Raw genomic sequence first — 867306 nt, 5'->3', positions numbered from 1 at the left:
AGGTTCAAATCCTGCTCCCGCAACCAACTTTAGAAAATCTCAGAGCAGCCCGTGCAGACTACAATTGATCACCCCGATCAATTGCTTAACGATCAGACACTTTATCGCGCCACGCCCTTAAATCGACGCGTGATGAAGAATGGGAGAATAGGGATGACCCTGAATCTATCGCTCTACGTGCTTCTGATCTCAACCCATTAATGGCGCGATATTGGTATTCTGCACCAAGCGTTCCGATCGCTTAATGCCAATGCCGCGTTCAAACGCAGTCTGTTGGCGTGAAAGCCCAATGATCAGCTTGATCCGTCTCGCAGCAGAGACGAATCAATCCGTGCGCTTCATTCCCATATTCAATCTCCTTTGCGGCAAAATGCCTTGAAAGGAGCGGTATCAACCAATCACACGTCCTAGTTTGTTCAAACCTGTAAAAGTAGTTTTGCGACGTCCAATAGTCCTGCTTGCCCAAAAAGCTCATCAGTGCTCGGTGTTGTATATGAGTTCATGGCATCTGGCTGCAAAGATGACCCTGCATCTAACCAATACCAGTGGTCTAGATTTAGTTTATTGGTATCAGCCGAAAAACCTTCGAAAATGTTCTTGACGTCAACACCTGACACCTTTGAAGTCGACTTGCGCTGCATCATCGCGATTGCTCCGGCGACCAAGGCAGCAGCACCCGACGTGCCCCCAAATTCAGCATATAGTCCCGAAGGATCGTCGCGCGCACTTTCTCGTTTCTTCACGGGGCCAGCGAGTGTTCCTTCCACGTAGCCCCGCGGTCCTGGAACATCCAAGGAAAGTAACCGTTGTGAGGCAAATAAAATTTCAGGGATATCATCATAAGGTGGTTCGCGCTTTTTGTGCACGTTCTCTACCCAGAAGTCGCCTGCTGAAGCAGCGCGACGGTCCAATCGGATTTGGTATCGGTTATATACTTCTCCGTCATCTGAAGGTGCGACTACGGTCAGATCACCCGAGTAGTTGGAATAACCCGATCGGTAGCCGTTGTAATTGACGGCGCCTACTGAAATGACACCGTTTGCGGGATTGGATGACAAACTAGCCGGGTAAATCAGTTCACTCCTGCCCTCATTACCTGCGGCGCATACAACAGGCGTCTGCTTGCTTACCCATTCTATGACTTTCTCAAGTAGAGCCCAGGATTTTTGGATATCCAAAATATCTTCATGAACTTCTCCCGCCTTGCTTTTATGAAGGCGGGTCTCTTCATCATCGTCAAAAGAGGTTGGATAGCCGGGCCAATACGAAGGGTCAGCGGCATCGCGCGGAAATAGAATGACATCCACACCTTTCGCTTCTGCATATAGAAAGGCCGCTATCAGTTCTTCAGGGCTAGGAGATATTGAAGTTGTGATAGGAACTACTTTGCTTAGCGGGTCTACGCCAAAGTAAGGGGCAACATTACCCGCATTGCCGAACTGATCCAATTCATAACTGGTACCGCTAGTCAGGCCAGCGCATCCAGTCCCGTGAGCGGCATACCGATCATCATAGGCATCGACGTAACGCTTGACGCCAAAACCGTTACTAATTCTGTTAATTATCTCGGTTTCTTCGGGGTCGAGACCAGGTATGACCAAAGCGCTGATTCCGGTCAAATGTTGTTCTGGTAGCTCGCGGTGTCTGTTTGCTGCAGGATATGCCGATAACTCCTCGTACTTTGCTCCATACGGGTGGCTCGCTAGATCAATTGCGTCATTCCAAATAACTTGATCTGGAGGGGGAAGGGGGGCCTCTGGCGCTTCTAAGTTTGGATGATGCCGGGCCACCCCCATATCAATGAGGCCAATTTTTACATCCCGTCCTGCAAAATCCCATTCGACACCAGTTATCGTCGGGCAAACCTCACCAGATGAGGTGCCAGTTGGTACGGAAATCGCATTGATCGCCACCAGATGCCAAAGATAGTAGTAACGTTTATATAACTCATCGCCAACAGGCATTGGCTCACCTCCCCTTTGTAGCTATCCCAGCCATTCGTCCTGGGCTTCATCCATCAGTTCATCGAGAGCTTCTGTTAGATAAACCACTGTTTTCTTTGCGAGACTTCGTCCTGCAGCTGTATCACTTGGGTAGTGTAGACCTGCCCATTCTCGGTTCTCGGCAATACGCTGGGCGCGATGGAAAAGCGCTATCGTTCCCGGATGCTCTGGAACCAGCCGAGAGAACAGCTCTGCAATCGCGAATGATTGATAAGAATGGTTGGATGGATATGCAGCGTGATACGGTACGGGGATGTAAGGACGGATAAGCGGCTGCACGATGTTTGGTCGAGGTCGGCTGAACCTATTCTTGTAAGTAAGGCCGATCTCGTTGGTGATTTCCAGCAGGATGACCATCAAGGCCTTCGTCGCATCAAATCCGCCCTGCTCGTCAATCCCTAAAGGGGTCAGGTAATCGTCAATTCCGAACTGCGCTTGTGCAACAATTTCGTCGCGACGGCGCACTTGATCTGGCTGTTTCAGTTGCTCCTGAAGCTCCAGCAGATGAGTGGTTTCGTTCAGGCTTTCATCGGGTCCTGGAGGTGGTAGAAGATCAATATTCTCCCAGATTTTCCCGAGTATACTTGTATCAATAGGAACGCCAATTTTACAGAGATCACGCATTTCGCGCCACCCAAATGAGGCATCGCTCCCACCGAAATCGAACTCAGTGCGGTTTCTATTTCGATTCCTATTTCTGTTTCTATTTCGATTCCTGTTTCTATTGCGGTTTCTATTTCTGTTGCGGTTCAGGGCAAAGGATGAAGACTGACCCATCGCAATTACCGCGGCTCCGAGTGCAGACCGGCTTCCAATTTCTGTGGCAACCGAATTAGCTACTTGTTCGTTCCGCTGAAGACGATCTACCAGAGTCATCTCATCAAAAAACAAATTCAATTTCTCAAGTGTTGGATCATCAATTATGTCGTCCTTGATCTCACGAATCGCATTGATGTACGCCCAGAATGTTTGCTGCTGTTCGTCATAGATTAGCGATACAAGTTCATCCCTATTTCGCTCAGGATTGTCCTCTGCGCCCAAGTTCGCCAGCTTTAAAACTTTACACGAAATCAATTCCCCACGCCGAACGAGCATACCGAAGTTGTTGAGAAAACTAACGTAATTCAATGAATCCCCCTCCCTTGATCGAAATACTAAATTTGTTTTGGCAGCCCGATACGGCTCAGACCATCCTCCATAAGTTTTGCGCTGAAGCGGGTTGGAACCGGAAACCAGTCTTCTCGAATACTTGTGAGAGACATGTCTGGCTCCAATTCGACAAGTCGATGTAACGCTTTCTCACCTTTGGTGTGATCGCCCAAGTGACCGTAAGATGCCGCCAGATAGCGCATAACTGCTTTGAACTGTGGTTGTACCGCCATCACGTTTTCGCCAAATTTGACGGCCTGTTCGAAGTCGCCATTTACCAACGATGCTACGCAGCTTGCGCCGTCGAATAGATGACGATAAGGGCTGTGCCGTCCGATAACCCTAGCTTTGTTCGCCGCCTCCACTGCAAGCCTCGGACGATCGGTATAGCAGTAGAGCATCGCAGCAGAATCCCAACACATTGCACGATATGGGCTCAGCTCTAGGGCTCTGTCAGAAAGGTCCTGAGCAATCGAAAACTCGCGGAACACGTAGGAATAGACGTGAGCGACAAGCCCTAAAACGGTCCCGTTATCTGCGTCAGCTTCGACTGCTCGCCTCGCTAGCTCTCGTGCTCTTTCTTCAAGCTCAATGTCCCACGTTCCGTAACGTTCGCCGATTTGGAACGTCGTAAAATATGCTAGCCAGGCCAAGTAAACAGGTTTGGGGTCGATTTCGTAGGCCGCCAATATGTCTGCCTGCAAATGGTCCAAACCGGGTCCAGACATTGTTAGCAAGTGATGGACTGCTGAGATCGCCGTCTTTGCAGCATGATGGGCAGCGGGGTCTCGCATATGACGCCCATTCACCAATGCCGTGAGGAGCGCATCGGTAGCGTAGCTTACAAAAGCTGCAACGCTGGAGGTTGAGAGCCCAAGAAAGTCGCCCTGATCAGCCACCACATTCTGATTCCAAATAACTTTCCGGTCCTCGGGGCGCATTGCAGTGACAGAAACTTGAAGCATGCTTTCGCAGGCTGACGCTCTGCACTGAAGAAACAAGTCGGGACCAACACCGTGGCTGGGGCTGGAGTTGTATGGCCCGGGCACGTTCGGGGTGCGATAGTCCTGAACAATCAGGGCCTCGGTTTCCGAAAGAGATTTTGATAGCTGCTCTGCGACGATATTTGCTACGAAAGAGGCTTTTTCCGATCCCGCTCCCACATCTGAGGCTAGAAGGCCAATTACGAAATTTGTTCTCGTAGTTTCTACCCATGACGCATTAGGCGTTGGCTGAGTTGTGAGATCGGTTTTGCTTACTAGATTAGCACCATCTTGGTTGATGCATCGAACCGCAGACCGTTGATGCTGGAGCCAATCCATGAAAGCAGCATTGCGGCAATTGAAACCCTCCAACAGCCTATTATTCGATAGTTCTGCTGCTGGCTCCGTTACGTCTATTTCCAATTCTTGTTGATTGAGGCAAATGAGATCTTTGTCGCGAACTACACTGATTAGGGTTGCCAAACCCGTGTGTTCATTGGTGGCGTCAACGAGCCGCTCCAATAAAGCAGACCTTTCAGAAGTAGACTGGTCCTCCCAAATAATTTCGCCAGCCCGATGCGCTGAAAAAACACCTTGAGAGCAAGCTAAGAGCGAGAGAAGCATTGTCTGCTCGTTGCTTAGGTCCAGCAAAGTGTTTTGGGAGCCCCAATACTTCGGATACCCAATCAATTCGAGACGGGCCTTTGTCAGCGACCCTTGGTCCGAAACTCTGATCACCTTGAATAACTCGAGAGAGTTTCCCAGATTTTTTAGTGTTGGGTAGCCGATGGAGACAAACCGAAAGTCGTTTCCACCCCGAAGCGAATTTCGGACCGCACTGGAGACCAGGACATCACCGGCCGATCCAGCACTTTCGATACGGGCCGCGGTGTTTACGGTATTCCCTATGATTTGGCGGTCTATTTCAAATGTATCACCAACATGTACACCGATCCTGAATCCGCGATCATAGTTTCCGACTTGTTCGGAAAGAGTTTCCTGTACCCTCAACGAGGCTTCTACCGCGACTGAAACACTTCTAAATGTCGCGCAAAAACCATCACCAGCAATACCCGTGACTTCACCTCCAAGAGCGACCACTACTTCACTGGCTAAATTCAGATCCGCGCGAATAGTGGATAGGGTTCGCATTTCAGTTTCGCGAACCGCTAACGAGTACCCACATGCATCAATGAACACGATGGCCATTAGGCGGGCTTCGGGTGTTTTAGTCTTGGAAAACTTTGTCTGGTCTACCCCATATCTTGACCTCAAAGTAAATATATTAAACGTTTCTAATGCCTAAAATTCGACACCCTGATCGATTGTTTTAAATAAAAATAACCCCACAGTTAGGGTCAGTAGTACACTAATCTCAGTAACTCGTCGACATTAAACGCGCTCGACATTTGCAATTGCGAACGCAGGTATTTGTTAAGTGCCAGATATAAATAAATAAATTTAGTGGTGGGTGATATGAACTGATACTTTCCGGTCATTGGTAGATGTTAAAGAGGGAAAGCTTCCGCATTACTTCATAAGTGCTTGATTCCGGTGAATAAGAAAGAAACGCACCGTCGCAGCGCGAGATAAGGATGCACATTAAGAGGTCAAAGAGCGAATGCCACTTGAATTTCGACAAAAGGCGTTTCTTGACATCTTGTCATTGGCTTCAATTATTGCATCAACACGTACCAAGACTTCAAGCGCTGCTAATTCATCTTTCTCTATGACAACACAACGGTAAAACCCAAGGGTCGTGTTACAATTGAATTAGATCTTTGGATTTCTACCAATTGAAGCATTGTACTATATTTCGTCAAAATGGATGCTTATCAGTTGAAGTATATTGAACTAACCTAGAACTCCCCCGTTTTTTGTTTAGAACAAATTTTTCTCCCAAGGTTTGATGACTTGAACCGTTCTCTGGAACGAAGGATGCGCGATGGGCACAGATGGGGAAGCAAGATGCATTCCAGTTTAAAGTGTCAGTTCAGTAGCTCGGGAAGTGCCCATCCAGTGTTGGCTGTGCTATTCGGTTGAAGCTTGATGAGGCTATCCCTCATCCAATGAGAGGTATCGTAGTTTCTGCTGATAAGGACACCAAGCAGCGATGGTCCGCTTATCGAGCCTTCTTCATAGGTGGAGAGAGTGACGTCATAGTGTTATCTTTCGCATTCAAACTTTCATCACTGAGCACCTTCGAAGTGTAGGGTTCTCTGTGGCCCCGAGAATCTTTCCGAAACATCTTGTTTCCAATTCACGAACTAAGAGTTTCGAATTTAGCCGTGGACACATTTTTGCCATAATGCCATCCTGCCACAGAGGGCGGCATGTCTTTATTTTTAGCACTTTCTAGTTTTTCCAACTGGATTTGAGGGGGTTACCTAGTTCGATATGCCGCCCCACGAGCAGTCTTCTGATAGCCCAATGACCGAAGCGCATTTTCGGTGGCGTTGATACAATGCGCGTTCAAACCTTTTGTATCGCGCATCTGGGTGTAGTTATGATGTACTTCGACAGCGCCATTAGATTCTATGGGCGCAGTTTCAGGTATCTTTCCATTGATCGTTGCGCGCCGAATGATGTGCAATCGGCGATGCAGAGGTGCAACAGGTCAAGATAGAAATGCCATCAGAACGACCCCAACTAACGTCCTGAGAGCGGTATCTGAGCAAGTAAGCGCTACCTGGATAGCAAGTTTCCGCAACGTAAACATAAGCTCACTTTTCGCCTTTCAAGACTTGCTCTATGCCGGGTGCAGCATTCCGGTGGGGGCCGATATGAAACTCAGTGCGTTGGAAATCCTTTGCGTCATTTTGGCAAGTGTTGTGGCAGTGGCTGGTTTTGCCGGAGCCGTGAATGCGCTTGTTTCAGCGATCTAATGTAGCACCGCAAATTTGTAGGGCCTTTAAGTGCATGTTGTCGCGCTCGTGACAACTGTTCTCTAGGGGCGCCGAAGGCTTTACGATAAGGTTATGAAATTAAACAATTAAAGAAATACCATACACTTCTTTGTCGTCCATCGGTGACGCCGTCGTCACCCAAAGTGAACAGGTCTAGGGCCCGAAAACAAGCCCGCTTCGTCCAAATCTCGCGGTGGCGGTATTAGATTGAAAGCGTCGCCTCACATTCCACCTAGCAGAGGGGTCGGCGAGGGGGTCGAGCCAACCCCTCTGAAGGGGATACACGGATCAGTGAAAGTGGTCCGTTGAGTTCAGGTTATGCGATGCGTGTAGGCCCGTATATTGGGGGTTCCCCGTAGTTGGGAAAATTAATCTTTCAGACACATTCCGGACATCTCGCCCAGATACCAAAACGATACGGCGCGCCTAGAAGATGTCTGATGATTTCTTGAGGGGGTACGAGTTTGGCGCGTCGTACCTTGAACCTCGATTATTTCCCAAAAACCTCAAGCGAGGCTGATAACGGTGCCCTGCTTCAAGGACGCATCCGCCGCATCGGCCAGCAACTGAGCCCGCAGCCCATCGATGATACTTGGTGCAAGTTGTCCTGATCCGGACACAGCGGCAGTGAAATGGGCCATCTCGGCTTGATAGGCGCCTTCGTAGCGTTCAAGAAAGAAATGCTGGGCGGGGGCTTTGCGGAAACCCGACGGAGTCGCGACCTCAACCGCATTCTCCAACATGTTTTCGGCCCGCAACATGCCCTTCTCGCCATGCACCTCGATGCGCTGATCATAGCCATAGCTGGCGCGGCGCGAGTTGGAGATCTGGCAAATCTTGCCACTGGCTGTCGTCAGGGTTACGGCTGCGGTGTCGACGTCTCCGGCTTTGCCGATCTCGGGATCGACGAGCGATGATCCAACAGCGTAAACGCTGATAGGTTCTTCGCCCAGCAAGAAACGTGCCATATCCAAGTCATGGATCATCATATCGCGGAACAACCCACCCGAGCTTTCGATATAGCTGATCGGTGGCGGCGAGGGGTCGCGGGACAGAATGGTGACAATTTCGACCGCGCCGATCTCACCTTCGGCGATGCGGGATTGAATATTGGCAAAGCTCGGATCAAAGCGGCGGTTGAAGGCCGTCATGAAGGGCACGCCGGTGGCTTCGACCACCTTGATGCAGTCGCGGATGCGGTCAGCAGACATGTCCACCGGCTTTTCGCAGAAGATCGCTTTGCCGGCATTCGCCGCTTTATGGATCAGATCGTAATGGGTGTCGGTCGGAGTACCGATGACGACAGCATCGACATCTTTGCTTTCGATCAGTTCGTCCGCCGACAGGATCTGTGCGCCAGTTTTGTCGGCCAGCATCTGAGCCGGTTCTGTGAATGCGTCCGCCACTGCGCTCACCCGTGCGCCATCAATCTGCCCGATCGAGCGCGCATGAACCTGACCGATCCGCCCGCACCCCAATAGCCCGATATTCAGCATGTCATGCCCCTTTGAACGCTTTCAGTACCCGGCGCGTCGCCTTGACCACCGGTACATGTGTATCTTTCAGTATTTGAACGCGGTCGAACCTGTCCGGATCGGCATTCACGGCCGTTCGCAGGGCATTCCCAAAGGCCATTCGCAGCTCGGTCCCGATATTAAATTTGCAGATTTTCGATCCGCGCGCCAGCGCAGCACGTTGCGCAACCGGCACGCCCGAGCCGCCATGGATCACCAGAGGTATATCGGTCACGGCTTCGATGGCGCGGATACGGGTCTCGTCCAGACCGCCCTCTTTGTTCTGCTGCAAGTGGACGTTGCCGACCGAGATCGCCATTGCATCCACGCTGGTCTCTCGGGCGAATTGCGCGGCTTCCGCCGGGTCGGTTCCGTCCGAACCTTCACCACCCGAATAGCCGACAAAACCGATTTCACCCTCGCAGGAGACACCAGCGGCATGGGCCATCTCGGCAATTGCAGTGGTCTCGGCGATATTCTGTTCCAAAGGCTTGCGTGAGCCGTCAAACATGACAGAGGTGAAGCCGCTGTCGATGGCGATGTGGCATTCGTCATGGGTGTAGCCATGGTCCAGATGCGCCACGACGGGCACGCTGGCACATTCGGCCAGATGGCGGAACATCTTGCCCAGAACCGGCAGCGGCGTGTGTTCGCGGCATGATGGGCCGGCTTGCAGGATGATCGGTACGCCTTCGGCTTCGGCAGCGGCCACGTAGGCACGCATATCCTCCCAGCCCAGCGTCACCAACCCGGCCACGGCATAGCCGTCGCGCAGCGCGGGTTGCAGCACGTCCGATAATGTCACAAGGCTCATTTGAACTTGGCCACCATGTCCATAATGCCCGGGATCGTATGCAGCTGGGCTGCATGGGTCGGTTGGAAATACTGCTTCAGCGAGCGCTGACTGAGCCCGCCAAGGATGGTGAAATAGTACATTTCATACCCCGGCAAAACTGCGCAGGGGTGATAGCCCTTGTCCAGCAGGATCGTCGAGCCATCCATGATGTGATAGGCATCACCCGGCTTGTTGTCTTCGCGCTGCAGCATCTGGACGCCAGAACCATAGTTGGGCCGGAAGCGGAAATTATAGGTTTCGTCATGGCGGGTTTCGATCATTTCGCCATCGTCGCTTTTGCGGTCGGTGTCATGTTTGTGGCTGGGAAAGCCGGACCAGCCGCCCTGACCCACGGTATAAAGTTCAGACACCAGCAAGCGGCCGACCTTGTCGTGATGGTTCGCGCCCAGAATGTGTTTGATTTTTCGATGGGTTTTGGTGTCGTCCGATCCATACTGCACCAGATCCAGTTCGGGTACGCGGACATCAAAGGGTTCAAGCACACGGTCGAATTTTGCGCCCGCGATGAAGGTTTCGGTTTCATCCGTCATGCAGGTTATTCGAACCTTGGCGCCGACGGGAACGTATACGCCCTCGGGCTCGCCATCCCAGACGTCGATGGCGCGGTTGCCAAGGTTGGTATAGATCGCGCCGTCCACATCGACATCCACGGTACCGGTGGCGGGCACGATGCAGGTCTCATAGCCCGGTACGGCATATTCGAACACCTCGCCCTTTTTCAGTTTGACGATGTTGAAATAGTTTAGCGGCACCAGATCATGGTCGGCATCGACGATAGGTTTGTTCTGGTTGTCATGGGGCGCAATATGCATCTGCGTCTCCTTTCAGGTATCCGTGGAGCCCGGGTGTTGGGCCAGAAATTCGTCAAGTTCGGGCGTCGTCGGCATGGCCCCGGCGCAGCCGGGTTTCGACACGACGATCGACGCGCAGGCCGAACCGCGCAGCACCGCATCGCGCAGGTCATGCCCCGCAGCGATCGAGGCCAGCAGTCCGGCCAGAAAACTGTCGCCCGCGCCGTTGGGCTTCACGGCGGTAACGGGGTAGATGCCGGTGCGGACCTCTTGCCCGTCTGCCAGCGTAATGGCCCCCTCATGGCCCATCTTGTAGATCACCATCTTGCCGTTGGCCGCCAATTCGCGGGCCTTGTCTAAACCTTTTTCGATGCCGCCCGCCATAAAGCCGAACTCTTCATCATTGCCCACGATCAGATCGCTTTCATTCCCTGCGCGGGTCAGAACCTCTGAGGCGACTTCGGGTGATGGCCAACTATAGGGGCGGTAATCGATGTCGAAAATCACCGGCAGGCCTGAGGCGCGCGCATTTTCAAACGCGCGGAAGGTGGCCGAGCGTGAGGGTTCCGCAGCAAACACCGTGCCCGCCGTGATCAGGGCTGAGAAGGCGCTGTAGTCGACCTCATCCATATCCGCCTCGGTTACCTGGAAATCAGCGGCGCCGTTGCGGTAGATGACATTCTGAAAGTCTTCGATGCAACTTTCGTAGACAGCCAAAGACGTACGCGCCTCGCCACCCACAGCTCGGACATATCTCGTTTCAACGCCATAGTCGCGCAGCCGGTTCACACAGAACCGCCCCACGGCATCATCCGAGACCGAGGTGACCAGCGCCGCTTGCGATCCCAGCTTCACCAGTCCGGCGCAGATATTGGCGCTTGATCCGCCCAGATCGGCGCGAAACACTTGTGCGTCTTCGCTTTTGGTTCCGACCGGATCCGCAAACATGTCCATTCCGGCCCTGCCGAACACGGCAAAGCGGTTACCTTTTATACCTTCGATCAGAGTCACGTGCGCCCCTCGGTATTGCCTGCCCGCGCGGCATCCAGCACCTCGGGGTAGGGATAGTTCAGGCCCAGCAACTGCCGCAGATCGGGACTTGCCTGATCAAGGAAATCCTGCGGCAGCGCAGCGGGCATATCTTCCATCGGTTTAACCCATTTGGGCAGATACTGGATCAGGATCGCGCTGCGGTCGTGATCTGATTTGTTCGGCATCGCGCAATGCCACGTTACGCCATAGAACAGAGCAACATCGCCAGGCTCACCGGTCATCTGCTCGCATTTGTCATAGAACTTGTCTTCGGGCGTGGGATAACGCAGCTCTTTCTGCGATCCGGGTACATAGCCGGTCGCGCCGCTTTCCTTGGTGAACGGGTCCAGCAAAACCGAGACCTGTGCATTCATCGGAAATGATCCATTCAGACCGACGGGATGCGTTTCGGGGCTGTGAAAGTCCCAATAGGGATAGTCGACATGCGGCTCCTGCCCCGGCCCGCCCGGCAGGATGCGATTGGCAGCGATCGAGCCCATGATGAACTCGGTCCCCAGAAACTTGCGGAGGATCTTCATCAGAACCGGATGCGCAGCCATGCGTGAAAACACGTCGCCCTTGGCCAACAGGTTCCAGACCCGCCGCTGCAGGTTCAGTTTGCCATCCTCTTCCGCAGCGCCTTGGAAATGGGTCACTTTCTCGGCCGCTGTTTCGGATTCGGCCATGACGATGGCACGTGCCTCGGCGATCTCTTCAGGGGTGAAAAGGCCCGAAATTGCGACGACTCCATCACCGTTCAGCAATTCATCCACAATGACGTCTGGGTCAGCCGTTTCTGCCTTGAACCGTTTCATCAGATGCCCTTGCGTTGTTTTTCGCGGGTCGATTCCCATTCGACATGGGCATCACGAACCCTCTCGTCAGCCGAAGTGTGGGGTGTTCCAACCTCCCACCATGCATGGCCTTCAGTGGTCCAGCCTTCATAGGCGTCCACGTCCATCACAATCACATAAGTCTTGTCGCTGGCCTTGGCGCGCTTGAACGCTTCGGCCAGTTCTGCCGGGTTCGCGACCTTTTCGCTGGTGGCCCCCATCGAGGCCGCGTGGGCCGCGAAATCAACGCCAAAGGCTTCGGGGATGGTGGGGCAGTCTTCCAGCAGGTTGTTGAAGCTTTCGTTGCCTGTGTTGTTCTGCAGCTTGTTGATGACTGCAAAACCGCCATTGTCCAGCACCAGAACAATCATCTTTTTGCGGCTCAGAACCGAGGAATAGATGTCCGAGTTCAGCATCAGATATGAGCCATCACCGCAAAACGTAATCGTGTCCTTATCCGGCTCACGCTCAGATTGGGCAATGCGCGCGCCCCAAGCGCCTGCGATCTCATAGCCCATGCAGGAGAATCCGAACTCAACATCAACGGTGCCAATATCCAGCGTGCGCCAGTTGGCGGTGACTTCAGCGGGTAGACCTCCGGCAGCGGCGACCACGCGGTCACGCGAGTCACAGAGTTCGTTCACAACGCCGATGGCTTGAGCATAGGAATTCGGACGGTTCCCGTAAGACACATTTTCGGCCACGTAAGCATCCCACTTGCGGCGCTCGTCTTGCGCCAGTGAAACCCAATCGGATGCAGCCGTGTAGTCAATTGCCTGTGTTAGAGCCTGAATCGACAGCTTGGCATCCCCAACAACTGGCAAGGACATGTGCTTACCCGCATCATGCCGCGCAGCATTGATCGAGATGAACTGAGCGTCCTTGGCAAAGACAGTCCATGAGCCGGTCGTGAAATCCTGCAAGCGCGTCCCGACGGCGACAATCACATCGGCTTGTTCCGCAATCGCGTTGGCACTGTCCGATCCAGTGACGCCGATCGGGCCAATGTTCAGCGGGTGGGTCGCCAGCATATTGGCGCGGCCCGCGATGGTTTCGACGACCGGGATCTGAAGCTTTTCGGCGAATTCGGTCAGCTCGGTCACGGCTTTGGAATACTGCACGCCACCACCTGCGATGATCATCGGGCGTTTCGCGCATGCCAACGCGGTAGCGGCATCGGCGATTTCATCCGCATCGGGAGATTGGCGACGAATGCGATGCACTTTTTTCTCAAAGAACTTCACCGGGTAGTCATAGGTCCAACCCTGCACATCCTGTGGCAACCCGAGGAACGCCGGCCCGCAATCGCCCGGGTCCAGCATTGTCGCTATAGCGGCGGGCAGAGATTGAATGACCTGTGCCGGATGCGTGATGCGATCCCAATAGCGGCTGACCGGTTTGAAGGCGTCATTCACACCAAACGTCGGGTCATAGTAGTTCTCCATCTGCTGCAGAACCGGATCCGGCAAGCGGGTGATGAACGTGTCCCCGCACAACATCAGCATTGGCAGTCGGTTCGCATGGGCCAGTCCAGCAGCAGTCAACAGATTCGCAGTGCCGGGGCCTGCGCTAGCGGTGCAGAACATGAATCGCTGACGCAGCCATTGCTTGGCATAGCCCGCGGCGGCGAATCCCATGCTCTGTTCATTCTGCCCGCGATACAACGGCAGCTCATCCCGGGCAGTATTCAGTGCCTCGCCCAGGCAGGTCACATTGCCATGACCAAAAATCCCGAAGCCCCCGCCACATAGGCGATATTCCTGACCATCGATCTCGATGAATTGGTTCGACAGCCAGCGAATGATCGCCTGCGCCGTTGTCAGGTAAACAGTGTCGTGTTGCGCGGACATGTCTGCGGGCTCCTTTAGGAAAATTATGATGCAGTGCCGAATGCAGCTTGCGAGAGTCCTATTCTCACGATACAAGTTTTGCAACCGGTTGCAAATGGTTTTCAAGAAAAAGCGAGGGAGGACGTCGGAATGGCAGAGATCGGTATTGGCATTCTAGGCGGCGGATATATGGGCAAGGCCCATGCGGTCGCCATGTCCTCGGTTGGGGCGGTGTTCAACACGGCCTTGCGACCACGGTTAGAGATGGTGTGCGCCTCGTCACCGGAAAGCGCTGAGCGGTATCGTCAGGCCTATGGATTCGCGCGCTCGACGAATGACTGGCGTGTGTTGGTGAACGACCCGAAGGTCGAGGCCGTTGTGATCGCCACGCCTCCGGAAACACATCGCGAGATCGCTCAGGCAGCGTTTGCGCTGGGCAAACCTGTGCTGTGTGAAAAGCCTTTGGGCGCGTCGCTGGAGGATGGTGCGGCGATGTCAGCAGCGGCCGAGGCCTCGGGCTTGGCCAACATGGTTGGTTTCAATTATATCCGCACCCCGGCCAGCCAATACGCTCGCGCTCTGATAGCCGAAGGAGAGATCGGCGACATCACATGGTTTCGGGGTGAGCATACCGAAGATTTCTACGCGCACCCTCAAGCCCCGGCAACCTGGCGTACAACAGGAATGTCGAACGGAACGATGGGTGATCTTGCGCCTCATATGATCAATGCCGCACTGGCTTTGATCGGCCCGATTTCACGCGTGATGGCCGAGGTCGAAACCGTGCACAATAGCCGCCCGGGTGGCGAAGTTGACAATGACGACCACGCTCAGATGATGGTGCGGTTCGCGAACGGAGCAATGGGATCGATCTATATCAGTCGAATCGCGACTGGGCGCAAGATGGGCTATGCCTATGAGATCAGTGGCACCAAGGGTGCGATCCGCTTTGATCAGGAAGACCAGAACGTTTTGTGGCTCTACCGTATGGAGGGTCCCGAAGCTGAGCGTGGCTTTCGTAAGATCCTGACCGGCCCTGCGCACCCGGACTATGAGCCGTTCTGTCAAGGGCCGGGCCATGGCACGGGCTATCAGGATCAGATCATCATCGAGGCGCGAGATTTCCTGCGCGCGATCGAGACAGGTAAACCGGTCTGGCCGACCTTCCACGACGGGCATGAGGTCAACCGGGTCGTCGCTGCGGCATTGGCATCGTCAGCGGATGAAAGCTGGAAAAATATCGAAGATTTCTGAGCATCGGAGACAAGACAAGATGAGCATCAGAATTGGCAATGCGCCCTGTTCCTGGGGCGTGGAATTTGCGCAGGACCCGCGCAATCCGCATTGGAAAACCGTTCTCAGCGAATGCGCTGCGGCCGGGTATAAGGGTATCGAACTCGGCCCGGTGGGTTTCATGCCCGAAGACCCTGCGGTGCTGGCCGATGCGCTGGCCGAGCATGATCTTGAACTGATCGGCGGCGTTGTGTTCCGCAACTATCACGACCCCGACGCGTGGGAAGACGTGCTGGACGCCACCCACCGCACCGCTCGCGCATTGAAAGCGCATGGGGCGCAGCTCATGGTGCTGATCGATGCGATCTCACCCCGCCGCGCGCCAACCGCTGGTCGCGCCGATGAGGCTGAGCAGATGGACAAGGCCGAGTGGACGGCGTTCCGGGATCGCCTTTCTGAAAGCGCGCGGATCGGGTCCGAGGAATACGGGCTGACCGTTGGGATGCACGCTCATGCTGCGGGCTTCATGGACTTTGAACCTGAACTTATCCGTTTGCTGGACGAGGTCGATGAAAGCCTTTTGAAAATTTGCTTCGATACGGGGCATCACTCTTATGCCGGGTTCGATCCGGTCGGCTTCATGAAGCGCTACGTTGATCGGATCTCGTACATGCACTTCAAGGATATCTCTCCGACAGTGAAAGCGGATGTAATTGCCAATCGGACGGGCTTCTATGATGCTTGCGGGCAGGGGATTTTCTGCAATCTGGGCGACGGCGACGTGGACTTTCCGACCGTTCGCCAGGTGCTGCTGGACGCTGGTTTCACAGGATGGTGCACGGTCGAGCAGGATTGCGACCCAACGCTCGACCCTGATCCTGTAGGGGACGCGCGGAAGAATCGTGAATACCTTGAATCAATTGGTTTCAGTTAAGGAGGTCCAGACCATGACCAAGCTGAAATGGGGCATGATCGGAGGCGGCGAAGGTAGCCAGATCGGACCGGCGCACCGGTTGGGGGCGCTGGCGGACGGGCATTTCCAATTCACCGCCGGAGCGCTGGATCACAGGCCTGACATTGGTCGCGAATACGCCCAACGATTGGGTATCGCGGCAGACCGAGCCTACGGCGACTGGACCGAGATGCTGGAAGGTGAGCGCGGGCGCGAGGATCGGATTGATCTGGTCACTGTAGCCACTCCAAATGCGACGCATTTCGAGATCACCAAAGCGTACCTTGAGGCCGGGTTCAACGTGCTGTGCGAAAAGCCCATGACCATGACGGTGGAAGAGGGCGAAGAGATTGTCAAAGTCGCCGAGAAATCAGGGAAGATTTGCGCGGTAAACTACTGTTACTCGGCTTATCCGATGGTGCGTCAGGCTCGCGCGATGGTGCGCGCAGGTGAGATCGGCAAAATCCGTCTGGTCGTTACCAATTTCAGTCACGGCCATCACGGAGACGCCACTGATGCTGACAATCCACGCGTGCGCTGGCGCTATGATCCTGCGATGGCGGGTGTTTCCGGGCAGTTCGCTGATTGCGGTATCCACGCGATGCACATGGCCGGGTTCATTGCGGATGATGAGGTTGAGACCCTGTCTGCAGATTTTGCTTCAACCATTGGCAGCCGTGAACTTGAAGATGATGCCATGGTCAACTTCCGCACGACAAAAGGCGCTGTTGGCCGGTTGTGGACCTCTTCGGTCGCCATCGGTCGGCAGCACGGGTTCGACATTCAGGTGTTCGGAGAAACCGGCGGTCTTCGATGGGCGTCGGAGCAGCCGAACCAGCTTATCTACACGCCTGTTGGTGGTCGCCTGCAGATCATAGAAAAAGGCGAAGGCGGGCTGCATGAAGACGCGCAACGACTCAGCCGGGTGGCGATTGCGCATCCCGAAGGGTTCCCGTTGGCGGTTGCGAATATCTATTGCGATCTCGCAGATGCTATTGCCGGGGAAACCCGCGACGGCTTGCCCAATGCGGCAGACGGCGTGCGGTCGATGGCGGCTGTGCATACAGCGGTCGAGTCGGCGAAACAGGGCAGCGCGTGGATGGATGCCCGGCCACCGATGTTTCGTTAACTCTCAGATACGGGGCGCAATGTGCCCCGTTCCACCACCGAACATGGGAATATCCGCGCCTCCGGATATCGGTCGGGTTCGTTCAGGGTTGCCACCATTAGCTCGATCGAGGAACTCACGATTTGCCGGATCGGCTGATGGATGGTGGTGAGATCAATATTCTCCCACCGTGCCATTTCCATGTCGTTCAGGCCGATGATGCCGATGTCTTCGGGCACCTTTAGGCCACTATCCAGAATTGCGGATAACACCCCGATGGACAACACGTCATCGCCGCAGAAATATGCATCAGCCCGCTCAGATTGCAGCAAGCGTAGCATTTCCTGACGACCTGCATCGAATGAGTAAGCCTCAGCAAACGAGCAGGTCACATCAATGCTAGGATGCCGGGCCATCTCTGACATGAATCCCGCATGGCGATCCTGAGTCGAGGTCGCCGCCTCGGGCCCGCCGAGAAAGGCTACTTTCGTATAACCACGCGCGACCAGCTCGCGGGCCGCCATGCGTCCGCATTCCACATTGTCGATCCCGACCACATGAACCTGCGGTGAAGAGGATGACCGGCCAAAGCTGTGCACCACTGGTACGCCAGCATCCCGAAACGCTTTTGCGAACCCGGGCGGCAAGGTCGACGACGCTACGACAACGCCATCGACCGAATATTGGCGCAGCATTCGTACCGAATTTTCGGGTTCAACCTCGTCGGTCAGATTCACCAGCAACGGGCGCAGGCCTCGGTCCTGCAGCCCCCGGGTAAAGAGGTCGAAAACTTCAAGAAAAATCGGGTTGTGGAAGTTGTTCGAGACCAGCCCGATCAGCTTAGTTCGGCCTGTGGTCAGAGATGAAGCCAGTGCATTTGGGCTGTATCCCAGCTCACGCGCGGCCTTCTCGACTTTTCGGCGCATCTTGTCGGATACCGAGGCCCCATCGGTGAAAGTGCGCGACACCGCCGAACGTGAAACGCCGGCGCGTTCTGCAACCTCTTTCAATGTGACAGCCATGATCCGTCTGACCTTCCTGCGTTTAGTGGCAGTCCTTTTACCTGTATTCTTTGGCAGATACAGTATGAAACACATCTGACACCGTTTGCAACCGGTTGCAAAATTTTGACAGATATGCTCTAACTCGAGTCGGAGAGGTGCGAAGGACTGCCTCAATCCGCGATAACATGAGTTTTGGGAGGACATCATGACTTCACTGACGAAGAAGTTGGCGCTGGCGGCGGCGGTAGCTGCGACGCCTCTGATCGCAGCCACGGGCGCTGCGGCGGAAGGTGAGAAATACATTCTGGTCAGCCACGCGCCAGACAGCGACAGCTGGTGGAACACGATCAAGAACGGCATCGCGCTGGCAGGCGACCAGATGGGTGTCGAAGTCGAATACCGCAATCCGCCCACTGGCGACCTTGCTGATATGGCGCGGATTATCGATCAGGCGGCTGCTTCGGGTCCGAACGGGATCATTACCACGTTGGCGGATTATGATGTGCTGAGCGGACCGATCAAATCAGCGGTTGATGCGGGCGTTGATGTCATCATCATGAACACTGGTACGCCGGATCAGGCACGGGAAGTTGGTGCCCTGATGTATGTGGGTCAGCCCGAATATGATGCCGGATTTGCTGCAGGCCAGCGCGCCAAGGGTGACGGCATCGGCTCGTTCCTTTGTGTGAACCACTATATCGTTCAGCCCTCAAGCCAGGAACGTTGTCAGGGCTTTGCAGACGGCTTGGGCATTGAACTGGGGGATCAGATGATCGACGCCGGCCAGGACCCAGCCGAGATCAAGAACCGCGTGCTGGCCTATCTGTCGGCGAACCCGGATACTGATGCGGTTCTGACACTGGGTCCAACCTCGGCTGATCCGACAATTCTGGCGCTGGAAGAAAATGGTATGGCCGGTGACATCTATTTCGGCACCTTCGATCTGGGTGGTGAGATTGTCAAAGGCATCAAGTCTGGCGTGATCCAGTGGGGAATTGATCAGCAGCCCTTCCTGCAGGCTTACCTGCCGGTTGTTGTGATGACCAACTACCACCGCTATGGCGTTTTGCCGGGCAACAACATCAATTCGGGTCCCGGCTTCGTAACTGCTGATGGTCTGACCAAGATCGAAGAATTTGCTGGCGAGTACCGCTGATTCTTACAGCGCGGGCGCCCCGCCAAAGCGGCGCCCGCCAACAACTATCTGACGCAAAATCACTGCTTAACTCGGAGGGGCGTTCTAATGAGCGAGTCTGCTCAAAACACGGCTGTAACCGACGAACGGATTAAAGAAATATCGCCGCTGCGCAAGGCCTTGATCCGGCCTGAACTCGGCGGGATGGTTGGCACCGTTGCCGTCTTCACCTTCTTTCTTTTGTTCGCTTTTGATAGCGGCATGTTCAACGCACAGGGCATGATGAACTGGTCGGTTGTCTCGGCGCAGTTCATGATCATCGCCGTAGGTGCGTGCCTTCTGATGATTGCCGGTGAGTTTGACCTGTCAGTCGGGTCGATGATTGGCTTTTCGGGCATGATGATCGCAATTTTTTCGGTCACGCTGGCGTGGCCGGTCTGGATGGCGATTCTCGTCACGTTTGCAATGGCGGTGGCAATCGGCGCGCTGAACGGTTGGATCGTGATCCGGACTGGTTTGCCCAGCTTTATCGTAACGCTGGCCTTTCTGTTCATTTTGCGCGGCTTTACAATCTTCCTGCCGCAGGTGATCGAGCGCAAAACTATTATCGGCGGTGTGAAAGACGCAGCCGAAGGCGATTGGCTGGCGCCGATCTTTGGTGGTAAAATTTTGCAGGGATTGTTCCAATGGCTCGGGGATGCCGGGATCATCGCCGTATTCGAGCGTGGCACCCGCGCCGGTCAGCCAGTTGTGGATGGTATTCCAATGCTGATTGTCTGGGCGATCGCACTGATCATCTTTGGTCACGTGCTGCTGACCAAAACGCGGTTCGGCAATTGGATCTTCGCCTCGGGCGGGGATGCTGAGGCGGCGCGCAACTCGGGTGTGCCTGTGAACCGGGTCAAGATTCTGATGTTTATGTTCACGGCCTTCTGCGCCACCGTCTTTGCGGTCTGTCAGGTGATGGAGTTCGGATCGGCTGGTGCTGACCGGGGTCTGCTAAAAGAGTTCGAGGCGATCATCGCCGTGGTCATCGGCGGCGCGCTTCTGACCGGAGGATACGGCTCGGTACTGGGCGCGGCGCTGGGCGCGTTGATCTTTGGCGTGGTGCAACAGGGGTTGTTCTTTGCCGGTGTCGAAAGCTCGCTGTTCCGGGTCTTCCTAGGGGTGATCCTGCTTGGGGCTGTGATCCTCAACACCTATATCCGCCGCATCATCACGGGGGAGCGTTGATATGAATCCCGAACATGAACCCATCATCCAGATGAAAAACATCGAAAAGCACTTCGGCAGCGTGATCGCGCTGGCGGGTGTCTCGGTGGACGTGTTCCCCGGTGAATGCCACTGCCTTCTCGGCGACAACGGTGCGGGAAAGTCGACCTTCATCAAGACCATGTCGGGCGTGCACCAGCCCACCCACGGAGAAATTCTGTTCGAAGGCCACCCCATGCATTTCGCCGACCCGCGTGATGCCATCGAGGCCGGGATCGCAACCGTACACCAGCATCTGGCCATGATCCCGCTGATGTCGGTCTCGCGCAATTTCTTCATGGGCAATGAGCCGGTAAAGAAGGTCGGACCTCTTCACTTTTTTGATCATGACTATGCCAACAAGGTCACGATGGAAGAGATGAAGAAAATGGGGATCAACTTGCGCGGCCCTGATCAGGCGGTGGGCACGCTGTCAGGTGGTGAACGCCAGACCGTCGCCATCGCGCGGGCGGTGCATTTCGGGGCGAAGGTTCTGATTTTGGATGAACCGACCTCGGCCCTTGGGGTGCGCCAAACAGCCAATGTTCTGGCGACCATCGACAAGGTGCGCAAGCAGGGGATCGCGGTGGTCTTCATTACTCACAACGTCCGCCATGCACTGGCGGTTGGTGACAGGTTCACGGTTCTCAATCGCGGGCAGACGCTGGGTACGGCGCAGCGTGGCCAGATCACCCCGGAAGAGCTGCAGGACCTGATGGCCGGTGGTCAGGAGATGGTCGAGCTTGAAGGCAGTCTGGGCGGAACCGTCTGATACTTTTTTGCCCCGCTGGCTGTGCTGGCGGGGTGACTACTTCTTCTCGAAGTACAATATGACTTCACCCAGCCTTACGCCAAAACGCGAAACATAGGCTCGGTTCAATAACCGGTCATCCGACAACAACCACATCCAGTCATCGAAATTGACACGCATGGTGCCGTCTTTGACGGGCAGGTCGATTTTGTACTTCCAGTTAAACGTATCGCCCCTTTCGACCCCACTGGCTGTGCCCAGCACACCGGGAGCGGTGCCGGTCCAGGTGTCATCGCCGGTCTTGGTCAGGGTCCAGATCCGTTGTTCGGTCGCACCATCGTGATAGACGAAATCTTCGACAAGCGTCAGAGTCTCTCCGTCCCATGTGCCGTCAATATCGACCTGGAAGCGACGCGGGACATTACCTAGTACATCCTGAAACTGACCATAAGCGACAGTCCTACCTTCGAAGAACTCTTCAAGGTTCAGTTGACGATCTGACAGAAACGTTTTTGGTATACGCGGTTTGGCCGAGCATGCGGCGAGGATGGCCAACCCCGCGATCGCGACACCTGCAATAAGGGTACGGCGGGCGATCATTGCAAAACCCTCAGCTCAGAGTCTGCATCGTGGCCGTTTGCGCCATGCAGATGGGTGGATTTCACTTCAGGCGCAGGGCGCATCGTGGCGACCAGCTCGGCCACCTTGATCCCGAATTTTCGCATCTCGGACCGGTTCATGATTACACCGTTCTCCGTCAGATACATCCAGTCGGTCACATCCAGTGTATGCCCGCCCGCGTCCTCGGGCAGGATGATGCGATAGGTCAGCTTGACGGTTGAGCCCGAAATCACGCCTTTGCCCTCGCCGACAATATCGTCCGCTGTTGCGGTGAAAGTGTTGCCCGTGCCCAACGTCAGATGCCATTTGCGGGTCATCTGTTTGCCGTTGGAATAGGTGAAATACTCGGACAGCGTACCGGTATTGCCGTCCCATTCGCCCACCATGCGTGCGACAAAGCTGTTCGACATCTTGCCGTTGGGGCCATAGATCAATCCTTCGGACAGGATTTCGCCATTCAGGTTCTTTTTGAGTGAAAACTCAGGTCCGGTTCCGCTGTAGTCGGAGGGTGATTGCGAGCGGAAACTGAGGAACCGGTTCTTCACAGCAAACAGCGCAAAAATCGCAAGCAGACAGATCAGGAGCGTTTTCATTTGGCAGAGACCTCTGTCGGGAGGGTCAGGACCATGCCAAACGCTCCGAGTTTCAAAATGCAGGGCAGCACCGCATAGGCGAGGGTGAGTGTATTCAAAGCCTCGGCAGAATTGGCCTGTCCAGGTGTAAAGCCGCTGCGTTCCAGTAGCGGCAGTGTGAAAAAGGCGGCCAGAGCTAGACCCAGCTTGCCTGCGAAGGACCAGATGCCGAACGCAGCAGATGCGTTCAGCCCGGCCCGGGTCAGAACGACCGAGAACATTGCTGGCAGGACAACCATGTCCGCCCCAAGCGCCGCGCCGGATGCGAGGCATATGATGGCGAAACCGACGAGATTCCCAGGGGCTAGAAGAGCGGCCCCGACAAAGCCGAGAATGGCCAGCGGCATGGCGATCATCAGAGTCTGTTTCGGGCCAATTCGGTTGCTGAGCCTGGCCCAGAACGGAACGCTGAGCCCGGCGCTGAGGAAGAACAGGATCAGCAATGGCCCCGCTTTGCCTGGCAGTTGCAGCCGATCTTCAACAAAGAACAGAAACAGGGTCGAGGTGATGGCGACGGGCAGGCTGTTGACCAACGCAAGGGCAAGCAGACGTAAAGCCCCAGCCTGTCCTAGGCCTGCAAAGGACAGCACTTGACCGGTGATCGGCGTGCGTCGCCACATTGGCAGGGTAACAGCCAGAGTCACAACGCTCAGAAGCCCGAGAAACATTCCAAAGGCCGGATACCCTTGCGCGGCTGCGCCAAGCGCCACGAACACAGCGGGTGCTGCGGCTGCTATGATAACTCCGGTCAGTTGTCCGCCTTCGCGGAAGGCGGCCAGTGTCATCAGTTCCTTCGCACTAGTATGTTTCGCCAGCGTGGCGCTGCGGCCATAAAGCAAGATGGTCCCGAGGCTGTAGGCCGAGAATAACAGGATCAGAATAGACACTAATATGGTGATACTTGCCCCTTCTGGCAAACCAAACAGCAATGGGAATCCAATCGCCAGACCCAGCGCAGAGGCGGCGGCAAACAACATTTGCCCACCGGGCCAGCGATCAATGGCCCAGCCAATCAGTGGATCTTGCACTAGATCGACCAGCCGGATGACCAGCAGAATGGTGCCAATCACCCCCAGCCCGATACCGAGATTCACGGCGGCAAAGCGCGGCAGGTGGATGTAAAGCGGGATACCTGCTGCAGCAAGCATCAGCGCATAGAGGCTGACACGCGGGTACAGCATCACTGCCCCTTCAACTGCTGTGTGAACGAGGCGGATCGTGTATTGTTACCCAGAAAAATTGACATGAAGCTGCGTGTGATACCCGGATTTGTCAGGGTGCAGGTTTTGCTTCCGTTGCGCCAGAAGCTGACGTTGTTGGGGCCTTGCGCGATGGCCAGGTAGCTATCGCCTTTGCTGACCGCCTGAAAACAGCCCTGCAATTGGGCTTCCGTCGGCGCAGGATTGCCTTGTCGGGCCATCTCTTCCCGGGTCGACTCGACCAGCGCTTTTTGTTTCAGGTTTTTTCGATAGGTCAATTGTAGGCCGAAATTCTCGTTCCAGTTGAATGCGGCACCGCCGGGCGTGTAAAGCTTGGCGTCATAGAGCGGCAGCCCCAGAAAACGGAATGTCCCGGTGCCGCGCAGCTTAGGGTCTTTGATTGCATCCGACAAAGGCGAAGCCGCCAGTCCGCCGGGGACCATCAGCGCCAGTGACAGCAGCGCAGCGCAACAGGTTCTATACGCTGGCCGAAACAGCGAGGTCCGTTTCAGGGATACCATTGTCAGCTCCGATGCTCTGCGGGATGGCGGTGAGGCGCTCGACAACATGCATTGCGCTGGCAATCCCGTCTTCGTGGAAACCATGCCGGTTATACGCCCCGGCAAACCAGGTTCGGTTCTGTCCCTGCATCTCGCGGATTTGCCCTTGCGCGCGCAAGGCGGCTTTGTCGAACACCGGATGGGCGAACTCGACCTCGTCATAGATTTTGTCCGCGGGAATGTCTGATGCGGCGTTCAGGGTCACAAACAGTGGGTCACTGTCGGGGATATTCTGAAGCCGATTCATCCAATATGTGACCCCAACATTGCCCTTTTGCGATCGATAGGTCCAACTGGACCAGCAAGCACGCCGCCTGGGCATTTGGCGGGGATCACAGTGCAGGATAGCTTTGTTCGGTTGATATCTAATCGCGCCGAGCGCAGCTTTTTCCGCTTCGGTCGCTGCATCACCCAAGATGGCGAGAGACTGATCGGAATGGGTTGCCAGTATGATTTCGTCAAACAGAGCGGCCTCACCTCCTGCATGGACGGTGACGCCCAGATCATGCCGCTCGATCCGCTGCACGGGTGCGGACAGTCTGATGTCAGCACCGCGCGCACGTAGCGCAGTTTCGATCCGGCGGACATATTCGATGCTGCCGCCTTTCACGGTGTACCACTGGTGCTGATTGGCACGGCCCGAGGCCAGCAGCGCGTGATTGCGGAAGAACTGCACCAGCGAGCGGGCTGGGAACTGATCGACGAACTCGACCGGAGTTGACCAGATCGCGCCGCACATCGGCATCAGATAATTGTGCCGGAACCAGTGGCCGAGACGCAGCTGATCCACAAGCTCACCGATCGTGGTGTCGTCGTCCTGCGCGGCTTCGGGGGCCTCTTTGCCAAACCGCAGGATATCGGCGATCATCTTGTAATAGGCTGGACGCGCGAGGTTGCGCTTTTGCGCGGTCAAAGTGCGCAGATTGTTCAACCCATATTCAATGCGGCCATTGTCGATAGTTGCACCAAAGCTCATCTCACTTTTGGTGACCGGCACGTTCAGCTCACCAAACAGCCGGGTCAAATAGGGGTATGTGACATAGTTGAAGACGATGAAACCGGTATCTACCGGCTGATCTCCGTTCTTTCCGGCCATCACCGTGCGGGCGTGGCCGCCCAGTCGAGGTTCAGCCTCGAACACGGTTATATCGTTGTCTTCGGAAAGGTAATAAGCTGCGGAGAGACCTGAAATGCCTGCGCCTATGACTGCGATTTTCTTGCGTACGCCCCGGGTTTCGTCGAACATTCCATCCTCGTTATTCGGTATTTACAACAAGATACGCAGGGAATGAGCCTTTGGATCAACCGCATTAGAAGTTTTTTTCCGACGCGCTATGTAGTGTTATCTGGCCGAATGCTACGAGCGCTGGGCGTGATCCATTGCTGCTGTCAGAACGTATTCGTCCTAGTAGTACGAAAAAAGACTTACGCATGAGCAGTTTTGACGGAAAAACCTATTGGATCATTGGCGCCAGCGAAGGGCTGGGCCGTTGCTTGGCCGAAAAGCTGAGCCGCGAAGGCGCGCATTTGATCCTTTCTGCTCGCAATGCCGAGCGATTGGATGAAATCTGTGGCACCTTGCCTAATGCACGTGCTGTACCGATGGATGTGACTGATCTCGACACTGTGCGCCGCGCTGTGGTGGAGGCTGGCTCAATTGACGCGCTTGTCTACAACGCAGGCGCCTATGAGCCGATCAGTACGTCAGATTGGGACACCGATGCCGCTTTGGCGATCAGCGATGTGAACTATTCCGGTGCGCTTCGGGTGTTGGGTGAAACCGTCCCAGGATTTGTGGGCTCAGGCAGTGGTGATATCACGCTGATCGGGTCGCTTGCCGGGTATCATGGGCTTCCCAATGCGATCTCGTACGGGGCCAGCAAGGCTGCGCTGATCTCGCTGGCCGAGACCATGCGGCACGATCTGACAGGGTCAGGCGTGACGGTGCGCATTGTCAATCCGGGGTTCATCAAGACCCGTCTGACCGACAAGAACAGTTTCAAAATGCCGATGCTGATGACACCCGAAGATGCGGCCGATCGCGTATTGCGCGCCATGTCCCGTCGCCGGTTTCGAACCGATTTCCCGATACCGTTCTCATGGGTTGTGCGCTTGATCGATTATTTGCCCGATATTCTGGTGTACCGGGGAAAGTGACCCTATCCGCAAGTAAGCCTCTGAATTGTGCCTGCGCCGTTCACATAAACGTTCAGCCGGTCGATGCGATAATCCTGCGTGGCAATATCATCCGGGCCCAGAACGCGCGACCGTTCAGGCAGTTGGGCTTGTATGGTTGAAACCGGCTCACCAATGGTGTTCGCAAACGGTTCTCCCTTACAAAATGCAAGATCAACCGGTGCCTCCTCTAGTTCAAGCGCCGCGTCCTGCGGTGCAGAGGTTTCAGAACATGCGGTCAGAAGAATTAGGATCGGAAATAAACGGTACATTGGCGCTGGGCTTTCTGGTGATGTCGTTTCTGAAATATCAAAGATTTAGCCAACCTGTCATGAAAGCGCAGTTGAAAAAACCCTGTATTTGACGCAGGGTCGGGCAAAACAGACAGGGAGACAAGCACCATGCGTACCCGTGCCGCCGTCGCCGTTCAGGCAGGCAAACCTTTGGAAGTGATGGACGTAAACCTTGAAGGCCCCAAAGCGGGCGAGGTTCTGGTCGAGATCAAGGCGACAGGCATTTGCCATACCGATGAATTCACCCTGTCGGGCGCCGACCCTGAAGGCTTGTTTCCCGCCATTCTGGGCCATGAAGGCGCAGGTGTCGTGCTTGAGGTCGGCCCGGGTGTAACCAGCCTGAAACCCGGCGATCACGTCATCCCGCTTTACACGCCCGAGTGTCGTGAGTGCGAATACTGCCTGCATCCCAAGACCAACCTGTGCCAGGCAATTCGCGAAACCCAAGGCCAGGGCCTCATGCCGGATGGCACCTCGCGTTTTTCTACGTTGGATGGCGATCCGATCCTGCACTACATGGGCTGCTCGACCTTCTCGAACCATACGGTTCTACCTGAAATCGCGCTCGCCAAAGTGCGTGAGGACGCGCCCTTTGACAAGATCTGCTATATCGGCTGCGGCGTGACCACCGGAATTGGCGCGGTGATCAACACTGCAAAGGTAGAAATTGGCAGCCGTGCCATCGTGTTCGGTTTGGGCGGTATCGGCCTGAACGTGATTCAGGGCCTGCGTCTGGCTGGCGCGGATCAGATCGTGGGCGTTGATTTGAATCCAGCCAAGGTGGAAATGGCGACCAAGTTCGGCATGACGGATTTCGTGAACCCCTCTGAGGTCGAAGGTGATCTGGTGCCGTATCTGGTCAACCTGACCAAGGGCGGCGCGGATTATACCTTTGACGCCACAGGCAATGTCGGCGTAATGCGAGCGGCACTGGAATCGGCTCACAAGGGCTGGGGTGAATCGATCATCATCGGTGTGGCACCTGCGGGTGCCGAAATCTCGACTCGTCCATTCCAACTGGTAACGGGCCGCTCATGGCGTGGCACCGCGTTTGGCGGAGCGCGTGGACGCACCGACGTCCCGAAAATCGTGGATTGGTACATGGACGGGAAGATCGAGATCGACCCCATGATTACCCACACCATGGGCCTGGATGACATCAACCATGGTTTCGACCTGATGCATAAAGGCGAGAGTATCCGATCAGTGGTCGTCTACTAAGGCTCTATAAGGGCTGAAATGGATTGCACGGCGCGCTGCAATGCGCGCCGTTTTTTATCCTCCGGGCCTCGTCGCTCCAGTATCTGACCGCGGCGACCTGACGCGCAGCACAGGCGTATTAGCAGAGGTAGTGTTTGATCGGCTCTCTCGCCAAACCACGAAAACACCTGATGCGATGATGATACTTGCGCCAACGGCGACCCAGATATCCGGGTGCTCGCCAAAGAAAATCACGCCGAAGATCGTGGCCCAGATGATCTGGCTGTATTGACTGGGCGCAATGACGCCGGCGGGGGCGGCGCGATAAGCAAGGATGATCAGGTGCTGTGCGATTACCGAGAACACCCCGACAAACGCCATCATCGCCAGATGCAGCAATGATGGTGGTTGATAGACTGCCGGTTGGGCGACGCTCATGACGGCGATGGCCAGCAGCATAGGATAAAGGATCAGGACGGCAGAGCGTTCTTCATTCCCGATTTTGCGGACAAGAACCGAAGCAAATGCGCTGCAGAAGGCTGCTGCCAGAGCCGCTAAATGGCCCAGGGTGATTTCGGTCGCGCCAGGGCGCAGGACGATCAGGACGCCGATCAGGCCGACGCCCACGGCCGCCCACCTTTGGGCACGGACCACCTCACCCAGAATCGGAATCGACAGAACAGTTACGATCAGCGGGAAGGAAAATAGCAGGGAATAGACTTCGGCCAGCGGCAGCACCGAAAAAGCGTAGAAGGCACAAGACATGGCCATGATCATCGTCGCTGATCGCAACAGCACCAACCACGGATGCCGCGGCAGGAAATTCCCAGTGGTCCGATCGGCCAGAATTGTTACTGCCATAGGGACAAAGGAAAACAGCGTCGCAAAGAAGATGATCTGCAAAACCGAATAGGTGCCACCCAGCACCTTGATCAGCACGTCATGCGTCGCGAAGACGGCAAAGCCTAAGAACGCAAAGGCAAGCCCACGAAGGGTGGAGTTCTGAGCGCTCATGACAAAAGCCTCAATCATAGATGGATCGTTTGGGGTGTTTGATGTTTGCTTAGACCCAAATTGGTCTGACGGGTAGCCCTTATTTTATCGCTAACATTCTTTTGCTGGCAGGGTTGCAGATTTTGCAATACGCAGGAAACGGGTCGAGTCCAAAACAAGCGATTGCCATGATCATCTCAAATCAAGGACAAACATCATGCACGGAATTTCAGCCCTACCAACACAGCAGGTTCAGGCATATCGCGCCGGTGCGCCGGATGGATATGGAAACCCACCAGAGCGTGCGATTTCCAATGGGGCGGGCAACCCATGCCGTCATTGTTTGAAATACATACCGGAAGGCAAAGAGATGCTGGTGTTGGCGCACCGACCCTTCCCGGAAACGCAGCCTTATGCAGAGACTGGACCGATCTTCCTTTGTGCCGACCCCTGCGCACGCTATGAAAGTGAGGATGTGCTGCCCGAGGCGTTGACCGACTCGCCCAACTACCTGATCAAAGGGTATGGTCCGGACGACCGAATTGTCTATGGAACCGGGATCATCACCCCACAGGCGCAGTTGCATGAGGCGGCTGAAAAAATCTTCTCCCGCGCTGAAGTCGCTTACATCCACATCCGATCTGCTCTGAACAACTGTTATCACGCACGGATCGATCGTGTCTAAAGCTTGACGCGGTGCATCCCCCGATGTGGTTGGTTCGGGTCGTTGACAGTTGCGTCGTCGACCCGACTGGAGGTCAACGCAAGGAACACATCCTCAAGATCAGCTTCTTCAGTGCGGACGTCCTGGATGCGAATATCGGCCTGACGTACAGATTCCAGCACCTGCTCGGCTGTAGTTAGGTTGCTGTGGTATTGCAGCACAAGGTCGCCGTTCTCACGTTGCGCTGCAATCACGTTATCCGCTACAGGCAGAGTCTGCATGGGGCTATCCGGCACGATCACCATGGTTCGGCTGTCCATGCGGCCCAGCAGATTGGCCGTGCTGTCTTGTGCGATCTTTTCGCCGTGATTGATAATGGCGATCTCGTCACACATCTCTTGCGCTTCTTCCAGATAGTGCGTGGTCAGGATGATGGTCATGCCCTGTTCGTTCAGCTTGCGCACATTGGCCCAAAGCATCTGTCGCAGTTCGATATCCACACCCGCCGTGGGTTCGTCGAGCACCAGAATCTTGGGATGGTGCACCAGCGCCTTGGCCAGCAGCAGACGCCGCCGCATTCCGCCCGAGAGCGTGCGCGCATAGGCCTCGGCCTTGTCGGCAAGGCCAACGAGGTCGAGGATCTCATCGCTTCGCCGATCAGACTTGGGAACACCGTACAGCCCGGCCTGAACTTCTAATGCGCCTCGAGGTGTAAAGAACGGATCAAGGTTCAATTCCTGAGGCATCACGCCGATGGCGGCGCGGGATTGGCGCGGGTTTTGATCCTGGTCGAAGCCCCAGATCGAGACGCTGCCAGACGTTTTGACCACCAGCCCCGCCAGAATGTTGATCAGGGTCGATTTGCCGGCTCCATTCGGGCCAAGCAGACCGAAAACGGACCCCTGCGGCACCGTCAGGTCGATCCCTTTCAAAGCCTGTTTCTCGGGCTGGCCCTTGCCGCCGCCATAGGTCTTGCGCAGTGATCTGATTGTGATTGCCGCATCGGACATGTGGCCCTTGCCCCCGGTTTGCTCATCGCCCATAAACGCACCTAATACATGCCCGCGAGGCCGACAACCAAAGAAGGATCGCCAGCCGTGACCATCGAAGCGCCGGAAACCAAGATTGTCGATAATACCCGTGTCGCCTGCGATGGTGGCGAGGGTGCGCTGGGCCATCCGCGCGTCTGGCTGCAGATTCCCGAAGACACTGGTTGGGTCGAGTGCCCCTATTGCGATTGCAAATACGTGCTGCGCGGTGAGGACTCTGGTCAGGACGCGTAAGGGCGACCAGGACGGCAGGCGGTCGTAACTGGCGAGGATGGATAATGCTGTTCACAGCCAAAACGATTGACCTTTCCGACAGTCAGCCAATCGCGAACGGGACTGTGCGCAGTGTCTATGACTTTCCCGGTCATCCTGACTTACTGATCAAAGTTTTTACCCGGTCCCAAGATCGTGTCTCGCACAGGCTTGGCAAGCGACTGGCATGGAAACTGTTCCCCGAGGCGCAGTATCGCAGCACATTGAAAGAGCTGGAATGCGAGCTTCGCGTATCACTTAAACTCGGGACGGAAATTGAGCGTTCACCCCTGTCCAGGATGTTGGGCGTGGTTCAGACGACGCATGGGGCGGGGGTTGTGGTTGAGCGCATTTCTGGCCTTGATGGCGGGCTTGCACCAAAGCTGTATGAAGTCTGCCGTAGTGGATTGGATGCCCCGGTTTTAGATGCGCTGAATGCATTCGTCGGGCAGATGTTTGACCTTCACATCGTCGCCCGCGACGTCAAAAGTTCGAATATTGTCTTCGGGACAAGGGGCGCTGGTCCGGCCTGTTTCCTGATCGATGGATATGGTGAGCGGAACCTCATCCCACTGCGCAGCCTGTCCCAACGTCTGAATGATCGCTCGCTGAACAAACAATTCGCGTTGATCGCGCAAAAAGCAGGTTTGGCTTGGAATGCGGATAAGCGCACTTTTTCGAATAGCTAAGACCAGACCACGGGCAAATTAGGTCGCAACGAATTGGCCAGGTGGCCTCGTCTTTCGTGCAGCCCTTATGTACAACTTGGCGCAACCCAGCGCAGGAGCCTCATATGACCACCACCCAATTCGGAAAAGGCTGCCATCTGCATCTGATTGATGGATCAGCCTTTATCTTCCGCGCCTATCACGCTTTACCGCCGTTGACGCGGAAATCGGATGGGCTACCAATTGGGGCGGTATCGGGGTTCTGCAACATGCTGCAGAAATATGTCGAAGGGAACGCCGGGCCGGATGCGCCGACCCATGTTGCGGTGATCTTCGACAAGGGCTCGCATACGTTCCGTAATGATCTGTATGATCTCTACAAGGCCAACCGTGAAGCGATGCCCGAGGATTTGCGCCCGCAAATGCCGCTGACTCGCGAAGCCACCAAAGCGTTCAACATCGCCTGCAAAGAACTTGAAGGCTATGAAGCCGACGACATTATCGCGACCCTCGCCGTTCAGGCACGTGAGGCCGGTGGGCGGGTGACCATTGTCAGTTCTGACAAAGACCTGATGCAGCTTGTGGGTGGCGGTGTCGAGATGCTGGATGCGATGAAGAACAAGCGCGTCGATCGCGACGGGGTGGTTGAGAAGTTCGGCGTCGGGCCCGAGCGGGTTGTCGATGTGCAGGCTTTGGCCGGGGATTCGGTGGATAACGTACCGGGCGCTCCGGGCATTGGTGTGAAGACGGCGGCGCTGTTGATCAATGAATATGGCGATCTGGAAACCCTGCTGGATCGCGCTGAAGAGATCAAACAGCCCAAGCGCCGCCAGACCCTGATCGAAAAGCGCGACCAGATCGAGCTTTCGAAGAAACTTGTGCAATTGGATGAAAACACACCGTTGGATTTCACTCTGGATGACCTTGAGGTGAAGGATCCCGATGCTGAGACTTTGATGAAGTTTCTGGCAGAGATGGAATTTCGGACGCTCACCAAACGCATTGCTGACAAGCTGGGCGTCGAGTCCCCTGTCATCCCCGATATATCCACGCCCGAGGCGGAGTCACAGGCCGAAGACGTCCCATTTGATGCAACGAAATACGAATGCGTGCGCGATGCTGCGGCTTTGCAGAAATGGATCGATCAGGCCTACGAGCGCGGCTGGGTTGCGGTGGATACCGAGACCACTGGCCTGAATGAGATGATCGCCGATTTGGTCGGGATTTCGCTATGTGTCGAGGCGGGTGAGGCTTGTTACATCCCGTTGACTCACCGTGAAAGCGCGACCGATGATCTGTTCGGATCGGATGCGCTGGCCGATGGACAGATGCCGCTGGATGAGGCTCTAAACTTTCTGAAACCGATGTTTGAGGATCCGTCGATCCTGAAGATCGGACAGAACATGAAATACGATGCCAAAATCTTTGAGCGATACGGCGTCGACGTTGCCCCCATCGACGACACGATGCTGATGTCCTACGCCATGCACGGCGGTGAGCATGGGCATGGCATGGATACGCTATCTGAACGCTATCTGAGCCATACGCCGATTCCCATCAAACCTCTGCTTGGCTCGGGCAAGTCTGCAATCACTTTCGACAAGGTGCCGATTGACGAGGCCACGGCCTACGCTGCCGAGGATGCGGACATCACCCTTCGCCTGTGGAAATTGTTCAAGCCGCAGTTGCATCAGGTGCAGGTGACGACGGTGTATGAAACACTTGAACGTCCATTGGTGCCGGTTCTCAAAGAAATGGAGATGCATGGCATCAAGGTCGATCGCGATGTTCTCAGCCGAATGTCAAATGCATTTGCGCAGAAGATGGCCGGGTTAGAGGCTGAAATCCACGAATTGGCGGGTGAGAATTTTAACGTCGGTTCGCCGGCGCAACTGGGTGAAATCCTGTTCGACAAAATGGGGCTTGAGGGCGGCAAGAAGGGCAAGACCGGTAAGTACTCGACCGGGGCGGACATTCTTGAGGACCTTGCAACGGAACATGAACTGCCGCGCCGGGTGCTGGACTGGCGGCAACTCTCCAAGCTGAAATCGACCTATACGGACGCGCTGCAGACCCATATCAATCCTGATACGGGCCGGGTGCATACGTCTTACTCGATCACTGGGGCGAATACGGGCCGACTGGCCTCGACCGATCCCAACCTGCAAAACATTCCGGTGCGGACTGAGGAAGGTCGGCGCATACGTGAGGCGTTCATTGCCGAGCCGGGCAATGTGCTGGTCAGCCTTGATTACAGCCAGATTGAGCTACGGATTCTGGCCCATATCGCCGATATTCCGACCCTGAAACAGGCGTTTGCGGATGGATTGGACATTCACGCAATGACAGCGTCCGAGATGTTTGATGTTCCGTTGGAAGAGATGACGCCGGATATCCGTCGTCAGGCCAAGGCGATCAACTTTGGTGTGATCTACGGCATTTCGGGCTTTGGGCTGGCGCGCAATCTGCGCATTCCCCGGGCGGATGCGCAGGGTTTCATCGATCGCTATTTCGAACGTTTCCCCGGCATCCGGCGCTATATGGACGACACGATCGCGTTTGCCAAAGAGAATGGCTATGTCCAGACCCTGTTCGGCCGGAAAATCCATACACCCGAGATCAATGCCAAGGGGCCGCATGCCGGGTTCTCGCGTCGTGCTGCGATCAATGCTCCGATCCAAGGGACGGCAGCAGATGTGATCCGGCGCGCGATGGTGAGGATGCCGGATGCGATCAACGGCTTGCCCGCCAAGATGCTGTTGCAGGTGCATGACGAGCTGCTGTTCGAAGTGGCTGAAGAGGCTGTGGATCAAACCATTTCGGTCGCGCGCGCGGTGATGGAAGGGGCAGCAGATCCGGCAGTGAAGCTGGATATTAAGCTGGTCGCGGATGCCGGACAAGGCGCGAACTGGGCCGAGGCCCATTAGGGGCGGCGCTGCTCATCAAGCCCTGCGGGCCCTCTTTGCAGCGGGTCAGGCTTCTGGCCTGACCAGGCGGGCGATCAGGCGTTTTACGAAAGGGCCCAGCGTCAGGATGACGGTGAAGGCGATAGGCCAGCAAAAGGCCCAAGAGGCCATCCAGTCTCCGAGTGTTGAAGGGCTGAAGCCGATAGCTTTGAGCGTGGCTATGCCTGTGACGACGCAGGACATCAAGCCGGACATGATCAAGGCGAACAGGGCATTGGCATAGCGGGCAGATATCATGCGGGGCATCCTTGGCGTGTCGATGCCCTCAATTGCGCCATTTCAGTCTGAAAATCCAGCGTTCATATAGGGTTTAATACTGTATCCAAGCCAGTGAGTCCTCAGTCCGCCGAGTTGAGGGGTTGTATTCGGCGCTGACCCAGCCGCTGTAATCCGACTGGTCCATCGCAGCAAACAACGCGGCAAAGTCCATTGTACCCAGCCCGGGTTCCGAGCGATCCGGCGCAGCCCCGATCTGTGCATGGACAATACGGGGCTGAAAACGGTGCCAAATCGCCAGCGCGTCGCCGTGGATCATCTGTGCATGAAAACTGTCATATTGTAGGCCGACATTTGCGCGGTCGACGCGGTCCAGCACTTCGGCGGCCAGATCATAATTGTTCAGGAAGTAACCGGGTTGCGATACGGGGTTGAGCGGTTCGATTGTAAACCGCTGTGCCGGCGCGAGGTCGGCGGCCCATTGCAGGTTCTCGACAAAACAACGCAGGGACTCGGGGCCGGAAGCGTATCCTGCCATAACGTGAATCATCTCTGGCCGCAGCACATCCGCGTAGCGCAGAACGCGCCGGATATCGGACTTAAACCTGCCAGAGCTGCCGGGCATGGCGGCGTAACCCGGTTCACCGCCGGTATAATTCGGGGGCGGGGCGTTGATCAGCACCAGATCAAGCCCGCTGGACAGCAGCGCGCGGCGGGTCTCTTTGGCCGCGAGGTCGTAGGGGAAGAGAATTTCAACAGCCGTAAACCCGGCCTGCGCGGCGGCTTGAAACCGGTCGAGATAGGGCAGTTCTGCAAACAGCAGTGAAAGATTGGCGGCAAATCTGGGCATCGGGCATCCGGTGTCGAACTTTGCAGAGCCTAACGATCACGACGGCCACGTGAAAGAGACTGAAAACGACAGATTGTCGAAAATCGGCCAGATAAAGGCTTCCGAATCAGGGACCATCAGGCTCGAGCGGTATCCCGTTGCGAGGGCCGCGCCAACAATAAGGTCTGATCACGATGGCCATGAGCCCTGAACCCGCGCGCGGGACCGCTATAGCTGTATCTGACGGTCGACAGACCGCGTTCACCGGAAATACGCTGGCGGTGGCTTCGATGCTGACGTGGGCGGCGGGTTTCCCGGCGGCTGAGATCCTATTGCAAAGCTGGCCACCTATCGCCCTGTTCGCAGCACGGATGTCTCTTGCGGTGTTGGTCATGGTACCAATCTGGCTGATTCTGGACGGACCGGCTCAGGTATTACGCGCCCGTTGGGGCCATGCCCTCCTGGTTGGAGGTTTGGGGCTAGGGTCGGGGATGTTCCTGATCCTTGTGGCGCAGAAGCTGACCGACCCAGTTACCGTTGCCATTATCGCCTCGTGTGCGCCTTTGATCGCTACGATCATGGAGCTTGTGGCGGGAACGCGGCGATTGCGCTGGAGCTTTGCGCAGGGATTGGTGATTTCAATCATTGGCGGCCTGATTGCCACCAGCGCGGTGGCACCGGCACAATTAGGACTGGGCGCGATGTGCGCAGTTGTGTCTACCGCGCTGTTCTGTTGGGCCAGCATGGCCACTGCGCGCGACTTCCCCGAGCTTAGCCAGTTGGGCCGTAGCACCATTACCTTGGTCGGAGGATTGTCGACCGCAGCCATTCTGGTGCCGTTAGCCGGATTGCTGGGGCTAGAGGTCATGCCTACACGCCCCGTAGATGTGGCGCAGATGGGTATGTTGGTGTTCTACGCACTGTTCTCACTGGGCCTGAGCCAATTTTTCTTCATAGCATCAGTGGGAAAACTAGGGGTCGCCCTGGCGTCATTCCACATCAATATCGCGCCATTTTATGTGATGGTGATCATGATGGCGCTGGGCGAGGACTGGAACTGGACCCGCGCGCTGGGCGCGTCGCTGGTGGCGCTTGCGGTCGTGCTGGCGCAGGACCGCAAACCGCGACCGGTTCAATCCTCTAGCACATCGGATGCGATCAGTGGGAAAAACTGGCCGTCCGACCAGACACCAAACCAACCGTCGTGATGTCTGGCGATCTCGACCAACCGGTAAAAGCTCTTGCGATCAATGCGCGCCTCAAGATTCGCGCGCACCAATATGTAGGGTGAGGGCTCATCAGTTTCCGTATTTAGGACAATGCGTATCGGGTGATCGGGCCCGGCGATGGCTGTATCGCCCACTTGCGTCGTAAAAGTCAGACGTTGGGCTTCGCCTTGTCCCTCATGCTCAAAATCAACGGCAACAAACGGCGCATCCTCGACGGTGATTCCCACCTTTTCAGCGGGAGTGACGAGAAAGTACCTACCCTCTTCTTTCTTAAGAATTGAGGAAAATAGCTTAACAAGCTCGACCCTGTTGATCGGTGACCCTAGATAACTCCAAGTACCATCTTTGGCGATCCGAATGTCCAGATCGCCACAAAACGGAGGATTCCATAGGTGAACGGGCGGCAAACCCCGCGTTTTGGCCGCTTTGACCGAAGCCGCCAGACCGTCTGGTGAAGGGGTCACGGGTTTTTGTCCGCTCATTGCTTTTGCCATTTCCTCTCAGCGCGATACACTTCAATCATAACAGTCCACGGAAGGGAACCTCATGTCCGAACCTGCCGACCTCGTGTCCGAGATCGAAGCGCTGGAAAACAAGCTGCAAGAGGCCAAATCCTCGATCACCCGCCGCTTTATCGGGCAGGAGAAGGTTGTGGACCTGACCCTGACCGCGCTTTTGTGCGGCGGTCACGCGCTGCTGATCGGTCTGCCGGGGCTGGGCAAGACGCGGTTGGTCGAGACGCTTTCGACCGTGATGGGCCTGCATGGCAACCGCATCCAGTTCACGCCGGACCTGATGCCTGCTGATATTCTGGGCTCGGAAGTGCTGGATACTGCCGAAGATGGCAGCCGCCATTTCCGGTTCATCTCCGGCCCGATTTTCTGTGAGTTGCTGATGGCGGATGAGATCAACCGTGCCAGTCCCCGGACTCAATCGGCACTGTTGCAGGCGATGCAAGAGCGTACGGTGACAGTCGCGGGCGAAGACCGCGAATTGGGCGTACCGTTCCATGTGCTGGCAACGCAGAACCCGATTGAGCAGGAAGGGACCTATCCATTGCCCGAAGCTCAACTGGACCGGTTTCTAGTGCAGGTCGACGTGGAATATCCGGATCGCCAGACCGAGCGTGATATTCTGCTGGCTACCACGGGTGTTGAGGAAGCCGAGGCGCATCAGATTTTCACCAAAGAAGAATTGCTGGCCGCACAGGTTCTGTTGCGCCGGATGCCTGTAGGAGAGTCGGTTGTCGAACTGATCCTCGATCTGGTCCGCGCCTTCCGCCCGGATGAGGCAGGTGTGTCAGAGCGGGTGAAGGAATCTGTTGCCTGGGGTCCCGGACCGCGCGCTGCGCAGGCTCTGATGATGACCGTGCGCGCAAATGCGATGCTGGAAGGCCGTTTGGCCCCCAATGCCGAGGATGTTCTGACCATGGCGCGTCCGGTTCTCAGCCACCGTATGGCGTTGAACTTCGCGGCGCGGGCACGTGGTGACAGCCTCTCTGACCTGATTGAGTCCACCGCTACTGGGCTGGTCCGAACTGAGGCCGCGGCGTGAGCGCCGCCCAGACCCTACGCGAACGCTCCGAGGCCGAGGCGTCCCGGTTGCCGCCGTTATTGGCGCGTGCCGAGCATCTGGCCGGAACCGTGTTATTGGGCGATCACGGGCGGAGACGCTCGGGTCTGGGGGATGATTTCTGGCAGTACCGCCCTGCGCAGATTGGCGACAGTCGCCGGTTGATCGACCATCGCCGTTCGGCCCGTGGTGATCAGCAGTTTGTACGTGAGCGCGAATGGCAGATTGCACAGTCGATCATGCTTTGGGTCGATCAGGGCGCGTCGATGCGGTTTGCTTCGGACAAGAACTTGCAGACCAAGGCCGATCGTGCGCGCCTGCTGGGGCTGTCGACCGCTATCCTGCTTGTGCGTGGCGGCGAGCGCGTTGGTCTGACTGGCACGAGGCTGCCCCCGCGCAGGGGGAATGCTCAGATCATTCGGCTGGCCCAAGCCTGGTCTGAAGATGCGCAAACCGATTACGCGCCACCCGAACACCGCGCCATGATCCCGCATGCGCGTGCGGTATTTATTTCGGATTTTCTTGGGCCGCTGGACGAGGTCGAGCTGGCCCTTACCAAAGCCGCTGACCGGGGCGTGCGCGGCGTGTTGCTGCAGGTTCTGGACCCCAGCGAGGAGTCCTTTCCCTATTCGGGACGTACCATTTTTGAAAGTGTTGGTGGCACCGCTCGACATGAAACCTTGAAGGCCGCTGATTTGCGCGATCGTTATCTGGATCGCTTAGCGGCGCGCAAGGATGCGCTGACCCACCTGTGCCGCGCGACTGGCTGGCAGATGGGGCTCCATCACACTGATGACAGCGCTCAATCGGCTCTGTTGTGGCTTTATCGCGCCATGGATGGGGGTGCGCAATGACGGTTCTTGCAGGAATCGGATTTACCGCGCCTTGGGTGCTGCTGGGTCTTCTGACCCTTCCGATTTTGTGGTTGATCCTGCGTGCCGTCCCACCTGCACCGATCCGACGTCTTTTCCCGGCGGTCACCTTGCTGCTGGGATTGAAGGATGATGAAAGCGTTTCGGACCGTACACCATGGTGGTTGCTGCTACTGCGGATGCTGGCAGCCGCAGCGATCATCATCGGGCTGGCAGGGCCGGTGCTGAACCCCTCACGCGATGAGACCGGATCCGGGCCGCTTCTGCTGGTGCTGGATGCAAGCTGGGGGGGCGCGACACGTTGGTCCTCGACACTTGATCAGATTGATGCGCAATTGACGGAAGCCGGGCGGGCGGGTCGTCCTGTGTCGATCTTGCGTCTGACTGAGCCTGAGGCACCTGTGTTTCAGGCCGCCGAGGCGTGGCGTGGTCGTCTGCCGGGCCTTACACCGATGCCGTGGCAGCCAACCGAAGCGCAGATTGACCAAATTCTGATCGCGTTGGGACAGGTCGAAGGTGGCTTCGACACCCATTGGTTCAGCGACCGTCTGTCCTATGTCGGCCATGATCGTTTGACTTCTGCCCTGCAGGCGCGTGGGGACGTGATTGTCTACCAATCCTCTGCACCTGTCACCGCGATCTTGCCCGCCACCTATCAGGACGGCGCAATCCGACTCAGCGTACAGCGCGCTAATCCAGGACCAGAGGAAAGAGTCACCGTTCTTGCGCAAGGGCGCGACCCGGCAGGAGCAATGCGGGTGCTGCAATCGACCAATCTTGAGTTCGAAAACGGCTCTACGCAGGCGGAAATTGATCTTGCGCTTCCATCGGAACTGCGCGCACGCATTACACGGTTCGAGATTCAAGGCCAGCGCTCTGCCGGTGCCATTACACTGACAGATGACAGCCTGCGTCGGCGCGAAGTGGCATTGATCGCAGGTACCCTGAACCGCGAAGGGTTAGAGTTACTGTCGCCGCTTCACTACCTGACACAGGTGCTGATTCCGACCGCTGATTTTGTCGAAGGCGGCCTGGCCGAGGTTCTCCCCGCGAACCCGGATGTGATCGTATTGGCGGATGTGGCCAAGCTGTCCGAGTCGGAACAGGCTGAAGTCGTCGAATGGGTTGAACAGGGCGGCCTACTGCTGCGCTTTGCCGGCCCACGCATGGCCGCCAGCGATCTGGGGCGCGATACTGAGGATGCACTGTTGCCGGTTCGACTTCGTAGCGGTGGCCGCTCGGTCGGCGGCGCCATGAGCTGGGGTGAAGCGAAGGGGCTTGCTCCGTTCACTGAAAACTCGCCGTTCTATGGGTTGGAGATTCCTGCGGACGTCTCTGTGACCACTCAGGTCATGGCACAACCAGATCCTAATTTGGCGGATCGGGTCATTGCATCACTGTCGGATGGCACACCATTGGTGACCCGAAAACCGCTGGGGCTGGGGCAGGTGGTTCTGTTCCATGTCACGGCTGATGCGGAATGGTCCAGCCTTCCGCTGTCCGGGCTGTTTGTCGAAATGCTCGACCGGCTTGCCGTTGCCTCTGCTGCCAAATCGCGTCAAGAGGCTCAGATGCAGGGCACCGTATGGGAGCCGATTCAAATAATGGATGGCTTCGGTGTTTTGACTGACGCAGGAACGCTGCCCGGTGTCGATGGAGTCGAACTGGTTTCTGGGCAAATCGGGCCGGACCTGCGCCCGGGGCTTTATGAAAACGGCAAGCAGAAACTGGCGCGGAATGTTCTTGCCGAGGATGCTGTACTATCCCCGGTGATCTGGCCGTCTGACGTCCCAATCCGGGGTCAGGAGGTCAGCAATGAGACTCCGTTGGAAGGGCTGTTGCTTGGCCTTGCACTGTTGTTGCTGACAATCGATGTGATTGCGTCTTTGGCGTTGTCGGGGCGCTTGGCCAAGGCAACCCCTGTTGCATTTGCGCTTGCTGCCCTGTTCCTTGCCCCTGAGGTGCGGGCACAGACCCCTGAAGACACCGATTTTGCATTGAACGCGACGCATGAGCTTGTGCTGGCGCATGTACTTACCGGGAATGCTCAGGTCGACGATATCGCGCTGGCCGGGCTGCGCGGGTTGGTGCAGACGCTGCATTTTCGCACTTCGGTCGAACCCGCCGATCCGATTGGCATCGACCTTGAACGTGATGAGCTTGCATTCTTTCCGCTGCTCTATTGGCCTGTTACTCCGGACCAGCCACAGCCCTCGGTTGAAGCCTATGCAAAGCTGAACGCCTATCTGCGTTCGGGCGGGATGATTTTATTTGATACGCGCGACGCCGATATCGCCGGTTTCGGGGCGTCCAGCCCCAATGGGCGCAAGCTGCAACAACTGGCCGCCCCGTTGAATATCCCCTCATTAGAGCCTGTCCCGCGTGATCATGTCCTGACCCGCGCCTTTTATCTGCTGCAGGATTTCCCCGGACGATATTCTGGCACCGAGGTCTGGGTCGAGGCCGCGCCACCCGATGCCGAGCAGATCGAAGGAATGCCCTTCCGAAACCTCAACGATAACGTGACCCCGGTGGTGATCGGCGGTAATGACTGGGCCGGGGCCTGGGCGGTGGATCGCAACGGTCAGTCCCTATTGCCCGTGGGTCGCGGTTATGCCGGAGAACGGCAGCGCGAGTTGGCCAATCGGTTTGGGGTTAATCTGGTGATGCATGTGCTGACCGGGAATTACAAATCCGATCAGGTTCACGTGCCCGCGCTTTTGGACAGGTTGGGACAATGACCGGAACCGTCATCTTTGACCCGCTAATCCCTTGGCCGTTTCTGGCAGCCGTGGCATTGATTGCCATGTCAGGTGTGGTTCTGGCGCTTTGGCGCGGTCTGTCGGGCTGGGCCCTGCGCGGCTTGGCGGCCTTGGTCATCCTCGGGGCGCTTAGCGGTCCTGTCTATCAGGTCGAAGATCGCGCGCCGCTTACCGACATCGTGTTGATGATCGAAGATGAAAGCGCCAGTCAAACCCTATCGGATCGTGCCGAACAGACTGCTCAGGCTGCCAACGACCTCGCGACCGAGATCGAAGCCCGAGAAAATACCGAGCTGCGCCGCATCCAGGTTGGTGACGGCGATGGTGACGAGGGCACGCAGGTCATGGCTGCGCTGAACGCGGCGCTGGCCGAAGAACCCCGTGCGCGGATAGCGGGCATTATCGTGGTGTCAGACGGCATCGTTCATGATGCAGACCTGGCACCCGACCTGCCTGCTCCAATGCATCTGTTGCAGACCGGGCGCGAAGGCGATTGGGATCGGCGCCTGATCGTGCGTAACGCCCCAGCCTTCGCCATTATCGGTGAACCCGTGACCCTGACCCTGCGCGTCGAAGATACTGGCGCTGCGCCTGCTGGAGTTACTAACGCTCCGCTTGAGATTTCCGTCGATGGAGGTGAACCCGAGCAGTTCACCATTCCAATCGGTCTGGAGGTCGAGCTCCCGATCACGCTGCCGCATGGCGGTCGGAACGTCATCCAGTTCACGGTTCCGCAGGCCGAGGGTGAGCTGACTGACCGCAACAACACGGCTCTGATCCAGATGAACGGCGTGCGGGATCGCCTGCGTGTTCTGCTGGTTTCGGGCGAGCCGCATCCGGGCGGGCGTACGTGGCGCAATCTGTTGAAATCCGACAGCTCGGTTGATCTGGTCCATTTCACCATCCTGCGGCCACCGGAAAAGCAGGACGGCGTTCCGGTGGACGAACTCTCATTGATTGCCTTCCCGACGCGAGAGTTGTTTCTGGAGAAGATCAATGATTTCGACCTGATCATCTTTGATCGCTACAAGCGGCGCGGCATCCTGCCTGCGATCTATCTGGACAATGTTGGCGACTATATCGTCAATGGTGGCGCGGTGCTGGTCGCTGCTGGCCCTGATTTTGCCACGGCTGACAGCCTGTACCGATCCCCGCTTGGGCCGGTCCTGCCCGCAAAACCCAGTGCGCGTGTTTACGAGGAACGGTACGTGCCCATGGTCACCGATCTGGGCCAGCGTCATCCGGTTACCGCTGATCTGGGCGATGCTGAGACTTGGGGCGCTTGGCTGCGCCAGATCGATGTCAGCCAGCTGTCCGGCAATATGCTCATGACCGGCGTGGATGATCGTCCGTTGCTGCTGTTGGATCGCGTGGGTGAAGGCCGTGTGGCGCTGATGGCATCAGACCACGCCTGGCTATGGAGCCGCGGCTTTGAGGGCGGTGGCCCGCAGTTGGAACTACTCCGCAGGCTGGCGCATTGGATGATGAAAGAACCCGAGCTTGAGGAAGAGGCGCTGTGGGCCGAAGCGAACGGCCAGTCCATGCGTATTATCCGTCAAACGCTGGAGGATGAGGTTGGCCCGGTCACCGTCACCCTCCCCAACGGCGACACCTTGGAGATTACGCTAAACGAAGTCTCGCCCGGTCGGTTCGAGGCGCAGTACTTCGGCCCTGAAATTGGCCTGTACCGTCTGGAAGAGGGTGCGCATTCTGCCGTGATCGGTCTTGGTCCTGCTGCACCAAAGGAATTCGAGCGCACGATCGCGACCGATGAGATTCTAAGCCCCGTTCTGGCCAGCCTGCGCGGGGGAACGATCCGGTTGGAAGAGGGTCTGCCCTCAATCCGGAATGTCCGTGCGGGCCGACCGGCAGCAGGTCGGGGCTGGATCGGACTGACCCCGCGCGACGCCTATGAAACCCGCGATGTTACACAGGCCGGGTTGCTTCCACCCTGGCTGGTGCTGTTGCTTGCCGGTGGGTTCCTCTTGGCCGGTTGGTTGCGCGAGGGACGTCGCTAACGCTGCTTAAGCACTTTTTCATGCTCTACCGCGATGCTCTGAGCAGATTATCGCGGGAAAACTTTACATGAGTCTTGCTGAGAAACTGGCGCAGGAACGGCGCGCACGACTGGCGGCCGAGCGGTTGTTGCATCTGAAACAGGCCGAGTTGTCTGCTGCCAACCGCAAATTGGGACGCCATGCTATCGCATTGACACGTCAGATCGATGAGACTCAGGCCGAGGTTGCGACGGTTCGCGATGAAAACGAAAAGGTCAAATCCGATCTGACCGTAGCCAATGCCAAGATCGAAGTGGCTGAACGCCGCCTGTGGCATTCGATCCAGACCATCCCTGACGGGTTTGCCTTTTTCGACGGCAACAACACACTGATCGGTGCCAACGCCGCTTACCTAAGCGTTTTCGATGGGCTGGAAGAGGTCGCGCCGGGGATCAGCTACACGCGTATTCTCGAAATTCTGACCCATGAAGGGATCGTGGACATCGGCGCGGAAAATATCGCGGACTGGCAGGCGCGTATGCTTGCACGCTGGGCGCAACCGCACCCCGAACCCGAGGTGATCCAGTTGTGGAACAGCCAATATATCCGGCTGATTGATCAGCGGGGCCACGGCGGTGACGTGCTGAGCCTGGCGTTGAACATCACAGCCTCGGTCCGGCATGAGGCCGAGCTAAACGCTGCACGTGAACGGGCCGAGGCCGCAAACCGCGCCAAATCCGCCTTTCTGGCCAATATGAGCCATGAGATTCGCACGCCGATGAACGGGATCGTCGGTATGACCGAACTGCTGACCGAAACCCCGATGAACGAAGAACAAAGGCTCTATGTAAGCACAATTCGCAATTCGGGCGAGGCTTTGCTGGTCATCATCAACGATGTTCTCGACTATTCCAAGATCGAGGCCGACAAGTTGACGCTGCACCCCGAACAGTTCGATTTGGAGCGCTGTATCCTTGAGGTCGCGATGCTGTTGCAACCCAGCGTACGCGACAAGGGCCTGACCTTGCTGGTGGACTATGACCTGTTCCTGCCGACGCTTTTTGTGGGTGATCCGGGGCGGATTCGGCAGATTCTGACCAACCTTGTCGGCAATGCAGTGAAGTTTACCGCGCAGGGCCATGTCCTTATCCGGGTGACCGGTGTTCCTGACGCGACAACTGAAACCTGCGACATCCACGTGGCCATCGAGGATACGGGTATCGGAATCAAAGCCGACAAGGTCCCGCACATCTTTGGTGAATTCAATCAGGTTGAGGATGCCCAGAACCGCCAATTCGAAGGCACGGGTTTGGGGCTGGCAATCACCAAGCGGCTGATCTCGATGATGGGCGGTGCCGTCTGGGTCGAAAGCGACGCGGGCAAAGGATCTTGCTTTGGTTTCCGTATCACACTGCCCACGGCCGAAGGTCCGCAGCCCGTTCCGCCCGATCTGGCGGGGCAGTTGGGCCAGGTTCTGGTGGTCGAGGATATGGCCGTCAACCGCGCCATTCTGACCAAACAACTGAGCCGCCTTGGGTCTCAGGCGCTCACCCGTTCAACAGGGGCTGAAGCGCTTTCTGCAATGGACAAAACTATTGATCTGGTGCTGTGCGATCACGATCTGCCGGACATGGACGGTCTGGAACTCGCCACAACACTGCGCGACAAAGGATGGGGTGATCTGCCAATTGTGGTGATGTCGGCCAATCCGGGTGTGATTCATGCCGACCCGGCCCATCGCCTGATTGACGGCGTGTTGCAAAAGCCCATTCCTCGCGCCGAGCTGTATTCACGGCTGATGGCGCTGGGTGCTCCTGTATTCAAGTCGGATCGCAGTGACGACCGCGTCGCTGATCCCGAGACTCATGCGCGAGTTCCGCAGAATCAGAGGCTGATGCGGGTTCTGGCAGCCGAGGACAATCGAACCAATCAACTGATCCTTCAAAAGATGACCAAAGATCTGAATATCGATTTGAAATTCGTCTCTAATGGGTTGGAGGCGGTCGAAACCTTCGCCATTTTCGACCCGGACCTGATTTTCATGGATATCTCGATGCCCAAGATGGATGGGAAAGAGGCGACGGGTGAAATCCGGCGGCGCGAGATCGGAACGGATCGACATGTTCCCATAGTGGCCCTGACGGCCCATGCCATGACAGGGGATGATCAGGGCATACTGGCAGCCGGGCTTGATCATTATCTGACCAAACCGTTGCACAAGAAACTGATCCACAAGATGATACTGGAACATCGTCCAGCCGATGCCCAATTGGTCGGTGCAGAAGGTGAAAGTACGGAATAGGATCGATTTATGTCAGATGAGCGCGGTTTTCGCCCCCGGGGATTGGGTGAGATTGCAATTCGCTGCACCGATATGGCGGCAATGGTGTATTTCTATGAGAAGGTGATCGGGTTGCAGCGATTGCAAGGCGACCATAACAGCGCCATCACCTTTTTTCGGATTGCCGAAGGGTTTGGTGGACATACACAGGTGCTGGCCCTGTTTCACCAGTCTGTTGGCTCTGAGCGTGGATCGGGCCAGACTGGCGCGGCAGTGCCAGTAACAGGGGGTGCCTCGGCCCTGCACCATATCGCGCTGTCGCTGCCCTTTGTCGAACAGGATGCTGTCATGCGCTGGTACGACCAGATCGACCAGCCTTATCGGGTCGAGCATTTCGGCTGGATCGGCTGGCGCGGTATCTTCACCCAAGACCCCGAAGGGAACACCGTTGAGCTTGTAGCCTACGACCCTTCACTGCTTGATCAGGCCTGATAGGGGCGAACAAACACAGGTTTGTAGTCGTCAGACAGATCTGCCCTGTATTCATAACCACCGCTGTCGAAATCCAACAGGCCACTGGGATCGGTCAGGCGGTGCTGGATGATGTAGCGTGCCATCGCACCGCGCGCTTTCTTGGCAAAGAAGCTGACGATCTTGGGGGTGCCGCCCTTGTCCTCCATGAAGACCGGGGTCACAACGGGCAGCTTCAGTGCCTTCAGGTCGACCGCGCCGAAGTATTCCTGACTGGCGCAGTTCACCAGAACCTTGCTGTCAGTTTCGGCGGCCTGCGCGTTCAGCACCTTGCTTAGCTGATCGCGCCAATATTCGTACAGGTTTTTTCCGCGTCTGGTTTTCAGTTTACTACCCATCTCAAGCCGGTAGGCCTGTATGGCATCCAGCGGGCGCAATACGCCATAAAGCCCGGACAGAATGCGCAGGTGATCCTGTGCCCAGGCCATTTCGTCAGCATCCAGCGATGCGGCTTCAAGCCCTTGATAGGTATCGCCCGCAAACGCCAGTGCGGCAGGGCGCGTCGTCTCCGCATCGGGCGCGTCCGAGAACATACGATACCGGTCGCGGTTCAGGCGGGCCAAGTCGTCGCTCAGGTCCATCAGTTTTTTCAGATCGCCCAATGTCAGATTGCGTGCGGTCTTCGACAAGCGGATCGCGTCATCCTGAAAATCGGGTTGGGTTAATTCGACGTTTCGTTCTGCCCAATCCAGCCGCTTGGCCGGGGAAATCACTACCAGCATATCCGCCCTCGTTTCTCGCCTGTTCAGGCGTATCTAGCCCGCCTGTTGCAGCACGTCCAGAAACGCCGCGCCAAACCTTTCGTGACGACGGTCACCCAGAACCTGCTCCATCGCTCGTGGATCATCCGGGTGCAGTTGCGCCACTTTCGCCAGTTGCGAGGCCGTACAGCTTAGCGGTTTGTCGATCCCGTCGGGGCCACGCGACAATTGCGATTGAACCTTAAGCAACTGATCGTAAATGTCGCCCTGATTGCGGCCAGCAAGTTTGCGCCTTGCGGGGTGCAGCTCTTCTACCGCGCCGGTCAGCACCTCAAGGAAAGTGGAACCATAGCGTTCCAGTTTCTTTGACCCGATACCGCTGATCCGCGCCATGTCATCCAGATTTGAAGGTCGGGTTTCTGCCATCTCGATTAGGGTGCGATCAGGAAAAATGACATAAGCTGGGACCCGAGCGGCCTCGGCCAGTGCGCGCCGCTTGGCCTTGAGCGCCGAGAGCAGCGGCGCGTCTTCCTCGGACACCATCGCTTTGACAGCGGGTCGTCGGGTGGCTTTGCGGATGGTATCCTTGCGCAGATCGATCAGCGCCTCACCTTTCAGGATGGGTTTGGCGGTTTCTGTCATACGCAGCGCGCCGTGGCGTTCAGGGTCGGGGCGCACCAAATCATGGCCCATCATCTGCCGGAAGATCGCTTGCCATTGCGGGCGCGACCAGTCCTTGCCGATGCCGTAGGTGGACAGATTGTCGTGTCGCCGTGCGCGAATTTTATCGGTCTCGTTGGCAAGCAGAATGTCGATCAGATGACCTGCGCCGAACCATTCCTCGGTGCGTAGAATGGCGGACAGAGCCATGCGGACGGGCGTTGTGCCGTCGAAGACTTCAGGCGGGTTGTCGCAGAGATCGCACTTGCCGCAGGGTTCAGCCTGTTCCCCAAAATACCCCAGCAAGGTCTGGCGGCGGCATTTTAGGGCTTCGGCCAATCCCAGCAGCGCGTTAAGACGCGCATGATCCGCCATGCGCCGTTCAGGTGGGGCCAGCCCTTCGTCGATCTGTGAGCGTCGTAGTCGGATATCGTCAGGCCCGAACAAGGTCAGGGTCTCGGCTGGTCCACCATCGCGCCCGGCGCGACCGATTTCTTGATAATAGGCCTCGATCGATTTCGGCAAATCCGCATGGGCGACCCAGCGGATGTCCGGCTTGTCGATACCCATGCCAAAGGCGACCGTAGCGACGACAATCAGCCCGTCCTCGCGCGCAAAGCGAGCTTCCACGATGCGGCGATCCTCGGCCTCCATCCCGCCGTGATAGTGGCAGGCCGTGTGACCTTCGGCGCGCAGGGCTTGCGCCAGCACCTCGGTCTTGTTGCGGGTCCCGCAATAGACGATGCCGGATTGGGTTTTGCGCGCGGCAGCGAAATCGAGGATCTGTTTGCGCGGTCCATCCTTGGCGGCAAAAGCCAGATGGATATTGGGCCTGTCGAACCCCCGCAGGAACTTGCGCGGCTCAACACCGTCGAACAGTTTTTCGACGATCTCGTCCTGCGTTTCCGCATCCGCTGTCGCGGTGAACGCGGCGAGGGGCACATTCAAAGCGCGCCGCAGCTCTCCGATCCGCAGATAATCAGGGCGGAAATCGTGGCCCCATTGGCTGACACAATGGGCTTCATCCACCGCGATCAGATTGACGTTAATCCTACGCAGCATCCCCAGCGCCGACCCGGCGGCCAGTCGCTCGGGCGCCATGTACAGAAGCTTGAGCCGCCCAGCCTCTAATGCGTCCCACACCGCATCAGTTTCTTCGGGGGTGTTGCCCGAGGTGAGCGCGCCCGCCTCGACACCGGCTTCCTGCAGCCCACGCACCTGATCGCGCATCAAGGCGATCAGCGGAGAGATCACAACAGTCACGCCGTCTCGCAGCAACGCAGGTAATTGGAAACATAAGGACTTGCCCCCACCAGTGGGCATGATCGCCAGCACGTTTTCACCTGCGGTCACGGCGTCGACGATCTCTTCCTGACCGGGGCGGAAGTCGTCGAATCCGAAAACGTCTCGCAACAAGGGTGCGGAGTCGAACATGCGACGGAGGGTCCTGTTTTATGGTTTATCTGCTCTTAAGACAGGACCATCACATACTAAGATTCGGTGAACAAGAGGTCAGTAGAAATAGACCGCGTTGTTGATCAGGATGATCCGCAACGCATAGACCCCGATCAGCACCACCAGAGGGGTCAGATCCAGACCGCCCATGGCGGGCAGAATGCGGCGAATGGGGCCGTAGATCGGCTCTAACAAACGGTTCAGTCCGTACCAGATTTGCGCCACCAGTTGCTGGTGCAGGTTCAGCACCTGGAAGTTGATCAGCCAGCTCATGATCACATGGGCAAGGATGATGAACCAGACAATGTCCAGGATCAGCAGAAGGATTTGGATCAGCGACAGCATGGGCACTCCGTTCGTCAATTGCCCTGAGACCTAAGCGTCACAGCCGCAAAGAGCAAGTGCGCCCCAACAGAACGCTTGCGAATTGACCCAAAGCCCCGTCTTATGATCGCAACAATAATAATATGGGGCAGAGATGGCGGAGATTTCCAAGCGTAAGCGCATCTGGGGCTGGTGGTTTTTCGACTGGGCCAGCCAGCCGTTCCATACATTGCTGGTGACCTTTGTCTTTGGCCCCTATTTCGCCGGGGTGGCGGCTCAATACTATGCGAATACCGGATTAGACACCGATGCTGCGGCGGCGCAGGCGCAGACCGTCTGGGCGAATTGCCTGACCATAACTGGGCTGATCATCGCGTTCGGAGCGCCCCTGTTGGGCGCGATGGCGGATGTTTCGGGTCGGCGCATCCCGTGGATTCTCGGGTTTTCGGTGATGTACGCGGTGGGGTCTGCCGCGTTGTGGTACACGATGCCCGATGGCTCCAACATGTGGTTGATGCTATCGGCTTTTGGTCTGGGCTTTGTGGGCGCAGAATATGCACTGATCTTCATCAACTCTCAGCTGCCCGATCTGGGTGACGATAGAGAAGTGGGCGAGATTTCAGGTTCGGGCTTCGCCTTCGGCTATTTCGGAGGCTTGCTGTCGCTGGCCATCATGCTGGCGCTGTTTGTTGAACAGCCCGACGGCAAGACCTTGATTGGTATGGATCCGTTGTTCGGGCTGGATGCGGCAACGCGTGAAGGGACGCGGTTTGTCGGCCCCTTCACCGCTGGATGGTTCGTGTTGTTCATGGTGCCGTATTTCCTGTGGGTTCGGGATGATCCTGAGACCAACAAACAGGGTAGCTTGGGTGAGGCACTGCGCTTGCTGGGCAAGTCCGTGGCGTCGCTGCGTCACCGGGTCAGTCTGGCGACCTATCTGGGGTCGTCGATGTTCTATCGCGACGCGCTGAACGGGCTATACAGTTTCGGAGGCGTCTATGCGCGGCTGGTGCTTGAATGGGACCTGATAAAAATCGGCGTATTTGGAATCGTCAGCGTTCTGGCCTCGGCCATCTTTGCGTGGATCGGGGGCAAGATGGATCGCAAGTACGGCCCTAAACCGGTGATATTGGTTGCGATTTGGGTTCTGATCTTTGTCTGCGTAACGGTTGTGTCGATGGATCGAACACAGATCTACGGAATTTCATTACCCGTAGGCTCGGGCCTGCCGGACATGGCGTTCTTCGGGTGCGGAGTTCTGATCGGCGGCATGGGAGGTATTCTGCAATCCGCCAGCCGTTCAATGATGGTACGCCATACTGATCCCGCCACCCCGGTCGAGAGTTTTGGGCTGTACGGGCTTTCGGGTCGGGCGACCGCCTTTGCAGCGCCGCTATTGATCGGAATAGCAACAGCAGCAACCGGTAGTGCAAGACTGGGGGTGTCACCGATCATTCTGTTGTTTATTCTGGGCCTAGTCCTGATGCGCTGGGTGAAACCGGAAGGGGATCAGAGCAGATGATTTTACTACGTTTTTTGGCCGTTCTGGCCGCAATAGCACTGGCAGGCGCGGCCACGGCACAGCCCTTGGCCAAACAGTTATTCGGAGCCCAGAAGGTTGGGTCGCAGCAAAAATCTGCCGCATTCGGCAGTTATTCGCGCGGGTGCGCCGCCGGGTCGGTGCAACTCCCTGAAACCGGGCCAACTTGGCAAGCCATGCGCCTGTCGCGCAATCGCAATTGGGGGCATCCTCAGGCGATCGACTATGTGCAGGATCTCAGCCGGTTTGCCGCGAAACAACCGGGGTGGAATGGTCTCTATATCGGGGATATCAGCCAACCGCGGGGGGGGCCGATGACCTCGGGCCATCGTTCGCACCAGTTGGGTTTGGATATCGATATCTGGATGCTGCCGGGCGATAACATGCGCCTAAGCCGCAAAGCACGCGAGAATATCTCGTCTATATCCTTGCGCCGCGCGAACGGCGCGTATGTAAACGGCAACTGGACCAAGCAGCACCATGCGGTATTGCGCGAAGCCGCTAAGGACAAGCGCGTTGCCCGGATCTTCGTATTCCCGGGTGCAAAGGTGCAGATGTGCAATGACGAGAAGGGCAATAAAGCCTACTTGCGCAAGATCCGGCCGTGGTGGGGACATCACTATCATTTCCACGTGCGGCTGAAATGCCCGAAAGGATCGAAAGGTTGTGTAAATCAGGACCCGCCTCCCAAGGGTGATGGTTGCGCCGAAGCGCAGCAATGGGTGCGCAATATTCTGAACCCACCGCCACCTGATCCAAATGCGCCAGCACCGAAAAAGCGTCGTGAGTTTCGTCTGGCTGATCTACCCCAGCAATGTACCGCCGTTCTGCAATCCAACTGATCACGGCGCTTCTGCTGGCAGGGACTGTTCAGGCGATGGAGCTTAAGCAGGCTTCGCTGCTGGACAGCTATGTCTGGCGCGACAACGCCAACTGGTTCGGTGGATTTTCGGCGATTCATATCTCCGAAAACGGGCGGAACATGGTCGCTATCAGTGACCGGTCAACACTGATCACCGCGCGAATTGAACGAGATCAAGATACGATCAGAAACATCCAAATCCTTGACCAGTGGCCGATTCTGTCCAGCAAAGGCCGTATCTTGAAGGGGAGGGCAGGGGATTCCGAAGGGCTCGCCGTTGCTGCAGATGGCAGCGTTTACGTCTCGTTCGAAGGCGTTCACCGAGTCGTGCATTACACTGCCCCCGACGCCAATGGACGGGTTCTGCCGCGCCCGCGAGAGTTCCTGAATATGGACCTCAACGGCTCATTTGAAGCGCTGGCGATAGATGGTCGCGGGCGGTTGTATACGCTGACCGAAAAGACCCGCACTGTTCGGGGCGATATACCGGTCTATCGCTGGGATGGCGCACGCTGGTCAGCGCCTTTTGTGCTGCCGCCCCGTGGAAAGTTCCTACCGGTTGCAGCGGATTTCGGGCCCGACGGGAGGCTCTATGTGTTAGAGCGTGCAGTGGCTTTCATCGGCTTCCGCTCACGCCTGCGACGCTGGGTGATCTCTGGCGACGTGCCCAAGGCCGAAGAAACGCTGTTTGAAACCGCTACCGGGACCCATGATAATCTGGAAGGTCTTTCGGTCTGGCGCGATCAGGACGGGCGGTTGCGCGCAACCATGGTATCGGACGACAATTTTCGTTCCTTGCAACGTACCGAGCTGGTGGAATATTTGCTGCCCGATTGACAGGCGGCAGACAAAGGTCTAAACGCACGGCCTGCCTCGGGATGAGCCTGGGGCCAAGTCGCCGCTACCTTGTCAAAACGGGCATCTGAAAATGCAACGCAGCTTTATTCCCGGCATCCTTGCCATGGCCTCGATCGTCGTGGCCTCAAACATCCTGGTCCAGTTCCTGATCCTTGACGGCCTGTTGACCTGGGGTGCCTTCACCTATCCGTTGGCCTTTCTGGTCACGGACATCATGAACCGCGTCTACGGCGTGGGTCCGGCCCGCAAGGTCGTATTCGCCGGTTTTGTCACCGGTATCATCTGCTCGCTGATCGGCAGCCAGATCATGCTGCAGGGTGACGGGTTTACCTATGCAGCCGTACCGCTGCGCATTGCTGTGGCTTCGGGCACCGCCTTCCTGATTGCGCAATTGACCGACGTCACTGTGTTCAACTCACTGCGTGGTGGCCGCTGGTGGCGCGCACCGCTGGTGTCGACACTGGTTGGCTCGGCGCTGGACACCGCGATCTTCTTTACCCTTGCGTTCTCGGCCTCAGTTACCGTCTTTGGTGCCAATGCAGATTCAGCGATCAACTGGGCGTGGGAGCCTGTGCCGTTTATGCTAAGCGGCCCGATGGCCCCGCTCTGGGTAACGCTGGCCTTCGCCGACTGGCTGGTGAAACTGTTGCTGGCGCTAATCGCCCTGATTCCGTTCAAGGTGATTGTTGCCCGTTTGACCGCCGCGCAGCCTGCATAAAAAAGTGCTTTGAGATTGGCGCATCTTGTGTCAGGCTCAAAATTAACCGCAACAGATAGAAAAGGAGGTGATCCAGTGTCGAGAAAGAGATTGGAGAGAGGTGTTGGAACAACCGGGGGGATCGCCTGTTAAGGCAGCCCTTGGCGGAGCGCTCGCTCCGGCTGGTCGATTGATCTAACCGACCCAACCTCCTGAACTTTCGAAGGGCCGTCCCGCCGGGGCGGCCCTTTTTGTTTTCAACTGCGCCCTGTAAGGTCCGATCCATGTTGCGCATCACCGACGATATCGCCCTGCAAGACTGGGAAATGACCGAAAGCTTCGTGCGGTCCTCTGGTCCGGGTGGGCAGAACGTCAACAAGGTCTCCACCGCCGTTGAGCTGCGGTTCGAGGCCGCGCGCTCACCTTCCTTGCCTGATCCGGTCAAGACACGTCTGAAACGGCTGGCCGGACGTCGCTGGACCAAGGACGGCGCGATCATCATTCAATGTGAAGAAACACGCTCTCAGGCCCGCAACCGCGACATCGCCCGCGCCCGGTTGGCTGAACTGATCACGCGGGCTTTGGTCAATCCCAAGCGCAGGATCGCGACCAAACCTACGTACGGTTCGGTCAAAAGGCGGTTGGCGGCAAAGAAAGCCCGCGCGGATGTCAAAGCCCTGCGAGGCAAAGTGTCCGAAGATTGATCTGGCAGTTTCGCTGCACGTTGCTACTCTGCCGGTGCAAGACGCAGGGGAGGTAAAGCCATGAGGCTTGAGGGAAAAACCGCCATCGTAACCGGCGGTGCATCCGGGTTCGGCGCTGGGATTGCGCAAAAGTTCCTGACCGAAGGCGCCCGCGTGATGATCGCAGATATCAATGGCGAAGCGGCTTCCGACATGGCGTCCGCGGAGGGCACGAATGCCATCGCACAGCACGTTGATGTCTCGGATGCGGCATCGGTTCAGGCCATGGCACATGCGGTATCGGAAGAATTCGGAAAACTTGATATTCTGGTGAATAATGCGGGCGTGACGCACCTGCCGGCTCCACTTGAGGACGTCGATGACGATGAATTCGACCGCGTCTTCGCCGTGAACATGAAATCCGTCTACCTGACCGCGCGCGCCTTTGTTCCGCAGATGAAGATACGCGGCGCGGGGACGATCCTGAACGTGGCCTCAACGGCAGGCCTGTCGCCGCGCCCTAATCTGAACTGGTACAACGCCTCCAAAGGCTGGATGATCACCGCGACCAAGACGATGGCCGTCGAACTTGCCCCCTCGGGCGTGCGCGTTAACGCGATCTGCCCGGTGGCGGGTGAAACCCCGCTGCTGAAATCCTTCATGGGTGAAGACACCCCGGAAATCCGCGCCAAATTCCTGTCGACGATCCCGCTTGGTCGCTTCTCAACTCCCGAAGACATGGCAAACGCCGCCTGTTTCCTCTGCTCGGACGAGGCCAGCATGATCACCGGCACAGCCCTAGAAGTGGACGGAGGCCGATGCATCTGATCCGCCCTTCATCTGGCCATAAATATCTCCGCCGGAGGCAGCGCGCGCCAGCGCGATTTCCGGCCCAGTGTGCGAGACGAACATGAACCCCGGACCCAGAAACCTGATCACTGATGTCGCTGGCCTCAAGGTTGGCAATGCGCACGATGATACGCTTAAATCAGGCACAACTGTCCTGACGGCGGACAACCCGTTCACAGCTTCGGTTCATGTGATGGGCGGCGCCCCCGGCACGCGTGAGACCGACCTTCTGGCGGTCGACAAAACTGTTGATCGGGTCGACGCGATTGCTTTGTCCGGCGGCTCGGCCTTTGGACTGGATGCGTGCTCGGGCGTTTCAGACGCATTGCGCGCTCAGGGGCGCGGATTTCAGGTCGGTTCGGCCGTCGTGCCCATCGTGCCGGGCGCGATTCTGTTCGATCTACTCAATAGTGGAGATAAGAACTGGACCGAAAATCCTTATCGCGATCTGGGGAAGTCTGCGTATTTGACCGCCTCACCAGAATTTGAACTGGGCTCGGTAGGGGCTGGTACCGGCGCATTGGCCGCGATGCACAAGGGTGGCTTAGGCTCGGCTTCGTTAAAGCTTGAGGGTGGCGTAACCGTCGGCGCGCTGGTTGCCGCCAATCCGCTTGGCAGCGTAACCACACCGGGTGATCGGCATTTTTGGGCTGCGCCGTTTGAGATCGATGACGAGTTCGGTGGATTGGGGCCAGATCCGACCTCGGGCCTTGGTTTCTCTCTTGTCAGCCGCAAGGCGCAGATGATGTATTCTGCTCCGCCAGATCGCGCAAACACCACGATTGCTATAGTTGCAACTGATGCAGCGCTGACCAAACCGCAATGCCAGCGTCTGGCGGTAGCAGCCCATGACGGCATCGCCCGCGCCATCGTGCCTGCGCACACGCCTGGCGATGGAGATCTGGTATTCGGTCTCAGCACCGACGCGCGCACCGTTGGCCCCGAGGCGATGGCGATGATCGGCCATGCGGCCTCGATCTGTCTTGCGCGCGCGATTGCACGGGCTATCTATCTGGCTTCCCCTCGCGCTGGCGACCTGCTGCCCTGCTGGTCGCAGTTACATGACTTCGGTTAAGTACGACACCGATCGCCTGTGACACAGTGCCGTCGCGCGGCAATCTGCGCGTTGACTCTCTGCTGTGCCAGCGATCCATTCGGTGCAGCCAATTCATATCGGAGCAAAAGCTATGAATCGTATCCTTGCCACCGCAATTGCCGGTCTGCTGGCCCTTCCTGTCTATGCAGAAGGTGATGCCGAAGCGGGTAAGAAGACCTTCAACAAATGCAAATCCTGTCACATGATTGCTGACCCTGCGGGTGAAGTTATCGTTAAGGGCGGTAAGACGGGTCCGAACCTGTACGGAATCGCAGGCCGCACCGCCGGCACTGAAGAAGGCTTCAGATACGGCGACAGCATCGTGGCCGCGGGCGAAAATGGGCTGGTCTGGGATGAAGAGACTTTCGTGGCCTACGCCCAAGACCCCAAAGCATTCTTGAAAGACTATTTGGGGGAAACCTCTGCCAAGTCGAAAATGACCTTCAAGCTGAAGAAAGGCGCCGAAGACGTTTACGCCTATATCGTGAGCGTTTCGGGAGAGTAACTCCGCCAACAGGTTTACAGACGAACTTCGAAATGCCGCAGCCCCTGCGGCCTTTCGTGCGATTGATTGACATTGTAATCAGCGCCACTTTGGGGAAAACCGGTAAGGCCATGTGCACCGGAGATCGCCAACAGGAGACGACAGATGGGAATCTTGATCCCGGCTTGGGTTGAGGGCGAACTGACACCCGTCGACAAGCTGGAGGCGCATGAAAAGGGGCTGCGACACAAGGCTGTGTCCGTGTTTGCCGTGCGCGGGACCGAGATATTGCTGCAACGCCGGGCGATGGGCAAATACCACACGCCGGGTCTATGGGCGAATACCTGTTGTACGCATCCGGATTGGGACGAAAGCGCTTCGCATTGTGCCGTCCGGCGCCTGCGCGAAGAATTGGGCATCACCGGGCTCTATCCCGAATACCGGCATCGATTGGAGTATCACGCCGATGTCGGCAACGGAATGGTCGAGAACGAGGTGGTCGACGTCTTTCTGGCCCATGTGCGTGGAGCCTTGAAAATCGAGCCTAACCCGGAAGAAGTGATGGATATCCGCTGGGTCGATTACCACGATCTGCTGGCCGAGGTGAAGCGGCACCCCGACCGTTTTACCCCGTGGCTCAAGATTTATCTGCACAATCACGCTGACACGATATTTGGACCTGACCTGATAATCTCGGCCAATTCATAACCCTGCCTTGCAAGGCGGACGCAAGCGGCATACATCAACGCGTCATGGCCAAGCAGAAGCAGAACACTGACCCGAATTACAAAGTGATCGCCGAAAACCGGCGTGCGCGCTTCGATTATGCGATCGAAGACGATCTCGAATGCGGTATTGTCCTGGAAGGGTCCGAGGTCAAATCCCTGCGTGCCGGTGGGTCGAACATTGCTGAAAGCTATGCGTCGGTTGATGACGGAGAGCTATGGCTGATCAACAGCTATATCGCGCCCTATGAGCAGGCCAAGGTCTTCAAACATGAAGAACGCCGCCGCCGTAAACTGCTGGTGTCACGCAAGGAACTGTCGAACCTGTGGAACGCGACCCAACGCAAAGGCATGACGCTGGTGCCGCTGGTGCTTTACTTTAATCACAAGGGTCGGGCGAAGCTGAAGATCGGCATCGCCAAAGGTAAGAAGCTGCACGACAAGCGCGAAACGCAGGCCAAGCGCGACTGGTCACGGCAGAAACAGCGCTTGATGAAGGACCACAGTTAGAACGCCATGGCCGCCTGAACCGCGCGTTGCCAGCGCGAATAGGCCGCGTCTCGGTCAGCAACGGGTTTTGCAGGCTCAAACCGCCGGTCCAGATCCCAGGTTTCGGCGAATCCGGCCTGATCCGGGTAGACACCCGCTTTCATGCCCGCCAGCCATGCGGCACCAAGCGCGGTGGTTTCCTGCATCACCGGGCGGTCGACCGGGGCGCCCAGAATGTCGGAAAGCCCCTGCATGGCCCAGTCCGAGGCGCTCATTCCGCCGTCGACGCGCAGGATCACGTCAGTCTCTGCGCCCCAATCGCCCTGCATGGCGTGCCACAGGTCGCGGGTCTGGAACGCGATGCTTTCCAGCGTGGCGCGCGTGATTTCGGCGCGGCCTGAATTGCGAGTCAGGCCAAAGATTGCGCCCCGGCAATCGGGTTTCCAATAAGGCGCGCCCAGCCCAGTAAAGGCAGGGACGAGAACAACGTGCTGGTTTGGATCAGCTTTGGCGGCCAGTTCACCGCTTTGCGGTGCGGTTTCGATGATTTGCAACGCATCGCGCAGCCATTGCACCGCCGCACCGGCAATGAAAATCGAGCCTTCAAGCGCATAGGTTTTCTGCCCGTCCAACTGATAGGCAATTGTCGTTAGCAGCCGGTTTTTCGATTCAACTGGCTGCGTACCGGTGTTGAGTAGTGCGAAACAGCCCGTGCCATAGGTGGATTTCATCATGCCCGGCTGGAAACAGGCCTGTCCGATGGTGGCAGCTTGCTGATCCCCCGCCACGCCGAGAATTGGAGTGTTACCGCCAAACAGTGAGGTCGATCCGAAGTCTGCGGCGCAATCGCGCACGTCGGGCAACAAAGCTTGGGGGATGTCCAGCAAGTCGCAGATCTCGGTACTCCATTCCCCTTTGTGAATATCGAATAGCAATGTGCGGGCCGCATTGGTGGCATCGGTGGCGTGCACGCGCCCTTCTGTCAGTCGCCAGATCAGGAAGGTATCGATTGTGCCGAACAGCAGCTCTCCGGCGGCGGCACGGTCGCGTGCGCCGGGGACGGTATCAAGCAACCATTTGACCTTGGTGCCTGAAAAATAAGGATCTAGCAGCAGACCGGTCTGGGCAGTTACGTCATCCTCGCATCCCGCTTTGCGAAGACGCTCGCAAATCTCAGCGGTGCGACGGTCCTGCCAGACGACTGCGTTGTGAATGGGGGTCCCGGTGGCGCGATCCCAGATGACAGTGGTTTCGCGTTGGTTGGTAATCCCGATACCAGCGATCTGTGCCGCGGATACACCTGTCGTTTGCATCACTTCACGGCAAACCGTCAGAACGCTGTCCCATATCTCCTCGGCATCATGCTCAACCCAGCCTTCCTGTGGGAAATGCTGTGTAAACTCGTGCTGCGCAGTGCCGACGCGCTGCATTTGCGCGTCGAACAGGATTGCACGAGACGATGTGGTGCCCTGATCGATTGCCAGTATATAGGTCATTCCTGCGCCCCTCCCGCTTTGGTTTTGCAGGACTTTAGCGCAAACACAACCAAACGTACCAGAGGGGAAATCAGACCGGAGACACCGGTAGATTGTCGATCAGCCGCACGCCGTCGACCAAGGCTGCCGCAAACAGTCGTGCGGGTCGTTTGGCATGGGTCATAGGCTCCAGCGTTTCAGCGCAGCGTAGTTGCAGATACTCCACTTCGTTGAAGCCGGCGGCCAAAAGATCGGCCTGTGCCTGAGAAGCCAAAGCTTCGAATTCTTCGCCGTTTTCCAGCGCCTGAACAACTGCACGCATGATACGATGTTTTTCGGCTGCGATGGCCAGACCATCCTCGGATAGCCTTTGATTGCGCGAAGACATTGCGAGGCCCGAAGGTTCACGCACCGTGGGGCAACCAATCACCTCGATCGGAATATCGAGGTCGCGGGCCATCCGGCGGACGATCATAAGCTGCTGATAGTCTTTTTCCCCGAAATAGGCTCGATCCGCTTGCGTTTGCAGGAACAGCTTGGCGACAACTGTTGCCACACCATCGAAATGACCCGGGCGGAATTCTCCCTCCATCGCGACGGTCAGACCCGAGACCGAGACTGTGGTGGCGAAGCCATCTGGGTAAATCTCATCCGGGTCGGGCGTGTAAATCGCATCGACGTTGTAAGGCGTGAGTTTTTTTGCGTCTTCTTGTTCGGTGCGCGGATAGTTGGCGAGGTCTTCGGGGTTGTTGAACTGCTTGGGGTTTACAAAGATCGTCACGATCACCCGGTCGCAAGCCGTCTTCGCGGCTTCGGCCAGCGACAGATGCCCCTGGTGCAGCGCACCCATGGTGGGGACAATTCCGATCACCTCACCATTCAGATGCCAATCACGAGTCAGCGCACGCAAGTCTGCCAGTCGACGCAGAATAGGCGCGGTCATGACTTGGGTCCTTTGACGGGTACGGCATCGGCAAAGACATGTTCGTCTGCCGGGAAGCTTCGCGCACGAACCTCGGCTGCGTATTCAGCAATGGCGGCTTCGGCCAACGGGCCAAGATCAGCATAGCGTTTGACGAATTTCGGTTTGAAGGCGGTGAAAAAGCCAAGCATATCGTCCACCACCAGAATTTGCCCGTCGCACCCGGCCGAGGCACCAATGCCAATTGTGGGGATCGCAATCTCAGCGGTAATTCGGTTTGCCAAACCCTGCGGAACTTTCTCTAACACGACCGAAAACGCGCCTGCTTCGGCGACGGCCCGGGCGTCGGCCAATACGGCATCGGCCTGTTCGTCGCGCCCTTGTACCTTATAGCCACCCAAAGTGTTTATCGACTGCGGTGTCAGGCCAATATGTGCCATCACCGGGATCCCGCGTTTGACCAGAAACCGGATGGTTTCAGCCATCTCGAAGCCACCTTCCAGCTTAACCGCCCCAGCTCCTGTTTCCGACATCAGCCGGGCTGCGTTGCGGAATGCCTGAGCCGGGTCATGCTCGTAGCTGGCGAAAGGCATGTCGATCACCATCATTGCCTTGTCCAGACCACGGGCAACGGCCTGGCCGTGCATGATCATCATCTCCATCGTCACACCAAGAGTCGACGTCAACCCGTGCAACACCATGCCGACGCTGTCACCGACCAGAACGAAGTCACAATGCGCATCCATCAACTGCGCCATCGGTGTTGTGTAGGCGGTCAACGAGACCAGAGGATCAGTACCTTTCCGGGCGCGGATATCCTCGGCGTTCGGGGCTTTCTTGCGGGCGGTGGCGCTCATGCTCGCTCCTCGCAGGTTTCATGTTGCAGCGCGGCATAGCAGATGCGGCAGGCGCAAAGAAACCCCGGTTGCGCCAACAATTCCTTGATTGACCTCGGGTTTGCGAGGACATTGGTCGCAGATCGGCCCGAAAAAAGCAGGGCTAGCCAATTTCAGTGGGGAGAGATTTTCATGACAAAGCAGCGCTTTCGCTCGTTCGCGTCGGCCCTGGTCCTTGGCGCGGGCCTGTTTGCCACGCAGGCCATGGCCAAATCTGACATCACCATCGCCATGCAGCTTGAGCCACCGCATCTGGACCCGACCAGCGCTGCGGCGCAGGCTATCGATTCGGTTGTCTACACCAATATCTTCGAAGGCCTGACCCGGTTCATGGGGGATGGCTCGGTGGTGCCGGGGCTGGCCGAAAGCTGGGAAATCTCGGATGACGGTACCGTTTACACATTCAAGCTGCGCGACGGTGTGACATTTCACGATGGCACAACGATGGATGCCGAGGACGTCAAGTTCACCCTTGATCGCGCCACGGCAGAAGACAGCGCCAACGCGCAGAAGGCTTTGTTTGCGGGCATTAAAAGTGTCGAGGTAGTGGACCCCCTGACCGTTCAGGTGACGTTGAATGAGCCGAACGGGAACTTCCTTTTCAATCTCGCCTGGGGTGACGCGGTGATCGTTGCGCCCGAAAGCATCGAGAATATCAAGACCAATCCGGTTGGCACGGGGGCCTTCACCTTCTCTGACTGGCTGCAGGGTGACAGCATCATCCTGAATCGCAACCCCGACTATTGGGGCGAACAGCCCGCGTTAGAGACCGCAACGTTTAAGTTTATCTCGGATCCGACCGCCGCCTTTGCCGCCATGATGGCCGAGGATGTAGACGTGTTCGACAACTTCCCCGCACCCGAGAATCTGCCGCAATTCGAGGCTGATCCGCGCTTTCAGGTTCTTGTCGGCTCGACCGAGGGGGAAACCATTCTGTCGACCAACAACAAACAAGCCCCGTTTGATGACATATTGGTCCGACAGGCATTGGCCCACGCGATTGACAGGCAGGCCATCATTGATGGGGCTATGTTCGGCTATGGCACACCCATCGGTACGCATTTTGCTCCGCATAATCCGGCTTACGTCGATCTGACCGGCAATTCGGCCTATGACCCGGAAAAAGCCAAGGCGCTGCTGGCCGAGGCCGGGTATCCCGATGGGTTCGAGACCACGCTGCACTTGCCGCCGCCTTCCTACGCCCGACGCGGGGGTGAAATCATCGCTGCCCAACTGGCCGATATTGGCATCACCGCCGAGATCATCAATGTGGAATGGGCGCAGTGGCTGGAAAGCGTGTTCAAGGGCAAGGAGTTTGGCCTGACCATCGTCAGCCATACCGAGCCGATGGATATCGGTATTTATGCCCGGCCCGACTATTACTTCCAATATGACAGCACCGACTTTCAGGCATTGATGGACACGCTGAATTCGACCACGGACCCTGATGAGCGCACACGTTTGCTGGGTGAGGCACAGCGCTTGATTTCGACCGATTACGTCAACGGGTACCTGTTTCAACTTGCCAAGCTTGGCGTGGCCAAGGCCGGTGTTGAGGGGCTATGGGAAAACGCACCCACGGCAGCGATCGATCTGACCGGGATCAGTTGGTCCGAATAGAAGAACAGAGTTGGACCGGGGCGATGGCCAGCGCCCCGGCGCGAACTGTTGCACCATGAAACCCACAAGGATTCTGGTTTGGCGGGTTTCTTTTTGTCTATCTTCTCGTGCCTTAGGCGCTGGACCCACACGGGATGTGACCCTAACGTTTCCAAATGCTCCGCTACGCCCTCAAACGTCTGCTGTCGCTGATCCTGAGCCTGGCCGTCGCCTCGGTTGTCATCTTTGCAGTGATCGAGGTCGCGCCCGGTGATCCGGCGTCGTTCATGCTGGGCGTGAACGCGCAGGCCGATACATTGACTGCGCTGAGAGCTGAACTGGGCCTCGATGTCTCGAAGATCGAGCGGTACTTCAACTGGGTCGGCGGGATGCTGGTTGGGGATTTTGGTACGTCCTACACCTATCGCACACCCGTGTCGCAGATGATCGCAGATCGATTGTGGGTGTCATTGCCGCTGGCTTTGTACGCGCTGACCCTGTCCACGCTGATTGCTTTCCCCGCCGGTATCTACGCAGCCTCACGGCGCGGCAAACCGGGTGATCTGACCGTGATGGCTGCGACTCAGCTTGGTATCGCGGTGCCAAATTTCTGGTTCGCGATGATGCTGGTGTTGGTCTTTGCCATCAATTTGCGCTGGTTCAATGCCGGCGGTTTCGCGGGTTGGGAGAACGGCATTTGGACCGGTCTACATTCGCTGACCCTTCCAGCCATAGCATTGGCCCTGCCGCAAGCGGCGATCCTTGCGCGGGTTATGCGCTCGGCTCTGTTGGATATTCTGGCCGAGGATTTTATGCGCACCGCACGCGCCAAGGGCCTTTCGCGTCGGCAGGCGCTTTGGCGACACGGAGTGCGGAATGCTCTGATCCCGGTACTGACGATCATTGGACTCCAATTTTCCTTCCTGCTGGCGGGTTCGATCATCATCGAACAGGTGTTTTATCTACCCGGCCTTGGGCGGCTGGTTTTTCAGGCTATATCGGCGCGCGATCTGATCGTCGTGGAGTCGGTCGTTATGCTGCTGGTTTTTGCCGTCATCATGGTGAACTTTTTTGTCGATCTGGCCTATGCCGCAGTCGATCCAAGGCTGAGGAGCAGGACATGAGCCGCAACCTGATCCTTGGCGCGACGCTGTCCTCACTGGTGGTGCTGGCAGCGCTGGTGTCCTTTGTCTGGACCCCATACGACCACGCCGCGCTGAGCATTCCGGCCAAGCTGCAGCCACCCAGCGCGCAGCACTGGTTCGGTACCGATCATTTCGGACGCGACATGTTCTCGATGATCATGGTTGGTGCGCGCACCTCGATTGCGGTGGCGCTTGTCGCGGTCGGGATTGGTATGGCGCTGGGCGTTCCCTTGGGTCTGGCCGCCGCTGCGCGCAGTGGATCGTGGCTAGATGAATTCATCATGCGCGGCAATGATCTGGTCTTTGCATTCCCCTCTCTCGTCATCGCCATTCTGATCACTGCCGTCTTTGGTGCCGGGGCCATTAACGCGATCATCGCCATCGGTATCTTCAACATCCCCGTTTTTGCCCGCATCACCCGAGGCGCGGCTTTGTCTCTTTGGGAGCGCGAGTTTATCCTTGCCGCCCGCGTGTCAGGCAAAGGCGCGGCACGGATATCGGCTGAACATATCCTGCCCAATGTCGCCAATCTGCTGATTGTTCAGGGAACAATCCAGTTCTCACTTGGCATTCTGGCCGAGGCTGGGCTGTCCTATGTCGGTCTTGGTGCGCAACCCCCTACGCCAAGCTGGGGCAGAATGCTGGCCGATGCGCAGACGATGGTTAGTTTTGCCCCGCATTTGGCTCTGATTCCGGGTCTTGCCATCATCGTGACGGTTCTTGGCCTGAACCTTCTGGGTGATGGCTTGCGCGATTGGTTGGACCCTCGGATACGGGTGGCCCGCGCATGAGTCTTTTGCAGATCAAGGACCTCTCGTTGGCTATCCACGGCACGCCGATTTTAAAGAAGATTAACCTGTCGATTGCCCCTGGGCAGATCGTGGCTGTGACCGGAGAAAGCGGTTCGGGCAAATCAATGACAGCCTTTGCCGTGATGCAGTTGCTGCCAAACGATGCCGAAGTAGATGGGGTGCTAGAGTTAGAGGGCCAGAACCTGCTGAACCGGTCTGAGGCCGAGATTTGTGCGCTGCGGGGCGCTGCGATCGGAATGGTTTTCCAAGAGCCGATGACTGCCCTGAACCCGGTGAAGACCATCGGCGATCAAGTTATGGAGACTATCCTGATCCACAAGGCCATGCCCCCGGCCAAAGTGCGCGCTCGGGCCGAAGAGGTTCTGGCCCGGGTTGGATTGCCAACCGACAGGTTTCCGTTGAAGCGTTATCCTCACGAACTGTCAGGCGGTCAGCGCCAGCGAGTGGTGATCGCCATGGCGATTGCACTGCGCCCCCGACTGTTGATCGCGGATGAGCCGACAACGGCGCTTGATGTGACCACGCAGGCGCAAATCCTTGATCTGCTTAAAGGGCTCGTGTCGGAGTATGGCATGGGTCTGCTGATGATCACGCATGATTTGGCGGTGGTTGCAGACATGGCGGATCAGATTGTGGTCATGCGGCATGGGGAGGTTGTTGAAACGGGCGCAACAGATCATCTCCTGCGCCATATGCAGCACCCTTACACCCGTATGCTGTTCGAAGCTTCGGGGCATCAAGTCAACCTGCCGACCTCTCCTGCACCGCGAGCGTTGCTTGAGATCGAGAACGTGGTGCGGGACTACCGTCTGCCCCGAACGCGCCTGTTTGCCACGCCCGGTCATCATCGGGCCGTCGATCAGGTCAGCTTTACCCTGAATCGGGGGGAGCGTTTAGGGCTGGTTGGAGAGTCCGGTTGTGGAAAATCGACCCTAACACGAGCTATTTTGGGCTTGGAGGAGGTGCAGCAAGGCCGCATTTCCCTTGATGGTCAGCCTGTTTTCACCGGCCACAAACCCAATCTGGCAGTGCGACGCAGGATGCAGGTGGTGTTTCAGGACCCTTATGGCAGCTTCAATCCTCGCCACCGGGTCGCGCGCCTGATCACCGAGCCATTTCATTTGCTGGACACCCCGCCAACCGGTTCTGAACGGCAGGATCGCGTCGCTGAGATGCTTACCGCCGTTGGCCTAAGCCCCGATGATGCGGGCCGCTACATTCACGAATTCTCAGGTGGGCAGCGGCAACGTATCGCTATTGCGCGCGCTCTGATTATTCGACCCGAGTTGATCCTGTTTGATGAGGCTGTCTCGGCGCTGGATGTCTCGGTCCGCGCCCAAATTCTCGACCTGCTGGCCGAGCTTTGTGCGGCTTACGATCTGACTTACCTGTTCATCAGCCATGACCTGAGCGTGGTTCGAACCATCACCGACCGTGTGTTGGTGATGCAGGCCGGCAAGATTGTGGAACTGGGTGAAACCGAGCAAGTCTTCACAGAGCCTCAGCATCCTTACACAAGAACTCTGATCAATGCGGCACCGAAATTGCCGGAGACTGGACGAGGCGCTGCATGATAAACCCTTGTATAGAGCCTGATATTGGAGCTTCCGATGACTAACCCCCTCTGGTTCGATCCCAACCTTTGCCTGATCGGCGGAGAATGGAAAATGCCCGCGTCAGGTCAAACCTTGCCGCTGGTGAATCCCTCGGACGGTTCCGAAATTTGCCAGATCGCTCGAGGTGGCGAAACCGATATCGACGCTGCAGTGCGGGCCGCCCGATCCGCGTGCGATGGCGATTGGGGTCGCATGACGGCCCTGGAGCGAGGGCGTATCCTCACCCGACTGGGGCAACTGGTTCTGGACCGAGTGGATGATCTGGCACAGCTAGAGGCGATGGATGTCGGCAAACCGTTGACCCAAGCGCGGGCAGATGCGGTAGCATTGGCGCGGTATTGCGAATTTTATGGTGGTGCTGCGGATAAAGTGATGGGCGAGACCATTCCCTATCTGGATGGCTATACCGTCTACACGTTGCGCGAGCCGCACGGTGTGACCGGCCACATCGTGCCGTGGAATTATCCGATGCAGATCATTGGCCGTTCTGTCGGGGCGGCGCTGGCAATGGGTAACGCCTGTGTTCTGAAACCGGCGGAAGAGGCCTGCCTGACCGCACTGGCCTTCGCGCATCTGGCGATACAGGCGGGCCTTCCGCTTGGTGCCCTGAATGTGGTGCCCGGCCTGGGGGCTGAGGCGGGCGCGGCCCTGTCGGCACACCCGGGTGTGGATCACATTTCATTCACCGGTTCGGTCGCGACAGGCGCGTTGGTTCAGCAGGCGGCGGGTCGAAACGTTGTTCCGGTGACACTGGAACTGGGCGGCAAGTCGCCGCAACTGGTTTTCGATGACGCCGATCTGGATGCCGCGCTGCCGTATCTGGTGAATGCGGGTATACAGAATGCGGGCCAGACCTGCTCGGCCTCGTCGCGCATTCTGGTGCAGCGCGGTGTTTATGATGCGGTGAAATCCCGTATGGCCTTGGCATACCAAGAGCTTACCGTCGGTCCGGCGATCCGGGATTTGCGCGTTGGTCCGCTGATCTCAACACGGCAAAAAGAAATCGTGACCGGTTTCCTTCACCAAGGCTCGGACTTGGCGATTGCCGCCGAGGGCCAGATTGCGGCTGGCGCACCCGAATCCGGCGCATATGTCAGGCCCACATTGTTCTCGGATGTGCCGCCCGATCATGCCTTGGCGCGGGATGAGATCTTTGGCCCCGTACAGGTTCTGATCCCGTTTGACACCGAGGAACAGGCTCTAACCATAGCAAATAGCACCGAATATGGCCTTGTTGCCAGCGTCTGGACCCGAGATGGTGGGCGGCAGATGCGGCTGGCCAAGGGTTTACGCTCGGGGCAGGTGTTCATTAACAACTACGGCGCGGGCGGAGGTGTCGAGCTGCCTTTTGGCGGCGTTGGAAAATCCGGCCATGGCCGCGAAAAAGGGTTCGAGGCGCTTTATGGGTTCTCGCAGCTCAAGACGGTTGCGGCCTACCACGGCTAAACGATCACTTCGATCGGCTCCTGCGCTCCAACGCCAAAGACGCGCTTGTACCGCTCAATCTGCTCGGCGGGTCCCATCGCCTTTTCCGGGTTGTCCGATAGTTTGACCGTCGGGTAGCCATTGGCCGAGACCGCCTTGCAGACTAGCGAAAAGGGAGCCAATGCGTCATTCGGTACAAGTTCACGGAAGTCATTGGTCAGCAACGTACCCCAGCCGAACGAGACATTGGTTTGATCCGCGAACTGAGCGTGCAATTCGCGTATCTTGTCCACATCCAACCCGTCCGAGAAAATAACCCGCTTCTGCGTCGGGTCTTCGCCGCGTGATTTCCACCAGTCTATTGCGATTTTTGCGCCGGTTGCGGGGTCGCCGCTGTCAACGCGAATGCCGGTCCAGCCTGCCAGCCAGTCAGGCGCGCGGTCCAGAAACCCTTTGGTGCCATACGTGTCGGGCAGAATGATGCGCAGATTTCCATCATGTTCCTCGTGCCAGTCGCTGAGGACGTCATAGGGCGCCTGCGCAAGCGCGGCGTCGTCTTCGGCGAGCGCAGAATACACCATAGGTAGTTCATGTGCGTTGGTGCCAATAGCCTCAACTTCGCGTCGCATTGCGATCAGACAGTTGGACGTTCCGGTAAAGGACGAACCCAAACCTTCAATCATGGCCTGCACACACCAGTCCTGCCAAAGGAAGGAATGCCGCCGCCGCGTGCCGAAATCCGCGATCCCAAGCCCCTCAATAGTGCGAAGCTGGGCTATCTTTTCCCATACGCGTGTCATTGCACGGGCATAGAGCACCTGTAGTTCGAACCGGCGCATATCGTTCAGAACCGCGCGTGAGCGTAATTCCATCAGTACGGCCAGCGCCGGGATCTCCCATAGCATGACCTCGTGCCACTTACCCTCAAAGGTCAGCTCATACTGATCACCCTTACGCTCCAGATGGTAAGGGGGTAGGCGCAGGTTCTCGAACCATTCCATGAAATCCGGGCGGAACATCTGACGCTTGCCGTAGAATGTATTGCCCCGCAACCACGTGCTTTCCCCACGACTCAGACTTAGCGAGCGGATGTGATCCAACTGCTCGCGTAGCTCGCCTTCATCGATCAAACGGGCCAATGGCACGTGATTCGACCGGTTGATCAGCGAAAACACCACATCGGTTTGGGGCTTATTTCGAAACACTGACTGGCACATCAGCAGTTTGTAGAAATCTGTGTCGATCAATGACCGGATAATCGGGTCAATCTTCCATTTATGATTGTAGACCCGCGTCGCGATATCGACCATGGGGACCTCCTGCAATTTCCGTTGTTAGATCAATCGGAGCACGAAATGGCAAGAGTCGCGGAATTGGGAACAATGCCCACGACAGAACACATTACGGGCTTATTGTGGGTTTCCTTCACGCTTTAGTGAGGGCTGGGGATGGAACTGAAGGTTGAAGTTAGTGAATGAGTCTCGAGTACGATTTTGACATTGTTGCAATAGCTCCGGATGAGGTTGATCCTGAGCATGGGCAAACATCGATAACTGGGCGGCCCCCGGTGCGGGCGCGGTTCAGGGATATCAAGACGGCAGACGCTTTGCGCGCTGCATCGCCCAAGATTCGCAGAATATTTCTGGAATCAGGATTTAGCCTGGACGAGTCGGATGGGCATCTTGCCCGAGGTTATTTTCGGCCAGAAGAGGCTGAAGATCGCCTCCTGATCCTAAAGCGTCTTTTTGCGAATATCCGGAATATGGGTGTCCAGGGAGAGTATAGTGGTGAGTTCGATTTCCATCACTTCTTGGGCCATATCAGGACCGCAAAGCCCGGGACCGTGAACCGGAAAATGCCCGAGCGACCATTGCAAGCGCCACGCCCAAGACCAGTGCGTCCAAAGCGTCGCACGGTTTCTGGGCGTATCGGTTTCGCGTTAGGTCTTGCCGTGATCCTGTTTGTGTTTCTGAAACTGCTGGCCGAGCATGGTGCCGCGCTTTGATCCTCAGGCCAGTGTCACACCTGCTGCGCGCATGGCCTGCTCTGCGACAGCCAAAGATCCGTCCATATCAATGGCGCGGCACAAGTTGCTTAAGACAGTGACATCAAACCCCAGCTGTGCCGCATCTACCGCCGAATAATGCACGCAGAAATCTGTCGCCAAACCGACCATGGTCAGCTGCGTGATCCCGCGCGTCTCAAGATAGCCTTTTAGACCAGTGGGCGTGGAATGGTCGTTTTCGAAAAACGCGCTATAGCTGTCGATAGCGCTGCGAAATCCCTTGCGGATGATCAGATCGCCATCTGTTCGCAAATCCGGATGGAAGTTCGCGCCTGCGCTGCTCTGAACACAGTGATCGGGCCACAAGACCTGAGGGCCATAAGGCATGTCGATCATCTCGAACGGCGCTTTGCCAGTATGAGAACTGGCGAATGAAGAATGCCCCGCCGGGTGCCAATCCTGTGTCAGGATCACCGTATCGAACGTATCCATGATCGCATTGATCGGTGCGACGATCTCGTCCCCTCCGGCAACGGCAAGCGCGCCGCCTGGGCAGAAGTCATTCTGAACATCGATAACGAGCAGGGCGTGGGACATGCTGGCCTCCTAAAGTCGTGTTATCGGTATGGTGCGCAGCGGGTATCGTCAATGCGGTCTCTTGTGTGTTTTTGCCAAGGGCATTAGATCGCCCACATGTACACAATCGCTGCCCTCTATCATTTCACGCGTTTTCCCGACCCCGATGCGCTACGCCCGGCTTTGCACGAGCTTTGCCGCGCGCAGTCGGTGAAAGGCACCTTGCTGCTGGCGCAAGAAGGGATCAATGGCACCATCGCCGGACCCCGCGCAGGTATCGATGCGGTTCTGGCGCATATCCGTGCGTTGCCAGGATGCAGTGATCTTGAGTGGAAAGAGGCGACCTCGGACAATCCGCCCTTCGGCAAGATGAAGGTGCGGTTGAAGAAAGAGATCGTGACGATGGGCCAGCCCGATGTCGATCCCCGCGCAAATGTCGGGAATTACGTCGAGCCTGAGGACTGGAACGCGCTGATCCGATCAGATGATGTGGTGTTGATCGACACCCGCAACGATTACGAGGTGGCGATTGGCACATTCGAGGGTGCAATAGACCCTAATACAGCCAGTTTTCGCGATTTCCCGGCGTGGTGGGAACAGAACAAGGAGCGCTTTCACAACAAACGCGTTGCCATGTTCTGCACCGGTGGCATCCGGTGCGAAAAATCCACCAACTACCTGCTGGGGCAAGGGGTCGAGGATGTCTATCACCTGAAAGGTGGCATCCTGCGGTATCTGGAAGAAACGCCACCCGAAGACAGCACTTGGCAGGGTGAGTGTTTTGTCTTCGACAACCGCGTTTCAGTTGGTCACGGGCTGGTCGAAGGCCCACACAAGCTGTGCCATGGTTGCCGTCGCCCGATCCTGCCCGAAGATGTGAAACGCCCTGAATACGAGCATGGCGTATCCTGCCATCGGTGTATCAATGAGACTTCAGAACAGGACAAGTCGCGGTTTCGCGAGCGGCAAAAGCAGATACAGCTGGCCCGCGCGCGGGGCGAGGAACATCTGGGCTCTGACTGAAATCAGCTTGCAGGCCGCGTTTGAAATCGGATGATTGTGCGCAAGCCCAACCGACGGAGCGCTCATGACCCACGAACCCAGAACCCTGGAAGAATGGAAATCAACTTTGCTGGCGGCGCTTGGGCTGGTCTTGGCAAGCTTTCTTGCGTGGTACGGTCTGTCGCGCCTGAACGAAGCTACTGCAGGCGACACCATTGGCACGCTTTCCTCGGTAGGCCTTCTAATCTGGATCGCCTCGCAGTCTTGGTACTACATGACCCAGGTGAAATCCCCCCGGAGGTTGTTGTTCCTGATGGGGGTGTCCTTCATTCAGGTCGTGCCATTCCTGTTCGCAGCCGTCTACGGCGCGTTTGGATATAACGATCATTGTGTGATCGGCGCTGAAGGGCCAGCCGATATTCTGTATTTCTCATACGTCACCTTCACAACGGTCGGATATGGGGACATGTCCCCAACTGGCTTTTGCCGTGGGCTGGCTGTGGCCGAGGCTGTGACGGGTTACATCCTGTTGGGCATGTTTGTGGCCGCCGCCGTCGCGCTATACGCGCGCAACCACGGCAAATAGAGCGATCTATTTATTATGATCGATCCAGCGCGACATCATTTGTTTGTCGCGGAAACATTCGGACGGGATCGGGCGGCGCTTGCTACGCGAGATACGTTCGGCAAAAGCAACCTGCTTACCTGTTGGGTAGTTTGCAAAGGGCGACGGATCATGCGGCTTATGGGCTGAAATCCAGTCCGACAGGGATTTGCGGTCACGCTGCGCCTCGACCGGAATCTCAAGCGCTGATTGTTGCGCGATGGCGCGGGCAAAGCGCATCTGCCGATCTGTAACTGGCAGCAGGTGATAGTCGTTTGTCGGGCCGCTCAGGGCGGAATTTCGCATGTTCTGGGCCATCGGGTAATCCTCTGACTGTGAAGAACATAAATAGAACATTAACCTTTCGTTTCAAGGGAAGACCCTTTGTATTAGGCGAGATCCTGCCAATTTGCGACTTGATTGACTGATCAGTCAATAATCGATAGTTCGATTCTCAACGTACGCGATCTCTTTGCCTATAGAGATTTCTGAACACAAAGGGAACCGGCATGAAGTTTCAACCCAAGGCCAGCCACTTCATCAATGGCGAGTATGTCGAGGACACCAATGGCGCGCCCATCGACGTTATCTACCCCGCCACCGGAGAGGTCATCGCACGGCTGCATTCCGCCACGCCTGAGATTGTTGAAAAGGCTCTAAACAGTGCAAAATCGGCCCAAGCGGCTTGGGCTGCCCTATCGGGCACCGAGCGAGGCCGTGTGCTGCGACGCGCGGCCGACATCATGCGGGATCGCAATCGTGACTTATCGATTATCGAAACCCATGATACCGGCAAACCTCTGCAGGAAACGCTGGTGGCCGACGCTACCAGCGGCGCGGATGCGCTGGAGTATTTTGGCGGTCTGGCGGCCTCGCTGACCGGCGAACATATCCCTCTGGCAGACGGGGATTTTGTCTATACCGTCCGCGAGGCGCTGGGCGTTTGTGTGGGCATTGGGGCATGGAACTACCCGACGCAGATCGCTTGCTGGAAGGGTGCCCCGGCGTTGGCGTGCGGAAACACAATGATCTTCAAGCCTTCCGAGACTACTCCGCTGTCGGCATTGCAAGTAGCCGAGATTTTGATCGAGGCAGGTGCACCCAAAGGCGTCTATAACGTTGTTCAGGGCTACGGTGATGTAGGCGCCAGCCTGGTGACCGACCCCCGAGTGGCCAAGGTCTCGCTAACAGGGTCGGTTCCAACGGGTCGCAAGGTGTACGCTGCTGCCGCCGATGGCATGAAACATGTCACCATGGAATTGGGTGGCAAGTCCCCGACGATCGTGTTCGACGACGCCGACATCGAAAATGCCGTGTCAGGCGCCATTCTGGGAAATTTCTATTCCTCGGGACAGGTCTGTTCCAACGGCACTCGAGTTTTTGTGCAAAAGGGAATCAAGGAAGCGTTCCTTAAGCGCCTGTCTGAACGCCTTGCTACGGCGAAAATCGGCGACCCGATGGATGAAGAGGTCAACTTTGGTCCGATGGTCAGCGAAAACCAGATGAATATCGCGCTTGGCTATGTCGAAAAGGGGAGGGCCGAAGGCGCGCGGCTGATCTATGGCGGCGAACGGGTCGAAGGCGATGGTTTCTACATGCAACCCACGGTTTTTGCCGATGTTAAGGACGATATGACAATCGCGCGCGAAGAGATTTTCGGCCCCGTGATGTCGGTGCTGGACTTCGACACCGAAGAAGAGGTTTTGGCCCGTGCCAATGACACCGAATTCGGTCTGGCCGCCGGCGTCTTCACCAACGACCTGACCCGCGCCCACCGCATCGTGGCAGGTTTTGAGGCGGGGACTTGTTACATCAACACTTATAACCTGGCCCCGGTAGAGGCACCGTTCGGCGGATCTAAGATGTCGGGTGTCGGTCGCGAGAACTCGAAACTGGCAATCAACCACTTCAGCGAGATGAAGACAGTCTACGTCTCGATGAATGATGTGGAGGCCCCATACTGAATAAATCCGGTTGAATAGTCTCTGTTCTTGATGGTTCACGTCGGGGACAGAGCACATGCTGGCTCGTACATATGACTAAATTCCTCAAGAGGCCTCCTCCGCAAACCGGAGATCAGCCTGTGAAAACACACGCCCAAGCTTATGTGATCGGTGCAGTTTGATCCTTTATCAACTGGCCAAGTTTGGTTGGATTGACGTGGCGATGCTGGAAAGGGCGAGCTATCTTCGGGCCAACCCCAGACCATGTCCCTGGCACAATACGCAATGCCAATTGTAGCGATTGTTTTGGCGGAGCATGTTCGCATCTGGGCTGAACACATCTCTGGGGCGGGTCTGCAGGATCCCGATGTGGCAACCGTAATGCCCTGGAATACGGTTTCAGAAAGTCTGAGTCACTCGGCCCGGTTTACCAAGGTCAGATGTGGTGATCGTAATCTCAGATGGAGTTGTCCAAGAACCAGCACACTTGAACGCGTGCGGTGGTCATGAATGATCATTGAGCCAGCTGAAGATCTTCGACACGTTCACTGAGTTTACCGCCACTGTCCTATGGGCATCATTGATTGATGCATAGGAAGTCAAAATGAATTCAATACCTTTGTTAGAGGCTGATTTTGGCGTCTATCAGCCTACAGGCCAAAGCAGTTACACTTGTCTCTGCAAGAACAGACTTCCAAGGTTCAATTCGGGTCGATTGCGCGCACTGTCTCAAGCATTTCAGTGATCTGCGCGCGTGCGATGGTGCTGTCCTGTATTAGCATTGCGGCGTCCGACAATGGCTTGTCCGGCTGTCGCGCAACGGGCTTGATCAGGGACGTTCGGATGCGGGACAAATCGGTGAAGGTGTTTGACCTCTCTTCATCCGCACCGCTGGAGCCCGCCAACCAGTTGTATCGATCGGCCATCTCGTGCTTCCCGCCTGCCTGTAATGCGTGCGCGGCGGCATCGAAATCCTGTGTTTGCATCATGGCCTGGGCGCGTAACTCTTGTGCGGTGTCCGAGGAATCGTCCGCGATTTCCAGCAGCGCCTGACGGGGACGGTTGCCCAACAGAGCCGCCTTTGCCCGAAGCCGAGCACGATCACGGCTGCGTTCCCGATCTTGCGGTCGGTTTGCCAGCGCGTAAGCCTGCGCTGAAAACCCAAGGTCAGCCAGTCGCTCTGCCATGGACACGGCAGTTTCGACCGTCAGCGCGTTGCGTCGCCTGTCCTTCAATTCCATCACATGGCGCAGGAAAGTAATGTCGTCCGCCCGCTCCGCCAGCAATTGGAACACCTGATCTCGTGTCCTCTGCCATTCGTCGGAATCTGAGACATCCTCAAAACTGGCAAGAGCTCCGGTAAAATCCTGCGACAAAGCCATCGCCAAAGCGTGTGCACGCGCCAACATCGGGCCAAGTTCGGACTTCCGAAGCTCGCGCGCATAACTTGCAGCTAAATCGAGGTCGCGGGGCGAGACCGTACCCCGGTCCGACCACCGCTTTTCGATCAACCGCGCAAGTGCCAACGGCGCATCGGTCGCGGCATCGGGCGCCGATATGACCTCGGTCAACAGCGTTTCTGCGGTATCGGTATCCCCTGCAGCATCCGCGATTTTAGCTTGGGCAAAGGTTACATCAGCGGGTTCGTCCTCTAAGATCCGATCGACCGCACGCAAGATCCGGCGCGATGCTTCAAGCCGGCCTGCCGAGACAAACATCTCGGCGATATCCGGGCCGAGATGTTGCCTGAGATGCCACGGCAGCCGACCAAAACTGCGTTCGATCGCTTTCACATGCGCATCGGATTGAAGTTTACCCTCACTCAAAAGCGCCCAGAGTGCGGCGGCACCATCACATCTTTGCTGCCCTTCCAAAGGGTTCGGCGTCGGTGCAGGCAACTCGTCCATCACTGATGCGATGGCCGCTACTCTGCGCTGCTCAACCGAGGTCTCCGACAACAAAGACAGGGCTTGGTGCGCTTCTACACCGAACCCGAAATACGTATAGAGCTTCGCCAAATCCATTGCATACGCCTGGTCGACACGATCGAATTCCTGAAATAGCCCGACCCGCAATTCGGCCACATCCTCGGAAAATGATCGAGCGCCCGACCATGTCTCAAAACCCAGTTCGCTGTCCGTGATACATTCCGGTTTGCTATCAATCTGAGGAACTGCCAGATTGCCCAGCCCCGAAACCTCATTGAGCACTGAAGACAGTCGCAGATTTGGCACCAGCTTTTCCGAAGATCGCAGCGGACCAAAACTGGACGATTCCCTGCGTCCGACACCTGCCAGTTCAAGATCAACAACCTCTCGATCAGCGCTTTGCAATATACGTGATGCCAACTGCTCCTCAAAATTTCGTTGATTTAACTGCAGCAAAGGCAAGGCCAGTTCGGTGGCTGGAATATCAGTAGGTAAGGGTTTTGGGGCCGGGATACTTGCAGTCCTGGGAAGTGCCTCTGGCTCTACCGGGTCATTTGCAGGTGTACCCTGGTCGGGTGCGATATCTATGACCACCATAGTTTGGCGATGCAGAAATGCCGTTGCCACGCAGTCGCACCCAAATGTCATCTCCAACGCTGCACCTGGCCCGACCTGTTGAAGCGATTGCAGACGGTTCCCCGACAGGCGGTCGAAGACAGCTGCAGTGTTGAATGTCGCATTATCGATGCCAATGCTCAGCCGCGCGCCGTTCTCGACCGGATCCAACATCCAACCGGTGCCAGAGGGGACCTGTACCACCAGACGCGTGTATCCCTCATGCTCGCCCGATCGCACGGTCAAAGCCTGTGCTGACGCGCTTGTGCCCCATGCGAGCAAGACCAAAGACAATGCGCGGATCATGCTGCAGCCTGCTTGAGTTCCTTAAGCGCGTCTTCAAGTTCCGAGAAACCGGGCCGGTTGTGGGTCGGTGTGTTCTGGCGGCCGACCTCAATACACATGGCCGCGTTGTGGTTGTGAAGATTAGCCACCAGAACCTCTTTGATGAGTTGGTAAAAGTGGTTGTCTTCTTCGACAACAGATTTCAGCTTGCCCGCAAAAGGGCCCACCAATCCATAAGCCAGAAAAACCCCCAGAAACGTCCCAACCAACGCGCCGCCGATCAGCTTACCCAGAACTTCCGGTGGTTGGTCGATTGATCCCATCGTCTTGATCACACCCAGAACGGCGGCCACGATCCCCAAGGCGGGCAACCCGTCAGCAACGGTTTGCAGCGCGTGGCTTGAATGCATGGCATGGTGGAAGTTCGCCTCCATCCGCTTTTCCAGCACCTCCTCAACCTGGTGCGGGTCGTCATAGTTCATCGCCGCCGAGCGCATGGTGTCACAGATCAGGTCCACCGCTTCTTTGTCGGCTTGAATCTTGGGATATGCGGAAAATAGCGATGAGCTTCCTGGCTCTTCAATGTGCTGCTCTACCTCGACCGGGTTCGCGCGTGCGATCCGGATCAGAGAGAATAACAAGCATAACAGATCGCGATAATCCTCGGGCTTCCATTTGGGTCCTTTGAAAACTTTCGCGATATCCTTGGCGGTGTGTTTTACGCCGCCGATATCATTGCTGATCAGAAATGCGCCGACTGCGGCCCCTCCGATCATCATCATCTCGAAGGGCAGTGATTTCATAATGATGGCCATCTTGCCGCCTGCGGCAAGGTAGCCGCCGAATACCATGACGAAGATGACGGCAATTCCGATGAGCCCGATCATGAAAGGTCTCCAGCGTTGAGGATGCAGATAGATATGGCCATGAGGGTCATTCCTGTGGGGCACGTGCATTGCGCCCGGCCATGATCACGCTGATGGTGTAAGCAGCCTCGGGGCTGAGACCGGCCATAACTTCAGCGGCAGCTTCCGGTGGCATGCGAGACAGGAAGCCAGCGGCGAATACCGCGTCCATCATTTCGAACAACGCGGCGGCATCTTTGGGCTTCATGCTCTGATACACGTCGGTCAGTTGTGTCAGATCGTTTTCGGCGGCCTTTTCGGCAATCGCCACCGTTTCACGCAGAGCGTTCTCGGCGTCCTCCAGCATGGTGAGCCGGGTTTCGATGGCCTGATCGGCAATGTCGAGCGCCCGTTCCCGGTCCAAAATCGTGCTTTCACGCTGGTTTAGAGTCTTTTCACGGCGCAATAGTTCCGTAAGCAGCAATTTTAGATCTGCCGCATTCGCCTCTTTGCGTTCACCACCGACGGGCGAGGCCATGTTTGGTTCCGCGCCGCGGGCAAGTGCAGGCCCGGCCTCAAGCCCGATGCGAATAATCGCAGAGCCGACCATCAGCAAGGAAATGACGGTCAGAACACCGCCGCGCGCTCGGCGATCAGGCGCTTTTGCCCGGTTGCGACTCATTTCGCTGCTCCGTCAGATGGTGCGGCGTGCCGAAAGAACATCAGGCCTTCTGGTTTCTTTGCGGGCGGCTCTGGTGGTGCTTCCGATGGCTCAGTCGAGACCTCAGTTGGTTCACCAGACGGATCGGATACAGTTTCTTGTGCTTCGCCGGGCTGCTCAGACCTGCCCTCAGCAGGTGCGTCATCTGGCTGATCCATGGGAACTTCCGGCTCAGAGGGCTCTTCCTGAACGACGTCGTGCATCGAGGCCATCATAAGCTCCAACCGTTGTGCGACGGTTTCCGCCCGTTCGGTCAGCGTCTGCAACGCGGTGCCGGAATCATCCGAAGCCTGACGCGCGCTATCCAGCGATTTTCGCAACTCTTCTGCTTGCGAGGACAGCACGGAAACGGCGCCACCCACACCCTTCTCAAGATCGGTAAACCGCTTCAGGCGTCGCGACAGAACGAAACAATACAGACCAGCCCCAAGAGCGCCCGCAACCAGCAGAATATCGGCAATCAACTCCACCATCGCCTCCTAATTCAGTACAAATTCCATGACCAGAACGTCACGCACGCGGCCTTCGCCCACGACGATCCCAATGCGTCGTAGCAGGTGTCCGCGGATCCTCATCAAAGCCAGAGAATCTTCCAGATCGGTTAACTCAAGGGCGCGCAAATAGCTGTTCAGAACGTCCATGATTCGCGGCTGCATCTTTTCAACCTCGGCGGCGTATCCCGCGTTCACTTCAAGCTGCGCGTGAAATTTCAAATGTCGCGAATCATCTGACTTGACCGAGATTATCACCGGCGGAAGATCGACAAATTTCACATCGGGAAGTGCCTTTACGGAAGCGTCTTCGCCTTTCTTTTTGGCCTCTTTCACCATCTCGGACCCACCTATGGGAAGCAGGCCGGATGCAGTTATGAAATAGCCGCCAACACCGCCCGCGATAGCCAGAATCAGCCCAAGCAGAAAGCCTTTTTTCCCTGATTTTTTAGGGGTTTCCGCCTCATCTGCAGTTGCGTCGGTCATGCCGTCCTCATGAATCTGTTCGGCAACCGTCATAACCCCTCAGGGACTAACCGATTGTTAAGGGCAATCGTCCAAACAAGGGCAGAGCCGCACAGAATGTCGGTGAGTCGGAGGTAAGCGTGCAGCAGATCGGAACTGTCTGGGCAAGTTTGGACAGGCGCAAACAAATTATCGTGGCCGGTGCCGTGGCACTGGTGTTTCTGGGTGTGCTTGCGATGTCACGGATTGTGACAGCGCCGTCGATGACGCTGCTTTATGCGGGGCTCGAAAGCGGTGCAGCCGGGGATATCGTGCGGGCGCTGGACCAGCGTGGTGTGAACTATGAAATAAGGGGTGGCTCGATCTACGTCCCCGGCGTTCAGCGGGATGAGTTGCGGATGACTTTGGCCAGCGAGGGCCTGCCTGCGAACGGCAATCGCGGTTACGAACTGCTGGATTCGCTCAGCGGCTTTGGCACTACGTCGCAGATGTTTGATGCCGCCTATTGGCGCGCAAAAGAAGGAGAGCTGGCGCGCACGATTGTGGGCAGCCCGCATGTCAGCAAGGCCCGGGTGCACATCGCCAACAGCTCCTCCAACCCGTTTCAGCGCAGCATAGCGCTAACCGCTTCGGTTTATCTGGTCCCGTCGGGTGCACCGATTAACGGAGATCAGGCAAAGGCGATCCGGTTCTTAGTGGCGTCGGCGGTTAGCGGGCTGGCACCGGAAAACGTCACTGTGATTGATTCAAACGGGGCCGTGATTGGCGCGCAGGACACGGCGGTGGCAGCCGATACTGCAGATGATAAGGCGCGCCAATTGCGTGAGAAAGTTCTACGTCTGGTCGAAGCCCGGGTCGGGGCCGGCAACGCGGTGGTTGAGGTCAGCGTAGATACGGTGACCGAAACCGAGTCTATCCGGGAACGTCGCTTTGACCCCAAAGGCCGTGTTGCGATCAGCACGGATGTTGAAGAACGGTCGGACAGTGCGCGTAATCAGTCGGCGGATGTGACAGTGGCGTCGAATTTGCCGGATGGCGACGGGGCCGGAGGCGATGAATCCAATTCAAATGCCACTCAGACCCGCGAACGGGTGAATTATGAGGTGTCAGAGACCGAGTTGGAAGTTCATCGCGCGCCAGGTGCGATCAAACGTCTGACTGTCGCGGTGCTGGTCAACGGTGTTCGAGCGGCAGGTACAGATGGCGTCGAGATTTTTGAACCCATGCCGCAGCCCGAGCTTGATGCACTGCAAGAGCTTGTGGCTTCTGCGGTCGGGTTTGATGCTGAACGCGGCGACGTCATCACACTGAAATCGCTCGACTTGCCCATGGTTGAACCCCAGGGCGAGTTGGTGTCCGGGTCGATTTGGCAGAACATGCATATCGACGCTATGTCGCTAATCCAGATGGTGGTTTTGGCGCTGGTTTCCCTTGTTTTGGGTCTGTTTGTCATACGGCCAATTCTGACGAAATCTGCGGCATCGGCGCTGCTGCCAGCAGGTGCACCGGTCGAGGTCGCCCCAGCGCCTTCCCTGACCGGAGAAATTGCGACCGCAGATGCGCCGGACTTTGCACCGCTCGCGGATGCGGCGCAGCCGAATGTTCCGGCGATTGCCGCTGCGCGTGGGGAAGATCCTGTCGACCGTTTGCGCGCCATGATCGGCGACAAGCAGGAAGAGACGGTAGAGATCCTGCGCAGCTGGCTTGAAGAAGGCGAGGAGAAGGTGTGATGTCGATCGCTCATCTTCTTGAAGACTTCAACGCCTCTGCGGCTGGGGTGGCCGTACATCTACTGGATGAAGACGCACTGGAAGAACAGCGGCTTGCTGCATTTGAACAAGGCTATGGGGCGGGCTGGGAAGATGCGGTTCAGGCACAGGAACAGACTGGCACACAGCTAAGCTCCGATCTGTCGGCGACGTTATCCGACCTGTCCTTTACCTATCAAGAAGCATTGACCCGCATGACCCTGTCGCTGGAACCGATGTTCCAGAGCCTGGTTCAGACTATTCTGCCTGAGACGATCGAGCATGGCTTTGCGAAGCGATTGACCGAGCAGCTTTGCGACATGGCGCGTGAGCAGGTCGACCAGCCACTGCAGCTGACTGTTCCGGCGGGCACTTCGGATCAGGTCGAGGCGATGCTGCCGCAGGATATCTCGCCGCGTCCCCAGGTCATCGAGGATGTCTCGCTCCAGCCGGGACAGGCGCGATTGCAGGTGGGGATCGCCCAACGCGAGGTGGACTGCGCTGCCTTGCTCTCATCCATTGCTGCAACGTTCGACGCATATCTGTTTGAAGCAAAAGAGGCTTTGTCAAATGAGTGATCCTCAACCACCGAAACCCGAAAAACCCAACCCGTTCGAGACTGTTCCGATCGAAGTCACCGTCTCGGTCGGGCGTGCGCGGCCTTTGATCCGTGACCTGTTGAGCATGGGCGAAAATGCCGTACTGACACTGGACAAGCGGATCGAGGATCCGGTTGACCTCTATGTCGGGGACCAATTGGTCGCGCGCGGTCTGTTGGAAGAGATGGAGGGCGACCAGTCCGGGCAACTGGCTGTACGGCTGACCGAAATCTCGGATCTGCAGAACGGGATCGGATGATGCGCTACCTTTTTTGGCTGGCATTTTTGCTGGTCATACCCTCCGGTGGCGCGGCGCAAGAACTGTCGCTGTCCCTGGGCGAGGGCGGGTCGATCTCGGCCCGGACCATCCAGTTGATTTTGCTGATCACGGTGCTCAGCCTGGCACCGGGACTGGCGATCATGATCACCTGTTTCCCGTTTTTGATCACGGTTTTGGCGATCCTGCGGCAAGGAATCGGCTTGCAGCAGTCACCACCAAACATGTTGATCGTCAGTTTGGCGCTGTTTCTGACCTATTTCGTCATGGAGCCGGTTTTTACCGAGGCGTGGGAGACAGGGATTCAGCCGATGGTCGAGGAAACGCTTGACGTAGAGCCTGCACTGGAACGCGCGCTGGTGCCGTTTCGCAGTTTTATGGCAGCGCGTATTGATGCCGACACGTTTCAGGCCATGGCAGACCTGCGCCCGGATGGTGCTGCGATTCAACTATCGCCCGAGGCCCCGTTATCCGTGCTGATGCCGTCCTTCATGTTGTCGGAAATCGCGCGGGCCTTTCAGATCGGGTTCCTGATTTTCCTGCCTTTCCTGATAATCGATCTCGTTGTCGCAGCGGTTTTGATGTCGATGGGAATGATGATGGTGCCCCCGGCTACGGTCTCGCTGCCTTTCAAATTGGCGTTTTTCGTCATCGCTGATGGCTGGGCCTTGATCGCCAGCGCCTTGGTGCGCAGCTATGCGCCATGACTATTGCCGGGTGATCTGAAGTCGGGCGCGCAGGCCCTGATCTCCGGCCTCGAAACTCAGCGTTCCGCCGTGTTGTTCGGCAACGGTGCTGACAATTGTCAGGCCCAATCCGAACCCATCCGAAGATCCGATGTTTGATCCGCGCTGGAACGGTGCCAGTAGCGCCTCGATATCCGCGACCGATAGGTCGGTGCCCTTGTCTTCGACGATGATCGTGGCGGTCTGAGCATCAGTTTCCAGTTCAACCTCGGCGTGACGACCGTATTTCAGGGCATTGTCGATCAGATTGGACAACGCTCGTTTCAATGCGATCGGTTGACCCGTCACCAGGATGCGCCGCGTTTCCGGTAGCGACGCATGCCCACGGCGTGACATGAAAACAGACGACGCACTTTCGACGACAACGGGATCAACGGCTTTCAACGACACAGGCCGGTCCATATCCTGATAATCGGCCACAAGCGATTCAACCAGCGAGGTCAACGATATCTGGCGCGGTTCCTCGACGCTGAGTTCCGATCGCGTGTAAGTAAGCACGCTTTCTATCATGCCGGTCATCTGGTCCACGTCGGCCTCGAGCTTTTCGCGCAACTCGCCATCGGGAATCAGCGCCGCACGCAGCCGGACGCGGGTTGCAGGGGTCCCCAGATCGTGGCTGACACCCGACAGTACAATGGCGCGTTTCTCAAGCTGCGCACGTTCGGCATCGAGGTGATCATTCACCGCAGTCACGATATCGCGCAGCTCTTCAGGCCCGTCCGCGTCATAGCTTTGCGGCCCGCCGCGACGTCGGCGGTCACCAAGTGCCTGAGCAAAGCGTGCGAAACTGTCAGAAACATTCCCGACCGAGGTCAGAAGCACCGCCAAGGACACAATGCCCAGCAATATTGCGGGCAAACGCAGATCAACCGGCGCAGCCTTACAGCCCCAGATTTCGGTGCCGTCGACTTGCTGCCAAACTCCGCGCCCGAATTGCGCGATCAGGATAGGTTCGCTGCAATATGTGGCCAACAGACGGGTCAGGTTCCCCATCTTCTCGGGGCCGGTCTGATCGCTGCCGGAGACGATGTCTGAAACCGGATAGACCAGTCGATCCGATAACACCGCAAGCGTCAATTCGCGGCCACTCAAGGGAGCTGAACTGTCGGTCAGGATCGACAGATTGGTGACAAAGCGGCGATCCGCAAAGCCGGGCATTTGCTGGAACGCTCCCCTGTCAGCAAGAGCGGCTGCCTCGGTTGGCAATGGGTTGATCAACAGGCCGGGTGGCGGCGCCATCCCCGCTCGCAAATCTTCGTATATGGTGAAACCAGCAACAAATGCTGCGGTCTGGTACCGGTTCCACGCCTGTGCCGAGGTGAACCACATCCCGGCAGCGACCAGCCCCGCGACAAAGGCGGACAGGGTCCAGAGCCAGCCAAAACTGCGCAGGCGCAGGGTCATGCGTCCTCATCCACCATAACGTCAGCGGTAAACAGATAGCCAACACCGCGCTCGGTGCGCAGCATCTGGGGGTCTTTTGGATTGGCCTCGATTTTCGACCGCAACCGCCCCACCAGCATATCTATGGCACGGCCTTGCGCCTCGGGCTTGTCGGCCTCACCGGTTACATCCAGTGCGGCGGCGATCTCATCACGGGTCAGCGGAATATGCGGGTTCGCCAGCAAAACCTTCAGCAGGGCGGTCTCCCGTTGGGACAGGGAAACCAGATAGCCTTCGGGCGAATGCACCTCGTCCCGTTTGCCGTCAAAGACCCAGCCGTCAAAGTGAAAGGTGCGCGTGCGGCGGCGGTATGCCAGCGAAGGCGTGCGTCGGGCGCGTTGCATCACCGCACGGACGCGGGCCAGCAACAGTTGCGGGTTGAATGGTTTGGCGATGTAATCGTCTGCTCCAACCTCATATCCTGCCATGCGCTGATGATCCGCCGACAGGGCCGATACCAGAATGATCGGTACATCCTGTTCGGCCCGCAACCGGGCACAGATCTCGACGCCGTTTTCATCGCCCAGCATCACGTCCAACAGGATCAGGTCGATCCGCCCCGAGGTTAGATGCGTGCGTATTTCACTTTCGGAACTGGCAGGCAGAGCAATATACCCGTTCTGCTGAAAGAACTGGGTCATCATCGACCGCATCTCCGAATCGTCGTCCACCACCAGGAGCCGGGGAATGCCCACTCTGTTTCTCCTCCTTAGGGTTCTCCGTCGCCGCCAATTGTAACGAATGGAAACGGATTCAAGGCCAACGTAACACGGGGTAACAAAAGCGGTGAAAATTTCCACCTTGTCAGGATATTGCATCGCATTCTGCGTTGCCATGCGGCAATCCGTTAGCGCTATATCACCTATGGCCGCCCTTGGGGTGGCACCGAATTCTCAGGGAGGAGAACAAAAAATGAAGCGTTTTGCATTTGCCACCGTGTCGACCTTGGCCGTAGTGGCCGGGTCGGCTGTTGTGGCTGAACCAAAGGCCGAAGTTCTGCACTGGTGGACATCCGGTGGTGAGGCGAAATCGGTCGCGGTTCTGCAGGAAGAGTTCGCCTCGAACGGCGGCACATGGACCGATATGCCGGTCGCAGGTGGCGGCGGCGATGCGGCCATGACTGCGCTGCGGGCCCGGGTTCTTGCGGGTAACGCGCCGACTGCTGTTCAGCTGAAAGGACCTGCCATTCAGGAATGGTATGAAGAGGGCGTTTTGGCAGACATTTCATCCGTGGCAGAAGCCGAAGGCTGGGCCGATGTGCTGCCAGCATCGATTGCAGGCCACATGATGTGCGAAGGTACGTGGTGCGCAGCACCTGTGAACGTGCACCGCATCGACTGGATCTGGGCCAATGCTGACGTTCTGGCCGCCAACGACATTGAAATGCCCACAACTTGGGAAGAGTTCAACGCCGCTGCCGAAAAACTGCAGGCTGCCGGAGTGATCCCGTTGGCCCATGGTGGCCAGGCGTGGCAAGACGCCACAGTGTTCGAAGCGGTTGCGCTGGGTCTGGGTGGCCCCGAGTTCTACCAGAAAGCCTTTGTCGATCTCGACCCCGAGGCGCTGACCTCTGACACCATGGTGCAGGTCTTTGACCAGATGCGCACCCTGCGCGGTTATGTGGACGAAAACTTCTCAGGCCGCGACTGGAACCTTGCCACCGCCATGGTGATGAATGGCGAAGCAGCTTTCCAGATCATGGGTGACTGGGCCAAGGGCGAATTCCTGGCGGCTGGCAAGAAGCCCGGCGAAGACTTCCTGTGTGCCTCGACCCCCGGCGACGGATATCTGTACAACGTCGACAGCTTCGCCATGTTCGAAGTGGAAGGTGACGACAACCGCGCTGGTCAGGAATTGCTGGCCAAGCTGATCGTCGCGCCGAAATTCCAGGAAGTGTTCAACCTGAACAAGGGTTCGATCCCTGCGCGGACTGATGTGGCGCTGGATGCGTTCGACATCTGCGCGCAGATCTCGGCCGAAGATATGGGTTCGACCTCGGCAGGCGGTTCGCTGCTGCCGTCTTATGCCCATGGCATGGCGCTGCGCGGGTCGCAGGCCGGTGCGATTACGGATGTTGTAACCGCACATTTCAACTCGGATATGTCCTCGGCTGACGCGGTTCAGCAACTGGCGGACGCGGTAGCAAACAGCTACTGATCCAATACGCTCTGCCCCCTATAGTGAGGGGCAGAGCATCTTTCCCCGGAGGCTAAAATGTCCGAATGGCTGGAAAACCACCTGCCCAAGGTGGTGCTGGCACCGTCGTTCATCGCCGTATTGATCTTTGTCTACGGATTTATCGGATGGACCGCATGGGTGTCGCTAACCCGATCGAAACTACTGCCGAAATACGAGATCAAAGGCTTCATTCAGTATGAACGCCTGTTCGACTCACCCCGCTGGGATACGGCGATCAACAACCTGTATATCTTTGGCGCGCTGTTCATCGTGATCGCGATGGTACTGGGCCTGTTGCTGGCCATCCTGCTGGATCAGAAGATCCGCGTCGAAGGCGCGATCCGGACGATCTACTTGTACCCGATGGCGTTGTCGATGATCGTGACCGGTACGGCGTGGAAGTGGATTTTGAACCCGGGCCTGGGCATCGAATCCATGGTGCAGGGGTGGGGCTTTCCGAATTTCGAATTCGACTGGCTGGTGAACCCTGACTATGCGATCTACACTATCGTGATCGCCGCGATCTGGCAGAGTTCCGGCTTCGTCATGGCGTTGTTTTTGGCCGGTTTGCGTTCGGTCGATGGCGAGATCATCAAGGCCGCACAGGTCGATGGTATCCCCACTTGGCGCATCTATACGGCGATCATCATCCCTTCGATGGCCCCGATTTTCCTGTCTGCTTTCATCGTGCTGGCGCACCTCGCAATCAAAAGCTTCGACCTTGTCATCGCCCTGACTGGTGGCGGTCCGGGCTACGCAACCGATCTGCCCGCTACTTACATGTACGCCATGGCGTTTTCGCGCGGCGATATTGGTCAAGCAGCCTCGTCCGCGATGATCATGATGCTGGTCGTCTTTGCCATCGTGGTTCCCTATCTTTACTCAGAGCTGAGGGCGAAAAATGACTGATCTGTCGATGCCCCAAACACAAACCCGCACCCAAAGCGCTACGGGCAAGATTGCCCTGCGTTGGTTGCTTTATATCCTGCTTGGCCTGTTTGCACTGTATTACCTGATGCCGCTCTTCGTGATGTTGACGACTTCATTGAAAAGCCTTGAGGAAATCCGCACCGGCAGCCTGATTTCGCTGCCGCGAGAGGTCAGCTTCGACGCCTGGAAAACCGCATGGTCCGGCGCTTGTACCGGTATCCAGTGTGAAGGTTTGCGACCCTATTTCTGGAACTCGGTTCTGATCGCGGTGCCTGCGGTATTTTTGTCGACCCTGTTGGGTGCGCTGAACGGCTATGTCGTGGCGCAATGGCGGTTCAAAGGGGCCAATATCATCTTCTCGCTGATGCTGTTCGGTTGCTTCATCCCGTTCCAAGTTGTTCTGCTGCCAATGGCACGTCTGCTGGGTATGATGGGGATTGCGGGTACCATTCCGGGCCTGATCTTTGTCCATGTGATCTACGGGCTGGGCTTCACCACGCTGTTCTTCCGCAACTACTATGTCACCATTCCGGCCGAGCTGACCAAGGCGGCGCGGGTTGATGGGGCTGGGTTCATGCGGATTTTCTGGTCGATCTTCCTGCCGCTGTCGCTACCAATCATCGTGGTGACTGTGATCTGGCAGTTCACGCAGATCTGGAACGACTTCCTGTTTGGCGTGTCGTTCAGCCAGGCAGGGACACAGCCCGTAACTGTTGCGCTCAACAACATCGTAAACTCCACCACCGGCGTCAAAGAATACAACGTCGACATGGCTGCCGCGATCATCGCAGGGCTGCCGACGCTGCTCGTCTATGTCGTTGCCGGTAAGTATTTCATCCGCGGCCTGACCGCTGGCTCAGTGAAGGGATAAGACCCATGGCTCCCATCCTTGATATCAACAAACTCTACAAGAATTACGGCGCGACCGAGATTCTGAAAGACATCAACATCTCGATTGAACCGGGCGATTTCCTGGTGCTTGTCGGCCCCTCGGGCTGCGGTAAGTCTACGCTGCTGAACTGCATTGCGGGACTGGAAGAGATCACCGGTGGCACATTGTCCATCGGCGGCAACGACATGACCCATGTCAGCCCCAAGGATCGCGACATCGCGATGGTGTTCCAGTCTTACGCTTTGTACCCGACCATGTCGGTGGCCAAGAACATCACCTTCGGCATGAAAGTGCGCGGGGTCGATCAGGCCACGCAGGAAGCCAAGCTGAAAGACGTCGCCTCCTTGCTGCAGATCGAGCCATTGCTGAACCGCCGCCCCAGCCAACTGTCGGGTGGTCAGCGTCAGCGGGTCGCGATGGGCCGGGCGTTGGTGCGCGACCCCAAGCTGTTCCTGTTCGATGAACCGCTGTCGAACCTTGACGCCAAGCTGCGGGTCGAGATGCGGACCGAGATCAAGAAGCTGCACCAGACACTGGACGCATCCATAGTTTATGTTACCCACGACCAGATCGAAGCGATGACGCTGGCCACCAAGATCGTAGTCCTGAAAGGCGGGGTCGTGCAGCAGATCGGTACTCCGGCCGAGATCTACAACAACCCGGCCAACCTGTTTGTGGCGGATTTCATGGGCTCACCTGCGATGAACCTGATCCCGGCACAGGCATCGAACAATGGCTCGGGGACGCAAATCTCGATCGCGCGCGAATCCGGTGAAACGCTGGTTCTGAACGATGCACGCGACTTGTCTCTGCCGCAGGATGTCATCCTTGGTCTACGCCCTGAAGATATCGCCGAGGCGGGGTTCCGCGCTGGCGCAGGCGTGCAGGAAGCCGCCTGCATGGTCGATATGGTCGAACCCGCAGGGGCAGATACCTATGTTGTGTCGGAATTGGGTGGCAAGCAGGTCACGGCGCGGCTGCATGCTGAAACCAGCGCGCAGGCCGGTCAATTGCTGAACCTGGCGTTCGACATGAGCAAGGTGTCCTACTTTGCCAAGGAAACGGGTGAACGGCTGAATTAAGTTGCCGTTGGCCCGCACCAACCCGGGGTGGGCCATACCAATCACAGTCGGTTTTGGCCGGTAAATTTGAAATATGCTATCTTGGGACGTAGCGAAGGGAGGCGCGCTATGTCCGATCCGTATTCCGATCTGGCCGGGCAGGATATCTCGGTCCAAGAGCGTATCGCCGAAGCTATGGAAGCGCGGTGTCTGGAGCCGGCGCAGAAAGATATCAGGGATAGCTATCTAAGTGATCTGATTGTCCCTGAGGGCGGGTTCGCGGTTGAGCTGGGTTCAGGCACCGGGCACATCACGCAAGAGCTGCTGTCAGTTGGCGGGGTGGAGCGCGCGCTCGGCATTGAGCCCTCACCGGTTATGGTCGAACGTGCGAGAAACAGCTTCGCCAGCGAGAGCAATCTTGTTTTTGAAACCGGCGATGCAAAGGCAACCAGGCTTGAAGATAGCTCAGCAGACCTTGTTCTGGCGCATACACTGTTGTGCCATGTACCCGGCCCCGAAGATGTGGTTTCCGAGGCCTTTCGGATACTGAAACCGGGCGGGATATTTGCGATTTGCGATGGGGACTACGATACCGCCACAGCGCAGATTGCCGATTTTGATCCTCTGGATCAACTCATTCGGTTCATGATCAATCAGAACGTCACAAACCTCTGGATCATGCGCCAGATTGGCGGTGCACTCTCTCAAGCAGGTTTTGAGTTGGGCCGTCGCCGGGGACACGGTTATGTGGCCGAAGGAGAGGCGACTTACTTTCTGACCGTTATCGACCGTGGTGCGGATCGAATGGCCGAGACCGGGTTGTTGGCGCCTGAAACGGCACAGGCGCTGAAATCCGAGGCCCGGGCGCGTGTGTCTGCAAACACGTTTTTTGGCTACATGTCTTATGTCAGCCAGATCGCGCGCAAGCCTGCAACCTGAACAAAAAAGCCACCGCGCGAACGGGTCGAGCGGTGGCCGGCGTAGGATAATACCTCTGATCAGCCAGTCTTTTTCAGATCCTTGATCAGGCGATTCAGGTCGCCGCCGCGCGCATCCAGCATTGCGCCAATCTCTGTGCGCTCGGTCAGCAACAAATTCACACCTTCGATGAACATGTTGTAGAACTTTCCACGACCCGATTTGTCGGACACCAGGAATGTCACTTCGAACGGGGATGAGCCGCGCAATTTGACCGAGGTTCTGACCTCGTATCCGGTCTTGATCTTGCGCGCGTTACGCACGGTGACCTCACCGCCGATGAACTCGCGGAACCGGCGACCATATTTGCGCGAAATATAGCCTTCGAACGCTTTGGTGAACTGACGCAGCTGTGCGGATGAGGCTGTGCGTGCATCCGCCCCCAGCGCATAGCGGGCCATGATCGGCACATCACCGTATTGCACAAAGATCTTTTGAAAATCACGCAGCATGGCATTTTCGGATTTACCCGAGTCAATGATACGCGTGATATCGGCCACAACGCTGTTGACCAGCTGTTTGGCCTGCGCTTCGGTCAGCGCGAACGCGGGCAGAGGCAATGCGGCAACTGTCATCCCGGTCAGGGCGGTGGCCACAAAACGGCGTCGGTTCAACAGGTTATTCGGCATAGGGGTCCTCGTACGGGTCAAGATAGGGGTCTCTGACAGGGTCGGTCCCGGTGGTGGCGTAGGGATCGTCATACAGACCCAGATAGGCGTCTTCATCATCCCTTGCCAGTTCAAAGCGGCGATTTTGCAGGTAGATCGTGCGCGCTTGCGCGTAACTGTCTGCACTTTCGTACAGAATCGAATCAACTGTATCCGAGAACCGACCGCGATCTCCCATCCGCCGCACGACCTCGGCATAGACACCAATATTGTCGACCGGGCGGGTCGGGCTAAAGTTGATCGGATTCGAGAACAGGTTGACCACAACGCCGACCGCATCGCGCGCGGTGGACGGGCCGTAGAAGGGCAGTTCCACATAAGCACCTTCGCCCACGCCCCAGACATGCAGGGTTTCGCCGAAATCAGTATCAACAGGCGGCAGGTTCAGCTCATCCGCCGGGGCTGACAGGCCAAAGCCGCCCACGGTCGAGTTGATCAGAAAGCGCAGCAGCGCATTGCCGGACTGTTTCAGATTGCCTTGCAGCAGATAGTCCAGCGCCTGCCCGGGCATCGTCAGGTTTTCGGCAAAGTGATTGAAACTGGTAACCATCGGATCTGGTACGATCTTCACATAGCCTTTCGAGGCCGGTCGGAACAGGAATCGGTCCACACCCAGATTGAACTTGTGAATGCCCCGGTTGGTCCCTTCATAGGGGTCAAAAATCTCACCCCGCGCCGCTGCGTCCTGAGGCTGCGTCGCGCATGCCGATAGGACCGTCAGGATGCCGAATATGATCAGGTGCTTCAGACGAATGTAACTTGGCACTGTCTTCGTTACTCCGAAAATTGCCCAGCGGTATCCGGGCCTTCAATCAATACAGCCTTTGCACCCTTGGTGGCGCAATTGGTCTCACATAGAGGTTTCGCGCAGGATTTGAAACAACAACTCGCGTTTACCTCAGCCGATGGGGCGACGTAAAGTGACACGAATTCAACACTTCCTGAATAAGAGAAGACCTGCCCAGTTTGCAGGCAATGGGAAAAATCCCGCTTTCACGCTTTCGGAAACAGGTTTTCCCGGTTAGCGTCCGCGCGGAATCACTATGAGATGAGGATAATCCACATGAGCATCGCAGCAAAACTGGACAGCCTGGGTGTCAGCCTGTCGGACGCACCTGCTCCGGCAGCGAACTACGTTCCTTTCGTGCGCATTGGCAACATTGTCTACGTGTCGGGCCAGATCTCCAAGGCGGATGATCTGATCACTGGTAAGCTCGGTGATGATATGGATGTTGAGGCAGGCGCCGCTGCAGCCAAAGTCTGCGCCATCAACCTGTTGGCTCAGGTCAAGGCGGCCTGTGGTGGCGATATCGACAAGCTGGTGCGCGTGATCAAGCTGACTGGTTTTGTAAACTCGACCGCTGATTTCACAGAACAGCCGAAGGTGATCAACGGGGCCTCCGACTTCCTGGTCGAAGCGCTGGGCGACGCCGGTCGTCATTCGCGCTCGGCCGTCAGCGCAGCCTCATTGCCTTTGGGTGTTGCCGTTGAAATCGAGGGTATTTTCGAGATTCAATGAAACCGTCCCTTCCGTCTGAGTTCCTGCAGCGCCCGATAGCACATCGCGCGCTGCATGACATTTCTGATCAGCGGCCCGAGAATAGCCGGGCCGCCATTCGTGCCGCAATTGACGCCGGTTATGGGGTCGAGATTGATCTGCAACGCACCCGTGACAATCGGGCCATGGTGTTTCACGACTATGACATGACACGTCTGACCGGGCAGCCCGGACCGATCCAACAGATCACCGAGACACAAGCGCGGGCCCAGACGCTTCTGCATTCTGACGGTGAAGGTATCCCCTCGCTGGAAGAGGTGCTGGCCATTGTTGCAGGACGGGTGCCCTTGCTCATCGAGTTGAAGGATCAAGATGGTGCAATGGGCCCCGATATCGGTGCTTTGGAAGCAGATGTTGTAGGCGCACTGAAAGACTATGAAGGCCCGGTCGCGCTGATGTCGTTCAACCCGCATTCAGTCGCAGAGATTGCACGCCTTGCGCCACATTTGCCGCGCGGTCTCGTTACCAGCTCTTACGAGCCCAAGGTCGAGCTTCTGCCGCAAGCCGTCTGCGATCATCTGCGCAACATCCCGGATTTCGACCGCGTTGGAGCCAGCTTTATCAGCCATGAAGTCATCGATCTTGACCGCCCCCGGGTCGCTGAGTTGAAGGCACACGGTGTGCCGATCCTGTGCTGGACCGTGCGCTCGCTTGAACAAGAAGCAGAGGCACGCAAGGTTGCCGATAATGTCACGTTCGAAGGCTATCTGGCCGAACATCCCGCTTGATCCCGGCGCGCGCGATCACAGATAAAGGTGCAGCGCGGAGGGGATATGGATCAGGCACAGATTGAGGTTCGGGTTCTGACATCGGTCTCGCAGATTTCCGCGAGCGACTGGGACAGTTGCGCCTGCCCTGAGGTTGCCGATGGCGGGCGACCGCTTGATCCGTTCACGACACATCGGTTTTTGCATGCCCTGGAAGAAAGCGGCTCGGTCGGGCGTGGTACTGGCTGGCAGCCGCAATACCTGACGGCCTATCTGGACGGGATGCTGATTGCAGCAGCCCCGATGTTTGCCAAGTCGCACTCCCAGGGTGAATACATCTTCGACCATAGCTGGGCTCATGCCTATGAAAGCGCGGGCGGGCGATATTATCCCAAGCTGCAGATCGCGGTGCCCTTCACACCCGCGACTGGCAGGCGTTTTTTGGTGCGACCCGGCTACGATGCTGTCGGGATCTCGGCGCTGGTGCAAGGAGCGGTGCAACTGGCCGCTGAGAATCGAATTTCATCGCTACACGCTACGTTCTGCACCGAGGCCGAAGCGCTGGCAGGGGAACAGATGGGCCTGATGGTCCGCCACTCGCAGCAGTTTCACTGGCTCAATGATGATTACGCCGATTTTGACGAGTTTCTGGCTGCGCTGTCCTCGCGCAAACGCAAGAATATCAAGAAGGAACGCACGCAGGCCTGTGATTTCGGTGGGCAGATTCGAACAATCACCGGCGATGATCTGCGACCCGAGCATTGGGACGCGTTCTGGCGGTTCTATCAGGATACCGGCGCGCGAAAATGGGGCTCGCCCTACCTGACGCGACAATTCTTTGATATCGCTCAGGAAACCATGACGGATGACATCGCCTTGGTGCTGGCCGAACGCAATGGATACCCCGTCGCCGGTGCGTTAAATTTTGTCGGGCGGGAAACGCTGTATGGCCGGTATTGGGGCTGTGTCGAACATCACCCCTGCCTGCATTTCGAACTGTGCTATTATAGGGCGATCGACTTTGCCATTGCGGAAGGTCTGGCGCGGGTTGAGGCCGGTGCGCAGGGCGAGCACAAGCTGGCGCGCGGCTATCTGCCAACCCGCACGCATAGCTTGCACTGGGTTGGCGATCCGGGTTTTGCTGATGCGGTTCAGAAATATCTGGACGCCGAGTCCCACGCAGTGGGAGAAGAGATCGAGATTCTGACGGATTATGGTCCGTTCAGGAAATCGAACCCGGAGGAACAGCAATGACCGAACTTCTGTCAACCGAGACCCGCGGCCCGCTGCTGGACCCGCTGTTCAGAAATGGCTGGACCATGGTCGAAGACCGCGATGCGATCACCAAGACCTTCATCTTCGATAATTTTGTCGCCGCTTTTGGCTGGATGACGCAGGTGGCGATCTGGGCCGAGAAATGGAACCACCACCCCGAATGGTCGAATGTCTACCGCACGGTCGAGGTGGTCCTGTCGACCCATGATGTTGGCGGTCTGTCTGCACAAGACGCCAAGCTGGCGCGTAAGATGGACAGCCTGCTAACGGTCTCCGCGTGAACCCGTCCCACCGGCCAGCAATGTTGCCGTTCCCAGCTGCTTGAATTCTGCCGGGGTGATCGTGCCGTCGCTGACATTGATATTGCCCGGAATTCTGATCGTACGGGTGCCGACGGACCGCACGCTGCGGGCCGACGGATTGATGTCGAGACACCGATTTTCATAGCAGGTCAGACCGCTGGTATTGATCTGAATCTGCACCTGACCATCAGGGCCGCTGATCACCGGGGATTGCTGTACGTCACATGCGGCCAAAGCCACCAGGCTACCGAGGCAGATCCATTTATTCATGACACGCTCCTGCCAACCAAGTTGGCGTTTAATCTAAGAGACCGTTGCCATCCTTATCCGCAGCGTCAAAATCGTTCTGCATTTGGCTGACATACTCTGCCTTTGAGATAAGACTGTCGCCATCCCGGTCAACGGCTTCGAACTGTTTGATATCCAAGAACGGTTTTGCTTCGCTCAGGCCCAGAGTGCCGTTCTTGTCTTCGTCCATTGCCTGAAATGCATAGTCCGAGAAGGCGTTGAATTCGTCCTTGGACAGGAAGCCGTCATTGTTGGTGTCGATGTTATTCAACTCGGCCTCGTGCAGTTCTGCGACAGTCTCGGCGTTTGCAGCAGCAGCCATCACGAATACGGTGGTGATAATCAATACTCGTTTCATCTCAAATCTCCTCAGCACGCGTAACGTTCGCCAGACACGCCACCCGCAGCGGCGCCCGCCGCCGTCAGGATGGTCTTGCCTGAACCACCGCCAAATTGATTGCCGATCACTCCACCGATCAAGGCACCGCCTATGGTACCACTCAGGCAGGCGATCTCGTGCTGTCGGGCAGCCTGTTGTTGGGGTGTGGGTGCAGGTCCGCACGCCGCCAGGGCCCCGGCGGTGCCAAGAAACAATGTAAGCAATTTCAGTCGCATCAATGAACTCCCCAGTTGTATGGGCCAAGTATTGGCGCATCGGGGCGTTGCATCAAGTTAAATGCGTTTCACGTGGCCCCGGTCAAACCGGGGCCGACAGGGATCAGATACTATCAAGCAGGCCTTCACCAGCCGAGACCTCACAGACACCGGGGTTTTCTTCCAGATTCATCGCCACAACCTTGCCGTCTTCAACCAGCATTGCGTAGCGTTTGGAGCGTGCAATCAGGCCTACGGGCGGGGCGTCGAAATCCATGCCGATGGCCTTGGTAAACTCGGACGCTGCATCGGCCAGCATGGTCAGCCCGGCCGCTGTTGCACCGGTGCTTTCTCCCCAGGCGCCCATCACGAAAGGGTCGTTGACCGAGATACAGATGATTTCCTCTACACCCTTGGCATCGAACTGGTCCTTGGTCCGCATGAAGCTTGGTACATGAGCGGTTGTGCAGGTTCCGGTGAACGCACCGGGTACAGCGAAGATCACAACCTTGCGCCCTTTGGTCTTGTCTGAAATCCGAACCTCCTCGGGGCCTTCGGCACCCATCTGGATCAGCGTGGCCTCGGGCAGCATGTCACCTGTTGCAATCATTTTTACGCTCCTGTCATTTGGATTTGCAGAGTCGGGCTTTGCCGCAATATAGGTGGTCGAAACAAAGTAACCACGTGAATTCTGCAGGGTGAGCGAAACATGAGCCATATTGTCGTGATCGGGGCAGGGCAGGCCGGTGCTTCTTTGGTAGCACGGCTGCGCAAGGACGGGTTCGAAGGTGACATCACCCTGATCGGAGCCGAGCCGCATTTGCCCTACCAACGCCCGCCCTTGTCCAAGGCTTACCTGTTGGGCGAGATGGAGCTGGAGCGCCTGTTCTTGCGGCCCGAGAGCTTCTATGTCGAAAACAATATCACCCTACGGTTGGGTCAACGTGTGACGGCGATTGATCCAAAGGCCAAGACGGTGACCCTCGGCGATGAGGTGATCACCTATGATGAACTGGCGCTGACCACTGGGTCCGACCCACGCCGCCTGCCCGCAGCGATCGGGGGCGATCTTGAGGGTGTCCATGTGGTGCGAGATCTCGCCCATATCGACGAGATGGAACCTCGGGTATCGGATGGCGCCCGCGCGCTGATCGTTGGTGGCGGCTATATCGGGCTTGAAGCCGCCGCCGTTTGTGCCAAGCGCGGGGTCAGGGTGACATTGGTCGAGATGGCCGACCGCATCCTTCAGCGTGTCGCGGCCAAAGAGACAAGCGACTACTTTCGCACGCTGCACACCGAATACGGGGCCGACATTCGTGAGGGCGTCGGGTTGGATCGTCTGGTTGGTGAAAGTGGCAAGGTGACGGGCGCCGTCCTGACCGATGGCACCCAACTTGAGGTGGATTTTGTTGTCGTCGGCGTCGGCATCGCGCCGTCGACTCAACTGGCTGAAATGGCCGGGTTAGAGCTGGATAACGGCATCAAGACCGACGCCCATGGCCGCACCTCAGATCCGTCGATCTGGGCGGCGGGCGATTGCGCGTCGTTCCCGCATGGCGAAGGCCGTATTCGCCTGGAAAGCGTGCCGAACGCCATTGATCAGGCCGAAATCGTGGCCCAGAACATGCTGGGTGCAGCTAAGGATTACACCGCAACACCTTGGTTCTGGTCGGACCAGTATGACGTCAAGCTTCAGATCGCCGGGCTGAATACCGGCTATGACCGTGTGGTGACTCGCAAGGGTGAGGGCGCGACGGTGTCCTTCTGGTACTACAAGGGCGATCAGCTGATCGCGGTCGATGCGATGAATGACCCGCGTGCTTATATGGTCGGCAAACGCCTGATTGATGCGGGAAAGACCGCTGATCCTGTTGTCGTTGCCGACCCAGAAGCGGACCTGAAACCGCTGCTCAAAGCGTGAGGATCATCGCCGGAGACTTCCGGGGCCGGGCTCTGACTTCGGTTGGCAAAGGCGATGCCGGTGCGCATCTTCGCCCGACCACTGACCGGGTAAGGGAAAGCCTGTTCAACGTTTTAAATAATCAGATCGACTTCGACGGCTTGCAGGTTCTCGACCTGTTTGCGGGCACCGGTGCATTGGGACTTGAAGCGCTGTCTCGCGGCGCGTCCCACGTCACGTTTGTCGATGATGGGAGGGTCGCGCAGGGTCTGATCCGCAAGAATATCGCCCTGACCGGAAGCGCCAGCCAGACCACTTTGATCCGGCGGGATGCGACCCGTTTGGGCGAAAACCCGGGCGCTGTTTGTGATCTGGTTTTTCTGGATCCGCCTTACGGAAAAGCTCTGGGTCAAAGGGCACTGGCCGCGGCTACCCAAGTTGGTTGGCTGTCTGATGACGCTCTGATCGTCTGGGAAGAAAGCACCCCAATGACTGCGCCCGAGGGCTTTACGCTGCACGACACGCGGAAGTATGGCGACACGCATATCTCGCTGATGTGGCGCACAGGGGGCTGAGATGCACGATCTGGTTATCTTTGATTGCGACGGCGTTCTGGTCGATAGCGAGGTTTTGTCCAATCAGGTCATGGTCGACAATCTCGCCGGCCATGGCCTGCACTTGTCCTTAGCCGAATGCATGTCCCTGTTTGTTGGTGGCACCATGACCGGTGTGCGCGACAAGGCGCGCGAGCTGGGGGCTGATCTGCCGGATGACTGGACTGATCAAATCTATGCGGAAATCTACGAGACGCTGAAAGCAGGCACGCCTCTGGTCGCGGGTATCCGTGAATTGCTGGCGCAACTGGATGCAAGCGACATTCCCTACTGTGTCGCCTCAAATGGTCGGCCTGAGAAAATGAAGATCACTTTGGGCCAGAATGGTCTTTGGGAGCGTTTTCAAGATGTGATGTTTTCGGCTCAGGTGCTTGGAACGGGCAAGCCCGACCCGACCCTGTTCCTGACCGCTGCCCAGCATTTCGGCGCAACGGTGCCGGTTGTGATCGAAGACAGCGAAAACGGTGTCACCGCAGCAATGCGCGCCAATATGCGCTGCCTGGGCTATGCGGCCCATGATGATGGTGCGCGATTGGAAGAACTAGGGGCCGAAGTGTTCTCCGACATGTTACATGCGCCCAAGCTTTTGGGACTTTGAGCCATAAACGTGTTATGCTTGGTCCATGGACCGCGCTATCACACCTCCGCTCTGGGCTTTTTCGAAAGACGCTGACACCACAACTGGGCCTCCGCCCAAATCGATGCGCGCGCCGGTGTTCATTCACGACGCGGTCATCCCGTGGCGGGATGAAACCTTGCTACTGAAGCTACTACGCGATCAGGCGACCGATCAGGACGAATAGGTCGGGTGATATTTGCCGCCCGGTGACAAGGTGAAAATCTCAACCCCATCTGCGGTCACACCGACCGAATGCTCGAACTGCGCCGACAGCGATTTGTCGCGGGTCACGGCAGTCCAGTCATCGGACAGTGTCTTGGTTTCAGGACGCCCCAGATTGACCATCGGCTCGATGGTAAAGAACATGCCCTCTTCCAACACAGCTCCGGTACCCGGACGCCCATAGTGCAGGACATTTGGTGGCGCGTGGAACACCCTGCCCAGACCGTGGCCGCAGAAATCGCGTACAACGCTCATCCGATGCGCCTCGACATAGGCCTGAATGGCGTGGCCGATATCGCCGAAGGTATTGCCCGGCTTGACCATCTCGATACCCTTGAACAGCGCGTCGTGGGTCACCTGAATCAGCCGTTCGGCCTTGCGCGGCAATTTACCCGCCACATACATGCGCGACGTATCACCGAACCAGCCATCAACGATGACGGTCACGTCGATATTCAGAATGTCGCCATCCTTCAGCTTTTTGTCACCCGGAATGCCGTGACAGACCACGTGGTTCACGCTGATGCAGCTGGCGTGCTGATAACCCTTGTAGCCAATGGTTGCCGATTCCGCGCCTGCATCCTCGACCATCTGAGTGATCAGCCCGTCAATCGCACCGGTGGTCTGGCCGACAAAAACATGTTCAGCAATGTCATCCAATATCCGCGCAGCCAGCGCCCCTGCCGCATGCATGCCGGCAAAGTCACTCTGTTCATAGATGCGGATACCGTCTTTGGTCAGACGGCCACGATGTTCTTTCATCGGTGCGGGACTCCAAATATTTCACGCAGCACTTCTTTTACGCTGCTTGTGCAGAAAGTACCAGAGGGCTCGGTTTTCAACTAGTAAATAGGGTCTATCAAAGAAGTTTCTAGCCCGCGCCCCATTGCCGGGCGGGCTCAACCCAGACGCCTTCGGGCGTGATCCGAGTTCCAACGACAAAGCGTTCAACCCCAATCGCTGCCTCAAACGCCGCCGCATAGGCTGGGTCAATATCATCGGCCAGTGCAAACCGATCGCAATCGGTCCTCTGCACCAGATAAAGCATGATCGCCCGATGGCCCTGTACGGCCATCTTTGCCAGTTCGCCCAAATGTTTGGTGCCGCGTGCGGTGACGCTGTCGGGAAACTCGGCGAGGCCCGCTTGGCGTGAGAGGGTGACGCTTTTGACCTCGACATAAGCATCGGGTAGGCCCGGCCCAGTCAGCAGGAAATCGATACGGCTGTTTTCACCGTATTTGACCTCGGGGCGCACGGTTTCATAGGCGGCCAGCTCGGGGATTTCACGCGCCTCGAGCGCCAACCGAAGCGCCTTGTTGGGGACTGATGTGTCGACCCCTGTGAAATGCCCGTTCTCATGATCGACCAGCCGCCAGCCGTATTTCAGCTTTTTCTTCGGATCGTCGTTGGGCTCCAGCCAGATTTTCTCACCCGGTTCTGCCAGCCCCATCATTGAGCCCGGATTGGCGCAATGGGCTGTCACCTCGCGCCCGTCTTCCAGCCTGCAGTCTGCCAGAAAGCGTTTGTAGCGGCGGATCAGTCGAGCGGGGACAAGGGGGGTTTCAAATCGCATGGCCAAGGGCCTATACCTGCCCTAACGGTCGATCAAGAGGGAGGGCGCGTCATGGCCAATCCAACCGCTGCAATGTTGGTGATCGGGGATGAGATCCTTTCGGGCCGCACCCGCGATGCCAATATGCATTATCTGGCTGGAGAGCTGACCAAACACGGCATTGACCTGAAAGAGGTGCGCATTGTCAGCGATGATGCACCCGCGATTGAGGCAGCCGTAAGGGCGCTATCAGAGGCCCATGACCATGTGTTTACCAGTGGTGGTATTGGTCCGACCCATGACGACATCACCGCTGACTGCATCGCCCGTGCCTTTGGCGTGCATATCGATGTTCGCGACGACGCGCGTGCATTGCTTGAGGCGCATTACGAGAAATCCGGGCTGGAGCTGAACGACGCTCGCCTGCGCATGGCGCGTATTCCGGAAGGGGCCGAATTGATCGACAACCCGGTCTCGACCGCGCCCGGCTTTACCATCAACAACGTCCATGTCATGGCCGGGGTGCCTTTGGTTTTTCAGGCCATGGTTGCGAGTGTTCTGCCTTCGCTCATCGGAGGTAGCCCGCTTTTGTCGCAGACGCTGCGTGTGGATCGGGGTGAAGGCGATATTGCAGCAACTTTGGCCGCACTGGCCAAAGACTTCGGCGATCTTTCGATCGGCTGTTATCCGTTTCAGACGAATGGCGTCTTCGGAGCCAACGTCGTCGTGCGCGGCACCGAGGGTGGACGGATCGATGCCGCCATGACCCGCCTTGCGAAAGAGATCGAGCTTTGAATCCCGATTGGGCCGCTGTTGTCGATGGCACATGGCCTGCCGCCGGCTATCAAACGCAAGGCCCACTTCGACTGCGGCAAGGACAGGGCGGAGGTTCACGCGTTTCTGCCGCCAATCGCACCGGGGACGTCACCAGCGCCGATATCGATGCGGCCGAAAGCGCCATGCAGGCGATGGGTCAAAAACGCATCTTCTGCCTGCGTCCGGGGGATGAGGCGCTGGATGCAATGCTTGCGCAACGCGGCTACGACATCCTTGATCCGGTCAATATTTATTCCTGCCCGGCGCAGCAGTTGACCGATATCCCGATCCCGCGCGTGACTGTTTTCAACATCTGGGAACCGCTGGCCATCATGCGTGAGATCTGGGCGCAGGGCGGTATCGGCCCCGAACGGATTGCGATCATGTACCGGGCACCGGGCCCAAAGACCGGCCTTTTGTTGCGCCACAGCGATCAGCCCGCAGGAACAGGCTTCGTGGCGATCCATGAAGGTATCGCGATGGTTCACGCGCTCGAAATCCTGCCGGATCACCGCCGCAAGGGGTTGGGCCAGTGGGCCATGCGCGCCGCGGCCTTTTGGGCGCTGGACAATGGCGCGCAGACGCTTAGCGTGATCTGTACCAAGGCGAACGCGGGGGCCAATGGCCTCTATCACTCGCTTGGGATGAAGATCGTCGGAGAATACCACTATCGCCAGCGCGTCTGAGGAGGACGAATTGACAAAACAGGACATGCCCACTGCCCTGGATCTGCCAATGGTGGACCCACTACCGTCAGAGACGCAGAAATACTTTGATATCTGTGTTGAGAAACTGGGAATGGTGCCGAATGTCCTGCGCGCCTATGCCTTCGATATCGACAAGCTGAATGCCTTCACTTCGATGTATAATGATCTGATGCTGGCCGATAGCGGGCTGGCCAAGCTGGAACGCGAGATGATTGCGGTCGTGGTGTCCTCGATCAACAAATGCTTCTACTGCCTCGTGGCTCATGGCGCAGCGGTGCGGCAGCTTTCGGGCGATCCGCAGCTGGGTGAGATGCTGGTCATGAACTACCGCGTCGCCAAATTGGACGCGCGCCAACGTGCAATGCTGGATTTCGCAGCCAAGATGACTACCGCCAGCACCACAATCGAAGAGCCCGATCGCCAGCTTTTACGTGATGTCGGGTTTTCGGATCGCGATATCTGGGACATTGCCAATGTCACCGGTTTCTTCAATATGACCAACCGCGTGGCCAGTGCCACTGCCATGGTCCCGAACCCCGAGTATCACGCACAGTTCCGATGATCCGTTTCCTGTTCCTTAGCCTCCTTTTGGCCGTGCCTGTGCAGGCGCAGGAACTGACGTTGCCCGCCAGCGCCCGGCAGATTTCGGATCGCACCAGTGCATTGGACAGCTACGACCTGCCAACCGGCGTGTTTGCCGACGGCGCAGTTCCATCCCGCACTGTCGAAGGGCGTGTCGAGCGGCTAACATGGCGTCTGCAGGCCGGGTCCAGCACGACGCTGCAAATTCTTGCACCGCTTCGGGATCAGCTTCAGGCGCAAGGTTTCGAGATCACGTTTGAATGCGAGGCACGCAATTGTGGCGGGTTCGATTTCCGCTTTGGCACCGAAGTGGTGCCGACGCCTGACATGTATGTGGCGATCCACGATTACCGTTTTCTATCCGCCTCCCGCGGTGACGAAGTGCTGAGCCTGCTGGTCAGCCGCAACCCGCCGGATGGCTATGTGCAGATGATCCGGGTAACCCCGCAAGGTACGCAGCCTGCGCAGCCACTTGTGATCGAGGAAACTGTTGAGGGCCCTGCCGGGTTGCTAAACGATCTCAGCAGTACCGGACATGTCATCCTTGATGACCTGCACTTTCGCACCGGCGAAGTCGCGCTGGGCGAAGGGCCGTTTGCCTCGCTGGCGCTGCTTGCGGGCTATTTGGCCGACAATCCTTCGACCCGTTTGGCGCTGGTAGGGCACACGGATGATACGGGCGCATTGCAGGCCAATATTGCGGTCAGCACCAAACGGGCGGAAGCCGTGCGTGCGCGCCTGATCGAAGCGCACGGTGTTGCCGCCGACCGGATCGAGGCGCAGGGCGTAGGCTATCTTGCGCCCATTACCTCTAACGCTACGCCCGAGGGCCGCGATCTCAATCGCCGGGTCGAGGCGGTGTTGCTGGTCAACTAGCAGGCGCGAGCACCGCGGACGCCCTGTGTCCCTCTTGCCCTGATGGCGCGGCCTGATGCACACTTGCAGCTAATCGGTGCGTCTGTCTTGCCATCAGGCCTGTTGGCAGGCAGTCCCACCAGTCACCATGCTTTGGGAGGAATGCGTCATGGCATCCAAAACCGAAGATACCACTCCGCCGGATAACACGGTCCCACAGCAATCCATGCCCGAGGTTAACAGGCTGACGGCCGAGGATATTACCGCATCGCTGAAGGCCGGGTTTTCCGACTTCCTCGCACACCCGGTCATGAGCGGCTTTTTCGGCCTGTTCTACGCGGTTTTCGGCATCCTGTTCGTTTGGTGCCTGGTCGGGCTTGGTAAGATCTGGATGATCATTCCTGCCGCCGTAGGCTTTCCGCTGGTTGCCCCATTTGCGGCCGCCGGGCTTTATGAAATGTCCCGTAGGATGCAGAAAGGGGAAAGCTTCGGTTGGTCCGAAATCCTCAGCGTCATGGCCCATCAACGCAAGCGCGAGATGGGTTGGATGGCCTTTGTCACCCTGTTCATTTTCTGGGTATGGACCTACCAAATCCGCCTTTGGCTGGCGATCATCCTGCAAAAGGCGTCCTTCTCGGATTTCGAAGGGTTCATGAACACCATCTTCTTCACACCGCAAGGCTGGACCTTTCTGGCGGTCGGCACCTGTATCGGCGCTTTTTTGTCGGCGGTCCTGTTCTCGGTGACTGTGGTGGCCATGCCCATGCTTCTGGATCGGGAAACCAACTTTGTTTCCGCCATGCTCACTTCCATTCGCGTGGTCGCTGAAAGCCCGGTGGTAATGCTCAGTTGGGCGGCGATCATCTCGGTTACCATGCTGTTGTCGCTGGTTCCGGCGTTTCTGGGGCTGATTTTCACGCTGCCGATCCTGGGCCATACCACGTGGCACCTGTATCAGCGGGCCGTATCACCAGAGACTAACTGATGCATCGCTAGACAAAAAAAGACCCGTGCCATTCAGCACGGGCCGTTTAGGTGCCACAGGGAGAATTCTACCAATCCATCGGACCCTTTTCAGCAAAGGACTCGACAAGAAAATCAATGAACGCCCGCACCTTGGGCTGGGTGAACCGGCCCGGCGGGTAGACCGCATAGACGCCCTGAACCTCATCCGGTAGCGATGGCATGGCGTCTACCACCTCGCCCGATTTCAGTGCTTCGGCATATAGATAGCTGGGCAGATGCGCGATCCCAAGCCCCGAGATCGCGGCGTTCAGCAGCGACTGCCCGTCATTCACGCTCAGCCAGCCAGCAGTGCGGACCTGACGCTTCTCGCCCGAAGGCGCCGTCAGCTTCCACACGCTGCCCGAGGATTGGCTGGAGTAATGCAGCAGTTTGTGCTCGTTCAAATCGTCGATCTTCTGCGGGCGTCCGAACTGCTCGATATATCTCGGCGACGCGACCATGCGTTTCACTGTTTCGGTCAGCTTGCGGGCGCGCAGCGTGCTGTCTTCCAGCTCGCCAATGCGCACGGCCACGTCAAAGCCTTCGGAAATCAGCTCAACATAGCGGTTGTTCAGAACCATGTTCACGGTGATGTCCGGATAGGCCGACAGGAAGTCCGACAGGACCGGCGACAGGTGATTGACGCCAAAATCTGTTGCCACAGAGATCCGCAGCAGACCAGAAGGCGCAGATTGCATCGAAGTCACCAGCGCATCCGCTTCGCCTGCGTCGTTCAGCACGCGACGGGCGCGATCATAATAGGCCAACCCGATCTCGGTTGGCGAAACCCGGCGCGTTGTCCGGTTCAAAAGCCTTGCCCCCAACCGCGCCTCAAGGCTCGAGACGTGTTTAGACACGGCTGATTTGGAGATGCCCATTTTCTTGGCCGCGTCGGTGAAACCACCCTGGTCCACCACGTTGGAAAAGGCCTCCATTTCAGTTAGTCGATCCATTCTCGTTCCCCAGGTCTTCCGTTCGTTGTCTCTTTATCGCGATCAATCTGGGCAAGAACTGGGCAGACATGGGATAATATCAGGGTTTTGAATCGGATCGTTTGCAACTAGGAAACGCCCGGACCTATATGCCGCGGACCATGCCTTTCGATACAAAACCCCGTTTTCTGGACTTTTTTCCAATCGTGCTATGATGAGAATGGCATTTTTGTGACCACGGAGGAGACTATGAAAGCCCTATTTGCTATCATTACCCTGTGTCTGACCGCCAGCCTCGTGTGGGCCGGGGGGGAAACACCATCGAATCCAGATGCGAAGGTCTATTTCGTGAACTTGTCTGACGGGGACACCGTGCAATCACCTGTGACCGTAGTCTTTGGCCTCAGCGGCATGGGCGTTGCCCCTGCAGGAACCGAGAAGGAAAATACAGGGCACCATCACCTCCTGATTGATCGCCCACCACTTGGGCAGGGAGAAGACGGTGCGGACGAACTGTCATACGGTCTGCCCGCAGACGACAATCACATTCATTTCGGTGGCGGTCAGACTGAGGTGACTTTGGAACTTGCTCCGGGTGAGCATACTTTGCAGCTGGTGCTTGGGGATGCAGGCCACGTCCCTCATGCGACGCCCATTGTGTCCGAGGTGATTACGATCACAGTGGAGTAACAATTCACCTCCGCCGCAAAACGCGATTATGCGGCGGCAGGCAGCAGGAATATATCGCGGGCAAGCTGCGTGTTGAGACGGTCCGCAGAATACCATTGGTTGAGTACTGACTTGGCCATCAGGTCGGAATTTTCCTGTGCGAAACTCTTAAAGTCAGTAGCTTGCGTGTTGGCCAGCCGCTCTGCGATCAGGCTCATGAATGCGTAGGTGATTGTCAGATTGAACTTGTTCGGTGCGCCTGCGTTCGCTGCTAACGTGCGAATTCCCTTGGCGTAGATCGCTGCGGCATCGATGAAATCATACTTGCGTAGCAGGTCATAAGCGACTTGCACATGTTCGGCGTGTCCGAACGTTGCGTTGTCGATTGCGTGTGCTTCAAATGCGATGGTGACGTCGGCGTATCGCGATGCGCTCATTCTTCATCCTCCTTGAAACGGTGGCTGTCTTCAGCTGTCCAATCGAAGTCGTAGACACTTTTGAGTTGTTTGATCTTCTTCAGCGTCTCTTCAGAGAAGGCTGGCTTGTTCTCAAAGCTGTGCAGCGCGATGCCCTCAATCAGGTCGCCAAGGGTCATGTCCAGCGATTCTGCCAGCCCTTTGAGAACTTTCAGAAGCCGCTTCTCGATTCGAATTCCTGTTTGGGTGCGTTCTATTTTCTGACTCATGTGGTACATATGTATATTGATAACAGTTGAGTCAAGGAAAACGAAAAAAGCCGCCTCTTCCGGGGCGGCTTTCTCCAGCGCACTGGCATTACAACGTCAGAACGCTGCCGCCAGACGTGTGCCCTGATTGATCGCACGTTTGGCGTCCAGCTCGGCTGCCACATCTGCGCCACCAATCACATGCGGGGTCATTCCACGTTCGATCAGCTCATCCGCCAGCGACCGGTCCGAGACCTGCCCGGCACATAGGACGATCGACTCGGCTGCGATCACGGTTGGATCATCGCGGGTTTCGCCAAAGCTGACATGCAGGCCGTCCTCGTCGATGCGCTCATAATTCACACCACCAACGAAACTGACGTCCTTCATCTTTAATGTCGCGCGGTGGATCCAGCCCGTTGTCTTTCCCAGCCCCTTGCCGTGACGCTGTGCCTTGCGCTGCAGCAGCGTGACCTGCCGTGCTGGTGCTTCGGGCTGCGGGCCCTCGGGGGCCAGGCCCGAGCGGTGTTCTGCGGGGTCGGTCACGCCCCATTCCTTCATCCACAATGGAAGGTCCGTGGTTGGGCTGTGACCGTCTTCCAACAGGAATTCGGAGACATCGAACCCGATGCCTCCGGCCCCGATCACGGCGACGGTGCTGCCGACCTTGGCCTTGTCGCGCAGCACGTCGATGTAGCTGAGCACATTATCCCGATCCTGGCCGGGAATCTGTGGATCACGAGGAGTGACACCGGTGGCGATGACCACCTCATCATAACCGATCAGATCATCTGCGCTGACTTCGCGGTTCAGTTCGACCGTCACGCCTAGGTCGTCCATCATGGTGCGATACCAGTCGACCAGTCCCCAGAACTCTTCTTTCCCTGGCACCTGTTTGGCCATGTTCAACTGCCCGCCTATCTCGGCGGCGCGATCAAACAGGGTTACATCATGGCCGCGCTGGGCAGCTGTCATCGCGGTGGACAAACCTGCAGGGCCAGCGCCGACAACGGCCACTGTCTTGCGTGTCTCGGCCTTGCCGATCACCAATTCGGTCTCATGACAGGCGCGCGGATTGACCAGGCATGAGGTCAGCTTGCCGCTGAAAGTGTGGTCCAGACAGGCCTGATTGCATGCGATACACGGCGCGATCTTCGCGGCTTCATCTGCAATCGCCTTGTTCACGAAATCCGCGTCGGCCAGCATGGGCCGCGCCAGAGACACCATATCGGCGCAACCGGTCGATAGAACTTCTTCGGCAACCTCAGGCGTGTTGATCCGGTTCGAGGTGATCACTGGAATCCCGACTTTACCCATCAGCTTCTTGGTGACCCACGCAAACGCAGCACGGGGAACGCTGGTGGCAATCGTCGGAATCCGCGCCTCATGCCAACCGATACCGGTGTTGATGATCGTTGCCCCGGCCTGCTCAATCCGCTGCGCAAGTTCAACGACTTCGTCATGGGTCGACCCATTGGGCACAAGATCAATCATCGAAAGGCGATAGATGATGATGAAATCGCTCCCCACGGCTTCCCGCGTGCGGCGCACCACCTCAATGGGCAGACGCATCCTGTTCTCGTATGACCCACCCCAGCGATCCTCGCGCTTGTTGGTGTGGGTCACGAGGAACTGGTTCAGGAAATACCCCTCGGAGCCCATGATCTCGACTCCGTCATAGCCCGCCTTCTGGGCCAGAACAGCCGCGTTGACGATATCGCCGATCTGCTTCTCGATGCCCTCTTCGTCCAGCTCATGCGGCGGAAACGGAGAAATTGGAGATTTCACCGGGCTGGGGGCGACGCATTTCGGCCCATAGGCGTACCGCCCCGCATGCAGGATTTGCATGGCGATCTTGCCGCCAGCCTCATGCACGCGTCGGGTGACGATGGAATGGTTCGCCACCTCTGTATCGTTGGTCATCATCGAAGCCCCCGGCAGCACCGAGCCTTCAAGGTTTGGGCCAATCCCACCGGTCACCATCAGCGCCACACCGCCGCGCGCCCGGTCTGCGTAGAACTCGGCGACACGGTTCCAGTCGCCAGTCTCTTCTAGCCCGGTATGCATCGAGCCCATCAGCACGCGGTTCTTCAACGTGGTAAAGCCCAGATCCAGCGGGGCCAGCATGTTTGGGTACGCAGTCATGGCAAACTCTCCCTCCCGACTTTGACTGTCAGATTGACCTTCGCGTCACCTTTGTCACGCGAAACCTAACGTCATTCCCTTTGCCTTTACTGCGGCGCTTGCTAGAGACGCAGCAAAGCTTAATCACGAGGCCGCGCATGACCCCTGATGAAATCGCCAAACTGCCCTATCGCCCCTGCGTGGGACTGATGTTGATGAATGCCGAGGGTCTGATCTTTGTCGGTCAGCGCAATGATCGCCACAAGGACGCCTGGCAGATGCCTCAGGGCGGCGTGGACAAGGGCGAAGACCCGCGCGATGCGGCCCTGCGCGAGCTTTGGGAAGAAACTGGAGTGACCGCTGATCTTGTGGAAATCATCGCCGAGACCGACGGCTGGCTGCCCTATGACCTACCGCATGACATTGTGCCGAAAATCTGGAAGGGCCGGTATCGCGGGCAGGAGCAGAAATGGTACCTGATGCGGTTTCTGGGCCGGGATGATCAGATCGACATCGCCACCGAGCACCCCGAGTTCACCCATTGGAAATGGCAGACCACGACGCGGCTGGTCGATGAGATCGTGCCGTTCAAAAAGGACGTCTACCAGCAGGTGCTTTCTGCGTTTCAGCCGCATTTCGGGTAGTTCGGGTTAGGAACCAAGCGCCGTAATCACCGCTTTGGCCAGCGGCAGCGGGGAATAACCGGTATCGGACGGTGTAAGCCCCAATCGCACGATCACCAAATCACGCGAAGGGAATATCCCGACCGATTGCCCATCATGTCCGGCCATCCAGACCGCATCTTCGAACGGGGGTTCTCCACCCGGCACGTCGCGCCACAAGTGACCTTTGGCATATGCCCCGCCCGAGACAGCAACCGGTTCGAACATCCAGTCAGTGAACCCTTCGGGCAGAATTTGCTGCCCGTCCCATGTGCCGCCCTGCAGCAGGAATTGCCCATATCGTGCCCAATCCCGCGCTGTGGCGTACATATAGCTTGAGCCGACAAAGGTGTCAGAAACATCAGTTTCAAGTATGGCCGAGGTCATGCCCAGTGGCAGCAGGAGTGCGCGCTGCGGATAGGACAAGCTGTCATCTTTGACCTGATCCTGCCAGACCCGCGCCAAGACGGTGGATGTGCCCGACGAATAGTTGAATTCAGTATTTGGCTCAGCCTCGGCCTCAAGCGAAGTGACAAACCCCGCCATGTCGTCGCTCAGATATAACATCCGAGTCACGTCCGAGACGTCTCCATAGCCTTCGTTCCATCGCAGGCCGCTGGACATGGTCAACATATCCTCGACGGTAATGTGCTGCCGGTTGTCCTCTGCCCAATCGGGAAATGAATCGACCAGTGTATCCGTCAACTTCATCTGACCGGATTTTATCAGCGTTCCAATCAATCCAGAGGTTATGGTTTTGGTCATTGACCAGCCCAGAAGAGGGGTATTTTCGTCGAATCCATCCGCATAAGCCTCACCAATGATCCGGCCATCATGCACCACAACTACGGCGCGGAAGCCCTCTCCCAGAATGGTCGGGTCCGACAGAACCATTGCCAATTTGGAGTTCTGCGTTGGGGCCACTGTGGTGCCTTCCGGCCAAAGTGCATCAGACAGCGCGGGCAGAGTGTTTAGCTGGGCGTTGACCGGTTGGGCCTCATGCGTATTCGCACATCCCAGCCCCTCGCGATATTGGCTGGTCGCAGGGGCGAAGATCCCGAGTAGCTTTGCAGATACTGATTGCGCCTCGGGGTCAACCGAGACCGAGACGTGTTTCAGCAACGGATGCCCGGGCGCCTGCACATCAACCGCCAGTACCTCCTGCGCATCCCGCCCGGCGATGAACACGTTAGAACAGACGATCTTGGCCGAATAGTTGGTCCCGACTCGCAACAGGTCGGGCGGAGAGATCAGCAGGTACCCAACGCCGGCCACAAGCCCCAACGCCAATGTTCCTGCGGTGATCCTGAGTGCTCTGCCCAACATGAATTGGCTCCCCCCTTACATCCAAAAAAAGGGTAGCCATCCCGAAATGTGACGCACCAGCGTTACGTTGCGTTTCGCGGGATCAGAGCAATCCCTCAGCCCGCAGCAATTCCTGCATATTCGCCTCGGGCCGGGGGCCGATATGGCTGATGACTTCGCGTGCGCAGACGTTGCCAATTTTTGCGCAGGTCTCGTAATCGCGGCCCGTCGCCATGCCGAACAGGAATCCGGCGGCGAATTGATCGCCCGCGCCGGTCGCGTCCACCGGTACGACCTTTTCAACCGGTACATCGATGCGCGCGTTGCCGTTCAGAACAGTCACCCCGTCGCCCGACCGGGTGCAAACGACCAGAGGGCAAATCTCGGCCGTTTTCGCCAGCGCCTCCTCAAGATCGTCGGTTTCGAACAGCGATTTGATCTCGGCCTCGTTGCCGATTACAAAATCCAGCTCATTCTCGATCAGCAGCAGGAAATCGACCCGGTGCCGTTCTACACAGAACGGGTCAGAAATGGCGATGCCCGCCTTGCCGCCACCCTTGTGGCAGTTGCGCGCGGCCTCCAGGAATGCCGCCTTGCCCTTTTCCTTGTCGAACAGATAGCCTTCGAGGAACATGATTTGACTGTTGCCCGCAACGTCTTCCGAGACATCCCGAGAAGACAGCTCGGACGAAATACCCAGATAGGTGTTCATCGACCGCTCGCCATCCGGTGAGACAAAGATCATTGAACGCGAGGTCGGCAGCTCGCCCCCCGGCACCGGCGGGTTCACGAAATCCACCCCATCCTCGTTCATCGCATCCGCATAGAACCGGCCCAGAGCGTCATCATGCACCCGCCCGATAAAGGCCGAATCCAGACCCAACGCACCCGCCCCGGCGATGGTGTTGGCAACCGAGCCACCCGGAGTCTGCACCCGGCCTTCCATCGAGGCATACAGTACCTCGCCGCGCTCCTGTTCGATCAGCTGCATGATGCCCTTTTCGATGCCCATCAGCTCAAGGAAACTGTCATCGGCTTGGGAAATCACGTCCACAACGGCGTTTCCGATGCCGGTCAGTTGGTAGGTTTTCATAGAGTCTTGTCCTCAAATTCGCAGAGATCGCGGATGATACAGGTAGGGCACTGCGGTTTGCGTGCCTTGCAGTGATAGCGGCCATGCAGGATCAGCCAGTGATGCGCATGCAGCTGAAAGTCGGTCGGTATGTTGTCTTCGATGGCGCGTTCGACGGCGTCCACATTCTTGCCCGGGCAGATGCCGGTGCGGTTGCCGACGCGAAAGATATGCGTGTCCACGGCCTGCGCCGGATATCGCCACCACATGTTTAGGACAACATTGGCTGTCTTGCGCCCCACACCCGGTAGCGATTGAAGCGCCGCGCGGGAGTTGGGCACCTCACCGCCATAGTCTTCGACCAGAATGCGACTCAGCTTGATTACGTTCTTGGCCTTCTGGCGGAACAGGCCGATGGTCTTGATATGTTCGATCAGACCTTCTTCGCCCAGATCCAGCATCTTCTGTGGCGTGTCGGCGATCTTGAATAGCGCGCGCGTAGCCTTGTTGACGCCGGCATCGGTCGCCTGCGCTGACAGTGCGACGGCAACGACCAGAGTATAGACGTTTACATGCTCCAACTCGCCCTTGGGTTCAGGGTCAGCGTCGTGAAAACGCGTAAAGATCTCGCGGATCTTGTGGTATCCGAGTTGTTTGGCCATCCGAGCCTTAATGCCCTGCCAGGCAAGCGGTCGCAATTGAAAAGGTGCGTTTTGGTTTTGCCTGGGCGCGGGTCTTGGTCGATTTATCCCTATGCCTCACGTCTGCAGTCGGAAATCCACCCCCGCCGTTGCAAGTTGATCCCTGATCCCCTGCCACCGGTTCGGATCAGCTGCCAGTACAGCCGCCGGATCGATCTGAACCCGATATCCTCGATTGAGCGCGCCCTGCGCGGTCTTACTCACGCAATGACACCCGTCCAACCCTGTCAGAACCAGCGTTCCGATCCGTTTGTCTTGCAGGAACCGTTCAAAGCCCGGCGAAGAAAAGGCGTCACCTACGGATTTTACAAACTCGGCATCGGGATTCAGCGCAAGACGCGGATCCAACCCAACTCCGTCGGAACCTGCGTTGCCGCGCCCCTGATTGAACCACCCGTTCAGCAAGTTCGCCAGCCGTCCCTTGAATTCATGACGGATGGCAATCACGGACCAGTCAGACTGGCGGGCGCTGTCCGTCGTTGACCGGATCGTCGACAAGGCACCTTCAATTTGTGCGTCATCCCAGGTGGGTATCGAGGTAAAATCTGTTTGCATATCGATCACCAGCAGCGCCGTTTCAGGCCGCGATGCCAGGTCTATTTTGGCTCCGGTTGTCGGAGTGCCAATCTTTCGGATTTGCAAGAGGATGTACAACACGGCGATCATGATGCTTGCCGCCATTATCCAAAAGACGGTCATGTCAGGCCTCCTTGGCGAGTTCTGCGAAATAGCGGGTCAGGGCCAGCTGAACCTTGTGGTAGGCGGCAAGCTCTGACGCAGAAAAATCCTGTGCAAAGCGTGTCAGCTTGGCCATCTCATCCGCTCTGATTGCCCTGATCGTCTCTTCGCCCGCAGGGCTCAGCCGGTAGCAGTAGGTGCCTGCACGTTTGGGATTGGGCTGGCTTTCGATCAGCTGTGCACCCATCAACTCTTTTAAGATGCGCGAGACATATTGTCGTTTCAGCTGCAGCTCGGCGCATAGCACCGGGGCTGTCGCGCCGGGAGATAGCGACAGACCTTCCAAAAGGGCACGTTGCCCGACGGTCACGCCTTTGCGCTGGCTGCCCTGCTCAACTGCTGCCGTGATGTTCCGCAGCAAAGGCCGGGTGGCCTGAACTGCCTGATAAAGCTGATCCAACCTGTGTCCCATACCTGAATGGTAGGAGAAATCGATTTGATTCGTCAACTCAGTTGACAAGATAAAGCGCAGGTTCCGGGTCGCAAGATCGACAGGGGCAAGTTACTGTTCCTGTAACTGATGAGGTGACCGATGAACGTCCAGACAGCAGAAAGCGGATATCATTATAACGTCATGCGGCGCGCGATCGAATTGATCGATCAAGGCGGAGAGAGTCTCAGTCTTGATGAGTTGGCTCGCCAGATGGATATGAGCCCTGCCCACTTTCAGCGTCTGTTCTCACGCTGGACCGGGGTCTCGCCGAAGCGATACCAGCAATACCTGACTCTCGGCCATGCCAAAGCTCTGTTGCACGAGCGTTTCACCACGCTGGAAACCGCTCATAATGTGGGGCTGTCCGGCAGTGGGCGGCTGCATGACCTGTTCCTGAAATGGGAATCCATGAGCCCCGGTGAATATGCCCGCAAAGGCGCAGGTCTCACGATCTACTGGGGCTGGTTCGAATGCCCCTTTGGCCCTGCGCTGGTTATGGGAACTGACAAGGGAATCTGTGGAATCGCATTTGGGGCCGAGACAGGCGAGGAGGCGGCGATGGAAGACATGATCTCTCGTTGGCCCAATGCTGATTTTGTCGAGGACCCGATGCGCCTGCGGCCTTGGGTGCTCAGCGCGTTCGGTGCGGCCAGCGACCGGTTGGAGCCGACCCCGCTCTACCTGATCGGCTCACCACTGCAGATCAAGGTATGGGAAGCGCTGATGCACATCCCCTCGGGGCAGGTCACCACCTATTCCGAGATCGCGCAGCGGATCGGCTCACCCCAAGCGGTGCGCGCCGTGGGCACCGCAGTTGGGCGGAACCCGGTCAGTTGGCTGATCCCCTGCCACCGTGCCTTGCGCAAATCGGGCGGCTTGGGCGGCTACCACTGGGGACTGCCCGTCAAACGCGCCATGCTGGCCTATGAGGCGGCGCAGGCCGACGCCTGATTGACATTCTGGCGTGTCGTTGCCATATGCACGGCAGGTTCGGGTCCCCTGCCGTTCGCGGCCTTAGGCTTTGGTGAAACCCGATTGAATCACATCTGTTGCCCTTTCCAGGCGCGCGGATGGCAATGCGAACCCCGTCCAGATTTCGCGCCCGTTTCAGGAAACGAGGCACACCATGACACATACTCAGAACATCGCTCCGGTTGCGGAGCTGAAAGAGCAGGCAAAACGCCTGCGCAAACGCCTGCAGGACGCCGGAGTGAAGCTATCGCATAGCGAGGCGCTGGAACTGTTGGCGCATCAACTCGGTGCGCGGGATTGGAACACGTTGCACGCGATGGCAGGAAATCGAGTGCAGTTGCGCGTTGGTGACCGGGTTGAGGGCCGATATCTGGGTCAGCCCTTCACCGCCGAAATCCGCGGTCTGACCATGATTGGGGATGGCGGACATCGCCGGGTGACCCTTCAGTTCGACGTGCCCGTAGATGTGGTCCGGTTCGACAGTTTTTCCTCCCTTCGCCAGCGGGTGACAGGTGAGATTGGCTGGGATGGTCGATCCACCCGTCACACATCGGACGGAGAGCCGCAGCTTATCGTCCGACCTGCGTAAGAAACAAAGCGAGGCACCCTTAGGGTGCCTCACATTTTGATACCACCAAAACCGGGTTATTCGGCAGCCCAGCCCCCGACGGCCTTGACCTCAAGGAAGTCCTCCAAGCCCCAAACCCCGCCTTCGCGGCCATTGCCGGACTGTTTCATCCCACCAAACGGGGACCCAGCGCTGCGCGACTGGCCGTTCATCTCAACCATGCCCGAGCGCAAGACGCGAGCCATTCGGTTGGCGCGTGCACCGTCTTGGGTCTGAACATAATTGGTCAGCCCGTAAGGTGTGTCATTGGCAATCTCGATGGCTTCTTCTTCGGTGTCGAAGGGGATCATAGTCAGAACCGGGCCAAAGATCTCCTCGCGCGCGATCGTCATCTGGTTATTGGCATCGGCAAAAACCGTTGGGCGCACATAATAGCCCTTGTTCAGCCCCTCTGGCCGACCCGTGCCGCCTGCAACCAGACGCGCGCCCTCATCAATTCCTTTCTGGATCAGGTCCTGAATTTTGGTCCACTGCACTTCGTTCACCACCGGTCCGATATGTCGGCCTTCCTCGGCGGCACTGCCGACGGTGACCTTGTTCGCCACTTCGGCGGCTGTCTCAACCGCCTGATCATAGATCGGACGCTGCACCAGCATCCGGCTGGGCGCGTTACAGCTTTGACCGGTGTTGTTCATCATGTGCAGGACGCCGCGTTTTACCGCCTTTTCGTCGGCATCGGCGAAGACTACATTGGCCCCTTTGCCGCCCAGTTCCAGATGCACTTTCTTCAGTGTATCCGCCGCATTCTTGGAAATCGCCGTGCCCGCGCGGGTCGAACCGGTGAAGCTGACCATATCAACATCTGCGTGCCCCGAGAGCTGAGAGCCCACGCCCACGCCATCGCCATTCACCAGGTTGAAAACACCAGCCGGGAAGCCAGCCTCATCCATCATCTCAGCAAAGATCATCGCGTTCAGCGGGCTTTGCTCGGACGGTTTCAGCACCATCGTGCAGCCCGCAATCGCCGCCGCGCCGACCTTGAGCGTGACCTGATTCATCGGCCAATTCCATGGGGTGATCAGGGCTGCCACACCCACCGCTTCATAGATGATCCGGTCATTCGGCGCATGATCGCCCAACGGACGTTCGAATTGGAACGCCTTGGCGGCACGGATGAAGTTTTTCAGGTGATAGATCCCCGCGCCCGATTGCTGGCTGCGCGCCATATCGATCGGTGCACCCATCTCCATCGACATCGCCTGGGCCAGATCCTCTGAGCGGGTGGCGTAAATATCGACCAGTTTCTCGACCAAAGCGATGCGCTCGTCCACCGGGGTTGCCATCCAACCAGGCAGAGCAGCTTTGGCCGCAGCAACCGCGGCGTTAGTGTCAGCCTCTGACCCTAGCGAGATCACCGCGCATGGTTCTTCGGTCGACGGGTCGATCACTTCGAAATCATTCGGCTCTGATGGGGCGACCCATTTGCCGTTGATATAGAAATCGCGTTTTTCGATCATGGCTCATCCTCCGGATCAGGAATCAATCGACCGAACGGTCGGTTTTCATTCGCACTCTGTCACCCACCCGGGTGTCGGGCAAGGGTAAAACATAATTTGATCAAATTATCTACCTACTGAATCTTCTGACAGCGCAACATGAATGGTTTAACCTCTGCGCAAAGTGATTAGGTTGGCAGCAATCGACTCGCGATTTTTCACAGGAAAGGAGTTTCCCAATGGGTTTGCGCATCAATGATACGGTCCCGAATTTCACCGCAGAGACAGATCAGGGCACCGTCCAGTTTCATGACTGGATTGGCGATAGCTGGGCCATCCTGTTCTCACACCCCAAGGACTTCACTCCTGTTTGCACGACCGAGTTTTCGGCAGTTGCGCAGCTGAACGATGAATGGGCGGCGCGGAACACCAAAGTGATCGGCGTGTCGGTCGATGGTGTCGAAGATCATAAGAAGTGGAAAAAAGATATCGAGGCCTATGGCAACGCCAACCCCGGCTTCCCGATCATCGCCGATGACGGTCTGGCTGTGTCCAAAGCCTTCGACATGCTGCCGGCCGAGGCCTATCTGCCCGACGGCCGCACGCCTGCCGACAGCGCAACTGTACGCTCTGTCTTTATCATCGGACCCGATAAGCAGTTGAAACTGTCCATGACCTACCCGATGACCGTGGGCCGCAACTTTGCCGAGATTCTGCGTGCGCTGGATGGCCTGCAGATGAGCGCCAAGGGCGTGGCAACCCCCGCAAATTGGGTGCCGGGTGAGGATGTGATCATTCCACCTGCGGTCTCCAACGATGAGGCAAAAGAGAAGTTCGGCGAGTTCGAGACGATCTTCCCCTATCTGCGCAAAACCAAAGCGCCGTCGTAATCGGATCAACGGGCAGGGGGCGAAAGCCCCCGCCTTCTTCTAATGCGCAAACGCCGAGGTTGCGCCGCAAGGTGCAGATAGCTCCGGGCGCAGCATCTGCACTTCGTACGGTTTCAGAACCGGCAGCACCGTATCACCATAGCCGCCTGTATCGGAATGAAGCTCAGGGAACAGCTCGAATAGTTCCTCCTTCACTGCACTGCTCATCGCGTCCAGCGTATATCCGCCGGGATAAAACGATTCCGACCACAATCCTTCGACATTCACCAGCTCATGCTGGTCGAATAGAATGTGAATGTACTCGACGCCCCCGCTTGGCGGTACTTGCGTGATAGACTTGCCGTTGAGCAGAGACTTGGCCGTCGCCAACATCAGCGGGTGACTATGATGCAATTCCAATGCAGGTGAGGACACGACAACCCGATGCTGAGGTGACAGCAGCAGATCTCGCGATGGTGTCTGCGGCCCAAGACTGCCCGCACTGATCCGGATCGGGCAATGCTTAGGGGTCTGTCTCAGATCCGCCTCACTCAGCCGTCGCCGACCCACCCAGCGCACGGCCCGACCGGTGCCATCTGCGGTGATCACATGATCGCCTGCTTTTACTTCTTCGATCAGACGCTGGCCCGACGGTGTCAGAATATGTGACCCCGAAGTAAAGCAGACAAAGCTGGGAAGGTTATCATATTCGACCGCAGGTGCAGTACTCTGGGCCAGTGAGTTGCCTGTCAGTACATCGTTAACAGCAACGTTTCCCGAGGTCACAACGATGTATTGCGTACCCGAGAATTGCAGCAGTGTGTAGGTGACCGGTGCACCTCCGACCGTCGCGCTGTAGCCTTCAAATATCTGAAAGCTGCCGGAGTTGCTCAGCCCGGGGATTGGGAGGGTATCGAACTGTTGGCTGCCGTTGTTGTCCGGATTTTCGAGAAAATTATCATCATCAGTAATGGTGACCTGAAACCCCTGGGTCACCGTCACACTGGGGTTGCCAAACGGATCTCCGTCGATCTCAAAGATGGTGATAGAGGCCAAAGCGCGGCGACGTCCCAGATGATTTGGATTTCCTTAACTTTGAGCTAACTCAACTTAGAAGTGTTAACATATCGTTTACCGTGACGCGCAGGGCTCGAAAGCGGCACTGATCGAAAAAGGCAGATTGGCTATGGTTGGATCGACTGTGGGCACGCCTGCCGAGGCGGTGGTTGGGATCGGATACGTCAGTTGAACGCGGTCTCGCTGCCAAAGGATTGTAGCTTCTGATGGAAACTGAAAGCCGCGCTGACTGCGTTGACCAGGCGAAACATTGCCATGATGTTCGATACCACAGAGGCTGCGTATCTCGAGGCGATTAACTGGGATCCGATTTTGGACGTCGAAAGGTTGCGTTGAAGGCAACCGTGACGCGGCTTTCTTTACTTTGGTTTGGGTGGACCCAATGAGTCAGATAGGATGGAAAAAGGATCATTTCGCCGGCTGCCGGGCGCAGCTTCTTTTTGTTCCGAAACGCACTCGCCTGAAGTATGCGCCAGTGAGGCAACTCGTTTCGGGGGTCGAGAAACTCAATCATTCCAGACGAACCTTCTTCGATCTCGGGTTGAGAAACATAGTACACTCCAGACCAATGCGCGCCGGGATGAGTATGCGGCGCATTGTACCCGCCGGAAGGATTGTCGTTTATCCACCCGAACAGTTTCAGGCGAAGTTTATCCGGTTCAACCTTGTCTGAGACCTTTCGTGTTATTTGAAACACTGCATCTTCGGCCGCGTCTCGCAAATTCTGAATAGCGGGCGTATCGCGATCAAAGAGGTTTCCGTTTGAGTGCCATCCGCCGCGATTGGATTTTGAGGCACCCTCGTCTTCCTCACGCATCTTTTCGGCCTCAAACAGAATCGCCGCATTAAGCGCTGCACTGTTAGGCACCACAAATCGCATCATTGGAGTAGAGAAGAGCTTTTCGAATTTCTTGGCTTCGGGCATATCCTCGGTGTCACCTTCAAAAACTACATTGCTGTAAATTCAGATCGGTCCGAGATCAAATTCAGGAATTTGCTCCTGAAAAATTTTTCGGCGCTCTCCAAATCCACGTTCCCGCACATTGCGCGCATTACCCAGTACCGTTGAGGATATAGTTCTTTGGTTCAAGTCTGGCCTAACCAACCTAAGTTATATTCCCATCGCAAAGCGCCGATGTTTTAGTTCAATTGGCAATTCCTTTGAGGATGGGAACATGAACAAGAAAACTATCGGTCTGACATCAACTTTCGTTCTGATGGCCACCACGGCGCTTTCGCAAACCACCAAGCAAGACATCATCGACGAACTCACAGAACAAGGTTTCCAACGAATCGAAATAACCAACACGCTGTTTGGGAATCTTCGCTTTGAAGCGACTGGACCTGGAATCGAGAGAGAAGTGGTGCTGGGGAAAGACGGAACCATCGTTCGGGATCGTTCAGAGCGAGACGATGAGTTCGACGATGAGGAAGATGACGACGAAGATTTTGATGACGAAGATGACGACGAAGGATTTGATGACGAAGGTGACGATGACGAAGGCGATGGGGAAAACGATAGCGAAGGCGACGATGGTGAGCGCGACAGCGAAGGCGACGATGGCGAGCGCGACAGCGAGGGCGACGATGGCGAGCGCGACAGCGAAGGCGATGACGGCGAACGCGATAGCGAAGGCGACGATGGCGAGCGCGATAGCGAAGGCGACGATGGCGAAGGGGATGACGAAGGCGACGATGATTAATTCAGCTTCCAACTTGAGCCCAAGCGAGATTGGGGTTTGAACAAATGGTTTAAAAAAGAAGCCATGTTCAAAGCGGGGATCGCTGTATATGCGATCTCTGCTTTGACGTTCGTGATCGAATTGATTGGCGAAATAACAGGATACTACATTTTTTCCGCGAGTTGGGTGGTCCATGAAATCACGGCTCTCATCACCTTATTTGGGTTTATTCTTGGGGGGCTTTTGATTTGGCAAAGCCACAGGCTGTTTTTGCGACGTCACCAAGAAGTCAAACAGAACCTGCGAAAGGCACAAGGCGAGTTTTTTCGGATGCTGGAACTACAGTTCGACCGTTGGGGCCTTAGTGCTGCGGAACGAGATGTTGCACTGCTCACCGTAAAGGGCCTGTCCCTCGCAGAAATAGCTAAACTGCGCGAGACCAGCGAGGGAACAATCAAGTCCCAGAACAATTCAATCTACAAAAAAGCTAAGGTCAAATCGAGGACGCAACTGTTAGGCGCGCTCATAGAAGAGCTTTTGATCGAAGAAAAGAAATAAACCAAGAAACGATCGGATATCGTCGTAAATTCATTCATTTATCGGCAATGAGTAGAAAAGAACGCCCAAGTAGATGCCTCGGGCCTGTAAAGCCAACGTTTTAAGTGGTTGCGAGGCTCTGTTTCAGGGCAATGCACTCAACAATCAGAATTGTAGCCTCATCAAAATTGAAGCCTGCCCCACCACCAGCTGATGGTCGGCACATTCCACAGCATCGCTACGGCACTCGACATTCGCCCAAAGAAAAAGGCCCCGGCGGATTACCGGGGCCTTCGTTCTTGCAAAAGAGGCAGATTACTCTGCGCTTTCCTCTTTCTTTTCTTTCTTCTCGGGAACGATCTCTTCGCCGGTTTCCTGATCGACAACTTTCATCGACAGGCGCACCTTGCCGCGATCGTCAAAGCCCAGCAGCTTGACCTTTACTTCCTGACCTTCTTTCAGAACATCCGACGGATGGTTCAGGCGTCGGTTTTCGATCTGGGACACGTGCACCAGACCGTCGCGCTTGCCAAAGAAGTTCACGAAGGCACCGAAGTCGACGATCTTGACCACTTTACCGGTGTAGATCTGGCCTTCTTCCGGCTCAGCAACGATCGAGTGGATCATCTCATAGGCCTTCTTGATCGATTCACCGTCGGGCGAAGCGATCTTGATGACGCCGTCGTCATTGATGTCGACCTTGGCGCCCGAAACCTCGACGATCTCGCGGATGACCTTGCCGCCTGAACCGATCACTTCACGGATCTTGTCGGTGGGGATGTTCATGGTCTCGATGCGCGGCGCGTGGACCGAGAATTCGTTGGTCTCGGACAGGGCTTTGCCCATCTCACCCAGAATGTGCATCCGGCCGTCCTTGGCTTGCGCTAGGGCTTTCTCCATGATCTCAGGCGTGATGCCCGCAACCTTGATGTCCATCTGCAGCGAGGTGATGCCGTTTTCGGTGCCAGCCACTTTGAAGTCCATGTCGCCAAGGTGGTCTTCGTCACCCAGAATGTCCGACAGGATGGCATAGTTGCCGTCATCTTCCAGGATCAGACCCATGGCCACACCGGCAACCGGTGCTTTGAGCGGAACGCCCGCATCCATCATCGAAAGCGAACCACCGCAAACCGACGCCATCGAGGACGAGCCGTTGGATTCGGTGATCTCCGACACGATGCGGATCGTGTAGGGGAAGTCGGTCGCCGCAGGCAGAACCGCCTGCAGGGCACGCCATGCCAGCTTGCCGTGGCCGATCTCACGACGGCCCGGACCACCCACGCGGCCAACTTCGCCAACCGAGTAGGGGGGGAAGTTGTAGTGCAGCAGGAAGTTCGATTTGAAGTTGCCGTGTAGCGCGTCGATGAACTGTTCGTCGTCACCGGTGCCCAGCGTGGTCACGGCCAATGCCTGAGTCTCACCACGGGTGAACAGGGCAGAACCGTGGGTCCGCGGCAGCATCGAGGTTTCTGCGACGATCGAACGGATATCGGTGGTCGAACGACCGTCGATACGTTTGCCGCCTTTGACGACGTCACCGCGCAGAATGCCAGCTTCCAGCTTCTTCATAGCGGAACCGAGGTTGCCGTCTTCTAGTTGCTCTTCGGTCAACGCTTCCTTGATCGCTTCACGGGCCGCGGCAACAGCGGCGGTGCGCTCTTGCTTGTCGGTGATCGCGAACGCGGCGCGCATCTTCTCTTCACCGGCAGCCGAAACAGCGGCGGACAGCTCCGAGTAATCGGGGGCGACAAATTCGAACGGCTCTTTCGCGGCTTCTTCGGCCAGCGAGATGATCAGGTCGATCACGGGCTGAATTTGCTCATGCGCGAAGTTTACCGCGCCCAGCATTTCCGCCTCGGACAGTTCGTACGCTTCCGATTCCACCATCATCACGGCGTCTTTGGTACCGGCGACAACCAGGTCCAGACGCTGTTCAGGGTTCAGGCGCAGGTCCTGCATGTCGTCGACGGTCGGGTTCAGAACGTATTCGCCATCCTCGAAACCAACGCGGGCACCGGCGATCGGACCCATGAACGGCGCGCCGGAAATGGTCAGAGCAGCGGATGCCGCGATCATCGCAACGATGTCGGGGTCGTTGACCAGATCGTGGGACAGCACGGTGCACATCACCAGAACTTCGTTTTTGAAGCCGTCAACAAACAGCGGGCGGATCGGACGGTCGATCAGACGCGCGGTCAGCGTCTCTTTCTCGGTCGGGCGCGCTTCGCGCTTGAAGAAGCCACCCGGAACCTTACCGGCGGCATAGTATTTTTCTTGATAGTGTACGGTCAGCGGGAAAAAATCCTGACCGGGCTTTTGAGCACGGGCAAAGGTCACGTTCGCCATGACGCTGGTTTCACCCAGCGTGGCAATCACGCTGCCGTCGGCCTGACGGGCAACCTTGCCGGTTTCCAGTGTCAGCGTCTCTTCGCCCCACTGAATCGATTTCTTTGTTACATCAAACATATGCGTATCCTAGAACGGAGCACTCCCGCCCCTGCGGGTCTCCGGTTTGCATGGCGGCCCCATTGCCGCCGACCCCACTTTATCTTCCATTCGAGTGCCGGGGTCAGGGCACAACGTCTCAGATGACAGGCCCATACATCAGTTTGCAAGCTTTGGAAAGTCGGGAGTTTTTGGGGGGCAGGGGATTGCCTAACCCCCGCCCAAGCTGGGCAGGGGCCGATGTATCAAAGGATAGCGTGCGCCAATATCATCACCACGCCGCAGCCCAGCGCATATCCGGTGTCGACTGCGATGGCGAAGCCGCTTTTCTGCGCCCATGCCCCGACCGATGCGGCCTGAGCAGCCACCGCAAGGATGGCCAGAACTGCAACGCCAAGGCTATTGGTGGTCTCGGTCACGGCGATCACAGCAGCCAGCAGGATCAGAAATATGATCTGGGCTGCCAGTTGAGGCAGAGGTGGTGTGTCAGGCGGTGTCGGATCGATCCGAGTACCTTCGGCCCAACGTTTCTGAAATCCCACAGGTCCGTAGACCAGCCAGCCCAGCAGAAAGGCGGCGATGACTCCCGCGCCAAGGGCAAGCCAGTTGTTCACAGCGCGACCTCCAGCACTTCAAGGATCCGGGTCCAGCCGCCTTCATGATTGTCTCGGCTTTCTTCCGAAGGGAAGCGGATGTGGTGCAGGCGCAATTCAGTACCCTTATCGGTGGGCGTGAAATCTAGCGTCACGGTGGAATCGTCCTGACTGTAAGGAGAGTTCCAAGTGAATTGCAGCCGATTGGGCCGGTCGATCACTTTGTATTCGCCCTCATGCGGAAGGTCCCCGGCCTCGGGCGCGCGCATGATGATCTTGAACCGGCCCCCTACCTTGGCGTCAGAATAAGCTTCGGGCACTGACATGTTGGGACCGGGCAGCATGAACTTGGCCAACATTTCCGGGTCTAGCCAAGCATCAAACACCTTTTCCGGCGGGTGCGGAATGGCGCGGGTTATTTCAAGGGACAGTTCCGTCATCTTCTGGGTCCTCCAAAGCAGTTTCCAAGGCGTCCAGCCGAAGCGCCCAGATCGAACGCAGCCCGGCGAACCAGTCATCCACGGCTGACAAGGGGGCCATCTGCACCTCGATCAGATGCTCGCGCCATTCCGTCCGACGCCGCACCAGCCCGGCATTCTCCAGCACCTTGATGTGCTTGGACACCGAGTTGAGGCTCATATCGAATTGCCGCGCAATATCCGTCACCCGCAAGGGGCCCTGCTGCGCGAGCATCGTTAGGATCACGCGGCGGGTTGGGTCGGACGCGGCCTTCAATATAGCGCTTAGGTCATAGCGATTCTCTCGTTCAACCATTTGGATGAATTACATGCCTTTCCTGCTTCAGTCAACCATTTGGTTGAATAACAGGATATTTGCAGCTCTGAAAGCTAATTCGGTCGCTCCCACCGCCTAATTATTCGCGAAATCGAATATATTTGGTGAAAATTTAGTATCCGTATAGGCTGAAACCACCATACCTGCGGTCGAAACGACGGAAACGCGCCAAGGGAATACGAATATCACCTCCGTCCGCCGGTCGAATACCTTGGCGTTTGCACGTAGCGAACAGAAGGGCAGACGCATGGCACAAACCAAGAAAATGCTGGATCCGGATCCCCGGATTTATGACTTTGAGACCGAATATGAGCTGGGGCAGGACAATGTCCGGCCTTTCGGTCTGGACATCCATAACCCGGTCTTTTTGATCTCTAGTATCCTGATCTTTGCGTTCGTCCTGATCGCGCTGGCAAATCAGGAATCCGCAGCCACGTTCTTTGGCTGGCTCCGACCATGGCTGACCAGCACGTTTGACTGGTTTCTGGTGCTGTCGGTTGACGCAATCACCCTGTTCTGTCTGGTGTTGATCATCTTGCCGGTGGGCAAGGTGCGGATCGGCGGCAAGGACGCCAAACCCGACTATTCCTACGCCGGATGGATCGCGATGATGTTCGCGGCCGGGATCGGCATCGGGCTGTTGTTCTTCGGCGTGATGGAGCCGGTCTATTACAACTTTGCAGAAGACGGCAACGCCCGCCCGCTGGGCATCGATATCGCTGTGCCGGGTAACGAATATATCGGCATTGTCGGCACGATCCATCATTGGGGTCTCGAAGGCTGGGCGGTATATGCGGCCGTTGGTCTGGCGCTTGCAATCTTCAGCTATAATCTCGGGCTACCATTGACCCTGCGTTCGGCTTTTTATCCGATCCTGGGCGAGCGCGTCTGGGGCTGGTGGGGCCACATCATCGATACTCTGGCAGTATTCGCGACCCTCTTCGGCCTGACCACATCATTGGGTTTGGGCGCACAACAGGTGGCCGCCGGGCTGTATGAGGTCTTTGGCATCGAACCCAGCCCCACCGTCACCGTCCTGCTGATCATAGGCATTACGATGATCGCACTGGGCTCGGTCCTGATGGGCATGGATGCAGGAGTCAAACGGTTGAGTGAGATCAACATGATCATGGCCGTAGGACTGTTCATCTTCGTCATTGTAGTTACCGGTGTCGGCACCGCCATTGCACGGTATTTCAACGTGATGGTGGATTACGTGACGCACCTGCCTGCTCTGTCCAATCCGTTCGGTCGGGAAGACACCAGTTACTTCCACGGCTGGACAACCTTCTACTGGGCCTGGTGGATCGCATGGTCGCCTTTCGTGGGCATGTTCATCGCCCGTATCTCCAAAGGTCGCACAGTGCGTGAATTCGTGATCTGCGCCTTGCTGGCACCCACTGCGGTATGTGCCTTGTGGATGTCGACCTTTGGCGGCGCAGCCATCGACATGCTGAACGCAGGCGGCGCAGAAGGTGTCCGCGCCACGGTGATCGACAGTTACGCCCCAGAAGGTGCGCTGTTCGGGTTCCTGAAGGAACTGCCGCTTTACGGCATCATTGCCCCGATCGCTCTGATCCTGATCGTTGTATTCTTTGTCACATCGTCGGACTCAGGCTCGCTGGTGATCGACACGATCACGGCAGGCGGAAAGATGGACGCACCGGTTGTGCAACGCGTGTTCTGGTGCACGCTTGAAGGCCTCGTCGCAATCGCACTGCTGCTGGGCGGAGGTCTCTCTGCCTTGCAAGGGGCAGCGGTGTCGACTGGAATTCCGTTTACCTTGGTGGTTCTGATCATGTGCTACTGCCTGTGGCTGGCGCTTAAATCAGAAAAGGCCAAGATGTAACTGGGATTATCCTGAGAAAACCGAAACGCCCGCCAGTTCGGCGGGCGTTTTTGGTCCGGAGCGGCCCCTGTAGCGCGTACCCATGCAGCAGTCGTCAGGAGCGTACCAAACGGCGGTCAGTGCAGCGAATCCTCGCGTTTGCCTTGGGTTGGATATTCCATCTTTTCATCTTCTAGGATCCCGCGAAGAACCGCCGCTGTCTCGACCTTCGAAATTGCCTTCTTATGGTCGTAGGGATTGTTCAAAATCGACCGCGCATTTGTGGCGTTGGACGTCTCAGACATCTTGGTTGCAAACACCCGGCTCAGAATTGTCTTCAATGGCATCATTCAACTCCCGCAACATATGGTCATCAAATCCTTGCCGCTGCGGGTCAGGTCCAAGCCACTTGAGGGAAGGGCTCAAAGACCAACTTCCGTGAGTGTGAACCCGCAGCGACACCGTCCATGTAAGAAAAATGGGGTGCCGAGAAAGGGGGAAGAAATCTGCTGTTTGCATCATTTTTTTGACCACTTGGAAAAAAATCACGACACTGCTTACGCTTACGTCAACCCTCTAACCTAGGGCCCGGCTTTCGCGACGCGGCGTCACAATTCGAAACCCAAGGTCAGCCCCCCGGATACCGCCCGTCGCCGCGCCAAATTGGACAGAAAACAAAAGAGCCCATACCCTGACTCTGGGCAACTCTTGGCGCAGCGCGTGTTTCTTGTGATGTGACCTGCCCCCTCAATGTTTTTGAAGTTGGATTTTTCCGGGACCGTAACGAGGATGCTGTTATGAACCTTTCACGATTGTCTCTGTTGCTGGTCGTATTCATTGACGTGATGGGTTTTGGATTGATCGTGCCGATTTTCAACACGATCCTGCTGGATCCACACCAGGCTTTCCTCGCACATGGAACAGCGACGAATATCCGCCAGCTCGACTATACGATTCTGATTGTCGTCTTCTTTTTGTTCTACTTTTTCGGGGCGGCCTTCATCGCCAAGTTGTCGGACTATATCGGGCGTAAAACAGGCATCATGATCTGCCTTACCGGTGCCCTGATCGGCTACGTTCTGACTGTGGCCGCGATCATGACGTCCAGCTATTGGCTGTTACTTTTGGGGCGCGCCATTTCCGGGTTTACGACGGCCAACCAACCCATTGCGCAGGCCGCATTGATCGACATCAGCCATGACGATCAGGAGAAATCAAAAAACCTCGGGATGATTGTTGCGGCATCCGCGCTGGGCCTGCTCGGGGGGCCACTGATTTCAGGATTGCTCAGCGACCAAAACCTGATGGGGTCATTTGCGTCACTGGAACTGCCTTTCTACGTCGCCATTGCCCTGATCCTGATCAACATGGCACTGATTCTGTTCTTCTTCTCCGAACCCGGTTTCAAAAGACAAAAAATTGACTTCGGGCTTTTAGATGTTGTTTTGAACCTGTGGAAAGTCTTCTCGCACCCGGTCGTTTTGCGGCTTTCGGTCGTCATGTTGTTCTCGCTGATGTGCCTGAATGCGTTTTTCTTCTTCATCGACACGTATCTGCTGACCCGGTTCAAGTTCAGTACGCTTCAAAACAGCATGGCCCTCGCCGTGTTCGGAGGCTCCATGGCCTTTGGCAGTGCCTACCTCACCGCGCCGCTGCACGAGCGCTATAAAAAGTTTCCGATTCTGTATGTCTCCATTGCAGCGATGGCACTTGGGATATTGGCCTTCATGCTGAACCCCATGGCCGATCTGACCTATGTCCTGATTGTTCCGATAACCATCGCGTTCGCGATCATGTACCCGACCATGCTTTCGTTGTTTTCCGCGAGCGTCGGCCCAACCGAGCAAGGTTGGGTCATGGGTGTGACAGTCGCCATCTACGCGTTGGGCTCTGGGACCATTACGGCCCTCAGCGGGTCCCTCATGGCTATCAATTTGCGGATGCCTTTCGTGCTCGCGGTCATCTGCGGTGTACTGGCACTGATTGCGATGGCGAAACTGTTTCGCCATCCCGGCGTTCAAGCGCTTGATACCAAAGGCAAGTAGGTTTCATCAGTGTGTCCCGAACGAAAATGGGCGCGCCCGCTACAGGCACGCCCAGTAAAAAAGGGAGGACTATGAAAAACCTGACGCTCGAAACAAAAGAAGCGCCTACTCACTAACATCCTCAGAATGGCGCAATCTTTGACCGCGTTCAGTGAAGTGGTTCACAGGAAGTTAAAAAAGTTTGCGCTTCTTTGCGTAGCGGTAAGGTTTGGGCCGCAGGTATGTGTGTGCCGTCTCTCATGAACATGGCGGGAAATTCGCGCGCCGCACAGTTCACTAGATTAGACAGTGACCAAAACAAATACGCCCACCAAATGGCGGGCGTACAAGATGTACAATTTGTACGAACAGGGCCTCAGCGCCTGTACAACATGAACAAAACGCGTTTAGCGGCGGATGCCCAGCTTTTTGATCAGGTCCTGATAGCGTGCTTCTTCTTTGCCCTTCAGATAGTCCAGCAGCTTACGGCGCTGAGCAACCATCTTCAGCAGACCACGACGACCGTGGTTGTCTTTCTTGTGGGTTTTGAAGTGCTCGGTCAGGGTGTTGATGCGCGAGGTCAGGATAGCAACCTGGACTTCAGGCGAACCAGTGTCGCCGTCCTTGGTTGCGAATTCTTTCATGACGCGTGCTTTATCAGCGGCAGTAATCGACATCGGGGTCTCCTTTAAAGGTTAGAGTTGATGGCGCAGGCCGGGATGTCGTCCAGCACAGGCCCATGGAGAAAACCGCACCGATTCCGATGCGGATGGGCGCGTATAGGCGCATTCACCGCAAATGGCAAAGGGATTCTGCAGGCTCAACTGGTGAAGGCGTACTGCTCCAACTGGGCTTCGGTCACAAACTGAATATCTTCAACAGTCAGACCCTCTGCGCCAAAAAGCTGAGCGACGTCTTCGCCATTGACCCGAACATGGGTCAAGCTGTTGTTTTCACTGTCCTGTTCGATCGTCAATTCCGGTTCTTCCGGGTTGTCCCAGGTGATCAGAAGCTTGTCGTGACCGATCTGGAAATCCATGATTGTCGTGGCTTCCTGCTCGGGGTCGGACTGCACAACGATCTCGTCCTCACCCTCTCCACCTGTGACCACATCGCCGTCTTCGGCAAGAATGACGTCGTCCCCAGAGCCCCCGTTCAGGAAGTCGCGCGCAGGCTCGTCCAGGCCATCTTCTCCGGACAAGATGTCATCACCATCTCCGCCAAACAGGGCGTCTTCACCGGCACCCCCAACAAGGTAGTCGTCGCCATCTCCGCCTTGTAGCGCGTCGTCGCCGTCATCGCCGCTTAACGTGTCATCGCCCTGACCACCAAAAAGCCTGTCATTCCCATCACCGCCGCTCAGATCATCTGTTCCGAAATGACCATACAGGTCGTCATTTCCTGACATTCCGTCCAGCGCGTCGTCACCATATTCACCATGGAGCACATCATTCCCGAGGTTGCCAAACAGGACGTCCCCGCCACCACCGCCATACAACACGTCGTTGCCGGCGCCGCCGTCGATCCAGTCGTCCCCGCCATATCCGTTGATCTGATCGTTGCCTTCCTGCCCGGTCACAACATCCGCATCCTCATCGCCCGCAATGACCAGATCGCCCTCATACTCAGACACAATCTCGCCAGTGTCAGAGTCGGTTTCCTCGGCAGAGCTGGGCTCGTCGACATTCTCGTCCGCGTCAAGCAAATTGCCTTCCGACAGGTCGTCGTCGGCCGTTTCCTCGATGCGATCGTCTTCATCCTCGTCATCGCCTTTGTCTTCTGGCACAAGTACGTCGCTGATTGCGTAGGCGGCACCACCCATGGCGGCCATTCCGAATAATCCGATCAGAAACATATCTACCCTCCGCAAGCACAATGGCTCCGAGTGTAAAACATCTCATGCAAACAATGGCTTGGTCAAAGCGAAGCTGAGAGCGTGGTTAATCCTTTATCACCAGGGTTCGGGCTGCTGAGTGTACGCAATGTAGAGAGGATGCTTCGGATGCCCGTCCTTGGTCAGCCCAAGGTGGAACAAGGGCTGGCCCGTGCCGCGCAGCAAGTCCTCAACTGCGGGGCCGCGTTCCAGATGTGCGCCATGGGTGCCCCAGGCGGCGATGACCTGATCCGCCCATTCCACGCCGTCCAGGATGGCTGCGTCATTCTCAGGCCCCACCGGATCTGCAGATGCACGCATCTTGCGCGGATCAGTGTCGCGCCAGGCAAAGATATTGGTGACCTGAAAAGCTCCGAAACCCAGTGTGCGTGCGCGACGCTCGCAACGTTCCACCGTGGGGTCGTTCTGCACCTCGGTCGCCGTCGACGGATTCAGCATCACAAACAACGCCTTGCGGCCCCCCGGGTTCCAGATACGGGTCAGGCTATAGCGGTATTTTTCGCAATCGGAGTAGATAGCAGTCGAGGGCGCGTCGCCCTTGGTATGAGAACGGGTGATCATGCAGCCGGGTTTGGCTGGAATTGGACCCGTTTACAAGGGTCGATGTCCTGGTCTCTAACTTGTGCTATACCTGCCTTCATTTGATCGACTTTTTCTGGGGGAAGACATGACATTCGAAACATTGGATCCGGCGGATTGGGAGGAGACCCGCAAATTAGCGCATGAGATGTTGGATATGGCGTTGGATCATACGCGTGATGTGCGTGATCGGTCGATTTGGAAAGATATGCCGACTGCCATACGCAACGGGTTTGAAACGCCCGCGCCTCAGCAGGGTATGCCGCTGGATGATTTGATGGATGATGTCCAGTCTCAGGTCATGCAGTATCCGATGGGCAATATTCATCCCCGGTTTTGGGGCTGGTACATGGGCGCAAGCAATTTCACAGGCGCGATGGCGGATTTTCTGGCCGCAGTTCAGGGATCGAACCTAGGGGGTGGGAATCATGCGGCAGCCCTGATCGACCGACAAGTCGTCGACTGGCTACGCGAGATGATCGGTCTGCCGGAAGGGGCCAGTGGGACATTGGTCAGCGGCGGCAGCGTGGCAAACTTGATCGGGCTGACGGTGGCCCGCAACGTCAAATCCGGGATCGACATGCGCGAAGAGGGCATCGCCGCCATGGATAAGCCGATGCGGTATTACGGATCGGATCAGATGCACAGTTGTCACCAAAAGTCGCTCGAAACACTGGGTCTGGGCAACAAGGCGCTGCGGCGCATTCCTACGCAAGACGATTTGACGATGGATCTTGAAGCGCTTGCCGGCATGGTCGCGCAGGATCGCGCAGACGGCCTTAACCCCGCTTGTGTGATTGCCACCGCCGGAACCGTGAACACAGGCGCCATCGACGACTTGTCGGCGATTGCCGATTTCTGCCGCGAGGAAGGCCTGTGGTTTCATGTTGACGGCTGTATCGGTGCGTTAATTGCAATCGCCCATGATAACAGTTGGCGCGTGTCCGGCATCGAAAGCGCGGATTCCGTCGCGCTCGACCCACACAAATGGTTACATGCGCCTTTCGAAGTGGGTTGCGCGTTGGTGCGAAGCCATGATGCCCACCACGCGACATTTACTCTGACCCCGGAATACCTGGAACCGCAATCCCGAGGCGTCGCCGGGGCGGCGTTTTTGCACGATTACGGCATTCAGACTTCGCGTGGGTTTCGAGCGCTCAAGGTCTGGATGTCCTTGAAGGAGCACGGCGTTCAGAAATTCGGCAGGCTCATTGATCAGGATATCGAAAAGGCGCGTTATCTGACTTCGCTGATCGAGGCAGAGGATGACCTCACCTTGATGTTCCCCACCAACATAAACATCGTTTGTTTCCGCTATGACCCGGGCGGTCTCAGCCCCGAAACTCTGCGTGCGATTAACAGCGAAATCATGTTGTGCCTGCAAGAGGAAGGCACAGCGGTTTTATCGGATACAACGGTTCAGGGAGCGCATTGCCTACGGGTGGCGGTCAACAATCACCGCACGCAAAAGCAGGATCTGGATCTACTGGTGTCCGAGATACTTCGACTGGGTCACAAATTGCGTATCGCCGCCTGAACAGTCATCAGTTGGCGGCAAAGACGCGGCTTGGGTACAATTCGCCCGACTTGTAAATTCCTACGGCCACGGCCTTGCCATCCAGCGAGGCCCAGGCCTCGTCGCCGTATTCCACGTCAGAGGCGAGCACCATGCCCGGATTGCCATTCCGCAGACGGGTGGCTCCTTCAGAGGTGCATTTCAGCTCGGGTAGGTCCGACAAGCCGGTTTCCAGCGGATGCAGATAATCATCCAGAGCGGTGGTTTTGGCCATCTCGTCGATCTGTTCGATGGTCAGGCCATCCGCGGCCTCAAACGGGCCGGACCAGATGCGGCGCAGTTTTTTCACGTGGCCGTGGCAGCCGAGCGCTTCGCCCAGATCACGCGCAATGGAACGGACATAGCCACCTTTGCCACAGGTCATCTCCAGCACGACGTGGTCTTCGTCGGGGCGGTCGATCAGCACCAGTTCCTCTACCCAAAGAGGGCGGGCGGTCAGTTCTACATCCTCGCCATCTCGGGCCAGCTTATAGGCGCGTTGACCGTCAATTTTCACGGCCGAGAACTTGGGCGGCACCTGTTTGATATCGCCCAGAAACGGGCCGAGCGCTTGTTTGATATCCTCATCCGAGGGGCGCGCAATGCTTTCAGCGATGACTTCGCCCTCGGCATCATCGGTGTTGGTGGCCTGCCCCAGCCGCACGGTGAAGGTGTAGGCCTTCAGCGCATCGGTGATGTAGGGGACGGTCTTGGTTGCCTCACCCAGCGCAACGGCCAGAACGCCGGTCGCCTCGGGGTCCAGCGTGCCCGCATGGCCGGCTTTCTTGGCGTCCATCGCCCAACGCACCTTGTTGACCACCGCGGTCGAAGTCATGCCAGCGGGCTTGTCCACCACCAGCCAACCGGAAATGTCGCGGCCCTTGCGTTTGCGTCCCATTCTACACCTTGAGTCTTGCTGAGGCGCGCGAGTTAGCGGATCGTTTCGATGCTGTCAATTTGCCGGAACGTCCTCGACGACACCCACGATGGGTCCCAGCGAAAACCCGATATCCGACCGGTTGCTGGCGCGATCATACATGCGGGAAATGTTGCCATCTAGAAACAGCGCATTCGGTGTTTTTAATACATCGCGGAATAGGCTGCCAAATTCAAAGAAAGTGACGTAATCGTCCGAGATCGCAAACACCGCACGCGTGCCATCGGCGCTGGTGCCCACCCCGTTTCGGGTGTAGCGCGAGGTTGAATCCGGCAGAAAGCGAGGGTGTAACTCTCCGTTGATCACCAGCATGGGGCCCGATTGTGTCGCAAAGCGGCACTGCGGTGCCTGATCGACGAAATCCAAAGTCTCGAACACATCGGCACGGTTTTCACGGATGCAGAACACACCGTTGGGCAGCAGGCCGAAATTGCCGGGTCCGGCATTCGGTATCACGCGCATCTGCTCTTGCCCTTCTTCGACATAGTGGCCGACGGGCGAGCGGTCGTCATGGTACATGCCCGCATTCATCGCAAAGACGAGCCTTTTCCCCTGAGGCTCCAACGCCTCATTCACCGAAGAGAAATGACCCAACAGATCGCCATTTTCATCGTTCAGAAACAGGCGCAAATCTTCCGAGGTATCCACCTCGCAAACCGTATATCGCTTGTCCTCATGAGTCAGCTTCTCGCAGGTGACTGCAGAGACTTGCGCGGCCCAAAGGACAGCACACAGCATGACAAGGGTACGGATCACTCGTCCAGATCGCGGCGTACCGCGTCCTGATTAAACATACGGCGGGTGTCGTCCAGTCGATCAAACGTGTCATCCAGACGGAACCGCAGATCGGGCGAGAATTTTAGGTTCAGCTTCTTGCCGATTACGCGCCGCAGCTCGCCCTTGTTGCGGGCCAGCAGGTCAATCACGTCTTCCTGCCCCTTGCCGCCCAGGGGCAGCACATAGGCGGTGGCGATCTTCAGATCGGGCGAGGTGCGCACCTCACCCACGGTGATCGACATACGGTTCAGGTCGGGGTCGTGGACATCTCCGCGCGCCAGAACCTCGGACAGGGTGCGGCGGATCAGTTCGCCGACGCGCAGCTGTCGTTGGGAAGGGCCGGGGCCATCGTGGAATTTGTTCTTTGCCATGCCCCCCGATCTAAGCCCAAAGCGGGGCTTTGCCAAGCGGGCGCGAACCGGGTAGGAGGCTTTGAGCCGACTTTAGAAAGGACCAGCGCAATGACCCATATTCCGGGGATCGTCATCACAGGGGCTTCGGGCCGTATGGGGCAGATGCTGATCAAGACCGTGTCTGAGAGCGATCAGGCGCGTCTGGTTGGTGTGGTCGAGCGTAAGGGTCATGACTGGATCGGTCAGGATGTGGGTCAGGCAATGGGCGGGCAGGCGCTCGGTGTTACCGTCACTGACGATCCGCTGGAGGCATTTGCGCAGGCGCAGGCTGTTATCGACTTTACGGCGCCCGAGGCGACGCTCGAGTTTGCCGCGCTGGCAGCACAAGCGCGGTGCGTTCACGTGATTGGCACCACCGGAATGACGGATGAACAGATCGCAGCTTTGGAACCTGCCGCGCGCCATGCCGTGATTGTGCGGGCCGGGAATATGAGCCTTGGGGTCAATCTGTTGGTGCAGCTCACCAAAAAGGTTGCCGCCGCGCTGGATGAGGATTTCGATATCGAGGTCATCGAGGGGCATCACCATCACAAGGTCGATGCGCCTTCAGGCACGGCTTTGATGCTGGGCGAAGCTGCCGCAGAAGGGCGCGGTGTCAAGTTGGCGGATGTGGCCGATCGGGGCCGCGACGGTATTACCGGTGCGCGAAAACGCGGCGATATCGGCTTCCACGCGATTCGTGGCGGAGACATTGTCGGCGAACACGATGTCCTGTTCGCGGCACCCGGTGAGCGTATCGTGTTGCGCCATCTAGCTACTGACCGTGCGATCTTTGCCCGTGGGGCGCTCAAAGCCGCGTTGTGGGGTCAAGGCAAGGCACCGGGCCAGTATGACATGGTGGATGTTCTGGGGCTGTAGGCTTTAGGATCAAGAGCCAAGAAAATTCGACGAATTTTCTTGGCTCTATCGATCGGGCAGATGAAAGCTGTCTCAGCTTGCCTGAATGTGCCGGTCGACCATCCGTTGTACCATCGGTGCGAAATGGGCGAAATCCGGGGTCTCCATATCAGCGCGTTTTCCCGCTTCGTCCAGATAACGGACCTGAATGATCTCTTTCAGGTTCGGATTTGCCTCGAACTCGGCTATCTCCTTGCCACTCATCGGACCACCCTGCAGTTCCAGCGTATGGACCGAGGCTTCGGACAGGCGATTGAAATACTCCGGCTTGGTGGCGCAGAGATACCGCTTGGCTGCAACGTGATACCGGCAGCAATCGGTGATGACCGACGGAAAGAACTGCTCCAACACCTCTGCACCTGCATCTTCATGATATCGGTCCTCGGTATCGTCCGGATGGTAAGTGCCGAATTCTGAAGTAAAATGGCCAATGTCGTGCAACAGCGCACCGACGATGATTTCTTCAGACTGTCCGTTCTGTTCCGCAATCGTGGCACCCTGCAGCATGTGCTGGGCCATGGTGACGGGTTCCCCCAGATATTCCTCACCCCCCCGACGATCGAAGATGTCACCGATAAAGGCCACGATATTGTCCCGGTTTAAGGTCGAGAAATCGGGTTTCATTCCGCCGCCTCCGGTTGTGTCATCTGCATGGCGGCCAGTGTCGAAAGCAGCCCATCCTTGTCAGCATAGCATCCCTGCAACCAGCGAGACCCGGCCCCGGAATAGCCCAGCCGTGCATGCATTACGCGAGTGTTGTCGACGATGAAACTTTCGCCCGGTTCCAGCTTGAAAGACACGCCCATAGCGGGATCGTCAATGATCTCACCCAGCTGGCGATAGGCTGCATAGTAGGCTTCCATCTTGTCAAAGGGTACATCCACGAACGGCGCAGACGAGCGGTTGTTGAAGCGAATGCCGATCAACTCGCCATCGGGGGAAAGCTCGATCATCGGGCGACGTGACCGCAAACAGACCCCGTCCGAACCTTTATACTCGAACCGTGCCGGATAGCCTGCAAGCAAGGCGAAGCCCTCGGGGTTCAGATCGCGCAGACGCTCAGCCGCGCGGAAACCATCGACAACGATGGAATCGCCGCCTTCGGCCGAGTTCTCAAGGCAGTAGAGGATTTGCAGTGTCGGTACCGGGTCGCGATAAGGGTTGTCGGTATGGGCCTGCAACCCCAACCCGGTATAGGCGAGGTTGGTCGGGTTCACCTCGGTCCGAACCTCGAAATAGGGGCCATAATTTGTCTGGCGCACATAGCCGAACAGATCGGCCACTTTCAGCAGCGATTCGGGCTCGGTCGGGCCACCTGTCAGCTTGGCAAAGCCGTACTCCGCGACGGCGGCCAGCCAGCTGCGCTTGGCCTCCGGGTCGGTGTGCACCCTTTCCCAGTCACCGCTGGGGGCGCTGATACCACGCTCCCATGTGATGACGCCGGATGCGGTGCGGCCAACTTCTTGCGCCTGTTCGCGGTCATAAACGTGATCGGCCAGCCAATCGGCAGGGAACATCACGGATTTGTTTTCGGGCTGGAACGTCACGCTCAGATTGCCATTTCGGATATCGGCAGCGCTGACCGAGATATCGGAGGGGATATCGCCGATTGTGATCAGGCGCTGCCCGTTGCCGGGGGCGCGGGTCTCGGGGTCCAGCGCATTGTCGCGCAGCCAAATGGCGTGAAATCTGGCCTGGGTACCATCGGAAAATGCGACGGTGACCATGGAAGGGTCGAAAGTAGCTGAGCGCAGCATGGGGTCTCTCCTATTCGGCGCGGACTTTGCTTGAGGAGATATGCGCTTCGTGACATTACTACAATTAAACCTTGTTGCCTCTGAGACTTGGAAAATCTTATGGATAAGAAGAAGATCGGACTACCTCCATTGGACTGGCTGCGTGTGTTCGAAGCCGCCGGGCGGCTGGGTGGTTTTTCTGCTGCTGCGCGCGAATTTGGTTTGACGCAGGCGGCGGTCAGTCAACGGATAGGCAATCTTGAGGCGTGGCTGGGCCGGTCATTGTTTGTGCGCGAAGCCCGCGGTGTTTCGCTGACCATCGAAGGCGAAAGCTATCTGCCATTGGTGCAGGACAGCCTGCAAGCACTGGAACGCAATACCGAGGATCTGTTCGGCAAAACTCCGCGCGAGCTTCGGGTCGCGGGACTTTCGTCGCATATCCACGCGCTGGTTCTGCCAGCCTTGCCCACGTTCCTTGAGGCGCAGCCAAATGTGCGTGTAATGACAGATTCGATGGCGCGCCGAGCCTCACTGGAGGAAGAGCGTACCTGGCTGCAGATCCGCTATGGCAGAGGCGTTTGGCCTGGACGAAAGGCAAAGCTAATTGCGCCTGAAGTTCTGGCACCGATGGCCGCATCTGGCATCAAGTGGGGTGCGCCGCTGATTGATTTGCGCGGAGAACGCCCGGGTTGGAAGGACTGGGCGCAGGTAGCGGGGGTTGATGAATTACCGGCTGGTCGGATCAGTTTTGACTCGGTAGGTCACGCGATCACGGCCGCGCGTCAGGGCATGGGGATCGCGTTGGGTTCACTACCGTTGGCTTCGGGCGGCTTAAAGACTGGTCAGTTACACAGATTGGATATGCCCGAGCTTCGGACAAAGGATGGCTATTGGCTGACCTGGCCCGAGGATCGGGCAAGGTCGAAACGGCAAAGAGCGTTGATAGACGACTTTCTGCAGGCGCTTCGGGGCGCGGCCTGATCAGAAGTCGATGGCGATGCCCTTTTTCTCCCAATCGCCATAGCGGGCCGGATCGGGACCGTCGCGCCCACCCAGTTCCTTGGGCTGCGCCTTGGCTTCCGCTTCGGCCTTTTTGCGACGTTCCTCAGCCTCGGCCAATGCGCGCTGAGCGGCGGGGGGCAGGTCTTTGCGCTCGTCACTCATGACATCGGGTTCCTTTCTGTTCAGGGCCTTGATATACGCCCTCGTCCGCCCAAGGCAATGCGGCAAAGGTCACGAGAGGCACTCAGCATCATGTCAAACTCTGCAACCGCCGCGCGGCGCAGTGCAATCTATCTGCTGGATCAGATATTGGGCGAGGGGCGGCTGTTACCTGAATGTCTGGCGGCCGGCGCATTGGATCGTCTGGTACCCGAGGATCGCGCGCGCGCGCAGCGTCTGACGATTGAAACCCTACGCGGGCTTGAGCGTGCCGACCGGCTGTTGGCCGATCACTTGCGGCAGACACCGGCGCTAACGGTGCATAACGCGCTGCGGCTTGGAACGGTCGAGTTGTGTCAGGGCGAGGCCGCGCATGGCGTGGTCAATTCGATGGTCGAGATCGTGGGACGCTCGCGCAAGCATGGGCGGCTCAAGGGGTTGGTGAATGCAGTCTTGCGCAAGATTGCCGCCGATGGACCGGATGCTTGGCCCAAGATGCGCGTGCCCCGTCTGCCCGACTGGCTGCGCGATCCTCTGATCATGGCGTGGGGCGATGACGCAGTAAAGGGTATGGAACAGGCCCATTTCAATGGTGCACCGCTGGACGTGACGCTGAAACCGGGCGCCGAGGCGCCGGGCGGAAAAGCCCTGCCCACCGGCTCAGTCCGTTTGCAGGATGCGGGGCAGGTGTCGGCTTTGCCGGGCTACAAGCGTGGAAACTGGTGGGTTCAGGATGCGGCAGCGGCGCTGCCTGTGCGCGTGCTGGCCCCGAAAGCCGGGGAAAAGGTGTTGGACCTTTGCGCCGCGCCCGGTGGCAAGACGTTGCAATTGGCTGTGGTAGGGGCAGAGGTCACGGCGCTGGATATCTCTGAAACACGGTTGGAGCGGGTGCGCGAGAACCTGAAACGGACAGGTTTGAAGGCTAAGGTGATCGCTGGTGATGCGCTGGACCATCGGGGCCAGTATGATGCCATCCTGCTCGACGCGCCGTGTTCGGCCACGGGCACGATTCGCCGCCATCCTGATTTACCCTTCGCCAAGGATGGCTCGGAATTCGGGGGATTGATCGAGCTACAGGCCCGGATGCTGGCCCATGCCTGGACCCTGCTCAAACCCGAAGGCCGATTGCTATATTGCACCTGTTCCTTGTTGCCGGACGAAGGAGAGGTGCAGATCGAAGAGGCGCTGGATCAATACCCGGATATGCAGATTGACCGTGCGGCGCTTGAGATTGCGGGCGTTGAGCCGGACTGGATTACAGAAGAAGGTGGCTTGCGTCTGCGCCCGGATTTCTGGGCGGACAAGGGTGGCATGGACGGGTTCTATATCGCCTGTCTGAACAAATCCGCTTGAGGCGACGCTTTTCGATGACTTGACGCGCGGACCGGTCTATCGTGTGTTCAAGCGCCCGCAGAGCGCAAGGGGCAGAGTCGCAAGCGTCATGTCAGAATCGGACACAATGGCCAATCGCTGGATGCGGTTTCAGAACCGCCTTTACGCGCGCCTGAGCCAAAGGCGGAAGGCGGTTTCGGGATTCGTCAGCCAGCCTGAGCCGCGCACCGTGGGTTCGTTTGCACGCGGGCGACAACTGGTGGCCGGGAATCTCCTTTTCGCTGGATATCTAGTCGAGGCGGATGACACCGATCTATGGGATGTTGCTGCGCCCAGTCCGGATTTTGATGATGAACGCCACGGTTTCATCTGGCTGGATGATCTGGCAGCCGTCGGCGATATGCGCGCCCGTGAAAAGGCGCAGCGATGGGTCTGGGGCTGGATCACCGCACATGGGCGCGGGAAGGGACCCGGCTGGGCGCCGGACCTGACCGGGCGTCGGGTGATGCGCTGGATCAACCACGCGCAATTTCTGCTACGCGGCGCTGATGAGGCGCAAAGCAGAGCTTTCTTCCGCTCCTTGGCACAACAAACATGGTTTCTTTCCAAACGCTGGACAGCAGCAACACCAGGATTGCCGAGATTCGAAGCGCTCGCAGGGCTGGTTCAGGCTGGTTTGGCCCTGGAGGGGCTGGAGCAACTGGCTGATCCCGCATTGCGCGCACTGGCCCGGGAATGCGACCGCCAGATCGATGCCGAGGGCGGCATTCTCACCCGCAATCCGGAAGAATTGCTGGAGGTCTTCACTCTGCTGGCCTGGACCTCTGCTGCACTTGGTGAAGTTGGCCGAGGCACGCCTGCCTCTCAGACCGGGGCGATCAAGCGCATTGCACCTACTCTGCGAAATCTGCGTCATGCAGATGGATCTCTGGCCAGATTTCACGGGGGCGGGCGTGGGCTTGAAGGGCGGCTGGATCAGGCACTGGCACAAAGCGGTGTCAAGCCGCAGCAGCATTCGGACCTGTCAATGGGTTATGCACGATTGGCCGCCTCCAGAACCACGGTTCTGGTGGATGCCAGCGCGCCTCCCAAAGGTGCTGCGTCGTTCAACGCCCACGCATCCTCGCTTGCGTTTGAGCTGACCTCGGGGCGCCGTCCTCTGATCGTGAACTGTGGATCAGGCGGCAGTTTTGGGCAGGAATGGCGCAGGGCAGGGCGCGCGACCCCGTCGCATTCGACCCTATGCGTCGAAGGGTATTCCAGCGCCCGGCTTGCAGAAGGCGCAAATGGGTCGTCGCAAGAGGCATTGGTGGATGGCCCGCAGGATGTGCCCGTGGATTTCGAGGATGCCTTCGAAGGCACCCGCTTCATGGTGGGTCATGACGGCTATGCCAAAGTGTTTGGCCTGACCCATGCCCGCACGCTTGAACTGCGCTTTGACGGGCGTGAGCTGGTGGGCGAGGATATTCTGCTGACCGCAACCGACAAAGCCAAAAGGCAGTTCGATCGCGCGATGGACGGGGCAGGTCTGCAGGGGATAGCCTTTGACATCCGGTTTCACCTGCATCCTGACGTTGATGCGGCACTTGATCTGGGTGGCGCTGCGGTGTCGATGGCGCTCAAGAGCGGTGAGATCTGGGTTTTCCGCCATGATGGCGTTGGAAAGTTGTCAGTTGAACCAAGCGTTTACCTTGAAAAAGGCCGATTAAAGCCACGCGCGACAAAACAGATCGTTCTATCTGGGCGCGCAATGGAGTATGCGACGCGCATCCGGTGGACGCTCAGCAAGGCTCAGGATACAGCCTATGCCGTGCGGGATACGCACCGGGACGAGCCCGTTTTCGACTGACGCCAAAAGGACCTTTGGACCCATGACCGACCTTCACCCCGTGCGCCGCGCGTTGCTTTCCGTTTCCGACAAAACCGGGCTGATCGAGCTGGGAACGGCGTTGGCCGAACGCGGGGTTGAACTGCTTTCGACCGGCGGTACCGCGAAGGCGCTACGCGATGCGGGGTTGGAGGTGAAAGATGTCAGCGAGATCACCGGCTTCCCCGAGATGATGGATGGCCGGGTCAAAACGCTGCACCCGATGGTCCATGGCGGGCTGCTGGCTCTGCGCGATAATGACACCCATGTCGCCGCGATGAACGAACATGGTATCGGCGCAATCGACCTGCTTGTGGTAAATCTCTACCCATTTGAAGCGACCGTGGCCAAGGGCGCTGCCTATGATGAGTGTATCGAGAACATCGATATCGGCGGCCCAGCCATGATCCGGGCGGCATCCAAGAACCATGCCTTTGTAAACGTGGTTGTGGATGTCGAAGATTACTCGTCGCTGCTGGATCAGCTGGAAGAGAATTACGGTAAGACTTCTCTGGGCTTCCGTCAGTGGCTGGCGCAAAAGGCCTATGCCCGCACTGCCGCCTATGACACAGCCGTGTCCAACTGGATGGCCGATGCGCTGGAGCTTGAGGCCCCCAAACGCCGCGCCTTTGCCGGTGAGCTGAAACAGACCCTGCGCTATGGCGAGAATAGCCACCAGTCGGCAGCGTTCTATGTAGATGGCTCGGGTCGTCCGGGCGTGGCGACGGCGGTACAGCATCAGGGCAAGGAACTGAGCTATAACAACATCAACGATACCGATGCCGCCTTTGAGCTGGTGGCCGAGTTCGACCCGGCCGAAGGGGCAGCTTGTGCGATTATCAAGCATGCCAATCCGTGTGGTGTAGCGAAAGGTGCGACGTTGCTTGAGGCCTATAAAGCCGCGTTCGACTGCGACAGGACGTCGGCATTCGGCGGTATCGTGGCGTTGAATCAACCGCTGGACGCGGAAACCGCGCAGGAGATCACGGGGATTTTCACCGAGGTTGTGATCGCTCCGGGGGCGTCAGACGAGGCCAAGGCGATCTTCGCCGCCAAGAAGAACCTGCGCCTGCTGACGACCGAAGCTCTACCGGATGTGACCGCCGGTGGTAAAACTGTGCGACAGGTGGCCGGTGGCCTGCTGGTGCAGGACAAGGATAACGGCTTTGTTGGTATGGATGACTTGAAGGTGGTCACCAAAAAAGCACCATCTGAGGAACAGATGCGCGACCTGCTGTTCGCGTGGAAAGTGGCGAAACATGTCAAATCCAACGCCATCGTCTATGTCAAAGACGGCGCGACCGTGGGTGTCGGCGCGGGGCAGATGAGCCGCGTTGACTCGGCACTGATCGCGGCAAAGAAAGCAGCGCGTATGGCTGATGCGCTGGGCTTGCCACAGCCGCTGACCATCGGTTCGGCCGTAGCTTCTGATGCATTCTTCCCCTTCCCCGATGGGCTTATGGAGGCCGCCGAGGCAGGCGCGACATGCGTTATTCAGCCCGGCGGTTCGATGCGTGATGATGAAGTGATCGCGGCGGCGGATGAGGCCGGTCTGGCAATGGTCTTCACCGGCATGCGGCATTTCCGTCACTGATGCGCGGTTCGTTCATCCTATGGGCCGGATTGGCGGCGTTTTTGATCGACCAGATCAGTAAGTATCTGGTCGTTCACGTAATGCGCGTAGCGCAGGGCGATATCGACGTGCTGCCACCGCTTCTGGTTTTCAGATACGGCGAGAATCGCGGCATCAATTTTGGCCTATTTCAGGGCGACGGTGAGGCCGCCCGCTGGGTGTTGATCGGGGTTTCCGTGGCGATCTGCCTGGGCGTCCTGATCTGGCTGGGCCGCATCGCTCCTACGAAGCTTCAACAATTCTGCGGCGGTCTTCTGATCGGCGGGGCGCTGGGAAATGTCGTGGACCGGGTGCTTTACGGCTATGTTCTGGACTTTTTGAACATGTCCTGCTGCGGGATCAGCAACCCTTTTGTGTTCAATCTGGCGGATGTGTTCATATTTGCGGGAGCTTTGGGATTGGTCCTGTTCGATGGCAAAAAGCCCTCGTGACCTGCCGGACGATATGCGATAAAAGCGCCTGAAACTGGCTGGAGACACTGATGCGTATGCCACGCGCCATTCTTGTTCTGACACTCGCCGTTGTCGTTGCGGGCTGTTCCGATATTGGTTTGCGCAATCTTGATCCGCCCGGAGCGGGGCCGGATGAATTTTCGGTATTGCCCGTCAAGCCGCTGACCCAGCCCAAGGACTACGCCTTTCTTCCAGCGCCGACCCCCGGCGGTGCAAACCTGACCGATCCTAACCCCAAAGCGGATGCCGTTGTGGCGCTGGGTGGTAGTGAGGCAGCGCTGAACCCGAATACCGCAATACCGGCCAGCGATGCCGCGCTGGTGACGGCCTCAAGCAGATATGGCGTTCCTGCCAATACGCGTCAGGTAACGGCCGAAGAGGATGCGGCTTTCCGTAAAAATCGCGGTCGCTGGACCCGCCTGCGCCTGTTCCCGGTTGATCGGTACTCGCAGGTCTATGAACGTCAGTCAATCGATGCGAATGCGACCAATGAAGCGGCGCGTCGTCGTGGGATCGAAACGCCGTCGGCCCCGCCGCTGGAATGAATTCTTCTTAACTTTCCGTCATTGGCCTTGAACCCCGGCGGCACCACCGTAGTTTGAATATCAGAAATGAAACGGAGGATGCCCCATGGTTCGGGCCCTGGCATTGTCGGCTGCCCTGATCGCCGCCACCCCCTTGTTCGCGAAAGAGGGGCAAGAGGCTGTCACCACATTTACCCTGGAAAACGGCATGGACGTCGTAGTGGTCGAGGATCATCGCGCTCCTGTTGTGCAGCATATGGTCTGGTACCGGGCCGGATCCGCCGATGAACCGATCGGATCCTCTGGCGTTGCACATTTCCTGGAACATCTGCTGTTCAAAGCCACCGACACAATGGAAGCGGGCGAGTTGTCAGCCACTGTCGCGGCCAATGGCGGCAATGACAACGCTTTCACTTCTTACGACTACACCGCCTATTTTCAGCGTGTCGCCGCTGACCGGTTGGAACTGATGATGCGGATGGAGGCAGATCGCATGCGCAACATCCGCCTGACTGAGAATGATATCACCACCGAACGCGATGTGGTTCTGGAAGAGCGTAATCAGCGGACCGAAAACAATCCACGCGCTCTGTTCGGAGAACAGATGAATGCAGCGCAATATTTGAACCACCGTTACGGAGCGCCGATTATCGGCTGGCGCCACGAGATGGAGGCGTTGGATATGGACGACGCCCTGTCCTTCTACCAGACCCATTATGCACCCAATAACGCCATATTGGTCGTCACCGGAGATGTTGACCCGGACGAAGTCAAGGCGTTGGCCGATCAGTACTACGGTGTTATCCCAGCCAACCCTGATTTGCCCGAGCGGGTACGCTCGCAAGAACCACCCCAGACTGCCGAACGTCGCCTGACCTTCAAGGATGCGCGTGTCGCACAACCCTACGTGCAGCGCAGCTATCTGGCCCCTGAACGGGACGCCGGTGAGCAGGAGAAGGCCGCTGCCCTGTTCCTTTTGGCGGAATTGCTGGGAGGAAGCACAACCTCATATCTGAATGAAAAGCTGCAATTTGAGCAGCAGAAGGTGGTCTATACCGGTGCGTTCTACAAGGGGGTCTCATTGGATGACACGACCTTTGATCTGATCGTTGTGCCGGCTGAGGGCGTTTCGCTTCAGGATGCGGAGGATGCCATGGATCAGGCCGTTGCGGATTTCATCGCGGAAGGTGTCAAGGATGAAGACCTGGAGCGCATTAAGATGCAGCTCCGCGCCGCGCAGACCTATGCGCGCGATAACGTGGACGGTATTGGAAACCGCTATGGTCGTGCGTTGACCAGCGGGTTGACGGTCGAGGATGTGCAGGCTTGGCCCGACATCCTGCAGGCTGTGACGGGTGACGAGATCATCGCGGCTGCCCGTGAAGTGCTGCAACCTGAAACCTCGGTCACTGGCTGGCTGATGCGTGACGATGAGGTGACACAATGAAACGGTTTGCCGCAACGCTAATTGCGCTGATCATTGCCCTTCCCGCCTGGGCCGAGATTAAGATCAAAGAGGTAACCTCGCCCGGTGGTATTACGGCTTGGCTGGTCCAAGATCATTCGATCCCCTTCACTGCGCTGGAACTGCGGTTTCGTGGAGGAACGTCGCTGGATGATCCCGATAAACGCGGCGCGGTCTATCTGATGAGCGGCCTGATTGAGGAAGGCGCCGGCGACATGGATGCCCGCACCTATGCACGCGAACTTGAATCTCTGGCTGCGTCCTTCAGCTACAGGGCAACAGATGATACGGTCTCCATTTCGGCGCGGTTCCTGACTGAGAACCGGGATGAAGTGATTGATTTGCTGCAGACCACAATTCATGAACCGCGTTTCGATGAGGATGCGATCGATCGGGTGCGCGCTCAGGTGATTTCGGGTCTGAAGTCCGACCAGACTGATCCAAGCGATATTGCCGGACGCAGCTTTGCTGAAATGGCATATGGGGATCATCCTTATGCGTCGGACGGTAAAGGTACGATTGAAAGCGTTTCAAGCCTGACCCGCGACGACATCGTCGCTGCCTACGACAATGTCTTTGCCAAGGACAGACTGTACGTCGGGGCTGTTGGCGACATCACGGCAGAAGAGCTGGGGGTACTGTTGGACGAATTGCTGTTGGATCTGCCAGCAACCGGAAAACCCATTCCAGACAAGGCGAAGGTCACCATTGACGGCGGTGTCAGCGTAGTGGACTTCAACACTCCGCAATCCGTCGCCCTGTTCGGGCAAAGTGGCATTGATCGCGATGATCCCGATTTCTTTGCGGCCTATATCCTGAATCATATTCTGGGCGGCGGCGGATTCGAAAGTCGCCTGATGCAGGAAGTGCGTGAGAAACGTGGCCTGACCTACGGCGTGGCGACCTATCTGGTGCCCAAGGATCTGGCGTCGGTGTATCTGGGCTCGGTCTCATCTGCCAATGATCGTATCGCCGAAGCGGTCGAGGTGATCCGACAGGAATGGGCGCGCGCGGCTGCGGAAGGTGTGACGCAGAAAGAATTGGATGACGCCAAGACCTATTTGACCGGGGCCTATCCGCTGCGTTTTGACGGCAATGGCCAGATTGCCGGAATCATGGTCGGGATGCAGATGGAAGATTTGCCTATCGACTACATTGCGACTCGCAACGACAAGGTGAATGCAGTGACCTTGGAGGATGTGAACCGGGTGGCGTCTGAACTGCTGGACCCCGAGGGTCTGCATTTCACCATCGTCGGCAAACCGGAAGGGGTGGACGGCTGACGTCGTCCATCTACCCGCTGCCGAACAGAATTATTCGTTGTTATTGAATAATTTTTCTTGGAATTGACGGCAGTGGGTGATGCGAACCACTGGCGAAAACAATGAGTTTGTGACCTCTTGCAAGGCGCAGCGCCAGACAGAGGATCGGCAATTCTCCGCCTTAAGTAATCGTTAACTCGCCTTGGCCATACTTTGGCCAGAAATGTCGAGAATTCTATGTTAGTCGGGAACGGAGATGGGGTTCAGAAGATCAACATCTCCTGAGACGAGGCTTGGGACGGATAGCGGCACCATGATAGTTGCGATAATGGGATTGGGAATACTTGCAGGGTTGTTAACCTTTGCTGCCGCTTTGATTGTCGGTCAATCTCTGCTCAGCGCTTTCGCACTTTACGTGGTGGCCGGTACGCTGACATCGCTTTTGGTAGCAGCGGGTATCTATTTCAGAAGCTCTTGAATTTGGTGGGTTGGAAATAAAGCCCAGCGACTAAAAGTTTGCCACCAATCGGATTCCTGTGTTCTAACCTAAGCTTGGCCCTTTTTCGCTGCGCGCAGCATCTGACCCATCATCTGGCCAAACTTGCCCGAGCCGCGCTGATACAAAGCCCCGTCAACGGCCATGACTGTTCCGCTGATATAGCTCGCCATATCAGAGCTAAGGAATAGGCAGGCATTTGCCACATCCTGGGGCTGACCCCAGCGACCCAGCGGGACGTCCCGACGCAGCTCTTCATGGGCGTTTTCGGTAGGGGCCAGCCGTTTTGCGCCTTCGGTTCCTTCGATAAAACCCGGAACGACCGAATTCACGCGAATCCCTTCGACGCCCCATTCCATTGAAAGGGTTCGGGTGATCTGATCAACGCCCGCCTTGGCGGCGCAAACATGGGCCTGCCCTTCGTAAGGCAGATAGGATTGCGGGGCCGAAATGTTGATAATGCTGGCACCGGGACGTTTGAGATAGGGGTAGGCCCCTTTCATGACGTGGATCGTGCCCATCAGATCGATATCTATGACCGCCTTGAATGCATTGACCGACATTTCAGATGCCAGCGCTGGGAAGTTGCCGGCAGCACCAGAAATCAGGACATCGAAATCTCCAAAAGCGTCGTGGAATTGCTTAAGGCCTTCGGCTACGGCCTCTGGATTGCGAACGTCGAACGCCGCGCCGATGGCGTCGGATGCGCCTGCTGCTTTCAACGCAGCCACGGTATCATCGACCTTTTCCTGCGACCGGCTGGCGACAGCCAGATTAGCACCCGAGGCCGCAAAGGCCTCGGCAATGCCGCGATTGATACCGCTGGTGCCACCAATGACGATGACGGTCTTACCTGAAAAATCCATTTAGGCCTCCGGTGGTACGGGGGCCTTACTCTCCGTAGGGCACCCAGATGTTTTTCACTTCGGTCGCAGCCTGCAGGAAGCGGCGCGAATGGTCCACGCTCCAGTCAAATGCCGTCGCGTTATTGACCCAAGTCCGCTTCAGATTTCCGGCTGAGACGACCTCGATCTCTTTAGACAGATCGGTGGACGAGAACGACCAGACCGCATCCACGTTCAGATGCGAGGCCAGCGGCTTTGCCAGCTCTGCGTGGCTGCCGGTCAGGATGTTGACCACACCGGCGGGCACGTCCGAGGTTTCTAGGATCTGGTAAAAATCCGTTGCTGCCAGCGGGTAGGGTTCACTTGCCGCCAGAACCACCCGGTTGCCCATCGCAATCGCTGGCGCCATGGCCGAAACTAGACCCAACAGGGGTGTTTCGTCCGCACACAGGGCGCCGATCACGCCAACCGGCTCTTTCATGGCAATGGCGACGCCCCGGATCGGAACACCATGTACTTGACCATCATACTTGTCCGCCCAGGCGGCGGCGGTGAACAGTCGCTGGATCGAGGCCTCAACCTCTTTCGCGCCGTCTTTCTTACCGGTCATCGCATCAATACGAGCAGCGAACTCGCCCGCACGTGCCGAGAGGTTTTCACCGATGTAATACAGAATCTGAGCCCGCAGATGGCCGGTGGTCTTGGACCAGCCTTTTGCACCCGCTGCAGCCTCAACCGCGTTGCGCACGTCCTTACGGTTGGCCAGACCCACATGGCCAAGTAAGCCGGATTTGCCCCAGACGGGTTTCGAATAGCCGCCATCGGGCCGCGCCTGCTTACCGCCGACATACATCTTGGCGGTGCGGTCAATAGGATCGACTGGAGCGCCTTCGCCCATTTCCGCCTCAATCTTCGTCAGCGGTTTGGCCTTGGCTTTGGGCTTGGTATAGGCCGTCAGCCCTTCCCAACCGCCTTCACGGCCAAAGCCGCTTTCGCGTACACCGCCGAACCCGGCAGCAGCGTCGAACAGGTTAGTTGCGTTCACCCAGACCACGCCCGCAACCAGCTTGGGCGCGATATCCAGCGCGAGGTTCACGTTCTCGGTCCACACAGTCGCGGCCAGCCCGTAGCGGGTGTTGTTGGCCAACTCGACCGCTTCTTCCGGGGTGCGGAAGGTCGAAGAAACCAGAACCGGGCCAAAGATTTCTTCCTGCATCAGCGGATCGGAGGTTTCGAGTCCTGAAATCAAAGTTGGTGGATAGTAGCAGCCATTCGAGGGCAGCTCACAGGCCGCCTGATGAACATGTCCAACCGTGTTGCTTTCGACCATGCCCTTGATGGTCTGTAACTGCACGGGGTCCACAACCGCACCCACGTCGATGCACTTGTCCAGCGGATCGCCGATGCGCAGCTTGTCCATACGGGCACGCAATTTGTCGTGGAAGCGATCAGCGATACCCTCCTGCACCAGAAGGCGCGAGCCCGCACAGCAGACCTGGCCCTGGTTGAACCAGATCGCGTCGACCAAGCCTTCGATCGCTGAATCAATATCGGCGTCGTCAAAGACGATGTAGGCGGACTTGCCGCCCAGTTCCAACGTCAGTTCCTTGCCAGAGCCAGCGGTCGCTTCACGGATGCGACGGCCCACGACGGTCGAGCCGGTAAAGGCGATTTTGTCGACGTCCGAAGACACGATCATCTCACCAACGGCACCATCACCTGTTACGATGTTGACCACACCTTTCGGCAGACCCGCCTGCGAGCAGATGTCGGCAAACAGCAGCGCGGTCAGCGAGGTGTACTCGGCGGGCTTCAGAACTACCGTGTTGCCCATTGCGATTGCAGGCGCGATCTTCCACGCCAGCATCAGCAGCGGGAAGTTCCACGGGATGATTTGGCCGCACACACCCAGTGCCTCGGCATCGGGCAATTCGCTTTCCATCAACTGCGCCATGCCCGCGTGATAGTAGAAATGCCGCTGTGCCAGAGGGATGTCGACGTCGCGGGATTCTCGGATCGGCTTACCGTTGTCGAGGCTTTCGAGCACAGCAAACAAACGCGAGTGCTTCTGCAGCAGGCGCGCAATCGCGTAGAGGTAGCGCGCACGACCGGCTCCGCCCAGCTTCTCCCATTTCGGCTGCGCCTTGCGCGCCGCAGAAACGGCGGCGTCCACGTCAGCCTGTTTGGCTTGTGTCAGCTTGGCCAGAACCTCTCCGGTTGCTGGGTTGCGGCTGTCGAATCCTTTGCCGGGTTTGGTAAACGCGCCATCGATGTAGTGGCCGAACTTGTCGCCCTGATCGACCAGCCAGGCCAGTGCCTCGGCTGCGCTTTCGGGGGCAGGGCCGTAGTCCATGGTCTCGAAAATCTCTTTGACTGTCATTTTACTTTCCTCAGCCCATGGAGTGACGGTAACCGGCGGAGTAAGCGCCGGTGACATAGTGTTCCAACTGCCGCTCGATATCGCCCAGCAGTGATGAGGCGCCAAAGCGGAACAGATCCGGCTCCAGCCAGCGGTCGCCCAGCTCGTCCTTGATCAGCGACAGATAGACCAGCGCATCCTTGGCTTTCGAAATCCCACCCGCAGGCTTGTAGCCTACGCGATAGCCGGTGCGGTCATAATAGTCGCGAATGGCTCGGATCATCACCAGCGACACAGGCAAGGTGGCGTTGACGCTTTCTTTGCCGGTCGAGGTCTTGATGAAGTCTGCCCCTGCCATCATGCACACCAGCGAGGCACGGGCGACGTTGCGCAGGCTGCCCAGCTCTCCGGTCGCCAAAATGGCTTTGACATGTGCATCGCCGCAGGCGACGCGGAAGGCCTTCATCTCATCATACAGGGCCTGCCAGTCGCCAGACAGCACATGACGGCGCGAGATGACGATGTCGATCTCCTCGGCTCCGGCCTTCACGCTTTCTTCGATCTCTGCCACACGCAGATGAAACGGAGAGAGCCCGGCCGGGAAGCCAGTGGATACCGCCGCAACCGGAATACCAGTGCCTTCCAATGCGTCCACAGCCGTTTCGATCATGTCATGGTAGACACACACCGCTCCGGTTGTGATCGGCGGCATGTCCAGCGCCTGCAGAACTGAAGACGCGACAGGCTGACGAGCCTTTGCGCACAGGCGACGAACCCGCCCAACCGTGTCATCGCCCGATAGCGTGGTCAGGTCGATCATTGTGATCGCTTTGAGCAGCCATGCGGCCTGGTATTCTTTTTTCACTGACCGCCGACCGGGCAGCGTCGCTGCGCGGCGCTCGATGGCCGAAGTGTTGGCCTGCACGGACCGCACCCAATCCAGATCCAGATCCATTCCTGGGTTCCGGGGCTCGGTCACTTGCGGCAGATGCGGGGTGCGCACGGTGCTTTCTGAGCTCTGCGTTTCCATTATTCCGTCCTTTTGGAGGTTCGCGTCAAAATCGCATGGGTCGCAGCGAAAGGGAAGGTGTGCCAGCGTCGTAAGGGGCAAATTTTTGACCAAATGGACAAATATAGTCGTTTTCTTGCGAGTAATTCGCATTTGCATTGACTTAGTTGCGAATGGTTCTCATATTTTGACTTAACAGGATAACCGTTCGGAGTCTGAAATGATTCGTCGATCGCTACTTACGGCATTGGCTCTCGTGCTTGTGTGGCCCGTTGCCGCAATCGCTCAAGCGCCGCTGAAAGTCGTCGCCACCACCGGCATGATTGCAGACGCTGCGCGCCAGGTCGGCGGTGAACAGGTCGACGTGAAGGGCTTGATGGGACCCGGTGTCGACCCTCACGCTTATCGCCAGACCCGCACCGATATTGTTGCGATGACCCGAGCTGATCTGGTGCTGTGGCACGGCCTCTATCTAGAGGCTCAGATGGAAGGTTTCTTTGACGATCTGGGCCGCAAGCGGACAGTGGTTGCCGTGGCGGATGGCATCGACACATCCAAACTGCGCGCCCATGACGACTACGCTGACAAATTTGACCCGCATGTCTGGATGAGCCCGGTTCTGTGGCGCGATGTCGTGATCGAAGTGCAGGAAGCTCTGACCGAAGCCCGACCCGAAGCGGCAGATGAGTTCGCAGCCAACGCACAAGCTTTTCTGGCCGAGATCGATCTGCTGGCCGCCTATGGCAAGCAGGTTTTGGCGGCCGTTCCCGAAAACAACCGCGTGCTGGTGACTGCGCATGATGCATTTGGCTATTTCGGTGATGAATATGGCTATGAGGTGCTGGGTATTCAGGGCATCTCGACCCAATCCGAGGCAGGGTTGAACCGGATCGGTGAGTTGGTCGAAACTCTGGTAGAGCGTCAGCTGAACGCCGTGTTTGTGGAGAGTTCCGTTTCAGATCGATCCATGCGTGCCTTGATCGAGGGTGCTTCGGCCGAAGGTCACAAAGTGGGCGTCGGCGGAGAGCTTTATTCCGACGCGATGGGCGAGCCGGGCACATATGAGGGTACTTATATCGGCATGCTTGATCACAACATTACCGTTATCGCCGGCGCGCTGGGCGCGGATGTTCCCGAACGTGGCATGAACGGCAAACTGTCGGCGGGGTTTTAAACCATGATTGAACTCGCAACAGTTCAGGGCGTTTCTGTCGACGGGCAGGACATCGATCTTTGCCCTCTCGCCATTCGTGGTCTGACCGTCTCGTACGGTCAGAAGCCAGCGGTTTTCTCGGTCGATATGACGGTGCAGCCCGGCGCCATGACGGCGATTATCGGGCCAAATGGGGCTGGCAAATCAACCTTGCTAAAGGCTGCTTTGGGGATCGTGTCTCCACTGTCGGGTCAGGTGACCGTGTTTGGTCAGCCGCTCGAGGACCAGCGGGCACGCATCGCCTATGTACCACAGCGCGCCAGCGTGGACTGGGATTTCCCGACGCGCGTGATTGATGTGGTGCTGATGGGCTTGTCGCGTCAATTGGGCCTGCTGGGTCGTGTTCGTGCCCGCCATACCGCCCGTGCCATGGACTGTCTGCACCGTGTCGGGATGCGGGAATTTGCCAACCGTCAGATCGGGCAGCTTTCTGGTGGTCAGCAACAGAGGGTCTTTCTTGCGCGCGCTTTGGCACAGGATGCCGACATGTATTTGTTGGACGAACCTTTTGCAGGCGTGGACGCCGCGACTGAAAAGGCGATCATCGCCGTGCTGAAATCGTTGAAAGAGGCTGGCAAGACCGTTGTTGTAGTGCATCACGATCTGGCCACGGTCACCGACTATTTCGACCATGTGTTCCTGATAAACACCCGCAAAGTGGCCGAAGGTCCGGTTGCACAGGCCTTTACCGCTGAAACGCTGCAAGCCGCTTATGGCGGACGTCTTGCAACGGCCCAGATCGATCAGATTTCGCGCGCGCTGGGGTAATCATGCTTTGGGAGGCTTTGACCTTACAGCTTGGCTATAACGCCACGCTGGTTGCTATTGGTGCGACGTTACTGGGCGTTTCGGCAGGTGTGACGGGCACGTTCTTATTCCTGCGTAAACGCGCGCTGGTTAGCGATGCCATCAGCCACGCGACCCTACCGGGCGTTTGCCTTGCCTTCATGGTGCTGGTGGCTTTCGGTGGTGATGGGCGTAATTTGATCGGACTGCTTGCAGGTTCGGCAATATCCGCATGGGTTGGTTTGCTCTGTATGAACTGGCTGACCAGTCGCACACGTTTGGCAGAAGATGCAGCGATCGGCGCAGTGTTATCGGTGTTCTTCGGTTTTGGTGTCGTACTGCTGACCGTTATTCAAACCATGGGGGTTGGACGCCAGGCAGGATTGGAAGGATTCTTGCTGGGTTCTACTGCTGGGATGCTGTGGGCTGATGCTCTGGTCATTGCGATCGGTGGCGCGGCAACGTTGGTACTGGTGATGATCATCCGCCGCCCGATGACGATGGTCGCCTTCGATCCTGAATATGCCGCTGCGCGCGGGTTGCCCGTGCATCGGATTGATCTGGCGATGATGGGGCTCGTGATGGCGGTGACCGTGGTCGGGCTAAAGATCGTTGGTCTAATCCTGATTGTTGCTCTGCTGATCATCCCGCCTGTGACAGCGCGGTTCTGGACGGAGCGATCCGACCGCGTGGTCGTTCTGGCCGGTTTGGCCGGAGGTCTTGCAGGGTTTCTGGGGGCAGGTATTTCGGCCTCGGCTCCGAACCTGCCGACCGGACCGATCATCGTTCTGGTCAGTTTTGGGTTCTTTGCCCTGTCGCTCCTGTTCGCGCCGGTTCGGGGCGTGTTGGCAGCTATTCTCAGCCACCTTCGGTTCCAGCGTCGAGTGCACATTCGGCAGGGACTGCTGGCACTGGCGCAGGGGCAGCAAATCTATGAACCCCTAACCATTCGCCTGTTACGCCGCACCGGCCTTGTGCGCGCCGATGGAGTTGCAACGGAACAAGGGAAGGCGCGTGCGGCCAAAGCCCTACGAGACGAAAAGCGGTGGGAGATCGTCCGCGCGGATCAGGCGCATGAGGCCACTGCGGCGCTGTACGATGGGCTGCGCGATATCGAGACCGTGCTGACTCGCGATCAGATCGCCGAGATCGATCGCCGTATCGGCGGCCCGCAGGAGGTCACGCCATGAGCGGAGAAGAGTTCGTACCCCTGTCGCTGACGCCTTTGTTGATTGGGACATTCGCGGCCATCGCATGCGCTCTGCCCGGCAACTTTCTGGTGCTGCGCAAGCAAGCGCTGATTGGCGACGCGATCAGCCATGTGGTGTTGCCCGGTATTGTCGTCGCGTTTCTGCTCACGGGCGCAATTTCAACTTGGCCGATGATGCTTGGCGCAGCAGGGGCTGCTGTGGTCGCCGTGGTTATGATCGAAGCGATCCGGCGATTGGGTCAGATCGAGCCGGGGGCAGCGATGGGTGTCGTATTCACGACCATGTTCGCCGGTGGTGTCCTACTGCTTGAGCAGACTGACACTTCGACCGTCCATTTGGACGTTGAACATGCGCTTTACGGCAATCTGGAAAGCTTGATCTGGCTGGATGCAACGGACTGGTCGTCGCTGCTGGATCTACAGGCATTGGCAGGGTTGCCACCTGAATTGCCGCGCATTGCGCTGACACTGACGGGGGTCTTGCTGTTCACGTGGTTGTTCTGGCGACCGCTCAAGATATCGACCTTCGATGAAGGCTTTGCGCGTACAATTGGTATCCGCACTGGCGCGTTAGGGATGGCGCTGGTGATCATAGCTGCGATTGCTGCTGTAGCGGCATTTGATGCAGTGGGGTCGATCATCGTGATTGCAATGTTCATCTGCCCGCCAGCTGCGGCACGGATGATGACCAACCGGTTGGAAGCCCAGATCCTCTGGAGTGTCCTGTTCGCAACCCTTGCCGCCGTGTCCGGTTATGTTTTAGCGGGCTATGGCCCATTGTGGTTGGGGGCTGCGGATGCTGTCAGCGCCGCTGGAATGATCGCCACGATATCAGGCCTGATTCTGGCGCTGACCGCTGCTTTTGGCCCATGCCGAACCCGCAGCGGAGCGCCCAGTCAGGCTTGACTTGGCGTATTCACGCCAACGCCCATCACGCAGTTTCGGCTGAACTTCGCCAAGTGGAAACAATCACGAATTCTTAACAAGATTTATTCCATTTTCGGTGATACCAAACTTTCAATTGGAAACCACAAGACCACCACTCACTCTGGTATATCCGGCCAGTTTTGACCTTAGTCGCTACCCCCTTAACGGCGCGGTCAAACTGGCCGGATACCTCGTTTAAAGCCCGCTCTTCACAATTCAAACCGGTGGTCGAATCGCGTGCACATATGCTAGGTCTAGCGGTATGGTGTATGCTAACCCCAATATCAGCGACGATCGGCCGGTCATTCGACAGCTTGACGACGCAGCGATCAACCGGATTGCAGCGGGTGAAGTCGTGGAACGGCCTGCTTCTGCCGTCAAGGAACTGGTCGAAAACGCCATCGATGCCGGGGCCACACGCATCGCTATTGAGGTCGCGGATGGCGGCAAGACCCTGATTCGTGTCACCGATGATGGGTGTGGGATCGCAGCGGGGGATTTGCCTCTGGCGCTGTCGCGCCATGCGACATCGAAGATCGACGGGTCAGATCTGTTGAATATCCACACCTTTGGATTTCGCGGTGAAGCACTGCCCTCGCTGGGGGCGGTCGGGCGTTTGACCATCACCAGCCGTGTCTCGGGTGCTGATGCGGCCTCGATCCAGGTGTCCGGTGGCAAAATGGATGCAGTGAAGCCAGCGGCCTTGCGCGCTGGGACTGTGGTTGAGTTGCGAGACCTTTTCTACGCCACCCCGGCACGGCTGAAATTCATGCGCACTGACCGGGCCGAGGCGCAGGCGATCTCGGACATTGTGAAACGTTTGGCGATGGCCGAGCCTTCGGTCGCGTTCACTCTGCGCGATGTCTCGGGTGAGGGAGAGGGGCGCGTGACCTTTCGTGCCGACCGCGAGAATGGCGATCTGTTTGATGCGCTGCATGCCCGATTGGCGCGCGTTCTTGGCCGTGAGTTCGCTGAGAATGCTTTGCAGATCGATGCCACACGCGAAGGGCTCAGGCTTTATGGCTATGCCGCGCTGCCGACCTATTCGCGCGGGGCTGCAGTGGCGCAGTATCTGTTCGTCAATGGGCGACCCGTGCGGGACAAGATGCTGACCGGTGCGCTGCGAGCGGCCTATTTCGATTTCCTCAGCCGCGACCGGCATCCGGCGGCGGCGCTGTTCATAGATTGCGATCCAACGCTGGTGGATGTGAATGTACATCCGGCAAAATCCGAGGTTCGGTTCCGCGACCCCGGCCTCGCGCGTGGCTTGATCGTGTCCAGCCTGCGTCACGCGTTGGCCGAGGCCGGGCACCGGGCATCTTCGACCGTGGCCAACGCAACCTTGGGTGCGATGCGGCCCGAGCCCGCACCCGCAACCCCGGCGCGGGTGTATCAAATGGATCGCCCGTCACCCGCGGCGCGTCAGGCGGCCTATCGGGCGCAATCTCCGGGTTTTGCGGAACTGTCTCAGGACTATAGTGGACGCATCGTGGAACCGGTGCCCGAAACTGCACCGGAGGATGAGCCGCAAGACCTGCCCTTGGGGGCGGCGCGCGGGCAGGTGCACGAGAATTACATCATCGCCCAAACGGCAGACGGCATGGTGATCGTGGATCAACACGCCGCACATGAACGGCTGGTTTACGAAAAGCTCAAGGCTCAGATGGCCGAAAATGGCGTTGCTGCACAAGCGTTGTTGATCCCTGAAATTGTCGAACTAACAGACGGCGACTGCGCGCGACTGATGGCCGTTGCAGAGGACCTGTCGCGCTTTGGATTGACCATCGAACCCTTTGGTGGCAGGGCAATCGCCGTGCGCGAAACTCCGGCCATTCTTGGCGAGGTCGATGCCCGCGCGATGATCCTCGATATCCTTGATGAGCTTGCTGATCAGGGCGAAAGCCAGACGGTGCAAGCGCGGATCGAGGCGATCCTGAGCCGCGTGGCCTGCCATGGTTCGGTTCGGTCTGGCCGTCGGATGCGGGCCGAAGAGATGAATGCCCTGCTGCGCGAGATGGAGGCGACGCCCCATTCCGGGCAGTGCAACCACGGGCGGCCAACTTATGTGGAACTGAAGCTGAGCGATATCGAACGCCTGTTCGGCCGCAGTTGATCCGCTGGCCCGCTCGGGCTATGAAGAATAAAACAAGAACATCTGAGGCGATATGATCGAGATTGCTGGCACTCAATATGCGTTGAATGACCCTATTATCCTGACAGTGGGCGGGGTGGTGGTGTTGATTCTGCTGCTTCTGTTTCTGTCACTTCGAGCGTCACAGCGTTCAGCTCGGATGGCGGAGCCGCTGGCCCGGCAGATGGCGCACCTTGGGCAGCATGTGCAGCAACTTGGCCAGGGGCAGGAACAACTGCGGGGTGGCCTACAGCATGTCTCGGACACGCAAGCCAACGCGCAGGTGCAGGTGATCCAGACCGTTGAATCCCGCCTGTCATCGGTGCAACAGCAGATGAATGACCGGCTGGCCGATAACGCGATGAAATCGGCGCGCGCTCTGGCTGAGATGCAGGAGCGGATGAAGGAATCGCTGCATGGTTCGTCGAAACAGACGGCGACCTCGCTGACGCAATTGCAGGAACGTCTGGCGGCCATCGACAAGGCGCAGGACAATATCACCAAGCTTTCAGGCGACGTGCTGTCATTGCAGGATATTCTGTCGAACAAGCAGACGCGCGGGGCATTCGGGGAAATCCAGCTGAACGATATCGTTTCGAAGGCGCTGCCATCAGATAGTTTTCAGCTGCAGGCCACGTTATCGAACGGACGGCGCGCTGATTGCCTGATCAACCTGCCGAACCCTCCCGGACCGATCGTGATCGACAGTAAGTTCCCGCTGGAAGCCTATGAGGCGCTGATCGGATCGACCAACGACATGGAGCTGAAAGCAGCGGTACAGATGTTCCGCAGTACCGTGCGCAAGCACATCAACGATATTGCCGAGAAGTACATTCTGGACGGTGAAACTGCAGATGGTGCGCTGATGTTTCTACCCTCTGAGGCAGTCTATGCCGAGCTGCACGCCAAGTTCCCTGAATTGGTGCAAGAGAGTTTCTCGAAACGCGTTTGGATCGTTTCACCCACAACTTGCATGGCGACGCTGAACACCATGCGGGCGATCCTTAAAGATGCGCGTATGCGCGAACAGGCCGGTGCGATCCGCAAGGAATTGGGGCTGCTGCATAAGGATGTGGAACGTTTAGGCGACCGGGTGTCGAACCTCGACCGTCATTTCGGGCAGGCTGCAAAGGATATCTCGGAAATCAAGATCAGCGCGGAAAAGGCGGGTCGCCGGGCGCAACGGTTGGACAATTTCGATTTCGAAGAGCTTGCGCCGGATGACCAAACAAACGTCGTGCCGCTGGGCAAAACCGAAGGGTAAGCGTTATTGGATCGACAGGTCCAAATTGTAACCAACCGTCTTGCCTGTGTCGCGATCGTTACCCATCAGATAAACACGTATGGTGTAGACGCCATCATCGGGAAGCTCGATCCGGGCGGTATTTCCATCGATTGAGCCGTTGTAAATTGCGACGCCGTCGCTATCCGGCGGCAAGATGTTGAAATAGATCACGCCGTTGCCATTGGTGTCACTGACCTTAAGGTCGGCGAACATCTCCTGCCCAGCCTTGGCTCCGAGTTTATAGTCGAAATATTCGTCGCCGGTGACAGTACCGTTCACCATCGTGCCGAAATTGCCCGGTTGGAATTTAACGTCTGCGGACATCTGTGCAGAAACGCTGGCTCCAAAAGTCAGCAAAAGCGCTGTGACTGCCATCCTTAAGAACATTTAAAACCCCGATTTAGTTAGCGTCGATAAACAACCCTACCACGACGGGTCAGATTCGAAGGAATGGCTGGAACAGGCGTGGCATCAGCTTGCTGAACTTCAGTGGAGCATCAGTGACGGCCAGGCAAATGCAATCTTCAGAGATATCTGCCGTGGGGGTATGATGGATAGACTGGTCAGCGATTTCGACATCGCCGCGGTCGAAGCGGTCGATCTCGTCAGAGAATGCACCCTGCAGGACCATCGTCAGTTCTATGCCTTTATGGCTGTGATCCGGCACCGCTGCCCCGGCGGGGATAAACAACAACCGGGCGGTGGCTTCGCTGGTCGTGGGCAGGATTGCCTGTTTGACACCCATGCCGACGGGCTTCCATTTGATCGCGTTCACGTCGCCGCCGACATAGTCCTGCAGCGGTGTCGGAAGAACTGCACAAGACGGGTACGCGGGTTTCACCTTTGGTGCGCCCTGAGCAATCAATGCCATTGTTGCCGCCAGTGAACCGTCACTCATGCTTGCTGACGCATCTTGTTCCTGCAAAACGCATCCGCCAACTGCGTCAAAGCTTTCAGCGCGGGCGCGGCAGTGGTCGCACAGAGACAGATGCGTTGCGACCATCAGGTCAAACGCTTCGGGCAGATTGCCTGCGGCATAGGCCATCAGCAGGTCGTCTGTCAGGTGATGTTTAATCTCGTTTTTCATGCTCGTCATCTCAGTTCATCGCGTGGCGCAAGCGGTCCAGCGCCAGCCGTATCCGTGATTTGATCGTTCCCAAGGGCAACCCGGTCTGAGATGCGATTTCTCGATGGCTCAGATCTCCAAAGTAGGCCTTCTCGATCAGCTGTCTTTGCGCCTCAGGTAATGCCGCCATGGCATCACGCAGCTGCGCGGTTTCCTGTTGCAGCGCTAGAACGTCTTCCTGTTCCGGCTCCGCCTCCGGCCCCCACCCGAGGTCTTCGGGTTCGGGGCGGCGTTGCTTGCGCAATACGTCAATGCGCTTGTTCCTTGCGATCGTGAACACCCAGGTCGCAACCGTTGCCCTTGTCGGGTCAAACAGATGCGCCTTGTGCCACAAGGTCGCCATGACCTCCTGCGCGCATTCTTCAGCCAGGGCGACATCCGAACCGGACTTGATCAGGAACGCCTTGATACGAGGCGCAAAATGCTGAAACAGTTCGGCGAAGGCCGCCTGATCCTGAGCGTCTCGGATTCGACGGACGTGTTCCACCCAATCCTTTCTGGCGCCACAAGTATTATTCTGTCCGTTCACCGAGTTGCCCTTAAAACGCTTAGGTCCGCGCCAAACAACTCTTCCAGCAGCTTCTGCCGCCGGTTCGTCCAATGTCGCGGTGTCAGTCTCGGTAAACATAACCACAATACGTGGGGACACCCAAGGTGGATCAGTCGGTTGGATAAATTTCATCCAAAACCGGCTGAATATCGTATCGTGAGATACCAGACATGCGGAAATGCATGTCAATTGAATGATTTGCGGGCAGGACGGAAAATCTGTTTCATGAACAGAATTGATTATATCGCGGGCCATACCTTTCACGGGCGCAAAGGTGCGGTCGAGAATGCGTTTCGCTATTCCGTCGATTACATCTTGCTAGACCCCGAGGCCCACCCCAAGACCCCATCCCTGTTTTCGATCAATGGCGCGAACCTGACAAGCTGGCGAGATTGCGATCATGGGGGTGAACCTGGTCAGGGTCGCGGGGCGATCTGGCTGCGTGAATGCTTTGAGGCGCAAGATATTCCACAACCGGACAGGATGACCTTGCTGACACAACCCCGTGTGTTAGGGCATGTGTTCAATCCGGTCAGTTTCTGGTTCTGTTTTGATAAAGATAACCAGCTTTATGCTGTGGTGGCCGAGGTGACCAACACTTATGGCACACGCCATAGCTATTTGTGCCACAAACCCGATCTTTCACCGATTGCACCTACCGATCGGATACTTGCGGACAAGCTGATGCATGTCTCTCCGTTTCAGAAGATCGAGGGCACCTATACCTTCCGCTTTGACTATCAGGACGAACGTGTTGGTGTCTGGATAGATTATGGGCGTGCCCGAGGCGGTTTGATTGCCACGCTGACCGGTCCGCGCCAGCCGTACAGCAACCGGATCATTCTAAAGTCTCTCTGGCGGCGTCCGTTCGGCGCGCGCCGGGCAGTGTTTCTGATCCACTGGCAGGCTGTGAAGCTGTGGTTCAAACGGGCGCGGTTCAGCCCGTTTCGTACCGCGCCGGTTCCCGATCAGCCTGTATCCCGGTCGCGGCACTAAAGCCCTCCGCTTTGCGCAAGATCAAAGACGGTCACCTGTGGGATCGTGCAGAAATGCCTGGACCGCGAACACGAGGAGTTGAGACAGATGTTGGAAATCTCGGCAAGAAAGATCGCCCAGGTCGCCATGATGGGGCGTGAACTGGACCGGGCCGAGGGCGAATTGCGCGCATTCATCGACCGTATGGGTGAGGATGAGCAAGCAGAACTGGTGGCCGTCATGTGGATCGGTCGAGAAAGCTTTTTTGCCGAGGATTTGGCCGAAGCGATTGCGACGGCTAAGTCCGAAGCCTCGACGCCTTGCGCGGATTATCTGATCGGAACACCGCATTTGTCGGACCATCTGGAAAACGGTTTGGACGCGCTGGGTATTTCAGCCGAGGACGTTGAAAACGATCTGATGTAGTCGGTGATCTGGCGACGGGTCAGCTTATCCTAGCGTATGAAGCAAAATTAATGCGGCCTTCCGTCGGGGTTAATGTCGAGTTCTTTGATCAGGTTCATCAAACACAGCGATGAATCTAGGAGGAACCGTCATGGCACATGTCAATGCAACCGGAGCAGATCATCGGGATCTGCTTTTTGGCCAACTTGTGAACCAAACAGTGCCAAAGTCAGGATGGCAGCGCCGCAAGGTCTACAAGAACACGATCCGGGCGCTTGAAGGACTCAGCGATCGTCAGCTTTTTGATATCGGCATTCCGCGTGGTGAGATCAGGCGGCGCGTATATCGAAACGTCTATCAGAACATACCCTATCTGAACGGCGTTTAAGCCTTTCCGGCGCTGTACGGAAAGCGGTCCATTGTAAATTTTGCTGAGGTAACAAGTATGCTGGATGCCAACCCAATCCCGAAACAAACCCCTTCAAAAAGCGCATTGATGCTGTTTGACCGGGCGATGAGAATACACGCGATCAGGGCGGATATCGTTTGTGCCGCCCAGGAACTGAACCGGCTTTCTGATTCCGATCTGTCAGAACTGGGCATCAATCGCTGCGATGTTGAAGCGGTGATTGCGCAATACATCTGACGATGGCGGGTTAAGCCGCATTAAGAACGCAGCCGCTCCGAAGATACCGGAGCGGCTGTTTGTGATTTAGGCCGTGTGGTCCACGATCTGCAGGTGCTGCGCCAGCTTGTCGATCTCGTGCATCCAGTCCTGCACCAGCTTCGGGTCGCTGGGTGCAGCGTGAACTCCTGCGGGAATAGCGCGGTTCAGCACGGCCTCGACGGCCAGTGAAACCGGGATCGAAACCAGCCGCGCCATCGCCGTCCCGCGCGCGTCGCCCCAGGCATCCATGACATAGGTTTTGTGCCAAACTTCGACGCCGTCCTTTTCCGCCTTCAGGCCCACACATAAAACCACGCGGTCAGGCTCGCCCTCGTCATAGGCGTTCTCGGCCCAGAACTGATCCGACATCTCTTTCAAGCGCGCATCGCCTTCGGGGCCGGACAGCGTTTCGATTTCGGTGAACACATCTGACCACGCCTCAGCCCAGCCGTTCAGGCGCAGGGTGCCACGGACAAATTGCTTGACCGGCCAGTGATCCTCGAACTGGTACTCGGCCTTGAAGGGGATCGAGTCGCGGTTCGGGTAGACTTCGAAGCTTTCCGGAGTGGGCAGCGGTGCGATGTAGCTGGTGATCGCGTCCCAAGGTCGGGCGACATCCAGCGGCGCGTAGTCCCGGATTGACTTGGAAGGAGAGCGCAGCGCCTTGAGCACACCCAGAGGCGACCAGCTGAATTTGTAGCGGAACGGGTTGGGATTCTTGGGAACGCCTCCGCAATAAGAGATAAAGCTCAGGTGGTTTTGCGGATCAAACGCGTCCGAGGCGCGGTACTCGGCAACCAGCGCATGCGCCATCAGATGGTCGATGCCCGGGTCCAACCCAACTTCGTTAACCAGTGCAACCCCGGCCTCGCGGGCCTTGCCGTCCAGCGCGCGCATCTCAGGTGCGATATATGAGGAAGAGACAAAGTTGGCTTCTTTCGAGATTGCCAATTCTGCCAAAGGTACATGCCAGTCACCAGGCAGCATCGATACGATGGCATCACCTTTTTCCAGCACCGCACCCAATGCGTCGATGTCGAAGGCGCGGATGTCGTCGGTGAGGTCACCGACCTCTGTCTTGGCCTTCTCAATGGTCCGGTTCCAGACAGTGACTTTGTGCCCGCCTTCAATAAGACGGCGCAGGCCGGGGATGGCCGACAGGCCGGTGCCGCACCAGTGAATCGTCATCGCTCAGATCCCTTCAATATGAGTTTTGTAAGTTGCTTCTGCCCGGCCCCAGACGCCGCTATCCAGATCGGTGAGGGTCAACAACGACGGAAGTAATTGCGCCGCGTAGTCCTCGGAACTTTCGACAGGCAGCATCGACGGCAGGTTGTCGATCGCCATAACATCCATCACCGGATCGGTGGCCACGCGCAAGGCGGGGGCATCCCATGTGGTCGCGCGGTCATAGACCGGCACCGGGTTGTAATCGCTATCCGGGTCGCAGGCCACATCGCCGATAGCTGTAAGGTTCCGCGAGGTGGTCAGCGCTGACCGTGGGACAAAGACCGGTGTGCCGGGACGAGCGAAGATACAGTTCAGGAACAGGTCGTGGTCGAGGATTTCTGGGAATGGTCCGCCGCGGGCGGTTTCGGCCATGTCCCACTTGGTAACGCTGACGCCCATTGCCTCGCAGAGATCAGCCGCGCCTGTGCCAACACGGCCCAACGCACCGATGACGATGGCGCGGGGACGGTCGGCGCCGGTGGAGTCCAGCTCGGCCAGCAATTCGGCGTTCAACGTGTCTTTGTTCTTATAAACACCAACCGGCGGGCATTCTTCATTTCGTTGCTGGGCCGCCCATGTCTTGAGCGTCACGGCAGCCCCCGCGTACCCAGCCCAATAGCCGAAAGCGGCAACCCGGCGGCCGTTTTCGTCGACCAGATACTCCAGATCATAAAGTGTGCCGCCGCCAGCCTTGAACCGCTGCAAAAGCGCGCGTCCTGCATGTTGCCCCTTATAGGCATGGCCGAACATGATATGGCGGTGGGGCAGGGGCGTGCCGTCCTCGGGCAGCTCCTTGAGGCCAAAGATGATCGCGTCCAGCGGGGCATTGGGCCAGGAATTCTCAGCCGCGATTTCACAGCCCGCGTCCTTGTAGCCATCAATTGCGATGGCGCGGACGGAACTTTCCTCGACCGTCACGCGGATGCCTGCCGCGATCAACGCGGCAGTGCCTTCGGGGGTCAGCCCGACCCGTTCCTCGTTCGGGCGCTGTTCTGCCCGGACCCAGAGATGTGTCATTCCAATTCCTTTTGTCAGAGCATACCGGCAGCGCGTACCGCCTGTACCGAGGGACGCGCCTCCATCGCTTCGCGGAAGGCGATGATCTTTGGAAAGGCCGAGACGTCAACGCCGTCGCCCTCCAGCCAGCTGCAAACCACGTACAGGTACGCGTCGGCCAGCGAGAACGCCTCGCCCAAAACAAACGGCCCACGCAACCCGTTCGAGGAGATATATGCGCAGGACTCAGTCATGTTTTGCGCGACTTTGTCCTTCATGTCTTTCCAGCTGGATTTCTTGTCTGCCCAACGGGGCCCGCGCATCTTGTGGGCATGGTTCACATGCATGGTCGAGGCGAGATAAAACATCACCTCTCGCATCCGCGCCGCCATAACCGGATCTGATGGCACCAATCCCGCCTCGGGCGCTTTAGCGGCAATGTATTCCAGCAACGCTCCGGTTTCGGTCAGAATGCCGCCATCCACAACCAGTGCCGGGACCCGACCTTTTGGATTGATCTGCTTATAGGCGGGTTTGGTTTGCTCACCTCCGGCAAAGTCCAGTTGGATGGCCTCATACTCAAGCCCGGCCTCTTCCAGCGCAATTGCCACGGCGACCGAGATTGTGCGGGGGGCATAATAAAGTTGCATTGTAGCCTCCTTACAGATGGGTCTGCGCGAACTGACGGTCTGGCGCTTCCAGATGGGGCACTGCGTTGAACAGAACCGGACTCAGCTGCGCGCCAATCGGGTGCAGACGATGCATCGACGTGTTCATGATGGCAAGCGCCACCCGCGCCATCGATGGGATATCCAAGCCCATCGCCTGCCGCACCACCATCGAGATCAGCCCGCCCGAGGTCACGACTATTGCCGGACCGCCTTCGGTACCTATCTCTCGCAGAGCGTCGCGAACGCGAGTCTCGAACTCTTCAAAGGATTCCGGCGTATCTTCGATCTCGCCCCGGGACCAGGCGGCAAAGGTGCGGGGCAAGTGCTCGACAAAGCCTTCGCGGTCGGTTGGTATTTCAACCCCGTGCTGCTGTTGGAATAACTGGGCGAGGGTGAAATACTCGATCTCATTCAGCCGCGCATCCCGAGTTGGCTGCGGCAGCCCCATGCTAGCCGCAGTTTCCACGTGCCGGTTGAGTGTGCCGCAATAAACCCGAGGGTAATGCAGGCGGGTATCGCGCAAATGCGCGCCCAGCCAACGGGCCTGTTGGTGACCCAGTTCGCTCAGCCGGTCATAGCTCAGCTCATCCCGTGCGGTTGTGTTGGCCTGCCCGTGGCGCACTAATGTGATATGTGACATGATGATCCCTCTTGCGTTGACGTCTTAGGGCAGGTTCGGGGCCGGGACCAGAGGGCTTTCACGCGGGCCCGAAAAAACTCCTATATCAGGCGAAGTTTACCGCTATGGTCACCCCGACAAGGAGGATCCATGGCTGTCGATCACACACGGTTTCTGACCGATCTACACACGCTGCGTTCATTCGGGGCTTCGGGCGTCGGCAAGGGCGTCGTCCGCCCCGCCTATTCCAAAGCTGATATCGCCGCGCGCCAGTGGCTCGCCGGGCGCATGACCGAGGCTGGCCTGACTCCGCATGTCGACCCGGTTGGAAACCTGTTCGGGTTGGCTGATGGACCCTCGCTGCTGATGGGCTCGCATTCCGACAGCCAGCCCGAGGGCGGTTGGCTGGACGGAGCCCTGGGCGTCATTGCGGCACTGGAAATCGGGCGTTCCAGTGACCGACCCATCTCGGTCGTCAGTTTTCAGGACGAAGAGGGGCGGTTCGGCGTCACCACCGGATCGGCGGTCTGGTCAGGTGGATTATCTTTGGAACAGGCGGACGTGCTGATTGATGGCTCAGGCGTCACCTTTGGCAGCGCGCGGGCTGAAATGGCAAAGAAGTCGCAAGGCTTTGTTGATCCTGCTCGGTTCAGCGGTTTCATCGAAATGCACATCGAACAGGGCCCAGCACTGGATGCAGCCGGTGAACAGATCGGCGTTGTCACCGATATCGTCGGCATCCGCGATATGGTCATCACCTTCCAAGGCCAGCAAAACCATGCTGGAACCACGCCAATGCATTTGCGACGTGACGCGTTTCAGGCCCTGTCGCTGTTCAACACGCGCCTCAATGACCGGTTCCGTAATGTGGTTACGCCGCAAACCGTCTGGACCATCGGGCGTGTTGATGTTCACCCCAATGCGTCCTCTATCGTGCCGGGACGGGTGCGGTTTTCGATGCAATGGCGCGACGGCGATCCTGAGCGTCTGGTGCGTATGGAAGACATCATTCGCGCGACCGCACAGCAGATTGCCGAAGAGCAGGGCGTAACACTAACCTACGGCCCGATGCTGGGGTTAGAGCCCGTCAGCATGGACCCGGTTTTGCGCGGTGCGCTGGAAAGCGGCGCGCAGGCCATTGCGCCTGGGCGTTGGCGCAATATGCCATCCGGAGCGCTCCACGATGCCACCAATGTCTCGCGCCTGATGCCGGTTGCGATGCTCTTTGTCCCGTCGATTGACGGAATCAGCCACGATTTTGCCGAAGACACAGCCGAAGAGGATTTGGTTGCAGGTCTCAGGGTGCTTGATCGCGCAGTCCATTCCCTTGAGGAATGAAGGTAAGTTGAAGACCATTTCACGATTTTCCACGCTAAACCAAGTTACTATCAGGGATGTCCACCAGCTATGGGTGGGTGCTCGGCACAGTTTTACTGACTCCGAACAAGGAGTGTTGCCTAACGGAAAAAAGTTTCCTATAGGAACATTATTGATGCATGCACCCGTATACTGTTCTGCCGTGATCGAGCCGATCTGCTGAAATCCTGGGCTGAATCGTTGCAATCTGTGCAGCTTGGGTCAGACTGACAGGAACGTTTCTGGGTAACTGATACAAAGCAGGTGGCCACCATGACTTCATCCTTAAAACGCACGCCTCTTCACGCTTTGCATGTTGAGTTGGGGGGTAAGTTGGTTGATTTTGCGGGTTGGGAGATGCCTGTTCAGTATCCTTTGGGGATTATGGGGGAGCATAAGCAGTGTCGTGAGAAGGCGGCGGTGTTTGATGTGAGCCATATGGGTCAGGTGATTTTGCGGGGTGAGAATGTGGGTGAGAAGCTGGAAGCGCTTTGCCCGCAGGCTTATGCGACGCTGAAGGAAGGCAAGGCGCGGTACGGGTTTTTCACCAATGCCGAAGGCGGGATCATGGATGACCTGATCGTGTCGAACGCGGGGGATCATTACTTTGTGGTGGTGAACGCGGCGCTACGGCATCAGGACATTCCGCATATGCGTGAGCACCTCGAAGGCGTTGAAGTGATCGAGATTTTCGACCGCGCGCTGGTGGCGGTTCAGGGCCCTGCGGCGGAAAACGTTGTGGGCGAACTGTGCCCTGCCGCGCGTGATCTAAAGTTCATGGAAACCACGGTGGCCGATATCAACGGTGTTGAGTGCCGTATCTCGCGGCTGGGCTATACCGGCGAGGATGGCTACGAGATCTCGATCCCCGAGGACAAGGCGATCGAGATCACCAAGGCGTTTCTGGCGCATGAGGATTGCGAGCCGGCCGGTCTGGGCGCGCGCGACAGCCTGCGGCTGGAGGCAGGTCTGTGCCTTTATGGCAATGACATCGACCAGAGCACCTCACCGATTGAGGCCTCGCTGGCTTGGGCGATCCAGAAACGCCGCAAGGAAGAGGGCGGTTTCCCGGGCGCGGACCGCGTGCAGAAGGAACTGGCCGAAGGTCCCGCCAAAAAGCTGGTGGGCATCAAGCCCGAAGGCCGTGCGCCTGCGCGTCAGGGCGTGGAAGTGCAGTGCCTTGAGGGCAACAGCATCGGCCAGATCACCTCGGGCGTGTTTGGCCCCACGGTGGGTGGACCGGTGGCGATGGGCTATGTGAGCAAAGGCCATGGCGAGCCGGGCGAGAAGGTGAACCTGATCATCCGGGGCAAGCCGCAACCGGCTGAGATCGTGGCGCTGCCCTTCGTCAAACAGAATTACAAGCGTTGAAGTCAGGAGAGAGAGACATGGCAACCTATTATTCCGAAGAGCATGAATGGCTGAGCGTTGACGGCGACACCGCCACGCTGGGCATCACCAAACACGCCGCCGAGCAATTGGGTGACGTGGTGTTCGTGGAACAGCAGGAAGCAGGCGACGAGTTCGAAAAAGGCGGCGAGATCGGCGTGATTGAATCCGTCAAGGCGGCGTCCGAGCTTTACGCACCGGTCGACGGCGAGATCACCGAGGTGAACGAGGCACTGGCCGACAATCCCGGCGCGCTGAACGAAGACCCCGAAGGCGAGGCCTGGATCTACAAGATCAAGATCGCGGACGCCTCGCAGCTCGAAGACCTGATGGACGAGGCCGGCTACAAGGCCTTCATCGGTTAACTCAGGCGGCGGGTCCGTGCGCGGCCCCGCCCCTTCATCTGTTTCCAAATACTTCCGCCGGAGGCTCCTGCCGTCTCCGCCGGGCCTGACCTATCCTTGAGGAGCGCACACATGGCCTTCAAACTGACCGATTACGAAGCCTATGACTTCGCCAACCGCCGCCATATCGGGCCCAGCCCGACCGAGATGCGCGACATGCTCAAGGTGATCGGCTTCAAGACGCTGGACGAGCTGATCGACGCCACCGTCCCGCCCGCGATCCGGCAGAAAGAGCCGCTGGACTGGGGTCCGGCGATGACCGAGCGCGATGCGCTCTTTCACATGAAAGAGGTGGCGAGCAAGAACAAGGTTCTGACCTCGCTGATCGGTCAGGGCTATTATGGCACCACCACGCCGGCGCCGATCCTGCGCAACATTCTGGAAAACCCGGCCTGGTACACGGCCTACACGCCTTATCAGCCCGAGATCAGCCAGGGCCGACTTGAGGCGCTCTTGAACTTCCAGACCATGGTCAGCGACCTGACCGGGCTGGACGTGGCCAACGCGTCCTTGCTGGACGAAGCGACTGCTGCGGCGGAAGCCATGGCGATGGCCAAGCGCGGCGGCCGGTCCAAGGCCAACAATGCAGCCTTCTTTGTCGACAAGAACTGCCACCCGCAGACCATCGCGGTGATTAAAACGCGCGCCGAGCCTCTGGGCATCGAGGTGCAGGTGGCTGATCCGGACACGCTGGATGCGGGCGCGGTCTTTGGCGCCATCTTCCAGTACCCCGGCACCCATGGCCATGTGCGCGACTTCACCGCCGAGATTGCGGCCCTGCATGAACACAAGGCGATTGCCATCGTCGCCGCCGATATCCTGTCGCTGGCGCTGCTGAAGTCGCCCGGTGAGATGGGCGCGGATATCGCCATCGGCTCGACCCAGCGCTTTGGTGTGCCGATGGGCTATGGTGGCCCGCACGCCGCGTATATGGCGACCACCGACAAGCTGAAGCGCTCGATGCCGGGCCGGATCATCGGTGTCAGCATCGACAGCCGGGGCAACAAGGCTTACCGCCTGGCGCTGCAGACCCGCGAACAGCACATCCGGCGTGAGAAAGCCAACTCGAACGTTTGCACCGCGCAGGCGCTGTTGGCGGTGATTGCCTCGATGTATGCCGTGTACCACGGCCCCGACGGCATCAAGGCCATCGCGCAATCGGTGCACCGCAAGACCTCGCGTTTGGCCGCCGGTCTGGAAGAGGCAGGCTTTGTTGTGGAGCCGGAAGTGTTCTTCGACACGATCACGGTTGAGGTTGGCCATCTGCAGAAAACGGTCATGGAGGCCGCTGTGGCCCGGGGCGTCAACCTGCGTAAGGTCGGCGACACGAAAGTGGGCATCAGCCTGGACGAACAGACCCGGCCCGAGACCATCGAGGCGGTCTGGGGGGCCTTCGGCATCGACCGCAAGGATGACAGCTCGAACGTGGCCTATCGCCTGCCGGATTACGCGCTGCGCGAAAGCGAGTACCTGACCCACCCGATCTTCCACAAGAACCGGGCCGAGGCCGAGATCACGCGCTACATGCGCCGTCTGGCCGACCGCGACCTGGCGCTGGACCGGGCGATGATCCCGCTGGGCTCGTGCACCATGAAGCTGAACGCCACGATCGAGATGATCCCGGTCACCTGGCCCGAGTTCGGCAACCTGCACCCGTTCTGCCCCGAAGATCAGGCGCAGGGCTATCATGAGATGATCGATGATCTGAACGACAAGTTGTGCCAGATCACCGGCTATGACGCGATCAGCCAGCAGCCCAACTCGGGCGCGCAGGGTGAGTACGCAGGCCTCTTGACCATCCGCAACTATCACTTCGCCCGGGGCGAAGGGCAGCGCAATGTCTGCCTGATCCCGACCTCGGCGCATGGGACCAACCCGGCCTCGGCCCAGATGGTGGGCTGGCAGGTTGTGCCTGTGCAGGCGGATGAGAAGGGCAACATTGATCTGAATGACTTCCGCGCCAAGGCCGAAAAGCACTCGGACCATCTGGCCGCCTGCATGATCACGTACCCCTCGACCCATGGCGTGTTTGAGACCACCGTGCAGGAGGTCTGCCAGATCACCCATGATCATGGCGGTCAGGTTTATATCGACGGCGCCAACATGAACGCCATGGTGGGTCTGTCGCGTCCCGGAGACATCGGCGGTGACGTCAGCCACCTGAACCTGCACAAGACCTTCTGCATCCCCCATGGCGGCGGTGGCCCCGGCATGGGTCCGATCGGCGTCAAAGCGCATCTGACCGAGCATCTGCCCGGCCACCCGGAATACGGCACTGCCGTGGGTCCGGTCTCGGCGGCGCCCTTTGGGTCGCCCTCGATCTTGCCGGTTAGCTGGGCCTATGTGCTGCTGATGGGCGGCGCGGGTCTGACGCAGGCCACGAAAGTGGCGATCCTGAACGCCAACTACATCGCGGCGCGGCTCAAGGATGCCTACCCGATCCTCTACACCTCGGAAACGGGTCGCGTGGCGCATGAATGCATCCTCGACACCCGCCCGCTGGACGAGGCGGCCCATGTCAGCGTCGATGACATTGCCAAACGTCTGGTGGACAGCGGCTTCCACGCGCCCACCATGTCCTGGCCGGTGGCCGGCACCCTGATGGTCGAGCCCACGGAATCGGAACCCATGGATGAGCTGGACCGCTTCTGCGACGCCATGCTGTCCATCCGCTCCGAGGCACAGGACATCATCGACGGCAAGATCGACGCGGAAAACAACCCGCTGAAAAACGCCCCCCACACGGTGCGCGATCTGGTCGGCGACTGGGACCGTCCCTACACCCGTGAACAGGCCTGCTTCCCCCCAGGCTCCATGGGCGTCGACAAATACTGGTCCCCCGTCAACCGCGTCGACAACGCATACGGCGACAGAAACCTAATCTGCACATGCCCGCCAATGACCGAATACATGGACGCAGCAGAATAAACCTCAATCAATAAACCCCCGCCAACTGGCGGGGGTTTCAATCCGAGTTCGGGAACGACTGCTCGCGGCCGAAGCGCTAAAGAAGGTGGAGGAGAAATGAAGCATTATGTCCCTGCAAATGACCATGCGCATTTGACCGAAACCACGTTGGCAAGACCTAAACGAGATCATCATATCGAGATCATTCTTTGCGAGGCCGAAGCGGAAGCATCGGCAGATATGCTGGTTGATTTCTATCGTGCCCTGAATGAACTGAACGAAGGCCATACATACATTACAAATATCCGCACCATTGCCGACGGCGCGGCGGGCGGACCCTTGCACTGGGCCGGGCGAACCGCGATTTTCTGGGGGGACATCTACAAAAGCTGGCCTCTGACACCGTCGGACAAAACCTGGATCGCCCAAGTATTGAACCTGTCCTACCGATCAATTCTCGTTGGCGGTGCAGCGTTTCTTCTCGCCCAGACTAGTCGCGCAACCAAGCGGATTGCATCGGTTCACCCCAATTTTTCTGCCGCAGCGCAAGAGGTTGGCCTGATCGACGTCGGTTCGGGTACATATTGGTCCTCAGATAGCCGCACCCATAGCGCATCAACCAGATTGGGCACGTTGCGTTTGTTGTCCGATTTTGTTGCCTTTGATCACGGCGAGCATCTGGCCGAGTCAGTACGCAGCTATATCGGGTTGGCCGACAGGCAAACTAAATGCGCAAGCCAACTGGCAGCTCGATTGATCAGACGTTCAAAAGCCGACCCAATGGTGCGACAGGTTGTTGAAAAGATGCAGAACAATCTGGAGGATCCGCTTAGGATACCGGAACTTGCGATGGCGCTTGGTACATCAACGCGCCAGTTACAGCGGCGGTTTCTGGACAGAACGGGTGTAAAACTGCTGACAACGTATCGGGAACTTCGCCTAGAACGGGCCTATGGCCTGCTTCAATTTACCGAGATAACCTATCTTGAAGTGGCGACTGCTACGGGCTTTTCTTCTACAAGTGCATTGGTGCGTGCGTTCCGGGATCACTATGATGCATCGCCCGAAAGTGTACGAAATCGGCGATTTGCAGGCAAAACTCAGGCTGTTTAGCTTGATCGTGTGAATCGACAGCGCAGTCGAATGCGGTTGATACCACACTGGGCCTGAACTTTTGGCATTCACCATTCATGAGGTTGACGACAGATACGATTGTTAGTCCAGTTAACAATGCTTTGCCACCGGTTCAATCAATGACCCGGCCACATCCTCAATTGCCGTCTTACAGACAAGCTCGCAGCTACGCGCTGGCCAATTGTTGTCGTAGGACCACTCGCTTGTGATCTGCGAAGTTGATACGCTGGTGTTTCGATCGATACGATATTGTACGGGCCGGTTATCCATCCAGGTCCGCACTAGGAAAAGAGAGCATGAAACCTAGGAATTTCGTTCCGAAAGGGGCCGCGACGTTCGACATCGATTATGACGGACCATCAAACGAGATCTATTTTCTGTTGCTGCCGAAACTCACCATGCTTGCTTTTAGCGCAGCGGTTGAACCGCTGAGGATCGCCAATCAGGTCACCAACAAAGAGCTCTACAAGTGGTTTCTGATCTCTGAGGATGGGAACCCTGTTCGATGCTCCAATGGAGTCGAAATAGCAGCTGACTTGGCTCTGCATAATTTACCGCGATCATCCAGATTGTTTGTGTGTTCAGGGATCGAACCATCGGAAAGCACTAATTCAACGATCCTTTCGTGGATCAGCCGTCAGAAAGCGTTTGGCTGCAAGCTTGGTGGAATTTGTACCGGCGCATTTACGCTGGCCAAGGCAGGTATGCTGACCGGCAAGAGGTTCACACTGCATTGGGAAAACCAACCCGCCTTTGTTGAACACTTCGAACACCTGACACCATCGGCGAACCTGTATGAGATTGACAATGATCTGATGACCTGCGGTGGAGGTAACGCGGCAACCGATATGGTACTGGACATGATTGAAACCGACTTCGGAAAGGATCTGGCCATCATCGTCTCGGACATGTGCATCCACTCACGATCCAACAATCAAAAAACGCTCCAGAAATCCGCGTTTTCTGTCGCGTTGGGCAGTCGGAACCAATACCTGATCAACGCCATCCAGATCATGCATGAGAATCTGGAAGAGCCTCTGGATATCTCTGAGATTGCCAAGATCGTTCAGATTTCTCGCCGACAGTTGGAGCGGCTGTTTCAAAAGTATGTCGAGGTTTCCCCGGTACAATTCTACATCGAGTTGCGTGTGGCGCGCGCCTACGCGTTGCTAAGCGAAACAGAAATGACCGTTGCTGAAATTGCGGCCGCCACGGGTTTTGGCAGCGCGACCCAACTGACAGTTCGGTTCAAGAAACGATACGGCGCAGCGCCGACCTCATTCAGGCGAGGCTGGTCGGGACAGAACGATTGAGAGATGCCGTGCCGGTGGACCCGGCTGCGATCGTACTCTACCAATCAGGGCTAGAGTCCGAGTTCGCCCCGCTCGGATAGCACCTGTAATCTGGGAACATTAACCGCCATGGAATTGAACCAACCCGAACTGCGCCAACTTAGGCGGTCATTCCACAGACACCCCGAATTGGGCTTCAATGAAACGAAAACCAAAGCCAAAGTTGCGGCGCTGCTGCGTCAATACGGGCTTGAAGTTCATGAAGGCGTGGGCGTGGTGGGTATCCTCAGAGCCGGTAAAGGCAACCGCGCGATCGGATTACGCGCAGATATGGACGCGCTACCCATTCAGGAAGCCAGCGATCATGATTACGTGTCACAAAATACCGGCATTATGCACGCCTGTGGCCATGATGGTCACATGACGATGCTGTTGGGCGCAGCAAAGACTTTGTCCTCGGATCCCGGTTTCAGCGGCACGGTGGTGTTCCTGTTTCAACCGAATGAAGAGCTTGGACTGGGGGCTAAAGCAATGCTGGACGAGAATGTCTTGACGCGATTTCCAATCGAAGAAGTCTACGCCATACATAACCTGCCTGGGGCACCCGTCGGGCAGATGTCGACCCGAACCGGTTTAATATGCACATCAGAAAGCCTTTTCGAAATTACGATCAATGGACAAGGCGGCCATGCATCCATGCCGCAGTCTGGACGTGATGCGCTAACCGTTGGGTCAGAAATCGTTCTGGCGCTTCAGACAATTGTCGCGCGCAAGCTGGCCCCGGGCGCCGGGGCGGTTGTGTCAGTGACCGAGTTTCTGACCGACGGGCAGCGCAACGTTCTACCTGGAACTGCAACGCTAAAGGGTGATGCGCGGGCTCGCAGCCCTGAAGATCGAAATATGATTGAAGAACACATGCGCAAGATTGCGCATGGCATCGCATCCGCGCATGGCGTCGAAGTCCAAGTGGATTTCAAAACTGAGTTCATCGAAACGATCAACGCACCGATCCCGACCGAAGCTGCCATCCGCGTCGCGCAGCAATCCGGGCTGGACACACTTCCCAATCGTCAACCGATGAGCTTTTCAGAGGATTTCGCGCATTTCTGCGAAGCCGTACCCGGCTGCTTTATTCTACTGGGCAACGGTGAAACTGGCCCGAATGGGCAACCGCTGCATTCGAATGACTACGACTTCAACGATGCGTTACTGCCGATCGGCGCGGAATTCTGGGCAAATCTCGTGCGCGATAGGCTTCCGCTTCAAGACGAAGACTGAACGGGGCCCAGCAACATAGCACCTTCGAACGGCCGTCAGATGAATGATCTAAGACGGCCGCTCACACTGTAATTTGGACCTTACCCTTGCTAGAGCCTGATGCGGAATGCCGCAAACCCATCAGCGCCTTCACCGGCATCCTCGATGGTGACGCCTTTGACTTCGCCCATGTAGTCGCGCGCCTTTGGACCAGTTTCAAACAACACGGTGGTGTCAGAAAGCGGCGCAAACGACCAGTTTGCATCGGCCTTGGGATCGATTGTTCCTTGCTCGACGATATACCGCACGATCACGTCGCGGTTGGTGTCAGGGGCTTCGAACACGACGGTATCACCCATTGCGCCCGGGAAAGAACCGCCGCCCGAAGCACGATAGTTGTTGGTGGCAATGATGAACTCCATGTCATCCGTGACCGCCTCACCGTTGAAGGCCAAATCTACGATACGGGCTGCATCCGGGTTGACCTCTTCCCCCTTGGGTCCAAAGCGCGACGGTTGCGATAAGTCGATCTGGTAGGTCACACCGTCCATCACGTCGAAATTGTAGGAAGGGAAGTCCGGGTTTAGCAAAATCGCATCCTCGGATCCCGCCTCGATCTGGTTGAACATACCCGCCGAGCGTTCCAACCAACCCCGAACCTGAGCACCGTTCACGCGTACCGCGCGCACGGTATTGGGATACAGGTAAAGATCAGCTACGTTTTTGATCGCAACATCGCCCACCGGAACATCTGTGTAATAGTCCGGGCCGCCGCGACCCCCGGCCTTGAACGGCGCTGCAGCCGATAGAATGGGCAGACCTTCATGTTCGGTGCCCTTCATCATCTCTTCGACGTACCATTTCTGCGCGATCGAGACGATTTGCACCGATGGGTCATCCGCAACTAACGCGAAGTAGCTGTGCAGCGGAGCCGAAGTCTTGCCGACCGCGCGGCGTACATAAGCCAGTGTTTCGTCGTGATCTTTCGCGACCGAGTCCAGCACCTTCTGATCGTCGCCAACAAGTGCTGTGATCGAACGGTCTTCGTTTCGCTTTGAAATCGGGCGCGCCTCGGACGTTGTCGTCACAACCCGCCATTCGTTTCCGTCGCGCTCAAGCAGCATGTCCAGCAGGCCAAGATGTGACCCCCAAAATCCGCCCATCACCGCCGGTTTGCCCATCAAGGTCCCCTTGTCGACATCAATGCCGGGACGATCAGCAAAGGTAGCGGACGGGAATACGAGGTGATTGTGCCCGGTCACCAGCGCGTCGATGCCATCGACCCCTGCCAAAACGACTGAAGCATTTTCCATTCCATCAGCGTGATCCGCATCCCCAATGCCGGAATGCGACAAGGCGATGATCAGGTCGCACCCTTGTTCTTGCATCTCGGGTACGTAAGCCTGCGCCGTTTCGACTATGTCACGCGCCTGCACGTTGCCTTCCAGATGCTTGCGATCCCAGTTCATGATCTGAGGCGGAGTAAATCCGATGACACCAACCTTGATCGGATGCTTGCTGCCATCCCCCATTTCAATCTCACGCTCAAGGATGGCATAGGGCTTCACCAGAGTCGTATCATCGCGGGGGGATGCCCCAGTCTCTTTTGCAACATTGGCCAGAACCACGGGGAATTCTGCACCAGCAAGCGCTTTATCAAGGAAATCTAGGCCATAGTTGAACTCGTGATTGCCCAAAGTGGCAGCGTCATAACCAACAGTATTGAAGGCAGTGATGATCGGATGGCTGTCGCCTTCTTTCATGCCCCGCTCATAGGCGATGTAATCGCCCATCGGATTGCCTTGCAGAAAATCTCCATTATCGACGAGCAGCGAATTTGTCGCCTCGGAACGAATCTCATTGATGATCGAAGCGGTCCGCGACAGCCCGACAGTATCGCGCGGTTTGTCCGCATAGTAATCGTATGGGAACACGTGAACATGGATGTCAGTGGTTTCCATGATCCTCAGATGCGCCTGATTGTTGGCCGCCGCCGCCGAAAAGGGATGCAAGGTAATGGCAGCAGCGCTGGCGGTCGTAGTGGCAAGAAACTGACGGCGCGAAATCAAACTACGATTGGAATAGGACATAAGGCACCTCTCAGGTTTGTAGATCGACGCGTGTTCTGGATGCTTTTCACAACAAGGGTATGACAGTGAAGATCTTTGCATCAAACATGTCGAACTTGGGGGTAGGATCCTAAAAGCCTATTGTATTGAATTGCTCAGTCCAAGCCACTTTACGCACCAAAGGCGATTGCAGCGAACTGCCCCCATCGTCAGTCCATCCAACCAATGGATGGCGGTTTCCGCGAGAGCGCTAGCTGAAAGTCAGACCCCCGAACAGCGGTCAAAGAGCGCCGCAACGCGCATTAGACCCTTGAGCCTACCGGACGTGATCTCGACGCGGTTTTGCCGTCTGTACCAACGCTTGTCATATTTGACCGGGGTCTTGCGCGGACCATAAACGGCATGAGCGGCACGTCAGCGCATATCATTGTGAATGAAAAAGACTATTTCTCTCAATACACACCTATCGTCGAACCGGGGCTTTCTAGGCGACTTCGGGATGAAGGGTCTAGGCGTGCTATCTGCGCGTCAGCCAGCCGATGAACTCAATCATGATTTCAGTTCAATTTTCCAATCGGGAAAAAAGTGAAAGCTGCAAGTCAATGGCTTCCGAACTTGACGAAGTTACAATGGCCAAAACTGTTTGCAAAGCAAATACCCATTGCCTTTTCCACCAAAGCAACTAGTAGAGACGCGACTTCGTATTCGGGCCCCCTCTGACTTTCCTGCGCAGACTTAGATAATGAGCGATTTTGTCATGACACAGACATCACTGGACAACCTGCTACACAAACTTAATGCGAAGCAGGCTGTGATCGGGATTGTTGGACTGGGATATGTCGGACAGCCCCTGGCCCTCAGATATACCGAAATTGGATACCGGGTCATTGGCTTCGACCTGGATGCCACAAAGGTGCAGGACTTAAACTCCGGTCACAGTTCGATTGAGCATATCGACGATGCCCGCATCACAGCGGCACGGGAAAATAGGTTCGAGGCTACCACGGATTTTTCGCGTATCGCTGAGGCGGATGGCATTATGCTTTGCGTGCCAACGCCACTCAACAAATATCGCGAGCCTGATCTGAGCTTTGTCACCGACACGTGCGATCAGATAGCAGATCATTTGCGTCCGGGTCAGGTTATTGCGCTGGAAAGCACAACTTATCCAGGCACAACCAAAGAAGAAGTTTTGCCTCGGCTTGAGAAGAACGGCCTCAAGGTCGGCGAGGATATTTTTGCGGTCTACTCACCTGAACGGGAAGACCCAGCCAACCCGGATTTTACCACCAATACCATCCCAAAGGTTGTCGGCGGGCATACAGGCGCCTGCCTGAAAGCGGGTATCGCGCTTTATGAACACGCAATTGATAAACTTGTACCAGTAAGCTCGACTGAAACTGCCGAGATGACAAAGCTTCTGGAAAATATCCACCGGGCGGTAAACATTGGCCTTGTGAACGAGATGAAAATCGTTGCTGACCGCATGGGGATCGATATTTTTGAGGTTATCGACGCGGCCGCGACCAAACCCTTCGGGTTCACGCCTTACTATCCGGGTCCGGGACTTGGAGGGCACTGCATCCCTATCGATCCATTTTACCTGACCTGGAAAGCACGTGAATACGGCATCAACACACGCTTCATCGAATTGGCCGGTGAAGTGAACACGGCGATGCCGGAATATGTGTTTGGCAAACTCGCCAATGCGCTGAATGATCGCAGCAAAGCGATTCGTGGCAGTAAAATTATGGTTTTGGGCATCGCGTACAAAAAAAATGTCGACGACATGCGTGAGAGCCCTTCTGTCAGCTTGATGGAGCTGATCCGAGACAATGGCGGAGACCTCAGCTACTCGGACCCCCATGTGCCCGAGTTTCCCACGATGCGGGAACACTTCTTCGAATTGTCATCTGAGACCCTTACCCCTGAGGTTCTGTCGGAGCAGGATGCAGTTATTCTGGCGACTAATCACGATGCCTTTGATTATGAGTTGATCAAAAAACACGCGAAGCTCCTCATCGACACCCGCGGTAAATACCGTACCTCTGAGCAAAATATTGTTCGTGCTTAAATGAAACTGCGACCGGCTCTGCGTAGCTGGGCCGGAACATCTGGCGGATGGTACTTAGGAACGGCTGTCGCTCGTATGACCGCTTACGCGGGACCAAAACTCTGAATGGTTTGACGGTGTCCTAAGCGCTGGATGAATGCGCTGAGAATTGGACCCGCAAGGAAAAAATGTCGGCACTTTCCTGCCATTCCAATCAATTCATAGGTACGAACACCGCCTAAACAACTGGCGGCGCATGAAACGCGCGTTGTTCCGGTGCAGGTAGGCAGATATAGTTGCGGGAAATGTCAGGCCGCCTTCGGGTACAGGAAGATTGGCTGTTGACGAGTTCCAATTGTGAGCAATCAAGGGCCAAAACGCGTGAGCTTGAAAAACCGCAACACCCCGCCTCAGCGCCATGAGCTGCGAAAGGTGCGTAATCAGGGGAACAGTTTCCTGGCGCTTGCCTTCATTTTCAGCGTTTTTGTCAATCTGCTTATGCTGACCGGACCGCTGTTCATGCTACAAGTGTATGATCGGGTCCTTGGGTCACGCTCGGTCGAGACTTTATCAGCGCTATTTCTGCTTGTCGCGCTGCTTTATGCGCTGATGGCGATGTTGGACTATGCGCGCGGCCGAATTGTGGCTCGGTTCGGAGCGCGATTTCAATCGGCACTCGATGAACGCGTGTTTGAAGGGACCATGCGACGCGCATTGTTCCCACAGGTTCGATCAGCGCCTGCGACTGCATTGCGAGATCTGGAATCGATCCGTGCATTATGTGCCTCGCCCGTTTTGTTGGCGGTAATGGACATCCCTTGGACTCCAATCTTTGTGGCTGCAATTTTCCTGTTCCACCCGTTGCTAGGCTGGTTGGCCGTCGCAGGCGGAACGCTTCTGGTTGTTATCGCCCTACTGAACCAAGCGTTGACCCATGGCAAAGTGGCAGATGCTCAAATCGCCTCTGCCAAAGCAAATGCATTTTCTGAACACGCCAGACAAGCTGCCGAGGTCGTCAGATCTCAGGGCATGCAGGAAGATGTCTCAAAACGCTGGTTGAACCAACGCACCGAGGCGCTTTCTCAATCCATATCCGCAAGCGACTGGACCGGCAGCTTTACTTCGTTGACCAAGTCTCTGCGGCTGTTTTTGCAATCCGCCATGCTGGCGCTTGGCGCGTTGCTGGTTCTGCGCAACGAAATGACGCCCGGTGCTATGATTGCTGGCACGATCCTTCTAGGTCGCGCTTTGGCTCCGGTCGAAATGGCGGTGGGTCAATGGTCGATGATCGAACGCGCGCGCACGGCATGGATTAACCTGAACACATTTCTTGATTCAACGCCCCCCGAGGCGTCGCGCACCAAACTGCCCGTTCCCAAAGCACATCTTGTCGCAAAGGGCCTGACGGTGATCCCTCCGGGCGCGAAGACACCGACACTACGGAATGCGGCACTTGAGTTGCGCCCCGGCACAGCTCTGGGTGTGATTGGTAAAAGTGGGTCTGGCAAAACAACCCTAGCCAAAGCGTTGTTGGGCCTTTGGCAACCGGCGGCAGGGGAAATCCGTTTGGCCGGCGCTACACTTGATCAATACGACCCTGATGATCTTGGGCAACATATTGGCTATTTGCCACAGCAAGTGACCCTCTTTAACGGAACGGTTGCTGAAAACATCGCCCGGATGTCACAAACCCCTGATCCCGAAGCTGTAGTTGCCGCAGCGAAAACAGCCAATGCGCATGAGCTGATTCTGGGGCTTGAGAAAGGATACGATACCTTCCTTGAGGGCAATGACAGCCAGCTTTCCGGTGGGCAGAAACAGCGGATTGCATTGGCGCGCGCTCTCTATGGCAATCCGGTATTGTTGATTCTGGATGAGCCAAACTCGGCCCTGGATGCAGACGGAACCCTCGCCCTGAACAACGCGGTCCGCGAGCTCAAGAGCGCGGGCAAATCCACGATTATCATGACGCACCGGCCTCAAGCGATCTCGGAATGCGACGATCTTGTCGTTGTCGAGAAAGGCCAGATCGTCAAATCCGGTGGGCGCGATGAAGTTTTGAACACGATGGTCCAAAACGCCAACGTTATCAAAAGGCACCTGAACAAGGTGGGTGAATAATGGCAGACAAGAGTTCACGTCCCGTTTGGAGTATTAAAGCGCCCGCTTTTGTCGGCCTTTTGGCTCTGGCAGTTTTGATCCTGGGACTGGGATTATGGAGCGTCCGCACTGAGCTGGCCGGTGCTATTATCTCGCAAGGTGTGATCGAAGTTCAGAGCAATCGTCAGGTCATCGAACACCCCGATGGTGGCGTTGTAGGCGAGATATTCGTACGTGACGGTGATGCAGTGGCGCGTGGGGACATGATGCTGCGGCTTGACGATACGTTTTTGGCCTCGGAACAAACGATCGTGGAATCTCAGCTATTTGAGTTACTTGCCCGAAAGACCCGGCTAGAGGCTGAACGGGATGGTGCGAACGCAGATACGTTGAAGAAAAATCTGCAAGAGCTCAAAACCCGCGAATCGATCGACGACGATCTGTTGGAAGGCCAACAACGTCTGTTCAACGCCAGGTTGGAAACGCTGACCCAGCAGATCGACCAGCTTGGGAAACAGAAGATACAGATCCAGAACGAGATTGAGGGGACGCAGGCGCAATTGGCGTCACTGAATACTCAGGTTGAATTGATCAGAACGGAGCTCGAAGATCAGCAAGGTTTGCTTGATCGCGGCCTGACACAGGCCAGCCGCGTTTCTGCATTGCAGCGGGAAGAGGCAAATCTAACAGGGCAAATCGGCAGCCTCGAATCCACAGTTGCGCGACTGACAGGCCAGATCGCCACGACCGAGATTCAAATTGTTGAATTGCAGGCCACGCGGCGCGAAGAAGCCATCACCGAGCTTCGGGATGTGCAGTCTCGCGTTGTAGAACTGGCGGAACGTCGTCTTTCCCTTTCCGAGCGTTTGTCGCGTCTAGACATCCGTGCACCCGTCGCTGGCACAGTTTACGACAGTCAGGTTTTTGCCATCCAGTCTGTGATCCAGCCGGGTGAGCCGATGATGTATGTAGTGCCTCAGGATACGCCCTTGTTGGTCGCAGCACGGGTGGATGCGTTGCATGTGGATCAGTTACATCGCGGGCAGGAAGTCGCCCTGCGCTTTCCCGCATTCAATCAACGCGACACGCCTGAGCTGAATGGCCGTGTGATCAATGTATCAGCAGATTCATTCACAGATGAGACAAGCGGCTTTACCTTCTACCGTGCTGAAGTTGTGCCTGACGAAGGACAACTGGACCGTTTGAATGGTCAGGAACTGTTGCCAGGTATGCCTGTCGAAGCCATGATCAAAACTGATGAACGCACTCCGCTTTCTTACCTGGTCAAACCATTGGCAGATTACTTCTACCGCGCGTTTCGAGAATAGCACCGGTCACGCAGTCGCATTCAAACTGCCTCGATATTGCCAAGCAGTATTGAGGTCATGTCGACCGACAGATCACTATCAACAATTGTGACCTCTGCTCCGGTTTCGTAGGTGACGTTGCTGCGTGAAATTTCGGATAGACCCGCATTTGCATCCAGAAAAACCCACTCAGCGTTGTGCGCAGAAGGCTGGCCAACTGCAACCTGAAGAATTGCCAGTGCATCCAACGCGTTTACCGATCCATCCCGGGTGATATCGGCCGCAATGTAATTTTCGGCCGTTGCCGGACCCCATGTGGGATCAAGTCCAACCGACATGCGCAAAACCTGCAATGCATCCAGCGCTGTTATCTCGCTGCTTGCCGTTGAATACGATTTAATGATGTCCAATTGGCCGGAAAACGCGCCGTCTGGTAGATCCAGATCAAATTCACCTTGTGCATTAGCCTGCGCAACAACTGCAGACCCTCCGTCTGGGGTGAACCGGATTTCAGCATTTCCCAACGCTGCGTTTGGAGTCGTCGAATTCAGCGTGAACCCACCAGCTACCCCGTCTGATGAGTTGTTATCCGGCCCGCTACCCAGATTGACAGGAATATGATCGGGACCACCAAACCCTGCGCCGAATACCTGCTCAGTTGTCAGGGACGTGCCATTAGCTGAAACAAGTTCTATCGTTTCGTCGCGATAAGCGATTTGGGCGCCTCGAGCGGTGGAAGTGAAATCCAACTGCGCTGGGGTGCGCAGAAAAGGATAATCAGTCAGATCCAAACGGTCGGTGCCGGCCTGAAAGTCCGTGATCACAGTCGGGCCACTTGTTTGACGGATCACAAAGATGTCCGCGCCAGCACCACCCGTCATGGTCGTGGAACTGGTGCCCGTAATCAGCATATCGTCCCCTGCTCCGCCGTCCAGAATAGTGTCCAGTATGCCGCCTTTCAGCATGTCGTCCTGCGCGGTTCCGGTTACTGTTCCGAATCCTTCGGCAACAATTCCAAGGTCGGCAATCGATATACTCAGCTGAGTGAGCCCTGCATCCTGTTGAGATGATACAAATATCTGCAGTTCATCCCCCATATGCGCCACGCTGATCGTTTGAACATTTTGCAATCCACTGTCCAGGGTATCAGCAAAACTATCCATATGGATGAGCTGCCCGTCCGGCGTCATTGTAAACAGCGTGATCCCATCATCCCCGCCCCCAGCCACCACGAAAACCCGACCATCAACCTCAGAGACTGAAAGATCCTGTACGGCCCCAAACCGGGTATGCAGGGTGTCCAGAATATGATCCGTCGGCTTTAACTGCCCGCTGGCGCCCAATTCCATAACGCTTAGCGAATTGCTTTGCGATCCGGCCACAACAATCCATGACTTTCCATAGGCTTGAATTGTCTCAACCGCCGTAGGAGAACTGATGCCCAGCGTTTGGATATCGTCATTACCGGCAACCTCAGAGAGCACGCCGCTGCCTTGATCGATCGAATATGACGAGATTGTTCCACTGGTTGCATCTGCGCCGACAATGAAATGATTCGACCCCGATTGCAGGGTCTGAAGCGTACTGGCAGACGCGTTGATGCTATGCGCCGGGCTTAGCGATCCATCACCATTAATACTGTAGGTGCCGATCTGGCCTGTGTCCTCATGCGCAAGCGCAAGCAAGTCGCCAGCCCCAATCGTCACCTGAACCGCTGCAGCGATATCCCCGCCGCCCGTCAAGGCATTGGTTTCTTGCAAGGCACCGATAGTGCCATCCGCGTTTAGTTCATAACCCACAAGCCCTGTGGCAGTATCGACGTCGAGGACCAGTTGATTATTGCCCGCCAGATGAATCGGGGTTCCGCTGTGCCCGACCTGATAGGCAATCGAGGCATCGAAATATTGTTGGTCCTGTTCTTGTGGGCCAGCCCCCTCCACAAGGCGCCAAGACACGAGCCCTCCCCCGGATCCGCTCGTGCTGTAAAGATACGTTTCCCCGTTAAACGTTTTTAAAGCCGTATCGCCGATACCTGAATCGAGCGCTGCGGTCCCCGTTGCCGCCACTCTTTCGAACTGAAGCATCATCGCCCGTTACCCCCTGCCACCCCTGGCAACACATACAGGATGAAGCGATGTTCGGTTCTGAACCAGAACAGAAATGTGGTGAAAACAAGGACTTCAGTTCCAGATTAACTCAAATTTTTCGCAGCGGTCGAATGGCTCAGAAGATCAAACCACAGACCAGATCGGCCGAAAACAGCATATCACGCAACGACCAGCGTCCATCTAATGAGAGGGCAAAATGACCAAAGATACCGTTTCGACCAATAAATCGACCACGGACGCCGGGCCCGATGCGCAACGTACGCGCCATATCCGCAAATGGTTCGACAAAAAACTTCAGCAATGGGTAGGACGCGGGGTTGCTGGCGGCCTTGGCTCGACACTATTCGCATTACCAGCTCTTGCGCAGGCCACCGATGAACAGCTTGCGTCACATCAGTTTGCTGAGTCAATTCCGGGCGTTCGGGTGGCAAAGCTGCTTTCGAATGGCGACGTGCAGCTGAAACTGACAGATGGGCGGACGATTGTTGTCTCTGCCGAGAACGTACAGATTCTGGAAAACGGCACCATAATGGTTGCAGATGAAGTCGTCGGCGAAATTGCACAATTAGGTCTAGCCGCAGAGGCCGCAGGTGCGACCGCAGCAACCGCAGGTGGCATAAGCGGTGCCGGGCTGGCCTTGGGCGGGTTGGGAATAGCCGGTGCTGCAGCTGCCGGTGGCGGAGGCGGCGGCGGTGGAGACAGCGACGATGAAACTGACGCCAAACCCACCGTTACCCCCTCACCTCCTCGACCGCCCAGCCTGAACCTGGCTGAGCTGCAATCAAACGCATTGAGCAATCTCAGCAGCCAAACAACAGCGCCGGAAGGAACAACGACTGTCGAAGTTACCATCGGATCGGTGACAAAATCAGTCACTCCTACAGGCGATGGAAGCTGGAGCGTTTCACTGACGCAGGCCGAGGCAGCGGCCCTGCCTCAGGGGATCTCGGATGTTTCCGTGCGCCATCTGGATGGTAGCGGGATGGAGCTATCGGCTGAAACCGCAAGGTTCGACGTTGATACCATTCCGCCGGTCCTGACCATCGATACATTCTCGGCGGGTGCGGTAATGAATGCTGCAGAACAAGGTACAAATCTCGAAATCTCTGGCACAACGGATGCCGAGAATGGGCAGACCGTAACGGTAGCGATTGGTGGGCAATCCTATAGTGGCACCGTTTCGGGCGGCGGCTGGAGCGTTTCGGTGCCCGCTTCAGATCTTACCACGCTGCCAGACGGGTCAAGCGTCACGGTGACGGCTGATGTATCGGATCGCGCAGGGAACCCAGCAGCTCAGGCCAATGGAAGTTTTGACACTGATCTGACCGCGCCTGATCTGACACTAAACCCAGTGGGTGGCGGTTCAATAGATCTGGCCGATGTCGTTGGGGATCTTGTCTTGTCGGGCACGACCACAGCTGAAAACGGCCAGGTGGTCAATGTATCTTTCGACAGTCAGGATTACACGGGTTCTGTATCGGGCGGCAGTTGGTCAGTGACGATCCCGAATGCCGATTTGTCTGGTTTGGCAACCGGTGTGCCCGCATCCGTTTCAGTTGCCGTCAGCGACACAGCAGGCAATTCGGCAACACCGATATCGGTATCCGTTCCGGTCGATCTTACGGGCCCATCAATTGCAATCACTCCCTTGTCGGTCGGGGCTATCCTGAATGCGGTCGAAACCGGATCTGACCTGGTCGTAAGCGGGACAACAGGGAACGTAACCGACGGGCAGCAGGTAACAGTAGCCCTTGATGGGCAGACTTATACCGACTCGGTCTCGGGCGGCAGTTGGAGTGTGACAATCCCCAGCGCCGATCTCATTGCGCTTGCCGATGGCGGAGACTTCAATATCACAGGCGACGTGACGGACGCCGACGGCCTTGGCGCCCCGCAAGCCAGCGTCAACTTATCCAAAGATGTCACCGCCCCAACTCTGAGTATCGACAGTTTTTCGGACGGAGCGGTTTTGAATGCTGCGGAACGTGGTACGGACTTGACCATTACGGGCACTACATCCGCCGAAGATGGTCAGACAATCACCGTAAATCTGAACGGCCAATCCTACACAGGACAGGCCTCAACCGGGGGGTGGTCGGTGAGTGTCCCCTCGGCGGATTTGGCGGCGCTACCCGATGGGACTACGATCAGCGTGACAGCGGATGTATCGGATGCCGCCGGCAATCTGGCGATACAGGCGACCAACAGCTTCGACACGGACTTCTCCGCCCCGTCGCTCGCCATATCATCACTGTCAGATGGAGCGGTAGTCAACCTGACCGAGCAAGCAACGGATCTGGTGGTCTCGGGAACTTCTGATGCGGCCAATGGTACGCAAGTTTCGGTACAGATCGTCCAGTCCGGAGGTGCGGTTCTGACCGGCGGAATCGCCATAGTAAACGGTGGCATCTGGACATTCACAGCTGCGGCCGCAGACTTGAGCGGCCTGCAGGAAGGGCAAAGGTATGACGTGAACGCCTCAATCACGGATGCGGCTGGCAACACGAATGCTGCGACGACCAGTTTCACCACCGACCTCAGCGCACCAACAATTGCATTGAACCCGCTTTCGGCTGGATCGGTTCTGGATATCGTTGAACAGGGAACAGACCTCAATGTGTCGGGGACAACAAATGCCGAGGACGGGCAGATTGTAACGATTAGCCTTAATAACCAGACCTACAGTGCGGTGGTTTCTGGTGGCTTGTGGAGCACAAGCATTCCTTCGGCGGATTTGGCCAGTTTGGCCGATGGAGGCAATTTTGCGGTCACGGCATCGGTTCAAGACGCCGCAGGAAACCCGGCAACCGATGCGACAACCATGTTGGCCACGGATTTCAAACCTATCCTCTACATCGATGATGTGGGTGCCAATAGTGCCGTGTCGCTGAGCGATGCACAAAACACTGGAATGACTGTATCAGGCAGTTCCGCAGGCCTGTCTGCCGGACAAGCGGTCGATGTCACGCTTAACTCGGTCTCGCTTGGTTCGGCCACAGTTGCAGCCGATGGGAGCTGGACCCTGTCCGCGCCTGCTGCAAGCTTTGCCTCGATTGAAGCGGGAGACGCCCTCGATTTCGAAGCACAGGCGACAGTCGCAGGCGGCCCCGATCCTGATCCGGTGTCCGAACAGGCAATTGCTCATGTTCCGGCGGCCTACACCATCGTTGAAGCCGGTCGCAGCGGAACGACAGTGACGTTCGAGGTCTACGCAGATTCCGATCGCGATATCTCAAGCGGTCTGGCCTTTACCGCCGAGCTGGGGTTCGATCCTTCGGTGGCGACCTACGATAGCGGCTCCGAGACAGAAAACCCAGACTTCAATCTCTTTCTGGCTAACCCGAATGGAGGTTCCGCAATCAGTTTCGCGGGCGCGGCCACGAGCTATGGGGATTTATCGCAGCCTGTGGTGACATTTACCATGACAGTTCAGGACGCGAACCAACCCATCGTCTTGACGTTGACCACTCCAGACGGAGGGCCATCACAGCTCCATCTCGGCACCGGTGGGAATGATACCATTACGGGCTCGGATGTTGATGATTTCATCCGCGGCAACCAGGGCGACGACACCATAGATGTGTCCGGGGCGGGTCGAGACGTCATCGTTTTCGAAGCTGACCCATCTTCAAATGGCATTGATACGATCAATGGTTTCACACTGGGCCCAGCAGCCAGCGTTTCTGACGCCTTGATGTTCCAGGGGTTGAATACCACATCGCTTCGCGGCGACGGGACCGGTGTGGAGACCTTGGTGGCCGGCAGCACAATTGGTGCCAACACCGGGTTCGTCGGGCTAGAGACCACGCTTTCGGACCTTGATCTGGATACAATCACTAGCGCAGCCGAAAACCTGAATGGTGCTCAATCAGGTGATGAGATGTATCTGCTGGCAACGGACGGCACTGACAGCATTCTGGTCAAGGTTGACTACTCTGGCCCAGATTCGGCGTCGGTCGAAGCGCTTGCACAGTTCGATGGCCTTTACGATCTGAGCAGTTTGTCCGACGACAACATCCTGATCACTGACCCAACTGGCGCTTCAGCCTAAACGGCGCTCGTAGCTTGGGGCGATGCACAAATGTAGCCTCGCCTCTTCAGAACAAGAGGATCACATGGCAGAGAACGGCCTTTTCCCAGTCAGCCTTGTACGGCACAGGAATCGATTCTGGCGCCGGTTCACATCATACCAATTTGTTGCAGAGATGGACGCCTGTCCCATCGTCATCTCAGAAGTTCCGCAAATTGCCACATCTTTTCCGATTGTGTTCCTTTCAAACCAAACGAGTTTTTCTCCCGTCGCACTATTCTCAGTCATCCCGGAAGTGGCACAGCCCTTCGTCGACCAAAACGGTCGCTGGCTTGCGCCTTATGTGCCCTCAGCGTTGCGTTGCTTTCCGTTCCAGGCAGAAGCTTTGAAAAAGGGCGACTCTCGGTCACGTCTGTTTGTCGACGAGGATTCAGGGTTGGTAACACATGACCCTAAGGACCAACCATTTTTTACAGTGGACGGACTTTTGACACAGGATCTATGCGATGTGCGCCGCTTTCTGCAAAATCGCCTGGCCTCGGCAAACAAAACGGACCAAGTCTGCTCTTTGATCGCTGAAATGGGTCTGCTTGTACCACTGGACGAACAGAATGGCATCACTTTGACCGAGGGTTACTGGGGCGTTGATCCAATTCTGCTGGAACGATTGCCCGAGTCTTATAAATTGGCCCTGCTTTCCAGCGGCGCGCTACGGTTGATTCACGCTCATCAAGTATCCCTGTCGCATTGCGTTTGGCTGTCCAGTGCACAGAGCCAATCAGGCACGAGGAGTTCAGAACAAAACGACACCTTTGGCGGATTCATGACTGCACTTGCTGAAGAGGTTTGGCTCGGACAATGCAAGGAGGGCGCGATCCATGCAATGGGTTAAGCTCGGGCTTGGAATCCTTGGCATAACAGCGGGGTTACTGTCAGTTTCAGCCTGCACCTCAACGCCCAACCTAGCCGATGTCGAGACATCTTTAACGCGAGGAACGACCGGAGCAAGCGCAACAGCACGATCAAAACAACTTTCAAAGAACGCTTTTGACCAACAAGTGCGACAGGCTGTTCAGAGCAGTTCGATTGTGGCACGAAGTGGGTCCAAAACAAGGACAATCCAAGCTTACCAGAATGCCGCTGGCGGTGCATTCTTGGCTCAGGCCTTATTGGGGTTGATAGCGCGGCCCGTTCAGACGAACTCCAATAGTAGTGAAGCGCCCCCTTACTGGCGGGTATCGGAAGGTCATGAACCTAGAATGGATGTATTGACTGCGAGATCCCGAGTGTCGGGTACGAAACGCAACGACATGCAGCTACAGGAACGGCTGATTCTGGCAGAACAGAACTTCGCTTTGGCCAATTACACCTCATCGATCCGAACCGAGACCATTCTGGGTTTTCCGGGGTTCACGATGGACACGCTGGATAAGTCGCTATGAATGTTGATCGTGCAACTCTGACCGAATTGGAAGCTTGCTTGTTGAATGTCGCGGCGACACTTGAGCGGCCATTGACAGTTGCAGCACTGAACGCCTGCCAATCTGGCGATACAGGTGAGTTGACCGTGCGCGATGCGATGCACGCGGCACAACGAGCAGGCCTGCAGGTCGGGTTTGGTGCGCGAAAGCTGTCGGCATTTGATGCACCGCTGGCACCTGCGATCTTGTTGTTGGAAGGCGATCGCGCCGTTGTGTACCACGGACGCACGCGCAATGGCGATCTATTGCTTTACGACCCCGCTTTGGATGACGGTATCGGAGAGGTTCCCGAAAGCGGCGTGGGCGAAGTCTACACGGGCTATGCATTGTTGTTTCGACCCTTGCACCGCGACGAAGTTAACACAGATCAAGCGGATCAGCGGGGTCATTGGTTCTGGTCGGCCCTTTCCGCAAACCGCTGGTCTTATGTTCAGGTGGCGCTGGCTGCGGCGATGGCAAACGTTCTGGGGCTTACGACCTCAGTCTTTATCATGATCGTCTACGACCGGGTTTTGCCCAACGAGGCGACCGAGTCGCTGATAGCTTTGACGCTTGGCGTGGGGTTGGCGCTTCTTTTTGACTTCGCGCTGAAGCTCCTTCGCGCGGGGTTCATAGATCGCGCCGGCCAGAATGCTGACATGTTCATGGGACGGCGAGTATTTGACCAGGTGCTGAATATTCGCATGTCGTCCCGAACGGGCTCAACGGGTGCAATGGCCAGTACAATCCGCGAATTCGAAACTTTGCGTGAATTCTTCACTTCTGCCACACTCGTCGCTGTCGTAGACTTGCCATTCATCGCGGTATTCATATTCGCGATCTATATGGTGGGCGGCCCGCTGGCGCTTGTCCCGGCACTCGCTGTACCAGTCGTTCTTCTCAGCGGACTGGCTGTTCAACCGATCCTGTCGCGTCTTGCTGAACAAAGTTTTGCAGACGGACAGTCCAAGCAATCTGTTCTGGTTGAGGCTGTATCAGGCTTGGAAACCATCAAGACAACCGCCGCCAGTCGGCAGATGCGAATGCGGTGGGAAGGTGCAATTGCACGCCAGTCAAACTACGGATCACGCAGCAGGGCCGTTACTCAATTTGCCCTGAACCTAACTGGATTTACTCAGCAGGCCGCGCAAGTACTTATCGTCTTTTATGGTGTGTTTCTGATCACGGATGGCCAGACGAGCATGGGGGCACTTGTTGCGGCGGTGATGCTGACCGGACGTGCCCTGGCACCGCTGGGACAATTGGCGCAAACCCTGACACGTGTCAATCAGGCACGCAGTGCCTACCGCAATCTGGACACGTTAATGCAGGCAAGCAATGAGCGGCCTGAAGGCAAATCTTGGATCAGCAGATCCGAGTTTTCCGGGCGGATAACGTTTAACAATGTTCATTTCGCCTATCCCGATCAATCGGAAGACGCGATGAAAGGTGTCTCATTTACAATCGAACCCGGTGAAAAAGTCGCTGTCCTGGGCCAGATCGGGTCGGGCAAGAGTACGATTGCGCGACTTTTGTTGGGCCTCTACCAACCGCGTGTGGGCTCGGTGATGTTGGACGGGCTGGACATTCGCCAGATTGATCCCGGCGACTTGCGGCGAAACATTGGTTCAGTCTTGCAAGACATCTGGCTGTTTTCCGGCACCGTCCGGGAAAACATTGCCAGCGGGTCGGTGCGCCCGCGTGATGATGAACTGATCCGTGCAGGGCGCATTTCCGGTGTCGAAGATTTTATTGCGCGGCACCCACGGGGTTATGATCAGCCTGTAGCCGAACGAGGAGAAGGACTGTCAGGTGGTCAAAGGCAGGCGATTGCATTGGCCCGGGCGCTTATCGGGCATCCTCCTGTCCTGCTGCTGGATGAGCCTACGAGCGCGATGGACGTCAAATCCGAATCCGAAATTATACGCCGCCTTAAAAAGACCACGCCAGATACCACGATGATCATTGTGACGCACCGAACCAGCCTGCTGGAACTGGTGGATCGGGTCATAGTGATTGAGGATGGCAAAGTTGCAATGGACGGACCCAAAAACATCCTGACCCAGACAGTTCGCAAACCCGGGAGGCATCTGAATGTCGCGGCATCCTGATCTGGAAAGCCTCGCCCGTGAAATGCGTGGAGGGTCACCGCTGCGGGGATCATTGCTGCTCCTCCTGATACTCAGTTGTTTGATAAGCGCCGTCGCCTGGGCTCATTTAACTGAACTCGACGATGTCGTGAGGGCAGATGGGCGTATCGTGCCATCCGGCGATATTCAGGTGATCGAAGCGACCGAACCCGGTGTTTTGCGGTCCGTTCACGTGCGCGAGGGTCTGGTGGTTGAGGCTGGTACATTGCTGATGGAGCTGAATACTACTCAGATCGAACGAGAGTTGAGCCAAGAGCAACAGCGTGCCTTTGGTTTGATGGCCCGCGTACAACGACTACGTGCCGAAATCGATGGGGCTGAGCTTGAGTTCGACGACGATCTTCTGACTGGCGCGCCAGATGTCGTGCGGTCGGAGACTGCGCTGTACCACGGTCGGCAAGCAGAACTTGAAGCTGAGATTGCAATTCTCTCTCGACAGCGCGAACAGCGGCAACGCGAGTACGAAGAGGGATTGGTTGACCAGGTCACGTCAACCGAGACCCTGAATGTGTTGGCCGATGAGCGCGCTATGATGGTGCCATTGGTCGAACAGAAGATGGAACCGGCAACAACCCTTTTGGCCCTGCGCCGCAGCGAGGCGGAATGGAAAGGCCGCAAGGTCAGAGCAGAGGCGATGATCAACCGGTTGAAAGCCGGGCTGGATGAAGTGGATGACAAGGTCCGCGCGACGCGCAGTCGGTTTCGCAGTGCCGCACTAACTGATCTGGCTTTGGTTTCGGCAGAGCTTGCCGCCTTGCAACCTGCCCTGCCCTCTTTGCGTGACCGTGCGTCTCGCGCGCTGGTCCGGGCCCCCGTACGGGGTGTCGTAAACCGGATTCACCGGACGACGATCGGCGGGATGGCCCGAAGCGGTGAGGAACTGATTGAGATTGTTCCGTTGGACGACCGATTGTTGGTGGAAGCCTATGTTCGACCCAAAGACATCGCCTTCCTGCACCCAGAGCAAAAGGTCAAAATCAAGATCACGGCCTACGATTTTTCGCGGTACGGCAGTCTGGATGGCGAGATCGTTCGAATCGGTGCCGACACCATCACTCGCTCGGAACGAAGTGAGGAAGAGGTTTTCGTCGTCGAAATTCAGACTTCAGACACGATGTTGGATGCGGGTGGTACAGCGGTTGAAATCATCCCAGGAATGATCGCTCAGGTCGATATTCTGTCGGGGCGAAAGTCAGTTCTGGATTATCTGATCCAACCTGTTCTGAAGATAAAAGACGAGGCGCTGCGCGATTGAAGAAAACGACAGATGGGCAGCAGATAGCAAAGCGCCAGCCGATAGACATCTTAGGCGTCGGGGGGGACCGACGACTAAGACCAGGTCACGTCACCAAGAAAGATATATCCCGCACCATATATCGTTTTAATAAGGCGCGGGTTTTTGGGATCTTCGCCCAGCTTCGTTCGCAAGCGGGAAATCCGAACATCCATAGCGCGGTCAAAGCTGTCACCTGCCCCGCCACCCAACATGTCCTGCATGCGCGCGCGGCTGATCAGGCGTTTGGGACTTTCAAGAAACAATCGCAGAACCTCACCTTCGGCATGACTGAAAGGTGTCTCGACGCCATCGGCATTGATCAAGACATATCGATCAAACTGTGCGGTCCAACCATTGAATTCGGCTATGTCTGAATTCGGCGTTGCTGGTCCAGTAGAGCGTAGCCGGGCGCGGACCCGAGCAATTACTTCGGCTGGATCAAATGGTTTGGTGATGTAATCATCTGCGCCAAGCTCCAATCCCGTTACCCGGTCCTGCACCTGAGCGCGGCCTGATATGATGATGACGGCAGCACCTTGCTCAAGCGCAAGTTTGTGCACAAGTGCAAGTCCATCAGTATCCGGCAATGATAAATCCACCAAACACAGATCCGGAGTGACCCTTTTCAGCGAAGCTTCAAATTCACGGGCACGTGAAAAGCTTTGAGTTTGAAACCCGGCATCTTCCAGCGCTTCCGTTAGGATACGGCGGATTTCAGGTTCGTCATCGAGAATGGTCACCAAAGGTTGTGTCATTCAGGCGGCCTCGGTTCGGATCAACGCCGACAATTGCGACGATGTGAATGGTTTGCTTAGGACAGGTGCACGGGTCAATGCCTGATGATGTAGCGGGTCATTTAGCGGCAGCGACGTCATCAGTATACAGGGCAACGCACCATTCAGGCGGTCGACAATGTCGATCCCAGTGCCTTCGCCCTCCAGCTTAATATCTGATAGAACCAGCGCGATATCACCGATTTCCGACGTCAAGGTCAAAGCTTCATCGACCGAGCTTGCCTCGATCACCGAACACCCCAAATCGACCAGCATGTCCCGGAACTGACTGCGCAGGTCATCGCTGTCTTCAACCAACAATACGAGACCCGCTTGCGCGGACGGGGCAGGACGGTAGGGCAAACGTATCACGACCGAAGCACCAGAAGGCGTGTTGCGCAAATTAAGGTCACCGCCCGCCAGCTTTACCGTGTCGTAGACCATTGGAAGTCCCAACCCCGAGCCATCGCTGCCTTTGGTGGAAAAGAATGGGTTTAACGCCTTCTTTAATGCTTCCCCGGTAAACCCCGGGCCAGTGTCCGACACCGTGATCTCAACCCATATTGTCCCGATTGCATGCGCAGTGATCGTGATCTGGCCCGATGTGCCGCAAGCATCCCGCGCATTCAGAACCAGGTTCAGCAGTGCATCCTGAACCATGCCGGGATCGAGCATCAGCGCCTTGTCGGGTAGAGTATTGACCACCGACAACCCCATGCCCCGCGGCAAGGACGGGGTGGCAAGGATTCGCAAATCCTCAAGTAAACCGCGCATATCCGTCGCCTGAGGTTGAGGCGTGCGATTGCCGGTCATGTCTGCGATGCGATTCAGCAATTGCCCCCCGCGTCGGGCAGTTTGTTGCGTAGCCGTGACTAGCTGATCGGCTTCCTCGGGCAGATTCATCCTCTCTAATCGCGCCTGCATGCCCAGAATGATGGTCAGCAAATTAGAAAAGTCATGGGCAAGCCCGCTTGTCATCTGCGCCGCCATGGCTCTGCGCCGCGTTTGCTGAAGGGCAACACGGGCTTGAGTTTCTTCGGTGATATCCACCGACATGACATAAACACCACCCGCTTTATCCGGGGTGAACGATACCCGAATGCGGCGTGAATCCTGATCTTCGGTAAACTCAAAAACCGAAGGTTGGCCTCCATAGGCCTGTTCCAGATGTGGCTTTACCCGGTCATAGGCAGATGACCCCAAAGCCTTTGATATATGAAGGCCCAGAATGTCAGACGGACGGCCGGGCATGACCGAACTAAGGCGGCGGTTTGAGTAGTCGTATCGTCCATCGGCATCCAGATGCGCGATATGAGCCGGCATCATCTCGGTCGTCATCCGCGTGCGGGCCTCGATCTCGGTCAGTTGACGCTTGGCTTCTTCCAGCGCGGTGATGGTTGCGGCCAGTTTGCGGTTGGTTGCAGAAAGCTCTTCGGCATGGCTAAGAAGTTGGTCAGACAGTTCTTCTGAACGGGCACGCAGCAAATCTTCTACCCGCTTCGTGCGAGTTATGTCGGTATAGACGGCCACCCAACCCCCATTGGGCAAAGGTGCACCTTCGACCGAGATCACCTGACCATTGGGCCGGGTGCGCTCCATATAATGCGGCTCGAACGCGAGGGCCTGTGAAACGCGTAGCTCGACCATCTCGTCAACATCGCCGACCGAACCGTATTCCCCGCGGCTAGCGAGAAAATAAATTGTGTCGCGAAACAGAGCCCCCGGCTCGACAAGTTCGTTTGGCAGGTCGAACATTTCCTGAAACCGCAGGTTGCTGACAACGAGACGCAATTGGCTGTCATAAATTGACAGCGCCTGACCGATCAGGTTCAGGCCAGCCGTGGTCATCGCCTTGATGCGCTGTTCGGAAATGTCCAAATTCGTCCTCCCCTGCGCCCATGGGTATCACCAGTTCAGGCGCAGGTGTAGGGAGATTTACCTATCCGTGCAGCGGCAAATTGTTCGCGGCACGGTAGGATTGAACATAGCCGCGTGCCACTGATCGAACGGCTGTTCCGATCTGCGAATACGCCTCGTCCGGTAGGTTCGCAAAGGACACGCGAGCCGACCAGCCCGGAGCATCAAATCCGCTGCCGTTCAGTAGAACGATCCCATAGTCTTCCGCCAATTTGAACGCAATATCCAATGGGTGAACATTCTGCTTGATCCAAGCCACGACATCTTCACCGACATATTTTCGCAACCAATATTCGAAATCGATGATGCCGTAATAGGCGTCGTAATGCTCACCTGCCTGCACCTCGACGCCCATCGCTTCGGTCAGCAGTTTGAAACGGCGATGAACCAGCTCCATGCAGGCGGTCTGATAGATTTTCTTGCTGTCGACCAATTCACTGAGTGAAAACAGCGTCATCATAACCTGCTGCGGCAGCGACAGGCCTGCTGTGTGGTTCAGGGCCACATCGCGGCTATCGGCCACAAGCCGGTCGATAAAGCGAATGTCACGCGGTGTCAGGCTGAGCGTGCCATAGCGCTTGTCCAGGGACTGTTTGATCTCATCCGGATGATCCGCCAGCTTGAGATCGAAGATGTTATCTTGCGCCACGGCAATCACGCCGAGACGCCAGCCGGTGCAGCCAAAATACTTCGAGTAGGAATACACACCGATTGTGTTGCGCGGCAGATGGCCCATGACCGAGGTAAAATCGTGCACAAAGGTGCCGTAGACATCATCCGTTAGCACGATCAGATCAGGCCGGTGATTTTCAACCAGATCCGCTAGTTTGCGAAGTGACGCGGTACTGAGCGCGACCGAAGACGGATTGCCGGGATTGACTAGGAAGAACGCCTTTACCTTGGGATCTTTCAGCTTTTCCACTGCGGCATCCGTCAGTTGGAAGCCGTCTTCCTCGTCGGTTTCCACATGGACGGATTCAAGGCTGTAATCCTCAAGCTCTGGCATTTCCAGATAGGGGGTGAAGATCGGTGTACACAACGCGATCGTATCACCCGGGTTCAGCAATCGGTTGGCTTTGAGCGTCTTGAAGATGTAGCACATCGCCGCCGTGCCGCCTTCGACTGCGAACAGATCGAACTGAGCGTCAGGCCGGTGGCCCCGACACATGGACCACATCAGGTATTCATGGGCAATGGTGGCATTGTGTTTCAGGATGCGGTCAGGCACCGGATAGTTATCACCGATGATCGAATCCGTCAGTTCATGCACAAACTCGTCCGCATCGAAATCAAATGCGGATATGGCATGCGCCACGAGCTCAAGCAGCGTATCGACGCCCGGCGTTTCGGAATTATCAGACGCCCAGCTTTGCAGCCGACCATGGCAACCTTTTTGCGCCGGCATTCCGCCTAAACCAGCGGGGTGATCCATCACACGTTTGGATTCAGTTATGGCAAATTGACCAAGGGCAAAGAACGCCTCACGCGGACGGGTGGCAACCCAGTTAGGATTGCCGCGCCCCGCGTTCAGGAAAGCGCTATTGGCCTTACGCGCCTCGGCCGAGGCCAGTTTGATCAGCTCATCCTTGATCTGAAACGGGCTGAGTGCTTCGTAATCGTGCAGCGCTACTCTATCCATTACGTGAACCTCTCCAAATCAGCTTAGGATCAAAACAACGACCATCCCGAAGATGGTCAATAGTGTATTTCCGATCGCATACGGCATTCCGTAGCCAAGCGCCGGGATGCGACTTTGCGCGGCTTCCTGGATCATACCCAACGCGGCAGTGGTGGTGCGTGCGCCTGCGCAGGCACCAAACAGAATAGCCGGGTGGAACTTGAATACGTAATGCCCGACGTAAACTGCAAAGATCATTGGTAGCGAAGTCGCGACGATTCCCCATAGCAGCAGCGCAATACCGGCCTGTTGCAGTCCCGCGACAAATCCCGGCCCTGCGGTGATCCCTATCACCGCGATAAAGACGTTCAGGCCCAGCGTGTTCATCAACCACAGTGCCGGCCCCGGGATGCGCCCAAAGGTCGGGTGCACCGTACGCAGCCAACCCAGCACCAGCCCAGCCAGCAGCGCGCCTCCGGTAGTGGAAAGGCTGATCGGGAAACCACCCATCATGACTGACAATGTTCCAATGATGCCGCCGATGAAAATCCCCCAGCCTACAAAGGCCAGATCCGTGGTGTCTACCGGGCGGTCGGCATAGCCAATCTGGGCAACTGCGGCCTCGACATGCCGCTTGCTGCCCTGAATTGTGACGATGTCACCACGATGCACGACTGTCCCGGGTAGCAGCGGCAAATCCTGCATGTTTCGCATCAGTTTCGAGACATAAATGCCCCGCGCGATCGACAGTTTGCTTAGCTCTTCAAGCGTCTTGTTATGAACCTCTTTGCTGGTGATCAGCACATCCAGTTTTTCCGACGGTATGCTCAGCAGATCAGGCGCGTCAGCTTCTGTAAGATTGGTCTCAAGCAAACTCACCAGATCAGCGCGGCGGCCTGAGAACATCACAACATCTCCGGCCTGCAATACGGTGTTATCATCTACCTCTATGATCTTCCCGTCGCGTCTCAGGCGTTCGGCATAGATGCGGATACCGGGCATCAGATCTTTGACCGGTTGCCCTAGCAAATCGCTACCTTCTGGGATCTCAAAGGCCCGCGCCTCGATCGCGCGATATGCCGAGACGATGCCATCACCGGTTTCAACCGACGTCGTGCCACCCAGCTTAGCCTCATATTCCTTGCAGGCCGCGACCAGATCGACGCCAATCAGACGCGGGCCGATCTTGGCCAGAATGATGGCCGACCCGATTGTGCCGTAAATATAGGTCACCGCATAGGCAATCGGAATCTGGTTCGCATAGGTTTTGGCCTGTTCCGCCGACAGGCCCAGCTGGCCGATTTGGTCGGTGGCAACACCGATCGCCGCTGAAATCGTCTGCGATCCGGCATAAAGCCCCGCGGCATAGCCAAGTTCCAGACCCGCGACCTTGGCTGCGATGATCGGGATTACAAGGCAAAGTGCGAGCACGCTGAGCGCAAAGAACACCTCGCGCGCGCCGTCTGCTTTCAGGCCGCGGATGAACTGAGGTCCGACACCGTAGCCCACAGCAAAGATGAACAAGATGAAGAAAGTCGATTTGACCGCCGAGTCGATTTCAATCTGGGCCTGCCCGATCACCACCGCCGCCAACAACGTTGCCGTGACCGTGCCCAGACTGAACCCCATCAGTTTCCAGGGACCAACGAGAAAGCCGATACCGATGGACAGGAACACCGCCAATTCAGGGTAGTTTTGAAGAATATGCACCAGCCAATCGACCATCAATCACCTCTCAATCCGCGCCTGACAGGCATTTGAGGCAAAAGCCGGAGACAAGGTGAAGAAGCGCCCAATTGGCCCACTTGCTGCCCGACCAAGCCGCCTGTTCGAACACACAACCGCAACAGGAAAACTTCGGCCTCACGATACCTTACAAAGGACATTTGTCTATAATTATCTGAATATTAATAGTTCTGCTTGTCCGCCCTCATTCAGAACACCCTGACTGAGCCTGCCCCACAATGCAAACACGCGAAACGCATGGCTCGCCCGCTCTGCCTGCTCCAGAATCGGAACCATGGGCTTCACTGTCGCTCTACCGCAATGCGCGGGCGCAAAATCCTGAGGGGTTCGAACAAATCCATTGCAGCGACCCGGTGTTTGCCATCACATACCGCTATGACACGGCCGACGATTATTTCCGAGACCAGCGCAACCGGCGTTTGTATCCGCCTTGCCGGAGATCTGCGCACTCAATCGTTGGATCGTGTAGAAGCGGGTTTTGCCGCCCAAAAGCCCAACGGCCAAGATGTCATTGTGGACATGTCGCAAGTTGAATCGCTGGATACCGGAGGGGCCTGGCTAGTCGCCAATTTGGTGCAGCGGATGGGAAGCGAGGGCGCTCAGGTCCAGATCGAAGGGTTGGCCCCTGCGCATTCGTCATTGATCGAAACAGTATCGCACAACATACCCGAGGTTACAGGAGAAGAACTGCCGCCGCATGGCTTTGTGAATTGGGTTGCCCGGATTGGGCAAAAAACTTTTGGCGCCTGGCAGGACACATTATCAATCATCGGCTTTCTTGGCCTTACTCTGCACCGATTGGTCCGGACTCTGATCATGCCATGGCGACTGCGTCGTGCTGCGTTGGTGTCGCAGATGGAGCAAGTCGGCTTCAAGGCGCTGCCGATTGTGTCCTTGATGGGTTTCCTGATCGGCGTCGTTCTGGCCTTCCAGGGCGCGACGCAGTTGAAACAGTTCGGGGCTGAGATCTTTGTTGTCGAATTGATCTCCATCTCGATCCTGCGTGAGCTTGGTGTCCTGCTGACAGCGATCATCGTCGCAGGTCGCTCCGGGTCGGCTTTTACGGCTTCGATTGGCTCGATGAAGGTGCAGGAAGAGATTGATGCGATGCGCACCCTGGGGTTGGATCCGATTGAAGTTCTGGTCATTCCCCGTGTTCTGGCGCTGTTGATCATGTTGCCCATTCTTGGCTTTGTTGCCGATATGGCTGGCCTGATCGGCGGAGCGTTGATGAGTTGGATCGACCTCGGTGTCAGCCCCGGCATGTTCCTGACCCGGTTGAAGGAAAATACCGGCGTCGCACAGCTTGCCGTCGGGATGATCAAGGCACCGTTCTTTGCACTGGTGATCGGTGTCATTGCCTGCTGGCAGGCTATGCAGGTCAAAGGTTCATCCGAAAGCGTTGGTCAGCGGACGACGGCCTCGGTCGTGCAATCGATCTTTATGGTCATCGCCATCGACGCCCTGTTTTCGATCTTCTTCTCAGAGTTGGGGATCTGACATGGATGGAGCCGCGCTTCAGGACAAGCCCCAATCCGACACGAAACGCGAGGCCGTTATTCGTGTGCGCAATTTAACCAACCAGTTCGGCGAGCAAGTGGTCCACGACAACCTCAACCTCGATGTCTGGCGCGGTGAAGTGCTGGGTGTTGTCGGTGGATCGGGCACTGGGAAGTCCGTGCTTTTGCGTACGATCGTCGGGCTGAACAAGCCCAAGTCGGGAAGTATTGAGGTTCTTGGCGTCGATGTTCTTAATGGCCCCGAAGAAGAACGTCAGCGGATCGAAAGAAGCTGGGGCGTGGCATTTCAGGACGGTGCGCTGTTTTCCTCACTGACTGTATTGCAGAACGTGATGGCGCCTCTGCGCGAGCACACGGGTATCAGTGAAAAATTGATGGCCGCACTAGGTGGGCTGAAGATCAGTCTCGTTGGCTTGCCTCAACTAAGTTGCAGCAAGTTCCCCTCGGAACTGTCCGGTGGAATGCGCAAACGCGCTGCGTTGGCCCGCGCACTGTCGCTGGACCCCGAAATCGTTTTTCTGGACGAACCAACTGCCGGGTTGGACCCGATCGGGGCCGCCGCATATGATGACCTGATCGGGGAACTTCAGCACACGTTGGGGCTGACCGTGTTCATGGTAACGCATGATCTGGACAGCCTTTATGCCATATGTGATCGCGTTGCGGTACTTGCGGAAAAACGCGTGCTGGTTGAAGGTCCGATAGAAGAGATGACCAAGGTCGACCATCCTTGGGTTCAGGAATATTTCACAGGCCCCCGCGCCCGTGCGGCACAACAGAAGGGGCAGGACAGGTAGAGTCGATGGAGACCCGAGCGAATTACATCCTGATCGGTGCGTTCACCCTGGCGGGCATCCTTGGTGCCTTCGGGTTCTTTCTGTGGCTCGCCAAATTCGAAGTGACCCGGCAATACGCCTATTATGATGTGTTGTTCGACAATGTCTCGGGCCTGTCGGCTGCAGGTGGCGTAAATTACAACGGCTTGCCCGTGGGTCAGGTGGTTTCCTTGGACTTGGACAAAGAAGACCCGTCAAAGGTGCGAGTGCGGCTTGAGGTTGATGCCGACATCCCTGTTACCAAAGAAACCATCGCACAGTTGCAATCTCTGGGTGTGACAGGGGTTGCTTATGTTGAGCTTTCCGGAGGGTCTCCAACCGCAGAAAGGCTGGCCCAGAATAGTGTCATCCCAAGCAAGCGCAGTTCGATTCAATCCTTGCTTGAGGGTGCGCCAGAGGTTCTGGAAAAGGCGGTCACCCTGTTGGAGAACCTCAATTCGGTTGTTGATGACAAAAACCGAAAGGCGGTGTCGGATATCCTGAACAATCTGGCAGAAGCGTCGGGCAAGCTGGATAAAACTCTGACGGATTTCCAGTCGCTCTCGTCCGATTTGGGCGGTGCGGCCAAAGACGTTGGAGAATTTACCAAGAGACTGGATACGTTGGCGAACACGGCCGAGACGACGTTGAGCACAGGAACGGACACGCTGAAGAGCATCAAAGAGACCTCAGAATCCGCCAAAACAACGCTAGAGACTGCAAATAACGCCATTGCCAGTGCTGAAAGCGTGATTCAGGAAGATATCCGGCCCTTTATCGAACGCGGGTCAATCCTGGCCGAAAGGCTGACTCGGCTGTCAGATGAAGGCAGCGTTACGCTTGAGGTAATCAGCGAGACTGTTCTGAATGCAAACACCACCCTTGAATCGGTTACATCGACTATGGATTCAGCCAAAGGGGCGCTCGATTCAGCAGAGAGGGCGTTTGACTCGGCAAACCGCGTGATGGACGAGGATATCTCACCTGTCGCTGAAGATGTGAGTAAGGCGGCCAATCAGGTTGCGGAAACCGTCTCGAATATCACCGAAAAGATTGACAAGATTTCCGACGATGTTCTCAGCGCCTCCCAATCGGCGTCGGATCTGCTGGGAACCATCGACGGGATCGTTCAGGACAACCGCCGTCAGGTTTCGGACTTCTTGCGCGTTGGGTTGCCTCAGTTCATCCGGTTCATCGAGGAATCACAGCGTCTGGTCATCAGTATGGATAGATTGGTCGACAAGGTCGAACGCGACCCGGCCCGCTTTTTGTTAGGCACCCAAGCATCGGAGTTTCGTCAATGATACGGCCCTTAATATTGACTCTGGTTTTGGCCGCTTTGACGGGCTGCACGGGCTTGGGCACGCTGCGGCAGGCTTCTAAGCCCAATGACTTGTATTTGCTGACACCCAAAAGCACGTTCTCGTCATCGCTGCCGCGAATCCAAAAACAGATCGTTGTCGAAGAGCCCACAGCGACGGCGGCCGTGAACACCGATCAGATCGCCGTGCAGCCCACCTTGCTTCAGGTACAGTATCTGCCGCGGGCCCGATGGGTGGATCGCGCGCCGTTAATTGTGCAGGCGCTGATGGTCGAAAGCTACGAAAATTCGGGCAAGGTCGCGGCCGTAGGACGTTCGACCGTAGGCCTGAGAGCGGACTATGTGATCGCGCCTGATCTGCGCGAATTTCAGGGCATCGTCATCAGCGAAACCGAAGACACGAAAACGGTCCGCGTAGAAGTGCGCATCAATATCAAGATTATCGATGAGTATGAGGACAAGATCATCGCTTCAAGCTCATTCCAGGAAGCAGTGCTGGCGACGAGCGATAAAACACCCGAACTGGTGGAGGCCTTTGATATCGCCTTGGGCAAGACAATGCGGGATGCCGTGGAATGGAGCATCCGCAAAATCCATACGCATACGCTCAATAACCCGCGATCAAGACCTAGCTAGTGGTCGCTAGAACTGGCTCGCTGAGGCGACTTGCCAGTCAGCGGCGAACTCTTCAGGGATGGTCTTGCCCAACAGAGAGCCGTCATCCAGAAAGCTGTATAGCTCGGCATAAGACCGCTCTCGTTCATCCGCATTTCGGCGCCGGATGTCGGCAGGGCGCAGGTCGGAAACTTTTGCTTTGCCCATAGCCCCTAATATCTCGCGGAAGCTTTCAAGCGTCGCGTCATGAAACCGATGCACGCGCTGTCGTTTCTGTGGCACATTCACCGCCCGCCCACGGATCGGATCTTGCGTCGCTACCCCCGAGGGGCACCTGTTGGTGTTGCAATGCAGCGCCTGAATGCACCCCACCGCAAACATCATCGCCCGCGCCGCGTTACACATATCCGCACCCAAAGCGAATTTCTCGACCATATCGAACCCAGTGGCCACTTTGCCCGAACAGATCACCCTCATCTTGTCGCGGACTCCAATACCGCGCAGACAGTTGTTTACAAAGATCAGTGCCTCGTTAAGCGGCATCCCCAATCGGTTGGTGAACTCGACCGGGGCAGCGCCAGTGCCCCCTTCCGCGCCGTCCACCGTGATGAAGTCAGGCAGAATCTCAGTTTCCAACATCGCTTTGCAAATCGCCATAAACTCGGATCGACGACCGATGCACAGTTTGAAGCCCACGGGCTTGCCACCTGACATCTCTCGCAGATGCTGAACGAAATGCATCAATCCATTCGGTCCATCAAAGGCCGAATGAATGGGTGGGGAAATCACATCCTGATGTACTGGAACCCCACGAATCTCGGCGATTTCTTCATCCACCTTTGCTGCCGGTAGGACCCCGCCATGAGACGGCTTCGCCCCTTGCGATAGTTTGATCTCGATCGCTTTGACGACATCTTTCTTGGCCTTTTCGGCAAACAGGTCCTTATCGAACCCACCTTCAGGCGTGCGGCATCCAAAATATCCTGTTCCGATTTGCCAGATGATGTCTCCACCTTCTGCCAGATGGTGGGGGGACAGTCCGCCTTCGCCCGTGTTATGCGCAAAACCCCCATCTTTTGCACCGCCATTCAAAGCACGGATTGCGTTGGCGCTGAGTGCACCGAAACTCATTGCTGATACGTTCAGACGCGACGCATTGTAGGGTTTGTCGCACTGAGGGCCGCCCAGTATCACCCGTTCTTCGCTCTCTTCGACGTGCTTGGGGGATAGCGAGTGATCAGCGCGGTGATAACCTACCGTCATGATATCGTACTGAGTGCCAAACGCCTGAGTATCCACCTGCCCCTTGGCGCGGGAATAGACCAGACTGCGGATGATCCGATTATAGGGCCGCCCGCTTTCATTGGTTTCAACGAAATACTGCCGGATTTCAGGGCTGACAAACTCCAACATATATCGGAAGTGACCCAGTACCGGGTAGTTGTTCAGCACATTATGCTTGGTTGTCAGCATATCGTAGAGACCGACAACCGCATAGGGGATCAGTATGATCAGCAACCAGTGGGCGGGTGGCCAGAAAAAACCCCAAAGCAAAGTCAAAGGCAAGCAGACATAGCTGAGGAAATAGTAAAGCCTGCGAACAATCATTTCCTATCTCCCTGAGTAGCGCTGTGACAGCGTGACTTTGAATGGACATTGGGTCCATGACCCTGCTCTTCATCCAGAACGTGGAACAAATTGACCTGTTTGCGCAAGCCCTTGCTAATCAAACAAAGATAACGGTTGGGTTAGCGAGGCCGGTTGAACCAAGCAAAAGCAGTCTGTATGCAAAATGAAACGCTGGTCAGAGCAGGATCAACCGCAGTGTCGAAAACAGCGCCTGTATTCGGGCATCGCGCCCTGATGTATACAGCCGTCTTTGTGGGGGGTGCTGCAGGGTCGTTGCTGCGCGAGCTATTTTCGCTGGAGATCCCCGGCGCTCCGTTCCTAACCGCGACTTTCGGCATCAATGTTGCGGCCTGTTTCGTTCTAGGTTGGCTCTATGCCATTCGAAATCGTGTCCACGCCCACGTCCTGCATCTAGGGGCCGTTGGATTTTGCGGTGGGCTATCGACGTTTTCCTCATTCGTCGCCGAGCTGGAAAGACTGGCAGAAACCGGGAATTGGTTTGTGGTTATCGCCGTAAGCGCGGAGATCGCATTTGGTATTACGGCGGCGGTTCTTGGGGAAGCGCTGGGTCGGCGGCATCATTCCCGGGAAACATCGGAATGACGACCTTGTATCTGCATGCCATGTTCGCATTGGGCGGAGGATTGGGGGCTGTACTGCGGCATTGGCTGGCGCTTCGGGTGACGCATGATCTGCCGTACTCGACCCTGATCGTGAATGTTCTGGGCAGCCTTCTGCTGGGTCTATGGATTGGTTATCTGGGTGGCTCTGCAGAAATGGGCGAAGAGGAAAAACGCCTTGTATTCGGGTTTTGCGGCGGCTTCACCACATTCTCAAGCTTCGCCTATCAATCGCTGCAATTGCACCGTGAAAGGACGATCGTATTTGCTGCCGGTAACATCGCTCTCAGCCTCGTCTTGTGCTGGTTCGCGCTATGGCTGGGCCTTGTTCTGACGCGCTAGTGAACGGGTGCTGCAGCCCTTTGGTCGGGCCTGGGCGCGCGGCAGAAGAACAACAGTGGGATCGTGGCCAACGCCAGCAGTCCAAGATTGTTGAATACTGTAAGGTACGAGATCATCTCGGCCTGCCGAGCAATCTCTTGTCCCAAAATGGCGGCGCCCTGGGCGCTATCGGGTGTCAGCCCCAGCCGCGCAAGATAAGCCTGTGCAGCAGGATTGTAGGGTGTCACATTCTGGCTGAGCACTGCCGTATTGGTTTGCAGGCCTCGCACGACCCAAGTCCCCACCAATGAAATACCTACCGAAGAGCCAAGCTGCCTGGTGACGTTGAATAGGCCCGAGGCCTCATCCTGCCTTGATTTACTGATGCTCTCGAATGCCAGAATAGACATCGGCACAAACACCAGCCCCATCCCCAGACCACTGACAAAGCCCGGCCAAGCCAGTTGCCAGAAACCGGCGTCGAGGTTGAGTGTGCCCAACATGAAATTCCCCACTGCTGTCAACAGCATCCCCAACCCGGCTAAAACTCGTGGATCAAACCGGGTGACCAGTACGGCCCCGGTCAGCACCATCGATGCACCTGCGGCGATCCCGCGCGGTATGAACAAATGACCGGATTCGATCACGGGGTAATCGAGCAGGCTTTGCACAAAGGTTGGCAGTATGGCGATCCCGCCAAACAATGAGATCGCGAACCCCGCTATCACCAGGTTGCACAGGGCAAAGTTGCGATCCGCAAAAAGGCGCAAATCAACGACAGAATGCCGGGATGTCAGAGAATGGACTATGAACCCCAGCGCCCCAAGAACCGAAGCGATCAGCGCCAGCTGTATCATCCTCGATGACAGCCAGTCCTTGGTCTCACCTTGGTCAAGAATGAATTGAAGGCATCCGATGCCAAGTGCCAGCAGCGCCAGACCTTTCCAGTCGATGCGCACCTCTTCGGTTTTGTCGTCCGGCAACTCGCCCGCCAAAAGCAGCAGGGCCATGGCAGCGACCGGAAGGTTGACGAAAAACACCATTCGCCACGAAAAATACTCTGTCAGGACTGCGCCTACAGTTGGGCCCAACACTGGTGCGACCACGACGCCCAAGCCAAAGACCGCCATGGCCTGCCCCCGTTTTTCGCGCGGAAAGGCATCAAACAGGATGGACTGCGACAACGGGATCAGGAACGCGCCGAACATCCCCTGCGCCAGGCGGAACGCGACGATAGTCTGAAGACTCCATGACAGGCCGCACATGACAGACATTGTGGCAAAACCCGTGACCGCAGTCAGGATCAGCCTGCGCCGCCCGACCCGACGCGCGACAAACCCGGTCAGCGGCATGACCACAACGGCTGAGACGATATAGCTGGTTAAGATCCATGTCGCCTGATCGGTTGTGGCCCCAAAAGCCGCCTGAATATGCGGCAACGCAACATTGACGATGGTACTGTCCAGAACTTCGAGAATTGCACTGAGCACGACGGCCACGACAATCACGCGATTGATATGGCCGGCATCAGTCATTGGCTGGTTCCGGTTGTATCCACCGTAACTTTGCTGCTGCCTCCTACACGTAGCGGAGCATCAGTTGGATCAAGCTCAATCCGCACCGGGAAACGTCGAGTGACCTTGACCCAGTTGCCGCTGGAGTTTTCGGACGGCAACAACGAAAACGTATCGCCCGAGCCTCGACCGATCGACGCAACCTTGCCGGTCAGGGTCGTGTCTGGAAGCATATCCACCTGCACTGTGACCGGCTGACCGGGTCGGATGCGTGGCAGTGATGTTTCCTTGAAATTTGCATCGACCCACCAGTCAGACGACTCGACAATGGAAAATTGCGGCGCATTGGCCGAGACAGACGACCCTGGCCGCAGCGTCAGATTTGCGATCCAGCCATCGGCCGCGGCATAGACCTTGGTCCAGACAAGATCGGCCTGCGCGATTTCCAACGCAGCCTGTGAGGACAACACATTGTCCTGCCGGGCCGCGAGACCACTTTGCAATGCGGAAAGCTCGGACCGGCTGGTGGTCAACCGGGCCGAAGCCTGTGCGAATTCGGATGTAGTTTGGTCCAGCGAGGCCTGCGCGAGGTCCCCGTCCGAAAACAAAGCTCGGGCGCGTTCAAGATTGCTCTGAGCCGTTTCGTAGAAAGAGTTGGCGCTTTCGACAGCGGCCTGTGCAGCGGTGATCTGGTTCGAGAAGGAGTCAGCCTGCTGAATGGCACTGTCCAGATTAGCTTTGGCCTGATCGACCGAGGCTTGGAACTGTGTCGGATCAATCGAGAATAGCAAATCGCCTGCATTGACCGGCTGGTTTTCGACCACCGCAACGTCTGAAACCTGCCCGGTCACCTGTGCGGCCACATAGATGATATTCGCGCCGATATAGGCGTCTTTTGTTGACGGATACCGCTCTTCATGCCGCCAGAAAAGGAACAATCCAACAGCAATCGTGACCAGGATCCCTGCGGCGGCAATTGCCTTGAATGACTTCATAAGCAGCTTCCTTTTTGGTGCCTAAGCGAGCGACCTCACATCACCTGCATATGCATGCGCATGGCCAGATTGCCCAGAATCCAAACTGTCCCGCCGATGATAATCAGCAGAACAAGTGTCGAGAACAGAACCAGGTCCAGATCCTCTCGGCTGCTGCGGCGGCGGTCGATGTGTAGAAAATAGATCAGTTGAACAACCAGTTGTGCCAACCCCAGAAGGCCTATGGTCATATAGACGCCTGGTGTTTCAATACCGAAATGATAGGCGATCACAAATACCACCAGCGTGAGCAGCAGTGACCCACCATAGCCAATCACGTAACGCCGCCGTTCGCGGTGATGCATCTCGGATCGTTTATCCATAGGCCAGCCCTCCGAAATACACGATGGTTATTATGCCGATCCAGATAAGATCGAGGAAATGCCAGAATAGCGCCAACCGCACCATACGCGACATCAGCAGATCGGTCAGCCCGAACATACGCAGCTGAATACCCAGCACGATTAGCCACAGACACCCGGCTGCAACATGCAAGCCGTGGAGCGGTACGAGACCATAGAAGGCCGACAAAAACCCGCTACGCTGTGGGATACCGCCTTGGGCTGCCATGTTCATGAAATCACGGATTTCCAAAACCAGAAAACTGAGCCCCAGCAACAGAGTCACTCCGAAACACAGCACGATCCGTGCCCGAGGCAGGTTGTATTTCAGCGCCAACATCGCCAGCCCGACGGTCAAACTGCTGGTCAGCAGAATGAGAGTCTGGGCAAAGATGCTTTTCAGGTCGAACAGCTCATGCGGGCCTGGACCGCCGGCCTGCGCGTCTATCATGGTGATATAGATCGCGAACATCAGGCCGAAATAGACCAGATCGCTCATCAGGAAGACCCAGAAGCCGAAAGTGACGACCTCGGTCGCCTTGTGGGCGCTGGCGTGGTCCTCGCCGAGGTTTATCCCCGGATAGCTGTGCTTGGGTGCGCGCCTCATGTCACGGCCTCCATATCCGGGCGGGCGAGGCCGCGATTTTCCGGTGTACTTTCATGATCGCGATCCACAGCGGCGGTGCTGTGGACCAGCGCCAACCACGCCTCGTGTTCTTTGCGGACCTCTTCGGCGGGGATGATGACCTCGGTGCTGGTGTCGAAACTCCAGATGATAATGGCGAGGATCATCGCGATGGTCATCAGTGCTGCCAGCCACCAGATCCACCAGACCAGAGAGAACATCCAGATGCCACTGAGCACGCACAGGATAAACCCGATGCCGGTGTTGCGCGGCATCTCGATATCTTCGTAGGCCGCGGGTGCAGGATAGGCTTGTCCGCGCTCCTTAGCTGCAGCAAAGTCATCGCGGTCACTAACCTGCGGAATAATAGCGAAGTTGTAGGGCGGCGGCGGAGACGGGATCGACCATTCCAGCGTGCGCCCGTCCCAAGGATCACCGACCGGTGCGCGGGTCTGTTCTCGGTCGCGTATACTGACCCACAATTGGACCAGGATCGAAAGCAACCCGCAAGTAATCACCAGCGATCCTATAGCGGCGGTGATCATGTAGGGGTGAAAGCTGGGATCCTCCCAACTGAACGACCGGCGGGGCATGCCCATCAGACCAACGAAGTAGAGCGGCATGAAGGTCAGCAGAAACCCAACCGTCCAGCAGAAAACCGAAACGCGGCCCCAGAACTCGTTTAGACGGAACCCAAAGGCCTTGGGGAACCAGTAGTTATAGCCGGCGAGCAACCCGAACAGCACACCGGGTAGCAACGCGTTGTGGAAATGAGCAACCAGAAACAGCGTATTATGGACCTGATAGTCGACGGTTGGATTGGCAAGAACCACTCCGCTGAGGCCGCCGATGACGAACAACATCAAGAACGCAAGGCCATAAAGCATCGGGACCGAGAATCGAATCCGCCCACGGTACAGAGTCGCCATCCAGTCATAGACCTTTACCCCGGTCGGAATGGCGATCAGCATCGTGGCAATCCCGAACACCGCGTTGATCAGAGCGCTTTGCCCCATGGTGAAGAAATGATGCAACCAAACCGTGAAGGACATGACCGCAATCGACATTGTTGCGATGACCAGTGAGTTGTAGCCATAAAGCCGCTTGGCCGAAAAGGTGGCAAAGACTTCGGAATAGATGCCGTAGGCGGGCAGGACCAGCAGGTAGACCTCGGGGTGACCGAACAGCCAGAACAGGTTGGCATAGTTCATCATGTTGCCACCAAGGTCATTGGTGAAGAAGTGGAAATCGAGATATCGGTCAGCGGCCAGCAACAATGCAGCTACACCAAGGGGGGGCATGGCAAAGATGATCAGAATCGAGCTGCAGATTATCGTCCAGCAATACATGGGCAACCGCATGAACTTCATCCCCGGCGCACGCAGCTTGTAGATCGTGACGGCAAAGTTGATGCCAGTCAGTGTTGTGCCCACGCCAGAGACCACGATGGCCCAAATCCAGTAATCCGGCCCAACGCCGGGATTAAAAGCTGCTCCGGTATAGGGTGGATAGGCGGTCCAGCCACCGGTCGAGAACTCTCCGACCACCAGCGAGACCATCAGCATCAGCCCGGCCGAGACGGTCAGACCAAGCCCGATCTGGTTCATCACCGGAAAGGCCACGTCGCGCGCGCCTATCATGAGTGGAATTATGTAATTAGCGACGCCAAAGACAAAAGGTACCGCGACGAAGAACACCATTATGGTGCCATGAGTGCTAAACAGTTCCGCGAAATGCTCGGGTTCCAGAAATCCGTCCCCCGGTCCCGCCGCCTGTTGGGCCCGCATCACTACGCCTTCCAGGACGCCCCGCGCTAGCATGACGATGGCGAAGACAATGTACATGATGCCGATCTTCTTGTGATCAGCGCTGGTCAGCCAATCGCGCCAGAGCGGGCCCCACAACCGGAACCACGTCAGGATGCCAATCACTACCACTACGCCCACGATCACAATGGCAGCAGCAGCGTTTGCAATGATCTCATTTGCGCCAGGGTTCTGGATCAGTCCAGCAATGGGAAATGCATCCCAGCTCAGGCGACCGAAGAAGCCGGTCTCGGCATTTGTCATTGGCTTGCCTCCTGCCCGTATTCAGCCGTTCCGGGTTGCTGATCCAACTGCAGAGGCTCTCCGCTGTGGTAACGACGCAGGATCGAATGGAACAGGTCGCCCTCTTCCAGCGTGAAATAAAGCGCATTCAGCGGCATGAGTTCTGTGCCCAATGCCGCCTGCACCTCATCCCGATCCGTACGCATCGCCAACGTCCGATAGGTGCTTTCGGTCAACGGTATGCCATGCGCTTTTACACTGGCGACCCATGCCTGAAAATCCTCGGGCTGCATCGCTTGCGCCAGGAATTTCTGCTTTGTGAATCCTCGGCCATTATACTGGGTGTTCTCGCCTTGCATCGTCTCAGGCGAGTCTGCCACCAGGTGTAGCCGAGTCGTCATCCCCGGCATGGCATAGATTTGCCCTGCCAGCGCCGGGATCATAAACGACTGCATCACCGTGTCTGTGGTCAGCGTCATCGCAACTTGCTGTTTGATCGGTATGCCCAGTTCTCCCACCGTTGCGATGCCATGATCTGGATAGATGAACAGCCATTTCCAATCGAGGCCAACCACCTGCACATTTAGGGCAGGCTCTTCTCCAAAAGGGGCCGAATAAGGGTCAAGACGATGTGTCGCTTTCCAGAGATAGAAAGACAGGATCATCACGATCACGACCGGGACGCCCCACATCAGAAATTCAAGCTTCGCCGAAAAATCCCAATGCGGCGTGTATGCAGCATTTCCACCCTTACGTCGGTGATAACGCAGGGCAATCAGCGGCACCAGAGCCAGAACCGGTATCACAGCGATCAGGATAAGAGCCGTCGCGCGCAAAAGGTGTGTCTTTTGCACCGCTGCAATCGGGCCTTGGGGGTCCATGAAGCTATCACTCGCCCCGGCAGACTCAGCCGTCAACAACAGAGCAACAAAGATCACCAAGGCTGGCACAGCGACTGAATGTATCCGAGACAAGGTCACACCTGATGATCCTCTTGCGGCGGGGTTTCCCGGCAACTATCGGCAGAGCCACGGATTTTCTCAAGAACTTTTCCAAAATCACCCTGCGCCGCCGCTGTTGACATGAGGTCAAGCGCGCGCGAGACCAATCATATGCGTTTGGTTCTTGCTCTCCTCTCCCTGCTTTGTCTTGCGGCCCCTTCGGCCGCGCAGGATCGCGCTGCGGTTGAGCGTCAGTTTCAGAGCTGGCTGCAACAGACCATATGGCCTCAGGCAAAAGCCAAGGGCGTTTCGAAACGCACATTCCAAAGTGCCTTTTACGGGGTAACACTAAACTGGGACCTTCCTGACCTGGTTCCGCCGGGCAGCTCTAAAAAGACACCCAAGCAACAACGGCAGGCCGAGTTCGGCTCACCTGGTCGTTATTTCAATGCCGGATCAGTCCAGGGTGCCACCTCCGTCGGTCGCAAGATGGCTAAGCGCCACGCGGACACGCTATCACGTGTCGAGACAGAAACCGGCGTACCCGCCCGAATCATACTGGCCATCTGGGGCCGCGAAAGCGGATACGGACAAGTCCCGATCCGCCATAATGCGTTTCAGGTGCTGGGCACCAAAGGGTTCATGAGCACACGGGCAGAGTATTTCACGGCTGAACTGATTGCTGCGCTACAGATCGCTGAATCCGGTCACGGCCAAGGCCACGCACTGAAAAGCAGTTGGGCGGGTGCCTTGGGGCAGCCTCAATTCATGCCCACAAATTTTCTGACTTACGCGCGCGATGGCGATGGCGATGGCCGAACTGATATCTGGGGCTCAGCCTCGGACACGATTGCATCAATCGGCGCGTATCTTGACGAGCACGGATGGGTGACAGGCCGCGACTGGGGGTTCGAAGTTATCCTACCCACGACCGTTTCTTGCGCGTTGGAGGGCCCTGATCAGGGGCGGTTGATCCGCGATTGGGTCGCCATGGGCGTAAATCGCGTTTCCGGCAAACCTTTTCCGGCACATGAACTTGATGCCGAGGGCTATCTTATGATGCCTGCCGGTCGTAGCGGTCCGGCCTTTATCGTAACGCCCAATTTCTATGTCCTCAAAGACTATAACACCAGCGACCTTTATGCGCTGTTTGTGGGTCATGTCGGCGATCGCATCCAATACGGAGTTGGCGATTTTCGGGGTCGTTGGGGCGATGTCGGCAATCTCTATCGCTCAGATGTCGCCAGCATGCAGCAGGTGCTTGTTCAACAGGGTCATGACGTCGGTGGCGTCGATGGCCTGCCCGGATACAAAACCCGACGCTCGATCGGGCGCTGGCAAGAGGCTTCTGGAAGCACACCAACCTGCTTCCCCGATGCCTCATTGAAGGCCGTTCTGAAGCCGTAGCAGCGTACTGATTCGCCATTTACGAGCATCAATGCGAACACATTCACCCACGGTGATATGTTGAGCTTCACGAAAATGTCACTGCCACGAAGCGTTTCAAAATAAAATTTTAACACCTCCGCCGGCTGCGGTTCTAATCAGCCTTTGTGGTCTTCACCCACCGCAAAACCCTTTACCTTTGCTTCAAAACTGACAGGTTCATGGGCAGTGAAAGATAGCTTTCGCATTCGGATCTCCGACATTGCCTGATGCATGAATGCCGAAATTATCGATCTTGGCACGATCTAGATCAAGGTAAAGTCCAGACAATTGCCGGAGACAAAATGGCAGACAAGCGCCCACCGCGAATGCGGTTTGGACGTTCGAAACCATACAAATGGGAGTAAACACATGAACAAAATAATCAGAACCTCTTTGGCAGGACTGTTGTCCTCGACCATCATTACCGGTGCTGCAATTGCTGCCGGTACACATCCCGAAACCGGAGAAGCCCTGGCCGACGATCAGACCTTCACCTATCGGATTCTCGATGAACACAGCTCGGTCGACCCGCAAGTCGTAGAAGATGTGTCGGGTGCAGAAATTGTTCGCGATCTGTTTGAAGGCCTGATGAATCAGGATGAGGACGGTAACCTGGTTCCTGGTGTCGCCACCGAATTCTCGGTCAACGATACCAAGGACGTTTACACCTTTACTCTGCGCGATGAAGCGAAGTGGTCGAATGGTGATCCGGTGACCGCAGGTGACTTTGTGTATGCCTGGAAGCGCGCCGTCGATCCCGAACTGTCGTCGCCCTATGCGTGGTTCATGGAACTGATGTCGATCGAAAACGCTGCCGAGATCATCGCGGGCGAAAAACCGGTAGATGAGTTGGGTGTCAAAGCCATCGACGACAAAACGCTGGAAGTCCGCCTGAGCGCCCCCCTTCCCTATTTCCCGCAGATGACCACACATTCGACAACCTTCCCGGCACCGCAGAAAGTGATCGAAGAATTTGGTGACGCCTGGACCAAACCGGAAAACATCGTCTCGAACGGCGCATATGTTCTGACCGAGCACCTGCCGCAAGAACGCTCGGTACGTGAACGCAACACCGCCTATTGGGACAACGATAACACCATCATCGACAAGGTCGTGGCGCTGGTCATCAATGATGAAAACGTCGCCCTGACCCGCTATTTGGCTGGCGAACTGGACCGCACCGAAATTCCAGCCGGCCAGTACCCACGTCTGAAGGAAGAGCACCCCGTAGAAGCCATCAGCTTCCCACGCCTGTGCAACTATTATTACACCTTCAATCTGTCTGATGGTGGCCCCGAGGCTTTCAAGGACCCGAACGTCCGCCAAGCCCTGTCACTGGCCGTTGATCGTGCGATCATCACCGAAAAAGTGATGGCAGGCGGTCAGCCCGAAGCCTACACCTTCGCCCCCGAAGCAACCGCAGGCTTCACTGTCCCGGCCGTTGAAATGGCATCCATGTCCCAAGCCGAACGCGACGAGTTGGCGAAGGAGCTTCTAGCAGAAGCAGGTTATGGGCCTGACAACCCTCTGAGCTTCCAGATGGTTTATAACACCGCGGAAAACCACAAGAAGGTCGCCGTTGCGCTGAGCCAGATGTGGAAGCAGAAGCTTGGCGTGAACGCCGAACTGGCAAATATGGAGTGGAAAGTCTTCCTCGAGGAGCGCGGCAACCAAAACTTTGAGCTGGCACGTGGTGCTTGGTGCGGAGACTATAACGAAGCGTCGACCTTCCTGGACCTGCTGCAGTCGGACTCGGGCTATAATGACGGCAAATATGCCAACGCGCGCGTTGATGAGCTGCTGGCCGAGGCCAAAACCTCGGACGATCCGGCTCCGCTTTACACCGAAGTTGAACGCATCATCGCCCAAGAAACGCCTGTGATCCCGATCTATCACTACGCAGGCGTCTATATGATGGACAGCGATGTAGGCAACTGGCCGGTGAACAACGTCGAGCAGAACTGGTACTCGAAGAACCTCTACAAGCTCGCTGAATAATCGTCTTTGAACCACGCCCTGCCCCGGAGACATCCGGGGCAGGGCCAATAAACACGGGGGCATGAAATGCTTGCCTACAGTATAAAGCGGCTGCTGGTCGCTATTCCGACGATCCTGTTATTGATCGTCGCCTGCTTTTTCCTCATGCACATCGCGCCTGGCGGGCCATTCACCTCGGAACGGCCATTGCCGCCGCAGGTTCTGGCCAATATCGAGGCGCGTTATGGATTGGACCAACCGCTGTGGAAACAGCTTTGGGACTATCTGTACAACATCGTGGTGCATTTTGATTTCGGACCATCCTTCAAATTCAAGGATCGGGATGTGAACGACATCATCGCGCAGGGTTTCCCGATTTCGCTAACCTATGGTTCGTTGTCCTTTCTGGTGGCAACATCCGTTGGCGTCGCGCTGGGAATTGCCGCTGCAATCAAACACAACAGCTGGATTGACTACTTTGCGGTGGGTCTGGGTATCGCCGCTCAGGCGCTTCCGAACTTCATCATGGGGCCGATCCTGATCCTGACCTTTACCCTGTGGTTGGGGTGGCTGCCGGGTGGCGGCTGGCATGGCGGTCAATGGCAGTATCTGGTGATGCCGGTGATTGCGTTGGCGACCTCCTACATGGGCTCAATCGCAAGGATTACGCGGTCATCGATGCTGGAGGTTCTGAACTCGAACTTCATTCGAACTGCACGGGCCAAGGGATTGCCGACAAGAACCGTGATCTGGCGCCATGCGCTTAAGCCGACATTGCTTCCCGTTGTCTCGTACCTCGGGCCGGTTTTTGTCTACGTTCTGACCGGTTCGGTTTTTGTCGACATCTATTTCTCAACCGGTGGTCTGGGGCAGGCCTATGTCGGCTCGGCTTTGTCTCGCGACTATGCTGTGCTGCTAGGGGTCACCATTCTTTACGGCGCGTTGACCGTGGTTGTGAACCTTCTGACCGACCTGGCTTATGCCTGGTTCGATCCAAAAATCCGATACTGAGGGGCAGGCAATGCTTGGAAAATCACAAAAAGCCGCCCATCTGGCCGAGGAAATCACTGATTACACGGTCATTCAGGGGCGCTCGCTTTGGCAGGACGCACGGATACGTTTTGTCCGCAACAAGGCCGCAATGGCCAGCGTTTTCATTTTGGGTCTGATCGTGTTGTTCACGATTGTTGGGCCTTACTTCGCGGTCTGGAACAATGAAGAGATCGATTGGAACGTCATGGGGGACGTGCGCGGCATGGGGATGCCATCCATCGAAACCGGACACTATTTCGGCGTCGATGATCTGGGGCGCGACCTATACAGCCGTGTCATTCAGGCCACCACCACATCGCTGCTGGTCGGTTTGATCGGGGCCGCGACCGCTCTGATCGTCGGCACCTGCTATGGCATCACCGCTGGATATATTGGCGGGCGCACCGACAGTGCCATGATGCGGTTCGTGGACATCCTGCTTGCAATTCCGGCAACACTGATCATCATTTTGCTGCTTGTCGTGGCGGGACGATCCTTTTTCATGCTGTTCATCGCCTTGGGCGCTGTTGGTTGGCTGACGATGGCACGGATTGTTCGTGGGCAAACCCTGACCCTCAAGAACCGCGAGTTTATCGAAGCCGCGCGCGCCGCCGGTGTCAGCGAATTTACCATCATGTACCGTCACATTCTGCCCAACCTGTTGGGCGTTGTGATCGTGTACGCTTCGTTACTGGTGCCCGAGATGATCCTGACGGAAAGCTTCATCTCGTTCCTGGGCCTCGGAATATCGGAACCCTACACCTCGTTGGGCCGGCTGATTGCCGAAGGGGCTGGCACCATGGCGTATGGCACGCTCTGGCAGCTGATGTTCCCTCTTACTTTTTATGTCGCCATCATCATCACCATGTTCTTCATCGGTGACGGGCTACGCGACGCTTTGGACCCGAAGGATCGCTGATATGAGTCTATTTTCCGTCAAGGACCTGAGCGTTCGATTTGATACACCCGACGGCGTGGTTGAAGCTGTAAAGGGCATCAGTTTCGATATTAATCCCGGCGAATGTCTGGGCATCGTCGGCGAAAGTGGCTCAGGCAAAAGCCAGACGTTCATGGCAGCAATGGGGCTGTTGCCCTCTGCTGGCCATGCGTCTGGCTCTGCTTTGCTGAATGGTCAGGAAATCTTGAATCTACCTGTGAACAAAATCAACAAGATCCGTGGCTCAGACGTCGGCATGATCTTTCAGGATCCGCTGACCGCCCTGACCCCACATCTGCGGGTCGGCCAGCAGATGCGCGAAGTGCTACAGGTTCACGAAGGTTTGCAGGGCTCGGCTGCCCGCCAACGTTGCCTTGACTGGCTGAATCGCGTTCGCATCCCCGAAGCGAAACGGCGGCTGGATCAATATCCACATGAATTGTCTGGCGGCATGCGCCAGCGCGTGATGATCGCCATGTCGATGCTGTGCAATCCCAAGTTGCTGATTGCGGATGAGCCCACAACCGCGTTGGATGTGACCGTTCAGGCCGACATTCTGGACCTGATGGTACGGTTGCAAAAGGATGAAGGTACGGCCATAGCTCTGATCACCCATGACATGGGCGTTGTTGCGCGCATGTGCGACAATATTCAAGTCATGCGTATGGGTGAGTTTGTCGAGGCCGGTGACACGCGCGAAGTCTTTCGTTCTCCTCAGCATGATTATACCCGAACGCTACTTGAGGCTATGCCGCGAATTGATGCGGGCGATGCTCCGAAAGCTCTTACGCAGACGGAAGAACCGTTACTGAAAGTGGATGACGTCAAGGTGCATTTCCCGATCCATGTCTCGGGCGGTCTTTTTGGACATAAGGTGCCGCTGAAAGCCGTAGATGGCGTGAGTTTCGACATTCGAAAGGGCGAGACCCTGGGTGTTGTTGGAGAATCCGGCTGTGGCAAATCCACGCTGGCCCGGGCTGTGCTGCAACTGATCGAACCCAGCGCGGGTAATGTCAGCTGGCTGGGGCATCCGATCGTCGGGCTGAAACGGGCCGAGTTGAACAAGTACCGCAAGGACCTGCAGATCGTGTTTCAGGACCCGCTGGCGAGCCTTGATCCACGGATGACGATCTCGGCCTCGATCGCGGAACCGCTGAAAACCTATCGCCCGGATCTGACCGAGCGGGAACGCAAAGAGTTGGTCGCCGAGATGATGGAGCGTGTTGGCTTGAAGGCCAACATGATCAACCGATATCCGCACGAACTATCCGGGGGGCAAAACCAGCGTGTTGGAATCGCGCGTGCCATGATCAACAAACCAAAACTGATTATCTGTGACGAGGCAGTCTCTGCGCTGGATGTGTCCATTCAAGCCCAGATCGTAGGATTGTTGCGTGAACTGCAACAAGTGTTTGGCCTATCGATGATCTTCATCAGCCACGATTTGTCTGTGGTACGTGCGGTTTCGAACCGGATCATGGTTCTATATCTGGGCCGCATCGTTGAATTGGGCGATGGTGAAGTGATCTGCTCCGAACCGAAACATCCTTACACTCAGTCCCTGATCTCGGCGGTTCCGATCCCTGATCCGGATGTCGAGCGCAGCCGCCAACGGCTTAAACTGCCTGGAGAATTGCCTTCTCCCATGGATCCGAAAGCAGCTTTGCGCTTTTTGCCCAGCAGATTGTCTATGGGTGAGACCGACTATGTACCTCAACTCAGTGAGATTGCCCCGGATCACTTCGTCGCCGAACACGATCCGCTTGAGGCGATTATGGCCAATGCATAAGCTTACGCGCCCGATCCAATCTATCGGGCGCGTTTTAAACTTTATTGAAAAAGTGATTAGTGGATTGGTTCATTGATCCAGCTTTCGGTCGTGTTTCGTTTTGACTCTGCCCTTAAGTTAATGGCAGATTCCAGCGAACCCGTAACTGACTAGCCGGGTGCGATTGATTGGTAGGATTTTAGATTATATGTGGGGCTCCGGCATCACCGAGAGTCGTCGGCAATATAAAGAATTAGTGAGGTAGTATGGTACGCAAAGTCACCAAGGCGATATTTCCCGTAGCGGGAATGGGCACTCGGTTTCTTCCGGCGACAAAGTCGGTGCCAAAGGAAATCATGACATTGGTTGATCGTCCACTGGTCCAATATGCCATCGACGAAGCGCGTGCGGCCGGGATCACTGAATTCATCTTCGTGACATCGCGCGGAAAATCAGCGCTTGAGGACTATTTCGATCACAATCTCGTGCTGGAGCAGGACCTCAAATCCAAGGGCAAAGACGAACTGCTTGAAGTATTGAACGCAACCAATATGGAAAGCGGAGCAATTGCCTATATCCGTCAACACAAGGCTTTGGGATTGGGGCATGCGGTCTGGTGCGCCCGTCGACTGATCGGGGATGAACCCTTTGCCGTGATGCTGCCCGACGATGTGATTGCCGCCGACAAACCCTGCCTACAGCAGATGGTCGAAGCCTATGAGGAAACCGGCGGCAACATGGTCGCCGCGATGGAAGTTCCCAACGAAAAAACCAGCTCCTACGGTATTCTGGATACCGGCCAGAATGTTGGAACGGTTGTCCGTGCCAAAGGAATGGTTGAAAAACCGAAACCCGAGGACGCGCCATCCAATCTAGCGGTGATCGGTCGTTACATCTTAGGTCCTTCGGTTCTATACAATCTGAACCAGAAAAAGAAGGGAAGTGGCGGCGAAATCCAACTGACCGACGCAATTGCCGAGGATATAGGCAATGGTGTTCCTGTTTTTGGCTACAAGTTTGATGGACAGCGGTTCGATTGTGGTTCAAAGGCTGGCTTTCTGCAAGCAACGGTCTCGTTCGCATTGGCCCGCGATGATCTGCGCGACGACCTAAACCAATATCTGCATGAAGTCGTAGCCTCTGATCGGGCCGCGCAGTAGGCCTAGTTGTGTCAGCTATTCCGATTTCAATTCAATAGTTTAAGCTAAAAGGTTCAGAAGGGGCAGGCACCGTGAGCATGGTCTATCCTGTAATTTTATGTGGCGGATCCGGTACTCGGCTTTGGCCGTTGTCGCGTAAAAGCTACCCCAAACAGTTTGTTCCGCTGATTGGTGAAACCAGCCTGCTGCAGCAATGTGCCGAGCGGTTGAAAGGCCCGACCGACACGCCTTACGCCAAACCTCTGATCCTGACCAACGAGGCTTTCCGCTTTGTTGTCCCTGAACAATTGATGGCCATCGGAGTCGATCCGGGTCCGATCTTGATCGAACCCGAAGGACGCAATACTGCACCTGCAGTGCTGGCCGCTGCCCTGCACCTTTCATCCACTGACCCCGACGCGATGATGCTGGTGGCCGCGTCGGATCACGTCATTCCAGACAGTGCGGCCTTTCATGCGGCCGTCGCCGAAGGGGTCCGCACAATAGCCGAGCGTGGAGATCTGGTGACGTTTGGGATCACACCCGACCGACCCGAAACCGGATATGGCTACCTTAAGCTCGCCCAAGCACCGGACTCGTCAGGCGCTTCTGTGCAACTTGACCGGTTCGTTGAAAAACCCGATCTTGAAAACGCCAAGGCAATGGTGGCTGAAGGGAGTTATCTTTGGAACTCGGGCATCTTTTTGTTCGCGGTCCGAGATATCCTTGAGGCTTTCGACCAGCATGCACATGATCTAATTGCGCCCGTTCAGAAGGCGGTTGAGCATGCACGGTGTGATCTGGGCTTCCTGCGGTTAGATCCCGAGACCTGGGCGACAGTTCAGGACATCTCTATCGACTATGCGGTTATGGAGAAGGCCGACAATCTCAGCGTTGTCCCTTATGCCGCCGGGTGGTCAGACGTGGGCAGCTGGTCTGCCGTACAAGAGCTGAGCAACCCCGATACGGACGGCGTTGCAACTGCCGGCGAAGTGACCGCCATAGATTGTCGCAACGTGCTGGTGCGTTCTGAATCGCCCGCGCAAGAAGTTGTTGCAATGGGGTTAGAGAACGTAATCACCGTGGCTATGCCTGACGCGGTTTTGGTCGCCAGCATGGACCGGGCGCAAGACGTCAAGCAGGCCGTCGCAGCATTGAAGGCAAAAGGCGCCAAGCAGGCGGAAGCATTGCCCGTTGATCATCGCCCTTGGGGATGGTTCGAAAGCCTCGTCATCGGCGATCGGTTTCAGGTCAAACGCATTCACGTCCATCCCGGCGCTTCGCTGAGCTTGCAATCGCATCACCATCGGTCCGAGCATTGGATTGTCGTGGAAGGCACCGCCGAGGTGACTATTGACGACAAGGTACAGCTCGTGTCTGAGAATGAATCCGTCTATGTGCCGCTCGGGGCCGTGCACCGGATGGTAAACCCAGGCAAAGTGCCAATGGTTCTTATCGAGGTGCAGACCGGGACCTATTTGGGTGAAGATGACATTATTCGCTACGAAGATGTCTACGCGCGTGACTGAGATCTGATTTCAAGAACTGATCCAAGTTTTGGGGCATCTGCAAGGCAGATGTCTCCATATTTCTGAGACCAAATCTTAAAAATTCGAAACCTGGGCGTTCGGCTGGGTCAGGCGGGATTTACGCACATCACGGCAGTGTGGCGCGCAATCATCATCGGACCGACACCACAGGAGGATGCCCATGCCACAGAACTCTCCCCGTCTAAATCTGCCCTATCTGCAACCCGCGCAGGCCCAAAAACATGTGACCCATAACGAAGCGCTGCGTGCGCTAGATCTGGTGGTGCAGCTAAGCGTTGCGTCCGTTAACGCGACTATCCCACCAGCTGCTCCTGATCAGGGTGAAACCTATGCATTGGGCACGTCTCCGACCGCAGCATGGTCCGGACAGGATGGAAAACTGGCGGCTTGGTTGGACAACGGGTGGCATTTCTTGACGCCCGACATGGGCTGGCGGGCTTGGGATCAAAATGCAGGGCTGTTGAAAGTCTGGGACGGGTCGGCGTGGATCGACCCGCCGGTCAATACACAGAACCTTTCCGGGATCGGCATCGCAACCGGATCAGACAGCACAAACCGTCTGGCCGTACGTAGCCCTGCCACCTTGTTGACGCATGAGGGCGCTGGCCACCAACTCAAGATCAACAAGGCTGGTGCCGGTGATACTGCCTCGCTGCTGTTTCAATCGAACTGGACCGGCCATGCCGAAATGGGCCTATCCGGCGATACAAATTTTTCAATCAAGGTCTCGCAGGATGGCGGAAGCTGGGTCGATGCTTTGCGGTTTGACGCCACAACCGGAACAGCCAGCGGAGCGGCTGTGCAAAGCAGCGCCGATGACACCACCTCGGGTCGCCTGATGCGGGCAGATTACGGGTACGGACCGGGCAATGTGCTGGGCACCGTATCCGAAAGCAGCGGTGTACCCAGCGGAGCGGTGATCGAGAGGGGCAGCAATGCAAATGGTGACTACACGCGCTTTGCTGACGGAACCCAGATTTGCACCGCCGTTCTAAGTGCGGTGGCCTGCACGACCGCAACTGGTAGTATGTTCGCCAGCGGTACCGCCAATTGGGATTTCCCTATTGCCTTTGCTGACAGCAGTTCTCCCGCTCTCAGCGGGAACGGCGGCGGTATTGGCCGATTTATGGGGTTTGACGCACCTTCAGAAACTCAAGCGACGTATCAGGTGATGGCTCCATCCTTGGACGCTACCAGTATAGCGCCAACAGTGATCGCAGTCGGACGTTGGTACTGAATAAAGACCGTTCGGGCCATCGCCCGGACGGTTATCGTTCTTGCAAATTGGTTTCTGACCGATCCAGACAACACGCAAAGATCTGTCTTATCCTGTACCCAAGATCGACACCTGGAACCCAGCTAACAACCCTATCATTTCACTCTTTGTGAAAGCGGCAGATCAAGGCCAGTTACAAGGCCGCCGTCCATACGCGATATCGACCCTGCCCGGTTACTTCGCGGATTAGCCCCCTATCGCTGAATTTGTCCAGATTTCGCTGTGCCGCTGCACGCGAGGCATGGGTCAGTTCTTCGGCCAGCGGGGCGGAAACCATCGGCCAAGCCGTTAATGCATCAATCAGCACGGGTGGGGTTCGACCGCTTAGGTCCGAAATGGCGTCGCGGGCGCGCCCTTCCCAAGCGCTGATCCGGTCCAAATGCAGCAAAGCCGCAAGTGAGGCCTGACCTGCCCCCTGAATCCAGGCCGAAAGTTTCTCGTCCAACGATCCTGCCCCCCGCAATGCACCTGGGCCCGACAGAGAAAGCGGCATGAACAATGCGCCACCTCGACCCATCGCGGCGGCATGGCGGGCCGCGATGACCGCGGCCTCGGTATCCTGTCCGATGCCAGGAGACAACGCGCGCCACGCGTGAAATCCGATGGCGGCCTGGGTAACCGGGTGCAAACCGGCGACATTTCGCATGGTTTCCGCCAGATCAATCACTGCTTCGGGTGTATCTTCGAAACCTTGGGCCTGACGGTCTAGAAAAGCGGTCAGCCCCGCATCCCAGCCGCCCTCTGATGGCGCAGCACCCGACGACAGCCGCCTCACTGCCCATCCCGCCCGATACAAAGCCTGCACATCATCACCGGTTGCTCCGATCCGCAAACCGGTCCAAAGCGCAAGGCGGTCGACGCTGATCCGATCGCCCGTCCACCAGCCCAGATCCGAGACCTCCATCAGGGCCAGACGGTGACCCCACCCCTTGGGACCCGCGCGCAAACGTTCATCCAGAGCTCCAAATGTCACGGCCAGATCGGCAAGTTCAGCTGATAACTCGGATTGGGCCGCACTCCAGTCCCTTGGGTCAAACAGCAAACGCTGGTCCGGTCTCGGTACAGAGGGCAGAAATTCTCCCGGGTCTTCTTCGCCGTCGGGCGGAAGGAACCACAAATCGTCGTCTTCCGGCGGATCGGCGTCATAGATGCTGCGCGGCCCTTCTTCCAAGGCCTCATCATCCGGGTCCGGTATCTGAGGGTTCGGCTTCATGTCGGGTATTCTTCGGGCATTTACCGCGGTTCACAAGTGGTTTTGCGGATTCTTGTCGCTCAGCCTGAGAACGCCTCGGTCAAAACACTTAGTTCTCCACTCAGGTCTGTTTGCGCATCTCCACCCAACAGCATATAGCCGTAGCCATCATTCGCCCATGTCGCTGTCGCAAGACCACTGAGCACCGCAAGGTTCACATCCTTGACCGGTGCTCCCGCGCCTTGCCGGATCACACAAAACGCCACCGGATTACCCTGGGCGTCAGCAAAGACCACCTGCACCAAAGGTTTACCTTTGAACGACAGTACCTGAGCACGTTTCAGATCAAGGCCCGGCAGAGTTTCCAACACGTCCCGGTTCAGTGAACGACCCAACTGAGCCTCGGCCTGAACAAACTGCGCGTCCAGCGTTTGCTGAGAATTGTCCAGATCGGCAATCGTGTCCGGTGAATAAAGCGATTGATAGATCGCAGCCTGCTCCGCCCAGCCCAATGCCTGTGGTCGCGTGGCCCAGAATGTTGCAGACGCAGCAATAACAGCAACTGAGGCTGCGACCGTCAGCAAACGGAGCGGTCCGGCATTGGATTGTTGAGCGCTCGGAATGGGCAGATCGATCGAAGGCGCCTCAGTTGGAATGCCTTCAAAAGCCTGCTGCACAACCTGGGCAAATGGGTCGAGCGCCATGAGACGGTGTTCGAGTGCAGAATCCTCGGCCACCGCGTCTTCGATGGCGCGGGCTTCGGCCTCATCGAGGCTGCCTTCCAGATAGGCCAGAAGTGTTTCGTCGGAAAACTTCATTTGCCACTCCGTTGCACGGTGTCAGCCGCATCGTGCTGCATAACGGTTTTCAGTTTCTGCCGGGCATTGGAAAGCCGGCTCATGATTGTGCCGATGGGTACGTCCAGCATATCCGCAGCTTCGCGGTAGCTGTAGCCTTCGACAAACACAAGCATCACCGTTTCACGTTGCGCCTCTGGCAGCTGCATCACTTGAGTAAACACCTGAGCGGCGAAAATATTCGTTTCTGAATCAGGCCCTGTCGCGACTAATTCCGCCTCGGGCGTGACTGAAAGCGCCTGCGCCTTTCTTACGGATCGCGCCCGTATCTCGTTCAGCCAGATTGAACGGCAGATCGTCATCAGCCAACTGTCCAGCCGTTCATACGAGGTGACCTGGTGGTGCTTCTCCAACGCACGCAATGCCGTCGCCTGCAACAGATCATCCGCAACGTCCGACGCACCCGACAAAGCCAGCCCAAACCGCCAGACCCGTTTCGAGTGGGTCTGGATTGCGCCGCGCACGGCTTGTTCGGTGCTCATCTCAACACTCATCGAATAAAACGCGACCTGTGTGTGTTTGCTTTGACATGGGACCGGGCCCGCTTGGTCAGAACTGTCATAGATCCTGGAGGAAAGAAATGAAACTTCTGTTCAAAACAATCACGATTGCGTCGGCTATTATTGCAGGCCCGGGTCTGGCTGCAGATTGGACACTAAACCCGGATGCGTCTCATCTGGCTTATGGAACGGTCAAGATCGATGATGTTGGAGAGGTCAATTCTTTCACCAACCTTTCGGGTCATGTCAGCGAAGATGGCAAGGTTAGTATCGATATCGATCTGTCGTCGGTCGAAACGAATATCGACATCCGTAACGAACGGATGATCGAGTATGTGTTTCGCAAAGCCGCGACCGCAACCTTGAGCGCGAATATTGATATGGACCAAGTGTCGAAGCTGGATGTGGGTGCCAGTAATACGATTGAGGTGGATGCGAAGCTGGCTCTGGCGGGGACCGAGGTGGAATTCTACACCGATATGTTTGTCCTGCGTGTGGCCGAAGATGCCGTCATGGTTTCAACCAACGACATGGTGTTCATCAGCACCGAGGATGCGGGCGTTTCGGTAGGCGTAGACAAGCTGATGGAGTTGGCACAACTACCCAGCATCACCCGCACCGTACCGGTGACCGCACGATTGATGTTCAGTTTCGAAGGCTGAAACCTAAGAAAAGAACGGGGTCGAATTTGGCCCCGGCTTATGCCCCCCAAGTGTCGCTTAGGCGATAGCCGCCAGGCCATGGGTCATCGGGGTCCAGCATGTGCTGGTGCGTACCCGTAATCCAGCCTCGCCCCGAGATTTCCGGGGTGATCGCCACGCGGCCGTTCAGATCATGCCGTTCTACGATACGGCAGCGAAATTCACTGTTGATGACTGAACGCGCGTGGTAGCGATCGGTCATCGTCATTTCTCCCTTGGCCAGCAAAACCGCCATCCGCGCTGAAGCACCGGTGCCACAAGGTGAACGATCCAGCTTACCCGGTTTGATGGCGACAGTATTACGTCCGATGAGAATATCGCCCTGACGATCGAGCGGGCCTGCAATCTGGCAGAACGAAATGTGGCTCCAGTCTTTAGTAGGGTGATCGAAGCCAAGCTGCTCATTGGCAGCATCGGTGATGCGCGCGCCAGTCCTTGCAAGATCAGCCCCTTCATCAGGGGTAAGCTCGAAACCCAGATCGGCGGCATCGACAATTGCAAAACTGTCGCCACCAAACGCGGTATCCACGCGCAACGTCCCGATGCCCTCAACCTCGATCCGGGCATCCAGCTTGTCGACGAAACTTGGCACATTATGCACAAAGATACGTTCGGCCTTACCATTGCGGCATTCGGCGCGGACGCGGATCAACCCTCCTGGGGCTTCCAATGTCAGATGGGTTTCAGGCTCGTGCATCGGAAGAATGCCACTGTCCAACAGAACCGTTGAGACACAAATCGAGTTGGAGCCTGACATCGGTGGCGTGTCTTCTGGTTCCATGATGATGAACGCTGCATCGGCCTCGGGGTTTTTTGGTGGAACCAACAGATTCACATGGCGAAAGACACCGCCGCGAGGTTCATTCAGCATGAAGTCCCGCAATGTCTGGTCTTCAGCGATAAAGGTCCTTTGGTCCCATATCGTCTCTCCCGGAGGCGGAGCGACACCACCGACGATAACGTCGCCCACTTCGCCTTCAGCATGGGCCGAGATTACATGGATGGTTTTGGAACTGCGCATAAAGCCTCCGGAAAGCCGATGGATAATGCGCAGTCATGCAAAACAGATCCGGTCTGGCAAGCCTTATCGCAGCCGCTGACCCGTCTCGGGATCGAACAGCATCGCACGCTCAGGACGAACCGAAAGCCCGATGCGGTCACCCTTCGTACTGCGTTGGTCTTCCCGTTCTTCCACAATCAGCTTATCGCCATTTGGCGTCAGCAGATAAGAATATGAAACACCACCGAGCGCTTCGGTCAGATCAACTGTGCAGGTGTCACCGTTTCGATCCACCTGAATATGCTCGGGGCGAATACCCAATGTTACTTTCGTCGCTCCTTTGGGAACGCTCTCGGTGACCGGGACATCATCAGTAAGTGCTGGGTGCCGCACCATGCCGTCCACGACATCGCACTCAAGGAAGTTCATTGCAGGAGACCCGATGAAACCCGCCACGAACTTATTGTCGGGGTCGCGATACAGGTCCATAGGGGCTCCCACTTGCTCAATCCGACCGTCGCGCAATACCACAATCTTGTCGGCCATGGTCATCGCCTCAACCTGATCGTGCGTAACATAGATCATCGTCGCGCCGATTTCCTGATGAAGCCGCGCAATTTCAACCCGCATTTCCACGCGAAGTTCTGCATCCAGATTCGAGAGCGGTTCGTCAAACAGGAACACCTCGGGGCCGCGCACAATGGCACGCCCGATCGCGACCCGCTGACGCTGACCGCCGGACAACGCTTTGGGTTTGCGTTTCAGATATTGGTCGAGCTTCAGAATATTTGACGCTTCCTGAACCTTCTGATCGATCTCGGCCTTGGCAACACCGTTCATCCGCAGACCAAATCCCATGTTCTCGGCCACGGTCATATGGGGATAGAGCGCATAGGTTTGAAAAACCATCGCCACTCCGCGTTTGGCCGGATCCACATGCGTGACTTCACGTGCGCCGATATGGATTTCCCCGTCCGAGGTTTCTTCCAAACCCGCGATCATCCTCAACAGCGTCGACTTACCGCAGCCCGAGGGGCCCACGAACACGCAAAACTCACCATCTTCAATCTGCAGATCAATCCCGTGAATGACCTGCGTCTGGCCATACCGTTTGATCGCGCCTTTCAGGGTTACACCTGTCATGTTGCTTGCATCCTATTCTGTTGGCCCTCGGGGAACCGCCACGCCTGTGATTCTGTGCCGATCTGTTCAGCGACGCGCCGGACGCGCGGCACCCAAGATTGCAATTGCTCGAAATCCATTCGCCCAGTCGATCCTGTCACCGATAGGGCCCCCAACATGCGGCCCCCATTAGTCAGAATCGGGCAGGCAATGCAGATGATGCCAGGCTCATGCTCTTCATCATCAACTGCGTAACCCCGGCTGCGGATCTTAACGAGATCAGCCCGTAATGCCTTTTCCGAGGCCAAGGTCTTGTCAGTGAACCGATGAAAGCTTTGTTGCGAGATCGTCTTTTCCAACTGTGCCTCGTCCAAATAGGCCATCATCGCTTTGCCAACGCCTGTGCAATAGGCCGGGCCGACCTTGCCGGCCTCGGAATACATCTCAATTGGTCGTTGCGCGTTGCGCTTATCCACATAAAGCACCTGCCCGGAATCAAGTTGCGCCAAGTGCACGGTCTCCCCTGTCTCGGCGCTGAGAGCGTCCAGGAAAGGCCGCGCAATTGGAGCTAATGAGCTATGCGTCCATGCCGAATGTGCCAGTCGCACCAATCGCATACCTGGCGAATAGGTCTGCCGTTCCGGTTCGTAACGCAGCATGCCCTGATTGGTTAGCGACTGCAGAAAGCGGTATAGCGTCGCCTTGGGAAATTCACTGCGCTCCAGCAATTCCCCGAACCGCACCGGGCGTTCGAAGGCCGCGACCTGTTCCAACACGTCACATGCTTTTCCTATTGTTCCGTCACCTGCCACGGGTGCCTGTTCTCCTCCACTTTCCCTCGGCTTTGGGCACGAGGGTCTTGACAAGAGTAGCCGAGTCGATGTGTAGTTTTCAATATATAAAACAAGGTTTCAATATTTGAGACCAATATGGAAGCTTAAGGGAGGAAACTATGCATTCCATGTTCAAGCGCACAGCGGCTGCTTTGGCTGCCAGTGTGGCACTTGCTGCGCCCGTCGCAGCAGAGCTGACCGGCGAGCTGCGAATCTTCCTCGATACGTCCAACCCGGCGCCGCGCGCGACGATGGAAGCGATGATCGAGCGATTCGCGGCCGAACATCCCGGTCTGGAAATCGAAACCACCGTGATCGACCGTGAGGCCTACAAGACCCAGATTCGCAACTTCCTGACGGCTGACACGCCAGACGTTGCCACATGGTATGCAGCCAACCGGATGAAGCCTTATGTTGAAGCGGGTCTTTTCGAAGACGTCTCGGACCTGTGGGCTGAACCTGAAATCGCCGACAATCTGGCGTCGACCAAAGGTGCGATGACCATTGATGGCAAACAGTGGGGCGTTCCGTACACCTACTATCAATGGGGCGTTTATTACCGCAAAGACATCTTTGATGAGCTGGGTCTGACCGAGCCGACCACTTGGGAAGAAGAACTGGCCAACTGCCAGAAGATCGTCGATTCCGGCCGCGCCTGTTATACCATCGGCACCAAGTTCCTGTGGACAGCAGGTGGCTGGTTTGACTACCTGAACATGCGCACCAACGGGTTCGACTTTCACAATCAACTCGCAAATGGCGAGATCAGCTGGGAAGACGACCGGGTTAAGCAGACCTTCGCCAACTGGAAACAGCTGATCGACATGGGCGCATTCATTGACAACCACCAGACCTATAGCTGGCAAGAAGCCCTGCCCTTTATGGTCAACGGTGAGGCCGCCGCCTATCTGATGGGTAACTTCGCTGTGGCTCCGCTGCGTGAAGCAGGCCTAACCGACGATCAGTTGGACTTCTATCAGTTTGTCGCCATCAACCCCGATGTTGAACTGGCTGAAGACGCGCCGACCGATACGTTCCATATCCCGGCCAATGCCTCGAACAAGGAAGCCGCGCGTGAGTTCCTGCGTTTCGCAGTCTCTGCGGACGAACAGACCGAAATCAACAACGGTGCAAACCTCGGCCAGTTGCCTGTGAACGCGCAATCTGCAGTGGACGACGACAAGTTCCTGCAGCAGGGCTTTGTCATGCTATCGTCTAACAGCCCCGGCGGTGTTGCACAGTTCTGGGACCGCGACGCACCAGCGGAAATGGCAAAAGTGTCGATGGAAGGCTTCCAGGAATTCATGGTCAAGCCGGACAACGCTGACAAGATTCTGGCCAAGCTGGAACGTGCGCGCGAGCGCATCTACGACAACTAAATCTTGTCCAGGGTCGGGCTGAAGCCCGGCCTACACCTTGCACAATAGTAGGGCGGGCGTCAGCCCGCCTTCACCCACCAGATCCGAGATGCCCATGACCGCTGCCGTTGACGCCCCCGAGCAAGAAAGCTGGTTCCACAGAAACCAACAGCGCATCGCGCCCTGGCTGTTTTTGGCTCCGGGTCTGTTGTTCTTCATGGTCTATGTGATCATCCCGGTCTTTCAGTCTTTCAATCTGTCTCTTTATGAATGGGACGGTTTAGGTGCAGCTGAATATGTCGGCTTTCGCAACTATGAAGATCTGTATTGGGAATGGGTGGACCGCGACGCTTTCTACATCTCGCTCAAGAACAACCTGATCTGGCTGATCCTGTATCTGGCCGCAATCCCTGCAGGCTTGTTTATTGCACTGTTCCTGAACCAGACGGTCTGGGGCATCCGCCTCTACAAGTCTTTGTTCTTCTTTCCCTTCGTCATCTCTCAGGTCGTCGTTGGGCTAGTATTCACATGGTTCTACGACCCAACCTTTGGCCTTCTAAACGAATTCCTAAGCCTCTTTGGCCTAGGTCCACTGAACGTGCTGGGGGATGAGCGCTTCGTAACCTACGGCATCATCTTCGCAGGTCTATGGCCACAAACGGCCTATTGCATGATCCTCTACCTCACCGGCCTGAACGCCGTCGACCCCGAACAGATCGAAGCCGGGCGTCTGGACGGCGCAAAAGGTGGGCGAATGCTGTGGCACATTATTCTGCCGCAGCTGCGCCCGGCAACATTCATCGCATTCGTTGTGACAATCATCGGCGCGCTGCGCAGCTTTGACCTGATCTCGATCATGACACAGGGCGGTCCTTTTGGCTCGTCCCGCGTGCTGGCCTACTACATGTTCGAGGTCGCGCTGTCCGAATACGGCTTCCGCATGGGATATGGCGCAGCTATCGCTGTGATCCTGTTCCTGATTATGCTCTGCTTCATCGCCTACTTCCTGTGGTCGATGTACCGCGAAGAAAGGGGGCACTGAGATGTTTCCCAAACCGATCGAAAAACAACCCCGTGCGGCACAGATCACTTATCAGGCGATGTTGCCTCTGGCACTGCTACTATGGCTGGGGCCCCTTTTGGCGGTCGCACTTTTCTCGGTCAAACCAGCCGCAGACTTCACCAATGCGAATTACTGGGGGATGCCGTCCAGTTTTGAGGGCGCGTTCAACTATGGTCAGGTCTTTTTCAATTCGGATATGCCACGTTACTTGATGAACTCGTTCCTGATCACCGTACCAACGGTAATCGGGGCCGTTGCGCTCAGTTGCATGACAGGCTTCGCGCTGGGGATCTACAAATTCAAATCGAACCTCTGGATCTTCTTCATGTTTGTGGCGGGCAATTTCGTACCCTTCCAGATCCTGATGGTCCCTGTGCGCGATCTCACGCTGGAGTTGGGCCTTTACAACACCAAAACAGGGCTTGTGCTATTCCACATCGCCTTCCAGACCGGGTTCTGCACGCTCTTCATGCGCAACTTCATCCGCGCCCTGCCATTCGAACTGATCGAGGCCGCACGGGTCGAGGGCATAAGCGAATGGCGAATCTTCTGGTACGTCGTTCTACCACTGATGAAACCGGCCATCGCCGCACTCAGTGTCCTGATTTTCACCTTCATCTGGAACGACTATTTCTGGGCTGTTGTCCTGACCCAAGGGGCCGAAAGCCAGCCCGTGACAGCCGGGATCACCAGCTTCAACGCGCAATTTCGCGCTGCTTATCAGTTGATGAGTGCCGGTTCTATAGTGGCAGCCCTGCCGCCGGTTGCCATGTTCTTCCTGATGCAGAAACACTTCATCGCGGGCCTGACCCTCGGTGCCGTAAAATAACGTCAAACCAGAGGTTTACCTCATGACCAAGATCACCTTTGTAGGTGCAGGTTCCACGATCTTCATGCAGAACATCGTGGGCGACGCCCTGCTCACCCCTGCCCTTGCAGACAGCCACTTTGCGCTGATGGATATCGATCCGGTGCGCTTGGCCGAAAGCGAAGCTGTGGCCAAGGCCATGATCCGCTCAGTCGGCACGGGTGCAACCGTCTCAACCCACACGGATCGTCGCGCGGCGCTGGACGGCGCAGATTTCGTGATCACTGCCTTTCAGGTTGGCGGGTATGAGCCTTGCACGGTGACAGATTTTGAAATCCCAAAACAATATGGCCTGCGTCAGACTATCGCCGATACGTTGGGTGTTGGTGGCATTATGCGCGGCCTGCGCACTGTGCCCGTTCTGTGGGGCGTCGCGCAGGACATGATGCAGTTGTGCCCCAACGCAACGCTGCTGCAATATGTGAATCCGATGGCCATCAACACCTGGTCTCTGGCTGAGCGCTTCCCTAATCTGAAACATGTCGGCCTGTGCCATTCTGTCCAGAACACGGTCGAAGAACTGGCGCATGATCTAGACCTGCCCAAGACGGACTTTCGCTACAAAGTTGCCGGTATCAATCACGTCGCGTTCTTCCTCAAGCTCGAGCATGAAGGCCGCGATCTGTATCCGGCTTTGCGTCAGGGCTATCGCGCCGGGCATTTACCCAAGCCTCCGCTGCTAATGCCGCGCTGTCCAAACAAAGTCCGGTACGAAGTGATGGACCATCTTGGATACTTCTGCACCGAAAGTTCCGAGCATTTTGCAGAATACGTTCCTTGGTTCATCAAAGACGGTCGCAATGACCTGATCGAACAGTTCAGCATACCGCTGGACGAATACCCGACCCGCTGTGTCGAGCAGGTGGCCAATTGGAAGGAACAGGCCAAGACCCTGACAGATGGTCGGAACATTGAAGTAACCCGAAGCCATGAATTCGCCGCCGACCTTATGAACGCAATCGTGACAGACACGCCGTACACAGCTTACGGCAACCTGCCAAATACGGGTCAGATTCCGCAACTACCCCTAGGTGCAGCGGTTGAAACGCCGTGTCTGGTTGACTCGAATGGCGTCCAACCTTCCGTGGTCACGGATATCCCGCCACAACTGATCGCGTTGATGCGGACCCAGATCAACGTACAAGAGCTAACGGTTCGCGCGCTGACCGAAGAAAGCCCCGAATACATCTATCACGCCGCAATGATGGATCCCCATACTGCGGCCGAGCTGGATCTGCGCCAAATTCGCAGCCTCGTCACCGATCTGCTTTCTGCCCATGGCGATTGGCTGCCAGATTGGTGCCGTCCAGCCCGCGCAGCTTGATCTTCGTCTTCTAAAAAAACTTTCAATTCCAACGCCAGACAGACAGAGCCAATAATGACCAAGAAACGCCGTTCACAGCATTGGTACGGAAAACTCGATAAGGACGGGTTCATTCACCGGTCCTGGATGAAAAACCAGGGCTTTCCGGATCACGCTTTTGACGGGCGCCCCATCATCGGCATCTGCAACACATGGTCGGAACTGACGCCCTGCAATTCGGGCCTTCGTGATCTGGCCGAAGGCGTGAAACGGGGCGTGTGGGAGGCAGGCGGCTTTCCAGTGGAATTCCCCGTTATGTCGCTGGGCGAGACCCAGATGAAACCCACCGCCATGCTGTTTCGCAACCTGCTGGCGATGGATGTCGAGGAATCGATCCGCGCCTATGGTATCGACGGCGTTGTCCTGCTGGGTGGATGCGACAAGACCACCCCGGGGCAGCTGATGGGTGCAGCCTCGGTCGATTTGCCGTCCATCGTGGTTAGCTCTGGCCCGATGCTGAACGGCAAATACCGGGGTCAGGATATCGGCTCGGGCACCGATGTCTGGAAGTTTTCCGAGGCTGTTCGTGCCGGAGAAATGACACTTCAGGATTTCATGAACGCTGAATCAGGCATGTCGCGTAGCGCGGGCGTGTGCATGACTATGGGCACCGCTAGTACCATGGCCTCATTGGTTGAGGCGATGGGCATGTCGCTGCCCACCAACGCCGCCCTGCCTGCCGTTGATGCCCGCCGCATGGCACTGGCGCATCTGACCGGCAAGCGCATTGTCGAGATGGTGGACGAGGACCTCAAGCCATCAGATATCCTGACCAGGGAGGCGTTTGAGAATGCCATCCTCGCCAATGCAGCCGTCGGAGGATCGACAAACGCAGTGGTCCACCTGTTGGCACTTGCAGGTCGCGTGGGTGTCGACCTGACGTTGAAAGACTTTGAAATCGGATCGGAAATCCCCCTGCTGGTCAATTGCATGCCTTCTGGCAAATACCTGATGGAGGATTTCTGTTATGCAGGCGGTGTGCCAGTGGTTCTGAGCGAACTCAAACCTTTCCTGCGCCCGGCAAGAACAGTTCTGAACAAGGACATCTCGGCCCACTGTGAAGGGGCTGAGTGTTTCAACACAGACGTCATCCGCCCATTTGACGATCCGGTAAAACCCGCCGCAGGCCTGCGGGTTCTGCGCGGCAATCTTGCGCCCAACGGGGCAATCGTGAAGCCTTCGGCGGCCACAGATGCACTGCTGGAAACCGAGGCCGAAGCATACGTTTTTGAAAGCATCGAAGATCTGAAAGCCAATATCGACCGCGACGACCTACCAGTTACACCTGAGACCATTCTGGTCCTCAAAGGTTGTGGGCCCAAGGGCTATCCAGGGATGCCCGAGGTTGGGAACATGCCGATCCCGGCCAAGCTGGTCAAAGACGGCGTACGCGACATGATCCGGATCTCGGACGCGCGTATGTCTGGTACTGCATTCGGGACAGTTATCCTGCATGTCAGCCCTGAGGCTCAGGCCGGTGGTACGTTGGCGTTGGTCAAAACCGGTGACCGTATTCGCGTGTCCGCGAGCAAGGGCGAGCTGCAGCTGCTGGTCGACGAAAAGGAACTGGACGCCCGCCGCGCCCTGTGGCAACCGGACGATCCGCATTACTCGCGCGGGTATGCGAAGCTTTATATCGACCACGTGTTGCAGGCTGATCGCGGCGCGGACCTTGATTTCCTTGTGGGCAAAGACACGCGCTTAGTGACGAGAGAGAGCCACTGATGGATCAACCTGCTACATTTCAAGACCTCAACGGAGCCTCTGTTTATATCACCGGCGGCGGTTCGGGCGTTGGTGCAGCGTTGACTGACGGGTTCATGGCCCAAGGGGCTAAAGTTGCCTTTATCGGTCGGTCAGATGCCGGTGAATTTGTCGAACAGATGCGTGACAAGCACGGCCGCGCCCCCTTGTTTTTGCAGGGTGACATGACCGATACCGAGCTGTTGCACGCCACCATGGCCAAAGCAGCTGAAGCCCATGGCCCGATTAAAGTGCTGGTCAACAACGCCGCGAATGACAAGCGGCACTCACTTGAAGAATCTACAACCGAGTTCTGGGACTGGATGATCGAAGTCAACCTAAAGGCCTACTATTTTGCCTGTCAGGAAGCCGCGCGACAGATGAAGGACAAAGGCGGTTCGATCATCAATTTCAGTTCGATCAGTTACCTGATGGGGAACGCAGGTTATCCAATCTATACAAGTTCAAATGCGGCAATCACCGGCATGACACGCTCGTTGGCGCGTGAACTTGGGCCACATAAAATTCGCGTCAACGCGCTGGCACCGGGATGGGTTCTGACACAGAAACAGCTGGACATGTGGGCCACACCCGAAGATCTGGCTGCGCATATGGATCGTCAGAGCCTGAAAGAGCATCTGACGCCCGAAGACATGATCGCACCAACCCTGTTTCTGGCTTCAAGCGCAAGCCGTGCAATGACCGGGCAGTGCATGGTGGTTGACGGCGGCGTGGTAGGAACGGGGTGACGCTATGAATGTCGAGTGGATCGCTGTTGACTGGGGAACATCTCATCTGCGGGCATGGGCCATGCAAGGTGATAGCGTTTTGGCACAGGCCGCGTCGTCAGATGGTATGTCCCGCACAGCCGGCGGAGGTTTTCAGGCAGCCCTGCTAGCTTTGATCGAAGGTTGGCTGCCCGGGCAACCGGTAGATGTGATCGCCTGCGGAATGGTTGGGGCACGGCAAGGTTGGGTCGAGGCCCCGTATTCCGCTGTTCCGTCCGAACCAATCCCGATCGTACCATTCCGTGTTCCAAACACCGATCCGCGCATTCGGGCCTTCGTTGTTCCGGGGCTGAAACAGACCAGCCCTCCCGATGTGATGCGCGGCGAAGAGACTCAGATCGCGGGGTTCCTCAGCACGCATCAGAATTGGGACGGTGTGATTTGCCTGCCCGGCACGCATACAAAATGGGCCCAGATCAGTGCGGGTGAGGTCGTTAGTTTCCGAACCTTCATGACCGGTGAGTTGTTTGATCTGCTGCGCGGGCAATCCGTTCTGCAGCATTCAATTGACGAGGGCTGGGACGACGCGAGTTTTTCTGAAGCGGTTGCCGACATGCTGTCGAAACCCGAGCAGCTGGCAGCGCGCCTATTCGGGCTACGGGCTGCTGATTTGCTGCACGGTCAAAACAAGAGCGTTGCACGCGCCCGTCTTTCAGGGTTCCTGATTGGCGCCGAGCTTGCCGCATCGCGACCCTATTGGCTGGGCCAGCAATTGGCGATCATCGGCTCGGAAAGCTTATCCAACGCCTACGCAACCGCCCTGCAGCAACAAGGTGCCATGGTCGAAACCGCAGACGCCACAATCGCAACACTTGCGGGTCTGTCGCAGGCCCGAACATTAACGAGGCAAACCGCATGAGCCGCCCCATCATTGCCATCCTGCGTGGGCTGCCCCCTGACGAGGCAATACCCGTCGGTCACGCCCTGTTGGAAGCGGGCATAGACCGGATTGAGGTTCCGTTGAATTCTCCCGATCCGCTGGAAAGTATCCGAGTTCTCGCCTCGGAAATCGGGGACCGCGCGCTTATTGGGGCGGGTACTGTATTGACCCCCGATCAGGTTGACGCGGTTGCCGATGTCGGGGGCAAACTGATCGTTTCGCCAAATTGCGATGTGTCAGTGATCCAACGCTCTGTCGCACTTGGGCTGCAAAGCTGGCCGGGTGTGTTCACCCCGACCGAGGCCTTCGCTGCGCTCCAGGCCGGGGCTACGGGGTTAAAACTTTTCCCCGGTTCGCTTGCCGGTCTTGCAGGGTTGGCTGCGCTGCGCCCTGTTTTGCCGCCGGGTGCTCAGGTCTTTGCGGTGGGCGGTGCGGGCCCCGAGAACTTTGGAGCCTGGATCGAGGCCAGCGCCGACGGCTTCGGAATTGGATCTGCGCTCTATAAGCCCGGAATGGCAGTTGGAGAAATAGCAAACCGTGCCCGGCAAATCGTTGCTGCCTATGATGAGGCCGTTGGATGAGTCAGGTCTATGACGACCGCCCCTGCGAATTGGGCGAGGGGCCATTGTGGCACCCTAAACGGCAACAGCTTTTCTGGTTCGATATCATCGGCAAGCGATTGATGACGCGAGAAAATGAACAAGCGCATAGCTGGGCGTTCGATGAACATGTCTCAGCCGCAGGATGGGTAGACCGTGACACTTTGCTGATCGCGTCGGAAACCGGCCTGTGGCGATTTGGGCTTGAGAGTCGAGCCAAAGATTTGATCGCCCCGCTTGAGGTCGACAATCCGGTGACTCGATCCAATGATGGGCGCGCCGATCCTTGGGGCGGGTTCTGGATTGGCACCATGGGCAAACTGGCAGAAGTAGGCGCAGGTTCGATCTATCGCTATTGGAATCGCGAGCTACGGCCATTGGTCCGAGATATCACCATCTCAAATGCAATCTGCTTTGCGCCGGACCGATCCTGCGCCTATTACAGCGATACCGCCACCAAGCTGGTCATGCGTTGGGAACTGGACGCGCAGACAGGCTGGCCCATAGGAAAAGCGGCGGTCTTCCTTGACCTGCAAAGCGAAGATCTGAACCCGGACGGCGCTGTGGTTGATCGCTCCGGAAACATCTGGATCGCCCAATGGGGTGCCAGCCGGGTCGCAGCCTATACCACCAGCGGTCAGTTCCTGAAAGCTGTCGTCTTCGATGCCAAACACACTTCGTGCCCGAGTTTTGGTGGTGATGACCTGACTACACTGTTCTGCACCACCGCCCGCCAAGGGCTGGACGCGGACACCCTTGCAAGAACGCCGACGAATGGCATGACACTCACCGCGCCAAATGTGGCGCAAGGTCAAGCTGAACACAGAGTTATACTATGAAGCCGGAACTTGGCGTTTGCTATTACCCTGAACACTGGCCCGAAGAAAACTGGGCTCAGGACGCCGCGCGCATGGTCGAGACTGGCTTGAAATGGGTCAGGATCGGCGAATTCGCCTGGAGCCGAATGGAACCCACTGCTGGAGACCTGCAATTCGACTGGTTGGATCGCGCGATTGAAACCTTGGGTGCGGCAGGGCTGAAGATTGTGCTGGGCACCCCGACGGCAACACCTCCGCGATGGATGCTGGACAAGCATCCCGACATGCTGGCTGTGGATGCTGATGGCAATCTACGCAAGTTCGGCTCACGCAGACATTATTGCTTTAGTCACACCGGCTATATCGACGAATGCAAGCGGATCACGAAGATCATGGGTCGGCGCTATGGCCGCAACCCGTATATCGCTGCTTGGCAAATCGATAACGAATATGGCTGTCACGATACGACGCTCAGCTATAGTGCTGCGGCGCTGTATGCTTTTCACCGCTGGCTGGCGGACCGATACAACTCGATCGACGCGTTGAACGATGCCTGGGGGAATGTGTTCTGGTCGATGGAATATAACAGCTTCGATCAGATCGAGCTGCCGAACCAGCCCGTAACCGAGCCCAACCCGGCACACGTTTTGGCTTTTCGCAGGTTCAGTTCGGATCAGGTGGTGGCGTTCAACAAGGCCCAGGTCGATGCGCTGCGGCCGCTAACGGTTCAACCATTGCTGCACAATTACATGGGGCGTGTGCTGGAATTCGATCATTTCGATGTAGGCAGGGATTTGGACATCGCGACGTGGGACAGCTATCCGATTGGCTTCCTGTCGGATCGGTTGGAAGTGGACGAGCCGCACAAGACTGCATTTCTGCAGCAGGGTGATCCGGACATGCAGGCCTTTCACCACGACCTATACCGCGCCGTCGGTCGAGGCCGTTGGTGGGTCATGGAACAGCAACCCGGTCCAGTGAACTGGGCCCCCTACAACCCGGCACCCCTGCCCGGCATGGTGCGTCTCTGGTCGCTTGAGGCGGTGGCCCATGGGGCCGAAGTGGTCAGCTATTTCCGCTGGCGGCAAGCACCGTTCGGGCAGGAACAGATGCATGCCGGTCTGCTTACCCCGCATGGCGACGAAGCACCCGGTTTGGCAGAGGCGCGTCAGACCGCCGATGATCTGGCCGCGATAGGCACGGTTAAACCAGCCCATGCACAGGTTGCTATCGTCTTCGATTATGCATCTGACTGGGCCTGGACAACGCAGCCTCAGGGCGCGGGGTTCGACTATTTCCGGCTCGTATTCTCTGCCTACCGCGCGTTGCGGCGCGCTGGGTTGTCGGTGGATTTCGTGCCTCAGGACAAGGTCGGCAAGGAGCACTATAATCTGATCCTAGCACCGGGCCTGGCTGCCCTAGGCGATCTTGAACAAAGGCTACTACAAGGATGTGATCTTGCCGTTCTGGGACCGCGCAGCGGGGCAATCACCGCAGATTTTCAGATCCCTGATTCGGGGCGCCCAGGTCTTGATGGCCTCAGCAGCCATGTCGATCTGATCGAAACTTTGCCACCCGGCGTAACCCGTATTGTCGAAGGGGGTGGTGCTGCGGAACATTGGGTTGAGCGCTTGTCAGGCTCCGCCCAAAAATTGCTTTCTTTCGCAGATGGCGCTGCGGCGTTGCATGGCGGTGCCGGTCTTTGGTATCTGGCGGCGTTCCCGGATGAGGCCCTTTGGGATCGCGTCATAGCCATCGCGGCTCAAGAAACCGGTCTGGCGCTCCACCAGATGCCCACAGGGCTGCGGCGGCGTGAGACGCAGTCGCACGAGGTGCTGATCAACTATAATGCGCATTCTGTGACGTGGGACGGCCAGCAGATCGAGGGATGTGATGTCCTGTTCAGGAAGCGCGGCTCATATAAACGTTAATCTAGATACCGCTAACATAACCTGTTAGATGGCGTGACGCTGGTCATGGCTCCAACAGGTTGCGACAATGAAATATACCCGTTCTGACTTTCCCGATGGCTTTCTGTTTGGTGCGGCCGCCCCAGCAGAACCAGCAACCGGGCTAGACATGTACCGTTTTACGATCCGTTGGCAGGACATCGTGCCCGACGGGCGCACCATCGATGCAAGCGCATTGGATCAGTACGAGCAGCAGATTGATCAACTTCTGGCGCACGGCCTTCGGCCATGCATCGTACTGGAACACGACGATATCCCCCCGGCGCTGGAGGATATCGGCGGGTGGCGCAATCGGGCAATGGCCGACTATTTCGCAGCGTTTTCCGAGGCGATCGTCGCCCGGATGGGTGACCGGATATTCAACATCTCTACCGCGGAACCTTCGATTGAAAGCGACCTCGACCCTCGCACCCAAGCCCGCAGCCTGCACCATCAGTTGCTTGCACAAGGCGCGGCGCGACAGGAAATGCGGAGCTATGGTATGGCTAATCTGGGTGCCGAGCTCGATCCGCTCATGCTTAATACGATAACCAACGGGCAATACCCGCAGACGCTGTTGGATCGTTGGGGCCCGCACCTTCCCGAAAATTGGCAGGATGATTTCACAATCATCGCCGAGCCGATCGATTGGTGCAGCGTAGACGTGAAAGAAGGCACCGATATAGTCACGCTGATGCGCAGCGCGCATGAGCAATCTCTGCCTTCTTTCGTGACTATAGCCGCCGATATGGGATCTGACTTGGCGCAGATGCTGAAGGCGGTACATGACACGCTTGAACCCGGCACGTTGGTACAGGGCCTATTCGTTCAGTCCGGAACTGACGTCGGGGCGCTGCAAACAATCCAAGCAAGTGACGCCCACCCGGCCCCATGGGTTCGACCCAAGGGAGGGCTGCACGCACATTGGAATCTGGTGGCCGATATCGGCGGAACCAACACAAGACTGGGTGTCGTGACCGAGGGGGAGTTGACCGATCTTCGCAAACACCCCACCGGCACCGTAAGTGATCTGCAAGACGCATTGCACAGCCTGTGCGACGAGGTCGGGACACAGCCGCGCGCGGTCGTCGCTGCCGGGGCGGGGCCGGTTCAGAACGGCACCATCCGCCTGACCAATGCCAATCTTGATCTGTCCGAGGACGCTCTGGCCCGAGCCACCGGCGCGCACCACACCTATGTCATCAACGATTTCACGGCTGCCGCATGGTCAGTCGCCGAGATTAGCGAGAATGATATTGAAGTGTTGCAGGGCACAACCGCTCCTCCGCTGGGGACACGGCTGGTTGTCGGGCCGGGGACCGGGCTGGGCGTGGGGGCTTTGCTCTATTCCGAAGGTCATTTTCACACCGTTTCCGGCGAGGGCGGCCATGTGGGGCTGTCGCCGCGCCATTTTGATGAGGTCGAGGTATTCAGCGCTGCGCGCCGGATCGTGCCCGAATGCTTTTTTAACGATACGCTCACCATCGAGGCCGAGATGTTCCTGAGCGGAACCGGGCTGCCGGTCCTCTATCAGGCGATCGGGATGGCCGAGGGTCAGCCCGACGGCGTGGTACGTTCGGCAAAAGACATTCTGCAGGATGCGCAGGACGGATCGGATGCCTGCGCCGTTAAGGCGGCGCGAATGTTTACCGAGCATCTTGGCGCCATCATGGGCGACCTTGCTGTTGCTCTTATCCCTGCCGGAGGTGTGTTTCTGGTTGGAGGGGTGGCCGAAAAGAACCGCTGGCTGTTTGGTCAGGATTTTCTGCGCGCCTTCAACGCGGGTGGGCGGTTCGATGAATTGCGGCAATCGATGAACCTGTATGTGTCGGAACAGGATGAGTTTGGCATTGTTGGCGCTAACAATTTCTGTAAGAATGCCTTGGCACGGTAATTTGGCCGTGCATTTTCAAGCAGGCCGAGGGATAGCAGAATGATCCTGTGCTGTGGAGAAGCTCTGATCGATATGATCGCCGAACCAACGGTTTCTGGCGGCAAAGGGTTTGTCCCACATTCCGGTGGTGCAATCTTCAACACCGCGATTGCACTGGGTCGTCTGGGCATACAAACGGGGCTGCTGTCAGGGCTATCTACGGACATGTTCGGAGAACAGTTGATCGCCGCCTTGCAGATCAGCCATGTCGCGACCTCGCATGTTATCCGCTCGGACCGTCCTACGACACTTGCATTCGTGCAATTGCGGGATGGGCACGCCACATACAGTTTTGTCGATGAGAATACGGCGGGCCGGATGCTGCGGCCCGAAGACATGCCGGATCAACTACCGGGCGTTTCCGCACTGTATTTCGGAGGGATCAGCCTGGCTTGCGAACCCTGTGCCGATGCCTACGCGGCCACACTTGATCGTCATGGCGCGGATCGTGCCGTAATGCTGGACCCCAATATTCGACCCAGCTTTATCAAGGATCAGACGCGATACCGGACCCGCTTGAACCGTATGATCGCAAAGACCGACATCATTAAAGTTTCCGATGAAGACCTTGATTGGATTATACCGGGCCCCGAAAGCCATGCCGAGAAAATTCCACTGCTGCTTCGTGCAGGACCAGCGATCGCAATCGTGACCAAAGGGGGGGATGGCGCGACAGGCTATCTTTCTGATGGAACGGACGTTTCCGTGCCCGTCCAGAAGGTTAAGGTCGTGGATACTGTTGGTGCTGGCGATACGTTCAACGCAGGTGTGCTGGCCGCGTTGAGCCAAACCAGTCACCTCAACAAACCCGCCTTGCGCACTTTGCCCACAAGCAGTCTTCGCGACGCGCTTGAATACGGTGCAAAGGTCGCTGCCGTCACCGTATCCCGAGCGGGGGCAAACCCGCCTTGGGCACAGGAGCTCTGAAGGTATACAGACCGATGCCGTGTTCAAGCTAGAAAAGCAGCCAGTTCCAACGCCGCGTTTTTTCCTGCAGCTAAAGCAAAGGCCCCCGAGATTGCTCGGGGGCCGCTTTGTTACCACAGTATCGGGAACGACCGATCAGCTGCGGCCTTTCCATGGCACCAGCCAGTTCTCGGCCTTGCGCATCAGGATATCGATTCCATATCCGATCACCCCGATCAGGACGATCCCCATGATGACAATGTCGGTCAGCTGGAATTTGGATGCGGCAATGATCATCATACCGGCACCCTTTTGTGCGGCAACCAGTTCAGCCGCAACAACAGTTCCCCAACAGACACCCATGGCCACACGTGCACCGGTGAAAATCTCGGGCAGCGAGTTGGGCACGATCACATGGCGCATGATCTGCCATTTAGACGCCCCCAGAGAATACGCTGCGTGGATTTTCGAGATGTTCACACCGGACACACCAGCCCGCGCGGCGATGGTCATGATCCAAAGGGCCGCAAGGAACAGCAGAACGATCTTGCCGGTCTCCCAGATGCCGAACCAGATGATCACCAGTGGGATCAGCGCAAGTGGCGGCACCGGTCGCATGAACTCGACAATCGGATCGAACCAGCCTCGGAACCAACCGGATAGGCCCATTGCATAACCCAGCGGAATCCCCACAAGCGCACCTGCGATAAACCCAGCAATCACGCGCAACAGCGACCAGCCCAGATGCTCCCAAAGCGAGAAGTTCTGGTAGCCTTCATTCGCAATCTCAAAGAACCGGGCCACAACGGTTTCAGGGGCTGGAAGCCAAATGGGGTTCATCTGCAAACCCTGTTTGGGGGTGAAACTGATCGCCCCTTTCCCGGTCAGCGTTACGGTACCATCGCCTGTATCAACCTTTTGGCCTTCACCTATAGGTGTGCCGTTGATCGCGACGATCTTTGCACCCTCATTGCGTTTAGCATCATCGTTCTTGTCGAACAGGATCGTCGATGAGCGGCCCGCAGCAGCGGCAACCGCATCGTCTTTGGCAAATCCGCTGCCGGGCTCGACTTCGAATTTCTCTGCTTCCTCACCGAAGGCTGGAACACGAACAAAAATCGTGGCTTCATCCGTGCTGCCATCCGCGTTTTCGAGCGTATAGGTGAATTGCGTATCACCTACAAATGGGCCCGGCACATGGATCGGAAACAACTTCGAGCCGGTGAAAGCCGCCCAGATTACAAAGATCACGAGAACTGAGATTATCGATGCAGCCCTATCCGCTCGTACGGCACTTTCGTCGCCGAAAGTCACAGTTTTCAAGCTTGTGAAATCCTGACGCGATTGCAAACCGCGGCGTAACGCGTAGACGATGAAAAACGCGCCACCGAACAGGCCGATATAGAAGAGAAGTACAATCATGATGCCTGCTCCGTCCGACCCATAATTTCTTCTTCCATCTCCCAGATCATCGAGAGGATCTCATCGCGCTTTTCCGCAAAACCTTCGGATTTCTTCACATCACGCAGATCGGCATTCACACCGCGTTCAGCAAAAGGCAGATTGTATTCGCGGTGAATGCGCCCCGGTCTGGGGGCCATGACAATCAGACGCTCACCCAGCAACAAGGCCTCTTCGACCGAGTGGGTGATCAGGATGATCGTCTTGCCTGTTTCTTTCCAAAGCTTCAGGACAAGGCCCTGCATTTTCTCACGGGTCAGCGCATCCAAAGCTCCTAGCGGTTCGTCCATCAGGATGACGTCCGGCTCGTTTGCCAAGCACCGCGCCAACGCAACACGCTGCTGCATCCCACCCGACAGTTCATAAACCGCCTTGTCCTTGAAATCCTGCAGCCCCACGACCTCAAGCAGATGGTCGGAAATCTGGTCACGCTCGGCTTTGGGCATGCCTTTCATGCGCGGGCCAAACTCGACATTTTCCCGCACGTTCATCCATTCGAACAACGCGCCCTTCTGAAACACCATCCCGCGTTCAGCATCAGGGCCTTTGACCAGATGGCCGTTCAGTTCAATCTTGCCAGATGTCGGCGCCAGAAATCCTGCAACGATGTTCAGCAACGTCGTTTTACCACAGCCCGACGGGCCAAGGACAGACATCAGCTCACCCTCTTTAAGGCTGAGTGAAACATCTTGTAGGGCCTGTACTGAGGAGCCGTTGGGTAAGTCAAAGCGCATGGACAATTCTACGATGTCCAGTTCAGGCATCCTGCCTCCTTCCTGCTTTCATAGCTGTCGACCGGCCCGAAACCGGGGCCGGTCGCATGAAATGTCCTGCGTGATTAGTTATTCGCAGCTGTCAGCGGGCCTGCATTAACGGCACCATCATACGAATCCAGAGCGGATTCGATGCTGCCTGCCGACACGAACACGTTTGCAACACCCTGCATGAAGTCTTGCGCGCCACCGCCCAGCCACTTCTCGGACAGCTGGTCTTCAACTGACGGGAAGGTGAAAGTCGCGATTGTGGCTTCAGCGTCTGCAGGATCCATACCAGCATCCTTTGCAATCACCGGCAGCATTTCATCTTTGCTGTCGCCTGCGTTCCACTTGGCGTTGGCATCTGCGGTAACCTTAAGGAACTTCGACAGAAGCTCGGGCTCTTCTTCGATGAAGCTTGCCGGAGCGCTAGTGACGTCGAACACCAGGATACCGATCTCTTCTTTTTCAGCACCGGTCAGCAGGATGTTGCCATGCTCGGTCATGCGACGAAGCGCGCCACCCCAGCCGCAAACCATATCGAGGTTGCCCTGCGCAAATGCCGCGGCGCCATCGGCCGGAGCCATGTCAACAATTTCCATTGAACCGATGTCGACACCAAAGTGAGACATTTGCGACAGGAAACCGTAATGCGCAGCTGTGCCGATCGGAACACCGACCTTCTTGCCGTTCAATTCACCCGCATTGCCCTTGTCGATTTCAAGCGCTTCGGCAACAACGCAGTTGTCGTTGTCTGAATAGCTGACCGCCACATCGACGATCTGGATGTCCTGACCGGCCGAAGTGGTTACCACAAACGGTGGTACCCCTTGGCTGACCGCGATCTGTACATCACCCGAGGCCATCGCAGCTGACATGGCGGTACCGGTGTCGAAAGACACCCAGTTGATCTTGACGCCCAGTTCTTCTTCGTAGGTTCCGTTTGCTTTCGCATACTGGAACGGCATCGGCCATTCGAGGAAATATGCAACCGTCAGTTCATCAAGCGCGGCGGCTTGTGAAGCGGTGACGGCCGCAATCCCGGCATATGCTGTTGTGAGCAGATATTTCTTGATCATTTTGACTATTTTCTCCCTGCTGGTTCCACTTGTCGGCTCTTGAAACGTCCGAACTCTGGAACAGTAGAAAAACCATAGTCCTTACGCGTTGAATTAGTAAATCAAAATACTGGTTGCGTAAAAAGCGAAACTTTGTTTCGCTTTTGACTGATAGTTCGCTGGTTTGGGAGCCCCCGATGACAAAGAAAGCACTCAGTCTCAGGTGGCTGGAGGTCTTCCAACTTATTTCCAAGTTGGGTTCAATCCAAAAGGTGTCAGCTGAAACCGGTTTGTCAATCAGTACGGTCTCCAATCACTTGCGCAGTCTTGAAAAGGCGCTGGATGTGGATTTGGTGGACCACAGCCGCAGACCCATGGGTCTGACACCCGCAGGCACGGTGTTCTCACGACATGTGCATGACGGCCTGATCGCCTTGAAACGGGGCGAGGCCGAGCTTCGCTCGGGCAGTTGGCAACATGCAACAGATTTGCGTCTGGGCCTGATTGACGATTTTGACAGCCGGGTCGCGCCAGAACTCTTCCGTCATCTCTCTGCAAGCCTGCCGCGGTGCAATTTTCGCCACTTTACCCGCCCCAGCCATGAGATTCTTGACAAACTGCAGTCTCAAAAGCTGGATGCAGGCGTTGCGACCCGACCTCCTGAGCACTTTGAGGGGTTAATCGAATTCCCGCTACTTCGAGATCCGTTTATCGTCATTCTTCCGCCTGCATATGACGGACCGGTCGAGGAACTGACCAAATCAGACAGTCCGCTTCCGCTTTTACGATATTCGCGTGATCACACCATAGGCAGACTCATCGAAATTCAGCTAACCCGCAGCAAGATTAACCTACCCAACCGGTTCGAACTTGAATGTAATCAGTCAATTATCGGACTTGTCGCCGGGGGCAGTGGTTGGACGATCACGACTGCCGCCAGCTACTATCGCGCACGGCGATTCCACAAAGATACACGCGCATTACCTTTCCCGGGCAAAAGCTTTGCGCGTACCGTATCGTTGTTCACGACCAATATCTATCCGTCGACAACCACACGACTGATCCACAACACACTGCAAAACCTGATCCGTCGTCATGTGACCGAGCCTATGAATTCGCGGTTTCCGTGGTTGAATGACGACTTTCGAACCATTCCCGCACCCCCCGAATGAGCAACCAGGTAATCTGAGCGCAATATCGAAGTTATTTTCCGGCTTTTTCGAAACCGGGTACAGTGCGCTTGACCGACGCGCCCCATCCGCTGTGATTAGGCCTGACCTTGCGGCTTGACTACAGGCGGCATTCTAAACCCAGAAACCTACCCAGCGGCCCGTGTTGGCAAGACCTACCGGTCTTGAACCATGTGCCGGGCTCAGATTAGGACAGCTTGATGCATCTTTCCCGTTTTCCCCGTGTTTTTCTTGCCCATCTGCCAACACCGCTTGAACGGATGGATCGTATGTCCGAGGCTCTGGGAATCGATCTTTGGATCAAGCGAGACGACTGCACCGGCATGTCGACGGGTGGCAACAAGACCCGCAAACTAGAGTTTCTGTTCGGCGAAGCGCTCGAACAAGGCGCAGACATGGTGATGACACAAGGGGCAACGCAATCGAACCATGCGCGTCAAACCGCTGCATTCGCTGCCCGGCTGGGTTTGAAATGTCATATCCTACTGGAAGACCGCACCAGCTATAACAACGCCAACTACAACAACAATGGCAATGTCCTGCTGGATCATCTGCATGGCGCAACCACCGAGAAGTTTCCCGGCGGCCACGACATGCCCGCCGAGATGGAGCGTTCGGCCGCGAAGAAGCGTGAAGAAGGTCACAACGTCTATGTCATTCCGGGCGGAGGTTCGAACCCGACCGGAGCGCTTGGCTATGTAAACTGCGCGCTAGAGCTTGTGAGCCAGGCCAATAACGCCGGTCTCAAAATCGATCGCGTGGTGCATGCGACGGGCTCCTCGGGCACGCAAGCCGGGCTGGTCACCGGGCTTTGCGCCATGAATACGGGCATTCCGGTTCTTGGCATTGGCACCCGCGCACCGCAGCCCAAGCAAGAGCAGATGGTCTATGATCTAGCCTGCAACACGGCTGAGAAATTGGGTTGCCCAGACGTGGTGCAGCGCGAGGATGTGATGGCCAATACCGACTATGTAGGCGACGGCTACGGCTTGCCGACCGAAAGCGGCATTGAGGCGATCCGCATGTTTGCCGAACTGGAAGGCATTCTGCTCGACCCGGTCTATTCCGCCAAAGGGGCCGCCGGTCTGATCGATCTGGCGCGCAAAGGCTCGTTCAAGGATGAGCGTGTGGTGTTCTTGCATACCGGAGGCTCGGTTGGCCTGTTCGGTTATGATTTCGCTTTCGATCACACCGACCGCTGGGTCAATCTGTAAATCACGGTGATAAGTTCCAGCAAGCAGGTCTTCGCATGAAACCCCGCGTCACCGGCATATTGGGCGGAATGGGCCCCGAGGCGACAATTCTGTTGCAGCAGCGCGTGTTATCCACGGTACAGGCGGCGGATGATGCCGATCACCTGCCACTACTGATTGACATGAACCCACAGGTGCCTTCCCGCATCGCGCACCTGATCGAGGGCAACGGGTCTGATCCCGGGCCGGTTCTGGCCGATATGGCGAGAGGATTGGAGCAATCAGGGGCAACCGCGCTTGCGATGCCTTGTAACACCGCACACCACTATGCGGCGCAGATAGAGGACGCCGTCTCGATCCCCTTTCTGAACATGGTAGACCTGTCCGTGGATCAAGCGTCGCGGCTCCTGCCTTCTGGCAGCCAGGTCGGAATTCTTGCCTCACCAGCGCTGCGAAAGGTCGGAATTTTTGACGCCCCCCTGAACCGCGCTGGATTTACCGCAATCTGGCCCGAGGATGAAGATAGGATGCTCGGCACGATCCGCCACATCAAATCTGAAGGGCCAACCGGCGCTGCACTCAGCACACTTTCCGACGCTGCTAACGCCCTTTCGGGCCGGGGTGCCGCGCTTTTGTTTGTGGCCTGCTCCGAATTCTCTCTGCTCACCCGCGACTTGCCCAAAAGCGTTCCGATCATCGACACCGTCGATATTCTGGCGGGCGCTATCCACTCCCACTCTCTGACGCGTTGAGGTTTCCCATGGCCGTCTCTTATCTGAAAACCGCCCTGCCCCGCCCCGACGCAGAAAATTCGGATATCCGCGATATCGTCGCAATCATGCTCTCCAATATCGAGCGCGAGGGCGAAGAGGCCGTTCGGCGCTATGCCGGAACGCTCGATGGCTGGACGGGAGAGTTCGTGTTGACTGATGAAGCGCGCAAAGCCGCATGTGACCGCGTGCCTGAACAGGTCAAAGACGACATCCGCTTTGCCCATGCCAATATCCGTCGATTTGCCGAAGCGCAGATGACCACGGTGAGCGAATGCGAGATCGAGGTGATGCCCGGCCTGATCGCAGGTCAGAAACAGATCCCGATCGCTAGTGCGGGATGTTACGTTCCTGGTGGTCGGTATAGCCATATCGCAAGTGCGTTGATGACGATTACCACGGCAAAGGTGGCTGGGGTGTCCCACATCACGGCGGTCTCGCCACCGCGTCCCGGTGCGGGCATCCCCGATGCAATAGTTTATGCGATGGACCTTAGCGGTGCAGATCTGATCCTGAATTTGGGCGGAGTTCAGGGGATTGCTGCGATGGCCCATGGCTTTTTTGGTGCGCTTCCTGCCGACATTCTTGTCGGTCCCGGAAATTCCTATGTCGCCGAGGCGAAACGGATGCTGTTTGGTAAGGTTGGCATCGACATGTTTGCAGGTCCAACCGATACCTTGGTAATTGCCGATCACACAGCATCGATCGAGACCGTCGCCTGGGATCTGGTGAGCCAAGCCGAGCACGGCGTCGATAGCCCTGTCTGGCTTGTCAGCACCGATAAAGCTCTGGCCCAGGGTGTTATCGCGCGCGCCGATGCCCTGATCGAAAGTCTTCCCGAGCCGAACGCTAGTGCAGCGCGCACGGCATGGCGCGACCGGGCCGAGATCATTCTTTGCGACAGCCGCGACGAGGCTGCCAGGGTCGCCAATAACTACGCGCCCGAACATCTGCAGGTGATCGCCGAGGACCTGGATTGGTGGCTGGACCAACTGACCACCTATGGATCGCTGTTTCTGGGTGCCGAAACAACAGTGCCCTTCGGCGACAAGACGTCCGGGCCAAATCATGTTTTGCCGACAAGCGGAGCGGCCCGATATACCGGCGGTCTGTCAGTGCATAAATTCACCAAAACGGTGACATGGCAGCGCTGCTCAGCGCAAGCCTCGCACGAGCTTGCTGAACGCACTGCTAGGATCAGTCGGATGGAAGGCATGGAAGGCCACGCACGCGCGGCAGAGATGCGATTGTCTAAAGTGTGCTAAATCTGGCCCAAGGATGCTGTTGATTGGTCGGATTCACCGCATCACGAACGGATCGGGGATCGGATCGTCGCTTGTGCGCAACCAGACCGATTTGACCCGTGTGTAATCAAGCGCCGCCTGTAGGCCCCCTTCGCGCCCGTGGCCCGACAGTCCATGACCTCCGAATGGAGCAATCGGGCTGACAGCGCGATATGTGTTAACCCAGACAATGCCAGCCCGAATTCTGCGGATCATTCGATGTGCGCGGGTCAAGTCTTTGGTAAAGACACCCGACGCCAGCCCAAACGCGGTGTTGTTGGCTATTTGTATCGCCTCCGCTTCGGTCCCGAAACTGACGACCGAGAGGATCGGACCAAAGGCTTCGCGCGTCAGACAGGGCGCATCAGGCGCGTCCGTACAATCAATGATTGTCGGTGGAAAATAGTGCCCCTCACGGTCCAAAGGTTGCCCACCCGCTATCACGGTAGCCCCTGCCGAGACGGATTCAGCAACCAAATTTGCAGCTGTCACAAGCTGAGCTTGAGTGCATAGCGGGCCAACTTCGGTCTTTAGGTCATCGGGCGCCCCGATCACGATCTCACCCGCTTTTTCGATGAGCCGGGCCAGAAACTCATCTTTGATCTTGTCAGAGATTACCAATCGCGATCCGGCCACGCAGCTTTGCCCGGTAGCAGCAAAGATCCCCGAAACCTGCGCGTTCACAGCACTTTCGATATCGGCATCTTCGAATACGATGAACGGGGATTTTCCGCCCAGTTCCAACGAAGTCGAAGCGAGGTTTTCAGCCGAGTTGCGCACGATATGGCGCGCGGTTTCCGGGCCGCCTGTAAAGGCAACATGATCGACATCCGGGTGACTGGTCAGAACGGCGCCGCATTCCGGCCCGAAGCCGGTGATGACGTTCAGAACTCCGGGCGGGAAGCCTGCCTGATCGAAAATACGCGCGAATTCCAGCATCGGGGCCGGACCATCTTCGGATGCTTTCAGAACGACTGTGCAACCGGCGGCAAGCGCCGGGCCAATCTTGACCGCAGACAGGAACAGTTGCGAATTCCACGGCACTATGGCGGCCACCACACCAACTGGTTCGCGGCGCAGCCAAACCTCCATGTCGGGCTTGTCGATCGGCAGGTGCGCCCCTTCGATTTTGTCCGCCAATCCGGCATAGTAACGGTAGTAGTCCGCGACATAGGCGATCTGAGCAGAGGTTTCGCGAATGATCTTGCCGGTATCGCGCGTTTCAAGCTCGGCTAAGGTCTGAGCATTTTCGGCGACCAGATCGGCCAGCCGGTACAACAGTTTACCACGAGCCGTTGCTGTTATGGTCGCCCATTCGGGGGCATTCAGCGCTGAACACGCAGCCTCAACTGCGGCGTTCACATCATGTGTTCGGGCCTCAGGCATTTTCGCCCAAACGGTGCCCGTCGCGGGATCAAGGCTGTCGAAATGCGCGGTCCCATCCGAAAACGTGCCGCCGATATAGTGCTGAAACTGCCGCATTTTCTCTCCTTAGGCGAAGGCGGGCATGACGTCCGCGATGAACCGCTCAAGCGACGCTTTCTTGCGCTCAAAGCTCATCCCACTGTCGATCCAGAAAGAATACTCATCATATCCAAGATCGCTATAGCCCTTGAGGCGTTCGATTGCTTTGTCGGGCGTGGCGATCACATTGTCCCGGATCATCGCCTCGGGCGAATAGAAGGGATGGTTAGCGATGTCGTCATCGCTCAGCGTCTGGATCAGACCCTGCGACACAGGGCGTTCGTTTTTGAACCACGCGCCGAAATAGCAATAAAAGCGATTGATCTCTTCCGCCGCGCGACGGGCATCCGCCTCGTCCGAGGCAATGTAGGTGTGGTTCAACAGCATGATTTCGGGGCGCGGGACGTCATGGAATTTGGCACAAGCGGCATTGAACGTATCCATCAGCCGGGTGATCTCTTCGTCGCCCTGCCACAAAGGGGTGACCTGCACGTGACAACCGTTCGATACCGCAAACTCATGACTGTTGGGATCGCGCGCGGCAACCCAGATCGGTGGACCGTTTTGCTGCAGAGGCTTGGGTGAAGATGTGGTTGCCGGGAAAGAATGAAACTCTCCGTCCAGCGCATGATCGCCCTCCCAAAGACCCCGCACTGCCGGAACAAGCTCGCGCATACGCTGGCCTGCCTCCCAGGCGTCCAGCCCCGGCACCATCCGCTCGTATTCATAGCTGTAGGCGCCACGCGCAATGCCCAGATCCAAACGGCCATTCGTGATCATGTCCGTCATTGCGGCCTCTCCGGCCAGCCGGATCGGATGCCAGAACGGAGCGATAACGGTTCCGGTTCCCAGACGCACATTGTTGGTCTGGCGTGCCAGATCGACGATATTCAGGAACGGGTTCGGCGAGATGGTGAAATCCATCCCGTGATGTTCGCCGGTCCAGACCGCATGCATACCACCCGCATCAGCGATCTTGGCCAGTTCTATGAAGTTTTCATACAGCTCCTGCTGGTCCTGATCGGGAGAGGTGCGTTCCATATGAACGAAAAGCGAAAACCGCATGTCAGTGACCTCCTCGTGTAATCGGGCGAACCTCGCCGCTGTTCTTGTTTCCGTAGTAAATGCCAAAATCTCCCAGCCGGGATTCCTCGGACAATCGTTCCAGCATGGTTCGGGTCGCCGTGTCGGTTACAGTGCCAAAGGATACGACATCCAGTGGGACGAAATTACCTTTCTTCGGCTCACCATCTGCGGCCTGACACAGAAACGCGATATGTTGACGCTTTTTCTCTGCATCCTCGTAAACCGAATAAACAAAGCCCGGCTCTGCGGTCAGCCCGGTGGCCTCAATCAATTGTTCCAATGCAGCTGAAACACCTTCTGACCCAACCACTGCCTCGGGCGGTGCAAGCGCGCCGTCACCGGCATCGATCAACAGAACCTCACCTGCGCGTTCGATCAAGGCTGAGACGATCAGGCCGGTGTCCTGCATCAAGGCACCAGCAGCTGTTGATGGTGTTACATAGGCCCCCCTGACATATCCGAGACCGGGTGCCGGAGTATTGTCGAAGGCTTTGACCTCGCCGATCAGGATCACATGATCCCCCGCTTCGACGGTTTTGTGCATAGAGCAGTCAAACCAAGCCGACGACCCATCGATCAACGGCGATCCCGCAGGTCCACGCCGCCACTCGACGCTGGCAAACCGGTCTTCGACGGGCCGGGCAAAGGTATTGGATACCTCGATCTGTGTCTCTGACAGGATATTGACGGCAAACCCGTCAGCGGCAATCAATGCGTCATAGTTCTTTGAACTGTTGGCGAGACAAACCAGCACAAGCGGCGGGTCTAGTGAGACGGATGTGAACGAGTTCGCGGTAAACCCGATCGGGTTACCTTGGGTATCATGCGACGTAACCACGGTGACGCCCGTCATGAACGCTCCAAATGCATTTCGCAGCGTGCGGGGATCAAGCGAGGTCATTGCGCAATCCTTTCTTCGGCGGGCTGGCCGAGCCATTCAACCAGATGCGCTGTTACTTCATCGGGTGCTGTCAAGTTCACCATATGTCGGTGGCCTTGGATCACAACGGCCCGACCGTTTTGAACTGCTGCGGCCATAGCTTGTGACATAGCCGGGGTTGAGTTCGAGTCTCCGTCACCGGTGAGCGCCAGAAACGGGCACGAAATCAGATTCATCTTGCTGGCGTAAGTGGCATCGCCCCGCGCAAAAGCGGAATAGGCGATGGCGTAGCCTCGTTGATCCACAGACCCAAGCCACGACGCCACCTGCGCACGGGCAGCCAGATCACCCGGACTGTCACCAAACCAGCGCGACAACGGCGTTTCCAGATCAACTCGACCCGCGCTGATTTCAGCGGCCCGTTGGATGACTGCGGCGCGGGCTGAGGCATCGCGACAGAAGACGCCGTTCAACATAGCAACACGGCTAGTGATGTCGGGGTGCTCTGCCGCAAAGCCGGCGGCAATCAGTGCCCCCATTGAATGCCCGATGATTGCGACCGGAGCCAGATTCAATGCGTCGACAACATCATGCATCCAGCCAACAAAATCCGGCAATTGGCTTCCAGATGGCAGACGGTCACTGCCTCCATGCCCCGGCAGATCAACCGCAATTATACGGCAATGCTGGCTCAGCGTGTCAAACTGAGGGCCCCAGGCCGCAGATTGCATGCCTACGCCATGGATCATAAAGACCGGTTGCCCTTCGCCCGCCTCTCTGAACGCGACTGATCGGCCCGAGTTAGACAGCTGCAGGGTTGTCAACGTCATGACCAAGTTCCTCGATGTCCTGATAGCGATCCCCGATCCGGTGGTGCGGCCGCCCTCCAATCGATGCACCCAGTGCAATCAGAATCTCATCTGCCGCAGGTGCATCTGCGACCGAAGTCTGGATCGTAAGGTAGTGAGAGCGACGACCGCCATCATGTTTGTCCATCAAGGGGATCAGCAGCGGCGCATTGGCCGGGCCGCGCGTATTGCAGAAGGAAAGGTAGGATTTCGCTCCAACTGCTTTGCGATAATGATTGCCAAAATGCAGCGTGTGGATCAGGGCCGACGCATGCTCAACCTCTCCGTTCAAGCCCACAATCGCGGATTTTCCATAGGCTTCGACCCGGTCGCCGCCACCTGAAGCATCCAAAATCATTTTGGTCAGCAACTCCCCCAATCCGGGGGCGCAATCGCGGATCGCGGGGCCAAGATCTTCGACAAAACCCTGACCAGCCCAAGGGTTCCGAATGACAGCTATTGCGGCAATTAGCTTCAGCGGAGTGTCCGCCAACTTACCACCCTCGATCAGAGTGTCTTCGACATGCAGAAGCGTTTTTCGAATTTCGGCGGACATGGTGATTCCTTTGGCAAGCCTTTGGTCGAGAATATGGTATACCATAATACGATATGTCAATCATACTTGTTCCGGATCCGTACCACAGATATGAAAGCGTCGATGATGAACACCGACTCCACCCTACAAAAGATCGAAAAAGCACCGCAAACCTTGCGGGATATCGTGCAAGCGCGCCTGCGCGAAGCGATCATCGCCGGGCATTTTGCCCCCGGTGAGCGACTTGTTGAACGCCCGCTTTGCGATCAGCTTGGTGTCAGCCGCACCGTCATCCGCGAGACGATCCGGTTTCTGGAAGCCGAAGGTTTGGTTGAGATTATCCCCAACCGCGGGCCAATCGTCTCGACCCTCAGCTGGGACCAAGCGCGGCAAATCTATGACATCCGCTTACAGCTAGAAGGCTCAGCCGCCGCCGCCTGTGCACAAGCGCATGAGACAGGTTTCGCAAACGATCTGGGCAAGGCATTGAAAGCAGTGGGCGCGGCGCAGAATGACACCGAATGGTCAAATCTGCTACAGGCCACAACTCGCTTCTATGAACTGATTTTTCTACAGGCTGGGCACAGCATCGCCTGGGATGTCGTGCAACGTCTGAACGGCCGGATCAGCCGCCTGCGGGCCTTGACCCTCGCAGCGCGGAATCGAGAGCGTTCTGGGATGAGCCACATGACTGCCATCCATGATGCCATCCTCAGTGGTGATCCTGCCAAAGCCCGAAAAGCAGTCGAAAGCCATATCGCGGATGCTGCACAGACCGCGCGCGGCTTTTTGGAAAGCTCTGAAACCTGATTGCTCGGCAATTGAGCCAGAATTCCAAGATTCTGATATCAAAGCTTTCAAAATCTGCGTATTTTCGTCAGGACCGCCCTGATCTCACGAAAGAACCGGAATGCCGCGTCAGTCTGCTCCCAAAGACCTCAGTCTCAAATGGCTGGAACTGTTTCAGATATGTGCGCAAAAGGGCTCGCTACAGGCGGCCGCCAAGGAAACAGGGCTGACGATCAGCACCGTTTCCCATCACCTGCGCAATCTCGAAGACCATCTGGGCGTTGAGCTGTTCAACCACACCCGCAGACCCATGGTTCTGACCCCAAAGGGCCGGGTCTTCCTGCGCAATATCGACGATGCGCTGCACCTGATCCGAAAGGCCAAGGCCGAAGCGTCTGCAGGAAGCATCACCGAGGCCAGCTATCTGCGTTTCGGCACGATCGAAGACTTCGACAGCGACATCATTCCAGAGCTGGCGGTCTATCTATTCGCGAATATGCCCGCCTGTGATTTCATGTACCACACGGATTCCAGCCACGCGATTATCGACATGCTGCGCGACAGGCAGTTGGATCTGGGGATTTCCACTACTCCTAGCGAACGTATGCGCGATCTGCAGGATCGCCCCCTTCTGCGCGATCCATTTGTGATCGTTTTGCCTGCGGTGAGTGACAAGTCTTTGCAAGACATTGTTGAGGGTCGAACTAAATTGCCGTTTCTACGATATTCCAGCAATCTGATCATCGCGCGCCAGATCGAGTCCCAATTACGCCGGATGGGGATTTCGTCCTCTCACAGGTTTGAATGCAGCAACAATCAGACGCTGATGTCGATGGTGTCCTCCGGTGCGGGTTGGACCATCACGACGCCGCTGCTGTATTCTCGGGCAAAGCGGTTCCAATCAAAGCTGTGCATGCACCCATTTCCGGGCAAGAGCTTTGCACGCACACTGGCGCTGGTCGCGACGCCGGATTGTTCAAGATCAGTGATTGAGCTTGTGGATGCCAAAACCCGATCATTGATCAATGACCGCATCATTTCCCCACTGCGCGATGATATCCCGTGGCTGACGGATAGTTTCAAACTTATCGAATAGCACTGGATCAGCTTTCAAAGAATGTTGAAGCGATCTCGGATTTGCCGATCCTGTTCGTCTGACAGGTATCTTGGCGTATGGGTCTGCAAAATTTCTTGAGCCCGATGTCGCGCGCGGCTCCAGGCATCCTGCGCTCCGTTTTCTGCCCAAGTCCGGGGCTCATCCCTGTCTGCGAGTGAGGGATAAAAGTAATCCCGTTCCATGGCCGCAAAAGTATGCTGACCACCCAGAAAATGGCCCTCGCCCAGAACTGCTTCGCAGATTGCGTCAAAGCCCAGATTCTCGTGTGTCACCTCTATCCCCCTCAAAGCGCGGTAGGTGTACGAGTGCATCTCATCATCCAACACGAACGCCTCAAAACTTGCACCCAGCAACGAGGCCGTCATGCCTGAGCTTTCATAGATCAGATTACCACCTGCCAGCGCCGCCGCCATTGAGGTCAGTCCCTTTTCCATCCCGTATTGAGCGTCGATCGCCTTGGCATCAGACATCGAACAGGCCACGCCTGAAGGCAGCCCAAGCCAATTTGATAATTGTGCTGATGCTGCATTCAGGACAGCCGTCTCTCCGCTGCCACCTGAGAACGCGCCGGTCCGAAGGTCAATCACCAGTGGCCAATTCGAAAAGACCATAGGAAACCCGGGCTGGATCGCGTGGACCATTACCAGACTCGCAAGGGTTTCTGCCAATGACTGCGCCAGAAAACCAGCCAAGGTCGCCGGTGCAGTCGCGCCGGCCTGAGCAGCGGTGATGCAAGAAATCGGAATATTGTGTTCGATGCAAGCGTAGACCACATCCACTGCGTCTTCGCCGTAGCGCATCGGCGAGATCACCGGGCTTATATGTGCTTTCATGAACGGGCGTTTTGCGAATTCACCGGGTCCCCCGGCTGCGATATCCAATATCTCAACAATTGGCGCAACGTGCTGCGCCAATGTAAAAGACGTCGCGGTGGGCTTGGAGGTATTCTTCAACAGCGCATAGACGGTGTTCACATCCAGATCGAAGGTTTCCTCCAGATCGGTTGCAACGCAACAGCGGGTGAACCAGCTGACATTTGGCAAGACATCTTGAAGACGCGTGAAATCATGTAAGTCCTGCAAGGTTGAAGGCCGATAGCGACCACTGCGCAGATCAAGCGTCTGAACCGCCGCCCCTCCGGTTCCGAAATAGACGCGATTACCGCCAACTTCGATGGATCGGGCTGGATCACGCCCGTGCAGAACGAAGGTCTTGGCGGCCTGATCAATCGCCTGTTCCACAAGTTGAGGCGAAAAAAGTATCCTCCCCTCCCCGCTATCTTGCGCCCCAACCGCCAATAAATCAGAACGCAAACGATCCGGCACCTCGCCGATCCCCAGCTTCTCAAGAAGATCCAGAGCCGTGTTGTAAATCCGCTCAAGCTCAACCCCAGTCAAGGGTTTGTAAGCGCCTCCCGGTTGACCTGGCGGACAGGGGTCGAGCGCAGGCTTTTCAGCCCGCTGTGCGATACGTCCTTTTCGACCGGACCTTTTCGCCTGCGGCGCAGCCATTTGTGATCCTCCAACCGCATCAGGTTGATCAATTCAACTAAACGTCTAAAGCCAATTTCAACCGCATTCGAATTACTACGAGTTAATGAGCTTTTATTTTCGATTTTTTACGTAACAATATCCAGCCGCTTGTGAACCAACTGACAGAACAGGCTAATCCCCAAAAACTACGTACCGGAGGGTCCTTGATGAAATCGCGCACTAAAGTGGTCGTCATTGGCGGCGGTATCGCCGGCTGCTCGACTCTGTATCACTTGACCCGTGAAGGTTGGTCCGATGTGGTGCTGGTCGAGCGCGATGAGTTGACCAGCGGCACAACTTGGCATTCGGCCGCGCAGGTGACCAATTTTGGCATGAACCAGACCATGGTTGGTCTGAAGACCCACTCGATCAACCTGTACAAGGAACTGGCCGAGGATCCGGACTATCCTATCAACTACCATCACGGTGACGGCGGCATCCGGCTTGCAAATACGCCTGAGCAGATGCAGGGGTACCATCATTTTGCGTCTATGGCGCGCGGAATGGATGTGCATTTCGAGGTCATAGATGCAGAGGAATGCGCCCGCCGGCACCCGTTGATTTCCACCGACAACCTTCTCGGTGGGCTATGGGATCCGCTAGATGGCGACATCGATCCGGCTCAACTGTGCCAAGCTCTGGCACGCCGTGCGCGCAAAGCCGGGGCCGAGGTATATCGCAATACTCCGGTCACAGGACTGACACAGCACAAGGACGATACCTGGACGGTTCACACGGAACACGGCAATATTGACTGCGATATCGTAGTTAACGCTTGTGGTTATCGGGTCAACGAAGTGGGCGCGATGATGGGCGTGCACCACCCTGTCGCTTCGATGGAGCATCAGTATTTTCTGACAGAAGAAATCGAAGCGATCCGCGACGCAGGCCATCGGATGCCCCTGCTGCGCTGTCCGATCAGCGACTATTATTGTCGGCAGGAGAAGAACGGCTTGCTGGTCGGCTTCTACGAGCAGGATTGCAAAACCTGGGGCATGGACGGGATCGATCCGAATTTTGTGAACGCGCTGTGCCCTGACGATCTGGACCGCGTGACGGATGTGCTGGAAGGTGCCTTCGCACGCATGCCTGCACTGATGGATGTCGGCATTCATACAGTGGTGAATGGTCCGATCACCTACACAATTGACGGCGCACCTTTGGTCGGGCCAATCCCCGGAAAGCGCAATGCTTTCTGCATCATCGGTCTGCGCGCGGGTTTGGGCGAAGGGGGTGGCCATGGCTGGCTGCTGGCCCAACAGATCGTTCATGGCGAAGCCTGCTATGACACCTGGTGCCTTGATCCGCGTCGGTTTACCGGCCACACAAATGTGGAGCTGACCGCGCTGAAAGCCATCGAAGATTACCAGAATGAATTCCGCTTTCATTTCCCGCACGAACACCGGCCTGCCGGTCGCCCCGCCAAAACCACACCACTGACCCCGATCCTCGCAGCAGAAGGGGCTGAATTTACAGTGGTCAACGGTTGGGAGCGGGTCGACTACATCAAGCCTGCGCCTGATTTTCACCCAACGCTGAGTTTCAGTTTTGATGAGGCCTTTGACGTCGTCGCGGCGGAAATCAGAAACCTTCAGAAAAATGTCGGACTGGCCGAAGTGAACGGCTTCAACCGGCTGGAAATCACCGGAACCGATCGGCATCGGTTTCTGGATCGGATGATGTGCGGCGCGGTGACAAAACGCGACGGGCGGGTCGGCCTTGGTTATCTGCTGAACCACCACGGGATGGTCAAAGCCGAGGCCACCATCGCCAACCTTCCCGCGAGTGATCGCGGCCCGGTACGGGTCTGGTACGGGTCCGCCGCCGCCAGCGAATACCATGATATGGACTGGCTAAAGGCGCATCTGCATGATGGCGAAGATGTGCAAATCCGCTCACTCACCAATGATCAGACAATATTAGTGCTGGCCGGACCCAAATCGCGCGACGTGCTGTCCGCTTGTGCTCGAGGAGACTGGTCGCGAGAAGCTTTTCCCTGGCTGTCAGTTCGCGAGTGCTTTGTCGGGTTCGCGCCAGCAACTGTATTGAATATCAGCTTCTCAGGGGAACTGGCCTACGAGATACATGTCCCGAACACCTCACTATACGCGGCCTATCTGGCGCTCAGAAAAGCTGGCGAGACACATGACTTGAAATTATTTGGTGCTCGCGCCGTCGAGTCCATGCGGATGGAGAAAGGGTTCTTGCACTGGAAAGCCGATCTGCTCACAGAGTTCGACCCGTTTGAGACCGGTTTGGATCGGTTCGTGAAACTGACCAAAGGCGATTTCATTGGCCGAAACGCGTTGCAGAGACGCCTTGAGAACGGGCCTCAAAAGAAACTGGTAAGCCTGAAAATCGATACAACCAAAGCACCTGCCTATGGTGGAGCCTCTCTGATGTTGGACGACATGGTTGTTGGTACGATCACGTCAGGTGACTGGGGCCACAGAACAGGGCTAAACCTTGCTTACGGCTTTGTGAATCCGGAATTTTCCGAACCCGGCAGCCGAATGCAACTTGACCTGTGCGGAGAAATGATCGCTGCCGAGGTGATTGCGCCGTCCCCGTATGACCCGGACCTCTCACGCGTGCGAGGCTAATCCCAAAGTTACTCCCCGTTTCGATAGGCTGTTGGTGTCTGCCCGAATTGCATCCGGAACGCCCGCGTCATTGCGCTTGGGTTCTCATACCCGCAGCGGCTGGCGATCTCGGCCACGGACTGCTGGGTCTCGACCGCAAGTTTACGCGCCAAATTCAGACGCAGGCGACGATAGAGCGCCTGCGGTGTTACACCCAGCTCGGACAAAACCCGGGTCTCAATCTTCTTTTGAGAGCACCCGAGCTGACGAGCGATATCCTTTATCATTACTGGCGCATCCAACGTGCCCTGCATGACGCCCAGCACCCGATTCACCAGCCTGTCTTCGGATTTCATCTGTGGTGAAGCAGCACTTGGTTCACCACGGTTCATCAGAAGATGCGCCACCTCCATCGACAACAGCGGCCCGTGATCCGCAAGAATCAGAGCAGTCGCCAGATCATAAGCAGCCATCGCGCCTGAACAGGTGATCCGGTCCCGGTCGATCACAAAACGTTCCTGCACGACCTCGACATCGGTAAAAGTTTCTTCGAACCGGGAAAGTTCATCCCAGTGAATGGTCGCGCGATGCCCTTCCAACAGTCCCGCACGCGCGAGCAACCAACTCCCTGTGTCCAGACCAGCCAGTTTGCGATGACGGGTTGCGGCCCTGCGCAAAGCGCGATGAGTATCGGGAACCGAGTGTTCCAGATACCCATAAGACGGCATGACAACCAAAGCATCACCCGCCTCAATGCCCATCGCTCCATGCGGCGCGACCTGCAACCCGCTGGAGCTTTGGACTGGCGCACCATGGGGTGAATAAAACTGCCAGGCATAGAGATCCTGCCCCGCCAAAGTGTTCGCCGCGCGCAATGGCTCAACCATGTTGGCGAGGCAAAGGTTCGAGAACCCGTCGAACAGCAAAAAGTTATAGATCTGGGTCAAATTTTTCTAACTCGGCATGATATCGTACGATTACTGCATGTCATTGTGTCAGGCAATTACGTTTCATTGCCAATCAGACATCAGGGGAACGCGTCATGCAATTTGGCTTAACCGAAGAACAGGAAATGATCGTCTCAACAGTGCGGAGCTTTGTTGAGAACGAGATTTACCCCCACGAAGCTGAGGTCGAACGCACCGGACAGGTGCCGCAAGAGCTGGGAGACGAAATCAAGCGGAAATGCATCGAACTGGGGTTTTATGCCTGTAACTTCCCCGAAGAAGTTGGTGGCGCAGGTCTCTCGCATCTTGATTTCACTCTTGTCGAACGCGAGCTCGGCCGAGGATCGATGGCATTGACCCATTTCTTCGGTCGCCCGCAGAATATCCTGATGGCCTGCAACGCCGACCAGCGTGAACGCTATTTGTTGCCTGCCGTGCGTGGCGAAAAGATGGATGCTCTGGCTATGACCGAACCTGACGCGGGGTCAGATGTTCGGGGCATGAAATGTCAGGCCGTTCGCGATGGCGGTGACTGGGTCGTCCACGGTTCGAAACACTTCATCTCGGGCGCGGAGCACGCGGATTTCTTCATCATATTCATCGCAACAGGTGTAGATGAAACTCCGAAAGGCCCTAAAAAGCGGATCACTACATTCCTCGTAGATCGTGGTACGCCGGGTTTTGAAGTGCGCGAGGGGTATAATTCAGTCAGCCACAAAGGCTATAAGAACTATATCCTGTATTTTGACAATTGCCGTTTGCCCGACGCACAGGTTTTGGGCGAGGTCGATGGCGGTTTCGCCGTGATGAACGAGTGGCTCTATGCAACGCGCCTGACTGTTGCTGCTTTTTCGGTCGGGCGCGCGCGGCGCTGTTTTGATTACGCACTGAACTACGCGGCTGAGCGCACGCAATTCGGCCAGCCGATCGGCAAGTTTCAGGGTGTCGGCTTTCAGATCGCCGACATGATCACCGAGATCGACGCTGCTGACTGGCTGACGCTCGCGGCCGCATGGCGTCTGGATCAGGACTTGCCCTCAAACCGCGAGATCGCCTCGGCCAAGCTTTATGCTTCGGAAATGCTGGCTAAGGTCACGGATACGACGCTGCAAATCTATGGTGGCATGGGTCTGATGGACGACTTCCCGATCGAACGGTTCTGGCGGGATGCGCGCGTAGAACGTATCTGGGATGGTACGAGCGAAATCCAGCGGCATATCATCAGTCGTGATCTGCTGCGGCCTCTGGGTGCCTGAGGCCCGAATGAGCAAGGATATCTCCCGTCTTCTACGCCCGGAATCCATCGCGGTGATCGGCGGCGGTGCGTGGTGCCAGCAGGTTATCCTGCAGTCGGAACGCATGGGCTACGCAGGGAAAATCTGGCCTGTCCATCCCAAGGCGGATGAAATTGCCGGGCACAAGGCCTACGCACGGATTGAGGACCTGCCATCGTCCCCGGACGCGGCCTTTGTTGGCATCAACCGTCACGCCACCGTTGAGGCCGTTCAGGTTCTGTCAGACATGGGCAGCGGCGGCGCAGTTTGCTTTGCCTCTGGCTTCTCGGAAGCTGCAGCCGAGGATCAGGCAGGAGGAGATCTGCAATCAGAGTTGATCAATGCAGCAGGCAGCATGCCTATTCTTGGGCCAAACTGCTATGGCTTTATCAATGCGCTTGATGGTGCGCTATTGTGGCCCGATCAGCATGGAGCCGCTCGGGTAGATCGAGGCGTTGCCATTCTGACCCAGAGCTCCAACATCTCGATCAACCTGACTATGCAGAAACGAGCTCTGCCGATTGCCTATATGGTGACTTGCGGGAACATGGCGCAGACCAGTCAGGCTGAGATCGCCATGTCGCTGATCGATGATCCACGGGTCACTGCCGTCGGTTTACATATCGAGGGTTTCAAGGATATCCGCGAATGGGAGGCCCTTGCTGCCAAGGCACATCGGAAAGGCGTGCCTCTGATCGCACTTAAGGTGGGCGCATCCGAACAGGCGCAGGCAGCAACAGTTTCTCATACCGCCTCACTGGCTGGGAGCGATGCGGGTGCGCAGGCTTTGCTAAACCGGCTGGGCATCCCGCGCCTGTCCTCGCTGCCCGAGTTTCTGGAAACCCTGAAATTGTTGCATTGTTATGGGCCTTTGCCGGGGGGCAACATTGCTTCGATCAGCTGCTCGGGCGGCGAGGCCAGCCTGATCGCAGATATAGCGATCGGCACTGGCCTCAGATTTCCAGAACTGTCCAGAGATAAGCAAACTCGATTGCGCGATGCGCTTGGTCCGATGGTCGCACTAAGCAATCCACTCGATTACCACACCTATATCTGGCGCGATGAAGAGGCGATGGCGAACGCTTGGGCCGGAATGACTGGCGACGACATAGATCTGACATTCACGATCGTTGATTACCCGACCACCGACCCGACGGATTGGGCCGCCGCCACGCGTACAGCACAAAAAGTGCGGGCAGATACGGGTGCGCGTTTTGCCGTGGTTTCTACCCTGCCCGAATTGCTACCTGAAGATGTAGCACAAACCCTAATGGAGGCCGGTGTGGTACCCTTCATGGGTCTCCGCGAAGCCCTTTCTGCCACGCGCGCGGCGGGTCAGGTCGCCGCACCTGCAAGCGCGCCAGTCTGCTTGCCGGGTACGTCTGATGTCACGCATACGCTGTTCGAAGCCGAGGCCAAGCAAGCTCTGGCTGCCCATGGTTTGCGCATCCCTCGGAACAGGTCCGTTCGTGGCGCAAAGGAAGCCCTCAGCGCGGCGCAAGAAATGGAAGCGCCATTTGCTGTCAAAGGCGTCGGCCTTGCCCACAAGTCCGAACATTCCGCTGTACGATTGAGGGTTCAGGCTGCCGATGTGACAGGTGTGGCAGCGGATATTGGAACTGATGAGATTCTGATCGAAGAGATGATCACAGGTGCGGTGGCTGAAATCCTCGTCGGTGTCGTGCGGGACCCTGCCCATGGCTTTGTGCTGACAATAGGGGCCGGTGGTGTCTTGACCGAAATATTGCGCGATACCACCTCTCTTCTGGTCCCGGCAACATCCGACAGTATTCGCGCTGCTCTCGGCGAACTAAAGATCGCGTCATTGCTGGCAGGCTATCGCGGCCAACCAGCGGCTGATATGGATGAAATCGTTGCCGCCATTCAGGCCGTTCAAGACTATGTAATGCAAAATGCCGAAACGCTCGGCGAGGTCGAAATCAACCCGCTTCTCTGCACGCCCACCCGGGCGGTGGCGGTGGATGCGCTTATCAGAAAGGCCTGAGAAATGGACCCGATCAAGACCCGCCGTGACGGCGCAATTCTCGAAGTGACGCTGGATCGGCCAAAAGCCAATGCGATCGATCTGGCAACCAGCCGCATCATGGGGCAGGTATTTGCCGAGTTTCGCGATGATCCCGAACTGCGCGTCGCGATCTTGACCGGAGCAGGTGACAAATTCTTTTGCCCTGGCTGGGACCTGAAGGCAGCCGCCGAAGGCGATGCCGTAGATGGAGATTATGGTGTAGGTGGCTTTGGCGGTTTGCAGGAGTTACGCGATCTGAACAAACCGGTCATCGCGGCCATCAATGGTATTGCCTGTGGTGGCGGGCTCGAGCTTGCGATTTCAGCCGATATGATCCTGGCCGCTGAACACGCAACTTTTGCCCTGCCTGAGATTCGATCCGGAACCGTTGCAGATGCGGCGAGCGTCAAGCTACCCAAACGCATTCCCTACCACATCGCGATGGAGCTATTGCTGACTGGACGCTGGTTCGATGCCGAAGAAGGTCAGCGTTGGGGCTTGGTCAATGAAGTCCTGCCTGCCGATCAACTGATGGATCGTGCCTGGGAATTGGCGCGTCTGCTCGCCTCGGGTCCTCCGCTGGTTTATGCTGCGATCAAAGAGGTCGTGCGCGAAGCTGAAGACAGCAAATTTCAGGACGCCATGAACCGCATCACCAAGCGCCAGCTGCGCACCGTCGATATCCTCTATTCCAGCGAAGATCAGCTTGAAGGCGCAAAGGCCTTCGCTGAAAAGCGTGATCCGGTCTGGAAAGGAAAATAAGTTCAAAACACCGCTGCCTTCATCGCATTGGCGCAGTTTTGCGCCAATCGCTTAGCTAAGCTTGTTTTTTGTCAGAACACACTTTTACTATCCTGCAATTCAGGCCACAGCTACTTTAACTGGAAGAAGGAATGTCAAAGCGGCCCGATGCAGGACAAGAAAACAGAACCAGAACTTGAGATCGGGCGCACCCTGCAGCGTTTGCGACAGGAACGTCAGCTCACGGTGACCGAACTCGCTGCGCAGTCAAAGGTTTCCGCGCCCATGATCAGCCGGATCGAAAATGGTCATGTGTCGCCGTCCCTTGGTACCTTACACGCGTTGGCAGATGCACTATCTGTCTCTCTGATGGCGCTGTTCAGCCATACCGACACGACCTCGGATGTGCATCACGTTCAGGCGGGAACCGGGTTGCCGTCGCGGCGTATCACACCAGACCATAGCCATGACTATCTACTGCTCGGCAAACACAGCGGGCCTAGCGGATCATTCCAATCCGCACGCATCCGCATCTCAAAACAAGACCAACGCAAGTTGCCGAACTATCAGCACGAAGGCTACGTCTTCATCTATATAATTGAAGGCAGTGCCATCTATGGTTGCGGGACCGAAGAGTTCGAGATGTCAGAAGGTGACACGCTCAGCTTCGACGCCAAGCTCCCACATGGGGTGCGGGACATCCTGTCAGACGAAATTGAATTCGTGACCGTGTCGACGCGACCGCATTGATCTTTGCAGATGCCCTAGGTTCCACGCCGCGTTTGCCATCCGATCAGGCTGAAACACGCAAACATTACTGCAGCAACACAAACAATGGATGGCCCTGCAGGCGTATCAAATATGTAAGCAGCCCGTAGCCCGGCGATTGCGGAAAATGCACCAATCGCCGCCGCAATCAAAGCCATCGCTTCCGGTGATCTGGCCAGACTGCGCGCAGCCGCCGCCGGGATGATCAGCATTGCAGCAATCAAAAGAACACCTACGACCTTTATCGCCACGGCCACTGTAACTGCCAGAGACAGCGTCAGGATCAACTGCTCTCGCTTGGGGTCAAAGCCGCTGGCATAGGCCAGCTCTTCATTCATGGTCGCTGTCAATAGCTGCGACCAGCGCCATACGATCAGGGCCACGACAAGCGCTGCGCCCCCCCAGATCACAACCAGATCGGTGCGTGACACGGCCAGAATATCACCGAAGAGATAGGCCATCAGGTCGATGCGAACACCGGACAGGAAAGATACGGCGACTAGACCGAAGGCAAGTGCAGAATGTGCTAGAACGCCCAGCAGTGTATCCATCGCGTAACCACGTCCGGACAACAGTGTCACGGTAAGTGCCATCGCAAGTGCAACAGCTAGCGCCCCAGTAAAGACGGACAACTGAAACGTCAGCGACAAAGCGACACCCAGGATTGCCGCATGGGCGGTGGCATCCCCGAAATAGGCCATTCGACGCCAGACAACAAAACACCCCAGTGGTGCCGCAGCAAAAGCAACGCCAATACCTGCAAGCGTCGCGCGCGTCATGAAATCATCCAGCATTATTCTGCGGCTTCCTGAGAGGTTTCATAGTGACCGTGATCGTGATCGTGATCATGGTCGTGATCATGGCGATAGAGGGCCAGTGCGCCTCCGGTACCCGTTCCGAACAGGGCCCGATATTCCGGGGCCGAAGCTACGACTGCGGGGGACCCTTGGCAGCACACATGACCATTGAGACAGATCACCCTGTCCGACGCGCTCATGACCACGTGCAATTCATGGCTTATCATCAATATGGCGCATCCGGTTTCACGCCGGACCTCTTCGATCTGACGATAAAACGCCGCAGACCCCGGTTGGTCGAGACCCTGAGTGGCTTCGTCCAAAAGCAGAACGTCGGGCCGATTGATCAACGCCCGCGCCAGCAAGACGCGCTGAAACTGTCCGCCTGACAATTGCGACATTTGGCGCTTTAGCAGATCCGGCACCCCAGCAGTTTCAAGCGCTTCTGTACATTGAAGCCTAGAGACACGATCCGTCAGACGCATGAATCTTTCCACTGAAATCGGCAGGGTCGGATCAATGTGCAGTTTTTGGGGGACATACCCGATTTTTAGCCCAGGCTTCAGTGTAACCTTACCTTCCGCAGGCTTGGTCGCGCCAATGACGGCACGCAACAGGCTGGTCTTTCCCGATCCGTTTGGACCAACGATCGTCACGATTTCACCAGCCTCAATCGTCATGCCGACATGGCGCAGAACGGTATTCGCGCCATAACGCACGCTGAGATTTTCAACGGTGATCAGGGTCATGTCTACGCCTTCTCGGTGCAGTCTGGGCAGAGTCCCTCGGCTTCTACAACGGTTCGCTCGATTTCGAAACCCGCCGCGCGCGCGGCTGCGCCGAGGACGCCATTGGACGGTGCCGACTGAGCTTCGGCGACAGCGTCGCATTTTCTGCAGATCATGAAGGCCGGGGAATGGACCTCTCCGGGATGAGAGCAGGCCACAAAGGCGTTCAAACGTTCAATCTTATGGACGAACCCGTACTGGACCAGAAAATCCAGCGCGCGATAAGCCACCGGTGGCTGCGAACCAAAACCGGCTTCGCGCAAACGATCAAGTATAGCGTATGCCCCAAGCGACTTGTGGTCTTGCAACAGCATTTCAAGAACTTTTCGCCGCACAGGGGTTAGCCGCAACCCTTCTTCCCTGCACCGAGCATCCGCTGTGGCCAACGCCGTTTCGACGCAATTCTTGTGATCATGCTCCTGAAATCCTACCGGCGCATCTTCACCAACCGAAATGGGGTGCATCTCACTTGTCATGTTATACCATATCATATATGCCGCTCGTAACGTTATAAAATCACACAGAGGGTCTGATGTCCAGAAAGCTGCTCCCACTATCGATTACCGCTGCATTGATGGGCGGAACCGCCATGGCGGATGCACCCAAGGTTGCGGTTGACATCGCACCCGTTCACTCACTCGTGGCCCGGGTGATGGAGGGGGTAGGAACGCCTGAATTGATAGTGCAGCCCGGTGCCTCGCCACACGAATACAACCTTCGTCCGTCAGAAGCAGCCGCACTGCAAGAGGCAGATCTGGTATTCTGGATTGGCGAGGACCTGACCCCGTGGATGGAAGGCGCTGTCGAGACGCTCAGCGACGGGGCGACTGTTACGGTGTTGCTTGAGTCGGACGGAACGGTTCTGCTCGATTTCCGTGAAAGTGCTTTGTTCGAAGCGCATGACCATAGCGACGACGAAGATCATGGGGATGACGATCATGACGATCACGACCATGCTGAGGATGATGGTCATGATCACGACGACCACGACGATCATGCAAAAGACGATGACGACGATCACGAGGATCATGCCGAGGACAAAGAGCATGATGATCATAATCATGACGAAGAGCATGCGGATGAGCATGACCACGATGATCATGAGGACCACGCCGGACATGACGACCATGAGGGCCATGCGCATGGCGAACATGATCCGCACGCCTGGCTCTCTCCGGTCAACGCAGAAATCTGGCTGAAAACGATCGCGGCGCAGCTTTCTTCGGCTGACCCAGACAACGCAGGTGCTTATTTTGCGAATGCGGCAGCTGCGCGTGAAGAAATGGCTGCTTTGTCAGCGGAAGTGGCCGAAACGCTGGCGCCGGTCAAAGGTGGCAGCTTCATCGTGTTCCACGATGCCTATCAATATTTCGAAGATGCCTTTGGCTTCCCGGCCTCGGGTGCAATTTCCCTCAGCGATGCGACCGATCCAAGCCCGGCAAGGATCGCCGAAATTCAGGGGCGTATCCGCGACGAAGGTGTGGATTGTGTCATGGCTGAACCCCAGTTCAACCCCGGAATTGTCGCAACCGTTCTCGACGGCACCGAAGCTAAAACCGGCATCATGGACCCGCTGGGATCTGATCTGGAACCCGGAGTAAATCTGTACCCGCAACTCATCCGCAATCTGGCCAAAACACTGTCTGAGTGCCTTTGACTCAATCAACAGCCTGGTTGGGAGTTGGTTCTGGCCAGGCTGAAATCAGACAAAGTTCTCCGCTCATCGTTCCAACAAAGTCATCAGTATTCGGCTACCGGCCTCTCTAAGCTGTCCAATTTGGCGGCTAAGCTGCCGGCGCAAGTCAATCATCGCCAGCGAACTTTCGATGCCGCGCTCGACCAGAGGTTGGGTCACGCCAATCTATTCCTCCAGAAACGCCGCCTCCACACCTGTACGGTCGGGAAGATCAAATTCTTGTCCGGATATCTGAGCCTCAAGTCTCGCGCGCGACGCGATCGCAATCGCCTGTCGCGGCCTGCCAATGGCCTAGATCACGCCACGAATACGAAAGGGAAGGGCAGATCGACCAAAGCAACCAGCGAGGCAGACGTAAAGAAATCCCTCACGACCTTTAAATCCCGAAGGATCGAGGCCATGCGTCCATTCTGCCCGCCCCGGGCTTACATTTTAAGCGCCATCAACTGATTGAACAGCCGCTCGGTGATCTTCAGGTCCGCCCGTTTTCCCGCTGTATCGATGAACCGTGTCCGCAATTTCTTGATCAGGAAATCGAACAACAGTGCAAGGCCAACCCCGAAGACCAGAGCCAGCAAGCTATCAACCACTTCGTTTGGCAGATTGGGGTCTTGAACGACCATGGTGAATCGCGACGTCACCAGCCCAAGCACGCTTGTCACCATCGCGGCCAATATGATCTGAATGTAGACCCCGCGCAGATCGCTGAACGCGGACCAAAACCGATGACCTTGCGGCCTAAACGATTCTCGTTCCAGCGGCGCGAGCATTATGCGCGCAATATCCTGCGCGTCTTGCGCAGTCGTGTTTCCTGTCGCCGCCAGATCTGAAGTTCGCTGAATCCGCTGCTGGCATCGATCACAAGAAAGCGTCGGTGTCTTCTCGATCCAGAACCACTAAAGGTTGAACATCTGGGGCAAACGCCAGGACCAGAAACAAGTTCAGGTCCAGTTTCAGTAACCGCGCTTTCCCAAAACCTGACTGTAGCCCACCGCTTCCACTGCGCTGACCGCCTAGGCGACTTCATTGCCCTAGAACACCCGAAAGATATCCACCTCGGACAACCCAAGACCCAAATGCTCTGTCAGTAGTCGGAGGTGCGTATTCAGCGGGTTAGTCGCAGTCGGGTTCACGACGGATATCACAAGGTTGGATCGGTCGGCTGTGCAACACCCAACGCGTCCAGGATATCGCCCGTGACCGCCAGCACGGCATATTCTGCACGACGTGCCTGAGCCTCAAGCTGGATCACCCGAACCTGCGCAAGATTCAACTCGCGCAACGCATCCAATATCTGTACCAGCGTGCTGCGCCCGATATCAAACTGTCCACGAGCTGCATCCAGCGCTTGCTCATTGATCTCGACAGCGCGCCGGGCTGTGGCGAGCCGTCGCTGAATTGAATTGGTCTCTTCCAAGGCCTGGGAGAGATTACGTTGCAACTCGCGCCGCAATTCTTCTTCATCAGCCCGGCTTTGTTGAAGATTCGCCCTTGCGGTTTCGACATTGGCGCGCGCGGATCCCCCTTGGTAAATCGGGACCGTTACACCCAATCGGGCCTGCACACCGTCGTCGATACTGCCCTGGTCGAAATCTGTCTCAAGAATCGCAGAGAGTGTTGGGCGGGTCGCTCGTTCAGCAACCACAACCTCTTGCGCACGCACTTGACTGAAGGCGACCTGAGTACGCAGACGCGGGCTGCGTGCAACCATTTGCTGCGAGGTGGCCGCTGCCAGAATGGGTGCGGGGGGGATGGTCGGAATAGCACCGGGTCGCGTTCCGAAGACTTCGACCCATGTTGCCGTCGCCAGTTCCACATCCGTCTGAGCCTGCGCTAATTCTGTCTCGGCATTAGACTTCCGCCCCTGCCCCGCCAGCAAATCCGCCACCGACCCCGCCCCGGCATCAAAACGGGACTGGAGGTCGCTGACCAAAACGTCCGTACGATCCAGATTCTGCTGGGCTTGTTCTTCGAGGCGGCGATTTCGATCCAGATCAATTATGGTTTCGATGGCCTCGAAGCTCAGCGCGCTCAGCTCTGACAATTCGTTTAACCAGGTCTGCCGGGCTTCAATCTGACGCAAACCCACACGACCCGAGACTTTGCCACCATCATAGATGATCTGACTAAGCCGCAGGATCGGTACGGTATCCCCATCGGACGTCAGGGATGTCTCGGCCTCGATCTGCGGCAGGAACGCGCCTTGCTCGGCATCAATGCGGGATTTCGAAGCCAGAACGCTGGCGGCTCCGGCTGCGGTGGTGGGCGACGTCGCGACAGACCTTCGCACCAACTCAGCGAATTCAGTGCGTGCGACATTTCCCTTCAGATTATTCCCCCCCGATAAGGGAGCGGGGGCTGGTGTCGCCCCGGGATCAAAGGACTTGGTTCCCTGTAAATCCTGACTGCAGCCCGCCAAAATAATAGTGGCTATCACAACCGACAACCATGCCCTCATCCCGCCAAAGCTCCTGATTTCAACTCTGAGATAAGCAACAAATTTCCAGTCAGTTAATCGTGGAACTTGCTGCCCGCATTTTGCGTTACAGGAGAAAGTGCGGTAAAAAAGTAACCATATTCTTTACGAGTTTAATGTTCTGGCACGACATCGGTTTATCAAGATGCGGGTCCAAAAAAATCAAGCGGAGCAAGGGCGCAGATCCCATCTGGTAATCCGCGAGCTTTCGGCCGCCAGCCATGTTCTGTTTGGCAAGTGCGATTCAACCAATCACAACTCATCCAACCTTGTTGCCTTGGCTCCAGACACCGCGCAAAACTGGTGTTTGACCCATGCGACGCACACGCAGAACGTCACCGCGCAGGCCAACATTCAGGATGCCACGGTCATCAAGACCAACAGCCGTCGCAGGATTACGTGTAACCGTGGCCACAGCACGAGGCAGGTCGTCCCAAACATTGGCAAGATGAAAAGCCGACAGCAGTAGCGCAGAGGGCACGTAGTCGGAAGACACAATTTCCAGAAGATCGGCCTTTGCAAGATCTTCAGCCGCGACATTGCCGGAATGCGAGCCGCCACGGATCAGATTCGGGGCACCCATCATGACGGCGATGTTGCGGGTACGGCAGGCCTCGGCCGCCTCGAACGTGGTTGGGAACTCGGCGAAAGTCACACCATTTTCGGACGATTTTTCGACATGCTGCGCCGTGGTATCGTCATGGCTGGCCAGCGCGGCGCCAAGACGGGCGGCCTCGATCACTGCACCGGCTTCGTGCTTTTCTCCGAAACGCTGCTGCAGACCACGCAGGTTCTCGACATGTGCAACGAAATCGGCGTCGGTCATACCGCGCTTTTTGGCGACATAGGTCTTCAATGCACTCAGATCGCTGAATTGGCGTTGACCCGGCGTGTGGTCCATCAGACTGACAATGCCAACCCTGTCTTCCGGCCCGAAGGTCGCCAATTCCTCAAGCAGTGTCTCCGAGCAGATCTCGGCCCGCAGGTGAAGGAAATGGCTGATCTTGAAATAGCCTGCGGCGCGCGCCGACAACAGTTCGTCCGCCAGTTTGCGGGCATAGTCGATGTAACGGCCCTTGCCGCTGTGAATGGAACCTACTCGCATGGCGTCGAACACAGTTGTGATTCCGGTCGAAGCCAGCTCGCTATCATGCGCGATCAGGGCCGGAAGATGAGGCCAGTCCACTTCCGGGCGAGGCTCGATATGACGTTCGATATTGTCGGTGTGCAGCTCGACCAGTCCCGGAAGGATGTAATCACCTGCACAATCGACCGCGCCGGTCGGAACATGATCCCCTTCGGTGATCTCGGAAATGATGCCCTGTTCGATTGTCACCGAACCGGTTACTACCCGATCGGGCATCACAAGCTGGGCATTCGCAAGGCACAGATTATCTGACATATCGCTGTCACAAGCCTTTGCCAAAGAGGGCGCGGGAAAAGGGGAATTCATGTCATACTCTCGATTTGCAATCTACTACGTGCCGCCCGAAGGACCATTGGAACAGTTCGGCGCGCGCTGGCTGGGATGGGATGTCGTGCAGGGCTGCGAGGTGCCTCAGCCCGATCTGCCCGATTTGCATGACGTTACGATGACACCGCGCAAATACGGCTTTCACGGAACGCTGAAACCACCCTTTCAACTTGCCGGAGGTTATTCGCTTGAAGCCCTGAAAGCGGCGGCGTCTGAGATGGCCGCTGGCCTGGCGCCTTCGAGCTGTGAAGGGCTGAGTCTGACGAGGCTGGGCCGGTTTCTCGCTTTGACCCCACAGGGCGATGTGAGCGGCTTGCAAAGAATTGCTGCGGCCTGTGTACGTGAGCTTGACCCGTTTCGCGCCCCAACCAATGAGGCTGAACTTGAGCGGCGGCGCGGTGCAAGGTTGAGCCCACGTCAAGACGCACTGTTGATCGAGTGGGGTTATCCCTATGTGATGGACGAGTTTCGGTTTCACATGACGCTGACGGGTCGGCTGCCGAATGGCGATATTCCTGTATGGACCGAGGCGCTGCGCCGCCATTTGCCAGCCTTGCCCGAGCCCTTCGTCATCGACCAAATTGCCTTGTGCGGCGAGCGCATTGATGGGCGTTTCGAGCTTATTCATCGGTACGCGCTCGCCGGTTGAAGGACCCCTGCGGCGCGCGCAACCGTCTCGGCCAGTGGGCCATCGTTGGAAATGGTGATAACGTCCAACCCATCGGGCAAGGGTTTTTCTGCCTGAGCAAGCCGATTTGCAATCTCGCTATCGCTTTCTCGGCCGCGAGTCGCCAAACGCCGTGCAAGAGTTTCCGGCTTCGCCGAGATATTCAGGACAATGAAGCGCGGGAATTTTTCTGCGGCCTGGAGCAGAGCTTTACGGGAGAAATTTGCCAGACAATCTGCGCCATCACTCAGCCGATCTTTGACGGCAACCGGTATCCCGTAGCAAAGCCCATGAGCAACCCAATGCACCGCAAAGGCACCATTCGCTGCCATTTCTTCAAATTCGGCGATTTCGACGGTGTCATAGTCTTCCCCGCCCAACTCTGGTGCCCGGGTGATTACGCGGCGCACCAAATGCAAATCGGGCAACAAGTCACAAAGCCCTAGCATCACACTGTCTTTGCCAGCCCCCGACGGGCCAACCACAGCGATGAGGCGACCCCGGGTCATGCCGCGACCCCGGGTGAAAACTGACTGGCGTCGATTTCGCGATCACAAACGCGCGCCCTAGCCGCTTCGTCGTGAAAGATGCCGATGATTGCAGTGCCACGCGCCTTTGCCTCTTCGATGAGCCTTAGAACAACCTCGCGATTGGCCGCATCCAGACTGGCAGTCGGCTCATCCAACAGCATCGCGGGATAAGAATAGGCAAACCCGCGTGCGATGTTGACACGCTGCTGTTCACCACCCGAGAAGGTAGTCGGTGAAAGGGTCCAGAGCCGCTCAGGAATGTTCAGTTGCCGCAACAGAGCTTCAGCCCGCGCCTTCGTGTCAGCAGCGGAAATGCCCACAGCCCGCAAGGGCTCGGCCACGACATCGACGGTGGGCACGCGCGGAACCACGCGAAGAAACTGGCTGACATAGCCCAGAACCTCGCGGCGCAGGGCGATAACTGTCCGAGGCTCTGCCTGCACGATATCCACATCACCGATGCGAATTTCTCCGCTTCGGGCCAGATAGTTGCCATAGATCATACGCATGAGGGTGGACTTGCCCGCTCCAGACGCGCCCGTCAGCGCTACGCATTCGCCCGGAGAGACCGAGAAGGATACATCATTCAAAACCTCAATCACGGCCGCGCCTTGATTATGGAGGGTGAAAGTCTTTGAGACGTTATTAAGCTCAATCATTGCTCACACCTGCAAAACGGAACTGACAAGAAGTTGGCTATAAGCGTGTTGCGGGTCATCCAGCACTTGATCGGTCAGGCCTGCCTCGACCACGCGGCCCGATTTCATCACCATCAACCGATCTGCCAGCAGGCGCACCACGGCCAGATCATGCGTGACGATGATCGCCGACAAGCCCATGTCGCGAACTAACCCGCGCAACAAGTCGAGCAACCGCGCCTGAACGGACACGTCCAAACCGCCCGTTGGCTCATCCATAAACACCAGCCGAGGACCGGTCACGAGGTTTCGTGCAATCTGCAGGCGCTGCTGCATCCCGCCCGAAAAGGTCGTCGGGCGATCATCCACACGGGAGGCATCGATCTCCACTCGTTGCAGCCAATCCGTGGCCTTGTCACGTATGTCGCCATAGTGACGCTCTCCAACGGCCATCAGCCGTTCACCTACATTCCCACCGGCACTGACGCCCATGCGCAACCCGTCGCGTGCATGTTGGTGGACAAAGGCCCAATCGGTACGGCTCAGCATCCGGCGCTCGGGCTCGGACATCGTTACCGTGTCCTGCGGACCTTTTGCGCGGGTGTCGAACACAACCTCTCCGGCATCCGGAGTTAGATGCCCGGCCATGCAATTCAGCAGTGTCGACTTACCTGACCCGCTTTCGCCAACGATCCCCATGACCTCACCGGGATAGAGATCGAATGACACATCGGCACAGCCAATATTTGGGCCATAGCGCTTTGTGATGTCCCGAACAGACAGCAAAGGTGTCATGCGGCGTCCTTTCCTTTGTGACCCGCCGCCTGGCGCGCCTCGCAATAATCGGTATCCGAGCAGACGAACATCCGCCCACCCGCGTCATCGATGATTACCTCGTCCAGATAGCTGTCCTCGGCACCGCACAAGCCGCAGGCTTGGTCGGCCTTGGACGCCTCAAACGGATGATCCTCAAAATCCAGTGAGACAACCTGCGTGTAGGGTGGCAGCGCGTAGATCCGTTGTTCACGCCCAGCTCCGAACAGCTGGATCGCAGCCATATCACCAAGCTTTGGGTTATCGAATTTCGGGATTGGCGACGGGTCCATCACATAGCGGCCTTCGACCTTCACCGGGTAAGCATATGACGTCGCGATATGCCCATGACGACTGATATCTTCGTACAGCTTCACATGCATCAGCCCGTATTCCTCAAGGCTGTGCATCTTGCGGGTTTCGCTCTCTCGCGGTTCCAGAAAGCGCAACGGCTCGGGGATAGGCACCTGATAGACAAGGATCTGATCTTCTTGCAGCGGCTCCTCGGGAATCCGGTGGCGAGTCTGAATCACGGAGGCGTCGCTTGTCGTTGTGGTTGTTTCAACCCCCGCAGTGCGTTCAAAGAAGGTGCGGATCGAGACCGCGTTTGTGGTATCGTCCGAGCCCTGATCGATCACCTTGAACGTGTCATCCGGGGTCAACACCGCGGCCGAGACCTGCACACCGCCCGTACCCCAGCCATACGGCATAGGCATTTCGCGCGAGGCAAACGGCACCTGATAGCCCGGGATCGCCAGACTTTTCAGAATTGCACGGCGGATCATCCGCTTGGTCTGCTCGTCCAGATAAGCAAAGTTATAGGCGTTCATTCCGCAGCCTCCTGCACCTGATCAGCACATGCTTCGCGGCGTAGTTTGCGCACCAGTTCCAGTTCAGACTGGAAATCGACGTAGTGCGGAAGCTTGATATGCTCTAGAAACCCCGTCGCTTGAATGTTGTCCGCGTGATAAAGGACAAACTCGGCATCCTGAGCAGGTGCGCCAACATTATCCTCACCCAGTTCTTCCCACCGCAGCGCACGGTCGACCAAAGCCATCGAGATCGCCTTGCGTTCCGTCTGACCAAACACAAGCCCATAACCTCGGGTGAATTGCGGCGGCTCGGTTTTGGAGCCCTTGAACTGGTTAACCGTTTCACATTCGGTCAGAACGACCTCACCGATTTCGATGGCAAAGCCGAGTTCAGGGATCTCCATTTCAACCGGCACGGACCCGATCCGAAGCTCTCCGACAAAGGCGTGATTGCGCGCGTATCCGCGCTGTGTGGAATACGCCATACCGAGGGTAAAGCCCTCATCTGCGCGGGTCAGAGCCTGAAGGCGCAGGGCGCGATCGGCGGGCATTTCAAGCGGCTCGCGGGTCAGATCAGGTGGCGGCGTATCGTCATGCGGCGCTTCCTCGATCAGGCCTTCGCGATTGAGGAAATCCGTGACATGCGGCACTTCACCCAGTGCAGCTTCGCGCGCTGGGGCTTTGGGCACCTCACCATCAGCAGCCAGTTTGAAATCCAGTAAGCGATGAGTGTAGTCGAAGGTCGGCCCAAGCACCTGCCCGCCCGGCAAATCCTTGAAGGTTGCCGAAATGCGCCGGTCGCAAGCCATTGCCCCGGTATCAACAGGCTCGGATGCGCCAAAGCGTGGCAACGTGGTTCGATAGGCGCGGATTAAGAAGATGGCCTCGATCAGATCGCCGCGCGCCTGCTTGATCGCAAGTGCGGCCAGGTCAGGATCGAACAACGAGCCTTCGGCCATAACCCGATTGACCGCTAGGCTAAGCTGTTCGCGGATTTGCGCGATGCTCAGTTCCGCCACATCGGTATCACCGCGGCGTTCTTCGGCAAGCCAAGCGTGGGCATTTTCAATCGCACGCTCGCCACCTTTTACTGCGACATACATCAGGACACCTCGGTCGTTCTTGGCAAAGCCGCTAGGCGGCTGCCATTCGTGAAGATGAAGTCGAGCCCCAGTGGATATAGCGTCTGATTTTGCTGAAACGCCTCAAGCTCGGGCAATGAAAGCGCGGCTTTATCCTTGATGCCCGGACCTGTCAGAGTCGCCCCTGAAGCGATGAGTTCGGGGCATTCCACGATCAACGTGGCAGAACGATCCGGATATTCAGACGTCCCGATCGGGTATGCGTTCAATGGTCCCAGATCCGACCACGCACCAATGGCAAACATACAATGCGACGGGCCGGTCAGCGGTGCGCCGGTGTGGAATGCAAGCCAGCTGCGTACGGCGTCGCAATCCAGCGCACCTGCCAGATAAACGGGCGTCTCAGTGTCGCAAAGCGTCAACAACACCGCACCCGCTGCTGGTGACATTGGGGCCGGAGGAACTGCGCCAGAAATCTCTTGCACGGTACCGGGACGCGCCATTGCTTCCATCACGCTGCGAAAGGCGTGAGCAGATTGGATCGCGGGATCCTTGAAACCGCCGATCAGGGCTTCTGACTGCATCAATCCTCTCCTCGTACCATGGTGAAGAAATCAACCTTAGTGGCTGCGGCTTTGGCGGCACGCGCGGCCTTTGCATTGGTCAGCTCATCTCGCAAAGGGGTCAGCACTTTTATTCGCAACAGATCAGACACATCTGTCTGCATCAGTGCATCAACCAGCGCGGCGACTTCGGCATCTTCTTTCCGACGGCCTTGCATATAGGCATGCCCGACTTCGCCCGTTCCCAGCGTCAGCGCACAGCGTGTTACCGTCATTTCGCCCAGATTGAACGGCGCACCAGTCCCGCCAGCGCGAGCCCGAACCATGGTGCTGCCAATCTCAGGAGCACGCAGCCATGTGAAGCCGGGGCGAGGCATCGCTGCATCCAACAGGACGGCCACGCGTCCCTCCGGCGCTTTGGCCAGCAGGCTCATCCAAGCCTTCCGGTCCGCGTTTTCATCAAAAGTGTCTTTCATCTCGACAACTTTTCCATATACTATACAACTATACACATCTTATCATATTTGCCGCCGTCAGACAGAGGAATTTTGTGAAACTTGCGTGACACTCCCACCAAAACCCCGATCTGGAAGGCCATCGCCGACGCACTTCGCAGCGATATGGCCGAAGGGCGCTATGGCCCGGGTGATAAGCTGCCAACCGAAGCGGCACTGGCAGAGCGGTTCGGTGTGAACCGCCATACGGTGCGTCACGGCATCTTGGCCCTTGTGGATGAGGGCCTAATCCGAACGCGCCGGGGCGCGGGCGCTTTTGTGGCAGCCACGCCCACCGATTACCCCATCGGCTCGCGGGTGCGATTCCATGAAAACCTCATCGCTGCTGGTCGCAGACCAGAAAAGAGGGTGCTTCATGTTGAAGAACGGGCAGCGACCGAGGGCGAGGCCACCGCACTGACCGTTTCACCCGGTGATCAGATCTGTGCGTATCACGGCCTCTCATTGGCGGACGGGCACCCGATTGCCGTGTTTGAAAGCATGTTTCCCCTTGAGCGCCTGCCTGGCATCACTGCTGCGCTGCAAGAGACCAGCAGCGTTACCGAGGCATTAAACAGGTCGGGCGTCACTGACTATACTCGGGCCTCAACCCGTCTGACGGCCACGCGCGCAACGGCCACCCAAGCGCTACATCTGCAGGTTTCAGAAGGTGATCCGCTGCTTAGATCATCCGGGGTGAATGTGGGCGAAAAGGGACAACCGGTTGAATTTGGCCGAACCTGGTTTGTTGGAGATCGGGTGACACTGACCCTTGAGAGTTAAGGCTCGTATTTCTCCAGAAACGCATCAGCCGTCAGAGCACGGAAATCGTCGAGCGCCAACCGCAACTTGTCATGAGACCAATTCCACCAGGCCAATGCGATCAACCGATCGGCGATGTGTCGTGGCTGACGCAGTCGCAAGGGTCTTGCAGGTGTACCGGCAACAATTGTGTAGGGGTCTACATCCTTCGTCACCAAGGCACCCGCAGCCACAACAGCCCCGTCACCCAGTGTGACCTCGGGCTTTATCATCGCGCCTGCGCCAATCCATGTATCGTTCCCGATATGGACAATTCGGGATTTGCGGTGACTGAAAAACACCTCGTCCCGATCCGCATCGTCCCAATAATCGTTCGAGCGATACAGGAAATGGTGACAGGACGCCGTGTGCAGCGGGTGATCAGTCGCGCCGATCCGCGAAAACGCGGCGATGTTGGCGAACATACCGACCTTCGCGTTGGCGATGTCGGCATAACGATCGCAATAGCTGTAGTCGCCCATTTTTGTATGTACGACGCGACTGCCCTTGCCGATTTCAACATAGGCCCCGAACGTGCTTTCGGTAATCTCACATTCGGGGTGAATGCAGGGCTGTTCCGCTGAAAGCCGCGCCATCAGTCTTTCCGCCCGATCAGCTTGCCGCGCAACCAGCCCGAGGCCCAATCCATGAACATCACCATGATGATGATCAGGACAATGTAATAGGCGACCTCTTCCCAATCTTTCTGCGTCTGGATGGCTTGCGTCAGCATCAGTCCGATGCCGCCACCGGTGATCGCACCGATGATCGTTGCCGAACGTGTATTGGACTCGAGGAAATATAGAATCTGGGCCAGCAGCACGGGAACAACCTGCGGGATCACCCCGAACCGGTATCGCTGTAGCGGTTTAGCCCCGGTCGAGGACACCCCCTCGATCTGTTTCTGATCAACGTTTTCCAACGCCTCCGAGAAGATCTTGCCAAACGTGCCCGTGTCGGTAATCAGAATCGCCAACGCGCCGGTCAATGGTCCGGGGCCAAAGGACCGAGCCAGAACCACAGTCCAGATCAATGCGTCCACACCGCGCACAAAGTCGAAAAGACGGCGCGTTGCGGCGCGAAGCAACATGATCGGCGAAAACCGTTTGGCGGCGAGAAAGGCCAATGGCAACGCGATCATCGCGGCACCCATCGTACCCAGAAATGCCATCAGGATCGTTTCTCCGATGGCCCAGGCCACATCCTTATGCCGCCACATCGCGTTGTTCCACCAGTCAGAGACTGCGCCTGCGATATTCGAACGGCTTGGATCGATCTGCGCGCCAAACAGGATTTCACCAATCCCATGGCCGTGGTACGGACTGTCAAGCGTGAACCAGAACAGCTCCCATCCCGGGAAATAGTTGAACACTTCGGTCCGAGCGCCCGTCATGGTGATCCGGCCCTCAGGCGTTGTGACGCCAACACGCCGTTCAGATGCGGAAATCCAGTCGGGCAGTTCAGAGGGCAGATTTGTCGTCAGGCGACGTCCCTTGGCCTGCACTTCGATCAGCTGGAAGTCGGGTATTTCAATCTCGGTCCGGTTGTCAGGCAGGAACCGCACGATATGATTGCGGCCCAGATCGATCGTCGTCACCTCTTCACCCGATACCCAGTCGGGACGTTTACCCTCGGGATAAGTGCCCTTACGCTCGCCTTCAACAGCATAGGTCACCTCACCGCTCCGATTATTGCGTGTGACATGCACTTTGTGTGACCAGCTATCAGAAGCCAGTGTAACGGCGTTGTCCAGATTGGCACGTTGCGCAAGGCCAGGCAGGTCGAAGGCAAAGAAGATGTAGGTGAGATAAACGAGGATCACGACAGGGATGCTAAAGCCGATCAATCGTTTGCGCTGAAATAGCTTTTCGGCGTCAAGCTTGGCCCCGTCCAGCCCGAAGTTCCAATCAATTGTGGTCATTGGCCCTGCCCTTCGGTCAGACGGTTGCGGTAGCGGCTGGACACCTGATCGAAGAATACGATGGTGCTGAATAGCAGGATGAAAATCGCGCCGGCCTCGTCAAAACGACCCGGACCCCAAGCCATGGCATTGCGCAGTTGGTAACCCAACCCTCCCGCGCCGACGAAGCCCAGGATGGCAGAAGCGCGAATATTGATCTCAAATCGCAGCAACGTGTAGCTGATATAGTTTGGCGCGACCTGTGGCAGGATACCCAGCATCATCTGTTTCGACCAAGTCGCCCCGGTCGAAGCCAACCCCTCAACCGGTTTCAGATCAGCGTTTTCGGACACTTCCGAGAACATTTTGCCAAGCGCCCCAGCGGTGTGGATTGAGATGGCGATCATCGCCGGCACCGGCCCGCCGCCAAGGACAAAGATCAGCACAAGCGCGATAACGATTTCCGGCACTGCGCGCATAACATCCGAGATACGCCGGAAGACCGGGATTAGACCCGGCCATTTCGCCAGCCCGCGTGTGCCAAGAAGCGACAGGATCAGACCACCGATGGCCCCGATCAACGTGGAAACTGCGGCAATGTTCACCGTCTCAACCAGTGCAGGGATGTACTTCACGATCAGGCCAGGCAGATCGGCCCGCTTTTCCCAAGCTTCAGACAGCACATCCGCCGGGTAATCACCGATCTGATGCAATCCGTCCCAGAACCCACCCGCGTTTCGGGAATCCGCAATGTTGAAACCTGATACCATCAGGACCACAAAGATCAGCAGCGTCAGCCCGCCATAAAGCCTGCGCTTGTGAACTTGTGCCATATAGCTGGATTGAATGGTCTCAACGCCGCCTGGCGCCGCACCGATTGATAAATCTGCCATCCCGAGCCCCGAATGAATAAAGACCGGCAACCCCAATGGGTTGCCGGAAACGTCATGTGCGCGCGTTAGCCACCGATTTTGGCTTTGCGGGCCTCAACAATCGAGATGTAGGTGTCATGCGATACCGGCTGGAAACCCAGCGTCTCGCCTGCCGCCACACCATAAGCGCAATCGGGGTCACGCTCGTGCAGACCATCGACAAGATCTGTCATGGTCGCACGGACATCGGCAGGCAACGCCTTGCGCAGAACCACAGGGCCTTCGGGGATAACGTTCGATTTCCAGATCTGGACCATGTCGTTCATGTCGACAAGACCTGCGTCAACCGCTTTGCGCAGGGCACCAGAATTGTATCCATCTTCCCAGTTGCCCTGACCATCGGCCCAGGTCACACCACCATCAATGTCGCCATTATTCACAGCGACGATCGTCTGCTCGTGGCCACCAGTGAATTTGACCTCACCGAAATACTCACCCGACTCCATGGTGATACCTTCTTTGTATTGCGGGATTTCGATCGACGGGATCAGATAACCTGAGGTCGAGTTCGGATCACCAAACCCAAACACTTTGCCTTTCATGTCGTCCAGTGAGGTGACGCCACTATCCTTACGGGCGAACCCGATCGAGTGATACCCGATTGAACCATCCACATTGACCTTGATCAGAACGGGCTCAACTGCTTCGGGGTCTTGCAGATAGGTGGCCGCGTAAGAAGAGGCACCCAGCCATGCCATGTCGAGTGTACCGCCCAACAGGCCCTGTATCACACCGTTGTAGTCCGCCGGGGCGAATAGCTTGGTCTCAACGCCTAACGCCTCAGAGGTATAGTCTGCAAGACACTGGTACGAGTTCATGCGGTCCTGGGCATTTTCGCCACCGAGGATGCCAATGCGAAACTCGGTGATTTCTTCGGCAAAAGCAGCAGTGCTCAATACAGTCGTGGCGGCAAACGCCAGTGCGAGGGTCTTTTTCATCATTTTCTCCGTTCGGTTAGATGAAGGTGGCCCGCGACGGACGCGGGGGGAAACTGGCTCAGACGTAGGCTTCCGCTTCGCGGACCTCGGGCCTGTCCAGTGTTTCGATCTCGGTCGAGGTTGCGGCCTCGGAAAAGTCTGCGCCTGCACCGTAGATGTCGCGCGCTACGCCCGTGGTCAGCTGCGCAGGGGTGCCGTCGAACACAATCCGACCATCACGCATTCCGATGACCCGGTCGCAGTAGCGACGCGCGGTATCCAATGTGTGCAGATTAGCAATGACCATACGGCCGTCTTCTTCGTGAATGGCCCGCAGCGACTGCATCACAACCTGTGCATTCATTGGGTCCAGCGAGGCGATCGGCTCATCCGCCAGAATGATCTTCGGGTCCTGCATCAATGCGCGGGCGATGGCGACGCGTTGCTGCTGGCCGCCTGATAAGGCTTCGGCTCGCTTGGGTGCTTGCTCGGCAATGCCTAGCCGATCCAGAATTTCAATCGCCTTATGAATATCCGACCGCGGGTACAGGTTGAACATCGTCGAAAAGGTCGATTGCCTGTTCAGCGTGCCATGCAAAACGTTCGAGACGACATCCATGCGCGGTACAAGATTGAACTGCTGGAAGATCATCGCACAGCGCGATTGCCATTCGCGTTTGGCAGCACCGCGAAGCGCAGAGATCTCTTCGCCTTCAAAAGTAATTGTGCCGGTCGTTGCATCGCTCAGACGGTTGACCATGCGCAAAAGCGTGGATTTTCCAGCCCCGGAGCTGCCTATAATCCCGATCATGGTTGGCTTGTCGACAACGATATTCGCCGAATCCACGGCCCGTTTGTCACCAAACTTTTTGGTTAGCTTTTCAATTCTCAGCATATCGCCCCCATCGTTGCGAGGCGGATAGAACGTCAAAACAAAAGCTTCGTGACGCTTTTGAATCGTTTCGTTTACATCTACGCGAAAGATTTGTGACAGGCGCGATGATTGCCTAGTTCTGCAGTGTGTGGCGTTTCTCGCAGGACTCTGCGCGAGTTTTATCCACAGGGCGTCATAAAACTGTTACGCTTGAGCGCAGAAAGAACTAACCTTCACCTATGACCCGTCTTCATGCCAGCCTTCTTCTTCTATGCCTTGTGGTGCCTTCTACTGCGCAGTCTAAAATGGTGGATGTCAGCTGTGATGACAGCGCGCGGATGGCACAGACACTGAAACAGGTTCTGGGGGCCGAACGTCAGGGCATGGGTTTGCGCGATCCCGAAACGATGCTGGAGGTTTGGGTCAAACGCACAAGCGGAGACTGGATGATCGTTCAGAACTACGCCAACGGCACTTCATGCATCGTCGCGATGGGGGACCATTGGCAAGGTGAGGTGCCAGACCCGGCTTAGGCAGGTGTCAGCAGACCGCGCGAACTGCAGACGCGCAATCTCGCTGATTGTGTCGTTCCTTCTGAAGATCTCGCGAAGGGATCAGGTCAGTCCAGCAGCCCACGTTCGGTCAGGACTTTGCGCGCGACACGGAAGCATTCAAGAGATTGCGGGACGCCACAATAAATGCCAATCACATGAATGATTGATCGGATTTCCTCTTTGGTGACACCATTGTTCAACGCGCCGTTACAGTGGATTTCCCATTCATGCATCTTGCCGAGTGCCCCAATCATAGCGAGGTTCATCATCGAACGGGTCTTGTGATCGATCGTGTCATCCCCCCAGCCGAAGCCCCAGCACCAAGCAGTCATGTTCTCTTGGAATGAGCGGGTAAAATCATCCGCCGCTGCCAGGTTCTTCTCAACATACTCGGCGCCCAGCGTCGACTTGCGCTGCTTCAGGCCATGTTCAAACAGGTTATCGTCCATCATTCTCTCCTCAGGTGAAACGACCGATCTGCAACTTAGTCGGTCCTGGCTCGATATACCGCTAAAGCCGCCGCCCCTGTCTTACAACCAGCCCCACCACCGAAGGCAAGGGGCTCGATCGCGTCGTTGTGGTCGGGTGTGCCCTTTGGCACAGCGTTGGCTTCGGTGATGTCTTATCTGGCCCATCCACAGCACGTAACGTTATTCAATCGCCTCGCGCATCCATTGTTGAAGCTTCGCAACGGAATGCTCGCTCATGACGCCACAGGCCGGATCAAGCACAAGCGGTCCCGGTTTGTACCCTTTGGATTTCAGGCCGCGGTGAACGGATTCCACTAACCGAATATCCTCGGCCACAGTCGTTTCGCGATCCTGAGTGGCAAGGCCACGGATCACGTCGCTTTCATGACCGCCTTCTGTGTACCACCCGCGCCAGACGGTACAGCTGTCCACTGTATTTGCCCGCCAATGATAGGTGTTCAGAACATTTCCTGGATAGCATTGGAACGAGAACATCGGCCACAGGAACCAGCTTTGATAGTCGCCCGCGTGCATGTTGCTTTCCAGATCAATCGGATAGGTCATCTTTTCGAGGCTTTGGCACTCGGTCGTGTGACGCAGCACGTAACCTCCCGACACATCGGGCTGAATGTCATAGGTTTCCGGTTTGATCACGCCTTCGGCAAAGGTCGGGTGATTAGTTGGGCAGTGATAGCATTCCGAGTAATTCTCGATCGAAACCTTCCAATTGCAGTTTTCGGGAATTTCCACCCACTCTAAGGGGGCCAGAGCGTTAGTGTTCGGCACGAACTCAGACAACTCGTCCCGGACACCGGGATACCATTCGTCCATCGTTGCCGCGTTATCGTCCAAATTGACAAAGATGAACCCGAGGAAGTCTTCGGTCCGTACTTCGGTCAGACAAATTTTCGCGCGATCAAAACCGGGAACTTTCTTGATGTTCGGTCCAGACCGCAGGCCGCCGGTAAGCTCATAGGTCCACTGATGATAGGGACAAACCACTACACGGGTATTCCCAGTTCCGGTCACCATTTCATGCGCACGATGCTGGCACACGTTGTAGAAAGTCCTGACAAGATTGTCGCGTCCGCGAATGGCAAAAAGGTTCTGACCAGCGATTTCGAACGCAAAGTAATCGCCTACATTTGGGATATCTGCCGCATGACCAGCGTATTGCCAAGTTCTGCACAACAGGCCGTTCATCTCTTTGTCGAATATGTCAGGATCCGTATAGTACCGGGCCTCGAGCGAGTGGGTTGGCAGGACAGTCATATTTTTTCTCCTGATACAAGCCGAGCTGGTGTTTCAGTCAAAAAGATCGCGTCAGGATTCGTAACATCCGTACGCGTCAGAATACCACTTGAAACATCTGTACCGCACATTGCTTACCTCGGTATGTACATTTGTGCCAATTTTAATTGACAGTGGTACATATGTAGCAATAGGAAGTCCACAGAATTCCATGTCTCGGAAACAGGAAGTTGCGATGTCTAAAAAGGAACTGCCTGCACGCGCAAAGGTCGTCATTGTCGGCGGTGGCGTCATGGGTTGCGGACTGGCCTATCACCTGGGCCATGAAGGTTGGGGCGAAGACACGGTACTGTTGGAAAAGGCCGAGTTGACTTCGGGCTCCACCTGGCATGCCGCTGGTCAGATCACTCACTCCACCAGTTCCTACGGGCTGGGCAAGATGGTCGACTATAACATTGGCCTCTATTCCAAGACACTTGAGGAAGAAACCGGTCAGGCGGTTACATGGCATGGCTGCGGTTCATTCCGTCTGGCCTATACCGAGGATGAGATGGACTGGCTGCGCCACACATTATCAGTTGGCCGAGCGCTGGGGTTCAACATCGAGTTGGTAGGGCCTGACTTCATAGCTGAAATGCACCCCTACTATAACCTCGACGGTGTCATTGGCGCGCTTTACACGCCAGATGACGGTCACGTTGATCCTTCCAACGTGACTATGGCGATGGCAGCTGGGGCCCGTCAGAAAGGTGTGAAGATTTTCCGCCACTGTCGCGCGACCAACATCACCCAGAACGATGCAGGTGAATGGGTGGTGGAAACCGAACAAGGCACCATCACCTGCGAACACGTCGTTAATGCAGGCGGCACCTATGCCCGTCAGATGGGCGAATGGTCGAACCTGCAATTACCCATGACCTCGATGACCCATCATTATTTTGTCACTGAAGATGTGCCTGAATTCAAAGACCTGAAGACCGAGCTGCCGGTGATCCGCGATGACAAGATGGTCTCGGGCTATATCCGCATGGAACAGAAGAAGGGCCTGATCGGGATTTACGAAAAAGAGAACGCAAACTCTGTCTGGCACGATGAATGCCCTTGGGAATACGAAAACTGGCTGTTCGAGGCGGATTATGACCGTGTCATGCCATGGCTGGAAAACTCATTAGAACGGATGCCGATCTTTTCTGAACTGGGCATCACCCGCGAAGTCCATGGTGCAATCAGCCACCCGCCAGATGGCAACCCGATGGTCGGCCCCGCGCCGGGCGTCAAGAATTACTGGTGTTGCTGTGGCACGCAGATCGGCATCGGTTGGGGGCCTGGTCTGACCCGTGAACTAGCAAAATGGATGGTACACGGTGCTGCCGATATCAACATGCGTGACTATGATCCGCGCCGCTTTGGCAGCTATGCCAAGAAAGACTGGCAGGTCATCAAGGCGCATGAGGATTACAAGCTGCGGCACGAGATCCCCTTTCCGCATTTCAATCGTCTTGAAGGGCGTCCGATCAAACCCTCGCCGCTTTATGAAATCCTCAATGAAAAGGGCGCGGTCTATGAAGAGGTTTTTGGCCACGAGCGCCCGCGATGGTTCGCGCGCAATGGTGTTGAACAGCGTGACCACTATTCGTTCCGCCGCAACGAAGTCTTCGACATGGTTGCGCTGGAATGCCAAGCCGTGCGTGAGCGTGTTGGTATCATGGACGTGACCGCGTTCACCAAAGTCGAAGTTTCAGGCCCCGATGCCTATGCCTATCTTGACCGTCTGACGGCCAACAAGATGCCACAGAAAGATGGCTCGATCACCTTGACCCACTTTCTGAACCGCCGGGGCCGTATCGAGCTTGAGACGACCATCGTTCGCATGGCGGAAGACCGCTATTATCTGGTCTGCGCGGCGTTCTTTGAACAGCGCCTTGTCGATCACTTGAACCAGAACCTCGCGGGAGAGACCGTCTTTGTCAAAACGCTCTCTGAAGATTGGTCGGCTTTGTCCCTGAACGGGCCAAAATCCCGCGAGGTACTGGCCAGATGCACCGACGCGGACCTGTCCAACGCCGGGTTCCGCTGGCTGTCGGCTCAGGAAATCACCATCGCGGGGCACAAGGTCTGGGCCTTTCGCATGTCCTATGCGGGCGAGTTGGGTTGGGAATTCCATATGCCGGATGAAACCTGCGTTGACGTCTACAACGCACTGTGGGCTGCCGGCGAGGAATTTGGCATCGAAAACTACGGCTCGTTTGCGATGAACAGCCTGCGCATGGAAAAAGCATTCCCCGGTGCTGGAGAACTGACCAACGAGGTCACGCTGCCAGAGGCCAATGTCAGCCGGTTCTTCAAGCTGGACAAAGAGTATCTGGGTGTCGAAGCAACGCGCGCCAGTGCCGCTCAGTCTGAAGCGAGCGAGATGCCTTGGATTTGCGCCTATTTGGAGATCGAACCGGATGGGGTCGAAGATGGTCATGGGGGCGAGGCTATTCGGATCAACGGCGAGGTTGTCGGTGCAACAGCCTCGGTCGCCTATGGCCACAGCGTCGGCAAAATCCTCGCCTTTGCTTACGTCAAGCCACACGTGAATGTTCCGGGCACAGAGATCGAAGTAGTTATCGCTGGTGTACCCCGCAAAGGGCGTGTCCTCGGCGAAGCAGCCTATGATCCGAAATCCGAACGCCCACGCACGGACGCAGTTCGTGAACTGGCGTGATCTGAAAACCAGAGCATCGGCCATCGCGGAAGCCCTATGGTGACGCCATGAAGATAACCCGTATCCGTGTGTTCAAAACCCCCCTGCCCTATGTCGGCGGATCATACGGCTGGGGCGCGGGCAACGCGATCACAACGTCGATGTCTTCGGTAGTGGTGATCGACACGGATGCGGGTCTACAGGGCTGCGGCGAGTTTGCCCCATGCGGCGAGAACTACATGATCGCCCATTCCGAAGGCGTCGAGGCCTTTGCCCGCCTCGTCGCCCCGCGCTTGCTGGGGGAAGATCCCCGCCAGCTGTCCAAGATCGAACGGTTGATGGATGGCACGGTCCAAGGTCACGGCTACGCCAAAGCGCCCTTTGATGCAGCGTGTTGGGATATTCTGGGACGGTCTACCGGACAACCTGTTTGGATGCTGATGGGCGGCAAACTCACCGATGGTGCGCCGATGTACCGGGTTGTGCCGCAAAAGCCTGTCTTGGAAGAAACCATCGCCGAGATGGAGCAGCACCGCGCAGCGGGATACCGGCAGTTCCAGATCAAGGTAGGTGGCGACTGGGTGACCGATATCGACCGTATCCGCGAAGGCGTGCCCCTGCTGAAACCCGGTGAAAAGGCTATGGCAGATGCCAATCAGGGTTGGCGCGTTGACAACGCCATCCGTGTGGCCCGCGCAACCCGCGATCTGAACTTTATCCTCGAACAACCCTGCCACAGTTACCACGAGTGCCAGCAGGTGCGCCGCGTAGCCGAGCAACCAATGAAACTGGATGAATGCGTCACCGGGATTGAAATGGCCCGACGCATCGTGAACGATCGGGGTGCCGAAATTTGTTGCTTGAAGATTTCTAACCTGGGCGGCCTGTCCAAAGCCCGCCGGGTGCGTGATTTCCTGATTGATCACGGTATTCCGGTTGTCTCCGAGGACACGTGGGGCGGTCAGATCACCACCGCCGCAGTTGCCCATTTTGCGGCCTCAACACCCCAAGAGATGCTGATCAATTCAACCGATCTGATGAACTACAACACCCGTAACACCGGGATTGGCGGCCCCACAGTAAGGGACGGTAAACTCTATGCCACAGATACTCCGGGGCTTGGGGTGACGCCGGACTTTGACAGCCTTGGCCCACCTGTCGCAACCTACGAATCCTGCGCCTGATGGAAACCGCCTGATGAAGATTACTCGCATCACCGCCTGGGAAGTCCCGCTGACCTCGCATGAAACCTATTACATGGCTGAGGGCAAGACCTGCGATACGACGGTATCAGTGGTTGTCCGTCTGGATACCGATACCGGCGCATCGGGCTGGGGAGAGGTTTGTCCGATCCCGCACTATTTACCCGCCTATGCTAAGGGCGTGGTTCCGGCGCTTGAGGAAATGGCATCTGTTCTTATCGGCGCTAACCCCGTTGGCCCCGAAGCCCTGATGGAGCGCCTCAACAAGCATCTGATCGGGCATGGCTACGCCAAGTCAGCGATCGATACAGCGCTCTGGGATCTGACAGCGCAGACAGCCGACCTGCCGCTTTATGCTTTGCTGGGTGGGCGGGCGGTTGCGGATATACCGCTGTATCACTCAATCACCTGTATCGCGCCGGATGAAATGGCGCACATGGCGCGCGATGCCTTTGATCAGGGCATGCGACAGTTTCAGGTGAAGCTGGGCGCGGACAACAACTGGGAAGCCGACGTTGCTCGTTTGATTCAGGTGCGCGAGGCTGTAGGTGATGGCCCGTTGGTTTATGGAGACTGGAATTGCGGGTCAGATACGCTGACCGCTACACGAGTTGGCCGCGCTGTCTCGCATCTGGACATAATGCTGGAACAACCCTGCGCCACGATTGAGGAATGCGCCCATGTCCGCGCCGCGACTGGTCTGCCGATGAAGCTGGACGAAAGCGCCTGTGACATTCATTCGGTTCTGGCAGGACACCGCGCTGGCTGCATGGATGCCGCCGCACTGAAACTGTCGAAGATGGGCGGCCTTTCGACGATGCGTCAAATCCGCGATCTCTGCCTGTCGCTTGGCACGCAGATGTGCATCGAGGACACTTGGGGCAGCGATGTTACGACCGCCGCCTCGCTGCATCTTGCAGCCTCAACCCCAGCGCGCGGCATCATGAATACCTGCGATTTGTCCCACTATGTCAAACCACGTCTCGATCCGAATGCACCTAGCCGCCGGAACGGTCGCATCGCCCCACCCGAAGGCCCCGGCCTTGGCGTGACGCCTGATGCAGACGCTTTGGGCCAGCCAGTAACCATCATCGATTAATCCCAACCCCGCACGCCAAGAGGCCTGTCATGGAAGACTTCAGCAACGCCTATCCTTCACATGATCCCGAGTGGGTCAAAGACATGCATGCGGATCATTATCTGCAAAGCTGGTCGAAACAGGGCAGCCGCCCGCGTGTCATAACCGGCGCTCAGGGCAGCTGGTTCTGGGACAGCGATGGCAAGCGCTACCTCGATTTTCAAAGCCAGCTGGTGAACGCCAATATGGGTCATCAGCACCCCAAGATCGTACAAGCGATTAAGGATCAGGCGGACAAGCTTTGTTATATCGGCCCGGCCATGGGCTCGGATGTTCGATCAGAACTCGCGGCAATCATGACCGAGATCACACCTGCCAACATCTCATCAACCTTTTTTACAACAGGAGGGTCCGCCGCCAATGAAACCGCGATCCGTTTGGCGCGGCATTACACCGGTCGGACAAAGATCATTGCCCGCTACCGTTCCTACCACGGGGCAACCGGTGGCACGCTATCGCTGACTGGCGACCCGCGCCACCATCTGACCCGCGCCGATATGCCGGGCATCGTGCGGATGCTTGATCCTTACGTCTATCGGTTACCAACAGGCCACAAAGACCCGGCCCAGTGCCCGGTCGCCCAAGGCGGGCCGCATCTGGAAGAAATCCTGATGTATGAAAACCCCAACACCGTGGCCGCTGTCATTCTGGAACCTATTGTCGGCACAAACGGGATCATCGTGCCACCCAACGGATATCTGCAATCTATTAAGGCAACCTGCGAGAAATATGGCATCCTACTGATCGCGGATGAGGTCATGGCCGGGTTTGGCCGGACCGGGAAATGGTTCGCTGTGGATCACTGGGGTGTTCAACCGGACATCATCACCTCGGCCAAAGGCATTAACTCGGGCTACGTCCCGCTTGGCACAATGTCCGTCAGTACCGAATTGCATGATTGGCTGCGCGACACCCCGCTACCCGGGGGTCTGACCTATGCTGGCCATCCCCTTGCCTGCGCCTCAGGCGTCGCCGCGATCCGTGCCATGCAGGAAGAAGGCACGCTGGACCATGCCACTGCGATGGGTGAAAAGATGCGCGCAGAGCTGCGCAAGCTGGCAAAGAAACACCCCTCGATCGGGGATATTCGCGGCAAGGGCATGTTCAACGGCATCGAACTGGTCAAGAACCGCGACACTCGCGAACCGCTGGTGCCATTTGCCGCCAAAGGCGAAGACGCCAGACCCATGAGCGAGATGATGAGCTTTGCGATGAACGAAGGCCTCTACCTGTCATTCTTCTCGAACGTGATCCGCCTGACCCCACCGCTCAACATCAGTGAAGACGACCTGATTACAGGGCTGGCGATTCTGGACCGCACCCTCGACATCGCCGACCGGGAGTGTCTCTGAGAACTAGTCGGCGCGAACGCTCGCATCTCGGAAATCCAAAGCCATCACATAGCCCTACGCCGCAGCCTCCGCTCGTTGCGAGTGCAATCACAAAATGAACGCTCTGGTCAGACCCTTCTACGCGTTGCTAACCAAGAAGGCCTGTGCGGCCTTCTGGAAGGAAGGCCAGGCAATCACGGCAGCATATCGGATATTCTGCTAAATCCCGCCAGATCGAAACCAAAGGAAATCGGATCGCCGACCCGGTTTACGCTTTCAATACTCAACAGATTGCCAGCGCGCATCTTTGACATCCAGTCCTGAGAAACAGGAGAACGGGCAAAACAACCCTGTGCTTCGCAGGTTAGAAAATCCAGCCGCGCGATCTCGGCATCATCCACTTTAGCAATCAGCCCTTCAGAGAACAGCAGGCCAAATGGCAGTGTCAGCACCGCTTCGATCTCGTCTCTGCCGGCAGGTTTGACGAACGCAATCGAGGCAAGCCTTTGATTGTTCTCGGTTAAGATAATGGTCTGGGTCATTTCACAAATCAATTCAGTTCCGTTGACCTGATTGCTGCAGTTGACCGACCACAATGGCGCTTCGTTTTCCTGTGCGCCAAGTTGAGTTGTCAAACCGAACGACGCCACCAAAGCGTAGATCCAAGTTTTCATACTGCTGTTCCTCATAAACTAGAATTGTATCCCAAGGCCAATGCCAACCTGCAGGGCTTCGGTTGAGTCTCCAAACATATGGTCCAGGCTCAGGTTGATAAAGCTGCTGTCATCCAAAGCAAACAATCCCAACCGCGCGGACACGACGCCGTGGGCGTCACCGATATAGCTGGTATTCACGAACCCTCCGTCGGCGGCGCTGGCCCCACTGAAGCCAGCGGTTACCGACACCGTGTCGTCAGACGAGAGGATGGCACCGGCGCGCAGGCTCGCACGCAGTTTCTGCGAGGCGCTCAGGATCTGCTCGGTCCCGATCTCAATCGACGGCGTCAGCGAATAGATCATCTCGTTGTCGTCCTGCAAGACGATACCTGACAAAGTGGCATCGCCATTGCTTTCCGTCGCCAACCGCGTCGCATCGATGGCCAGTTCGGGGCGCAGGTACGCTCCACCAGCGCCAAGTCTTTGATCAAACGCCAGGCTGAGCCGCAGGTTCTGGTGGTTCATCTTGTGCTTGATCTCGCTGACACCAACGGTGTCCACAATTGTGCCATTGGGCAAAACGCCCCGGATCCCACCTGCACGGCTTGTATCGTAGTTTGACCAACCTGCCGACAGCATGGCCGCAAACTCCCACGCGCCTGTGTATTTGGTCAGCGATGCACCCAGATTGAACCGATCGCCAGATGCATTGTATTGCGATCCGTTCTGCAGGCTGATCTGGTCGTAGCCCAGGGCAAACCCTGCATACAACTCATCCCCCACCGGCAGACGGACACCCGCCGACCAATTGGTGTTATTAACGTTCAGATCGTTGTAAATCCCGGTCTGCTCGCGGTCGAAGAAATAGCGGCCGCCGGTAAACCAGATACAATTACGCGGATCATCCCCGGCTTGGTAATTGGTGTAGCGTTCGCAGTTTTGCAGCGTATCCGCGAATACCCGCGTGCCATAATACGCATCCACCGCATCTGCGGCGTAGTCCGCTGTCGACAGGCTCTCAATGGCCGCGATCACATCGGCCTCGGATTGCATGTTCCCGATCAGCGCCAAAAGCTCGCCCTGTTCGGACGTTCCCCGCCCGTTCAGTACATCATTGATATAGTCACCGATCGCGGTCTGGTTGGAGTTCATCCTAGGCGTCGAATAGTCTGGTGTGATCACCAGATCGATCGAACTGCCGTCCGACGTCGCCCCGTTCAAACCAATGGAGTAATCCAGAACCACAGTGTCCTGGATGGTCGTGCCAGCATCTGCGGCCGTTCCATCGGGATTGATGATGACAAGCGGCAATGCGCGTTCGAGCGTGTTCAACCGCGGCACCAATGTACCACCAATGGTGGCATCCCCGGTGACATTGATCAGATCGCTGTCTCCACCCGATATGCCAGTGGTTCGGAAATACACGTCGAACGTTGAAGTCGCAGTGCCGCCAAAGGCCAGACTTCCGGTCACGTTCGTGGTCTGGCTGACATTTTCGGTGAAGGAAAAATCATCCGCTTGAACAGCAGCCGTCAGGCCTCCGTCGACGCCCCAATTTGCGCCCAGAACCAAGTTGCCATCCACCTGCATGAGCCCGGCGTCGCCCAGATTCACGGTATCCAATACATAGAAGGTTGCACCATCTTCCACGGTCAGGCCATTCGTCCCGTCACCAAGGTTGAGGTTCCCAAGCGCGCGTCCGGACAGCGTGATTTGTTCATTGCCATCGCCGCCGTTCACCAGTTGGTTATTGCCCGCGATCAGCACCGTGACTTCTGATAGGGTCAGCGTGTTGTCGGTACCTCCTTCGACAATGATCGAGGCAACCGAGTTCGCTTGCCCGGTGCCGCCCATGACAACACCATCGAACCCAAGCATAATCGCGTCTGCACCGTCACGGCCTTCGGATTGTGCAAAGACGCCAATGCCACCGTCGCCGACCGACAAGACATTGCCGGTCAGGGTCATGTCGATAGCACCGCCCGACCCGGCGCCACCTGCGGCACCCCGGAATATGGAATCGACGATGCCGCCACCACCACCCAACGACTGCGCGGCGACACCGATCGCATTCTCTCCGCTGGTGACCGTGTTACCAGTTTGCGAGAACAGAATGTCCCCGCCGTCCCCGCCATTTGCAGCTGACAGATTTACGGTCACCTGGCTGGGGTCCAGGTCTGTCGTGACAAGACCACCGCCGCCACCGATGCTCTGGATCACGAACGCATGCGATCCGGTACCACTTGTGTTTACGTCACCGGTATTGGTGAAATCGACGTTGCCGCCATCTCCAGTTGAATCGTCCTGCGCCCCGAGGGTCACATCGACGCCTCCAAGACCAGCAACGACAGCTTCACCACCGCCCGCGCCGATGCTTTGAACGCTTTGGCCAAAGGACCGGTCACCGCTAGTGAAGACATCTCCATTCAGATCAAGATCGATATCACCGCCGTTGTTGCGGAAGCTTGGATCGGACCCCAGGATTACCGAAGCAAACCTATTGGTATCAGCCGTGCCCGTGCTGTTGAGCACCAGCTTACCGCCGCCGCCGCCAATAGATTGCGCCGTACCTGCCGAGGAAAACGCACCATCTGTGCCGACATCGCCCGTCCGGCTGCCGAACACATCGCCACCTGCTGCATCATTCGTATCAATCGCGCCCAGACGCGCATCAATCTCGATACCGTCGCCATCCTGAAGGCTGATGTTGTTGGCCGATGTGCCACCACCGCCGCCAACACTCTGCAGCATCAGACCTGTCGAGCGGTCGCTGGTGGTCGCTATGCTACCGACGTGCGACTGGGCAACCTGGCTGCCCGCCGTGCCCGAAACATCATCACCGCCCAGCGAGATGTCACTGATATAAACAGTGCCGGTTCCACCCGCGCTTGCCGTCGCAGTCGTAAAGTCGACCGATGTTTCGGAGTTGCCGCCGCCGCCGTTAACGGATTGTGCGAAGATGGCCTCGCTACCAGCACCATTCACCAGAATGTCACCGGTTGAATTGACAGTCGCGGTTCCCACCGATCCGGTAGTCCCTTCTCGCGCGCCCAACACATGAGAGATCGTGTAATCCAGCGCCGAGACCAAGGGCGACGATACCGAATATCCCGCATTACCGCCGCCGCCACCAACGGATTGGGCATAGATACCGAACCCGTTTTCAGCGTTCACGACAATCGTACCGGTATGGTTGACCGTGACATCTCCACCATCCGCCCCGTCGCCACCAGAACCGCCAATGGCGATCTTCGAGTATGACTTGCCGGTCATTGTGTTTTTGAGGTCATTCACATCCATCGCAACGGCCAATCCACCATTGCCACCACCGCCACCAACGGATTGTGCGAAGACACCGTAGGCACCTTCGCCATCAACGCGGATGTCGCCGGTATTGGTGACAACCGAGTTTCCGGCAGCATTGCCACTGCCACCCGAACCACCGATGTTCAACTGCGCGGTCGGAGAGCTGTTGTCCCCCGTCTTCAGCCGCAAAGTCCCTGTGATCGAACTCCCACCGTTGCCGCCGCCGCCACCAACGGATTGAGCAAAGATGCCATGCGCACCTGCACCAATGGTGAGGATCGTACCTGCATTTGTGACGGCCACGTTGCCTCCGGTTCCACCGGAACCACCCGAGCCACCCAGGCCAAACTGCAACGCCCGCCGAGTGCTCGCCTCGGCCCCGCCATAGCGACCATCGACCGAGATTGTCGATCCGCCATTGCCGCCGCCACCGCCGACAGACTGTGCGAAGATACCGTGGCTTTCGGCTCCGCTGGTCACGATCGTACCATCGGCTTCGTTCACAACAGTGGTTGTACTGCCAGAACCACCGGTGCCGCCGGTGCCACCAATAAGGATCGCGTTTGTCGTAGACCCCTCCGAGGACCGGCCCAGAATAATGTTTCGAACCTGCTGTGCATCACCACCGCCACCGCCGACCGATTGCGCGTAGATACCCACCGACTTGTCGCCCGTGGTCAGGATCACGTCCCGGTTGGTCACAGATACCGCCGCCGACATCGCACCCGAGCCGCCGTTGCCGCCGATGGACAATGTCGCGGTGTTTCCAATCTCCTTACGCAGGCTGATGATGCGGTTTTCCACGACACCACCCATGCCGCCGCCGCCTCCGACGGACTGCGCAAAGATACCATGGGCCATGGTGCCTGCAGTGCTGATTATTCCGTCACTCACTACGGTAACGATGTCCGAGGTCATACCGTCCCCACCGGTACCGCCTATGTTGATCGATGCTGTGGTGCCGACTGTGGACGGGTTGACCACAGCTTTGATGGTATCGAGGTTCGATTGTCCGGCCTGTACCATGCCGCCAGTTCCGCCTGCGCCACCGATGGATTGCGCCATCAGCCCAATCGAGCGATCTCCTAACGTTGCGATCTGGGCAGTGTTGGTCACGTCCACCGTGCCACCAACGCCTCCGGTGCCGCCGGTACCACCGATGGACAAGGCAATTGAAGTACCCTTGCCAGCCGAGTTGCTGGCCTTGCCACCATTGCCGCCGCCGCCGCCAACGGACTGGGCAAATACGCCATGTGCGTCATCGCCCTGTGTGACAACAGTGCCCGCCACCACAGAAGTCACATCGCCTGCTGCGCCACCCGTACCGCCTTCAAGCCCGACTGACAGGCTGGCTTTGTTGCCTTTGCTGTCGCCGGATTTCGGGGTGCCGATGCTGACCGAAGTTGATGACGAGTTACCCCCGCCATTGCCGATGGACTGTGCAAAGAAGCCATAAGACCGGTTGCCCGTCGTGCTGATCGCGCCGTTCGAGCTGGCATAGACGTCCCCACCGCTGCCCCCGGTTCCACCCGTGCGGCCGATCTGGATGTTTACATTGCCGCCATCAACCGACGTTGATGCCGAATTGTAGCCAGCATTGCCGCCGCCGCCGCCAACTGACTGCGCAAACAGACCATGGGAATCTGCGCCCGAGGTCGCGAGGTCGCCTGTATTGCGCACATCCACCGAACCACCGATGCCGCCCTCACCCGTGCCGCCGCCAATAGCCAAGCCAAAGCCTTTGTTGGTCGCGTCGGAGGCAAGCTCATAGGTCATGCCGAGGTTCAAGGCGGCGTTGCCGCCGCCACCGCCGATGGATTGCCCAAACACACCGTGGCTGCCATCTTGCAAGGTGACGATATCACCATAGTGGTCAACATCGACCTCGCCACCGTCCCCTGCCGTACCTGCATCGCCACCGATGGCAACCACCGCCGACACTCCGGTTTTGTTGCCCGAGGAATCTGCAGGGTTCACCTTGCCTTCAAGCTCATCCAAAACCGCGTTGTAGTTGGCGATGACCGAGTCATCGACGCCGGTATTGGTCGGTGTCTTGCGATCCGTGGAATCGCCGGTGCCGCCGTTACTTTGATTGCCGGTGGTCTTGCTGATACCCACAACTGCGTTGATCCCGGCATCGCCGCCGCCGCCGCCAATGCTCGACGCCTCGATACCGTGCGATCCAACGCCATCGGTCGTGATTGTCCCCGCAGCAAGGGCCGCTGTGCCACGCGCGACGGTCACGTCACCCGCATCGCCGCCACCGCCGCCAAAGCCGCCGATCCCCATCGCGATCGGTGAGCTGTCCTTAGTACCAACAAAGGTTGCATTGATGCCGCCAGTGCCACCGCCGCCGCCGATGCTCTGGGCAAAGATTCCGCGCGCGTGATAGCCATTTGTTGCGATGTTGCCGGTCTGAGTGACCGACACGTCACCCGCATCCGCACCAGTACCTCCGTGGCCGCCAAGGCCGCCCACAATGCTCAGATCCGTTTTGCCGTCCGAGTTGTTGGAGTCGCCATAGTTCAGCTGCCCGGTCACGTTCAAAGCACCGTTGCCACCGCCGCCTGCGATCGACTGGGCCAAAACTCCATGTTTCCAGTTGCCGGCGACTGACACAGTTCCCGCGTGATTGACGCCCACATTGCCCGAGACATTGCCGTCACCGCCAAAGCCTCCGACGCCAAACGTAACCGAAGGGATCTTGCCATCTTTGCTGAGCGCAATACCGCCCGAGACATTCAGACCGCCATTGCCGCCGCCTCCGCCGATGGACTGTGCCAGCAGACCCGCCGAGCCATCGGTATCGGGTTTTTCTTCGTTGAAGACACCCATGTCGATGAACAGGCGTTCCAACCCGAAGTTCGACGCCAATTCCTCGGTCTCATCTACGATCGAGTCGCCCAGGAAATCGCGCAGTTTGTCTTCGAAGGTCGTTGTGTTGGGGCTCGATATATCGTCCGGGTTCGTTGTAACCGTAATATCCGCTTGCGAGGTGACCGTGACGTCTCCGGCCTGGCCGCCATCGCCTGCGAAACCACCGACGCCCACGATCAGAGAGCTGTCGGATACGATCCCGCCTGACACGTTCAGACCACCGTTGCCACCGCCGCCGCCAACGGATTGGGCCAGCAGGCCGGATTGGCCAGTGCCGTGAGCTGTGATCGTACTGCCTGCGCCAATGTTCACATCGACATTTCCGGCGTCTCCACCGCCGCCACCAAAGCCCCCGACGCCCACGACAACCGCGTAGGATTTGCTGCTATCTGTCTGGCCTGCGCCGGGTTTGCCGCTGATCGCGAGGCCGCCCGAGACGTTCGTACCACCGTCACCGCCGCCGCCGCCAAGCGACTGAGCAATGATGCCACTGGCTCCTTTGCTTTCATCAACAGCGAATGTTCCATCCGGTTGCTCGACCATCGGAACGGCCTGCACATTGCCGGTATAGTCCAGATCGACGTCACTTGCGTCACCGCCAGCCCCGCCAAAGCCGCCAACACCCGCTGAAACCGAAAAGATCGTGTCCGACCCCGATGGTTTAGTCAGCGCCAGAGTGCCCGAAATATTCACGCCCCCGGTGCCGCCACCGCCACCAAGGCTTTGCGCAAACAGACCATGTGATCCGTCGCCCGCCGTCACTACATCGCTTTGAACATCCAACGTGACCGCATCGGCATTGCCACCACCGCCACCAAAGCCACCAAGTCCCAGGGCAACCGCTGCACCGGATTTGCCGGTGAGATTGACAGCGCCAGAAACGTTCAGACCGCCGTTACCGCCGCCGCCGCCGACCGACTGGGCCATGACACCAATACTGTCTACGCCAGTGGTTACCACCGAAGTTGTGCCACTGCTGTCCGTTCTTGAGCGCAATGTGCTGTTCACTTCACCAGCGTTACCCGCCCCGCCACCGAAGCCGCCAACGCCCAGACTGACCGAGCCGCCATTTTCCTGGCTGATACCCAACGAGGCCGAGATATTAGTGCCGCCGTTGCCACCACCGCCGCCAAGGCTCTGTGCCAGGATCCCGGTGCTGCGATCACCTGTTGTGGTTACTCCCCCGGTGATTGTCGATTGCACCAAAGCTCCGGCATCAGCGCCGCCGCCGCCAAAACCGCCCACACCGATTCCGACCGCCGCATTGGCTGATCGGGACAGAGACAACGCTGCCGAGATGTTGGTGCCGCCGTTGCCACCACCGCCGCCGAGGCTTTGCGTCAGAATGCCGACCGAGTCATCACCGGTTGTCATGACATCTCCGGTGACCCGCTGCGTGACGTTATCTGCCGCACCACCATCCCCGCCAAAGCCGCCGACGCCGATTCCCAAACCGCCGGAATAGTTGCTGGCTACAGAAATGGCCCCGGAAATGTTTGTGGCGCCATTGCCGCCACCTCCGCCAAGGCTTTGTGCGATAATACCTGCCGACCGCGGACCCGAGGTGCTCACATTGCCCGAGAACGTGTTGTCGACTACCCCGCTGGTCCCGCCACTGCCGCCGAAGCCGCCCACGCCGATACCTGCCGCACCCGATCCAGTGCGTGCGATGCTCAGAGCGCCCGATATGTTGACGCCGCCATTACCGCCGCCGCCGCCAACGGATTGGACCAGAACGCCCGTCGCGTTCTCACCACTTGTAGTGACATCGCCGGTGACCGACCCCGTCGCCGCGCTCGCAGCACCGCCATCGCCACCCGAGCCACCGATGCCAACCCCAACGGCGCCGCCTCCGGTGCCCGAGATGTTCACGGCGGCTGATACATTCAGCCCACCATTGCCACCGCCGCCTGCAGCAGATTGCACCAAAACGCCGCCTGAATTGTCTCCTGAAGTGGTGACATTGCCCACGACCGTGCCTTCGGCCGTATCCGCATCGCCCCCGTCGCCACCGCTGCCGCCAAGACCGACAGACGCACCGCCGCTGCCGGTTCCGGCAACAGTGACTGTGGCGGAAACATTCATGCCTCCATTGCCACCACCGCCGCCAAGGCTCTGCACGATCACCCCGCCGGATTCATCGCCTTGTGTCGAAACGTTGCCGTTCAATGTGGCTTCAACTGTGCCTCCGTTGCCACCGGTGCCGGACGCGCCGCCAAGGCCTACTGACGCGCCACCTGATCCGGTGCCCGCCGCGGCCACTGCGACCGAGACGTTCATGCCACCATTACCGCCGCCACCGCCGACAGATTGTGCCAAGAGACCGCTGGAGGTTTCACCTTGCGTGATCAGATTCCCGGTTACATTCGCCGTGACCGCCGAGGCGTCACCGCCGCCAGTTCCACGACCGCCCAAGCCAACTGCCGCAGCGCCAGAACCCGTACCTGCGCCACCGATGGAAGCAGAAACGTTGAACCCGCCATTGCCGCCGCCGCCGCCGATTGATTGCGCCACAACTGCGCTGGATTGCGCACCTTCGGTTTGAACACTATTGGCAACCGTCAGGCCAACAACACCCCCCGTGCCGCCACTGCCACCGGACCCACCCAGGCCAACGCTGATCGCGCCCGATCCGGTGCCGGCCCCAGCCAAAGCCGGTGAGACATTGAAGCCACCATTACCACCGCCGCCACCAACGGACTGCGCGAGTATACCCACCGAAGCACCCCCTCGGGTCACCACGTTAGCTGTTGTGCTGGCCGTCACCAAACTGCCGTCACCCCCGGCGGACCCTGAGCCGCCCAGACCAACCGAAACCGATCCCGCACCCGTTCCAGCCCCGGACACGGTGGGCGAGACATTGAACCCGCCGTTACCACCGCCACCGCCAAGCGACTGCGCAACAAACCCGCTTGAGGCGAAGCCATCCGTCATGATGGTGCCATTCGAGGTCAGCGTGACAATGCCGCCATTGCCGCCGGTATCACCTGAACCACCCAGTCCTACACTCACCGCACCACTGGCTGTACCTGCACCCGACAGAACCGGGGCTACGTTGAACCCACCATTGCCGCCTCCGCCACCGATGGATTGCGCTACGACGCCCGAGGACTGATCCCCCTGCGTTTCAACCGCATTGTTCGATGTGGCATCGACCGTGCTGCCATCGCCTCCACCGCCGCCGTTGCCACCCAATCCGACCGAGACGCCAGCCCCTGCAGTGCCCGATCCCTGAACCGATGCGCTGACGTTAAACCCGCCGTTACCTCCGCCACCGCCGATGGACTGCGCGAGGAATGCTGTCGCCGAGTCGCCTTGCGTCAGAATTGTCCCACTGGATCTTAGCGTAACCGACCCGCCATTACCGCCACCTGCGCCCGTTCCACCAAGCCCGACGCTGACCGCACCGCTTGCAGTACCTGCACCGGCGCCGGTCCCCGAGATATTAAACCCACCATTGCCGCCACCACCGCCGATGGATTGGGCGACGACGCCTGAAGAACGGTCCCCGACAGTTACAATCGTATTTGTAGTCGTCAGATTGACTGTGCCACCCGTCGAGCCCGTACCTGCGTCGCCGCCAAGGCCAACTGAAACTGCACCGCTCGCAACCCCAGCCCCTGCAAGTGACGCGCTAACATTAAAAGCACCATTGCCACCGCCGCCGCCAACGGACTGTGCCAGAACGGCAGTTGAGTCCGCGCCGCCGGTGCTTACGGTGCCTGTGACTCGACCTGTCACCGATTGACCGATTCCACCTCCTGAGCCGTCGCCACCAAGGCCTACGGTGACGGCACCGCCACCTGCCCCCGCACCGGCAACACCGGCCGTCACGTTGAAGCCACCATTGCCACCACCGCCGCCGATGGATTGGAAAACTACGCCGCCTGAACCTTCGGACACTGTTGTGACGTTTCCTGCAACCTGACCTTCAACCACGCCGCCATTGCCGCCTGTATCGCCGTTGCCGCCGAGCCCGACGCCAATTGACCCAGCACCGGCTCCTGCCGCTGCCACTCCGGCGGTGACATTGAAACCACCATTACCACCGCCACCGCCGATGGATTGAATAACGACAGCCGTCGAGCGTGCACCTTCGGTCCGAACGTCGCCGTTGACGCGCACGCCGGTTACCGTACCGCCTATGCCGCCGCTGCCTCCGTCGCCGCCAAGTCCGACTCCAATCGTTCCGGCACCGCCACCGCCGGCCGCCAAGCCAGCAGCGACGCTGAAGCCGCCATTGCCACCGCCACCGCCGATGGATTGCACCACGACCGCACCGGCATCGTCCCCACGGGTTGTGACATCCGCATCAACTTGGGCCGTCACTGTACCGCCCGCACCTCCACCGCCAGCTTTACCGCCGAGGCCTACACTGATAGACCCGGCAGCGCCGCCCGCAATATCGGCACTGGCACCGATGGCATAACCACCATTACCACCGCCGCCGCCAACGGATTGCGCAACGACACCGCTGGAGAATGCGCCACTGGTTTCGATTGAGGTCCCACCGGCACGCAAAGTGACGTTGCCACCGATACCGGCACCACCACCATCTCCGCCGACACCAACGTTGATCCCGACCGCAGCGCCTCCGCTTGCGCTGATACCGGCCGCGATGCTTCCACCACCATTACCGCCACCGCCGCCAACGGATTGCGCGATAATCGCGCTGGAGCTTGTGCCAGTCGTGGTCACGTCAGCATTGGTATAGACCTGAACAAGTCCACCATTGCCCGCACTGCCGGCCTTGCCGCCAATTCCAACTGATACGTTGCCCGAAAACAGAGCCGAGGCGCCACCGGTCGCAGCGACCGCCAAACCACCATTGCCACCACCCCCGCCGACGGACTGGAACAGCATGCCTGTCGATCGGTTTCCGGTCGTGACGACAGTGCCTTCAAACCCAGCTGCTGTTGCGACGCCACCACCATCGAACTGGCCAACCGTGACCGGACCACCCGTGCCGCCCGTACCACCGTCACCGCCAACCCCAACAGCCAGCGAACCCGATACCGGACCTCCAGAGGCTGCGACAGATACCGCATAGCCACCATTGCCGCCGCCACCGCCAACAGATTGCAGCATCACCCCAACCGAGTCGTCGCCTCCGGTCTGCACCGAAGCTGAACCGCTGCCGCTAAGCGTGACCGTCCCACCGTTGCCACCATTGCCAGCGGACCCACCAACCGAGACCGATGCCGCGCCAAATGCGCCAACCGCAACCGAGACCGCTCCGCCACCGTTGCCGCCACCGCCGCCGACGGATTGTGCAAATACACCTGCCGAGCGCGCGCCCGAAGTCCGGATAGCCGACGGCTGGCTGCCATCGGTGTTGGATAAGGTTACGTTGACATTGCCACCGGTCCCTCCGGCCCCGCCATCACCACCGATGGCTACCCCGACAAACGCACCTACCGAACCGGACGAACCACCATTGCCGCCACCGCCACCAATCGACTGGGCCAGAATACCCATCGCATCATCACCCGAAGTGGTGATGATCCCGTCATTCACGATCGTCACAGTGGACCCGCTGCCACCGCCGCTGCCATTGCCACCGACCGAGACCATTCCGCCGGACGAGCCGCCGTCACCGCCACCGCCGCCGATGGATTGCGCGATAATCCCGCGGGCGTTGTCGTCTTCGGTTACAATACGCCCGTAGTTGCTGACGCTCACCGCAGCGCCCGTTCCACCCCGAGACCCTGTGCCACCAATCGCAACAAGCCCATATGAATTTGCACCGGTTCCGCCGCTGCCGCCGATGGATTGCGCCATGACACCGTCAGCCCCAATGCCCGAAGTCAGGATGCTTCCCGAACCTTGCACAGTGACATTCACCGCGTCCCCGCTACCGCCGTTCGAGCCCACACCACCAAGAGAAAGTGATACCAGACCGCCTGCAGTTCCGCCCGAACCACCGCCGCCGCCGATGGACTGGGCAACAATACCGCGCGCGAAATCACCTTGTGTTTCAATCGCGCCACCATGCGAGACGTTAACCCTGCCTCCATTTCCGCCATTATCGGCCCCGCCAATGAGCGAAACCAACAAGTTGCCACTTGTCCCCGCTGCCCCCCCCGAACCGCCGATGGATTGGGCGTAAATACCGTTCGCATAGTCGCCGGTCGTCAAGATGCTACCGCTTGAGGTCGTGTTTACCGTTACGGTGCCACCGCTACCGCCATAGCCTCCGTTACCGGACGAGCCAACCAGCCCCCATTGTGACCCACCATTACCGCCGTTGTTCGAAACGCTCAGCGCATAGATGCCATCAGCCGAGTCGCCGGACGTAGAAATGTCACCCCGCTGCGTAATGGTTACATCGCCACCATCTGCCGAGTGGCCACCGGTGCCCCCACCCGGAGCCGCGAAGCCGCTGCCACCATCACCAGCCTCGCCGCTGCGGCTGAACGCAAATATACCGTCATAGCCGTCGCCCGATGTCTGGATCGTGCTGCTGGAGGATTGTGTTGCGTTTACCGTGCCGCCTTCCCCGCCGTCGCCGCCATCGCGCCCGTCCCAAAAGCTCAGGTACGAGTCGCCGCCCTGACCACCGTCACCGCCAACGCTACCCACTTGCCAACCGACATTGCTGGTTGCGTTGACATTCCCGCTCAGGGTTTGTGTCTGGGTTGGGCCATCGGCACCGTTTCCACCTGAACTTGGTGGCACAACAAGCGCACCATCGCGCCCATTGCTGCCATCTCGCCCGTAAACGACCTGGCTCACACCGTTGGGTCCGGAGACGTTCACCGGCGGGGTGACAGAGCCAGGAGTACCCGAACTGTTGAAGTTGCTGTTGTACTGAGACAGGGTCAGCTGGGTGGACAAGCTGGCCGTTCCGGTCGCACCAGAATTACTGATCTGAGCCGTTGTTCCCGTTATGGATACAATCTCAAATGCCAGTGGAGGATTGTCGGAGTTATAAATTGTATCGCCGGCATCTTTGACGAGAAACACATAGCCATCCGCCGTCTCAACAAAAGCCGTCGTCCCGGCTGTAGGTGTTGAAGCGGGATCCACGATCAGTGCAGTGACTGTCGTATCCAGACCAGTCACAGGGTTGTTAACAGTGTCTCCAACAATTGAATCTGCAGTCGGCGCGGCAAGCAAAGGTGTTGAATTAAATAGAAAAATAGAAAGCGCAAACAGCAGGTTTGAAAACTTTGACACCTTGAGACCCTACAACCCAATTCACCAGCACAGAAGGCAAAGAAGAGCAGCACCCAAAAGCAACACATTGCTTTTGGGAATTTCCCCATCACCACCTAAAGAAAGATATGCGCAAGTTTAAGGAGAGTGGATTTCTTAAATTTGTCTAAAACTGGATTTGGTTAAAATAGTGCTAAAATGCCACAACCTGGGTTCATCCCTATGGCTGGATCAGTTCGGCTGAGTTGGTTTAGGTTCACACAACTTTTCGAAAAAATGAAAGAGCACACTATGAAGGCTGTCCTGTTCGAGAAGTTCCAACAAACCCCCAAGGTTGTCACTGTCGACGACCCTGCACCCGATATTCATGGCGTTGTTCTGAAGGTCGAAGCCACCGGCGTTTGTCGCAGCGATTGGCACGGGTGGATGGGGCATGACAGTGATATCGAGCTGCCTCACATACCCGGTCATGAGTTGGCTGGCGTGGTCGAAGCCGTCGGACGGGATGTAAAGAACTGGAAAGTTGGCGACAAGGTAACCGTGCCTTTCGTCTGCGGCTGCGGAACGTGCAGCGAATGTCACGCAGGGCATCAGCAAGTCTGTCTGTATCAAGAGCAACCCGGCTTTACCCATTGGGGCAGTTTCGCGGAATATGTGCCAATTCATCAGGCTGACCTTAATTTGGTCGCGCTGCCTGAAACCATGGAATTTGCAACCGCCGCCAGCCTTGGCTGCAGGTTTGCCACTTCATTCCGCGCGGTCGTCGATCAGGGAAGGGTCTCGGCCGGTCAATGGGTTGCCGTGCATGGCTGCGGTGGGGTCGGTCTGTCAGCCGTTATGATTGCTGCCGCCGTCGGGGCCAATGTCATCGGGGTTGATCTAGACGAAGCCAGACTCGAACTTGCGCAAGAACTGGGTGCAGTTGCGACCATTAACGGTACAGATGCTGATGTTCCCGAAGCGATCCGCGAAATCACCAAAGGCGGCTCCCATGTGTCAATCGACGCATTGGGTCATCCCGTCACTATGACCAACTCAATCCTCTGCCTGCGTCCGCGCGGCAAGCACATTCAGGTCGGTCTGATGCTGGGTGATCACGCTTCGCCAGCAGTACCCATGCCAAAGATCGTAGGACAAGAGATCGAATTGCTTGGTTCGCACGGGATGCAGGCGCATCGCTATGGCGCGATGCTCGACATGATTAAAAATGGCAAGTTGGATCCGGCCCGGTTGGTGGGGGAAAAAATCAGCCTGGAAGACGCGCCCAAGGCCTTGATAGGGATGGATAAGTTTACCTCAATCGGTGCGACGGTCATCACAAGGTTCTGAGTCACAAACAGGATCCGCCCCGTGCGAAAATGGCGCCACTAAACGGCGATTTCAAAATGCATCACTCAATTGGCAAGTTCTGTTGGTATCGCTGAAAAATGGGCATCGCCTGATCCCAAAAGGTACTTTCGGACCGCCAGGTCGATTGATTTACTCTGTTCTGAATAGACACCGCAGGCTGTGAGCGCTTCACGGGCGGTAATGCGCTCATCAAGCCGTTTCCAGATTGTTTTCGCCGCATAAGGGTGTGGAAACGGCCGCCAAGCCACACCCATTGTCATGCCACGCAAGTATTTTAGCTGTTGGCGATGCGCGGAATAAAGGATGGTCTGCGCAATGCTTCCTTCCTTGCCGCTTTCATGTTCGGTGGCGAAGATCCTGTTACCGCGCAGGGCAACCAGCCCTTCGTAGCGCGAAATCTGCCGAACGCTTTTGTCCGGGGACGTGGCGTTTTCGTGCGAGCGGATCGTCACGACGCCATCCACCTCCTTAAGTCGGATCAGAGAACAAAAAATGCGCCCCTGCCAAGACGGGGTGCAAAAGAAAGAATGATAGAAGCCCACATAGCGTCTGAGATTCTTCACCTGATCACTGTACGGCTTAACAAACAAGCTGGCAGGAGTTTCTTTCCGACGGACGATCGAGTCTTTCAATGTTTCTTCAAAATCCGCCCGAGGCGCAAAAAGCTGCGCCTCAGGCAGATCGAAATACCGAGCGATACGGCGCAGGTTGTGGGCTGATGGCAAGCTTTCGCCGTTGAGGTAGCGATTAAACTGCTGCCTGTTCAGGCCGATTTCTCGACAGACCTGCGAGATATTGCCTCGCTCGGCGCACAAAGACCGTAAATTTGCGGAAAAACTTTCGGACATAAGCGTCATTTCTTTCGCGTTTTGACGCTATAATGCTAAAGATTGAATAAAAGCGCGTAAAGTAGCTCAGTTCAATAATTTTCGGAATGCGGGTTGGCTGTACCAAACGCAACAACGGGACCTCGCTCCGAATGTCCACAAAAATCATCGAAAACACCTGGATCCCCCTGCCGGATGGTCGGAAACTGGCTGCACGAATTTGGTTGCCCGAAACCGGGCCGTCACCCGCCATTCTGGAATACCTCCCCTATCGCAAACGGGATGGAACTGCGCCGCGAGATGCCACCACTCATCCAGTATTTGCCGAGGCAGGATACGCCTGCATCCGCGTCGACATTGCCGGAACCGGTGATAGCGAGGGGCAGTTCGACGACGAGTATTCGGAACAGGAACTCTGCGATGGTGAAGCCGTTCTGAGTTGGATCGCCGCACAAAACTGGTGCGACGGAAACATTGGGATGATCGGTATCTCCTGGGGAGGGTTCAATGGGCTGCAGCTGGCCTTTCGCCATCCGCCCGAGCTCAAGGCGGTGGTCAGTGTTGCCTCGACCGTGGATCGGTACGCCGATGACATACACTTCATGGGCGGCTGCCTGTTAAGCGACAATATCAACTGGGGCAGTCAGATGTTTGCCTATTTGACACGGCCCGCAGACCCCGAGCTGCGATCTGATTGGCGAGAAGACTGGCTTGCCCGACTTGAGAATGTACCATTCTCAGCAGCCGATTGGCTGCGTCATCCAACGCGCAGCGCGTTCTGGAAACATGGCTCGGTTTGCGAGGATTGGTCGGCGATTCAAGCTCCGGTTCTTGCGATAACGGGTTGGTCGGATGCATATGTCAACGCTCCGCCAGCGCTGGCAGCAAATCTGGCCGTGCCGTCAAAAGCGCTGATCGGACCATGGGAGCACCGCTATCCGCATATCTCGAAACTAGAGGCTGGGGATTTCCACTCCGAGGTGATCGGCTGGTTTGATCGCTGGCTGAAGGGGCAGCAGAATGGCGCCGAAGACCTGCCCGCCTACCGAACCTATATGCAGGATCATTTTGGCCCGAGCAAAAAGAACAAACCCAGGCAGGGCCGCTGGATCGCCGAGACAGAATGGCCGTCGCCCAATGTCAGCGATGAAGTCTGGCATTTGGGATTGGGTGGGTTTTCCGACGTCGCCACTACGGCCGAGACAGCCGTATCGAATCCGGCCCATATCGGACAGGCTGGCGGGTATTTCTGCCCGGGCATGCGGATCGACAATGAGTTGGCCGAAGATCAAGCAGCCGATGACGCACTGTCGCTTTGTTTCGATACGGCACCGCTGGACAAGCCGCTTGAACTGCTTGGACGGGCGCGACTGAAACTGTCCTTCACCGTGGACAGACCGGTAGCCCAACTGATTGCGCGATTATGTGATGTCGCCCCGGATGGGGTTTCTCAGCGGATCACCTATCGGGCGCTGAACCTGACGCACTACAAGAGCCACGAGACCCCTGAAGCGTTGGTTCCCGGTCAAGTTTACAGTGCGGAAATTGCACTAAATGAGTGCGCGCATCGCGTGAAACCCGGTCATATCCTGCGTCTTGCGCTGTCTACCGCTTACTGGCCAATCGTTTGGCCCGCGCCAGAAGCGGCAGAGGTAACGTTGCAACTGCAAGGTTCGGCGCTGTATTTGCCGGTTCGGACGATGTCTGAGGAAGCTGATCCTGCACATCCCGGACCAGCGCAGGATTATCCGACTTTGCAAAGCACCGAGCTGCGCGCGCCGTCGGGCCGATCCGAACGGCGCATCGAAGCGGACGGAACCGTCGTACTTGAGACATTCGACGACTACGGCAAAGCACAGGACCCCGGCCACGGCCTGATCGTCGGAAGCCACGTCGCCATGCGCTATGCGATCCATCCCGATGACCCAGCGACCGCGCAATTCACGGCGGGCTGGCGTTTCACGTTCGAGAGGGACGAATGGCAGGTCGAGATCAGCACCGAAAACGCGATGACCTGTGACGTCGAGAATTTCTATCTGCATCGAAAACTGCGCGCCACCGAAGGCGCGGACAAAACAGAAGTTCTGACAAAGGAATGGAACGAAACCATCCCGCGCAGGCTTCTGTAAACGATCTGACCCAAGGGAGAACATCATGAAAATCGAATGGACAAAAGCAAATGTCGGGCGCAGGGGCTTCTTGAAAGGGGCAACTGCGCTTGGGGCGGCATCCGCGCTGCCTGCAAGCTGGGCCAATCGCGCCTTCGCCGCTGATGACGGGGTGTTGCGGGTGCGCGCCTACGGTGATGCCCAGAACATGGACCCCGCACATTCCGTCGGTGTTGTCGAAGAAGAAGTGCATGCCTCGATTTACAACAAGTTGATCCAATACAAGCCCGGCGAGGAATGGGGTTGGCAGCTGGATGCGGCGGCGATGATCGAGCAGGTTGACCCGACCCATATCAAGTTCGCCCTACGCGATGATATCGGTTTCACCAATGGCTTCGGTGCGATGACCGCTGAAGACGTGAAATTCAGCATGGAGCGCATCGTGGACGATGCGACCGAAAGCCCGAACAAGCCCGATTTGGGTCCGTTCAGCCATGTCGAAGTGAGCAGCGAACGCGAAGGTACCATCGTTCTGAACGAGCCGTTTGCTCCGATTTGGTCGATCGCCCTGCCCTACATAACCGGCAACATCGTCTCGAAAGCTGCGGTCGAGGCCGCAGGGGGCCGCATCGGGGCTGATCCGGTCGCTGAATCCGGCCCTTATCTGCGGGACAGCTGGTCACCCAAAGAGAAAACCGTGCTTAAGCGCAACCCGGATTGGAAGGGTGACGCACCAACATGGGACACAATCGAAATCCTGCCGATCGACGACGAAAACACCGCCGAGATCGCCTTTGAGGCGGGCGAACTGGACATGACTCGGGTTTCGCTGGGATCGGTCGAACGCTATCGGGCCGGTGTTCCGAATGGCGGATCTTTGGTCGAGAAACCCTCACTGTTCTATGTCTGGTTGGGCATGAATCTGGATCACCCCAAGCTTCAGAACCCAAAACTGCGTCAGGCGATTCAACATGCAGTCGACGTACCAAGCATCCTAGAGGCGGCCTATTTTGGAGCCGCTGAACCCTCGACAGGCATCATCGCACCTGGCCTTGCGGGCCACCGCCCGCAATCTCTGGTCCCTCCGGCGGCAAACTTCGAGAAAGCGGCGCAATTGCTGGCGGAATCTGGCGAGACCAATGTGACGCTTACGTTGGACACGCTGAACAAGACCACTTTCACCACGACGGCTCAGATCATTCAGGCAACTCTGGCGCAGATCGGGATCACGGTCGAAGTCAACGTACTGGAATCCGGTGCATTCTGGGCAAGCGGAGACAACGAGAACCTGCAACTGGTTCTGAACCGCTTCTCGATGACCCCCGATCCATATTATGCGACGGCCTGGTTCACCACCGAACAGGTCGGCATCTGGAACTGGGAGCGGTTCAGCAAGGCTGAATTTGACGAAATTCACAACTCGGCATTCAAGGAAGCGGATGTGGCCAAACGCGCTGAGATGTATCAGCGGGCGCAGGATCTGATGGAAGAAAGTGGTGCCTACCGCTTTATCACCCACGAGGCGACACCGGTGATTCATTCGGCGCGTGTCACCCCCGCGCTAAGACCCGACGGTCTGGCACTGCTGCGGTACTTCGGCAAGGCGACCTGACCTCCCCAAGGTCGGCTATGTCCGGCGGGGTTTGACGCCCGCCGGACAAAACAGCTCGCCACCCATCCAAAAGGAGCCAGCTTTTCATGTTGAAGTTTGCAACCCGCCGCTTCGGGCTAGCGCTGCTTATCCTGTTCGTGGCGGTTACCGTCATGTTCCTGATGATCCGCGCCGTCCCCGGGGACCCGGTCCAGATCATGTTGGGGCCACGCGCAACACCTGAGCTTCAGGCCCAGCTCACCGCTGCGTTGGCGCTGGATCAACCAATCTGGAAACAGCTGGTCATATTCTATGGAAACCTGGTCCGTGGCGATCTGGGAATCGACGTATTCTCGGGCCGGTCCGTGACAGATATCGTGTTTCAGCAGCTACCCTACACTCTGGAACTGATCTTTGCGTCGATCCTGTGGTCCGCCACTTTGGGAATTGCACTTGGGGCATATGCCGCCGCCCATCCGAACACTCTGATCGATCGCATTGCGGCGGCGATTTCGGTCAGTTTTGTTGCAGCACCCGCCTTTGTCGTAGCACTTCTGTCGCTATTGGTCTTTGCCGTGCATCTTCAGTGGTTTCCAGCCATCGGCGCGGGCGAAGGCTTCTGGGGTCGCATTGATCACCTCGTTTTGCCCGCCTTTGCCATCGGGCTAAGCTGGGTGGGCTACATCGCGCGGTTGGTGCGCGCCTCGATGTTGGAAGTCTTAGGCGAAAACCACGTTCGGACCGCACGTGCCTTCGGTATCGCAGAGCGCCGCGTGGTGATGGTTTATGCCTTGCGTATCGCCATTCTTCCGGTTGTCACGGTGATCGGCGTCGGCATGGGTTTCCTGCTGAGTTCGGCCGTATTCGCCGAAATAGTGTTCGCGCGCCCGGGTCTGGGCAAGCTGGTGATCGACAGCATAACCACCCGCAATTACCCGATTGTCATGGGCTCGGTTCTGATCTCAACCGGTTTGTTCGTCGTGTCGACCGCACTGGCGGATCTGATCAATGCGTGGCTCGACCCACGCGCTAGACAAGCGCATTGAGGAAAGCCGAAATGGAAAAATCTCGTTCTGAACTTGGTCAGATCATTGTCGGCGTCGCCCGCGACCCTCTGGGTCTGATTGGTTTGGTCATTGTCGGCACCATCGTCTTCTGTGCGATTTTCGCCTATTGGATTGTGCCCTATGATCCTGTGGCCATGGATATCAAAGCCCGGTTGCAAGGCCCGTCTGCCGAGCACCTTCTGGGTACGGACCAACTTGGCCGCGATACGTTTTCCCGCGTGATTGCCGGCGGTCAGGTTGCGTTGAAAGTCGCCTTGCCTGCGGTCTTTGGTGCGATGGTAATTGGCCTAACCTTGGGAATGATTGCGGGGTATGGGCCAAAATGGCTCGACAACCTGTTGATGTTGTTCTTTGACACCATCCGATCCTTCCCAACCGTGATGTTCGCGCTGGCCGTTGTGGCCCTGGTCGGTCCCAGTTTGCAAACGGTTGTGTTCGTGGTGATGGCGACTTCGATCCCAACCTATGGCCGTGTGGCGCGAACGCAGACCCTGACGTTGCGCAATTCCGAGTTCATTCTGGCCGAGCGGTCGATGGGGGCCAGCATGGCCCGCATCTTGGGTGTGCACATGCTACCAAATATCGTGGGGGTTTTGGCCGTCCTGGCTGCTATGGACATCCCGACGGTAATCGCGCTTGAGGCGGGGCTGTCCTTTCTCGGGCTTGGCGTGAAGCCCCCAACCCCCAGTTGGGGCGCACTTCTGAAGGACGGGTATTCCCTGATCCGACAGACACCTTGGCTGGTGGTGGGCGGCGGTCTGCCGATCATTCTGGCAACCCTGGGCTTTACGTTTTTAGGGGAATCCCTGCGCGACGTGGTTGATCCCAAACTGAGGAAACAGCGATGACCGAAACTCTTCTGGAAATCGAGAACCTCAGCGTCGATTATGAAACGGCACGCGGAGATCTCAAGGCATTGCGGGATATCACCTTTGACATCCGCAAAGGTGAAATCGTGGGTATTGTCGGTGAGTCTGGTTGCGGAAAATCAACCTTGATCTCGTCGATCCTGCGGCTGACCGCACCGAACACGCGGTTCCGGCAAGGCGAAATACGCTTTAAGGGGCAGGATCTGTTGCAAGTGCCTGAACGCAGGATGCGTGATCTGCGCGGGGCCGATATCTCGATCATCTTTCAGGACCCGATGCAGACCCACAATCCGGTTCTGACCATTGGCCAGCAGATGGTCGATATTCAGCACCGGTCCAAGGCTAGTAAGCAGGAAAAACTGGCCAATGCGGCAAAGATGCTGGGGGCTGTCGGTATCCCGGACCCAGAGGCGCGGTTAAAGCAGTTCCCGCATGAGTTCTCGGGCGGGATGCGGCAGCGGATCGCGATTGCCATGGCGTTGATGTCGAAACCCGACCTGCTGATCGCGGATGAGCCGACCACCGCGCTGGACGCCACGCTTGAGGTGCAGATCATCGAACGCCTGAAAGAGCTGCAGCGCGAATTCCATTGCGCCATCCTATTTATTTCGCACCATCTGGGTGTGATCGCGGAACTGTGCGACCGAGTGGTTGTGATGTACGCAGGCGCCGTCGTCGAAAGCGGTGAAGTGCGCGAGATTTTTCACAATCCCAAGCACCCTTACACACGCCGTCTAATCGACTGTGACCCGGGCCATATCAAGGAACGCGCACGGGTCCTGCCAACCATTCCGGGCGAAGTACCCGATCTGGCCAACCTGCCCGGTGGATGTATCTTCCGCGACCGCTGCGACCAGGCGATGCCGCGCTGTGCAATGGACGTTCCCCCCTTGGATCTTCTGAAAGAAGGGCATCACGCCGCCTGCTGGCTGAACCATGAGGAGGCCGCGACATGAGCCTGCTGATCGTCCACGACCTGCAAACCAGCTATGGCCCTGTCAACGTGCTGGCTGGCGTCAGTTTTGAGGTCGAAGCTGGCGAAACCTATGCGCTTGTCGGCGAGAGCGGCTCGGGCAAGACAACTGTCATCCGTGCGATTGCTGGTCTGGCCCCGGCGCAAGCCGGTTCGGTCGTGTTTGACTCGCGGGAGATTCGGGGCGCGCCGGAACGGGTAATGCGTCCGCTGCGCAAGGACATGGCGATGATGTTTCAGGACCCTGTGGGCAGCTTGTCACCACGCCTGACAATCCGAAGCCTGATCACGGAACCCTATCGCATTCAGGGCATGAAAGATCGCGATCTGGATGCCGAGGCCAAGCGTCTGCTGGAAATGGTGAACCTGCCGGTGCATTTCGCGGACCGCTACCCCTATCAATTGTCCGGTGGCCAGGCACGACGGGTTGGTGTTGCCCGCGCTTTGGCGCTGGAGCCGAAACTGATCCTGGCGGATGAACCAACGGCGGGGCTGGATGTCTCGGTACAGGGTGAGCTGCTGAACCTGCTCAATGACCTGCGGGAACGCCTGGGCCTGGCGATGGTGATCATCACCCACAACCTGAACGTGGTGCGCCACGTGGCAGACCGCATGGGCATTATGTATCTGGGTCGACTGGTCGAGGAAGGCACGACAGAGGCGATCTTCGACGATCCGCGCCACCCCTATACCCGCTGCCTGCTCAGCGCCAACCCCGAGCCGGACCCCGATGCGCGCCTTGAACGGATCGCGCTCAAAGGTGAGCCGCCCAGCCTCTTGCAACGTCCGTCGGGCTGTGAGTTCCGCGAAAGATGCCCGTTTGCCAAAGACATCTGCACACAGACACCGCAATGGGAGGTTGCGGCGGGCCACGGGCTGCGCTGTCTCGCACCCTTGTCGGGTGCGCCTGCTCCGGGTCACTAAAGGATGAGGGAAACACTCTATTTCGGCGGTCCCATCCTGACGATGGACGCCGACAATTCCCGACCCGAGGCGGTGTTGGTGCGGGACGATGTCATCATTGCGGTGGGGGACGAAGCAACGCTGCGGCGGCAGATGTCATCCGATGCGGGTGTATATGACCTAGCTGGCCAGACCCTGATCCCAGCCTTCTTCGACTCGCACGGCCACTTCCCAGATCCCGGCTTCATCCAGCTGTTTCGGGTTGATCTTGCATCACCTCCACGCGGCGCGTGTATGGATATGGCGCAAACTTTGGAAAAGCTGCGCTGCCGGGCCGAAGAGACGCCCGAGGGCGATTGGGTGATGGGCGTTTTGTTCGACAACACCGCCATTTCAGAAGGCCGCATGCCTACCCGGGCCGAACTGGATGATGTCTCAACGGCGCATCCAATCTGGGTTCTGCATGCTTCGGGTCACAATGGCGTGGCCAATTCGATGGCGCTGAAGCTGCATGGCGTCAATCGCGACACCCCGGACCCGACCGGAGGGCGTTATGGCCGCGACCCCGATACCGGCGCCCTGACGGGGCTGGTCGAAGGGCTGTCGGCCATGGGCGAAATGGGCGACACTGATTTTCTGATCGACCGGGACAGGTTCTGGCAAGGGTTCAACGCCTGCCGTGATGAGTATTTGTCCCACGGAGTAACTTATGCACAGAACGCTTGGGCATCGCAGGTTATGCTCGACCACTTTGCCAGCCTTCGTGCCGATCAGGATCCCGGCATTGATTTGGAATTATTGCCAATTGCCGATCTGGAACCGGCTCTGAGCCAGGGCTGGATCGACAATAACTGGCCCGGCAACCCACATTTTACGCTGGGTGCGCGCAAGCTGTTTACCGATGGCGCATTCCAGTTACAGACTGCCTATCTGTCTGCGCCCTACCACAAGTCGCTGGACCCCGATCACCCCTGTGGCATGATCTATGCCACGCAGGTCGACATGGATTCCGAGGTTCTCCGCCTACACGCTATGGGGTTTCAGATCCACTGCCATTGCAACGGGGATGCCGGGGCCGAGATGTTCATCGATGCGGTGGACAAGGCCTTGTTAGCGCATCCGCGAGACGATCACCGCCATACAATCGTCCACGGCCAGGTTCTGCGCGACGATCAACTGGACCGCATGGCGCGGCTTGGAATAACTGTCAGTTTTTTTTCAGCACATGTGCATTTCTGGGGGGACCGACATTACGATACCTTCCTCGGCCCGGAGCGCGCTGAACGGATTTCGCCAGCCGCAACTGCGGAACGATACGGTGTACGCTATACGATCCACAATGACGCGTCGGTTACGCCAACGCGGCCAATCCATCTGGCGCATTGCGCGGTGAATCGACTGACTGCATCCGGCCGGCAACTGGGTGAAAAGGAAAGGGTCAGCGTACTGTCTGCGCTTCGGGCACAAACTATCGATGCGGCGTGGCAAGTGTTTAAAGAAGATGAGCGCGGTTCGATTGAGCCCGGAAAACTGGCAGATTTCGCCATCCTTTCTCGCAATCCCCTAGATGATCCTGAACGACTACTCGACACATCAATTGTTGCAACCATCCGGCGAGGACAGATTGTGTTTGGCGCCACCAAATCCAGAAAAGAACTGGAATTTTAAAATGACAGCCAAACGCATTGCCATTGCCGGATTTCAACACGAAACCAACTGCTTCGGAGCGACCAAAGCGGGTCTGCCCGAGTTCGAGATGGCAGATTCCTGGCCCGAAATGTTGCATGGCCCGCGTGTCATCGCGGACACCAAAGGTATGAACCTACCCATCGCCGGGTTTTCTTCCGCCGCGAACCAGGCAGGTTTCGAGCTTTTGCCGATCCTGTGGTGTGCGGCGGAACCTAGCGCTCATGTCACGGATCACGCGTTCGAGAAGATATGTACTATGATCTTGGATGGCCTTCGCGGCGCGGGACCGCTGGACGGAGTGTATCTTGACCTGCACGGTGCAATGGTGACTGAAAGCCTGGCCGATGGTGAGGGAGAGCTGTTGCGCCGAGTACGTGATCTGGTAGGGCGGGATGTTCCGGTCGTGGCGAGCCTTGACCTGCATGCCAATATCTCTGACCAGATGATCTCGCAGGCGGACTATCTGGCAATTTTCCGCACGTACCCGCACCTCGATATGGGCGAAACCGGTGCGCGATGCGTACCGGTTCTGCAAAGGCTACTGGCCGGAGAAAAGCTGCACAAAGCCTTCCGGCAGGTGCCCTATCTGATCCCATTGCATGCGCAATACACCTGGGCCGCACCGTTTGATGAGATTTATCAGTTGCCCACCCAGTTCGAACATACCCATGTCTTTGCAGAAATCGCGCTGGGTTTTACTGCGGCAGATTATCCCGATACTGGTCCGTCCTGCGTTGCCTACGCGACCAGTGCCGCGCAAGCGACCGCCGCAGTAGATCAAATTGTCGACCTTTTTCTGGCCCGAGAACCTGATGTGGACTGCTCTATGTTGTCGTTGGACGAAGCCGTTCTGGCCTGTTGTTCGCGTCGCGACAAACCGCTCGTGTTAGCGGATGTACAGGACAACGCAGGCGCAGGCGGCACATCCGATACCACCGGACTTCTGGCCGCTTTGATCGAGGGGGAAGCGCAGGAGGTTTTGATGGGTCTCTTCCACGACGCCGAAAGCGCAGAGAAAGCGCATCGTGCAGGCCAAGGCGCAAAACTGAACCTGGCCATCGGCGGAAAATCAGGTCTGCCCGGGCACCACCCCGTTGAGGCAAAGTTCGAAGTTCTGGCCATCGGAGATGGCATCTGCCGATACTCAGGTGAGATGTACGGAGGCGGCATCGCGACACTTGGCAAAACGGCCGCTCTGAGGATGATAGAGGCTGGCGCGAAGATAGACTTGGTCGTCACCAGTGTGCGCAACCAATGCCTCGACCGCGCTCATTTCACCCATATCGGCCTGAATCCCACATCCTATTCAGTGATCTGTGTCAAAAGCACCACACATTTCCGGGCGGATTTCCAACCCATCGCAAGCGACGTGAAAGCCGTTGCCGCTCCAGGCACATTTCTCTGCGATCTGGACCAGATCCCCTATTACAACATCGGAGGCAAACGCCGCATCGAAACAAGTGGACCCAAAACCAGAAACCATTGATTTCCAACCCGCATCGCAGCTCGCAATCGACATAGCAGGCGCAGAAACTGCATCGAGATCCCGCTCGTAAACTAAGAGATTGGAAACTTCTCGCTTCACGTTTTGACAATGCTGCGTCATCATTCGCTTCAAACCTACAGAAGATTGGGCTTAAACCGCTTCTGTTCGGCAGAAACCCAAACCCGTCATGACCAAGCTTTGATGGAGCAACCTTGTGGGGCATCCCGACCCAGCGAACGGACCCTGCTAGCGACACACCATTATGGAAGCGGTTGCGCGCGTTGATCGTATAAGCCATCGTTTGGACGAGTTCGAAGTCTCAACCTTGCGCCTCTGGCAATCAGAAAAAATGTTTGGATCAGAAAAAATGCAGCGATTAGTTATTCTTGGCGCGGGGGGAAATGGGCGCGTTGCCGCTGAAATTGCGGAGCTGTCAGGATGGAAACAAGTTGTGTTTCTTGACCCCAATTGGGAAAGCCAACGCCAAAGTGGTATTTGGCCAGTAGTCGATGATGATCGCACGGATGTGCTGATGAGTCAGCCTCATGACAGCTTTTTCTTTGTTGGAGTAGGTGACAATAAGAAACGTGCATTTTTACAAGAACGACTAGAAGATCTTAATCTGCCTATCGCCACTTTGGTGCACCCCAAAGCAATCGTGTCTCGTTATGCAGACGTTGCACCAGGCTGTTTGATTTCAGCCGGTGCCGTTGTGAATATCGGCTGCAAGATTGAACGCGGGACAATCGTAAACACAAATGCCAGTATCGACCATGACAGCAGCGTCGGCGCATTTTGCCATGTAGCGCCCGGTTCTCAGATCGCAGCAGATGTTACTTTGGGTGAGCGGGTATTCATAGGCGTCGGGGCAAGCGTGCGAAATGGAATTACAATCCTGGCCGGAGCGGTTGTTGGCGCAGGCGCTACGGTGATCAAAACGGTCGCGGCGGAGCAGTTAGTCGCTGGCACTCCGGCCCGCCCACTAAACCGCACTGATCGCTAACACTCTCATAAAAAGGATTATTTAAACCGGAAATGGTAAATGCGTAAACTATCTTGCACAATATGGTTTCAATCTTCATCGCGGGCAACATTGTCTCGGACGAAACTAAGAAAGTTTGCCTTTCGATTGCGTGCACGGCGTAGGATATTGGTGTTCTTTCAAACCCAGATACCGAAGGAGCATGCAAAACAGATCAAACGGTACAAGCGTTTGGGATTGATCGAAGTTTTCCAGGTTGACGGTCTGGCGGGTTTCTACTCCGAAACGGACTTTCAGATCGCCATCCAGACTCAATTTTTGGCAAAGTACATCGTGTCAAAAATTGCCCCGTCAATGCTATCGAAATCCGGGTTCAGTTTTGACAGAATAGACATATCCAATATGTCTGCAGGTTTAGAGTTACAGCTGGCCGATAACCTCTATTCGAGAATCAGACAGTTTCTTGCGATATTTGATGAGTGCAAGGTCGATAAGAACGATCTTTGGGAAGACTTTGGGAATTCACTTTTGACAAATCTCAATGCCCAGAGCCTTTGTTATCCAGGGCGTTATCAGGAATGGCCGGCCCACGTTAATCTAGTAGCAAAGGAACCAAACTTCTTTAGACCTGACATTGAAACTTCAGGGTTTGGGCATTTCCCAGATTCACGGCCTCAGACACTCCTTTTAGGGAACCCAGGGCAGCCGACATATCTTCGATCCGCTGAAGCGATCGGCTACGCCGAACTAAAGATGGGAAAGCGTTTTGACGCGATTTTCGAAGTTCGACACCCTAATAAGATAGCTCCTTTGCATTGGGGTGATGAGTTTGTCTGTCACTCTTCGGAGTTCTATCTGAATTCACCGGAACCGGCCCTTGGTGACGCAAAACTAAGACTCGCACTACCCGAACAGAATACCTGCAAAACGGTACATGCGCAGTTGTCCAAATCCGACCCGCTTTTGGTACAAAGATTTGGGTTTAACCCAGAGAATTGGTTTGCTCTGTTGTTAAATGAAACACTCGCAGCAACGAATAGCAGACTGCCCAGGATAGCAGGGTTCTATTACTGCCTCATGAACCATCCGCAGTTTCAGAATATCGAAACGCTCGTTTGCTCACCCAGCCGTTCCGCAGTTTTTGTCCCCGTCGCCTTGGGCCTGAAGCTAAAAGGCGTCAAGACCATAGAATATCAGGCTTTTTTCTGGAGCGCCCATCCCAGGTATCAAGTCCTTGATATGGATCTCTTTGTCTGCTCGGATGCAGCAACAATGAAGGTTATCGAAGAGAAAATCGACCGCGTTAGCCACGAGACAAAAGTTGTGCTTGGACCATCTTTTGGCATGGCAAATTTCATGAAAGACTACGCGGTTTCTTTGTCAAAAGAACCCGAGGAAGAATCACCTAAACCAATAGGTATTGCCCTGCAACCGATCAATGATAAGGAATTCGAAGCCGCGTGCCGTCTAATTAGGGACGCCGGGTACGATATTCTGTGTCGACCACATCCAAGGTTAGACCGGGCTCGGGTCAAAGCCCAGTTTGGGAGGTACGGCCAAATCGATGACGGCACACTTGTGGACTTCATCCGAAACACTTCTCTGGTTGTAACCGGGTTTTCAAACGTTGCATTGCAAACTGCTTTGGTGGGTAAAACCGCTGTCTGCCTACCCGTGCCAAATCTTTTGGGATTGAACCTGTCAGATGCTTCGCAACACATTCACCTGTGTAATGACTTGGAAGATCTTCACAGATTTCTGGGTACAAGTGAACATATCAACGAAACCCCAGGTTTTCACGATCCTATCAGCCATTGGTGCGAGATCAGGCGGGCAGAAACGCCTGACCAGATATCGACATTTTAGGCTAATGGATAAACGCTTGCGCGATCAACGTCACTTAACGGCAACGCAATGACTGAAGTCGTCTCGATTGCCTTGCGAGCTGCAATCATAACTTCCAGAGCTAGTGTCGCGTCGATCAACGAAGCGCCGCCTTCGCTGCGGTCATTTAACAGATCAAGGAACACATCACGCGTATGATTGACTACATCGCCGGGAACAAAATCCTTCCACGGAATCTCCTGTAAGGCAGCACCATAGAAATGCTTGGGGAGGTCTTGTGTTTCTGGTTTACGTACAAAGACTTGCGGAGGTTCCGAAGTGAATGGCATCAGCACGCGCCCGCGTTCAAATCGGAACTCATATCCGCCGATAACACCGATATCGTCACCGATCTCCAACAGCAAACGTCGTTGTTTGGGATAACTTACAAGAACGGCACCTCCCACGTCTTTGAATTGCGGGCCACGTGGGTTTGTTGACTCTGGCTGAGTACCAACCGCTGAAACGTAAAGAGGAGTATCGGAGAACATCCAATTTGCGAGATCAAAATAATGTGTGCCTAGGTTTCCCAATCCACCAGCACCTTGTGTGATTACAAAGGATTGCAATTTCCCGAATTGAGGATCCCCATCAAACTGGCGTATTGTTCGAAGCACATTCCAGCACCGGTGATTGTGATTGACCAACGCATTGATACTATTTTCCTTAGCGATCCGCACCATCTCCAAACCGTCAGCAACTGAACAAGCGACCGGTTTTTCTACCAGAACAATTTTCACGCCTGCGTCGACCAAAGCGCGGAACAAATCAGCGTGGCTATCGGCAGTCGTCGAAATTGCTACGATGTCTGGAACGTTAGCGAGAAAGGCATCCATCGAATTAACTAGAACCGACACTAGCGTCGCGTCTTGTGTCACGCCCCAAGGCTCATCAGAACTGTCCAGAATCTTAGCAAGTTCAAGGCCAGCTGCGCGCCCAGCAAGCACAGTGCGATAGCCCATGCGCCCCAGGCCAATTACTCCAAAGCTCTTTGTCATCTTTATCCTTCGTTATCTGTCACGATCTTGCGCGCGCGCTGCAAATCCTCGGGCCTACCGATATCGATCCAATCTCCGCTTGTCGGAAAAATGCGCGTATTGATTTTTTGCTCGCGCAAAACATCGAACAATGATGGCAGATCGAAGAATGTTCCGCTTGGAACGTGATCAATGGCAGTGCGATCTAGCACATAATACCCGGCATTTATGAAGTACTTATAGGTGGGTTTCTCGCTCAGAGACTTTATTTCGAAACCTTCGGTCTCCACGACTCCGAAGGGAATTTCGATTTCATGTTCTCGCACTGCCATCGTCGCGCAGGATTTCTGATCCAAGTGGAATTCAAGCATCTCGCGGTAGTTTGTCGAACACAAGATATCTGCGTTGGTGACAAAGAACTGATCAAAGACACCGGCATCGACCAAGGAAAGTGCACCACCGGTCCCAAGGCGTTCTTGCTCTTCTACGTATTCGATGCGTACACCCAGTTTGTCGCCGGACCCGAAGTGATTACGGATCATCTCAGCCTTGTAGTTGACGCAGAAGATGAAGTTTTCCAAACCGTTGTTTCTGAACCGCTTGATAATTTTCTCAAGGATGGGTTCGCCATCAACTTCCAGCAGCGGCTTCGGTTTGTCTTTGGTCAACTCCCCAAGGCGCGAGCCAAGGCCACCAGCCATGACTACAACAGCTACATTGTCCAGTGTACTACCTGGCAAATGTGGGGAAACAGCAACCGACACGACCGATCCTGTCTGATCAACGATCGGAGCAAAAGTGATTTTGTTGCGCATTAAGAACTTTTGCTGATCCGAGCGAGTTACCCCGGCGTCAATTGTTCGCGGCGATTTATTCATCAAATCTTCTGCAGTCTTGTCGACCAATGGACCTTGAATCATCGCCCGTCGAAGATCTCCGTCGGTCACGGTACCCAGCAGTTTGTTTTCGGGCCCAACTACGAGGGCAAACCCCACGGCTGAGTTATCTATGATCTTAAGAACTTGGCGAAAATCATCCGTCGGAGAGACAAGAATTGAAGCAATTTCTTTCAATGCTCATTTACCTCTTTATTCTCAGGATTTTGCAAATCTTGCTTTGCCAGAAGATCGAATGCCAACTCGGCAAAGCTCCAATCGTCTTCCGTGTCAATATCTAGCGAGTATAAGCTGTCCATCTCGTATATATCTGTTTTATGGCAAATTGCCCTTTGTTGAATAGTCAATGCCTCCCTTGACCACGCATAGATAGACCCATTCAACTGAAAGACTTCTGGTGCATCTTGCCGTCTCTTGACATCGCCGCTAAGAGGCTTGGACAGCGAGTAAGTTCCTTGGTCGGCGTCAAATTCAAGAAGATTGAAATACGGAGAATTCTTGGCGCGCGCTACACTGAGCACACTATCGAGCTTATCGTCTTCGAGCCTGGATACAGCCTCCTGAATATGTCGGCTTTGCCGTAATGGAGATGTTGCCTGCAAAAGCACGACGGTAGTGTATTTCTTGGCAGACAGGGCTTCGCATTCGGAAAGTGCGTGCAATACAACATCCATCGATCCAGCCAAATCTGATGCCAGCTCATCTGGTCGTTTGATACATCTGGTTGCGCCTGTTTCCTTTGCGATCGCTAGATAGGTGTCGCTATCACTGGAAACCGCGACTTCCGTAAATATGCCAGCGGCGACCGCATGTTGGACGCTATGGGCCAACAAAGGTTGGCCACGAAAATCCCGGATGTTCTTGTGTGGAACACCTTTGGACCCCGCCCTAACCGGGATGATGCACAACCTCTCAGTCATTAATCGGGTCACCTTCACGATAGTCTTTTGAAGCTGATGTACCAAGCATCTCCCAAAACAACAGCGGGTCCTTGCCAGACGCCGCACGCTTTGTTGATAGATTTTCCAGCGTGAAAGGATTTCCTTTGGAAATGTCCGCCTTTGCTACCAGACGTTTTCGTGCCGCATTCATCGTGCTGCGCTCTTCTGGCGTACAGCATTTGACAGAAGAGCCGAGCATTGCTTCGACTTCTCTGACGCTAGAAAAAATAGCGGCAATTTCATCGGGCTCAGCTGAAGCCGCGTGATCAGGACCCTCTAGCGAATTGTCGAGTGTAAGGTGTTTTTCTATGCAGCACGCACCAAGCGCGGCAGCCGCAATTGAAGCGGTTCCACCCAGCGTATGGTCAGAATAGCCGACACGCAAACCAAACGCTGAGCGGATGGTGCCGATTGTATGCAAATTTGTAGCTTCTGGGCTGGATGGATAATTTGAAACGCAGTGCAGGATGGTCACTTTGTCTTGCAGACCTGCGCGCAGTTCTGGATCCGCCCACGCCATACTCATATCGTGCCTACTGGGGGCAGCAGGTGGTGCCGGACTATATCCTAACGCTAGAAGACCCAGAGCGCGCTCAATTTCCCCCAAGTCGGACATTCCGGTCGATAGAATAATATCGCATCCGGTCTGTGCCGCAGCATAAAGCAATGGCCCGTTATTAAGATCACCCGAACCAATTTTTAACAGGCGTTGCCCAAGCCCCTTGGTCAATAATTCGAGGCTCACAATATCAAACGGTGTCGATAGGAAACCAATTCCGCGTTCCGAACACTTCTGAATGAGGGTGTGATGCGCAGCTTCGTTCAATTCCAGATCGATGAGCATTTCAAGCTGCGTTTTACTGGAACCGATCTGTTGCTCTTGATAGTCGGCCAACGCAGCAGACTTTGATACCATCGCTTTGGCAGAGAAGGTTTGAAACTTGATCAGGTCAGCCCCGGCATCGGCGGCTGCATCGACCAACGCAAGGGCTTTGTCCAGCTCCCCGTTATGGTTTACACCGGCTTCGGCAATGAGGGTTATTTTGCTATTCAGCATGATTACGACTTTCTATCGCAGACTGTGGAAGCGCTTCGCCAGTATTTCGTGGCGCGAGCGATTGCGGGATACTGATCGCAAAGCGTCAACGATTTTCGCCGCACTGTGTCCATCCCCATACGGATTGACCACGTCTTTGTCCGAATACTCCGTTGTTGCGTGAATAGATGCCAGGATCTCATCTTTTGTACCGGCGCAATCGAAGACACTTGTTGCGCGCAATCGGCCTTTTTGTCGGTCCCCAATATTGATTGTTGGGACCGACAAGCTAGGGATTTCGTAGAGGCCGCTGGACGAATTGCCGATGACGGCCTGCACTTGACGAACAGTGTTGAAGTAGAGGGTCTGACCCAAGCTTTTTTTGAAAATGGAACTTGGTCGCTGAGCAACATAGGCTTGTAAAGCGGCATTGAATTCTGCCCCGCCTGTATCGGCATTGGCACCAGTGAAAATTAGCTGCGCGTCTGGAAGCTCATCCAATGCCGCCAATAATGCCTGCAATTCTGAGTGACCGAAATCTTCTTTCAAAGTAGTGGGATGCAACGTGATCAGGTAAGTAGAGACACCATCAGATAAGCCCAATGCTGCAAAAACATCGGCTCGCGACATCTGTGGTATGTTGTGCAACGCATCAAGCCCCGGGCTGCCCACATTTACTACGCGCCAGAGTTCTTCTCCCATCTGAAGCACATTCTGCGCCGCATCATCGGTCGACGTACAATGCAGATGGCTTAGTTTTGTAATCGCATGCCTGAAGGCGTCGTCATAGGCTTCTTCGGTGACATCACCACCGCACAAATGGCAAACGGGAATTCGATGAAGGGCCGCGGCTGTGGCAGCCCCTAGAACCTCGAACCGATCGCCCAGAAGCACGACCCAATCGGGCGCCAACCGCCCGAGAGCCTGAGCTACGCCCATGGTTGCAAGCCCTGCACTGACTGCCGGGCCAGTTGCAGTGCTGCTATCAAGGTACATCTCAACTGTCTGATCGACTTGAAATCCGTCTTGTTCAATTTCTGAAATCGTGGCGCCTTGTGACGTTGCGAGGTGCCCTCCCCCTGCGATAATACTCAACCTCAGCCCATCACAGTCAGCAATTTTGTACATAGGCCAACGTAGTAGTGAATAATCCGCACGACCTGTCGTGATGCAGGTCACATGGAGGTCTGAATCTTGCACCTGTCGCTCCTGAAAATGTCTTGTTTCTGCTCGGTTTCTATTTCATTCGCTCGTGCCATGCCACCTGTTTGCAGACTTTTTTGCTGCTTGACCAGAGGCCAAAATTACCGGAAAAGCCGCATCATTAGAAATGGAGTGTCCTATGGAGCAGAAGGATTTATCACCCCTTGCAACGGGGCGAGTTGAAAGCCTTTTCCAAAGTGATCTCTGGGCTAAACGCGACGAGATTCATCGTGTTATGAATGGCGCGCGCGTTCTAGTAATCGGCGGTGCTGGCTCAATCGGCAGTTCCACAGTCAACGAGATTTTGCCGTTTCGGCCGGCCGCACTGCATGTCATCGATCAGAATGAAAACGAATTGGCAGAATTGGTGCGCAATCTACGGTCGGCGGAATCGCCAATAGACGTAAATGACTTCCGCACGCTGCCACTTGACTATGGTTCGCCCGCATTTCGAGCGTTTGTGAGAAATGAAGGACCCTATAACTTTGTTCTGAATTTTGCTGCCATTAAACATGTAAGATCCGAGAAGGACGGCTACTCAACGCTTCAGATGTTTGAAACAAACATCCTGAAGCAGGCGCGCCTCGTAGAGCTGTTAAAACATGTCGGATTTGACGGAAGATATTTCAGTGTCTCCACGGATAAAGCTGCAAATCCAACATCTTTGATGGGCGCCTCAAAGCGAGTCATGGAACATGTGATGTTCGATGACGGATTGATCGACGGTCTTAACTGCACGATCACTTCTGCCCGTTTCGCAAATGTCGCCTTCTCCAATGGATCTCTACTTCAGAGCTTTGAGAAGCGCCTACAAAAAGACCAACCTTTGGCCGCACCTAAAGGCACGCGGCGTTACTTTGTGTCGCTGAAGGAAAGCGGCCAGCTATGCCTATTGGCCGCGACAACCGCCCCGCACAAGCATATTATGGTACCAGATCTCGACCCAGAAACTGCGCTTGTAGAAATGCAATCCGTTGCCGAAAATGTTCTGATGGCGAACGGTTATCAGCCAAAGCACTACACTGATGAGGCGCAGGCCTGCGTTACGGTATTAGCCGACAAAGCAACAGGGCATTGGCCTTTACTTCTAACTCCATTGTCGACTTCGGGCGAGAAGCCTTACGAGGAATTCGTCGCCAACGGCGAGACCTGCGTTGAGCTAGGATACGATGCTCTTTTAGGCGTTCAATACCTACCGCTCGAAGACGCGGGCGTCATGAGGCAACTTCTTGCTGAAATGCAAGAAATATTCAAGAGGGCTGAATCCGAGGCGATCTCTAAGGAATCCCTGAAAGCTCTGATCGCCCTTGCGGAGCCAGCATTCCTCGACAGCCACAAGGAAACTGGCATGAACCTTGATCAAAGGGTATAGCTATGATCCCCCTGTGCATTCCGAATATTTCTGGCAACGAAGGCAAATATCTCGCCGAGTGCGTGTCCTCGACTTTCGTGTCATCCGTAGGCCCATTTGTGGACCAGTTCGAAGCGAGAACCAAAGAGGTAACCGGCGCAGCCTGGGCAGTCGCAACCTCGGCAGGCACGACGGCTTTGCACACCGCCTTGCATTCGTTGGGTGTAGGCCCCGGAGATCATGTGATCATTCCTTCACTGACATTTATTGCTACGGCAAACGCAGTATCGCACTGCCATGCGGCGCCGATCATCATTGATGTCGACGAAGAACGTTGGGGTATGGATGCAAGCCTCTTGTCTGAGTTGTTGGCACGCGAATGTACCCGCGATGCGAGTGGAGTTTTGCGTTATTCTAAGACAGGTGGGGCAGTCAAAGCAGTCATGCCTGTTTTCGCAATGGGGCTGCCCGCAGATATGGATGCGATTGTTACTGTAGCTAAGTCTCATAAACTGCCCATCGTCGCCGATGCTGCCGCTGCTATTGGCGCCACTTACAAAGACCGACCTCTTGCGCAGATGGGTGCGGATCTGACGGCATTGTCCTTCAACGGAAACAAGCTGGTGACATCAGGAGGAGGAGGTGCGATCGTCTCGGGAAAAGACGTCGGTGGAGCGGAGATCAAACACCTGACGTCGACTGCGCGTGTCGGTGCCGCATATGATCACGACATCATCGGCTTCAATTACCGAATGACAAATGTACAAGCCGCAGTGGGTGTCGCCCAGCTTGAACGTCTTGATGAGTTTCTTCGAAACAAGGCCAAGATCGCCGCAACTTATGCCAGCCAATTTGAGGACTTGAATGGAGTTCTTTCGTTTCCCTCGCCCGATGACAGCAACGGTTCAAATTGGCTGTCGGGTATTTATCTTCCGGATGCGTCGCTTGCGTTAATGTCTCAGTTGCGAGAAGCGCTTTCGCACAATGGGATCGAAGGCAGGGCCTTCTGGAAGCCCATTCACATGCAAGCCCCATATAAGAGCTGTCCGCATATGTTGAGCGGAAGATCAGAAGCCATCTGGGAACGTGTTCAACCATTGCCCTGCTCCACCCATCTCGAGGATCTTGAACAAGAACGCGTGATTGAAGCCGTGCGGTCTGTTCTGGGGCGGATCTAGTCTAAGTGCCACCAATATCTGATAAAAACCTTGAGCTTTTCATCAGCGCGATAGAGAAGATAGAAGACTTCGAAAAGCAAGGTGTAGTAACGCGCTGGCGCTATCGTGGCTTTCATGTCTGGCCAATCGTCAAGTATGTAATTGTGAAACAGATGGTTTTTGCGATGAACCGCAACTACTCATCTTCCGACCGGTACAAGCGATATCCGAATTTCGCCAAGCGCAACCGGCTTCGACCCGCTTATTCGAGGCTATTAAGTAGAAAGCCAGCCGATAGTCTTCGGTCCGTTGACACTCTGCCGATCGAACAGTTGAAGAACCACAAATACTGGTGTCTTGGTTCGGGATCAGGTTTTTATGATTTGGATGGTGAAAAGGCAAGCCAGCATCACCACGCGCTTCGCGTCGCGTTGATGGAAAATGGGCACCGGAGCATCGGGCTGTACTCAGGGTTCGATCCCGATGCTATGCCAGCTCGCTCGGAATATGGACCTCATGCTTCGCTAGACCCGTTTATTAAAAATGTAGCGCTAACAGCACGAGTACCGAAACTTTCGCACGCGTTTTTGTATAAGCACTTCAAATCACTAGAGTCGGTTGTCAGTCTGACCGGCCATGGCGACACCGAACTGTGTGCTTTCGTCGACACAGTAATTGGGAGAGTTGATCACGCGGCAAACTGCTTTACTTACCTTTTCCGTTCCATGCGGCCGGATGCAATAATTACCAGCAATTATGCGTCGTTTTATGGTTGGGCACTGGCACACGTTTGTCGGCTATACGATATTCCGTACATTGACATCCAGCACGGCATCGAGGGACGTTTCAACGGGTCCTACTATTTCAGAAAAACGCCAAAAATGGATTGGTCGACTTGTCCTACAGCGCATATGTGCTGGACTGAGTCAGACGCCGAAAGCTTCATGAGGCAGAACGCCAAACGCCGTGCTGCGGTCGTTGGTCCGACATGGGAACAGTTTGCCAAGTTTTTGCCTGATCAATCTGACCGCAACCGCAGAACCCTTTCCGACTTTCAATCGCGTAACGGGCCATTAGTGCTATTTGCAGCGCAACAATCTGATGACATTCTGTTGGCCCAAAAATTGCACCAATCCGGCCTCAACATACTATTTCGTTGTCATCCTCTACGAAAAGACGAAACCGAAAAACTTGTGGATGCGACGCAACTAGCGGCGCTGGGATGCTCCTTGGCATTTGAGACACCGCTTCCGTCACTTCTTGATGCAGTTGACGGTGTTATAACGGGATACTCTGCCGTAATCCTCGAAGCATGCCTCAAAGGCGTGGCGGTGTTGGCAACCGGCAGTTATGCTAGCCTTCTGGAGGCAGACTACGCGCGTGAGCTCGACGGACTCCTCACCATCAAATCCGGCATAGCGGGTGATGAAAAGATTTACGCAGTACTAGAATGGGCACGACGAATAGAGCGTGAGAGATCTAGAAAAGTGCAGTCAAGGAAATCGTACTCGGACGCATTGGAAGCTCTGGGAATCACCCAATAGGAAAACGACCCTTCAAAAGTGTGGAGACACTAGTGGTCACGCGACAGTATTTTGGCAAATACCTTCATGCGCGATACCTGATTGCGCATGCTGGGAAGTCGGTGACCATCATGGTAGATAAAGTTGGAAACCATATCAGGCAACCCGGGTTTTAGTCCTTCTGGATCCGCCGCAATCTCGATTGGATTCACTTGGAATGATTCCCGACATTGCTCTGTAAGCGTTTCAAGTGGCTTTAATCGCAGCCGCCTGTTGGCAGTAGCTATTTCGACATTCCAGTTTCCACCAGACCGCCAATCTGCAAAACAACTAAAGAGCGATTGATCTCCGACTAACCCGCAGCTAGCGAACCGTGATCCGTCCGGATGCCAGGGGATTTCACCTTGCCTTACTGCCCCGGAAATTAAGACCTCACCTAAATTCTCGGAGGCCTGACCGAGATAGAAGGCCATGTCAAAAACATGTGACGAATTTGCGTAAGGAAGATTCGCCAAAACCTCAGGTGGGTGCACACCCAAAGATTCGAGCCTGTCTGGTAGTTCTGTGAACTCGAAGTGGATCAATTGCGCACCGCCATCTTCATTGATGAGATCTAATGCATGCTGGGTTGATTTGAAGAATCTTCGGTTGTACGCAACGCGAATGCAGTCTTGCCTATCAAGCTCTGCCAAGGCTTGCATATCCTCAAGGTCTATGCCTCCGGGTTTCTCGACAAGGATTGACTTTATGCCCGCGTCAAGAAGTGAGGCGCAAACCGCAGACAATTGGTTCAAATTTACCGCCACAATTGCTGACGCGCCGCGCACATCCGTTTTCTTGAGCTGCTCTGTAAGCAGGCCTGTTCCGGCTATTATACCGGTTTCCGCTTCAAACCGTTTTGCAGAGTCAACACCTCGCCCCAAACAACGAAAGGAGATGCCCAGATATCTTAGAGTCTTGGCGTAGGCGATTGCCATGTTGCCTGCGCCAACTAGTACGATGTCCACAATACACCTCCGATTACTGAGTGTTCGTTTCACATCAGTCTCTTCAGATGAGGTCAACTACAATCTGAAGGCAAAGAGTGATAATGGTCTTACGGTCGGATTCGAATACCAATGATCAAGCTACAATTTGATGCATAGCGTCAGGTTTCCCAACTATTGGATTACGGTTTCCGCGAGAGCGATGGCTGCGAGGCAGACCTTTGGACAGCAGTCAAAGCGCGTCGCAACGCGCCTCCGGCCCTAGAGCGTGCCGAACATGATCTCGATGCGGTTTCGCCGCTTGAATCGGCGCTTGTCATATTTGAACGGGGTGTTGCGCTACTTTCGGACCAGATTGCAAGCACGTATCCCTTTGTCTCGCAGTGCTTCCCGGAACCTGTCGGCATCGTAGCCGCGTTCCCCAAGCAATCTTTTGACATTTGGAAGGCTGCCAGGCAGCGTGTGTGCGCCAATTTCGTCGCTCACCTGTCCAGCGGTGACAAGCAGGTTGAACGGGCGCCCTTAGCTATCGCAGATGGTGTGCGATTTGGAGTTCATGTCGCCCTTGGCTCGACCATTCAGACGATCACGCCACCTTTTTGGCAACCACTCTGGTCGCGGTACAGTGTGCTTTTAGATAGGCCGCGTCGATCATAACAACCTTTTGCGCGCCGTATTCGGCACCAAGCTCAGCCATTATCCGCGCAAGAACCTTTCCTGCTCCAGCACTTCCATCGGCTGTACAAGGTCTTGCGCGGGCCATATGCGACAGGAGCCTCACGCCAGCGCAAACCATGCGGATGAATAAGATTATTTCGCTCAACACGCACATGTTGTCGACTCCGGGCCTGCGGAGTTGCGGACTCAGATCGTGATGATTTGCCTACATTAGATTTTAATCAGAATAGTGAAGGAAACCGCAACGATCGGAAACACCATCACACCGGATACCTCCGCTCAAACAAACTGGTCTAAGAGCCGACCGGTTCGGCGTTGGATGTAGACGGCAAGTGTAGCTATCGATAGACAACTTCCACAGGGTCAAACCGAAAACGAGGGCCCGAGGCAACCCAGGCAACAGGAAGAAACTATGAAGCGCTGTGCAATTGTACAATTTGAACCGCGCCATGAAGAAGTTATCCCCAGCTTGGTGGCCGCCTGTAATGCCAACGGGTACCGACCACGAATCTTTCTGCATCGCCGGATCTTAAAGCTGCGCGGAGATATCATGGCCTTGGTGCCGGGATTGGAATTTGATGTTGAGTATGTGCCTTTGAGCACACCGGATTACCGGGCTGCGGATGCACCAAAACATATCAAGTCTACTATGGCTGCAATTGAAGCGGCCGAACATGACTTCGTCCTGATGGCCTCTTTGAGTCGTCCAAAAGCGGCAAGCTGGGCGCATGGAGTGAAGAAGCCATTGATCATGGTCCTGCATAATCTGGATCAGTTCAGCCAGATGGCACCCCTGCGCGAGACGCTTCAGATGCCAAATGCGCGCTACATCAGCCTGAGTGCACATGTCACGGCTGAATGGATCAGCCGGGTGGGCAAAGCCCATATGGACAGGATCGCGACGTTGGAGCCGTTTTATTGGATCGATGATCCGGAACCAAAGTTGGGCCAGCCGCGTCAGGTCGTGATCCCCGGCAACGTTAACATGCGGACACGTGATTACCCTGGCCTGCTGGATCTTCTTGGCAATCGACCGGACGCCTTTCAGAATCTGCATTTCATCCTGCCGTCAGGAGGCGGAGATCGCGCCAAGGTTGAAAGTGAGATCCAGGACCGAAAGCTTGACGCGCGTTTTACGTGCGTGCCTTTGGACAACAGCGGGCAGGTCGGGCATGCCGCGTATTTTGACGCACTGGCGGGCGCTCAGGTGATACATCCGCTCATGCCATTTGACTATGAACAATATCAACGGATCAAGATCACATCTGCCCTGTCCTCTTCGGGTGGATTCTGTGTGCCGATCGTCATGGACCGCTGGTCAGAGGCCTGTTACCGACCACCAATGCTGATTGCTGACAATGGGTTGGAGGCAAGCCTGACCTGCATTTCAGGGGCGAGTGATGCAGAACTCGGCGATCTGCAGGTAGCACTGAAGTCTTACCGCCGATCTGCACTTGCAAACGGAGCTGTCGGGCTACGACGGCTAATTGAACAATAAGTGCCTCTATCCGGTTCACTCTCAGCCTTTTAGATCCACCTACCACCGAGTTGGAAATCACCCAAGTTGGCAACATGATGCCGCGCCGTACTTTTTTCGTTCCTACGCGAAATTCGCAGTTCAGAACATCTGCAAAACCGTTATTCTCAATGAGCACCACATGACATGCGGTCTGGCGGATCACCAGACTGAAGCGTCGGATCAAAGGAATAGAATGACACGAAAGCTAGCGATCCTGACGGTCAAAGATGAAGGCGCGTTCCTGTTGGAATGGCTCGCCCATCATCAGATGGTTGGTTTCACTGATTTTCTGATCTTCTCGAATGATTGCGCGGATGGCACCGATCTGATGTTGCACCGACTCGAAGAGATGGGGCAAATCACTCATGTCAGCCATGAAGCCAAGCCCGATAAGAGCGTACAGTGGCAGGCTATGAAACAAGCCGCCAAACATCCTCTATTGAAAGAAGCAGACTGGATACTGGCGCTCGATATTGATGAGTTTGTAAATATCCATATTGGCGACGGCTCATTAAACGCGCTCATCCATAGCCTCCCCGAGGCGGATGCGATCACGCTCACCTGGCGGCTATTCGGAAATGCAGGGATCGTTTATTTTGAAGATGCGCCGGTGACCGAACAGTTCACTTCCTGCGCCCCCAAACCCATCATTTGGCCGTGGCGCGCCTCAATGTTCAAAACGCTTTATCGCAACAACGGGATTTACCGTAAACCAGGCATTCATCGGCCAATTTCGCCTGATCAGACCCGCGTGGATGAGGCGCGCTGGTATGATGGATCAGGCCGTTTGCTTGGTGGCGATCATCGCCGCCAGCGGGTATTTTCCAACTATACGCAAGATACGACCATGAGGGTTCAGCTTAACCATTATGCTTTGGGCGCGATGGACTCCTTTCTGCTCAAACGTGCGCGTGGACGTGGGGTGCATTTCAAAGAGAAAATCGGCATGGATTATTGGGTCGATTACAACTTTAACAGCGATCAGGACGTCTCTATTTCCCGCTACCAATCGGCACGGGCTGCTCGGGTTACCGAGCTAAAATCAGATGCCACACTGAAGAAGCTACATGACAAGGCCTGCGAATGGCGGCACAAGCGATTTAAGGAACTTTTGGAGTCAGAACCTGAACGCGCGTTTTTTGCTCGCCTGATGATGGCTGGCCAAACCACACCTCTGACGGAGCATACGGCCCGTCAGCTTATTTCAGTTGCCATGCGCGCGAACCAGAAAGCCGCCGCAGAGTCCGAGTAGGAGCCTTCCTTCGTGCCGCAATCATCAAAAACTCATCCTGAATATCTGTCTACTCGTGCAGGCCGTACGCGGCGGATATTTCAGGTCGGTTTCAACAAGTGCGGCACAAGGTCGATTTCCGCCTTTCTAGATAACAACGGCATTCCGACGGTTCACTTCAAGCGTGGCAATCTGGCCCGCGCGCTCGCTAACAATCTTAAGTATGGCTATGCGCCGCTCAATGGCATTGACCGTTGGGTCGGCTACACCGACATGCAGATGGTGAGCGGCTCACGCGTGATTGAAGGTTGCCGTTATTTTCGTCAACTCGCGGCATATTATCCCAATTCCTATTTCATATTGAACACTCGAGACAAAGACAGGTGGATCGCAAGTCGCCGAAACCATGGCAATGGGTTTTATGCCGAGCGTTATCGTAAGGGCATGAATTTCGAGTCGGTTGATCAGGTAATTGATCATTGGTCAGAAGAATGGGACCGGCATCATCAGGAGGTGCCCGAATTTTTTAAGGACAAGCCGGATAAACTATTGATATATAATATAGAAACAGACAGACCTGACCAGATATCCGAGTTCCTTGCGCCTGATTTTGAGACTGATCCGACTTTCTTCGGCCATGAGGGTAAAACGTCCGGAGGCAATGACGCCGACGATGCGGTTTCTTCGAATTGAGATGTCATGGCCTGCTTATTTGAGCAGCATAAGAAATCGAGTGTGGGCGAGAACGAAAGGTTCGGTCGCCAACTCTCTGACGAATGAATGCGACTTAAAACTTGCCCAGCTTAGCTGGCTAACGGAGTGACAAGACTGAACAGGCAGGCTGCGCCGCCGCGCACCTTTTGATTGCCTTGATTCCTATGGTGTGCGCGATGCTCTTGCCGTTGGCAATCTTTTGGAAAGGCCGTTGATTTCGATCGTTCGGGCAATGAACTTCGTGACTGTTGGCTTACTCTTGGCGCTGCGAGAGTACAAAATCCAGACCAATATCGAGGCAGTGTGCACTGTGGGTGATCCAGCCCATAGAAATCAAATTAACACCGGTGTTCGCCACAGCCCGCACATTATCTGGGGTTATCCCGCCTGAAGCTTCGGCAATGGCTTGACCATCAATCATGCCTATAGCTTCGCTTAAGGTTCTTGGATCCATGTTATCCAGAAGCACCGCATCAACACCGATTTTCAGAACTTCGGCCAGCTGCTCCAGCGTGTCGACCTCGATCTCGATCTTGACCATATGACCGACTGTCTCTTTGGCCCGAGTCAAGGCTGGGCGGACACCCCCGGCTATGGCGATGTGGTTGTCCTTGATCAGCACCGCGTCACTTAGGGAGTAGCGATGGTTCATGCCGCCGCCTGATCGCACAGCGTATTTCTCTAAAGCCCGCAAACCGGGCGTTGTTTTTCGGGTACAGACGATGGCAGCACGCGTGCCTTCGACGCGGCGAACCATATCGGCTGTCACACTAGCAATACCCGATAGATGACCCAAGAAGTTGAGCGCCGTACGTTCGGCAATCAGCAGACTGCGCGACGGCCCTTTGAAAGTGGCGATCACTGCGCCGGGCGCGACTGTCTCTCCATCCTCGACATGACGGATTACTTTGATCGCCGGATCTATCAGCTCACAAGCCAATTCAGCGCAGTCCAGACCGGAAATACATCCGGATTGACGCGCGCAAGCCACAACTTCGGAAACATGATCCGAAGGAATAACAGCCGAGGAGGTGACATCTCCGGCGAGGCCCAAATCTTCATCAAGTGCGCGGCGGATCACCGGCTCCAGCATCGTTCGGGGCAACGGGGCTAGGGGCATGATAGTCATTTCTCAAGCAGTCCTCAGAAAGGGTTCCTGACTGTTCAAACTCGCATGAGCAAGTACTTCGGTCAGAGTCATCAAAAGAGATTGCGCGTTCGCCTCAGGATTGGGGAAGTCGCTTCGGTAATGTCCGCCACGCGATTCTCGGCGCAGATCGGCAAAGACCGCGATCGAAAGCGCGACTAGTGCCGGGTCAGAAGCGCAGGCAGCGGTTTCGACCAACGGAGACAACTTTGAAATGACTTGACGCAATCCCACCTCGTCGCGGATCAAACCCAGATATTTTGTAGCCAAAGGCCGGACAGAGCTAGGGTCAGAACGAGGCAGAGCGGTAACTGTAGGAACAAATGACAGGTTTCTCATTTCTGCCTTGGCAACATCATTTGCGGCGCGGTGTCCCATCACCACTGCCTCCAGCAGTGAATTGCTGGCAAGGCGATTGGCACCATGCAGGCCAGTGGCCGCGCATTCACCTATGGCCCAAAGGCCTGACAGAGTGCTTCTTCCATACTCATCAACGGCGATACCGCCCATGTGGTAATGCGCAGCCGGAAGTATCGGTATGGGATCGCGCGCCGGATCAATTCCGCTTGCTGCGCACAATGCATGGATGCCAGGGAACCGCTGGACAAATTCGGCACCAAGCGCGGCACGAGCATCAAGAAACACTCGCCCGCCTTCCAATATGACCTGATGCACGGCACGAGCCACCACGTCGCGTGGGGCCAGTTCAGCCCCCGGAATATGCGACATGAAGCGCTTGCCGGTTTGGTCGATCAGAATTGCGCCCTCGCCCCGGACGGCTTCACTGACCAATGCCAGAGGTGTCTGCTTGATATCCAGCGCTGTGGGATGAAACTGGACAAATTCCATGTCGCGCAAGGCTGCCCCGGCGCGGGCGGCCATCATGACGCCCTGGCCGAAATTACCTGAAGGGTTGGTGCTGACACCAAACAGACCGCCGCAACCGCCTGTCGCCATAACGACCTGAGATGTGCGCAATACCTCTGCTTGGGCATCTTTTTGCAGATGAACGCCTGTGACGTGTCCGTCTAGCGTCAACACCCGTCGGGCTTCGACTCCGGTCAAGCAAGTGATCGACTGGCATTGCAACACGGCACTCGCAAGGGCCGATGTGATTTCGGCTCCGGTGCGGTCGCCGCCTGCATGCAGTATGCGGCGGCGGGAATGCGCGGCCTCGCGCCCCAAGGCATATGTGCCGTCGGCGGTTCTATCGAAACGAACGCCATGTTTCTCTAAACCAGTGATCGCCTTTTGCGCTTCGCAGAGAATGGCCGACGCCAGGGTTTCGTCGCACAGCCCGTCGCCCGCCCGCAAAGTATCGGCCAAGTGTTGCGCAGGATCACCATCCGTGCCTAGTTCGGCGGCAATCCCTCCTTGAGCCCAAGCGCTGGAACATTCCTGGCCCAGCCCTGCACGGGTGATTAGTACTACGGGTTGTGGAGCTAGTTCCAGCGCTGCCGTCAGCCCGGCGATGCCGCCACCGATGATGGCAGTTCGACCATGAAGCCCTTCGAGCCAGATCATTTCACTGCCAGCATCCGTTCTACCGCGCGGCGCGCATCTTCGGCGATGGCCGGATCGACGGTGACTTCGTGATGGCCCAGTTCCAATGCGTTGCGAATGTTGCGCAGACTAATGCGCTTCATATGTGGACACAGGTTACAGGGGCGCACGAATTCCACCTCAGGATGGTTCAGCGCCACGTTGTCGCTCATCGAGCATTCGGTCAGCAGGCAAACCCGCGTCGGTTTTTTGTCGCCGACGAAATCCGACATGACTGCGGTAGAGCCAGAAAAATCTGCTTCGGCAACCACTTCGGGCGGGCACTCAGGATGGGCTAGGACCGTAACACCCGGCCACGCTTCGCGCATTTCACGTATATCGGCTGGAGTAAACAGTTCGTGCACCTCGCAATGTCCATGCCATGCGATCAATTCGACATCGGTCTCTTTGGCGACGTTCTTGGCGAGATACTCGTCCGGGATCATCAACACGCGCGACACCCCGAGGGATTCCACCACCTTTACTGCGTTGCCCGACGTGCAGCAGATATCCGATGCCGCCTTCACCGCTGCCGAAGTGTTTACATATGTGATCACCGGAACGCCGGGATGGGCTTCGCGCAAAAGCGCAATATCCTCGGGTGTGATGGAATCCGCCAGTGAACACCCCGCCCCCAAATCTGGGATCAGCACTGTCTTATCCGGATTCAGCAGCTTGGCAGTTTCCGCCATAAAATGCACACCAGCCAACACAATTACATCGGCATCAACCTCGACAGCTTCGCGCGCAAGCGCAAGGCTGTCGCCCACGATATCGGCAACTCCGTGGAAGATCTCCGGCGTTTGGTAATTGTGGGCGAGGATGACCGCATTCCTCTCACGCTTGAGATCAAGGATGGCTTCCAGATCATCTTCAAACAGCATCCATTCGGGTTGCGGGATGATCTGCTTTACCCGGTCGTAGAGGTCTGGAAGGCGAAAGTCTTTCATTAGCTTCTCCATTTATACTCGCATCGAGTATATTGGAGCCATACTTATTCTCGATTCGAGATTATGTCAAGCGAGGTTCAGGACCGGGAGAGAGGTAATCTGACGCCCGACAGCATGCGAGCCTCTAGAATGGCCGGCCTATATCGAAACAGGCGCGCCGGGCGACCACCGGTGCCGCTGGACATTTCGCCGGTATCTTCAATCAATTCCTGCTGATCAATCTGGCGGCGAAAATTGGGTTTGTGCAGGTGTAGACCAGACAGCGCTTCGACTGTGCGCTGTAACTGCAGCAAGGTGAAGCTTTCGGGCATGAGCTCGAACACCACCGGAGAGTATTTTATCTTGGCCCGCAAGCGAGATATGCCGGTGGCGAGAATGCGACGGTTGTCCGCTTCCATGTGACGACCGAATTCAGGAGTGTCAACAAGCCCTGCTTCGTACATCAGCTCATAACGTTGCAAAACCAGTTCTTCGTTCCAAGTCTTCCCATTCAAACCAAACAGATAGTCCACACGCTGCAGTTTTAGCGGATCACTTCCTGCCCAAGCTGAGATACGTTTGATAATTTGCGGTAGCTCTTCTGGGCTGCGATCACGATGATCCTCCCATGGGAAGTACTGATACCAGCTACGCCATGCCGGACGTCCAGCACCGGTAGTATCCTGCTCCCGCACCAGACCGAGATAGCTGATCGAGATACGCTGAGAGTTGTCGGCATAACCCGAGCGTGGATCGCGATCCCTGTCTGCAAAGGTATAAAGCTGTTCAAGATATCCCACCGGATGGCCGGTCTGCGCCTCAATCCAAGCCCGCAAGCCGCTTTGTAAGCTGCGGTGTGAAGATTCGAACGGTCCCGAAGGTAGCGCGTTACCGCCACGCAAGGTCATGACACGCGGCTGATCATCAGTCACGGCGATTAGGATTGCGATCAGTTCGGCAGGGGCTAGTCCACTTGGCAAGGAATTTCCTGTTTGTAGAATGTCGCGAAGCGTTGGTTAGAATGTGCGTTCTAACCCAAATTTAGTACCTTGGCTTGAAGAAAAATACAGTGTGACGGGTGCTTCTTCAGAGAACAAGCATTTCTGGCCCAGTTAATCGTCCCACTGTTCTAACATCAGGTTACTACTTTCGGTCCAATGAACCTGAAATACAGTTTCGTCTCACGACTTGAGAAGTGTCGCAAGATATGGGTTCGGGCTGACCAAACAGCCCGTTGAGGTATTCGTTTCGCTAAGGTAGTTCTCAGAACGGTCTTACGTATGATCTTTTTGAAGGCTGCCGTTTCCGCAAAGACATTAATGATTACACTAAATACTTCGATTTGCGACACACAGTGTCTTATCGAAATTTGGAAGCGATCATAGCATATCGCAGCTAAGGTCTGACCACTTCACATTCGACAGTTGGGTTGTGAAGCTTCCTCCAGTTCGAAGATACCCATCCGACCCGCGGCGCTAAGCAGCCAGTTCTTTGAATCGTTGTACGGGACGGGGTCCAGGAGTGAATTGAAATCTATGGATCGGGACCTCTAGGTAGTTTGATATCTTGGCTGATGTTCACAAATTGCAAGTTTCAGAACATCCCAGTTTGATTTTTGCGTCATGCGCTTTGGCTTTCTTAGGCTGAAGATTCTGATCCCGCATTGACACCACGGATGAAAGAGTCCACGCACGGCGGTAACAATCCAGCAGTCGTTCGGGCGGGGCATTCTGCTGCTCCGATACCAGCACTACTGGTCGAAAACTTCTCCCGGTCCAATAGTCAGAAAGAGAGAGGCCCAGGGCAGCAAAACCCTGAGCCAGCTTTCAATCGGACGGTCCCGTCTCAGCCGCCACTCGAGTTTGCTAACCCGGGCTGGGCAAAATCATTGGCGGGTGGTGTCAAATCCTGTGCACCGGTGCCGGGCATCAACTCGAAACCCAAATCGAATTGATCCAGGGTCGAAGCCAGTTGCGCTACGATCTCGGCGTTGCCCTCAGACTGCGCGGTGCCATCAGCGAGCATCTCGGTCAATCTGCGCTCACCGGTCATGAGCTTTTCCAGGTCCGTGCGGCTCAGACTGATCGAAAGATCGGCGTCTTCCGCCACCTGATCGACGATATGAGTCAGAGTGGCATTGCTCATCTCGACAACGATGTTCTCGTCCCGATCGGGGATCGACAGGTTGATGGTGAACTCCATATCGGCGGCTTTGGCGCTATTGACACGAATGGCCAGAAAGTCGAGCCACATCGTGGTCTGCATCGCCCTTATCGTATCGGGACCGGTAGTCTCGATGGTAGCGCCCTGCGGAATACCGTTGCGCAGTTCGAACGCCGCGCCAAGGAACGAGTTGCGGACCGAAGGGCTTTCCTTCTGATACCCGATCTGCTCGAACGCGTCGGCCAACAGGTCCTTGGCGGCCTGGTTCTGTGGCTCGGCGTAGACCAGTTTGTTCAGAATCTCGGTCGCTTCAAGGTATTTGCCGGTGTTCACCAGTTCCTGCCCTTTTGTCAGGATCGGTTCGGCACCGCCCATCATCTCGACAAACAGCGGCGCGCTGTCTTCTGGCGACAGAGGTGTGAGCGTGGTGGGGTTGGCATCCCAGTAGCCCAGATAACGGTTTATCACCGCCCGGCTGTTATGCTCGACCGAGCCATGATAGCTGCGCGCGGCCCATTGCTGCTGCAGGCTTTCCGGCACGTCATAGACGTTGTGAATCTGATTGATGGTCACGCCCTTGTTGGCCAGATTCAGCACCCCGTTGTTAAGATTGGCGTAAGTGTCACGCTGCGCACGCATCACTTCTTGAATGCGCTCATTTCCGTAACGGGGCCAAGAGTGAGAGGCGAACATCAACTCGGCATCCTGCCCAAACTTGTACAGCGCGTCATTGACATGCTTGGACCAGCTCAGCGCATCGCGCACCAGTGCGCCACGCAAGGTATAGATGTTGTGAATTGTGCCAGTGATGTTTTCCGCCGCCCAGAATGCCTTGAGGTCGGGGAAATAGGTATTCATCTCAGCAGGTGCTTCAGTACCCGGTGTATTCTGGAAGATCATACGCACGCCGTCTACGATGATCTCTTCATACGCGTCCGAGATATGGCGGGTCGGTTCGATCAGGCCCGTGGTGCCAGCCGAGATGTTCTTGCCGATGGACTGATCCACATGACCGAACGGGCTGCGTGGCAGCAATACGCCGTATTGGAAAAACAGACGGCGGTTCATCACGTTGCCCGCATAGACGTTTTCGGAAACCGCATGTTCCATGAAACCTTCGGGCGCGATCACCTCCACGCCGTTTGCCACGTCCTCATCGGTGATCACCCCGCGCACACCGCCATAATGGTCGGCGTGGGAATGCGAATAGACAACCGCCTTGACCGGCAGTTCGCCCACGGTGTCGTTCAGCAGCTTCAGCGCTGCAGCGGCAGTTTCCTTGGAGGCCAGCGGGTCAAAGATGATCCAGCCGGTATCGCCACGAATAAAAGTGATGTTGGACAGATCGAAGCCACGCACCTGATAGATGCTGTCGTCGAGAATCTCGTACAGGCCGAAATTCATGTTCAGGATCGCCTGACGCTGCAAAGACGGGTGGATCGAGTCGAACTCTTTGCCCTCGAGCAGATAGTCATAGCTGCCGATGTCCCAGGCGACGGTGCCATCCTCGGTTTTGATCTGGCGGTATTCTGGAACCGCAATTAGCCCCTTGCGGCTTTCTTCAAAGTCACGCTCGTCATCGAACGGCAGGTTATTGCGTTGGGTTTGCTGGAATTCGATCGTGTAATCCGAGGGCAGCTTGCCCTTCGGGTCAAAGTGCTGAGGACTATCATCCTGCGCGACGGCAAGACCTGAGGTCAGCGTCAAAAGGGTGACGGTCAAGAGTAAGGTGGTTCGGCGTGGCATATATAATCGGTTCCTATCATGAACGCTTCAAAAGAGATCGCAGCGCAGGAGGTCTGACGGGACGAACCACGAGGTTGAAATTCCTCCCGCCGGTGCATTGACCTCCAGAAGTGCCGAGATGCGCGATCTTTTGGAAGCCGGGTGCCTGCCTGTACGACCAGCAGTGCGGCCCTCTTATCCGCAGAATTTTTCCCGAGAAGTGCAAACATGTTGCCACATGTCGAAAAACACATGTATCAACGAGGCCAACATAATGGTTTTCCTTGGTTTTCCCGAGGCAGAGGGATATTGTAGTGGATACTACCGAGCGCGAAATTCGGGTACAGATGCAACGTATCCTGGATCATCCGGATTTCACCGCCAGCCCCAAACGCCGCGCATTTCTGAACTATATCATCGAGGAATATCTGGCCGGTCGTTCAGATCAGATCAAAGGCGTGTCGATTGCCATGTCCGTCTTTGACCGCGACGAAAGCTTCGACCAGCAGGTCGATCCGATTGTCCGATTTGAGGCGCGGCGACTACGGCAGGAGATTGACACCTACTATGCCGGGCCCGGTCGGGGCGATCCGATACGTCTCACCATACCCAAAGGAGGATAGGCGCCGCGGTTCGAAAAATCTTCACTGCTCGGCCCTGTTCCGGCACCTGCTGACGCCCGGCCAAATGCCGGGTTCAGCGGACGACGACGCGCTGGGATTGGACTGGCTGTCGCCTTTGGCCTGGCATTGTTTGGGCTGATCTGGGGATTGACCCGTTCAGGGACGCCTGAGGAACAGGCAAATCACAGCTTGCCCAAAGGGCCCGTCGTGGCTGTACTGCCCTTTGAAACTCTGGGAGAGGGCCCCGAGTACCTCGCCGATGGTCTTACCCGGCAGTTGACGACCGAGTTGATCCGGTTCCGGGACATCTGGGTCTTGCCCCTTGGCAGCACACTGCATTCTGGTGAAACCGAGATTGATACGACGAGCTTGCGTACAGAATTCAACGCCGATTTCGCGCTGGAAGGCAATGTGATGGACAGGGGCGACACCTTGCGCCTGTCCGCACGCCTCATTGATCTGAAAGACCGAAGATATATCTGGTCGCAAAGCTACGAGGTCAGCAATACCTCCGAGGAAATCTATGCGGTACAGGACAGCATTATCCGAGATGTAATGGGTAAACTGGCCGGGAAATACGGGCTACTGACGCTTGGCGCGATGCGAGATGCCGATATAATTCCACCCAACAATCGCGATGCTTATGACTGTGTGCTTGGTTATTACAGCTATCAGGTAACCATCAATCTGGATCGCCATGCCGAAATCAAATCCTGCATCCTGAACGCGCTCGAGAAGGCTCCGGATTATGCCGAGGCCTGGGCGGTGCTGTCGAACCTGTATCTGCAACAGATACGTTTTAGGCTGGGCGGAAATCGCGAACAGATTCTGGCCGCAGCCGATGCCGCAGCACGCCGGGCGGTCGAGATCGACCCAAATCTGGCGGCGGGACATCTGATGATGGCCAATATGCGGTTCGTGCTCGGTGATTTTGCCGGGTTCCGCGAGGCCGGGCAACGGGCGATTGACCTGAATCCGAATGACACCGACATTCTGGCCCATTACGGGATGCGTCTGGCGTTCAGTGGCGAATGGGACAAAGGACTTGCTATCGTAGACCGGGCAATCGCTCTGAACCCTGTGCATCCTCAGTGGTATCTGTTTCCGCGGGTTTTTTACGAGTTCGACCGGGGCGACTATGAAGCGGCGCTGGCACAATTGGAACAAATCGATATGCCAGGTTTCTTCTGGACCCATCTATGGCAGGCCGCGCTACACAGCAAACTGGGAAATGGGGAACAGGCCTAGGCGGCTCTACGCAGCTTGTTGGTTCTACGCCCAGATTTTTCATCTGTTGCATCGGATATACTTGCCATTTGGCAACTTGACGCCACATTTAAGGAGAACCTGTTGGCCAGCCTCCAGAAGGCTGGTTTGTCAGATTCTTGACCGGCTTATCCAGTTTCCGCACACCTATTCATCGGTGGGTTTCACAGTTATCTGGAATCGCATCACCCTTGTACGCAGCAATAAGTAAACCACGTCAGATGGCTGACTTTATATCATCAGATCGTCGTTCGATTTTCTAGCTTTCACGCAAGCGGGCCAACGGTCGCTGCCGGTCCATGTCTGGAATGGTTTGTCAGAGTTGGCGCATTTTGGGGACGGCCTTTTACGTAGTTTCGGCATTGCAAAGCACTTTGCTCATCGGTGCTCAACATGCGGAAGTTGATTACCTGTAGCCTGAAAGAAGCGCGCTTCTGGGTGGGATATGTCAATTCGTTGCTCCAACATGCAAGGCAATCGAAACGCGTCTTTGGAAGATCTGCGCGACACTGTTCACCCACCCAATCAGGCCGGTTTCTTTAACTGTTACAACTGAAACGTTTATTCGGCATCAGAGCACTCCTTCTCTGGTCAGAATTTACCCCAAATTACGAACTCTGTTCAGACCCTTTTCTGAGTCACGGCCAAGGCCCCGTTCGATAAACCACTGAGTAATCTGCAGCCATTACTAGCCCACCACACCGTGACCACGCACCTGCATGCAGTTCACAAGCACATGACGTCGCGCCATTTCGTCATTGTACTGGCCGCGCACAGATCCGACTATGCCACCTGCGATCGCACCTCCGATGACATCTTCCTTCTCGCCAACAACCCAACCAGTAACCGCGCCATCAATAGCGCCGAACGTAGCATCCATTTTACGCTGCCCAGGATTGAAACTCGCGGCCATCAATCGGCATTCAGCCTCATCTGTGTAGAAGGTCGCATTCCTGGTTCCGTCAACCATCAGTGGCTTCTGCATCGGGTACTGAGTGCATGCGGTAAGACTGATGAGAGCAACAAAAATGAACTTTTTCATCGCAGTTTTCCTTTCGGGAATCGAAGTAATTGCTTGGCGTACACGCTAAACTTGCCTGCCTAGGCAAATCTCATTTAGGAAGTTTACGATTGTCGAAAAATAGCCCCGCCATTTTACGCAGCGTAAAATTGCATTTGTTTCGCTGGCTCGGACGCAAACTTCTCTGGCGCATGAATGCAGCGTCTTTCTTGCGCAGCTAAGTTGGCTAAATAGGCAACTAGATTAACGCGAAAAAACCGTCGGCCGAGCATGCCGAAGGCGTGACGGCACGCAACCGCGTAGGGCTGCGGCACAAGAAAGTCGGCGGTCCGAAAGTCCTTTTTCAATTTTTATAGGGCCTTCTATTCAGCCGCGTAACGCTCCATGTCGGCAAGGCGCGTGTATCCGTCCCGCGTCTGTGGTGTTTTAATGCCTAGAATATTTCCGGCGATTTGGGTCCGGAGAATCTGTGCAGTCCCGCCGCCGATAGTGAACATGCGCACATCGCGATACATCCGCTCCAGAGGTTCACGATCGCTGTAGCCGCGCGCGCCGAACATCTGCAGCGCATCGCTGACCACTTTAATAGCTATCTCGGACGCAAAAAGCTTGGCGCGGGCGGCCATGGTCATATCGGGATACTGACTGCCGTTTGGGCCACGCGATCGTGCCGCTTCATGGAGCAGCAGCCTAGCTGCATGAACTTGCGTGTCCATATCGGCCAGCATCCATTGAAGCCCCTGGAATTCTGCAAGCGGGCGCCCGAACTGTTCACGTTGAACGAGGTAGCGTTTTGCATGTTCAAGTGCCCCTGCCGCAACACCCATAGCAACTGCTCCCGCACCGACGCGTTGCGAATTGTAAGCGTTCATCAGGTCGGCAAAGCCACGCTTCAATCCTGAAGGCGGTTTGACCAGCCATTTCTCGTTGATCTCGACATTTTCGAACCGCAATTCTGCTTCGGGCATACCGCAAAGGCCCATCGTGTATTCGCGACCCACCACGGTGAACCCCTTGGGCGTATCTCCTGACATCGGGTCGGCAAACAGAATGAAACCGCCAATCCCCTGATCGACGCCTGCCTCATCGAGCACGCGGGCAAAGATCAGGTACAGCTTCGAGACCCCTCCACCAGTGATCCAATGCTTGGACCCGTTGAGGATGTATGTGCGACCCTGTTTCCGCGCGGTAGTCTGAATTTCGGTCGCGGCACTTCCCGAGTCAGGTTCGGTTATGCAGATCGCAGGCTTATCTCCTGCCAGGACATGCTGAGCACAAAAAGCCTTCTGCTCATCATTGCCGTACCCCATGACCGCACTGATGCCGCCCATGTTGCCCTCGACAACGATGCGGGCGGTCAGGGTGCAGGCTTTTGCGATCTCTTCCACCACCATGGTGACATCCAGAAAACTCGCGCCCTGCCCACCATATTTCTTGGGAATGGTCATACCCATGATGCCAGCATCGGCCAATTCGCCAACATTCTGCCAGCAATACCTGCGCGATCTGTCCCAATCTGCGGCACGTTTCTCAAATTCTGGGGCCAGTTCTTTCGCAACGTTCACAAGCGGATGCGGCATGCGTGTCCCTCGTCTCTGTTTTTTAACAGAATACGCTTGCAGTAATACAACACAATCGAATAAAATTGGATATCTAATCCAGTATACTTTAACTTATGCAGACACGTTCTCTCAGAACCCTCATACGGGTCTCGAATGTCGGCTCCTTTGCGAAAGCGGCCGAGCAGCAAAACATGACATTGTCTGCACTTTCAATGAAGATGAAGGCGCTTGAGGCGGAGCTTGGCGTCGACCTCTTTGACCGCACCGTACGACCACCGCGACTTACGCCAATCGGCCGGAGCATCGTCGAGGCATCGATCCCGCTCCTGCAGCACGAAGACAGCCTTCTCAAAATCTGTCGCCCGACGGACACGCTTGTTGGGCATTTCCGAATAGGATTTGTCACAACTGCTGCCGTTCGCTTGCTGCCGAACTTCCTGAACAACGCAAAACGTCAAGCACCGCAAGCGACCTTCTCATTCGAAACCGGCCTGTCCAAGGTTCTACAAGAAAAGGTTGTAAGCGGTCAGCTTGATGCCGCCCTTCTTACAGATGCAGAAGGTGTTCCTGACACGCTTGCGGAAGAGGTGCTTCGAGAGGAACCCTTTGCCTTTGCAGCCCATAAGAAATTGCTGAAAGACGGCCTCGCGGGTTTATTGAATGCGCAGCCCTTCTTTCACTTTATGCCCGACACCGGGATCGGAAAACTCATTGCTGGAGAGATGCTTAAGCACAAAAGACCGAAGGGTTCCGAAACCATTGTCCTTGATAACCTTGAAGCGATTATGGAATGTGTTTCGGCAGGCCTGGGATTTACGCTTCTGCCTGTCCCCGATGTTTTGCGGTACCGGTCTGACGACGTCAAAAGTATTTGTCTCCCACGATCGTCGGCTCGGAAACTTGTCCTTGCGACCGTACGCAAGGGCGCGCTGGCTGGAAGTGAGGCGATGCTTGCCTCGCTATTCTCGACGGGCGAGGCCGCCGCTGCGAGCGAACAAGACACACCTCTCCCGCACTCGCGGCTTCGGCTTGATCGACTAAGGTCTTGAAACCCTCTTTTGGGTTCACGCAAGAACGACCGGAACCGGCCTTGGATAAACCGTTTAGATGCTGCGATGCAGCCTGTCGAACTAGCCACTCGCTACGGGGGCGATGGCCGCGTTCACGGGAACTCATAAATCGCGGAACAGATCAGGCTATTGCAATTGCAAAAGGCGTGTCCGCCTCGTGCATTTCTCCAAACTGGCGCCGTGATGTCTTAAGGCGCTCTTGACCAATATTGGGATCATGTTTCCCAAGGTGGATTTGAGCCAATCTCTGCGATCAGAAAATCCATGAATACCCGAACTTTGGGGGATAATACGTTGGACTTGGGATAGATAAGCCATAGTACATTGTCTTCCGTAGCCTCAAAATCTGGCAGAATTTGCATCAACCGGCCCGATTTCAGGTGATCATACACGCTCCACAGTGCGTTCAGGGATATTCCGGCGCCGGCCAGAGTGGCGCAGACCTGGCTTTGGCCGTCGTCTATGATCAATTGACCCTTAGCCATCGCTGGGTCAAATCCGGCTTTCTCACCTGCCTTTCCCGTTAGCGTGCGCAATTGGCGATTTTGGAAAGCGATCAGGTGGTGGCTTTTCAGATCGGCAGGTGTTTTGGGTGTGCCGTATGTGTCAAGATAGTGCGGCGCAGCGCACAGTATGCGTCGGTCATCAGCCAATTTTCGGCCTTTCAGGCTGGTGTCGACAAGCGGCGCATTTCTTAGTGCAAGGTCGTAACTCCCCTCGATAAGATCGAACTGCACATCCGATAGGCGCAAATCGAGCGTCAGATCGGGGTGCTGTTGAAGAAATTTCGGCAGGATTGGAGCAATGTAGAGCTGAGCAAAGGTGCTGGGCGCAGCGAAGCGCAATGTACCGCGGATGGTCGCTGTTTGTTTGCCCAACGCCGTAAGTGCTGCCTCTTCCTGCGCAATAATCTCTCGGGCGAAGGGCAGGAAATCGGCACCTTCAACAGACAGCGACACCTTGCGCGTTGTGCGATGTAACAGTTCGGAACCCAGGCTTTGCTCCAACTTGGCAAGCTTTGCGCTCGAGACAGCTGGAGCCATGCCCAAAGCGCGCCCCGCCGCACTGATGTTCAGCCTTTCTGCCGCCGCTACAAACAATCTCAGCGCGTCTGTATCAAGCCCCATTATATCGCAAACCCGAATTATCAATCCATGAATGGGCAGTTTATACGCAAATAGATTAGCGTTAAATCCCCTTCATGGATGCAACTCGGCATGGGAAGGAGACGCAGATGACGCGGACAGCCACTGTCAACTACCACGTTCACAAGCCCTGGCGGCAAGCCTTTGAACTAGATGCAGGCGGGATCGCTGGTAATTTGATTTCGCCCGAACTGGCCAGCACGGCTGTTGCATTGACAGATGCCCGCACCACGAGCAACACAGTTACATTCGCGTCTGATGCTGTTGAGTTCGCGCTGCTGGAAACGCAGGTACAAGATTTTACCGGCGAGGTCTGGAAACCGACATACGATGCGGAACTAACGGCAATGCTCTCGAACAAGTTAGGTGCGCGCGAGGTTGTGGTTTTTGATCACACGGTTCGGATAGATGACCCAGGAGCGACGCGCAAACCCGCGCGCAACGTCCACAGTGACTATAGCAAGGACGGAGCCGAACAGCGGCTTGTCGATCTTTTGGGTGCCGAGGCCGCAGCCGAGTGGGCGCGCGGTCACTATGCTTTTGTTAATGTGTGGCGCCCTGTGGATCATCCTATCAACTCAGCACCCCTGGGCTTTGTTCGCCCGTCATCAGTTGAACCGTCTGATTGGATTTTGCTGGACCTGATCTATCCCGACCGCAATGGGCAAATAATGGGGCTGGTAGGAAACCCCAGGCATGAATGGATTTATCAATCGAAGATGACGCCGGATGAGGTCGCGATCTTCAACATCTATGACAATCAAGGTGCTCCGTCGATCGCGCATAGTGCGCTTGATATGGTCGAAGATTCAAACATCAACACCATTCGCAAAAGCATCGAGAGCCGCACCTTGGTGCGCTATTAAAGGAGAGCCGGATATGTTGGATAAAATGCAGCCTGCTGATTTTGCCCAAATCAACGTGGCCTATAACCGGGTATTTCGACCGGGACAGCTGAGCGTTGGCCTTGTGTTGCCACTCGAAGCATATGCAGTCGGTGCAGAGCCGACGCTTCGGGATCATCTGGAAGCGGCTCGGAAAGCGGAGAACCTCGGGTTTGTATCACTTTGGCTGCGCGACGTGCCATTCAACGTTCCAAACTTTGGTGATGCAGGACAGATTTTCGATCCATTTGTCTATCTGGGTGCGCTTGCTGCGGTAACGGACCGAATTGCCCTTGGAACGGCGAGCGTGATCCTGCCATTGCGCCACCCCGCTCATGTAGCCAAGGCGGCGGCGAGCGCGGATGTGCTCTCGGGCGGACGGTTGCTCTTGGGTGTAGCCTCCGGGGACCGGCCTGAGGAGTATCCGGCTATGAACCAGAGCTATGATGACCGCGGGGCACGTTTCCGCGACAGCTTTGATTATATCCGCGCCGTTGGATTGGACTATCCCGAGCGTGAAAGTGCACAGGGTACGCTGTCTGGCGGGATTGACCTGCTGCCAAAGCCGCATGGGACCCGCCTGCCGATGATTATTACGGGTGGTAGCCAGCAATCCCCCGATTGGGTGGCGCAGAACGGCGATGGTTGGATGACCTATCCGCGCAATGCGACTGCCCAAAGGCAGGTTATTGCGGACTATCGGAGGCGCGGGAAGGAAGCGGGCCAGCCAGACAAGCCTGTCATGCAATCCCTGTATATCGATGTCGTTGCCGATCACGCCGCACCACCGCGCCCGATCCATCTTGGGTTTCAGTCTGGTACCGATTTCCTGCGTAGCTATCTAGGTGAAATAGAAACGCTTGGGGTCAATCACGTTGCACTGAACCTACGGTTCAATCAAGCGCCCATCGATACGACCCTCGAACACTTGGCGGATACCGTACTGCCCGACTTTTCCTAAAGGATCAGATCAATGACCAAGACTATACTCATTACAGGTTCAACCGACGGCATTGGTTTGCTCACGGCAAAGAAGCTGGCCGCCGATGGACACAAAGTACTTCTGCATGGACGCAGTACCTCCAAATTGGACAGCGCTGCCACCGACGTCGGCGGCGATGTCGAAACTTATACCGCTGATTTGAGCGATCTGTCCGCAGTGCGAGAACTGGCTGAAAGCGTAAAGGCCAAACATGACAAACTGGACGTGTTGATCAACAATGCAGGTGTGCTGAAAGCTCCGCAAACTGTGCTTGCGAATGGGCAGGACATCCGCTTTGTCGTCAACACACTCGCACCCTATTTGCTCACAGAATTGCTGATGCCCATCATTCCCGCCGACGGGCGCGTCGTGAACCTGTCATCGGCAGCGCAGGCCCCGGTGAATATAAATGCACTGGTGGGCAGTGTTCCGCTGGCTGATATGGAGGCTTATGCGCAAAGCAAGCTGGCGATCACCATCTGGACCCGGGAATGGGCCAAATCTCTGTCCGATGCACCCGTCATGGTCGCGGTAAATCCGGGATCGCTGTTGGCCTCAAAGATGGTGAAAGAAGGATTCGGCCTAGCCGGGAACGATATGAACATCGGCGCTGATATCCTGATTGACGCAGCATTGGGTGATCGGTTCGCTGATGCGTCAGGTGCCTATTTTGACAATGACAGCGGTGCCTTCGCGAATCCACATGCCGCAGCACTGGACAAAGCACATGTTGCCGACGTCATGAACTCGATCAGAGGTTTGATTAACCAGACCAACTGACCCGCGCTGCACTAAATCCAGACGCGCTTCCAACTTTAACCTCCCTTACCCCTCGCGTGTGCCGCGTCGAGGCCCAAGAAAGGACTGTCTGATGAAATATGAGAACTTTCAAACCTTTGACGTTGCTGTTGAAAACGGCATCGCAACAGTCACATTCAACTTTGGCACCGTAAACGTGCAAGGCCAGGAAATGCTGGCCGACCTCAACAGTCTGGCCATGCGGCTAGAGCGAGACCGCGAAACCAAGGTCGTGATCTTTCAGTCCGCCAACCCGGAAATCTGGGTCTGCCACTACGATACCGAGCTGCTCAAGGATATGTCGACTGAGGCCGTATCCCGGGAGGACGCACAGCTTTTGGACCTTCAATCGGTCTGCGAGCGGATCAGCAAGGTGCCACAAGCCACCATCGCAAAGCTGGAAGGGTTCGCACGTGGTGGCGGACACGAGTTGGCGTTGGCGCTCGACATGCGATTTGCGGCGCGGGGTAAGTACAAGTTCATGCAGATGGAAGTTGGAATGGGCATCCTGCCTTGCGGCGGCGGTGCTTCGCGCATGGCACGTCAAACCGGCCTTGGAAAAGCGCTTGAGATCATCCTGAGCGCACAAGACTACGATGCGGATGATGCAGAACGTCTGGGCACCATAAACAAGGCTTTGGAGCCAGATGAGATTGGCCCGTATGTGACAGCGCTCGCCGAGCGGATCGCAAAATTCCCGGCAGAGTCGATCAATGCCTGCAAGCAGATGGTCTATGAATCCATTGACAAACCAATTGATGAAGCGCTGAAGGCCGAAGCCTATTGGCTGTATCAGGCCACAAGCAAAACCCCGGCGGTCAAACGGTTCACCATCGCGGATGAACAGGGTCTGGAACACGACATCGAAAACCAGCGCAAGTGGGGCGATCTGGTTATGCAGGTTCAGGATATCAACTGATCCGTCCTCCAACACAATGATCACGTCAGGCGTGCGCTGTTCAAAGCCGCGCCTGACACTTCGTCAAAAAAAGGAATATCCCAATGAAAGCAATGGTTCTGAACGCCTACGGACCCGATGCACCGTTCGAGCTTGTAGAAATGCCTGACCCGGTCGCAACGTCTGGGCATGTAGTCGTCAAAGTGGCCGCGGCCAGCGTCAATACCGTCGATACAATGATCCGAAGCATGGGCGCGGATCTACCTCTGTCCCCCAATTTGCCCGCGATCCTTGGCATGGATTTTGCTGGCACAATCACAGCCGTTGGCGAAGGTGTTATAGGTTTTTCCATAGGCGATGAGGTGTATGGCTGCGCCGGTGGTTTGATGGACCTCCCTGGTTCGCTAGCCGAGTACATCAATGCGGATGCCCGCCTGATTGCACACAAACCCAAGACGCTGAGCATGCGAGAGGCCGCGGCGCTGCCTCTCGTAGGCATCACCGCCTACGAAGGATTGACCCGCGCCGGTGTCGGCGAAGGGCAGACCGTTCTGGTTCAAGGCGGTGCCGGTGGCGTTGGTCATGTTGCCGTTCAAGTTGCGCGCCACTTTGGCGCAACCGTTTCGGCAACAGGTCGCGGAGCAGATCAGTTAGCCCTGATCGAGGGTCTCGGTGCGCGCCCGTTGGATTTCACAACCCAAAAGGTCGAGGACTACGTGGCCGAACACACTGATGGCGTGGGCTTCGATGTGGTGTTTGATAGCGTGGGTGGGCCTAACATGACGAACTCGTTCGAAGCGGCCAAGCTCAATGGCCAAGTCGCCTCAACCGTCGCGATGGTCGAGATTGATCTGACACCTGTGCATTTCAAAGGTCTGTCTCTGCACGTCGTCTTCATGCTGATCCCGATGATGCATGATGTCGGGCGTCAATCCCATGGTGACATCCTGAAAACTCTGGCGGAAATGGCGGACGCGGGCCAACTCAAACCAATTGTTGACGAACAGAGGTTTGGGTGGACCAATGTCGATGCAGCCTATGAGCACCTGACAAACGGAGCGGCGGTCGGAAAAGTTGTTGTAGAGCTGTGAACGGAACCAGTCGGGATTGGTGCGCAGAGATATAATTGCGCACCATTCCAGTATGGCCTGATATTGATATCGACCATCAGTACTCAGCCAAGCTGAATGCAAGTTGCAGCTCAGATTGCTATGAACTCAAAGCACTGGTCGGAGCTGACGCAGCACATGGATCCCCTCCGCTGCTGGCGATACTAACTGATACCGCCATTGCGGTTTCCAGTCCCAAGCACCTTTACTTCCAGCCAGTGGAAACCAAATGCGATCACGCCCGCGACGAGAATATAGAATACGGCCAACAGGATGAGCGGTTCGTAAATAATGAAAGTGTCGGAGCGCACACGTGAAGACACGGCGTAAATGTCGACGACAGTGATCGTCGCAACCAATGGAGTTGCTTTGAGTTGCAATATGGTTTCACCGCCCAATGTCGGCAGGACGTTGCGGATAGCCTGCGGCAACCAGATACGGCGAAACATGGTGAAACGTGGCATGCCAAATGCCTTGGCTGCCTCAAGCTGACCCTTGGCGACCCCTTTGAAGGCACCGCGCATCACCTCTCCTTCGTAGCCGGCATAGGACAACGTCAGCGCCAGCACTGCATAAGGCCAGGCCTGCCGCAAATAGGGCCACAACTCGGAAGAGCGTATCCAGGGGAACTGCGGAAACAAAGACCCAAGCCCATAATACAATAACCAGAGTTGCAGCAGCAGCGGTGTGCCGCGGATGATAGTGCAAAATGCCTTGGCAGGGGCGGCAAGATACCAAGGCCCAACCGCCTGTGCCAATCCAAGTGGAACGGCGAGTAGGAAACCCAAAACTACGGTGACCACCAACAGCCAGATTGTCGTCCAAATGCCCTGAAGGGCGAGCGGCGCATATTTCGGGATCCAGTCCCACTGAAGAGAGACGGCGCACCAGACAACGATTCCAGCGAATATCAGCATCATCACAATGCGATGTGGTTGCATCAACGATCTGAAATCAATCATCTGCCCCCTCCTTTAAGGGAGGGTTGGCCGCGACGCGCCCATTTCTCAATCCGAGCGAAGATGCCGCCCGAACACAGCGTTACCATGAGATAAAGAAATCCCGCTGCCAGAAAGAAAGTAAAATAGGCGCGTGTACTGCTTGCAGCCTGGCGGGTTTCCAGTGTCAGCTCGTTGAAACCCACAACAGCGAGCAACGCGGTATCTTTGGTTGCAATCAGCCACAGGTTGGCAAGACCTGGCACGGCGAAGCTCATCATGGCCGGGATTGTCACGCGGCGCATGGTCATAAAGGCGGGCATACCGTAGGATTTGGCGGCTTCGATCTGACCGGGCGGAACCGCCTGAATTGCGCCGCGCAAAATCTCGGTCGCGTAAGCGCCCTGGACAACACCCAGCACCCATATGCCTGCGCCAACACCACTGACCTCAACCCGACCCCCGCCCATTGCGGAGGAGATTTTGTTTATGATGTCAGATCCCACGTAATACAGGATCAGGATCAGGACCAGCTCGGGCACGGCCCGGATCACCGTCGTGTAGATGGCGAGAAGATCGCGCGTGACCTTCCCGCCGTAGAGTTTGCCGTAAGCTCCGAACAATCCGATCACGAGACCGAGGGCGTAAGCGCCGAAAGCAATCTGCAATGAGTGGGACAATCCGCGCAGCAGATTGCCCCCCCATCCCGGCGGCGAGAGCGACAAAAGCTCTGCGCTCTGCGCCAATCCAAGTGAATCCAACAGTCCGTTCACGGCAGCGGCTTAGTAAATGCTGGCCGAGAAATAGTTCGATGTGATCTTCTCGTGCGTGCCATCGGCAAGAATTGCAGCGATGCCTTTGTTCAGCGCCTCACGCAGGTCATCTTGCCCTTTGCGCACGCCAGCCCCAACGCCGCGTCCCAGAATAGCGGGATCATCAGCAACGGCGCCTTTGATTTCGCAGCAGGCGCCCGCATCCGAGTTTACAAAGTCGGCCATGGCGATGCTGTCTGCTTGAGTTGCATCAATACGGCCTGCGAACAGGTCCTGATTGGCCTCATCCTGTGTCTGATAAACCCGCAGTTCAGCATCCTTGAAATATTCCTGCGCATAGGCCTGGTGGATGGTCGAAGCCTGGATGCCGACAACTTTACCCGCCAGCGACTCGGGTGTCGCTTCGATATCCATCGATTTGTCCGCAACGATTACAGCGGGTGTGTTGTAGTAAGGATCGCTGAAATCAATGGTTTTCAGCCGCTCCTCGGTGATCGACATTGAGGCCATGATGGCGTCGATTTGCTGCCCGGTCAGCGATGGGATGATACCATCCCAGGCTACAGGCGTTATAACACAGTCCAGTTCGGCAGCGGCACAGACAGCATTGATAACATCGATCTCCCATCCAACCCAGTTGCCTGAGCTGTCAAGCGAAGCGAATGGTGGATAAGGTTCAGCCGCGATACCGATCTTGACCTCTTCGGCACTGGCGACACCAACTGAAAGGATGGCGGCGGCAACTCCGGACGCAAGCAGTTTCTTAAGGTTCATTTTGTTACTCCCTTTTGGTTCATTAGTTTGTTTTGACTGAATCAGGCGACCGAGCTGAGGAACTGCCTCAACCGCTCTGATTTTGGATTACCGAAGACCTCGGCAGGTGGACCCTGCTCTTCAATGCGGCCTTCGAAAAGATAGACAACGTGGCTGGCAACTTCGCGCGCAAATTTCATTTCATGGGTGACGAGCAGCATGGTGCGTCCTTCACCAGCGAGATCACGGATCACGTTCAAAACTTCGCCGACCAACTCGGGGTCCAGCGCCGATGTGGGCTCATCGAAAAGCATCACCGAAGGATCTACGGCAAGCGCACGGGCAATGGCGGCGCGTTGTTGCTGACCGCCAGATAGATAGGCCGGAAAGGTGTCGGCCTTGTCACCAAGCCCTACCCTTTTCAACAGGTCGTGCGCCCGCGAGATAGCCTCTGCCTTTGGCACCTTAAGGACATGTATCGGCACTTCGATCACGTTCTCCAGAAGCGTGCGATGCGTCCACAGATTGAACTGCTGAAAAACCATTGCCAGCCGCGTTCGGATACGCTCGATCTGGCGGCGGTTCGCGGGGCTACCATCGGCGTGCATTTCAACCAATTCACCGCCTATGGTGATTTTTCCCGAGCTCGGCGTTTCCAAGAAGTTGATACAGCGCAGCATGGTGGATTTTCCCGAGCCTGACCCCCCGATGATTGCGACAACGTCCCCCTTGTTGGCGGTCAGGGAGACACCCTTCAGGACCTCTAGCGCACCAAAGGATTTGTGCAGGTCCTCAATCTTTATCGCCTCAATGGACGCAGTGGCTTCGGGTGTGGGTGATGCTGCTTCGGCTGTGTCCATATCCAACAATCTTCTGATTTCAGCTTGCAGTAAGCCTCGAATCTCGCAATTATGCAAGTGTATAATAACTCCATGCCATGGATGACACTGACGTGCAGGACGACAGCCGCAAATTTAAACGTGAGTCTGCTGAGTTTCGGCGCGAGGCGCTGATATTGGCGACTTTGGACCTGATCGCCGAGATGGGCGTCCGCGGTGCCACGGTGCGTGAGATTGCAGCCCGCGCGAACGTGACCCAAGGGTTGATCCGTCATTATTTCTCTTCAAAAGAAGAGTTGGTTCAAGCGGCGTATGAGCACCACATGAATACGCTAACCGATCAGACAGCAGCTTCGTCAGGAATGGGAAGCGCGGTATCTCAGTTGACCAACTTCGTTGACGCGTCGCTACGACCACCAATCGTTGATCCAAGCGCCGTGGCGTTGTGGGCCAGCTTTCTTAACAAGGTGCAACATGATTCAAAAATGCAGCGCATTCACCAGCAGACCTATAACTATTTCCGGGGTCACCTCGAGGAGCTGATCGTCGCCGCATTGCAGGAAACCGGACGTTCAGTCGCTGCGACGGAGGCAACGCAACTGGCCATCGCTTGCAACGCGGTAATCGACGGCCTTTGGCTGGAAGGCGGTGCGCTTCCGGACGCGTTTTCCGAAGGGCAACTGGCGCAGATCGGCTTGGACTCGGTAAGCGCCATCTTAGCGATACCATTGAACAAAGAGGCGGAGCAGCCATGAAGACCACATCTGTGACTGAGCGTTTAGCGGGGTTGGGTGGTGCCAAATGGGGTGTACACCTGAAAGCACGCGACCTTATCAAAGCCGGAGTGGATATCGTCGAAATGACGATTGGAGAACCGGATGTGCCCGTGCCAGCCGCATTGGTAGAAGCCACCGTAACCTCCTTGCGGGCACAACGGACAGGGTATTCCAACGGGCGCGGTGAAGCCGGGCTGCTTGACGCGCTTGCTGCTCGCTATTCAGCCTCTCGTGGGCGGCCCTTCGGACCCGAGAACTTTTTGTGCTTTCCCGGGACGCAAACCGCCCTTTTCGCAGTGATGTCCGGGATTGCAGAGGCCGGAGACGAAGTTTTGGTTGGTGATCCGATGTACGCGACATACGAAGGAGTCGTGCGTGCATCCGGGGCGGATATGGTGCCTGTGCCGCTTCGGCCAGAGCACGGGTTTCGCATGCAAGCCGAAGATATTGCTGCACGCATCACTCCACGCAGCCGCGCCATTCTTCTGACAACGCCACACAACCCGACAGGTGCAATTCTGACTACCGCGGAAATTGCCGAAATCGGGCAGCTCGCCATGGCGCACGATTTATGGATCATCTCGGACGAGGTCTATGAAGAACTGATCTTTGACGAGGCCGAATTTGCTTCACCATTGGCAGACCCGAAACTGGCGGATCGTGTCATAGGTGTATCATCCATCTCGAAATCACATGCTGCCCCAGGGTTTCGTAGCGGTTGGTGTGTCGGACCAGCAGCGTTTTGTGAAGCGCTGCTGCCGTATTCCGAAACAATGCTCTTTGGCAATCAGCCCTTCATCGCGGACATGACCGAAAAGGCAATCCGCGACGGGTCCGAGGTTGCCCCCGGCATGGCCGCTCGCTTCTCTGGCCGCGCCACCCTGCTGGCCGATCGTCTTGAAGCAGAAACGGATATGACGGTTCATCGCCCAGAGGCGGGAATGTTCGCCCTCATCAACGTTTCTGCCACCGGGTTTGATGGCGAAGATTATGCGTGGGATCTGTTGCAGGCCGGGGTGGCTGTCATGCCAGGGTCCGCCTTTGGCAACGGTCTGAAAGACTGGGTCCGGGTCGCGCTGACGATTAGTGACGCCGATTTTGCCAAAGCGGTTTCTCGCATCATTGATCACGCCAACAGCAAATCACGCGAGGTTGCATGAGCGGAATGACAATCGGTGAAGCTTTGGTTGCCAAGCTTCGCCAAAGAGATGTGACCTGCGTCTTCGGAATTCCGGGCGTTCACACGGTCGAACTTTACCGCGGTCTTGCGGCTTCGGGCATTCGTCATATCACGCCCAGGCATGAACAGGGTGCTGGTTTCATGGCTGATGGCTACGCGCGTGTTTCGGGGAAACCGGGTGTGACCTTTGTGATCACCGGCCCCGGATTGACCAACACCTTGACACCGATGGCGCAGGCGCGCGCTGATTCAATTCCGATGTTGGTGGTCTCTGGTGTCAATAAAACCGCTTCACTTGGCAAGGGCTTGGGACATCTACATGAATTGCCAGACCAACTGGGGCTGGCCAGAACAGTTGCGTTGGTGTCAGAACAAGTTCCCGACTCCAACGCTCTGGACCCGGTCTTGGACCGTGTTTTTCACGACCTTACCAACGGTCGCCCAGGGCCGGTGCATATAGAGGTCCCGTTGGATGTAGCAGCAGAAAAATATCAAAAAACACCAGTCGAGACGCTCAATCCAGCACCCCCGGTCAATCCAGACTTAATCTCACAAGCGGCAAGGCAACTGGCTGAAGCAAATAGAGTTGTCATTCTGGCGGGTGGTGGCGCGAAAAAAGCGGAAACCGATTTACAGACATTGGCTGAAACTCTCGATGCCCCCGTCGTGCAAACCGTCAACGCACGGGGCCTGATGCACGGACATCCACTGACCGTTCCGGCCAGCCCCAGCCTCAAAGCAGTACGCGAGCTGATAGAAAGCGCTGATTGCGTTTTGGCTTTGGGAACCGAATTGGGGCCAACCGACTATGACATGTACGCCACCGAACAATTTGCAGGAAGGTCAGGCCTGATCCGGGTGGATCGCTGCAGCGATCAACTGGCGCGACATGAGGCAGCGCTTACCATTCAAGGTGACGTCAATTTGGTTGTACCGGCGCTGTTTGGGGCATTGTCCAATGAGGCAAAGCAAGACGACGGTGCCGAACGCGCCAGCAAAACACGCCGCGCCGCCTGGGAGGAAATTGGTCCGGACTATCGCCATCAGGTCGAAATCCTGAACGCCATTCGCTCGGCAGTTCCGAATGCATTGATGGTCGGAGACTCAACCCAACCAATTTATGCCGGCAATCTTTTCTACGACCACGACCGGGCCGGAGGTTGGTTCAACGCAGCAACGGGATATGGCGCGCTCGGCTACGGGATACCCGCTGCCATCGGCGCGTCGATCGCCGATCCGACAGCAAGGGCGATCTGCATTGTCGGCGATGGAGGTGCACAGTTTTCATTGCCTGAAATCATGGCCGCAGCAGATGAAAACCTGCCGGTCACCTTCGTGATCTGGAACAATCATGGATATCAGGAAATTGCCGCGTCGATGCGGGATGTGGGTGTGACCGTCATAGGTTGTGATCCTTCGCCCCCGAATTTTTCTGCATCAGCCAAGTCTTTTGGCATTCCATTCACCAAGGTTCCGGCCGAACCACAGGCTGTCGCGCAGGCGTTGCGCGAAACTGTCGCTTTAGATGGGCCTGCAATGATCGAAGTCATCGCTCCGAAATGTGAACCTCAGAAAGATTGAAACATGTCAGACCCGACCTTTGAGTTCTCCCGCGCAATCACCCGCCGCCCGGCTGCGACCATTGCCGGCGGTTTGCGTGCAAAGGATATTGGAAACCCCGATTTCGAAGGGATGATGGCGGCACATAAGGCTTACGTGGCTGCACTGAAAAGCACCGGGGCTGAAGTAATCGAACTTGATCCCCTCGACGCGTTCCCCGACGCGCAGTTTGTCGAGGATACGGCCCTTTGCCTGCCGCAAGGCGCTGTGCTGATGCGGCCAGGCGCACCATCGCGGATGGGTGAGGTGGCAGAAATGGCGCCAAATCTTCGCGCTTGCTACGAGACGGTTCTGGAAATCAACGGCCCCGGCCATATCGAGGGCGGAGATATTCTTGTAACCGGTCGCGAAATTTTGGTGGGCAGATCAGACCGCACGGACGCTGAAGGTGTCGCCGAGCTGTCTAAAATCACCTCCGCGTGGGGCCACAAACTGCGCGAAGTGTTTACACCGGAAGGCGTTTTGCACTTCAAGACAGATTGTTCACTGATGGATGCCGAAACAATCCTGTCTACCCGAAGACTTGATGCATCAGGCTGCTTTGAGGGCTACCGAGTGCTTCATGTTGCTGATGGGGAAGAAGCTGCTGCCAACGCGATCCGCTTCAACAATCTGGTGCTGATGGCCGCAGGCTTCTCGCGCACAGCAGACATGTTGGATCGTGAAGGGTATGAGATCGTAGAAATTGACAACACCGATTGCGCCAAGCTGGATGGCGGCATGTCATGTCTCTCGCTAAGACTTTGAAGGGTTATTCACCAACTTTTGGTTATCGGCGGTCTTTTAGTTGGCGAATGAATATCAAGCCGCGCGCTATCTGCGACGGCCGGGGCCGTTCTATGAATCTGTTCATCGCGGCAGGACAAGTCAGCTATGCATATCCGCATCTATGATGGCGCGGATCCGTTGCAAATCCTCAAGTTCGATGCCGGTGATCTCGTCATAAAGGTCGCGAAACTCGGGCTCATCCATCAAAAACTCAATCTTAGCCTGGTGCCAGGCAACAGCTTTTTCGTGTAGCCGCGCAATCTGGGGAATGGCTATCAACGCTTCCATCGCCACTGACAATCTGGCCAAGTTGCGTTGGATAGTGACGTCCCGATACTGGTTCCAATCCATCCGTATCCAGTAGTTGCGCCCGACAGTGCGATCCACATGCAGGGCCCGTCCACGCTGGCGCTTGACCAAGAAAGACTGCGCAGATCTTAGTGCGTAGTGGTTTAGCTGGACCAGCTCATAGCCGATGGTCTTGATATCGGACCTCCAGCCATTCTTTGCCACTTTGTGCGTGATATCCTGACCCGATCCATTGACCCATAGCACCTGTTCGGCTTTTGCTTCTTTAAGCTTATTGGGCCGGTGACAGCTTAGTTTACGATAGGCGCGAATATTCCTGGTGGCGGTCTTGAAGCCCCAAGCGGTATGCGGTTTGGGCAGATACGACGCAGCGCATCGGTCAAATTGCGCCAGGACCGGCCTGTCCTCGTAGGTCTTTATTCCGGCTGACCCAAATTGCCGCCAGGTCATTGCAATATTGCTGACCCCCTCAGGCAGGCGCTTATAAAGTTCCGGCAGTGTCCCGTTACCAAAGCGGATGTTGATAAACTCATCCACATCAATATGGATAACCCAATCGGCACGTTTGACCACCTTGAGCTTTGCAGACTGGTTCAGAGCCCACTGTTGCGGGGAATTGCCCTTCCATTTGTTGTTGTCGACATGCGTGACCAGACCGGTTTTGGCCAGCGCATCCAGCATCAGATCCGTGCCATCCTCGCAGCCATTGGTATAGATAACAAAGTGATGCACACCGATCGATTGGTGGTATGCAATCCATTCCAATAGGAAAGGGCCTTCGTTTTTCATGCAACCGATCAGCACCGTGCCGCTGGTACCCTCTGGCGGCCTTAGGTCCACCGGCACCGTGTCACCCATGGGTTGACTTTCGTCAAAACTTGTCAGGTCATTGCGCGGCAAGAAGCGACGGGCAAATGGCAGCACTTCTTTTGGAGTGAATTCTTCTTTTGCAGAGGAGGCCAGGGTAGAGAATGCAGGAGGCTGTGCAGTCAGATCATCTGGCCGTTCAATCCGGTTAACTATCGCATCGGCACCAAATTGTGTGGCCCAAATTCTGGCGCGATCAGATCCTGAATCAAGATCAGTCAAAATCAGGATGTCGGCCGCCAATTGCCCCAAAACTTCGTGGACTCGACCAACAGAGACTTCCGTGGTGAGGTTTTCTGCTAGCCCTGGCATGGCCAAAAGCATGAACCGCGGTCGCTCATTAGCAATCGCACTGGCGAGTGCGGGCAAAAAATCGGGCGGCTCGGCCTTTGCACGTCTTCGCCGTGTAATCTGCGCAAACGTAACCAGTTGCTGCTGCAAATCCGCATTATCGATACTCAAAACAGACGCAACCCCATTGGCTTGGCGCGCCTGATCCCGAGCTGTGTCGCGTATATCCAGGATTAGCTGCATTAGTCAGCGGGCTCTTGATGGATGGGAACCAGCTGGTCGCCAAGGGCTTTTTCCAGTTTTCGGATGGTTCGCCGCCGCTGCCGCCAGAACATTTCTTCCCAGGCCAGATCAGGTGAGACAAATCCTGCATCGGCAAGCATTTTATGCAATCTGGACATGTCAAGCTCTCCAAGTGAATGGCGGTTGGGGCGACCGCGCGAAGCCAATACCCAATCAGTGCGAATGGCATTGGCGACTAAAGGCTCTTGCCCGCAAAAGGCCGCTAGCTGAGCTGAGATATTGTGATGCACCGAAGAAGTGCGGCGCGGGATCATTGCAACCTGCTGATCTGGACGGCCTACCAGAGCAAAAAGATGCAGTGCCGACCCGTCTAGTGCAACGATCTGACGGGCGGCTTTGTAACGCGCGATCTGCTTTTCCATCGGGTGTTGTTCCGGATAGAAAATCTCGTAACCGTTCTGGCGCAAATTCTCTTCGAGAAACTCTTCTCCGATAACGCCACCCCGCCGTATTCCAAGACCTGCGCGCGAGATATAAAGCCGCTCCGGCCCATCAGGGGGAACGTCGGCGCCAAAATTTTGATGGATCAAGGCACGATATTCAGGCGTTCCCGCCACAATCGGGCCCAGCCCAAACCCCTGACCGGGCACCTGCAGATGTTCTACCTGAGTTGGCTCGGTCACCACTTTGATTGGCAGATCAATACCCAGAAGCGCAAAAAAATTATGCTGCATGGGGCGTGTTTCACCCCCATTGGCGGGTCGCTTGGGGGTAAAGAGGACCCCATCAATATCCTTCGCGATTGCCGGCAGCGGCCAAAGACGTGCGGTGCTTTCAGCCAGGAAATGACCAAAGTGTACCCATAACAGCCCGGCATAAAGCCAGCGACCCGACAATTGCGGCAAAGGGTCTGTTGGCGATACCGGTTGGGTGGTCATGGCACGCTTTCCCCGCCAAAGCGCCCCATGCGCGCAATATTCCCGGTCTTCAGTCAGAACACCGGCTTCCTGCACCGTATCGGAGACTGCGGGCGGAACCACGATAGCCCGCTCAAGTGCAACAAGTTCACGTGACCATCCTTGATCAGGCTGAGGAGGTTGGTTCAGATCATTATCGTTAAGCGTAGACATCTTTGTTCACACCCGGTCAGAGCGACCGGGTCGACAAAGACATGCTTTTAGTCGGTCTTCTGGTGTTAAAGGCCGGGATAGATGATCGGCGAATATCCTTGTGATCTGTAGCCAGCTTCTTTGACATTCGCCTATCCCATAAACTGGACCCCAGATTAATCCAAGATCTGTGTTCGGGCTTCATAACATTCGGCCCTATTCACCCCAGTATTCTGATATGGCCGTACCTGCGCCGCTGCAAGTAATCGTAGTGAAATTTCTACGCCAGAAAAAGTAAAGGCTCTATCCGTAGAAAGACAATCGAATATGTTGACAGTGTCGCAGTTTATCATCCTTGCCTGAAGCGACCGCCACTACTTTGATTGCCAAGTTATTGTCCGTTGTACTCAATGCAATGGCCGGTTGGGAAACCGTCCGCCAAACAACTTGGCACTACGGTGTTAGCAGATGACGCCTAGTGTTATTGATTGCGATCGTCCGAAACTTGGACACATACTGGCGCTTCTGACTTGCCCAGACATTTTAATCTTGGTCAACAGACTTCAGCACATCCTGTGGCATCGCCTTAGAGGGATCGATGTCATGTTTCTTGCATAGCTTGGCGACCTGGCTGTTGGGATGCGGCAAAGGAAACCCACCGTCCATATTGTATTTCTTGCGCATGCTTGAGCCGCCAATGTGATGAACCCCCAACGCGTTTTCATCGAGCGATATGCGGGAAAACCGCGGCCGGAAATAATTCAAGCGCATGGCCGTAGGTTCTTGGGAATAGAATGACTCGGGTGGCAGGGCGTGTTTAACTTCACCGTTTTTGCCCAAAAAATAAGAGATAGCCTGAGGCCCGAACGTATAAAATGGCAGCTGCGACAGGTTTTCCAACGGTACCGAGAAAGAGCCGTCTTCATTGGACTTGCCGATGGAAACATCAATATTTTTTTTCCACGGCCAGTCATTGGGGATCACGATCTCAGACCCGTTCATAAAGTCATGCATACCCTGCAATGTTGGAGAACTGTGCGGCAGCCGGAGAGCCGCATTGTTATAATAGCGTTTCTCTTTTGCGAAAATATACGGAATGTCGGGGATCGGCTGCATACACAACATATCGCAATCCATCCAGATTTCGTCGGATTCCCGAAGCATGTTGATCCTGAAAAAATCCGACAACGGGGCATAAGCGCTGTTTCGCTTTTCGTTTCGCCATATTTTCAGGTGGTCAGGTAAGAAAATACGTGCATCCGCATTTTCAACGCCCGGTGGCGTATTCGTGATTTCATTCAAAGAGTACAACTTGACCTTATGGCCGTGATCCACAAAGCTTTTGAGGCAGAGTTGCTCGAAAAAAGTCAGACTGGATCCATGCCAAAACGATGAAATTACTGGAGAAATTTCCATGCTGGATCAATGCCCGTTATATTTTTCGCTTGCTCCGCATTAGCATGGCTCCGGTATTCGATCCACTGGTTTAATGATCCCGATACAAGCGCAATTGTGATGGTGACCCAACCGTCCAATATGAACTGTCTGTAGCGCAGGTCCGTTAGTCAGAATTCTCGCACCTTTGTGTTTCGCGAAAAAGAACGAGCGGTAACGATCAAACTTTAGGGGCTCGCAATAAGCGGTAATTGTTTGGTTACCTCAACTTTGGTCCAGTTTTCTCAGTCCTCCCCGACAAAGGTCGCAAGATCACCCAAACTGTCTTAAATCGGATCGTCCAATAAGACCTCAGGATGCTCTTGCTTAAGGCGGAAAATTCACCGATCAAGGTTGCCACAAATCCAGACTTACTGGGCAATAGAGGAAGCCGGTGACTCTAAAGACGTGCAATCAGCGAATTTGGCTCTTCCCAAACACAGGACTCCTTTGAAGATGGCCACCTGGGGTGTCGTTACCATGGTCAAAGAGCCGCCAGAGCTGGTGGCTATATTTGCTTCCTATTATGCGTCACTCGGCGCGCAAGAGATCTTTATCTTTCTGGATGGTGATGATCCGAAAGCGCGGCAACTTCTGGCTCAGATACCGAACTGTCGCGTTGAAGTGATGGATGACACGTTTTTTCGAAGAAACTGGGACTGTGCTTATCCAGAAAACAGTTTCAGACGCCAAAGACTGATAGCGACAAAAGCCTATCGAGAAGCAACGGTCGATTGGATGCTTTTCCTCGATGCAGACGAGTATCTGCAAGCCGATGATTTTGCGCAAGAGCTTGCTGACCTGCCCTCGGATGTTGATACGATTTCAATTCCTAATGGCGAGCGTGTGTTTTCAACCGAGGACACCACACCCGGACTTTTTGGTGGTCTTATGCTGAAGCCTAAGCACACCCGCGGCTATGTCGCCCGAAGCTTATTCGGAGAAGAACGACTCAAGTACAGCGACAGAGGATTTTGTGCGCATCGTTTCGGAAAAAGCGCCACCCGAACGGGGAAAAACATCAAGTTAGGTGTTCATGCGCCACAGCGGTGGAGAGGCAACATCAAGCGACATGTTTCTCAACAATCGGTCATTTGTCACTTTGACGGACTGACCGAAATCCACTGGATGCTCAAATTGCTGAGATATCATGAAATGGGCACATATGAATCACCCAAGGGCAGCAACGATTTCCGCTATGAACAGGTCCAATTCCTGAAAAATTCATCTTCTATGAATGCTGTTCAAGAGCTTCATGACATTATCCGAAAATACGACAAGGACACAGAAGAAAGATTGAGGGGTCATGGTCTTCTCGATGATGTGCAGGTCCGCCCTTTCCGGGGTTTGGATACTTATTATCCTGAACACGAGTTTGACTTGTCGGTTGAGTGGTTCAACGAGGTTCTGAAGACGAATATGTCGGACCTCTATGCGAGATTACCGACATGATGTTTGATGCAAATAGTCTGACCTTATGCAAAACATGCTCTACCGACCGCTCATCCTTGGAATGGAGCAAGAATGACCGAAACGAACCCTGATGTTGCGATCCAGTACCGTGGATTGAAGATACCTTCATCGCCATTTCTGGACGAAACGATCATGAATCTGATCGAGCAGGACAATTATGAAAGCTGGGAAATGGATGGCGCTTTGAGCGTCGTTCAACCTGAGGATCGTATTCTGGAAATGGGCGCCGGGCTGGGTATCGTGAGTGGTGTTGTCGCGCTCGAGAACAAACCAGAGGCTATTCTCAGTTTTGAAGCCAATCCAAATCTAATTCCACACATCCGTCGTTTACATGCCCTAAATGGGCTTTCAGACCGGATCGAAGTCCGGAATGCGATACTAAGCGCCAATCCAAAGGATCCCGACTCTATTCCGTTTCATATTGACGCTTCATATCTAGGGTCTTCAGTTTTTGATAATGAAGGTGAATCAACAACATCAGTGCGCGTAGCTAAAGCGGACTTCGAAGCGGTGAAACGAGAGTTCGCTCCGACGGTTCTTGTGATGGATATTGAGGGGGCGGAACTGGATTTCTTGAGGAATGCGGACCTGTCGGGCATTCGAGCCATTGTTATTGAATTCCATCGCCTCATTTATGGGCACAAAGGTGTCCGGGCCTGTAAAAGGATTCTTTCGAACGCGGGTTTTCTACGGCTGGACGATTTGTCCTGGAGGGTTGTTTGGACCTGCACACGAGATCTTGGCTGAACCGCGTCATTGAGACGAGCATTTTCGAACTATGCGAATTGGCCAAGGCAGTTGAGCGCCCTGAAATGAAACGTTTAGCCGACTTGTGACCTGAATTTGCCCATAGCAATTTATTCGTTGCAACTATGTGCATCTGCGGACGGGAACTTGTGACAGAACCTCAAAAAACTGTTTCTGCCTTCAATCTCGGATCGCGGGGCTGATGAAACGACCACGGTGTCGGCGCTGTATGTCCCCGTCTTATTGTGTCGTTCTCCGGTCATAGCATCTGGAAACGCCACCATATTGCGACACCAGCAACACCCCGAGATAATCGAAATACTCAAGGGGAGGTCGCAACCACCAAACTGTGTGCAACAAATTTGTTGACGAGACCTGATCTCATCAATAATCGGTAACCAACTGTTGGGGTGCCCCTCGGGGCTGAGATGCTGACTTGCAAACCCATTGAACCTGACCCGGTTAGGACCGGCGGAGGAAACAGGCATACCGGGCGCCCCGTGTCACAACTCGTGTCACAACGCAGGCTACGGGTCTTTCCACGCACATCCTGACCATGACAATGACGGATGTGCCATGGTTGCGACAGCATTGACGATTGCCGGTTCCGACAGCGGGGGCGGCGCGGGAATTCAGGCAGATCTTAAATCCTTCGGCGCAATGGGCGTGTTCGGTTGCAGCGTGGTGACCGCGATAACCGCGCAGAATACCTGTGACGTGACCGCAGTACATCCGGTACCCGACAATGTGGTCGCGGCTCAGATCAAGGCGGTCCTAGACGACATCCGCATAGACGCCATCAAGATCGGAATGCTGGGCACGCCATCATTGGTTGAAACAGTGGCCCATGCAACGGAAGGTTTTTCCGGACCTGTCGTCCTCGACCCCGTCATGGTGGCGAAATCCGGGGTCGCCCTGCTTGAAGATCAAGCGATTGCCGCGCTGAAGCAGTATCTTCTGCCGCGCGCTGACCTGCTGACACCAAACCTGCCCGAGGCGGACAAGCTGCTGGGACAAACCCATAAGGGCGACAGTGCCGGACTGGTTGCGCCGTTGCTGGCGCTAGGTCCTAAGGCAGTTCTGATCAAGGGCGGCCATGCCGATGGCATTGATTGCCTTGATGTGCTGGCAAAGTCAGGGTTCGTTGTCACGCTGGGGGCACCGCGGATCGCGACCCGCAACACGCATGGTACTGGCTGCAGTTATTCCGCAGCAATTGCGGGCTGCCTTGCGCGCGGCATGGATCTTGAGACTGCGGTGCGGCGGGCGCATGGCTGGCTGCACGCTGCAATAAAACGTGCCGACGGGTTGGAGATTGGACAAGGCCATGGCCCGGTACATCATTTTCACGAGATGTGGGCATGAGCGCTGTCACCATTCTGGGTGCCGGGGTTGCCGGGCTTTGCGTTGCAGCCGAGCTGGTGTCACGCGGTGTTTCCGTACGGATGATCGACCCGGCAGGTCCCGTGAATACGCATTCCTGCAGCTGGTGGGCCGGGGGCATGTTGGCACCGGAATGCGAGGGCGCAGTCACCGAACAGCCCGTTGTGGAACACGGGCGCAAAGCAGCGGATTGGTGGCAAAAGCAGGGGGCGCAGTTCGGTCTGGATGTGACCCGGAACGGTACCTTGGTTGTCGCTCTGGGCCGGGATCAGAGCGAGCTGACGACGTTTGCACGGCGCGCCGAAGGCGTGGAATGGCTGGACCGCGAGGGCATCGCGCTCCACGAGCCGCATCTGGCCGAGCAATTCGGCAAGGTGTTGTTCATCGCGAATGAAGCGCATCTCAATCCCCGCCCGATGTTGACCGGGTTGCATGCACACCTGGTGGCTTCGGGCGTTGAGTTTCTGACTGCAGGCGAAACGCTGGGCCAGGTCATCGACTGCCGTGGTCTCGCCGCGCAGGATCGGCTGAGCGATTTGCGCGGGGTAAAGGGTGAGATGCTCATCGTGCGCTGCCCGGACGTGTCGCTATCGCGTCCCGTGCGGCTGCTGCATCCTCGTTTCCCGCTCTACATCGTACCGCGCGGCGATGGCGTATTCATGTTGGGCGCAACCCAGATCGAAAGTGGGCAGCGCAGCCGCGCAAGCCTGCGATCCGTGATGGAACTAATGAATGCGGCCTACGCGTTGCATCCAGCCTTTGGTGAAGCCGAGCTGCTGGAAATCGGAGTCGATGCCCGCCCGGCCTTTGCGGACAATCAGCCACGCATCCGCCATTTCGACGATCGCATCATGGTGAACGGGCTGTACCGCCATGGCTATCTGCTTGCTCCGGCGTTGGCAGGGATGGTGGCAGATCTGGTGACCTGCGGCACGCAGCCCGCGCTTTGGTACGAGAACTGCCAAAACACGAAAATCGCACACAAAACACCGGGGAGAACCACATGAAACTGATGGTGAATGGTGAGGCCGTCGAGGCCAAAGGCCCCAGCCTTGCCGATCTTCTGGTCGAACTAGGCAAAGGCAATGACAAACTGGCCACGGCGGTGAACGAGGTGTTCGTTCCGGCATCAACACGTGCGGCGCAAGTGCTTTCCGATGGGGACCGGATCGAGCTGGTTTCGCCGCGGCAGGGGGGCTGACATGCCGGAATTCTACGGCAAGGAAATAGCGTCGCGCCTGATGTTGGGCACCGCGCAGTATCCGTCGCCCGCAGTGCTCGCCGATGCGTTTCGACGTTCGGGCGCAGGCATTGCCACGGTGTCGCTGCGTCGCGAGGCGGGTGGTGAAAGGGCCGGGCAGGATTTCTGGTCTCTGATCCGTGATTTGGGTGTCGCGGTGTTGCCCAATACCGCCGGGTGCCACTCGGTACGCGAAGCGGTCACCACGGCGCAGATGGCGCGCGAACTGTTTGAGACCAACTGGATCAAGCTTGAAGTGATCGGCCATGCCGACACGCTGCAACCCGACCCGTTCGGCCTTGCAGAGGCGGCGCGCATTCTCGCCGACGAAGGGTTCGACGTCTTCCCCTATTGCACTGAAGACTTGGTGCTGTGTGAGAAACTGATCGAGGCTGGCTGTCGTGTGTTGATGCCTTGGGGGGCGCCGATCGGCACCGGACTGGGGCTGAACAACCTTTACGGCCTGCGCTCGGTACGGGCTCATTTTCCCGAGATGCCTCTTGTGGTTGATGCAGGGCTGGGCCTGCCATCACAGGCGGCACATGCCATCGAAATCGGCTATGACGCGGTGTTACTGAACACGGCGGTCGCTAAGGCAGGTGATCCGGCGGCGATGGCCGAAGCGTTTGCCCGCGCGGTCGAAGCGGGGGCCTTGGCCTTCGGTGCCGATGCGATGGAACCACGCGACATGGCCTCGCCTTCTACCCCTGTTTTCGGAAAGGCCATGCTGTGACGCTGCCTTCGTTCTACCCGATATTCGATGACATCTCATGGCTGCGCCGAATGCTGCCATTCGGGGTGCGGTTGGTGCAACTGCGCATCAAAGAACAGCCCCTGGATGTGGTGCGCGCGCAATTGGCGGAGGCGCGGGATTTGTGCCGCGACCACGGCGCGGCTCTGGTGGTCAATGACTATTGGCAACTGGCGATTGAGCTTGGCTGCGACTGGTTGCATCTGGGGCAGGAAGATCTGGACACAGCTGACCTTGACGCGATCCGAGCTGCTGGATTGAAACTTGGAGTCTCAACCCATGACGAAGCAGAGCTTAAGCGTGCGCTGGCTTTGCGGCCTGACTATGTGGCACTCGGGCCCGTTCATCCGACCATTCTTAAAAAGATGAAATGGCACCAGCAGGGTGTCGAAAAGCTGACCGACTGGAAGGCGCGGATCGGACCTGTTCCGCTTGTGGCGATAGGTGGCATGTCGGTCGAGCGCGCGCCGGGTGCGTTCGCTGCCGGGGCCGACATCGTGTCCGCCGTGACCGACATCACCTTAAAGGACGACCCAGAAGCCCGTGTACGCGAATGGCTAAGGATCTGCCCATGAGCCGCTATGCACGCCAGATTGCTGTACTTGGCTTTGGCGCGTCGGGGCAGGAAAACCTGCGCACCGCGCATGTACTGGTGATTGGCGCAGGAGGGCTTGCCGCACCAGTGCTGCAATATCTGGTCGGGGCCGGTGTGGGACGTATCCGTTTGGTTGATGCTGACAAGATCAGCCTGTCGAACCTGCACCGCCAAACGCTGTTCCGTGAACGCGACATAGGGCAATCCAAAGTGCAGGTGGCAGCACGTGAAATGATGGCGCTGAATGATGAGGTGCGGATCGAACCGGTCGAAACCCGCTTTGATCCGGCCAATGCCCCGCAACTTTGTCAGGGCGTTGATCTGGTGCTAGATTGCGCCGACAGTTTTGCCGCCAGCTATGTGGCCTCGGATGTTTGCCTTGCTGCCGATCTGCCGCTGATTAGCGCCAGCGTTGTAGGCTCGGAGGGCTATGTCGGGGGCTTCTGCCACAAGGCTCCGGGTCTGCGCGCGCTGTTCCCGGATCTGCCTGCAAGGCTGAGTTCCTGCGACGCTGATGGCGTGCTTGGCCCGACGGTGGGTGTGATCGGCAGTCTGCAAGCGCAGATCGCGGTTGCGGTGCTGAGCGGGGACCTTACGCCAATGGGGCGTCTGGTGACCTATGACGCCACCAGCATGCGCTTTGGCGGTTTTCGCTTTGACGGCGCACCGGATCCCGCACCAGAGCCGGACTTCATAGCGCAAGAGATGCTTCGGGCCGACGATCTGGTAATCGACCTACGCGCCGCAGATGAAACTGGCCCGGAGCTGGCTGGTGCTCAGCGCCTCAGTGTCGATGAAATCGATCCGCGTGACCCCCTTTTGCAAAACAACAGACGCCTCATCCTTGCCTGCCGTTCCGGTCTTCGGGCCTGGCAGGCGGCGATGCGGATTTCCACGAAAAACGGGCCCGAAATCAAACTTCTGGCCCTAGGCGACAACAACTAAAACGAGGAAACCGAATTGAAACATTTTCTGACCGTAGCGGCGATGCTGATGGCTACACCGGCGCTGGCACAAGACAAGATGACTCTGCTGCTGGATTGGTTCGTAAACCCTGATCACGGTCCGATCATCGTGGCGCAGCAAAAGGGTTATTTCGCAGACCAGAATCTTGAGGTCGAGATTGTGCCGCCTGCTGATCCCTCGGCCCCACCGAAACTGGTGGCCGCTGGGCAGGGTGACATCGCCGTGAGCTACCAACCAAACCAGCACCTGCAGGTAGCCGAAGGTCTGCCGCTGATGCGCGTAGGTACACTTGTGGCAACGCCACTCAGCTGTCTTCTGACACTAAAGGACGGCCCGATCCAAGAGATCAGCCAGCTAAAGGGCGGCAAGATCGGGTTCTCGGTCGCTGGCGTGGAAGAGGCAGTGCTGGGCGCCATACTGGGCAAGCACGGCGTCGCGCTGGACGAGATCGAGATGATCAACGTCAACTTCTCGCTCAGCCCCTCGGTCATGTCGGGGCAGGTCGATGCGGTGATCGGTGCCTATCGCAATTTTGAGCTGAATCAGATGGAAATCGAAGGCGTCGAAGGCCGATGCTTCTATGTCGAAGAAGAAGGGGTGCCAACATACGACGAGTTGATCTATGTCGCCAACCCCGAGCTGATGGACAAGGACAAGGTGCGCCGCTTCCTGCGCGCCACCGAGCTGGCCACGCAATACATCGTCAACAACCCGGATGAAAGCTGGGAGATTTTCAAAAGCTACGCGGAAGAGCTGGACGACGAGCTGAATGCAAAGGCTTGGGTCGACACCCTACCCCGCTTTGCCTTGCGTCCTGAGGCGCTGGACGAAGGCCGCTACATCCGCTTCGAGGAATTTCTGGCCAAAAGCGGCTTGGTCGAGGGCACCCGCCCGGTATCGAAAATCGCGGTCGATCTGGGGGCACAATGAACTACGGCACCTCATTTGAGGCATGGCGAGCGGCGGCCGGGGAAACCTGGCCTGCCTATACCCGCCATGCGTTCGTGCGGGGCATGGGTGATGGAACCCTCCCGCGCGCGGCGTTTTTGCACTATCTCAAACAGGACTACGTTTTTTTGATCCATTTCGCCCGCGCTTGGGCGCTGGTGGTGACCAAGGCCGAGTCCGTCGCGGATATGCGCCTCGCCGCGGGGACAGTGAATGCACTGATCAATGACGAGCTTGCCCTGCATATCGGCATCTGCGCCGAGGCTGGGATTTCCGAGGAAGAACTTTTTGCAACGCAAGAGCGTCAGGCTAATCTTGCCTATACACGCTATGTACTGGATGCCGGGCATTCCGGGGATATGCTTGATCTTCTGGCCACACTGGCCCCCTGCGTCATGGGCTATGGTGAGATCGGGGCAGAGCTTTCGGCGACAAAGACCTCGGAAACCTATGCCGATTGGATCAACACTTATGGCGGGGAAGATTACCAACAGGTCTGCTGCGATGTTGGCGCGCTGATCGATGGCGTGGTAGCGCGGCGCATCGGGGATGACCCGCAAAACTGCCCACGTTGGGCAAATCTTTGCGACCGCTTCCACAAGGCGACCGAGCTTGAGGTCGGCTTTTGGGGCATGGCATCGCAGCCATGAGCCCGGCCCCCGCCCTATATCTGCGCGGATCACTGTCGATTGGCGACACATCCATCGCGCGCGGCATTGATCTGCGACTTGATGCAGGGCGGTGGACCTGTCTTCTGGGGGCCAGTGGTGTGGGCAAATCCACAGTGCTCAAGCTGCTGGCCGGACTGGGAGACCATGTTTCTTTGGACGGTGAAATCTGGGCCTCGGACTGTGGCGCGCTGGCCGGGCGGGTGGCCCTAATGGCGCAGAGTGATTTGTTGCTGCCTTGGCTATCAGCGCTCGACAATGTGGCAATAGGGGCACGATTGCGCGGCGAGACGCTTGACCGGGATCGAGCCGAGCACGTGCTGGAGCAAGTTGGGCTAGGCGCGCATCTAGACAAGAAACCGGGAGAGCTCTCCGGTGGGCAGAGACAGCGCGTGGCCTTGGCCCGAACCCTGATGGAAGACCGCCCCATTGTGCTGCTGGACGAACCTTTTTCCGCCCTTGATGCCCTGACTCGGGTGCATATGCAGGACCTCACCGCACAGCTGCTGAAGGGACGTACGGTGCTGCTTATCACCCATGACCCGGCCGAAGTGGCGCGGCTGGGGCAGAACATCATGATCATGACGCGCGACGGGCTGCACCCGGTCGAAACTCCAATGGGCAGCATCCCGCGCCCTGTTGATGATCCGGGCGTGCTGGGCATCCAGGCCGCGCTGCTTCAACAACTCAGGACGAACAGATGAGCGCAAGCGAAACTCTCAGGGCGCTGAACCAGGACGACTGGACAGCGGCCACGACACATGACTTTACCAATGCGCTGGCAACCGGAATGCTCGATCACGACAAAATGGCTGGCTATTTACAGCAGGATTACCTTTTCGTGGAAGGCTTTGTGCGGCTGCTGGCCTCAGCAGTGGCGCATGCACCCAACCTCGCCGATGCTGTGCCGGGCGCACAGTTTCTAGGTCAGATCTGCGGGCCGGAGAACACCTATTTTTTGCGTGCATTCAACGCGCTGGATGTGCCGCAGGCAAGCGAAGCCGCACCCGAAACACTGGCGTTTCAAGCCCTGATGGACGAGGCTCGTGCATCAGGGCGTTATGAGCGGATGCTGGCGGTCTTGGTCGTCGCGGAATGGGTCTATCTGGATTGGGCTAGCCCGGTCGAAGCCCGCGCCGAAGATCTGCCGTTCTGGCTGGGGGAATGGATCACTCTGCACTCAGGCGACGGGTTCGAAAGTGTGGTCGCCTACCTACGTGGGCAATTGGACGCGATCTGGTCGACCCTTTCGGACCAGGCACAGGCCGAGGTCGCTGCAACCTTCGGCAAGGCCGTCGCCCTTGAGCGTGCCTTTTTCGATGCCGCATGGGCAGGCTTCCCGGTAGCCCGATGACAGGTTGGCGTGCGGGTATCGCCGCCACCGCAATGGCACTAGCGCTTTGGCAACTGGTGGTTTGGGCCACCGGCTTGCCGCGTTTTATCTTGCCCCCGCCAGCGCTGGTTTCCGAAACCATTTGGAACAGCCGCAACCTTCTGCTGGAGCATGGGCTGGTCACCGCGACCGAAGTGCTGATCGGGCTGGCCCTTGGCGCAGTGCTGGGCGGGCTGTCGGCCATCGGCCTTGCCGCCTCACCGCTAGCACGCGCGCTGGTGCGACCAATTTTGGTGTTTTCCCAGACCATCCCCGTCTTTGCCCTCGCACCGATTCTGACCCTGTGGCTTGGCTTCGGGCTCGAGGCCAAAATCGCCATGGCGCTGCTGATCATTTATTTCCCGGTTACTTCGTCTTTCTTTGATGCACTGATGCGCAGTAATCGCGACTGGCTGGATCTGGCTCGGGTCATGGGGGCGTCACCTGCCCGAGTAATGTGGCACATCCGTATTCCATCTGCTCTGCCCGGATTTGCCAGCGGCCTGCGTCTGGCTGCTGTCTATGCTCCCATCGGTGCCGTCATCGGTGAATGGGTCGGAGCGTCGCGTGGGCTGGGATATCTGATGTTGCTGGCCAATGGCCGTGCCAAAACCGACCTGATGTTCGCCGCGCTAATCGTGTTGGCGGGACTTACCATCATCCTGCACGCAACAGTCAATGCCCTGTGCAATCGGTACCTGGATCAGCGTGATCAGATATGAACAAAGTACTGAACATCAATATACGCGAACGCGGAGATCAACTTTAATCGTGCCACCAGCTGTGATGAAAGAGCTCAATGCTAGAGTACATTGATTTCCAGAGCGCTATGTTAAACAAAGCTAATTGGTCGAGCGGCGAACACAGAGTGTGCCGCAGTCACTTGTCCAAGAGTCCTACCTTAAGGATCAACTTGAATTAAACCGAACCAGAACGCGTAGCGTCATGGTCTGAAGGTGGTTTATCTTTGCCAGTGGCCACTACTTCCGCTGGTCAGGCCTCCGCATCCAGAGAAGTCGAATGGTTTCCGTAATTTTTGCAACGCGGATCACATAGTGAACGCCCCACACACCAAAAGCCTGTTTGGTTGACAGATCCTGATTCCTCAGAAGATTTTTCAACGTCTTGAAGGAAGGGATCAATTTCTGCACAGGCGGGATGTAATTAACGATGCCGCGCTTGGCATTGCGGCGCAGCCTAGCCCCCTCAATACGACGGGCTTTGGTGATGTGATCCTCAAGACTGTCGCGCGCCGGATGACGGACGATGGCGTCTTCGGCAAACACAATCGCTTCGCCCGCAGATTGAGCACGATCATTCCATTCCATGTCCCCGCCGGACAACACCGTGTCGTTGAACCGACCGATGCGATCCATAAGCTCCCGCCGTACGATCAGATTGGCCGTAACCGCACGCCCCCGTTCCACCCATTTTTTTTGCTCTAACCCCAAATGAACATCATATAGTTCGGTCGTCTTCCAATCCTGCCCGTTCGGGATCAGCACAACATTGCCGCCAAAGCGATTAACCTCGGGGTGGTCTTCGGCTATTTTCAACCCGGCCTCTAGATAGAGCGGGTCAGGCTGACAATCGGAGTCGGTGAAAAACAGCAGCTCCGAGGCGGCTTCTTCGATTCCTCGGTTGCGCGCTGCGTATGAGCCGGGTTTTGCCTCACTTAGAATGCGGGCGTTGGCGGGCAGGCGAAACCCGTTGGGCATGGGGTCGGTCGGGTCATTGTTGACTGCAAGTATCTCGAACTGGTTTGTGTTCAGTGTCTGAGAGGCGAGCCCATCCAGACAAAGCTGCAATTGGTCCCAGCTTTGATAGGTCGGGATGATCACTGACGCGCTCAGGGGCGAACGCGCCGGTGTAATGTCAGGCCGTTGGATCACGTCGGGATCATTCGGCATTGACGGCGTTCGAGTACTGATGGTCATACAGGGTTTTGAATGGCCCCGGTTTCTTCAGCAACTGTTGGGCGCTGCCCTGCTCAAGAACTTCACCAGCCTCAATCACCACGATCTTGTCCGCATGCATGATGGTTGAAAGCCTGTGAGCCACGATGATTGTCGTACGCCCTTCGGTCAGGCGGCCCAATGCCTCCTGAACCAGATGTTCCGACCGCGAGTCCAGCGCACTTGTCGGTTCGTCCAGCAGCAGGATCGGGCTGTCGCGCAAAAGCGCGCGCGCAATCGCAAGGCGCTGTTTTTGACCACCGGACAGGAAGGCACCATTTTCACCAACCAGAGTGTCAAAGCCCTTCTCAAGCGACATGATGAAGTCATAGGCATTCGCGGCCTTGGCAGCCTCTATCACGTCGTCTTGCGAGGCACCCTCACGGCCAAATCGGATGTTGTCGGCGATTGAGGCCGAAAACAGAAACGTCTCTTGCCCGACGAACGACATGTTCTGGCGCAGTGATTTGAACGAGGCGTATTTGATATCCTGACCATCGATCGATACCGAACCACTGGTCGGGTCATAAAGGCGCAGGGCCAAATTCAAAATGGTCGACTTGCCGCCGCCGGACAGACCAACCAGAGCGGTGGTCTTGCCAGCTTCGAACGTCAACGAAAGCCCTTTCAGGATCGGATCGCGACGACGGTAGCCGAAAGTGACGTCGTCGAACACCACCTCTCGCGGACCATCAGGCAGGCTTTTTGGATTGGCCTCTTCCGGCAGAGTTTCAGGCTCGTCCAACATATTGAACAACATCTGCACCCGGCGCAGACCCAGTTCCATCTTCACCCGCACCTTCGTCAGACGCTTCGCGGGCTCATAGGCCATCATCACAGCGGTCACGAACGACATCAGTTCACCCGGAGTAGACGCTGCAGCGCCAAACAGCTTACCAGCGCTCAACCCGATGACCGAGGCAATTGCAAACCCGGCCAGAATATCGGTCAGCGGGCTTGTCGCTGCCTGCAAACGCGCAAGCTTATTGCGCCGCTTCTCGACGCTTTTCACGGCCGAGTTCATCTTATTGGCCATGCGCTCTTCCAACCCGAAAGTCTTAACCACGCGAATGCCAGACGAGGTTTCCTGAATGACTTTCATGATCGCGCCCATCGATTGCAGTTCCATATCTGCAATCTCGCGAATCTTTCTGAGCAGTAACCTGATCCCTAAAACCGCCAACGGGCCGACGATCAGGGTAAAAAGGGATAATATGGGTTGCTGATAGAACATAACAGCCAGCAGACCGATCAGGGTCAGCATATCGCGAACTGCCGTGGTCACCATTATCTCGATCACCGTGCGCGCTGCCTGGGCCGTTTGTGTCACCTTCAACAACAAATCCGAGCTTTCTGTCAGGTTGAAGAATGAAACACCCTGCCGCAAAAGCTTATCGTAAAGCTTGATCTGTTGTTTCGAGACAATCCGGTTCCCGGCACGCGTAAGGGCCACAATCTGGACGTAGGTTGCAATGCCTTTGACCAGGAAAATCGTGAACACGGTCATCGAAACGCCAAAAATCTTAGCTGAGTTTTCACTGTCAAACAGCGAATCCACCACATCACGCATGATAAAGGCGATACCTGCTGTGGTTGCCGCAACAAATACCATCGCGATGATCGCGATGGTATAAGGGACCACTTGCTCGCGCATATTCTCGGAGAGCAGTCGCCACAGGACGGAATCACTCAATATGGCCGCAAATTTTGATTTGATCTTTTGCAATGCACATGTCCACTGTGATCAGGATCGAGCTATGTCACATCTGACGCGCTCATAAACAGTTTCCGCTAGATAGTCGCCTGTTGCCAGTTGAGCAAGCCCGCGTCCTATTCTGCCGCTTCAATGCGAATTGTTCGAACCGAAGGGTCTGCACGCGAATAAGCGGCCAAAACCCTGCCCGACCATTTCTGTGCAATGTAATCCGCCATAAAACGCGTTGGCGCAATCAGAGTCGCCAGGCCCCCTGCCCTTTCGGCTTCGTTCAGATGCTTGAACCAACTGGACCAAAGTTCTGGGTCACGCTCATGTAGGATCGATTGAACCTGTGCCCAAACGTCTTCACCCTGTGGCGGCGGGATCGATGGCTTTGACTGAAATGGTACAACATTGGTATCGCGCTCTGGCTTCTGCTGCATTCGTTCCTGGAAATCCGTTCCGATCACGGGCCAGGCTTCCATTGTGTCAAGCATGATCTGCTTGAGGTCGAGTTCATAAACCGCAACCCGACCCCGAGCGGCGGGTCGTTTGACCGCAATCCAGCCTGCGCTGCGCAGCTTAGCCATCTCACGTTTAACCGTGCGTTCGTTCACGGACCACAACCGAGCGATCTCTTCCCGGCCAATCGACAGTTCATTGGAGCGCCAGTTATAGCGCGTGGTAATTAATGTCATGATGCGTAGAACACTGCGATGACGATGCTTGTCACCTGATAAGGCGTGAACGGCGAGCGCCGACAAGATATCGTACTTCAGTGCAGGCGCATTTCGCCCGACCGGTTTCGCAACCTGCATCCGTTCCCTCACCGCTCTTTTTTGCCTCATGCGGGTTGATCCCGCCGTAATCGCGCCGTTTCCCAACGCTTTTCGTGATTGTTCACTGATTAGCGTCCAATACTTCGATTCTGTCAAGAGTTCGTTGAGATCACGCTATTTGATAGGTGCTATTCGCTATCAAAAAATAAAAGAAATAGGTGAATCTATGGTGATGGGGGACATACTGGGTGTCCCCTTATGGAGCAATAATGTCCCCCTATATACCGTATTTGCTTGAGTTGTGTCCCCCTAAATCCGGTAGGATATCCGAAGTCAGGACGATTGCAGAGAGCAGCAGCGTCCCGAATCGGTCAGCACTAGATACGGCCATATTTTCTTACCCGTGGGTAACATCACAACCTTACAATAATTTCTTTTGCCAAATATGCAAATCAGGCGTAAATAACAAAAGAGAGAAAAATAACGTCCAGAAGAATGAGAACTGAGGCATGTACACGCACGAAGACCTGAATGCATTGCGCACCCAGTCCCTGAAATTGCAGGGCTGGATTCGCCAGCAGACTTTCAGCCCTGAGATGGAGAAGACGCTAAGGCGGTTCTCAAGCTGGGAGGTGTCCGAGCTGATCTTTAAGGTGAACCAATCGACTTTCCGAGGAAAGCTGGCTGCCGATCCTTCATTGCCGGGAGGCGAGGTCGAGCCTGATGGGCGGCAGCGTTGGTTTAGTCTGGAAGAGGTAAATGAGCTCAGGCGGCGGCTTAAGGTTAATCGCAAAGCGCTCACTCCCCCACGCCCTGCGGGCAAGCGGGCGGTTCGGGCCGCTGTTGCCAATTTCAAAGGGGGGGCTGGCAAGTCGACCGTGGCGTTGCATCTTGCGCATGCCGCTGCTCTGGACGGCTACCGAGTATTAGTGGTGGATTTTGACCCTCAGGCGACGCTCAGCCATTCGATGGGTCTGACCGATGTCGCTGAAGATTTCACCGTCTGGGGTATCATGGCGCGGGATCTGATCCGTGAAACCGAGCGCATGAATAACCGCCCTGCGGCTGCGGAGTCAGGAACCGCCCTGCCCCGCCGAGAATTACCACCTTCTATAACGGATATGGGCCTCGGCGAACTGCGCATTTCTGATTTTATCAAGCAGACCTCATGGTCAACGATTGATGCGATCCCTTCTTGCGCCAACGCTGCTTTCGTCGAATTCGCATCAGCACAATATCGGCACCTGAATCCTGAGTGGTCATTTTTCGCAGCTGTGTCCCGCTATCTGGATCAGGTACCGAATGATGCTTATGACCTGATCCTGTTCGATTGCCCGCCTGCGATAGGATACCAATCGATGAATGCGGTGTTCGCCGCAGACATGTTGTATATCCCGTCGGGGCCTGGATACTGGGAATACGATTCAACCACCTCATTCATTGGCCAGTTGGCCGAGGCCCTCGAAGATCTGGCCTATGGTTTCGACAAGACCTTACCCACGGGTAAGATTGGTTTACCCAAGACATTCTGCGAAATTCGGTTTTTGCTTACACGCTATGAACCGGGGAATGCACTGCACACAGCGATGTATGACGCATTCCGCAAAGTCTTTGGTCAGCACCTCGCCGAGCACCCGGTCGAGATGACGCGTGCGGTCGAGCAATCTGGTCGGTTCCTGAGTTCAGTTTATGAGATGGATTACCGTGAAATGACGAGGGAAACCTGGCGTCGCGCGCGTTCGACATTTGATAATGTTTATGATGAATTCCGGGGCGTCATGCTATCGGCCTGGGACAAGCTGGAGGATGACGTATGAGCCGAAAACGCAGAATGTTCGATATCGATATGCCAGCGATGGAAGAAATCCCGGTTGGCAAGGTTCCGGATAAAGCGCTTGAGAAAAGGCGCGGACCGATGGCCACTGCAATCTCCGAGAACGCTAATGCGTTACGCGACCAGCAAACTACCGAAGATGCAATCAGAGTCGAAAATGACAGGTTAGCGCACGAGCTTGTACGACTACGTTCAGAAGGGTATGTTACTGAACAGATCGCATTGGCGGATGTTGTTACCGAGCGCCTGACGCGCGACCGCAAGCCTGGCCCTGATCCTGAGTTGGATGAGTTGAAGGCTTCTATTCAGGATGTGGGTCTTTCGAACCCGATCCGGGTCGAGCGTCGCAACGATGGACGCTTTGAGTTAATTCAAGGAATGCGCAGATTATCGGCATTTCGCGCATTACTTGAGGAAACTGGCGACGCGCGATTTGCGACGATTCCGGCCGGTGTTTCTGACGTTGCAGAGCTGGATGATAGCTATCGTCGCATGGTCGATGAAAACCTGATCCGAAAGGATATCTCGTTTGCGGAAATGGGCGCGCTTGCGCGTGCCTATGCGGAAGACCCCGCCAATGATTGTCCGGATGTCGACAAAGCGGTTTCAACCTTGTTCAAATCTGCAAGCTATACCAAGCGCAGCTATATTCGGGCGTTTGCGAGTTTGCTGGCCATGTTGGAAAAGGTTCTTATGCACCCAAACGATATTCCACGGAATGTGGGTGTTGAGCTCAAACGAAAGCTCGACTCTGATCCCGGATTGATCCGACAAGTAAGTACGGCTTTGGTGAGTGAACCAAATCGCGACAGCGTGCGCGAAGTGGCCATTCTTCGCGATTTTCTCACAATCGAAAATGCGACCGCCGCCAAGCCAAAGGCTGAAGCCGTTGGTAAACCACGCCGCGCGAAGACAACGTTTCAGGTAAGGGGCAGGGCAGGGATTGCAAAATGTTCTGCATCCAGCGGAAGGATCGAACTTCGCTATGATCTCGATTTTACTCGTGTCGATAGGGCGAAATTAGAACGTGCTGTGGCCACTTTGATCGAGGATCTGCGAGAAGAAGACGATCTTACCCACGGGTAAGACGGGCTTAGCGAGATAGATCCGAAGCGCGGCGCTGGTTAATCTCAGCGACGTTTTTTTGCACAAACAGTCCATTCGTATAATACGGTACCTTGGGAGACCATCTAAACGCTTAGCTTTTACCGCCCGGCCTCAAATTCTTGTTTTGTAGTTCGGGCAGGTACGTTCCGAGCAGAGTTGACGAGTACAAGTTCGGGCCATCAGTAGAAGGTTTCTTAACGTATTGATATGGAACTAGGGCAGATAATCTACAATTTATGTAGTTAGTCGCGGCTGAACAGATACACAGTTTTCGCGGCAGGGCAGGGACGACGCGATCGCTTCTATCTTCGAGCGCCCCGGCACTACATTTCATCGGGAAGACCAACATAGCGTACCGAAACATATTCGAGGCGCGTGAGCATATAACGGATTGGCCGTGAGCACCTATCAATGATGGATATGATCGTGCTGTGGCTTGCCAAAGAAAAGGCGGCGATGGGTTGAATGATTGACCGAGTAGAAGATCATTTGGGCGTAGTGTGCAAAATACTTTAATAAGTATTATTAAGAGCTGTATCGGTCTGTCTACTTTAATGCGAAGGGCACCCATCTTGCCGGCTTGGGGGGCTGCTGAATCGTGACTTAAGGACAGGCTTTGTCAAAGCTTGCAAAAAAATAACGACTCTTCTTGGTATTGAAACGCCCGAAGCAACTAGGAAGATGTTCGGTAACCTGATCCGATACTACAAATACCGGATTAATCGCGCGAGAAGCGCCTATAAGATTATTTACTGGCCTGATAGATAATCAGTATACGGGCAGCGTTATCTGAAACAAAACCTTCTCGCTTACTTTTGTTGCTTCAAGGCTACATATGGTGTTCGCCTACAGCGCGCTCTCATCCCTGGATGACGTTCTGACGTTGCGTGCCCAGCCCCTGAATACCAAGCTCCATTTTGTCGCCGGGATTCAAGTAGGTCTGCGGGTTCTGTCCCATACCAACACCCGGGGGTGTGCCTGTAGAAATCACGTCACCGGGTTGCAAAGACATAAATTGCGACAGATGCGAGATGACCGTCGCTACGCCAAAATGCATCGTTTTGGTTGATCCGTCCTGATATCGGTGCCCGTTTACCTCAAGATACATCGGAAGGTTTTGCGGGTCGGGGACTTCGTCTCGTGTTACCAGCCAGGGGCCAATTGGGCCGAACGTGTCCGCAGACTTTCCTTTGACCCATTGGCCAGAGCGATGAAGCTGAAAGTCACGTTCTGACAAATCGTTCACTACGCAGTAGCCGGCGACGTGGTCTATGGCTTCCGCCTCAGAGACATATTTGGCCTCTTTGCCGATAACGACGCCCAGCTCAACTTCCCAATCGGTTTTGACCGATCCGCGCGGGATTTCTACGGTATCGCCGGGGCCGGCGATGGCCGAGGTGGCTTTGAAGAAGATCACGGGCTCAGCAGGCAATTCCATGCCGCTTTCTGCTGCGTGATCGGCATAATTCAGGCCAATGCATATGAACTTTCCAACATTGCCAACGCAAGGACCGATGCGCGGGTTGCCGTCTACCAATGGCAGGCTGGCCAAATCTAGTGCGCGGAGCTTTTCAAGAACGACATCGCCAAGAGTATCGCCCGAGATATCATCCACCACACCGGAAAGGTCGCGAACCGAGCCGTCTGAGGCCAAAATGCCGGGTTTCTCAGCGCCCTTCGGGCCATAGCGTAGTAGTTTCATTGTCAGGTCCTTCCTGCTCAGATCGTCCAGCCGCCATCTATGGCAAAGGGCTGGCCCGAAGTGTATTTGCTGGCATCACTGGCCAAATACAGAGCCAGTTCAGCGATCTCTTCCGCTGTGCCAATACGGCCCATCGGTTGACGGGCGATGAAATCAGTCATTGCCTGCTCATAATCCCCGGTGGTGCGAAGCCGGTCATGCAGGCTGGGGCTGTCCACCGTACCTGGACAAATCGCGTTGCACCGAATGCCCTGGGTCACAAAATCGGCTGCCACAGACTTGGTCAGGCCAATCACCGCTGCTTTTGACGCGCAATACGCAAATCGGTTGGGCACGCCTTTCATGGACGATGCGACCGACGACATATTGATGATCGATCCTCCGCCTGCTTTCAGCATTCCGGGTAGAGTCAGTTGGATCAGTCTGAACATGGCCTTTACGTTGAGGTCAAAGCTGAAATCCCAATCCTTTTCAGTGCATTCAAGAATTGATCCCCCCGCTACATAACCTGCGCAGTTAAACAGAATGTCCAGTTGCGGCAGATTGACCGCTGCATCTGTAACGGCCTTATCGTCCATTACGTCCAGTTGCAGCGGTTCGATACCCGGAATACCGCCCAATTCGGCAAGCGCAGCATCGTTGATGTCGCTGGCTATCACCCGTGCGCCTTCGGCAGCGAACAATTCGGCGGTTGCACGGCCAATGCCTTGGCCAGCTGCTGTGATGAGAGCGGTCTTATCTGCAAGCCGGTTGGATGGGTTGATTGTCGACATAAACAACCTCACAATTTCTCGGGTAGAAGCTCGGATGGGATGTCCTGATAACAAACCGGCCGCAGGAAACGGCGGATCGACAGTGTTCCCACGGATGTAGCGCCAAAGTTGGTTGAGGCGGGGTAGGGGCCTCCGTGAACCATGCTGTCGCAAACTTCGACCCCGGTCGGAAAGCTGTTGGCCAACAATCGCCCAGCCTTTCGTTCAAGCAGCGGTAGCAGTGCCTGAGCGTCCGCTTTGTCACCTGCGTCCAGATGCAGTGTGCAGGTCAGTTGCCCTTCGATGGTCCGGGCAATCCGTTGCATCTGAGCGCGGTCTTTCACACGCACGATGATGCCTAATGGGCCGAAAACCTCTTCTTGCAGCTTCCGATTGGCCAGCCAGTCATCACCAGAAACAGTGAACAGGTAAGGGGCCGCATCGCGTGACTTGCAGCTTTTGCCCATAATCTTCGATACACCGGTACCAGCAGCTACACGCGAAACTCCGTTTCGGTATGCCTCCGCAATTCCATCGGTCAGCATTGTCTGCTCGGCCACCGAAGACAGGCCAGCCTCTGCCGCTACTTGAAACGCGTCAGCATCCGGACCTTCGATGATCACGGCGATACCGGGATTGGTGCAGAACTGTCCAGCGCCCATGGTTAGGGACGCGGCCCAGCCATTGCCGATTTCAGCACCGCGCGCGGCCGCCGCTTGCGGCAGTATGAACATCGGATTGACTGAACCCAGTTCGCCAAAAAACGGAATGGGTTCATCGCGTTGCGCGCATAAATCGAACAGCGCCCGTCCACCTCCGAGGCTGCCCGTAAAGCCAACCGCCCGGATCAAGGGATGTTGCACCAATCGCGTGCCCACATCCCGTTTGCCACCCTGTACCAATGAAAACACTCCGGGATGAATTCCCGTCGCTTTGATGGCGGTGTCGATGGCCTGCGCCACGATCTCGCCCGTGCCGGGATGGGCCGAATGGCCTTTGACGACGACGGGACATCCCGCGGCCAGTGCCGCCGCTGTATCGCCCCCTGCGACTGAGAAGGCCAATGGGAAGTTCGAAGCGCCGAACACCGCAACGGGACCCAGCGGGCGCTGTATCATGCGCAGGTCGGGGCGGGGCAGGGGTGTACGATCCGGCATGGCCGGGTCATGGCGCATGTCCAGATAATCGCCCGCTTCAATTTGATCGGCGAAGAGACGCAGCTGGCCGACGGTACGGCCACGTTCCCCCTGCAGGCGTGCCTCGGGCAAGCCGGTTTCCTGAGTGCCGATTTCGGTGATGGCATCCCCGCGGGCATCAATCTCATCTGCGATCTTGCGCAATAGCGCGGCGCGTTCGGTACGAGAGGACCACCCGAAAGTGGCAAATGCCGACTCTGCTGCCTCCACTGCGTTATCAATCATCGCCGCTGTTCCCACAGAAAAGTCATGGCTTGGTCCATGCGCTGGTTCCGACGCAAAAGTAGTGTCTGCGCCGAGCCATTCGCCAGCAATTAGGTGTTTTCCGGTCAACATATTCGTTCTCTCTTACAGCAGGCCGCGATGGGCGAGGTTTCGCATCAGGTGTGATGCCCCAAAGGTCCATTCGGGGCATTCCGTCGACAGGCGCACGGTGTTTGTCAGCGCTCCAAGGCGCGTATTGGAGATAGTGACGACATCGCCAATTTTGTGAGTGAACCCACCGCCAGGTGTGTCACGGTCTTGGGTCGGGGCGAACAGGGTGCCAAGGAAAAGCATCAGCCCATCAGGATATTGGTGATGGCGCCCGATAGTCTGCTTCACAAGGTCTGCAGGATCGCGACTGATCTGGGACATAGATGAGCTTCCGTTCAGCACAAATCCATCCGATCCGGTCACGGTCAGCGCAAGTTCAGCCTGGCGTACATCGTCCAGTGTGAACCCATCATCGAACAACCGGATCATCGGTCCGATCGCGCAAGAGGCATTGTTGTCCTTTGCTTTGCTCAGCAATAAAGCCGAACGACCTTCAACGTCACGCAGGTTGACGTCGTTCCCCAGCGTAGCGCCCTTAATCTCGCCCTTAGAAGTAACGGCCAGAACGACTTCGGGCTCGGGGTTGTTCCAGGTCGAAATCGGGTGAAGACCGATTTCTGAACCAAACCCGACCGAAGACAAAACTTGTGCTTTGGAGAACACCTCGGCATCGGGGCCGATCCCGACTTCCAGATACTGGCTCCAGAGGCCTTCAGCGATCAGTGCTTCTTTGACCTCTGCGGCCGCGTCCGATCCAGGTACGATGTTCGAGAGGCTGTCTCCGATCCGGTCTCCGATGCGCGCCCGGATCGCGTCGGCTTTGGCAGGATCACCGGCGGCTTGTTCCTCGATTACGCGTTCGACCATGGACCCGGCAAATGTGACACCACAGGCCTTGACCGCCTGCAGGTCACACGGGGCCAGCCATTGGTGGTCGGCGTCCAAATGGCCGATATCTTCACCTTGAGCGTTGCGCACATGATCTGCTTCATCGTCGCGTTCCAGAATGTCCCTGACAGTTGGTGCCGTTTTTGACGTGATATCGATAATCCGCCCATTGCGCAGGGTCACCACGCTGGGGCCGATTCCGCCGCGCTCAATACGGCCGAGCCACAGCCCGTTCGAATCCAATGTACCTATGGTCATTTTAATTCCTGAGGTTGTAGGCGCGGGCGGCGTTGCCACCCATTATTGCCTGTCGTTCTGCGCTGCTCAGATGTTTCAGCAACATGTCGGTGGTTTCACACCAGCGCTCATAGCTACTGGCCAAGGTGCAAACTGGCCAATCGCTACCCCAGATCAGACGCGATGGACCGAAGGTGTTCAGCAGGTGATCCACGTACGGGCGCAGATCGTCGATCGTCCAGTCTGCTGCAGCCTCGGTCACAAGGCCTGAAAGCTTGCACCATGCATTTGTATCTCGGGCCAAGGCGGTCATGTTGTCGGACCAGTCACCCAAGATTGCGTCTTTGATCAATGGTTTCGACCCATGGTCAATGACAACACTCATATCGGAATGATGCTGAAGAAGTTGCCTGAGCGGGCCCAGGTGTTGAGGCAAGGTCAAGGCATCAAATGTCAGGCCATGCCGTTGAGCTGCCTCGAAAGCGGGCGTTAGCGCGTCGCCTAGCATCCAAAGCGGGTCGGCGATGTCCTGTATCATCGGACGTAGACCGACAAATGCCTTGTGGGTAGCCAACGCGGAAATCTTTGCAGGTGCATCAGCGGCTTCAAAGTCAACCCAGCCCACAACACCTTTGATAAACGCATTCTGATCGGCCAGAGCGAGCATGTATTCGGTCTCGGCCATTGTGGGTGCTGCCTGCACAAGGACCGTGCCATCAATCCCGGCGGCGCTGAGTAGAGGCATCAGGTCGTGCGGTGCAAAATCCCGGTAGATCTCGCTCAGATCGGGCGTCAGCCAGCCATAGTCGCCCCGCGCCAAAGCCCAGAAATGCTGATGCGCGTCGATCCTCATTCGATCACACCTTTTTTCAGGATGATGTTGCCATAGAGCTTTCGTTCACCTGTCTGGATGATGGCAAATGCGTTGGCCGCACGGTCGTAGAATGCAAACCGTTCCAAGCCCTGCACCTTGGCAGAGTTGTCGGCGGACGTGTCGATGATGCGCTGAAAGTCCGCGACTGAGTCAGGCACCGCCTCCGGGTCGCCAACAACCTGCATGGTCAACGCCGGATCAGGAACGAAGGTATCCAAAGGCATCACAGAAAGTACGGCCTTCAACATTTCACTGGCCGTAGACCCATCGGCCCGGATGCAGTCTGGTCCCATGCTGGCGCCCGGAAAATTTGCATCTGCGATAACAATCTCATCACCGTGGCCCATGGCCCTGAGGGTGAAAAGCAACTCCGGCGAAAGGATCGGGTCGATGTTACGCAGCATCAGCTGTCTCGCTTGGCAGTGGCGCGTCGGGTCGGATCAGGCCTTCGGATCGCAGATCCGACCACAGGCCGGGGGGAATGTCACGCTCCATCAGTGCCACATTGGACTGTACTTCGGACGCGTTGACGGCACCGGGGATCACGGTTTTGACGCAGGGGTGGCCCAAAACGAACTGCAGCGCGGCGGCGATCAGCGGGGTATCATGCGCGGCGCAGACCGCTTCGATCTTGCGGACCCGGTCCAGAATATCTTCGGGTGCGTCTGCATAGTTATACTTGGCGCCAGGCACAGCTCCGGTGGCGAGGATGCCCGAATTGTACGGTCCCCCGAGGATGATCCCGACATCGCGCTGCTCACAAAGCGGCAGGAAACTGTCGAGTGCTTCCTGCTCCAGCAACGTATAGCGTCCGGCCAGCAGGAACCCGTCGAAATCCCCCAGCCCAAGAAGCCTTTCGCAAACTTGCCATTCGTTTACACCTGCGCCGATTGCTGCGATTTCACCCGCATCGCGCAGCTCGGTCAAAGCCTTGTAGCCTCCGCCATCAAACAGTTCACGCACCTTGGCGTCCGAAACCTCTTGGCTGCCCTGGCTGAAGACACAGACATCATGGACCAGAAGAATGTCAGAATTGGCGACACCGATCCTGTTGCGGCTTGCCTCGTAAGACCGCATGACGCCGTCATAGGTATAGTCAAATACGATCCGTTTCTGCGGTACATCGACGAAAGCTTCGGGCGTTACTTCATGCGGTTCGCAATCTAGTAACAGGCGACCGATCTTGGTTGAAAGCTGGATGTTTTCGCGCCCGAACCGACCAATTGCCTGCCCAAACCGATGCTCTGATCGGCCAAGCCCGTATTGCGGCGCTGTGTCGAAAAACCGGATGCCTGCGTCATAAGCGGTCTGCAATGCCGCCTGCGCGTCCTCGTCCGAGACTTTGCGGTACAGGTTCCCCAACGGCGCTCCGCCGAACCCCATGCGGGTCAGGGGAACGGGCCGCGTGGTTCGGTTGTTCAGTAATTCTGTCTGGGAAACGGTCATCCTGCCTCGCTATTCAGCTGTGGGGTGAGGTTGAACAGATGCGGCTTCAGTTGCTCCAACTGCTCAATGCGCGGCATCAACTGCCCGAGGTGGGCGCGCATAGCGACCTGCGCGGACTGTTCGTCGCGATTACTGATTGCTTCGAAAATGGCCCTATGTTCCTCTAGTGTCTCGGCAATTCTGCCGGGGGTGGGCAGCAATAGCATGCGTGCGCGGCTGACCTGTAAGGAAACGGTTTGGGCAACGTCGGCGAGGCGGCGGAAGCCTGTAAATTCCATCAGAAGACTGTGGAACTCTTCATCGGCCTGATAAAAGCCTGGGATATCATCATCCATGATCAACAGTTCCTGCAGACGCATGTTGCGGCTTAACCTTTTACGCTGAACGTCGGTTATGTCGCGCGCGACTTTGGCGACAGTTGCAAGTTCAAGCGCTTCACGCAGGAATACGCCTTCGCGGATCTCGTCCATCGAAAAGTAGGATACGCGAGTGCCTGATTGCGGCACTACATCCACCAGCCCTTCCGAGGCCAAACGCGCAATCGCATCGGCCACAGGTGCGCGCGACACTCCCAATCTCTCACACACAGGTGCCTTCCTGAGGTTCGCTCCGGGTGGGAAATCCAGCGAGAGAATCGCCTGCTTCAATGAGTGGTGAACCCGCTGAGCGAGCGGTCCTTCGATCGTTGTGATCTCGGGCAACAGTTCGGCATTAATATCTTGGTGTTTGTTCATACTGCATAAGTTAGCATTCTAACATGTTAGTTGACAAGTAGAGATATAGGATTTAGCAACATTGACCAAGCAAGTGGAGAAGAGATGCGAGCGAACGGCGGCATAAACGTTTTGGAAGAGGCAACTCGCGATGTCGTGAAGCTTAATCCGAAGGACAACATCGTTATTGCTTTGCGTGACTTGCAAGCTGGTGAGCAGCTGGCACATGTTCCCGTGCAATTGGCTGCGCCCGTTACCCGCGGTCACAAGCTTGCCGTGTCATCAATCCAAACTGGCGAGAATATTGTCCGCTACGGTCAGATCATCGGGCAGGCCAAATGCGATATAGCGCCTGGCGAACATATCCATGTGCACAACCTTGGCATGGGGGCGCATCAGCAGGATTATGCGCATGCCAGCGCCAACACCCCGCTGCCTGTTCTGACTGAAAAGCGTACATTCGACGGATACCATCGATCTGACGGTAAAGTGGGAACCCGAAACTACATCGGGATTCTAACCACCGTGAACTGCTCGGGTTCGGTAGCGCGTTTTATCGCCGACGCAGCGGAAAAGACCGGGTTGTTGGAAAGCTATCCCAATGTTGACGGTGTGGTCCCGATTGTGCACGGGACCGGATGTGGAATGTCCAGCAAGGATGAGGGCTATGCTACCCTGTTTCGGACGTTGGCCGGCTATGCACAGCATCCGAATTTCGGGGGTATTCTGCTGATCGGTCTGGGCTGCGAAGTCATGCAGGTGGCAGATCTTGTCGGCGGTCGACCAATCCGCGCTGACGGTGCGCTGCGTTACATGACCATTCAGAACGAGGGCGGAACACGCCGCACTATCGAACGGGGGCTGGCGGAGTTGCGCGGCATCGCCCATCTGGCCAATCAAGCCGAACGCGCCCCGGCTCCGATCAGTGCCATCAAGGTCGGTATGCAATGCGGCGGCTCGGACGGGTATTCTGGGATAACCGCGAACCCGGCGCTGGGGTATGCGTCGGATTTACTTGTGCGCCATGGAGGAACAACGATCCTGTCGGAAACCTCGGAAATCTACGGTGCCGAACACCTGCTGACCCGGCGGGCCGAGACTGTTGAGGTGGCTGAAAAACTGATCGAACGCATCCACTGGTGGGAGGACTACACGGCCCGAAACGGCGGTGAGATGGACAACAACCCAAGCCCAGGCAACAAGCGCGGGGGGCTCACAACCATTCTTGAGAAATCGCTTGGTGCCGTAGCTAAGGGAGGCACCGCGCCACTGCGAGACGTCTACAAATTCGGTGAGATGATCGACAAGAGCGGGTTTGTCTTCATGGACAGTCCCGGTTTTGATCCGTGTTCGGTCACCGGGCAAGTCGCTTCGGGTGCGAACCTGATCGTGTTTACCACCGGGCGCGGTTCGGTGTCTGGATATCAGCCAACGCCCTGCATCAAGCTGGCCACAAATTCCGAAATGTATGCGCGCATGGCAGAGGATATGGATCTGAACTGCGGTGACATCGTGACAGACGGGATCAGCATCGAGAGCAAGGGCGAAGAACTGTTCGAAATACTGATCCGTGTCGCCTCAGGCAAGAAAACCAAAAGCGAGGAACTTGGATTTGGGGGCGTTGAATTCGTCCCCTGGCAAATTGGTGCGGTGATGTAAACCGCTTTGGCCCAAGGGGAGAGGGGCAAATGGGAGGCAACAAAAATAGACTGGTCGAAATGACGGGGATTGATAAGTTTTTCCCCGGCGTGCACGCGCTGAAATCCGTGCAATTCGATCTTGAACCGGGTGAAGTTCACGCGCTGATGGGCGAGAACGGTGCCGGCAAAAGTACGTTGATGAAAATCCTGTCGGGTATTTATCAACGTGACGGTGGGACCTTGAAGATAGAAGGGTGCGAAGTCAGTCCGACAACCCCGCGCGAGGCGCAGGATCTAGGTATTGGGATCATCCATCAGGAACTGAGCCTGATGAACGACCTGACTGTAGCCCAGAACATTTTTATCGGACGCGAACCGCGTAAGAGCTTTGGCCGTTTGGACGAGGCGGCGCTGAATGCGCAGACTGCCGAAATCTTTGCTTCGATGAACCTCAGCCTTGATCCCAAGGCGTTGGTTGGCAGCCTGACCATCGCAAAACAGCAAATGGTCGAGATCGCCAAGGCACTGTCCTTTCGGTCCAAGGTGCTCATCATGGACGAGCCAACAGCGGCTCTGAATGACGCCGAGATTGCTGAGCTGTTCGTGATCATCCGTCGCCTCAAGGCTGAAGGTGTGGGCATCGTTTACATTAGCCACAAGATGGACGAGCTGAAGCAGATCTCGGATCGCGTGACGGTTATGCGCGATGGGGAATATGTCGGAACAGTTGGGGCTGCTGAAACCCCGATCAGCCAGATCATCGCCATGATGGTGGGCCGAGAGGTCAAGGAAGAACCGCTGGACGTGCCCGATCTGGGTGATGCGGAGATGTCTTTGCAAGTCACCGGGCTGTGCCGGAGCAACGAAATTCAGGACGTCAGTTTCTCGGTCCAAAAGGGTGAAATTCTGGGCTTTGCCGGTCTGATGGGCGCAGGTCGTACAGAGGTTGCACGGGCTATCTTCGGAGCCGATTCCAAGGATTGCGGCGAAATCCGGGTACATGGTCAGGTGGTGTCGATCAAATCACCCACCGACGCCGTCAAAGCGGGGATTGGATACCTGTCCGAGGACCGAAAGCACTTCGGTCTCGCCACTGGTATGAATGTACGCGACAACATCGCGCTTGCCTCAATGGACCTATTCACCGGCGCAGGCGGGGTTCTGCACGATGGTGAAATCAGCGACACCGCCAAAAGCTACATCCAGCAATTGGGCATTAGAACGCCATCGGATGTGCAAGAGGTTCGTCTGCTGTCAGGCGGCAATCAGCAGAAGGTCGTCATCGCCAAATGGCTACTGCGCGACTGCGATATTCTGATCTTTGACGAACCCACCCGCGGTATCGACGTCGGCGCGAAATCCGAGATTTACAAGTTGCTGGAAGAACTGGCAGGGCAGGGCAAGACGATCATCGTGATCTCATCCGAACTGCCCGAGATCATGCGTCTTAGCCATCGTATCGCCGTGATGTGCGAAGGGCGGCTGACCGGCATTTTGCCCGGCGGAAAAGACACCACTCAGGAAGACATCATGCATCTGGCCACGCAACGTGCAGCGGCGATGCAGGTAACAGGGACAGTCCAATGACCACAGCAACCGACATCGAAAAGAAAAAGCCACTCTCGGGTCTTGCGGACAGCGGCGCGTATCAAAAGCTGTTGGCCTTTGCCAGTTTGATCATTCTGCTAATCGGTTTTTCCATTGCTTCACCCAACTTCATGCAGACGTCGAACATGATTGCCATCCTACAGGCAACATCGGTCAATGGCGTTCTGGCCGTCGCCGCGACACTGGTTATCATCACCGGTGGGATCGACCTGTCTGTCGGCACACTGATGACCTTTTGCGCGGTGATCGCCGGCGTGGTGCTGACGTATTTGGGAATGCCGTTGCTGTTGGGCGTGGCCGCAGCCATTGCAGCTGGAGCATTCTGCGGGCTTTGCTCCGGTACTTTCGTCGCCAAGATGAAAATCCCGCCCTTCATCGCCACACTTGGGATGATGCTGATCCTCAAAGGCCTGTCGCTGGTGATCTCTGGGACACGGCCAATCTACTTCAATGACACACCGGGCTTTGACCAGATCTCGCGCGGGTCGCTGATCGGAGAGGTCTTCCCATCGCTACCCATCCCCAACGGTGTGCTCATCCTGTTCCTGGTGGCCATCGCGGCTTCGTACATTCTGGGGCGCACAGTTCTGGGTCGTTACACCTTTGCGCTTGGCTCTAACGAGGAAGCGGTGCGTCTGTCAGGCGTGAACACCGACATGTGGAAGATGCGTATTTATGCGCTGGCCGGAGCGATCTGCGGCATCGCCGGTATCCTGATCGCCTCGCGCCTGAACTCGGCGCAACCGGCATTGGGTTTGGGATATGAATTGGAGGCGATCGCAGCCGTTGTGATCGGTGGCACGTCTTTGTCCGGTGGGCGCGGCACGATCCTGGGCACGCTGATCGGCGCCCTGATCATGGCTGTACTGACCAATGGATTGCGCGTGCTGTCAGTCGCGCAGGAATGGCAGACCGTTGTGACCGGAGCGATCATTATCCTGGCCGTCTATGCCGATATGGCGCGACGCAAGAAATCGGGATGACCAAGCAACTAAATCAAAGACCAAAACGACCAACTGGAGGAGAAAACATGTTAACACGTCGTTTCATTCTGGGTGCGCTCAGCGCAGCCACACTGGCAGGTCCCGCCTCGATGGCGGCAGCCGAAGAGATTTACATTCCACTGGTATCCAAAGGGTTCCAACATCAGTTCTGGCAAGCGGTGAAGTCCGGCGCCGAACAGGCAGCAGACGAGTTTGATGTCACCATCACGTTCGAAGGTCCGGATAACGAAACAATGGTGGACCGTCAGATCGACATGCTGGCTGCGGCGCTGGCCAATAATCCAAAGGCAATCGGTTTTGCTGCGCTGGACAGCCAGGCTGCTATCCCGCTTTTGAAACAGGCCAACGAAAAGGGCATTCCGATCATCGCCTTCGACAGTGGTGTTGATAGCGATATTCCGCTTTCAACTGCGACAACGGACAACCTGGCGGCAGCAGGGTTGGCAGCAGACAAGATGGCTGAAAAAATCGGGGGCAAAGGGAAGGTTGCTGTTGTCGCCCATGACCAGACAAGCCGCACAGGTATTGATCGTCGCGACGGTTTCGTCAATCGCATGGCTGAGAAGTATCCGGATATCGAAGTTGTTACGGTTCAGTACGGCCAGGGCGACCACCTGAAATCGACCGAAGTCACCAAGGCGATCCTGACTGCTAACCCTGATCTAAATGGTATCTTTGGCACCAACGAAGGCTCAGCTATTGGTGTTGTAAACGGTGTTCAGGAGCTGGGCACCGAGGGTTTGGTGATCATCGGTTATGACAGTGGCAAGGCCCAGAAAGACGCAATCAAGAGCGGTCTGATGGCGGGTGCGATCACGCAAAACCCTGTGGGCATCGGCTATGAGACTGTGAAAGCAGCGGTTGCGGCTCTGAATGGGGAAGAGGTTCCAGGTCTGATCGACACAGGCTTCTACTACTACGATGCCTCGAATATTGACGACCCGAAGATCTCGGCCGTTCTGTACGACTAAAAGTACTTATTAACACTGTTCGGCCTGCCTTTTTGGTGGGCCGGACAACCAATGTTCATCGTTCAGGTGAATTATGTCAGTTTTTGCGGGGTAACGGCGTTTGGGTCGCAACACCGGTCTGTCGCTGCTCTGCGTATGTCCTTGGTGCGTCGATGATGGGTTTAAGCCTAATTAGCAGAAATTTTGGCAAATTGATTTAATACTCGAAGTCTGGACATAAGCTAACCTGTTGCAGACGATTAACTTTCCAGCTTTCAATCAGCAAGCTCTATACACCAATATGTTACAAGCTATTGACCATCGACGAATGCGCCACCAGCGCGTGAGTGGTTCGCGGTATCGCCGCGTCGAAGGCAAGTTCGTGATCTCTTACAATGGTGATTAATCAGGTCTGAAAGGCGTGACGAAATCCCAAACTGCTGTAAACAAATGCATGAATCGCTATCTATCTAAATACCCCAGCCGATATGGGAATATCTGGGATGCAGGATGCATGCCCGCTCCTACGATGTCTGGTTTGTGATGGCGGTACAGGCTGCGCCAATGAGGTTGGATCGTCACTCTCTCAACACCGTCCTGCAAAGCGATGTCTCTAGAACAACGCTCAGGTTACAAACCGTCGGCCTGACCAGCGGTTTCTCAACCGAGCGAAGGCATGCGTGAGGGTGTGATCGGGCCGACGAAATTGAAATTCGCGAACCATATTGTTCTTGTGGCTGAGCTCTCTTGGCTCGATGGTCTCAATTTCCACCCACAATGCCCCAAGTTTTTTTGTGAGTAGTTTTGCAAAAGGGCGCATATATCTTGCCAGAATGACATTTTCGCAGGAATGGTTCCCGATGACCAAGATCACTCCAGAATTGCTTGAACAAATCCGTGCCCGATTTGCGCAGGTTGACCACTGCCCGCAGCAGGGACCGCGTATTTTCTTTGAAAACGCGGGTGGGGCGCTGACGCTGAATTCGGTTGTGGGCACCTCGCAGGCTTATGCTGCGATCCCTGACAATCAGGGCCGCGACAACCCGGGAAGTCACGAACTGGTGCGGGTAATCAACAAGGCCAAAGAAGATATGGCCGTGTTCATGAACGCCCCCGGTGGCCAGTTCTTTGTCGGTGAAAGCGGGACCGAGCTGCTGTTTCGTTTGATCATGAACGCCTGTCTGGGCACCGCCACTGGTCGGGTACTTGGCACAACGCTGGAACATCCCGCGACCCGAAGCGCTTGCACGCGTTGGGCCGGGGTGGCCGGGCAAGATCATGTTCTGGTGGTCCATGACGACGCCACAGGCACCGTCACCGCAGATGCTTATGCGGCGCAGGTAACGCCGGACACAAAGGTTGCGACTATCGTGCACACCTCGCCGGTGACCGGTATGGGCGTGGATGTAGCGGCTGTGGCTGCCGAGATCCGCGCCGTTGCGCCCAATTGCTTCATCATAATCGACGGTATCCAGCACGCCGCGCATGGCCGGATCGACCTGACCGCCTATGATGTCGATGGCTATGTGATCTCGCCTTACAAGGTGTTCTCGCGCCATGGTTACGGGGTGGCCTGGATTTCTGACCGGCTGACCAAGCTGCCACATAACAGCTTGATCGACGGCCCCGCCGACAATTGGGAAATGGGGACGCGCGATACCGGCTCTTACGCTACAATGTCTGACGTAATCAGCTATTTCGAATGGTTGGGCGCACAGGTCAGCGACGCCACCGACCGGCGCGCAAAATTCGTTGCTGCCGGAGAGGCGATCCATGAGCAGGAAAAAGCGCTGACTGATGCGATGATCCGCGGAACCGGCAACCTGCCCGGGCTGGCCGAGATGGAGAAGGTGACCATTCTAGGCGGTGTCGATAACCCAGCACGCGAGGGGCTGGTGTCACTGCAGGTCGAGGGCGTGCCGTCGGTCGATGTGGTCAAGCAACTGAACGAACAAGGCATCCGTACGCATTTGCGCAAGGCCGATCACTATTCGGGCAACATCCTCACACCGCTTGGCATGGACAGCTGCGTGCGTGTTTCGATGTGCCACTACAACAGCGTCGCCGAAGTGGCCCAGTTTCTGGGTGCAATGAAAACCATCGCCGCCTGAGGCATTTGAGAGGGTAAGCACATGAAAACGCATGCGCAAGCGGTTGTAATCGGCGGCGGCCTAGCCGGCTGTTCAATTCTGTATCATCTCGCCAAGTTGGGTTGGACCGATGTGGTCCTGCTAGAGCGGGACGAACTGACCAGCGGCTCGACCTGGCACGCGGCGGCCAACATTCATGGGCTGCATGACAACAACAATATTACCCGCATCCAGCACTATACGATGAATCTGTATAAAGAGCTGGAACAGGAAACCGGTCAGAGCTGCGGTGTGTTCCAGCCAGGTTCGCTCTATTTAGCGCAAACCGAAGAACGTGAGCATCAGCTGCGCCTGCAGGAAGCCAAGGCTAAATTTTATGGTTTGAACTTCCACGAGGTCAGTCGCGAGCAGGCCAAGGAACTGCACCCGCTGGCGCAGTTCGACGATATCCGCTGCATCATGTATGAACCCGATGGCGGCAATGTGGATCCCTCGGGCGTGCCCCACGCCTATGCTGCCGGTGCCCGCGCCATGGGAGCAACCATAGAACGGTTCTGTCCGGTGCTAGGTACGGATCAGCAACCCGACGGGTCTTGGATCGTGCGTACCGCAAAGGGCGATATTCACACGCAATGGGTGGTGAATGCCGCTGGTCTTTGGGGCCGCGAAGTTGCGGCGCTGGCGGGGCTGACTCTGCCGTTGCAACCGACCGAGCACCAGTACTTCGTGACTGAATCCATCGAAGAAGTTGCCAATCTGGGCCGTCGCCTTCCGTCAATTGCAGACCGGGATGGCGAGTACTATTTCCGTCAGGAAGGCAACGGATTGCTGATCGGGGCCTATGAGAAGGACATGAAGTTCTGGGCCGAGGACGGCACGCCGCTGGACTTTGCCCATGACCTGTTCCCCGACGATTTGGATCGGATCATGGAAAACGTGATCCGCGCTACCGAACGTGTGCCAGTTGCCGCCACCGCAGGGGTCAAACGGGTGATCAACGGGCCGATGATCTGGTCTCCGGACTCCAGCGCCTTGTGGGGTCCGGTGCCCGAACTGAAGAACTATTTCCTCTGCGGCGGACTGATCCCGGGTTTCTCGCAATCGGGTGGTCTGGGCCTGCTGGCGGCGCAGTGGATGATCGAGGGCGAGCCGCAATACGACATGTTTGCATGGGATCTTGCCCGCTTCGGCGACTGGGCCGACAAAAAATTCACCAAGGCACGGGTTGAGGACCAGTATACCCACCGTTTTGCCATCCACTTCCCGAACGAGGAGCGTAGTGCAGGTCGCCCCGCCCGAGTCCGCCCTGCCTATAAAATGCAGAAAGACATGGGCTGTGTCTTTGGTCTGAACTGCGGCTGGGAGCATCCCCTATGGTTCGCCGATCAGCCCGGTGTACAGGAAACCAATGGCTTCACACGCCAGAACTGGTGGGAGCCGGTGGGACGTGAGGTACAGATGCTGCGGGAGAATGTGGGCGTCATCGACATATCGAATTTTGCGAACTACATCATCAAAGGACCCGGTGCGCAAGATTGGCTGGATCGCTTGGTCGCCAACCGCGTACCAACCGTGATCGGGCGGTCTTGCCTGACGCCGCTGATCTCTGTGCGTGGCGGCGTGGCTGGCGATTTCACCATAACCAAGGTGGCCGATGACGAATACATGATGATCGGATCGGGCATGGCCGAGCGCTATCATCAACGCTTTTTCAACATGATCGACCTGCCAAAGGACACAACCCTCGAAGTCGCCACCGACCGCATAGCCGGGTTCAACGTCGCCGGTCCGAAAGCGCGTGACCTGCTGCAGCGGCTGACCAATGCAGACCTGTCGAACGAGGCGTTCCGCTTTATGCGCTCGGCCACAATCGAGGTTGCAGGTGTCACCTGTCTGGCCATCCGCGTCAGCTTTACCGGCGATCTAGGGTGGGAGTTGCACTGCGCCGAAGAAGATCAGACCCGCCTGTACGCTGCGCTTCTGGATGCGGCCAAGCTGCTGGATGGCGGCCCCGTTGGCGGCCGCGCGCTGGGGTCGTTGCGGATCGAAAAAGGTTATGGCTCATGGGGCCGTGAATATTCGCAGGAATACTGGCCGCAAGAGGTCGGGCTGGCGGGCCTGATCAAGCTAGACAAGGATTTCCTGCACAAGGATGCGTATCTGTCGGTCAAGGACAACGCCGCGCGCGAAGTGCTGTCAATCTTCGAGGTCGAAGTCTCCGAGGATGCCGACGCTACCGGCGGTGAGCCGATTTTTACCCCGGATGGTACCCCGGTTGGCCGCGTGACATCCGGTGCATACGGCTATTCGGTCGGCAAATCGCTAGCGCTTGGCTATATAAACCCTGAGGTCGCGCAATCTGGTGATACGGTCGAAGTGTTCATCCTTGGCAAGCCCCATAAAGCGAAAATCCTGTCCGAGCCTCCTTTTGACCCGGATGGAAACCGCCTGCGTGATGTTAAACCGGCACTGGAAGGGGCTGCCTGAGCAGCCCCGTTGCAGGTCAGCGGTTCATGCTGGCGGCGGCGTTTAGCAGCCAGTCCTGAAACAGCCTGACCGACGGTGAAACGGGTTTTTCCTTGAGACGCACGAAATAGGCCCAGGGGCTGTCCAAATCGAATTCGAACGGTTCGATCAGCAGCCCCCGGTCCACATAAGACCCGGCCAAAGAGCGGGGCAGAGCGACGCAGCCCAACGACTGCGCCGCCATCTCCATTGCCAGATTTGAAGCGTTGGTCCGCAGCCCTTCCTTCTGGTTCAGGTCTGCCAGATCAAAATGACGTGCGACCCGTTCCCAATAAGCTGGACGACCCAGAATATGGATCAGAGGTGCCTCTTGCAGTTGCGCCGGATCGGTCAGCTGCGCGCCATTGACTGTGAATTCGGGTGCACACACGACCGCAAGCTTTTCGGCCCACAGCTGCCGTGCGCCCACCGTCACATCGTCAATATGATTGACCGTTATCGAAATGTCCGAGACGTTCGGCTCGACATCAATCCAGACGGTGCCGTGTACCGTCAGGTCGATATCCGGGTGCTGGTCGCTAAAGCCCCGGATTACGTCCGGTAGCCAATTCTCGGCCAGGCTGACCGGGCAAGACACAACGACTTTGCGGGTGTGTGACCGCTGGATGACCGATTGTGTGGCCACGTCAATCTCATGCAGAGCATGCCGTACTGAAGGCAGATACGCCTCGCCCACGTCGGTCAGCGACAATGACCGGGCATGGCGCACGAACAGAGGCCGCTGCAAAAACTCTTCGAGCGAACGCACATGGTTGCTGACGGCCGATTGGGTGCAGTTCAGCTCATCTGCCGCGCTGGTAAAGCTGAGGTACCGGGCGGCGGCCTCGAAGGAGCGCAGGAAGATCAGGTGGGGCAGGTTCATCATGGCGACAGGTTCCTGGGCGAGCGGGTAGGTGGTGCGCCGGGAATTCTGTTTCGCGGCGGGAATTGATCTGGTTCATATGCTACAATGGAGCGGAGCCAAAGCTACAAATTTTCCGGGGCCATTGCCCTCGTATTGTTTTCGTGCTGCGATGGGCAAACACACTTAGGTTTTGGCCGAACCCGAAACCTCATCTGTAGGGCATCGTGACCAACACATTTCAAACTATCGCTAAGTTTGCGCTAAATCGAAGGGTGCAGGATTTTCCCGACAGCGCGCTCGAAGCGGCGGCACTGATGCTGCTGGACACGATGGGGATCACCATCGGGTCCGGACCGATGCAGGCCGGTCAGATCGCGCGTGACAGCGCAGTGGCGCTTTACGGTGCGGGCGATCCGGGCCTTAGCGCACGGATGCTGTTCGATGGCCGCAAGGTTAGCGTTGCCGGCGCTGCTTATGCCGCTGCGACTCAGACCGATAATCTGGATGGCCATGACGGCTATAACCCCACCAAGGGCCATATCGGTGTTGCCGTTGTGCCGGCTCTGGCGGCTTTGGCGGAAACGGTCGCGGATTTTTCCGGCCCCGAGGCGTTGGCGACCGTAACTATTGGATACGAAATCGCCGGGCGCGCCGGGATTTCGTTGCATGACACAGTCAGCGACTACCACACTTCCGGCGCATGGAACGCGTTGGGAGTTGTGGCCGTTGCCGCCCGTCTGCGCGGGCTGAGCGCGGAACAGATGCGGCAGGCCATGGGCATCGCCGAATATCACGGGCCGCGCAGTCAAATGATGCGCGAGATTGCCAACCCCACCATGCTGCATGACGGCTCGGGCTGGGGCGCGCTGGTGGGTGTATCCTCGGCAGTGCTGGCCGAGAAGGGATTTACCGGCGCGCCGGCGATCACAATAGAGGCGGATGAGGTCGCGCATCACTGGCGGGATCTGGGCAGCTTCTGGCAGATGGAACATCAATATGTGAAGCCCTATCCGATCTGTCGTTGGGCCCATGCAGCGATCGACGCCACCAGGGCGCTGATGCGTGAATATGGCCTGTCTCATCAGGACATTGCCGCGATTCAGGTGAACACTTTCCACGAAAGTGCCTGCCTGTTTCAGGGTATGCCGGATGACACTTCGAAGGCGCAGTATTCGCTGCCCTTCGCGGTGGCGACGATGGTGGCGCACGGCCGTATCGGGGTCGAGCATATCACCGGCGCGGGCCTCTCCGATCCGCTGGTCGCGGCGATTGTCGACCGTATCTCGGTGGCCGAGACCGCGCGCCATTCCGACCGCTTTCCTCAAAGCCGCGTTGCTGATGTCGTCATGACCCTGACGGATGGGCGGGAACTGGCGTCGGGCGACGTCCACGCGCGCGGCGGGCCCGAGGCACCCATGGACCGTGACGAAGTGATTGCCAAGTTCATAGAGTTCGCCACACCACCGCTGGGGGTCAGCCGTGCCGCCGCCATACGCGACGCGGTTCTGGGGTTGCAGTCGCCGGACGCCAAATTCTCGGATCTCGGCGCGCTGATTTATGACGCCGCTGACAACCGCTGAAATCAGGACAACAAAAATGCCGCTAAGGCTGCTGAAATACGGGCTATCCGCCGATTACCCTGTCACCGGAGACATTCCGGCCACGCCAGAGCTTAAATCCAGTTACGATGTGGTCATCGTAGGTGGTGGCGGCCACGGACTGGCCTGTGCCCACTACCTATCAAAGTATCACGGCATCACCAATGTGGCTGTGCTGGAAAAGGGTTATCTGGCGGGCGGCAACACCGCGCGGAACACCACTACCATCCGCTCGAACTACATCACCAAAGAGGGCATCGCGTTCTACAAGGAAGGTGTGCAGCTTTACGGGAAGATGAGCGAAGAGCTGGATTTCAACGTCATGTTCAGCCAGCGCGGTCAACTGACGCTGGCCCATACCGAGGCGACGCTACGCTCGTTCCATCTGCGGGCCGAGATGGGTAAACACGCGGGCACCCGGATCGAGGTAGTTGATGCGCAGACGGTCAAGGACCTGTCCCCGCATCTGAATATGGATGAGGGCGGGCCGCTGGAAATCATCGGCGGTTTGTGGCACGCCGATGGAGGCACTGCGCGGCATGATGCGGTGGCCTGGGGCTATGCAGCGCAAGCCAGTAGGCGCGGGGTGGAAATTCATCAACGTACCGAGGTTGAAGGGTTCGACACTGCCGGTGGCAAGATCACAAAAGTGCGCACCAATCGCGGTGATATCAGTGCCGCGCAGGTGATGATTGCTGTCGGGGGCATGAACTACGACATGGCGATGAAAGCCGGGGTAGAATTGCCGATCCGTTGCTATCCGTTGCAGGCGATGGTTACGCAGCCGCTGAAACCGTGGCTGCACACGCTGGTCAGCTCGGTCAGCCTGCACACCTATCTGGTGCAGTCTTCGCGAGGCGAGATCGTGATCGGCGGTGGCTCGGACCCTTATCAGCTGTATTCCACCCGCTCGACACTGGACATGAAAGAACATCTGGCCGAAGGCGCGGTACATTTGTTCCCGTTCCTGCACGGGGTGCGTCTGCTGCGACAATGGGCCGGGATTACCGACATGACGCCCGATTACTCACCCATCATGGGTGCCAGCCCATTGTCCAACCTATGGCTAGATTGCGGTTGGGGCACTTGGGGGTTCAAAGCCACTCCGGTGGCGGGCAAATACATGGCGCAGTCCATCGCCAACCAGAAGGTCGCGCCGATACTCGAACCCTTCACAATGGAGCGTTTCGCCACTTTTGATCTGCTCAATGAAATGGGCGCAACTGCCGCGAGCCACTGACATGAAGATCCTGATCTGCCCGATGAACGGGCCCCGCAACATCAATGAATTCCAGAGCTTCGGCCCCCTGCGCGCCAACCCCGACCCGGATGCAACCAGCGATCAGGACTGGGCGCGTCACCTGTTCCGCGCCGACAATTCACGCGGAACGCTGGTGGAATGGTGGCGGCACGTGCCCTCGAACTATTTCTTTCTGGCGGAGCGCAACGCCACCACGAACGAGGTGATCCGCACTTTTGACCCCTCAGAGCTGGAGCAAAGGTGATGGCCCGACTTCCCGCACCCTGGGGCAACAGGATCAACCGAGATGCGCCGGTATCGTTCAGCTTTGAAGGGCAGGCGTTTCAGGGATACGAAGGTGATGTGATCGCCTCGGCTTTGGCCGGGCAGGGGAAGTGGATGCTGTCGCGCTCGTTCAAATACCACCGACCGCGCGGTGCGATGTCGATGGCGGGCACCGAGGCCGATACGCTGGTGCAACTGCCCTCGGACCCGAACGTGCAGGCCGACCGGCATCCGATTTCGGCAGGGCTGCAAGTTACGGCGCAGAACGTCAACGGATCACTGGCGCGAGACCGCGACGCATTCATGGACAAGCTGGGGCGATTTATGCCGGTGGGGTTCTATTATCGCACCTTCATGGGTCCGACGCGCAATAGCTGGTTGAAACTGTGGGAGCCGCTGATCCGCAAGAAGGCTGGGCTGGGCGTTCTGGATATCAACGCCCCGCATGAAGACTACGAAAAGGCCAACCTGTTTTGTGACCTGCTGGTCGTCGGCGCGGGGCTGGCCGGGTTGACCGCCGCCATCGAAGCCGCCGAAGCCGGAGCTGACGTCATTCTGGCCGAGCAGGAGCCGGTCTTGGGCGGTGCGCTGACCTATGGCCGCGATGCCAACAGGTTGTCCGACCTACTGGCGAAAGTGCAAAGTCTGCCGAACTTCCGCATCATGACCGGTACAGTGGTGAACGGCTGGTTCGAGGACAACTGGCTGCCGCTGATCCGGGGCAACAAGCTGTTCAAGACGCGCGCGCGCGAGGTTCTGCTGGCCACCGGCTGCATCGAACAGCCCACGATCTTCCGAAACAATGACCTGCCGGGCATCTTGCTGGGCACTGGTGCGCAACGGCTTATGCGGCACTATGGTGTGAAACCGGGCAAGCGCGCGGTGGTACTGGCCGCCAATCTCGACGGTTATCGGGTGGCGCAGGATCTGTTGGACGCAGGCGTAGAACTGGCGGCGGTGGTTGATCCGCGCCCCGGCGGCAGCGGCGGCGAGCTTGGCCAGCAACTGTCAACAAGGGGGACGCGTGTCATTCACGGCACCGTGGGCGAGGCGCGTGGCAAGACCCATGTCGCCGGTGTAAAGGTCGGCGGCGACTGGCTGGATTGCGATCTGTTGGTGATTTCGGTCGGCTATGCGCCAATGTGGCAACTGCCCTGTCATGCTGGCGCGAAACTTGGGTACAATGAAACGGCGGCGCGGTTTTCCCTGTCTCTGCCAGACGCTCCGCTGGGCATTGCCGGGGGTGTTGCCGGGGTCTTTGCGCCTGATGCGGTGGTGGCCGATGCGCAACGCGCGGCACAGACGGCGTTGACTCGTCTGGGGCTGCCAACCCGCGACATCGCGCAGGTCGAAGATGTCGAGGCTGCGTTGACGAATTTCGAACCGGCAATCGCCGGGCATCCCAAGGGCAAGGATTTTGTCGACCGGGACGAGGATATTCAGATCAAGGACCTGCAAAACGCGGTTAAGGAAGGCTATCGCGAGCTGGAGCTGATCAAGCGCTTTACCACAGTTGGTATGGGGCCGTCACAAGGGCGGCACTCGGCGCTGGCCACCGCCCGGGTGGTGGCCAAGGCGACCGACCGCACCATCGGGCAGATCGGCGTGACTACCGCCCGTCCGCCCTTTGGCCCCGAAACGCTGGGCGTGCTGTCTGGTCATCATCACCCGGCAGAGAGGCGCACCGCGCTGCATCACGAACATATCCGGTTGGGGGCGGACATGCGCCCGGTCGGAGCGTGGTGGCGGCCTTATTTCTACGGCCCCAAACAAGACGCCAAGCGCCTTATCGAAGAAGAGGTGCATGCGGTGCGCAATGGGGTCGGCGTGCTGGATGTTTCAACTCTGGGCGGGCTCGAGGTGCGTGGCCCGGATGCGGGCGAATTCCTCAACCGCATTTACACCATGGCCTACAAAAAGCAGCCTGTGGGCCGTTGCCGGTACTGCCTGATGACAAACGAAATGGGCACGGTGATCGACGATGGCGTGGCGTATCGGCTGGCCGAGGATCTGTTCTATGTCACCGCCACCACCGGGGCCGTGGCGCGGGTTTATTCGGATATGTTGTTCTGGAATGCGCAGTGGCGGTTGGATGTGGATGTGCTGAACGTCACCTCGGCCTTCTCGGGCTTCAACATTACCGGTCCCAAGGCGCGCTCCGTGGTCGAAGCGCTGGACAGCGACATCGATTTCTCGCGCGATGGATTTGCCTATCTCGACGGGCGTAGCGGCATGGTGGCCGGGGTGCCGGTGCGCGCCATGCGGATTGGGTTCACCGGCGAGTTGAGCTACGAGCTGCACTGCCCCACCAGCTATGCCAACACCCTGTGGGATGCGGTGATAGCGGCGGGTCACGCGCACGAGTTGCGCCCTTACGGGCTGGAAGCCAGCCGGATTCTGCGGTTGGAGAAAGGCCATATCCTGATTGGTCAGGACACCGACGCGCTGACCTCGCCGGATGAGCTGGGGTTCGAATGGGCGATCTCGAAGACCAAGCCGTTTTTTGTGGGCAAGCGCTCAACCGAGATGCGCCGAAACAAAGGCCTGCCGCGCATGCTGGTCGGGCTGACATTCGACGGGCCAGATGTACCGGGGGAAAGCTGTCTGGTACTGAGGAATGATGTACCGGTGGGGCATGTGACCTCGGTCCTGTGGTCGCCGACGCTGAACATCCATATCGCGCTGGCATATGTGCATGGTGATGACGCTACGCAAGGATCGCAGGTCAAAGTGAAGTGCCGCAATGGCAAGCGCGTCGTAACAACTGTGCGCGGCCACACCTTTTTTGATCCTGAAAACAAACGGCAGGAGGTGTGATGATGCGAACCTATCCGCTTGATCCAAAGGGCGCTGCTGAAGGCACACCACTGGTTTCCGGGCAGATTATCGTGCAGGACCTGACCCACACGCCGCGTTTTGGCCTCAAGGGCCGAGGCACCGTGGCGTTTTTGCAATCGCGGGGCCTGAAGGTGCCAGACGTCAACGAAACCGCCGATGGCCTTATGCGTCTGGGTCAGGAAGAGGTGGTGGTACTGGATGCGCCTGCCGACCTGTATGCCCGGTGGCAGGTCGCCGCCACGCCAAAGGGCTATTATTCCTGGCGCGAGGAAACCTGGGCCATGATGCACCTGACCGGCCCGCGCCTGTTCGATCTGCTGGCCAAGATTTGCCCGGTCGACCTGTCGCCCGGTGCCTTTCCAGTGGGAAAGATCGCCCAGACCCGCGTGGGCTATGTCGAGGCAATCACATGGCGCAACGACCGCAAAGGTGTGGGGTTCGATGTCCTTTTTGACATCGCCGCCACTGCTTTTTTCGCCAACGCGGTAGCCATTGCTAGCGCCGAGTTCCAACCGGAGGTACCCGCATGAAATACCCCACCGTGATCTTGCACACCGATAACCCCGACGCTGCCCGTGCGGTTCTTGCTGAGGGTCATCCCGATCTGCCGATCCGCACCTGCGACAGCTACGAGGCGCTCACGGGTTTGATCAAGGATACAGGGGCCGAAGTTGTCTATTCCGTTCGCTTTGCGGGCACCCCCGGCTTTCCACGCGCAGCACTGGTCGAGAACCCGCAAATCAAATGGGCTTCGGTCGGCGGCTCGGGCACCGATCACCTGAACCCTTGGAACCCTGATGAGGTAACGGTGACAAATGCCGCCGGGGTCGCCGCCGATATGATGGCACAATATGCGCTGGGGGCGATGCTGCATTTCACGCTGGATTTCCCGGGCTTTCGTGCCGCGCAGGCGCGGCGGGACTGGATCGGCGGCAAAGTCGAGCCCATCGACAGCAAGACGGTGCTGATCATCGGCCTTGGCAAAACAGGAGAGGCTGTTGCGGCACGATCCAAAGCTATGGGGCTGAACACAATCGGTGTACGGGCCCGCCCGAAACCGACCCCCAACGTGGACGAGGTACACGGGATGGAGGCTTTGCCTGATCTCTGGCCACGCGCTGACTTTATCGTCGTTTGCGTACCACTGCTGGACAGCACGCTCGGTCTGGTCGGGGCGGAGGCTTTTGCCGCCATGAAACCGACGACGGTGATAATCGACGTCTCGCGAGGTGGGGTAATTGACGAAGCACCTCTACTGGCCGCGCTGGAACAGAACCGGATCAGAGGCGCGGCGCTGGACGTGTTCGTTACCGAACCGCTGCCTCAGGGGCACAGGTTCTGGGAACTGGACAACGTGATCGTCACACCGCACTGCAGCTCGGTCTATGACGGCTGGGATCTGAAATCGGTCCGCATGTTTTCCGAGAACCTGATGCGCTATCGCAAGGGCGAGGTGCTGAACAACATCGTAAATCCACAACGGGGATACTAGGTCAATGGCACGAGACAGAAGCAGCGGCGGGCGACGCGGCAAATCCGGGCGCGCGGCGGCGGGAATCGAACAGCTGCCCTGGCAACAGGTGCGCAACAGCTATCCGCCGTTCGAGCTGTTGAACCCTGAACAGATGGATCAGCTGCATACAACCTCGATGCGCATTCTGTCCGAGGCCGGTATCCGGGTGATGGGCGACAATGTTATGGACATTTTCGAACGCGCGGGGGCCATCGTAGACCGCGACACCAAGACCATCCGTATGGACGAAACCATTGTCGCCGAAGCGTTGAAAACGGTGCCCTCGGAATTCACGCTGACCTCTCGCAACCGCGCGAAACAGATTACGCTGGGCGGCGATCATGTGAATTTTGGTTTGGTTGCCGGGCCGCCGAACGTACATGACTGTATCAATGGCCGCCGTCAGGGTAATTACGATGACTATTGCAACTTCATCCGGTTGGCGCATCATTTCAACGCTATCCATCTGATCGGCAATCAGGTGATGGCCCCGATCGAAATGCCCGCCAACAACCGCCATCTGGACACCTACAACGCCAACCTGAGCTATAGCGACCTGAGCTTTCACTGCACCGCTATCGGGCGCGGGCGGGCGATGGATGGCATCAACATGATGGCGATTTCGCGCGGTCAGAAACCCGAGGACATGCGCGGCGATCCGGGGGTGATCACAATCATTTCGGTGAACTCTCCGCGCCTGTTCGACGATGCCATGGGTGACGGCCTGATCGCGATGGCCGAGTATGGTCAACCGGTGACGGTCACGCCGTTCACTCTGATGGGGGCAATGACACCGGTCACGCTGCCTGCCGCGCTGGCGCAACAGAACGCCGAGGCGCTGTTCGGTGTGGTGCTGACGCAGTTGGTCAGCCCGGGAGCGCCTGTCATGTATGGCTCGTTCACCTCGAATGTGGACATGAAATCCGGGGCCCCGGCTTTTGGCACACCGGAAAATGCCAAGGCGAATATTGTCGGCGGGCAGCTGGCGCGGCGCTATGGCATTCCGTACCGGACATCGAACGCAAATGCATCCAACGTGGTGGATTTGCAGGCGGCATACGAAACGATGATGGCCACATGGGGCGCGGTTCTGGGAGGGGCCAATATCGTCTATCATGCCGCCGGCTGGCTTGAAGGCGGGCTGACCGCATCTTATGAGAAATTCGTCATGGATATCGAGATCATCCAGAACATGATGGAATTCCTAAAGCCGATGAAATTTGACACGGATGAACTGGGCCTGGACACCATCAAATCGGTGCCCACTGGCGGCCATTTCTTTGGCGTCGATCACACGATGGAACGCTATGAGACCGCGTTCTACAAACCGATGCTGTCCGACTGGCAGAACTATGAAAACTGGGAGGCGGCCGGAGCCAAGGACGCCCTGCAACGCGCCACCGAGGTTTGGCAGCAGGCGCTACGCGAGTATCAGATGCCCGAGATGGACCCCTCTGTGCGTGAGGAGCTGGATGCCTATATCGCCAAACGCAAGGAAGAGATCGGCAGCGGCGAACCCTGATGGAATATCGGGGCGGGGGGGGCGACCGTTGCCCCGGTTCGGTTACAGCAGATCGAACAACCGGCCCGGCAGCGCCTCGTGGCGTGGCAGACGCAGCGCCCGCATCATGCAGAACATCATCGCCTGATTTGAGGTCACTACCGGCTTGTCCAGCGTGTCCTCGATCTGCTCGATGGCCTCGACTGCGCGCATGTCGGTGCAGCTGAGCACGACGGCTTGCGCGTCCGGGTGGTCTGCCTCACAGGCGAGGTCGTAAACCTCGTCCGGGGTCAGCTCTCCCTGTCCGTAATTGCCCAGCTCGCGGCCAACATCGGCACAACGCACGGTTTCGATGTCGTTTGCGGCCATGAAATCCATCGCCTGCGTGTTGATTTCGCCCAGATAGGGCGAGGAAAAGCCCACTTTCGTCACCCCAAGCGCCTGAATGGCGGCGATCAGCGATCCGGCGGCTGTCAGCGATTGCGCTCCCGATCCGGCCTTGATCTGCTGCGCCAGATCGGCGTCGAATGACGGCCCATGGGTCAGCGTGGCCGAGGTGCAGCCGTACAGCACCACATCTGGCCGCACGCCCGAAATCATCCGCAAATCGTGGCTGATGTCCGAGGCCCCAAGCCCCGCCATCTGGTCAGAACCTGGGATTTCATCGACATCATAACCACCCATGCGCTGGAAATGCACGGTGGTGTCCTGGCAGCGCATCAAGGCCATATCGGCCTCGAGGTTGGTGTTAGTGAAGGGCACCAGAACGCCGATCTTGGCCCGGGTACGCGTTTCGTGGCTCATGACGTTATCTTTCTCAGAACGGCCAGACAGCGATCCATCACCGGTGTGTTGCAGATCGTGGCGCGCAGGCAGTCGGACAGACCATAGCCGCCCATACCGCGCATCAGCAGTTTCTCGGCCCGTAGCGCAGCGTCGGCCTGTTGCGCCTGCTCGGTCGAGGCAAAGTGGATCAGCACGAAATTGGTGTGGCTGTCCGGCACGATCAGCCCCAGATCGCGGCAGTCCTCCGCGAACCGATCGCGAATGGTTGCCGTTTTCGCGACCACGTCCCGCATATGCGCCTGATCGCGCATCGCCGCCGCTGCCGCAGCCTGCGAGGCAATCGAGATGTTGTTGGGGTTCAACAGCTTGCGCAGCTCTCGGGCGATGTCGGTGGGGAAATAGCCCCACCCGGCGCGTGCCCCGGCCAGCCCGTAAGCTTTGGAGAAGGTGCGCGTGATAACGGTATCTCCCCGGTCCGCCAGCCCGAAAACCTCAGTCGGATCGTTGGCGGCATCGGCGAATTCGGCATAGGCCTGATCGACCACCAGCAGCACGTCGCCGGGTAGCGCGTTGCGCAGGCGCAGGATGTCGGCATTCGGGATCAGCGTGCCGGTGGGGTTGCCCGGGTTGCAGACAAACACGATGCGGGTGGCGGGGGTGACGGCGGCCAGAAGCGCATCGACCGAGACGGTCAGATCGACCTCGGGCGCGGCCACGTATTCGGCCTGCGCCTGTGCTGTCGCCGAAGCGACGAAGGCATAACCATATTGCGTGCCCAGCACGTGATCGCCGGGCCCGGCAAAGGCGCGGATCAGGCAGCCGATCAGCTCCATCGAGCCCGCGCCACACAGCACCCGCGCCGGGTCGACCCCGTGTACCCCGGCAATGGCCGCGCGCATGTCGGGCCATTCGGGATCGGGGTAGAGCGTCAGATCAGCCAGCGCTGCCTGCCCGGCCGCCACGGCGGACGGACTGGCCGGAAAGGCGCTTTCGTTTTGCGCCAGCGAGATGGTGCCTTCACCACCCAGATCGGCCAGCGCATAGGCGCCCATGGCGCCAACATGAGAAACCGGGCGGATCATGTGTCACCTCCGTAGGCTTTGGCCCCCTCGGCACTGATCAAACCGCGTTTGAGGTCCAGCGCCAGCGCATCCGAGTTGCGGTCGCCCGGATCGCCGAAACCGCCACCACCGGGAGTGTCGAAGATCAGATAATCGCCGCCTTCAACTCGCAGCTCTCCCTTGCCGGGAATGTCGCTGCCGCCTTCGCGAAGGCGGATGCGCCCGGGCGCGCCGGGTTTGCCGCCCATGCGCCCAAGGGCGGGGAACTTTAGTCGCTCGACTGACAGGAACACGATGAAGGGCGCACCGTTGGACGAGGTCATCTCGATCCGTTGCCCCAGCCCGCCTCGATACTTGCCCGCGCCGCCGGAATCCGTGCGCAGTTCGCGCCGCCAGATGGTGACGGGCGCGACGCTTTCGGTGATCTCCACCTGCGAACCGAACACGCCCGAGGGGTAGGCGGTGGCTGACAGACCATCCGCATGCGGCCGTGCACCGGTGCCGCCATTATGTACCGGTTCCACTGCGAATTCGCGCCCACCATCGCGGGCCACCTCGGGGGCGTGGCGCATGGGCAGGTCGAACATGCAGCTTGCGCCCTCGGCAGGCACTGCATCAGGCAGCGCCTGATGCAGGCAGCCCAGCACCAGATCGGGTGTCACCTGACCTAGCGTGTGCCGCATCGCCACCGGCACCGGGCGCTGTGCGTTCAGGATGCAGCCCTTGGGGCCGTCGACGGTGAACGGCTCCAGCGATCCGGCATTGTTGGGGATGTCCGAGCCGACGATGCAGCGCAGCGCAAACACGGTATAGGCGGTGGCATAGTTCAGCGGCACGTTGATGCCCTTGCGCGAACAACCCGAGGTGCCGGTGAAATCCACATGCATCCCCGATTTACTGACGGTCAGAGCTGCGTGCAACTCCAGCTCATTCTCATAGCCATCCATTTTCAGGACGTTTTTGTAGATACCTACGGGCACCTCGGCGATGGCCTCAAGCGTGCCACGGCGCGAAGTGTCGATGATATAGGACCCTAGCGCATCCAGATCGGTCAGGCCGAACTCTTCCATCATCGAAACCAGCCGGTTCACCCCGGCCTCGCAACAGGCGATCAGGGCATAGATGTCGCCCTCGTTGGCGATGGGTTCGCGGCTGTTGGCGCGGATGATGTCCAGCAGCAGCGCGTTGGGGATGCCTTCCTCGACCAGTTTACAGGGCGGGATCAGCAGCCCCTCGTCATAGATGTCGGAGCCTTCCGGCCCCATGCCCAACCCACCGAGATCGACCAGATGCGAAGTGCACGAGGTGAAGCCCACCACCTTGCCATCCTTGAACGCGGGCATCATCAGCAGGAAATCGTTCAAATGCCCCGAGGCCAGCCACGGGTCGTTGGTCATGTAGATATCACCCGGTTTCATGGTCTGAACCGGGAAGGCGGCGCGCAGGTGCTGCACCGCTTCGGCCATGGTGTTGATATGGCCCGGCGTGCCGGTTACCGCCTGTGCCAGCATCCGGCCGTTGACGTCGAAGATCCCGGCGGAGATATCGCCGCATTCGCGCACGATGGGCGAAAAGGCGGCGCGGATCAGGGTTTGGCCTTGTTCTTCGACCACTGCCAGCAAACGGTTCCACATCACTTGCAGGCGGGCGGGGGAAAGATCGGTCGCCATCATGCGCCTCCTTTCTGGTCCTGAACCAGGACGAGGTTTCCTATGGCGTCCACATGGGCCGAGAAATCAGTCGAGACCAGCGTGGTGGTCTGCGGCTCGTGGATCAGCGCCGGGCCGCGCACATGGTCGCCGGACTTCAGATCGGCCCGCGCCACGAAGGCGGCCTGTTTCAGCGCGCCGTCCACATCGCAGGTGACCGGGCGAGTGTCGGGTGCGGTGAAGGTCGTCAATGCAGGTGTAGCGGGCACTGGTGGCACGGCGCTGTCAAGGGTCGCGACGCGCACCGCCCAGTTGAGAATCTCAATCTGCATCCCCGGCACCGGGCGTGAGAACTGCTTGCGATATTCTTCCTCAAAGGCGGTGGTCAGCGGTGCAATATCGTCTGCTGTCAGATGCCGGTCGGGCAGAGTGATCTCGATCTCGTGACCCTGACCGTTGTAGCGCATGAAGGCGGTGCGCTGTGTTTCGGTCGGGGCATCGCCCGCGCCTTGGGCAACCACGCCTTTGGCCTCGACGATCATGGTCTCGAACAGCGCGTTGATCTCATCCATGTCCATGCTGTCCAACAGCGAATAGCGCGAGCGGACGATTTCGAACGACACGGGTGCGAACAGGAAGCCCACGGCAGACCCCACGCCCGGATTGGGCGGGATTACAATGCGGCTGACCCCGGCGGATCGTGCCACCCGGCTGGCATGCAACGGCCCGTTGCCGCCAAAGGCAATCATCGTGCGCAGTCCAAGATCCTTGCCCGATTCCACCGCGTGCATCCGGCCTGCGCTGGCCATGCTTTCATCGACGATGCGGCTGACGCCGTCGGCTGAGCCAACGGCATCGAGATCTAGTTTCGACCCGATCACCCGGCTCAGCGATTGTTTGGAGCCTTCGGGGTCCAGCTTGATATGCCCCTCGGCAAATGTGTCGGGCACGATGTAGCCCAGCGTAATGTCGCTGTCTGTCACCGTGGGCTCGGTGCCGCCGCGCATGAAGGCCACGGGTCCGGGTTCAGACCCCGCCGATTTCGGACCCACGGTCAGGCGTCCCAGCCGGTCAACTCCGGCGATGGACCCACCGCCCGCGCCGATCTCGATCATCTCTATCACCGGGATGCGCACTGGCATGCCCGAGCCCTTTATGAACCGCGCGGCGCGGGCGATCTCGAACTGGCGCGAGGTCTGCGGGCGGGCCTTATCGATCAGGCACAGCTTAGCGGTGGTGCCGCCAACGTCAAAGGACAGCACCTGATCCAGCCCGGTGCGGGCGGCGATGCGGGCGGCCAGAATGGCCCCTCCGGCGGGGCCGGATTCCACCAGCCGGATCGGAAAACGCGCGGCGGTGCGCACGGTGCACATGCCGCCGCCCGCCGTCATCATCAGGATCGGACAGGTCACGCCCTCGGCCTCGAACCGGTCGACGAAACGGGCCAGATAGGTCTGCATCAGCGGCTGGATATAAGCATTGGCGACGGTGGTGCACAGCCGGTCGAACTCGCGCGCCTCGGGGCTGACCTCGGACGAGATCGAGACGGTCAGATCGGGCCGCTTCTCAGCCAGCACATCGCGTAGGCGGCGTTCATGGGCGGGATTGGCATAAGCGTGCATCAGGCAGATCGCTATGGCCTCTGCGCCGCTCGCGTCGATATCGGCCAGCAGTGCGTCGATGGCCGAGTCTTCGAGCTCGATCAATACCTGACCACCCGCCGACATGCGTTCGCGCACGGTCAGAGCACGCTCGCGCGGCACCAGCAGGTCAGGCTTCTCGAGGTTGATATCGTATTGCGAATAACGCCGCTCATACGCGATTTCCAGGATGTCGCGAAAGCCTTCGGTGGTCACCGTTGCCACCACCGCGCCGCGACGTTCGATCAGCGCATTGGTCGCCAGGGTGGTGCCGTGGATAAAGCCGGTCACCTGATCCAGCGTCCGGCCCGATTGCTGCATTATTCGCGCGGCCCCTTCCATGGCGCCGTCGGCAGGGTTCTGATGGGTGGTCAGGGTCTTGGTGGAGGCCAGGATTGTCTCTTCGCCAGAGACAAGGACCGTATCGGTAAAGGTGCCGCCAATATCGATGGCCAGGCGCAGCGTTTGAGTTGTCATGAGGTCTTCCGAAATTTCTGTAATCGCAGCGTGAAGCAAAAGGACCGAGGCCCTGCTTTATGCAAGGATCACAAGATCACAGCCGGTTGCGCGGCGGTCCGTGGGATTCGGAATATCAGTCTGTGTCATGGGCGAAATGTGCAGTTTCAAGATAGCCGCAGCAAGCTGGATTGCGACAGAAAGGCCTGCAAGCGACATCTATCGGCGTAGCAGGCCCGAAATCTGCCGAAACGGGCCGTCAGGCGGCCAGCGTGTGATTTGGTGTTCATGCCGCCCTTGGTTCGACCAATCAGACGATCACGCCCCCTTTTTGGCAACCACTATGGTCGCGCTACAGTGTGATTTCAGATAGTTCGCGTCGATCATTACGACCTTTTACGCGTCGTATTCCGCAGCGTGCCCAGCCATCATCCGCGCGAAAAACCTTTCTTGCTCCAGCACTTCCATCTGCTGTAGAGACTCCTTTGCGGATCATAGGTGACAGGAGCATCACGCCAGCGCAAATCATTCGATTGAATAAGATTATTTCGCTCAACACACGCCTGTCGTCGACCCCGGGTTTTCCAGGCGACTTTGGCAAGAAGGGTTTGGACGGGCCATCTGCGCGTCAGCAAGCCCTTAAAAGATCACTCATGTCAAAACTCCGTTTTCCGAGACGTGAGGCATGCGGTGTGATCTAGATCAATAGGTCCGGGTGCGAGCGTGATAGCAGCTAAAGCCAAGCTAATCTGAATCTGCTTGAGCGAGAAAGTCACGAGATATCACGTGGAATTTATACTGGCCGTGTGTTAGCGCGGTTTTAGGCAATTATTTATTTGGAGCTACCGTGAAAATCGCAGTTGTAGTTGGCGCGCGCCCTCAGTTTATTAAATTGGCTCCGGTGAGCAGAGCACTTCGTTCCATGCCGGGTGTAACAGAGCTGCTGATTCACACAGGACAGCACTATGACGATTCGATGTCTAAGATTTTTTTCGACGAACTAGAAATTGCAAAACCCGACATCAACCTATCGGTGAACTCAGGCAGTCATGGTGCCATGACAGGACTGATGATGCAGAAACTTGAACCCGTCATTCAAGAACATGAACCAGATGCGCTCCTTGTTTTTGGAGATACGAATTCAACATTGGCGGGTGCATTGGTCGCCTCAAAACTTCATATCCCGGTGGCGCACGTAGAGGCCGGGCTGCGCTCATTTAATCGAAAGATGCCCGAAGAAACGAACCGAGTTCTAACGGATCACATTTCCGACCTTCTGTTCACGACTTCCAGCGACGCTGTGGAAAATCTGCGAAGAGAAAGCATTTCGGAGAGCAAAATTTTTGAAGTCGGTGACGTGATGTTCGACGCAGCACTACACTTTGGTGAAAAGGCCAAGCAGAAATCAACAATTTTGGCTGACATTGGGGTAGACGCAAACGGATTCATACTTGCGACGATCCATAGAGCTGAAAATACGGATTCGCCAGAAACGTTAATAAACATTGTTGATGGTCTGGAGGCGGTTGCGAAACAACATCCGGTTGTCTTGCCATTGCATCCACGTACTGCCGCAAGGATAAAAGGAATCGGTCTTAAATTCGAACATGTCCAAACGATAGACCCAGTCGGTTACTTGGATATGGTCGCTCTAGAAAGCAATGCGGTGCTGGTTGCTACGGACTCTGGCGGAGTGCAGAAAGAAGCGTATTTCTACGGCGTCCCTTGCGTAACTCTTAGAACGGAAACAGAATGGGTTGAGCTTGTTGAAAGCGGCTGGAATCGTATCGTTTCGCCCATAGAAGGGGATATCGAGGATGGTATCCTCAGTGCGATAGGGACTAGCGGAAATCAGATAGAAATCTATGGTGATGGAACCGCTTCGCAACAAATCGCACAGATACTAGCCGCGCGAGTTTAAATACCTTCATAGAGCGCCGCCAACTTCTTGGCTTGCGCAGGCCAGCTGTAAGTCTCCCAAAGCTTCCTTCTGTTGGCGGCGCTTAACGTAAAGCGTTCGGGATGATCCAAGACATCCCGAATAGCTTCAGCAATGCTCAGAGGATCTGTTTCGTCCATTGCTCGTCCGAAACCGAGAGACTCTGCAAACCGACGCATCTCTGGAAGATCTGAAACACAAATTGGTACGCCAGCAAATGCTGCCTCAAAAAGCTTGTTGGGCATTGCGTAGCGGTGATTGAGCGATACGTCCTGAAACGGGCATATAGCGAGGTCTGCTGTACTAATTGCGACTGGTACATCTGGAGCTGCCACAGGTGGAAGCAAGGTAACGCGATCATCCACACCTAGGTCATGAGCGACACTCATGAACCACTTGTCGTTTCGGAGGTGCCGTGGGCCCATCGAAGCTAACTTGACTTCGGGAAGATGAACCAAAGCCTCAAGAACTTTATCTAACCCACGATGTGACATTTGAATGCCACCAGTAAAAATAATCAAGGGCGCCCCGTCAGCAACGTTTGCCTGAGCACGGATAGAAAGCTGATCCAACGCCTTTTCTTTACGACTATCCATGTAATCAACATCTATCTCTGGAGCATTGAGGATAAGTGTCGGACTATCTTTGAAGCGTTTGGCATACAAATCTGCGATGGACGACGATACGGTGATCATATAATCGACGAAGGGGAGACAATCGTCTTCTAGGTTTTCTGCAAAGTTCGATCCATCAGTTGGATTCTTCGTCGCCCGCGCTGGTTCGTATTCATGTGCGTCGTATACAAGCTTCGCCCCAAACTGTTTTGCAAGCACAACGCCTGCCGGGAGACAATAGATGTCATGAGCATGAATGACGTCCGGGGTATCATCAAATCTGAGGTTGCAGAGGTTTTCAGCGAATAAGAGAGAGTTTAGTTGATAGAGTTTGAAGAACCCTTCCCTGACCTCTCTGGCGTCAGAACTAAACAGCTTCAGATCTCTCCGGGCGTCACCAATTCCGGATGTCAGCTTAATCTTCCAGAGAAGCCGTTTGTGAGCAAACTTACGTTTCCGTCGTTCTCGGCCACTGTAGTTTTTGTAGTACATCGGGTCGAGCTTCAGAACTTCTTCATCTGACAGAAACTCTCGAAACTTGGATTTGAGTCTATTCAATCTCGCTGCAGACTTAATATAGGGCAGAACGCGCTTATCTACTTCATCCGAAACACGATCCACAAAAAAGAAACGCTTTAGCATGTCGCTGGTAATATGTTCGGAAGATTGCCAATTGAATCGCGTGATCCGAATGCCATCGATGCTGTCTTCTTGCTGCATGCCCCCTGGCCAGTCGCAGAAGATATGTACGTTATGGCCCGCTGCTTGAAGCGCGCGCGCTTCTTTAAGAACGCGCGCATCCGCCGTTATCTCGTGGTAGGTAAGACAGAAAACGGTTTTTTGAGATTTGGGGCGGGTGTCTGACATCGGTCGAAGATCAATCTAGCTCTGACAATTCCGGACCGCTCTAACAGAGGTTGATCGGGGTTTCCAGCGTGATTGGCGATGCTTGAAATGCCTGCGTCTATTGACTTCCCAAAGAAATTCTTGGAAGCGCTGTAGCACAATTTGAGCACTTGGGACGCACCGAATGAGCAACTTCGCACTAATAGGAACCGCAGGATACATCGCGCCGCGCCACATGAAGGCGATAACGGATACCGGAAACACGTTGTTGGCTGCTCTGGACACAAGCGACTCCGTTGGGATTATCGATAGCCACTTCCCCGATGCACATTTTTTCACAGAGTTTGAGCGTTTTGATCGCTATGTTGACATGTTACGTCGCAGCGAAGCGGGCAAAATTGATTATGTCTCGATCTGCTCGCCGAATTACCTCCACGACAGCCACATGCGGTTTGCATTGCGTTCTGGCGCCGATGCGATCTGTGAGAAGCCGCTGGTGTTGAACCCAGAGGATATCGATGGCCTGGAAGCGATTGAGCAAGCGACTGGACAGACCGTAAACACGATCCTGCAGTTGCGCGTACATCCCTCGATCATTGCTCTGAGGGACAAGATTCGAAACAGCCCCAAGGATACCAAGTACGAGGTCGATCTGACTTACATCACGTCCCGTGGACGTTGGTATCTGGAGAGCTGGAAGGGGGATGTCCGCAAATCTGGCGGTATTGCCACCAACATCGGCGTGCATTTCTTTGACATGCTGCACTTCCTCTTCGGAGATCTTCAGGCGAACCATGTGCATCTCAATGCCTCGACCAAGGCCGCGGGCTATCTTGAGTTTGAACACGCCCGGTGCCGTTGGTTCTTGTCGCTGGACGTAAATGACGTTCCGGCAGAGGCGCGAGAAACCGGAGCCAGAACCTATCGCTCCATCACTATTGATGGGGAAGAGATCGAATTCTCGGGCGGATTTGCCGACTTGCACACGCGAAGCTACGAAGAGATTCTGAACGGGAACGGGTTTGGATTGAATGAAAACCGGCCTGCAATTGCGATGGTCAGCCATATCCGCAATGCCTCGATCGAAGCAAGCAAAGGTGAGCAGCATCCGAAGCTGATGAGCAGCAAGGTACTCTGATCAAACGGATCGTCTGCATGTTATCCCACCACCCATGACGTTTTGGGCACTGGGCAATACAGGGAAACGGTCTGCCCAGTTATTAGTACTGCGGTAATTCGTGCCAAACAGACCCGTTGTATTAAGTCTTTGCCGACGAATAAACATGGTCGAGCGGTGCCGGATTATGTATGGGAAACTGCAGAGGTACAGCTTGCAGAAATTCCTCAAGAACCAATAGGGCGTTTTAGCGATGCAATTTATTGACCTAGCGGAACAACAGAAACTTATCAAGGATCAGCTTGATGCCGGCATTGCCAATGTGTTGGCGCATGGGAAGTACATTCTTGGCCCAGAAGTGGCTGAACTAGAGGCACGGCTGACTGCCTTTACGGGTGCCAAACATTGCATCACTTGCGCCAATGGAACGGATGCATTGCAAATTGCCTTGATGGCGCTTGAGGTCGGGCCGGGGGATGAGGTCATCACGCCCGGATTTTCATATATCGCCACGGCTGAAGCCGTCAGATTGCTGGGCGCAAAGCCGGTTTATGTCGATATTGACCAGACTAGTTATAACATTGATCCCAACAAGCTTGACGCTGCGATCACACCCCGGACAAAGGCAATTATACCGGTGTCGCTGTATGGCCAACCTGCTGATTTCGAACGAATTAACGAGGTAGCTGTGGCAAACGGCTTACCTGTCATCGAGGATGCTGCTCAGAGCTTTGGCGGATCGTTGCGTGGCAAACGGTCAGGAAACCTGTCAACGATTTCCTGCACCAGCTTTTTCCCATCGAAACCCCTTGGCTGCTACGGCGATGGTGGTGCGATCTTCACCTCGGACGATGATCTGAGCATCATTCTTCGCCAGATTGCCCGGCACGGGCAGGACCGGCGTTATCACCATATCAGGGTTGGCGTTAACAGCCGTCTGGACACGTTGCAGGCTGCGATCCTGCTGTGCAAGCTGGATGTTTTCGAGGATGAACTGGTCCTGCGAGACACCGTCGCGGACCGTTACAAAGTGCTACTGAAGGAAACCAATATCGCCGCTCCGACGCTGATGGAGGGGGCGACCAGCGCCTGGGCGCAGTACACGATACGCGTGGACAATCGTGAGGATGTGCAAGCTAAGCTCAAAGACGCCGGGGTTCCGACCGCCGTGCATTATCCACTGCCGTTGAACAAGCAACCAGCTGTTTCTGACCCAAATGCCGACTTGCCTGTTGGCGATCAGGCCGCCGCAACAGTGATTAGCCTGCCGATGCACCCGTATCTGCAGGAGAATTCGCAAGAGCAGATAATCGCGGCACTGAAAAAAGCGATCTGATCGCGCTGACGGTTTAATCGGTGCTGTGGCCGGCGAATTCAGGTTTAGGCAGGTTCGCAGGTTCTATTTACCGTAATATGCGCGATACCAGTCCACGAAGGCCTGAATGCCGTCCCTGATTTCGGTTTTTGGGCGATAACCGGTCAGGCGGTGCAGCAGATCGGCATTGGCCCAAGTTGCAGGCACATCGCCCAACTGCATCTCCATATAGTTTCGGATAGCGGGTTTGCCGAGGCTTTCTTCGATGGCGTCGATGAAATCCAACAAACGCACTTTGTCCGAATTTCCAATGTTCACTATGCGATAGGGAGCGACCGGGCTCAGGCTGTCACCTTCGGCGATGTCTTCGGGGGCTTTGGGGCGAACAGGCACAACGTCGATCAGCAGAGAAATTGCGCGCACCAGGTCATCCACATAGGTGAAATCACGATACATGTCGCCATGGTTGTAGATGTCTATCGGGCGGTCGTTGAGGATCGCGTCCGTGAATTTGAAGAACGCAAGGTCCGGGCGCCCCCAAGGACCGTAGACTGTGAAGAAGCGGAACATTGTTGTCGGAATATTCCAAAGATGGGCATAAGAGTGTCCCATCGCTTCATTTGCCTTTTTGGTGGCTGCGTACATAGTGAGTTGATGATCTGCTTTTTCGCACTCGTCGAAGGGCATGTCAGGATTTGCCCCGTAGATCGACGAAGTCGAAGCCATCAGCAGATGCCGCACTTTGTGCCGCCGCGCAGCTTCCATAACGTTGAACGTCCCGACAACATTGCTTTCGACATAGGCGCGCGGGTTTTCCAGGCTATACCGGACACCAGCTTGCGCTGCGAGATGGATGATCACGTCCGGTTCAAAAGCATCAGCGATCTGGTCGAACTTGGCGGTATCTTCCAGCATCCCTTCCTCGCATGAAAAATTTGGGTTCTCCAGCAACAGCGCATGTCGGCTCTGTTTGAGGCGGACATCGTAGTAATCAGTCATCCCGTCAAAGCCGTGAACCCGGCAACCGTTTTCAAGCAAAAGCTTGGCAAGATGAAAACCTATAAATCCGGCAGTACCTGTGATCAGAACCTTTTGCATGAGGTATTTCCTTGTTTCGGGGCATCGCGCGTGCGTTCGAAGGCACATATGACGCCAAGAGCCGAAGGGCTCAAGCGGTCATTTCATGGCTGAGTGAGCATGAATCTCTAGTGGTGTGCATTGCAATCTTCAACAAGCCTTCAACCGGGCCAAGGAAGCGAGTAGGTTTTGACATTCGTAAAGAGCCTGATGGTCTCGATGACCCCTTCTTTGACACCATTGCCCGAATCCTTGATGCCCCCAAAGGGGGACATTTCGATACGGTATCCGGGTTGTTCCCAGATATTGCAGGTGCCCACGTTCAGCCCATTGATATAGGCAATTGCGCGGTTCAGGTCATTGGTACATACCCCCGACGACAGGCCGTACACAGTAGAGTTCGAGATGCGCATGACCTCGTCATCGTCGTCGGGCACGCGAATGATGGGAATAATGGGGCCGAAAGTTTCCTCCATCACCAACGCAGAGTCGTGGGGAACGTTGTCGACCACGATCGGCGGCAGCAGCGCGCCCTGACGTCCGGGGCGGTAAAGGACTTGTGCTCCCGCTTTCTGGGCCAAGTGAACACGATCTTCGAAAAGCTTGGCCGCTTCCTCGTGGATCACGCAACCCAGCTCGGTCTCAGGATCCTGCGGATCTCCGAACCTGATCTTTTTGGCCTTCCCCAGCACCAAAGGCACAAAGGTGTCCGCGACACTCTCTTGCACAAGTATTCGCTTGATCGCAGTGCAGCGTTGTCCCGAATTGCCGGTGGCCCCGGCTACGGCGATCGTTGCTGCCCTGTCTAGATCGGCATCGTTGAGGTCATTCAGAACAATCAGTGGATCATTACCTCCCAACTCCAGCGCCTGACGTTTATAAACCGCCTTCTCTGCGATCATCTTGCCCACGCGAACACTACCGGTGAAGGTTATGATGTCGATGTTTTCATTGGTGATCATCTCATTCCCAATGTCCTGTGGCCAGCCAGTGACCACCTGAAACATCTCAGGCGGCAGGCCTGCCTCATAAAGGATATCGGCCAGCGTCAGGCAGGTCAGAGGCGTCAACTCGGTCGGTTTGCAGACCATGCAGTTATTGGTGGCGATCGACGGAGCAACCTTGTGGCTGACCATGTTGAGTGGATGGTTGAATGGAGTGATCGCGCTGATTGCGGTCACAGGCTCGCGCATCGTGAAAATCTTGCGGGCTTTACCATTTTGGGTCAGATCGCACGCAAAGATTTCGCCATCATCCTTCAGTGCCTCGGCCGCCGCAAATTGAAAGACATCCTGCGCGCGCTTGGTCTCGTAGATCGCGTGTTGATGGCAGATGCCAAGCTCAAGCACCAGCCATTTGGCGAGGTAATCGCGACGTTCACCAATCAGCTCTCCAGCCCGTTGCAGGATTTGGCTGCGTTCATAGCGGGTCAGTTCGGGCTTGTAGTGGGCCGCAATTTCGAAGGCGCGGCGCGCGTGTTCAGCCTGCCCTGCGGGCACATGGCCCACGACCTCATTGGTATAGGGGTAGTGAACCGGGATGGTCTCAGCGGTAAAGATGATCTCGCCACCAATTCGCATCCCTTCATCACGGATTTTGGTGACTGCCATGGCAAGAACCATCCAATGAAATCGGACCGCGTACCGGTCTATTACTCTGAAAACACATCAAACGCCTTCAACGCCTTGGCGCTGTAGGCGTAAGACGGGCCGCCGCCCATATAGGTGGCCATTGCCAGCGCTTCGCACAGCTCTTCGCGGGTCGCACCCAGCCGCACCAATGAGCGGATATGGAAGCCGATGCAACTGTCGCAGCGCGTCGCGATGGCAATCCCCAACGCCATGAATTCCTTTGTTTTTTCACTCAGCGCACCATCTGTTTTGGCCGCCTTACCCATGATGCCGAAACCACGCACGGTTTCGGGCACTTCTTTCGAGAATGCACCAATATTGGCCTCGATCTCGGCCATGAAGTCTTTCCAGTCCATCTTATGCTCCTTATCCGCGCTCATCTGCGCCCATCCGGCGCTCGAGCCAACGCACACCGGCGCTGATGATCAGTACCAGCACCAGATACTCGAAGATCAACAAAGTATAGATCTCAAGCGGGCGGTATTCCGTCACTACCAGCTCATTCGCACGGCGTGTCAGTTCTTGCATGCCGATGACGCTGGCGAATGCGCTCATCTTCACGATGTAGATGAACTGGTTGGCCAGCGGTGGCAGAATGCGCCGGATCGCTTGCGGCAGGATCACGTAGCGCATGGTCTGAAAATAGTTCAGGCCAATCGTTTGCGCCGCCTCGCTTTGCCCTTTTGCGATAGATTGTATACCGGCACGGTAGATCTCGGCGGTAAAGGCGCTGTCCGATATCGCAAGGGTGATAATTGCGCCCCAGAAGGGATCGATTGGGATGTCCATACCCATGGACTGAAAGACAATCGGCAACCCGTAGAACACCCAAAACAGCATAGGCAACAGAGGGATCGAGCGGACAAATTCGACATATACCCGGTTTACCAGCCGCCAGCCGCGCTTTTCCGACAGACCCGGCAGGGCAACCAGCAATCCAATGACAATCGACAAAATCGCCGCAATCAGCGAAATCTGAATGGTCGCACCCATGCCCGAAATCAGGAATTTTACATTGGTCCAGCCTGAAGCCGTGGTTGGATCAATGACGTACCAACCCCAGGTCTGTGAGGACGAACAGCCCGTGATCAGCAAGAAAAGGGGAAGGAAGAGAAGTGAATTTTTCATCGGACCCAACTCAATGCTGTAGAATTTGGCTCAGGAATTTCTGACACCGCTCAGACTTTGGATTGGTGAAAAAATGCTCGGGCTTACCTTGTTCGACAATCTCGCCTGCATCCATGAACACCATGTTGTCGGCCACTTTTCGGGCAAATCCCATCTCATGGGTTACCACAACCATGGTCATGCCTTCCTCGGCAAGTTCGACCATCACGTCGAGCACCTCGGAGATCATCTCAGGGTCGAGCGCCGAGGTGGGTTCGTCGAACAAAAGGACCCGGGGCTCCATGCAAAGCGAACGGGCAATTGCCACTCGCTGCTGCTGTCCACCTGAAAGCTGTATCGGGCGCTTGTCGGCCTGATCGGGTATATGAACACGCTCAAGGTAGTGGCGCGCTTTGTCTTCGGCTTCTTTTCGGCTCAACCCGCGGGCCTTGATCGGACCAAGGGTCAGGTTTTCCAGCACTGTTAGATGCGGGAACAGATTGAATTGCTGGAACACCATGCCAACTTCTGACCGGATGGTGGCTGCAGATTTGGCATCATCGTTCAGTTCGACCCCATCGATGCGGATGATGCCCTTTTGATGTTTCTCAAGCTGATTGATGCATCTTACGACCGTTGATTTACCCGATCCGGATGGGCCGCAGATCACAACCTTTTCACCACTGTTTACTGTCAGGTTGATGTTCTTGAGCACGTGAAATGTGCCAAACCACTTGTCTACGTCGACAAGCTCGATCGCTGCGTTTGGCATCTGCTGGCCCACTTGTGATTACTATGAGTTAATTAGTTGCTTGAGGTTATCTTTTTCTTTACGCTTAAATCAAGAAGCAATGTCGTGATAAAAGACTAACGCCACCAACGGGAGAACCACATGAAACGTTTTGTTAAAGTCGCGGCTGCGGCTGCGCTCGGTCTTGTGATCAGCGGCGCTGCGCAAGCACAGTCGGCTCTGAATGAAATTTTGGATGACGGCGTGCTGAAAGTGGGGACAACCGGTGACTGGAACCCGATGTCACTGCGCGACCCGGCGACTAACAGCTATAAAGGCTATGATATCGACATCATGAACGCGCTGGCCGCTGATCTGGGTGTTGAGGTCGAATATGTGCCCACCGACTGGAAAACATTGGTCAATGGTGTGGTAGCGGGGAAGTACCACATCACCGGTTCGGCTTCTATCTCACCTCCGCGCATGAAAGTTGCAGGGTTTTCAGACAGTTACATCGCGGTTGAGTTGTTTCCCTACACAACCAAGGAAAAGGCCGACAAATTTGATGGCTACGACTCGATCAACAAACCGGACGTGAAGGTTGCTACTACTCTGGGCACCACCTTTGAAAAGCGCGTGCGCGAATGGTTCCCCGATGCGGATATCAAAGTGGTCGAAGCCCCCGCGCGTGGTTTTCAGGAGGTCTTGGCCGGTCGTGCAGATGTGTTCATAACCTCGAATATCGAGGGCTCAACATTAGAAGCAAAATTCCCGGTCGTCCGCGTCAAAAATGCCGGTCCACGTTCTCCTTCTCCCATCGCGATGCTGTTGCCGCAAAGCGATCAGGTCTGGATCAACTATGTGAACAACTGGATTGAAGTGAAAAAAGCCCAAGGCTTCTTTGACGAAAACCGGGAACGCTGGGGCCTCTGATCAGAGGCCCTGGTAACTGGAGCGCCTGCGAGAGTTTTCAAAGTCATGAAACTTGAGCACATGACATGGTACGAGGTTGACACTCGTATCAATGCCGGTGCGGCCGTGTTGCTGCCGGTTGGATCGACCGAGCAGCACGGCCCGATGGGTCGCATTGGCACCGACACGATTTGCGCCGAGGCTGTCGCACTCGCTGCCGCCATGCAATGCGAGGGTATCGTCGCTCCGGCGCTGGCCTACACGCCAGCGCCTTTCAACGCGGGATTTCCCGGAACGGTGTCTATTTCAGCCGAAACCTTTCGCACCATCGCAGATGAGGTGATCCGGGGGCTCTTGGAGCAAGGTTTCGTTGGAGTGTTCATAGTGAATGGGCACGGGGCCAATCTGGCGCCTCTTCGGCAGATCGAAAGCGAAATTGCCGGTGGTCAATTGCTGATCCGTAGCTGGTGGGAGCCGAACGCAGTGAACGTTTTGCGACAGCAGCTCTATGGAGATTGGGAAGGGATGCACGCCACCCCCTCGGAGATTGCCATAACCCAGTCTTTGCTTGGACCATTGCCTGCCAATCAGGCCGCTGAGCCGCCCCAGAAACTTAGCGCCGAATACATCCGGGATCACGCAGGGGACCGCCATGGTCCACCCGACGAGCATCGCGCGGACTTCCCGGATGGCCGCGTTGGATCGCATTCAGCTTTGGCCAATCCTCAGGATGGCGAGCGTCTGCTGGCGATAGCAGCTGCGGCTATCGCTGCCGAGTTCCGGGCATTCGAACAAGGCCTGTAGTCACGGAGCGCCTGCGATGGGTGTCGCGGCCCTATTCTGCTTCGACCCCAAGCCCGTCAGTCGACAGTTCATCGAGTTTCGGCATCAACCGCAACAGTTCTTGCGCGTATTCTGTTTTCGGACTGGCAAACAGATCGCTGGTGTCCTGAACCTCAACGATTTGTCCCTGTTTCATGACCGCAACTCGGTCACACATCTGGCGCACCACAGGTAGGTCGTGGCTGATGAACAGCATGGTCAGGCCCAGATGCTCTTGCAGGTCTTTAAGAATGTTCAAAATCTGCGCCTGGATCGAAACGTCGAGCGCGCTTGTTGGCTCATCGCAGATCAGGAACCGGGGTTGTGTCGCCAGTGCGCGTGCGATCGAGATGCGCTGGCGCTGACCGCCCGAGAACTCATGCGGATATTTCAGCCCTGCCTCTGACCCCAAACCCACTTGATCCAGCAATTCGTCCACGCGGCGCTTGACGTCGGCACCTTCCATCAGGCGGTGATGGCGAATCGGCTCCGCCACAATTTCATCCACCCGCATACGCGGATTGAGAGACGAGTAGGGGTCCTGAAAGATCATCTGGATGTTTTTGCGGTACTCTTCCTGCACCGTACGATTACTCAGATCGCTTACCAGTTGCCCGTCAAAGGTGATGGTACCACCATCCACAGGATAGAGCCCCGCAATCATCCGCGCGACGGTGGATTTGCCCGATCCGGACTCACCGACAACCCCAAAGACCTCACCTGCGCGAATGTCAAAGCTGACGTTGTCGACAGCGGTGAAGTAGGTACGATCCCAAGGCAGTAATCCACGCTTTTGCAGAAATTTCTTCGTCAGGCTGCGGATTTCAAAGATCGGTTTGCTGGCGTCGTTATCCACCTTGGGCCAGTGGCGTGCCATATCCTCGATCGCGAAACGCGTTTCGCGCCCGCCATAGCTGATCTGAGGGAAGCGATGCAGTTTCAGCGTCGGGCGTGGTACGGCGGCGATCAGGGACTTGGTGTATTCGTGCTGCGGCCGGCCCATCACCTGTGCTGTGGTGCCGCTTTCAACCACCTTGCCCGCATACATCACGGTCACGCGGTCAGTGGTATCGGCGATCACGCCCATATCATGGGTGATCAGTATGACACCCACCTGACGCTCTTGTGCCAGTTCCTTGATCAGGTCCAAAATCTGGGCCTGAACCGAAACATCCAAAGCCGTCGTGGGTTCATCGGCGATTATCACATCCGGTTCGGTGCAAAGTGCCAGAGCAATCACCACGCGTTGCCGCATGCCGCCCGAGAACTGGTGCGGGTACTGATCCAGCCGAGTATCCGGGTCTGGGATGCCAACGCGATCGATCAAATCACGGGCGCGCTTGCTTGCTTCGGCCTCGGATCCACCCAGATGGGCCTGGATCGTCTCGACCAGTTGTTCGCGCACTGTAAATAGCGGGTTCAGCGACGTAAGCGGGTCTTGAAAGATCATCGAGATCTTCTTGCCGCGCAGCCCGCGCATCGCCTCGGCATCGATGCCGCTGATCTTATCGCCGCCTAGCTTAATCTGACCGCTGGCAATGCGACCTGGGCGTTCCAGAAGGCCCATCACCGCAGCGCCGATGGTGGATTTACCTGCCCCGGATTCGCCCACAAGTCCGTGGATTTCACCGGGTTCGACAGAAAGGCTGGCGTGGTCCACTGCAGTAAACAGCTGGCGGCGGGTCGGGAATTCGACGGTGAGGTCTTGGATGGTCAGAAGGCTCATGAAATCACCGCAGTTTTGGGTTCAGCGCGTCGCGCAGCCAGTCGCCCAACAAGTTGACCGACAGGGCGAGTGCCAGAAGCGTGCAGGCCGGGAAGAACAAAATCCACCATTCGCCCGAGAACAGGAAACCCTGCCCGATCCGGATTAGTGTCCCCAGCGACGGCTGGGTCGGGGGGGCGCCCACACCCAGAAAACTCAATGTGGCCTCAGCAATGATCGCCAGCGCCAGCGAGATGGTGGCGATGACCAGAACCGGGCTAAGGACATTGGGTAGGATGTGACGGAACATGATCGGGAACGATCCACGCCCGATCAAGCGCGCGGCTTGTACATATTCTTTGTTTTTCTCGACCAGAGCAGCACCACGGACGACGCGTGCGAACTGCACCCAGTCCGACAACGCAATCGCGATGATCAGAACATAGATTGCCATCTCATCGCGGTATTCCGGCGGAGTGATTCCTTTGGCAATCCCAAAGATCAGCATTGCGACCAGAATGGCCGGGAACGTCAGTTGCACGTCTGCGATACGCATGATCAGCGTCTCGATCCAACCTCCGAAATACGCAGCGATCAGACCGAGGATCACGCCGATGATCAAGGCAAGAAGCACAGCAGAGGCACCTACGAACAATGAAATGCGCAACCCGTAGAGGATGGTCGAGAACACATCGCGCCCTTGGTCATCCGTGCCTAGCAAAAAGGTCTCTTGCGTAAACGCATTGGGCGTACCTGGCGGTGTGAACCCGTTCATCAGGTTCAGTGTTGCTGGATCGAACGGGTTATATGGCGCGATCAGCGGGGCAAAGATCGCCGCCAGCACCAGAATGGCCACGACCAAAGATGCGATCATGGCTACCGGAGAGTGCCGGAAAGACCAGGCGAAATCGCTGTCCCAGAATTTAGCCATACGCGATTTAGGCGCGACTTTCGGGGTTTCCATCGTTTCGGTCATGTGGCCCTCGCGTCGACACGCAGGCGCGGGTCAATGGCATAGTACAGAAGGTCGACAATCAGGTTGATTGTCACGAACATCACTGAGATCAGCATCAGATAGGCAGCCATAACGGGGATATCCACGAACTGGATCGCGTTGATGAACAGCAAGCCGACGCCCGGCCATTGGAACACCGTTTCGGTGATGATGGCAAAAGCGATGATCGACCCCAGCTGAAGGCCCGTGATGGTGATCACCGGCACAAGAGTGTTCTTCAGCGCGTGGCGGAAATTGATCACCCGGTCCGACAGCCCTCGGGCGCGGGCAAAGCGGACATAGTCAGCGCGCAGAACCTCCAGCATCTCGGACCGGACAAGCCGCATGATCAGTGTCATTTGATAGAGGCCCAGCGTGATTGCAGGCAATATCAACGCCTTGAGCCCCGAGGTTGTCAGAAACCCGGTGGACCAACTGCCAATCATAACAGTCTCGCCCCTCCCGAAACTGGGCAGTAGGTCGAGTTCAACCGAGAAAACATAGATCAGCAGGATGCCGATGAGGAACGTCGGCAGCGAAACCCCGATCAAGGAAACGGTCATGATCACATTGGCAGCGATCCCTTGTCGTCGGATTGCAGTAAAGACACCGAGGGCAATGCCCATCGTGATCGCAAGAAAGCCGGACACAAAGGCCAATTCCAACGTCGCCGGAGCGCGTTCCACCAGGATGGTCGAGACCGGTCGCCCCTGGCGATAAGACACACCGAAATTGCCCTGAACGGCGCCTTGCAGGAACTTGGCGTATTGCACCACAAAAGGTTGGTCCAACCCAAGCTCGGTCCGTAGGCGGTCAATGTCGGCCTGCGTGCGCTCTTGACCCAGCATGTTGTCGATCGGGTCGCCAACAAATCGGAACATCGAAAAGGCGACCAACCCCACGACCAACAGCACTATGACGGACTGGAACATCCGTCTGACGATATATGCGAACATATGTTTCCCTCGTAGATCGGTCTCTCTAGGCCGACCTTGACCAGATGGTCAAGAGAGTGCTGTCAACTCAACGCGACGTTGCCGCCGATCAATTCACATTCACCCAACGCAGCAGGAAGAAGTTGTCCGGACGCTGCGTGACCTCGACATTGCTGCGCGTGCCCCAAACCAGCGGCTGGACATACATCGGCACATAAACGTGTTCGTCCTGATAGATTTGAGTAACCTCGTCCAGCATCGCCTGACGCTTGGCCTCATCCAGTTCTGACTGGATCATCGGCAACAGCTCATCGACACGTGCATTCGAGAAACCGCCGAAGTTCCAGCTACCCAGCTTTTTCTCTTCGTTCGGGGTTGCGACAAGGAACCGGACCGGATGCTCGGCGTCGAACGTACCGGGGCTCCAGCCCAGCAGGTACATGTCGTAATTATCTTCGCGCAGTTCCGGCCAATAGTTCCGCACTGGCATCGCGTCCAGCTCGGCGGTGATCCCGATCTGAGCCAGCATACCAACGACGGCCTGACAGACGGCCTCGTCATTAAGGTAGCGGTCATTGGGGCATTTCAGGCCAAATGAGAAACCATCTGCATATCCGGCCTCGGCCAGCAGCGCCTTTGCCGACTCCGCATCAAACGCGGGGCGTCCGGCGTTGGCTTCGGAGAACCCGCTCATGGCTGGGCTGACGAGCTGCGATGCGGGCTCGGCATTTCCGCGCATGATCGTGGCCAGAATGGCGTCGACATTCACCGCTTGCGCAACTGCCTGCCGCACGCGCGCGTCACGGAACGGGTTGGGTTTGCCCGCATCGTCTGTGTATTTCAGCGTGTCAGCCTCGTGGTCGAAGCCCAGCATGATCACACGCGCTTCAATGCCCTGGATGACATCGACCTCTGCGTTCTGCTGCAGCCGTGCGACGTCCTGAATGGGGACCGGGTTGATCATGTCCACATCGCCCGATAGAAGCGCCGCTACGGCCGTGGCAGGATTTTGGATCGGATTAAATTCTGCACGGGTGATGTTGTGTTCAACATCCCCCCACCAGCCTTCATAAGGTTCCAACACGGTCTTAAGACCCGGCTCGCGCTCGGTCACCTTGAACGCGCCGGTGCCGTTGGCGTTGATGGTGGCGTAGTTTCCGGTTTCTTTGTCGGGGACCACGGCGTCGTTGGCCTCAGTCCAGTCTTGATCCATGATCATCCAGTTGGCAATCGATGACGGAAACAGCGGGTTAGGTGCTGTGGTCATGATATCAACGGTGTAGTCATCAACTACAATGACGTCACTGACAGGAGCGAACCAACTGCGCGTGTCCGCCGCCTCACCCGAGGCGCGTTGGTAGCTGAACAGCACATCTTGCGCGTCAAAGCTGCTTCCGTCGTGAAAGGTCACGCCCTGACGCAGATTGAACCGCCATCCTTCGCCGTCGCCGATCGGCTCCCAATTGACAGCCAACGCGGGCTCAACGCTCATATCCTTTCCGCGGCGGACCAGCCCTTCGTAGACGTTGTTCAGGAACCCGAGAACTGGGGCCGAGTTGACCGCGTGAGGGTCCATCGTCTGCGGATCGGTGGTCGAGGCCCACTTGAATTCGGCCGCCTGCGCGGCGCTTGCAAGCAACATGGTCAGGCCGATTGCACTGTTTCTGAGGATCATGGCGAAATCTCCCTGTTAGCGCTGAAACAATCCAGCTTTTTCGCTGCCACGTAAAGCCGTTCCTGCGCCGAGATCACAGGTCCGTTACCGACGGCGCAAACAAGAACAGGGCGCGTTTCCGCGCCCTGCATACCATCACAGAGGATAGTTTAGTTCATCTCAAAGTATTTGATCTTCGGTGAATCTTCCGGCTCGACGATGGTGCCCACGCCCGATTTCATGCCCCAGTTCAGCACCTGATGGTGGATCGGGATATAAAGCTGTTCGTCCTGAACAACCTGCCAGATATCACCGATCTGCTGATCACGTGCGGGCAGATCAGTTTCAGAGGCAAGGGCCACGATTTTGGCATCCAGATCCGGGTTGGAGTAGCGTGTGCCATTCCACGAGCCGTACTTTTCGCCCTTCGAATGGACGAGGAAGTTGAAGATGTACTCCGAGTCATAAGTCGGAACACCCCAGCCCAGCATGTAGAAATCTGTTTCTAGGTTGTTGATCAACGGGAAGTGCTGGGCTTTCGGTTTGGCGTCCAGGTTAACTGTGACGCCGATCTGGGCCAGCATTCCAACCGCTGCCTGACAGATCGCCTCATCATTGATGTAGCGGTCATTCGGGCAGTTCAGGGTCAGCGAGAATCCATCAGGATAGCCTGCTTCGGCCATCAACGCCTTGGCCCCTTCGATATCGGTTGACGAGGACGCATCCATATCTGCATCCCAACCATTCACAAACGGAGGTGAGATCATGCCAGCAGGAGCAGACTGACCACGCATCACGACCTGTTTGATCGCATCACGATTGATCGCTTTTGACATCGCCTGTCGAACGCGGACATCAGCCAGCGGGTTCTTACCATCCACATTGTCCGAGGTCAGATCAGCGTCGCCCATGTTCATGCCAAAGAAAATTACCCGGTTCTGCGGCGCGGTGCGTACGTCCAGACCATCGGTTCCGGCTACACGCTCGAGGTCCTGTACGGGCACGTCCTGAATGAAATCAACCTCACCCGAAAGCAGCGCGGCAACACGGGTCGCGGCGTTCTGGATCGGGGTATAGATGATCTCGGTTACCTGCAGCGGGAACTCATCCTTGCCCCAATAGCCGTCATAGGCGGCCAGGACGGTTTTCACGTCGGGCTCGCGGCTGACCAGCTTGTAGGGACCGGTGCCATTGGCGTTCTTGGCCGCAAACGTGTCTTCGCCGCCCTCATAGTCCTGAACCTTGACGGCGTTGTTTGCCTCGGCCCAACCTTTGTCCATCATGAACATGTTGGTCAGGTTGTTGGGCATGATCGGGTTTGGGCCGTCAGTTTCGATCTCGATCGTGAACTTGTCGGGCGCACGCACCTCTTTCACAGAGGCCAACAGTTCCTTGTAATCCGAATCCGGCGTCATCGCGCGGTTCAGCGAAAACACGACATCCTCGCTGTCGAACTCGGCACCGTCGTGGAAGGTAACGCCCTCGCGCAGTTTGAACACCCAGACATTCGGATTTTCTTCCGATGGTGCCCATTCGGTCGCCAGCGATGGAACCAGTGCGCCTGAGTGATCACGCATCACCAGCGTTTCCATGATCTGGTGCGCCATGGCCGAGGTCGGGCCTTCGTTTTGCGCATGCGGGTCCAGCGTCAGCGCATCACCTGCACGGGCCCATCGCAGCGTCTCCGCCGAAGCGCCCGCCGCGATCATCGCCGTTGCACTGGCGGCAAGCATCAGAGTTTTGAATGACATAAGTCGTCTCCCCATTTTTTGTTGTGGCCGCATTTTCATACGGTTGGCCGAATTTTTCGGCCATCATGGGCCAGCATCATCCAGATCATGGTCCGAGTTGCAACACCCGAATGTTAGCGCCCTGCTTTTCTTTCTGTCTGCCGGGGCTTAGGTGAATGTAGGTCATGCAGAAACACGCCTCGTATTTAGCCCTATGACAGGGTTGCCGCCTAACGTTTATTGAAGGCGTCTCTAAGAGCGTCACCAAAGGCCCCGTTCTGGGTGCTCTGACCCCCATGGCTGCGCCGCTGTTCCCCTGGCTTGGGTGTTCGTGCCGGTTTGCCCTTGCCACGGAGTGCATTGCCCTCGCGTGCCGAAGCGCCACCGTCCTTGCGCATGGACAGCCCAATGCGCTTACGTGGAACGTCGACTTCGACCACCGTCACTTTGACAACTTGCCCGGTTTTGACCACCTCATGCGGGTCCTTCACGAACCGATCGGCCAGTTGGCTGACATGAACCAACCCGTCCTGATGCACGCCAATGTCGACAAACGCGCCGAAGGCGGCGACGTTGGTGACGGTACCCTCCAGCACCATGCCGGGCTTCAGGTCCGTGATTTCCTCAACCCCGTCCGTAAACGACGCCGTTTTGAAACTGGGTCGCGGGTCTCGGCCGGGCTTCTCCAATTCGGTGAAAATGTCGCGAACCGTTGGCAAGCCGAAGGTGTCACTCACAAACTGCTCGGCGCGCAGGTCTTTCAGCGCGCCTTCATGCCCCATGATTTGGCGAATGTCGCGCCCACATGCTGCCACTACCCGACGGGCGACATCGTAAGCCTCGGGGTGAACCGAGGAGGCGTCCAGAGGCTCTGAACCGTCGCGAATTCGCAGGAAACCTGCACACTGCTCGAAGGCGCGTGGACCAAGACGGGCCACCTTCAGCAAATCCTTGCGAGACGCAAAGGCACCATGAATATCTCGGTGCGTGACGATCGCCTCGGCCAATCCCGGTCCCAGACCCGAGACGTGCGAAAGCAAGGGGGCTGAAGCTGTATTCAGATCCACGCCCACAGCGTTCACCACATCTTCGATCACCGACTCCAGTGACTGTGACAAGCGGTGCTGATCCACATCGTGCTGATACTGACCGACGCCGATGCTCTTGGGTTCAATCTTGACCAGTTCAGCCAAGGGATCTTGTAGCCGGCGGGCAATCGAGACCGCTCCACGTAGCGAGACGTCGAGGTCGGGAAATTCGCGCGCGGCAAGCTCGGATGCCGAGTAGACCGAGGCTCCAGCCTCGGAAACGACGACCTTGGTGGGCGCTTTGACGGTCTTGGGCAGAAGCGACAGCGTATCGGCCACCAAACGCTCAGTCTCGCGGCTGGCTGTGCCGTTGCCGATGGCAATAAGCTCGATTTTATGTGTAGCGATAAGGTTCAGGATTGCCGTTTGTGCACCACGCAGATCATTCTTGGGCTGAAACGGATATAGCGTATCCGTTGCAACCACCTTACCGGTTGCATCCACCACGGCGGCTTTGACCCCGGTGCGAATGCCGGGATCCAACCCAAGCGTCGGACGTGCCCCCGCCGGAGCAGCGAATAGCAGATCCTTTAGGTTGCGCGAAAACACTTGAATTGCCTCGTCTTGTGCGCGGCTGCGCAGGTCGGCCATCAGTTCGACCATCATCGACAGCGACAGCTTGACCCGCCATGTCCAGCCCGCAACCTTGCGCAGCCATTTGTCACCCGGCGCATCGCCCCGCGTGTTCAGATGAGCCGCAACCATGGCCTCGGCCCGCGCGGCGCCCGCTTCGGGTTCGGGAGCAATGTCTAGCGTTACGATCCCTTCCTTCGAGGCGCGCAGCATTGCAAGCGCTCGATGCGACGGGGTTTTCGACCAAAGCTCGGAATGATCAAAGTAATCGCTGAACTTGGCCCCTGCTTGTTCTTTACCCTCGACAACATTCGCGCTCAGCAACGCCTCACGCTGCATGAAGTTACGTAGCTCTCCCAACAAAGCAGCGTTTTCGGTAAGCCGCTCTGTGATGATGTCCCGTGCACCATTCAGCGCGTCTTTGGTCGTGGGGACAGCCTCAATCAGATACCCCTCAGCCAGCCCTTCTGGTTCGGCCAACCGGTCCGACAGAATCGCATCGGCCAGCGGCTCCAGACCATTCTCGCGGGCAATCATCGCCTTGGTCCGGCGTTTGGGCTTGTACGGCAGATAAATATCTTCCAACTGCGCCTTGGTTTCGGCTTGGGCGATCGATTTCACCAGATCGTCCGTCAGTTTCCCCTGATCCTTGATCGAGGACAGAATCGCCTCGCGCCGGGCCTCAAGCTCACGCAGATAATTCAGTCGCTCGGAAAGGGTGCGCAATTGGGTATCATCCAGCCCGCCGGTCACTTCCTTCCGATAACGGGCGACAAAGGGCACGGTCGCACCTTCATCCAACAACCTGACCGCGGCCCCAACCTGTTCCGCGCGGGCGTTAATCTCGGTGGCGATGGTGCGGGCGATACGGTCCAAAGGGGCCTCCTGACTTGCGGTTGGAAGATCGTCTTAGCCACCGGCACGCACAAGGGGAAGAGGCTGCGCTGCGAAAAGCACCTCTGCACAAAAAATGCACGACCCTTACGCGGTGATCTGCACCTGCCTAGGCCAGACAGAACCAACACAAACAAGGAGCAGTTAAATGGGACAGTTCATCGTGCGCGGTGTACCGACATCAGTTTTACAAGATAGTTGGTGGCTGGACACCCCTGATCGAGGCACAAACCGAGCCGATGGCTTAGCGGAACCCGGCAATCGCCACGCTTTTTTGGGTTTGGTGTTTCTGGTTGCGCTCGCCGATTTTCTGTTTTTCGACCATTCTCCTGGCCTTTCAATCGCACTCTTTACGTTGGCGGTTTCCGCTGTAGTGTTTGCCTTGCTGCGCCGCCGTGGTGGACTTGTCGGGCCAACCCTTCTTTTGCTGCTTAGCATTCTTCCGGTGGTGGAATATGTTCAAGCCCTGTCCGTAGCTTTCTTGCTGGGTGGATCGACCATTGCGCTGTGTTGGGCCGTGCTGGGCAATCATGAGGTCGCTTCGGTTCGCCGGTTTCTGTCTCTGTTTCCAATATTGGCGCTCAGACACGGGATAGAGGCGGTTCAGAAAGGTCATTCGGTTTCCCGCGTTGACGGGGTTACCCTTCGTGCACTGCGCAACTGGAGTTTCCCGATCGGAGGCGCACTGATCCTTGCTTCGCTGATGGTTGCGGCCAATCCGGTCTTGTCTGATTGGATCGATCGGATTTGGCGATTTGATATGCGGTTCGACCGACTGCTATTCTGGATCGGGGCGGCAATCACGATCTGGCCCTTTCTTGCGGTCACCTTGCGGCCTGACTTGCTTACCCCCCGATTTGGCCCCGGACGCAAGCGCCCATTGCCTGCCTTTGGCCTGAATGCCCAATCCGTTGCTAATGCGCTAATGGTGTTCAACTTGCTGCTGGCGGTGCAAACTGGGATGGACATGGTCTTTCTTTGGGGCAACGCCAAGTTGCCCGAGGGGATGACCTATGCTGAATATGCTCATCGCGGGGCATACCCACTCTTGGTCACAGCTTTGCTGGCGGGCGCATTTGCCTTGGCCGCGCGACCCTATCTGAACGAGCGGCAGGGGCTGACAAGATGGATGATGCTATGGCTGGCGCAGAATGTACTGCTGGTGATCTCATCGCTGATGCGCCTGTCGCTTTACGTTGATTTCTACGGGCTGACCTATTTGCGTGTTCATGCGGCAATCTGGATGGCGCTGGTTGCTGTGGGCTTGTGTCTGACCGGTTGGCAAATTTTGCTGGGTAAATCGAACCGTTGGTTATTGCTGCGATCTGCGATCCTGGGGATTGGCGTGCTCTATGCATGCTGCTTCGTGAATTTTTCAGCCTTAATCGCCCGTTGGAATCTGGAAAATCCGATACGGTTTGATGCCTACTACGCATGTCAGCTCAATGAGATGGCGGCGGCAGAGTTGCTGAAGGACAAACGGGTACGCAATTGCGTAACCCCTCCGGTCGTCGACAATTGGAGGAATTGGGGCTTTCGCGCAGATCGGGTGATCCGTAATCTGGCCGTCGAACCCATGCCGGAGAAGGTAGATGAAAATCCTCGTCGTGGATGATGATCCACGCCTGCGAGAGCTGGTCTCGATCACGCTTGAGCGCGCGGGCTACCAAACGGTTACCGCCCGCGATGGCCAAATGGCTCTAACCCACGCGATGCGGGAAGCGCCTGATCTTGTCGTGCTGGATGTCGGCCTGCCTGAGATCGATGGGCTTGAGGTTTGTCGCCGCTTGCGGGCACGCTCGGACGTACCAATCTTGTTCCTGACCGCGCGTGATGACGAGATTGATCGCATTTTGGGCCTCGAGTTGGGAGCGGATGATTACGTGACCAAACCTTTCAGCCCCCGTGAGTTGGTTGCACGGATCAAAGCCATCCTGAAACGCAGCAAACCGGGTGCTGCAGAGCTTCTCCTGCGGCATGGCCCGGTTGAAATGGATGTGTCGGCGCATTTGGTTCGGGTCGACGGCAATGCGCTTGCCTTAACCGCAACCGAGCTGTCGATTTTGCGTCGCCTGATGCAAACGCCCGCCGCCATCGTCTCGCGACCACAATTGGTTGATGCGATTTATGGCGCAGGCAGTCCGGTCTCGGATAGGACACTGGATAGTCATTTGCGGAACTTACGACGCAAGTTGGGGGATCAGGGCTGGGCCGGTGCCATCGAAACCGTGCATGGGATCGGATTGCGGATGGGTGCATGGCCGGGCTGAGACGCAAATGGCGCCCTTCGCTGGGTTTTGTTCTTGGCGGAGGTCTCGCGGGTACGCTCGCCCTGTCTCTGCTGGGTCTGATCGCGCTGCGGTATCTTGGACCTGAGATCGGGTTTCGAAACGCTGCGGGCTTGCTGGCGATCGTGATCGGATGTGCGACCGGAGTATTCGGATACCTTATGGTTCGGCTTCTGCTCCGCCCCATAACGTCGCTGGCGACCTATTCAGGGGCCATTGAACAAGGGCAACGCGCCGAGCCGCCCGATCACTACGGCACACAAGAACTGTCGCGCCTCGCCGGTTCGGTTCTGAGCATGGCGGATACACTGCAACGGCGCGAAGCTTCGATCCGCGTCTTTGCAGATCATGTCACGCATGAGTTGAAAACCCCTGTCACCGCGATCCGTGCGGCAGGAGAGTTGTTGGCCGAGGCCGAAACGCTCTCGGAGCAGGATCACGCATTGCTGCAACAGATATTGGGCGCAAGCGATCAGATGCAAACGCAGCTCAGCGCTCTTAACACGGTTGCACAGGCACGAGTGCCGGAACACCATGGGGAGGCAAGCCTGAACGATCTTGCCGATCAGTTAAGCGCTTCGTTTCCCGAATTGGACATCAGCATAGAAGGCGGCGATCAGGCATTGAACCTTGCAGCCTCTGGCCTGAAAATTGCCCTGCAACATCTTCTGGATAATGCACGCCGTCACGGGGCATGGCAGGTGGTCCTGCACGCAGAACTCGGTCGATTGGTTGTCCAAGACGATGGTTCCGGCATATCCGACGGTAATCGGGACCGCATCTTCAACCCATTCTTCACAACCGCGCGCGAGAAGGGAGGGACCGGGATGGGCCTGACCATCGTTACAAACCTGTTGGGGGCACATGGCGGGCGGATTTTGCTGGTGCCTTCCAAGACCGGTGCGCGATTTGAGTTGGTGTTTCCGGGTGTGTGATATCACTCAATAGCCCAAACTAATTCGACCCGTGTCAATTTGCGCCGCTCAATACGATTGATCCCAAGCCAATCCTCATTTAAGGGAGGCCCTGTCAAATCAGAGTCACCCGTGGGGCCGTCATGTCCCCTTTGGGATTGGTGCCTATGTCACGGCGGCACATGCTCTTGGATCGCACGCCCCTGAAAGGCTAAAAAAAGGTAAGGGAATATGGCAGAAAAATCGAACTTCGACGTATTGTATACCATTGTAGACGAAGCGCCCGAGCTGGCGAGCGCCTCGTTCCTGCCCATTATCCGCAAGTTTGCGTCAGCAGCCGGTGTCAGCGTCGGAACCAAAGACATTTCGCTGGCCGGGCGTATTATTGCGACCTTCCCCGAAAAGCTGACAGACGAACAGCGTATTACTGATGACCTGGCTGCTTTAGGTGAGCTGGTGAAAACACCGGACGCAAATGTCATTAAACTGCCCAACATCTCGGCGTCGGTGCCCCAGCTGGTGGCTGCCATCGAAGAGCTGCAATCACAGGGTTATGACATTCCGAACTACCCCGAAGAGCCTTCGACGGACGACGAAAAAGCGATCCGTGCGCGTTATGACGCCATCAAGGGTTCGGCCGTGAACCCGGTCCTGCGCGAAGGCAACAGCGATCGCCGCGCAGCGCGCGCTGTGAAGAACTATGCCCAGAAGAACCCTCATTCGATGGGAGAGTGGAGCGCGGACAGCAAGACCAAAGTGTCTTCGATGCCGGGCAATGATTTTTACGCCAATGAGAAATCGGCAACGATCACTGCGGCGCAAGCCGGCGATGCCAAGATTGAGTTTGTGGGCAAAGATGGCAGCGTTACGGTTCTGAAAGACGCTTGGCCACTGGCCGAAGGAACTGTGGCCGACGCAACATTCATGTCGGTCAAGGCGCTGTCGTCGTTCCTGACCGAAGCCATTGAGGACACCAAGAAAGACGGCACCATGTTCTCGCTGCACATGAAGGCGACGATGATGAAGGTCAGTGACCCGATTATCTTCGGCTATGCAGTCAAGGCGTGGCTTGCCCCCGTGTTCGAAAAATTCGGTGCAGAGCTGGACGCACTGGGTGTAAACCCGAACTCGGGTCTGGGGGACCTGCTTGAGCGGGTTCAGGGCAACGCAGACATCGTCGCCGCAATCAATGCGATCAAAGGGGATCGTCCGTCGATGTATATGGTGGACTCGGACCGTGGCATCACCAACCTGCATGTCCCGTCTGATGTTATCATCGACGCCTCGATGCCCGCAGTGATCCGTGCTGGCGGCAAGGGTTGGGACGAAACCGGCGCCAAGGGCGATACCAACTGTGTGATCCCTGACCGTTGCTATGCACCGGTGTATGATGAGGCCATCAACTTCTTCAAAGCCAATGGTGCACTGAACCCAGCTACCGCAGGAGCCGTCGCCAACGTTGGATTGATGGCGCAGAAGGCCGAGGAGTACGGCTCGCACCCGACGACGTTTGAAGCGCCCGCAGATGGTACAATCCGTATCGTTCTGGCCAATGGCGAAACGCTGCATTCCCATGACGTCGAAAAGGGCGACATCTGGCGCGCCTGCACCGTCAAGAAGGCCCCGATCGAGAACTGGATCCAGCTGGCGATGGACCGTCAGCGCCTGACCGGGTCCGAGGCGATCTTTTGGCTGGATGCCAACCGCGCACATGACGCCGAGCTGATCAAGTATGTCAAACCAGCGCTTGAAGCTGCAGGCGTGGCCGACAAGTTCTTGACTATGGCCCCGCGTGAAGCAACCCGCCAGTCGCTGGAAACTATCACGGCGGGCAAGGACAGCATCGCCATCACCGGTAACGTATTGCGGGATTATCTGACCGACTTGTTCCCGATCCTCGAACTGGGGACGTCGGCCAAGATGCTATCAATCGTTAAACTGATGAATGGTGGCGGTCTGTTCGAAACCGGTGCAGGTGGTTCGGCGCCGAAACATGTTCAGCAACTGGTTGAAGAAAACCACTTGCGCTGGGACTCCATGGGTGAATTCTGTGCGCTCGGAGAATCCCTGAACTTCCTCGCTGACAGCAAGGGCAACGCCAAAGCGGGCGTCCTGGGCGCCGCTGCCGAGGCTGCCACGCAGGGAATTTTGGATAACAACAAGTCACCCAGCCGCAAAGTCGGCCAGCCGGATAACCGCGATAGCCACTACTGGTTCGCTCGTTACTGGGCCGAAGCTTTGGCGGGGCAATCCGATGATGCTGGACTTGCCGCCGAGTTTGCACCGCTCGCGAAAGAGTTGGCGGACAAAGAAGAACAGATTTTGTCCGAGTTGGCGGCAGCGCAGGGCGCACCCGCCGATCTGGGTGGATACTACCACACTGATCCGGCCAAAGCGGCTGCGGTGATGCGGCCAAGTGCAACCCTGAATGCGATCATCGGATAAGCCAGGGTTGCATAAACGCCTAAAGAGAAACCGGTCCGAAGAGGGCCGGTTTTTCGTGCCCTGAAAAAGAAAAAGGCCAGCCCCCATAGCCAGCCTCTTTCTGAGTGAGTGGCGGGGCTTACGCCTCACCGGTGCAGTTGAATTCATCCTACGCTTATCGTTCACGCTGAATATTCGGGGATTCCCGTAGACGGCCGCCTTTTATGAGCGATTAAGGATAAAAATAATCATTATGTATGTGCAAATAAGACCAAATGCTGACTGCGTCACGTCTGAGGCCTAGTCAGTTGGCTTTGCCGTTATCATTGAAGATTCTGACCCACCGACAAAAAAAGGGCCAGTCCGAAGACCGGCCCCTAAGAAAGGTCATAACGACCGAGGGATTAGTTTGATGCTGCGTTCAGCTTTTCATTTTGTTCGCGCAGCGTGTCGGAAATAATCGCGTACCATTCGCCGGATTCGCGCATCTCGATCAAACCCTTGTTCATCATCGCGATGTACTCGCGCGCGAATGGATTGGTGCGGTGTGCAAGGAAGCTCATCGAAGACAGTGTCGAGACATACGGGTTCTCAACAATATCCGCCGAGGTCAAACCCATGTCTTTCATTGTCGAGGCAAACAGATCGACTTCGAATGCAGCCACGTCTGCCGTACCGGTCAATACGGCATCGAGACATTCGCGAGCCGAATTGGGTTGGACCACGGTTGTGTTCTCGCGGTTCAGCCCTTGTTCTTCCAGCACCACCATGCTCCAGCCTGCCATGCGGCAAACGGTCGAGCCCTCAAGGTCGGAGAAATCTGTCGCCTTTGCGTATTCGCTTTCAGGCAAAGTGAAGAAACCTCCGACAATGTCATATACCGGAACAGAAGCGACAAATTGGGTACACCGGGCTTCGGTCTCTGCAGACCACTCATATGAGCGGTTGGTACAATCCGGTACAGTCCACGCGATCGAAATATCAAACGCACCCAGTGGCAACAGTGTGTCCAGATGCGAACTCCAGTCATCTACAAAGCTGACCGAGAAATCGCGGCTGTTACCAGCACGCTGAAGGCTTGTCGTCGCCAGACGGGTCATAATGCCACCGCCGCTCAGATCTTCAGTAGTGAACGGTTCCCAACCGTTGCCAGCGACCATCTTGATCGGAGGCGCGTAGACATTCGAGCGCTTGACGCTTGCAGCACGTTGTTCTTCTGCAGCGATCAGTTCTTGCGCGCTCTGACCGTTGGGCAGGCTGCCATCCTCACAGGGCAGCGCCAGTACCAGACCGGGGGTTAGCGAACCGGGATTGGTGATTGCATTGCGGTTAGCGTTAAAGATCGGCTGATAGTTTGAGGTGCCGTAGGCGGCAATGGCGATGGTCGCCAATGTGTCACCATCCTGAACCGTATAGTTGGAGCAGGCCTCTTGAGCGGCGGCTGCACCTGCGCTCAGGGCGGTGAAGGCTGATGCCGACAGTACTGCTTTCTTCAATTTCTTGTTAAACATGTCCACTTCCTCCAGACTTTGTTTCGTTGGGCCAATCAAGGCCTTAGCCATTTTCCATTTGATAGCGCAGTGCGGTAGATACGATGTCGCGCCACTCGCCTGATTGCTGCATGATCGCCAGACCCTGGTTGAGCGTCTCAAGGATCGCTTCCCCATCCGGATTATCTTTGTGGGTCATGACGTTAAGCGACTTGATTGCCGCTAGGTTGGGGTTTTCGATGATCTGATGTTCGTAGCCCAGACGCCCGATTGCTTCGACCGCCAGATGCGCTTCGATCGCGACAATATCGGCTGTGCCATCCATGACTGCGCGAAAACAATCATCGGGTGAAACGGGGCGCATCAAAGTGATTGCAGGCTCGTAAAGACCAACTGCATCCATATGCGACAGTGACCAACCTTCCGGCCTACAAATCGTTGTGCCCGCGAAATCTGCATAAGTCAGAGTCTCTTCGTAACCCGAACCGCTTTTTGCGAAGAACGTATCAACGACCTCGTAGAATGGGTTTGAGAAATTATAGGTTTCGCACCGTGAACGATCATTTTCGGACAACGTAGCGGCTTGTTCACAGTTCGGCCGCGACCAAGGGAATGTGGCGTCAAAGGCGAGAGTCGGCATCAATAGGTCCAGATGCGACGACCAGTCATTAACGAACTGAATCTTGTAGGACTGCTCGGGCGCGGCCCGCAGCATCGCGGTTTCAACCAGGTTGGTATAAAGCCCACGATTTGGCAGCGCTTCATCCGTAAACGGGGCGTAGTTACCACCCGTGATCAACAAAATCTGACGGTCACGAATTTCAGGGCTTTCGCCACCATCCGCGTTGCGGATCAATGCGGCACCTTCCGCACGCGCTGCTTCGATCTCTTTCTTGGCCGCAGCCTTGGCCGCGACTACGGCTTCTTCGCTGGTCTTTTTAGCTTCGGCCTCTGCAGCGGCCACGCGGGCTTCGGCCTCGGCAATGGCTTTTTCAGCCCGTTCCTCGGCAGCTTTGACCAGTTCCGAGGCGATTTCGGCAGCCATGCGGCCAGCTTCGGTATCCGGCAGTTGCGCCGCGCGCCCGATATCTTCAAGACAAGGGAAAGTCAGAACATCACCGACGCGAATGATATTGGGGTTCGACCCGATCGTATCCCGGTTCGCATCATAGATGACCCGGTAATCTTCCGTCGCGTAGACGGCAATTGCCAGTTCCCGCAAGCTGTCACCGGGCTGGATTTCATAAGTCGAACACGCCTCTTGCGCCGATGCTGCACCAGTTGCAGCAGCAAGAGCGAGGGTGGATATGATAAGATGGTTTCGCATTTTGTCCTGTTTCACTGCCTGTCTAAGTCTGTGCCGGTTTGACCACGGCGATTGAAATGTTGTCCTGATCCGGGTCTGCCTTTGCATGCAGTGCTTGAAGCAGCGCATCAGCAATATCGCGAGCCGGGGAATGAATATGCGTGCGCACCAGCGTTTCGATCTCGGAATTGCCGAGATATTGCAGACCATCACTGCCAAGGATCAGTACATCTGCCGCAATCAGCGCCAATGGTTGTTCCGGACAATCCACTTTTGGAATCGCAGCCCCCATGATCACCGAAGTCAGTTGGTTACGATCCGGATGGCCCTGCGCCTCTTCCGCGCTCAGTAATCCTTGTGCGAGCTGTTCGTCGATCACCGGGGCCATCGAGTGATCTTCGTTGACCTGTGACAGGGCATCATTGCGGAACAGGTAAAGTGGACTGTCACCGATCGAGATCCAGAATACGCGTTGATCCAGCATCAACATGCCCAGAAGGGTGGAGCCCAGATTGACCTCGTTTTCCTCACTATGGCTCGCCATAGCGGCGTTGGCCTGCATAGCGGCCAACGGCAGAGCGTCGAGCAGTGCGCTCTCAGCAAGGTCGGGCCCATCCAACTGGGCATCCATCGCATTGCGCCAGGCTGAAATGACCAACTGCGAAGCGACTTCACCCGCTTCATGACCACCCATACCGTCGGCAATCACGACATAACCCGCGTCTGCCGCGTCAGAGACCCGCGCAGCAATCGCGTCTTCCTGCGAGTCGCGCTGACCCTGGTCCAGGATCAGGGCAATATCATATGCAGGGGTCGCCAGCATTAATCGGCATCCCGCCAGTCAAAGCCGTCATCACAGAAAGCGGTGAAGCGGATCGAGGTTTCGCTAATCCGGATCAGATCGCCGCTGGACAAGGCTATGGTGCTGAGCACAGGCTTGCCATTCAGGCGCACCAAGTTGGCCTTGCCGCCATGGCCCAGATAGCATTTCCGGTCCTCTGGGTCATATGCGATGACGGCGTGATTGCTGCGAGAGATCCCGGTGTCGCCGAAATCCAGCTGAATAGCCTGATCGTCATTCCGACCGATCTGCATCAATCCCTCGGTCAAGGTAATCGCGGCACCCCGACCCGGTCCGGCGGTCACGACCAGCCAGCCAACCGGGAATGTCTGTTCGGCCGCTTCTGTCTTTTCAACGGGCTCAGCTGTTTCCATCAGCTCCTGAACATGCGTGTCTGCACGCTCGAAACCCAAAAACGTCGTCTTCACACGAGAACGCCGATCTTCAGCCGGTGCAGGTGCAGGTGCGACCATGGCGGGTTCCGGGGTTACATCAACAGGCTCCGGTTCCGGTGTGGGTTCTCCGACGATTTCCACCTCGCCCGCAACTTCAGATACGACTTCAGGTTCGATGGCCTCTGGTTCTTCTACGGTGACTTCGGGTTCATCGTCCTGAACCTCGTCTTCCGCAGTCAGATGAAGCGTGACAATCTGTTCATCTTCTTCGACCTCTTGAACCTCGGCCACTTCTTCTTCGGTCGCCTGATCTTCGATCTGGTCTTCCGAAAACTCGGGCATCGGTTCTTCGGGGATCAGTTCGTCTGCTTCCTCGTACCTGTCCGAGCTAACGTTTCCACCCGCAAGGGCCGCGCGCAGGGCGTTGAAATCCGCAATCGGAGCGGCGCTTTCTGTTTCGACCGCTTCCGCAACGGTTTCGGTTTCGGTTTCCACCGCATCTTCTTCTTTCGGTTTTCCGGCACCTTCTAGAAGCCGGCTCAGAGGGCTTTTGTATTTGAACATGGTGTCGTCACCTTCTTTGATTTCTGATGCGGGGTTTTACCCGCGGGACTGCTACAAACCGCTTCGCCGTAGGCGCAGGGCACTGATGAAGAGGAAACAGAGAAACATTTACGTCGCGACGGGTTGGTCCCCGACGGGGTGACGCGATGGGCGGCACCCCCAGCACACTGACCTGGCGATAGTCACATCAACTGGGCGATCACTCCTGCGTTAGTTGCATGACCGCAGTACTTTCAGCTCCGTTGCGCAGAATGCTTAGGCGCGCCTCGGGTTGGTTGTCGGAAACAAGTTGAGCAAGGATGCCGTCCAGACTCTCGGGCTCATTGATCGAGACACCAGTCTGTGTTTCGCGCAGCAGCACATCCCCCCGCTGCAAACTGCCAGCAACTTCTTCCGGAACAGATGCGACGACGGTTTGCCAACCTGCCTCGCCCGCATGAGCCACATCAAACGAATAACCGTTCAGAAGGCCAAAACTGCGGAAGGCGGGCAGGGCCAGCAATCCATTCTGCGCGCGCGTTTCGCCCAGACTGCGATAGCGCGCTGCTACACGGATATACCCGTCTGGATCGACCGAGAAATTATCTAGAACATACGATGCAAGCGTTGTGTCCGGACGAATAGGTTCACCATTCAGAGTAAAAATCGTAGCGCCCCGTTCGACCCAATCCCCGATCACCGACCTATCTTGACCGGCGTTCAATCCATTGATGGCAATGACACTCCCGGTCGAGCTGCGACGCTTGGACATCGTGAATGGAATCTCAATATCCCAGTGCCCAAATGCGACCTGGTTTTCGGCTAGATTTACCGGCGTCGCAGGTGCGATGGGTGTGATGTCTTCAACCGTAGGTTCCGTCACTTCAGGTTCCACTTCTTCAGGTTCCACCAAAGCGATTTCTTCGGGTTGCTGCTCTGACACAATGGCGGCTTCCGGCACCTCATTAGCCTGCTCGACAGGTTGTTCCTGCGCCGCTTCTGGTTCTGATGCCAAAGCGACTTCGGCCTGTTGCGGCTCTGTTGTGGCTTCGGCGATCTGCTCGACGGGTTCCGGAGCTGCTTCTGCGGGCACCGGAGTAGTCGGAGCCTCTGCAGTCACCGGAGTTGCCTCGGGCGATTGCTGATCGCCCGTCATTACGAAGTATCCACCTCCGGCCAGAGCCGCCAATACAATCGCGATACCCGCGATCATCTTGCCACTGCCGCCCGAGCCGCTTTTTACAACGGTGTCGACTGCAGCAACCGCCTCGTCCTGAGGTGCAAATTTAGCAAGAGTGTCTTCCGTTTTTTCCTCGTTCCCGAGGGCCAGATCAGAGTTCCCGGCCAGCAGCGCGGTCACGACGGCCTCCGCATTCTCGCTTTCGGCTTTGATCCGTTCTTTTTCGGCCTCTTCGTCTTTGCGATCCATGCCAACAATGACCGAAACAGGGCGATACGCGAAACTGTCGAACATCACACCGGGACCACGGAACATACGCAGCCAGTCCAATGCGGTTTGCACACGGTCAGTGGCGTGCACTTCCATTGCTTTGTCGATCGCCTCAAGGAACCCGTCAGGATAACCTTTGAATCGCCCTGTCAGCGGTTCATAAGGATCGTCTTGGCCGTTGTTGAACGCATTCAAACGTGTCTGGCCATCAATCGGTCGCTCGCCGCTGATCGCATGATACAGCGTTGCAGCCAGTACATAGAGGTCACTGCTGGGGCCCTGATCCGCGCCACGCACATAAAATTCGTGCGGCGAGTACCCGTCCTTAATCACGCGCAGCGTCAATAGCGCCGCTGACTTGTGTGCCGCCTGCTCGCGTGCTGCGCCAAAGTCGATCAGGATGGGTTCGCCATTCTCATCGATCAGGATATTGTCGGGTGAAATATCGCGATGTAGCATGCCACTTTGGTGAATGAACGACACCGCAGACAGCATTTTTTCGGTGACCTGAACGATAAAGTCCGGTCCGCTCTTGTTTTCGGGTTTTTCGACATAATCCAGCAGATCGCATCCGCGGATCAGGTCCATCGCGATATAAGCGGTGTCGTTGTCCTCAAACACCTGATGCACGTCGACGATGTTGGGATGAACCAGCCGCGCGTGGTTGCGTGCTTCCTGAATGAACAGGTCGATAATGGCGCGCAGGTCTTCTTTGTGGTCGGGGTTGGCAGGTTCGACCAGATCACCATTCCGCTGGCAGAGCGCCCCCGGATAGCATTCTTTGATGACCACATCGCGATCCAGACTATCGCGCGCGAGATAGGTGATCCCAAACCCGCCGTTGCTTAGGAACCGGAGGATTTCATACTGTCCGCGCAGCAGCTTTGCGCCTGGCTGCAATCCTTCGATCTGAGGTTCGTCGTGCGTTGCGCCGACCGCCTGGTTGTGGCTCATTTCTTCCCGCCCATTCTACTCGTTTATTGCGGCATAGATAACCAGGGCTTCAGCCCGCGAACTCACAACCAAACACAACCGCAGGACACTTAAGACGGTTAGACGTTTCAAATTTGACTTTATTGGGGCCGCCTGATGGCTTCACTATGGATCACAAAAATCGAAATCGCCTATATATTGAGTCCAGACTCTCATCCCACAATATGTTGTGTTTGCCTGATGGAAGAAATGGATTCTATACCGCCGAAATAGACGCTTGGTCCACGAATTCGAAACAATATCGCGCTGATTCCGAACGCTTCGAATCGCTGCGATGCGGCTCAATTCAAGCGGGAAAAACTTATGTGCCGGTTTTTGGGGGCGCCGACGCAACAGAGCTGCCCGCCCAAGCCAGATTGTCGCTGAGTTGTGCGAGAATGCTTATTGCATCCTTCAGCGGTGCGTCCCCGGTTTCAAACTGCAGCAACAGCAACAGGTCAGTGGCCTTTTCAAACTCGGCCGGAACCCAGTCTGCTTTGGGATCGATTTCGGTACCAGATTCTAACCTTTCGGCAAAATCCTCGACGATTTCCTGACAGCTTTGCAGGAAGGCCGCGGGTTCAATATCCGAGCTTTCACGCAGATCGTTGTAAATGCTGGCGATGGCCGCAAGCCAGTCTTCAAGGATCGGATTGTCCAGGGGGGGCAGGGCGGCCTCTAGGCTTGCCTGCACAGTATTGCCGTCGGCCTCAGCGCGATCTGTCGAAGCCGCACCAGTAAGGTTCTCCAGATAAGGCATAAACTCTTCAGCCAGATCTTTTTGGGCGGCCTCAAGATCATGGCGACGGTGATCAGAGGCTATGTGCAAAACCTGTTCTGCCAAGTTCTGCCCGCCACAGGTTTCCCACAAAGCAAAGTCGGGTTCAGGCTCTTGTTCCATGGCCCGTACCGCTACCGGGGTGCCGATGGTCACAACCGCGCGAAACAAATCGCCCTTCTCCTTGTTCAGGCGTGCGACTACCCGATCCAGAGCATCCCGCACCGGAGGCAAATCGGCATGTGTTACAGCCAACAAGCTGTTATCGCGCAGCTTTTGAGGGACCTGCGACCACAAATGGCGTTCGGTTTCACGCCAGGCGTTGGTGCCATTGGTGCACCAGATCGCACAATCCACATAGTCGAGCAAATTTAGAGTCTGTTTGTAGGTATCATCCAGTGCACCGGCACCGGGCAAATCAAACAGCGAAATCTCCTGCAGGGCAGGGGTATTCAACCCGACCGAGATGAAATCGGGTTCATCCGCCGCTGCCTTTTCCAGCGCTATACCGGAATAGACTTTGGGTTCCTTGTCCCACCAACCAACGGTTGTCTCAGGCGTATCGGCATAGGCCACGATCACCAGGGGCAATTTCAGATGCTGCGGCCCGGTGGGCAGAATGTCTGCCCCCGCCAGCATGTTGGCAAGGCTGGACTTTCCGGCTCCAAACTCCCCGGCAAAACCAATGGAAACCGCGTTCGAAAGCCGCTCGGCATGGGCCAGCGCGCGGGCGCGCATATCATCCAGCTCTGCCGATGAGTGCGCATTTTCGGTGGCGGTCAGGAAACGCTCTAGCTGGCGCACTTCCTTCTCGGTTCCGGGGAATTCAATCATTCTGCGGCCTCTGCCTGTCGAGTGTCCACGGGTGCAGTTCCGTGCACCGCCCCTAGTTCATCGCTGATGCGCCGCGCTTGGTCAACCGCACGTTGCGCTTCGGCGCGCGCGTTCGACCCATCGGGGCCTGCGCGATGTTCCAGATGCCCGGCCAGCAGCGCCATATAATGGTCAAGAACGGTTTTCATCCGTTCGATCAGGTCGCTTCTGGCGGTATCTACAAGATCGTCTCCGATCATCTCAAACTCTTGAACGATCATCCGTTCGGCGCGGTTCAACACACTGCGACGCGATATCAGTCGCGACAGCCATGTCACACGCAACTCAACCGTAATGCCACGCGTCAGCGCGCTTGTATTCGGACGGAACCAACGCACCGCGCTGGTATTCATGCGATTGTCCACGGGCTCCTGCCATCCGGGCAGGGCGCGCAAAGCAGCATTGGTCTGCATATCGATTGCGTAAAGCTCACTAAGCATACGCTGCCGCACCACCTGGGTCGCGCCCTGGACAAGCTCGCGCATCCGCTCACGCAGAGGCGTAAAGTTCAGCTCGGTATCTCCGTCTTTGGCCAGCAAAGGCGATTGCCCATCAGGGCCGCGCACAACGATCGAGACAGCCTCGGCGACGGTGTCATCCATAACGCCCCGCAAATTGGCCAATACATCGTCCATATCATTGGTGATGGCCTTGGATTTATCTTCAACTAGCGCGCGCAACTCAGAAAGCGTTTTGTTGTTTTCTTCGACATCCGCTGTGTCGGGACCATCCTTTTCTTCAATCGCACGAAGCCGCGCAGTGCTGCGCTCAAGCTCACCTTGGGCAAAACTGTTGAGGTGCTGCCACGCAATATTAAGCTGTTCTTGGCGCGGTCCTTCGGTCAGGGCTTTGGTCACATGACGGCGCAGATCGGGCAAGCCCGACGCGATCATCGCGGCAAATCGCAATACACCTTCGCGGCTGATGGGGCCGGGACCTTGTTTGATCTCTTCGACGCCGTCAAGATATTGCTTCATCTGTTCGGGATGCGCCCTCAACCACGCCAATATCTGATCATGGTCGATTCCGGTTTCATCCCCGGTCAGCGCATAATGGGCCCATTGGGCGCTGCCCATCAGAACGTCAATCTCCGAGTTGCCAAGCGCCTGTTCAAGCCCATCCAATACGTCAGTGCGCACCTTGCCGGCATCTTCGGCGCCACCACCCAATTCGTCCACGCGGTTGACGAAGACCACGATCTGACCAAGCTCTAGCGCTTGCATCAGGCGGAATAGCTTCAGATCGGCCCGCGACAACGCCTGATGCGCAGACAGCACGACGACGAAAAAGTCGGATTCCTTGAGATACTGGCGCGAGATCTCTTCACGGATCAGCAGCGGGTCATTGACACCGGGTGTGTCTGTGACTGTCACCGGATACGGAAAATGGCCAATGTCAAAATAGACCTCGGCCTTACGGGTGATGTCGCTGTAAAGGCCCCGATCTGAACCGGGGTCATACTGGTCTTCATCTGTCGGGTCATCCCCGGCACAGACATAGCGCGCCAGGTCATCCGAGGTCAGTTCATCCAGATCGTGATGCTCGCCAAGCAGGTGCTTATAGCTTTCGCCCAAGCGTAGCTTGGCGCGGGTTTTCATTGCCTCGACCTGCTCTTCGATCATCTCGCGCTTGTAGCTGTCCTCTTCATCAGGGAACATGTTGCGCAACTCTTCACCTTCGGCGATCAGGGCCTGCCATTGGCGATTGTCGAAGAAATGAAACTCGGCGCCCGACGTCCGACCGGACGGATGACCGAAATGCATGTCGGTGATCACTGTCGTCCATGGGTTCACGTCCGAGGGTAGATATTCTGCATGCCCGGTGAAACCGTTGATCAAGCGCGATTTTCCGGCCTTGATTTGACCTACGAATGCTATCGAAGGCTTGAGGTTCGACAAGTCGTCAACGATGCGCGAGATGAAGTGACGCGTTTCGTCATTGCTCGTCCCGTTCATGTCTTCTGCGATGCGAATAAGCTCGCGGCGGTTTAACTCACTCATAAGATTTACCCTGGTAACTCGTATTTTGTTTAACTTTGCAAAGTGGACACTATTTGGCAGGAACGCGGTTATTCAACGGCGCTATTCAATGTTTTCCATAGGTTGACGACAGCGCCCAGCTTGCGGGCGTCATGAACGGCGGCGGCGGTTTCCTGACCGTCGCACAAGATGGCGAGACCCGCGCCTTGTCCACCTGTCGGGCGAATGACGATCAGCTGTGGATCAGTTAAAGCATCGGAACCATCGGCCTGCCATCCCGCCAGATCCCGGGTGAATCGGGCCAATATATCCGTGTCCGGATGTGCGTCTTGGCCCTGCGCACACAACCCGTCAAATTGCATCTCGTCTTCAGTCGACCCAATCAGTATTCGACCTAATGCGAACCGATCCGCGCCCTCAAAGAATTTTCCGGCAATACTGGTGGCGCCTTGTGACGCAGTTTCTGGCTGAGCTTCCGGTTTTAAGGTCTGGTCGGAAACGATGGCCATGCGCGGCTCTTCGGTTAGTTCAATCCGCGCGCAGGCCGCTTCGACCTCCGAAAAGGTAACCCCTACGTCATCAGCCTCAAGCGCCGTATCCGGGCGCAGAGAAACCAACTCAAGCGGGCCGGGTGCCGTTGCAATTTCCGACACCAATTGCGCCAGTCGTTCGATCAGTTTTTCGCGTGCTTCGGTTTCAAAATCCGGGACAGGGCCCGAAGCACAGCGGAACACGTCGGTGACCCGAGAGCTGTTGACTTCGATAGCCAAAGTTGCCCCGTCAGCCGCCGTAAATTCCAAACGCCGAGGCAAGATCGTGCCCCGGATGGCCCCCAGCATCTCATTCCGGCGTAACAGTGCGCTGCTACCCGATAGGTAGATTGCAGGCGATAAGCGCGCGACCGAAGTCCGCCCGATCCCTTCGAGCATATCCAGTATTTCACTATCCATCATGCGTGACCCCCTCTGGTCCCGTCTACACCGCGGCCGCCACCGGCCCGAGGCTGAGATGTGATTTCGTAAGCGCCAGCCCGACATTCGCGCTGTCGCGGCAGATATAGCATACCACGTGATCAGGATATTCTGTTGTCCTGAGAAAGATGTGCAGCCGGTCGTTTGAGAACACCGCGATTTCCCCAAATCCGGGGTGTTCAGTATCGTCGATTTTTGCCGCACGCAGGAGTTCTTCGAATCCCTTCATACCGCGTCCCTGAAACAGATTAGCTACTGCAAGTGCGAGATTTTCGAGCGCATCAGCGCTGTCTTGGTCCGACGCGTCGACGCCCAATAACATGCCGGTCTCCATGTCGACATACCCGGCTGCGATGCAGTCGGGTATGGTTTCGATGGCCGAAGCCAGAGCAGATTCAATCGACATTCAGATGCCCACCTTCGGGTTTAATCTAAATCGCATGCCACTCCGCTCCGCCGTTTTTGCGAGCCTCAGAAACGGCGCGCGGTATGTCTTGATTCCGCTTAGCGTCATGTTCCAACGCAATCTGGTCAAACTCGGACAAGAATGCTGCAAAGGCGCTTTTCAGGCCATTTGCATCGTCAGGCAGGTTCTCACGCGCCACGATTTCACCCCACATTGCTGCAGCACTGAGTGGCGTTTCTATGAGGCGATCGCCCAAATCATCTGCCTTGTCATCGGCTGCATCTTCAATCTCTTCGGCAGCAGCTTCACCCACCATTGATACGACGCGGTTTGGAGCCAGCGCATTCGATTCGGGCTCCGGTTCATATTCGTCTGCCGAGTTTTCCGACTGTTCCGCCAACAGGGCCGTAATCGACGAAACCGATACTTCGATATCTGATGATTCTTCGGCGTCTTCCGACGGCTCTTGTTCGGTGTCCGCAGCTTCGACTGCTTCCGCTTCGTCCTCTTCTTCGCCCAAGACGATCAGTTCGGCATCTTCCTGCTCTTCCTCATCATCTTCATCCATGAAATCAAACTCATCCACGTCGGTGATGGGATTTGCCAAGAGGTTCAGATCCAGCGGATCTTCCGTCTTGTCAGAGAACAAGGCACGTAAGTCTTCATCAGCAGGCTCCGCTTCGGTAGCCATTTTCGCGCGCATCCGCTCGGCTTCTTCTGCATCAATCCGCGCCTGTCCCGACTCCTCGGTGCGACGCTCCACGCGGGCAGGGCGTACCGGGAAACTTGTAACCACATCATTCTCGGCAGAGTCATCTTCCATCGGCGTGACAAGTTTCAGCGGTGCATCGCCAGAGGTTTTCTCGGGCCGCGATGGCTGAACTTTGGGTGCGTCTGACAGGGATTTGTCAATTTGATAGCGCGACAGCATATCCGCACGGCTGTCCATGATCTGCTCAGTGATCTCAAGGAAACTGTCGACCATCTTGCCGCCGCCGCTGCGTGACCACAGCTCGGCGTCACCGGTTTTGTCACGGGCCATGATAGCATCACGGGCCGAGAACAGGATCGTGCGATTGAACAAATGACCCGCTTCGCGATTTACGCGGCGCAAGACCTTCTGCCGGTCTTTCTGATTCAATGCATCTGCGCGCGTCACCAGCAAAAGCGATTTATGCTGCAGCCGTTCCGGCAGCGAAACCCATGTGGCACGTTCAGTTTCGCGCCAAGCTTGGGTCGAGTGCGTGCACCACAACACACCATTGGCCTGGCCAACTGCGCGTTGCCAGACATCCGTCGAAATCTTCGGGTCCGAAATGCCGGGTGTGTCGATCAGGTCGACCGCCTCAAGAATGTCGGCTTCAAGGAAGATGCGAATGAACTGGGCGTCGTTGACACCAACCTGTTCAAGCTGATCCAATTCGATATTCTGCGTACTACCATCATGGCGTTTGATATAGGCGGGTCGATTGCCCCAACTGAACCAGATCGGCGGCAGTTGCGTGGCTGTGACCTGCGTCGGCAGTGCCTGTTTGCGCAGCAGGAAATTCATCAACGTCGATTTGCCTGCACTGAATTCCCCCATGAGCGCAAACACAGGTTTGCGGCGGGACCACTGCTCGATGCGGTTCCAAGCCTTGGGAGAGACGAAGCGGGTTTGTGATTCTTTTACCATAACTCTTCTTATGCTGCTTCGTTACTAAGGTCTTTCAGGATATCGCCCAGAATATCGTCACGTGATTTCTGCGGCTTCTGCTCGGCCATCTGGGCCGCAGCCCTTTCAGGCGATTGCGAGATGCTGAGCAGCGTGTCTTTCTGTTCGGCAATAAAGTCTGTCAGCGCGGCCCGCACGTTCTCTAGTACGGCGGCGATCTGGTTTTCCTCGATGTCTTTGGTGATCGAGTTTGCCTCGGACGCGATCAGTCGCGTATAATCTGCGGCATAGGCTTCGAACCCTTTGCGGCGTTGCCACCAACGTCGCCACCATGTGCTCTGCAGGTCCAGTGCGATTGTGCGGCCAATCCCTAATGGCGGGGGTACACGCGGCACGATCGGGGCTTCGATGTTGAATTCACCCAAGTGGTTGCCCAGCAGCTTCTGATACAGTGCCTCGACATCCGCTGCAGCAGCCGAATACAGAGCACCGGCATCCTTACGCATGGATCGGGCAAAGCTGAAATATGCCGCCTTCTGCAAGGTGCGCAGACCTGCCGGATCATATTGCCATGTACCCTGCTCACCATTCTGTTCCAGATGTGAGATCAGAGAATCCGTCGCACGTTTGACAAAATTTGCTTCCGCAGACGCAAGTCGCTCTAATACCTTGTCGCGAAGCTTGGTTGTCAGTTCCGAGGCTTTCTTTTCGTACTCAGCCGAAACCTTTGCGATCGCTTCTTCGGGCGACGCACCGTCCAGATCCCGAACGATACCGTCGGAGTTTGACAGCGTCTTGGCCACTGCAGTAGCCCGGATTTGGCTGGCGATGTTGCGCGCCCGATGGCGAACGCGATCCAAAAGACGCGTTCCTGCACCCTCAGCGATACGCTCATTCATGGCGAGCAGCAGATCAGGCAATCCTGATAGCGCCCAGATCTTATCCAGCGATGCAGCCTGATCGCCAAATCCAGCCGCCAGATAGAAGGTGTTCAACGCCTCGCGCGATTCCTCAGTTAGAATGTCCGGGTTTCCGGTTAGCGCAGCCTCGGCCCACAGAGCGCTGCCAAAAACAACGCTGGTGTTGGCGTCTATGTTGTTCTGTTTCAGTGTGTCTTGAATACGATCACGTATCTCAGGCACTTGATTGACCGGGTCTGACAATTCATCGATGCGGTTCACGAACAGGATGATCTGGCGGTTCTCGAACTGCGCGATGATCCGCATTAGTGCCATGTCCATCGTAGTCAGCGCCTGGCTGGCAGCCAAAACAACAACACACACCTCTGATCCACGCAGGCTGCGTAGGGTGATTTGTTCGCGCACCATAAAGGTATCGTTCACACCTGGGGTATCGCAGAGCTTGAGCGAGATCGGATATTGCGGGATATCCATGAACAGCTCGGCCGATTTAGTCACATCGGCGAAACGACCCGTCTTGGGGTCGATGTCCGGGTCATCCTCATCCCCGAGGCAGACATACCGCTGAATCAGTTCATCGTCGAAATAATCATACTGGTGGCTCTGACCGAGAATCAGGTCAAAGTGCTTCCCAAGCCGCTCTTCTGATTTGGCCTTCATCTCGCCGATTTGACGGCGAATATCGTCCATCTCATCATCGGCACCGGCTCGATTGGCCAACTCGCCCAGACGACCGCCGCCAACCATCAGATTGTCCCATTCTTCCTGCTCGAAGAATGTGAATTTGGAACGGGTGTCGCCTTCTGTGCGGGTGTTGATGTTCAGCGTTGTAACCACCGAGGTCCACGGGTTCACATCCGAAGGCAAAAGATTTGGCCGCCCGGCCAATATGTTCACGATAGAGGATTTGCCGGCCTTCACCTGCCCGACCATCGTGACACTGGCGGTGAAATTCTCCATTTTGGTCTTGAGCGCAGCCAGCCGTGCGGAAGACCGCGCATCCGCCACCTCTGTCAGTTGGTCGATCTGTGTCGTCAACGAGGTCATTGCCTCTGTCATCTCAGACAGGGACTCGTTTCCGACAGACAGAAGGTGGTCGTTACGCGCCATGGTCAGCCTCCGGTACCAGTTGCAGCGATGTGGTTCCCTGCCCCGTCAGGCAGGCTTGCAAGCGTGTCGATTCGTGCGATCAGGTCCAGCGCGTTGCCGAGGATTGCGGCCTCGGTTCGCGGTGAAATCGATTCATATGCGAAAGAATCAGCCAGAACTTCGATTGAACTGAAGCCTTCACCATTTTCCAAACAAGCCACACGGCGTCCGGTCGGAAAATCATCTGTTTTGTTGGCAGGCAGCGGCATGCGGGCATTAGCCAGCAAGTAGCGATTGCCCGAATGCGTACGGAGAGCGACGCCGAATCCTGTGCCAGGGTGCTGACGGTTCAGGGTTTTCAGTTCGCCAATAAAGCTTTCACGCGCAAGGCTGACAGCGTCTTGCTCGGAAGCAACGGATTTGATCTGGTTGGTCACGACAGAGACCCTTGTTCTGGAGTTGAGCAGAAACTCGCACGGTGCCAGAAGGCAAAAAGACTCATTAACTCCTGCGCCCAATCAATTACGATTACCGCGGTGTTATTTTGACGCGAATAGGATATTTTGGCGTTTGAAATGTGGCACAATTATGATGGCGTCTCATGGAAAAACCTCAACCTATGAGAGTGTAAGCCACCACGTTGACGAGTTGCCCAAGTTTTTATGGCTTTGATTGCTTGTTAAAAAGTCCGAGGTTCCGTCGCGTCAAGGATTTACACGCTGCTTCTTAATTTTTTGAAATATATAGAAATAATTTCTATTTCTGTGATCGAAGGAACCTCTGATTGAAATTCGATACGAAACCACTCACCTCAAGTTACACTTTTTTGAAATGTGCCCCACACAAAGTAATCTCTGAGCGACTCAACGTATGCGAGTTTAAGATAAAGAGAAAAATTGCGATAAATGTTCGCTAAATGGAAACAAAAAGAAGGACCAGAAAACGGGCCTTCACACAGGTGAAACTACAACCAAAACCAGCACCTGAGCACTGTTCGTGCTGAAAAGACTGGCCAAACCGCATTCTCACTGTCCAAGGCACGTTCTTTAACATTTGGCACATGCGAGTTCTGGTTAAACTTACTTGGGCAAAAGATTGTTTCCAGCGAGACGATAATAAACTGCCCTCTCGCTTGATTTTACCTCTCGCACTCATTCAAAAGCTTTGCTATTCAGCGCGTCGTCGCGGTGCTTCGGCATCGGGTTGCGGGTGTGGCGAAATTGGTAGACGCACCAGATTTAGGTTCTGGCGCCGCAAGGCGTGGGGGTTCAAGTCCCTCCACCCGCACCAACACGACTTCTTACCATCAATGTGACTTATCGCTGGCGAACTTACGCAGTTCAAACGCCGTAGCGGGCCATAAACATGTCGACGGCCTGCAATGCGACCTCGTCGATTTCGTTCTGGTCAAATCGATTTTGGATACCGAACGCCGCGCGGCCCCATAGTCGGACTTTGCACAGTTCAGAAAACTGCTCGGCCGCGATGTTGACGTCTTCAACCGCCAACTCACCTTTACCAACCGCCTTGGTCAGATATTCGGCCATCTGGCGTTGGCCGTTCTTCGGTCCTGCTTCATAAAACGCTTTACCAAGCTCGGGGAATCGGTCGCGCTCGGCCACACATATGCGAAAGACTTGCTGCGCGAAGTCCGAGACGAGAAAAGCCGTAAGCTGAGTGGCTGCTATCGTCAGCACCTCGCGGGCTGGCTTGGTCTCATCGATCATCGAAAGGATGCGTTCAGACATCAGGCGACATTCGGTCTGGGCAACCTCGGTGAACAACAGTCGCTTGTCGGGGAAATAGCTGTATAGCGTTGCCTTCGAAACACCCGCCGCACGCGCGATGTCATCGACGCTTGCACCTTCAAACCCATCCGCCATGAAAACCTCTCGGGCCCCACGTAACACCTGGTCGAATTTACGGCCTGTACGCAGGATGGTGGCGGCTTGGGTCATGGTGTCTCCGGATTGCGATATCCTGCAACACTATAAACCGTTCGGTTCAGTTTCAACGCTTTTCACTCCGATAGCGGTTTTGGCACAACGTTACGGCTTCAATCGTACCGCCGACCTTGCGTCAACCTTGCGAGCCTGACCAGCCATGTTAACACGTTGCCATGGTCGAGATATTTCTGCGCACTCTCCCCTTTTTCGCAATCATCGGCCTGGGGTTCTGGGCCGGACGCAGCCGGTTTTTCCCTCCCGAGGCGACAGCATATCTAACCAAGTTCGTGTTTTTCTTTGCTTTGTCGGCTATGCTATTCCGGTTTGCCGCCACCCTGCCCTTTGCCGAAATTTTCAACGGTCGGCTGGTGATCGGGTATCTGATCGGCACTGCTGGCGTCTATGCGCTGGCGACGGCTATCGCTTATCTCCGAGGGCTGGACATCCCCACCGCCGCGGTCGAGGCGCAATGTGCTGCTATTGGCAATGTTGGGTTTCTGGGCCTGCCCATGCTTGCGCTTTTATTCTCCGAAGCTGCCATAGGTCCAGTGATGTTGGTGCTGACAGTTGATCTGGTTGTGTTTTCCTCATTGATCGTGATCCTGATCAACGGTGGCCGCGATGGTCGGCTCAGCCTGGGGATGATGCGCCTGATCGGGATTGGCCTGCTGAGAAACCCCATGATCTTGTCAATCTCCGCCGGATTGATCTGGTCTGCGTTAGAGGTGCCTGTACCAGCCCCGCTTAATGATTTTCTGACAATTCTGGGCGGTGCGGCTACGCCGGGGGCGCTGTTTGCCATCGGGGCGTCACTGGCAGACAAATCGGCCGAGCGCATCCAGATCGCGGGCTGGTTGAGTTTTTGCAAACTGGTGCTGCATCCGTTTTTCGTGGCACTTATGGTGATTTGGCTGATCCCGGTTGCCTCATTCCCTGCGATGGTCGCAATCGCGGCGGCGTCTTTACCAGTTGCAGGCAATGTTTACATGCTGGCCGCGCACTACGGTGTGGCCCCGCAACGGGCATCTGCTGCCATCCTGTTATCTACCATCGCCAGCATTCTGACCGTCCCGCTGGCGATAGGATGGGTCAGCGGATTCTGATCTTCACCTTTTCGAAAAATGAGCTTTCCAGAGGTGGCTGCACTTTACGCCGACGCTGCAGACCGGTAGCCATGGCCCGGAAACAACGTAAGGATCAGCTTGATGGAAACCCTTTCGGAAAATGCCTGTTTTGGTGGTGTGCAGGGCGTTTATCGCCATGCTTCCTCGGCCTGCAAGTGTGATATGACATTTGGCCTGTTTCTTCCAGCCGAAGCCAAGGACGGCCCCGTTCCTGTTCTGTGGTACCTGTCGGGCCTGACCTGCACCCATGAAAATGCCATGACGAAGGCGGGTGCCCAGGGCTGGGCGGCCGAACAAGGCATTGCTCTGGTATTCCCCGATACCTCGCCACGCGGCGAAGGTGTGGCGGATCACGAGGACTATGACCTTGGCCAAGGTGCAGGGTTCTATGTCAATGCCACGCAAGGCCCTTGGACGCCTCACTTCAACATGTGGGATTATGTTGCCGAAGAGTTGCCGGCCCTTCTGGCCAAGAACTTTGCGATTGATCCTGATCGTCAGGCCATCACAGGACATTCGATGGGTGGGCATGGCGCATTGACGCTGGCGATGAACCTGCCCGGGCGTTACCGCTCTGTTTCGGCCTTCTCGCCGATCTCGAACCCCATGGGGGCGGATTGGGGCCGCAAGCAACTCAGCGCGTATCTGGGCGATGATGAGACCGCATGGGCCAAGCATGACGCGTCGGCGATGATGAAAAGCACAGGCTTTGACGGACCGATCCTGATCGACACCGGTGCAAACGATCAGTTTATGGATCTGTTGCGCCCGGAGGCACTGGCGCAGGCAATTGCCGAGCGTCGCCAGCAGGCCACTTACCGACTGCAGCCCGGCTATGACCATTCCTACTATTTCGTGTCCACCTTTATGGAGGATCACATCACCTTCCACGCCGAAGCGCTGTATGGGGACTGAGGCATGAGCAAATATGACTATGACCTGATCATCATCGGCTCGGGCCCTTCAGGCCGGGCAGCGGCGATTCAGGCAGGCAAATTGCAACGCCGGGTGCTGGTGATTGACCGCAAAGACCGTTTTGGTGGCGTTTCGGTTCATACCGGCACGATCCCATCGAAAACCTTGCGAGAGACGGTGCTGAACCTGTCAGGCTGGCGCGAGCGCAGTTTTTACGGGCGTTCTTACCGGGTCAAGGATCAGATCAGCGCAGAGGATCTGAAAGCACGGCTGCACATGACACTCGATCACGAGGTCGATGTGCTTGAGCATCAGTTCAACCGCAACCATGTTGAAACGCTGAACGGGTTGGCGACGTTCACGGGGCCACACGAGATCGAGGTGGCTACGGATGCAGGCGAATCCACGCGTCTGACAGCAGCCAAATTCCTGATCGCCACCGGCACCAAGACCTACCGGCCAGATTACGTGCCTTTCAATGGCAAAACTGTCGTCGATGGGGATGATTTCCTTGAGATGGAGGAAATCCCGCGTTCGCTCTGCGTGATCGGTGCGGGCGTGATCGGCGTTGAATATGCAACAATGTTCTCGGCGCTTGATGTCCGGGTGACGTTGATCGAACCGCGCGAGACGTTTCTGGATTTCATCGACAAGACACTGATCCACGATTTCACACATCAGATCCGTGAAAATGGCGTCGATCTGCGGTTGGGTGCAGCCGTCGAGAAAATAGAAGACGCCAGTAGCCATGTTGAGATCACGCTGGACAATGGGCGGCACGTCCGGGCCGAGATGCTGCTGTTTGCAGCCGGGCGGATGGGGGCAACCTCGGCGCTGAACCTGGATACGGTTGGCATTGAAACGGATCATCGCGATCGTATCAGTGTGGACCGCAAGACCTATCAGACCTCGGCGCCGCATATCTATGCCACCGGAGACGTCATCGGGCATCCGTCGTTGGCCTCAACTTCGTTGCAACAAGGGCGGGTCGCGGCCTGTCATGCGCTGGAGACTCCAACCCTGCCGGAAAGCCCCTGGTATCCGTATGGGATCTATTCGGTCCCCGAAATCTCAACCTGCGGGATGTCCGAGGAAGAACTGCAGGAGCGTGGTATTCCCTACGAAGTGGGCGTGGCCCGTTTCCGCGAAACCTCACGCGGGCACATCATGGGGTTGGAGCACGGCATGCTGAAAATGCTGTTTTCGCTCAAGACCCGGCGGGTTCTAGGTGTGCAAATCGTTGGCGAAGGGGCAACCGAGCTGATCCATATTGCGCAGGCGGTGCTGAACCTGAAAGGCACGGTGGACTACTTCGTGCAGAACACGTTCAACTATCCGACCCTTGCCGAAGCTTACAAAATCGCGGGGCTGGATGCCTTTAACCGGATGCCCATTCCGGACGAATTCAAGGTGCGCAAATCGACGCCAAAGGCGAAGTCAGCCCCAAAGGTCAAAGAGGCGTGACGACGCTATACATCGACGGGGATGCCTGCCCGGTCAAAGCCGAGGCTGAACGGGTGGCAACCCGGCACAAGGTGCCGATGGTTCTGGTCTCAAACGGAGGGCTACGCCCCTCTACCAACCCGTTGGTGCAGGTAGTGATCGTCGCCTCGGGAGCAGATGAGGCGGATAAGTGGATTGCCGAACGCTGCGGCACCGGCGATATTGTCGTTACCTCTGATATACCGCTGGCCGCCAAGTGTATTGAAGCCGAAGCACGCGTGCTTCGGCCCAGTGGTGAGGCTTTCACTGCGGCCAATATCGGTCAGCAATTGGCAATGCGCGATCTGATGGCAGACCTTCGCGCGGCAAACCCGCTGGGGACAGGTGGCGGGGGAAAACCATTTAGCAAAGCCGACCGGTCGCGTTTTCTAGATGCGCTTGAGCGCGAGATACGCGCTGCCCTTCGCAGGTAGTGCTCCCGCCGGTCAGAGACACATCAAAGATGCATATCCTTCCGTTGGGCTGGGCAGCGCGTGCCGCGCTGCGGTTGGCGCTTGCATCTCTGACCTGCGCTTGGTTCAGTCGGTGGTGATTGAACTGGTATGGGATTAAGTCATGGCCGTTGAAGCCGTCATCTTTGACATCGGAAATGTGCTGATCGAGTGGCAGCCCGAGCGCTATTATGATCGGGTAATCGGCGAGGATCGTCGTCGCGCCATGTTTGACGAGGTCGATCTGCATGGGATGAATGATCTGGTGGATCAGGGCCATCATTTTACGGATACTATTTACAAATGGGCGGACAAGTACCCGGATTGGCGCGATGAAATCCGGATGTGGCATGACAAATGGATCGAACTGGCCGCGCCCGAGATCCCACATTCAGCGCGACTGCTGCGCGCGTTGCGAGGGAAGAAGGTCCCAGTCTTTGCGCTGACCAATTTTGGGGTTCAGAATTTTGACTATGCCACTACCGTTTATCCGTTTCTGAATGAGTTTGATCGTCAATACGTCTCGGGTCGGATGAAGACGGTCAAACCTCATATGCCAATTTACGAAATGGTTGAGGCCGATTGCGGCATCCCTCCCTCGGCGCTTTTGTTTGCAGATGACAGGATCGAGAATATCGAAACAGCAAGGGCGCGCGGATGGCAAACGCACCACTTCATCGATCCGCAGGGTTGGGCGGATCGATTGGTTTCTGAGGGGCTGCTGACCGCTGAAGAGGCCGCATAGCTCAGGCTGTCACGCTGGTTGGTGATCGGTTTTCGCGGATGGGCAGGTGAATGATGGCGCTGAATGCTCCGATTGCGACGCCGATCCACCAAACCATGGTGTAATCACCGAATTGGTCGTACATGCGCCCGCCTAACCAGATGCCCAGAAAACTGCCGATCTGATGGCTCAGGAATACGATCCCGTAGAGCGTGCCCATGTACCGCAGGCCATAGAGATGTGCGACAAGGCCAGATGTTAACGGTACGGTCGCCAACCAGAGCGACCCCATCACAAGCGAGAATGCGATCACGGACAAGGGCGTGATTGGGAACACGATGAAGGCACCTGCGGCAAGCGTTCGGCCGGTGTAAACCGCCGCGAGCAGGTACTTCTTCGGAAAGTGATTTCCAGCCCATCCGGCCAAAAGGGTTCCGCCGATATTGGCCAACCCTATCAACGAAATCGCAATCGCCCCCAAGGCTGAAGTTGTGGTGATCCCCATCGAATGTAAGACGCCTCCGGGTTGGATCGGGCCGCACATCTCGGTGACGAAGGCAGGGAAATGGGCTGTGACAAAGCCCAGTTGATAGCCGCAACTGAAAAAGCCGATCGCAATCAGCGAATAAGACGGGTCGCGGAATGCCTTGGACAGGTTCTGCCCCATACTCTCTTCTAGCTCCGTCCTGCTGACGGGCTGAGGCGCGCGCATGAATGGCAATGTCAGGATCAATGCAAGGATAGCCACCGCAAAGATCAGAAACACTTGTTGCCAGGGTAAGAAAGTCAGCAACCACTCTGCTGTGGGTGCGCCAATGACTTGCCCGAAACTGCCCGCTGCGGTGACAATCGCCAATGACATCGAGCGGTTCGCATCCGATGAGGCACGACCTACGACCGCAAGGACCACGCCAAACCCCGTCCCAGCGATCCCGAAACCCACGAGCCAGGCATACATCTGATGTTCAAACGGGGTAACGGACCATGCCGTCAGGACCATTCCCGCCGTATAGGTCAGAGCGCCCAGAACGATGGCGCGCCGATCACCTATCTTTTCCGCAATGGCGCCAAAGATCGGCTGGCCGATCCCCCAAGCCAGGTTTTGTATGGCGATCGCCATCGAAAAATCGCTGCGTAGCCAGCCGAACTCATCCGCAATCGGTATCTGGAACACACCAAAAGAGGCGCGTACGGCAAAACTGACTGTAATTACGATGCAGCCGACGATCAGGATCGGGTTCAGCAAACGGGTGGATTGCGACATTAAGGCTCCGAAGATTGGTTCCAGCAGACGTTAGCGGTACAACTCGGCGCGTCAATTCAGGAGTTTTGTGACGCCAGTTCAGCAAAATTGATGTGTCTGGAAAAAAGGTTTCTTTTCAACACACGAAGCGATCGGTATGGCTCAACTCATGACGGATCTAATTTCACACTATGAAGATCTTATTGCTGATGGGACACTGACCCGGGACGACGCGCAAGAGGCTGTGCTGCCCCGGTTTGAGCGCATTCGGGCAGCCTTGGCCGAACCGGTTAAGCGTGGATTTTTCCGCAAAGCGCCGCCGCCACCCAAGGGTTTGTATCTTTGGGGAGGTGTTGGGCGCGGCAAGTCGATGTTGATGGACATGTTTGTCGAGACATTGGGTGAAATCCCAGTTCGACGGGTGCATTTTCATGCGTTCATGCAGGAAATCCATTCCGGTCTGCACAAGGCGCGTGAAGACGGCGTTGAGGACGCGCTGGTCCCTGTGGCCGATGCAGTCATCAAATCGGCGCGGGTGCTGGCCTTTGATGAGATGCAGATCATCGATATCACCGACGCGATGATCGTGGGGCGGTTGTTTGATCTGCTCTACAAGGGTGGTGTCGTTATCGTTACGACTTCGAACAGACATCCGGATGATCTATATAAGGATGGGTTGAACCGGCAGCTTTTTCTGCCTTTCATACAGCACATAAAAGAGCAACTGGAAGTGTGGGAGTTGGTTTCACCCACGGATTACCGGCAGAACCGACTTGAAGGCTCGCCGGTTTACTTCACCCCCATTGGGCCCGAAGCGCGGGAGAAGATTCGTGGGGTTTGGAATGATCTGTCGGGTGGACCGGCAGAAGAGCTGGCCCTTCAGGTGAAGGGTCGCGAAGTTGTCCTGCCCGCCTTTCGCAACGGCGTTGCACGGGCCTCGTTTTATGACCTCTGCGGACGAATGTTGGGTCCGGGAGACTACCTGGCCATCGCAGAAGCGCTGAAGGTACTGGTTCTTGAAGATATCCCGCGTTTGTCACGCAATAATTTCAATGAGGCCAAGCGCTTCGTCACCCTGATCGATGCGCTTTATGAGGCGAAAGTTCGGCTGATTTGTTCCGCCGCTGCCGAGCCCGAGATGCTCTATGTCGAAGGAGAAGGAACTTTTGAGTTTGAGCGTACGGCCTCGCGCCTGCGGGAGATGCAAGACAAGGATTGGGGCAGATAGGGGGTGCTGCCCTGGCGCAGGATCTTTTTCATCAGGCGGAGGATCAGGCGTTTTCTCTAAGGATGTTTCCCGCAAGATAAAGCGACCCGCAGATCAGAATGCGTGCATCAGGGGTTTGAGCGGTGATTGCGGCGAGCGCGTCTGTGACGCTGTCTGCTGTTGTGGCGGCCAGATTCACCTTAGCAGCAGCGGCGGCGGTTTCGTCCGCGCTCAGCGTATTCTGCTCACCCGGGATCGATACGGCCGTCAGGCTGTCTGCCCTTTGGGCCAATGGCGCGAGATAACCGGTGACATCTTTGGTATTCAGCATACCACAAATCAAATGCGTGGGACGTTCTGGTAGTGACGCTAAAACCTCGGCCAAAGCAGTGCCTGCAGCCGCGTTGTGACCACCATCCAACCACAACTCAGCTTGAGGGGCCTGCTCAACCAGAGGACCGATTTTTAGCCGCTGCATACGCGCGGGCCATTCGGCCTTGGCCACAGCGGCCTCGTAGGCATCATCGCCCATTTGCAGGTGGCGCAACGCAGCCAACGCCGCGCCTGCATTTTCGATCTGATGAGCACCCAGTAGGTTTGGCATAGGCAGATCGCGCAAACCGGTTTCGTCCTGATAAATAAGGCGACCGTTCTCAGTATGAACATGCCAGTGCTGCCCGTGGACCATTAGCGGAGCGCCCAGACGGGCTGCGGTATATTCGATGACTTCCAGCGCCTCATCCTGCTGCGGGCCGACGATGCAGGGAACGCCCGGTTTGATGATTCCGGCTTTTTCAGCGGCGATCTTGCCCAAAGTGTCGCCCAGGAACTGCTCATGGTCGATCGAGACGGGGGTGATGACCGTCAACTCGGGCCGTTCGATCACGTTGGTGGCGTCCAGCCGCCCGCCCAGCCCGACTTCGAGCAGCGTATAGTCAGCTTTGGTGCGGGAAAATGCCAGCAGCGCGGCGCAGGTGGTGATTTCAAAATAGGTGATGTTCTCACCGCCATTTGCGGCGTAACACTCATCCAACACGGCGGTAAGGTCGGGTTCGGAAATCAGCTCACCTGCCAGTCGGATTCGCTCGTGAAACCGGGCCAGATGAGGTGAGGTATAAGCATGGACCGCATGCCCTGCCCCTTCAAGCCCCGCCCGGATCATGGCCTGGGTCGAGCCCTTGCCATTGGTTCCAGCGATATGAATGACCGGAGGCAGCTTAACCTGAGGATTGTCTAGTGCCGCCAGCAAACGCCATACCCTGTCCAAGGTCAGGTCGATGATCTTGGGGTGCAGCGCCATCATCCGGTCTAGGATGGCATCCGAAGATGGGGAGGTCATTTTTCGACCGCGTCCTCGGTGGGTGCCTCGGTTGGGGCTTCTTCCGGCTCGGGCGCAGGAAGGTCGCCTTTGACCGCAGGGGGCTGCTTCATCAGCATTCGGGTGATGGTGATCAGCTCATCCCGCATCTCAGTGCGTTTGGTCACTCGGTCGAGCATCCCGTGATCCAGCAGATATTCAGCGCGCTGGAATCCTTCGGGCAGTTTCTCACGAATGGTCTGTTCGATCACACGGGGTCCGGCGAAACAGATCAGGGCATTGGGTTCCGAAATATGAACGTCACCCAGCATCGCGTACGAGGCTGTAACGCCGCCTGTGGTCGGGTGGGTCAGGACTACAATATAGGGCAGGTTTGCTTCTTTGAGCATCTCCACTGCGACCGTCGTACGCGGCATTTGCATCAGGCTCAGAATGCCTTCCTGCATCCGCGCGCCGCCGGCTGCCGAAAACAGGATCAGGGGCCGCTGTAGCCTAACAGCCTCCTGTGCTGCAGCAATGATGGCATTGCCTACATACATGCCCATCGATCCGCCCATGAACGAAAAATCCTGCGCGGCAGCCACGATCGGGGTACGGCCGATTTCGCCAACGGCGACCAGCATCGCTTCTTTCTCGCCGGTCTTTTTCTGGGCCGCCTTCATGCGGTCAGGGTATTTTTTCTGATCCCGAAACTGCAGGGGATCGTCTTTCGGTGCCGGGACATCAACCTCGGAAAAAATACCGCCATCAAACAGATGTTGGAACCGATCGCGCGGCGTGATTGCCATGTGATGGTCGCACTGGGTGCAGACATTCTGGTTTTCCGCCAATTCGCGGTGGAACAGCATGGTTCCACACTCATCACACTTGTGCCAAAGGTTTTCGGGCACTTCGCGGCGCGAGAAGATCGAATTGATCCGGGGGCGGACGTAGTTTGTGATCCAGTTCATGTCGGAACCTTGATAATGCGGCGTTGACGTCAAATAAGACGCAATGCCGGGAAATGCAATCAGCGCCTGAGGACCAATCTTGCGGTGAGCCACCCCACGATCATCAGCGCAAAGTCGACTAGCAACCAAGGTCGCAACGCTTCGGCGTCCGATGCCTCATAAGGAAGATGGAACAAGGCCAGGCCACCAAGGTTGTCGGGAAGCGAAATGACAAGCAGAGCCGCGATGTTATTGAAGAAATGCAGCGCAATGGCGGGGCCCAGCGTGCCCGCTCGCGCGGTCAAATCGGCGGTCAAAAGCCCAAATGTCAACGCCCAGATGGCAATCAAGACCGCATTGTCTCCGACCGTCGCGGGGCTGTAGTGGCCAGCTGCGAACAAGATTGATGGCAGACCCATCCAGATCAGCGGAGACCGAAACCGCGCGGCCAGGCCCTGTTGCATATAGCCTCGGAACAGGATTTCCTCGGCGCTGGTCTGAATCAGCACCGCAACAGCGGATAAGGGAAGCAGCAAAAGCCATTTGGTTAACGCGAGATTCGCCACCAATGGTGCACCAAGGTCATAGGGGGGGAGTATGAATATGACTGCACCCAGCAGAAGCAATGCGCGAACGACGCGCCAAAACTGCCAGATTGCGATGGATTGTTCGCCCAGGACCGAGGCAAGTGACCGGTGCTGAAATAGTCGTGCCCCCAACGCCACGCCAATAGTGACAAAAATAAAGCTGGAGAGCACAATAAGGAGCGCTGTTGGCGACGATCCATTCAAGAATGTGACCGCCGACCCTGTTGAGCCAAGACTGGCAACGATTGCGAACAAGATTGCATTGAGCGTGACCACAACCACTGAGACCAGCGCAAGACCAGCCAACAAGCGCCATATCTCGGGATATCTGCGGGCGGCACCTAGCAATTGCTGATGACTTGAATAGGCCCCCCGCCTTTCATTAGTGCTCATCGGATTGCTCAGCACTTACCGAAGGCAGGTCATCCCCAATTGGAGTGTTGGGGTCACGCAACCGCTCGGACACCGTGGACAGGTATCCGGCCACGGTTTCAAGCAGCCTCATCGCAACGCCCGCGTCACTTTCAATCACAGCACGCAATTCCTCCGCGCCGATCCGCAGGAACGAGCAATCCGTGAGGGCCACCAAATCCAATTGTCGCGGCTCATTGGTGATAATCGCAAGATCGCCGATAAGGCGCCCGGGTTCTACTATCGAGAGCGAACGCATTTCACCGTGTTCATTCAGCCAATTCAGGCTTGCCGAACCTGAAATACACAAATACGCCGCATCGGGAGCCTGGCCACGTGCGAAAATGGTTTGACCTGCCGCGACCTCGTACCATTGGGCCGAAAACGCCAGAAGACGCTGGTTACGCCCATCGACTCGTGAAAACAACTCGGTCGAAGAAATGATCTTGAGTTTCCGGCTCAGGTCGTCAGTCCCGGTGTCTTCAGCATCGGTGGACACGCGTGAGACACCATCGATGCGACCGTCCTTTATCTCAACAAACAAATCATAGGCTTCCGGATGGGCAAAATGATCCTCCATAAAGATCATAATCGAGTCGGGTAATAACTCGCGCAGCTTCAGACGGGTCCGCAGGCGGCTTTCAGAGTCGTGGCTGGCCAGTGCCTTGTCGAGTATCAGGATATCGGGGCGTTTGATCCCGGCACGAGAAAAGGCAGCACGCTCCTGAAACACTGTCGGAAGGTTGTTCCCACCTAACCCGGACGGCAGGTCGTAGATGATCGCGGCGGCCCTTCGGCGCAGCCCGGCCTCGTTCAGAACCTCCGCGACCAGATCTTCGATCTCTTCTGCATGAGCACCAGCCATGATGGATACCCGACCATACAGAGCGTTTTCCATTGCTGTCAGGCGGGGAACGTAGACGTCCGGTGACACCGGCACGAACATCGCACCCATAGCGCCCCGCAGCCGTTCGGCCTGACTGTGACGAATGGAAAGGATTTTGTCCTTGTACTCCTCAGGGAAACTTGGGCCGATTTGTTCAGCGGTCAGCATGAATGGAACGGTCAACAGCAGCGCACGTTCCTGATCGCCGATGGCTTCTTCGCCCTTGGTTTTGCGGCGCTCTTCGATATCGAGCAGACGGTGGTACATGTCTTTTGACATGCCAAGCCGCAAGAACAACGGGTGATCGGCCCCATCTCGCCCGAAAGTCTGGTTTAGGGTTTCCAGAACGGCCTGAGCGATGCTGAGCGCGTCATCATCCAGGCCATTGCCCGTAAGCAACGACAGAAAGCGGTGGTCCCCCGCCAGAATGTCCGGTGCGATATCATGCGTCGGTGAAGCGAACAGCAGGTTCCCGCCCAAGGGCACGGCGGGATTGAACTGGTCAGGATCGAACCGATAGACATACTTGTCCAAACCGCGCTCTTGCAGGCGTGTGGCAACGGTATCTCGCAGATCGACTATTTCTTTCGCCAGCACCGGGTGTACTTCCGGGTCGAACTGAGAGCGCAAAGTGCGCCGGAACATAAATTCATCAATGCCCATCGCTTCGACAAGCTGGAACCACCAATCGCGAATATCCTCGATGTCATCAAGACCCGCGAGGCTTGGATCTATCCATTCATCGGACAGTGAATCGGGTGGGTTCCCGGCGCGCACGGCTTCGATCTGGCGGCGTGAGGGGGCCTGCAATGCACCACTTTCGTGTTGAGGATGCGTGCGCAGCGGCATTAGCAGGTTATCACCCAATGTTCCGTCGAACAGGTAAGGGCGTGAATAGGCATAGCCGATCCGCGCCGCAATCACCGCCTGATGCAGGCTGTTGAGGTTGTGGCCAGCCATCAGAACCTCGCCTTGAACCGGGAGCACTTCGCGCGTCAGCAACTGCGCAAGCGCACTGCGTTCCGAAGCGTGTTTCGACTGAATCGCAACCCGGGCGCCTTGGGGAATGGTAAGATCAATATCCTCAAGGATGGTCTTTCCGTCATCATCACGAACGGTCACGTTGCGCAGTTCGATATCGCCGGTTAGGTGCGGGATTGCCTCGGGGACGCCCTCAAACAACTGTTCGGGTATCATATTCGATGGGGCAAACCGTTCGGTCACAATTTCCCAGCGTAGTGACATGTCCTGTACTTGGTTGTAGTAGGTCAGAAGATCCTTCCAAGGGCCGCTGAGGTCTTTATATGCACCCAACGCGGCGACCAATGCGCCCACTGTCACCTCGCCCGTGATCGCCAGATAGCCGCCTACTGAATAGAACAGGAAGGGTGTCATCTGAGTGATCAGATTGTTGAGGAACTTCATGAAGAACTTCTTGTTGTAGATCTTAAAACGGATATCGAACAAGGTTCCTAGCCGATGGCTGAATTGCGCCAGACGATAGCGCCAGCCGCCATTGGTGCGCAGATCGCTGATACCAGCAGCACTTTCGCCAATCTCAGAGCTCAGCCGCCGGACCTCCTGAATGCGATCCTTGTTCAAAAGGTTGATCTGACGTTGCAATTTGGGAATCAGCCAGGCCTGCAAAGGGATCAATGCAATACTGGCCAGACCAAACCACACGCTTTGCATGAAAAGAAACGTGACGATCGTCATCATCTGGCCGAACTGAAAAACGGGCTGCGCGATGGCATCTCCCATCAACCCGCCCATGGGTTCGGCCTCGGACGTGATCATCGATACCAGTTCACCTTGGCTGGTGGTGGCGAAATAGGATTTGGGAAAGCGCATCGAGCGGCTGATCAAGGTAAAGCGCAGGCGACGCAACATCCGTTCAGCGAGAATGCCTTTCATGGTATTGATGCGCATTTTCATCACGCCACTGGCGATGACAGTTGCCAAAAAGGCAAAGCACAGAATCAGCAGGTACTGCACCTGGGTCACGGTGATGCCGAGTACTGTCACGGTGTCTGCGGGCGCACCAATCGCGTCGTTGATGATCTGCTTAGGAAGCTCCAACGAAGCGTAAAGGAACGGAAATGACAGAACGGTCAGCAACAGCAGGACCAATTGCTGCTTTTTCGAATGCTTCCAAATGAATGAAAATAGGGTGGGTTCCATTCCCCTGCCTCATGATGAGCCTGTATGATCCGGGACAAATGCCGATTGCCCGAGCGACGACGGTAAGCCTCGGCCCGAGCTATTGCAAGAATGGCGGCTCTTTGCGACGCAGAAACCAGCTGGATAGGAGTTCACATTTAGGATTCGGGAAGATTTATCCGCTAATCAAGTAAGACTGGTTTGTCCCCTGCCCCGACTTTGACTAAAGAGGGGCTGTCTTGAAAGATGGGGCGATGGGCAGATTACTGGATCGATATATTCAACTAAAGGCTCTGGGGCGCTGGCAGCGTGCCGCGCAGCAGTCTGACCACCTCGCACTGCCTGAGCTTCGCCGCCAACGTGATGACGCCCGGCGGTTGCGCGGCAAACTTGAACAAGCAATTCAAAAAGCTGATGCTCGACTGATCCAACCCTTGATTGGGGCGACGCAGTTTCCAAAACCCCTGGGAACGGATTGGTCGTGGCGACCGGACCTGTGGCGGACGCCACTGATCCGCAAAGGTATAGCCTCGGCCCCGCGCAAGGCGCGGATGGATGGGCAGGTCATCCTGTTTCACGATTGCAGCCAGGTCGAGATCGGGCTGCAGCAAATCCGAAATCGGCGAGACAAGGATTTGGCGCCTTTCAGTCTGGCCGTTGAGGTATTTGATTTTCAGGGATCTTTCCTGTCGCTTTCCATTGATCTGCCCACGGATGCCGCCATAAATCTGTCCCGCCAGCATCTGATGCGGGTCGACACTCTGGTTGAGTGCGAGCGTTCTACCGTAGTCTTCGCCCGCCTGAACATTCAGCATGGCCCAAATACCGAGCAGGTTCTGCGCGAACTTGATCTTTCAACACCTGCGGCGACTGTAGATTTTGATCTGGCCCATCTGAACGTGAATGAGCGTCGAATTGAAAAACTCTGGCTGGATCTGATCATTGATCAACCCGCGATGAACCGTGTGGTGTTTCGTGACCTGACATTCTGCCGTTACCACCGGGCTGATCTGTAAAGGGTACTCAATGTCTAATACCACCCTGACACCAATCCGCTTCGAAAATGGCCTGTGGGAAGGCCATTTGACCAGCGAAAGCCCCCCTCAGATCAAGGTGCTGTTTCTTGGTGAGCCTTTGACTGATGTTGAGTTGGAACCAGCAACAGATGGCTGGGCCTTGCGCATCCCAGTGCCGCCCGCCGCCCTGTCGGAAGGTGTCCATACTGTCGTGATTCACGATGGAACAACAGGCCATAAGCTGGGGGATTTCACCATCATCGCCGGTTCACCCGCCGCAGATGATCTGAGGGCCGAAGTCGCTTTGTTGCGCGCCGAGTTGGAAATGTTAAAGCGCGCGTTCCGCCGCTCTCAGGCATCTCAAAGCGAATCCTGACCACAGTACCGATAGGATTGTCCCTATCTTTTCAGGTCCATACGTGCATCATTGGATTGGCCTATGGATCGCAACAGCATCATAAAGGTCATCGCGCTGATGGTGACGGGTTTCGGGATCGGGATCGATTTTACCGGTGCCCTGATGCTGGTCCCGGCAATCGAAAACAGCTTTGACGCCGACATCACCAGCACCCAGTGGGTTCTGAATATTTACGCTCTGTTCTTTGCAATGACGATGGTGGCCGGAGGTCGCCTGGGTGACATGTATGGTCATCGCAAGATGATGATCATCGGTCTTTCGATCTTTCTGTTTGCGTCGGTTTTATGCTTTGTCTCACCCGGTTTGGACTACCTGATCGGCGCACGCGCCTTGCAGGGGATCGGGGCGGGATGCGTGTGGCCCTGCACACTGGCATTTGGAGCCACCAAAGTGTCGAAAGAAGAACACCGCGCATTGGTGATGGGGCTGATACTGGCGGGTGTCACCACGGGTAATGTCTTTGGACCGATGATTAGCGGCGCAGTGGTCAATCTGGGTGATTGGCGGTTGTTTTTCCTCGCCAATGTGGTGTTTTCCAGCATTTCGATGACGACTGCGATCCTGCTGATGGAGCGTGAGACCGAGCATAAGAAAGGTGAACACATCGACTTTGCCGGGATGGGCATCCTGTCTTTTGCAGTTTTGCTCTTGCTTTACGGTTTGGATGTTGGTGCCGATTGGGGCTGGACTTCGCTGCCGCTTTTGCTGCTGTTTTTTGTCAGCGCCGTTTTGTTCTTCCTGTTTCCGAAAGTCGAAAAGAGGGTCAAGGAACCCTTGCTAATGCCTCAGTTGATGCAGAACCGAGAGTTTCTGATTACCTTGGGTCTGAATATGTTCAACGTCTCGGCAGCTTTTGTCGGGCTGCTATATTTTCCGCAGTATATGCAAAAAGTCTTGGGATGGTCTGTGTTCCAATCGGCGCTGGGTTTGGCACCGCTGACGGTGTTGCTAGCGGTCGGATCGATCGTCTCGGGTACGCTGTATAACGATTTTGGGCCCAAGCGACTGCTGTTTTGGGGATATATTTGCGCCACAGTCGGGGCGGCAAGCGTTGTCATCATGCCTTCCGGGACCGGATATTTTCAGATTCTGCCCGGAATGGCGCTGATTGGTTTGGGCGCAACGCTGACGGTCGGGCCTTCGGGAACAGCCGCTGTATGCGCGGTCAAGCCGGAACGCGCCGGACTGGTTGGCGGCCTGAGTTTCATGACCCATCTTGTCTATGGGGCAATCGCGGTCGCCTGTGCGACGGCGGTCATGTATGTGACAAGCCTGTCCAGCCTGAAAACCCGATTGACCGCGTCAGGCATCAACATGTCCGACGCTGATCAGAAAGCGATCAATGGTGGAACGCTGAACACAGACTCGGCAAAAGCAGTGCTTGAAAAGTTGAATTCAGGTGAAACTGAAAAGGTTCAGGCCGCCATTGCGGCGGCCTTTGATACCGGAATGAATATGGCTTTTGTATTCGCCACGATCTCAGTCGCTGCTGGAATCGTCTTGGCGCTGATGCTGGATGAGAAGAAACTGCACAAGGTCGAAGGGTAACACTTCAGGGTGCGAGTATAGGGCCGCAGATGGCGGCCCCCCTCCCCTTTATTGTGACGGCCCGGTCGGATTGAACGCGGACAGGCCTTTGAGAATATCAATGGCATAGGCCAGTTGATAATCCTCTTCCCGCAGCTCCGCCGTGGCTTCGGCCTTGGCGCGATCTTCTTCGATCTGGCGAATCTCGTCCTCGCTGAGGCTGTCATTATTCAGGCTGCCGCGGAGATCGGCCTCGGACCGGGTGCGAGTGTTTGTATCTTCCTCTTCCTCGTCAACCGGGTTGTTGCGCGGTTGCTCGACGATGATGTCCGGGCTGACGCCAAGCGCCTGAATCGAACGACCCGAGGGCGTGTAGTAGCGAGAGGTTGTCAGACGCATAGCCCCGTCACCCCGAAGCGGCATGACCGTCTGAACCGATCCCTTGCCGAAGCTCTTAGTGCCAACCACGATGGCGCGATTGTGATCCTGCAAGGCGCCCGCGACAATTTCCGACGCCGAGGCCGAACCACCGTTGATCAGCACAACGATGGGCTTGCCTCCGGTCAGATCGCCGGGTGTTGCGTTGAATCGCTCACCATCTTCAAGATTGCGACCCCGGGTCGAGACGATTTCGCCCTCATCCAGGAACGCGTCAGAGACCTTAATGGCCTGAGTCAACAGCCCGCCGGGATTGTTACGCAGATCCAGAACGATGCCATTGACGTTTTCGATGCCCCCGGCCTCTTCAATCTGTTCTTCCAGTCCTTCCTTAAGGTTCGGATAGGTTTGGTCATTGAAGGTCGTGACACGCAACACGACACTTGTACCTTCGGTACGTGCACGAACTGCGGTCAGCTTGATCGTGTCGCGAACGATCGTTACGTCGAATGGCTCCTGCTCGCCTTCACGCACGACTGTGATCACGATTTCCGATCCCACCGGGCCGCGCATCAGGTCCACGGCTTTATCCAGCGTCAGCCCCAAAATGCTCTCGCCATCCACATGAGTGATGAAATCGCCCGCTTCGATACCAGCAGCATCCGCTGGGGTGTCATCGATGGGCGATACAACTTTGACAAAGCCTTCTTCCTGCGTGACTTCGATACCGAGCCCGCCAAACTCGCCACGTGTCTGCACGCGCATCTGCTCGGCATCATCAGGCGACAGGTAGCTGGAATGTGGGTCTAGCGAGGTCAGCATCCCGTCAATCGCAGCCTCGATGAGCTCGTCGGTTTCTACCTCTTCGACATACTGGGCGCGAATACGTTCGAAAATGTCACCGAACAGATCAAGTTGTTCGTAAACGCTTGCCTTGTTCTCGGCCTCTTGCGCAAGCAGAGGGCCTGCGATCTGTGTTGTTGCGACTATCCCTGCCACGGTGCCGGCCAGTCCGGCCATCACAAATTTCTTCATACTCGTTTATCCATCCTTGTCCGTCCGGAACCATGATTCCGGGTCCACTGGGCTGTTATCCTGTCTTACTTCTATATAGAGCGTTTCTGACCAGTCAGTTCCAGTGCCATCACCGCTTGTTGACATAATAGCGCCGATTTCCGGAGTTTCACCCGGCATCAAACCTACCGGAGTACCCTCGGGTATCACTTCCCCGGTCAGACCATATACCTCTTGCAGACCTGAGAACACGAATAGCAATCCGGGCTGGGGTTCAAGGATCACAAGATTCCCGAGATCCAGCAAGGGCCCGCGGTAACGGATCGTGGCAGCCGTTGGCGCGGTGACCAATGCGCGGGGTCGCGTGCCCAGCACCAGCCCGGGGCGCGTTACCCCCGCTGCGTCCGTTTCGCCCGCCCGGTGCAGCATGACCCCTTGTGCGGGCAAGGCGATTTGACCTTTCCGGCCCGAGACATCTGCATTTGTATCTTCAATCTCACCATCGGTGATCTCGGATAACCCACTGGCAAACCCATCCAGCGTTTCGGTCGAGGATATCAGGATCGCTGTACGCACAGGATCTTCTACGAAACGGCGCGGCAGATCGGTCCGGTCCGCTATCGCCTCACTAAGCTGCGTGCGGGCATCCTGAACACCCTCCAACCCTTCGGTCAGCGTATTGGCAGCGTTTTGTTGAAGCTGTCGCAGTGTCTGTACCTCTTGCAATTCGTTTGCAAGCGCCTGAGCCTGCGCGTTCAACCCAGGCGTGACTTCGGACAACATCATACCAGTGCGCGCGGCCCCAAGTGGGCCGGACGGGTGCAGCATAAGTACTGGAGGCGCGGTGGTTTCGATCGTCTGCAGAACACCTAACAGCTGCGCCACCTCCTGCTCTTGTACCTGCAATTCTGCAGTCAATTGCGCCTCGCGCAAGGCCGCGCGGCGCAGGCCGTCGCGCATGGCGCTCAGACCAGCCTCGTAGGCTTTTATGGTTTCGGTCAGAGCTTTGACCCGGTCGCGGGCAGATTCGGCCTCAGTCAACGCGATCGAGGCTTGCTCCAGCATCTCGGCCGCTTCTAGTGCCGCCTTTGACGGGCTGGTTTGGGCGACGACAGGGGTGGCCCAAATCAGCGCTGCAGCAACGATCGGGCGCAATCTCATGTCAGCAAGCTTTCCCCTGTCATTTCAACGGGTTTCGGCAATTCCATAAGCTGCAACAAAGTTGGAGCAAGATCGGCCAAGCGCCCATCGCGCAGGCTTGAACCTTCGGGGCCGCCGACCAGAACAACAGGCACGGGGTTCAGCGTATGGGCCGTATGTGGACCGCCCGTCTCCGGATCGACCATCATTTCGCAGTTACCATGATCTGCGGTCACGATCATCGCACCCCCGACCTGCTTCAGCGCTGCAACCACCTGCCCCAGACCTTGATCAACAGCCTCACAGGCCTTGATCGCAGCTTTCAGATCACCGGTATGGCCAACCATATCGGGATTGGCGTAGTTGGTGACGATCAGATCATATCCGCCGTGGATCGCCTCGACGAACTTTTCTGTCACTTCGGCCGAGGACATCTCGGGCTGCAAATCATATGTCGCCACTTTGGGCGATTTGGGCATGAAGCGATCCTCGCCACCCTCAGGCTGCTCTTTGCCACCGTTCAGGAAGAAAGTGACATGAGGGTACTTCTCGGTCTCGGCCAGCCGGAACTGGCGCAGGCCTTGCTTAGCAACCCATTCGCCCAGCGTGTTCACGATATCCCGCTTGGGAAATACGGTCGTCATATAATCGTTATGGCCATCGGAATACTCAACCATGCCCAGTAACGCCGACAACTGCGGGCGCGGACCGGAGTCGAACTCGGCAAAACCGGGCTCCCCAATTGCCCGCAGGATTTCTCGGGCACGGTCGGCGCGGAAGTTCAGGCAAAAGAACCCGTCACCGTCCTTAATACCGGAATAATCAGCAAGAACCGTGGGCGCGATAAACTCGTCGGTTTCGGATTGGGCGTAGGCATGGTCGACGGCCTCCTGGGCCGAGGCCACGGTGCGCCCCTGACCTTTGACTATTGCGTCATAGGCCTCGGAAACGCGTTCCCAGCGATTATCGCGGTCCATGGCAAAGTAGCGCCCACAGACGGTGACGACCTTTGCGCCATCGGGCAACCGGTCTTCGAGTTCGGCGATGTAGGTAAAGGCCGATTTCGGGGCCACATCGCGCCCGTCGGTGATCGCATGTAGCGCCACAGGCACACCCGCATCGGTAGCCGCTTTGGCGGCAGCTACGATGTGATCCAGGTGCCCGTGCACGCCCCCATCCGATACCAGCCCCATCAGATGCGCTGTCCCGCCTGCAGCTTTCACCTTAGCGATGAAGCTCTGCAGCGCCTCATTGTGAAAGAAAGAACCGTCTTCTATGGCTAGGTCAATCTGCCCCAGATCCATCGCAACCACGCGCCCAGCCCCGATATTGGTGTGACCAACCTCGGAATTACCCATCTGACCACTAGGTAGACCCACATCCGGCCCGTGCGTTATCAGTTGCGCATGAGGACCTTCAGCCACGAGAGCATCAAAGGTTGGCGTATTTGCCAGATAAGGCGCATTGGCCTTGGTGTCGTCGGATAGGCCCCAACCATCAAGGATACAAAGGACAACGGGCTTTGGGGCGGTCATGAAAGCTCTCCGATTGAGGCGGCGTTGCTGTCTTCTACCCCCTGCCCGCTCAAGGTTGAACCGTCATTGGGGCCGCGAATGAAGAATTAATCTGTCTTGTAGTCCCCAAAGGGTCGCGCTTTGCGGTTGCGGTATTTAACGGTCAGCTCAAGCGGCATCTCGTTTTCGTCGTAAATACCGATCACCACGCCTGTTCCTCGGCTTGATCCACGCATGTTTAGCAGTTGTTCTTCCGACCGGGTCGTGCGCTGCGACTGGCGCCGCGTCCAGGTGAACAGGTGATCATACATCTCGGCGATGATGTCTGCATGCTCATCGCTTTCGCCCAGGTCCGTCAGCTCATTCGGATCATTCTCTAGATCAAACAAAAGCGGGCGATAGCCCCCTTCACAATGGATCAGCTTCCATTTCTCGTTTGCAACCATGAACATGACCGCATCCCGAACCGAGGCGTTCAGTGTCTGCGCTATGGGGGATGCGGAGTAGTCGTACTCACAAATCACCACATCGCGCGGAGTGCTTTCGGCCTGACCGTGCAGGATGGGCAGCAACGAATGCCCCTCCAAAATGTGCCCTGCGGGTTCACCGCCTGCAACCTCCAGAAACGTGGGCGCTAGATCGATGGATTCGACCAATGCATCGCATGTGGTGCCGCGCGTGGCATCAGCCTCGGGCGATGGATCATAGATGATCAGCGGCATTTTGGTCGAGGCGTCATGGAAGAAGGTCTTCTCTCCCATCCAGTGATCGCCCAGAAAATCCCCGTGGTCCGAGGTCAGCACGATCATCGTGTCCTGCATTCGTCCGGTCTGTTCCATCCAGTCAAACAGCCGCCCCATTTGGTCGTCAGCCTGCTTGATCAGGCCCATATAGGCTGGAATCACGGCCTCGCGTACATCCTGACGCGAGAAGGTCTGGCCGATTTTCGTTTCCATGAACGCTTTCAGCACCGGATGAGCGTTCTGCCGTTCAGCTTCGGACCGAATGACAGGCAGAATGTGTTTGGGACCATACATCGAGGCGTAGGGTTCTGGCACAATATAGGGCCAATGCGGTTTGATGTAGCTGAGGTGGCAGCACCACGGCCCCTCATGGTTTTCCATGAACTCCATGCCGCGAGAGGTGAGATAAGGCGTTTCGCTGTCTTCCTCGGCGATATTCGCGGCCTCTGACGAATTCTTCAGGAACCAACCTGAAAGTACATTGCCCTCTTCATCCAGCCCCGAATTGGCGAAGTCGTGCCAGGGGTTGTCACTCTCATAGCCTTTGTCTTTCAGATACTCGTTATACCTTTTGGCGCCATCCGGGTCATAAAACCCATCCGGCCCTTCGGGGCGCATCCCATCATCGCGCTCAAAGACATCAAACCCGCATTCAGCGACGCGTGCCCCGATCAGGCTGTCGGGCTCAAGCCCCAAACGAGCCATGCCCTCGGCGTCTGCGCGCATATGAGTCTTGCCAACCAACCAGCAATCCATCCCTGCCTTGCGCAAGTGATCGCCCATGGTGACCTCACCAACTTTCAGCGGTATTCCATTCCATGACGCGCCGTGCGAATGCACATAGCGGCCGGTATAGGTCGACATACGGGAACTGCCGCAGATCGGTGACTGGATGTAGGCCCGTGTGAACCGCATACCCATCGAGGCGAGACGGTCAATATTTGGCGTATGCAGATGTGGATGTCCGTAGCAGCTGAGGTAATCCCAGCGCAATTGGTCGAACATGATGAAGAGGACGTTCTTGGCTTTGTTCATGCCAAGAGGGTTATCCTAGCCTTCCATCTGTTGCAGCATCTTTTTCGCACGCTTGCACTGCAACTGGTCGCGCAGAGGGCTGTCGGGATCGATATCCTTTTGACAGACCACACATTTATCGGCACCCGAGATCGCGTTCAGGCCACCGCAGCTGCCTTTGATGGTTTTGCCCATCAACATCACACCCAGCGCCATGCCAACCATGACGATCAGCAACAGGAAAAAGGCTAGAATAAAGGTGCTCATAGCGGTTCCTACCGGTCAGTTGGTCCCCAGCGCATCCTTGAAGGCGCTGCTTTGTACGGTGATATAGGCTTCTTCTCCGCTTGTCACATCCCGCGAGATGAAGAACACGGCAAGTTTATGCTCTTCGGCCAGTTCCAGACCCTTTTCCAGACCCAATGCCAGCATCGCCGTTGCCCACGCATCCGCCATCATGGCGTTGTCTGCTATAACAGTAACCGAAGTGGTGCGATGAGTAATCGGGCGGCCCGTCGTCGGGTCAATGATATGCGAATAGCGCACCCCGTCCTGTTCGAAGAAGTTCTTGTAATCACCCGAGGTCGCCATTCCCAGATTGTCGAGCGGCACGATCAACTGGATTGATTGCGCGCCAGTCTCGGGTTTTTCGATCCCGATCCGCCAGCTTTCGCCTTTGTCATTCTCGCCCATGGTCACCAGATCACCACCGATCTCGACCATATAGTTCTCGATCCCGGCCTCGCGCAGCTGTGCGGCAACCGCATCGATGCCATAACCTTTGGCGATCGCAGACAGGTTGATCCCGACTCCTGCCTCTGACTTGGCCAAAGTGCCCGCTCCGCGATCCAAGTCTAACAACCGCGCTTGTCCCACTTGCCCAAGCGCTGTCGCGATCTCGTCATCTGCCGGAATTGGGTCTTCAGGTTTTCGCGGTCCAAACCCCCACAATTCGATCAGCGGACCAAGGGTAACATCAAACGTACCACCGGATTTCTCGTGAACCTCATTTGCGGCCTCGATGACGAAGGCAAATTCGTCTGACACTTGCATGGGGTCCGTGCTGCCTGAGGCCGAGAAGGTCGAGACCTCGGAATTCGGGTCCCAGTTGGACATCTTGGCATTGACCTGCGCCAGGGTCTCCTGAACCGCTTGCCCCAGCGCTGCTTCGTCCAAATCATCGCCGATTGCGGTGATGTTGAACGTGGTGCCCATCGTCTCGCCGGACAGGCGTACCACGTCAGGCTCTTTGCCAAACAAGCAGGCCGAAACAGTCAAAAGTAAGGCCAGTGCGATCAGTGGGCGCATGGTGCAATCTCCCGGGAGTGTTCTTGCCCGGCATATGCCAGTGAGCCTGTTCAGAGTCAAACCGGCCTCAAATCTTGAGCGGCAAAAACGCCAATGTAAAAAGCCCGATTGCTGCCGGGACGCCAAACAGCCAAGCGCGCTTTTGCCAACCTTCCGGTTGCTGTTTCCAAGCCATGCGAAAATTATGGCCGCAGACCACCACGATAAAGAATATCAGCGCGGCAACTGGTGGCGTCAGATACAGGTTGCTCACAAGCAATTTCCTTTTGAAGTGGCCAAGTTACGCCGGTTTTCGAAATTGCACCCTATACAGGGCCGGTCCCTGCGGTAAGGTAGGTTGTAAGGACAATACCGGTGAAAGAGGAGACCGCCCATGGCCCCAAGCTCTTACCAGCCTCCGACACGCGGCGACAAGGCCGCGGCGACAACCCGCAGTCAATCAGTTGAGACCAATCTGTCGCATACCCAGACAACGGTTGCGAAACTGATGGAAGGCAAAGGGGATGCCGTTTTTTCGGTGCGGCCCAACGACACGATTCACTCGGTCGTGGATATCTTGCGCGAAAAACGCATCGGGGCCGTTGTTGTGACGGATCAGAATGGTGCCCTGCAGGGTATCCTTTCCGAACGTGATATCGTGCGCCGTATGGCGGAAACGCCCGGCCAGACCCTACCCCAATCCGTGGCTGATCTTATGACGACTGAGGTTAAAACCTGCAGCCCCGAAGATTATCTGAACGATGTGCTGAAAACCATGACCGAAGGCCGGTTCCGGCATATGCCCGTGCTGAGTGATGGAAATCTGCGCGGGGTGATCACCATTGGCGATGTGGTTCATTTCCGCTTGAAAGAACTGGAATACGAAGCACTTAGAATGAAGCAAATGATCGTTGGCTAGCGACTTACGCTGATACGCGCGCGATTCCGGTGTGCGTTGTCGAGATAAATCGGACAGAACCAGGCGAGATTTCCGCAGCCGTCAACTGATCGGTGATGAACGCACCTGTATCGATCGAAATGACATCATGCTCGACCCGAGCTTCGTCGACGATGGTATGGCCATGCACCACCCATTGCTGGTCTTTCCTGCGTTTCTTGCGGAACTGAGGATGCCCCCAAAGGCAAGTTCTGTCCTGTTGCCGATCGACCGGCTGCGAAGGATCAAGCGCGGCATGAACAACCGTTACATTCCCGCTCGTCCAGGTCAGCGGCCGATCTTGTAACCAGTCCAGAAGCGGTTGTCCCATCGCTTGCTGCAGTTGTTCGGCAACGGCTTGCGGGTTGGACTGGTCAATATCCGCAAGCCCAAACGAAGCCAAAGTCTGAGCACCGCCATTATACAGCCAGACACGCTCCATCCGGGTTGGATCAGACAAAAACCCAAGCAGCATATCTTCGTGATTGCCTTTCAGGCAGATCGCCCGCGTTTCGGGGTTCGTGTCGAGGTGATGTAGCTGACGCAACACCTGCGCGCTGTATCCGCCCCGGTCAACATAGTCGCCTACAAACACCACCGGACAGTCGTTATCCAGCGCAGGCAGGAGCCGTTGTAAAAGATCCAACCTCCCATGTATGTCTCCGATTGCGTAGAATTTTTCTGTAGGCGCCAATGAATACAGATTCACCGGCTGATCAGACGGTGTTTGAGATGCGATAAGCCTTTTGATCCATCCGGTTAACATAAGACCTGCTGCCTAATGCGGAAAAATATGGAGCAGCATTCGCCAAATGCAGACGTTGATATTGGCAGCCTGCCCAACATCAGACCTAAAAATGAAAATGGTCGGTCCCAAGGGTTGGAACCGACCGATGCTGTTTATCCGCCGAAATCATCGAGCATGATGTCTTCGCGGTCCACGCCCAGATCCAGCAGCATGTTGATGACCGACTGGTTCATGATTGGCGGACCACACATGTAGTATTCGCAATCCTCGGGTGCGGGGTGGTTCTTCAGATATTCCTCGAACAAAACGTTGTGGATAAAGCCAGTGTAGCCTTTCCAGTCATCCTCGGGCTGGGCGTCCGACAACGCAACGTGCCATTCGAAATTGTCGAATTCCTTGGCCAGCGTGTCGAAGTCTTCGACAAAGAACATCTCTTTCTTCGACCGCGCGCCGTACCAGAAGCTGATCTTGCGGTTGCGGTTTTCAAGGCGTTTGAGCTGGTCAAAGATATGGCTGCGCATTGGGGCCATACCAGCACCACCACCGATGAAGACCATCTCTTTTTCTGTCTCGCGAGCAAAAAACTCGCCAAAGGGACCTGAGATTGTGACCTTGTCGCCCGGTTTCAGGTTGAAAATATACGACGACATCTGACCCGGAGGGATACCTTCGGACCCAGGAGGGGGCGAAGCCACGCGGACGTTCAGCATGATCATGCCTTTTTCATCCGGATAGTTTGCCATGGAATAGGCGCGTTCGATCGGTTCGGCGACGACGGATTTGTACTGCCATAGATTGAAGCGATCCCAATCCTCGCGATATTCTTCTTCTACGTCGAAATCCGTATAGGCGAGTTGGTGTGCAGGTGCTTCGATTTGGATGTAACCACCAGCGCGGAAATTCACATCCTCGCCTTCCGGAAGGTCCAGCGTCAGGGCTTTGATAAAGGTCGCCACATTCTCGTTCGAGCGAACTGTGCATTCCCATTTCTTGACGCCGAAGACCTCTTCGGGAACTTCGATGTCCATATCCTGCTTGACTGCAACCTGACAGGATAGCCGGTCACCACAAGACGCCTCGCGCTTGGTGATGTGGCTTTCCTCGGTCGGCAGGATCGAGCCACCGCCGGAATGCACGCGCACGCGACATTGCGCGCAGGTGCCACCACCACCACAAGCGGAGGGTACGAATAGCTTCTCTGCCGCAAGCGTCTGCAGCAGCTTGCCACCCGCCGGGACCGAGATTGTTTTCTCACCATTGATGGTGATGTTCACGTTACCGGTTGAAACCAGCTTGGACCGCGCCGCCATGATGATGGCAACCAGACCAAGAACGATAACGGTGAAAAGGGCTACACCTAAGCCAAAGGTTTCCATTCCGCCCTCCTTACAGTTTCACGCCCGAGAAGGACATGAAGGCCATCGCCATCAGTCCAGCGGTGATGAAAGTGATGCCCAGGCCTTGCAGACCATCGGGAATGTCCGAATACTTCAGCTTTTCCCGAACACCCGCCATCGCAGTAATCGCCAGAGCCCAGCCAAAGCCAGAGGACAGACCGTAAGTCGCCGCTTCGGCAAAATTGTAGTCGCGTTCCACCATGAACAGTGAACCACCCAAAATGGCGCAGTTTACAGTGATCAGCGGCAGGAAAATCCCAAGCGCGTTGTAGAGCGGGGGGAAGTACTTATCCAGCACCATCTCTAGGATCTGAACCATCGCTGCGATCACGCCGATATACGAGATCAGTCCAAGGAAAGTCAGGTCCACATCCGGGAAACCTGCCCAAGCCAGCGCACCTGGTTTCAGCAGATAGTTCAGCAGCAGATTATTCGCCGGCACGGTGATGGCCTGCACCACCATGACCGAGATGCCCAGACCCAGCGCAGTTGAAATCTTCTTCGAAACAGCGATGAAGGTACACATCCCCAGAAAGAAGCTGAGCGCAAGGTTTTCGACAAAGATGGCCTTTACGGCCAGTGAAATCAGACCTTCCATCAGTGGGCCTCTACCTGCTGGATTTTGTATTCACGCTCTTCCACCTGGTTCGGCTTCCATGTGCGGAAGGCCCAGATGATCAGACCGATGATGAAGAAAGCCGACGGCGGCAGCAGCAGCATGCCGTTGGGCACATACCAGCCGCCGTTGTTGACGGTCTCCAGAATGGTGACACCGAACAGTGACCCGGCGCCAAACAGCTCACGAATGAAGCCGACCAGCAGCAGGATCAGACCATAGCCCATGCCGTTGCCCATGCCGTCGATAAAGGACGCGACCGGGGGGTTCTTCATGGCAAAGGCCTCGGCCCGGCCCATCACGATACAGTTGGTGATGATCAGGCCGACAAAGACCGAAAGGGTTTTCGAAATCTCAAACGCATAAGCCTTGAGGATCTGGTCCACCAGGATCACCAGCGAGGCGATGATCACCATCTGCACGATGATCCGGATCGAACCCGGGATTTGGTTGCGCAGGCACGAGATGAAGAAAGACGAGAACGAGGTCACGAAGATCACCGCCAGCGCCATCACCATAGACACCTGCAGTGACGAGGTCACCGCCAGCGCCGAACAGATGCCCAGCACCTGCAGCGTGATCGGGTTGTTGTCGACAAGCGGGTCGACCAGCATCTCTTTCTTGGTCTGAGACATCAAAGCTCTCCTGCTTGCAGTTTGGCCAGGAACGGAGCGTAGCCCGCGTCGCCCATCCAGAATTTCACCAGGTTGTCGACACCAACCGAAGTCAGCGTGGCGCCTGCCAGCGCATCGACATAGAAATCAGGACCTGCTGCGGGTTGCGACTTGGCGACGGTGATTTGCAGATCGCCTGCATCATCGCGCAGCTTTTTGCCATTCCACAGCGCCTTCCAGCGAGGATTGTCCACTTCGGCGCCAAGGCCCGGTGTCTCACCGTGCTGATAGAACTGCAGGCCGTAGATATCGTTGCCGTTGTTTTCCAGCGCGATGAAACCATAAAGCGTAGACCACAGGCCATAACCGTGAAGCGGCAGGATTACCTTGTCGAGCGCCCCGGCATCATCACGCAGCAGATAGATCACGCGGTACTTGGACTTGCGCCCGATCCCAGCCGGGTCATCGTTCAAAGCGACGCTCAGTTCTGGATCGCTGGCAGCAGCGATATCATCGAAGGTGGTCGCGTCGAACTGATCGTCAACGAATTCACCTGTAGACAATTCCAGTACATGCGGCTCAAAGGCAGCGAATGCCTCGGTCACATCAATGCCTGGTTCGTAGATGCCGGCAACTTGCAGAACGTTGACTTGCTTATCCTTCAAACGGTTGATTTCCTGCACCGGGCGCAGGCTGACCGCAGCAGCAGACACGACCATCGAGGCTACAAGGCAGACGGCAACGGCAACAAAGATAGTCTTGCCAACCGAATCTGGCGAAGCAGCCAGAAACTTGGCAATCGCTCCCTTGGGTTCATTGGATTGCGTATCAGACATGGCGACGCGCCCTCCGTTTGATGTTTGCCTGGACGACGAAATAGTCGATCAGCGGCGCAAAAACGTTTCCGAACAAGATTGCCAGCATCATACCTTCTGGGAAAGCTGGGTTAATGACGCGGATCATCACAACCATGATACCAATCAGCGCGCCATAGATGTAGCGGCCCATATTGGTGTGGCTGGCCGAAACGGGCTCAGTTACCATGAACGCCAGACCAAAGGCGTAGCCCCCAAGAACGATATGCCAGTACCAAGGCATCGCGAACATCGGATTTGTGTCCGATCCGATCAGATTCAGCAGAAGCGTGAAGCCTATGGTGCCCGCAAGACAGCCCACAATCAGGCGATAATTGGCAATCTTGGTCGTCAGCAGGAAGGCCAGGCCGATCATGCAAGCCAGCGTCGATGTCTCTCCAAAGCTACCCTGAATTTGCCCGAAGAACGCATTGGCCCAGGTGATCCCGTCGGCCGCCAGTGCCTGAACGCCTTCAGCAGCGGAGATGCCCAATGCAGTCGCACCGGAAAATCCGTCCACCGGGGTCCAGACTGAATCCCCCGACATTTGCGCGGGATAGGCGAAATATAGGAAAGCACGCCCGACCAACGCTGGGTTAAGGAAGTTCTTGCCCGTACCGCCAAATACTTCCTTACCGATCACGACACCGAAAATGATGCCTAACGCGACCTGCCACAATGGCGCAGTCGCAGGCATAATCAGGGTGTAAAGCATAGAGGTAACTAGAAAACCCTCGTTGACCTCATGGCCGCGCACAGTGGCGAAGATGACCTCAAAAATACCGCCCGCAACCAGTGTGGTGATGTAGATCGGAAGGAAATACATCAATCCATGCACCACATTGGCGAAAATGCTGTCAGGGTTCAGCGAGATACCGAACATCTGCAGGATCGCAATCCGCCATCCTGTTGCCGAATCCGGTCCTAGCGTGGCGATGGCCGAGTTTGCCTGATAGCCGGTGTTATACATCCCCCAGAGGATTGCGGGGATCGTAGCAATCACGACGTAGGTCATGATCCGCTTCATATCCACGTAAGAGCGCGCATGCGGCGCGACGGTCGTGACGGTTTTCGGAGTGTAGATAAAACTTTCCACCATCTCGTAGATGGGGAAATATTTTTCGTACTTGCCGCCCTTGGTAAAGTTCGGCTCGATCCGATCGAAGAAGCTGCGCAAACCCATGTGGATCAGCCCTCCTTTTCAATCTTGGTGAGGCAGTCGCGCAGCGCCAGCCCATATTCATATTTCGCAGGGCAGGCAAAGCCCACAAGGCCCAGGTCTTCTTCGTCCAGTTCCAGTGCACCCAGCGCCTGCGCGGTGTCGGTGTCCATCACCAATAGCGCCCGCAGCAATTGCGTCGGCAGATAATCCTGGGGCATAAGCTCTTCGAATACACCCGTCGGCACCATCGCGCGGCGACCACCGTTCAGGTTTGACGTGAATGAATAGAGTTTCTTGGCAAAAGCCGATCCCAAAACAGGCTGTACCGCATATTTCGAAGGCATAGGAAGAATCCAGCCCAGTGTGTGCTGATCATGATCTTCGCGAATAATGCTGATCTGGCGCGCAAAACGGCCCAGATAGGCGGTCGGACCATCGGCATGCTGCCCCGACAAGATCGACCCCGAGATGATCCGCGCGATCCCGTCGACGTTCACTTCATCCCGGGTCAGGTCATCCGTCGACGCGCCCATCACGGTGCGGATCAGGCGCGGCTGGCGCGCGCCCGGTCCAGACAGAGCAATCACGATGTTTGAATCCAGATGACCGGTCTGCATCAGGCGGCCGATCGCGATCACGTCCTGGTAGCCAATGGTCCAAACCTGCTTGTCCGCTCCCAGCGGCTCAAGGAAGTGAATATGAGTTCCAGCAAGGCCCGAGGGGTGTGGGCCGGAAAACGCAGCCGCTTCGATACCTGGCAGATCGGAACCGGGGATGGATGCCCCCTCTTGCTGGCACAGATACGTTTTGCCATCGGTCAGATTTGAGACAGCTGCAAGACCAGCCGCAAATGCCTCGCCCGCATCCGCAATAACCAATGCCGCATCACCTGCCAGTGGATCGCTGTCCATGGCTGTCACGAAGATTGCTGTAGGCTTGGAGCCTGGTTCGGGCATCTTTGAATAAGGACGTGTCCGGAAAGAAGTCCACAGCCCGGCCGCGCATAGCTTGGCCGTAACACCTTCGGCGGTCTCGGCATCGCCGGTGCCCGAGAAATCTATGCCGGCGTCATTGGCATCCGAAACCTCGATCACCACGCTCTGCAATACACGCCGCGCCCCGCGATTAATTGCCACGACCTTGCCGGTCAGCGGCGCGACCATCATCGCGTCGGGCGCATCCTTGTGGCAGAACAACGGCGTTCCTCGCTGGACCGCGTCGCCCTCGTGCACCAGCATCTTGGGCTTTAATCCGATATAATCACTGCCCAGAACGGCAACCGACGAGAATTCAGGCCCCGGCTGGATTTTCTGTTCGGGCGCGCCTTCAACCGGCAAATCCAACCCTTTTTTTAGTTTGAAAGTTTGCATGTTGCTACGTTCTTCCAAGCCTTTGTCCTGCGCCTGCTGCGCGCCATCTTACAATGATGCCAGGAAATAACACGAAATTTCCCGTCTGTCCGGTCGCGAAAGCGCCATTATCCGACCAGAATCCGCAGGCGTATTTCCGATCACGGCTCCTTTACGCGGGGATGAGTGCAAACGCAAACCTGTTACCGCCCAAAATCGAAAAGGAATGTCACATTCTTTTGAGCTTACGGTCGTTCAGAACAATTTGCCCATTTAATTTGCGTGTCGCACAGGCTGATCAACCGGTGTAAGCAACCACAATGGACAACAATGATAAATTCGAGATTTTTCTGATTGCCACTCCAGGGCTCGAAACGCCTTTGTGTGCCGAGGCCATCGAGCGCGGATTCTCGAGCGCCAGGATCGTTCCAGGTGGTGTCGTGTGCCGTGGCGATTGGCCGGAAGTCTGGCGCGCCAATCTGGAATTGCGCGGTGCCAACAAGGTTCTGGTGCGACTGGGCAGTTTCCCCGCCGTGCATTTGGCGCAATTGGACAAGCGCGCCCGAAAATTCCCGTGGGCGAGTTATCTCAGGCCAGACATTCCCGTGAAGGTCGAAGCAACCTGCCGTAAATCTCGTATCTATCATGCAGGAGCGGCGCGACAGCGCATCGAACAAGCCATATCCGAGGGGCTCGGCACCTCAATCTCACTCGATGGCAAAGTCCGCGTGCTGCTACGAATCGAAAAAGACATATGCACGATCTCCGTCGACACATCCGGCGAGCTCTTGCACAAGCGCGGTCATAAGCCTGCAGTCGCCAAGGCCCCGATGCGGGAAACAATGGCCGCGATGTTCCTGCGTGAGTGTGGGTTTGACGGGTCTGAACCGGTTCTGGACCCGATGTGTGGCTCTGGAACATTCGTTATCGAAGCGGCTGAAATTGCACTTGGTCTGCCCCCAGGCCGCTCACGTCAGTTCGCATTCCAAGATTTGGCAAGCTTCGATCCAGATGTCTGGCAAAAAATGCGCACTCGTATCGGTCAACCCGAAACAGAGCTGAGATTCTTTGGCTCAGATCGCAATACAGGCGCGATTGAGGCTTCACGCTCGAACGCCCGACAGGCACAAGTGGATCATGCCACCCGATTTCAGCACTGTTCGGTCAGTGATATCAAGCCGCCAGAAGGCCCAGCTGGGCTGGTCATCGTCAATCCGCCCTATGGGGCACGCATCGGTGATGAAAAGCGCCTGCGGTCGCTCTATGGCAGTTTAGGCAAGGTATTATCCAGTCGTTTCCAGCGATGGCGTGTGGGCATCATCACCACCACACCCGGACTTGCCCGCGCAACGCGATTGCCAATGCTTCCCCCCGGCCCAATCGTTGATCACGGCGGAACAAAAATCCGACTGTATCGAACCGATCCGTTGCAGTGACTCAGCGAATTCGCGGATCAGGCGAAGGGTTAAAACCACCCCTCGAATCCAGCGACGACATATGTGTGTACGCCCAAAATCCCTCTTGCACATCGATATGACGAGGTATAGATCACGCGCCACGGTCGGAGTGTAGCTCAGCCTGGTAGAGCACTGTCTTCGGGAGGCAGGGGTCGGAGGTTCGAATCCTCTCACTCCGACCAATAAAACAAGGCGCCCGAGGGCGCCTTTGTTGTTTTTGAGACAGTGACTCCGAGGTTCGTTGAATCTGAGCGTTAGTCGAACTCCAACGCACTGGCAGCCTTACGCAAGTGTTCAGGGCTGTAGCGCACGTAGGCGGACGCGGTGATCCGGGAATCTGAATGGCCTAGAAACTGTGCGATCTCCTCCATCGAGATACTTGCTTCAGCCATATGAACAGCTTCCGTGTGCCGCTGGACGTGCGGCGACACGTCAGGTAGGCCTGCCACGATTGCGGCCGCCTTGAAGCCTTTCTTGATTGACTTTCCCGATCCGCCGGCCCACTCCACGACATAGCCAGATAATGCAGCCTTCAGGGCGTTCAAAAGCGCAGCATAAAGGCTCCTGGTCATGGGGACGATGGCCCTGCCCTTCCTCTGTCCGTCACCAGTGCGGAGATTGATCTGACGACGTTCAAAATCGACCCGATCCTATGTGAGTTATAACACAGCCCTAACCCTAGCCGCAGTCGACAGTATCAGCTCTATAGCTAGCTTGATGTGCGGTGCGCAGTCGACCGCCAAGAGCTGTGAAATCTCCCGGCGCGTCAGATACCGCTCCTTGGGGGCCGGTTTGCAGGGGCGCTCGATGTAGGGTGAGCGAGGCGCTGAGCCATTCCTCGCCCACTTGCGTGATCGGGCCCATTGTTTGCGACTCAAACCCATCAAACAGATCCAGCTGTTGCTGGTTTCCATTTTCTCAAACCCAAGTTATCCCTTCGACTCACGCTCTGGCCGACCACAACAGAGCCGATAACTATGGCTGCTCCTATAGACTGAGTGAGGCTAAGCGTTTGTCCCAAGTAAACCCAGCCGAGCACGACAGCTGTTACAGGACTCATCATGCCGAGCATCGAAACTGCACTGGGTTCCAGGCGCGCTATGCCACGAAACCAAAGAGCATAGGTTGCTGCAGCACCGATCAACCCAAGCCAAATAAGCCCGGCGACATTTGTCGCGCTGAGCGCAGATAAAGGCGGCTCAAGGAACAGTGCGACTGGCAGCAGTATCAAACCACCGGCTGTTAATTGCCACGCTGTGAAACTCAGCGCCGAAACCGGAGGTTGCCATTTCCGGCTGAGAACAGTGCCAGCAGCCATTGACGCGGCTCCTCCCAAACCCGCTGCTATACCGATCCAATCAAGTTGTGCTTCAGGTCCGATCAGCAGCAGGGAAACACCCATTGCGCCAGTCGCGGCGGCGCCGAGCGCACCAAGTCGGATTGGGGTTCCCAGCCATCCCCACGCCATCAAAATCACGATCATCGCTTGCAACGATCCTAGGGTGGCGGCCACACCACCGGGTAACCTATACGCAGCAACGAAGAGGAGCACCCAGAACAGAGCGAAATTGAGGCTGCCTAAGACGAAAACTCGACCAAGCCATTCGCGTGGTGGAACGCAGCGCGTCACTGCAAGCAACAACAAGCCAGCAGGCAGAGCTCGTAACGCAGCCAGGGTAATCGGATAGCCAGCCGGGAGCGCTTCGGTAGTTACCAGATAAGTGCTTCCCCATACCGCTGGGGCGAGTGAATTGAGAAGAATATCCGTTGAGCGTGACATGGTATGTCTCCCGGCTAAGGCGTTTGAGAATTTGAGTGAGACGTCAGAGGCGCGCGGGTTACGCTGCTTCCGCTTGCAGGTTTGATCCAGCGAGGCACGCTGTAATCCTTGCAACATGAGCGCCCTGGAACCGCGCTCCTGCCAGGTCAGTTTCGGTAGGCGTGCGGGAACCATCAGCACCGGCGATCGTTCCGGCACCATATGGTGCGCCGCCAATGATTTCTTCTGATGTAGTCTGGCCAGCAAACGTGTAGGGCATTCCGGCAATCAGCATCCCAAAGTGTTGAAGCGGGACTTGCGTTGTCAGAAGTGTGGCTTCATGCCCACCGTGTTGCGAACCTGTTGATGCAAACACCGCTCCGACCTTACCAACCAGTGCATTCCTGGCCCAAAGCCCACCAGCTTGGTCAAGGAAGGACTTCATTTGGCCAGCCATCATGCCAAATCGGGTCGGTGTTCCCAGAATTAATGCATCATAACTTTCCAGATCTGTCGGCAAGGCAGTAGGTGTATCATCGACGACATAGCCAGCCTGCTGACGGACCTCTTCAGGGACGGTTTCGGGCACACGTCGAACGTCAACTTCAGTGCCGGGAACACTTCTGGCGCCTTCAGCTTCGGCATCGGCCAATGTGCGGACGTGGCCATAACTTGAATAGTAGAGAACGAGAATACGTGACATAGGATACCTCTCAGGGCTGTGACTTGTTCCCTGAGAGAATGGAATTTGTTGCGCCGTCATTTAAGGCGCGCTCTTTGACATCACTCTTTACCTGTATTGAATAATGTCACGACCTGAGAGCCAAGCGTAGATGATCAAGAAAGGCTGTGACCTTGGCGTCCATTCCCAAGCGAGATGCTGTAACGGCGAATACTTCCGGCGCAGGCAGTTCGTGGTCAGGAAGAACTCTCACTAAGGTTCCGCTAGCTTCAGGAGCATCAGAAACGAACTCAGGCAGGGTCCCGATACCTTGCCCCGCAATCAGCAGATCCCGCAAAACGAGGCTATTGCCGACCCGCACGCGCGGATCAAGCTCTAGTGCTGTGACACCGTTGGTGGCCGAGAGCTTCCAGCTCGTCAAATGATCAGCAAGCAAAAAGCCGATGATAGCGTGGTTTTTCAGATCCGCCGGCTGGGTCGGCGTCCCACATCGCTCCAAATAGTCAGGAGACGCAAATATTCTTTGCCGCATCACGCCGATCCGTCGGGCAACAAGTGCCGAATCCGGCATGGCAGCGCGGATACGGATCGACAGATCGAAGCCGCCCTCGACCATATCGATCACCTTGTCGTCCATCGAAAGCGTAAATCGCAAATCGGGATAGGTTTCCAGAAAATCAGGAAGCATAGGGGCGATAACGGTCTGGCCGAAAGAACTTGATGCATTCACCCGAAGATGCCCGCGCACTGCTTTTGAACCATCCCTGATGGTTTGCTCCGTTTTCTCGACCGCGTCGAGTATTCCAATTGCATCTTGGTAGTAGAGACTGCCGGTGTCAGTCAGTGACATGGATCGGGTCGTTCTGGTGAGAAGAACGGTTCCTAGACTTTCTTCCAGAAGCTTGATTTCTCTGCTGAGAAGCGCGGGAGAAACACCAAGATCTTCCGCCGCACGGGCAAAACTACCGCGTTCAACGATACGGCGAAAAGCTTGCATGACTGACAGTTTGTCCAAGTTATCACCCTTCGAAAAAGCTGCTTTTGATGTGTTACGCGATAGATCGGGTCTACGACATGCCCAAACTCACATTCTTTCAGGTCGAGCTGATCCAGTTCAATTCTTTTTGCGGAGCATCCACCACACCTGTGAACTTGAGTTCGGGAACAGTTTTCGGTTCTGAGAGCTCCTTCCTACAATCTCCCGTTACCAGCCAACCTAATGGATTAAGCGCCGCAATCGCTGCACTCGCCGTAGGGTCAGGTCAGTGACTACATTGGTGCGAGGTCATTGATCAGCAGTCTACCGAATGTCGAATGGTTGTTGGGTGACCGCGGATATGATGCCGATTGGATCGTAGAAGTGTCGAAAGACAAAGGGATACGCGCGTGCATCCCAGGCCGCAAACGGCGCAAGACGCTGTCCGATACGACAATCGCCGATACAAACGCTGCAATCGAGTTGAGATCGTGTTTGGCAGATAGAAGTACTGGCGCCGTGTGGCGACACGGTACGACAGGTGCCCCAAAATCTTCCTCTCGGCAATCGCTTTCGCCGCTTTGATCATCTATTGGCTATGAGTCCTGAGCCTAAGCGCCCAAACTTGATCAGATGTAATCAACTGCTTTTTTTGGTTCTTGCAGCGGCACGCCAATGATCCGTTGGTGGCTTGTTCAATAGGCTTTGGGTGCGGATCTTCATTGCGGCTGAGGCGGGATCCTCGTTTCGCGCCTGGTCTGCGGCCTCGAATGCGGCAACTGCCTGCTTGAACCGCCCTGCCCTATAGTGTGCAAGGCCTTGTTCGTAGAGCTTGATCCAAGCAAGAGATTCGGCGGACCCATCCTTCATGGCGATCAGTTCATAGACCACCAGTTCTTCGGTGCGTCCAGACACGGTTAGCGTGTCAAGCTCGCGGACAACTATCGAATCGGCCGCCTGGCGTTTCGTTTCGGGCCCGATCAGGATCAGCGTGCCATAGTCCTTGTTGGCACCTTCCAATCGGCTGGCAACGTTCACGACATCGCCAATTGCGGTGTAATTCAACCGTTCTTTTGAACCGATATTTCCCACCAGAGCATCGCCACTGTTCAGCCCGATCCTTACGCGCAAAGGGTTGCCAGCCTCATCTTCAATTCCGGACGCGTCTACGGCATTGACTAGGTCCAAGGCTGCTCGGCAAGCATTTATAGCATGGTTGGTATCTTTGCGCGGCGCTCCCCAAAACGCCATCACAGCATCGCCAATGAATTTATCGATTGTCCCACCGTTTTGAATGATGGCCGTAGAGGCCGCGCTAAAGAAAGGTTCCATCAATTGGACGATTTTGGGACCGAGTTTTTCAGACATTCCCGTAAAACCCGTGACATCGCAAAACAGCACCGAAATCTGTTTCATGTCTCCACCTGGCTGCGTCTTGATACCCTCAGCGACCAGCATGCGCACCAGATCGGTGGGCACGTATTTTCGGAACGCTGACAGACCTGCAGCCATACTTGCGGTTGCCGCAGAAAGATTTTCAAGCTCAGACAGTTTGGAGGGCCTACGCGCAATCCGTTCAACGTCAAAGCGCTCAATTTTACCAAGGTCTTCGGCAATGAGCGCCAACGGATTTGCTACAATTCTGCGGATCAGCCAGATCGCAAGTCCGCTTGCAACAACCACTACAACGATAAAAACGTAAATCAGGTTAATCAGCGTTTCTTCAATGCCCGAAAGAAAGGCCGCTTCAGGTATGACTGTCGCAACGCGCCAGCCGTAAAACCCCAGTGGGGTAAGTGCCACCACATAAGGCACTCCGTCGATGACGATACGTTTCGTCAAAGTGCCTGGAGCATTCGTTTGGGGGTCAGCCAACAGCTTCTCGCCTGAGATCATGGCGACTTCATAGAGTTCGCCCTCGCCCATGCGCGCAGGAGTAATCTCATCCGCTTTAGCATCAGGTACAGCAATAACTTTTCCATCGGCGTTCAGGATAAAGGCAGCACCGAATTCGCCGGGCGCGAGCGTGGCAAGAAAGCGAGACAAACGATCCGTTTCGATCGCAACGGCCAGAACCCCTTGCCGCCTTCGGTTGACGTCTATTGGACCGGCAAAGGCGTAAATGCTTTTGTTGCTATCCGGAAGGTTACGTGCTTCGATCCACCCGGCTGAGTTGAGGCCCATAAAGTTCTCAAACCAGGCATGTTCGCGCGGATCATAGGATGTTTCAGTGAAGGTCCGCTCTTCAAACTGGATGTCACCGGGAATGAAGATGTAGCGGTCTTTCCGTAGCATTCGGTTCCGGATACTTTCGTCGATTTCAATCATCTCGAGCCCACCGTCACCCAAGCGATGCGATGCGAAAAAATTCCCATCTGGCCAGCCGAAGAAAATCCACGAGATATTTGGCTGTGCCTGCAATTGCGATAGAAAAACAAACTCTCGCTTATCGGCCTGCCGCGTTGCAATGACGTTCTGAACAAAGATAGTGCGAACAGCTGCCCAAGCGGCTTCGGCTGAACTTAGGGTCGCGCCCACCTCGATGCGGACTGTGTTTGCAATCTGGCCGTTAATTTCAGCTGCGAGCATACGGCTATTGTGTCGCGCTGTTGTCCACCACAGGGAGTGGACGATAAACGTCGACACCCCGATGGACACAGCCACCAGAATTGACACAGCGATGCCCACGCTAAATCGCAACTAAATCTCCGACAACAACGTCAAGTGCCTCAGTATTGAATTGAGACTGTGAGGAGGGCAAAGCTTTCTTAGATCCAATACAGAATTCTCACGTATCTGTTAGGTGCAAACTAATAGCTTTGTCGAAGCTGCCAACTTAACACTATCGGCTGTGCCTGATCTTCGACGTTTTTCCAGATGCTTCGCACAGATCGAATTGCAGCCCAATTCGGACCTTGAGCGGAGCGTTCAGACTCTGCGAGTTCAGCCTATTAAGCGGTCATTAGTCCGGGACAACACGAAGGAATCCAGTGTCGTTTCGATTTGGTGAACGCCTTTCCAACACCCAATTTCAGATTGGGTGATCCTGTCCTGCAAGGTCATGAACAAGTTTTATCCCCCTATCAAAACACAAACGTCTCACGGTGAAGCCTTGCTTCCTCGAGGCCCAAATCGTTGAGCGCCGCTTCAGAACTGGTCATCAAAGTTTCAGGGCCGCACATATATACATCTCGCATTCCGAGATGCGCGACCGATTGAATGTCTTTGCTATGCATGCGTCGCTCCTGAAGCTGCAGCGGCTGATCGGTGAATGCTGCGTTCAGATCATCGCGAGCGGATTTCGCAGCCAATGCGTTTACGCCTGCGCTTTGAAACGCGACAATACGCAGTGTCACCTGGTCCGAAACAGAGCTGTTTTTTTTCGCAAAGTGCTGCAGAATTGCAATGTCATCGTCCCGACCGGAAAACAGAAACACGATATCGATGGGCTGGTCCTGCGGGTAAGTCTCTACCACTTGTTTGACTCCGTCCCACATCACCATGAACGGGGTGATGCCAACGCCACCCGCGATCCAAAGCATCTTTGCTGGGAACTTTGGGGGGCTGCCCTCAGCCACTTCGGAAAAACAGGAAAAGCCCGCTCCGGTGCCCTTGAATTTAACTGGAAGATTGTACGTGATCAGCTTCTCCGCATAGTTGTGCAGGAGGTTGGACATCAGACCGCCTGGTTTGCGTTTGACCGTAACACTGATCCGATTGGTCGTGCGAAACGCGTTGTTCTCTTCGTCAAACTTTGGCGCTCCGGAAAGCGTCCATGTGCGGACGTAGTCCTCGTTCACAAGCTGAGGGTTTGTCTCGTTCATGTGGCTGTATCCGGCGTCCACCAGGTCGGAGAAGTCAAAGACGCCAAAACCACCAGGCAATGGGGCATTGATTGCCTCAGACAACTCGAATTCGAAAGTACTGATTGTGCTGGACAGGGGTTTTGTAGCGATAAGCTTGGCGGTCAGCGGGATAGCGGCGTCGTGCGCCTTGATTGCATGCCCCATCTTCTCCAACTCTGCGCGCAAATATTTGACCGGCGGATTGTAGGGGGAGAGTTGCTCTTTTGATGCCAGCTTGAGGTTTAGGCCTCCACGCACAAAAACCGCGCCCGTTACCTTGATACGTGTCAGCAGGCTCACGCGCGGCATCAGCGCATCTGCGTCATCCCCAAGCAGATTTTCAGCATCCCCCGTAATGTAGAGGATCTCACCGGTTTCAAAGTCTGGAAAGACCAGCCCAACCTTCGGGTCCGTTTCGATATTGCCCAGCGACTGGTAGAAGCGATTGCCAGAATGATCGGGCAGAACCAAATAGGTCGTAACCCGCGCCCCGTCGTTCTCCTCGTAGAGCCGGGTAAAGCCGGGCGCGCCGCCGCGATGATTGACGCCCATATCGGTCTGAGCGCCTGCAGTGGTGGCATCGCTTGTATGTTTTGTCGCCAAGAACAAGGTGCTGGCGCGCGCTACGACGGATTTGGCCTCATTCGACAGCACAGATGAGTGCACATCGAAGCCGTCATGGATAATTTCAGGGTTGCGTCGCGTGTGCCCTAAGGAACGGACTGTAATGTACTTTGGACAGTTCCCCAAGTGCTGATCGGACAACAGTTGTAACCTGATCTTCTCCTCGCCCTCGACATCTGCGGTACGTATGGAGCCCGCAATTTTGTTTCGTCGGCGGTTACCGAAATCGATCCCAACCCCGGCAAAGAGCCGCGCTTCAAGGCCCGATGCGGGATCCTGGCTCACAGCACGCACAAAGGGATCATGCGGATTGGTTTCCGCGACCACATGCGTGGTGTTCTGGCCCGCAACCTGAATGCCAACAGAAGGGTCGCTGTCTGATTGTGTAACCAGAAGGCTGACCCACGGACGCCCATTACGATCAAGCGTTGCGAGCGGCAAATAGGACAGACCCGCAAAGAAATCCGCATGCTGTTTCGGCATGTCGCTTTCGATGTAGTGCGGAATCGCATCGCTCACCTCTTTGGGAGTGTGACGCCGCTCTTGCAGCATCAACTCACCTCTGTGCGATTTATGTATCTGTGCCATCGCTTGATCCTTTCACCTGAGCCACGCTAGAGCCCGAGATCGCTCAGACCGGGGTGGTCATCCGGACGGCGCCCCGGCGGCCAGCGGAACTTTCGATCCGCCTCTTGGATGGGGTGTTCATTGATGCTGGCAAACCGGCGTTCCATGTAGCCATCCTTGTCGAACTCCCAATTTTCATTGCCATAGGCCCGGAACCAGTTTCCGCCGTCATCGTGGTACTCATAGGCGTAGCGGACCGCGATGCGATTGCCGTCATGTGCCCAAAGCTCTTTGATCAGACGGTAGTCCAGTTCCTTGGCCCATTTCCGGGTCAAGAACTCCTCAATCTGATCGCGCCCTTGGGGAAACTCGATCCGGTTGCGCCACTTGCTGTCCGGCGTGTAGGCCAGCGCGACCTTGGCCGGATCCCGGCCGTTCCAGCCGTCCTCAGCCAGGCGCACCTTTTGAATGGCGGTTTCTTTTGAGAACGGTGGCAAAGGATGCCGTTGGGCTTCGGTCGCCATGGGTTTGCCCTTTCACTCTGCAACAAGACCAACAGCCGTCGCCGGCATCGCTTCAAAACCGGGCAAGGCCTCAAACCGAGCGAGCCAGGCACGGACATTCGGGTATGGCTCGAGAGAGACATTCCCCTCCGGCGCGTGTGCCGTATAGGAGTAGCTAGCCACGTCAGCGATGGTGGGCTGCTCGCCAACGAGCCAGTCGCGACCCGTGAGACCACGCTCCAGTTTCTGCATCGCTTTTTCCGCAGTCGCGGCTGCAAAGTTCGGGTCCAGCGGCGCGCCAAAGACGGTGATCAACCGCGCAGCGCAGGAACCAAACGCAATCTCTCCAGCCGCTAAAGTAAGCCAACGCTGCACATTTGCTTCTCCGACCGCATCACTTGGTATCCAATCAGGCGCATATGTCCGCGCAAGATAGACAAGAATCGCGTTCGAGTCGGACACAACAACCTCGCCATCCTCAAGGACGGGCACTTGCCCATTTGGGTTCATGGCAAGAAATTCAGGCGACTTATGCGCGCCAGCTGCTAGATCGACGGGAACAACCTCATGTGCAATCCCGGCAAGTTTCGCAAAGACCAAAGCGCGGTGTGCATGGCCAGATTTGGCGAAATGGTGAATACGAACAGCGTTGGACATGGGTTTCTCCGGTTGGTTGCAGGTGTTGAACAAGCAATACACATTGCGCATCTTGATGATAATCTCCTATATTTGACGAACTTTAAGCCCTCAGAAGGCGCAATGGGATGGACAAGATAGACCGCATGCGGGCCTTTGCGCTGGTTGCAAAGAACACGTCGTTCACCGTCGCTGCGCAGCGCATGGGGCGGTCTGCGCGTTTGGTCAGTAAGTACGTAGCTGATCTGGAAAACGCGCTTGGTGTACAGCTGCTCAATCGCACGACCCGCAGCGTGTCGTTGACAGATGCGGGTGCAACATACCTGATGTTGTGCGAGCCGCTTCTCGACGGATTCGACGAACTCGAAGACAGGGTCAGAAATGAGCAGGCGTCCCTTCGCGGTGTGATCCATATCTCGGCGCCAACGGGGTTTGGCGCATTGCGGTTGGTACCTTCGCTCGCAAAATTCGCTGAGAAACACCCCCATGTAGAGCTCGATCTGAAGTTTTCTGATCGCAGAGCGTCGATTGTTGAAGAAGGCCTCGACCTTGCTGTCAGGATTGGCCCAATGCGGGACAGCTCGCTCAAGGTTCGGCAATTGGGCCGCATGCCCTTGGTTGTCTGTGCCTCACCCACCTATTTGGAACGCGCAGGGCGCCCGGACCATCCCCGGGCACTGGCCAAACATGAGTGCATTCTCGATGGCAATATGACAGAGCCTACAGTGTGGAGGTTCGACTTCGGCGGCCAAGAAGAGGCTGTCCAAGTGACCGGACGCTTCCGAATGAACGCTCCCGCTGCGTCAGCTCGCCTTGCTGAACAAGGCGCCGCCATCGCACGGTGCCCGGCATATACAGTCGCAGATGCCTTACGGTCCGGCGATCTGGTCGAGCTGTTTTCCGAGAACCGGGTGTCGCCATATGTCGTCGCAGCATTGTTTCCACAGAACAGGCGCATTACAACTCGGGTGCGCGCGCTTCTGGATCACCTAGCAGGCGACCCGGCTTTATGTCCTGATGGCAAGCGCTGAAGGCCCAAAGATGCAGTTCGACTCCAGTCGCCTTAGCTCTATTGCTGCGCGTTAGTGGAGACATTCGCTGCAAAACCGAAATTGCTACGTAGTTAAAGGTCTGGAGCGCAGAGCCAGCCATCGTCTGACAAATTATTCGAACCGGCTAGTAAGGCTTAATCGGATATCTGGTTCAGAGTGAATAGAACCCCCCGCTTACGTTGACAACCACCCAAAGCTGACCACGGTCCTGTTTGAAAGCCCAGAGTCTATCCTAAATGTTTCTGTGGGCAATTCTTCAGTTTGTTGCGGTTCAATTTCGAATGCTCCATGATCAAACCTGCCAACTCTGGTTGGCATGAGCCACAGTTAGTTCCGGCTTGAAGAGCATCTCCAATATCGTCCACACTGATCAGATTTAAGTCGTCAATTGCGCGGATGATAGTTCTTAGCCCGACTCCAGTACATGAACAGACAATTGGGCCGCAGTCTTCTGAGGCAGCAGAGGAACGACCGGATAATATCCGCAGCGGCGAAACTTGGGGTAAGGTTGCCAAATAGTCTCGCATCAGCGCGATGGGCTTAGGGGAGACGAAGAGTGCCGCCAATATGCGCCGTTCTTCTGACAGCGCAATTCTGAACGACCCGCTCTTGGCATCTTCTACAGTGGTGGCTGCGGCATCATGTAATCCAAACCATTGTCGGGCGGTATTTTCCCAATCATCGATGACCTGCTTCCCGGCCAATTCCATTCTGTAGCCATTGGTTGTTTTGGAAGTTGCCCAATAGTCTGCTTCAGGCGAGGCCGCGGCAACTGAAACGGCAAAACCGTACCATGCGGCATTCATACGTTGTACAGATACCGCTGTGGATTTGCTTTCAGGTTGTCCGGAAATCGGATCCGTCACACTTGGAACAAGCACGTCCACACGAGCTGATGGGGCGGTTTCGCCTGTCCAGTGAATAGGTGCAAACACCTGACCTGGCGGGATAGTTTCCGTGATGCGCAGTCGAAAGATGCCACTTCCAACGGAGCTGTTGAGCTCTACCAAATCGGCAGAACTGAGACCAAGTTCATCAGCGTCCTTGGGATTAATATCAATGTAAGGTTCGGCAAGATGAGCTGACAGGCGCGGCGACAATCCGGATCGGGTCATGGTGTGCCACTGATCCCGATTTCTCCCTGTGTTCAACAGGAAAGGGTAGCGTTCTGATGGCTCTGCCTTGGGCGTTCGATGGGTGACCGGCACAAACCGTGCCTTGCCATCAGGATGAAAAAACTGCCCGTCTCCGAAGAAACGACCGTCAGTTTTCCGCGATGCCGTGGGCCATCGTGTCGGGCACATCGCATCATAATCTTCGTCGTTGATGTCCGAAAAGCCAGCAATCTCAAAGTCTTTGCCAAATGAGATGGCAAGCGAGGACATGTTCGCATATTCCCTAAAAATCTGCGCCGCAGACTCATAGCTGAAGGCCTCGGCCCAACCCATGCGGCGGCCAACCTCGGCCAAGATATCCCAATCCGCACGTGCCCGTCCCGGAGGGGTCAGAACGGCGCGTTGCCTGCTGATCATGCGGTCGGAATTGGTTGCTGTGCCGCTTTTTTCGCCCCATCCTGCTGCTGGAAGCAATACGTCTGCGAGGCGCGCGGTGTCTGTTTGGGCAGTCAGGTCGCTTACAACGGTGAATGGGCAGTTTTTGATCGCCGCCTTGACTCGATCGGCGTCCGGCATCGTGGCCGCTGGATTGGTGTGGATGATCCAAAGTGCTTTGATCTGTCCATCTTTAACGGCGCGAAACATGTCGACAGCTTTGAGCCCCTGCTTTTCTGGCAGGATGGGCGCTTTCCAAAAGTCCCGGACGGCTGCTCTGTGGGCCTCGTTTTCGATATCCAGGTGACACGCAAGCATGTTGGCCAGACCGCCGACCTCTCGACCACCCATGGCGTTTGGTTGACCGGTAACCGAGAACGGGCCCATCCCTGTGCGTCCGATGCGTCCCGTAGCCAGATGGCAGTTCAGGATCGAGTTGACTTTGTCTGTTCCGCTGGAGGATTGGTTTACGCCTTGACTGAAAATCGTAACAACCCGCTCGGTTCCAATCCACAGATCGCAAAACGCTTCGATTTCACCTGGGGTAAGTCCGGTCTCATCCGGATCATCAAGCTGTGCGAGTTCGAGGGCTTCAGTGTACCCTACGCTGCGATCCAGAAAATCCGGTGCCACATGCCCCGATTGGTGAATTCTGCTCAGCAAGCGGTTGAACAATGCCACGTCACTGCCGGGTTGCAACGCCAGATGGAGATCGGCCTGATCGCAGCTGGCTGTTCGGCGCGGGTCGACAACCACAATCTTCGTACCGCGCGCCTGACGCGCAGCTATGACGCGTTGATAGAGAACGGGATGGCACCATGCGAGGTTTGAGCCAACCAAGACAACCAAATCAGCCTCATCCAGATCCTCATAAGTCCCGGGCACGGTATCTGTGCCAAAGGCGCGTTTGTGTCCGGCCACAGTTGACGCCATACACAGTCGAGAATTGGTGTCGATGTTGGCCGACCCCATAAAACCCTTCATCAGCTTGTTGGCGACGTAATAATCCTCTGTCAGCAACTGCCCCGAGACGTAAAATGCCACGCTGTCCGGTCCATGGTTCTTGATTGCGGCAGAAAACCGATCTGCGACCAGTTGCAACGCGTTGTCCCAGTCTGTGTCTCGGCCAAAGGCGCGAGGAGCCAGCAACCGATGTTCCAGCCCAACTGTTTCGCCCAAAGCCAATCCTTTCGAGCACAAACGCCCAAAATTCGCTGGATGATCCGGATCGCCGCGAACGGTCAAGCCTCCGGCCCCATCGGGCCGCAAAAGCACACCGCAGCCGACCCCGCAATAGGCGCAAGTCGAGCGAACTTCAGGCAGACCACTTCCGTCCATCAGGCGGCGCTCCGCCGGGTAACTGCGCTGTCGTCTAACAGGATACGGTCGTCTTCAATGCGCACGGGATAGATGGTGATGCGGCCATCATCCGCGCCTTGCGCCTCGCCCGTATTCAGGTCAAATACCCAATTGTGCAAAGGACAGGTCACCGACTGCCCGTGCACGATACCCTCAGACAAAGGACCGCCCTTGTGCGGACAGCTGTTGGTCGCGGCATAGACCTCCACCTCGGCAGTACGGAAGACAGCGATGCAGCCGATATGCGTCTTGACCAGACGCGCCCCACGCAAGGGAACCTCGTCGATATGTCCGATGTCGATCCAGCTCATTCTGCGGCCTCCAGTGTGAAATCTGCAATTGGCGCGTAGGTTTGCGCTTTTTCTTTGACGTGTTCGGCCCACGGGTCTTTGCGGTAGATGTTTTGCGACAGTTCAAACCGCGCGACGAGGGCCGCGCGATTTTCAAGGTCGTCCACGACCTGCACCTTGACCCAGTCCATGCCCACCTTACCCAGCCATTTATATAAACGGTCCAGATACTTGCCGCCTTCGCGATAGGCTTGCGTGACGGCCATCACGATCTCGACCGCTTCTTCTTCGGTGGGAATCTGACAGAGTAGCTCGGTCTCTTTGACATCCATCCCTGCGGCCCCGCCGATGCTGATCTGATAGCCAGATTCGACGCAGACCACGCCGATGTCCTTGCAGGTCGCCTCGGCACAGTTTCGAGGGCAGCCAGATACGGCCAGCTTCAGCTTGTGCGGCGTCCACGACCCCCACAGGATTCTTTCAAGCTTTATGCCAAGCCCGGTGCTGTCCTGAGTACCAAACCGGCAATGATCGGTGCCGACGCAGGTTTTGACCGTGCGCAGACCTTTGGAATAGGCGTGGCCAGAGACCAGCCCGGCTTTGTTCAGGTCTGACCACATGGCGGGCAGATCTTCGCCTTTGACGCCCAGCAGATCGATCCGCTGACCGCCCGTGACCTTGACGGTGGGAACATCGTATTTATCCGCCGCATCTGCAATCGCGCGCAGTTCGTCGGGCGTGGTGATCCCGCCCCACATACGCGGTACAACGCTGAACGTGCCATCCTTCTGGATGTTGGCGTGTTTGCGTTCATTGACGAAACGGCTTTGTGGGTCGTCTTGGTATTCCAGCGGCCAGTCGGCCAGCAGGTAGTAGTTGATCGCGGGCCGACAGACATGGCAGCCATTGGGCGTCGTCCAACCCAGTTCCTGCCAGACGGCAGCCTGACTTTTTAACTCCTGCCCTTTGATCAGGCGTCGCACATCCTCATGAGTCAGGTCGGTGCATCCGCAGACCGGCTGCGCGGCAGGCATCTGGAACGCGTCGCCCAGAGTGACCTGCAACAATTGCTCAACCAATCCTGTGCAAGTTCCGCAGGATGCGCTAGCCTTTGTGGTCGTGCGCACCGCGCCCAGATCACCCGCCCCCGCATTGATCGCCTCGACGATGTCACCTTTGCATACGCCGTTGCAGCCGCAAATCTCCGCCTCATGCGGCAATGCTGCAACGGCTGAGAGAGGGTCCGCAGTGTCGCCCCCCTGATATGCGGGTCCAAAGATCAGCGTCTCGCGCATTTCTTCTACGCTGGCGCCGTCTTTGATGAGGCCAAAGAACCAGCTGCCATCAGTGGTGTCACCATACATGACCGCGCCGACCAGCCGATCCTCTTCAATCACAAGCCGTTTGTAGACCCCGCGCGAGGGGTCGCGGAACACGATATCCTCGCGCCCCGGCCCATCCGCAAAATCCCCCGCACTGAACAGATCGCAGCCGGTGACCTTCAACTTGGTCGATAGGGTTTTCTGAGCAAACGCAGCCTCTTCACCCAACAAAGCCTGCGCAGCCACTTTCGCCTGATCGTAAAGCGGCGCGACAAGACCGAAGACCGCCCCGTCATGTTCGACGCATTCACCTACCGCAAAGACATCCGAATCCGAAGTCAGCATCTGGTCATCCACATGGATACCGCGCCCGGTGGCCAGCCCAGCCTCTTGCGCCAGAGCTGTGTTGGGGCGGATACCCACGGCCATGACAAGCAGATCACAGGGCAATTCGGTCCCGTCGTCCAGAAGCAGCGCGCGGACCTTTCCGTCCTGTCCGAGGATTTCTTTAGAGTTCGCCTGCAGGCAAATCCTGATGCCTTTGTCTTCCAGCGATTTCTTCAGCAGGTAGCCTGCGGCCTCGTCCAGCTGTCGCTCCATCAGGTGACCCAGGATATGCACCACCGTCACGTCAACGCCATGGGCAGCCATACCCGCGGCGGCCTCGAGCCCCAGCAAGCCGCCGCCAATCACGACCACCTTGTTGTCAGGGCCCATGCCCATCATCTGCATGGTGTCTTCCAGATCGCGGTAGGCAATCACACCCTCCAGATCATGCCCTGGCAGAGGGATCATGAACGGGTTAGACCCTGTCGCAATCACCAGCTTGTCATAGGGAACGTGGCCGTTCTGACCTTCGACCACCTTCATCTCGCGGTCGATCTTCGCGACCTTTTCACCAAAGCGGCAGGCAATGCCCCGCGCGGCATACCAGGCGTCGTCATGGGTGACGATCTCTTCATAGGTTTTCTCGCCCGACAGTACCGGGCTGAGCATGATACGGTTGTAGTTCCCGCGCGGCTCGGCATTGAACAGGGTGATGTCGAACGCATCCGGCGCGGCGTCGGTCAGGTGTTCCAACACCCGGCCTGAGGCCATACCCGCGCCTATGACAACAAGTCTTTGCTTCATGATTTCACTCCGCTGCAATCGCCTTGGGGGCGGGTGTTTTTGGCATGGCGCCATGTTCATATTCTTCGAGGAAATCGAGGACTTCCTGCCGGTAAGCATAGTAATCCGGGTGCTCCAGCAGGGCTTTGCGCGTGCGCGGACGCGGCAGCTCAACCTTGGTGATCTTGCCAATCGTTGCCTGCGGACCGTTGGTCATCATCACCACGCGATCGGCCAGTAAGATCGCCTCATCCACGTCGTGGGTAACGCAGATCGCAGTGACCTTAGTGCGGGACCAGACCTCCATCAGGACTTCCTGTAATTCCCATCGGGTCAGGCTGTCGAGCATGCCGAAGGGCTCATCGAGCAACAGCAGTTTGGGGGACAAAGCAAAAGCACGGGCGATGCCGACGCGTTGCTTCATGCCGTTCGATAGGTCGCTTGCGGATTTGTCCATCGCGTCAGCCAAACCGACGCGTTCCAGATAGTATTCAACAACATCCTGACGCTCGGCCATGCTGGCCTTTGGATAGACCTTGTCCACCCCAATCGCGACGTTCTCCATGGCGGTTAACCATGGGAACAGGTTGGGGGATTGGAACACCACCGCGCGTTCGGGATCGGCCCCTTCGACGTGACGGCCATCCAGCTTGATCGCACCCTTCGAGATGTCGTTCAGCCCCGCCGCCATGGTCAAAACCGTGGACTTGCCACAACCCGAATGGCCGATCAGCGAGATGAACTCGCCCTTGTCGATCTTCAGTTCGAAATCCTCGACCACGGTCAGAGGGCCTTTGGGCGTCGGATACACCTTGTGAAGCTGCGAGAAGTCGAGGAAGCGGTTGTCGATCAGCCCCTTTTGCGCCTCGGCCACTGCCGTTGGAACACCGTGGATTGGGGTGACATCCGGGAGGATACGCGAGCCTTCGACCTTGGCCTCGATCCCCACATCCATCAGGTATTTGGTAACGTCCGCGCGCAGGCGTTTGAAAGTCTCGTCATTGTTCATCGCAGCGCGTTCGCGCGGACGCGGGATTGAGACAGGGAATTCCTGCCCCAGTGTGCCATCCGGGTTCAGGGCAATGATGCGGTCGGCCAGAATGATTGCCTCGTCCACATCATTGGTGATCAGTACGCAGGTTTTTTTGTCGGCTTCCCAAATGTGTTCGATCTCATCAGCCAGATTGGCGCGGGTCAGCGCGTCGAGCGCCGACAGAGGCTCATCCAGCAACAAAACTTCGGGGTTCATCGACAACGCACGCGCCACGTTGACCCGCTGGCGCATGCCACCCGACAGCTCGGCCGGACGGCGTGTGGCGGCATGGCTGAGGCCAACCATCTGTACATAATGCGCGACTTTCTCGGCTTTCTCGGTCTTGCTGAGACCCGGGAAGACCGTATCAACCGCCAGACCCACATTGCCGCTGACCGTCAGCCACGGCATCAGCGAGTAGTTCTGGAAGATCACGCCCCGCTCCGGGCCCGGCCCTTTGATCGGGGTACCTTTGAACGTGACCTCTCCGCTGGTTGGGCTATCCAGCCCGGCCATCAGATTGATCAGGGTCGTCTTGCCAGTGCCCGAGAAGCCAAGGATCACCAGAAACTCACCCTCTTGCACGTTCAGATCGATGCCTTTCAGCACATCCGTGCGAGCGGTGCCTTCACCGAAGGATTTCGAGGCGTTCTTGAAACTTAGGATGCTCATCGCACTCACCGGTTGTTTGTGAAGGTAAACAGGGATTGCAGCGCGTACATCACCCGGTCCAGCAGGAAGCCGATGATACCGATGGTGAAGACCGCAACCATGATCTTGGCGAGCGAACTGGAGGAACCGTTCTGGAACTCATCCCAGACGAATTTGCCCAGACCGGGGTTCTGCGCTAGCATTTCCGCCGCAATCAGAACCATCCAGCCGACGCCCAGCGACAGGCGCAGGCCGGTGAAGATCAGAGGCAGGGCCGAGGGCAGCACCAGCTTGGTGATCTTGGTATAGGTGTTCATTTTCAGGACTTTGGAGACATTCACCAGGTCCTTATCGATGGAGGCTACACCCAAAGATGTATTGATCAATGTGGGCCATAGCGAACACAGGGTCACGGTAATGGCCGAGATCAGGAAGGATTTCGCGAACCAGCCGTCATTGGTGACGTAAACGGCCGAGACGATCATCGTGACGATCGGCAACCAGGCCAGAGGCGAGACCGGTTTGAAGATCTGGATTAGCGGGTTTAGGGCTGCATTTGCAGTCGGAGAAAGGCCGGCCGCGATACCAAGTGGGACCGCGATGACGGTGGCGATCAGAAACCCAAAAAACACTGTTTTGATCGAAGTCCAGATTTGCTGGTAATAGGTCGGAGCACCCGTGAAGGCGACCTCTTTCACTTTCTCCGGCTGGCCGGCGTCAATGAATTTCTGATTGCGCTTCTCGACCATGGCCTCGAACTTCGCGCGTTTGGCCGCTTTGGCCTTGGCATCCTGGTTCAGGCTGACCATCTCTTCCCAAACCTGCGCCGGCCCCGGAACCGCGCCGAGAGAGGTCTGCACCTTGGGGGCCAGCGTTCCCCACAGCAACAAGAAGGCGCAGATCGACAACAGAGGCACGATCAGCAACCGCCATATCTCGGTCATCTGAGCGCGGGGATTGTCTCCGGCAGCAGCTTTCAGGATGGGTGTGGCCCAGCTGAGTCCCAGCACCCGGAACCATTTGTCGGCTGCATTGATGCGGGTGAAAAGGCGAGCGCGACGTTCCTCTCGGGCAGCGTCTGCGTTGAATTCGGGATCGACCGTTGTCATCTGATGTGTCCTTGCGATGGCGGGGCACTTTGGGGGCTGCGCCCGGCGCGGGCCGGGCGCGGGGTTTGGGGAATTAGCCTTGCACGTCCGAGCCGATGATCTTCTGCTCGCCCTTCAGGCCTATGGACAGGCTTTCGAGATAGGCGTTGGGTGTGCGTCCGTCGTAAGCGATGCCGTCAATGATATCCTCGGCCGGGGTCGGCGCTTTGTAACCATCGCTGTCCCAGGGGAAGTCGGCTTCTTTCGCCAGACCTTCGTCGACCAGCAAGCGGGCGGCTTCCAAATAGATCTCTGGTTTGTAGACGGACTTGGCGACCTCGTCATACCAGCTGTCGGGCTTGGACTCGGCAATCTGCCCCCAGCGGCGCATCTGCGTCAGGTACCAAACGGCGTCCGAGTAGAACGGATAGGTCGCGTTGTAGCGGAAAAACACGTTGAAATCGGGGACCTCACGCTTGTCGCCCTTCTCATACTCAAACGTGCCGGTCATCGAGTTGGCGATAACCTCATAATCCGCGCCCACATATTCAGCCCGGCTCAGAATCTCGACTGCTTCAGGGCGGTTGGCATTTTCGTTCTCGTCCAGCCACATCGCCGCACGTATCAGGGCCTTGGTCACGGCCAGAGTGGTGTTGGGGTACTGTTCTGCGAACTCGGCATTGAGACCAAAGACCTTTTCGGGGTTGTTCTTCCACAGCTCGTAGTCGGTAATAACCGGAACGCCGATACCCTTGAACACAGCCTGCTGATTCCACGGCTCGCCCACGCAATAGCCATAGATCGTGCCGGCCTCCAACGTGGCAGGCATCTGCGGTGGAGGGGTCACCGACAGGAACACATCCGCACCAATCTGACCGGTCACGTTTTCAGGGCTGTAGTAACCCGGATGCAGACCACCGGCGGCCAGCCAATAGCGCAGCTCGTAGTTATGGGTCGAAACCGGGAAGACCATGCCCATGTTGAAGGGCTTGCCTTCTGATTTATACTTCTCGACGACCGGGGCCAGAGCCTCGGCGCTGATCGGATGCTGGGGACGGCCGTCGTCCATCACCGGGATGTTCGGCTTCATCTCTTCCCAAATCTCGTTGGAGACGGTGATGCCGTTGCCGTTCAGGTCCATTGAGAATGGCGTGATGATATGGGCTTCGGTCCCATACCCGATGGTTGCGGCCAATGGTTGTCCGGCCAGCATATGTGCGCCGTCAAGCTGTCCGTCAATCACGCCATCCAACAGCACCTTCCAGTTTGCTTGTGCTTCCAGCGTCACGAACAGGCCTTCGTCCAGAAAGTACCCATTCTCATAGGCGACAGCCAGCGGCGCCATGTCGGTCAGTTTGATAAAGCCAAAGGTCAGCTCGTCTTTTTCCAGTTCCAATTCGGCCAGTGCTGGAGACACAAGCGCCGTCGTCGCGGCGAGGCCTAAAAGAAGCTTTTTCATCTCGATCCCTTTCGGTTCAGCCCAACCCCATGGGCAAACAAAAAAGCCGCCGACACAGTCCGCCGGGAGGAGGTGGCGGATGGTCGAGCGGCTTTGCTCTTCTAAGGTGCCCTGGATTGTGGGCGAATTCCGTCGGTGGGCGTCGTTGCCTTCCGATGTCCCGATTAAGTCAGACGCGCAGTGCGACGTCATCATTTTTTGACATCTTCACTTCGAGAATTCTGCAGCGCAGCAAAAAGAGATGCTGCGCTGCAAAAATTTTGTGCAATCTTACCCTGCGGGCTCGAAAATGCGCCGGTCGAAGAAGACGTTCCGAGACAGAATCAGGCTGCCATTGGCCGAGGCAACTGCCGTCGACTCAGACAAAGCTCCTTCAAGTTTCTCGGATGCGCCGGGTGTCTCCACACCAAGCCCTTGCAACTCGCGACGATAGAGATCACTTCGAAAGACTTTAGCTGCTTGTCGTTCCGCTGTCCCGACGTCCAGCCCGTTTCTTAGCGCCAATTGATGCGCGACCCATTTGGCCTGACTACGCCACGGGAAGGTGGCAGCACCGTCAAAAAACTCGACAAACCCTTCCAGACTGCGTTGCTCGCCGCGTGCAGATATGGCGAACTCACCCATTAACGCTCGGTCAATCAGCTCGGGTGAGACATTGAGGTAGGTTTTGCGTGACAGCATCTCGGACGCGGTTGTTCGGCTGTCAGTGTTTGACAGCCAGCGTCCCGCACGCCATACGGTCCGCATGAGACTTCCCAGCAAATGCGGTTCCGTCTCGGCCCAGTCGTTTCTGACTGTCAACACCTTTTCAGGTGCACAAGTCCAGATCGCCTTTCCGGGCAACAGCAGTGCGCCAACACTGTCGTCCACTGCGAAGGAGCCCCAAGGCTCGCCCACGCAAAAGGCATCGATCTCGCCTCCCGCAAGCGCCTGCGCCATGAGTGGCGGCGGGACGGTGCGGATTTCGACCTGTTTTGAGGCCAGTTTGGTTCCCGCAATCCAATAGCGCAGTAGCTCGACATGCATTGAAAATGGGAAAGGCACGCCAAACACCAAGACTTCATCGGCAGCTTTTGCCAGTGCAGCCCCAGCCACAGCGGCATCGGTGAAATCAAAACCATAGCCCTGGTCGATCAGTCGCTCGGCCAATTGCGTTCCAACACCTATAACATTGCCGTTCAAAGACAGGACAGATACCGCAGATAGCGGTGTCGCGATTCCACCAAGACCCAAAGCCATCGCAACGGGGACAGGCGATAGTAGATGCGCCGCGTCCACATGCCCAAACGCCAGCATATCGCGCAGAGAGGACCACGATGGCGCCGGACGCAGGTCCAGCGAGATGCCTTCAGCATGGTCGAACCCCATCTCGCGCGCGACGATCAACGGGGCCGCGTCGACAAGCGGCATATACGCGACGGGCAGTGTTACGGTTCTCATGACAACAACCCCGAAGCAGTGACCAAGGCTTCGGCCACCTCGGCGACGCGGCGGTTTTGGTTCATCGCGGTTTTTCGGAGAAGCGCATAGGCTTCATCTTCCGAAATGCCCTTGGCTTTCATCAGCAAACCTTTTGCGCGGTCGATCACTTTACGCTCTTCAAGCGCACGGCGGGTTTCTGCAAGTTCAGACCGCATCTGGCGCAACACCTGAAACCGAGCGATGGCGGTATCGATAACAGGTTTAATTCGCTCAGCTTGCAATCCATCGACAACATAGGCCGACACACCGGCCTCAACAGCAGCTTTTGCCAATCCGCCTGCGGCGCCTGAGACGAACATAGCCACGGGTCGTTCCAATGGGCCCGAAGCAACGGTAAGTTCTTCCAACATATCTCGAGAGGGGTTGTCGATATCGATCAGGACAATGTCTGGGCTTTGCATTGCAATTTTACGTGCTAACCCAGAGACGTTGCCGATCACAGAAACATCTACGTCTCCAGTCTCTTTCAAGGCATCTACAATTGCAAAAGCACGTTCTTGATTTTGCTCGACGACAACGACAGTCAGGTGTTGTTTCATGAAGACTCAATCGAACTCAAGCTTGAGTTGATCGCAATTTCAAGATCATCAAACTCGCGAGCAGGCTAGCGGTTCGCCCAATTTATCAGCTTATTTTTGTAAGTAGTGGAATGTCTGCACAGTTTTTCTACATGCCAACAAAGAAATCTGCCGTTAACACCGCAGTGGCGCATTGAGTCGAATCTTTGGTTTGTCCTTTGGGTCACCCATTGGTTTTGGAAGGGCCAATTGCACTTCAACAAACCAGGCGAAATCGAAGGTCCGCTTTGAAAGCTAGAACCATGTGAGGCCTCGATCGCAGCGAATGACTGCTTCCCGCCTGATTAGTGTATAAGATATGTATGCTTCGGGTTATTGGTATGTTGGTTTTAGGCATCGTTGGCCTCAAATTAGCAATCACTAACCAGGATCGTGCGTCGGAAAAACTCGTACTTTAGGAGTTGTTCCCAGAGCTCGATCGAAGTCTAGGAGGCCGTACAGCGAACCTACGAAGATATTGTGCACGGTGTTTTGAAAGAAGCGAGAGATTGCCAGCACCTTTATCTTAGCCCCACTCTTTGGTTGGGTCTCCACAATTGCAGCGAATTCAATAAGTTCTTCCAGTGCATTGAAGCCCTCGTTGACGATACGTTCGTTCAAGAGGCGTGGATATCGCGCCGACACCCTGTTAGAAGCAGGTAGCGCACGAGTCGTCCGAATGAGGATTCCGGATCAGCTGTTATCCAGATGGTACGAAGCTCTTCGTCAGTTTAGGCTCGACCCATCTCAGATTTCTCGACGCGCTCTGATCGAGTGTTCAGACGGCTCTGATATCCAGCCAGCGGATTGACCTCCAGAACACGGGCATCGAATGTGCGCCAGTTCAAAAAATGGAGCAGTGCGTGCAAAAAGTGCCACCAGCTGTTCCACCACTTCTCTTATCCAGACGTTCGATGATTTCAGCATATTCCCATGTTTTGACCTCTGAAATCGCGCGACCGAGCAAAGGGCGGAGACGACTTCGAAGCAGACTTAGTACGTCGATATGGGTCACATATTTGCAGCGCTCTAGAAGCTGGTCATATCGGTCCAACATTTCTTTGACAGTTGAGAGAGTCCGTCGCTTCTCTTCTGCGCGCTTTGCGTTTGGATCTTCCCCTGATGCAAACTTGCCCAAAACTGCGAGTGCCATCCCTCGTGCCCCTTTGACATTTGCAATCGAATTAGGAGAGGCGATCTTGAACCGCTTCGCATTGGCCGCGCGTCTCTGCCTTACCGGGCAATATAGCACTATGTAAGACATGCTTTGACTTCTGACGCGGAGTCCAAGCCCCGTTACTTCAATGTCCAAAATGACGATCTCGAACCGCGCTTTTTCAGGCTCGATCGAGCGTAGAAAAGCATCAGTAAGCTTTCGTTTTTCAGTTGCCAATGTGTCCCCTCGGGCAGCCCCGACTGAAATACCCCTCAGAACCTCTTGAGACTCAGTAGCCGGTAATTTATTTTGTAAAACATAAAGTTAGAATACCGATTTATACTGGGCGAGCCCTGCCGATACGCAAGAGTACTGCCTTCGGGAGGCAGGGGTCGGAGGTTCGAATCCTCTCACTCCGACCAAAAACAAAGTTCCTGATGGGCCTCTTTGTTTTTCTGCGATATCCAGCTTAGCAAAAGTCGCTAGTCATCCCAGTTCAGTTCAAGCTCTTCGCGAAAGGCAAACCGTTTTAGGTGATCGGAAATCACCGTCTTCCAACTGTCTAGGTCACCGCGTTGATGCGCCGAGGCGCAAACTTCCAGCGCTACTGGCGTCGCCTTTAGTTCGACGACATTGCCACTGCCAAAAGAAACGGTTCCAGTATCTGCATCGAACTCGACCTGTCCCTTATGTGACCAATGTTTGCACAATTGCTGTAAGTACTTGCTGGCATTTTCTGTTGTCGCCGATCCGATAGCGTTTTGTCGCGGCAAAAGCGCGAGGCCGTTTTGCGCTTTGGCGCGCATGCTTTTTGCGAAAAGGGTGACGTCAATTTCAGTGGCCAGAAAGGTCACGCCGATCTCAAGACACCTACGCTGCATTGCAGGGTCCAGTGTTAGGATACCCGCGGCTTTACCTGCCGCGACGATGCGGGTCAGCGCGTCTTCAATCGCCTCCACAACATCTGGATGCCCGGTGTTGCCGATATGACCCATGTCGGCGGCCAGATCTGCAGGTCCGACAAAAACTCCGTCTACTCCATCAATCGTCAGAATGTCGTCCAGAGCGGCCATGCCCGCGTTGTTCTCAACCTGTAGCAGCAGACAAATCTGCTCATCCGCCGTATCGAGGTAGTCCGGGATTTCGGCAAATTGCGAAGCCCGCGCAAGGGATGATCCCACACCTCGGACGCCGCGTGGGGGGTATTGCACCGCTCGCACCAGTTCGCGCGCCTGATCAGCGCTTTCGACCATCGGCACCAGAATACTCTGAACACCCGCATCGAGATATTGCTTTATCATCCATGTCTCGCCAATCGGTAGACGTGCGACTGGCGCGCTGCCCGAACTTTCGATCACTCGCACCTGTTCAAGGGTCGAGCGCAGATCGTTTGGTGCGTGTTCGCCATCGACCAACAACCAATCGAACCCTGCGGTCGCGGAAATTTCTGCTGCATATGCGTCGGCCATTCCGATCCAGCACCCGACCTGAGACTTTCCAGCCTTTAATGCGGCCTTGAAGGTGTTCTTTGGTGCGGGCATGTCGCTGCTCCTTTAGGCAAAATTGATGTCGACGAATCCGAACGATCCGAAATCAGCGTGGATTTCCGCACCCGATGGGCATTCGATCGGGCGAATGAAGCTGCCGGACAGGATTACGTGGCCGGGTTCAATGCTCTGGCCGTATTGCGCCATGCGACGGGCAAGCCAGACCACACTTTCGACCGGATCATTCAATACGCCTGCACCCAGGCCGGTTTCCTCGATTTCGCCGTTGCGGAAGGTTAGGGCCCCTACCCATCGCAGGTCAAATGCATCCGCTGGGTGGCGTTCCGCCCCTAGTACAATGCCGGCATTTGCGGCGTTGTCGCTGATTGTGTCGAATACAGTGCGGGACTTTCCAGTCCCAGGGTCTGCCCGCTTAATACGAGTGTCGAGGATTTCGATGGACGGAGTAACATAGTCGGTCGCCCGCAAAACCTGATCGCGGCTCACATCGGCGCCACCAATGGCCTCCTTCATGACAAAGGCGATCTCGGCTTCGATACGTGGTTGGATGAAACGACCTGCGGGAACGGTCCCGCCATTTTCAAAGGCCATGTTGTCAAACAGGATACCACTATCAGGAATGTCGATATTCAAAGCATATTGCATCGCTTTCGAGGTCAGCCCGATCTTCCAGCCGATGACCTTGCGCCCTTCCGCCAGCTTGGCCCGATAGATGGCATTCTGCACTTCATAAGCGTCATCCATCGCCATTTCGGGATACCGCAATGTCAGTAGACCGATCTGCTGTCGCGTCCTTTCCGCGTTCAGCAGATCGGCGGCAGCGCGCGCATGGTCTTCGGGGGTCATATCTGCTCATCCTCGATGGTGTTGCGCAGGGTGCCTATCCCATCGACGGATACCTCAACCACATCGCCGGGAGCCAGGTATTTTGGCGGATCAAATCGTGCACCTGCGCCGGTTGGGGTGCCGGTAACGATGATATCGCCCGGTTGAAGCGTCATAAAGGTCGAGATGTATTCAATCTCGCGCCGGATCGGGAACATCATTCGGTTCAACGTATCGTCCTGACGCAATTCACCATTCACATGAGTCTGAATGCGGGCGTCATCCAACTGGGCAGCGTCATTGAAAGGGACCAGCCAAGGGCCGATGGCGCCCGATTTGTCCCAGTTCTTGCCTTGCGTGACGTTGAACTTGGCGTGGCGAACCCAATCGCGGATTGTCCCTTCGTTGCACAGGGTCAGGGCAGCGATATGGTCATAGGCATCGTCCTGCGAAATCCGGCGGCCTGCTTTGCCGATCACGATGGCCACTTCGCCCTCGTAATCCAGCGTGTGATTTTCGGGCGGGCGGATCAGAGGGCGATTATGGCCGGTAAATCCGCTGGCGAAGCGCGGAAACAGCGACATGTATTTCGGCTGGGCACTGCCATCTTTGTATTCCGCGTTGCGATCTGGAAAGTTCACGCCAACGCACAGAATACGGCGGACATCCGGCATCACCATCTCAAAGGTGAAATCCGTGTGGGTTACGGGCTTTCCTTCGGCAGCCTTGGTCAATTGGCCAAACGCCCCGGCGGCGACAACCTCGTAGAGGCTTTTGAACTCGGCAAATTCGCTGTTTAGTGCGACCGCGCCTTCATCTGTGATCGCACCAAAAAATGTTTCACCGTTGGCAGTGTAGGTTGCAATGCGCATCAGGCCTCCTAGGCGTTATGGAACCCGCCCATACTGAGAGTTTTAGATCAAGCATACTTTGCTTACGGTGCGATGATGGGAGACGCAGACAGGTCTGGCTCGTTTACATCCACACCGACAAAGGATGTGCCGTGTTCAAACCAACTGCGCGGCGCCGGAGCGCCCCAGAGCGTCTGACGCTGCGGGTCCTTCAGGTCCCATTTGATCGGCTCCAGATCGGGGTCAACGGTCTGATAATCCGAGCAATAAATCTCAATCCGGTGTCCGTCGGGATCGAGTATATACAGGAAGAAAGCATTCGAAATACCATGTCGCCCCGGGCCGCGTTCGATGTTGTCCACATAGCCGGTGGTGGCCATTAGATCGAGCAGATCGATGATGTTCAGCGGTGTTGGCACCCAGAAGGCCACGTGGTGCATCCGTGGGCCTTTGCCATTGGTGAAGGCCATATCATGCACCCCACCCTTGCGGTGCATCCACGCGGCCCACAGTTTCTTGCTGTCTTCGTCTTCCGTATACTCGGTCACGCGGAACCCGAAATCACTGTAGAATGCGACACTGTCATCGACATTGGTCGAGAAGCAGTTGAAGTGATCGATCCGTAGCGGTTTCACACCACGATAGAGCGCGTATTTCTGATGGATCGGCTCCAGGCGACCCATCTTGTGATAGAACTCTAGCGGTATGCCCATATTGTCCGAGGTTAGCAGAGTCCGGCCCTGATAGGGGCGATCAACCCATGAGGTCGGTCGGCCTTTGGATTGAAAATACGCCTCGGCCCGATCCAGATCCTCTTCGTCGAAGGTTTTGAAACCCATGACTTCAACGGTGCCCGGCTGATCGGATTTCTGCAGGATCACACAGTGATGTCCACGTTCCTCCATAGCGCGCAGGTAGACATGTGTGTCGCTTTCGTCAGAGACCTGCAAACCCAGAATCTCCGAGTAGAATTTGCGCGAAGCAACAAGATCGCTGACGTTCAGGCAAACATGGCTTAGCCGGATCGTGTTGAAGTCGGGGTACAGGTTGGGGGCTGGAACGGGCATTGAAACCTCCTGTTAAACGGGGAAGATGACGTTGGTCTGACCAGTGCCGGAACTTGGGAAATACTCGGTCACAACCTCGCATTTTTTGTCATAGGCGTCCCAACCCAACGCTCCGTAGAGCATCGACGTGTCATGCATCGAGCCTTCGCCGCAGCAGAAATTGGCATAGTCGCCCAGCATTTTCAGGAACGTGGCGTGGTCGCCGTTCTTCCACATCTCGAGCACATGCAAGTCCATCTGCCGGTTGAATTCCGAGCTGATGGTGAAAGTGCCGTTATTGGCGGCATAATCCTTGTTCGCCCAGATCTTGTGCGACAACGAGCCTGACGCGACCAACAGCACCTTTTCATTGCTGGCCTCAACCGCTTCACGGATGGCCTCACCAATGACCCGGCTTTCGTCATGGCTATGCACCGTGGCCCAGGCCGCGACTGAGACGACTTTCATATCATGCTCGCGGCTCATGAAGCGCATCGGGACCAGCGTACCGTATTCCAGTGCGAGACTGTCCAAGTGATGCGCTAAAGTGTAGACGCCTTTGTCCGACGCGATCTTTGCGATGGCATCACCCATTTCAGGATTGCCCTCATAGGAATAGGGCAGGTCCTGGATGAACTGCGGGAACTCGTTCGACGTGAACAGACCTTCGAATTTTTCATTGGCGTTGATGTGGAACCCGGCATTGATCACCCAATGCGTGTCGCAGATGATCACCGTGGTCGCCCCCAGCGCTTTTGCACGGCGCGCGATTTTGCGGTGACCATCAATGGCAGGCTGGCGTTTGCCTTTAACCGGGCCTTCCTGCTCAGACATGAGCAGAGTCGGCACATGGGTCATTTTGGCGGCAAGAACGATTTCTCCCATGGTCTGCTCCTGGAGTTAAGGTTTTTCGCGCGATTGTCGTCTGAGGGGCCGCTATAGCTTACCCAATTGCATGATCTTGTGCTGGCCTGTGGCAAAGCCGACATGCTTTTGTTCCATGTAGAACTCAAAGCTCCAGTCGCCGCCGTCGCGCCCGATGCCGGATGCTTTGACCCCGCCAAACGGTGTGGGCAGATGGCGCACGTTTTCCGAGTTCACCCAGATCATTCCGGCCTCAAGCTTGTCCGTGAAACGTAACGCGCGGGTCAGATCGTTGGTCCAGACATAGCCGGTCAGACCATATTGCGTGTCATTTGCGATCTGCAGCGCCTCGTCCTCAGTCGAGAACGGGATCACGGTCAGGACAGGGCCAAAGATTTCCTCGCGTGCGATGCGCATTTGATTGTTAGCGTTAGTAAACAGGGTGGGCCGTACGAAGTACCCCTCTTCGCCCACCTTGACGCCACCGGCCGCGACGGTCGCGCCGTCTTCCTTGGCGATGTCGAAGTATGAAGTGACCTTGTTGTAATGCTCTTCCGTTACAAGAGGACCAATCTCGGTTGCAGGGTCCAACGGGTGGCCGACTTTGATATTGTTCACGCGCTCGATCAGCTTGGCTTCGAACTCTTCCTTGATTGTATCATGTACCAGCAACCGCGAAGAAGACGTGCAGCGTTCGCCGTTGATCGAATAGATCATGAAGATCACCGCATCCAGCGCGCGATCCATGTCGGCGTCGTCAAAGACGATGACCGGGTTCTTACCGCCCAACTCCAGATGCATCCGTTTAAGCGTATCTGCGCCTTGCTTGGTAATGATGCTGCCCGTACGGCTTTCACCGACAAAGGCAATGGCTTTGATCAATGGATGTTCGGTCAGCCGCTTACCTGCGTCTGGACCAAAACCGTTGACAGTGTTCAGCACACCCTTGGGCAGACCGGCCTCTTCCGCGATTTCGACCAATAGCCGCGCAGACAGCGGTGAATCTTCAGCCGGTTTGTGGACGACCGTACAGCCAGCGGCCAGTGCCGGAGCGATCTTCCATGTCGAAAGCATGAACGGGGTGTTCCACGGCGTGATGACACCAACGGGCCCGATTGGGACGCGGGTGGTTATGTTCATCAGTGTCGGTGATTTCAGGTGTTGACCATCCCGCGCCTGAACCACCTGATCGGCAAAATAGCGAAAATTCTCAGCCCCTCGCAGGGCGGCTTTGGACATAAAGCGCAGGGTCTGGCCGGTATCCCAGCATTCGCACAGCGCGATCTCTTCGGCTCTTGCCTCAATGCCATCTGCAACTTTAAGCAATATCCGGCGGCGCTCCGTAGCGGGCATGTCGCGCCAGTCTGCAAAGGCATTATGCGCGGCCTGTGCCGCCGTATCGATATCTTCCGCCGTGCCATGGGCAACGTCGCAGATCACCGATTTATCCACCGGAGAGATCGACTGAAACACCCCTGCTGACCCATCTTGATCTCCTCCTGCGATCCGGTTCTTTATCCCAGTCCTCTTGAAACGAGCAAGGAAACCATCAAGCCGTTCAATATTCTTGTGTAGGTCACTCATGGTCAGGCCTCCAGATGGTCGCGGATCGTGCCGGTTTTGGGGGAGAGGTCGGGATCGATGTCGCGCATCTCAAGCGACAGCGCGATGGAATGCTGGCTCATGGCGGGCTCCAGATAGGTTCGGGCCGCCTCGAAGATGCGCTGCGTTGCGTCCTTCTTGACGGCCTGCGAACGACCGGCCCGCAGCCGGATCGAGATATCGATGAACCCATGCTTTGGATTTCCGTCTGCGATGGCATAGTGATCAACACGGATCGCTCGGACGCGAATGCCTGCTAGCGGAAAGGTGTCAATCTCAGCGGCCGTTGCACGGATGCAATCGCACAGACCGCCCATGTCGATCCTGTCTTCCAGATTCCCGGAATATTCGACGTGAAAATGCGGCATGATTCCTCCGTTATTAATTAACATGTTTAGCATTATGAGTTTATGTCGTCAAGAAGTTGCGTTGTTAATCTTTGCATTTCCTAGGGCAGCACACTAGAAGGCGGCATGAACACTCAAAGCCATACCAAGAGCACCTCAAGGTCGCTTCCCATTGCATTATTGCGCGCCCGCGAAACGATCATGGCCCCCATCAGGGACATGCTGCAGGACATCCAGATATCCGAGCAAAAATGGCGCGTCCTGCGCGTACTGGATGAGCTTGGCGAGGTCGAGCAAAGCGCTATCGCCAAAGAAGCTTGTCTGTTGCTGCCCAGCCTGACGCGAATATTGCGCAGTATGGAAGCCGATGGGCAGGTCACACGTCGTCAGGACAGCCAGGATAAAAGGCGGACGATGGTGATGATTACAGATGCGGGTCGGCAGATTTTGAAAGACAACCTGCAAGCGTCATTGGCCATTTCAAATAGTATTGAGGCGCAGATGGGGCGAGAGAAGCTTGATGAGCTACTGGACCTGCTTGAAGAGCTGCAAGCTGTTAAGGTTTGACCCCGCCAGTTGGCAAGCGGGGTCTGCGCGACGACTACAAACTCGACAATCCTGCATCCAGCGCTGACAGGATCTTCGCAACATCGTCGGATGTGACAATCAGAGGTGGCGAAATGATGATGTTGTTGCCAGATACGCGCACCATCACACCATCCTCATAAGCTGCCTTTTGCACCTGTATTGGCAGTTGTTTGGCAATCGGCGCTTTGGTTGCGCGGTCCGAGACCAGCTCCAGCGCGCACATAAGGCCCTCGCCCCCTCGGACGTCACCGATCACCTCGTGCTTTTCAGCCAGTTTCTTCAAGCCCTCGAACAGCTCATCCCCGCGTGCTGCAGCGTTTTCCCAAATCCGCAGACGATTGATTTCTGAAAGAGCCGCCAGTGCCGCCGCCGCGCCGACGGGGTGACCGGAATAGGTGTATCCCTGATCAACGGATGCCAACCCGGTTGTGTCATTTTCAAATACCTCGGCAACTGCCCCCGAGATCATAGCGGCGCCAAACGGGAAATAACCATTGGTGATCGCCTTGGCTGTCGTCATGATGTCAGGCTGGACGCCCCAATGTCTCGCTCCGCTTTCACTACCGGTTCGACCAAACGCCGTGATGATTTCGTCTGAGATCAGCAGAATACCGTTCTTCGAACAAACCTCACGCACCATGGGCATAAAGCTTTTGTGCGGCGGAATTACACCGCCAGCGCCCAAAATCGGCTCCATGATGAAGGCGGCAACCGTGTTGGCCCCTTGGAACGCAATCTCGGCTTCAAGCGCTTTGACGCAAAGCTGAGCCAGGCGTTCAGGGTCGGTTTCGTCAAACGGGTTGCGATAGGTCCAAGGCGCAGGCACATGAAAACAGCCTGGCATCATGGGTTCATACACGGCGCGGAACTTCTGATTGCCGTTAACCGAAGCGGCAGCGAAATGGGTGCCGTGGTATCCTTGCTTAAGGCTGATGAACTTGGTGCGACCAGGCTCACCCCGAACTTTGTGGAACTGACGCGCAAGCTTTAGTGCGATTTCCACAGAATCCGATCCGCCCGAGGTGAAAAAGGCGCGTGTCAGCCCGTCAGGGGCAAAGAACTGCGCCAGTTCGTAAGACAGCTCGATCGCCTTGTCGTTGCTCGTACCCCGGAAGGTCGAATAATACGGCAGCGCATTTAGTTGATCAGTGATCGCCTGTTTCACCGGATCGCAGGAATAGCCCAGATTGACGTTCCAAAGGCCACCCACGGCGTCGATGGCCTTGTGCCCGTCCACATCGATGATGCTAACTCCTTCCCCGCCGGTCAGAATGGTCGGAGGGTTGTTCCGGCTGTCAGCCGGGTGCGCCATCGGATGCCAGAAATGGCGGGCGTTGTTCTCCTTAAGAAAGTTGGAGTCTTTCATGTTGCGGTTCTCCGGGGTTGTCCACTTTCGCTCATGGGTGGAACTCGGTTGGAAAGGCCTCGGGCATTTGGCCGCCGAAATTTGCGGTCAGATCGCGCGAGAGGGATTGAAGGGATTTCAGGATCAAGGGCAGGCGCTCATAAGTGGCTCTAATCTCGGGCACGGCGATCGAAATGGTTCCAAGGGCGATTTGATCGATGCCAAAGATTGGCGTTGCAAAACCAAAAACACCTTCTTCGTAGCTGCCGTTGCTGTTAGCCCAGCCAGCCCGCTGGATCAGAGCAACTTTTTCCTTGATCAGATCCGGGTCTGTCAGGGTGGATTCGGTGAAACGTACCTGCGCTTCCTGATCCAGACGATCCAGCAGGAAAGGTGGGCCAAAGCTGAGCATACATAGACCCGCCGCAGTCGCGTTGACCGGGATGATCTCGCTTGGATCAAGGCTGACGCGAACGCTGTGCTTGGTCGTCTCAACCACGATTGCGGTTTGCAGGCTACCCTGTTCCAGCAGCGTTAGGTGCAGGCTTTCGCCAACCTCTTGCATGGCCAAGTGCATTTTCTGGCGCGCGCCTTCAAGACCGGGTTTGGCAATCTCGCGCAGTGCCGCAAGCCGCAGCGCAGCCGGTCCGATGGTATAGGTCTTTGACTGCGGGTTTTGTTCGATCAACCCGAATTCTTCAAGCGCTCGTAGGTGACGCAAGGCTGTCGCCTTATTCAACCCTGACAGGCGCGCGGCCTGACTCAGGCCGATTTCGGCCATCGTGTTTGAGAATAAGTCCAGCATTTTTAGCGCATTAAGTGCGGCACCCATGTGTTTTGCCTCCTTCCGTTGATGTTATCCTTGACAGAATGAACTTAACAAAGCAAGATTATTATTGTTAACACGGTTCATATAATGAACCACACACTGGGAGGTGTAAATGAAAAAGTTTATTGCGGCAGCCGTGATGGCCGCCTCTGCAACGGCCGCTTTGGCAGAATACCCCGAAAAGCCGGTATCCTTTGTGGTTCCTTGGCCTCCGGGTGATCTTGAAGATGTCCTGACCAGAATGATCGCAGATGAATTTCAGGCGATGTACGGGGTACCGGCAGCTGTTGTGAACAAGCCCGGCGGCGGTGGTGGTCCTTTCCCCGGCGCAGTCGAAGTCGCCACAGCACCGGCGGATGGCTATACGATCGGGTCGTTTGTGATTGGTGTTCCGGTCATCGGGCCCGAGATTGGTATTCCTGAATTGAACCCGAACCCGTTTGAACCGATCGGCATCTTCCTGACCTACCCGTTCGTAATCGCGTCGAGCAAAGACGCCCCGTTCCAAAGCTGGGATGAGTTGGTGGAACACGGCAAGTCAAACGACGTGGCACTCGGCCACTTTGGCTCGGTTCTGCCACCCACGCAGGTTACTTTTGCCGCCGCTGTCAGCAGCGGTTTCGACTTTGCCAGCGAAGCCGCGTTCGATGCGCTGGACTGCAACACCTTGGCGTCCGGTGACGTTGATGTCATCAACACCACGCTCCAGCTTATTCTGCCCTGTCTGGATGAAGTGAACGTGCTGGCCAGCATCGGCGGCGACCGGATCGCTCTGGTACCGGATACGCCGACAGTGGTTGAGCTTAACCCAGACCTGCCATTGGCGCTGTGGAACGGATTGTTTGTTCACAAAGACACGCCGCCCGAGGCTCGCGAAAAAATCACCGCCGCAGCCCAAAAAGCACTGCAATCGGACAAGGCTAAAAAGCTTGCCGAAGAAACCGGTGCGCTGATCTATTGGCAGGATCCCGATGCTTCGAATGCCCAGATCGAGCAAGATAAAGCGTCATTCGCCAAAATAGAAGAGATTCTAGGCGAGTAACACCCCGGATCGAGGCGCGGGCAGTGATTTCCGCGCCTTCTTCATAGGGCTCGGAGGATGAAATGATCGCAAGAACGCTTCAGGACATGTTCAAACGGTATCGCCGTCCGGGTGATATTGTCTTTGCCGTATTGTTCCTGGCTTTCTCGGTGTTTCTGCTGTCTCAGCTTGGGGAGCAGACACAGGTCGTCAAGCGGACCAAATGGTTTGCTCAACCCGGTCTGTGGCCCACCGTTGCCGTGTGGTGCATGGTCTTGTTCAGCTTTTTACATTGGCTCAGCTCTGCCTTATCCGATCGGATCGATGGTCGTTGGGCCGAGGTCGGGTTTTGGGTCCGGTCTCTGGAATATGTGGCTTATTTCCTGATTTATGTCCTACTGGTGCCACAGCTTGGCTATCTGCCGTCCACCATGTTGTTCGCGGTGTTTCTGACGCTGCGCTCAGGGTTTCGAGGCTCGGGCGCGATCGGCATCGCAGCCCTGTTCGGCTTCGTCGTCACCATCGTGTTCCGAGCGTTTCTGCAAGTCAAAATCCCAGCAGGGGCTGTCTATGAATACCTTCCCGACTCGATCCGCGCCTTTGCGCTGACATATTTGTAGGGAGGCACGTATGGATACCCTTCTGTCCGGTGTTTCAATCCTGCTGCAATGGCAGGTCATCGTGGCCTTGTTCATCGGCTCGATCGGTGGTGTCATCATCGGCGCGCTGCCCGGTGTGGGCGCTGCCGTTGCCATCGCCATCCTGTTGCCCGCAACCTTTGCCTTTGAGCCCATCGTCGGTCTGACCTTGTTGTTGGGGATTTACGGATCATCCATGTATGGCGGCGCGATCCCGGCCATCCTGATCAACACGCCCGGCACGGCGGTCAATGCGCTGACGACCTATGATGGCTATCCAATGACCAAGCGCGGCCAAGGCCACAGGGCGTTATCGCTGGCTTATTCAGCTTCATTCTTCGGGGGGGTCTTTGCCATCATCTGCCTGATGGTCCTCTCGCCCGTGTTGGCCATGATCGCCCCGCATTTTGGCAGCCGCGAGATTTTTTTGGCCGCGTTGCTAGGTATTGTTCTGGTCGTTTTAGCCCATCGAGGACAGATCTTTGCAGCAGGTATGCTTGCTGCATTTGGCGGCTTTTTGAACACGGTCGGACTGGAGCCCGTCAAATATACGCGCCGCTATACATTCGATCAAAGTTGGCTGGCGTCAGGCGTTGACCTGATCGTGGTTGTGCTGGGCCTGTTTGCGCTCAGCCAGGCTTTTCTTTTGCTGTTGGAAAAGAACCACGCTCCAGAGGACACCCATGTCAGCGGGAATATCTTTGCAGGTTTGAAAGAACTGTTGGGCCTGAAACGGATCGCTACCGTTTCTTCAAGCATCGGGGTATTCATGGGCATGGTGCCGGGAACGGGTGAGTTCACTTCGCAGTTTCTGTCTTACACCTATGCTCAGAAAAGCTCGAAAAATCCCGACAAATTCGGCGATGGCTCGCCCGAAGGGTTGGTGGCATCCGAAGCCGCGAACAACGCCGTGCCGGGGGCAGCGATGATCCCCCTACTCGCCCTCGGTATACCCGGCGAAGCGCTTACGGCGATGATGCTGTCGGTCTTCTATGTTCACAACGTGATCCCCGGCCCGCAACTGTTTGAGAACCAGATGGATTTCGTCATGGCCCTATATATGGCGCTGATCCTGCTGAATGTGATCGTTCTGGTCTTTCTGCTGTTTTCGACAAACCTGTTGTTAAAGATCATTCAAATCCCCACACGCTTCCTGGGTGTGATGATCCTGATCTTAGCCTTTGTCGGGGTTTATAGTTTACGCAACTCGATCACCGATTGCGCGATCGCTGCTGGGTTTGGTGTCTTTGGCCTAATCCTCAAACGGCTTGATCTGCCAATTGTTCCAATCATCCTGGGTATGGTTTTGGGCGGAATCATGGAAACCAAGCTTCGCAGCGCAATGGCACGGGTCAAGACGCCACTGGACTTCATCGACCGGCCCATCGCAGCCATCCTGTTCTGCCTGATCGTGCTGATCCTGATCCTGCATTTCCGCACGCTGTACTACGAGTTCAAAAACAAGCTGCGCCCCGAACCCCATGTCCCAGCCGTGGATTCCGACCACCCGAACCAACAAGGATAGCTTTCATGGATCAGTCTTCCATCGATGCCTTGCGCGTGCAGGAGATTGCCCCACGCGGACACTTTATCAATGGCGATTTCCGTGCCGGAGAAACCGGTGCCCTGCATCAGGTGCTGTCGCCCATCGACGGCCAGCCTCTCGCTCAAATCGCCGAGGGTAGCCCGGCAGATGTCAATGCAGCGGTGCACGCCGCGCGGACCGCGTTTGAGGATGGTCGGTGGTCGCGCATGGCCCCAGCAGGGCGCAAGAAGGTTCTGCTGAAACTGGCGGATCTAATCGAATCCCGTGCGCTTGAAATCGCGGTACTGGGTGTGCGTGACAATGGCACAGAGATTAACATGGCGTACAAGGCCGAAGCGCTCTCGGCTGCCGCCACCTTCCGGTATTATGCCGAAGCCATCGACAAGGTTTACGGTCAGGTTGCCCCGACCAGCCATGACGTTCTGGGCCTCGTGCATAATGCGCCTGTCGGTGTTGTCGGGGCGATTGTGCCCTGGAACTTCCCGCTGATGATCGGCAGCTGGAAAATCGCCCCTGCCCTTGCAGCGGGCAACTCCATCGTCTTGAAACCGGCAGAAAGCGCATCGCTCAGCCTGTTGAAAATCGCTGAACTGGCTGCCGAAGCCGGAGTTCCGGATGGCGTCTTCAACGTGGTGACCGGGCGTGGTTCGGTCGCGGGCGAAGCTTTGGCCTTGTCGATGGATGTGGACATCATGGTCTTCACGGGATCCGGCGCGACAGGTCGGCGACTGCTGGAATACTCGGCGCGGTCCAATCTGAAACGCTGCTATCTGGAATTGGGCGGCAAGTCTCCGAATATTGTTTTCGCTGACGCGCCCGATTTGGCGGAAGCTGCAAAGGTCTCGGCCGCCGGGATTTTCCGCAACTCCGGACAGGTCTGTATCGCGGGCTCGCGCCTGCTGGTGCAGCAGGACATCTACGAGGATTTTGTCGCCGAGATCACGCGCTACGCCGCAGCCTTTCGCGTTGGTGATCCGTTGAACCTGAACAGCCAGATTGGTGCCGTGCACAGCCTGCCCGAGTTAGAGGCCAATTTGGAGTTCGTTACCAAGGCCGAAGCTGAAGGTGCCGAACGTCGTACGGGCGGAAACCGCATTCTGCCCGAAACCGGGGGCTACTATATGTCCCCTACAGTAATGGCAGGTGTCAAAGAAACGGATCATCTGTTTCAGAACGAAGTCTTCGGCCCAGTCTTGGCCGTGACCCCGTTCAATGACGAAGCCGAGGCGATCCGGCTTGCCAATGCCACAGTCTATGGGCTCGCAGGCGCAGTCTGGACTTCAAACCTCAGTCGCGCGCATCGCATGGTGGCCGAAGTGCGGACCGGGGTCATGCATGTGAACACCTATGGCGGCTCGGACCTGACCGTTCCGCTTGGGGGCGTGGGTCAATCCGGGAACGGGCATGACAAATCTTTGCACGCGCTTGAGAAGTACTTTGCATTGAAAACCGCCTGGATAAAGCTCTGACTGCGGGGCGTCTGAACGACATGTCTTCACCGCTTTGTCTGGGGCCCATAGGTCGCATGAATAGGAGGAACCAATGACCACAAAGACAATCCTGCTGATTGGGACCTACGACACGAAAGAACCCGAGATGCGGTTCATCGAACAGGCGATCAAGGCGCAGGGCGCGGATGTGTTGACGATGGATGTCTCGGTATTGGGCGACCCTTTGGAGCCAACCGACATCTCCAAGCACGACGTCGCCCAAGCGGTTGGAATGACCATCGAAGATGTCATCGCACAAGGGGACGAGAACAAAGCCTTTCGCGTGATGTCAGACGGTGCCTCAAAGGCCGTTACCCAAGCCTATGCGGATGGGCGATTTGACGGGATGCTGGCGACCGGGGGCACTATGGGCACCGATCTGGCCCTGGACTGTGCACAGGCCTTGCCCATGGGGGTGCCTAAATACATCGTGTCGACCGTCAGTTTTTCTCCGCTGATCCCGCCGCACCGACTGGCTCCGGACATTCAGATGATCCTGTGGGCCGGGGGGCTCTACGGTATGAATTCGATCTGCCAATCTTCGCTTGCGCAAGCGGCCGGCGCTGTTGTTGGTGCCACAAAAGCTGCCACAATACCGGATCGCAGCAAACCGCTGATCGGGATGACCAGCCTTGGGTCCTCGTGTCTGCGCTATATGAAAACGCTCAAACCAGCGCTGGAAGAGCGCGGGTTCGAGGTTGCCGTTTTTCATTCCACCGGAATGGGCGGCATGGCATTCGAAAAACTGGCGGGAGAAGGGGCGTTTGCCTGCGTCATGGACTTCTGCATGCAGGAATTCGGGAACCTGATGGCGGGTTCCGTGGTCTCCAGCGGTGAGGATCGCGTGACAAATGCCGGGCGTGTCGGCACGCCACAACTGGTCGCACCGGGTGCGTTGGATCTTTTGGATTTTGCCGGATGGCAGGACATCCCTGACCAGTATGCCGACCGTCCATTTCATGAACACAACCGCCTGATAAAAAGCTCGGTCTTCAATGGCGATGAACGCCGTGCCTGGGTGCGGGAGCTTACCAACCGATTGGAGGCCTCAACTGGCCCGGTTCACTTTTTTCTGCCCGTTCACGGGGTCGAAGCCTGGGACAAGGAGGGTGAAGAGGCGCATAATCCCGAAGCCCTGGCCGAGATGATGGATGAGGCCCGTAAAGTCATGCCCGGGCGCGTTCCGATGACCGAAATAGACGCACATATCAACGATGCCGCGTTTTGCGATCATGTATTGGCCCAGTTCGACGAATGGGTCGCAGAAGGCGTGGTCGCAACATAAATTCGGGATTTACGCCTGTCTTTATGATATACACGCAGGTCAAACACAGCCTCGGTGGCGGTGAGTTCGGGCGCATTCTTCCACGTGCGGCCGACTTGCAGCTGGATGCATAACCATCACCGCTTGGATACTTGTTGAAGACTATTTTTCGGCGGAACCGTGTCACCGGTTCAAGGTGGCCAAAGACCTGCGCAGTAAGTGAAGAATTGAACTCGACAAATGCCCAGGATTAGCGACCCGTTCCGCCGGTGACGTTGCCAATATTGAGCGGCAACCAAACCGTTGGACGCGCATTTAGACGATCGGTCCAACCCATGAAAGGAGCGAGGAAATGCTAACCACGATTGCGATTTGGTATCTGAACCCAGAAACCCGGTCCGAAGGTATTGCTGCTCTCCGGCGGCTTGCTAGGGACGTCAAGAAAAACGAACCTGATACCTGGGGTTACCTTGTGCACTCAGGTGGCGCGGACTCGGTCCCGCCATGCGATGACGATAAGATTGTGTTCGTGGAAATCTACAAAAACGAAAAGGCATTCAAAAAACACCTGAGCAAAGGATCGGATTTTTCGAAGTTCCTGAAAAAAAGTGGTCACCTTTTTCTTTCGGCCCCAGGGAGCGAGAGCCCATTCTTTCAGGTCATGAACGTTGATCGCATTCAGGGATTCGTACGCCCCGAAGCTGGGTCGAGCAACGGCTAAAGGTAGGTCGGGCGATCCCGGCCGCCCCAAGGAAACCCTGTAATTTTGTTGATCCACGGGGCTTTGCGCCGGGTAAAGTTGCAGCCTGGTTCATCCATCAGGAATTGTTGGGCGACGCATTGTTGATATTATGTTATAAGAAGCCGTGATTTCGTTCTATCGTTTCTAATTTTGACCTGATCTATCTAAACTTACGAAGGCGACCATTTTGGTAAGTCCTGACGTTAATTGCCCAAATTGTGGTTCGGCCAATCCTGCCGGATCGAAATATTGCCAAAGCTGTGGAAACGCCCTGTCCCTTACGTGTACAGCGTGCGGAGCCCCAGCTTTGCAAAAGGCAAAGTTCTGCACGGCCTGCGGTGCGTCTTTGGTCGGATCAGCGTCGGTCAAAAACTCAGAGCCAGACAATTCACCGCCACTAACGCCCGCACCCGAAAATGTTGCGGAACGGCGGCAACTGACCGTCATGTTCTGCGATCTGGTTGGTTCTACCGCGTTGTCCGAAAAATTTGATCCCGAAGACTATCGTGAGCTTATCACCCAATATCGCGATCTGGTCGGTAGCACGGTTGCGAAATTCGGCGGTGAGATCGCAAACTATGCGGGTGATGGTGTTGTGGCTGTCTTTGGTTACCCCGTCGCGCAAGAGGCGAGTCACTACTCGGCCGCGCTGTGCGCGCTTGAAATTACCCAGATGGCAGAGGGTATTGAAGTTGGATTTTCCAGCCAGCCGGTTGCGACCAACGTTCGTATCGGAATGCACACTGGACCCGTTGTTGTTGGCACCGCCAACAGCTCGTCATTGGACGAAAAGATGTGGCTGTTCGGAGACACACCAAACGTGGCGGCCCGTATTCAGTCCGTTGCCGAGGTCGGGCAAGTCGTGATCTCCGAGGTGACGCGACGCCTGATTGGTGAACGGCTTGACTTTGTGTCTTTGGGCGCGCCGCAATTGGCAGGGATTAGCGCTCCACTAGAGCTGTTTGAGGCCCGGCAGAAGGTTTTGGGGTTCGAAACCGCGCGCAAAGACTTTTCACACGATAAAACACCAACCATCGGTCGGACCGCGGAAATCGCCTTGGTCCGATCTCGGTGGGAGGGTGCGCTGGAAGGTGAAGGGCAAGTGCTGTTGCTGACCGGCGATGCGGGTGTCGGGAAGTCTAAGATCGCCTTTGGGTTGAGCGATGATCTGGCCGAAGAAGATGCGTCGCAATTCATTCTGTTCGGCTCACCGCTTCATCAAAGCAGCGCATTTTACCCGATAAAAAACGCGCTTACGGCGTTGACCGGAATGACACCTGATGAGACTCCAGAACAGAACCGAGCTAAGATCATCGGGTTTTTGTCTGAACTCGGTCTCGATGATCCTGACTGTGTTATGCCCATTCTGCGCCTAGTGGCGCTGGAAGACACTTCAATCCCGGCTGAACCAATGGCGCCTGAACGGGAAAAGGGTGCGTTGATCGAAGCGTTGCTGCGGCTTTGCGCAGGATTAGAACAATCTTCACCGCTGATGTTGTTGCTGGACGACGTACATTGGTTCGATGCTTCCACGCTTGAGTTTGTCGACGGATGGGTTGAACAACTATCAAGTAGACGCTGCCTGGTCTTGATGACCGCCCGCAGTGAATTCCAGTCACCCTGGCGAAACCAGTCACATGTCACCACCTTGGAGCTGAACCGTCTGGTCCGGCGCGATATCTTCAAACTGGTTGAAAGCATTTCGGGAATCCGCCCTTCGGATGAGGTTCTGAGCCAGTTGGCAGACCGAACCGATGGCGTGCCGCTGTTTGTCGAAGAACTGACCAAAATGGCGATGGAATCCGGTCTGCTGGTAAGCCGGGGGCAAAGTAAGGCCGAGTTGTCCATGGCAATTCCGGAGTCTCTGCAGGATTCCTTGATGGCCCGGCTGGACCGTTTATCCGCCAGCCGCGAGATCGTGCAGGTCGCTGCTGCAATCGGGCGCAACTTTGAAAGAAACCTGCTTAGCCACGTTTTGAAATGGAGCGACCAGGAAATCACCAGAGCGCTGGAGCAGCTACTTGAAACAGAGTTGATTGTTCCCGCCGGGCTGAGAGGCGTGGAAGACACATATCGGTTCCGTCACGCCTTGGTACAGGATGCGGCGTATCAATCCATGCTGCGTTCGACGGCGTCCAGATGGCACGGTCAAATCGCGGCGGTTCTTGAAGAGAACTACAAGGAAATTGTTAAACACGAGCCAGAGATTCTGGGCCATCACTATTGGCGGGCCGGTGATTATTTGGCGGCCGAGCTCAACCTTATGCGGGCCGCGCGCCAGGCATTGGATCATTCTGCAAATGTTGAGGCCATCACCCATCTGCAGCACGCCCTGGAATGTCTGCAGGAACTGCCTGCGTCGCAAGACCGCGACCGGCGCGAGATTGATCTGCAAATCACCATCGCGGTTCCTTTGGCGTTTGTACGAGGATACGCACACAATTCGGTCCTTTCCGCATATGCCCGGGCACAAACCTTGTGTCGTGAATACGGCGAAACAGAGCGGTTGTTCAAAGTCGTCTATGGCCAGTTCCGATCGACAATGCTGGGGGGCGAATATGCTGTATCGAAACAGAATGCGGATCGCCTGGTGTCGCTTTGTCAGGATCTGAAAAGCCCTCTTGCCATTGTATCCGCCGAGAGATCACTTGGCTCGCTGCAGACATATCTTGGCCAGCCGCAGGACGCCCTAACGCATTTGCAGGCAGGGATTGATGTCAATCTGTCGCTTGAGCACCGGTTCATGGGGCTGGATTTTGACGTCGTTGATCTATCCGTCGCGCTTCAGGGATATCGTGCGCTGTCTTGCTGGTTGTCAGGCGACACGAAAAGCGCTTTGGAAGCGATCGAAAAGGCCGTGCTTCACGCGGAAGAAACAGCGCATCCCTTCAGTCAATCCTTTGCAAATGCATTTCTGGGTTGGATCTCGCAGTTCCGCGGTGATGAAGACCTTGTACTGGAAAGCTCGGCCAATCTGATTGCGCTTTCAGAGGAGTACTCGTTTCAGTTCTGGCGTGGATGGGCGCGGATCATGAACGGATGGGCACGCCGGAACGAGTTGGGCGACGGCGCGCTGAAGGAAATCGAACTTGGTCTTCAGGAATGGCGGGATACCGGCTGCCGGCTGGGGTTGAGTTTCTTTCTGTATCTTTATGCAGACGCGGCCATCCTGCACGGACATCTCGAACTCGCAGAAGAGCTTTTGGACGAAGCCGAGCAGATCACGTTGGGTGGGGGGGAACAATTCTGGATTGTCGGTTTGACCCGGCTAAGAGGACGTCTGTCGCTTGCCCAAGGTCATGAAGAAGCGTGTATCGATCATTTCGAGCAGGCTGTCAGTTTGGCGCTGGACCGCGGGCATTTTGGTCCACTGCTGCGTACGATCAAAGAGCTGGCAAAGCTTGATCCAACCCCCGATTGCCTGAACCGGATCAAAAAAGCGGTTGAAGAAGTCGCCGGGTTCGATGGTCCGGATTTGGCCGAGATACGCGCTATTCTGAATAAACTTGGAACTGCAAAAACGGAGAGCTCATCACAGGACATTTGAAAAATACGAGATAGTCAAAGCCAGTCGGGAGGACATAGCCATTATGACTAAGAAGAAATCAAAAGGTGACCGCTGCCATCAGACGAATGTCACCGGTGTCATGCCAAAACTGCCCAAGCAGTTTGATACATTTCCCTTCTATTATGCCTCTCTGCAATGCCAATGGATGTATTGGTATACCTCAGTCGAAGCCGCCAAACCCTTCGTCAAGGGTACAGGATTGTGCGTGGCGGAGTTCCCCGATGAAAATGGAAAGAACAAAGCTGTCATTCTATTGAATTTTCAACGCTACACCGCCCACTATGACAATTCCTTGGGCTTTGTGAACGAGGTTGAATTTAACCTTCTGGCTTACCCTTCGAACCGGGTGCCCGGCGTTCCGAAGATGTCCCTGACCGAGTATCTGCACGGCCGCGATCAGACCAAAACCATCGGGCATCTGCGAATACACGTAGCTGCAGACAATGCGGTTGCAGTCAAGGCTGGGCGTCAGGCCTTTGGCGAGCCCAAGTTTCTGGGGCAGTTCAATTACAAAGTGCCGTCGCTGAACGCCAAAATGAAAGGAAATCCGCCAATCTCTCCGAAATCCTGGTGGATTCAATTGGTCAACCCCGACGACCCGCAAACCATCGTCTACGATTTGACCGCCGATTTGGGAAAGCTCAGCGGCAATCAGTGGACGACAACAAATTGCACTCCGATCCCGGAATTCGCGACCGGTCTTGGCCGCACTGTTTGGACCCGCTGGACAATCTCGGGCCTCTTCGAAACTGCAATGCTGGACAACAAGGACGGCAAGCGCATCGCCAAGACATTCAAACTGAAACTCGGCAACAACGATTTCCCAATGACACGGGACATGCATCGGTTGTTCACCGACTTCACCCCTGTCGCCGTACAGGTTTTTGAAAGCCCCCCCGCCTGCTTCGAGCCGCGCGGGTTCTACGTGGATGCCATTGATGGAGACCGCCATGTCACAGCATGACAACAGTCCCGCCCATCAAGCCTTCCTGTCGGTCAGCGCGGCATTGACGGGTTACAATAGTGCCGAGTTGCAAGGGACCGGGTGCACCGGGGAATACTGGCATCAATTCCGACAGGTTCTACCAGAAGAGATTTTGAGCCGGTTTCTGTCTCACGCTCAATCCCTCGGGCAAGGGGACGATGATCAGATTATCCGCCAAACTTATCTGTCGGACAGGTGCCTTGGCCCGATTGCGCGTTCGCTGATTCAGCTTTGGTACACGGGTCAGTGGGTTCCGCTTTCGCAAGAATGGCGCGAAAGCTACGGCGCTTCTCGCTTTGATGTGGTCAAGATCATCTCGACACGCTCGTACAAGGAAGGGTTGGTCTGGGACGCCATCGGTGCCCATCCCATGGGGGCAAAGCAGCAGGGTTTTGGTGCTTGGGCGCTTGAACCTCCTCGGAAACGGGAGGCGGGCCAATGAACGCGATTACAGACGACGACAGAACCTATGATGTGGTCATTGTAGGGGCAGGATTTTCCGGTGCCATTCTGGCGAAAGAGCTTGTGTCAGCAGGGCACACTGTTCTGATCCTCGAGGCCGGTGCGGATCATGGCAAAACGTGGGAGACCTACCGATCCTATCTGGATCAGTACTACCTCTCGTTGGCGAAAACACCGAACTCACCCTATCCGGATCTGCCGACTTTGCCGTCACCCTCGGTGCTGGACATCACGGCGGTTCGCGGCACCGAACCGGACACAAACGGGTATTTTGTTCAGCGCGGGCCGCTGCCGTTTGGCAGCAACTATCTGCGTGCCTATGGCGGGACCTCCTTGCACTGGCTGGGCACCAGTCTTCGGATGATGCCCGCAGATTTCGAAATGCAGAGCAGGTTCGGCAAGGGGGTCGACTGGCCATTTGGCTACAAGGATATTCGATCCGACTATGAGAGGGCCGAATGGGAAATCGGCGTCTCAGCAGACGCCGAGGAACAGACACCCAGAGCATTGGGAATAAAGACCTCGGGCAAGCATGATAACCGGGGGTACTTTGCTAAAGGATATGACTTCCCCATGCACTCGATACCCTCGTCTTATATCGATGGGTTCTTTGCTCGGGCAGACGGCATGCCCATTGAAATTGGCGAAGACCCTAAAGACACGGTCAAACTGAAAGTCTCACGCACGCCGCAAGGCCGCAACTCAACCCCGCGTAAGCCAAAGAATGCCAATGGTATACCCGTGGGCCGCAAGATGCGGCATCAGTTTCGCCCGCGAGGATCGACCGGTCCATTTGCCTATATGGGCCAGCGGTGCGAGGGCAACTCAAGCTGCATTCCGATCTGCCCAATTCAGGCAAAATACAATGCGATGAAGACGCTGGAAGATGCCAAGCACATTCGCAAACATCACATGAAAACAATCACGCAAGCCGTGGCGTCCAAGGTCGAGCTTGCCGAAAGCGGTCGGGTTTCGGGTATCGTCTACAAGAAATACCCGTTCTCCGGTGTTGCGCAATACGAACTGCGCCGTGCCAAGGGCAAACAATACGTCCTTGCTGGTGGAGCGGTGGAAAACGTAACTCTTGCGCTGGCTTCCGAGATTTGTCGGACCAGCGGCGAACTGGGCCGCAACCTGATGGATCATCCCTACATGATGACGTGGGGTTCCGCGCCCGAGCCAGTTGGTCCGTTTCGTGGGCCGGGATCGACGTCAAGCTACGCCAATTTCCGGGACGGGACCTTTCGTGACAGAACTGCCGCCCATAGGCTCGAGATCGGAAACTGGGGCTGGAACTTTGCCACCGGGGCCCCAAACACGGATGTGGCGCGCTTTGTTGAACAGGAGAACCTCTTTGGCAAAGCGCTTCGTGACAAATTATATCACGATGTTCAAAGACAGGTTCGCATCGGCACGATGGTCGAACAACTGCCCCGCTCGACCAACCGAGTCACGATTGATCCCGCCTATCGCACACCGATGGGTGAATATCGCCCTGTGATCAGCTATGATCTGGATGACTATTCGCGGGCCGGTTTGGCGACGGCGTACGACACCTGTACGCAGATTTTTCAGCGCCTGGGTATTCGAAACCACACGGCCTACAACCCATCTGACGCCGGATATTTCACCTATGACGGCCGGGGATACACGTTCTTTGGCGCAGGTCATCTTGTCGGAACCCATCGGATCGGAACGCACCCGCGCAATTCGGTGACTAATGACGTAATGCGAACCTGGGATCACGACAATTTGTGGATGGTAGGCGCCGGATCGATGCCAACAATCGCAACATCGAACCCGACACTCACGATGTCGGCAATGGCTTACCGAGCCTCCAGAGCAATATCGGATGCTGTTCGGAAAGGGGGGGCAAAATGACCTCGAAAGACAAACTGGAGAAAGAGCGCGCGACACTGTGTAAACTGTTTCAGGACGCGCTTATTCTTGAACTCACTACCATTCCTCCCTATGCGACTGCGTGTTATTCGATCCTCGAACAAGGCCAGTATGACCGGTCTGAGCCAACAATCGTAAACGCCGAACCCATCGAAGTGATCCGGCAGGTTATGGTCGAAGAAATGCTCCACATGGTTCTTGCGGCGAATGTCATGAATTCGATTGGCGGAACTCCGGAGCTGAACAATCCTAAGCTGCTGCCCAAATACCCCCAGCCACTGCTAAACGGGCGCGGTCCAACTGTTTATCTGCGCAGGTTTACGCCAGACCAAATCAAGAGCTTTCGTGCGGTTGAAACGGCACCAAAAGATGAAAGAGCTGCGAAAAGCGGTGATTATCATACGATCGGAGGTTTTTACATCTACATCCGGGAAAGGTTGCGCAAAGCCTGTGATACTTATGGGGATGCCGCGATTTTTACTGGTAATGAGGCACGACAAATCACCGACGCCGACTATTTCGGTGCTGGAGGTGAGGTGATCGAGGTGATTGGCACCCCGTCGCAGCGCCGTAAGGCCGCGCTGAAGGCGATAAAGAAAATCATGGATGAAGGGGAAGGCGCAGACCTTGGTCACAGAGCTGGCGACAATGACATTATCCCTGGCCCTGATCACCGCGAGGATGTTGCGCACTATTTCAAATTCAACGAAATCCTGCACAGCCGGTATTATAAACCAGATGACAGCATAGACGGCCCGCCCACCGGTGGCGACCTCATCGTCGATTGGAGCGCGGTATCCCCGATGCGGGATGATCCGTCCGAAAAAGACTTCAAGAACGCGCCAGAGATCGAAGAAATATCTGCAGAATTTAACGCGGCCTGGTCCGGCCTGCTTGATGGTCTGCACATTGCGTTCAACACGGACAAGACTGCGCTAAGGTCACTGGTCCCAGCAATGTATGACATCAAGTCTCTGGCGCAGAAATTGATGCGTATTCCTTTGCCGGATGGATCAGGGGAAACCGCCGGGCCAACTTGGACGTATCTTGCAAAGACAAAGAGTTGATCGCTCGTTTCGTTGCAAGTCGATTAATACGCGGCAGCTATTTGGTCAAATTCGGAGAGCAAAAATTTGCTGTATTAGCAGCAGCTTAGCGCAGCCCTGAATTGGCCAAAATGATCTGAAATAGCACTCGAATAGCGCTATTTATCCTGTGTTGTTTCTTGACCCACCCAAGATGCGTAAGGATTTGAATCCACTACAGTGACTTTGGGCAATCGATATGAACCCACCGGGCGCGCATCACATGCCAGTTGGTGGTGAAACTGCGAAACTAACGCATCGCCGTCATCTCCCGTCAGCAATCGCTTTCAGAGACGCAAATGTGGGCACGCGAACGCAGACGCGAAGACCTAGGGTGTTTTCTGGACCGTGAATAGCTCAATCTCCGAGGGATTGGACTTGCAAAGGACCAGAAAACCTACCCTATTAACCGCAATCAGCCGCCGCTCAGTCGTAAGCTGCCGTCACGATCATTTCGACCTTCAATACATCACGGGCGAGCTTGGATTCTCCGCAGGCGCGGGCGGGCGCGTGGCCTTCGGGCACCCAAGCGTCCCAAACGGCATTCATCTCGGCAAAGTCTGCCATATCCGCCAACCAGATTTCGCATTTTAGGATGCGGGTCTTGTCGCTGCCTGCCTTTTGCAAAAGATCCTCAACCTTGGCCAGAATGTCCTGCGTCTGATCTGCCACGGTCGGCGCGTCCGAAGTCTGACCGCACAGGTAGGCAACGCCGTTGTGTTTCACGATCCGGCTCATGCGCTGACCGGTTTCGATGCGGGTGATTGTCATAACTTGTACTTTCTCATTGTTGAATTTAGCAGTGATTTGAGCTGCCCACGGCACAAGCGTTGAAATGCCAATGGGAGCCATAGATCAGAAGCCGGCACTACGAGGCCGAGTTTCCTTCAAGTCAGATTGTCCGCCAGTTCATTTTGATATCCAAAAAGGGCCGGCAGCCCGCCGGTGTGCAGCAGAATAACTTTCTGACCCGGTTTAATCTTCTGGCTTTCAACCAGATGCATCAAACCGGCGAATGTCTTGGCGGAATAAACCGGGTCGAGGAAAACCCCTTCGGTCCGTGCCATTTTTTCCAGTGCGGTACGCGTTCTTGCGTTCACTTTGCCGTAACCTGGCGGCAATGCATCGTCATAGACATCGATCCGCGCCTGCAATTGAGCGGCATCAACATCCAGCAAGTTTGCAAGTTTCTGTAGAACGATCATCATGCGGGCGTGTTGCTTCTCGCGATCTCTGCGCACGCATATTCCAAATACCGGGGCCGTGCTGCCTTCCAGTGCTAGACCGGTTAGCAAACCGCCATGCGTAGCACCACTGCCTGACGGCACAACCACCGCATCGAAATTGGGCATCTGGGCGCACAATTCCTGTCCGCCAACGACATAGCCCAACGCCCCCAGAGGTGGATGATTCAAGCCCAGATGAATGACATATGGCGTGCGGCCTTGGGCCTTCAATTCGTCAGCACGCGCGTGCAATGCCGCGTCGGCCCCGGCTTCGTCTTCGCCCTCGGGATAGCTCATATGCTCGGCACCCAGAATCTGTGCCAAAAATACGTTCCCGGACCTGTAATACTCTTCGTCCATATCTGGGACACGCTCTTCTAATTGAAGCACGGATTGCATGCCCAGCTTAGCGGCCGCCGCGGCTGCAGATCGGACAAAATTGGACTGAACAGCACCGGTGATTAGAATGGTATCGGCACCTTGTTGCTGTGCATCGCCGAGGTAGAATTCGAGCTGCCGTGTTTTATTGCCGCCAAACACAAGCTCCGTCAGATCATCGCGCTTGAGCCAGAGATCGATCCCCAATTCCGCTGACAACCTGTCCAAACGTTCCAGAGGTGTCGGGCCCGACATAAGCCGGGCGCGAGGAAATCTCTCCAGATTGTCGTTTCGTTGCATCGTGCACCTCCCGGGATTATACAATCATATAGGCGCGCTGGAACAGGACACAGCAGGCGATGAAAGAAACCACGCGGATCGCGGCTATGACGACCGACTGCGGCAAGTAAGAGCCCCCTGCCCGTCCAAGCAGGCTGCCTACCAGCGTGATTGTGACAAAGCCGAGCAGTTGCGGCTCGTATGTGATGGCCTGCGTTTCGGACAGGCTGTGCAACACGAATGCAATGCCGTAAGCCACCAGCGCGATGGGTTGCACCAGCTTGGCCACCTCTTTGGCTGAACGGCCCTTTGCGATCAAACCAAACACCATAAGTGGGCCCGGTGTTGCCGCCCAGACGGTTGCAAGCCCGGACAGCCCTGTAATGGCTGAAAACCCAAAACGCCCGATTGTACCGCGCAAGGGAAGCAGGGTGGTGATCAAGCCGATCAACAACAAGCAGGCCGTCAAGGCCAGAACAAACGCCTCGTTCAACAACGGATAAACAGTAAGACCGGCAACTACACCGACACAACATGCGATGATAGCATTAAGAATGAGTGGCTTGTTGTTCTTCAGTACATGACGGTCCGTCGCGACTATCGACACAAGGGTATTCAGCAACAGCAATATGGGAACTGCCGTCGAGGTGCCGAGCAGGATCATCATCGGGGGACCCGCGATGATACTGAAACCGATGCCCACGCCAACCTGCAGCATTGCCCCGAGGCAAATGGCGGCCATCAAAATGGACAGATCAATGGTCACATAGCACTCCTGCAGCTTTGGCATTTTTGCAAGAACTCAGATATCCTGAGGTTACGGCCATGGTCCATGTCATTACTTCATTCGAATTGATTGGCACGCACTAACGCTGCCAGGGCATCAATCCAGAGTATAGCTCACGGGCCGCTACGGAATGTGCCATTTGCGCAAGTGTCGTCAGATCATACACGGGAAGGCGCAGTTCTTCCTGAAGGCGCGATGCGTAGGGCGGCAGGTCTGTACACTCCAAAACCAGTGAGCGGATATCAGGGGCCTCAAGCATCAGGCTACGGGCTGCGTTCAGGACCTCGGCCTCGATCAGGTCTGTGTCCATACGGGTGCGGGTATTCCGCAAGATCACTTCTGCAAATTCACTAGTGTCCTCCAGTCCCTTCACCGCCACCGGAACACCGGCGGCACCGACGCCTTCAAAATGCCGGGCAGTCAAAGCAGAAGCGTCTGCAGTCAAAACACCCACCGGAGCGTTCGCGCCGGTCATGTGATAAGCCAGCGGCACCTGGATCAGGCTGGAAGCAAACACCGGAACTGAAACCGCTGCAGCCAGTTCTTTTTGAAACAGCGCAAGAAAGCCACAGCTGCCGGTAATGGCGCGCACGCCTTCGGCCTCAAGCCGTTTGGCACCTTCGATGAAGGGTTCAAGCAATTCCGGCGTAGGGTTGTTCAGAAGTGTCGGGACAGTCACCCCGTCGATCATTTCATACAGAACCGGAAATGGCAGGCTGGACGGGTTCTTGATATGGCCCGGTGGCTTTGGGAAATAGCTTTCAAGGCAAAGCACACCGATTGAGGCCCCGCAGATATTCTGGCCGCCTTGATAAATTGGCATTGTCATCAGGTCCTTTTTTGATTTGAAAGCTCAAAACCGGGTTGGTGTATACGGTGCTAGATCGATATTCGGGATGCGATCCGAGACGATATCCGCCACTAGCTCGCCGGTTTTCGGGGCCATCATCAGCCCGTAATGAGAATGCCCGAACGCTGCATAGAGTCCCTCTTGGTCTCTTACTTGCCCGATTGCGGGCAAGCTGTCCGGGAATGACGGGCGCCGACCCATCCAAAACCGCGCCTCACCTGTATCAAGCTCGGGCATCATGGCCTTGGCCTGTTGGGACAGGATTTGCTTCTTCCGTGGGTCAGCGGGTGCATCGGCGCTGCCGAATTCAGCCGTACCGGCGACCCTAAGCCCCCCAAGCATCGAACTTGCGACCACCTTTGCATCCACATCCATGACCGAGTTGTTCAGTTCGACCGCAGGGGTTGGGAATTCGACATGATAGCCCCTTTCGGCCACGAGAGGCATAGGCAATCCCAATGGTTTCAACAGGTCGGCAGACCATACGCCTGCCGCAAGAACAACATGGCTGGCGGTTAGCGTATCCTGCGCAGTTGCAATCTGCCAACCACCCTCTTCCGCGGGGGTAAGCTTGGTGACTTCGGTTTGCACAATTTCAGCACCTTGCACTTGCGCCTTTTCGGCCAAAACCGCTCCCACACGTCCCGGAGCGGTTACACGCGCTTGCCCTTTGATCACAATCGCACCTTTGAACGCTTCGGACATAGCGGGCTCCAATCGGCGCAGTTCGTCACCGTCGACGCGTTCCAGATCGCCGCCTTTTTCGCGGCGGATAAGATATCCAAGCCCGTCCAGATCAGCCTGTTCTGGTCGGCGAAAGGCGTGGATGTAATAGCTATCGGTGATCAGGTTCTCGTGCCCGGTACCATGTAAATGACGCCGGTACAGATCGACGGAGGGGCGACAAAGAACCTCCATCGCGTCCGAGACTTCGCGAACAGTTTTTTCTCCTGAGTTTCCGAGAAATCGCAACCCCCAAGGAATCATTTTGGGCCAGAAGCTGGGCCTGACTGACAGCGCGCTCTTAGGGTCTAGCAGCATTTTGGGCAGCATTTTCCAGATACCGGGCATTGCTTGCGGAATGATCGACCAAGGCGAAACCACACCAGCATTCCCGAACGAGGTTTCCTGACCCGGCTCACCTCGATCGATCAGCCGAACCTGAATGCCCCGTTCCTGCAGCGACAAAGCGCAACAGATGCCGACGATTCCTGCGCCGATGATGGTCACTTGTTCTGTCATCAGTTCAGGCCGGAGATTGACTGCGGTTGCGCGCGATCAATTGGGTGACGATGACAGGCGAGGCAACGGCCAGCGCGATCAGGTCTGCCGTCAGGCTGGGCGCGACAAAGATAATCCCCGCAAGGGCCATCAGAATCCGCGCCGCAACATTCATCGGTTTCAGCCAGTAGCCCACAACCGCAGCCGACAGGGCGATAACCCCGGCGATACAGCTGGCGGCGGTGTAAGTGAACTCCCAGAAATTGAAGCCGGTTGAGGATACGAACAGCAGAACTGGCGCATATACGAAAGCCATCGGCGCAATCACCTTGCCCAATCCAAGAGTGAATGCCGACAGGCCAGTGCGGAACGGATTCGAGTTGGCAATTGCAGCAGCCGCGTAGGCCGACGTACAGACCGGTGGTGTGATTTCTGACACCACGCCGTAATAGAGCACGAACAGGTGGCTGGCGATGGGAGGAACGCCGAGCTGCGCCAAAGCAGGCTGTGCGACCGATACCAGCATGATGTACAACGCTGTGGTCGGGATACCCGCGCCCATCAGGATACAGACGATGGCTATGAAGACCAGTGAGATGAATAGCTGCAGGTCTTCCATGGCAAACAGCTGGAAGCTGCCGAACGAGATCATGTTGTAAATATCTGAAGCCAGATTGCCCGCGCCCTGTGTCACCATGAAGCCAATGCGAAAGCCGATGCCAGTGGTGTTGATCACTCCGACCACGATGCCAACCGCAGCCGCTGCGGCACCAACGGCCAGCGAGTACTTCACGCCCAGTTCGACCGCCTGCAGCATCTCGGGCACTTCAATCCGTTTCTGTGGATTCAGCGTGGCAATAACCGACAGGCCACAAAGGATTGCGGTCATCGTCAGGTCGAACCCGCCATCCGAGAATTTCCAAAGCACAAAAGCCAGGAAAGCCGCGGCATAGACCAGCGTTGGCGGCTGTTTGATCCGCGACATGCCCGCGATGACCGCCAGAGAAATACCGCAAAAAGCGGACATGAATGGCGTGTAGCCCGTAAACAGCACCACCAGCAGGCCGATCAGTGGCACGATATTGGCCCAGCCTTCCGCCCAAACGGCTTTGAGTTGCGGCAGCTGCTCTTTCGCCAGACCTTTCAGGTTCAGCTTGCGTGCCATCAGGTGCACCACAGCGAAGACGCCGACATAGTGCAGTATTGCTGGGAAGATCGCCGCGATCACAATGGTGGTGTAGGGGACCTCAAGGAACTCGGCCATGATGAAGGCTGCAGCGCCCATGATCGGCGGAGTGATTTGGCCACCAGCAGAAGACGCAGCCTCAACCCCGCCCGCAAAATGGCCAGGGTATCCGAGGCGCTTCATATTGGGGATAGTCAATGCTCCGGTCGATACGGTGTTGGCCACCGATGAGCCCGAGATCGTGCCAAAGAAAGCTGAGGACACCACTGATACCTTTGCCGGACCGCCAGTATAACGGCCCGCAAGTATAGTCGCGTTGTCGATGAACAGCTGCCCCAGACCGGTGCGTTGCGCGATGACGCCGAACAAAACAAAGTGAAAGACGATAGTCGAAACCACCCAGAGCGTGACGCCGTAGATACCTTCCTGCGGAAAATACATCGACGATACGAAGGTTTTGAAATTCACGCCGGGATGCTGCAGCAGTCCGGGGAAGTACGGCCCCAGCAGGGCGTATGAGATGAAAACACAGATGATAAGGGGCAGCACCCAGCCCAGCGTGCGCCGCGCAATGTCCAGCACCAAAAGGATAATGACGACGCCCAGAAATACATCATAGTTGTTGGGGTTGCCCATCCGGAACGTCTGTTCCTCGATCCCAAGGAACGGAATGCCGCGCCAGGCTACGCCAACATAGAGCGCGGCAACGATGCCAAGCGCCATGAAAACCAGATCATAGAGCGGGATGTTACCGATGCGGAACCGGCTGACCTTAAGGGCATAAAGGCTCTTTGCCCCAACAATCGGGATTGTGGCATAGACCAGAATGAACAGCAGGGCGAGGTAGATGCCCATGTGCCAGTGGTCTGCGGGCAGGCCGAATCCGGCCGTGAAGAATTCGTAGAACGCTAAAATCAGGGCCACAACACGGAGAACTTTTCCAGCGGTGGGCGTCACCTGCCGGACGGCGGCACCTTCATCGAACTGTTCCTCGATGGCCGCTAGTTCCTCGGCTGTCAATTCGTGGTCATCAAGTTTCTGGGTCTCGGACATGATGGCCTCCCGATTTCGCATAGTTCCAGTGTGCGGTGCCCCACATAGGGGCACCGACGATACAGTTCAGTCTGTTACGTTTACTGAAGAAGTCCGGCTTCTTTGTAGAACTTCTCGGCACCCGGATGCAGTGGAACACCCAGCGCCTCTACACCATCCAGCGCGGTATCGGGCGTGATCTGCTTACCCTTGGCATGGCCGTTGTCCAGTAGCTTGCGGGTGTTGTCGTTCCACAGGGCTTTGGTCAGCTGATAGACCAGATCTTCAGACAGATCCGAGGACACAACCAGCATAGCACTGACCGCAGGGGTCTTGGTTTCCGCGTCTATGCCTTCATAGACACCACCCGGAATGGCCGAAGGGATATAGGCCGGAATGATCTCGTTGATCTTGGCCAGATCTTCATCGCTGAACGAATGCAGGTTCATGCCTTTGGTCGACGACAGTTGTACCATCGCGGCAACTGGCCAGCCCGCAGCGTAGAAATAGGCGTCTAACTGACCGTCAGCCAAACGCTCGGCGCTTTGACTGTTGTTCAGTTCGGCTTCATCCATATTGTCGCGATTCACGCCCCAGGCGTCGAGCATCTGCAAAACTGCAACCTGCGTACCCGATCCGGCCTGTGCGATACCGACGCGTTTGCCTTCCAGATCGCCCAGGTCGTTGATCGTCTGACCGGCGGGCAGCACGAGATGCAGGTCCTCGGGGAACAGATTTGCTACGATGCGAAGGTTAGGATGAGGTTTACCCTCGAACTTGCCTTCGCCCAGATACATTGAACGGGTCACATCGGCTGCGGCCAGACCGGCCTCAAGCTCACCATTCTGCACTGCGGCATTGTTGAACACCGACGCTGTCGTGGATTGCGCGATTGCGATCAGGCCCGGGACGCCACATTGGCCACCTTCTTCGCACGGGCGAGATCCCGGAGGGGCAGAAATTCCGTTGGCGATGGTGCCGCCGATGGGGAAGTAGGTTCCGCCTGCGCCACCGGTCCCGATGCGGAAGAATGTTGGATCCTGCGCCAGCGCAGGGGCGGCAAGCGCGCCTGCCAAGGCCAGTCCGGTCAAACATTTCACGAATTTCATAATCATCTCCGTTGTTGGATCGCTGGATTCGGTTTTCCCGAATTCGATCTTCTCAGCGTAGAGACGATTCGCATAAATGCAAATTTTTTATACTTCACAAAACTAAGGTTTTATTTATACATTAACCATGAACCTTATGCAGCTCACAGTGTTTCGCGAAGTGATGGAGACCGGCTCTATCTCGCAAACTGCCAAGAAACTGAATCGCACTCAGCCGGCGATTAGCCTTGCGTTGAAAAACCTGGAAAAAACGCTGGGACTGACCCTGTTTGAACGCAAGGGAAGACGCCTGGTTCCGGTTCCTGAAGCGCACTACCTTCTGGCCGAAACCACAGGCATTCTGGACCGTCTCGCCACCATCTCCAGCACAATGGAAGGGTTGATCAAAGGGCATGCAGGCAGCCTGAACATCGCAACGATGCCCGGGCCGTCCGCCTTTTTGTTCCCGCGTTTCATCAGCCAGTCGGTCGGAGAAAACCCCGATATTCGCATCACTCTTTCCACCCGCAGTTCACCTCAGATTATGGAGCTTGCAGGGACCCAGAACATCGACTTCGGATTTGCTGATTTCGAACATTCAGCGGGCAAAGAACCGCAGTACTCTGCCGAACTAATCAAAGCAGATTGCTTCTGTGCCATTGACCGCACCCACCCACTTGCTTCGCGTAAGAGCCTGACACTGTCTGATCTGAACGATACGCCCATGGGCGGCTTGCATGCGTCACACCCATTCCAGCGCAAAATCCGGCAGGAATTCGAGGAGGTCGGTGCTGAGTACAATCCGACAGTGACCTGCCAGTATTTTCAGCCGCTCATCCCCTTCGTCAGCTCCGGGCAATGTTGCAGCATCGTTGATCCGCTGACCGTCGTGACCGAGCAAGGATTGAACCTGTCCGACGGAAAGGTCGCTTTTTTGCCATTCAAGAAACCGCTCAGATATGAATACGCGATCCTTGAACCCAACCACCGGCCGCCGTCTCAACTGGCTTTAAAGATCAAAGCTGGATGGAAAGCCGAGGTCTTAAAAATGTTGGAAGACGTGAAGGCGAACCCTCACACAGAATGGATTTTCCAGGCCGGGCGTGAGTAAAACTGATCGGCCCCAATGAGTTGATCTCTTGATCGCTCGAAGCGATTTACAGCGTCAAGTTGATTTGAGAAGATCGACGGCTGGTCGGAATTCACTGATTTAGAGTAACGCAGTTTTCGGTCGGCACCGATGACGCACCAACCATCGAATATTCATACGAATTGTTTCAAAGGAGCGTTTCAACCGTTTCAGATGGCTCAACAATTACCCCTTTTGGACACAATTTTGTCCCAAAATAAAATGTAATTGCACTCAATAGTTATCAATGTGGCATGATCATGATGCTTGTCGTCCAAATACCGGCGCTTAACGAGGAGGAAACCCTTGCCGAAGCGATCGCGGCAATTCCCCGATCGATTCCTGGCGTCAGTAAAGTTGAAGTACTGGTCATCGACGACGGCTCCACCGATCGGACCGTTGAAGTCGCCTGGAATGCCAAAGCTGATCACGTTCTGGAAATGAGCAGCCATGTCGGCCTCGCCCGTGCGTTCAGTGCCGGCATCGAGTATGCGCTTTCTTTGGGCGCCGATGTGATCGTCAACACCGATGCAGACAATCAGTATTGCGCAGACGACATTCCCGCCCTGATTGATCCGATACTGAAGCGTAAGGCACAAATCGTGGTCGGCGCTCGCCCGATCAGAGAGATCGAGGGCTTCTCGCCGTTGAAGAAAACCCTTCAGCGGCTGGGCAGTTGGGTCGTGCGACTGGCTAGCAAGTCAGAAATCCCTGATGCGCCCAGCGGATTTCGCGCCTATTCCCGAGATGCCGCTGCCCGACTCTGTGTTGTCAACACTTATACCTACACTCTGGAAACCATCATTCAGGCCGGACGCAAACATATCCCGATGACCTCAGTGCCTGTTCGGGTCAACAAAGTAACACGCCCGTCTCGTCTGTTCAGAGGTATCGGAGAGTATGTCACCCGCTCAGCAAGAACTATTCTGCGCGTTTTTGTGATCTACGCACCATTGAAGTTCTTCCTGACGCTTTCGGCAGTATTCGCCTTGCCTGGCTTAATCGGGGTTGGGCGATTTCTCTATTATTACGCGACAGACGGGGGGGCCGGGCATATTCAGTCTCTGGTTCTGTCCGGTGTGCTGCTGGCAATGGCCACGATACTGTTCGCCGTTGGTATCCTGGCCGATCTTATCGCCACCAACCGTAGTCTGCTGGAAGACATCCGGGCCCGAGAGTTACTGCGCGCGCCGATTAGACCTACTGAAGTAATTACCCTCGACCAGGTCAGGGCGGTAGAGAATGGATAATCCGGCGCTAGGCGATCAGCGAAACGCCGGATTGGTAGGGGCTATCACTCTTGATCGAGTGGTACGTGCGAGCATTGTCGTTGTCTTCGTGTTTATGCTTGTGCTGGCGTATACTCACAATGTGAATTGGGACGAATTCTATTTCCTGTCACATGTCCATGCCTTCCTCGACGGTCGATTGGACCGTCCAATGCAGACCTTCTTCGTGCATGGTTTCACATGGCTCGATGCGCTGCCGGGTCATGAGATGGAACAGATATTTGCAGCCCGGCTTGTGATGGTTGCATGCATCGGGCTGACCACAATTTCTGTGCACCGTATCGCCCTGTATTTTACCGAACAGCGATTTGCCGATATCGCTGCTCTGGGTTTCCTGACTTCGGGCTACGTTTTGGCCTATGGCGCCAGTTTCCGTGCCGATCCCATTGCTGCGGCGTTACTGACTTCTTCGATTGCAATCTTGCTGACCACGCGCCTGTCTGTCAGGCAAACACTGGCGGCAGCGCTTCTGAGCGCTCTGGCCGTACTGGTTACGATCAAATCGGCACTCTATCTGCCCGCATTTCTGGCCGTGCTGATATGGAGGATCGAAGATCGAATAGCGGTACGGCGCATCATTATCACAGGTATCTTGGCGGCTGGCATTTGCGTGTCATTCTACCTCTGGCATGCGTCTGGCCTTCGCGTCGCCGAAGGCAACCAGACGGCAAACAATGCAAAGGACGCGCTGAATACGACGCTGTTGAAAAGCGGCATATTCCCACGATCAACTGAATTCATTAGTTGGGCTATGCTCAGCCTCCCACAGATCATTCTTGTGGGGATCGGACTGTGTGCCGGTCGGAATGCTCGGCGGGTTCTGCTGATTGCGCTCTTTGCTGCACCGCTCCTCTCGGTGGTGATCTATCGCAATGCCTTTGTCTATTTTTACCCCTTCGCTACCCCACTCCTGATGGCAGCCGTCGCGATCGGAGCACAGAGGCTTGGATCATCACGACGCTCGGCACAACTGGTGATGGTGATGCTTGCGGGGCTTTTTGTCCAGGCAGCCCTAGCACTGCAAGATCGTGCAGGAAACCAACGCGCCACTATTGCGGAAATTCATCGCCTGTTCCCAGATCCGGTCGCCTATATTGATGACAGCCACATGATCGCAAGTTTCCCGAATCCTGGTTTCTTCATGTCAGGCTGGGGCGTTGCACGCTATCAGGCGGCGGGCCAGCCCGTATTTGCCAAAATCATCGCAGAACAGCAGCCGCCTTTGCTCATCGCCAACAAAACTGCTCTGACGCTGACGATGGACCCAAGTTCGGCCAATGGAGCCGAGCCTGTGCTGCTGCCTGAGGACCACAAGATATTACGCGAGTCATATGTGCACTATTCGGGATCGATCTGGCTTGCCGGAGGATCAGTGACGCTGACCGGCGAACCGGTTGAATTGGCACTTCCGTTCCCCGGGAGGTATCGGGTCGAAACCAGCCAGCCAGTACAGATTGATACAAGTGCCGTCGCATCTGGAGACATTCTCAGCATTGCGGCAGAGGCAGTAACAATCAACGGACCGAAAGGTGTTTCTGTCAGGCTGATCTGGGATACTGGTGTGGCGCCGGTCGCACCAGAAAGCTTGGATCGAGAGGTTTATACCGGCTTCCGGATGCTATCGCCATGAATGCCGATATGCCTCTTTCCCCTCGGGTGGTCAGCACCACTCCGATGCCATCTGAGCCCGGCAACAAGCGGGTGATTTTTTGGGGAACATATGATCTTAGCAAACCGCGTACTCGAATTCTCCGAACTGGATTGCAAGAGCTCGGCGTAGAAGTAATTGAAATCCACGCAGAGATTTGGCCCAAACACGCGGATAAAAGCCAGTTGAACATGGCTGTGATGATCCGAGTGTTGTTCAGCGCGCTCTTGGCCTATCCGCTTCTGATCCTGCATTATTTGCGTGCGCCTCGTCATGATGCAGTGATGGTTCCCTATCTTGGCGCGCTCGATACTTTGGTGTTGTGGCCCTTTGCCCTGCTACGTCGGCGGCAGATCACCTGGGACATGTTCCTTTCGCTTTACGACACTGTCGTTAACGATCGAAGTATGGTTGGGGCCAAGTCACTGCCGGGCCGGATGCTTTGGGTCACTGAATGGCTGGCCTGTCGGGCAGCGCATCATGTCTTGCTCGATACGAAGGCGCATGCCGAGCATATTGCACGGATCTTCAATTTGCCTGAATCCAGGTTTGGAGTAGTGCCGGTGGGAGCTGAGCCGGGATCCTTCCAGCGTCTGCCTCCTCCTGCGCGCCACGACGGTCCCACTAGAGTGTTGTTTTATGGACAGCTCATCCCGCTGCATGGGCTTAAAACGATATTGACGGCAGCTACCTCGGATCGAGGTCGCGATATCAATTGGCACCTGATTGGCACCGGGCAAGAGCGCCTATTGCTCGAGACAGCTCTGGTGGATGCGGAGCATAATCATATCTCCTGGCAGAAGTGGGTTCCCTATGAGGAACTGACCGAGGCAATTTCAAATGCCGACATCTGCCTCGGCATTTTTGGCGCCTCTGGCAAGGCTGCGTCAGTGGTGCCGAACAAGGTTTATCAGGCGCTGTTGTCAGGGCGATCAGTGATCACCCGGAGCTCACCTGCCATGATCGAAACATTCGGCACCGAAGCTCTCGGGGTGAAGCTTATCCCTCATTCAAATCCCGAAGCGCTGCTGGATGCCATCGCTGAATTGAGGCACGAGGGCTATCCGGTAATGCCTGAAGACAAACTGAAAATGGCCAAGCCCCAGGAGATCGCGCGGACTCTTTGCGGATACCTGTTTCGCTGTGCACCTCAAGCCGGATAAAACTGTGGTCGACATGAAAGAATCCCGCCGCAATACTAAGACCCATTACGGTACCGTAATCAGGCATAGGCATTTCGGCCTGGCTATTCCGGCTCTTCAATGGGTGCCGGCCCCGCGTTACTTAATGCGGAGAAATGTTATTCTTGGACTGGCCCAAAGGCTGATGCCCGGACGACTTCTAGAAATCGGATGTGGGGCTGGTGCATTGCTAGACGACTTGGCGGGAATGGGGTTTTCATCGGTTGGTGTGGATAAGTCTACTTCGGCCCGACGTATTGCCACGGCAATTTTGGATGGAACCAGAGAAGTAGAGATTCGCGAAACTTGTCAGGGGCTAGCGCTGGAAAGCTTTGATCATCTAGTCGCTTTCGAAGTACTGGAACATATTGAGGACGACTCAGCGGCGCTTATCGAATGGGCACGCTATTTGAAACAAGACGGTCATTTGATGGTTTCTGTCCCAGCACATCCTGAACGCTGGAACCCAGCCGATGTCTGGGCAGGTCATTACCGGCGATACCGGCGGAAGGATCTTGTTGACTTGGTTGAAAAGGCTGGCTTCAAGATTGAGCTAGTCCAGTGCTACGGCTTTCCTCTGGCAAATATTATGGAACGGCTGATCGCTCGGGTCTATGCCAAACAGACCCAGAAACGCGGCAAAAAGATGAACCAAGACGACCGCACTAGCGCTAGCGGTTCGGATCGCAACCTACTGACGCTTATCTGGCCTTTCTACAGCTCGTTGCTCGGAACGCTGACAATGCGGCTAGTCTGGAAAGTTCAAAAGGTGTTCCTTAACGGTGATCGTGGCATTGGATACATCATCGTCGCGCGTAAGTACTAAACATGGCTACCGCCCTGCGCTATATCGGCACCGCTGCTGCCCTGATCTTCATCGGAATCATTCTGGTTCGACACGCAGGAGACATTGCAGTGCTCGACTTCGGGTCAGGCCGCGCCCGTTATGCACTGCTAGGTGGGTTTACCCTTTATGTGCTGTCGCAGCTCGTAGGTGCCGTCGCTTGGGGGGTAACGCTAAACATCTATGACGTTGCCCTACCGCGCACACGCGCTGAAAGTCAGTTAATGGTATCGCAGATCGGGAAATACATCCCCGGCAATGTTGCCCACCTTTTGGGACGTTTCGCCCTCGCAAGGAGTGATGGAGTGCCATCCGCAATTATTGCGTCATCTCTGTTGCTCGAGATCGGTTTTCTGCTCGCCAGCGGTGCTCTGGTCGTCGGAATTGTGCTCCTGACCATGCCCGATCTTGTCGCCGCAGTAATTGCAGACCTTCCAGGATCCTGGCTCGATGGACAGATGACAATCATCTTCTTCGGAATTCTGGCCTGCATAATGATTGGCCAGATTGTGATTTGGCGCAAAGCGGGAAAACCGAAACTTACATTTTCAAAATGCCTGATCCTATTGTTTCTGCATAGCTTCAACTTTTTGATGCTGGGTTTGTCACTTTGGTGTGTCGCACGGGCGATCTACCCTCAGGGTGGTGCCGGTATATTGCAATGCATCGCAATCTTTTCGACAGCCTGGGTCATCGGTTTTCTGATGCCGGGCGCACCCGGTGGTATCGGTATTCGAGACGGAATTATTGCTCTCGGACTTGGCCTTTTCACTGATCAGGGAGTCGGTCTAAGCGCTGCGATCGCGCATCGCGCGATCTCGGTTCTGGGGGATGTAGCTGTGTTTGGGCTTGGCGTAACCCTGCGCCGATATCTAAGCAGTGGTGAGCACGAAGCTGTATAGGCTTATTAATTTGGATCGGGTCAGCCAGACAACTTGAATCGGAGTCTATCGTATCTGAAGGTCGCCATGCGCTGCCTCAGGCGCTAGGGTGCCGTCTTCTATTCGTTTCCAAACATAGTGCGACTTCTGGTGCGTACTACATTCCTTGAGCGCACCCAGCATCGCCTAAAGCCAGGGTTGAGGTCGTTCAAGTTTGACCCAAACCTATCGTGAGTTTTCAGCAGGCAACCGATCAATGTGCTTTTTCACAACATCGTTCGAGAGGGTCGCGTTCAGTCGCCACTCACCTAACGGGATGACCGGCTTGTTTGCGGCCTGTGCATCAGGTTCAAAAGTAACAACAATGGTTTCACGCTTGTCACTTTCATCAAGATCAAGCTGGATCATGAGCCGTGTAACGCCTGAATTCGGATTCTGCATCGCACATTCAGAATTGAATGCCGTTTCGCAAGGATTGGCTGAAAGTTGAGAGAAGGTGGCATTTGGCGGCGACAGTATGCGCGCGGTTAGTTCTTTCCCATCCTGACGCAATGTGGCCTTGGAGCCATCAACCGTTACCTGCGCTTCGGTATGCATTGCCCACGCCACCCGCCCCCGTTGATCAGAGCTAATTTCATCCTGAACCAACACAGTCGTTCCATCGACAAGAGCTATGCCTCGTCTGACCGTTCCCTTGGGCTTTCCATAGGCGTCTGAAAGATCGGCGATTGCAAAATCGAAACCCGGAAATTGCGCCAACTCCTCAACATAGGCCCGCCCCGTTTCGATTTGATTTGCCATGTCAAAGGTCAGTGTATTCTGCCCGATCGTGGCCGTTCGATAATAGTCAAAACGTTTGTCAGTAAAGTAGCCGGGCAATTGGTAATTTCCGAGCCCAAGATCAACCCCCCAACGTACACCGTCGGCTTCAAGCACAAAGGTGCCCGCATCAAGGTCATTGTGATGGCTGCTAAGCGGCCCAGCCTTGAGGCCGATATAGCTGGCCGTAGGGTCATTCCAACCAGACCGCATGGTTACGATCCCAAGCCCTCCAGACCAATAGGATGTTGATCGGGCAGTGATTGGTTCACTATTGCGTCGCTGCTGCCAGATCAGCTCGAATGCTGGATGGGAAGACCGCATTTTGCTATTCATTTTAATGTCGTAGCCCGGGCGATTGAACCGCGACGCCAACCAGGTCAACACAACAAGGTCAGTGCTTGTATCGCTGTCTCCAAAGTTAAACAGCATGCCAGTTGGTCCAGACGCATGGATCAGAAACTCCCCGAATTCCTCCAAACCTACCATTCGCGAAAGATCAAAATCGTGCCCGAGGACGGAAACAAGCGCATCAAACGATACTGCCGCGTCCCGGGCGGACAAAGCCCCGTACATCGGTCCTTCTGGCCATGCACCATCCGGAGCAAACATTGCCAACCCATTTCTAAGTGAAACCTGAGCCTGCTCAATAATATGATCAGCCAGTTCCGGTTCTGTTTCTGACACAACCAGAGCAGCGACGATCATTCCTGCATTGCAAACGATGTTCCAGTTGAAGGAAGCAACGGGCCAGGCGATATCTGCGGTAGCCGTCCCATCAGGAAGCGACGCGGGAACAGACACTGGGTTCACCCAGCGTTGGGGGGCGATCCAACCCTTATCATAATAGAGCGTATCCAGATCGTAGATTTTTGCGGCTTCTTTCAGCCCCTTCTCAACAAGTGCCGATCGAATAGTCTGATGATCCTCTTCGTCCAGATTGTCACTAATCCAACTGTATCCGAGCGACACCGCCAATGTGACACGGCTTAATCCCAGAAAGTGTGCGGGCTGCCATGTTTCCAGTTCCGAAAATTGCAAGAGTTCGGTTCTGGCGCGATCGGCATAGCGACTGTCACCGGTCAATCGCCAAGCCAAAGCCAGTGTGGTGAGGCGTTCGACCGGACGTTGTCCAAATCCACGAAAAGCTTCGTGAAGCTGACCATCTCCATTCCGAACTGCCTCAACAATAGTAGGCGACCGCAAATGCGCTTCTGCACTGTCAATCAATGCCTGATAGTCAGCCGCGAACACCTGATCGGCTGCGCGCTGTGTTTCTATGCGCTGGACGATCTCGTCCGTTAGAACGACTTGCGGCACTGAGTTTTGGGACAAAGCGCTTGTAGCGCAAAAACAAGCGAAGGACAAAACGAACAAAAAGAAGGCTTTAATCGGATTCACACTTCTAACGGTCGCGATCATGGATTTCTTCCGCATTGGAAACGCCTGCAACCCGACTCTGCAGCGGTGGCCAAATTCTGTCAAAGACATCCGATTAGTTTGGCTTAGCAAATTGATATGCTAAACGCTCCGTCCGGCAGCCTATTGGAGTAATGTTTAAGTAGAGCCGGAAGGACAAACGATAAGAAAGCCAGCCACGAGAACCTAGCGCAAGCGATCCGAGCATTAATATTATGGTCGCATGGCTTGATCACGGAACCGAACCGGAAACGAGGCCAGTGCCCATCGATTTTCATGTGTTTGTTTTCGTTCCCGGCCTAGCGCAGACCGGGAACCACTTATTGGAGTGCCTCAGGCGATGGACATGCCGAGCGCTTCAAGTTGGTCTGTCAGGGCGCTTTCTGCTTCGGCAACACTGTTCCAGTCATCAGCCGTCAGGTTGCCAAGATCCAGATCCTCGGCCTGAACATCCTGAAGTGTAACGGTATGGCCGCCATTTCCGACAACTTCAAAGATAAGATCGCCATCAATTTCGGTGACCGACACATCGCTTTCTCTCAAAGCGTTGAAATCGATGATATCTTCATCGGCATTAAAACCGATAATCTGGGTCTTTACCCCCCAGTTCCAGGTAAGCTCTGCCACATCCGCTTCAGCGCCGAAGGTTACAATTCCTGGGGTTTGGCTGTTTCCGGGTTCGTTGGTTCCACTACCGATATCTGGTTGGGTCGATCCCCCTATCAGATCTCCGACCCGTGTCTGATCACCGTCTGTCGTCGCCCCGACAGGAGCCTGTGGGGTCAGCAGTATGGTGCGATCAACCAACGTCACATCGTTCTGGTCAAAGCCAAATGGTACCTCGAGATTGTCTTCCATCACCTGATCAAAATGGAATTCGACCAGACCCGGGATCAGGTCAGCCTTGGTCACGCCGGTCAGCGTGATGCTTTGTCCGGTCGGCAAGGATGAGATCACCAGACCATCGCCACTGTCCTCGACGCTAAGCCGCTCGCGGGTTCCGAAATACAGAAAGCTGATCTTCATCGTTGAAGGATCAAAACCGTCAATAACTTCGTGCACGCCATATTCGTGGCTGCGAACATAGACTGTGTCAGCATCGCGAGGTCCTACGCCCTGCTCCCAACTAAGAACGCCGCCCATATCCTGACGGAGGTGTTCGTTGCCGACCACACCAAAGCTGTCGATGGTCACGTCCTGGAAGGTGACACCTGGCACGATTTGCGCCGCGTCCGACCATGGGCTGTCGATAACAATCTCGCCGGCCTTGGATTTGGTGACGATCATGCCGTGAACCGACGTACCGCCAAAGTCCAACTCGTCCACACCGGGGCGGAATCCGGTTATGTCGTCAGCGTTGCTATCGGCCCGGTATTTCACCCCGCCCGTGTCTGTATTGCCGGTGATCGCGGGCGGGTTTGACCCGTCTGCATCATAACTGAGGTCATAGCCCTCTCCGTCTCCCGGCGAGACGATAACTTGCCCCAAAGCTGTGGACACTTCGTTCAACACCGTCTGATCCGTGATAGAGAAATTGCTGAGCGAAAGATCGGACAGGCCAAAGCCAGTGAATACGATCTGCTTGGTTACATTGCCCGAGGTCAGCTCAATTCTAACGGTCTGCCCCAGAGCGTCCCCACTCTCTTCGAAAATCGAGAAGTTATCAGCCCCAATGTCCGGTCCGATTTCAATGACATCTCCCATCGCGGGCAGGAAGCCTTCGACCGTCTGTGCATCGCTGGCAAGGCCCAGCATGATGTGCATATGTTGGTGGCTATGGCCACCGCCACCACCATCTCCGCCATCATCGCCACCGCTGGTCGGCATTGAACCATCAGTGCCTATCAGCCCAAGCACTTCAGCTGCGGCGGTATTGTCCAGAATAGTGAAGTTTGCCGGGCTCAGCTCAGCAAGTGTCACACCGCTGAGGGTCGTGGCCTGGTTATTGGACGGGATCGAGAACACAACCGCGCCATCAACCTCGGCAACCTCCAACGCGTCTGCACCGACCCATGCGATGAAGATCGTATCGGTCGTAGGGTCGAAATCCGGGATCGTTGCATTCGTGCCCCAAGCCCAGTTAATCACCACATCCGCAGTATCTTCTGTGGTGTCAGCAGTCCCGTTGCCGGTTGGTTCCGTGGGTTCCGGATGTATGACCGGTGGGACAACGGGCGGCGACGTATTCCCGTTATCGGTGCCGCCATTTGTATCCGTGGGCAAGACACCGTCGGTGTATACCTTGATAGCGTCTTCGATACTCGGCGCGTCATAACCGCCGAATTGCGAGACATACCGCAGGATCGAAGTACCGTATTCATCGGTGGATACACTTCCACCCTGAAGCAGAGCCAACGTACCCCATGCCCCCCGCAGGTGCGCGGCGGCCATTATGCCAGTGAGACTGAGCGTGACAGAGACGGCCTGGCCATTTTCCAGATAAGTGCGTGTCGTGCCGAGATAGTCCGACAGGCTCTCTCCCTGATAGCCCAGCCCGGTTTCGATGACTTGAAGATTGTAGCCAAAAGCTTCTTGAATCGCGCGCTCCTGCGCTTCGGCGGTTGTGAACTCTGCCAGCGAATTCACCCCGTTCTTACCGGTCCATGTGCCATCCCAGGTGTTCGAAGCCGCGCCATTCCCATAATAGACATCATCGGTGTAATACCCGAGGTCAATTAACAGCGCCTCGCCGAACTGATATCCAACAAAACCAAGCGAGTTCATCGAGCGATAGGACATCGCGTCCCATTCATCACTGCTTAGATCAGACCAGCTGGAATAGCTTGGATAGAAGTCGGCAACGGCCCCTCCCGCCCATTGGTTCAGCTGCCAATCCTGAATGATTCCTGCGTCGTATCGATCTCGATCCCAACCAGATTCAAATGCACGCAAAGCGTCGCGAAATTCTTCATATGTTCCATTACTCATCTTGAAACAGACTCCCATCTTGTCGTTGTTTCAGCCCAAGTATTTCGGCTTTATTAGCCCGATGAATTCAGGCCCAACTTGCGTAACAAGTCAGAAGTTCAGGACACGTTAAGAGTTCATTAACGAATTAATCTGAGCGGATGCGGGCCTAGGCCAACCTTTTGATGCGCTAAAAAACGCTGTAGGTCAGTGGGTTATGGCGGGGTTTGAGCAAAAGATCGGTGTAGTTGCGCGAGTCTTCGCCAAATTTGGAATGTCGCAATAATTAACTTTGCATTATTGCCAGATCGAACTGTTAAGAAAGCCTCAGCCGATCCAGACCGGCTGAGGCGTTTTTTTGTTATCAGGCGATGATCAGAGACCCCAATCCTGTGATTGCTGAGCCGTCAGCTCGCTGATGTGCTGCATGACATCGAAATGCTCATCAACACCCTGTACGCTGATCACCTTTTGGCCATTTGCCGTGACCCAGTGAGTGCTGGAACGCCATTCGATCTGAAGTTGATCCAGAGACGAGATCCCGAACCCTTCCAGATCGATAACAATCGAGTCGTCAGCCTCAAAATCCCGGATCACCTGACCACCATACTGGCTGCCCGGGCCGGTGATGACAAAAGTATCGCTGCCTTCGCCACCGAACATATTGGCAAACCCGGCTTCTGAAGACTGGTCTGCATCAAGGATGATGACGTCGTCGCCGTCTCCACCATTTGCATTGGTGATCATCGCGCCTTTGCGGATCACGATGGTGTCATTGCCGTCGCCGCCGTTCAGAGTAGCGAACTGATTGAGCGCACCGCCAACAATGTAGTCATCACCAGCACCACCATTCAGGGTCAATCCACCGCTGCCGGTATCGCCAACCATATAGTCCCAGCTATCGGTGCCATCTACGGTGGTGATCTCTTCGCCCACCTCGGCATCAATCCGGTTGCCGTACTTCTCGAACCACTCCAGCGTGTTTGCGCCAAAGGGCGGTTCATAGACAACCTGATAACCGCCTTTGTCGTCGCCAACCAGGCTGCGCAGGTCGATGTAGGACGGGTCAAAACCGTTTCCGTCATCGTCATAGCGCACGATGATCTCGTCTGTCAGCTTGTTGAACAGCACGATCTGGCCGTTTTCGATGCGGTGATCCAGATCAAACCAACCGGTCATCCCATAAGCGTCTAGATCGATCTCGATCCGATCGCCTTCATTGGCATCGAAATCGGTGATCGTGTTCTCGCCGCCGTTCAGAATGAAGGTGTCAGCTCCTCCGTTACCGGTCAGCACGTCTTTGCCATCACCCGAGGTGAAGACGTTATCGCCGTCGTCGCCGATGATCACATCATCATGGTCGCTGCCATAGATGTTCTCGACGCTCCAGAGCAGATCATAGCCTTCCTTGTCGCGAATCTCGTCATTGAGATCGAACGGATTGGCGCTGTTGCCATGCCAGGCCCAGTAATACTCACCGCTGGCATCTTCCGCCTTGTTGTTCATGTCGACATAGATGCCGCTCAGGCTGTCACCATACCAGGCCGTGTCATTGCCTTCTCCACCATACAGCTTATTAAAGCCGCCACCGCCAGCCATGATATCGTCACCGCCAAAGCCGTAGAGAACATCATTGCCGTCATTGCGGATTTCGGCCTCGTTTCCGCCGTGGGTATCGCGCTCGGACGTATAGGCTTGCAGAACGTCGTTGTGGTTTGTTCCCAACTGACGATCCTCGTCATGAAAGCCGACCATCGAAACACCGCCGAACGCCCCGAATGTGACGAACTTGCTGGTTCCAAGACCTGCAAGGTCTTCACTACTCAGGCCAAGGTCGATCTTTTGGCCCAAGCCATAATGCGCACCATCCGGCCCCGTGATCAGAGCGGTTTCTTTCAACCGTTGAATGAAGGCATCTGTGTTCTGCTGCGAGATACTTGTTGCGCCCGGAAAGATGTTCGACGCCTCATCCCAATAGAAGGTTGTAATCACCTTGAACTTGTTGTCGGCCGGATCAAGCGCAACCAGATCGAATGCCGCGCCATCAACGATCGATGCCTGCAGGTCCAGCGTTACTGGCCCCTCCACGTTGACTGGTACAATGATCTTGTCTTCAAGCGGGTTGAAGTCGAGGATCTCGACCAGAGACACCTTCGGCGGGTTGACGGTTTCGACAACCTGCTCCTCTGTCTTGAACATGTTCTTGATCCCGTCGATCAGGCCTCTGGCAAGGTTGATGAACAGCTTCGCGCCTGGCAGCATCTTGGCGAGTGCCAGATTACCTGCCTCTTCCAGCCACTCTTCGCCCAGACCATTCGATTGGTTATGGTTGGGATCATGAGTTGTTGGTTCAGGCACAGAGCCAATAACGAACGTGTCGGCCCCTTTTCCACCGTAAAGCGTGTCGGCAGAGGTTTCGTCGATATGCCCGGTAAACAGGACATCATCACCGTCACCGCCGACAAGAAGGTCGTTACCAGTACCACCGTACAGTTTGTCGCCTTCATTCCCGGCAATCAGGATGTCATCGCCTTCGCCGCCAACAAGGATGTTCTTGCCTCCGCCGCCAATGATCTTGTCGTTGCCGGATTCGCCGAACAGCTGATCATCACCTTCACCTCCATCGATGTAGTCGTGGCCACCGCCACCATAGATGACATCATTACCGCCATCACCGAACAACTGGTCGTTCCCACGGTAGGCGATGATGATGTCATCTCCGTCACCGCCCGAGATATTGTCCCGATGATGATAGTTGGAATAGTAATTCTTGATCGAGGTGCCGCCATCATAGTTATCCCAGTTTTCGGGGTTCCAACCGTGGATGACGTTATCCCCGTCATTCCCTTCGATACGGGTGTAAAGATATGTCCCCTTGCTTTGCCCACTTGAGAGACGGTGCATCAGGTTTTCAAAGCTCACCTCACCATCGGCCATATTGTATTCACCACGGGCTTTGACATCGCGGCCGACATAGGTGCCGCTGGTGTCATGCAGATGGGTCCCATATTTATCCCACCAACCGCTGTGGCCATCGCCAGGTGATTTACCACCGGTCCAGACGGGAATATCAGGTTTGTTGCTGGCTACAGTCTCGTCGTCCGAGGCTGAATCTTCCCAGACGTAGTCCTGCAATTCGCTGCTTTCTTCCGACAGCAGACTAACCGGCGGGATCACGATAGGATCGTCATCCGTTTCACCAAGACCAACCGATATGTTGAGCGTGCTCGCCGAGTTGGGCTGGAATTTTGATTTGCTAACATGTTTCATGTCTTTCCTCCTGTTTCCTGGATGGTCGACACCCGAGGTTCGGGCCCATACGCATCACAGATCATAGGAAAGATGTGGTTTTTCAGGCTGTTGATCTCAACAGGCGAAAGCCAGTTAAGTTGTTACAAAGTATGACAAAAATGGAATCCACGGCCTGAGAAAACCAGCAATCCGGCTGGCGCCTGTTTCAGGCCCCAGCCGGTGAGTTTGGTTTTCCCTTTGTTTGCCCGGGCGTCCGTTTCAACAGGAACTAAGACGCCCGGATTTTGGTTGTGCAGCGATAGATGATCGCTGAGTTTTCGCCCCACTTAGGCGACCATATCGACAAAGAAGCTGTCGGTCGGAACGGGGGTTCCGCAGATGTCTTCGCCGCCTGCAGTCGGTACGATCTCGCACAGCGGCGGAGGCGCCATTTCCGTCAGGTCATACTCATCCTCCGGTACTTCGGTGCCGCATTTGGGCAGCGGCAGGATCGGGGGTACAGCGATGACGTCATCACCCTGATCCAGAACGATCGGATCAAAGGGCAGCGGGTTCACTGCAACCAGATCTTCACCGTCCTGTGGCACTTCGGTGCCGCAACGGGGATCAGGCATGATCGGCGAAACTGCGGTCACATCGTCACCTTCACCAGCAGGAACCGCACCATAAGGCAGCGGGGCTACTGCGATCAGGTCTTCACCATCCTGCGGAACCTCGGTACCACACCGGGGGTCAGGCATGATCGGGGAAACTGCGGTGACGTCGTCACCTTCACCGGCAGGAACCGCACCAAAAGGCAGCGGGTTCACGGCAACCAGATCTTCGATGGGATCGGCAACCAGCGGATTAATCGGCAACGGATTTACAGCCACCAGGTCTTCACCATTGTTTGGCACCTCGGTTCCGCACTTTGGAAAAGGCTGAATCGGGGGCACGGCGATGACATCGTCGTTGGCTTTCTCGAAGCTCGTAGCGGTTACATGTTTCATTGTATTTCTCCTTGTTACACACTTTGTTTAGCACCCAAAAAATCTTAGAAACTTCCTCCTCGGGTATAACAAAAAGGTGGTTATCCGACCCCTTCATTACAACGCGAAAAAGGGGGCTAAATTGTTACAAAGTATGACAAAAATAGGCTCTCAAGCCGGGCATCATCTCTTTTCAGACAGGACGCGCTTCCAAGATGTGGACCAGCACCCGCTCAGGTACCACCTTCGCCCCTCCTCGCCTTCAGGATCGAAAAAACCAGCGCCATTTCTGGCGCTGGTTTTAGCTGTTTCTTCCTATTGGGCAGCTCACATCATGCGGTCGATCAGACCTCCCGGAACGTGGTCCGGATTTGTTTACTGAGAGGATCAAGAAGGTACTGGAACAAGGTACGTTCGCCGGTTTCGATGAAGACGTCAGCCGGCATACCCGGCAGCAGGCTCAACTGGCGGTCAGACAAAAGTCCGACAGCCTCCTCGCTTAGTGCAACCCGCGCCTCGTAGTAGGGTAAGCCAGTCATCTGATCTGTTTTCAAATCAGCCGAGACAAACTCAACGTGCCCATCCAACCGAGGGGCAACATGTTGATCGAACGCCCCGATCATCACGCTCGCAGCCTGGCCCAAGGCGACATTGTTGATGTCCTGTGGCATGACACTAGCGGTCACCACCAACCCGTCATCCTCGGGCACGATCTGCATCAGCGTTTCGCCCGGAGACACCACGCCGCCGATTGTATGCACACCCAACTCGTGCACGATGCCATCCGCCGGAGCCCGAAGGTCAACCCGCGCCAGCTGCAACGCGGCCGCGCTCCGACGTTCTTTCAAGCCATCCAGCTCGACCTCCAGCGAGGAGATCTCGTTCATCACCTGCTCGCGGAAAGTCTTTTCCAGTTGCAGGATATGGATACGCGTCTCGCTGATACGACCACGGGCGACTGCGATCCGAGAGGTCAGGCCGCCACTATTACCGACAAGACTGCTTCTTTGACGCTGCAAAGTCGTCACCCGGGTACCAGGCACTAAACCCTTTTCAAAGAGCTGCGTCAGACCCTCCAATTCGCTGTCGATCAGTTTGATCTCTTCTTCGGAAGCTTCGCGCTGCGCCTCCAGGCCCACAATTTCCTGCTCTGCCTGTTCGATTTTCTCTTCCAAGGCCGCGACCTCACCATCCTGCGACAGACGACGTGCTTCCATCACCGCGCGCTGCGTTGCGAGTGCGCGGTCAACTTTGTCTTCGTCTTTTCGGGCCGCAAGCTCCTCGGACAGTACAAGATCGTCCAGACCATCGCGCTCGGCCGTCAGACGAACTAACTGCGCTTCAAGCGCCACGAGCCTGTCATCGACCAAAGCTTGACTGCCTGACAACAGCTGATCATCAAGTGTCAGAACAACATCGCCAGCCTGAACCCTATCTCCGTTTTTGACGTGAATGGCGCCGACAATACCTCCGTCGGGATGTTGCACAGCTCTGAGGTCGGACGAGACCACCACACTACCAGCCGTCACGACCGCCCCGGACATCGGGGCTTTCATCGCCCAACCACCGAATCCTATGGCGAGCACAGCAATTGCGACCAGACCAAAGCCGATGGATTGGGCAGAACGATCCCTAAACCCTTTGGTGTTCGTGCTGGAATTCTTGTTGGTATTCATGACTTCCTCCATTCATTCTGTTTACAGCGCGGGACTGGGTCAGCCCGTGGCGGCAACGATTTCTGTTTTTTGGGGTTGTTCGACGGTCTTCTGTTCAGCGGCAGGCTGTGCAGCTCCGGCGGCGGCCTGATTGCGTTGACGCAACCGCTCCATCACTTCTGTTCGAGGACCAAAATCTCCGGCGCGACCGTCTTCCATGATCAGAATCTTGTCGACTGAACCCAGCACGCTCGCCCGGTGCGCGATGACGATCACAATCGCCCCGCGTGCCTTGGCGGCGAGAATGGCATGGTTCAGTGCGGCCTCACCCACGGCATCCAGATTCGAGTTGGGCTCGTCCAGAACCACCAGAAATGGATCACCATAAAGCGCGCGTGCAAGGGCAACACGCTGTCGCTGACCACCGGACAAGGCCGCGCCACGCTCGCCAACCGAGGTGGCATAGCCGTCTTTGAAGCTAGCAATCAGTTCGTGAACACCCGCTGCCTTGGCGGCGGCAATCACCAACTCGTCCGTCGCCTCGGGATCAAAACGCGCGATATTCTGGGCGATCGTTCCGTCAAACAGCTCAACATCCTGCGGCAGAAAGCCAATCTGGGGGCCAAGCTCCTCAGGCAGGTACTGGTCGATCGGCACAGCGTCGAGGCTGATGCTGCCTTTGGCCGCCGACCATGCACCAACAAGTGTGCGCGCCAAGGTTGATTTTCCGCTGCCGGTCGTCCCAATCACAGCCAGTGCCTCGCCTGCTTTCATATCGAAACCAACACCTTTGAGAACAGCGGCGGTGGCCATCGGAGGGGCAGCGATCAGGCCGTCAACGGTCAGCGACTTCTGTGCCTTGGGCATAGAAATACGATGGTCAGCTTCGTCACCAGAAAGAGTTTGCTTCAGCTGAGCCCATGCTTGCCGGGCAGCAACCAGATTGCGCCAACTACCGACCAGAGTCTCGATGGGCTGCAAGCCGCGGGACATGATGACCGATGCCGCAACGATTGAGCCAGCCGATATATGTCCATGGATGGCAAGATAAGCGGCGACCGCAAGAACGGCGGACTGAAGTGCCAGGCGGAACACCTTGGTAAAGCTACCAGACACTCCGACAGTAGTGGCCGCCTTAGCACTCGCACCAAGGTGGAGATCGTTCACATCCTGCCAGGTCTTGCCAAGATTGGACTGCATCCCCATCGCGCGAACCATTTCGGCATTCCGGCGGCTGGCTTCTGCCAGACGGTTGCGCTTGGCCGAATGCTCAGACTGAACGCACGCGGCAGCGCGGACTTTGATATCCGTAACGATGGCAATGGCAACCAATGCCAGCGCGCCAACTACACCGACCATACCCAGCCACATGTGCATGGCAAAAACCAATCCCAGATAGACCGGGATCCACGGCAGATCGAACAAAGCTCCGGCACCTTGGCCCGACAGGAAACCGCGAATTTTCTCGACATCCTGAATTGCCGCCGCCGGGTTGCCACCCGGACGGTTGCGCGACGGTTCGGACAAAGTGCAATCAAACGCTGTTCGGGTGAGCCTTTGTTCAAAGCGATGCCCCATGGCAACCAGCACACGGGTCCGCGCGCCGTCAATCAAGGCCATGAACAAGTACAGACCGGCGACAAGTGTGCTGAGCGCGACAAGCGTATTCACGCTTTGGCTAGACATCACGCGATCATAGATCTGAAGCATGAAAATCGGCCCTGTCAGCATCAATAGGTTCACAACACCGCTGAAAACGCCGGTGGCAATCAGATTGCCCCTCAGCGCGCGCCGGGCGCTGGCAAGTTGTGGATGAACGGATGAATGCTTTGACATAGCTGGCTCCCAATAAAAACTCTGTGGGTGATACTTGGAGACCAGCCGCCGATGCCCCAAGGGCTTGTCACACTTTGATTCAATTGACGAATTTGGCCGGTTGTTTACCGAGCTGACGAAACCGGGTGCCCGGAAGTGCGGTACCGGTGGGTGAAACCCCTTTGCATCATCAGCGGCATGGCGGTTGCAATTTCCGCTTGGGAATGCGGCGGTATTTGAATTAGCGTCCCAAGTCAGGGGGATGGGACAGGGAGCCTACGCGCAATGCGCTGGAATGATCTGACACTTCGAACACAAGTTATGAGCATCGTGCTTATCAGCTGGACGATTGTCGGCGTGTTCTCGGTAGTCACCGACGTGGTCCAGATCCGAAACTCTCGCGCTGAAGAGATCCGAAACAGGGGCGATGCCTTTCTTGCGCAGGTGGTTTCAACCCTGGCCCGCGTGCCTCCTGACAGCCGCTCCGAAGCAGCGCTTGGTTTCTTTCCTGCAGAATGGAGTGTCAGGGTCGGCACGCAGGATGCAGCAACCACTTTGGCCAATGGCCGCGACCGCCCGAATCTGGCTAACTGGCTGACGGCGCGGCTGGAACACCGTGGGATCGCCGTCGCGGAACTGTCCGTGGCAGACACGGTCGTTGACGCCAAACACGACCAAAGCGCGCTGTTGCAACTGTTCAAGAGCCACTCGGGCGAACCTATCGATGCAGAAAGCGTTGACGCGTTTCTGGTGAGCGTTTTTTCGGTCCGGCTCAAGGATGATGACGAATGGCTGAACTGCTATTTGCTCATGAAAAACAAGAACATTGTACCTTTGGTCATCGTTGGCTCAATCGACAGTCTGGTCGCGCTTACCCTGCTTTGCGCACTTGCGTTTCTTATTCAGAAAGTGATGCGACCGCTGAGCGCGATGGCCGTCAATGCCGAGTTGATCGGCCGGGGTGAAGAAGTCGGCCCACTCGTCGAGGCGGGTGCCATTGATATCCGCCACACAATTATTGCGTTCAATCGCATGGAAGCCCGGATTGTTCTGGCGCTTGAGTACAAGACAACCTTGCTTCGTAGCCTCGGGCATGACCTGAAGGGACCGATTGCACGGATGCACGATGCGATCCAGAAATTGGAACCAACAGCACCCAAAGAGCAACTGCTCAAGCGGTTGGAAACCATCAGCGATATTGTAAACTCCGTCACCAACCTCAACCGCGAAACGCATCACGATGGAGAGCTTGCACGCCTGGATTTGCGCTCACTGGTTGAGGCGCTTGTAGATGAACAGGTTGAGGCGGGTCGCGATGTGACCTGCACAATCGAACAATCTGCGGTGGTCAAAGGAAGACATAACGCGCTTACCCGGGTTCTTAGAAACTTGTTGGAGAATGCGGTCAAATACGGGGGTCGAACAAATGTCTCTTTGACCGCGTCGAACGATATGGCCGCAATTCACATAGACGATGAAGGACCAGGTATCCCAGCCGAACAACTTGAAACAGCATTTGAGCCTTTCCAGAGACTTGGAGCCACCGAACCCGGCACAGGCCTCGGCCTTGCTATTGTCCGGGCGATTGTTGTCGATCAGGGGGGCACTGTTACGCTTGAAAACCGCCCTAGCGGGGGCCTTAGGGCTAATGTGCTTTTGCCGCTTGATTCCGGAGTTCAGCCTGGACGAAAGATGTAACCCTGCCCCCAGACCGTTCGAATATATTCCGGATTTGATGGATCGTTCTCGATCTTCGACCGCAACCGTTTGATCAGAGCATCAACGCTCCTGTCCCCTGCTCCGCCATGCTGCCGCGTTCGAGCGACGGCAAGTAGGTCTTCCCGGGTGCACAACACGTCCGGATTTTCAGCAAAAAACCGCATGACGCGCACTTCACTTGAGGTGAGGGTGATGAGCCGACCATCCTCGCTTTTGAGATGCCGCTCGTTTTCAACAAGCTCCCATTCTCCGAACCGGGTAACCCGGGATTTTCCCTGCGTTCCACCAGCACGCCTGCGCAGCACAGCACGCACGCGCGCGAGGAGTTCCAACTCGTTGAATGGTTTAATGATGTAATCATCCGCGCCCAGTTCCAGCAGGGAAATCCGCTCGGCGTCGTCATCAATCGAACTGATCATGATGATCCCGGCATCTATGCGCGAAGCGATCTCGTGACATAACACCTTACCACTAGTTCCTGGCATCACGAGGTCCAGCAGAAACAAGCTGTAGGTTTCATCAGCCATCATCAACCGCGCAGCGGGTACATCTTGCGCGTGTTCGATTTTGTACCCTTTGTCAGTCAGAAATGCACAAACACCCTGAGCAAACTCGATGTCATCGTCACAAATCAGAATGTGCTCATCATAGCCAGCGGATTGATCCGCGACGTCTTGCATAGCTCTTCTCCTCGGGACGATGCCTGTCGTTACGATAACAACATTTGCTATTCGAAGCTGTCAATGTTGCAGAGAACGATCAAACTGTCCGGTACGCAGCGACCGCAATCGCCACTCATGGCTAAACCAGACAATCATCCACCGGGGCATTCCGGACGATTGAATAATTTGTCACTCCAAACAGCAAATTCCTCCAACTTCCGCCACCTTCCGCAGGTGGCTGCGTGCAACAAAACAATCTTCGTCAGAGACTTGGTAGCAGGCCTTGTATTTGGTGTATCGCGTGCGCCCCGACTTAAGTGCAGTTTTGATCACGACAGTAGGCTCTGAACAAGATTTGGGTGCTTCTGAAACCCTTAAACGTTACTGCTGCATCCACGCTACGAAAGAGGCTCCAAGTCCGACAGAGTAATATCGTAGTCAGTTTCCACCAGGGCTATCTACGGCCTTGCGGAAATCCGGCTTAGATTGCTTCGATTGTCTCCAGCCAGCGCAGCAGCGCCACCGTGGTTTGCTGCGGTTGTTCCAGAGTTGGCAAATGGCCCGCGTGTTCGATGACTTCCAACCGGCTTTGCGGCAACAGGTCATGCATCAATTCGTGGCGTTCGACTGGGCATAACGCATCATGACGGCCGCAAAGGACCAGCGCAGATCCCTTGTAAGCGCGCAATGTGTGACTTTGGTCCGGGCGATCTCGTAGGGCTTTGGATTGATTAACAAAAATCTCCGGCCCCAAGGCCATAGCCATATCCATGCATAGGTCCAGAATTGCCTGTCGATCAGGGCCATCGGTCAGATAGTTGGGCTTCATTTCCTCGGCCATCACATCGCGTAGCCGACCGTTTTTAACCGCCTCTATCTGGGGCTCACGCCTTACCTTAACCTGATCCGCCTCTGCCAGCGGGTTGGTGTCCATCAACGCCATCCCCGCTACACGCCCCGGTGCTTGCCGCAGTATTTCCATCGCGACAATGCCTCCCATGGAAAGACCTGCCAATGCGAACCGGTCGGGCGCATGACTTATAACCTCGGCGGCCAAAGCCTGCATCGTATCATGCGCACCAATGGGGGCGACAAATATCGGATATCTGCCAGACAATGCACCAATTTGCGGCGAGAATAGCCGAGCATCGCACATCATGCCCGGCAAAAGGACAAGTGGTGTCATTTGACCAGAGCAGCCCCTTCGGCCAGCGCGCCCAGTTTGGCATAGGCGATATCAGGATCGACAGCGCCAAACCCCGCAAAAGTGCCAAAACCGCAATCCGATCCGCCAATCACCCGCTCCGCTCCCACGATGTTCACGAACCGCTCAAGACGTTGCACGACCAATTCAGGGTGTTCGACAAAGTTCGTGGTGGTATCGACCACGCCCGGCACAAGTACCTTGTCATCCGGTATCTCGGACTTGCGTTCGCGGAACACTGTCCACTCATGTGCATGGCGCGGGTTCGAGGTTTCAAACAGCACATAGCGCGACTTGGTTGACATCAAAGTCGAGAACACCTTGTCCATTCCGATATCGCAGCAATGCGGACCTTCGTAATTGCCCCAGCAGATGTGAACCCGAACCTTGTCGGCGGGCACATCCTGCAATGCATGGTTCAGCGCTTCGACATGCATTTCGGCAATATTAACAAATTCCTCGTCAGAAAGATCGGTGAACAGCATATGGCGCGACAGGGCAAGATCGGGACAATCCAATTGAATATCCAGGCCCGCCGCGACGATGGTTTCATATTCGGATTTCATCGCATCGGCCAGCGCGGCCAGATACGCCTCGCGCGTCGGGTAATAGTCGTTCTGCAGAAAAAGAGAGATCACACCCGGGCTGGCAGCATTCATAAATCCGCGCTCAATCCCGTGCTCAGCCATGGCTCTTTTGAGGTTGTCGATATCCTTCTGCAACTCGCCCTGCCCTTTCGAGCGCACGTCGCCTACGCACATGGGCCGCGCGTATTGCGGAGTTCCGCCATCATTCGCCAAACGTTGAAGAAAGCCCGGAAACATCTTCAGATCAGCCGGAGCGTTGCGCGGGCTGTCGCCTGCAAACCCGGTGTAGCGGTCCTTGACGTAGGTCGCGTAAGAGATTTTCGAAGTCTCGCCATCTGATACAATATCGATCCCCGCTGCAGCCTGTTTGCCTACGGTCTCGGACACCGCGTTCGTCATGCAGGCATCAAAATCTGTCTGATCGAACGGTTCCTCCCGCTCACGCGCGAAGATGAAATCGACGACTTCCTGACTACGCGGCAGACTTCCCACATGGGTGGTTGAAATTCGGGTCATCTTGTCATCTCCAATTCAATTACTTCCCTGTGCCGAATCCAAAGTGAAGCACGGGTCACATACTGCGCGCCCCGAAAAAGATCGGAGCGCGCAACTTTGCCTTTATGCTCCGGTCCAGGTAGCACCGGCGGGATCGTCAGTTGCCATGATACGATACAGACCGGCCTCTCCGGTCATTGAGGGCACGATACTGTAGCTTTCACCTGACAGAACCAGCGCTGTATCGCCTGCGGACAAAGTTGTTTCATAGCCATCGACTGTAATCCGCCAATGACCACTCGCAGGCATGAGGACGACGGGCATATGCGCCGCGACGGGTTCGTTCAAACAAGAGCCGCGTCCGAGGAAATCGACCTCAAACCCCGGCTTATCCTTGATCAGGGCATCTTCGCCAATCACTTTGGCTGGCTTGTTAGCGGAAAGCGCCATCAGATCCCAATAGCGTGCCACATATTTGCCGATAACATTTTCGACCGGAACTTCCGGATAGCTCTTAAGCTCTTCTTCGGTCAGCAGCGGCATGGGGCGCACGTTGTGGGGTAGTTCCTGACCCTTCTTGCTGTCATACAGCACGCCATTGTCGCCCAGCATCAGCCCATGCGCCTGCGCGTCTTCGATCACCTGTGGTGCCCAGGTGACACCGCCACCCGCATCATCGCCGCCCAGGATCGACATGATCATCCCATAATCCTGCCCGACATTTTCGAAACCGCGAAAGATGCCAGTTGGAATGTTAAATATGTCACCTTCCTCGGCAATAAACTCACCCGCAGTGCCATAGCGACCCCAGAAGAACCGCCAACGTCCTTTGGCGACAAAGAACACCTCGGCCGTGGTGTGGCTGTGCAGCGAATTCCGGCATTTCGGAGGTTGCCCCGCCGCGCCAATATTGAAGCCGATTTTGTCGGTGATGTGGACATGCTGATCGGGGCTTTCGGATACGCCACCGCCTACGATGGTAAAGTTTTCCTTCTGGTCCGAACCGGGCGTGTGCGCGTCAATAAATGCGGTTTTACAAGGCTGCAGTTCGCCGTAGCGGACAATGCGTTGTTGGATCGTGCTCATAATAGTCTCCGTTCATTGAATTGGTACAAGAGGTCTCGATCCTCATGCACCCGGAGGGCGATTATTCAGCCGCCGCGCCCGCAAGGACGCCCGGTGGCCGTGGTACCGCCGGGTTCCTTCACTGGCATCCAATGCGACGCGCGTTCGAGACATCAGAGATCCCCGGTTTCCAACAGAAGCTGTTTCCAGACCGCGGTTTCATCGAACAAGGTCCATTCGCGTCGCAGCCTGATGTAGCCTCCAATCAACTCGCCCCATTCGGCATGGCTGATCCCCAACACATACAACTCAGCGCCTGTGGGTTTGCCGAACACGCCCCAACCGTCATGCTTGCCATGCAAGCTCCAGCGCAGGGCCGAGCGGGGCGGCATATTCGGATCATCGCGCCCGATCTGATGATGGATGGTGAAGGTTGCGCTTGGCATGGCGGCACGCAAAGACATCCAGAACCGATCAACCGAATCCCAGCCATGGCCCGTGACACCGCCGGGATATTCGGTCTGCACGCCTCGGTCATACTCTCGTTCAATCGCGCCCATATCTGCATTCATTATCCGTGTCAGCAGATCCGCGTGGCGGTGTCCCCATTCATTGTCATTGCCGTACCCCTTGTAGGGGCCTTCGATGTCGTTGTTGGGTGACAGAGGCTTCACACTGGCCTCGGCCCCACCTTCACGCGCTATCAGATCGGCGGCATATTCCTTGGGATCCCAGCCCATTTGCCGAACAATCGCACCCTGATCTCGGATCAGCCATTCGTCATCGATCATGTTGTCGATGGCGTGGCAGTCGGCCAGAATTCGGTATCGCAAGCGTGTTCCGGTGGCTTTGCCATAGACACCATTGCCCCGGTGCGTGGCGGTCGACAGGATACGATGCGAGCTCAGCATGCCTTCTTCCGGGGTGCCCGACCAGATCACATCCTCGCCCAGCAGCTGACGGTCGGGGAACTCGGCCAACGTGGCCATTGTTGCACCAATGACATTCTGGTTACCCAACACAACCGAACCGGGCGAGCGGACGACGATGTCTGGGCTGTAATATTGATGCAGAGTCGCAATGCCACGGTCTTCCCAAATCTCTTTGGTGATGCCGATGATATAGTCCGGGAAATCTTTGAATTTGGGATCAAATCCCTTCATGTCTTCCATCCTTCAGGTATGCGGGCGGAGCCGCGAACGATCAAAGGTCCGTCAATCTCGGTGCGGCGGGGCGCAGCAGCGGGATTTTCGATCTTGCTAAGTAGAATATCGACGGTTTCGGCAACCATCCGATTGGCAGGCTGACGAATAGTTGTCAGATTGTAGGCTGGCCAAGAGGCAACGGCGACATCGTCATATCCCAGAACCGAGACGTCGGCCGGAATTTGCAGGCCCAACTCGAACCGCAGCGTGTCCATCACAGAGATCGCCATGTGATCATTGGCCACGAACACAGCGTCCGGTGGATCGGACGCGAACATGCGTAGCGTTGCCTCACGCGCCTGTTCAGCGATGAAGTTCCCGGCTCCACGGGCGTGCAGTTTGACACCCGCCTCTTGCAGGGCCGCTACGAACCCCGCTTCGCGATCGCGCTGGGTCGAAGCGCCCTCCCACCCGGCGATATATCCGATCTTCTCATGACCGCCAGCCAGCAGAAACTCGGCTGCCTTTCGGCCACCGGCGACATTGTCGGATGTAACCGATGACATAGTGAGGTCATCCTGTGCCCGATTGAACAACACCATCGGTACGCCAACGGTCCGACAACGTTCATACAAGGTCGACGACAGGGCCACCGATGCCGCGATTATGCCGTCGACTTGAAAGTCGAGCAATTCCTCGACCACGCTATCTACGTTTTCGGCCTGGTTCGACGCCATGAATATCATCACATGGTAGCCGCGCTCCTGCAGCGAATTCGTCAACCTTTCCAGTGCTTCAGGATAAAACTGATTATTCAGATACGCCACAACAAGCCCAATGATCCGGCTTTTGCCGGACACTACGGCACGCGCAAGGACGTTCGGCCGATAGCCCAGTTGCTTGGCGGCCTGACGCACCTTTTCAATCGTCTTCGTCGAGGCTGAAGCCCCCGGAGTGAACACACGGCTAACGGCAGACTGACTGACCCCGGCGAGGCGGGCGACCTCCATGGATGTAACTTTTTGCGCCGCCATCAGTCTGCTGTCCAACCTCCGTCTATCATCAACGCGGTGCCCGTCACCAAAGCCGATGCATCCGAGGCAAGATAAACCACTGCCCCCATGATGTCTTCGATCTCGCCCGGGCGGCCCAACTTGATCTTGTCCAATATCCATGCGCGCTTGTCCGGGTCATCAAAAGTCGACTTGGTCAAATCGGTCAAAATAAAAGTTGGGCAGATCGTGTTGACCCGAATTTTTGCAGGACCGAACTCCAGCGCCATCGCCCTGGAAAAGCCTTCGACCGCGAATTTTGAAGCGCAATAGACTGCCCTTTCCCGCCCGCCTACATGGCCCATCTGGCTGGAGATGTTCATCAGCGATCCGGGGCGCCCAGCTTCTAACAGTCCTTTTGCCACCGCTTGGGTCAGAAAATAGGCCCCTCGGACATTGACATCCATTACCGCATCAAAATCCTCGGGCCGTGTGTCTACGGCCCTGCTGTGTCGGGCCAGACCGGCTGAGTTCAGCAGGATATCAAATGGCCCGTTTTGCGCCACAGCATCAGCAGTGCCTGCAACGTCAGAAACATCCAGTTCAAGTATATTCGCCAACCATCCCCGAGCGTTCATCTCTGTTGCCAGATCCTGCAACGCATCCTTGCGCCGCGCCGCCAGTGTCACTTCGGCACCATGCTCTGCCAGCGCTACGGCACAGGCCATGCCGATACCGGACGACGCGCCCGCGACCAATGCGCGTTTGCCGTTAAGATTGAAACTTGGGGTGCTGGGAAATTGGGACATATCAGACCTCGCCAACCGGAAATGGAATGCGGCCCGGAACGCGCGCCTTGTTGAACTCTCGCAAACGGGCAAAGACGTCAACACCCAGCTGGCGATAGGTATCCAGCAGATCAACCAGAACCCAGTTCTCGCGAATCTTGCCATTTTCAAGCCGCCAGAAATCGAGGCTGCGCAGCGTGATCTTCTTGCCCGACGGTGCGATCCCCATCCAGCCATCATTGGTGACAGTCTGGATCATGTTGGGCCAACCCGTAACAGCCGCATAGTCACCGTCGCCAAAGAAATGACAGGTGATGTCATCTACATCCTGCCCGCGATCCGGCATTGCGTTGAGGAATGGAATCTGATGCCAATTACGGAACCCCGCGATACCCCGCCCTGTGCCGATCCCCGAGGGGCCGTACCAGTTCATCCGAGGATGCCAGAACCGCTCCAACTCCATCACCTCCGGACCACCTTCTACGGGATGTTTGGTCAGATGATCCAGCATGTCGACAATGTGCTGGCAGGTCTCTTTGCCCTTGGCCTTGTCATACGGGCCGGGCACCAGCCCGTCCTGCGTCGCTGGTCCCGGAACATGCCATTCCCGCCCCAAACCGGGTGCCATGGGCCAGGCCTGCGCTTGCATCATCACTTCGGGGATATCCCAAAGCGCCTGCACCTCGGCGACTTTGCCATTTTCGATCCGGTAAAACTCGTGAAACCGCATGGTGACCTGATGGCCTGTCGGCGGAATCTCCAGCCATGGCCCCGCGAAAGTGCCGGTATAGTACCCGCCGCATCCAACCCAATCAGCCCCGAATTCATCAGGTCCAGCCATGACGATATAATCGCGGCGCTCAAGATCGGGCCATGCGGTCAGAAGATCGCGATAGCAACAATCGTAATAAGCACTACTCCCATTGGTGTCACCAAACGGATAGCTCAGATGGAACACAGCGTCGGGAGAACAAATCTGATCCAACGCCTGCCGGACACCGGCTTCGGTAAAGTCATACATCGCAGCCCTGATCTGTGCGATCAGGGTCTTGTGCTCAGTATGCCTGTCACTCATTCTGCGGCGTCCCTGTAAGGTGCAGGCGCGCCGTAGGGGACATTGATGCCGCCGTAACGCCGTACGCGGACGTTACATTGCTCGGCGTGCCCCACAAAACCTTCGAGCATACATAGGCGCGAGCCATATTCGCCGATCAAGGTTGCCGCCTCATCAGTCAGAACCTTTTGATAGCTATGTGTTTTCAGATATTTACCCACCCATAGACCACCAGTATAGCGGCCAGCTTTTTTGGTAGGTAGCGTGTGATTGGTGCCAATAACCTTATCACCGTTCGAGACATTGGTACGCGGTCCAAGGAACAATGCGCCATAACAAGTCATGTTCTCAAGGAACCAGTCGTCGCGATCGGTCATGACCTGCACATGTTCTGATGCAATGTCATCGGCGACCTGCAGCATCTCGTCATACGTGTCGCAGACGATCACTTCGCCATATTCCTCCCACGATACTTTTGCGGTGCCCGCTGTCGGTAGAATGCCCAGCAGCCGGTCGACCTCGGCCATCGTGTCCTCGGCCAGTTTGCGCGAGTTGGTCAGCAAAACGCAGGGGCTGTTATAACCATGTTCGGCCTGACCCAGAAGATCGGTCGCGCACAGCTCTGCGTCTGCGGCGGTCTCATCTGCGATTACCATGGTCTCGGTCGGGCCGGCGAACAGGTCGATACCGACGCGGCCGAAAAGCTGTCGCTTGGCTTCTGCGACAAACGCGTTGCCCGGACCGACAAGCATATGAACCGGATCAATCGTCTCGGTTCCCAACGCCATGGCGCCGATAGCCTGAATGCCGCCCATCACGTAAATCTCATGAGCCCCACCCAAATACATGGCGGCGATCACCGCTGCATTGGGTTTGCCCTGAAACGGAGGGGTGCAGGCGATGATGCGTGGTACGCCCGCCACCGAGGCCGTCGCCACCGACATATGTGCCGAGGCCACCATCGGGAATTTGCCACCGGGCACATAACAGCCCACCGATTGTACGGGGATGTTCTTGTGGCCCAAAATGACGCCCGGCAAAGTCTCAACTTCGATATCCAGCATCGAGTCGCGCTGAGCTTGTGCAAAGTTGCGCACTTGTTCCTGCGCGAATTTGATGTCCGCCAGCTCTCGATCCGTCAGCTGATTGATCAGGTCGTCGATCTGGTCTTGAGACAACCGAAACGATGCTGGCGAATAGTTATCGAACTTCTCGCTTAGCTCGCGTACCGCAGCATCGCCACGTGTTTCGATGTCTTTCAGTGTCGCTTCGACGACAGCGCGTGTTTTGGCGTCATCCTCGGCCCGGTCAGCATCGGACTTACCACGTTTCAGATACTCGATTGTCATTGTCCTAATCCTTAGTTTCAGGCCGGGGCGGAGACTTCTCACCCCGGTCAAATGCTTCCCAGCCTTCACCGTTAAACAGATCGACACCCAGCTGTGCCGCTACATGGGCGAAATCCACATTCACCCAATTGTCGACGATCTTGCCGTCGACCACTTTCCAGAAATCCATATATCGGATCTCGACCCGCTTTCCGGTGGGGGCGATCCCCAGGAACTCACCCGAATGGGTTGCTTCCTGTCGGCCAAACGCAGCCGCCCACTCGCCCATGTAAAGGCGCGCTTCGTCGATGCATGTCTTGTCCGAAAAAGCCGCCTGAAACGGGCGTTGCCAATTGTCCTGAAACTGTTTCAGGCCAGTTTTTGTGCCACAGCCCTGATTGCCCATCCAGCGGAAGCCTTCCGAGAAGAATTCGCCGATGTCATCGATACGGTGATCGTTCAGACCATCCACCATGGTTTCAATCACACGGCGGGTGTCTTCTGTTTTGTCGAGGTCCGTATCACGTGTCAGCACGGCCTGTTCCGGGCGGGAACCCTTCATCTTTCTCATCCTTGTATTGGTGCCAATAGAAATTCTGTCTTCATCGGGTAGCTCAATCAGCTGACAGAAAATCCCTCGGCATCCGGTTGAGCGCCGGGTGGCGGCCAACGGCGTTATGTCTTGCAGAGCTGCTCATGCGGCTTGCTCGGCGATGTCGGCAAAAAGGTCATATCCCAGCTGCAACAACACATGCGGGATGTCGACGAAAACCCAGTTTTCGACCAACAGATCGTCCTCTCGACGCCACCAGTCGCAGACCCGCATGAAGACGCGTTTTCCGCTTGAGGGCTGGTCGAGGAAGGGTTTCACCTGGACACCAGTCAAGGAAGGCCAGCCACCCGAGCATACGTAATTGCCTTCGCCGAAGCGGGTGAAATGCGCAGTCATGCCATTTCCCGCACTACCTCCGGACCAACCTTCGAAGGTGGCCTCGAAAGGCACCTGGAAGCTTGCAAAACTCTCGAGCCCGACGAAAGAACCGAAGGCGCCGGGGCCGTACCAGACCATGTTGTCATGCCAGAACGGGCGCCAGGCCTCGTTCTTGGTGGCAAGCTTGGCCAGCATTTCTGTGACCATACAATAGCTCTTGGCCCCCTCGACTGGGTCTTGCGGCGTGGTCAAGATGCCATCATGGCTTGCTGGACCCTGAATCATCCCGGTGAAGCCACGGGTCTTGCCCGGGCTATCGGTGATCGGCCATTGCCCTGCAGCCAGCATCAGTTCTGGGATATCGAAGAAGATATAGCTCTCCACCGCCTTGCCATCCTGCATGCGGTGGAACTCGCCGAAGCGCAGATAGGCAAGCTCACCTGTGGCGCGGATACCAAGCCAGTCGCGCGAGAACCGACCGACGAAATAGCCGGTGGCGCTGATCCAGCCCTGTCCTTCAAATACACCGGCCATGACGATATCATCGCGCCGAAAAAGCCCATCGAAGGAGGCTGCGAGCGGGGCGATGACGTGATCGTGCAGCCCGAGGCCACCCGCGACCTCGTTGAAAGGATGCACCACGTTGACATGTGCACCGGGGGCGAAGAATCCCTCATAGGCTGGCCGGAAATTGCCTGGATGGCGTTGCGCGGCGGTGAAATTCAGAAAGGGTTTACGGTCGAGGCGTTCCATTAACTTTGTCTCTATAGGATCTGTTCAAGGCGTCTGCGGAGAAACGCCCCGCAAGGCCCTGCGCGCATCAAAGCAAAAGGAATTCGCCCTGGTCGCCTTGCCCGGCACGCAGCCATATTCAGGCTGGCTGCGTGCGCATGGGCAAATACGGACTGAGGATGCGTGCGTCCCATCAGCGTCAGCCTTTCACAGCCCCGGCGGTCAAACCGCCCACAATCTGACGCTGGAAGAACATCACCAAGATGAACAGCGGAACCGTCGCAGAAACCACGGCCGCAACGGCGAACATTACGTTGCCCTCGGTTTGCGTTGTACCAAGGAACGCGGCGATGGCTGGAACCATTGTGCGGTTGCTTTCTGACAACAGCATCGCCCCAACGGCAAAGTCGTTATAGGCCAGAAGAAACGAGAACAGCCCCGTGGTGATCACACCCGGCCACATCACCGGAATGATCACACGGCGGAAGGCCTGAAACTGGTTGCAGCCGTCGACCTTTGCGCTTTCGTCAAGCTCGCTGGGGATGTTCTTGAAGAAGGCGTGTAGCATCCACAGGGTGAACGGCTGGTTGATCGCGACAAGTACGATAATTGTCGTCGGAAGTATCCCCCAGATATTCCATTCAAAGAAGGGCAACAGATAACCCGAAACCAACGTGATCGGCGGCATTGCGCGGAAGATCAGCGCCGTGATCAAAAGCCAGAATGTGTAGTTATAGCTCGAGCGCGAAAGCGCATAGCCCCCCAGCGTTCCGATGGTCAGCGAGATGGCGACCACAAAGACGCAAACGATCCCCGTGTTCAGAACATTCCGCCAAAATTCTTCCTGAATCCAAGCCCCTTCGTAACCGGTGGTGGTAAAGGGTGAGCCATAAACTGCCTCGGTCCGCGCGCCGGTTAGTGCGTTCGTCCAATCGGCGATCGAGAAGAAATCCAGCTCTACCTTGAACGACCCCCAAACCGTCCAGAGGAACGGGAAAGCGGCCAGGATGAACCAAAGGATCACAAAAAGCGACGAAGCAATCCGAAGGCTTTTGGGCATTCTTTGCGCACGGCTGGCCATGTTATCTAGCTCCTTTGAAGTCACGCCAGGTGCGGACAAGCACGGGCGACAACAGAATGGCGACCCCGATAATCGTGATCACAGACGTAGCGGCTGCAGAGGACAGTTGTCGCGTTTCACCGCCGAGGTCGTTGAAGATGAAAGTGCTGAGCGATTGCGCATGGGCACCGGCGCTGAAACCAATAATCGGTTCAAACACCTTGAAATTATCCATCAACTGGATCAGCGCAACAAACGTAACCAGTGGCATGAGATGGGGAACAACCACGAATTTGACCTGTTGCCAGCGGGTTGCCCCATCGATCTGGGCCGCCTCGATCTGATCTTTGGGCAAAGTTTGCAAACCGGCATAGAACACCACGAAGGCAAAGGGGGCCGAACTCCAGACGCCATAAACCATCAGCGCCACCCACATCAGCCCGGTCGAAGCCTTTAGACTGAAATCCGGATCTCCGGCCAAGTTTACAAGGGCGTTGCCGATGACGCCACGACTGTCAATCATCCAAAACAGAATGAGCGAGCCGATCAGCGGTGTCACAATCATGGGCAAGAGCGAGAAGAAGATCATCAAACCCTTGAGGTGCCGGTGCAGTGAGTTCACCGCCAGCGCAATCACCAGCCCCAGAATGATCGTGAGGGGTGTCACAATGAATGTGAAGGTCAGCGTAAAGGCCATGGCCCGATAGAAGGGCAAGTTTCCGACCTCTGAGAAAAGGTCACCCCACGTGTCACTCGCCGCCCAGATTTCGCCAACCTCCTGTATCGCCAGGTGGCCGCGATCAAAGTAGATATCCAGCCCGACAAATCTGCCCAATGGTTGTTCGGCACGAAGCGCTGCGGTGGCTTCCTGATCGATGGTGGTCTCGGTTGTGCACCCGACAAGCGGAGTACAGTTTTCGACTTCCACCAGAACCGCCGGGTGTGGGGCGTAAATGGATTGGATCACCACCGAGACGATGGGCATTGCAATGAACAGCAGCATTGCAAGTCCTGTGGGCAGGAAAAACCAAAGGAATGTCTTATGGCGCATGTCGCAATTCCCGTGTCGGCTTGATTGGGCGGGTGCCCGAATTGGGCACCCGCGAGGGGCGTTTTACTGTAGGAAGCCCTGTTCGATTGCCGCGGCGCGATAGGCGGCCTCGACATCGGCCAGCGCCTGTTCAGCGCTTTCCTTGCCCTGCATGAAATCGGCAAGTTCATTGCCAAGTGCACTGTGCATCAAACCCATGTAGGGCAGCATCGGATAAGGCGTCGTGCCCATTTTGGCAGCGTCAAATACACCCTGCGCGTCGTCTGCGGGTTCGTACCCTTCGATCAACCAGACTGCCAGCGGCGTGGTTTCATCGTTCAACATTTCGGGGCGGACGCCATGCGTCATCGCGACAAAAGTCGCCTCAGCCTCTTCATCCGAGATGTTCTTGCCGACGGTCCATCCGTCCCACCAAAGGGTCGAGGCCGGAGTCGTGCCGCCACCCACGGTCAGCGGCGCTGCAATGGCATGGCCATCGATTACTTCCTGCAAGACACCTTCGGTTGTGGTCTGCTGTGACGCCCGTGACCCCCACATATTCATGATCGCCACATTGCCCGCGCGGTATTCCGCGTTGGTGGCATTGGAATCATGGGTCAGAAAGTCGGGGTTCATATACTCGGACAAAGCCTTCATCATGTTCAGCGCTTTGACACCGGCCTCGGTATTGACGTTGGGCTCTGCGCTGCCGGGCTTGAAATGAGTACCTCCATAGCCAAGGAACATGTTGTTGAATTCCTGCGCCAGATTCCATCCCGCAGCATAAGCACCGCCAACCGGGTTTTGCATTATGCCCTGCGCGCGAATGGCTTCGGCCGCTTCGAGCAGTTCTTCATACGTGGTCGGCACTTCGACGCCTGCCTGTTCCAGAACGTCCTTGCGGTACATCAGGTGCTGAGCGTTGGCCATGAAGGCGATGGCCATGATGTCATCGCCGATCTTGATTAACTGTCCCGGCTGCAGGTTCTGACCATGTTTTTCGACCAGGTCATTGAGCGGTCGGATGACGTCTTCATTCATCAACGCCACAATCGAACTGTTGGCGATGATGGCTGAGGTGTATTCCGACGGATTGCCCGACAGACCGGCCACGTTGATGGTTTGGTGTTCGGATGTCAGGTTGGACTCAACAGATGCGCCCGTGCATTCCTTTGCGGCAGCGGCCACAGCCTGAATGGCGGCAAACTCGTTGCCGACGATGTTGACCCGATCCGTGATCTCGCAGGCATAACCCGCGCTCGCAGCAAAGGCGGTCAGTGACCCGGCCAATGCGATTTTCTTTAGAAACATTTTGATTCCTCCCTAGGTGATTGGGTGCATCTTCGAAGCCTGCACCCGAGATTGTCCCGTCATTGCGGGATTGGTTTTCGTCTCTCAGATCTCAAGGCGCGCGCCGGTTTGCGCATCGAACAAGTGACAGTGATCGGTATGGATATGAATCGACACCTGATCGTCGATTTCAGCACGATAGGTTTTGTCGGCCTTGACCGAGACCAGCGCTCCGCCGATCCGAACCGAGACCATGGTGCTGTCGCCCAGCAATTCCTGCGTATAGATGGGCGCGTTAATCTCGCCCCCGCTTTCTACGACATTGGCGTCCTCGGCGCGGAAACCCAAAGTTATTGGGCCATCCGGAGCATTCAGACCATGCACTTCGGTATTCTGCGCGCGGAACACACCGCCCTGAACATCGCCATCAACCAGGTTCATCGCCGGGTTGCCGATAAAGCTGGCGACAAACGTGTTCGCAGGCTCGTCGTAGATCGCCGTCGGAGAGCCAACCTGTTGGACAACACCCTGCTTCATGATCACCACGCGATCGGCCAGTGTCATCGCCTCGATCTGGTCATGTGTCACATAAATCGTAGTCACGGCTAGTTCATGGCTGAGGTTCTTGATCTGCGCGCGTGTCGAAACACGCAGTTTTGCGTCAAGGTTGGACAACGGCTCATCCATCAGGAACACGTTGGGCTCGCGTACAATCGCACGCGCCAGAGCCACCCGTTGACGTTGCCCACCTGACAGCTCTGCCGGCTTACGATGCAGAAAGTCGTCCAACTCTACCATCGCCGACGCACGGCGCACTTTTTCGTCATGGGTGGAAGCGTCGATGCCACGTACCCTCAGCGGGAAACGAATGTTCTCGTAGACGTTCATGTTCGGATACAATGCGTAAGACTGGAACACCATCGCGACGTCGCGGTCTTTTGGCTCCATATCGTTGACGCGGGTACCGTCGATCAGAATATCACCCTCGCTTGCGTCTTCCAAACCTGCGATCATGCGCATCGTCGTGGTCTTGCCACAACCCGACGGGCCGAGAAGCACCAGAAATTCCTTGTCGGATATTGTCAGGTCGAAATTGTCCACTCCAACAAACGAACCCCAACGTTTTCCAACATTGCGCAGTTGAATCTCGGCCATACTGTCCTCCCAGTTGCACCTGAGTGCATACGTTTGCAAAAGCATAGACATCCAAAGGAACATCTGGCAAGTATTTTTTGCAAGCGAATGCAAAAGCGCCCGCAATCTTGCTAAAGACTGACGCTTCCCTCCGGGCAAAGCATTGAAAGTAAAAGATATGTCTTACGAAGCTGAGAAAGAAATTGTCCTGAACTTCTACAAAGCTCTGAGCGATGCAGAGGAATCAGCCCACTCTGATGTGATCGCTGAGTATTGCGCCGAGGACCTCCTGTGGCGCGGCTTTCACCCGTTCAACGAGCTGCGTGGCGCTAGCAACGTGGCGCAAAAATTCTGGCAGCCGCTGAATCACAGCCTAACTAACTTGCAGCGTCGGATGGACGTGTTCATGGCTGGTCAAAATGAAATCGACGGGTTCAATTCAGTCTGGGTTGTTTCGATGGGCCATCTCATGGGGCTGTTAGACAAGGACTGGCTGGGCATTGCGCCAACCGGAAAAATGGCCTTGCTGCGCTATTGCGAGTTCAACAGGATTGAGCACGGTAAGATTGTCGAAACCGCGATGTATTTCGACATCCCGCATTTCATGATTCAGGCCGGGTTGCAGCCCTTCCCGCCGCAGACCGCCGCACAACTTGTCCAGCCCGGGCCCATGACCCATGACGGCCTGATGTTCACGCCTCAACCCGCCGAAGACGGCCAAAAGACATTGGCCGCTATCAACGCGATGATCTCCGATCTTGGGCGGTGGGACAGCGGGCTCAGCCTTGAAGATGAGTTGCGCCGCACATGGTGCGAAGACATGATCTGGTGGGGGCCATCCGGTATCGGTGCGACCTACACAATCGAACGTTACGCCAAACAACACGCTGGCCCGTTCCGTGCTGGGTTTGCCGACCGGTCAAAAACCAACCATATCTGCCGCATGGCCGAGGGCCGCTATGGCGGCTTTTTTGGCTGGCCGAACTTTACCGCCCGACCAACCGGCGGGTTCATGGGGATGCCTGCCACTGACAAAGCCGGTGAGTTCCGGGTGATAGACATTTATCGTCGCAAAGGTGATAAACTGGCCGAGAACTGGATTTTCATCGATCTGCTTCATTTCTGGAAGCAACAGGGTGTCGATATTCTGGACCGCATGGCGCGAGTGGGCCTTTAGATCATGGCCAGACCCGTCATGTTGGTCGGAATACGGTAAACGGACGTGCAGGCAGTGATGTACAGCATGCTGAACCCGGCCCCACCAAAGCAGAAGTTGGTAGATTTCTGCGGCGTCAGAATGACACCAAGGCAGTGCGCTTGGGCATCAAACAGATGTACACCGCCGGGACCATTGCACAAGATCTGGCCGTCGCGGGTGCACTTCATACCGTCCGGTACCCCTTCCCCATCGCCAACAACATCGGCCCAGACCACCCCACCGGTCAGTGAGCCATCAGCGGCGACATCAAAGATGCGGATATGGCCACCCCAACTGTCATTGACAAACAGCCTTGTTTCGTCAGCTGACAAACACAACCCGTTGGGTTGCTGAAAATCATCCGCGACAAGGTGTAACGTGCCGTCGGTATCCAGCCGGAACACGCCTTGCACCGGCAGTTCCTGCTCTCTCAGAATGCCAAGATCCTCTCGGATACGACCAAAACTGGGATCAGTGAACCAAATCCGACCGTGCGAGTCGCAGATAACATCGTTGGGGCTGTTGAGTTCTTTGCCATCAAAATGCGTGGCGATCGAAGTAACCCGCTTGCCGCCGTGATCATGGCGTACCAAATGCGAACTGGCGTGCTCGCAAGAGATCACTGCCCCGCTTTTGTCGAAGCAGTTTCCGTTTGCTTGGTTGGATGGGGTGCGAAAAACGCGAACTCCCTCACCCTCGCTCCACTTGTATTGATGGCTCTCCTGAATGTCCGAGAATACCAGCCAATGCTCTTCGGGGTGCCATATTGGTCCTTCGGTAAACCCCAGACCGCTAGCGATTTCTTCTAGTTGAGCGTCAGGGTGCACCAGATCTGTGAAGCGTTTGGAACGGATATCGAATACCATGAGAACACCTTTTCAGAGTTGCGCCTGCCAACACTACCGGCAAGCCTCGACAAGAACAGCGTTTCGGGTGAAAACGCAATAACGACTGTTCGATAGTCTGGCCCTGCCAACGTCAATGCTCTACGCTATGGCCGAAGTTTCCAAACCGCTTGGCTGCCAATTGCCATGTGCCGCCCAAACAAAACCGTCAGGACTTTCCCATGAATTTCAAACAACGCATGCTTTCTGGCGAGCCTCTCGTCGGAACGTTTCTCAAGACACCAGCCCATGAACTGGTCGAGATAATTGCCAAGTCAAAACTGGACTTCTTGTGCCTGGATGCGGAACACGCACCCTTTGACCGGGGTCGGTTGGATGTTTGCCTCGCCGTCGCCCGGGCTCTGGGGTTGCCGACGTTGGTGCGGGTGCCGACTGGGTCGGCGGACGAGATTCTCAAGGCGCTCGACAGTGGCGCGACAGGTATTGTTGTGCCGCATGTCGACAGCGCCGAAAAGGCCCGTCGCATTGCGCGCGAGGGTCGTTTTGGCCATGGTGGCCGCGGCTATGCCGGATCAACCCGGTGGGCAGGGTTTGCGACCCGATCTATGGCTGATGTCCTCAAGCAAAGCGAAGAAGAGACAATTATCATTGCCCAAATCGAAGAACCAGAAGGCGTCGCAGAAGTCGATGATATCGCCGCGACCGAGGGCATCGACGGGATTTTTGTAGGGCCTGCGGATCTTGCGGTGTGCTACGGCGTGACTGATCAGTCCGACCCACAGGTTCTTGATGCAATGCGACGCTCGGGTGATGCAGCCAAAGCACATGGCAAGACGCTGATGACCTTTGCAGCCAGCGCAGAAGCCGGACTCAAGCTGCGCGACTATGGGGTGACCATGATCTTCGTCGCTTCAGAACACGCCTTCATGCTTCGCGCTGCAAACGCGGAAGCGGAGAACTTCCATGGCACCGCGAGGACGTGAAACGCACAGGGCTTTTTAGTGGAAAGGGCCTTGGGGTCGAAATATCCGCGGGCTGGTAAATGCTGCGACGACAGTACTTTCTTTGCTAGAAATGCGATGCGCGATTGCGGATTATTCGCATTGTATAGTCTTAGATTTCCAGCGTGGCACTCTACCTAAGGGGGCCAAAATCTCATACCGCAAAACCAGTATTGCTAGGCTTATTGATTCAGAGTGGATCCTGTTAAACAGCATAAGGCCGGTGCGCCTTAGCGGCGACCGGCCTTCTCCAATCAGAAATGTGCCGAATTGGAATTTGCGGGCTTGGCGACCGGAGGTGCAAAGCGGGTCAGGTCGATCCCTTCGACAGCGGCCTTGTATTCCTCGATTTTCGGAGTTCGCCCGAGGATGGCAGACAGTACAACTACCGGTGTGGAAGCCAGAAGGGATTCACCTTTCTTATCTTCCGAGTCCTCGACAACACGCCCTTGGAACAAGCGGGTAGATGTCGCCAGAACAGTATCACCTTTCTCAGCCTTTTCCTGATTGCCCATGCAAAGGTTGCAGCCCGGACGCTCAAGATACAGCGTGTTTTCGTATTCGGTTCGCGCTGATGTCTTGGGGAAAAGATCGTCGAATTCGAAACCGGAATATTCCTGAAGAATGCTCCACTCACCTTCTTCCTTTAACTCATCAACGATGTTGTAGGTTGGCGCCGCGACGACCAGAGGGGCTTTGAATTCAATCTTGCCCTCCTTCTTCTCAAGGTTCTTAAGCATCTGCGATACGATGATCAGATCACCCTTGTGGACCATGCAAGACCCGACAAATCCCAGATCCACTTTCTTTTCCCCTTTGTAGTAGGAAACGGGCCGGATCGTATCGTGCGTATAACGCTTGGAGACATCCGCGTTGTTCACATCAGGGTCGGCGATCATGGGCTCGTTGATCTCGTCCAGATCAACGACCAGCTCGGCAAAATACTCGGCATTTTCATCCGGCCTCAGGGCTGGAACTGCGCCGGATCTGATCTCTGCAATGCGTGCGTCGGCTTTGTCGATCAGGCCTTGCAGGGTCCGCGCCTCATTCTCCATGCCCTTGTCGATCATGATCTGAATCCGACCTTTGGCGATTTCCAGTGACTCGATCAGGGTCTCGTCTTCGGAAATACAGATCGAGGCCTTCGCCTTCATCTCGGCCGTCCAGTCGGTGAAGGTAAAAGCCTGATCCGCCAGCAGGGTTCCGATATGAACTTCGATAATACGCCCCTGGAACACGTTATCGCCGAAAGCCTTCAGCATCTGAGCCTGTGTCGCGTGGACCACGTCGCGGAAATCCATGTGATCGGCCATTTTGCCTTTGAACGTCACCTTCACGGATTCCGGAATGGGCATGGTTGCTTCGCCCGTGGCCAGTGCCAAGGCAACGGTGCCTGAATCCGCCCCGAAAGCCACACCTTTGGACATGCGCGTGTGCGAGTCGCCCCCAATGATGATGGCGCGATCATCCACGGTGATATCGTTCAGAACCTTGTGGATCACGTCGGTCATCGAGTGATATTCACCCTTGGGATCGCGCCCTGTGATCAGGCCGAAATTGTTCATAAACGCCATCAGTTTGGGGATGTTGGCTTGCGCCTTCTTGTCCCAGACCGAGGCGGTGTGGCAACCGGACTGATACGCACCATCGACGGTTGGAGAAATCACGGTCGCCGCCATCGCCTCAAGCTCTTGCGAGGTCATCAGGCCAGTGGTGTCCTGCGATCCTACGATGTTGACCTTGACCCGTACGTCCGACCCGGCGTGCAAGACCGTGCCTTCCACTACTCCCAAAGCGTTGCGGTTAAAGATCTTTTCGACCGCGGTCAGGCCCTGTCCATCTCGGCTGATCTCTTTCGAAGGCGCAAATGCCGATTTCAGCTCGACTCCCAGTGTCTGTGCTGCAAATGTTTGCAACTTCTTGCCGAACACGATGGCGTAGGATCCGCCGGCCTTCATGAACTCCTGCTTTTGCGGAGTGAAGGACGAGGCAATATCAACAAGCTCTTTGGCGCCATCGGCGTCATAAAGCTTTTTGTCTTTCGTATTGATTGTGAGCACTGTCCCGGTTTCGACCGAGTACTTTTGCTCCAGGATGGGGCTGTCGTCATTGTTGAGGATCGGATTCCCCTCGGAATCGACTTTCTTGACCCAGTTTTTCAGGTCGATACCAATCCCGCCCGTCACACCAACGGTGGTCAGAAAGATCGGAGAGATACCGTTCGTGCCGGCCACGATCGGGGCAATGTTTACGAATGGCACATATGGGCTGGCCTGCTTGCCGGTCCAAAGCGCCACGTTGTTGACACCCGACATCCGGGACGAGCCAACGCCCATTGTCCCTTTCTCAGCAATCAGCATCACGCGTTTATCTGGGTGCTGGCGCTGTAATTCTTGAATCTCGTCTTGCGCTTGCTGCGAGATTAAGCACTTGCCATGCAGCTCCCGATCCGAGCGCGAGTGTGCCTGGTTGCCCGGCGACAGCAAGTCAGTCGAAATATCGCCCTCGGCAGCGATATACGTGACAACTTTGATCTCTTCCTCGATATCGGGCAGCTTGGTGAAGAACTCGGCCCGCGCATAGCTTTCAAGAATGTCGCGTGCGACCGGATTTCCGGCAGAAAACGCCTCCTTCAAACGATCCGTATCAGCCTCATATAGGAAGACCTGTGTTTTCAGCACTTCAGCCGCCTGCCCTGCGATCTCGGGATCACCACCCAAAGCCAGATCAAGAAGAACCTCAACCGAAGGACCGCCTTTCATGTGCAACAACAGTTCAAAGGCAAAGGGTACTGAAATTTCGTCAACCAGCGCTTCGCCCAGAATGATCTCTTTCAAAAAACGTGCCTTCTCGCCAGCGGCGCTGGTCGTGCCGGGCAGCGTATTATAGATGAAATAGTTTAGAGAATCCGCACGATGCGCATGATCGACGTCCTTGATCTGCGTAACAAGCTCTTTGACAAGCGCGCCGTCATCAATCGGTTTCGGATGCAGACCCTGCGCTTTGCGGGCTTCAATTTCGTCGAGGTAGTTGGTGTAAAGGCTCATGGCTCGTTCCGGTATATGTGGCTCGATTAGCAGGGGCTTAAAGACGTTATGAACGCCCGAGGATCCTAATTGTATGCGGCGGTATACTAAATGACCGGAACTTGCAAGCCTTGCACCTGTGGCGCGATGTCCCGTCTAAAAGCAACACTTCACAAAGGATTTTGTGCCAGCCAATGACTTTCGATAAGTCCGCTATGTCCTTATCTGAACCCTGTTCCCGGACGATATGCATATAGACCGCCGAGATAATGAATAGCCATAAGGCGTAAACCGCCCCTGCTTCGAATTGCGTCAGGCAGTTGCTCGGGTCAGATAATCCTGAACCATGTCGCCAAAACTCTGTTCAACCGCAAACTCAAAACCAGCCTCGTAGCGCATCACAAGTGCTTTTAGGCCAAACAACTCGGAATAGGTAACTGCGTCTTCATCAAAAGCAGTGACATGCAGATCAAGCGGGCAGGCAATAGCCATCACTTCAGCGGCTTGGGGTCCGGCGACACTAAAGAAGGTAAGGGTGTCCGATATCCGCACTATACTGATGTCCGCAGGGCAATCCGTTGGTTTGAGCTGTGTTTCCAGTGCCTCTTCCAGTTCCAGCGAAGCACGTACAATCCAGTGATTGCGTCCAATGTGATATACCTCAAACGCTTCCTGCATCGCCCTTGTGTTCGGGCGGCTTGGCAGAGAAAATTCGGCCCAATTTTGAACGACCTCGGGATCCCCTTTGAGGTCAAACAGCGCATTCAGGGTTTGGCGTTCGATCTTGACGTCGTAGCTCATCTCAGGACCTCAGGCGCTGACCCTCGGGGTCATGGAATACAGGCTTTGTGATGGTCACCGGGATCACCTCGTCTTTCAGCCGAACATGCGCGGTTTGCCCGTGTCGCTCCTGCCCGTTCTTCAGCAACGCCAGGCCAACCCAGCGATTGTTGACGACGCTCCAGACGCAGGCGGTAACCAATCCTTCGGTCGCTTCTTTGCGACCTTCAGGGGTTAGTGGCGCGCCTTCGGGCACTTGCTTGTCAGGGTCTTCGGGCAAGATGCCGACCAATTCCCGGCGTTCCCCTACCGCTTCACGGCGCAAGTGGACCGAGCGCTTGCCTAGGTAGTCGGGCTTTTTCTTCGACATTGCCCAACCCATGCCCAGGTCATAGGCGTCCACGGTACCGTCGACCTCGTGCCCCAGCGAAAGAAAGCCTTTTTCCACACGCAAGACATGGCTGGATTCCGATCCTACAGGCAGGATACCAAGGGGTGCACCAGCCTCCATCACCTTGTCCCACAAGGCGGCTATGTGGCGTGGGGCAACGTTGACCTCATAGGATAGCTCACCGGTGAAGCTGACGCGCACAACCCGCGCAGGGAACCCCGCAACCGTACCGTCCCGGAACGACATGAAGGGGAATGCCTCGGGCGACAGATCGATATCCGTACACAGCGCGAGCATGACATCGCGCGCGCGGGGTCCACAAATGGTGGCGTTGTTCCACTGGCTTGTCACAGTTGTGATCATGACTTGCCAGTCAGGAAACTCGGTCTGAAGCAGCTTTTCCATGTGCTGGTTGACGGCGTCTGCATGGCCCGTTGAGGTCGAGATCATCCAGCGGTGCTGATCCAGCCGAAAGGCCACCCCGTCATCTATGATCAGACCGTCATCCGACAACATAAGACCATAGCGACCATCGCCGGGCTTCAGGCTGGACATGATGTTCGAATACAGAAAATCCAGAAAGCGCGGAGCATCGCGCCCTTTAAGCTCGAACGTGCCGAGCGGCGAACCGTCGTATACGCCAACGCCTTCACGCACCGCGCGGCATTCCCGGTTCACCGCCTCTTGCAGGCCCTCACCTAGTTTGGGGAAAAACCCCGGACGACGCCATCGGGCACCAGCCTCATACATCACTGCGCCATAATCCTTGTTCCATTGGGTCACCGGCGTGTGCCGGTAGGGGAACAACACCGAGTCCTCACGCAGCCCCCCAATCGCACCGAATGAGACCGGCGTGTAGGGAGAGCGGAATGTCGTCGTGCCAACATCTTGCAATGGAACGCCCTTTTGCAAAGCAACGGTGCCAATAATGTTGATATTGCCCGTCTTGCCCTGATCTACGCCCATCCCGCCAGTGGTGTAGCGTTTGACATGTTCCACGTTGTCATATCCTTCACGCAGCGCCAGATGCACATCGCTGACCGCAACATCGTTCTGAATATCCAGGAATGCCTTTCCGCGTTGCCCTGGCACATCTACGCGCCATAGCGGTTCAATCGAATAAGGCAGCTCTGAACCGTCATCGATGATCCGATCCAGTGTGAGATCCCCCGCCGCCGCGCCGACGGCCCGACAGGATTGAATCGGTTGATCGGGCAAAAACGCAGCGAGTTCTTCATCAAACCGAAGTGTGCTGCGGGACTGAGACCACAGGTGCACCGTCGGATTCCAACCGCCGGAATGAGCCAGCAAGTCGCAGTCGATCCAGGTGCCTGCGCCCCCGGACTTGGGAACGGCCTTGACAGCACGGATGCTTTTGTACCCTCGGATATCGGCGGCTACTGTTCCGGCATGGACGGTTATCCCCGACACCAGATCAAGAGCTTCCCTTGGAACCGTGTCGCGGCTATCGAGGATCGCGTTAACCGTTACCTCAGCTGCGACCAGATCGGCGGCCACTGCGTAAGCGCTGTTGTTGTTGGTGAACAGAACCACACTCTGACCGGGTGTCACGCCCCAACGATTGACATAGGCCTGCACGGATGAGGCCAACATGACGCCCGGCCTGTCATTATTGGCAAACACCATCGACCGTTCCGTAGCCCCGGTGGCGATCACCACCTCAGCAACACGGACCCGCCAGTTGCGTTCTAGAATGCTGGCCTGATCCGGCTCGCGTTCATTGACGATCAGTAGGTTGTGTTCGCGATAGGCCCATACGGTCGCGTTCTGAAGATGGGTGACGTTTGCCATTTGGCTTAGTTCTTCAACCGCTTCGCCCACCCAATCCATCGCCGGACGCCCGCCAATGGTCAGGGTGCGGTTCAGGAGGCTGCCGCCCGCTTCGGTTCCCTCGTCTGCGAGGAAGACACGCTTGCCCGCCCGACCAGCCTCAAGTGCAGCTTGCAGGCCGGCGGGACCTGCACCTGCAATCAAGACATCTGCATGAGCGTAGCGCGCTTCGAAATGCCCCGATGAAGGCGGATGAGCCGGCGCTGCTGCCAGCCCCGCCGCCTTGCGGATGTATGGTTCAAACAGATGCCAGTTAGGCCATTTGAAAGTTTTGTAGTAGAAGCCCGCAGGAATAAAACGGCCAATCAATTGATTGATCCCGCCCAGATCAAACTCGGGCGATGGCCAGCAATTGACCGAGCGTGCATTCAGCCCTTCGCGCAATGGAACCGTGGTCGCTGGACGGTTGCCCGAGGCGTCCTCGCCTTCCAGCTCCACAAGCGTTCCTGGCTCTTCGGGACCGTGTCCGACAATGCCGCGTGGGCGGTGGTACTTGAAACTACGGGCTGTTACTCGCACCCCGTTTGCCAGCAAGGCCGAGGCCAGAGTGTCCCCTTCGAACCCTTCGTAAGTTTTCCCATTGAACTGGAACGTCAGAGGGCGGCTTCGATCAACACGACCACCCACTGCGCGGCGATTAATCTGAGCCATCGGGCACCTCCACAATGTCATGTGTCACGGTATCCCGCCAGATTGTCAGCCACTCGCCGCAGCCCCGTGCGTGCCACCACCGCTCTTGCACAGGCCCCATCGGGTTGGGCGTTATGGTCAGGTATTCGACCCAATCAGCATCGCTGACGGCGTTGGTATCGGGTCGAGCTGCTCCGACCGGGCCGCCATAGACGAACTCGCTTTCATTGCGCTTGCCACAGAATGGGCAGGGGATGAGCATCATGATCCTGTCCCTTCCTATCTCGCCGTTGTGGTGCCAGCTTCCATCACAAATTCCAGATGGCGGAAGCGGTCCAAAGTGAACGAGGCCATCAGCGGATGCGGCTCGCCTTTGGCGACCAGATGCGCAAGCGTCAGTCCGCCCGCAGGAATGGCTTTGTATCCGCCCCACCAGCCAGCGGTCACGAACAGCCCCGGTACCTCAGTCTGATCCATGATGGGCGAGGCATCATGGGCAATATCAAGATGCCCACCCCATTGGCGCATTAGTTTGAGTTTCTTGAAGCTCGGGAAAAGCGATAGCATCGCGGTCACAGTGTCTTCGAACACATGTTGCTTGATGTCGCGACGAAAGCTTTGCCCCATATCAGGAGCGCCGCCGATCACCATCTCGCCCTTGTCAGACTGGCTGAAATAGAACCCACTGTCCGGGCAATTTACGATGACATCCACCAAGGGCTTCACAGGCTCGGACACAAAGGCCGTCAGGTTCATCGTGCGCAATGGCAGCTTGAGCCCCGCTGTCTCGGTCAACGTCGTGGTATGGCCCGATACGGCCACCACAACCTTTTTTGCCCGCACGGTGCCGCGATTGGTCTCGACACCTTCGATGCGCCCATCAGCGCCACGGATCAATGCTTGCACGGCGGTCTGTTGGTGCATCTCCACCCCCATCGCATCCGCCGCGCGGGCATAGCCCCAGGCCACCGCATCATGACGGTTTACACCTGCGTCCGTGTGGACCATTCCGCAGATGATCGGCAGGCGCGCATCTGGCCCACCGCCTGTCAGCGCAGGTATGCGTTTGCGCAATTCTTCTGCGGTGATTTGTTCATATGTCGAGCCATAGATTTCCATGACCAATTGCCGACGCCGCAACTCTCGCAGTTTGGGCCAGGTCTGCACCACATCCACCATGGTGCGCTTGGAATGCATCATGTTGAAGTTCAACTCATGCGTCAGCCCTTCGTACATCTCGACGGATTTGACGTAGAACGGGATCGACTCGTCACGCATGTAATTTGACCGGATCGTAACCGTGTTGCGCGCTATGTTTCCGCCACCCAACCAGCCCCGTTCCAGCACGGCGACGTCGGTTATGCCAAACTCTTTGGCCAGATAGTAAGCCGTGGCCAGCCCGTGACCCCCTGCCCCGATCACCGCCACCTCGTACCGGTCTTTGAGCGGCGGGCTCCGCCAGGCTCGGGACCAGTTCTTATGACCAGAAATCGCGTTACGGGCGAGTGAAAATGCCGAATATTTTTGCATAGCAAGCATAATATTTATCAGAAAAAATATATCGTCAATAAATATATTTACCATTGCGCAAAAACTGCTTGGGCAATCAAAGGTCGTGGGCTACCATGGCGCATGACCTTCAAAATTGAACAGTTTCATCGGAATCTTGCTGGCAAATGGTCGGCCCGATCCCGCTGGCCCTGCTTTATCATAAACTGCCGCAGTTCACCCTCTCTCTGACTCCATGCAGACCGTGGCGCTTTGCGCCTGAATTCAAACCCGCCGGGAAATGAGGCGGATGCTATGGATGGAAGAACTATGATAAACACACCGGATACAGATACTGTTCAGCAAACGTATGCGCGCGACGGCGTCGTTTTATTGAGAAACATCCTCAGGGACGATTGGTTAAATAAGTTGCGTGATGCCGTGGACGAAGAGGTCAAAAAGGGTGACCGGTATTTTGCCTATAAAAATATGCGTGAAAAACCGGGTATCTTTCAGGACTATTGTCTGAACTCAGATATTGGAAAGCGCGTGGCCGAGGTGGCGGGCAGCCCCTGGACTTCGTTGATCTATGACCAAATTTTCGTGAAAGAACCTGGCACACGCACCCAGACCGGCTGGCATACAGATCAGCCCTATTGGCCTGTGGCCGGTCCCATCATGACAATGTGGATCGCACTTGATCCTGTCGACCCAGACAATGGAGCGCTGGAATTTGTCCGTGGCTCGCACGCTTGGGGCGCAAAATACCGGCCTTTCAAAACTGACCAGCTTGGCAAGTTTCTTCACTATCTGGAAGAGGATAACCCGGACTATATCGACATGCCCGATTTCGAGGCGGATCGCACTAAATATGACATATTCCACCATGAACAGATGGAACCTGGCGATGCACTGGCCTTCGATGGAATGACTGTGCATTCGGCGATGGGCAACCGAACCTCGACCCGTCGCAGGCGTGGATATGCGGTACGTTTTGCCGTTGAAGGTGCCACCTATGAACCGCGCGATAGCGTCACTGAATGGCTGCATGATGACGACCTGAAACCGGGTGCTCCCTTTGCCGGTGGGCGCTTCCCTGTCATCTATAGCAACACCTAAGATAAGGGGCCGGGAACTGGCCTCTGTTCAAGTTTCAGGCTTGCCGAATTGCACCCTCTGGCACAGCGGCCTCGGCCTCGATCGCTCGGTCGAGCACGCGTCGGTATGTTTTTGCCCCGGCATCCAAACCCAGATCAATATGCGGTGTCTGAGCATTTTTCATGCCCTTGTGCACTTTTTCCAGCACATCTTTGTCTTCAAGAAACGCCATCCGGGCACCGTCATTCATGAACTTTGAAACCTCGGCATTGTCCGGATCAGAGTTGCGATGCTGGAACCAGAAATACCTGGTCTGATCCTCGTTGATTGGCGTCATGAAGTTGTAAGAGATGTTGATGAATGTCTCATCGACAGGATCTTTGTCATATCCACCCGTGCCAACCGGAGTATAGATGGACTTATTCAGCCCGATTGCGGGCATGCACATTTCGTAATGCTGCAAGCGGTCGCAATCGCCGTCGAACGAGACCAGTTTGGCATAGTAAGGCGATGGTGGTTTGTTTTCGATCCAGCGCGAGACAATCACGCCGCGATCTGTCTTTTTGACGTCCAGAGGCTCTTCATCCGTTCCCGCGCCGGCGAATGACGAGACATGTACCCAGGCCACGTGGCTGGGATCAAGCAGGTTGTCGCAAACCCAAAGATAATGGCAATCGATATCCATCACCCCGCCATCGGTCAGGCCCCAGCTCGTGTCATCAAAGTTTTCGATTGGGAAAATCAGGTCCGGATCAGCCAGTTCAGGATCGCCCATCCAGATCCAGAGCAGGCGATAGCGGTCGACAACTGGATAAGACTTCACCACCGCGCGCCGAGGCGTCATCCCCCGCTGCGTTGGGCTGTCAGTACATTTGCCCGAACAATCGAATGTCAGCCCGTGGTAGCCGCATTCGACCAGATCCCCTTTCAGATTGCCATCGGATAGCGGGAGCTTGCGATGCGGGCAGGCATTCTCAAGCGCAACGGGCGTCCCATCCTGCTGACGATAGAGCACAATGTTCTCACCCAGATATGTCTCAGCCTTCAGTTCACGCCCGATATCCTTGCTCCAGGCGGCAACATACCAGCAATTTCTGAGGTACATGGTTTGCTCTCCAATTTGATCAGTTGGCTTAGCGCCATTATGGCAGCGTCAGTGCAATACACCATTCCGGATTTGTAATGATACATATAAGGCAAGCTAATTCGGCAGCATTACCTACGGGGGCAGATCGGGCTGCGAAGCAACTTCAGCCTTGATCCAGTTCAGGAACTCGCTGACTTTTTGGCTGTCTTTGCTATCAGGGCGCCGGACGAGCCAATAGGAAAGTGGCGATTGGGTCAGTTGCTGAAACGGTCGCACCAGACGGCCATCGCACAAGGCATCAATCACCAGCGGTTCGCGCCCAAGCGCCACCCCCAGCCCCTCAATCGCTGCCTGTATGACCATGTTTGATTGGCCCAATCGGCGCGTGCGCACTCCAGACGGCAATGTCAGATTGGTTTGCCGCGCCCAGAACTCCCATGTTGGGCTGGACGTACCATGGTGCAGATTTTCATCTACGAGCAGTGTGTGCTGTGACAAATCTTCAATGCGCTTCAATTCAGGCAACAGCGCGGGCGCGCAGACGGGAAACAGCCTTTCCCGCATAAGCAAATCCACTTCAAACCCGGGATATTCACCAAGACCATATCGAATGCCGATATCGGAATCTGCGCCGGAAAACGGATAGTATCCCGTATCCGTCGCGATCGAAATAGACAGGTCCGGGTGGGCCAAATCAAAGTGCAGAAGCCTTGGAAACAGCCAGTTGAATGCAAACCCCGGCAAGCATGAAATCACGATGGTCCGGTCCGCACGCGTTCGATCGCGAAGTTGCGCACACACATCTGAAATGCGGCCCAGCCCATCCGAGATTGCCTGCGCCAATTGCTCACCTTCGCGGGTAGGTCGCGATTGCCGCGCACCGCGCACCAGCAAATCCCGCCCAAGCCATTCCTCAAGCGATCTGACGTGCTGGCTGACGGCACTTTGGCTGACCCCCAGTTCCTCGGCGGCGGGTGAAAAGCCGGAATGGCGTACAACTGCCTCAAAGGCTCGCAGCGCGGAGTATGGCAGATTCAAGATCATATTAGTCATCCTAATGTCAGCCATTATCACTTTCAAATGGATTGCCGGCGGCCTTAGGCCGTAAGTTGATAATGTCAAGTAATCAGGAGATGTCGATGTCCGACATGACGCCAGAGCGGGGCGCTTACAATCTGCTGGTCAATTGCGCCCGCGCGGCGGCGGGTGAAAGGCTGCTGATTGCCTATGAACCTGCAGAGTTTGGATATTTCGACGCCGACAGCGTGAATGTTGTCAGTCAGGCGGCCTGTCAACTTGGGCTGGGGGTCGACACGGTTGATGTGGGCTTCAATCCGGGCAATCCGCAATTATCGCCTGATCTGCTTGCCCGGTTCGAAGCGGCAGACATCATTCTATTTCTGGCCCGTCTTGGGGATCAGTTGCGGTTCTCGGACATGCCGCAGGGTAAGAAAGTCATCGTTAGCTTCGCTTTAACCAAAGAAATGCTGGGATCTGGTTTCTCCAACGGCCACCACGATGCGTTCATGGAGCTTAAGGCCGATATCAACGCGGTCTTGGACGCGGCCAGCGAGGTGCGGATCACTTGCCCGTTGGGCACTGATGTAAGCGGTCGGCCGGTGATGAACCTGCAAGCCTCGGGCGACACCTCGATCCTGCGCTTTCCGATGTCAGTCTTTACCCCGGTTCCTGCCCACAGTTTCTCGGGCCGTGTGGCCATCAGTTTTCTGACGGGAACGGGGTCGAAGTATTACGATGACTACACCATCGAATTCGACCGCCCCGTCTTTGCGATGATGGAGAATGGGCGGCTGCAGCGTTTTGACGGCGATCCCGCCAACGCCGCACGGGCCGAGGCGCATTATGACCGGGTAGCCAATCAGTTGGGAATTGATCGCAATTTCGTGCACTCTTGGCATGCAGGTATCCATCCGGGCTGCGGCTACCCCTGGGATATGCGCGAAAACTATGAACGCTGGGGCGGCTCCGCTTTCGGAAATCCACGCATCCTGCATTTCCACACCTGCGGGGCGTACGCGCCCGGAGAAATCAGCTGGAACGTTATTGATCCTTCCATCGAAATCGATGGCGTAACTTATTGGGACCGCGGTACATTCCATGCCGAACGGCTGCCTTGCGGTCAATCAATCCTGGATCGGCACCCCTGCGCGGCCGCCCTGTTCGCCCATCCCGATCCGGATATCGGTCTGCGTGCAGTTGGCTGATCAATAGCGGCTTGATCGAATCACGAGCTGTGGAAATACTCTTAGATAATAGGGTCTGTTCGAGTTGGCCCTATGGTGCGGAGCACTCCCGTCTCCGGTGCCGGAATATGCGCAGAGGGCAAGACCCCCGCTCCGGCAAAATCATGGAAATCACATGTCAAAAGCTATTGTTACGCCGCTGACTCAGGCTCTGGCCGAAGGAAAACTGACGCGCGAAGAACTCAAGGGATTCATGCAACGCTCGAACGCGCACGGGTTACGTCATCTTGCAATGTGGATTTTAGTGCTGGCCTGCACGACAACATTGATCACCCTAGCCTGGAACAGTTGGCTGATTTGGCCCGCGATGTTTCTGCAAGGGGTCGTCTTGGTGCATCATTTCTCACTTCAGCATGAGTGTGTGCACTATACCGTGTTTCGCACCCGGTGGTTGAATGATCTGGTTGGTCAGATTTGCGGGCTGATCATCATTCTGCCGCATCGGTTCTTCCGATACGAACATTGTGATCATCACACGTATACGCAACTGAACGGAGAGGATCCCGAACTAATCCCGCTGCCCAAATCCCTTGGCGAGTACTTTCTGTACCTGTCTGCCCTGCCTTATTGGCGCGGTAAGTTCACTGAGCTGTTCCGACATGCCTTTGGGAAGCTCAGCAAGGCCGAGTTGAGTTTCATTCCCAAAGAGGAGCATCAGTCGGTCTATTGGGACGCGCGCCGCATGCTGGCCATTTACGCTTTGATCTTTCTGGCTATGGCCTTCACCGGATGGTGGGGATTGATCTGGTATTGGATCATACCCCTGTTTCTGGGTGAGCCGGTGATGCGATTCATACGAATGACCGAGCATGTCGGACGTCCCACCGTGGCGCAGATGTCAGAAAACACGCGCACCAATCTGGTGTCAAAGCCGATGTCATTTTTATGCTGGAATATGAACTATCATGCCGAACATCACTATGTCGCCTCAGTTCCCTTCCACGCTCTGCCCCGTCTGCATGAGAAGTTAAAGGATCATATCTTCGTCGAGAAAGGTGGATATCTGGCTGCGCATCGCGACATTCTACGGCAGATCATGCAACGCAAAGCCGAGGCCTGAGAGATGGTGGCAGACAAATCTTGGCGCGATGTGATCGAGGCATCGAAACTGGAAGAAAACTGGGTCACGCGGGTTCAGATCGGACCCAGATTGATTGCGGTATATGACACGCCCAGCGGTGTCTATGCCTCGCTGGCATTGTGCAACCATGGCGGGGCTGATCTGTGTGACGGCTATTTTGATGGGCATGTTATCGAATGCCCATTGCACCAGGGCGCATTCGATGTGCGTGATGGCAAGCCCGTTTCGGCGCCTGCGACCCGAGCAATGCGGGTTTTTGATACACGGATTCAGGATGGAATGGTTCAGGTCCGAATGTGACCTGAACCTAGCGCTTGTCAGATCGTTTCTCTAGCCGCGCAAAGATGCGGCTGAGGCCGAAGCAGACGACAAAATAGAATGCAGCCGTTGTGATCCATGCCTCAAAGATCATCCGGGACGAAGCGACCAGTTCGACGGTCTTGTAGGTCAGTTCCTGAACCGAGATCAGCGACAGGATCGAGCTGTCCTTGATTAATGAGATGAACTGATTGGCCAGCGGCGGCACGACCTTTTTCATCGCCTGCGGCAGCACGACATAGCGAAGCTCTTGCAAACGGCTCATCCCGATCGAGCGTGCAGCTTCACGCTGACCTTTGGGGATCGATTGAATACCGGCACGGACAATTTCGCCGACAAATGCGCTTTCAAACAGCGCCAGAACGATGACACCTGAGACAAGCGACGGAAAGCGCCGCATCTCACCAAAGAAAAATGTCCAGATCTGGTTGTCTTCCTGCCGCGCAATTCCACGCGCCCAGCGTTCAAGGTTTAGTGCGTCGATCAGTTGCTGCGACAGGAAGAAAAAGAAAATAAAGACAACAACAACCGGTGGCACATTACGCAGAAATTCAAGATAAGTGCGTGCCAGCATGCGTATGGTCAGGTTCGCAGAACAGCGCGCGATCCCCAGAATCGTACCCAGAATGAGCGCCAAAATGCCGGAATAAATGCTGATACGAACCGTCGCCACCAAGCCTTGCAGCAATAGATTGGCAAAATACTCTTCTCGCCCAGTATGCCAGCCGACGATGTAGCTGGGGATCAATTCCCACCGCCACTTATAGTTCAGCGTGCCTTCGATCGACAGCCAGATATATCCGAAGAAGGCGATCAATACCGCCACGATCAGATAATCCGGCCATCTGAGTTTTCTAAGAAATTCAGGCACCTGGGCGCTCCGCTTCAGGCCCGAGGGCGGCTGATCCGCCCCCGGCCAATTGGTTATTGGGCAACCTGGTCTGCCCACTCTTCAGTTGCGAACCAATAGTTGTGACGCTCTTCCAACCAACCCGACCGCCAGTTCTGAGCGATCCAATTGTTGAAAAAGTTCATGGCATCCGGATCGCCCTTGCGTACTCCGAACGCTTCGCCACGCGGATCATAGAGGTTATCGAACGGAACGGTCAGAGTTTCCGGATGGCGACCGGCCTCGCGGTTCGGCGTAGGTTGAGCCGCCATCGAAGCATGCGCGTTTCCGTTTAGCACTTCTTGCGTTGATGCACCGTCTTCATCAAACAACAGCAGCGTCGCGTTGGGGAAGTTTTCCGCGATCACCGTAGCTGGTGTCGCCCCGCGACGAGCGGCAAAGGTGACCTCAGGTTTATTGAAATCTTCCAAAGACATACCATCGGTCAACTGTTTGTTAGCCATAATAGCCAGGCCCGAATACGCGTAAGGATCGGTGAAGTTGATCGTCAAGTTTCGCTGCGCAGTCACCGACATGCCCGAGATGATCACGTCGAAATTGCCGGATACAAGCGCCGGGATGATGCCATCCCAGGCGGTCGGTACAAACTCGACCTCTACGCCCATGTCCTCGGCCAGCTTGCGACCGACATCCAGTTCGAACCCGATCAGATCACCATTCTTGTCGCGCATCGACCACGGCACGAACAGCGACAGACCAATCCGGATCACTCCATCCTGTTTGATCGTTTCAATCACACTTTCGCGGGACAGTTCCTGAGTCGCACTTTGCGCCCAGCCTGAGGTCGCCATGCCTGTTGCCACGACCGCGCCCAGGGCCGCCCCGAGCATTCTGCGAGATAGCTTCATCTTGGTTCTCCTTGTTGTCCGGTTAAGTTCTTGTGGTTATTGGTCGACGGCATATTTCTTCTCCAGATAGCTAACGCCAATCGACAGGATCAGGGTCACCACCAGATAGACCAGCGCGATAGTGAACCAGATTTCAAAACTCATATACGTGTCGGATATAATGTTGCGCCCGAAGGTGGTGAGTTCGGCCACGGCAATGACGCTGACAATAGCCGAGGATTTGATCAGGTGGACGACCTCGCCCGTCATGGGCGGTAGCATAAAGCGAACAGATTGCGGCAGAATTATATATCTGTAGGTCTGATAGGGGGTCATACCGATAGACTTGGCCGCCTCCCACTGACCAGATGGGATGGCGTTGATCCCCGCCCGTAGGATTTCTGAAATCAAGGCTGAATGAAACACCGCCAAAGTCAGGATGCTGGCGGTATATCGATCAAATCCAAAGATAGGACCCAGGACATAATAGAACAGGTAAAGCAGAACCAGCAGAGGGATATTGCGGATCAGTTCAAGGTAGGCAACCGCGACAGCAGTGCCAACTACCAAGCCGGACAAGCGCAGTAACGCCACTAGCAACCCGATAGCTGTGGCCAGCAGAAACGAGGTAACTGACAGCTTGATCGTGGCAACCAGTCCGATGGGGATTTCGCCCCACTCGAACCCAATCTCGGTGTTGCGGTACAGGAATTGGGGCACGCGATACCACTGCCAATTATAGCCCATACCCTGCGCGCCAACATATGACCCGTAGGCGATCAACCCGACAATAACCGCATAGATCACGACGGACACTAACACCGAGCCAAAGAACCGCTTGTATAGTGGCGGCTTCGGCAGCGCTTGCCCGCGTCCCTGTGATATGCCCAGATCGGTCACGTTAGTGTTCCAATATCTGGTTCAGGAATAGACGGCAGCGCTCGCTTGACGGGTTGGTGAAGAACTGATCGGGCGGCGAGATTTCAACGATCTGCCCCGCCTCCATAAAGACCATCGTGTCGGCGACCTTGCGCGCAAACCCCATCTCATGCGTGACAACCACCATGGTCATGCCCGTATCGGCCAGTTCAACCATCACATCCAGCACCTCATTGATCATTTCGGGATCAAGCGCGGATGTCGGTTCATCAAACAGCATGATCCGTGTTTCCATGCATAAGGACCGCGCGATCGCGACGCGCTGTTGCTGCCCCCCCGACAATTGCGCCGGGTACTTGTCGGCCTGCTCGGGGATGTGAACGCGATCAAGATAGTTGCGCGCGGTTTCCTCGGCCTGCGCCTTGGATAGCTTGCGCACCTTCATCGGTCCGATCATCAGGTTTTCAAGCACAGTCAGGTGCGGAAACAGGTTGAACTGCTGGAAGACCATGCCGACTTCCTGTCGCAGTTCACGGATTTCCTTGGCACCTTCATAGACTTCGATCCCATCGATCACGAGACGCCCGGAATTATGCCACTCTAACCCGTTGAAACAGCGGATCAGCGTGGATTTTCCTGATCCGGACGGGCCGCAGATTACCACCTTCTCGCCCTGATGAACGGTCAGATCGATGTTCTTGAGCGCATGGAAAGTCCCATAGAACTTATCCAGATTGGTCACTTCGATCATGGGGGAGAGCTGTGTCATGCCGAACCTGTCAAGATGCGGATCAGCTGGCGTCGCTGATCTATGACGCTGTGGTAGTGCGATCGCAACATGAGGTCATGCACGCATGCGCACGAAGTCATTCGCGGCGATTCAGGCAGAGTGGAGAGATCTGGCAAAGCTTCAGAATCCTCAAATTCGTTGCGCGCTGTTCAATATGGTTGCTTAATGTGCAATATTCGTCAATAAAAAACTCAGCCGAACGGCACACGCCGCGAAAATAGAAACAGAAAACGCGAGAGGAAACGTAAATGTCCGCCTGGATTCGGATGATATCTGACGAAGATGCCGACGAGCACCTGAGAGCGACTCTGGATCTGGCGCGCACACCACACGGGACCGTGGACAACGTGATGCGCGTGCATTCACTGCGTCCCAACACCATGAAAGGTCACGTCATTCTGTATCGCGCGTGCCTGCATGATGAAGCCAATTCCATACCCATGTGGTTTCAGGAAGTCATCAGCTCTTACGTATCGACGTTGAACACCTGCCCCTATTCTTATGCCAACCATTGGGCAAACGCCCGACATCTGATCGGTGACGACGCACGCGCCGACGCAATCGAGGCCGCGTTAAAGGCCCATCGTCCGCAGGACGCATTTGAAGGTGCGCAGTTGGCCGCGCTGATCTATGCGCAAAAGCTGACCCTGTCGCCGGGTGCAATGGAGGAATCCGAAGTTCGCGCATTGAAAGATGCCGGCTGGGAAGACGGAGAGATTCTCGAGATCAACCAGATCGTCGGATATTTCAATTATGCCAACCGATTGCTGAATGGTCTGGGTGTCACAACGGAAGGGGACGTGGTGGGCTACTACGCCGAGGATTGACGGATTGAATCATGCACGATGACACGCCGGGAAGACAGATTGATCGCGCTATTGGTGCCTCGCTCAGGGAGCTGCGCCAAAGCCGCAAGCAATCCGCCCGTCGGTTGGCAGAACAGTCTGGTATCTCGGCTGCAATGGTCAGCCGTATCGAAAACGGGTTGGTCTCTCCGTCAATCGATACGCTGGCTGCACTTGCCGAAGCGTTAGAGGTACCAATCGTATCGCTGTTTCGCGAAGCACGGACAGACCACACCGACTATACGCTGGTTCGCCATGGCGAAGGGCTAAAGTCTACGCGACTGGCGGGCGGCCATTCGCACGAATACGTCAACCTTGCGCTGCATTCCCGGAAGGACCTGCGCTTTCAGGCCCGTCGTGTCACGTTGTTGCGCGACGAGGGGCAGCCACCCACTTATGTCGGCCATGGCGTCGTGTTTGTTCAGGTTCTCGAAGGGCAGGCCATCTATCGGTATGGCGAGGCCCGATTTACTCTTTCAGCAGGAGACAGCATCAGCGTCGATGCAGAGCTGAATCACGGCTTCGAAGAAGTCCTAACGCCAGAGTTCGTATTCCTGACCGTTCAGGCCGAACGTCCGTAGTGGCCAGTTGATATGGCCATCCCAACTGAAATTGATCTGACGCGCGGGCCAATCTCGACCCATTTCCGAACCCTGGCGATCCCGGGCGCAATCGGGATGTTGTTCAACACTCTCTACAACGTTGTCGACATGTTCTTCGCCGGCCTTCTCTCGACCAGCGCACAGGCTGGATTGGCATTAGGGTTTCAGGCTTTTTTCATTGCCATTTCGGTCGGGGTCGGGTTGGGTGCCGCGATGAGCGCGCTGGTCGGCAACGCGTTAGGCGCTGGAGACACTCGCGCAGCGCGGCGTTTTGCAGCACAGGGAATGATCTATGGTTTCATTGCAGCCTGTGTCCTGGCGGCGGCGGGTCTCTGGTACGGCCCTGCGCTGATAAATCTGGTTTCGGAACCGGGACCTTATCGCGATGCAGGTTTACGTTATTTCCACTGGCTCCTATTGGCCTTGCCCGGATTTCTTCTGGCCTTCGGTTGCAATGGCATTCTTCAGGCACATGGTGACGCGGTATCGATGCAACGCGCCCTCATGGTGGCGTTTTTTGCCAATATCGGTCTGAACCCCCTATTGATCTACGGTATTCCGGGCGTGATCCCGGGCATCGGATTTGATGGCCTCGCTGTATCGACGGTGATCAGCCAGACCGGTGTGATGGTGTTTCTGATCCGTCAGGTCCTCAGACGCCGCAGGATGAGGCGCATGCGCCCCCGAAACTTCATTCCGCGCCTACAGAAGTTCAAGGAGATCTCGGTTCAGGTACTTCCCACAGCGACATCTTTCTTCGTGATGCTGCTGTCAGGTTTCGTCATGCAGTTCGCCCTGAAAATCTTTGGAGAGCACGCAATCGCTGGCTTTGGCATTGCCATTCGGCTTGAGCAGATTTTGCTTTTGCCGGTGCTGGGGGTCACGGGGGCACTGCTGCCCATCGCGTCCCAGAATTTCGGTGCCCGCGACTATGAAAGGGTACGCGAGGCACTGTTTTATTGCTGGAAAGTCGGGTTCATCATGACCGCCATCGCAGCCCCCATATTGTGGATATTTGGCCGCCTTATGATGGGCTTTTTCACCGACGATCCCGAAGTGATCCGCGTCGGACTTAGCTATCTACGTGTCGATAGTCTGATCCTCCCGATCTACATGATGCTGTTTTCCATCAACTCGCTATTGCAAGCCTTGAAGCGACCGATCTGGACCGTGTGGATCAGCCTATATCGTCAGGGATTTGGCGTCGCCTTTTTTGTCTGGATTTTCGTCGGCCTGCTCGGCTTTAACGAAATTGGTGTCTGGTTCGGCACCGCAGGTGCCGTGGTGACTGGCTGGATGATCGCGTTGCTGATGACGTCCCATGTGGCTCAAAAAGAGCTGGGCGGGCTTTGGCTCAGGACGAGAACCGATCTGGACTGAAGGCTTCTATATCGATGTCCGGTGATCTGCCAGCAATTACATCTGCGATTATACGCGCCGTCGTCGCGCCTAGTGTCAGGCCAAGCTGTCCGTGACCCGTCGCAAAGGCGACGTTAGCCAGTCGCCTGCTGCGGCCAATGATCGGACGTGTGTCCGGTGTAAACGGGCGGCGACCCATCCGGCGTTCCGCATTATCGGTCTTCAAACCCGGTAATACGCGGAATGCACGCCTGACCAGCACATCGGCTCGGTTCCAATTCGGCTGCGCGTTCAGGTCGGCAAATTCTGCGGTACCGGCCACTGCCAGCGCCTGCTGATACGGTGTAATGCCAAACCCGCCTTTGGCATAAAACACCGTATGGCGGAGCTCGACCCCGCTATCTTTCAACGCAGTCGAATATCCGATCACCCCTTCCATCCTCAGTTGAACGCCAAGCGTCTTGGCCAAGATTCTAGACGGCGTTCCCGCAGCGATGACGAAATCATCTGCGCTGATCGATCGCCCATCGCTCAGCTTCACGCTTTTCACATGTTGTCCGTCCTGCGTAAAACCGATTGCTCTTCCTGCGACGACTGTCCCGCCGCGGCTGCTAAAACTCTGCGTCAGCGTTTCAACCAATACCTTAGGGTCCGTCACAAAACTCCAGTCTCTAAGCAAAGCTGCATGTTTGAAATCAGATGCTATTGCAGGATCGATTTCATGCGCTTCCTGACCTGTAACTTGATCAATCGTGCAGCCCAACTCACGCGCCAACTCAAAAGCTGGGCGCATGGTCGCAAGGTCATTGTCGTCGTCAAACAACTTGATTACCGGCCGTTCGACCAAAAGCTCAGGATGGCCTACATCTAAAAGCTGAGCCTTGAAATCCGCTGTTGCAGCAAACGTAAGTCTTGCCAGATCGGAGGCGATTGCGCGCATCTTCGAGCGACGCGCATTGGCCGTAAACCGTGCAAACCACGGCAGCAATTTCAGCGCTGAGGCCGGGCGCAGTGTCAACGGGGCCTCGGCATCCAGCAACCAGCCCGGCACTTTCATCAGCATCCCCGGCTGCGACAACGGCACGATCTCACCCACTGCGATACACCCGCAGGAAGCCCAACTCGCGCCCTCACCAACCGGACCCGGTTCTACGACGGTGACCTCGTGGCCCTGCGACTGCAATGTCAGCGCACAGGATATTCCGACGATGCCGCCGCCAATTACAACCACCCGTGCCATTACTGGGACCCCTACAGAAGTTCGCGAAGTTGCTTCATCAAGTCCGCCGTGACGCGAACACCATCCGCTTCGGCGGCAGCACGGTTCTTCAAGCGGCCATCTCCGGGAACGCGGGCATCCCCGTTACCTTCAATCTCAGCGCAGATGCGTTGGACATAGCCTTCAAATGCGGCATTCCCGAAACGCGCCGGATCAATCGCGATCAACGTTGAGCCGCCCTTGATATTCAAGGCACCGTGCGCTTCGCGGTTGGCATTGTCCACGGACAATGTTCCACCGGCCAGTGCCGCGCCAAGAACTTCGATCAGGAAGGCGATCGCCGCGCCTTTGTGCTCGCCAAACGGCAACAGACTGCGGGTCTCCAAAATCGCGTTGGGATCGCTGGTTGGCTGACCGTTCGGGTCAAGCCCCGCAGGGCGCGGCAATTCGTGCCCTTCAGCCGCGGCCATCCGGATGTCCATCAGCGCAACCATTGACGAGGCCTGATCCCAAACAACCGGCGCACGACCTGGTCGCGGGCAAGCAAAGGACATCGGATTGGTGCCAAAAACAGGGCGGGTGCCGCCTTGCGGCACCACCATCGAGAGCGAGTTCACAACACCTAGCGCTACCAGCCCAGCGTCCGCCAGCGGACCTGTATCGAAACGTAGTGCCCCCAGATGGTGGCAATTGGCACAAGTAAACGCGGCAATACCATTCGCGCGCGCCATTTCAATAAGCTCGTCTCGCGCTTTGGCGGCCACGATCTGGTAATAGCCATTGTCACCATCTCCGCGCAGAACCCCCGGTGCGATCCGTTCGACACTCGGGTCGGCCTCGGGATTGGCATATCCCGAAGAAAAGCTCTGCGCATAAACAGGTAACATCCTTAACCCATGGCTACGCGGGCCGTCGCGCTCGCTCATCCGCACAAGCCCGGCCAGAACCGTGCTGCCATGTTCATCCATGCCTGCAGCCACAAGGACAGATTTTGCCAATTCCTCTACTTCGTCGAGTGAGAGAGCGATCGTCGAGTTATCGGCCATGTGCCTAATCCTGTCGTTGGTTGAGGAAACGGGCACATAAGTGCCCGCTTGCAGATCTGTTTAGGCGCTGTATTCCACCCGCTTCTTAGCGACGAATTCATCCAACGCCCCGCGCTGATCGTCCGGCATTGGTGGCTGGACGTAGGTGTTCAGCATACGCTGCGCCTCTTCCGTGCCAACGGTTTCTGCGGTTTTCGCACCTTCTGCCTCCCACTGTTCAAAACTGTCATTGTTTTGCAAGTGGTTCATATGCATTGGGTTTTCGCGCGTGTGGTCAGTACCAAGGAAGTGCCCACCCGGTCCGATTTTGTCAATGTCGCCCAGCAACGTGTCCAGATTTTCCTCTTGCAGGCCGCTGAAGAAACGGTGGAAGTTCTCCAACTGCAACGCGTCCTGCACCCATTTTGAGTAGCTGACCCCAAGCGCGCCTTCTAGGAAGCCTGCCGAGTGTACGATGTAGTTTGCACCGCCCAGAAGCACCGGCCACATGGAGTTTGCGGTGTCGAACGCAGCCTGCATATCCGGGGATTTCGATCCGGTCCACATGGTACAGGTCCGCCATGGCACACCATAAAACCGTGCCATCTGACCCACCAGAAGGTTCATCAGCCCTGGTTCGGGCGAACCCATCATCGGTGCACCTGTCTTCATCGAAACGCCCATGATTGCCACCCCCAGCACCATCGGGGCTCCGCGCCGGATGATCTGGCTGTAGGCCATACCGGCCAGAGATTCTGCAATCAGCAGCGCGACACCACCCTGCGGGCTTGCAGGTGTGCTCGCCCCGGCAAGAACAAAGGGCGACAGCAGGCAGGGCTGGTTGGCGGCGGCATAGACGCGTAGGCTCTGCAACATGGTCTCATCCCAGACCAACGGTGTGTTGCAGTTCAGCAGGGCTGCCATCACCACATTGTTGTCAACAAACTCCTCACCAAACACGATGCGAGTCATCTCTACCGAGTCCAACGCTGCCTGTTCGGATAGAACTGAACCCTTGATCGGTTTGTCGGTCAGCGTCAGCGCGGCATGAACCAGCTCCAAGTGGCGTTGCGGCACGGGGACATCCTGCGGCTCAACCGGCAAAATACCCGGCACCATCATCGACTGACTCATCTGACTGAGTTTGAAGAAGTTATGCGCATCCTCCAGCATCGAAGGGCGGCGCACACCATCCAGACCATAGACAAACGGCGCACCATACGCATTGGCAAAGACCGAATGCCGATTGCCCACCCGCAGCGAGCGTTCCGGGTTGCGCGCGGCATAGCCCCATTCCGAGGGAACGGCCGAGATCAGGTCCATAAGCATCTCGCGTCCGATGCGCACCCGCTCACCCTGAACATCCGCACCGTACTTCTTCCAATCCGCTAAGGCCACCGGATCGCGGAACTCAATCCCTGTGGTTTCAAGTATAGTCATGGCCGCGTTGTGGATTTTCTCAACGCCTTCAGGACCAAGCAGATCAATCGGGCCAACTTTGCGGTTCAGCGTCGACAAGTAGACTGGGGGCGGGTTGGTGCGAGCCTTGACCCGCGCGGCACGTCCACCGCCACGGCCCGAGCGTGCTTTGACTTCTGCCATCTCAAATCCTCCGGATCAGGCGCGCGCGCGGGCGCTGGTGGGATCAACGGCGCAGGTATCGATCACTTCGGCCTCGCGCATTTCATTGTGGATGAGCACCTGCATTTTGGTGCCGGGTGCCGTCATCTCGTGTGGAACCAGCGCCATCGCAATGTCGTGGTTGCAGTAATACGAGAACCCGCCCGAAGTGACGCGTCCGATCAGCTTGCCATCGGCATAGACGCCTTCGTCAAACATCACCGAAGTGTCGCAGAATGGCAGCTTCAGTGTGACCAGTGTGTTGTATCCACCCTGCTCCTGCTGCTGTTGCAACGCGGCTTTGCCGATGAAATCACGTTCGGCCACCTGCCCGCCGATCTTCTCGGTCATTGCAACGAAACGGCCCAAATCGGCCTCATATGGGGTCAGGTCCTTGCAGATTTCGCGGTTGATTGCGCGATAGGATTTCTCAAGCCGCATCGACTCCAACGCTTCAAGCCCGAAAGGTTTCACACCCGATTTCAGCAGCAAATCAACGAGGTGGCGATTGTACCCGACCGGGTGGTGCAGTTCCCATCCCAACTCACCGGTGTAGGAGACGCGCAACAAGTGCACACCTTTAGCATAGCCCACCTCGCCCATCTGTGCCGACAGCCATGGGAATGCTTCGTTCGACAAATCATTATCGGTCAATGGTTGCAGGATGTCCCGTGCCTTGGGCCCGGCCAGTGCGATCACGCCCAGCTGTTCTGAGATATCCTCGATCACCACCGAGCCATCACCTGGCAGCACGCGCTGTAACTGATCCCAATTGTAGGCTCGCCAGTTCGGCGTCGATATCAGGTAGAAATCGTCGTCGGCATAGCGCACGATTGTGTACTCCGCATCCATGCCGCCCTTATCGTTCAACATCAGCGACAAGGTCATGCGGCCCACCTTGGGCAGCTTGTTGGCCATCAGGCTATCCAGCCATTTGGCTGCACCCGGTCCACGCACTGTGAACTTGGTCATCGGCGACATTTCGATGAAGCCAGCCTCTTCACGGGTGGTGCGCACCTCTTCCTGAACACGCTCCATATGGTTGGTGCGGCGGAAACTGTGTTCGGGGATCGCCTCTTCGGGCGATTTGGCAAACCAGCGAGGAAATTCGTAGCCGTTAAAGCTGGTCCAAACCGCGCCCTGAGCAGTCAAAAGATCATATGACCCCATGGTCTTCATCGGGCGCGCATCCGGAAAGTCCTCACCCGGAACATGCGCATCCATATGGGTGCCCCATGTCTCGCGCACCTTATCCATGGTCCAACGTTTTGAGGCGTAGTCCGAGAATCGACGCGGGTCGAGCTCCGACATATCCATGCCCGGATCGCCATCGACGATCCATTTGGCCAAACGGTTACCAACGGTGCCGCCCCAGAGGATGCCACCTGGCATGCCTTCGGCCAGCCAAAGGTTCTCATGCCCCGGTGCGGGTCCGGCCAGAGGCAGCTCGTCCGGGGTCATCTGGAACGGGCCACGGGTGTTGGCCTTGATCCCAACCTCACCCAAGGTTGGCACCCGTTCGATGGCGCGTTCCCATTGGGTTTCCACGGCATCAAAATCCTCGGGCAACAGATCGGCTCCGAACTCGGGCGGGACACGATCCTCGGCGAATAGTTTGAGGTCTTTGGTGAATTCATACGGCCCGAACTGGATCCCGCCCACATCTTCGCGCAGATAAGCGCCGTAGTCCTCATCCCGCAGGATTGGGAATTCGGGCAAGCCTTGCGCCCGGCGCTCTTTCAACAGCGGCACCGTCTCGGTCGTCCAATACTGGTGAACGATCGGGATACATGGCAGGTCCAGCCCCACGCGGCGCGCATTTTCGCGGGCGTAGTTGCCGGTGGCAAAGATCAGATGCTCGCAGGTGATCTCACCCTGATTGGTGGTCACTTTCCAGTGGCCATTGTCCAGCTTCTCATAAGCCTGCGCTTCGGTGTTCTGGTATACCTTGGCGCCGGCATCCCGCGCGAGCTTGGCCAACGCCATGGTAATGTCGGCGGGATTCACATAGCCGTCTTCCGTGTGCAGAATACCACCCCGAATATCTGGACTTTGGTTCAGCAAGGGATGAATCTCGGCAATCTCCTCCGGCGTCAGCAGTTGGCAGGGCACGCCCGCAGCTTCGGCAATCGAGATATAGGACTGGAACTCATCCCAGCGCTTTTCGGTATTGGCGACCCGCAGCTGTCCTACCTTACGCAGTCCGACCGAACTGCCCATCTTCTCTTCCACCTCGGTATAGATGCGGATGGTTTCCATCGTCATCTTCGACACGTTGTGCGACCGCACAAAGGTTACTAGCAAACCAGCCGCATGCCACGTCGAACCCGAGGTCAGTGTGGTGCGTTCCAGCATAACGGCATCAGAGCATCCATGTTCGGTCAGCCCATATAGAATTGACGCCCCGACGCATCCACCACCGACAACCACGACTTTTGCATGTGACTGCATACTGCAACTCCTTCAAATTGTGCACGACCAACCGGGGATCGAATTGCATGAGGAAAGATCGATATGATGTCCAAGGGGCTTGAGGACCCTTGGCACATCCCTAGATCATGTCTCAAACGGTTGTGGCGAATTTTCACATTGAACTGCTGGCGGGCAATTGCAAAAAGATTCACTCTGCATAAGATGAACTAAGCCAAATCGCTGCTGATTGCGTTCTTATTATCGGGTTTTCAACTTGTCACAGGTCAAAACATCTTGCCCAACCGCCCATATGATCTTCCGCCCCTAAGCTCTCTGATCAGCTTTGAAACCGCAGCGCGGCATGTGAGTTTCAAAACTGCTGCTGAAGAGCTGAATGTTACGCCCGCAGCGATCAGCCATCAGGTCAAAGCGCTTGAGAACGAGCTGCAATGCGCGCTGTTTCTGCGCCATCATCGCGGCGTCGAACTTACCGAAAGCGGAGCCTATTTGCTGGTCGCCCTTCAACGTGGCCTTGAAGGGATCAGCGAGGCCCTTGGGCAGTTGCGCCGACAGTATGACCACAAAGGCGTGACGATCCGTTCCTCTACGGCGGTCAGCTCGCTTTGGCTTACACCACGGCTTGCCCAGTTTTGGAAAACGCATGGCCATGTTTCTGTGACACAAGTTGTGACCGATCTCGGGGTCGATACCTCAAAATGTGATCTAAGCATTCACTACGGTGATACACGCCGGGATTCAGGGATTATCAAGACCTTGTTTCACGACAACATCATGGCCTTATGCAGCCCTCGGTTTGCGAAACAGAACCCAATCGAGCATGTCGGCGAGATCGCCAAAGTGCCGCTCATCCATCTTGATGCACCAGATACCGGTTGGACCGATTGGCGGGCCTGGACCCGTAAACTGGGCTATGAAGGCCCGCTGAATTCCGCGCATCGGGTCAACAATTACACGATTGCGCTTCAGGCCGCTCAGGACGATATGGGCGCAGTGCTGGGATGGGAGGGACTGACCTCGGAGCTGACCGCATCCGGAAAACTGGTCAGACTGTTGCCGCAAACCATCTCATCGCAACTGGATTTCTACGTGAAACTACACAACACCTCATCCGACCGCGCCAAGCTTGTGTTCAAGTGGCTCGGCCAAGCGGCTGACGGAAAGGTTTAAACTCGGCTCAGACCTGATCAGTACGAAATATCTTGGGAGCGAAGATCGAGGGCCTTACCGTTGATTTCTCGCAGTCCTGAATAAAAGCAAGAACACAAACACCGATCCGATTGAAGTTGTGACGATCCCCACCGGCAATTCCTGCGGAGCCAGCAGAAGCCTGCTGAGAATGTCAGAGCCGGTCAACAAGGCAGCACCAACCATAGCGGCGGTAGGTAGAAGGTTTTTGTGCAGGGGACCTGCGATCCCGCGCGCAATATGCGGCACCATCAGACCGACAAAACCAATCACTCCGGCTACGGAAACAAACACGGCCGTTGCCAAAGCTGCGGTGAAAAACATGCTGAACCGCAGACCCCGAACCGGCACACCCAGAGTTGCGGCAGTCAAATCCCCGGTCAGCAGCGCATCCAACCAACGGCTGCGATAAAGCGAATAGCTCAGGATCAGCAGCAGACCGATGCACACCAGCGGGAACGTCTCCCAACGGGCCAGGCCCAGCCCCCCCAGCATCCAGAAGATGACAGAATGGGCGGCGCGGCTATCACCGGCGAAGATCAGATAGTTGGTGATGGCCGAAAACAAAAATGACACAGCCAGACCCGCAAGGATCAGCTTTTCCGGTGCGCTGGTGCGAAGCCCATGAACCAGCGCCAGCACGATGCCCGACGCCACAAGACCGCCGCAAAAGGCAGCCAGAGGCAGAGTCCAGAAACCCAGAATATCTCCGGTCACGGTAATTACAAACACCGCCCCCGCTGCCGCACCCGAGGACAGGCCGAACAGAAATGGATCGGCAAGGTCATTACGTGTGGTCGTTTGCAGCACCACGCCAACGATGCCCAGCCCGGCACCGATCACGGCTGCAAACAACGCGCGGGGCAATCGCAGGTCGAATACGATCCTATGCAGCGGCGACATCTCTCCGTCCTGCAACCCGGTACCGCGCAAGATTGCGGTGAAGGTCTCGGACAAAGGTATCGAGGTTGTGCCGTAGATTGTGGAAATCAGCAAAAGGGCGGCCAGAACGACCGCCCCCAGCAACAACGTCAGGCCCAATCGGCCCATATCAGCTCTGACCCGGATGCATCGCGCGCGCCATCTTCGAGATCGCTTCGATATTTGCCGGTCCGGGCGTCAGCTCTTCGTAGCGCAATCCGATCCAGCGTTCGTTCTTGACGGCATCAGTCTGCGACATGACGGGATGTTCCTGCAGGAACTTGAAGGTGTCCTCGGCACCATTGCCGGTCTGATAATCCAACAAAACCAGGAATTCCGGGTTCGATGCGGCAACGGCCTCCCACGAAGTGCGGCCCCAGCTCGTGTCCATGTCATGAGTGACGTTTTCACCACCGGCGGCAGTGATCATCGCATCGGGAATCGCGAATTTACCGGCGGTAAACGGAGCATCTGCAGGACCATCCAGAAGAAAGACGCGGGGCTTGGGCAGTTCAGCAGTCTTGGCTTCGATCGCTGCCAGCTGCTCTTTCCAGCCCGAGACCAGAGCTTCGGCCTTGTCTTCGACTTGCATCACCTTGCCCAAGCGCAACACATCGCCAAACAGAAGATCCATGCTGGCTTCGGGGCGATCCTTGTCCAGATGGACACAGCTTTCGGTTAGAACCAAGGTCTTGATTCCGAACGGTTCCAATGTATCTGGGGTCACATCACCACCCGGCTTCATGCCATAGTACCAACCGGCAAAGAACAGGTCGGGTTCAACCGCCACCAGGTTTTCGACGGTCGGATATTTCGGCGCAAGCTCGGGGATGTCGCCGCGCAGGGCATCAAAATCAGGGCTGGTCTTGTACCAGCCGGTGATGCCGGTCAGGCCGACGATCTTGTCCTGCAGACCCAATGCAAAGGCCATATCGGTCATGTTCATGTCATGCACAACCAGGCGCTTGGGCGCGGTATCAAAAACCAGCGGTTCGCCGCAGTTGTCTACGGTGACTTCTTGCGCAGCAGCACCGCTTGCCATGGCGGTGGCCAACGCCACGGGCCAGATGTATTTCATCTCAGTGTGTTCCTTCGACTAAGTTGAGACTGTGGTTCTTCGAATATCAAGCGCCGGGATCACGCGGCCTTCGTGGAGAAAGCAGAGGAAATCAACGCCAAAAGTTTCGCGGACTCTTTCGGGTGTCAGCACCTTGTCCACCGACCCAAACTCGATCATGAGGGTCGATTTCATCAGCGCCACGTGTGTGGCGAATTCGGGGATCATGACCAGATCGTGTACGATCATGACCACGGTGATCCCAAGCTCGGCGACCAAAGACAGCATCCGCCCTTTTGCATCAGGATCCAGATGGTTGGTCGGTTCGTCCAGAAACAGCAACGAAGGGTTCTGCGCCAAAGCACGTGCGATATGGGCACGCTGACGTTCGCCTCCAGACAGTTGGGCCATGCGCTTGTCCGCGAGATTGGCGAGACCGGTCAGGTCTAAAATCCGGTCCAGCTCTTGCGCGTGGCCTTCGGTAGAGCGGTCCGCACGGATGGGTATTTGCCCCAGCGCAACATAATCGCGTAACGCCAAGCGTCCATCGGGCAGTTCCTGCTGACCTACCACTGCGATCATGCGCGCACGCTCTTTGGCGGAGAGCTGTTTCAGACTGCGTCCTTTGATCCGAACATCGCCAAGTGCCAGCGGCTCAGCGCCGCACAACAGATTGAGAAGCGTCGTTTTCCCCGCCCCGTTCGGGCCGGCGATGGCTAGAATGGAACCCTCGTCCAACTCGAACGAGACGCCCTGCAACAGGACATCTCCGTTAAGGGCATAATACTCAAGGTTTTCGGCAATCAGAAAGGGTCGCAACGTCATTGCGATGCCCCCTGTTCGATCCGCGGCATGCGCGAGAGGGTTTTATTGAACAACGCCTGCGGGCGATCAGTGGCATTTGTCCAGCCATCCGGGCTTTCACGATACTGCGCTGCAAACTCAGCCAGCGCCTGCACCTCATCCGCGGTCTGAATGCCACCAAAAAGGTATTGCGCCTTTCCTACGGCCTGGAACCCAACCGTTCTGGGACTATCGCAGCCTGCCATGCAAGACGACGCGCGGATCGCAAAACTGCGATGTAATTTCCCGGTCAACGCATCGCAAATTTCATCAAGGGGCAGCCCTTCAGTGCAGCTTTCGCAGACTAGAATGAAATGATCAGGCGTATCTGGCATGGTCCACTCCACTTGTTTCCAAGCGCATGCGGAAGCTGCCGACAATGTAAACACGCGATTGACGCGCCATCAAAGCCTCCTTCCAGGACGCCCCGCCCCGGGTTGGTTAAACATCTGATGGCAGGTCTCCTGACTTGCGGGTCCGCGCTCGGCCAACCTTCCCGACCCTGTGGACCAGTGGCTGTTTGGCCTTGCTCACCGCTTACAGTTGCGGGGGCAGTTACGGAATTGGCACCTTTTGGCAAACCTCACCGTATTCCCTTTTCATCCCGCGGCAACACCACCGGGAACCATCAATCGATTGAGTGCCCGAGAACACCGGACACGTCAATGATAAAGTCGAAGGCACCCAACTCTGGTCGAGGATCGAGCGCGGGCAACCACGTGTCCGTAGCACCAACCGAATGGGTTGGGCTGCGCGCCGAATTTGTCTGGCCACGGCTGTCCATAGTTGGTGTGTTTGGAAATTAGACAATCTGAGGTAAGCTGAACAAATTTAGAGGTTTAGCTTTGTCAGCGCCTTACCCCTGTTTGATCATTGCCTGGGTTTATCCAAGGAGACGGTTCTTTGACGCATGTTTCGCAAAACGCATTGCCGCCGGATATTGTTGATGATGTCATTGACCACAATCTCGAGGCCGTTGCACGGTGGAAAGGCCATCGCTTAAGGGCTCAGCATGGGCGCAGTCACGGGTGCGTGGCTGCAACATTCACTGTCAGAAACGATCTACCAGAACAGTTCCGTCACGGCCTGTTTGAACAGCCCGCTGCCTATTCAGCCGCACTTCGCTTTTCCAACGGCGCGCATCTGGATGACCGGAAATCGGATGCCCACGGGATGGCGATCAAGCTTTTTGACGTGCCAGGCCCCAAGCTGATCGACGCCGAGGCACTTGCGCATCTGGGGACCACACAACTCAGCGACGAGTTCGATTTCGTATTGGTCGATCAGGATGTGTTTCCCAGCTACGTCCCCGATGAATATGAGCGATTGGGCAGGCTTGTCGCCACATTACAAGCGGTCCAGCACGCGATCAAAGGGCGACGAAAATGGAGCCTTAGGTTGATCACCAAAGGGCTGCGCGCAGGATTTCGCGCCTTCCTCACTCGTGAAGGCAAGCGTCAGTTTCGCGTCGCGAGTGGTTTTGCCTCGAACTATATGCACTCGCCTTTTGAGGTCCATTTCTGGTCGACAACACCGTATCGGCTGGGCCCCGATCTAACGGTCAGATACTTGGCCCGCAGCGCGAAACCAAAAATTCCGGCACATCCGGTAGACGACCCAGATGGGATCGGGCAGTGTTTGCGGCAAGATGTGGCCGATGGAGATAATCACTTCGAGCTGTGTGTGATTGAGCCCCCGCGCCCGGCCGACGAATTCGATGTGCTCGACAATCGCATCGGGTGGGCATGCGACCCGCAACCAGATGCACCTCTTGATCCGTACCATCATACCGTCACGCCCGTGGCGGATATCACGATTCCCAAAGGTGCAGAATTTGATCCGCAGAATGGAGACGCGATGAGCTTCTCGCCCTGGCGTGTCACGGCAGATCACGAACCTTTAGGACCGATTAATGCGATCCGGCTCAGAACCTATCTGAGCTTGGCCCGCGCCCGGTTCCCGAATCGATGACCAAACGGAGATGTATTGATGCTGGACGTTGATGATCTGATCAAACTCGGATTCGAGATCTCCCCACCCGTTACGAGCTATTTGGCCGCGATCAGGCTTGCAAACGCCGCGAAGATCCACCGACCGCGGCCCTATACGATGGGCGCAGACTACACGACATGGCCCGGCGTGTTTTCCCATCGCTGGATCGGTCGGCATACAACGCCAGAAGACCTCTCACCCGTCCTGCCGTCGGAAAGCGAAGTTGTTGATCTCTTTCGCCGACGGACACAAATGGATGGCAGCCCGCTTACCTTGATGTGCCCGCAAGGATCGACACTTTTGTTTATCTCGGCCGCACAATGGTTTACTGACAGTTTCCTGCGCACCTTTGGGGCGAAGGGACCGGTTGATCAGACGGATTCGAACCACGAGGTCGATCTGTGCCAAATCTACGGGCTGAACGATTTTCAGACCGACATGCTGCGCGAACGCGATCCCGATACCTATGAATTAACCCACCGGTTGGCCTTTCGTCTGGATACACAAGGCGAGATGTGGGCCCCGAAGCTGTTTCAAAAGAACCAATCCGGTGGTGTTAAGCTTGCGCCCCCCTTTGATGGCAGTCTTGCCACTGGCGAGAATTGCGGAAAGCCCCTTCACGATCCATGCAAGCTGTGGAATGCGGTGAAACGGGCGCATCCGGGTCTCAGCGATCACGCGATTGACCAGATACTGCTCGATTTTCATGCAACCGGGCTCGATAATGGCAATGGTACCATAGGCTATATCGCGATCAATACACTGATGTTGCGTGCCCATAACACCTTTGCCGATCTGTTGTGGCGCCAAAAGCGCGGCATATCAGGCTGGGATAAAGAGCGTGTGTTCCAGACTACACGCTGCACCTTGATCGCATTGCTGATCAAGCTTGTGCTTGAGGACTACATCGCCCACATCGCCAATATGCCTTTCAAACTACCCGTTGGCGTCAATCGCTGGCAACCGTGGCATCATTCCAACCAGATCGCGATTGAGTTCAATTTGCTCTACCGCTGGCATTCGATGATTCCCGAGCGATTCATAATCGACGGCGCACAAGTTGGCCCGGAGGGGTTCAGATTCAATCCACGACTGGTCGAACAAACAGGCTTGGCGGAAATGATCCGATCATTGTCGCGCCAACCTGCGGCCCGCATGTCGCTGCGCAACACGCCCGATTTCCTGTTCCAAAGGCCTGCGCCCGGTGCTCCTGCCCCTGTCGAAGCTACAATTGCCCTGACGCGTAAGGCGCGTCTTCCGTCGCTGAACACTTATCGTCATCATTTCTGCCGCAAACCGCATTCAAGCTTTACTGAGATGATTGGTGATCAGCCGTTTGCGGAAGAATTGATTGCCGACCTGAGCCGGCTCTATTGCGACGTCAATAGGGTCGAGTTGTTCCCTGGTCTCTTTGCGGAACAGCACAAGGGCGATGTGATCATGGGCGATCTGATGACATCGATGGTGGCGTATGACGCGATCACGCAGCTTATGAACAACCCGATGGTATCCAAAAATTTGTACTCGGCTGAGACTTTTTCAGAGAAAGGTTTTCAGTTGCTGAAGAAAACTTCGTCATTCTCGCAGTTGGCGCGTTTTGTTGGCTTGGACCTGCAACCCGAAGACTGCACTTTAGGTCGACGTCCCGGCGGGACTTAAGACGCGACCGCGCGCTCTTCCAGCTCAGTAATCCGCGCGGCAACTTCCGTATCGGCTGGCCGGATGCAGGCAAGATCACTCAGCGCGCGCAATTCATACAGCGCCGCGCCCTGATCATTCGCCACGGCTATAGCTTCACGCAAAGCCGCCTCAGCCGCGTCGAACGGAGCACCTTGTTCCAGTAGAAGGGCTGCCTTGATCCGGTGGATTTCAGCCTCATAGTTCCGCTCGTCAGTGTTTTCTGCACATGTCAGACCAGCCTCCACCGCATCCAACCCTTTCTGAATCTCACCCAGAGCAAGATAGCCCCGTGCGAGCTCGGCGTTGACGAGCACGCCAGCCGCCTCGGCACCCGTTGCGTGCATCCTTCCCCAAGCGGCCTGCAGCATGGCCACGCCCTCTGTGGCCTCGCCGGTTCTGATGGCAGCCCCGGCAAGATGGGCCGTCGCAACAGCTTGGTAATAAGGGCCGCCCTTGTCCTGAACAGCCGCGCTCAGCGCCTTGGCCATACGCGCATAATCCGGGTGGTCCATCTGCATGTGGATTTCGGTCAACCAGTGCATTGCATTTGCAATGATCAAGGGCTGGCCCGACGCCATCGCGGCGTCAACTGCCCGCTTGGCTTTGGCGAGTGCCACTTCAGTTTTGCCCTGAAAGCTGTCGACCAGCGCGCTCATACTCTCGATTTGTATCACGGCTGCAATATCGGGGCTGTTTCCAGCTTCGGCGCGATGCGCATCCGCATGAGACGCCGCTTGTTCCAGAGCTGCTGCCGCATCCTGAAACCGACCGCGCGGGGACAGCGCGGCCCCACAGATGTAGTTTCCGACCATTCGGGTGTGGTGATCGTCATACGCATCGATGATCGCTTGCCCCCATTGCTCGGCGTTCTGGTAATCACCTTTGACCATTGCAGCGGTAAACAGACCCCTGCCCGCGCGCACAAGAGTACGCCTGTCGCCCAGCTTTTCAGCCAGTTCAAAACTGCGCCCAAAGGCATCGATTGCGGGCTTGGCACCATAACCGACATGCACGCGTTCGGCAGCGGCCAGAAGGAATTGCAGGTTCAATTCAGCTTCATCGCGTTGGTCTGCTGGCAACTCGTCCAACAGCCGCAATCCGTTTCGGGCATGCTGAGCCCCTTCGCGATTTGCGTGCCGCCTCAGGTTCAGCCGCGCGGCCTCCGACCAGGCGGCCACCGCCTTCGTTGTTTCACCGGCCAGTTCCCAGTGCCGCGCTATTTGTTCAGGCTGTCGGGCGGCTTCCGGTTGGGCGGCAAGGGCTTCTGCCGTGCGTCGATGCAAATGAATGCGACGGTCCCGCACAAGGCTTTGATATGCCGCCTCACGCACCAATTCATGGCGGAACCGCCATATCATTTCGGCGTCGTCATTCGCGCCGGGCAGATGTTGCAATATACCCGTGGCGGCGAGCCCAAAGATCGCGTCTTCGGACTCGTCTTCAGTCAGTTCACTGATCTGAGCCAGCAAAGGCGCCCCAAAGGCACCACCAATAACAGCGGCCTCGATCGCGGCACGTCGGAGTTCTCCGACCTCGTCAACCTGTTGCGCCAGGAGGTCATGCAAGGTGGCGGGAATGTTGTCCACGATACGTTCAGGCGACGCAGCGATGGCGGCAGAGCACTCCTTGATGAAAAGGGGCACGCCATTGCCCCGCGCCAAAATCTGCGCCGTGGTGCGGTCGTCAAGGCGCTCACCCGAGGCCGCCTTGGCCAGTTCTGACGATGTCGCATCATCGAGCGGTGGAAGCGACAATTGCTCAAGAGACGGTATGCTCTCTTTGATCGCTGATGGCGCCGGCATCCGCGAAACCATCAACATCAGGACGGGAAGTGATGTCAGATGCTCGGCCACGTCGCGCAGCACCGAAAGGGTCGATGGGTCGACCCATTGCATATCCTCAACCACGACAAGCACCGGCCCCTCTCGGCTGAGTTTTTGGTAGACGCGGATGAATATGTCACTCAGTTGCGCGCGCAGTTCGTCCTCACTGGTCGTCCCGCTGTCGCCAGGGCCCGGGGCAAGAATGAAATACAGCGTGCGAAGTTGCGCGTCGTCCAGAATATCGCTCAGATGTTCTGACAACCGGTTGCGACGCGCGGCAATATCGTCCTGATTGTGGATGCCGCACCACCGTTCGACCTGTGATATGAAGGGAAAGAACGGTGTGCTGACATGGAACGGGCTGCAGTGATAGGTCACCCATGCCTGCGGCCCGACCGACGAACGCAGATCACGGATCAGGTGCGATTTGCCAATCCCTGCCTCACCCAATATGTGAATCACCCGCCCTCTTCCGGCTTCCACGTCTTTCCACGCGCGGCGGAGTTGTCCGCGTTCGGCTTTGCGGCCAAGCAACGGGGTGCGGTTATGGCGGCGTGCCTGATCCTTGCCTTCACCGGTCAAACGATAAACTGGAACAGGCCGGTCGAACCCCGCGAGGTTCTGGACGCCTTGCGGCTCGAACTCCATTTGCTCGGCCCCAAGCGCTCGTGTTGCCGCAGAAACCATTGTTCCGCCGGGGGTCGCCAACGACTGAAGACGTGCCGCAAGATTTAGCGTCGATCCAAAAATCGCGTCGGGTTGAATATTGGTCCCAAGCGCGATGTCCCCGACAAGAACTACGCCGGATGCGATCCCAATCCGACACCTGAGATCGAGCGGACCCGCCATTGCGGGCAGATCAGTATGGATGCGCAGCGCCGCGCGTAGAGCGCGCTCGGCATTATTTTCAGACGCAGCAGGCCAACCAAAGGCGACGAGGATACCGTCGCCCACGATCTGCAGCACCCTGCCCCCGAACTCATCGGCAATTTGTTCGACCAGTTTATGATAACGTAATGTCGTGGACAGCAAATCTTCGGGCTCAAGCATTTGAGCCAATACCGTGGACTCGACAAGATCCACCATCATGACAGTCAGATGGCGGTGCTCCATCGCGCCAAGATCAGTTTCCGGGCCGGTGGGGTGCAGCACCATCAGCGCGCTCCGCGACCGGCGCTCATGCGGCGTGGAGATTTAAGGCCAACGCCTTCTCCGGAACCCAAAAACGAGAACATGCCCCCCATCGCGAAGCCTTAAAATAATTAACAGATTGTACGCGCCGCCGCTCGACACCACGAAAACTGATTGTGAGACTATATGAAGCTTCGCATTCTGGCTATGCCCAACGCCTGCTGAAGCGAAGAAGTGCCTGATATTACGTTTAGGATTGAGAATGCGCGCCTGCGGTCGAACGAATGTCATCGTCGGAAATCCGATCTGGCAACGAATCTTGATCGTAACACGCCGTTCTTCGCCGAGACCAGATAGCCAGTTCAACGCAAGCCACGAACAGCACTTGAACAATTCACCACAACAAGCATATTCGGTCGCCAAGAAACAGTCTGATGATTTTGCCCTATCGCCCGCAACACCTCAGAAGTGCCGAGCTGTTGTTGAAAGCAAGCCGGCAATGCCTAAGCGGTTGTAACTATCGAGCCCTAAAAGCTCTCAATTCAGCGGTTGAAAGAGACCATGAAATACGCCACTGGCGAAACCCAAAGGAAGGAATTCGATAAATGCGCATTGCGATGATTGGCACGGGATATGTCGGTTTGGTGTCCGGGGTTTGCTTTTCGGACTTTGGCCATGATGTGATTTGCGTCGATAAATCCGATCGCAAGATCAAGATGCTTCAGGATGGAGAGGTGCCGATTTACGAGCCGGGCCTTGATGTGCTCATGACTAAGAACGTGGCTGCTGGCCGCCTGACCTTTACCACCGACCTGGCCGCTGCGGTCGACGGCGCGGACGCGGTGTTCATCGCTGTGGGCACACCTACGAGACGCGGGGACGGGCACGCTGATCTGACTTATGTGATGGCCGCCGCCGAAGAAATCGCTCATTCCATCACCGGATATACGGTTGTCGTAACCAAATCGACTGTCCCGGTCGGCACCAACCGCAAGGTTCATGAAGTTGTCTCGGGTGCAAATCCGAAGGCGGAATTCGACGTCGCATCGAACCCCGAATTCCTGCGCGAGGGCGCTGCAATTGATGATTTTATGCGCCCGGATCGTGTTGTCGTAGGGGTCGAAAGCGAACGAGCGGCGGATGTCATGGCCGAGATTTACCGCCCGCTTTATCTGCGTGACTTTCCGATCCTGACCACTGATCTAGAAAGCGCCGAGATGATCAAATACGCGGCGAACGCATTCCTGGCGACCAAAATCACGTTCATCAATGAAATCGCCGGTCTTTGCGAGCGGGCAGGCGGCGATGTCAAAGAGGTGGCGCGCGGTATTGGTCTGGATGGGCGGATCGGCAACAAGTTTCTGCACGCAGGCCCTGGCTATGGCGGCTCGTGTTTTCCGAAAGACACCGCTGCACTTGCCCGGATCGGACAGGATTTTGCCCACCCGATGCAGATCACCGAAACCGTCATTCGTGTGAACGATGAGGTCAAGAAGCGGATGATCGAGAAGATCCGGGATGCCTGCGATGACAGCTTCAATGGCAAGACCGTGGCGGTTCTGGGTGTGACTTTCAAGCCCAACACCGATGATATGCGCGACGCACCTTCCCTGACTATCGTTCCCGCCCTGATCGGTGGCGGTGCCCAGGTCCGCGTTGTCGATCCGCAAGGCCGTGCCGAGGGGGAAGCACTGCTTCCTGGCGTCAAGTGGATGGATGATCCCTACGCCGCGGCCAAAGATGCGGACGTTGTTGTCTTGCTGACAGAATGGAACGAGTTCCGCGCCCTGAACCTGAGCGAGCTGGCGGAGACGATGAAATCGCCCCGCATGGTCGACTTGCGCAATATCTACTCGTCGACGATGGTTCTGGGATCGGGATTTGAGACCTATGTCGGCGTCGGGGTTGGGGATCAGCGTTAGGGCTGGCACCGCCAATGCCTCTCACCCAAATCAACTGGTTGTGGCAGCCGTCTGATACAGTCGGCGCATGATCAGCGGCGTCAGATACATCGGTATCTGATAGGCCCCGATGAACACCATGATCGGCGCGGTCACTTCAGGTGGCAGTGCCACGAAGAATATCGCGATGTTCCGGTTTCCGGCGATCAGAGACACCGCCGTAGCCTCGGCCCCGGGCATTCGAGTTCGTGTGAATTGGAATGAGACAACCTGAGCCCCAAAGTTGATCAGACAGGCAAACGCGATCCAGAACAGCGCGACACGCGGGTCCACAAGTGCGGTTGCGCTCAATGATGGCATCAGGCCAACAACGAAAACGGACAGAGTAATCGTTGCCGCACCTTCTACGTTCAAAAGCGTAGACTTTGAAGGTTGGCGCAGCACCGTGCGGCGCAATATGACAGCCGCGAGAATCGCTATTGTGATGGTAAGAAAAAGCCGAAGCGCGGTCATCAGGACCGCCTTGAGATCACCCAATTCCGGCATCAGCCAAAAGATCGGTAACGCGGTCAGTGGCAAAACAGCCGTTCCAACCACGACCAGTCGCATCGCCGGTTCCGCAGAATAGCCCATCATCAGGCACATATTGGGGCTGCCGGATATTGATGGGGCTGCAGCCATGACAAGCAATGCCAAAAAAACTGGCGAACCGGTCCATCCGCAGGCAATTCCAATCCCAACGACAGACAACGGCAAAACCAATTGAAAGGCGGCAATCGTTCCCGCAACTTTTCGCAGGTCAACCAGCGAACCCACAATGGCCCCCGGCTGCATTCGCAGCAGCGTCAAAAACAGCAGGAGCATGACCAAGGGCGGTAAGAGAGGCCGCATCGGTGCGGCCAGCCCCGGCAGCAGAAGGCCTGCGGCAAGGCCCGATACTAACACATATGGGCCGTGACGCGCCGCGAGGTGAAGCGGGTTCAACGGCGTCTACCCACCGGGGCTTTGACGCAGGTTTTCGGGCAGCCACGTCGCCAACTCGGGGAACCAGATCAGAACGAACACCATCAGCACCATGATCAGGAACATCGGGATCGCAGCGCGGGCGATATAGCTCATTTCATGGTTAGTCATGCCCTGCATCACGAACAGGTTGAAACCGATGGGCGGCGTGATCTGCGCCATCTCGACAACGACCACGATGAAGATCCCGAACCAGATCAGATCGATCCCGGCGTCCCGGATCATAGGCTCGACAACGGCCATAGTCAGCACAACCGAAGAAATCCCATCAAGGAAGCATCCCAGTATGACGTAAAAGACCAATAGAACCATCAGCAGTTCGAACCGGGTCAGTTCCCAGCCCGCGATCAAATCCGCAAGCCCGCGCGGCAGGCCGGTAAAGCCCATCGACAATGACAGGAACGCAGCACCCGCTAGGATCAGCGCAATCATCGCACTGGTGCGGGTCGCGCCCATCAAACTTTCAGTGAAGGTCTTCCAGTTCAACGATCCCTGCCCTGCTGCCAGTAGCAGTCCACCAATCACACCGAAAGCCGCCGCCTCGGTCGCCGTAGCATAACCCAGATACATCGATCCGATTACCACCATGATCAGCAGGATCACTGGCAACAGAAAGCGAGAGTTCTTAACCTTTTCGGAAAAGGTCAACTTGCTCTCATCGTTGGGGTTCCAGTCTTTGCCAACTTTGGAATAGATGGCGACATAGCCCATGAACATGGCAGCCAGCACAAGACCGGGTAGGATGCCTGCAAAGAACAGCTTGGTGATGGACTCGTTGATCGTAACGCCGTACACGATCAAGGTCAGCGACGGCGGAATCATCAGGCCAAGCGTAGCCGCACCCGTCAGCGTGCCGATGACCATGCGTTCGGGGTAGTTGCGCTTTCGCAGTTCCGGGATCGACATCTTGCCAACCGTAGTCAGCGTCGCCGCCGAAGAACCCGAGACCGCAGCAAACACTGTACAGCCTACGATATTCGTGTGGACCAGCCCGCCGGGCAAAGGTGCCATCCACGGCGACAGGCCTTTGAACATGTCTTCGGACAATCGGGTTCGGTAGAGGATTTCGCCCATCCAAATGAACATAGGCAAGGCGGTCAGCGTCCAGGAAGAGGACGCCGACCAGATCGTCGTGATCATCACATCACCCACCGGGCGTGTCGTGAACAGCTCCATCCCGACCCAGGCGACGCCCATCAGGGCCAGCCCGACCCAGACACCGGTGCCCAGCAAGGTGAAAAGGACAAAGAGGAAGAGGATAATAACGGATATATTTTCCATGCTCTTACTCTCCGTGGCTCTGATCGGCCAGATCGCGGGTGATGCGGTGATCACCCTTGAACAGGACATGGAACAGGTGATCGGTCAGCGCGATGGCCAGAATGACCGCTCCGATCAGCATGGTAGATTGCGGTATCCAAAGGGCGGTTTTATCTTGCCCCTGGCTGATATCGTTGAACTTCCAGCTCCAGTACACAAAGCGATAGGCATACCAGCAGAAATACCACATGACCGCCGAACCAATCGCAAAGCACCAGATTTCCAGAATTCTGCGAAAGCCATCGGGAACCGCATTCAGGAGAATGGAGACTCTAATATGGCTGCCTCGGTTCAGGGCGTTGGCGAAGGCCAGAAAAGACGCAGCGGCCATCGCGTATCCAGCATAATCCGGCGCGCCGGGAAAAACTTCGCCGGTCCAACGGGCCAGCATTTGCACCACAATGAGCACCAGAATGGCAATCAGGCTGAGCGCCGCCAGAACCCCTGCTGCCAGATAAATGAAATCCAGTACGGACCTGAGCCCTCGCATTGCCGCCATGCTGTCCCCGCTGTGCTTTTTGTGGATTGGGAGCAGGCGGCAGGATGAACTGCCGCCCGCATTCGAATGATTATTGAGAGTTAAACGCGTCGACGATGGCTTTGCCTTCGTCACCGGCGGCCTCAAGCCATTCGTTGGTCATGGTGACGCCGATTTCTTTCAGCTCATTCGTCATCTGTTCGGACGCAGGACCAACGGTCATGCCGCCATCGCGCAGACCCTGAAGCGTAAAGCCGGTATATTCCTTGGCACGCCAGTTACCTGCATACTCGGCCAGTTCCGCACAGCCTTTGATGACGTTCTTGTTCGCATCCGAGACATCGGCCCAGACGTCTGAGTTGACCATCACGTAGTTGCGCGGCAACCAGGCATCCACTTCATAGAAGTAGTTCAGACTTTCCCAGACCTTCCGGTCATAGCCGGTCGACCCGGAAGACACCATGGAATCCGCTACTCCGGTGGCAAAGGCCTGGCTGATCTCAGCCGCCTCGATGGTGACGGGCAGCATACCCGTCAGTTCGGCCAGGCGTGAGGTGGCGTTGTTATAGGAGCGGAACTTGATCCCCGCCATATCCGCGACCGAGTTCACCTCGTCCTTGAAGTACAACCCTTGAGGCGGCCAAGGCACGGCGTAAAGCAGCGTCAGGTTCTGTTCAGCCAGCAGCTTTTCGATGGACGGCTTTGCCGCATCCCACAGCTTGGCGCTATCATCGAATGACGTGGCCAGGAACGGGATGGAATCAAAGCCGAACAGCGCGTTTTCGTTCTGGTGCCCAGACAGCAGACGCTCACCAATCGGGGCTTGCCCGGTCTGGATCGCACGCTTGATGTCGGCACCTTTGAACAGCGAGCCGGAAGGGTGCGTGACAATCTCAATCTCACCACCTGTGCCGGTGGTCACACATTTGGCGAACTCCGCGCCCGTGGCCGAGTGGAAGTTTGATGCCGAATAGGCCATCGGCATATCCCATTTCTCTGCCATTACTGGCGCTGCTGCGGCAGCCGTCAGAGCGGTTGCTGCCAGAAGGCTTGTCAGTTTTTTCATCATGTTTCTCCCTGTTGAGTTTTGAGACGCCGGCGTTCTTCGCCAGTCATTTCTATGTTGCGAAACGCGAGGGCGCGTAGACGCTCATGTCAGTGTTCGGTGTTCTGCCCGCAATTATTTGGGCCAGAAGTCGCCCCGTTTTCGGCCCGCCTGTCAGGCCAATGTGATGGTGCCCAAAGCCCATATACGCACCGCTAATCCCCGGAGCCTCACCGATAATCGGGATCGAGTCGGTTGGTGCTGGGCGGTGCCCCATCCATTCCACTTCCTCCTTCCATGTCAAACCCGGGAAGGCCATCCGGGCATTCTTGCGCATCAATTCAAACGGCGCGCGTGAGGGTGGCGCATCAAGACCGCCAAATTCCACGATGCCAGCCAAACGAATGCGGCCATCCATCGGTGTGGCGACAAATTTGCCGGAAACCACCATGACCGGACTGCGCGGCATGGCAGAAGGCTCCACCAATTCAAGATGATAGCCGCGTTCGGTTTCAAGGGGAACAGAAATGCCCAAAAGCTTAGCCAAAGGTCCCGACCAAACGCCCGCAGTTACAATTGCCGTATCACACGCGATGGTTTCGCCTGCCGCCCGTATACCGGTTACGCGACCATTTTCCTGAACCACGTCATCGACCGCTGCACGTAGGATTGTGCCCCCATGTGCCTCGACATACGCCGCCAGATCTTTGACGTACCGACCAGGATCCGTGATATGGCCATGATCCGAAAGTTTCGCCGCAAAACCGATATCTTCACTATAGACCGGATCATAGGCGTGAAAGCCCGGGCCTTCCAATTCTTCCCATGTGAATCCGTTCCTGCGCCGAATGTCCCAGCCAAACGCATCATCATTGAAATGCGCGCGGTCCTTGTACAGGAACAGATAGTCAGACGGCACGATCCACTTTTCAGCGCCTGTGCCCTCGGCCAGCGCTTTGTGGTCGTTCAGGCTATCGCCAACAATTGGCGTCAAAGCTGACGCTATGCGTTCCACATCTGATGCATTCGCATGACTCAGATAGCGGGTTAGCCAAGGAATCAGCTTTGGAAGATACCCCCATCTCAGAAACAACGGTTGTGACGGGCTGAGCAGCATTTTGGGCGCCTTCCGGAGCAGCCCTGGAACAGTCACCGGAACAATCGAGCATGACGCCAAAACGCCCCCATTGCCGTGCGAGGTGCCCTCTCCCGGTCCGGCCTTGTCGATCAGGATTACCTCGTGACCATCCCGCTGCAGCCAGATTGCGGCTGAAACGCCAACAATCCCAGCGCCGATGATCGCTATTGTCTTCTTCTCGCTCATGCCCCCACCGCCTTGGCCACTGCATAATGCTCAAGCTTGGTTACATCAGGCCTGTTGCCGAGGCCGGGTGCGTCAGGGACTACAACTTCGCCGCTGCTTACTTGGAAGGGGCTTTCAAGAATGTCCTCTTTCAGGAAGTAGGAGGCTTGATAGAATTCGCAGCCCAACGTTATCTCAGGTGTTGCAGCAATCATATGTGTGCCCGCCAGATGCGCCAATCCGGCCTCGAACATATCACCGCCATAGGCTGTCAGACCATGTGCTGCAGCGATACGGGCCACAGTCTGGCCTCGTGTCGGGCCACCGGATTTCATGATTTTCACTGAAACCCCGTCACAGATACCGTCACGCGCTGCCCGCTCCATGTCTTCGGGGCCAAAGACGCTCTCATCAGCCAGAAGTGGGACGTCAATCATCTGTCGCAACTTGCCCATCATGCTGAATTGATGAGCGCGGACAGGTTGCTCAATGAAATCCGGAGCGAATTGCGCAACATCGCGAACCTGAGCCGGTGCGTCCTCGATACTGAGCCCCTGATTGTAATCAACACGAACCCTGAAATCCGGATGGTTCTGTGCGAGATATTCCAACCGCATGATATCGAAGGCGTGATCCTTGAACCCGGTCTTGAGCTTTACAATCCGAACGCCATCGGCCTGCAATTGTGCCAGCAGCTCAACATCCTGAGCAAAATCCGGGTTCGCAATTGAGCAACTGAGTGGAATGGTTCCTCGGCACTTCCCGCCCAGCAGAGACCAAACAGGAACCTTGCTGATTCTGCCCGCAAGATCCAGCAAAGCGGTTTCCAATGCAGCCTTTGCCTCGGTGCAATGAGCCACGGCATAAGCTGCCTGTGCCATGATCGCTGAACGGTCGCCCACTCTGGCCCCAACCACAAGTGGGCGCAAATAGCGATCAAGGGCTGCATAAGTGGCCTCTGGGGTGCCCGTGAAGACAGACCAGGGAGAGGCCTCACCAAATCCTTCATTGCCGTCCTCGGATCTCAGCCGCAGGACGACGACTTCGCATGTTCCTTCGACGGACCCGATGCCATGATCACGGCGAGACGTCACGGGCAACTCAAGGTGCCAGAGATCATAGCCGATGATTTTCTGTGTCAGATCGCCCATTGCACCCCCTGCCAATGGCCGAAGCCTGCCTTGACGGGGATATCATTTCAAATACTATATTATCTAGAGGTCATCAGGAAAAATGATACTATAGCGATGTCCCTGCGATTTCGTCAGCTACAGGCTTTTCACGCCATCATGGAAACCGGCACTGTCACGGGTGCGGCCTCGGTGCTTGGGATTTCACAGCCCGGGATCAGCAATCTGTTGGCACAGCTAGAGCGCGAAGCTCGTTTGCCGCTGTTTGAACGCAACAAAGGCCGGTTGCTGCCTACGCCAGAAGCTGAACTTCTATACCGCGAGGTTGATACGGTTGTTCGGGGGCTGGATCACGTGGCGCAGGCGGTCACGGATCTGCAGAACAAGCATCCGGGTCAATTGCAGATCGCCGCACCACATCTGCTATCCTTCGGCTTCATGCCGCGTGAGATCGCTCGCTTCGCAGAAAGCCGCCCGAACCTGTCGGTGAGTTTTCAGTCGCAGTATTCCTCGAAGATTCAAGAATGGGTAATCTCTGGCCTGTTTGAGATCGGCATTGTCGAGATGCCCATTCTGCATGACACACTGAACTATCAGGTCTTTGAATTCGAAACGCTGGCGACCTTTCCGGAAACCAGCCCTTTGGCAGATTATGATGTGCTCACACCTGAAATCCTTGAAAACGAACCATTCATCGTGATGGGGCCAGAGCATCAAACCCACCGACGAACTCGGGACATCTTCCAATCAGCAGGGCGCAACTGGCGGACCCAGATTCACACCCATCTGTCAGAAAACCTGCTGAGTTTCGTCAAGCAGGGCATGGGGGTCGCGATGATCGATCCCTTCACTGTCACCTTTGACGACGAGAGCGGGTATCAAACCCGCCCCTTCCGACCGGCTGTAATGCTTGATCTGGCCATTATCACCGCGAAAGGGCGACCCCTATCAACGATTGCACAGGATTTTCTGGCTCAGCTAACCCCTTCGATCGCCTCTTATGCCACCCATTCCGAAACCGGTGCAGCGGCCTCGTGAAGCGGTTGTGAGTGAATGTCGACCAATGTCGGGCCATCATGCTCGATAGCCTGTTTCAGAACTTTGGACAGGTCTTCGGGATCTTTGACAGTCCATGATTTCACACCAAAGGCGCTTGCAACAGCGGCGTGGTCGGTGCGGTTGAAATCAACATTGTAGTATCTCTGCCCAAACCCTGCGTCCTGTCCGGCCTTGATCCAGCCAAAGACCGAGTTCGAGAATACTATCGAGGTGATCGGCATGTTGTGCCGCACCATGGTTTCGAACTCACCACAGGTAAAGCCGAATGAGCCGTCACCCATCACCGACAAGGTTTTGACCGAAGGCCGTCCAATATGCGCACCCATTGCAGCACTCAATGAATACCCCAACGCCCCATGCGCCCGGTTGGTGATGAAATGCCGGCCTGGTGTCCGCCAGCGGTAATGCGCGCTGAAATATGGGCATGGCGTGCCGGGATCAGCGACAACAATCGCATCATCATCCAGGATGTCCATTAGCGAAGCCATGACAGCCTCGGGCCGGATCGGCGTTTCTCGGCTGGCTGCAAGCGGGGCAAACGTAGCCAATTTGGCCGCCCATGCCGCGTTTGATTTGGCCGCACCGCCCAGCCTGGGCAGGTCTTGGCGTGCCGCCAATGCGTCCGCCAATGCTTCCAGCGCGAGACGCGCGTCGGCACAAATAGCAACTTCGGTCGGATAGTTGGCTCCGATCACCATCGGGTCACTGTCGATATGAATGATGGTGGCATCGCGCGCAGGGCTTCTCCAGCGCTCGGTCGTGACGGATCCTGCGCGACATCCGATGAACAGAACGACATCCGCCGCATCTACCACAGCGCGGGTGGCAGGCACCCCGCCATTCGATCCGACAACACCAAGCGCGAGCGAGTCTGTCTCGGCAATCGAGCCCTGCCCCGACACGGTCGTGGCGACAGGCATATCCAACAGTCCCGCAACCCGGCGCAGTGCGTCGCTTGCCCCTGATAGAACGGGTCCACCGCCACAAACGGCTACAGCGGATTTAGACTTTGAAAGTATCTCTGCTGCCGCCTCGACCGCATCCATGTCGGGGCCTGCACGTTCCGCGGGATAGCTGCGATGTCTTGCATCCGCCCATATCTCTGCCTCGTCCACCGGCGCTTTCTGAGTATCGAAGGGCAAGGCAAGATGTGTGGCCCCAGGTGTACCGGTGGTCATTGCACGGAATGCCGCCCGAACCATGGCCGGCAATCGTGTGGCGTCATCCAGCGACGCATTCCACTTGGCCAGCGGCTTGAACAGCGCGGGTTGGTCCAATTCGGTCAGCGGGTACTTTCCCCGGCTGGTTGTCGCCACATCCGAGGTGATCGCAAGAATAGGAACCGAGCTTTCGTTGGCTTCGACCACCCCAGGTAGGATGTATGTCGCCCCGCCTCCAGACGGGCCTTCGCAGACACCCGGCTTACCTGTCACCCTTGCATAACCATCCGCCATGTAGGCCGCATGACGTTCATCCCGCGTCAGAATGTGCTGAATACCGTGATCCATCCGAGATAGCGCATCATAGAATGGCAAGGTTGTATCACCACATAGGCCGAACATGTGCTTCACGCCATGCGCCTCAAGCATACGGACCATTGCCTCGGCTCCGGTCAGGTAATTCGTTCCTGTCATGGTCGGCGACTCCCTCAATCTAATCTGCACACAGACCTGTATACAGTTTTGTATATTGATTTCAAGACTGGCCTGTGGCACCTGTGGGGCAACGACCAAAAGGCAGTACCAATGGCAGGTCCACGCGTTGATGATATCTACGATCAGGTGAAGGCCATGGCGGTTTCATTCCGCCTGCGTCCCGGCGATCGTTTGAACGAGGTCGCCCTGTCGAAGGAGCTGGGCGTCAGCCGCACCCCTTTGCGCGAAGCACTGAACCGGCTGGTCGCCGAACGTTTGTTCGACTTCCGCCCGGGACAGGGTTTCTTTTGCCGCCCATTGGATGCCCAAAGCATTTTTGACCTGTTCGAGCTGCGCCAAATCATCGAAACCGCCGCCGTCCGCGCAGCGTGCACCAAAGCCACCACAGAACAACTGCAGGCGCTTCACGACGAACTTTATGCGACGGGTATCGATATCACCGGGCTTACCGTTGAAGAAGCCGTCACGCGAGATGAAGCGTTTCATCTGGGCATCGCCCGGCTGTCTGGCAACATGGAATTGCTGCAAACCCTGATGCGGATTAATGAGCGCATTCGCTATATCCGATGGATTTCCATGAGTCTGGACCGGGTCCAACGCTCAAAAGACGAACATAAGCGCGTCATGCAGGCCTTGATGAACCGCGACGCTGATGAGGCCGCGCAGGCTTTGGGCACCCATATCAACAAGCGGATGGATCAGGTGCAGGACGCGGTGCGCCATGGGATATCAAGCATCTATATGGAAGGGTCGGACGATATCTCGACCCGCATCATTCAGGAGGCGCAGTCATGATCGCGCAGGGCGGAAAATCCATATACGGCGCATCTGTCGGCATCCTGATGTTGGACGCACAGTTTCCACGTATTCCCGGTGATATGGGCAACGCTCGGACATGGCCGTTTCCCGTGCTCTACCGCATCGTGCGCAACGCCTCGCCTGATCTTGTGGTCCGACAAGGTGCTGAAGGAATGCTTGGAGCGTTCATCGATGCCGCACGGGAACTTGTCAAAGACGGGGTAGACGGGATCACCACCAATTGCGGCTTTCTTTCGCTGTTTCAGGATGAACTGGCCGAGGCGGTTCCTGTTCCGGTCGCGACGTCCTCGATGATGCAGGTCGATATGGTGAACCGTATCCTTCCTGCAGGAAAGCGTGCCGGCATTCTAACCATCTCCGCCTCAACACTTACGGATGAGCACCTGCGAAAGGCACAGGTCCCCGACGGAACTCCAATTGGCACCACCGAAAGCGGCAGCGAATTCACAACCGCTATTCTCGAAAACGCATTGACGCTGGATGTGGACAAAGCCCGCGACGACAATGTCGGAGCAGCGCTTGCGCTGCAAGCGGGCAATCCCGACCTTGGTGCAATTGTACTGGAATGTACAAACATGTGCCCTTACGCGGCGGACATACAGCAGGCGACTGGTTTGCCAGTGTTTTCTATTGTTACTTTCATCAACTGGTTTCAGGCCGGACTAAACCCGCCAAGGTTCTGATCAAGTGAACAGTAAGTCCAGAGTAGCCGCCGCCTATAGCCAGATGGCGAATCTGGACCTATCGGCAACAACTTGACGGTGAACCAGAACCAAGCAATCAAGAAACGAAATCGGAACAGCGCCGAAACGATCATCGTTGACCTCAAGGCACCTGTTCTGACACCGATTAACAACAGTTCAGGAACCGAGACGCATGACGAAAACACCGATCGAGCTGTTGGCGGCCAGTGCCTCGGAAACCCGCCCAGTTGTAGCGCTGAGCGAAGGCACCGATCCCCGCATTGTTGCCGGAGGATTAGCCGCCCATAAGGCTGGTCTGGCCAATATTATTCTCGTTGGACCTGAGGCCGACGTTAAAGCGGCGCTCGCGGCAGAGGGTGGCTCAACCGGGGACGGTATCGCCATCCATGATCCTGCGCATTCGGAACTGACTGACGCTTTTGCGGCCGAGTATCATTCTCTGCGCAAACACAAAGGTGTCGATGAAGCCAAGGCACGCAAAGCCGCAGAATCGCCGCTGGTCTATGCCGCGATGCTGGTGCGAATGGGGCACGCAACAGGAACCGTGGGCGGGGCGGTCCATACCACGGGCGATGTCGTCAGAACTGCCATCCAGGTTATTGGAATGAAGCCCGATGCTGGAATGGTATCCTCGTTCTTCCTGATGTACCCACCCGAGGCCGCTGCTGAGGGCGCTCGCGCCATGCTCTATTCAGATTGCGGCTTGGTGATCGATCCGACATCCGAAGAACTGGCAAACATTGCGGCCGCTTCAGCGGTGTCCGCGCGGGCATTGCTGCAGGAAGAGCCAAAGATCGCGATGTTGAGTTTCTCAACAAAAGGCAGCGCCCAACACCCCGCGGTGGACAAGGTCGTCAACGCGACAGAAATTCTGCGGGCGAAACACCCAGAGTTGAATGTGGATGGAGAGCTGCAATTCGATGCCGCCTTCGTGCCGTCGATTGGTGAGCGAAAGTCCCCAGGATCCTCGGTCGCGGGTCAGTCGAACGTCAAGATTTTCCCAAATCTGGATGCCGGAAATATCGGGTACAAGATGACTCAACGGCTGGGCGGTTATCTGGCGATCGGTCCGGTTTTGCAGGGGCTCGCCAAACCGGCCAATGATCTATCGCGCGGATGCAGCGCGGAAGATGTGACGCAGATCATCGCGGTGACCATCCTGCAGGCGCGCGAACCCTAAACTCGGCAGCCCGCCTGCTTTATCGCGCAGGCCCGCGACCCATTCATTACAAACAAAGGACCATCCGTTATGGCGTCCGCCGATCCCTCAGCCCTATCCCTCACCGAGCGAAGCAAGGAGCGTGTTCGCACGCTCTTTCCCGGCGTCATGATTGCCGTAACCGTTGCCGTCGCCGCCAAGTTCCTGTCCGAGCATTACGCTACCCCGGCCATGCTGCTTGCCCTTCTTTTGGGGATTGCGGTCAGCTTTCTGGGCGAAGAAGGAAAAACCGTTGAGGGGATCGGATTCGCCGCACGCACACTTCTGCGCCTTGGCGTGGCCTTGCTGGGTGTGCGCGTGTCGATGACCCTGATGCTGGGTCTGGGCTGGGACCTGATTGCCCTTGTGATCGTCGGAGTGCTGTTGACCATAGGATTTGGCCTGTCCGTAGCTCGTTTTTTTGGCCACAAATGGCGCTTTGCCTTTCTGACCGCCGGTTCGGTCGCAATCTGCGGTGCATCGGCGGCAATGGCGATCAGTGCAATCCTGCCCAAGGACGAACGCTCGGAAGAGCGTCTGATTTTTACTGTCATGGGCGTGACCGTTTTGTCCACCATCGCCATGATCGCCTATCCGATCCTCGTACGCTCATTAGGGATGAACGATATTGCGGGCGGTGTGTTTCTGGGTGGCACCATCCATGATGTGGCTCAGGTTGTCGGCGCGGGATTTTCGATCTCGGAACAAACCGGAGATACAGCGACGCTGGTCAAATTGTTCCGCGTGGCGATGCTGGCACCGGTGGTTTTGGTCGCTTCACTGATTATTCGTGGCTTTGCTGAAATGGACGCAGACGGGAAACGCCCACCGCTGTTGCCGGGATTCGTGTTAGGATTTCTGGTTCTCGCTGCGGCATCCTCATTCGGATTGATCACGCCAGCGATTTCAGAATTTCTAAGCCAATGCTCTCGATGGTTGTTGCTTGTTGCGATCGCAGCTGTTGGGATGAAGACAAACCTTAAACAGATCCTGTCGGTCGGTGCAGCCGCAATCGCCCTCATCATAGTGGAGACGTTGTTCATCGCCGTGGTAATTCTGGCCGGGATTAACCTATTAACCTGAAGCAGTTACCAAGAGTTTCCGCCGACTGCGACGGCTGAACGGCAACCCCTGACAGTCCGGTGCGGGTTTGCCGATTGCCTTCGTGCGCGGTGTTTGGTTCATTGGCGACTGGCGCTTTGCAGCGCTTTTTCGTTCGACTCCGAATGGTCCCTCAAGCGAGATGAAGAATATGGACAACACCTTGCCTCTGCCACCCGGCCCGCATTCCGAACCGGGCTTTTGGCTTGATACATCTGAACACCGCACGTGGTTGAAAGATCAGGCTATGCGACAGTTGGCGTTTTTCAGCGCAAGTTGTCGGACCGAGCCAGGATTTTTCATCCTCGACCATGATGGCAGCCCGCTGCCAAACACATTGCAGGAACTGCACACGACTACACGCCTAGTGCATTCTTACGCTCTGGGGCATCTGATTGGATTTCAAGGCGCAGAGCGGATCATCGATCACGGTATGGCCTACCTCAACAGCCACCACAAAGACCGGGATCACACCGGTTACCTTTGGGCTTTGGATGGCGACAACATCAAGGATGATCGCAAACTTGCCTACGGGCATGTCTTTGTTCTGCTCGCTGCCTCAAGCGCAAAACAGATAGGGCACCCGGAAGCTGACAAACTGCTGACCGAAGTCCGAGATGTTTTGGACACCCATTTCTGGGATGATGAGGCCGGGTTGTACTGTGACGAGTGGAACCGCGATTGGACTCCGTTTTCCACATATCGCGGAATGAACGCGAATATGCACGGAGTTGAGGCACTGCTTGCAGCTTTTGAGGCGACAGGCGACGAAATCTATCTTACCCGCGCCGGTCGTATTCTGGATTTCTTTATCGGCCGGATCGCACCTGCTGAAAACTGGCGCTTGCCCGAGCATTTCACCTCAGATTGGCAGATTGACCGGGGCTATGCCGGTGACCCGATGTTCCGTCCCGCAGGCACGACCCCGGGCCATTCGTTCGAGCTTGGGCGACTTCAGCTGCAGCATTGGGATTTATCAGGCCGACCAAACTCGGGCGCGCCCGAGTCATCGCGACGATTGATTGAGCAGGCCCTCAAGGATGCGTGGCTGCCCGGCGGCGGCATGGCATATACGCTGGATTTTGGGGGTCGGGTCGCAAATGCGTCGCGGTTCTGGTGGCCAGTAGCTGAAGCCATTGGTGCGGTTGGAGCCCTGATCGCACTGGATAAAAGGAAAGAGGATGAAATTTGGTACAGAAAACTCTGGACCTTTGCGAATGAAACGTTCGTGGATCACCAACATGGCGGCTGGTTCCCGGCGGTGGATGAATCCGGTGACATCGTGACATCCATCTTTGACGGCAAACCGGATATCTATCATTCATTGCAGGCTTGCCTGTTCCCGCTATCGGGGCGCTTATCTCGGATGGTGCCGCTTTAGCGCGCGCGAATTCAAGCAGAGCGAGACCCGCATCGAGCCGGCTCAATTGAAGAGTCGGGGCAAATCTGCTATGTATAGTGCATTCAACACCATCCGACGACCTGCGAATTCGGATGCGTTTCTTGACGAACGGATAGGAGAGTTGAATGGCAAATCAAGCACGTGGAAAGCGAACGACCCGAAAGGGCACACTTGAGGTGAGACCACAACCATCGGCCCATTCCGCCCTGAGCGAACGGGCCGGGGCGTCAGGCCTCATGACCCCGCAAATGCTGAGCGAACGCGATGAGCGCGTCTCAAAAACTCGCAAAAAGGGCGGGCCTGCTTTGGAAGAAGATAATTCGGATCAATCCGGCAATGACGCTGATCCGACGGAACTGGATTACTAATCAATTACGCACATTTTTTTGACATGAATAGATTACGGAGGCTGCTATGCCCTCGACCCATCAGCCAAGGATTTTCAACACAATAAACCTTACGGATTTCGATACTAACGGCCAAACCTCTACTGTGGGCGAGCCGACAGTTTCCAGCAATGGAGGCCAGATTCTGGCCACTGGCAACTGGTATGCAAGTCGGTCACTGGACGGCGGCCAAAGCTGGTCTCACATGAGCCCTTTCACGTTGTTCCCACCTGTTGACGGGGGGTTTTGCTGTGACCAGACCACGATTTACGACCCAAGCCGGGATCTGCTTATCTGGCTGCTTCAATATATCGAACAGGGGGGCACCAACACACTGCGGGTTGCGGTCAAACAAGGGCGCACCTTGGGGAACGACACATGGAAAATTTGGGATTTCACCCCCGCCGGGCTTGATCCCGCGTGGAACAATGAGTGGTTCGACTATAATCACGTTTCGTTGTCCGAAAACTATATGTATGCGGGCACCAATGTGTTCTCGGCCGGGGCTAACCAGTTTACCCGCTCGGTCATTCTGCGGATTTCACTGGACGAACTGGCGACCGCGGCAACGCTATCATTCGACATATTCGAAACAGAAGACAACTTTTCTCTGCGCTGCGTACAAGGCGCACGCGGCGCGATGTACTTTGCCAGCCACAACACGAACTCGCAGATCCGCGTATTCAGATGGGCCGAGAACGCCTCGGACGTAGATGAATTCGACATCGATGTCACGCCTTGGTCCGCAGGCAATTATTCCGCGCAGACCACCGGTGGCGACTGGATGTCGCGCACTGATCCACGCATTATGGCTGGTTGGCTGGGACGCGGCGTTCTGGGCTTTATGTGGACAGCTAATCGTCAGACCAACAGGCCACTCCCTTTCGTCAGGACCGTCCGCATTGACGAAGCAACCATGTCATTGATTGACGAACCGGATATCTGGAACAGTCAGATCGCGTTCGCCTACCCCTCAACAGCTGTAAACCGGGTCGGTGATGTAGGGCTTTCGGTCTTTGCGGGTGGCGGGAATTTGCATCCGAGCCATGTTGTTGGCTCATACGACGATATCGATCTGACTTGGCGGCTGGCCCTCGCTCGGCGAGGCACAGACACTCCGGGTCTGGGAAAATGGGGCGACTACACCAACTGTGCCGAGGTTGCCGATGATGGCTTCACCTGGCTGGCAGCCGGGTACACGCTTCAGGGCGGGAACACCCAAACTGACATCGAACCAACCATGACCTGGTTCGCACAGCAGCGCTATGACGCACCACGTCGCCATCCGCCCGTTATCGTCTAAAACATTATAACCATTTATAATTCAGGGATCTACATCATGCACAGAGCGATTAAATCACAAGGCGTAAAGTCATTCTTGCGGCAGGAAGCCCCCTGGCTACTTATCGCCTTTGTTATTGCTGACCTTTTCTACAAATGGGGGTCATTCGCCCTGGAATGCGTCGGCTTTCTGCTGACTTGGTACGTCCTGAGCCTTCTAGCCAGCCTGGTATCACGTATGCTGTGGGGGGAAAACTCAGCTGTCGGAGATTGAATCATCGATCAATCTTTTTAAGCTTGCGGACTGTTGGTTTGCATCCCGCCCTGGGACATTACGAATTTGTTGCGCGTAGGTCTGAAATCACTTCGGACAACAGCTCAATCCCTTTTCGGATAGAACCGGGTTGGATTGACGAGACGCCAAGACGAAAGTGGTATCTCCCTGCGGTTTTATTTGAAAAACAGGGCCCGATCGGCTCCACAATAACACCGCGTTTTAGGGCGGCTTGACATATCGTCATGGCATCCAACCGGGCCTCGGGATCAGAAAGCACAAAAACCGTTCCGCCAAATTCGCCCGTTTTCAGGAAATGGGGTAGCTTTTCACGGATCGTCGTATCAGCCAGATGCCAGCGCAGCTCATAATTCTGGCGAACCCTGCGCAACAAGCCATCATAGTACCCCAAGTTGATAAACGCTGCAGCAGTGTGCTGAAGGATCATCGGCGGATGGCGCATCATCATGCCCCGGCAATCGCGCGCGGCGTCAATAAATTCTGGCGCAGCCGCCAGGTACCCCAGGCGCAAACCTGGTGAAAGACCTTTGGAAAGGCTGCCCAAATAGATCAGTCGATCCGTGTCATCCAGACTGCGCAGCGGCAGCAAAGTAGAATGCCGGTAATCCACATCGCATTCGTAATCGTCTTCGACTATGTAAAAATCATACTCTTCAGCGGCCTGCAGCAAGGCCTTGCGGCGGCGCTCGGACATCGTAACGGTGGTTGGGTGCTGGCGATTGGGGGTTACGAATACCAGGTCAGCCTCGCGCAGAAGTTCATCGACGATCAAACCCTCGCTATCAATGGGTTGAAACCTTACATTCCCAAAATTTGCCTGAAGGATCTTGCGTGCATCCGGATATCCAGGATCCTCCATAACCGCAGTTTTATCGCGCCCGCCGAACAACAGGCTGGTGATAAACAACCCGTTTTGCGAACCCAATGTGATCAGGATTGAATCGCTGGGTTCAAAAATACCGCGACGGGGCAGGATGCGCTGCCGGACCTGCTCGATAAGTTCAAAGCAATCCTCGTACAGCCCGTCTGCAGACCAGATTTTCAGATGCTTTCGATTCATGGCCAACCGAGTGCATTCGCGCCAATCCGCAACCGGGAATGCGCCATCATCGATTTGGTTGCACACAAACGGATAGTCGTACTTGTACCAGTCATTTGGGCGCTGGATGGTTTCGATCTCCTCGGTGCGGCGCAGTTTGTTCAGTTTCTGGCCAATCGATGTGCGCTGTCTGGTGCTGGTTCGCCCAATCGCATCACCGTCCGTGCGAATCCCTACGTCAGAGCAGACATAATAACCCGAGCGGGGCCGGGCCTCGATCAGTTGCTCTTCTTCAAGCTTTCGATAAGCCGCGACGACCGTATTGATCGAAACATCGAGATCCCGCGCCAACCCCCGACATGAGGCAAGCTTTAGTCCAGACGGCATCAAACCTTCAAAAATGAGTCGTGAAATCTGCGAGACGATCTGATCTCGCAAACCGCTGGACTGAGTTTTGTCGATGCTCAACCGTTGTGTCATGTCCTGTCGGGCTCTAGTCGCAAATTCTGCGACGCGATTTGCAAACTGTATCCATGTTTTCAAGTGCTCCATGCAAAGTGGAAACGACGCCAAATTCCCAAATTCTGTGCTGGCAATGCTGAAAGCAATAGCGCTCTTACTAAAAGCGGGTTGATGATAACTCAAAAAAGAGGCTTCAGCCAACGCTATGTTTTTAAATACTTATACCGACCTGAGATGTGCTTAAGCAACCTGCGCTGCCATTGTTGAACTTGTAACATCTTAACGCTCGGGACTGAATCGCGGCATCGAACAGTCACTTGGCGCGATGAAATCTGTACCCATTATTACAAACAACTGTATCTTTCTCAGTCGAACTCCTTCGCGTTTGCTGTAGCGATCCGGGAAGTTCCATGTCGAAATTAGGGATCACCCGGGCCGTTCGATGCGACTAGGGAGGGAGACCGTTCGCATGGTTTTGCAGGAGTGGGATATGCGTCGACTCTGTGAACAGCGATTCAGCAAACGTTTCTCTGATGTCCGTCCGGACCCCGACGCGAAGGGTCAAGTACATCAATTCAGCGCACAGATTTCTTGAGGGAGAACCAGATCCATGAAAAACACAACGAGGTTGGCATGCTGATGCGCGGTCTGGAAAAGCTGACAAGCGCAATCTCAGAAGTCATGGGCCGCATCGGCTGGTTTCTCATCTTGTATTGCATGGCGTTTGGCGTGTCGGACGTATTCATGCGCTATGTACTGAACGCGCCCTCCCAGTGGATCGGCACCACATTGCAAGCTGCGATGGTGTTGTTGGCCTGCACCGGCGGCGTCTATGCGTTGCAGCATGACAGTTTCGTCAAACTCGACCTGTTTTATGCAAACGCCAGCAAGCGGTCAAAGGCGATTTTGGATGTCCTGACGGCACCGATTGCAATCCTGTTTCTGGTCGCATTGATCTGGAAGGGTTACGAAGCCGCATCGCTGTCTCTGATGCTTAATCAGAAGACCCCCACATCCATTCCGATCCCGATTTATCCGATCAAATTTGCGATCCCACTCAGCGGAGCAATGGTTCTCTTGGTGGTCCTGAAACACTTGCTCCGCGACCTGCAAACGATCTTCGGGCGCAGTTAGGCACGCTGGCCTGGGCGACTGCAAATACAAACGAAAATAGACTGATCCACTAACGAGGAGGAATTAACATGAAACCAAACAGGTTTGTGCACACAACCATGTGGGCAGGCGCCATAGCCGTGACCGCAAGCATTGCCGTCGCACAAGATGGGCCGCCGGATGAAGTAACCGAGTGGACCTTCCAGCCCGCATTTGACCAGACCGATGCCGGCTGGGACAATGGCCTGATCCCTTGGGTTGAAGCAGTTGAAAAAGCGACTGAAGGCACGGTCAAAATCCGTGTTGAGCCCGCAGGGGCGCTGGTCAGTGGTGCAGAGGCCTTTGGCGCAGCGGCTGCTGGTCTGACAGATGGCTACGCGGGCTGGGGTTCAGTCTATGGTGGCGACATGCCCGAAGGCATGCTGGCGTTTGGCATGGCCATGGGCGCCGACAACACCGAAGAAGCGTGGGAAGTGATGTGGGGCAACCCCGACTACCGCGTTGGGGACATCGTGCAAGAGGCCGCCAACGCGCGGAACCTGCAATGGGCAGGCTGGACCAACCAGGGACCGAACGCAATGTTCACCAAGTTCCGCGTCGAAAAACTGGAAGATCTGGAAGGCCGCAAGATGCGCGCCGGTGGACCCCAGGCCATCTTCCACTCGACCATGGGCGGCGCGCCGGTCTCGATGAACGGTGGTGAGATTTACACCGCAATCAAACTGGGCACCATCGAAGGCACCTACTGGGATACAGGCGGCATCGATGACATGTCGTTCCAGGAAGTTATCGACTATGCGATTATGCCCGGCTGGAACCCTGCTCAGCACCAGGAGATCTTCATCAACCTGCAGAGCTGGAACGCCCTGACCGACTGGCAGCGCGAAAAGATCAACGGTGTTTTCGAAGAAACCTATTTCGAAACCAGCCGCATGCATGCGGAAGGTGTCGAAGAAGCGCTTCAAATCCTGCGCGATGCCGGTGGTGAAGTAATCGAGCTGAGCGATGAAGAAGTTGCTCGTATGCGCGAGAAATCCATTGCCGAAGTGTGGCCGCAGGTTGCAGCCGCATCCGAGGGCAACGCCAAAGGCGTGGAAATCTTCAAGAGGTTCCTGGAAGACAAGGCGAACGCGCAATAATCCCGCGCAATGTCATCTTTCCAATATAGCTAAACCTCTTTCGCTGGCCTGATCGTCGGGCCAGCGGACCAGACGGGCGCATGTCAGTGTTAAAAGCACTGCTGACACACAACCCGGCAAAGACCGCGCGAACGGCCACTAGGTAGGGAAACTAAAGATCATGAGCCTCGAACTAATTACAGCGCTGTATTTCTTAATACTGTTTGGGATCCTTTTCATGGGGCTGCCGGTTGCGTTCGGCTTGGGCGGAACAGCGGTTCTATTTGCCCTGGTTTTCGAACCTCGCGCGCTGTTGTCCGTGCCCAGTGCATTCTATTCAACGCCTTGGAATTCGGTACTGGTCACAGTGCCATTGTTCTTGTTCATGGGCTCACTCATAAGATTTTCGGGGATAGCCGAAACGGCCTATGACGCCGTTTACAAGCTGATCGGCCACATTCATGGTGGTCTCGCGATGGGTACAGTTCAGGTCTGTACTGTTTTTGCTGCAATCACCGGCATCACACCACCGGCGACCACCACGATGGGTCAGATCGCCTATCCTTCGATGATGCGCTACAAATATGATCGCCGTATCGCGATCGGTTGTATCGCGGCAGGCGGTGCGTTGGGTGCTCTGATCCCACCAAGCGTTCCGTTCATCTTCTATGGATTGCTGGCCAAGGTTTCGATCGGTGACCTGTTCATGGCGGGGTTGCTACCCGGCCTGATGCTGGCCACGTTCTACACGATCTACATCGGCGTACGTTGTAAAATCCAGCCCGAGCTGGGCCCCGCCCTGCCCGCTGATCAGAAATTCACCCGCACCGAAAAACTGACCGCCGTTCTCAGCATCTGGCCGTTTGCCTTACTCATCATCATCGTTCTGGGCGTCATCTGGGGCGGTATCGCAACACCGGCGGAAGCTGCCGCATTTGGTGCCGCAGGCGCCTTTGTCATCAACCTGATCTACGGCAAACTGACCTGGGAGGTGCTGAGGGAATCGTTGGTGTCCACCTTGAAGCTCAGCGGTATGGGGCTTTGGATTCTGATTGGTGCCACTGTCTATCTTAATGTGTTCAACACGCTTGGCAGCCAGGACCTGCTGACCAATCTGGTTCTTTCCATGCCCGGCGGTGCAACCGGCATCCTGCTGATGATGATGCTGATCATCCTCGTCCTGGGTATGGTGATGGATGATTGGGCCATCATCATGCTGTGCACACCACTGTTCATCCCGATTATCGACGAATTGGGGATCGACAAGCTGTGGTTTGGCGCGCTGTTCATCGTGAACATCCAAATCGCTTACCTGACACCTCCGTTCGGTTTTGTGCTGTTCTGGATCAAAGGGGTTCTGCCCAAGGATGTCAGCATGGGGGATGTCTACAATTCGGTTGGCCCGTTTGTGGCACTCCAGTTCGTTGGCCTGACCCTAATCTTCATCTTCCCGCAGATCGCCACCTGGTTGCCCAACATCCTGAAATAATCCGGAGGTACAGATGTATAACCATATCCTCGTTCCAGTCGCCCCTGATCACATCAACGACTGTGCCAAATCTCTGGATGCAGCAAGCCGCTTGCTGTCGGATGGCGGGACAGTGTCGGTGCTGTCCGTTCTCGAAGAACTACCTTCGTATATCGGGTCGTACTTTCCACCCGAGCAGGTTCAGAAAAGCGTTTCTGATTTTGAGGACAAACTGAACGCATCGATGGAGTCTCCGAAGATCGGCACTCATGTTGTTACAGGTCATCCAACAAATTCCATTCTGGATTGGGCCGAAGAACACAAAGTGGACTGCATAGTGGTGGCGTCACACCAACCGGGCCTTTCGGACTATCTGATCGGTTCAACGGCTGCACGTGTGGTCCGTCATGCACATTGCAGTGTCGTGGTACTGCGCGACAAGTAGAGCAGAAGCATAACACCTGACAGGTGTTATGCGCGCAAAGTGGCTGGCCAATGAGGCCAGCTATTGTCGTTCAGAACCCTTGCATCAGCATGTCTACAGCCACGGTGATCTGCTCGAAATCATCTTTCAGATGACCCACTGGTGATTTGAGGAGTCCCACAGGAACAGCAGCCATGAACTGGGTCATCATTACAACCAGCACACCATCTATCAGGAACTCAGGGTTGAGGCGGGTCGCTGGTTTCGGCGCATGTGCTTTTGGTAAAAGCGGCACCACCATGCGGGTATTCAGATCGCTCAAAAGATCGGTTTGCACATCCAGAAGATAGCCATCGCCGGATGGGTTGGGGAATACATCGTATTTCGGCATCAGAACTGACGAAAGCGGTCCAAGGGCAACCCGTGCCGTTCAACATACGAGTTTGAGCTTTGCAGTGCCTCCGCGTTTTCGGCCCTCCACTGTGCTGCCTTCGCAGCGGCAACGGCGGCACGCACTCCTTCTTCGGCGGCACGCGACAGGTTCACGTTCAGCGCTCTGGCCTCGGTGAGCAAAGCGCTATCAAGTGATAGATTGGTCGGTTTGCGTGGTTGAGCGTTCATTCTGTCTTGGCCTCCATGTGCCTGAGAATACCAATATACTATATGCGCGTCAAATATGCGCATATCTCCTAAAGGACTTCTCTGGCTTCTTGGCTCGTTCTTATTGTATTTCACTCAATGCTTATTGAACGAGAACCTAACGATTTCGGTTGAAATCGTCCTCTCATCCCCCTAATCACGACCCTACCTCGGGGTGCGCTAAAGACCGCGCTGAGATGCCAATTGGCAAACCCGTTGAACCTGAACCGGCTAGAACCGGCGGAGGGAAAGGTACAGGTTTCATCCATCCTTACCCTCTCGCCGCATTGGAGGATGATATGAAACATCTGGCAATTGCTGCGGGAATACTGACTGCGACTTCGGCTGTGGCAGCCGATAAGCCCACGTTGACCGTATATACTTACGACAGCTTCGTTTCGGACTGGGGGCCCGGCCCGAAGGTCGAAGAGGCGTTTGAAGCGCAATGCGAATGCGACCTGAACCTTGTCGGCGTCGAAGATGGCGCGGCACTGCTGTCACGCATTCGGCTGGAAGGCGAAAACAGCGACGCCGATATTGTATTGGGTTTGGATACCAACTTGATATCGGCAGCTAAAGAAACCGGCCTGTTTGCACCTCATTCAGTCACTGCCGAGTATGCTCTGCCCATCGAGTGGACCGACACAGTTTTTGCACCCTACGACTGGGGTTACTTTGCATTTGTTCACAATGCAGATTTTGCCGCTCCTAACAGCTTCCGCGAGTTGGCAGATAGTGACATCAAGATCATCATTCAGGATCCGCGTTCATCGACGCCGGGGCTGGGTCTTCTGCTGTGGGTCAAGGCCGCGTATGGCGATGAAGCCCAAGAAATCTGGGCTGACCTTGCTGACAATATCGTGACGGTTACCAAGGGCTGGTCCGAGTCATATGGCTTGTTCCTTGAAGGTGAGGCCGACATGGTTCTAAGCTATACGACCTCGCCAGCCTATCACCTGATTGCCGAGGAAGATGCCAGCAAAGCAGCAGCAGCCTTTGACGAAGGCCATTATATGCAGGTCGAGGTTGCGGCCAAGCTAGCCAATTCCGATCAGCCCGAGTTGGCAGATCAGTTTCTGAACTTCATGGTGTCTGACGCGTTTCAGACGATCATTCCAACAACCAACTGGATGTACCCGGCCGTAACTCCATCTTCCGGTCTGCCCGAAGGTTTTGAAACTCTAACGATCCCTCAGAAGTCTCTGCTGTTTGATCAGGTCCAAGCCGCCATCGCGCGGGAACAGGCGCTTTCGGAATGGTTGGGCGCACTCAGCCAGTAAACCCACTCCCCGGTGTCAGTGCGGCGGCCATCGTTGCCGCACTGATATTGGGCACGTTGTTCATGGTGGCGGTGCGGGCAGATGCAGGCGGCGGGTTTGGTCCCGCCGACTGGGCTGCCTTACGCTTTACCCTGCTCCAGGCGACGCTCTCTGCAATGTTCAGCGCCGGTCTGGCTATTCCGGTCGCCCGCGCACTAGCGCGCCGCCGGTTCACCGGCAGGCGAGTCCTGATCACGCTGTTGGGTGCACCTTTCATCCTACCGGTCATCGTCGCCATTCTGGGATTGCTTCAGGTCTTTGGCCGGGCAGGATGGATCTCGGACGCGTTAGGCTATTTCGGCCTGCCGCCCATTCGAATCTATGGGCTGCATGGTGTCGTTCTGGCCCACGTATTTTTTAATCTACCTCTGGCAACACGCCTGATCTTGCAGGGTTGGCAGGAGATCCCTGCCGAGCGTTTCCGGCTAGCGGCCCAACTTGGGTGCGAAGGAATGGCAATGTTCCGTTTGATCGAATTGCCAATGCTTCGCCGCATTCTGCCCGGAGTGCTGGCCGTGATCTTCGCCATTTGCCTGACCAGTTTTGCGGTTGCCCTGACGCTGGGTGGAGGGCCGCGCGCCACCACGATTGAACTCGCGATCTATCAGGCCTTTACATATGATTTTGACTTAGGGCGCGCCGCCTTATTATCCGCTTTGCAACTTGTCCTGACTGCAGCGGCTGCGTTGGCAGCCTTAAAGTTCTCGCGCGGCGACGGGTTCGGTACCGGCCTGAATCGTGAGATCCGGCGCTGGGATGGCCGAGGACCGCTGTTGGATGCGTTTTGGATTATCACTGCCGCCGCGTTCCTGCTGCTACCTCTGGCATCCGTCACGATTTCGGGTATCGCTGGGCTGTTTGAGATGCCGGTTTTGGTGTTCCGTGCCGCTATAATTTCAATCTGTGTTGCCGCCGCCAGTACCATGCTCCTATTACTGCTGGCACTGCCCATGGCGACAGCCGTCGCGACAGGCCGGTTCGGCATCGTCGAACTTGGCGGACTTCTTGGCCTCGCCGCCTCGCCCCTGGTCATTGGTACGGGTCTCTTTATTCTGATCCGCCCGCTGGCCAATCCTACAACTCTTGCGTTGCCGGTAACCGCGCTTGTGAACGCGGTCATGGCCTTGCCCTTCGCCCTTCGAATTTTGGTTCCCGCAGCGCGCGATGTGTTGGAACGGCACGGGCGGTTGGCACTGGCCCTGAACATGAACAACTGGTCCTTTTTCTTGCGTGTCATGCTTCCACGCCTGCGCCCCCAGATCGGTTTTGCCGCGGGCCTGACGGCGGCACTTTCCATGGGTGATCTGGGTGTGATCGCCCTGTTTGCAGATGCGCAGATCGCAACGCTGCCCCTGCAAATCTACCGCCTGATGGGCGCCTACCAGATGCAGGCCGCAGCAGGAGGCGCGCTGCTGCTGCTTATACTATCGATGGGTGTTTTCTGGGTTCTGGATCGAGGGGGTCGCTGGCATGCTGAAGCTTGACAATTGCATCATTGCAACTGGCAATTTCCAATTAAGCGCTGACTTTGAGGTCAAGGCCGGATCCAGCGTTGCGATCATCGGTCCGTCGGGGGCAGGAAAATCAACTCTTCTTGAAACTATCGCGGGTTTTCGAGACCTGAGAAGTGGGCACATCCAATGGAAGGATCATGACCTATCGACATTACCACCAGGCAGTCGACCGATCGCAATGCTGTTTCAAGACGGAAACCTGTTTCCTCACCTGAGCGCCGAACAGAATGTCGCCCTGGGCCTAAGGCCCAATGGAGGTTTGACCGCAGACGACCAACACCACATTCAATCGGCCCTCGGCCGCGTTGGCCTGCAGGGAATGGCGGCCAGAAAGCCCGCCGAATTGTCAGGTGGTCAGCAAAGCCGCGTGGCGCTGGCGAGGATACTTGTGCAAAAGCGTCAGGTGTTATTGCTCGACGAACCTTTTGCAGCGCTCGGGCCTGCCCTGAAAACTGAGATGCTCGATCTGGTCGCTGAATTAGTCGCCGAGACCAAAACCACACTGCTTATGGTCAGCCACGACCCACGGGATGCGCTTCGGATAACCGACCAAACCGTATTGGTTGCGGATCAAATCGCACATCCACCTGCTGAGACCGAGACACTCTTCAACAATCCTCCGCCAGCGCTGCGCGATTACTTGGGCTGAATGAACTGATCCAGACAAGCGTCCAGCACCTCGTGCACACGCGGACCAATCTCGGGGGCCTCCGAAGCGCGCGGGCCTGCAATGTTCAGAACAGTTACAGGGATGGCGCTCAGCCAAGTCCGCATCTGTTGCGCGCAATCGGCCTTTCCTTTTCTTATATCCACCACCAGATGCGGTTTTTCAGCATCAACTGCAAACTCAACCGTTTTCCGCGTGCCGGGACTGTCTGATCCGTCGATAAAAACAAGCGTGGCGTCACTGGCAAAGACGTTGAGCCTTGTCCGTTCAGCGACATCTTCAGACTTCGTTTCAACAAGCCCGCTGAGATGCGCCGGAATCAACCCATCCTCATTCGTTCGACCCTTCGGCACCCAGCCGCCATAGGGGATGCCATTTGCACGGGCAAACTCCAATGCGGCAGTGTCTACGCCGGTTTGTCCACCTGATACGATTTTCTGAACACGACGCCCGAATGGGATTCCGTCTTGCTCGTCTCCCTGCGTCAACGCGCAATACCAAATTGAAACGGATCATTCTGCGCAAAGAAAAGCTTACCCTCTGCCATCACATGCGCCTGGCCAGTTAGCTGAGGGACAATGCCCCCGCCCTGCCCCGGCTGATAGGACAGCCTGTACGAACTTCCGATGATGCTTTCCTGAACGATTTCTTCCCCAGCGGACAAGCGCCGACTGGCCGCGAGGCAGGCCAGCCGGGCCGAGCTGCCGGTGCCGCAAGGCGAACGGTCATAGTCATCGTCGGGGCACAGAACAAAGTTTCTGCTATGGATACCTGCATTCGGTGAGGTGCCCTGAAAGATCACATGATCAACCGGCTCGCCATTTTCCCCGCCAACTTCTTGCGCAATGCAGGCTTCGCGAATTGCGATAGCCATGTCGGTCAGCGGGCGAATGTTCTCAGGCGCAATCGGGATCGGGCTTGGTTCAACAATGAAGAACCAATTGCCGCCATAAGCAACATCGCCGGTGACGGTGCCATGCTCTGCAGTCTCGACCGTCACGGAATGAAGAACGCGGCGGCTTTCAATGTTGGTGACCTGCACGGTGTTGGCGTCCAGCAGATCAATCTTAACCTCACCTACCGGAGTTTCGATTCGGTGCGCGCCAACCTCGATCTGTCCAAGACGCGCCAATGTTACGCCCAACCCGATCGTCCCATGGCCGCACATGCCCAGTACCGCATCCGCGTCAAAGTAGATCACGCCCGCTTTGCAATCAGCACTGACCGGTTCGACAAGGAGCGCCCCGACCATGCCGGGCTGGCCGCGTGGCTCCAGTAGAACAGACTTGTAGAACCGCTCATGTTCCGTTGCCAGTCGCTTGGCGCGTTCAGCCAGTGATCCTGAACCCAGATCAGGCCCCCCGTCCAGAATGACCCGTGTGGGCATTCCACCGGTATGGCTGTCAATCACATGCATTCCGCAATGACCCCACCCTGACGAACCCAATCGGTAAACCACGACTTAAACAAATTGTACTGTTGCTCGCAGTAATTTCGCTGGGCGTCAGATAACACGTCGGTTTCATTGAAATGCAGGCGGTATTCCTCTTCGCCGTTCAGCACCAGCAAATGCTTGTAATAAAGAACAAGGTCTGTGCCTTCGTCAAAACTTGCCAGAACGCCAAATGCCTCGTCCAGTTCGCGCGCACGCAACCGTGCTTCGGCATGTCCCTCTGCTGCCTTTTTCGAAAGCGCCGCAAGCAACAATGCCTCTTTGGGCAGTGCAGTTCCTATCCCGGTGATCGATCCGGTGGCGCCGCAATTCACAAACCCATGGTAGACTTCAGTATCGACGCCTACCATCAAGGTGACCTGACCGTCTTGCGATGTGATATGTTCTGCGGCATAGCGCAGGTCGCTCTTGCCCCCGAACTCCTTAAAGCCAACCAAATTCGGATGCTCGGCCCGCAGTGCAAAAAACAATTCCGCACGAGTGGCAAACCCATAGACAGGGCTGTTGTAGATGATCGCAGGCACGTCCGCTGCCGCAGAAAGAATAGCCTTGAAGTGGTTCTTTTGCGCGGCAACCGATGAGCCTCGTGACAGAACCCGAGGGATAACCATCAACCCTGCCGCGCCGACCTTCTGTGCATGTGCTGCGTGCGCCACAGCGGAATTCGAGTTGATGGCACCCGTCCCCACGACAACCGGCAAGCCAGCGTCGACCAGTCGTTCCACGCCCTCCATCCGTTGGGCATCCGTCAGAAGCGGCCAATCCCCCATCGAGCCACAATAGACGACAGCGGACATGCCGGCCGCAATCATCTCTTTGCCCTTTTTGACCAGCGCGTCAAAGTCAGGTGTCCTGTCGGCCTTACACGGCGTCATAAGGGCAGGCATAGTTCCAGTGAAAATAGTCCGGTCCATGAGATATCCGTTTGCTCAGGTTAGTATTGGTATTCTGCGCGAAAGCGCCGTGGCCTAACGTGTCATTCCAGCGAAACCCACAAGACCCTGGCGTCTTCCTTACTCGTAGAAATACAGCCATGCCCCATACCGCTATCGTAGTACAGAGAATCTCCCGGTTTCATCGGTAAGGGGCGGTAATGCTCGGATACGAATATCAACTCGCCACTGATAACGTACATGAATTCTTCGCCTGTGTGCCTGATCCAGTTCTCATATTCTGATATGTCACGCGCTTTTATCGTCGCGATATAAGGAAGCATTCGCTTACTGGTCAGGTCCGAGCACAGCAATTCGTGCATGTAGGTCGGCGTATTTCTTATCTCGCCTTGCCCTTTCGGCGTAAAATCACGTCGCCCCGAAATTCCCGATTGGGCGGACTGCAAGAACAGCTGTGGCGTATTCATGTCCAAGGCCTGTGTCAGCCGCCGCACGATCTCGAAACTTGGACGTGTCTGGTTGTTTTCGATCTTTGAAAGTGTTGATCGACCGATTCCCGCTTCGCGCCCGGCCTCCTCCAATGTCCAGCCTTTTGCGCGGCGTGCATCCCGGATCGACCGACCCAAAGCCGCCCCCTCGTCCTGTTCTTCCGGTCCGGCACCATCTTTCAGGTTGTCCTCAGACATGGGAATCTCCTTGTTTTATCACAGCTTACTCATTTCCCCCGAGCCAAACAACTTTACTGTGATGAAATTTTTGTTGCCTTGCGTACACTAATTCCACTATAGGAAACAAAATTTCGTACACTGGAAACGAGATTACAGGAGGAGATCATGTTCACAAAACCGCTCACCGAGGCTGATCCCGTCATCGCTGCATCGATCGCACGCGAGGGCATACGCCAAGCTGAACAGATCGAACTGATCGCTTCCGAGAACATCGTCTCTCAGGCAGTGATCGATGCGCAGGGTTCCGTACTTACAAACAAATACGCCGAGGGCTATCCGGGTCGCCGCTATTATGGCGGGTGTGAATATGTGGATGAGGTTGAGGCCGAAGCCATTGACCGATTGAAGAAGCTGTTTGGCTGTGAATATGCAAACGTTCAGCCGCACTCGGGCGCGCAAGCCAACGGGGCGGTTAAGCTGGCACTACTCAGCCCGGGGGACACGATTCTTGGTATGTCGTTGGATGCTGGGGGTCACCTGACCCATGGCGCAAAACCTGCCCAGTCCGGCAAGTGGTTCCGTCCGGTTCAATATGGCCTGACCCAGGCCGGGCTGATTGACTATGATCAGGTTGAAGAATTGGCGAAAGCCGAAAAGCCCAAACTGATCATTGCAGGCGCATCGGCCTATTCGCAAAAGATCGATTTCGCACGCTTCCGCGCCATTGCCGACGAAGTTGGCGCATGGCTTCTGGCAGACATGGCCCACATCGCCGGCTTGGTTGCGACCGGCCTGCATCCCTCGCCCATCGGGCACGCACACATTGTTACGTCGACTACGCACAAGACGCTACGCGGTCCGCGCGGTGGGATTATTCTTACAAACGATGAAGCGCTGGCAAAAAAGATCAACTCGGCTGTTTTCCCGGGTCTGCAGGGCGGCCCCCTGATGCATGTGATTGCAGGCAAGGCAGTCGCCTTTGGTGAAGCGCTGCAGCCTGAATTCAAAGAATATATGCAGCGCGTTGTCGACAGTGCCTCGGCCCTGGCCAACGTGATGATGGCGCGCGGGTGTGACATCGTTTCGGGTGGCACTGAAAACCACCTTATGCTGGTTGATCTGCGCCCAGTCGGCGTAACCGGCAAAGACGCCGAAGCGGCGCTAGAGCGTGCAGGATTCACCTGCAACAAAAACAGCGTTCCGGGTGATCCCGAAAAGCCCACTGTCACCAGCGGCATCCGTCTTGGTACGGCCGCAGGCTGCAGCCGTGGGTTTGGACCAGAAGAGTTCAAACAGATTGGCCACATGATCGGTGATGTGCTCGACGCGCTGGCACAATCGTCTGACGGTGACGAGACCGTCGAAAAGGAAACCCGTGAAAAGGTCCGCGCGCTCTGCGCAAGCCACCCGATCTACTGAAAGAAGACCAAATGATTTACGATCTTATTGTCATCGGGGGCGGTCCGGGCGGCTATGTCGCCGCGATCCGCGCGGCACAGCTGGGCCTGAAAGTCGCTTGCGTTGAAGGCCGCAGTGCGCTTGGCGGGACCTGTTTGAATGTGGGGTGCATACCCTCCAAAGCGTTGCTGACCTCCTCGGCCAAATATGCCGAACTTGCACATCTCTCCTCCCACGGTATTGCGGTCGAGGGGGCCAGCATCGATGTGCCCGCAATGATGGGACGCAAGGACAAGATCGTAGGCGACCTGACCAAGGGCATTGCGTTTTTGTTCAAGAAAAACGGCGTTGATCTGATCGAAGGGTGGGCCAGTATTCCGGCCGCTGGTCAGGTCGAGGTAGGTGACGAAGTCCATGAGGCCAAGAACATCCTCATTGCCACTGGTTCCGAACCTACTCCGTTGCCAGGAATTGAGATTGACGAGCAAGATATCCTCAGTTCGACGAGCGCGATTGCGCTGGAGAGTGTGCCCGAGCATCTGGTGGTGATCGGTGCCGGTGTCATCGGACTGGAACTTGGGCAAGTTTGGGCGCGTCTCGGAGCTAAAGTTACGGTCGTCGAATATCTGGACCGCGTGCTGCCCGGCATGGATGGTGAAATTGCCAAACTGGCGCAACGCGCGCTGTCAAAACGTGGCCTGAAATTCCAGCTGGGCCGGGCACTGAAATCCGTCGACAAAACGGATACTGGTCTGACACTAACTGTGGACCGCGTCGGCAAGGACAAAGAAGAAGTGATCGAGGCCGACAAGGTGTTGATCGCCGTGGGTCGCCGCCCAGTCACACGTGGCCTTGGCTTGGAAGAGCTGGGCGTGGACGTGAACCAACGCGGTTTCATTGAAGTTGATGGCGCATTTCAGACATCTGTCCCGGGCATCTACGCCATCGGTGATTGCGTTCCCGGACCTATGCTGGCGCACAAGGCCGAAGAAGATGGTGTCGCCTGTGTAGAAATGCTGGCAGGCGAAGCTGGCCACGTCGATTACAACACTGTTCCCGGCGTGGTGTACACCGACCCCGAAGTCGCCTCGGTTGGTTTGACCGAAGAAGCACTGAAAGAATCCGGTGCCGAGTATTCGGTCGGCAAATTCGCCTTCATGGCGAACTCGCGCGCGCGTTCGACCGGTGAAACAGACGGTGCAGTGAAGGTTCTGGCAGACCCGAACGGCCAGATCCTGGGTGCGCATATATGCGGAGCCCATGGCGGCGATCTAATCGCTGAACTGGTTCTGGCGATGACAAAGGGCGCAACGGTGTCCGAAGTCGCTGCAACCTGCCATGCGCACCCGGCCATGGGCGAGGCCGTCAAAGAAGCCTGCCTCGACGCCTTGGGCCGCGCGATCCACGCATAAGGGAGACCAGCCAGATGACCATCCAGCTTCGCCCTCGCCACCCGGAAAAAGCCAAAAAGGCCGACAGTGTCATCCCGCGCAAGCCCAAGTGGATTCGCAAGAAAAAGGGCGACAGCGCTGAATACTATGAAACACGACGCCTCATGCGCGAGCATGATCTGGCGACGGTCTGCGAAGAAGCCGCCTGCCCCAATATCGGCGAATGCTGGTCCAAGCGCCACGCCACCATGATGATCATGGGTGAGGTTTGCACGCGGGGTTGTTCGTTCTGCAATGTCTCAACGGGTCGCCCGGATGCTCTGGATGTGTTTGAACCCGGGCGAGTCGCCGCCGCCGTCAAGAAACTGGGCCTGCTTCATGTGGTGATCACCTCGGTCGATCGCGATGATCTAGCAGATGGTGGGGCCGAGCATATCGCTCAGACCATCCGTGCCGTGCGCCATCAGAACCCCGGTACGACTGTCGAAGTTCTGACACCCGATTTTCTTGGAAAAGGCACTGCGTCAGAGATCGTATTTGAAGCGGCGCCGGACGTTTTCAACCACAATCTGGAAACTGTGCCGCACCTTTATCCAACTGTGCGACCGGGTGCACGCTATTACACCTCGCTGCGTCTGCTGGATGATGCCAAACGCGCGAACCCGGAGCTTTTTACCAAATCTGGCCTGATGGTCGGGCTTGGCGAAAGTCTGGACGATGTCCGTCAGGTCATGGACGACCTGCGCGCGGCCAATGTCGATTTCTTAACCGTCGGCCAATATCTGCAACCGACCCCTAAACACCATCCGATTGACCGGTTCTGGACACCGGAAGAATTTGCCCAACTGGAACAGATCGCGCGTTCCAAGGGCTTTTTGCACGTGTCGGCAACGCCGCTGACCCGATCATCGTTCCACGCGGACGAAGACTTTGCCGCCCTCAAGCAGGCCCGCCAGCGGGCTTTGGCGAACAGGGCATAAACCTAACGCAAATGGGAGGGAATCCATGGAAGCGTTAAATTCAATCGTAGGGGCCATCAATGGCGTCGTGTGGGGGCCGCTTATGCTGGTTCTCATTCTCGGCGTTGGCTTCTTCCTGCAGGTCGGCCTGAAGTTCATGCCGATCCTGCGCATTGGCACAGGCTTCAGCCTGCTGTTCAAAGGCCGCGAAGGTCAGGGCGAGGGCCAGATCAGCCCGTTCAACGCACTGATGACCTCGCTATCTGCGACTATCGGTACGGGCAACATCGCTGGTGTGGCCACTGCTGTCTTCCTGGGCGGTCCGGGTGCCTTGTTCTGGATGTGGATGACCGCCCTGGTGGGCATGGCCACCAAATATGCCGAAGCTGTCTGCGCGGTGAAATACCGCGAAAAAGACGAGCTTGGTAACTATGTAGGCGGCCCGATGTACTACATCAAAAATGGCCTCGGCGCGAAATGGGCCTGGCTGGGTGTTGCATTTGCTCTGTTCGGCGCAATCGCGGCGTTCGGCATCGGCAACGGTGTACAGGCCAATGGTGTTGCACAGGTTCTGGAGTCGAACTTCGGCCTGAACACTTCGGTTACCGGCGTTGTCCTGATGGTTCTGACCGCGGCCGTGATCCTGGGCGGCATCACCCGCATCGGTGCGGTTGCAGGTAAACTGGTTCCGTTCATGGCGATTGCCTACATCGTCGCAGGCCTGCTGGTTCTACTGATCAACATCGGTAACATCGGCTCCGCTCTGTCGCTTGTTTTCACCTACGCCTTCACCCCGTCGGCCGCCGAAGGTGGTTTCGCGGGTGCTGCCGTTTGGGCCGCGATCCGCTTTGGTGTGGCACGTGGTGTCTTCTCGAACGAAGCCGGTCTGGGTTCCGCTCCGATCGCACACGCCGCAGCCGAGACCAAAGGTCCGGTCAACCAGGGCCTGATCGCGATGTTGGGTACGTTCATCGACACGATCATCGTCTGCACCATCACCGGTCTTGCTATCATCTCGTCGGGTGCCTGGACATCGGGTGAATCCGGTGCAGCACTAACCAGTCACGCGTTCGAACTGTCGCTGCCGGGTATCGGTGGGTATCTGATCGCCATCGCTCTGTCGATCTTTGCCTTTACCACCATTTTAGGCTGGTCCTTCTATGGCGAGAAATGTGTTGAGTTCCTGCTAGGCGTGAAATCCCTGATGCCATACCGCGTCCTGTGGATCGTCATGATCTATTTTGGCGCAACAGCGGATCTGGGCTTCATCTGGCTGCTGGCCGATACGCTGAACGCGATGATGGCCATTCCGAACCTGATCGCCCTGGCGCTGCTGAGCCCGATCGTCTTCAAACTGACGAAAGAGTTCTTTGCCTCAGGTGGCAAGTCCGAGGAGCCAGGCGGCACACCCGCCGAATAATCTCGGATGAAAATACGGGGGGCCATCCCGGCCCCCCGGCTTCAAACAGAATTCCATTTCTCGAGGAGAGACGTGATGGCCACGAAAATCCTGCTGCCGATTGATCACACCGACGACCGTTCGTGGAAGAACGCCCTGCCGCTCGCACAAGAACAAGCAAAGTTCTACGGTGCCGAATTGCACGCGATTGCCGTCATTCCTGAGATCATCCAGTTGCCGAACCTGCCCGCCAACTATGGCGCAGGCGCAAAAGACCACGTGCGCAATGCGGTGCAGGCCATACTGGATCACAACGGTGCATCTGATGTGGCGATCCATATCGAAGAAGGCAGCGTCTATCGTGAGATACTGAAGCTCGCCTACAAAGAGGGCTTTGATCTGATCGTTATGGCTTCGACCAAAGGCGATTTTCCGAACTACGAGATTGGCCCGAACCTGGCCCGTGTCGTGCGCAACGCGCATTGCACCGTCACGGTTGTTCGCGACCAGTCCCGCTGATTGAAAGGTTAGTCTGATGACCGAATTAAAACGCACGCCTCTTCACGCTTTGCATGTTGAGTTGGGGGGTAAGTTGGTTGATTTTGCGGGTTGGGAGATGCCTGTTCAGTATCCTTTGGGGATTATGGGGGAGCATAAGCAGTGTCGTGAGAAGGCGGCGGTGTTTGATGTGAGCCATATGGGTCAGGTGATTTTGCGGGGTGAGAATGTGGGTGAGAAGCTGGAAGCGCTTTGCCCGCAGGCTTATGCGACGCTGAAGGAAGGCAAGGCGCGGTACGGGTTTTTCACCAATGCCGAAGGCGGGATCATGGATGACCTGATCGTGTCGAACGCGGGGGATCATTACTTTGTGGTGGTGAACGCGGCGCTACGGCATCAGGACATTCCGCATATGCGTGAGCACCTCGAAGGCGTTGAAGTGATCGAGATTTTCGACCGCGCGCTGGTGGCGGTTCAGGGCCCTGCGGCGGAAAACGTTGTGGGCGAACTGTGCCCTGCCGCGCGTGATCTAAAGTTCATGGAAACCACGGTGGCCGATATCAACGGTGTTGAGTGCCGTATCTCGCGGCTGGGCTATACCGGCGAGGATGGCTACGAGATCTCGATCCCCGAGGACAAGGCGATCGAGATCACCAAGGCGTTTCTGGCGCATGAGGATTGCGAGCCGGCCGGTCTGGGCGCGCGCGACAGCCTGCGGCTGGAGGCAGGTCTGTGCCTTTATGGCAATGACATCGACCAGAGCACCTCACCGATTGAGGCCTCGCTGGCTTGGGCGATCCAGAAACGCCGCAAGGAAGAGGGCGGTTTCCCGGGCGCGGACCGCGTGCAGAAGGAACTGGCCGAAGGTCCCGCCAAAAAGCTGGTGGGCATCAAGCCCGAAGGCCGTGCGCCTGCGCGTCAGGGCGTGGAAGTGCAGTGCCTTGAGGGCAACAGCATCGGCCAGATCACCTCGGGCGTGTTTGGCCCCACGGTGGGTGGACCGGTGGCGATGGGCTATGTGAGCAAAGGCCATGGCGAGCCGGGCGAGAAGGTGAACCTGATCATCCGGGGCAAGCCGCAACCGGCTGAGATCGTGGCGCTGCCCTTCGTCAAACAGAATTACAAGCGTTGAAGTCAGGAGAGAGAGACATGGCAACCTATTATTCCGAAGAGCATGAATGGCTGAGCGTTGACGGCGACACCGCCACGCTGGGCATCACCAAACACGCCGCCGAGCAATTGGGTGACGTGGTGTTCGTGGAACAGCAGGAAGCAGGCGACGAGTTCGAAAAAGGCGGCGAGATCGGCGTGATTGAATCCGTCAAGGCGGCGTCCGAGCTTTACGCACCGGTCGACGGCGAGATCACCGAGGTGAACGAGGCACTGGCCGACAATCCCGGCGCGCTGAACGAAGACCCCGAAGGCGAGGCCTGGATCTACAAGATCAAGATCGCGGACGCCTCGCAGCTCGAAGACCTGATGGACGAGGCCGGCTACAAGGCCTTCATCGGTTAACTCAGGCGGCGGGTCCGTGCGCGGCCCCGCCCCTTCATCTGTTTCCAAATACTTCCGCCGGAGGCTCCTGCCGTCTCCGCCGGGCCTGACCTATCCTTGAGGAGCGCACACATGGCCTTCAAACTGACCGATTACGAAGCCTATGACTTCGCCAACCGCCGCCATATCGGGCCCAGCCCGACCGAGATGCGCGACATGCTCAAGGTGATCGGCTTCAAGACGCTGGACGAGCTGATCGACGCCACCGTCCCGCCCGCGATCCGGCAGAAAGAGCCGCTGGACTGGGGTCCGGCGATGACCGAGCGCGATGCGCTCTTTCACATGAAAGAGGTGGCGAGCAAGAACAAGGTTCTGACCTCGCTGATCGGTCAGGGCTATTATGGCACCACCACGCCGGCGCCGATCCTGCGCAACATTCTGGAAAACCCGGCCTGGTACACGGCCTACACGCCTTATCAGCCCGAGATCAGCCAGGGCCGACTTGAGGCGCTCTTGAACTTCCAGACCATGGTCAGCGACCTGACCGGGCTGGACGTGGCCAACGCGTCCTTGCTGGACGAAGCGACTGCTGCGGCGGAAGCCATGGCGATGGCCAAGCGCGGCGGCCGGTCCAAGGCCAACAATGCAGCCTTCTTTGTCGACAAGAACTGCCACCCGCAGACCATCGCGGTGATTAAAACGCGCGCCGAGCCTCTGGGCATCGAGGTGCAGGTGGCTGATCCGGACACGCTGGATGCGGGCGCGGTCTTTGGCGCCATCTTCCAGTACCCCGGCACCCATGGCCATGTGCGCGACTTCACCGCCGAGATTGCGGCCCTGCATGAACACAAGGCGATTGCCATCGTCGCCGCCGATATCCTGTCGCTGGCGCTGCTGAAGTCGCCCGGTGAGATGGGCGCGGATATCGCCATCGGCTCGACCCAGCGCTTTGGTGTGCCGATGGGCTATGGTGGCCCGCACGCCGCGTATATGGCGACCACCGACAAGCTGAAGCGCTCGATGCCGGGCCGGATCATCGGTGTCAGCATCGACAGCCGGGGCAACAAGGCTTACCGCCTGGCGCTGCAGACCCGCGAACAGCACATCCGGCGTGAGAAAGCCAACTCGAACGTTTGCACCGCGCAGGCGCTGTTGGCGGTGATTGCCTCGATGTATGCCGTGTACCACGGCCCCGACGGCATCAAGGCCATCGCGCAATCGGTGCACCGCAAGACCTCGCGTTTGGCCGCCGGTCTGGAAGAGGCAGGCTTTGTTGTGGAGCCGGAAGTGTTCTTCGACACGATCACGGTTGAGGTTGGCCATCTGCAGAAAACGGTCATGGAGGCCGCTGTGGCCCGGGGCGTCAACCTGCGTAAGGTCGGCGACACGAAAGTGGGCATCAGCCTGGACGAACAGACCCGGCCCGAGACCATCGAGGCGGTCTGGGGGGCCTTCGGCATCGACCGCAAGGATGACAGCTCGAACGTGGCCTATCGCCTGCCGGATTACGCGCTGCGCGAAAGCGAGTACCTGACCCACCCGATCTTCCACAAGAACCGGGCCGAGGCCGAGATCACGCGCTACATGCGCCGTCTGGCCGACCGCGACCTGGCGCTGGACCGGGCGATGATCCCGCTGGGCTCGTGCACCATGAAGCTGAACGCCACGATCGAGATGATCCCGGTCACCTGGCCCGAGTTCGGCAACCTGCACCCGTTCTGCCCCGAAGATCAGGCGCAGGGCTATCATGAGATGATCGATGATCTGAACGACAAGTTGTGCCAGATCACCGGCTATGACGCGATCAGCCAGCAGCCCAACTCGGGCGCGCAGGGTGAGTACGCAGGCCTCTTGACCATCCGCAACTATCACTTCGCCCGGGGCGAAGGGCAGCGCAATGTCTGCCTGATCCCGACCTCGGCGCATGGGACCAACCCGGCCTCGGCCCAGATGGTGGGCTGGCAGGTTGTGCCTGTGCAGGCGGATGAGAAGGGCAACATTGATCTGAATGACTTCCGCGCCAAGGCCGAAAAGCACTCGGACCATCTGGCCGCCTGCATGATCACGTACCCCTCGACCCATGGCGTGTTTGAGACCACCGTGCAGGAGGTCTGCCAGATCACCCATGATCATGGCGGTCAGGTTTATATCGACGGCGCCAACATGAACGCCATGGTGGGTCTGTCGCGTCCCGGAGACATCGGCGGTGACGTCAGCCACCTGAACCTGCACAAGACCTTCTGCATCCCCCATGGCGGCGGTGGCCCCGGCATGGGTCCGATCGGCGTCAAAGCGCATCTGACCGAGCATCTGCCCGGCCACCCGGAATACGGCACTGCCGTGGGTCCGGTCTCGGCGGCGCCCTTTGGGTCGCCCTCGATCTTGCCGGTTAGCTGGGCCTATGTGCTGCTGATGGGCGGCGCGGGTCTGACGCAGGCCACGAAAGTGGCGATCCTGAACGCCAACTACATCGCGGCGCGGCTCAAGGATGCCTACCCGATCCTCTACACCTCGGAAACGGGTCGCGTGGCGCATGAATGCATCCTCGACACCCGCCCGCTGGACGAGGCGGCCCATGTCAGCGTCGATGACATTGCCAAACGTCTGGTGGACAGCGGCTTCCACGCGCCCACCATGTCCTGGCCGGTGGCCGGCACCCTGATGGTCGAGCCCACGGAATCGGAACCCATGGATGAGCTGGACCGCTTCTGCGACGCCATGCTGTCCATCCGCTCCGAGGCACAGGACATCATCGACGGCAAGATCGACGCGGAAAACAACCCGCTGAAAAACGCCCCCCACACGGTGCGCGATCTGGTCGGCGACTGGGACCGTCCCTACACCCGTGAACAGGCCTGCTTCCCCCCAGGCTCCATGGGCGTCGACAAATACTGGTCCCCCGTCAACCGCGTCGACAACGCATACGGCGACAGAAACCTAATCTGCACATGCCCGCCAATGACCGAATACATGGACGCAGCAGAATAAACCTCAATCAATAAACCCCCGCCAACTGGCGGGGGTTTTCGCCCATCGGAAACCTGTGTTCCGATCTGAGCCTATTTCCAGTGTCGTTTTCCGCTGATGAAGCGTCTTTTACGCTTGCTGCAGGTGCAAACGACCCATACCTCTGTGCGTGGGACACCCCTCCCCAACGAGGGGCGTGTATCTGGAAGGGTAATACACATGACTATCGAACAACCGGCGACGCGGCCGGCCAACCCGCGTTTTTCCTCGGGCCCCTGTGCCAAACCCCCCACATTTGATCTGACCAAACTGGCGGATGCCGCCTTGGGCCGCTCGCATCGGGCTGCGGTCGGCAAGGACAAGCTGAAGGCGGCCATTGAAGGCACGCGAGAGATTCTAGGCATACCGGCGGATTATCGCATCGGCATTGTACCAGCCTCGGACACCGGTGCGGTTGAGATGGCGCTTTGGTCTTTGCTGGGTGAGCACAAAGTTGAAATGCTGGCCTGGGAAAGCTTTGGCGCGGGTTGGGTGACTGATGTGGTCAAGCAACTGAAAATCGACGCTGAAGTGAAAACCGCCGAGTACGGGCAGATCGTTGATCTCGCGTCCGTCGATTTCGCCAACGATGTGGTGTTCACATGGAACGGAACGACTTCGGGTGTGCGGGTCCCAGATGGCGACTGGATTGCCGATGATCGTCAGGGTCTGACGATCTGTGACGCGACATCCGCTGCGTTCGCGATGGACTTGCCATGGGACAAGTTGGATGTGACAACGTTCAGCTGGCAGAAGGTACTAGGCGGAGAGGCGGCTCATGGGATGCTGATCCTGTCTCCGCGCGCGGTCGAGCGCTTGGAGAGTTACACCCCGTCATGGCCATTGCCGAAGATCTTCCGCCTGACCAAAGGTGGCAAACTGATTGATGGGATATTCACCGGCGCGACGATCAACACACCCTCAATGCTCGCGGTTGAGGATTACCTTTTCGCGTTGGACTGGGCGCGTTCAGTCGGAGGCTTGCAGGGGCTGATTGCTCGTGCGAATGCCAATGCTGGCGCGGTTCATGCGTTCTGCGACCAAAATGACTGGATCGCCAATCTGGCCGAAGACTCGACAACTCAATCAAATACGTCGGTCTGTCTGAAGTTCACCGATACGCGCATTCAAGATGGTGCCGTTTTTGCCAAAGCCGTCGCCAAACGGCTTGAGGCCGAAAACATTGCGCTTGATATCGGTGCCTATCGCGACGCGCCTGCGGGTCTGCGCATCTGGTGCGGCGGCACGGTTGAGACATCAGATATCGAGGCGATGCTGCCCTGGCTTGCATGGGCTTTTGAAGCCGAGATTGCAGCGCAAACCGAAGCTGCCTGACCTTTTCTACCGGGCCGCATCCGGCCCGGACCTTCCACAATGTTCAAGGACCAAAAATATGGCTCCCAAAGTACTCGTCTCTGACAAGCTGAGCGAAACCGCCGTACAAATCTTCCGCGACCGTGGCATCGACGTGGATTTCATGCCCGATCTGGGAAAGGACAAAGACAAACTGGCCGAGGTGATCGGTCATTATGACGGCCTCGCCATCCGTTCTGCCACCAAAGTCACGCCAACCATTCTGGAGAAGGCAGACAAGTTAAAAGTTATTGGTCGTGCCGGGATCGGCACCGACAATATCGACAAGGATGCGGCCTCGAAAAAAGGCGTCATCGTGATGAACACACCGTTCGGCAACATGATCACCACCGCCGAGCATGCCATCGCGATGATGTTTGCCGTGGCGCGGCAAATCCCCGAGGCCAGTACCTCGACCCATGCGGGCAAGTGGGAAAAGTCCAAGTTCATGGGGATTGAGCTGACCAACAAGACCCTGGGCGTGATCGGCGCGGGCAACATTGGTGGCATCGTATGCGAGCGTGCTTTGGGTCTGAAGATGAAGGTCGTCGCCTATGATCCCTATCTTGGCGAAGAGAAAGCCGCGCAGATGGGTGTGGAAAAGGTCGAACTGGACGAGCTTCTGGCCCGCGCTGACTTTATCACTCTGCACGTGCCGCTGACCGATCAGACGCGCAATATCCTCAGCCGTGAGAATCTGGCCAAGACCAAGAAAGGCGTGCGCATTGTCAACTGCGCCCGTGGCGGTCTGGTCGACGAGGACGCGCTGGCCGAGGCGTTGCAATCGGGTCATGTCGCCGGTGCGGCCTTTGACGTGTTCAGTGAGGAACCGGCCAAGGAGAACGCCCTGTTCAACCTACCCAATGTGGTTTGCACACCGCACTTGGGTGCGGCCACGACTGAGGCGCAGGAGAACGTGGCGCTGCAAGTGGCCGAGCAGATCTCGAATTACCTGCTGACCGGAGCGGTCGAGAACGCACTGAACATGCCCAGTGTGACGGCAGAGGAGGCCAAGGTCATGGGGCCGTGGATCAAGCTGGCCGGGCATCTGGGCAGCTTCATTGGTCAGATGACGGATGAGCCGATCAAGGCAATCAACATCCTCTATGACGGTGTCGCTGCGAACATGAACCTGGCTGCGTTGAATTGTTCGGTCGTTGCCGGAATCATGAAGAAATTCAATCCCGAGGTGAACATGGTCTCGGCCCCGGTTGTCGCGAGAGAGCGTGGCATCCAGATATCGACCACCAATCAGGACAAATCCGGTGCGTTCGAAGGCTATATCAAGGTCACTGTGGTGACTGAAAAGCGTGAACGCTCAATCGGTGGCACGGTGTTCAGCGACGGCAAGCCGCGGTTTATTCAGATCAAGGGCATCAATATCGATGCCGAGATCGGGGCGCATATGCTCTATACGACTAACGAAGACGTGCCGGGCATCATTGGTGCTTTAGGACAGACCATGGGCGAGAACGATGTGAACATCGCGAACTTTACTCTTGGACGATCCGAAGCCGGCGGTGAGGCGATTGCGTTGCTTTATGTTGATGAACCGGTACCAGCCGAGGCGCGCGCCAAACTCGCCGAGACAGGTCTGTTTACTCAGATCAAACCGTTGGAGTTTGACGTGGCCTGACAGTCGCTGTTGAACTTCTGTGACAGATTGATGCCCGCGCTTGTCCAAAGCGTGGGCATCGCCTTTTCAAAGTGCTGATTTTGCGCCAGAAGTGCGGCAATCACCATTGCCCGAGGGGAAGCTGATGACCAATCCGATCTACGCAATTGGAGATTTGCACGGCCGCGTGGATGAGTTCGAGCGCTCCTTGGCGCTGATCGAACGCGATGGCGGCCCCGATGCCGAGATCGTGTATCTGGGCGATTACGTTGATCGGGGCCCCGACAGCCGGGGCGTTCTGGATCGGCTGATCGCTGGTTGCGATGCGGGCAAGCGGTGGATCACTCTGCTGGGCAACCATGACCGGATGTTTTCATGGTTCCTCGAAGATGTCCCGCGTCACGATCCGCATATGTTGGTCGGGTATCATTGGCTGCACGAGCGGTTGGGTGGTATCGAAACACTACAAAGCTATGGCGTGTTCTTCGATCAGCAGACACGGCTCGAGGATCTGCATGCAACGGCGCGGGGTGCGGTTCCCGATGCGCATCGGATATTTCTGCAAGGGCTCATCGCCATGCATCAAACGCGCGAGATTGCTTTTGTCCATGCTGGCATTCGGCCCGGTATTCCCCTGAGCGAACAACGGGAAAATGATCTGGTCTGGATCAGGCAAACCTTTCACAACCACCGAGGTCCGCATCCGAAACTGATCGTCCATGGGCATACGCCGGTGGATCAATCAACGCATTACGGCAATCGCATCAACCTGGATAGCGGCGCAGGGTATGGCCGCCAGGTTGGCGTTGTGGTGTTCGAAGGACAGGATTGCTGGTTGTTGACGGACAAGGGTCGCGTTGCGCTTTTGCCTTGAATATCAGGTCTTGGTGAAAAGGTCTTTGCAGCGGTCACGCAGGATGTTCTTTTGCACCTTGCCCATTGTGTTGCGGGGGAGCTCGTCCAGCAGGATCAACTGGCGGGGATGTTTGAACCGGGCGAGCGCGTCCCGAACCGCACCCATGATGGCCTCGATATCTGGCGTGTGACCAGGGGTAGGGACCAGAATGCCAACCGGGGTTTCTCCGAAGTCCGGATGCGGGACGCCAATTACCGCGCTTTCCAGCACGCCGGGTTGTTCGTCTAGCAGCAGCTCGATCTCTTTGGGATAGATATTATACCCGCCCGAGATGATCAGGTCTTTCTCACGCCCGACGATATGGACATAGCCGTCCTCGTCGATCCGACCCAGATCGCCAGTGATGAAGAACCCGTCTTCACGCAGTTCTGCGGCGGTTTTGTCGGGCATTTGCCAGTAGCCCTGAAACACATTGGGACCGCGCACCTCGATGATGCCGATCTCACCATCTGCTAGGGTTTGACCTGTTTTGGGGTCTGTGACCTTCAGTTCAACATCCGGCAGGGGAAATCCGACCGTTCCCGCCCGGCGTTCGCCGTCATAGGGGTTAGAAGTGTTCATGTTCGTCTCGGTCATGCCATAGCGTTCCAGGATGCGATGACCTGTACGGTCTTCAAATTGGACGTGGGTATCTGCCAGCAAAGGCGCTGAACCTGAGATGAACAGCCGCATATCCTGAGTCAGATCTTGGGCGAAGCGGTCGTCGCTTAGCAGGCGGGTGTAAAACGTCGGCACCCCCATCATCGCCGTTGCCTGTGACATCAGGCGTAACATATCTTCCAGGTCGAACTTCGGCAGAAATATCATCGACCCGCCCGATGCGAGTACGACATTTGTCGCAACAAACAGTCCATGCGTGTGAAAGATCGGCAGCGCGTGCAACAGCACGTCATCATCTGTGAATCGCCATTCCTGCACAAGGGTCTCCGCGTTCGACAGCAGATTCGCCTGCGTCAGCATTGCCCCTTTCGAACGCCCCGTCGTGCCTGAAGTATATAGAAACGCAGCCAGATCATCTTCTGATCGGTGTGCCGGCTGAAAGGCCGGAAGCATCCCCAGAGCACGCCGCATCAGGCTGCCTGAACCGTCGGCGTTCAGCGTTTCAAGCCGGGCATTGTTCTTTTGCGCGATCTCGGCAAGCCCTGCCTCGTTTGCCTCATCGCACACCACCAGTGAGGCGCCGCTGTTTTCGATGAAATAGCTTAGCTCTTGCGTCGTATAGCCCGTATTGAGAGGTAGAAAGATCAGCCCCGCTTGGGCACAGGCGGCATAAAGCGCCAGTGCCTCAACGGATTTCTCCACCTGCACCGCCACGCGGTCGCCCGGTTCCATTTCCAGTCCTGTCATGGTGTTGGCCAGACGGGCCGCCGTGTCCAGAAACGTGGCATGGGTCAAAGTCTGACCATCCGGAAGGTGCAAAAATGGCGTATCCTTGCCTGCATGGATGCCCAGCAAACGATCATAAAGCGGGTTGCCCATCCTGATATCCTTTCCAGCAGACGCGCACATTCTGCAGCAAATCTGTCGTGGAATTGGGGAAGCGTAAAGCCCGGACAATCAGAACTCGGTCGTCATCCGATATCCGGCCGCAAAATACATCTTGGCAAACGTTACCGGCTGACCCTGCAGCCATGTGATACGCTCGGCAGTAAAAACGGGTTCACCCTCGGGAACGTCCAGAAATCCGGCCAAAGTGGTATCTGCGCGGCTGGCCAGAAAGGTCAACTCGACATTGGTGAACGGGACAGTTTGCACCAGCCAGTCATTGGGTCCGACGCTAGAGAAATCTGCCTGCGTGACCTGAGGTACGCTGTCTATCACGATCCAGCGGTCTTCGAACTGAAAAGGTGAATTGCCGGAGAAATGCATGCATCGCACGTGCATCACACTTTGATCAGCACGTAGGGCCAACCGGGCCGCCAGCCAGTCTGGGGCGATCTGCGTTTCACATGACACAAGAGCGTAGCGATAGGTTCCGCCCGCCGCTTCGATTTCATCTCGGACCAGAGGAATTGTGAAGCGCGCCTGTCGCTGCGGTGCGCTAAGGACCCGGGTGCCTGCCTTTCGGCGCCGTTCAAGAAACCCTTCATCCGCCAGTTCCCGCAGTGCTCTGTTGACTGTGGTGCGGGTGCACGAAAACTCGACCGCTAATTCTTGCTCATTGGGAAGCAGAGCGTCGGGCTGCAATTCGCCCGAGCGGATTCGGCGCAGGACGGTTTGCTTAATGTCTTTGTAGCTGGTTGTGTCGCTGGTTTGGGTCATATCAGTTCAGATGTCTTCCAAAAGGTCATTCATCGCGGCACGATAATTGTTCAGGATCGCATCGCGGGCGATATGCCGCCCGCCGCGCACCTGATGTCGCCCGGCAGACCAAAGGTCGGTCACTGTTCCGTCAGGCGCGGCAAAGCTCAGGCCGTCAATCAATTGATCGTCGCGCAAAGTACACAGGGTGGGGTGACTTCGATCGATCGCAACCAGATCGGCCAGATGACCTATTGCGATCTCTCCGGCGTCGCGCCCCAGCGCCTGTGCGCCACCGCGGGCGGCTCCGGTATACAGCGTTTGACCGACCGAGCCTTCGCCACGTACCAGCACAGTGCGGGCCTTGTCGCGCAGACGTTGAGAATACTCCAGCGTACGCAATTCCTCAGGCAGTGAAATGCGCACATTCGAGTCTGAACCGACACCAAAGGCACCGCCCTGCTCGATGTAGACGGCACCATTGAAAATACCATCCCCCAGATTGGCCTCTGTGATCGGGCACAGACCGGCCACAGCCCCGGATCGGGCAAGAGCGCGGGTTTCATCGTCTGTCATATGAGTGGCATGGATCAGGCACCATCGTTCGTTCACATCCACGTTGCTCAGCAGCCAATCTACCGGTCGTTGACCCAGAGCGGCTTCTACATCCGTGACCTCCTTCTCTTGTTCAGAGATGTGGATGTGCACCGGGCCTCGCGGGGTAGCGTTCAGCACTTGCCGTAGGTCATCAGGCGAGGTCGCACGCAGAGAGTGCGGCGCGATGCCGATCTGGCTGTCTGCATAGGGCATTAGCGGCTTACAGTCCTCGACAAGCTGCAGGAACCTTTCCACATCATTGCCGAACCGCAATTGACCACCGGTCAGAGGCTCTTGCGCGACGCCGCCATAGGTGTAGAGCACCGGTAGATGTGTCAATCCAATCCCGGTTTGGCTGGCTGCCGAGAAGATGCGCTGACTCAGCTCAGACAACTTCGCATAAGGCGTGCCGCCGGGTTGGTGGTGGACGTAGTGGAATTCCCCGACCGCAGCATACCCGGCTTCCTGCATTTCCATATAGACCAATGCGGCAATGGACTCGATCTGTGCAGGAGTGAGGCGGTCCAGAAATCGGTACATCAAAGTACGCCAGGTCCAGAAGCTTTCGCGCCCTGCTACGCGCGTTTCGGTCATGCCCGCCATGGCGCGTTGAAAGGCATGGCTGTGCAGGTTCGCCAAAGCGGGTAGCAACACGTCGACCCGAGTGTCTTCGGGATTTGGCTCGGTCCCTGATTTCAGCGCAGCGATCCGACCGTCTTCGATTTCGACTCGTAGGTTGTGCACCCACTCAGAGCCTAACAGGGCCGTTTTGGCATGAACCGTCATCGTAATTCCATTTTGTGTAGACTTTATATTTTTAGCCGTATACGAAAAAATCAAGCGCAGGGGGAGCCCAAAAGAATCGCCATGACGAAAAAAACTGTTCTTCGTAGCAAACATGTAGCCACCATGGGGGGCGACCAACCTTATGGGATGATCGAGGATGGTGCGATTGCCATCGATGGGTCGGAAATCGTTTGGGTTGGCGCTCGGTTGGCAATGCCGCCGTCATATGCCGAGTGGCCGCAGAACGACTATGGTGACCGCTTGATCACGCCCGCTCTGATTGACGCTCATACTCATGTTGTGTTTGGCGGCAACCGTGCGGTTGAGTTCGAAATGCGCCTGAAGGGCGCGACCTACGAAGAAATTGCTCGCGCGGGTGGAGGCATCCTGTCGACCGTACACGGCACGCGGGCAGCAACAGAAGAAGAGCTGCTTGCAGGCGCGCTTTCGCGCGTGGACGCATTGCTGGCCGAAGGTGTGTCCTGCATCGAGGTGAAGTCGGGTTATGGGCTCGATGCCGAAACCGAACTGCGTATGTTGCGCGCGGCGCGCCGTATTGCGCGGGAGCGCCCTATTCGGGTCAATACCAGTTTTCTTGGCGCACATGCCGTTCCGCCAGAATATGCGGGTCGGGATGACGCCTATATTGACGAGGTCTGCATTCCGACACTGCGCGCGGCCCATGCCGAAGGGCTGGTGGACGCGGTGGATGGGTTCTGCGAAGGCATTGCATTTGATCCCACGCAGATCGAACGGGTTTTTGTTGTCGCGCAAGAGCTTGGCCTACCGGTGAAGCTGCATGCTGAGCAACTTTCGAATCTAGGTGGGGCTAAGCTGGCGGCAGCTTACGGAGCGCTATCCGCTGATCATATCGAATATTTGGACGCCGACGGCGTTACCGCCATGGCTGGGGCCGGAACGGTCGCGGTCCTGCTGCCCGGCGCGTTTTATACGCTGCATGAAACGCAAGCTCCGCCGATTGAATTGTTGCGCCAGAAGAATGTTCCCATGGCACTGGCGACCGATTGCAATCCGGGGTCCTCACCCCTGACTTCTCTGCTGCTAACAATGAACATGGGGTGCACTTTGTTTCGCATGACGCCTGAAGAAGCATTGGCAGGTGTTACCCACGTCGCGGCCCGCGCTTTGGGTCTGGATGATACCGGCGTGATCGCGCCCGGATTGCGCGCTGATCTGGCCGTCTGGGATGCTACTCATCCTGCAGAACTGTCCTATCGCATCGGTTTCAACCCTCTGCATAAACGTATTTTTGGAGGTCAGGAATGACACCTCTGTTGCTTGTCCCCGGTCAGGTTTCGCTGGATCAGCTTGGTCAGATCTACTGGACCGAAGCCGCCATTTCGCTGGACGCCGCCTGCCGATCCAAGGTTGAGGTCGCTGCTGCACGCATTGCGCAGGCTGCCGAAGGAAGCGAGCCCGTCTATGGCGTCAACACCGGCTTTGGCAAACTGGCGAGTCACAAGATCGCGGCCAAAGATACCTCAACCCTGCAGCGCAACCTGATCCTCAGCCATTGTTGCGGGGTGGGGCCGGCTGTGCCGCGTCGTCTGGCGCGGCTGATGATGTCGCTCAAGCTGCTGTCCTTCGGGCGCGGCGCGTCAGGTGTCCGTTGGGAGCTTGTCGAATTGCTGCAGCAGATGCTGGCGCGCGGTGTGACACCGGTGATCCCGGCGCAGGGTTCGGTTGGTGCATCTGGTGATCTGGCGCCCTTGGCCCATATGACCGCGGTTGTGATCGGTGAAGGCGAGGCCGAAGTAAACGGCACCGTCATGCCGGGTGCTGATGCTTTGAGGACAGCCGGGTTAGAGCCGATACAGCTCGGACCCAAGGAAGGTCTGGCGTTCATCAACGGCACACAGTTTTCAACCGCGTATGCGCTGGCCGGTCTGTTCGAAGGATGGCGTTCGGCGCAAAACGCGTTGGTAATTTCGGCGGCATCGACGGATGCGATCATGGGTTCTACCGCCCCCTTGCAGCCCGAAATTCACGCGCTGCGTGGCCATCGCGGCCAGATCGAGGCAGCGGCGGCAATGCGGGCCACGCTGGATGGCTCGGAAATCCGCGAAAGCCATCGCGATGAGGATACGCGGGTGCAGGACCCATACTGCATCCGATGCCAGCCGCAGGTCACGGGTGCTGCGATGGATGTGATCCGGCAGGCCGCCGCAACGCTTGTGGTTGAGGCCAACGCCGCCACCGACAATCCGCTGGTTCTGACCGATCCGGATGCCATTGTCTCGGGCGGGAACTTCCACGCCGAACCGGTAGGCTTTGCCGCCGATATGATTGCTTTGGCCCTGTCAGAGATCGGGGCGATCGCACAGCGTCGGATCGCATTAATGGTCGACCCGGCGCTTAGCTTTGATCTGCCGCCCTTCCTGACGCCCGAGCCGGGGCTGAACTCGGGTCTGATGATCGCCGAGGTCACAACGGCTGCGTTGATGAGCGAGAACAAACATCTGGCCAACCCATGTGTGACTGACAGCACACCTACATCGGCCAACCAGGAAGACCACGTCTCGATGGCTGCCCACGGGGCGCGGCGTTTAGGCCGGATGGTTGATAATTTGAACTATATTCTGGGGATTGAACTGCTCTGCGCCGCGCAAGGCATCGAGTTCCGCGCACCTCTTGCGACCAGCAAAGCGCTGACCAGCGTGGTTGGGCGTTTGCGCGACGATATCCCGTCGCTTGGCGATGATCGCTATCTGGCACCCGAATTGGAAACCGCGAAGTCCCTAGTCGAAAGCGGAACTATTCTGCAGGCAGCTGCAATGCCCATGCCGGAGCTGTCGTGATGCAGGTTTTCAGCGTTCAGCGTGGCGATGGGCCCATCGTGCTGGGACAGCCGCATGGCGGCACGTATGTGCCCGACGACATTGCTGCGCGACTGAATGCGAATGGGCAGGCGCTGGCGGATACGGATTGGCATATCAATCAGCTCTACGATGGGCTCGTTGCCAACGCGACGGTCGTGCAATCCCATATCCACCGCTATGTCATTGACGCTAATCGAGACCCTGCGGGTGTATCATTGTATCCTGGGCAGAACACAACAACTCTGGTGCCGTTGACCGATTTTGACGGTCAGCCGATCTGGGCCGAGGGGCAGGAGCCCTCAATCGATGAGATCGAGGTACGTCGAACCGCCTACCACGCGCCCTACCACAACGCGCTTGAGCAAGAGCTTGAAAGGGTGCGGGCAATACACGGCGTTGCGATCTTGTTTGACTGCCACTCGATCCGCAGCAAGATTCCGTTCCTGTTTGAAGGCACCCTGCCGGATATGAACATCGGCACCGATGGTGGCGCGACCTGTGCCCCCGGCATTGAGGCCGCGGCCTATGAATTTTCGCATTCCTCCCCTTACAGCACCGTCCTGAACGGGCGATTCCGAGGGGGTTGGACGACCCGCCACTATGGCCGTCCTGATGAGGGCCAACACGCGATCCAGATGGAGCTGGCGCAATCTACCTATCTGTCCGCCGAAACCCCTCCGTGGGCGTTTGACGAGGCGAAAGCCAAGCGCCTGCGTCGCTGGTTGGTGGATATTCTCGACGCCATCCAAGACACTGCATTGGAGCTTTGACATGACCGATCCTCGCAAGAATACCCGCGATATCTATCCGCCCACCGGCCCCGAACTGAACGCAAAAAGCTGGGTGACCGAAGCGCCGTTGCGGATGATGATGAATAACCTGCATCCGGATGTGGCCGAAAACCCGCACGAGCTGGTGGTTTATGGCGGCATCGGTCGCGCGGCGCGGACATGGAACGATTTCGACCGGATCGTCGCAGGGCTGAAAGATCTGGAAGAGGATGAAACCCTGATCGTCCAGTCGGGCAAACCGGTGGCGATCATCCGCACCCATAAGGATGCGCCTCGGGTTCTGATCGCCAACTCAAACATCGTGCCTCATTGGGCCAATTGGGATCACTTCAACGAGCTCGATAAGAAGGGGCTGATGATGTACGGCCAGATGACGGCCGGTTCGTGGATCTATATCGGTACGCAGGGCATCGTACAGGGCACCTACGAAACCTTTGCCGAGGCTGGCCGTCAGCACTATGGCGGCGACTTGACTGGCAAGTGGATTCTGACCGGCGGTCTGGGCGGCATGGGTGGCGCACAGCCTCTGGCGGCAGTGTTCGCCGGGGCCAGTTGTTTGGCGGTCGAGTGCAATCCGGATTCTATCGATTTCCGCCTGCGCACCAACTATCTGGACGAAAAAGCCGAGACTCTCGACGAAGCGCTTGAGATGATCGACCGCTGGACCAAGGCGGGCGAGGCGAAATCTGTGGGTCTGCTAGGCAATGCGGCTGAGGTGTTCCCCGAAATTTATGCGCGGATGCAGGCCGGTGGCATGCGCCCCGATATCGTCACTGACCAAACCAGCGCCCATGACCCGATCAATGGGTATCTGCCGATTGGCTGGAGCATGGCGCAGTGGAAGGACAAGCGCGAAACTGATCCTAAAGCGGTTGAAAAGGCCGCCCGTGCCTCGATGAAACAGCATGTCGCTGCAATGGTCGATTTCTGGGACGCGGGCGTTCCGACGCTGGATTACGGCAACAACATCCGTCAGGTGGCGCAGGATGAAGGCTTGGAGAATGCCTTTGCCTTCCCCGGCTTTGTGCCCGCCTATATCCGGCCGCTGTTCTGCAAGGGCATCGGCCCGTTCCGCTGGTGTGCATTGTCGGGTGACCCCGAGGATATCTACAAGACCGACGCCAAGATGAAGGAGCTGTTCCCTGAGAACGAGCATCTGCATCGTTGGCTGGATATGGCGCAGGAACGCATTGCGTTTCAGGGTCTGCCCGCACGTATATGCTGGATCGGCCTTGGAGATCGCCACCGCGCGGGGTTGGCCTTCAACGAAATGGTTGCCAATGGCGAGTTGAAAGCGCCTGTTGTCATTGGGCGTGATCATTTGGACTCGGGCTCGGTCGCCAGCCCGAACCGCGAGACCGAGGCGATGCTGGACGGCTCGGACGCAGTATCGGATTGGCCGCTGTTGAACGCTCTGATCAATACGGCCAGCGGTGCGACCTGGGTCTCGCTGCATCACGGCGGCGGCGTTGGTATGGGCTTCAGCCAGCACGCGGGTGTTGTGATCTGCGCCGATGGGACCGATGATGCCGCGCGGCGATTGGAGCGTGTTCTGTGGAACGATCCCGCCTCGGGGGTCTGGCGTCACGCAGATGCGGGGTATGAGATCGCGAAAGACTGCGCTCGCGAACATGGGCTGCGCCTGCCGGGTATTCTGGGTTAGATCAATCTGCCTCTGGTGAAAATGCTGCACCTGCGATATCCCGCAGGTGCGCTAATCGGAGGCCTGATATGTATGTAGCTACTCTGCTGACCAACCCTGCGGCCCCTTCTTTAGAGGCGACGCTGGTTGAGTCGTTGCGGAATGCATGGGGCGGGGGTGATGCGAACTGGCTGAGCCTCGATGAGGCGGCCGAGTTTTCCCTGCCAGAAACTCCCGACAATCGCTGGGACGTCTGGGGCGAGTTGCAACAGATGGGCGTGGATCTGGTCGTGCAAAAAGCCGACGGTCGCCGGAAAAAGATGCTGCTGGCCGATATGGACAGCACCATGATCCAACAGGAATGCATCGATGAACTGGCTGATGAGGCTGGTGTCGGTGATCGGGTCAAGGATATCACCGCGCGTGCAATGAACGGCGAGCTGGATTTCGAAGGTGCGCTGACTGAGCGTGTGGGCTTATTGAAAGGGCTGGATGAAAGCGTGATCGGCAAGGTTCTGAATGAACGGATCACGCTGATGCCCGGCGGCAAGGCGTTACTTGCCACGATGCGCGCGAATGGGGTCTATGCAGCGCTGGTCTCGGGTGGGTTCACGGCTTTTACAGCTAAGGTCGCCGAAGAGCTTGGGTTTGATGAGAACCGGGCGAATACATTGCTGGCTGAGGATGGCAAGCTTACCGGCGACGTGAAGCGGCCCATTCTTGGGCGACAGGCCAAAATAGAGGCATTGGAGCAGATCACAACACGCCTAGGTATCTCCGAGGTTGACGTGATTGCCGTTGGCGATGGAGCGAATGATCTGGGAATGTTGGGTCGGGCGGGGACGGGTGTCGCGTTGCACGCCAAGCCTTCGGTCGCTGCCGAATGTGATGTCCGCATAAATCACGGCGATCTGACAGCGTTGTTGTATTTGCAGGGCTATGGCAGGTCAGAATTTCAAGGCCTCTAAGGGGCTTCCTTTAATTTAACTATTGTGTTAAATAAAGCCATGAATACGCTTCTGGTCACATTCTCCGCTTTGTCTGATGCCACTCGGTTCTCGATTGTCGAGCAACTGATGGACGAAGGCGAACTGCCCGTCGGTAATTTGATAGAAGGCAAGGGCATGTCAGGGGCCGCGATCTCGCGCCATTTGAAGGTTTTGCGCGAGGCCGGGTTGGTGCAGCAGCGGGTACACGGCACGCAACGGATGTACTCGGTGCAGCCCGAGGGTCTGCGCGCGATAGCCGAATGGACGATTTCGAAACGACATTTCTGGGAAAGCAGCCTCGACCGTTTGGAAGAGCTTATTGAAAGGGAAAATTCATGGCCGACCTGAAACTGGAACGAGATTTTCCCGTTAGTCCCGAGGTCCTGTTCGCATGGGTCAGCGATGGTGCGAAACTTCTGCAGTGGTGGGGGCCCGAAGGGTTGCATGTACCGGAACATGATCTCGACTTTTCGCGCATTGGTCCCTGGTATTCGGTTATGCAGAATGGCGAGGGTCAGCAGTTCAAAGTCTCGGGTCACGTTACCCATATCGATCGACCAAAATCTGTTGGATTTACGTGGGCTTGGCATGACGATCAGGACCAGCGCGGTGCGGAAAGCCATGTGACCTTTTCGGTTACCGCGACCAACAGCGGATCACGGCTGGTGGTTGATCACCGTGAACTTGTCGATGCCGAGTCGGCCACGAACCACAACGAAGGCTGGACATCGTCGCTGCGCAAACTCGAAGCACTTTGCAAATAGGTTTTCATCAGGGAGGAGCGATATGCCCCAATATTTGTTTGTTTATCACGGGGGTCACACCCCAACCGATCCCGCCGAGATCGAGGCGACCATGGCCGCTTGGGGCGCTTGGTTTCAGGAAATCGGCGGCTCATTAGAGATTCCGGGAAATCCTGTAGGCCAGTCCTACACGGTCAGCAGTGGTGGGATCGAAGACAATGGTGGTGCAAACCCGGCCTCGGGTTTCACGGTGGTCAAGGCTGATAGCATTGACGCCGCAACCGAGATGGCCAAGGGTTGCCCGATGGTTGTGAACGGCTCGGGTTCGGTCGAGGTGGCCGAGGTCCACGAGATCGAGATGTAATCCTCAGCCGGGGAAGCCCGGTGCAGGTTTGATAGCGCCGCATTCCAGCCCACGACGGCTGTATTGCGTGGCGTTCATGAATTTGCGAGTGGCCGGGTGATCGGCCTCTAGCACATCTAAATGCACTAGAATCGCGGCGATGGCGCATTCGCTGGCGCGGGTAGTGCCGTCAGTGATTTTTAGCGCAACGCCCATGCGCTTTTCCGGGATGATGGCAACAAAGACGGCCTCGGCCCCTGTCTTGATTGCAACGCGCCCGTTCATCGCTCGCATCAACTCGGTACAAGCGCGAGTTTCACCTGCGACAAGTTCGGGATGTTTCACCATTGCTTCTGTGAGCTGTACCGCTGCTTCGCTGGAGCGGTCCGAACGGTCTGCCGCAGAGGCAAACCAGGCCATTGATCGCGCAAGTCCCGCCAGAGACGTCGCAAAATTCGGCGCCGAGCACCCGTCGATTCCGTAGGTGGGACTGGTTTCGCTTGTGGTTTCTTCGATGGCAGACAGGCAGGCCTGCTGAACAGGATGATCTATTTCCAAGTATTCCGGCCCGGCCCCCATATGCTGCGTCAAAGTCAGGAAACCGCAATGCTTGCCTGAGCAATTGTTGTGAATCTGGCAAGGCGTGTCATCTGCCAGTATCAGCCCGTCGCGGGCCGCCATGTCCTGCGGTTCCTGCGGGCCACAGCGCAAGTCAGGCTCGGACAGACCGAGGTGATCCAGCCAGGCAGAAACACGATCCGTATGGATTTGTGCACCATTGTGCGAAGCACAAGCCAGAGCCAGATGCTGGCTGTTCAAACCGTATTTTGCAGCCGCACCCGAGGTGATCAGCGGCAGGGCCTGGATCATTTTGGCCGAGGAGCGGGGATAGATCACCGCGTTTGGATCACCCCAGCTGCGCACGATCTGACCACTATCGTCACAGATCACTGCATGGCCCATATGCAGGCTTTCCAACAGTGACCCGCGCCAGAGTTCTGTCATTGGTACGGCTTGTGTCATGTCCACCCCATCAATCATGCGCAAAAATCTGCCAATCGCCCTTTCGCCTGTGGCGAAACCTGCGTTAGTGTGTGTATGTCGACAATCATCGGAATACGCAACTGAACAGACGAACCGGCAGAGTTCGCACGTATTTCCGATGGGTATGAGGTAATAGGTCGGGCTAGGAGGCTGAACCGATGGGATTAAAGCTCGTCCGCGTAATCGCGGGCCTGTGCATGGCAGGAATGGCGACAACGGCAATTGCGCAGCAGGCGACCAGTACCAATCGCGTCGCTGCAAAAACGGACTGGAGCGTGTTTGTCGAGGACGACCCAACCGAATGCTGGAGCGTTTCTGCCCCGAAAGAGACCGTGAACACACGCGGTGGCCGGGTCGTTTCCGTTCGGCGCAGCGATATCCTGCTGTTCGTGTTCTATCGCCCGAATGCCGAAGTTAAAGGGCAGGTGACCTTTACCGGCGGATATCCGTTTGCGTCTGGTTCCACCGTCAATCTGGTTGTCGATGGCAGCGAGTTCGAGCTGTTCACCGATGGTGAGTGGGCATGGCCTGCGACCGCCTCGGACGATGCCAAGATCGTCACAGCGATGAAGCGCGGAAGTGAGGCGGTGCTGACCGCCCGTTCGGAACGTGGTACGCAGACCAAAGACACCTTCTCGTTGCTGGGCTTTACGGCCGCGATTGAAGACGCGGAAACGCGCTGCACGAACTAAGCCACAAGCAGATCAAATTCCGAAACCCCGCTTTCCGGCGGGGTTTTATTTGTTTGGTCTGATCCTGTGTGTTTTCAGAAATTTACGCCACGTAGAGCGGTGTTTCTTGATCCGTGTCAAAGCCTGCTTCCCCGTTTTCTGAACTAATAAGTTCAGAATTTGTTGAGGAGTCGGCAATGAACGTAAACAAAAACCTGGCAGTGCTCTTGATGGCGTCTGCGGTGATCCTTGCAGGTTGTGAGAAAGGATCGGAAACCTATCCGATAACGGGTGAGCAATGTGGTCCGGAAGATCCCGTAAAGACCCTGGATGCAGAAGATTGCTACATCCCGCCCGCAGTAAACTAACAACAATGGGCCGCTTAAGTTTCTGCTTTAGTGGCCCATCTTGATTGGGCGCGCATCTTGATCTGTGATAGACAGATATCTCTGTCTGGAGGATTGATGGATGCGATGGGCGTTTGTTTTTTTGATGTTTCCGATATCCGCAATTGCGGATCCAACTATGGAGTGTATTGACGCCGGTTCGCAGGTGGAAATTGGATCTTGTGTTTCGAATATGGAATTGCGGGTAAACACTGCGATAGACTCCAGCTATTCGCTGGCGCTCGGCTCCGCACAAGAACTGGACGAGGTCACCGGACGGGTCGTCGCTGTGCCTGCGCTGGAGGCCTCGCAAAACGCGTGGGTGGCCTATCGCGATGCGCAGTGCGAAGCGGTAGGTGCTTCGTTCGGCGGAGGATCGGGTACGGGGATCGCCATCACAGCCTGTCGGGTTGACCTTGGCCGGGCGCGAGTTGACGAATTGTTGCGTTACGCAAATTGAAGCACGAATTCTTTTGATCTTTACGTGTGTTCCTATATAGAGGCGCATCCCAAGCCAGAATCCACCGAGATACGCCAATGTCGCCCAAAGCGCCGATCACTCAAGACGTCATGACCATCCCCCGCAAACTGCCCGAGGGGAAGATGAACCTTGTCGGTTTGACCCGCGATCGATTGCGTGAGGCGCTAATTGAACACGGCACGCCCGAAAAGCAGGCGAAGATGCGCACGGGGCAGATTTGGCAATGGATCTACCAATGGGGTGTGCGTGATTTTGGTGAGATGACCAATCTGGCCAAGGCCTATCGCACGCAACTGGCCGAGCAGTTCGTAATCGAAATCCCCGAAGTCGTGACCCGTCAGGTTTCAGAGGACGGCACCCGCAAGTATCTGTGCCGCATCGCGGGCGGGCATGAGGTTGAGGTTGTCTATATCCCTGAAGATGATCGCGGAACTCTATGCATCTCATCTCAGGTGGGCTGTACGCTGACTTGTTCCTTCTGCCACACGGGCACGCAGAAATTGGTGCGCAACCTGACAGCGGCCGAAATTGTCGGGCAGGTCATGATGGCGCGTGACGATCTTGAGGAATGGCCAACACCGGGTGCGCCCAAAGATGAAACACGCCTGCTGTCAAATATCGTGCTGATGGGTATGGGCGAGCCGCTTTACAACTTTGAAAACGTCCGTGACGCAATGAAGATCGCGATGGACCCCGAGGGGATTTCTCTGTCACGTCGCCGCATCACGCTTTCGACCTCGGGTGTGGTACCCGAGATCGCGCGCACGGCTGAAGAAATTGGATGCCTATTGGCGATCTCGTTCCACGCTACCACTGATGAAACTCGCGACGTACTTGTTCCGATCAACAAGCGCTGGAATATCGAGGAACTGCTGCAGGCCTTGGCCAGCTATCCCAACGCCTCGAATTCTGAACGGATCACGTTCGAATACGTGATGCTGGATGGCGTGAACGACAGCGACGAAGACGCACATCGCCTGATCGCACATATCAAGCGCCATAACATTCCGGCCAAGATCAACCTGATCCCGTTCAACGAATGGCCGGGCGCGCCCTACAAGCGCAGCTCGAACAATCGTATCCGCGCCTTTGCGAACATCATCTATCAGGCGGGCTATGCCTCACCCATCCGCAAAACACGGGGTGAGGATATCATGGCGGCCTGTGGCCAGTTAAAATCGGCCACCGAACGGGCCCGGAAATCGCGAAAGCAGATCGAGGCTGAAGCCGGGCTAACCCGTTAAGGGCATGGGCCGTGGCTTCACGCGAAAAACTTAATGAATTGAGTGCTGTTTCCTTGTTCAAAATTTGGTATCTTCGGCGCAGACCCGCTCTGGATGGGGAACTCACCGACAGACACAAGGTGGTGAGATTGCCGGGGTGGTGCTGGTAACACCAATTAAGGCCGCTACCATTTTTCTGAAGCAAAGCGGCATTTAGGCGAACTGATCAGTCAGGGAGGCCACAATATGATTGTAAGTCACCGGCAAGTCTTGGGTATCGCGGCTGTTGTGGCGATCTCGGGATTTGTTCTCCACGCGGCATCTGCTCAGACCAAAGATCAGGATGCGCATTTGGCGATTGAAAACCCAGCCGATCTGACCAAGGAGCAAGCGCAGAAACACTATCAGTCATTGATACGACGCATGTCGCGGGGTTATGCGGCGGCACAGATGGACTTGATCCGAAACTATCAGAACTGGCCTTTGTTCAACGATTCGCCCTACATCTCGGCCACGCATGGGCAGCGCTATGTCAACAGCTATGCGAACCGCATGGCCCACAACTACGGCACATTGCAAGAAGGCGAAGAGCTGCCTGCAGGCTCGGTCCTGGCCAAAGACAGTATGACTGTCACAGATGAGGGCAATATCCATCCCGGTGCCCTGTTCGTGATGGAGAAACTGCCAGAAGGCACCAACCCGGAAACAGCCGACTGGCGTTATATCATGGTGATGCCGGACGGTTCGCTGTTCGGTGATACGATGGGCTTTCGCGCGTCAGAGGTCGATTACTGCCATGTCTGCCACGAGGCCGTCGCGGACCGGGACTATACGTTTTACGTACCCGAAGAGTATCGTGTCGCAGAGTGATCTTCAGGCCGCAGGATAAGGCAGCTTCAGCTCAGTCGCTTCCTGACGGCTCAGCTGCTCACCCTGTTTGCGTTTGTATAGGACCTCGCGGGCGAGCGCGTATTTCTCATCCTGCCAGAAGATCAAACAGCCGTTGCAGCCTTTGCCGCAACATCCCTCGGTTCCGATACGATTGGTTTTGAAGCGGCGCTCATTGCCGTCTTCGCCGATTTTCTCGACCAGATCGTCACGGCGGCGGGCATAGGCCTTGGGGTTATTGCGACCGGTAGTTTCCAGCCCCTGAACCAGCTTGTCAAACCGAATGCGACTCCAGTGTTCGTCGGTCAGGGCACGTTCTTTGCGCAGGACGGAGTAGACCGGGAAACGGGTGCGCAGATCGTCGATATCCTCGTGATCGAACAGGGTGAAGGGAAGGCGGATGATGGTTTTGGTACTGCCATGCAAAACGTCCAGCCGCGCCCCATCATGAGCGCGTTCAAAGTCATAGACCCGCAGCAGAACCGTCTCGCGCGAAATCGGAGAGACGAAATCCAATACATCCCCCGGTTCCAGCTTGTTTTTTACCTCGACCAGAAAGGCATCCTCGGTCACCTCGGTGACGATCCCGGCATATTCCCACTGCGCAATCGAGGCTGTGTGTTCGTAATCATGTGCATAATTGGTCAGGCGGCCTTCGTGGAAAGCCAGCGTGTAGCCGCGGTTCCCGACTGTTTCGAGTTCACGCATATAGGGCTTCGAGTCCCAGTTCTCGGGGTCGGCGTGATAGTCGTCGATGGCCATACGATAGGCGCGCGCGACGATGGCGGCATAGTATTCCGATTTGCCGCGCCCTTCGACTTTCAGACTGTCGACACCGATCTTCAAGTATTCATCCAGCTTGGGCATGATGCACAGGTCGCGGGAATTGAGGATGTAGGATCCCCGATCATCCTCTTCGATGGGCATCAAATCACCGGGGCGACAGCCTTCTTCCAGCAGGAATTCGAATAGGTCGGCGTTTTCATCGGTAATGCGCAGCTCCTGATGCGTGCCATCTTTGAGGCGCAGTTTCAGGCCATAGTTCCAGCGGCAGGAATTGGCGCAGTTGCCCTGATTGGCCCCGCGTTCGGCCATGAAGTTCGACAGTAGGCAGCGGCCCGAATAGGTCATGCACATGGCCCCGTGCACAAACGCCTCAAGCTTGATATCGGGGCATTTCTCGCGAATCTCGACCAATTCGGGGTATGAGACTTCGCGGGCCAGAACCACAAGCTCGGCCCCCTGATCCTGCCAGAACTTCACCGACAACCACGAACAGATATTGGCTTGCGTCGAGATATGCAGCGGCAGTTCCGGCGCGCGTTCGCGGACGTATTGGAACACTCCGGGGTCGGCGATTATCAGCCCGTCAGGTTTCACCGTGCGGACAGTGTCGATGTATTCGTCCAGCTTCGGAATGTCCTTATTGTGCGAGAACAGGTTCAGCGTCAGGTACGCGCGCCGGCCATGGTTGTGGCAGAACTCGACTCCCTCTATCACCTCTTCCAGCGAGAACTCGGACTTTGTCCGCAGCGACATATCCGGTGTGCCCAGATAGACCGCATCCGCGCCATAGAGGATGGCGAGTTTCAACTTACGCAGATTGCCCGCAGGCATCAGCAATTCGGATCTGGACTGGGTCATGGGGATACCGGGCTAAGGATCAAGGGCGCCTTCTACGCCAAAATCCCGGCTCCCAAAACCCCGTTAACTGCGACGGAATCGCGCTGTTCCGATCACTTCGATCAGTTGTTGGCGAACCGGTTCCGGTTGCGCCTCGACCGCGTTCAAAACCTCGCGCAGTTCGGCGCGCAGCCCATGCATCTGGTCGATCAGAGAGATCATCATCGACAGGGCATCGGCCTCCATGTCGTACTGGTCATGCAGTTCGCATGCCAGTTCTAGCCGGGCAACGTCGATGCGCTGATATCGCAGACCTTGCTCCGATTGCTCGGGGATCACGATCTCAGCGGCCAGATATTCGGTCAGGCGATCCGAAGTCAGGCGGGCGATGGCGTCGATCAGTTCGGCTTCGGTCAATGTGCGGCTCATGACGGCATTCCTTTGCGCGGATCATAGCCGTGGGTTTCGCGCCATGTCTCCATGAAGTGCTTCAATTCATCGTCTACCTTGTCTGGCATTGCGACGGTCAGTTCTATGAACTGATCGCCCCGCTCGGACGAGCCGCGTTTCTTGACCCCTTTGCCACGCAGGCGCAGGGTTTTGCCGCTGCTGGTCCCCGCTGGGACACTGACATTGACGCCACCGTCGATGGTAGGGGCGGGAACCTTGCCACCCAGAACGGCCTCATCAATGGTGATGGGCAGCGTGATGTGGATGTCATCGCCCTGACGGTCGAACACCGGGTGATCCGCAACCGAGATCGTCACAAGCGCATCGCCGGGATGCCCATCACCGTACCCCGGGGCCCCTTTGCCACGCAGGCGGATGGTTTGCCCGGTCGTGATACCCGCAGGTATCTTCACTTCAATCCGGTTCCCATCTGGCAGGGTCAATTTCTGGCTGGCTCCAAAAACGGCGTCAAGAAAGCTGATCTGCAGCGAGTAGTTCAGGTTGTGGCCCGGTGCATGGAACTCTTGGCTCCGCTGGCCATATCCACCCCGCCCGCGCATGAATTCGGCAAAGATGTCGGACATATCGTCTTGTTCAGCCGCGTGACCGCGATAAGGGTTACCAGCAGCCTCGGCATATTCGCGATAATACTGCTGCTGCGGACGTTCCTGACCCGACGCATCAATTTCGCCATTGTCGTAGCGTTTGCGCGTCTCGGAGTCTTTCAGCAGGTCATAAGCAGCAGCAGCGGCTTTGAACTTGGCCTCTGCCTCGGCATCGCCCGGCTTGAGGTCCGGGTGGCATTCTTTGGCGATCTTCCGATAGGCTTTCTTGATCTCGGCATCGCTAGCGTCTTTGGCGACGCCAAGTACGGAATAGGGATCGTCGCTCATCTTGCCTCTCGTCGATGTGGGGTTTGGCCTTGATGAAGGTATTTTATCAATTGATTTCAACAGGTCAAAAAGAAGAGGCGGCTAAATTGTCTCGTAAATCTTTCAAGCTCTGCTAATATTAAGATGTTTCAGATTGATCATTGACGGAGATCACCCCATGACGCGCAGGCTCAAATCGGTGCTGGCATTGCTGGCTGGGAACGCCATCGGGCTGCTTTTGGCCAGTTTGCTGCTGTCAGAGTTTGCGATCCGACCGATTTCCTTCATCGTGGTGGTAGTCGTGTTCACCCTGGTCCAGGTGATAGCCGAACCGCTGATCCTGAAGCTGGGGGAAAAGAAGGCGCCGGCGCTGAAGGGCGGAATTGCCTTGATCGTAACCTTTGTTGGCCTTCTGGTCACCGATCTGATTACTTCCGGTCTGACCATTGGCGGTATCTCAAATCTGTTGGCCGCAACCTTGCTGGTATGGTTGGGCGCTCTGATCGGCAGTATTGTGCTGCCGATCTACGTGTTTCCCGAACTGCGCGACCCTAAGAAATAGTCATATCGCGTCTAAACTGGCCTCGATGGCCTGCCACAACTCGTCCACCGGTTCGCACCCCACGGACAGGCGGATGAAAGCAGGATCGACAGCATCCCCCCAACGGGCGCGCCGCTCGGCTGAACTGTGGACGCCGCCGAAGGATGTAGCCGGACGCAGCAGTGGGCAGCTATTGATGAACTGTTCGGCTTTGGTCTCGGTCTCAAGCGTGATGCTTAGCAGAAACCCGAAGCGCGTGGTTTGAGCCGTCGCCAATGTGTGCGCCGGATCATCGGTCAGTCCGGGATAGCGGATCTGTTTCACGGCCGGGTGCGCCGCCAGCCGTTCAGCCAGTATTTGTGCTGAGCTACACATCCGATCAAACCGCACATCCAGAGTCTCCAAACCCCGATGTAGCAACCACGCTTCATGTGGCCCCGGGATCGCACCGGAGACGCGGCGCCATTCCTCAACTCGCTCCATGATTTGCGGATTGCGGCTGGCTAAATGACCCATCAACAGGTCCGAATGCCCACCCATCGCTTTGGTGTCTGAACTCACAACCACATCGACGCCAAGGTTCAATGGGCGCTGACCCAGTGGGGTCATCGTTGTGTTGTCGGCGATGGTGATGCCGCCGGCCTCGCGCACGGCCTCGGCGATTACTGGCAGATCAAGCATGTCCAGACCGGGGTTCGAGGGGCTTTCTAGAAACACCACATCGAATTCATCAAAGCCACCTTCGGCAAAGTCGGTGGTTGGGCGTTCGATAACCGAGACGCCCAGATTTGACAGGAACCGATCAGCCAAAAGGCGCGTCACATAATACCCGTCGGACGGGATCAGAAGCCGCGACCCGGCTTGGACCGTCGCAAACAAGGCCGCCGAAATCGCACCCATACCCGAAGGAAAGCTGAGGCAGGGTGCATCTTCGAGATGCGACAGAACGTGTTCCAGATGCACCCAGGTCGGGTTATCGACCCGGCCATAGCTGGCATGCCCATCCGGCGCGCCGGGCAGATGGTACATGCTGCTTTGGGTCAACGGCAGGGCCACAGGCTCGCCCTTGTTCAGCGCATTCCCGCGCAGGTGCAACATTTCTCCGGTCTTCGGGCTCATGGCTCAGCGCCCCGGTATTTCATCGCGTGGGGGCGCGGGTTCCCAGTTCTCGATGATCTCGACTGCCTCTTGCGCAGTGTCGACAAAACGGAACAGGTCAAGATCCTCGTCCGAGATCGTGCCCGCATCGGCCAGCGCTTCCCAGTTGATAACCTTTTCCCAGAACTCACGCCCGAACAGCAGGAAAGGGACGCGGTCCATGCGGCCGGTCTGGATCAAAGTCAGGGATTCGAAGAGCTCATCCATGGTGCCGAAGCCGCCGGGGAAGATGGTGATGGCGCGAGCGCGCATAAGGAAGTGCATCTTGCGGATGGCGAAATAGTGGAAATTGAAGCTGAGATCAGGCGTCACGTATAGGTTCGGAGCCTGCTCGTGCGGAAGCACGATGTTCAGGCCGATCGAACACCCGCCTGCATCCTGTGCACCACGGTTGCCCGCTTCCATCACGCCGGGGCCGCCACCCGTGACGATCACGTTCTCGCGGTAACCTGTCCGATTTGACTTCTCGGTCATCAGACGCGCAAACTCACGCGCTTCATCGTAGTATTTCGACAGCCCGGCCAAGGTCTCGGTCCGCGCCGTGTGTTTCTGGGTCGGCTCCGGAATGCGCGCGCCACCGAACATGACGATGGTCGAGGTGATCTCACGCTCGGTCATGATCATCTCGGGCTTCAACAGCTCCAGTTGCAGCCGCACGGGGCGCAGCTCATCCCGGCACAGGAAGTCATCATCAGCGAAGGCAAGGCGATAGGCCGAAGACCGCGTCTGCGGGGTATCTGGTACCTCGCTTGCGGTCGAGCGGTCGGTCTGTGCGTCGCGAAAGGGGCTGAGGCGATCTTCTCTCATATGCGGGGTTCCCTGCTTGCGTGTTTCCAAAACAGCTATAGGGTTCGCGGGCAGAGTGCCAGTCACGGAAAGACAAGAATGGATTGGAAAAGTGAAATATTGGCAGCGCGGGACCGCATTGCCGGACACGCACAGGTCACGCCAGTGATGGAAAGCCAAATTCCGGGCTATCCGGTTGAAATGAAACTTGAACATATGCAGCACACCGGCAGCTTCAAAGCGCGCGGGGCGTTCAATACCCTGCTCAGCATGGATGTGCCTGCGGCAGGCGTCGTGGCGGCTTCCGGTGGCAACCACGGTGCGGCAGCGGCTTATGCCGCGCAATCACTGAGCTACCCAGCGAAGATTTTTGTGCCCGAACTTGCAGGTCCCTCCAAGATTGCGCTGATCAAGCGGATCGGGGCTGATCTGAGTGTTGTTTCGGGTGAATACGCCAATGCACTGACCATGGCGCAGGCGCATGAGGAAAGCACCGGCGCCATGCAAATCCACGCCTATGATGCGCCAGCGACGGTGGCAGGGCAAGGGACATGTTTTGCTGAATGGGACGCGCAGGGCTTGCAGGCGGACACAGTATTGGTGGCCGTGGGCGGCGGTGGGCTGATTGCCGGAGCTTTGGCATGGTTTCAGGGTGCGCGCAAAGTCGTGGCGGTCGAACCGGAAACCTCTTGCGCGCTGAATGCGGCGTTGGCTGCGGGCGAACCGGTTGATGTTTCCGTTTCGGGCATTGCAGCGAACGCACTGGGCGCACGGAGAATTGGTGAGATTTGCTTTGGGCTGGCCCAAGGTATGAGTTCGGTTCTGGTTTCTGATGATGCGATAGCGCAAGCCCAGAATACTCTGTGGCAGACGCATCGAATACTGGTTGAACCAGCAGGGGCTGCTGCGCTTGCCGCACTGATTTCGGGCGCTTACCAGCCGGAGCCGGGTGAGCGTGTCGCAATGCTGATTTGCGGCGGGAACATCGCGCCAGATCCGCTAACGGGTTGAGAATGCGGCTTGTAGATGTTGTTCATGGATTTTATCTATAATTCATGACCGCAACCATTGCCGACACAATCTATAATGCCCTGAGCCAGAAAATCATCACCGGCGATCTTCCTGCCGGTGAAAAGCTGCGTCAGGACCATATCGCGCGCGACTTTGAGACCAGCCATGTGCCGGTGCGCGAAGCACTGCTGCGGCTTGAGGCGCATGGATTGGCCAAAAGCGAGCCGCGAAAGGGCATGCGCGTCACCGCGTTGGACCCTGCCGAAGTGCGTGAGGTGATCGAAATGCGTGTCGCGCTGGAAACGCTGGCAATGCAGTATTCCGTGCAAAACATGACCCCATCTGCTCTGAAGGCCGCTGATGATGCACGAAAGGCGTGTGATGAGGCAGAGAGCATGCCTCAGTGGGAGGCGCGGAACAGGGTGTTTCATCGTGCCATCCTGACACCATGCGGGTTGCCCCGCCTTTTGCATTCTGTCGATGACCTGCACATCGCCAGTGCCAGGCACCTGTTTGCACATTGGCGGCCCAAATGGGTGCAGCGCGTCGATACGGATCACGCTGCGATCATTCAGGCGCTGAAGAGTAAAGACGTTTCCGCCGCAACCTCGATACTTGTGCGCCATATCCGTCGTGCCAGCTGATACTTTCTGCCATTGAAACGACGATCTGTGCCTCCTCAGAAGATTTGACTTGATTTTTAATAGATAAAAATGATGATCAATTCCGAATCTATGCAATATTATCTATAAAAAGAGAATGACGATGAAAGCCACTCTGCAATCCACCCTCCCGGCCGCCGGAGTAATAACCCCTGCGGGTCAGATCCTTCGTGTCGCGTTGGGTATTCTTCTTTTGACCGCCAGTGCAAAAGTCCAGGTGCCATTTTGGCCTGTGCCCATGACCCTTCAAGTCGCCGCTGTCATGGCTGTCGCCGCGGCATTTGGGCTGCGTCTCGGTTCTGCAACCGTGATCGGCTACATGGTCGCCGGGGCAGTGGGTTTGCCCGTGTTTGCCGGAACGCCCGAAAAAGGCATCGGGCTGGCCTATATGATGGGCGGAACCGGAGGTTATTTGCTGGGTTTCGTGGTCGCCTCGGTCATGGTTGGATGGGCAGCGGACAATCTGCGCAAACTGTTTCTGGTTCCGGCGATGCTGGCTGGGCTTGCGGTGATCTATGCGCTGGGTCTGGGTTGGTTGGCTCAGTTCGTGCCTGCAGACAAGGTTCTGGTTTACGGTTTCAGCCCTTTCATTCTGGGTGATCTCGTGAAGATTGCATTGGCAGCCGTTCTCGTGATTGGCCTGCCGACGGGTCTGATGCAGAAAATCCGTGGGCCGCAGCCAGATGCTTGATACCGGGCAAGATATCCGCAGCGATTGGACCGTGGATGAAGTGGAGGCGCTGATGCGCCTCCCAATGTTGGATCTGGTAGGTCGCGCAAATGTAATTCACCGGACGTATCACGATCCAAACGACATCCAAAAAGCCAGCCTGCTGTCGATAAAAACCGGAAGCTGTCCCGAGGATTGCGCCTATTGCCCGCAATCCGCTCATCATCGCGAGGTCGAGCTGACCAAGGAAAAGCTCATGAACCCTGCGCATGTCATCTCGCTTGCCAAACGGGCGCGCGATGCGGGGGCTGAACGGTTTTGCATGGGTGCTGCATGGCGTCAGGTGCGCGACGGCGAAGAATTCGACAATGTGCTGGACATGGTGCGGGGCGTGCGTGATCTGGGCATGGAGGCTTGCGTCACCCTGGGCATGCTCAAGCCACATCAGGCCAAACGATTGGCGGAGGCGGGACTTACCGCGTACAATCATAACCTGGATACTTCGCCGGAATTCTATGGCGAGATTATTGGAACTCGTACTTATCAGGATCGTCTTGAGACCCTCAGCTATTGCCGGGACGAAGGCATTGATCTGTGCTGCGGCGGCATTATCGGTATGGGTGAAAGCCTGCGGGATCGTGCCTCGCTGTTGCAGGTCCTTGCGAATTTTGACCCGCATCCCGAAAGCGTACCGATAAACGCGCTGATCCCGATCAAAGGCACGCCGCTGGCGCATCTAGAAAAGGTGGGCATTTTTGATCTGGTGCGCATGGTTGCGACCGCGCGGATCACCATGCCGCAAACACGGGTGCGTATGTCCGCAGGGCGGTTGGATTTTTCAACTGCCGAGCAGGCTTTGTGCTTTCTGGCTGGTGCAAATTCGGTTTTCTACGGCGATGTGTTGCTGACCGCACCCAATGCCGGAACCCAAAATGACCGGGATATGTTTGCCGCACTCAGCGCACTTACCGATGATTGACGCAAACCGAGGTATCCGCGTCGCATTGCGCCATGGGTCTCGCTTGCGTATAGGCCACATCAACGTGAACAGATTCTCTAGGGAGACGCCCCATGTCCAATGCGCAACTGGAAGCCGCCATCGAAGCCGCCTGGGAAGTACGTGACACAATCACCCCTGCGACCACCGGCGAGCAACGAGAAGCAATCGAAGACACGCTGAGCGCGCTGGACAGCGGTTCGCTGCGGGTGGCTGAAAAGCTCGATAGTGGTGATTGGCACGTGAACCAGTGGGCGAAAAAAGCAGTTCTGCTGGGGTTCCGCATCAAGGACATGGAAATCCAGACCGGAGGCCCGCAAGACGGCGGCTGGTGGGATAAGGTCGACAGCAAGTTCGCCGGCTGGGGAGAGAACCAGTGGCGCGCGGCAGGGTTCCGCGCCGTGCCAAACTGTGTGGTCCGCAAGTCGGCCTATGTCGCACCTGGTGTGGTGCTGATGCCCTCGTTCGTGAACCTTGGCGCTTATGTCGATGAAGGCACGATGGTTGATACCTGGGCCACCGTTGGTTCCTGCGCGCAGATCGGCAAGAACGTGCACTTGTCGGGCGGCGTCGGCATTGGAGGCGTACTGGAGCCGATGCAGGCCGGTCCGACCATTATCGAGGACAACTGCTTTATCGGTGCGCGTTCGGAAGTGGTCGAAGGCTGCATCGTCCGCGAGGGTTCGGTTCTGGGCATGGGCGTATTCATCGGTAAATCCACCAAGATCGTGGACCGCGAAACCGGTGAAGTCATGTATGGCGAGGTTCCGCCCTATTCGGTGGTTGTTGCGGGCTCGATGCCGTCCAAGAACAATGTAAGCCTGTATTGCGCGGTCATCGTGAAACGCGTCGATGAAAAGACCCGTTCGAAAACTGGGATCAATGAGCTACTGCGCGACTGATCCCCTCGTTTCAGTTTGAATAGGCCGCAGAGTGCATGCTCTGCGGCCTTTCTTATTTTGGCATGAACTCCAGCACTGTTTGCTGAAAGAAATCAATCGCCGCCTCACCTCCGGCCCCTTTGGCCAGAGGGCCGACTTGATATCGGGGCGATTGAAGGGCGCGCTGCATCTTTTCGCACACCCAGACATCCTCGGTCTGAAAATCCCCCGTCTCCAGTGGGTGCTGGGTCCAGTGAGAGGATTTGATCCGACCGGATTCCGGGTCGTATCCGGGTATGTCCGCCGCGCGATGCGTATAGGTGAACCAGCCTTTAGGCGACCAGTTTCTGACCCGCAGCAGAGTTGTGTTGGCGTCGACCGGTTCCATGGTCGATATCGAAAACCCCCAGGGGTTTGGCGTCAGGATCGTGGTCGGAAACAGCATGTAGACCCCACCATAGCCCGGCGTTTCGGCATTCCGTACCGTTTTCAGGCCGGACCCTTTGGCCGAGTTTTCAACAAACTGAGGGATACGATGTTTGACGCCTTCGCGCTCGGTCGACCACCAGACCATGTTGTGGCCAAAAACCTCCCAAAGATTCTTGTCATGGGTTGGCCCGCCCAACGTGTCTTTGTGCAGATAGGCCAGATGATAGCCGTCGATTGCATTTTCAAAGAAGACCTTCCAATTGCAGTTGATCTCATAGACCACGTCGTCGGGGTTCTCTTGTAGCTCGCTTGATGCCAGATCATGAGGCCAAGGTATTTGAGCCAGATCGCCAAGCCACGCGTCAAAGCTTTGATCCGGTTCTGGGTGAACAAAAACAAGGTTGCGGAAGACACCGACTGAGGCACCGAACAACGCGGTTGCCTTCTTGTCCAGATCCGGAAAGCACTCGCGCTGGGCTGGTACTCCGCGCAATGCGCCATCCAGATTGTAGACCCAGTTGTGATAAGGGCAGACAATGGTCTTGCCTGCGTTGCCGCAACCTTCCAACAACTCGGTTCCGCGATGGCGGCATTGGTTGTGGAAGGCGCGCAAGTCGCCATTTGCGTCCCGTATGACGATCAGAGCGTAGGCCCCGGCCTGAATCGTCCTGAAATCGCCGGGTTCGGTGAAATCCATAGTCACGCCGGCAAAACTCCAGCACTTGCTGAACAGGGTTTTCTGTTCGGCCTCATACCAACTGTCCGAGACATATGCCTCACGCGGCAGTTGTTGCTTGGGTTGATCCGGAAGTGCGTCAGGCGGCATTGTTGAGTCCGTTTATTGTCAAAAATGATAATCATCAATATTGACAATAAACCTTCGAATGTCCAGATTTCACCTTAAGATTTTTCTGAACCCGCTTGGAGGCAGGATGACTTTTATTCAAACCCTGAGGAATCAAAGGTGGATGACACTGCTAATTCTGGCGGCGCTTCTTGTCTCGACCTTCGCCGGGTATTACGGCCTTTGGGGTCTGTTGTTCATATTTTGGGGGCTCTTGGCGGTGCGCTCGGGGCAGGCCTTCTTGATCGAACCGATAAACCGCGCGACAGATCCGGCACTGTTCTGGTCGCTGACGGGTTTGTGGATCGGTTTGGGCGTTCTCTACGTTCTGGCGGATGTTTTTCCACCAGTTGCGAACGGATTCTGATGCCCCGTCCCAGTATGAAAGACGCCAGATCCGAGCAAATCCTGAACGCATTTATGCGTTGTGTCGCGCGGTACGGGCTGGATGGCTCGACCTTGGCGCGCATATCAGAAGAGGCGGGCGTCGGGCGGCCATTGCTGCGCCACTATCTGGGCAACCGGGATGAGATGGTTAGCAAGCTGCTAGATCACGTCCTGAAAGTCTTCGCGGATCAGGTTGAGGCGCTCTTCGACACTCTGCCGTGCACTGATCGGGTTGCAGCGATGCTGGACGCTTTGTTCGGACGCGGCACCTATTCTTCGGAAAGTGCTGCGGTTTTTGCCGCTTTGGTCGCAGCCTCAGAAAGACACGCGGATTTGCGAGAACCCTTGCTTGGGTTTGTCTATGACTTCGAGGCAAGGATCGCTGCTGAAATCATGAACGAACTGCCTGCTGCCAATGTGCAAGGGGTCCAAGCCGTGGCAGCTGGTATGTCCGCAATTTATTTCAATACGGATGCTGTGATGCCATTGCGACCCCGGGCGGAATGGCGCGACACGCAGCGCGTGGCAGCGCAGATGCTGTTGGACCACCTATACGCCAGCACCTGCGACTGAGTTGACCGTGCCATCGGGCCAGCGTATTGCGGGCACTATGGAAAAGCAGAAAAAACCTTCGCGCCAGCAAGTCTATACGTTGTTGGTTCAGATCGGTCGCAAAGATGGCGACGGCCTGCCCGAAGGCGCGACCGGGGCGGCGTTGATGTGTTTTGCCAGCGGCGTGGACGAGGCCGAAGCCGTGCGCGAGACAGTAGCGATCCTGAAGCAGGCCGATACTGCACCGCTGGATGTCACCGGCTATGGCACCCTGGCCGAGCGTGAGGCGCAAGGACATGATATCGATCCGGATGAGCGGGCATTGATGCAACGGGCGCTGGATGAAAACGCGGTTATCGTGGCACAGATGACGCCATTCTTCGGCGACGAGGAAACTGCTTAGTTTCTCACCCCGAACCACTTGCGATAGATTTCGTCATAGGTGCCGTCTTCGCGCAGGGACAGCAGCGCCTGATTGACGTCTTCGACCAATGGCGATCCGGTTGGAAATGCGATCCCATAGTTTTCACGCAGGAAGATGCCCCCGGTCATTGTCGCCATTCTGCGCCCTTCGTGGCTGGCATAATAGGACAGGATCGGAGCGTCGAAAACGACCGCATCCAAATCCTTATTCTCAAACGCGTTCAGCATGTCCTGCAGATCGCCATAGCCGGTATAGTCGATCTCGCGCCGGTTCAGGAAACTGGCGGCGGTTGAATCGGAAATCGTCCCGACCTGTTTGCCGTAAAGGTCGTTGACCGAATTGACGCTGCCGGTGATTGCGTCCACCGTCATCACCGAGGTGATCCGGGCCGTGAAAACGGAGACGATGAATAGGGATGACACCACCAGTACTACACCCAACAGGCGGCCAAACGGGGTGCGCGGCATCCGCTCTTCAAAGCCACCGTTCACCACCAGGTTGAGGGCCCACCAGAACGACGGGAACCACGCCTCATTCAATTTGCGATCAAAGTAGGGCTGCGCGCGTTTCTCAAAACTCCACATCAGCATGCCGCCACCAAGCAGGATCGCAAAGGCCAGCCCGATGGCGATGAACAATTCCCGAGACAGCAAAGCGTGCAACAGCGATGGCTGGCGAGCGGCCTCTGACGGGACCATGATCTGTAATCCGGCCTCAAATATCGGTTGTGTGAAATCCATTCGGGTTTCGCGCAAGGCGGTGATCGATATATTAGCGATCGCCAGATCGGCGGAGCCATCCTGAACCGCGCCCAACATTTCTCCAAATGTCTCGACGCGGTTGATCGAGTATTTCCAGCCGAGCGATTCAGACAGTGCCGCCAGAAGATCCATCGAGAAACCGGTCTGGGCACCGTCCTCGACAAATGAGAACGGAGGACGGGTTACCGTTGTAACCGTAAGAGACTGGGCCTGGCTTTGCTGCGCAAGAGTCGCGAAAGTCAGGCAGATCAATGCGAAGAAGACACGCTTCATGTGGAATCACCTGTTTCGCGGCCCTCTAACTCACTTAAGGGCAGCGCGGCAAGGCAGCCGCTGGGTCAACGCTCATGTTTTGTTGGGGTGCAAAATCAAGCCGCTTGGGCATTCGGTCTCGGAATTCGACTATTCGGGGTTGGCAATCCGGGCAATTCGTTGAATCTGTGCAGGAACACAGGCACCCATAAGGACAAGAGGCCCAATATGACCGATCCAGTTGAGCTGACAGCAAATCTGATCCGTTGCCCATCAGTCACACCTGATGAAGGCGGGGCATTGGTCTTGCTGCAGCAGGTGCTGGAGGAGGCCGGATTCTATTGCACTCGCGTAGATCGAGGTGGAACCTGCAACCTCTTCGCCCGGTGGGGGCAGAAGGGTCACGCGCGCAGCTTTGGCTTTAATGGTCATACGGATGTGGTTCCGGTAGGGGATGAAGCAGCCTGGACCATGCCCCCCTTTGGCGCCGAGGTCCGGGACGGGGTGATGTACGGCCGGGGCGCAACGGATATGAAATCGGGCGTGGCAGCATTTGCGGCAGCGGCTATCGATTTTGTGCGTGACACGCCCCCGGATGGGGCGGTGATCCTGACGATCACAGGTGATGAAGAAGGCGACGCACTGGATGGCACTGTTGCTTTACTGGATCACATGGCCGCAACGGATGAGCGGATGTCGGTTTGTCTGGTGGGAGAACCCACTTGCCCGAACACGATGGGCGAAATGATGAAGATCGGTCGGCGCGGTTCGATGACTGCGTGGTTCACTGTGACCGGAGTGCAGGGGCATTCGGCCTATCCGCATCGGGCGAAGAACCCGGTGCCAGCGATGGCACGGCTGATGGATCGGCTGGCCAGCCACGAACTGGATCAGGGTACCGACCACTTTGACGCCTCGACCTTGGCGGTTGTCACGATCGACACCGGTAATCCGGCGACAAATGTGATCCCGACGCAATGTTCTGGGACAGTGAATATCCGGTTCAATGAGCTGCATTCCGGGGCCAGTTTGAGCGATTGGTTGCAATCCGAGGCAGCCGCCGTTGCCGAGGCGTTCGGCGTCGATGTCGAGACCCGGATCAAGATTTCGGGCGAAAGCTTTCTGACCCCTCCCGGGCCGCTGTCTGATCTGGTGGCTCATGCTGTTAAGGCAGAAACCAATATCCGTCCACAGCTTTCGACCGCGGGTGGGACATCGGATGCCCGCTTCATCAAAGACCACTGCCCAGTGGTTGAGTTCGGTCTTGTCGGGCGCACCATGCATCAGGTCGATGAATGTGTCGAAGTGGCGCAAATTCATCAACTCAAGGCGATCTACACCCGTATTCTGACGGAATACTTCGCCTGATTCATGCAGAAAACGCTGGTCATCATGGTGAAAGAGCCACGTCCTGGGCGGGTCAAGACCCGTTTGGGGCGCGATATCGGCATGGTTGGAGCTGCTTGGTGGTTTCGGCACCAAACGCGTTCCCTTATCCTGCGTTTGCGCGATCCGCGCTGGCAGATAGTACTGGCGGTCTCTCCGGATCGGGAAGGAATGAACAGCCGTGTCTGGCCTGCCGATTTGCCACGCATGGCGCAAGGGCGCGGAGATTTGGGGGACCGGATGGGGCGGATGCTGCGCGCTGCCCAAAACGGGCCGGTTTGTCTGATTGGTGCGGATATTCCGGGAATCACACGGGGTCACATCGCGCGGGCCTTTCGCGCGTTGGGACAAGCTGAGATGGTGTTCGGGCCATCCCTGGATGGCGGCTATTGGTTAGTTGGTGCTCAGCGTTATGGCGCGTTGCCTTCGGGATTATTCCGCGATGTGCGCTGGTCAACGGAACACGCGTTGGAAGACACACTGAATTCGGTTCGCGGGTGCCGAGTAGCGTTGCTGGATAATCTGCGCGATGTGGATACCGTGGCCGATCTGCACGGCTGACATGAGGCACCGCTTTTTGACCATGACGCGGTCGCATGCCCGTGCTAGGCCAAACTCATGACACGCATTCCGACCAAGCAAGAGATCCTCGACTGGATCTCGGCGAACCCTACCCTGACCTCGAAACGTGATATCGCCAAGGCTTTTGGCATCAAAGGCGCGGATCGGATCGATCTGAAGCGTATCCTGAAAGAACTTGAGGCCGACGGCCATCTGGAAAAACGCAAGCGCAGCTATCGCGATCCGGATCGTCTGCCGCCGGTCAGCGTGTTGCAGGTGAAGGCCCCGAACGTAGATGGCGACCTGTTTGCGCGCCCGTTGGAATGGCACGGAGAGGGGGTCGAGCCCATCGTTCTGCTCGTAACGCGTGCCAGCGATCCGGCGCTGGGTGAGGGTGACCGCATTCTGGCCCGCCTGACCGTGGTGCATGAGGAAGATCACAATTACGAAGCCCGCTTGATCCGCCGCATCGGCACCAACCCGCGCAAGATCGTCGGCATTTTCCGCAAAGGGGCCGAAGGCGGGCGGATCGTGCCCATCGACAAGGCTGGTCAGACAGAATGGCTGGTCGCGGACGGGGCCGTTCTGGGGGCCAAGGATGGTGAGTTGGTTGAGGCCGAACAGGCCGGACCCAAGAACCGCATGGGTCTGCCGCGTGCGCGTATTGTTGAAAGGCTCGGCGATCCGACCGCGCCCAAGGCTGTCTCGTTGATCGCCATCCACCAACACGGTATTCCCGACGATTTCCCGGACAAGGTAATCGAAGAAGCCGACAAGGCCAAACCCGTTGGACTGAAAGGGCGTGAAGACCTGCGGGATATGCCCTTGCTGACCATCGATCCTGCGGATGCACGGGACCACGACGACGCCTGCTATGCCCATGCCGATGACGATCCCAAGAACCCGGGTGGCCATGTGATCTGGGTCGCCATCGCTGACGTCGCCGCCTATGTGAAACCCGGTACGGCGCTGGATCGCGAGGCACGCAAGCGAGGCAACTCCAGTTACTTCCCGGACCGCGTAGTGCCGATGCTGCCGGATCGCCTGTCCGGCGATCTATGCTCCCTGCACGAAGGCGTCCCGCGCGCTTGTATCGCGGTTCGGATGCAGATTGATGCCGAAGGCAACAAGATCGGCCACCAGTTCGTGCGCGGCCTGATGCGCTCTGCCGCCTCGCTGAATTATACCGAGGTGCAGGAGGCCATCGACGGCAACCCGAACGACCGCACCGGGCCGCTGTTGGATACGGTGCTGAATCCGCTTTATACCGCGTATGCTGCGCTGAAAAAGGCGCGTTCCGTGCGGCAGCCGCTGGAGCTGGACCTGCCTGAACGCAAAATCGTACTCAGCGATACGGGTGAGGTGACCAGCGTCGCGTTCCGTGACCGGCTGGATGCGCATAAGCTGATCGAGGAATTCATGATCCTCGCCAATGTCGCCGCTGCCGAGACCCTGATCACCAAACGCCGCCCGCTACTGTTCCGCGTCCACGAAGAGCCCGCGCCCGAAAAGCTGGAAAGCCTGAGAGAGACGGCGCAGGCGGCGGGATTAAATCTCGCCAAAGGGCAGGTATTGCAGACCCGACATCTGAACGCGCTGCTAAACGCCGCCGCTGGTACCGAGGATGCGGAGCTGATCAATCTGACGACCCTGCGGTCGATGGCGCAGGCCTATTACAACCCCGAAAATTTCGGCCATTTTGGGCTGGCTCTGCGGAACTATGCGCATTTCACTTCTCCCATCCGGCGCTATGCTGATCTGATCGTGCATCGCGCGCTGATCTCAGCCCATGGCTGGGGCAAGGACGGTTTGACCGAGGATGAGATTGCACGGTTGGAAGAAACGGCAACCCATATCTCGGATACCGAGCGCCGCTCGATGATGGCCGAGCGCGATACGACTGATCGCTATCTGGCGGCCTATCTCAGCGAGAGGGTCGGCAATGAGTTTTCTGGCCGGATCAGCGGTATTGCCCGGTTCGGTGCCTTCGTGAAGATGGACGAGACCGGAGCGGACGGTCTGGTTCCAGTGCGTTCGCTGGGGCGAGAGTTTTTCCATTTCGACCGAGAGGCCGGGACGCTGATGGGCTCGGACACCGGGCTGATCATCGCCATTGGCCAGCGTGTCACGGTGCGGTTGACCGAGGCGACGCCGGTGACGGGCGGATTGGAATTGGAGTTGTTGTCCATCGATGATCAGGCGCTGCCGCGCGGCCGTGGCCCCGCCAAGCGCGGAACGCGGCGCAAGGCCGCCAGCACCAAGCGCAAGAAGGACAAGATCAAGCGCAAGGTCGAACGCAAACGCCGTCAGAGGTGATAAGTAAGCGCGCGCGCAATCAGCCAGCCATGGCGCGTAGGATCAATCTGATCGGGCCGGTCGAACAGAATCGCGCGATTGCCGTCGATCCGATCCTCTCCAGGAAAGGCGGAGGTAAAATCCCCCATCAGTCGGCTTTGGCAGTGTACGAACAACGCAAAGCAAGCCGCCTTGTGTCCGCCCAAACGAATCGTCGAGCCTTTGGGCGCCAGATAGGCGGGCTGGCCCCACCGCAACGCTTCTTCCAGAGGCTGAGCGCGTGGCAGCGAGGCCGCAGTTTCGAAGATCAACTCGCGCAGCGCTAGTGCCCCATTGCGCGTCTCTTCCGGAAGCGCCTCATAGGCTGCAGCGACTTTTTTGTCCTCAAAGGCTGTCATGATAGCGGGATCGCCTGCTCCATTCGGTCGATATATCTGTTGAGCAGCTTATCTTGTTTAATCCGACGGGTCAGGGGGGTGTCTGATGGTGTCGCGCGCATCGCCGCCAGCATTGGACCGACGCTCATGTCCGCCGAGGTAGGTTTCTCTCCCATCAGATAAGGCGATTGCCAAAGATAGGCCGAGATCGCCTCAAAGTCGCGCTCCAGCCGGTCTTGTCGTTCGACGGGCGAAAAGCGGGATACACCTTGAAACGCGAGCCCCTTGAGAACGGATTTCCGGATCGAATTCGAAACCGGCTTGCGGATCAGTGCGGGAATGACGGTAAAGAATGTATCGCGCAGGATTGGCCAAACCTCATCATTGGCCCAACGGTCCTGCACGACATGAAAGTAAAGGTGTTCCTCGGCCATGCGGACCAGTGCGCGGGACTGGGCTTTTTGCAGGTCGGTCAGGCCAGCATCGAAATCGGCCCCCTGAGCCTCAAGCCAGTCGCGGATCAGGTCGCTGTCCGGAATCAGACGTTCAGGCGTGCGAAGAACCGGCAGCTTCTGGTGTGGCATCTTGCGTGGGTCCAGCAGATCGGACCGTTGCCAGCGCAGGCCCGCGTTTTGAAGCATCAGGGCCGTTTTCACACAGAATGGGCTGGCGCTGAACAGGCCAAAGGCGGAGGGGAAGGTGAGAAGGGTCAGCATCATCAGCTCCATAGTTGGGACGCCTGATGGATACGCCGGACTGATGACATATTCTGACATTAGGCTTAGAGTAGAATATACTATGTCCCGCACCGCCCGTCTTTTTCAGTTGATGCAGGCCCTACGATCTGGCCCCTCGCCCAGGACGTCGGTTCAATTGGCGCAGGATTTAGGCGTTTCGCCGCGCACAGTGCACCGGGATATCGATGCATTGCGTGGCCTCGGGGCGATAATCGACGGAGAGGCCGGGTTCGGGTTCACCCTAATCGAGGATGCCACCCTACCGCCGTTGGGTTTCACCAATGATGAGCTCGAAGCGCTGGTGTTGGGCTTGCGCGAGGTGCAATTGATCGGAGACCCGGCGCTGTCGGATGCCGCAAGTGCAGCCTTACGCAAGCTGCAGGGCCGATTGCCGCAGCGCCAGTCGCACCGATTGAGCCACGCCGTTTTGACCGCCACGCGATTTGACAGGCCGGCCGTGCCAACCATCGATGTCGCCGAACTGCGCCAAGCCGCGTGGGACGAACGCGTGATCGAGTTCGCCTATACCGATGCCAAAGGCGCAGACACCCGTCGTCGGGTCAATCCGCTGAGCATCGTCTATATGGACCGTGCCAGCGTATTGCTGAGTTGGTGCCACCTGCGACAGGATTTCCGAGTGTTTCGGCTGGATCGTATGCAGGGCATGGATGTGACCGAGGATAGCTTCCGACCCAATCGCGTATTGCTATTGCGTGATGCCATTGCCCGTATTCGTGCGGAACGTGAGGAACAGGTTCAGGAAACCTGACGCTCTGCGTTTTGAGAAATCCCGATTGTGCGCTATCATCGGCTCTGAGCAGTAATCAGGATAAAACGGAATGCGTAAGTGTGTAGGTGGCGTTATGACCGCCGCATTATGGGCATCCATCGTGCAGGCGGATACAACAGACAATTCGATACGGCCTCTGGCCCGACCTTTGGTCGACAATGTGCAACTGGCCTCGGCGGACGTGACGGTCTCGGTACGGCCCGTGCTGCGGCCTAAGGTCGAGGTGCAACGTGTATCGGCAGACGGGAATGCCCGATTTCAGGCTTGGCTGGGGGCATTTCGCAAGCGGGCGCAAGAGCAGGGCATCTCGGTCAATACGCTGGATCGGGCGTTGGCTGGGGTGACCTATGACAGTGACATCATCAAACGCGATCGCAATCAGGCGGAGTTTTCCAAACCGATCTGGGAATATCTGGACGGAGCGGTTTCAAAAACGCGGATTTCCAACGGTCGCGTTGGACTAGACAAGCACCGAGAGACTTTGACCCGGATCGAAGCCCAGTACGGCGTCGAAAAAGAGGTCGTGACCGCGATCTGGGGTCTTGAGACTTCGTTCGGCACCTACCGAGGAAGCAAGCAAACCATTCGGTCGCTGGCGACTTTGGCCTTTGATGCTCGACGAGCAAGCTTTTTTGAGGGACAGCTGATCGCCGCGTTGCAGATACTGCAGGCAGGGGATGTCGACCCTGAGAATATGGTAGGCAGCTGGGCTGGGGCGATGGGGCATACACAGTTCATGCCGACCTCGTTTCTTGATTACGCGGTTGATTTCGATGGAGATGGGCGTCGCGAGATCTGGTCGGATAATCCAACTGATGCCTTAGCATCAGCTGCTTCCTATTTGGCAAAACATGGATGGACCAAAGGCCAACCTTGGGGGGTCGAAGTGCAACTACCATCCGACTTTGACTACGCCAACGCGCGGCGAGATTTCACTCTGATGCCGTCGGAATGGGCGGCCCGTGGGGTTCTTGATTACTCGGGCAAGGCAGTGCCCGATCACGGGCAAGCAGCAATCTTATTACCGGCGGGTGGTCGGGGTGTCGCCCTGATGATCTTCAATAATTTCAAAGTGATCGAGGCCTACAACGGCGCCGATGCCTATGTGATCGGAATCGGGCATCTGTCCGACCGGCTTGCAGGAGGCTCTCCGTTTGAGGCCGATTGGCCGCGTGGCGATCGCGTATTGAGCTTTACTGAAAAGAAAGAACTACAGCGTCGGCTGACTCAGGCGGGCTTCGATACACAAGGGATCGATGGGCGCACCGGGCCAAATACGATTAACGCGGTGCGCGCGTTTCAGGTTGCTCAGGGGTTGATCCCGGATGGATACCCGTCGCTCGGCCTGCTGGAAAGGATGCGCTGATAATCAGGGCGACCCAATTGGGTCGCCCATGATCTAATGATCAGGACGCAGGCTTCATCAGACCTTTTTCGTTGATTTCAACCAACGCATCATCCAACGATTTTTGAATGCGCACGAACATCTCGTCGATTTCGGCCGGGGTAATGACCAACGGCGGAGAGATGACCAGGCGGTCGTCCACATGACGCATGATCAGATTGTTTTTGAAGCAATGTTCGCGGCAGATATATCCGATCGTGCCGGGATCTGATGCGAACTTGGCTCGGCTTGCCTTTTCAGGCGTCAATGCGATGGACCCCATCAAGCCTGCGATCTTTGCCTCTCCGACCAGCGGATGCTCGACCAATGCGTCCCAATTCTTTTTCATATAGGGCGCGGCCACGTTGCGCACGTGATCGACGACGTTTTCTTCTTCGAGGATGCGCAGATTTTCGAGCGCAACTGCTGCGGCAACCGGGTGGCCGGAATAGGTGTAGCCATGGTTGAACTCGGTGGCGCTGATGACACGGGCGACTTCGTCGCAGACGATCGACCCGCCAATAGGTGCATAGCCTGAGCTAAGGCCCTTGGCGATTGTCATGATATGTGGTTTGATCCCGACGGTTTGCGAGCCAAACCAGTTGCCGGTTCGGCCAAACCCGCAGATCACCTCATCCGCGATCAGCAGTATATCGTACTTGTCGCAGATGCGCTGAATTTCGGGCCAATATGTGTCGGGTGCGATGATCACGCCGCCTGCGCCCTGCACAGGTTCGGCGATGAAGGCAGCGACGCGATCTTCGCCCAGTTCCTGAATGGCTTCTTCCAGCTCGCGCGCGCGGGCAAGGCCGAATTCCTCGGGGCTCATATCGCCGCCTTCCGCCCACCAGTTCGGCTGGTTGATATGGTGGACATTCGGGATTGGAATGCCGCCCTGCGCATGCATTCCTGCCATGCCACCCAACGACGCCGATCCAACAGAAGAACCGTGATAGGCATTCTTGCGGCTGATGATGATGTTCTTGTCCGGCTGACCTTTTTCGGCCCAATAGGTGCGCACTAGACGGATGTTGGTGTCGTTGGCCTCGGACCCGCTTCCGGCAAAGAAGACATGGTTCAGATCATCTGGCGCAAGCTCAGCCAGTTTTGCAGCCAGCGCAATGGCGGGCGTATGGGTCGTCTTGAAGAAAGTATTATAATACGGCAGCTCGCGCATTTGACGTGCGGCTGCATCGGCCAGTTCGTTGCGGCCATATCCGATATTCACGCACCACAATCCGGCCATACCATCCAGAATTTCATGACCTTCGCTATCGGTCAGATAGACGCCCTTGGCACGGGTGATGACCCTGACACCTTCGTCTGCCAGCGCCTCATTGGTTGAAAAAGGATGCAAATGGTGTGCTGCGTCCAGCGCCTGCAATTCGGCAGTGGGCATGTGATTGGTGATGGTAGACATCTCGGATTCTCCAGCAAGCGTCGTTGCCAGATAGAATATGATCAAATTTTATGCTGTCAATCGAATCGCTGGTTTCTAGGTGCTTGGCAAAGCATCGCCCATCATTCCCATACCCTGCTCAATGTCCTGCGCTGTTGCTAACGCGGCCTTTTCTGCATCTCGCTCACGTAGCGCGGCAATAATGTCTTTGTGTCTGTCGGGCAGGCTTTGAGTGCCGAAGCGACCGCAAACGATGCGCAACGAAGGGCCGAATCGCAGCCATAGCCGTTCGGCTAGATCAACAAGTATCGGAGCGTCCGCATGGGAATACAAAGATTGGTGAAAGGCGTGGTTCAAACGCAGGTAACCCCCTACATCCCCATCCGCGATCATATTGTCCAATCGTTGATCCAGCTGCTCAAGATAGTCGATCTCGGTTATAGATATGTTCTTTGTGGATCGCCTGGAAAGCTCTGTTTCTATTGAAATTCTTGCGAAAATCATCTGCTCGATGTCGTTGGCTGAAAGCAGCGGGACGCTCACGCGACGATTGCCCTGAAAAATGAGCGCGCCGTCGGAAATCAGACGGCGTATTGCCTCGCGCACCGGAGTCATGCCGACACCAAGCGAATCAGTCAGGCCCTGGATCGTGACCGGCTGCCCGGGCACGAGATCGCCAAACAGAATCTGGGATTTCAGTGTCCGATAGACCTGTTCGTGCGCTGGGCGTTTTTCTTCATCTACCGGAGGTGTATCTGCTTTATTTTTGATCAAATCCAAAAGGTTTGCCTCAATCCATGTGTTTCTGTCTTGCCAGAATCTTCACCTATTCCGACCATAGGTGAAACCGTCGTGAAACGCAAAACTTGATCAAATCCAAAAAAAGGTCAAAATGGCCGCACAGTTGCAGGGAGAAAAATATGAAACTGAAAACGCTGGGGATGACAGCGATCGTCGCATTGGGGACTTCGGCCGCGTTTGCTGAAGAAGTGCGCGTCTATAACTGGTCCGACTACATCGACGAAGATCTGCTGAGCAAATTCGAAGAAGAAACAGGGCTAACCCTGATCTACGATGTGTTCGACAGCAACGAGGTTCTGGAAACAAAAATGCTGGCCGGTGGGTCAGGCTATGATGTGGTTGTGCCTTCAGGCACTTTCCTACAACGCCAGATCCAGGCCGGCGCATTCCAGGAACTGGATGCCGCCAAGCTGTCGAATGCAGGCAACCTATGGGATGTGATCCAGGAACGAACCGCAGGGTATGACCCCAACAACGCCTACTCGATCAACTATATGTGGGGCACGACAGGTATCGGGTTGAATGTCGGCAAGGTCAAAGAAGTGCTGGGCGACGATGTTGCGCTTAACAGCATGGATCTGGTGCTCAAGCCCGAGAACATGGAAAAGCTGGCCTCGTGTGGGGTGCATTTCCTCGACGCACCGTCTGAGATCATTCCGATGGTGCTGCAGTATATCGGCGAAGACCCTGACAGCCACGACACAGACGTAATTGGGAAAACCGAAGAGATTCTGACCAGTGTGCGCCCGTATGTTCAGAAATTCCATAGTTCGGAATACATCAATGCGCTCGCCAATGGTGATATCTGCGTTGCTGTCGGCTGGTCGGGCGACATCTTGCAGGCACGCGACCGTGCGGCGGAAGCGGATAACGGCGTGGAAATTGAATACCATCCCTTTGCGGAAGGCTCGCTGATGTGGTTTGACCAGATGGCTATTCCGGTCGACGCACCAAACCCCGAAGGCGCGCACCAGTTCCTGAACTTTATCCTGGATGCCAACAACATGGCTGCGGCGTCGAACTATGTGTACTACGCCAACGGCAACAAGGCCTCGCAGGAGTTTCTTGAAGAGGACGTGATCGGTGATCCGGCGATCTATCCGGATGATGCGACCATGCAGAACCTCTACATCACCACACCTTATCCGGCAAAGACCCAGCGGGTGGTGACACGTCTCTGGACCAAAGTGAAATCAGGCACCTGATCTGATCAAAGCGCAAGGCGGGCCCACTGCCTTGCGCCATTTTTATCCTGACCGATAAACGGGGGCCGCCTTGAATTCTGAAGTCTTTGCGCCGTGGGATGACCCGCAGGCGAAACCCTTGATCCAGTTCCAGAACGTCACCAAGCGTTTTGGCGCATTCACCGCAATCGACAATCTTTCATTGGATATCTACGAGCGTGAGTTCTTTGCGCTGCTCGGCCCGTCGGGCTGCGGCAAGACCACGATGATGCGGATGCTGGCCGGATTCGAAACCCCCACCGATGGTCACATCCTTCTGGGCGGACAGGATATCGACCCGATCCCGCCCAACAAACGGGCGGTAAACATGATGTTTCAGTCGTATGCGCTGTTTCCTCATCTCAGCATCTGGGATAACATCGCCTTTGGCCTGCGCCGGGACAACATGCCCAAACGTGATCTGGAAGAGCGGGTCGATGAGATGCTGCGCCTAACCCGGCTGGAACAGTTCGCACGCCGCAAGCCGCACCAGATCTCGGGTGGTCAACGCCAACGCGTTGCGCTGGCCCGGTCATTGGCCAAAGCACCAAAACTGCTATTGCTCGACGAACCTTTGGGCGCTTTGGATAAGAAACTCCGTCAGGATACCCAGTTCGAGTTGATGGACATTCAGGAAAAAACCGGCACGACCTTTGTCATCGTGACGCACGATCAGGAAGAGGCGATGACCGTTGCCAGCCGAGTGGCCGTGATGGATCAGGGCAAACTGATGCAAGTGGCAACTCCAGATCGCATCTATGAGACGCCAAACTCGGTTTATGTTGCTGATTTCATTGGGGATGTGAATATCATTGAGGGACGCGCTACCGCAGCAGGCGACGAAAGCTATCAGATCGAGTGGGCAGAAGGGCAACCCCCGTTAGCGGCGTCTTCCGCGACCCAACTGTCCAATGGTCAGAGCTGTCATCTGGCGATCCGGCCTGAAAAGGTCGCGATCTCTGCCGAGCGCCCGGTCGATGCGATCAACGCCATTCAAGGCAAGGTGCATGACATCGCCTATCTGGGCAACTTGTCGACCTATCATGTCGAACTGCCAAACGGCACGATTATCAAAGCGCAAACAGCGAATACCCGCCGCATCTCGCGCCGCTCGTTCACCTGGGAAGACCCGGTTTGGCTGTCCTGGACAGCGACTGCCGCAGTTCTGCTGGAAAACTGATGCGCCGCGCTGTTCTTATCGCTGTCCCGTATGTCTGGTTGCTGGCACTGTTCTTGGTGCCGTTCTTTATCGTCCTAAAGATATCGCTTTCAGACACCGCACTTGCCATTCCGCCCTACACTCCGACGCTGGACCTGTCCGCAGGTTGGGCGGGTATCAGGGATTTCTTCAGTCAGCTTGATCTGGAAAACTTTGTCTGGCTGACTGAAGATGATCTTTATTGGAAGGCCTATCTGTCCAGCGTAAAGATCGCGCTGATCTCAACGGTGTTGACGCTGATTGTCGGGTATCCGATCGCATATGCGATGGCGCGCGCACCTGAAGAGTGGCGACCTACATTCATGATGCTGGTCATCCTGCCGTTCTGGACTTCGTTCCTGATCCGGGTTTACGCATGGATGGGTATCCTCAGCAACGAAGGCTATCTGAACCAGCTCTTGCTTTGGACAGGCATCATCTCAGCGCCGCTGACCATTCTGAACACGAATACCGCAGTTTATATCGGTATCGTTTATACCTACCTACCTTTTATGATCCTGCCGATTTATTCGTCGCTTGAACGGATGGACGGGTCGCTGATCGAAGCCGCTGAAGACCTTGGGTGTTCGCGTCTGCAGGCATTCTGGTTGATCACAATCCCCTTGTCGCGCCCCGGTATTATCGCGGGCTGCTTCCTCGTGATGATTCCGGTGATTGGGGAATTCGTAATCCCCTCGCTACTGGGCGGATCGGGGACCTTGATGATCGGTAAGGTGCTGTGGGAAGAGTTCTTCTCGAACCGCGATTGGCCCGTCGCCAGCGCGGTGGCCGTGGTTCTGTTGCTCATCCTCGTGATCCCGATTGTGCTGTTCCAGCGCAACCAGCAAAAGCAGACGGAGGCAGAACAATGAACAGGCTGAGCTGGTTCAACACTGTCTCACTGACGCTGGGATTTGCCTTTCTGTATATCCCGATGATCATCCTGATCATCTTCAGCTTCAACGAAAGCAAGCTAGTCACTGTTTGGGCCGGTTTTTCGACCAAATGGTACGGCGAGTTGATGCAGAACGAAGCCTTTCTTGATGCAGCCTGGGTCACGCTGCGTGTGGCTGTGTTCTCGTCAACGTTGGCCACGATTCTGGGCACCGCAGCAGCTTACGTTCTGGTGCGCGGCGGACGGTTCTTTGGGCGCACGCTGTTTTCCGGGATGATCTATGCCCCGCTCGTGATGCCCGAAGTGATCACGGGTCTGTCGCTGCTGTTGTTGTTCATTGGCATCGGATTGGACCGGGGGATCTTGACCATCGTTCTGGCGCACACGACGTTTTCGATGTGTTTTGTCTCGGTCGTCGTATCCTCGCGTCTTGTGACCTTTGATCGGTCGTTGGAAGAGGCGGCGCTGGACCTGGGCTGCTCTCCGGCGCAGGCGTTTCGTCTGGTCACACTGCCAATCATCGCGCCTGCAGTGATTTCGGGATGGCTGCTGGCTTTCACCCTATCGCTGGATGACCTTGTGATTGCCTCGTTTACATCTGGACCTTCTGCCACCACGTTGCCGATCAAGATTTTCTCGGCTGTGCGTCTGGGGGTCAGTCCAGAGATCAACGCGCTGTCGACGTTAATGATCGCGGTTGTCACGGTGGGCGTTATTACCGCGTCCCTGGTGACCAAGCGGGCGATGGTTCGGCAGAAACAGGATGAGTTGGCCGCGGCAAGCGCTGAATGAGGCGTATATTTCCTGATTATGCCTACGGCCCCGCGCCACGCGCGGGGTGTTGGTGGGATGAGACGATCGCGACCCCTGCTTGGCCAAAGCTCGAAGACGATATCAGCGTTGACGTCGCCGTCATCGGGGGCGGGTTTACCGGCTTGTCCGCCGCATTGCATCTGTCCGAGGCAGGGGTTTCGGTCGCTGTGTTCGAGGCGGAAACACCGGGCTGGGGGGCGTCCGGTCGAAACGGGGGCTTTTGTTGTCTGGGCGGGTCAAAGCTCAGCAAGGCTGGTCTGACCCGTCGCTATGGTCAGGTGGCAACGCAGGCCTATTACCAAGCGGAAGAAGACGCCGTTTCACTGGTTGCTGACCTTCTGCGTGATAACCAAATCGACGCCGAAACGCATTCCAAGGGTGAAACTCAACTGGCCCATTCACGGCGCGCGATGGAACGATTGCGCCGGTCGGCCGATCCGGCCGGACAATTGCACGAAATCGGCGAACTGAGGAGCCTTGGGTTGGGCGGTGCGTTTTTCGGCGGCTATACAACTCCGATTGGTTTTGCCCTGAACCCCCGAAAGTATCTGTTCGGCTTGGCAGGCGCTGCCCAGGCAAAGGGCGCAACTCTGTTCCAGAACAGCCCGATCACGCAGATCAAACAGGCCACCTCGGGATTCGTGCTGACCTCGCCTGCGGGTCACGTTCGTGCTTCGAACGTTCTGTTGTGCACAAATGGCTACTCAAGCGAGGATCTGCCGCCCTGGTTGGCCGCGCGTTATATGCCTGCACAGTCAACGGTTCTTGTGACGCGGCCTCTGACTGATGTCGAGCTGCAGGCGCAAGGCTGGACGTCGGATCAGATGGCCTATGACACGCGTAATTTGCTGCACTATTTCCGATTGATGCCCAATCGACGATTTCTGTTTGGGACACGAGGGGGGCTGCTTTCATCCCCTGGGGCTGAGGCGCGCATTCGGCAAAAGGCCTTCGGGGATTTCAGGCGGATGTTCCCCGCCTGGGACACGGTCGATGTCACACATAAGTGGTCCGGCATGGTTTGCCTTGCCCGGAACCTTGTGCCCTTTGTGGGCCCGGTTCCTGAGCATCCGGGGATGTATGCAGGGTTTGCTTACCACGGCAATGGTGTGGCGATGGGAACCTATTGTGGACGTGCTTTGGCGCGACTGGTGCTGGGGCAATCCGCAGACATTCCGTCCCCTATTGCGGGTGCGCCGGGGCGGTTTCCCTTTGGCCGTTGGCGTCGCGCTGTCATGCCGCCAGCCTATGCGTATCTGGGTCTGGCGGACCTATAGGGCCTCAACTTCCAGCTCATACCCAATGGCATAATCAGCCGCACCGTTTTCGGCCCGCCAAAGACAATAAGCTGCCATGCGCCAGGCAAACCAAGGCCTCAATGACAGATAGCGTTCGGTGATATCGGGTTGGTCGTAGGCCTTAAGAAACAGCGTCTCTTCGGCCTCGGACAAGGGCGCGCCACGATAGAGTTGCTGCATCGCAGGTGAAAGGAATATCGCCAAGTCTTCACATGGGTCACCGAAGGCCGGGCATTGCCAATCGATCAGCGTCAGCCCATTTTTCGATTGCAAGATGTTTCCCGCGACCGGATCGCCATGGATCAAGCACCGCGCGGATAACGGCGGTACTTGGGCCTGAGGTTTTTTTGCAAGCAACGATCGCCGCTCTTCCGCGTGGCAATCAGCCAGAATTTGACACGCGTGCTGTTCCAGATCTTCGCTGCCATTGCAGCCGTTAGGGAGGTCCAGATTGACCGGAATTTGGTGCAACCTTCCAAGCAGATGGGCCACGCCCGAAACATCGTCCTGCCAAGGGACGCCCGGTGCGTGGTCATAGTAGACCCAGCTGTCGTCTCCAAAGGAACCCGTGGCACGTAAATTGGGCACGAAGCCAAAGCTGTTGAGCGTGCGCAGACATTCTGACTCAAGCCGGGCATCGTTGCGAAACAAGGGGTTCTGAAACCCGGTGCTGAATAACTTCAGAACGGCATCACTATTGCCGGACAAAACCTTCCAGACATGATTGGTCCGCCCACCGTACAACACCTCGAAGGTCACGTCGTGGCGGATCAAACCTTGGGTGCTGAGCTGGGCAACAAGACCCGGGGGAGGTTGGTGATGATCAGACAGGAGAGATACCGGTTTAGGGGGCGAGTCGCGATGCACCAAGCTTTGGCCCGCCTTGCCTTCTAGATCAAGCACCCGTGCGGATTTGCGTGACCATTTCGGCGGACACCTCTGCACCGCTCTCCAGTTTCAGGATGATGCCACCTTCACTGACCTGTGCCTCTACCACCCGACCGAAGGCAGATGCGGGCGTGCTGGTTAGTAACTCACCTCTTTTGAAGCTCTCCAATGTGGCTGAGTAACTGCCAGCGGGAAAGGGATCACCGGCACTGCTGACCCCGGCCCACTCGAATTCGGCCTTATCGGTAGGCACAGGGATGCGATCGACAATGGTGCCCTGGTCGTTGCGGATGACCAACTCGGCCCGGTCGGCAGTGGGTTCGGCCTGAGCAAAAATCGGAACAGGCTGATTTACAAAGCGAAACGGTGCATCGGTTTTGACATTCATCCCAACCCAGCCGGTGAGCTGATTAAGATCGACTGCCCCCATTGTCAGCGCGAGACCAGACAGAAGCTCATTGGCTTTGACTTGTTGTTCGACCATCGAGAACTGCGCCAGCTGAGAGGCATATTCGGAGGAATCCAGAGGTTCAAGCGGATCCTGATTGCGCGCCTGCACGGTCAGCATGCGCAGAAAGGTCTCGAAATCTGACGTCAGTGCCGAGCGTTCCGAATTGTTGTTTGCGCCGGGATTTGCACCCGTTGCGGTCACTGAATTGGTCGCTGAAATCATCAATTAAAGCCTCATATCAAGGCCCCTTTCAGGGCCAGCCGAAAGTGTGGGTGCCTTATGGTCCGCGTCGCGAACCATTTCGACCGTTTCTGAGGAAGGGCCAGGCTCTGATGGGTCACCATGCTGGGACGAGTCCCCGGACATGCTAAGGTCAAGCGACAGATCCCCATAACCCAGCTTTTCGAACTCAGCCGACAGGATCGCAATGTGTCGCCGCATCAGGTCCAGTGTTTCAGGCCGTTCGGCCGCGATCGATAGATGAAACCCGTCTTCTCGACCGTTGAGCGAGATTGATACGCGCCCAAGCTCTTCGGGGTTCAGGGCTATTTCAACGCCACCGGTATTTGGTCGGGTCGAAATCGAAGCGGCCAGTTGCCCCGCAATCGTGCGTGCCGTTTCCGCGCGGGCTGCGGCGATGGGCATCGCTTGCGTCGTGTCGCGTATCGTGTGGCCCACCGCTGTGTCTTTGACAGCAAAGAGGTCATCAACTTCCGCGCTGATCGCCGTTTCAGCAATAGCATCGCCCGGAGCCCGGTCGAGATTCCAAGCTGTTGTCTGCGGTTTCAAGGCGGCAGAAATGACAGTTTGCCGGGTTATTCGAGCCTCTACAGGCTCAACTGCGCGTGCGACGAGTGGCACCTCTGGTTCGGGACTTGGCGGTTCCAGTTTCGAAAACGTATCCCCCAAAAAGCTAGCATTTAGCGCGTGTGAGGCCGGCCTATGGTGTAGATATCCATTTCCGCTAACATCAGGGATCGGAACTTGGGTTGGCGCTCGAAGCACGTTTGCGTCAGGCCTTGGGGCAGCCGCTTCGGGCGAGCCTGCATTTTGTCTTAGCGTTGAGTTTTCAGAGGCCAACTGCGAAATTTGCTGTACCGGGCTGGGCGGAGCGGCAACATGGTTCGTCTCACCGACGGCAAAATCTGCGTGGTGTTTCGGCGCATTTGCGACCTCTTGCGCAGCCACCTGCAGTTGGGCGGGCTCTAGTTCGTCGGTTTTGATTGTCTCAGTTGAATCTGCCGTAGAAACAGATGGAATTTCTGATTGTTTGGGTGGCAGGTTTGAATCAGCCACAAACGGATCTACATCCTTCAACTCGATTTGTTCGACATCCTCATTGAGCACTTCCTCAAAGGCAAACCCACCTTTGGTATCACGCTCTTTACCCTGAGATGCCCCCGGTTTGTCACCCGTGGCAGATGCAGGCGACATGATCGTCAGCGGGTTGGTCATTTTTCGCTCCGGGGTTTCTTTGATCTGGCCGGCACTGTGCCCACAGGAAGTTACGTTTATTTTAACCGCTTTCCCCTTTGATCGAGAAAGTTCATAGCAATTTTCGGAGAATCCGATGACGATTACATCTACCAGTGCGACCATGCATTCCGCCCAGATTCCACAGAAGCTGAAAGCCGCCTCTGTTGAGCTGGAAGCCGCTTTTCTGGCTGAAATGCTCAAATCAGCAGGACTCGGCCAAGCACGAAGTTCCTTTGGCGGTGGCGCAGGCGAAGATCAGTTTGCTTCGTTTCTGGTGCAACAGCAGGCACAGCAAATGGCAAAGGCGGGTGGAATCGGCCTTTCGGAAATTTTGTTCAATGCAATGATGGAGAAGTCCGATGGATAAAGATCCGATTCAGGCACTGGAAGACCTTTTGGATCTGGAGCGCACAGCCCTGGTTCAGGGGGATTTGACCGATCTGGATCGATTGGTGCCTGAAAAAGAGAATCTGATCGATGCAATAAATGATCTGCAGGTGTTGGAAAGCGATGATCTGATCCGGATCCAGACGAAGGTCGTGCGCAATCAAGCCCTTTTGAATAGTGCGGCCGAGGGTATTCGGGCTGTGGCGGACCGAATGGCGGAACTGAAACAGGTCCGGCAGGAGTTCAGTACTTATGACGCCTCGGGGCAGCGTAGTGGGTTTGCCTTGCGATCGCGGGCAAAGCTGGAAAAACGGGCATAGCATCAGGTTTGATTCAAATTCGAGATATCGGATTTGCCCGTCTTAGCACTCCGTTAGGAGATCGGGGGCAAATGTGGCGATGCACCTGAAACAACGGGTGGCGCGAAGGCCACAAGGCACGACGCACAGGTCAGAACGACAGAATGCCTGCCGGTTTGGTGGGTCCAACATGGGCGTCAAACGCGCCCGAACGCTAAGAGGATGACAAATATGTCCAGCATTCTGACGAACAATGGCGCAATGGTTGCGCTGCAAACTCTCAAATCGGTCAACAAGAACCTCGCACAGACGCAAAACGCGATCTCGACCGGCAAGGATGTGGCTACAGCCAAGGATAACTCGGCTGTCTGGGCCATCTCAAAGGTGATGGAATCAGACGTCAACGGCTTCAATGCGATCAAGGACAGCCTGGCCTTGGGTGAATCCACTGTCGCAGTTGCTCGAAACGCCTCAGAAACTGTGACGGATCTGCTGAACCAGATGAAAGGCAAGATCGTTGCGGCGCAAGAAGACAACGTTGATCGTGCTAAGATCAACACCGATGTGGCCGCGCTTAGGGATCAGATCGAATCGGTTGTCGGCGCTGCCCAGTTCAATGGCCTCAATCTGGTGAACGGTGGGGCTGGCGCAAGCATTCTGTCCTCTTTGGATCGAGACAATGCAGGCAACGTGACAGCGTCTTCCATTAGCGTATCGGCGCAAAACCTGTCGACAGGTGGTTACACTGCTGCCGACGTGTTCACTGGAACTGACGGGGTCACTGCGGATACGGCCGACGCATTCGGATTTTCGTTGGATGGAAACGGCGGAAGCGATGATGATGGAAGCATCGTGATCGCTGATCCGGGCACATTGTCCGCTGGCGATACTTTCACGGTCCGACTGGGCGACGATGTCGCGTCTTATACAGTCCGGGCTGAGGATATCGCCGCAGGCAACGCGCCCGAAGAGATCATCGCTGCGGGGCTAAAAGCTGCCATCGAAGCTTCGGATGCAAATGTTTCGGTCGTCTATGATCCGGGTACGAATGCTGCGCAACTCGATATCACCAACGAAGGGTCGGATTCGCTGCAGATCAGCGGTCAATATGCCAATGCGAACTCTGGCGGTCTAGGCGCTCTGGCCTCGATTGATGTGTCGACTTCTGCCGGCGCATCCGCAGCGCTTGGCGCGATCGAAGGCCTCATCGATACTGCGATTGATGCCTCGGCGGCTTTTGGTTCGGCGCAGGGTCGGATCGAGACCCAGAAAGAGTTCATCTCGAACCTGTCTGACTCGTTCAAATCCGGTATCGGCTCGTTGGTTGACGCTGACATGGAAGAAACCTCGGCGCGACTACAAGCGTTGCAGGTCCAGCAACAGCTGGCAACCCAATCGCTATCGATCGCGAACCAGGCGCCACAGTCCATCCTGTCGCTGTTCCGTTAACTTTGGAACTGATCCGGGGCACGCACGCCGTGCCCCGGACTTGATCGCCCGTTGAAGGACAATTGGAAGGATTTCAAGTGACACCGCAAACGCTTGCTCACCGCGCTTATGCGCAATCTGCTGCACCGACGCGAACACCTCGGGATACAGAGTATGAGGCGATTTCCAGGATTACACATCGGTTGAAGGCTGCTTCCACGCGGAAAGCGGCTGATTTCGGAGGGTTCGTTCAAGCCTTGCACGAAAATCGCCGCCTGTGGACTGTGCTGGCAACCGATGTGGCGGATGCGGATAACGGGCTGCCGAGCAATCTGCGTGCGCGGATTTTCTATTTGGCTGAGTTTACCGAACAACACAGCAGCCAGGTGCTGGCGAACAAGGCGACCGTTGAGCCGCTGCTTGAGATCAACATGGCCGTGTTGCGCGGGCTACGTCAAATGAGGGGCAACTGATGGGAGGTCTGGTCCTGAAACTTGCCCCAAAGGAACGGGTTCTGATCAATGGTGTTGTAATCGAAAACGGGGATCGACGCAGTCGGTTTTCGATCATGACACCTCAGGCAAATGTCCTGCGCCTGCGCGATGCCATTCACCCGGAAGAGGTCAACACGCCGGTACGCCGTGTCTGCTATGCCGCGCAGTTGGTTCTGTCAGGCGATACCGAACCTGAGCAGGCGCGCCAGCAACTTCTGCGGCGCGTGGAAGAGCTGAGCCAGGTTTTCACGGATGCCGACAGTCGCCGGGTCCTGGCCAACGCAACTGAAGCATTGGTGGCAGAGCAATACTATAAGTGTTTAAAGGCCTTGCGTTCACTGTTGCCGCGCGAAGAACGTCTGATGGCGTATCAGCAGTGACCTTCCTGCCGGTCATACCTTCAGGTGGTCTGGTTGGCTGGCGCTTTTTGCAGCGTACCTATGATGCGCAGCTTCAAAGCTATTCTGCCTCGGGGATCAATGAACGGGACTCAAGGTATTTTCTAGACAATATCGGCAAGGTCCAGACGGCCGAGGATCTGGTTTCGGACCGACGGTTGTTGCAGGTGGCATTGGGTGCGTTTGGCTTGGAAAGTGATCTCGACAATCGGTATTTTGTCCAAAAAATCTTGTCCGATGGAACGCAGGCTGACGATGCGCTTGCGAACAGGCTGGCCGACGGCAGGTACCGTGATTTTGCCAATGCCTTTGGACTTGGTCCCGGCGATGTGCGCAAGACCGGATTGGTGGACGCCATGGAAAAGATCGCTGACGACAACTTGATTGCGCGATTTGAAATCTCGGTTGGTGAAGCAGATGAATCGATGCGTATCGCGTTGTACACCCAGCATGCATTGCGCGATCTGGCTGGCCAGGGTGGCAGTGAGGACAGAAGGTGGTTTGATCTGATGGGGCTGCCTCCCTTGCGCAATATGATGGAAACGGCATTGGGGCTGCCTGCAGCATTTGCGCAACTGGATATCGACAAGCAGCTTGAGGTTTTCAAAGATCGATTGCAGCGTATTACGGGTTCATCCGATCTGGCGCAGTTCACTGAAAGTGAGGCAATCGAAAAGCTGACCGACACGTATCTGGCCCGCAATCAGATCAATCAAATCCAACAGACGATCTCACCTACGCAGACGGCTCTGATCCTGCTGGGCGGTGGTTTTTGAACCATTGATGTCAACTAGACACGGTGTGTACGGTATCTCGCGCAAGGCCATAGGTTGACCGATCCGAGATAGTGGGTGGCACAATTTGAGGTTCAACTCTTGCGAAGTGAACTGCCAAATCAGGCATCGGCTGAGGTTTGCAGGGCAAATGATTTGATCGGTTGCGAGACGTTGTGCAGCTTGATCGCCCCTAAAGGGATCGCCTGTTTGCAAACAGGTTCGATATCTTGCGAGACAACAATTCTATGTCCGACGGTTTTGCCATATTCGCCCAATCTGGCAGCGACATTGGCGGCCTGACCGATCACGGTAAAGTCCAACCGTTCGCGTGAGCCCACATTGCCATAGGTGACGCGGCCATAGGCGACACCAATCGAGCAGTCGAAATCATGATCACTTCCGTCACTGCGCAATTCACCCAGTTTTTCGACGATCTCAGTTGCCGAAAGCTGCGCGCTGGATCGGGCTTTGGCGGCATCGTCACCCGCCGGGAAGACGGCAAGAACAGCGTCGCCGATGAATTTCAGAACTTCTCCGTCATGGTCGTGCACGATCCCTGAAACTGTCTCAAAAAACGCATTCAGTAGCTCGATATAGTCATCACGCCCCAGTTTTTCTTCCAATGCGGTTGAATTTCGAAGATCGCAAAACATGATCGCCGCATCTATGTCATCGCCATCACCGCGGCGAATCTCGCCCCCCAGAACGCGCGCACCGCTGCGCTTGCCTACATAGGTTTCCAGCAGAACCTGCGCGTTTTCGCGCTGCATGAAGACCTCGTAGAACCGCGCGATGACAGTAGAGCATTCAAAAACCAGACCCAGGTTCTCGGTCGTGAACCCATCGGGATGATCGCAAGTCAGGGTCAGGACATTCGTCCGCCCATCCGAGAAAGGCAGTGGCATGGCAACGTAATCGGTGGCCCCTTTTGCGCGCAGGTCTTCGATGATCGGAAAGCTGTTATGCGGATTGTCGTTGTTCAGGCGCTGGCGGACACCACCCAACCCGTTTGAAACGTGACGCAGAGGGCTATTGGTAAAGGCAGGGTGATCATGAATTTCATAGGTCGGAGTGTGGGTCGAAATCTCAGCCGAGTCTTTCTCCCAGATATAGTGTTTGCCTGCGATCAGCGGATGCAGCGACCAGACCAGAATGCTTAGGCGTTGAATAGCGATGCCATGTTCCAGCATTTTCTCGGCCAGCGTTTTTGTAAAGGCATCAGGAGTGTTAATTTCGGACGCACCGCGCATCAGCCAATCGATCAGGGGGCCGCTGATATTGCCATCGTCGGGTTGACGCAGTTGGTTGTCGCCGAGGTCGATCCGCGTCGCGGTATCCGGCATGAATCCAATATGGCCCTGAATGGCCGCGCTTTCAGGGAAGGCGTCTTCATAAGCCCAAATCGAGTTCGTAAGGCGCTCTTCCGGTAGGCTAATGTCGTGATAGGTTGCGGTACCCTTGAAGGGGCAGAACGTCTGCAATTCGGTCTCAGGGCTGAGTTCGACGCACAGGTCTTCGCGCGGAACATAGATCGCGGGAGGTAGCCGCGTTTCGTACATCACTTTGGCGTTGTGGCTTTCGGCCAGCAGTATATCACCACGGTAGATCGCGATCCGTCCCTGCAGCGGCTCAACTGATATCCCATAGCCTTTGACATTCGGTGTGGCATGGACGTTCATCTGCAACCTCCCTTGGCCAAGCCCTTATATCATGGGTCTTGAGGGCGAGAATTCCAAGATGCGCACGTAGATTTTACCGCAATGGCATCCTCAGACCATTTGAATAACGTCTTTCTCAATCGATAGCATATAGCCCTTCTTGGCGATGTTCTTCACCAGCAGCTCACTGACCATCTGATTTCCCAAGGCGTCGCGCAGGCGTTTGATCCGGGTTGCCCCGGCGGCCTCATCGCAATCTGCAGCGTTTCTGCCCGAGATCATCGCTTCGATCTGGGCACCCGACAGGACCTCGTCATCCAGCCTTGATTCAGCCAGAACCGAAAGCGTTTCCATCGCGGCGGGGGTCAACTTAAAATCCATGTTGTTGAGATAAACGGTATTCTCTTCACGGCTGATCAGCAGGGATGTTACCTGGATCCCCGTCCGCTCAATCTGGGCCATGCGGCGGTTCAGCAGAACCAGCATGACCAGAAAAACAAGCGCGGTGATCAGCATGGCGCTGGCAAAGACCAACAGCACGAAGATGACCATTCGATAGCTGGATAGCGTATCGGCAAAGGCGGTGCCCGATTGCGCCAGAATCTCGAGCAGACGGATTTCCGATTGCGAGGTCAGGTCAGCCTCGACAAACAGCCGTTCAACCCGCGCGTTGAAGGCATTTGCGTCCGGTAGCGTCCAGAACAGGAAAACCGCTGCAGTCACCAGGATCGCGACGATTGCCGCAATCCCCAGACCAACCAGCCGAACCCCCGAACGACGCGCCTCAGTAACGGAGATAGTATTTTCCGGCATTGGCCTTCCTTTGATCCAATCCACCCGCCTCGAAAACGGTCATCACGTTCAGCAGGGTCCAGCCGTTTGATTTCAGCCGCTTGGCGACTTCTTTCCGGGCGGAGCCTTTATCGCAGCTTGAGACCTGCATGACGCCATAGTGCAGGCGTAAGGGATTGTCCTGCTTGGCCTTGTAGTCGGCATAGCAATCTGCCGCGATGGCTTGCGACCCAACCGATATCAGGGCCGTCAGAGCCAGAGAAGAGAGGATCTGTTTCATGGGCTGCATCCTGCGCATGGGTTGGGTGGATATTCAATAACCTCAGGGGGTTTGTGGTGCTGATATTGAATAACAGTATGCCGTTATTGCTTGTCTGAACGGGGTGGTCGCAGTGTCAGGTTATCAATTTCGCGGTCGGTAACCGGCCTGCCCATTATCCGAAAGGACACGCATCATGCACCGGAAATTTATCGCTCTGATCATAGCAACCGCCGTCGCCATCACGGGGATCTCGGCGTCGCAGGCACGGGCGGCAGATACCCGAGATATTCTCGGCGGATTGGCTGCGATCGCGCTCATAGGTGCTGCGATCAACCACTATCATCAGGAGAAAAAGCGCGACGAAGAGGCAGAGCGCCGCAAGCGTCACAAGCAGGCCGCAGCCAAGGCGAAGAAGGCCAAGAAAAAACATGCTGTACGCCCGTTACCAAAGCGCGTGGCCCGTTATGACCTACCACAGCGTTGCCTGCGCACGTTCAATGCCTATTCGAACAAGCGTCCGCTGCTTGGGCCGAATTGCCTGAAGAAGTACTATAAACATGCCGATAGCCTGCCACACCAATGCAAGGTTGGTTTCTGGAATGGTAAAAAGGTAAAACGGGCATACGAACCCGCCTGCCTGCGCCAGAAAGGATACCGTGTCGTTTACCAGTGACAGGTTTCGAGCAGGAGTGGCGCCATAGAAGCGCCGCGCGGGAGAGGGTGGCGCAAGCTGCCCTCTCTTTTTTCTTGCGAAGCGCTACGAAACGCGATTTGCCAAGGGTATGACGACACCTGATTATGAACTCGAACGGGCTTTGCTGGCACGCGGATATACCCGAATTGCCGGGGTGGATGAGGTTGGGCGCGGTCCGCTGGCCGGCCCGGTTGTAGCCGCAGCGGTTATTTTGAACCCGGATGACATTCCCGCTGGGTTGAACGATTCAAAAAAACTGACGGCCAAGCGTCGCGGCGGTTTGGATGAGATATTGCGCGACCGGGCAGAGGTCGCGGTGGCCGAAGCCACGGTTGCAGAGATCGATGAGCATAACATCCTGCGCGCCTCGCATCTGGCGATGGTACGCGCGGTAGCTGCGCTGGACCCGGCTCCGGATTTCTTGCTGATTGATGGCAACATGATCCCGCGCGGTATGAAATTACCCTCGCAGGCGGTGGTGAAGGGCGACGCACGGTCGGTGTCGATTTCGGCAGCGTCGATCATTGCAAAAATCTGGCGTGATCAGCTGATGGTGGATTTGGCGCAACAGCATCCCGGCTATGGGTGGGAGGCGAATGCCGGATATCCGACAAAACAGCACCGTGAGGCGTTGCAAAATCTTGGCGTGACCCCACACCATAGACGTTCGTTCAAACCGGTCCACAATATCTTGTATCAAGAGTAAATCGTAAGTCGCTGATTCAAAAAAGAAATTGACGGCGAATCATCTTTGACTCATCCTTGTCTCAACCAAATGAGCGCAAAAGCGCCGTGGAACTGAGGCAGTGATATGACCACAATCAAGACAAAGGGCGCAGCCGCGCTCCCTTTAAACACGATTCTATCCGGTGACTGCATCGAGGCGATGAACAGTCTGCCCGAGGCGTCGATTGACCTGATTTTTGCGGACCCCCCGTATAATTTACAGTTGAAAGGTCAATTGCACAGGCCCGATAATTCTCAGGTCGATGCGGTCGATGATCACTGGGATCAGTTCAGCAGCTTTGGGGCTTATGACCAGTTCACGCGGGAATGGTTGAAGGCTGCGCATCGTCTGCTGAAGCCCAATGGTGCGATCTGGGTGATTGGGTCTTATCACAACATTTTCCGCGTGGGTTCCGCCCTGCAGGATGCGGGCTATTGGATTCTGAACGACGTTGTGTGGCGTAAGTCCAACCCGATGCCAAACTTCCGTGGCAAGCGATTTACCAACGCACATGAGACAATGATCTGGGCGTCCAAGCGTGAGGGGGCCAAGTACACTTTTAACTACGAAGCACTGAAAGCGCTGAACGAAGGCGTGCAGATGCGCAGCGATTGGGTACTGCCGATCTGCACCGGGCATGAACGGCTCAAGGACGAAAACGGCGACAAGGCGCATCCGACACAGAAACCGGAATCACTGCTGCATCGTGTCCTGATTGGCTCGACCAATCCCGGTGACGTGGTGCTGGATCCGTTCTTTGGCACGGGCACCACAGGTGCTGTAGCGAAAATGCTGGGGCGTGAGTTCATTGGGATTGAGCGCGAAGAAAGTTATCGCAAGGTGGCTGAAAAGCGTATTTCAAAGGTCCGTAAGTTTGACCGCGAAGCGTTGGAAGTCAGCGCCAGCAAGCGTGCTGAGCCGCGCGTGCCCTTTGGCCAATTGGTCGAACGCGGCATGCTGCGCCCGGGTGAGGAACTGTATTCGATGAACCAACGCCATAAAGCCAAGGTCCGCGCCGATGGGACTCTGGTAGGGCAGAACGTCAAAGGTTCGATCCATCAGGTTGGCGCGCATCTGGAAAATGCTCCGTCTTGTAATGGCTGGACCTATTGGTGCTTCAAACGCGATGGCAAAACCGTGCCCATCGACGTGTTGCGTCAGCAGATCAGGGCCGAATTGCATAACTGAATACCGCCGGTGCCTGTGGCCTGACACAAGGCACTACGCCTTGCCCCGCCGTTACCGGCGGGGTCTTTTGTTTTTGCCTGTGAGATGATTGCATAGGGCAGCCCCTGACAGCCCTTGTGGGAGATAAAGGCAATGACCGAGACCACCGCCAGTCAATCCCGCCTCAGCCGGTTCTTTGTTACGCAACCGGACAACTTCGATCTGGACAACAAATATACCGAGGCAGCACTGGAACGACACAAGCGAGAGGGGCTTGAACTGGCTGTTCGTGCACGGTGGATCGCGATGGCGTTGACCGGGCTGTTGCTGATCTATCTGAATCCCCAGTGGGAGGTCCTATGGTACCATTTCATCCTGCTTCTGATCTGCGCCAATGGTTGGCTGATCCAACGCGCGGGTCGTGTGGGGCAATCCCGGACCGAGTTGCTTTTGATCTTCGTCGATCTGCTGATCATGACGCTGGGGATGATTGTGCCAAACCCGTTCAGCGACGATGTGCGACCACTGGCGATGCAGTATCGGTTCGACAATTTTCAATATTTCTTCATTATCCTAGCAGCAGGGACGCTTGCCTATTCCTGGCGCACTGTCATTGCGATCGGTTCGTGGACGGCGATGATGTGGACGGCTGGATGGGTGATCGCTTGGTGGGTCGCCACCCCGATCCCCGGGATTAGCGAGCGTGTGGCCGAGGCTTTGTCAGGCTACCCGGATGTGGCCGAGTTCATGGATCCCAACAGTTTCATGCCAACCCTACGCATCCAGCAGGTGATCGTTTTTGTCATGGTCGCAGTGACGCTTGGGGTGTCGATGCGCCGCCTCAATCGCTTGCTGATGTCCAATGCTGGGCTTGAACGTGAACGCGCGAATCTGTCTCGATACTTTTCGCCGAATGTGGTGGATGAGCTGAGCCAGAACGACGAACCTCTGAAGCAGGTCCGCAAAGAGGATATCGCGGTTCTATTTATCGACATCGTTGGCTTCACCAAGTTCTCGGCTGGCCGTGATCCATATGAGGTTATTGAAGTTTTGCGTGGTTTCCACGCCCGAATGGAGACCGAGGTGTTTCGCCATCACGGAACACTCGACAAATACTTGGGCGATGGGCTGATGGCCACGTTTGGAACCCCCGTACCCGGAGAGCTGGATGCAAGCAATGCGCTGGCATGCGCGCGGTCCATGGTCGAGATGATCGACCGTTGGAATTTGGAGCGCAAGCGCGCGGGTGAGCCAGAGATTCGGATCGGGGTCGGGGTTCATTATGGCTCGGTCGTACTGGGGGATATCGGTGCAAACCGGCTGGAATTTGCAGTGATCGGCGATGCGGTGAATGTTGCTGCGAAGCTAGAGGCCCTGACGCGCGATTTTCAAGCGCGCATCATTGTCAGTGATGCATTGCGGTCTCAGGCCCTTAGCGAGACGCCAAATGCGCAAGACATGATGACCGGGTTTGCACAGCACTCGGACCAGCCTGTTCGCGGTGTTACAGCCCCGATGGATGTCTGGGTGCTGTAGCAACCAGGGCTCCCGCCTGTCAGCACCGGATCAAAGATGTGATCCTTCCCGTTGGGCCGGGCAGCGCGCTGGTGCGCGCTGCAGTCAGGTGCGAGGGGCACGGTTGTGCGCTTTGTTGTAAGGCTTCCAGTTGGTGATTTCGGGATAGTATTGACGCCGCCAAGCGCGGACCCTCGGATTCATGATACGCCGCCACAAGGGCGGGATCATCGCGGCAAGGGTCATGACCGGATATCCATGAGGCAGTTGCGGCGCTGCGTCCTGCGTATGGTGTTGCAGCAATGGAAAGCGCCGGTTTGGCTTGTAGTGGTGGTCCGAGTGGCGTTGCAAGTTTATCAACAACCAATTCGAGGCCTTTTGTGACGCGTTCCAGGAATGGCGCGGGTGCACATGCTCATATTTGCCATCGCCCAGATATTTGCGCGTCAGCCCGTAGTGCTCGACATAGTTAACAAGTTCAAGCTGCCAGATCGCGGTGCCGGCCTGTACCAAAAACAGGCCTAGCCCTGCCCATCCGCCGATCAGAAATGCTAGCAGCAGCATGGCTCCTTGAAGGCTCCAATAGCGCCAGAACGGGTTTGCCGGGTCGGTCCACGGGCGGTCTTTGCGGGCCAGTTTTTCCCGCTCGGCGCGAAAGGCTGAGATGAGGCTTTGGCGCAGAACGCGCGGATAGAACCGGTGGAAACCTTCGTTGTAGCGCGCGGTTACCGGATCGCGCGGAGTTCCGACGTAGCGGTGGTGAACCAGCAGGTGCTCGGACCGGAAATGGGAATAAAGGACCATCGACAACAGGAAATCGCCCAGCCAGCGTTCCAGTTTGCCTTTCTGATGCATCAGCTCGTGGCTGTAGTTGATCCCGATCGTTCCGGAAAGGACGCCCATGCCGAAGAACACGCCGATTTTTTCGACCGAGCTTATATCTACGGCTCGGGTAGTGTACCAGATCAGCCCATAGAGCGTGAGGAATTGCACAGGTGCCCAGGCTTTGGTCAGCCAGATATACCATTGCAGCCCCGCATCTGGCGTGTCCGGGTCGGCGTTTTCAAGGTTTAGGCCGGTCAGCCGGTCAAGCACCGCAAAGACCCACCATGTCGAAAGCGGTACAAGCAGGACCCACCATCCGCCTGCCGTAGTGGTCATCCAGATCAGTGGGATCAGGAGATATGAGACCCAAAAGGGAAGGGCGGATTGCCAGCGAGACAGTGTGTCAGATGCGATCATGTTGAGGCTCCGAAACGTTGGCGACACCGTAGACCGCGCACTGGGCTTTGCCCAGCGGTCTATTGGCCGCGCCAGAGGTCAAAAGCCTTGCGCATAACCGTGGGCAGATCGCTGGGCCTGAATTGGTGTTTGTCCATGACTGTCAGACCGTTCGGATTGCAACCGTCTGGCAATTCGGTTGTCCAAATACGCAGGATCAGGTGAAAGTGGGTGAAGGTGTGTCTCACTTCACCGGGGATTTCGTGCCATCGCGCCGGGAACGGAGGGCTTTCCAGCGGTGTTTCGGACCAGTCCGAGCCGGGCCAGCCCAACATTCCGCCCAGCAGGCCCTTATCGGGGCGGCGTTCCAACAGCAGGGCACCATCGCCGCGTTGGGCGATGTAGATGTGGCCCAGCCGGGTGGGTTTGGGCTTCCTGGGCGTTTTTTGCGGCAGTTCCACCTGCGTCCTCGCCTTCCGCGCCAGACAGGCCGCATGCAGGGGGCAAATACCGCAAGTCGGAGATTTTGGAGTACAGATCGTTGCACCCAAATCCATGACAGCCTGCGCGTAATCTCCGGGCCGGTGCTGCGGGGTCAATGCCGCGGCTTTTTTCTTTAACAGGGGTTTTGAGGCGGGCAGGGGTTCGTGAATATCATAGAGCCTTGCCATGACCCGTTCGACATTGCCGTCCAGGACAGTTTCGGGTCGATCAAATGCGATGGCTGCTATGGCCGCCGCCGTATAGGGGCCAATGCCCGGCAGTTCCAGTAGTGCATCGTAATTGTTGGGAAACTGCCCGTCATGCGCGGACGCAACCACCCGCGCGCATTTCAGAAGGTTGCGGGCGCGGGCGTAATAGCCCAGGCCAGCCCATTCCCCCATGACCTGATCATCTTGCGCATTGGCAAGGGCTTCGACGGTTGGCCAGCGCGTGGTGAAACGAACAAAATAGTCGCGAACAGCGGCAACGGTCGTTTGTTGCAGCATCACTTCGGATAGCCAGACGCGGTAGGGGTCTGGTGCTAAGCCTGCGGCACGCGCTGCCGGGCCAATACGCCAAGGCATTTCACGTGCGTGGCGGTCGTACCAATCCAGCAGCGTATTGCTCAGGTCAGATTCGGTGCAGTCACGCAAGTTTTATGTAACTCTCTGTCGGGTTTCACTGGCGTCCGGGTATCAGCCTATTACAATAGCGGCGCAGGAGTTGGAAACCAGATGCAACGCAGACGTTCCTCGACCCGCGGGTTCAAGCGCACCGCCACTTTGCTGAACGACCGGATCAGGCAGGCCGGGGAAAGCCGGGGATTTGCCGTCTCGCGCCTTTTGACCCATTGGGCCGAGATTGTGGGCCAGGACATCGCGTCGATCGCCCGGCCGGTGAATGTGGGATACGCCAAGGGTGGCTTTGGCGCGACACTGACGGTGCTGACCACCGGGCCGCAGGCGCCAATGCTGGAGATGCAGAAAGAACAGCTGCGCGACAAAGTGAATGCGGTCTATGGTTACAACGCGATCAATCGGGTGCGTATCACCCAGACCGCGCCTACCGGATTTGCTGAGGGGCAGGCGAGTTTCGATCACAAACCGAAACAGACGAAACCGGTTGTTTCACCAGAAATCGCAGCTGAGGCCGACAATGTGTCGCGCGCGGTTGATGATGAAGATTTGCGCGCGGCCCTTGAACGTTTGGGCCGCAACGTTTTATCCAGACAGAAACGCTAAGAAAGGGCTGATGAATGAGCCGGATTGCAACCGTAATATGTGCGGCTGTCGCCGTGGCCGCTGGCGGCTATTGGCTGACAACGTCGAGTAACACGATCCCTTCGAACCCGCTTGTTGGTGCTGCTGAGGCGCAAGAGGCGGATTTGGACACCTCGACCATCGTCGAGATGGTGCAGGGGGCCGAAGACGCGCCAGTCGAGATCATCGAATATGCATCGTACACCTGCCCGCACTGCGCGAATTTCCATCAGGGCGCGTACAAGCAGCTCAAGAAGGACTTCATCGATACCGGCAAGGTAAAGTTCACTTACCGCGAGGTGTATTTCGACCGCTATGGCCTGTGGGCCTCGATGGTCGCGCGCTGTGCAGGACCTGACAAGTTCTTTGGCATCACCGACCTGCTGTATGAAGGCCAGTCGGAATGGACCCGTGCCGGAGGTCCTGCCGAAATCGTTGATGAACTGCGCAAGATCGGGCGTCTCGCTGGCATAGACAATGATCAGCTTGAGGCTTGCCTGCAGGACGGTACCCGCGCGCAGACACTGGTGGCCTGGTATCAGGAAAATGCCGAACGCGATGGAATTCAGGCGACGCCTACTTTCGTCGTGAATGGGAAGAAGGTTGAAAATCAGCCTTATGACGACTTCAAGACGCTGATCGAAGCCGAGCTTGGCAGCTAAATCCTGAATGGTCAGCCTGTTTTGGGCTGGCCATCTGCCTAAGGTGAAGGCGCGGCCTTCGCCAACAACTCTTTGACTTTGTCATCCTGATTGATTTGCAACCGAACCGGTAGGGTCAGAACTTTGCTGCGGAAAGTGGCGGGCAGGCGCACGGCGTCTTTCTCGGTTGTCACCAGTTGCGCGCCCAGTGCTTTGGCCTCGTTCTCAAGCCGCGTCATCAGCGCTGAAGTCAGTGGTTGGTGATCATCCAGTGCCTCGGCCCGCAGCAGTTTAGCGCCTTGCTGTCGCAGAGTTCCAAAGAACTTGTCCGGATAGCCTATGCCCGCAAAGGCCAGAACGGGTGTATTGTTCCAGTCCATTCCGGTTTGGAGCGGATACACCTCGCCGGTGGCGTGTGGGACCGTCAGGGCAGGTTCCCATCTTTCTGAAAATGTTGACTGCGCTGCGGCGTCCCCAAGCGACAACACGAGATCGGCACGTTTCAATCCAACGGCCACAGGCTCTCGCAGTGGACCAGCAGGAAGGCAAAGGCCATTGCCAAATCCGCGCTGCGCATCCACCACGATGATGGAAAAATCCTTGGCAACTGCGGGGTTCTGAAAACCGTCGTCCAGCACGATCGCGGTTGCCCCTGCCGCTGCGGCTGCCTGCGCGCCCGCTGCACGATCTTTGGCGACCCAGACCTCGGCAAACGCGGCGAGTAACAGGGGTTCATCCCCGACCTGAGCCGCTGTGTGTTTGCGCGGGTCGACCTGCACCGGGCCTTCCAGCGAGCCACCATGGCCTTTGGTCACGACATGAGGTTGATGCCAGGTATCCCTCAAATATTCCAAAACCCAGATCACCGTCGGTGTCTTCCCTGTGCCACCGGCATTCAGGTTGCCAACGCAGATAACCGGTACGCCCGGCGAGATGCCTTGCCCGCTCGCCACGCGACGGGCGGTTGCAGCGGCATAGAGGCGACCAAGTGGCGCCAACAGCCTGGCGCGCAGATCCAACCGATCAGGGGCTGAGTTCCAGAAGTCAGGTGCCCGCATCGTCACGCCCTCGCCGGTCCAGTGTATCCTGTACCATATCGATCAGTTGGTCCGCCTGTGGAGCCCCTTCGGTGACAATCCGCCATCCGGCCAATGCCATGTCTGCTGTGCGGTCAGGTGCCAACAATTCGACAACGCCATCGCCCAACTCTGTTGCGGTTCGTATCTTCAACGCGGCTTTTGCCTGCCCCAATCTGTCATAGAGACTGCGATGCTTGCTGACATGAGGCCCATGGATTACCGCAGATCCCAAGGCGACTGCGGTCAGAGGGTCGTGCCCCCGCGCCCCGCGTTCCAGTGAACTTCCCATGAAGGTAACTGCGGATACACGATGCCAAAGGCCCAGATCCTCGGGCTCGGCTGTTAGAATCACTTGTGTGGTGTCTTCGATTGGATGGCCTTCATCCCAGTTGGCGCATCGAAGGTCCATCGCTTCGAGGCGTTTAAACAGGGGCGATGCCTCGGACATATCCGCCACATGCAGGACCAAAGCCAGACGTGGCAGCATCCGCAAGGCCTGACGATGGGCCGTCAGAACCGAGATGAATTCCTTGTCCTGAACCCATGCGGCCAGCCAAACTGGGCGCCCGGCCATTGTGTGAGTGGTCTCGATCAATTCATCTTCGGGCCAGGGCTCTGGGTTGGGGCTGATATGAAGTGGTGGCGCGACCGAGATTTTTGCCGAGTTCACTCCCAGGCGTCGGATTTGGCGTGCGCTGTCATTATTGGGCGCAAGTATCGCTGTAAAGCAATCCAGCGTGTATCGCGTGATATCAGGTAGCCAACGTCCACCCCTTGCGGTTTTCACGTCGACCACAGCCTCAAGCAAAATTAGCGGAATGCCCCGCTCCTGTGCGCGTGTTATGACATTGGGCATCAGCCCACCGCCAAACCACAGCCCCATATCAGGGCGCCAGTGATCCAAGAACGTGCGCGCCGCGCCGGTATGCTCGGCGGGCAGCATTGTGATCGGGGTATCGCAATCTTCCCAGTCCTTCAGATCAACATCGGGTGGGGCGGTCAGCAACAGCGAAAGTTCTGGTCGCACAGACAGCAGCCGACGGCAAATATTGTCGACGGCCCGCAACCGATCGGGTGTACTGACATGGACCCACAGAAGTTCACCTTCCGGGCGCGCAATCTCGGGGTGACCCGTGCTTTGCGGGACGCCCCAGGACAGGACTCGATAGGCCGCAAGGCTCAGAGATCGCGGCTTGCTCATGCCGGAATTCCGGCCCCATTCGGGTTAAGTCGGGTCTGAAGGTCCGAATGCACCGCTGAACCTGCCGCCACCACGCCGTTCAGGCGCGGGTGGGTATTGTTGAAGCGCAGAGGTTGCCCCAAACGATCGGTACAGAGCCCGCCTGCCTCGCGCAGGATCAGATCTCCGGCGGCGATATCCCATTCCCAACTGGGTCGCAACGTCAGCATCCCGTCAAACCGTCCCTGCGCAACCAGCGCCATCCGATAGGCCAGAGACGGGCGGTATACACGGCGAAAGTCAGGTGCAGCACCGGATTGCCAGTGGCGCGGATCTAGATTGGGTTTTGCCGCCAAAATCTCGGCTTCGGGCAGGTGCGCTTGCCCTGACACTTGGATGGCAGTGCCATTCAACGTTGCACCTTGCCCTTTTGCAGCCGCATACAGCAGATCACGTAAGGGCAGGTAGATGACGGCTGCCGTGACCTCACCGTTCTCGGTTACGGCCAGCGAATGGGCCCATGTGCGCGACCCCTCGGCAAAACTGCGGGTGCCGTCGATGGGATCGATGACGAAGACCCGATCACGGGCCAGACGATCGGGTGAATCCTCGGTTTCTTCGCTCAGCCAGCCATAATCCGGGCGGGCCGCCTGCAGATCACGTTCTAGCATCGCGTTGACGGCCAGATCGGCCTCGGTCACCGGGCCTGCGCCTTCGGGTTTATCCCAGCGCTGGGCATCAGGACCCGAATAGCGCGTGGCGATCTTTCCGGCCTCAAGCGCAGCGTCAATCAGCAGGGGCAGGTCAGTTGCCGGCAAGTGTCATCCCTTCGATCAACAGCGAGGGTACAACGCGCGATAGGTAAGGCCGCGCATCGTTTGCCGGAATGATTCGCATCAGCATGTCGCGAAGATTGCCAGCGATGGTACACTCGTTGACGGGATGGGTGATCTCGCCGTTCTCAACCCAAAATCCCGAAGCGCCGCGTGAATAGTCGCCGGTATTCGGATTGATGGTCGATCCGATCATCGAAGTGACCAAAAGCCCGGTACCCATGTCGCGCAACAACTCGGCGCGGGTCTTCTCGCCTTGCGTCAGGCTCAGGTTCCAGTTGCTGGGCGACGGCGGCCCGGATACGCCGCGCGCTGCGTTGCCGGTCGAGGTCATTCCCAATTTGCGGGCGCTGGACAGGTCTAACGTCCAGCCGGTCAGTACGCCATCTTCAACGATCGCCCTGCGCCGTGTTGCCAGCCCTTCGGCATCGAACGGGCGCGAGCCCGAAATGCGCGGGCGATGCGGGTCTTCAATCAAAGACAAATGTGCCGGTAGAACCTGTTGCCCAAGGCTTTCCTTCAGCCACGAGGCCCCGCGGGCTATCGCCGCGCCATTGCTGGCGGCCAGCAGATGGCCGATCAGGGATGATGAAATCCGTTCGTCGAACACCACCGGAAAACTGCCGGTCTGGGGCTTGCGTGCTCCCACGATCTGAACCGCACGTTCACCAGCCGTGCGACCAATCTCGGCGGGGCTGCGCAGGTCAGACTGAAAAGTCCGGCTGTCACCGTCATAGTCACGCTCCATTCCCGTCCCTTCGCCGGAAATGGCGACGCATGAGGTTGAACGGCTGCTGCGCATGTAGCCATCCGAAAAGCCGTTTGTTGCGGCAAGATGGACCCGGTGGGTACCATAGGCGGCCGCAGCGTCGGACACCTGTGAGACTCCCGCAACGTCCAGCGCTGCTGCCTCTGCCGCCAGCGCATCCTGCATCAGAGCTTCAGCGCTGGGTTCAGGGGCTGGGTCAAACAGCTCCAGCGCGTCGATATTACAGTTGGCGACCAATTGGTCAGGCGCGGCCAAGCCGGTGAACGGATCTTCCGGCGCTTCCCGTGCCATGGCCACGGCGCGCTCGGCCATCGCGGTAAGCGTATCGGGGCGACTATCCGAACTGGATACGATTGCCTGCTGTTTGCCAAGGAAGACCCGCAGCCCTAGATCGGTCGCTTCCGAGCGTTCGGCATGTTCCAATGCACCACTACGTACCTCCACAGAAACGGATGAGCCATCAATTACTATGGCATCCGCTGCCTCGGCACCTGCCTTGCGGGCTGCATTCAGCAGCTCTTCACTGATTGTTTGAGGTGTTCGCGTCATGAGGCCTCCGGTCTTGTTGTTCTGGACCTAGCCTCGGATAGCCTGTCCCGCAAGGCCTGCAGCCCACTGGCTTTATGTGCCTCGGGCGGGAAAGGCCAGCGCAGCGGCCTTTCCCGATTTGTTTGTCACTTGATACGCTGACCGTTGGCCAGGATCTGTCCATCCTCGGTAAACTCGATTTTCGAGTTCAACGTGTCCGGTTCTTCGCCCGGAACAGCCATCAGACCCATCATCATACGCGCGCCCAGCGCGTCGTTTTCCGACACAAAGCCCATGCCGATCAGCTTGTCCAGCAGAGCGTTGGCCCCAACAAGTTTCAAGTTGGCGACACCCGACGGGGCAGGCAGGCCATCAAACTCTTCCGTGTTGGAGTTGTCGAACGCAAAGTCGCCATCACCGCTCAATTGGGCTCCGACCAATGATACGAGAAGCTTGTTGATCTTCAGCGAATGCAGTTCGCCCGGAACGATATCAGATGTCTCAAGCTCTTCGACGGCTTCCGGGTCCATGAAATCGACCAGAACTTTGGCGGTGCCGGTTGCATCCAACGCGATGGTCGCCGGATCGCGCGGCAGCGCACTAGCAGGGTCGAACATGCTCCACAACACGTCGGACATGGTGAAATCCGTCAGGTTCATGCCAAACCCAAATGGCTGGATTTCTTCCGAGGCCTGCACCGGAAGCTCGAATTTCAGCCCTGCATTTGCCATCGCGATTTCGATTGGAAAAGGCAGATCCGACGTGGTGACGGCTAGTTTGGTGCTGTTCTGCGCAAGATCGTAGACAAGGCGCTGTGCATCGATGCTGCCGGTAAAGCTGCCTCCTTCGGAACTGCTGCTGAGCGAGAATGGCTCACCCTCGGCAGTGCCTGCCATTTCGGTGCTGCCCGAGGCGTATGTGAATGTACCTGAAGCGGCGAACCCGGCCTTGTAGATGTCTTCAATGTTGGCGACATCCATACCGGGTGGAATGATTGTATCGCCATCAAATTTCAAACCATCTAATTTACCGCTGATCCGGCCCGTGTCTTCACTTTCGGGCTCGTTGAAGGCCACATCATAGGACAGGCTGCTGGCCGTGAACTGCTGCGCGATATCGCGCATCTCGCCGATCTGCATCTGCGATGTGCCTGCGATTTCGTTCATCTGAACGTTCAAGGCAAACATGTCGCTGGATACGGTTTCGCCATCAAACTCCATCGAGTCCATCGACAGAGTCAGGCTGTTCGCCGTATAGTCATATGTCATGTTTTCGGGGGTACCCGAAACGACCATTTCCAAGGCGTCGTGAGCGTACATCAGATCAGCCGAAAATGTCTCGCCCTCGGCTTCACCCGAAATTGTCATCGGGAAGCTGGCAGGAAAGCCGATATTGACTGTACCGTCGCCATTTTCGGTCAACGTCATCTCGGGGATGACCATGTCGAAGGTGCCTTCGGTGTCCGGAATGGCCATGGCCATCGTCATGTTCGCGATGGTGGTGACGTTGCCGGAAACGCTCTGATCGCCAGTGACGTCATAGCCCATGCCGCCCAGATAAGCCTGCCAATCGGCCCAGACATCATTGGCGGTAACATCTGCAAAGGCGCCGTTGGTTGCAACAGCGTAGGCCAAAGCTGCACCGCAGCTACGGCGAAGGAAAACAGTCATAAGAGAACCCTTCTTGATCAATTTGCCGGCATGGTCGTGCCTGTAGCGGCCAGCGTCAAGGGGGAAGGGGTGGACCAATTCCCCATTTGCAGGGTACGAGTTAAGACAATTTCAAATGCGGGGATTTAAACGATGCATATGCAAGGGAAAACGGTACTGATCACAGGGGCAAGCCGAGGCATCGGAGCGGAAGCCGGGCGCGTTTTTGCCGCAGCTGGGGCCAATGTGGCCTTGGTCGCACGCAGCCGCGATCAGATTGACGCTCTGGCTGCGGCATTGGGTGAAAATGCCATGGCGCTGGCCTGCGACGTCAGCGATTTTTCCCAGGTCGAACAGACAGTTGCCGATTGCATCGACCGGTTCGGCAAGCTGGATGTGCTAATCGGGAACGCGGGCGTCATTGATCCGATCTTTCATCTTTCGAATGCCGACACCCGGGCCTGGAGCCAAGCAATCGACATCAACTTGAAGGGTGTCTTTTATGGAATGCGTGCCGTCCTGCCCATCATGCGGGCAGCAGGCGGCGGGACCGTTCTGACAGTCTCGTCCGGTGCCGCGTCGAACCCGGTCGAAGCCTGGAGCCACTATTGTGCATCAAAAGCCGGGGCCAAGATGCTGACCGAATGCCTGCATCTGGAAGAGGCGCATCACGGTATTCGCGCAATGGGCCTGTCCCCGGGAACTGTGGCCACAGATATGCAGCGGGTGATCAAGGCCAGCGGAATCAATCCAGTAAGTCAGCTGGATTGGGACGATCACATCCCCGCAGACTGGCCCGCGCGGGCGTTGATGTGGATGTGCTCGGCAGATGCGGATGAGTTCTTGGGGACCGAGATATCGCTGCGCAACGAAGACATCCGAAAAAGGGTTGGGCTGACGTGATCGAACTGACACAGGATAATGGGCTGTGGACCGTCACGTTGAACAATCCGGATAAGGCCAATGCGCTGACCTCAGCGATGCTTAGCGAATTGGTACGCATCGCAGAGGCGGCAACCGAGGCACGTGCATTGATCCTGACGGGGGCGGGCCGGGTCTTCAGTGCGGGCGCCGATCTTGAAGAAGCGCGGGCGGGCCTTGCGACATCCGATCTTTGGGAGAGGTTGTCGGGTGCCATTGCCGCCTTGCCCTGCCTGACGGTGGCCGCGCTCAACGGCACTTTGGCCGGTGGAGCCAACGGTATGGTGCTGGCCTGTGACCTGCGTATCGCAGTGCCCTCGGCCAAGTTCTTTTACCCGGTCATGAAGCTGGGATTCTTGCCGCAGCCCTCGGATCCCAAGCGGATGGCAGAGTTGATCGGTCCGGCCAGAACCCGACTCATACTGATGGCGGGACAGAAGATTTCTGCAGAAGAAGCTTATAGCTTTGGGCTGGTTGATCGGGTGGTTGAGCCCGAACATTTGATACCAACTGCACAAGAACTTGTAGCCGACAGCCTGTCCGCAGATCCGTCGGTTGCTGCGGGCATAGCCGGATTGTGCCCATGAGGTTGGCCGCGCTCCGATTGCGGGTGGCGGACCCGGATGCGTTGGCGGCGTTTTATCGTGATGCGCTTGGCATGTCTGTCAGGGTTGAAGGCGCCAATCGTCGTCTTGGATATTCCGGTCAGGATGCCGATCTGTTGCTGATGCCGGGCGGCGGGGGTTACCGCCATGATCCGGGGCAGCGGTATTGGAAGATCGGGATCACGTTGCCGGATGTTGATCTTGCCGCAGAACACCTGCGCCAGAAGGGTATCCCGGTCAGCGCGCCGCGGCAGTTTCTGGATATCGGCTATATGTGCCATCTGAATGACCCCGAAGGGTTTGCCATTGAACTGCTGCAGCAGGATTTCGAGGGCAACCGGCCCGAAAATGCCGCCAGCGCGGACGCCCCATTTGCCAAGGCCTGTATTGGTCAGATCACTTTGCGAACCGGTGATATCGCTGCCGAAGATGCGTTCTGCCGATCCATGGGAATGTCATTGCTGTCTTTGCAGGATGTCGAACCTCACGGGTTCGATCTGCATTTCTACGCGTTCACTGCTGACAAACCGCTCAATCCCGACCTCTGGGCGGTTGAGAACCGCGAATGGCTGTGGAAGCGCCCATATACCACGTTGGAATACCAACACATCCCAAATGCCCGGTTTGCACCGGTGCCGGACTATCTCGGGATCGAAATTGAAGGGCTGGCTAACCCGCAAAAGGATGCATTCGGCGATCCCTGGCTTCCTGCCTGATCATCGCCCGCGTCGTTTGCCCGGCACTTTTGAGCGAAACCCCGGCGGGCGTTTGCGCACCCAATTCAGGAACTTCTCAAGCCTCGGATGTTTGCGCAGTGCATCGACGGTGTGAAAGTCACGCGCCAGTTCGGCCTCGGTCAGTGTCGCGTGGATCTCTTTGTGGCATATCTGATGCAACAAAACGGTGGGCCCGCCCTTGCCTCCCTTAAGCTTTGGGATCAGATGGTGCAGGCTTCCACCACCTTCGGGGATCGGACGGTTGCAGAGCGGGCAGATCGGATCGGAATTTGCCATGACCTAACTTCGCGCTGATGCGTGTACAGGGCAAGAGGGACACAATGGCGCAAACCATGGTCATCGGGGCAGGGCCAGCGGGGCTAATGGCCGCCGAACAGCTTGCCGCCGCCGGGCACGAGGTTGCAGTGGCCGAAGCCAAGCCGTCTGTCGCGCGTAAATTCCTGATGGCGGGGAAGTCCGGCCTGAACCTGACCAAGGATGAGCCTTTTGACATGCTTATGGGCGCATACGGGGATGCAAAGGATTGGTTGCATCCGATGATACAAGCGTTTGACGCACAGGCGGTGAAGGCTTGGGCCGGTGATCTTGGGCAAGAGATGTTCACGGGCTCTACCGGGCGGGTGTTTCCGAAAGTCATGAAGGCCTCACCCTTGCTGCGGGCTTGGCTGGCCAGATTCGATCAGGCCGGTGTTCAGATCAAGACAAGCTGGCGCTGGCAGGGATGGCAAGGTGGGGCGTTGGTTTTTGAGACGCCAGATGGCATGCAGTTTTGCTCGCCCGATGCGACGGTTTTGGCATTAGGGGGTGCCAGCTGGGCGCGGTTGGGCTCGGATGGGGCTTGGGCCCAATGGCTTGCGGACAGCGGAGTTGATCTAACACCGTTTGCACCGGCTAACGCCGCTCTGTCAGTCGATTGGAGCCCCTATATGCAGCCACATTTTGGCGCGGCGCTCAAGTCGGTGCGGTGGATGGCGGGCGATCTGGATAGCCGTGGTGAGGCCACTATTTCCGCAAAAGGCCTGGAAGGTGGCGGTATGTATGCCCTGACCCCTGCGCTGCGGACGGGGGCGCCGCTGTTTGTTGATCTGGTCCCGGATGTGACGGCTGAAGGGATGCAGGCGCGATTGGACGCGAAGAAATCAAAGGCAACGCTTTCGCATTGGTTGAAGAATGGTCTGCGTCTGTCTCCGCAAAAGATCGCTTTGTTCCACGAAATGACTAAGGGCCGCGCATTGAAGCAAACGCAATGGATCGGTGCGCTGAAAAACCTGCCTATCAGGTATGCTGGGCTACGCCCGATGGATGAGGCGATCTCAACCGCTGGCGGGGTAGCATCGGGTGCCGTGGACAGCGGTTTGATGCTGACTGCATGTCCGGGCGTTTTTTGCGCGGGCGAGATGCTGGATTGGGAAGCCCCGACCGGTGGTTATCTTCTGACCGCCTGTCTGGCGACTGGACGTTGGGCCGGTCAGTCGGCGGCAACGTGGTTGGCGCGCTAGGCCTTAACCCGATCGGGCCAGCATCGCCAGTCGGATCATTGCACGCTCTACCAGTGCCATCGCAGGTGCGGTTTGACCTGCCGAGCGCAAGGATAGGTCCGTATCTGTAAGGACGGTTAAAGCGGTCTGCAGCTTGGGCGCCCCCCATCCCTGAGCTTGCCTCAGGATCCGGTCACGTCGTTTGCCATAGACCGGAGGACGCAGCTTGCCGATTCCCTGCGCCGCGCCTCCAGGGTCGGATGCGCAGGCATAGAGCGTTCGGAAATGCCGCGTCGCCCCAATACACAAGGTGACCCCGTTGGTGCCCTGCGCCTGAAGGCGTCGGATAAGGGGGCCGATTTCCTGTGCCCGGCCCTCGGCAACGACGTTCAATACATCATCCAGCGCCGCCTCGGTCGACCGCGGCGCACAGGCTTCAATGTCTTCAATCGTCAGTTCACCGGCGTCACCGCGTTTGTAAAGCGACAGTTTCTCAACTGATTGAGTGAAATCACCAGGGCTGAGCGCCATTGCAAGTTCGCTTAGCGCCGACATCGAATCGCGCGGAATATTCTTCAATCCGGCTTGCGCCAGAATGCGCTCCACCTCGGCGCGCGAGGGCGGGTCATCGTAGATGCCAACAGCGTATGCGGCAGGGTTCGCTTCGAATGCTTTGCGGATTTTTGAGCTGGGTTTGAGCTGCCCGGCCGTTACGATGATCTGTGCATCACCATGATCCCAGTCTTCAAGGGCTGTGAGAATCGCAGGCGCTGCGACATCGGTGGCGTCTTCAACAAACACCGCGCGGGGACCGGGGAAAAATCCGACAGCCTTGACCGCGTCCAGCAACAGGGCCGGATCGCTGCGTAGATCGCTTCCGGGAATGCGGGTCAGGCGCATTTCCTCTTCGGCGCCAGGTCCCAGCAAAGCCGCCAGCACCTGTTGACGCTTCAACGCAACGCGCATCGCGTCCGCCCCGTAGATCAGCAATCCGGCTTTGTCCGCGCCCGGCTTGGAAAAATACCCTTCAGCCTCACGCGGGCTCAACTTCATGTGGACAGGCCCGGCGTGGCGTAAAGGCGGTTCACGATCTGATCGGCTAGAATCACCATCAGCCGCTCGGTCGCATCACGCTCATCGGCCAGCGTCGACACAGTTGAGCCCGCAGCAGAATAGCCGACAAATTCGGTAACGTTGCCCGAGGCGATGATTTGCCCGGTCGCATTGGATTTCAGCGCGTAAGTCGCGTTCCCGTCGATGGTGTAGCGATTGGTTTCATTTGCTGTGGTGATCGAGGCCCTGCGGGTGACCGTCGAAACCCCCACATCCAGCTTGTATTCGTTGCCCGAGGTCGCGCTTCGACCTAATTTGCGTTCCAGATTCTGAACAAGCAGAAAGCTTTCGACGGTATTCGGCGCTGACATCTCGACCTTGCCATCCAAGGCCGAGCCTGATCCTCCGGGCGCATAGACCGGCTCGAACCCGCAAGCGGCGAGCGCCAGCGGCATCAATAACAGGGTTCTACGATCAAACGACGACATTAACGATCCGGCCCGGAACAACGATCACTTTCTTCGGTGCAGCGCCATCCAGCGCCTTTTGCACAGCTTCGGTGCTGAGGGCGATTTTTTCAACCTCTGCTTTATCCAGATCTTTGGCTACGCTGATCTCGGCCCGACGCTTGCCGTTGATCTGAATCGGCAGGGTTATGGTGTCATCGATCAGCATCGTCTCATCCGCGATGGGCCAAGGCGCGGTTGCAACCAGGCCTTCGCCGCCCAGCATCTGCCAAAGTTCTTCGGACAAGTGTGGCGTCATCGGCGACATCAGCTGCGCTAGTGTCTTGGCTGCCTCGCGCTTGACTGCAGAGCCCGCTTTGGATTTGGCAAGCGTGTTGGTGAATGCATAAAGCTTTGCGATAGATGCGTTAAAGCCAAAGGATTCGACCCCGCCCGATACGTCATGAATGGCTTTGTGCATCTCACGTAGCAGCGTTTCGTCATCTGCTGTGGCCGGCAAGTCCGATTCTGCGATTTCTGCGGCGATGCGGTGCACGCGGCTGAGATGTTTGAACGCGGCTTCGGCGCCCGACGCGGTCCATTCCACGTCGCGCTCAGGTGGGGAGTCGGACAGAACAAACCAGCGCGCAGTATCCGCACCAAAGGCCGAGATGATGCTGACCGGATCGACGACGTTCTTTTTCGACTTGGACATTTTGGCTGAGGGGATGATTTCAACCACGGTGCCGTCGGTCAGTTTGCCGTCGGTCACGTCCTCGGGCAGGTGATAGACCGGGCGACCGTTGGCGTCGCGTGTCTGATAAATTTCATGAGTCACCATGCCTTGAGTAAACAGCGCGTTGAACGGCTCAATCGCTTTCTTCGGCAAATGACCAGTGATGTTCATCGCCCGCGCGAAGAAGCGCGAATAGAGCAGGTGCAGAATCGCATGCTCGATCCCACCGATATATTGGTCGACATTCATCCAATACTCGGCTTCGGCAAGATCGGTGGGTGTTTCAGCGCGCGGGGCGGTGAAACGGGCGAAGTACCACGACGAATCGACAAACGTGTCCATCGTGTCAGTTTCCCGCTTGGCTGGAGCGCCGCAGGAAGGGCAAGGGGTGTCGCGCCAGCTGGGGTGGCGGTCCAGCGGGTTGCCGGGGATCGAAAAATCTATGGGTTTGCTGTTGCCGTCATCATAAGGCAGCTCGATCGGCAGATTATCTTTCTTCTCGGAGACCGTGCCGCATTGATCACAATGCACAACAGGAATCGGGCAGCCCCAATAGCGTTGGCGGCTGAGCCCCCAATCGCGCAGGCGGTATTTGGTAACACCTTCACCCCAACCGGCCTTTTCGGCGAAATCAACGGTGGCATTGATGGCCTCGTCACCCGTTGCCTCGGTGAGACCCGCAAAATGATTCACCCAGCGGACTTTTTCGGTTTTCGGTGGAACAAACGCGATTTTGTCGACTGGAGTGTCATCATCCAGTGCAAAGAATGTATCGACCACAGGCAGGCCGTATTTGCGACAGAAATCGAGGTCGCGTTGATCATGAGCTGGGCAGGCAAAGATGGCGCCGGTGCCATAGTCCATCAGGATAAAGTTGGCGATCCAGACCGGAAGCTCCCAGCTGGGGTCGAGTGGATGTTTTACACGTATGCCGGTGTCATAACCCAGCTTTTCGGCGGTTTCGATCGCCTCTTCGGTGGTGCCGCCCTTGCGGCATTCGGCAACGAATTCAGCGACTTTCGGGTTTTCTGCCTCAAGCTGCTTGGCAATCGGATGATCGGGCGAGATGCCAACAAACGACGCGCCCATCAGCGTATCGGGCCGTGTCGTGTAGACGGTGATCGGCTCACCTCCATCGGTGCGTTCGAACCCGAATTGCAGGCCACGGGACTTGCCGATCCAGTTCTCTTGCATCAGGCGTACCTTGGCGGGCCAGTTATCCAGCGTATCCAGCGCGTCGAGCAGTTCCTCGGAATAATCGGAAATCTTGAAAAACCACTGAGTCAACTCGCGACGCTCAACCAAGGCGCCTGAACGCCAGCCACGGCCGTTTTCTACCTGTTCATTGGCCAAAACGGTCATATCGACCGGGTCCCAGTTCACCACGGCGTTCTTGCGATAGACCAGACCGGCCTCGAGCATATCCAGGAACAAAGCCTGCTGCTGGCCGTAGTATTCCGGATCACAGGTGGCGAATTCACGAGACCAGTCGATCGACAGGCCCAGCGGCTTCATCTGTCCGCGCATGTCGGCGATATTGCCGTAGGTCCAATCTTTGGGGTGGCCACCACTGGCCATTGCGGCGTTTTCCGCAGGCATCCCGAACGCGTCCCAGCCCATCGGGTGCAGCACGTTATGACCGGTTGCGAGCTTGTGGCGGGCGATCACATCACCCATCGTGTAGTTGCGTACATGCCCCATGTGGATACGGCCAGACGGGTAGGGGAACATCTCAAGCACATAGTATTTCGGCTTGTCCGCCTTGTGATTGGCGGTGAAGATTCCGGCCTTGTCCCAGGCCTCCTGCCATTTTGCTTCGATTTCGTTGGCCGAGTAGCGCGACATCATGCGGTCCTTCGTGAATGAAAACGCCGGGTAGGAACCCGGCGTGGTAATAGTGTGATTTTTGTCGGGTTTCTAGAACTTGTTGTCCGCAATGCGTAGCTGACGCGCGCGAGACAGGATCGCATCTTCGACGGCGCGCGACGTTGCAGCGCTGACCGGAGAACCGCCACTGGTCTGAAGAGCTACGGACAAAGAACGCGCTTCCAAAGCGGGATCACTGATGTGAACTGTCGCGCGATAGGAACGCCCGCCGCCGGGCGGTGTGCCATAACCCGTTACGATCACTCCGGTAAACGGATCGACCTCTTGGATCGGTAAGAAATTCAGTACATCTAGCGATGCGGCCCACAGATAGCGATTTACCTGAGTGACCTGCTCTGAGGTGTTCGGGCCGAATACGTCCCAGATCGTCGAACGATTCGGGTCATTCAGTTCGCGTTCCTCGGTCGAGCTGCCATCAGCGGTCAACACACTTGCATCGCCAGGCGGTGGCCCTCCGCAGGCTGATAAGGCAGCCGTTACCATGATCAAACCTGGAATCGTAATACGGCGCATCGTTGGAAGGTCCCGTGTCACTTGTTTTGCTCTGTCGAGTGATACTCCTAGACAAGGACCCGTACAGCAACAACCCTATTCTTTTATGATCGACTCGCGCGAACCGCACGATCCGTTGAATTTGACTGTGGCATCCTTGCACCAATTTGGGCCGAATGACGTCTTTGCGTTTATGCCAAGCTTGCGCAACGGGGGCAAAAAAAGCGAAACGGTGTCCGTGCTGAGACGCGTGCTTTGCATGTGTCGAGTAGAAAATCTTTGAAACCGAGGGAAACAAGATGAAAAAAGTTCTCTTCGCAACGACCGCACTGATTGCAACCGCAAGTGTTGCAGCGGCCGAAGTAAAGTTCAGCGGTTACGGCCGCTTTGGTCTGGGATACCTGGAAGACCGTACAGGTACCGTTGACGCAATTGGTGGTGGTGAAGCGACCGGCGTAGAAACCGACGAAACCATCCTGGTCTCGCGCTTCCGTCTGAACATCGACGGAATCGTTGAAACTGACGGCGGCGTTCGCTTTGAAGGCCGTGTTCGTCTGCAGGCAGACGAAGATGCCGGCAACGGCGAAGCAAACTCCGCTGGCCTGAACGGCGCACGCTTCTCGGTCATCTTCGGTGGTCTGCGTGTTGACGCCGGTAACGTAGCCGGTTCGTTCGACAACTTGGCAAACTACTACGGTAACGAGCCTGGCCTGGAAAGCTTCATTGGTCAGTACTCGGGCGTCGACTATGACTTCCTGGCGTATTCGTCGACCGGTTCGGGCGCAAACGCTGTGTTCTTCCAGTACGCAGTTGGCGACTTCGCCTTCGGCGCGTCGTATGACCAGCGCACATTTGCTGACGAAGCTGTTGCGGGTGCGGACACTGATGATGCAGACCGCTGGGACATCAGCGCAACCTACACCTTCGGTAACGTAACTGCCGCTCTGGCCTACGGTCAGACCAGCGGTCTGGGCGACGCCGACAAGCAGAGCCTGACCGTTCTGACCCTGGGTGCAGAATTCGGTGACTTCTCCGGTACTCTGTTCGTCGCAGACGATGACGTTGCAAACGATGACCGCAACGGCACCGCATACGGTCTGTCGGCAGCCTACAACCTGGGCGCGGCAACCACTCTGACCTTCGCTTACGGTGACGGTTCGGCAGACGACGATCTGCAGCAGTACGGCATCGGTGCCATCTACGACCTGGGTGGCGGTGCATCGCTGCGCGGTGGTATCGGCAACCAGAAGCGTGGCGACGGCGACAGCCAGCTGCGTGCCGACTTTGGTGCTCAGTTCAACTTCTAAGTTGATCTGAACCACAAGGTTCAAGGGCAGGTCTTCGGACCTGCCCTTTTCTTTTGCCGCCACATGGTGTTTTGCTGCTGCAAACGCAGAATGAGGGACCCATGTCGCTGCAAGAAATCACCGATCGAATAGCCAAAGCTGAATCTGCGGCAGGACGCGCCGAAGGCTCGGTGCAATTAATCGCGGTTTCCAAGGTGCAACCTAATGACCGGGTCGAAGCCGTGTTGAAGCAGGGCCACCGGTGTTTCGGAGAAAACCGTGTGCAGGAAGCCGCTGGCAAATGGCCTGCATTTCGCGAGAGTTTTCCGGACATCGATCTGCATCTGATCGGTCCATTGCAAACAAACAAGGCACGTCAGGCGATCGAGCTTTGCAATGCCATCCATTCAGTTGATCGACCAAAGCTCGCCAAAACATTGGCGCGATTGGCACAAGAAATGGGTAAGTGCCCCGATCTTTTTATACAGATCAACACAGGCGAAGAGGATCAGAAGGCCGGTACTCTTCCACAAGATGCTGATGCGTTCATTGCTGAGTGCCGCAGCCTGGACCTGCCCGTCCGAGGTTTGATGTGCATTCCACCGGTTGAAGAAGAACCCGCGTTGCACTTCGCGTTATTGGCAAAAATCGCAGAGCGGAATGGGCTGGAGGGTTTGTCGATGGGAATGAGCAGTGATTTTGAATCGGCAATCGCCTTGGGTGCCACACACGTCCGTATTGGGTCTGCCATATTCGGGGCGCGGGTTAAGCCTCAGGGATGATCAGCCGTGTGCCCGGCGTGATTTTTTGGGCAATCCAACGTAGGTGGTCGCGCCTGAATGCGATGCAACCTTCGGTCGGAAACCGTGGGCGTCGCCATTGATGCAGGAAGATGGCCGATCCCCGGCTGGGTTCTGAATTGGGATAGTTCCAATCGGTTATCAAGATCAGGTCATAAAGCGGATCTGGGCGACGCAGTTTTTCGTGACTGAAATCATGAGGCGCGTGCACCAAATGGTTATACGCATCGTCCTCTATGTCATCAGACCATAAATCGCGGGGTCCGATCGGTCGTGCCCAATGCGCCGGTCGTGGCATTCGGTCTGCGCGATAGAGCATACCCACAATGTGATGCACACCTGATGGTGTTGCCCCATCACCTTCCTGCTTGGTTGGGCTCAAGCCCCCTTTGCCTATAGCGCAGGGGAACAGGTGCCCGAGAAACCGAACGCCACGCGGTGTCAAAACCAGATCGCTTGGTGTCACAGCAGGTGGCCTGACTTTGCCGCTTTGGTCGCCAGATACACGCGGTTGAAATCTGTTTCACCTACTTTCAACGGAACCCGTTCGGTGACGGCGATACCTGTGCGTTCCATCATCGCGATTTTTGCAGGGTTGTTGGTCAGTAGACGGACCGAATTGAAGCCCAGCGATTTCAGGATATCCGAGCCGAGCCTGAAATCCCGTTCATCGTCTTCGAATCCAAGCCGGTGGTTAGCCTCGACAGTGTCAAATCCCTGATCCTGAAGAAAATAGGCGCGCATCTTGTTGGCAAGCCCGATCCCACGCCCTTCCTGATTCAGATAGAGCAGGACGCCCGCACCCTCGTCCCCCATCTGAGCCAAGGCCCCGCGCAGTTGCGGGCCACAGTCACATTTCAGGCTGCCCATGAGATCGCCCGTGAAACAGGCCGAATGCAGCCGCGCGAGGACGGGCTTGTCGCGGTCAGGGCGACCGATTTCAACCGCATAGTGTTCTTCTCCACCATCTTCGGGGCGGAATACATGTAGGCGCCCGGCCTCCGACACTTCCATCGGCAGGCGTGCGGCGACGACAGGGTGCAGAGCGCTGCGATCTGTCAGATGTGGCGCGGCCCGGGCATGGTCAATGCAGGTCAGACCATGATCTGCCGCAAATTCGCGCCCGTCTTGAATTGGGGCGACGACGGCGGCCGGAAGCAAGTGCGCCGACTTGGCCAGCGCAATAGCGATCCGGTGCAGATTTGCGCTGCCTTGTCGTTCGGTCATCAGCGGGCCCTTCATCGGGGCGTTCAGATCATCGGACGGGTCGGCCACCGCCTGCACCCAGCTCAGCCCAGCATCCGCCGGGATCATGACACGAGCAAGATCGCCGTCATATGCACGCGCTTTAAGTGTTTCAGCGCGCCGAACCGTGATGGCGACAACGGGATCCCCGCCCAAGCCGCGCAAATCGGCCAACCTTTGCGGGCTCAGGGTCTCGGTGGCGAATGCGAGTACTCCAAATCCCAGTTCGTCGGTCAGAACAACGGGAACACCCATACGCAGGTCAGCCCGCGCCCGTGCCAGCAATTCGGTGATGTCGGGAGTGAGACTCATGCAGTTTACCTTGAAACGATCAGACCCTGTCCTACCCCGATCACTGGAAAATGTGAAACATTTCCTCGGCGTCAGACACGAGGGCGTGAGACGACTGCAGTAAATCTTGCTGATTGCATTCTTCATACGCAAGTGATGGAAAAGGCTTAGGAGGACCGTACATGGCTCAGCTCAAGAAAATCCTGCTGGTGGATGACGACGAAGACCTGCGCGAAGCGCTCAGCGAGCAACTTGTCATGACCGAAGACTTTGACGTGTTCGAGGCGTCCGATGGCGCGTCGGCAATGGAACGCGCGCGCGAAGCAATATACGATCTGGTGATTCTGGATGTCGGCCTGCCGGATACCGATGGCCGTGAGCTGTGTCGCCTGATGCGCAAGCAGGGCGTCAAAAGCCCGGTGCTGATGCTGACTGGGCACGACAGCGATGCTGACACGATCCTGGGCCTTGATGCTGGCGCTAATGATTATGTCAGCAAGCCTTTCAAATTTCCGGTTCTTCTGGCCCGGATTCGGGCCCAACTGCGCCAGCATGAACAATCCGAGGATGCGGTCTTTGTTCTGGGGCCCTACACCTTCAAACCGGCCATGAAGATGCTGATGACCGAAGATGATCGCAAGATCCGCCTGACCGAGAAAGAGACTAACATTCTCAAGTTCCTCTATCGATCAACTGACGGCGTCGTTGCACGTGATGTTCTTTTGCATGAGGTCTGGGGTTACAACGCAGGCGTTACAACGCACACGCTTGAAACCCATATCTATCGTCTGCGTCAGAAGATTGAACCCGACCCGTCGAATGCGCGCCTTTTGGTCACAGAATCGGGCGGATATCGCCTTGTTGCTTGACTAATGGTGGATTGACTTGGATCAAAGTGATACTCTGTAGGTATCTTTAGATTACTCCCAACCCGCGCATGTCCGGGTTATGACATGCACCTCCCTGTTGGACTGCCGGGCCTGATGGCCCGGCTTTTTTTTTGTAGGGTGCAACTGTATCGTGCAGGGCGATATCGGCACCGGGCATCCGATTTCATTCAATGAAATCGGACCGGAAACTTTGCAAGTTTCCGTCACCGCCGGGTCAGGCAACATTGCTTTGTTTTTCGATGGCACCTCGCTTGGCGCCGCGCTAACCTGCGGCAACTTCGACAAAGGAACCCCCGGATATGCCCTTCACCCTTGCCACATGGAACATCAATTCGGTCCGCCTGCGCGAGCCTATCGTTCTGAAATTGCTGCAGGAAGAGGCACCGGATGTGCTGTGTCTACAGGAATGCAAATCGCCGGTCGACAAAATCCCAACCGAAGGGTTCGCCGAGCTGGGCTATACGCATATGATTGCGCGGGGCCAGAAGGGGTATAACGGCGTCGCCATCCTGTCGCGCCTTCCGCTTGAGGAAGTAGGGGATAAGGATTTCGCGGGTTTGGGTCATGCGCGACACATTGCGGGGCGGTTGGAGAATGGCGTGACCATTCATAATTTCTATGTCCCCGCTGGGGGCGACGTGCCGGATCGCGAAGTGAACGAGAAGTTTGGCCAAAAGCTGGATTACCTCGCTGACATGCGCGATTGGTTCCATGCGGAAAAGCCGAAAAAGTCCATTCTGGTGGGCGATCTGAATATTGCGCCCCGCGAAGATGATGTCTGGTCGCACAAGCAGTTGCTGAAGGTGGTTTCACATACGCCGATCGAGGTTGAAACGCTAGCCGAGACTCAGGATGCAGGTGGCTGGGTCGATATCACCCGGCAGGATATTCCCGAGGGCCAGCTATACAGCTGGTGGTCTTATCGGGCACGAGATTGGGATGCCGCCGACAAGGGACGCAGGCTGGATCATGTGTGGGCTACGCCCGATATCTCGAACGCGGGTCATTCCAGCCGCATTCTGCGCGACGCGCGCGGATGGAAAAAACCCAGTGATCACGCCCCGGTATTTGCTACGTTTGACGTCTGACCGAAGCAAATTCGCCGAACTCCCCCCTTGGTTTCTGCCGCATTGGACTGCATATAGGGCGCAAGTTCGAACCAGAGAGTATAAGCCATGGACCTTCTGAACGGCGCAGGCAGCCCCCAAGCCACTGATCTGATTAAAGACGGGACCGAGGCCACCTTCATGGCCGATGTGGTCGAAGCCTCACAAGAGACGCCGATCATCGTTGACTTCTGGGCGCCTTGGTGCGGCCCCTGCAAAACGCTGGGCCCGGCGTTGGAAGAGGCCGTGACCGCTGCCAAGGGTGCGGTCAAGATGGTCAAGATCAACGTGGACGAAGCGCAGATGATTGCAGGACAACTGCGCATCCAGTCGATTCCGATGGTCTATGCATTTCACAAAGGCCAACCGATCGACGGGTTTCAGGGCGCTTTGCCAGGGTCCGAGATCAAGGCCTTCATAGATCGTGTGATCGAAGCCGCGGGCGGTGAAAGCCCGGGTGGTCAACTAGATGATGCTGTGCAAGCTGCCGAAGAAATGTTGACCGAGGGGGCCGCTGTAGACGCGGCACAGACTTTTGCCGCCATACTGGGTGAAGACCCCAATCACGCTGCCGCTTATGGCGGGTTGGTGCGCGCGCATATTGCATCGGGGGATCTGGATCAGGCTGAGGCGATCCTCAATGGCGCTCCTGCCGAGATTTCCACTTCACCCGAGGTTGAAGCGGCCCATGCGCAACTGGAATTGGCCAAGCAGGCTGCAGATGCTGGTCCGGTAGGTGAGTTGACTGCAACAGTTGAGGCCGAGCCAGACAACCATCAAGCCCGTTTCGATCTGGCGCAGGCCCTGCATGCCAATGGCGATGTCGAAGAGGCAGTGGCTCAACTGTTGGAATTGTTCCGCCGCGATCGCGAGTGGAATGATGGGGCAGCAAAGGCGCAGCTCTTCACAATTTTCGATGCGCTCAAGCCCAATGACCCGATTGTTCTGAACGGGCGGCGCAAGCTCAGCTCGATGATATTTGCCTAATCCCCGATCAGAACTAAACTCGGGTACATGATGCATCCTGCCGATTTGCCGGAAACGGTATCCGTTTTCCCTTTGCCCGGAGCGCTGCTGCTGCCACGGTCTCGCCTGCCGCTGCATATTTTTGAGCCGCGCTACCTACAGATGCTGGACGACGCGCTGAAAACGCAAGAACGCCTGATCGGGATGGTGCAACCGAATACCTGTCAGGGGGACGAAACTAAGTTGCACCAGATTGGATGCGCTGGACGGGTCACCCAGTTTTCCGAGACCGAAGACGGCAGGTATCTGATTACGCTGACGGGAATCTCTCGGTTCAGGGTCAAATCAGAGTTGGACAGTTTCACCCCGTATCGTCGGGTTTCGGTGTCTTGGGACGGGTTTGACCGAGATCTCGGCAAGGCCGAGGTAGATGACGGTTTTGATCGGAACAGGTTCCTGCGGCTGTTGGAACGATTTTTTTCGTCCCGTCAGTTGTCCACCGATTGGGACACAATGAAAGATGCCGATGATGAGCTTTTGGTCAATTCCCTGTCGATGATGCTAGAGTTTGACCCCGAGGAAAAGCAAGCCCTGCTTGAGGCCCCCTGCCTGCGCACCCGGCGCGAGACATTGGTGACATTAATTGAATTCGCCATGCGCGGCGGATCGAATGAGGAAAAACTGCAATGAGCGATACCGAACACGCCTTTGACCGCCATATGCTTGAGGCGTTGATTTGTCCGCAGACCCACACGACGCTGCACTATGATGCCGAACGGCAAGAGCTGGTGTCAAAAGCCGCCGCTCTGGCCTTTCCAATCCGCAACGGTATTCCAGTGATGCTAGTGGATGAGGCCCGAGAGCTGGACTAGATCGGGTGTCCCTGCAGCAGTTTCGGCAGGTCTCCGGTCAGACCTGCAGCCTCGCGCACGAAACCTCGGCGCAGCCCGGGCAGCGATCCGACGATACCCATTCCAATATCCCGACCTATGCGGAGTAGGGGATTATCGTTCGAAAACAGCTTGTTGAACATATCAGTCGCCATCGCAAGCGAGGCTGTGTCGAACCGGCGCCACTCTTGATAGCGCTCCAGCACAAGCGTTGATCCGATATCCTCGCCACGTCGTCCCGCAAGGGTCAGAACCTCGGCCAATGCACCGACATCACGCAGACCTGCGTTCAGGCCTTGCCCGGCGATGGGGTGCATGCCATGGGCGGCGTCTCCGACCAAAGCCAACCGGTCCGAGATGAAGGAATTGGCGATGGTCAGGTTCAACGGGTATGTGAACCGGTCACCCTGCAGGCGGATATCCCCCAGGAAATCGCCAAAGCGCGGGCGCAGAACTTGTAGGTAATCTGCCTCGGGCAGCGCATTGATCTGCGCGGAGGTCTCAGTGCGTTCGCTCCAGACGATGGAACTGCGGTTCCCGGTCAGCGGCAGAATCGCCAACGGGCCGGGGGGCATGAAGAACTGATGGGCGATACCGTGATGCGGTAGCTCGTGTTCAATGGCGCAGACCAGAGCGGTCTGTCCATAGTCCCAGCCGGTTCGCTTGATTCCGGCGCGCATAGCGGTCCCGCTGCGGCGGCCATCGCAACCCACCAGAAGGCTGCCGGACAAGGTGGACCCGTCATCCAGTGTAAGTGTTGCCCCGTTTGCCGAGATGTCCTGAGACACGACCGTTTTTCCGCTGAATTCGGTAACCCCGTCTTGTTCGGTCATGGTCTCCAGAAAAGCCCGCCGCAGGTGGCGATCTTCGACCATATAGCCCATCGGGCCTTCTTCGATCTCGGCATGATCAAAATGCATGAAGAACGGGGAAGGTCCGGCACCGGCATGGCCATCCGTTACCTTGATCTCCAGCATCGGCTGGGCGTGCTCTTCCACCTTTTCCCAAACGCCTATCGCGTCGAGCAGACGTTGCGACGCCAATGCCAGCGCATAAGCGCGCCCGTCGAAGGTCGCATTCTTGCGCACTTTCTCTGCCAGAGCGTCAACAACCACGACTGAATGCCCGGTCTGGGCCAGCGCCAGCGCAAGGGCAGGGCCGTTCAGGCCACCACCAACGATCAGGATATCGGATCTGTGTTCCATGTGCTGCAATATGCGCGCCCTTTCGGGATTGTCCATGTGCGGTCCTGTCGCTACCGTCCGATCACGGAATTACTCGGGAGGGGACCGGATGCAAGACTGGCTGACCATGACGGCATGTGATTTGGGCCGTGGTATCGGAATGGGGCAGATCGATCCGGTTGAACTGACAGAAACTTATCTAAGCGCGATTGACGCCCATCCACATCGCGATCGGATCTATGCCCGGGTGACCCACGATCGCGCCCGCGCCGAGGCCCTTGCGGCGCAAGAGCGGGCAAAGCTTGGCCTGCGGCGGTCTTTGTTGGATGGCGTCCCGATCAGCTGGAAAGACCTGTTTGACACGGCAGGCGTAGGGACCGAGGCCGGTTCGGCCCTGTTGGAAGGCCGCGTGCCCGAATCCGATGCGCAGGTGGTGCGGAACGCGACCGCGATGGGTACGGTCTGTCTGGGTAAAACGCATATGAGCGAATTGGCGTTCTCGGGTTTGGGTCTAAACCCTGTGACGGCTACGCCTCCATGCGTGAATGACGAAGACGCAGTGCCGGGCGGCTCATCTTCAGGTGCAGGAGCTTCGGTGGCTTGGGGGCTTGCTGCAGGCGGCGTTGGCTCGGACACGGGTGGATCGGTGCGGATTCCCTCGGCCTGGAACGATCTGGTGGGGCTGAAAACCACGGCGGGGCGCGTTAGCCTTGAGGGCGTCGTGCCGCTCTGCCTGAAATTCGATACCGTTGGGCCTCTGGCGCGATCAGTTGAGGACGCCGCACATATGCTTGCTGTGCTTGAGGGCACCGCCCCGGCTGATCTGCGCGGGGCGTCATTGATCGGTCGCCGCTTTGCTGATTTGCAGAACGTGGCCAAGGACGATCTGCGCGAAGCTCCAGCCAACGCCTATGAAGATGCGCTGGCGCGCCTGAAAGAGGCCGGGGCCGAGATCGTTCCGCTTGACGTGCCTGAGCTGAACGAAGCGATGAGCCTGTCGGGTGTGCTCTATACAACCGAAGCCTACGGCTTGTGGCGAGATGTGATAGAAGCGAACCCCGAGGCGATGTATCCCGAAATCCTTGAACGGTTCCGAATGGGCAAGGCCTATTCCGGCCCCGATTACGTGGCCGCTTGGTCGAAACTAACCGCTTGTCGACAGGCTTGGGATGCGGCCTCTGCGGGCTTTGACGCCGTGCTTGCGCCGACGGCCCCGATCCTACCGCCCAATCTCGACCGGTTGATGAATGATCATGACTACTATGTTACCGAAAATCTCTTGGCTCTCCGCAACACCCGGATCGGCAATCTGATGGGGCTTGCGGCACTGACTTTGCCCACGGGAACACCCGGTTGCGGGCTGATGATGTTGGGCTATCCGGGGTCGGAAGAGGCCTTGTTACGGCTCGGCTCATCAGCCGAAAGGGCTTTGACCTGAATGCCACAATCCCCTGATTCGGCACCTCTTTGTCTGGACGAAGCCCGGGTCGATCTGTAATCTGCCATAAAACGGGGCGCAAAATGACCCCGAAATTGAGGCAGTATCATGAATTTCCCCGAGCGGTTTTCGAACCTACCGGAATACGCATTTCCGCGTCTACGCGCCCTGTTGGATCATCATCAGCCGGGTGGTGAAGTCGTTCACATGACCATTGGCGAGCCCAAGCATGATTTCCCTTCTTGGGTGACTGACGTGATCATGGAAAACGCCGCCGGGTTTCAGGGCTATCCCCCGAACGAAGGCTCACCTGAATTGCGCGCAGCGATCACGGGTTGGATCAACCGCCGCTATGGTGTGTCGATGGATGCAGATGCCAATGTGATGGCACTGAACGGTACGCGCGAGGGTCTTTATAACGCTGCAATGGCGCTCTGCCCTGAGCAGAAAAATGGGCAGCAACCGATCATTCTGTGCCCGAACCCCTTCTATCAGGTCTACATGGTTGCCTCGATTTCGGTCGGTGCGCAGCCATATTTCGTGCCGGCAACCGCTGCCACTGGCCATTTGCCAGACTATGCAGGCCTGCCCGAAGAGGTTCTGAACCGTACTGCTGTAGCCTATATCTGCTCGCCCGCGAACCCTCAGGGGGCGGTCGCCTCGCGCGATTACTGGGTTGAGCTGATTCAATTGGCTGAAAAGTACGATTTCCGCATCTTTGCCGATGAATGCTATTCCGAAATCTACCGCGACGCCGCGCCGGTTGGCGCGCTGACCGTTGCGCAGGAACTGGGTGCTGACCCCGAACGTGTCACGCTGTTCAACTCTCTGTCCAAGCGGTCGAACTTGGCCGGGTTGCGGTCGGGGCTGATCGCAGGTGGACCTGAAACAATCAGCCGTGTCAAACTGTTGCGCAGCTATGCGGGTGCCCCTTTGCCCGCCCCGCTGCAGGCCGCCGCCGCCAAGGTTTGGGCGGATGAAGCGCATGTGCAGGAAAACCGCGCGCTGTATCAGGAGAAATACGCCGTCGCGGATGAGGTTTTCGCAGGCGTACAAGGCTACATGCCGCCCGAGGCCGGGTTCTTCCTGTGGCTGCCGGTCGAAAACGGTGAAGAAACCGCATTGAAGCTTTGGCAGGAAACCGGTGTTCGGGTTCTGCCGGGCGCATATCTTTCTCGAGGTGATCCGGGGCAAAACCCGGGCGAGCAATTTATCCGGGTCGCGATGGTGGCCCCAAAAACAGAGATGAAGCGCGGGCTGATTACACTCCGCGACTGCATCTATTCGTGAGGTACGAGGGCAAAATGGCATCATATAACGCGCGAAACCGTGACCCGCTGCTGGACAGCAACACGCAAGCCGCCATTGAACGGCGTAGCAAAGAACTGATCGGGATCGCTTTGATCCTGTTGGGGTTGGCCGCTGCAGCGATGATCTGGTCCTATACGCCCGATGATCCAAACTGGATGGTTTCGACCGATGCGCCCGTGCAAAACTGGATGGGGCGCATTGGGGCCTCGATTGCCGCGCCGTTGTTTATGATCGTGGGTTGGGGCAGCCTGGGTGTCGCCTTGGTGCTGATCACTTGGGGCGTTCGATTTGCAGGCCATTTAGGTGAAGACCGTGCCATTGCCCGCCTGATTTTTGCGCCGATCTGGATCGCCGTTCTGGCTGTCTATGCAGCGACTCTGGTGCCGGGTGCCGAATGGCGGACGACGCACAGCTATGGCTTGGGTGGTCTATTCGGCGATACAGTGATGGGCGCGATTTTGACGTTGTTGCCGATCTCATCGCATTTCCTGGTCAAGCTGATGTCGCTGGCGATGGCGGTCGGTATGCTGGCTCTGGGTGTATTCGTGTTGGGTTTCGGCAAAGCGGACGTTCGCAATGGCTTCCGGGCGTTTCTGTTGGGACTGGTCATGGCCTATGATCTGTTGATGAACGCGCTGGGACGCGGGGCATCGGCGACAGCGCGGGCAGCACGGGACCGGAAGGCCCAATGGGCCGAGCGCAAGGCCGAACGTGCAGTTCCGGTTCAGGCGGATTTTGACGACGACCTGGCCTACGCTGATCCGGTCTTTGAAGACCCTGAGATTGAAGCGCAGGAACCTGTCGCCAAGACAGGCCTTCTGGCTCGAATGCCTTCGCTGATCCGTCGTCCTGACCCAATGCCCGAGCCTGAGTTGGTCGAAAACGTTGCGGTCGAAGGGTATTACGACATGCCGGGTGAGGATCGCATCCGGTCCAAGATTTCCGCCGCTGTACGCAATCGTAAAGTGGCCGCTGGTGTGCTAACGCCCGAACCCGATCCCAACTTGCCATTGACCAAAGGGCGGGGCAGGGGACCTGACCCGTTGATTTTGAACTCTGGCGCGGCAGACGAGTTGCCGCCCGAACCCCCGATGACCTCTGCAGGTTTGCCCCCCGAACCACCGCTGACAGCAGGATCTGATGTTGAGACGCTGGCGGCTGACTCCGAGGCTGATAATTGGATGCAGCAGGACTATGTTTCCGAACCGGACTATGATGATGGGGCCGTGTTTGATGATGCCCCCGAACCCGCGCTCCAACCGAGACAGGCTGTCAAGATTCCTGTCGCTGAGCCGCGTAAACCTGTAGTAGCTCAACCGGTCCGACGCACTCCTCCACCTTCGCGCAGGGCGCAAGCCGAAGCACAGCCGACACTTTCTTTCGAGGAACGGCATTCCGATTTCGAACTGCCACCGCTGGGCCTTCTGTCCAACCCTGCAAGCATCCAACGCCATCACCTAAGCGATGAGGCGCTCGAGGAAAATGCGCGGATGCTGGAAAACGTGCTGGATGACTACGGCGTCAAGGGCGAGATCGTAAGTGTCCGCCCTGGTCCGGTTGTGACCATGTACGAATTGGAGCCTGCACCGGGTTTAAAAGCCAGCCGTGTGATCGGTTTGGCCGACGATATCGCGCGCTCAATGTCGGCTTTGTCCGCGCGGGTTTCAACTCTACCGGGGCGCTCGGTTATTGGCATTGAACTGCCCAATGAAAACCGTGAGATGGTGGTGTTGCGCGAAATCCTCGCCAGTCGCGATTTCGGCGATGGTAATCATGCGCTGCCCTTGGCGTTGGGCAAGGATATCGGCGGTGAGTCCGTGGTGGCGAACTTGGCAAAAATGCCTCACCTCTTGATCGCTGGTACGACCGGTTCCGGTAAGTCGGTGGCAATCAATACGATGATCCTGTCGCTGCTTTATAAGCTAACGCCGGATGAGTGCCGCCTGATCATGATCGACCCCAAGATGCTGGAACTGTCGGTCTATGACGGTATCCCGCACCTGCTCTCGCCTGTTGTGACCGACCCGAAAAAGGCGGTTGTGGCTCTGAAATGGGTCGTGGGCGAGATGGAGGATCGCTATCGCAAAATGTCCAAAATGGGCGTGCGCAATATCGCGGGCTACAATGGCCGCGTGAAGGATGCGCTATCCAAGGGCGAGATGTTCAGCCGCACGGTCCAGACCGGCTTTGACGATGAAACCGGCGAGCCAATGTTCGAGACCGAAGAATTCGCGCCCGAAGCAATGCCTTATATCGTTGTGATCGTCGACGAGATGGCTGACCTGATGATGGTTGCGGGCAAGGAGATCGAGGCCTGCATCCAGCGTCTGGCGCAGATGGCGCGGGCTTCGGGCATTCACCTGATCATGGCGACGCAGCGTCCCTCGGTCGATGTGATCACCGGGACGATCAAGGCGAACTTCCCGACCCGGATTTCGTTCCAAGTGACCTCGAAAGTCGACAGCCGCACGATCCTGGGCGAGATGGGTGCCGAGCAACTGCTTGGTCAGGGCGACATGCTGTATATGGCGGGCGGGGCGAAGATCACCCGTTGCCACGGTCCGTTTGTCTCGGATGAAGAGGTCGAAGAAATCGTCAACCACCTGAAACAGTTCGGTCCGCCGGCCTACATGAGTGGCGTGGTCGATGGCCCGGCTGAGGAAAAGGCTGACAATATCGACGCTGTTCTGGGCCTGAACACGGGTGGCAACACGAACGGAGAAGACGCCCTTTACGACCAGGCAGTGGCGATTGTGATCAAAGATCGCAAATGCTCGACGTCCTACATTCAGCGAAAACTTGCCATTGGCTACAACAAAGCTGCGCGGCTTGTTGAGCAGATGGAGGACGAAGGCGTTGTTTCCGGGGCAAATCACGTTGGAAAACGCGAAATCCTCGTCCCCGAGCAGTAAGATATTTAATAACAAGGGCAGAACGCCTATCTGGGTCCTATGAAACAGATTGCTTTTGCCCTTGCTCTGACACTGGCTGCGCCCGCCGCGTGGGCGGCTGAAAAGCTGCCACTGTCGCAAATCTCTAACTACCTGAACCAGATGAAGACGGCTCAGACCACATTCACGCAGGTGAATGATGACGGATCGCTTAGCACCGGTAAGCTGTGGCTCGAGAGGCCCGGAAAAATGCGGTTCGAATATGATCCGCCCAACAGCGCGGTAGTTTTGGCGCGGTCGGGGACGGTGCAGATCTTTGACCCGAAATCCAATCAGCCGCCCGAACAGTACCCGCTGAAACGCACACCGCTGTCACTGGTGTTGGCGCGGAATGTCAATCTGGGGCAAGCCAATATGGTTGTTGGGCACGATTTTGACGGGACCGCCACGGTTGTGACGGCTCAGGACCCCAAAAACCCGGAAAGCGGGCGGATCGAGTTAATGTTTACATCCAATCCGGTTGAGCTGCGCAAATGGGTGATCCACGATAACGCTGGAAGTCAAACGACCGTACTGCTGGGGCCGTTGACTGAAGGCGGAAACCTCGATTCCAGCGTGTTTTCAAGCAAAACCCGTATCAGGTCAGACGATCGCTGACCTGACAGGGTTTGTTTAGTAACGGCAGTTCGCCAGCTGCGCCTGATACAGTTGCGCTCGGGCGTCTACATCATTCGCAACGTTCAACAGCCAAGATTTGCTGTTGTAGCTGCCGCGCGCGTAGCCGGTTTGCCCTTCGTGATAGGCCAGGTATTGGTTACGCGTGTCGGTGGGATGAATCCCGTTCCGCTCATAGCTTTTGTTCATGTACCAGCCAATGAAATCTGACGCATCACGGATGCGATCCCGCTTGGCGCGGCGTTTGCCGGTTTCGCGCTGATACTGCTCCCACGTGCCATCAAGTGCCTGACCATAGCCGTAAGCACTGCTTTGGCGACCCATCGGGATGACGCCCAGCACGTATTTGTGCGGTGTGCGCGCATCTGCGCGATAACGGCTTTCTTGGTAAATCGTGGCCATCTGAACGTGAACGGGGACACCCCATTTGCGCTCGGTGCTTTTGAAAGCCTTGATATAATCGGGTTTTTCGCGCGCAATGCTGCACGCGTCATTCAGTCTGCTCGGTGGCTGTTTGGACCCGCCACCACAGGATGCCAAAAGCAGCACCCCGAAGAGTACGAAAAGAATTCTGCTCATGTGCCTCGTGCCTTTTTTCTTTATTCTAGCGCAGATTGAGCTCTGAGGAAATCACAATCGTTACAGAATAATAGCGAGAATTATAGGCAGTGCGGCAACCGATAGCACGGTCGAGACCATGACCATGCCTGCAACCGCATCTGAATCCGCCTCAAACCGCTCTGCCAGCAGGTATGAGGTGACAGCGACTGGGGTACACATCTGCAAAACTAAAACTCCGAAAGCCACAGGGCCCAGTTCAAAACTGATGGCAAGAACCCAGCCCAACCCGAAGCACACCGCGAGTTTCAGCAAGGACAACCATATAGCCTGTTGCAGCTTCTGTGTTGTCAGGCGTGCAATCGCGACCCCAAGGGTGATCAGCATCATAGGCACCGCCATCTGGCCCAACAGTTCCAGCGTGTTGGTTAGAAACAGTGGCGTCTGCCATCCACGCCACAGAAACAATGCCCCCAGCAGCGTGGCCCAGACCATGGGCTCGCGCAGAACCCTGCCAAAGGCGCCGCGCCCCGCGACCAGATAGATACCGTAAGTGAAAGAAAACAGAGCGGTAACGGCCAAAAAGATCACCGCGAAACCCAACCCAGCCTGCCCAAAGGCAAAGATGCACAAAGGCAGGCCCAGATTCCCAGTGTTACCGAAGATAAGAGGTGACAGATAGGTCCGCTGCTCAAGCCCTGAGGCACGTACAAAGACCCAGAAAACCACCGCCAAAGCAACATGTGATGCAATCGCAGCGAGCGTGAAAACGGTCAATTCACCGCCAGGAATGTCGGTTTGCATCAAAGCTACGAAGATCAGGCTGGGCACTGCAAGCGTCACCGCAAACCTCGTGACAAATTGTAACCGATACTCGAACCCAAGCTTGACCCACGCAAACCCGATCCCGGCCAGAAGGAACACTGGGGCAACGATTTCGAACACTGTTAGGAGTAGGTTCACAGACTGTTTCCCCGAATTTCAGCTCATTGGTTGGCTTTTCTGCCCGAAAAGATGTACTAAATGCTTTGGGGGCCGAAACAATGCTAAAGACACAAGCCAAGTACCGCCTGGGACAGGTGGTTCGACACCGTAGACACCCTTTTCGAGGGGTTATTTTTGATGTCGATCCGGAATTCTCGAACTCGGAGGAATGGTATCAGGCCATTCCCGAAGATAGTCGCCCGCTGAAGGACCAGCCGTTCTATCATTTGCTGGCTGAGAATGATCAATCCTTCTATGTCGCTTATGTTTCAGAACAAAATCTGGTTGAGGATCAATCGGGTGAGCCGGTAGACCATCCCGATATCCCCAACATGTTCGGCCCGTTTCAGGATGGATCTTATCCGCTGCACTTTCAGTTGAACTGAATATGTCCGTCATAATGGCGTGTGTCAGTAGCCTAATGCGCAACCATCTTTACGGGGATCGCTAGCACCTTCCAGAACTCCGTTTGAACAGATTCGAATGGCTTGCGCACCACCCAGAGACGTTTCCGGTATTTGGACAGTGTGCCCCATATCGGATAATTGTTGCAGAACGGCATCGGAATAGCCTCGCTCAATTTTCAGAACACCCCCATCTGCAAATGCCCGAGGCGCATCGATGGCTTCCTGCAGCTCTATGTCGAAATCCGTGAGATTTGACACTAGCCGAGCGTGTCCGGTTGGTTGATAGGCACCTCCCATGACACCAAAGGGCATCGCGATGCGGCCTTGGGCGCGCAACATTCCCGGTATGATTGTGTGCATTGGTCGCTTTCCACCGGCAAGCTCATTTGGATGACCGGGTTCGAGGTTGAAACCAGCACCCCGATTCTGCAGCAAAATGCCGAACTTTTCCGAAGCGATGCCCGACCCGAACCCGTGGTAGATCGAATAAATAAGTGAAACGGCCATGCGATCCCGGTCAACCACGGTGATATAGACGGTGTCTTTGTGAACAGATTCGGTCAAGGGAGCGGCGGCAGCCATGGCGCGTTTCGGATTGATCAGCGCGGCAAGTTGGGCGGCTGTCTCAGGTGCAAGAAAATGAGCCATCCGCGTGCTGTGGTCGGGATCGGCGATGAAACGATTGCGTGCGTCGTAGGCCAGTTTGCTAGCCTCGGCTTCGATATGTATGCGTTCAGCCCCCCAAGGGTCCATTGCGGCCAGATCGAAGTGCTTCAAGATATTCAGCAACAGGATTGCCGTCGCGCCCTGACCATTCGGTGGGTGCTCGACCAGTTCGACACCGCCATAATCTCCGCTGACGGGCACAGTTTCATCGCTTTGCACGGCCGCGAAATCCTGCGCAGTCTGTACTCCACCCAGATCGGACAGGGCCGCAAGCATGTCATCGGCAATCTCACCAGAATAAAATGCCTTTTGACCGTGTTGGGCCACGCGCCGAAGAACTTCTGCCTGACCGGGTGCGCGAAAAACCTGCCCGGTTTGCAGGGGTTTGCCGTCAATCAGGTAATGATCACGGGCCGCGCCTTGCAGGGTGGATGCGCTGTTCATCCAATCAAAGGCAACGCGAGGAGCCACCGGAACACCTGACTCGGCATAATGGATTGCGGGTTGCAGGATTGCTTCCAGGCCCAGCCGACCTTCGGTTTTTGCTAGACGGCAGAATGCCTCAACCGCTCCGGGAATTGTCACGGCATCCGGGCTGGTCTCGGGAACCGAATTTGAACCGCGATCCCGCAATGCCTGTGCATCCGCTGCTGCCGCGGCCCGACCCGAACCGTTTAGTGCGCGAACAGTCTGCTCGCCTGCGCGATTGTACAGAACAAAGCAATCTCCGCCCAAGCCGGTCATTTGCGGCTCGCAAATTCCCAGAAGCACCGCGCCTGCAATGGCTGCGTCCATGGCATTGCCGTCCTGCTGCAGAATATCCAGCGCGATTTTGGCGGCCAACGGATGGGACGTTGCGCACATCCCTTCGGTTGCCAAAACTTCAGAACGGCCTGTCTTGTGAAAATCGCGCATGGGTCTTTCCTTCTGCAAACACGCAGACACTAAGCCGCAGCTGGGAATTGTCCAATGCTATCAGAGGAAGGAGGTCCTCGGCGCCGCTCACTGGGTGGGGGCTGTGACGCTAGGCGCCGAGGGAAGCTATCTGAGCTACCCCTTACTTATGACCTTTGTTTGCGGCGCGACAATGGTTCGATCTAGGCCTTATTGTGGCTATTTGATGCCTGCTAGGGCATCTCGTCAAAGTCGAACCGCAAGCAGAGCAGATTCCCGCCGCTTTTGCGTTCATATTGTATGTCGCTGGCAAGTTGATGAATCAGGTGCCAGCCAAAGCCGCCCTCGGGCAGGTCCTGCAAAGCAGTGTCGACAGATGGTGGAGTGCCGCTCGGTATCCGCAATTCGGGCATCGGGTCGCCGGTATCGATGATCTGAATCACCAACTTCTTTGCACATAATGAGCAATCGATTTGAATGTCAGCGGCGGCCACCCCGGCATAGGCATGTTCGACCACGTTGTTGATCGCTTCGGTCAGCGCGATTCTTACGTCATCTGCTTTGCTTTCCGGCAATCCCTGCGCCACCAGCCGTACGCTTAACGCCGCGATCCCTGCGCTGGCCTGCACTTGTGTCGCGGGAAAGCTCACCTCCAGGCAGTTTTGTTTGCAATTCGAGCACACGCGGTTCCACCTCTGCCGATCGTCAGTCTGCACCAGCGCCGATCGCCTCATCCAGCGATTTGAACAGTCTGAACACGGTGTCCATGCGGGTCAGGCGGAACACTTTTTCAACGATCGGGCGCAAGCCGGCCAGATCCAATCTGCGCCCTTTTTCCAATTGTTTCATCGAGGCGACAATGGCGCCCAGACCGCTGGAATCGATGAATTCAACAGAAGACAAATCCAACACCACCCGTTTGGCATGGGTTTGGGTTTCCGCGCGCATATCTTCCTTGAATTGAATCGCCATCGCGGCATCAATTCGATCACAATGAACGGATATTATCTGTGTCTCGCCAGTGATCTCGCTGCTGAGCCCCATGTTCGTCCGCCTTTGGCAATGCAAAATGATGGTAGAAATACGCTAGACGGTAATTCTTACCATTCGGTATCCATAGGCTGGAAAGTTCAAGGAGATTTCGGATGAACGAGGTTGTGATAGCAGGTGCCGCGCGTACACCAATGGGCGGCTTTCAGGGCATGTTTGACGGCGTCGCCGCTGCTGATCTGGGCGGTGCTGCTATCCGCGCAGCGCTGGAGGGTGCTGGCACTCGGACCGTGGATGAGGTGCTGATGGGCTGCGTCCTGCCTGCCGGCCAGGGACAGGCCCCGGCGCGTCAGGCTGGGTTTGCCGCCGGTCTGGGAGAAGATGTACCTGCCACAACGCTCAACAAAATGTGCGGTTCAGGCATGAAGGCCGCAATGATCGCGTTTGATCAGATCGCTTTGGGCCATACTCAGACCATGGTCGCTGGCGGGATGGAGAGCATGACCAACGCGCCCTATCTGCTGCCCAAGATGCGCGGTGGCGCCCGGATCGGACATGGGCAGGTCGTCGATCACATGTTTCTGGACGGGCTCGAAGACGCCTATGACAAAGGTCGGCTTATGGGCACGTTTGCCGAGGACTGTGCCGAATCCTATCAGTTCACGCGCGAGGCGCAGGACGAATACGCCCTGCGATCGCTTTCGAACGCGCTGTCCGCGCAGGAAAATAATGCGTTCGACCAGGAAATTACACAGGTCAAGCTTCAAACCCGTAAAGGCGAGGTTGTGCTGGAGGCGGATGAGCAACCAAAATCGGCGCGACCCGAGAAGATACCCACACTGAAACCAGCCTTTCGCAAGGACGGAACGGTTACGGCAGCCAATTCTTCTTCGATCTCGGATGGCGCAGCCGCCCTTGTGCTTGCCTCGGCAGAGGCGGCAGAACAGCAGGGCCTGACCGTGCGCGCACGAATTCTCGGCCACGCCAGTCACGCGCAGGCACCGGGGCTGTTCACAACTGCTCCGGTTCCGGCAGCGCAGAAATTGTTGGATCGTGTCGGTTGGAAAAAAGAAGATGTCGATCTGTGGGAGGTCAACGAAGCCTTCGCCGTTGTGCCCATGGCTTTCATGCACGAAATGGGCTTGTCGCGTGAGATCGTGAATGTGAATGGCGGCGCATGTGCGCTTGGCCATCCGATTGGCGCTTCTGGGGCGCGGATCATGGTCACGCTGCTGAATGCGTTAGAAAAGCGGAACCTCAAGCGCGGTGTCGCGGCAATCTGCATCGGCGGCGGAGAAGGGACGGCCATCGCAATAGAACGCGTTTGACGCTTTGTCTTTTTGCAAATACTCCGGGGAATTGGCGGCAGCGCCCGCAGTTCCTCGGATGCAAGGTCTACCAACATGAATGCCGACTACGACACACTCGCCAAAACCATTGCCGCCTTGACCGAAGGTGAAACCGACGAGGTTGCGCTGATGGCCACGGTTGCATGCGAAGTGCATCACTCCGACGACCGTTTCGATTGGACAGGGTTCTACCGCGTAACTGAGCCCGAGGTGCTAAAGATCGGGCCTTATCAGGGGGGGCATGGCTGCCTTGTAATCCCTTTTGAACGCGGTGTGTGTGGTGCGGCTGCCCGTACAGGGCAAGTGCAATTGGTTTCGGATGTAGATGCTTTCCCCGGCCATATCGCCTGTGCGTCATCCACTCGGTCCGAGTTGGTTCTACCAGTGCGGGATGCGAATGGTAACGTGATCGCTGTCTTTGATATCGACAGCGACCAGCCCGACGCGTTTACCAAAGATGATGCGACTGCACTTGGTGCTATTCTAACGGATGTATTTGCGCGTTAGAGGGTTCCGACCTATCGCAAAAATGCGCCAAGATCTCGGGACATAATCAGATAGCAAAGCCCGGCCTGAAACGCTGTGATCGTGTATAGCCAAGCCGAGAAACCGCGCTTGCGGGTCTTGTGCCCGAAGATCCAGCGCCCCAGTAGCGCGGCCAAGCTGCCACCTAGTGCCGCCAACCATAACAAGCGCCGCTCGGGGATGCGTCGCCTTCTACGGCGCGCGCGCAGCTTATCCCAGCCAAACGCCATCAAAGTCAGGGCATTAATGGCCCAAAGATAGATTACGGCAATCCACATGGACCGTGCATAGCCAACTAAATTTGCAGACCCAAGTGAAAAAATGCTTGGAAATTTCACCGATTCGAGGCACCGTGAAAAAGTAACAGAAAATTTCACGCAGACTCGGAGCGCAACTTGAATTCGCAAGCCCCTCATAGCGCATCCCTCGGTGCCGATCTGCGCGCACTGCGCAAGGCGCGTGGGCTGACTCTGACTGAGCTCGCCAACCGATTGGATCGGTCCGTCGGCTGGCTCAGCCAGGTCGAGCGTGACATGTCCGAGCCGTCGATTTCGGATCTACGCCAGATTGCCGAATGTCTGGGTGTGCCGATGTCGATGCTGTTTGCCCATTCCGCTGCGCCGGCGGATGAGCAAGGGTATATTGTGCGGGCAGGGTCCCGTCGCCCGATGGGCTCTGGTGAAGAAGGGTTGATCGAAGAACTGCTTTCGCCTGACCTGACCGATGATTTCGAGATGGTGCATTCGACCTTTGAGCCGCATTCGCAGATGCAGACCCCGGCAAACCGGCCGACGCAGGAAGTCGGCTATATGGTTTCAGGCCGTCTGGAACTGACGATCGGCTCGCGCAGCTTTCAGGTCGGCCCCGGCGATAGCTTCCGGATCAAGCACGAGCCCTACACTTGGTCCAACCCCTTTGATGAGCCCGCTGTGGCCATCTGGGTTATCGCCCCACCGGTGTACTGATGAGTTTCGAGGCCTGGACCATATTCGCCCTGTTCTGGGTGGTGTTCGTTACCACCCCGGGGCCTAATGCGGTCAATTGCATCTCAAATGGGATGAGCCTGCCGTTCTCCAAGGCTATGTTGGGTGTCTTGGCTATTTTGACTCAGGCGAGTGTGTTCCTGATCCTCTCGGCTGTGGGAATCACAGCGTTGATTGCCGCGTCGCCAACAGGTTTCTTTGTCGCCAAGCTGATCGGGGCCGGGTTTCTGATCTGGATGGGCATTCGCGGTTGGATGAACGCAGCGAAACCCGCTCCGGCGTCAGAGCGTCCGGCGCGACATGTTTACTTTCACGCGTTGGCTGTTGCCACGATCAACCCCAAAAGCGTCGCCGGATACCTTGCGGCGTTTTCGCAATTTGTGCAGCCGAATGTACCCATCTGGCAGCAGATGGCGGTGATCATGCCGACGGCACTGGTCATCACGACGCTCAGCTATACCGGGTTCACCTCGCTGGGGGCGCTGATGGGCAAGGCTGCGTTGGGGGCGGTGTTCAATATCTGGGTACGCCGCGTGATGGCGACCTGTTTCATCATTTATGGCGTTTTGCTGGGTGCCAGTTCGACGCCGACAGCGAGGGGGTAAGGATATGCATACCGGTTCCTGCCTGTGCGGCGCGGTCGCTTTTGTTGTTGACGGAGACCTCACGCCACCAAATGCCTGCCATTGCGGGCAGTGTCGCAAACAGTCGGGTCACCTGTGGGCCTCGACCGTTACGCAACAGGACAATCTCAGCTTTACCACCAGCGAAACGCTGGGCTGGTATCGCGCCTCTGACATTGCCAAGCGCGGATTTTGCCGCGCTTGTGGCTCGTTCCTCTTCTGGCAGCACAATGACGAGGACACGATCGCAATTTCCGTGGGCTCATTGGATGAGCCGACCGGGTTGAAACTCGCCCAGCACATCTTCGTTGCGGACAAGGGCGATTACTATGACATCAAAGACGACCTGCCCCAGCGGGCACACTAATAGGGAACCAAACACATGAGTGATTTTCCAACCAAGGCCCGTGTGGTCATCATCGGCGGCGGCGTTGTGGGCTGTTCATCGCTGTATCATCTGGCCAAGAAGGGCTGGACGGATTGTGTTCTGCTGGAAAAGAACGAACTGACCGCAGGCTCGACATGGCACGCGGCGGGTAACGTTCCGACGTTTTCGACCTCGTGGGCGATCATGAACATGCAGCGCTATTCGACCGAACTGTATTCGCGCCTCGCGGACGAGGTCGACTATCCGATGAACTACCACGTTTCCGGGTCAATTCGTCTGGCGCACAGCAAGGAGCGGATGCAGGAATTCGAACGGGCCATGTCTATGGGCCGCTATCAAGGCATCCCGATGGAGATGTGGACTCCGGAAGAGGCCAAGGAACGCTATCCTTTCCTGGAGACCCATGATCTTGAAGGCGTTCTGTATGACCCGACCGATGGTGACATTGACCCGGCGCAGCTGACTCAGGCTCTGGCCAAGGGAGCGCGGGATATGGGGCAAAAGATTATCCGATTCTGCCCGGCAACCGGTGTGACACAGCAGGACGACGGCACATGGACCGTGCATACCGAAAAGGGTGATATTGCCTGCGATTATGTGGTGAACGCCGCCGGTTACTATGCGCAGCGCGTAGGGGAATGGTTCAAACCCTTTGGCGGCCGAACCGTCCCGGCAATGGTCATGAGCCATCAGTATCTGTTGACCGACGAAGTTCCTGAAATCGAAGCGTGGTCGAAAGAAAACGGTGGCAAGAAGCTACCGCTGCTGCGCGATGTCGATATCTCGTACTATCTGCGGCAGGAGAAGAACGGCTTCAACCTTGGCCCTTATGAGCCCAATTGCAAGGGCCACTGGATGACCGAGGATGACCCGATGCCCGAGGATTTCAGCTTCCAACTGTGGAACGATGATCTGGACCGGATCGAGGATATCGTGACCGATGCGATGGAACGGGTTCCGCTGATGGCAACCTCGGGCGTTGGTCGCGTCATCAATGGCCCGATCCCCTATGCACCAGATGGTCTGCCGTTGATTGGCCCGATGCCGGGTGTGACAAACGCGTTCGAGGCTCATACCTTTACTTTCGGTATCGCCCAAGGTGGTGGTGCAGGCAAAGTTCTGGCCGAATGGATCGTCGATGGTCACACCGAATGGGATATGTGGGCCGTCGATCCGCGTCGTTACACCGACTACACCGATCAGGACTACTGCAATCAGAAAGGGATGGAAGTCTACGGCAACGAATACGCCATGCATTTCCCACATCACGAATGGCCTGCCGCACGCGACAAGAAGGTCTCGCCTGTGCACGCCAAGGTCAAGGAATTGGGCGGTGTCATGGGCGCGTACAACGGCTGGGAACGCGCAAACTGGTTTGCGCAAACCGGCGATGACACGTCACTGGAAGCCACCCATACCTGGGGACGTTCGGGCCCCTGGGAGCAACGGGTCAAAGAAGAATGCGAAGCCGTGCGCGATCACTGCGGGGTGCTGGATCTGCCGGGCTTCTCGCGGTTCTGGATACAAGGCGAGGGGGCGGATGACTGGCTGCGTGGCTTCTGTACCGGAGGTATCCCTAAAGCAGGGCGCATGAATCTGATCTATGTCTCGGATGAAAGAGGGCGCATTCTGACCGAGCTGTCCTGTATCCGTCTGGCTGAGAACAATTTCGTCCTAATCACCGCTGCCACGGCACAGTGGCACGATGGTGATTTGATCCGCAATTCGGTGCCCGAAGGTGTGACCGTTCGGGAAACCACAACCGAGCGCGACACACTGATCGTGACCGGACCGATGACGCGGAATGTATTGTCCGGCATCACCGATGCAGATTTGCAGCAAGGGTGGCTGACCCACCAATTCGCCAAAGTTGCCGGGCAGGATGCCTTCCTGATCCGTGTATCTTTCGCGGGTGAGTTGGGTTGGGAAATCCATGCTGAAAATGATGCGATGCCCGCCATCTACGAAGCTGTGCTGGCTGCCGGAGCGAAACCTTTTGGCATGTATGCGTTGAATTCGCTGCGGATCGAGAAAGGCTATCGCGCGTGGAAAGGCGATCTAAGCACGGATTACTCTCTGCTGGAAGGTGGCTTGGGGCGCTTTGTCAAGCTCGATAAACCGCAGGATTTTGTTGGCAAAGCAGCCATTCAGAACGAAAAACAGCAAGGCGTTAAAAAGTCCTTTGTCACTCTGATCGTGGACGCAGGTGAGGTCGATGCGCCTTACATGTCCTGTATCTGGAGCGGTGATGAGATCGTGGGTGAAACCACATCGGGTGCGTGGGGGTATCGCATTGGTGCCTCGGTCGCGCTGGGCATGGTGCGCGCAGATCTGGCTGTCCCGGGAACTGAGCTAGAGGTTGAAATCTACGGTCAGAAATGTCGTGCTGTTGTTCAGGAGGATCAGCCGCTCTGGGATCCTGCAAATGAACGGTTGAGGGCCTGACCCCTACGACAGAAAGGCGCTGATATGACCCGGCAGATGGAAGGCGTATATCTGACTGGCCATGGAGGTCCTGAGGTGTTGGAATGGCGGGAAGACGTCCCCGTTCCGACCCCCGGTCCAGGGCAGGTTCTGGTGCGCGTCGCCGCTGCCGGGGTGAACAACACCGACATCAACACGCGGATCGGCTGGTACTCGCCGGATGTTACAGAAGCGACGGATGCGGTAGATCAGCAGGTTGAAGCCGGCGGGTGGGGAGGTGCGCTGCACTTCCCCCGCATCCAAGGCGGTGATCTGTGTGGGATTGTTGAAGAGGCTGGACCGGGGGCAGCGTTCAAGCCCGGCCAACGCGTGACCTGTCCTATCAACTTGCCACGCCCGGGGCCGGGTAGACCGCATGGTTTTATCGCGCTTGGTTCAGAAATCGACGGAGCGTTTGCCCAATACTGTCTGGTCGAGAGCAATGATCTCTATGATGTGACCGCCTCGCCCCTATCAGACGTGGAAATCGCCGCTATTCCCTGCGCGTTTGGGACCGCAGAAAACCTGCTGACTCGCGCTGGTGTATCGGCAGGCCACACAGTGCTGATTACAGGGGCTTCAGGCGGTGTGGGCCTCGCCGCGGTCCAGCTCGCGGCGCTACGAGGAGCGACGGTCTGGGGGGTGACAAGTGCTGCCAAGGCGGATGTGGTCAAAGCGCAGGGGGCGTCGGCAACCTTTGACCGGGATGTGCAGCTGCCGAAGGATATGTTCGATGTCGTCATCGATGTGGTGGGCGGCTCGGCTTGGCCCGATCTCATACTGGCGCTGAATCCCGGCGGGCACTATGCGGTGTCAGGTGCAATCGCTGGCCCCATCGTCAGCGCCGATTTGCGAGACATCTATCTGCGCGACATCACAATCCATGGCTGCACCCATCAGCCTCCCGAAGTCTTTGGCCGACTTGTTGTGCTGATGAATGCAGGTCGGATCAGGCCTTTGATCTCAAAAACCTACCCGTTGCGTGACATTGTTCAGGCGCAAGAGGATTTTATGTCCAAGACCTTGCCCGGGAAACTGGTATTAATACCGTGAAAGGGGGGTAGATGGCTGACATTACGCTTTTAGATGGCTCGATCGGGCAGGAACTGGTGAAACGCAGCGGTGACCAGCCCACGCCTTTGTGGTCAACGCGGGTGATGATCGACAAACCTGACTTGCTGACCGAAGTTCACGCGGCCTATTTCCGCAGTGGCGCGACGATTGCCACCACGAATACCTATGCCATTCACCGCTCGCGGCTGGTGCGTGAGGGGATCGAAGACCAGATGCCACTTCTGATCGAGGCTGCTCTTTCGCGGGCCGAGCAGGCTTGCGCGGGAACTGACGGTCGTATCGCTGGTGCGCTTGGTCCGCTTTTGGCCAGCTACCGGCCCGATCTGAACCCCGACCCAGACGATGCGGCTGAAAAATTTGCCGAGCTGGCTCAACTGATGGCAGACCGGGTTGATCTATTCCTGATCGAAACCGTGTCCTCGGTTCTGGAAGCCGAAGGTGCGCTTCGCGGTACCGAGAATTGCGGCAAACCTGTCTGGCTGGCAATGTCGGTTATGGATGATGACGGCACGCGATTGCGGTCAGGCGAAGCGCTGGAGGACATCGCCCCGCTTGTTGCGCGTTACGCCCCCGAGGCCGTTTTGATCAACTGCGCGCGCCCGGAAGCGATTCCGGCTGCACTGGAGATCATCGCAAAGCTGGGTCGCCCGTTCGGCGCTTATGCCAATGGCTTTACTGGTATCAAAGACGGTTTTTTGAAGGATGCCCCGACGGTTGACTCTCTGGAAAGCCGTCATGACCTAGACCCTGACGCCTATGCGCAGCATGCCATGGGCTGGGTGGCGCAGGGCGCGACGATCGTTGGCGGTTGCTGCGAAGTTGGGCCAGATCACATCGAAACCCTTGCCGACAGTTTGCGCGCGGCCGGGCACACAATTGTTTGAGTGTGCCTCATGTCGATCCGCAACAAACCTGAACGGCGAAAAGATCGGGATCAGCAGCATTTCGATATTCTGGTTGCACCCGGTTTCGTGTTGCTTGAATTGGCCTCGTTGGTCGATGTGTTGCGCCTGGCTAACCGGGTTTGCGCGCATCCTCCGTTCACATTCACTTACCGGTCCCGAAAGGGGGGGCCTGTTGAAAGCAGCAGTTGCGCGACGGTGTCGACCGAAACCATACCTGCGCAGCCCGATGCGGATTATCTGTTTGTGATCGGAAACTCGGATCCGGATCAGCCAGAGCTTTCTTTAGGTCGCGTCGTGCCCGACTATACATACCGGGGAGCCCAGGTCTTTTTGCTGGCCGAAGCGGCAAGCAGGTACATCGATGAAAACGGCGCTGATCATATGGCAACCCATTGGGAAAACGCCTCTTTCTTACGCGAACGTGGCGCGCGTTTTGAGGCCAAGCTTTCAATTGCGACCGAACAGGGTTCGGTGGTCACCTGCGCGGGAATGGAGGCAACGACGGATGTGGCACTGGCGGTGATTGGGCGGCACATTTCGGGTGCAGCCAAGATGACAGTTGCGGACATCATGCTGCACGAGAACATCCGCGATTTCTCATCCATGCAGCCGTTTTCTGGCGCTAGGAATACAGCCACGGGTGATGCAAAGCTGGATCAGTGTATCAAGCTGATGCAGGCAAATATTGAAGAACCGCTACCGATCAATCAGATCGTTGACATGTTACACGTGTCGAACAGATCGCTTGAGCGCAAGTTCAAGGCAACTTTCGCAACCACTCCAAACGGATTCTACCGAGAAATGCGCTTGGCCAAAGCCAACAACTTGCTTTTGAACACAACGATGAGCGTGCGGGAAATCGGCTTGGTGTGCGGCTTTCCAAACGGATTCTCATCCGTTTACAAAAGCGTCTTTGGCGTCACTCCGTTTGTTCTGAGACGTCAAAAAAGACGTGCAGAATATAGGTGATTTTCGCGATTGAGGTGACGTTTTTGACGCTTTTTTTGTCGATCCTTCATGGCATTTTGCAAAAAACCTGAGACAGCGGAGACATCAGGATGGTTGATCTTCCCACCAAGGCCCGTGTGGTCATCATCGGCGGCGGCGTCATCGGATGCTCGGTCGCGTATCACCTTACCAAGAAAGGGTGGACCGATGTTGTGTTGCTTGAGCGCAAGCAACTGACCAGCGGCACCACATGGCATGCTGCAGGTCTGATTGCGCAGCTGCGCGCGACCGCAAACATGACCAAGCTGGCCAAGTACAGTCAGGAACTCTATGGCGCACTTGAGGAAGAAACTGGCGTTGCCACAGGGTTCAAGCGTTGCGGATCGATCACGGTGGCCCTGACTGAAGAGCGCAAGGAAGAGATCTATCGTCAGGCCGCCATGGCCCGCGCCTTCGGGGTTGAGGTCGAAGAGATCGACAATGATCGTGTGCAGGAGCTGTATCCCCATCTGAACCTCGAAGGGGTCAAGGGGGCGGTTTATTTGCCTTTGGACGGGCAGGGTGATCCAGCGAATATCGCTCTGGCTTTGGCTAAAGGTGCGCGTCAGCGCGGTGGCGTCGTCAAAGAACGTGTGAAAGTCACCGACATCGTCAAGCAGGGTCGTAAAGTCACCGGCGTGGACTGGATTGCGGACGATGGCAGTTCCTCGGGCCATATCGAATGCGACATGGTGGTGAACTGTGCGGGCATGTGGGGCCACGAGGTTGGTAAGATGGCAGGTGTGAACGTGCCGCTTCACGCCTGCGAACATTTCTATATCGTGACCGAAGGGATCGACGGGCTGACCCAACTGCCGGTGCTGCGCGTACCGGATGAATGTGCCTACTACAAAGAGGATGCCGGAAAAATCCTGCTGGGCGCGTTTGAGCCAAATGCAAAACCCTGGGCGATGAACGGCATCCCCGACAGTTTCGAATTCGACCAGTTGCCAGAGGATTTCGATCACTTTGAACCAATACTCGAAGCGGCCTGCAATCGGATGCCGAAGTTGGCCGAGGCGGGGATTCACACCTTCTTTAACGGCCCCGAATCCTTTACGCCGGATGATGCCTATCACTTGGGACTCGCCCCCGAGATGGATAACGTTTGGGTCGCTGCAGGGTTCAACTCGATCGGTATTCAGTCGGCGGGTGGTGCCGGTATGGCACTGGCCGAGTGGATGGACTCGGGCGAGAAACCGTTCGATCTGGGCGATGTTGACATCAGTCGCATGCAGCCGTTTCAGGGCAACAAGCAGTACCTCTTTGAACGTTCGAAAGAGACGCTCGGCCTGCTTTATGCCGACCACTATCCCTATCGCCAAAAGGCCACCGCGCGCGGTGTGCGCCGGACACCGTTTCACCATCACCTGATCGAACAGGGTGCCGTGATGGGCGAATTGGCTGGGTGGGAGCGCGCCAATTGGTTTGCCAACGAAGGGCAGGAACGGGAGTATCAATACAGCTGGAAACGGCAGAACTGGTTCGAGAATTCGGCTGCCGAACACCGCGCCGTGCGCGAAAATGTAGGCATGTATGACATGTCGTCCTTCGGCAAAATCCGCGTCGAAGGGCCGGATGCCGAGAAATTCATGAACTATATCGGCGGCGGCGATTATTCAGTGCCCAATGGCAAGATCGTCTACACCCAATTCCTAAACCGTAGCGGTGGGATCGAAGCAGATGTCACGGTCACACGGTTGACTGAGACCGCCTACCTGGTCGTCACCCCCGCGGCGACCCGATTGGCGGATCAGACATGGATGATGCGTCATGCAGGCGGCTTCAGTGTTGTTATCACCGATGTCACCGCTGGCGAGGGCGTTTTGGCCGTCATGGGGCCGAATGCGCGTGCATTGCTTGAAAAGGTTTCGCCCGCTGATTTCTCGAACAGGACTAACCCCTTTGGCACAGCACAACAGATTGAGATCGGTATGGGTCTCGCTCGCGCCCACAGGGTGACCTATGTGGGTGAGCTAGGGTGGGAGATCTATGTGTCGTCCGACATGGCAGGTCATGTTTTTGAGGCGCTGCACGAAGCCGGACAAGATATGGGCCTGAAACTCTGCGGCATGCACATGATGGACAGTTGCCGGATCGAGAAGGGTTTTCGCCATTTCGGTCATGACATCACCTGCGAGGATCACGTGGTCGACGCGGGATTGGGATTTGCCGTCAAAGTGGACAAAGGCAGCGATTTCATCGGTCGCGAGGCGGTGATGGCCCGAAAGGAAAGCGGGCCCAAGAACCGGCTTGTCCAGTTTAGACTGACTGATCCCGAACCACTGTTGTTCCACAACGAACCAATCGTGCGCGATGGTGAATATGTAGGTTACCTTAGCTCGGGCAATTATGGTCACACGCTGGGTGGTGCCATTGGTCTGGGCTATGTGCCATGCGAGGGCGAAAAGCCTGCAGATGTGCTTGCCTCGACCTATGAGATCGATGTCTGTGGTGTGAAAGTCCAGGCAGAGGCGTCGTTGAAACCGATGTACGATGCGAAATCCGAGCGGGTCAAAGTCTAGAAAACATCGACAGGGGTAGGCTCTGCCCCACCGTCCGTAACGGGCGACGCGCGCGAGAGTATTTTTGGCCAGATCAACAAGGGATCACCTGCTCATCTGGCCAACAATATCCATGGGCGTGAGACAGCGCTTCGCATGTAGGTTGGCTGCAGAACGCGCGACCTATCAGAAACTTTGATGCCCTGCTTCACAGTTTTGATAGTTCCCAAGCCCATCTGATTTGCCGTAGAGAAACACGGTATCAGTCGGAGACTCTCTGTGGCAGACACCCGCGTACCACCAAACAATACCGATACGCCTAAAGGGCTGGCGTTGGCTGTGATGGCCTATGTGCTTTGGGGCTTCCTGCCGCTTTACATGAAAGCAATGGAACATATCGGCCCGATCGAGGTAGTCGCGCATCGGGTGATCTGGTCGGTGCCAGTGGCCGGGCTGCTGCTGATAGCGCTCGGGCGGACCGGCGATCTGAAAACTGCACTTCGCAATCCCAAAATGTTGGGTATGGCGGCAATTACAGCGGCGCTGATCTCAGTCAACTGGGCGATTTATGTCTGGGCGATTTCATCGGGGCATGCGCTGGACGCGGCTTTGGGCTATTATATCAACCCTTTGTTCAGCATTGCGTTGGGTGCGATATTGCTGCGCGAACCTCTGAACCGAACACAGTTGGTTGCGGTCGGGTTGGCCGCTTTGGGGGTGTTGGTACTGGTGTTTCAGGCGGGAAGCTTACCCTGGGCGGCTTTGGGCTTAATGTTCAGCTGGGGGTTTTATGCGTTGTTCAAGCGCTCACTCCCAATTGGGCCCAACCAAGGGTTTTTGTTGGAAGTCCTGATTCTACTGATACCCGCCCTGGCCTACGTCACCTGGCTTGGAACAAGTGGTGCCGGGCATTTTGGAGCAGCCGTGTCAGACACTGCGCTGCTTGCAGGCGCGGGGCTGGTGACTGCAATTCCGTTGCTGCTTTATGCCAATGGGGCCAAACTGGTGCGTCTGTCGACGATGGGTATCCTGCAGTACATCGCGCCCACGATGATTTTTATCACCGCGATCACGTTGTTCGGAGAGCGTATTGATCAGGCAAGATTGATCGCGTTCCCCCTGATCTGGGCCGGGTTGATTGTGTATTCGATCCCGATGATCCGGCAAATACGGTCTCAGGCCTAGCGAATGAGCTGGGCAAGCTGTTCCGCCCAGATTGCATAGGCCTTGGGGCTTGGATGATATCCGTCCGGCGCGGCGAGCGCCGGGTCATCGGGCAGGTTCAGCGCCAGATGTGAAACTTGCGGATATGCTGCAGCCACCGTCTGCAAGCCGTGATCCAGCCTTGCAGCCTGTTGCCCCAAAAACCAGGCCAGAGGCTGAGGCAGAGCGGGAAAACGCGCCATCTGAGGAACCGCAGACACGATCACCTGCCGGGCTTTCATCGGCCCGGTCAGAAGGTCCAATAGGCGTGCTTGGTGGTCCTCAAAGCTTTGTCTGCTTACCGCTCGGGTCACGTCGTTCACACCCAGCGCCGTTACGGCCACATCAAACTGTTCGGAAAGCCCTTGCAGCTGCTCAATAGTGTTTTGAGTGGTATGCCCGGTGGTCGCTTCAAGCCGCCATTCCACGGTATAACGCTTTGCCAATTGGCCGACCAGTTGCCCGGATAGCGCCTGGCCTAGGGTGCCCGCCCCAACGCCAGCGGCCGAGCTGTCCCCGGTGATCAACAAGCGCAGTCTGGGCCCGCGCCCTGCACACCCTTGGCGGGGACCAGTCGGTTCTGGCAGAAATTGCGCATTGCGTCTTACCGCGAACCCCTGAATTGCCAGAATAGGCAAAAGCGGAATTCTGAGAATCTGATCGGCGGCAACAGGCAAAGGAACCGTTAGCTCAGCGCATCTTTGAACTTTAGAAAGCGCGCATCTTTCATGACTCGTGCCATCATGGCTTCGCGCAAGGCTCCGACCGTCTTGTAAGGACGCATGACGACCTCAAATTCCTGAATAAGTCCGTCTGCGTTCAGCGTGATCAAATCTACACCCACGGCGTCCAAGGCACCGACTTTGCATTGAAACTCCAATGCCCAATCGTCGCCGTCGCCCATGATCCGACGATACTGAAATTCGGAAAACACCTGACCCACATGACCCAGAACCGCTGCAACAGGTTCACGCCCGGTCCAGGTGCTGTAGTAAGTGGGTGGTGAAAACCGCACATCTTCGGCCAGCAACTCTTGGATCAGGCCTTCATCGCCTTTGGCCACCACTTCTTGCATTCGTTTGATCGTCGGGTGCATACCGTCTTCCCTCTTGTTGACCAAAGAGTTGCTGAACCTTTTCACTCACGCAAGGACGACGTTGCGGGAGGGGGCCGCCTGAGATAGGCAAGCGCGCATGAGCGAAACCTATGATCCCCCAAACTCCCCTCTGGATGTGCTGTTTGAAGACACGCAATTGATCGTGCTGAACAAGCCGGCGGGTTTGTTATCGGTGCCGGGGCGGGGCGCGCATCTTGCTGATTGTCTGCTAACCCGCGTGCAAGTTGCGTTTCCACAAGCGTTGCTGGTGCATCGGTTGGATCGGGATACATCCGGTGTAATGGTGTTTGCACAGACGCCGCATGCCCAGCGGCATCTGGGGCTACAGTTCGAAAATCGCCAGACCCGCAAAACTTATGTCGCGCGCGTATGGGGGCGGGTAGAACCAAAGACGGGAACGGTTGATCTGCCGCTGATCGTCGATTGGCCCAATCGCCCCCGCCAGATGGTCTGTCACGACACCGGCAAGTCTGCTGTTACGGATTGGCGCGTGGTTAAATACGAGGGCGAGACAACGCGTGTTCGTCTGTCTCCCAAGACCGGACGATCGCACCAGTTACGGGTTCATATGCAGGCGCTGGGGCATCCTATCTTGGGTGATCCGTTTTATGCCGATGGCGCGGCGCGCGACTTCCCGCGGTTGATGCTTCATTCGGAAGAACTGCGCCTCAAAAATCCCGAAGGCGGGGTGTCGATGAAATTTCGCGCGCCAGCCGAATTCTGATTCTAGGCGTTACTGGTCCAAAGCATCTTCAGGTTTCCCAGCGAAAACCGCCGGGTGCGTTTGACCGGGCGTATAACTTGGCGTTCCCGTGCGGCAGCAATTTCACGTTCGATTTCGAATCCGCGCAAAACGTGATCTTGGGACCAGCGATCCAGTTTCAAGGTCATCATGACGTGATTGTCGAGGTAGGGCATGGTCAATCTCCTGAATTGCAATTGCCCAATCTTCGCCCAACACTCCTGACACCGCCTTGTCAGGGGGGTGTGCTAAGTTGTCAGCAGATATTTAGGAGACCCGGATGCGCCGATCGACACGTCTGTTCGAAATCATTCAGATCTTGCGTGCTGCTGAAGCGCCCGTGACGGCCGATGCGTTGGCCGCCAAGCTCGAGGTTTCGGTGCGCACCGTCTACCGCGATATTGCCGCGTTGCAGGCCCAGCGTACGCCAATCGAAGGCGAAGCGGGTGTTGGCTACTTGATGCGGCGCGGCTATGATCTGCCGCCATTGAATTTCGATGCGGAAGAGGTTGAGGCCCTGTGGGTGGGCCTGTCGATGCTGGCCCGCACTGGTGACAGTACCCTGCAACAGGCCGCTGACCGAGTTTGTCGGAAGATCGAGGCCCTGCGCGCGCCAGCCGACTGGCTACAGGTTGCGCCCTGGGGTGCACCGATGGATGATCCGGAAAAGGGATGTGTGCCCGTCGTGAACTATCGCGAAGCGATCCGGGCTGAACGTAAAATTCGCATCACCTACGTGAATTCGGAAGATGAGCGTACCGAGCGCACGATACGGCCCGTCGCCCTGATCTACCATATTGAATGCACCATGCTGGCCGCGTGGTGCGAGCTGAGAAACGGGTTTCGCCACTTCCGCACGGATCGGATCTGGGCCTGCGAACTGACCGAGGATCATTTCTGCGGGCAAGGGGAACCTCTGCGCGCGATCTGGCAGGAGCAGAACAGCTGGGATAGCTCCAAAGGGGTCGCCTGAATGGCGGGTATTCGCCGATCTCACTCAATTGCTGCTTGAGGCCCATTGTTCTCACTGTGTTATACTAAGCGGAACGAAACAAACCCGGCGAACGGGTACGTGAGCAGAAGGTGATTCCATGACGATTTCCAAATGTGCACTGACGGTTGGACTGTGTTCAGCCATGTTTTTAGGGGCGTGTACGGACCCGGGCACTCTCAGCGTGCAAAACGATCCCAATCAGAATGCCAAGCAAGGCGCGTTGCTGGGTGGTCTGATCGGCGCTGGTGTGGGCGCAATTGCCAATGACTCTGACCCACTGTTGGGGGCGTTGGCCGGTGGTGCCATCGGTGCCGCAGGCGGTGGCGTGATCGGCAACCAACTTGACCGGCAGGCTGCAGAGCTGCGGCAGCAGTTGGCAAATGACGGCATCACGATCGTCAACGCGGGTGATCGCCTGATCGTCACGGTTCCGAATGACATCACCTTTGACACCGACAGTTCCACCGTGCGCCCGGCCTTGCGTGCCGATTTGGTGAAGGTGGGGCAGAATTTGGTTAACTACCCGAATTCGAATGTCCAGATTATCGGTCATACTGACAGTGACGGAGAGGCGTCCTACAACCTCGGACTGTCTGAACGCCGCGCCAATGCGGTGGCTGATATTCTGCAGGCCAATGGTGTCAGCTACGCCCGTATCACTACTGTCGGGCAAGGTGAAAACAACCCGATCGCATCGAACCTGACACCCGAGGGAAAAGCCCAGAACCGGCGGGTCGAGATTGTGGTGGTTCCCAGCGACAACACCTGATCACGCGTCTCGCGCACAATGACTGCGCGTCATCGGGCCTTTGGTTCGATGGTGTCTCGGGATAACTAAGGGGAAACACCAAAGCGGAGTTTCCCCATGTCCCAACCGATCCTTCTTGGCCTTTCCGGCTCGCTACGGCAGGATGCGACCAACCGTAAATTGCTGCGCGAAGCTGCACGCTTGTTCGAACCCGGCACGTTCATTGAGGCTGATCTCAATCTGCCGCTTTATGACGGCGATCTCGAAGTTGGCGAAGGCATACCTGAAACCGTGCAGGTTTTGGCCGATCAGATTGCTCAGGCCCACGCGGTGATCATATCAACCCCGGAATACAACAAAGGGCCTTCGGGTGTTCTAAAAAACGCGCTGGACTGGGTCAGCCGGACGAAAGGCAAACCATGGATGGATAAACCGCTCGCCGTCATGTCTGCGGCTGCGGGCCGGGCCGGGGGGGAGCGGGCGCAAATGATCTTGCGGTCCTTCATGGTCCCCTTTCAGCCACGCATTCTGCAAGGTCCCGAGCTTCACTTGGCGGACAGCTCGAATGAATTTGATGCAGGCGGGCGGCTGTCTAACGACCGCTACGAGCATACGCTGCATAACCTGATGCAGAAGCTGCGGGCAGAGGCCGGGTTTTAATCCCCTTTGCTTGCCGGTCTGCACCGCAACTTCTAGGTTATGCGGATGAAGGATCAAGACCAGATAGAGACTCAGGCCGATGTCGTAGATCCTGCCCGAGCGGCTGCACTGCAGGTAGCAATGGGGCGGGAACCGACGATTGAGGCAGGCTCAGTACTACCTCCCTTCTTTCATCAGCTCTATTTCTGGTCGCCGCATGTGCCGAGCGATCTGGGGCGTGATGGACATCCTCGGATAGGCCAAGGTCTGATCCCCGATATGGGACTACCAAGGCGCATGTGGGCAGGTGGGCGACTGCAGTTTCATCAGCCCTTTGTGGCAGGGGTCGCAGCCGAGCGTCGGACGGTCAGAGAAAGCGCCGTGGCAAAGACAGGACGTAGCGGACCGTTGGCATTTGTCACACTGCGTCACGAGATTTGGCAAAAGGGCGCGCTGAGCGTGACCGAATGGCAGGATCTGGTTTACCGTGAAGATCCCTCATCAGACGCACCGGCTCCAAAAGTTCCGATGGCTCGAAGGGATGAGTTGGATCACCGCATTGTTGAATTTGATACAACCCTGTTGTTCCGCTATTCGGCGCTGACGTTTAACGGACACCGGATCCATTACGATCTTGACTATGCACGCGACGTGGAAGGCTATGCCGGGCTGGTTGTCCATGGGCCTCTGCTGGCCCAATTCCTCATGTTGTTCGCAACCGATCTGATGGGGCCTCTGGCGGAGTTTACGTTTCGCGCATCGTCGCCACTGATGCATTTCGAAACGGCGACCCTGTGTCGGAACGGTCAGGAGTTTTGGGTGCGTGGACCCGGAGGCCGACAATGCATGTCAGCCAAGGCAATACCGCAATCAGAGTGAAGCTTCGGGCAGAAAATCCTGCGGGATTCTATCGCGCCCTTCCAGCATCAAGTCGGCCATGACCTCGGCCACCTTCGGTGCCATACCAAAACCGATCTTGAATCCCCCATTAGCGATAAACTGCCCTTTGTGCAGGGGATACGCGCCCAGCATCGGCGCGCGGCTTTTGCTGCGGGGGCGGACACCGGCCCAGCGTTCGATTACTTCCGCCCCGTGCAGAACCGGCACGGCACGCATGGCGCGGTCCAGTACATCGTCTAGAGCGGCATCTGTGCTGGTCGGATCGTCGTATTCGCGTTCTGATGTCGAGCCAATGGCCAACGTACCATCGGCATGAGGCACGATGTGAACGGCATCGGCAAACAACTGTGGTACGTCGCCCGCATCAAATCGCAGCAACGCTGCCTGTCCTTTCACGCCGTTACCGATTGTCTTGCCAAACGCCTTGCTGAGCTCTTGCAGACCCGCAAGTCCAGTGGCGTGTACGACTTGTCCCTTGTCGGGCGCTTCGGCGGTAACTTCTACTCCCATTACGGCAAGCGCGGCCACCAGCGCCACGCAGGCACGCCTTGGGTGCATGCGCGCGCTTAGTGTATCGTGGACGACATATCCCGTCGGGCTGGGTGGGCACCAGGCACCAATCTGATCTACCAACCGGACGCGCCAATCAGCCTGACCCTGCCAGAGTGTTGCAGCTGTTTGTTCACGCGCTTGGGCCAGCTCCAAACCGCGTGCGTCTGGTATGGGTTGCAGACGCCCAAGACGTGCGTAGCCGGGCGACACACCACCGGTGGCCTCGACTTGTTTCCAGAACGGTTCAGCCATGATTAAACTTTCAAACTGGAACGCCTTTTTGGTGTTCCAGTTTTCGGGCACATGTGGGGCCAGCGCGCCAACAAGCCCTCCACTGGACCCCGCGCCCGGACCAAATGGGTCGACGATCTGGACCTTCGCGCCGCGCCGTGCGCAGGTCCAGGCGATGGAGAGGCCAAATATTCCTGCGCCCCGCACCGTCACATCGACCATTGCCAATCCCCTTTTCGTTGTTCAGTGTCGCGCCGCTTAGCTACAGGATTCCCCGATGGCAGACCAGCGTGCCGAACTTACTTGGACGGAAGACCAGATCCCGGTCTCGGATCGGTTCGATGACCCCTATTACTCGTTGCAGAACGGGTTAGAGGAAACGCGGCATGTGTTTCTGGCAGGCAACGATCTGCCAACGCGCTTTGTACCGGGGTTTCACATCGCTGAACTAGGCTTTGGCACCGGCCTGAATCTGTTGACCGCGTGGTCGGCGTGGGAAGCAGCAGGGCAGACTACACCTTTATGGTTCACCAGCTTCGAGGCCTTTCCGATGGCGCCTGACGATATGTCGCGTGCTTTGGCGGCCTTTCCCGAGGTGGCACCGTGGGCCGATCGCTTATTGGAAACATGGAATGGGCAGAAATGCGTGCTGGACACGTTGCATCTTGAGGTCATGGTCGGAGACGCGCGCCAGACCTTGCCCACATGGGCAGGTGAGGCAGATGCGTGGTTTCTGGATGGCTTCTCACCCGCAAAAAACCCCGAGCTGTGGGGGGCTGAACTGATGCAGCAGGTGGCGGAGCACACGATTCAAGGCGGTACAGCGGCAACCTATACTGCCGCGGGTTTCGTGCGTCGGGGCCTATCCGACGCAGGTTTTGATGTTACCCGCAGCCCCGGCTTTGGCCGTAAACGGCACATGACCCGGGCGGTGAAGCAATGAGCCAGAAGAACAACGTCAACGCCGGTATAGCGCTTATGGTCAGCGCGACGATCGTGTTTGCTTTGCAGGATGGGATTTCGCGCCATCTGGCCGGTACCTACAATACGTATATGGTGGTGATGATCCGGTACTGGTTCTTTGCCGCATTCGTGATTGCTCTGGCTGCGAGATCCAGCGGAGGTTTGCGGGCGGCGGCGCAAACCAGCCAGTTGGGACTCCAGATATTCCGGGGTGTGTTACTGGCCGCAGAAATTTGTGTCGCCGTTTTCAGCTTTACCATTCTGGGCTTGATTGAAAGCCAGGCCGTTTTCATCAGCTATCCGCTGCTGATCGCTGCCCTCAGCGGCCCGGTTCTGGGTGAGAGAGTCGGCTGGCGTCGCTGGGCCGCCATCGGGGTCGGCTGCATCGGGGTGTTGGTCATCCTGCAGCCCGGTGCCGGTGTGTTCAACCCTTGGGCTGTGATCCCGCTGATCTCGGCGTTTATGTTCGCGATTTATGGCCTGCTGACACGGTATGCGGCTCGGCGGGACAGTACTGCGACCAGTTTTTTCTGGACTGGGGTGGCTGGTGCAGTCGCAATGACTGCTGTTGGTGTCTGGTTTTGGGAACCGATGGCCAGCAGCGATTGGTTTTGGATGGGGTTGCTTTGCATCGCAGGTGCTCTGGGACACTGGCTATTGATTAAGTGCTACGAAATGGCCGAGGCCAGCGCCGTGCAACCCTTTGCCTATTTCCATCTGATGTGGAGCGCAATTCTCGGCATCACGATCTTCCACGAGACCCTGCGCCCCGAGGTTGTTCTGGGCGCAGCTTTGGTGATCGCGGCGGGCCTGTTCACCTTATGGCGCGAACGACGAAAGGGTCGAACCGGTTAGTTCCTTTGAGAATGGCACTGGTAAAGCTGGCTGCCCAAGCCGAGCGCGATAGACCGGCAGGCTTTCGGCGACACGCATGACATAGTTGCGCGTCTCCTTGAAAGGGATGGTCTCAATCCAGTCGATCACGTCCACCTGGCCCCGGCGTGGGTCGCCATAGCGTTCCATCCACGAAATCGGCCGTCTTGGCCCCGCGTTATATCCAGCGGCCATCATCACGACATTGCCGTTGAAGTCCTCTGCAAGCGTTGCAAGATAATTCGCCCCCAACTTTGCGTTATATTGCCAGTCCGAGGTTAGGCGCGCGGTTTTATGGCCACCCAGAATACCCAAATCCTGAGCCACAAGTTTGGCGGTAGCGGGCATGACCTGCATCAAACCGCGCGCGCCTGCGCCACTGATGACTACCGGATCGAACTCACTTTCGCGTCGGGCAATTGCCAGCGTCATTTCCTTCGCCATGGGAAGTCCCATATCTGCGACCGGGTGCACTGGGTAATAAGCGGCAGGCAAAACAACACCGGTTGTTGCCGCGCGCTTGGCGATCATGACGGCCAGATGCGGTTCGTTCAGTTCGATCACCAGGTCCCCCAGCTGAGCGGCTTGGGTTTGATCGAGACCTTCCACCAAATGGGTCAGAAACCGTTCTGAAAGGTTTCCCTCTCCTGCGCGCTGCAACAGCAATCCAGCCTCCAACACGCTTGAGTCAGCGAATGCGGCTTGTTTCCAATGCGGCGCGCGGCGTGGGTTGGCCAATTCGCTGTCAAACGGACGGCCGATTTGTTCCGCCGCCAGCAACCCGTAGAACGAGGTCTGATAGTTCGCGCCTTCGGCATAAGCCTCGTGCGCCTTGTCAGCATCCCCCTGCGCCGCATAGGCGCGGCCCAGCCAATATCCACCGCGACCCTTCGAAATCGGCGATTGCACCGCCTCCGAGAAATTCTGGAAATGCCGCACCGCCGTGGCCGGATCATTCAGCTTGCGCAGCGCCAGAAATCCCGAGAGCCACTCCAAATCAGCATAGCCATAGCCCATTTCGGGGGTCATGTGGTGATTGGCGGCAATCGCATAGGCGCGTTCGGCATCTCCCGTGCGCATCTCAAGACGTGCCAGTCTGCGTCGCCCTTCCGCCCATTTGTCGGGTTCACCCAGCGATTTTGGTCCGGTCGAGCGTGCCAACATCAGATCAATGGCGCTGTCGTCCAGTTCTTTGCGATCCCGCCACACGAAACGATCAAATGCCAGGCCAGGGTCTTTGGCCAGTGATTCCGGCACTGCGGCGACTTTGCCGTCCACTCCGTTTTCGCGCTTTTGCAGGGCAATGCGCGCCTCGGCCAGTTTGCGCTGATCAGAGTTGACCAGGGGCAGCATCCGCCCGGCGCTGACAAGATGCCCATCCCACAACATCCGATCCAACCTGGCCTCGTGATGTGGTCTCAGAAGCTTCCCGAAGTTCTCAAGATAATCCTTTTGTAGGCCCGACCCCATCGGCATAGTTCGCCACGCGGTTACGACGTCGGCTTCTGCTTCACCATTGCGGCCTTGGCTTTTCAAGGCCACGGCATAATTCAAAGCACCTTCTGCTGTTTGCGGAGGCAACCCTTCGTAGAATTTCAGAACTCGATTCGGATCGGCCCCGGTGAATGATGGCTCGCTTTTACGGCGCAGCCAGGCCAAACCGGGCCAATCCGGGCGCCGCTCAAGAAACACCAGTACATCGCCCGAGCTGCCAAAACCTTCGCGTAGCCAATGCCAGACAATAATGTCCCGCGCCACCGATCCACGCTGGCCTGCCACGCGCAGCGCGGCATTCCAATCGCCCTTGCGCATCTCATAGAGTCCCGCGCGCAAATCCTGCGTCGCATCCGCACGAGTGGCATGCGGCTGTAGCATCAGCGCCAGAATCATCGCTATTCCAAGCGACAGAATACGTCTCATCCCTTGCATTCCCCAACAAACCAAGGATACAGCCATGCAGGATAAACCTTGCGCCGCCGGGATCAACTCACAAACCCTTAATCGTGACAGACCGGTGCGCAAAAAACACCTAAGGAGCGTTCCATGTTTAAAGGCTCAATGCCAGCCCTGGTCACCCCGTTCAGCAACGGCGCGTTGGACCTGGAAACGCTCAAACACCTGGTGGAATGGCAAATACAGCAAGGTTCGACCGGTCTGGTTCCGGTTGGTACGACCGGCGAAAGCCCGACCCTCAGCCATGAAGAACATGAAACGGTTATCGCCGAAGTGGTGAAGGCTGTAGCAGGCCGCGTGCCTGTCATCGCAGGCGCGGGCTCCAACAATACTGTCGAGGCAATTCGGTTTGTTCAGTTTGCGCAAAAAATCGGTGCGGATGCGGCGCTGGTCGTAACCCCCTATTACAACAAGCCGACCCAGAAGGGGCTGCTGGCGCATTTCCAAACTCTGCATGACAGTGCCGATATCCCGATCATCATCTACAATATCCCGGGTCGTTCGGTCATCGACATGAATCCTGCAACGATGGGTGAGCTGGCGAAACTGCCGCGCATCATCGGAGTCAAGGACGCGACCGGAGATCTGGCACGCGTCAGCCAGCAGCGTGCAAGCTGTGGTGCGGATTTCTGCCAGCTATCCGGGGAAGACGCGACTGCACTGGGCTTCAATGCTCATGGCGGAGTGGGCTGCATCTCGGTCACCGCAAACGTGGCTCCGAAGCTCTGTGCTGAATTCCAGCAGGCAACGCTGAATGGCGACTACGAAATGGCGCTGGAGTATCAGGACCGCCTGATGCCCCTGCACGAAGCGATCTTCATCGAGCCCGGTCTGGTTGGCGCAAAATACGCGCTCAGCAAACTTGGCCTGTGTGGCACCGAAGTGCGCTCGCCTCTGACCGAGCTGGAAGACAGCACCAAAGCCGCTATCGAAGCAGCAATGGCGCATGCTGGATTAACCTGAAATCAATATACGGACTCGTAAGGGCGGCCTCGAAGATCGAGCGCCGCCCTTTTTTAATTCGGGATCCAAATTTCATCTGGCTAGAAATACCTCGGGGGAGGCGCGGCTTGCCGCGACGGGGGCAGAGCCCCCATCAACGCTTGCCGTAGTACAACCCAACCACATGCTCTGCTTGCGCGAAGAACAACCAGCGTGAAACAGCAACGCCGGTGACATGCGACAACACCGCCACAAGCGCAAAGACATGCTTGATCAGAACGCCGCCAAAGGGGATCAGAAGCAGCAGTAAAGGCAGCACAAAAGCCAGACCAAAAGATATCATCCGTAGTTTCTGCGCATGCTTCCGACCGACCACATGCACAAACTCACGCAGCAGATAGTTTGTACCTGTATGAGGTGGTTCGAATGCGCGGACAGCGCCTCGCTCACCAAGCCCTGTCGCGGTTGCCAGCGTGGTTCCCGATCGGGACAACGCATCGTCGCCCTTGGCCCAATAGGCAAGCTGTACAGCGCCGGCAATAGCCAGCAACCAAGGGGCAAGCGCTTCCGCTCCGGCCAACAAAGCACCGCCTGCAAGGCTGAACGACAAGAACATGGCCGGTGTCAGGTTCATGTTCCAGCGAGGGATGGTCTTGAGCTGCGTGTAGATCATCGATGTGGTGAAGACCGTGGCCAGCGAGAATGCCGCCCCGATCCAGCCCAGCACACCCCAGCGTTGGCCTAGAAAGACCGCACCAATTGCATAGAGCCCCATGACGAGCAGCGCGATGACCGCGCACCAGCCCTCGCGGCTGAGCCAGCTTGAGCGCCACTGTGTGAAGGCTTTCCAGGCGCGCTCTGGGTGGCCGAGGTGGAAGGTCGACGCGAGCAAACCGCCGACGGACAAGCCATAGGCAATTGCGAAAAACACAAACGCGACCCAGCCCGAGACGTTAGGTATGCCGAGCCCCAGGAAGAACAAGAGTCCAAATCCGAGACCGGACAGGGTGGTAAAGATGATAACGGAAGGTGCCGGGTGCATCAGAGCTTCTCCAGGGTCTTGTCGAGCCAGCCGAGGAAACCCTTGGGTTCTTCGGCGACCGGGGCCAGCAGAGGGGCTAGGATGTCAATCTGCTCCTCAATTTTGTCCTTGGGTCGGGGCGGCAGGTACTTGTTGACGGGTTTGGTGCCCTGTTCAGGCATCAGGTCCATGCCGCCACGTTCGACGACCAGCTTGCTGACATCACTGCCAGGGTCGCCGAGATCGCCAAAGTGTCGGGCACCTGCCGGGCAGGTGCGCACACAAGAGGGCACACGATCCACCTCGGGTAGGTTCTCGTTGTAAATCCGATCGACGCAAAGCGTGCATTTCTTCATAACGCCTTCGGCCTGATCCAGTTCGCGTGCGCCATAGGGGCAGGACCACGCGCACAGGCCGCAGCCGATGCAGTCATTTTCGTTGACCAGAACGATTCCGTCCTCGACCCGCTTGTAGCTGGCACCGGTGGGGCAGACGGTCACGCAGGGTGCGTCTTCACAATGCAGGCAGGATTTTGGGAAGTGGATCAATTGGGCATGCCCTTCGGCGGGTTGCACCTCGTAAGAGTGCACCCGGTTCAGGAAGGTACCTGAAGGGTCAGCACCATAAGCATCCTGATCCGACAGTGGCGCGCCGTAGTTTTCGGTGTTCCAGCCTTTGCATGAAATGACGCAGGCATGGCAGCCAACGCAGGTGTCCAGATCAATGACCAGACCCATCTTGCGTTCGGTTGATTGGGGGAGCTGGGTCATGACGGCCTTGCCTCTGCGATTGTGGTCAGGGCGGGCTGGGGCTCTGCCCCAGACCCCGAGATATTTATAGCCAGATGAAGAACGGATCGGGTCATTTGCCCACCTTCCAGGCCAAATCCTTTGGCCCCTGCCCGACCGGCGATTTGATTGGAGCGAATTCTGGCTGGCTTTCAGCATCGCTTGGAGCGGCGGCCTTTTCGATTTTTACCTTCAGATCGAACCAGGCGGCCTGACCGGTGATCGGATCAGAGTTTGCCCAGCGCAGGCCGTCACCTTTGGGGGGCAGCAGTTCGTGGATCAGGTGGTTGAGCAGGAAACCCTTGGTGGCCTCGGGGGCGTCTTTCTGCAAGGCCCAGGCCCCTTTGCGCTTTCCGATGGCATTCCAAGTCCACACGGTATTGTTGTTCAGCGCAGCCATCTCCATGACGGGTACCGTGATCTCGCCATGTGGAGAGCTGACTTTGGCCCAATCGCCGTCTTGCAGCCCGTGTTCACGCATCAGCTTGGTCGGGACGTATAGCGGGTTGCGCCCATGCAGCTGACGCAACCAGGCGTTTTGTGTGCCCCAACTATGATACATCGCCATTGGCCGCTGGGTCAGAGCGTTGACGGTGAAACCTTCATTGCTGGTCTGATCGGTTTCGTACCAAATGGGCAGGGGGTCCATTGTATCTTGGATATGCGCGCGCAGGTGATCTGGGGGCTGGCGTTCCCCGTAGCCTTCGGCGGCCAGTTGGAATTTACGCATCGGCTCGGAATAGAGCTGGAATAGATAGGGCTGTGGGCTGTCATAGATACCCATGCCCACAGCCCAGTCTTGATAGGCAGTGTTCCAAGGTTTGTAGTAATCCGCACCTTCGGGAATATGCGCGACATAGAAGCCACCATTCTCGATGTATTGGTTCAATTGGTTGGGGTTAACCTCGCCACGACCTTCCTTGTCGCCGTTTTCGCCCCGGAAACCGGCAAGCGGTCCAATGCCCGGCTTACGTTCGTGGTTGACGATATAGTCGGCGTAATCCGTCCACTTGGCGCTGCCATCATCGTTGGTAAAGCCGGGCAGATCCATGCGATTGGCCAGATCAATCAGCACCGACTGGAAGCCGCGTACGTCGCGGTCGGGTTCAATCACCGGCCAACGGATCGCGTCTGCCGCTGCCTCGGCCTCGCAGATCGGGCGGTCCAGCAGCGAGATACAGTCGTGTCGTTCCAGATAAGTTGTGTCGGGCAGGATAAGGTCGGCATAGGCCACCATTTCCGAGGAATAAGCATCGGAATAGATGATATGCGGGATCACGTAGTCGCCGTTCTCATCCTTGTCCGTCAGCATCTCCATGACACCCTTGGTGTTCATGGTCGAGTTCCAGGACATGTTCGCCATGTACATGAACAACGTGTCGATCTTGTAGGGATCGCCCGCATGTGCGTTCGAGATCACCATATGCATCAGCCCGTGGCTGGACATCGGGTTTTCCCATGTAAACGCTTTGTCGATCCGCGCCGGGCTGCCGTCTTCTTTAAGCGCCAGATGCTCGGGGCCGCGAACAAACCCCAGATGCGGCCCGTCCAGAGGTGTATTCGGAGTCACCTTACAATGCGGAGTCGGATGCGCCTCAACTGGCTTGGGGTAGGGCGGCTTGAAGCGGAAGCCGCCGGGGACTTCGACCGTTCCAAGCAGGATCTGCAACACATGCAGGGCGCGGCAGGTCTGGAAACCGTTCGCGTGGGCCGAAACGCCGCGCATCGAGTGCATCGCGACGGGGCGACCAATCATCTTCGAGTGTTTCTCGCCCCGGAAATCGGTCCATTCATGGTCCAGTTCGAACGCTTCATCAAAGGCCACACGGGCCAACTCGCCAGCAATCGCGCGAATGCGGGTCGCTGGTACGCCGCATTTTTCTGCGATTGCCTCGGGGGCGTATTCATCCGCCAGATACCGTTCTGCCATGTGGTGGAAGACGGGGCGGTGGGTGACACCGTCCTTTTCGTAGGTCGCTGATAGATCAGGGCGGACGCCGGGGGTGTCGAAAGCAGTCAGCTTGCCGGTATTGCGGTCGATGACCAATGGCTTGCCGTCATCGTCTTTCAGGAACAGACCCTTTTCCGGACCGTCGGATGCGTTGATCAGGACCGGCGCGTTGGTGTAGCGACTTAGGTAATCCAGATCGATTTTGCCTGCCTTCATCAGCACATGGATCATCGACAAGATGAACAGGCCATCGGTACCGGGGGTGATGCCGACCCAATCATCTGCCACGGCGTTATAGCCCGAGCGGATCGGATTTACCCCAATCACCCGGGCACCGCGCGCCTTGATCTTGCCGATGCCCATTTTAATCGGGTTGCTGTCGTGGTCTTCTGCAACGCCGAACAGCATGAACAGCTTGGTGTGATCCCAGTCGGGCTGACCGAACTCCCAGAATGCACCGCCCATCGTGTAGATGCCACCGGCTGCCATGTTGACCGAACAGAACCCGCCATGGGCCGCATAGTTACAGGTGCCGAAATTCTGTGCCCAGAAACTGGTGAAGCTCTGGCTCTGATCACGGCCGGTGAAAAAGGCCAGTTTCTCAGGGTTGTCTTCGCGGATCGGTTTTAGCCAACCGACAGCGATCTCGAGCGCCTCGTCCCAACTGATCTCTTCGAACTCGCCAGACCCACGCGGGCCGACGCGTTTGAGCGGTGCGCGTAGGCGCGACGGGGCGTTCACCTGCATAATCCCCGCGCTGCCTTTGGCGCAGAGAACGCCCTTGTTTACCGGATGATCCCGATTGCCTTCGATATAGGCGACCTTCCCATCCTTCATGTGCACGTTGATACCGCAGCGGCAGGCACACATGTAGCATGTAGTCCGGCGGATCTCGTCTGACACGGGTGGGGATAGGTTGAGGTTCGGTTGTTGATTCACGCTGTCTCTCCCTGTGGCGGATCGCCTTGGTACCTGTACGTGTTGAACACACTGGAGCGTAAGCACACCGGGCTCAACCATATAGAGGAAGAGAGTGCAGGCACCCCCTTCCTCTGCTTTTTTTAAGGGGACCGGTTGAACCCGGTCCGACTTATGTTTTTGACAGCAATCAAACCTGCTGCAGACGCATGTCGCTTGCGTCGATACCTGCAACCTCAACCGGCTTCTTCATCGCGTCGCGACGGAAGGGTTCACCCAGTTCCTGGTTGATCATTGCTTCGATCAGGGTGGTGATGCCGTTCTTCTGATCCTCGATCGCCTGGCTCAGCGCCGCAGTCAGCTCATCCTGAGTGCGTGCGATGACGCCTTTCAGGCCACAGGCGTTGGCGATGCCGGCATAGGACACTTTTGTGTCCAACTCGGTGCCGACGAAGTTGTCATCGAACCACAGGGTCGAGTTGCGCTTTTCCGCACCCCACTGGTAGTTGCGGAACACAACCTGAGTGATGGCTGGCCATTCTTCGCGACCGATGGCGGTCAGTTCAGTGACTGCAATGCCAAAGGCACCGTCGCCAGAGAAGCCGACAACTGGTACATCCGGGCAGCCGATCTTCGCGCCAATGACCGAAGGCAGGCCATAGCCACAGGGGCCGAACAGGCCGGGGGCCAGATACTTGCGGCCTTCTTCAAACGAAGGATAGGCGTTGCCGATGGCGCAGTTGTTGCCGATGTCGGACGAGATGATCGCCTCTTTCGGCAGCGCGGACTGGATCGCGCGCCATGCTTTGCGCGGGCTCAGCCAGTCCGGCTTGGCAGCGCGCGCGCGTTCGTTCCACGTGGTGCCCGGATCGTCCTGCTCGTGGTCCATCGAGGTCAGCTCTTGCGCCCAACGCGATTTGGTTTCGGCGATCTTAGCCTTGCGCGCGTCGCGGCCTTCGTCACCGGCTGTGTCGGACAGTTGGTTCAGGATGCTGGTGGCAACGGTCGCCGCATCGCCCACGATACCAACCGAGACCTTCTTGGTCAGGCCGATGCGGTCGGGGTTGATGTCGACCTGAATGATCTTTGCATCTGCAGGCCAGTACTCCATTCCGTAACCCGGCAGGGTCGAGAAGGGGTTCAGGCGGGTGCCGAGGCATAGAACAACGTCTGCTTCCTTGATCAGCTGCATACCGGCTTTTGAGCCGTTGTAGCCCAGTGGGCCAGCGAACAGTGGGTGCGAGCCGGGGAAAGCGTCATTGTGCTGGTAGCCAACGCAGACCGGAGCGTCCAGACGCTCGGCCAGTGCTTTCGACGCTTCGATGCCGCCTTTCGACAGAACGGTGCCTGCACCGTTCAGGATAACGGGGTTCTTTGCGTTCGACAGCAGAGCTGCAGCTTCGGACACGGCCGTTGCACCACCCGAAGGCAGTTCAAACTCAACAACAGCAGGCAGCTCGATGTCGATCACCTGAGTGAAGAAGTCGCGCGGAACGTTGATCTGCGCAGGTGCCGAGGCGCGCTTGGCGTTCATGATCACCCGGCTCAGAACCTCTGCCATACGGCTGGGGTCACGCACCTCTTCCTGGTAGCAAACGCAGTCTGCGAACATGCGCATCTGCTCCATTTCCTGGAAACCACCTTGACCCATGGTCTTGTTTGCGGCCTGCGGAGTGACCAGCAGCAGCGGAGTGTGGTTCCAATAGGCAGTTTTGACGGCGGTCACAAAGTTGGTGATGCCGGGGCCGTTCTGGGCGATCATCATCGACATCTTGCCGGTTGCGCGGGTATAGCCGTCGGCCATCATGCCGCCGGACCCTTCGTGGGCACAATCCCAGAAAGTGATGCCTGCTTTGCCAAAGATGTCGGAGATCGGCATCATGGCCGAGCCGATGATACCGAACGCATGTTCGATGCCATGCATCTGCAGGGTTTTTACAAAGGCTTCTTCGGTGGTCATCTTCATCTGCGTAATCTCCGATCATAGAAGGATGGAACGGGGGTTTTGCACCCAGTTTTCTGATCGGTTTTGGCGTACGGGTGTCTGTGGCGTTAGGGCCAGAACCGGTAGCGGTTTAAGTCCAGAGTGCTTAAGAACGCCGGATCGCTTCAGCAATCTGTTGGATTCCCGGTTCGATACGATCCGACGAGATTGAAGAGTAGCCCAGCCGATAAAAGTTCTTTGGCCTGTTCTGGCTTGAAAAAAATGCCTCACCCGGTTCGATATGGACGCTTTGGCGCTGCAGGTCTCGGGCCAGTTTGCTGGTGTCTACATGCAGCGGCGCTTGCATCCAGATCGATGATCCACCCAGCATCCCGCGCCCAGCAACAGTCAGACCATATTGTCCAATCGCCTCCTCAATCGCTTCGCGACGGCGTTGCAGCGTTTTAGACATGCGCCGGATCTGAGCATCATAGTGGCCGAGCGATAGGAAGTAGGCTGCAGTTCGCTGCATGTGGCCAGGAGGGTGACGCAAGACCAGAGATCGCAGGGCGCGCGCTTCACGGATAAAGGGTTCGGACCCGACCATGTAGCCCAATCGAAGCCCCGGAAACAGCGACTTGGAAAAGCTGCCCACGTAGATCACCCGCCCATCGCGATCCATTGACCTGAGCGCCGGTGACGGGGCCCCGAGAAATGACATTTCAAATTCATAGTCATCCTCGACGATCATGGCATCCAATTCGCGGGCACGACGCAGCAGTGCATGTCGGCGGTCCACCGGCATGGTCGCGGTTGTCGGGCTCTGGTGGCTGGGGGTGGTGAATATGACGTCGGTATCATCTGGGATCGTTTCCGGGGGCAACCCGTCCCGGTCGACCTTCAGATAAGACAGTTTGCATTCCGAGTGAATCAGAAGATCGCGCAGGGCGTAATAGCAGGGGTCCTCGATCGCTGCCCTACGGTTCCGGTTCAGCAATATACGAGACGCCAGCCAAAGGGCGTTCTGAGCGCCCAGGGTGATCAAGATTTCTTCGGGCCGGGCTACAATTCCGCGGCGGGGAAGAGTATGCCGGGCGATGAATTCAAGCAGCAGCGGGTCATCCTGATCGACATAGTCTCCGGTCAAAGAATCAAAGTCCTTATGTCCCAACGCCCGAACTGCGCAGAGACGCCAGTTTGCATGATCGAACAGCTTTCTGTCGACTTGGCCATAAATGAAGGGATAGCGGTAGTCACGCCAGTTGCTGGGTTTTGTCAGCACATCACCGCCCGAGAAACGGCGGGCAAACGCCTGATCCCAGTCAACCACTTCGGTGTCGCGCCGCACTGGCGTGTAGGTCGGCGGCACTGGCGCATTTTCTGAAACATAGTATCCCGACCGGCCTTTGGCGGTCAGGTAATCATTGGCCAGCAGTTCAGTATAGGCAAGCGTGACCGTAATCCGGCTGACACCCAAATGGGCAGCAAGTTTACGGGACGAGGGCAGCTTTTCCCCGACGTGGAAGCGTCCTGACAGAATGCCTTCGGCAATCAGCTGTTGCAGCTGCGCCTGTAAGGTGCCTTGCCCATTGCGTTCCAAAAAGAATGTGTCGACCGAAATACCCATTGCATCGTTATAGGTTGGACCTAAGGCGGTGGCAATCTGGACTTATGGCCCTGCGAACCATGTGGAGAGTTTTACGCACACGTGTGGTTGACGCAGGATACGAATTAAACTAAATAACCATAAATCTAGTTTAATGGAGATAAAAGATGTGGGAAGAAGCTGCCGCAGGTTTCTCTGCCATGGGCTCGGAAGCCCGATTGAAGGTTCTTAAGACCTTGGTTCGTGCTGGGGAAGCAGGCCTGACCGTTGGAGAAATTCAAACGAGGACAGGAATCGCGCCCTCGACTCTGGCGCATCATCTGCGGTTTCTGGCTGCTGGCGGAGTAGTTGAGCAAGAGAAGATCGGGCGTAGCACGATCAACCGCGCGTGCTTTGACGAATTGAGAAACCTGGCGCAGTTCATCCTAAGTGAATGCTGCGCAGACGAAATCGGAAAGGCCGCAAACGATGGCTGAACTGACCCAAAACCCCAAGCCACTTGCCAGAAACCTGATCGACCTGATCAAAACGCCCTGGGCTCTGATCGTGGTCATACTGGCGCTGGTGGCCATTCTTGATCCGGGCAACTGGACCGAGGTCGTGAGTTTTGCAGCCAAAGCGCTTGCGCATACGGGCCAGTACATCCTGTTTGCTGTTCTGCTGCTATCATACCTGAAGGCAACCGGGGCCGAAGTGATGGTCGCCCGTGCATTTGAGGGTCGCGAGACACGGATGATCTTTCTGGCCGCGTTGTTTGGCGGGCTGGCCCCATTTTGTTCCTGCGAAGTGATCCCATTCATCGCAGGCTTGCTGGCTCTGGGTGCGCCATTGTCGGCCGTGATGGCATTCTGGCTCAGTTCACCGTTGATCGACCCCCCGACGTTGCTGATTACTGCGGGTGCGCTGGGTTGGCCGTTTGCAATTGGTAAAGCGGTTGCCGCTGTCGCGTTGGGTTTGTTCGGCGGGTTTGCCGTGCGCACCCTGATGCAGGGAGGTGCCTTTGCGCAGCCGTTGCGTGAATACAAACCCGCTGGTTGCTGCGGTTGCGGACCAAAGCAAGATGACAAACCCGTCTGGAAGTTCTGGCAAGACCCTGACCGTCGGACGCGCTTTCGGGTTGAGTTCGTTCATAACGGTCTGTTCTTGCTCAAATGGCTGGCATTTGCCTACGTGCTCGAAGCATTGCTGGTCAGCTATGTTCCGGCAGACCTGATCGCCCGCGTTGTTGGTGGTGAGGGTGTTGTACCAATCGTCATCGCAGCCTTGGTCGGAATGCCTGCCTATCTGAACTCTTACGTCGCACCACCGCTTCTTGCGGGTCTGATGGAGCAGGGTATGAGTGCGGGTGCTGCGATGTCGTTCATGGTGGCCGGCGCCGTCAGTTCGATACCTGCGATGGCGGCCGTGTGGTCACTGGTGAAACCGCGCGTCTTTGCCACCTATCTGGGATTGGGCATCAGCGGCGCTATCGTAGCAGGCATCCTGTTTCAGATGATCTGAACAAAAAACCGCTCGGTTGAGCCACCGGGCGGTTTTCCTTTTCTAGCTAGCTTCGCAATATCGTGGCAGTTTGAACCGATACCTTGGCTCTCCACTTTCAACGAAAACCCGTTTCTCGATACAGGCTTGGGTTCCAACTGTCTGAGCAATCGGCCCTTCGGTCGAGGTGATTGATGCTGCCGAGCCATCCGGCAAGCGCACCGAAGCAATGACCCCGTTCTTGAGATCGCCATTGATCGGTGTCGCCGACAAAACCGCGACGGTGAGAAACGCCTCGTGCTCGTGCTTGCCGTCGTCATTCAGCAATAGCAAGCCAGCGACTATTGCAATCATCACTACGGCACCTGTAATGGCCAACCACCAGGATTTCAGGAACACATAGATTGAAACGGCACGATGCGCGTCGAAGAATAAGGATAGAACCTTTAGCATCAAATCACCCAAAAAATCGGGTCCCGGCTATTCGAGGCCGGGACCATGCGCATCTCAGGGGCGCAGATCGTCTTCGTCTTCTTCATCACCACCACCCTTGGGCAGGTTGAAGAAGCTATCCGCATCGACGATGGGCTCTTCTTCTTCCTTCTCGTTGGTGTCCTCGGACAACGAGAATGTCTCGAGACCTTCGATCGCGGTCGGGATCTTGGGCGCTGAATCCATCTCAAGCGACTGTTCGGTCGACACCAGTTTGCGACGCTCATCATCGCTCATCACGCCACCTTCAGCTGCTTTCTTGGCCGCAGCCTTTTGCACGATGGCATCCAGTTCGGATTGTTTGCACAGACCCAGGGCAACCGGATCGATCGGCTGCATGTTCGAGATGTTCCAGTGCGTCCGCTCGCGGATCGACTGGATGGTCGGCTTGGTGGTGCCGACCAGCTTGGCAATCTGGCCGTCGCTGAGTTCCGGGTGGAACTTGACCAGCCACAGGATCGAGTTCGGACGGTCCTGACGCTTGGACAGCGGGGTGTAGCGCGGACCACGGCGTTTCTCTTCGCCTGATGCCGCCGGATTGAATTTCAGCTTCAGCTTGTGCAGCGGGTTGTTTTGCGCGGTGTCAATTTCTTCCTGAGTCAGCTGGTTGTTGGCAATCGGGTCAAACCCTTTGACACCTGCAGCCACATCACCATCCGCAATACCCTGCACTTCCAGCTCGTGCATGCCTACGAAATCCGCGATCTGCTTGAAGCTGATCGTGGTGTTGTCCACCAGCCATACGGCGGTTGCCTTGGCCATAAGCGGTTTTGCCATCAGCCCGTCTCCTATAAATACATCTGTCCCGTCGCCGGAATTCGGCGGCCCCGAAGCTATGGGGCAGGTTTCCGTTGTCGGGGAACTTGGGGCCTATATAGTCGCGACAGCTAAAGAAGGGAAGAGGCGAATGCGCTGGGCGATTTTGTGGGTGCTAAGTGCCATGGCTGCGATGGCCGAGGGCGAAAAGGCGGGCGATTTTGACTACTACGTCCTGTCGCTCAGCTGGTCGCCCAATTGGTGCGCCCGCGAAGGCGATGCGCGCGGATCGGATCAGTGCAACGCACGACACGATCACGGATGGATATTGCATGGTCTCTGGCCGCAATTCCATCAGGGTTGGCCTTCGTACTGTCGCACGTCCGAAGCGCCACCCACACGCCGCATGACGCGGGAAATGGAGGATATTCAGGGCTCATCCGGGTTGGCCTGGCATCAATGGAAAAAGCACGGCACCTGTTCGGGCCTCAGTGCACCCGACTATTTCGCCCTGTCGCGGCAGGCTTATGCAGGAGTTGCGCGCCCCGAAGTGTTCCGCAAGCTGGACGCGACGGTCAAACTGCCCGCTTCGGTGGTGGAAGAGGCCTTTCTCAAGGCCAATCCCACGCTTGAACCCGACATGATCACCATCACCTGCAAGCAAGGCTATATCGAAGAGGTCCGCCTGTGCTTGTCCCGCGATCTTGATCCGGTGCCCTGTGGCCGCGACGTGATCCGTGATTGCACCGCTAAAGACGCGGTGTTTGATCCGATTCGTTAGAGTTTTTTGTTCTGGCAGTCGCGCGCATAATCCAGTGCTTTGGCGGTGCCTTTCAGATCAATCGCCATGACGGTCTGACCTTCTGGATTGTAGACGGTCATGGTCTTGTTCTGCGCAATCGAGGTGACGAAACTCCGGTCCGTAAAGAACACCGTCGCGCCGGGCACGCGATCCTGCTTGAACCCGATGGCGGTGGCATCAAAGCTCTTGCCGTCCAGCTCAAACCGGATTGGATATTGTTCCCCCGGTTTAATGTCGCCCCAAGCCTTGTTGTAAACGGTGAAATACCCGCGATTATCCAACGCGTCATAGCCTAGCCGCACCACCGAGAGGTCCTGATACACCGTCTGGATCAGGCACCCATTGCCAAGATTGGGGTCCATCATGATGTTCCAGCCTTCGACAAAACCTTTGTCGATGAGTTCTTGGGACAGTGCGGCGGTGGCAGTGAAGGTGGCTAGGGTGAGGGCGAGAAGGCGGCTCATAGTATGGTTTCCCAACATCATGTGGCGATTTTGATGCCTACTAACGTAGTAGGGTCAATCAATATGATAAACGTGTAATGACGCCCCATCGTTGAAAACAAAGTAGCTTTCAAACTACTGGCAGTCGTCTGAGTTTAAAACGTCGAAGTTGTTGCGGAGTACTGCAGCAATATCTTCAGCGTAACACGCCAACGATTTGTAGTTTGTGCTCGCAAGAGCGTACGCAACAATCCTCAATTCGGTGCCACTAGACCTCTTGGCCGATGCTTCGAATCTTACAGTATCTGGACGGTTCTTTCCGATATTCGCAAATAATGGGTCCAGGGGACCACCATTTGGAAGAATTTCAATGTCCGCCCAGTTTTCTAACAGAATGACAAGTATGTCTGTATCATCGATTCCACTTGGACGAGCAAAGGGGTCGACGACCGGGTTTTCTGCGGCAATTCTATTGTAAAACGCATCAAGTGTCTGATCGTCCATGTTTGAGATCACAGCTAGTCTAAGATGTTCTGGACTCGCCGCGCTTGCGAGACAGCTAAACACTACAGCACCTAGTGCCAAGATCTGCGAACGCACTGCTGGTTTGAGTTTCTGCATCTTAGTTGTTACAAATTTCATCTTTGAAGCGAAAAAGACTATAATTCCTTCCTCGCCCTAAGCGCTGCCGTAATCGTCCCATCATCCAGATAGTCCAACTCGCCCCCAATCGGTACACCTTGCGCCAGGGATGTCAGACGAACCTGCCCCTCCAACTGATCAGCGATGTAGTGGGCAGTGGTCTGGCCATCGACGGTGGCGTTCAGGGCGAGGATGATCTCGGTGATACTCTCGGCCACAACCCGGTCCTTCAACCGGGGGATACGCAATTCATCCGGGCCGACCCCGTCCAAAGCCGACAAAGTGCCGCCCAGAACGTGATAGCGACCCTTGAAGACCCCGGCACGCTCCATCGCCCAAAGGTCGGCGACGTCCTCGACCACGCACAGCTCTCCGGTTGCGCGAGCCTCGTTGTTACAGATGTCGCAGATATCAGTGGTGCCCACATTGCCGCAGTTCAGGCATTCACGGGCAGTTACGGCTACCTGCTGCATGGCGTCAGAAAGCGGCGTTAGCAGCAGGGCGCGTTTACGGATCAGGTGCAGGACTGCGCGGCGGGCCGAGCGGGGGCCGAGACCGGGCAGCTTGGCCATCAGGTCGATCAGATTGTCGATGTCACTGTTCGAACTCACCGTGAGACCCTCGCAATTGGGCCAGAGAAACACGCCCCGGCCATAGATCCGTCAGGAGGGTGTATCAGAACGGCAGCTTGATGTCTGCGGGCAGGCCCATGCTTTCGGTCAGCTTGGCCATTTCTGCCTGTGAACGTTCCTGCGCCTTGGTTTGGGCGTCCTTGATCGCGGCGAGGATGAGGTCTTCGACCACTTCCTTATCGTCACCGTTAAAGATCGACGGGTCGATATCCAGACCTTTCAACTCGCCCTTGGCGGTCGCGGTGGCCTTGACCAGCCCGGCACCGGATTCGCCGACAACCATGATGGTGTTCAGCTCTTCCTGCATGTCAGTCATCTTGGTCTGCAGATCCTGCGCGGATTTCATCATCTTGGCCATGTCACCCAGGCCGCCTAAACCTTTTAGCATCGGTAATCTCCTGTCACTCGATTTGTGGCCTAGATACGAAGCGTAACCGTGCGGCACAAGAGGTCAGGATACTCCCGCCCGTCGTCAAGGTCTTTGGCAAGACCTTTCCTCCCGTTGGGCCCGGCAGCGCGCAAGGCGCGCTGCCGGGCCCAAAGCCGCTCAGGGGTATCGGTGCCAGCCGATGGCCCGTGGCGGGTGCGGGAGCATTTGGTTGAGGTGCGCTTATGCTCGAAAGTCAGTCCTCTTCAAACGGGTCCCATTCGTCTTCGACCTCGGGCAGGGCTTCGGTTTCGACTTGAGCGGCGCGTTGTTCTGCGGTTTCGATGCTCTTGATCCGCGCTTTCGGGAAATGAGTCAGCACTGCTTGCACCAGAGGATGCTGTTCAGCCTCGGCTTTCAGGGCCAAGTCTGCAGCGTCCCGTACCTCGGCAATGGTCGGTGCGTTGCCCTCAGCGACAATAGAAACGGCCCACCGGTTGCCTGTCCAACGCTGCAGCGACGCGCCCAATCGTTGTGACAGGTCGGTCGGGGCGTTGTCGGTTGGGGCAAACTCGATCCTACCCGGTTGGTAGGATACCAGACGCACGCCGTTTTCGACCTCGACCAACAACTTCACGTCCCGGTTGGCTCGGATCAGTTCGACCACATGTTCAAATGTTGGATAGCGTGCCAGCGCTGCCTGCACATCTTGGGCCAGCGCAGCTGTTGGCCCGCCTGCGTTGCCGCCGATTCCCGATGCGGCATAGGCCGATCGGGCCACAGCCTGTGGCGCGGCAGGAGCATGTCCCGGCGCACCGATTCCCCTGCCGGGGCCACCATTGGGCGGCGGAGGCGTATCTTGCAGACGCTTGATCAGCTCCTCCGGGCTAGGCAAGTCGGCCACATGGGTCAGGCGGATCACGGCCATTTCCGCAGCCATCATTGCGTTGGGTGCGGCGGAAACTTCCTCGAGCGCTTTCAGCAGCATTTGCCACATGCGTGTAAGGACTCGCATGGGCAGAGCCTCGGCCATTTGTTGACCTCGGGCGCGTTCGTCGGGGGAAACGGTGGGATCTTCGGCGGCATCCGGGGTGATCTTGACCACCGAAACCCAATGCGTGATTTCAGCCAGATCGCGTAAGACGGCGAGTGGATCAGCCCCTTCGGCATATTGCCCGCTCAGCTCGGTCAACGCGCCTGCAGCATCGCCGCGCAGGATCATATCCATCAGATCCAGCACCCGGCCCCGATCGGCCAGCCCCAGCATCGCGCGCACCTGATCCGCGCTGGTTTCACCGGCCCCGTGCGAGATCGCCTGATCAAGCAGCGAGGTCGCATCCCGCGCCGATCCCTCGGCGGCCCGGGTGATCAACGATAACGCATCCTCGGCAATCTGTGCCCCCTCGGCACCTGCAATTTTGCGCAGCAGTCCGATCATATCCTCCGGCTCGATCCGGCGCAGATCAAAGCGCTGGCAACGGGACAGGACGGTCACCGGGACCTTGCGAATCTCGGTGGTGGCAAAGATGAACTTCACGTGTTCGGGGGGTTCTTCCAGCGTCTTGAGCAGCGCGTTAAAAGCGCTGGTCGACAGCATGTGAACCTCGTCGATTATATAGATCTTGTAGCGCGCGGATGCAGCGCGATAGCGTACGCTGTCGATGATCTCGCGGATGTCATTGACACCGGTGCGGCTGGCGGCGTCCATCTCCATCACGTCGACATGGCGGCCCTCCATGATGGCTACGCAGTGTTCACATTGACCGCAGGGTTCGGTGGTAGGGCCGCCGCTGCCATCGGGACCGATGCAGTTCATACCCTTGGCTATGATCCGAGCGGTCGTCGTCTTGCCGGTACCGCGGATGCCGGTCATGATGAAGGCCTGCGCGATCCGGTCCGCCTCGAAGGCGTTTTTCAGAGTGCGCACCATGGCGTCTTGACCGACCAGATCGGCAAAGGTTTCGGGGCGGTATTTGCGGGCAAGAACCTGGTAGGCGGGGCTGGGCGTCTCGGTCATGTCTGCTCTGTCGGATTCGCGTTACGCCGCAGCGTAGAGGCCCCCGCCGCCCGCGTCCACAGCCAGCCGGGACGATTTTCATTTTGGAATGCGTGGGTATGCGGCTAAAATCCACTCTATTCTATTTACTGGACCAGTATGTTGTTGGGTGAAGTTTGTTTGGGGGGAGATTATGTCGCAACTGGTGGTTTATGCGTTGCAGGTTGGCGGAGGTACGTTGGCCTTGTCCTCAATGCCTGGGCGTGGAGGAACGTATACAGAAGACCTTGATCTTATCGCAGACTGGAAGCCGGGACTTGTGATCTCGATGACCACTGAGGTCGAGATGATTCAGGATGGTGCGCGGAATTTTGGCGCTGATATTCAGGGGCGTGCCAGCAGATGGGTGCATTTGCCGATCGAAGATTTTGGCACGCCACCCAAGGAGATTGTGGAGCGCTGGCCCCGCGTTGGCGCGACTGCCCGTCAGGCGTTGTCAGGTGGTGGCCGTGTGCTAGTGCATTGCCGTGGTGGCTGTGGCCGATCCGGGATGGTGGTTCTGCGTCTGATGGTTGAATGCGGTGAACGGCCTGAGGCGGCATTGAAGCGATTGCGTACGGTGCGTCCTTGCGCAGTCGAGACAAATGCCCAGATGCTTTGGGCCGTTGAACCGGCCCGTGTTCAAGCCGTTTGACGGCCTAGACACCAACATGTGGCGAGATTTCGCCACCGGTATGTGGTACCAGAAGCGAAGCCTCAAGCATGGCGCACGGATGGTTCCTCAGCAGGTCAGAGGGCAGGCTGCTGAACTCGGTCCCGAACATCATGTCAGCGTAGTCATCAAGCCGGTCGATCGCAGTTTCAGGATCGGCGCCGCAGAATACGCGGATCTGATCACATTGGGCGCGAAAGCGGGCGGTACACCCCTCTGGGCAGTGCGACAGGTCTATGCTGCCTTCAATTTCGAACTCAGGTTTTGTGATCGGCTGTGCAGACGACATGGCCTGCGTCAGAGCCCGCGCCATCTGCGCCAATGCGGGGCAGGGTGCGCCAGTACGTTGGCACACGGTCGCCGTGAATTCGTGTGTTTTGGTCTTCCAGATCATCAATGCGCCCTCCGCGCGCAAGGCGAGGGCGTGGCACAGGTTGGTCGTTGCGGAGCACGATCAAACCCGTCCCGGACACCCCGCCCGAGTTTCGGTTCTACATCCGATGGCAGGTCTCCTGACTTGCGGGTCATCGCTTTGCCGACCTTCCCAGCCTTCAAGGCCAGTGGTATCTCGGCATTGCTCTCCGCTTACAGTTGCGGGGGCAGTCTCGGACTAGGTTCTTTCCGGATTTATCCGGGCAGAACCGCACCGTGTTCCCTTTTCATCCCGGCCCGATTGGGCGCGAGAACCATCGCGCCATGGCTAGCGGCTGCGCCGTGCCCGAGTCAAGAAGATTGCGTCAGGCAAGTGACGTACGGTCCAGCCACGTCAACCTTGACTTGAGGCGCTTCGGGTGAACTGATCAGTTCAGTCGGTATTGGAGGGCACCATGTTGGACACGCAGCTGGCGGTTGTGACCGAGGATTTTCAGATCCCGTCCGACCCGGCAATGTTGTCGGCGCGGCTTTACCGTCCGGTTGCCGACCCCGAAAAGGTGGTCGTCATAAACGGTGCGACTGGGGTGCCGAGGGATTACTATCAGTACTTCGCCCGATGGCTTGCCGAAGAACAGGGCATGGCCTGCCTGACCTATGACTACCGGGATTTTGGTCACTCTTTGGTGGGTTCGCAAAAGCGGTCAAATGTCACCATGGCCGATTGGGCGTTGATCGACATTCCAGCCGCCCGGGCCGAGATGCGCCGACGGTTTCCGCAGGCCAAGCTATGGAGCATCGGTCATTCCTTGGGCGGAATGTTTGGCCCGATCCAACCCGATATCGATCAGATTGACAGGATGATCTGTGTCTGTTCGGGTCTGGTAACGCTGGCGGATCACCCTTGGCCTTATCGCGCTTTGGCGGCGTTGTTTTGGTATGGTCACGCGCCGCTGGTGGTCAAGGCGCTTGGCTACCTGCCCGGGCGGTTGGTCGGGTTTGGATCGGACCTGCCTGCCCAAGTCTATTGGCAATGGCGCAAATGGTGCACCGCCCCCAAAAGCTATGTGCCAGAGATCGGCACGACACTGCCCGCCGCCCGCTGGAAAGACTTGGGCAAACGTGTCGATCTGTTTACCTTCGCAGATGATGAAATGGTGCCGCCGGATGCTGTCTGGCGTCTTGCCGATCTCTATGGACCCAAAGCCGGGCGCCATCTGCTTGCACCAAGCGAATTCGGAGTGTCCAAGATCGGCCATATCGGTGCATTCGCAAGACGGAATGCGGCAGTCTGGCCTAGGCTGATCGCCTGATAGCGCTGGGCACCGGTAGGTCGGTGCCCAGCTTCGTTATAGCCCTTTACGGGATTTTTTCTCGTGCATCACGCTGCGCACCATCTTGCCGAAAGCCTTGTCACGGGCGCGGGCCTGCGCCACCGAAGCGGAATTGTGTTGGTCTTCGCGCCGCAGCTTGCGCCAGCGGTCCAGCCGCGCGGGATCAAGCGTACCAGCGTCGATTGCCGCCTGCACCGCACATCCGGGCTCAGACTCGTGCTGACAATCCGAGAAGCGGCAATCCAGGCTGAGGTCTGAGATGTCCGAAAATACCTCATCCAACCCCTCCTGCGCATCCAGCAGACGCAACGCGCGCATGCCGGGCGTATCGATCAGCCAGCCGCCATTGCGCATGCGATGCAAGGCGCGTGCAGTTGTTGTGTGCCTGCCGCGCGCATCGTCTTCGCGAATACCTGCGGTGGCCTGATCCTGCCCCGTCATCCCGTTGGCGAGCGTCGTTTTCCCAACGCCGGATGATCCAAGCAAGGCGCTGGTTTGTCCTTTCGGACACCACGACAGAACTTGTTCGAGATCGCCGTGATCCAGCGCGTTGACCGCAAGTACCGTCAGAAACGGGGCGAGCGATTGGGCTTGATCTACATAAAGGCTCGGATCATCGCACATGTCCGATTTGGTCAGAACGACCACCGGATAGCAGCCTGCCTGATGCGCCAGCGCAAGATACCGCTCCAATCGTGGCAGATTAAAATCGGCGTTGCAGGAACTGACGATGAACAGCACGTCTACATTTGCAGCGATCAACTGCGCTGCAGCTCCGGTACCTGCCGCTCGGCGTTGAAGCAGGCTTCGCCGGTCCAGCATACGGCGTATTCGTTTGTTTTCATCCACCAGAACCCAATCTCCGACGGCATATGCACCGGTTGATTGATCCGGAGATAACAAAGGCGATTCACCTTCAGGGCTCAGCCCGATCAGTCGATCCCGGTGTACGGCCGAGATGCGATACGGAAGAAGAGACGGATCAGCCGTATGCTGAGCCGCGAAATGAGAGGACCATCCGAGGTCCGATAAGGAAAGTAACATTGGTCTGCCTGTGATCAGAAACAGCAATCCCGTCGAATGGCAATCGCGCATCCGCCGGCGACGTGTTCAGGCAATCAGTTGATCGGAAAGGATCAGAACCGGTCTGCCCGAAGGGTTTTTGCTACAATCATAAACGCCCTCCTGCGGCTGATAGGTTCTAAGTGAGAGGTTGGACATCGACCCAAGCGGGGCTCGTTGTGGCTGCTTCCTTCCGGACCTGACCAGGTTGGCGAGGCGCTCGCCCGCGCCAACCTCTCAAAGCCGATATAGGTGCATCCCCTGAAAATGGCAACCCGTCAGAAGGTCAGATGAATACGCATGAAACCATCCGCATCGTCGGGCAGAATGCGTGGATGATACTCAGCAAGCTCTGCAACATGGTGTAGCGCGCGCGGCCCCGTTGTCAGGATCGCGCCCTGCCTTTGGTTTGGTACAAAAGAAAAGGGGCGCGGTGCATGCGCGAGTGGGTCGGCGGGCAATGTGCCCGCGACGTATTTGCATAGAATATCCTGTATGCTGATCTGAGGCAGGTCAATCATACGGGCTTGTCGCGCAATTGGAAAATGACCACCGCCATTGGCGCGGTAGTTATTGGTGGCGACAAGGAAACTCTGGTCAGGCGCAATCGGCTGCCCATCGAATTCCAGGTTGCGAATGCGGGAAAATGCCGGATCAATCACTCGACCGAGCGTATCGAACCGCGCCGGTTGCGAAAGATCGATCTGGTAGGTGACGCCATGCAGGACATCGAAATTGAAGCCCGTGCGCTGAGGATCGGCAAGATCGATCGGGGCGTCTGATCCAAGTTGATGGAACAGCCCGGCTGACATCTCAAGCCAGTCCCGAATCTGAGAACCTGAGGCCAGCACCGCGCGCAATTCATTAGGAAAGACACTGAGATCGGCGATATGTCGAACTGAAATCTCGCCTGAGGGGATATCCGTGTAGTACTTGCTTCCTGCGCGCCCGCCGAACTTTGCCGGGGCGGCTGACGATATGATCGGCAAATCTGCCCAGTCGGTATCGACCAAATGCGGGCGTAGGGCAGCGGCCTGAGCCGCCGCAACCAAGGCCAGACCGCGATCCGGTAAGCAATATGAGAAGTAGCTGTGTAGCGTGTGTGGGATTGTGCCCACTGGCCTGGTCACCCTTTTGCGCGTCGCAGCGTGGCCGGTCGCAAACAGCTCTGTGATCCTTGGGCATTCGGGTATTTCTGTGCCCGATTGAGCGATTGCCCGTGCTTCGACATGGCTGCCTGTAATGCGCCAATCGCCGGTGGTATCTTTTTGCAGTGTCAGATCAATGATCCCAAGATGAGACCCGGCCCAACCCTGCATGACAACCGGCGTTCCATGGACAAGCCCCCGCGTACTGTCGACGAATGGATAACCATCATGCGCCTTTCCGGGCAGTGTCAGATGGGTGTGGCCTGCGACGACGGCATCAATCAGCGGCATCTCGGCCAGCGGGATGATCGCGTTTTCCATATCCGGCTCGGCCATTGCCGATCCCAGTCCGGTATGCGCAAGGGCGACAATCAGGTCGCAACCTTGCACGCTGAGATATTCAGCAGCGCGCCGCGCAGCGGCCAGAATGTCTGTTACCACGACCCGGTCCGTTAGCAGATGTGCTTCCCACTGTGCGGTTTGAGAGGGCAAAACAGAAAGAACCCCGATGCGGATTGCGGTGTCCTGTCCATTTAGTCTGACAACCCGATGCAGAATCGTGTGTGCATCCCAACCTTGTTCGGTCTGAGTGGTTTGCATATTGCTGCAAATCATTGGGCAGGCGGTTTGGCGAGCGATGCGATTGACGAGTTCCAGCCCAAATCCGAAATCGTGATTGCCCAATCCGATCGCGTCATAGTTCAACGTGTTGAACGCGCGTGGCAGGGGATGGGCGTCTGGCACGTTTTCAGCTGCCCAGTTGCCAAATGGCGTTCCCTGCAGGCTATCACCATTGTCAAACAACAGCACAAGGGCGTCATCGCGTTCAGCCTGTCTGCGCGCCTCGTGAATCAGGCTGGCGGTACGGGTCAAACCAATCGCAGGTTCGGGGCGATCCGAATAGTAATCATATGACGTCAGGTGCATGTGTAGATCGGATGTAGCAAGGATTCGCATCCGTGCGCTATCATCCGCATCTCTTCGTTGTCGCATTAAATGATTTGATTTCAATATTTTAAACTTCTAGCTGTCAGTGTGCCAACGCTTTCACCATGAGGTCGATTTAATGCAATTTCCGGGGCGATGCCGCGGTTATTCCGCGGCAGGGTCGAAAAATGTTTGGTCGATACCCGTTGCACGATCAGGTAAGACGTGGCAGCCCTTTGCGCGGCAGTCAGGAACGGCAGGCATGAAACGCGCAGAACAGGTGACATTTGGCGGCTCGGCACTGGATCGGGCGGGTTTGCTGCGCGGCGACGCGGACAAACTGGCACAGGTTTATCGTGACCCTTTGGCAACATGTGTGTTGCTGTGGCGCGGCAAACTGTTGGTTGAGGGTGAGGCACTGGACCGGCTCGTCCGGCTTCCGATGAAGCACAAGATTCTCGATCAGGGCCCGGGCGGTGTGATCGAGCAACCGATTTTCCTCGGAAAATCCGAGGATGGATCGCCGCTTTTTGCCATGGATATCTCGGGTTGGGCGGCTGAAGGGCTGGATTTATCCGGTGTCGGAGATTTTGTCGACCGCAGCGAACAGCAGCACCCTGACCTGCCCGAGGGGTATGTTTTTGCCGAACTGCGCCGCATCATGACGCGCCTCAACCCACGAGACGCAGAGATTGCGGCAACCGCCAAGGCGGTGATCGGCTGGCACGAAACGCATCAATTCTGTGCCCGATGTGGTGCCCGCAGCGAGATGTCTCAGGGTGGATGGCAGCGCAGTTGCCCGGCCTGCGGCGGCCAGCATTTCCCGCGCACCGATCCTGTGGTCATCATGTTGATTACCCATGGCAATTCGGTGCTGATGGGGCGCTCTCCGGGCTGGCCTGAAGGCATGTATTCGCTTTTGGCTGGTTTTGTTGAGCCCGGTGAAACGCTGGAAGCCGCTGTGCGGCGCGAAGTGATGGAAGAGGCCGGCGTGCCCGTGGGCGCGGTGAGCTATCTCGCAAGCCAACCCTGGCCATTTCCCGCATCCCTGATGTTTGGATGCGCAGGCGAGGCGTTATCGCGCGATATCCAGATCGATCCGGTCGAGATCGAGGATGCGATCTGGGTCACACGGACAGAGATGATGCAGGCCTTCGCTGGGGATCACCCTAAGCTGTTGCCTGCCCGAAAAGGTGCGATTGCGCACTTTTTGTTGCAACACTGGCTTGCAGACACGTTGGACTGACGAGAAACTGAACCCAATCTAGGGCAGAGAAAAGCAAACATGCAGTTTTCAGCGCAGGAAGATATCGATGTCCCGATCGAGACGGTCTTCAACATGGTCTCGGATTTTGAACGCTTTGAACGCAAAGCCTTGCGGCGCGGGGTCGATGTGCGTCGGGTCACGGGGTCGGTTGTGCCGCAGGCCGGAATAACCTGGGAGACCGAATTCAAGATACGTGGCAAGCCACGTCATATCATTATCGAGATGACTGAATGCGACCGCCCGTCCTTGATGCGGTTCCAGTCCAGCAGCAAGGGAATGAACGGCGACACGGTGATCGAGCTTTTGGCGCTTTCCCAACGTCGGACACGGCTGCGCGTTGAAACATCGCTGGGTGCGAAAACGCTGCCCGCCCGCCTATTGCTTCAATCCCTGAAGTTAGGGCAATCCCGATTCAGGCGGCAGTTCCAGACCCGTCTCAGCGAATTCGCGCGCGATATGGAGGAACGACACCTCCATGGTGTCTGACAACCGAGAAGTAGATGAGCACTTTAACGAGACCGATCATACGCGACGCTGTCGAAGCCGATGCGGATGGCTTGTCCGGTGTGCTAACAGCGCTTGTAGCGGCTGGAAAGCGGACCAAGCCCGCCGACAGCGCCTTTGCACTGACGCATTACATCTGCGACCCTGAGCGGATTCAGTGTAGCCTTGCCGTTGCGCCGGACGGACAGATACTGGGTTTCCAGTCGTTGAAGCTTGCCAACCGAAACAACCCGTATGGCGTTGCGGTCGGGTGGGGCATCATTGGGACGCATATCAAACCGTCCGCTGCGCGATGTGGTATCGGTCGGGCGTTGTTCAAACGTTCTCTTCAAGCCGCTCGGCAGCAGGGATTGCCCGCTATCGATGCTACGATCGGGGCCAATAATTCCGACGGCCTTGGCTATTATGAGGCGATGGGATTCAGAGAGTACCGGCAGATGGATGGCGCGATATGCAAGGTCTTTCGCATGGGGACCGGAGTGACCAACCCGTAGTCCGCCGCACTTTCAGTATGTCGCACCGAAGGACTCTAATTACTGTTCTAGGGTGCAAGCGTAGCTGCCCCGCCTATCCAGGCCGTTCCTTTGAAGGGCTGCCCCGCCTATCCAGGCCGTTCCTTTGAAGGGGCGAGCCGATTGCCTGCACTAACCACGAGGTTGCGCAGCCGGATAAACGCCGAGGACCTCTACGTTGGTGGTAAAATGCTCAAGCTCATCCATCGCCAGTTGCACATTTCGATCGCCTGGATGACCCACGATATCGGCATAGAACTGGGTCGCGGTGAAGGACCCGTCGACCATATAGCTTTCCAGCTTGGTCATGTTGATTCCGTTGGTTGCAAATCCGCCCATCGCTTTGTACAGCGCCGCCGGGATGTTACGCACCTGAAAGACAAAACTTGTGATCATGCCGTGATCACCACGGCGCGATTCGTCGGCCTCACGAGACATCACCAGAAAACGGGTCGTGTTGTCGCCCTGATCTTCAATGTGACGGGCCAAAACGTTGAGGCCGTAAATCTCACCTGCCAGCTCACTGGCTAACGCTGCGGAGTGTTTGTCGCCGATCTCGGCGACCTCGCGTGCGGCACGAGCATTATCCGGGCTGACCCTGCCACGAATTCCGTGTTGCTTCAGGAAACCTGCGCATTGTGGTAGCAAGACGAGGTGGGAATGCGCCTCAGTGATATCCTCCAGAGTCGCGCCCGGTACGCCCAACAGGTTGATGTGCACGCGCACAAATGCTTCGTCGATGATGTGCAGCCCGCTATGCGGAAGCAGGCGGTGAATATCGGCCACACGACCATAGGTGGTATTTTCCACCGGTAGCATGGCCAGATCAGCCTCACCTGAGCGCACTGATTCGATCACATCTTCGAAAGTGCGGCAGGGCAGGGCGTCCATATCCGGTCGCGCGTTCCGGCAGGCTTCGTGACTGTATGCGCCGGGTTCTCCCTGAAATGCTATGCGATTGGTCATTTGGTCGTTTCCGTGCAACAAGTTCTTGAATTGGGCGTTTAGTCGCGGTGTCTATACCTTGCGTCTTCTCAGGGGAAGCCTTAGACACCCCGCAGACAGCTGAAATGGACACGCGATCAAAATGTTCGACACGATGACAGTTACCAAAGCCGCAGCCGGCTTGTTTGGCACCTTCCTGGTGTTGCTTCTGGCAAAATGGGGGGCGGATGTCCTCTATAGCTCTGACAGCCATCTTGCCGAAGCTGCTTACATTATCGAAACCGAAAGCTCGGGCGAAAGCGCGGACGGCGAAGAAGTAGTCTTTGAAGATATGTTGGCTGCAGCCGATCCGGAAAAAGGCGCGCGCGTATTCCGCAAGTGCACCGCTTGCCACAAACTGGAAGACGGCGCCAATGGTACAGGTCCTTACCTTTACGGTGTCGTAGATCGCCCGGTTGCCTCAGCAAAAGGCTTCACCGGTTATTCGGCCTCGATGCAGGCGCATGGCGGCAACTGGACACCCGAAGCCCTGGACGCGTTCCTGGAACGCCCAAGCGCCTATATCTCGGGCACTTCGATGAGCTTTGCTGGCCTGAAAAAACCACAAGAACGCGCCGATCTGATTGCGTATCTGCAGACCATCGGCAACTGATCTGTTGATCAGATTTGCAGGATTTAAAGCCGCTGCCTTGCGCAGCGGCTTTATTTTTTGTCTGAGAAGAACTTCACAAAGCGTTCACGCATTCTAAACTTGCAACTGACAGTGCTGGACCTTTAGCTGGCGGGCACGACAATGAAGATGACAGAAATTCAGAGGACGAGCCTGATGAAACCCCTTCTGCCCCAGATGCGCTTTACCGGAATTCACGCTTGGGCTGCGGCTTTGGGGATTTCGGCGACACTGGTTCTGGGCAGCAGCGATCCTGCCCGTGCCAATGAAGAGGGCGTCACGCGCAGCCACGGGTATTCCTATTTCGGAAATCTGGATTATCCGGCCGACTATCCGTACTTGAACTACGTCAACCCAGACGCACCAAAGGGCGGAGAGCTGTCTTTGGCGGGCTCAGGTACGTTTGATTCCCTGAACCCTTATTCGCGCAAGGGGCGGGCAGGCGCTTTGACTACGCTTCAATATGACCCGCTGATCGAAAGCACCGCGGATAGTGTCGGGCAGTATTATGGGGTTGTTGCGGAAAGTATGGAATATGACGAAGGGCGCAATTATGTGATCTTCAATCTGCGCCCCGAAGCTATGTTCTGGGATGGCACCCCGGTGACTGCCGAAGACGTCGTCTATAGTCATCGTTTGTTCATTGAGCAGGGTTTGCCGTCTTATGCGCAAGCCGTCGGGCGCATGGTTACAGGGGCTGAAGCTCTGGATGACCACACTGTAAAATTTACTTTTAGTCCGGATGTCACCCGGCGCGGGTTGATCGAAACCGTCGGGTCGACCCCGGTATTTTCAAAAGCCTGGTTCGAGGCCGATGAAAGCCGTCGTCTGGACGAACCGCGGCTAGAGGTCGCCGTTGGTTCAGGTCCTTACAAACTGGACAGCTATGACATCAACCGTCGTATAGTCTACAAGCGTCGCGACGATTATTGGGGCAAGGATCTGCCGATCAACATAGGCCGCAACAATTACGACACTATCCGGATCGAGTATTTCGCGGACCAGACCGCCGCCTTCGAAGGGTTCAAGGCGGGCGAATACACGATGCGTATCGAAAGTGACCCCAAGCTCTGGGCCTCTAGTTACGATTTCCCGAAACTCAGCGAAGGGTTTGTCGTGCAGGACGAGATCGTGGATGGTAGCCCACCAACGCCATCGGGTTTCGTTTTCAATCTGGGCAAGCCTCAATTTGCCGACAAGAATGTGCGTAAAGCGCTGGCGCTGGCGTTCAATTTCGAATGGGCAAATGAATCGCTGATGTTCGGTCTGAACGCACCGCGCAGTTCATTCGTGCAAGGGACACATCTTGAAGCGACAGGCGTGCCGGAGGGTGCCGAACTGGCGTTTCTGGAAACGCTGGGTGACGTGGTTCCGGCCGAGGTGTTCAGCGAGCCTGCGCTTGTCGTCCACGAATCCAATCCAGCTCGGTTGAACGACCGTCGCAATTTGCGGCAAGCCTCGAAACTGCTGGACGAGGCTGGTTGGCCCGTCGGCGACGGCAATCTGCGCCGCAATGCCGATGGGCAGACGCTGAAGGTCAATATTCCGTATGCGTCGAGCATTCCAACCTCGACCGCCACCATGATCGAGACCTATGTGCAGAACCTGCAGTCGATCGGTGTGGATGCTTCGGCCGAGAAGGTAGATCCTTCTCAATTCACCCTGCGGCGGCGTGAGCGTGATTATGATATGGTATATTCGAACCGCTATGGCTCGTTCCTGTCGACCGGCGGGGGTCTCAGTCAGATGTACGGATCGGAAGAAGCCGCGTTTAGCTTGTTCAATCCTGCCGGTCTTGCCAGCCCACTTGTTGACGCTGTGATCGAAGCGTCATTCGACACGACAAATCAGGCGGAACAGGATGCTGCGCTGATGGCGTTGGATCGTGTCTTGCGTTATGAGTTCTTCGTCATTCCCGATGGGTATGTGGCGGATTACTGGACGGCTTATTACGACATGTACGAATACCCTGAAAACCTGCCTCCATTCTCGCTTGGGTATCTCGATCTGTGGTGGATCAACCCCGAGAAAGAGGCTGACCTGAAAGCCAAAGGCGCACTGCGATAACATGGGCGCCTATATCCTAAGACGCCTGTTGCTGGTCATTCCGACCCTTCTGGGCATCATGATCGTCAACTTCACGCTGGTGCAGTTCGTGCCCGGTGGTCCCATTGAACAGATCATCGCGCAGATCGAAGGGCAGGGCGACGTCTTTGCTGGGTTCGCTGGTGGTGGCGATGCCGGAGCCGGGGCCGAGCCCGCAGGTGGTGCCTTTGATGACAAATACGTCGGTGCGCGTGGCCTTCCGCCCGAATTCATCGCTGAACTGGAAAAAGAGTTTGGCTTCGACAAACCGCCACTGGAACGCTTTCTAGGCATGATGGGCAACTACCTGACGCTGGATTTTGGCGAGAGCTATTTCCGCTCGATCAGTGTGATTGATCTGGTGCTGGAAAAGATGCCGGTGTCTATTTCGCTGGGTCTGTGGTCGACGCTGATCGCCTATCTGGTCTCGATCCCGCTAGGTATCCGCAAGGCGATCAAGGACGGGTCGAGCTTTGATACTTGGACCAGCGGTGCGATCATCGTGGCCTATGCGATCCCCGGTTTCCTGTTTGCCATTCTGCTGCTGGTGTTGTTCGCCGGTGGCTCTTACTGGCAGATTTTCCCGCTACGGGGTTTGACTTCGGACAACTGGGACAGCCTCAGCCTGTTTGGAAAGATTACTGACTATTTCTGGCACATCGCTTTGCCGATAATCGCGCTGACCATCTCGGCCTTTGCGACGCTGACGCTGCTGACCAAGAACTCGTTTCTGGATGAAATCAAGAAGCAGTACGTGATGACCGCTCGCGCCAAGGGTTTGAGTGAAAGCAAGGTGCTGTATGGTCATGTCTTCCGCAACGCGATGCTGATCGTGATTGCAGGTTTCCCTGCTGTATTCATTGGTGTGTTCTTCGGTGGATCGATCATCATCGAGACCATTTTCTCGCTCGATGGTCTTGGGCGTCTGGGCTTTGAGGCCGCAGTGGCGCGCGACTATCCGGTGATTTTTGGTACGCTTTTCATATTTGGCCTGATGGGGCTGGTCGTCGGCATTATCAGCGATCTGATGTATGTGCTCGTTGACCCACGTATCGATTTCGAAAAGCGGGAGGGGTAAATGGCACTCTCCCCTCTCAATCAGCGCCGTTGGCGCAACTTCCGGCGCAATGGCAGGGCGTTCTGGTCGCTGATCATCTTCTCGGTGTTGTTCGGCCTATCGCTGTTTGCCGAGTTCATCGCCAACGACAAACCGATCCTGGTAAATTACCGGGGTGAAATCTACACGCCAGTCTTCAACTTTTACGCCGAGACTGAGTTCGGCGGTGATTTCCAGACCGAGGCGATCTATCGCGACCCCGAGGTCATGTGCCTGATCGATAGCGGCGGATTGGATCAGTGCTTCGACGACCCCGAAGGTATCATCGACGAAATCAAGGCGGGCACGTTCGAAGCGGATGGGTTTGAGCGAGGCTGGGCCATCTGGCCTCCAATCCCGTATTCCTTCAACACCAGCGTGGACCGCCCGGGCGCTGCACCGCTGCCGCCCAATGGTCAGAATCTGCTCGGCACTGACGACACCAAGCGAGATGTGCTAGCTCGTGTCATCTATGGCTTCCGCCTGTCGATCCTGTTCACTTTATTGGTCACCGGTGTCGCCAGTCTGATCGGCATTTTTGCCGGGGCCATTCAGGGGTTCTTTGGCGGTTGGCTGGATCTGATCTTCCAACGTATTATCGAGATCTGGTCTGCGACACCCTCGCTTTATGTCATTATCATCATGTTCGCGATTCTTGGGCGAAGTTTCTGGCTCTTGGTGATTCTGATGATCCTGTTCAGTTGGACCGGATTGGTGGGCGTCGTGCGCGCTGAATTCCTGCGGGCACGAAATTTGGAGTATGTCCGTGCCGCGCGGGCGCTGGGCGTGGGTAACATGACGATCATGTTTCGCCACATGCTGCCTAATGCGATGGTCGCCACGCTGACCTTCATGCCGTTCATCGTGACCGGAACCATCGGTGGGCTGGCTTCGCTGGATTTCCTTGGCTTCGGTTTGCCGTCTTCAGCACCGTCGCTCGGAGAGTTGACCTTGCAGGCGAAACAGAACCTTCAGGCACCGTGGCTGGCCTTCACTGCCTTCTTCACCTTTGCCATCATGCTGTCGCTGTTGGTCTTCATTTTTGAAGGCGTCCGCGATGCGTTTGATCCCAGAAAGACCTTCTCATGAGCCTGTTGGATGTGAACAACCTCAAGGTCTCGTTCCGGCAGGACGGGCAGGTGAGTGCGGCAGTCAAAGGCGTGTCCTTTACCGTCGACCGGGGTGAAACGGTGGCTTTGGTGGGCGAATCCGGCTCGGGCAAATCCGTGACGGCGTTGAGCACTGTGTCGCTGCTGGGTGATAGCGCAATTGTCGAAGGCTCGGTCACTTATGAAGGGCAAGAGATGATCGGCGCGTCCGAAGACAGGTTGATGGACGTGCGCGGCAACGACATTAGTTTCATCTTTCAGGAGCCGATGACCTCGCTCAATCCATTGCACACGATCCAGAAACAGATGGCGGAATCGCTGGCTCTACATCAGGGCGTTACCGGCGATGAGGCGCGGGAACGGATTGTAGAACTGCTGACCAAAGTCGGCATCCGAGACCCCGAGGAGCGGCTGGACAGCTATCCGCACCAGTTGTCCGGCGGGCAGCGTCAACGCGTGATGATCGCGATGGCGTTGGCGAACAAGCCGGACATTTTGATCGCGGATGAGCCGACAACGGCGCTGGACGTCACCATTCAGGCACAGATTCTCGAATTGCTGGCCGAACTACAAAAGTCCGAGAACATGGGGATGTTGTTCATCACGCATGACCTTGGCATCGTCCGCCGCATCGCCGACCGGGTTTGCGTGATGAAGGACGGTGAAATTGTCGAAGCCGGAGTGACAACGGAGATTTTCGACAACCCGCAACACCCCTATACTCGCAAGCTTCTGGAGGCCGAGCCGTCCGGGCACCCCGACCCGGTGGCCCCGGATGCCGAAGAGGTAGCCCGCACCGATCACCTGAAAGTCTGGTTCCCGATCCAGCGCGGTTTCCTGAAACGGACCGTAGGCTATGTGAAGGCCGTCAACGACGCGACCCTCAGCGTCCGTGCCGGGGAAACGCTTGGGATCGTGGGGGAGAGCGGCTCGGGCAAGACGACGCTGGCGCTGGCGATCATGCGTCTGATCGCGTCCGAGGGCGGGATCACTTTCCGCGACCAGAATGTGCGCCGCTGGTCAACGCGCGAGTTGCGGCGGTTGCGCAAGGACATGCAAATCGTATTTCAGGATCCGTTCGGCAGCCTCAGCCCGCGGATGACCTGCATGCAGATCATCGCCGAGGGGCTGGCCATCCATAAGGTCGATCCTCATCGCGCCCCGCGCGATCTGGTGGCCGAAGTGATGAACGAGGTCGGATTGGACCCCTCTGCGATGGACCGCTATCCGCATGAGTTTTCCGGCGGGCAACGCCAGCGGATCGCCATCGCCCGCGCCATGGTGTTGCGGCCCAAGCTGCTGGTTCTGGACGAGCCTACAAGTGCGCTGGACATGACCGTGCAGGTGCAGATCGTTGACCTGCTGCGTGACCTGCAAAGGAAATACGGGCTGGCCTATCTGTTTATCAGCCACGACCTGAAGGTCGTGCGCGCGATGTCACATAACGTAATCGTCATGCGAAACGGCGATGTCGTCGAGATGGGCGCTGCCGAAGATTTGTTCGAACACGCCCAGACCGACTACACCCGCGAACTGATCGCGGCAGCGGGCTGATACGCAGCCCGCGCCTTCGATGTCAGGCTATTTCCTTGTTTTTGGCTGACGCGGGAACGGGGCCGCGCAGTTCTTCATAGTGATCGAATTGCAGTTTGACCCAACCGGTGCCACGGGTGGCACTGGCGAGGGTTCGGTGCAGTTCATCTTCCGCAACGGCGGGGAGTGTCGCATTGAAGATTTCCCAGCCTGAGGCGTTGGGGTTGCCTTCGAAACCTAGGACTTGTCCCTGCAGCGAGCTGATCGTTGGAACGAGATCGCCTACGAAGGTTGACGGCAGATGGATCTCGGCGTTCAGGATCGGTTGCAGCACGACTGGTTTCGCTTCGGGCAGCGCTTCACGCACCGCGTTCTTGCCAGCGGTGCGGAAGGCATAATCCGAACTGTCCACGTTATGGTGCTTGCCGTCGCTGAGCGTCACCTTAACGTCCACCACAGGGAAACCTTCGGGGCCTTCGACCAGTGCGTCCTTGGCCCCGTGTTCAACCGAAGGAATGTAATTCCGGGGTACGGCCCCACCTTTCACCACTTCCTCGAACTGGAACCCCGAGCCGCGCGGCAGCGGAGCGATGGATATGACCACATCGGCAAACTGCCCCGCACCGCCGGATTGCTTGCGGTGGCGATGGCGATGATCGACCCTTGTGCGAATGGTTTCGCGATAGGCGGTTCCGGCGGCCTCGGCCTCGATCTCGATGCCAAAATCCTCGGCGAGTTTGGCGGTCACGCGGCGCATGTGCTGCGGGCCTTGTGAGCCCAGAATAGAATGACCGCTCAACTCGTCTTGCTCCAGGTGCAGGCCGGGGTCGATCTCAACCAGCCGGGTCAACGCATTCGACAGGCGCACGTCGTCTCGCTCATGCGCGGGCGATACGACCTGACGATGCGCGGCAGGATGGGATGAGGCCCATTCCGGCAACGGCGTTGCCGCCGCGCTGTCATAGATGAAGCCAGGATTAAGGTGGTCGGATTTGACAGCAAGGCCAATATGTCCGGCTTCAAGCGCGCTGATCTGGGTCTTGGCGTCCAAGGTTGTCAGATTTCCAACAGTTTCGCCACCAAGGGGTTCATGAGCTTTCACGCCGTCGCCCAGACCGCGCAATACGGTGATCTTGCCGATATGCTTCTTCACATCCGCAAAGCCAGCAATGGCACGGGCGTTTTCTTCGGCCTCATCCCGGTCAGCTGCAATGTTGAATTCAGGTGCTTCATGACGCAGCGCTTTCATCAAGCGGGTCAGACCGTTGCCATGGCTCGCGGCACCCAGACAAGCCGGGATAAGCTGATGGTTCTGCAAGACCTGTGCGGCCAGCTCGTATACCTCGTCGCTTGGGGGCTGTTTGTCCTCAATCAGTTGCTCCAGCAGATTGTCATCGAAATCCGATAGGGTCTCCAACAACTCGGTGCGTGCTTCCTGTTCGCGGTCTTCCGCTGATTGCGGTAGCTCGATCAGGGCCGAGGGCTGCCCCTCCTGATACTTCCAGGCGCGTTCCGAGATCAGATCGACTGCGCCGATAATGGTGTCTCCGTCCCGGATCGGCACCTGCCGCAGAGCGATGTGGTGGGTGCAATAGGTCTGCAGTGCAGCAACGATGTCGCGGATGCGACCGTTAGGGCTGTCCATGCGGTTGATGAATAAAAAACAGGGAATGCCGGCCTCTTCGACCAACCTTAGATACGGGGCACACAGAACGGCGGCATCGGGGTCAGGCGGGACAACCACAACTGCTGCGTCCGAGATCGCCATGGCCGGGCCGACATAGGCCAGCGCATCGCCGCCTCCGTCTACGTCCACAGCGCACCACGGTTCGTTTAAATAAGAAAAACCGTGCAGATGCACGGTTCCGGCAACATCGAATGTGGTGGGCCGCCCGTCGAGGCGGCTGATCGCTTCGACCAAGGTGGATTTGCCCGATTGGCTGGGGCCGAGGACGGTGAAAACGCGCATGAGTGATGTCCCTCTTTCAGGTTGCAGTATGGCTGCACGAAAAGGGCTGTCGAACGCATGCGCGTCGGCAAGAACTGTCTGCGTTTGCCTGCCTCAGGCTGTGAAGAGGTGGGTCTCTCCACCCCTTGAGTGTGGAGAAAACCGAAGGCATGCGTCAAGCCCCCGTGCCGGTTTGTAAGGGAAGGTCGCGAAAAACGACCTGCCGAAGAGTGTTCAGATCGCGGAACTATGCCCGGCCTTACTCAGATCATACGTGTCAAAGCTGCGCGCGATCATGCGGGTCAGCGCACGTGCTTCGGGCGGTATGAACAATCCGTTTTCATCCACGCGTAGCAACCCGTCGAAGGCCGCGTTTGCCGTTGCGTACATTTGCTGCAGTTCCGCAGTTGAAATGTCATAATCGCGCAGAATCTCGGCCGAGTTGATCTGAAAATCGCACATCAATGCTTCGATCAGACGAGACCGTAGAACATCCTGATCTTTGAACAAATGCCCGCGCGACGTCGAGAACCGCCCTTCGCGTATGGCCTTCGTATGAGCCGAGGTTGCCGGTGCGTTCTGCGCATATCCTTGCGGGAAGCGTGAGATCGAGCTGGCACCCAAGCCAATCAGAATAGGAGCTTGATCGTCTGTATAGCCCTGGAAATTTCGTTTTAGGCGACCCGCGCGCAACGCGTGGGTCAGTCCATCGTCCTGCGTTGCAAAGTGGTCGATCCCGATCTCGGCATAATTGTCCCATAGGAACAGTCGCCGGGCGGTTTCAAAAAGTTCCAGTCGCTGTTCCGGTGTGGGCAGGGCATCTGATGGAATCAACTGCTGGCGCTTGGCCATCCACGGCACATGCGCGTAGCCATAGAGTGCGACCCGGTCAGGGTTCAGCGACAACAGCTTTTGCACACTTTCGGTCATGCGTGCCTTGGTCTGGTGGGGCAGGCCATAAAGGATGTCCGCATTCAGGCTGGATATACCACGCGCTCGGATCATCTCGGCAGCTTCGCGGGTGGTGTCATAGCTTTGAATGCGACCGATGGTTTTCTGGATTTCGTCGTCAAAATCCTGAACGCCGATCGATGCGCGGTTCATCCCGGCTTCGGCCAGTGCATCCAGCCGAGCTTCGTCGATCTCATTCGGATCGATCTCGACGGAAAACTCGGCGTCTGGGCCTAAAGGCACAATCTCAAGGATTCGCGCGGCCAGATCCCGCATCAGGTCTGCATTCAACAGCGTCGGCGTACCGCCGCCCCAGTGTAGCCGCGACAATTTAACACCCTCTGGCAGGCGTGCCGCCAGCAGGTCCAGCTCGGCCTTTAGCACGTCGACATAGGCAATGACCGGGTTATCAGTCTGGGTGCCTTGTGTCCGGCAGGCGCAAAACCAGCACAGCCGACGGCAGAAGGGTACGTGGATGTAAAGCGAGATTGAACTGCCCGGAGCAATCCCGGAAATCCAGTCGCTAAACAGATCAGCCCCAACGTCATTGCTGAAGTGGGGTGCGGTGGGATAGCTTGTGTAACGCGGTACTTTCGCGTCAAAAAGTCCAAGCCGTGCCAGTTGAGGTTTCAGTGTCATAAAGATATGACTATAGCTGGAGGGCCCAGGGTACTTTGACCGAAATCAAATGGAAGCGCGAATGACACTCAAGGCCCAATTCGACCACACCAATTGCGCAGAATGCCCGATCCGGCATCGTGCGGTGTGCGCGCATTGCGAAAAGGACGAGCTGGAAGAGCTTGAGAACATCAAGTACTACCGCAGCTTTGAGGCGGGGCAGACGATCATCTGGTCCGGCGATCCGATGAATTTTGTCGGCTCGGTCGTGTCGGGAATCGCGTCTTTGACACAGACGATGGAGGATGGGCGCAGGCAAATGGTCGGCCTGCTGCTGCCCAGCGATTTCGTGGGTCGCCCTGGACGAGACAACGCGCCATACGACGTGGTGGCGACCACCGATCTGATGATGTGTTGTTTCCGCAAAAAGCCGTTCGAGGACATGATGATCACGACGCCGCACATCTCGCAGCGCCTGCTGGAAATGACGTTGGACGAATTGGATGCGGCCCGTGAGTGGATGCTGGTGCTTGGGCGCAAGACGGCGCGGGAAAAGATTGCCAGCCTGCTTTCGATCATCGCGCGCCGGGACGCATCGATTCATCAAGCCGGAATGGTAGCTCCGATTGTCTTTGACCTGCCACTGACGCGCGAGGCGATGGCCGACTATCTTGGGCTGACCCTGGAAACTGTCAGCCGGCAGATTTCCGCCTTGAAGAAAGATCAGGTCATTACTCTGGAAGGTAAACGCCATGTAACAATCCCCGATATGGGGCGCCTAATGGAAGAGGCGGGCGACGATACCGATGGCGGATTTCTGGTCTGATGCCTCAGCCCGCCGCCCTCGAACAATTGGGAGTCCCTTATGGAATTTAGCGGTTTACTCGCCATGCTGTTCATCGGCGCGATTGCTGGCTGACTTTCGGGAAAAATCATGGAAGGGCGTGGGTTCGGCCTGATCGGGAATATTATAGTCGGGATTGTCGGTGCGTTTCTGGCAGGCACGATCTTTCCAGCCCTGGGCTTTGCGGTTGGCGGAGGGCTCATCTCTTCGATCTTCTTTGCCACTATCGGCGCGGTGATCCTGCTGTTCCTGATCGGCCTGATCCGCAAGACATAAAGCCGCACCAGAGACGGGCGGCTTTTGCGTTTGTTGGCGTCGTCAGTGAGCCAGAAACACGGGGATTTCTGATTGCTCCAGCATATTGCGGGTCGCACCGCCCAAAATGGCCTCGCGAAAGCGCGAATGGCCATAGGCCCCCATAACGATCATATCGGCCTCGGTATCGGCAGCGTGGCGATTGAGGATGTCTGAGACGCGCGTCATGGTCTTGCTGAGCACGTCGATTTCGCACTTCACCCCATGTCGCGCCAGCATCTGAGATAGCAGACCGCCCGGGTCCGATCGATCCGGCCCATGACGCGGTGGATCAATCACAACAATCCGTGTGAGTTCGGCCTGCTTCAAGAATGGCAACGCGCGACGGATGGCGCGCATCGCTTCGACGCTTTCGTTCCAGCCCACCATGACGGTTTTAGGGGCCGAAATCGGTTTGTTATCATCGGGCACCAATAGCACCGGCGAATGGCCTTCGAACATGGCGGCCTCGACGATGGGTTCCGCTTCTGCGTCGCGGTCTTTTCCATAAGGTCGGGGCAATACCACGAGATCCGAAAAGCGTGCGCGGCGTGCGACATGTCGCCCGAGATCAGCGATCTGAGCTACCCCGTTTTCAGCGGACCAACGCACGCCCGACTTACCCAGATAATCCTGAGCGTAGGCGAGTATCTCGTCCGCCTCGGCATTGGCGCGGCTCAGGGTCTCCTGCAGAATCAAAGCGTTTGCACCGGCATAATAATAACCGGTCTGACTGCGATCGACGCCAAGACACAACGCTTCGACATGGGCGTCCTGCCCTTCTGCCAATGCCACCATTTGTGCCAGTGCGTTCTGAGAAAGCTTGGTTTCCGTCATGACCGTAAGAAGAGATTTAAATGCCATGTCGACCTCATGTTTCCGGCGCTGTCCGTTGCCAGCGCGTGTCTGTTTCTGCAAAATACCTCTCACAGAAAACAGGGGCTTGTCTTGATGCAGATCAAAGCGTCAAAGGCGACCTCGCTGCATTACAGCATGCAGTCAAAAAGGTTTCGCGTGACACGAAGAATCGCGCGAGGCATGGCAAAGGGACGCAATATGTCAAATTACATCAAGCTGATCGTGCTTGGGCTGGTGGTGCTGTTCGCAGCCATCGGCTCTAACTACGCACGGGATTTGGCGTATCAGGTGCACGCGATTCTGGTGATGTTGATCGCCGGCGGTCTGTTCATCTGGACGCTTAGAAACACGGAAGAGCCAGATATCCTCGTCGACCGCTCTGGTGAGTATATGGATGACGTGATCCGCTACGGCGTGATCGCAACCGCATTCTGGGGGGTAGTCGGGTTCCTGGCGGGGACTTTTATTGCGTTCCAGCTAGCCTTTCCGGCGCTGAACTTCGAATGGGCGCAGGGCTATCTTAATTTCGGGCGTCTGCGGCCTTTGCATACATCGGCGGTTATCTTTGCCTTTGGCGGTAACGCGTTGATCGCAACTTCGTTCTATGTCGTACAGCGTACCAGCGCTGCGCGACTTTGGGGTGGAAACCTGGCATGGTTCGTGTTCTGGGGCTATCAGCTGTTCATCGTGCTTGCGGCAACCGGTTATATACTTGGTGGAACGCAGTCGAAAGAATATGCCGAACCTGAATGGTACGTTGACCTGTGGCTGACTGTTGTCTGGGTTGCCTATCTGGCTGTTTATCTGGGCACGATCATCAAGCGGAAAGAGCCGCACATCTACGTGGCAAACTGGTTCTATCTGGCCTTTATCGTGACTGTCGCCATGCTGCACCTGGTCAACAACATGACCATCCCGGTCAGCATCTGGGGATCGAAATCGGTCATCGTCTGGTCTGGTGTTCAGGATGCCATGATCCAGTGGTGGTATGGCCACAACGCCGTGGGCTTCTTCCTGACTGCCGGTTTCCTGGGTATGATGTACTACTTCATCCCGAAACAGGCTGAGCGTCCGGTATTCAGCTACAAGCTGTCGATCATCCACTTCTGGGCGCTGATCTTCCTGTATATCTGGGCTGGTCCGCACCACCTGCACTATACTGCGCTGCCTGATTGGGCCTCGACCCTTGGCATGGTGTTCTCGGTGATCCTATGGATGCCTTCGTGGGGTGGTATGATCAACGGTCTGATGACCCTGTCGGGTGCATGGGACAAACTACGCACTGACCCAGTGATCCGGATGATGGTGATTTCGGTCGGCTTCTACGGCATGTCCACGTTCGAGGGTCCGATGATGTCGATCCGCGCTGTGAACAGCCTCAGCCACTATACCGACTGGACTATCGGTCACGTACATTCGGGCGCGCTGGGCTGGAACGGTATGATCACCTTTGGTGCTCTTTACTTCCTGGTCCCTGTTCTGTGGAAGCGTGAGCGTCTTTACTCGCTGCAGCTGGTCAGCTGGCACTTCTGGCTCGCCACCATTGGCATCGTTCTCTACGCGGCGTCGATGTGGGTCACCGGTATCATGGAAGGCCTGATGTGGCGTGAAGTGGACGCCAATGGCTTCTTGGTGAATTCGTTCGCTGACACCGTTGCCGCGAAGTTCCCGATGTATGTGGTGCGTGCGCTGGGTGGCGTGATGTTCGTCGCTGGCTCGCTGATCATGTGCTACAACCTGTGGATGACTGTACGGAAAGCGCCGGCCAAAGAGGCCAGCCTGACCGTCGCGGTCCCGGCTGAATAAGGAGGGCCGGAGCAATGGCAATTCTCGACAAACACAAGATCCTCGAGACCAACGCGACCCTCCTGCTGATCTTCAGCTTTCTGGTCGTAACTATCGGTGGCATCGTACAGATCGCGCCCCTGTTCTATCTTGAGAACACCATCGAGAAGGTGGAGGGCATGCGCCCTTACACCCCTCTCGAACTGGCGGGGCGTGAGGTTTATCTGCGCGAAGGCTGCTATGTTTGCCACAGCCAGATGATCCGCCCGATGCGTGATGAGGTTGAACGCTATGGCCACTACTCGCTGGCGGCTGAATCCATGTATGATCATCCGTTCCAATGGGGATCCAAACGCACCGGGCCGGATATTGCCCGCGTCGGTGGCCGGTATTCGGATCAATGGCAGGTGGACCACCTGCGCGATCCACAATCGGTGGTGCCGGAATCGGTGATGCCGAAATACGGCTTCCTTGAGGATCGTAAGCTAGACGGCAAGTATATCGGTGACATCATGGCGGCAAATGCCGTGGTCGGCACCCCGTATACCGACGAGATGCTTGAACAGGCGCAGGCCGATTTTCGGGCGCAGGCCGATCCGGACAGCGATTATGATGGATTGTTGGAACGCTATGGCGACAAGGTCAATGTGCGTAACTTTGACGGTCAGCCCGAGCTGACTGAAATGGATGCGTTGGTTGCTTACCTCCAGATGCTGGGCACGCTGGTCGATTTCTCGACCTTCACCCCGGACGCAAGCCGTTAAAGGAGGGTGTGATGGAACTATACACAATTCTAAGGCAGTTCGCGGATAGCTGGATGTTGCTGCTCCTGTTCTCGTTTTTTATTGGCATCATCATCTGGGTTTTCCGCCCCGGTGCCAGCAAGGAATACAAGGACACCGCCAACATCCCGTTCCGGCACGCTGATGCCCCAGCGCCCCGTCGGGGCGACGACAAACCCGCCACATCCAAGGAGGCGCGGCAATGAGTAAGACACCTGAAAAACAGCCGGGCGATCCTAACACCACGGGTCACAGCTGGGACGGAATCGAGGAATTCGATAATCCGATGCCACGCTGGTGGCTATGGACCTTTTACGCGACCATCATTTGGGGCGTGATCTACACGATCATGTACCCCGCATGGCCCTTGGTTCAATCGGCAACCGCCGGTGTATTGGGTTGGTCCTCGCGCGAGCTGGTGCAGCAGGAAATGGTCGCGTTCGAAGAAGCGAATGCGCCGTGGAATGCCAAGTTGGTGGAAACACCGCTGGAAGAAATCTCGGCCGACGCGGAGCTGCAACAATACGCAGTTAACTCTGGTGGCGCTGTGTTCCGAACCTGGTGCGCGCAGTGCCACGGATCGGGCGCGCAGGGTGCGCAGGGTTTCCCGAACCTGCTGGATGACGCCTGGCTGTGGGGCGGCTCGCTTGAGGATATCGAGTACACCATCGCCTATGGCATCCGGAACGAGGAAAGCGACGACGCGCGCTATTCCGAGATGCCGGCCTTTGGTGAGATCCTCGAAAAGGATGAGATCACTCAAGTGGTTCAATACGTCATGTCCCTGACCAACGCCCAGACCGATGACGCGGCGGCGCAGGCAGGCAAGGTTGTGTTCGAAGACAACTGCGCGGCTTGCCACGGTGATGACGGCAAAGGCGACGTTTCCCAGGGTGCGCCGAATCTGACCGATGCGATCTGGCTTTACGGCGGCAGCCAAGAGGCCCTGACCGAGACGGTCACCTACAGCCGCTTTGGCGTGATGCCCCCGTGGGAGAATCGCCTGACCGACGCGCAAATCCGCGCCGTGACGGCGTATGTTCATCAGTTGGGTGGTGGTCAGTAAGGGTTAAAAGAACACCTCCGGGCGGTCTCCCGCCCGAAGGTCTAGGCACCGGCTGTTCCATCTGTTCGCGCGTTTCCAGAACAGCCGGTGCCGATTTTCAAACAATAGGGCTGCAATCTCTGCCGGTCCAGATACGGCATTCAAACCAGTATCAAAGATCGTTCAGATTTACATCGCGCGGGTTTTCTCTCCACCAATGATGTTCGGGCAGCCAGCGCCGCTTGCGACGGCCCGGCTTTGGCGCATCGTAGATGTGAGGCGTATTGATGCGTGTCGCGTTCAAAAAAGATCTGGCGAATACGGTCAGCATGGTTTCCCTCCTGTGCAGAGTTGTTTCTGAGCTTTAAGATTGACCTTTCGCACGCCGAATGCGACTCAATTACCATTTCAATGTGTAAGTAGGGTTTACATATGGACTGGCTATCACTGCCGCCGTTGGCCTCTCTCAGGGCCTTTGCAGCCTTCGCTGAGAAGCGAAGTGTTGTCGAGGCCGGTGCTGCGCTCAATGTTAGCCACGCTGCAATCAGCCAGCAGCTTCGCGCGCTCGAGAAACATCTGGGCGCGGCTCTGCTGGACCGAACGGGCAAAGCGCTGACACTTACCGCGGAAGGTGAGCATCTGGCCCGTGCCCTGCAGCTTGGATTTGGTGCGATCGAGGCTGCTGTGGGTGATCTGGCTCGCTCGGCTCAGGACCGCCCGGTTCATGTGTCGCTGACGTCTTCCTTCGCTGCATCTTGGCTGATGCCGCGACTGCCGAGTTTCCGCGCGACGCATCCCGATGTAAACCTGATCCTAGATCCAACCTTTGAGGTGGTCGAGCTGCAACCGGGTGGCGTGGATGTAGCGATCCGTTATGGCGCCGGCGGTTGGCCGGGGGTGGAGTGTGAGATGTTGTTGCAGACGCCGATGGTCATCGTCGCCTCACCCACACTATTGGGTAACAAGACCGATTGGTCCCCGGCAGAACTTGCGCAGTTGCCGTGGCTTGAGGAAATTGGCACGACTGAGGGGACAAAATGGCTGACTGAGCGAGGTGTCGGACCCGAACGCGGCGCGGGGCGTACGCAGCTTCCCGGTAACCTGCTGCTGGATGGTTTGCGGTCTGGGCAAGGGGTCACCGTCACTGTGCGACAATTCGTCGAAGCGGACATCAAAGCGGGCCGCATCGTCGAACTGTTCGCCGAGCCGGATACGCGCGGGTATCATATAGTTACGCAAAAACAATCTCTTAGGCGATCTGTGAAAATTTTCATCAACTGGCTGAGGCGCGAAGCGCGAAGCCAGCAATAATTCACGCGTCTAAAGGTGTCTGCACGATGCGCGTTTTGACCCATGTCAAAGTCCCTTGCCTCGTGATCTGGAAGAACACACACTCAGAATAGCCAGTTGCGGAGCCAGCCTGTGAGCGATTCCAATCCCACCCCCAGTCTCTACGCCGCCAGAGAGCCGATTTTCCCGAGACGTGTGTCCGGCCCGTTTCGCAAATTGAAATGGATCATCATGGCGGTGACGCTGGGCATTTACTATGTGACGCCTTGGATCAGGTGGGATCGCGGTCCAAGCCTTCCGGATCAGGCCGTTCTTCTGGATCTGGCGAACCGCCGCTTCTATTTCTTCTGGATCGAGATTTGGCCGCACGAGTTCTATTTTGTCGCTGGGCTGCTGATCATGGCGGGTTTGGGTTTGTTCCTGTTCACCTCGGCGCTTGGGCGGGTCTGGTGCGGGTATGCCTGCCCGCAGACGGTTTGGACGGACCTGTATATCCTTGTAGAGCGCTGGATCGAGGGCGATCGTAATGCGCGCCTGCGTCTGCACAGGCAGAAAAAGCTGGATTTCCGCAAGGCGCGGCTGCGCCTGACCAAGTGGGTCGCTTGGTTCTTCATCGGGCTCGCAACTGGTGGCGCCTGGGTTTTCTATTTTGCGGATGCACCAACTCTGGCGCGTGATCTGGTCACCGGAAACGCGCATCCAGTGGCCTACACGACGATGCTGATTCTGACCGGCACCACGTTTTTCTTCGGTGGCTTTGCACGCGAACAAATCTGCATCTATGCCTGCCCATGGCCGCGCATACAGGCCGCGATGATGGACGAGGACACCCTCGTCGTCGGATATCGCGAATGGCGGGGTGAACCACGCGGCAAAGGCAAACGTACGGCTGACAGCGAGCTGGGCGATTGCATCGATTGTATGGCTTGCGTCAATGTCTGCCCGGTAGGGATCGACATTCGAGACGGTCAGCAACTGGAATGCATTACCTGTGCGCTTTGCATCGACGCCTGCGATGACATGATGGCCAAGATAGGCAAGCCCCGTGGTCTGATCGATTATATGGCGCTGAGTGATGAGGCCCGCGAACGCGAAGGTCAGCCACCCAAAAACGTTTGGAAACACATCCTGCGTCCGCGCACGATCCTGTACACGGCGCTATGGTCACTGGTCGGATTTGCATTGCTCTTTGCGCTGTTTATTCGTTCGGATATCGATTTGACGGTTGCGCCGGTGCGGAATCCGACTTTCGTTACCCTTTCAGATGGCACGATCCGTAACACCTATGATGTACGCCTGCGCAACAAACATGGCGAGGATCGGCCATTCAAACTGACGATTGCGGGCGATCCATCGCTGCAGATTGAAATCGAAGGTGTTGAAGGCGAGACTGTTAATGTCACTGCAGATACGGCACAATTGACCCGCGTCTATATCACCGCTCCGCAGGGTACTGCCCCTGCGGCGGCTGACAGCACCTCGGTTCGCATCTGGGTCGAAGATCTGGAAAGTGGTGAGCGGGCCTACAAGGATACCAGTTTCAACGGACGAGGAAGCTGAGAATGGCAGAACGTCAATTCACAGGCAAACACGCATTGGCGGTATTTGTCGCGGCCTTTGGCGTGATCATCACGGTGAACCTCGTCTTGGCTTATAGTGCAATCAAGACCTTTCCGGGGCTTGAGGTGAAGAACTCTTATGTAGCCAGCCAGGAGTTCAATGAACGTTTGAAGGAACAGCAGGCCTTGGGTTGGAATATCAAGGCCGAGCTGACCGGAGGGCTGCTGGTGCTATACATAACCGATCAGACCGGTTCCCCTGTTGAAGTGGCAGATCTGCAGGCCGTGGTGGGGCGCGCCACCCATGTGAAGGAAGACTTCTCGCCGGACTTTACTTTTGATGGCATCGCCTATGCCGCTCCGGCTGCCCTGGGCAAAGGGAACTGGAACATTCGCCTTGTGGCCAAAGCAAAAGATGGTGCCGAGTTCGCGCAACGTGTGCCCCTGTATGTGAAAGGTTAGAGATGGTTGCGCAAGCCACCCCATCTCGGGCAGCCTGTCCTGGCTGCATCGCAGCCCCGGCAGAAGCGGCGCGGCCAATCCCAGAGGATGTGCAGATCGCGCTGTCGCTGCCGGGCATCCACTGCTCGGCCTGCATCTCTACGGTCGAGCGTGAGTTGAATGCCCATCCCGGCGTTGAAGACGCGCGGGTCAATCTCACGCTGAAACGCGCGATGATCAAGGCGGCACCGGATACGCGCGCCGCCGATCTGATCCCGGTGCTGGAGCGCGCTGGCTTTGAAGCCCACGAACTGGATCCGGGTGCGCTTTCGGCTACGCAAACCGATAAGGCCGGGCGCGATCTGCTGATGCGGTTGGCAGTGGCGGGTTTTGCTTCGATGAACGTGATGCTGTTATCGGTGTCGGTCTGGTCCGGCGCCACCGATGCGACGCGCGACATGTTCCATTGGATATCGGCGGCGATTGCGCTGCCTGCAATCGCATTCTCGGCCCAGCCTTTCTTTTCCAACGCCTGGAGCGCGCTGCGCGTACGCCGGTTGAATATGGATGTGCCGATTGTTTTGGCGATACTGCTGGCTCTGGTCACGTCGCTTTGGGAAACTGCACTCAGCGGTGAACATGCTTATTTCGACGCGGCTTTGACCCTGACATTCTTCCTGCTAGCGGGCAGGTATTTGGACTATCGCACCCGTGCCGCGGCACGTTCGGCTGCCGAAGAACTAACCGCGCTGGAGGTCCCGCGCGCCATCCGGCTCGTGGATGGGACCGAAGCGGAAGTGGCGGTGGCGAGCCTTAACGTGGGTGATCTGATTCTGGTTCGCCCCGGAGGGCGCATGCCAGTGGATGGCGAAATCATCTCGGGCCAGTCCGAGTTGGACCGGTCGCTGCTGACCGGGGAAACCCTCCCGGTCTTTGCCGAGGCCGGGCTGAACGTCAGTGCAGGTGAGGTTAACCTGACCGGCCCTCTGACCATCCGTGCGACGGCAGTCGGGGAAGATACCTCGCTGCACCGTATGGCGGATCTGGTAGCCATCGCTGAATCGGGCCGGTCACGGTATACCTCGCTGGCAGACAAGGCGGCCAAGCTTTATGCGCCGGGGGTACATATACTCTCCGCGCTCAGCTTCTTAGGATGGTATATTTATTCGGGCGATATCCGGACGGCGCTGAATATCGCTGCGGCGGTTTTGATCATCACATGTCCCTGCGCGCTGGGCTTGGCAGTGCCGGCGGTAACCACTGCAGCATCAGGCCGATTGTTCCGCAGTGGCATGCTGATCAAACACGCGACCGCGTTAGAACGGTTGGCCGAAGTGGATACGGTGGTGTTCGACAAGACCGGAACCCTCACATCCGGTGCGCCTGAGTTGACCAACCTTGGTGATCATTCGCGTAGCGATTTGCAAGTGGCTCTGGCATTGGCCGAAGCGTCTTCGCACCCCTTGTCTCTTGCCCTTGCAAAGGCTGCGCGTGAAGCCGGGATCAAGCCTGCCAAGTTGCACGATGTTGTTGAGGTGCCGGGATATGGCACTGAGGGCGTTTACCGTGATCAGCAGGTCCGGCTGGGTCGAGCGGCCTGGGTCGGCGGCGAAGATGGTGAGCAGACCGCAGCCTGGCTCGCAATCGGATCGCGGACGCCATCGCGCTTTACTTTTACCGACAGTCTGCGCGCAGGCGCTGCCGAGGCGGTCGCGGCTTTCCGTGCGGCAGGCAAAGACGTCATCCTGATTTCGGGCGATACGCAAGGCGCGGTTCAGGCCTTGGCGGGCAAGCTTGGCATTGAGAACTGGATCGCCCAGGCCTTGCCTCAAGACAAAGCCGCCAAGGTGCAGGAGCTGAGTGATCAAGGTCGGCACGTTCTGATGGTCGGCGATGGGCTGAACGATACGGCGGCATTGGCGGCGGCGCATGTCTCGATTTCTCCGGCCAGCGCCTTGGATGCCGCGCGGGTGGCGTCGGATATCGTGCTACTGGGCAATGATCTGTCCCCGATCGCTGAGGCTTGCGATACAGCCGTCAGGGCGACGCGTCGGATTCGCGAGAATTTCCGGATCGCCACTGTCTATAACATCATCGCGGTCCCGCTGGCCGTTGCCGGGTTGGCGACACCCCTTATTGCGGCATTGGCGATGTCGACCTCGTCGATTACTGTTTCGCTGAACGCCTTGCGGCTGAGGTAACTCTGATGGAAGTGCTTGCCTATCTGATCCCGATTTCCCTGCTTTTGGGCGGGGTTGGCTTGGTTGCGTTTATCTACACGGTCCGCTCGAACCAGTATGAGGATCCGGAAGGCGATGCGCGCCGTATCCTAAGCGACGAATGGGATGACAAGCCCAAGCCCTGACAGAGGCGTCAACAGCCCTTGAAATTGCCGCAATGCCCGGCTATGTCCGGCCCATCCGCTAGAAGAGAGATTGTAGCCTCATGGCAACCTTAAACCCGATCCAGTTCATTCAGCAGGTCCGCGCCGAAGTCGCAAAGGTCGTCTGGCCGACCCGTCGTGAGGTTCTGTTGACCACGGTCATGGTGTTCATAATGGCGGCGCTGACGGCTGTGTTCTTTGCGCTGGTTGATCTGGGCATTCGCGGCGGTCTGCAATTGGTACTCGGCGCGTTTAGCTAAGCCGGTTTGGGCAAGCCGAAACGCGACTGCCCCCTTGCACAGCTTGCGATGTCAGAGTAGGTGACATGACTATTCGGAATGGGCGTGCGGCGAATCGGGCTGCGCGCCGCTTTTTATTCCGGGTGACGCAATAGGATTTCAACGAAGGGCGCGATGCGTCGCAGCCCAAAGGCAAACAAGGACGACAGGTTCATGGCGAAACGGTGGTATTCGGTCAGCGTTCTTTCGAATTTCGAAAAGAAGATCGCAGAGCAGATCCGCACGTCGGTGGCTGAGCAGGGCCTTGAAGACGATATCGACGAGGTTCTGGTGCCCACCGAAGAGGTGATCGAAGTGCGCCGGGGCAAGAAGGTCACCACCGAACGCCGCTTTATGCCGGGTTACGTGCTGGTACACATGGAAATGTCGGATCAGGGCTATCACCTGATCAACTCGATCAATCGCGTTACCGGCTTCCTGGGCCCTCAGGGCCGCCCGATGCCGATGCGCGACGCCGAGGTGAACCAGATCCTCAACCGCGTTCAGGAAGGTGAAGAAGCGCCCAAGCTGATGATCAGCTTCGAGGTCGGCGAGAAGGTCAAGGTCAACGACGGCCCGTTCGAGGATTTCGACGGCATGGTCGAAGGTGTGGACGACGAGAACCAGAAACTGAAAGTTTCGGTTTCGATCTTTGGCCGCGAAACACCGGTCGAGCTGGACTTTACGCAGGTCACCAAGCAGAGCTGATTGGTTTCCATCGTACCATCGTTTGGGGTGCCTTACGGGCACCCTTTTTACGTTTGGGGCGTGCTCATCTGCCAGACAGTTTGATCCTCACCAAAACCTTTAAGTGATACAGTTCCGACCGGTTCGCAGAGTGTCGGGATAAATGCTGCGGCTGTATCCGAAAGGACATGGTCGCAATCCAAGTCTGTGGCCGCCGCTACAAGTCTTGCCGCCAAATTGACGTCGGGACCGATGGCCGTGAAATCCAGCCGGTCCCCGCCACCTACATTGCCATAATGGAAACGACCGTGATGAATTGCAGTGCGCACGCCAAGCTTATGCTGGAAATCGGCCTCGGCCAGCGACGCCACACCCTCGCGCACCGCTGCGATGGCGGCCTGAATCTGCACCTTTGGCGGAAGATCCGTGCTGGTTGGGAAGATGGCAAAAAAGCCGTCGCCCATGAACTTCAGAAGCTCTCCGCCGTGGTCCATGACCGACGGGACAAGGCAATCAAACGTGTCATTCAGCAGCCGGACCAGCGTATCGCCGGAAACCGAATTCGAAAGGCGGGTAAATCCCTTGAGATCCGCAAACAGGATAACGGCCTCGATTTTGCTGCCATCACCGCGATGTACTTTACCGTCCAGAATGTGTGCACCACTGTTGCGGCCGACATAGGTCGACAGCAGGTAGGTCGCGTCGAGCCGTAACATATAGGTCTCGGTCAGGCGGGCGAGCGGACCGCGAACCCGGTTCAGGATCGCCAGATCACTCTCTGAAAACCCACCGGGCGTGGCACTTGACCAGGTGCAGACATGGGTATCGCCGTTGAGATAGATCAGCGGTTGCGCCAGGTAATCGGTGAAGCCCTGCTCGCGCAATTCGCCGACAATGATGTAATCCTCGGGGCAGTTGGGGTCTTCCAGGTGGCGGCGGATGGATTGCTGACGCTCGATCACATGCGGCAGGGGGTTATCGGTGTAGATCGCCTCGGTGAACAATTGAGACGGCGCGTCGACCCGGTCGACTCCAGCGCCCGCTTTCCACAGGAAACGTCGACCCATCAGATTGGGATGCAGCGTCCAGATGAACAAACCGAACCGGTCGATGGCGACACCGGCATCCAGCAGACGGGTGCAGATACCTTCGATGATATCGACCGCATTTCCAGCTGGGCGGGCACCGTCAACCATCCACTCGATCAAAGCGTCGATCTTGTCATGTTTTGAGATCGGTTCCGGTGGGGTCGGCATAATGGCACCCTCAATATAGAACGCCGCGATGCAAACTGACACCGCGGCGTTATTTGTATCAGCCTCGCAGTGGCTGAAACGACTGAGTGCGCGACTTACTGCGCTTGAACCATAGCCGCACGCAACAGTTGCGGGCGGTCGGTCTGGGACGGCAGGAAGACGGCTTGCGAACCGGCATCCAGTGCCGAAAGGCTGGCATCATACCACTGCATAGCAAGATCGCGACGCTGTTGCACACCGAAGCCTTCGCGCAGATGGTGGCCGATCAACTCTCCATAGGCAGGCTCACCCATCGCGACTAGCATCAATGCAGAACCGACTGCCGTGTCCATGTTGTCCTGACGGTAGCCCATCGACAGGCAGACCTTGCTTGTCGCTGCAAGATCAGCGGGGCTGAGGCCCGAGTCCAGCGCAAGCTTGCGTACCTGGGTTTCAGCTTCTGCCTTCGAGCTGATCGAAAGCGCATCAACTTGCGGTGCCAACATTTCGCCGTACGAGTCGCATTGTGCGCTCACCTGATCCGGCGTCAGCCCCTGGATATCCGCCATCAGATCTTCGCCACGCGCCATTGCATAGCTGCGAGCAAGGCAGAACTGTTCGCTGAGGGCAAAATCGGCATCCGTCATATTTGACAGCGTCGTGTAGCCCCCGTTTGTCGAGGTCTGCAGCATCACCCCGCTACACCGATTGGCCAGCGATGGGCCGCCGGTCCCGCCGGAAAACAGGCTTGGCAGGCTGGCAGAGGCGGTTTCAGTTGTATTGGCATCGGGCTCTGGTTCCTGAGCTTGAGGAACCACAACCGGAATCGTGGTTGCTGGGGCTTGTGCTGGTGCCTGAGGGGCGGCAGCCAGGGCAGAGCCGGTTTGTATCTGCCGGCGGTATTCCATCAAAAGCGGTTGGCCTGCGAGTTGAGTTGTCGTCTGACCGCCGCTTGTCGCCCAGTAATAGGCCTGCATCAGGAAGTCGCGCTGATAGGGCTGGAAGTCATAGCCATTCACGGGGTAGCCCATCGAGACCTGATAGCGTTCGATCGCAGACCGTGTGCCACGACCGACTTGACCATCAACGCGACCCGCATTGTAGCCGAAATAGTTGAGCGCGGTCTGGGTTTGCGCCCCTTGTGTGGTCGACGGAATTCCGGGGCGATAGGTGCGTGTTGTTGTTGACCTCGTCCGGGCTTGCTGTTTTCTCTGCTGATCCCGGCCGATAGCGTAGCCGATGACGCCACCAACCACAGCACCGCCCAGTATCTCGCCAGCATCGGCCCGCGCGGTCTGAGGAGAAGACGCCGCAAATGACAGCGCGATGCCAACTGTTATTAATAAACGAATGATCATAATTAACCTCCACCAAAAATACTAATTTCGTCGAGTATAGCACAGCTGCGAGTATTGAGGTGAGGGGGGTGGCGGAAACCCGACCATCCCGCAACCACCGCGCAGATTCTGCATTGATATTAATTTCTTAAGAGTTGTCAGACGCACCTTGTCAGTAACGATCTGTACGCCGTGAGCGTATAAGACCCACTTGGGGGCTTGATTCGATGTGTGAGAGCAGGGCAGGCCACTTGCCAACCCCGCCGTTCCGCTGTAAGTGCCGCCCCTATCGTCTTCGGGCGAGATTCTCTCGTGGGAGGTTGCTGGGATCGCGATCCCGGATCGGACCACGCAACATAGTCTGGGTGAAACGCGTTTCACCTAAGTTGAAAGGAAAACCAAATGGCCAAGAAGCTTGCTGGTACAATGAAGCTGCAGGTTCCTGCAGGTCAGGCGAACCCGTCGCCGCCAGTTGGTCCGGCGCTGGGTCAGCGCGGCATCAACATCATGGAATTCTGCAAGGCGTTCAACGCCAAGACCGCAGACATGGAGCCCGGCGCTCCGTGCCCGACCGTGATCACCTACTATCAGGACAAGTCCTTCACCATGGACATCAAGACGCCGCCCGCGTCTTACTACCTGAAAAAAGCGGCTGGTCTGAAGCCGGTTGGCAAGCGTAACCGTCCTCGTGGTGCGGAAAACCCAGGTCGTGAGACCGTGGCAACCGTGACCTCGAAGCAGGTTCGTGAAATCGCCGAAGCCAAAATGAAAGATCTGAACGCCAACGACGTCGAAGGCGCAATGCAGATCATCCTGGGCTCGGCCCGCTCAATGGGCATCGAGGTGAAGTAAGATGGCAAAACTCGGTAAACGTACCCGCGCTGCGCGCGAAGCTGTCGCTGGCAAGGAAAACCTGTCGGTCGAAGAAGCTGTTTCCCTGGTCAAAGGCAACGCGACCTCGAAATTCGACGAGACCATCGAGATCGCTCTGAACCTTGGCGTTGACACTCGTCACGCAGATCAGATGGTTCGCGGCGTTGTTGGCCTGCCGAACGGTACCGGCAAAGCGATGCGCGTTGCTGTATTTGCTCGTGGCCCCAAGGCAGACGAAGCGAAAGAAGCGGGCGCAGATATCGTTGGCGCAGAAGATCTGATGGAAACCATTCAGGGCGGCACCATCGAATTTGATCGCTGCATTGCAACCCCGGACATGATGCCGATCGTCGGTCGTCTGGGTAAAGTGCTCGGCCCCCGCAACCTGATGCCGAACCCCAAAGTTGGCACCGTGACCATGGACGTGAAAGCGGCTGTGGAAGCAGCAAAAGGTGGTGAAGTTCAGTTCAAAGCGGAAAAAGGCGGCGTTGTGCACGCCGGTGTTGGCAAAGCGTCCTTCGACGAAGCCAAGCTGGTCGAAAACGTCCGTGCCTTCATCTCGGCTGTTGCGAAGGCCAAACCGTCGGGTGCCAAAGGCACCTATATGAAGAAAATCGCGCTGAGCTCGACCATGGGCCCGGGTGTGACTTTGGACGTGGCGGCTGCTGCGGGCGAATAAGCCTTAGCGTTTAGCTTTGAGAACTTGATCCCGGGTAGTGAGAACTGCCCGGGATTTTTATTGCGCACCACATGAGAAACAGGCTGTAGCTGTGTGATAGCGCGGTTGCTTGCACCTCAATTGAAATCTTGAAGTTTTGCCAATTTCAAACCCGGTTACAGCTAAGCTGACTAAAAAGCAGCGATACACACAAACATAGATTCACTGCTTCAGCAGCGGTGGCTAAAGAAGCGATTGAACTAGGGGGTGCGGTCTGACACAGTTCCCCCATTGCCGTGTAGTAGCTGTTCGAGAATACCCTCAATGAACCAAAATATTCGTCAGAAATCACTTCCAGAAGATCGACGCGCCTTTTGGGACCAGTTTTATGCGAAATCGGCAGGGTCATGGGAGCTTACCTTGCCGTCGCAATTCGCAGCGTTTGTGGCAAATGAGATTGATCGGCAGTCACATGTCATTGACGTAGGGTGTGGGAATGCCCGTGACAGTTTTTTCTTTTCACGACACGGGTTCAAAGTGACCGGCATGGATGCGTCTGAGGCAGCGATTGCGTCAGCGCAAAAGCATGCACAAAAGCAGGGCGGCGACGATCTTGAATTTGTTCAGACCAATCTCGAAGATGGATTGATTGAGCGTGTGTTGTCCGAGCGACGATCTGAAATCGTTTGCGTTTATGCTCGGTTCTTTTTGCATGCGATCACAGATGATGAAGAAGATGCTCTGATCCGGGCGCTGCGGAGCGAGTGCAGGCCTGGCGATGTCGTAGCGTTCGAATATCGAACGTTGGCGGACCGAGCCACAACGAAAATTGCGGCGCCGCATTTCCGGCGATACGTAAGTGCGACGGATCTGGATTCAAAAATGGAAGCCTCAGAATTCCGAAAGTGTTATGGCGTCGAAGGCAGTGGTTTCGCAAAATATAAAACAGAAGATGCGATCGTCGCCCGCGCGATCTATGAAAAAACACAGTGACAGAAGAAGAGTTAATCAAGGAGCTTGCCTCACTTCGAGAGCATGTTTTCACCCATGCTGCGGCGCAAACTGCACTACCACGGCCTCGTAAAACGCGCTTGGCTGTCAATTCGCTAAAGGAACCAATAAAGCGCTTGGAAAACCAGGCGCTATTTGATGACTGGGAAGAGACCTATATCCTTCTTTGCTGCCATGGGAGAACAAAGCCTGCCCGGACGCACGGTAGGCTAAAGCACATGGAGACCCGCTATGCGGATCAGGGCAAAGAGGCGCGCTTTGCCTCATTTTTTGAGCGCGTGAAGCAGACGCTACACCCCGATTTCATTACACCGCATGGCTATAACAGAACATTCGGGGAAAAGGCTGGCGATGATATCTTTTCAAAACTTGACGCCGAGCTTGAACCCGTAATTCGTTTGGGGAAGCCAATCATTCTGTACGCTGGCGCTTTGTTGGGTCATGTTCGCGAGGGTGGATTGATTGGTCACGACGACGATGTCGATTTTGCAGTGTATCTGGGTGAGTCAACGCTTGAAGGTGTTGCAGGAAAATGGGCCGAATATCAGCGAGAATTGCTGGAAAGCGATTGCTTGGATGCCAATTCGCTAAAAAACAGCATACCTATATTCAAAGTTAAAAATAACTTGGGTATTGATATCGATCTGTTTCCGGCTTGGACGGAAAACGGGCGCTTTAGCGTGTATCCGTACTCACTTTATGATCTGCCGGAAAGCGCGATTTTCCCGCTTAAATCTCTTAACGGTGGGGAAATCATGCTACCGCAGGACGCGCCCGCATTGCTGGCGCAGAGTTACGGTGAAAATTGGCGGATACCGGACCCGCTATTTCATTTCGCTTGGCGAAGGGCGCGCCGCAAGTTTGCACCTTTGCTTCAGCACGACTTTAGTATCGGTTGAAAGCACCGCATCATCGTGTCCTCAAGCAACAGTCGCATTTGCCTCACGGGATAAACTGGAGAAATACTTGTCCAGATCAATATGCGGATAGGCGCTATGTCGTGGCTGGGGCGAAGCTATGGTGCGCGCAGCGAAATCCGCAAGCCTTAGTGTCGGCTCGTTTTCTGGAAACCGAGATGCCTCAGAACAGTTTCAACTATGTCGCAGCCCCTGCGCGGGCGGTGCAAGTCGCCTAAATTTACCTCTTGGAAACCCGGCCTATCTGTCCTAAGTAGACCTGCGGAATAAAGCGTGCGATTCGTCGTGCGCTTTATTTTGTTTCGTCCAAGACGGTGGGTGGGTTCATCTGGCCCCTTAATTCCCTGCCTGAGACGGGTAAGACCAAAGAATTCTGAGGGTCACGATCCTCGGGCGCATTTTGGCCAATCCCGTAACAACGGACCTGAACGCCGGAGCGAAAGCTGCGGCAAATATGAGCCGGGGTGAGATATCGCCCCTAACTTGGAGAGAACTGTGGATAGAGCCCAGAAAGAGAAAGTGGTCGAGGAACTCGGCCAAATCTTCGAAAGCTCTGGCGTCGTAGTGGTTTCGCACTACGCCGGTCTGACAGTTGCCGAGATGCAGGACCTTCGCGCACGTGCTCGTGACGCGGGTGGTGCCGTGCGTGTTGCCAAGAACAGGCTCGCCAAAATCGCCCTTGAGGGTAAGCCGTGTGAAAGCATGGCCGACCTGCTGACAGGGATGACCGTTCTGACCTATTCCGAGGACCCCGTGGCAGCTGCCAAGGTGGCCGAGGACTTCGCCAAGGATAACAAGAATTTTGAGATCCTCGGCGGTGCAATGGGCGAGAACGCTCTGGACCGCAAAGGCGTTGAAGCCGTTTCGAAAATGCCGTCTCGTGAAGAGCTTATTGCTTCGATCGTGGGCTGCATTGGCGCACCTGCTTCGAACATCGCCGGCGCGATTGGCGCACCTGCAAGCAACATCGCAAGCATCCTTTCCACCATCGAAGAGAAGGCGGAAGCTGCGTAAGCGGTTGGCACTGAATGATCTGCGTAGGGGAACCACCCTGACGTTGGAACACACACTGTAAAACGGAAAGAGCTAATACAATGGCTGATCTGAAAGCACTCGCAGAAAGCATCGTGGGTCTGACCCTGCTGGAAGCACAAGAACTGAAAACCATCCTCAAAGACGAATACGGCATCGAGCCCGCAGCTGGCGGCGCCGTAATGGTTGCAGCTGGTGGCGACGCCGGTGGCGCAGCTGAGGAAGAAAAAACCGAATTCGACGTCGTTCTGAAGAACGCCGGCGCTTCGAAAATCAACGTGATCAAAGAAGTTCGCGGCATCACCGGTCTGGGCCTGAAAGAAGCCAAAGAGCTGGTCGAAGCTGGCGGCAAGATCAAAGAAGGCGTGTCGAAAGACGAAGCCGAGGAAGTCAAAGGCAAGCTGGAAGCAGCTGGCGCCGAAGTCGAGCTGGCCTAAGCCAACCGACAGGTGCATCGCTGATGCGCCGCAAAATTTGGCTGGGTCCGGAGAAATCCGGGTCCAGCCGAACCTGTCTTAGAAAGGGCCTCATTGTCTGGGGCGTTTTCTAAGACACGGTTTTCGGATCGGGAGGCCACCTTCGGGACGGTGGTCACGAATTGATCCGGACGTGTCGTCTCGATTGTGCAAGATGCCGGGGCCCGACGGTGTCTTTGCCCGCTGAGAACATCGAAAGGTGACATCTGACATGGCTCAAACGTTCCTTGGCCAGAAACGTCTTCGTAAATATTACGGCAAAATCCGCGAAGTGCTGGAGATGCCGAACCTCATTGAGGTGCAGAAATCTTCTTATGATCTTTTCCTGCGCTCCGGCGATGCAGAACAGCCCACAGACGGCGAAGGCATCAAAGGTGTGTTCCAGTCGGTTTTCCCGATCAAGGATTTCAACGAAACCTCCGTTCTGGAGTTCGTGAAATACGATCTGGAAAAACCCAAATACGACGTCGAAGAGTGCATGCAGCGCGACATGACCTACAGCGCGCCGCTGAAGGTCACACTGCGCCTGATCGTGTTTGATGTCGATGAGGACACCGGCGCGAAATCGGTCAAAGACATCAAAGAACAGGACGTGTTCATGGGCGACATGCCCCTGATGACGCCGAATGGTACCTTCATCGTGAACGGCACCGAGCGTGTGATCGTGTCCCAGATGCACCGCTCGCCCGGTGTGTTCTTTGATCACGACAAGGGCAAGACCCATTCCTCGGGCAAGCTGCTGTTTGCCTGCCGCATCATCCCGTATCGCGGCAGCTGGCTGGACTTTGAGTTCGACGCCAAGGACATCGTCTTCGCCCGTATCGACCGTCGGCGTAAGCTGCCTGTGACAACCCTGCTGTACGCGCTGGGTCTGGATCAGGAAGCGATCATGGACGCCTATTACAACACCGTGTCCTACAAGCTGGACAAGAAGAAAGGCTGGGTCACGCCCTTCTTCCCCGAGCGTGTGCGCGGTACCCGTCCGACATATGATCTGATCGACGCGAAATCGGGCGAAGTGATTGCCGAAGCGGGCAAGAAAGTCACCCCGCGCGCGGTCAAGAAGCTGATCGACGAAGGTGCCGTTACCGACCTGCTGGTGCCCTTCGACAACATCGTCGGCAAGTATGTCGCCAAGGACATCATCAACGAAGAAAACGGCGCGATCTATGTCGAAGCCGGTGATGAGCTGACCCTGGAGTATGATAAAGACGGCGACCTGATCGGCGGCACCGTCAAGGACCTGATGGATGCGGGCATCACCGACATCCCGGTTCTGGACATCGACAACGTCAACGTTGGCCCCTACATGCGCAACACCATGGCTCAGGACAAGAACCTGAACCGTGAAAGCGCGCTGATGGACATCTACCGCGTCATGCGTCCGGGCGAGCCTCCCACCGTCGAAGCTGCGTCGGCCCTGTTCGACACTTTGTTCTTCGACAGCGAGCGCTATGACCTGTCCGCCGTTGGCCGCGTGAAGATGAACATGCGTCTGGCTCTGGACGCGCCGGACACCCTGCGCACCCTGCGTCGCGAAGACATCGTGGCCTGCATCAAGGCGCTGGTTGAGCTGCGTGATGGCAAAGGCGACGTGGACGATATTGACCACCTCGGCAACCGTCGTGTGCGTTCGGTCGGTGAACTGATGGAAAACCAGTACCGCGTCGGTCTGCTGCGCATGGAGCGCGCGATCAAAGAGCGTATGTCGTCGGTTGAAATCGACACCGTCATGCCGCAGGACTTGATCAACGCGAAACCGGCTGCGGCTGCTGTTCGTGAATTCTTTGGCTCATCGCAGCTGTCGCAGTTCATGGACCAGACCAACCCGCTGTCCGAAGTCACCCACAAACGCCGTCTCTCGGCGCTTGGCCCGGGTGGTCTGACGCGTGAGCGTGCGGGCTTTGAGGTGCGCGACGTACACCCGACCCACTATGGCCGGATGTGCCCGATTGAAACGCCAGAAGGTCCGAACATCGGTCTGATCAACTCGCTGGCCACCTTTGCCCGCGTGAACAAGTATGGCTTCATCGAAACACCCTACCGCGTCGTCAAAGACGCCGAGGTGACCGATGAGGTACACTACATGTCCGCGACCGAGGAAATGCGTCACACCGTGGCGCAGGCGAACGCGACCTTGGATGCCGATGGCAAGTTCATCAACGACCTGGTTTCGACCCGTCAGGCCGGTGACTACACCCTCGCCCCGCGCGAGAATGTGGACCTGATCGACGTGTCGCCGAAACAGCTGGTCTCGGTTGCTGCATCGCTGATCCCGTTCCTTGAAAATGACGACGCCAACCGCGCTCTGATGGGCTCGAACATGCAACGTCAGGCGGTTCCGCTGCTGCGGGCCGAGGCGCCGCTGGTCGGTACCGGCATCGAGGAAAAGGTTGCGATCGACTCGGGTGCTGCGATTCAAGCGAAACGCGCCGGTATCATCGACCAGGTCGATGCCCAGCGTATCGTTATCCGCGCCACCGAAGACCTGGAATTGGGCGACGCTGGCGTTGACATCTATCGTCTGCGTAAGTTCCAGCGTTCGAACCAGAACACCTGCATCAACCAGCGTCCGCTGATCAAGGTGGGTGACACCGTCCAGAAGGGCGAGGTCATTGCCGACGGTCCGTCGACCGATATGGGCGAACTGGCGCTTGGTAAGAACGTGGTCGTCGCGTTCATGCCGTGGAACGGTTACAACTACGAAGACTCGATCCTGATCTCGGAACGTATCGCGCGTGATGACGTCTTTACCTCGGTCCATATCGAGGAATTCGAAGTCGCCGCCCGTGACACCAAGCTGGGCCCGGAAGAGATCACCCGCGACATCCCGAACGTCGGTGAAGAAGCGCTGCGCAACCTCGACGAGGCTGGCATCGTTTACATCGGCGCGGATGTTGAGCCGGGCGATATTCTGGTCGGCAAGATCACTCCGAAGGGCGAAAGCCCGATGACCCCGGAAGAAAAGCTGCTGCGCGCCATCTTTGGTGAGAAAGCATCAGACGTGCGCGACACCTCGCTGCGCGTGAAGCCGGGCGATTACGGTACGGTTGTTGAGGTTCGCGTCTTCAACCGTCACGGCGTCGAGAAAGACGAGCGTGCGCTGCAGATCGAGCGTGAGGAAGTCGAACGTCTGGCCCGTGACCGGGACGACGAGCTGGCGATCCTCGACCGCAACATCTATGCGCGTCTGCAGGGCCTGATCCTGGGTAAAACCGCTGTCAAAGGCCCGAAAGGCGTCAAGGCAGGGTCGGTGATCACCGAGGATCTGCTGGAAACCTTGACCCGCGGTCAGTGGTGGCAGTTGGCACTGGAAGGTGAGCAGGACGCACAGATCGTTGAAGCCCTGAACGAGCAGTACGAAGTTCAAAAGCGTGCTCTGGACGCCCGTTTCGAGGACAAGGTCGAGAAAGTCCGTCGTGGCGACGACCTGCCGCCGGGTGTGATGAAGATGGTCAAAGTCTTCATCGCCGTGAAGCGTAAGCTGCAGCCGGGCGACAAGATGGCCGGTCGTCACGGGAACAAGGGTGTGATTTCCAAGGTCGTTCCGATGGAAGACATGCCGTTCCTGGCCGATGGTACTCCGGTTGACTTCTGTCTGAACCCGCTGGGTGTGCCGTCGCGTATGAACGTTGGCCAGATCCTTGAAACCCACATGGGTTGGGCCGCACGCGGTCTGGGTCTGAACATCGATGAGGCTCTGGGTGAATACCGCCGTTCCGGCGATCTGACCCCGGTGCGCGAAGCGATGAAGCTGGCCTATGGCGAAGATGTCTATGAAGAAGGCATCACCGGTCTGGACGAGGATGGCCTGATCGAGGCTGCGGGCAACGTGACCCGCGGTGTTCCGATCGCAACCCCGGTCTTCGACGGGGCCAAAGAGGCTGACGTCAACGACGCGCTGGTGCGTGCAGGCTTCTCGGAAAGCGGTCAGTCGGTTCTGTTCGACGGTCGCACCGGTGAGCAATTCGCGCGCCCGGTCACCGTGGGCATCAAGTACCTGCTGAAACTGCATCACCTGGTGGATGATAAAATCCACGCGCGTTCGACCGGGCCGTACAGCCTGGTCACCCAGCAGCCGCTGGGTGGTAAGGCGCAGTTCGGTGGTCAGCGCTTTGGTGAGATGGAGGTCTGGGCTCTGGAAGCTTACGGCGCCGCCTACACCCTGCAGGAGATGCTCACCGTTAAATCGGATGACGTCGCCGGCCGGACCAAGGTCTATGAGTCGATCGTCAAGGGCGAGGACAACTTTGAAGCGGGCGTACCGGAATCGTTCAACGTTCTGGTGAAAGAAGTCCGTGGCCTCGGCCTTAATATGGAACTCCTGGATGCGGAGGTTGAGGAATAAGAATTTTGAAAAAATTCTTGGGCGGAAACTTTTGAAGTTTCCGCTCCCCTCTCCCCCCTTCCGCAAGATTTGAGGTAACAAATGAACCAGGAAATCACCAACAACCCGTTCAACCCGCTGACGCCCCCGAAGGTTTTCGACGAGATCAAGGTCTCGTTGGCGTCGCCCGAGCGGATCCTGTCTTGGTCCTATGGCGAGATCAAGAAACCCGAAACCATCAACTACCGGACGTTCAAGCCCGAACGTGACGGCCTGTTCTGCGCGCGTATCTTTGGCCCGATCAAAGATTACGAATGCCTGTGCGGCAAATATAAGCGGATGAAATATCGCGGCGTTGTCTGCGAGAAATGCGGTGTGGAAGTCACCCTGCAGAAAGTCCGCCGTGAGCGTATGGGCCATATCGAACTGGCCGCGCCCGTCGCACATATCTGGTTCCTGAAATCGCTGCCGTCCCGCATCGGTCTGATGCTGGACATGACGCTGCGCGATCTGGAACGTGTTCTGTACTTTGAAAACTACGTCGTCATCGAGCCCGGTCTGACCGACCTGACCTACGGCCAGATGCTGACCGAAGAAGAGTACATGGATGCGCAGGATGCCTATGGCATGGATGCGTTCACCGCGAACATTGGTGCCGAAGCCATCCGTGAAATGCTGGCCCAGATCGATCTGGAAGCCGAAGCCGAGCAGCTGCGCGCTGATCTGGCCGAAGCAACCGGCGAGTTGAAGCCCAAGAAGATCATCAAGCGTCTGAAGGTTGTTGAATCCTTCCTCGAGTCGGGCAACCGGCCTGAGTGGATGGTCATGACCGTGATCCCGGTCATTCCGCCGGAACTGCGTCCGCTGGTTCCGCTGGATGGAGGCCGCTTTGCGACCTCGGATCTGAACGATCTGTATCGGCGCGTCATCAACCGGAACAACCGTCTGAAGCGTCTGATCGAACTGCGCGCGCCTGACATCATTGTCCGCAACGAAAAGCGGATGCTGCAGGAATCCGTTGACGCTCTGTTCGACAACGGCCGTCGTGGTCGCGTAATCACCGGCGCCAACAAGCGCCCGCTGAAATCGCTGTCGGACATGCTGAAAGGTAAGCAGGGTCGCTTCCGTCAGAACCTTCTGGGTAAGCGCGTCGACTTCTCGGGCCGTTCGGTCATCGTGACCGGTCCGGAACTCAAACTGCACCAGTGTGGTCTGCCAAAGAAGATGGCGCTGGAGCTGTTCAAGCCGTTCATCTACTCGCGCCTTGAAGCCAAGGGTCTGTCTTCGACTGTCAAACAGGCGAAGAAACTGGTCGAGAAAGAGCGTCCCGAAGTGTGGGATATCCTCGACGAGGTGATCCGCGAACACCCTGTCATGCTGAACCGTGCGCCGACGCTGCACCGTCTTGGCATTCAGGCGTTCGAGCCGGTTCTCATCGAAGGTAAAGCCATCCAGCTGCACCCGCTGGTCTGCTCGGCCTTTAACGCCGACTTCGACGGGGACCAGATGGCCGTTCACGTCCCGCTAAGCCTTGAGGCGCAGCTGGAAGCGCGTGTTCTGATGATGTCGACGAACAACGTTCTGTCGCCTGCAAACGGTGCACCGATCATCGTTCCGTCGCAGGATATGATCCTGGGTCTGTACTACGTGACCCTGGAACGCGAAGGCATGCCGGGCGAAGGCAAGGTCTTTGGCTCGATCGAAGAAGTTCAGCACGCGCTGGACGCGGGTGAGGTGCATCTGCACTCGAAAATCACCGCGCGGATCACGCAGATCGACGACGAAGGCAACGAAGTTCAGAAGCGCTATGAAACCACTCCGGGCCGTCTGCGTCTGGGTGCATTGCTGCCGATGAACAACAAAGCCCCGTTCGAGCTGGTCAACCGCCTGCTGCGGAAGAAAGAAGTGCAGCAGGTGATCGACACCGTCTACCGTTACTGCGGTCAGAAAGAGTCGGTTATCTTCTGTGACCAGATCATGTCGATGGGCTTCAAAGAAGCGTTCAAGGCGGGCATCTCGTTCGGCAAGGACGACATGGTCATCCCGGATGACAAGTGGGGCATCGTTGATGACACCCGCGGTCAGGTGAAGGACTTTGAACAGCAGTACATGGACGGCCTGATCACTCAGGGCGAAAAGTACAACAAAGTTGTTGATGCCTGGTCGAAGTGTAACGACCGCGTCACCGAAGCGATGATGAGCACCATCTCTGACGTTGCCAAGGCCGAAGACGGGTCGGATCAGGAGCCGAACTCGGTCTACATGATGGCCCACTCGGGTGCGCGTGGCTCGGTCACTCAGATGAAACAGCTGGGCGGTATGCGCGGCCTGATGGCCAAGCCGAACGGTGACATCATCGAGACGCCGATTATCTCGAACTTTAAAGAAGGTCTGACCGTTCTCGAGTACTTCAACTCGACCCACGGTGCCCGTAAGGGTCTGTCGGATACCGCTCTGAAGACGGCGAACTCGGGTTACCTGACCCGTCGTCTGGTAGACGTCGCACAGGACTGCATCGTTCGCGAGATCGACTGTGGTACTGAGCGTGCGATCACAGCCGAAGCCGCCGTGAATGACGGTGAGGTTGTTGCCTCGCTGGCCGAACGTGTGCTGGGTCGTGTGGCGGCTGACGATGTTCTGCGTCCGGGCACGGATGAGGTGATCGTGGCCGCTGGTCAGTTGATCGACGAACGCATGGCGGACACCATTGACGAAGCTGGTGTTGCGTCGATGCGCATCCGCTCGCCTCTGACCTGTGAGTCCGAGGAAGGCGTCTGCGCCACCTGCTACGGTCGTGACCTTGCACGCGGCACCATGGTGAACACAGGTGAGGCTGTCGGCATCATCGCCGCGCAGTCCATTGGTGAACCCGGTACGCAGCTGACGATGCGTACTTTCCACATCGGTGGTGTTGCGCAAGGTGGTCAGCAGTCGTTCCAGGAAGCCAGCCAGGAAGGCGTCGTTTCCTTCGAGAACCCGCAGATTCTGGTCAATGCCGCAGGCGAAAGCCTCGTTATGGGCCGGAACATGAAGCTGGTGATCAGCGACGAACACGGCGAAGAGCGTGCCAGCCACAAGCTGGGCTATGGCTCCAAGCTGTTCGTCAAGGACGGCACCAAGGTTGCTCGTGGCGACAAGCTGTTCGAATGGGATCCCTACACCCTGCCGATCATCGCCGAGAAAGCCGGTACCGCGAAATATGTCGACCTTGTTTCGGGCCTTGCGGTCCGGGATGAGACCGACGATGCAACCGGCATGACCCAGAAGATCGTGATCGACTGGCGCGCGGCCCCCAAAGGCAGCGACCTCAAGCCCGAGATCATTCTGGTTGGTGAAGATGGCGAGCCGGTCCGCAATGACGCGGGCAACCCGGTTCACTATCCGATGTCGGTGGATGCGATCCTGTCGGTCGAAGATGGCCAGCAAATCGAAGCCGGTGACGTTGTCGCGCGTATCCCGCGTGAAGGCGCCAAGACCAAGGACATCACCGGTGGTCTGCCACGTGTGGCCGAACTGTTCGAAGCCCGTCGTCCGAAAGATCACGCGATCATCGCAGAAGCCGATGGTTACGTGCGCTTTGGCCGCGACTACAAGAACAAGCGCCGCATCAGCATCGAACCGGCTGACGAGTCCATGGAGACCATCGAATACATGGTACCCAAGGGCAAGCACATCCCGGTCGCCGAAGGGGACTTCATCCAGAAGGGTGAATACCTGATGGACGGTAACCCGGCTCCGCATGACATCCTGTCGATTATGGGTGTCGAAGCGCTGGCGGATTACATGATCGATGAGGTGCAAGACGTCTACCGCTTGCAGGGCGTGAAGATCAATGACAAGCACATCGAAGTCATCGTGCGCCAGATGCTGCAGAAGTGGGAGATCCTGGATTCAGGCGACACCACCCTGTTGAAAGGCGAACATGTCGACAAGCAGGAGTTCGACGCAGCCAACGAGAAGACTATCTCGCGTGGCGGTCGTCCGGCTCAGGGTGAGCCGATCCTTCTGGGGATCACCAAAGCTTCGCTGCAGACGCGTTCGTTCATCTCGGCGGCGTCGTTCCAGGAAACCACCCGCGTGCTGACCGAAGCCTCGGTTCAGGGCAAGAAAGACAAGCTGGTTGGCCTGAAAGAGAACGTCATCGTTGGTCGCCTGATCCCCGCCGGTACCGGTGGGGCCACTCAGGCCGTCCGCCACATCGCGCAATCGCGTGACAACGTGGTCATCGAAGCCCGCCGGGAAGAGGCCGAAGCGGCCGCTGCTCTGGCTGCTCCAACCTTCGACGACGACATGGTCGGTGATGAGCTGGACGTTCTGGTGGAAACACCGGAAAGCCGCGAATAGGCACCCTCAATAACTAAGAAAGGCCCCGCGATTTCGCGGGGCCTTTCTTGTTGTGAGCGCTCCGAGGCGAACTCTCACAAAGATAGTTACTAATGTGACCCGGTTTGTGGCATGCTTTCGTCAACAGAGGAGGGGGCCGCAATGACAACTCGTCAAACGCATGGGCGAAAGCGTCTGTATGACAGTATTTTGGACACCGTCGGAGACACGCCAAGCATACGAATAAACAGGATCGCGCCCTCAAACGTGACGGTCTATGTAAAGTTCGAAGCATTTAACCCGGCCAGTTCTGTCAAAGATCGCCTTGCCCTCAACATCATCGAAGCGGCAGAACGCGACGGTAGTTTAAAACCCGGTCAGACAGTAGTTGAGGCGACCTCGGGGAATACCGGTATCGGGCTGGCGATGGTCTGTGCGGCCAAAGGCTATCCCTTGGTTGTAACGATGGCCGACAGTTTCTCGGTCGAGCGGCGCAAGCTGATGCGGTTTTTGGGGGCAAAAGTTGTCCTGACACCGCGCGCGCAAAAGGGGTTCGGCATGTATACAAAAGCTAAGGAACTGGCCGAGCAGAACGGTTGGTTCCTGGCCAGCCAGTTTGAAACCGCAGCCAACGCCGATATTCACGAAAATACCACCGCGCAGGAAATCTTGGGTGACTTTGATGGGCAGAATCTCGACTATTGGGTTACGGGCTATGGCACTGGCGGGACGGTCTCGGGCGTGGCCCGGGTGCTGAGGAAAGCGCGCCCTGAGACCAAGATCATCCTGACCGAGCCTGCCAATGCAGCCATTGTGTCGTCAGGATATGTGAACACGCGCAATGAAATACACCAGCCGACCGAGAGCCACCCGAACTTCGAACCGCATCCGATACAGGGTTGGACGCCTGATTTCATTCCGTGGGTTCTGCAGGAGGCCATTGATAACTCGTACTATGATGAGTTGATTCCCGTTCCCGGTAGCGACGGTATTGCATGGTCGCGCCGTTTGGCCGCGGAAGAGGGGATTTTTACCGGTATTTCTGGTGGCTCGACCTTTGCGGTCGCGATGAAACTGGCCGAGACTGCTCCGGAAGGTTCCGTCATGTTGGTAATGTTGCCAGATACGGGCGAGCGTTACCTTTCGACACCATTGTTTGATGGCGTAGAAGAGGAGATGACGGATGATGAGATCGAGATCTCGAAATCTACGCCTTCCGCCCAGATGACAGATTGAAACGACTGAAAAGTCGACAGTTTGTGTGGCTCGTCGGAACTATTACTGCAGGATTGTCCGGCGCATATTGACTTCGTGATCGATTGAACAGTGAGTACGACGATATATTGAAGACCGGGTGTTGATTAAATGAGTCCTAACGTTAAAGGCGCGCTGCTGATGATGGGCAGCATGGCGGCCTTTACCGTCAATGATGCGTTGGTGAAAGTGGTGGGGCAAGATCTGCCTCTGTTCCAACTTGTGACCATGCGCGGAGTTTTGGCGACAGTTCTTGTGTTGATAATGGCCCGTTATCTTGGGGCGCTTCACCTGAATTTTCCCCTCCATGACAAATGGCTTATCGCATTACGTTGCCTGGCAGAGTTGGCGGCGACCATCTTCTTTTTAACGGCTCTGATGCACATGCCGCTTGCCAACGTTACGGCAGTTCTACAGGCGTTGCCGCTGACCGTGACTTTGGGTGCTGCCTTATTCTTCGGTGAAGTAATTGGATGGAGACGTATTGCTGCAATTGCGCTTGGGTTCGTCGGTATGTTGTTGATCGTTCGGCCCGGTCCTGAAGGGTTCAGCATCTATGCGATTTACGCATTGATTGCGGTTGCTTCCGTAACAGTTCGCGATTTGATCACCCGCCGAATGTCAGCTGAAGTACCTTCTATGGTGGTAACACTGGCGACATCCCTCACTATCACATTGGCAGCGATCATCGTCTCCACGTTTGAAGGATGGGTGCCGGTCTCGACCGCATCTGGAGCGATGATCGCCAGCGCTGCGGTCTTTGTTCTGATAGGCTATCTGTTCAGTGTCATGGTGATGCGCGTGGGCGAGGTCGGTTTTGTTGCGCCATTTCGCTATTCCAGCCTGCTTTGGGCACTGGGACTTGGGTGGGCTGTGTTTGGTGACTGGCCGGACGCGATCACAATGCTGGGTGGTGCATTGGTAGTTGGGGCAGGGATGTTCACTCTGTTTCGCGAACGGTCGCGTCAGGCGGAGAAGTGAGGCAAACGTACGAAACCGGGGTTTAGCGCGAAACGCGTGGCAAAATCGGTCTCGATTTCGGGCGTGATCGGCGCAAGCTGCGCCTTCTGCTTTTCAGCGCGCGGCGAGTCGTTGGAGTTGTTCAATGTCCTGATCCACATCGGGCGATCAGGATAACTGACCACTGGCATGAAACGCCCGATCCGGTTGTGGGTAAAACTTATGATCGTGTGGTCGCACCCGCCCGCGATAAGCATGCCCAAGCCCACCCCAAGCAGAGATTTGTAGACTTGTGCCGCCCGAACCCCATTCGGCCCAAAGCTGGCCTGGTATCCGTTGTTGAAATCGAGGCCTATGGCCTGATTTTTTTCAATCAGCCCGGCAACATCATCGGCGGACTCGCGCAGTCTTTCGATGAAATCAATCGAAATGCTGTCGTCGTCATCATGGCGAAATTGAAGACAGGGCCGGTCCGGGTTTGAACGCGTTTCCTGAAGGATTCGTTTCATGACCTGCCGGTGTTTATGGCTTGGTTCGACGGGTCTTTGGACAATTCGTACCTGCTTGATGTCAGCGGTGAGGTCCTTGAGTCGGTCGAGCGCCTTTTTCGGCAGACAGTCCCCAACAACGACCAGAAGCTGATAGTCCCCATCTGTCTGCGCGCGAAAGCTGGGCAACGTCACAGATCCGAACAGGCGGAACCGCTCTTCCAGACGAGCAGGGTTGTAGAGATGGGCGCGCCGATCTGCGACCGTGTCATGTTCGATCTGGAAATCGCCCAGAGCAGGGAATGAAAATCGGCACAGGCCAAAGACTTGCATGGGGCATCCAATGGTTTGCAGGGCATGCTCACTATGCATCCGGTGCCGAAGTGCTGCAATGCGTCGGCGCAGTGGGAATCTCCATTAGTTCCTGATAGACGGCCGGAGCTCTTATGTACAACACGCCTTTCCCGCTGGGCTGTTGACACTCGGGCCGACTCCCCTTAATACGCGCGACATCTCGGTACCGGGGGCCGCCCCATAACCGATTTCAGTAATGAACTGGTCAAGGCCCGGACACTTTTATCGTTCGCGCCCTCTGATAACAAACCGCGACGTTCACCTCGGAATGGGAACGCTCGCGGGTTTTGCGCTTGTGGACGCATGAGTGCAGCGAATTTAACCGCACGCAACGCGCGTGCATGTCATGTGTGTTGCAAAACGGGGAAGAAACCGGAATGCCAACTATTCAACAGCTGATCCGCAAACCGCGGCAGCCCAAAGTAAAACGCTCGAAGTCCATGCACTTGGAACAGTGCCCGCAGAAACGCGGCGTCTGCACCCGCGTGTACACCACCACACCTAAGAAGCCGAACTCGGCTATGCGTAAGGTTGCCAAGGTGCGCTTGACCAACGGGTTCGAGGTCATCTCGTACATCCCGGGTGAAAGCCACAACCTGCAGGAACACTCGGTTGTTCTGATCCGTGGCGGTCGTGTAAAAGACCTTCCCGGTGTGCGTTACCACATCCTGCGCGGTGTTCTGGATACTCAGGGCGTCAAAGATCGTAAGCAACGTCGTTCGAAATACGGCGCGAAGCGTCCCAAGTAAGAAGGAGAGGCTGATATGTCACGTCGTCACGCCGCCGAAAAACGCGAAGTCCTGCCTGACGCCAAATTTGGCGACAAGGTACTGACCAAATTCATGAACAACCTGATGATCGACGGCAAGAAGTCGGTCGCAGAGCGCATCGTTTACAACGCGTTTGACCGCGTTGAGAACAAGGTAAAGCGCGCTCCTGTCGAAGTGTTCCACGAAGCGCTCGACAACATCAAACCGTCGGTCGAGGTTCGCTCGCGCCGCGTTGGTGGTGCAACCTATCAGGTTCCGGTCGAAGTGCGCCCTGAGCGCCGCGAAGCATTGGCCATCCGCTGGCTGATCACTGCTGCGCGCGGCCGCAACGAAAACACCATGGAAGAGCGCCTTGCAGGCGAGCTGCTGGACGCCGTTCAGTCCCGCGGTACTGCCGTCAAGAAACGCGAAGACACCCACAAGATGGCCGAGGCGAACAAAGCCTTCAGCCATTATCGTTGGTAATCCGAGAGGCTTAGACCAATGGCACGCGAATATCCGCTCGAACTGTACCGTAACTTCGGTATCATGGCGCACATCGACGCAGGTAAGACCACCTGCTCGGAGCGTATCCTGTATTACACTGGTAAATCCCACAACATCGGTGAGGTGCACGATGGTGCAGCCACCATGGACTGGATGGAGCAGGAGCAGGAACGCGGCATCACCATCACTTCGGCTGCGACCACCACTTTCTGGGAACGCACCGAGGACGGTCAGACCGCAGAAACTCCTAAGCACCGCCTGAACATCATCGACACCCCCGGCCACGTTGACTTCACCATCGAAGTTGAGCGTTCGCTGGCGGTTCTCGACGGTGCTGTCTGCGTTCTGGACGCAAACGCCGGTGTTGAGCCCCAGACCGAAACCGTGTGGCGTCAGGCTGACCGCTACAAGGTTCCGCGTATGGTTTTCGTCAACAAAATGGACAAGATCGGCGCTGACTTCTTCAACTGCGTCAACATGATCGAAGACCGCACCGGCGCACGCGCTGTTCCGGTTGGTATTCCGATCGGTGCCGAGTCCGAGCTGGAAGGCCTGATCGACCTGGTCACCATGGAAGAGTGGCTGTGGCAGGGCGAAGATCTGGGCGCAAGCTGGATCAAAGCTCCTATCCGCGACAGCCTGAAAGACATGGCTGACGAATGGCGCGGCAAGATGATCGAAGCGGCCGTCGAAATGGACGACGACGCGATGATGGAATACCTGGAAGGCAATGAGCCCGACGTTCCGACCCTGCGCGCCCTGCTGCGCAAAGGTACTCTGGAAATCGCGTTCGTTCCGGTTCTGGGTGGTTCGGCGTTCAAGAACAAAGGCGTTCAGCCGCTCCTCAACGCTGTGATCGACTATCTGCCCAGCCCGCTGGACGTTGTTGATTACATGGGCTTCAAACCCGGCGACGAGGAAGAAGTTCGTGACATCGCCCGTCGTGCAGACGACGACATGGCCTTCTCGGGTCTGGCGTTCAAAATCATGAACGACCCCTTCGTTGGCTCGCTGACCTTCACCCGGATTTACTCGGGCACCATGAACAAGGGCGACTCGATCCTGAACTCGACCAAAGGTAAGAAAGAGCGCATCGGTCGTATGATGATGATGCACTCGAACAACCGGGAAGAGATCGAAGAAGCGTTTGCAGGCGACATCATCGCGCTGGCAGGTCTGAAAGACACCACCACCGGTGATACTCTGTGTGATGCGAAAGATCCGGTGGTTCTGGAAACCATGACCTTCCCCGATCCGGTTATCGAGATCGCGGTTGAGCCCAAAACCAAGGGCGACCAAGAGAAGATGTCTCAGGGTCTGGCCCGTCTGGCCGCCGAAGACCCGTCCTTCCGTGTGGAAACTGATCTGGAATCCGGTCAGACCATCATGAAGGGCATGGGCGAACTTCACCTGGACATCCTGGTTGACCGTCTGAAGCGCGAGTTCAAGGTTGAAGCGAACATCGGTGCACCTCAGGTGGCCTATCGTGAAACCATCTCGATGCCGGTTGAGCACACCTACACCCACAAGAAACAGTCGGGTGGTTCGGGTCAGTTCGCGGAAGTCAAGCTGGAGATCCAGCCGACCGAGGCAGGCGAAGGCTATTCGTTCGAAAGCCGCATCGTTGGTGGTGCCGTTCCGAAGGAATACATCCCCGGTGTTGAAAAAGGCATCAACTCGGTCATGGACAGCGGCCCGCTGGCTGGCTTCCCCGTGATCGACTTCAAGGTTGCCCTGCTGGACGGTAAGTTCCACGACGTTGACTCGAGCGTTCTGGCGTTCGAAATCGCATCGCGGATGTGTATGCGCGAAGGCATGCGCAAAGCTGGCGCGAAACTGCTGGAACCGATCATGAAGGTCGAAGTGATCACCCCGGAAGAATATACCGGCGGTATCATCGGCGACCTGACCTCGCGTCGTGGCCAGGTCTCTGGTCAGGAGCCGCGCGGCAACGCAATTGCGATTGATGCGTTCGTTCCGCTGGCCAACATGTTCGGCTACATCAACACTCTGCGTTCGATGTCGTCGGGCCGTGCCCAGTTCACCATGCAGTTCGATCACTACGATCCGGTTCCGCAGAACATCTCGGACGAGATTCAGGCGAAATACGCATAAGCGAAGATTTGAGGGAGCGCGGCTAACGCGCTCCCTTCATTACCGAAAAAGGAGGCCATCATGGCAAAGGAAAAGTTTGAGCGTAATAAGCCGCACGTCAACATCGGCACGATTGGCCACGTTGACCACGGCAAGACCACGCTGACCGCAGCAATCACCAAGTATTTCGGTGACTTCAAAGCGTATGACCAGATTGACGGCGCGCCTGAAGAAAAAGCACGTGGCATCACCATCTCGACCGCCCACGTGGA

The 867306-nt window shown here is 56.6% G+C and carries 779 protein-coding genes, 2 tRNA genes, 1 other RNA gene, 6 pseudogenes and 4 riboswitches; of the genes and pseudogenes, 409 read left to right on the top strand and 379 right to left on the bottom strand.

Annotation, left to right across the window (positions count from 1 at the left end; genetic code table 11):
* Positions 1 to 416 precede the first annotated feature (416 nt).
* The 9 genes from ACR0MJ_RS11530 to iolD all read right to left on the bottom strand — a co-directional run bounded on the left by ACR0MJ_RS11530 (position 417) and on the right by iolD (position 13917).
* Positions 417 to 1964 (bottom strand): S8 family serine peptidase, encoded by a 1548-nt coding sequence (locus tag ACR0MJ_RS11530; protein ID WP_480761034.1) that lies wholly within the window; start codon positions 1962 to 1964, stop codon positions 417 to 419.
* 21 nt (positions 1965 to 1985) lie between these two features.
* Entirely contained in the window at positions 1986 to 3131 is a 1146-nt protein-coding gene (locus ACR0MJ_RS11525) for a phosphatase PAP2 family protein (protein WP_170626712.1), read from the bottom strand.
* A gap of 26 nt (positions 3132 to 3157) precedes the next feature.
* Positions 3158 to 5344 (bottom strand): adenylate/guanylate cyclase domain-containing protein, encoded by a 2187-nt coding sequence (locus ACR0MJ_RS11520; protein WP_170737120.1) that lies wholly within the window; start codon positions 5342 to 5344, stop codon positions 3158 to 3160.
* A 2203-nt stretch (positions 5345 to 7547) separates the two neighbouring features.
* Positions 7548 to 8537, bottom strand: coding sequence for an inositol 2-dehydrogenase (iolG, locus tag ACR0MJ_RS11515; RefSeq protein WP_480761032.1), 990 nt, complete (start codon positions 8535 to 8537; stop codon positions 7548 to 7550).
* Position 8538: 1 nt separating this feature from the next.
* Positions 8539 to 9369 carry a class II fructose-bisphosphate aldolase gene (locus ACR0MJ_RS11510; RefSeq protein WP_480761031.1) on the bottom strand — a complete coding sequence of 277 codons (831 nt, stop codon included), beginning with the start codon at positions 9367 to 9369 and terminating at the stop codon, positions 8539 to 8541.
* A complete protein-coding gene (locus ACR0MJ_RS11505) occupies positions 9366 to 10223 on the bottom strand; it encodes a 5-deoxy-glucuronate isomerase (protein WP_170408595.1) in 858 nt (285 codons plus the stop codon). Before ACR0MJ_RS11505 ends, ACR0MJ_RS11510 begins: the two co-directional genes overlap by 4 nt.
* A 12-nt stretch (positions 10224 to 10235) precedes the next feature.
* Positions 10236 to 11213 (bottom strand): 5-dehydro-2-deoxygluconokinase, encoded by a 978-nt coding sequence (iolC, locus tag ACR0MJ_RS11500; protein ID WP_170395024.1) that lies wholly within the window; start codon positions 11211 to 11213, stop codon positions 10236 to 10238.
* Positions 11210 to 12049: a phytanoyl-CoA dioxygenase family protein gene (locus ACR0MJ_RS11495; protein ID WP_480761029.1), complete on the bottom strand. Its 840-nt coding sequence runs from the start codon at positions 12047 to 12049 to the stop codon at positions 11210 to 11212. The genes iolC and ACR0MJ_RS11495 overlap by 4 nt, the downstream gene beginning before the upstream one ends.
* On the bottom strand, positions 12049 to 13917 hold the full coding sequence (gene iolD, locus ACR0MJ_RS11490; protein ID WP_480761027.1) for a 3D-(3,5/4)-trihydroxycyclohexane-1,2-dione acylhydrolase (decyclizing): 1869 nt from the start codon (positions 13915 to 13917) through the stop codon (positions 12049 to 12051). The genes ACR0MJ_RS11495 and iolD overlap by 1 nt, the downstream gene beginning before the upstream one ends.
* Before the next feature lie 129 nt (positions 13918 to 14046).
* Here iolD and ACR0MJ_RS11485 point away from each other — a divergent pair, with 129 nt between their 5' ends.
* From ACR0MJ_RS11485 to ACR0MJ_RS11475, 3 genes are read left to right on the top strand one after another with little or no spacing between them, the layout of a single operon-like run.
* Positions 14047 to 15150, top strand: a complete 1104-nt coding sequence (locus tag ACR0MJ_RS11485; protein ID WP_170566823.1) for a Gfo/Idh/MocA family protein — start codon at positions 14047 to 14049, stop codon at positions 15148 to 15150.
* Between the two features lie 19 nt (positions 15151 to 15169).
* Positions 15170 to 16063: a TIM barrel protein gene (locus ACR0MJ_RS11480; protein WP_480761026.1), complete on the top strand. Its 894-nt coding sequence runs from the start codon at positions 15170 to 15172 to the stop codon at positions 16061 to 16063.
* 13 nt (positions 16064 to 16076) lie between these two features.
* Positions 16077 to 17210: a Gfo/Idh/MocA family protein gene (locus ACR0MJ_RS11475; RefSeq protein WP_170408589.1), complete on the top strand. Its 1134-nt coding sequence runs from the start codon at positions 16077 to 16079 to the stop codon at positions 17208 to 17210.
* Here ACR0MJ_RS11475 and ACR0MJ_RS11470 read toward each other — a convergent pair.
* A complete protein-coding gene (locus tag ACR0MJ_RS11470; protein ID WP_170395012.1) occupies positions 17207 to 18211 on the bottom strand; it encodes a LacI family DNA-binding transcriptional regulator in 1005 nt (334 codons plus the stop codon). The genes ACR0MJ_RS11475 and ACR0MJ_RS11470 overlap by 4 nt on opposite strands.
* A 187-nt stretch (positions 18212 to 18398) precedes the next feature.
* On the opposite strand from ACR0MJ_RS11470, the gene ACR0MJ_RS11465 reads away from it, so the two are divergent.
* The 3 genes from ACR0MJ_RS11465 (at position 18399) to ACR0MJ_RS11455 (ending at position 21351) form a co-directional block, all read left to right on the top strand.
* Positions 18399 to 19349 carry a sugar ABC transporter substrate-binding protein gene (locus tag ACR0MJ_RS11465; RefSeq protein ID WP_170395010.1) on the top strand — a complete coding sequence of 317 codons (951 nt, stop codon included), beginning with the start codon at positions 18399 to 18401 and terminating at the stop codon, positions 19347 to 19349.
* 87 nt (positions 19350 to 19436) lie between these two features.
* Positions 19437 to 20561, top strand: a complete 1125-nt coding sequence (locus ACR0MJ_RS11460) for an ABC transporter permease (RefSeq protein WP_170408588.1) — start codon at positions 19437 to 19439, stop codon at positions 20559 to 20561.
* Between the two features lies 1 nt (position 20562).
* A complete protein-coding gene (locus ACR0MJ_RS11455) occupies positions 20563 to 21351 on the top strand; it encodes an ATP-binding cassette domain-containing protein (protein ID WP_170395006.1) in 789 nt (262 codons plus the stop codon).
* A 36-nt stretch (positions 21352 to 21387) separates the two neighbouring features.
* Here ACR0MJ_RS11455 and ACR0MJ_RS11450 read toward each other — a convergent pair whose 3' ends face one another.
* The 5 genes from ACR0MJ_RS11450 to ACR0MJ_RS11430 are packed head-to-tail and all read right to left on the bottom strand — an operon-like array spanning position 21388 to position 25588.
* On the bottom strand, positions 21388 to 21930 hold the full coding sequence (locus ACR0MJ_RS11450; protein WP_480761025.1) for a DUF3833 domain-containing protein: 543 nt from the start codon (positions 21928 to 21930) through the stop codon (positions 21388 to 21390).
* Positions 21927 to 22544, bottom strand: a complete 618-nt coding sequence (locus ACR0MJ_RS11445) for a DUF3833 domain-containing protein (RefSeq protein WP_170426000.1) — start codon at positions 22542 to 22544, stop codon at positions 21927 to 21929. The genes ACR0MJ_RS11450 and ACR0MJ_RS11445 overlap by 4 nt, the downstream gene beginning before the upstream one ends.
* Positions 22541 to 23764, bottom strand: coding sequence for an MFS transporter (locus ACR0MJ_RS11440; RefSeq protein WP_480761023.1), 1224 nt, complete (start codon positions 23762 to 23764; stop codon positions 22541 to 22543). Before ACR0MJ_RS11440 ends, ACR0MJ_RS11445 begins: the two co-directional genes overlap by 4 nt.
* A complete protein-coding gene (locus ACR0MJ_RS11435) occupies positions 23764 to 24303 on the bottom strand; it encodes a hypothetical protein (protein WP_480761022.1) in 540 nt (179 codons plus the stop codon). The genes ACR0MJ_RS11440 and ACR0MJ_RS11435 overlap by 1 nt, the downstream gene beginning before the upstream one ends.
* A complete protein-coding gene (locus tag ACR0MJ_RS11430) occupies positions 24260 to 25588 on the bottom strand; it encodes an NAD(P)/FAD-dependent oxidoreductase (protein WP_480761020.1) in 1329 nt (442 codons plus the stop codon). Before ACR0MJ_RS11430 ends, ACR0MJ_RS11435 begins: the two co-directional genes overlap by 44 nt.
* 185 nt (positions 25589 to 25773) lie before the next feature.
* Between ACR0MJ_RS11430 and ACR0MJ_RS11425 the strand changes: the two genes are divergently transcribed.
* Positions 25774 to 26499 (top strand): SDR family NAD(P)-dependent oxidoreductase, encoded by a 726-nt coding sequence (locus ACR0MJ_RS11425; RefSeq protein ID WP_170394989.1) that lies wholly within the window; start codon positions 25774 to 25776, stop codon positions 26497 to 26499.
* A gap of 2 nt (positions 26500 to 26501) precedes the next feature.
* On the opposite strand, the gene ACR0MJ_RS11420 is transcribed toward ACR0MJ_RS11425, so the two are convergent.
* Positions 26502 to 26789: an I78 family peptidase inhibitor gene (locus tag ACR0MJ_RS11420; protein WP_170394986.1), complete on the bottom strand. Its 288-nt coding sequence runs from the start codon at positions 26787 to 26789 to the stop codon at positions 26502 to 26504.
* 129 nt (positions 26790 to 26918) lie between these two features.
* Between ACR0MJ_RS11420 and ACR0MJ_RS11415 the strand changes: the two genes are divergently transcribed.
* The gene (locus tag ACR0MJ_RS11415; RefSeq protein ID WP_170394983.1) at positions 26919 to 28031 is read left to right on the top strand and encodes an S-(hydroxymethyl)glutathione dehydrogenase/class III alcohol dehydrogenase; all 1113 of its coding nucleotides are present in this window, start codon (positions 26919 to 26921) and stop codon (positions 28029 to 28031) included.
* A gap of 54 nt (positions 28032 to 28085) precedes the next feature.
* Here the strand turns inward: ACR0MJ_RS11415 and ACR0MJ_RS11410 are convergent, their stop codons facing one another.
* A complete protein-coding gene (locus tag ACR0MJ_RS11410; RefSeq protein ID WP_480761018.1) occupies positions 28086 to 29024 on the bottom strand; it encodes a DMT family transporter in 939 nt (312 codons plus the stop codon).
* A 196-nt stretch (positions 29025 to 29220) separates the two neighbouring features.
* Here ACR0MJ_RS11410 and ACR0MJ_RS11405 point away from each other — a divergent pair, with 196 nt between their 5' ends.
* Positions 29221 to 29688 carry a DUF1203 domain-containing protein gene (locus ACR0MJ_RS11405; RefSeq protein WP_170394977.1) on the top strand — a complete coding sequence of 156 codons (468 nt, stop codon included), beginning with the start codon at positions 29221 to 29223 and terminating at the stop codon, positions 29686 to 29688.
* On the opposite strand, the gene ACR0MJ_RS11400 is transcribed toward ACR0MJ_RS11405, so the two are convergent.
* On the bottom strand, positions 29685 to 30677 hold the full coding sequence (locus ACR0MJ_RS11400; protein ID WP_480761049.1) for an ABC transporter ATP-binding protein: 993 nt from the start codon (positions 30675 to 30677) through the stop codon (positions 29685 to 29687). The two genes, ACR0MJ_RS11405 and ACR0MJ_RS11400, sit on opposite strands and share 4 nt — an antisense overlap.
* Before the next feature lie 87 nt (positions 30678 to 30764).
* On the opposite strand from ACR0MJ_RS11400, the gene ACR0MJ_RS11395 reads away from it, so the two are divergent.
* From ACR0MJ_RS11395 to polA, 3 genes are all read left to right on the top strand, one after another.
* Complete coding sequence (locus ACR0MJ_RS11395) at positions 30765 to 30950, top strand: zinc-finger domain-containing protein (protein WP_480761017.1); 186 nt, start codon at positions 30765 to 30767, stop codon at positions 30948 to 30950.
* A gap of 44 nt (positions 30951 to 30994) precedes the next feature.
* The gene (locus tag ACR0MJ_RS11390; RefSeq protein WP_480537151.1) at positions 30995 to 31657 is read left to right on the top strand and encodes a YrbL family protein; all 663 of its coding nucleotides are present in this window, start codon (positions 30995 to 30997) and stop codon (positions 31655 to 31657) included.
* 104 nt (positions 31658 to 31761) lie between these two features.
* Positions 31762 to 34563, top strand: coding sequence for a DNA polymerase I (gene polA / locus ACR0MJ_RS11385; protein ID WP_480761015.1), 2802 nt, complete (start codon positions 31762 to 31764; stop codon positions 34561 to 34563).
* 45 nt (positions 34564 to 34608) lie between these two features.
* On the opposite strand, the gene ACR0MJ_RS11380 is transcribed toward polA, so the two are convergent.
* Both ACR0MJ_RS11380 and ACR0MJ_RS11375 read right to left on the bottom strand, forming a co-directional pair.
* Complete coding sequence (locus ACR0MJ_RS11380; RefSeq protein WP_170408576.1) at positions 34609 to 34839, bottom strand: DUF2798 domain-containing protein; 231 nt, start codon at positions 34837 to 34839, stop codon at positions 34609 to 34611.
* A 73-nt stretch (positions 34840 to 34912) separates the two neighbouring features.
* Positions 34913 to 35668 (bottom strand): hydroxypyruvate isomerase family protein, encoded by a 756-nt coding sequence (locus ACR0MJ_RS11375; RefSeq protein ID WP_480761014.1) that lies wholly within the window; start codon positions 35666 to 35668, stop codon positions 34913 to 34915.
* Between the two features lie 179 nt (positions 35669 to 35847).
* Here ACR0MJ_RS11375 and ACR0MJ_RS11370 point away from each other — a divergent pair, with 179 nt between their 5' ends.
* Complete coding sequence (locus tag ACR0MJ_RS11370) at positions 35848 to 36855, top strand: DMT family transporter (RefSeq protein ID WP_480761013.1); 1008 nt, start codon at positions 35848 to 35850, stop codon at positions 36853 to 36855.
* Here the strand turns inward: ACR0MJ_RS11370 and ACR0MJ_RS11365 are convergent.
* Positions 36780 to 37358, bottom strand: a complete 579-nt coding sequence (locus ACR0MJ_RS11365; RefSeq protein ID WP_255611964.1) for a DUF1285 domain-containing protein — start codon at positions 37356 to 37358, stop codon at positions 36780 to 36782. The two genes, ACR0MJ_RS11370 and ACR0MJ_RS11365, sit on opposite strands and share 76 nt — an antisense overlap.
* 64 nt (positions 37359 to 37422) lie before the next feature.
* Between ACR0MJ_RS11365 and ACR0MJ_RS11360 the strand changes: the two genes are divergently transcribed.
* The 6 genes from ACR0MJ_RS11360 to ACR0MJ_RS11335 all read left to right on the top strand — a co-directional run bounded on the left by ACR0MJ_RS11360 (position 37423) and on the right by ACR0MJ_RS11335 (position 46852).
* A complete protein-coding gene (locus tag ACR0MJ_RS11360) occupies positions 37423 to 38430 on the top strand; it encodes an AAA family ATPase (protein WP_480761011.1) in 1008 nt (335 codons plus the stop codon).
* The gene (locus ACR0MJ_RS11355; protein ID WP_480761010.1) at positions 38427 to 39302 is read left to right on the top strand and encodes a DUF58 domain-containing protein; all 876 of its coding nucleotides are present in this window, start codon (positions 38427 to 38429) and stop codon (positions 39300 to 39302) included. The genes ACR0MJ_RS11360 and ACR0MJ_RS11355 overlap by 4 nt, the downstream gene beginning before the upstream one ends.
* On the top strand, positions 39299 to 42061 hold the full coding sequence (locus ACR0MJ_RS11350) for a DUF4159 domain-containing protein (protein ID WP_480761008.1): 2763 nt from the start codon (positions 39299 to 39301) through the stop codon (positions 42059 to 42061). The genes ACR0MJ_RS11355 and ACR0MJ_RS11350 overlap by 4 nt, the downstream gene beginning before the upstream one ends.
* Complete coding sequence (locus ACR0MJ_RS11345) at positions 42058 to 44100, top strand: hypothetical protein (RefSeq protein ID WP_170515214.1); 2043 nt, start codon at positions 42058 to 42060, stop codon at positions 44098 to 44100. The genes ACR0MJ_RS11350 and ACR0MJ_RS11345 overlap by 4 nt, the downstream gene beginning before the upstream one ends.
* 67 nt (positions 44101 to 44167) lie before the next feature.
* Positions 44168 to 46381 carry a response regulator gene (locus ACR0MJ_RS11340; protein WP_480761007.1) on the top strand — a complete coding sequence of 738 codons (2214 nt, stop codon included), beginning with the start codon at positions 44168 to 44170 and terminating at the stop codon, positions 46379 to 46381.
* Between the two features lie 9 nt (positions 46382 to 46390).
* A complete protein-coding gene (locus ACR0MJ_RS11335; RefSeq protein WP_170408569.1) occupies positions 46391 to 46852 on the top strand; it encodes a VOC family protein in 462 nt (153 codons plus the stop codon).
* Here ACR0MJ_RS11335 and yaaA read toward each other — a convergent pair.
* From yaaA to ACR0MJ_RS11320, 3 genes are all read right to left on the bottom strand, one after another.
* Positions 46843 to 47613: a peroxide stress protein YaaA gene (gene yaaA, locus ACR0MJ_RS11330; RefSeq protein WP_170515204.1), complete on the bottom strand. Its 771-nt coding sequence runs from the start codon at positions 47611 to 47613 to the stop codon at positions 46843 to 46845. The two genes, ACR0MJ_RS11335 and yaaA, sit on opposite strands and share 10 nt — an antisense overlap.
* A 33-nt stretch (positions 47614 to 47646) precedes the next feature.
* Positions 47647 to 49686 (bottom strand): DNA helicase RecQ, encoded by a 2040-nt coding sequence (recQ, locus tag ACR0MJ_RS11325; RefSeq protein WP_480761004.1) that lies wholly within the window; start codon positions 49684 to 49686, stop codon positions 47647 to 47649.
* A 78-nt stretch (positions 49687 to 49764) separates the two neighbouring features.
* A complete protein-coding gene (locus ACR0MJ_RS11320) occupies positions 49765 to 50052 on the bottom strand; it encodes a YggT family protein (protein ID WP_170394943.1) in 288 nt (95 codons plus the stop codon).
* A 133-nt stretch (positions 50053 to 50185) separates the two neighbouring features.
* Between ACR0MJ_RS11320 and ACR0MJ_RS11315 the strand changes: the two genes are divergently transcribed.
* The 10 genes from ACR0MJ_RS11315 (at position 50186) to smpB (ending at position 58335) form a co-directional block, all read left to right on the top strand.
* The gene (locus tag ACR0MJ_RS11315; protein ID WP_480761003.1) at positions 50186 to 51553 is read left to right on the top strand and encodes an MFS transporter; all 1368 of its coding nucleotides are present in this window, start codon (positions 50186 to 50188) and stop codon (positions 51551 to 51553) included.
* A complete protein-coding gene (gene mepA, locus ACR0MJ_RS11310; RefSeq protein WP_170613410.1) occupies positions 51550 to 52413 on the top strand; it encodes a penicillin-insensitive murein endopeptidase in 864 nt (287 codons plus the stop codon). The genes ACR0MJ_RS11315 and mepA overlap by 4 nt, the downstream gene beginning before the upstream one ends.
* Positions 52386 to 53270, top strand: a complete 885-nt coding sequence (locus ACR0MJ_RS11305) for an esterase-like activity of phytase family protein (protein WP_170664308.1) — start codon at positions 52386 to 52388, stop codon at positions 53268 to 53270. Before mepA ends, ACR0MJ_RS11305 begins: the two co-directional genes overlap by 28 nt.
* Positions 53271 to 53361: 91 nt before the next feature.
* Positions 53362 to 54009, top strand: a complete 648-nt coding sequence (locus ACR0MJ_RS11300; RefSeq protein ID WP_480761001.1) for a queuosine precursor transporter — start codon at positions 53362 to 53364, stop codon at positions 54007 to 54009.
* 263 nt (positions 54010 to 54272) lie between these two features.
* The gene (arfB, locus tag ACR0MJ_RS11295; protein WP_170394928.1) at positions 54273 to 54692 is read left to right on the top strand and encodes an alternative ribosome rescue aminoacyl-tRNA hydrolase ArfB; all 420 of its coding nucleotides are present in this window, start codon (positions 54273 to 54275) and stop codon (positions 54690 to 54692) included.
* A 60-nt stretch (positions 54693 to 54752) separates the two neighbouring features.
* Positions 54753 to 55499 (top strand): SDR family oxidoreductase, encoded by a 747-nt coding sequence (locus ACR0MJ_RS11290; protein ID WP_480760999.1) that lies wholly within the window; start codon positions 54753 to 54755, stop codon positions 55497 to 55499.
* Between the two features lie 82 nt (positions 55500 to 55581).
* Positions 55582 to 56595, top strand: coding sequence for a P1 family peptidase (locus ACR0MJ_RS11285; RefSeq protein ID WP_480760997.1), 1014 nt, complete (start codon positions 55582 to 55584; stop codon positions 56593 to 56595).
* 112 nt (positions 56596 to 56707) lie between these two features.
* A complete protein-coding gene (locus ACR0MJ_RS11280) occupies positions 56708 to 57121 on the top strand; it encodes a c-type cytochrome (RefSeq protein ID WP_170394920.1) in 414 nt (137 codons plus the stop codon).
* Positions 57122 to 57265: 144 nt separating this feature from the next.
* Positions 57266 to 57808, top strand: a complete 543-nt coding sequence (idi, locus tag ACR0MJ_RS11275; protein ID WP_170394917.1) for an isopentenyl-diphosphate Delta-isomerase — start codon at positions 57266 to 57268, stop codon at positions 57806 to 57808.
* A gap of 44 nt (positions 57809 to 57852) precedes the next feature.
* Positions 57853 to 58335 carry an SsrA-binding protein SmpB gene (smpB, locus tag ACR0MJ_RS11270; RefSeq protein WP_170394914.1) on the top strand — a complete coding sequence of 161 codons (483 nt, stop codon included), beginning with the start codon at positions 57853 to 57855 and terminating at the stop codon, positions 58333 to 58335.
* Here the strand turns inward: smpB and glpK are convergent.
* From glpK to panB, 3 genes are all read right to left on the bottom strand, one after another.
* On the bottom strand, positions 58332 to 59810 hold the full coding sequence (gene glpK / locus ACR0MJ_RS11265; RefSeq protein WP_170408561.1) for a glycerol kinase GlpK: 1479 nt from the start codon (positions 59808 to 59810) through the stop codon (positions 58332 to 58334). The two genes, smpB and glpK, sit on opposite strands and share 4 nt — an antisense overlap.
* Before the next feature lie 70 nt (positions 59811 to 59880).
* A complete protein-coding gene (panC, locus tag ACR0MJ_RS11260) occupies positions 59881 to 60732 on the bottom strand; it encodes a pantoate--beta-alanine ligase (protein ID WP_170408560.1) in 852 nt (283 codons plus the stop codon).
* On the bottom strand, positions 60729 to 61568 hold the full coding sequence (panB, locus tag ACR0MJ_RS11255; protein WP_170408559.1) for a 3-methyl-2-oxobutanoate hydroxymethyltransferase: 840 nt from the start codon (positions 61566 to 61568) through the stop codon (positions 60729 to 60731). The genes panC and panB overlap by 4 nt, the downstream gene beginning before the upstream one ends.
* A gap of 171 nt (positions 61569 to 61739) precedes the next feature.
* Between panB and ACR0MJ_RS11250 the strand changes: the two genes are divergently transcribed.
* From ACR0MJ_RS11250 to ACR0MJ_RS11230, 5 genes are all read left to right on the top strand, one after another.
* Entirely contained in the window at positions 61740 to 63227 is a 1488-nt protein-coding gene (locus ACR0MJ_RS11250) for an ABC transporter substrate-binding protein (RefSeq protein WP_170408558.1), read from the top strand.
* Positions 63228 to 63382: 155 nt separating this feature from the next.
* A complete protein-coding gene (locus ACR0MJ_RS11245) occupies positions 63383 to 64330 on the top strand; it encodes an ABC transporter permease (RefSeq protein ID WP_480760996.1) in 948 nt (315 codons plus the stop codon).
* The gene (locus ACR0MJ_RS11240; RefSeq protein WP_170408556.1) at positions 64327 to 65142 is read left to right on the top strand and encodes an ABC transporter permease; all 816 of its coding nucleotides are present in this window, start codon (positions 64327 to 64329) and stop codon (positions 65140 to 65142) included. The genes ACR0MJ_RS11245 and ACR0MJ_RS11240 overlap by 4 nt, the downstream gene beginning before the upstream one ends.
* Complete coding sequence (locus ACR0MJ_RS11235) at positions 65139 to 66737, top strand: ABC transporter ATP-binding protein (protein WP_480760993.1); 1599 nt, start codon at positions 65139 to 65141, stop codon at positions 66735 to 66737. The genes ACR0MJ_RS11240 and ACR0MJ_RS11235 overlap by 4 nt, the downstream gene beginning before the upstream one ends.
* Positions 66738 to 66773: 36 nt before the next feature.
* Positions 66774 to 68225, top strand: coding sequence for an aldehyde dehydrogenase family protein (locus ACR0MJ_RS11230; protein WP_170394891.1), 1452 nt, complete (start codon positions 66774 to 66776; stop codon positions 68223 to 68225).
* Here ACR0MJ_RS11230 and pncB read toward each other — a convergent pair.
* Positions 68222 to 69514, bottom strand: coding sequence for a nicotinate phosphoribosyltransferase (gene pncB, locus ACR0MJ_RS11225; protein WP_170394888.1), 1293 nt, complete (start codon positions 69512 to 69514; stop codon positions 68222 to 68224). The genes ACR0MJ_RS11230 and pncB overlap by 4 nt on opposite strands.
* 164 nt (positions 69515 to 69678) lie before the next feature.
* Between pncB and ACR0MJ_RS11220 the strand changes: the two genes are divergently transcribed.
* Positions 69679 to 70209 carry a hypothetical protein gene (locus tag ACR0MJ_RS11220; RefSeq protein ID WP_170514119.1) on the top strand — a complete coding sequence of 177 codons (531 nt, stop codon included), beginning with the start codon at positions 69679 to 69681 and terminating at the stop codon, positions 70207 to 70209.
* Positions 70210 to 70212: 3 nt separating this feature from the next.
* On the opposite strand, the gene pncA is transcribed toward ACR0MJ_RS11220, so the two are convergent.
* Entirely contained in the window at positions 70213 to 70806 is a 594-nt protein-coding gene (gene pncA, locus ACR0MJ_RS11215) for a bifunctional nicotinamidase/pyrazinamidase (protein ID WP_170408552.1), read from the bottom strand.
* 96 nt (positions 70807 to 70902) lie between these two features.
* Here pncA and trhO point away from each other — a divergent pair, with 96 nt between their 5' ends.
* Together trhO and ACR0MJ_RS11205 are read left to right on the top strand one after the other, a co-directional pair.
* Positions 70903 to 71808, top strand: coding sequence for an oxygen-dependent tRNA uridine(34) hydroxylase TrhO (gene trhO / locus ACR0MJ_RS11210; RefSeq protein WP_170408551.1), 906 nt, complete (start codon positions 70903 to 70905; stop codon positions 71806 to 71808).
* Between the two features lie 64 nt (positions 71809 to 71872).
* A complete protein-coding gene (locus ACR0MJ_RS11205; protein ID WP_170394876.1) occupies positions 71873 to 72373 on the top strand; it encodes a potassium channel family protein in 501 nt (166 codons plus the stop codon).
* Between the two features lie 6 nt (positions 72374 to 72379).
* Here ACR0MJ_RS11205 and ACR0MJ_RS11200 read toward each other — a convergent pair whose 3' ends face one another.
* Positions 72380 to 72709 (bottom strand): hypothetical protein, encoded by a 330-nt coding sequence (locus ACR0MJ_RS11200; RefSeq protein ID WP_170394874.1) that lies wholly within the window; start codon positions 72707 to 72709, stop codon positions 72380 to 72382.
* Positions 72710 to 72900: 191 nt separating this feature from the next.
* Between ACR0MJ_RS11200 and betB the strand changes: the two genes are divergently transcribed.
* Positions 72901 to 74355, top strand: a complete 1455-nt coding sequence (gene betB / locus ACR0MJ_RS11195; protein WP_480760992.1) for a betaine-aldehyde dehydrogenase — start codon at positions 72901 to 72903, stop codon at positions 74353 to 74355.
* A gap of 680 nt (positions 74356 to 75035) precedes the next feature.
* Here the strand turns inward: betB and ACR0MJ_RS11190 are convergent.
* From ACR0MJ_RS11190 to ACR0MJ_RS11170, 5 genes are read right to left on the bottom strand one after another with little or no spacing between them, the layout of a single operon-like run.
* Complete coding sequence (locus ACR0MJ_RS11190) at positions 75036 to 77183, bottom strand: tetratricopeptide repeat protein (RefSeq protein WP_480760991.1); 2148 nt, start codon at positions 77181 to 77183, stop codon at positions 75036 to 75038.
* Positions 77180 to 78049 (bottom strand): flagellar motor stator protein MotA, encoded by an 870-nt coding sequence (gene motA / locus ACR0MJ_RS11185; RefSeq protein ID WP_170408548.1) that lies wholly within the window; start codon positions 78047 to 78049, stop codon positions 77180 to 77182. Before motA ends, ACR0MJ_RS11190 begins: the two co-directional genes overlap by 4 nt.
* A 46-nt stretch (positions 78050 to 78095) precedes the next feature.
* Positions 78096 to 78689 (bottom strand): MotE family protein, encoded by a 594-nt coding sequence (locus ACR0MJ_RS11180; RefSeq protein ID WP_480760990.1) that lies wholly within the window; start codon positions 78687 to 78689, stop codon positions 78096 to 78098.
* Positions 78686 to 79198, bottom strand: a complete 513-nt coding sequence (locus ACR0MJ_RS11175; RefSeq protein WP_223117225.1) for a DUF6468 domain-containing protein — start codon at positions 79196 to 79198, stop codon at positions 78686 to 78688. The genes ACR0MJ_RS11180 and ACR0MJ_RS11175 overlap by 4 nt, the downstream gene beginning before the upstream one ends.
* A gap of 9 nt (positions 79199 to 79207) precedes the next feature.
* Positions 79208 to 79705: a flagellar basal body-associated FliL family protein gene (locus tag ACR0MJ_RS11170; RefSeq protein ID WP_480760987.1), complete on the bottom strand. Its 498-nt coding sequence runs from the start codon at positions 79703 to 79705 to the stop codon at positions 79208 to 79210.
* Positions 79706 to 79824: 119 nt separating this feature from the next.
* Between ACR0MJ_RS11170 and fliF the strand changes: the two genes are divergently transcribed.
* Genes fliF through fliP form a run of 4 tightly spaced genes read left to right on the top strand, consistent with a single transcriptional unit; the run spans position 79825 to position 83015 of the window.
* The gene (fliF, locus tag ACR0MJ_RS11165; protein WP_480760985.1) at positions 79825 to 81414 is read left to right on the top strand and encodes a flagellar basal-body MS-ring/collar protein FliF; all 1590 of its coding nucleotides are present in this window, start codon (positions 79825 to 79827) and stop codon (positions 81412 to 81414) included.
* Positions 81414 to 82010, top strand: a complete 597-nt coding sequence (locus tag ACR0MJ_RS11160) for a FliH/SctL family protein (protein ID WP_480760984.1) — start codon at positions 81414 to 81416, stop codon at positions 82008 to 82010. Before fliF ends, ACR0MJ_RS11160 begins: the two co-directional genes overlap by 1 nt.
* A complete protein-coding gene (locus ACR0MJ_RS11155; RefSeq protein WP_170394848.1) occupies positions 82003 to 82290 on the top strand; it encodes a FliM/FliN family flagellar motor switch protein in 288 nt (95 codons plus the stop codon). Before ACR0MJ_RS11160 ends, ACR0MJ_RS11155 begins: the two co-directional genes overlap by 8 nt.
* Positions 82287 to 83015 (top strand): flagellar type III secretion system pore protein FliP, encoded by a 729-nt coding sequence (gene fliP / locus ACR0MJ_RS11150; RefSeq protein WP_170426088.1) that lies wholly within the window; start codon positions 82287 to 82289, stop codon positions 83013 to 83015. Before ACR0MJ_RS11155 ends, fliP begins: the two co-directional genes overlap by 4 nt.
* On the opposite strand, the gene ACR0MJ_RS11145 is transcribed toward fliP, so the two are convergent.
* Positions 83016 to 84458 carry a sensor histidine kinase gene (locus tag ACR0MJ_RS11145; RefSeq protein ID WP_170408541.1) on the bottom strand — a complete coding sequence of 481 codons (1443 nt, stop codon included), beginning with the start codon at positions 84456 to 84458 and terminating at the stop codon, positions 83016 to 83018.
* Positions 84455 to 85192 carry a response regulator transcription factor gene (locus ACR0MJ_RS11140; RefSeq protein ID WP_170408540.1) on the bottom strand — a complete coding sequence of 246 codons (738 nt, stop codon included), beginning with the start codon at positions 85190 to 85192 and terminating at the stop codon, positions 84455 to 84457. Before ACR0MJ_RS11140 ends, ACR0MJ_RS11145 begins: the two co-directional genes overlap by 4 nt.
* Before the next feature lie 217 nt (positions 85193 to 85409).
* Between ACR0MJ_RS11140 and ACR0MJ_RS11135 the strand changes: the two genes are divergently transcribed.
* From ACR0MJ_RS11135 to ACR0MJ_RS11115, 5 genes are all read left to right on the top strand, one after another.
* On the top strand, positions 85410 to 86654 hold the full coding sequence (locus tag ACR0MJ_RS11135; protein ID WP_170514081.1) for an ABC transporter substrate-binding protein: 1245 nt from the start codon (positions 85410 to 85412) through the stop codon (positions 86652 to 86654).
* A gap of 57 nt (positions 86655 to 86711) precedes the next feature.
* On the top strand, positions 86712 to 87584 hold the full coding sequence (locus ACR0MJ_RS11130) for a carbohydrate ABC transporter permease (protein WP_039543053.1): 873 nt from the start codon (positions 86712 to 86714) through the stop codon (positions 87582 to 87584).
* Complete coding sequence (locus tag ACR0MJ_RS11125) at positions 87577 to 88476, top strand: carbohydrate ABC transporter permease (protein WP_170466642.1); 900 nt, start codon at positions 87577 to 87579, stop codon at positions 88474 to 88476. The genes ACR0MJ_RS11130 and ACR0MJ_RS11125 overlap by 8 nt, the downstream gene beginning before the upstream one ends.
* 5 nt (positions 88477 to 88481) lie before the next feature.
* Positions 88482 to 89579, top strand: coding sequence for an ABC transporter ATP-binding protein (locus tag ACR0MJ_RS11120; RefSeq protein WP_170408536.1), 1098 nt, complete (start codon positions 88482 to 88484; stop codon positions 89577 to 89579).
* Positions 89580 to 89687: 108 nt separating this feature from the next.
* Positions 89688 to 90497: a methyltransferase domain-containing protein gene (locus ACR0MJ_RS11115; RefSeq protein ID WP_480760981.1), complete on the top strand. Its 810-nt coding sequence runs from the start codon at positions 89688 to 89690 to the stop codon at positions 90495 to 90497.
* 59 nt (positions 90498 to 90556) lie between these two features.
* Here the strand turns inward: ACR0MJ_RS11115 and ACR0MJ_RS11110 are convergent, their stop codons facing one another.
* A complete protein-coding gene (locus tag ACR0MJ_RS11110) occupies positions 90557 to 91165 on the bottom strand; it encodes an MlaC/ttg2D family ABC transporter substrate-binding protein (protein ID WP_170408534.1) in 609 nt (202 codons plus the stop codon).
* Positions 91155 to 91970, bottom strand: coding sequence for an MlaA family lipoprotein (locus ACR0MJ_RS11105; protein WP_170408533.1), 816 nt, complete (start codon positions 91968 to 91970; stop codon positions 91155 to 91157). Before ACR0MJ_RS11105 ends, ACR0MJ_RS11110 begins: the two co-directional genes overlap by 11 nt.
* A 297-nt stretch (positions 91971 to 92267) precedes the next feature.
* Here ACR0MJ_RS11105 and ACR0MJ_RS11100 point away from each other — a divergent pair, with 297 nt between their 5' ends.
* From ACR0MJ_RS11100 to ACR0MJ_RS11085, 4 genes are read left to right on the top strand one after another with little or no spacing between them, the layout of a single operon-like run.
* Positions 92268 to 92723: a RidA family protein gene (locus ACR0MJ_RS11100; RefSeq protein WP_480760980.1), complete on the top strand. Its 456-nt coding sequence runs from the start codon at positions 92268 to 92270 to the stop codon at positions 92721 to 92723.
* Positions 92720 to 93490, top strand: coding sequence for a glycerophosphodiester phosphodiesterase family protein (locus ACR0MJ_RS11095; RefSeq protein ID WP_480760979.1), 771 nt, complete (start codon positions 92720 to 92722; stop codon positions 93488 to 93490). The genes ACR0MJ_RS11100 and ACR0MJ_RS11095 overlap by 4 nt, the downstream gene beginning before the upstream one ends.
* A 45-nt stretch (positions 93491 to 93535) precedes the next feature.
* The gene (locus ACR0MJ_RS11090) at positions 93536 to 94723 is read left to right on the top strand and encodes a GNAT family N-acetyltransferase (RefSeq protein WP_480760978.1); all 1188 of its coding nucleotides are present in this window, start codon (positions 93536 to 93538) and stop codon (positions 94721 to 94723) included.
* The gene (locus ACR0MJ_RS11085; protein WP_170394812.1) at positions 94720 to 95025 is read left to right on the top strand and encodes a 4a-hydroxytetrahydrobiopterin dehydratase; all 306 of its coding nucleotides are present in this window, start codon (positions 94720 to 94722) and stop codon (positions 95023 to 95025) included. Before ACR0MJ_RS11090 ends, ACR0MJ_RS11085 begins: the two co-directional genes overlap by 4 nt.
* Here ACR0MJ_RS11085 and ACR0MJ_RS11080 read toward each other — a convergent pair.
* The 4 genes from ACR0MJ_RS11080 to ACR0MJ_RS11065 all read right to left on the bottom strand — a co-directional run bounded on the left by ACR0MJ_RS11080 (position 95008) and on the right by ACR0MJ_RS11065 (position 96538).
* Positions 95008 to 95316 carry a hypothetical protein gene (locus ACR0MJ_RS11080; RefSeq protein ID WP_170394808.1) on the bottom strand — a complete coding sequence of 103 codons (309 nt, stop codon included), beginning with the start codon at positions 95314 to 95316 and terminating at the stop codon, positions 95008 to 95010. The genes ACR0MJ_RS11085 and ACR0MJ_RS11080 overlap by 18 nt on opposite strands.
* A gap of 28 nt (positions 95317 to 95344) precedes the next feature.
* The gene (locus ACR0MJ_RS11075; protein WP_170626752.1) at positions 95345 to 95692 is read right to left on the bottom strand and encodes a penta-EF hand family protein; all 348 of its coding nucleotides are present in this window, start codon (positions 95690 to 95692) and stop codon (positions 95345 to 95347) included.
* 11 nt (positions 95693 to 95703) lie between these two features.
* Positions 95704 to 95949 (bottom strand): glycine zipper 2TM domain-containing protein, encoded by a 246-nt coding sequence (locus ACR0MJ_RS11070; protein ID WP_170394802.1) that lies wholly within the window; start codon positions 95947 to 95949, stop codon positions 95704 to 95706.
* 103 nt (positions 95950 to 96052) lie between these two features.
* Positions 96053 to 96538 carry a peroxiredoxin family protein gene (locus tag ACR0MJ_RS11065; protein ID WP_170408529.1) on the bottom strand — a complete coding sequence of 162 codons (486 nt, stop codon included), beginning with the start codon at positions 96536 to 96538 and terminating at the stop codon, positions 96053 to 96055.
* Positions 96539 to 96637: 99 nt separating this feature from the next.
* On the opposite strand from ACR0MJ_RS11065, the gene ACR0MJ_RS11060 reads away from it, so the two are divergent.
* Genes ACR0MJ_RS11060 through ACR0MJ_RS11045 form a run of 4 tightly spaced genes read left to right on the top strand, consistent with a single transcriptional unit; the run spans position 96638 to position 99245 of the window.
* Positions 96638 to 97849, top strand: coding sequence for an NAD(P)/FAD-dependent oxidoreductase (locus tag ACR0MJ_RS11060; RefSeq protein WP_480760976.1), 1212 nt, complete (start codon positions 96638 to 96640; stop codon positions 97847 to 97849).
* Positions 97846 to 98403, top strand: a complete 558-nt coding sequence (gene rsmD / locus ACR0MJ_RS11055; protein WP_170408527.1) for a 16S rRNA (guanine(966)-N(2))-methyltransferase RsmD — start codon at positions 97846 to 97848, stop codon at positions 98401 to 98403. The genes ACR0MJ_RS11060 and rsmD overlap by 4 nt, the downstream gene beginning before the upstream one ends.
* Position 98404: 1 nt before the next feature.
* Complete coding sequence (locus ACR0MJ_RS11050) at positions 98405 to 99040, top strand: HAD family hydrolase (protein ID WP_170408526.1); 636 nt, start codon at positions 98405 to 98407, stop codon at positions 99038 to 99040.
* 25 nt (positions 99041 to 99065) lie between these two features.
* Positions 99066 to 99245, top strand: a complete 180-nt coding sequence (locus tag ACR0MJ_RS11045) for a hypothetical protein (protein ID WP_480760975.1) — start codon at positions 99066 to 99068, stop codon at positions 99243 to 99245.
* On the opposite strand, the gene map is transcribed toward ACR0MJ_RS11045, so the two are convergent.
* Positions 99233 to 100045: a type I methionyl aminopeptidase gene (map, locus tag ACR0MJ_RS11040; protein WP_170394785.1), complete on the bottom strand. Its 813-nt coding sequence runs from the start codon at positions 100043 to 100045 to the stop codon at positions 99233 to 99235. The two genes, ACR0MJ_RS11045 and map, sit on opposite strands and share 13 nt — an antisense overlap.
* A gap of 109 nt (positions 100046 to 100154) precedes the next feature.
* Positions 100155 to 100856, bottom strand: coding sequence for a DNA/RNA nuclease SfsA (sfsA, locus tag ACR0MJ_RS11035; RefSeq protein ID WP_170426107.1), 702 nt, complete (start codon positions 100854 to 100856; stop codon positions 100155 to 100157).
* 51 nt (positions 100857 to 100907) lie between these two features.
* Here sfsA and ACR0MJ_RS11030 point away from each other — a divergent pair, with 51 nt between their 5' ends.
* From ACR0MJ_RS11030 to ACR0MJ_RS11010, 5 genes are all read left to right on the top strand, one after another.
* Positions 100908 to 101630, top strand: a complete 723-nt coding sequence (locus ACR0MJ_RS11030) for a molybdopterin-binding protein (RefSeq protein ID WP_170394779.1) — start codon at positions 100908 to 100910, stop codon at positions 101628 to 101630.
* The gene (locus ACR0MJ_RS11025; RefSeq protein ID WP_170408523.1) at positions 101627 to 102337 is read left to right on the top strand and encodes a GNAT family N-acetyltransferase; all 711 of its coding nucleotides are present in this window, start codon (positions 101627 to 101629) and stop codon (positions 102335 to 102337) included. The genes ACR0MJ_RS11030 and ACR0MJ_RS11025 overlap by 4 nt, the downstream gene beginning before the upstream one ends.
* A 10-nt stretch (positions 102338 to 102347) precedes the next feature.
* A complete protein-coding gene (locus ACR0MJ_RS11020) occupies positions 102348 to 102920 on the top strand; it encodes a peroxidase-related enzyme (protein WP_170408522.1) in 573 nt (190 codons plus the stop codon).
* A complete protein-coding gene (locus ACR0MJ_RS11015; RefSeq protein ID WP_170394770.1) occupies positions 102917 to 103816 on the top strand; it encodes an OmpA family protein in 900 nt (299 codons plus the stop codon). The genes ACR0MJ_RS11020 and ACR0MJ_RS11015 overlap by 4 nt, the downstream gene beginning before the upstream one ends.
* A gap of 148 nt (positions 103817 to 103964) precedes the next feature.
* Positions 103965 to 104780, top strand: a complete 816-nt coding sequence (locus tag ACR0MJ_RS11010) for a DUF2189 domain-containing protein (protein WP_170514036.1) — start codon at positions 103965 to 103967, stop codon at positions 104778 to 104780.
* A 67-nt stretch (positions 104781 to 104847) separates the two neighbouring features.
* Here ACR0MJ_RS11010 and ACR0MJ_RS11005 read toward each other — a convergent pair whose 3' ends face one another.
* Complete coding sequence (locus ACR0MJ_RS11005; RefSeq protein ID WP_170394766.1) at positions 104848 to 105753, bottom strand: LysR family transcriptional regulator; 906 nt, start codon at positions 105751 to 105753, stop codon at positions 104848 to 104850.
* A gap of 228 nt (positions 105754 to 105981) precedes the next feature.
* Between ACR0MJ_RS11005 and ACR0MJ_RS11000 the strand changes: the two genes are divergently transcribed.
* Positions 105982 to 106422 (top strand): DUF4399 domain-containing protein, encoded by a 441-nt coding sequence (locus ACR0MJ_RS11000; RefSeq protein WP_170426115.1) that lies wholly within the window; start codon positions 105982 to 105984, stop codon positions 106420 to 106422.
* Between the two features lie 26 nt (positions 106423 to 106448).
* Here the strand turns inward: ACR0MJ_RS11000 and ACR0MJ_RS10995 are convergent, their stop codons facing one another.
* From ACR0MJ_RS10995 to ACR0MJ_RS10985, 3 genes are all read right to left on the bottom strand, one after another.
* The gene (locus ACR0MJ_RS10995; RefSeq protein WP_170426117.1) at positions 106449 to 106838 is read right to left on the bottom strand and encodes a hypothetical protein; all 390 of its coding nucleotides are present in this window, start codon (positions 106836 to 106838) and stop codon (positions 106449 to 106451) included.
* Positions 106835 to 107086 carry a hypothetical protein gene (locus ACR0MJ_RS10990; RefSeq protein WP_170394756.1) on the bottom strand — a complete coding sequence of 84 codons (252 nt, stop codon included), beginning with the start codon at positions 107084 to 107086 and terminating at the stop codon, positions 106835 to 106837. Before ACR0MJ_RS10990 ends, ACR0MJ_RS10995 begins: the two co-directional genes overlap by 4 nt.
* Before the next feature lie 96 nt (positions 107087 to 107182).
* Positions 107183 to 109210: a 2,4-dienoyl-CoA reductase FMN-binding domain-containing protein gene (locus ACR0MJ_RS10985; protein WP_480760971.1), complete on the bottom strand. Its 2028-nt coding sequence runs from the start codon at positions 109208 to 109210 to the stop codon at positions 107183 to 107185.
* A 137-nt stretch (positions 109211 to 109347) separates the two neighbouring features.
* On the opposite strand from ACR0MJ_RS10985, the gene ACR0MJ_RS10980 reads away from it, so the two are divergent.
* Positions 109348 to 109833 (top strand): RNA pyrophosphohydrolase, encoded by a 486-nt coding sequence (locus ACR0MJ_RS10980; RefSeq protein ID WP_170408516.1) that lies wholly within the window; start codon positions 109348 to 109350, stop codon positions 109831 to 109833.
* A 6-nt stretch (positions 109834 to 109839) separates the two neighbouring features.
* Here ACR0MJ_RS10980 and ACR0MJ_RS10975 read toward each other — a convergent pair whose 3' ends face one another.
* The 5 genes from ACR0MJ_RS10975 to ACR0MJ_RS10955 form a co-directional block, all read right to left on the bottom strand.
* Positions 109840 to 111177, bottom strand: a complete 1338-nt coding sequence (locus ACR0MJ_RS10975) for a serine hydrolase domain-containing protein (protein WP_480760967.1) — start codon at positions 111175 to 111177, stop codon at positions 109840 to 109842.
* 82 nt (positions 111178 to 111259) lie between these two features.
* Positions 111260 to 112249 carry an adenosine kinase gene (locus ACR0MJ_RS10970; protein ID WP_170466608.1) on the bottom strand — a complete coding sequence of 330 codons (990 nt, stop codon included), beginning with the start codon at positions 112247 to 112249 and terminating at the stop codon, positions 111260 to 111262.
* Complete coding sequence (nth, locus tag ACR0MJ_RS10965) at positions 112246 to 112890, bottom strand: endonuclease III (RefSeq protein ID WP_170598366.1); 645 nt, start codon at positions 112888 to 112890, stop codon at positions 112246 to 112248. The genes ACR0MJ_RS10970 and nth overlap by 4 nt, the downstream gene beginning before the upstream one ends.
* Before the next feature lie 96 nt (positions 112891 to 112986).
* A complete protein-coding gene (locus tag ACR0MJ_RS10960) occupies positions 112987 to 113628 on the bottom strand; it encodes a cysteine hydrolase family protein (RefSeq protein WP_480760965.1) in 642 nt (213 codons plus the stop codon).
* Position 113629: 1 nt separating this feature from the next.
* Complete coding sequence (locus ACR0MJ_RS10955; RefSeq protein WP_480760963.1) at positions 113630 to 114079, bottom strand: MarR family winged helix-turn-helix transcriptional regulator; 450 nt, start codon at positions 114077 to 114079, stop codon at positions 113630 to 113632.
* Positions 114080 to 114199: 120 nt separating this feature from the next.
* Between ACR0MJ_RS10955 and ACR0MJ_RS10950 the strand changes: the two genes are divergently transcribed.
* Entirely contained in the window at positions 114200 to 115051 is an 852-nt protein-coding gene (locus ACR0MJ_RS10950) for a bifunctional helix-turn-helix domain-containing protein/methylated-DNA--[protein]-cysteine S-methyltransferase (RefSeq protein WP_480760961.1), read from the top strand.
* Positions 115052 to 115226: 175 nt separating this feature from the next.
* The gene (locus ACR0MJ_RS10945; protein WP_170408510.1) at positions 115227 to 115661 is read left to right on the top strand and encodes a glyoxalase superfamily protein; all 435 of its coding nucleotides are present in this window, start codon (positions 115227 to 115229) and stop codon (positions 115659 to 115661) included.
* Positions 115662 to 115717: 56 nt separating this feature from the next.
* On the opposite strand, the gene ACR0MJ_RS10940 is transcribed toward ACR0MJ_RS10945, so the two are convergent.
* Positions 115718 to 117157 carry an aldehyde dehydrogenase family protein gene (locus ACR0MJ_RS10940; protein ID WP_170515067.1) on the bottom strand — a complete coding sequence of 480 codons (1440 nt, stop codon included), beginning with the start codon at positions 117155 to 117157 and terminating at the stop codon, positions 115718 to 115720.
* A 218-nt stretch (positions 117158 to 117375) separates the two neighbouring features.
* Between ACR0MJ_RS10940 and ACR0MJ_RS10935 the strand changes: the two genes are divergently transcribed.
* Complete coding sequence (locus ACR0MJ_RS10935; protein ID WP_170408508.1) at positions 117376 to 118026, top strand: peroxiredoxin; 651 nt, start codon at positions 117376 to 117378, stop codon at positions 118024 to 118026.
* A gap of 39 nt (positions 118027 to 118065) precedes the next feature.
* Here ACR0MJ_RS10935 and ACR0MJ_RS10930 read toward each other — a convergent pair whose 3' ends face one another.
* Entirely contained in the window at positions 118066 to 119061 is a 996-nt protein-coding gene (locus tag ACR0MJ_RS10930) for a Hint domain-containing protein (protein WP_170426140.1), read from the bottom strand.
* A 316-nt stretch (positions 119062 to 119377) separates the two neighbouring features.
* A complete protein-coding gene (locus tag ACR0MJ_RS10925) occupies positions 119378 to 120007 on the bottom strand; it encodes a TIGR02466 family protein (RefSeq protein WP_170737211.1) in 630 nt (209 codons plus the stop codon).
* A gap of 250 nt (positions 120008 to 120257) precedes the next feature.
* Between ACR0MJ_RS10925 and ACR0MJ_RS10920 the strand changes: the two genes are divergently transcribed.
* Together ACR0MJ_RS10920 and ACR0MJ_RS10915 are read left to right on the top strand one after the other, a co-directional pair.
* Complete coding sequence (locus ACR0MJ_RS10920) at positions 120258 to 120785, top strand: hypothetical protein (protein WP_480760957.1); 528 nt, start codon at positions 120258 to 120260, stop codon at positions 120783 to 120785.
* 36 nt (positions 120786 to 120821) lie between these two features.
* Complete coding sequence (locus ACR0MJ_RS10915) at positions 120822 to 121322, top strand: helix-turn-helix transcriptional regulator (protein ID WP_170394711.1); 501 nt, start codon at positions 120822 to 120824, stop codon at positions 121320 to 121322.
* Between the two features lie 294 nt (positions 121323 to 121616).
* Here ACR0MJ_RS10915 and pnp read toward each other — a convergent pair whose 3' ends face one another.
* From pnp to ACR0MJ_RS10895, 4 genes are all read right to left on the bottom strand, one after another.
* Positions 121617 to 123767 (bottom strand): polyribonucleotide nucleotidyltransferase, encoded by a 2151-nt coding sequence (gene pnp, locus ACR0MJ_RS10910; RefSeq protein WP_170515055.1) that lies wholly within the window; start codon positions 123765 to 123767, stop codon positions 121617 to 121619.
* A 224-nt stretch (positions 123768 to 123991) separates the two neighbouring features.
* Positions 123992 to 124360 (bottom strand): DUF1761 family protein, encoded by a 369-nt coding sequence (locus ACR0MJ_RS10905; RefSeq protein WP_480760954.1) that lies wholly within the window; start codon positions 124358 to 124360, stop codon positions 123992 to 123994.
* A complete protein-coding gene (locus ACR0MJ_RS10900) occupies positions 124357 to 124779 on the bottom strand; it encodes an SRPBCC family protein (RefSeq protein WP_170408503.1) in 423 nt (140 codons plus the stop codon). The genes ACR0MJ_RS10905 and ACR0MJ_RS10900 overlap by 4 nt, the downstream gene beginning before the upstream one ends.
* Complete coding sequence (locus ACR0MJ_RS10895) at positions 124760 to 125113, bottom strand: ArsR/SmtB family transcription factor (RefSeq protein ID WP_170426150.1); 354 nt, start codon at positions 125111 to 125113, stop codon at positions 124760 to 124762. The genes ACR0MJ_RS10900 and ACR0MJ_RS10895 overlap by 20 nt, the downstream gene beginning before the upstream one ends.
* 268 nt (positions 125114 to 125381) lie before the next feature.
* Between ACR0MJ_RS10895 and ACR0MJ_RS10890 the strand changes: the two genes are divergently transcribed.
* A complete protein-coding gene (locus ACR0MJ_RS10890; protein WP_170513982.1) occupies positions 125382 to 126983 on the top strand; it encodes a BCCT family transporter in 1602 nt (533 codons plus the stop codon).
* Between the two features lie 116 nt (positions 126984 to 127099).
* Here the strand turns inward: ACR0MJ_RS10890 and ACR0MJ_RS10885 are convergent, their stop codons facing one another.
* Complete coding sequence (locus tag ACR0MJ_RS10885) at positions 127100 to 127309, bottom strand: hypothetical protein (RefSeq protein ID WP_170408501.1); 210 nt, start codon at positions 127307 to 127309, stop codon at positions 127100 to 127102.
* A gap of 450 nt (positions 127310 to 127759) precedes the next feature.
* Here ACR0MJ_RS10885 and ACR0MJ_RS10880 point away from each other — a divergent pair, with 450 nt between their 5' ends.
* Positions 127760 to 129007: an MFS transporter gene (locus ACR0MJ_RS10880; protein WP_170408500.1), complete on the top strand. Its 1248-nt coding sequence runs from the start codon at positions 127760 to 127762 to the stop codon at positions 129005 to 129007.
* 386 nt (positions 129008 to 129393) lie between these two features.
* On the opposite strand, the gene rpsO is transcribed toward ACR0MJ_RS10880, so the two are convergent.
* The 3 genes from rpsO to ACR0MJ_RS10865 form a co-directional block, all read right to left on the bottom strand.
* Positions 129394 to 129663: a 30S ribosomal protein S15 gene (gene rpsO / locus ACR0MJ_RS10875; RefSeq protein ID WP_050605082.1), complete on the bottom strand. Its 270-nt coding sequence runs from the start codon at positions 129661 to 129663 to the stop codon at positions 129394 to 129396.
* A 143-nt stretch (positions 129664 to 129806) separates the two neighbouring features.
* Positions 129807 to 130841: a calcium-binding protein gene (locus ACR0MJ_RS10870; protein ID WP_480760949.1), complete on the bottom strand. Its 1035-nt coding sequence runs from the start codon at positions 130839 to 130841 to the stop codon at positions 129807 to 129809.
* Between the two features lie 96 nt (positions 130842 to 130937).
* A complete protein-coding gene (locus tag ACR0MJ_RS10865; RefSeq protein ID WP_170819207.1) occupies positions 130938 to 131441 on the bottom strand; it encodes a DUF1643 domain-containing protein in 504 nt (167 codons plus the stop codon).
* 106 nt (positions 131442 to 131547) lie between these two features.
* Between ACR0MJ_RS10865 and ACR0MJ_RS10860 the strand changes: the two genes are divergently transcribed.
* Complete coding sequence (locus ACR0MJ_RS10860) at positions 131548 to 132996, top strand: pyridoxal phosphate-dependent decarboxylase family protein (RefSeq protein ID WP_480760947.1); 1449 nt, start codon at positions 131548 to 131550, stop codon at positions 132994 to 132996.
* Positions 132997 to 133003: 7 nt separating this feature from the next.
* Here ACR0MJ_RS10860 and truB read toward each other — a convergent pair whose 3' ends face one another.
* From truB to rbfA, 3 genes are read right to left on the bottom strand one after another with little or no spacing between them, the layout of a single operon-like run.
* Positions 133004 to 133912, bottom strand: coding sequence for a tRNA pseudouridine(55) synthase TruB (gene truB / locus ACR0MJ_RS10855; RefSeq protein ID WP_480760946.1), 909 nt, complete (start codon positions 133910 to 133912; stop codon positions 133004 to 133006).
* A 54-nt stretch (positions 133913 to 133966) separates the two neighbouring features.
* Positions 133967 to 134689, bottom strand: coding sequence for a phosphodiester glycosidase family protein (locus ACR0MJ_RS10850; RefSeq protein WP_480761047.1), 723 nt, complete (start codon positions 134687 to 134689; stop codon positions 133967 to 133969).
* Positions 134690 to 134703: 14 nt separating this feature from the next.
* Positions 134704 to 135099, bottom strand: a complete 396-nt coding sequence (gene rbfA / locus ACR0MJ_RS10845; RefSeq protein ID WP_170394676.1) for a 30S ribosome-binding factor RbfA — start codon at positions 135097 to 135099, stop codon at positions 134704 to 134706.
* A gap of 90 nt (positions 135100 to 135189) precedes the next feature.
* Here rbfA and dapB point away from each other — a divergent pair, with 90 nt between their 5' ends.
* Positions 135190 to 135999, top strand: a complete 810-nt coding sequence (gene dapB, locus ACR0MJ_RS10840; RefSeq protein ID WP_170394672.1) for a 4-hydroxy-tetrahydrodipicolinate reductase — start codon at positions 135190 to 135192, stop codon at positions 135997 to 135999.
* Between the two features lie 72 nt (positions 136000 to 136071).
* On the opposite strand, the gene tmpB is transcribed toward dapB, so the two are convergent.
* Positions 136072 to 136662, bottom strand: a complete 591-nt coding sequence (gene tmpB, locus ACR0MJ_RS10835; protein ID WP_170394669.1) for a (R)-1-hydroxy-2-trimethylaminoethylphosphonate oxygenase — start codon at positions 136660 to 136662, stop codon at positions 136072 to 136074.
* Positions 136659 to 137795 carry a 2-trimethylaminoethylphosphonate dioxygenase gene (tmpA, locus tag ACR0MJ_RS10830; protein ID WP_480760944.1) on the bottom strand — a complete coding sequence of 379 codons (1137 nt, stop codon included), beginning with the start codon at positions 137793 to 137795 and terminating at the stop codon, positions 136659 to 136661. The genes tmpB and tmpA overlap by 4 nt, the downstream gene beginning before the upstream one ends.
* 99 nt (positions 137796 to 137894) lie before the next feature.
* On the opposite strand from tmpA, the gene ACR0MJ_RS10825 reads away from it, so the two are divergent.
* Positions 137895 to 138755 carry a LysR family transcriptional regulator gene (locus ACR0MJ_RS10825; RefSeq protein ID WP_480760943.1) on the top strand — a complete coding sequence of 287 codons (861 nt, stop codon included), beginning with the start codon at positions 137895 to 137897 and terminating at the stop codon, positions 138753 to 138755.
* Here ACR0MJ_RS10825 and ACR0MJ_RS10820 read toward each other — a convergent pair whose 3' ends face one another.
* A complete protein-coding gene (locus tag ACR0MJ_RS10820; protein ID WP_170394659.1) occupies positions 138756 to 138938 on the bottom strand; it encodes a DUF1674 domain-containing protein in 183 nt (60 codons plus the stop codon).
* A gap of 90 nt (positions 138939 to 139028) precedes the next feature.
* Here ACR0MJ_RS10820 and ACR0MJ_RS10815 point away from each other — a divergent pair, with 90 nt between their 5' ends.
* From ACR0MJ_RS10815 to ACR0MJ_RS10780, 8 genes are all read left to right on the top strand, one after another.
* Positions 139029 to 140288 carry an RsmB/NOP family class I SAM-dependent RNA methyltransferase gene (locus ACR0MJ_RS10815; protein ID WP_480760941.1) on the top strand — a complete coding sequence of 420 codons (1260 nt, stop codon included), beginning with the start codon at positions 139029 to 139031 and terminating at the stop codon, positions 140286 to 140288.
* An 88-nt stretch (positions 140289 to 140376) separates the two neighbouring features.
* Complete coding sequence (locus ACR0MJ_RS10810; RefSeq protein ID WP_170566965.1) at positions 140377 to 142116, top strand: heparinase II/III domain-containing protein; 1740 nt, start codon at positions 140377 to 140379, stop codon at positions 142114 to 142116.
* A 22-nt stretch (positions 142117 to 142138) separates the two neighbouring features.
* Positions 142139 to 143728 (top strand): bifunctional phosphoribosylaminoimidazolecarboxamide formyltransferase/IMP cyclohydrolase, encoded by a 1590-nt coding sequence (gene purH, locus ACR0MJ_RS10805; protein WP_170819212.1) that lies wholly within the window; start codon positions 142139 to 142141, stop codon positions 143726 to 143728.
* Positions 143728 to 144198, top strand: coding sequence for a signal peptidase II (gene lspA, locus ACR0MJ_RS10800; protein WP_170566969.1), 471 nt, complete (start codon positions 143728 to 143730; stop codon positions 144196 to 144198). The genes purH and lspA overlap by 1 nt, the downstream gene beginning before the upstream one ends.
* Before the next feature lie 50 nt (positions 144199 to 144248).
* Entirely contained in the window at positions 144249 to 144764 is a 516-nt protein-coding gene (locus ACR0MJ_RS10795; protein ID WP_170466572.1) for a DUF3035 domain-containing protein, read from the top strand.
* A gap of 85 nt (positions 144765 to 144849) precedes the next feature.
* Entirely contained in the window at positions 144850 to 146190 is a 1341-nt protein-coding gene (locus ACR0MJ_RS10790; RefSeq protein ID WP_480760938.1) for a M16 family metallopeptidase, read from the top strand.
* Entirely contained in the window at positions 146187 to 147491 is a 1305-nt protein-coding gene (locus ACR0MJ_RS10785) for a M16 family metallopeptidase (protein WP_170613311.1), read from the top strand. Before ACR0MJ_RS10790 ends, ACR0MJ_RS10785 begins: the two co-directional genes overlap by 4 nt.
* 292 nt (positions 147492 to 147783) lie before the next feature.
* Positions 147784 to 147948, top strand: a complete 165-nt coding sequence (locus ACR0MJ_RS10780; protein ID WP_170394635.1) for a hypothetical protein — start codon at positions 147784 to 147786, stop codon at positions 147946 to 147948.
* 68 nt (positions 147949 to 148016) lie between these two features.
* On the opposite strand, the gene ACR0MJ_RS10775 is transcribed toward ACR0MJ_RS10780, so the two are convergent.
* From ACR0MJ_RS10775 to deoC, 3 genes are read right to left on the bottom strand one after another with little or no spacing between them, the layout of a single operon-like run.
* Entirely contained in the window at positions 148017 to 148832 is an 816-nt protein-coding gene (locus ACR0MJ_RS10775) for an SDR family oxidoreductase (RefSeq protein WP_170737228.1), read from the bottom strand.
* A gap of 25 nt (positions 148833 to 148857) precedes the next feature.
* Complete coding sequence (locus ACR0MJ_RS10770; RefSeq protein ID WP_480760937.1) at positions 148858 to 151191, bottom strand: aldehyde dehydrogenase family protein; 2334 nt, start codon at positions 151189 to 151191, stop codon at positions 148858 to 148860.
* A 10-nt stretch (positions 151192 to 151201) separates the two neighbouring features.
* On the bottom strand, positions 151202 to 152200 hold the full coding sequence (deoC, locus tag ACR0MJ_RS10765; protein ID WP_480760936.1) for a deoxyribose-phosphate aldolase: 999 nt from the start codon (positions 152198 to 152200) through the stop codon (positions 151202 to 151204).
* Between the two features lie 199 nt (positions 152201 to 152399).
* Here deoC and ACR0MJ_RS10760 point away from each other — a divergent pair, with 199 nt between their 5' ends.
* From ACR0MJ_RS10760 to ACR0MJ_RS10735, 6 genes are all read left to right on the top strand, one after another.
* Positions 152400 to 153353 carry a metal ABC transporter solute-binding protein, Zn/Mn family gene (locus ACR0MJ_RS10760; protein ID WP_170408483.1) on the top strand — a complete coding sequence of 318 codons (954 nt, stop codon included), beginning with the start codon at positions 152400 to 152402 and terminating at the stop codon, positions 153351 to 153353.
* Positions 153354 to 153356: 3 nt separating this feature from the next.
* On the top strand, positions 153357 to 154160 hold the full coding sequence (locus ACR0MJ_RS10755) for a metal ABC transporter ATP-binding protein (protein WP_480735514.1): 804 nt from the start codon (positions 153357 to 153359) through the stop codon (positions 154158 to 154160).
* A gap of 2 nt (positions 154161 to 154162) precedes the next feature.
* Positions 154163 to 155368 carry a metal ABC transporter permease gene (locus ACR0MJ_RS10750; RefSeq protein ID WP_480760935.1) on the top strand — a complete coding sequence of 402 codons (1206 nt, stop codon included), beginning with the start codon at positions 154163 to 154165 and terminating at the stop codon, positions 155366 to 155368.
* On the top strand, positions 155365 to 156294 hold the full coding sequence (locus ACR0MJ_RS10745; RefSeq protein WP_480760934.1) for a metal ABC transporter permease: 930 nt from the start codon (positions 155365 to 155367) through the stop codon (positions 156292 to 156294). The genes ACR0MJ_RS10750 and ACR0MJ_RS10745 overlap by 4 nt, the downstream gene beginning before the upstream one ends.
* Before the next feature lie 283 nt (positions 156295 to 156577).
* Positions 156578 to 158428: a DNA mismatch repair endonuclease MutL gene (gene mutL / locus ACR0MJ_RS10740; protein ID WP_480760933.1), complete on the top strand. Its 1851-nt coding sequence runs from the start codon at positions 156578 to 156580 to the stop codon at positions 158426 to 158428.
* A 52-nt stretch (positions 158429 to 158480) separates the two neighbouring features.
* The gene (locus tag ACR0MJ_RS10735) at positions 158481 to 159710 is read left to right on the top strand and encodes a DNA recombination protein RmuC (RefSeq protein ID WP_480760932.1); all 1230 of its coding nucleotides are present in this window, start codon (positions 158481 to 158483) and stop codon (positions 159708 to 159710) included.
* A 3-nt stretch (positions 159711 to 159713) separates the two neighbouring features.
* Here ACR0MJ_RS10735 and ACR0MJ_RS10730 read toward each other — a convergent pair whose 3' ends face one another.
* From ACR0MJ_RS10730 to ACR0MJ_RS10720, 3 genes are read right to left on the bottom strand one after another with little or no spacing between them, the layout of a single operon-like run.
* Positions 159714 to 160118, bottom strand: a complete 405-nt coding sequence (locus ACR0MJ_RS10730) for a hypothetical protein (protein WP_480760931.1) — start codon at positions 160116 to 160118, stop codon at positions 159714 to 159716.
* Between the two features lie 49 nt (positions 160119 to 160167).
* A complete protein-coding gene (locus tag ACR0MJ_RS10725) occupies positions 160168 to 160818 on the bottom strand; it encodes a ChrR family anti-sigma-E factor (RefSeq protein WP_480760930.1) in 651 nt (216 codons plus the stop codon).
* 10 nt (positions 160819 to 160828) lie between these two features.
* A complete protein-coding gene (locus ACR0MJ_RS10720) occupies positions 160829 to 161485 on the bottom strand; it encodes a sigma-70 family RNA polymerase sigma factor (RefSeq protein WP_480761046.1) in 657 nt (218 codons plus the stop codon).
* A gap of 147 nt (positions 161486 to 161632) precedes the next feature.
* Here ACR0MJ_RS10720 and ACR0MJ_RS10715 point away from each other — a divergent pair, with 147 nt between their 5' ends.
* The 4 genes from ACR0MJ_RS10715 (at position 161633) to ACR0MJ_RS10700 (ending at position 163433) form a co-directional block, all read left to right on the top strand.
* A complete protein-coding gene (locus tag ACR0MJ_RS10715; RefSeq protein ID WP_170802569.1) occupies positions 161633 to 162403 on the top strand; it encodes a DUF1365 domain-containing protein in 771 nt (256 codons plus the stop codon).
* A gap of 87 nt (positions 162404 to 162490) precedes the next feature.
* Entirely contained in the window at positions 162491 to 162808 is a 318-nt protein-coding gene (locus ACR0MJ_RS10710; protein ID WP_170408475.1) for a DUF3775 domain-containing protein, read from the top strand.
* A 130-nt stretch (positions 162809 to 162938) separates the two neighbouring features.
* Positions 162939 to 163175 (top strand): DUF1127 domain-containing protein, encoded by a 237-nt coding sequence (locus ACR0MJ_RS10705; RefSeq protein WP_170648748.1) that lies wholly within the window; start codon positions 162939 to 162941, stop codon positions 163173 to 163175.
* A gap of 57 nt (positions 163176 to 163232) precedes the next feature.
* Positions 163233 to 163433 carry a DUF1127 domain-containing protein gene (locus tag ACR0MJ_RS10700; protein WP_223117180.1) on the top strand — a complete coding sequence of 67 codons (201 nt, stop codon included), beginning with the start codon at positions 163233 to 163235 and terminating at the stop codon, positions 163431 to 163433.
* Positions 163434 to 163499: 66 nt separating this feature from the next.
* Here ACR0MJ_RS10700 and ACR0MJ_RS10695 read toward each other — a convergent pair whose 3' ends face one another.
* The 4 genes from ACR0MJ_RS10695 to ACR0MJ_RS10680 are packed head-to-tail and all read right to left on the bottom strand — an operon-like array spanning position 163500 to position 166991.
* Positions 163500 to 164642, bottom strand: a complete 1143-nt coding sequence (locus tag ACR0MJ_RS10695; protein ID WP_480760929.1) for a saccharopine dehydrogenase family protein — start codon at positions 164640 to 164642, stop codon at positions 163500 to 163502.
* Positions 164643 to 164645: 3 nt separating this feature from the next.
* Positions 164646 to 165701 carry a saccharopine dehydrogenase gene (locus ACR0MJ_RS10690; protein WP_480760928.1) on the bottom strand — a complete coding sequence of 352 codons (1056 nt, stop codon included), beginning with the start codon at positions 165699 to 165701 and terminating at the stop codon, positions 164646 to 164648.
* Positions 165702 to 165715: 14 nt separating this feature from the next.
* The gene (locus tag ACR0MJ_RS10685) at positions 165716 to 166330 is read right to left on the bottom strand and encodes a glutathione S-transferase family protein (RefSeq protein ID WP_170626796.1); all 615 of its coding nucleotides are present in this window, start codon (positions 166328 to 166330) and stop codon (positions 165716 to 165718) included.
* Positions 166331 to 166340: 10 nt separating this feature from the next.
* Entirely contained in the window at positions 166341 to 166991 is a 651-nt protein-coding gene (locus ACR0MJ_RS10680) for a histidine phosphatase family protein (RefSeq protein ID WP_170513888.1), read from the bottom strand.
* 129 nt (positions 166992 to 167120) lie between these two features.
* On the opposite strand from ACR0MJ_RS10680, the gene ACR0MJ_RS10675 reads away from it, so the two are divergent.
* The 7 genes from ACR0MJ_RS10675 to ACR0MJ_RS10645 all read left to right on the top strand — a co-directional run bounded on the left by ACR0MJ_RS10675 (position 167121) and on the right by ACR0MJ_RS10645 (position 176730).
* The gene (locus tag ACR0MJ_RS10675) at positions 167121 to 168308 is read left to right on the top strand and encodes a Zn-dependent hydrolase (RefSeq protein WP_480760927.1); all 1188 of its coding nucleotides are present in this window, start codon (positions 167121 to 167123) and stop codon (positions 168306 to 168308) included.
* Positions 168309 to 168599: 291 nt separating this feature from the next.
* Complete coding sequence (gcvT, locus tag ACR0MJ_RS10670) at positions 168600 to 169697, top strand: glycine cleavage system aminomethyltransferase GcvT (protein WP_480760926.1); 1098 nt, start codon at positions 168600 to 168602, stop codon at positions 169695 to 169697.
* 17 nt (positions 169698 to 169714) lie between these two features.
* Positions 169715 to 170080, top strand: coding sequence for a glycine cleavage system protein GcvH (gene gcvH, locus ACR0MJ_RS10665; protein WP_170393732.1), 366 nt, complete (start codon positions 169715 to 169717; stop codon positions 170078 to 170080).
* Between the two features lie 111 nt (positions 170081 to 170191).
* Complete coding sequence (gene gcvP / locus ACR0MJ_RS10660) at positions 170192 to 173047, top strand: aminomethyl-transferring glycine dehydrogenase (RefSeq protein WP_480760570.1); 2856 nt, start codon at positions 170192 to 170194, stop codon at positions 173045 to 173047.
* A gap of 96 nt (positions 173048 to 173143) precedes the next feature.
* The gene (locus tag ACR0MJ_RS10655; protein ID WP_480760925.1) at positions 173144 to 174139 is read left to right on the top strand and encodes a helix-turn-helix domain-containing protein; all 996 of its coding nucleotides are present in this window, start codon (positions 173144 to 173146) and stop codon (positions 174137 to 174139) included.
* Between the two features lie 317 nt (positions 174140 to 174456).
* On the top strand, positions 174457 to 175473 hold the full coding sequence (locus ACR0MJ_RS10650; protein WP_480760924.1) for a GlxA family transcriptional regulator: 1017 nt from the start codon (positions 174457 to 174459) through the stop codon (positions 175471 to 175473).
* Positions 175474 to 175581: 108 nt separating this feature from the next.
* Entirely contained in the window at positions 175582 to 176730 is a 1149-nt protein-coding gene (locus ACR0MJ_RS10645; protein WP_480760923.1) for an amidohydrolase, read from the top strand.
* An 89-nt stretch (positions 176731 to 176819) separates the two neighbouring features.
* On the opposite strand, the gene ACR0MJ_RS10640 is transcribed toward ACR0MJ_RS10645, so the two are convergent.
* Together ACR0MJ_RS10640 and ACR0MJ_RS10635 are read right to left on the bottom strand one after the other, a co-directional pair.
* Positions 176820 to 178799 carry a bifunctional 2',3'-cyclic-nucleotide 2'-phosphodiesterase/3'-nucleotidase gene (locus ACR0MJ_RS10640; protein ID WP_480760922.1) on the bottom strand — a complete coding sequence of 660 codons (1980 nt, stop codon included), beginning with the start codon at positions 178797 to 178799 and terminating at the stop codon, positions 176820 to 176822.
* Positions 178800 to 179039: 240 nt separating this feature from the next.
* Positions 179040 to 179165 (bottom strand): annotated as a pseudogene (locus tag ACR0MJ_RS10635) (IS5/IS1182 family transposase); the annotation flags it as partial.
* A 355-nt stretch (positions 179166 to 179520) separates the two neighbouring features.
* Between ACR0MJ_RS10635 and ACR0MJ_RS10630 the strand changes: the two are divergent.
* The 3 genes from ACR0MJ_RS10630 to ACR0MJ_RS10620 all read left to right on the top strand — a co-directional run bounded on the left by ACR0MJ_RS10630 (position 179521) and on the right by ACR0MJ_RS10620 (position 184259).
* Entirely contained in the window at positions 179521 to 180852 is a 1332-nt protein-coding gene (locus tag ACR0MJ_RS10630) for a nucleotide sugar dehydrogenase (RefSeq protein WP_480760921.1), read from the top strand.
* Between the two features lie 360 nt (positions 180853 to 181212).
* Positions 181213 to 182952 (top strand): type I secretion system permease/ATPase, encoded by a 1740-nt coding sequence (locus tag ACR0MJ_RS10625; protein WP_480760920.1) that lies wholly within the window; start codon positions 181213 to 181215, stop codon positions 182950 to 182952.
* A complete protein-coding gene (locus tag ACR0MJ_RS10620) occupies positions 182952 to 184259 on the top strand; it encodes an HlyD family type I secretion periplasmic adaptor subunit (protein WP_170561493.1) in 1308 nt (435 codons plus the stop codon). Before ACR0MJ_RS10625 ends, ACR0MJ_RS10620 begins: the two co-directional genes overlap by 1 nt.
* A gap of 20 nt (positions 184260 to 184279) precedes the next feature.
* On the opposite strand, the gene ACR0MJ_RS10615 is transcribed toward ACR0MJ_RS10620, so the two are convergent.
* Positions 184280 to 186193 (bottom strand): M10 family metallopeptidase C-terminal domain-containing protein, encoded by a 1914-nt coding sequence (locus tag ACR0MJ_RS10615; protein ID WP_480760919.1) that lies wholly within the window; start codon positions 186191 to 186193, stop codon positions 184280 to 184282.
* Positions 186194 to 186542: 349 nt separating this feature from the next.
* Here ACR0MJ_RS10615 and ACR0MJ_RS10610 point away from each other — a divergent pair, with 349 nt between their 5' ends.
* From ACR0MJ_RS10610 to ACR0MJ_RS10590, 5 genes are all read left to right on the top strand, one after another.
* The gene (locus ACR0MJ_RS10610) at positions 186543 to 190397 is read left to right on the top strand and encodes an Ig-like domain-containing protein (protein WP_480760918.1); all 3855 of its coding nucleotides are present in this window, start codon (positions 186543 to 186545) and stop codon (positions 190395 to 190397) included.
* Positions 190398 to 190461: 64 nt separating this feature from the next.
* Entirely contained in the window at positions 190462 to 191268 is an 807-nt protein-coding gene (locus ACR0MJ_RS10605; protein WP_480760917.1) for a SapC family protein, read from the top strand.
* 394 nt (positions 191269 to 191662) lie between these two features.
* The gene (locus ACR0MJ_RS10600) at positions 191663 to 191818 is read left to right on the top strand and encodes a hypothetical protein (protein WP_170561501.1); all 156 of its coding nucleotides are present in this window, start codon (positions 191663 to 191665) and stop codon (positions 191816 to 191818) included.
* On the top strand, positions 191815 to 193947 hold the full coding sequence (locus ACR0MJ_RS10595) for a type I secretion system permease/ATPase (RefSeq protein ID WP_480760916.1): 2133 nt from the start codon (positions 191815 to 191817) through the stop codon (positions 193945 to 193947). Before ACR0MJ_RS10600 ends, ACR0MJ_RS10595 begins: the two co-directional genes overlap by 4 nt.
* The gene (locus ACR0MJ_RS10590; RefSeq protein WP_480760915.1) at positions 193931 to 195241 is read left to right on the top strand and encodes an HlyD family type I secretion periplasmic adaptor subunit; all 1311 of its coding nucleotides are present in this window, start codon (positions 193931 to 193933) and stop codon (positions 195239 to 195241) included. The genes ACR0MJ_RS10595 and ACR0MJ_RS10590 overlap by 17 nt, the downstream gene beginning before the upstream one ends.
* Positions 195242 to 195315: 74 nt before the next feature.
* Here ACR0MJ_RS10590 and ACR0MJ_RS10585 read toward each other — a convergent pair whose 3' ends face one another.
* The 4 genes from ACR0MJ_RS10585 to aspT form a co-directional block, all read right to left on the bottom strand.
* Positions 195316 to 196017 carry a response regulator transcription factor gene (locus ACR0MJ_RS10585; RefSeq protein ID WP_170394537.1) on the bottom strand — a complete coding sequence of 234 codons (702 nt, stop codon included), beginning with the start codon at positions 196015 to 196017 and terminating at the stop codon, positions 195316 to 195318.
* A complete protein-coding gene (locus tag ACR0MJ_RS10580; protein ID WP_480761045.1) occupies positions 196018 to 197883 on the bottom strand; it encodes a PAS-domain containing protein in 1866 nt (621 codons plus the stop codon).
* Between the two features lie 91 nt (positions 197884 to 197974).
* Positions 197975 to 199591 carry a bifunctional aspartate transaminase/aspartate 4-decarboxylase gene (locus ACR0MJ_RS10575; RefSeq protein WP_480760914.1) on the bottom strand — a complete coding sequence of 539 codons (1617 nt, stop codon included), beginning with the start codon at positions 199589 to 199591 and terminating at the stop codon, positions 197975 to 197977.
* A gap of 18 nt (positions 199592 to 199609) precedes the next feature.
* Complete coding sequence (gene aspT, locus ACR0MJ_RS10570) at positions 199610 to 201295, bottom strand: aspartate-alanine antiporter (RefSeq protein WP_170407834.1); 1686 nt, start codon at positions 201293 to 201295, stop codon at positions 199610 to 199612.
* 396 nt (positions 201296 to 201691) lie between these two features.
* Between aspT and ACR0MJ_RS10565 the strand changes: the two genes are divergently transcribed.
* From ACR0MJ_RS10565 to ACR0MJ_RS10550, 4 genes are read left to right on the top strand one after another with little or no spacing between them, the layout of a single operon-like run.
* Positions 201692 to 202816 carry an ABC transporter permease gene (locus ACR0MJ_RS10565; protein WP_480760913.1) on the top strand — a complete coding sequence of 375 codons (1125 nt, stop codon included), beginning with the start codon at positions 201692 to 201694 and terminating at the stop codon, positions 202814 to 202816.
* A gap of 1 nt (position 202817) precedes the next feature.
* Positions 202818 to 203633: an ABC transporter ATP-binding protein gene (locus tag ACR0MJ_RS10560; protein WP_170611638.1), complete on the top strand. Its 816-nt coding sequence runs from the start codon at positions 202818 to 202820 to the stop codon at positions 203631 to 203633.
* Between the two features lie 5 nt (positions 203634 to 203638).
* On the top strand, positions 203639 to 204955 hold the full coding sequence (locus tag ACR0MJ_RS10555; protein WP_480760912.1) for an MlaD family protein: 1317 nt from the start codon (positions 203639 to 203641) through the stop codon (positions 204953 to 204955).
* Positions 204952 to 205608, top strand: coding sequence for an ABC-type transport auxiliary lipoprotein family protein (locus tag ACR0MJ_RS10550; protein ID WP_170407827.1), 657 nt, complete (start codon positions 204952 to 204954; stop codon positions 205606 to 205608). Before ACR0MJ_RS10555 ends, ACR0MJ_RS10550 begins: the two co-directional genes overlap by 4 nt.
* Positions 205609 to 205614: 6 nt before the next feature.
* Here ACR0MJ_RS10550 and ACR0MJ_RS10545 read toward each other — a convergent pair whose 3' ends face one another.
* A complete protein-coding gene (locus ACR0MJ_RS10545; RefSeq protein WP_170407824.1) occupies positions 205615 to 207195 on the bottom strand; it encodes an FMN-binding glutamate synthase family protein in 1581 nt (526 codons plus the stop codon).
* Positions 207196 to 207411: 216 nt separating this feature from the next.
* Here ACR0MJ_RS10545 and ACR0MJ_RS10540 point away from each other — a divergent pair, with 216 nt between their 5' ends.
* Entirely contained in the window at positions 207412 to 207819 is a 408-nt protein-coding gene (locus ACR0MJ_RS10540) for a fluoride efflux transporter FluC (RefSeq protein ID WP_480760911.1), read from the top strand.
* Entirely contained in the window at positions 207816 to 208178 is a 363-nt protein-coding gene (crcB, locus tag ACR0MJ_RS10535) for a fluoride efflux transporter CrcB (RefSeq protein WP_170407821.1), read from the top strand. Before ACR0MJ_RS10540 ends, crcB begins: the two co-directional genes overlap by 4 nt.
* On the opposite strand, the gene ACR0MJ_RS10530 is transcribed toward crcB, so the two are convergent.
* From ACR0MJ_RS10530 to ACR0MJ_RS10505, 6 genes are read right to left on the bottom strand one after another with little or no spacing between them, the layout of a single operon-like run.
* The gene (locus tag ACR0MJ_RS10530) at positions 208175 to 209692 is read right to left on the bottom strand and encodes a DHA2 family efflux MFS transporter permease subunit (RefSeq protein ID WP_480760910.1); all 1518 of its coding nucleotides are present in this window, start codon (positions 209690 to 209692) and stop codon (positions 208175 to 208177) included. The two genes, crcB and ACR0MJ_RS10530, sit on opposite strands and share 4 nt — an antisense overlap.
* Positions 209689 to 210666, bottom strand: a complete 978-nt coding sequence (locus ACR0MJ_RS10525; protein WP_170407817.1) for an HlyD family secretion protein — start codon at positions 210664 to 210666, stop codon at positions 209689 to 209691. The genes ACR0MJ_RS10530 and ACR0MJ_RS10525 overlap by 4 nt, the downstream gene beginning before the upstream one ends.
* A gap of 35 nt (positions 210667 to 210701) precedes the next feature.
* Positions 210702 to 211028, bottom strand: a complete 327-nt coding sequence (locus ACR0MJ_RS10520; RefSeq protein ID WP_255612219.1) for a cytochrome o ubiquinol oxidase subunit IV — start codon at positions 211026 to 211028, stop codon at positions 210702 to 210704.
* The gene (locus ACR0MJ_RS10515) at positions 211021 to 211653 is read right to left on the bottom strand and encodes a cytochrome c oxidase subunit 3 (RefSeq protein ID WP_480760909.1); all 633 of its coding nucleotides are present in this window, start codon (positions 211651 to 211653) and stop codon (positions 211021 to 211023) included. The genes ACR0MJ_RS10520 and ACR0MJ_RS10515 overlap by 8 nt, the downstream gene beginning before the upstream one ends.
* Positions 211650 to 213740 (bottom strand): cbb3-type cytochrome c oxidase subunit I, encoded by a 2091-nt coding sequence (locus tag ACR0MJ_RS10510; RefSeq protein ID WP_170732727.1) that lies wholly within the window; start codon positions 213738 to 213740, stop codon positions 211650 to 211652. Before ACR0MJ_RS10510 ends, ACR0MJ_RS10515 begins: the two co-directional genes overlap by 4 nt.
* Positions 213737 to 214600, bottom strand: a complete 864-nt coding sequence (locus tag ACR0MJ_RS10505; RefSeq protein ID WP_480760908.1) for a cytochrome ubiquinol oxidase subunit II — start codon at positions 214598 to 214600, stop codon at positions 213737 to 213739. Before ACR0MJ_RS10505 ends, ACR0MJ_RS10510 begins: the two co-directional genes overlap by 4 nt.
* A gap of 231 nt (positions 214601 to 214831) precedes the next feature.
* Between ACR0MJ_RS10505 and ACR0MJ_RS10500 the strand changes: the two genes are divergently transcribed.
* The 8 genes from ACR0MJ_RS10500 (at position 214832) to ACR0MJ_RS10465 (ending at position 225728) form a co-directional block, all read left to right on the top strand.
* A complete protein-coding gene (locus tag ACR0MJ_RS10500) occupies positions 214832 to 216067 on the top strand; it encodes a lytic murein transglycosylase (RefSeq protein WP_480760907.1) in 1236 nt (411 codons plus the stop codon).
* Between the two features lie 390 nt (positions 216068 to 216457).
* Positions 216458 to 218086: a peptide ABC transporter substrate-binding protein gene (locus ACR0MJ_RS10495; protein ID WP_170407804.1), complete on the top strand. Its 1629-nt coding sequence runs from the start codon at positions 216458 to 216460 to the stop codon at positions 218084 to 218086.
* A gap of 66 nt (positions 218087 to 218152) precedes the next feature.
* Positions 218153 to 219076, top strand: a complete 924-nt coding sequence (gene oppB, locus ACR0MJ_RS10490) for an oligopeptide ABC transporter permease OppB (protein WP_170394485.1) — start codon at positions 218153 to 218155, stop codon at positions 219074 to 219076.
* A 10-nt stretch (positions 219077 to 219086) separates the two neighbouring features.
* Positions 219087 to 220016 (top strand): ABC transporter permease subunit, encoded by a 930-nt coding sequence (locus ACR0MJ_RS10485; RefSeq protein WP_170407802.1) that lies wholly within the window; start codon positions 219087 to 219089, stop codon positions 220014 to 220016.
* A gap of 1 nt (position 220017) precedes the next feature.
* A complete protein-coding gene (locus ACR0MJ_RS10480) occupies positions 220018 to 221823 on the top strand; it encodes an ABC transporter ATP-binding protein (RefSeq protein ID WP_480760906.1) in 1806 nt (601 codons plus the stop codon).
* Between the two features lie 245 nt (positions 221824 to 222068).
* On the top strand, positions 222069 to 222962 hold the full coding sequence (gene galU / locus ACR0MJ_RS10475) for a UTP--glucose-1-phosphate uridylyltransferase GalU (protein WP_170407796.1): 894 nt from the start codon (positions 222069 to 222071) through the stop codon (positions 222960 to 222962).
* A 77-nt stretch (positions 222963 to 223039) separates the two neighbouring features.
* The gene (locus tag ACR0MJ_RS10470) at positions 223040 to 224470 is read left to right on the top strand and encodes a mannose-1-phosphate guanylyltransferase/mannose-6-phosphate isomerase (protein WP_480761044.1); all 1431 of its coding nucleotides are present in this window, start codon (positions 223040 to 223042) and stop codon (positions 224468 to 224470) included.
* A gap of 181 nt (positions 224471 to 224651) precedes the next feature.
* Positions 224652 to 225728 carry a DUF2793 domain-containing protein gene (locus tag ACR0MJ_RS10465; protein ID WP_480568649.1) on the top strand — a complete coding sequence of 359 codons (1077 nt, stop codon included), beginning with the start codon at positions 224652 to 224654 and terminating at the stop codon, positions 225726 to 225728.
* 172 nt (positions 225729 to 225900) lie between these two features.
* On the opposite strand, the gene ACR0MJ_RS10460 is transcribed toward ACR0MJ_RS10465, so the two are convergent.
* Genes ACR0MJ_RS10460 through ACR0MJ_RS10450 form a run of 3 tightly spaced genes read right to left on the bottom strand, consistent with a single transcriptional unit; the run spans position 225901 to position 228298 of the window.
* Positions 225901 to 226980: a helix-turn-helix domain-containing protein gene (locus tag ACR0MJ_RS10460; protein WP_170611654.1), complete on the bottom strand. Its 1080-nt coding sequence runs from the start codon at positions 226978 to 226980 to the stop codon at positions 225901 to 225903.
* Positions 226981 to 227039: 59 nt separating this feature from the next.
* Positions 227040 to 227777: a hypothetical protein gene (locus ACR0MJ_RS10455; RefSeq protein ID WP_170611657.1), complete on the bottom strand. Its 738-nt coding sequence runs from the start codon at positions 227775 to 227777 to the stop codon at positions 227040 to 227042.
* Positions 227774 to 228298: an RNA polymerase sigma factor gene (locus ACR0MJ_RS10450; RefSeq protein WP_255612221.1), complete on the bottom strand. Its 525-nt coding sequence runs from the start codon at positions 228296 to 228298 to the stop codon at positions 227774 to 227776. The genes ACR0MJ_RS10455 and ACR0MJ_RS10450 overlap by 4 nt, the downstream gene beginning before the upstream one ends.
* A gap of 98 nt (positions 228299 to 228396) precedes the next feature.
* Between ACR0MJ_RS10450 and ACR0MJ_RS10445 the strand changes: the two genes are divergently transcribed.
* Complete coding sequence (locus ACR0MJ_RS10445; RefSeq protein ID WP_480760905.1) at positions 228397 to 228978, top strand: YceI family protein; 582 nt, start codon at positions 228397 to 228399, stop codon at positions 228976 to 228978.
* A 37-nt stretch (positions 228979 to 229015) separates the two neighbouring features.
* Here the strand turns inward: ACR0MJ_RS10445 and ACR0MJ_RS10440 are convergent, their stop codons facing one another.
* The 3 genes from ACR0MJ_RS10440 to ACR0MJ_RS10430 all read right to left on the bottom strand — a co-directional run bounded on the left by ACR0MJ_RS10440 (position 229016) and on the right by ACR0MJ_RS10430 (position 231951).
* On the bottom strand, positions 229016 to 230038 hold the full coding sequence (locus ACR0MJ_RS10440) for a trans-3-hydroxy-L-proline dehydratase (RefSeq protein WP_480760904.1): 1023 nt from the start codon (positions 230036 to 230038) through the stop codon (positions 229016 to 229018).
* A gap of 63 nt (positions 230039 to 230101) precedes the next feature.
* A complete protein-coding gene (locus ACR0MJ_RS10435; protein WP_480706224.1) occupies positions 230102 to 231160 on the bottom strand; it encodes an ABC transporter ATP-binding protein in 1059 nt (352 codons plus the stop codon).
* Positions 231157 to 231951: an IclR family transcriptional regulator gene (locus ACR0MJ_RS10430; RefSeq protein WP_480760903.1), complete on the bottom strand. Its 795-nt coding sequence runs from the start codon at positions 231949 to 231951 to the stop codon at positions 231157 to 231159. Before ACR0MJ_RS10430 ends, ACR0MJ_RS10435 begins: the two co-directional genes overlap by 4 nt.
* A gap of 140 nt (positions 231952 to 232091) precedes the next feature.
* Here ACR0MJ_RS10430 and ACR0MJ_RS10425 point away from each other — a divergent pair, with 140 nt between their 5' ends.
* From ACR0MJ_RS10425 to ACR0MJ_RS10370, 12 genes are all read left to right on the top strand, one after another.
* Positions 232092 to 233351 (top strand): ABC transporter substrate-binding protein, encoded by a 1260-nt coding sequence (locus ACR0MJ_RS10425; protein ID WP_170394448.1) that lies wholly within the window; start codon positions 232092 to 232094, stop codon positions 233349 to 233351.
* A 94-nt stretch (positions 233352 to 233445) separates the two neighbouring features.
* A complete protein-coding gene (locus tag ACR0MJ_RS10420; protein WP_170394445.1) occupies positions 233446 to 234372 on the top strand; it encodes a carbohydrate ABC transporter permease in 927 nt (308 codons plus the stop codon).
* A gap of 1 nt (position 234373) precedes the next feature.
* Positions 234374 to 235222, top strand: coding sequence for a carbohydrate ABC transporter permease (locus ACR0MJ_RS10415; RefSeq protein ID WP_170394442.1), 849 nt, complete (start codon positions 234374 to 234376; stop codon positions 235220 to 235222).
* 22 nt (positions 235223 to 235244) lie between these two features.
* Entirely contained in the window at positions 235245 to 236585 is a 1341-nt protein-coding gene (melA, locus tag ACR0MJ_RS10410) for an alpha-galactosidase (protein WP_480760902.1), read from the top strand.
* 54 nt (positions 236586 to 236639) lie between these two features.
* On the top strand, positions 236640 to 238349 hold the full coding sequence (locus ACR0MJ_RS10405; RefSeq protein WP_480760901.1) for an IlvD/Edd family dehydratase: 1710 nt from the start codon (positions 236640 to 236642) through the stop codon (positions 238347 to 238349).
* The gene (locus tag ACR0MJ_RS10400) at positions 238349 to 239116 is read left to right on the top strand and encodes an SDR family NAD(P)-dependent oxidoreductase (protein ID WP_170625528.1); all 768 of its coding nucleotides are present in this window, start codon (positions 238349 to 238351) and stop codon (positions 239114 to 239116) included. The genes ACR0MJ_RS10405 and ACR0MJ_RS10400 overlap by 1 nt, the downstream gene beginning before the upstream one ends.
* Before the next feature lie 4 nt (positions 239117 to 239120).
* Entirely contained in the window at positions 239121 to 240014 is an 894-nt protein-coding gene (locus ACR0MJ_RS10395; RefSeq protein ID WP_480760900.1) for a 2-dehydro-3-deoxygalactonokinase, read from the top strand.
* Positions 240011 to 240616, top strand: coding sequence for a 2-dehydro-3-deoxy-6-phosphogalactonate aldolase (locus ACR0MJ_RS10390; RefSeq protein ID WP_170735907.1), 606 nt, complete (start codon positions 240011 to 240013; stop codon positions 240614 to 240616). Before ACR0MJ_RS10395 ends, ACR0MJ_RS10390 begins: the two co-directional genes overlap by 4 nt.
* A complete protein-coding gene (locus ACR0MJ_RS10385) occupies positions 240613 to 241473 on the top strand; it encodes an SMP-30/gluconolactonase/LRE family protein (protein WP_480760899.1) in 861 nt (286 codons plus the stop codon). The genes ACR0MJ_RS10390 and ACR0MJ_RS10385 overlap by 4 nt, the downstream gene beginning before the upstream one ends.
* Positions 241470 to 243383 (top strand): beta-galactosidase, encoded by a 1914-nt coding sequence (locus ACR0MJ_RS10380; protein WP_480760898.1) that lies wholly within the window; start codon positions 241470 to 241472, stop codon positions 243381 to 243383. Before ACR0MJ_RS10385 ends, ACR0MJ_RS10380 begins: the two co-directional genes overlap by 4 nt.
* Before the next feature lie 67 nt (positions 243384 to 243450).
* Entirely contained in the window at positions 243451 to 245295 is a 1845-nt protein-coding gene (locus ACR0MJ_RS10375) for a family 1 glycosylhydrolase (protein ID WP_480760897.1), read from the top strand.
* Between the two features lie 39 nt (positions 245296 to 245334).
* Complete coding sequence (locus ACR0MJ_RS10370) at positions 245335 to 246261, top strand: carbohydrate kinase family protein (protein WP_480760896.1); 927 nt, start codon at positions 245335 to 245337, stop codon at positions 246259 to 246261.
* 135 nt (positions 246262 to 246396) lie between these two features.
* On the opposite strand, the gene ACR0MJ_RS10365 is transcribed toward ACR0MJ_RS10370, so the two are convergent.
* The 3 genes from ACR0MJ_RS10365 to ACR0MJ_RS10355 form a co-directional block, all read right to left on the bottom strand.
* Complete coding sequence (locus tag ACR0MJ_RS10365) at positions 246397 to 247662, bottom strand: ABC transporter permease (protein ID WP_170394412.1); 1266 nt, start codon at positions 247660 to 247662, stop codon at positions 246397 to 246399.
* A complete protein-coding gene (locus tag ACR0MJ_RS10360; protein ID WP_170394409.1) occupies positions 247659 to 248465 on the bottom strand; it encodes a taurine ABC transporter ATP-binding protein in 807 nt (268 codons plus the stop codon). Before ACR0MJ_RS10360 ends, ACR0MJ_RS10365 begins: the two co-directional genes overlap by 4 nt.
* Before the next feature lie 74 nt (positions 248466 to 248539).
* Positions 248540 to 249535, bottom strand: a complete 996-nt coding sequence (locus ACR0MJ_RS10355; RefSeq protein WP_170394406.1) for a taurine ABC transporter substrate-binding protein — start codon at positions 249533 to 249535, stop codon at positions 248540 to 248542.
* Positions 249536 to 249711: 176 nt separating this feature from the next.
* On the opposite strand from ACR0MJ_RS10355, the gene ACR0MJ_RS10350 reads away from it, so the two are divergent.
* The 4 genes from ACR0MJ_RS10350 to hisD (ACR0MJ_RS10335) all read left to right on the top strand — a co-directional run bounded on the left by ACR0MJ_RS10350 (position 249712) and on the right by hisD (ACR0MJ_RS10335) (position 253932).
* Complete coding sequence (locus ACR0MJ_RS10350) at positions 249712 to 250686, top strand: LysR family transcriptional regulator (protein ID WP_170394403.1); 975 nt, start codon at positions 249712 to 249714, stop codon at positions 250684 to 250686.
* Between the two features lie 218 nt (positions 250687 to 250904).
* Positions 250905 to 251918 (top strand): D-cysteate sulfo-lyase, encoded by a 1014-nt coding sequence (gene cuyA, locus ACR0MJ_RS10345; protein WP_480751227.1) that lies wholly within the window; start codon positions 250905 to 250907, stop codon positions 251916 to 251918.
* A 35-nt stretch (positions 251919 to 251953) separates the two neighbouring features.
* Complete coding sequence (gene cuyB, locus ACR0MJ_RS10340; RefSeq protein WP_480760895.1) at positions 251954 to 252649, top strand: cysteate racemase; 696 nt, start codon at positions 251954 to 251956, stop codon at positions 252647 to 252649.
* Between the two features lie 8 nt (positions 252650 to 252657).
* Positions 252658 to 253932, top strand: a complete 1275-nt coding sequence (hisD, locus tag ACR0MJ_RS10335) for a histidinol dehydrogenase (protein ID WP_480760894.1) — start codon at positions 252658 to 252660, stop codon at positions 253930 to 253932.
* Between the two features lie 33 nt (positions 253933 to 253965).
* Here hisD (ACR0MJ_RS10335) and ACR0MJ_RS10330 read toward each other — a convergent pair whose 3' ends face one another.
* Genes ACR0MJ_RS10330 through ACR0MJ_RS10310 form a run of 5 tightly spaced genes read right to left on the bottom strand, consistent with a single transcriptional unit; the run spans position 253966 to position 258784 of the window.
* Positions 253966 to 255432: an aldehyde dehydrogenase gene (locus tag ACR0MJ_RS10330; RefSeq protein ID WP_480760893.1), complete on the bottom strand. Its 1467-nt coding sequence runs from the start codon at positions 255430 to 255432 to the stop codon at positions 253966 to 253968.
* A gap of 9 nt (positions 255433 to 255441) precedes the next feature.
* Positions 255442 to 256479 carry an LLM class flavin-dependent oxidoreductase gene (locus ACR0MJ_RS10325; protein ID WP_170625539.1) on the bottom strand — a complete coding sequence of 346 codons (1038 nt, stop codon included), beginning with the start codon at positions 256477 to 256479 and terminating at the stop codon, positions 255442 to 255444.
* 1 nt (position 256480) lies between these two features.
* Complete coding sequence (locus ACR0MJ_RS10320) at positions 256481 to 257401, bottom strand: flavin reductase (protein ID WP_170561568.1); 921 nt, start codon at positions 257399 to 257401, stop codon at positions 256481 to 256483.
* A complete protein-coding gene (locus ACR0MJ_RS10315) occupies positions 257398 to 258210 on the bottom strand; it encodes an alpha/beta fold hydrolase (protein ID WP_170611697.1) in 813 nt (270 codons plus the stop codon). The genes ACR0MJ_RS10320 and ACR0MJ_RS10315 overlap by 4 nt, the downstream gene beginning before the upstream one ends.
* On the bottom strand, positions 258182 to 258784 hold the full coding sequence (locus ACR0MJ_RS10310) for an amino acid synthesis family protein (protein ID WP_170394379.1): 603 nt from the start codon (positions 258782 to 258784) through the stop codon (positions 258182 to 258184). Before ACR0MJ_RS10310 ends, ACR0MJ_RS10315 begins: the two co-directional genes overlap by 29 nt.
* 102 nt (positions 258785 to 258886) lie before the next feature.
* Here ACR0MJ_RS10310 and ACR0MJ_RS10305 point away from each other — a divergent pair, with 102 nt between their 5' ends.
* On the top strand, positions 258887 to 259573 hold the full coding sequence (locus ACR0MJ_RS10305; RefSeq protein WP_170394376.1) for a GntR family transcriptional regulator: 687 nt from the start codon (positions 258887 to 258889) through the stop codon (positions 259571 to 259573).
* A 100-nt stretch (positions 259574 to 259673) separates the two neighbouring features.
* A complete protein-coding gene (locus ACR0MJ_RS10300; protein ID WP_480760892.1) occupies positions 259674 to 260648 on the top strand; it encodes a LysR family transcriptional regulator in 975 nt (324 codons plus the stop codon).
* Between the two features lie 14 nt (positions 260649 to 260662).
* Here ACR0MJ_RS10300 and ACR0MJ_RS10295 read toward each other — a convergent pair whose 3' ends face one another.
* Positions 260663 to 262180 (bottom strand): trimethylamine methyltransferase family protein, encoded by a 1518-nt coding sequence (locus tag ACR0MJ_RS10295; RefSeq protein ID WP_170646954.1) that lies wholly within the window; start codon positions 262178 to 262180, stop codon positions 260663 to 260665.
* 188 nt (positions 262181 to 262368) lie between these two features.
* Between ACR0MJ_RS10295 and ACR0MJ_RS10290 the strand changes: the two genes are divergently transcribed.
* Positions 262369 to 264804 carry a GcvT family protein gene (locus ACR0MJ_RS10290; RefSeq protein WP_480760891.1) on the top strand — a complete coding sequence of 812 codons (2436 nt, stop codon included), beginning with the start codon at positions 262369 to 262371 and terminating at the stop codon, positions 264802 to 264804.
* A gap of 8 nt (positions 264805 to 264812) precedes the next feature.
* Here ACR0MJ_RS10290 and ACR0MJ_RS10285 read toward each other — a convergent pair whose 3' ends face one another.
* On the bottom strand, positions 264813 to 265730 hold the full coding sequence (locus ACR0MJ_RS10285; RefSeq protein ID WP_223118493.1) for a GlxA family transcriptional regulator: 918 nt from the start codon (positions 265728 to 265730) through the stop codon (positions 264813 to 264815).
* A gap of 95 nt (positions 265731 to 265825) precedes the next feature.
* Here ACR0MJ_RS10285 and ACR0MJ_RS10280 point away from each other — a divergent pair, with 95 nt between their 5' ends.
* The 4 genes from ACR0MJ_RS10280 (at position 265826) to ACR0MJ_RS10265 (ending at position 270521) form a co-directional block, all read left to right on the top strand.
* Positions 265826 to 266986 (top strand): acyl-CoA dehydrogenase family protein, encoded by a 1161-nt coding sequence (locus ACR0MJ_RS10280; RefSeq protein ID WP_480760890.1) that lies wholly within the window; start codon positions 265826 to 265828, stop codon positions 266984 to 266986.
* Positions 266987 to 266993: 7 nt separating this feature from the next.
* Positions 266994 to 269009 carry an acetate--CoA ligase family protein gene (locus tag ACR0MJ_RS10275; protein ID WP_480760889.1) on the top strand — a complete coding sequence of 672 codons (2016 nt, stop codon included), beginning with the start codon at positions 266994 to 266996 and terminating at the stop codon, positions 269007 to 269009.
* A 3-nt stretch (positions 269010 to 269012) separates the two neighbouring features.
* The gene (locus ACR0MJ_RS10270) at positions 269013 to 269792 is read left to right on the top strand and encodes a carnitinyl-CoA dehydratase (protein ID WP_170407705.1); all 780 of its coding nucleotides are present in this window, start codon (positions 269013 to 269015) and stop codon (positions 269790 to 269792) included.
* A gap of 147 nt (positions 269793 to 269939) precedes the next feature.
* Complete coding sequence (locus ACR0MJ_RS10265) at positions 269940 to 270521, top strand: helix-turn-helix domain-containing protein (protein ID WP_480760888.1); 582 nt, start codon at positions 269940 to 269942, stop codon at positions 270519 to 270521.
* A 14-nt stretch (positions 270522 to 270535) separates the two neighbouring features.
* On the opposite strand, the gene ACR0MJ_RS10260 is transcribed toward ACR0MJ_RS10265, so the two are convergent.
* From ACR0MJ_RS10260 to ACR0MJ_RS10250, 3 genes are read right to left on the bottom strand one after another with little or no spacing between them, the layout of a single operon-like run.
* Positions 270536 to 271333 carry a metal ABC transporter permease gene (locus tag ACR0MJ_RS10260; RefSeq protein ID WP_480760887.1) on the bottom strand — a complete coding sequence of 266 codons (798 nt, stop codon included), beginning with the start codon at positions 271331 to 271333 and terminating at the stop codon, positions 270536 to 270538.
* On the bottom strand, positions 271333 to 272085 hold the full coding sequence (locus tag ACR0MJ_RS10255; RefSeq protein WP_170663527.1) for a metal ABC transporter ATP-binding protein: 753 nt from the start codon (positions 272083 to 272085) through the stop codon (positions 271333 to 271335). The genes ACR0MJ_RS10260 and ACR0MJ_RS10255 overlap by 1 nt, the downstream gene beginning before the upstream one ends.
* Positions 272086 to 272087: 2 nt before the next feature.
* Positions 272088 to 272600, bottom strand: a complete 513-nt coding sequence (locus tag ACR0MJ_RS10250) for a Fur family transcriptional regulator (protein WP_170512013.1) — start codon at positions 272598 to 272600, stop codon at positions 272088 to 272090.
* A 56-nt stretch (positions 272601 to 272656) separates the two neighbouring features.
* On the opposite strand from ACR0MJ_RS10250, the gene ACR0MJ_RS10245 reads away from it, so the two are divergent.
* Positions 272657 to 273781 carry a zinc ABC transporter substrate-binding protein gene (locus ACR0MJ_RS10245; protein ID WP_480614327.1) on the top strand — a complete coding sequence of 375 codons (1125 nt, stop codon included), beginning with the start codon at positions 272657 to 272659 and terminating at the stop codon, positions 273779 to 273781.
* Between the two features lie 63 nt (positions 273782 to 273844).
* Here ACR0MJ_RS10245 and ACR0MJ_RS10240 read toward each other — a convergent pair whose 3' ends face one another.
* The 4 genes from ACR0MJ_RS10240 to ACR0MJ_RS10225 all read right to left on the bottom strand — a co-directional run bounded on the left by ACR0MJ_RS10240 (position 273845) and on the right by ACR0MJ_RS10225 (position 277698).
* Entirely contained in the window at positions 273845 to 273979 is a 135-nt protein-coding gene (locus ACR0MJ_RS10240) for a hypothetical protein (RefSeq protein ID WP_480760886.1), read from the bottom strand.
* A 266-nt stretch (positions 273980 to 274245) separates the two neighbouring features.
* Positions 274246 to 274590 carry a hypothetical protein gene (locus tag ACR0MJ_RS10235; protein ID WP_480760885.1) on the bottom strand — a complete coding sequence of 115 codons (345 nt, stop codon included), beginning with the start codon at positions 274588 to 274590 and terminating at the stop codon, positions 274246 to 274248.
* A 371-nt stretch (positions 274591 to 274961) separates the two neighbouring features.
* On the bottom strand, positions 274962 to 276110 hold the full coding sequence (locus tag ACR0MJ_RS10230; RefSeq protein WP_170732767.1) for a TolC family protein: 1149 nt from the start codon (positions 276108 to 276110) through the stop codon (positions 274962 to 274964).
* A 445-nt stretch (positions 276111 to 276555) separates the two neighbouring features.
* A complete protein-coding gene (locus tag ACR0MJ_RS10225; protein ID WP_480760884.1) occupies positions 276556 to 277698 on the bottom strand; it encodes an alpha-D-ribose 1-methylphosphonate 5-triphosphate diphosphatase in 1143 nt (380 codons plus the stop codon).
* 49 nt (positions 277699 to 277747) lie between these two features.
* On the opposite strand from ACR0MJ_RS10225, the gene ACR0MJ_RS10220 reads away from it, so the two are divergent.
* Positions 277748 to 278419: a DUF1045 domain-containing protein gene (locus tag ACR0MJ_RS10220; protein ID WP_170509537.1), complete on the top strand. Its 672-nt coding sequence runs from the start codon at positions 277748 to 277750 to the stop codon at positions 278417 to 278419.
* Here the strand turns inward: ACR0MJ_RS10220 and phnN are convergent.
* From phnN to phnG, 7 genes are read right to left on the bottom strand one after another with little or no spacing between them, the layout of a single operon-like run.
* Positions 278395 to 278946 carry a phosphonate metabolism protein/1,5-bisphosphokinase (PRPP-forming) PhnN gene (gene phnN / locus ACR0MJ_RS10215; RefSeq protein WP_480760883.1) on the bottom strand — a complete coding sequence of 184 codons (552 nt, stop codon included), beginning with the start codon at positions 278944 to 278946 and terminating at the stop codon, positions 278395 to 278397. The genes ACR0MJ_RS10220 and phnN overlap by 25 nt on opposite strands.
* Complete coding sequence (gene phnL, locus ACR0MJ_RS10210) at positions 278943 to 279626, bottom strand: phosphonate C-P lyase system protein PhnL (RefSeq protein ID WP_480760882.1); 684 nt, start codon at positions 279624 to 279626, stop codon at positions 278943 to 278945. The genes phnN and phnL overlap by 4 nt, the downstream gene beginning before the upstream one ends.
* 3 nt (positions 279627 to 279629) lie before the next feature.
* Positions 279630 to 280400, bottom strand: a complete 771-nt coding sequence (gene phnK / locus ACR0MJ_RS10205) for a phosphonate C-P lyase system protein PhnK (RefSeq protein WP_170394315.1) — start codon at positions 280398 to 280400, stop codon at positions 279630 to 279632.
* Complete coding sequence (locus ACR0MJ_RS10200; RefSeq protein ID WP_480760881.1) at positions 280397 to 281248, bottom strand: alpha-D-ribose 1-methylphosphonate 5-phosphate C-P-lyase PhnJ; 852 nt, start codon at positions 281246 to 281248, stop codon at positions 280397 to 280399. The genes phnK and ACR0MJ_RS10200 overlap by 4 nt, the downstream gene beginning before the upstream one ends.
* The gene (locus ACR0MJ_RS10195) at positions 281245 to 282333 is read right to left on the bottom strand and encodes a carbon-phosphorus lyase complex subunit (RefSeq protein WP_480760880.1); all 1089 of its coding nucleotides are present in this window, start codon (positions 282331 to 282333) and stop codon (positions 281245 to 281247) included. Before ACR0MJ_RS10195 ends, ACR0MJ_RS10200 begins: the two co-directional genes overlap by 4 nt.
* Positions 282333 to 282896 carry a phosphonate C-P lyase system protein PhnH gene (phnH, locus tag ACR0MJ_RS10190; protein WP_480760879.1) on the bottom strand — a complete coding sequence of 188 codons (564 nt, stop codon included), beginning with the start codon at positions 282894 to 282896 and terminating at the stop codon, positions 282333 to 282335. The genes ACR0MJ_RS10195 and phnH overlap by 1 nt, the downstream gene beginning before the upstream one ends.
* Entirely contained in the window at positions 282896 to 283351 is a 456-nt protein-coding gene (phnG, locus tag ACR0MJ_RS10185; protein ID WP_170596235.1) for a phosphonate C-P lyase system protein PhnG, read from the bottom strand. Before phnG ends, phnH begins: the two co-directional genes overlap by 1 nt.
* Before the next feature lie 81 nt (positions 283352 to 283432).
* Between phnG and phnF the strand changes: the two genes are divergently transcribed.
* Positions 283433 to 284152: a phosphonate metabolism transcriptional regulator PhnF gene (gene phnF, locus ACR0MJ_RS10180; RefSeq protein ID WP_480760878.1), complete on the top strand. Its 720-nt coding sequence runs from the start codon at positions 283433 to 283435 to the stop codon at positions 284150 to 284152.
* Here phnF and ACR0MJ_RS10175 read toward each other — a convergent pair.
* The 5 genes from ACR0MJ_RS10175 to phnC all read right to left on the bottom strand — a co-directional run bounded on the left by ACR0MJ_RS10175 (position 284149) and on the right by phnC (position 288814).
* On the bottom strand, positions 284149 to 284766 hold the full coding sequence (locus tag ACR0MJ_RS10175; protein WP_480760877.1) for a DapH/DapD/GlmU-related protein: 618 nt from the start codon (positions 284764 to 284766) through the stop codon (positions 284149 to 284151). The two genes, phnF and ACR0MJ_RS10175, sit on opposite strands and share 4 nt — an antisense overlap.
* The gene (gene phnE, locus ACR0MJ_RS10170; RefSeq protein ID WP_480760876.1) at positions 284766 to 286091 is read right to left on the bottom strand and encodes a phosphonate ABC transporter, permease protein PhnE; all 1326 of its coding nucleotides are present in this window, start codon (positions 286089 to 286091) and stop codon (positions 284766 to 284768) included. Before phnE (ACR0MJ_RS10170) ends, ACR0MJ_RS10175 begins: the two co-directional genes overlap by 1 nt.
* Complete coding sequence (gene phnE, locus ACR0MJ_RS10165) at positions 286088 to 286963, bottom strand: phosphonate ABC transporter, permease protein PhnE (protein ID WP_480760875.1); 876 nt, start codon at positions 286961 to 286963, stop codon at positions 286088 to 286090. The genes phnE (ACR0MJ_RS10170) and phnE (ACR0MJ_RS10165) overlap by 4 nt, the downstream gene beginning before the upstream one ends.
* Before the next feature lie 65 nt (positions 286964 to 287028).
* Positions 287029 to 287940 (bottom strand): phosphonate ABC transporter substrate-binding protein, encoded by a 912-nt coding sequence (gene phnD, locus ACR0MJ_RS10160; protein WP_480751285.1) that lies wholly within the window; start codon positions 287938 to 287940, stop codon positions 287029 to 287031.
* A 58-nt stretch (positions 287941 to 287998) separates the two neighbouring features.
* The gene (phnC, locus tag ACR0MJ_RS10155; RefSeq protein ID WP_170394291.1) at positions 287999 to 288814 is read right to left on the bottom strand and encodes a phosphonate ABC transporter ATP-binding protein; all 816 of its coding nucleotides are present in this window, start codon (positions 288812 to 288814) and stop codon (positions 287999 to 288001) included.
* 218 nt (positions 288815 to 289032) lie between these two features.
* Between phnC and ACR0MJ_RS10150 the strand changes: the two genes are divergently transcribed.
* Positions 289033 to 289326, top strand: a complete 294-nt coding sequence (locus ACR0MJ_RS10150; protein ID WP_480751287.1) for a hypothetical protein — start codon at positions 289033 to 289035, stop codon at positions 289324 to 289326.
* Positions 289327 to 289412: 86 nt separating this feature from the next.
* On the opposite strand, the gene ACR0MJ_RS10145 is transcribed toward ACR0MJ_RS10150, so the two are convergent.
* Positions 289413 to 289799, bottom strand: coding sequence for a carboxymuconolactone decarboxylase family protein (locus ACR0MJ_RS10145; protein WP_480436495.1), 387 nt, complete (start codon positions 289797 to 289799; stop codon positions 289413 to 289415).
* Positions 289800 to 289997: 198 nt separating this feature from the next.
* Entirely contained in the window at positions 289998 to 291089 is a 1092-nt protein-coding gene (locus ACR0MJ_RS10140) for an aromatic ring-hydroxylating oxygenase subunit alpha (protein WP_170509504.1), read from the bottom strand.
* Between the two features lie 214 nt (positions 291090 to 291303).
* Here ACR0MJ_RS10140 and ACR0MJ_RS10135 point away from each other — a divergent pair, with 214 nt between their 5' ends.
* From ACR0MJ_RS10135 to ACR0MJ_RS10120, 4 genes are read left to right on the top strand one after another with little or no spacing between them, the layout of a single operon-like run.
* Entirely contained in the window at positions 291304 to 293778 is a 2475-nt protein-coding gene (locus ACR0MJ_RS10135; protein WP_480760874.1) for an FAD-dependent oxidoreductase, read from the top strand.
* Positions 293779 to 293825: 47 nt separating this feature from the next.
* The gene (locus ACR0MJ_RS10130) at positions 293826 to 294941 is read left to right on the top strand and encodes a mandelate racemase/muconate lactonizing enzyme family protein (RefSeq protein WP_480706287.1); all 1116 of its coding nucleotides are present in this window, start codon (positions 293826 to 293828) and stop codon (positions 294939 to 294941) included.
* Positions 294942 to 294954: 13 nt separating this feature from the next.
* On the top strand, positions 294955 to 296058 hold the full coding sequence (locus tag ACR0MJ_RS10125) for a mandelate racemase/muconate lactonizing enzyme family protein (protein ID WP_480760873.1): 1104 nt from the start codon (positions 294955 to 294957) through the stop codon (positions 296056 to 296058).
* 29 nt (positions 296059 to 296087) lie between these two features.
* A complete protein-coding gene (locus tag ACR0MJ_RS10120) occupies positions 296088 to 297449 on the top strand; it encodes an aminotransferase class III-fold pyridoxal phosphate-dependent enzyme (protein WP_480760872.1) in 1362 nt (453 codons plus the stop codon).
* Positions 297450 to 297622: 173 nt separating this feature from the next.
* Here ACR0MJ_RS10120 and ACR0MJ_RS10115 read toward each other — a convergent pair whose 3' ends face one another.
* Together ACR0MJ_RS10115 and ACR0MJ_RS10110 are read right to left on the bottom strand one after the other, a co-directional pair.
* Positions 297623 to 298102: an invasion associated locus B family protein gene (locus ACR0MJ_RS10115; RefSeq protein WP_170407630.1), complete on the bottom strand. Its 480-nt coding sequence runs from the start codon at positions 298100 to 298102 to the stop codon at positions 297623 to 297625.
* 18 nt (positions 298103 to 298120) lie between these two features.
* Positions 298121 to 311446: a hypothetical protein gene (locus ACR0MJ_RS10110; protein WP_480760871.1), complete on the bottom strand. Its 13326-nt coding sequence runs from the start codon at positions 311444 to 311446 to the stop codon at positions 298121 to 298123.
* Between the two features lie 270 nt (positions 311447 to 311716).
* Here ACR0MJ_RS10110 and ACR0MJ_RS10105 point away from each other — a divergent pair, with 270 nt between their 5' ends.
* Complete coding sequence (locus ACR0MJ_RS10105) at positions 311717 to 312754, top strand: zinc-dependent alcohol dehydrogenase family protein (protein WP_480591661.1); 1038 nt, start codon at positions 311717 to 311719, stop codon at positions 312752 to 312754.
* Between the two features lie 65 nt (positions 312755 to 312819).
* Here ACR0MJ_RS10105 and ACR0MJ_RS10100 read toward each other — a convergent pair whose 3' ends face one another.
* Positions 312820 to 313623 carry a helix-turn-helix domain-containing protein gene (locus ACR0MJ_RS10100; RefSeq protein WP_170635892.1) on the bottom strand — a complete coding sequence of 268 codons (804 nt, stop codon included), beginning with the start codon at positions 313621 to 313623 and terminating at the stop codon, positions 312820 to 312822.
* Positions 313624 to 313754: 131 nt separating this feature from the next.
* Between ACR0MJ_RS10100 and ACR0MJ_RS10095 the strand changes: the two genes are divergently transcribed.
* The 10 genes from ACR0MJ_RS10095 (at position 313755) to ACR0MJ_RS10050 (ending at position 327136) form a co-directional block, all read left to right on the top strand.
* A complete protein-coding gene (locus ACR0MJ_RS10095) occupies positions 313755 to 315731 on the top strand; it encodes a CocE/NonD family hydrolase (RefSeq protein WP_480760870.1) in 1977 nt (658 codons plus the stop codon).
* 25 nt (positions 315732 to 315756) lie between these two features.
* Positions 315757 to 317322, top strand: a complete 1566-nt coding sequence (locus tag ACR0MJ_RS10090; protein WP_480760869.1) for an ABC transporter substrate-binding protein — start codon at positions 315757 to 315759, stop codon at positions 317320 to 317322.
* An 86-nt stretch (positions 317323 to 317408) separates the two neighbouring features.
* Entirely contained in the window at positions 317409 to 318347 is a 939-nt protein-coding gene (locus ACR0MJ_RS10085) for an ABC transporter permease (RefSeq protein ID WP_170422950.1), read from the top strand.
* Positions 318348 to 318358: 11 nt separating this feature from the next.
* Positions 318359 to 319216: an ABC transporter permease gene (locus ACR0MJ_RS10080; RefSeq protein ID WP_170394253.1), complete on the top strand. Its 858-nt coding sequence runs from the start codon at positions 318359 to 318361 to the stop codon at positions 319214 to 319216.
* Positions 319213 to 320193 (top strand): ABC transporter ATP-binding protein, encoded by a 981-nt coding sequence (locus tag ACR0MJ_RS10075; RefSeq protein ID WP_480760868.1) that lies wholly within the window; start codon positions 319213 to 319215, stop codon positions 320191 to 320193. Before ACR0MJ_RS10080 ends, ACR0MJ_RS10075 begins: the two co-directional genes overlap by 4 nt.
* Positions 320190 to 321134: an oligopeptide/dipeptide ABC transporter ATP-binding protein gene (locus ACR0MJ_RS10070; RefSeq protein WP_480760867.1), complete on the top strand. Its 945-nt coding sequence runs from the start codon at positions 320190 to 320192 to the stop codon at positions 321132 to 321134. The genes ACR0MJ_RS10075 and ACR0MJ_RS10070 overlap by 4 nt, the downstream gene beginning before the upstream one ends.
* 3 nt (positions 321135 to 321137) lie before the next feature.
* Positions 321138 to 322781 (top strand): amidohydrolase, encoded by a 1644-nt coding sequence (locus ACR0MJ_RS10065; RefSeq protein ID WP_480760866.1) that lies wholly within the window; start codon positions 321138 to 321140, stop codon positions 322779 to 322781.
* 1 nt (position 322782) lies between these two features.
* Entirely contained in the window at positions 322783 to 324288 is a 1506-nt protein-coding gene (locus ACR0MJ_RS10060) for a M81 family metallopeptidase (RefSeq protein WP_480760865.1), read from the top strand.
* A gap of 262 nt (positions 324289 to 324550) precedes the next feature.
* Positions 324551 to 325291 carry an acetyltransferase gene (locus tag ACR0MJ_RS10055; RefSeq protein WP_170407600.1) on the top strand — a complete coding sequence of 247 codons (741 nt, stop codon included), beginning with the start codon at positions 324551 to 324553 and terminating at the stop codon, positions 325289 to 325291.
* A gap of 150 nt (positions 325292 to 325441) precedes the next feature.
* Positions 325442 to 327136: a hypothetical protein gene (locus tag ACR0MJ_RS10050; protein ID WP_480760864.1), complete on the top strand. Its 1695-nt coding sequence runs from the start codon at positions 325442 to 325444 to the stop codon at positions 327134 to 327136.
* On the opposite strand, the gene ACR0MJ_RS10045 is transcribed toward ACR0MJ_RS10050, so the two are convergent.
* The 6 genes and pseudogenes from ACR0MJ_RS10045 to neuC form a co-directional block, all read right to left on the bottom strand.
* Positions 327133 to 328152, bottom strand: a complete 1020-nt coding sequence (locus ACR0MJ_RS10045; protein ID WP_480568505.1) for a Gfo/Idh/MocA family protein — start codon at positions 328150 to 328152, stop codon at positions 327133 to 327135. The genes ACR0MJ_RS10050 and ACR0MJ_RS10045 overlap by 4 nt on opposite strands.
* Positions 328153 to 328154: 2 nt before the next feature.
* Positions 328155 to 328946, bottom strand: a complete 792-nt coding sequence (locus ACR0MJ_RS10040) for a nucleotidyltransferase family protein (RefSeq protein WP_480761041.1) — start codon at positions 328944 to 328946, stop codon at positions 328155 to 328157.
* Positions 328947 to 329060: 114 nt separating this feature from the next.
* Positions 329061 to 329204, bottom strand: a pseudogene (locus ACR0MJ_RS10035) (CBS domain-containing protein); the annotation flags it as partial.
* Positions 329201 to 329947: an acylneuraminate cytidylyltransferase family protein gene (locus ACR0MJ_RS10030; RefSeq protein WP_170422970.1), complete on the bottom strand. Its 747-nt coding sequence runs from the start codon at positions 329945 to 329947 to the stop codon at positions 329201 to 329203. The gene ACR0MJ_RS10030 and the pseudogene ACR0MJ_RS10035, both read right to left, overlap by 4 nt.
* Positions 329940 to 331025, bottom strand: a complete 1086-nt coding sequence (gene neuB, locus ACR0MJ_RS10025; RefSeq protein WP_480760863.1) for an N-acetylneuraminate synthase — start codon at positions 331023 to 331025, stop codon at positions 329940 to 329942. Before neuB ends, ACR0MJ_RS10030 begins: the two co-directional genes overlap by 8 nt.
* Positions 331026 to 331037: 12 nt before the next feature.
* The gene (gene neuC / locus ACR0MJ_RS10020) at positions 331038 to 332204 is read right to left on the bottom strand and encodes a UDP-N-acetylglucosamine 2-epimerase (RefSeq protein WP_480760862.1); all 1167 of its coding nucleotides are present in this window, start codon (positions 332202 to 332204) and stop codon (positions 331038 to 331040) included.
* A gap of 142 nt (positions 332205 to 332346) precedes the next feature.
* Here neuC and ACR0MJ_RS10015 point away from each other — a divergent pair, with 142 nt between their 5' ends.
* The 3 genes from ACR0MJ_RS10015 to ACR0MJ_RS10005 are packed head-to-tail and all read left to right on the top strand — an operon-like array spanning position 332347 to position 336259.
* Positions 332347 to 333579 carry a polysaccharide biosynthesis protein gene (locus ACR0MJ_RS10015; RefSeq protein WP_170407579.1) on the top strand — a complete coding sequence of 411 codons (1233 nt, stop codon included), beginning with the start codon at positions 332347 to 332349 and terminating at the stop codon, positions 333577 to 333579.
* A 2-nt stretch (positions 333580 to 333581) separates the two neighbouring features.
* Positions 333582 to 334736, top strand: coding sequence for an aminotransferase class I/II-fold pyridoxal phosphate-dependent enzyme (locus tag ACR0MJ_RS10010; RefSeq protein WP_170407576.1), 1155 nt, complete (start codon positions 333582 to 333584; stop codon positions 334734 to 334736).
* A gap of 5 nt (positions 334737 to 334741) precedes the next feature.
* Positions 334742 to 336259, top strand: a complete 1518-nt coding sequence (locus ACR0MJ_RS10005) for a hypothetical protein (RefSeq protein ID WP_480760861.1) — start codon at positions 334742 to 334744, stop codon at positions 336257 to 336259.
* A gap of 29 nt (positions 336260 to 336288) precedes the next feature.
* Here the strand turns inward: ACR0MJ_RS10005 and ACR0MJ_RS10000 are convergent, their stop codons facing one another.
* Positions 336289 to 337245: a Gfo/Idh/MocA family oxidoreductase gene (locus ACR0MJ_RS10000; protein WP_170407569.1), complete on the bottom strand. Its 957-nt coding sequence runs from the start codon at positions 337243 to 337245 to the stop codon at positions 336289 to 336291.
* A 153-nt stretch (positions 337246 to 337398) separates the two neighbouring features.
* Positions 337399 to 338074, bottom strand: a pseudogene (locus ACR0MJ_RS09995) (IS5 family transposase); the annotation flags it as partial.
* A gap of 240 nt (positions 338075 to 338314) precedes the next feature.
* Here ACR0MJ_RS09995 and ACR0MJ_RS09990 point away from each other — a divergent pair.
* Genes ACR0MJ_RS09990 through ACR0MJ_RS09980 form a run of 3 tightly spaced genes read left to right on the top strand, consistent with a single transcriptional unit; the run spans position 338315 to position 341345 of the window.
* The gene (locus ACR0MJ_RS09990) at positions 338315 to 339400 is read left to right on the top strand and encodes a hypothetical protein (protein ID WP_480760860.1); all 1086 of its coding nucleotides are present in this window, start codon (positions 338315 to 338317) and stop codon (positions 339398 to 339400) included.
* The gene (locus ACR0MJ_RS09985) at positions 339390 to 340673 is read left to right on the top strand and encodes a glycosyltransferase family 2 protein (RefSeq protein ID WP_480760859.1); all 1284 of its coding nucleotides are present in this window, start codon (positions 339390 to 339392) and stop codon (positions 340671 to 340673) included. The genes ACR0MJ_RS09990 and ACR0MJ_RS09985 overlap by 11 nt, the downstream gene beginning before the upstream one ends.
* 12 nt (positions 340674 to 340685) lie before the next feature.
* Positions 340686 to 341345: a sulfotransferase gene (locus ACR0MJ_RS09980; RefSeq protein WP_480760858.1), complete on the top strand. Its 660-nt coding sequence runs from the start codon at positions 340686 to 340688 to the stop codon at positions 341343 to 341345.
* A gap of 274 nt (positions 341346 to 341619) precedes the next feature.
* Here the strand turns inward: ACR0MJ_RS09980 and nadC are convergent, their stop codons facing one another.
* From nadC to ACR0MJ_RS09955, 5 genes are all read right to left on the bottom strand, one after another.
* On the bottom strand, positions 341620 to 342486 hold the full coding sequence (gene nadC, locus ACR0MJ_RS09975) for a carboxylating nicotinate-nucleotide diphosphorylase (RefSeq protein WP_170512142.1): 867 nt from the start codon (positions 342484 to 342486) through the stop codon (positions 341620 to 341622).
* Between the two features lie 12 nt (positions 342487 to 342498).
* The gene (locus ACR0MJ_RS09970; RefSeq protein WP_480760857.1) at positions 342499 to 344037 is read right to left on the bottom strand and encodes an L-aspartate oxidase; all 1539 of its coding nucleotides are present in this window, start codon (positions 344035 to 344037) and stop codon (positions 342499 to 342501) included.
* A complete protein-coding gene (nadA, locus tag ACR0MJ_RS09965) occupies positions 344034 to 345005 on the bottom strand; it encodes a quinolinate synthase NadA (protein ID WP_170625571.1) in 972 nt (323 codons plus the stop codon). Before nadA ends, ACR0MJ_RS09970 begins: the two co-directional genes overlap by 4 nt.
* Before the next feature lie 77 nt (positions 345006 to 345082).
* The gene (locus ACR0MJ_RS09960) at positions 345083 to 345964 is read right to left on the bottom strand and encodes an NrtR DNA-binding winged helix domain-containing protein (RefSeq protein WP_170509435.1); all 882 of its coding nucleotides are present in this window, start codon (positions 345962 to 345964) and stop codon (positions 345083 to 345085) included.
* An 865-nt stretch (positions 345965 to 346829) separates the two neighbouring features.
* Complete coding sequence (locus ACR0MJ_RS09955) at positions 346830 to 348893, bottom strand: alkyl/aryl-sulfatase (protein WP_480760856.1); 2064 nt, start codon at positions 348891 to 348893, stop codon at positions 346830 to 346832.
* Positions 348894 to 349186: 293 nt separating this feature from the next.
* Here ACR0MJ_RS09955 and ACR0MJ_RS09950 point away from each other — a divergent pair, with 293 nt between their 5' ends.
* Both ACR0MJ_RS09950 and ACR0MJ_RS09945 read left to right on the top strand, forming a co-directional pair.
* The gene (locus ACR0MJ_RS09950) at positions 349187 to 349495 is read left to right on the top strand and encodes a hypothetical protein (protein WP_480760855.1); all 309 of its coding nucleotides are present in this window, start codon (positions 349187 to 349189) and stop codon (positions 349493 to 349495) included.
* A 207-nt stretch (positions 349496 to 349702) separates the two neighbouring features.
* Positions 349703 to 350743, top strand: a complete 1041-nt coding sequence (locus ACR0MJ_RS09945) for a hypothetical protein (RefSeq protein WP_480760854.1) — start codon at positions 349703 to 349705, stop codon at positions 350741 to 350743.
* Between the two features lie 706 nt (positions 350744 to 351449).
* On the opposite strand, the gene ACR0MJ_RS09940 is transcribed toward ACR0MJ_RS09945, so the two are convergent.
* Positions 351450 to 351803, bottom strand: a complete 354-nt coding sequence (locus ACR0MJ_RS09940; protein WP_170394225.1) for a hypothetical protein — start codon at positions 351801 to 351803, stop codon at positions 351450 to 351452.
* Positions 351804 to 352144: 341 nt separating this feature from the next.
* Positions 352145 to 353362, bottom strand: coding sequence for a 3-sulfinopropanoyl-CoA desulfinase (gene acdA / locus ACR0MJ_RS09935; protein WP_480760853.1), 1218 nt, complete (start codon positions 353360 to 353362; stop codon positions 352145 to 352147).
* A gap of 95 nt (positions 353363 to 353457) precedes the next feature.
* On the opposite strand from acdA, the gene ACR0MJ_RS09930 reads away from it, so the two are divergent.
* A complete protein-coding gene (locus tag ACR0MJ_RS09930) occupies positions 353458 to 354393 on the top strand; it encodes a LysR family transcriptional regulator (protein ID WP_480760852.1) in 936 nt (311 codons plus the stop codon).
* Between the two features lie 236 nt (positions 354394 to 354629).
* Here the strand turns inward: ACR0MJ_RS09930 and ACR0MJ_RS09925 are convergent, their stop codons facing one another.
* Positions 354630 to 355541: a LysR family transcriptional regulator gene (locus ACR0MJ_RS09925; protein ID WP_480760851.1), complete on the bottom strand. Its 912-nt coding sequence runs from the start codon at positions 355539 to 355541 to the stop codon at positions 354630 to 354632.
* 107 nt (positions 355542 to 355648) lie between these two features.
* Between ACR0MJ_RS09925 and ACR0MJ_RS09920 the strand changes: the two genes are divergently transcribed.
* From ACR0MJ_RS09920 to ACR0MJ_RS09900, 5 genes are all read left to right on the top strand, one after another.
* Positions 355649 to 356425 (top strand): CmcJ/NvfI family oxidoreductase, encoded by a 777-nt coding sequence (locus ACR0MJ_RS09920; RefSeq protein WP_170407536.1) that lies wholly within the window; start codon positions 355649 to 355651, stop codon positions 356423 to 356425.
* Positions 356426 to 356438: 13 nt separating this feature from the next.
* The gene (locus ACR0MJ_RS09915; RefSeq protein WP_480760850.1) at positions 356439 to 357404 is read left to right on the top strand and encodes an LLM class oxidoreductase; all 966 of its coding nucleotides are present in this window, start codon (positions 356439 to 356441) and stop codon (positions 357402 to 357404) included.
* Positions 357405 to 357416: 12 nt separating this feature from the next.
* Positions 357417 to 358205: an SDR family NAD(P)-dependent oxidoreductase gene (locus ACR0MJ_RS09910; RefSeq protein ID WP_480760849.1), complete on the top strand. Its 789-nt coding sequence runs from the start codon at positions 357417 to 357419 to the stop codon at positions 358203 to 358205.
* Between the two features lie 91 nt (positions 358206 to 358296).
* A complete protein-coding gene (locus ACR0MJ_RS09905; protein ID WP_170394211.1) occupies positions 358297 to 359142 on the top strand; it encodes an enoyl-CoA hydratase/isomerase family protein in 846 nt (281 codons plus the stop codon).
* 83 nt (positions 359143 to 359225) lie between these two features.
* A complete protein-coding gene (locus ACR0MJ_RS09900) occupies positions 359226 to 360212 on the top strand; it encodes a zinc-dependent alcohol dehydrogenase family protein (RefSeq protein ID WP_480760848.1) in 987 nt (328 codons plus the stop codon).
* Between the two features lie 182 nt (positions 360213 to 360394).
* On the opposite strand, the gene ACR0MJ_RS09895 is transcribed toward ACR0MJ_RS09900, so the two are convergent.
* Genes ACR0MJ_RS09895 through ACR0MJ_RS09880 form a run of 4 tightly spaced genes read right to left on the bottom strand, consistent with a single transcriptional unit; the run spans position 360395 to position 363554 of the window.
* Positions 360395 to 361192 carry an ABC transporter permease gene (locus ACR0MJ_RS09895; RefSeq protein WP_170625582.1) on the bottom strand — a complete coding sequence of 266 codons (798 nt, stop codon included), beginning with the start codon at positions 361190 to 361192 and terminating at the stop codon, positions 360395 to 360397.
* The gene (locus tag ACR0MJ_RS09890) at positions 361189 to 361941 is read right to left on the bottom strand and encodes an ABC transporter permease (protein ID WP_480760847.1); all 753 of its coding nucleotides are present in this window, start codon (positions 361939 to 361941) and stop codon (positions 361189 to 361191) included. Before ACR0MJ_RS09890 ends, ACR0MJ_RS09895 begins: the two co-directional genes overlap by 4 nt.
* 9 nt (positions 361942 to 361950) lie before the next feature.
* Positions 361951 to 362715 carry a transporter substrate-binding domain-containing protein gene (locus tag ACR0MJ_RS09885; RefSeq protein ID WP_170394204.1) on the bottom strand — a complete coding sequence of 255 codons (765 nt, stop codon included), beginning with the start codon at positions 362713 to 362715 and terminating at the stop codon, positions 361951 to 361953.
* Between the two features lie 41 nt (positions 362716 to 362756).
* On the bottom strand, positions 362757 to 363554 hold the full coding sequence (locus tag ACR0MJ_RS09880) for an ATP-binding cassette domain-containing protein (protein WP_170407522.1): 798 nt from the start codon (positions 363552 to 363554) through the stop codon (positions 362757 to 362759).
* Between the two features lie 77 nt (positions 363555 to 363631).
* Between ACR0MJ_RS09880 and ACR0MJ_RS09875 the strand changes: the two genes are divergently transcribed.
* Genes ACR0MJ_RS09875 through ACR0MJ_RS09860 form a run of 4 tightly spaced genes read left to right on the top strand, consistent with a single transcriptional unit; the run spans position 363632 to position 367856 of the window.
* On the top strand, positions 363632 to 364288 hold the full coding sequence (locus tag ACR0MJ_RS09875; protein WP_480760846.1) for a TetR/AcrR family transcriptional regulator: 657 nt from the start codon (positions 363632 to 363634) through the stop codon (positions 364286 to 364288).
* Positions 364285 to 365469 (top strand): pyridoxal phosphate-dependent aminotransferase, encoded by a 1185-nt coding sequence (locus ACR0MJ_RS09870; protein ID WP_480760845.1) that lies wholly within the window; start codon positions 364285 to 364287, stop codon positions 365467 to 365469. The genes ACR0MJ_RS09875 and ACR0MJ_RS09870 overlap by 4 nt, the downstream gene beginning before the upstream one ends.
* The gene (locus tag ACR0MJ_RS09865; RefSeq protein WP_480760844.1) at positions 365466 to 367070 is read left to right on the top strand and encodes a 5-guanidino-2-oxopentanoate decarboxylase; all 1605 of its coding nucleotides are present in this window, start codon (positions 365466 to 365468) and stop codon (positions 367068 to 367070) included. Before ACR0MJ_RS09870 ends, ACR0MJ_RS09865 begins: the two co-directional genes overlap by 4 nt.
* 3 nt (positions 367071 to 367073) lie before the next feature.
* A complete protein-coding gene (locus ACR0MJ_RS09860) occupies positions 367074 to 367856 on the top strand; it encodes an arginine deiminase family protein (RefSeq protein WP_170663437.1) in 783 nt (260 codons plus the stop codon).
* A 120-nt stretch (positions 367857 to 367976) separates the two neighbouring features.
* Here the strand turns inward: ACR0MJ_RS09860 and ACR0MJ_RS09855 are convergent, their stop codons facing one another.
* The 3 genes from ACR0MJ_RS09855 to ACR0MJ_RS09845 all read right to left on the bottom strand — a co-directional run bounded on the left by ACR0MJ_RS09855 (position 367977) and on the right by ACR0MJ_RS09845 (position 372112).
* Positions 367977 to 369587, bottom strand: coding sequence for a glycosyltransferase family 2 protein (locus tag ACR0MJ_RS09855; RefSeq protein ID WP_480760843.1), 1611 nt, complete (start codon positions 369585 to 369587; stop codon positions 367977 to 367979).
* Positions 369587 to 370717 carry a glycosyltransferase family 61 protein gene (locus ACR0MJ_RS09850; RefSeq protein WP_170625588.1) on the bottom strand — a complete coding sequence of 377 codons (1131 nt, stop codon included), beginning with the start codon at positions 370715 to 370717 and terminating at the stop codon, positions 369587 to 369589. The genes ACR0MJ_RS09855 and ACR0MJ_RS09850 overlap by 1 nt, the downstream gene beginning before the upstream one ends.
* Before the next feature lie 522 nt (positions 370718 to 371239).
* On the bottom strand, positions 371240 to 372112 hold the full coding sequence (locus ACR0MJ_RS09845; protein WP_223118540.1) for a glycosyltransferase family 32 protein: 873 nt from the start codon (positions 372110 to 372112) through the stop codon (positions 371240 to 371242).
* 474 nt (positions 372113 to 372586) lie between these two features.
* On the opposite strand from ACR0MJ_RS09845, the gene ACR0MJ_RS09840 reads away from it, so the two are divergent.
* The 13 genes from ACR0MJ_RS09840 (at position 372587) to ACR0MJ_RS09780 (ending at position 382995) form a co-directional block, all read left to right on the top strand.
* Positions 372587 to 373582 (top strand): glycosyltransferase family 2 protein, encoded by a 996-nt coding sequence (locus ACR0MJ_RS09840; protein ID WP_480760842.1) that lies wholly within the window; start codon positions 372587 to 372589, stop codon positions 373580 to 373582.
* Positions 373583 to 373654: 72 nt separating this feature from the next.
* On the top strand, positions 373655 to 374350 hold the full coding sequence (locus ACR0MJ_RS09835) for an FkbM family methyltransferase (protein ID WP_170509380.1): 696 nt from the start codon (positions 373655 to 373657) through the stop codon (positions 374348 to 374350).
* Between the two features lie 396 nt (positions 374351 to 374746).
* Positions 374747 to 374847: riboswitch (TPP riboswitch) on the top strand.
* 79 nt (positions 374848 to 374926) lie between these two features.
* Entirely contained in the window at positions 374927 to 375715 is a 789-nt protein-coding gene (gene thiD, locus ACR0MJ_RS09830) for a bifunctional hydroxymethylpyrimidine kinase/phosphomethylpyrimidine kinase (RefSeq protein ID WP_480760841.1), read from the top strand.
* Positions 375712 to 376740 carry an FAD-dependent oxidoreductase gene (locus ACR0MJ_RS09825; RefSeq protein ID WP_170407491.1) on the top strand — a complete coding sequence of 343 codons (1029 nt, stop codon included), beginning with the start codon at positions 375712 to 375714 and terminating at the stop codon, positions 376738 to 376740. Before thiD ends, ACR0MJ_RS09825 begins: the two co-directional genes overlap by 4 nt.
* The gene (gene thiS / locus ACR0MJ_RS09820) at positions 376737 to 376934 is read left to right on the top strand and encodes a sulfur carrier protein ThiS (RefSeq protein ID WP_170407488.1); all 198 of its coding nucleotides are present in this window, start codon (positions 376737 to 376739) and stop codon (positions 376932 to 376934) included. Before ACR0MJ_RS09825 ends, thiS begins: the two co-directional genes overlap by 4 nt.
* Before the next feature lies 1 nt (position 376935).
* Positions 376936 to 377706, top strand: a complete 771-nt coding sequence (locus tag ACR0MJ_RS09815; RefSeq protein ID WP_480760840.1) for a thiazole synthase — start codon at positions 376936 to 376938, stop codon at positions 377704 to 377706.
* On the top strand, positions 377703 to 378299 hold the full coding sequence (locus ACR0MJ_RS09810) for a thiamine phosphate synthase (protein ID WP_480760839.1): 597 nt from the start codon (positions 377703 to 377705) through the stop codon (positions 378297 to 378299). The genes ACR0MJ_RS09815 and ACR0MJ_RS09810 overlap by 4 nt, the downstream gene beginning before the upstream one ends.
* Entirely contained in the window at positions 378296 to 379264 is a 969-nt protein-coding gene (locus ACR0MJ_RS09805; RefSeq protein ID WP_480760838.1) for a ThiF family adenylyltransferase, read from the top strand. Before ACR0MJ_RS09810 ends, ACR0MJ_RS09805 begins: the two co-directional genes overlap by 4 nt.
* A 42-nt stretch (positions 379265 to 379306) precedes the next feature.
* Positions 379307 to 380215, top strand: a complete 909-nt coding sequence (locus tag ACR0MJ_RS09800) for an ABC transporter substrate-binding protein (protein ID WP_480761040.1) — start codon at positions 379307 to 379309, stop codon at positions 380213 to 380215.
* The gene (gene tenA / locus ACR0MJ_RS09795; protein WP_170611836.1) at positions 380212 to 380883 is read left to right on the top strand and encodes a thiaminase II; all 672 of its coding nucleotides are present in this window, start codon (positions 380212 to 380214) and stop codon (positions 380881 to 380883) included. Before ACR0MJ_RS09800 ends, tenA begins: the two co-directional genes overlap by 4 nt.
* On the top strand, positions 380880 to 381605 hold the full coding sequence (locus ACR0MJ_RS09790) for an ABC transporter ATP-binding protein (RefSeq protein ID WP_170407469.1): 726 nt from the start codon (positions 380880 to 380882) through the stop codon (positions 381603 to 381605). Before tenA ends, ACR0MJ_RS09790 begins: the two co-directional genes overlap by 4 nt.
* Positions 381602 to 382255 carry a TenA family protein gene (locus tag ACR0MJ_RS09785; RefSeq protein ID WP_170625595.1) on the top strand — a complete coding sequence of 218 codons (654 nt, stop codon included), beginning with the start codon at positions 381602 to 381604 and terminating at the stop codon, positions 382253 to 382255. The genes ACR0MJ_RS09790 and ACR0MJ_RS09785 overlap by 4 nt, the downstream gene beginning before the upstream one ends.
* On the top strand, positions 382252 to 382995 hold the full coding sequence (locus ACR0MJ_RS09780) for an ABC transporter permease (protein ID WP_480760837.1): 744 nt from the start codon (positions 382252 to 382254) through the stop codon (positions 382993 to 382995). The genes ACR0MJ_RS09785 and ACR0MJ_RS09780 overlap by 4 nt, the downstream gene beginning before the upstream one ends.
* A gap of 258 nt (positions 382996 to 383253) precedes the next feature.
* Here ACR0MJ_RS09780 and ACR0MJ_RS09775 read toward each other — a convergent pair whose 3' ends face one another.
* From ACR0MJ_RS09775 to ACR0MJ_RS09765, 3 genes are all read right to left on the bottom strand, one after another.
* Positions 383254 to 384183 carry a glycosyltransferase family 2 protein gene (locus ACR0MJ_RS09775; protein ID WP_480760836.1) on the bottom strand — a complete coding sequence of 310 codons (930 nt, stop codon included), beginning with the start codon at positions 384181 to 384183 and terminating at the stop codon, positions 383254 to 383256.
* Positions 384173 to 385921: an ABC transporter ATP-binding protein gene (locus ACR0MJ_RS09770; RefSeq protein WP_480760835.1), complete on the bottom strand. Its 1749-nt coding sequence runs from the start codon at positions 385919 to 385921 to the stop codon at positions 384173 to 384175. Before ACR0MJ_RS09770 ends, ACR0MJ_RS09775 begins: the two co-directional genes overlap by 11 nt.
* Before the next feature lie 137 nt (positions 385922 to 386058).
* Positions 386059 to 386772 carry a DnaA N-terminal domain-containing protein gene (locus tag ACR0MJ_RS09765; protein WP_480760834.1) on the bottom strand — a complete coding sequence of 238 codons (714 nt, stop codon included), beginning with the start codon at positions 386770 to 386772 and terminating at the stop codon, positions 386059 to 386061.
* Between the two features lie 440 nt (positions 386773 to 387212).
* Here ACR0MJ_RS09765 and ACR0MJ_RS09760 point away from each other — a divergent pair, with 440 nt between their 5' ends.
* Positions 387213 to 388520 (top strand): AAA family ATPase, encoded by a 1308-nt coding sequence (locus ACR0MJ_RS09760; RefSeq protein ID WP_170736004.1) that lies wholly within the window; start codon positions 387213 to 387215, stop codon positions 388518 to 388520.
* A complete protein-coding gene (locus ACR0MJ_RS09755) occupies positions 388517 to 389623 on the top strand; it encodes a ParB N-terminal domain-containing protein (protein ID WP_170596324.1) in 1107 nt (368 codons plus the stop codon). Before ACR0MJ_RS09760 ends, ACR0MJ_RS09755 begins: the two co-directional genes overlap by 4 nt.
* Before the next feature lie 880 nt (positions 389624 to 390503).
* On the opposite strand, the gene ACR0MJ_RS09750 is transcribed toward ACR0MJ_RS09755, so the two are convergent.
* The 8 genes from ACR0MJ_RS09750 to ACR0MJ_RS09715 are packed head-to-tail and all read right to left on the bottom strand — an operon-like array spanning position 390504 to position 397788.
* Positions 390504 to 391346: a fumarylacetoacetate hydrolase family protein gene (locus tag ACR0MJ_RS09750; RefSeq protein ID WP_480760833.1), complete on the bottom strand. Its 843-nt coding sequence runs from the start codon at positions 391344 to 391346 to the stop codon at positions 390504 to 390506.
* A gap of 17 nt (positions 391347 to 391363) precedes the next feature.
* Positions 391364 to 392119, bottom strand: a complete 756-nt coding sequence (locus tag ACR0MJ_RS09745; RefSeq protein ID WP_223118551.1) for an SDR family oxidoreductase — start codon at positions 392117 to 392119, stop codon at positions 391364 to 391366.
* A gap of 8 nt (positions 392120 to 392127) precedes the next feature.
* Positions 392128 to 393630 carry an aldehyde dehydrogenase (NADP(+)) gene (locus tag ACR0MJ_RS09740; RefSeq protein ID WP_170407440.1) on the bottom strand — a complete coding sequence of 501 codons (1503 nt, stop codon included), beginning with the start codon at positions 393628 to 393630 and terminating at the stop codon, positions 392128 to 392130.
* A 12-nt stretch (positions 393631 to 393642) separates the two neighbouring features.
* On the bottom strand, positions 393643 to 394755 hold the full coding sequence (locus ACR0MJ_RS09735) for a fumarylacetoacetate hydrolase family protein (RefSeq protein ID WP_170407437.1): 1113 nt from the start codon (positions 394753 to 394755) through the stop codon (positions 393643 to 393645).
* A 1-nt stretch (position 394756) separates the two neighbouring features.
* Entirely contained in the window at positions 394757 to 395587 is an 831-nt protein-coding gene (locus tag ACR0MJ_RS09730) for an amidohydrolase family protein (RefSeq protein ID WP_170407434.1), read from the bottom strand.
* Positions 395584 to 396012 carry an RbsD/FucU domain-containing protein gene (locus ACR0MJ_RS09725; RefSeq protein WP_170407431.1) on the bottom strand — a complete coding sequence of 143 codons (429 nt, stop codon included), beginning with the start codon at positions 396010 to 396012 and terminating at the stop codon, positions 395584 to 395586. Before ACR0MJ_RS09725 ends, ACR0MJ_RS09730 begins: the two co-directional genes overlap by 4 nt.
* Complete coding sequence (locus ACR0MJ_RS09720) at positions 396002 to 397054, bottom strand: aldo/keto reductase (protein ID WP_170407428.1); 1053 nt, start codon at positions 397052 to 397054, stop codon at positions 396002 to 396004. Before ACR0MJ_RS09720 ends, ACR0MJ_RS09725 begins: the two co-directional genes overlap by 11 nt.
* Positions 397051 to 397788 (bottom strand): GntR family transcriptional regulator, encoded by a 738-nt coding sequence (locus tag ACR0MJ_RS09715; RefSeq protein ID WP_480760832.1) that lies wholly within the window; start codon positions 397786 to 397788, stop codon positions 397051 to 397053. Before ACR0MJ_RS09715 ends, ACR0MJ_RS09720 begins: the two co-directional genes overlap by 4 nt.
* 84 nt (positions 397789 to 397872) lie before the next feature.
* On the opposite strand from ACR0MJ_RS09715, the gene ACR0MJ_RS09710 reads away from it, so the two are divergent.
* The 6 genes from ACR0MJ_RS09710 (at position 397873) to ACR0MJ_RS09685 (ending at position 407546) form a co-directional block, all read left to right on the top strand.
* A complete protein-coding gene (locus ACR0MJ_RS09710; RefSeq protein WP_480760831.1) occupies positions 397873 to 399426 on the top strand; it encodes a UxaA family hydrolase in 1554 nt (517 codons plus the stop codon).
* A 29-nt stretch (positions 399427 to 399455) separates the two neighbouring features.
* On the top strand, positions 399456 to 400994 hold the full coding sequence (locus ACR0MJ_RS09705) for a sugar ABC transporter ATP-binding protein (RefSeq protein ID WP_480760830.1): 1539 nt from the start codon (positions 399456 to 399458) through the stop codon (positions 400992 to 400994).
* On the top strand, positions 400991 to 401998 hold the full coding sequence (locus tag ACR0MJ_RS09700; protein ID WP_480760829.1) for an ABC transporter permease: 1008 nt from the start codon (positions 400991 to 400993) through the stop codon (positions 401996 to 401998). The genes ACR0MJ_RS09705 and ACR0MJ_RS09700 overlap by 4 nt, the downstream gene beginning before the upstream one ends.
* Before the next feature lie 47 nt (positions 401999 to 402045).
* A complete protein-coding gene (locus tag ACR0MJ_RS09695) occupies positions 402046 to 402990 on the top strand; it encodes an ABC transporter substrate-binding protein (RefSeq protein ID WP_170694956.1) in 945 nt (314 codons plus the stop codon).
* Positions 402991 to 403829: 839 nt separating this feature from the next.
* Positions 403830 to 405080, top strand: coding sequence for an aminotransferase class V-fold PLP-dependent enzyme (locus tag ACR0MJ_RS09690; protein WP_170625609.1), 1251 nt, complete (start codon positions 403830 to 403832; stop codon positions 405078 to 405080).
* A 21-nt stretch (positions 405081 to 405101) separates the two neighbouring features.
* Positions 405102 to 407546, top strand: a complete 2445-nt coding sequence (locus ACR0MJ_RS09685) for a GcvT family protein (RefSeq protein ID WP_480760828.1) — start codon at positions 405102 to 405104, stop codon at positions 407544 to 407546.
* Positions 407547 to 407562: 16 nt separating this feature from the next.
* On the opposite strand, the gene ACR0MJ_RS09680 is transcribed toward ACR0MJ_RS09685, so the two are convergent.
* The gene (locus tag ACR0MJ_RS09680) at positions 407563 to 408450 is read right to left on the bottom strand and encodes a LysR substrate-binding domain-containing protein (RefSeq protein ID WP_170394131.1); all 888 of its coding nucleotides are present in this window, start codon (positions 408448 to 408450) and stop codon (positions 407563 to 407565) included.
* Between the two features lie 203 nt (positions 408451 to 408653).
* Between ACR0MJ_RS09680 and ACR0MJ_RS09675 the strand changes: the two genes are divergently transcribed.
* The 7 genes from ACR0MJ_RS09675 to ACR0MJ_RS09645 are packed head-to-tail and all read left to right on the top strand — an operon-like array spanning position 408654 to position 417425.
* Entirely contained in the window at positions 408654 to 410009 is a 1356-nt protein-coding gene (locus ACR0MJ_RS09675) for an MmgE/PrpD family protein (protein WP_480760827.1), read from the top strand.
* A 16-nt stretch (positions 410010 to 410025) separates the two neighbouring features.
* Positions 410026 to 411267, top strand: coding sequence for an FAD-dependent oxidoreductase (locus ACR0MJ_RS09670; protein WP_480760826.1), 1242 nt, complete (start codon positions 410026 to 410028; stop codon positions 411265 to 411267).
* A 1-nt stretch (position 411268) separates the two neighbouring features.
* Complete coding sequence (locus tag ACR0MJ_RS09665) at positions 411269 to 411532, top strand: sarcosine oxidase subunit delta (RefSeq protein WP_170407402.1); 264 nt, start codon at positions 411269 to 411271, stop codon at positions 411530 to 411532.
* The gene (locus ACR0MJ_RS09660) at positions 411532 to 414369 is read left to right on the top strand and encodes a 2Fe-2S iron-sulfur cluster-binding protein (RefSeq protein ID WP_480760825.1); all 2838 of its coding nucleotides are present in this window, start codon (positions 411532 to 411534) and stop codon (positions 414367 to 414369) included. The genes ACR0MJ_RS09665 and ACR0MJ_RS09660 overlap by 1 nt, the downstream gene beginning before the upstream one ends.
* Positions 414369 to 414920 (top strand): hypothetical protein, encoded by a 552-nt coding sequence (locus ACR0MJ_RS09655; protein ID WP_480760824.1) that lies wholly within the window; start codon positions 414369 to 414371, stop codon positions 414918 to 414920. Before ACR0MJ_RS09660 ends, ACR0MJ_RS09655 begins: the two co-directional genes overlap by 1 nt.
* Positions 414917 to 415882 (top strand): D-2-hydroxyacid dehydrogenase, encoded by a 966-nt coding sequence (locus ACR0MJ_RS09650; protein WP_480760823.1) that lies wholly within the window; start codon positions 414917 to 414919, stop codon positions 415880 to 415882. Before ACR0MJ_RS09655 ends, ACR0MJ_RS09650 begins: the two co-directional genes overlap by 4 nt.
* A gap of 4 nt (positions 415883 to 415886) precedes the next feature.
* Entirely contained in the window at positions 415887 to 417425 is a 1539-nt protein-coding gene (locus tag ACR0MJ_RS09645; RefSeq protein WP_480760822.1) for a trimethylamine methyltransferase family protein, read from the top strand.
* Positions 417426 to 417467: 42 nt separating this feature from the next.
* Here ACR0MJ_RS09645 and ACR0MJ_RS09640 read toward each other — a convergent pair whose 3' ends face one another.
* The 5 genes and pseudogenes from ACR0MJ_RS09640 to ACR0MJ_RS09620 form a co-directional block, all read right to left on the bottom strand.
* Positions 417468 to 418208, bottom strand: coding sequence for an aspartate racemase/maleate isomerase family protein (locus tag ACR0MJ_RS09640; protein ID WP_170407387.1), 741 nt, complete (start codon positions 418206 to 418208; stop codon positions 417468 to 417470).
* Positions 418205 to 419272, bottom strand: coding sequence for a pyridoxal phosphate-dependent aminotransferase (locus ACR0MJ_RS09635; protein ID WP_480760821.1), 1068 nt, complete (start codon positions 419270 to 419272; stop codon positions 418205 to 418207). Before ACR0MJ_RS09635 ends, ACR0MJ_RS09640 begins: the two co-directional genes overlap by 4 nt.
* Positions 419269 to 420921, bottom strand: a complete 1653-nt coding sequence (locus ACR0MJ_RS09630) for a hydantoinase B/oxoprolinase family protein (RefSeq protein WP_480760820.1) — start codon at positions 420919 to 420921, stop codon at positions 419269 to 419271. The genes ACR0MJ_RS09635 and ACR0MJ_RS09630 overlap by 4 nt, the downstream gene beginning before the upstream one ends.
* The gene (locus ACR0MJ_RS09625) at positions 420921 to 423017 is read right to left on the bottom strand and encodes a hydantoinase/oxoprolinase family protein (protein ID WP_480760819.1); all 2097 of its coding nucleotides are present in this window, start codon (positions 423015 to 423017) and stop codon (positions 420921 to 420923) included. The genes ACR0MJ_RS09630 and ACR0MJ_RS09625 overlap by 1 nt, the downstream gene beginning before the upstream one ends.
* A gap of 248 nt (positions 423018 to 423265) precedes the next feature.
* Positions 423266 to 423617 (bottom strand): annotated as a pseudogene (locus ACR0MJ_RS09620) (transposase); the annotation flags it as partial.
* 226 nt (positions 423618 to 423843) lie between these two features.
* On the opposite strand from ACR0MJ_RS09620, the gene wecB reads away from it, so the two are divergent.
* A complete protein-coding gene (gene wecB / locus ACR0MJ_RS09615) occupies positions 423844 to 424917 on the top strand; it encodes a non-hydrolyzing UDP-N-acetylglucosamine 2-epimerase (protein ID WP_170407375.1) in 1074 nt (357 codons plus the stop codon).
* On the opposite strand, the gene ACR0MJ_RS09610 is transcribed toward wecB, so the two are convergent.
* Positions 424914 to 426416, bottom strand: a complete 1503-nt coding sequence (locus ACR0MJ_RS09610) for a glycosyltransferase family 4 protein (protein ID WP_480760818.1) — start codon at positions 426414 to 426416, stop codon at positions 424914 to 424916. The genes wecB and ACR0MJ_RS09610 overlap by 4 nt on opposite strands.
* Before the next feature lie 163 nt (positions 426417 to 426579).
* Between ACR0MJ_RS09610 and ACR0MJ_RS09605 the strand changes: the two genes are divergently transcribed.
* Both ACR0MJ_RS09605 and ACR0MJ_RS09600 read left to right on the top strand, forming a co-directional pair.
* Entirely contained in the window at positions 426580 to 427533 is a 954-nt protein-coding gene (locus ACR0MJ_RS09605) for a Gfo/Idh/MocA family oxidoreductase (RefSeq protein WP_480760817.1), read from the top strand.
* Positions 427534 to 427765: 232 nt separating this feature from the next.
* Positions 427766 to 428848 (top strand): DegT/DnrJ/EryC1/StrS family aminotransferase, encoded by a 1083-nt coding sequence (locus ACR0MJ_RS09600; protein WP_480760816.1) that lies wholly within the window; start codon positions 427766 to 427768, stop codon positions 428846 to 428848.
* A gap of 63 nt (positions 428849 to 428911) precedes the next feature.
* On the opposite strand, the gene ACR0MJ_RS09595 is transcribed toward ACR0MJ_RS09600, so the two are convergent.
* The 5 genes from ACR0MJ_RS09595 to ACR0MJ_RS09575 all read right to left on the bottom strand — a co-directional run bounded on the left by ACR0MJ_RS09595 (position 428912) and on the right by ACR0MJ_RS09575 (position 433414).
* Positions 428912 to 429925, bottom strand: a complete 1014-nt coding sequence (locus ACR0MJ_RS09595) for an NAD-dependent epimerase/dehydratase family protein (protein WP_480760815.1) — start codon at positions 429923 to 429925, stop codon at positions 428912 to 428914.
* Positions 429926 to 430065: 140 nt separating this feature from the next.
* Positions 430066 to 431514: a phosphonoacetaldehyde dehydrogenase gene (gene phnY, locus ACR0MJ_RS09590; RefSeq protein WP_480760814.1), complete on the bottom strand. Its 1449-nt coding sequence runs from the start codon at positions 431512 to 431514 to the stop codon at positions 430066 to 430068.
* Positions 431515 to 431555: 41 nt separating this feature from the next.
* Positions 431556 to 431891, bottom strand: a complete 336-nt coding sequence (locus ACR0MJ_RS09585) for a carboxymuconolactone decarboxylase family protein (protein WP_480760813.1) — start codon at positions 431889 to 431891, stop codon at positions 431556 to 431558.
* 10 nt (positions 431892 to 431901) lie between these two features.
* Positions 431902 to 432663, bottom strand: a complete 762-nt coding sequence (locus ACR0MJ_RS09580; RefSeq protein WP_480760812.1) for an amino acid ABC transporter permease — start codon at positions 432661 to 432663, stop codon at positions 431902 to 431904.
* Positions 432664 to 432673: 10 nt separating this feature from the next.
* Complete coding sequence (locus ACR0MJ_RS09575; RefSeq protein ID WP_480760811.1) at positions 432674 to 433414, bottom strand: amino acid ABC transporter ATP-binding protein; 741 nt, start codon at positions 433412 to 433414, stop codon at positions 432674 to 432676.
* A gap of 120 nt (positions 433415 to 433534) precedes the next feature.
* Here ACR0MJ_RS09575 and ACR0MJ_RS09570 point away from each other — a divergent pair, with 120 nt between their 5' ends.
* On the top strand, positions 433535 to 434305 hold the full coding sequence (locus ACR0MJ_RS09570; RefSeq protein WP_170393886.1) for a transporter substrate-binding domain-containing protein: 771 nt from the start codon (positions 433535 to 433537) through the stop codon (positions 434303 to 434305).
* 45 nt (positions 434306 to 434350) lie between these two features.
* The gene (locus tag ACR0MJ_RS09565; RefSeq protein ID WP_480537098.1) at positions 434351 to 435088 is read left to right on the top strand and encodes a creatininase family protein; all 738 of its coding nucleotides are present in this window, start codon (positions 434351 to 434353) and stop codon (positions 435086 to 435088) included.
* A 31-nt stretch (positions 435089 to 435119) separates the two neighbouring features.
* Here the strand turns inward: ACR0MJ_RS09565 and ACR0MJ_RS09560 are convergent, their stop codons facing one another.
* The 6 genes from ACR0MJ_RS09560 to ACR0MJ_RS09535 form a co-directional block, all read right to left on the bottom strand.
* On the bottom strand, positions 435120 to 436832 hold the full coding sequence (locus ACR0MJ_RS09560) for an ABC transporter ATP-binding protein (protein WP_480760810.1): 1713 nt from the start codon (positions 436830 to 436832) through the stop codon (positions 435120 to 435122).
* Positions 436833 to 436836: 4 nt separating this feature from the next.
* Positions 436837 to 437787: an ABC transporter permease gene (locus ACR0MJ_RS09555; protein ID WP_480760809.1), complete on the bottom strand. Its 951-nt coding sequence runs from the start codon at positions 437785 to 437787 to the stop codon at positions 436837 to 436839.
* On the bottom strand, positions 437784 to 438761 hold the full coding sequence (locus ACR0MJ_RS09550; RefSeq protein WP_170393893.1) for an ABC transporter permease: 978 nt from the start codon (positions 438759 to 438761) through the stop codon (positions 437784 to 437786). The genes ACR0MJ_RS09555 and ACR0MJ_RS09550 overlap by 4 nt, the downstream gene beginning before the upstream one ends.
* An 88-nt stretch (positions 438762 to 438849) precedes the next feature.
* Entirely contained in the window at positions 438850 to 440415 is a 1566-nt protein-coding gene (locus tag ACR0MJ_RS09545; protein ID WP_480760808.1) for an ABC transporter substrate-binding protein, read from the bottom strand.
* Positions 440416 to 440564: 149 nt separating this feature from the next.
* Positions 440565 to 442145 carry an ABC transporter substrate-binding protein gene (locus ACR0MJ_RS09540; protein WP_170393897.1) on the bottom strand — a complete coding sequence of 527 codons (1581 nt, stop codon included), beginning with the start codon at positions 442143 to 442145 and terminating at the stop codon, positions 440565 to 440567.
* Positions 442146 to 442354: 209 nt separating this feature from the next.
* Complete coding sequence (locus tag ACR0MJ_RS09535) at positions 442355 to 444661, bottom strand: Tex family protein (RefSeq protein ID WP_480760807.1); 2307 nt, start codon at positions 444659 to 444661, stop codon at positions 442355 to 442357.
* Positions 444662 to 444827: 166 nt separating this feature from the next.
* On the opposite strand from ACR0MJ_RS09535, the gene ACR0MJ_RS09530 reads away from it, so the two are divergent.
* The 4 genes from ACR0MJ_RS09530 to ACR0MJ_RS09515 all read left to right on the top strand — a co-directional run bounded on the left by ACR0MJ_RS09530 (position 444828) and on the right by ACR0MJ_RS09515 (position 450326).
* The gene (locus tag ACR0MJ_RS09530) at positions 444828 to 446294 is read left to right on the top strand and encodes a DUF4153 domain-containing protein (RefSeq protein WP_480760806.1); all 1467 of its coding nucleotides are present in this window, start codon (positions 444828 to 444830) and stop codon (positions 446292 to 446294) included.
* A complete protein-coding gene (locus tag ACR0MJ_RS09525) occupies positions 446272 to 446949 on the top strand; it encodes a response regulator transcription factor (RefSeq protein WP_170393903.1) in 678 nt (225 codons plus the stop codon). Before ACR0MJ_RS09530 ends, ACR0MJ_RS09525 begins: the two co-directional genes overlap by 23 nt.
* Positions 446937 to 447902 (top strand): sensor histidine kinase, encoded by a 966-nt coding sequence (locus ACR0MJ_RS09520; RefSeq protein ID WP_480760805.1) that lies wholly within the window; start codon positions 446937 to 446939, stop codon positions 447900 to 447902. Before ACR0MJ_RS09525 ends, ACR0MJ_RS09520 begins: the two co-directional genes overlap by 13 nt.
* A gap of 210 nt (positions 447903 to 448112) precedes the next feature.
* Complete coding sequence (locus ACR0MJ_RS09515; RefSeq protein WP_170407323.1) at positions 448113 to 450326, top strand: NADP-dependent isocitrate dehydrogenase; 2214 nt, start codon at positions 448113 to 448115, stop codon at positions 450324 to 450326.
* Between the two features lie 383 nt (positions 450327 to 450709).
* On the opposite strand, the gene ACR0MJ_RS09510 is transcribed toward ACR0MJ_RS09515, so the two are convergent.
* The 12 genes from ACR0MJ_RS09510 to ACR0MJ_RS09455 form a co-directional block, all read right to left on the bottom strand.
* The gene (locus ACR0MJ_RS09510; RefSeq protein WP_170393909.1) at positions 450710 to 451816 is read right to left on the bottom strand and encodes a transporter substrate-binding domain-containing protein; all 1107 of its coding nucleotides are present in this window, start codon (positions 451814 to 451816) and stop codon (positions 450710 to 450712) included.
* Between the two features lie 43 nt (positions 451817 to 451859).
* A complete protein-coding gene (locus tag ACR0MJ_RS09505) occupies positions 451860 to 453122 on the bottom strand; it encodes a peptidoglycan-binding protein LysM (RefSeq protein WP_480760804.1) in 1263 nt (420 codons plus the stop codon).
* Between the two features lie 22 nt (positions 453123 to 453144).
* A complete protein-coding gene (locus ACR0MJ_RS09500; RefSeq protein WP_480760803.1) occupies positions 453145 to 453924 on the bottom strand; it encodes a PP2C family protein-serine/threonine phosphatase in 780 nt (259 codons plus the stop codon).
* Positions 453924 to 454901: an FHA domain-containing protein gene (locus ACR0MJ_RS09495; protein WP_480760802.1), complete on the bottom strand. Its 978-nt coding sequence runs from the start codon at positions 454899 to 454901 to the stop codon at positions 453924 to 453926. Before ACR0MJ_RS09495 ends, ACR0MJ_RS09500 begins: the two co-directional genes overlap by 1 nt.
* 199 nt (positions 454902 to 455100) lie before the next feature.
* Positions 455101 to 457284, bottom strand: coding sequence for a serine/threonine protein kinase (locus ACR0MJ_RS09490; RefSeq protein ID WP_170818333.1), 2184 nt, complete (start codon positions 457282 to 457284; stop codon positions 455101 to 455103).
* A gap of 340 nt (positions 457285 to 457624) precedes the next feature.
* Positions 457625 to 458914 (bottom strand): dynamin family protein, encoded by a 1290-nt coding sequence (locus ACR0MJ_RS09485; RefSeq protein ID WP_480760801.1) that lies wholly within the window; start codon positions 458912 to 458914, stop codon positions 457625 to 457627.
* A complete protein-coding gene (locus tag ACR0MJ_RS09480; RefSeq protein ID WP_480760800.1) occupies positions 458911 to 460953 on the bottom strand; it encodes a dynamin family protein in 2043 nt (680 codons plus the stop codon). The genes ACR0MJ_RS09485 and ACR0MJ_RS09480 overlap by 4 nt, the downstream gene beginning before the upstream one ends.
* A gap of 68 nt (positions 460954 to 461021) precedes the next feature.
* Positions 461022 to 461885, bottom strand: coding sequence for a hypothetical protein (locus tag ACR0MJ_RS09475; protein ID WP_480760799.1), 864 nt, complete (start codon positions 461883 to 461885; stop codon positions 461022 to 461024).
* Positions 461886 to 461907: 22 nt separating this feature from the next.
* A complete protein-coding gene (locus tag ACR0MJ_RS09470; protein WP_170393925.1) occupies positions 461908 to 462309 on the bottom strand; it encodes a hypothetical protein in 402 nt (133 codons plus the stop codon).
* A 25-nt stretch (positions 462310 to 462334) separates the two neighbouring features.
* Positions 462335 to 463984 (bottom strand): dynamin family protein, encoded by a 1650-nt coding sequence (locus ACR0MJ_RS09465; RefSeq protein WP_480760798.1) that lies wholly within the window; start codon positions 463982 to 463984, stop codon positions 462335 to 462337.
* Between the two features lie 8 nt (positions 463985 to 463992).
* On the bottom strand, positions 463993 to 465993 hold the full coding sequence (locus tag ACR0MJ_RS09460) for a dynamin family protein (RefSeq protein ID WP_170511876.1): 2001 nt from the start codon (positions 465991 to 465993) through the stop codon (positions 463993 to 463995).
* A gap of 2 nt (positions 465994 to 465995) precedes the next feature.
* Positions 465996 to 466409 (bottom strand): hypothetical protein, encoded by a 414-nt coding sequence (locus tag ACR0MJ_RS09455; RefSeq protein ID WP_170393931.1) that lies wholly within the window; start codon positions 466407 to 466409, stop codon positions 465996 to 465998.
* A 768-nt stretch (positions 466410 to 467177) separates the two neighbouring features.
* Between ACR0MJ_RS09455 and ACR0MJ_RS09450 the strand changes: the two genes are divergently transcribed.
* Positions 467178 to 467262, top strand: a tRNA-Leu gene (locus ACR0MJ_RS09450).
* Between the two features lie 50 nt (positions 467263 to 467312).
* On the opposite strand, the gene ACR0MJ_RS09445 is transcribed toward ACR0MJ_RS09450, so the two are convergent.
* The gene (locus tag ACR0MJ_RS09445) at positions 467313 to 467930 is read right to left on the bottom strand and encodes a TetR/AcrR family transcriptional regulator (protein ID WP_170393933.1); all 618 of its coding nucleotides are present in this window, start codon (positions 467928 to 467930) and stop codon (positions 467313 to 467315) included.
* Between the two features lie 161 nt (positions 467931 to 468091).
* On the opposite strand from ACR0MJ_RS09445, the gene ACR0MJ_RS09440 reads away from it, so the two are divergent.
* The 5 genes from ACR0MJ_RS09440 (at position 468092) to ACR0MJ_RS09420 (ending at position 472636) form a co-directional block, all read left to right on the top strand.
* A complete protein-coding gene (locus tag ACR0MJ_RS09440) occupies positions 468092 to 469021 on the top strand; it encodes an AEC family transporter (protein WP_480760797.1) in 930 nt (309 codons plus the stop codon).
* Between the two features lie 102 nt (positions 469022 to 469123).
* Entirely contained in the window at positions 469124 to 469957 is an 834-nt protein-coding gene (fghA, locus tag ACR0MJ_RS09435) for an S-formylglutathione hydrolase (protein WP_170422726.1), read from the top strand.
* A 3-nt stretch (positions 469958 to 469960) separates the two neighbouring features.
* A complete protein-coding gene (gene sthA / locus ACR0MJ_RS09430) occupies positions 469961 to 471421 on the top strand; it encodes a Si-specific NAD(P)(+) transhydrogenase (protein WP_170407278.1) in 1461 nt (486 codons plus the stop codon).
* On the top strand, positions 471418 to 471873 hold the full coding sequence (locus ACR0MJ_RS09425; protein WP_480760796.1) for a YaiI/YqxD family protein: 456 nt from the start codon (positions 471418 to 471420) through the stop codon (positions 471871 to 471873). The genes sthA and ACR0MJ_RS09425 overlap by 4 nt, the downstream gene beginning before the upstream one ends.
* 142 nt (positions 471874 to 472015) lie before the next feature.
* Positions 472016 to 472636 (top strand): HAD family hydrolase, encoded by a 621-nt coding sequence (locus ACR0MJ_RS09420; RefSeq protein WP_480760795.1) that lies wholly within the window; start codon positions 472016 to 472018, stop codon positions 472634 to 472636.
* 1 nt (position 472637) lies between these two features.
* On the opposite strand, the gene ACR0MJ_RS09415 is transcribed toward ACR0MJ_RS09420, so the two are convergent.
* Positions 472638 to 473879 (bottom strand): MFS transporter, encoded by a 1242-nt coding sequence (locus ACR0MJ_RS09415; RefSeq protein WP_480760794.1) that lies wholly within the window; start codon positions 473877 to 473879, stop codon positions 472638 to 472640.
* Positions 473880 to 474027: 148 nt separating this feature from the next.
* On the opposite strand from ACR0MJ_RS09415, the gene zapE reads away from it, so the two are divergent.
* Positions 474028 to 475086, top strand: a complete 1059-nt coding sequence (zapE, locus tag ACR0MJ_RS09410; protein ID WP_170407266.1) for a cell division protein ZapE — start codon at positions 474028 to 474030, stop codon at positions 475084 to 475086.
* A 43-nt stretch (positions 475087 to 475129) separates the two neighbouring features.
* On the opposite strand, the gene ACR0MJ_RS09405 is transcribed toward zapE, so the two are convergent.
* From ACR0MJ_RS09405 to ACR0MJ_RS09390, 4 genes are read right to left on the bottom strand one after another with little or no spacing between them, the layout of a single operon-like run.
* A complete protein-coding gene (locus ACR0MJ_RS09405; RefSeq protein ID WP_170635810.1) occupies positions 475130 to 476404 on the bottom strand; it encodes a bifunctional folylpolyglutamate synthase/dihydrofolate synthase in 1275 nt (424 codons plus the stop codon).
* The gene (accD, locus tag ACR0MJ_RS09400; protein ID WP_170393952.1) at positions 476401 to 477333 is read right to left on the bottom strand and encodes an acetyl-CoA carboxylase, carboxyltransferase subunit beta; all 933 of its coding nucleotides are present in this window, start codon (positions 477331 to 477333) and stop codon (positions 476401 to 476403) included. Before accD ends, ACR0MJ_RS09405 begins: the two co-directional genes overlap by 4 nt.
* Before the next feature lie 59 nt (positions 477334 to 477392).
* The gene (locus ACR0MJ_RS09395; RefSeq protein ID WP_480760793.1) at positions 477393 to 478292 is read right to left on the bottom strand and encodes a CPBP family intramembrane glutamic endopeptidase; all 900 of its coding nucleotides are present in this window, start codon (positions 478290 to 478292) and stop codon (positions 477393 to 477395) included.
* The gene (locus tag ACR0MJ_RS09390) at positions 478282 to 481377 is read right to left on the bottom strand and encodes an ABC transporter transmembrane domain-containing protein (RefSeq protein ID WP_480760792.1); all 3096 of its coding nucleotides are present in this window, start codon (positions 481375 to 481377) and stop codon (positions 478282 to 478284) included. Before ACR0MJ_RS09390 ends, ACR0MJ_RS09395 begins: the two co-directional genes overlap by 11 nt.
* A 233-nt stretch (positions 481378 to 481610) precedes the next feature.
* Between ACR0MJ_RS09390 and ACR0MJ_RS09385 the strand changes: the two genes are divergently transcribed.
* The 3 genes from ACR0MJ_RS09385 to ACR0MJ_RS09375 all read left to right on the top strand — a co-directional run bounded on the left by ACR0MJ_RS09385 (position 481611) and on the right by ACR0MJ_RS09375 (position 484338).
* Positions 481611 to 482372: a DUF6478 family protein gene (locus tag ACR0MJ_RS09385; RefSeq protein ID WP_170562004.1), complete on the top strand. Its 762-nt coding sequence runs from the start codon at positions 481611 to 481613 to the stop codon at positions 482370 to 482372.
* A gap of 10 nt (positions 482373 to 482382) precedes the next feature.
* The gene (locus ACR0MJ_RS09380) at positions 482383 to 482748 is read left to right on the top strand and encodes a hypothetical protein (protein WP_480760790.1); all 366 of its coding nucleotides are present in this window, start codon (positions 482383 to 482385) and stop codon (positions 482746 to 482748) included.
* Between the two features lie 63 nt (positions 482749 to 482811).
* Complete coding sequence (locus ACR0MJ_RS09375) at positions 482812 to 484338, top strand: MFS transporter (RefSeq protein WP_170646888.1); 1527 nt, start codon at positions 482812 to 482814, stop codon at positions 484336 to 484338.
* A gap of 48 nt (positions 484339 to 484386) precedes the next feature.
* Here ACR0MJ_RS09375 and ACR0MJ_RS09370 read toward each other — a convergent pair whose 3' ends face one another.
* The 7 genes from ACR0MJ_RS09370 to ACR0MJ_RS09340 form a co-directional block, all read right to left on the bottom strand.
* Complete coding sequence (locus ACR0MJ_RS09370) at positions 484387 to 485730, bottom strand: S41 family peptidase (protein ID WP_170393963.1); 1344 nt, start codon at positions 485728 to 485730, stop codon at positions 484387 to 484389.
* 6 nt (positions 485731 to 485736) lie between these two features.
* Positions 485737 to 486870, bottom strand: coding sequence for a peptidase M23 (locus ACR0MJ_RS09365; protein ID WP_170561994.1), 1134 nt, complete (start codon positions 486868 to 486870; stop codon positions 485737 to 485739).
* Positions 486867 to 488384 (bottom strand): 2,3-bisphosphoglycerate-independent phosphoglycerate mutase, encoded by a 1518-nt coding sequence (gene gpmI, locus ACR0MJ_RS09360; RefSeq protein ID WP_480760787.1) that lies wholly within the window; start codon positions 488382 to 488384, stop codon positions 486867 to 486869. The genes ACR0MJ_RS09365 and gpmI overlap by 4 nt, the downstream gene beginning before the upstream one ends.
* 86 nt (positions 488385 to 488470) lie before the next feature.
* Positions 488471 to 490141 carry a sulfatase-like hydrolase/transferase gene (locus ACR0MJ_RS09355; RefSeq protein WP_480760785.1) on the bottom strand — a complete coding sequence of 557 codons (1671 nt, stop codon included), beginning with the start codon at positions 490139 to 490141 and terminating at the stop codon, positions 488471 to 488473.
* 15 nt (positions 490142 to 490156) lie between these two features.
* Positions 490157 to 490387 (bottom strand): (Na+)-NQR maturation NqrM, encoded by a 231-nt coding sequence (gene nqrM, locus ACR0MJ_RS09350; RefSeq protein WP_170393970.1) that lies wholly within the window; start codon positions 490385 to 490387, stop codon positions 490157 to 490159.
* Positions 490388 to 490402: 15 nt separating this feature from the next.
* Entirely contained in the window at positions 490403 to 491428 is a 1026-nt protein-coding gene (locus ACR0MJ_RS09345) for an FAD:protein FMN transferase (RefSeq protein ID WP_170596553.1), read from the bottom strand.
* Positions 491429 to 491495: 67 nt separating this feature from the next.
* The gene (locus tag ACR0MJ_RS09340) at positions 491496 to 491681 is read right to left on the bottom strand and encodes a hypothetical protein (RefSeq protein WP_170393974.1); all 186 of its coding nucleotides are present in this window, start codon (positions 491679 to 491681) and stop codon (positions 491496 to 491498) included.
* A gap of 120 nt (positions 491682 to 491801) precedes the next feature.
* Here ACR0MJ_RS09340 and ACR0MJ_RS09335 point away from each other — a divergent pair, with 120 nt between their 5' ends.
* Positions 491802 to 492326, top strand: a complete 525-nt coding sequence (locus tag ACR0MJ_RS09335) for a CBS domain-containing protein (RefSeq protein ID WP_170393976.1) — start codon at positions 491802 to 491804, stop codon at positions 492324 to 492326.
* Between the two features lie 4 nt (positions 492327 to 492330).
* Here ACR0MJ_RS09335 and ACR0MJ_RS09330 read toward each other — a convergent pair whose 3' ends face one another.
* The 7 genes from ACR0MJ_RS09330 to ACR0MJ_RS09300 all read right to left on the bottom strand — a co-directional run bounded on the left by ACR0MJ_RS09330 (position 492331) and on the right by ACR0MJ_RS09300 (position 499105).
* Complete coding sequence (locus tag ACR0MJ_RS09330; protein ID WP_480760782.1) at positions 492331 to 493110, bottom strand: metallophosphoesterase; 780 nt, start codon at positions 493108 to 493110, stop codon at positions 492331 to 492333.
* Positions 493111 to 493244: 134 nt separating this feature from the next.
* Positions 493245 to 494468 carry an NADH:ubiquinone reductase (Na(+)-transporting) subunit F gene (nqrF, locus tag ACR0MJ_RS09325; RefSeq protein WP_170393981.1) on the bottom strand — a complete coding sequence of 408 codons (1224 nt, stop codon included), beginning with the start codon at positions 494466 to 494468 and terminating at the stop codon, positions 493245 to 493247.
* Between the two features lie 10 nt (positions 494469 to 494478).
* Positions 494479 to 495087 carry an NADH:ubiquinone reductase (Na(+)-transporting) subunit E gene (gene nqrE / locus ACR0MJ_RS09320; protein WP_050603817.1) on the bottom strand — a complete coding sequence of 203 codons (609 nt, stop codon included), beginning with the start codon at positions 495085 to 495087 and terminating at the stop codon, positions 494479 to 494481.
* On the bottom strand, positions 495087 to 495740 hold the full coding sequence (locus ACR0MJ_RS09315; protein WP_152460184.1) for an NADH:ubiquinone reductase (Na(+)-transporting) subunit D: 654 nt from the start codon (positions 495738 to 495740) through the stop codon (positions 495087 to 495089). The genes nqrE and ACR0MJ_RS09315 overlap by 1 nt, the downstream gene beginning before the upstream one ends.
* Entirely contained in the window at positions 495740 to 496555 is an 816-nt protein-coding gene (locus ACR0MJ_RS09310) for a Na(+)-translocating NADH-quinone reductase subunit C (protein WP_170732679.1), read from the bottom strand. The genes ACR0MJ_RS09315 and ACR0MJ_RS09310 overlap by 1 nt, the downstream gene beginning before the upstream one ends.
* Entirely contained in the window at positions 496548 to 497756 is a 1209-nt protein-coding gene (locus tag ACR0MJ_RS09305) for an NADH:ubiquinone reductase (Na(+)-transporting) subunit B (protein ID WP_170736084.1), read from the bottom strand. Before ACR0MJ_RS09305 ends, ACR0MJ_RS09310 begins: the two co-directional genes overlap by 8 nt.
* Positions 497757 to 497761: 5 nt before the next feature.
* A complete protein-coding gene (locus ACR0MJ_RS09300) occupies positions 497762 to 499105 on the bottom strand; it encodes a Na(+)-translocating NADH-quinone reductase subunit A (RefSeq protein ID WP_480760777.1) in 1344 nt (447 codons plus the stop codon).
* A gap of 299 nt (positions 499106 to 499404) precedes the next feature.
* Here ACR0MJ_RS09300 and ACR0MJ_RS09295 point away from each other — a divergent pair, with 299 nt between their 5' ends.
* Both ACR0MJ_RS09295 and ACR0MJ_RS09290 read left to right on the top strand, forming a co-directional pair.
* On the top strand, positions 499405 to 500520 hold the full coding sequence (locus ACR0MJ_RS09295; RefSeq protein WP_480760774.1) for a THUMP domain-containing class I SAM-dependent RNA methyltransferase: 1116 nt from the start codon (positions 499405 to 499407) through the stop codon (positions 500518 to 500520).
* Positions 500521 to 500646: 126 nt separating this feature from the next.
* Positions 500647 to 500723 (top strand) — tRNA-Pro (locus ACR0MJ_RS09290).
* A gap of 72 nt (positions 500724 to 500795) precedes the next feature.
* Here the strand turns inward: ACR0MJ_RS09290 and ACR0MJ_RS09285 are convergent.
* From ACR0MJ_RS09285 to ACR0MJ_RS09270, 4 genes and pseudogenes are all read right to left on the bottom strand, one after another.
* Positions 500796 to 501173, bottom strand: a pseudogene (locus ACR0MJ_RS09285) (tyrosine-type recombinase/integrase); the annotation flags it as partial.
* A gap of 251 nt (positions 501174 to 501424) precedes the next feature.
* On the bottom strand, positions 501425 to 502321 hold the full coding sequence (locus ACR0MJ_RS09280) for an EamA family transporter (RefSeq protein WP_480760772.1): 897 nt from the start codon (positions 502319 to 502321) through the stop codon (positions 501425 to 501427).
* Positions 502322 to 502379: 58 nt separating this feature from the next.
* Entirely contained in the window at positions 502380 to 503003 is a 624-nt protein-coding gene (wrbA, locus tag ACR0MJ_RS09275) for an NAD(P)H:quinone oxidoreductase (RefSeq protein ID WP_170423866.1), read from the bottom strand.
* Between the two features lie 106 nt (positions 503004 to 503109).
* On the bottom strand, positions 503110 to 503997 hold the full coding sequence (locus ACR0MJ_RS09270; RefSeq protein WP_480760768.1) for a LysR family transcriptional regulator: 888 nt from the start codon (positions 503995 to 503997) through the stop codon (positions 503110 to 503112).
* Positions 503998 to 504237: 240 nt separating this feature from the next.
* Here ACR0MJ_RS09270 and ACR0MJ_RS09265 point away from each other — a divergent pair.
* Positions 504238 to 504560: pseudogene (locus ACR0MJ_RS09265) on the top strand (transposase); the annotation flags it as partial.
* 37 nt (positions 504561 to 504597) lie between these two features.
* On the opposite strand, the gene ACR0MJ_RS09260 reads toward ACR0MJ_RS09265, so the two are convergent.
* From ACR0MJ_RS09260 to ACR0MJ_RS09245, 4 genes are all read right to left on the bottom strand, one after another.
* The gene (locus tag ACR0MJ_RS09260) at positions 504598 to 506658 is read right to left on the bottom strand and encodes an adenylate/guanylate cyclase domain-containing protein (protein WP_480760766.1); all 2061 of its coding nucleotides are present in this window, start codon (positions 506656 to 506658) and stop codon (positions 504598 to 504600) included.
* Between the two features lie 383 nt (positions 506659 to 507041).
* Entirely contained in the window at positions 507042 to 509015 is a 1974-nt protein-coding gene (locus tag ACR0MJ_RS09255; RefSeq protein WP_480760764.1) for a pyridoxamine 5'-phosphate oxidase family protein, read from the bottom strand.
* A 26-nt stretch (positions 509016 to 509041) separates the two neighbouring features.
* Positions 509042 to 509518, bottom strand: a complete 477-nt coding sequence (locus ACR0MJ_RS09250; protein ID WP_480613028.1) for a nuclear transport factor 2 family protein — start codon at positions 509516 to 509518, stop codon at positions 509042 to 509044.
* A 12-nt stretch (positions 509519 to 509530) separates the two neighbouring features.
* Entirely contained in the window at positions 509531 to 510154 is a 624-nt protein-coding gene (locus ACR0MJ_RS09245; protein ID WP_480613026.1) for a glutathione S-transferase family protein, read from the bottom strand.
* Positions 510155 to 510261: 107 nt separating this feature from the next.
* Here ACR0MJ_RS09245 and ACR0MJ_RS09240 point away from each other — a divergent pair, with 107 nt between their 5' ends.
* The gene (locus ACR0MJ_RS09240; RefSeq protein WP_480760761.1) at positions 510262 to 511164 is read left to right on the top strand and encodes a LysR family transcriptional regulator; all 903 of its coding nucleotides are present in this window, start codon (positions 510262 to 510264) and stop codon (positions 511162 to 511164) included.
* Between the two features lie 248 nt (positions 511165 to 511412).
* On the opposite strand, the gene ACR0MJ_RS09235 is transcribed toward ACR0MJ_RS09240, so the two are convergent.
* The 16 genes from ACR0MJ_RS09235 to ACR0MJ_RS09160 all read right to left on the bottom strand — a co-directional run bounded on the left by ACR0MJ_RS09235 (position 511413) and on the right by ACR0MJ_RS09160 (position 531306).
* A complete protein-coding gene (locus tag ACR0MJ_RS09235) occupies positions 511413 to 514073 on the bottom strand; it encodes a molybdopterin-dependent oxidoreductase (protein WP_480760759.1) in 2661 nt (886 codons plus the stop codon).
* The gene (nirD, locus tag ACR0MJ_RS09230; RefSeq protein ID WP_170392822.1) at positions 514073 to 514405 is read right to left on the bottom strand and encodes a nitrite reductase small subunit NirD; all 333 of its coding nucleotides are present in this window, start codon (positions 514403 to 514405) and stop codon (positions 514073 to 514075) included. The genes ACR0MJ_RS09235 and nirD overlap by 1 nt, the downstream gene beginning before the upstream one ends.
* Positions 514402 to 516837 carry a nitrite reductase large subunit NirB gene (gene nirB / locus ACR0MJ_RS09225; RefSeq protein ID WP_480760757.1) on the bottom strand — a complete coding sequence of 812 codons (2436 nt, stop codon included), beginning with the start codon at positions 516835 to 516837 and terminating at the stop codon, positions 514402 to 514404. Before nirB ends, nirD begins: the two co-directional genes overlap by 4 nt.
* 4 nt (positions 516838 to 516841) lie before the next feature.
* Positions 516842 to 518521: an ABC transporter ATP-binding protein gene (locus tag ACR0MJ_RS09220; protein ID WP_480760755.1), complete on the bottom strand. Its 1680-nt coding sequence runs from the start codon at positions 518519 to 518521 to the stop codon at positions 516842 to 516844.
* Positions 518522 to 518526: 5 nt separating this feature from the next.
* Complete coding sequence (locus ACR0MJ_RS09215) at positions 518527 to 519609, bottom strand: ABC transporter permease (protein WP_170802140.1); 1083 nt, start codon at positions 519607 to 519609, stop codon at positions 518527 to 518529.
* Positions 519610 to 519682: 73 nt separating this feature from the next.
* Positions 519683 to 521047 carry a CmpA/NrtA family ABC transporter substrate-binding protein gene (locus ACR0MJ_RS09210; protein ID WP_480760752.1) on the bottom strand — a complete coding sequence of 455 codons (1365 nt, stop codon included), beginning with the start codon at positions 521045 to 521047 and terminating at the stop codon, positions 519683 to 519685.
* Between the two features lie 270 nt (positions 521048 to 521317).
* The gene (locus ACR0MJ_RS09205) at positions 521318 to 522487 is read right to left on the bottom strand and encodes an ABC transporter substrate-binding protein (protein WP_480760750.1); all 1170 of its coding nucleotides are present in this window, start codon (positions 522485 to 522487) and stop codon (positions 521318 to 521320) included.
* On the bottom strand, positions 522484 to 523068 hold the full coding sequence (locus ACR0MJ_RS09200) for an ANTAR domain-containing response regulator (RefSeq protein WP_480760748.1): 585 nt from the start codon (positions 523066 to 523068) through the stop codon (positions 522484 to 522486). The genes ACR0MJ_RS09205 and ACR0MJ_RS09200 overlap by 4 nt, the downstream gene beginning before the upstream one ends.
* Before the next feature lie 862 nt (positions 523069 to 523930).
* Positions 523931 to 524479 carry an integrase arm-type DNA-binding domain-containing protein gene (locus ACR0MJ_RS09195; RefSeq protein WP_480760745.1) on the bottom strand — a complete coding sequence of 183 codons (549 nt, stop codon included), beginning with the start codon at positions 524477 to 524479 and terminating at the stop codon, positions 523931 to 523933.
* 245 nt (positions 524480 to 524724) lie between these two features.
* Positions 524725 to 525783, bottom strand: coding sequence for an aldolase/citrate lyase family protein (locus ACR0MJ_RS09190; protein WP_480760743.1), 1059 nt, complete (start codon positions 525781 to 525783; stop codon positions 524725 to 524727).
* A gap of 12 nt (positions 525784 to 525795) precedes the next feature.
* Positions 525796 to 526596, bottom strand: coding sequence for a 2-oxo-hept-4-ene-1,7-dioate hydratase (gene hpaH, locus ACR0MJ_RS09185; protein ID WP_480760741.1), 801 nt, complete (start codon positions 526594 to 526596; stop codon positions 525796 to 525798).
* Positions 526593 to 527447, bottom strand: a complete 855-nt coding sequence (locus tag ACR0MJ_RS09180; protein WP_480760739.1) for a fumarylacetoacetate hydrolase family protein — start codon at positions 527445 to 527447, stop codon at positions 526593 to 526595. The genes hpaH and ACR0MJ_RS09180 overlap by 4 nt, the downstream gene beginning before the upstream one ends.
* A gap of 62 nt (positions 527448 to 527509) precedes the next feature.
* Positions 527510 to 528493, bottom strand: coding sequence for a 3,4-dihydroxyphenylacetate 2,3-dioxygenase (gene hpaD / locus ACR0MJ_RS09175; RefSeq protein ID WP_170407161.1), 984 nt, complete (start codon positions 528491 to 528493; stop codon positions 527510 to 527512).
* A 12-nt stretch (positions 528494 to 528505) separates the two neighbouring features.
* On the bottom strand, positions 528506 to 529357 hold the full coding sequence (hpaD, locus tag ACR0MJ_RS09170; RefSeq protein WP_480760737.1) for a 3,4-dihydroxyphenylacetate 2,3-dioxygenase: 852 nt from the start codon (positions 529355 to 529357) through the stop codon (positions 528506 to 528508).
* A 51-nt stretch (positions 529358 to 529408) separates the two neighbouring features.
* Positions 529409 to 530920, bottom strand: a complete 1512-nt coding sequence (gene hpaE / locus ACR0MJ_RS09165; protein ID WP_480760735.1) for a 5-carboxymethyl-2-hydroxymuconate semialdehyde dehydrogenase — start codon at positions 530918 to 530920, stop codon at positions 529409 to 529411.
* A gap of 2 nt (positions 530921 to 530922) precedes the next feature.
* Positions 530923 to 531306, bottom strand: coding sequence for a 5-carboxymethyl-2-hydroxymuconate Delta-isomerase (locus ACR0MJ_RS09160; protein WP_170663430.1), 384 nt, complete (start codon positions 531304 to 531306; stop codon positions 530923 to 530925).
* Positions 531307 to 531411: 105 nt separating this feature from the next.
* Between ACR0MJ_RS09160 and hpaR the strand changes: the two genes are divergently transcribed.
* On the top strand, positions 531412 to 531852 hold the full coding sequence (gene hpaR, locus ACR0MJ_RS09155; RefSeq protein ID WP_170394006.1) for a homoprotocatechuate degradation operon regulator HpaR: 441 nt from the start codon (positions 531412 to 531414) through the stop codon (positions 531850 to 531852).
* A gap of 34 nt (positions 531853 to 531886) precedes the next feature.
* Here hpaR and ACR0MJ_RS09150 read toward each other — a convergent pair whose 3' ends face one another.
* A complete protein-coding gene (locus ACR0MJ_RS09150; RefSeq protein ID WP_480760732.1) occupies positions 531887 to 533239 on the bottom strand; it encodes an aminotransferase class III-fold pyridoxal phosphate-dependent enzyme in 1353 nt (450 codons plus the stop codon).
* 31 nt (positions 533240 to 533270) lie between these two features.
* Positions 533271 to 534050: an IclR family transcriptional regulator gene (locus ACR0MJ_RS09145; RefSeq protein WP_170596484.1), complete on the bottom strand. Its 780-nt coding sequence runs from the start codon at positions 534048 to 534050 to the stop codon at positions 533271 to 533273.
* A gap of 109 nt (positions 534051 to 534159) precedes the next feature.
* Between ACR0MJ_RS09145 and ACR0MJ_RS09140 the strand changes: the two genes are divergently transcribed.
* The 11 genes from ACR0MJ_RS09140 (at position 534160) to ACR0MJ_RS09090 (ending at position 548729) form a co-directional block, all read left to right on the top strand.
* Positions 534160 to 535089 (top strand): tripartite tricarboxylate transporter substrate binding protein, encoded by a 930-nt coding sequence (locus ACR0MJ_RS09140; protein WP_170394012.1) that lies wholly within the window; start codon positions 534160 to 534162, stop codon positions 535087 to 535089.
* A 62-nt stretch (positions 535090 to 535151) separates the two neighbouring features.
* The gene (locus ACR0MJ_RS09135) at positions 535152 to 535688 is read left to right on the top strand and encodes a tripartite tricarboxylate transporter TctB family protein (protein ID WP_170394014.1); all 537 of its coding nucleotides are present in this window, start codon (positions 535152 to 535154) and stop codon (positions 535686 to 535688) included.
* Positions 535689 to 535698: 10 nt separating this feature from the next.
* Complete coding sequence (locus tag ACR0MJ_RS09130) at positions 535699 to 537231, top strand: tripartite tricarboxylate transporter permease (RefSeq protein ID WP_480760730.1); 1533 nt, start codon at positions 535699 to 535701, stop codon at positions 537229 to 537231.
* A 5-nt stretch (positions 537232 to 537236) separates the two neighbouring features.
* Complete coding sequence (locus ACR0MJ_RS09125) at positions 537237 to 538721, top strand: aldehyde dehydrogenase (RefSeq protein WP_480760728.1); 1485 nt, start codon at positions 537237 to 537239, stop codon at positions 538719 to 538721.
* A gap of 73 nt (positions 538722 to 538794) precedes the next feature.
* A complete protein-coding gene (locus ACR0MJ_RS09120; protein ID WP_170736131.1) occupies positions 538795 to 540027 on the top strand; it encodes a Tm-1-like ATP-binding domain-containing protein in 1233 nt (410 codons plus the stop codon).
* Positions 540028 to 540358: 331 nt separating this feature from the next.
* Entirely contained in the window at positions 540359 to 540727 is a 369-nt protein-coding gene (locus ACR0MJ_RS09115) for an antibiotic biosynthesis monooxygenase (protein ID WP_170407142.1), read from the top strand.
* 208 nt (positions 540728 to 540935) lie between these two features.
* Positions 540936 to 544295 carry an adenylate/guanylate cyclase domain-containing protein gene (locus tag ACR0MJ_RS09110; protein WP_480760724.1) on the top strand — a complete coding sequence of 1120 codons (3360 nt, stop codon included), beginning with the start codon at positions 540936 to 540938 and terminating at the stop codon, positions 544293 to 544295.
* A gap of 43 nt (positions 544296 to 544338) precedes the next feature.
* Positions 544339 to 545280 (top strand): hypothetical protein, encoded by a 942-nt coding sequence (locus ACR0MJ_RS09105; protein WP_170407138.1) that lies wholly within the window; start codon positions 544339 to 544341, stop codon positions 545278 to 545280.
* Positions 545267 to 545743, top strand: a complete 477-nt coding sequence (locus tag ACR0MJ_RS09100; protein ID WP_170407136.1) for a hypothetical protein — start codon at positions 545267 to 545269, stop codon at positions 545741 to 545743. The genes ACR0MJ_RS09105 and ACR0MJ_RS09100 overlap by 14 nt, the downstream gene beginning before the upstream one ends.
* Complete coding sequence (locus ACR0MJ_RS09095; protein ID WP_170736144.1) at positions 545740 to 547644, top strand: GMC family oxidoreductase; 1905 nt, start codon at positions 545740 to 545742, stop codon at positions 547642 to 547644. Before ACR0MJ_RS09100 ends, ACR0MJ_RS09095 begins: the two co-directional genes overlap by 4 nt.
* Positions 547641 to 548729: a ferritin-like domain-containing protein gene (locus tag ACR0MJ_RS09090; protein ID WP_480568229.1), complete on the top strand. Its 1089-nt coding sequence runs from the start codon at positions 547641 to 547643 to the stop codon at positions 548727 to 548729. The genes ACR0MJ_RS09095 and ACR0MJ_RS09090 overlap by 4 nt, the downstream gene beginning before the upstream one ends.
* A gap of 444 nt (positions 548730 to 549173) precedes the next feature.
* Here the strand turns inward: ACR0MJ_RS09090 and ACR0MJ_RS09085 are convergent, their stop codons facing one another.
* The 7 genes from ACR0MJ_RS09085 to ACR0MJ_RS09055 all read right to left on the bottom strand — a co-directional run bounded on the left by ACR0MJ_RS09085 (position 549174) and on the right by ACR0MJ_RS09055 (position 556815).
* A complete protein-coding gene (locus tag ACR0MJ_RS09085; protein WP_170394035.1) occupies positions 549174 to 549518 on the bottom strand; it encodes a RidA family protein in 345 nt (114 codons plus the stop codon).
* 116 nt (positions 549519 to 549634) lie between these two features.
* Positions 549635 to 550651 (bottom strand): D-cysteine desulfhydrase family protein, encoded by a 1017-nt coding sequence (locus ACR0MJ_RS09080; protein ID WP_480760715.1) that lies wholly within the window; start codon positions 550649 to 550651, stop codon positions 549635 to 549637.
* Positions 550652 to 550667: 16 nt separating this feature from the next.
* The gene (locus ACR0MJ_RS09075; protein ID WP_480760713.1) at positions 550668 to 551396 is read right to left on the bottom strand and encodes a TSUP family transporter; all 729 of its coding nucleotides are present in this window, start codon (positions 551394 to 551396) and stop codon (positions 550668 to 550670) included.
* A 100-nt stretch (positions 551397 to 551496) separates the two neighbouring features.
* The gene (locus ACR0MJ_RS09070; RefSeq protein WP_170395044.1) at positions 551497 to 552240 is read right to left on the bottom strand and encodes an aspartate/glutamate racemase family protein; all 744 of its coding nucleotides are present in this window, start codon (positions 552238 to 552240) and stop codon (positions 551497 to 551499) included.
* 30 nt (positions 552241 to 552270) lie between these two features.
* Positions 552271 to 553509 (bottom strand): NAD(P)/FAD-dependent oxidoreductase, encoded by a 1239-nt coding sequence (locus ACR0MJ_RS09065; protein ID WP_480760711.1) that lies wholly within the window; start codon positions 553507 to 553509, stop codon positions 552271 to 552273.
* Between the two features lie 4 nt (positions 553510 to 553513).
* Positions 553514 to 555727, bottom strand: coding sequence for a TRAP transporter fused permease subunit (locus tag ACR0MJ_RS09060; protein ID WP_170407117.1), 2214 nt, complete (start codon positions 555725 to 555727; stop codon positions 553514 to 553516).
* 80 nt (positions 555728 to 555807) lie between these two features.
* The gene (locus ACR0MJ_RS09055) at positions 555808 to 556815 is read right to left on the bottom strand and encodes a TAXI family TRAP transporter solute-binding subunit (protein ID WP_170394045.1); all 1008 of its coding nucleotides are present in this window, start codon (positions 556813 to 556815) and stop codon (positions 555808 to 555810) included.
* Between the two features lie 136 nt (positions 556816 to 556951).
* On the opposite strand from ACR0MJ_RS09055, the gene ACR0MJ_RS09050 reads away from it, so the two are divergent.
* The 6 genes from ACR0MJ_RS09050 (at position 556952) to ACR0MJ_RS09025 (ending at position 563787) form a co-directional block, all read left to right on the top strand.
* A complete protein-coding gene (locus tag ACR0MJ_RS09050) occupies positions 556952 to 557905 on the top strand; it encodes a LysR family transcriptional regulator (RefSeq protein ID WP_480760708.1) in 954 nt (317 codons plus the stop codon).
* Positions 557906 to 558183: 278 nt separating this feature from the next.
* Complete coding sequence (locus tag ACR0MJ_RS09045) at positions 558184 to 559173, top strand: glycosyltransferase family 2 protein (protein WP_480760706.1); 990 nt, start codon at positions 558184 to 558186, stop codon at positions 559171 to 559173.
* Positions 559166 to 560842, top strand: a complete 1677-nt coding sequence (locus ACR0MJ_RS09040) for a hypothetical protein (RefSeq protein ID WP_480760703.1) — start codon at positions 559166 to 559168, stop codon at positions 560840 to 560842. The genes ACR0MJ_RS09045 and ACR0MJ_RS09040 overlap by 8 nt, the downstream gene beginning before the upstream one ends.
* 8 nt (positions 560843 to 560850) lie before the next feature.
* Entirely contained in the window at positions 560851 to 562023 is a 1173-nt protein-coding gene (locus tag ACR0MJ_RS09035) for a glycosyltransferase (RefSeq protein ID WP_480760700.1), read from the top strand.
* Positions 562024 to 562036: 13 nt separating this feature from the next.
* Positions 562037 to 562867, top strand: a complete 831-nt coding sequence (locus tag ACR0MJ_RS09030) for a class I SAM-dependent methyltransferase (RefSeq protein ID WP_480761038.1) — start codon at positions 562037 to 562039, stop codon at positions 562865 to 562867.
* 2 nt (positions 562868 to 562869) lie between these two features.
* Positions 562870 to 563787, top strand: a complete 918-nt coding sequence (locus tag ACR0MJ_RS09025; RefSeq protein WP_480760698.1) for a hypothetical protein — start codon at positions 562870 to 562872, stop codon at positions 563785 to 563787.
* A 204-nt stretch (positions 563788 to 563991) separates the two neighbouring features.
* On the opposite strand, the gene ACR0MJ_RS09020 is transcribed toward ACR0MJ_RS09025, so the two are convergent.
* The 6 genes from ACR0MJ_RS09020 to ACR0MJ_RS08995 form a co-directional block, all read right to left on the bottom strand.
* Complete coding sequence (locus ACR0MJ_RS09020; RefSeq protein ID WP_480760696.1) at positions 563992 to 566022, bottom strand: heparinase II/III domain-containing protein; 2031 nt, start codon at positions 566020 to 566022, stop codon at positions 563992 to 563994.
* Between the two features lie 315 nt (positions 566023 to 566337).
* Positions 566338 to 568932, bottom strand: coding sequence for a hypothetical protein (locus tag ACR0MJ_RS09015; RefSeq protein WP_480760693.1), 2595 nt, complete (start codon positions 568930 to 568932; stop codon positions 566338 to 566340).
* 354 nt (positions 568933 to 569286) lie between these two features.
* Positions 569287 to 572181: a calcium-binding protein gene (locus ACR0MJ_RS09010; protein WP_480562190.1), complete on the bottom strand. Its 2895-nt coding sequence runs from the start codon at positions 572179 to 572181 to the stop codon at positions 569287 to 569289.
* A gap of 308 nt (positions 572182 to 572489) precedes the next feature.
* Entirely contained in the window at positions 572490 to 573152 is a 663-nt protein-coding gene (locus ACR0MJ_RS09005; RefSeq protein ID WP_480760691.1) for a hypothetical protein, read from the bottom strand.
* A gap of 323 nt (positions 573153 to 573475) precedes the next feature.
* On the bottom strand, positions 573476 to 574807 hold the full coding sequence (locus tag ACR0MJ_RS09000; RefSeq protein WP_480760689.1) for an HlyD family type I secretion periplasmic adaptor subunit: 1332 nt from the start codon (positions 574805 to 574807) through the stop codon (positions 573476 to 573478).
* 39 nt (positions 574808 to 574846) lie between these two features.
* The gene (locus ACR0MJ_RS08995; RefSeq protein ID WP_480760687.1) at positions 574847 to 576622 is read right to left on the bottom strand and encodes a type I secretion system permease/ATPase; all 1776 of its coding nucleotides are present in this window, start codon (positions 576620 to 576622) and stop codon (positions 574847 to 574849) included.
* 264 nt (positions 576623 to 576886) lie between these two features.
* Here ACR0MJ_RS08995 and ACR0MJ_RS08990 point away from each other — a divergent pair, with 264 nt between their 5' ends.
* Positions 576887 to 578299 (top strand): sensor histidine kinase, encoded by a 1413-nt coding sequence (locus ACR0MJ_RS08990; RefSeq protein WP_480760685.1) that lies wholly within the window; start codon positions 576887 to 576889, stop codon positions 578297 to 578299.
* Here ACR0MJ_RS08990 and ACR0MJ_RS08985 read toward each other — a convergent pair.
* The 15 genes from ACR0MJ_RS08985 to ACR0MJ_RS08915 form a co-directional block, all read right to left on the bottom strand.
* Positions 578278 to 579000, bottom strand: a complete 723-nt coding sequence (locus tag ACR0MJ_RS08985; RefSeq protein WP_170561885.1) for a response regulator — start codon at positions 578998 to 579000, stop codon at positions 578278 to 578280. The genes ACR0MJ_RS08990 and ACR0MJ_RS08985 overlap by 22 nt on opposite strands.
* Before the next feature lie 463 nt (positions 579001 to 579463).
* On the bottom strand, positions 579464 to 580168 hold the full coding sequence (locus ACR0MJ_RS08980; protein ID WP_480760681.1) for an alpha/beta fold hydrolase: 705 nt from the start codon (positions 580166 to 580168) through the stop codon (positions 579464 to 579466).
* On the bottom strand, positions 580165 to 581289 hold the full coding sequence (locus tag ACR0MJ_RS08975; RefSeq protein ID WP_480760678.1) for a cobalamin-independent methionine synthase II family protein: 1125 nt from the start codon (positions 581287 to 581289) through the stop codon (positions 580165 to 580167). Before ACR0MJ_RS08975 ends, ACR0MJ_RS08980 begins: the two co-directional genes overlap by 4 nt.
* Before the next feature lie 102 nt (positions 581290 to 581391).
* Positions 581392 to 582354 carry a cupin domain-containing protein gene (locus ACR0MJ_RS08970; protein WP_480568280.1) on the bottom strand — a complete coding sequence of 321 codons (963 nt, stop codon included), beginning with the start codon at positions 582352 to 582354 and terminating at the stop codon, positions 581392 to 581394.
* A 152-nt stretch (positions 582355 to 582506) separates the two neighbouring features.
* Positions 582507 to 583496, bottom strand: a complete 990-nt coding sequence (locus ACR0MJ_RS08965; protein WP_480760675.1) for a nuclear transport factor 2 family protein — start codon at positions 583494 to 583496, stop codon at positions 582507 to 582509.
* Positions 583493 to 584512: a LacI family DNA-binding transcriptional regulator gene (locus tag ACR0MJ_RS08960; RefSeq protein ID WP_480760673.1), complete on the bottom strand. Its 1020-nt coding sequence runs from the start codon at positions 584510 to 584512 to the stop codon at positions 583493 to 583495. Before ACR0MJ_RS08960 ends, ACR0MJ_RS08965 begins: the two co-directional genes overlap by 4 nt.
* Complete coding sequence (locus ACR0MJ_RS08955; protein ID WP_480760671.1) at positions 584512 to 585279, bottom strand: SDR family NAD(P)-dependent oxidoreductase; 768 nt, start codon at positions 585277 to 585279, stop codon at positions 584512 to 584514. The genes ACR0MJ_RS08960 and ACR0MJ_RS08955 overlap by 1 nt, the downstream gene beginning before the upstream one ends.
* Position 585280: 1 nt before the next feature.
* The gene (locus ACR0MJ_RS08950; RefSeq protein WP_480751483.1) at positions 585281 to 586333 is read right to left on the bottom strand and encodes an ester cyclase; all 1053 of its coding nucleotides are present in this window, start codon (positions 586331 to 586333) and stop codon (positions 585281 to 585283) included.
* Entirely contained in the window at positions 586330 to 587661 is a 1332-nt protein-coding gene (gene hisD / locus ACR0MJ_RS08945) for a histidinol dehydrogenase (RefSeq protein WP_170394087.1), read from the bottom strand. The genes ACR0MJ_RS08950 and hisD (ACR0MJ_RS08945) overlap by 4 nt, the downstream gene beginning before the upstream one ends.
* Positions 587662 to 587665: 4 nt before the next feature.
* Entirely contained in the window at positions 587666 to 588202 is a 537-nt protein-coding gene (locus tag ACR0MJ_RS08940; RefSeq protein ID WP_170407056.1) for an ester cyclase, read from the bottom strand.
* Between the two features lie 132 nt (positions 588203 to 588334).
* Entirely contained in the window at positions 588335 to 589324 is a 990-nt protein-coding gene (locus ACR0MJ_RS08935; RefSeq protein WP_480760670.1) for a nuclear transport factor 2 family protein, read from the bottom strand.
* Positions 589325 to 589502: 178 nt separating this feature from the next.
* Complete coding sequence (locus tag ACR0MJ_RS08930) at positions 589503 to 590384, bottom strand: carbohydrate ABC transporter permease (protein WP_170394093.1); 882 nt, start codon at positions 590382 to 590384, stop codon at positions 589503 to 589505.
* A gap of 1 nt (position 590385) precedes the next feature.
* Complete coding sequence (locus tag ACR0MJ_RS08925) at positions 590386 to 591414, bottom strand: carbohydrate ABC transporter permease (protein WP_170394095.1); 1029 nt, start codon at positions 591412 to 591414, stop codon at positions 590386 to 590388.
* Between the two features lie 63 nt (positions 591415 to 591477).
* A complete protein-coding gene (locus ACR0MJ_RS08920) occupies positions 591478 to 592704 on the bottom strand; it encodes an extracellular solute-binding protein (RefSeq protein ID WP_170394097.1) in 1227 nt (408 codons plus the stop codon).
* Between the two features lie 84 nt (positions 592705 to 592788).
* Positions 592789 to 593838: an ABC transporter ATP-binding protein gene (locus ACR0MJ_RS08915; RefSeq protein WP_170394099.1), complete on the bottom strand. Its 1050-nt coding sequence runs from the start codon at positions 593836 to 593838 to the stop codon at positions 592789 to 592791.
* A 157-nt stretch (positions 593839 to 593995) separates the two neighbouring features.
* Here ACR0MJ_RS08915 and ACR0MJ_RS08910 point away from each other — a divergent pair, with 157 nt between their 5' ends.
* The gene (locus tag ACR0MJ_RS08910; RefSeq protein WP_480760668.1) at positions 593996 to 594994 is read left to right on the top strand and encodes an ester cyclase; all 999 of its coding nucleotides are present in this window, start codon (positions 593996 to 593998) and stop codon (positions 594992 to 594994) included.
* Here ACR0MJ_RS08910 and ACR0MJ_RS08905 read toward each other — a convergent pair.
* The gene (locus ACR0MJ_RS08905; protein WP_480760665.1) at positions 594991 to 595881 is read right to left on the bottom strand and encodes an SMP-30/gluconolactonase/LRE family protein; all 891 of its coding nucleotides are present in this window, start codon (positions 595879 to 595881) and stop codon (positions 594991 to 594993) included. The genes ACR0MJ_RS08910 and ACR0MJ_RS08905 overlap by 4 nt on opposite strands.
* A gap of 200 nt (positions 595882 to 596081) precedes the next feature.
* Here ACR0MJ_RS08905 and ACR0MJ_RS08900 point away from each other — a divergent pair, with 200 nt between their 5' ends.
* The gene (locus ACR0MJ_RS08900) at positions 596082 to 596843 is read left to right on the top strand and encodes an aldolase/citrate lyase family protein (protein WP_170611464.1); all 762 of its coding nucleotides are present in this window, start codon (positions 596082 to 596084) and stop codon (positions 596841 to 596843) included.
* Positions 596844 to 597115: 272 nt separating this feature from the next.
* Here ACR0MJ_RS08900 and ACR0MJ_RS08895 read toward each other — a convergent pair whose 3' ends face one another.
* From ACR0MJ_RS08895 to ACR0MJ_RS08875, 5 genes are all read right to left on the bottom strand, one after another.
* A complete protein-coding gene (locus tag ACR0MJ_RS08895; RefSeq protein WP_170393863.1) occupies positions 597116 to 599908 on the bottom strand; it encodes a bifunctional aconitate hydratase 2/2-methylisocitrate dehydratase in 2793 nt (930 codons plus the stop codon).
* Positions 599909 to 600199: 291 nt separating this feature from the next.
* Positions 600200 to 600688, bottom strand: a complete 489-nt coding sequence (locus ACR0MJ_RS08890) for a sarcosine oxidase subunit gamma (RefSeq protein ID WP_480760662.1) — start codon at positions 600686 to 600688, stop codon at positions 600200 to 600202.
* 1 nt (position 600689) lies between these two features.
* Entirely contained in the window at positions 600690 to 603560 is a 2871-nt protein-coding gene (locus tag ACR0MJ_RS08885) for a 2Fe-2S iron-sulfur cluster-binding protein (protein ID WP_480760660.1), read from the bottom strand.
* On the bottom strand, positions 603547 to 603804 hold the full coding sequence (locus tag ACR0MJ_RS08880; RefSeq protein WP_170393857.1) for a sarcosine oxidase subunit delta: 258 nt from the start codon (positions 603802 to 603804) through the stop codon (positions 603547 to 603549). Before ACR0MJ_RS08880 ends, ACR0MJ_RS08885 begins: the two co-directional genes overlap by 14 nt.
* A 14-nt stretch (positions 603805 to 603818) precedes the next feature.
* Complete coding sequence (locus ACR0MJ_RS08875; RefSeq protein ID WP_480760658.1) at positions 603819 to 605078, bottom strand: FAD-dependent oxidoreductase; 1260 nt, start codon at positions 605076 to 605078, stop codon at positions 603819 to 603821.
* A 264-nt stretch (positions 605079 to 605342) separates the two neighbouring features.
* Here ACR0MJ_RS08875 and ACR0MJ_RS08870 point away from each other — a divergent pair, with 264 nt between their 5' ends.
* Positions 605343 to 606146 (top strand): phytanoyl-CoA dioxygenase family protein, encoded by an 804-nt coding sequence (locus ACR0MJ_RS08870; RefSeq protein WP_480459465.1) that lies wholly within the window; start codon positions 605343 to 605345, stop codon positions 606144 to 606146.
* 34 nt (positions 606147 to 606180) lie between these two features.
* Here the strand turns inward: ACR0MJ_RS08870 and ACR0MJ_RS08865 are convergent, their stop codons facing one another.
* Positions 606181 to 607230: an aromatic ring-hydroxylating dioxygenase subunit alpha gene (locus ACR0MJ_RS08865; protein ID WP_170422580.1), complete on the bottom strand. Its 1050-nt coding sequence runs from the start codon at positions 607228 to 607230 to the stop codon at positions 606181 to 606183.
* A 114-nt stretch (positions 607231 to 607344) separates the two neighbouring features.
* Positions 607345 to 608256 carry a LysR substrate-binding domain-containing protein gene (locus ACR0MJ_RS08860; protein WP_480760653.1) on the bottom strand — a complete coding sequence of 304 codons (912 nt, stop codon included), beginning with the start codon at positions 608254 to 608256 and terminating at the stop codon, positions 607345 to 607347.
* Between the two features lie 95 nt (positions 608257 to 608351).
* On the opposite strand from ACR0MJ_RS08860, the gene ACR0MJ_RS08855 reads away from it, so the two are divergent.
* The 3 genes from ACR0MJ_RS08855 (at position 608352) to ACR0MJ_RS08845 (ending at position 610857) form a co-directional block, all read left to right on the top strand.
* Positions 608352 to 609437, top strand: a complete 1086-nt coding sequence (locus tag ACR0MJ_RS08855; RefSeq protein ID WP_480760650.1) for a hypothetical protein — start codon at positions 608352 to 608354, stop codon at positions 609435 to 609437.
* A 154-nt stretch (positions 609438 to 609591) separates the two neighbouring features.
* Entirely contained in the window at positions 609592 to 610536 is a 945-nt protein-coding gene (locus ACR0MJ_RS08850; RefSeq protein ID WP_480760647.1) for a fatty acid desaturase family protein, read from the top strand.
* A gap of 3 nt (positions 610537 to 610539) precedes the next feature.
* Positions 610540 to 610857: a non-heme iron oxygenase ferredoxin subunit gene (locus ACR0MJ_RS08845; RefSeq protein WP_480751666.1), complete on the top strand. Its 318-nt coding sequence runs from the start codon at positions 610540 to 610542 to the stop codon at positions 610855 to 610857.
* A 7-nt stretch (positions 610858 to 610864) separates the two neighbouring features.
* Here the strand turns inward: ACR0MJ_RS08845 and ACR0MJ_RS08840 are convergent, their stop codons facing one another.
* Genes ACR0MJ_RS08840 through ACR0MJ_RS08825 form a run of 4 tightly spaced genes read right to left on the bottom strand, consistent with a single transcriptional unit; the run spans position 610865 to position 614260 of the window.
* Positions 610865 to 611746: an amino acid ABC transporter permease gene (locus tag ACR0MJ_RS08840; protein WP_170562105.1), complete on the bottom strand. Its 882-nt coding sequence runs from the start codon at positions 611744 to 611746 to the stop codon at positions 610865 to 610867.
* A 53-nt stretch (positions 611747 to 611799) separates the two neighbouring features.
* Positions 611800 to 612633 carry a transporter substrate-binding domain-containing protein gene (locus ACR0MJ_RS08835; RefSeq protein ID WP_170393843.1) on the bottom strand — a complete coding sequence of 278 codons (834 nt, stop codon included), beginning with the start codon at positions 612631 to 612633 and terminating at the stop codon, positions 611800 to 611802.
* Between the two features lie 36 nt (positions 612634 to 612669).
* Entirely contained in the window at positions 612670 to 613512 is an 843-nt protein-coding gene (locus ACR0MJ_RS08830; RefSeq protein ID WP_170393841.1) for an amino acid ABC transporter permease, read from the bottom strand.
* 1 nt (position 613513) lies between these two features.
* Positions 613514 to 614260, bottom strand: coding sequence for an amino acid ABC transporter ATP-binding protein (locus ACR0MJ_RS08825; protein WP_304621969.1), 747 nt, complete (start codon positions 614258 to 614260; stop codon positions 613514 to 613516).
* A 269-nt stretch (positions 614261 to 614529) separates the two neighbouring features.
* Here ACR0MJ_RS08825 and ACR0MJ_RS08820 point away from each other — a divergent pair, with 269 nt between their 5' ends.
* The 3 genes from ACR0MJ_RS08820 to ACR0MJ_RS08810 are packed head-to-tail and all read left to right on the top strand — an operon-like array spanning position 614530 to position 617108.
* Positions 614530 to 615108, top strand: a complete 579-nt coding sequence (locus tag ACR0MJ_RS08820; RefSeq protein WP_170393839.1) for a carboxymuconolactone decarboxylase family protein — start codon at positions 614530 to 614532, stop codon at positions 615106 to 615108.
* Between the two features lie 11 nt (positions 615109 to 615119).
* Positions 615120 to 615707, top strand: a complete 588-nt coding sequence (locus tag ACR0MJ_RS08815) for a helix-turn-helix transcriptional regulator (protein WP_170393837.1) — start codon at positions 615120 to 615122, stop codon at positions 615705 to 615707.
* A gap of 12 nt (positions 615708 to 615719) precedes the next feature.
* Positions 615720 to 617108 (top strand): MATE family efflux transporter, encoded by a 1389-nt coding sequence (locus tag ACR0MJ_RS08810; RefSeq protein WP_480760641.1) that lies wholly within the window; start codon positions 615720 to 615722, stop codon positions 617106 to 617108.
* On the opposite strand, the gene ACR0MJ_RS08805 is transcribed toward ACR0MJ_RS08810, so the two are convergent.
* Genes ACR0MJ_RS08805 through ACR0MJ_RS08790 form a run of 4 tightly spaced genes read right to left on the bottom strand, consistent with a single transcriptional unit; the run spans position 617083 to position 623402 of the window.
* Positions 617083 to 618327, bottom strand: a complete 1245-nt coding sequence (locus ACR0MJ_RS08805; RefSeq protein WP_480760639.1) for an NAD(P)/FAD-dependent oxidoreductase — start codon at positions 618325 to 618327, stop codon at positions 617083 to 617085. The two genes, ACR0MJ_RS08810 and ACR0MJ_RS08805, sit on opposite strands and share 26 nt — an antisense overlap.
* An 11-nt stretch (positions 618328 to 618338) precedes the next feature.
* Complete coding sequence (locus ACR0MJ_RS08800) at positions 618339 to 619352, bottom strand: Ldh family oxidoreductase (RefSeq protein WP_170625709.1); 1014 nt, start codon at positions 619350 to 619352, stop codon at positions 618339 to 618341.
* A 60-nt stretch (positions 619353 to 619412) separates the two neighbouring features.
* Positions 619413 to 620933 carry a trimethylamine methyltransferase family protein gene (locus ACR0MJ_RS08795; protein ID WP_480760637.1) on the bottom strand — a complete coding sequence of 507 codons (1521 nt, stop codon included), beginning with the start codon at positions 620931 to 620933 and terminating at the stop codon, positions 619413 to 619415.
* Positions 620934 to 620948: 15 nt separating this feature from the next.
* Positions 620949 to 623402, bottom strand: a complete 2454-nt coding sequence (locus ACR0MJ_RS08790; RefSeq protein ID WP_170422564.1) for a GcvT family protein — start codon at positions 623400 to 623402, stop codon at positions 620949 to 620951.
* Between the two features lie 255 nt (positions 623403 to 623657).
* On the opposite strand from ACR0MJ_RS08790, the gene ACR0MJ_RS08785 reads away from it, so the two are divergent.
* Entirely contained in the window at positions 623658 to 624551 is an 894-nt protein-coding gene (locus ACR0MJ_RS08785; protein ID WP_170422562.1) for a LysR substrate-binding domain-containing protein, read from the top strand.
* 54 nt (positions 624552 to 624605) lie between these two features.
* Here ACR0MJ_RS08785 and ACR0MJ_RS08780 read toward each other — a convergent pair whose 3' ends face one another.
* From ACR0MJ_RS08780 to ACR0MJ_RS08765, 4 genes are read right to left on the bottom strand one after another with little or no spacing between them, the layout of a single operon-like run.
* Positions 624606 to 625619: an iron ABC transporter permease gene (locus ACR0MJ_RS08780; RefSeq protein WP_170422559.1), complete on the bottom strand. Its 1014-nt coding sequence runs from the start codon at positions 625617 to 625619 to the stop codon at positions 624606 to 624608.
* A 1-nt stretch (position 625620) separates the two neighbouring features.
* Entirely contained in the window at positions 625621 to 626568 is a 948-nt protein-coding gene (locus tag ACR0MJ_RS08775; protein WP_170611446.1) for an ABC transporter substrate-binding protein, read from the bottom strand.
* 18 nt (positions 626569 to 626586) lie between these two features.
* On the bottom strand, positions 626587 to 627372 hold the full coding sequence (locus tag ACR0MJ_RS08770; RefSeq protein ID WP_480760632.1) for an ABC transporter ATP-binding protein: 786 nt from the start codon (positions 627370 to 627372) through the stop codon (positions 626587 to 626589).
* Positions 627369 to 627725, bottom strand: coding sequence for a DUF1636 family protein (locus tag ACR0MJ_RS08765; protein ID WP_170406981.1), 357 nt, complete (start codon positions 627723 to 627725; stop codon positions 627369 to 627371). Before ACR0MJ_RS08765 ends, ACR0MJ_RS08770 begins: the two co-directional genes overlap by 4 nt.
* 102 nt (positions 627726 to 627827) lie before the next feature.
* Positions 627828 to 628035, bottom strand: a riboswitch (cobalamin riboswitch).
* A 258-nt stretch (positions 628036 to 628293) separates the two neighbouring features.
* Here ACR0MJ_RS08765 and ACR0MJ_RS08760 point away from each other — a divergent pair.
* Entirely contained in the window at positions 628294 to 629361 is a 1068-nt protein-coding gene (locus ACR0MJ_RS08760) for a catalase family protein (protein WP_480760629.1), read from the top strand.
* A gap of 18 nt (positions 629362 to 629379) precedes the next feature.
* Positions 629380 to 631041, top strand: a complete 1662-nt coding sequence (locus tag ACR0MJ_RS08755; protein WP_480760627.1) for a peroxidase family protein — start codon at positions 629380 to 629382, stop codon at positions 631039 to 631041.
* Here ACR0MJ_RS08755 and ACR0MJ_RS08750 read toward each other — a convergent pair.
* Positions 631038 to 634040 carry an ATP-binding protein gene (locus tag ACR0MJ_RS08750; RefSeq protein ID WP_480760624.1) on the bottom strand — a complete coding sequence of 1001 codons (3003 nt, stop codon included), beginning with the start codon at positions 634038 to 634040 and terminating at the stop codon, positions 631038 to 631040. The two genes, ACR0MJ_RS08755 and ACR0MJ_RS08750, sit on opposite strands and share 4 nt — an antisense overlap.
* Before the next feature lie 581 nt (positions 634041 to 634621).
* Between ACR0MJ_RS08750 and ACR0MJ_RS08745 the strand changes: the two genes are divergently transcribed.
* On the top strand, positions 634622 to 635938 hold the full coding sequence (locus ACR0MJ_RS08745; protein ID WP_170406968.1) for a UDP-glucose dehydrogenase family protein: 1317 nt from the start codon (positions 634622 to 634624) through the stop codon (positions 635936 to 635938).
* 30 nt (positions 635939 to 635968) lie between these two features.
* Here ACR0MJ_RS08745 and ACR0MJ_RS08740 read toward each other — a convergent pair whose 3' ends face one another.
* From ACR0MJ_RS08740 to ACR0MJ_RS08715, 6 genes are all read right to left on the bottom strand, one after another.
* Positions 635969 to 636901 (bottom strand): hypothetical protein, encoded by a 933-nt coding sequence (locus ACR0MJ_RS08740; protein ID WP_480760619.1) that lies wholly within the window; start codon positions 636899 to 636901, stop codon positions 635969 to 635971.
* Between the two features lie 6 nt (positions 636902 to 636907).
* Positions 636908 to 638221 (bottom strand): TRAP transporter large permease subunit, encoded by a 1314-nt coding sequence (locus tag ACR0MJ_RS08735; RefSeq protein WP_170393803.1) that lies wholly within the window; start codon positions 638219 to 638221, stop codon positions 636908 to 636910.
* A 4-nt stretch (positions 638222 to 638225) separates the two neighbouring features.
* Positions 638226 to 638759: a TRAP transporter small permease gene (locus ACR0MJ_RS08730; RefSeq protein ID WP_170406962.1), complete on the bottom strand. Its 534-nt coding sequence runs from the start codon at positions 638757 to 638759 to the stop codon at positions 638226 to 638228.
* Between the two features lie 70 nt (positions 638760 to 638829).
* Positions 638830 to 639804 carry a TRAP transporter substrate-binding protein gene (locus tag ACR0MJ_RS08725; protein ID WP_480760616.1) on the bottom strand — a complete coding sequence of 325 codons (975 nt, stop codon included), beginning with the start codon at positions 639802 to 639804 and terminating at the stop codon, positions 638830 to 638832.
* A gap of 52 nt (positions 639805 to 639856) precedes the next feature.
* Positions 639857 to 641107 carry an NAD(P)/FAD-dependent oxidoreductase gene (locus ACR0MJ_RS08720; RefSeq protein ID WP_170732615.1) on the bottom strand — a complete coding sequence of 417 codons (1251 nt, stop codon included), beginning with the start codon at positions 641105 to 641107 and terminating at the stop codon, positions 639857 to 639859.
* A complete protein-coding gene (locus ACR0MJ_RS08715; RefSeq protein WP_480760612.1) occupies positions 641104 to 642237 on the bottom strand; it encodes an enolase C-terminal domain-like protein in 1134 nt (377 codons plus the stop codon). Before ACR0MJ_RS08715 ends, ACR0MJ_RS08720 begins: the two co-directional genes overlap by 4 nt.
* Positions 642238 to 642333: 96 nt before the next feature.
* Here ACR0MJ_RS08715 and ACR0MJ_RS08710 point away from each other — a divergent pair, with 96 nt between their 5' ends.
* Positions 642334 to 643254 (top strand): LysR family transcriptional regulator, encoded by a 921-nt coding sequence (locus tag ACR0MJ_RS08710; RefSeq protein WP_170406952.1) that lies wholly within the window; start codon positions 642334 to 642336, stop codon positions 643252 to 643254.
* On the opposite strand, the gene ACR0MJ_RS08705 is transcribed toward ACR0MJ_RS08710, so the two are convergent.
* A complete protein-coding gene (locus tag ACR0MJ_RS08705) occupies positions 643215 to 644909 on the bottom strand; it encodes a thiamine pyrophosphate-binding protein (RefSeq protein WP_480760610.1) in 1695 nt (564 codons plus the stop codon). The two genes, ACR0MJ_RS08710 and ACR0MJ_RS08705, sit on opposite strands and share 40 nt — an antisense overlap.
* A 111-nt stretch (positions 644910 to 645020) precedes the next feature.
* On the opposite strand from ACR0MJ_RS08705, the gene ACR0MJ_RS08700 reads away from it, so the two are divergent.
* From ACR0MJ_RS08700 to ACR0MJ_RS08670, 7 genes are all read left to right on the top strand, one after another.
* Entirely contained in the window at positions 645021 to 645725 is a 705-nt protein-coding gene (locus ACR0MJ_RS08700) for a GntR family transcriptional regulator (RefSeq protein WP_170562158.1), read from the top strand.
* Entirely contained in the window at positions 645722 to 646432 is a 711-nt protein-coding gene (locus ACR0MJ_RS08695) for an aspartate/glutamate racemase family protein (protein WP_480760608.1), read from the top strand. Before ACR0MJ_RS08700 ends, ACR0MJ_RS08695 begins: the two co-directional genes overlap by 4 nt.
* 193 nt (positions 646433 to 646625) lie before the next feature.
* Entirely contained in the window at positions 646626 to 647633 is a 1008-nt protein-coding gene (gene pta, locus ACR0MJ_RS08690; RefSeq protein WP_480760605.1) for a phosphate acetyltransferase, read from the top strand.
* A 69-nt stretch (positions 647634 to 647702) separates the two neighbouring features.
* Complete coding sequence (locus ACR0MJ_RS08685) at positions 647703 to 648734, top strand: YeiH family protein (protein WP_480760603.1); 1032 nt, start codon at positions 647703 to 647705, stop codon at positions 648732 to 648734.
* A gap of 169 nt (positions 648735 to 648903) precedes the next feature.
* Positions 648904 to 650133 carry an AGE family epimerase/isomerase gene (locus tag ACR0MJ_RS08680; RefSeq protein ID WP_480760600.1) on the top strand — a complete coding sequence of 410 codons (1230 nt, stop codon included), beginning with the start codon at positions 648904 to 648906 and terminating at the stop codon, positions 650131 to 650133.
* Between the two features lie 146 nt (positions 650134 to 650279).
* Positions 650280 to 650522 carry a hypothetical protein gene (locus ACR0MJ_RS08675; protein ID WP_170393778.1) on the top strand — a complete coding sequence of 81 codons (243 nt, stop codon included), beginning with the start codon at positions 650280 to 650282 and terminating at the stop codon, positions 650520 to 650522.
* A gap of 46 nt (positions 650523 to 650568) precedes the next feature.
* Complete coding sequence (locus tag ACR0MJ_RS08670; RefSeq protein WP_480760597.1) at positions 650569 to 651843, top strand: hypothetical protein; 1275 nt, start codon at positions 650569 to 650571, stop codon at positions 651841 to 651843.
* Between the two features lie 310 nt (positions 651844 to 652153).
* Here ACR0MJ_RS08670 and ACR0MJ_RS08665 read toward each other — a convergent pair whose 3' ends face one another.
* On the bottom strand, positions 652154 to 653635 hold the full coding sequence (locus ACR0MJ_RS08665) for an aminotransferase-like domain-containing protein (protein WP_170406928.1): 1482 nt from the start codon (positions 653633 to 653635) through the stop codon (positions 652154 to 652156).
* Between the two features lie 615 nt (positions 653636 to 654250).
* Here ACR0MJ_RS08665 and ACR0MJ_RS08660 point away from each other — a divergent pair.
* The 4 genes from ACR0MJ_RS08660 to ACR0MJ_RS08645 all read left to right on the top strand — a co-directional run bounded on the left by ACR0MJ_RS08660 (position 654251) and on the right by ACR0MJ_RS08645 (position 657761).
* On the top strand, positions 654251 to 654751 hold the full coding sequence (locus ACR0MJ_RS08660; RefSeq protein ID WP_170393772.1) for a TRAP transporter small permease subunit: 501 nt from the start codon (positions 654251 to 654253) through the stop codon (positions 654749 to 654751).
* A gap of 68 nt (positions 654752 to 654819) precedes the next feature.
* Positions 654820 to 655869, top strand: coding sequence for a TRAP transporter substrate-binding protein (locus tag ACR0MJ_RS08655; RefSeq protein WP_170393770.1), 1050 nt, complete (start codon positions 654820 to 654822; stop codon positions 655867 to 655869).
* Between the two features lie 160 nt (positions 655870 to 656029).
* A complete protein-coding gene (locus ACR0MJ_RS08650) occupies positions 656030 to 657337 on the top strand; it encodes a TRAP transporter large permease (protein WP_170393768.1) in 1308 nt (435 codons plus the stop codon).
* Positions 657338 to 657350: 13 nt separating this feature from the next.
* A complete protein-coding gene (locus tag ACR0MJ_RS08645) occupies positions 657351 to 657761 on the top strand; it encodes a universal stress protein (protein ID WP_170393765.1) in 411 nt (136 codons plus the stop codon).
* Positions 657762 to 657831: 70 nt separating this feature from the next.
* Here ACR0MJ_RS08645 and ACR0MJ_RS08640 read toward each other — a convergent pair whose 3' ends face one another.
* Both ACR0MJ_RS08640 and ACR0MJ_RS08635 read right to left on the bottom strand, forming a co-directional pair.
* Positions 657832 to 658131 carry a CcdB family protein gene (locus ACR0MJ_RS08640; RefSeq protein WP_170406924.1) on the bottom strand — a complete coding sequence of 100 codons (300 nt, stop codon included), beginning with the start codon at positions 658129 to 658131 and terminating at the stop codon, positions 657832 to 657834.
* Positions 658131 to 658361 (bottom strand): type II toxin-antitoxin system CcdA family antitoxin, encoded by a 231-nt coding sequence (locus tag ACR0MJ_RS08635; RefSeq protein WP_170406922.1) that lies wholly within the window; start codon positions 658359 to 658361, stop codon positions 658131 to 658133. Before ACR0MJ_RS08635 ends, ACR0MJ_RS08640 begins: the two co-directional genes overlap by 1 nt.
* 179 nt (positions 658362 to 658540) lie before the next feature.
* A riboswitch (TPP riboswitch) is annotated at positions 658541 to 658646 on the top strand.
* Between the two features lie 32 nt (positions 658647 to 658678).
* Between ACR0MJ_RS08635 and thiB the strand changes: the two genes are divergently transcribed.
* Genes thiB through ACR0MJ_RS08620 form a run of 3 tightly spaced genes read left to right on the top strand, consistent with a single transcriptional unit; the run spans position 658679 to position 661861 of the window.
* Positions 658679 to 659659: a thiamine ABC transporter substrate binding subunit gene (gene thiB, locus ACR0MJ_RS08630; protein ID WP_480760589.1), complete on the top strand. Its 981-nt coding sequence runs from the start codon at positions 658679 to 658681 to the stop codon at positions 659657 to 659659.
* Entirely contained in the window at positions 659635 to 661182 is a 1548-nt protein-coding gene (locus ACR0MJ_RS08625; protein ID WP_223118454.1) for a thiamine/thiamine pyrophosphate ABC transporter permease ThiP, read from the top strand. Before thiB ends, ACR0MJ_RS08625 begins: the two co-directional genes overlap by 25 nt.
* Positions 661169 to 661861: a thiamine ABC transporter ATP-binding protein gene (locus ACR0MJ_RS08620; protein WP_480613968.1), complete on the top strand. Its 693-nt coding sequence runs from the start codon at positions 661169 to 661171 to the stop codon at positions 661859 to 661861. The genes ACR0MJ_RS08625 and ACR0MJ_RS08620 overlap by 14 nt, the downstream gene beginning before the upstream one ends.
* Here the strand turns inward: ACR0MJ_RS08620 and ACR0MJ_RS08615 are convergent.
* The 4 genes from ACR0MJ_RS08615 to ACR0MJ_RS08600 all read right to left on the bottom strand — a co-directional run bounded on the left by ACR0MJ_RS08615 (position 661849) and on the right by ACR0MJ_RS08600 (position 664911).
* Entirely contained in the window at positions 661849 to 662367 is a 519-nt protein-coding gene (locus ACR0MJ_RS08615; RefSeq protein WP_170818370.1) for a putative molybdenum carrier protein, read from the bottom strand. The genes ACR0MJ_RS08620 and ACR0MJ_RS08615 overlap by 13 nt on opposite strands.
* Positions 662364 to 663296, bottom strand: a complete 933-nt coding sequence (locus ACR0MJ_RS08610) for a 4-hydroxyproline epimerase (protein WP_170406906.1) — start codon at positions 663294 to 663296, stop codon at positions 662364 to 662366. The genes ACR0MJ_RS08615 and ACR0MJ_RS08610 overlap by 4 nt, the downstream gene beginning before the upstream one ends.
* Positions 663287 to 664246: a dihydrodipicolinate synthase family protein gene (locus ACR0MJ_RS08605; RefSeq protein ID WP_170406903.1), complete on the bottom strand. Its 960-nt coding sequence runs from the start codon at positions 664244 to 664246 to the stop codon at positions 663287 to 663289. Before ACR0MJ_RS08605 ends, ACR0MJ_RS08610 begins: the two co-directional genes overlap by 10 nt.
* Positions 664247 to 664308: 62 nt before the next feature.
* Positions 664309 to 664911, bottom strand: coding sequence for a helix-turn-helix domain-containing protein (locus ACR0MJ_RS08600; RefSeq protein ID WP_170393747.1), 603 nt, complete (start codon positions 664909 to 664911; stop codon positions 664309 to 664311).
* A gap of 147 nt (positions 664912 to 665058) precedes the next feature.
* Between ACR0MJ_RS08600 and glyA the strand changes: the two genes are divergently transcribed.
* The 11 genes from glyA to ACR0MJ_RS08545 all read left to right on the top strand — a co-directional run bounded on the left by glyA (position 665059) and on the right by ACR0MJ_RS08545 (position 678880).
* Complete coding sequence (glyA, locus tag ACR0MJ_RS08595; protein ID WP_170465569.1) at positions 665059 to 666312, top strand: serine hydroxymethyltransferase; 1254 nt, start codon at positions 665059 to 665061, stop codon at positions 666310 to 666312.
* Between the two features lie 11 nt (positions 666313 to 666323).
* Positions 666324 to 667703 carry a dihydrolipoyl dehydrogenase gene (gene lpdA / locus ACR0MJ_RS08590; RefSeq protein WP_480760575.1) on the top strand — a complete coding sequence of 460 codons (1380 nt, stop codon included), beginning with the start codon at positions 666324 to 666326 and terminating at the stop codon, positions 667701 to 667703.
* A gap of 14 nt (positions 667704 to 667717) precedes the next feature.
* Entirely contained in the window at positions 667718 to 668662 is a 945-nt protein-coding gene (gene lipA / locus ACR0MJ_RS08585) for a lipoyl synthase (protein ID WP_170406893.1), read from the top strand.
* A gap of 25 nt (positions 668663 to 668687) precedes the next feature.
* Positions 668688 to 670061: an alanine/glycine:cation symporter family protein gene (locus tag ACR0MJ_RS08580; protein WP_170393738.1), complete on the top strand. Its 1374-nt coding sequence runs from the start codon at positions 668688 to 668690 to the stop codon at positions 670059 to 670061.
* A gap of 75 nt (positions 670062 to 670136) precedes the next feature.
* On the top strand, positions 670137 to 670559 hold the full coding sequence (locus tag ACR0MJ_RS08575) for a universal stress protein (protein WP_170393736.1): 423 nt from the start codon (positions 670137 to 670139) through the stop codon (positions 670557 to 670559).
* A gap of 16 nt (positions 670560 to 670575) precedes the next feature.
* Complete coding sequence (gene gcvT, locus ACR0MJ_RS08570; RefSeq protein ID WP_480760572.1) at positions 670576 to 671670, top strand: glycine cleavage system aminomethyltransferase GcvT; 1095 nt, start codon at positions 670576 to 670578, stop codon at positions 671668 to 671670.
* Positions 671671 to 671687: 17 nt separating this feature from the next.
* Positions 671688 to 672053 carry a glycine cleavage system protein GcvH gene (gcvH, locus tag ACR0MJ_RS08565; RefSeq protein WP_170393732.1) on the top strand — a complete coding sequence of 122 codons (366 nt, stop codon included), beginning with the start codon at positions 671688 to 671690 and terminating at the stop codon, positions 672051 to 672053.
* Between the two features lie 111 nt (positions 672054 to 672164).
* Positions 672165 to 675020, top strand: a complete 2856-nt coding sequence (gcvP, locus tag ACR0MJ_RS08560; protein WP_480760570.1) for an aminomethyl-transferring glycine dehydrogenase — start codon at positions 672165 to 672167, stop codon at positions 675018 to 675020.
* A gap of 198 nt (positions 675021 to 675218) precedes the next feature.
* Positions 675219 to 676373, top strand: a complete 1155-nt coding sequence (locus ACR0MJ_RS08555; protein ID WP_480760568.1) for a phosphoserine transaminase — start codon at positions 675219 to 675221, stop codon at positions 676371 to 676373.
* Positions 676374 to 676431: 58 nt separating this feature from the next.
* The gene (gene serA, locus ACR0MJ_RS08550) at positions 676432 to 678027 is read left to right on the top strand and encodes a phosphoglycerate dehydrogenase (protein WP_170406884.1); all 1596 of its coding nucleotides are present in this window, start codon (positions 676432 to 676434) and stop codon (positions 678025 to 678027) included.
* A 124-nt stretch (positions 678028 to 678151) separates the two neighbouring features.
* On the top strand, positions 678152 to 678880 hold the full coding sequence (locus ACR0MJ_RS08545; protein ID WP_480760566.1) for a metallophosphoesterase family protein: 729 nt from the start codon (positions 678152 to 678154) through the stop codon (positions 678878 to 678880).
* A gap of 3 nt (positions 678881 to 678883) precedes the next feature.
* Here ACR0MJ_RS08545 and ACR0MJ_RS08540 read toward each other — a convergent pair whose 3' ends face one another.
* The 3 genes from ACR0MJ_RS08540 to ACR0MJ_RS08530 form a co-directional block, all read right to left on the bottom strand.
* Positions 678884 to 680401 carry a malonate--CoA ligase gene (locus ACR0MJ_RS08540; protein WP_480760563.1) on the bottom strand — a complete coding sequence of 506 codons (1518 nt, stop codon included), beginning with the start codon at positions 680399 to 680401 and terminating at the stop codon, positions 678884 to 678886.
* Positions 680402 to 680479: 78 nt separating this feature from the next.
* The gene (locus ACR0MJ_RS08535) at positions 680480 to 681184 is read right to left on the bottom strand and encodes a GntR family transcriptional regulator (protein ID WP_170399103.1); all 705 of its coding nucleotides are present in this window, start codon (positions 681182 to 681184) and stop codon (positions 680480 to 680482) included.
* Positions 681185 to 681190: 6 nt separating this feature from the next.
* On the bottom strand, positions 681191 to 682546 hold the full coding sequence (locus tag ACR0MJ_RS08530) for a formimidoylglutamate deiminase (RefSeq protein ID WP_480760562.1): 1356 nt from the start codon (positions 682544 to 682546) through the stop codon (positions 681191 to 681193).
* Positions 682547 to 682627: 81 nt separating this feature from the next.
* Here ACR0MJ_RS08530 and hutI point away from each other — a divergent pair, with 81 nt between their 5' ends.
* The 8 genes from hutI to ACR0MJ_RS08490 all read left to right on the top strand — a co-directional run bounded on the left by hutI (position 682628) and on the right by ACR0MJ_RS08490 (position 689915).
* A complete protein-coding gene (gene hutI, locus ACR0MJ_RS08525) occupies positions 682628 to 683833 on the top strand; it encodes an imidazolonepropionase (RefSeq protein WP_480760560.1) in 1206 nt (401 codons plus the stop codon).
* Complete coding sequence (gene hutH, locus ACR0MJ_RS08520; RefSeq protein ID WP_170425955.1) at positions 683830 to 685365, top strand: histidine ammonia-lyase; 1536 nt, start codon at positions 683830 to 683832, stop codon at positions 685363 to 685365. The genes hutI and hutH overlap by 4 nt, the downstream gene beginning before the upstream one ends.
* Positions 685365 to 686156 (top strand): N-formylglutamate deformylase, encoded by a 792-nt coding sequence (gene hutG, locus ACR0MJ_RS08515; RefSeq protein ID WP_480760555.1) that lies wholly within the window; start codon positions 685365 to 685367, stop codon positions 686154 to 686156. Before hutH ends, hutG begins: the two co-directional genes overlap by 1 nt.
* 1 nt (position 686157) lies before the next feature.
* A complete protein-coding gene (gene hutU, locus ACR0MJ_RS08510; RefSeq protein WP_480760553.1) occupies positions 686158 to 687840 on the top strand; it encodes a urocanate hydratase in 1683 nt (560 codons plus the stop codon).
* Positions 687841 to 687908: 68 nt separating this feature from the next.
* Positions 687909 to 688787, top strand: coding sequence for a phosphoserine phosphatase SerB (gene serB, locus ACR0MJ_RS08505; protein ID WP_480760551.1), 879 nt, complete (start codon positions 687909 to 687911; stop codon positions 688785 to 688787).
* 39 nt (positions 688788 to 688826) lie between these two features.
* The gene (locus ACR0MJ_RS08500; protein WP_170399088.1) at positions 688827 to 689156 is read left to right on the top strand and encodes a metalloregulator ArsR/SmtB family transcription factor; all 330 of its coding nucleotides are present in this window, start codon (positions 688827 to 688829) and stop codon (positions 689154 to 689156) included.
* The gene (locus ACR0MJ_RS08495; RefSeq protein WP_170399086.1) at positions 689144 to 689572 is read left to right on the top strand and encodes an SRPBCC family protein; all 429 of its coding nucleotides are present in this window, start codon (positions 689144 to 689146) and stop codon (positions 689570 to 689572) included. Before ACR0MJ_RS08500 ends, ACR0MJ_RS08495 begins: the two co-directional genes overlap by 13 nt.
* 22 nt (positions 689573 to 689594) lie before the next feature.
* Positions 689595 to 689915: a YciI family protein gene (locus ACR0MJ_RS08490; RefSeq protein WP_170399083.1), complete on the top strand. Its 321-nt coding sequence runs from the start codon at positions 689595 to 689597 to the stop codon at positions 689913 to 689915.
* A 3-nt stretch (positions 689916 to 689918) separates the two neighbouring features.
* Here the strand turns inward: ACR0MJ_RS08490 and ACR0MJ_RS08485 are convergent, their stop codons facing one another.
* On the bottom strand, positions 689919 to 690917 hold the full coding sequence (locus ACR0MJ_RS08485; protein WP_170625748.1) for an asparaginase: 999 nt from the start codon (positions 690915 to 690917) through the stop codon (positions 689919 to 689921).
* Positions 690918 to 691096: 179 nt separating this feature from the next.
* Here ACR0MJ_RS08485 and ACR0MJ_RS08480 point away from each other — a divergent pair, with 179 nt between their 5' ends.
* From ACR0MJ_RS08480 to ACR0MJ_RS08460, 5 genes are all read left to right on the top strand, one after another.
* Positions 691097 to 691630 (top strand): invasion associated locus B family protein, encoded by a 534-nt coding sequence (locus ACR0MJ_RS08480; RefSeq protein ID WP_170399079.1) that lies wholly within the window; start codon positions 691097 to 691099, stop codon positions 691628 to 691630.
* Positions 691631 to 691806: 176 nt separating this feature from the next.
* Complete coding sequence (locus ACR0MJ_RS08475; RefSeq protein ID WP_170625749.1) at positions 691807 to 691977, top strand: hypothetical protein; 171 nt, start codon at positions 691807 to 691809, stop codon at positions 691975 to 691977.
* 157 nt (positions 691978 to 692134) lie between these two features.
* A complete protein-coding gene (locus ACR0MJ_RS08470) occupies positions 692135 to 692455 on the top strand; it encodes a lysozyme inhibitor LprI family protein (RefSeq protein ID WP_170406843.1) in 321 nt (106 codons plus the stop codon).
* Positions 692456 to 692532: 77 nt separating this feature from the next.
* Positions 692533 to 693720: a dual-specificity RNA methyltransferase RlmN gene (rlmN, locus tag ACR0MJ_RS08465; protein WP_480760544.1), complete on the top strand. Its 1188-nt coding sequence runs from the start codon at positions 692533 to 692535 to the stop codon at positions 693718 to 693720.
* 225 nt (positions 693721 to 693945) lie between these two features.
* Positions 693946 to 694569: a cytochrome P460 family protein gene (locus ACR0MJ_RS08460; protein ID WP_480760539.1), complete on the top strand. Its 624-nt coding sequence runs from the start codon at positions 693946 to 693948 to the stop codon at positions 694567 to 694569.
* Positions 694570 to 694572: 3 nt separating this feature from the next.
* Here the strand turns inward: ACR0MJ_RS08460 and ACR0MJ_RS08455 are convergent, their stop codons facing one another.
* From ACR0MJ_RS08455 to ACR0MJ_RS08445, 3 genes are all read right to left on the bottom strand, one after another.
* Positions 694573 to 696231 (bottom strand): U32 family peptidase, encoded by a 1659-nt coding sequence (locus tag ACR0MJ_RS08455; protein ID WP_480760536.1) that lies wholly within the window; start codon positions 696229 to 696231, stop codon positions 694573 to 694575.
* A gap of 63 nt (positions 696232 to 696294) precedes the next feature.
* Positions 696295 to 696639, bottom strand: coding sequence for a hypothetical protein (locus ACR0MJ_RS08450; RefSeq protein ID WP_170406831.1), 345 nt, complete (start codon positions 696637 to 696639; stop codon positions 696295 to 696297).
* A complete protein-coding gene (locus ACR0MJ_RS08445) occupies positions 696636 to 697553 on the bottom strand; it encodes a DnaJ C-terminal domain-containing protein (protein ID WP_480760533.1) in 918 nt (305 codons plus the stop codon). Before ACR0MJ_RS08445 ends, ACR0MJ_RS08450 begins: the two co-directional genes overlap by 4 nt.
* Before the next feature lie 157 nt (positions 697554 to 697710).
* Between ACR0MJ_RS08445 and ACR0MJ_RS08440 the strand changes: the two genes are divergently transcribed.
* A complete protein-coding gene (locus ACR0MJ_RS08440; RefSeq protein ID WP_170399056.1) occupies positions 697711 to 698094 on the top strand; it encodes a hypothetical protein in 384 nt (127 codons plus the stop codon).
* On the opposite strand, the gene ACR0MJ_RS08435 is transcribed toward ACR0MJ_RS08440, so the two are convergent.
* The gene (locus ACR0MJ_RS08435; RefSeq protein ID WP_480760529.1) at positions 698095 to 699192 is read right to left on the bottom strand and encodes a cystathionine gamma-lyase; all 1098 of its coding nucleotides are present in this window, start codon (positions 699190 to 699192) and stop codon (positions 698095 to 698097) included. It abuts the gene before it with no gap.
* 3 nt (positions 699193 to 699195) lie between these two features.
* Positions 699196 to 700038: an LOG family protein gene (locus ACR0MJ_RS08430; RefSeq protein WP_480760527.1), complete on the bottom strand. Its 843-nt coding sequence runs from the start codon at positions 700036 to 700038 to the stop codon at positions 699196 to 699198.
* A gap of 78 nt (positions 700039 to 700116) precedes the next feature.
* Here ACR0MJ_RS08430 and ACR0MJ_RS08425 point away from each other — a divergent pair, with 78 nt between their 5' ends.
* From ACR0MJ_RS08425 to dapD, 5 genes are all read left to right on the top strand, one after another.
* Positions 700117 to 701028 (top strand): threonine/serine dehydratase, encoded by a 912-nt coding sequence (locus ACR0MJ_RS08425; RefSeq protein ID WP_480760525.1) that lies wholly within the window; start codon positions 700117 to 700119, stop codon positions 701026 to 701028.
* Between the two features lie 44 nt (positions 701029 to 701072).
* Positions 701073 to 701672, top strand: a complete 600-nt coding sequence (locus tag ACR0MJ_RS08420; protein ID WP_170625755.1) for a GntR family transcriptional regulator — start codon at positions 701073 to 701075, stop codon at positions 701670 to 701672.
* A 121-nt stretch (positions 701673 to 701793) separates the two neighbouring features.
* On the top strand, positions 701794 to 702381 hold the full coding sequence (locus ACR0MJ_RS08415; protein ID WP_480705905.1) for a biotin transporter BioY: 588 nt from the start codon (positions 701794 to 701796) through the stop codon (positions 702379 to 702381).
* On the top strand, positions 702374 to 703339 hold the full coding sequence (gene bioB / locus ACR0MJ_RS08410) for a biotin synthase BioB (RefSeq protein WP_480761036.1): 966 nt from the start codon (positions 702374 to 702376) through the stop codon (positions 703337 to 703339). The genes ACR0MJ_RS08415 and bioB overlap by 8 nt, the downstream gene beginning before the upstream one ends.
* A gap of 92 nt (positions 703340 to 703431) precedes the next feature.
* Complete coding sequence (dapD, locus tag ACR0MJ_RS08405; RefSeq protein ID WP_170399035.1) at positions 703432 to 704259, top strand: 2,3,4,5-tetrahydropyridine-2,6-dicarboxylate N-succinyltransferase; 828 nt, start codon at positions 703432 to 703434, stop codon at positions 704257 to 704259.
* Between the two features lie 52 nt (positions 704260 to 704311).
* On the opposite strand, the gene ACR0MJ_RS08400 is transcribed toward dapD, so the two are convergent.
* Positions 704312 to 705493 (bottom strand): aromatic ring-hydroxylating oxygenase subunit alpha, encoded by a 1182-nt coding sequence (locus ACR0MJ_RS08400; protein WP_170514911.1) that lies wholly within the window; start codon positions 705491 to 705493, stop codon positions 704312 to 704314.
* 142 nt (positions 705494 to 705635) lie between these two features.
* Between ACR0MJ_RS08400 and ACR0MJ_RS08395 the strand changes: the two genes are divergently transcribed.
* The 3 genes from ACR0MJ_RS08395 to ACR0MJ_RS08385 are packed head-to-tail and all read left to right on the top strand — an operon-like array spanning position 705636 to position 706853.
* Complete coding sequence (locus ACR0MJ_RS08395) at positions 705636 to 705878, top strand: hypothetical protein (RefSeq protein ID WP_255611946.1); 243 nt, start codon at positions 705636 to 705638, stop codon at positions 705876 to 705878.
* Positions 705878 to 706471: a TetR/AcrR family transcriptional regulator gene (locus ACR0MJ_RS08390; protein WP_170399028.1), complete on the top strand. Its 594-nt coding sequence runs from the start codon at positions 705878 to 705880 to the stop codon at positions 706469 to 706471. Before ACR0MJ_RS08395 ends, ACR0MJ_RS08390 begins: the two co-directional genes overlap by 1 nt.
* Positions 706472 to 706508: 37 nt before the next feature.
* On the top strand, positions 706509 to 706853 hold the full coding sequence (locus ACR0MJ_RS08385; RefSeq protein WP_170399025.1) for a hypothetical protein: 345 nt from the start codon (positions 706509 to 706511) through the stop codon (positions 706851 to 706853).
* Here ACR0MJ_RS08385 and ACR0MJ_RS08380 read toward each other — a convergent pair.
* Entirely contained in the window at positions 706850 to 707908 is a 1059-nt protein-coding gene (locus ACR0MJ_RS08380; protein WP_170514903.1) for a transporter substrate-binding domain-containing protein, read from the bottom strand. The two genes, ACR0MJ_RS08385 and ACR0MJ_RS08380, sit on opposite strands and share 4 nt — an antisense overlap.
* Before the next feature lie 207 nt (positions 707909 to 708115).
* On the opposite strand from ACR0MJ_RS08380, the gene dapE reads away from it, so the two are divergent.
* From dapE to rnr, 3 genes are read left to right on the top strand one after another with little or no spacing between them, the layout of a single operon-like run.
* A complete protein-coding gene (gene dapE, locus ACR0MJ_RS08375; protein ID WP_480760519.1) occupies positions 708116 to 709255 on the top strand; it encodes a succinyl-diaminopimelate desuccinylase in 1140 nt (379 codons plus the stop codon).
* Between the two features lie 3 nt (positions 709256 to 709258).
* Positions 709259 to 709834, top strand: a complete 576-nt coding sequence (locus ACR0MJ_RS08370; protein ID WP_480760514.1) for a TIGR04282 family arsenosugar biosynthesis glycosyltransferase — start codon at positions 709259 to 709261, stop codon at positions 709832 to 709834.
* Positions 709835 to 709891: 57 nt separating this feature from the next.
* Entirely contained in the window at positions 709892 to 712150 is a 2259-nt protein-coding gene (gene rnr / locus ACR0MJ_RS08365) for a ribonuclease R (protein ID WP_480760511.1), read from the top strand.
* Here rnr and ACR0MJ_RS08360 read toward each other — a convergent pair.
* Together ACR0MJ_RS08360 and ACR0MJ_RS08355 are read right to left on the bottom strand one after the other, a co-directional pair.
* Positions 712141 to 712527, bottom strand: a complete 387-nt coding sequence (locus ACR0MJ_RS08360) for a DUF1801 domain-containing protein (RefSeq protein WP_170406797.1) — start codon at positions 712525 to 712527, stop codon at positions 712141 to 712143. The two genes, rnr and ACR0MJ_RS08360, sit on opposite strands and share 10 nt — an antisense overlap.
* Entirely contained in the window at positions 712524 to 713222 is a 699-nt protein-coding gene (locus ACR0MJ_RS08355; protein ID WP_480567956.1) for a glutathione S-transferase family protein, read from the bottom strand. Before ACR0MJ_RS08355 ends, ACR0MJ_RS08360 begins: the two co-directional genes overlap by 4 nt.
* Positions 713223 to 713304: 82 nt before the next feature.
* Between ACR0MJ_RS08355 and ACR0MJ_RS08350 the strand changes: the two genes are divergently transcribed.
* Both ACR0MJ_RS08350 and ACR0MJ_RS08345 read left to right on the top strand, forming a co-directional pair.
* On the top strand, positions 713305 to 714012 hold the full coding sequence (locus tag ACR0MJ_RS08350; RefSeq protein WP_480760505.1) for a helix-turn-helix transcriptional regulator: 708 nt from the start codon (positions 713305 to 713307) through the stop codon (positions 714010 to 714012).
* Positions 714013 to 714082: 70 nt separating this feature from the next.
* A complete protein-coding gene (locus tag ACR0MJ_RS08345) occupies positions 714083 to 715399 on the top strand; it encodes a lytic murein transglycosylase (protein ID WP_480760502.1) in 1317 nt (438 codons plus the stop codon).
* Positions 715400 to 715439: 40 nt separating this feature from the next.
* Here ACR0MJ_RS08345 and ACR0MJ_RS08340 read toward each other — a convergent pair whose 3' ends face one another.
* Together ACR0MJ_RS08340 and ACR0MJ_RS08335 are read right to left on the bottom strand one after the other, a co-directional pair.
* Complete coding sequence (locus ACR0MJ_RS08340; RefSeq protein WP_480760500.1) at positions 715440 to 716837, bottom strand: aspartate aminotransferase family protein; 1398 nt, start codon at positions 716835 to 716837, stop codon at positions 715440 to 715442.
* A 75-nt stretch (positions 716838 to 716912) separates the two neighbouring features.
* Positions 716913 to 717596 (bottom strand): GntR family transcriptional regulator, encoded by a 684-nt coding sequence (locus tag ACR0MJ_RS08335; protein WP_170406782.1) that lies wholly within the window; start codon positions 717594 to 717596, stop codon positions 716913 to 716915.
* A 140-nt stretch (positions 717597 to 717736) separates the two neighbouring features.
* Between ACR0MJ_RS08335 and ACR0MJ_RS08330 the strand changes: the two genes are divergently transcribed.
* From ACR0MJ_RS08330 to ACR0MJ_RS08310, 5 genes are all read left to right on the top strand, one after another.
* A complete protein-coding gene (locus ACR0MJ_RS08330) occupies positions 717737 to 718822 on the top strand; it encodes a polyamine ABC transporter substrate-binding protein (RefSeq protein ID WP_170398992.1) in 1086 nt (361 codons plus the stop codon).
* Between the two features lie 70 nt (positions 718823 to 718892).
* Entirely contained in the window at positions 718893 to 720020 is a 1128-nt protein-coding gene (locus ACR0MJ_RS08325) for an ABC transporter ATP-binding protein (RefSeq protein ID WP_170425908.1), read from the top strand.
* On the top strand, positions 720020 to 720910 hold the full coding sequence (locus ACR0MJ_RS08320) for an ABC transporter permease subunit (protein WP_170406776.1): 891 nt from the start codon (positions 720020 to 720022) through the stop codon (positions 720908 to 720910). The genes ACR0MJ_RS08325 and ACR0MJ_RS08320 overlap by 1 nt, the downstream gene beginning before the upstream one ends.
* Entirely contained in the window at positions 720907 to 721725 is an 819-nt protein-coding gene (locus tag ACR0MJ_RS08315) for an ABC transporter permease (RefSeq protein ID WP_170398984.1), read from the top strand. The genes ACR0MJ_RS08320 and ACR0MJ_RS08315 overlap by 4 nt, the downstream gene beginning before the upstream one ends.
* Positions 721722 to 723023 (top strand): NAD(P)/FAD-dependent oxidoreductase, encoded by a 1302-nt coding sequence (locus ACR0MJ_RS08310; RefSeq protein WP_480760498.1) that lies wholly within the window; start codon positions 721722 to 721724, stop codon positions 723021 to 723023. Before ACR0MJ_RS08315 ends, ACR0MJ_RS08310 begins: the two co-directional genes overlap by 4 nt.
* Here ACR0MJ_RS08310 and ACR0MJ_RS08305 read toward each other — a convergent pair.
* From ACR0MJ_RS08305 to ACR0MJ_RS08295, 3 genes are all read right to left on the bottom strand, one after another.
* Positions 723018 to 723818, bottom strand: a complete 801-nt coding sequence (locus ACR0MJ_RS08305) for a phosphotransferase family protein (RefSeq protein WP_480436344.1) — start codon at positions 723816 to 723818, stop codon at positions 723018 to 723020. The genes ACR0MJ_RS08310 and ACR0MJ_RS08305 overlap by 6 nt on opposite strands.
* 121 nt (positions 723819 to 723939) lie before the next feature.
* Entirely contained in the window at positions 723940 to 724605 is a 666-nt protein-coding gene (locus ACR0MJ_RS08300; RefSeq protein WP_170562275.1) for a flagellar hook capping FlgD N-terminal domain-containing protein, read from the bottom strand.
* A gap of 3 nt (positions 724606 to 724608) precedes the next feature.
* The gene (locus ACR0MJ_RS08295) at positions 724609 to 725838 is read right to left on the bottom strand and encodes a flagellar hook-length control protein FliK (protein WP_480760493.1); all 1230 of its coding nucleotides are present in this window, start codon (positions 725836 to 725838) and stop codon (positions 724609 to 724611) included.
* Between the two features lie 115 nt (positions 725839 to 725953).
* On the opposite strand from ACR0MJ_RS08295, the gene ACR0MJ_RS08290 reads away from it, so the two are divergent.
* From ACR0MJ_RS08290 to ACR0MJ_RS08265, 6 genes are all read left to right on the top strand, one after another.
* A complete protein-coding gene (locus ACR0MJ_RS08290; protein ID WP_170398972.1) occupies positions 725954 to 726226 on the top strand; it encodes a rod-binding protein in 273 nt (90 codons plus the stop codon).
* Entirely contained in the window at positions 726219 to 726566 is a 348-nt protein-coding gene (locus tag ACR0MJ_RS08285) for a flagellar export chaperone FlgN (RefSeq protein WP_170398969.1), read from the top strand. The genes ACR0MJ_RS08290 and ACR0MJ_RS08285 overlap by 8 nt, the downstream gene beginning before the upstream one ends.
* A gap of 210 nt (positions 726567 to 726776) precedes the next feature.
* The gene (locus ACR0MJ_RS08280) at positions 726777 to 727994 is read left to right on the top strand and encodes a flagellin N-terminal helical domain-containing protein (RefSeq protein ID WP_170406757.1); all 1218 of its coding nucleotides are present in this window, start codon (positions 726777 to 726779) and stop codon (positions 727992 to 727994) included.
* A gap of 77 nt (positions 727995 to 728071) precedes the next feature.
* On the top strand, positions 728072 to 728446 hold the full coding sequence (gene flaF / locus ACR0MJ_RS08275; protein ID WP_170398962.1) for a flagellar biosynthesis regulator FlaF: 375 nt from the start codon (positions 728072 to 728074) through the stop codon (positions 728444 to 728446).
* A complete protein-coding gene (gene flbT, locus ACR0MJ_RS08270) occupies positions 728446 to 728847 on the top strand; it encodes a flagellar biosynthesis repressor FlbT (RefSeq protein ID WP_170398959.1) in 402 nt (133 codons plus the stop codon). Before flaF ends, flbT begins: the two co-directional genes overlap by 1 nt.
* On the top strand, positions 728844 to 729641 hold the full coding sequence (locus ACR0MJ_RS08265; RefSeq protein ID WP_480760491.1) for a DUF1217 domain-containing protein: 798 nt from the start codon (positions 728844 to 728846) through the stop codon (positions 729639 to 729641). The genes flbT and ACR0MJ_RS08265 overlap by 4 nt, the downstream gene beginning before the upstream one ends.
* A 119-nt stretch (positions 729642 to 729760) precedes the next feature.
* On the opposite strand, the gene ACR0MJ_RS08260 is transcribed toward ACR0MJ_RS08265, so the two are convergent.
* From ACR0MJ_RS08260 to ACR0MJ_RS08250, 3 genes are all read right to left on the bottom strand, one after another.
* Positions 729761 to 731320 carry a DUF427 domain-containing protein gene (locus tag ACR0MJ_RS08260; RefSeq protein ID WP_170398954.1) on the bottom strand — a complete coding sequence of 520 codons (1560 nt, stop codon included), beginning with the start codon at positions 731318 to 731320 and terminating at the stop codon, positions 729761 to 729763.
* 90 nt (positions 731321 to 731410) lie between these two features.
* A complete protein-coding gene (locus ACR0MJ_RS08255) occupies positions 731411 to 732112 on the bottom strand; it encodes a winged helix-turn-helix domain-containing protein (protein ID WP_170398951.1) in 702 nt (233 codons plus the stop codon).
* Positions 732084 to 732371, bottom strand: coding sequence for a hypothetical protein (locus ACR0MJ_RS08250; protein WP_170398948.1), 288 nt, complete (start codon positions 732369 to 732371; stop codon positions 732084 to 732086). Before ACR0MJ_RS08250 ends, ACR0MJ_RS08255 begins: the two co-directional genes overlap by 29 nt.
* A gap of 175 nt (positions 732372 to 732546) precedes the next feature.
* Here ACR0MJ_RS08250 and ACR0MJ_RS08245 point away from each other — a divergent pair, with 175 nt between their 5' ends.
* The 4 genes from ACR0MJ_RS08245 to ACR0MJ_RS08230 all read left to right on the top strand — a co-directional run bounded on the left by ACR0MJ_RS08245 (position 732547) and on the right by ACR0MJ_RS08230 (position 736477).
* Positions 732547 to 733026, top strand: a complete 480-nt coding sequence (locus ACR0MJ_RS08245) for a hypothetical protein (RefSeq protein ID WP_480760489.1) — start codon at positions 732547 to 732549, stop codon at positions 733024 to 733026.
* A 109-nt stretch (positions 733027 to 733135) separates the two neighbouring features.
* Entirely contained in the window at positions 733136 to 733753 is a 618-nt protein-coding gene (locus ACR0MJ_RS08240) for a ribonuclease HII (protein WP_170406743.1), read from the top strand.
* 105 nt (positions 733754 to 733858) lie between these two features.
* Positions 733859 to 734962, top strand: a complete 1104-nt coding sequence (locus ACR0MJ_RS08235) for a site-specific DNA-methyltransferase (RefSeq protein WP_170406740.1) — start codon at positions 733859 to 733861, stop codon at positions 734960 to 734962.
* 132 nt (positions 734963 to 735094) lie between these two features.
* Complete coding sequence (locus tag ACR0MJ_RS08230; RefSeq protein WP_170398937.1) at positions 735095 to 736477, top strand: adenylate/guanylate cyclase domain-containing protein; 1383 nt, start codon at positions 735095 to 735097, stop codon at positions 736475 to 736477.
* An 84-nt stretch (positions 736478 to 736561) separates the two neighbouring features.
* Here the strand turns inward: ACR0MJ_RS08230 and ACR0MJ_RS08225 are convergent, their stop codons facing one another.
* Positions 736562 to 737698 carry an alkane 1-monooxygenase gene (locus ACR0MJ_RS08225; protein WP_480760487.1) on the bottom strand — a complete coding sequence of 379 codons (1137 nt, stop codon included), beginning with the start codon at positions 737696 to 737698 and terminating at the stop codon, positions 736562 to 736564.
* A 59-nt stretch (positions 737699 to 737757) separates the two neighbouring features.
* Entirely contained in the window at positions 737758 to 738813 is a 1056-nt protein-coding gene (mutY, locus tag ACR0MJ_RS08220; protein ID WP_480760485.1) for an A/G-specific adenine glycosylase, read from the bottom strand.
* Between the two features lie 81 nt (positions 738814 to 738894).
* On the opposite strand from mutY, the gene ACR0MJ_RS08215 reads away from it, so the two are divergent.
* The gene (locus ACR0MJ_RS08215; protein WP_170398930.1) at positions 738895 to 739401 is read left to right on the top strand and encodes a DUF721 domain-containing protein; all 507 of its coding nucleotides are present in this window, start codon (positions 738895 to 738897) and stop codon (positions 739399 to 739401) included.
* Between the two features lie 14 nt (positions 739402 to 739415).
* Entirely contained in the window at positions 739416 to 740081 is a 666-nt protein-coding gene (locus ACR0MJ_RS08210) for a DsbA family protein (RefSeq protein ID WP_170406731.1), read from the top strand.
* 38 nt (positions 740082 to 740119) lie between these two features.
* Here ACR0MJ_RS08210 and lpxK read toward each other — a convergent pair whose 3' ends face one another.
* The 5 genes from lpxK to ACR0MJ_RS08185 all read right to left on the bottom strand — a co-directional run bounded on the left by lpxK (position 740120) and on the right by ACR0MJ_RS08185 (position 746119).
* Positions 740120 to 741118 carry a tetraacyldisaccharide 4'-kinase gene (gene lpxK / locus ACR0MJ_RS08205; protein ID WP_480760482.1) on the bottom strand — a complete coding sequence of 333 codons (999 nt, stop codon included), beginning with the start codon at positions 741116 to 741118 and terminating at the stop codon, positions 740120 to 740122.
* On the bottom strand, positions 741105 to 742340 hold the full coding sequence (locus ACR0MJ_RS08200) for a 3-deoxy-D-manno-octulosonic acid transferase (protein ID WP_480760479.1): 1236 nt from the start codon (positions 742338 to 742340) through the stop codon (positions 741105 to 741107). The genes lpxK and ACR0MJ_RS08200 overlap by 14 nt, the downstream gene beginning before the upstream one ends.
* A complete protein-coding gene (locus ACR0MJ_RS08195) occupies positions 742337 to 743137 on the bottom strand; it encodes a 3'(2'),5'-bisphosphate nucleotidase CysQ (protein WP_170406723.1) in 801 nt (266 codons plus the stop codon). The genes ACR0MJ_RS08200 and ACR0MJ_RS08195 overlap by 4 nt, the downstream gene beginning before the upstream one ends.
* Positions 743124 to 744470, bottom strand: a complete 1347-nt coding sequence (locus tag ACR0MJ_RS08190; RefSeq protein WP_480760476.1) for a TldD/PmbA family protein — start codon at positions 744468 to 744470, stop codon at positions 743124 to 743126. Before ACR0MJ_RS08190 ends, ACR0MJ_RS08195 begins: the two co-directional genes overlap by 14 nt.
* A gap of 125 nt (positions 744471 to 744595) precedes the next feature.
* Entirely contained in the window at positions 744596 to 746119 is a 1524-nt protein-coding gene (locus ACR0MJ_RS08185) for a DUF2125 domain-containing protein (RefSeq protein ID WP_170398911.1), read from the bottom strand.
* 132 nt (positions 746120 to 746251) lie between these two features.
* Between ACR0MJ_RS08185 and ACR0MJ_RS08180 the strand changes: the two genes are divergently transcribed.
* Genes ACR0MJ_RS08180 through ACR0MJ_RS08170 form a run of 3 tightly spaced genes read left to right on the top strand, consistent with a single transcriptional unit; the run spans position 746252 to position 748340 of the window.
* A complete protein-coding gene (locus ACR0MJ_RS08180) occupies positions 746252 to 747001 on the top strand; it encodes an SDR family oxidoreductase (RefSeq protein WP_170398908.1) in 750 nt (249 codons plus the stop codon).
* Positions 746998 to 747606, top strand: coding sequence for an enoyl-CoA hydratase/isomerase family protein (locus ACR0MJ_RS08175; RefSeq protein WP_170425866.1), 609 nt, complete (start codon positions 746998 to 747000; stop codon positions 747604 to 747606). Before ACR0MJ_RS08180 ends, ACR0MJ_RS08175 begins: the two co-directional genes overlap by 4 nt.
* A complete protein-coding gene (locus ACR0MJ_RS08170) occupies positions 747603 to 748340 on the top strand; it encodes a VOC family protein (protein WP_480760473.1) in 738 nt (245 codons plus the stop codon). Before ACR0MJ_RS08175 ends, ACR0MJ_RS08170 begins: the two co-directional genes overlap by 4 nt.
* Here ACR0MJ_RS08170 and ACR0MJ_RS08165 read toward each other — a convergent pair whose 3' ends face one another.
* Positions 748341 to 748637 (bottom strand): HNH endonuclease, encoded by a 297-nt coding sequence (locus tag ACR0MJ_RS08165; protein WP_170406707.1) that lies wholly within the window; start codon positions 748635 to 748637, stop codon positions 748341 to 748343. It abuts the gene before it with no gap.
* Between the two features lie 44 nt (positions 748638 to 748681).
* Here ACR0MJ_RS08165 and ACR0MJ_RS08160 point away from each other — a divergent pair, with 44 nt between their 5' ends.
* On the top strand, positions 748682 to 749860 hold the full coding sequence (locus ACR0MJ_RS08160) for a TIGR03862 family flavoprotein (RefSeq protein WP_480760467.1): 1179 nt from the start codon (positions 748682 to 748684) through the stop codon (positions 749858 to 749860).
* A 3-nt stretch (positions 749861 to 749863) separates the two neighbouring features.
* Here ACR0MJ_RS08160 and holA read toward each other — a convergent pair whose 3' ends face one another.
* From holA to ACR0MJ_RS08140, 4 genes are all read right to left on the bottom strand, one after another.
* Positions 749864 to 750892: a DNA polymerase III subunit delta gene (gene holA, locus ACR0MJ_RS08155; protein WP_480760464.1), complete on the bottom strand. Its 1029-nt coding sequence runs from the start codon at positions 750890 to 750892 to the stop codon at positions 749864 to 749866.
* Positions 750889 to 751380, bottom strand: coding sequence for an LPS assembly lipoprotein LptE (lptE, locus tag ACR0MJ_RS08150; RefSeq protein WP_480760461.1), 492 nt, complete (start codon positions 751378 to 751380; stop codon positions 750889 to 750891). The genes holA and lptE overlap by 4 nt, the downstream gene beginning before the upstream one ends.
* Positions 751367 to 753919: a leucine--tRNA ligase gene (gene leuS, locus ACR0MJ_RS08145; protein ID WP_480760458.1), complete on the bottom strand. Its 2553-nt coding sequence runs from the start codon at positions 753917 to 753919 to the stop codon at positions 751367 to 751369. The genes lptE and leuS overlap by 14 nt, the downstream gene beginning before the upstream one ends.
* Before the next feature lie 72 nt (positions 753920 to 753991).
* A complete protein-coding gene (locus tag ACR0MJ_RS08140; protein ID WP_170398884.1) occupies positions 753992 to 754474 on the bottom strand; it encodes a DUF3576 domain-containing protein in 483 nt (160 codons plus the stop codon).
* Positions 754475 to 754752: 278 nt separating this feature from the next.
* Here ACR0MJ_RS08140 and ACR0MJ_RS08135 point away from each other — a divergent pair, with 278 nt between their 5' ends.
* Both ACR0MJ_RS08135 and ACR0MJ_RS08130 read left to right on the top strand, forming a co-directional pair.
* On the top strand, positions 754753 to 755760 hold the full coding sequence (locus ACR0MJ_RS08135; RefSeq protein ID WP_170398881.1) for a porin: 1008 nt from the start codon (positions 754753 to 754755) through the stop codon (positions 755758 to 755760).
* A 101-nt stretch (positions 755761 to 755861) separates the two neighbouring features.
* A complete protein-coding gene (locus ACR0MJ_RS08130; RefSeq protein WP_480760456.1) occupies positions 755862 to 756521 on the top strand; it encodes a YggS family pyridoxal phosphate-dependent enzyme in 660 nt (219 codons plus the stop codon).
* On the opposite strand, the gene ACR0MJ_RS08125 is transcribed toward ACR0MJ_RS08130, so the two are convergent.
* Together ACR0MJ_RS08125 and ribA are read right to left on the bottom strand one after the other, a co-directional pair.
* Positions 756505 to 757005, bottom strand: coding sequence for a L,D-transpeptidase family protein (locus ACR0MJ_RS08125; protein WP_480760453.1), 501 nt, complete (start codon positions 757003 to 757005; stop codon positions 756505 to 756507). The two genes, ACR0MJ_RS08130 and ACR0MJ_RS08125, sit on opposite strands and share 17 nt — an antisense overlap.
* On the bottom strand, positions 757002 to 758096 hold the full coding sequence (gene ribA, locus ACR0MJ_RS08120; RefSeq protein WP_480760451.1) for a GTP cyclohydrolase II: 1095 nt from the start codon (positions 758094 to 758096) through the stop codon (positions 757002 to 757004). The genes ACR0MJ_RS08125 and ribA overlap by 4 nt, the downstream gene beginning before the upstream one ends.
* 161 nt (positions 758097 to 758257) lie before the next feature.
* Here ribA and ACR0MJ_RS08115 point away from each other — a divergent pair, with 161 nt between their 5' ends.
* The 5 genes from ACR0MJ_RS08115 to ACR0MJ_RS08095 all read left to right on the top strand — a co-directional run bounded on the left by ACR0MJ_RS08115 (position 758258) and on the right by ACR0MJ_RS08095 (position 761909).
* Entirely contained in the window at positions 758258 to 758944 is a 687-nt protein-coding gene (locus ACR0MJ_RS08115; RefSeq protein WP_170398869.1) for a response regulator transcription factor, read from the top strand.
* Positions 758945 to 759264: 320 nt separating this feature from the next.
* Positions 759265 to 760053, top strand: coding sequence for an exodeoxyribonuclease III (locus tag ACR0MJ_RS08110; RefSeq protein WP_480760447.1), 789 nt, complete (start codon positions 759265 to 759267; stop codon positions 760051 to 760053).
* Positions 760054 to 760140: 87 nt separating this feature from the next.
* Entirely contained in the window at positions 760141 to 761058 is a 918-nt protein-coding gene (locus ACR0MJ_RS08105) for a thioredoxin family protein (protein WP_170398864.1), read from the top strand.
* 27 nt (positions 761059 to 761085) lie between these two features.
* A complete protein-coding gene (locus ACR0MJ_RS08100) occupies positions 761086 to 761727 on the top strand; it encodes an LON peptidase substrate-binding domain-containing protein (RefSeq protein WP_170398861.1) in 642 nt (213 codons plus the stop codon).
* Positions 761724 to 761909, top strand: a complete 186-nt coding sequence (locus ACR0MJ_RS08095; RefSeq protein WP_170398842.1) for a Trm112 family protein — start codon at positions 761724 to 761726, stop codon at positions 761907 to 761909. Before ACR0MJ_RS08100 ends, ACR0MJ_RS08095 begins: the two co-directional genes overlap by 4 nt.
* On the opposite strand, the gene ACR0MJ_RS08090 is transcribed toward ACR0MJ_RS08095, so the two are convergent.
* Positions 761906 to 763168: an FAD-dependent monooxygenase gene (locus ACR0MJ_RS08090; protein WP_480760444.1), complete on the bottom strand. Its 1263-nt coding sequence runs from the start codon at positions 763166 to 763168 to the stop codon at positions 761906 to 761908. The genes ACR0MJ_RS08095 and ACR0MJ_RS08090 overlap by 4 nt on opposite strands.
* A 52-nt stretch (positions 763169 to 763220) precedes the next feature.
* Between ACR0MJ_RS08090 and ACR0MJ_RS08085 the strand changes: the two genes are divergently transcribed.
* The 4 genes from ACR0MJ_RS08085 to ACR0MJ_RS08070 all read left to right on the top strand — a co-directional run bounded on the left by ACR0MJ_RS08085 (position 763221) and on the right by ACR0MJ_RS08070 (position 769408).
* Complete coding sequence (locus tag ACR0MJ_RS08085) at positions 763221 to 764549, top strand: amidase (RefSeq protein WP_480760441.1); 1329 nt, start codon at positions 763221 to 763223, stop codon at positions 764547 to 764549.
* 108 nt (positions 764550 to 764657) lie between these two features.
* Entirely contained in the window at positions 764658 to 765839 is a 1182-nt protein-coding gene (locus ACR0MJ_RS08080) for an aminotransferase class I/II-fold pyridoxal phosphate-dependent enzyme (RefSeq protein WP_480760439.1), read from the top strand.
* A 14-nt stretch (positions 765840 to 765853) separates the two neighbouring features.
* Complete coding sequence (locus ACR0MJ_RS08075) at positions 765854 to 768772, top strand: DNA translocase FtsK (RefSeq protein ID WP_170625788.1); 2919 nt, start codon at positions 765854 to 765856, stop codon at positions 768770 to 768772.
* 39 nt (positions 768773 to 768811) lie between these two features.
* Positions 768812 to 769408, top strand: coding sequence for an outer membrane lipoprotein carrier protein LolA (locus ACR0MJ_RS08070; RefSeq protein ID WP_170406673.1), 597 nt, complete (start codon positions 768812 to 768814; stop codon positions 769406 to 769408).
* Positions 769409 to 769423: 15 nt separating this feature from the next.
* On the opposite strand, the gene ACR0MJ_RS08065 is transcribed toward ACR0MJ_RS08070, so the two are convergent.
* Both ACR0MJ_RS08065 and ACR0MJ_RS08060 read right to left on the bottom strand, forming a co-directional pair.
* Positions 769424 to 770005 (bottom strand): transglycosylase SLT domain-containing protein, encoded by a 582-nt coding sequence (locus ACR0MJ_RS08065; protein WP_480760431.1) that lies wholly within the window; start codon positions 770003 to 770005, stop codon positions 769424 to 769426.
* Between the two features lie 60 nt (positions 770006 to 770065).
* A complete protein-coding gene (locus ACR0MJ_RS08060; RefSeq protein WP_170406666.1) occupies positions 770066 to 770947 on the bottom strand; it encodes an AEC family transporter in 882 nt (293 codons plus the stop codon).
* A gap of 80 nt (positions 770948 to 771027) precedes the next feature.
* Between ACR0MJ_RS08060 and hspQ the strand changes: the two genes are divergently transcribed.
* Entirely contained in the window at positions 771028 to 771354 is a 327-nt protein-coding gene (gene hspQ / locus ACR0MJ_RS08055; protein WP_170398818.1) for a heat shock protein HspQ, read from the top strand.
* A 24-nt stretch (positions 771355 to 771378) separates the two neighbouring features.
* Here hspQ and ggt read toward each other — a convergent pair whose 3' ends face one another.
* The 3 genes from ggt to ACR0MJ_RS08040 form a co-directional block, all read right to left on the bottom strand.
* Positions 771379 to 772956, bottom strand: a complete 1578-nt coding sequence (gene ggt / locus ACR0MJ_RS08050) for a gamma-glutamyltransferase (RefSeq protein WP_170508883.1) — start codon at positions 772954 to 772956, stop codon at positions 771379 to 771381.
* Between the two features lie 212 nt (positions 772957 to 773168).
* A complete protein-coding gene (locus ACR0MJ_RS08045; RefSeq protein WP_480760425.1) occupies positions 773169 to 773585 on the bottom strand; it encodes an ATP-binding protein in 417 nt (138 codons plus the stop codon).
* Between the two features lie 55 nt (positions 773586 to 773640).
* Positions 773641 to 773979 (bottom strand): STAS domain-containing protein, encoded by a 339-nt coding sequence (locus tag ACR0MJ_RS08040; protein WP_170398809.1) that lies wholly within the window; start codon positions 773977 to 773979, stop codon positions 773641 to 773643.
* 101 nt (positions 773980 to 774080) lie between these two features.
* Between ACR0MJ_RS08040 and ACR0MJ_RS08035 the strand changes: the two genes are divergently transcribed.
* Both ACR0MJ_RS08035 and ACR0MJ_RS08030 read left to right on the top strand, forming a co-directional pair.
* On the top strand, positions 774081 to 775253 hold the full coding sequence (locus tag ACR0MJ_RS08035) for an acetyl-CoA C-acyltransferase (RefSeq protein WP_170406658.1): 1173 nt from the start codon (positions 774081 to 774083) through the stop codon (positions 775251 to 775253).
* Between the two features lie 75 nt (positions 775254 to 775328).
* Positions 775329 to 775781: a GAF domain-containing protein gene (locus tag ACR0MJ_RS08030; protein WP_480760422.1), complete on the top strand. Its 453-nt coding sequence runs from the start codon at positions 775329 to 775331 to the stop codon at positions 775779 to 775781.
* An 11-nt stretch (positions 775782 to 775792) separates the two neighbouring features.
* Here the strand turns inward: ACR0MJ_RS08030 and ACR0MJ_RS08025 are convergent, their stop codons facing one another.
* Entirely contained in the window at positions 775793 to 776077 is a 285-nt protein-coding gene (locus ACR0MJ_RS08025) for a DUF1294 domain-containing protein (RefSeq protein WP_170406651.1), read from the bottom strand.
* 117 nt (positions 776078 to 776194) lie between these two features.
* Between ACR0MJ_RS08025 and ACR0MJ_RS08020 the strand changes: the two genes are divergently transcribed.
* From ACR0MJ_RS08020 to rarD, 9 genes are all read left to right on the top strand, one after another.
* Entirely contained in the window at positions 776195 to 776764 is a 570-nt protein-coding gene (locus tag ACR0MJ_RS08020; protein ID WP_170398796.1) for an XRE family transcriptional regulator, read from the top strand.
* Positions 776764 to 777387: a LysE family transporter gene (locus tag ACR0MJ_RS08015; RefSeq protein WP_170406646.1), complete on the top strand. Its 624-nt coding sequence runs from the start codon at positions 776764 to 776766 to the stop codon at positions 777385 to 777387. Before ACR0MJ_RS08020 ends, ACR0MJ_RS08015 begins: the two co-directional genes overlap by 1 nt.
* A gap of 4 nt (positions 777388 to 777391) precedes the next feature.
* Positions 777392 to 777772 carry a GFA family protein gene (locus ACR0MJ_RS08010; RefSeq protein WP_170406643.1) on the top strand — a complete coding sequence of 127 codons (381 nt, stop codon included), beginning with the start codon at positions 777392 to 777394 and terminating at the stop codon, positions 777770 to 777772.
* A gap of 15 nt (positions 777773 to 777787) precedes the next feature.
* The gene (locus ACR0MJ_RS08005; protein ID WP_170398785.1) at positions 777788 to 780238 is read left to right on the top strand and encodes a GcvT family protein; all 2451 of its coding nucleotides are present in this window, start codon (positions 777788 to 777790) and stop codon (positions 780236 to 780238) included.
* Between the two features lie 24 nt (positions 780239 to 780262).
* Complete coding sequence (locus tag ACR0MJ_RS08000) at positions 780263 to 781309, top strand: alcohol dehydrogenase family protein (protein WP_480760418.1); 1047 nt, start codon at positions 780263 to 780265, stop codon at positions 781307 to 781309.
* 11 nt (positions 781310 to 781320) lie between these two features.
* Positions 781321 to 782214, top strand: coding sequence for a homocysteine S-methyltransferase family protein (locus tag ACR0MJ_RS07995; protein ID WP_170514791.1), 894 nt, complete (start codon positions 781321 to 781323; stop codon positions 782212 to 782214).
* Positions 782215 to 782223: 9 nt separating this feature from the next.
* Complete coding sequence (locus tag ACR0MJ_RS07990; protein WP_170406633.1) at positions 782224 to 783204, top strand: GlxA family transcriptional regulator; 981 nt, start codon at positions 782224 to 782226, stop codon at positions 783202 to 783204.
* An 89-nt stretch (positions 783205 to 783293) separates the two neighbouring features.
* Positions 783294 to 785747: a GcvT family protein gene (locus ACR0MJ_RS07985; protein WP_480760416.1), complete on the top strand. Its 2454-nt coding sequence runs from the start codon at positions 783294 to 783296 to the stop codon at positions 785745 to 785747.
* Between the two features lie 258 nt (positions 785748 to 786005).
* Entirely contained in the window at positions 786006 to 786911 is a 906-nt protein-coding gene (gene rarD, locus ACR0MJ_RS07980) for an EamA family transporter RarD (protein ID WP_480760414.1), read from the top strand.
* Here rarD and ACR0MJ_RS07975 read toward each other — a convergent pair.
* Complete coding sequence (locus ACR0MJ_RS07975) at positions 786908 to 787459, bottom strand: SGNH/GDSL hydrolase family protein (RefSeq protein ID WP_480436316.1); 552 nt, start codon at positions 787457 to 787459, stop codon at positions 786908 to 786910. The genes rarD and ACR0MJ_RS07975 overlap by 4 nt on opposite strands.
* Before the next feature lie 155 nt (positions 787460 to 787614).
* On the bottom strand, positions 787615 to 788025 hold the full coding sequence (locus ACR0MJ_RS07970) for a nuclear transport factor 2 family protein (RefSeq protein ID WP_170398766.1): 411 nt from the start codon (positions 788023 to 788025) through the stop codon (positions 787615 to 787617).
* 97 nt (positions 788026 to 788122) lie between these two features.
* On the opposite strand from ACR0MJ_RS07970, the gene ACR0MJ_RS07965 reads away from it, so the two are divergent.
* Positions 788123 to 788770 (top strand): RluA family pseudouridine synthase, encoded by a 648-nt coding sequence (locus ACR0MJ_RS07965; RefSeq protein ID WP_480760411.1) that lies wholly within the window; start codon positions 788123 to 788125, stop codon positions 788768 to 788770.
* A 2-nt stretch (positions 788771 to 788772) separates the two neighbouring features.
* Here ACR0MJ_RS07965 and ACR0MJ_RS07960 read toward each other — a convergent pair whose 3' ends face one another.
* Positions 788773 to 788964, bottom strand: a complete 192-nt coding sequence (locus tag ACR0MJ_RS07960) for a hypothetical protein (protein WP_170398761.1) — start codon at positions 788962 to 788964, stop codon at positions 788773 to 788775.
* Between the two features lie 104 nt (positions 788965 to 789068).
* Here ACR0MJ_RS07960 and ACR0MJ_RS07955 point away from each other — a divergent pair, with 104 nt between their 5' ends.
* The 4 genes from ACR0MJ_RS07955 (at position 789069) to ACR0MJ_RS07940 (ending at position 792048) form a co-directional block, all read left to right on the top strand.
* Complete coding sequence (locus tag ACR0MJ_RS07955; RefSeq protein ID WP_170406614.1) at positions 789069 to 789761, top strand: helix-turn-helix transcriptional regulator; 693 nt, start codon at positions 789069 to 789071, stop codon at positions 789759 to 789761.
* A gap of 118 nt (positions 789762 to 789879) precedes the next feature.
* Complete coding sequence (locus tag ACR0MJ_RS07950; protein ID WP_170611273.1) at positions 789880 to 790551, top strand: YiaD family glycine zipper/OmpA-like lipoprotein; 672 nt, start codon at positions 789880 to 789882, stop codon at positions 790549 to 790551.
* A 96-nt stretch (positions 790552 to 790647) separates the two neighbouring features.
* Entirely contained in the window at positions 790648 to 791190 is a 543-nt protein-coding gene (locus ACR0MJ_RS07945) for an NAD(P)H-dependent oxidoreductase (protein WP_170425805.1), read from the top strand.
* Between the two features lie 45 nt (positions 791191 to 791235).
* On the top strand, positions 791236 to 792048 hold the full coding sequence (locus ACR0MJ_RS07940) for an HTD2 family dehydratase (RefSeq protein WP_480760406.1): 813 nt from the start codon (positions 791236 to 791238) through the stop codon (positions 792046 to 792048).
* Here the strand turns inward: ACR0MJ_RS07940 and ACR0MJ_RS07935 are convergent.
* Complete coding sequence (locus ACR0MJ_RS07935) at positions 792040 to 793074, bottom strand: NAD(P)/FAD-dependent oxidoreductase (RefSeq protein WP_480760403.1); 1035 nt, start codon at positions 793072 to 793074, stop codon at positions 792040 to 792042. The genes ACR0MJ_RS07940 and ACR0MJ_RS07935 overlap by 9 nt on opposite strands.
* Positions 793075 to 793129: 55 nt before the next feature.
* Between ACR0MJ_RS07935 and mnmC2 the strand changes: the two genes are divergently transcribed.
* Positions 793130 to 793795, top strand: coding sequence for a tRNA (5-methylaminomethyl-2-thiouridine)(34)-methyltransferase MnmC2 (gene mnmC2 / locus ACR0MJ_RS07930; protein ID WP_480760401.1), 666 nt, complete (start codon positions 793130 to 793132; stop codon positions 793793 to 793795).
* Entirely contained in the window at positions 793792 to 794670 is an 879-nt protein-coding gene (locus ACR0MJ_RS07925) for a DMT family transporter (RefSeq protein ID WP_480760399.1), read from the top strand. The genes mnmC2 and ACR0MJ_RS07925 overlap by 4 nt, the downstream gene beginning before the upstream one ends.
* Here the strand turns inward: ACR0MJ_RS07925 and ACR0MJ_RS07920 are convergent.
* Positions 794635 to 796608, bottom strand: coding sequence for a lytic transglycosylase domain-containing protein (locus ACR0MJ_RS07920; RefSeq protein WP_170508849.1), 1974 nt, complete (start codon positions 796606 to 796608; stop codon positions 794635 to 794637). The genes ACR0MJ_RS07925 and ACR0MJ_RS07920 overlap by 36 nt on opposite strands.
* Before the next feature lie 123 nt (positions 796609 to 796731).
* On the opposite strand from ACR0MJ_RS07920, the gene dapA reads away from it, so the two are divergent.
* A complete protein-coding gene (gene dapA, locus ACR0MJ_RS07915) occupies positions 796732 to 797604 on the top strand; it encodes a 4-hydroxy-tetrahydrodipicolinate synthase (RefSeq protein ID WP_480760396.1) in 873 nt (290 codons plus the stop codon).
* 133 nt (positions 797605 to 797737) lie between these two features.
* Here dapA and ACR0MJ_RS07910 read toward each other — a convergent pair whose 3' ends face one another.
* The 5 genes from ACR0MJ_RS07910 to pdxR all read right to left on the bottom strand — a co-directional run bounded on the left by ACR0MJ_RS07910 (position 797738) and on the right by pdxR (position 805812).
* Positions 797738 to 798625: a dimethyl sulfoxide reductase anchor subunit family protein gene (locus ACR0MJ_RS07910; protein WP_480760393.1), complete on the bottom strand. Its 888-nt coding sequence runs from the start codon at positions 798623 to 798625 to the stop codon at positions 797738 to 797740.
* The gene (locus ACR0MJ_RS07905) at positions 798625 to 799374 is read right to left on the bottom strand and encodes a 4Fe-4S dicluster domain-containing protein (RefSeq protein WP_170398728.1); all 750 of its coding nucleotides are present in this window, start codon (positions 799372 to 799374) and stop codon (positions 798625 to 798627) included. The genes ACR0MJ_RS07910 and ACR0MJ_RS07905 overlap by 1 nt, the downstream gene beginning before the upstream one ends.
* A gap of 91 nt (positions 799375 to 799465) precedes the next feature.
* The gene (locus tag ACR0MJ_RS07900; protein ID WP_480760391.1) at positions 799466 to 802282 is read right to left on the bottom strand and encodes a molybdopterin oxidoreductase family protein; all 2817 of its coding nucleotides are present in this window, start codon (positions 802280 to 802282) and stop codon (positions 799466 to 799468) included.
* Between the two features lie 169 nt (positions 802283 to 802451).
* Entirely contained in the window at positions 802452 to 804227 is a 1776-nt protein-coding gene (xsc, locus tag ACR0MJ_RS07895) for a sulfoacetaldehyde acetyltransferase (RefSeq protein WP_170514751.1), read from the bottom strand.
* 124 nt (positions 804228 to 804351) lie between these two features.
* Complete coding sequence (pdxR, locus tag ACR0MJ_RS07890) at positions 804352 to 805812, bottom strand: MocR-like pyridoxine biosynthesis transcription factor PdxR (RefSeq protein ID WP_170398719.1); 1461 nt, start codon at positions 805810 to 805812, stop codon at positions 804352 to 804354.
* Between the two features lie 146 nt (positions 805813 to 805958).
* On the opposite strand from pdxR, the gene ACR0MJ_RS07885 reads away from it, so the two are divergent.
* Positions 805959 to 806267: an ArsR/SmtB family transcription factor gene (locus ACR0MJ_RS07885; protein ID WP_170398716.1), complete on the top strand. Its 309-nt coding sequence runs from the start codon at positions 805959 to 805961 to the stop codon at positions 806265 to 806267.
* Positions 806260 to 807291, top strand: coding sequence for a permease (locus tag ACR0MJ_RS07880; protein ID WP_170406576.1), 1032 nt, complete (start codon positions 806260 to 806262; stop codon positions 807289 to 807291). Before ACR0MJ_RS07885 ends, ACR0MJ_RS07880 begins: the two co-directional genes overlap by 8 nt.
* A 42-nt stretch (positions 807292 to 807333) precedes the next feature.
* On the opposite strand, the gene ACR0MJ_RS07875 is transcribed toward ACR0MJ_RS07880, so the two are convergent.
* Together ACR0MJ_RS07875 and ACR0MJ_RS07870 are read right to left on the bottom strand one after the other, a co-directional pair.
* Positions 807334 to 807723 carry a hypothetical protein gene (locus ACR0MJ_RS07875; RefSeq protein WP_170398710.1) on the bottom strand — a complete coding sequence of 130 codons (390 nt, stop codon included), beginning with the start codon at positions 807721 to 807723 and terminating at the stop codon, positions 807334 to 807336.
* Between the two features lie 54 nt (positions 807724 to 807777).
* Positions 807778 to 808539: a DUF1013 domain-containing protein gene (locus ACR0MJ_RS07870; RefSeq protein ID WP_170406573.1), complete on the bottom strand. Its 762-nt coding sequence runs from the start codon at positions 808537 to 808539 to the stop codon at positions 807778 to 807780.
* Positions 808540 to 808669: 130 nt separating this feature from the next.
* Between ACR0MJ_RS07870 and ACR0MJ_RS07865 the strand changes: the two genes are divergently transcribed.
* Positions 808670 to 809299 carry a ribonuclease T2 gene (locus tag ACR0MJ_RS07865; protein ID WP_170406570.1) on the top strand — a complete coding sequence of 210 codons (630 nt, stop codon included), beginning with the start codon at positions 808670 to 808672 and terminating at the stop codon, positions 809297 to 809299.
* Here the strand turns inward: ACR0MJ_RS07865 and ACR0MJ_RS07860 are convergent.
* From ACR0MJ_RS07860 to ACR0MJ_RS07840, 5 genes are all read right to left on the bottom strand, one after another.
* Positions 809296 to 809784: a hypothetical protein gene (locus ACR0MJ_RS07860; RefSeq protein WP_170732496.1), complete on the bottom strand. Its 489-nt coding sequence runs from the start codon at positions 809782 to 809784 to the stop codon at positions 809296 to 809298. The genes ACR0MJ_RS07865 and ACR0MJ_RS07860 overlap by 4 nt on opposite strands.
* A 114-nt stretch (positions 809785 to 809898) precedes the next feature.
* Entirely contained in the window at positions 809899 to 810267 is a 369-nt protein-coding gene (locus ACR0MJ_RS07855; protein ID WP_480760388.1) for a hypothetical protein, read from the bottom strand.
* A 155-nt stretch (positions 810268 to 810422) separates the two neighbouring features.
* Positions 810423 to 811016, bottom strand: coding sequence for a recombination mediator RecR (gene recR, locus ACR0MJ_RS07850; protein ID WP_480760385.1), 594 nt, complete (start codon positions 811014 to 811016; stop codon positions 810423 to 810425).
* A gap of 64 nt (positions 811017 to 811080) precedes the next feature.
* Positions 811081 to 811425 carry a YbaB/EbfC family nucleoid-associated protein gene (locus ACR0MJ_RS07845; protein ID WP_170398693.1) on the bottom strand — a complete coding sequence of 115 codons (345 nt, stop codon included), beginning with the start codon at positions 811423 to 811425 and terminating at the stop codon, positions 811081 to 811083.
* Between the two features lie 235 nt (positions 811426 to 811660).
* Positions 811661 to 813421 carry a DNA polymerase III subunit gamma/tau gene (locus ACR0MJ_RS07840; RefSeq protein WP_480760383.1) on the bottom strand — a complete coding sequence of 587 codons (1761 nt, stop codon included), beginning with the start codon at positions 813419 to 813421 and terminating at the stop codon, positions 811661 to 811663.
* A 172-nt stretch (positions 813422 to 813593) separates the two neighbouring features.
* On the opposite strand from ACR0MJ_RS07840, the gene ACR0MJ_RS07835 reads away from it, so the two are divergent.
* Positions 813594 to 814094 (top strand): phosphatase domain-containing protein, encoded by a 501-nt coding sequence (locus tag ACR0MJ_RS07835; protein ID WP_170625808.1) that lies wholly within the window; start codon positions 813594 to 813596, stop codon positions 814092 to 814094.
* A 4-nt stretch (positions 814095 to 814098) separates the two neighbouring features.
* Here ACR0MJ_RS07835 and ACR0MJ_RS07830 read toward each other — a convergent pair whose 3' ends face one another.
* Positions 814099 to 814506, bottom strand: coding sequence for a hypothetical protein (locus tag ACR0MJ_RS07830; protein WP_170406558.1), 408 nt, complete (start codon positions 814504 to 814506; stop codon positions 814099 to 814101).
* A 91-nt stretch (positions 814507 to 814597) separates the two neighbouring features.
* A riboswitch (cobalamin riboswitch) is annotated at positions 814598 to 814818 on the bottom strand.
* A gap of 121 nt (positions 814819 to 814939) precedes the next feature.
* Here ACR0MJ_RS07830 and ACR0MJ_RS07825 point away from each other — a divergent pair.
* Entirely contained in the window at positions 814940 to 815797 is an 858-nt protein-coding gene (locus ACR0MJ_RS07825) for an alpha/beta fold hydrolase (RefSeq protein ID WP_170736295.1), read from the top strand.
* 36 nt (positions 815798 to 815833) lie between these two features.
* On the opposite strand, the gene rsgA is transcribed toward ACR0MJ_RS07825, so the two are convergent.
* The 3 genes from rsgA to ACR0MJ_RS07810 form a co-directional block, all read right to left on the bottom strand.
* A complete protein-coding gene (gene rsgA / locus ACR0MJ_RS07820; RefSeq protein WP_480760379.1) occupies positions 815834 to 816862 on the bottom strand; it encodes a ribosome small subunit-dependent GTPase A in 1029 nt (342 codons plus the stop codon).
* A gap of 159 nt (positions 816863 to 817021) precedes the next feature.
* Positions 817022 to 817120, bottom strand: an RNA gene (gene ffs / locus ACR0MJ_RS07815) — signal recognition particle sRNA small type.
* 38 nt (positions 817121 to 817158) lie between these two features.
* A complete protein-coding gene (locus ACR0MJ_RS07810; RefSeq protein ID WP_480760377.1) occupies positions 817159 to 819021 on the bottom strand; it encodes a bifunctional 2',3'-cyclic-nucleotide 2'-phosphodiesterase/3'-nucleotidase in 1863 nt (620 codons plus the stop codon).
* 196 nt (positions 819022 to 819217) lie between these two features.
* Here ACR0MJ_RS07810 and nudC point away from each other — a divergent pair, with 196 nt between their 5' ends.
* From nudC to ACR0MJ_RS07795, 3 genes are read left to right on the top strand one after another with little or no spacing between them, the layout of a single operon-like run.
* A complete protein-coding gene (gene nudC, locus ACR0MJ_RS07805) occupies positions 819218 to 820201 on the top strand; it encodes an NAD(+) diphosphatase (RefSeq protein WP_480760373.1) in 984 nt (327 codons plus the stop codon).
* A 39-nt stretch (positions 820202 to 820240) separates the two neighbouring features.
* Complete coding sequence (locus ACR0MJ_RS07800) at positions 820241 to 820708, top strand: SRPBCC family protein (RefSeq protein WP_170406543.1); 468 nt, start codon at positions 820241 to 820243, stop codon at positions 820706 to 820708.
* Between the two features lie 14 nt (positions 820709 to 820722).
* Positions 820723 to 821220 carry a GNAT family N-acetyltransferase gene (locus ACR0MJ_RS07795; RefSeq protein WP_170425763.1) on the top strand — a complete coding sequence of 166 codons (498 nt, stop codon included), beginning with the start codon at positions 820723 to 820725 and terminating at the stop codon, positions 821218 to 821220.
* 150 nt (positions 821221 to 821370) lie between these two features.
* On the opposite strand, the gene ACR0MJ_RS07790 is transcribed toward ACR0MJ_RS07795, so the two are convergent.
* Positions 821371 to 822204, bottom strand: a complete 834-nt coding sequence (locus ACR0MJ_RS07790) for a prephenate dehydratase (RefSeq protein ID WP_170398663.1) — start codon at positions 822202 to 822204, stop codon at positions 821371 to 821373.
* A gap of 121 nt (positions 822205 to 822325) precedes the next feature.
* Between ACR0MJ_RS07790 and ACR0MJ_RS07785 the strand changes: the two genes are divergently transcribed.
* The 5 genes from ACR0MJ_RS07785 (at position 822326) to ACR0MJ_RS07765 (ending at position 828697) form a co-directional block, all read left to right on the top strand.
* Complete coding sequence (locus tag ACR0MJ_RS07785) at positions 822326 to 822835, top strand: c-type cytochrome (protein ID WP_170398660.1); 510 nt, start codon at positions 822326 to 822328, stop codon at positions 822833 to 822835.
* A gap of 174 nt (positions 822836 to 823009) precedes the next feature.
* Positions 823010 to 824920 (top strand): extracellular solute-binding protein, encoded by a 1911-nt coding sequence (locus ACR0MJ_RS07780; RefSeq protein ID WP_170398657.1) that lies wholly within the window; start codon positions 823010 to 823012, stop codon positions 824918 to 824920.
* Position 824921: 1 nt separating this feature from the next.
* On the top strand, positions 824922 to 826016 hold the full coding sequence (locus tag ACR0MJ_RS07775) for a microcin C ABC transporter permease YejB (protein WP_170398655.1): 1095 nt from the start codon (positions 824922 to 824924) through the stop codon (positions 826014 to 826016).
* Positions 826017 to 827123, top strand: coding sequence for an ABC transporter permease (locus tag ACR0MJ_RS07770; protein WP_480760369.1), 1107 nt, complete (start codon positions 826017 to 826019; stop codon positions 827121 to 827123).
* On the top strand, positions 827120 to 828697 hold the full coding sequence (locus ACR0MJ_RS07765; protein ID WP_170398649.1) for an ABC transporter ATP-binding protein: 1578 nt from the start codon (positions 827120 to 827122) through the stop codon (positions 828695 to 828697). Before ACR0MJ_RS07770 ends, ACR0MJ_RS07765 begins: the two co-directional genes overlap by 4 nt.
* A gap of 22 nt (positions 828698 to 828719) precedes the next feature.
* Here the strand turns inward: ACR0MJ_RS07765 and ACR0MJ_RS07760 are convergent, their stop codons facing one another.
* Positions 828720 to 830645 carry an elongation factor G gene (locus ACR0MJ_RS07760; protein WP_170406530.1) on the bottom strand — a complete coding sequence of 642 codons (1926 nt, stop codon included), beginning with the start codon at positions 830643 to 830645 and terminating at the stop codon, positions 828720 to 828722.
* A 213-nt stretch (positions 830646 to 830858) separates the two neighbouring features.
* Positions 830859 to 832214: an oxygen-independent coproporphyrinogen III oxidase gene (gene hemN, locus ACR0MJ_RS07755; RefSeq protein ID WP_170406528.1), complete on the bottom strand. Its 1356-nt coding sequence runs from the start codon at positions 832212 to 832214 to the stop codon at positions 830859 to 830861.
* Between the two features lie 61 nt (positions 832215 to 832275).
* Here hemN and fnrL point away from each other — a divergent pair, with 61 nt between their 5' ends.
* Complete coding sequence (gene fnrL, locus ACR0MJ_RS07750; RefSeq protein WP_170406526.1) at positions 832276 to 833019, top strand: transcriptional regulator FnrL; 744 nt, start codon at positions 832276 to 832278, stop codon at positions 833017 to 833019.
* A 108-nt stretch (positions 833020 to 833127) separates the two neighbouring features.
* Positions 833128 to 833313, top strand: coding sequence for a GlsB/YeaQ/YmgE family stress response membrane protein (locus ACR0MJ_RS07745; protein WP_480760364.1), 186 nt, complete (start codon positions 833128 to 833130; stop codon positions 833311 to 833313).
* Positions 833314 to 833355: 42 nt separating this feature from the next.
* Here ACR0MJ_RS07745 and ACR0MJ_RS07740 read toward each other — a convergent pair whose 3' ends face one another.
* The gene (locus ACR0MJ_RS07740) at positions 833356 to 834195 is read right to left on the bottom strand and encodes a universal stress protein (protein WP_170398633.1); all 840 of its coding nucleotides are present in this window, start codon (positions 834193 to 834195) and stop codon (positions 833356 to 833358) included.
* A gap of 192 nt (positions 834196 to 834387) precedes the next feature.
* On the opposite strand from ACR0MJ_RS07740, the gene ccoN reads away from it, so the two are divergent.
* Genes ccoN through ccoP form a run of 4 tightly spaced genes read left to right on the top strand, consistent with a single transcriptional unit; the run spans position 834388 to position 837822 of the window.
* Positions 834388 to 835995, top strand: coding sequence for a cytochrome-c oxidase, cbb3-type subunit I (gene ccoN / locus ACR0MJ_RS07735; protein WP_170398630.1), 1608 nt, complete (start codon positions 834388 to 834390; stop codon positions 835993 to 835995).
* Between the two features lie 14 nt (positions 835996 to 836009).
* Entirely contained in the window at positions 836010 to 836738 is a 729-nt protein-coding gene (ccoO, locus tag ACR0MJ_RS07730; RefSeq protein WP_170398627.1) for a cytochrome-c oxidase, cbb3-type subunit II, read from the top strand.
* An 11-nt stretch (positions 836739 to 836749) separates the two neighbouring features.
* Positions 836750 to 836962 carry a cbb3-type cytochrome c oxidase subunit 3 gene (locus ACR0MJ_RS07725; RefSeq protein WP_170398624.1) on the top strand — a complete coding sequence of 71 codons (213 nt, stop codon included), beginning with the start codon at positions 836750 to 836752 and terminating at the stop codon, positions 836960 to 836962.
* Positions 836959 to 837822, top strand: a complete 864-nt coding sequence (ccoP, locus tag ACR0MJ_RS07720) for a cytochrome-c oxidase, cbb3-type subunit III (protein WP_480760361.1) — start codon at positions 836959 to 836961, stop codon at positions 837820 to 837822. The genes ACR0MJ_RS07725 and ccoP overlap by 4 nt, the downstream gene beginning before the upstream one ends.
* Positions 837823 to 837973: 151 nt before the next feature.
* Here the strand turns inward: ccoP and ACR0MJ_RS07715 are convergent, their stop codons facing one another.
* Entirely contained in the window at positions 837974 to 838132 is a 159-nt protein-coding gene (locus tag ACR0MJ_RS07715) for a hypothetical protein (protein ID WP_170398617.1), read from the bottom strand.
* Between the two features lie 101 nt (positions 838133 to 838233).
* Here ACR0MJ_RS07715 and ACR0MJ_RS07710 point away from each other — a divergent pair, with 101 nt between their 5' ends.
* The 7 genes from ACR0MJ_RS07710 (at position 838234) to nusG (ending at position 844460) form a co-directional block, all read left to right on the top strand.
* Positions 838234 to 839112, top strand: a complete 879-nt coding sequence (locus ACR0MJ_RS07710) for a LysR family transcriptional regulator (RefSeq protein WP_480760359.1) — start codon at positions 838234 to 838236, stop codon at positions 839110 to 839112.
* Between the two features lie 111 nt (positions 839113 to 839223).
* Positions 839224 to 840651 (top strand): cytochrome c oxidase accessory protein CcoG, encoded by a 1428-nt coding sequence (ccoG, locus tag ACR0MJ_RS07705; RefSeq protein WP_170736306.1) that lies wholly within the window; start codon positions 839224 to 839226, stop codon positions 840649 to 840651.
* A gap of 2 nt (positions 840652 to 840653) precedes the next feature.
* Positions 840654 to 841112 (top strand): FixH family protein, encoded by a 459-nt coding sequence (locus ACR0MJ_RS07700; RefSeq protein ID WP_170398607.1) that lies wholly within the window; start codon positions 840654 to 840656, stop codon positions 841110 to 841112.
* Between the two features lie 2 nt (positions 841113 to 841114).
* Positions 841115 to 843292 (top strand): heavy metal translocating P-type ATPase, encoded by a 2178-nt coding sequence (locus tag ACR0MJ_RS07695; RefSeq protein ID WP_170406511.1) that lies wholly within the window; start codon positions 841115 to 841117, stop codon positions 843290 to 843292.
* Between the two features lie 5 nt (positions 843293 to 843297).
* Positions 843298 to 843456 (top strand): cbb3-type cytochrome oxidase assembly protein CcoS, encoded by a 159-nt coding sequence (gene ccoS / locus ACR0MJ_RS07690; protein ID WP_074737762.1) that lies wholly within the window; start codon positions 843298 to 843300, stop codon positions 843454 to 843456.
* Between the two features lie 80 nt (positions 843457 to 843536).
* The gene (gene secE, locus ACR0MJ_RS07685; RefSeq protein ID WP_170398600.1) at positions 843537 to 843734 is read left to right on the top strand and encodes a preprotein translocase subunit SecE; all 198 of its coding nucleotides are present in this window, start codon (positions 843537 to 843539) and stop codon (positions 843732 to 843734) included.
* A gap of 192 nt (positions 843735 to 843926) precedes the next feature.
* Entirely contained in the window at positions 843927 to 844460 is a 534-nt protein-coding gene (gene nusG / locus ACR0MJ_RS07680; protein ID WP_152459924.1) for a transcription termination/antitermination protein NusG, read from the top strand.
* Positions 844461 to 844507: 47 nt separating this feature from the next.
* On the opposite strand, the gene ACR0MJ_RS07675 is transcribed toward nusG, so the two are convergent.
* Together ACR0MJ_RS07675 and ACR0MJ_RS07670 are read right to left on the bottom strand one after the other, a co-directional pair.
* Positions 844508 to 845695, bottom strand: a complete 1188-nt coding sequence (locus ACR0MJ_RS07675) for an adenylate/guanylate cyclase domain-containing protein (RefSeq protein WP_480760353.1) — start codon at positions 845693 to 845695, stop codon at positions 844508 to 844510.
* A gap of 95 nt (positions 845696 to 845790) precedes the next feature.
* Complete coding sequence (locus ACR0MJ_RS07670; RefSeq protein ID WP_480760350.1) at positions 845791 to 847032, bottom strand: peptidoglycan-binding domain-containing protein; 1242 nt, start codon at positions 847030 to 847032, stop codon at positions 845791 to 845793.
* A gap of 381 nt (positions 847033 to 847413) precedes the next feature.
* On the opposite strand from ACR0MJ_RS07670, the gene rplK reads away from it, so the two are divergent.
* From rplK to ACR0MJ_RS07620, 10 genes are all read left to right on the top strand, one after another.
* Positions 847414 to 847863 carry a 50S ribosomal protein L11 gene (gene rplK / locus ACR0MJ_RS07665; RefSeq protein ID WP_010440985.1) on the top strand — a complete coding sequence of 150 codons (450 nt, stop codon included), beginning with the start codon at positions 847414 to 847416 and terminating at the stop codon, positions 847861 to 847863.
* Position 847864: 1 nt separating this feature from the next.
* Positions 847865 to 848563: a 50S ribosomal protein L1 gene (gene rplA, locus ACR0MJ_RS07660; protein WP_010440987.1), complete on the top strand. Its 699-nt coding sequence runs from the start codon at positions 847865 to 847867 to the stop codon at positions 848561 to 848563.
* A gap of 303 nt (positions 848564 to 848866) precedes the next feature.
* Positions 848867 to 849535 carry a class I SAM-dependent methyltransferase gene (locus ACR0MJ_RS07655; RefSeq protein ID WP_170636345.1) on the top strand — a complete coding sequence of 223 codons (669 nt, stop codon included), beginning with the start codon at positions 848867 to 848869 and terminating at the stop codon, positions 849533 to 849535.
* The gene (locus ACR0MJ_RS07650; RefSeq protein ID WP_170663188.1) at positions 849532 to 850452 is read left to right on the top strand and encodes a hypothetical protein; all 921 of its coding nucleotides are present in this window, start codon (positions 849532 to 849534) and stop codon (positions 850450 to 850452) included. Before ACR0MJ_RS07655 ends, ACR0MJ_RS07650 begins: the two co-directional genes overlap by 4 nt.
* 513 nt (positions 850453 to 850965) lie before the next feature.
* Entirely contained in the window at positions 850966 to 851484 is a 519-nt protein-coding gene (rplJ, locus tag ACR0MJ_RS07645; protein ID WP_170406495.1) for a 50S ribosomal protein L10, read from the top strand.
* An 80-nt stretch (positions 851485 to 851564) separates the two neighbouring features.
* A complete protein-coding gene (rplL, locus tag ACR0MJ_RS07640) occupies positions 851565 to 851939 on the top strand; it encodes a 50S ribosomal protein L7/L12 (RefSeq protein ID WP_010441182.1) in 375 nt (124 codons plus the stop codon).
* Positions 851940 to 852189: 250 nt separating this feature from the next.
* On the top strand, positions 852190 to 856326 hold the full coding sequence (gene rpoB, locus ACR0MJ_RS07635) for a DNA-directed RNA polymerase subunit beta (protein ID WP_170398571.1): 4137 nt from the start codon (positions 852190 to 852192) through the stop codon (positions 856324 to 856326).
* An 81-nt stretch (positions 856327 to 856407) separates the two neighbouring features.
* Positions 856408 to 860649, top strand: coding sequence for a DNA-directed RNA polymerase subunit beta' (gene rpoC / locus ACR0MJ_RS07630; RefSeq protein ID WP_170398568.1), 4242 nt, complete (start codon positions 856408 to 856410; stop codon positions 860647 to 860649).
* Positions 860650 to 860790: 141 nt separating this feature from the next.
* Positions 860791 to 861864 (top strand): pyridoxal-phosphate dependent enzyme, encoded by a 1074-nt coding sequence (locus ACR0MJ_RS07625; protein WP_170562473.1) that lies wholly within the window; start codon positions 860791 to 860793, stop codon positions 861862 to 861864.
* A 129-nt stretch (positions 861865 to 861993) separates the two neighbouring features.
* Positions 861994 to 862863: a DMT family transporter gene (locus ACR0MJ_RS07620; RefSeq protein ID WP_170398562.1), complete on the top strand. Its 870-nt coding sequence runs from the start codon at positions 861994 to 861996 to the stop codon at positions 862861 to 862863.
* Here the strand turns inward: ACR0MJ_RS07620 and ACR0MJ_RS07615 are convergent.
* On the bottom strand, positions 862848 to 863663 hold the full coding sequence (locus tag ACR0MJ_RS07615; protein ID WP_480760343.1) for a glycosyltransferase: 816 nt from the start codon (positions 863661 to 863663) through the stop codon (positions 862848 to 862850). The two genes, ACR0MJ_RS07620 and ACR0MJ_RS07615, sit on opposite strands and share 16 nt — an antisense overlap.
* Positions 863664 to 864061: 398 nt before the next feature.
* Between ACR0MJ_RS07615 and rpsL the strand changes: the two genes are divergently transcribed.
* The 4 genes from rpsL to ACR0MJ_RS07595 form a co-directional block, all read left to right on the top strand.
* On the top strand, positions 864062 to 864433 hold the full coding sequence (rpsL, locus tag ACR0MJ_RS07610; protein WP_005621086.1) for a 30S ribosomal protein S12: 372 nt from the start codon (positions 864062 to 864064) through the stop codon (positions 864431 to 864433).
* 15 nt (positions 864434 to 864448) lie between these two features.
* Positions 864449 to 864919, top strand: a complete 471-nt coding sequence (gene rpsG / locus ACR0MJ_RS07605) for a 30S ribosomal protein S7 (RefSeq protein ID WP_010441203.1) — start codon at positions 864449 to 864451, stop codon at positions 864917 to 864919.
* A gap of 18 nt (positions 864920 to 864937) precedes the next feature.
* Positions 864938 to 867055 carry an elongation factor G gene (gene fusA, locus ACR0MJ_RS07600; RefSeq protein WP_170328783.1) on the top strand — a complete coding sequence of 706 codons (2118 nt, stop codon included), beginning with the start codon at positions 864938 to 864940 and terminating at the stop codon, positions 867053 to 867055.
* A 60-nt stretch (positions 867056 to 867115) separates the two neighbouring features.
* Positions 867116 to 867306, top strand: a 191-nt coding sequence (locus tag ACR0MJ_RS07595; RefSeq protein ID WP_229666150.1) for a GTP-binding protein, incomplete at its 3' end; no start/stop codon positions are given.

The organism is Ruegeria sp. C6 (genome assembly GCF_056537625.1).
This window is presented reverse-complemented; position numbering and strand designations above follow the sequence as displayed.

Coding starts and splice junctions, on each gene's coding strand:
- ACR0MJ_RS11530 (WP_480761034.1), bottom strand. CDS start 1,964: ATGCCTGTTGGCGATGAGTTATATAAACGTTACTACTATCTTTGGCAT.
- ACR0MJ_RS11520 (WP_170737120.1), bottom strand. CDS start 5,344: ATGGCCATCGTGTTCATTGATGCATGTGGGTACTCGTTAGCGGTTCGC.
- iolG (WP_480761032.1), bottom strand. CDS start 8,537: ATGCTGAATATCGGGCTATTGGGGTGCGGGCGGATCGGTCAGGTTCAT.
- ACR0MJ_RS11510 (WP_480761031.1), bottom strand. CDS start 9,369: ATGAGCCTTGTGACATTATCGGACGTGCTGCAACCCGCGCTGCGCGAC.
- ACR0MJ_RS11505 (WP_170408595.1), bottom strand. CDS start 10,223: ATGCATATTGCGCCCCATGACAACCAGAACAAACCTATCGTCGATGCC.
- ACR0MJ_RS11495 (WP_480761029.1), bottom strand. CDS start 12,049: ATGAAACGGTTCAAGGCAGAAACGGCTGACCCAGACGTCATTGTGGAT.
- iolD (WP_480761027.1), bottom strand. CDS start 13,917: ATGTCCGCGCAACACGACACTGTTTACCTGACAACGGCGCAGGCGATC.
- ACR0MJ_RS11485 (WP_170566823.1), top strand. CDS start 14,047: ATGGCAGAGATCGGTATTGGCATTCTAGGCGGCGGATATATGGGCAAG.
- ACR0MJ_RS11480 (WP_480761026.1), top strand. CDS start 15,170: ATGAGCATCAGAATTGGCAATGCGCCCTGTTCCTGGGGCGTGGAATTT.
- ACR0MJ_RS11475 (WP_170408589.1), top strand. CDS start 16,077: ATGACCAAGCTGAAATGGGGCATGATCGGAGGCGGCGAAGGTAGCCAG.
- ACR0MJ_RS11470 (WP_170395012.1), bottom strand. CDS start 18,211: ATGGCTGTCACATTGAAAGAGGTTGCAGAACGCGCCGGCGTTTCACGT.
- ACR0MJ_RS11465 (WP_170395010.1), top strand. CDS start 18,399: ATGACTTCACTGACGAAGAAGTTGGCGCTGGCGGCGGCGGTAGCTGCG.
- ACR0MJ_RS11460 (WP_170408588.1), top strand. CDS start 19,437: ATGAGCGAGTCTGCTCAAAACACGGCTGTAACCGACGAACGGATTAAA.
- ACR0MJ_RS11455 (WP_170395006.1), top strand. CDS start 20,563: ATGAATCCCGAACATGAACCCATCATCCAGATGAAAAACATCGAAAAG.
- ACR0MJ_RS11450 (WP_480761025.1), bottom strand. CDS start 21,930: ATGATCGCCCGCCGTACCCTTATTGCAGGTGTCGCGATCGCGGGGTTG.
- ACR0MJ_RS11445 (WP_170426000.1), bottom strand. CDS start 22,544: ATGAAAACGCTCCTGATCTGTCTGCTTGCGATTTTTGCGCTGTTTGCT.
- ACR0MJ_RS11440 (WP_480761023.1), bottom strand. CDS start 23,764: ATGCTGTACCCGCGTGTCAGCCTCTATGCGCTGATGCTTGCTGCAGCA.
- ACR0MJ_RS11435 (WP_480761022.1), bottom strand. CDS start 24,303: ATGGTATCCCTGAAACGGACCTCGCTGTTTCGGCCAGCGTATAGAACC.
- ACR0MJ_RS11430 (WP_480761020.1), bottom strand. CDS start 25,588: ATGTTCGACGAAACCCGGGGCGTACGCAAGAAAATCGCAGTCATAGGC.
- ACR0MJ_RS11425 (WP_170394989.1), top strand. CDS start 25,774: ATGAGCAGTTTTGACGGAAAAACCTATTGGATCATTGGCGCCAGCGAA.
- ACR0MJ_RS11420 (WP_170394986.1), bottom strand. CDS start 26,789: ATGTACCGTTTATTTCCGATCCTAATTCTTCTGACCGCATGTTCTGAA.
- ACR0MJ_RS11415 (WP_170394983.1), top strand. CDS start 26,919: ATGCGTACCCGTGCCGCCGTCGCCGTTCAGGCAGGCAAACCTTTGGAA.
- ACR0MJ_RS11410 (WP_480761018.1), bottom strand. CDS start 29,024: ATGAGCGCTCAGAACTCCACCCTTCGTGGGCTTGCCTTTGCGTTCTTA.
- ACR0MJ_RS11405 (WP_170394977.1), top strand. CDS start 29,221: ATGCACGGAATTTCAGCCCTACCAACACAGCAGGTTCAGGCATATCGC.
- ACR0MJ_RS11400 (WP_480761049.1), bottom strand. CDS start 30,677: ATGTCCGATGCGGCAATCACAATCAGATCACTGCGCAAGACCTATGGC.
- ACR0MJ_RS11390 (WP_480537151.1), top strand. CDS start 30,995: ATGCTGTTCACAGCCAAAACGATTGACCTTTCCGACAGTCAGCCAATC.
- polA (WP_480761015.1), top strand. CDS start 31,762: ATGACCACCACCCAATTCGGAAAAGGCTGCCATCTGCATCTGATTGAT.
- ACR0MJ_RS11380 (WP_170408576.1), bottom strand. CDS start 34,839: ATGATATCTGCCCGCTATGCCAATGCCCTGTTCGCCTTGATCATGTCC.
- ACR0MJ_RS11375 (WP_480761014.1), bottom strand. CDS start 35,668: ATGCCCAGATTTGCCGCCAATCTTTCACTGCTGTTTGCAGAACTGCCC.
- ACR0MJ_RS11370 (WP_480761013.1), top strand. CDS start 35,848: ATGAGCCCTGAACCCGCGCGCGGGACCGCTATAGCTGTATCTGACGGT.
- ACR0MJ_RS11365 (WP_255611964.1), bottom strand. CDS start 37,358: ATGAGCGGACAAAAACCCGTGACCCCTTCACCAGACGGTCTGGCGGCT.
- ACR0MJ_RS11360 (WP_480761011.1), top strand. CDS start 37,423: ATGTCCGAACCTGCCGACCTCGTGTCCGAGATCGAAGCGCTGGAAAAC.
- ACR0MJ_RS11350 (WP_480761008.1), top strand. CDS start 39,299: ATGACGGTTCTTGCAGGAATCGGATTTACCGCGCCTTGGGTGCTGCTG.
- ACR0MJ_RS11345 (WP_170515214.1), top strand. CDS start 42,058: ATGACCGGAACCGTCATCTTTGACCCGCTAATCCCTTGGCCGTTTCTG.
- ACR0MJ_RS11340 (WP_480761007.1), top strand. CDS start 44,168: ATGAGTCTTGCTGAGAAACTGGCGCAGGAACGGCGCGCACGACTGGCG.
- ACR0MJ_RS11335 (WP_170408569.1), top strand. CDS start 46,391: ATGTCAGATGAGCGCGGTTTTCGCCCCCGGGGATTGGGTGAGATTGCA.
- yaaA (WP_170515204.1), bottom strand. CDS start 47,613: ATGCTGGTAGTGATTTCCCCGGCCAAGCGGCTGGATTGGGCAGAACGA.
- recQ (WP_480761004.1), bottom strand. CDS start 49,686: ATGTTCGACTCCGCACCCTTGTTGCGAGACGTTTTCGGATTCGACGAC.
- ACR0MJ_RS11320 (WP_170394943.1), bottom strand. CDS start 50,052: ATGCTGTCGCTGATCCAAATCCTTCTGCTGATCCTGGACATTGTCTGG.
- ACR0MJ_RS11315 (WP_480761003.1), top strand. CDS start 50,186: ATGGCGGAGATTTCCAAGCGTAAGCGCATCTGGGGCTGGTGGTTTTTC.
- mepA (WP_170613410.1), top strand. CDS start 51,550: ATGATTTTACTACGTTTTTTGGCCGTTCTGGCCGCAATAGCACTGGCA.
- ACR0MJ_RS11305 (WP_170664308.1), top strand. CDS start 52,386: ATGTACCGCCGTTCTGCAATCCAACTGATCACGGCGCTTCTGCTGGCA.
- ACR0MJ_RS11300 (WP_480761001.1), top strand. CDS start 53,362: ATGCAACGCAGCTTTATTCCCGGCATCCTTGCCATGGCCTCGATCGTC.
- arfB (WP_170394928.1), top strand. CDS start 54,273: ATGTTGCGCATCACCGACGATATCGCCCTGCAAGACTGGGAAATGACC.
- ACR0MJ_RS11290 (WP_480760999.1), top strand. CDS start 54,753: ATGAGGCTTGAGGGAAAAACCGCCATCGTAACCGGCGGTGCATCCGGG.
- ACR0MJ_RS11285 (WP_480760997.1), top strand. CDS start 55,582: ATGAACCCCGGACCCAGAAACCTGATCACTGATGTCGCTGGCCTCAAG.
- ACR0MJ_RS11280 (WP_170394920.1), top strand. CDS start 56,708: ATGAATCGTATCCTTGCCACCGCAATTGCCGGTCTGCTGGCCCTTCCT.
- idi (WP_170394917.1), top strand. CDS start 57,266: ATGGGAATCTTGATCCCGGCTTGGGTTGAGGGCGAACTGACACCCGTC.
- smpB (WP_170394914.1), top strand. CDS start 57,853: ATGGCCAAGCAGAAGCAGAACACTGACCCGAATTACAAAGTGATCGCC.
- glpK (WP_170408561.1), bottom strand. CDS start 59,810: ATGACCTATATACTGGCAATCGATCAGGGCACCACATCGTCTCGTGCA.
- panC (WP_170408560.1), bottom strand. CDS start 60,732: ATGACCGCGCCTATTCTGCGTCGACTGGCAGACTTGCGTGCGCTGACT.
- panB (WP_170408559.1), bottom strand. CDS start 61,568: ATGAGCGCCACCGCCCGCAAGAAAGCCCCGAACGCCGAGGATATCCGC.
- ACR0MJ_RS11250 (WP_170408558.1), top strand. CDS start 61,740: ATGACAAAGCAGCGCTTTCGCTCGTTCGCGTCGGCCCTGGTCCTTGGC.
- ACR0MJ_RS11245 (WP_480760996.1), top strand. CDS start 63,383: ATGCTCCGCTACGCCCTCAAACGTCTGCTGTCGCTGATCCTGAGCCTG.
- ACR0MJ_RS11240 (WP_170408556.1), top strand. CDS start 64,327: ATGAGCCGCAACCTGATCCTTGGCGCGACGCTGTCCTCACTGGTGGTG.
- ACR0MJ_RS11235 (WP_480760993.1), top strand. CDS start 65,139: ATGAGTCTTTTGCAGATCAAGGACCTCTCGTTGGCTATCCACGGCACG.
- ACR0MJ_RS11230 (WP_170394891.1), top strand. CDS start 66,774: ATGACTAACCCCCTCTGGTTCGATCCCAACCTTTGCCTGATCGGCGGA.
- pncB (WP_170394888.1), bottom strand. CDS start 69,514: ATGGTCGATATCGCGACGCGGGTCTACAATCATAAATGGAAGATTGAC.
- ACR0MJ_RS11220 (WP_170514119.1), top strand. CDS start 69,679: ATGAGTCTCGAGTACGATTTTGACATTGTTGCAATAGCTCCGGATGAG.
- pncA (WP_170408552.1), bottom strand. CDS start 70,806: ATGTCCCACGCCCTGCTCGTTATCGATGTTCAGAATGACTTCTGCCCA.
- trhO (WP_170408551.1), top strand. CDS start 70,903: ATGTACACAATCGCTGCCCTCTATCATTTCACGCGTTTTCCCGACCCC.
- ACR0MJ_RS11205 (WP_170394876.1), top strand. CDS start 71,873: ATGACCCACGAACCCAGAACCCTGGAAGAATGGAAATCAACTTTGCTG.
- ACR0MJ_RS11200 (WP_170394874.1), bottom strand. CDS start 72,709: ATGGCCCAGAACATGCGAAATTCCGCCCTGAGCGGCCCGACAAACGAC.
- betB (WP_480760992.1), top strand. CDS start 72,901: ATGAAGTTTCAACCCAAGGCCAGCCACTTCATCAATGGCGAGTATGTC.
- ACR0MJ_RS11190 (WP_480760991.1), bottom strand. CDS start 77,183: ATGATCCGCGCATTGTCTTTGGTCTTGCTCGCATGGGGCACAAGCGCG.
- motA (WP_170408548.1), bottom strand. CDS start 78,049: ATGATCGGGCTCATCGGAATTGCCGTCATCTTCGTCATGGTATTCGGC.
- ACR0MJ_RS11180 (WP_480760990.1), bottom strand. CDS start 78,689: ATGAGTCGCAACCGGGCAAAAGCGCCTGATCGCCGAGCGCGCGGCGGT.
- ACR0MJ_RS11170 (WP_480760987.1), bottom strand. CDS start 79,705: ATGACCGACGCAACTGCAGATGAGGCGGAAACCCCTAAAAAATCAGGG.
- ACR0MJ_RS11160 (WP_480760984.1), top strand. CDS start 81,414: ATGTCGATCGCTCATCTTCTTGAAGACTTCAACGCCTCTGCGGCTGGG.
- ACR0MJ_RS11155 (WP_170394848.1), top strand. CDS start 82,003: ATGAGTGATCCTCAACCACCGAAACCCGAAAAACCCAACCCGTTCGAG.
- fliP (WP_170426088.1), top strand. CDS start 82,287: ATGATGCGCTACCTTTTTTGGCTGGCATTTTTGCTGGTCATACCCTCC.
- ACR0MJ_RS11145 (WP_170408541.1), bottom strand. CDS start 84,458: ATGACCCTGCGCCTGCGCAGTTTTGGCTGGCTCTGGACCCTGTCCGCC.
- ACR0MJ_RS11135 (WP_170514081.1), top strand. CDS start 85,410: ATGAAGCGTTTTGCATTTGCCACCGTGTCGACCTTGGCCGTAGTGGCC.
- ACR0MJ_RS11130 (WP_039543053.1), top strand. CDS start 86,712: ATGTCCGAATGGCTGGAAAACCACCTGCCCAAGGTGGTGCTGGCACCG.
- ACR0MJ_RS11125 (WP_170466642.1), top strand. CDS start 87,577: ATGACTGATCTGTCGATGCCCCAAACACAAACCCGCACCCAAAGCGCT.
- ACR0MJ_RS11120 (WP_170408536.1), top strand. CDS start 88,482: ATGGCTCCCATCCTTGATATCAACAAACTCTACAAGAATTACGGCGCG.
- ACR0MJ_RS11115 (WP_480760981.1), top strand. CDS start 89,688: ATGTCCGATCCGTATTCCGATCTGGCCGGGCAGGATATCTCGGTCCAA.
- ACR0MJ_RS11110 (WP_170408534.1), bottom strand. CDS start 91,165: ATGCCGAATAACCTGTTGAACCGACGCCGTTTTGTGGCCACCGCCCTG.
- ACR0MJ_RS11100 (WP_480760980.1), top strand. CDS start 92,268: ATGAGCATCGCAGCAAAACTGGACAGCCTGGGTGTCAGCCTGTCGGAC.
- ACR0MJ_RS11095 (WP_480760979.1), top strand. CDS start 92,720: ATGAAACCGTCCCTTCCGTCTGAGTTCCTGCAGCGCCCGATAGCACAT.
- ACR0MJ_RS11090 (WP_480760978.1), top strand. CDS start 93,536: ATGGATCAGGCACAGATTGAGGTTCGGGTTCTGACATCGGTCTCGCAG.
- ACR0MJ_RS11085 (WP_170394812.1), top strand. CDS start 94,720: ATGACCGAACTTCTGTCAACCGAGACCCGCGGCCCGCTGCTGGACCCG.
- ACR0MJ_RS11080 (WP_170394808.1), bottom strand. CDS start 95,316: ATGAATAAATGGATCTGCCTCGGTAGCCTGGTGGCTTTGGCCGCATGT.
- ACR0MJ_RS11075 (WP_170626752.1), bottom strand. CDS start 95,692: ATGAAACGAGTATTGATTATCACCACCGTATTCGTGATGGCTGCTGCT.
- ACR0MJ_RS11070 (WP_170394802.1), bottom strand. CDS start 95,949: ATGCGACTGAAATTGCTTACATTGTTTCTTGGCACCGCCGGGGCCCTG.
- ACR0MJ_RS11065 (WP_170408529.1), bottom strand. CDS start 96,538: ATGATTGCAACAGGTGACATGCTGCCCGAGGCCACGCTGATCCAGATG.
- ACR0MJ_RS11060 (WP_480760976.1), top strand. CDS start 96,638: ATGAGCCATATTGTCGTGATCGGGGCAGGGCAGGCCGGTGCTTCTTTG.
- ACR0MJ_RS11050 (WP_170408526.1), top strand. CDS start 98,405: ATGCACGATCTGGTTATCTTTGATTGCGACGGCGTTCTGGTCGATAGC.
- ACR0MJ_RS11045 (WP_480760975.1), top strand. CDS start 99,066: ATGGACCGCGCTATCACACCTCCGCTCTGGGCTTTTTCGAAAGACGCT.
- map (WP_170394785.1), bottom strand. CDS start 100,045: ATGAAAGAACATCGTGGCCGTCTGACCAAAGACGGTATCCGCATCTAT.
- sfsA (WP_170426107.1), bottom strand. CDS start 100,856: ATGCGATTTGAAACCCCCCTTGTCCCCGCTCGACTGATCCGCCGCTAC.
- ACR0MJ_RS11030 (WP_170394779.1), top strand. CDS start 100,908: ATGGCCAATCCAACCGCTGCAATGTTGGTGATCGGGGATGAGATCCTT.
- ACR0MJ_RS11015 (WP_170394770.1), top strand. CDS start 102,917: ATGATCCGTTTCCTGTTCCTTAGCCTCCTTTTGGCCGTGCCTGTGCAG.
- ACR0MJ_RS11010 (WP_170514036.1), top strand. CDS start 103,965: ATGGCATCCAAAACCGAAGATACCACTCCGCCGGATAACACGGTCCCA.
- ACR0MJ_RS11005 (WP_170394766.1), bottom strand. CDS start 105,753: ATGGATCGACTAACTGAAATGGAGGCCTTTTCCAACGTGGTGGACCAG.
- ACR0MJ_RS11000 (WP_170426115.1), top strand. CDS start 105,982: ATGAAAGCCCTATTTGCTATCATTACCCTGTGTCTGACCGCCAGCCTC.
- ACR0MJ_RS10995 (WP_170426117.1), bottom strand. CDS start 106,838: ATGAGCGCATCGCGATACGCCGACGTCACCATCGCATTTGAAGCACAC.
- ACR0MJ_RS10990 (WP_170394756.1), bottom strand. CDS start 107,086: ATGAGTCAGAAAATAGAACGCACCCAAACAGGAATTCGAATCGAGAAG.
- ACR0MJ_RS10985 (WP_480760971.1), bottom strand. CDS start 109,210: ATGACTGCGTACCCAAACATGCTGGCCCCGCTGGATCTGGGCTTTACC.
- ACR0MJ_RS10980 (WP_170408516.1), top strand. CDS start 109,348: ATGACCCCTGATGAAATCGCCAAACTGCCCTATCGCCCCTGCGTGGGA.
- ACR0MJ_RS10975 (WP_480760967.1), bottom strand. CDS start 111,177: ATGTTGGGCAGAGCACTCAGGATCACCGCAGGAACATTGGCGTTGGGG.
- ACR0MJ_RS10970 (WP_170466608.1), bottom strand. CDS start 112,249: ATGAAAACCTACCAACTGACCGGCATCGGAAACGCCGTTGTGGACGTG.
- nth (WP_170598366.1), bottom strand. CDS start 112,890: ATGGCCAAACAACTCGGATACCACAAGATCCGCGAGATCTTTACGCGT.
- ACR0MJ_RS10960 (WP_480760965.1), bottom strand. CDS start 113,628: ATGACCGTCTTTTGGATAATGGCGGCAAGCATCATGATCGCCGTGTTG.
- ACR0MJ_RS10955 (WP_480760963.1), bottom strand. CDS start 114,079: ATGGGACACAGGTTGGATCAGCTTTATCAGGCAGTTCAGGCCACCCGG.
- ACR0MJ_RS10950 (WP_480760961.1), top strand. CDS start 114,200: ATGAACGTCCAGACAGCAGAAAGCGGATATCATTATAACGTCATGCGG.
- ACR0MJ_RS10945 (WP_170408510.1), top strand. CDS start 115,227: ATGACACATACTCAGAACATCGCTCCGGTTGCGGAGCTGAAAGAGCAG.
- ACR0MJ_RS10940 (WP_170515067.1), bottom strand. CDS start 117,157: ATGATCGAAAAACGCGATTTCTATATCAACGGCAAATGGGTCGCCCCA.
- ACR0MJ_RS10935 (WP_170408508.1), top strand. CDS start 117,376: ATGGGTTTGCGCATCAATGATACGGTCCCGAATTTCACCGCAGAGACA.
- ACR0MJ_RS10925 (WP_170737211.1), bottom strand. CDS start 120,007: ATGCCCGAAGCCAAGAAATTCGAAAAGCTCTTCTCTACTCCAATGATG.
- ACR0MJ_RS10920 (WP_480760957.1), top strand. CDS start 120,258: ATGAACAAGAAAACTATCGGTCTGACATCAACTTTCGTTCTGATGGCC.
- pnp (WP_170515055.1), bottom strand. CDS start 123,767: ATGTTTGATGTAACAAAGAAATCGATTCAGTGGGGCGAAGAGACGCTG.
- ACR0MJ_RS10900 (WP_170408503.1), bottom strand. CDS start 124,779: ATGACGGAACTGTCCCTTGAAATAACCCGCGCCATTCCGCACCCGCCG.
- ACR0MJ_RS10895 (WP_170426150.1), bottom strand. CDS start 125,113: ATGGTTGAACGAGAGAATCGCTATGACCTAAGCGCTATATTGAAGGCC.
- ACR0MJ_RS10890 (WP_170513982.1), top strand. CDS start 125,382: ATGGCACAAACCAAGAAAATGCTGGATCCGGATCCCCGGATTTATGAC.
- ACR0MJ_RS10885 (WP_170408501.1), bottom strand. CDS start 127,309: ATGCCATTGAAGACAATTCTGAGCCGGGTGTTTGCAACCAAGATGTCT.
- ACR0MJ_RS10880 (WP_170408500.1), top strand. CDS start 127,760: ATGAACCTTTCACGATTGTCTCTGTTGCTGGTCGTATTCATTGACGTG.
- rpsO (WP_050605082.1), bottom strand. CDS start 129,663: ATGTCGATTACTGCCGCTGATAAAGCACGCGTCATGAAAGAATTCGCA.
- ACR0MJ_RS10870 (WP_480760949.1), bottom strand. CDS start 130,841: ATGTTTCTGATCGGATTATTCGGAATGGCCGCCATGGGTGGTGCCGCC.
- ACR0MJ_RS10865 (WP_170819207.1), bottom strand. CDS start 131,441: ATGATCACCCGTTCTCATACCAAGGGCGACGCGCCCTCGACTGCTATC.
- ACR0MJ_RS10860 (WP_480760947.1), top strand. CDS start 131,548: ATGACATTCGAAACATTGGATCCGGCGGATTGGGAGGAGACCCGCAAA.
- truB (WP_480760946.1), bottom strand. CDS start 133,912: ATGGGACGCAAACGCAAGGGCCGCGACATTTCCGGTTGGCTGGTGGTG.
- ACR0MJ_RS10850 (WP_480761047.1), bottom strand. CDS start 134,689: ATGCTGTGTGCTGTCCTTTGGGCCGCGCAAGTCTCTGCAGTCACCTGC.
- rbfA (WP_170394676.1), bottom strand. CDS start 135,099: ATGGCAAAGAACAAATTCCACGATGGCCCCGGCCCTTCCCAACGACAG.
- dapB (WP_170394672.1), top strand. CDS start 135,190: ATGACCCATATTCCGGGGATCGTCATCACAGGGGCTTCGGGCCGTATG.
- tmpB (WP_170394669.1), bottom strand. CDS start 136,662: ATGAAACCCGATTTCTCGACCTTAAACCGGGACAATATCGTGGCCTTT.
- tmpA (WP_480760944.1), bottom strand. CDS start 137,795: ATGCTGCGCTCAGCTACTTTCGACCCTTCCATGGTCACCGTCGCATTT.
- ACR0MJ_RS10825 (WP_480760943.1), top strand. CDS start 137,895: ATGGATAAGAAGAAGATCGGACTACCTCCATTGGACTGGCTGCGTGTG.
- ACR0MJ_RS10820 (WP_170394659.1), bottom strand. CDS start 138,938: ATGAGTGACGAGCGCAAAGACCTGCCCCCCGCCGCTCAGCGCGCATTG.
- ACR0MJ_RS10815 (WP_480760941.1), top strand. CDS start 139,029: ATGTCAAACTCTGCAACCGCCGCGCGGCGCAGTGCAATCTATCTGCTG.
- ACR0MJ_RS10810 (WP_170566965.1), top strand. CDS start 140,377: ATGTCAGAATCGGACACAATGGCCAATCGCTGGATGCGGTTTCAGAAC.
- purH (WP_170819212.1), top strand. CDS start 142,139: ATGACCGACCTTCACCCCGTGCGCCGCGCGTTGCTTTCCGTTTCCGAC.
- lspA (WP_170566969.1), top strand. CDS start 143,728: ATGCGCGGTTCGTTCATCCTATGGGCCGGATTGGCGGCGTTTTTGATC.
- ACR0MJ_RS10795 (WP_170466572.1), top strand. CDS start 144,249: ATGCGTATGCCACGCGCCATTCTTGTTCTGACACTCGCCGTTGTCGTT.
- ACR0MJ_RS10790 (WP_480760938.1), top strand. CDS start 144,850: ATGGTTCGGGCCCTGGCATTGTCGGCTGCCCTGATCGCCGCCACCCCC.
- ACR0MJ_RS10785 (WP_170613311.1), top strand. CDS start 146,187: ATGAAACGGTTTGCCGCAACGCTAATTGCGCTGATCATTGCCCTTCCC.
- ACR0MJ_RS10780 (WP_170394635.1), top strand. CDS start 147,784: ATGATAGTTGCGATAATGGGATTGGGAATACTTGCAGGGTTGTTAACC.
- ACR0MJ_RS10775 (WP_170737228.1), bottom strand. CDS start 148,832: ATGGATTTTTCAGGTAAGACCGTCATCGTCATTGGTGGCACCAGCGGT.
- ACR0MJ_RS10770 (WP_480760937.1), bottom strand. CDS start 151,191: ATGACAGTCAAAGAGATTTTCGAGACCATGGACTACGGCCCTGCCCCC.
- deoC (WP_480760936.1), bottom strand. CDS start 152,200: ATGGAAACGCAGAGCTCAGAAAGCACCGTGCGCACCCCGCATCTGCCG.
- ACR0MJ_RS10760 (WP_170408483.1), top strand. CDS start 152,400: ATGATTCGTCGATCGCTACTTACGGCATTGGCTCTCGTGCTTGTGTGG.
- ACR0MJ_RS10755 (WP_480735514.1), top strand. CDS start 153,357: ATGATTGAACTCGCAACAGTTCAGGGCGTTTCTGTCGACGGGCAGGAC.
- ACR0MJ_RS10750 (WP_480760935.1), top strand. CDS start 154,163: ATGCTTTGGGAGGCTTTGACCTTACAGCTTGGCTATAACGCCACGCTG.
- ACR0MJ_RS10745 (WP_480760934.1), top strand. CDS start 155,365: ATGAGCGGAGAAGAGTTCGTACCCCTGTCGCTGACGCCTTTGTTGATT.
- mutL (WP_480760933.1), top strand. CDS start 156,578: ATGGTGTATGCTAACCCCAATATCAGCGACGATCGGCCGGTCATTCGA.
- ACR0MJ_RS10735 (WP_480760932.1), top strand. CDS start 158,481: ATGATCGAGATTGCTGGCACTCAATATGCGTTGAATGACCCTATTATC.
- ACR0MJ_RS10730 (WP_480760931.1), bottom strand. CDS start 160,118: ATGTTCTTAAGGATGGCAGTCACAGCGCTTTTGCTGACTTTTGGAGCC.
- ACR0MJ_RS10725 (WP_480760930.1), bottom strand. CDS start 160,818: ATGAAAAACGAGATTAAACATCACCTGACAGACGACCTGCTGATGGCC.
- ACR0MJ_RS10720 (WP_480761046.1), bottom strand. CDS start 161,485: ATGTTTACCGAGACTGACACCGCGACATTGGACGAACCGGCGGCAGAA.
- ACR0MJ_RS10715 (WP_170802569.1), top strand. CDS start 161,633: ATGAACAGAATTGATTATATCGCGGGCCATACCTTTCACGGGCGCAAA.
- ACR0MJ_RS10710 (WP_170408475.1), top strand. CDS start 162,491: ATGTTGGAAATCTCGGCAAGAAAGATCGCCCAGGTCGCCATGATGGGG.
- ACR0MJ_RS10705 (WP_170648748.1), top strand. CDS start 162,939: ATGGCACATGTCAATGCAACCGGAGCAGATCATCGGGATCTGCTTTTT.
- ACR0MJ_RS10700 (WP_223117180.1), top strand. CDS start 163,233: ATGCTGGATGCCAACCCAATCCCGAAACAAACCCCTTCAAAAAGCGCA.
- ACR0MJ_RS10695 (WP_480760929.1), bottom strand. CDS start 164,642: ATGACGATTCACTGGTGCGGCACCGGCCTGTCGGCCATCCCCGGCCTG.
- ACR0MJ_RS10690 (WP_480760928.1), bottom strand. CDS start 165,701: ATGACACATCTCTGGGTCCGGGCAGAACAGCGCCCGAACGAGGAACGG.
- ACR0MJ_RS10685 (WP_170626796.1), bottom strand. CDS start 166,330: ATGCAACTTTATTATGCCCCCCGCACAATCTCGGTCGCCGTGGCAATT.
- ACR0MJ_RS10680 (WP_170513888.1), bottom strand. CDS start 166,991: ATGTCACATATCACATTAGTGCGCCACGGGCAGGCCAACACAACCGCA.
- ACR0MJ_RS10675 (WP_480760927.1), top strand. CDS start 167,121: ATGGCTGTCGATCACACACGGTTTCTGACCGATCTACACACGCTGCGT.
- gcvT (WP_480760926.1), top strand. CDS start 168,600: ATGACTTCATCCTTAAAACGCACGCCTCTTCACGCTTTGCATGTTGAG.
- gcvH (WP_170393732.1), top strand. CDS start 169,715: ATGGCAACCTATTATTCCGAAGAGCATGAATGGCTGAGCGTTGACGGC.
- gcvP (WP_480760570.1), top strand. CDS start 170,192: ATGGCCTTCAAACTGACCGATTACGAAGCCTATGACTTCGCCAACCGC.
- ACR0MJ_RS10655 (WP_480760925.1), top strand. CDS start 173,144: ATGAAGCATTATGTCCCTGCAAATGACCATGCGCATTTGACCGAAACC.
- ACR0MJ_RS10650 (WP_480760924.1), top strand. CDS start 174,457: ATGAAACCTAGGAATTTCGTTCCGAAAGGGGCCGCGACGTTCGACATC.
- ACR0MJ_RS10645 (WP_480760923.1), top strand. CDS start 175,582: ATGGAATTGAACCAACCCGAACTGCGCCAACTTAGGCGGTCATTCCAC.
- ACR0MJ_RS10640 (WP_480760922.1), bottom strand. CDS start 178,799: ATGTCCTATTCCAATCGTAGTTTGATTTCGCGCCGTCAGTTTCTTGCC.
- ACR0MJ_RS10630 (WP_480760921.1), top strand. CDS start 179,521: ATGAGCGATTTTGTCATGACACAGACATCACTGGACAACCTGCTACAC.
- ACR0MJ_RS10620 (WP_170561493.1), top strand. CDS start 182,952: ATGGCAGACAAGAGTTCACGTCCCGTTTGGAGTATTAAAGCGCCCGCT.
- ACR0MJ_RS10610 (WP_480760918.1), top strand. CDS start 186,543: ATGACCAAAGATACCGTTTCGACCAATAAATCGACCACGGACGCCGGG.
- ACR0MJ_RS10605 (WP_480760917.1), top strand. CDS start 190,462: ATGGCAGAGAACGGCCTTTTCCCAGTCAGCCTTGTACGGCACAGGAAT.
- ACR0MJ_RS10595 (WP_480760916.1), top strand. CDS start 191,815: ATGAATGTTGATCGTGCAACTCTGACCGAATTGGAAGCTTGCTTGTTG.
- ACR0MJ_RS10590 (WP_480760915.1), top strand. CDS start 193,931: ATGTCGCGGCATCCTGATCTGGAAAGCCTCGCCCGTGAAATGCGTGGA.
- ACR0MJ_RS10585 (WP_170394537.1), bottom strand. CDS start 196,017: ATGACACAACCTTTGGTGACCATTCTCGATGACGAACCTGAAATCCGC.
- ACR0MJ_RS10580 (WP_480761045.1), bottom strand. CDS start 197,883: ATGACCACGGCTGGCCTGAACCTGATCGGTCAGGCGCTGTCAATTTAT.
- ACR0MJ_RS10575 (WP_480760914.1), bottom strand. CDS start 199,591: ATGGATAGAGTAGCGCTGCACGATTACGAAGCACTCAGCCCGTTTCAG.
- aspT (WP_170407834.1), bottom strand. CDS start 201,295: ATGGTCGATTGGCTGGTGCATATTCTTCAAAACTACCCTGAATTGGCG.
- ACR0MJ_RS10565 (WP_480760913.1), top strand. CDS start 201,692: ATGACACGGCCGACGATTATTTCCGAGACCAGCGCAACCGGCGTTTGT.
- ACR0MJ_RS10560 (WP_170611638.1), top strand. CDS start 202,818: ATGGATGGAGCCGCGCTTCAGGACAAGCCCCAATCCGACACGAAACGC.
- ACR0MJ_RS10555 (WP_480760912.1), top strand. CDS start 203,639: ATGGAGACCCGAGCGAATTACATCCTGATCGGTGCGTTCACCCTGGCG.
- ACR0MJ_RS10550 (WP_170407827.1), top strand. CDS start 204,952: ATGATACGGCCCTTAATATTGACTCTGGTTTTGGCCGCTTTGACGGGC.
- ACR0MJ_RS10545 (WP_170407824.1), bottom strand. CDS start 207,195: ATGATTGTTCGCAGGCTTTACTATTTCCTCAGCTATGTCTGCTTGCCT.
- crcB (WP_170407821.1), top strand. CDS start 207,816: ATGACGACCTTGTATCTGCATGCCATGTTCGCATTGGGCGGAGGATTG.
- ACR0MJ_RS10530 (WP_480760910.1), bottom strand. CDS start 209,692: ATGACTGATGCCGGCCATATCAATCGCGTGATTGTCGTGGCCGTCGTG.
- ACR0MJ_RS10525 (WP_170407817.1), bottom strand. CDS start 210,666: ATGAAGTCATTCAAGGCAATTGCCGCCGCAGGGATCCTGGTCACGATT.
- ACR0MJ_RS10520 (WP_255612219.1), bottom strand. CDS start 211,028: ATGGATAAACGATCCGAGATGCATCACCGCGAACGGCGGCGTTACGTG.
- ACR0MJ_RS10515 (WP_480760909.1), bottom strand. CDS start 211,653: ATGAGGCGCGCACCCAAGCACAGCTATCCGGGGATAAACCTCGGCGAG.
- ACR0MJ_RS10510 (WP_170732727.1), bottom strand. CDS start 213,740: ATGACAAATGCCGAGACCGGCTTCTTCGGTCGCCTGAGCTGGGATGCA.
- ACR0MJ_RS10505 (WP_480760908.1), bottom strand. CDS start 214,600: ATGGACCCCCAAGGCCCGATTGCAGCGGTGCAAAAGACACACCTTTTG.
- ACR0MJ_RS10500 (WP_480760907.1), top strand. CDS start 214,832: ATGCGTTTGGTTCTTGCTCTCCTCTCCCTGCTTTGTCTTGCGGCCCCT.
- ACR0MJ_RS10495 (WP_170407804.1), top strand. CDS start 216,458: ATGAACAAAATAATCAGAACCTCTTTGGCAGGACTGTTGTCCTCGACC.
- oppB (WP_170394485.1), top strand. CDS start 218,153: ATGCTTGCCTACAGTATAAAGCGGCTGCTGGTCGCTATTCCGACGATC.
- ACR0MJ_RS10485 (WP_170407802.1), top strand. CDS start 219,087: ATGCTTGGAAAATCACAAAAAGCCGCCCATCTGGCCGAGGAAATCACT.
- ACR0MJ_RS10480 (WP_480760906.1), top strand. CDS start 220,018: ATGAGTCTATTTTCCGTCAAGGACCTGAGCGTTCGATTTGATACACCC.
- galU (WP_170407796.1), top strand. CDS start 222,069: ATGGTACGCAAAGTCACCAAGGCGATATTTCCCGTAGCGGGAATGGGC.
- ACR0MJ_RS10470 (WP_480761044.1), top strand. CDS start 223,040: ATGGTCTATCCTGTAATTTTATGTGGCGGATCCGGTACTCGGCTTTGG.
- ACR0MJ_RS10465 (WP_480568649.1), top strand. CDS start 224,652: ATGCCACAGAACTCTCCCCGTCTAAATCTGCCCTATCTGCAACCCGCG.
- ACR0MJ_RS10460 (WP_170611654.1), bottom strand. CDS start 226,980: ATGAAGCCGAACCCTCAGATACCGGACCCGGATGATGAGGCCTTGGAA.
- ACR0MJ_RS10455 (WP_170611657.1), bottom strand. CDS start 227,777: ATGAAGTTTTCCGACGAAACACTTCTGGCCTATCTGGAAGGCAGCCTC.
- ACR0MJ_RS10450 (WP_255612221.1), bottom strand. CDS start 228,298: ATGAGCACCGAACAAGCCGTGCGCGGCGCAATCCAGACCCACTCGAAA.
- ACR0MJ_RS10445 (WP_480760905.1), top strand. CDS start 228,397: ATGAAACTTCTGTTCAAAACAATCACGATTGCGTCGGCTATTATTGCA.
- ACR0MJ_RS10440 (WP_480760904.1), bottom strand. CDS start 230,038: ATGCGCAGTTCCAAAACCATCCATGTAATCTCGGCCCATGCTGAAGGC.
- ACR0MJ_RS10435 (WP_480706224.1), bottom strand. CDS start 231,160: ATGACAGGTGTAACCCTGAAAGGCGCGATCAAACGGTATGGCCAGACG.
- ACR0MJ_RS10425 (WP_170394448.1), top strand. CDS start 232,092: ATGCATTCCATGTTCAAGCGCACAGCGGCTGCTTTGGCTGCCAGTGTG.
- ACR0MJ_RS10420 (WP_170394445.1), top strand. CDS start 233,446: ATGACCGCTGCCGTTGACGCCCCCGAGCAAGAAAGCTGGTTCCACAGA.
- ACR0MJ_RS10415 (WP_170394442.1), top strand. CDS start 234,374: ATGTTTCCCAAACCGATCGAAAAACAACCCCGTGCGGCACAGATCACT.
- melA (WP_480760902.1), top strand. CDS start 235,245: ATGACCAAGATCACCTTTGTAGGTGCAGGTTCCACGATCTTCATGCAG.
- ACR0MJ_RS10405 (WP_480760901.1), top strand. CDS start 236,640: ATGACCAAGAAACGCCGTTCACAGCATTGGTACGGAAAACTCGATAAG.
- ACR0MJ_RS10400 (WP_170625528.1), top strand. CDS start 238,349: ATGGATCAACCTGCTACATTTCAAGACCTCAACGGAGCCTCTGTTTAT.
- ACR0MJ_RS10395 (WP_480760900.1), top strand. CDS start 239,121: ATGAATGTCGAGTGGATCGCTGTTGACTGGGGAACATCTCATCTGCGG.
- ACR0MJ_RS10390 (WP_170735907.1), top strand. CDS start 240,011: ATGAGCCGCCCCATCATTGCCATCCTGCGTGGGCTGCCCCCTGACGAG.
- ACR0MJ_RS10385 (WP_480760899.1), top strand. CDS start 240,613: ATGAGTCAGGTCTATGACGACCGCCCCTGCGAATTGGGCGAGGGGCCA.
- ACR0MJ_RS10380 (WP_480760898.1), top strand. CDS start 241,470: ATGAAGCCGGAACTTGGCGTTTGCTATTACCCTGAACACTGGCCCGAA.
- ACR0MJ_RS10375 (WP_480760897.1), top strand. CDS start 243,451: ATGAAATATACCCGTTCTGACTTTCCCGATGGCTTTCTGTTTGGTGCG.
- ACR0MJ_RS10370 (WP_480760896.1), top strand. CDS start 245,335: ATGATCCTGTGCTGTGGAGAAGCTCTGATCGATATGATCGCCGAACCA.
- ACR0MJ_RS10365 (WP_170394412.1), bottom strand. CDS start 247,662: ATGATTGTACTTCTCTTCTATATCGGCCTGTTCGGTGGCGCGTTTTTC.
- ACR0MJ_RS10360 (WP_170394409.1), bottom strand. CDS start 248,465: ATGCCTGAACTGGACATCGTAGAATTGTCCATGCGCTTTGACTTACCC.
- ACR0MJ_RS10355 (WP_170394406.1), bottom strand. CDS start 249,535: ATGATCAAGAAATATCTGCTCACAACAGCATATGCCGGGATTGCGGCC.
- ACR0MJ_RS10350 (WP_170394403.1), top strand. CDS start 249,712: ATGACAAAGAAAGCACTCAGTCTCAGGTGGCTGGAGGTCTTCCAACTT.
- cuyA (WP_480751227.1), top strand. CDS start 250,905: ATGCATCTTTCCCGTTTTCCCCGTGTTTTTCTTGCCCATCTGCCAACA.
- cuyB (WP_480760895.1), top strand. CDS start 251,954: ATGAAACCCCGCGTCACCGGCATATTGGGCGGAATGGGCCCCGAGGCG.
- hisD (WP_480760894.1), top strand. CDS start 252,658: ATGGCCGTCTCTTATCTGAAAACCGCCCTGCCCCGCCCCGACGCAGAA.
- ACR0MJ_RS10330 (WP_480760893.1), bottom strand. CDS start 255,432: ATGCGGCAGTTTCAGCACTATATCGGCGGCACGTTTTCGGATGGGACC.
- ACR0MJ_RS10325 (WP_170625539.1), bottom strand. CDS start 256,479: ATGCGGTTTTCGCTTTTCGTTCATATGGAACGCACCTCTCCCGATCAG.
- ACR0MJ_RS10320 (WP_170561568.1), bottom strand. CDS start 257,401: ATGACCTCGCTTGATCCCCGCACGCTGCGAAATGCATTTGGAGCGTTC.
- ACR0MJ_RS10315 (WP_170611697.1), bottom strand. CDS start 258,210: ATGACGTTGACAACCCTGCAGCTGTCTAACTCGGGCCGATCAGTCGCG.
- ACR0MJ_RS10310 (WP_170394379.1), bottom strand. CDS start 258,784: ATGTCCGCCGAAATTCGAAAAACGCTTCTGCATGTCGAAGACACTCTG.
- ACR0MJ_RS10305 (WP_170394376.1), top strand. CDS start 258,887: ATGATGAACACCGACTCCACCCTACAAAAGATCGAAAAAGCACCGCAA.
- ACR0MJ_RS10300 (WP_480760892.1), top strand. CDS start 259,674: ATGCCGCGTCAGTCTGCTCCCAAAGACCTCAGTCTCAAATGGCTGGAA.
- ACR0MJ_RS10295 (WP_170646954.1), bottom strand. CDS start 262,180: ATGGCTGCGCCGCAGGCGAAAAGGTCCGGTCGAAAAGGACGTATCGCA.
- ACR0MJ_RS10290 (WP_480760891.1), top strand. CDS start 262,369: ATGAAATCGCGCACTAAAGTGGTCGTCATTGGCGGCGGTATCGCCGGC.
- ACR0MJ_RS10280 (WP_480760890.1), top strand. CDS start 265,826: ATGCAATTTGGCTTAACCGAAGAACAGGAAATGATCGTCTCAACAGTG.
- ACR0MJ_RS10275 (WP_480760889.1), top strand. CDS start 266,994: ATGAGCAAGGATATCTCCCGTCTTCTACGCCCGGAATCCATCGCGGTG.
- ACR0MJ_RS10270 (WP_170407705.1), top strand. CDS start 269,013: ATGGACCCGATCAAGACCCGCCGTGACGGCGCAATTCTCGAAGTGACG.
- ACR0MJ_RS10265 (WP_480760888.1), top strand. CDS start 269,940: ATGCAGGACAAGAAAACAGAACCAGAACTTGAGATCGGGCGCACCCTG.
- ACR0MJ_RS10260 (WP_480760887.1), bottom strand. CDS start 271,333: ATGCTGGATGATTTCATGACGCGCGCGACGCTTGCAGGTATTGGCGTT.
- ACR0MJ_RS10255 (WP_170663527.1), bottom strand. CDS start 272,085: ATGACCCTGATCACCGTTGAAAATCTCAGCGTGCGTTATGGCGCGAAT.
- ACR0MJ_RS10250 (WP_170512013.1), bottom strand. CDS start 272,600: ATGACAAGTGAGATGCACCCCATTTCGGTTGGTGAAGATGCGCCGGTA.
- ACR0MJ_RS10245 (WP_480614327.1), top strand. CDS start 272,657: ATGTCCAGAAAGCTGCTCCCACTATCGATTACCGCTGCATTGATGGGC.
- ACR0MJ_RS10235 (WP_480760885.1), bottom strand. CDS start 274,590: ATGCTCGCGCCGCTGGAACGAGAATCGTTTAGGCCGCAAGGTCATCGG.
- ACR0MJ_RS10225 (WP_480760884.1), bottom strand. CDS start 277,698: ATGTCAGATAATCTGTGCCTTGCGAATGCCCAGCTTGTGATGCCCGAT.
- ACR0MJ_RS10220 (WP_170509537.1), top strand. CDS start 277,748: ATGTCATACTCTCGATTTGCAATCTACTACGTGCCGCCCGAAGGACCA.
- phnN (WP_480760883.1), bottom strand. CDS start 278,946: ATGACCCGGGGTCGCCTCATCGCTGTGGTTGGCCCGTCGGGGGCTGGC.
- phnL (WP_480760882.1), bottom strand. CDS start 279,626: ATGATTGAGCTTAATAACGTCTCAAAGACTTTCACCCTCCATAATCAA.
- phnK (WP_170394315.1), bottom strand. CDS start 280,400: ATGACACCTTTGCTGTCTGTTCGGGACATCACAAAGCGCTATGGCCCA.
- ACR0MJ_RS10200 (WP_480760881.1), bottom strand. CDS start 281,248: ATGAACGCCTATAACTTTGCTTATCTGGACGAGCAGACCAAGCGGATG.
- ACR0MJ_RS10195 (WP_480760880.1), bottom strand. CDS start 282,333: ATGTATGTCGCAGTAAAAGGTGGCGAGCGTGCGATTGAAAATGCCCAC.
- phnH (WP_480760879.1), bottom strand. CDS start 282,896: ATGCAGTCAGAAGCCCTGATCGGCGGTTTCAAGGATCCCGCGATCCAA.
- phnG (WP_170596235.1), bottom strand. CDS start 283,351: ATGAAAGACACTTTTGATGAAAACGCGGACCGGAAGGCTTGGATGAGC.
- ACR0MJ_RS10175 (WP_480760877.1), bottom strand. CDS start 284,766: ATGGCGCGGCTTTCAGCGGAACAGCCCTGCATTCACCCCGAATGTGAG.
- phnE (WP_480760876.1), bottom strand. CDS start 286,091: ATGACCACAATTGATTGGAACTTCGGGCTGGACGGGGCCAAGCTTGAC.
- phnE (WP_480760875.1), bottom strand. CDS start 286,963: ATGGCAGATTTATCAATCGGTGCGGCGCCAGGCGGCGTTGAGACCATT.
- phnD (WP_480751285.1), bottom strand. CDS start 287,940: ATGAAAAAGACCCTCGCACTGGCGTTTGCCGCCACGACTGTATTGAGC.
- phnC (WP_170394291.1), bottom strand. CDS start 288,814: ATGCTGAGAATTGAAAAGCTAACCAAAAAGTTTGGTGACAAACGGGCC.
- ACR0MJ_RS10150 (WP_480751287.1), top strand. CDS start 289,033: ATGACCCGTCTTCATGCCAGCCTTCTTCTTCTATGCCTTGTGGTGCCT.
- ACR0MJ_RS10145 (WP_480436495.1), bottom strand. CDS start 289,799: ATGATGGACGATAACCTGTTTGAACATGGCCTGAAGCAGCGCAAGTCG.
- ACR0MJ_RS10140 (WP_170509504.1), bottom strand. CDS start 291,089: ATGACTGTCCTGCCAACCCACTCGCTCGAGGCCCGGTACTATACGGAT.
- ACR0MJ_RS10135 (WP_480760874.1), top strand. CDS start 291,304: ATGTCTAAAAAGGAACTGCCTGCACGCGCAAAGGTCGTCATTGTCGGC.
- ACR0MJ_RS10130 (WP_480706287.1), top strand. CDS start 293,826: ATGAAGATAACCCGTATCCGTGTGTTCAAAACCCCCCTGCCCTATGTC.
- ACR0MJ_RS10125 (WP_480760873.1), top strand. CDS start 294,955: ATGAAGATTACTCGCATCACCGCCTGGGAAGTCCCGCTGACCTCGCAT.
- ACR0MJ_RS10120 (WP_480760872.1), top strand. CDS start 296,088: ATGGAAGACTTCAGCAACGCCTATCCTTCACATGATCCCGAGTGGGTC.
- ACR0MJ_RS10115 (WP_170407630.1), bottom strand. CDS start 298,102: ATGAAAACTTGGATCTACGCTTTGGTGGCGTCGTTCGGTTTGACAACT.
- ACR0MJ_RS10105 (WP_480591661.1), top strand. CDS start 311,717: ATGAAGGCTGTCCTGTTCGAGAAGTTCCAACAAACCCCCAAGGTTGTC.
- ACR0MJ_RS10100 (WP_170635892.1), bottom strand. CDS start 313,623: ATGTCCGAAAGTTTTTCCGCAAATTTACGGTCTTTGTGCGCCGAGCGA.
- ACR0MJ_RS10095 (WP_480760870.1), top strand. CDS start 313,755: ATGTCCACAAAAATCATCGAAAACACCTGGATCCCCCTGCCGGATGGT.
- ACR0MJ_RS10090 (WP_480760869.1), top strand. CDS start 315,757: ATGAAAATCGAATGGACAAAAGCAAATGTCGGGCGCAGGGGCTTCTTG.
- ACR0MJ_RS10085 (WP_170422950.1), top strand. CDS start 317,409: ATGTTGAAGTTTGCAACCCGCCGCTTCGGGCTAGCGCTGCTTATCCTG.
- ACR0MJ_RS10080 (WP_170394253.1), top strand. CDS start 318,359: ATGGAAAAATCTCGTTCTGAACTTGGTCAGATCATTGTCGGCGTCGCC.
- ACR0MJ_RS10075 (WP_480760868.1), top strand. CDS start 319,213: ATGACCGAAACTCTTCTGGAAATCGAGAACCTCAGCGTCGATTATGAA.
- ACR0MJ_RS10070 (WP_480760867.1), top strand. CDS start 320,190: ATGAGCCTGCTGATCGTCCACGACCTGCAAACCAGCTATGGCCCTGTC.
- ACR0MJ_RS10065 (WP_480760866.1), top strand. CDS start 321,138: ATGAGGGAAACACTCTATTTCGGCGGTCCCATCCTGACGATGGACGCC.
- ACR0MJ_RS10060 (WP_480760865.1), top strand. CDS start 322,783: ATGACAGCCAAACGCATTGCCATTGCCGGATTTCAACACGAAACCAAC.
- ACR0MJ_RS10055 (WP_170407600.1), top strand. CDS start 324,551: ATGGAAGCGGTTGCGCGCGTTGATCGTATAAGCCATCGTTTGGACGAG.
- ACR0MJ_RS10045 (WP_480568505.1), bottom strand. CDS start 328,152: ATGACAAAGAGCTTTGGAGTAATTGGCCTGGGGCGCATGGGCTATCGC.
- ACR0MJ_RS10040 (WP_480761041.1), bottom strand. CDS start 328,946: ATGCGCAACAAAATCACTTTTGCTCCGATCGTTGATCAGACAGGATCG.
- ACR0MJ_RS10030 (WP_170422970.1), bottom strand. CDS start 329,947: ATGACTGAGAGGTTGTGCATCATCCCGGTTAGGGCGGGGTCCAAAGGT.
- neuB (WP_480760863.1), bottom strand. CDS start 331,025: ATGCTGAATAGCAAAATAACCCTCATTGCCGAAGCCGGTGTAAACCAT.
- ACR0MJ_RS10015 (WP_170407579.1), top strand. CDS start 332,347: ATGGAGCAGAAGGATTTATCACCCCTTGCAACGGGGCGAGTTGAAAGC.
- ACR0MJ_RS10010 (WP_170407576.1), top strand. CDS start 333,582: ATGATCCCCCTGTGCATTCCGAATATTTCTGGCAACGAAGGCAAATAT.
- ACR0MJ_RS09990 (WP_480760860.1), top strand. CDS start 338,315: ATGAAGCGCTGTGCAATTGTACAATTTGAACCGCGCCATGAAGAAGTT.
- nadC (WP_170512142.1), bottom strand. CDS start 342,486: ATGCCCCTAGCCCCGTTGCCCCGAACGATGCTGGAGCCGGTGATCCGC.
- ACR0MJ_RS09970 (WP_480760857.1), bottom strand. CDS start 344,037: ATGATCTGGCTCGAAGGGCTTCATGGTCGAACTGCCATCATCGGTGGC.
- nadA (WP_170625571.1), bottom strand. CDS start 345,005: ATGAAAGACTTTCGCCTTCCAGACCTCTACGACCGGGTAAAGCAGATC.
- ACR0MJ_RS09955 (WP_480760856.1), bottom strand. CDS start 348,893: ATGCCACGCCGAACCACCTTACTCTTGACCGTCACCCTTTTGACGCTG.
- ACR0MJ_RS09940 (WP_170394225.1), bottom strand. CDS start 351,803: ATGAAAAAGTTCATTTTTGTTGCTCTCATCAGTCTTACCGCATGCACT.
- acdA (WP_480760853.1), bottom strand. CDS start 353,362: ATGCCGCATCCGCTTGTGAACGTTGCGAAAGAACTGGCCCCAGAATTT.
- ACR0MJ_RS09930 (WP_480760852.1), top strand. CDS start 353,458: ATGCAGACACGTTCTCTCAGAACCCTCATACGGGTCTCGAATGTCGGC.
- ACR0MJ_RS09925 (WP_480760851.1), bottom strand. CDS start 355,541: ATGGGGCTTGATACAGACGCGCTGAGATTGTTTGTAGCGGCGGCAGAA.
- ACR0MJ_RS09920 (WP_170407536.1), top strand. CDS start 355,649: ATGACGCGGACAGCCACTGTCAACTACCACGTTCACAAGCCCTGGCGG.
- ACR0MJ_RS09915 (WP_480760850.1), top strand. CDS start 356,439: ATGTTGGATAAAATGCAGCCTGCTGATTTTGCCCAAATCAACGTGGCC.
- ACR0MJ_RS09910 (WP_480760849.1), top strand. CDS start 357,417: ATGACCAAGACTATACTCATTACAGGTTCAACCGACGGCATTGGTTTG.
- ACR0MJ_RS09905 (WP_170394211.1), top strand. CDS start 358,297: ATGAAATATGAGAACTTTCAAACCTTTGACGTTGCTGTTGAAAACGGC.
- ACR0MJ_RS09900 (WP_480760848.1), top strand. CDS start 359,226: ATGAAAGCAATGGTTCTGAACGCCTACGGACCCGATGCACCGTTCGAG.
- ACR0MJ_RS09895 (WP_170625582.1), bottom strand. CDS start 361,192: ATGATTGATTTCAGATCGTTGATGCAACCACATCGCATTGTGATGATG.
- ACR0MJ_RS09885 (WP_170394204.1), bottom strand. CDS start 362,715: ATGAACCTTAAGAAACTGCTTGCGTCCGGAGTTGCCGCCGCCATCCTT.
- ACR0MJ_RS09880 (WP_170407522.1), bottom strand. CDS start 363,554: ATGGACACAGCCGAAGCAGCATCACCCACACCCGAAGCCACTGCGTCC.
- ACR0MJ_RS09875 (WP_480760846.1), top strand. CDS start 363,632: ATGGATGACACTGACGTGCAGGACGACAGCCGCAAATTTAAACGTGAG.
- ACR0MJ_RS09870 (WP_480760845.1), top strand. CDS start 364,285: ATGAAGACCACATCTGTGACTGAGCGTTTAGCGGGGTTGGGTGGTGCC.
- ACR0MJ_RS09865 (WP_480760844.1), top strand. CDS start 365,466: ATGAGCGGAATGACAATCGGTGAAGCTTTGGTTGCCAAGCTTCGCCAA.
- ACR0MJ_RS09860 (WP_170663437.1), top strand. CDS start 367,074: ATGTCAGACCCGACCTTTGAGTTCTCCCGCGCAATCACCCGCCGCCCG.
- ACR0MJ_RS09855 (WP_480760843.1), bottom strand. CDS start 369,587: ATGCAGCTAATCCTGGATATACGCGACACAGCTCGGGATCAGGCGCGC.
- ACR0MJ_RS09850 (WP_170625588.1), bottom strand. CDS start 370,717: ATGTCTACGCTTAACGATAATGATCTGAACCAACCTCCTCAGCCTGAT.
- ACR0MJ_RS09845 (WP_223118540.1), bottom strand. CDS start 372,112: ATGGAAATTTCTCCAGTAATTTCATCGTTTTGGCATGGATCCAGTCTG.
- ACR0MJ_RS09840 (WP_480760842.1), top strand. CDS start 372,587: ATGGCCACCTGGGGTGTCGTTACCATGGTCAAAGAGCCGCCAGAGCTG.
- ACR0MJ_RS09835 (WP_170509380.1), top strand. CDS start 373,655: ATGACCGAAACGAACCCTGATGTTGCGATCCAGTACCGTGGATTGAAG.
- thiD (WP_480760841.1), top strand. CDS start 374,927: ATGGTTGCGACAGCATTGACGATTGCCGGTTCCGACAGCGGGGGCGGC.
- ACR0MJ_RS09825 (WP_170407491.1), top strand. CDS start 375,712: ATGAGCGCTGTCACCATTCTGGGTGCCGGGGTTGCCGGGCTTTGCGTT.
- thiS (WP_170407488.1), top strand. CDS start 376,737: ATGAAACTGATGGTGAATGGTGAGGCCGTCGAGGCCAAAGGCCCCAGC.
- ACR0MJ_RS09815 (WP_480760840.1), top strand. CDS start 376,936: ATGCCGGAATTCTACGGCAAGGAAATAGCGTCGCGCCTGATGTTGGGC.
- ACR0MJ_RS09805 (WP_480760838.1), top strand. CDS start 378,296: ATGAGCCGCTATGCACGCCAGATTGCTGTACTTGGCTTTGGCGCGTCG.
- ACR0MJ_RS09800 (WP_480761040.1), top strand. CDS start 379,307: ATGCTGATGGCTACACCGGCGCTGGCACAAGACAAGATGACTCTGCTG.
- tenA (WP_170611836.1), top strand. CDS start 380,212: ATGAACTACGGCACCTCATTTGAGGCATGGCGAGCGGCGGCCGGGGAA.
- ACR0MJ_RS09790 (WP_170407469.1), top strand. CDS start 380,880: ATGAGCCCGGCCCCCGCCCTATATCTGCGCGGATCACTGTCGATTGGC.
- ACR0MJ_RS09785 (WP_170625595.1), top strand. CDS start 381,602: ATGAGCGCAAGCGAAACTCTCAGGGCGCTGAACCAGGACGACTGGACA.
- ACR0MJ_RS09780 (WP_480760837.1), top strand. CDS start 382,252: ATGACAGGTTGGCGTGCGGGTATCGCCGCCACCGCAATGGCACTAGCG.
- ACR0MJ_RS09775 (WP_480760836.1), bottom strand. CDS start 384,183: ATGCCGAATGATCCCGACGTGATCCAACGGCCTGACATTACACCGGCG.
- ACR0MJ_RS09765 (WP_480760834.1), bottom strand. CDS start 386,772: ATGAGGCAAAAAAGAGCGGTGAGGGAACGGATGCAGGTTGCGAAACCG.
- ACR0MJ_RS09760 (WP_170736004.1), top strand. CDS start 387,213: ATGTACACGCACGAAGACCTGAATGCATTGCGCACCCAGTCCCTGAAA.
- ACR0MJ_RS09755 (WP_170596324.1), top strand. CDS start 388,517: ATGAGCCGAAAACGCAGAATGTTCGATATCGATATGCCAGCGATGGAA.
- ACR0MJ_RS09750 (WP_480760833.1), bottom strand. CDS start 391,346: ATGAAACTACTACGCTATGGCCCGAAGGGCGCTGAGAAACCCGGCATT.
- ACR0MJ_RS09745 (WP_223118551.1), bottom strand. CDS start 392,119: ATGTCGACAATCAACCCATCCAACCGGCTTGCAGATAAGACCGCTCTC.
- ACR0MJ_RS09740 (WP_170407440.1), bottom strand. CDS start 393,630: ATGTTGACCGGAAAACACCTAATTGCTGGCGAATGGCTCGGCGCAGAC.
- ACR0MJ_RS09735 (WP_170407437.1), bottom strand. CDS start 394,755: ATGACCATAGGTACATTGGATTCGAACGGGCTGTGGCTCGGCCGTATT.
- ACR0MJ_RS09730 (WP_170407434.1), bottom strand. CDS start 395,587: ATGAGGATCGACGCGCATCAGCATTTCTGGGCTTTGGCGCGGGGCGAC.
- ACR0MJ_RS09725 (WP_170407431.1), bottom strand. CDS start 396,012: ATGCTGCGTAACATCGACCCGATCCTTTCGCCGGAGTTGCTTTTCACC.
- ACR0MJ_RS09720 (WP_170407428.1), bottom strand. CDS start 397,054: ATGACCGTTTCCCAGACAGAATTACTGAACAACCGAACCACGCGGCCC.
- ACR0MJ_RS09715 (WP_480760832.1), bottom strand. CDS start 397,788: ATGAACAAACACCAAGATATTAATGCCGAACTGTTGCCCGAGATCACA.
- ACR0MJ_RS09710 (WP_480760831.1), top strand. CDS start 397,873: ATGCGAGCGAACGGCGGCATAAACGTTTTGGAAGAGGCAACTCGCGAT.
- ACR0MJ_RS09705 (WP_480760830.1), top strand. CDS start 399,456: ATGGGAGGCAACAAAAATAGACTGGTCGAAATGACGGGGATTGATAAG.
- ACR0MJ_RS09700 (WP_480760829.1), top strand. CDS start 400,991: ATGACCACAGCAACCGACATCGAAAAGAAAAAGCCACTCTCGGGTCTT.
- ACR0MJ_RS09695 (WP_170694956.1), top strand. CDS start 402,046: ATGTTAACACGTCGTTTCATTCTGGGTGCGCTCAGCGCAGCCACACTG.
- ACR0MJ_RS09690 (WP_170625609.1), top strand. CDS start 403,830: ATGACCAAGATCACTCCAGAATTGCTTGAACAAATCCGTGCCCGATTT.
- ACR0MJ_RS09685 (WP_480760828.1), top strand. CDS start 405,102: ATGAAAACGCATGCGCAAGCGGTTGTAATCGGCGGCGGCCTAGCCGGC.
- ACR0MJ_RS09680 (WP_170394131.1), bottom strand. CDS start 408,450: ATGATGAACCTGCCCCACCTGATCTTCCTGCGCTCCTTCGAGGCCGCC.
- ACR0MJ_RS09670 (WP_480760826.1), top strand. CDS start 410,026: ATGCCGCTAAGGCTGCTGAAATACGGGCTATCCGCCGATTACCCTGTC.
- ACR0MJ_RS09665 (WP_170407402.1), top strand. CDS start 411,269: ATGAAGATCCTGATCTGCCCGATGAACGGGCCCCGCAACATCAATGAA.
- ACR0MJ_RS09660 (WP_480760825.1), top strand. CDS start 411,532: ATGGCCCGACTTCCCGCACCCTGGGGCAACAGGATCAACCGAGATGCG.
- ACR0MJ_RS09655 (WP_480760824.1), top strand. CDS start 414,369: ATGATGCGAACCTATCCGCTTGATCCAAAGGGCGCTGCTGAAGGCACA.
- ACR0MJ_RS09650 (WP_480760823.1), top strand. CDS start 414,917: ATGAAATACCCCACCGTGATCTTGCACACCGATAACCCCGACGCTGCC.
- ACR0MJ_RS09645 (WP_480760822.1), top strand. CDS start 415,887: ATGGCACGAGACAGAAGCAGCGGCGGGCGACGCGGCAAATCCGGGCGC.
- ACR0MJ_RS09640 (WP_170407387.1), bottom strand. CDS start 418,208: ATGAGCCACGAAACGCGTACCCGGGCCAAGATCGGCGTTCTGGTGCCC.
- ACR0MJ_RS09635 (WP_480760821.1), bottom strand. CDS start 419,272: ATGATCCGCCCGGTTTCTCATGTTGGCGCCATGGGCGCCTATGCGCTG.
- ACR0MJ_RS09630 (WP_480760820.1), bottom strand. CDS start 420,921: ATGGCGACCGATCTTTCCCCCGCCCGCCTGCAAGTGATGTGGAACCGT.
- ACR0MJ_RS09625 (WP_480760819.1), bottom strand. CDS start 423,017: ATGACAACTCAAACGCTGCGCCTGGCCATCGATATTGGCGGCACCTTT.
- ACR0MJ_RS09610 (WP_480760818.1), bottom strand. CDS start 426,416: ATGTCAGACACCCGCCCCAAATCTCAAAAAACCGTTTTCTGTCTTACC.
- ACR0MJ_RS09605 (WP_480760817.1), top strand. CDS start 426,580: ATGAGCAACTTCGCACTAATAGGAACCGCAGGATACATCGCGCCGCGC.
- ACR0MJ_RS09600 (WP_480760816.1), top strand. CDS start 427,766: ATGCAATTTATTGACCTAGCGGAACAACAGAAACTTATCAAGGATCAG.
- ACR0MJ_RS09595 (WP_480760815.1), bottom strand. CDS start 429,925: ATGCAAAAGGTTCTGATCACAGGTACTGCCGGATTTATAGGTTTTCAT.
- phnY (WP_480760814.1), bottom strand. CDS start 431,514: ATGGCAGTCACCAAAATCCGTGATGAAGGGATGCGAATTGGTGGCGAG.
- ACR0MJ_RS09585 (WP_480760813.1), bottom strand. CDS start 431,891: ATGGACTGGAAAGACTTCATGGCCGAGATCGAGGCCAATATTGGTGCA.
- ACR0MJ_RS09580 (WP_480760812.1), bottom strand. CDS start 432,663: ATGAAAAATTCACTTCTCTTCCTTCCCCTTTTCTTGCTGATCACGGGC.
- ACR0MJ_RS09575 (WP_480760811.1), bottom strand. CDS start 433,414: ATGCCAAACGCAGCGATCGAGCTTGTCGACGTAGACAAGTGGTTTGGC.
- ACR0MJ_RS09570 (WP_170393886.1), top strand. CDS start 433,535: ATGAAACGTTTTGTTAAAGTCGCGGCTGCGGCTGCGCTCGGTCTTGTG.
- ACR0MJ_RS09565 (WP_480537098.1), top strand. CDS start 434,351: ATGAAACTTGAGCACATGACATGGTACGAGGTTGACACTCGTATCAAT.
- ACR0MJ_RS09560 (WP_480760810.1), bottom strand. CDS start 436,832: ATGAGCCTTCTGACCATCCAAGACCTCACCGTCGAATTCCCGACCCGC.
- ACR0MJ_RS09555 (WP_480760809.1), bottom strand. CDS start 437,787: ATGACCGAAACGATGGAAACCCCGAAAGTCGCGCCTAAATCGCGTATG.
- ACR0MJ_RS09550 (WP_170393893.1), bottom strand. CDS start 438,761: ATGTTCGCATATATCGTCAGACGGATGTTCCAGTCCGTCATAGTGCTG.
- ACR0MJ_RS09545 (WP_480760808.1), bottom strand. CDS start 440,415: ATGATCCTCAGAAACAGTGCAATCGGCCTGACCATGTTGCTTGCAAGC.
- ACR0MJ_RS09540 (WP_170393897.1), bottom strand. CDS start 442,145: ATGTCATTCAAAACTCTGATGCTTGCCGCCAGTGCAACGGCGATGATC.
- ACR0MJ_RS09530 (WP_480760806.1), top strand. CDS start 444,828: ATGGGACAGTTCATCGTGCGCGGTGTACCGACATCAGTTTTACAAGAT.
- ACR0MJ_RS09525 (WP_170393903.1), top strand. CDS start 446,272: ATGAAAATCCTCGTCGTGGATGATGATCCACGCCTGCGAGAGCTGGTC.
- ACR0MJ_RS09520 (WP_480760805.1), top strand. CDS start 446,937: ATGGCCGGGCTGAGACGCAAATGGCGCCCTTCGCTGGGTTTTGTTCTT.
- ACR0MJ_RS09515 (WP_170407323.1), top strand. CDS start 448,113: ATGGCAGAAAAATCGAACTTCGACGTATTGTATACCATTGTAGACGAA.
- ACR0MJ_RS09510 (WP_170393909.1), bottom strand. CDS start 451,816: ATGTTTAACAAGAAATTGAAGAAAGCAGTACTGTCGGCATCAGCCTTC.
- ACR0MJ_RS09505 (WP_480760804.1), bottom strand. CDS start 453,122: ATGCGAAACCATCTTATCATATCCACCCTCGCTCTTGCTGCTGCAACT.
- ACR0MJ_RS09500 (WP_480760803.1), bottom strand. CDS start 453,924: ATGCTGGCGACCCCTGCATATGATATTGCCCTGATCCTGGACCAGGGT.
- ACR0MJ_RS09495 (WP_480760802.1), bottom strand. CDS start 454,901: ATGTTCAAATACAAAAGCCCTCTGAGCCGGCTTCTAGAAGGTGCCGGA.
- ACR0MJ_RS09490 (WP_170818333.1), bottom strand. CDS start 457,284: ATGAGCCACAACCAGGCGGTCGGCGCAACGCACGACGAACCTCAGATC.
- ACR0MJ_RS09485 (WP_480760801.1), bottom strand. CDS start 458,914: ATGATTGAATTCCCCGGAACCGAGAAGGAAGTGCGCCAGCTAGAGCGT.
- ACR0MJ_RS09480 (WP_480760800.1), bottom strand. CDS start 460,953: ATGAGTGAGTTAAACCGCCGCGAGCTTATTCGCATCGCAGAAGACATG.
- ACR0MJ_RS09475 (WP_480760799.1), bottom strand. CDS start 461,885: ATGATGGATAGTGAAATACTGGATATGCTCGAAGGGATCGGGCGGACT.
- ACR0MJ_RS09470 (WP_170393925.1), bottom strand. CDS start 462,309: ATGTCGATTGAATCTGCTCTGGCTTCGGCCATCGAAACCATACCCGAC.
- ACR0MJ_RS09465 (WP_480760798.1), bottom strand. CDS start 463,984: ATGGTAAAAGAATCACAAACCCGCTTCGTCTCTCCCAAGGCTTGGAAC.
- ACR0MJ_RS09460 (WP_170511876.1), bottom strand. CDS start 465,993: ATGGCGCGTAACGACCACCTTCTGTCTGTCGGAAACGAGTCCCTGTCT.
- ACR0MJ_RS09445 (WP_170393933.1), bottom strand. CDS start 467,930: ATGACCCAAGCCGCCACCATCCTGCGTACAGGCCGTAAATTCGACCAG.
- ACR0MJ_RS09440 (WP_480760797.1), top strand. CDS start 468,092: ATGGTCGAGATATTTCTGCGCACTCTCCCCTTTTTCGCAATCATCGGC.
- fghA (WP_170422726.1), top strand. CDS start 469,124: ATGGAAACCCTTTCGGAAAATGCCTGTTTTGGTGGTGTGCAGGGCGTT.
- sthA (WP_170407278.1), top strand. CDS start 469,961: ATGAGCAAATATGACTATGACCTGATCATCATCGGCTCGGGCCCTTCA.
- ACR0MJ_RS09420 (WP_480760795.1), top strand. CDS start 472,016: ATGGCCGTTGAAGCCGTCATCTTTGACATCGGAAATGTGCTGATCGAG.
- ACR0MJ_RS09415 (WP_480760794.1), bottom strand. CDS start 473,879: ATGTCGCAATCCACCCGTTTGCTGAACCCGATCCTGATCGTCGGCTGC.
- zapE (WP_170407266.1), top strand. CDS start 474,028: ATGACGGATCTAATTTCACACTATGAAGATCTTATTGCTGATGGGACA.
- ACR0MJ_RS09405 (WP_170635810.1), bottom strand. CDS start 476,404: ATGACCTCCCCATCTTCGGATGCCATCCTAGACCGGATGATGGCGCTG.
- accD (WP_170393952.1), bottom strand. CDS start 477,333: ATGAACTGGATCACAAACTACGTCCGCCCCCGGATCAATTCGATCTTC.
- ACR0MJ_RS09395 (WP_480760793.1), bottom strand. CDS start 478,292: ATGAGCACTAATGAAAGGCGGGGGGCCTATTCAAGTCATCAGCAATTG.
- ACR0MJ_RS09390 (WP_480760792.1), bottom strand. CDS start 481,377: ATGGAACCCACCCTATTTTCATTCATTTGGAAGCATTCGAAAAAGCAG.
- ACR0MJ_RS09385 (WP_170562004.1), top strand. CDS start 481,611: ATGGGCAGATTACTGGATCGATATATTCAACTAAAGGCTCTGGGGCGC.
- ACR0MJ_RS09380 (WP_480760790.1), top strand. CDS start 482,383: ATGTCTAATACCACCCTGACACCAATCCGCTTCGAAAATGGCCTGTGG.
- ACR0MJ_RS09375 (WP_170646888.1), top strand. CDS start 482,812: ATGGATCGCAACAGCATCATAAAGGTCATCGCGCTGATGGTGACGGGT.
- ACR0MJ_RS09370 (WP_170393963.1), bottom strand. CDS start 485,730: ATGAAGAAATTTGTGATGGCCGGACTGGCCGGCACCGTGGCAGGGATA.
- ACR0MJ_RS09365 (WP_170561994.1), bottom strand. CDS start 486,870: ATGAGATTGCGCCCGATCGTTGCTGCAGCGCTGATTTGGGCCACCCCT.
- gpmI (WP_480760787.1), bottom strand. CDS start 488,384: ATGACCGCCCCAAAGCCCGTTGTCCTTTGTATCCTTGATGGTTGGGGC.
- ACR0MJ_RS09355 (WP_480760785.1), bottom strand. CDS start 490,141: ATGAACAAAGCCAAGAACGTCCTCTTCATCATGTTCGACCAATTGCGC.
- nqrM (WP_170393970.1), bottom strand. CDS start 490,387: ATGAGCACCTTTATTCTAGCCTTTTTCCTGTTGCTGATCGTCATGGTT.
- ACR0MJ_RS09345 (WP_170596553.1), bottom strand. CDS start 491,428: ATGCGCCCACTGATCGCACTGGCCTTACTTTTGACTGTTTCGGCCTGC.
- ACR0MJ_RS09335 (WP_170393976.1), top strand. CDS start 491,802: ATGGCCCCAAGCTCTTACCAGCCTCCGACACGCGGCGACAAGGCCGCG.
- ACR0MJ_RS09330 (WP_480760782.1), bottom strand. CDS start 493,110: ATGTTAACCGGATGGATCAAAAGGCTTATCGCATCTCAAACACCGTCT.
- nqrF (WP_170393981.1), bottom strand. CDS start 494,468: ATGGAAACCTTTGGCTTAGGTGTAGCCCTTTTCACCGTTATCGTTCTT.
- nqrE (WP_050603817.1), bottom strand. CDS start 495,087: ATGGAAGGTCTGATTTCACTGGCCGTAAAGGCCATCTTTGTCGAAAAC.
- ACR0MJ_RS09315 (WP_152460184.1), bottom strand. CDS start 495,740: ATGTCTCAGACCAAGAAAGAGATGCTGGTCGACCCGCTTGTCGACAAC.
- ACR0MJ_RS09310 (WP_170732679.1), bottom strand. CDS start 496,555: ATGTCTGATACGCAATCCAATGAACCCAAGGGAGCGATTGCCAAGTTT.
- ACR0MJ_RS09305 (WP_170736084.1), bottom strand. CDS start 497,756: ATGGGTTTGCGCAGCTTCTTCGATCGGATCGAGCCGAACTTTACCAAG.
- ACR0MJ_RS09300 (WP_480760777.1), bottom strand. CDS start 499,105: ATGCAAACTTTCAAACTAAAAAAAGGGTTGGATTTGCCGGTTGAAGGC.
- ACR0MJ_RS09295 (WP_480760774.1), top strand. CDS start 499,405: ATGGACAACAATGATAAATTCGAGATTTTTCTGATTGCCACTCCAGGG.
- ACR0MJ_RS09280 (WP_480760772.1), bottom strand. CDS start 502,321: ATGTCACGCTCAACGGATATTCTTCTCAATTCACTCGCCCCAGCGGTA.
- wrbA (WP_170423866.1), bottom strand. CDS start 503,003: ATGTCACGTATTCTCGTTCTCTACTATTCAAGTTATGGCCACGTCCGC.
- ACR0MJ_RS09255 (WP_480760764.1), bottom strand. CDS start 509,015: ATGGCACAGATACATAAATCGCACAGAGGTGAGTTGATGCTGCAAGAG.
- ACR0MJ_RS09250 (WP_480613028.1), bottom strand. CDS start 509,518: ATGGCGACCGAAGCCCAACGGCATCCTTTGCCACCGTTCTCAAAAGAA.
- ACR0MJ_RS09245 (WP_480613026.1), bottom strand. CDS start 510,154: ATGTCCAACGCTGTTCGTATTCACCATTTCGCCAAATCTGGCCATGCA.
- ACR0MJ_RS09240 (WP_480760761.1), top strand. CDS start 510,262: ATGGACAAGATAGACCGCATGCGGGCCTTTGCGCTGGTTGCAAAGAAC.
- ACR0MJ_RS09235 (WP_480760759.1), bottom strand. CDS start 514,073: ATGGACGGAAGTGGTCTGCCTGAAGTTCGCTCGACTTGCGCCTATTGC.
- nirD (WP_170392822.1), bottom strand. CDS start 514,405: ATGAGCTGGATCGACATCGGACATATCGACGAGGTTCCCTTGCGTGGG.
- nirB (WP_480760757.1), bottom strand. CDS start 516,837: ATGAAGCAAAGACTTGTTGTCATAGGCGCGGGTATGGCCTCAGGCCGG.
- ACR0MJ_RS09220 (WP_480760755.1), bottom strand. CDS start 518,521: ATGAGCATCCTAAGTTTCAAGAACGCCTCGAAATCCTTCGGTGAAGGC.
- ACR0MJ_RS09215 (WP_170802140.1), bottom strand. CDS start 519,609: ATGACAACGGTCGATCCCGAATTCAACGCAGACGCTGCCCGAGAGGAA.
- ACR0MJ_RS09210 (WP_480760752.1), bottom strand. CDS start 521,047: ATGAAAAAGCTTCTTTTAGGCCTCGCCGCGACGACGGCGCTTGTGTCT.
- ACR0MJ_RS09205 (WP_480760750.1), bottom strand. CDS start 522,487: ATGAGAACCGTAACACTGCCCGTCGCGTATATGCCGCTTGTCGACGCG.
- ACR0MJ_RS09200 (WP_480760748.1), bottom strand. CDS start 523,068: ATGAAACAACACCTGACTGTCGTTGTCGTCGAGCAAAATCAAGAACGT.
- ACR0MJ_RS09190 (WP_480760743.1), bottom strand. CDS start 525,783: ATGCCCGCACCAAAGAACACCTTCAAGGCCGCATTAAAGGCTGGAAAG.
- hpaH (WP_480760741.1), bottom strand. CDS start 526,596: ATGACCCCCGAAGACCATGCGCGCGCTGCCGCCGATCTGCTGAACGCG.
- ACR0MJ_RS09180 (WP_480760739.1), bottom strand. CDS start 527,447: ATGCGCATTGCAACCTACACTGCCAACGGTGAAACATTTTTTGGTGCG.
- hpaD (WP_170407161.1), bottom strand. CDS start 528,493: ATGCCCGTTCCAGCCCCCAACCTGTACCCCGACTTCAACACGATCCGG.
- hpaD (WP_480760737.1), bottom strand. CDS start 529,357: ATGGGAGAAATCGTTCTTGCCGCCAAAATGACCCATGTGCCGACTCTG.
- hpaE (WP_480760735.1), bottom strand. CDS start 530,920: ATGAGTGACCTACACAAGAATATTGAACGGCTTGATGGTTTCCTTGCT.
- ACR0MJ_RS09160 (WP_170663430.1), bottom strand. CDS start 531,306: ATGCCGCATTTTCACGTCGAATATTCCGGGAATCTGGAAGACAGGATC.
- hpaR (WP_170394006.1), top strand. CDS start 531,412: ATGAACACTCAAAGCCATACCAAGAGCACCTCAAGGTCGCTTCCCATT.
- ACR0MJ_RS09150 (WP_480760732.1), bottom strand. CDS start 533,239: ATGAAAGACTCCAACTTTCTTAAGGAGAACAACGCCCGCCATTTCTGG.
- ACR0MJ_RS09145 (WP_170596484.1), bottom strand. CDS start 534,050: ATGGGTGCCGCACTTAATGCGCTAAAAATGCTGGACTTATTCTCAAAC.
- ACR0MJ_RS09140 (WP_170394012.1), top strand. CDS start 534,160: ATGAAAAAGTTTATTGCGGCAGCCGTGATGGCCGCCTCTGCAACGGCC.
- ACR0MJ_RS09135 (WP_170394014.1), top strand. CDS start 535,152: ATGATCGCAAGAACGCTTCAGGACATGTTCAAACGGTATCGCCGTCCG.
- ACR0MJ_RS09130 (WP_480760730.1), top strand. CDS start 535,699: ATGGATACCCTTCTGTCCGGTGTTTCAATCCTGCTGCAATGGCAGGTC.
- ACR0MJ_RS09125 (WP_480760728.1), top strand. CDS start 537,237: ATGGATCAGTCTTCCATCGATGCCTTGCGCGTGCAGGAGATTGCCCCA.
- ACR0MJ_RS09120 (WP_170736131.1), top strand. CDS start 538,795: ATGACCACAAAGACAATCCTGCTGATTGGGACCTACGACACGAAAGAA.
- ACR0MJ_RS09115 (WP_170407142.1), top strand. CDS start 540,359: ATGCTAACCACGATTGCGATTTGGTATCTGAACCCAGAAACCCGGTCC.
- ACR0MJ_RS09105 (WP_170407138.1), top strand. CDS start 544,339: ATGACTAAGAAGAAATCAAAAGGTGACCGCTGCCATCAGACGAATGTC.
- ACR0MJ_RS09100 (WP_170407136.1), top strand. CDS start 545,267: ATGTCACAGCATGACAACAGTCCCGCCCATCAAGCCTTCCTGTCGGTC.
- ACR0MJ_RS09095 (WP_170736144.1), top strand. CDS start 545,740: ATGAACGCGATTACAGACGACGACAGAACCTATGATGTGGTCATTGTA.
- ACR0MJ_RS09090 (WP_480568229.1), top strand. CDS start 547,641: ATGACCTCGAAAGACAAACTGGAGAAAGAGCGCGCGACACTGTGTAAA.
- ACR0MJ_RS09085 (WP_170394035.1), bottom strand. CDS start 549,518: ATGACAATCACCCGCATCGAAACCGGTCAGCGCATGAGCCGGATCGTG.
- ACR0MJ_RS09080 (WP_480760715.1), bottom strand. CDS start 550,651: ATGCAACGAAACGACAATCTGGAGAGATTTCCTCGCGCCCGGCTTATG.
- ACR0MJ_RS09070 (WP_170395044.1), bottom strand. CDS start 552,240: ATGCCAATTTATCAAGGCGGCCAGAATATCTGCGGGGCCTCAATCGGT.
- ACR0MJ_RS09065 (WP_480760711.1), bottom strand. CDS start 553,509: ATGACAGAACAAGTGACCATCATCGGCGCAGGAATCGTCGGCATCTGT.
- ACR0MJ_RS09060 (WP_170407117.1), bottom strand. CDS start 555,727: ATGTCCGAGACCCAGAAACTTGATGACCACGAATTGACAGCCGAGGAA.
- ACR0MJ_RS09055 (WP_170394045.1), bottom strand. CDS start 556,815: ATGAAATTCGTGAAATGTTTGACCGGACTGGCCTTGGCAGGCGCGCTT.
- ACR0MJ_RS09050 (WP_480760708.1), top strand. CDS start 556,952: ATGCAGCTCACAGTGTTTCGCGAAGTGATGGAGACCGGCTCTATCTCG.
- ACR0MJ_RS09045 (WP_480760706.1), top strand. CDS start 558,184: ATGATGCTTGTCGTCCAAATACCGGCGCTTAACGAGGAGGAAACCCTT.
- ACR0MJ_RS09040 (WP_480760703.1), top strand. CDS start 559,166: ATGGATAATCCGGCGCTAGGCGATCAGCGAAACGCCGGATTGGTAGGG.
- ACR0MJ_RS09035 (WP_480760700.1), top strand. CDS start 560,851: ATGCCTCTTTCCCCTCGGGTGGTCAGCACCACTCCGATGCCATCTGAG.
- ACR0MJ_RS09030 (WP_480761038.1), top strand. CDS start 562,037: ATGAAAGAATCCCGCCGCAATACTAAGACCCATTACGGTACCGTAATC.
- ACR0MJ_RS09025 (WP_480760698.1), top strand. CDS start 562,870: ATGGCTACCGCCCTGCGCTATATCGGCACCGCTGCTGCCCTGATCTTC.
- ACR0MJ_RS09020 (WP_480760696.1), bottom strand. CDS start 566,022: ATGCGGAAGAAATCCATGATCGCGACCGTTAGAAGTGTGAATCCGATT.
- ACR0MJ_RS09015 (WP_480760693.1), bottom strand. CDS start 568,932: ATGAGTAATGGAACATATGAAGAATTTCGCGACGCTTTGCGTGCATTT.
- ACR0MJ_RS09010 (WP_480562190.1), bottom strand. CDS start 572,181: ATGAAACATGTTAGCAAATCAAAATTCCAGCCCAACTCGGCGAGCACG.
- ACR0MJ_RS09005 (WP_480760691.1), bottom strand. CDS start 573,152: ATGAAACATGTAACCGCTACGAGCTTCGAGAAAGCCAACGACGATGTC.
- ACR0MJ_RS09000 (WP_480760689.1), bottom strand. CDS start 574,807: ATGAATACCAACAAGAATTCCAGCACGAACACCAAAGGGTTTAGGGAT.
- ACR0MJ_RS08995 (WP_480760687.1), bottom strand. CDS start 576,622: ATGTCAAAGCATTCATCCGTTCATCCACAACTTGCCAGCGCCCGGCGC.
- ACR0MJ_RS08990 (WP_480760685.1), top strand. CDS start 576,887: ATGCGCTGGAATGATCTGACACTTCGAACACAAGTTATGAGCATCGTG.
- ACR0MJ_RS08985 (WP_170561885.1), bottom strand. CDS start 579,000: ATGCAAGACGTCGCGGATCAATCCGCTGGCTATGATGAGCACATTCTG.
- ACR0MJ_RS08980 (WP_480760681.1), bottom strand. CDS start 580,168: ATGACACCACTTGTCCTTTTGCCGGGCATGATGTGCGATGCTCGGCTA.
- ACR0MJ_RS08975 (WP_480760678.1), bottom strand. CDS start 581,289: ATGACCCGAATTTCAACCACCCATGTGGGAAGTCTGCCGCGTAGTCAG.
- ACR0MJ_RS08970 (WP_480568280.1), bottom strand. CDS start 582,354: ATGAGCACGATCCAACAACGCATTGTCCGCTACGGCGAACTGCAGCCT.
- ACR0MJ_RS08965 (WP_480760675.1), bottom strand. CDS start 583,496: ATGAAGGGATTTGATCCCAAATTCAAAGATTTCCCGGACTATATCATC.
- ACR0MJ_RS08960 (WP_480760673.1), bottom strand. CDS start 584,512: ATGGCGGCGCAAAAAGTTACATCCATGGAGGTCGCCCGCCTCGCCGGG.
- ACR0MJ_RS08955 (WP_480760671.1), bottom strand. CDS start 585,279: ATGTCCCAATTTCCCAGCACCCCAAGTTTCAATCTTAACGGCAAACGC.
- ACR0MJ_RS08950 (WP_480751483.1), bottom strand. CDS start 586,333: ATGAGTGACAGGCATACTGAGCACAAGACCCTGATCGCACAGATCAGG.
- hisD (WP_170394087.1), bottom strand. CDS start 587,661: ATGACAATCGAGTATCTGAAACGTGGTAAGTCCGATGCTGACCGGGCC.
- ACR0MJ_RS08940 (WP_170407056.1), bottom strand. CDS start 588,202: ATGAAGGGTTCCCGCCCGGAACAGGCCGTGCTGACACGTGATACGGAC.
- ACR0MJ_RS08935 (WP_480760670.1), bottom strand. CDS start 589,324: ATGGAACGCCTCGACCGTAAACCCTTTCTGAATTTCACCGCCGCGCAA.
- ACR0MJ_RS08930 (WP_170394093.1), bottom strand. CDS start 590,384: ATGGCCAGCCGTGCGCAAAGAATGCCCAAAAGCCTTCGGATTGCTTCG.
- ACR0MJ_RS08925 (WP_170394095.1), bottom strand. CDS start 591,414: ATGCGCCATAAGACATTCCTTTGGTTTTTCCTGCCCACAGGACTTGCA.
- ACR0MJ_RS08920 (WP_170394097.1), bottom strand. CDS start 592,704: ATGTTTCTAAAGAAAATCGCATTGGCCGGGTCACTGACCGCCTTTGCT.
- ACR0MJ_RS08915 (WP_170394099.1), bottom strand. CDS start 593,838: ATGGCCGAGATTCAACTGCGCAATGTTGGAAAACGTTGGGGTTCGTTT.
- ACR0MJ_RS08910 (WP_480760668.1), top strand. CDS start 593,996: ATGTCTTACGAAGCTGAGAAAGAAATTGTCCTGAACTTCTACAAAGCT.
- ACR0MJ_RS08905 (WP_480760665.1), bottom strand. CDS start 595,881: ATGGTATTCGATATCCGTTCCAAACGCTTCACAGATCTGGTGCACCCT.
- ACR0MJ_RS08900 (WP_170611464.1), top strand. CDS start 596,082: ATGAATTTCAAACAACGCATGCTTTCTGGCGAGCCTCTCGTCGGAACG.
- ACR0MJ_RS08895 (WP_170393863.1), bottom strand. CDS start 599,908: ATGAGCCTTTACACCAACTACCTCGACGAAATTGAAGCCCGCAAAGCG.
- ACR0MJ_RS08890 (WP_480760662.1), bottom strand. CDS start 600,688: ATGAGCTACGACGTCAAGATCGAACGCCAAACCCTGAATGCGCTGTTT.
- ACR0MJ_RS08885 (WP_480760660.1), bottom strand. CDS start 603,560: ATGGCTCAGATTAATCGCCGCGCAGTGGGTGGTCGTGTTGATCGAAGC.
- ACR0MJ_RS08880 (WP_170393857.1), bottom strand. CDS start 603,804: ATGATGCTCATCCCCTGCCCATTCTGTGGCAAGCGCAATGAAAGCGAG.
- ACR0MJ_RS08875 (WP_480760658.1), bottom strand. CDS start 605,078: ATGCTTGCTATGCAAAAATATTCGGCATTTTCACTCGCCCGTAACGCG.
- ACR0MJ_RS08870 (WP_480459465.1), top strand. CDS start 605,343: ATGGATGGAAGAACTATGATAAACACACCGGATACAGATACTGTTCAG.
- ACR0MJ_RS08865 (WP_170422580.1), bottom strand. CDS start 607,230: ATGTACCTCAGAAATTGCTGGTATGTTGCCGCCTGGAGCAAGGATATC.
- ACR0MJ_RS08860 (WP_480760653.1), bottom strand. CDS start 608,256: ATGATCTTGAATCTGCCATACTCCGCGCTGCGAGCCTTTGAGGCAGTT.
- ACR0MJ_RS08855 (WP_480760650.1), top strand. CDS start 608,352: ATGTCCGACATGACGCCAGAGCGGGGCGCTTACAATCTGCTGGTCAAT.
- ACR0MJ_RS08850 (WP_480760647.1), top strand. CDS start 609,592: ATGTCAAAAGCTATTGTTACGCCGCTGACTCAGGCTCTGGCCGAAGGA.
- ACR0MJ_RS08845 (WP_480751666.1), top strand. CDS start 610,540: ATGGTGGCAGACAAATCTTGGCGCGATGTGATCGAGGCATCGAAACTG.
- ACR0MJ_RS08835 (WP_170393843.1), bottom strand. CDS start 612,633: ATGAAGCTATCTCGCAGAATGCTCGGGGCGGCCCTGGGCGCGGTCGTG.
- ACR0MJ_RS08825 (WP_304621969.1), bottom strand. CDS start 614,260: ATGACACAGCTCTCCCCCATGATCGAAGTGACCAATCTGGATAAGTTC.
- ACR0MJ_RS08820 (WP_170393839.1), top strand. CDS start 614,530: ATGTCCGCCTGGATTCGGATGATATCTGACGAAGATGCCGACGAGCAC.
- ACR0MJ_RS08815 (WP_170393837.1), top strand. CDS start 615,120: ATGCACGATGACACGCCGGGAAGACAGATTGATCGCGCTATTGGTGCC.
- ACR0MJ_RS08810 (WP_480760641.1), top strand. CDS start 615,720: ATGGCCATCCCAACTGAAATTGATCTGACGCGCGGGCCAATCTCGACC.
- ACR0MJ_RS08805 (WP_480760639.1), bottom strand. CDS start 618,327: ATGGCACGGGTGGTTGTAATTGGCGGCGGCATCGTCGGAATATCCTGT.
- ACR0MJ_RS08800 (WP_170625709.1), bottom strand. CDS start 619,352: ATGGCCGATAACTCGACGATCGCTCTCTCACTCGACGAAGTAGAGGAA.
- ACR0MJ_RS08795 (WP_480760637.1), bottom strand. CDS start 620,933: ATGGCAGAAGTCAAAGCACGCTCGGGCCGTGGCGGTGGACGTGCCGCG.
- ACR0MJ_RS08790 (WP_170422564.1), bottom strand. CDS start 623,402: ATGCAGTCACATGCAAAAGTCGTGGTTGTCGGTGGTGGATGCGTCGGG.
- ACR0MJ_RS08780 (WP_170422559.1), bottom strand. CDS start 625,619: ATGGGCCGATTGGGCCTGACGTTGTTGCTGGGGGCGGTCGTTCTGGCC.
- ACR0MJ_RS08775 (WP_170611446.1), bottom strand. CDS start 626,568: ATGAAATACATCTGGCCCGTGGCGTTGGCCACCGCCATGGCAAGCGGT.
- ACR0MJ_RS08770 (WP_480760632.1), bottom strand. CDS start 627,372: ATGACGTTGCGACCCTTTCTGATTGCCGAAAACCTTGAGTATTATGCC.
- ACR0MJ_RS08765 (WP_170406981.1), bottom strand. CDS start 627,725: ATGCCAGATACGCCTGATCATTTCATTCTAGTCTGCGAAAGCTGCACT.
- ACR0MJ_RS08755 (WP_480760627.1), top strand. CDS start 629,380: ATGCTGGACGTTGATGATCTGATCAAACTCGGATTCGAGATCTCCCCA.
- ACR0MJ_RS08750 (WP_480760624.1), bottom strand. CDS start 634,040: ATGGTGCTGCACCCCACCGGCCCGGAAACTGATCTTGGCGCGATGGAG.
- ACR0MJ_RS08745 (WP_170406968.1), top strand. CDS start 634,622: ATGCGCATTGCGATGATTGGCACGGGATATGTCGGTTTGGTGTCCGGG.
- ACR0MJ_RS08735 (WP_170393803.1), bottom strand. CDS start 638,221: ATGGAAAATATATCCGTTATTATCCTCTTCCTCTTTGTCCTTTTCACC.
- ACR0MJ_RS08730 (WP_170406962.1), bottom strand. CDS start 638,759: ATGGCGGCAATGCGAGGGCTCAGGTCCGTACTGGATTTCATTTATCTG.
- ACR0MJ_RS08725 (WP_480760616.1), bottom strand. CDS start 639,804: ATGAAAAAACTGACAAGCCTTCTGGCAGCAACCGCTCTGACGGCTGCC.
- ACR0MJ_RS08720 (WP_170732615.1), bottom strand. CDS start 641,107: ATGAGCGAGAAGAAGACAATAGCGATCATCGGCGCTGGGATTGTTGGC.
- ACR0MJ_RS08715 (WP_480760612.1), bottom strand. CDS start 642,237: ATGGGCGATCTGACACAGAAAATCATCGGCTATGATCTCTGGCACCTT.
- ACR0MJ_RS08710 (WP_170406952.1), top strand. CDS start 642,334: ATGTCCCTGCGATTTCGTCAGCTACAGGCTTTTCACGCCATCATGGAA.
- ACR0MJ_RS08705 (WP_480760610.1), bottom strand. CDS start 644,909: ATGACAGGAACGAATTACCTGACCGGAGCCGAGGCAATGGTCCGTATG.
- ACR0MJ_RS08700 (WP_170562158.1), top strand. CDS start 645,021: ATGGCAGGTCCACGCGTTGATGATATCTACGATCAGGTGAAGGCCATG.
- ACR0MJ_RS08695 (WP_480760608.1), top strand. CDS start 645,722: ATGATCGCGCAGGGCGGAAAATCCATATACGGCGCATCTGTCGGCATC.
- pta (WP_480760605.1), top strand. CDS start 646,626: ATGACGAAAACACCGATCGAGCTGTTGGCGGCCAGTGCCTCGGAAACC.
- ACR0MJ_RS08685 (WP_480760603.1), top strand. CDS start 647,703: ATGGCGTCCGCCGATCCCTCAGCCCTATCCCTCACCGAGCGAAGCAAG.
- ACR0MJ_RS08680 (WP_480760600.1), top strand. CDS start 648,904: ATGGACAACACCTTGCCTCTGCCACCCGGCCCGCATTCCGAACCGGGC.
- ACR0MJ_RS08675 (WP_170393778.1), top strand. CDS start 650,280: ATGGCAAATCAAGCACGTGGAAAGCGAACGACCCGAAAGGGCACACTT.
- ACR0MJ_RS08670 (WP_480760597.1), top strand. CDS start 650,569: ATGCCCTCGACCCATCAGCCAAGGATTTTCAACACAATAAACCTTACG.
- ACR0MJ_RS08665 (WP_170406928.1), bottom strand. CDS start 653,635: ATGACACAACGGTTGAGCATCGACAAAACTCAGTCCAGCGGTTTGCGA.
- ACR0MJ_RS08660 (WP_170393772.1), top strand. CDS start 654,251: ATGCTGATGCGCGGTCTGGAAAAGCTGACAAGCGCAATCTCAGAAGTC.
- ACR0MJ_RS08655 (WP_170393770.1), top strand. CDS start 654,820: ATGAAACCAAACAGGTTTGTGCACACAACCATGTGGGCAGGCGCCATA.
- ACR0MJ_RS08650 (WP_170393768.1), top strand. CDS start 656,030: ATGAGCCTCGAACTAATTACAGCGCTGTATTTCTTAATACTGTTTGGG.
- ACR0MJ_RS08645 (WP_170393765.1), top strand. CDS start 657,351: ATGTATAACCATATCCTCGTTCCAGTCGCCCCTGATCACATCAACGAC.
- ACR0MJ_RS08640 (WP_170406924.1), bottom strand. CDS start 658,131: ATGCCGAAATACGATGTATTCCCCAACCCATCCGGCGATGGCTATCTT.
- ACR0MJ_RS08635 (WP_170406922.1), bottom strand. CDS start 658,361: ATGAACGCTCAACCACGCAAACCGACCAATCTATCACTTGATAGCGCT.
- thiB (WP_480760589.1), top strand. CDS start 658,679: ATGAAACATCTGGCAATTGCTGCGGGAATACTGACTGCGACTTCGGCT.
- ACR0MJ_RS08625 (WP_223118454.1), top strand. CDS start 659,635: ATGGTTGGGCGCACTCAGCCAGTAAACCCACTCCCCGGTGTCAGTGCG.
- ACR0MJ_RS08620 (WP_480613968.1), top strand. CDS start 661,169: ATGCTGAAGCTTGACAATTGCATCATTGCAACTGGCAATTTCCAATTA.
- ACR0MJ_RS08610 (WP_170406906.1), bottom strand. CDS start 663,296: ATGCATGTGATTGACAGCCATACCGGTGGAATGCCCACACGGGTCATT.
- ACR0MJ_RS08605 (WP_170406903.1), bottom strand. CDS start 664,246: ATGGACCGGACTATTTTCACTGGAACTATGCCTGCCCTTATGACGCCG.
- ACR0MJ_RS08600 (WP_170393747.1), bottom strand. CDS start 664,911: ATGTCTGAGGACAACCTGAAAGATGGTGCCGGACCGGAAGAACAGGAC.
- glyA (WP_170465569.1), top strand. CDS start 665,059: ATGTTCACAAAACCGCTCACCGAGGCTGATCCCGTCATCGCTGCATCG.
- lpdA (WP_480760575.1), top strand. CDS start 666,324: ATGATTTACGATCTTATTGTCATCGGGGGCGGTCCGGGCGGCTATGTC.
- lipA (WP_170406893.1), top strand. CDS start 667,718: ATGACCATCCAGCTTCGCCCTCGCCACCCGGAAAAAGCCAAAAAGGCC.
- ACR0MJ_RS08580 (WP_170393738.1), top strand. CDS start 668,688: ATGGAAGCGTTAAATTCAATCGTAGGGGCCATCAATGGCGTCGTGTGG.
- ACR0MJ_RS08575 (WP_170393736.1), top strand. CDS start 670,137: ATGGCCACGAAAATCCTGCTGCCGATTGATCACACCGACGACCGTTCG.
- gcvT (WP_480760572.1), top strand. CDS start 670,576: ATGACCGAATTAAAACGCACGCCTCTTCACGCTTTGCATGTTGAGTTG.
- gcvH (WP_170393732.1), top strand. CDS start 671,688: ATGGCAACCTATTATTCCGAAGAGCATGAATGGCTGAGCGTTGACGGC.
- gcvP (WP_480760570.1), top strand. CDS start 672,165: ATGGCCTTCAAACTGACCGATTACGAAGCCTATGACTTCGCCAACCGC.
- ACR0MJ_RS08555 (WP_480760568.1), top strand. CDS start 675,219: ATGACTATCGAACAACCGGCGACGCGGCCGGCCAACCCGCGTTTTTCC.
- serA (WP_170406884.1), top strand. CDS start 676,432: ATGGCTCCCAAAGTACTCGTCTCTGACAAGCTGAGCGAAACCGCCGTA.
- ACR0MJ_RS08545 (WP_480760566.1), top strand. CDS start 678,152: ATGACCAATCCGATCTACGCAATTGGAGATTTGCACGGCCGCGTGGAT.
- ACR0MJ_RS08540 (WP_480760563.1), bottom strand. CDS start 680,401: ATGGGCAACCCGCTTTATGATCGTTTGCTGGGCATCCATGCAGGCAAG.
- ACR0MJ_RS08535 (WP_170399103.1), bottom strand. CDS start 681,184: ATGACCCAAACCAGCGACACAACCAGCTACAAAGACATTAAGCAAACC.
- ACR0MJ_RS08530 (WP_480760562.1), bottom strand. CDS start 682,546: ATGACGGTTCATGCCAAAACGGCCCTGTTAGGCTCTGAGTGGGTGCAC.
- hutI (WP_480760560.1), top strand. CDS start 682,628: ATGACGAAAAAAACTGTTCTTCGTAGCAAACATGTAGCCACCATGGGG.
- hutH (WP_170425955.1), top strand. CDS start 683,830: ATGACACCTCTGTTGCTTGTCCCCGGTCAGGTTTCGCTGGATCAGCTT.
- hutG (WP_480760555.1), top strand. CDS start 685,365: ATGCAGGTTTTCAGCGTTCAGCGTGGCGATGGGCCCATCGTGCTGGGA.
- hutU (WP_480760553.1), top strand. CDS start 686,158: ATGACCGATCCTCGCAAGAATACCCGCGATATCTATCCGCCCACCGGC.
- serB (WP_480760551.1), top strand. CDS start 687,909: ATGTATGTAGCTACTCTGCTGACCAACCCTGCGGCCCCTTCTTTAGAG.
- ACR0MJ_RS08500 (WP_170399088.1), top strand. CDS start 688,827: ATGAATACGCTTCTGGTCACATTCTCCGCTTTGTCTGATGCCACTCGG.
- ACR0MJ_RS08495 (WP_170399086.1), top strand. CDS start 689,144: ATGGCCGACCTGAAACTGGAACGAGATTTTCCCGTTAGTCCCGAGGTC.
- ACR0MJ_RS08490 (WP_170399083.1), top strand. CDS start 689,595: ATGCCCCAATATTTGTTTGTTTATCACGGGGGTCACACCCCAACCGAT.
- ACR0MJ_RS08485 (WP_170625748.1), bottom strand. CDS start 690,917: ATGACACAAGCCGTACCAATGACAGAACTCTGGCGCGGGTCACTGTTG.
- ACR0MJ_RS08480 (WP_170399079.1), top strand. CDS start 691,097: ATGGGATTAAAGCTCGTCCGCGTAATCGCGGGCCTGTGCATGGCAGGA.
- ACR0MJ_RS08475 (WP_170625749.1), top strand. CDS start 691,807: ATGAACGTAAACAAAAACCTGGCAGTGCTCTTGATGGCGTCTGCGGTG.
- ACR0MJ_RS08470 (WP_170406843.1), top strand. CDS start 692,135: ATGGAGTGTATTGACGCCGGTTCGCAGGTGGAAATTGGATCTTGTGTT.
- rlmN (WP_480760544.1), top strand. CDS start 692,533: ATGTCGCCCAAAGCGCCGATCACTCAAGACGTCATGACCATCCCCCGC.
- ACR0MJ_RS08460 (WP_480760539.1), top strand. CDS start 693,946: ATGATTGTAAGTCACCGGCAAGTCTTGGGTATCGCGGCTGTTGTGGCG.
- ACR0MJ_RS08455 (WP_480760536.1), bottom strand. CDS start 696,231: ATGACCCAGTCCAGATCCGAATTGCTGATGCCTGCGGGCAATCTGCGT.
- ACR0MJ_RS08450 (WP_170406831.1), bottom strand. CDS start 696,639: ATGAGCCGCACATTGACCGAAGCCGAACTGATCGACGCCATCGCCCGC.
- ACR0MJ_RS08445 (WP_480760533.1), bottom strand. CDS start 697,553: ATGAGCGACGATCCCTATTCCGTACTTGGCGTCGCCAAAGACGCTAGC.
- ACR0MJ_RS08440 (WP_170399056.1), top strand. CDS start 697,711: ATGACGCGCAGGCTCAAATCGGTGCTGGCATTGCTGGCTGGGAACGCC.
- ACR0MJ_RS08435 (WP_480760529.1), bottom strand. CDS start 699,192: ATGAGCCCGAAGACCGGAGAAATGTTGCACCTGCGCGGGAATGCGCTG.
- ACR0MJ_RS08430 (WP_480760527.1), bottom strand. CDS start 700,038: ATGAGAGAAGATCGCCTCAGCCCCTTTCGCGACGCACAGACCGACCGC.
- ACR0MJ_RS08425 (WP_480760525.1), top strand. CDS start 700,117: ATGGATTGGAAAAGTGAAATATTGGCAGCGCGGGACCGCATTGCCGGA.
- ACR0MJ_RS08420 (WP_170625755.1), top strand. CDS start 701,073: ATGACCGCAACCATTGCCGACACAATCTATAATGCCCTGAGCCAGAAA.
- ACR0MJ_RS08415 (WP_480705905.1), top strand. CDS start 701,794: ATGAAAGCCACTCTGCAATCCACCCTCCCGGCCGCCGGAGTAATAACC.
- bioB (WP_480761036.1), top strand. CDS start 702,374: ATGCTTGATACCGGGCAAGATATCCGCAGCGATTGGACCGTGGATGAA.
- dapD (WP_170399035.1), top strand. CDS start 703,432: ATGTCCAATGCGCAACTGGAAGCCGCCATCGAAGCCGCCTGGGAAGTA.
- ACR0MJ_RS08400 (WP_170514911.1), bottom strand. CDS start 705,493: ATGCCGCCTGACGCACTTCCGGATCAACCCAAGCAACAACTGCCGCGT.
- ACR0MJ_RS08395 (WP_255611946.1), top strand. CDS start 705,636: ATGACACTGCTAATTCTGGCGGCGCTTCTTGTCTCGACCTTCGCCGGG.
- ACR0MJ_RS08390 (WP_170399028.1), top strand. CDS start 705,878: ATGCCCCGTCCCAGTATGAAAGACGCCAGATCCGAGCAAATCCTGAAC.
- ACR0MJ_RS08385 (WP_170399025.1), top strand. CDS start 706,509: ATGGAAAAGCAGAAAAAACCTTCGCGCCAGCAAGTCTATACGTTGTTG.
- ACR0MJ_RS08380 (WP_170514903.1), bottom strand. CDS start 707,908: ATGAAGCGTGTCTTCTTCGCATTGATCTGCCTGACTTTCGCGACTCTT.
- dapE (WP_480760519.1), top strand. CDS start 708,116: ATGACCGATCCAGTTGAGCTGACAGCAAATCTGATCCGTTGCCCATCA.
- ACR0MJ_RS08370 (WP_480760514.1), top strand. CDS start 709,259: ATGCAGAAAACGCTGGTCATCATGGTGAAAGAGCCACGTCCTGGGCGG.
- rnr (WP_480760511.1), top strand. CDS start 709,892: ATGACACGCATTCCGACCAAGCAAGAGATCCTCGACTGGATCTCGGCG.
- ACR0MJ_RS08360 (WP_170406797.1), bottom strand. CDS start 712,527: ATGACAGCCTTTGAGGACAAAAAAGTCGCTGCAGCCTATGAGGCGCTT.
- ACR0MJ_RS08355 (WP_480567956.1), bottom strand. CDS start 713,222: ATGCTGACCCTTCTCACCTTCCCCTCCGCCTTTGGCCTGTTCAGCGCC.
- ACR0MJ_RS08350 (WP_480760505.1), top strand. CDS start 713,305: ATGTCCCGCACCGCCCGTCTTTTTCAGTTGATGCAGGCCCTACGATCT.
- ACR0MJ_RS08345 (WP_480760502.1), top strand. CDS start 714,083: ATGCGTAAGTGTGTAGGTGGCGTTATGACCGCCGCATTATGGGCATCC.
- ACR0MJ_RS08340 (WP_480760500.1), bottom strand. CDS start 716,837: ATGTCTACCATCACCAATCACATGCCCACTGCCGAATTGCAGGCGCTG.
- ACR0MJ_RS08330 (WP_170398992.1), top strand. CDS start 717,737: ATGAAACTGAAAACGCTGGGGATGACAGCGATCGTCGCATTGGGGACT.
- ACR0MJ_RS08320 (WP_170406776.1), top strand. CDS start 720,020: ATGCGCCGCGCTGTTCTTATCGCTGTCCCGTATGTCTGGTTGCTGGCA.
- ACR0MJ_RS08315 (WP_170398984.1), top strand. CDS start 720,907: ATGAACAGGCTGAGCTGGTTCAACACTGTCTCACTGACGCTGGGATTT.
- ACR0MJ_RS08310 (WP_480760498.1), top strand. CDS start 721,722: ATGAGGCGTATATTTCCTGATTATGCCTACGGCCCCGCGCCACGCGCG.
- ACR0MJ_RS08300 (WP_170562275.1), bottom strand. CDS start 724,605: ATGATTTCAGCGACCAATTCAGTGACCGCAACGGGTGCAAATCCCGGC.
- ACR0MJ_RS08295 (WP_480760493.1), bottom strand. CDS start 725,838: ATGACCAACCCGCTGACGATCATGTCGCCTGCATCTGCCACGGGTGAC.
- ACR0MJ_RS08290 (WP_170398972.1), top strand. CDS start 725,954: ATGACGATTACATCTACCAGTGCGACCATGCATTCCGCCCAGATTCCA.
- ACR0MJ_RS08285 (WP_170398969.1), top strand. CDS start 726,219: ATGGATAAAGATCCGATTCAGGCACTGGAAGACCTTTTGGATCTGGAG.
- ACR0MJ_RS08280 (WP_170406757.1), top strand. CDS start 726,777: ATGTCCAGCATTCTGACGAACAATGGCGCAATGGTTGCGCTGCAAACT.
- flbT (WP_170398959.1), top strand. CDS start 728,446: ATGGGAGGTCTGGTCCTGAAACTTGCCCCAAAGGAACGGGTTCTGATC.
- ACR0MJ_RS08260 (WP_170398954.1), bottom strand. CDS start 731,320: ATGAACGTCCATGCCACACCGAATGTCAAAGGCTATGGGATATCAGTT.
- ACR0MJ_RS08255 (WP_170398951.1), bottom strand. CDS start 732,112: ATGCCGGAAAATACTATCTCCGTTACTGAGGCGCGTCGTTCGGGGGTT.
- ACR0MJ_RS08250 (WP_170398948.1), bottom strand. CDS start 732,371: ATGAAACAGATCCTCTCTTCTCTGGCTCTGACGGCCCTGATATCGGTT.
- ACR0MJ_RS08245 (WP_480760489.1), top strand. CDS start 732,547: ATGCACCGGAAATTTATCGCTCTGATCATAGCAACCGCCGTCGCCATC.
- ACR0MJ_RS08240 (WP_170406743.1), top strand. CDS start 733,136: ATGACGACACCTGATTATGAACTCGAACGGGCTTTGCTGGCACGCGGA.
- ACR0MJ_RS08235 (WP_170406740.1), top strand. CDS start 733,859: ATGACCACAATCAAGACAAAGGGCGCAGCCGCGCTCCCTTTAAACACG.
- ACR0MJ_RS08230 (WP_170398937.1), top strand. CDS start 735,095: ATGACCGAGACCACCGCCAGTCAATCCCGCCTCAGCCGGTTCTTTGTT.
- ACR0MJ_RS08225 (WP_480760487.1), bottom strand. CDS start 737,698: ATGATCGCATCTGACACACTGTCTCGCTGGCAATCCGCCCTTCCCTTT.
- ACR0MJ_RS08215 (WP_170398930.1), top strand. CDS start 738,895: ATGCAACGCAGACGTTCCTCGACCCGCGGGTTCAAGCGCACCGCCACT.
- ACR0MJ_RS08210 (WP_170406731.1), top strand. CDS start 739,416: ATGAGCCGGATTGCAACCGTAATATGTGCGGCTGTCGCCGTGGCCGCT.
- lpxK (WP_480760482.1), bottom strand. CDS start 741,118: ATGCGGGCACCTGACTTCTGGAACTCAGCCCCTGATCGGTTGGATCTG.
- ACR0MJ_RS08200 (WP_480760479.1), bottom strand. CDS start 742,340: ATGAGCAAGCCGCGATCTCTGAGCCTTGCGGCCTATCGAGTCCTGTCC.
- ACR0MJ_RS08190 (WP_480760476.1), bottom strand. CDS start 744,470: ATGACGCGAACACCTCAAACAATCAGTGAAGAGCTGCTGAATGCAGCC.
- ACR0MJ_RS08185 (WP_170398911.1), bottom strand. CDS start 746,119: ATGACTGTTTTCCTTCGCCGTAGCTGCGGTGCAGCTTTGGCCTACGCT.
- ACR0MJ_RS08180 (WP_170398908.1), top strand. CDS start 746,252: ATGCATATGCAAGGGAAAACGGTACTGATCACAGGGGCAAGCCGAGGC.
- ACR0MJ_RS08170 (WP_480760473.1), top strand. CDS start 747,603: ATGAGGTTGGCCGCGCTCCGATTGCGGGTGGCGGACCCGGATGCGTTG.
- ACR0MJ_RS08165 (WP_170406707.1), bottom strand. CDS start 748,637: ATGGCAAATTCCGATCCGATCTGCCCGCTCTGCAACCGTCCGATCCCC.
- ACR0MJ_RS08160 (WP_480760467.1), top strand. CDS start 748,682: ATGGCGCAAACCATGGTCATCGGGGCAGGGCCAGCGGGGCTAATGGCC.
- holA (WP_480760464.1), bottom strand. CDS start 750,892: ATGAAGTTGAGCCCGCGTGAGGCTGAAGGGTATTTTTCCAAGCCGGGC.
- lptE (WP_480760461.1), bottom strand. CDS start 751,380: ATGTCGTCGTTTGATCGTAGAACCCTGTTATTGATGCCGCTGGCGCTC.
- leuS (WP_480760458.1), bottom strand. CDS start 753,919: ATGTCGCGCTACTCGGCCAACGAAATCGAAGCAAAATGGCAGGAGGCC.
- ACR0MJ_RS08140 (WP_170398884.1), bottom strand. CDS start 754,474: ATGCGCCGTATTACGATTCCAGGTTTGATCATGGTAACGGCTGCCTTA.
- ACR0MJ_RS08135 (WP_170398881.1), top strand. CDS start 754,753: ATGAAAAAAGTTCTCTTCGCAACGACCGCACTGATTGCAACCGCAAGT.
- ACR0MJ_RS08130 (WP_480760456.1), top strand. CDS start 755,862: ATGTCGCTGCAAGAAATCACCGATCGAATAGCCAAAGCTGAATCTGCG.
- ribA (WP_480760451.1), bottom strand. CDS start 758,096: ATGAGTCTCACTCCCGACATCACCGAATTGCTGGCACGGGCGCGGGCT.
- ACR0MJ_RS08115 (WP_170398869.1), top strand. CDS start 758,258: ATGGCTCAGCTCAAGAAAATCCTGCTGGTGGATGACGACGAAGACCTG.
- ACR0MJ_RS08110 (WP_480760447.1), top strand. CDS start 759,265: ATGCCCTTCACCCTTGCCACATGGAACATCAATTCGGTCCGCCTGCGC.
- ACR0MJ_RS08105 (WP_170398864.1), top strand. CDS start 760,141: ATGGACCTTCTGAACGGCGCAGGCAGCCCCCAAGCCACTGATCTGATT.
- ACR0MJ_RS08100 (WP_170398861.1), top strand. CDS start 761,086: ATGATGCATCCTGCCGATTTGCCGGAAACGGTATCCGTTTTCCCTTTG.
- ACR0MJ_RS08095 (WP_170398842.1), top strand. CDS start 761,724: ATGAGCGATACCGAACACGCCTTTGACCGCCATATGCTTGAGGCGTTG.
- ACR0MJ_RS08090 (WP_480760444.1), bottom strand. CDS start 763,168: ATGGACAATCCCGAAAGGGCGCGCATATTGCAGCACATGGAACACAGA.
- ACR0MJ_RS08085 (WP_480760441.1), top strand. CDS start 763,221: ATGCAAGACTGGCTGACCATGACGGCATGTGATTTGGGCCGTGGTATC.
- ACR0MJ_RS08080 (WP_480760439.1), top strand. CDS start 764,658: ATGAATTTCCCCGAGCGGTTTTCGAACCTACCGGAATACGCATTTCCG.
- ACR0MJ_RS08075 (WP_170625788.1), top strand. CDS start 765,854: ATGGCATCATATAACGCGCGAAACCGTGACCCGCTGCTGGACAGCAAC.
- ACR0MJ_RS08070 (WP_170406673.1), top strand. CDS start 768,812: ATGAAACAGATTGCTTTTGCCCTTGCTCTGACACTGGCTGCGCCCGCC.
- ACR0MJ_RS08065 (WP_480760431.1), bottom strand. CDS start 770,005: ATGAGCAGAATTCTTTTCGTACTCTTCGGGGTGCTGCTTTTGGCATCC.
- hspQ (WP_170398818.1), top strand. CDS start 771,028: ATGCTAAAGACACAAGCCAAGTACCGCCTGGGACAGGTGGTTCGACAC.
- ggt (WP_170508883.1), bottom strand. CDS start 772,956: ATGCGCGATTTTCACAAGACAGGCCGTTCTGAAGTTTTGGCAACCGAA.
- ACR0MJ_RS08040 (WP_170398809.1), bottom strand. CDS start 773,979: ATGGGGCTCAGCAGCGAGATCACTGGCGAGACACAGATAATATCCGTT.
- ACR0MJ_RS08035 (WP_170406658.1), top strand. CDS start 774,081: ATGAACGAGGTTGTGATAGCAGGTGCCGCGCGTACACCAATGGGCGGC.
- ACR0MJ_RS08030 (WP_480760422.1), top strand. CDS start 775,329: ATGAATGCCGACTACGACACACTCGCCAAAACCATTGCCGCCTTGACC.
- ACR0MJ_RS08025 (WP_170406651.1), bottom strand. CDS start 776,077: ATGTGGATTGCCGTAATCTATCTTTGGGCCATTAATGCCCTGACTTTG.
- ACR0MJ_RS08015 (WP_170406646.1), top strand. CDS start 776,764: ATGAGTTTCGAGGCCTGGACCATATTCGCCCTGTTCTGGGTGGTGTTC.
- ACR0MJ_RS08010 (WP_170406643.1), top strand. CDS start 777,392: ATGCATACCGGTTCCTGCCTGTGCGGCGCGGTCGCTTTTGTTGTTGAC.
- ACR0MJ_RS08005 (WP_170398785.1), top strand. CDS start 777,788: ATGAGTGATTTTCCAACCAAGGCCCGTGTGGTCATCATCGGCGGCGGC.
- ACR0MJ_RS08000 (WP_480760418.1), top strand. CDS start 780,263: ATGACCCGGCAGATGGAAGGCGTATATCTGACTGGCCATGGAGGTCCT.
- ACR0MJ_RS07995 (WP_170514791.1), top strand. CDS start 781,321: ATGGCTGACATTACGCTTTTAGATGGCTCGATCGGGCAGGAACTGGTG.
- ACR0MJ_RS07990 (WP_170406633.1), top strand. CDS start 782,224: ATGTCGATCCGCAACAAACCTGAACGGCGAAAAGATCGGGATCAGCAG.
- ACR0MJ_RS07985 (WP_480760416.1), top strand. CDS start 783,294: ATGGTTGATCTTCCCACCAAGGCCCGTGTGGTCATCATCGGCGGCGGC.
- ACR0MJ_RS07970 (WP_170398766.1), bottom strand. CDS start 788,025: ATGCACCCGACGATCAAACGAATGCAAGAAGTGGTGGCCAAAGGCGAT.
- ACR0MJ_RS07965 (WP_480760411.1), top strand. CDS start 788,123: ATGAGCGAAACCTATGATCCCCCAAACTCCCCTCTGGATGTGCTGTTT.
- ACR0MJ_RS07960 (WP_170398761.1), bottom strand. CDS start 788,964: ATGCCCTACCTCGACAATCACGTCATGATGACCTTGAAACTGGATCGC.
- ACR0MJ_RS07955 (WP_170406614.1), top strand. CDS start 789,069: ATGCGCCGATCGACACGTCTGTTCGAAATCATTCAGATCTTGCGTGCT.
- ACR0MJ_RS07950 (WP_170611273.1), top strand. CDS start 789,880: ATGACGATTTCCAAATGTGCACTGACGGTTGGACTGTGTTCAGCCATG.
- ACR0MJ_RS07945 (WP_170425805.1), top strand. CDS start 790,648: ATGTCCCAACCGATCCTTCTTGGCCTTTCCGGCTCGCTACGGCAGGAT.
- ACR0MJ_RS07940 (WP_480760406.1), top strand. CDS start 791,236: ATGAAGGATCAAGACCAGATAGAGACTCAGGCCGATGTCGTAGATCCT.
- ACR0MJ_RS07935 (WP_480760403.1), bottom strand. CDS start 793,074: ATGGTCGATGTGACGGTGCGGGGCGCAGGAATATTTGGCCTCTCCATC.
- mnmC2 (WP_480760401.1), top strand. CDS start 793,130: ATGGCAGACCAGCGTGCCGAACTTACTTGGACGGAAGACCAGATCCCG.
- ACR0MJ_RS07925 (WP_480760399.1), top strand. CDS start 793,792: ATGAGCCAGAAGAACAACGTCAACGCCGGTATAGCGCTTATGGTCAGC.
- ACR0MJ_RS07920 (WP_170508849.1), bottom strand. CDS start 796,608: ATGAGACGTATTCTGTCGCTTGGAATAGCGATGATTCTGGCGCTGATG.
- dapA (WP_480760396.1), top strand. CDS start 796,732: ATGTTTAAAGGCTCAATGCCAGCCCTGGTCACCCCGTTCAGCAACGGC.
- ACR0MJ_RS07910 (WP_480760393.1), bottom strand. CDS start 798,625: ATGCACCCGGCACCTTCCGTTATCATCTTTACCACCCTGTCCGGTCTC.
- ACR0MJ_RS07905 (WP_170398728.1), bottom strand. CDS start 799,374: ATGACCCAGCTCCCCCAATCAACCGAACGCAAGATGGGTCTGGTCATT.
- xsc (WP_170514751.1), bottom strand. CDS start 804,227: ATGAAGATGACCACCGAAGAAGCCTTTGTAAAAACCCTGCAGATGCAT.
- pdxR (WP_170398719.1), bottom strand. CDS start 805,812: ATGGGTATTTCGGTCGACACATTCTTTTTGGAACGCAATGGGCAAGGC.
- ACR0MJ_RS07885 (WP_170398716.1), top strand. CDS start 805,959: ATGTGGGAAGAAGCTGCCGCAGGTTTCTCTGCCATGGGCTCGGAAGCC.
- ACR0MJ_RS07880 (WP_170406576.1), top strand. CDS start 806,260: ATGGCTGAACTGACCCAAAACCCCAAGCCACTTGCCAGAAACCTGATC.
- ACR0MJ_RS07875 (WP_170398710.1), bottom strand. CDS start 807,723: ATGCTAAAGGTTCTATCCTTATTCTTCGACGCGCATCGTGCCGTTTCA.
- ACR0MJ_RS07870 (WP_170406573.1), bottom strand. CDS start 808,539: ATGGCAAAACCGCTTATGGCCAAGGCAACCGCCGTATGGCTGGTGGAC.
- ACR0MJ_RS07865 (WP_170406570.1), top strand. CDS start 808,670: ATGCGCTGGGCGATTTTGTGGGTGCTAAGTGCCATGGCTGCGATGGCC.
- ACR0MJ_RS07860 (WP_170732496.1), bottom strand. CDS start 809,784: ATGAGCCGCCTTCTCGCCCTCACCCTAGCCACCTTCACTGCCACCGCC.
- ACR0MJ_RS07855 (WP_480760388.1), bottom strand. CDS start 810,267: ATGGACGATCAGACACTTGATGCGTTTTACAATAGAATTGCCGCAGAA.
- ACR0MJ_RS07845 (WP_170398693.1), bottom strand. CDS start 811,425: ATGCTAAAAGGTTTAGGCGGCCTGGGTGACATGGCCAAGATGATGAAA.
- ACR0MJ_RS07840 (WP_480760383.1), bottom strand. CDS start 813,421: ATGACCGAGACGCCCAGCCCCGCCTACCAGGTTCTTGCCCGCAAATAC.
- ACR0MJ_RS07835 (WP_170625808.1), top strand. CDS start 813,594: ATGTCGCAACTGGTGGTTTATGCGTTGCAGGTTGGCGGAGGTACGTTG.
- ACR0MJ_RS07830 (WP_170406558.1), bottom strand. CDS start 814,506: ATGATCTGGAAGACCAAAACACACGAATTCACGGCGACCGTGTGCCAA.
- ACR0MJ_RS07825 (WP_170736295.1), top strand. CDS start 814,940: ATGTTGGACACGCAGCTGGCGGTTGTGACCGAGGATTTTCAGATCCCG.
- rsgA (WP_480760379.1), bottom strand. CDS start 816,862: ATGTTACTTTCCTTATCGGACCTCGGATGGTCCTCTCATTTCGCGGCT.
- ACR0MJ_RS07810 (WP_480760377.1), bottom strand. CDS start 819,021: ATGCGACAACGAAGAGATGCGGATGATAGCGCACGGATGCGAATCCTT.
- nudC (WP_480760373.1), top strand. CDS start 819,218: ATGAAACGCGCAGAACAGGTGACATTTGGCGGCTCGGCACTGGATCGG.
- ACR0MJ_RS07800 (WP_170406543.1), top strand. CDS start 820,241: ATGCAGTTTTCAGCGCAGGAAGATATCGATGTCCCGATCGAGACGGTC.
- ACR0MJ_RS07795 (WP_170425763.1), top strand. CDS start 820,723: ATGAGCACTTTAACGAGACCGATCATACGCGACGCTGTCGAAGCCGAT.
- ACR0MJ_RS07790 (WP_170398663.1), bottom strand. CDS start 822,204: ATGACCAATCGCATAGCATTTCAGGGAGAACCCGGCGCATACAGTCAC.
- ACR0MJ_RS07785 (WP_170398660.1), top strand. CDS start 822,326: ATGTTCGACACGATGACAGTTACCAAAGCCGCAGCCGGCTTGTTTGGC.
- ACR0MJ_RS07780 (WP_170398657.1), top strand. CDS start 823,010: ATGAAACCCCTTCTGCCCCAGATGCGCTTTACCGGAATTCACGCTTGG.
- ACR0MJ_RS07775 (WP_170398655.1), top strand. CDS start 824,922: ATGGGCGCCTATATCCTAAGACGCCTGTTGCTGGTCATTCCGACCCTT.
- ACR0MJ_RS07770 (WP_480760369.1), top strand. CDS start 826,017: ATGGCACTCTCCCCTCTCAATCAGCGCCGTTGGCGCAACTTCCGGCGC.
- ACR0MJ_RS07765 (WP_170398649.1), top strand. CDS start 827,120: ATGAGCCTGTTGGATGTGAACAACCTCAAGGTCTCGTTCCGGCAGGAC.
- ACR0MJ_RS07760 (WP_170406530.1), bottom strand. CDS start 830,645: ATGCGCGTTTTCACCGTCCTCGGCCCCAGCCAATCGGGCAAATCCACC.
- hemN (WP_170406528.1), bottom strand. CDS start 832,214: ATGACACTGAAACCTCAACTGGCACGGCTTGGACTTTTTGACGCGAAA.
- fnrL (WP_170406526.1), top strand. CDS start 832,276: ATGACACTCAAGGCCCAATTCGACCACACCAATTGCGCAGAATGCCCG.
- ACR0MJ_RS07745 (WP_480760364.1), top strand. CDS start 833,128: ATGGAAGGGCGTGGGTTCGGCCTGATCGGGAATATTATAGTCGGGATT.
- ACR0MJ_RS07740 (WP_170398633.1), bottom strand. CDS start 834,195: ATGGCATTTAAATCTCTTCTTACGGTCATGACGGAAACCAAGCTTTCT.
- ccoN (WP_170398630.1), top strand. CDS start 834,388: ATGTCAAATTACATCAAGCTGATCGTGCTTGGGCTGGTGGTGCTGTTC.
- ccoO (WP_170398627.1), top strand. CDS start 836,010: ATGGCAATTCTCGACAAACACAAGATCCTCGAGACCAACGCGACCCTC.
- ACR0MJ_RS07725 (WP_170398624.1), top strand. CDS start 836,750: ATGGAACTATACACAATTCTAAGGCAGTTCGCGGATAGCTGGATGTTG.
- ccoP (WP_480760361.1), top strand. CDS start 836,959: ATGAGTAAGACACCTGAAAAACAGCCGGGCGATCCTAACACCACGGGT.
- ACR0MJ_RS07715 (WP_170398617.1), bottom strand. CDS start 838,132: ATGCTGACCGTATTCGCCAGATCTTTTTTGAACGCGACACGCATCAAT.
- ACR0MJ_RS07710 (WP_480760359.1), top strand. CDS start 838,234: ATGGACTGGCTATCACTGCCGCCGTTGGCCTCTCTCAGGGCCTTTGCA.
- ACR0MJ_RS07700 (WP_170398607.1), top strand. CDS start 840,654: ATGGCAGAACGTCAATTCACAGGCAAACACGCATTGGCGGTATTTGTC.
- ACR0MJ_RS07695 (WP_170406511.1), top strand. CDS start 841,115: ATGGTTGCGCAAGCCACCCCATCTCGGGCAGCCTGTCCTGGCTGCATC.
- ccoS (WP_074737762.1), top strand. CDS start 843,298: ATGGAAGTGCTTGCCTATCTGATCCCGATTTCCCTGCTTTTGGGCGGG.
- secE (WP_170398600.1), top strand. CDS start 843,537: ATGGCAACCTTAAACCCGATCCAGTTCATTCAGCAGGTCCGCGCCGAA.
- nusG (WP_152459924.1), top strand. CDS start 843,927: ATGGCGAAACGGTGGTATTCGGTCAGCGTTCTTTCGAATTTCGAAAAG.
- ACR0MJ_RS07675 (WP_480760353.1), bottom strand. CDS start 845,695: ATGCCGACCCCACCGGAACCGATCTCAAAACATGACAAGATCGACGCT.
- ACR0MJ_RS07670 (WP_480760350.1), bottom strand. CDS start 847,032: ATGATCATTCGTTTATTAATAACAGTTGGCATCGCGCTGTCATTTGCG.
- rplK (WP_010440985.1), top strand. CDS start 847,414: ATGGCCAAGAAGCTTGCTGGTACAATGAAGCTGCAGGTTCCTGCAGGT.
- rplA (WP_010440987.1), top strand. CDS start 847,865: ATGGCAAAACTCGGTAAACGTACCCGCGCTGCGCGCGAAGCTGTCGCT.
- ACR0MJ_RS07655 (WP_170636345.1), top strand. CDS start 848,867: ATGAACCAAAATATTCGTCAGAAATCACTTCCAGAAGATCGACGCGCC.
- rplL (WP_010441182.1), top strand. CDS start 851,565: ATGGCTGATCTGAAAGCACTCGCAGAAAGCATCGTGGGTCTGACCCTG.
- rpoB (WP_170398571.1), top strand. CDS start 852,190: ATGGCTCAAACGTTCCTTGGCCAGAAACGTCTTCGTAAATATTACGGC.
- rpoC (WP_170398568.1), top strand. CDS start 856,408: ATGAACCAGGAAATCACCAACAACCCGTTCAACCCGCTGACGCCCCCG.
- ACR0MJ_RS07625 (WP_170562473.1), top strand. CDS start 860,791: ATGACAACTCGTCAAACGCATGGGCGAAAGCGTCTGTATGACAGTATT.
- ACR0MJ_RS07620 (WP_170398562.1), top strand. CDS start 861,994: ATGAGTCCTAACGTTAAAGGCGCGCTGCTGATGATGGGCAGCATGGCG.
- ACR0MJ_RS07615 (WP_480760343.1), bottom strand. CDS start 863,663: ATGCAAGTCTTTGGCCTGTGCCGATTTTCATTCCCTGCTCTGGGCGAT.
- rpsL (WP_005621086.1), top strand. CDS start 864,062: ATGCCAACTATTCAACAGCTGATCCGCAAACCGCGGCAGCCCAAAGTA.
- rpsG (WP_010441203.1), top strand. CDS start 864,449: ATGTCACGTCGTCACGCCGCCGAAAAACGCGAAGTCCTGCCTGACGCC.
- fusA (WP_170328783.1), top strand. CDS start 864,938: ATGGCACGCGAATATCCGCTCGAACTGTACCGTAACTTCGGTATCATG.